The organism is Mycobacterium sp. MMS18-G62, from assembly GCF_053877835.1.
Window position 1 is genome coordinate 3684787 of record NZ_CM132662.1, and the last position, 909240, is coordinate 4594026.

A 909240-nucleotide genomic window follows, 5' to 3' on the forward strand; every position below is an offset into this window, starting at 1 on the left:
GCCGGCAGCCGCAGCGGCTTCTTCGGCGTGGGCCAGCAGCGGCGTCACGGTGATCAGCATCCTGGCCTGGGAATCGCGGAGCTGCTTTTCGATGTCTTTGGCAGTGAACAGCGCATTGATCGTCGTCGCCGTCGCGCCGGAACGCAGGATGCCGTGGAAGGCGACCGCGAACGCCGAACTGTTGGGGGCCAACAGTGCGACCACGTCGCCGACACCGATGCCGCGGCCGGCCAGCGCACCGGCGAACGTGTCGACGCGGCCGATCATCTCGCGATAGCTGGTCTGCCGACCCGACTTGGTATCGATCAGTGCGACCCGGCCGAGGTCGACATCGTCAATCCCGTCGAACAGATAGTCGTACACGCTGGTCGAGGGGATCTCGACCTCGGGGAAGGGGCTCGAAAAACTCATCGCGTCTCCGATCGAATCATGGTCCGCCGCTGACTGGTCAAACTTCGTCGAGCTCCTTGATGAGTTTCTTCGGCGCGATCAACCGGAACGACGCGTCGACGAGTTCGCGCACCTCGTCCCAGTCGACCTTCTTGCTTGCCGCGAAGTCCAGGCCCATCCAGCCGAACGGGCCCATGTACGCCGGGAAGAAGAATCGGCTGTCTTGTTCGAGGGCCTTTCGGTCGCTCTCGTCGACCTTGACCAGGATCGAATACGGGTACTGGAGGTACTCGCCCTTGACGTCCGTCTTGGCGCTGCCGCCGTACATCACGAACATCTTCGGCGCGCAGAACACGGGCCTGCCCCACGAGATCTTCTCGAACGCCTTCGGGAAGCCCAGCGCGATCCCCCGCACCTCCGCGAGCCCGAGGTCGTCGTCGCGGAACATGATCGGGTGCGGCATGTCGCCAGCGTAACGGCTGTGTCGGGCGGCTCGGATAGCCTGCGAGGGTGAGCCCGAAGAAGCCGGAAACCGTACTGGCCGAGCAGGCCGACGAAGCCCCCGACGCCGACCTGCGCCGCCGCTGGCAAGAGCTCGCCGATGAGGTGCGCGAGCACCAGTTCCGCTACTACGTCCGCGACGCACCGATCATCTCCGACGCCGAATTCGACAAGCTGCTACGCGAACTGGAAGCGCTCGAAGACGCCCATCCCGAGCTGCGCACGCCCGATTCGCCGACCCAACTTGTCGGCGGCGCGGGGTTTGCCACCGACTTCACGTCGGCCGAGCACCTCGAGCGGATGCTGAGCCTGGATAACGTGTTCGCGCCGGACGAGCTGGCCGCCTGGGCCGCGCGCACCCGCGGTGAGATCGGCGACGACGCGCACTACCTGTGCGAGCTCAAGATCGACGGAGTCGCGCTCGCACTCGTCTACCGCGAAGGGCGGCTTGTCCGCGCGGCCACCCGCGGCGACGGCCGCACCGGCGAGGACGTCACGCTAAACGCCCGCACCATCAGCGACGTGCCCGAAAAGCTCACGGAATCCAAGGAATTCCCGACCCCGCGGGTCCTCGAGGTCCGCGGCGAAGTGTTCTTCCGGGTCGCCGACTTCGAAGACCTCAATGCCGGTCTCGTCGCCGAAGGCAAGCCGCCGTTCGCCAACCCCCGCAACAGCGCCGCCGGCTCACTCCGGCAGAAGAACCCCGCGGTCACCGCGCGCCGCAAGCTGCGCATGATCTGCCACGGTCTCGGCCACGCTGAAGGTTTCAGCCCAAAGACCCTGCACGACGCCTACCGGGCGTTGAAGGCGTGGGGGCTGCCGGTTTCCGAGCACACGTCGCGCGTCAAAGGCATCGAGGGAGTCACCGAGCACATCGCTTACTGGGGCGAGCACCGCCACGACGTCGAACACGAAATCGACGGTGTGGTGGTCAAAGTCGACGAGATCGCGCTGCAACGCCGGCTTGGCTCGACGTCGCGCGCGCCACGCTGGGCCGTCGCCTACAAGTACCCTCCCGAGGAGGCCACGACCAAGCTCCTCGATATCCGCGTGAACGTCGGGCGGACCGGCCGGGTCACTCCGTTCGCATACATGGAGCCGGTGAAGGTCGCCGGGTCGACCGTCGGGCTGGCCACCCTGCACAACGCGTCGGAAGTCAAGCGCAAGGGCGTGCTGATCGGCGACACCGTGGTGATCCGCAAGGCCGGCGACGTGATCCCTGAAGTGCTTGGCCCCGTCGTCGACCTGCGCGACGGCACCGAACGCGAATTCGAAATGCCCACAACGTGTCCCGAATGCGGTACCAAACTCGCACCGGCCAAGGAGGGCGACGCCGACATCCGCTGCCCGAATTCGCGATCGTGCCCAGCGCAGTTGCGGGAGCGGGTTTTTCATCTCGCCGGCCGGGGTGCGTTCGACATCGAGGGGCTGGGATACGAGGCCGCGATCGCGCTGCTGACATCAGGCGTGATCACCGACGAGGGCGACCTGTTCACCATCGTCAGCGACGACTTGCTGCGCACCGATCTGTTCAAAACCAAGGACGGCAATCTCTCCGCCAACGGTGCGCGGCTGCTGATCAACCTGCACGAGGCCAAGACTCGGCCGCTGTGGCGGGTGCTCGTCGCGCTGTCCATCCGCCATGTCGGGCCGACGGCGGCGCGCGCGCTGGCCACTGAATTCGGCAGCCTTGACGCGATCATCTCCGCGTCGGAGGAACAGCTGGCGGCCGTTGAGGGCGTCGGCCCGACGATCGCGGCCGCAGTCAAGGAATGGTTCGCCGTCGACTGGCACATGGCGATCGTGGACAAGTGGCGCGCTGCCGGGGTGCGGATGGAGGACGAACGCGATACCAGCATCCCCCGCACGCTCGATGGGCTGTCGATCGTCGTCACCGGGTCGCTGACCGGGTTTTCCCGCGACGACGCCAAGGAAGCCATCGTCGCCCGCGGGGGCAAGGCGGCCAGTTCGGTGTCGAAGAAGACGGCCTATGTGGTGGCCGGCGATTCGCCGGGCTCGAAGTACGACAAAGCCGTCGAACTCGGTGTACCGATCCTCGACGAGGACGGATTCCGCAGGCTGCTGGACAACGGTCCCGACGGCGTCTGAGCCGAGTTTGTGGTCGACATCGACCGGGAACCCGGCTTGTCGACGAGGACGAGGGAGTTGTGATGTCGATCTGCGATACCTGCGGAAACCACTACGACAAGGCTTTCACCGTCACCTGGCCCGACGGGCGCAGCGCGACGTTCGACAGCGTCGAGTGCGCTGCGGTTCAACTGGCACCGGAGTGTGCGCATTGCGGTTGCCGGATTCTGGGTCACGGCGTCGAAACGCCGGACGGCATCTTCTGCTGTGCCCACTGCGCGCGTAAGGACACCAATGCCGACGTCAACGACCGCTATCCCGTGCCCGCGGGAGGCTGAACCACCTCAGCCTCAGCGCAATATCGTGGCGACGATCCCGGCCAGATAGCCCAGCCGAGCGACCTCAGACGGCCGAAACTCCGGGCCTCCCGCGCGGCCAAGCACCATCGCGGTGTCGTGGGCGCCCAGCGGCGCCGCCGCGAGTGTGCTGTCCATGTCGCGCCACACCTGCGGCACCCAATCCGCCCGTGCGTCAAGGGCTTCGGCGTGATCGAGCGGAAGCCACGGCACCCGTTCCATATGTGTTTCCGGCGCTCCGTGACTGCCGACGATGCGCTGCAGCCCCGAGTCGTTCTGCCGCACCACCGTGCACCATCCGACGCGCAGCACTCGTGGCGCTTCGTCGGCCAGCACCTGCAACCGCTTCTCTTTCCCGTCGGCCGCGGCGACATGGTCGATGAGTTCCAGCTCGCGATGCGCCTCGAGAAGCCCGGTATGCGGCCGGATGGCGTCGACGTAGACACCCCTGAGGTTTTCGGCGGCCGTGATCAGCATGTCGGGCATGGCGCCCGCCGGAAGCTCGACCACGAGGTCGTCGATCGCGTACCCCGACGCGCGTTCCACCACGTCGAGGGACAAGATGTCAGCGCCCACCGACCCGAGCGCGACGGCCAGTGAGCCGAGGCTGCCCGGTCGATCCTCGAGTTCGACCCGTAGTAGATACGTAGGCACGCGCAACACTGTTGCACAGCGCCTGCGGGTCAGCATTCCGGGCGATGTCCGCCGGTGACTAGGCTCGGGAGTCGTGTCACAGATCTCCCGAGATGAGGTTGCCCATCTGGCGCGCCTGGCCCGCCTCGCTTTGAGCGAGGACGAGTTGGACAGTTTCGCCGGCCAACTCGACGCCATCCTGAGCCATGTCAGCCAGATCCAGGCCGTCGACGTCACCGGCGTCGACCCGACCGGCAACCCGCTCAAGGACGTCAACGTGTTCCGCTCCGACGAGGTCGAGCCGTGCCTGACCCAGGACCAAGCGCTCTCGCAAGCGCCCAAGGCGGTCGACGGCCGATTCGCCGTCCCGCGGATTCTGGGAGAAGCGGAATGACCCGAAGGCGAGCGCGAGTGAGGATCGCAGCGAAGCGAGGACCGGAGCGAGCGGGAGCCGAGGCATGAGGGAAGACCTGATTCGGTTGGATGCGGCCACGCTAGGCGAAAAGATCGCTGCGAAGGAGATCTCGTCGACAGAGGCCACACAGGCGTGCCTGGATCGGATCGCCGAGACCGACGACAAGTACCACGCATTCCTGCATGTGGCCGAGGAGCAGGCGCTGGCGCAGGCGGCGCGGATCGACACGGCCGTGGCCGCCGATGAGGCGCTGCCGTCGCCGCTGGCCGGTGTGCCGCTGGCGTTGAAAGACGTGTTCACCACCACCGACATGCCGACCACCTGCGGATCGAAGATCCTCGAGGGCTGGACGTCGCCGTACGACGCGACAGTGACTGCGCGACTGCGCGCGGCTGGCATCCCGATCCTGGGCAAGACGAACATGGACGAGTTCGCGATGGGGTCATCCACCGAGAACTCGGCCTATGGCCCGACCCGCAACCCGTGGGACGTCGACCGCGTGCCAGGCGGTTCGGGTGGCGGCAGTGCTGCGGCGCTGGCCGCGTTCCAGGCGCCGCTGGCCATCGGGACCGACACGGGCGGATCCATCCGCCAGCCCGCCGCCTTGACGGCCACCGTCGGGGTGAAGCCCACCTACGGCACCGTGTCCCGGTACGGCCTCGTCGCATGCGCGTCGTCGTTGGACCAGGGCGGACCCTGTGCGCGTACGGTGCTCGACACCGCGCTGCTGCACCAGGTGATCGCCGGCCACGACCCGAAGGACTCGACATCTGTCGACGCCCCGGTGCCCGACGTCGTCGCCGCCGCGCGGCAGGGCGCGTCTGGTGATCTGAACGGTGTGCGGATCGGCGTGGTCAAGCAGTTGCGTGGCGACGGCTATCAGGACGGTGTGTTGGCCTCGTTCAACGCAGCCGTCGAGGTATTGACCAAGCTGGGCGCCGAAGTCAGCGAGGTCGACTGCCCGCATTTCGACTACTCGCTGCCGGCGTACTACCTGATCCTGCCGTCGGAGGTGTCGTCGAACCTGGCGCGCTTCGACGCGATGCGCTACGGCCTGCGGGTCGGTGACGACGGCACGCACAGCGCCGAAGAGGTGATGGCATTGACGCGGGCGGCCGGCTTCGGTCCAGAAGTCAAGCGCCGCATCATGATTGGCACATACGCGCTTTCGGCGGGGTACTACGACGCCTACTACAACCAGGCGCAGAAGGTGCGCACGCTGATCGCCCGTGACCTTGACGAGGCCTACAAGAAGGTCGATGTGCTGATCTCACCGGCCACCCCGACGACGGCATTCCCGCTGGGGGAGAAGGTCGACGACCCGCTGGCGATGTACCTGTTCGACCTGTGCACGCTGCCGCTGAACCTTGCCGGCCATTGTGGGATGTCGGTGCCGTCGGGCTTGTCGCCCGACGACAACCTGCCGGTCGGCCTGCAGATCATGGCGCCCGCGCTGGCCGACGACCGGCTCTATCGGGTCGGGGCCGCATATGAAGCTGCGCGAGGTCCGCTGCCAACGGCGCTGTAACAGGGGAGGATGGGGGCATGCGCATCGGAACACTGACCGGTGGGGGCGACTGTCCAGGGCTGAACGCGGTGATCCGGGCGATCGTTCGGACTTGCGACGTGCGATACGGGTCTTCGGTCGTTGGCTTCCAGGACGGCTGGCGCGGGCTGCTGGAGAACCGGCGGATCCAGCTGCACAACGATGACCGCAACGACCGGCTGCTGGCCAAGGGCGGCACGATGCTGGGTACCGCGCGGGTGCACCCGGAGAAGCTGCGCGCCGGGCTCGACCAGATCAAGCAGACGCTGGACGACAACGGCATCGACGTGCTGATCCCGATCGGCGGCGAAGGCACGCTGACCGCCGCGCACTGGCTGTCAGAAGAGAATGTTCCCGTGGTTGGGGTGCCCAAGACCATCGACAACGACATCGATTGCACGGACGTGACATTCGGGCACGACACCGCACTGATGGTCGCCAGTGAGGCGATCGATCGGTTGCACAGCACCGCCGAATCGCATCAGCGGGTGATGCTGGTCGAGGTGATGGGCCGCCACGCCGGATGGATCGCGTTGAACGCCGGCCTGGCATCCGGTGCCCACATGACGCTGATCCCCGAGCAGCCGTTCGACGTCGAAGAGGTGTGCCGGCTGATCAAGCAGCGCTTCGTGCGCGGCGATTCACACTTCATCTGTGTGGTGGCCGAAGGCGCGAAACCCGCCGAGGGCACGATGCAGCTGCGGCAGGGCGGCATCGACGAGTTCGGGCACGAGCGCTTCACCGGCGTCGCGCAACAACTCGGAATCGAGGTCGAGAAGCGCATCAACAAGGAAGTGCGGGTGACCGTGCTCGGGCATGTGCAGCGCGGCGGCACGCCGACGCCGTTCGACCGTGTGCTCGCCACCCGGTTCGGCGTCAATGCCGCCGACGCCGCCCACGCCGGCGAGTACGGAATGATGGTCTCGCTGCGGGGCCAGGACATCGGCCGCGTCGCGCTGGCCGACGCGGTCCGCCAGCTGAAGCTGGTGCCGCAGAGCCGATACGACGACGCCGCTGAGTTCTTCGGCTAACTTCCATTCCGCGAGCAGACGCAAAATCACCCGACACGCCGCGGATTTCGAGCATTTTGCGTCTGCTCACCCGACGGATAGCGCCAGAGCGGCGACGTTCAGCGCCAAGAACCCGATCGCCAGCCCGAACTGCACGCTGTAGTCGTTCGCGCGGATGTGGGTATAGACCGCGCAGACGAAGAACAGCACCAGACCGATGGCGGCCGAGACACCGAAAGGGCGGAACATCAAACCTGCCGCGAGCCCCAGTGCGCCAAGGGTTTTCAGTGTGCCGATTGGGAAGGTGAGCCACGATACGGGTACACCGGCCTTCGCCATCCCCGGCATGATCGGCTGGAAGTGAAGCAATGCCGCGATCCCCGAGAAGCCGTTCGCGGCAATGGCGATGAGTGTCACGGTGAGGTAGGCGGTCGTCATCATGCGCTCTTGAACGCTTCGCGCCGGATCATCTGCCACATCGTCGGGGTGTCCGCCGTCGTGGAGATCGTCACGGTTTCACGCAGGCCCGAACGCCCGGCCAGGCTCAGCAAGTAGTCGGCCAGATCAGTGCGCGATGTATATGCGCCGACCGGATCCACCTCTCCCGCAATGTATTCGGTGACATACGGCAGGTCGAACAGACCTGACGGGCGCACGATCGTCCAATCCAGACCGCTGTCGCGGACGATAGTTTCCATCCGCCGGACGTCGTCGTAGACCGTCTTGCCGAGCGTCTTTGTCATGACCGGTTCGATCACCCGCAGTGCAAACGGCGCCCCAGTCCGGCCCGGATAGTGATACGCCGCGGTCGAGCTGACTACGACGAGCCGACGCACCCCCGTCTGTCGCATGGCGGCAACGATGTTGGCCGTGCCGACCGAATACGTGTCGACGGGCTCGCGGGTAAAGGACACACCGAGCGTGGACACCACCGCATCGGCCCCGGCGACGATATCGACCAGCGCCGCGGCGTCGTGAACGTCGGCACCCGCGACTGTCAGCGCCGGGTCCGCGATGGGGAAGTCCTCAGGCCGGCGCGTGACCGCCACAGCGGTGTGGCCCGCGTCGAGCGCTTGCCGGGTGATCAGGCGTCCTGTCTGACCGTTGGCCCCAAAAACGACGAGTCGCATCATTACCTCCAAGATAGTCACTGTTAGTGATCATCACTCTACGTGACAATCACTAACAGTGCTAACCTGACGATGTGAGCGAGCGCGCCGACGGCATCGCCGAACTTGACCAGCGGATTCCGTTTCTCTTATCGCAACTCGGCTCGTACGTCGCCGACGATGCGAAGCGGCGGCTGGCGCCGTTGGGCGTGCATCCGCGGGTCAACGCCATTCTGTTTGCACTCGCCGCCAATGACGGCCAATCCCAGCGCCAGTTGTCGGCACGGCTGGGCCTGCACCGCAACGTCATGGTGAACCTTATCGACACCCTTGAGCAGCAGGGCCTGGTACAGCGGCGGCCACACCCGGACGACCGTCGCGCGTTCGCGGTCACGCTCACCGACAAGGCGCATGACTTGCTGCCTGCGCTGGAAGAACAGTCCGACGCGCTGGAGGACGACGTGACCGCCGCACTGTCGCCCGAGGAACGGGCGGACCTGTTGGGGATGCTGCAGCGTGTGGCCGCGGCGCTTGGTCTCAGCCCGGGCGTGCACCCCAAACTCGGCGAGCCGCCCACACTAAACTCGCCCACATGACCGCCACCTCCGCCGCCGAACTCATCGACTACGACGACGTCGTGGCACGCTACGAACCCGTAATGGGGCTCGAGGTACACGTCGAGTTGTCCACCGCGACGAAGATGTTCTGCGGCTGTGCCAACAAATTCGGCGCCGAGCCGAACTCTCAGGTGTGCCCGGTATGCCTCGGGCTGCCCGGGTCGCTGCCGGTGCTCAACCAGGAGGCGGTGGAGTCGGCCATTCGCATCGGCCTGGCGCTGAATTGCGAGATCGTGCCGTGGTGCCGGTTCGCCAGGAAGAACTACTTCTATCCGGACATGCCGAAGAACTACCAGATCTCGCAGTACGACGAGCCGATCGCGATCAACGGCTACCTGGAGGTACCCCTCGACGACGGCACCACTTGGCGGGTGGACATCGAGCGTGCCCATATGGAGGAAGACACCGGCAAGCTGACCCACCTTGGCAGTGAGACCGGGCGCATCGAAGGAGCGACGACGTCGCTGATCGACTACAACCGTTCGGGTGTGCCGCTGATCGAGATCGTCACCAAACCGATCGAGGGCGCCGGGTCTCGGGCGCCGGAGATCGCCCGCGCGTATGTGACCGCGCTGCGAGATCTCTTGCGGGCGTTGGGAGTTTCCGATGTGCGCATGGATCAGGGCTCGATGCGCTGCGACGCCAACGTCTCTCTCAAGCCGACCGGCCAGAAGGAGTTCGGCACCCGCACCGAAACCAAGAACGTCAACTCGCTGAAGAGTGTCGAGGTCGCGGTTCGGTACGAGATGCGCCGTCAGGCAGCGGTTCTCGATGCCGGTGGCCGGGTGCACCAGGAAACCCGGCATTTTCACGAGGATGGCTATACCTCGCCGGGCCGCAGCAAGGAAACCGCGCAGGATTACCGGTACTTCCCCGAACCGGATCTGGAGCCGGTGGCACCGGACGCCGAACTCATCGAGAAACTGCGCACGACGATGCCCGAACTGCCGTGGTTGCGGCGCAAGCGTATTCAGCAAGATTGGGGCATTTCCGACGAGGTGATGCGCGATCTCGTCAACGCCGGAGCAATTGAACTGGTCGCTGCCACCGTCGAGCACGGCGCCTCAAGTGAGCAGGCTCGCGCATGGTGGGGAAACTTCTTGGTGCAGAAGGCCAATGAAGCAGGCGTTGAGTTGGACGCATTGCCGATCACCCCGGCGCAGGTGGCCGCGGTGGCCAAGCTCGTCGATGACGGCAAGCTGTCAAACAAGTTGGCGCGCCAGGTCGTCGAAGGCGTGCTCGCGGGTGAGGGTGAACCCGACCAGGTGATGAAGGCCCGTGGGCTGGAAGTCGTTCGCGACGATTCTGCGCTTCAGACCGCGGTCGACGAGGCGCTGGCGGCCAACCCCGACATCGCCGAGAAGATCCGCGGCGGCAAGGTGCAGGCCGCGGGTGCGATCGTCGGCGCGGTGATGAAGGCCACCAAGGGCCAGGCCGACGCGGCGCGCGTGCGCGAACTGGTGCTGGCCGCCTGCAGTTAGCGGCTGACGGTCACCCGTGTGCTCCGGGGGAGCCGTTAGTGCCGTTGTGGCTCGCCGGATCACTTCCCGATCCACCGCCACCCTGACCCGCTGCGCCTCCTCCGGCGCCGAGGCCACCCGTACCGCCGTTGCCGCCGATCCCGGTGCCGGTAGCAGCTTGTCCGCTGCCGCCCGTGCCTCCGGCGCCGCCGCTCTGACCCGGCCCGCCGTTGCCGCCATTGCCCCCGTTGCCGCCGGTGGCGGTTGCGGTTCCTGCGGTGTGGCCGTTGCCGCCGTTGCCGCCCATCCCGCCGGTGCCGGTGATCTGGCCACCGTTGGTGCCGTCACCACCGTTTCCGCCAACGGCATTGCCCTTGCTGCTGTCGGCCGCGCCTCCCGTGCCGCCGTTGCCGCCGTTGCCGACTACGCCGGCCTGCCCGCCGGTGCCACCACGGCCACCCCTCGCGGTGCCCGTGGCCGTGGTGGCAGTTCCGCCCTGGCCGCCGGTGCCGCCATTGCCGAACATGCCGGCGTTGCCGCCTGTTCCGCCAACTCCGCCAACGCTGCCGCCCGTATCAGCTGCCTGGCCCGTACCTCCGTTGCCGCCGTTGCCGCCGTCGCCAAGCAGGCGGCCGCCATTGCCGCCTGTTCCGCCGTCGCGGCCGAACGCGGCGACTCCTCCTGAGGTGCTGATATCGCCGCCGTTACCGCCGTCACCGCCGTGGCCCACAAGTCCTGCGTTGCCGCCATTTCCGCCGCGCAGACCGGTGAGGGCGTCGCCGCCCCTGCCGCCGTTGCCGAACAACCCGCCGTTGCCACCGTTGCCTGCGTTCTGGCCGGGGAGGCCGTCGCCGCCTCTGCCGCCGTTGCCGAACAACAGTCCGCCGTTGCCGCCGTTCTGGCCCGGCAGGCCGTCACCACCGTTGCCGATCAGCAGGCCGCCATTCTCGCCCGGCCCGCCGTTGCGGATGAATATGCCGACAACGGCGCCGATCAGGTCGAGAGGGTTGGGGCCGGCCGCCGCAGGAGCGGCATTTTCCGCGCCCGATGAAATCGTCGGCGCGGCAACCTTATTGGTGCCTGAGCCGATGTGCCCGACGGCACCGCCGCTCGTGTGCACCGGCCGGAATGGTGTCGGCTCCGATACGGCCTGCGCGCCGCGTGACGGCAACTGGGTGGAGCTATCCACGCTATCCGAAGCGGCCGAGGTGACATCAGATCCCGAGATCATGGCGGTCCCGCGCACCGAGGCGTCACCGTCCGGGTTAGGCCCGGATTGAGCGGCCGCTATCAAGCTGTTCGGCGTCATCTTCGCTGTCAGTGACGCCGGCCCGGACATGTTCTGCACCAACGGAATCGGGGTGTGCAGAGCCGACGGCGTCGTCAGCGCGACAGGCGTCTGCCCTGCGAGGCTCACGCCAGTAGATGCCAACGCGCCTGCGGCCATGGTGGCTGCGATCAGAGTCTTGGGTGAATTGCGCGTCACAGAGGGCCCTTTCGGAACAAGCAGCGTCGTTGCTGAAAGCACCGGTGAAACGCACTGCAGCGCAAAGTAGCTGGGCTCGTCACACCGAGACTCACTCACGCACACGAGGCCCGAGGTGGGTTGGTTCAACTCCGCGGCACGGTGTTGCGGTGGCTTCCTTATCCGCCTACTAGCTGGCCACGCAGACGGAAGACACCACGGGTTGCGGGATCGTCGCAGGCACGTGCCGGGGAGCCAGCCCCGACGCTCCCTCTTTCAGCCATGGCGAGCGCGGATGCATAGGCCCTGCGGGTGTGACGCATTTCACAACCAACCCGGATGGCGTTGGGCCCTGCCCACATTGGCGCGACCACGGCCGCCTGCAGCTAGCCCACTATGTGTTGTCCGCGTTGCTCCGCGGGAAGCCGCCGCCCTGCGGGAACAGCGGGAAGACGACGTCGTCGAGCTTTTCGGCGTCGCCGGATGTCTTGTTGACCGTGGCGCCCCAGACGTTGCCGTCGGGCGACAACTGCAGCGCCCACGCGTGACCGTGCTGGTCCTGGCGTATCACCTCGGGTTCGCCGGTGACCGCGCCGGTGTCCGGTGCCAGCCGGACCGCGACGGTTTGTTTCGTGTTGACGAGGTTGACCAGCACCGTGCCGTCCAATGCCGCACAACCCGCTACGCCGGGACGATCGGGCCACGTCCACACCGTCGACACCTTGGAGTCTTTGGTGATCCGCTGCAACCGGTCGGCGGTCGGCGTGCGATCGGTGACGTAGAGCGAGTGGTCGGATGGGTCGATGCACATTGCGCCGCCGGCACCCATGCCCGAGAGCGCGGTGGTCTGCGGGGCTTGATCGATCGTCGTCGGCTGCTCGATGCGCAGCACCTTGCCCGCCAGCGAACCCGGGTCGGCGGCCATGGCGGGATTGCCTGCGTCGCCGGTCTGCACGAGCAGAGTGGTCGGGCTGGTGAAGATCAACGACCCCATGTTGCCGGTGGCGCCCTTCGGTATGCCGGTCAGGATCGGCTTGGGGACGTCGCCGTCGGCGATGCGGATGACCCGGTTGTCGGTGGGCGTGCTGACGTAGGCGTACATCAGCCGGTCCTGGGAGTAGGTGGGCGACATCGTGATGTCCATCAGGCCGCCGTCGCCGCTGGGGTCGACCGGGATAACCATCTTGACCTTGGGTTCGGCGCTGACCGACACCTCCTTGATCGCGCCGGTGGTGCGCTCGGCGACCAACGCCGACTGGCTGTCGGGCAGCATGATCAGCCCGCTGGTGCTCTCGAGGCAGCCTTGCATCACACCGGGAGCAGGACAGACCTTCGGGAACGGCTTGGGCGGCAGCGGGGGCGGGGGTGGAGGCGTCGACGTCTGTCCCGGCGCAAGCTCGGGTTCGGTGGTGAACGGCTGCGACTGAGCCTGGTCGAAACGCGCGCAGCCGGACCCCACGAGCAACGCCGCACACAACAGGACAAACACACCCCGCATGCGCCGGCGCTGTCTCATGCGAGCCAGGTTACGGATTATTTGGCCCTGCGCGCCACGCGCACCTCACCGAAGACACTTGACAAAGCCCGCGAATAGAGTGCCGAAAGAGCCGCGCCAATGCTCGATTAGCAGGTGACTAGCACTTACGCTGGCAGTCGTGACCAGTCATCCTGACCCACGCGCCTGGCAGCGGCCTGACGATGTGGCTGGGCGGCCCGCGTCGGCCAGCCTGGTCGATCCCGAAGACGATCTTCCCTCCTCCCACTACGCGGGTGACTTCGAAACCACCGCGATTCCGCGATACGACTCGACGAAGTCCGCGGCCGATCAGCCCTTTGGTCTGATCGGCGAGCCCGAGCCATTGCCGTACGTCCAGCCCGGCGGCAGGCACTCGATGGGAACGTTCTCCGCCGAACCGGCGGAGATCGAGCCGGAGCCCGGCGACGAAAGCGCGCTCGCGGCGGGCCGTCGCGGAACCCAAGACCTCGGCCTACTGCTGCTTCGCGTCGCCGTCGGCGCGCTGCTCATCGGGCATGGCCTGCAGAAGGCATTCGGCTGGTGGAACGGACCCGGCTTCGACGGTTTCGAGAAATCGTTGACGGATATGGGGTTCCAGCACGGCGACATCCTCACTTATGTGGCGACGGGCGGTCAGATCGCCGCCGGACTGCTACTGGTGCTTGGCCTGTTCACGCCGGTGGCGGCCGCTGGTGCGCTTGCGTATCTCGTCAACGGCCTGCTGGCCGAAGCGATGGTCGCGCATGAAAACGCGAGGCTGTCGGCATTCCTGACCGACGGTCACGAGTACAAGGTCGTCGTGATCTGCACCGTCGCGGCGATCATCCTCGTCGGCCCTGGCCGCTACGGGCTCGACGCCGGCCGCGGCTGGGCCCGGCGGCCGTTCGTCGGCTCGTTTGCGGCGCTGTTGCTGGGTGTCGGCGCGGGAATCGGGATCTGGGTGCTGCTCAACGGCGGCAATCCGCTGGCCTGATCGGCTAGTTATAGGGGTTGGGCACCCGACCGCCGCTCGCCTCGGTCAGCAACGGCAACGTCGCAAATGTCACCGCGGGAAGCCGCAGCGCGCTTCCGTCTTTGCGTTGAGCCAACGCCCACGATCCCTTGTCGAAACGCAACCCGTCGACGTCATCCCATCGCACGGTTTCACTTCCCAGCAGGGTGCGCGCGGTCACTGTGTCCCGATCGGCCACGGTGCGATATCGGATGATCAACGCCGACAAGATAACCGGAATGATGAGGAATAGCGCGACCCACGCAGGTCCGGAGAACACCAGCGCGAGCAGACCGAGCGCGAAGAATCCGACCGCGAAATGCGCCATCGGCGAGATCCGGATGACGACGGGAGCGGTGGATGGGGAACTCACATCGCCATCTTCGCATCGCGCAGTCTGAGGCCCCTGCGGTGCCGCGAATTTGACCTGTGACCAGTGCGGAGGCTACCGTCGACTGTTATGCAGACCGCTGGAGTGCTCGTAGTAATTGGGAAGCGCGTTGATGCCGCGCTTGCCTGCTGCCGGGCATAGCAACCAGCGTCAACGCGCGACCCTCGTACAGCGGCCCAGCTGACGGGGGTTTTTTCTTGCCCCAACACCGATTTGAGATCCTAGAGAAGACCAGGAACGGATAGAGGACACCGTGAGCGCACCCACCACGCGGCCACCGGAACAGTCGGCGACCCCGCGAAACGGCGCAAAGACAGACCCCGCGCAGCCGAAAAGAATTGCGCCGCAACAACTCACCGGCGCGCAGGCGGTAATCCGGTCGCTGGAGGAACTCGACGTCGACGTGATCTTCGGCATCCCCGGCGGTGCCGTGTTGCCGGTCTACGACCCGCTTTTCGACTCGCAGAAGCTGCGGCACGTGCTGGTCCGCCACGAGCAGGGCGCAGGTCATGCCGCCAGCGGCTACGCGCACGCCACCGGAAAGGTCGGCGTGTGCATGGCCACGTCGGGTCCCGGTGCGACGAACCTGGTCACCCCGCTCGCGGATGCGCATCTGGACTCGATCCCGGTGGTGGCCATCACGGGTCAGGTCGGACGCGCGCTGATCGGCACCGACGCCTTCCAGGAAGCCGACATCTCCGGCATCACCATGCCGATCACCAAGCACAACTTCCTGGTGCGCGACGGCAACGACATCGCCAGGGTGATCGCCGAGGCATTCCACATCGCCTCTTCGGGCAGGCCGGGTCCGGTGCTCGTCGACATCCCGAAGGACATCCTGCAGGGCCAGTGCACGTTCGCCTGGCCGCCGCGGTTCGAACTGCCCGGCTACAAGCCGAACACCAAGCCGCACAACCGTCAGGTCCGCGAGGCCGCCAAGCTCATCGCGTCGGCCCGCAAGCCGGTGCTCTACGTCGGCGGCGGGGTGATCCGCGGCGAGGCCACCGAGCAGCTGCTGGACCTGGCCGAACTGACGGGCATCCCCGTCGTGACCACGCTGATGGCCCGCGGCGCGTTCCCGGACAGCCATCCGCAGCACATGGGCATGCCCGGCATGCACGGCACGGTCGCAGCGGTGGCCGCATTGCAGAAGAGCGATCTGCTGATCGCGCTGGGCACCCGCTTCGACGACCGGGTGACCGGCAAGCTCGACTCGTTCGCGCCCGACGCGAAAGTCATCCACGCCGACATCGACCCTGCCGAGATCGGCAAGAACCGGCATGCCGACGTGCCGATCGTCGGCGACGTGAAGGCCGTCATCACCGAACTGATCGAGGCGCTACGACGCGACGGCACCATCGGCTCGATAAAGATCGACAACTGGTGGGAGTACTTGCGTGGAGTGCAGTCGACGTACCCGTTGAGCTACGGGCCGCAGAGCGACGGCAGCCTGTCGCCGGAATACGTCATCGAAACGCTGGGCAAGATGGCCGGACCCGACGCCGTGTACGTCGCCGGGGTGGGACAGCACCAGATGTGGGCCGCCCAGTTCATCAAGTACGAGAACCCGAAAACGTGGCTGAACTCCGGTGGCCTCGGGACCATGGGCTACGCGGTGCCCGCGGCGATGGGCGCCAAGTTCGGCCGGCCCGACGCCGAGGTGTGGGCCATCGACGGCGACGGCTGCTTCCAGATGACCAACCAGGAACTGGCCACCTGCGCGGTCGAGGGTGCGCCGATCAAGGTGGCCATCATCAACAACGGCAACCTGGGCATGGTGCGTCAGTGGCAGACGCTGTTCTACGAAGAGCGCTACAGCCAAACGGATCTGGCCACGCATTCGCATCGCATCCCTGATTTCGTGAAGCTTGCCGAGGCGCTCGGCTGTGTCGGATTGCGTTGCGAGCGTGCCGAAGACGTCGAGGATGTCATCAATCAGGCGCGCGCGATCAACGACCGCCCGGTGGTGATCGACTTCATCGTCGGCGCCGACGCGCAGGTGTGGCCGATGGTCGCCGCAGGCACCAGCAATGACGAGATCCAGGCCGCGCGCGGTATCCGGCCGCTGTTCGACGATCCCGAAGAAGGGCACGCCTGATGACGGTTTCCACGCACACGCTGAGTGTGCTCGTCGAGGACAAACCCGGCGTGCTCGCCCGGGTGGCATCGCTGTTCTCGCGGCGCGGGTTCAATATCCAGTCGCTGGCTGTTGGTGCGACCGAGCAGAAGGACATGTCGCGGATGACGATCGTCGTCAGCGTCGAGGACTCCCCGCTCGAGCAGATCACCAAGCAGCTCAACAAGCTGGTCAACGTGATCAAGATCGTCGAGCAGGACGAGGACAACTCGGTTGCCCGCGAGCTCGCGCTGATCAAGGTTCGCGCCGACGCCACCACGCGCAGTCAGGTGATCGAGGCGGTGAACCTGTTCCGCGCCAAGGTCGTTGACGTGTCGACGGAGTCACTGACCGTCGAGGCCACCGGCACCCCCGAGAAACTCGAAGCGCTGCTGCGGGTGCTGGAGCCGTATGGAATCCGCGAGCTCGTTCAGTCCGGAGTGGTGTCGTTGTCCCGCGGTCCACGCGGTATCGGCACCGTCAAGTAAGACCCAAACCCAGTAGAAGAGAAGGAAATACTCGAAGTGTCTTCAACAAGCCCAGAGATGTTCTACGACGACGACGCGGACCTGTCGATCATCCAGGGACGCAAGGTCGGCGTCATCGGCTATGGCAGCCAGGGCCATGCGCATTCGCTTTCCCTGCGCGACTCCGGTGTACAGGTGAAGGTCGGCCTCAAGGAGGGCTCGAAGTCCCGCGACAAGGTCTCCGAGCAGGGGCTCGAGGTGGACACGCCCGCCGAGGTCGCCAAGTGGGCCGACGTCATCATGCTGCTGGCGCCCGACACCGCGCAGGCCGACATCTTCCGCAACGACATCGAGCCGAATCTCGAAGACGGCAATGCGTTGTTCTTCGGCCACGGCCTCAACATTCACTTCGATCTGATCAAGCCGCCTGCCAACGTCACCGTCGGCATGGTCGCGCCGAAGGGCCCCGGCCATCTGGTGCGCCGCCAGTTCGTCGACGGCAAGGGCGTGCCCTGCCTGATCGCCGTCGACCAGGACCCGAAGGGTGAGGGCCAGGCGCTCGCGCTGTCCTACGCCAAGGGCATCGGCGGCACCCGCGCCGGCGTCATCAAGACCACGTTCAAGGACGAGACCGAGACCGACCTGTTCGGTGAGCAGGCCGTGTTGTGCGGCGGCACAGAGGAACTCGTCAAGACCGGTTTCGACGTCATGGTCGAGGCGGGCTATGCACCGGAGCTGGCGTACTTCGAGGTGCTGCACGAGCTCAAGCTGATCGTCGACCTGATGTACGAGGGCGGCATCGCGCGGATGAACTACTCGGTGTCCGACACCGCGGAGTTCGGCGGCTACCTGTCCGGCCCGCGGGTCATCGACGCCGACACCAAGAAGCGGATGCAGCAGATCCTGTCCGAGATCCAGGACGGCACCTTCGTCAAGCGGCTCGTCGCCAACGTCGAAGGCGGCAACAAGGAGCTCGAGCGGCTGCGCAAGGAGAACGCCGAGCACCCGATCGAGGTCACCGGCAAGAAGCTGCGCGAACTGATGAGCTGGGTCGACCGCCCGCTGACCGACACCGCCTAGCGGTTTCCGTGCGACTTGTGCACGTTTGGTAGCGCTGAGCGCAACAAGACGTGCACAAATCGCTTCTAGGGCCGGCGCTCGTGCCCACGACAGCCGTGGGTGCGACGCCGTTCCTTCATCTCGGCTTCGAACACGTGGCGAACGCCTCGCTGCAGTTCGTCGCGTACCCGTCGTTCGTGCTCACGAAAGACTGACCAGTAGTTGTCGTCGAATTCCTCGACGATTTGAAATGTCCAACGCCCGTAAAGGACGTTGCGGCCGACGACTTCGGTCTCCAGCCGGTCGGCGACGGCGTGGTGTCCCGCGTCGCGCAGCTTGTCGCATGCCTGGCCAAGCAGGAGGTCGGCATGTCCCATCAGTTGATGAAATGAGTAGAGCTGGCCACGCCCGCGCTCGACACACTCCAACGCCTCCGAAACGGCACCGACCGCCTCGACCGTCGCGTCGTCTACCCCGTCGGGGCGTATGCGCTTTTCGGCTTCGGTCCCCGCCATGGTGGTGGCATACCCATTTCACGGCCATCTGCATCGTTTGCGCATTGATAGCTCCGGGCATCCATCTTGGCCCTATCCTGTCCAGGTTGGAGGGCCAGTGAACCAGACACGGGGACGCAAGAGCATTCGCGAAGACGACGCGCAGTCGCCGCGCTACACGGTTGGGGTGGTCGCGCAACGACTCGGCGTGCCGACCGCGACATTGCGCAGCTGGAACCAGCGCTACGGGATCGGCCCGTCTCAACACAACTCGGGGAAGCATCGGCTGTACAGCGAATCCGACATTGCGGTAGTCGAGCAGATGCACCGTCTGATCAGCGAAGGCGTCAACCCGGGTAGCGCTGCACGCGCCGCTCTCGACTCCGTCGTGCCGTCGCGGGCCGACACGGCGTCGCTGCTGACTGCGGCGTTCGACCTCGACGTGGTCGCCGCGAGTCGGCTCCTGGACCGGCATCTGCGCCACTTCGGCGTGCCGGACACATGGGACGAGCTGATCCGGCCGGCATTCGCGGCCATCGAGGCCAGGCAGGCCGAGGGCGAGGGATGCATTGACGTCGAACACGCCCTGTCGTGGACGGTGTCGCGGGCGCTGCAACGGCTGCAGATAACTTCATCAGATGGGACGGCTTCAATCATCTTGGCGTGCACCGAAGATGAAACCCACAGTCTGGCGCTCGAAGCGTTGCGGGCCGCGTTGGGCGAACGTGGACGCAGCGTCTTGATGCTGGGTGCCGACGTTCCATCGACGGCACTTGTCGACGCGATTGCGCGTCACGAAGGCAATGTGACCGTGATGCTGTGGGCCCACACTCGCGCCACCGCTGACGTTGCGACGGCGAAAGCGGCGCTGGCCGCTCACGCCGCTGTCCTCGTCGGGGGACCGGGATGGGAGTCGGTGCGTATCCCCAAGGCCGTGACCCGTGTCGAGAGCCTGCAAGACGCACTGCAGCGTCTATAGAAGCGTTCGACGCATTAATGCATCGTTTCTGCATCGATCAGGTATAAAGGAGTGGTGCCTGGATTAGCGCTCGCCACTGGTGAGGAACTGGTCGTGCTCGTCGACGACGACGGCCGGGAGATCGGATGTGCGATCAAGGCGTCGGTACACCACGCGGATACGCCGTTGCATCTCGGCTTCTCGTGCTACCTCTTCGACGTTGAGGGACGCGTACTGCTGACGCGTCGCGCGCTGACGAAGTCGACCTGGCCCGGCGTGTGGTCCAACTCCTACTGCGGCCACCCAGCGCCGGGTGAGGATCTAGTCGACGCCCTGCACCGCCGTGCGCAGCAGGAGTTGGGTGTCGCGGTGAGCTCGGTCGAGTGCGTCCTGCCGACATTCCGTTACCGGGCCGTCGCCGCCGACGGGACGGTTGAGAACGAGATCTGTCCGGTGTTTTGTGCGACCACCAGCGGAGCGGTCCGGCCTGTGCCCGACGAGGTCATGGACCACACCTGGGTCTCGTGGGAGGACTTGCGGGCGGCCGCCGAGCTGTCATGGGCGATCAGCCCGTGGGCCGCCGACCAGATCCGACTGCTCGACGCGTCTGCTTACATGGCCGGTCGATACGCCGGTACCGGCTGACTGCCCTACTTTCTTCTCAACCCATCGCTCTACTCGGCTTTGTTCAACGCGCCGGGTTTGTGAACGGCGTCATCCACGATGTCGCAGATGAAATATCCGCTCTGCGTACTCGAGGTCATCACGCCACAGCCGCGTCGCCGCCCGCCGCATAAAGGGTGCGATCAACGGTGCAGCATGCAGGGCGTGGACGAAGCGTGGCCTGTCGGAGTGGGCGACAACGGCTTCGAGCACAGCGGTACGGGGCAATCCGTCGCGGCCCGGGCCCAGGGGAGTGGCATGAGTTTCCACGACACTGCCCGACCCTTCGCCGTCGACGATGCGCATCACGATCGTGCGTGGCTCCGGACTGGTGAACTCGGCCACCACGGGGATGCCGAGCCTGCCGATCCGAAATGTGACCGCGACCAGGAATCGATCGAATTCCTCGGCGACGTCGTTGTCCACGGGCGGAGAGCTGAGCACCTCCAGACGCGTGAAGGAGTAAGGATGAAACCAGGATCCGTGCCACGGGTCCATCCGGTTGGCGATGATGTCGCGCGGCTCGCACGTCCCGACCAGCCTTGTTACGGCGTGCAATTGGGGGCCCTCGGGCCGGGTTGCCAGGACCGGTCGCTCGGACGGTGTCTCGCCACCGACCTGGTCGAGCCGTACCCACGCGAGCACGCCGTCGTCGTGGGCGGGGTATGGGCGCCAACCGAACTCATCGCCACCGCAGAGCCGCAGTCCATGCCAGGGGCATACGAGTACGCCGCCGTCGACCTTTCCGGTGGACAGATCGGCGCCCAAGTGTGGGCAGGCGGCCGGGCCGACGCGTAGTGAGCCGTCTGCGCCGCGCCAGGCGACGAGTTCCATGCCGGCGACGTCAATGCCCAGCGGCCGCTTACCGATGCTGTCGCTGGCCGCGAACGCGTACCAGTTGCCGCTCGGGCGTCGCTGCGATCGGTCCAACGCGCAGCGGATGACAGCAGGTGCCGCGTCACGATAGGTCGGTTGCTGTCCCGCCCAACGACCGCGCGGAAGTACTTGGAACGGAAATGTTTTCGACAACGACGATGGCAGGCCGGTGAACTTTTTCATCGCTGGACCTGCATTCCTCGGGCGGCGAGGCGGCGCAGGATTTTCGAGCGGCCCTGCGTAGGCACGGTGTGTAGGTCGTGACCCATCACACCGAAATGCTCGAGCAGTCTGTTCGCCGCAGCCCACCCTGTGGTCGCGGCTCGCTCCATGAGTGCGACGGGCAGGTCGATGCGGATGCCGTCGCCGGCAAGCATCAAGCGGTCGTGCGGTGTTTCCACGCGTGGCCGGTTGGCGAAATCACCGGGCGCGAAGCGTGGACAATCGTTGTGGCACAACACCTGTTCCCCCACGATGTTCGCTGTTTTTGTTTCGGGATACAGCTCGTACATGCGAGCCAGCAGCCGGTCCCGCAAATCGTCGCCGGGATCGGTCACCGCGTAGGCGTGCAGCTCGACCACGGAACCGCCGGTGCGGCGCGACCATTCGTTCGCCTGCCGTTCGTATCGTTCGAGCACGCTCACATTGTCCAACGGCGGGTGCCCGCCGACGCCCAAGAACGACGCTCGCCCGCTGTCCACCGGAAGATCCAGCCAGAGCCGGTGCACGACGAACGGCGGTGCGGTGCCCAGCGCGGCGACGCTGTTCCGCCAATGCTGGTCACCGAGACCCGGCGAGCCGTCGACGATGCGTTGCAGGCCGGCCACATCGGTGGCCAGCACGACACCGTCGGCTTCGAGATTCGGCCCGGTTTCACATCGCACTGTGAAGCGGGATCCGGCGTCCACGGCCTGAACCGAGACGCCGGTATGAAAGCGGACACCTCGGGTCTCGAGATATTCGCGCAGCGGATCCCACAGCGCTGCTTCGAAATTGGCGTTGGCCACATCAAAGACGAGGCCCTCGCTGGAACCGAGGAAGTAGATGTGGAACATCGTTGCAAGCTCAGCCGCCGAGAGGTCGGTCGACTCGGCGAAGAAGCTCCGAGAGAACACTTCGAACGCCAGATGCCTGGCGGCTTCGGGAAAGTTGATCTCACGCAGAAAAGTTTCGGCATCGAGGTGGTCGAGGCGGTGGTAGATGTCCGGAACAGACACCGCCGCCAGTGGTGCGGCCGCACGGGCGTTGAGCCTGGCGAGATCGCTTAGCCGGAATGTGGGGCTGCGCAACGCAAAAGCCAAAGCATTCATCGGTGGGGTCTGCGGTATGCCCCGGAACGTGTCGCGGCGACCCTGCGCATCGACGAGCGGGTAATCCTCGACCGGGGTGAGCATCCGAAGCAGTGGATCGATGCGGCGCAACAGGCTTCGCAGGTTGTAGTACTGACGGAAGAAGGCGTGAAAGCCGCGGTTCATCGCGACCGGTGTGCCGTCGGGCAACGACTCGGTCCAACCGCCGACGCGTCCACCCAGGTACTGCTGTCGCTCGACGACGTCGACCGTGACGCCACGTTCGGCCAGCCCGGTCGCGGCGGCAAGGCCGGCGATGCCCGCACCGACGACGACGACATGCGGCGTGCGAGGAAGTGCCGCCGCGGTGGGAATGCCCGGTGGCGCTGGATGGGTCGCTCTTTTGCGGTCGGTCATCGTGGCGCCTCACCGAGGAATGTGTGGACGATATTGCGCTGCCAGCCCGGCATGGTTTCGCTTCGTACGCCCGTGAATCCGTTGGCCCGCAGCCGTTCCTGGAAGTCCGCGGCCCCGTCGAACCGGTTCACGCTGCGCCGAAGGTATGTGTAGAGCGTCGAGTCACCGCTTCGCAGGCGGCCGCTCGGAATGATGATCGTGGCGCACACGGTGTTCCACACCGCGGTGGCGAGCCGAGAGTCGCGCACCGAGTATTCGTGTACGGCCAGGGTCGCACCCGGTCGCAACAACCTTCGGAACGCACGCAACTGTGCGTCCGGGTCAGCGAGATTGCGCACTAGATACGCGGCCAGGATGCCGTCGAAAGGTCCGCTGACTCCTGCGTCGGCGAGATCCTCGATGCGGCTGTGCACGAATCGCACCGACGGTGGCCATCGCTTGGCGGCCGCCTGGGCCAACATGCCTGCCGACGCGTCCACAGCAATGATTTCGGCTTCCGGCGCGACGGCGAGCAGCGCCGCGGTGGAAGCGCCGGTGCCGCAACCCGCGTCGAGCAACCGTAAGCCGCCGCCTTTACCGGCCAACCGCATCCGATGCGCGGAAAGCCGCAGGTGCGTGTGGTACCCGGGATTGGCGCCGACGAGTTTGTCGTATGCGGGCGCGCCGGCGTCGAATGCGTCCGGAACGTCACTGGAGGTCAGCTTCACGACGTGTTCTTTCGGCTGTTGCGCTGCCGTTGACGCTCCCACAAGAGCAGTGCAGCGGTCACCATGGCCCACCCGAATAGGAAGTCTTCGACGGGAATGTCGAATGGAAACCGCAGTCCGCTGGTGTGGCGCTCGTTGTAGATCACGATCGGCGCGCTGAGTTTGGTCAGCCAACCGTCGACTGGAATCTGGAAGGCGAGCACTATGCCCATCGAGATCCAGTAGGACGCACGCCGGAAAAGGCCGGTGCGCAGGACGCCAAACTCCAACAGGCACACCGCAATCACCGCTACTGCGGCAGGCACGGTGTAGCCGAGGCCGGTCATGTGCGGTGGGCCGTTCTGTTCTTCCGCCGCGCCCAAGCCAGGATCGTGTCGACGGCGTTGTAGGTCAACAACCCGCACAGCGGTATTACGACGAAGAACAACAGCTCTTCGATTGGCAGCGACCCCAAGAGCTCGATGCCCGTGACATACCGAGGGTTGTACGCCCAGACGTCGGCGACGATGGCTGCCACGTCCCACACCGCGAACACCACTGCCACTGGAAACAAGGCAGCGGCCGTACGCCAAACTTGCCGGTAGACACCGGATCCGAAGATCTCGAGCGGAGCGGTGACCGCCAGGCATGCGGCCAGGACGAGCACGTACTGCCAGCGGTCCACGATTATGCCGCGCCGTTTCGCAGTCGGGCACACCATGCCTTGACCAGGCCGGCGGCGGCGACTTGGGCGCGACGGCCGTTACCGACCGTGGCGCGCTGGCTGAAGATGGCGAAGTCGATGTCTTCGATGCAGTCCAGGATGCCCGAATACAAGGTCAGCGCGGTCGCGACGCACGGTCGCGACCGCGGGTGCAGCAGCTTGATGCCGTCCCGCGCATACTCGTAGACGCGTCGGGTGACGGCGTGCTGTTCGATGAGTGCATGGCGCACCCGCGCATCGGTACGTCGCCGCGAGTGGCACCACATCAGGAGATCGCGGTCGACGCGGTATGCGGCCAGTTCGTCTGCGGGCAGGTAGATTCGACCGCGTTGCAGGTCTTCATCGACATCGCGCAGAAAATTGGTCAGCTGGAACGCTTTTCCGAGGGCGGCGGCATAAGGAGCAGCTTCTTCTTGGGGGACGACGGTGCCCAGCACGGGAAGCAACTGTAATCCGATCACCTCGGCCGATCCGTGCATATAGCGGTCCAGTGCCGCCCGGTCGGGATAGTCGGTGATGGTGAGGTCCATCCGCATTGCGGCGAGAAAGTCGTCGAAGAGCTCCCACGCGATGCCGTACTTGCGGGCACAGTGCACCACTGCCGCCAAACAGGGGTCATCGTCGTGAATCTCGCCCTGTGTCAGACGAGTGAACAACTGGGTGGCGAGTTGCTGAAGACGATCTGCGCGTTCGGTTGAACTGAGGCGCGGATCGAAGTCGTCGAGGATGTCGTCGGCCCGCCGTGCGAAGCCGTAGAGGGCGTGCACCGCCGGTCGCTGATCGGGAGCGAGCAACCGGGTCGCAAGAAAAAACGTTCGCCCGTGCGCTGCGTTGATCGTGCGGCAGCGACGATACGCGTCTCGCAGTGCCGGATCGCGGACGCCAGCAGCGTCAAGTTCAGAACTGATCATGCCTTCACCACCCGTGATTTACTGCAGCGCACCGAAGTTCCGGTAATCCGGTCGGCAGCCAGACGCCCGGACAGCAGCGCGGTAGGCACACCGACGCCTGGAACCGTCGAGGATCCCGCCAACACCACATTGTCGATACCGCGGACGATGTTGGACGGCCGGAACGGCCCGGTCTGACCGAACGTGTGCGCCAATGCGAACGGGGTACCGGCGGCCATTCCCTGACGCGCCCAGCCGGCGGGGTCGACGACATGAAGTACTTCGGCATCCACACCCAGCTGGGGGAGTCGGCGGGAGACGGTATCGATGATTTGGTCGGTGTAGCCGGCCCCATTCACGGCCCAATCAACCTTGCCGACAGCGGTATTCGGCGCCGGAGCCAGGACGTAGAGGAGGTCGCGCCCGGCTGGCGCCAGCGAAGGGTCGCCCGCGGTCGGGCGGGTGACCAACAACGAGGGGTCGCTCATCAGCTGACCGTCGTCGATGATGTCGCGGAACGTCTGTTGCCACGCATGGCCGAAAAGAATTGTGTGGTGGCCAATGTCATTGTCAACGGAGCGGTCAACGGCGCGACAGCCGAGATGCGCTACCACCGCCGATGGCGCCGGTCGCAGCCGGACGAGTCGGTGCGGCGTGCGGCCAAGCAGCCGGTAGGTGTCGGGCAATTCGGTGGTCAGGACCACTGCATCGGCAGGAAACCGCTCGCCGGTGTCGGTGTGCACCGCAGTGACCCGTTCACTGTCGCGCTCGAGCGCAGAAACCGTTGATTCGTAACGAAATTCGACGCCAGCGTCGGCTGCTGCCGCAGCAAGCGCATCCGGCAGTGACCGCATCCCGCCGCGCGGGAAGTACACGCCGGCGACCGTGTCCATGTACGCGATCACGGCGTACACCGCCAACGCCCGTTGCGGCGGGACGCCGGCGTACAGGGCTTGAAAAGTGAACACCCGAAGTAAGCGCTCATCGGTGATGAACCTGCGCACCATCCGGTCCCAGCGGCGGAAGCCGCCGATTGCTGCAAGCCTGGCCAGCTGCGGCGTCAGCAGCGACAGCGGCGAGTCGAAGTTCGCCGCGATGAAACCGTCGAACTCGATCTGATACAGCCGCGTCAGCCAGTTCCGCAGCTCGAGGTAGCGGTCTGCTTCTCGCGTGCCGGCGAAGCGCGCGACTTCGGCGGCCATGGCATCGCGGTCACTGTGCACGTTCAGCCCGGTGCCATCGGCGAAGGACGCATAGTACGCGGGGTCGACGGCGGTCAATTCCATTCGGTCGGAAATGGTTTCGCCCACGGCGGCGAACGCGTCGTCGATGATGTCTGGCATCGTCAACACGGTTGGGCCGGTGTCGAGGCGATATCCGTCGATGTCCATTCGGCCGACCCGACCGCCGGGGTGTCGGCCCCGTTCCACCACGGTGACCGCACGCCCGCGGCCGCACAGCTGCAGCGCCGCGGAGAGCCCGGCAAGTCCGGCGCCGACCACCACCACACGTTCGGCATTGCCCCCGACGGTGCGCATCAGTGATTCGCCCCCGTCATCATGCGGCCCGCTCCGTGCACGCCGCGGCCATATCGGTCAGTGCTTTCCGTACGACGGCGTCCAAGTGGCCGCTGTCGATCCACGTCAACGCCCGCACCATCCGCGACTCGATGAGCTCTTCGATCCAGTCCACCGCGCCGGTTGCGGCGATCAGCGCGCGCCAGCGACGGACATCGCCCTCGTCGAGATCCCGTGAGGCCATGAGTTCGGAAAGCTCACGGCGCAGCGCAGGGTCGGCGAGGTGGTGAGCGGCGACCACGACGCTGGTCGCCTTGTGCTCGGAAAGATCGCTGCCAACGGGTTTACCGGTGACCGACGGCGACCCGAAGATGCCGAGCAGGTCGTCCCGTAGCTGGAATGCCTCACCGAGCGCCTCGCCGTACCCCCCGAGCATCGTGAGCAGACGAGGGCTGCATCCCGCCAGGGACGCACCGATCTCCAGCGGGCGGAGCACGGTGTAATTGCCGGACTTGCGCCGCGACACGTCCAGCACCCGCTCAAGACTGGGAAACGCGCTCGCATCGTTGACCAGGTCCGCGAACTGACCGACCGCCAGCTCGGTGCGCATCGCGTCGTAGGAAGGCCACGTCCGCGACAGGGCGGCGGAATCGAGTCCGCTTTCCCGCATCATTTGTTCCGCCCACACCAGGCATAGGTCGGCGAGCAGGACGGCCGCCGATTCACCGAACCGTTCGGCCGACCCCGACAGCGAATGTTCTCGGTGCCATTGCGCGAAGATCACATGAGCCGAGGGCCGGCCGCGACGCATCGCCGAGCGATCCATCACGTCGTCCTGAAGCAGGGCGAATGCATGCAACAACTCGAAACTGGCGGCGGCTCGAAGCGCCGCATCGTCGTCATCGGCCCCGCACAGCCAGCCCAGGTACGCGAACGTCGAGCGCATCCGCTTGCCGCCCGCGAGGAAGGTCAGAAGCACCTCGGCGGCGATGTCGACGCCCGCCCGGCCGAGGTCCTCGGCGCATCGCGTGCTCACGAAGTCGGCAACGGCGGCGGACACGGCGTTGGAAAGGCCAGAACGCCACATGTCGAATTGGCCGTTGAGCTGGCCTTTCGGTGGAATCGAGCGTGGCGGGTGGGCCAATACGGAAACGTGCGCGCGTGTGTCGATGCCGGTCAAATCCGCGCCCCTTTCCGACGTCAAGTGCCTTGTCGCTTACCCCCGACCGGGCCGTGCCAATCGGAATTCGATGCATTCGTCCGTACTTAGTTCTACTGCATTATGCATCGATTGTGCATCGATTGGTAACGCGGTGTGCGCATGCACCATGGCGGGCTCTGCGGCCGTCAGGTGTCGAGATCGATTTACGGGGAGAGCGAGGGCAGCTTCTTGATGCCGAACTCGCGGCGCAGCACGGTGCGCGCGGCGTAGTAACCGGACATTCCGTGCACGCCGCCGCCCGGCGGAGTCGCGGATGAACACAGGTACGCCTTGGGAATCGGCGTGCTCCACGGGTTGAGCCGTGGGGTCGGCCCGGCGAGAGCGTGAAACAGCGTATTGCCGCCCACACCGATGTCACCGCCGACGATGTTGGCGTTGTGGTCGGCCAACCGCGCGGCCGGTACCGATCGGACCGCGACCACGATGTCGCGGAATCCGGGAGCGAACTGCTCGAAAATCTTCGTGACGGTTTCGGTTTGGTCGACGGGCGAACCGGACGGCACGTGCGCATACGTCCACAGCGGGCGGCGGCCGTCCGAGTCGACGCGGCTCGGGTCGGCCAGGTGGGGCAGCGCGGCCAGAATCATCGGCCACTCGGCATGCCGGCCTGCGGCGGCCTCTCGCTCGGCGTGCGCCATCTGTTCACGGGTGCCGCCCATGTGCAAGGTCGGCGCATTGGCAGGCCGCGGATCCTTCCAGGGAATCTCGCCGGACAACACGAAGTCGACTTTCGCGACGCCGGGCCCGAAGCGATAGCGCTGCAGCGCCTTTGCGTATTGCGTTGGCAGCCGGTCACCGTAGATCGACAGGAGCGCGGTGGGAGCGGTGTCGTAAAGCACCACACCCGATGGAGGCTCGGTGATCTCCTCGCCGGCCGTCACCGTGCCGCCGTGTGCCTCGAGATCCGCGATCAGGGCGTCGGGAATGGCCTGGCTGCCACCGACGGGGATCGGCCAGCCGACGGTGTGCGCCAGCGTCGCCAACATCAGCCCGGCGCCGGTGGTCACGAACGAGGGCATCTTCGAAATAGCGTGTGCCGCAACGCCAGTGAACAGTGCGCGGGCATCGGCACCGGATAGGGTGCCCCACAGAGGGGTGCCCTGCTCGAGCATCCGTTGCGCGATGCGAAGTGCCGCAATGGGATCCGTGGGAATCGACCGCTTGTCGCCCAGCAGCAGCTTGAGCACCGCGTCGTCGCGCTCGGTCAGCGGGCCAAGCAGACGCCGCCACGAGTCGCCGTCGGTGAGCTCGGCGCACGTCCGGTCCAGATCGTGGTAGCCGACCGCGGTGGCCTGGCCGGGCAGCGGGTTGGCATAGGACACCTCTGGCACCTTCAGCGTGACGCCACGCGCCGGCAGATCAAACTCGGCGAGAAACGGCGACGCCAACGCCAGCGGATGCACGGCCGAACAGATGTCGTGCGCCACGCCAGGAAATTCCGGATCGGCGAGGGTGCGTGCACCGCCGCCCAGAGTCGGCTGCGCCTCGAACACCTGCACCGAAAGACCAGCCCGTGCGCAGATGACGGCTGCCGCCAAGCCGTTGGGTCCACTACCGACGACGGTGACGTCCACTGCCCAATTAGAGCCCACTACTCTGTGTGGACGTGAGTCTTCCCGTTGTATTGATCGCCGACAAACTGGCTGAATCGACCGTCGCCGCGCTCGGTGACCAGGTAGAAGTCCGCTGGGTGGACGGCCCCGACCGCGAGAAGCTGTTGGCCGCCGTGCCCGAGGCCGACGCGCTGCTGGTGCGGTCGGCGACCACCGTCGACGCTGAGGTGCTCGCCGCAGCACCCAAGCTCAAGATTGTCGCTCGCGCCGGCGTCGGCCTGGACAACGTCGACGTCGACGCCGCCACTGCCCGCGGCGTCCTGGTCGTCAACGCCCCGACGTCGAACATCCACAGCGCCGCCGAGCACGCGCTGGCGCTGCTGCTGTCCGCCGCCCGCGAGATTCCCGCGGCCGACGCGTCGCTGCGCGAACGCACATGGAAGCGGTCGAAGTTCTCCGGGACCGAGATCTACGGCAAGACCGTCGGCGTCGTCGGCCTTGGCCGTATCGGCCAGCTGGTGGCGCAGCGACTTGCCGCATTCGGCACACACGTCGTCGCGTACGACCCCTATGTGTCGGCGGCGCGCGCCGCACAGCTCGGCATCGAGCTGCTGACTCTCGACGAGTTGCTGTCGCGTGCCGACTTCATTTCCGTGCACCTGCCGAAGACTCCGGAGACCGCGGGACTGATCGGCAAGGAGGCACTGGCCAAGACCAAGCCGGGCGTGATCATCGTGAATGCCGCCCGCGGAGGATTGGTCGACGAGGAGGCGCTGGCCGAAGCCGTCAGGTCCGGGCACGTTCGGGCGGCCGGCATCGACGTCTTCGCCAAGGAGCCGACCACCGACAGCCCGCTGTTCGACCTGCCTCAGGTCGTCGTCACACCGCACCTGGGCGCCTCTACCGGCGAGGCGCAGGACCGCGCCGGCACCGACGTCGCCGAGAGCGTGAAGCTGGCGCTGGCAGGCGAATTCGTGCCCGACGCCGTCAACGTCGGCGGTGGTGTCGTCGGTGAGGAGGTCGCGCCGTGGCTGGATCTCGTGCGCAAGCTCGGTCTTCTCATCGGCGTGCTGTCCAGCGAGCTACCGGTCTCCGTCTCCGTGCAGGTTCGCGGCGAGCTTGCTTCCGAAGACGTTGAGGTGCTTCGTCTTTCAGCGCTACGCGGGTTGTTCTCCGCGGTGATCGAGGATCCGGTCACATTCGTCAACGCGCCGGCGTTGGCCGCCGAGCGCGGGGTGCAGGCGGATATCAGCACTGCAACCGAAAGCCCCAACCACCGCAGCATGGTCGATGTCCGCGCGGTCTACGCGGACGGTTCGGTCACCAACGTCGCGGGCTCACTCACCGGTCCTGCGCTGGTCGAGAAGATCGTTCAAATCAACGGCCGCAACTTCGATCTGCGCGCCGAGGGCGTGAACCTGGTCATCAACTACATCGACCAGCCCGGCACGTTGGGCAAGATCGGCACACTGCTCGGCGCCGCCGACATCAACATCCACGCTGCGCAACTGAGCGAGGACGCCGAAGGGCCGGGCGCGACGATCCTGCTGCGCATCGACCGCGACGTTCCCGGTGACGTACGCGCCGCGATCGCCGAGGCCGTCGGCGCCAAACTGCTGGAAGTGGTGGACCTGACGTGAAATTGGCGATCATTGCCGGCGACGGCATCGGCCCCGAGGTCGTCGGGGAGGCCGTCAAAGTGCTGGACGCAGTGGTGCCCGGCGTCGAAAAAACCAGCTATGACCTGGGTGCGCGGCGCTATCACGCGACCGGCGAGGTGCTGCCCGATTCGGTGATCGATGAGCTCAAGGCGCACGACGCGATCCTGCTCGGCGCGATCGGCGATCCCTCGGTGCCCAGCGGTGTGCTGGAACGTGGTCTGCTGCTGCGCATCCGGTTCGCACTCGACCACCACGTCAACCTGCGCCCATCCCGGCTGTACCCCGGGGTCACCAGTCCTCTGGCGGGCAACCCCGACATCGACTTCGTGGTTGTCCGTGAGGGAACCGAGGGCCCGTACACGGGCACCGGCGGAGCGATCCGGGTGGGCACGCCCCACGAGATCGCCACTGAGGTCAGCGTAAACACGGCGTTCGGCGTGCAGCGCGTGGTGCACGACGCGTTTCGCCGGGCACAGCACCGCCGCAAGCATCTGACGCTGGTGCACAAGAACAACGTATTGACCTTCGCCGGCGCGCTGTGGTGGCGCGCGGTGCAGGAGATCGCCACCGAATACCCTGACGTCGAAATCGCGTACCAGCATGTGGACGCGGCGACGATTCACCTCGTCACGGATCCGGGCCGGTTCGACGTGATCGTCACCGACAACCTGTTCGGCGACATCATCACCGATCTCGCGGCGGCCGTGTGCGGTGGCATCGGCCTTGCCGCGAGCGGCAATATCGACGCGACGCGCACCAATCCGTCGATGTTCGAACCGGTACACGGCAGCGCGCCGGACATCGCGGGGCAGGGCATCGCCGATCCCACCGCGGCGATCATGTCGGTCGCGCTGCTGTTGGCCCATATCGGCGACGACGATGCCGCGGCACGCGTCGACAAGGCCGTCGAGCAACACCTGGCCACCCGTGGTGACGAAAAGATGTCCACCTCACAGGTCGGCGACCGGATCGCGGCAAGCCTGTAGGCCGCTCGGTGGCGACACTTCGTCGGCAGTGTTGGCTGTTCGCAATCGGGTCGCTGTTTTTCGCGATCGCCACCATGCCCGGGTCGTCGGCAATTGCGGGTGCCGGGCTGGCCAACCTGTTGTGTTTCATCGGATCCTGGTTCTTTACCACCGCAGGATGGATGCAATTGGCGTTGTCCGGCCCCGCGCTGCGGATCGGATGGCTCTCGGCGGCCGCACAATTCGCGGGGACGATCCTGTTCAACATCAGCACGGGCGCCGCACTGTGGGCGCATGCGGTCAAGCCGGAGCGGCGCCTGGTGTGGGCGCCGGACGCGACGGGATCCCTGGCGTTTCTTGTGAGCGGGGTCCTCGGCATCGTTGCGGTGACGGCCGCCGTCGGGATGTTCGAGCTGAAATCCCGTGACTGGCAGGCTGAGTGGATCAACCTGGTCGGTTGCGTCGCGTTCGGGGTGTCCGCACTCGGCGCGTTTGTGACGAAGACAGGCGTGACCGAGGACGCCTTGCTCGCGAATCTCGGCACATTCATCGGTGCGTTGTGCTTCATGGCGGCCGCGTTGCTGGTGCTGCCGCGACAGCCGAGTGCCTAACGGCGTTCGTGCACCGATTCCACCGTGTACAGGTGCGGATCGAAACTGACGGCTAATGCGGCGGCCTGCGCCATGTGCGGCTGTGTCACCGGGTTGGCCAGCATCGACTGGTAGTCCTCCGCGCTGTCCCACTGCGCGTAATTCACCACGCGCGTGCGATCGGTGCTGAGGTGGATGTTCGCCGACCTGAAGCCCGGCTGGTGCCGCATGACCTCGTCGGTCGCGGCATCCAGTAGCGCAGCCAACTCGGCCGCTCGGTCCGGTTCGACCGTGAAGACGTTTATCAGCGTGGCGTAGTCGGCATGCTGCTTGATAACGGTCATCTTTACCTCCTTGTCAGGTTCCTGACACCAACGATAGCATTGATGTAAGGTTCCTGTCATGGAGCGATCCGAGACCGAAGAAGCCGTGGGCTATTTGGTCAAGCGGGTGCAGCAATCTCTTCGGCGTCGATGTGACGCGGCGTTGCGCCCGACCGGCTTGTCAATGGCCCAATACGCCGTCCTTCGCGCCCTCGCTGACCATCCCGATGCCTCGGCGTCCGAATTGTCGCGGCTGTGTTTTGTCACCCGGCAATCGCTGCAGGACTTGCTGTCCGCGCTGCGGTCTGCGGGGTTCGTCAGAGACGCAAACCGGCCACCGCAGGGTCGTGCCCGTTCGCTTGAGTTGACGTCGGCAGGCAAGAAACGGCTCGCCGCGGCCCATGCGTCGGTGACAGGTGTGGAGTCGGCGATGACCGACGGACTGTCGCCCGCAGCGCGGCGTCAACTCGCCGCATCTCTGACCCGGTGCGCCGAGAACCTCGAGACCGGGCTCTAAGACTCCGTCTCGACGGGGACGACCGGCATGGCAACGAGCGGAAACAGTGCACACACCGCGAAGGCCGCGGGATAGCCGGCGATCCCGATGAATGCGCCGAACAGCGGTGCGGAGACGGCTGCGGCCAGGTGTTGGCTGGTGTTCTGCGTTCCCAGCGCGCGTCCGCTCCAGAACGGACCAGCGATCTCAGCGATCGCGGTGAACGCTAAGCCGTTGTCCGACACCGTGATCACCGATGCGATCACCATCACCGCGACGCTGATGGGGGAGCCCAACACATCGGTGAGTGCCAGCAGCCCCATCGCAACGGCGGCGGCCAGCGCGATCGACCGGATGGGTCGCAACCGCGAGCCGATGACATCGGACCAGCGCCCGGCGGCGATGCGGCCGACCGCGCCGATCACCTGGGCGATCGTGACCATCGCGCCCGCCGCCGCGGCCGACCACCCGCGGTCGATCATCAGCCATACCAACGCGAACGTCCACAACATGGCCTGCGGAACCACCAGAAGCACGGATACGGCGTGGATGCGCCACAGCAGTGCCGATCCGCGGTACGGGTTGGCCAGCTGTACCTCGGGAGCATCGGAGCGCGGCGGGCGAGGGGGGTCGAGCACACCCAGCGCGCAGATGACCGCCGATACCGCGCAGAGAACACCGGGGAACAACAGCGCCACCGCAACCCCGTGACTTTCGGCCAAGCGCGGAATAACCAAGGCGCCCAGGCCAACTCCGAGCGGCGTCGCGGTCTGACGGATACCCATCACCAGGCCACGCTGGTCGGGCGGGAACCAACCGACCACCAGCCGTCCGCTGGCCGAGTTGCTGCTTGCCGCGGCGATCCCGCCGAGCAACAGGAATGCCCCGATCGCGAACAGGGAGGTCACCGAAGCCGCTGCGAACGCCGCCGCGGCTATCAGGGCGGATCCCAGTGCCAGGACGAACCGCTCACCCACGCGGTCCACCACGTAACCCCACGCGATGAGGGCGATCACCAAACCGAAGCTCGGCATCGCTGACATCAGGCCGGCCTGGGCCAGGCCCAGCCCGCGCTGGGTGTGCAGTGTTGGAATGAGAAACGCCGCGCCATTGATGAACACGTTTGCGCATGTCGTCGTCGCGAGCGCGATCACCAACATCGACCAGCGTCGCGCGGTGCTGATCGATTCGACGGACACGCGGTCATCGTCGCACGGACGTCTCATCATGCTGAACTAGATTCTCATATCCTGAGATAGGAGCGGCTCGCGCCGCCACGGCCCCGGCCACTAGGGTGAGATCATGCGCCTTGGCCGAATCGCGAGCCCCGATGGGGTTGCCTTCGTCAGCATCGAAGGACCTTCCGATGATCCAACCGAGGCGATTGCACGGGAAATCGCCGAACATCCATTCGGCACGCCCAACTTCACGGGCAGGCAGTGGCCGCTGGCGGACGTGCGGCTGTTGGCGCCGATCTTGGCCACCAAGGTGGTCTGCATCGGCAAGAACTACGCCGCGCACGTCGAGGAGATGGGCGGCGGATCCTTTCCCGATCCGGTGATATTCATGAAACCCAACACCGCGATCATCGGGCCCAACGTGCCGATCCAGATGCCTGCCGATGCCAATCCGGTCCATTTCGAGGGCGAGCTTGCGGCCGTGATCGGCCGGCCCTGCAAGGACGTTCCAGCGAGCAGAGCGTCGGAGAACATCCTCGGCTACACGATCGGCAATGACGTCACCGCGCGCGATCAGCAGAAGAAAGACGGCCAGTGGACGCGAGCCAAGGGCTACGACACCTTCTGCCCGATCGGCCCGTGGATCGTCACCGATCTCGATCCGTCTGATCTCGACATCCGCACCGAGGTCAACGGGGAGATCAAACAGCACAGCCGGACGTCGCTGATGATTCACGACATCGGCGCAATCGTCGAGTGGATCTCGGGGGTGATGACGCTGCTGCCCGGCGATCTGATCTTGACCGGCACACCCGAGGGCGTCGGCCCCATCGAACACGGTGACACCGTGAGCATCACCGTCGAGGGAATCGGTACGTTGAGCAATCCTGTTGTCCGCAAAGGAAAGTCATGACGACCGTACGTGTCCGATTCTGTCCGTCGCCAACGGGGACACCGCATGTCGGCTTGATCCGGACCGCGTTGTTCAACTGGGCCTACGCCCGCCACACCGGCGGGACATTCGTGTTCCGCATCGAGGACACCGACTCAGCCCGCGACTCAGAGGAGAGCTACCTGGCCCTGCTCGACGCGCTGCGCTGGCTGGGGCTCGACTGGGATGAGGGCCCGGAAGTCGGTGGGCCCTACGGCCCTTACCGTCAATCGCAACGGCTCGACACCTACCGGGACGTGATCGCCCGCCTGCTCGAGAGCGGCGAGGCTTACGAATCGTTTTCCACGCCCGAGGAAGTCGAGGCCCGGCATCTGGCCGCAGGCCGAAACCCGAAGCTGGGCTACGACAATTTCGATCGGCACCTGACCGACGAGCAGCGTGCCGGGTACCGTGCCGAGGGCAGACGCGCCGTCGTGCGACTGAAAATGCCCGACGAGGACATCAGCTGGCGTGACCTGGTGCGCGGTGAAACCACCTTCCCGGCAGGGACCGTGCCGGACTTCGCCCTGACGCGCGGCAACGGAGAACCGTTGTACACCTTGGTCAATCCGGTCGACGACGCGCTGATGAAGATCACCCACGTGTTGCGGGGCGAAGACCTGCTGCCGTCGACGTCGCGCCAGATCGCGCTGTACCAAGCGCTGATCCGCCTCGGAGTGGCCGAGCGCGTACCGGAGTTCGCTCACCTGCCAAGCGTTCTCGGCGACGGCAACAAGAAACTGTCCAAACGTGACCCGCAGTCCAACCTGTTCCTGCATCGCGAGCGCGGCTTCATCCCCGAAGGCCTGCTGAACTACCTGGCGCTACTCGGCTGGGGCATCGCCGAGGATCGCGACGTGTTCAGTCTCGACGAGATGGTGGCCGCATTCGACGTTGTCGACGTCAACTCCAATCCGGCGCGCTTCGACCAGAAGAAGGCCGATGCGCTCAATGCCGAACACATCCGGCTGCTCGGCGAGGACGAATTCACCCATCGGCTGCGCGAGTATTTCGCCGCGCACGGATACGACACCGGCCTGGACTACACACAATTCGCCGAGGCGGCACGACTGGTGCAGACGCGCATCGTCGTCCTCGGCGACGCCTGGGACCTGCTGAAGTTCCTCAACGACAGCGAGTTCGTCCTCGACGAGAAGTCCGCCGCCAAGGAGCTGCGCGCTGACGCCGCCCCGGTCATCGACGCCGCACTCACCGCGCTGGAAGATGTCGGGGAGTGGACGACGACGAAGATCGAAATAGCCCTCAAGGTTGCGTTGTTGGAGAACTTGGCGCTCAAGCCGCGCAAGGCGTTCGGTCCGATCCGGGTGGCGGCCACCGGCGCGTCGATCAGCCCGCCTCTGTTCGAGTCACTGGAGCTGTTGGGCCGTGACCGCAGCATGGCGCGGCTGCGGGCCGGACGAGACTATGCGGCAGCCGCGGCGGCCGAGGCGTGAAAAGGCGCGTTTAAATATTTGGTAGTCTGCACGTCGGCCCGATACAACAGGCGGCGGAGGTATCCGACCGCTTGAGAGGGTCAGAAAAGGTCTATGACCAGCGGTTATAGGCAGCCAATGGGGTATGGTGTAATTGGCAACACAGCTGATTCTGGTTCAGCCATTCTAGGTTCGAGTCCTGGTACCCCAGCTCTTGCAGCCGATTAGGCCGGCTTTATTGCGTGCGTTATGCTGACAACTCGGTTCTGGCCCCGTCGTCTAGCGGCCTAGGACGCCGCCCTCTCACGGCGGTAGCGTGGGTTCGAATCCCATCGGGGCTACAAACGTGATGTCGCAGGACATCCGCATAGCTGTGAACCTGTTTTGGTTCACAGCTTTTTTCTTTGACGCGTGGCAGTCTCGCTGAATGGCCATACCGGTCGCGGATGCCACTCTTCTGCTAGTCGAGGACGACCGTGCCCTGAGTGCGATGCTTGCCGACCTCTTCACCGAGCAGGGCTACCGTGTCGACGCCGCGTATGACGCACAGCAAGCGTTGCATCGGGGACTCGTCGGTGCGTATGACGCTCTGATAGTGGACCGCGGCTTGCCCGTCATGGACGGCTCTGAATTGATCGCGTTGCTCCGGTCTCGTGGCGTCACCACACCGGCGCTGATCCTGACGGCGCGCGGCTCTGTCGCCGATCGTGTCGAGGGACTCGACGCCGGCGCCCAGGACTACTTGGTCAAACCGTTCGAGGTGCCCGAACTTCTCGCAAGGGTTCGGGCGCTGCTGCGACGAACGGATAGCGCCACAACAACCGTGTCCGCCGGAGGGTTGCGGCTGGACATGGTGACTCGACGAGTCACCGGCGCCACTCCGGCTGGAGAGGTGGAACTATCCGAACGTGAAGCCACGCTCCTGGCGACGCTGATGAGGGCGCCACGCAGGGTGTTCACGCGCGGACAGCTGCTCGATTCGGTATTCGACGGGGCGGAGACCCCCGGCGCGGTGGACTCCTACGTGCACTACCTGCGGCGAAAACTCGGCAAGCAGGTGGTGCGCACCGTGCATCGGACCGGCTACCGGTTCGGTCTCGAGTGAAGACCAGACGCGGCCGCGTCCACCGCCGCGAGCCATCGGCCCCGCCGAGCGACCTGACAGTGGTCAAACGGGCTGGGCGAATCGCGGCGATCCAGGCGTCACTCGCATTGGCCGCCGTACTGCTCGTGGTCGGCGCGGTGGTGTTCGCCGTCGACGTCCGCGTGCAGGATCGCCAAATCAATACCCAGCTGGAGACTGTCGCCGCGACTGCCGACGATGTCAATGATCCGCCGCCGGGTATGGAGTTGGTCCTGCGCGAGAACAACGGCACGGTATCGACGAGTGACGGGGGCCAACCGGGGGTCCCTTTGCTTTCCGGTCCAACGGGTTTCGCCGACGTCAACGCCGGTGGAGAGGAGCTGCGTGCTCTGGTGGTCGACCGTGCGGAGGGAAGGGTGGTGGCGCTGCTCGATCTTCGGCCCTACCGCGCGGGACGCAATCGGTTACTGATGGCTCTTGGATTAGCCGAACTGGCCGGTATTTTGGCTTCGATCGCCGTGGTGGTCCTCTTCACCCGGCGTTCTGTGCGACCGCTGGCTCAAGCGCTGGCACTGCAACGCCGGTTCGTCGCTGACGCGTCCCACGAACTGCGGGCGCCGCTGACAATCTTGCACACACGGGCCCAACTGCTGGCTCATCATGCAGGCCGCGGCGACACCGATGAGTTGCACCGCGACGCTGAGGCGTTGGTGGCCGACACACGGGTGCTCGGCGACATCGTCGACGATCTGCTCGCATCGGCCTCGATGACATCGAACACCGCGTCGCCAGATCGCGTCGACGTGGCATCGCTCGCCGCAACGGTGCGTGACAGCATGACGCCCTACGCCGAATCATTGGGCGTTTCAATACATTGCGAGTGCGACGAGGCTGACGGCTCAGCGTTCGAAGTCCTTGGCTCCACGGCCGCGTTGCGCCGGGCGCTGACCGCGCTTGTCGATAACGCGCTGGCGCATGAGCATCACGGCGGCACAATCACATTGCGGGTCTGCCTCGACGGCCGGACGGTGAATGTCATCGTCACTGACGACGGAACGGGCATTGATCCCGAGACGATGTCCACCCTGTTCGACCGCTTCTCGCACGGCGTCGACCACACCGGCCGGCCCGACCGCGCGCCGCACGGAATCGGGTTGGCACTCGTCCGTGAAATCGCTCACGCGCACGGTGGCGAGATCACGGTCGCGTCGGCGCTGGGTCAGGGGGCGACGTTTACCCTGGCGCTGCCCGCGGCCGGGCCCGCAGGACGTTGAAAGGGATTGTCAGAGCCTGCGCGTCAATGCATCGGCAGCCGCCAACAGATCAGCAGCCCAGCGGGCGCCTGGCCGCCGGCCCATGCGATCGATCGGTCCTGACACCGACACGGCGGCGATCACCGTCCCGCGTGCGTCGCGAACCGGCGCCGAAACGCTGGCCACTCCTGGTTCGCGCTCGGCGGCGCTTTGTGCCCATCCACGTTTACGCACCTCGGCCAGTGCGCGGTCGGTGAACTTCGCCGCAGGCAGCACCGCTTGTTGTGTCGCAGCGTCGGCGTAAGCGAGCAGCACCTTGGCGCCCGAGCCGGCCGTCATCGGCAGACGCGCGCCCACCGGCACGGTGTCGCGAAGTCCCGCAGGTGGTTCCAGCGCGGCGATGCAGATTCGCCACGTACCTTCGCGGCGGTACAGCTGCACGCTCTCGCCCGTGATCTCCCGCAGTCGCGGTAGTACAACCGCGCCGGCGGCCAGCAGCGGATCGTTGACCTGCCCGGCCAATTCGGTCAGCGCTGGGCCGAGCCGCCAGCGGCCGTCGCCGTTGCGGGTCAGCAGTCGATGGACTTCCAGGCCCGCGGCCAGCCGATGCGCGGTGGCGCGGGGCAGACCGGTGCGCTCGCAGAGTTCGGCCAGCCCGCATGGCGAGTCGGCAACCGCGTGGAGCACACCCACCGCTTTGTCGAGCACGCCTATACCGCTATCCTGTCTCACAAGGAGATACTAGCGTCCCAGATTGTGAGATAGTCAAGTATGACCACGCCACGCACCATGGCCGAGAAAGTGTGGGCCGACCACGTCGTTGTCCACGGCGGTTCCACCGAGCCCGATCTGATCTACATCGATCTGCATCTCGTGCACGAGGTCACCAGTCCGCAGGCTTTCGATGGGTTGCGTCTAGCCGGGCGCACGGTTCGGCGACCCGATCTCACGATCGCCACCGAGGATCACAACGTGCCGACGATCGACATCGACAAGCCGATCGCCGATCCGATCTCGCGCACTCAAGTCGAGACGCTTCGCCGCAACTGCGAAGAGTTCGGCATCCGGCTGCACCCGATGGGCGACGCCGAGCAGGGCATCGTGCACATCATCGGTCCGCAGCTCGGTTTGACTCAACCCGGCATGACGGTCGTGTGCGGCGACAGTCACACCTCGACGCACGGCGCGTTCGGCGCGATCGCGATGGGCATCGGTACGTCGGAAGTCGAGCACGTGCTCGCGACGCAGACGCTGCCGCTGCGCCCGTTCAAGACGATGGCGGTCAATGTCGACGGTCAGCTGCCACCGGGCGTGAGTGCGAAAGACATCATCCTCACGGTGATCGCGAAGATCGGCACCGGCGGGGGACAGGGACACGTCATCGAATACCGCGGCAGCGCCATCGAATCGCTGTCGATGGAAGGCCGGATGACGATCTGCAACATGAGCATCGAGGCCGGAGCGCGCGCCGGCATGGTGGCGCCCGACGAAACTACGTTCGAATTCCTGCGGGGTCGACCGCACGCACCGCAGGGCGCGCAATGGGACGAGGCGGTCGCGGCATGGCGCCGGCTGCGCACAGACGAAGGAGCAGAGTTCGACACCGAGGTGTACATCGACGCGTCGACGCTGAGCCCGTTCGTCACGTGGGGCACCAATCCGGGGCAAGGTGTTGCGCTGTCGGATTCGGTGCCCGACCCGGAACTGATGTTCGACGACGCCGAACGTCAGGCGGCCGAAAAAGCGTTGGCGTACATGGATCTTCGGCCAGGAACAGCGATGCGAGACATTCCCGTCGACACCGTGTTCGTCGGCTCGTGCACCAACGGCAGGATCGAGGATCTGCGGGTGGTCGCCGACGTGCTGCGCGGGCGCAAGGTTGCCGACGGTGTGCGGGTGCTGATCGTGCCCGGCTCGATGCGGGTGCGTGCACAGGCCGAATCCGAAGGCCTCGGTGAGGTCTTCGTCGCAGCGGGCGCGGAGTGGCGGCAGGCCGGCTGCTCGATGTGTCTGGGCATGAATCCCGACCAGTTGTCGCCGGGCCAACGCTGCGCGTCGACGTCCAATCGCAACTTCGAGGGCCGCCAGGGCAAGGGTGGCCGCACGCATTTGGTGTCGCCGGCGGTCGCCGCGGCCACCGCTGTGCGCGGCACGTTGTCATCTCCGGCTGACCTGACTGACTAAGAGGAGCTCGTCATGGAAGCATTTCGCACTCACACCGGCATCGGCGTGCCGCTGCGGCGGTCGAATGTCGACACCGACCAAATCATTCCTGCGGTCTACTTGAAGCGGGTCACCCGAACAGGTTTCGAGGACGGATTGTTCGCGGCGTGGCGCAATGACCCGTCATTCATTCTCAATCAGCCGCCATTCGACAAAGGTTCGGTATTGGTCGCCGGCCCCGATTTCGGCACCGGTTCATCGCGCGAGCATGCCGTGTGGGCACTGATGGACTTCGGCTTCAGGGTCGTTATCTCGTCCCGTTTCGCCGACATTTTTCGCGGCAATGCCGGCAAGGCGGGACTCTTGGCGGCCGAAGTCGCGCAAGATGATGTGGAACTGCTCTGGAAGCTCATCGAGCAGCATCCCGGCATGGAAATCACTGTGAATCTTCAAGATCGGAATATCGTCGCGGGAACGGTCATGGTGCCGTTCAACATTGACGATTACACCGCATGGCGGCTGCTCGAAGGACTCGACGATATAGGCCTTACGCTGCGAAAACTCGATGAGATCGAGTCCTATGAAGCGAGCCGGCCGGACTGGAAACCGCGCACACTGCCGGCCTGACTAAAGGTCGCGGCAAGCCGAAATTGCCGCCGTTGCACCCCGTTCTTGGCACCCCCGACTGGAGACCAAGGGGGGCAAGAAAGTTCGCTAGATTCGCACGAAATTGCGCGTGGCTCTTGGAAATCAGTGGGCAATGGGTTTACCGTGTCCTCTAGTCGGTCCAAAGAGGACCACTGGTTTCGGAGGTTTTGCATGAACAAAGCGGAGCTCATCGACGTACTCACGGAGAAATTGGGCTCGGATCGTCGGCAAGCGACTGCAGCGGTGGAGAACGTCGTCGACACCATCGTGCGTGCGGTTCACAAGGGTGACAGCGTCACCATTACAGGTTTCGGCGTTTTCGAGCAGCGCCGTCGTGCAGCCCGTGTCGCGCGTAATCCGCGCACCGGCGAGACGGTGAAAGTTAAGCCCACCTCCGTGCCGGCGTTTCGGCCCGGCGCTCAATTCAAAGCGGTTGTCTCTGGGGCACAGCGCCTCCCGGCGGAAGGACCAGCAGTGAAACGTGGCGTGACGGCGGGAACCGCCCGCAAGGCCGTGAAGCGCGCGGCTGTCAAGAAGGCCGTGAAGCGCACGGCTGCCAAGAAGGCCGTGAAGAAGGCGGCCGTCAAGAAGGCCGTGAAGAAGGCGGCCGTCAAGAAGGCTGTGAAGCGTAGTGCTGCCAAGAAGGCTGTGAAGCGCAGTGCTGCCAAGAAGGCTGTGAAGCGCACGGCTGCCAAGAAGGCCGTGAAGAAGGCGGCCGTCAAGAAGGCTGTCGCCAAGAAGACTGCTCGTAAGGCCCCGGCCCGCAAGGCTCCGGCCAAGCGCGGTCGCCGCTAATTCGGCATCGGACACGCCGTGGGTCAATGCGACCCGCGGCGTGTCTGTGCGTCGTGAGATCTTCTAGGCCGCTTCGGGCTCCACGACCGAGGCTGGGCGTTGCGTCGGAATCACCAAGCTTGGTCTCGGCGGCCATGGCGCGCCGCACGTTTCGCAATAAGTCTCGAAGACTTTAAATTCATCCCAGTCATGCACGACGTGCCTGACGAAATACGCGTCGGCTCTACTTCTTGACGGCCAGCGGGCTGCCGATGTGGTCTGCGGCAATCAACCGCCCGTCGGACAACGACATCACCCAGGTGCTGCCCTTGCGGTTGCGCGACTTGTCAGGTCGCACGCCGTCGCGCTCGCACCACCACGCGATCAGGTCGGGAATCACTCTCCCCTGAGTGCAGATCACGGGTGTGCCGCCGGCGGCGGCGATTTCGAGCACCCGATTGCGGGCGGCCTTGCGGTTGTCCGAATACGCTTCCTCGGTCAGCGTCGGCTCGTCATCGATGGTCACGCCCAGTTCCTCGGCAAGTGGTTCGAGTGTCTGACGGCAGCGCACCCGGTCGGCGGCGTACAGCTTTTGCGCGCCGAACGCCAGCAAGACACCGACGAGCGACTCGGCCTGTGCGCGGCCGTGCTTGTCCAGCGGACGCTTTCGGTCGTCGCCCTTGTAACGCGATTTGCTGCCGGCCGTACCATGCCGCACAATCAACACGGTCTGGGTATCGGCAGGTTGTTTAGCGAAGCGGCGCAACACTTTTCGATCGTGTGGGTAGACCAGTTGTTTCATCGCGTCGGCGACGGGCAGCCATTTGATCTCGTCCACTTCGGCGTTCGGTGAGAACTCACCGTCGACTTGGCGGGCGACCCAGTACCGCACTTTTTTCCTGCCCTGCGGGATCGGGTAGCTGACCGCGGCGAGTCGTCGGGCGAGGTGCGACGTGTACCCGGTCTCTTCGTGAACTTCGCGCACAGCGGCCACCGGTTCGGTCTCGCCGGGGTCGACCTTGCCCTTCGGTAGTGACCAATCGTCGTAGCGCGGACGGTGGATGATCGCCACTTCAGGCGTGGCGGAGTCACCGTTGGGCCGCCACAGGACCGCGCCGGCTGCGAGAATCGCCTTGCTCACCGGGACTGCGACCGGCGAAAGCTCCTTCGGCACCTCAACTCCCGCAGGTGGTCGGGGCCCATCGACGGGCCACACCGCGCATGGACATCGTCGTGTCTATGGTGACGTTCCTCCTCGGGGCTCGTTCGTCACCCCGCATCGTCATCGTCATCGTCACGGATGGCGGTGGCGTTCCATCAATGACACTTGATGATCGCGCACGGTCTGATCGGCGTGCGGCAACGCCGTCCAGTGACCGTCGGCGCCCAATTCCCAGCAGCGGGTCGCGGGATCCATCGCCGACTCGAAAACGTCGTTCAGTTGCGCGGTCAGCCTCTGATCCTTCACTTGTGCCATGACTTCGACCCGTCGGTCGAGATTACGATGCATCATGTCGGCACTGCCGATCCAGAACTCGTCGATGGCGTTGAAATGAATAATTCGCGAGTGCTCGAGGAACCGGCCGAGAATCGAACGCACCACGATGTTCTCGGAGAAACCGGAAGCGCCGGGCTTGAGTGCGCAGATGCCGCGCACCACCACCTCGACGCGAACCCCGGCTTGTGAAGCCCGGTACAGCGCGTCGATCACCTGCTCGTCGACCAATGCGTTCGCCTTCAGGCGGATCCGGCCTTCGCCGCCGTCACGGGTCGCGTCGATCTCGCGCTCGATGCGCTCGATGATGCCCCTGCGCACGCCGTACGGCGCCACGAGGAGGTTCCGGTAGGACTCCTTGCGGGAGTAGCCCGTCAGCGAGTTGAACAGGTCGGTGAGGTCGGCCCCGATGTCGGGGGCGGCCGTCAGCAGACCGACATCCTCATAGAGGCGCGCGGTTTTCGGGTTGTAGTTGCCGGTGCCGATGTGGCAGTAGCGCCGGATCATCGAGCCCTCGCGGCGTACCACCAAACACGTCTTGCAGTGCGTCTTGAGCCCGATCAGGCCGTAGACCACGTGAACGCCGGCCTGCTCCAACGCACGAGCCCATTTGATGTTGGCCTGTTCGTCGAAGCGTGCCTTGATCTCCACGAGCGCGACGACCTGCTTGCCGGCCTCGGCAGCATCGATGAGTGCATTGACGATCGGCGAGTCACCGGACGTGCGGTAGAGCGTCTGCTTGATCGCCAGCACGTTGGGATCGGCGGCGGCCTGCTCGATGAACCGTTGCACGGTCGTGGAGAACGAATCGTAGGGATGGTGGACGAGGACATCGCCGTCGCGCAGCGTGGAGAAGATGCTCTTAGGTGTTTCCCGTTCGCCGAACGCAGGCGGCGTCGCGGGCACGAACGGCGGATCCTTCAGGGCCGGGCGGTCGACGCCGTAGATCTGCCACAACGATGAGAGATCGAGCAGCCCTGGCACTTCGATGACATCGCCGGGGGCGACGTCGAGTTCACGCAACAGCAACTCGAGCATGCTGTCGGTCATGTCGTCGGAGACTTCCAGCCGCACCGGGGACCCGAAGCGTCGCCGCGCCAATTCCCGTTCGAGCGCCTGCAGCAGATCTTCGTCGCGGTCCTCTTCGACCTCGAAGTCGGCGTTGCGGGTGATCCGGAACGCGTGATGCTCGACGATTTCCAGGCCGGGGAACAGCACCGGCAAGAACGCCGCGATCAGCTCCTCCATCGGCAGGAACCGCACGACGTCCGAACTGCTCTCGCGGCGTGCGAGTTCGACGAAGCGGTCGACGTTGTCGGGCACCTTGATTCGGGCGAAATGCTGGCCGCCGTCGTCGGGATGCTTGACGGTGATCGCCAGGTTCAGGCTCAACCCGCTCACGAACGGGAACGGATGTGCGGGGTCGACGGCAAGGGGCGTCAACACCGGGAACACCTGCTCGTGGAAATAGGTCGACAGCCGCGAGCGTTCGGCGTCGTCCAGTTCGCCCCACGTGACGATGATGATGCCTTCGTCGGCCAGCGCCGGACGCACCGAATCGAGGAACACGTGTGCATGCCGGCTGGCGACCTGTTGCGTGCGCTCGTTGATCCGGCGCAACTGCTCGCGTGGTGACAGGCCATCGGCCGAACGCACCGACAGTCCCATTTCGTCACGGCGCTTGAGCCCGGCGACGCGCACCATATAGAACTCGTCGAGATTCGACGCGAAGATGGCCAAGAACTTGGCGCGTTCCAGCAGCGGCAGGGAGGTATCGGCGGCCAGCGCGAGCACGCGCGCATTGAAGTCGAGCCAGCTCAGCTCGCGGTTGAGGTAGCGATCTTCTGGCAGGGCGTTGTCGACGGCGGGTGACGTCGCAGCGGGCGGCGCCTCGGGCGCCGAGTCGGTGGAGTCGGGTGTCGGCGGCCGAACGGCTGTTACGTCCGACTCTTTTTCGTCTGGTCGGATTTGAGCTTCGGCTTCGGTCACCTCTCTGATGATTCCTCATATACCGGCTGTCCTGCTACCAAGACCGGGTAACCCGACGTCATCTGTTCATCTCGAATGGCCGATGGCCTGCGAAGTCGCGGCGCCGACGCCGAGCCGCCGCGCCACCAGCAAGTCATCGGGGGTGTCGATGTCACAGCGCAGCCCCGGCCACGCGCCGGTCAATTCGATCGCGCCGGAGTGGCGATGGCGCTGGGCCGAATCAGGGCCGAAATGCGGGTCGAGTGCGACGCCGAACGCAAACAGGGCCGATGTTCCGGTGCCATGCCGATCACCGACGAAGCTACGTTGGTATCCGCGGGCGGCACCGATCGCCTCCGACAGCTCCCGCGGTTGCAGTGCAGGTAGATCACCCTGCAGCGCAACGATATTCGGTGTCTCCTCGCGTATTGCCGCTTCCGCTGCAGCGATGGCGTTGTTGAGCGGGTTGCGATGGCCATCGGGCGTCGGGTCGACCAGCACGCGGGCACCCAGCTGGCGGGCGGCGTCGGCCGCGACGTCGTCGGGCGTGACCACCGTGACTGCATGCAATGCGGGAACGGCCGTCGCGGCGGTGATGGTGTCGATCAGCATGGCCAGCACCACACTTTCGCGGGTGGCGGCCGAGAAGACCGGCGCCAGCCTCGTCTTGGCCGCGGCGAGCCGTTTCACGGCGATCACCAGCCCCACATCGGCGGCTGCTGAGCCCGATGTCGCCGACTGCGCGGCCGCTGAGCCCGATGTCGCCGACTTCGCGGCTCCGGTGGTCTTCGTGCCGCTCATAAGCGCCATCCTGCCAGCTCTCGCCGCAGGGCTAAGGTGAAGCCGTGGTGGAGGCGGCGGTCATGGGGGCCGGTGCGTGGGGGACGGCACTGGCCAAGGTCCTGGCAGACGTGGGCAACAACGTGACGCTGTGGGCCCGCCGCCCGGAGCTGGCCGACGAGATCAACGACACACATCGCAACAGCCAATACCTCGATGCGGAGTTGCCCAAGTCGATCCGGGCGACCAGCGATGCGGGCGAGGCGCTCGATGGCGCCTGCACTGTTCTGCTCGCCGTGCCGTCGCAGACGATGCGCGCCAACCTCGAGCGGTGGACGGGTCTGATCGGTGACGATGCGACGCTGGTGAGCCTGGCCAAGGGCATCGAGCTGGAGACGCTGCTGCGAATGAGCCAGGTGATCGTCCAAGTGACCGGGGCCGACCCGTCGCGGGTGGCGGTCGTCACCGGACCGAACCTGGCGAGTGAGATCGTCGAGGAACAGCCCGCAGCCACCGTCGTCGCATGCACCGACTCCGGCCGGGCGGTGACCTTGCAGCGCGCACTGGCGTGTGGTTACTTCCGTCCCTACACCAACGCCGACGTGATCGGCGCCGAAGTCGGCGGTGCATGCAAGAACGTGATCGCGTTGGCCTGCGGCATGGCGGCGGGAGTTGGACTGGGGGAGAACACCGCTGCGGCGATCATCACCCGCGGCCTGGCCGAGATCATGCGACTCGGAATTGCGCTGGGCGCCAAGCCCGCAACGCTGTCGGGGCTGGCGGGTGTCGGTGATCTGGTGGCCACGTGCACATCACCGCACTCGAGGAACCGGTCGTTCGGCGAACGGCTCGGCAGGGGTGGCACGATGGATTCGGCATTGCGCGCAGCGGGTGGCCACATCGCCGAAGGTGTGTCCTCATGCGAGTCAGTGCTGGCGCTGGCGTCAAGCTACGACGTCGAAATGCCGCTCACCGATGCCGTACACCGGGTCTGCCACAAGGGTTTGTCGGTCGACGAGGCCGTCGCACTGCTACTCGGGCGCAGCACGAAATCGGAGTAGGAATGGACGGCCGGTACGGCGATTCCACGCGCAGCGTTAAAGCTGCTGGCTCGGAGGCCATTCCGGGTCGACCCGTGTCGCCGCCACCCGTGCCGGCTTCGACGTATCATCTCTCACCCGACGAATCGGAACCACTGGACAGCTACGGCCGCAGCTCGAATCCGACGTGGCGGCAGTTGGAATCGGCGCTGGCCGAACTCGAAGGCGCGGCAAAGGCGTTGACGTTCGGATCGGGTATGGCCGCGATCACGTCGGTGCTGCGGGTGCTCGCCAAACCCGGCACGAAGCTCGTCGTGCCCGCTGACGGTTACTACCAAGTCCGCCGATATGCCGCGGAATACCTTGCCCCGCAAGGAGTCACAGTCGTCGAGGCGACCACTGCCGACATCTGCGCCGCTTCCTCCGACGCCGATGTGGTGCTCGCCGAAACTCCCACCAATCCCGGGCTCGACGTGGTCGACCTGCACCGACTGGCGATGACCTGTCGCGGCCGCGGCGCCGCCCTCGTGGTGGACAACACCACCGCGACGCCGCTTGGCCAGCAGCCGTTGTCCCTTGGTGCCGACCTGGTGGTGGCCAGCGCCACCAAGGCGCTGTCCGGCCACAGCGATCTGGTCGCCGGATACGTCGCGGGCAGTCACGAGGAATTGATGGCGGCGGTGGAGCGGGATCGCCTACTCGCCGGGCCCGTCCTGGGTGCTTTCGAGGCATGGCTGGTGCTGCGCAGTCTGGGCAGTGCCGGTCTGCGATTCGAGCGGCAGTGCCACAACGCGCAGTCGGTGGCCGTGATGCTGCGCGCCCATCCCGCGGTGCGGTCGGTGCGCTACCCGGGGCTGCCCGACGACCCGTCACATCCCGTCGCCACATTGCAGATGAAGCGGTTCGGCGGACTGGTCGCGGTGGAACTGAACGACGCCGCCGCGGTGCACGCACTCGTCGAGCGCAGCGCCCTGCTCATCGCGTCGACCAGCTTTGGGGGCATCCACACCTCCGTCGACCGGCGTGCCCGGTGGGGCGATCCGGTAAGCGACGGGTTCGCCCGTATCTCACTGGGTATCGAGGACACGGACGACCTGATTGCCGATATCGAGCAGGCCCTGGACTAAAACGCCAGGTCGCCGCCGTGCGTCGTGCGGCTTTCCGTCAGAGCGGTAGCCTCTCTAGGTTGTGACTGACCGCCAGGCCGGCTCCGCCGGTCGCGTCCGCGTCGCCGTCGTGTACGGCGGACGCAGCTCCGAGCACGCGATTTCGTGTGTTTCCGCAGGAAGCATTTTGCGCAATCTGGATCCGGAGCGCTTCGAGGTCGTTGCCGTCGGCATCACCCCCGGCGGGTCGTGGGTGTTGACCGATGCCCAGCCAGACACCTTGGCCATCACCGACGGCCGATTGCCGGAAGTCAGTGGTGCATCCGGCACCGAGCTGGCCTTGCCCGCCGACCCGCATCGCGGCGGCGAGCTGCTGTCGCTCGGCGACCCGGCGGGTGAGGTGCTGGCCGCTGTCGACGTGGTGTTCCCGGTGTTGCACGGACCGTACGGCGAGGACGGCACCATTCAGGGACTCCTCGAAATGGCAGGAGTGCCTTACGTCGGCGCGGGCGTGCTGGCCAGCGCCGCAGGCATGGACAAGGAGTTCACCAAGAAGCTGCTCGTCGCGGCGGGCCTGCCGATCGGCGACCACGTCGTGCTGCGGCCCCGCGATGAGACGGTGGAACTCGAGGATCGCGAGCGGCTCGGGCTTCCGGTGTTCGTCAAGCCCGCACGCGGCGGGTCGTCGATCGGCGTCAGCCGCGTGACGGCGTGGGATCAACTGCCCGCCGCGATCGAGCTGGCGCGCCGACACGACCCCAAGGTCATCGTCGAAGCGGCGGTGCTCGGACGTGAATTGGAATGCGGCGTATTGGAATTCCCCGACGGTCGGGTCGAGGCGAGCACCGTCGGCGAGATCCGCGTGGCAGGGGTGCGGGGCCACGAAGAAGACGCGTTCTACGACTTCCAGACCAAGTACCTCGAAGACGCCGCGGAGCTCGACGTGCCCGCGAAGATCGACGACGACACCGCAGATGCGGTGCGCCAGCTGGCGATCCGCGCGTTTCGGGCCATCGACTGCCAGGGCCTAGCGCGCGTCGACTTCTTCCTGACCGAGAACGGACCGGTTGTCAACGAGATCAACACCATGCCGGGATTCACCACCATCTCGATGTATCCCCGGATGTGGGCGGCCAGCGGCGTGGACTACTCGACGTTGTTGTCCACCATGGTCGAGACTGCACTCAATCGCGGTACCGGCCTGCGCTAGGGCCTGGGCGCCGCGTTTCGGGCTGACTGTCCAAAGTGCCCGCCTCGCAGCGACTCTGGAGCGACAAACCCGCCCACCGCGATGCTTGTCGCTGAGTTGTCGCTCCCAGGCGGGCAAGAATCACTCACGATTAGCGCGCCGGTGCGGGGTCAATCGGCTTGGCCGGCAATGACTTTGCGATGACGTCAGAGATCTCCTGAATCGGCGTGGGTCCGGATCCCTCGGGTAGCGTCAGCGCGACGTACACCGGCCGGTCGACGGCGAACCAGGTGCTGCGGCCCTGATCCGCAAGCTCGAACCACTGCACGGCATCGACGACTTGCAGCGGGGATCCGACGACGAATTCGGCGGGCCGGTCCAGGCCGCAACGCAGAACGACGGGCTCACCGTCGGCTTTCCAGGCGGCGGCCCCTGCCGGTGCCGGGTCGGCAGCCGGGGCGCGTCGGTAATCACCGAGCCGATCCGGCAGTGCACCCAGCAGAGCGCGGCATTCGGCACTCTCCGCTTTGGGGGCGGGCACCGACGCGATGGCGACCGGCTGCTGGTCGGGCTTGGACTGCCGCAGCGCGGCGACAACGAGGATCCCGATGATCGCCCCTGCGGCAACTAGCAGAGCAGCGATGAGCAGTGCCCGCGGCGGCCCGTCGCGAGTCTCGGCATCCACGCCCAAACTCTAAGGCCGCACCCCATTGGCGATCGGGCAGGTCAGGGTGCGGGTGATGCCGGTGACCTGCTGCACGCTCGGGACGACGTCGGCCTGCAGCGCGTCAAGGTTGTCTGCGCCGATGCGGACGACCACGTCGTACGGGCCGGTCACATACTCCGACGACAACACGCCGGGCAGGGCGGCGAGCTGTTTGGCGACGACCTCGGCGCGGCCCACCTCCGTCTGGATCAGCATGAAAGCCTCGACCACCCGTAATCCCCTCCATCTGGCTGCATAGACTCCACGCCGCAGGGACCAAACGTACCGCAGGTCCCGGCGGCGTTCAGGCCACGAAAGGGGCGGCATGGCAACCGACGAGCCCGCCGACACGCTGGCGGGACTGGGTGAGTTCGCCGTCATCGACCGGCTGGTGGCCGGCCGCGACCAGCCGGCGACCGTGGCGCTTGGCCCCGGCGACGACGCCGCCGTGGTTCGAACCGGTGACGGCAAGACTGTGGTGTCGACGGACATGCTGGTCGCCGACCATCACTTTCGCCTTGACTGGTCGACGCCACACGATGTCGGCCGCAAGGCCATCGCGCAGAACGCCGCCGATATCGAGGCGATGGGAGCGCGGGCGACGGCATTCGTCGTCGCGTTCGGCGCGCCGGGCGACACGCCGACGGCGCAAGCGCTCGAGCTGGCCGACGGCATGTGGCACGAGGCGCGCCTGCTCGGTGCCGGGATCGTGGGCGGCGATCTGGTCAGCGCGCCGCAGTGGGTGATTTCGGTGACCGTGCTCGGCGAATTGGACGGCCGTGAACCGGTGCGCCGCAGCGGCGCCAGAGCCGGCGACACCGTCGCGGTCATCGGGGATCTAGGCCGCTCGGCTGCCGGATATACGTTGTGGGACAAGGGTATTAGCGACTTCGACGATTTGCGTCGTCGGCACCTCGTCCCCGAGCCGCCGTACGGGCAAGGCCGGGTGGCGGCCGACGGCGGTGCGAGCGCGATGACAGATGTGTCCGATGGGTTGCTCGCGGACCTCGGCCACATCGCCGAGGCGTCCGGCGTGGGTGTGGATCTGTCCACGGCCGGCCTGGCCCCTGATCGCGACGCCCTTGCCGGCGCGGCAGCCGCCGCAGGAGTGGATCCCTGGGCGTGGGTGCTCGGCGGTGGTGAAGACCATGCGCTGGTCGCGGCGTTCCCCGGCTCGCCGCCCGACGGTTGGCGCATGATCGGTCGCGTAATCGAAGGGCCGCCGCGAGTCCTTGTCGACGGCGACACGTGGCGGGGGGATCCAGGTTGGCAGTCCTTCTAACGATAGGTTGATGGTTCGTGACAGCACGCCCCTTACACGAACTCGTCGAAGACGGGTGGGCTCGCGCGTTGCAGCCTGTCGAGCCTCAAGTCGCCCAGCTGGGCGAGTTTCTGCGGACAGAGCTCGCGGCGGGTCACCGATACCTGCCTGCCGGTCCGAATGTTTTGCGCGCCTTCACCTTTCCATTTGAACGGGTCCGCGTACTGATCGTCGGCCAGGACCCATACCCGACACCGGGGCATGCCGTGGGCCTGAGCTTCTCGGTGGCTCCCGACGTGCGGCCGTTGCCCCGCAGCCTGGACAACATCTTCACCGAGTACTGCAAGGACCTGGATTTTCCGCCGCCAACGACCGGCGACCTCACGCCGTGGGCCGAAAAGGGCGTGATGCTGCTCAACAGGGTGCTCACCGTGCGGCCCGGCAATCCGGCGTCTCATCGGGGCAAGGGCTGGGAAGCGGTAACAGAATGCGCGATCCGCGCGTTGGTGGCCCGTGAGCAGCCGTTGGTCGCGGTGTTGTGGGGCCGCGACGCCTCGACGCTGAAGCCGTGGCTGGAGGGAGGCGACTGCGTAGCGATCGAATCGCCGCATCCCTCGCCGCTGTCGGCGTCTCGCGGCTTCTTCGGTTCGCGGCCGTTCAGCCGTGCCAATGAACTGTTGGAGAAGATGGGCGCCGACCCGATCGACTGGCGCCTGCCCTAGCCTTCCCGAATCGAGCTGGGCCTACCGCAGGTAGGCAGTTAGAAGCCGCCCCAGAGTCGCCGCTGGGCGTGTGAACGTACCGGCGTTGCGCACCGTACTCAAGGTGGGTGCGCGATTGCGCACCGGAAGGGGCCTGATCCACATGCGCCATTTATTAGTAGCAAGCTTGCTCGCTGTTGTTGCCGCGGGAATCGTGGTCTATACCGTGCCGAGCGAGGGTGGGCCGTCATTCTCGGACTCGACAATGACGACGACGCCGACGACATCCACCACGACCAACGCCCCGTCACCTCCCCATATGGGGTACTGACGGATTGTCGGCGGCCCACGACTGTAATACGTCCGACCGCAAAATGATTAGCATCGACTCCGACACGAGTTGAAAGTGCGCGTCAATTCGCTGGCTTTCAGTGAGTTCCAAGCATTTTCACAGAAATCAGATCCTCAACTGTTGCTGACATCAAACTGAGCGAACTCCACAGGCTTTCTGTCAGAATGAGTTTTGCACGATTCAACTACCGAATCGATGCGTCGCCTCAGCGGGGGATTGGACCGACGTGGCAGGTGAGGTTGTTATCGACGACCACACCATGGTCGGCCGTGCCCTGGCGCTCATCGAGGCAGTCGCTGCACACGGCCCGCCTATCGCGCTGGCCGAATTGGCAAGCGTCACGCGAATTCCCAAGCCGACTGCTCATCGCATCGCTAACCAGCTTGTGGCGCGCGAACTGCTCAAGCGCTCCGGTCGCGGGTATGCGCTCGGGCCGGCGCTGAGCCGTCTTGGTGAAACCGCGTCATTGCAAAGGGATTTCGAGCGCTATATACCCGTTCTCGAAGAGTTGCACGCCGCTTACGGTGGTGTCGCGTGGTTGACGGCCGGACACGAGTTGGACAAGGTGCAACCCGTTGTGATGGTGTGCGACAAAGGATTTGCGACCAAGGCGCGGCCCATCTGGCCTGAGCCAGGCACTCAGGCGATGTTGATGAACACCGCCGGGGGTCATCTGGCGTTGGCGTATCGGCCCGACCTGTTCGAACGCGTCGCCCGCCGCGGGATGGCGCCTGCGACACCCAACTCCATGCGTCACCTCAACGAATTGTCAGCCACCCTGCATCGGGTGCGCCGGGACGGTTACGACATGGAATCCGAACAGAGCACCCCTGGCTGGAGTTGCGCTGCGGCGGTGCTGCCCAGCGACACCGACAAACTCGCCGTCATCGGCGTCACGCTGGACGTCGGTCGGGCGAATTCCCGTGAGTTGCTGCGCGCGTTGCTTCGCGCGTTCGACGCCATTGCCGCAGACCGCGGGCCGCTGCGCCGATAGCGGTCCGACCGCCGTTTCATTCACTGAAACGAGGGAAAGACGCTGACACCAGGTGCCCCGTAGTGTTTGCCCATTCAGAGCCTGGCGTGCGCGGATCAGCAGCTGCAAGAAGTTCGAAGGTAGCTCCATGCACGCCTGCATGCTCGCGGGAGAAAGGGGCACAACCATGGCCATGGCAACTCAGCGGACAATGATCACCGCCGCACTCGCTACGGGTGTGCTCGTCGCAGCGGGGGCTGCGGCTTCACAAGGACGCACCGAGCCGATGCCAGCGCCGGCGCCGCAGCCGCGTGCCGTCACAATCGGCGATCCGGTGTTGGCTACTGCCGTCACCCCGAACAGACTCTTCGCGGCGACGCTGTCGCAATTCGGCGTAACCGCTGCGGGCGGACCGGTCGATGCAGACACAGCTGCGCCCGTCGTCGGCGACGCCGCACTTCCGTCGCGCGGAAGCGGAAGCGGTGCAATCGTTTCCAATCCGAGCCTGTTCTTCGCGCCGGCTGGGCTCTCGACACCTGTCACGACGTCGTTCGCGAAACCGTCGACCTTCGCGCCGGACCTGACTCCGCTGGTGCCCCTCGGGGGATCGACGGCGTTTCTCGGGCTCTTCGGACCAGGCGGGCTGCTGATCGGTGACGGCGTACTGCCGGGCCAGAACGGCGGCATTCTCATCGGCAACGGTGCCGACGGAGGGCCCGGTCAGGACGGCGGCAACGGTGGCTTCTTCTTCGGTAACGGCGGCAAGGGAGGCGACGGAGCGCCCGGTCAGGTCGGCGGCAATGGCGGGCATGCGGGTCTCATCGGCGACGGCGGAGCCGGTGGCCGTGGTGGCGATGATCAGGAGACCACTGCGGACGCGAGCGGGCGCAGGGGCGGCGAGGGCGGTGCGGGTGGCCTGCTCTTCGGTAACGGCGGCGCCGGCGGTGACGGCGGCCAAGGTGTGAGCGTCGACGGTATCGGCCGTGGCGGCGCGGGGGGCCAGGGGGGCGAGGCCGGACCGTTGGGTGGCGTGGGCGGTATCGGCGGCTCCGGCGGGCTGGGCGGCAGCACGAACGGCGAGGCGCAGGGCGGGAGCGGCGGTGACGGTGGCGACGGGCAGCTTGGAAGCGGAGGCGTCGGTGGGACGGGAGGCGAGGGCCTGAGTAAGAGCGGCAACGCTTTTGGCGGCCACGGCGGCGCGGGAGGCAGTGCGACGATCTCCGGCGACGGCGGTGAGGGAGGCCGTGGTGGGATAGGGATCAGCACGTCGGGCCAGGGTTTGGGTGGCAGCGGCGGTGACGGCGGCAGTGGTCAGGGCAGCGGAAACGGCGGCGCAGGTGGCGATGGCGTCTCCGGCAACAGCACGACCGGCAATGCGTTCGGCGGCGGCGGCGGCTTGGGCGGCACTGGTGGTGCCCAGGGAAGCGGCGGCAGCGGCGGCGATGGCGGCGCAGCGGGCAGCGGATCCGGGGCAGCGGTGGCAGGCAAGGGCGGCACGGGCGGCGCGAGTGGCGCCGGCAAGACGGGCGGCTCAGGTGGTGATGGCGGTGGCGCCTTTGACACCTCGGGCAGCGCTTTCGGCGGCGACGGCGGCACCGGCGGACACGGCGGTAAGGGCGCTCCCGGAGGCCCGGGAGGACTCGGCGGACCCGCTACGAGCACAACGGGAAGCGAAACCCCGGGCACCAACGGCAGCCCCGGCGCCGACGGCTAATCCAGGGAGTCCACGCCGCGCGCAGTCATGTCGCCGGTAGTTACCCGGCGACTGCACAGATAAACGCGGTCAGCCCCGCGAGACCTTGCCGGCCTTGATGCAGGACGTGCAGACGTTGATGCGCTTCTTGTTTCCGCCGGGACGGGTCACGGCGCGCACGGTCTGGATGTTGGGGTTCCACCGACGGCTGGTCCGGCGATGGGAGTGTGACACCGACTTGCCGAAGCCGGGGCCCTTCCCGCAGATATCGCACACGGCAGCCATATGTAGAACTCCTCGGATCAGTACTTGGGGGTCTGGGTTCGTTTCACCGCATTCCGGCGACGGGTCGACCCGACAACCTGACCAGGATACCGGCCGCGCAGGGGATCGCCAAAATGCGGGTCCACAAGGGCGGACGTTGTGACCAGCGATGTCTGGGGCACTGGATAGGCTGGCGCCCACGGCGCCTTGAGGCTTGGAGGTGGGGATGTCGGCTCGGCGGCTCGATGCCTCCGGCTTGCGGGACTGGGCTCACGCTGCTGTCGGCGATCTCATTTCGCACACCGACGAGATAAACCGGCTCAATGTGTTCCCGGTCGCCGACGCCGACACCGGTACAAACATGCTGTTCACCATGCGTTCGGCGTGGGCGCACGCCGACGCGAAATCCGACAGCGACGACGTGGTGGAGGTAGCCGCCGCCCTCGCCACCGGTGCGTTGCACGGAGCCAGGGGCAACTCCGGCGTCATCCTGTCGCAGATCTTGCGCGGGCTTGCTGACGTCGCCGCAGCCGCGGCAGCTGACCGCGACGGGGCATTGGCCGACATCGACGGCGCCATCTTCGGCGCTGCCCTGCGCCATGCCGTCGGTCTGGTCGTCACGTCGATGGGCGAGAACGTGCCGGGGACCATTGTCTCGGTGCTGCAGGATGCGGCCGGCGCGGCCGAACACGCCGCCTCCGACGGTGCCGCACTCGCCGACGTGGTGGTCTCGGCGGCCGATGCCGCGGCCGTCGCCCTCGACAAGACCACCGATCAGCTCGACGTGCTCGCCGACGCCGGCGTGGTGGACGCCGGAGGCCGGGGCCTGCTGGTACTGCTGGACGCGATGGGTGCAACGCTCACCGGCCGGGCGCCGCGCCGTGGTGAGTATCAGCCGTCGCCGCCGCAGGTAGAGGTTTCGCAGAGCACGTCGGCGGTGCCGAAGTTCGAGGTGATGTACCTGCTGAGCGATTGCGACGCGGACGGTGTCGAAAAGCTCCGCGAGCGGCTTGACCATCTCGGTGAATCGGTGGCGATCGCCGCCTCTGACGGCGGAGCAGGCCACTACTCGGTGCATGTGCACGCCGACGACGCCGGGGGCGCCGTCGAAGCGGCCTTGGCGGTTGGCACGCCGAGCCGTATCCAGATCACCTCGCTGACCGGTTCGGCGGGGTCCCGCCCGGCGGGTGGCTGGGGCCGCGAACGGGCTGTGCTCGCAGTGGTCGACGGCGACGGCGCAGAAGAACTGTTCGCCGGCGAGGGCGCTCACGTGCTGCGGCCCGACGGCGACGCGCCGGTGAGTGCCAAGCAACTACTGCACGCACTGGTCAACGCGGGCGCCGGTCAGATCATGGTGTTGCCCAACGGGTATGTCGCAGCAGAAGAACTCGTCGCCGCGTGTACCGCTGCGATCGGGTGGGGCATCGACGTGGTGCCGGTACCCGTCGCGTCGATGGTGCAAGGGCTGGCGGCGCTCGCGGTTCACGATGCAAACCGGCAGGCCGTCGACGACGGCTACACCATGGCGCGCGCCGCAGCGGCCGCCCGCCACGGCTCGGTGCGAGTCGCGACGGAAGAGGCGCTGACATGGGCGGGCACCTGTAAACCCGGTGACGGATTAGGCATCTCGGGCGACGAGGTACTGATCGTCGGCGAGAACGTCACCGCCGCCGCGGCCGGCCTGATCGAACTCTTCCTTGCCTCGGGCGGTGAGCTGGTGACCGTGCTCATGGGTGCGGGTGTCGACAGCGGCGTCGGAGAAGCGTTGCAGGAGTATGTCCATCGCGAGCACTTGGGCGCCGAGCTGGTGACGTACCACACCGACCATCGCGGCGACGCGCTGTTGATCGGGGTCGAGTAGCCGTGGCCGTGTTAACCGACCGGCTTGATTACGTCATCGGCAAGAAGGCGGCGGGCCCGCTCGAAGAACACTTCGGTATCCGCACCGTCAACGATCTGCTGCGCCACTACCCGCGCAAGTACAGCGACGGGATGACGGTGCTCGGTGAGGGCGAGGAGGTCGAAGAAGGCGAACACGTCACATTCGTCGATGTCATCTCGAAGGCAGAAGTCAAGTGGACGAACAGGCCGCCAAAGCGTGAGTACCTTGTTGTGACGCTCCGTGATCGGCGGCCCAAGGTGACGGCCACCTTCTTCAACGCGAAGTATCTCAAGAAGGGACTGGTCCCGGATACCCGCCTGATGCTGTCCGGGGAGGTCGGATACTTCAAGGGCACAATGCAATTGACCCATCCGGCGTTCCTCGTGCTCGAGTCGCCGAGTGGCAGGCAATTCGGCACCAAATCGCTGAAGACCATCGCTGCGGCATCGGATGCGACCGGTGATGAGCTGCTGTCCGTCTTCGAACGGGACTTCTTCCCGATCTATCCGGCCAACAAGAAAGTGCAGAGCTGGGACATCTACGCGTGTGTGCGTCAGGTACTCGACGTGCTCGATCCCATCGATGATCCGCTGCCGGAATCTTTTCTGCGCCAACACAATTTGATGTCGGAAGACGAAGCGCTGCGAGCGATTCATCTCGCTGAGAACGCCGTCGAACGTGACCGCGCCCGCGGCCGGCTGACGTTTGACGAGGCGATCGGGCTGCAGTGGGCATTGGTGAGTCGGCGGTACAGCGAACTGAGTGAATCCGGACCGGTCGCACAGCCCGAAAACGACGGCCTCTTGCGCGCGATGCGCGATCAGTTGCCGTTCGAATTGACCGACGGCCAAAAGGAAGTGCTCGAGGTAATCTCGGCCGAACTCGCCGCCGCCCGCCCGATGAACCGCATGCTGCAGGGTGAGGTCGGCTCCGGCAAGACCATCGTGTCGGTGCTGGCGATGCTGCAGATGGTCGATGCCGGATACCAATGCGCGCTGCTGGCGCCGACGGAAGTTCTTGCCGCCCAACATGCCCGGTCCATTCGCGACGTGCTCGGCCCGCTGGCAATGGCCGGTCAGCTCGGAGGAGCCGAAAAGGCGACGCGCATAGCGCTGCTCACCGGATCGATGTCTGCGCAACAGAAGCGGGAAGTCCGCGACGAGGTCGCCTCAGGAGAAGCGGGCATCGTCATCGGCACACACGCGCTGTTGCAGGAGGCCGTTGAGTTCCACAAACTCGGCATGGTCGTCGTCGACGAACAACACCGATTCGGGGTGGAGCAACGAGATCAGTTGCGCGCCAAGGCGCCCGAAGGGCTGACACCGCACCTACTGGTGATGACGGCGACGCCCATTCCGCGCACGGTCGCACTGACCGTCTATGGCGACCTCGAAACGTCGACGCTGCGCGAACTGCCCCGCGGTCGCCAGCCCATCGCCACCAACGCAGTCTTCGTCAAGGAAAAGCCGGCATGGCTCCAGCGGGCATGGCAGCGCATCGTCGAAGAAGTCGGTGCAGGCCGCCAGGCGTACGTCGTGGCATCGCGCATCGATGAGACCGACAAACCTGCCAAGAAAGAGCAGGGGCCGCCGCCCACAACGGTGGTGAATCTGTTCGAACAGCTGCGTCGCGGTCCGCTTTCCGGGCTGCGTCTGGGCTTGATGCACGGCCGGCTACCCAGCGACGAGAAGGATGCCGCGATGGCGGCGTTCCGTGAAAGCCAGATCGATGTGCTGGTGTGCACGACAGTCATTGAAGTCGGTGTCGATGTTCCCAACGCGACGGTGATGGTCGTCGTCGACGCCGACCGGTTCGGCATCAGCCAGCTGCACCAGCTTCGGGGACGCATCGGCCGCGGCCAGCATCCCAGCCTGTGCCTGCTTGCCACCCAGCTGCCAGAGGGATCCAAGGCGGGGCAGCGGCTCAAGGCCGTCGCCGGCACGCTGGACGGCTTCAAACTCGCCGACCTCGACCTCGAGGAGCGCAAAGAGGGAGATGTATTGGGGCTCAGCCAGTCCGGCCGGCCCATCACGCTCCGGTTCCTGTCGCTGTCGCAGCATCTAGAGATCATCCTGGCCGCCCGTCAGTTCTGCGAAGCGCTCTACGAGAAAGACCCTGCCCATTCCGGAATGGCTGTTCTGGCAGCGCAGTTCACCGACACAGATCGCGTCGAGTACCTGGACAAGGCGTGAACCGCAACCGGCTCCTCTGGCTGATCATCGGCGCGGTGCTGGCCGTGGTGGTGGCGGTTCAGGTCACCGCCTCATCGGGGGATCAAGCGGCGCGGTTCGTCGCCCAGGCCGATATCCCCACTGTTGCACCGGGAGTCGACGTGCTGGCGGGTATCCCCGAAGTCCCGGTGCGCATCCGGGGCCACGACTATCACCGTGACGCCTTCGGTGAGACGTGGACCGACGACAATCCCGCGCCTGGCGGGCACAACGGCTGCGACACCCGCAACGACATTCTCGACCGCGACCTGATCGAGAAGACCTACGTGTCAATCAAGCGGTGTCCCAATGCCGTTGCCACCGGCACACTGCACGACCCGTACACGAACGCGACGGTGGCGTTCGTCCGCGGCAACCAGGTCGGGGCGTCGGTGCAGATCGACCACATCGTGCCGTTGGCTCTCGCATGGGATCTTGGCGCCCGATATTGGACCGACGACTTGCGGCTGCGGTTCGCCAACGATCCCGCGAACCTGCTCGCGGTCGCGGGTCAGGCCAATCAGGACAAGGGTGATCAGGAACCGGCGACGTGGATGCCGCCCAACACGGCATTCCGATGTCAGTACGCGATGCAATTCATCGCGGTGCTCCGCGGCTATGCGCTGCCGATCGACGCGCCGTCGGCTACAGCGCTGCGCGACGCGGCCGCGACCTGCCCGACCGCTTAAGTGCCCTCGTAGTTGTCCGGATCCGGCCGGAAGCGGGTGCCGTCGTCCAGGCCGTTGAGCGTGTCCATCTCCTCGGCGGACAGCTCAAAGTCGAACACGTCGAGGTTCGATTTGATCCGCTCCGGCGACGACGACCGCGGGATGACCACGTTGCCGAGCTGGATGCTCCAGCGGATCAACGCCTGTGCCGGCGTCTTGCCGTGCGCCTGCGCGACGGCGGCGATCGTCGGGTTGTCGAGCAGCTTGCCGACGCCGAGCGGGCCGTATGCCTCGGTGACAACGTCGTACTGGGCGTTGACCGCGCGCAGCTCAGCCTGGTTGAGCAGCGGATGCAATTCGATCTGATTGACCGCGGGCGTGAAAAACGACAGTTCGATGACGTTCGCCAGATGCTCGGCATGAAAGTTGGCCACGCCGATCGACCGGGCACGCCCCGCCTCCTTTTCTTTCATCAGCCCGCCCCAGCTGTCGACGTACGCGCCGCGCTCACCGGCCGGCCAATGAATGAGGTAGAGGTCGACGTAGTCCATGCCGAGCCGCTCCAAGCTCGCCTTGCAGGCGTCCTGTGACGCTTGGAAGCCCTGGTCGTGGGTGGCCAGCTTGGTGGTGACGAACAACTCCTCGCGGGGCACGCCAGCCGAGGCGATCGCCCGGCCGACCGCTTCCTCATTGCCGTAGGCGGCGGCGGTGTCGATCAGTCGGTACCCCGCTTCCAGGGCCGCCGATACGGCCTGCTCGGTCTCGGAGTCCGACAACTCGCCGACGCCGAGGCCGATCACCGGCATCGTGTGGCCATCGTTGAGAGTGACGGTGGGAATCGAAGCCGCGGACGTCATGTCACCTACCCTGTGAAATTGAATGTTCGTGGATCGGGACCCAGTCGCGTTCCGTCGCCAAGGGCCGAGATGGACGCCATGTCCTTCTCGCTCAGCTCGAAATCGAACACGTCGAAGTTACTCACAATTCGCTCGGGGGTCACCGACTTCGGGATGACTATATTGCCGAGCTGGATATGCCACCTAATCAGTACCTGTGCAGCGGTTTTTCCGTGTGCCTCCGCGACGGCGGTCACCGACGGGTTCGTCAGCAATGATCCCTGGCCCAGCGGGCTCCACGCCTCGGTGGCGATGCCCAACTGAGCGTGGGTTTCCCGCAATTCCTGCTGCTGCAGGAGCGGGTGCAACTCGATTTGGTTGACGGCAGGCACAATTCCCGTGGCGTCCACCAGGATTCGCAAGTGTTCGGGTTCGAAATTGCTGACGCCGATCGAGCGGATTCGTCCCTGATCGCGTAGGTGCGCAAACGCCTTGAACGTCTCGACGAACAAGTTCTTCGCCGGCATCGGCCAATGAATGAGGTACAGGTCGAGGTATTCGTCCGACCCAGAGAAGCCGAGGCGATCCATGCTCGCGTCGAACGCCGCCAGCGTGCTGTCGTAACCCTGGTCGGCGTTCCACAACTTGGTCGTGACGAATACGTCTCCGCGCGGCAGACCGGATGCCGCTGCGTTCTTGATGGCCTTACCCACCTCGCGCTCATTGAAGTACCCTGCGGCCGTGTCTATGTGCCGGTAGCCGGCGTCCAGCGCGGTCGCCACCGCACGCTCGGTGTCTTCCGGCGGCGTCTGCCAAACGCCGAGTCCGACCTGAGGCATCGAATTACCGTCATTAAGCGTGACCAAGGGAGCTGCCATGACTCAGAGTCTGCCAGGCCAGGCACCACCGGTCGGCCCGCCCGCGCCAGGGGCCGACCCGGCGCCACGCGGTGAGAGCCGCGGCAAAGACGCCATCGTCAACGCCGCGGCGGGCATCACGATGCGGGCGCTGCCGCGGATACCGGACGTCCTCAAGCGGGCGCTGCTCTTGGGCAGGTCCGTCACCGTCGACGGCAACACCCTCGACACCACACTGCAGCTGATGCTCGCCGCCCAGCACGCCTCTGGACTCGGCGGGCTGGTCTCCAGCGACGACGTTGCAGCGTCGCGATCACAGCTGCGAATCGTGTCCGCCAGCTTCAAACAGGACATCGCCGTCGATCGCGTGACAAATCTATCGATCCCCGGCCCCGCCGGCCCCATCCGGGCACGCCACTACAGGCCCGGTGCAAGCGCGGCTCCGATGCTGGTCTTCTATCACGGTGGCGGCCAGGTCGTCGGCGACCTCGACACCCACGACGACGTGTGCCGAAAGTTCTGCCGTGAAGGCGGTGTCCATGTGCTGTCGGTGGACTACCGGCTGGCACCCGAGCACAAAGCACCAGCCGGATCAGAAGACGCGTTCGCGGCTTACCAGTGGGCACTCGAGCACGCGAGAGAGCTGGGGGCCGACCCGGACCGGGTCGCGGTCGGCGGCGACAGCGCAGGCGGCAACCTCGCTGCACTTGTGTCCCAGCGCGCCCGCAACGAGGCGATCCGGCTGCCTGTGCTGCAGCTGCTGCTGTATCCGGTGACCAACTACCTTCATGACACGCGGTCGCAGACGTTGTTCGCAGACGGCTACTTCCTCACCAAACGCGATATGAACTGGTTCACGAACCACTACCTCGGCGGCGCCGACGTCGACGCATCCGATCCACGGGTGTCGCCGCTGCTCGCCGACGACTTTTCGAAACTGCCGCCCGCGATGGTGCTCACCGCCGGATTCGACCCGCTGCGCGACGAAGGCAACCAGTACGCGCAGGCCATGCGGGACGCGGGTGTCGCGGTCGACCACCGCGAATACGGCTCGCTGATCCACGGCTTCGCCAACTTGTTCCCGCTCGGCGGTGGCAGCGCCACGGCCGTGCAAGAGATCATTTCGGCGATGCGGGCACACCTCGCCCGCGCCTGAGAAGTCGTAGAAACGCCGCCGGTACGCTTAACGCCGTGGCCACCAAACCCAAACGACAACCCAGCTACGACCTCAAGGCAGCCGACCGCAAGCGCAATCTGATAATCCGGATCGGGCTGACGCTGATCGTGGTCATCTTCGCCGTCGGACTGGTGTTCTACATCATGTCGAACAAGAAGCCGCAGTCAGGCGAGATCAAGTCCATCCACGTCGCCTCGAGCAACGTCATCAAGAAGGAAGGCAGCTCCGACCCGAAGGTCGTGCTGTCGATGTACGAGGACTTCCTCTGCCCGCACTGCGGTGACTTCGAGAAGAACTTCGGCCCGACGGTGAGCAAGCTCATCGACAGCGGAGTGGTGGCCGCCGACTACTACATGGTCGCCATCCTGGATCGCCAGGGCGATGGCTATTCGTCTCGCGCTGCCAATGCGGCGTACTGCGTGGCCGACGAGAACATCGACGCGTTCCGGCGCTTCCATGCCGCGCTCTACGCTCAGCAGCCGAGTGAGACCGGAGGTTCCTTCCCGGACAACACACGGCTGATTGAAGTTGCTCGTCAGGCCGGTGTAGCCGGCAAGGTGCCCGACTGCATCAACAGCGGCCGCTACACCAAAATGGTCCAGGGCCTCGCGCAAGCGACGGGGATCCAGGCGACGCCGACGATCAAGATCAACGGCCAGGATTACCAATACAGCACGCCCGACGCGCTGGTCGCCAAGATCAAAGAGATCGTCGGCGACGTGCCGGGCCTGCAGGCCGCACCGCCTGCGCCGAACCCGACGCCGGCGGCGCTTCCGCCGGTAGCCGAACCGGCACCAGCGCCTGCGCCGGCAATGCCGACACCGACTCCGACGCGATGACGGTGACCGCGCCCAGCGACGTCCATCCGGCCGAACCGGTGGATGAGTCGGCGGGTGCGCCGATTCGTCGGGCGAGCGCGGTATGGATCCTGATCGCCGGGGTGGCGGGCCTTGCGGCGGCGCTGACGCTGACGATCGAGAAGATCGAGCTCCTGATCAACCCGGCCTACGTGCCGTCCTGCAGCATCAACCCGGTGCTGTCGTGCGGCTCGGTGATGATCACCCCGCAGGCATCCGTCTTCGGATTTCCCAACCCGCTGATCGGCATCGTCGCGTTCAGCGTCGTCGTGGTGACGGGAGTGCTCGCGGTGGCGAATGTCCGGCTGCCGCGGTGGTACTGGGCCGGCCTGGCCACGGGCACGCTGCTGGGCGTTGCCTTCATCCATTGGCTGATCTTCCAGAGCCTGTACCGGATCGGCGCGCTGTGCCCGTACTGCATGGTGGTCTGGGCGGTGACGATTCCGTTGCTGGTCGTGGTCACCTCCATCGCGGTGCAGCCGGCCGCCGGAAATGCCGTCGTGCGTGTGCTCTACACGTGGCGGTGGTCGCTGGTGGCGCTGTGGTTCACGGCCGTGATTCTGCTGATCCTCGTGCGGTTCTGGGACTACTGGTCCACGCTCATCTAGACGCCAAGAATTCGGCGGGCGTTGGGGCGGGAGTTAAGGTAGCGCGTGATTTCCAAGGTGCTGGTGGCCAATCGCGGGGAGATCGCGATTCGCGCGTTCCGCGCTGCGTACGAGATGGGGATTGCCACCGTCGCGGTCTATCCGTATGAGGATCGCAACTCTCTGCACCGGTTGAAGGCCGACGAGTCGTATCAGATCGGTGAACAGGGTCACCCGGTGCGGGCGTACCTGTCGGTCGACGAGATCATCCGCGTCGCACAGCACGCAGGCGCCGACGCGGTCTATCCGGGTTACGGCTTCCTGTCGGAGAATCCCGAGCTGGCCGCCGCGTGCGCCGCGGCGGGCATCACGTTCGTCGGGCCGAGCGCCGAAGTGCTGGAGCTGACCGGCAACAAGTCACGGGCGATCGAGGCCGCGCGCGCTGCGGGTCTGCCGGTATTGCGGTCGTCTGCGCCGTCGGCGTCAGTCGACGAGTTGGTCGCCGCCGCAGGCGACATGGAATTCCCGGTGTTCGTCAAGGCGGTCTCCGGCGGCGGCGGCCGCGGCATGCGCCGGGTCACCGACCCCGCCGCGCTGCCCGAGGCGATCGAGGCGGCCAGCCGTGAGGCCGAGTCGGCGTTCGGCGACCCGACGGTGTACCTCGAGCAGGCGGTGCTCAACCCGCGCCACATCGAGGTGCAGATCCTGGCCGACAACCGCGGCAACGTCATGCACCTGTTCGAACGCGACTGCAGCGTGCAGCGTCGCCATCAGAAGGTCATCGAGCTGGCCCCGGCGCCCAACCTGCCCGAGGAACTGCGCCAGCGGATCTGTGCGGACGCGGTGGCGTTCGCGCGGCAGATCAACTACGCGTGCGCGGGCACTGTCGAATTCCTGCTCGACGAGCGCGGCCATCACGTGTTCATCGAGATGAACCCTCGAATTCAGGTGGAGCACACCGTCACCGAGGAGATCACCGATGTCGACCTAGTGGCGAGCCAGTTGCGGATCGCGTCGGGGGAGACGCTGGCCGATCTCGGGCTGAGCCAGGACATGTTGACGGTGCGTGGAGCTGCTATGCAGTGCCGAATCACCACCGAGGATCCCGCCAACGGCTTCCGCCCCGACACCGGCCGCATCACCGGCTACCGTTCACCCGGCGGCGCAGGCATCCGGCTTGACGGTGGCACCAATCTGGGTGCGGAGATCGGTGCCCATTTCGACTCGATGCTGGTCAAACTGACCTGCCGCGGGCGCGATTTCCATGCGGCAGTCGCGCGGGCCAATCGAGCGCTTGCCGAGTTCCGGATTCGCGGCGTATCAACGAACATCCCGTTCTTGCAGGCGGTGGTGGACGACCCAGACTTCCGGGCGGGCCGGGTGAACACCTCGTTCATCGACGAGCGCCCGCACCTGCTGACCGCTCGCACGCCCGCGGACCGCGGCACCAAGATCCTCAACTACCTCGCCGAGGTCACGGTCAACAAGCCGCACGGGGACCGGCCGTCGACGGTGTATCCGCACGAGAAGCTTCCGGCGATCGACCTCGACGCGATGCCGGCGCGCGGATCGAAACACCTGCTGACCGAGATCGGGCCGGAAGGGTTCGCCCGCTGGCTGCGTGAGAACAAGTCCGTCGGCGTCACCGATACGACGTTCCGCGATGCGCACCAGTCGCTGCTGGCGACCCGGCTGCGCACCACCGGGCTGCTGATGGTCGCGCCCTACATCGCCCGCATGACCCCGCAGTTGCTTTCCATCGAGTGCTGGGGCGGAGCGACTTACGATGTGGCGCTTCGGTTCTTGAAAGAAGATCCGTGGGAGCGGCTGGCTGCGCTTCGCGAGGCGGTGCCCAACATCTGTCTGCAGATGCTGTTGCGCGGTCGAAACACCGTGGGCTACACGCCGTATCCGGAATCGGTGACACACGCGTTCGTGCAGGAAGCCACCGCCACGGGCATCGATATCTATCGCATCTTCGACGCGCTGAACAATGTCGAGTCGATGCGGCCCGCGATCGACGCCGTGCGCGAAACCGGCACGGCGGTGGCCGAAGTCGCGATGAGCTACACCGGAGATCTGTCCGATCCAGGCGAAAACCTGTATACGCTCGACTATTACCTCAAGCTCGCCGAGCAGATCGTCGACGCCGGCGCGCATGTGCTGGCCATCAAGGACATGGCCGGTCTACTGCGGCCGCAGGCGGCCCATCAGTTGATCAGCGCGCTGCGCAGCCGGTTCGACCTGCCGGTACATGTGCACACACACGACACCCCGGGCGGACAGCTGGCGACGTATTTGGCGGCCTGGCAGGCCGGGGCCAATGCCGTCGACGGGGCCGCGGCGCCACTGGCCGGCACCACCAGCCAGCCCGCACTGTCCTCGATCGTGGCCGCGGCAGCGCACACCGAATACGACACCGGACTTTCCCTGTCCGCGGTGTGCGACCTCGAGCCGTACTGGGAGGCGCTGCGAAAGGTCTACGCGCCGTTCGAATCTGGGCTGCCGGCCCCGACCGGTCGGGTGTACACCCACGAGATCCCCGGTGGGCAGTTGTCGAATCTGCGGCAGCAGGCGATCGCCCTGGGGTTCGGTGACCGCTTCGAGGAGATCGAGGCGAACTACGCCGCCGCGGATCGCGTGCTTGGCCGGCTGGTGAAGGTCACACCGTCGTCGAAGGTGGTCGGCGACCTCGCGTTGGCGCTGTTAGGTGCTGGTGTGAGCGCCGACGAATTCGCCGCGGACCCAGCACGTTTCGACATCCCGGATTCGGTGATCGGGTTCCTTCGCGGTGAGCTCGGTGACCCGCCGGGTGGCTGGCCGGAACCGTTGCGCAGCAAGGCGCTTGCAGGCCGCCCACCGGCCAAGCCCCAGGCCGAGCTCAGCAGTGAGGATGAGGCGGTGCTCGCATTGTCGGGACCCAAGCGTCAGGCCGCACTGAATCGGTTGCTGTTCCCCGGGCCGACAAAGGAATTCGAGGCTCATCGCGAACTGTACGGCGACACCTCGAGTTTGAGCGCCAACCAATTCTTCTATGGCCTGCGGCACGGCGAAGAGCACCGCGTGCGTCTCGAGCGTGGAGTCGAGCTGCTGATCGGTCTGGAGGCGATCTCCGATCCCGACGAACGCGGCATGCGCACGGTGATGTGCATCATCAACGGCCAGCTTCGCCCTGTGGTCGTGCGTGACCGCAGCATTGCCAGCGAGGTACCGGCGGCCGAGAAGGCCGATCGGTCGAACCCCGATCACGTCGCTGCGCCGTTCGCCGGCGTCGTCACCGTCAGTATCGAGGTCGGCGACCAGGTCGACGCCGGGCAGACCATCGCCACCATCGAAGCGATGAAGATGGAGGCCGCGATCACCGCACCGAAGGCGGGCAAGGTCAGCCGCGTTGCGGTATCGACCACCGCACAGGTCGAAGGTGGCGACCTGCTGGCGGTGGTCAGCTGAGCCGGATCGTCGCCGGCACGCTCGGTGGCCGGCGAATTGCCGTGCCGCGCAGCGGAACCCGTCCGACCACCGACAGAGTGCGCGAATCGCTGTTCAACGTGCTGGATGCGCGCATCGACCTGACCGATCTGTCGGTGCTTGACCTGTACGCGGGATCCGGCGCATTGGGCCTCGAGGCGCTGTCGCGCGGCGCGGCGTCGGCGATGTTTGTCGAATCCGATGCCAGGGCGGTATCCGTCATCGCTGAAAACGTCGCCGCTCTCGGGGTGCACGGGGCGACGGTGCGACGCGGCGCGGTCGCCGCGGTGCTGGCCGCCGGCACGAATAAACCAGTCGATCTGGTGCTGGCCGACCCGCCCTACGAAGTGACAGCGGCCGAAATCGAAGGCGTGCTCGCTGCATTGGGCAATGGGGGATGGGTGGCAGCCGGGACGGTCGTCGTCGTCGAGCGTGGCGTGTCAGGGCCGTCGCTGACGTGGCCGCAGGGTTGGCAGCCGTGGCCGACGCGACGCTACGGCGACACCCGGCTTGAGATCGCCGAAGTGCTGCGGGATCAACCCGATTCACCCAGCCAGCCGTCGAACCGTCGGTCGTAGTCGCGCGCCACGCGCAAGCTGCGGCCGGTTCCCCGCGTCAACCACCCGAGGTCAACGAATCGACGCGTAAGCACCGCGGGCAGGACGCCTGCCAGATGCGGCCGACGCTGCGTCCAGTCCACGCAGATCCGGGCGAACACCCGCCGCGTCGCGCTCAGTTCTCGCGGATCAATTCCCAAGTCCTCCAATAGGCGACATCCCCGCGGCGTGAGCCGGTGATCCCGGTCGTCGACCATCTGCAACGCCTCAACGGCCAGCAGACGGTCGCGTAGTTCGACTCCTCGCCGGCCGGCGAGGTGGTCGTAACAGGTCCTGGCCTCGGTAAGAGTCTTGGCCGCACGGTCGGTTCGTAGTGATCGCACCGGCGTAGCCGGCGCCAGCTGCGCCAAAGCCTCGACGACGGCCGCAACCCGTGGGCCGGCCAACTCGTGGTAGCGGTGCCTGCCCTGTGCGCGCACCGAAACCAGGTCGCCCTCGACCAATTGGCGCAAATGAGCGGTGGCGGTGGCTGGATGCACTCCCGCGCGGCGGGCAAGCTCACCGGCCGGCAGCGCCTGGCCCTCGGCGAGCGCGGCGAGGATGGCGATGCGGGTGGGGTCGCCGATCAAGGATGCGATGGGCGCGAGATCACGGTCGAGAACGCGCTCCGTGTCCGGCTGTTCGGCCATGCCGCCAGCATTCCACAATCACACTTAGGTCCAGACCAAAGCATTGCGGGCCTACCGTCGGCCCCATGGCTGAACCGACCACCGAACAGATCGAACACATCTTTGCCGCATGGGACGTCGCATTGGGGGCCAAGAACATCGACGCCGCAATAGCGCTCTATCAGCCCGACGCGACATTGGAGAGTCCATTGGTCTGCCATCTGCTCGGCACCGAGCAGGGGGTAGTGCGCGGCCGAGAAGACCTGCGGCACTTCGTGTCCAAGGTCTTCGCCCACCAGCCCGCCAAGCGCCGCCGCTACCGTGCCGGATTCTTGGCAGACGGTTCCCGCGTCATCTGGGAGTATCCGCGGGAGGCGCCCGACGGCGACCAGATGGACATCGTCGAGGTGATGGAGATCCGTGACGGGCTGATCGCTCACCACCGCGTCTACTGGGGCTGGGTCGGCGTGGCAATGCTCATGAACGGGGAGCATTCGACGTAGGCGGTCCGCGTCGAGACCGTTCCGCAGTGGGGCTCCCTGCTAGCGTCGTCACCCATGAGCGGCGCGGTATGCCCGGGATCCTTTGACCCGGTGACCCTGGGCCATATCGACGTTTTCGAACGTGCCTCCGCCCAGTTCGACGAGGTCGTGATCGCCGTGCTCGTCAACCCGAACAAGAAGGGCATGTTCAGCCTCGACGAGCGCATCGCGATGATCGAGGAATCCACGACGCATCTGCCGAACCTGCGCGTCGAGTCCGGTGAAGGCCTCGTCGTCAACTTCGCGAAATCGCGCGGGCTGACCGCGATCGTCAAGGGTCTGCGTACGGGCACCGACTTCGAATACGAGTTGCAGATGGCGCAGATGAACAGACACATCGCCGGGGTGGACACGTTCTTCGTTGCGACCACGCCGCGGTACTCGTTTGTGTCGTCGTCGCTGGCCAAGGAGGTCGCGACGCTGGGCGGTGACGTGTCGGAACTGCTGCCGCAAGCCGTCAACGTGCGCCTGCAGGCCAAGCTCAAGGGTTAACCAGGGTCGTTCTCGGGTAGGCCGGGGGTAGCGCACAGCCCTTTCGCGCCCCAGCCAAGCCCAATGAATGACGGAGGTATCCCCATGGTCGAAACGTTTGTTCAGTCGACCGATGACGTCGTGAAGTTCCTTAAAGACCAGCACAATTTGATCAAGGACATGTTCGAAGAGGTTCTGAGCGCGTCGGAACCGAAGGCACGCGAGAAGGCGTTCGTCGAGCTTCGCCAGTTGCTGGCGGTGCACGAGACCGCCGAGGAGATGGTGGTCCACCCACGCGCGCGCCACGAGGTGGCCGGCGGCGACGAGATCGTCGACGCCCGCTTGAAGGAAGAGCATGCCGCCAAGGAGCACCTCTCGGAGCTCGAGAGCATGGACGTCTCGTCCAAGGAATTCATCACCGAGCTCACCAAGTTCCGCGATGCGGTGATCGACCACGCCGAACACGAGGAAAACGAGGAGTTCAACAAGCTCCAGCGCAAGCTGGACTCCGACGACCTCGGACGGATGGCCAAGGCCGTGCAGGCTGCTCAGGCGATTGCGCCGACCCGTCCGCACGCGGGGGTGGAGTCTGCCAAGGCCAACTTCGCGGTGGGACCTTTTGTGTCCATGCTCGACCGGGCGCGGGACCTTATCGGCGCAGCTATGCGGTAGCGCGCTTCGCTCGAAACTGCGGGGAGATCGCGATCCGGCCAGGATCTGCGATCTCCCTGGGCCCACGCGAAGCCGGGGACAGTCTCGACGGGACCGTCTGTCCGGGTGTTGACATAATGTGCGCGGCGATAATGTCCAGCCGTGCCTGACGTGACCGCAAAGGCGACACACCGGCGTCGGAACCGAGTCACAGACGTAACACCAGGCACACTGGTAACTGTCAACTACGCCTGGAGGGTGTTGCCGTGTACCGAGTCTTTGAAGCGCTCGACGAGTTGGGCGCCATTGTGGAAGAAGCCCGCGGCGTGCCGATGACGGCCGGCTGCGTGGTGCCCCGCGGCGATGTCCTCGAGCTGATCGACGACATCAAGGACGCCATCCCTGGTGAGCTCGACGATGCCCAGGACGTCCTCGATGCGCGTGACGGGATGCTGCGCGAAGCCAAGCAGCACTCCGACCAGATGGTGTCGACGGCCACCACGGAGGCCGACTCGCTGATCAACCACTCGCGCGCCGAAGCCGACAGGCTGCTCGCCGATGCGAAGGCGCAGGCCGACCGGATGGTCGCGGAGGCGCGTCAGCACAGTGAACGCATGGTCGCCGAGGCCCGTGAAGAGGCCAACCGCCTCGCCGCGACGGCCAAGCGCGAGTACGAGGCCAGCGCCGGACGCGCCAAGACCGAGGCCGACCGGCTGATCGAAAACGGCAACCTCGCCTACGAGAAGGCCGTGCAGGAAGGCATCAAGGAACAGCAGCGGCTGGTGTCGCAGACCGAGATCGTCCAGACCGCGACGGCCGAAGCCACCCGGCTGATCGACTCGGCGCACGCCGAGGCCGACCGCCTGCGCGGCGAATGCGACATTTACGTCGACAGCAAGCTGGCCGACTTCGAGGAGTTCCTCAACGGGACGCTTCGCTCGGTGGGCCGCGGCCGCCATCAGCTGCGCACCGCGGCGGGCACGCACGACTACGCGGCGCGCTAGTCGTCCGCTGTTCTCATCGCCGTAAGATCGACATTTATGGCGACGCATGCGAACGGGACGGCGCGCCGCGCCTCACGATCGCCTCTTGTGATCAACATTTCCCGGCTTGGTCGGCGGCCCGGCTCCATGCTGACCTTTCACGAGACGGTGCCCGCTCCGACGCGCATCGGCCTTGACTTGATCGCGATCGAAGAAGGCGCGCCGCTCGAGCTCGATCTGCGGATCGAGTCGGTCTCGGAGGGGGCGCTGGTCACCGGTACCGTCTCGGCCCCGACAGCGGGGGAGTGCGCCCGCTGCCTGACACCGATCACCGGTGATGTGGAGATCGAACTGACCGAGCTGTTCGCCTATCCCGACAGTGCGACCGACGAAACCACCGACGCGGACGAGCTGGGGCGCGTGATTGACGACACGGTCGACCTGCAGCAGCCGATCATCGACGCGGTCGGCATGGCCTTGCCGTTCGCGCCGCTGTGCGGGCCGGACTGTGCCGGGCTGTGCCCCCAGTGCGGCGTGCCGCTGGCCACCGCCGAGCCCGGACATGGGCACGAGCAGATCGACCCGCGCTGGGCCAAGCTCGCCGGCATGGTCGATCGGGACGATACGTGACGGCTGATCGCGCGCCCTTGCTCGAAGCGCTGGGCGTCGACCTGCCCGACGAGCTGCTGACCATCGCACTGACCCACCGCAGTTACTCCTATGAAAACGGCGGGCTGCCCACCAACGAGCGGCTGGAATTCCTCGGCGACGCTGTGCTCGGGCTGACCATCACCGAAGAGCTTTACCACCGGCATCCCGATCGCTCCGAGGGCGACCTGGCCAAGCTGCGGGCCAGCATCGTCAACACCCACGCGCTCGCCGATGTGGGGCGTCATCTGTCCGATCGCGGTCTTGGCGCCTACCTTCTGCTGGGCAAGGGCGAGGAGAATTCCGGCGGGGCGGATAAGTCGAGCATCCTGGCCGACGGTGTCGAATCCCTGCTGGGCGCAATCTATTTGCAGCATGGGATCGGTATTGCCCGCGAGGTGATCATGAGGCTGTTCCGGTCGCTGTTGGATACCGCGCCGACGCTGGGCGCCGGGTTGGACTGGAAGAGCAGCCTTCAGGAGCTGACCGCGTCCAGGGGCATGGGCTCGCCGACGTATGTCGTGACCTCGACCGGTCCCGACCACGACAAGGAATTCACCGCGACGGTCCTCGTCACCGACGTCGAGTACGGCAAGGGCGTCGGCCGTACGAAGAAGGAGGCCGAACTCAAGGCCGCCTCCGCGGCGTGGAACGCGCTCGCCCCCGCTTCCGGTGTAGATGCCTGAACTTCCCGAAGTCGAAGTCGTTCGGCGGGGCTTGGCGGCTCACGTCGTGGACAAGACCATTGCCGCGGTGCGGGTGCACCACCCGCGTGCGGTGCGCAGGCATGAGGCGGGTCCGGCCGATCTGACCGCGCGCCTGTTGGGCGCGCACATCACCGGCACCGGCCGCCGCGGGAAGTACCTCTGGCTGACGCTGGACGACGGGTCGGCGCTCGTTGTTCATCTCGGGATGAGCGGCCAGATGCTGCTCGGGCCCCTGCCGCGCGAGGATCATCTGCGCATTGCCGCGCTGCTCGACGACGGCACGGCGCTCAGTTTCGTCGACCAACGAACGTTCGGCGGCTGGATGATCGCCGACACGGTCACCGTCGACGGGACCGAGGTGCCAGTGCCCGTCGCGCACCTGGCGCGCGACCCATTGGATCCGCACTTCAATCGCGACGGTGTCGTTACGGTGTTGCGGCGCAAGCATTCTGAGATCAAGCGTCAGCTGCTGGACCAGACCGTGGTGTCGGGCATCGGCAATATCTACGCCGACGAGGCGTTGTGGCGCGCGAAGATCAACGGCGCGCGGCTCGCGTCGTCGCTGACCCGCGCGAAACTGGGTGAGCTGCTCGACGCCGCCGCGCAGGTGATGACCGAAGCTCTTGGGCAGGGCGGAACGTCGTTCGACTCGCTGTATGTGAACGTCAACGGCGAATCGGGCTACTTCGAGCGGTCGTTGGACGCGTACGGCCGCGAGGGTGAGCCGTGCCGCCGCTGCGGCGCCGTGATGCGGCGGGAGAAGTTCATGAACCGCTCGTCGTACTACTGCCCGAAATGCCAACCCCGCCCACGCGTCCGGCGGGAATAAACTGCCGCGAACGTGCGTGTCTGCAGGCGACACGCCGTGCAAATACAGCATTTTGCGCACGCTCGCGAAGGAAGGGAAGCCATGACCGAACTGTGGGTTGAGCGCACGGGTGTGCGCCGCTACACCGGCCGCAGCACGCGCGGCGCCGAGGTGCTCGTCGGCAACGAAGACGTCGAGGGCGTCTTCACCCCTGGCGAGCTGATGAAGATCGCGCTGGCGGCCTGCAGCGGCATGGCCAGCGACGCGCCGCTGCAACGCCGTCTCGGCGACGACTACAAGGCGACGATCAAGGTGTCGGGGTCCGCCGACCGCGAGCAGGAGCGCTACCCGCTGCTCGAAGAGCGCATGGAGCTTGATCTGTCCGGGCTGTCCGAGGACGAGGTGGCGCGGGTGCTGACGGTTGTCGAGCGGGCCATCGATCAGGTGTGCACCGTCGGCCGCACCCTGAAATCTGGGACCAAAGTGACGTTTGAGGTCAGTGATGCAGGAGTTAGCTGAGACGAGGCTCACTGCTTGGGTGCACGGCTACGTCCAGGGCGTCGGATTCCGCTGGTGGACACGCTCGCGCGCACTGGAACTCGGCCTCACCGGATTCGCCTCCAACAGGCCGGATGGCCGTGTTCAGGTGGTCGCGCAAGGGCCCCGCGATGCCTGCCAGCGATTGCTTGACCTGCTGGAAAGCGGCAACACTCCCGGGCACGTCGACAAAGTGGTCGCAGACTGGTCAGAACCGGGCGACTCGCTCGAAGGGTTCACCGAACGTTAGCCTGCGCGACGGTAGTGTGGCACGTCGTGCACCTCAAGAGTCTGACGCTGAAGGGCTTCAAGTCCTTTGCCGCACCGACGACTCTGCGCTTCGAACCGGGCATCACGTGCGTCGTCGGTCCCAATGGTTCGGGTAAGTCGAATGTCGTCGACGCGCTCACCTGGGTGATGGGTGAACACAGCGCCAAGACCCTGCGCGGCGGCAAGATGGAGGACGTCATCTTCGCCGGGACGTCGTCGCGCGCCCCGCTCGGCCGCGCCGAGGTAACCGTCACGATCGACAACTCGGACAACGCGCTGCCGATTGAGTACTCCGAGGTGTCGATCACCCGCCGGATGTTCCGCGACGGCGGCAGCGAATACGAAATCAACGGCACCAGTTGCCGTTTGATGGATGTGCAGGAACTGCTGAGCGACTCCGGCATCGGCCGCGAGATGCATGTCATCGTCGGCCAGGGCAAGCTCAACGAGATCCTCGAATCGCGCCCGGAGGATCGCCGCGCATTCATCGAAGAAGCCGCCGGTGTGCTCAAGCACCGCAAGCGCAAGGAAAAGGCGGTCCGCAAGCTCGACGCGATGTCGGCAAATCTGGCCCGGCTGACCGACCTGACGACCGAGCTTCGCCGACAGCTCAAACCTCTTGGCCGCCAAGCCGAGATGGCCCGTCGCGCCCAGACCATCCAGGCCGACCTGCGCGACGCCCGGCTGCGGCTGGCCGCCGACGACTTGGTCACGCGGCGAGCGGAATTCGAGAACACCAACCAGGCCGAGACGACGCTTCGCCGCGAACACGACGAGCTGACCACCCGACTCGAAGCCAGATCCGTCGAGCTCGAAGCCCACGAGTCCGCCGTCAACAGCCTCAGCGAGCGCACAGACCAGGCCCAGCAGACCTGGTTCCGGCTCTCGGCGCTGGCCGAGCGCGTCAGCGCGACGGTGCGCATCGCCAGCGAGCGCGCACAACACCTCGACACCGAGCCCGAAACGTCCAGCGGCCCTGACCCCGATGCGCTCGACGCCCAGGCCGAGGAGGTCGCCGCTCGGGAACGCCAGCTCCTCGACGAGCTGGCCGAATCCCGCAGCCGGCTCGAAGCGGCCCGCACCGAACTCACCGAGCGTGAGCGCCTCGCGGCCGAGGCCGAACGCGCCCACATGGCCGCCGCCCGTGCCGAGGCCGACCGCCGCGAAGGTCTGGCCCGGCTGTCCGGACAGGTCGACACCATGCGCACGCGTGTCGAGTCGATCGACGAGACCGTGGCGCGCATGTCGGTCGGCATCGAGGACGCTGCGGCCAAAGCCCAGCAGATGCAGGCCGAGTTCGAGACCATCCAGGGCCGCGTCGGTGAACTCGACGCCGGCGAGGTCGGCCTCGACGAGCACCACGACCGCACGGTGTCCGCGCTGCGACTGGCTGACGAGCGCGTCGCCGAACTGCAGGCGGCCGAGCGCGGCGCCGAACGTCAGGTCGCGTCGTTGCGTGCACGTATCGAGGCGCTCTCCGTCGGATTGGACCGTAAGGACGGCGCGGCGTGGCTGCAGCGAAACCACGGTGGCGCAGGGCTTTTCGGCTCACTTGCCAACTTGATCAAGGTGCAGCCCGGCTACGAGGCAGCAGTAGCGGCCGTCCTGGGCGCCGCCGCAGACGCCGTCGCCGCCGAGAACTTCAGCGCGGCCCGATCAGCGGTCGCGGCGTTGAAGGAGTCCGACGGCGGCCGCGCGGCGATCGTGCTCGGCGACTGGCCGAATCACGTGGAGCCTTCGGCGGGACCGCTGCCCGATGGCGCGGTCTGGGCGGTGCATCGGGTGGAAGCGCCGACGCGGCTGCAGGGCGCAATCACCGCCATGCTGTCCGGCGTCGCGGTGGTCCGCGACCTGTCTGCCGCGCTGGATCTGGTTGCGGCCCGCCCGCAACTGCGAGCCGTCACGAACGACGGTGACCTCGTCGGCGCCGGTTGGGTCAGCGGCGGATCCGATCGCAAGCCGAGCACGCTGGAGATCACCTCGGAGGTCGAGAAGGCGCGCGCCGAGCTGGCCGAGGCCGAGAAGCAGACACGTGAGCTGTCGGCGGCGTTGGCCGGCGCGCTCGAGGAGCAGGCCGCCCGCCAGGACGCCGCGGAGCAGGCGTTGGCCGCGCTCAACGAGTCCGACGCCGCGATCTCGGCGATCTACGAGCAGCTGGGCCGGCTCGGCCAGGACGCCCGTGCCGCCGACGACGAATGGCAGCGGCTGATCCAGCAGCGCAACGAACTCGAGACCGGTCGCAACCAGACCGTCGAGGAACTCGCGCAACTCGAGCAGCGGCTGCACAACGCGCAGCAGGAGCCGACCTTCGAAGCCGAACCCGTCGACCGTCAGGAGTCGATGGCCGCCGCGGAGGTTGCGCGCTCGGCCGAGGTCGAGGCGCGGCTTTCCGTACGCACCGCCGAAGAGCGGGCGAATGCCGTTCGTGGACGGGCAGATTCGCTGCGACGGGCTGCGGCCGCCGAACGCGAAGCTCGCCTGCGTGCGCAACGTGCACGCGAGGCTCGTGAGCACGCCGCAGCTGTTGCCGCCGCGGTAGCGGAGTCGGGCCGCCTTGTCGCACAGCGGCTCAGCGCCGCGGTGGCCGTGGCGTCGCGAGCCCGAGACGCGGTGGCCGCCGAGCGCCAGCACCGCGCTGCGGCATTGGCGAAAACGCGCGAAGAAGTCAACGAACTGGGCGCCAAGATCAACGCGCTCACCGATTCGTTGCACCGTGACGAGGTCGCCAAAGCCCAAGCGGCACTGCGCATCGAGCAGCTCGAGGAGCATGTCCTCGAGCAGTTCGGAATGGCCGCCGCAGACCTGGTCGCCGAATACGGTCCTGACGTACCCCTGCCGCCGTCAGAGTTGGAGATGGCCGAATACGAACAGGCCCGCGAGCGCGGCGAGCAGGTCACCGCCCCTGCGCCCATGCCGTTCGACCGGCCCACGCAGGAACGCCGCGCCAAAAAAGCCGAGCGCGAGCTCAACGAGCTGGGCCGCGTCAACCCGCTGGCTCTCGAGGAGTTCGCCGCGCTGGAGGAGCGTTACAACTTCCTGTCCACTCAGCTCGAGGACGTCAAGGCGGCGCGCAAGGACCTGCTCGACGTCATCGCCGACGTCGACGATCGCATCCTGCAGGTGTTCGCCGAGGCGTATGCCGACGTGGAACGCGAGTTCCGCGAAGTGTTTTCGGCGCTCTTCCCCGGCGGAGAGGGCAGGCTGCTACTCACCGATCCCGACGACATGCTCACCACAGGCATCGAGGTCGAGGCGCGCCCGCCGGGCAAGAAGATCAAGCGGCTCTCTCTGCTGTCCGGTGGTGAGAAGTCGTTGACCGCGGTCGCGATGCTGGTGGCGATCTTCCGCGCCAGGCCGTCGCCGTTCTACGTGATGGACGAGGTCGAAGCCGCGCTCGACGACGTGAACCTGCGCCGGCTGCTGGGGCTGTTCGAACAGCTGCGCAGCCAGTCGCAGCTCATCGTCATCACGCACCAGAAGCCGACGATGGAGGTCGCCGACGCTTTGTATGGCGTGACGATGCGCGACGACGGCATCACCGCGGTGATCAGCCAGCGCATGCGGGGCCAGGAACTCGTCGCCGCCACCAACTAACTTGCGACTTGTGCGTGTTTTCCCGCGCTGAGCGCGGGTTTTCGCACACAGATCATATTTCGGTCACGCCGCGGCGGCGCAACGCCGCCAGATTCGCTGCGCCGCAGCCGTGTAGACAGATCAGCAACTCGTCGATGAACCGCTGCAGCCAATCTTCAACGGCGGCAGGCGATTCGATCGCCGGCGCCAGCAGCGGCCGTGCGACCGCGACCGCGTCGGCGCCCATCGCGAGCGCCTTGGCGGCGTCCATACCGGTGCGGATGCCGCCGGACGCGACGATCTGCACGTCCGGCAGCGTATGCCGGACCTGGAGCACGGCTTCGGCCGTCGGGATGCCCCACTCCGCCAGCGCCGGGTAGCGGATCTCGCCGTAGCGGACGAACTGCTCGACGCGCGCCCACGACGTGCCGCCGGCGCCCGCGACGTCGACCGCAGCGATCGGGCAGTCCACCAATTCGGCCGCGGCGGCAGCGCCGATTCCGTGGCCGACCTCCTTGAGCATCACCGGATAGTCGATCGAGCCGGCGATGTCCCGCAGTCGCGATATCGAGCCGGAGAAGTCGGTGTCGCCCTCGTGCTGCATGGCCTCCTGCAACGGATTCGTATGCACCGCAAGCGCATTCGCTCCTACGCGGTCCAGTGCCTTGACAAGTTCGGGTACCACCACTTCGTTGAGCTGAGCCAATCCGATGTTGCCGATCAGCAGCACGTCGGGCGCAACGTCGCGGACCGCGAACGAGGTCGAGGCCGACTCGTTGTCGAGCATGATGCGCTGCGAACCGAGCATCATGCCCACGCCGAGTTGCTGCGCGGCCGCGGCCAGGTTGCGGTTGATGGTGCCGGACAGCTCGGCGCCCCCGGTCATCGAGCCGATCAGAACCGGTGCGCGCAACCGCGAGCCAAGAAGCGACGTCGACAGGTCGACGCTGCCGAGATCTGTCTGGGTCAGCGCGTTGTACGGCAGCCGATAGCGCTCGAGCCCGGTGGTGACTGTCTGATAGTCGACCGGGTCGGTCAGGCACACGTCGATGTGGCGCCGTTTGCGCGTTTCCATGCCACCGGGGTCGAGCGTCACCGGCTATGCCCCCTGCGACAATGGCGTCGTGTCGGAAGCTCTGTGGATCGCAATCGCGGTCATCGCCGTTCTGGTCGTGGTTGCGCTGGTCGTCGGGCTGGTGCGATACCGGCGTCGACGAATCAACCTGTCGTCTGCAGACACTGCCACTCCCGTCGACCGGTCCGGCGGCTATACGGCGTCATCAGGGATCACGTTTACCCGGTCAGCGCCCGTTGAACCGGTCGAACGCATCGATACCAGCGGGCTCCCCGCCGTCGGCGATGATGCCACCATCCCGCGCGACGCACCGAAACGGCCCATCGCCGACGTGCAGCTCCCGGAAGCACCCGTCGAAGCACCCCCCGAACCAGCCGTCGAGGAGACAGCACCCGACATCGGCGCCATCGCGCCTCCAGAGGGCAGGCTGGACCGCCTTCGGGGTCGGCTGGCCAAGTCGCAGAACAGCCTGGGCCGCAGCATGCTGGGCCTGCTCGGCGGCGGTGACCTCGACGAGGACTCGTGGGAGGCCGTCGAAGACACCCTGCTGATCGCGGACCTGGGGCCCGTCGTGACCGAGTCCGTCGTCAGCTCGCTGCGCTCACGGCTGGCCAGCAGCGCCGTGCGCACAGAAACTGATGCCCGCGCGGTACTGCGAGAGGTCTTGATCGAGGCGCTGCACCCCGACTTGGACCGCTCCATCAAGGCGCTGCCGCACGACGACAAGCCGTCGGTGCTGCTCGTGGTCGGTGTGAACGGCACCGGCAAGACCACGACGGTCGGCAAGCTGGCCCGTGTGCTGGTCGCCGACGGCCGCAGAGTCGTGCTCGGCGCCGCCGACACCTTCCGCGCCGCCGCTGCCCATCAGCTGGAGTCCTGGGCCTCACGCGTCGGCGCGCAGGTCGTCGCCGGGGCCGAGGGTGCTGACCCTGCCTCCGTGGCATTCGACGCGGTCGACAAGGGAATCGAATCCGGCGCCGACGTCGTCGTTATCGACACCGCCGGCCGGCTGCACACCAAGACCGGTCTGATGGACGAACTGGGCAAGGTCAAACGAGTGGTCAGCCGGCGCGCCGAAGTCGACGAGGTGCTGCTGGTGCTCGACGCGACGATCGGGCAGAACGGCCTACCGCAGGCCCGAGTGTTTGCCGAGGTCGTCGACATCACCGGCGTCGTGCTGACCAAACTCGACGGCACGGCAAAGGGCGGGATCGTGTTCCGGGTGCAGCAGGAGTTGGGTGTCCCGGTGAAGCTCGTCGGTCTTGGCGAAGGCCCCGACGATCTCGCCCCATTTGAGCCCGCGGCGTTCGTCGATGCGCTGCTCGGGTAACAAAGGCTCGTCAAGAAACACGTGATGTAACACCGTCGAAACGTCGTCGGCGTATCCGTTCACACGAGCGAAACACCGCAGCGTCTTAGACGAAACAACCACTCAGCATTGTCTTGCAACAGGTCAACGGTCGTAAAAAGCTGCGGCCGTGGCACGTTGAAGGAGGAAACTGCGAGTGGATGGCTTTCCAATAATGGGCATCCCCGACACCGGGGATACGGCATGGATGCTGGCAAGCTCCGCGCTTGTCTTGCTGATGACGCCAGGCCTGGCGTTCTTCTATGGCGGCATGGTTCGCGCCAAGGGCGTGCTCAACATGCTGATGATGAGCATCAGCGCCATGGGTGTCGTGACGGTGTTGTGGGTGCTGTACGGCTACTCGCTGTCCTTCGGCAACGACAAGTTCGACTTCATCGGCGATCCGACGCAGTACTGGGGACTGAAGGGACTGATCTCCGGCAATGCGAAGGCCGCAGTTGCTGCGGATCCGGCCACCGGGACTGCCGCGGCCGACGCGGTCAACATTCCGCTGGCGGGCACGATTCCGCAGCTTGTGTTCGTGATGTTCCAGCTGATGTTCGCGATCATCACGGTTGCCCTTGTCTCGGGTGCGGTCGCCGACCGGTTGAAGTTCGGCTCCTGGTTGGTTTTCGCGGGCCTGTGGGCGACATTCGTCTACTTCCCGGTCGCACACTGGGTGTTTGCGTTCGACAACTTCACCGGCGAGCACGGCGGCTGGATCGCGAACAAGCTCAAGGCAATCGACTTCGCGGGTGGTACTGCGGTCCATATCAACTCGGGCGCCGCAGGCCTGGCGTTGGCACTCGTACTCGGTAGGCGCAAGGGCTGGCCGGGGACTCCGATGCGGCCACACAACCTGCCGTTCGTGATGCTGGGTGCCGGGCTGCTGTGGTTCGGCTGGTACGGGTTCAACGCCGGTTCGGCGCTCAGTTCCGGTGGCATTGCGGCGTCGACGTTCGTGACCACCACCGTGGCCACCGGTACCGCGATGCTCGCCTGGCTCCTTGTCGAGCGAATCCGTGACGGAAAGGCCACCTCGCTGGGTGCTGCCTCAGGCATCGTGGCGGGCCTTGTCGCGATCACGCCGTCCTGTTCGTCGGTGAACGTCCTCGGCGCGCTGGTGGTCGGTTTCCTTGGCGGCGCGCTTTGCGCGCTGGCGACGGGGTTGAAGTTCAAGTTCGGCTACGACGACGCCCTCGACGTGGTTGGGGTGCACATGATCGGTGGTCTCACAGGCACGTTGCTGATCGGTTTCCTGGCGACGCCCGAGGCGCCCGCTGCCGTGAAGGGATTGTTCTACGGCGGTGGAACCGATCAACTGTGGCGCCAGGCAGTCGGTGCGTTCGCGGTTCTCGCATACTCGTTCATCGTTACGACTATCTTGGCGTTGATCCTGAAGTTCACCATTGGTCTACGTCTCGGTGAAGAGGATGAGGTCAGCGGCATTGACGAGGCCGAACACGCCGAGACTGGTTACGATTTCGTGCCAGTTGGGGGTAGCTCGGTGCTTGCCCGTCACGGCGCGGAGGAATGAGGAAGATGAAACTGATTACTGCAATCGTCAAGCCGTTCACGCTCGAAGACGTCAAAACCGGCCTCGAGCAGACGGGTATTCTCGGAATGACCGTCAGCGAGGTCCAGGGCTACGGCCGCCAGAAGGGTCACACCGAGGTGTACCGAGGCGCTGAGTATTCCGTCGACTTCGTGCCGAAGGTGCGGGTAGAGGTTGTGGTCGATGACTCCGCCGTGGACAAGGTGGTCGATGTCATCGTCCAGGCCGCTCGTACCGGGAAGATCGGCGACGGCAAGGTGTGGGTCAGCCCCGTCGACACCGTGGTCCGGGTTCGCACCGGAGAGCGGGGGGCCGACGCCCTTTGAGCCGCATCTGAAATGAGACGTCGTCTCCCGGCGTGCACCGTGAGCGTTAATAGGTAAAGGCCGGGTGAGGACTCGAAATGACAGAGCAGACACCAGATCCCGCCGCCGGCGCCTCCCGATGGGAGGCTCCGGCGGCGGGCTCGTCTCGCCCGGCGACTGATCTGGCCGCCGCGTCCGAACAGCTGCTGGCGGGCGGCACCAAGCAACTGGACTCGGCCGCCCTACGTGACGCCCTGTTGGACTTGCACGAGTTCTGGCTCACCACAAAGGCCGCCGAGATCGGCATCACGCCCACGAGTGGCTTCGCGATCGTGGCCACCGGCGGCCTCGGCCGCGGCGAGCTGCTTCCGTACTCGGACCTCGACCTGACCCTGTTGCACGACAACATGCCGCACGACGTCGTCAGCCAGGTCGCCGAGCTGCTGTGGTACCCGCTGTGGGACGCCAACATTCGTATCGACCACAGCGTTCGCACCGTCCCGGAGGCGCTGGAGGTCGCGGGCGACGACATCTCGGCGGGCCTCGCGATGCTCGAGGCGCGCCACATCGCCGGCGATTCCGACTTGTCGACGCTGTTGATCGGCGGTGCCCGCCGGCAGTGGCGCACCGGAATCGCTTCGCGTTTCGACGAACTCGTCGAGCACACGCAGGCGCGCTGGGAACGGAGCGGCCAGATCGCCCATCGCGCCGAACCGGACCTCAAATGCGGTCGGGGCGGTCTGCGTGACGTCCAACTGCTCAACGCGCTGGCGATCGCTCAGCTGGCCGATGTGTACCCCAGTCGATCGCTGGCCTCGCCGACAGGCACGCTCGGCGAGGCACATCTCGCACTGCTCAACGTCCGCACCGAACTGCACCGCGTCTCCGGACGCGGCCGGGAAACACTGCTCGCACAACACGCCGACGAGATCGGCGCGGCGCTTCGCATCGGTGACCGATTCGACTTGGCGCGCATGCTTTCCGACGCCGCCCGCACGGTCAGCTACTACGTCGACGCCGGGTTGCGCACCGCCGCCAACGCCCTACCTCGCCGCGGGTTCGCAGCATTCAAACGTCCCGTCCGGCGGCCCCTCGACGAAGGTGTCATCGAATTCGCCGGCGAGGTGATCCTGGCACGCGACGCCCGCCCGGAACGCGACCCCGGGCTGATCCTGCGCGTGGCCGCCGCCTCCGCTACGACGGGCCTGCCGATTGCGGCCTCCACACTGGCCCGGCTCACCGAGACCGCGCCGGAGTTGCGCACGCCGTGGCCGCGCCAGGCACTCAAGGACCTCCTAGTGATGCTGGCCGCGGGCCCGAACGCGGTGGCCACCATCGAGGCGCTGGACCGAACCGGGTTGTGGGGCAGGCTGTTTCCGGAGTGGGGTGCAGTACGCGACCTACCGCCACGTGACGTCGTACACATCTGGACCGTCGACCGGCATCTTGTCGAAACCGTCTCGCGGGCAAGCGCATTCACCACTCGGGTGTCGCGTCCGGACCTTCTGGTGCTCGGCGCGCTGTGCCACGACATCGGCAAGGGCCGTGGCGGCGACCACAGCGTCATCGGGGCCGAACTGGCCACCCAGATCGGAACCCGGCTGGGGTTGTGGCCGTCCGATGTGGAAATCCTGTCGAAGATCGTGCGCCACCATCTGCTGTTGCCGCACACGGCAACTCGTCGCGACCTCCAAGATGCGAAGACCATCTCGATGGTGGTCGACGCCATCGAGGGCGACCCGGTGCTGCTGGAACTGCTGCAGGTGCTTGCCGAGGCGGACTCGCTGGCCACCGGCCCTGGCGTGTGGGGTGACTGGAAGGCGTCGCTGATCGGCGACCTCGTCCGCCGTTGCCGTCTGGTGATGGCCGGCGAGCCGCTGCCCACGCCCGATCCCATTGATCCGCGGTATCTCTCGCTGGCCGCCGACGTCGGTGTGCACGTCGAAATGACACCGGGCGACAGCCCGCACATCTACAACATCACGATGATCGCGCCGGATCGCCGTGGCCTGCTGTCCAAAGCGGCCGGTGTGCTGGCGCTCAACTCGCTGCGCGTGCACTCTGCGTCCGTCAACGGTCACGAAGGCTCGGCGATCAACACCTTCGTCGTGTCACCGCATTTCGGTTCGCCGCCGGCCGCCGAGCTACTGCGTCAGCAGTTCATCCTCGCCCTCGACGGAGAACTCGACGTGCTGGCGTCGCTGGAAAAGCGGGATCGCGACGCCGCCCAGCACGGCACCACCCGCGCCGGCGAGGTGCCGAACGCGGTGCCGATCAACCACGCGACCGCGCCGCCACGGATCCTGTGGACCGACGGACCCGCACCGGGGGAGCTGGTGGTGCAGATACGCGCCACCGATCGGGCCGGTCTGCTGGCGCGGCTGACGGCGGTGTTCGAACGCGACGGCGTGGACATCGCATGGGCGAGGGTGACGACGCTTGGCTCGTCGGTCGTCGACCTGTTCAGCATCGTGATCCCGACGTTGGCGGCGGGGGACGGCTCGGTGCGCGACGAGCTCGAGCACGACCTCTACGGGGTCCTGCCTGCTCCCGCGCCTGCGAAGCCGGTTTCCGAAGCCAGTTAAGCTGGCCAACGTGTTTGAATCGCTGTCCGACCGGTTGACCGGTGCCCTGCAGGGGCTGCGCGGCAAGGGCCGGCTGACCGACGCCGATATCGACGCGACCACCCGCGAGATCCGGCTGGCGCTGCTCGAAGCCGACGTTTCGCTGCCCGTGGTGCGCGACTTCGTCGCCCGCATCAAGGAGCGCGCAAAGGGCGCCGAGGTTTCTGGTGCGCTCAACCCGGCCCAGCAGGTCGTCAAGATCGTCAACGAGGAACTGATCGGGATCCTCGGCGGCCAGACCCGCCAATTGGCGTTCGCGAAGACCCCGCCCACCGTGATCATGCTCGCCGGCCTGCAAGGATCCGGTAAGACGACGCTGGCCGGCAAGTTGGCGAAATGGCTTCGCGACCAAGGACATACGCCGTTGCTGGTGGCATGCGACCTGCAGCGGCCCGGAGCCGTCAACCAGCTGCAGATCGTGGGTGAACGTGCGGGCGTGCAGGTGTTCGCACCGCACCCGGGCGTATCGACCGAAGGATCCGAGCAGGCAGGCCCGGGTGACCCCGTCGCGGTCGCCGCCGACGGCCTCGCCGAGGCCAAGGCCAAGCACTACGACGTGGTCGTCGTCGACACCGCGGGCCGACTGGGCATCGACGACGAGCTGATGAGCCAGGCCGCCGCGATCCGTCAGGCCGTCGACCCCGACGAAGTCATCTTCGTCCTCGACGCCATGATCGGTCAGGACGCCGTGACCACCGCCGAGGCGTTCCGCGAGGGCGTGGGCTTCACCGGCGTGGTGCTGACCAAGCTCGACGGCGACGCCCGTGGTGGCGCTGCGCTGTCGGTGCGTGAGGTCACCGGCGTGCCGATCTTGTTCGCGTCCACCGGCGAGAAGCTCGAGGACTTCGACGTCTTCCACCCCGACAGGATGGCCAGCCGGATCCTCGGCATGGGCGACGTGCTCAGCCTCATCGAGCAGGCCGAACAGCATTTCGACGCCGAGCAGGCCGAGGCCGCCGCGGCCAAGATCGGCAGCGGCGAGCTCACACTCGAGGACTTCCTCGAGCAGATGCTGGCGATTCGCAAGATGGGTCCGATCGGCAACCTGCTCGGCATGCTGCCGGGCGCCGGTCAGATGAAAGACGCGCTGGCCGCCGTCGACGACAAGCAGCTCGACCGGGTGCAGGCGATCATCCGCGGCATGACGCCCGAAGAGCGGGCCGACCCGAAGATCATCAACGGCTCACGCCGGCTTCGCATCGCCAACGGTTCGGGCGTGACGGTGGGCGAGGTGAATCAACTCGTTGACCGGTTCTTCGAGGCCCGCAAGATGATGTCGTCGATGGCGGGCCAGATGGGAATGCCGTTCGGGCGTAAGAACTCCCGTAAGGCCGCAAAAGGCAAGGGCAAGAAGGGCAAAAAGAGCGGCCGCGGTCCGACGCCGCCGAAGGCGCGCAACCCGCTGGGCGCCGGTATGCCGGCCGGTTTCCCCGACCTGTCCAACATGCCCAAGGGCCTCGACGAGCTGCCGCCGGGCCTGGCCGACATCGACCTGTCGAAGCTGAAGTTCCCGAAGAACTAGTGCGCCTTCACGTTCGCGGCCGCGGCTTGCCTGATGGCGAGCCGGTCCAGTGGTGGATTGTCGACGACGGCACGCTCAGCGCGGAGCCGGTGGCCGATGCCGAGACGGTCTTCGACGGCGGCTGGATCATTCCGGGGCTGGTCGACGCGCACTGCCATGTCGGGCTCGGTGAACACGGCCCCATCGAGCTCGACGAATGCATCGAACAAGCCAAGACCGAACGTGACACCGGCGCGCTGTTGCTCCGCGACGCCGGCTCGCCCGTCGATACCCGCAGCCTCGACGACCACGACTATCTGCCGAAGATCATCCGGGCGGGCAGGCATCTGGCCCGGCCCAAGCGCTACCAGCGTGGCTTCGCAATCGAATTGGACGACGAAACGCAGCTGCCCGACGTGGTCGCCGAGCAGGCGCGGTGGGGCGACGGTTGGGTCAAACTGGTCGGCGACTGGATCGACCGCGACACCGGCGATCTCGCGCCGCTGTGGTCCGACGATGTCCTCAAAGCGGCGATCGACGCGGCCCACGCCAATAGCGCCAGGGTCACGGCGCACGTGTTCAGCGAGGACGCCCTGCCCGGCCTGATCAACGCGGGCATCGACTGCATCGAGCACGGCACCGGCCTCACTGACGACACCATCGAGCTGATGGTCGAACACGGCACCGCGCTGGTGCCGACGCTGATCAACATTGAGAACTTCCCGGGAATCGCCGCCGCCGCCGAGAAGTATCCGAAGTACGCCAGCCACATGCGCGACCTTCATGAGCGCTGCTATCCGCGGATCGCCGCCGCCCGTGACGCCGGCGTGCCGATCTACGCGGGCACCGATGCGGGCAGCATGGTCGCGCACGGCCGCATCGCAGATGAGATCGAGTCGCTGAAAACCATTGGCATGACCCCAACCGAGGCGTTGGGAGCAGCGTGCTGGGATGCGCGAAAGTGGCTGGGCCGGCCAAGCCTGGAACACGGCGCGGCCGCAGATCTGGTGTGCTACCGCGAAGATCCGCGCTCTGGCGTCGCGGTGCTCAACAAACCGGACGTGGTGATCTTGCGCGGCCGCGTCTTCTAACGCGAGCTGGGCCCACGCGCGAGCAGACGCAAACGGCTCCAAAATGCCGGCGTGTCGGGGACTTTTGCGTCTGTTCGCGCATTTAAGTCCTAGCGGTACTGGCTGAAGCCCCAGTCGAACAGTCCGATCGCCTGGCCATACATGTCACCGGTGCCGTACATCTGAACGACCACCAATCGGTGACCGTTCCTCTGGGCCGCGCCGACGAACGTCTTGCGCGCGAGGTCGGTGTAGCCGGTCTTGCCGCCCAGTGTGCCCGGATAGCGGTCGAACAACTCGTTGTTCTGGTTGTCGATTTGCTTGTAGCCGTTGCCATCCGGGAACAGCGCCGAGGACTGATGCACAATGCGGGCGAACATCGCATATCTGAGCGCCGCGCGGAAGATCACCGCCAAATCGTTTGGCGTGGTGACAGATTCCATTCCGGGCCCGTCGAGACCCGACGGCGTCGCGGCCCGGGTGTTGCGTGCACCGAGCTGGTAGGCCTTGGCGTTCATCTTCGCGACCGCGACCGAGGAGCCGCCGAGCATGTCGGCCAGCGTGTTGGCGGCGTCGTTGCCTGACACCAGCAACAGGCCGTCGAGCAGCTGGCGTGCGGTATACACCTGACCGGGTTTGATTCCGACGCAAGAGCATTCGACGTCGGCATTGGCCGGTCGCGCGACGATAGCAGAATTCAAATTGAGTCCATCCATCGCGACGATCGCCAGCAATACCTTGATCGTGCTGGCGGGCGCGTGTGGCTCTTGTGGGTTGCGGGACGCGAGGATTCGACCAGTGTCGAGGTCAGCCAGTAGCCACGCCGGGGCCGGACCGTCGGGCAGCGCGACCGCGCCGGTCGGCTCGACGCCGGGCTCGGCCGTCGTGGGCGCTGCGACCGCAGTGGCCACGCACATCGTGATGCTCAACGCGGCCAACAATTTTCGCACGGATGCTGAGCGTACTGAGTACGCCCGCCGACGAGGTCTCGAACGCGTTGCGATTCAGCAACTTAGAGCGAGCCGACGCTCGCCTGCTGGTTCTGGGCGAAGCCCCAATCGAAAAGGCCGGCGGCCTGATCCCAGTATGTCGGCCCGCCTTCGTGAATCAGCCCGAACATCATGGCGATCACCAAGCGGCGGCCACCGCGTTCGGCCGCGGCGACGAACGTTTTCTTGGCCGCGTCGGTGAACCCCGTCTTGCCGCCGAGCGTGCCGGGATAGCGATGCAGCAGCTCGTTTTCGTTCACCAGCGGCTTGTCGCCGGCGTCGGTCGGGAACATCGCGACCGGCTGTGCGGTGATCTGGGCGAACGTCGGGTTGGCCATCGCGGCGCGGAAGATGGTGGCGAGGTCGTGCGGGGTGGTCAGGCCTGAGCCGCCGGGACCGTCTAGTCCGGACGGCGTGGCGGCGTGTGTGTGCACCGCGCCGAGCGAGGCGGCCTTCGCGTTCATCTTGGCGACGGCGGCGTCGTAGCCGCCGATCATGTCGGCCAGGGCGTTGGCGGCGTCGTTGCCCGACGCCAGCAATACCGCGTCGAGTAGTTGGCGCGCCGTGTAGGTCCGGCCCGGTTTGATGCCGGCGCAATTGCATTCGACGCGGGTGTCGGCGTCGGTGCCGACGACTGTTGTGTCCTGGCTGGGCAACTCGTCGATCGCGGTGAGCGCCAGCAGGGTCTTGATCGTGCTGGCAGGCGGGTGCGGCACATCCATATCGCGGCCCGCCAGGACCTGGCCGGTATCCATGTCGGCGACGATCCACGCCGGCGCGGGGCCGTCGGGGACGGGCACACTGCCGACCGGCTGGATGTCGGGCTCGGCCGACGCCACCGGCGCGATCGACAACAGAGTCAAAGCAGCCGCGACAACGGCGATGAACCTCCCCATGGGACGTGCAGCCTAATCCGGCGCCCGATCGTGTTCAATCGATGCATGTTGAGCCTGGAGGAGATATCGGATCGCTTGGAGATCCAACAGCTGCTGATCGACTACTCGACGGCCATCGACAAGCGACGATTCGACGACCTCGACAACGTGTTCACCGCCGACGCTTACATCGACTACCGCGCGATGGGGGGTATCGACGGCCGATTTCCCGAGGTGAAGGCGTGGCTGGCGCAGGTGCTGCCGAACTTTCCGGCCTATGCCCACATGCTCGGCAACTTCGACGTCCGCATCGAAGGTGACACCGCATCGTCGCGGACCATCTGCTTCAACCCGATGGTTCTCGGCGGTGACAAGAATCAGATCTTGTACTGCGGGCTGTGGTACGAGGACGAGTTCATCCGTACGGCCGAGGGGTGGCGGATGAGCCGCCGCGTCGAGACGAAGTGCTTCGACAAGGTGGTGTAGTGCCGCACCCTAGCGTCGAGATGGACGTCATCGCCGTTGGTTACACGTGCAGGGCGTCGTCAACGACCGTGGTGTCAATCTCGACGACAGCACGACGAACAGTGGGTCGCTAAGTTGGCCGCGTCCCGATGAGCAGGTAGCGCGGTATCGGCTTGTCGTCGATTCGGCGCCGCTCCACCTGCAGGCCCGAATTCTCTAGCGCCGCAGCAATTTCGTCGACGGGTCGAATGGTGAACCCGTGCTTGGTGAACGGCAGCCGCGCCATGACCTCCGGATCGCCGATGCCGATCACCGCGCGTCCGGCCGGCCGCAGCACGCGCGCGAGTTCGGCGCAGGCCGCATCGAGTTCGGAGATGAAGTACACGGTGTTGACGGTGATGAGCGCGTCAACGGAGCCGTCCTCCAATGGCAGCGCAGTCAGCGAGCCGCGGGACAGGTGCAGCCGCGCGTCACCGCCAAACTTCGACTTGGCTCGACGCAGCATGTCGTCGGCAATCTCGATGCCGTGTACGACGCCGTCATCGCCGATGCGGTCCAACAGGAGCTGCAATCCAATGCCACCGCCGAACCCGATGTCCGCGGCGGCGCCGCCGCGCGGAATCTCCGCTGCCTCGACCGCGGCTGCGATCGCCTTCTCGTTTCCCCGGTTCAGCGCCCGCGCGACGAACGGACTCAACAATCCGTGAGGGCGCCCCAATTGCCCGGCCACCGTGGACAACATCCGCTCGCGTAAGAACGTCATGTATCAAGCATGCCGGTCACAGCCGGCGCCCGATGCTCCCGATCGCCTTCTTGATCCGATCCGAGACGTAAACCGAGATGAACGCGTTGAAGATGTCCTCCCGCAACCGGGTCAGCTTGGAGCCCGTGATGCGCCACTGCCCGTCGATTTTCTCGTAGGTCTCGTGGTAGTGGCCGTAACCGCGCAGGTTCACCCCTGGTGCCAGCCGGACGACGTCTTCGAGTGCCCATATGCCGCGCGCGGTGGTCGCCGACGTCAGCTCGATCTCGGGCGCATGGACCTGATGCGCCGTGGCGCGGTTCCCAAGGCTCTTGTGGGTGAAGGCGACGAACTCGTCGGCCCCGTGGATCACCTTGCCGCCCGCCTGCGACGTGTCGCTGAGGAAATCGTCGGTGAAGATGGCCCGCCATGCTGTCCAGTCCTTGGTGTCCAGGTACCGGCAGTAGCGGGCTTTGAGCTGTTTGATTGACTCGATCTCCAGCAGGGCGGCGGCGTCATCCATACCGTGAGCGTGACACTTTGGTGCGAAGTTGTAAACCGACCCGCAGTGGATTATCAGTGGTAGCGCCTGTTCTGGCACAATGGGCGGCTGTCTGCCACGCGACTCCGGCTGCGTGGCGGTCACACACGTAAGGCAAAACCGGATCCGGGCACTTCCGCCCGCATCGCCGAATTGCAGCGTGGCAATCACAGGAGATCGTTTCATCATGGCTGTCAAGATCAAGCTCACCCGGCTTGGCAAGATCCGCAATCCCCAGTACCGCATCGCCGTCGCCGACGCGCGCACCCGCCGCGACGGCCGCTCCATCGAGGTCATCGGCCGGTACCACCCGAAGGAAGAGCCGAGCCTCATCGAGATCAACTCGGAACGGGCCCAGTACTGGCTGTCCGTCGGCGCGCAGCCGACCGAGCCGGTCCTGCAGCTGCTGAAGATCACCGGCGACTGGCAGAAGTTCAAGGGTCTGCCCGGCGCGGAGGGCACTTTGAAGGTCAAGGAGCCCAAGCCGAGCAAGCTGGATCTGTTCAACGCCGCGCTGGCCGAGGCCGAGGGCGGCCCGAGCACCGAGGCTGCCCAGCCCAAGAAGAAGAAGGCACCTGCCAAAAAGGCTGCCGAGAAGGCAGAGACTGAGGCGCCCGCCGAGGCCGAAGCTGCCGCTGAAGCTGAGGCACCCGCCGACGCGACCACCTCGCCCGAGTCGTCCGAGAGCTGAGCGCGGCCATGAGCTCTGTCGTCGTCGACGCCGTCGAGCATCTGGTCCGCGGGATCGTCGACAACCCCGACGATGTCCGGGTCGACATGGTGACCAGCCGACGCGGCCGCACTGTGGAGGTGCACGTCCATCCCGATGACCTCGGCAAGGTCATCGGGCGCGGCGGTCGCACAGCGACCGCGCTGCGCACGCTGGTGGCCGGCATCGGTGGCCGCGGCATCCGCGTCGACGTGGTGGACACCGACCAATAGCGGTCCTGTGGACCTCGTAGTCGGGCGGGTCGTCAAGGCGCACGGCGTCACCGGCGAACTCGTCGTCGACGTCCGCACCGATGACCCCGACAGCCGATTCGCACCCGGCAACACGCTGCGCGGCAGGCCCAAGACCGGTGCCGAGCGTCGGTATGCCGTGGAGTCGGTCCGTGACCACGGCGGACGGTTGCTCGTCAGGCTGGAAGGTGTGGCGGATCGTAATGCGGCAGAGGCGCTGAAGGGCGTTCTGTTCATCGTCGACTCTGAGGACTTGCCGCCCATCGCGGATCCCGACGAGTTCTACGACCACCAACTGGAGGGCTTGCGGGTGCGCACCGTCGCGGGCGCGCCGGTCGGGACTGTCGCAGAGGTGTTGCACACCGCCGCGGGCGAACTCCTGTCGGTGCGCACCGAGCAGGGTGACGTGTTGGTGCCGTTCGTCAGCGCCATCGTCACTTCGGTGTCGCTTGCCGATCAGACCATCGAAATCGACCCGCCCGAGGGTCTGCTGGAGTTATAGGGATGCGCAGCCGTGCTCATTGATGTGGTGACGATCTTCCCCGGCTACCTTGATCCTTTGCGAGAATCGTTGCCCGGTAAGGCGATTGACGCGGGGATCATCCAGCTTTCCGTCCACGACCTTCGGCGATGGACCCGCGACGTGCATCGGTCGGTCGACGACACTCCTTACGGCGGCGGTCCCGGAATGGTGATGAAGGCCCCGGTGTGGGGCGAGGCTCTGGACGAGATCTGTTCGGAAGAAAGCCTTCTCGTGATTCCGACGCCGGCAGGCAGGCTCTTCACTCAAGCCGATGCGCAACGCTGGAGCACCGAACGGCACCTGGTGTTCGCGTGCGGCCGATACGAGGGCATCGATCAGCGCGTCGTTGACGATGCGGCCCGCCGGATGCGAGTCGAAGAGGTCTCGATCGGCGATTATGTGCTGCCGGGTGGGGAGTCGGCGGCGCTGGTCATGATCGAAGCCGTCGTTCGCCTACTGCCCGACGTACTCGGCAATCCCGTGTCGCACCAAGATGATTCGCATTCGAACGGTCTGCTCGAAGGTCCGAGCTATACCCGCCCGGCCAGTTGGCGCGGACTCGATGTGCCCGAGGTGCTGCTGTCGGGTGACCACGCCAAGATCGCTGCATGGCGTCATGAGCAGGCGCTGCAACGCACCCAAGAGCGCCGCCCCGACCTGCTCGACTAGATCCGGCCGCCCGGGAACATCGTCTTGACGACCTGGGTGATGGTGTCGCGCGCGGTGGCATCGTCGGTCGGCTGCATCGAGCCGATCGCTATCACAAAGCGGCGGTCCGACCCGACGACTCCCGTCGACATGTGCATCCAATTGCCGCCGTTCCAGCAGCACATCCAGCCTTGCTTGACCGCGACCTGCTCGGCGTAAAGGCCATCGGGAATGCCGAATCGCTGCGGGTATCCGTCGATGCCGTTCGGCGTCGACTGCGCGAGATTCGACAGGATGATGCTGGCCCGTTCGGGTGGCAGGCCGCCGCTTCCGTCCAGCAGCATGTCGTAATAGCGAACCAGGTCCGCCGGGGTGCTCATGGTGTTCCACCAATGGCCGTCATAGGGCGCCGTCGTCGACGTCAGCCCGTATCGCGCGGCGACCCGGGTGACGATGGCGCTTCCGCCGCCCCGGTTCCAGAAGTCCTCGGCCGCGCCGTCATCGGAGGACCGCAACATTACGTCGAGCGCTGCGCGGTCGGCAGGGGAGAGCTGCGTCTGACCCTTCGACTCCTGCAGAAGCAGGTCGTCGGCGATGAACAGCTTTGCCACCGAGGCGATCGGAAGCGCGTCGTTGCCGTTCGAGAAGGTCTGCCCGGTGTTGCGGTCCAAAACCACCGCTGAGATGTCGGCTCCGGCCTTGGTGGCGTCGGCCATCGCCTGCTGCGCCCGCACGTTGAAGCCGTCGAAGCTGGCGGCGGGTTCGTCGGGCGGAGCCTCCGGCAGCGGGGCCATGGTGCCCATCGGGGCGATGACGGTGAGCTGTGGTCCGGCGGGCTCGGGCGGGGTGCCGTACACCTTGGCTTCGCAACCAGCGACAACGGGCACCGCAGTGACGATGGCCACGGTTGCCATGACCAGCCGCGACGGCCGCGCTCGCATGACCCTCCTCAGTGTTTCCGACGCCGAAAGTCAGGGTTTGCCACGCTGCCCCTGCCGGTGCCTAAAGCGTAACGGTTGGCTGCGCTGACCGCGTGCTTAGCGCTTCTAGCGTTTCGCGGGTCGCTTGGAGACGGCGATTTCACTGGATTTCAGAGATTGAGGACGATCTGGCACAATTGAGCAGTTGTCCGCGTGGGATTTCAACCACCGCCCACTGCGAGACGCCCCAGATACGCCCAAGAGATCGGCTCGGCGACGCGCGTCACAGCGCGACATGCAAGCTCGCAGCCGCCAACAGCAAGGAAGTGTCACCGATGAACACGCTGGACTTCGTCGATCAGACGTCGCTACGCGACGACATCCCGGACTTCAGCCCCGGCGACACCGTGAACGTGCACGTGAAGGTCATCGAGGGTTCCAAGGAACGCATCCAGGTCTTCAAGGGTGTCGTTCTTCGCCGCCAGGGCGGTGGCATTCGTGAGACGTTCACCGTGCGCAAGGAAAGCTACGGCGTGGGTGTCGAGCGCACCTTCCCCGTGCACTCGCCCAACATCGACCACATCGACGTCGTCACCCGTGGCGACGTGCGCCGCGCGAAGCTGTACTACCTGCGCGAGCTGCGGGGCAAGAAGGCGAAGATCAAGGAAAAGCGCTGACGCAGCGGTCGGCGTTCCCCTTGATTGGAGCCTGATCCGTGGAACCCGAGCGGCGCGGCGGAAAACATCGCGCCGATTACTCTGATGCGGTGACCGGATCTACGGACCCCGACGACTCGGCAGGCGAACAGACACTGGATCCCGCGGAAACGCCGGTCGAAGACGCAAAGACCGAGGAGCCGAAGAAGCGCGGTGCGCTGCGCGAAGGCGCGATCCTGATCACCATCGCGGTGGTTCTGTACTACGTCATGCTGACGTTCGTCGCCCGGCCGTATCTGATTCCGTCCGAATCGATGGAGCCGACGCTGCACGGCTGCAACGGCTGCGTCGGCGACCGGATCATGGTCGACAAGCTGACGTATCGGTTCTCCTCGCCACAGCCGGGGGATGTCGTCGTCTTCAAGGGCCCGCCGAACTGGAACATCGGCTACAAGTCGATCAGGTCGAAGAACACCGTGGTGCGCTGGGTGCAAAACGTGCTTTCGTTCGTGGGTTTCGTACCGCCCGACGAAAACGACCTGGTCAAACGCGTAATCGCGGTCGGCGGGCAGACCGTCGAGTGCCGCGCGAACACCGGTTTGACCGTCGACGGTAAGCCGCTCAACGAGCCGTTCCTGGATCCGAACACGATGATGGCCGATCCCAAGGTCTACCCGTGTCTGGGAAATGAGTTCGGACCCGTCAAGGTGCCCGAGGGCCGGCTGTGGGTGATGGGCGACAACCGGACCCACTCGGCCGATTCACGCGCGCACTGCGGTAATACACCTGCCGACGCTCAGCGCGGACTGTTGTGCACGGGTGACCCGATGGCCGGAACGATCCCGATAGACAATGTCATTGGAAAGGCACGGTTCATCGCCTGGCCGCCGTCGCGATGGGGTGGAGTGGGCAGCGTGAACCCGCAGACCCAATAGGAGTTGCTCTTGCCGGCGACATGGCCTCCGCGAACTGTGATCCGGAAGTCTTCAGGCCTGCGAACTTTGGAGTCCGCGCTGTATCGCGGCGGCCTGGGGCCGGTCGCGGGCGTCGACGAGGTCGGCCGCGGCGCCTGCGCGGGACCACTCGTGGTGGCGGCGTGCGTGCTGGGGCCGAATCGGTTGGAGAGTCTGGCCGCGCTCGACGACTCGAAGAAGCTGGGTGAGAAGGAACGCGAGCGGCTGTTTCCGCTTATTCGTCGGTACGCGCTGGCCTACCACGTGGTGTTCATCCCGTCCGTCGAGGTGGATCGTCGGGGCGTGCACGTCGCGAACATCGAGGGCATGCGCCGGGCGGTGGCCGGTCTGCCGGTGCGGCCGGGTTATGTGCTGTCTGACGGGTTCCGGGTGCCGGGTCTGCCGATGCCGTCGCTGCCGGTGGTCGGTGGAGACGCGGCCGCGGCATGCATTGCTGCGGCTAGCGTGCTGGCCAAGGTGAGCCGCGACCGGCTGATGGTCAAGATGGAAGCAGAGCATCCGGGGTACGGGTTCGCCGAGCACAAGGGGTACAGCACCCCGGCCCACAGCGCGGCGCTGGCCGAGCTCGGACCCTGCAGCCAGCACCGATACTCGTTCATCAACGTGCGGCGGCTTGTGACGGTCGAGGGCGAACTTGTGCCGGAAGACGCTCTGGAGTGGGAGCCCGAGCAGCAGAGCCAACTCGGGTAGGGGAGAATGACAGCAGATCTATATGAAGGACAGCTGAGCCGATGAGTGCCGAAGATCTCGAGAAATATGAAACCGAGATGGAGCTCTCGCTCTACCGCGAATACAAGGACATCGTCGGGCAGTTCAGCTATGTCGTGGAGACTGAGCGGCGGTTCTACCTGGCCAACAGTGTGGAGCTGGTACCGCGCAACTCCGAAGGTGAGGTCTACTTCGAACTGCGCCTCGCTGACGCCTGGGTGTGGGACATGTACCGTCCCGCCCGCTTCGTCAAGCAGGTGCGGGTGATCACCTTCAAGGACGTCAACATCGAAGAGGTCGAAAAGCCCGAGCTGCGCCTGCCCGAGTAGTCACTCCGACCGGCTGAACGCGCCCCGCGGGATCGTCAGCGGCAGGTCGACCGAGCTGAGCAGACCCGGTTCCGCCTCGACGACATAGGGGATTGCGTTGACGACACGCATTGCCGTGGCGACCATGGCGCCGGCCCCCGAGGTCATGCCCTCGATGCCCGCCTTTTTGCGATCGCGAATCGTCGCCGCCATCGTGCAGTCGATGTCCGGTTGGCCGGTGATCACCACGCGGTAGCCGAGAGCGCCTGGCAGCGTCGGCCATTCAGGTGCGACATCCGGCGCCAGCCGCGTCACGTGTTCGATGACAATGGCCTCGCGACCGTCGACCACACCGATGGCCTGCATCCGCAGTGCGCCGCAGGTGCCGGCCTCGACGGTGCCCATCGCGACCTCCAGCGTCCGGTTCGTCACTGCGCGGTCGAATGTCTCGCGAATTTCTTGCACCTCGACGCCGAGCGCGTCGGCGACCATTCGTATCTGCCCTTGCCACTCGCCGGCGATTGCGCCGGGGAAGCTGATCCATGGCTGGTAGTCGAGGGGACGGCCGAATCCCATTGCGTCGCTCATGATGTCGGGAACGCCGTAGTCGTCGTAGAGACCGATCTCGTATGCGTGGATCTTCTCGATCTGTGAGGACTGCGTTGTGAGGACGAGGGGCAGGTAGTCCGCGGCGAAGCCTGGTTCGATGCCCGACGCGTACAACGAGACGTGGCCTTCCTTGGCAGCGACCGCCAGTTGATCCCGCCATTCGTCCGGCTCGTACGCATGCGGGTTCACCAACCGCGTGGTGCTCGTCGTCACCACGTTTATCCCGGCGCCGAGCAGCTTGACGTAGTCGGGGATCGCGAGCGCATCGCGTTCGGGACCACTCGCCGCGTACACCACACAGTCGGGTTTGAGCGCAATGAGCGCATCGGCGTCGGTGGTCGCCGCCAGACCGATCGGTTCGCCGTTGGCGAGCTCGCCGGCATCCTTGCCGTTCTTCTCGGGCGAGTGCACCCACACCCCAACGAGTTCGAGGTTGGGACGTTGATGGATGGCGCGTATCGCGATGGACCCGATGCCTCCGGTCGACCACACCACGACGCGATACTTGCCCTCATGCATCTGTTTCTCCTCAACCGCTGACCGGCGGAACCCGATGCACAGTTTAGAATAGCAATCACTATTAAACCAGAACAAACTTTAGGTTATAGTCGGTCGGCGTGACCACCCGGGCACTACCTCGAACGAGCCGTGATGGCTGCCGAGCGCGCATGACCGTCGACGGTGAGGAGTCCACGTGACGCGTCCGCTGCGAACGGTGGTTTGGTCGACGGGTGGCGTCGGATCCATTGCCGTCGACGCGATTGCGCGCCGGCCGGACCTCGACCTCGTCGGTGTCTGGGTGCATTCCGCCGAGAAGGTCGGCAAGGATGCGGGTCAATTGGCTGGGCGCGAGCCAATCGGTGTCGCCGCCACCAACGATGCCCATTCGCTCATCGCGCTCAAGCCCGACTGCGTCGTGTACGCCGCAAGCGGACCCGATCGCGACGCCGGTGCCGTTCCCGACTACCTCCGACTGCTCGAGGCGGGAATCAATGTCGTGTCGACGAGCTCCACCAGCCTGGTCTATCCGCCCGCGTATTACTCGCCAGAGTGGCGCGATCAACTCGAGGCCGCAGCGAAGGGCGGCAACGTGTCGTTCTATGCGTCAGGGATCTTCCCGGGGTTCGGATCCGATCAACTGGCGCTTCTGCTTTCGACTCAATCCAAGACGATTGGGTGCCTCAAAGTGACCGAGGTGGCGTTGAACGACCACTATCCGGTCGCCGACGTGATGATGAACGGGATGGGATTCGGCCACCCGCTCGACTTCGAACCGATGCTCAAGACCCCCGGCTTCATCGAAATGGCTTGGAAGGCACCGATCTACCTGATGGCGGCAGGCCTCGGAGTCGAGGTGTCCGAGGTCCGCGGATCGCTCGACAGGCGCACGACAGACAGAGATATCGAGGTCGCGTTCGGAACCATCCCGGCGGGTACGTGTGGTGCGGTGTGCACACGCGCCGCCGGTGTCGTCAACGGCCGCGAAGCCATTGTGATCGAACACATCATCCGGATGGCCCGCGATGTCGCGCCCGATTGGCTGTCGTCGGAATTCGACGCCACCTACCGGGTCGACATCGAGGGCGATCCCGAAATCCATTGCGCGATGAACCTTGGTGAGGCCGAGGGACACGGCGCGGGTCGCGCGGCGATGGCCGCAACCGCGATGCGGGTCGTCAACGCGATTCCCTACGTTGTCGATGCCCCTGCTGGACTGCTCAGCTCGCTCGATATGCCGAACACGTTGCCCCGTCACGCATTCGATTGAGCTGGGAGGCCACGATGTATGTAATCAGATTCGACATGCGCGCGCCGGCGTTCGGCGCCGCGACGACCGATCTCTACGCGGCAGCGATCGAAATGAGCAGTTGGGCCGAACAGCACGGCTGCCTGGCTGCAGTGCTCTGCGAGCACCACGGATCCGAAGACGGTTATCTTCCTTCGCCGCTGATTCTCGCCTCGGCGATAGCGGCCCGCACCGAGCGGCTGATGCTCAGCCTGGTGGTGATTCTGCCGTTCTACGACGCGGTTCGACTCGCCGAAGACGTTGCCGTGCTTGACATCATCAGCAAGGGGCGGGCGTCGTACATTTTCGGCGTCGGATACCGCAACGAGGAATTCGAGCACTTCGGACTCGATCGCGCGGTGCGCGGCAAGCTCGCCGACGAGAAGCTGGCGCTGCTGCGCGCGTTGTTGTCCGGCGAGCCCGTCGTCCACAAGGGACGGCGGATCAACGCAACGCCGCCACCCCACACGCCGGGCGGACCGTCGTTGATGTGGGGCGGCGCCAGCCTGGCCGCGGCTCGTCGAGCGGGCAGAAACGGTCTTGGCATGCTGGCGAACGGTAGCGTGCCCGGCATGCAGGAGGCCTACGAGGCCGCTTGTCGCGAGCACGGGCACACGCCGGGCCCGGTGCTGGTTCCCGAGCGCGAAACGCCGTCGGTCACCTTCGTCGCCGACGACGTCGACGCCGCATGGGACGAACTAGGCGAATACCTTCTCCACGATGCTCGCGGCTATGCGAAGTGGAATCCGAACAACGATGTGTCCGCAGGCATCTCCGCCGCCCGTGACGTCACCGAACTGCGGGATAAGTTCAAGTCGCACAGGATCATCCAGACTGCGGAGGCGATCGACTTCGTGCGCAGTGGTGGAATGCTCAACCTGTCGCCGCTGTGTGGCGGTCTGCCACCAGACATAGCGTGGCCGTATTTGAAACTCGTCGGCGAAGTCGTGCTGCCCGAGGCGGCCGGGTCCTCGACGGCCGATGGCCTCACCGTTGCATTCAACGATCTGATCAATACCAAGGGGGCATGAGCATGGCCGGTGCCAGTGCAGTCGATTTGTACTACGACCCTTTCGATTTCGCGATTGACGACAACCCGTACCCGACGTGGAAACGGATGCGCGACGAGGCGCCGCTCTACCACAACGAGAAGTTCAACTTCTTCGCGCTGAGTCGCTATGAGGACGTCTCGCGCGAGCTGCCGAACTACCAGACCTATCGGTCGGGGCGTGGAACCACCATGGACGTGATCATGAGTGGCATCGAGGTCCCGCCCGGCGTCATTCTGTTCGAGGATCCTCCGCTGCACGACCTGCACAGGCGGGTTCTCTCAAAGGTTTTCACGCCTCGGCGGATGGAGGAGATCGAGCCGCTGACGCGGCAGTACTGCGTGAGAACGCTCGATCCGTTGATCGGGTCGGGCGGATTCGATTTCATCGCCGATCTCGGCGCCCAGATTCCAATGCGCACGATCGGCTACCTGCTCGGCATTCCCGAGCAGGATCAGCAGAACATTCGGGACAAGACCGACCGAGCCCTCGGCTTGAAAGATGGAACCTTCAAGGCCGTTTCGGCGGATATGTTCGAGAACAGCTATCAACTGTTCGCCGATTACATCGACTGGCGCGCCGACCATCCGTCTGACGACCTGATGACGCAACTGCTGAATGCGGAGATCGAAGAGGACGGGGTGTCTCGGCCGCTGACGCGCACCGAGGTGCTCACCTACACCAGCATGATCGCAGGCGCCGGGAACGAGACAACCACGCGGCTGATCGGTTTCATCGGCCAGTTGCTCAGCGAACACCCCGACCAACGGCGTCAACTGGTCGAGGACTTCTCGCTGATTCCTCGGGCGATCGAAGAGGTGCTGCGTTATGAGGCGCCCTCGCCCGTGCAGGCGCGTTACGTCGCCCACGACACCGAATGCCATGGCGAAAAAATTCCCGAAGGCTCGGTCATGTTGTTGCTCAACGGTTCTGCCAACCGCGACGAGCGGCACTTCCCCGACGGGGAGCGCTTCGACATCCACCGAACGGGTGGGCATCTGTCGTTCGGGCAGGGCCTGCACTTCTGTCTCGGATCGGCACTGGCACGGATGCAGGCCCGGGTGGCGCTAGAGGAGATCCTCAAGCGCTGGCCCTCATGGCAGGTCGATTACGACAATGCGGCGATGGCACACACGTCGAGCGTACGGGGATGGGGAAAGCTCCCCGTCACGGTCGAGTAGCCCTACTTCTCGCGGTTGATCACGCCGCGCAACATGGTGTCGCGGACGTGGATGAGCGACGCGCGTGTCCCGACGTCGCGAATGATGTTCTCGGGGAACCAGCCCACACCGATGACACATCGCGCGAGCATCTCATTCGACGGGCTGTCGATCTTGATTTCGCCGGACCGAATGCCCTCCGCGAGTAGCGCTTTCATCTGCCGCACCCGCTTGGTGAACAACCAGCCGGGGTTCGGGGTGTCGGGAGGGGACTGGCGCATCCATGCGAGCTGAATGCGGAACTCATCGCCGAAGCGGTCGAGCACGTTGGTGTTGACCCAAGACAGCGCATCGAGCTTCTCGACCGGCGACGCATCGGAGCGCAAGACGTTCGTCCATCCCAGCGCGACCTTTTCGCCGAACGACTGCATGATCGAGGCCAGGAGTTCGTCCTTCGAGCCGATCAACCGGTACACCGTGCCGGTGCCGAGTCCGGCCGCAGCAGCGATGTCTCTGATGGTGGTGACTTCGTAGCCCTTACGGCCGAATTCCGTTCTCGCCACCGCACGAACGTAGGCACCTTTGTCGTTGGCCTCGGCGTCACTATCGTCGGTCCACGACTTCACCACATCGTCGGCAGCGATGAACGCCGCGGATCGATCGAGTTCGGCATCGGTCGGCGGCACCGCGGCAAGTCCCTCCAGCAGGATCCGGCACAGCAGGGTGGCCACCTTGTCGGCGCCCGCGCCGTGGCGCATCACGTCGAGGCCCACCTGCAACATCGTCTGCACGATCCGATCCGCGAGAACCGGCAGGTCGACATCGCGCCGAAGGTAGCCGCTCCATCGCGCGGCACGCAGGGTCTGCACCATTGCTTCGAGGATCGCCGTCGGCCGCTGCTGGGCGAGTGCCGCGAGTTCCGGATTCGACGTCGGCGCCTCATAGAACGTCATCTGCAGTGCCGCACCGTGTGTGAACGCGCATTGCGCGATCGCCGAGCCCAGATCGACGATGCGATCAAACGCGGACAGCGACGCGGGATCGTCCAATCGGCTCTGCGCGTGCTCGGCGATGCGATCCAGATCGTCGTGATAGCGCCGCAGCAGTTCGACGAGGATCGCTTCCTTGGATTCGAAATGGTGATAGAGGCTGCCGGGGAGAATGCCGGCGGCATCGGCGATCTCCTGCAACGAGGTGCGCAGACCCGACGTCGCGATCAGCAGGGCAGCCGTCTGCAGGATCTCGGTGCGCCTGGTGCCGTCGTCATATGCGTGGCCGGCATGTCTCGGCGTCACCTGAGAACGCCCCACGACACCTGCACGGCTCCTGACTCCCGACCTGGCTTCTGCTAGCCCGCCGAACTGACCCAACGTTTGGTTAACGCTACCAGAGGTGCGTTCTCTCGCAGGGTCCTCCGCCGCGCCGAAGGCGCCGGTAGAAGGGCCGCGCGGAGCTCTCGTCACGCGGTGACGCCGAGCCTCTCGGTGACGGCGAAGACTTCCTCGTAGATCGAGCCGGGAACGGAAAACGGTTCCGTCGCCGCGATATCCGTGAGGTGGGCCGCGATGTCATCGGCCGTGGGACTGCTGCCGGGTTCGGCCAGCCACCCCTCGCCAAGGCCGATGAAAACCCGCGCGAAGCGGCCCGCGCACGCCGAGAAGTTCTGGTGGCTGAACTCGCAGGCCCGACTCGCCAGGAACACGACGATCGGCGCGACGAGTTCGGGCCGGATCGCTTTGAAGAACCCGCTCTCCTCAAGGACTTTCGGGTCGCCGAGCGTTTCGGTGACCATCCGTGAGATGCCGAACGGCAGCACCGTGTTGGCCAGGATTCCATGCTCGGCGCCCTCGAGTGCGATGACATTCGTCAGCCCGACGAGGCCGGCCTTCGCCGCCGCATAATGCGCTTCCAGGTGCTGGCCGAACATCCCTGCCGAGGAGGCGATGAACACGAAGCGGCCATAGCCCTGCGCCTTCATCACCCGGTACGCGGGCTGCGCGAGATAGAAGCCGCCGTCGAGGTGCACGCGCAGCATGCGTCGCCAGTCATCCGGCGTGAGCTCTTCGAACGGGGTGCTGGTGAAGATCCCCGCATTGCTCACGACCGCGTCCACGCGACCGAAGCTGTCGACGGCCGTTTGGATGATCGCTTCACCGCCCTCGGGGCTGTCGACCGAATCGTGCGATGCCACCGCTACGCCACCCGCCGCGGTGATCTCTTCGACCACCTGGTCCGCGACGGACGCGTCGGCGCCCTGGCCGCTCATGGCTCCGCCGAGGTCGTTGACCACCACCGAGGCTCCGCGCCTTGCCAATTCGGCGGCGTACACGCGGCCGAGCCCCCGCCCGGCGCCCGTGACGACAGCGACCTGGCCGGTGAAGTCGATCATGTCCCCTCCGCTGATTGACTGTCGTGGGGCCGGACTCTACGTTGGAACAGATATTTGGTCAATGAGCGAGGTGACGGTGCAGGGCGACACGGCGGGCGATGGCGGTGACGGTCCGCAGCGGCTTGCCCTGCTGGCGTCGGCCCTCGCCGGTCGCACGGTGGCGGTGGCGCCCGGCGCCCCGGGGGAGCCGGCGTGGACCGACGGCATCACGGTGTTCATCGACGCCGAAGCCAGCCCGGCCCGGCAGATCGAGTCGGTGACGGTGCAGGCATCGCTGATGGCGAGTGGGAGTCTGGCGCCGGACGTGATGCGCCAACTGGTGCGACGGCCTGCGTTGGCGCGGCGTTACCTCACGGTCGAGGGGCAGCGCGCGTTGTCGGCGAACGACGACCTGCTGCCGTATCCGGTTCGGCGGCTGATCGATCTGGACGTGGCGTCCCGCGCGAATTCGCCCTCCGACTCGCTGAAGGTGGCCGCGCGACGCGATATCGCGGATCCACCGGCGAGTTTCGGAGAGATCCGGGCGCGCAGTCTGGTCTCGGCGCATGCGGCGGCCGCACGTGCGGAATCGCAGGGTGTCCACTCTCCCCGGCGCGACGCGAAGAAGGAACTCGCCGAACTGGAGGCGGACGCGGCCGATGCCGAGGACGTGGAGGATCCATTCTCGAGTCCGGTCGGTGGCGGCGGGGCAATCGGAAAACTGTTGCAACGCCTGTTACGCAGGGTGCGTCAGCTCGGTGGCGGCGGGCCACCGGGAGCCGACACTCCGACACATCGATCACCCGACGGCATTCGGGGCGCGGGCGCGGTCACGTCAATGTCGGTCGGGGTTTCCGAGGTCGACGACGTCGATGACAGCAACGGCAGGAAGTACCCGGAATGGGATGTGAATCGCAGGCGCTACCGGCATGACTGGTGCACGGTCCACGAGTCCGAACCGCCCCGCAAACCGGGACATTCATTTGAGCGACCCGATGTGCACGCGCTGCGGAGACCTCTGACCAGGCTCGGGATCGGGCTCGATCGCTCTCATCGCCAGACGCAGGGTGACGACATCGACGTCGACGCGGCGGTCGAGGCGCGGGTAGAGATGTTCGCAGGGTCACCGCCTAGTGAGGCCGTCTACCTGGATAGCCTTCGGCGCCGTCGCGATCTCGCGGTATTGGTTCTGCTCGATATCTCTGGATCATCTTCTGAGGCAGGAACTTTCGGGAAAACCGTGCACGAGCAGCAGCGGGCTGCCGCCGCAGCGCTGACCGTCGCGCTTCACGATCTCGGTGACCGCGTCGCGCTGTACGCCTATCAGTCGCAGGGTCGGTCCGCAGTGCACATGTTTCCCGTGAAGCGCTTCGACGAAAATCTCGACGCCGCAGTGATGCAGCGTCTGGGCAGCCTGACGCCAGGCGCGTATTCGCGGCTGGGTGCTGCTATCCGGCACGGCACGGCGGTCATCTCCGAGAAGGCGGGCACGTCTCGCCGGCTGCTCGTCGTGCTGTCCGACGGGCTCGCCTACGACCACGGATACGAACGTGTCTACGGAGCTGCTGACGCACGACGGGCGCTCGGTGAGGCCCGCAGGCAGGGCATCGGTTGCTTGTGCTTGACCATCGGCGCGGGCACCGATACGGGAGAGCTCGGCAGGGTCTTCGGAAGCGCGGCGCACGCGTCGATACCCAAGCCCAGGCAGCTGGCTGACGTCATTGGACCGCTCTTCCGCGCCGCGTTGCGCACCGCAGACCTGCGTCGCAAGGTGTCCTAGGACACGGGCCTTGAACCAAACATCTGTTCCGCGCTAGGGTGCTCGAAAGCGATGCCGAGAGAGGAAACGATGCCGGTGAAGCCGCCGCGCCCGTACTACGTGCCAGTGGCCAACGAGGAACAGGTGTTCAAGGCCGCTTACCGGCAGGGGCTGGCAGTCGTCCTGAAAGGGCCGACCGGGTGCGGTAAGACGCGGTTCGTCGAGGCGATGGCACACGATCTGGACCGGCCGCTCATCACGGTCTCCTGCCACGACGATCTGACCACCGCGGACCTCGTCGGCCGGTTCCTGTTGCACGGCGGCGACACCGAGTGGGTCGACGGTCCCTTGACTCGGGCGGTGCGCGACGGCGCCATCTGCTACCTCGACGAGGTGGTGGAGGCGCGGCAAGACACCACGGTGGTTCTGCACCCTTTGTCGGATCACCGGCGCCAGCTGCCCATCGAACGGCTGGGGGAGACCCTGGACGCTGCCCCCGGCTTCTGTCTGGTGGTGTCGTATAACCCCGGCTATCAGAGCATTCTGAAAGACCTCAAGGACTCGACACGTCAGCGGATGGTTGCCATCGACTTCGGTTTCCCCACACCGGATGTCGAGGAGAAGATTCTGGTCCACGAAGCGGGCATCGGACACGAACGCGCCGCCGAACTCGTTCGGCTGGGCCAGGCGATCCGTCGATTGGAGACAGGCGGATTGCGTGAGGTGGCGTCGACGCGCGTGCTGATCGCTGCCGGCCAATTGATCGCCGAGGGGCTGACTCCCCGCGACGCCGCCCGCGCAGCCATCGCCGGACCCCTCACCGATGACTCGACGGTGACACGCGGTCTTGTCGAAATGATCGATGTCTATTTGGCCGACCAATCACCCACTGACTGACGCATCGCACACCCACGGAGGTCGAATGTCCTACGAGAGCACCGCCGAACCGATCAAGGTCGGCTATCTGATGGACTTCACTCTGCCGCCCGGGTTCCCCGACGAGCTGTTCGCCTCGTTCACGCAATGCTTCGACCTCGTCTTCGAAGAAGCGGTCGCACAAGGCCTGATTGACCGGCCCGTACAGATGATCTACCGCGAGGTGGAAGGCCTACCCAAAGGCTCGGTCAAGGCAGTGATCGACGCCTTCGGTGAACTGGTCGACGAGGGCTGCCTGGTGGTGTTCGGCCCCCACATCACAGACAACTGCGTACCGACGCGCGAGGCGATCGAGGAGCGCTTCAAGGTGCCGGCGATCAGCGTCACGGGTACCGACGACTGGCTGGGTGAGTGGACGTTCGCGTTCCCCCAGGGGTCGATGACAGATGAACCCATCTTCATTGCGGATCTTGTCGCCAAGCGCGGCCTGACCGAAATCGGCGTCTTGGTCGAGCAGAACCTGATAGGCGAGAGTTACGTGAAGAACCTGCGAAGTGCGTGCGCTCGCAAAGGCATTCGCATCGTGGCAGAGGCGGCGATCGCCCAGACCGCGCAGGACATCAACGAGGCCGTGCGCACACTGCATGACGCTAAGGCCGAGGCGATCGTGCACCTCGGGTTCGGTTTCGGGATCGTCTTCATCAATCCGGCACTCGAGGCGGTGGATTGGGATCCGCCGCGTTTCACCACCACGGCATTTCAGAATGCCTGGGTCAACCCGATCATGTGGAAGGCGTTCGAGGGCTGGGTCGGCGTTGATCAGTACGACGAGGGCAACCCGATCGGCCAGGACTTCCTGGACCGCTACGCGAAGAAGTACAACGGCAGCCGGCCCGAATACTGCGTGTCTGTAGTCAATCGCGACGTCGCTGCCACGCTGGTCCGCGCGTTTTCCGACTCGCACCCGTTGAGTCCTCGCGGTGTCAAGGAAGCGCTTGAACGCGTGAAGATGATGCCCGCTGCATCCGGCGCGCCGGGAACCCGTGTGTCGCTTGGTAAATGGACTCGGCGGGCATGGATGGGTTCGGGCTATCTGGTCGCCCGCACGCTGGATGCCGACGGCGTCAACTCACATCTGGTCGACCGGTTCGGAGAGGGATGAAATGACCACGGAATCGAAACCGCTTGAAACCGAGTCGGAATCATCGGGCGGCCCAAGCAAAGGCCCGAACTGGTGGCGGGTGATCTCCCTCTTTGCGTGGCTCGGCTTCCTTGGCCTGTTCGCCGCCGTTGCGCGGACGGACGTCGACCCGCGCGTGGCCAACCCGAACGTCGAGGGGCGGCCCCGTCCCGTCGGGTTCCTGACTGGATTCGATCACTGGCAAGTCATTCCGCAGGTCGGCGCCTTGATCATGGTCGTGGTACTGACCATCGTGTTTATCCGTGGCTGGCGGAAGAACCCCGGCAGCCCGGTGTTGATGATGGTCCTGGTTACGACACTGATCGTGTGGCAGGACCCGATCATGAACTGGTCGCCGTACGCGGTGTACAACCCGGCGTTGTTGCACTGGCCAGAGAACTGGTACCTGATCATGATGTCGCCGACCGTCGAACCTTGGATCGTGTTCGGGTACGTGACGTTCTACTTCGGCCCGTACTTCCCGGCGATCTGGATACTCCGCAAGCTGCAGGCCAGGCGTGGCCCGGAAGCGTTCGTCACCCGGCACCCGCTGATCAGCCTGGGTGCACTGGTGTTGGTGATCGGTTTCATCTTCGACGCGATTCTGGAGATCAGCCTGGTGCGTACGGGGCTGTACATCTACTCGCAGTCGATCCCATTCGGAACATTGTTCCCCGGCAGCACCTTCCAGTTCCCGCTGATCTGGGAGTCGTTGTCGGTGACCTTCGTGATGATCCCTGCCGCGATCCTCGTCTACCGCGACGACACGGGGAAGTCGGTGGCGGAGAAGCTTGCCGCGAAGGCCAAGCTGTTTCCGACAAAGCCGGTGCTCGGCACGTTCCTGGTGATGTTCGCGATCATCAACGTGTCCTACTTCGCCTACGGCGGCTGGTTCTGGGCTATCAAGGCCAGCGGATTGGCCACGTCGGTAGCCTGCCCATGGCCCTATCCCGAAGCCAAAGTCTTTGACCCGCAAGGCTATTACGAGGAGAACGGCGCCGAGGGGCCGTACTCGGTAGGCAAGTGGGCCACCTGGCAATACAACCTTCCTGACGGTCGACCCGACGTCGAGTTGGGCAGCAAGAGCATGCGCTGTGCGCCGGAAAGCCAGAATGGCTGAACCACGTAGCGTTGTCATCACCGGTGCCTCACGAGGACTGGGATTCGCCTCGGCGTGCCATCTGTACAAACAAGGTTGGCGTGTCGTCGCCGCGATGCGATCAGTCGATGCGGGGATGGAACGGCTACGTGAAGCAACCGGAGCGCGCGATGATGACCCGCGCCTGATCGGCGTTCAGCTGGACCTCACCGATGCGGCTTCTGTCACCGCTGCCGCCAAGGCAATCAAGGAGGCGGTGGGCGCTCCTTACGGATTGGTGCACAACGCCGGCATCTATGCGGCAGGCATGGTCGAGGAGGTCCCGCTCAGCCTGTGGGAACAGATGTTCGCCACCACCATCTTCGGCCCGGTGGCCCTCACGCAGGCATTGCTACCGTCCATACGGGCCGCGGGCAGTGGCCGGATCGTGCTCGTGTCAAGCGCGGCCGGTGTACGTGGAATGCCAGAGGCGGCAGCGTATTCCGCGGCGAAGGGAGCGCTCGAACGCTGGGGTGAGGCAATGGCGGGCGAGGTGGCCCCGTTCGGTATCGGCGTCACGATGTTAGTCACCGGAACGTACGACACCGAAATCATTACCGATGCGGGAATGACAGACACTCGGCAACTCGACGGCCCGTACGCACGCCAACACACCAATATGTACAACCGAGGGCGAGCGATGATCGCACGCGCCGCGAAGTCGCCGGAGAAATTCGCACTCGGACTCGCCAGGGCCCTCGACGACTCGGCGCCATTTGTTAAACGGCCGGTGGGGGCTGACGCGCGGATGTTGGTGATGGCCAATCGGCTTCTGCCCGCTGCCGGATTACACCACATGACGCGGCTGCTGATGGGCATTCCCCGGTTCGGCGCCCTGCGCGGTAGCCCCGACGTCCCCCTTCACGAGAGCGAGAACCATGGCTGACGTTCGGTTCGAAACCAAGATGATGATCGACGGCAGGCTCGTCGACGGTGAGGCTGGCACGTTCACCAACATCAACCCCGCTACCGAGGAGACGCTGGGTGAGGTAGCCGACGCGTCGAAAGAGGACATGCACCGGGCCATCGACGCCGCACGGCGCGCCTTCGATGAAACGGACTGGTCCACCAATCACGCTCTGCGGCAAGGGTGTCTGCTGCAACTGCAGGACGCGATCGAGGCCGAGAAGGAGGAGCTTCGCGAGGAACTGATCCTCGAAGTGGGGTGTCCACGCGCGGTCACCTACGGCGCGCAACTGGACGCGCCGCTGGCCGATGGCCTGCGCTATCCGGCCAAGTTGATCGACGAATACCCTTGGGAGACATCGCTCGGTGACACGGTGGTCTCCCTCACCGGTGTGAATACCACCCGTACGGTTTGGCGCGAACCCGTCGGTGTGGTCGGCGCGATCGTGCCGTGGAACTTCCCGTTCGAGGTGTCGATCCAGAAGATCGGCCAGGCGCTCGCGACGGGTAACACCATGGTGCTCAAGCCGGCGCCGAACACGCCCTACAACGCCACGCGTCTGGGCCGGCTCATCGCCGAAAAGACCGATATCCCGCCGGGCGTCATAAACGTCGTCGCCGCATCGGACCACTTCGTCGGCGAGGAACTCACACTGTCGCCGAAGGTGGACCTGATCTCCTTCACCGGTTCGACGGTCGTCGGCAAGCGAATCATGGAAAAGGGCGCCGCGACGATGAAGCGTCTCTTCCTCGAGCTCGGCGGCAAGTCGGCGACGATCGTTTTGGAGGACGCCGATTTCGCGTTGGGCTGCATGATGGGTATCGCGCCTTGCATGCATGCGGGCCAGGGCTGCGCAATGCCGACGCGGCTGTTGCTTCCGCGATCGCGTTACGACGAAGGCATCGAGATACTCAAGGGCATCTACGACGGCGTCGCGCCGGGGGACCCGCAGGACGCGGCCACCCTGTGCGGTCCCGTCATTTCCGATAGGCAGCGCAGCCGGATCAGAGGCTACATCGAGAAAGGCGTCGAGGAGGGCGCTCGATTGGTAGTCGGCGGGCCTGAGGCACCTGAGGGGTTGGAGAAGGGATTCTTCGTCAAGCCAACACTTTTCGCCGATGTCGATAACTCGATGACCATCGCCCAGGAAGAGATCTTCGGTCCGGTGCTCGTGGTGATTCCGTTCGACGACGAAGACGACGCCGTGCGTATCGCCAACGACAGCCCATACGGGTTGGCGGGCAACGTCATGGCCGGCACGGTGGAGCACGCGCTCGCGGTGGCCAAGCGGTTGCGTGCCGGGTTCATCGGCCTCAACGGCACGGCCGGCTACGGCGCCGACACACCGTTCGGCGGCTACAAGGCCAGCGGAATCGGCCGCCAGAACGGCGTCGCCGGTTTCGACCAGTACACCGAAGTGAAATCCGTGGCCTACCCAGCCATTTGATAGGAGCAGCATGTCTGATCTGTTCGACGACCTCGAGGATTTCGGGGCGTTCGATGACGTCGTCTCGGGCAATGTCCGCGACCCGTATCCGGAGTTGGCCAAGCAGCGCCAGGAGACACCGATCCAGCGGATCGACATGTCCGCGATGCCCGGCGAGGAGGGCAAGCCGGTCTTCATCGTGTACCGCCACGAGGACATCCAGACGATGTTGCGCGACAACGAAACTTACTCGTCCAATGTCGTGATCCAGATCTTCGGTGACGTGCTTGGCCACGGGGTGATGCTGGGCATGGACGAACCCGTACACGGCAGGCTGCGGTCGCTGGTGACAAAAGCGTTCACGCAGAAGGCACTGGCGCGTTGGGAAGACGAGATCGTCGGCCGCATCGGCAACGAACTCATCGACCAGTTCGCTGCTGACGGCAAGACGGACTTGGTCAAGACGTTCACCTTCCCCTATCCGACCCGCATCATCGCCGCGCTGCTCGGCCTCCCAGAAGAGGACTTCCCGCAGTTCCAGCGGTGGTCGATCTCGATGCTGAGCTTCACCGTCAACCCGGAACGCGGTAAGGCGGCATCGCAGGCGCTGGTGGAATATTTCAAGCCCATCCTGGCGGCACGTCGGGAGGAGCCGCGCGAGGATCTGATCAGTGCGCTCGCGGCGGCCGAGATCGACGGGCACAAGCTCGACGACGAGGACATCTATTCGTTCATCCGGTTGCTGCTGCCTGCCGGGGTGGAGACGACGTACCGGTCGCTGGGCAACTTGTTATTCGGGCTGTTGACCAACCCGGATCAACTCGAGGCGGTCCGCACTGACCGGTCGCTCATCCCGCAGGCGATCGAAGAGGCGGTGCGGTGGGATGCGCCGCTGTTGAACATCACTCGGGTCGCCACTCATGACACCGAGTTGGCCGGGGTGCCGATTCCGCAGGGCTCGTCGGTGATGCCGATGCTCGGCGCCGCCAACCGACAGGAGGACAGGTATCCGGACCCGGACCGGTTCGACATCTTCCGGCAGGCCAAGGTTCCCATCAGTTGGGGACACGGGGTTCACGTGTGTCTCGGCATGCATTTGGCACGACTCGAGATGCGCACTGCGGTCAACCTACTGCTGGACCGGCTGCCCAACCTGCGGCTCGATCCCGACGGCGACGACCCGCACATCCGTGGCATGGTGTTTCGCTCGCCGACGTCGCTACCTGTGCTCTTCGACCCACCGAACGGGAGTGAATCTTGACCGATTTCGAATCAGTCGACTTCTTCACCGACGAATCCCTCGTCCCCAACCCGTACCCGTATTTCGACCACCTGCGGTCGAAATGCCCAGTGGTGCACGCGACTCCGTTCAACGTGCTGGCCGTCACCGGCTACGACGAGGCGCTGGCGGTCTACAAGGACCCGGCGTTCTCGTCGTGTGTCTCCGTCGCAGGCCCGTTCTCCGGGCTGCCCTTCGGGCCCGACGGGTACGACGACGTCTCGGACCTGATCGAGCAGCACCGGGCCGCAGTCCCGATGGCCGAACACATCACCTCGCAGGATCCGCCGCTGCACACCCGCACTCGGGGTCTGATGAACAAGTTGATCACGCCCAAGCGGCTCAAGGAGAACGAAGAGTTCATGTGGCGGCTGGCCGACCAGCAGCTCGACACGTTCATCGATCGGGGGAAGTGCGAGTTCCTTGCGGATTACGCAAAACCGTTCTCATTGCTCGTGATCGCTGACCTGCTTGGCGTGCCAGCCGAGGATCACGACGAGTTCAAGGCGGCGTTCGCGCTCGAAACCGTCGGCGAACTGGGCAAGGAGGCGCCAACTTCGCACAATCCGCTGCAATGGCTCAACGACAAGTTCTACGCCTACATCGAGGACCGCAGGCGCACGCCGCGCGAGGACGTGTTGACGGCGTTGGCGCAGGCCAAGTACGAAGACGGATCAACGCCGGACATCGAAGACGTGATGAACCTGTCGACGTTCTTGTTCGCCGCCGGCACCGAGACGACGACCAAGCTTGTCAGCTCGGCGGCACGGATCATCGGAGAGAATCCGGAATTCGAGAAGGGCCTGCGCGAGGACCGCGGCAACATTCCCGCGTTCCTCGAAGAGACATTGCGGATGGAGAGCCCGGTCAAATCCCATTTCCGGATGGCCAGGACCACGACCACCGTCGGCGATGTCACGGTGCCCGCGGGCACCACGGTGATGGTGCTGCCGGGTGCCTGCAACCGTGACGAGCGAAAGTTCGTCGATCCCAACACCTTCAGCCCCGACCGGCCGAACGTGCGCGAGCAGATCGCCTTCATCCGCGGTGTGCACTCCTGCCCGGGCGCACCGCTGGCGCGGGCGGAGGGCCGCATCTCCTTGAACAGGATTCTCGACCGGATGACCGACATCACGGTCTCCGAAGAACATCACGGCCCCGCCGACGACCGTCGCTACACCTATGAGCCGACGTTCATCATGCGTGGGCTGAGCGAATTACACCTGGAGTTCACACCGGTTGGCTGAACCGGCGCATCGAGAAGGAGCACAAGAATGGCTGGACGGCTCGAGGGCAAGGTCGCATTCATCACGGGCGCTGCGCGCGGGCAGGGTCGCGCGCATGCGATTGCGATGGCCAAGGAAGGTGCCGACATCATCGCCGTCGACATCTGCCGCGACATCCCCTCCAACCCGTACCCACTGGCGACTCCAGATGACCTGTCGGAGACCGAGCGCTCGGTCAAGGAGATCGGCCGCCGGGTGGTGGCGAAGATCGCCGATGTGCGTGAGCGCCATGAACTTCGCGAGGCCGTCGAGGCGGGACTGGCCGACCTCGGCAAGATCGACATCGTCCTGGCCAATGCCGGCATCCTGCCGATGGCGATGGGTCGACCGCACGACGCGATGTCGTTCGTTGACGCCAGCGATGTCGACCTGCTCGGCGTGATGAACACCGTCGCGGTCACGATCCCGCACCTGCCGAATGGGGCGTCGGTCATCATCACCGGTTCGACCGCAGGAATGATTCGCGGCACCACTGATAATCCGAACATGGGTCCCGGTGGCAGGGGCTACGGCTGGAGCAAGCGTGTACTGATCGAGTACGTCGAAGAGATGTCGATGGCACTGGCGGATCGCATGATTCGGGTCAACGCCATCCATCCGACCAACTGCAACACGCACCTGCTGCAGAACGACGGCATGTACAGCATGTTCCGCCCGGATCTCACCCAACAGGGTAAGCAGGCCACCCGCGAAGACGCCGAGCCGTTGTTCACGCTGTTCCAGGCGATGCCGATCCCGTACATCGAGCCGGAGGACATGGCCAACCTCGGAGTGTTTCTGGCCAGCGATGAGAGCCGCTACATCACCGGACAACAGATCCGTGTGGATGCCGGCTCACTTCTCAAGTGGCCGAACGGGCCTGGGGGATAGGGACACTCAGTCTTTGCGATGCAGGAATCCGTGCAGGATCGCCTGCACAAGCTCGTCGACGATGGCCTCGCGTGACGGCGGTTTGGCTCCGAAGAACGTCGAACGCATCGCCACCATGCCGACGATCATTGCCACCGTCGAGTGCGCAGGCAGATCCGGTTGGTCGGAGTGCATCCCGCGAATTTGCATGCCCTCAGCGCTGATCCGGCTGAGTACGGTGAGTGCGCGCCGGATGTCGGCGATGCCTGCACTTTCGATCTCGTCCTCGCTTAGGCCGTCCGATGCAACCAGCGTCAGCAGAAGGCCGCGATGTTCGACGAGGACGTCGTACAGCTGCCCGACGAAATGCCGGGACAACTCTTCTTCGTCGGTTTTCTCGGGGTCGACGGCTTGCCACGTCGTGCGGAAGTCGTCGACGAAGTTGGTGAACGGCAGCACCAAAGCTTCCTTGAACAAGCCGGCCTTGGATCCGAAATGGCGGAACAGGAGGTATTCGCTGACCCCTGCGGCCTCGGCGATCTCGCGCGTGGTGGTGCTGCGGTAATCGCGGCGGGCGAACAGATCGCGAGCGGCATCGAGCAGAAGCCTCCGCGGTTCGCCGCGAGGCCGACGGCTCGTCGGCGCCTGCTTCTCGGGGGAACTTCGCTGGGGCACGGTCTCCAACTCCTCTAACCGCGCTCAGCGGCTGACGGCACTCACGATAGCCCGGCATTGACCCGACCCCTAGAATAGTGTGCACTATTAATTGTGGGACAACTCATCATGCTCGGCACACTGTTCGGGCTGATCGCACTGATCTTCGGACTGGTCATCTATTTCGACCCCGAGGCGCGCCGCAACGCGAGTGACGAGGATGCCCGTTGAACACAGAGTTGACGCCGCTGCTGACGGCGGCCAACGCCTTCGGCTGGCTCAGCGGCATCGTGTTCACCGTCGCCGGGATCTACCTGAGCGTCCGACGGGGCCGCCTGCACCCGCTGCTTCTCTTGTGCATTTCGGCGATTTCTTTCTCATGGATTGAAGCGCCGTACGACTGGGCGATGTATGCGCAATTTCCACCGGCGCTTCCACGCATGCCTTCCTGGTGGCCGTTGAACATGACGTGGGGCGGATTGCCGTCATCGGTGCCTCTGGGTTACATCGGTTACTTCTGCATTCCTGCCGTAGTCGGCGCCGCGCTCGGCCGACGGCTCAGCGCACGGTTCAACTGGCGCAGGCCGATCACCCTGTTGATCGTCGGCCTCGTCGTTGGCTTCTGCTGGGCGCTGCTGTTCAACGGGGGCCTCGGCGCCCGGCTCGGAGTCTTCTACTACGCGTATGTGATTCCGGGTCTGGGACTCTTCGAGGGGACCTTGCACCAGTATCCGATCTATGACGCCGTCGCGATGGGCATCCAGATGATGGTCTTCACGTACCTTCTGGGCCGGACGGATTCGCAAGGCCGGAACGTCATCGAGATGTGGTCGGACAGATTGTCGAAGTCGCGCCTGCAGTCGGCAGTGCTATCCGTCGTCGCGGTCGTCGTCATCGGAAACGTGCTCTACGGCGCGGTTTTCGCGCCACATCTGGTGACGAAACAGATGGGATATGTGACCTCAGGTCCTGACGTGCAGCTGTTCCCGGGGGTGTCGAACCAACCCCGCTAGCGAATGACTCTGCGTGGTGGGCGTACTTGTGCGAGTGGCCAAAGCCGCCATCGCAGAGTCAAGTCGGGATTGGCTACGCAGTGACGGCAGCGGCGATCGCGGCCGCTGAGCGGTCGACGTCCTCGTCGGTGGTCGCCCAGTTGGAGATCGACACCCGTAGCACGTGTTCACCGTTCCACGTGGTCCCGCCGAGCCAGCATGTTCCGTCACGCTGGATCGCGGCGACGGCGGCACGGTTGGCGTCGTCACCGCCGGGCAAGCGCACCAGCACCTGGTTGAGCACGACGTCGTTCAGCACCTCTGCGCCGGGAATATCGTTCAGCTGCTTGGCCATTCGGCGCGCCTGGGCACAATTGCGTTCGATCATTTCCGCGACACCCGTGCGGCCCAGCGAGCGGATCGCCGCGTAGACGGGGACAGCGCGGGCACGTCGCGAACTTTCCGGCACATAGTTGGTGTTGTCGCGCTGGCCGGGGTCGGCCACAAGGTAGGGACCGGCCAAGCTCATGGCCGCCAGGTGCGCATCCGGGTCGGCGACGATCGCCATCGCGCTGTCGTACGGCACATTGAGCCACTTGTGAGCGTCCACGGCCCAGGAATCTGCCCGCTCTACACCGGCGGCCAGGTGCTTGAGGGACGGTGCGGCGGCGGCCCACAGCCCGAATGCCCCGTCGACGTGCAACCAGGCGCCGTGCTCGCCGCACGCGTCGGCGATCGGCGCGAAAGCATCGAACGCGCCCGTCGCCACGTTACCGGCCTGTGCGCAGACGATCGTCGGTAGATCGTTGGCGGCCAACGCCTTTGAGAGCGCACCGGGGTCCATCCGGCCTTGGCCGTCGGCCGGTATGCGCACCGCGGTATCTGCACCCAGGCCCAGCAGACGCAGCGCGGTGTAGACAGTGGCGTGGGCCTGTTCGCCGCACAGAATGCGAACCCCGGGTGCGCCAATCAGCCCGTCGCGCTCCACATCCCAGCCCACGCGCGAAAGGACAGCGTGGCGCGCCGCGGCAAGACACGTCGTGTTCGCGCCCTGCCCACCGGTGACGAAGCCGACGCTCGCCGTGGCCGGCAATCCAAGCAACTCGAGTGTCCATGCCGACGCGATCTCCTCGATCGCCGCCGCGGCAGGTGAGAGGGAGTGAAAGGCCGCGCACTGGTCCCAGGCCGACACCAGCCAATCGGCGGCGAGAGCGGCGGGCAGCGCGCCGCCGATGACAAAGCCGAAGTGGCGTGGACCCGCGGTCGCGACGAGACCCGGCTCGGCACCGGCCGCCAACGCATCGATCACCGCGACGGCGTCCTCGCCGTGCTCGGGCAGCGGCCCGCCGAGCACGTTGCGGATGGCTGCGGCGTCGGTGCGGGCGGCCACCGGGCGCTCGTCGAGCGTCGCGAGATATGCCTCGGCATGCTCGGCGGCGGCGCGGAGGCCGGACGTGCGGTCAGGCATTGGCCAGGTGTTGACCGAAGAACGAGAAGACGCGCGACCACGCATCCTCGGCCGCGGCTGCGTTGTAGCCGAAGCCGGTGATGCGAAGCAGCGGTTGGCCTGGAAGCTGGTTGGCGAAGCTGTGGCCGGCGTCGGGATAGACCTTGATGTCGGTGGTGATGGCCGTGTCCTCGACCACTTTGCGCAGCCGAGCCGGTGCGCCGATTCCGAGCGGGTCGCGGCGCCCGAAGCTGGCGACGATCGGACACGCCCCGTCCAGTGTCGCGCTCAGGTTCCGTGGTAGCGGGGTGCTGTAGAAGGGTGCAGATGCGCCAAATCCTTTGGGGGACATGACTAATGCGAACCGGCCACCCATGCAGAAGCCCGCGATACCGACGGCTCCGGTGCATTGCGGCATCTCGCGCAGGTGATCGCGCGCGGCGATGATGTCGTCGAGCGCGCGGCCGCGCTGTGTCAGCAACTCGCGAAAGACCCGCGTGATGCAACGTGCACGGCCACCGCGTGAATACAGATTCGGCGTGATCGCCAGGTATCCGGCTGCGGCGACACGACGTGAGATCGACTCGTTGTCGGGGCCATAGCCGATCGCGTCATGAACCACCACCACGCCTGGCCAAGGTCCCTGACCTTCGGGCGTGCCCAGTAGCGCTTCGATGGGTCCGTCAGGAGTGTTGATCTCGATGGTCGTCACGCAATAGAACCTAGTCGGGTCTACTTCTTGGCATGCTGCACCGCGCGCATATTCGCCCGTTACATTCGGGAACGGCGGCCGGGGCCGCCGGCGGCTCGCCGACATCGTTCTCGCCCACCGTCTTTGCGAAGAACACGCGCTTGTACCCGTCCTGCACCGCGCGGGCCGTTTCGGTGTACCCATGTCGCGGATAGAAGCTGAGGTTCTCGGTCATCGCTTCGTTTGTGTACAACCGGACCTCGGTCAGCCCGAGCTCGACCGCATCGGATTCGGCGCGCTCCAGCAGCAGCCGTCCATACCCCTTTCCCTGGGCGTGGGGTGCGACAGCGACCGTCTCGAGGAGTAAATGGTCCGGGTGGCATTCCGTCACGAGCGCGCCGACGATCGCGTCGTCGCGTACGAGCACCCACACCCGGGAATGTTCGAGTGCGGCGGCGTAGTCAGCGGTCATAGGTGCGGGAGGCCGGCCGATGCGTTCGATGTACTTCGTGTAGGCGTCTGCGATCAACTGCCGAATTCCGGGCAGGTCCGCCGCGGTGGCTCGCCGGATTGACGTCCCACTCATGCGGGCCAGCCTAGGCTGGACCCCGTGCGCTCAACACCGAAGTGCTGGCTCACCGACATGGACGGCGTCCTCGTCCGCGAAGAACACGCCTTGCCAGGGGCGGCCGAGTTTCTGCAGCGGCTGGTCGAGCTCGAGCGACCGTTCCTCGTGCTGACGAACAATTCGATCTTCACACCGCGGGATCTGTCCGCGCGGCTGCTGCGCTCCGGCCTGAGTGTGCCGGAGAGCTCGATCTGGACGTCGGCCCTGGCCACGGCGGCATTCCTGGCCGACCAGCTCCCTGGCGGGTCGGCATACGTCATCGGCGAGGCCGGGCTCACCACCGCGCTGCACGAGGTCGGATACACGCTGACCGACGTGGAACCGGACTTCGTCGTGCTCGGCGAGACGCGGACATATTCGTTCACCGCGATCACCAAAGCCATCCGGCTCATCATCGGCGGTGCGCGATTCATCGCGACCAACCCCGACGTCACCGGCCCGTCCGCGGAAGGACCGCTGCCTGCCACCGGCTCGGTGGCCGCCATGATCACCAAGGCCACCGGCCGCGAGCCGTACTTCGTCGGCAAGCCGAATCCGATGATGTTCCGCAGCGCGCTGAACCGGATCGAGGCCCACTCGGAGAGCACCATGATGGTGGGCGACCGCATGGACACCGACGTCGTCGCCGGCATCGAGGCAGGTCTGGACACTGTGCTGGTGCTGACCGGATCGACGACGGTCGCTGACATCGAGCGGTATCCATTCCGTCCTAGTCGCGTGCTCGACTCCATCGCCGACTGCATCGAACTCGTCTGACCGCCGTTGACCTGGCGCCGGAAGTGATCCAGAGGTGAGCAGGTTGGCCGAACCGATCGACGAGCACTTCATCACGACCGTCTCCGCGATGAGCACGTCGGCGGGGGAGCGTTCGCGCGACGATGTCGTGCGCGACGGTTCATCGCTGACCGTAGGGCAGTGCTTGGCGCTGTTCGACGCTCAGCTCGGCAGCCGTCACCTCGATCTCGCGGCGCGCTGGTTGCGGTCGCAGGGCAAGGGCTACTACACCATCGGCTCGTCCGGGCATGAAGGCAACGCCGCGGTCGCCGCGGCGCTTCGTCCCACCGATCCCGCCTTGCTGCACTATCGCTCCGGCGGCTTCTTCTTGGCCCGCGCCGCTCAGGTCGGTGGCCGAGACCCGCTGCGCGACATGCTGCTTGGCCTGGTGGCCGCCGCCGAAGAACCGATCGCCGGTGGGCGGCACAAGGTGTTCGGCCGCCACGACCTCAACATCATTCCGCAGACATCGACCATCGCGTCGCACCTTCCGCGTGCGCTCGGCGTCGCCTTTTCCATTGCGCGCGCGAAGAAGTTGGGTGTGGCGTGCCCGTGGCCCGACGACGCGATCACGGTGTGCAGCTTCGGCGACGCATCGGTGAACCACTCAACCGCGGTGGGTGCCATCAACGCGGCGCTGCACTCGGCGTATCAGGGTGTGCCGATGCCGTTGTTGTTCGTCTGCGAGGACAACGGCATCGGCATCAGCGTCAAGACGCCACGGGGATGGATCGAGCACACCTACGGAAACCGCGACGGGCTGCGGTATTTCGACGCCGACGGCTGCGATCTGCCCGCGACGTTCGACACCGCTGCGGCCGCGGCATCCTGGGTACGTGTGCACCGGCGCCCGGCGTTTCTGCATCTGCGTATGGTCCGGCTGATGGGTCATGCCGGGTCCGACTACGAACCGGCGTACCGGCGCCCCGACGAGATCGCGGCCGACTACGACCGGGATCCGGTGCTGCACACCGCCGAACTCTTGGCATCCGAGGGTGTGCTGACGCCGAAGGAGGTGCTTGATCGCTATGAGGCCAAGCGCACCAACGTCATTGACCTAGCGGCTCAGGTCGGCGATCTACCACAACTCGATGATGCGCCGACGGTGATGAAGCCCCTGCAGGACGCCCTCGAGGAAGCGGTTGCCGCCTACCCGGCGTCCCTGGCCGCAGCGGTGAGGGCAGGCGAGCCGTATGCCCCTTTGACGGTTGCGCTTGCGATAAACCGTGCGCTGCACGACATCCTGGACCGTTATCCGGAGGTAGTGATCTTCGGCGAGGATGTCGCCCGCAAGGGCGGCGTGTACGGCGTCACTCGTGGACTTCTCGGCAAGACGAGTTCGGCACGGGTATTCGACACGCTGCTCGACGAGCAATCGATCCTGGGCCTCGCGCTCGGCGCCGGAGTGTCTGGGCTTCTGCCGATTCCGGAGATCCAGTATCTGGCGTACTTCCACAACGCCGCGGACCAGATTCGCGGTGAAGGGGCGACGCTGCAGTTCTTTTCCAACCGGCAATACCGCAATCCGATGGTGGTTCGGGTAGCCGGCTACGGATATCAGAAGGGCTTCGGCGGGCACTTTCACAACGACGACTCCATCGCCGCGATCCGTGACATCCCCGGCGTCGTGATCGCATCACCGGCGCGCCCCGACGATGCGGCGGCGATGCTGCATACGTGTATCGCCGCCGCGAAGGTGGCGGGCATCGTGTGCATCTTCCTCGAACCCATCGCGCTCTACCACACCCGCGATCTGCATGACGACGGCGACGACGGCTGGCTGGCGGCTTACCCGAGTGCGGGAGTCCCGATCGGCCGCGCGCGCACCTACGGCGACGGGATGGATCTGACGATGCTCACGTTCGCCAACGGGCTACGGATGAGCCTGCGGGTGGCCCGCAGGCTGGCGTCACTTGGCATCGATGTCCGGGTTGTCGACCTGAGGTGGCTGGCGCCGCTGCCGGTGCAGGACCTGCTTCGCGAGGCCAGCGCCACCGGGCGGGTGCTGATCGTCGACGAGACCCGGGCGACCGGAGGAGTGGGCGAAGGCGTACTCGCGGAGCTGCTGGCGCACGGCTATACCGGCATGGTGGAACGCGTGGCCAGCAAGGACAGCTTTATCCCGCTGGGCGATGCGGCTTTGCAGGTATTGCTGTCCGAGGACACCATCGAGGCCGCGGCGATCAAACTCGCCGGTGCGGGCGCTTGATAGCTTGAGCCGATGAGTGTCGATCCCGTGCGGCCGCTGGCTGGGGTGCGCATCGTCGAGATCTCCAGCTTCGTCGCGGTGCCGCTGGCGGGGATGACGCTGGGCCAGCTCGGGGCCGAGGTGATTCGGGTGGACCCGGTCGGCGGCGCCGCCGACTACCACCGCTGGCCGGTCACCGGCGACGGCGACAGCATCTACTGGGCCGGTCTCAACAAGGGCAAGCGCTCCGTGGCCGTCGATATGCGCTCGGCCGACGGCCAGGAACTTGCGCAGCGGCTGATCGCCGACAGCGGCGTTCTGTTGACGAATGTCGTGGGACGGCAATGGCATTCGTATGAAACGCTGACCGCAATGCGACCGGACTTGATCCAAGTCGAGGTGTCCGGCCGGGCCGACGGCGGTACCGGCGTCGACTACACGGTCAACGCGGGCATCGGATTTCCGATGGTGACCGGGCCGGCGGAGCTGGCCACTCCCGTCAATCATGTGCTGCCGGCATGGGACGTCGCGTGTGGAATCTATGCGGCGCTGGCCGTCGTGACCGCGTTGCGGCACCGCGACGCGACGGGCCAGGGCCAGCTGGTCGGCATACCGCTGGAGAACGTGGCGCTGGCGACCGCGGGGAATCTCAGCTTCTTCACCGAGGTCATGGTCAACGGCACGGCCCGCGAGCGCATCGGTAACTCCGTCTACGGGCAGTACGGCCAGGACTTCATCAGCAGCGACGGGGCGTCGTTCATGGTCGTCGCGCTGACAGCTCGACATTTCCGCGATCTGGCCGAGTTGACAGGGACAACGAAAGCTGTTGCCGCGCTGGCCGAGACGCTCGGCGCCGACTTCACCGACGAGGGCGATCGGTACCGGCACCGTGACGCGTTGACCGGCTTGTTCGCCGAGTGGTTTTCGAGCCACACCGCCGAGGAGGTCACCGCCGCACTGTCGGCGAGCTCGGTGTTGTGGGACCGCTACCGCACCTTCGCGGACGTGGTCGCCGAGGACCGGTTGTCCGGCAACCCGATGTTCAGCACGCTGAACCAGCCGCGGATCGGCTCCTACCTCGCACCCGGTTTGCCGATGTCGATCGACGGGGCCTATCCGCGCGCGGTCGCCGCACCGGCGCTTGGTGACGACACCTCGGCGGTGCTCACCGAATGGCTCGGATTGGGTGCAGATGAAATCGGCCGGCTCACCGAATCCGGCACCGTCGCATGAGCGCGCTGCTCGAGCTGCTGGATCTCAAGGCGGGCGTGGACGCGGACAGTTGGATCGGGCCCGCCAGCGGTCCAGCCGGAAAGCGTTCTTACGGTGGGCAATTCGTCGCGCAAAGTCTGACCGCCGCTTGGCACACCGTTGACGCCGACCGGCTGCCAACCAACATGCACCTACAGTTCCTGCGCGGCGGTGAAGCAGGGGATCCCGTCGACTACCGCGTAACGCGAGTGTTCGACGGCCGGACGACGGCCGCACGGCGCGTCGACTCCTTTCAGGACGGGCGTCTGCTGACCACGGCGACGGTGTCATTCGCAGTCGAGTTGCCCGGCCCTGAGCATGGCCACCGGCCAGACATGCCCGGCGATCCGGAGGCGCTGCCGCAGACCGGGCCGGCGGGACCTGCGCCGTCGATGCCTCTGGATGAACTGGACATCAGGATCGCCGACGACCGCTCCGGCGGAGAGTTCGTACGGCGATTGTGGTGGCGCGCAACGGCTTCTCTGCCCGACGATCCGGTGGTGCACACGTTGGTCGCGGTGTACGTCAGCGATGTCTACATGATCGATCCGGCGCTACAGGTGCACGGGCATTCGATGAAGGCCCGCACCCATCGCAGCGGCACCACGGACTCGTCGATCTGGTTTCATCGACGCGTCCGCGCCGACGAATGGAACCTGCTGGAGTGCCGCTCACCGGCCGCCGCGCGGGGACGCGGCGTCGTGACCGCGAGCCTGATCCGCGCCGACGGTCACATCGCTGCCACCATGGCGCAAGAAGGGCTTATCGCCGAGCGGTAGCGGCCGCACCCTCTTGTAGCGCTTGCGCAGCGACGTCACCACGTGCGTCAGCGCGACGCCGACCACCACGGAGGCGATGACGCCGAGCAGCGGGTGGCCGTCGAACAGGGGATATACCTGGTAATGGGTGAGGTAGATGTACAGCGACGCCTCGGCTACGACGCCCGCGACGACGGTGGTCGCCGGTGGGCAGCGCAATGCCGGCAGCCAGATCAACAACGCAAAGCCCGCGAGCACCAAGGCTTCTCGGTGGGTGTTGCCGAAATAACCATGCAGGCCGACGACGAGCACGAGCGTCACCGCTGCCCGCTGTAGTGGTGTGGACGCCTTGGCCGCGGCCCAGCCGGCCGCGAAGAACCAGAACGCCAGTACCGTGAACCACGCGTCGCGGCCCAGGTGTAGACCGAGAATGTCGTAACGCAATGCCAGTCCCGCGGCCAAGAATATCGACGCGACGGCGAATGGTCGTTGCCGCTCCAGGCGATCCATCGCAGGCAACCAGCACAGCGCGGCCAGCGCGACCAGAATCCACACCAAGACCTCGACGAACCACAGCCGGCCTGCCGTCATGCTGTCGTGCGGACCGAGGAACTTATTGGCCAACAACAGGTTTGTCGGTCGATAGTCGTCGGTGAATATCAATGCGATCGCGACCCAGATGACCGACGGCCCCGCAATCCACGCAAGCGTGTTGCGCAGATGCCGTACCCGGTCAGTGCGCGGCACCGGTGTCAAACAGAACCTTCCGAAGTTGTAGCCGGCGACGCCCAACAGAACATGGGCGCCGCCCCACAACTCGAAGAGCCCCGCATGTGAACCGACGATCAGCACGATCGCGACCGCACGCAACGCGACGCTGGTTTCCAGCGTCGCTCCCCACGGCCACCACCGACGCGCCGGCGTGGGCGTGCGTTCCAACTCGCTCAATGGCAATCGCTGCCAGTCCGCGGGAAGGCGACCCAGCGCCCGCTCCAGCCGGACCGACATCGTGACGTAGGACAGCGAATTGCCACCCAGGTCGACGAAGCTGGCATCGGGATCGATGGTGTCCGCGTCGATTTGCAGAACCTCGGCGAACAACTCGCGCAACGCTGTGGGCTGCGGGGCAGCGGACTCTCGGGCGAGCTCGCGCACCGTCTGGTAGTCGGGCTTGCCCGACGGCAGCAAGGGAAGGTCGGTGACCGCGACAGCGCTGACGGAGCCGGCGGGCACACCTGCTGCGGCCGCAGCGACGCGCTGGACGTCGTGAGGATCGTGGCAACGCTCGGCGGCCACTATGAGGCGCTCCTCGTCGTCGGTACAGAACGCCGTCACGCCGTGTTCCCGCAGCGTGGTCTCGATGCGGTGCAGGTCGATCCGCAGCCCGTACATCTTGGCGAAACGGCTTGTGCGGCCGATGACTTCGTAGAGGCCATCGGCGCCGCGCCGCGCCACGTCGCCGGTGTGCAGGGCGTCGACGGTCTTGCCGAGAGCCAGATCCGCCGGCGCGTGGGCATAGCCCATCATGACGTTGGGGCCGCGGTAAACCAGTTCACCGGTGTCCGTGCCCGGCCATCCGTCGAGCGGCTCCAGCGTGAACGATCCACCGGGAATGGGCCGACCGATCGAACTGGGATGCGACGACGCCAGGTGCGGTGGGAGATAGGCCATCCGCGCGGTCGCCTCTGTCGCGCCGTACATCACGAACAAGTCCCACCCGCGTCGGCGGCCGATCTCGGCGAATCTCCGAACCCGGGCAGACGGCATCCGGCCACCGGCCTGGGTGACGTAGCGCAGATGCGGCAGATCCATTGCGTCGAAGTCCGTCCGCTCGAGCAATTCGAACGTATACGGCACACCCGCGAACGTGGTGCCGCGATGCCGGCGGAACAGCTCCCAGAATTCGCCGTCGACCACGGAATGATCCGTGAGGATCAGGCCAGCGCCGCGCAGCAGATGACTGTGGACGACGGACAGGCCGTAGCAGTAGGACATCGGCAACGTTGTTGCCACCCTGTCGGTTTCGTCGATGCCGAGGTAGTCCGCGATCGCGGCGGCGTTGGCGATGAGGTTGGTGTGCGACAGGCGAACCATTTTGGGGGACCCGGTGCTGCCCGACGTCGACATCAGCAACGCCAGATCGTCATGTAAGCGGTGGCGAGCATGCTGGCGGTGGTGAATTCCGTCGCTGTCGATGACGATGTTGGGCTCAAAGGTCCGCGTGATCGTCGCGTGGTCGCGGCCCGCCGGAACGGGAATTACGACGTGGTTGGCCGCCAGCGCGGCCAGATAGTGCACCAACGCGGCGAGATCGTTGCGGGCTTCCACCATCACCAGGCAGCGGCGCCCGGCGATATTTCGGGTCGTGTCGGAGACCAACTCGGCGAGCTCGGAATACGACAGTTGCCGCGTCTCGGTCAGCACCGCCGTGCGTCCGCCGTGGGCACGCAGATGCTCGATGAGTGCGCTCATGTGAGCACGACGCCGCTGCCCACCACCTCGATTCGCACCTTGGCGTCAATGGGTGGCGGATTGAGGCTGTGCTGGCGCACGGTCAGCGGCGCGGCGTCTCCGGCCGGGTCGATCGTCAACAGCACATCGTGACCGAGAAACTCGGTGCCGAGTACCGTTCCGACGCCGTCGAGTTGCTCGCTGTCGGAAACCACTGTGGCGACAAGCTGTTCGGGCCGCAGCAGGAGCGTCGCGGGGCCGTCGGGCGCAGGCCCCTGTACGGGGATGCGACCGAGGGCACACTCGGCAATTCCGGATTCGACGGTGCAGGGCATACAGATGCTGTCACCGAGGAACTCTGCGGTGAAGCGGTCAGTGGGCTGACGGTAGACGTGTTGCGGGGTGCCGACCTGGGTGAAACGTCCGTCGCGCATGACCGCGACCTGGTCGGCGATCGATAGCGCTTCTTCTTGGTCGTGTGTCACCAACAGCGTTGTCACACCCGCATCGGTCAGCAGCCCGGCCACCGCCTTGCGGGTTGATGCGCGCAACCCGGTGTCGAGTGCGTTGAACGGTTCGTCGAGCAGCATCAGCACTGGCTGGCGGGCAAGAGCTCGGGCGAGTGCGACGCGCTGCTGCTGTCCTCCGGAGAGTTGATGTGGGCGACGCGATGCGAAAGACGTGTCCAGCGAGACGGTTTCGAGTAACTCGTCCACGCGGGCCCGCGCCTGCGCGCCACGCACAATGCCACGCAGGCCGTAGGCGATGTTCTGCCCGACAGTCAGGTGCGGGAACAGCGCGCCGTCCTGAGCGACATAGCCGACACTGCGACGGTGCGGCGCCACAGAGCTTGACGGGCTGGCGACTTGGCGGCCGGCGATGGTGATCGTTCCGGCGTCGGGTGTTTCGAATCCGGCGACGAGCCGCAGCAGTGTGGTCTTGCCGCAGCCCGACGACCCGACGACCGCAGTGGTGCTGCCGGACTCCAACGCGAGATCGATGTCGTGCAGCACGGTGTTGTCGCCGAAGGACTTGGCAAGTCCGCGAACATCGAGAATCGTGCGAGTCACAGCGCGGCCACCTTCGTCGACTGCCGGAACAGCACAAGTGTCACCGGTATGGCGAGAACAACAAGGGCCAGCGCGTACGGCGCGGCGGCCGCATAGTCCAGCTCACTGGAAAACGACCAGAACCGCATCGACAATGTTCGGGTCCCGGTAGGGGCCAGCAACAGCGTGGCGGTCAATTCCGTTGCCACCGCGACGAATACCAGAGACGCCCCGGCGGCCGCGGCGGGTGCGGTGAGCCGCAACGTCACTCGGAAGAACGTTACCGACGGCGAGCTACCGAGCGACCGGGACGCCTCTTCGAGGCTGATCGGAACCTGAGCAAGGCCCGCCCGGACGTTGACGAGCGCGCGGGGCATGAACAACAACACGTACGCGAAGACGATCAGCGCGACGCTTTGGTAAAGCGGGCGCACGACGTGGATGGTGACGGTGACGAGCGCGAGCGCGGTGACGATGCCCGGCAGCGAGCTGGTGACGTAGTTGGCGCCTTCGACGACACGAGCCAGCAGCCCGTGCGACCGCACGGCGACCCACGCGACGGGAAACGACAGCACGGTCGTCAACACCGCGGCCGCCGTTGCCAAGCCGATGGTTTGCGCAAGAGCGGTACCGATGTCGTCCAGCACCCACACCTGGGCGCCGCCGATCCACAACCAGCGCAGGATGGTCCACACCGGCACACCGAGCGCAAGGACCGCCAGCAAGGCCAGAGCCAGCTGCCCAGGTATCATGTTGTGGCCCAGGCGGATTGGTGTTGCTGCCCTAGGCGCGCCGGAGCCGATGCGGGCGAATCGGCCACGTCCGCGGGCAAGCGCTTCGGCCGCAAGCAACACCAAGCACAGCAAGACCAGCACACCGGCGAGCATGCTGCCCGCCGTGCCGTTGAACGTGACCTGAAACTGTTGGAAGATCGCGACGGTGAAGGTGTCGAATCGCAGCATCGCGAAGGCGCCGAACTCCGCGAGCAGGTGAATGCCGATCAGAAGCCCACCGCCGAGTACCGCCAGCCGCAACTGCGGCAGCACCACCCGGAAGAACACACCGGCCGAGTGCGACCCCAGCGCGCGGGCCGACTCCTCGACAGCGGGATCGAGTCGCCGCAGCGTCGCGGCCACGGGTAGATACATGAACGGAAAGTAGGACAGCGTCGACACCAGCACGCCGGCCCATAGGCCGTGCATGGACGGTACGACACCGACCCAGGCATAACTGTTGACGAAGGCCGGTATGGCAAGGGGAGCGACGAACAGCGGACGCCATAATGCCCGTCCGGGCAGGTCGGTGCGCTCGACGAGCCACGCGACGCCGACGCCGAGCACCACGCACAGCGGCACCGTGACGACCACGAGCGCCACGGTGTTGAACAGCAACTCGGCCACTCTGGGTCGGACGACGAGCTCGTAGGCCTGGGCCCAGCCGATGGACACCGCCGCCCACGCGACATAACCAAGAGGGATGAGGGTGGCGGCCACCAGGATCGCGACGGTTCCAGCGACCAGCGGGCCGGGTCGAGAAGCGTTGTCAGACCGCGAGACCGGCGCTGTCGGGCGCGAAACAGGGGGAGCGACCACCTATAACAAACCAGCCTTCGTCATCAGATCGGACACCTTCTGGGCGTCCAGCGTCGAAGGGTCGACTGCGGGCGCCTGCAAATCGGTCAACGGGACCAGCGCAGGGTTCGCGGGGACCCCGCTGCCGACCGGGTACTCGAACGAGTCGCCCTTCTCCAGCACCTCCTGGCCGGCCTTGCCGGTGATGAAACGGATGAACTGCTGCGCCTGTTGCAGCTTCTTGCTCGACTTGAGCACACCGCCGCCGGACAGGCTGACGAACGCGCCCGGATCCTGGCCGCGGAAGTAGTGCAGCGCCGTATTTCCGCTCATCTCTTTGGTTTTCGCCTGATCGCGGAACCAGTAGTAGTGGTAGATGACGCCGCCGTCGACCTCGCCGGCATTGACTGCCTTGAGGGTGGCGATGTTGTCGTTGTAGAGCTTGGCGTTGGCCTTCATCCCGGCGAGCCACTGCGCGGTGGCGGCTTCGCCTTTGAGCTGCAGGAGTGCGGCCACGATGGCTTGGAAGTCGGCCTTCGTCGGAGGTGCACCCCACCGCCCCTTCCACGCGGGTTGCTGTAGGTCAAGCAGCGACTTCGGCAACTGGTCGGGCTGCAGCTTGGCCTTGTTGTAGACGAACACGGTGGTGCGCGCGGCAACGCCGGTCCACTTGCCGCTGGCCGGACGGTATTGCGACGGAACCTGATTCAGCGTGTCGCCGTCCAGATCGGCGAACAGCCCTGCCTTTTCGACGGCGGCCATGGCGGGGGAGTTCTCGGTAAGGAAGACATCGGCCGGCGACGCCGCCCCCTCGGCCACCAGTTGGTTGCCGAGTTCGGTATCGCCGCCCTGGCGGTAGGAGACCTTGATGCCCGTTTCCTTGGTGAAGGCGTCGATCCATTCCTTGGTCAGCGACTCGTGCTGCGCGTTGTAGATCAGCAGTTCGTCGTTACCGCCCGAGCTCGAGCATGCCGTTGCGCCCACCACGATGGCGAGGACGGACACAACTGCGGCGATCGGGCTCCAACGTCGTCGCATCCAGTCGAGTCCTTCCCTATTTCGCGTCTTTAGCTGAGCGTTACCTAAGCGAACTTACCCGTCTAGGGTCCTTGGTCGGTTGCCCCCCGTAATGTCGGTCGCCCTCGGCTGCCGTGGCCCGGTGGGCGCACCTGGGGACGCGCTCGCAACCGCGTCTAGACCGCATAGCGCGCCTCAGCCGGAGAAACTTGTGGTCAAGGAGTTCACCTAGTCCTGACCGTCGGTGTCAGTTGGTAGCTGACGGCCACTCATGACGAAGTTCTTACCGGATTGTTCAGCTCGGATTGATCTTGAACTCCTGCGGGTACGTTTGCCCTCAGGTCAGGGGTTGAGTAACTCATTGGCTACAACATCTGAGGACAACCGAAATGAAAATGTCAGCAACTGCCGTGCGCCGCGGCTTCGTCGGCGCGTTTGCCACTTGCGCGGCCGGGGGTCTCGCCGCCACGACGATCGCGATTCCGACTGCCGCCGCGGCGCCACCCCGATGCAGCGCCAGTTCCTTCTCCACCACGGCCAGTGGCGTGCTGGCCGCGGCCGGTGGTTACCTCGACGCACACCCCGGCGCCAACGACGTACTGACCAACGCGGGGATGCAGGGCTCCGGCGCAGAAGGCTCAGTTCGTGACTACTTCGTCGGCCACCCGCAGGAGTTCCAGGATCTGAAGGGCATCGCACAGCCGCTGATCGACATGCAGCACAACTGCGGTGCGACGATCCAGCCGATGCAGATCGCGGCGCTCTACCAGGCGTTGTCCGGCAACATGACGTAGCGCCTACATGCGGCCGTAGCGGCTGCGCACGAAGCTGTACGCACCGAACGCCGCGAGTCCAACCGCGGCCGCGATGAGGAGGAACTTCCCGAACGGGGCGTGTCCGAGCGTCTTGACCGCCGCGTCGAGACCGGTCGCCTTCGACGGGTCTGCCTGCAGCGCCGCGAGGATGACCAAAACACCCGTACCGGCGAGCACCACACCCTTGGCGACGTAGCCGCTGATGCCGACCGCCGTGACACCCGTTCCGCCCGAGACACGCAGATCCTTGAAGAACTTCTTGGACGCGCCCTTGTACACGTGATAGCCGCCAACGGCGATGAGCCCCAAACCCGACAAGATCAGCACGGCCTTGCCCCAGCCGGACTCCATCATCTGCGCGGACAGGCCGGCGTTCTGCTGACTGCTCTGCTGTCCACTGCCCATCGCGAAGCGCGCAGCGGAGAACGCGATCGCGAAGTTCACGATGGCCAGCCCGAGGGATTTGGCACGCTTCCAGGCCGGCGTGTCGTCGTTGTGCTGTCCTGAACCCTCGCCGGGTTTCGAGCCGACGACGGCTTCTGCTACCCGCCAAAGGCCAAGTGCCAGTAGGCCGATCGCCGCAACCCAGAGGAGCAATTGTCCGCCGGTCTGATGCGCCAGTGTCGCGAGTGCCCCCGACTGGTCGGCCTCTTTGGCGGACCCGAACGCAATTTGGAGAATGATGTACGCGACGAGAAGGTGCAGTATCCCGCTGACGGCGAAACCGGCACGGGCGGTGTATTCGAACGCGTCGTTGTCGGTCGCCCTATCGGCGAAACCCTCCACCGGTTTGTCGACCATGACGACCTCCTGCTCCTTGGCTTGGCTCCGTATGCCCGTTTTTGACGGCCGCGACACCAAATGCGGTCGTTGTGGATGGAATGGCGACTGGGGATAACCGTCGACACGGTTCGACCGGTTGTCGGTGCCGGCTCGCACCGTTGCGCCATGACGACATTGAGCCGTGCCGAGATCGGCGCGCTAGGCGAGCAGCTCGCGGTTGAGCATTTGCGATCGCTTCGACTGCGTGTGCTGGACCGCAACTGGCGGTGCCGGTACGGAGAGCTAGACGTGATCGCCGCCGACGACGCGGCACGGGTCGTGGTGTTCGTTGAAGTCAAGACCCGCACAAGCGATCAGTTCGGCGGTGTTGCACAGGCAGTGACGCCGGACAAGGTGCGCCGGTTACGCCGGCTTGCCGGACTGTGGTTGGCCGCGCAGAACGGCAGTTGGACGGGTGTGCGCATCGATGTCATCGGGGTGCGCATCGGCAGGCGGCGCACTCCTGAGATCACGCATCTTCAAGGAGTGGGCTGATGGCGCTGGGCAGAGCGTTCTCGGTGGCCGTGCGCGGCCTCGACGGCGAGATCGTGGAAATCGAAGCCGACATCACCTCCGGCCTGCCCGGTGTGCACCTGGTCGGTTTACCGGACGCTGCCTTACAGGAGTCGCGCGACCGCGTCCGCGCGGCGATCACCAACTGCGGCCAGAGCTGGCCTATGGCGCGCCTGACGCTCGCGCTGTCACCGGCCACGCTGCCGAAGATGGGAAGCGTATACGACGTGGCCCTCGCCGCAGCGGTGTTGTCCGCCAATCGCAAGATGACATGGGAGCGCCTCGAAAAAACCGTGCTGCTGGGCGAATTGGCGCTCGACGGGCGTGTGCGTCCGGTCAAGGGTGTGCTGCCGGCGGTCTTGGCCGCCAAGCGAGAGGGATGGCCTGCGGTGGTTGTTCCGGTCGACAACCTCGCCGAGGCCTGCCTGGTCGATCGCATCGACGTATGGGGTGCACGGACGTTGGGACAGTTGCGCGCCTGGCTTGCAGGCAAGGCGCAACTCGACGGCCGGATCGACGCGCCGTCGTCGGCACCAGAGCCGGTCGTCGACCTGGCCGACGTCGTGGGTCAGTCCCACGCCCGATACGCAGTCGAGGTAGCCGCGGCCGGAGCCCATCATCTGATGCTGACCGGACCGCCGGGAGTGGGCAAAACAATGTTGGCGCAACGGCTTCCAGGGTTGTTGCCACCACTGTCGGACAGTGAATCGCTCGAGGTGACGGCCATCCATTCCGTGGCAGGGCTGCTGGTGGGCGACACCCCGCTGATCACGCGGCCGCCGTTTGTAGCGCCGCACCCCACGTCTAGCGTGGCCGCACTGGTTGGTGGCGGGTCAGGGCTGGCGCGCCCCGGCGCGGTCAGCCGTGCGCACCGCGGTGTGCTTTTCCTCGACGAGTGCGCCGAAATAGGCGTGAGCGCTCTTGAAGCCCTGCGAACACCGTTGGAAGAGGGCGAAATTCGGCTCGCCCGCCGGGATGGCGTTGCGCGGTACCCGGCGCGGTTCCAGCTTGTGCTTGCGGCCAACCCGTGTCCGTGTGCACCGTCCGATCCCAAGGATTGCATCTGTGCGTCGATGGCCAAGAGGCGATACCTCGGCAAGTTGTCCGGTCCACTGATGGATCGGGTGGACCTGCGGGTGGAAATGCACTCGGTGCGGGCCGGCGCGTTCGCCACCGAAGAAGGCGAGTCCACGGCCCGCGTTCGCGACCGCGTGGCCGCGGCGCGGGCAGTCGCGCAGGATCGTTGGCGCCCGCATGGAATACGGACCAACGCCGAAGTCAGCGGTGCCCTGCTGCGTCGAAAGTTCAGGTTGGCAAAGGCGGCGATGGAACCGTTGCGAACCGCTCTTGATCGCGGGACGCTCAGCATTCGAGGCGTCGACCGTAGCTTGCGGGTCGCATGGACATTGGCCGATCTCAATGGGAAAACGACGCCCGGTGTCGACGAAGTTGCGGCGGCACTGAGCTTCCGTCAGGCCGGAGGCGTGGTATGAGCGACGACATTCTGCGCGCCTTGGCCTACCTCTCACGCGTCGCCGAACCGCCGTGCCCGCCGCTGTCGACGTTGGTCGCGACAGTGGGGCCGGTGGACGCCGCTGAGCTGGTTCGGCGAGGCGACGTCGAGGAGAAGCTGAGACGCGCCGTCGAAGCTCGACGTGAAATCGACTGTGCTGCAAACGATGTCGAGATTCTGAAGCGGCTGGGCGGACGTTTGGTCACCGCTTCAGATCCCGAGTGGCCGCTGCTGGCTTTCACCGGATTCGGCGGTGTGGGTTCACGGCTGCAAGCTCAGGCGTATCCACCGATGGTGTTGTGGGCGGTCGGGCCGGCGCAATTGGACGAGGTCGCCGAGCGGGCCGCCGCTATCGTCGGCACCCGCGCCGCAACGGCATACGGCGAACATGTCGCCGCCGACATGGCGGCAGGGTTAGCACTGCGCGATGTCGCCGTGGTGTCCGGCGGTGCCTACGGTATCGACGGGGCGGCGCACCGAGGCGCCCTGGCCAGCGACGGCTTCACCGTCGCGGTGCTCGCGGCGGGTATCGACGTTTCCTATCCGGCCGGCCATGCCTCACTGTTTCGCCGGATCAGCGAGCAGGGCCTGCTCGTCACCGAGTACCCGCCGGGTGTGCGGCCGTCGCGGCACCGGTTCCTTACCCGAAACCGGCTGGTGGCCGCCATGGCAGGCGCCACCGTCGTCGTGGAGGCCGGTGCGCGCAGCGGCGCCGCGAACACGGCGGCGTGGGCTCGCGGTATGGGTCGCGGGGTCTGCGCCGTGCCGGGACCGGTCACCTCTTCGGCGTCGGTCGGCTGCCACACGCTGTTGCGGGCCGGCGCTGACCTCGTCACACGGGCAGAGGACATCGTCGAACTCGTCGGGCACGCAGGCGAATTCGCCCCAGACGAGCAGCGTCCATCGTCGGCGCTCGATGGCCTGAGCGAATCCGAGCAGCGCGTGTACGACGCGCTTCCAGCCCGTGGTGCACGCACGGCCGACGAGATCGCGGTGGCGTCGGGTTTGCCACCGACACAGGTGCTGGGGCCGCTGTCCATGCTCGAGGTTTGCGGCCTGGTGCTTCGTCAGGACGGGAGGTGGAAGTTGGCGCTCCGGTAAGTTAGCCCGTGTGCGTAACGCGGTGAGCAGGGCTGTCGGCCGAATGGTCGCGGTCGTCGTGCTCATCACGGCGATGTCGGTCACCGGCGTCCGGACAGCGCACGCTGAGGTGGTCGTGGCGCCGTCGGACGGCTACGGCTTCAGCGTCGGCGCACCCATGACATGGATGAGTGATGTCGATGCCGACCGCGAACTCGACGCTGCCGCAAGGACAGGAGCGACGTGGCTTCGCGTCCTCATCGACTGGCACCTCGTCGAGCCGATGCCGGGCGCGTTCAACTGGGGCTATGTCGATCACTGGATCAACGGCGCGCTGAACCGGGGTCTGAAGGTACTGGGCCTGATCGCCTACACGCCCGACTGGGCGAGGGCGCCGGGTTCGTACTTCAGCGCCCCGCCGGTGGATCCGGCCCTGTATGCGAGTTTCGCCGCCAAGGTCGTCGAGCGTTACGGCGAACGCGTGTCGGACTGGGAGATCTGGAACGAGCCGAACCTTCCGCTGTTTTTCGGCTTCGCCGACAAGCGTCCCGAGCGATACACGCAGCTGTTGAAAGCGGCCTATCCGGCAATCAAGGCCGTCCAGCCGAACAGCACTGTCGTTGCCGGCGGGTTGAGCCCGGCCTTCGAGCAAGACGCCCCGCCGATCTTCGTCAACGCCATGTACGCCAACGGCGCCAAAGGCTATTTCGATGCGATGGCCATGCACCCCTACGTGTTTCCCAGCGGCTTGGCCGTGGATCCGCAACGGGGATGGTCCGACGTCGAAGTCGTCCGGCAGATCATGGTGGACCAGGGCGACGGTGCGAAGAAGATCTGGATGACCGAATTGGGCGCCCCGACGAGCGATCCGTCGGCTGAAGGTGTCAGCCAGCAGGAACAGACCCGCCAGATCACCGACGTGCTGTGGAAGGCGGCGCAGACCGGCTACAGCGGACCGGCGTTCATCTTCTCCATCCGCGACGTCAACTCGGCGCTGCGTGGCAACAGGGACGACAACTTCGGTGCCCTTGTGACATCGGACTGGCAGCAAAAGGTAGCGGCCAGCGTGCTGGCCAGGTAGTCCACCACCAGTTCGTTTCCGCTCGTATCCTCGATGCGGTTGACCAACAACCCATTCTTGGAGGCGAAGTGGCAGGACGTCCGGTGCACACGTTCGAGGTGGTGCGCAAAGAGGAACTCACGCCGCATCTCATTCGCGTCGTCCTGGGCGGCAAGGGTTTCGACACATTCACGCCCAACGACTTCACCGACTCCTACGTCAAACTGGTCTTCGTCAACGACGGCATCGACGTCGGTGCGCTGCCGCAACCCCTGACACTGGATAGTTTCAAGGAATTGCCCGCGGACGACCAGCCCGTTGTGCGCACCTACACCGTCCGCCGCGTCGACCTGGATCGCCGCGAGATCTGGATCGACTTCGTCGTGCATGGAGAGCACGGCGTCGCCGGACCATGGGCGACCGCGGCCACCCCTGGCCAGCCCGCCTACCTGACGAGCCCCAACGGGGCCTACGCCCCTGACCCGGCCGCGGACTGGCACTTGTTCGCCGGAGACGAAGCCGCCGTACCCGCGATCTCTGTGGCGTTAGAAGCATTGCCGGACAACGCGATCGGCAAAGTGTTCATCGAGGTGGCCGGACCCGAGGATGAGGTCGCGCTGAGCGCACCGCCCGGCGTCGAGGTGGCGTGGATCTACCGCGGCGGGCGCGCCGACCTGGTCCCCGAGGACAAGGCCGGTGACCACGCTCCGTTGATTGCAGCGGTCAAGGAGGCCACCTGGCTGCCCGGTCAGGTGCAGGTCTTCATCCACGGCGAGGCCCAGACCGTCATGCACAACCTGCGGCCATACATCCGCAAGGAGCGTGGCGTCGACGCGAAGTGGGCCTCCTCGATTTCCGGCTACTGGCGACGAGGGCGCACCGAAGAGACATTCCGGCAGTGGAAGCGTGAACTCGCCGAAGCGGAAGCCGACGCCGCGGTCTGACTGGCAAGCTAGCCGCGTGGCGTTTGGTGACTACCAACTCGAGATCTACCTTCAGGGGCTGTCCGGCATCGTGCCGTCGCTGCCGATGGCCTATGCGGACTGGGAGGCCAAGGCAGAGGCGGCGATGCCGCCCTCGATCTGGTCGTATGTCGCCGGGGGCGCGGGCGACGAACGCACCCAGCGGGTCAACCGGACCGCGTTCGACAGTTGGGGACTGATGCCGCGGATGTTCGTCGGCGCCAGGGAACGCGACCTGTCGGTGGACATCTTCGGCTTGGCACTGCCGTCGCCGGTGTTCATGGCGCCGATCGGTGTCATCGGCCTGTGCGACCACAGCGGGCACGGCGATCTGGCCACCGCACGTGCCGCCGCACGCACCGGTGTGCCGATGGTCATCTCGACGCTGACCGAAGACCCGATGGAAGACATCGCGGCCGAATTCGGTGATACCCCAGGCTTTTTCCAGCTCTACACACCGACCGACCGTGATCTTGCCGCCAGCCTGGTACACCGCGCGGAGGCGGCGGGCTACAAGGGCATCATCGTCACACTGGACACCTGGGTGCCCGGCTGGAGACCGCGCGACCTCGCGACGTCGAACTTCCCGCAGCTGCGGGGGCGCTGCCTGGCGAACTACACCAGCGATCCGGTGTTCCGCGCGAGCCTCGACCAGCCACCCGAACAGAACCCGCAAGGCGCGGTACTGCGCTGGGTGTCGATCTTCGGCAATCCGCTGACGTGGGACGACCTTCCCTGGCTGCGCTCGCTGACCGACCTGCCGCTGATCGTCAAGGGCATCTGCCATCCCGACGACGCTCGTCGCGCCAAGGACGGCGGCGTGGACGGCATCTACTGCTCCAACCACGGTGGCCGCCAAGCGAACGGCGGCATTCCTGCGATCGACTGTCTGCCCGCAGTCGTCGAAGCCGCCGACGGGCTGCCCGTGCTGTTTGATTCCGGCATCCGCAGCGGCGCCGACATCGTCAAGGCACTTGCCCTTGGCGCCACCGCGGTCGGCATCGGCAGGCCCTACGCGTACGGACTGGCGATCGGCGGCGAGGACGGTGTCGTGCACGTGCTGCGCTCCCTGTTGGCCGAAACCGACCTGATCATGGCCGTCGACGGCTATCCGACGCTCAAGGACCTCACACCGGAGGCGTTGCGGCGCGTCACGTAGAGGGCAGCCCCGCGATCTGCGACGGTAGGGCAGTGGACGCCATTCTCGAGGAGTTCGACGAGTATCTCGCGCTGGAGCGTGACCGCTCCGAGCACACTCGCCGCGCATATCTCGGCGACTTGCGCTCGCTGTTCGACTTCCTTGCCGACCGCGTACCCGACGCGACGCCGACGAACCTGACCCTGCCGATTCTGCGGTCGTGGCTCGCGTCCCAGGCGGCGACAGGCGCGGCGCGTACGACGCTGGCCCGTCGCACGTCGGCAGTCAAGACGTTCACCGCGTGGGCGGCGCGGCGCGGGTTATTGACAAGCGACCCCGCCACACGGCTGCAAGTGCCCAAGGCGCATCGCACGTTGCCCGCCGTGCTGCGTCAGGACCAGGCGCTCGACGCGATGTCTGCTGCGAAATCCGGTGCACAGCAGGGGGATCCCATGGCCTTGCGCGACCGGTTGATCGTAGAGCTGTTGTACGCCACCGGAATTCGCGTCAGCGAGCTATGCGGCCTGGACATCGACGACATCGACACATCGCGGCGGCTGTTGCGCGTGCTCGGCAAGGGCAACAAGCAGCGCACCGTGCCCTTCGGCGAGCCGGCGCAGGCAGCACTGACGGCGTGGCTGTCGGACGGTCGACCGGCGCTGGCGACCGCGGATTCTGGGCCCGCACTGCTGTTAGGCGCACGGGGCGGTCGGCTTGATCCGCGTCAGGCTCGCACCGTGGTGCACCAGACCATCGCCGCTGTCGACGGCGCTCCCGACATCGGCCCACACGGCCTGCGGCACAGCGCGGCAACCCATCTGCTCGAAGGCGGTGCCGACTTGCGCGTCGTTCAAGAACTACTCGGCCACTCCACGCTGGCCACCACGCAGCTCTACACCCACGTCACGGTCGCACGGTTACGCGCCGTCCACGACCAAGCTCACCCGCGCGCTTGAGTACCACTAGCGAAGCAGCGCAATGACTTTCGCGATATCCGACATGGCGGATTCGCGCCCGACCCATTCATCGAACACCGTCCAATAGCTCACCCCGAACCGCTGCTGGCGTTCGACGAGCGTATCGGCCATCTGCTCATGGGAGCCGAGTAGGACGAACGGCGAATCCAGCACGAACTCGGGCGAGACGCCCCCGAACGCCGCCGCCAGTTCGGCGGCCGATGCGTGTCGGTCGTCGGTGTGCACGACGAACTGGATCAGCGCGTTGAGCTCGACGGCCTCGAACCGATCTCCCGCGGCGTCACGCACCACACCAATCCGGTCTTCGAGGCCGATGGCGTCGAAGTGAGTGAGTTCAACCTTGGTCGCGTCGCGGTTGTGGCTGAAGCCGGCAAGGCCGGCGATGTCGGCGACGCGGCCGGCTAGCCCCAGCACCCGGTTTCCGTTGCCGCCAATAAGCAGTGGCACATCGACGCCCGGGTCTGCGACCAGAGCGGCGGCCTCTGCCCGCACGCAATAGTGCGCCCCGTCGACGTCGACGGCGTGCCCCGACAGCAGCGGCCGGATCACGTCGACAGATTCGACGAGCCGATCGACCCGTGTCTTACCGGAGTCGAACTTGAGCCCCGCGGCGTCGTATTCGGCTTTCATGTGCCCGGCGCCGAGACCCAGTTCGAAGCGGCCGCCCGACACCGCGGCGACGGTTGCGGCCTCGCGCGCAGTGTCGACGGGGTGGCGAAAGTCGTTGTTGAGCACCAGCGTGCCGACATGCAGCTGATCGGTCGCCAACGCTGCGGCCGCCGCACCCGCGAAGGGTGACAGCGATGCGACAAGGTGATCGGGAATCGTCAGCACGTCGAAACCCGCGTCCTGTACGGCCATTGCGAAGGCGCCGAACTCCGTTCCGCGCGGCAACGCGGTGTGCAGGCCGAAACGCAGCGGACGAGAGCGATGAGCGTCGGTGGTCATGGATCCGACGGTAGGCCCGTCACCCGTGCAGCGGCTTGAGCCGGACCGGCGTGCTCACGAGCAGACCGAGTGGGTCGACGTAGTCGGCGCGCGCGGCCGGACCCCACATCGCGCCCCAATGCAGACACGCGGCGGCCGGGCAGCCGTCATGGCCTGACTCGAGCTCGCCGACGACGGCCCCTGCGGCGACGACCTGACCGACGCGAACCGACGGCTGCACCGGCTCGTAACTGGTCCGCAGTCCGCCGGGGTGGGCGATCGACACCAGCGGACGGCCCGCCAACTCTCCGGCGAACACGACTGTTCCGGTCGCGGCCGCGTACACCGGCTGGCCGGGCGTCCCGGCCAGATCGACGCCGCGATGGCCGCGGTTCCAGTTCGGTGACGGCGCATCGAACCCCCGCGTCACCGCAGGTCGTGGCCGCAGCGGCCAGTCCAGCCGGCCATCGTCGGCCCGCGCCAGCGGCGCGCACACCACTGCAATCGCCACCACCGCCGCAAGTCGCCGCATACGTCCAGCTCACCGCGTCGTAGACCATCGGCGCCACACTCGAACGTCAACCTGTGGATGGCCAGGTCAGTGTGGAAAAAGCACCCCTTCCCAGCGTGTAAACTGCTAACCGCAGCTCGCTTGCGCGGGCTGACTTCGCGTGTCTGCACATGACCACCCAATCGGCGGTCGCACCCGGATGCCGTCGGTCCCGTCCCGGACGGGTCTGGCATCCCGCAGGCACCAGGGCTCGGCGTCACCCGGCGCTGCGCGTCAACCGACAACAAAAGAGGCATATACCCATGGCCGTAGTGACCATGAAACAGCTGCTTGACAGCGGCACCCACTTCGGGCACCAGACCCGTCGATGGAATCCCAAGATGAAGCGGTTCATCTTCACCGACCGCAACGGCATCTACATCATCGATCTGCAGCAGACGCTGACCTACATCGACAAGGCGTACGAGTTCGTCAAAGAGACTGTCGCCCACGGCGGCAGCATCATGTTCGTCGGCACCAAGAAGCAGGCCCAGGAATCCATCGCCGAGGAGGCGACCCGCGTCGGCATGCCCTACGTGAACCAGCGCTGGCTGGGCGGCATGCTCACCAACTTCTCCACCGTGCACAAGCGGCTGCAGCGCCTCAAGGAGCTGGAAGCCATGGAGCAGACCGGTGGCTTCGAGGGTCGCACCAAGAAGGAAATCCTGATGCTGACCCGCGAGAAGAACAAGCTCGAGCGCAGCCTCGGCGGTATTCGCGACATGCAGAAGGTGCCCAGCGCCGTGTGGGTCGTCGACACCAACAAGGAGCACATCGCCGTCGGCGAGGCCCGCAAGCTGGGCATCCCGGTCATCGCGATCCTCGACACCAACTGCGATCCCGATCTCGTCGACTACCCGATTCCGGGCAACGACGACGCGATCCGCTCGGCCGCGCTGCTCACCAAGGTGATCGCGTCCGCAGTGGCCGAGGGCCTGCAGGCCCGTGCCGGCGTTGGCCGCGACGGCGACAAGGCCGAGGCCGAGGGCGCGGAGCCGCTCGCAGAATGGGAGCAGGAGCTGCTGGCCAGCGCCACGGCCACGGCGGCCACGGAGGCGCCTGCGGCCGAGACCCAAACCGAACCCAAAACCACGGAAGGCTGAGATGGCGAACTACACCGCTGCCGACGTCAAGCGACTCCGGGAGCTGACCGGTGCCGGCATGCTCGACAGCAAGAACGCGCTGGTTGAGGCCGACGGTGACTTCGACAAAGCCGTCGAGCTGCTGCGCATCAAGGGCGCGAAGGATGTCGGCAAGCGCGCCGAGCGGGCCACGGCCGAAGGCCTGGTCGCCGCCAAGGACGGCGCGCTGATCGAGCTGAACTCCGAGACCGACTTCGTCGCGAAGAACGCGGAGTTCCAGTCGGTGGCAGACCAGATCGTCGCGGCGGCTGCCGAGGCGAAGGCAGCCGACGTCGACGCCCTCAAGGCCGCCAAGGTCGGCGACACCACCGTCGAGCAGGTCATCGCCGACCTTTCCGCCAAGATCGGCGAGAAGCTCGAACTGCGTCGGATCGCCTACTTCGACGGCACTGTCGAGACCTACCTGCACAAGCGGGCCGCGGATCTGCCGCCGGCCGTCGGTGTGCTGGTGGAGTACACGGGCGGCAACGCTGAGGCCGCGCACGCGGTCGCCCTGCAGATCGCCGCGCTCAAGGCCAAGTACCTCACCCGTGAGGATGTCCCGGAGGATGTCGTCGCCAACGAGCGCCGCATCGCCGAGGAGACCGCCCGCAACGAGGGCAAGCCCGAGCAGGCGCTGACCAAGATCGTCGAAGGTCGTGTGACCGGCTTCTACAAGGACGTCGTGCTGCTGGACCAGCCGTCGGTGTCCGACAACAAGAAGACCGTGAAGGCCCTGCTCGACGAGGCGGGCGTGACGGTGACGCGGTTCGTCCGGTTCGAGGTCGGCCAGGCCTAACAGGCGCGCGCCGTGCCAGCGCCGAGATTGCATACAGGGCTGTGACCGAAGTCCGCGACCCTCAGTGCAATCTCGGCAATAGGACGCGTTGGCGGCAGTCGGGTCCGTTGAGGCGGTACGAGTTGGTACCGTCTGGACATGACGCAAATTCACGCCTTCGGCGACGACGCCCTCGGCGAACTTGATGCGGTAGGTCTCGTCGACGCCCTGCGCGATGGGCGGGTGTCGGCCGCCGAGCTTGTCGAGGCCGCCATCGCCCGCGCCGAGGCGGTCAACCCGACGCTGAACGGCCTCGCCCACGAGGCATTCGATCGCGCGCGGGAACGTGCGCGCGGGGCAATCCGGTATGGCGGCTACTTCGACGGCGTCCCGTCGTTCATCAAGGACAACGTCGCCGTAGGTGACATGCCGACGATGAACGGCACCGACGCCTGGGACCCTCGGCCCGCGCCGATCGACGGCGACTTCGCGCGCTCCTACCTCGCGACGGGTCTCGTCCCGCTGGGCAAGACGCGACTGTCCGAGTTCGGTTTCAGCGCGTCGGCCGAGCACCCGCGGCTGGGCGCGGTCCGCAACCCGTGGAATCCCGACCACACCGCTGGAGCGTCGTCATCGGGTTCGGGGGCGTTCGTCGCGGCGGGCGTGGTTCCTATTGCGCATGCGAACGACGGCGGTGGATCGATCCGAATCCCCGCCTCCTGCAACGGATTAGTCGGGCTCAAGCCGTCGCGTGGTCGCCTGCCGCTCGACAAGGAGATGCGGCAGATGCCTCTGCGGATCGTCGCCAACGGCGTCGTCACGAGGTCGGTGCGCGATACAGCGGCGTTCTATCGGGAGATGGAGCGGGTGTCGCGCAACCCGAAGCTTCCCCCGATCGGCGACGTCACCCATCCCGCCAAGCAGCGCCTGCAGATCGCGGTGTGTACGCAGTCGATCGCGCGCGAGGCCAGCCCCGAGGTGCGGGAGCTGACGCTGAAGACAGCCACGCTGCTCGAAGAACTCGGTCATAAGGTCACGCAGATCGACAACCCGGTGCCACAGCAGTTCATGGACGACTTCCTTTTGTACTGGTCGTTTTTGGCGTTCGCGTTGGTGCGCGGTGGACGCCGCTCGTTCGGGGCGAGCTTCGATCGCACGCGGCTGGACAACCTGACGTTGGGTCTGGAGCGCTTCGCCGGCCGCAATCTCCACAAGCTGCCTCTGGCGATTGCGCGGCTGTCCCGTGTTCGGCGCATCACCTCCCGCCTCACCGCAACCTACGACGTGGTGTTGATGCCGACGCTGGCCGACCCGCCTCCGCGCATCGGCCATCTCGACCCCACCGCCGAGTACGAACAGATCATCGACCGGCTCATCGATTGGGTGGCGTTCACGCCGCTGCAGAACGCGACCGGTGAGCCTGCGATCTCTTTGCCGCTTGCGGAATCCGCATCGGGCATCCCCGTCGGGATGATGTTCGCCGCACCTATGGGTCACGAGGCGAGGCTGCTGGAATTGGCCTACGAACTCGAAGAGGCCCGCCCCTGGCAGCGCATTCACTCATGACGCGCGATTACGTCTACGACCAAGGCTTCGCCGAGGAGCGGACGCGACTGTCAGCGATGGAGGCGCTGTGGGATCCGGGCAGTCAAGCGCTGCTGGATGAGCTTGGCATCGGTCGCGGCTGGAAATGTCTTGAGATCGGCGCCGGCGGCGGTTCCCTCGTGCAATGGATGGCCGGCCGCGGCGCCTCGGTGCTGGCCGTCGACATCGACACCCGATTCGTCGAATCGCTTGCTTCCGACGCCATCGAGGTCCGGCGCATGGACATCCGCACCGATGAGTTGCCTGCGTCCGAATTCGATTTAGTCCATGCGCGTTTGGTGTTCGAACACCTCGTTGATCGCACACAGATCCTCGCCCGGCTGGCGACCACGTTGCGTCCAGGCGGCTGGATGGTGATCGAAGACTACGACTGGACCTGTTTCGGCTTCGAGGACCAGGATCCGTCGATCGACAACGTCGCCGAAGTGGTCATGCGCTTCATGGAGCAAGCCGGATTCGAACGCGACTACGGCCGTCGCGTGGTGAGCGACCTCGAAGCCGCGGGCCTGACCGATGTGCGCGGTGAGGGCCGCGCGCGGATCATCGACTCGACGTCGCCCGGCTTCGAATTCTTTCGATTGTCGTTCGAGAGTCTGCGCGGTGCGCTCGTCGACGCAGGCATGCTTTCGGCCGAGGAGGCCGACGCGACCTCGGCCCGCTTCGGCGAAAGCCTGCGTGTCTACACGCCGATCATGATGGCGGGAATCGGCCGACGGGCCTGAGTAGACAACGAAATCCGTTGCGGCCGCGACACAGCGCCGTAACGGCAGAGCCTCTGAGTTAACGCCGCGGACATTCCGCGCAGCCGTAGGTGAAACTTTTCGGCCCGACCATCCCTGTTTGTGGAGACAACTGCGCCCACATCCGTTCGGTCACCGGAGATCGCCACCGCGCCCGGCAACACCTTCCTGTGCCTCGTGCGGTTCGCGGTGGCCAACATCCGCCGGCGCCCGGAGCGGTTCGTGCTTTCCGTGCTCGGCATCGCGCTGGCGATCGCCTGCGTGACCGTTGTGCGCACGATCTCAGCGAGTTTCGCCATCACGGGTGCGGATTCGGTGACCGATGTGCTGGGGGGCGCGCAGCTTTGGGTGGTGCCCGCCGCGGGCGTTCATTACGACGCAGGAGCTCAGGCACTGGTCGCCGACGGTCCCGCACCGGCCATCACGATCCCCGCGGGCTGGACCGCAACGCAAACCGTCTCCGGTGTCACCCAGGTCAACGGCAGCGATGTATCGCTGCGCGGTAGCGACGAAATCCCCAGTGGCCAAGCCGCTTTAGGGTCCGACGCCGCTACGCGGCTCAAGCTGCAGGCCGGTGATCGAGTTGTCGTCGGTGGACAGAGTCTCGTCGTCGCCGTCACGGGCAACGGACAGTCGATCACGGTGGCCACGTCGTTCGCGCGATCGATCGTCGGCGACAACGGTTGGTGGACGGTCGTCGCACCGCCCGGAGACGAGAAACGACGCGACCTCGCTCAGATCTTCGGCGGCTCGGTCGGACTCGAGTCGACGTCGGATCCGTCGGTGAAACCGGATCCGCACGGCGACGGGCTGACCTATGACACGGTCGGCGGCTCGGGTCCGCTGACATTCGAGCAGAAGTTCTCTGCGCTGTTCTCCGGCAAGGTGACCAGTTCGACGCTTGGGCTCATCTCGACCATCGGGCTGGGGCTGGGCTTCGTCATCGCGGTGTCGTCCTTCTTGGCGGCTGTGCAGGAACGGCGACGCGAATTCGGCATCATGTCCAGCATCGGGCTGGCCGACGAAGTGCTCTACTTCTTCCTCGTCGAGTCGGGGATCGTCTTCATCGCCGCGTATCTAGTCGGCGTGATCGGCGCGGGCGCCGCCGTGGCGATGGTGATTCCCGAGATCGCCACGCCCACAGCGTGGTTGCAGGCCGCAGGCATGGTCGCGGCATTCCTGCCGGCGATGGCCATTGTCGGCGCCCTGATTCCGGTGCACCGGCTGTTGCAACAACGACCGGTCGACCTGCTGGGGGAGCACTGATGATGCGCAAAGGGTTGTCCTACGGCTGGCTCGCCGCGCGGCGCCGGATCCGCGAAATGGTGCTGCCCGTCGTCACCACAGCCACCGGTGCGTTCCTCGTCGTGATCGTCTTCGGGCTGTCCGATGGAATTCGCGAACAATCCGCCTCACTGGGACACGCCGACGAGATCGGGCGCGCTGTCGTGTTGATCGCGGTGACCGTTCTTCTGGTCGGTGTGGTCGAGGTCGCGGTGGCGACCACGCGGACCGTTGCCCATCGCACGCGTGAGCTTGGTGTGCTGGGTGCCAACGGCATACCCCGCAGACCTGTGGTGGCCGCGCTGCTCGTCGAGCCGGTGATCGCGGCGGTGCTGGGCGCGCTGGTGGGTGCATTGCTGGCTGCGCTGACCGGCATCATCTTGGCCGCAGCTGGTTTGGCGGCCACCGGAGTGTCCGCCGGGGGAATGATCCTCGGCGCTGCGATCGCCATCGGCGTCAGCATCGTCGCCGCGCTGGCGACCAGCATCGTGCCCACGTTCAATGCCGCGTCGCGGCCCCCCATCCGTTCCCTGACCGCCGGAGGTTGACGATGACGGCACTCGACGAAACAGCTGACACCACAACCGAGCTCGCCGACGGGCCCGCGCCTGTTATCGAGATCTCAGATGTCTGGAAGCTGCACAAGCTCGGCGAGGAGGTGGTTCGCGCGTTGGTGGCTGCCGAACTGCAAGTGATGCCGGGCGAGTTCGTCTGTCTGATGGGGCCGAGCGGCAGCGGAAAGTCGACGCTGCTGAACATCATCGGCGGCTTGGATCGGCCGACGAAGGGCACGGTCAAAGTGGCCGGACGTGACACGGCGACCCTGACCGAAAGCCAGTTCGCGGCGCTGCGGCACGACACCGTCGGCTTCATCTTCCAGAGTTACAACCTGATTCCGTTCCTTTCGGCGGTCGAGAATGTCGAGCTGCCATTGATGTTCGAGCCGTACGACCGAAAGTCGCTGCGCAAGAGGGCGACCGAGCTTCTCGAGCTGGTAGGCCTCGGCCATCGTATTCACCACCAGCCGACGAAGATGTCGGGTGGCGAACAGCAGCGCACCGCGATTGCGCGCTCGCTGATCAGCAGCCCGACGCTCGTTCTCGCCGACGAGCCGACGGCCAACCTGGACCACCGCACGGGGGAAACGGTGGTGCGCATGTTGCGCGACCTGTGTTCCACGCTGGGCGTCACCGTCGTCGCCAGCACTCATGACCCCACGGTGGCCGACGAAGCGACCCGTGTTGTCCGCATGAAAGACGGACAAATAGTCAACTGACCCAACGCTTTTGGGAGAGACTCATATGACTCAAGAACTCGAAGCGGCCTCGCCGTCGGCGCCAGCGCGCGACAAGCTGCTGACCACTGAGCTGGTCCCCGAGCAAGTACTGCCGAAGGTGATGACCACCTTCGGTCTCACGGCTACCTATGTCTTCATCATCTGCTGGATCACCGGCTCGTCGATCATGGCCGCGGGAGGCTGGACGGCCATCCCGATGTGGGTCCTCGGCATTCTCACGTTCCTGGTGCCGGCAGGCATGGCGGTCGCGGAACTGGGCAACCTGTGGCCCGGTGAGGGCGGCGTGTACATCTGGGCGACTCGCACGATGGGCGAAACGTGGGGGTTCATCGGAGGTTATCTGTCGTGGATACCGGTGGTGCTGAACTCCGCGTCATCGCCGGCGATCATCCTGCAGTTCCTGCTGCTGGCGTTCCACGCAGAACTCGGCTTGACGCTGACGATCATCCTGCAACTGGTGCTCCTCTGGGCCGTCATCGGTTTGGCCCTGGCGAAACTTGCGGCAAACCAGCGCATCATGAATGGCGTCTTCGTCGTCTACTGGGCCCTGACCGCTGTCATCTTCATCTCGGGCGTGGTTTACGCGTTCAGCCACGGTTCGGCCCAGCCGTTCGACGCGCACGCCGCACTGGTGCCCGACTTCGCCGGTGCCGGTTTCCTGTATGGCACCGTCCTGCTCTACCTCGTCGGTGTCGAGACGCCGTACAACATGGGTGCCGAGTTCCTGTCGGTGCGCAAGAGCGGACCGAAGATGGTGGTGTGGGGGTCGATCGCGTTGGTGTTGATCTACCTGCTGACCACGCTGGGAACCGTGATGGTGCTGCCGGCCGATGAGATCAACCCGGTCACCGGCGTCATCGGCATGCTGGGCACCGCCGCTCCCACGGGCGTGATGGAAGTCTGCGCCGTCGTGCTGGCCATCATCGTGTTCGTCGCGTTGATGTCCTACCAGGTCACGTACTCGCGCCTGATCTTCGTGTCCGGTCTGGAGCGTCACCTGCCGCGGATCTTCACCCATCTGAACCCGCGCACGCGTAACCCGGTGACGGCGGTGCTGATCCAGGGCGTGCTGTCGTCGCTGATCCTGGTCGGCTTGTACTCGCAGAGCAGCATGGCCAACGTCACGGTGTTTCTGCAGGGCGGCCTGTCCATCGCGTGGCTCATCTCCGGGTTCTTCTTCCTGTTCCCGGTTGTCCTCGCGCGAAAGAAGTACGCCGACCGCTATGCCAACGAGAAGTTCTGGCGCATACCCGGCGGCATGGTCGGCGTGTGGATCACAGTCACCGTCGGCACGTTGGGCACCATCGGCGGCATCTACTACTCGTTCGCGAAGTCGTGGATCAAGGACGTACCAGACGGCACATGGATGGTGTGGACCGGCAGCATCGCGGTGGGCATGTTCCTGCTCGGCGTGGTCGTCTACATCTTCGGCCGCCGGGCCGCGCACAAGACCTCCGCGGAAGACGCACTGGCACATCTCGCCGTACTCGAGCTGAAGGACGAAGCCAAATGACAATGGAAAGCACCGTGCCGAGCACGGATGCCAAAGGCGATGCGACCCGGTATCCGCTCGACCCGCTGACCGGCGCCGAGATCGAAACGGCGGCGGCTGTCATCACGGATTCTGAGTACTCAACTCCCACATTGCGATTCGTCATGATCCAGCTGGCTGAGCCCGACAAGACGCCGGAGTTGACGTTCGAGGGCGCGGTCGACGTGCCGCGGCGGGCGTTCGTCACGATGTACGACGGTGCCGCCAAGCTGATCTACGAGGCGATCGTCGACATCGGTGCCAGGATCATCGACTCGTGGCAGTCGATTCCCGGCCGCTTCCCCTCCTACCTCGTCGAGCACATGACCGGAGTCGAGGAAGCCGTCAGGGCCGACCCGCGGTGGCAGGAGGCGATGCGCAAGCGTGGCGTCACCGACTTCGACCTCGCGATGATCGACCCTTGGCCCGCAGGCTATTACGGCCCGCAGGACCACTACGACAACTCGCCGCTGATCTGCCGGCCGTTGACGTTCATGCGGGCCGCGCCGTCCGAGCACGGCTATGCGCGCCCGGTCGAGGGGCTGATCGTTACATTCGACCTCGACGCGATGAAGGTCATCGACATCGAGGACTACGGGGTGGTGCCGCTGCCTCCAACCGCGGGCAACTACGCCGAGCAGTTCATGTTCGATGAGAACAACCGGCCGGCGTTCTCCAAGTTCCGTGACGACGTCAAGCCCATCGAGATCACCCAGCCCGACGGTCCGAGCTTCACCGTCGACGGGTGGAAGGTGCAATGGCAGAAGTGGTCGATGCGGGTGGGCTTCAACCCGCGTGAGGGCATCGTCCTGCACGAGATCACCTACACGGACCGGGGTGAGGTTCGGCCGATCGTCTACCGGGCGTCGTTGTCGGAAATGGTTGTGCCCTATGGAGATACAGCGCCCACACATTGGAACAAGAACGTCTTCGACATGGGCGAAGTCGACATGGGGTTCTCGGCCAACCCGTTGACGCTGGGCTGCGATTGTCTTGGCGAGATCTTCTACTTCGACGGCACGGTCAACGACTCGTCCGGTAATGCGGTCACCATCCCGAACGCCATCTGCATGCACGAGGAGGACTACGGAATCTCGTGGAAGCACACCGACTTTCGCACCGGCGAGGTCGAGGTGCGGCGTGCGCGCCGGTTGGTGATCTCGATGATCTGCACCGTCGGCAACTACGAGTACGGGTTCTTCTGGTACTTCTACAACGACGCCTCGATGGAAGTTGAGGTCAAGCTCTCGGGCGTGCTCACCACCGGCGCTGTGCTCGACGGTGAGGAGCCGCGGTGGGGCAAGATGGTGGCGCCCAACATCTACGGCCCAAACCATCAGCACTTCTTCAACTTCCGGCTCGACATGAGCGTCGACGGCGCCGGTAACAGCGTCTACGAGGTCGACTCGATACCCGAGCCCGACCCGGAGCTCAACCCACATCACAACGCCTGGATCACCCAGGACACGCTCGTCGCGTCCGAGGCCGACGGGGCCCGCGACTGGGACTGGTCGAAAGGCAGGTACTGGAAGATCACCAACCCGTCCAAGAAGAACGAGTTGGGCAGCCCGGTCGCCTACAAGCTGACACCACGCGACATGGTGCCGGTGATGGTGCAGGAGGGTTCGTATATCTACGACCGCGCGCGCTTCGTCCAGCACAACCTGTGGGTGACCAAGTACGACCCGGATGAGAAGTTCGCGGCGGGCGACTACATGTACCAGTCACCCGACATGCAGGGGCTGCCGCAGTTCATCGCCGACGATGCGCCGTTGGAGAACACCGACGTCGTGCTGTGGTACACACTGGGCGCCCACCACGTCGTGCGGCCGGAGGACTGGCCGGTGATGCCGTGCGCCTATACGGGGTTCCACCTCAAGCCGATCGGCTTCTTCGACGGCAACCCGGCGCTGGACGTCCCGCCCTCACCGCCGGCGGCCTGCCACCACCACTAATCTGCGCGAACAGACGCAAAAGTCCCTAAAACGTCGGCGTGTCGGGTGCGTTTGCGTCTGCCGGCGACAAGCACTAGATCGGGTCAGTGCCGAGCGTCGCGAGAGTTCGCTTGAATTCGTGACGTTCCTTGTCGGTCAGATTCGCCATCAGCCGGCGCTCTGCTGCGCGCACCCCCGCATCGGTGCGCTTCAGCAGTTCCTCTCCTTCGCGGGTGAGCTGGGCCGGCAGCGATCGGCCGGATGACACGCTTGGCGGTCGCGTGACCAGCCCGCGATCCTCCAGACCGCGCAGCACCATGTTCATCGCCTGCGGTGACACGTTCAGCGCACGCGCGAGGTCGGCGTTGGACTGGCCGGGGAATTTCGAGAGGACCCGCATGCAGAGGTATTCGGGGAACGCCACTTCCAACGGGTCGAGGACCGTCGCGGTCACATCGGTCTTCAGCGCCCACATCGCCCGGCTCAACAGATAGCCGAGCGGCTGGTCCTCAAACGACTCACTCATATCAAGCATATTGACACATATCAAGCAGATTGATATACCGGAGGCATGACAATGCCACAGGATCTCTTCGAAAACGCATACAAGGGCGAGGCCCAGGAGCTGGGACTAGGAACCAAGCCGCCGTGGAGCATCGGCGAACCGCAGCCTGAGCTCGCGGCGCTGATCGAGCAGGGCAAGTTCCACGGCGACGTGCTCGACGTCGGCTGTGGCGAGGCGGCGATCTCGCTGTATCTCGCGGAGCGTGGTGTCACCACGGTCGGACTCGACCTGTCTCCGACAGCCATCGAGCTGGCCAAGGCCGAAGCGGCCAAGCGCGGGTTGACCAACGCCACCTTCGAGGTCGCCGACATCAGTGCGTTCACCGGATACGACGGCCGGTTCGGCACCATCGTCGACTCGACGTTGTTCCACTCCATCCCCGTGGAGGCGCGAGAGGGATACCAGCAGTCGATTGTGCGCGCGGCCGCACCGGGCGCTTCGTACTTCGCGCTGGTGTTCGACCGCGCCGGCCTGCCCGACGGACCCGCCAACCCCGTCACCGAGGACGAGCTTCGCGACGTGGTCTCCAAGTACTGGGTTATCGACGAGATCAGGCCTGCCCGCATCCACGCCAGCCTCCCGGACAACATCGACGGCTTGCCGACGCCGTTCGGCGACGTGCGCGATGAGCCCAACGGTCGCAAGTCGGTCCCGGCCTGGCTGCTGAGCGCACACCTACCCGAGAGCTAATCCGCCACGCGGCCCACCCCATGGCGGCTATGCGGCCGCTATGGGGCAGGATTAGGGGCGATCTTTCGCGAGGACCCCGAAGGAGTCGGATGGCGGAACCGACCACCACCAACGGTGCCGACGCATCACCCATCAGGCCGATGTACTCCCGTGTGCTGCTGAAGCTCGGCGGCGAGATGTTCGGCGGTGGGCAGGTGGGCCTTGATCCCGATGTAGTGCACCTGGTTGCTCGGCAGATCGCCGAAGTGGTCCGCAGCGGTGTCCAAGTTGCCGTCGTCATCGGCGGCGGCAACTTCTTCCGTGGCGCACAGCTGCAGCAGCGCGGCATGGAGCGCACCCGCAGCGACTACATGGGCATGCTCGGAACCGTGATGAACAGCCTTGCGCTGCAAGACTTCCTGGAAAAAGAGGGCATCGCGACGCGCGTGCAGACCGCGATCACGATGGGTCAGGTTGCCGAACCGTACATTCCGCTGCGCGCCCGCAGGCACCTCGAGAAGGGCCGTGTGGTGATCTTCGGCGCCGGTATGGGGTTGCCGTACTTTTCGACGGACACCACGGCTGCGCAGCGTGCACTCGAGATCGGCGCCGAGGTGGTGCTGATGGCCAAGGGTGTCGACGGCGTCTTCACCGCGGACCCGCGGCTCCATCCCGACGCCGAACTCCTGACCGCGATCAGCCACCGAGAAGTCATCGACCGGGGCCTCAAGGTCGCCGACGCCACCGCGTTCAGCCTGTGCATGGACAACGGCATGCCGATCCTGGTGTTCAACCTGCTCATCGACGGCAATATCGCGCGGGCGGTCGCAGGTGAGAAGATCGGAACACTGGTCACCACCTGACGGGCGGGCTGCGCACGCGAGGAGCAGGACAGGAGAAGCACAGTGATCGACGAAACCCTCTTCGATGCCGAAGAGAAGATGGAGAAGGCGGTGTCGGTGGCGCGCGACGACCTGTCGTCGATCCGCACCGGCCGGGCCAATCCCGGGATGTTCGCGCGCGTCCACGTTGACTACTACGGTTCGGCCACCCCGATCACACAGCTGTCCAGCATCAACGTTCCCGAGGCGCGCCTCGTGGTCATCAAGCCGTACGAGGCGAACCAGCTGCGCAACATCGAGGACGCGATCCGCAACTCCGATCTGGGGGTCAACCCCACCAACGACGGCAACGTCATCCGTGTGGCGATCCCGCAGCTGACCGAGGAGCGTCGTCGCGACCTCGTGAAGCAAGCCAAGGCCAAGGGCGAAGATGCGAGAGTCACGGTGCGCAACATCCGCCGGAAGGCGATGGAGGAACTGCACCGCATCAAGAAAGACGGCGAAGCCGGCGAGGACGACGTGGCGCGCGCCGAGAAGGACCTCGACAAGACCACGCATCAATACACGGCCCAGATCGACGAGCTGGTCAAACACAAAGAAGGCGAGCTGCTGGAGGTCTAGTGACCGATCAGCGAGCGACTCCTGTGGCAGACACCGACGCCGGCCCGACAGAGCCGCCCAAGAAAGCATCCCGCGCGGGCCGCAATCTGCCGGCCGCGATCGCGGTGGGCGTGCTGTTGGGCGCGATGGCCATTGGGGTTTTGCTCTTTGCGCCGATCGGATGGCTGCCGGTGCTGTCCGTTTTCATTCCAATGGCTACTCACGAGGTCGTGCGGCGGCTGCGCGAGGCGGGCTACGAGCTTCCGGTGATTCCGTTGTTGATCGGCTGCCTGGCCATGATCTGGCTGACGTGGCCCTACGGCCCCGCGGGCCTCATGGGCGCCTACGGCGGAACGATCGTGGTGTGCATGGTGTGGCGCCTGGTCGGCCAGGGTCTCGGCGAGCAGCCCGTGAATTATCTGCGCGACATCTCGGCCACGGTGCTGCTGGCGACGTGGGTGCCGCTGTTCGCCAGCTTCAGTGCGCTGTTGATCTTCCAGGACCGGGGCGGCGCCCGGGTGTTCACCGTGATCGCCACCGTCGTCTTCGCCGATATCGGCGGCTACGTCGCCGGTGTGTTGTTCGGCAAGCATCTGATGGTGCCGGCCATCAGCCCGAAGAAGTCGTGGGAGGGGCTGGGCGGCTCGCTCCTGTTCGGCGTCGCAGCGGCCGTCTTGTCGGTGGCGTTCTTGATGGACAAACCGGCCTGGGTCGGTGTGCCGCTCGGGCTGATGCTGGTGATCACCGGCGTCCTCGGCGATCTGGTCGAGTCGCAGGTCAAGCGCGACCTCGGGATCAAGGACATGGGCACGCTGCTACCGGGTCACGGGGGCATCATGGACCGGATCGACGCGATGCTCCCGTCGGCCGTCGCCGGCTGGATCGTCCTGACGCTGCTTGCGTAACGCGCTGGCGTTCAGCCAACACGCCGCCGCGCCGACCACGAGTCCTATAGCGATCCCGATGTCGGGCCGCTGACCCAGCATGAGCCACGACAACACACCCGCGACCGCGGGGATGACGGCGAACAGCATCGCGACCGCGGCTGCGCCGTAGTTGTTGATCGCGCGCACGTAGAGCGTCATGCACAAGGTGGCGTTGAACAGCACCACGGCCGCGACGGCACCCGCCGCCTTCCACGGATCCGTCACCGTGAACGGCATGACCGTGGCCAACACCGCCACCGGCAGCAGGGACACGGCGTTCTGCAGCGCCGCGGTGGCCCGGAAGTCCACGCCGGAGCAGAAGCGCTGCTGGTAGACCCCGCCCGCGGCGATGCTGATCAGCGCGACGAGCAGGAGCAGCACGACGGTGTCGACGCCGCCGATCGCGAACAGCCGTCCAGCGCACGCAGCCAGTACCGCGAGGACGCCGAGGACCAACGCGCCGACGCGCGTCCAGGTCAGGCTCTCGCCAAGGAACGTCGTAGCCAGCAGGGCGGTGACCACGGGATTCATGGAGATGACCACCGCGCCCAGCACCGCGGGCGCCCCGTGCATCAACGCCAGATACAGGCAGATGAACTGCAACGCCTGAGCGAGCAAGCCGCTGACCAAGACATGCGCCAGGGTGCGGCCAGTGGGCCACGTCACACGGGAGATCAACGCCCAGCCGGACAGGATCGCACCGGCAAGCCCGAACCGAAATACCAGCACGGCCATCGGGGACATCGCTGAAACAGCAAGCGCCCCAATGGGATAACCCAACGCGTAGAAGAACGTCAGATTCGACGCGGTGCGCAGCGGCATGGTCGGCAGGGCCATGGCTTTCATAGTTGCGACCAACGCCGGCCGCCGCCAATCAATTTCCGCCAACCGTGGATGGGATACTGACAAGAGCCCATGCCCACGTCTTTGCCTTTAGTCTTCGATGCTCCGCGACGCGCGATGCCGCCGCGGCATCTTGCTGACCTCGACGAAGCCGGGCGCACGGCGGCCGTCGCGGACTTGGGATTGCCCGCATTTCGCGGTAAGCAACTGGCCAATCAGTACTACGGGCGGTTGATCGCCGATCCGCGTCAGATGACCGACTTACCCGCCGCGGTGCGCGAACAGGTTGCCGACGCATTGTTCCCGCGCCTGCTCGATGCTGTGCGCGAGATCGAGTGCGACGCCGGTGAGACGCGAAAGATGCTGTGGCGTGCGGTTGACGGCACGACATTCGAGTCGGTGCTGATGCGCTATCCGCAGCGCAACACGGTTTGCATTTCGTCTCAGGCGGGCTGTGGGATGGCGTGCCCGTTCTGCGCGACGGGCCAAGGCGGCCTGAGGCGGAATCTGTCGACGGCGGAGATCCTCGAGCAGGTGCGTGCCGCGTCCGTTGAACTGCGCGACCGCGATCACGGCAGGCTGTCCAACATCGTGTTCATGGGCATGGGGGAGCCACTGGCCAACTACAACCGGGTGTTGGAGGCGGTGCGTCGCATCATCGCAGCGCCGCCGCAGGGGTTCGGCATTTCGGCGCGGTCGGTGACGGTGTCGACGGTGGGGTTGGCGCCGGCCATCCGGAAGTTGGCCGACGAGCGGCTCGGTGTGACGCTGGCGTTGTCGCTGCACGCGCCCGACGATGAACTGCGCGACACGTTGGTGCCCGTGAACAACCGGTGGAAGGTCGGCGAAGCGCTTGATGCGGCACGGTATTACGCGGACGTGACGGGGCGGCGGGTGTCGATCGAGTACGCGTTGATTCGCGACATCAACGACCAACCCTGGCGCGCCGATCTTTTGGGTAAGCGACTACACGGTGCGCTGGGACCGCTGGTGCACGTCAACGTGATTCCGCTGAATCCGACGCCGGGCAGTGAATGGGACGCCAGCCCGAAGGCCGCCGAACGCGAATTCGTCAAGCGGGTACGCGAGCGTGGAGTGTCATGCACGGTGCGCGACACTCGTGGTCGCGAAATCGCCGCGGCCTGTGGGCAATTGGCGGCCGAGGGCTGACGGGGTGTCCCCCGGGGGGACATATTTGAAATAGCCCGCGTAGCGAGCGACATCTGAACCGACTCTTTTCGGGTGTGGCGCGTTGTCAATCACTACGCGGGCAAGATCCGAGGATTGTCTCGGGGGACGCCTGCGCAAGTTGCATACCAGAATTGCCCGCGTAGCGAGCGACAAGCGGACTTACAGCCGAGAACCCCCTAGGTACAACGGTTTCGCCGCGGCCCGCATGGCCATCACGCGGGTGTAAATCCGGTACTCCGTGGCGCGCGGTACATATCCCGGACCATAGAGTCCGCGCGCTAGCCGGCGAACCCTGCCGCGACGCCTCTCCCAGCGCAGGGCATCGGAAACCTGTTTCGATGCCCGGCCTTCGATATGAAAGCCCTGCCACTGCATTGCCTCGACAAGCTCGCTGACAGTGGTAGGGCCGTGCTGCAGCAGATACATGGTGAGCGCGTAGCGAAGCTCTAAGCCCTGCAGTTTCATACGTCGAACCGTGGCATGCACATCCGACATCCCCGACGTTGTCGCTCGCTACGCGGGCAAAATCACATATGTGGTTCCGGAGCGCCGACAGGCGAGTTGACGAACCACACGTTTTCCTCGCGCAGATGCCTGCTGCGCCAACCATCGGCAGTGCGCACCAACTCGTGGTGGTAGTAGCCGCCGCATGAGCTCATCTCCGGCATCCCCGGCAGTTGCATCGGGTTGTAAAACATCGCCCTCACCCGGGCAGTGTCGCCGTCGATCTCGCTTTCGATGTTGGTGATGTAGTGCATCGTCCACGGAATCGCGCCGAAGCCCTGACTCAGCCAGTCGGCCACCTCGTTGAGCGACCCTGCGATCGCCCCCGCCGACGAGTAGTCGATGTAGGCGTCGTCGGTGAACACCGACCGATACAGCTCCCAGTCCTTGGTGTCGACGGCCCTGGCGTATCTGTACAGCAGGGCGGCGATTTGGAGCTCGTCCATCAATCCGGCATGCCGATCGTCTTGGCCTCGAGGTACTCCTTGTATCCCTCTTCGCCGTTGCGGTAGCCCAGGCCGCTCTGCTTGGTGCCGCCGAATGGGCTCGTGATCCCGAAGTGGCTCTTGCCGTTGATCGTGACGTTGCCTGTGCGCATCCGCTTCGCGACCTCGAACGCGCGTTCCACGTCACCGCCGCTCACCTCGCCGGACAATCCGTAGATCGTGTTGTTGGCGATTGCGACGGCCTCGTCGTCGGTGTCATACGGCGTGACGGTCAGAACGGGACCGAAGATCTCCTCCTGCGCCACCTGCGAGTCGGGATCGACGTCGGCCAACAGCGTCGGCTGCACGTAGTAACCGACCGGCAGGTTTTCGGGGATGCCGCCACCGGTGACCAGACGCGCGCCAGAGTCGATGCCGCTGCGGATCAGGCCAAGCACCTTCTGTCGCTGTGTCTCGCTGATCTGCGGGCCTTGCATATTGCCAGGCGTCCACGGGTCGCCGACGGGGAACGACTCCATCGCACCCTTGAGGATGGCCAGCCCTTCGTCATATCGGCTGCGCGGCAACAGGATACGGCTCGGCAGGATGCAGCTCTGCCCGGACATGACGCATGCCATCATCGCCGCCATCGCCAATGCCGAGTTGAAATCGGCGTCGTCGAGCACGATGTGGGCCGACTTGCCGCCCAACTCCAGCAGCGTCTTCTTCACCGTCGGCGCGCCGGCAGCGAGTATCGCGCGGCCCGTCGCTGTCGAGCCGGTGAACGTGATCATGTCCACCCGCGGGTCCGCCGACAGCGCCGCGCCGACCTCGTTGGCGTTGGAGACCACCACGTTGAACACGCCTGCGGGGATATCGGTCTCCTCGGCGACGATGCGGCCCAGCTCGCTGCCCGACCACGGAGTGAGCTGTGCGGGTTTGAGTACCACGGTGTTGCCGGCCATCAACGCGGGCACCGTCTCGGCGATGTTCAGGTAGAACGGCACGTTCCACGGCGTGATCGCGCCGACCACACCGACGGGCTCGTAGTGGATCTTGCGCCGCGCCGGGCCCAGCGGCGTCTCATGCAGTCCGGTGTCGACCAGGTAGTCGAACGCCCGGCCGTGGTCTGCCCAGTGCTTGACTTCGGCAATCGGGCTCTCGATCTGGCTGCCGCACACGCTGACAGGGCAGCCGACCTCGGTGATCAAGACGCGGCGCAACCGCTCCTTGCTGTTCTCCAGCGCCTGGTGCAGCTGCGTCAAACAGTGATAGCGGAACTCCACATCACGCGACCACTCACCGGCGTCGAACGCCCGACGCGCCGCGCCGACCGCGCGCGACATGTCCTCGACCGTGCCATCGGTGGCCTGCCCGGCCACCTGCTCGCTGGCCGGATGCACGACGTCGAATGTCGCGCCGCTGCGGGTGTTCTGCAATTCGCCGTCGATGAGCATCCGCTCGTCACCTGCCAGCACGCCCGTTTCAGTCTGCACTCCCGTCATGGGAGACAGCTTTACAAATTGTGGCCGAAATGTCAGCCGTTCGGCTTGATCCCCGCGGCATGCCGAAGCTGAGCGAGGAACTGGTCATCGTCGTCACTGCGGACGATGTAGTGCGACACCGCAACGCGAATCGCGGTCGCCGCCTTGACGGCTCCGCCTGCGCCCGGCATGAGTTTCTGAAGCCGCGTACGCATGGTGGGAATGATCTTGCTCAGTTGGGCGATGACGACCTCGGGCTCGATGTCGACCAGCCGCACACCCGAGTACGAGTGCTGGTACGAGACGATGAATTGCAGCGCGGCATCCAACTTTTCGGTCCCGCGCAAGCCTGCCGTGGCCCGGCTGATGCCGGTGTCGAACATCTCGCGCTCGTAGACGCCGAAGGCGTCGAGCAATTCACCTTTGGAGGCGAACCAGCGGTACAGCGTGGGACGGGACACGCCCGCCTGCAGCGCTACCTCGGAAAGGCTGAGCTTCGTTTGACCACTATTGCCGAGCACCTCTGCGGTTGCGGCGAGGATCCGGTGCCTCGTCGACGTGTCTTCGACGACCTCGGAATCGCGTAGTGCTTCGTTCACCTAGTGGACCTCAATCGCTGTCGTTGGTGATGATCGTAGAACGTCGGTCACAATGACTTCTCGAGAAGCGCGACCGTGTCGAGGTCATCCAGCGCCGCGACGGCCCGCCTGAGTCCTTCCAAGGCGATGCCCTCGGCCTGCATCCCGCCCAACCCTGCGGTGATGAGCGCGGCCACGTAGGCATACAGGGCGCCCTGCCGGTAGCGGTCCCACAAGTCGCCGGAATCCAGCGCCGGGCCGCCGGCGGCGGCCAGTGCGTGGCAGTAGTGGACGAGCAGATCGCGTTCGCTGGCACGGCGGTCCGACGTGGTCATGCTGGTGACCAGGGTGTAGGCCAGCTCCCTGCTGGGATGGCCGCGGCGCACGGCCTGCCAGTCAAGAAGCCCGGCTTCGCCGTTGCGGAAGTACAGGTTTCCGGGATGCGCGTCACCGTGCATGACCGTGTGCGGCCCGGTGTCGATGAGTTGCGCGACGGCGCGGTAGTTCTCGTCGATGAAACGGCCTTTCTCGACCGCGATGTCGGTGCGCTCGGCGATTCGGCGTGCCGACATCTTCAACAGCGATCCGGTGAGCAACGAAGTGCTGTCGGCCGACGCGGTGTACAGCCAGCCGGGCACGCGGTCCCAGAACGTCGCGTGCAGCCGCGCGAGCAGCCCGACGATGAGGCTCGCCTTGTCGGCGTCGAGCGGATGCAGGGTGTCGGGAAACTCGCACGCGTCGGCTGCGAGATCCTCGAGCGCCAGAACGAAGCGGCCCGTCAACGGATCGAACGCCGACCCGTACGACGTGGGCACTCCGGTCAGTTGCGCCGCCAACTCGCGGTAAAAGCGGGTTTCCGTTTCGGCGAGCTGGCCAAGTTCTCCCATCGCGCGGGTGGCCGCGGTTTCGCCTGGCATCTTCACGAACACCGACTCCGGAACCCCGTCGCCGGTCAGGGCCAGCCGCGCTCGCGACGATGTTCCCGCATCGCCGCCGATGACTGACACCGACGTGACGGTGCGTCCCATGATCTGCGAGAGCGCCGTCGCGTCAAGATCCTCGACGGTGCGCGGCAGCGATCGAAGGCGACCGACCAGCGCATCGGTGGCGATACGTTGTACTCCGCGGCCAAGATGCGATGCCAAGCCGACGATCGGGGCAACTCGATTCATCTCGCCATGTTTACAAGGCGACGGTGAATTGTAAAGCCGCTGCGGGAAGGGATGACAATGGCTGGACCGTTGGAGGGCGTCAAGGTCGTCGAACTGGGCGTCTGGGTAGCCGGTCCCGCGGCGGGCGGGATTCTCGCTGACTGGGGCGCCGACGTCATCAAGATCGAGCCGCCGACGGGTGATCCGGCGCGCATGTTCGGCCGGATGCTCGGCATCGACGACGTCAGCCCGCCGTTCGAAATGGACAACCGCGGAAAGCGCAGCGTCGTTCTCGACGTGACGACCGACGACGGACGCACGAAGACGATCGAATTGCTCAGCGGCGCTGATGTTTTCCTCACGAACGTCCGGCCGGCCGCGTTGCGCCGTATCGGGCTGGATTTCGATGCGGTGGCCGCAGGCAATCCTCGTCTGGTGTACGGGTTGATCACCGGATACGGCGAAGGCGGACCCGACGCGGACCGCGCGGCCTACGACGTCGCCGCGTTCTGGGCTCGATCCGGCCTGGCGCACTTGCTGACCCGCCCAGGTGACTCACCACCCTTCCAGCGCGGCGGCATGGGTGACCACACGGCGGGCATGACGCTCGCGGCGGCGGTGTGCGCGGCACTGGTTGCGCGTGACCGAACCGGCGCGGGGCAGTTGGTGACGACGTCGCTGTATCGGCAGGGTGCCTACACGATCAGCTTCGACCTCAACACGTTCCTGATGACCGGCCACGAGATCGCGATCGGGCAGCGCGAAACGATGGGAAACCCGTGCATGAACAACTATGTAGCGGGCGACGGGCGGCGGTTCTGGGTCGTCGGCCTGCAGGGTGATCGGCACTGGCCCGCGCTGTGCCGTGCGGTCGGGCGATCCGAATGGCTCACCGATCAGCGGTTCGCCACCGGGCGGTCCCGCGCAGCCAACGCAACGGAACTGATTGCCGACCTCGACGAGATCTTCGCGACCAAGCCGCTCGACGAATGGGCGAAAATCTTTGCGCAAGAACCGGATTTCTTCTGGTCGCCGATCAATTCGATCGAGGACGTCGTCGCAGACGAACAGTTCCACGCCGCGGGGGGAGTGGTCTATGTCCCCGATGGCGACGGCGGTGTGCCGATGGTGGCGACACCGGCAGACTTTCACGGCACACCGTGGGAACCACGTTCTGCCGCGCCGCGGCTCGGCGAGCACACTGAAGAGATCGTCGCCGAACTCAGGGCGCGAAATGTTTGACGCGTGCCGCGTACCGAAGCTGCGCGAGGAAGTCGTCGTCATCGTCGCTGCGCACCAGGTAGTGCGAGACCGCCACGCGGACAGCCGTCGCCACCGCCAGCGCTGGATCCGGGCCCGCCGCGAGGCGTTCGAGGCGTTCTCGCATGAGTGGGATGACCCGCGACAGGCGCTTGATGACCTGCGCAGGCTCGATGTCTAGCATGCGTAAACCTGGATAGGAGTGCTGGTACTCGACGATCACACGCAGCGCCGCATCGAGCCTCTCGCACGCCGGCAGTCCAGCTGTCGCTTCTGTCACGGCGCGCTCGTAGTACTGCCGCTCCCAGATGACGAAGCCGTCGAGCAGCTCCCTCTTGTCGGCGAAATAGCGGTAGAGCGTCGGCCGCGACACCCCCGCCTGCGTGGCCACCTCGGACAGGCTGAGCTTGGACATGCCGTTGCGACCGAGAACCTCGGCAGTCGCGGCCAGGATCCGCTGACGGGACGAGTTGTCGTCCGTGTCTGCGGGCAACGGTTCCTGCACGATGACTAGCTTTACAAATTTTCTTCCAACTGTCACGCTGATTCGGTGACTGTCGCTAGCCCGCAGGTCCGTGAGTACAGCCCTTACGACCTTTCGACGCGCACCTTCTGGAGCCAGTCCTTCGAGGTCCGCGACGAAACCTTCTCGAAACTGCGATCCGGCGAAGGCCTCAGCTGGCATCACCCGTTGCCCTCGATGTTCGACCTCGTGGAGCCCGGGTTTTGGGCGGTGACGCGGCGGGCCGACATCGCCCACGTGAGCCAGCATCCCGAGTTGTTCACGTCGACTCAGGGCGTCGCGCTGGATCCGATGCCTGGCGAGGTCCAGAAGATCGCGACGTTCTTCCTTGCGATGGATCCACCCGAGCACACCGTGTATCGCCGGCTGATCAGTTCGGCGTTCACGCCACGCAACGTCCGTCGCATCGAAGAGCAGATCCAGAAGAACGCCGTCGCGGTCGTCGACGACCTCGTCGGTGCGGGTGACATCGACTTCGTCACGGCGTGTTCGGGACGGCTGCCGATGATGACGATCTCCGAAATGCTCGGTGTGGCACCGTCGGAACGCGAAGCGGTCGCAAAGGCCGCCGAGAAGCTGTTCTCGATGAGCGATGACGAGTACAGCTCACTGGAAGAGCGGGCGCAGAACACGATCAACGAGATGATGTTGTTGGTCAACACCGGCATCGAGCTCGCGAAGTTCCGGCGCAGTCATCCCGCTGACGACCTGATGACCAGCATTGTCGACGCGGAAGTCGACGGTCACCGGCTGACCGATGAGGAGATCGGTGCCTTTCTGATCCTGCTCGCTTCTGCCGGGAACGACACCACGAAACAGACGACGTCGCATGCGATGTTGGCGCTCGTGAACTATCCGGCGCAACGCGACTGGCTGATGGAGGACTTCGAAAACCGGATCGGTTTGGCGATCGAGGAGTTCATCCGGTGGTCGACACCGGTGTTGCAGTTCGCGCGCTTCGCCACCGAGGACACCGAGATCGCGGGCCAGCAGATCAAGGCCGGTGACAAGCTAGGGCTGTTCTACTGCTCGGCGAACCGAGACGAGAGCGTCTTCGACGAGCCCCATGCGTTCAACCTGCAACGCTCGCCGAACCCGCACATGGGCTTCGGCGGCGGCGGTCCACATTTCTGCCTAGGAAATCAGCTCGCGAAAGCTGAGCTGCGAAACCTGTTCAGGGAATTACTGACTCGGATGAAGCGCGTCGAGTTCGGCGAGCCGGACTTGTTGCTGAGCAACTTCGTCCACGGAATCAAACACCTTCCGGCGTACGTCCAATAGGAGTGACCATGCGGGTCGAAGTCGACCTCGACAAGTGCACAGGGCACGGGATCTGCGAATCGATCGCCGAGGACGTCTTCGAAGTGCAGGACGACGGCACCGTGATGATCCATGACAACGAACGGCCGGAGTCCGACCGCGAGCGGATGCAACAGGCTGTGACGCAGTGTCCCGCAGCGGCCTTGTATCTGCGCGAGCAGACGTAAAAGTCGCCGACACGCCGAGAAATTGGAGACCTTTGCGTCTGCTCGCGCTAGCTTGGCGTGCGTCGGCGCACCAGCACTGACTGCTGGATGCCGCCGACGGCGCCGTTCTCGTCGAACAGCGTGCCGATGGTCGTCCCGATACCGTCTGGGCCGTAATTGGTTTCGGCGCGGATGCCGATCCACTCGCCATCGGGCACCCGATGGATGTGTACGACGAGATCGGTGTTGAGGAACGTGAACCTGCGGATGTCCAATTTCGTGCCGATGCCGTTGGCGTCGTCGGCCACCGCGAACAGCCGCTCAAGAGGCGTCATCTTCTCGCCGCTCACCAGATCGACTTCCGGCCTGATCCACGATTCGCCAGGGCCTTCACTCAACGGCTTGGTCAGCCATCGCCAATCCAGGCTGTGCACGTAATTGCGGTCCCAATCCTTTTTCATGTCACGGCTTTTCGCCTCAACCAGGGGCCGCAGAGGCGGCGCAGTGGCGTGAACCAACTCGGTGGTATCGAGCGTCTGCAACCGCCATCCGCTCGCCCTGGCCACCGGCCGGGGCGAGCCGTCCGGGCCCGGCGCGAGCATCTCGGCGCTGACCAACTCGATCTGTTTGCCGGGGCGTTCGCGTTTCGTCCGCACCCAGAGGTCTCCCTCGGCGGGGACGGGACCCAACAAGTCGACCATCACGCGGCTGAGTCGGGTGTCGTCGCGCTGTTCGCAGCGTTCCAATCCGCGGACCAGCAAGGCAGATACCGGCGCGGCGTGCTGAATCGCCGCGGACCATGTGCTGCGTACCAGGTCCGTGGCCCTGAACTTCTCGCCTACCGTGTCGGACGCGTCGACGAGTTCGTAGTAGCTGTCGCTCATGGCAGGCCCGCCCCCGGCACGTCGACGGTCACCGCGTCGAGACGCGACAACTTCGTGCCGACCAGCCGTTGCGGATACGCGTCGGTGCTGGACAGCAGGAACAGCGTGCGCCGCTCGGGACCGCCTAACGTGCAGGCGATTGCGGTGCGGTCACCCATGTCGATGCGGTCGGTGACCACGCCGCCGGAGATGATGCGCTCGAACTGATTCGCGAGCGTCATCGATGCCCACACCCCGCCCTCGGCGTCGAGCGTGATTCCGTCCGGTGGGCCGTCCAGACCGTCGGCGAAGAGCCGGCGATCCGATAACGACCCGTCCGGACCAACGGTGTACGTCGTCAGGCGCCGGCCGGTCGACTCGGCCACGATCAGCGTCGTGCCGTCGGGCGTGATAACCATGCCGTTGGGGAAATCCAAATCGCGCGCAACGACGGTCGCCGTGTCGTCGGGATCCACCCGCACGATGACGCCTCCCTCGAAGGCTTGTGATCCGACGTAGGCACGGCCGGCGCCGTCGACCACCATGTCGCCGAGGTTGGCCGCTGCGATGTCGGAGAGATCCGCGACGGTCGTGACGACGTCGCCGTCGTAGCGCAGCACCTTCCGGTCCTCTGTCGAGGCGATCAGCAGCGAACCGTCGGGGCGAAAGCCCAGACCCGACGGAGCATGGCCGGGCAATGGCAGCGTGGTCATGTCACCGTGCAGGTTTACCGTGTGCACCGCCTCGCCGAGCATGTCGGAAAACCACAGCAGTCCCTCGAACCAGCGTGGACCTTCCCCGAAGCAGAAACCTTTGGCCAGTGGCGTCAGCGTCGCACCTTTACAAAACACGCCATAAGTGTCACGCTCGCTAGGTGCCACTGTCAACTACCTGCGGCTCGTCATGAACATGAAGCGCTACCACGGCCACACGCTGTTGTATCTGCACGAGACGATTGACCTGGGGTCGGGCCGTAGTGATCGCTTTACGGAAGTGTTCAGTGACGTCTACCACCCGATGATGGAAGACCTCGGCGCTCGACTGTTCGCGATCTGGGAGAGCACGCCGTACAACGGACATTGGCCTGCGGTGACGATCGTCTGGGAGATCGATGCGTTCGCCGACTACGCCCGCATCGGCAAGGCGCAGTCGCGGGGCGGCAGCCATGAGGAATCGGCGGCGAAGTGGTCGACGTTCCTGTCCGAGATCGGAGCATCCGGTGAGGGCCGGATCATGTACGCCGGCGCGAGCAACAGGACTCTTGCGCAGCTGAAGGAGGCGAACTTCGGAGCGGGACTGGTCATTCAGGAGATCATGCAGACCAAGCCGGGACGCCAGGACGACTACATCCGCGAGCTCGAACGTCTTTATGTGCCGTGGTCCGAACGGACCGGCAAGCGGTGGCTCGGCTCGTTCATCACGACGTTCCGCTTCAACGAGGTCATCCACTACTGGGCTTTGGACGGCGATTGGGATTGCTTCGCCAATCACTACCCGTCGTGGAAAGACAGCCCGCCCGCGGAGATCGCCACCTGGATGAGCGTCGCGCCCGCCTTGCGCGATGGTTGGGAGGACTCCATCCTGCAGGCCCTACCGCCTTCACCGCTGCAATGAACACCCCTGTGATGCGGGATTTTTCGTACGACCCGTTCGACCCGACGGTGATGGCAAACCCGCTGCCGTATTACCGGGTGCTGCGCGACGAGCACCCGCTGTACTACATCGACGCGTGGGACACCTACGCGCTGTCGCGGTTCTCTGACATCTGGCAGGTGCTGGAGATCAATGACGGGACGTTCGTCGCATCAGAGGGGACACTGCCCGCCGCAACGGTTTTGGCGTCACACAACGACGGACCGGTACCGGATCCGCCTCTGCATCCAATGCCGTTTCACGCCAACTTCGATGCCCCGATTTACGACAGCGTGCGCCGATGCACATCCAGCCAATTCCGGCCGAAGTCCGTCGCGCAGTTGGCGCAGCGAATCCGCGCTCTTGCAAACAAGCGACTCGACGAGTTGTTGCCGCGAGAAACGTTCGACCTGACCCAGGAATACGGTGGCATCGTGGCCGCCTCGGTGGTGTGCGAACTCGTCGGGCTGCCCGTCGATTTGGCGCCGGACGTGCTGGCCACCGTCAACGCCGGCAGCCTCGCGCAACCGGGCAGTGGGGTCGAGGTGGCCAACGCCCGCCCCGGCTATCTGGAATACCTGGCCCCGATCGTGCAACGACGCCGCACCGACGGCGCCGACGGTGAGCTGCCGATCGTCGACAACCTCATCGCATATCGGCTGCCAGACGGTTCCGCCTTCAGTGATATGGAAGCCGCCGTCCAGATGCTCGGGGTCTTCATCGGCGGAACCGAAACCGTGCCGAAGATCGTCGCGCATGGCCTGTGGGAATTGAGCCGACGACCCGACCAAATGGCCGCGGTGCGTGCAGATCTCGACACCAATGTGCCCGTCGCCCGCGAGGAGATGATCCGCTACTGCGCACCCGCGCAATGGTTCGCCCGCACCGTTCGCAAGCCGTTCACCATCTACGACACCACCATCAAGCCGGGTCAGCGGATCATCACGCTGCTCGGGTCGGCCAACCGCGACGAACGCGAGTACCCCGATCCAGAGGAATTCATCTGGAACCGCCCGATCGAACGACTGCTGGCATTCGGTAGGGGACAACACTTCTGCCTCGGTGTGCACCTCGCTCGTCTCGAGATCACCATCATGGTTACGGAATGGCTCAAACGCGTGCCCGACTGGCACATCGTCAGCGAGGCCGCATCGCGGCCGCCATCGAGTTTCCAGTGGGGCTGGAACAACATTCCGGTGGAGGTCTGACCATGTGGTCGTATCGCCTCGTCGCGCCGTACACCTTTGAACGAACTGACATCACTGCGCCATCGCCGGAATCACTTGGCGACGGGCAGGTTCTGTTGCGCTTCCTCGGGGCGGGCATCTGCGGAAGCGACCTTCCCGGCTTCCGCGGTGCGCAGGGGCGGCTGCCGGGCGACACGGGTATCTGCGCCGCAGAGATGCACGGTTTTCCCATCCACGAGGTCGTCGGCGAAGTGCTGGCCAGCCGGCATCCGGCCCATCGAAAGGGCGATCGTGTGGTCGGTTGGGCGTCGGGCTTCGACGGGCTGATGGAACGTGTGGTCGCCGACGGCAACGGATTAGCACCGTACGACCCCACACTCAGCCCACAAGTCGCGGTCGGACTGCAGCCGCTGGCATGCGTGCTGTACGCCGTCGAGCAGTTGCCGGACCTCCGAGGGCGCCGCGTCGCCATCATCGGGCAGGGCTCGATCGGCTTGCTGTTCTCGTATGTGGCCAAGGCGGTGGGTGCCGAACACGTCACTGGCGTCGACCCAATCGACCGTGAGGAGGTCGGCAAGCTGTTCGGTGTCGACACTGTCGTCCGCGCGACGAGCGACCGATGGGTGAGTCACCTGAAACCGGATGACCGGTCCGACATCGTGATTGAAGCCGTCGGCCATCAGGTGGCCACACTCAGCCACGCCATCGAGGCGGCCGCGTTCGGCGGCACCGTCTTCTACTTCGGCGTCGCCGACGACGACAGCTATCCGATCAGCATGCGAACCATGCTGCGCAACAACCTGACCCTGAAATCGGGGGTGACACTGGACCGGCGACGGGTGCTGGAAGCCGCTGGTCGGTTCGCGCGTCAACATCCGGAATTGCTGACGAACTACCTCACCCACACCTTCAGCGTCGACGAGGTACAGGCGGCATTCGAACTGGCCTGCAGGCCCACGCCGGAACGCATCAAGATTGCGATCGTCGAACGATGACTCCGAGCAGACTGCAGGAAGCCCTCGCTGCGAAGGAACGTGTGTGGGGCGGATGGATCGTGGGCCCGACCATCATCGGTCCGGAGGAGTTCGCCCAAGCGGGTTATGACTACGTCGGATTCGACGTGCAGCACGGTTATCTCGACGACGCCTACGTCGCGCTGTTGCTGCGCCGGCTCGAACACGTTCCCATCGCCACCGCGGTGCGGCTGCCCACCGCTGACCCCGCCCCGATCGGCCGGGTGCTCGATGCGGGCGCCGACGCGGTGATCATCGCGATGGTCGAATCGTCCGATCAGGCCGCGGCCGCGGTCGCCGCCACCCGGTATGCCCCGGCAGGGGTACGCAGCTTCGGGCCGCTGCGCGCCAGCCTGGGCCACGACCCCGCGGCGCTGGAGGCACGCGCCAGTGTGTTCGCGATGGTCGAAACGGCTCAAGGCATCTCGGCGGTCGACGAGATCTGTGCCGTCCCCGGCCTGACGGGTGTGTACGTCGGGCCTGCGGATCTGGCGATCTCGATGGGACACACCGTTGCCGAAGCCTGGACCCACCCTGCTGTCCGCGACGCGATGGCGCGCGTCCACAAGTCCGCATCGGCCGCCGGCCTGGTGGCTGGGATACACGCCAGTAGCGGAACCCGCGGCAAAGCCATGGCGGAAGCGGGTTTTCAGATGATCACCCTGGCCTCGGAATCGCAGGCGCTGCGGCGAGGAGCAACTGATCATCTCAATGAAGCGACGGGGCGGTCGGCACCATGACAGCGAATCGGGTGGCGCTGGTGACCGGTGCCGCGCGCGGACAGGGCGCGGCGATAGTGAAGCGACTGCACAAAGACGGGTTCCGCGTCGCCGCGTGCGATCTGCTGGCCGACGAGTTGACCGCGTCCGTCGAATCTGTTGGCGGCGATGCGGCGATCGCGATTCCACTTGATGTGACATCCGAGGATCAATGGCAGGCCGCGATCGCGGCAGTGATCGACCGGTTCGGCTCACTGACCACCTTGGTCAACAACGCCGGCGTCCTGCATCGGGCCTCACTCGCCGACGAGACCGCGGCGGGCTTCGAAAACAGCTGGCGCGTCAACTGTCTGGGCCCTTTCCTGGGGATCCGCGCCGCCCTGCCACATCTGCGTGACGCCGACGGCGCAGCCATCGTCAACACATGTAGCACCGGAGCTATTCGGCCCTTCCCGAACCACGCCGCATACGGCTCGTCCAAATGGGCGCTGCGGGGACTCACTCAGGTCGTCGCCGCCGAACTAGCCCCGTCGGGGATCAGGGTGAACGCGGTGTTCCCCGGACCGGTCGAGACGCCCATGCTCGACGAGGCGACGCAGGTGCGGCTTGGCGAGCGCGCCGTCCTTGGCCGGCTGGGCAAGCCTATGGAGATCGCCGACGCGGTGGCGTTCCTGGTGTCCGAGCAGGCGTCGTTCATCACCGGTTCAGAGCTTGTCGTGGATGGAGGGCAATGCCTGCAAATCGGGTGAAGGGCGGCAGGCCGACGGTAGGTATCATCGGTGCGGGCCCAGGTGGTCTTGCGCTGGGAATCTTCCTGCGGCAGGCGGGCTTTGACGACTTCACGATATTCGACCGTGAAGACGGTGTGGGTGGCACATGGCGCATCAATACCTATCCCGGTCTAGCCTGCGACGTGAAATCGCACCTGTACTCGTACTCGTTCGACTTGAACCCGAACTGGTCGCGGCTATGGTCGGCTCAGCCGGAGATCCTCGAGTACTTCGAACAATGTGCTCAGCGTTACGAACTCGGTCCGCACCTGAAACTGCACACCGAAATCGTCTCGGCGCAGTGGGATTCCGACTCCAAGACCTGGCGGCTGACAACCGCGGCGGGGGAGCAGTACACGTTCGATGTCGTTGTTTCGGCCGTCGGCCTGTTCACCCAGCCGGTGCTTCCCGACCTCGTCGAGGAAGAGACGTTCACCGGGACGCTGATGCACACGGCGCGCTGGGATCACTCCGTCGACTTGCGCGACGCCAGGGTCGCGGTGCTGGGCACGGGATCGACCGCGTCACAGCTGATTCCAGAGGTCGCGAAGGAGGCCAAGAAGGTCTACTCCGTGCAGCGCTCACCGACGTGGATCCTCCCGAAGCCGGACCGGCCCTACACCGACAGGGAGAAGTGGCTTTTCGCCAACGTTCCGCTCGCCAAGAAGATCTATCGAACGAGGCTGTGGCTGCGCAGCGAGTCGAATATCTCGGTGATCGAGAACGGTAGCGACAAGACGCAGGAGTTCAAGGGCATCGCCCTGCGGATGCTCGAGTCGACGGTGGACGACGACGAGTTACGCCGCAAGTTGACACCGGATCACCCGTTGGGTTGCAAGCGTCTGGTTTTCGCCACCGACTATCTGCAGACGCTGACGCAACCGCATGTCGAGGTGGTGTCAAGCCCGGCCCGCGCGCTTCGATCCCGGTCACTGGTCACCGAGGACGGCGCCGAACTCGATGTCGACGTTGTGCTGTGTGCTACCGGATATGCGGCGGCGGACTATCTGGGCCAGATCGACGTCGTCGGCGAGGGTGGCACATCGCTGCGCGAGACGTGGCGCGATGGCGCGCACGCGTACCTCGGGATGGCCGTGCCGGGCTTTCCGAACTTCTTCATGCTGTACGGCCCCAACACCAACGTCGGTTCCAACAGCGTCATCTTCATGCTGGAAGCGCAGGCCCGGTACATCGTGCGGGCGTTGAGGTACATGCGGCGCAGGCGCAAGGACTATGTGGCTGTCCGGCCGTCGACGATGGCGGACTTCATCGCCAAGATCGACGAGTGGATGGAAGGCACGGTGTGGCTCACCCGGTGCAGCAACTACTTTCGCGCCCCGAATGGCAGGGTCGTCACCCAGTGGCCCCGCAGCGCGCGGGCATTCTGGACGATGACCCGCCGCTTCAGGCCCGCGGACTACACCTTCGATCCGCCCTCCGGGACCGATGCCGTCGAAGCCCGATCACAGTCGGCGGCGAGTAGGTAAGCGCTGATGTTCGTGGATCGTCTGGACCCGGCTCTGCGAGATTTCGCGTCGGCCCGGACTGACTTGTCGGCTAGCGTGCTGTGGGTCGTCCGTGATTCGTTGAACCAGCGCCGCGCGGCGACGGCCCGCGGTGTCAACACCGTCGGCGTCGAAATCGAGAACCGCCAGGCGGGGCCGATTCCGGTGCGTATCTACCGCGGCGGACCTTCACCCTCACCGGCGGTGATCTATTGCCACTCAGGGGCTTTCGTCCTGGGCAATCTGGACACCGACCACCGCCAGTGTGTGGAGTTCGCGAGGCGGGGCGGCTGTACGGTCATCTCCGTCGACTACAGGTTGGCGCCCGAGTATCCGTTCCCGGCGGCCCTCGACGACGCGATGACCGTGTTGCAGTGGGCGGTCGACAACCGCGCGGAGTTGGGCATCGATTCGGAGCGCCTTGCGGTCGCGGGAAGCAGCGCTGGCGCGTCGCTGGCGGCTCTGCTCGCTCAACGGGCCGCAGAGGGTTCGGCGCCGCCCGTCGTGTTCCAGTTGCTGCATCAACCGGTGCTCGACGATCGCCCGACGCCGTCCAAAGAGGAGTTCGACACGACGCCCGGCTTCGACGGCCCGGCGGTCACGCAGATGTGGCAGCACTACCTCGGCGGGGAGCCGGTACCCGCTGAGGCCGTTCCGGCGCGTGCAGCCGAGTTATCGGGTATTGCAAGCACTTTGATCACATGCTCGGAACTGGATCCGTTGCGCGACGAAGCCGTGGATTACGCACTGCGGCTCATGTGGGCGGGGGTGGCCACCGAGCTGCACGTGTTCCCCGGCACCTGCCACGGCTTCGACTCGCTGGCCCCCGAGTGGGAGACAAGCCAACAGCTGTTCGAGCTCCAGGGCGCGGCGCTGCGCAGGGCACTGCATCAGCGTCAACTGGAGCCCACGCGAATGTAACGCCTCTGCGGCTCATGCCGCCAGTTCCCGCGCGATCGCCGCGTGGTAAGCGTCGATGTTGGCCGGATTGACTGTGCGGAAGAAGCCGTCGGGCATCGGGGCGTGCTTGTAGGCCTCAATTGTCATTGTCCGGGCGAACAGCGTGATGCCTTCGCCCGGCTGCGTGAAGTGGTATTGCACGGTGATCCGGCCTTCCATGCCGCCATTGCCGTCGCGATCGTGGCCAAGGCGTCCGACCGAGTTGAAGACCCAAAGCTTGGGGCGCATCGCAATGGCCAGGTGCCATGTGAATATCCGCTTAGCGTCCGGGCCCGATTCGGTCCAGGTGTCGCCGACCTTCAACGGCAACGTGCCGTGGAGGCCGCCGACCTCGGTGCTGTGTGGATAGGTTTTCGTCCAATTGGCTGGATTCGTGACGAAGTCGTAGACCACCTCGGGTGAGTGGCTGAACGCAGTCTCTGAACTGGTGGTGACGATGCCCAAGGTGGTGCCTTTCTCTGCTGCCTATGACCCTCACTTTACAGATGAGAGTAAAAGTGTCACGGTGTTGACGTGGACTTCTCGCGCGTCGAACTGTCGGATGCCGACCTGGCCTTTCAAGACGAACTTCGGGCCTTCCTGAGCACGATCGTGACCGATGAGGTCATTCGCCGCGACCGCGAGACCGGAGAGAACTTCGACGAGGGCGTGCACTTGGCGCTGGGCGCCGAGGGATATCTCGCCGCCGACTTCAAGGCGGAATCCGAAGGCGGATTCAGCGCGGTTCGCCGGCGCATCTGGGAGCTGGAGATCGGACGCGCGCACACCCCGTGGTTCCACTGGGGCACAACGGCCATGGTGGCGGACACGGTCGGTCAGTTCGGTTCTGCGCAACTCAAGGACGAGGTGTTGCCGCGCGTGCTGTCGGGTCACTACCGACTCTGCCTGGGCTACACCGAACCGGAGGGCGGCTCGGATGTCGCGACGTGCAAGACCCGTGCGGTACGCGATGGCGACGGCTGGATCATCAACGGCTCCAAGATGTTCACCTCCAACGCGCACAACGCCCAGTACGTCTTCCTGCTCACCAACACTGATCCGGATGCGCCGAAACACCAGAGCCTGACCATGTTTCTGGTGCCGATGGACACCCCCGGTATCGAGGTCCAGCCCATCCGCACGATCGACGGTGACCGCACGAACATCACCTTCTACAGCGACGTTCGCGTCGACGACAGATACCGGGTGGGTGAGGTCAACGGCGGCTGGACGGTATTGCGCGAGGCGCTCAATGCCGAACACGGCACGGTCGAGCGTGACGCGGCCGGCCTTCAGAAGCTCGCGACGATGACCGAACATGTCTTGCTGCTGGCAGAGGCTGTCGACAGGATTGCCGCACTGGCACCTACGCTCGACGACTCGGCGAAATACCGCCTAGGACGCAGCATTGCGAAGATGGAAGCGGCGATGAGCAGTCCCGAGATGTTCGGGCGGGTCGCAATTGCGCAAACCATGCGGGACGTCTCACCGGATCTCATGGACATCCTCGGCGCGGCTTCAAGCATGCCCGCAGAGGGTTCGGCCGAGTACATCTTCCGGTTGGCCGGTCCCACCGGGATCTACGGCGGGACACTGGAAGTGTTCCGCAACATGATCGCCCAGCATGTCCTCGGCCTCGGCCGCCCGAGCTATTCGCCCGTCAAGCAGAACTCTTAGAGTCGCGAGATCACCTGCGTGGCGAGTAGCTCGAGAGTGTCGTCTGAGCCACGGTCATGGGTGAACAGCACGATCTGACCGAAACCGAGCTCCTGCAATTCGTGCAGGCGATCGACGATTACCGATGGCGTGCCTATCAAGCCACCCTCGTGTAACCCGAAAGCCGGTAAACCGAACCGTTTCTCGGCGAGGGCGCGGACGTTCGGCAACGCGGCGTCGTCGGGCGCGAGCGCCATGACGGCCTCGATCGACAGCACGATTGTGTCCGGATCTCTGCCGATGTCCTCACAGATGGATCGCAGCATCGCGGTCTTGTGCTCGAGTTCACCCAGCGCGTACGTCGGCACGTTCCACACATCGGCATAGCGTGCTACCAACGGCAGCGTGTACTTCTCGCCGACCCCGCCCACGATGATCGGTGGCCGCGGCTGTTGGACGGGTCCCGGCTTGATCGGCATGTCGCGCACGGTGTAGTGCTCGCCGGTGAAGTCGATCCGCTCGTCGGCGAACGCCTGACGCAGGATCTCCAAGGTCTCGCCGAGCCGGGCAGAGCGTTCTGCGAACGTTCCCCAGTCCAGGCCGACCCGCGTGTGCTCGTCTTCGATGGAGCCGCTGCCGATGCCGAGCTGCAGCCGGCCACGCGAAATCTGATCGAGCGTGGTCGCCATCTTGGCCAGCACCACCGGGTGACGAAACTGGTTGCACAGCACCATATGTCCGACCTGAATGCGCTCGGTCTGACTGAGCAGCGCGGTGGCTGCCGTCCACGCCTCCAAGGACGGATAGTCGGGTACTCCGGGGCCGTACAGGTGGTCGTAGAGCCAGAGCGAATCGATTCCGAGTTCTTCGCAGCGGCGAGCGCGATGCAGGAGCTCGGGGTAGGTGAAGCCCATCTGAGGCAGGTAGACGCCGATCTCGGGCTTGGTCATGGCCTCAGTTCCAATCTTCCGTGAGTGATGGTCGTCGTACCGTTGGCGACGGCCTCGAATGCAAACGAATTGTCATCGATGCCAAAGGCATTCACCGTCAGCTCGCCATCCAACGGTGTGGGTGATGCGAACCGGACCGCTACCCGCGCAACCCGGTCGGGGTCGTCGACATCGAGCAGGCCCAGAAGCTGGTGGGTGCAGATGGCCATCGTGCAAAGGCCGTGGGCGAACACGAAGTCGAATCCGGACGCGCGCGCGACATCGATGTCGAAGTGGTGCGCCGCCCAGTCGCCGGACACCTCGGCGTAGCGATGGGCAAGCCGACCGTCGAGGTGCTGACTCGTCGAGCCGATCGTGTTGGCTCGCGCTTCGTCGGGGAAACGATGCTCTGCAGGCATCGATCCGAAGTCGGCGACGCCGTCCAGTCCGAGCAGAATCATCGTCCACCACTGCTCGACGGCGATCCGGCCTTCGGCATCGACCTGTTCGAGATGAACCACGAGGTGGGTACCTGCCCGAGAGGTCCGCACCGCCGAGATCTGCGACCACGTCTCGAGTGGCTCATTGGGGACCAGTGGGCGGTGCAGCAGGATGTCGTGTTCGCCATGCACGCCGCCACGGGCGCGCTGCCAGGCCGCCGCCGGCAGATCCAGCCGGGCCGCCTCCTGCGCATCGAACACGAGGATCACCGGATACACGGCCGGCACGGCGGTGCCGTCCCGCACGGCGGGCGTCTGATCGCCGGTCGCGGCGGCATAAGCAGCGATGACATCCGGGTCGAGTCGACCCGGAAACGGGCCGTGCTTGACGGGTGTCACCGCCAATTCGCCCATGCCCGCTGACCTCTTCTGATGCGCGACCCCTGTACTTTTCGTGGTTCGCATGGTAACGACATTCTCACAAATTGAGAAGATTGTTCTGGAGCGGAGCACCCGATGAAGTTCACGTTCACGCATCCGATGCACAGCCACCCGTACAACCCGGAGCTGGTGACCGGATCGGGCATCGCGACGGCCGCCGCTGCCGCGGAAGCCGCAGGCTTTCATGGATTCGGGTTAACCGATCATCCGGCGCCCACGCAGCGGTGGCTGGAGTCGGGTGGCCACGATGCGCTCGACCCGTTCGTGGTACTCGGGTTCGCCGCGGCCCGGACGACGACGCTGCGCCTGATACCGAACATCGTGGTGCTGCCGTATCGAAACCCGTTCGTGGTGGCCAAGTCTGGCGCCACGCTCGATCTGATTTCCGACGGGAGGTTCACCCTCGGGGTAGGTGTGGGCTACCTCAAGCGAGAATTCGCCGCACTGGGTGTGGACTTCGACGAACGGGGAAAGTTGTTCGACGAAGCGCTGGAGGTGATCCGTGGGATCTGGACTACCGATGACTTCTCTTATGAGGGAAGGCATTTCACCGCAAACGGCATCACGGCCCATCCGCGTCCGGTCAGCCGCCCTTATCCGCCGATCTGGATCGGCGGAAACACCGCTGCCGCGCGCCGGCGAGTAACCATGCACGGTGACGGGTGGTGCCCGTTTCCCGCTCCTGCAGTTCTGGCCCAAACCGCGCGCACCGCGGAGATGGGCTCGGACACTCTGGGGGAGGGCATCGACGATCTGCACCGCCGATTGGAGACGGCGGGACGCGATCCGTCAACCATCGACATCAGCTTCACCAATGCCGAAGGTGGTAGCCCGGGAGACGAAGCGTTCAACGCCGACGCCTACCTTGATGGCGTGGAAAAGCTTGCGGCGATGGGGGTTACCTGGTTGCAGGTGGGGCTGCCGGGCGACAGCCTGGCGCACGTGCTGGAAACAATTGAACGCTTCGGCAAGTCCGTCATCCAGGCGCGCTGAGCGCAGGTTAGGAGACCGGCTCGCGGTCTGCCGTGAGGTCCAGGGCGATGTCCACCAGCATGTCTTCCTGGCCGCCGACCATGCGGCGTCGCCCGGCTTCCTCGAGCAGTGTGCGTGCATCGATGTCATAGCGCGCGGCGGCCGCTTCGGCGTGGCGCAGGAAGCTGGAGTACACCCCGGCGTAGCCCAGCGTGAGCGTTTCGCGGTCGACACGCACGGGCCGGTCTTGCAATGGGCGGACGAGGTCGTCGGCGGCGTCTTCGAGGGCGTGCAGGTCGCATCCGTGATTCCAGCCGAGCTTGCTGGCAGCGGCGATGAATACCTCAAGGGGCGCATTGCCCGCCCCAGCGCCCATGCCGGTCAGCGACGCGTCGACACGGTTGGCACCGGATTCGACCGCGGCGATGGAGTTGGCGACGCCCAGCGACAGATTGTGGTGGGCATGTATGCCGATTTCCGTTGTGGGGGAGAGGGTTTGCCGCAACGCGTCCACGCGGTCGGCCACGTCGCGCATGATCATGGCGCCGCCGGAGTCGACGACGTAGACGCAGGTGGCGCCGTAGCCTTCCATGAGCTTGGCCTGCTGCGCCAGCGCATCAGGCGGCGTCATATGGCTCATCATCAGGAAGCCGACGGTGTCCATGCCGAGTTCGCGCGCGGCGGCGATGTGCTGGGCCGAGATGTCGGCTTCGGTGCAGTGGGTGGCGACGCGCACGACGGTCGCGCCGGCGGCGTGCGCGTCTTTGAGGTTGTGCACGCTGCCGATACCGGGCAGCAGAAGCGTGGCGACCTTGGCTCGCTGCACCACGCCTGCCACCGCTTCGATCCACTCCAGATCGGTATGCGCGCCGAAGCCATAGATGCAGCTCGATCCTGCCAGTCCGTCGCCATGGGCGACCTCGATGGAGTCCACCCCGGCTTCGTCGAGCGCCTTGGCGATTGTTACTGCCTGTTCGATGCTGTACTGGTGACGCACGGCGTGCATGCCGTCACGCAGAGTGACGTCGCTGACGTAGATCATGTTGCAGCTCCAGCGGTTTCGGTGGAATAGAGCGCGATGCGTTCGGCGGTCGCCTTGGCCGCCGAAGTCATGATGTCCAGATTGCCCGCGTAGGCCGGCAAATAGTGCGCGGCGCCGGTGACTTCGAGTAGAACGGTCACCCGCGTGCCGCTGAACTTGCCGGTCTCCGGGATGTACAGCGGGCGTTCGGCGCTGAACGTTTCGAACTGGACGCGTTGTTTGAGGCGGTAGCCGGGCACATAGATGTTGACCTTCTCGACCATGGCGAGCACGTCGTTCTCGATGGCGTGGTGATTGGCATCCCCGTCGACGAGGCAATAGACGGTGTTGCGCATCAGAACGGGCGGGTCTGCTGGGTTGATGATCATCACCGCCTTGCCGCGCTGGGCTCCGCCCACGACTTGTAATGCGGTGGCGGTGGTTTCGGTGAACTCGTCGATGTTGGCACGAGTACCGGGTCCGGCGGATCGTGCCGAAATGGACGACACGATTTCGGCGTAGGACACGATGCCCGACTGCGCCACCGCCGCGACGATCGGTACGGTGGCTTGTCCGCCGCAGGTGACCATGTTCAGGTTCGGTGCGTCGAGGTGCTCCTCGAGATTGACCACCGGCACGCAGAACGGCCCGATCGACGCAGGCGTCAGGTCGAGCATACGCACACCGGTGTCGCGCAGCTTGGCCCAATTCGCTTGGTGCGCATTGGCAGATGTCGCGTCGAAGACGAGCTTGATGTCGCCGAAGTTCGACATGGCCAACAGCCCGTCCACCCCGTCGGCTGTCGTCGCTACGCCCATACGGGAAGCGCGGGCAAGGCCGTCGGAAGCCGGGTCGATGCCCACCATGGCGCCGACGGATAGGGGGCCATCGCTGCGCAGGATCTTGATCATCAGATCTGTGCCGATGTTGCCCGAGCCGATGATGGCCACCGGCCACTTCTGTTGTGAGGTCATGGGCTTTCCTTCTCGGCAATCATCCGTATCGCGGTGTCATACAAAGCGCGGGCGTGCATTTCGAACAGTGCGACGAGATCGACCGAGTCGCCGCCGATCTCCTTGGCGATGAACAGGCCGTCAGCACCGGCCAACGCATAGGTGGCCAGCTGATGCATCTGGGCATCGGTGAGCTCTGGGGTGATTTCGCGCATGACGTCGGTGAGTTGGCCGTACGCCTCCGCGCGGGCCTGAAGAAACATCGTCCGCGCGCGGGGTTCCTCTGGGCGACGCTCCAGCGCCAGCATCAGGCCCAGCCGGATGAAGTCCGGAGAATCGAGCAGCGCCTTGGCGATCTGCGTCGCCATCCCCTTCATGCGGTCCGGCGCGTCGCCCTCTTCTGGGAATTCCCATGCGGCCAGCCAGTGGGCGAAGCTGCGTTCGATGACCGCGGCGATCAGGTCGTCCTTGTCCTTGAAGTGCCAGTAGATCGAACTCGCAGGCAGCCCGCACTTCTTGCTGACCAGGGCAATGCTCGTGCCTTCGTAGCCGCGCTCCGCGGCGATTTCGGTGGCGGCATCGAGGATGCGTTCGCGCGACAACTCGCCGTCGGCGCGCTTGCGGCGTACGGGCTTTTCCTTGTCTGCCATCTCGCCTCCTGGATTTCGGGTCTTGACTCCGTAGTGATCACTACAGTACCGTAGCGATCGCTACAGAACAACCCCTCGACGATGAGAGCGCAACATGAGCACTACACAAGTTGAGTCGCTGCCCCCGACGGCGGCTACCTATGACGTGGCGGTTATCGGCTATGGACCGACCGGCGCCACTGCCGCCAACCTGTTGGGCCAGCTCGGTCTTAAGGTGCTCGTGATCGAGCGCGATCCCGACGTGTACGGCCGGGCCAGGGCGATATCCACGGACGAAGAAGTCATGCGGGTGTGGCAATCCGTGGGCCTGGCGGACCGCCTTCAGCAAGACATGCTGCCCGACCGTCCGCTGAATTTCGTCGACGCCGACGGTGTGCCCTTCATCGATCTGAAGCTCACGTCGCGCGGGACCGGGCATCCACCGCAGCAGTTCCTCTACCAGCCCGCCGTGGACCACGTCCTGCGCGATGGCGTGGCCCGATTCCCGAACGTCGACGTGGTGCTCGAGCATGAATGCCTGCGCGTGCTGAACAAGAGTGACGAGGTCGAGCTCATGGTGGCCGACTTGCGCACCGACACCTTCAAGCGGTTCCGCGCGTCCTATGTGATCGCCGCCGAAGGCGGCTCGTCGCCGACCCGCGGCCAGTTGGGTGTCGGCTATGAGGGCCGTACCTACACCGAGCGGTGGGTTGTCATCGACACCAAGGTGCTGAAGGAGTGGGACGCCCACGACCGGCTCCGGTTCCACTGCAATCCGGCCCGTCCCACGGTCGACTGCCCAACCCCCCTCGGTCACCACCGATGGGAGTACCCCGCGCGTGCGGACGAAGACGAGCAGAAACTCTTGCGCGAGGAGGAGATCTGGAAGGTCCTCGGCGACCAGGGGGTCACGCCGGAGCACGTCAAGATCCTGCGTGCGGTGATCTACAGCCACCACGTGCGGGTCGCCGAGCGATGGCGAGTGGGCAGGGTCTTCCTGGCCGGCGACGCCGCACACGCCATGCCGCCGTGGATCGGTCAAGGCATGTGCGCCGGCGTTCGCGACGTGGCGAACCTCTGCTGGAAGCTCGCGGCGGTGCTGAGGGAAGAGGCGCCGGAGTCGTTGCTCGACTCGTATCAGGCCGAACGCAAGCCACACGTCACGGAGGTCACCCGCCGGGCATGTTTCGTCGGCCGGATCATCACCGAGCGCAACCGAGTCATCGCTGCCGTGCGCAATCACGTCTTTCGTACGGTGCTGCGAATCCCCGGGGCGGTGGCCGGTCTCGCAAAGGTGGCGTGGATTCCTGACGCCCGATACAAGGATGGGTTCTTCGCGGCTGGCAGTCACCCCGCAGTCGGCTGGCAGATCCCGCAACCGTGGGTGAAGAACGATCGGGGCGCCACCGTTCGTCTCGACGACGCCCTCAGCGGCCAGTGGGCCGTACTGCACACCGGGGCACCGCCGGCAGGCACGCAAGCCTGGACGCAGTTGGGCGCCTCGACACTCCACATCACCGAGCCCACCCTCGTCGGCTGGCTGGGACGCAGGAAGGCCGCCGCCGTCGTCGTTCGCCCCGATGGATTCGTCTACGCCGCAAGCGAATCCGGGCAGCCGTTGCCCGGACCTTCGTTTATCGCGCCCATCAGAACTGGAGTACCCGCGTGACCACCGCCAATCTGACCGAACACACCGTCACCGTCAACGGGAAACCCGTCTTCGCCGCTGAAACTGGCAGCGGCCCAGCCGTAGTGATGCTGCACGGCGGCGGCCCCGGCGCATCGGGTGTGTCCAACTTCTCACGCAATATCGATGTGCTCGCACAGCACTTTCGGGTCATCGTGCCCGATATGCCGGGGTACGGCCGATCGGTCAAGGGGGTCGATCAAGCCGACCCATTCGGCTATCTGGGCGACATGATCCGCGGTCTGCTCGACGAACTGGGCATCGATACCGCCCACTTGATCGGCAACTCGTACGGCGGGGCCGCTGCGCTGCGCCTCGCCCTCGACACTCCGTACCGCGTCGGCAAGCTGGTACTGATGGGGCCCGGCGGCATCGGGACGACGCGGGGCGTGCCGACCGCCGGCCTGAAAAGCCTGTTGTCCTACTACGGTGGCGACGGACCAAGCCGCGAGAAGCTCGAAAACTTCATTCGCACATACCTTGTCTACGACGGTGCCTCGGTACCCGACGAGCTGATCGACCTGCGCTATCAGGCCTCGATCGACCCGGACGTGGTGGCCAATCCGCCGCTACGGCGCCCATCGGGTCCCCGTGCGCTGTGGCGCATGGACCTCACTCGCGACAGCCGACTCAAGACGCTGAAGACGCCGACACTGGTCCTGTGGGGACGCGACGACAAGGTCAATCGCCCGGCCGGCGGACCGATGCTGCTCAACACGATGCCCAACGCCGAGCTGGTGATGACCTCGCATACCGGCCACTGGATGCAATGGGAACGCGCCGAGTTGTTCAATCAGCTCGTCACCGAATTCCTCAGCACCGAATCGAAACTCGCTCATGCGTGACATCTTCGGCAACGTCCACCTCGGCTACATCGTCATCGAGACCGACAAGTTCGCCGACTGGCGACGCTTCGGCCGCGATGCCATCGGCATGCATGTCGACGAGACGCTCTCCGACGTCATGCGATTCCGCCTGGACGACAACGAATGCCGATTCCTGCTGCAGCGGGGACCGGCCGAGGACGCCATCGCACTCGGCTGGCAAGTCGACGATCACAACACCTTTGACGAAATCCTCGCCCGCGTCACGGGCCACGCCGTACCGGTCATCGAGGGAAGCGCGGAAGAAGCAGCGCTGCGGGGCGTCGAGCGCCTCGTGCGGTTCCCCGGGCCTAACGGGCTCGCACAAGAGATCTTCACCCGAGCCTGCATCGCCGATTCTCCGCTGGACATGCGGGTCGGTGGCGGCTTCGTCACGGGGGAATCCGGCATGGGGCACGTAGCGATCACGACGAAGAAGCCGCATCAGATGCACGGCTACTACAACACGGTGTTCGACGCGCGCCTGAGTGACTACATCGACGAAACCATCAGCGGCGTCAAGTTCAAGATCCGGTTTCTGCGTGTCAACGAGCGTCACCACTCCGTGGCCATCGCGGCGGTGAACCGGCTGCCTGTCAACCCCATTCGAACCCGCATCCAGCACCTGAACATTCAGGTCGCCGATCTCGACGACATAGCCGCCTCCTATCGCCGGGTCAAGGACCTCGGCTTCGGCATGGCACTTGGCGTCGGTCAGCACACCAACGACAAAGAGCTGTCCTACTACGCGATAACGCCGTCCGGGTTTGAATGGGAAGTCGGCTGGAACCCGATTGTCGTCGACGAAAAGACGTGGGAGCCCACGACGCATCAAGGCATCAGCATCTGGGGCCACACCCCGGAAGGCCAGACCATCGTCGACAAGCTCGCAATGTTCAAGTGCGGCGCCCAGTCGCTGGTCCACCGCGAAGACAGCGTTCCCGCGTTGGCCGGCGCCGGCATACCCTGACAACTGAGGATCGCCCATGTCGCGTATCGACACGCATCATCACATCATCCCGCCGGACTACCGAAAGGCGTTGCGCCGAGCCGGCATCGATGAAGCCGGCGGACGTGCCTTGCCCGACTGGAGCCGGGAGGGATCGCTGCAGACGATGGCCGAACTCAACGTCGGCACCGCGATCCTCTCGGTGTCCACCCCCGCGACAACGTTCCTGCCGGATGCCGTCGATGCGTCGGCCCTGGCACGCGACCTCAACGACTTCACCGCCGATATAGTCGCCTCACAGCCCGACAGGCTCGGCTTTTTCGCAACCGTCCCGATGCCGCACATCGACGAATCAGTGGCGGAAGTGGTGCGCGCCCTCGACGACCTCGACGCCGACGGCATTGTGCTGCTGGCCAATAACGCGGGCATCTACCTCGGCCAGGACGGGCAAGAAGCCCTCTGGGGCGCTCTCGACGTTCGTTCAGCGGTGGTGTTCGTCCATCCGGCCGATCTGCCCGGCCCGGCGGTGCCCGGCGTGGCACCGTTCGCCGCCGACTTCCTCCTCGATACCACCCGCGCCGCATATCTGCTCGTGCGCAACGGCATTCGCCGTAGATATCCGAACATCAAATTCATTCTCAGCCACGCCGGCGGCTTCGTACCCTATGCAGCACACCGGATGGCCCTCGCGATCATGGGCGACACAGGGCGCAGCCCGGCCGACAGCCTTGACGACTTCTCCAGCTTCTACTTCGACACGGCGCTGTCGTCGAGCGCCGCCGCGCTGCCGACCCTGCTCGCATTCGCCAAGCCGGGCCACATCACCTTCGGCTCAGACTGGCCGTTCGCACCCACCGCGGCAGGACAGTACTTCGCCGCGGGACTCGAGACCTTTCCGAACATCGATGCCGATGCTCGTGCGGCGATCGACAGAACCAACGCGCTTGCGCTGTTCCCGCGTCTCGGCACGGCGCGGCCACCGGTACCGGTGCGTGGGCGTGACCGAGCCAAGGCCGCGCTCCGGCGACAGGCGTTGCGGTTGATGGTCAAAGCCGTCAACGCGAAGACAAACTAATCAGAGTCTGACACAGCTGGTTGAGATCCCGGCCGGCACGCATCGTCGTTCGGTCCGGCCGGATGACGGCTGCGGTCGCGCGTCCACCTCGCAGCCAGCGGGCCAACTCGGTGCCGGGTTCGGCGACGTGGACGACTGCGCCACGCTGTTCGATGAGGCCGCGCTGGAATGCGTCGGGTTCTGTGGTTGTGACGAGCGCGAAGCCGGTCCCGAGGACCGCGTCGAGTCGCTCACCGCCTGCCACAACCGGATTCGGGCATAACTGGCCCGCCAGCTGGCGAGGCGCGCGGGTCTTGACCACAAGCGCCGATCTGTGTAGGCCCGGTGTTCTGCCGTCGATGATCTTGTCTCGCAGGCCGGGAAGCAAGCGCATTCGCGGGACGATGATTCCACGGAGAAGATCGCCCACCTTACCGCCCGCGGTCATGGCCCAGCCGATACCCAGGGCAAGCCGAATCATGTAATACGCGTGCGGTTTTCGCTCTTGCTCGTACGTGTCGAGGACGCTGGTCGGCAGACATCCCGTGAGCACGCCTGCCAGTTTCCACGCCAGGTTCATCGCATCACGCAGGCCAGCGCACATGCCCTGACCGATGAACGGCGGCGTCAGGTGCGCGGCATCGCCGAGCAGAAAGACGTTGCCGCGCCGCCATTGTTCGGCGATCTTGGCCCGGAAGGTGTACTCCGCCACGCGGATCAACTGAAGCTCGTCGTCCGAAACATCCGATACCCATGGTGCGATCAACCGGCGCAGCGTAAGAAGGTCGCCAAAATCTTCCGCCGCTTCTCCCGGCAGCAACCGAAACTCCCACCGGTACCTGGTGTCGCCAATGCGCATATACGTGCCGGCGCGGACGGGGTCACATACTTGGTGCACGCCCTCCCACTGGGCCAGGTCGGTGGTGGTCGCGATATCGACGACCAACCAGCGCTGGTCGAACTTCAGGTCACGCATCGTCACGCCGATGTTCGACCGCACAACACTGTTGGCGCCGTCGCAGCCGAGCACGTAGTTCGCCTCGATGACGTGCGTCGTGCCGTCGGTCCGATCCTCGAACGTCACCCGTAGGCGTCCCTGGCTGTCCTCTGTGATGTCGCTGACCTCGACGTCGCCGCGAAGCTCTGCGCACGGATGGCGCTTGAGGTTGGCCCGCAGTAACGCTTCCAACTCGGGTTGGTCAAACATATTGGCCTGGGGGAACCCGTGGATGCTTCGCGCGGTGTGTCGGCGGAATTCTGCGAGCACACCCTTCCTGTTGTCGACCAATCGCAATCCTTGCGCCGGCCGCGAGATCGACGCGAACTCCTCTGCGACGCCGAGACGCGCGACGATGCGACAGGTCTCGTCGTCCATGTGCACTGCCCGCGGCTGCGGATACACGTTCGTCCAGCGATCGAGCACCACGCACCGAATTCCGTACTGCGCCAGCAATGTCGCCGCGGTGACGCCCGTCGGTCCGGCGCCAACGATCACGACGGGGACGGTGGTCATGCGTATCTGACCACAGTGCGTTGAGTGCCAAGGTCGATCACGCCGTCGTCGGTGGCGACGCTCAGCTCGACGATATCGCCGTCCTGCAGGTACTTCGGGTTGTCGGCCTGCCGCTTGAAGAACGTTTTCCACTTCACCGACGGTGGAAGCAAGGCCGCGATGATCTGGAGCGGTTTCGCTGGGGCGCTGAGCGCGGTGCCAACAGGAGTACCGGTGAGGATCAGGTCGCCGGCGTCCAAGCGCTGGAACCGCGTCAACGCCTGCAGCGCCTGCAGCGGCATGTAGATCATGTCGCCGTCGACGACCATGTCCTGGCGCAGGTCATTGCCGACGCTCAACCGCAGGCGCAGATCGCCGAATCGTTTTAGTTCGTCCGCATCCAGCAGTACCAACGCCGGACCGACCGGTGTGAAGGTCGGATACGACTTGGCCTCGTAGAACTGAGTCTGCGGCAGCTGGATATCGCGGGCCGACACGTCGTTCGTCACCACCAGGCCCGCGATGTAGTCGGACATGTTGGATTCCGAAATGATTGTGCCGACCGGAATTTCGCGGGCGATGACCAGGCCGATCTCTACCTCGTAGTCCAGAAACTTCACGTGCTCTGGCTTGATGATGTCATCGAACGGTCCGCTGATCGATCCGGACGTCTTGCGGAAGAAGGTCAGCGGGATCGATTTCGGGTCCATGCCGGCGTCCTTGACGTGCGACGCGAAATTGGTCATCTGCGCCACGACCCGGCAGGGCGCCGTCACGGGGGAGACGAGCTCGAGAGTGTCGACCGGCACGGTGTCTGTGTTGTGCGCGGCCGCGTCGATCGCGGCTCGATCGGCGAGCAGTTCTCCGGTGGTGGCGGCGGCCGTCGTGATCCGCGCTGCGCCGGTGGGGGTTTGGACCCACCACGCGTCGACTGTGCGAAGGATGGAGATCGTCATGAGTTGGCTACTTTCATCAGGCCGCGAAGGCGGGTGAGGGTGAATTCGTTGTCATCCCGCAGGGCACTGAGGACCGAACGTGCTTCGTGCGGTATCGCTCTCGGGCTGATGCCGAGGAAATCCTTGGTGGCAGGTGGACCCCACTGGGCCAGGCCCGACGCCGTGAACGGCGCCCAACCGGGCTCGAGCGTGTTGTCGAACAGGTCGCCGTCGGCGAAGTGCTCGACCAGAAAGCCATCGGGATCGCGCCAGTAGTCGAAGATCTGGCTGCCCTGGATGTGGCGACCGATTCCCCATGAGCGGAAATAGCCGCGCTCCCTTAGGTATTCGCCTCCAGCGGCCAATGCATCGAGGTCACATACCTGGTACGCCGAGTGCACGTAGCGGTTGGCAGGTCCGAGTGCGAGTGCCAGCGTGTGGTGATCGGCGGGGGCGGATCCACGGTCGCACCGGATGAAGCTCATCACCGGTCCGCGGGCACGCTGGCCGGGGTAGTAGAGGAAGTCGCTGACGATCATCCCGAGGTTGTCGAGGTACCAGTTCAGCGCTTCGAGGTACTTGGTGGTCTGCAAGACGACGTGTCCGAGCCGCTGCACCTTGGCGGGTATGCGGGGTGGGCGCTGCGTCGCGTTTGTGCGCGGCAGTTCGTGACCGAAGTTGAAGACGTGAGGCTGCTGGCTGCCCAGCTCCGGAAGGTCATGCATGCCTGCGACCACTCGGACGGGCGTGCCACCCGGATCGGCGAGATCCACGGCGATGCCGCCGACGGATTCCGGGAGTGCGCGTGTCCGTGCCCCCATGGTTTCCGCGAGTCGTATGACGTCCGATTCGTCGTGGGCCCTGAACGTGGCGCCGAGGAACTGTGAACGGGCGCCCCGCCGCAGGATCACGCATGGTGCGCCCGCGTCGGTGCCGCGCAGCTGAACTTCGTCGGGCGAACGCAGGGCGGTTTGGAAACCGAACGCTCCGGCGAACGCCTCGGCACGGGTCAGGTCCGGCTTCGCGAACTCCAGCCATGCAATGTCGGCGACCTTGATGAGGGGGTTGCGCGCGCGGCCGGGATGCTCATTCCTGTGGCCGCCCTGCTCGCTGTGCAGGCCTTTATGGCTGTCTGTCTTGGCTCCGGTGGTCTGGATCATGACCCGCTCCTCTCGTACATGACGAAATCGTCACATACGATGCTATGATCAGTCAACTATTCTGACGAATTCCTCAGAATTGACATTGAACTGCTAAAGTACGTGGACCGAGTGAGGAGCGGAGAGAGATGTCGAGCCAGTCGCAGGCGCCTGTGAGCCGCTCAGAGCGGCGCAAACAGCGGACTCGGGCTGCCCTCATCAAGGCCGCCCAAACGTTCATCGCGGCAGGCAAGGTCAACGTCCCGGTGCTGGAGATCACCCAGGCCGCCGACGTCGGCATGGGTTCGTTCTACAACCACTTCGAGAGCAAAGAGCAGCTGTTCGAGGCAGCCGTTACCGAGGTGCTCGATGCCCACGGTGCCCTGCTCGATGAGTTCACAGCGTCGATCGACGACCCGGCTGAAACCTTCGCGACCAGTTTCCGACTGACCGGGCGGCTCTTTCGCCGGCGGCCACAGGAAAGCGAGATCCTGCTCGCCAACGGCAGGGCACTGCTGAACTCAGACCGCGGGCTGGCACCGCGCGCGCGTCGCGACATCGCGGCCGCCGTCGCCGCCGGCCGGTTCACGTTGGAAGATACCGAGCTTGCGCTGGCCGTGGCGGGTGGCGCATTGCTGGGGCTGGGAAATCTGCTGCGGACCGAGCCCGATCGCGACGATGCGCGTGCCGCAGATGCGGTCACCGAAAACGTGCTGCGCATTTTTGGCGTGAGTTCCGACGACGCGCACGCCCTATGTTCGTCTCCGTTACCCGATCTTTCGGAGCTGCGGCAATCCGATTCGGTTGCCTGACAACGACTGATCGGATCTCGCTCGCCTACGTGACTTTCAAGGAGTCACGCCAGCAATGCCCGCGCCATGACGACGCGCTGAATCTGATTGGTGCCCTCGTAGATCTGGGTGATCTTTGCGTCGCGCATCATGCGTTCGACCGGGAAGTCGACTGTGTAGCCGGCGCCGCCGAACAGCTGCACCGCGTCGGTGGTGACCTCCATCGCGACGTCGGAGGCAAAGCACTTCGCGGCCGACGAGACAAAGCTCAACGCCGGCTCGCCACGCTCGGCGCGGGCGGCTGCGGTGTACACCATCAGGCGCGCAGCCTCCACCTTCATCGCCATGTCGGCGAGCATGAACTGCACGCCCTGGAAGTCGCTCACCGGCCTGCGGAACTGCTTGCGTTCCTTGGTGTATGCGATCGCCGCGTCCAACGCGCCCTGCGCGATGCCGACGGCCTGCGCGCCGATCGTCGGTCGAGTGTGGTCGAGGCTGGCGAGCGCGGTTTTGAACCCGCTGCCGGGCTCGCCGATGATGCGGTCGCCGGGAATGCGGCAGTTGTCGAAATACAGTTCGGTGGTCGGCGAGCCCTTGATGCCGAGCTTGCGCTCCTTGGAGCCGACCGTGAAGCCCTCGTCGTCGCTGTGCACGACGAACGCCGAGATTCCGTTGGCGCCTTTCTCCGGATCGGTCACCGCCATCACGGTGTACCAGGTTGACTTGCCGCCGTTGGTAATCCAGCACTTGGAACCGTTGAGCACCCAGTCGTCGCCGTCGGCCCGGGCCCGGGTGCGCATCGACGCGGGATCGCTGCCGGCTTCGCGTTCGGACAAGGCGTAGGAGGCCATCGCGTCGCCCGACGCCAGCGTCGGCAGCACTTGCTTCTTCAATTCGTCTGAACCACTGAGGATCAGCCCGATCGTGCCGAGCTTGTTGACGCCGGGGATCAGCGAGGAGGACGCGCACACCCGAGCGACCTCCTCGACAACAATGCAGCACGCAACCGAATCGGCACCCTGGCCGCCGTATTCCTCGGGAACGTGCACCGCCGAGAACCCGGTGTCATTGAGAACCTTGAGCGCTTCCTCGGGAAACCGCGAGTTCTCGTCGACGTCAGCGGCGTACGGAGCAATCTCCTTCTCACACAGATCGCGGAGCACGGCGCGCAGTTCATTGTGCTCGTCGGACAGCTTGAAGAGGTCGAACGATGGATCACCGAAGCGTTGCATGCGTCGCAGAGTAGGTGTGCACCGGCCCGTTGCCATCGTCCGTGCAATACGAAAACGGCGGGAATGGTTGTGGCCCGACGACGAAGCCGCGCACGGGTCGAGTGGGCAAACTCTCTTCCCAATCTGCCTGGCGGAGAGGAAGAGCGAGGAAATGTCATACATCTCGACCATCGTCACGTTCCTGCTGGTGTTGTCGCCACTGTTCATCCCGATCGGGGTCAGCGTTGTACACGCCTTGCGCACGGCCACCTCGACGCCTTCAATTGGCCGTCGAATTCGATTGACCGTCTTCAGGATTAGGCCTCGCGCCGGAATCCTTCGATGACCCGTGCCTGCCCGGCCGCGTCGGTGATGAGTTCGACATGCCCACCGTCGTGAATGTGCAGCGCCGAATTCGGCAAGAGCCGGTTCATGATCTTGGCATTGACCAGCGGGATGATCGGATCGTCGCTACCGGCGACGATCAAGGTGGGCTGCCGTACGAGCGGGAGCATGAACAGGCTGGTCCAGCCTGCACCGGCCAAGAGCTGGTGCATATACCCGACGCGTGAGCCTGCCGTCAGCTGGCGGTCGAATACGCGCTTGATCATCATCGGGTCGCTGCGGGCCGACCCGCCGTAGATCTCAGGCGCGATCTTTGCGGCATAGCGATGGTCCAGGAATCGCCGGACCGTCAACATCTTCGCCAGCACTGACGGCTTGCCAGGAATCATCAGCGAACCGGTACCGGTGGATACCAGAATGAGCTTTCGACACCCGCGCGGATTCTGAAAGGCGAACTGCTGGGCCAGTCCTCCGCCCCACGACAGTCCCAAGACGTCGACCTGCGATATACCGGCTCGGCGATCGATCACCCCGACCTTCTTCAGGAGCATTCCGAGCGCTGCTGCCAAGTATGGGAATCGGTACGGAAACGGGGAATCCGGCGAGGCGCCGGAGCCCGGCACGTCGAACCGCACGACGGTGGTGTCCGGATCCAATTGGGCGACAAATGGATCGAGAACTTCGAGGCTTGCCCCGATGCCGTTGCAGAGCACCAACGGGATTCCGGTGCCCCACCGGATGTCGACCCGCATCTGCTGGCCGAGTACCGCGACAAGGTTCTCATCGTTCACGCTTGCGCCCCCGGGGGAACACGATGACATCGGCGATGTCCTCCGTGCGCGTCGGCGGCGGATCGGTTGAAACCCGTTGCAGGCGCGACTTCGCGGCGCCGAAGACATCGGCGCTTGCCGATGCTGCGCAGCCGACGCAGCCGAAGCTGAATTCCAAGGCCCGACAAAGTCGGATCGGCAACACCGCAAGGCGGTCAACGTACATGAACGTAGCTGCCCGGCGCGGGACCCAGCGCCGCCAGGCCGGCACCGCCGAGCACCGTGGGCGCCGGCTTCTGTTCGCCGCCGCGCTGCGCCAGCCAGCCCGAGAAGTCGGGCCACCAGGAATCGCTGTGCGTTTCCGCCGACGCCGCCCAACGCATTGGGTCGCGCTCGTCGACGTTTCCCGCGCGGTACGACGCCTTCGGATTACCAGGGGGATTGACCAGCGCGGCGATGTGTCCGCTCGATGACAGGACGAACCGCAGGTCTTTGCTTCCGAGCATTCTCGCGCTGCGATAGCAGGCCTGCCAGGGCGATATGTGGTCGGCGACCCCGGCGACGACGTAGGTTTCCGCCGTCACCGTGCCAAGGTCCACCGGGGTGCCGAGCATGCGCACCGCGCCGGGTTCGACCAACGCGTTGTGCTGTCCCATCATCAACATGTCGCGGTGCAGGGCGGCGGGCATGCGCGTGGTGTCGGAATTCCAGAACAGCACGTCGAACGGAGCCGGTGACCGACCCTGCAGATAGTTGTTGACCCAGTACCGCCATACCAGATCAGTGGGACGCAGCCAGGCGAACACCTCGGCCAACGAGCGGCCGTCGAGGTAGCCCTTGCGCGCCGAGACCGCAATCGCGAGTTTGGCGGCCGTTTCGTCGACGGCAGCGGCGAAGCCCTCCCGGCCCTGATCCAGGACCGTCACCATCAACGTCAGGCTGGCGATGCGCTCAGCCTCACCCGTCGTACTGAGATGTGCGGCGGTCATGGCCGCCAAGATTCCGCCCGAGCACGACGCCTGAACATGAGTGCTCTGTGACCCAGTCACCTTCTCGATAGCGTCCAACGCGTCGAGGATCGCGCCACCATATTCGTCGAATCCCCAAGACCGCTGCGCCGCAGTCGGATTGCGCCACGAGATGGCGAACACCTGGTGACCCTGGCCAAGGAGGTATTCCACCATGCTCCGACCCGGGGCGATGTCCAAGATGTAGAACTTGTTGATCACCGGCGGCACCATCAGCAGCGGCACGGACCACACCTTCTCGGTTTGCGGTGTGTACTGGATGAGTTCGAACACCTCGTTGCGGTACACGACCGCTCCGGGCGTGACGGCGAGATCCCCTCCGACCGTGAATGCGTCGGGTTCCACCATCGACGGAATCCGGGGCGGTGCAGCCATGTCGCGCAGAAAGCGTCGTACCCCTCGAACGACGCTCAGACCACCGGTGTCGATGATCGCCTTCCAGCCCAGCGGGCTGATCAACGGGTTGTTGCTCGGTGCCAGCCCCTCCATGACGACGTCGAGCACGAACCGGATTCGTTCAGCTTCGCGGCCATCGAGTCCGGCGTCGGCGAACAGGTTGTCCGCGAGCTCCGCAGCGGTCAAGTACGCCTGCATCGATCGCTTCATCAACGGGTTGTTCTGCCATGCTGGATCGCTGAATCGCTTGTCGGGCTTGGCCGGAGCGCGCTCCGACGTGCCCGTAGCGATCGAAGCGAGCTCGCGCCCGAACGACCCGACCCGTTCGGCGACGGTGCCTGGGCGGCGCGCCAGGTTCAACCCGAACTTGCCCCACGACGGGTCTGACATCATCCCGCGTGCAGCGCCGAGCGCCGAACCGGTCAGTAGTAAATCATTTGGTGTGGCTATTTCGGCCGGGTGCTGAACGTCTGAACTTGGCATCGACTATCGCCTTCGGTTGCTTTGGATTTCGCGTTGTCGGCGTCGGTGCCGTGCCGCAAGGCTGAGGCTATGGGTACATGGCGGCATCGCCATCGTCCGCGTGGGACCAATACCCGCGGGTAGGTTGTGCCGCGGCGATAACTGGCCGCCGTGGTCGCTATCCGGGGCGCTGCTGGGTTACCGCGCTGCCGTACCAGTGGCACAGCAGCAGCGCCAGTTCCACGTCCAGTCGGTCGGTGCCGATGGCGCGACCACGCCGGGCCACGGCCCGACCGACCCGGTATTTGACCGTGTTCGAATGCAGGTTGAGCCGCTCAGCGGCGAGCTTGTAGCTGCCCTCGCTGGACAGGAACACGAGCCATGTGTCTCGCAGCCGGGCGTCGTTCTCATTGTCGACGGCCAGATCGCCGAGCACTTCGGCCACCCACTCCCGGGCCTGGGTGATGTCACCGCCGAGCATGGCGGCCACCAAGACACCGGGATCGTCCGCGGCAATCACAGTCGGCTTGTGCGGTTCGCGCGCCGCCCCCACCGCCCGCGCGGCTACCGCCCTGCGATGGGACCGTCGAAATCCGCCGACACCCGCGGCCATCGAGCCGATTCCCACGCTGGGCGCGTCCGCATGGGTGATTGCGAACCGGCGGGCTTTGTCGACTGCTTCGGGTGCGGCGGCGCGGAAGGGCAGCCATCCCCAGCAGCACACGGCGTTGGCGGCCACGAACAATGGGCTCGCCGCCGCCCCCGCGGCCTCGCCCATATCTCGCAGGAAGCGTTGCAGCCGGGGCAGTTCGTTGCCGTCGCTGCGGTCATCGGGATACCACGCCACGACCGCGAGATGATGCCAGCGCAGCGGATAGCGAACCGTCGTCGACGCGGCGTCGACATCAACTGGTGTCTTGGCGGCCAGAATCTCGCGCACACGCAGCGCGCGAAGGCTGTTCTGATTCTCCAGCCAGCGTTCGCGCTCCTCTTCGTACACTTCGACGACTTGCTGTGACATCCAATCGATGTACGCGAACATGGTCGCCGACATCTTCTCGAGCACGGCCACCTTGACCGCCGGCTCCATGTCGGTGGCCTGGACTTCGGCGAATACGAGTTCGTTCATGCGCCGCTGGCCGACCCGGTAGCCACGTACCAACCCGTGCACCGGGACTCCATGCTGGGCCAGCCGCCGGGCGTATTCCATCGCCGCGGTCGGCGCCTCGACGCGCTGCACGGCAATCCCATAGCGCATCGCGTGGAGCACAGTGTCGACATTGCCTCCGATGCTGGCCCCCAACAGCTCGATGCTCGGCGCGTCCAGGGCAAGCTCAGGGATCTCCTCTTGCAGTAGATGTTGAATGGCGGCGGTCAATTCGCCCAGTCGTTGGTGGAGTCCGGCAGCGATCTGGCGGACACAGCGGTCGACATCGGTATCTGTACCGCTCGTCACACCACGACGGTAGATCTTCCCGAACCGCATGTGGGCCAAATGAACACTCGGAGTTGTCTCCGGCAGACAACCCAGGCCCGGCATTTGAGCGGCCCGGGCCATGCCGATTCGTCCGCTGCATTCCTAGTGTTGCCGGTCACCGAGGTAGCCCGTTCTGGAAGGAATTACATGGATTTGCCGGTCTTGCCGGATCAGCGCGCGACGGACGATCCGCTGGGCCACGCGGTCGCCGATGACATCAGCGACCTGAACAACGCGGAGTTTCTCGACGCGGTCAAGCGCGCCGCCGAGACGCTTCGCGCCCGGGGCGTGTCGGCAGGGGATGTGGTGGCGATCAAGCTGCCCAACACGGTCGAGTTCGTGGTGTCGCTGTTCGCAGCGTGGCGGTTGGGTGCCGCGGTCACTCCGGTCAACCCCGCGCTGTCCCCGCAAGAGGTCCGCTATCAACTTGCCGACGCCGGTGCCAAGGTGCTCATCGCCGACGAGTTGCACCAATGCGAGCCGGCTCAGGCCGACGCCAGCCGGGGCAACGATGCCTCGCTGGCGTTGCTGATCTACACCAGCGGAACCACCGGCCGCCCCAAGGGGGTCATGCTCGACCACGCGAACCTGAACGCCATGTGCAGCAGCGTCATTGAGGGCTTCGGGCTGACTCACGATGACCACAGCCTTCTGATATTGCCGCTGTTTCACGTCAACGGCATCGTCGTCGGGACGCTGTCGCCGTTGCTGGCCGGTGGCCGGGCGACGGTGGCCGGGCGCTTCGACCCGAAGACGTTCTTTGCCGCCCTCGAGAAGAGCCGTGCTACCTATTTCTCGGCCGTACCAACGATTTACACGATGTTGTGCGGGCTGGCCGACGACGCGCGGCCTGACACGTCATCGGTGCGGTTCGCGGTCTGCGGGGCAGCGCCCGCGAGCGTCGAGTTGCTCCAACGTTTCGAATCGCGCTACGACATCCCGATCATCGAGGGCTATGGGCTCTCGGAGGGGACGTGCGCCAGTGCCGTCAACCCGTTGGACGGTCCACGCAAGCCGGGGACAGTGGGCTTGCCGCTGCCCGGGCAGGCGATCCGAATCGTCGACCAGGCCGGCCGCCCTGTCCCCGACGGTGAGTCCGGCGAGGTTGTCATCAAGGGCGCCAACGTAATGCGTGGCTATCTGAACCGGCCGGAGGAGACCGCCAAGACCATCGTCGACGGCTGGCTGCACACCGGCGACATCGGGCGCATCGACGAGGACGGCTACCTGGTTCTGGTCGATCGCGCCAAGGACATGATCATTCGCGGGGGCGAGAACATCTACCCGCGCGAGATCGAGGCCGTCGTCCATCAACTCCCGCAGATAGCCGAGGCCGCAGTCGTCGGACGACCGAACCCGACCTACGGCGAGGAGCCCGTCCTGTTCGTCTCCACACGCCCCAACACGTCCGTCACCCCAGAGGCGATTCGCGATCACATCGCCGGACAGCTCGCGAAATTCAAATGGCCAGTGGACATCACAGTCCTTGACGAAATGCCCAGGAACGCCATCGGCAAGGTCGACAAGCCCGCTCTGCGCCGCGGCCTGATTGCCGCACATTGAGGGAATCGTCGGCGCGAGGAACTCTAGAACGCAGCCTCGGGCAGCTGCATGATCTCGTCGTCGAGGTGCTCGATGATACCGCGCAATCCGCTGAGATTCGGCAGCATGTTGGCGGCGAAGAATGTGGCGGTCGCGATCTTGCCTTGGTAGAACGCCTCATCACCCTTCGAACCGGCCAGCGCTTCTTGAGCCACATTGGCCTGCACGAGCAGCCGCCATCCGATGATCAGATCCCCCACTCCGAGCAGGAACCTGACCGAGGCGAGCCCGACTTTGTAGATCTCCGTGGGTTGTTCGGGCGCCGCCATCAGGTAACCCGTCAACGTCGCCGTCATCGCCTGGACGTGTTCCAGCGCGGTGCGCAGCTGCCCGGCCTGGGTCTTCAGCGCATCGTCGCACGTGTCTATGGTGTGGGTGATCTGCGCCGCGACGTGTGCCAGCGCCTCGCCGCGGTCGCGAATGATCTTGCGGAAGAACAGGTCCAGCGCCTGGATCGCGGTGGTTCCCTCGTACAGCGAGTCGATCTTGGCATCGCGGATGTACTGCTCGATCGGGTAGTCCTGCAGGAATCCCGAACCACCGAACGTCTGCAGCGACTCGGTCAGGATTTCGTAGGCGCGTTCGGAAGCGACACCCTTGACGATCGGCAACAGTAGATCGTCGACGCGGTGCGCCATCGACGGATCGGCGCCCGAAGTCCGTTGAGCGACATCGTCGTTCTGGTGTGCGGCGGCATACATGTACAGCGCCCGCAGGCCTTCTGCATAGGCCTTCTGTGTCATCAGGCTTCGTCGCACATCTGGGTGGTTGATGATCGTGACTCGCGGTGCCGACTTGTCGGTCATCTGCGTCATGTCGGCACCCTGCACGCGTTCCTTGGCGAATGCCAACGCATTCAGGTAGCCCGTGGACAGCGTGCCCGCCGCCTTGACGCCGATCGTCATCCGCGCATTCTCGATGACGGTGAACATCTGCGCGATGCCGTTGTGGACGTCGCCCACCAGATACCCGACGGCGGGCATGCCGTGTGCGCCGAACGTCAATTCGCATGTGGGGGAGGACTTCAGGCCCATCTTGTGTTCCAGCCCGGTGGCGAAAACCCCGTTGCGCGGGCCGAGTTCAAGCGTGTCCGGGTCGAACAGATACTTCGGCACATAGAACAGGCTCAGACCCTTGGTGCCCGGTCCAGCCCCTTCGGGGCGGGCCAGCACCAGATGGAAGATGTTCTCGGCGGTATCGCCGACATCGCCTCCGGAGATGAACCGCTTCACGCCCTCGATGTGCCACGTTCCATCCGGCTGAGCGATGGCCTTGGCGCGGCCCGCACCGACATCGGAGCCGGCGTCCGGCTCGGTCAACACCATGGTGGCGGCCCAACCACGCTCAAGGGACATTGCCGCCCAACGCTTTTGCTGATCGTTGCCTTCGATGTAGAGCGCGTTGGCCATTGCCGGGCCGAGGGCGTACCAGAAGGCGGCCGACGGATTGGCGCACAGCAGCATTTCGTGGATCGCCCACGTCAGCGCCGCGGGCGCCGGGACACCGCCGATCTCCTCGGCGATGCCCATTCGCCACCATTCCGCGTCCTTGACCGCCTGCACCGACTTCGCCAGTTCACCGGGCACGCTGATGGTGTGATGTTCCGCGTCGAAAACGGGCGGATGGCGGTCGGCCGACGCGAACGATTCGGCCACCGGACCCTCTGCCAGCCGGGCTACCTCGTCGAGCATCGTGCGGACGGTGTCGGCATCGAGGTCGCCATAGCCTCCCGACGCGAGAACGTCTCCGATATTCAGCACCTCGAACAAATTGAATTCGATGTCACGGACGTTGGCGATGTAGTGGCCCAATGGTTTTCCCTCCGCGCTAGCAACTACCAGCAGTGTGGCTGAGCAGGGAAAACGTACGCAACCGTAACCTACGGTGACGCAACCGTAGGAAGCGAGGTCGCGCAGAACAAAGTGACGTGCGTCATACCTGGCAGCCGCATTCGGCCGAGCCCGGCGATTCCGGCAGCTCCGCGACGACGTCAGCGCGAGTTGCGTCGAAGCTGAAGTACCCCTTGATGGGAAGGCACTCGGGTGGCGGATCGTCGTAGGACCACGCCACGTCGTCGACCACCGTGTCCCCGATGACCGCCGACCAGTATGTCGCGTACCCCTTGTAGTTGCAGTACGTCGACGTGTCCGTGCGCCGCAACAGATCGGTCCGCACGAATGACGGATGCACATAGAGGCGGGGCTCGAGTGCGGTCTCGAAAACGATCACGGTGTCGACGGTGTCCACGAGTGTCGTGCCCGCGACGGAGACGCGAAGTCCACGCTTCGTCGGGCGGCAGTCGACGCGGTGATACGGGTTCGGCGGGTAGTGGACGAGCTTGCGGCCCTCCTCGAGCCACGCGTCGACGGCGTCCCACGGCACGCGCACGAATCCCGGAGCCTCCGGCACCGGCTCGCTGGGAAGGTCGGCGACCTCACCGGCGGGAAACGCATAGCTCAACGGGCTATCGCGGCGATGCACCAGCAGTGCATGCTCGGTGTCGATGACCGTAGCGCCGTTGCGGACGGCCTGAATTCGTCGAGGGTGTGGCTCGACGAAAACCGCTTCGTCGGGCAACGGCGGCGTGAACCATCCGAACGGGTCCTTGCTGAGCGGGCCATGTCCGGCGACAAGACTCATTGCGGGCCTCCGATCGCGGTGGTTCCCTTCAAGCTTTACAAGCTTCGCGCGAAGTGTCACCACTCCGTGCGAAATCGAACCTTTACAGATCCTCGTAGAAATGTCACGCTCTAGGTGCCGCTTCAGTTGACATCATGGATAGGACACCCATGGCAACGCGATCCTTCACCGCCGATGACCAGCGAGCCGGGGGTGTCGGTGCAGTTGACCGGCCGCCGTCCGGTCTTGCCCGCGTCCATCGGTATCAACTCAATGTCATCGCCTCGAGCATGGCCGATGTCGTGCAGTCGGCCGGCGGTTGGCTGTTCGACCGTTCGAGGGCCGGCTGGGACGTGAATGTTTTGGTCGCCCAGCACGACGACCCGCGAGCGTTGGCGATCCTCGGCGCCACGGCGTCGGACCTCGGCGCCGAGTTTTCAGCCACGCTTCGCACGGCGGCGCTCGGCGGGGCGCTGGCCGTTGGTGCGGACGTGCTCGTTTCCGATGTTCGTATTCGCGATGAGGTGCTCAAACTTCTCAAGCGTGGCCTGACCGAAGTCACCGTCTGGGGCGACGCATGGCCCGCTGAACTGGGCCGTCAGGTCAACCCCGTGCCACACAGGATCAGTGCCGCCGCGCGGGCGTTCAAGTCCCATGCCCTTGCCGCGGCAGTGGGTTCGAATGGCTCAGTCGGTCGAACCGAGACGCTCTTCCGTGTCGGAACGGGAGCATTTCGCCCGCTGTACTCGGTCTGAGTGGGCGGACCTACCTGATCCACCCGCGGCGACGCAGCCACCAGTCACGCGCGACCGCGATCACGATGAGCACGGCGAACGCGATAAGAAACCAGTCCTCGATGTGGCCGACATGGTTGCCGTGCATCATCAACAGCAGGAAGGCCGCCGACAGCAGCCCGCCGATGTGGATCAGCCGATGGTTCTCCTGGGACCAGCCCCATGCCGCGGATGGCACATCTTCGACGTCGACGCCGGTGTGTCGTTCCACCTCGGTGTTGGCCACGGGTGCTCCTCACGGTCGGGCTGAGTACTCGGCAACATTCTGGCACAGGTCTACTACGCGCCGGCGTAGACCTGTTTCAGCTGATCTTTCCGTATCGGCGCAACGCCTCCGCGCGCTCGACGGCGTGGTCGACGATGGGCTCGGGATAGCCGTCGCGGTCGACCTCCGGCACCCAGCGGCGAACGTAGGCACCGTCAGGGTCGAACTTGCGGCCCTGCGCCGCCGGGTTGAACACCCGGAAGTACGGTGCGGCGTCGGTGCCACAACCCGCGGCCCACTGCCAGCCGTGCTGATTGTTGGCCATGTCGCCGTCGACCAGCTGCTCGAGGAACCACCGCGCGCCCCACTGCCACGGCAGGTGGAGGTCTTTGACGAGAAACGAGGCCGCGACCATGCGCACCCGGTTGTGCATCCAGCCGGTCTCGGCGAGCTGCCGCATGCCCGCGTCGACGATGGGAAATCCTGTGCGTCCGGCTTTCCATGCTTCGAACAATCGCTTGGCGTCGTCGTCCTCGTCGACCTCGATCCTGTCGAACGACTTGTTCCAGTTCCACCACGCGCTGTCCGGCCATGCGTGCAGCACGGCGGCGTAAAAGTCGCGAAAAGCAAGCTCCCGCAAGTACGCCTGCGCGCCGCTGTCGCCGCGGCTCAGATCGACGGCCATGGTTCGTGGGTGAATGGTGCCGAATTTCAGGTGCGCCGACATCCGGCTGGTGGTGTCCAGGTCGGGGCGGTCACGCTCGTCTGCGTAACGGTCGAGGCCGTTGTCCACAAACCGCTTCCATTGGCGGCCGGCCGCTGTCTCGCCTGCCGGCATCTCGAGCGCTACCCCTGCGTCAGGGATGTCCACACCACCCTTTACGTCGGCCGGGTCGATCCAGCGCGCCGAGTCCGCGTCCGACTCGGCGGGCGCCCGCCAGCCGTGCCGGCGCCAGGCGTCGTAAAACGGGGTGAACACCTTGTACGGTGTGCCGTCGCCCTTCACCACCCGACCCGGCGACACCAGATACGGAGATCCCGACTCCTCGAACGGGATTTCACCCAGCGCGTCGCGGACGGCCGCGTCGCGCCGTGTGCCGAAAGGCGAGTAGTCGGCCGACACATGCACCGACGTCGCGCCGATCTCCTTGGCCAGCGCGGGAATTCGCGCTTCCGGACGGCCGCGCGTCACCAGCAGGCGGCAATCGAGGCGGTCGCGAAGATCGCGCAAGGCGTCGCAAAGATATTGAGAGCGGCGAGGTCCGGAGGACGCCTTCAGCCGCGGGTCCAGCACGTAGCAAGCCAGCACCTCGCCGTCGGTCGCCGCGGCGTCCAGCAGCGGTGGCAGGTCGCGCAGCCGCAGATCACGCCGAAACCACAGCAGTGCGGGCATGCCATTGATGCTGCCCGAAATTCGAGATAAGGAAACACGATGCAGTTCTGGTCGGGCACAGCGTTCATGAACACCTCCGAGGCCATCGCGGTCGCGCGGATGCTCGACGAGGCGGGCTACGACGGCATCGTGACGTCCGACCACATGGTCTACCCGCGGGAGCTGTCGTCGCCTTATCCGGATTCACCGACCGGTAAGCCGATGTGGGCACCCGAGACGGCGTGGCCCGACTCCTGGGTGCTGACTGGCGCGATGGCATCGGTGACGACGCGGCTGCGATTCTCCAACGCCGTGTACGTCGCTCCGGCCCGACCGCTCGTAGAGGTGGCCAAGCAGGTCGCGACCGCGTCGGTGATCTCCGGGGGCCGGGTGTCGCTGGCGGTCGGCGTCGGATGGATGCGCGAGGAATACCAGTTGATGGGCCAGAACTTCGACACCCGGGGCAAACGGCTCAACGAGATGGTCCCGGCGCTGCGCGAATTGTGGCGCGGCGGCTGGGTGTCGTGGAGCGGTCAGTACTACCAGGTGCCCGAGCTGATGATCGAACCTCATCCCGAAGCGCCGGTTCCGATCCTGTGTGGCGGCGAATCCGACGCTGCGCTGCGGCGTGCCGCGAGGCTGTGCAACGGGTGGGTCGGATACGCGTACGCGTGGGACGACGCGGTCCGCTACGCGCAGAAGCTCAAGGATCTACTCCGCGAGTACGGACGCGAGAACGAGCCGTTCGAGATCCTGCTTGCGCTCCTCGAGCCGCCGACACCCGATCTGTACAAGCGCGCCGAGGACGTCGGCATCACGGCGGTGATGGGCAGTCCGTGGGCGGGAATGGACGGCATGGGGTCAGGCGATGTCGATCGCTTCCGCGGACCCATCGAGCGATTCGCAGAAACGATCATCGCCAAGGTGCGCTGACGACGATCCCTGCCACAATTCCTCCATGACGCTCTGGCCTGCCGACGACTACCCGCGGGACATGGTCGGCTACGGGCCAAACCCTCCCCATCCGCAGTGGCCCGGCGGGGCGAACATCGCCGTGCAATTCGTGCTGAACTACGAAGAGGGCGCGGAAAGCAATGTGCTGCACGGTGATCCGGCTTCGGAAACCTTCCTCTCGGAAATCATTGGGGCGCAAGCCTTTCCAAATCGGCACATGAGCATGGAATCGCTCTACGAATACGGGTCGCGGGCGGGGTTGTGGCGGGTGCTGCGGGTATTCGACCGCCGCGGGCTGCCGCTGACGATCTTCGGGGTGGCGATGGCGCTGGCGCGCAATCCGCTCGCGGTTGCGGCGTTCAAGGCGCGCGGCGACGAGATCGCCTGTCACGGATTGCGCTGGGTGAGTTACCAACTCGTCGAGCCCGACGTCGAGCGGCGCCACATCGCCGAGGCGGTGCGGCTGATGACCGAGCTGACCGGCGAGGCGCCGCTGGGCTGGTACACGGGCCGCGATTCGCCGCAGACCCGGCGGCTGGTCGTCGAACACAGCGGTTTTCTCTACGATTCCGATTCGTACGCCGACGACCTGCCTTACTGGACGGTGGTCGAGGGGACGAACCACCTGGTGGTGCCGTATACGTTGGACACCAACGACATGCGCTTCGCCACCGCAGGCGGATTTCCCAGCGGTGACGAGTTCTTCACGCATCTGCGCGATGCTTTCGACGTGCTCTATGCCGAGGGCGCGGCGGGCGCTCCGAAGATGCTGTCGATCGGCCTGCACTGCCGGCTGGTGGGCAGGCCCGCGCGCACGGCCGCGCTGGAGCGCTTCCTCGACCATGTCCAGTCACACGAGCGGGTCTGGGTCGCCCGCCGCGTCGACATCGCAAGGCACTGGATCGAGCACTTTCCGCCGGGCTAGACGGATATCGTTGGCTCTGTGTCTGATTCGATGGACGATGCCGTCAGGGAACTGGTCGAGTGCTTGTACGGGGCGCTGGACAGACGGGACTGGTCCACCGTCGAGGCGTTGGTGTCGCCCCGCCTGGTAGTGGAGGTCGGCAGCTCGGCACCGGCTGACTGGGAGCAGTGGCGGGCGAACCTGGACGAGTTCTACCGCGGCTTTCCAGACGGGCGCCACGTCATCGAGGAAGTCCTCGTCGACGGTTCGCACGGCGTCACGCGATGCCGGTTCGTCGGCACCCACACCGGGGAGTTCCAAGGCGTGGCGCCCAGCGGCGCCAAGGTCTCCGTCGGGGTGATCCATATCGACCGTTTCCAGGGCGACATGCTCGTCGCACACCGCGGTCAGATCGACATGCACGGGCTATTCGAGCAGCTTGGAGGCCCTGCGGACGACTCTGCGTCAAAATAACGCTTGCTCTGACGTCAAAGTGATGTCACCATGACGTCATGGACTTGCAGCCGTACGTCGACGCGGTACGCCATGAACTCGGCGTCGCCGCCGCCGCTGGCGGTCCGGACGCCGAAGCTCTTGCCGACCGGCTGACCGCCCCACTGGAGTCGTCGATCCGGCTGGCACTGCTCGAAGCGCTCTCAGAGGCGGCCGAGCAGATCACCCGCGAGCTCGCGCCAGGCTCGGTGGAGGTGCGGCTGCGCGGCCGCGACCCCGAGTTCACTGTCAGCGCGGGTGTCGCCGAGCTGCCAGACGAGCCGTCGGTCGCAACCGGCGATCAGGAGGACGACGGCGGAACGTGGCGGGTGACGCTGCGTCTTCCGGAGAATCTGCGGCCGCGAGTGGATGCCGCTGCGCGCGGTGACGGCCTGTCGGTGAACGCGTGGCTCGTGCGCGCGGTGACCGCGGCGCTCGGCGTCAGTCATTCGCGTCGCCCGCGTGGCGATTCCGGCAAGCACTTCAGCGGCTGGGTCCGCTGACCGACCACGAAAGAGGAGATACCATGCCCAATTTTGATACCCCGCAACCCATTTCGGCCGTCATCGAGATAGCCGCGGGTTCGGTCCGGCTCGTCGCCACTGATCGATCCGACACTGTCGTGGAGGTCCGCCCCCGCGACGAGTCCCGGCCGCATGATGTCAGGGCCGCCGAGCAGGTTCGCGTCGACTTCGACAACGGCACGCTGATGGTGACAAGCAAGCGCGGGTTCTCGTTTCCGCGCAGGGGAGCGGTCATCGTCGACGTCGCACTCCCGTCCGGCTCACGGCTTCATACCTCGGCGGCGTCGGCCGACGTCACCGCCGACGGTGTATACGCCGATTGCAAGTTCGCGTCTGCCAGCGGTGACTTGACCGTCGGCACCATCAGCGGAAACCTCAAGGCGGACACTGCATCTGGTGGAATCAATGTGCAGTCGATCAAGGGCTCTGCATCGGTGTCGACGGCATCGGGGGACACCTCATTCGGCGAGTTCACCGGCGATGTGAAGTTCCGCGCGGCCAGCGGCTCGCTGATGGTCAGGCGGTTGCTGGGACACCTCAACGCGCAGACCGCTTCCGGCGATGTCACCGTTGCCACGGCGGTCAACGGCGGCGTTTCGGTTCAGACCGCAAGCGGCGAGGTCGTTGTTGGTATCGCGGAAGGCACTGCGGCGCAACTGGATTTGAGAACAGGATCCGGGTCGGTCCGCAACTCGTTGCAGCCGTCGGATGGTCCTGCCGAGGGCGACGAAACGCTCGTCGTGCACGCGCGGACCGGGTCCGGCGACGTGGTGGTGCAGCGAGCGACCGGTCCCGTGGCGGCCTAACCGTCGAACCGAAACACGGTGAGCTTGCCCGCCAGGGCCGCGAATTCGTCGGGGGTGCCGTCGTGTACCAGCCCCGCCCGCTTGGCGAAGCCGACACCGACCGGCACCTTCTCCGCGAAGCTGCGCAGCACGGGGCCCGCGTCGGCAGGGCTGAGTTCGACGATTCGTATGGGCCGCGACTTGCGTCCACGGGAAAGTGTTCCGGCACCCGCCGCGCGGGCGTTGGACGCCCAGTCGGCGCCTGGATATCCCGCCACGACATACAGGCCGCCGTCGTGCTCGAACGGCGTCATCGGTGTACTGCGCGGCTTTCCGGTTTTCCTGCCGGGCACCGTCAGGACCATCGCAGGCCCGGTCGGGATGCCCAGCCTCTGGACGGCCATCATGAACTTGTTCATCGGCTTGAGGTATCGCGGCGGCCGAAATTCAGACATGTGTTGACTTCCTTACTGTTTGGCGAAGACGTCGCGATGGGCGGCGACCCCGTCGGCGAAGCTTTCGGCGGGACGGCCTAGGATTTTCTCGACGTCGTGCGTCACGCGGGCGGGCTTGTCGACTGTCGCCTCCAGAAACGCGATGTATGCGTCGGCGAACTGGGCTCCGAAGCCAAGACCGATGAAGCGCTGCCGCACGAAGTCGGCCGGAACTTCCTGATAGCGCAATTGGCGCCCGAGGACCCCGCCGATCACCTCTACCAGTTCCGTGTTCGTGTAGGCCTGCGGTCCGGTCAGCGGAACCTTTCTGCCCAGCAGGTCATCGGTCAGCAGCGCGTTGGCCGCCACCGCGGAGATGTCCCGGTCGACAATTGGTGCGGTCGACGCCGTTGGGTACGGGCCGCTGACTACATCGCCGGCCTGAATCTGGGGCGCCCACATGCCAAAGAAGTTGGTAATGAACACCGTTGGGCGCAGGCTCACCCACTCCAAACCGGAATCGACGGCCAGTTGCTCGACTTCCTTGTTGCGGTCGCCGCGAAATCGCGATGGTTGACGAGAGAAGTCATCGTCGGCATTGATCGCCGACAGTGCGACGAGGCGGCGCACACCTTCGCGACGCGCCAGTTCGACGACCGGGGCGAGTTCCTCGCCCAGCGCGCGTGAGTTGAGGAAGATCGCGTCGGCTCCGCGCACACCGTCTGCGGCGGAGGTGACGACATCCACCGCTGCGGGAAAGACTGCGGTGTCCGGGCTGCGGGTGACGGCGCGTACCTGCGCGCCGGCATTGACGAGTTCGGTGACGAGTGGGCGTCCGACGTTGCCGGTGGCGCCCGTGACAAGAATTGCGTTCATGAAGCCAAGGACGGGGCCGCCACCGGAAAAGTTACAAGCCGCGGTGTGTAACTTTCCGCACCGCCGATTCGTCATTACTGCATGAGCGATTCACCGTCGGTCGACGTCGCCTGGCGCAGCCACCGCGCCTACGTGGTGAACCTCGCCTACCAGATGCTCGGCGACGTCGGGGAGGCCGAGGACGTCGCGCAGGAGGCGTTTCTGCGCCTGTCGCGCGCGGACCTTTCGGAGATCGACGACGTCCGGGCCTGGCTGACTGTGGTGGCGGGGCGCCTGTGCCTCGACCAATTGCGATCAGCCCGCGCGCGCCTCGAACGTCCTGATGAATCCGAAACCCTCGACGCGAGCCCGTCGACGGAGATCGATCCGGCCGACCGCGTCACGCTCGACGACGAGGTACGCAACGCGCTACTGGAGGTGCTGCAGCGACTGAGTCCAGGCGAGCGGGTCGCGTTCGTCTTGCATGACGTCTTCCAGATGCCGTTCGACGAGATCGCCGAGACGGTGGGCAGGCCCGTCGGCACCTGCCGCCAACTTGCGCGGCGGGCTCGGGCGAAGTTCGCCGATGCGTCGCCGCGGCTTACCGACATCAACGATGTCGAACATCACGCGGTGACCGAGAAGTTCCTCACGGCATGCGAAAACGGCGACCTGCAGGCGCTGACCGCGGTGCTGGATCCGTCGGTGTGGGGCGTGGCGACCTTCGTCAGCGGGGCGGAACCGCAAATCAACCATGGGCGGGATGCCGTGGCGCCCAATCTCCTTCGCTTCTTGGGCCATGGTCTCACCTTGGTCACCGGACCGGCAGGCGAGGTGCTCGGCTTCGCTGACCGCAGGCTGGCCGTGGTGCTCACGCTGACTGTGCGTGACAGCCTCATCGTGAAGATCGAGGCGACGGTCGATCCGTCGGCGGCGAGCAGGGCCTGATTACTGCCAGTACTCGTTCATGGGTTGCGCGAACTTGTCGTTGTTGGTCAGTGGTGGAAGCCCAAGGGACAGTTCGATTGTGCGCAGCAGGCTGTAGTGGTTGTTGTGGTCCTTGGCGACGAAATGCCCGCTGCGCATCCCGCCAGCCACGGCGCCCGGCGACGGGATGACGACCGTGACGATGTGATTGCCCTGGTTGCCATTGCCCAGCGACAGGTTGTTGTAGTCCTCGTCGAATGTCACGACGACGGCGCTCTTCTGCGTAAGGTCTTGCCACGTCGGCGAATTCAAGATGACGGGCAGCGTGTCCTGCAGCCACTTGTCGCCCGCCGCGACGTTGTACTGATGTCCGCCGAGGAACGGTGGTAAGAGCTGGCTGACAGCCCACTGGATGATGCCGTCGAGGGTGTCGGTGGGCCCCTCCATGTTGGTGTGGTCGCCGGCGGCGAACCACACGAAGTTCGGGGCCTTGGTCGGCACGTCGAGATCCTGTCCCATTTGGGAGAGGTCGAACAGGTGTGCCGCCACACGCGAGGGATCGTTGTAGATGTCGCTGAAGGCGAGGAACGGCAGCCGGTCGGTCGGGGTGCTGTAGCCGCCGCCGCCCTCCATGTAGCCCGCCCACGTCTTCTTGGCCGCCTCGATGGTGTCGGCGAGGTTGGGCTCGTCGAAGCAGTTGGAGGGGCAGTTGAAGTTCGTCCCGAAGTCACTTCCGCCGAGGATCGGGTAGTAGTTCGGGTCGCTGGGGTGGGTGAGCGCGAAGTAGTTCGATCCGAGGCCGTAGGTGTCGATCAGGCTGTTGATGTATGGCGCGTTGGGGCTGCCGACGATGTCGGTGTAGCCCTTGTTCTCCAGGTAGACCATGAACACGTGATCGAGCGGGCCGACCTTCGGCTCGGGTGGCGTTGGTGGCGGCGGGGCGGGCAGGGCAGCGCCGACGGTGAAGGACAGGTCGTCGGCGTAGGCGTTGTTGTAGTTGCCGGGGAACGGGTTGCAGTCCGTGAATGTCACGACCACGCGCGCGCTGCGGGTGCCCACCGGGATGGTCCCTGAGGTCTCGCGTTCGAACAGCACCGTCTGAAGCCAACGATCGAGCACGGTGACCGGCGTGAGATGGCCGGTGCCGAGGACCGACTGGTCGGCACCCAGGAAGTCGACACTGACCGATGCCGCAGACGGGTCGATGACGAAGCCGCCAAGTGCTCCGCTCAGCGTGTACGGCACTGCGCCGGCGTCGATGTCGGACGCCGCGGCGCTGAGACTCACGGTCTGGGTCAGCGAGGAAGTCGCCACGTTTCCGCCGCCGAAGAACTGTGCGCCGCTGCCGACGGGAGCGCAGACCGAGCTCGGAAATCCTAGAAACCCCGGCAGCGTCGGCCCTGGCGTGCCGAGCGGCCACGGCAGTCGGCGCGGCGTGCCGTATTGGATCACGGTCGGCGTACCGGTGACCGTCCATCCCGGCACCGTCACCGAGCTATACCCCGACAAGGACGGGTCACCGAGCTCGGCGCCAGGGTTGACCAGCAGATTCGGGCTCTGCACGAGGCTCGTCGTCACCGCGGCGGGCGCCATATTGACGAACGCCTGCTCGAACTCGCGGCGCACCCAGGCCAGCAAGGTCCACAGTGTCGGCGCCTCGGGCGGCGTCAGCGGTCCGGTGCCGGCCTGCGGGTTGAGGCCGATCGCGGACAGCAGCCCGGAGACGAGGTTGACGATGAGGTTGCCGCCAGCGGCGGGGGCGCTCACCGTGGACGGCGCGGTTGGGGTCAGGACGGTTGAGGTCAGCGTGGGAGATGCGGTCGTGGTGGCGATGCGTGCGGCGGCGAGCGGCACTACGGAAACCGCCGACGCGGTTGTGTTCGCGGAGCTCGCCGAAAGCTTCGACGCGGCGACGCTGCTTGTCGGCGATGCGGTCGCCGGTGATGCGATCAGCGCAGAGGAGCTGGTGCCAGACGGCCGGGTTTCCGTCGTTCGTTCCGATGAGTCTGACGTCGGTTTCTTCGTCGCGGGCGTGGAGTCCGTCGTCGTGGTGCTACCGGTTGAAGTACTGGTCGTGCCGGTGCTGGTCACGGAGGTGTTGGCACCGCCGGACGCCTGCACGACCCCGGCCTGTGGGTCGGTCGCTGAGCCGGACTGAGTCGAGGAATCCGTTGATGTCTGGGTGGACGTCGATGTCGTTGACGCGGTGCTCGTGGTGTCGGTGCTCGACGACGACGATGCCGAAGATGCCGGATCGCTCGACGACGAAGTGTTCGAGGTATCCGACGACGACGTACCTGTCGTATCGGCCAGCGCAATCGCCGGGGTGTTGGCAATCGCCGCGCCCAACCCCAGCGTGACCGCCAAGGCGCCGACCCGGCCGATATATCTGGCGTAGCCCATCATGACTCCTTGCGGGATGGGGAATTCAGGCCAGCAAATTTACGCCGCCGACGATCAGCAGATGTGGGAATGGTCGAATAGGTCAGCCGTAGGTGAACGAAAACGCTTGCAGTCCTTGGCTTAACCGAACCTCCACCAGCCCGCGGCGGATATCGTCGTCGGCGACGATCTGCCGCAGTGTCGGCGGACCGTTGACCTGTATGTTCTTCGTCTTGCTGTCGCGGACGACAGTCAGCGTGCCCGTCCCTCCGACCACCAGGTAGACATTGCGGGCGCGATAGTTCAGTTCGATGCTGGACCCCGGACTGGCCGAGGTCGCGCCCTGATAGTCGAGTGTCCATGGCCCTTTGAGGGCGAACGCGTCATCGGTCAGGCGTCGCGGGTAGTCGAACGTCGAGTCACCCTGGTCGTATTGACCGCCGCCGCCGTAGTTGACCACCTTGCCCACGCCCAGATAGGTCTCCGGGGTCAGGTCGGGCGGGGGAGTCGTGTCGACGGATTCGGTCGGCTTCGGCAGTGTGACGCCTGGACGAGCGTCGGAAAGCAGTTGGCGGATAAGGCTTTCGGTCGTCGCGTAGTCGCCCTCGCCGAATTTGATATGCCGGACGGTGCCGTTGGCGTCGATGAGGTACTTGGCGGGCCAGTACCGGTTGCGGTAATTGGTCCACGTCGAATAGTTGGGATCCAGTGCGACCGGGTAGGTGATGCCGAGATCCTTCGCGCCGCTGGCGACGTTGGCGGGGACTCGCTCGAACGCGTACTCCGGTGTGTGCACGCCGATCACCTCCAAGCCGGCGTCTTTGTATGCCCGATACCAGTCGACGATGTGGGGGATGGCCCGTTGGCAGTTGATGCATGAGTAGGCCCAGAAGTCGACCAGAACGACCTTGCCCCTGAGTGTTTCGAGGTTGACGGCCGAACCGTTCGGGGTGTTCAGCCATCCGGTGATGCCCGTGATGTCCGGCGCTGTGCCGCAGCTTTGGAGCTGCGAAGCCCCGTTGGTGCAGTTCGCGAGTTCTTTGTTCTGGTCGTTGACCAGGCCACCGAGGTTGAGCTTTTCGCGGATCTGCTCGTCGCCGCCGACGGTCTCCTGCAGCTTGCCGGTATAGTCAGGAATGGCACGCTGAAGCGCGGCCGGCAGATTGAACACGAGTGCGACGGCAAGAAGTATCGTCACAATGCCTGCAACGACGCGGATTTCGCGTTGGCGGCGACGGAAGGCGGTGACGCGTTCGGCGATGCGGCGGCCGGCGAGTGCGAAGAACAGCAACGGCAATGCCGCTCCGACCGCGAACGACAGGGTGAGTGCGATCGTGTTGAGACCGATGGTGCCGGTGGCGCCCGCGATCACGATGGCCGCCAAGACCGGTCCCGCGCAAGGCACATACAGCACACCGAGTGCGAGGCCCAGTCCGAAGCCGCTGTTGCCCGAACCGAATTGCTTCTGGGGAAGCCGGGCGAACGGTTTCTCGAGCAGCGCTTCGAACTTCGGGAACATCAGGCCGAGGCCGATCGCCACAAGCGCCAACAGTGCGACCCAGCGGATCGCATCCTGTGGCAGGTGCAGCAGCGACAGAAGTGCCGAACCAGCAAGCGTCACAACGGAAAAGCTCAGCACCAGTCCGGTGATGACGCGGTATGGCCGCAACGTCTGTGACAGCGATCGCTTCGTCTGGACTGCGCCGTCGTCGCGGGTGCTTTGCGTCCCAGAGAAGAAGATCACCGGCAGCACCGGAAGAATGCACGGCGAGATACCGGTGATCAGGCCGCCGAGAAAGCCGATCAATACGAGTGTGAACATGTTCGCTCTTTCATGGCGCGAGCAGACGCGGAATCGCGTAAATCCCGGGTGGGTCAGGCGATTCCGCGTCTGCTCGCGGTAGAAGATGACCTAGTTGGCCGGTGGCATCAGAACCGTATCGATCAGGTACACCGTGGCGTTGGCGGTACGAACCCCGCCGCAGACCACGTTGGCGTTGTTGACCTTGAGGGCGTTGCCCGTGCCGGTCACCGTCACCTCACCGCCCTGCACCGTCTTGTGCATACCGGTCACCTGCGCCGGGCTGGCCTGTCCTGGCACGACGTGGTAGGTCAGGATGCTGGTCAACAGGTTCGAGTCCGTCTTCAGCTTGTCGATGGTCGCGGGATCGATCTTGGCGAATGCCGCATCGGTCGGTGCGAACACCGTGAACTCGCTGCCGTTGAGGGTGTCGACCAGGTTCACATTCGGGTTGAGCTTGCCCGACACGGCCGCGGTCAGCGTCGTTAGCAGCGGGTTGTTCGAGGCTGCGACTGCTACCGGATCTTGCGCCATGCCGGTCACCGACGCCGGTCCTGTCGGGTTCTGCGCGGCATAGTCGGCGCACCCCGGGCCGACGAGGTTGGTAGCGGTGTCCATGGGTTGGTCCATGGGTGCCGGCGCGGCCGTGCTGGCGGCGACGGAGGAACTGGTGCTCGCGGGCGAGGCCGAAGTCGAGGCGTCGCTCGAGCACGCCGACAGCCCCAGGACCGTGATCGCGGCCAGACCCGCTACCGAGAATGCTTGCCGATGAAAAACTTTCATGACGCTGTTGCTCCCTTGTCGTGACGGGTCATCTGCCCGCCCTCTGCACTGACACCCGGTATTCGGCGGCAGGCCCGTCACGGATGGACTCGGATCGCCGACGTCACATTTGCGTCACTTTTTCCGCGTGGGCCGCGGCGCGGCACAATGGGGCGGTGAGCAGAACCCGAGTCCTGATACTCGGCAGCACCGGCTCGATCGGCACCCAGGCGCTGGAGGTCATCGCCGCCAACCCCGACCGCTTCGAGGTCGTCGGGCTGGCGGCGGGCGGCGGAAATCCGGATCTGCTGGCCCGCCAGCGTGCCGAAACCGGTGTGACGAACATCGCCGTCGCTGACGACGCCGCCGCGTCGCAGGTTGGCGATGTGACGTACACCGGCCAGGACGCCGTCACCCGGCTGGTCGAAAACACCGAGGCCGACGTCGTGCTCAACGCTCTCGTAGGCGCGCTCGGCCTCAAGCCGACGCTGGCCGCACTCGCCACGGGTGCGCGGCTCGCGCTGGCGAACAAGGAATCGCTGGTGGCCGGCGGCCCGCTGGTGCTCAAGGCGGCCAAACCGGGGCAGATCGTGCCCGTCGACTCCGAGCACTCCGCGATGGCGCAATGCCTGCGCGGCGGGACCCCCGACGAGGTGGACAAGATCGTGCTGACCGCGTCGGGAGGACCGTTCCGCGGGTGGACCGCCGAACAGCTCGAGCACGTCACCCCCGAGCAGGCGGGGGCACATCCGACCTGGTCGATGGGCCCGATGAACACGCTGAACTCGGCGTCGCTGGTCAACAAGGGCCTGGAGCTGATCGAAACGCACCTGCTGTTCGGCATTCCCTTCGACCGCATCGAGGTGGTCGTCCATCCGCAGTCGATCGTGCACTCGATGGTGACGTTCACCGACGGCTCGACCCTGGCTCAGGCCAGCCCGCCGGACATGAAGCTGCCGATCGCCCTGGCGCTTGGCTGGCCGGCCAGGGTGCCGAAAGCGGCCTTGGCATGCGATTTCTCCGCGGCGTCGACCTGGGAGTTCGAGCCGCTTGACGCCGACGTGTTTCCGGCCGTCGAGCTCGCACGCGAGGCCGGAACGAAGGGCGGCTGCCTGACGGCCGTCTACAACGCGGCCAACGAAGAAGCCGCGGAAGCATTCCTCGCCGGCCGCATCCCGTTCCCCGGCATCGTGCGCACGATCGCCGACGTCCTGCGCGGTGCCGACCAGTGGGCTGCCGAACCCGCTACCGTGGATGACGTACTCGACGCGCAACGCTGGGCCCGCGACCGGGCAAAGGGCGCAGTATCCCGGGAGGTCGTCACCACCAAATGATGTGGGTTATTGGCATCGTGCTCTTCGCCCTCTGCATCCTGCTGTCGGTGGCGCTGCACGAATGCGGGCACATGTGGGCGGCGCGGGCGACCGGAATGAAGGTGCGCCGGTATTTCGTCGGCTTCGGGCCGACGCTGTGGTCCACCCGCAGGCCCAACGAACTCGGCTACACCGAATACGGCGTCAAGGCGGTGCCCCTGGGCGGATTCTGCGATATCGCCGGTATGACCTCGATCGAGGAACTGGCGCCCGACGAACATGAGCGCGCCATGTTCCGGCAGAAGACGTGGAAGCGGGCCGCCGTGCTGGCCGCCGGGCCTGCGATGAACTTCGTCATCGGCCTTGTCCTCATCTACGCCATCGCCGTGATCTGGGGTCTGCCCAACCTGCATCCGCCGACAACGGCAATCGTCGGCGAAACCACTTGTGTCGCACCGGAAATCGCGAAGGGGCAACGGGGCGACTGCACCGGCCCCGGGCCGGCCGCCCTTGCCGGCATCAAGCCCGGCGACACGGTGCTGAAGGTCGGCGACACCTCGGTGGCCAACTTCGACGAAATGGCCGCCGCGGTGCGCAAGGTCAACGGCCCGACGACGCTGACCGTGCAGCGCGACGGCAAGGAGTTCACCACCGTCGTCGACGTCGCACGGACGTCGAAGTGGCTCAAGGACAGCGACGCTGCTCCGACGAACGTCGGCGCGATCGGCGTCGCTCCCGCGCAATTCGGGCCGACGCAATACAACCCGCTGTCGGCGGTGCCCGCGACGTTCGCGTTCACCGGAGATCTGGCCGTCGAACTCGGCAAGTCGCTGGTGAAGATTCCGACCAAGGTCGGCGCGCTGGTGCATTCCATCGGCGGTGGTGAACGCGATCCGGAGACGCCCATCAGCGTGGTCGGCGCCAGCATCATCGGCGGTGACACGGCCGAACACGGCCTGTGGATCGCGTTCTGGTTCTTCCTGGCCCAGTTGAACTTCGTGCTCGGCGCGATCAACCTCGTTCCGCTGCTGCCGTTCGACGGCGGCCACATCGCGATTGCGGTGTTCGAGAAGATCCGCAATATGATTCGGTCGGCGCGCGGCAAGGTCGCCGCTGCGCCGGTGAACTATCTCAAGCTCATGCCCGCTACCTACGTAATCTTGGTAGTGGTGGTCGGCTACATGGCGCTGACCGTAACCGCTGACCTGGTCAACCCGATCAGGTTGTTCCAGTAGGAGACTTTATGTCCGTCGGTTTAGGCATGCCGGCACCGCCCGTACCGACATTGGCTCCCCGGCGCAAGACCCGCCAGCTGATGGTCGGCAACGTCGGCATCGGCAGCGACCATCCCATCGCGGTGCAGTCGATGACGACGACCAAGACCCATGACGTGAACGCCACGCTGCAGCAGATCGCCGAGCTCACGGCGACGGGCTGCGACATTGTCCGTGTCGCATGTCCGCGGCAGGAAGACGCCGACGCATTGCGGGAGATCGCCCAGCACAGCCAGATCCCGGTCATCGCCGATATTCACTTCCAGCCGAAGTACATCTTCGCCGCGATCGACGCCGGCTGCGCCGCGGTACGCGTAAACCCCGGCAACATCAAGGAATTCGATGGCCGGGTCGCCGAAGTCGCCAAGGCGGCAGGCGCCGCAGGCATCCCGATCCGCATCGGCGTCAACGCCGGCTCGCTCGACAAGCGGTTCATGGAAAAGCACGGCAAGGCCACGCCTGAGGCGCTCGTCGAGTCCGCGCTGTGGGAGGCGTCGCTGTTCGAGGAGCACGGCTTCGGCGACATCAAGATCAGCGTCAAGCACAACGATCCGGTGATCATGGTCGCCGCCTATGAGCAACTGGCTGCCCAGTGCGACTACCCGCTGCATCTCGGCGTCACCGAGGCCGGACCGGCGTTCCAGGGCACCATCAAATCCGCGGTCGCGTTCGGCGCGCTGCTGTCGCGGGGGATCGGCGACACCATCCGGGTCTCGCTGTCGGCTCCGCCGGCAGAAGAGGTCAAGGTCGGCAACCAGATCCTGGAGTCGCTGAACCTGCGCCCGCGTGGGCTCGAGATCGTGTCGTGCCCGTCGTGCGGTCGCGCCCAGGTGGACGTGTACACACTGGCCAACGCGGTCAGTGCCGGCTTGGACGGGCTCGATGTTCCGCTGCGGGTCGCGGTGATGGGTTGTGTGGTCAACGGTCCCGGTGAGGCGCGTGAGGCAGACCTCGGCGTGGCGTCCGGCAACGGCAAGGGGCAGATCTTCGTCAAGGGCGAGGTGATCAAGACCGTGCCCGAGGCGATGATCGTCGAGACCCTGATCGAAGAGGCGATGCGACTCGCCGAACAGCATGGGACAGACGGAAGCGGTTCGCCCGTTGTGACCGTAAGCTAGGCATGACCCTGTGAGGGGGGTCACCTACCGCACCGGGATCGGTTAGAAAGAGTCATCATGTCGGCTCCGCCGCTATTTCGCCTCGTCGATGAGCGACGCGTGTCGGTGGTGCGAGACGCCTCGGCGGTGCGCAGGGTGCTCGACGACGATCCCGTCGGTTCATGCATGGTCGCGTCGCGCGTCGCCGAACACGGCATCGAGCCGTCAGCGATCGGCGGCGAGCTGTGGACACGGCGGCGCGCAAGCGAATCGCTGTGCTTCGCCGGAGCCAATCTGATCCCGCTGCGCGGTGAGGCCGGCGACATGCACGCCTTCGCGGACAAGGCGATGAGCACGGCACGTCGCTGCTCGTCGCTGGTCGGCCGCGCCGAGTACGTGCTGCCGATGTGGCAGCGCCTCGAGCATGCCTGGGGGCCGGCGCGCGACGTGCGCGAGCACCAGCCGCTGATGGCGTTGAGCACCGCTCCGCAATGTGGGACCGATCCGGCTGTGCGCCCGGTCCGTGTCGACGAACTCGACGCCTATCTTGTGGCCGCCATCGACATGTTCATCGGCGAGGTCGGCATCGACCCGCGCATCGGCGACGGCGGCCGTGGGTATCGGCGCCGGGTCGCCGGGCTGATCGCCGCCGGCCGGGCGTGGGCCCGCTTCGAACGCGGCCAGGTCGTCTTCAAGGCCGAGGTCGGATCGCAGTCGCCGGCCGTCGGCCAAATCCAGGGCGTATGGGTCCATCCCGATTGCCGCGGCCACGGCCTTGGCACGGCGGGGACCGCCACGCTGGCGTCGGCGGTCATCCGCAGCGGCCGCGTTGCCAGCCTCTACGTCAACGACTTCAACACCGTCGCCCGCGCGACGTATGCGCGCATCGGCTTCACTCAGGTCGGCACTTTCGCCACAGTCCTGCTTGACTGACGGCTTATCGCGACGCCGCTCGATAGTCTTCATGTCATGACCGAACACGACGGGAAACTCGCTCGCCGCGAGATCGCCGACACCCTGATCCGCGCGCTGGAGCGACGGCACGAATTGCTTGACGTCGTCGTGGAATCCGAGGACTACGACTCCGCGATCGAAGCGATCTCGACCATGCTCGACACGTCGCACGCCGCGGCCGAAGCGGTGCTGCGGCTGTCGTTCGACCGGCTCACGAAGGTGGCCCGGCGCAGAATCGCCGCCGAGCTGGAGGACCTCAACAACCAACTCAGCTTCACGATGGGCGAGCAGTCGTCGAGCCTGGGCGACACCTTGGTGCTGCGTCCGTTCTCGCCGGACTCGGATCGCGATATCTTCGCCGTCCGCACCGAGGACGTGGGTGCGGCGGGCGACGGCTCTGGTGCACCGGCGGGTGAACTCGACGACGAGATTCGCGGCGCGGTGTCGCGACTGGATGCCGAAGAGGCGGCATGGCTGGTGGCGCTCGTCGGGCCTGAGAAGGTCGGCATGGTGTTCGGTGAACTGGCCGGCGGTGAGGTCAACGTGCGGATCTGGATTCACCCCGCGCACCGCAAACACGGCTACGGCACCGCAGCCCTGCGCAAGTCGCGTTCGGAGATGGCCGCGTACTTCCCGGCCGTCCCGTTGGTGGTGCGCGCACCCGCCGCGGGGGCTTAACGCCGATTTCTGCGTGAGGGCTGCGCTTTCGCGCGCGACGCACAACCATGGCGTGGACATCGGAGCGCCTCCCCGATATTCATGTCTCGAGTTCGTAACATCTGCCTCAATGGCAACTTCAGCATCACGTGTGGCAGGTCTGCTGGCAGTCGCAATGGTGGCCGCGACGCTGAACGCATGCACTCCGAAACCGGCAGGGCCCGAACCCACCGCCGAGCAATTCTTCGCCGCGCTGGCGACCGGTGACACAGCTGCCGCGGCCGAGCTCAGCGATCGACCCGCCGATGCCCGCGCGGCGCTGAACGAGGCGTGGGCCGGTCTGCAGGCGGTCCGGTTGGACGCGCAGATCCTCGGGTCGCGCTACGCCGAGGACACCGGCAGCGTCACCTACCGCTATACCTGGCATCTGCCGAAAAACCGGACCTGGACTTACGACGGACAGCTCAACATGATCCGCGACGAGGGCCGTTGGGAGGTGCGCTGGAGCGCCACCGGATTGCATCCGCGCCTCGGTGAGCACCAGACCTTCGCGTTGCGCGCCGACCCGCCGCGCCGTGCCTCGGTCAACGAACGCGGTGGGACCGACATATTGGTGCCCGGCAATCTGTACCACTACTCACTGGACGCCCACGCAGCCGGCGGGGCGCTGATGCCGACCGCGCGGGCGGTCGCCGACGCACTGCGACCCTTCGACAACATGATGGATGCGCAGCGGCTTGCCGAACAGGCCAGCTCGTCGAAGGAGCCGCTGAGCCTGATCACGCTGCGCCAGTCCGACCACGACCGAGTGGCCGCAGCCGTCGGCGCCCTGCCCGGTGTGGTGGTCACACCGCAGGCCGAATTGCTGCCCACCGACGACTCATTCGCACCGGGCATCGTGAATCAGGTCAAGACTGCGGTGGTCGACGAACTCGACGGCCAGGCCGGTTGGCGGGTGGTGAGCGTCAATCAGAACGGTGTAGACGTCGACGTGCTCAACGAAGTGGCGGGCGCGCCTGCGCCGTCGGTCACGATCAGCCTCGACCGGGCCGTGCAGAACGCGGCGCAGAACGCCGTCAACGCCGTCGGCGGCAAGAAGGCGATGATCGTCGTGATCAAGCCGTCGTCCGGCGAGATCCTCGCCGTCGCGCAGAATCCGGTCGCCGACAGCGAGGGCCCGATCGCCACCACCGGCCTGTACCCGCCGGGGTCGACGTTCAAGATCATCACCGCAGGCGCGGCACTCGATCGCGATATGGCCACTCCCAACACGCTGTTGGGCTGCCCAGGGCACATGGACATCGGCCAGCGCACGGTCCCGAACTACGGCGGATTCGACCTCGGCACAGTGCCGATGTCACGCGCATTCGCCAGTTCGTGCAACACGACTTTCGCCGAGTTGGCCAGCAGGATGCCGCCTCGGGGGCTGACAACGGCCGCCGCGCAGTACGGCATCGGGCCGGACTACCAGATCGAAGGCATCAACACGGTTTCGGGATCAGTGCCGCCGACGGTGAATCTGGCCGAGCGCACCGAAGACGGTTTCGGGCAGGGCAAGGTGCTGGTCAGCCCCTTCGGCATGGCGCTGGCGGCGGCGACCGTCGCCGCCGGGAAAACGCCTGTGCCACAACTGATTGAGGGCCGGCAGACGGGTGTCACCGGTGACCACACCCCGATCACGCCGAAGATGCTCGACGGACTGCGGCCGATGATGCGTCTGGTGGTCACCAACGGCACGGCGAAAGATCTGCAGGGGGCGGGCGAGGTGCTCGGCAAGACGGGTGAAGCCGAATTCGCGGGCGGCTCGCACTCGTGGTTCGCCGGATACCGCGGCGACATGGCATTCGCGGCGCTCATCGTCGGCGGTGGCAGCTCGGAGTACGCGGTGCGCATGCTCAAGGGCATGCTCGATCAACTGCCACCGGACTACTCGGCCTGAGTAGCCTGTCCGCAGAGGGCTATGACGGACATCAACCACGAATCTGCGGCGATGCGCATCTCCGACGCCGACCGCAACGGAACGCTGCGCCGGCTGCACAACGCCGTCGCGCTGGGGCTGATCGACATCGACGAGTTCGAGGAACGCTCAGCGCTGGTCTCGCAGGCCCGACTGCACTCCGATCTCGACGCGCTCGTCGGCGACTTGCCAGGCCCTGGCGCGATCGTCACCTCGGCGGCCGACCGAGTGGAGCTGCGCGGCGTGCTGGGCTCGCTCAAGCGTCACGGCGAGTGGATCGTGCCCACCCGGCTGGCTCTGCACCGGCGGATGGGATCGGTCGACCTCGACTTGACGCGGGCGCGGTTCGCAGGACCGATCGTCGTCATCGAACTGGATCTGAAATTCGGCGGCCTGGATCTGCGGCTGCCCGACGGCGCCAGCGCGTCGATCGACGACGTGGAAGTCAATGTCGGCAGCGCGCACGACCATCGCAAAGATGCACCCGCAGAAGGCAGGCCACACGTCATCCTCACCGGCAAGGTGGTGTGCGGTTCGGTGGACATCCGCGGCCCGCGACGGGCGTGGCGCTTCGGCCGTCCTACTTGAGCGGCTCGTCCGGCACGCCGTAACGCTCCTGGTACGCCCTCACCTGCTCGCGCACCAGGCCGGCGTCGAGCCCCGTATCCGCCCAGGTGTATCGGCTGCCACCACCGTCACCAGGATGGGCCGCCAAGAATTCCCGCATGTTCTGCTCGGCGACCGGGTCCAGCTCGCGGTCGAGTTCGGCATACAACGCCCTAATGGTCGCGAAGGGGTCGCGGATGAAGTCGGCGAACTGCACGTCGACCACCCTCTGCGCCAACGAGTCTCGCAACTTCATGCCGCGATCCAAGCCGACGACGATCTCCTCACATGACTGCGCCGCGCACTCGGTGATCGAGCTTTCGTCGGACGCCAGGTGACGTAAGTGGTTGGTGAGTGCGCTGATCGACGAGATCACGTTGAGCGGATCGCGGTGCGTCTGCACGATCAGCGCATCGGGGTACTCGGCGACCAGCGCGTCGAGCTGCCACAGATGCGCCGGCGACTTCAGCAGCCACTGACCCGGGACACCAGATTGTAAGTGCTGCAAGAAGATTCGGTGATAGTGGTAGGCCGGATGATGGTCCGCCTCGTACAGTAACCACTGGTAGTAGCTGGGCAGCCGGTACTGCACCGAGAAGATCATGCTGCAGAACTGGCCTGCGGTGATGCGCACACACTCCTGACCGACCAGCGCCCCCATCGGATGCCACGTCAATAGGCCGGGCACGATCTGCTCGGACATCTCGATGCCAGCCTGGGTTTCGGCGATCCGCGGATCGGAGTCGTACGTCTGCGGGGTTGGCAGCGGGAACGGGTTGTCGACTTCCCATGTCAACGGCGGCCGAAGCGCCGGATCCTGCGCGAGTAGGTCGAACAGGATCGTCGTGCCGGTACGAGGCTGGCCCACGATGAAGATCGGCCGGGTTACCGGCTGGGCCGCGACGCCGGGATTCTCCTTGCGCCACTTGACGATCTGCAGGCGACTCGTCAGTGGACGGATGATGTCGAGCACGGCGATCTCGACGCCGAGGTCGTTGAGCCTGGCCTCGGACACCAGGCCTTCGCACAGCCGCGCCAACCCGTCGCGCCAGGTGTCGTCGTCGCCGAAATCATCACTTCCGGCGAGCTCGCACGCCTCCTCGATGAGGCGGTCAGGGACAAAACGCCCGGCGGTCATGATGTCGAGCCGCCGCGACAGACGGTGGTGCGAACGTCCGGCGCGTCAGGGTTGTCGAGCCATCGCAGCACGACGAAGCCGCGCCGCCGGCCGCCGGTGTCCAGCCAATGGCCGTGCCCGAAGTCTTTGGCGCCGATCGCGATTCGGGCTATGCCGTCGGCGTCCGCGACCAACCCCTTGTTGGTGACGGAGCTGTGCCGGTGCCGCGGCTCGAGGCATTCATGCCAGATGTTCTCCAGAGTGACATTCCAGTACCGCGTGTCCGGCGGGGTGAACTCCAGCACCAGCGACTCGTCGGGGTCCAGTCCAAACGTGCCGATCATGTACAAGTTGTCGGGTGTCGTGTCGGCGCTGCCGAGTTCGGCCGCCGCCGCGGTCAGCAGCGTGTTGGGCGCAGTCAACAGCTCGGGCTTGATGGTGCGGTGCAACGTGGTCAGCTTGACGATGGTCCACGCCATCGCCGTGAATTGTTCGGCGGCCTCGCTGTCCGTGATCGGGCTCAGCGGATCGGCGTCGACGCATTCGATGGTCATGGTTGCGGGTTCTTCGGTATGTGGGTCGCCGATGTACTCCCGCACCACAATCGACGCGGCATCGGCGGGGATCGGGATCCACTGCGCCGAGCCGAGGATGTCGGCCGAGGGTTCGGCCGCCGAAAGCACCAACGAAAACGACCCAGACGTCACCTTCAGATCCGTGTCGCCGAGGTGGCCCGCCATCCGTCGCGGACTCAGCCCTGCGCCTGCGAGGATCTGGAAGCCGAGATATGCCGTGCTGCCACGTGTTCCGGTGACCCGATAGGTTCGGTCGCCGCGGATCATCGCCAGCAGGTACCGGCCATCGGGGTTCGGCCCGCCGACCATGCGGGTGTCCGAGCACATATCGAAGAAGTGGGGACGCTGCGCGTCGGCCTGGACGGACAGCTCGGAACACAAACCGGTCACCTTGGCAATGACGCGCAGGCCCTCGAGCAGTTCCCGCTCGTCGATGGCGTCGTCGATAACGGTCTGGGTGACGTCAGCCAGCACCTGCTGTACGAATCGCCAGGTTTCGAGCGTTTTCGGCGCCCAATCGTTGCCAATGTTCTCCATGGTGAGACATAGTCTCACCATGGACGTCGTCTCAGAGCGGAATTCGCGGGAAAGCCTCACCGCGCGCAAGCAGAAGGCCACCCGCGCAAGGATCGCCGCGGCAGCGGCCCAAACCGTTGCCGAGAACGGCCTGGCCACGGCCACCGTCGAGCAGATCGCGGCCGCGGCCGAGATCGGCCGTGCGACCTTCTTTCGGTACTTCAGCTCCAAGGAGGACGCCGTCGCCGAGGGGATGACGACGCATTGGCTGGACCTGATCACCGCCGCTATCGCCCGGCAGCCGGAACACCTGTCCGCCGCAGACTCCGTGATCGCGGCGTTCGGTGACCTGGGCGACGGCTTCGAGGCGATCAGCGACCGGGTGCGCGAGCTTGCCACCCTGACGCGGTCCTCGCCTGTGTTCAGCGCCTGGACGCTGCAGATTTACCTGCGGTATGAGGCCGCGATCGCCGATCTGGTCGCGCCGCGACTCGGTAACCACGGGCCCGAGGACCCGCGGCCACGACTCATCGGTGCGCTCGCGATGGCGGCGATTCGCATCGCCTTGGACGACTGGCTGGCCCATGGCGGTTCACTCCCGGAACGTGTGCGCACGGCGGTGTCGTCCGTGCGCGTCGAGTGATCAGCGCCGGAACAGCTGCGAACCGATACGGACCAGCCTGTCCCACCCAGCCGGGCGGGCGACCAGCTTGCCGATCAGGGGAGTGGAGTCGAAGAACGAAACCCGTTCGGCGATAAGGCCATTGGTGAAGGTAAAGCGGTCGACGGCGTCCCACGCGATCGGCTTGCCGCCATACGTTCCGCTCAGCGTGAATTCAATGAACACCTCATGCGTGCCATGGCCGACACGGTGCACGTCCGCGTGCAGATCGGGCACCAGCGCGAAAAGCCGCTGAAACGATTCCCGGCACGCCTGCTTACCGCGAAGCGTGCCCATCATCGGCTGGATCAGCACGATGTCGTCGCTCCACAGCGCCTCATGCTTGGCCAGGTCGGGCGTGCGCCACGTCTCGGCGAACCGTGCGGCGAACTCGGTGGCGAACTGCTCGTCAACCTCGTCGATGGTCATGGGACCCGAATGTAGCCGCGACGTGGAGTGCTGCCGTCCCTTCAAGGCGTATGCAGTGTCCGACGCGTCCTAATCTGTGGGTTGGTGGTCCGTCACGGCGGACTGGATCGCGGCGATGACCTGCGTGCGGGCACGGCAGCACCGTTCTCCAGTCATGACAGACTCGTTCTCCAGTTAGTCTTGGCGTCATGCCTGTTCGCACCGCCCTTCGCCCCGGTGTGGTGTCACCGACCCTCCCCGTACCCAAGTCGATCGCCCGCCCCGAATACGTGGGCAAGGCGACCGCGCGCGAGGGCCATGAGCCATGGGTGCAGACGCCCGAAGTGATCGAGAAGATGCGCGTCGCCGGCAGGATTGCCGCCGGCGCGCTGGCCGAGGCCGGCAAGGCCGTCGCTCCCGGTGTGACCACCGACGAACTCGACCGCATCGCCCACGAGTACATGGTCGACCACGGCGCTTACCCGTCGACGCTGGGATACAGGGGCTACCCGAAGTCGTGCTGCACGTCGCTGAACGAAATCATCTGCCACGGCATCCCGGACTCCACGGTGATCGAGGACGGCGACATCGTCAACATCGACGTCACCGCCTACATCGACGGCGTGCATGGCGACACCAACGCCACCTTCCTGGCCGGCGACGTATCCGAAGAGCACCGGCTGCTCGTCGAGCGCACCCATGAGGCGACCATGCGCGCCATCAAGGCCGTGAAGCCCGGGCGCGCGTTGTCGATCGTCGGCCGCGTCATCGAGTCGTATGCAAACCGCTTCGGCTACAACGTCGTTCGCGATTTCACCGGCCACGGCATCGGTACCACGTTCCACAACGGATTGGTGGTGCTGCACTACGACCAGCCCGCAGTGGAAACCGTGCTGGAACCGGGTATGACGTTCACGATCGAGCCGATGATCAACCTCGGTGCACTGGACTACGAGATCTGGGACGACGGCTGGACCGTCGCCACCAAGGACAAGAAGTGGACCGCGCAGTTCGAGCACACGCTGGTGGTCACCGACGACGGCGCCGAGATCCTGACTCAGCTGTGAGACTTCCATCGCGAGCAGACGCAAAAGGCCCCGACACGCCGAGAAAAAGGGGCACTTTGCGTCTGCTCGCCACAGAAAAGTGACCACCGCCGGCGCGCTGCTGGTTGCCGGCACCACGTCGGACGCCGGGAAGTCGATGGCCGTCGCCGGCCTGTGCCGGCTGTTGTCACGCAAGGGCATTCGCGTCGCGCCGTTCAAGGCGCAGAACATGTCCAACAACTCGGCCGTCACCGTCGAGGGCGGTGAGATCGGCCGGGCGCAGGCCATGCAGGCCCGCGCTGCGGGGCTGGCGCCCAGTGTCCGGTTCAACCCGATACTGCTCAAACCCGGCAGCGACCGCACCTCGCAACTGGTTCTCAAGGGTCAGGTCGTCGATACCGTGACCGCGACGGACTACTTCACACACCGTGACAGGCTCGCCGGGGTCGTCGCCGACGAACTATCCCGACTGCGAAGCGAATTCGATGCCGTCATCTGCGAAGGTGCGGGATCGCCCGCCGAGATCAACCTGCGCGCAACCGATCTGGCTAACATGGGCTTGGCCCGCGCAGCCGACCTGCCCGTGGTCCTCGTCGGCGATATCGACCGCGGCGGCCTGTTGGCCCATTTCTTCGGTACCGTCGCGGTGCTCGAACCCGACGACCAACGGCTCATCGCAGGGTTCATCGTCAACAAGTTCCGCGGCGACCCCTCGCTGTTGCAGCCGGGACTCGACCAGCTCCACCAGCTGACCGGCAGACCCACCTACGGCGTCGTTCCCTACACCGACGGCCTGTGGCTGGACACCGAAGACTCCGTATCCGTGCTGGCGCACCGCGTCGTCGGCGAGCCGCAGCCAGCGCGGGGCCCGGAGTCGTTGCGGGTAGCGGCGATCCGGTTGCCGCGGATTTCCAACTCCACCGACATCGAGGCGCTGGCGTGCGAGCCCGGCGTGATGGTGCGCTGGGTCGTCGACCCGTCCGAACTCGCCGACAGCGACGTCGTCGTCTTGCCCGGCAGCAAGGCCACGGTCGCGGATCTGGCATGGCTACGCGAGCGCGGGCTGGCCGAGGCGATCGTCGCGCACGCCGCCCGACACAAACCGGTGCTCGGCATCTGCGGCGGTTTCCAGATGCTGTGCCGTCACATCGACGATGCGGTGGAGTCGAAAGCCGGCGGCGTCGAGGCGCTCGGCCTACTCGATGCGGACATCACATTCGCCAAGGACAAGACGCTGCGGCATCACGATGGGGAACTGCACGGCTACGAGATTCACCACGGCCGGGTGACACGCCACAATGCAGACGACTGGCTGGGCGTCGGCATTCGCAGCGGTCATGTCTACGGCACGCACTGGCACGGACTCCTCGACAACGACGCTGTGCGTCGACCGTGGCTCGTCGAAGCGGCGGCCGCCTCAGGGCGACGGGGTTTCGTGGTGGCGGACGATGTCGACGTGGCGGCCCGGCGCGATGCACAGTTGGATGTGATGGCCGATCTGCTGACCGCGCACACCGACGTCGACGCCATCCTCGCGCTATTGGAGGACGGCCCGCCCCAGCGGCCGACCATCGTCACGAAGCTGCAGGGCTGACGATACGAGGAGGGGGCCACGATGACCGCGCAACCACAGCTCTTGCCTCCCAACGTCATACGGCACTGGTACGCGGGCGGGCCCGCACTGGCGGCCTGGCGCGGTCTGCCACCCGTCGGTGACCGCTCGCCAGAAGAGTGGGTGGGCGCAACGGTGGCACGCTTCGGCGAACCGGACCTCGGGCCCGCCAAACTTGCCGACGGAACGCTGCTGCGCGACGCAGTTCGCGCCGACCCGGACGGCTGGGTCGGCCGCGACGACGCAGACCCGGGCGACACCGGTGTGCTCGTCAAGCTCTTGGACGCCGGCCAGCGCCTTCCCGTGCACGTTCACCCCACCCGTGAATACGCCTGGAATCACCTGGGCTGCGCCTACGGAAAGACGGAGGCGTGGTACGTCCTGGAAGCCGACGAGGACGCCGCGGTGTGGGTCGGGTGGCGCGAGGAGGTCAGCCAGAGCCGTCTCACGGATTTGGTGGAGGCCCAGGACGCCGAGGCGATGCTGGCTCTCATGCACCGGGTCCCGGTGCGGCCGGGTGACGGTGTGCTGGTGCCAGGCGGCACCCCGCACGCGATCGGAGCCGGCATCCTGCTCGTCGAGGCACAGGAGCCCACCGACCAGTCAATCCTGTTGGAGCGCAACAACACTACGGCCTCCGACGAAGAGGTCTTCCTCGGCCTGACCCGCGACGTGGCGCTGTCGGTCGTCGAGACCACGGCACGAACGGATATTTCTACGCTCATGCGGCATACCGGCGCTGATGTCGCCGGCCTCATTGGGGTGCTGCCACAGGAGGCGACGGACTTCTTCCGGATGGAATTGCTGACACCCGGTGTCGACGTGCCCGCTGGGTTCGCGGTCGCCGTGGTGCTGTCAGGGGCCGGGGCGCTCACTGCGATGCACGGCGCCTCGGTCGACGTGAAACGCGGCCAGACGCTTGTCGTCCCAGCCGCCTCCGGGCGTTGGCGCGTCGACGGCGACGTGCGACTACTCGTCTGCAGGCCGGGCACCACGTGGCCGCCAAACGTAGAAGCCTTCGGTCGGTAGCCTGGCGATCATGGCGAGGTGGCATCCGCGCGCGGCTGCGCTGACTGTCCTGCTTGCCGCGCTCACCGGTTGCGGGCACGCGGTGGTGGGCACCGCGACCTGGCCGGGCGCCCGCCTGGACAAAGCGGTATTGACCGCAACCGATTTCCCGCCCGGCGTGCAGTACGACCGCATCATCCGTTCACCGGGTCAGCCCGACGGCGCGGGCGGTCCGCCGGCGATGCTGTCGGCGCCTGAGGGCTGCTCGGACGGACTCACTCGCGCGATTGCCGACACAGCCGAGCGTGGTCCCGGCAGCGCCGCCGAGTACGTGGTCGCGTACGACGGCGCGCGCATCGTGATGACGGTGATGACGTCGCGTCTGGACCTGCCACGGCTGGCCGCTGTCGCGCAGCGGTGTGCACAGTTTCAGACGTACTTCGATCCGTCGTCGCCCGGCATCCCGATGACCACCACCAGGCTGCAAACGCCGCGTGCCGAGGCGTTGGTGTACCAGCAGACAATGCGCCTGGGTAACGCGGACAGCAGCGCGTACTTCTCGTTCGAGAATGTGGGGACGATGGCGGTGTTCGGAGTCGCGTTTCCTACAGCGAATCCCACGATTACCGTCAAAGCTTCGCTGCCGCAGACGTTTCTGGACATCGCGTCGCGACAAGCCGACCGCGCGCAACAGTCTTGAGTTGCGCGCCATGTACACCGCGAAAATGGGCCCCCGGGTGGGCCATTTCGCTGTAGGTTGACCAAATGCCTTCCACCATGGTCACCGTCGACGGCTTTGGAGTGCCGGTCGACGTGGCGGGCCCCGACAAGGGTTCCGTCGTGGTGGTGCTCGGCGCGGCGCACCACGCGCCGTCGGCGTACGACGCGGTATGTCAGCGGCTGCACACGGCGTCGCTGCGGACCATCGTGATCGGACCCGACCCGCGGCTGACCGCCAAGTCCGTCGTCGGGATCCTCGACGCACTCGACGTGCGGTGGGCGCTTCTGGTCGGCGACCGCGTCGGCGGTGAACTGGCGTGGGAGCTCGCCGCCACCCGGCTGGACAGGTTCATCGGCCTGGTGGTGATCGACCGCGGCCATCCGTGCGTTGCCGACCTCACCGGCGTGATCCGCGACGAGCACTGCCCGCCGGTGGAGATGAACACCACCGCGCTGGTCAGCACGCCCGCCGCCCGGGCGGTCGCCAAGGCCAGCCAACGCTACGTGTACGGCGACTTCAGGCTGGTCGACCTGCTGGGACGCCGCAACGCCGCCGACTCCACCGCGCAGCTGGCCGCCGAAATCGTGCTGCGCACCAGCAGCTGGTAGCGCTACTGCGGGTGCTCCTCGGGTATCCACGCCTGGGGCAACGCCGGACTGCCGGGAAAAAGGAAGTCGACGAACGCCTTGGCGGTGGGCTGCGGCTCATGATTGGCCAGCCCCGGTCGTTCGTTGGCCTCGATGAACACGTAATCGGGTCCGGTGACGTCGGGAACCAGCAGGTCGATCCCGGTCACCGGGATGCCGATGGCTTCGGCGGCCGCCACCGCCACCTCGCATAGATGCGCGTTGACCTCTGCGGTGACGTCGTGGATGGTGCCGCCCTGATGCAGATTGGCTGTGCGGCGAACCCGCAGACGATGCCCCTCGGGTAATACGTCGTCGAACGACCATCCGGCTTCGGCGACGGTCGCCTCGGTGACCTCGTCGATCGGTATGCGGGACTCACCGCCCGTCGCGGCCGCCCGTCGACGGCTCTGGGCCTCGATCAGCTCGCGCACCGTGTGATGTCCGGTGCCGATCACTTCGGCGGGTTTGCGCAGCGCGGCGGCGACGACCTTGCCGTCGATCACCACCAGCCGCAGGTCATCGCCTGCCGCACGCTGCTCGATCAGCACCTCGGGGTGCTGCTCGCGGGCGCGTGCCAGCGCGGCTTTCAACTCCTCGGGGCCGTCGACGCCGACCGTGATGCCCTTGCCCTGCTCGCCGCGGGTGGGCTTGACCACCACGTCACCCACCTCGTGGAGGAACGCGTGGTCGGCCTCGTCGAAGGTGGCCAGTCGCCCCTTGGCGACCACGATGCCGGCCTCCGACACGATGCGGCGGGTCAGCCTCTTGTCGTCGCAACGACTCATCGCCACCGCGGATGTGTACTCCGACAACGACTCTCGCGTCACGACGCTGCGTCCGCCGTGCGACAGACGCATCTCGCCGGCTTCGGCGTCGAGCACCTCCACCCAGATCCCGCGGCGCATCGCCTCGTCGGCGATGATGCGCGCATACGGGTTGAGGTCGTCGACCGTCTCCGGGGGGTGGGTGAACAGCGGTTCGTTGATCGCGTTCTTGCGTTTGACGGCCATGACCGGCACGCGATGAAATCCCAGTTTTTCGTACAGCGCGATCGCGGCGGCGTTGTCGTGCGCGACGGACAAGTCCATGTAGGCCCTGCCGCGATCGCGGTAGATGTCGGCGAGCGCGCGAGTCAACGCGGCGCCGACGCCGGGCAGGCTCGTGGTCGGGTCGACCGCAAGCGTCCACAGGCTCGAACCGTCTTCGGGGTCGGAGAACAACCGCTTGTGGTCCACGCCGGTGACGGTGCCGACGATTGAGCCGTCGTCGTCACGGACCGCGACCAGGTAGTCGACCGGTTCACGGTTTAGGTGGTTGTCCCACAGCACGTCGACGGGCCCGGGCACCATCCCGCAGCGCACGTAGACGCGGTTCATCGCATCCGCATCGGCGGGGCTTTCCAGTGTGCGGACGGTGAATCCGGTCGGCGGATCGGTGGGCTCGTCGTGGTCGGTGAACCGCAGCCGATACGTGTGGCTGGGGTCGATGAAGAGTTCGGCTGGGGCCTTGGCAACCAGCACCTGAGGTTCGCGCGCGTACATGCAGATGTCGCGCCGGCCGGGTCCCTCGTGCCGCAGCACCTCGGCCAATTTTTCAGGGTCGGCGAAGGTCTGGCCGAATATCAATCTGCCCCAGCCCATTTCGAGCACCACATCGTCGGACATGGCCTCCACGAGGTGAGCAGGCGACGCGTCGTGCAGACCGAGCGTGATGGCCTCGGTGTGGTCCTCGTGGGGTTCGAGCGTGGTCACGCAGCCGCTCCGGTGATGCCGTGGCGCTGCAGCCACAGCTCCAACAGCGCGATCTGCCAGAGCTCGTTCCCGCGCAGTGGGGTAAGCCTGCCATTCGGGTCGGCCAGCAGCCGGTCGACGGCTTCAGGACGGAACAGCCCGCGTTCCTTGGCGGCCGGTGCGTACAGCGCGTCGCGAACCATGTCGAGGTAGGGCCCTTCGAGATGGGTGAGCGCGGGCACCGGGAAGTAGCCCTTGGGGCGGTCGATGACGTCGGCGGGGATCACCCGGCGCGCGGCCTGTTTGAGCACACCCTTGCCCTGGTGCGCGGTCTTGAGCTCGGGCGGACAGGTGGCGGCCAGCTCGACGAGCTCGTGGTCGAGGAACGGCACCCGGCCCTCGAGGCCCCACGCCATCGTCATGTTGTCGACCCGCTTGACGGGGTCGTCCACCAGCATCACGGTGGTGTCGAGCCGCAGCGCCCGGTCGACGCCGGTTTCGGCGCCGGCACGGGCGAAGTGCTCGGACACGAACCGTTCGCTCGGATCATCGCCGGTCGCAAAATGTGGTGTCACCAGCGCTGCATACCCGGATTGCTCCCGGTCGAAGAATGCCTTGCGGTAGCTGGCCACCGAGCCCTCCACCGAGGCGGTGTCCGGGTGGCCCATCGGGGGATACCAGTGGTATCCGGCGAAGACCTCGTCGGCGCCTTGACCCGACTGCACGACCTTGACGTGCTTGGCCACCTCCTGCGACAGCAGATAGAAGGCGACGCAGTCGTGGCTGACCATCGGCTCGCTCATCGCGGCGATGGCGCCGTCGAGCGCCGGCAGCATCCGCTCGGTGCCGATGCGTATCTGGTGATGGTCGGTGCCGAAGCGGTTGGCGATGATGTCCGAGTACCTGAACTCATCGCCCTCGACGCCGCCGACGGACTCGAAGCCGATCGAGAAGGTGGCCAATCCGTGCTGACCGGCTTCGGCGAGCAGCCCGACGATCAGGCTGGAGTCGACGCCACCCGACAGCAGGCAACCTACCGGTACGTCCGCCACCAGGCGACGTTCCACGGCCGTGCGAAGAGACGCGAGAACGGCATCCTCCCAATCCTTTTCGGACCAGTCGGCGCGGTCATTGCGGCGGGTGAAGTCTGGTTCCCAGTACGTCGTGGTGGTGCGGCGTCCGTCGGGCTCGATCGCGACGAGCGAGGCGGGCGGCACCTTCGTCACGCCGCGCAGGATGGTCCGTGGCGGCGGGACGACGGAGTGGAACGTCAGGTAGTGGTGCAGCGCGACGGGGTCGATGCGCGTGTCGACCTCGCCACCTGCCAGCAGTGCCGGTAGCGACGACGCGAACCGGATGCGCTTCGAATCCTCGGTCAGGTAAAGCGGTTTGATGCCGAGCCGGTCGCGGCCGAGGAGCACGCGGCCGCTGTCGCGCTCGACAATCGCGAACGCGAACATGCCGAACAGGCGGTCGACGAACCGGTCACCCCAGCGGTGGTACGCCTTGAGCAGGACCTCGGTGTCGCTGTGGGAGAAGAACCGGTAGCCGAGCTCGGACAGTTCGCGCCGCAGCTGTTTGTAGTTGTAAATGCAACCGTTCCAGCAGATCGCCAGGCCAAGCTCGGAGTCGACCATCGGCTGAGCGCCCGCCTCGGACAGGTCGATGATCTTCAGTCGGCGGTGTCCGAGAGCGACCCGGCCCTGGGACCACACCCCCGCCGAGTCGGGACCCCGGGGTGTCATCGCCTCGGCCATGGCCGCGACTGCCGTTATGTCGGGTGTCTGGCCGTCGAGCCGCACCTCCCCGGTGGCTCCGCACACCCATTCGACCCTACCGGCCCGCGACGGCGCAGGGGGAGTCGCGCCTTAGGAGACGCCCTCCAACTCGTGACCCGTCTCGTCGATCTGCCTGATCGGGCCGGTGAACCACTTCTTCACCGACGCGTGCCAGTAGATCCACAGCAAGACCAGCACACCTCCGACAAGCAACGGCGTGTAGTTGACGAACTTCCACTCAAAGCTCGCATCCCACGGCATGCCACCCATCGACGTCGGGAACATGGCGACCAGTGAGGTGATGAGGATCTCGATGATCGCCACGGGTGCCATCCACTTGTAATGACCCTTCAGGTTCCAGTTGCCCTGCTCGAACGAGTCGCCCGCCTTCCAGCGGTAGTAGATCGGCACGGCGAAGCACAGGTACAGGCCGACGACGCCGATCGACACGACCGCGAAGAACGCGACCGGGACCGGAGCGCCGTTGATGTCGACCTCGACCAGTGCGGGCAGGGTGATGATCGCCGCGATCACCGCCGTCACGATCACCCCGTTGGCGGGCACCCTCTTCGAGCTCACCTTCGACCACAGCTGATGGCCGGGCACCGCGCGGTCCCGGCTGAACGCGAACAGCATGCGTGATGCGCTCGTCTGACAAGCCGTGGTGCAGAAGAACTGTCCCGCGGTGGAGATGAACAGCACGGTGGCGACCCACTTGGCGCTCATCGCCTCGTTGAAGATCGTCACCACGGCGCCGCCGCCCGCCGACACGTCGTCGGAGTTCTGCACGGCGAACAGGAACGTCAGGAGCAGGACCCAGCCGCCGATCGCCGAGTAGAAGATCGACTGCCAAATGCCTCTGGCGGCCGCGTTCGCCGCGCTCTTCGTCTCCTCCGAGAGGTGCGCCGACGCGTCGTACCCGGTGATTGTGTACTGCGTCAGGATTGCGGAGATCGGCAGCACGAACAGCAGGAAGCCGAATCCGGACGACGAACCGCCGAACATCCCGCTGTTGTTGATGGTCTTGGCGAACACGTCGGAAAAGCTTGCATGCTGCTCAGGAATCAGCCACAGGATCAGGATCACCGCGGCCGCGCCGGCGACATGCCACCACACCGAGATGTTGTTGATGATGGCCAGCAGGTGCGACGAGAAGATGTTGATGAGCGCCGAGATCGCCAAGATGACGACGAACATCACGAACGTTCTCGTCAGGCTGTAGCCGTTAAGCCACGTCTCACTGAACGTGCCCAGCGTCAGGTCCAGGAACGTCGCGCAGCCGTACGCGACCGATGCCAGGATGGCGATTAGCCCGATCAGGTTCAGCCAGCCGGTGTAGTAGCCGGCCTTCGGGCCGCCGAGTTTGCTTGCCCACCAATAGATTCCGCCCGAGGTCGGGAAGGCTGACACCAGCTCGGACATACACAGGCCAATGATCAGGATGAACACCGACACGATCGGCCAGCCCCACGCGATCGCAGCCGGCCCCCCGTTGTTCCAGCCGAGTCCGAAGGAGGTGAAGCAGCCCGCGAGGATCGAGATGATCGAAAACGAGATCGCGAAGTTCGAGAAGCCCGACCAGGACCGCTGGAGCTCTTGCACGTAGCCCAGCCGGGCGAGGTGCTTCTCGTCCTCGTTGTGAAGTTCGTGGTCCTCGAGTTGTTCGTGGCCCTCTGGCATGGCGGCTCTCCTTCGTGGGCTGTCAACGCTGTGTGGACGAGCGGTGGCTGCATAGGGACAATAGATCGCTATTGGTCTGGTGTCCTACCTTTGAACGTGACAGTTTTGTCAAATATCTGGGTGAACGCCTGGCTGGCAAACTTCAATGGTTGACTGCTCGTCATCTGCCACTTGTAAAGGAAGGTCTGGTGTGTCGCAAATGAGCCCACCAACTGGCATGTTGTCGCAGGCCGACCTCGAAGGGCTGGTGGCCGCCGGCGACATCGACACCGTGATCGTCGCGTTCTGCGACATGCAGGGCCGGCTGACCGGCAAGCGGGTGTCGGCGCGGTTGTTCGTCGAGGACGTCGCCGCGCACGGCGCCGAGTGTTGCAACTACCTGCTGGCCGTCGACGTCGACATGAACACGGTCGACGGGTATGCCATCTCGAGTTGGGAGACCGGTTACGGCGACATGGTCATGACACCCGATTTCTCCACGCTGCGGCTCATCCCGTGGTTGCCCGGCACCGCGATGGTGATGGCCGATCTGTCGTGGACCGACGGCAACCCGGTGACCCAGGCCCCGCGCAGCATCCTCAACCGTCAGATCGATCGTCTCGCCGAGCGCGGCCTGGTGCCCTATGTCGGCACCGAGCTGGAGTTCATGGTGTTCGACACCGGATTTCGGGAAGCTTGGGCGGCCGGGTACCGCGGGCTGGCGGCCGCCACCGACTACAACGTCGACTACGCGATGCACGCGTCGACCCGGATGGAGCCGCTGCTGCGCGACATTCGGCTCGGGATGGACGGCGCGGGCATGTACTGCGAAGGCGTGAAGGGCGAGTGCAATCTCGGCCAACAGGAGATCGCGTTCCGGTACGACCACGCGCGCGTCACCTGCGACAACCACACCATCTACAAGAACGGCGCCAAGGAGATCGCCGACCAGCACGGCAAGAGCCTCACGTTCATGGCGAAATTCGATGAGCGCGAAGGCAATAGCTGTCACATTCACATCTCGTTGCGCGGCGACGACGGTGCCGCGGTGTTCGCCGATGCCGAGGACGAGCTCGGCATGTCGCCGATGTTCCGTAGCTTCATCGCGGGCCAACTCGCCACCCTGCGCGAGCTGACGCTGCTCTATGCGCCGAACATCAACTCCTACAAGCGCTTTGTCGAGGGAAGCTTCGCGCCAACGGCGATCGCATGGGGTATGGACAATCGCACGTGCGCACTGCGAGTGGTCGGCCATGGGCATGGCATGCGGATGGAATGCCGCGCGCCCGGCGGAGACGTCAACCAGTACCTCGCCGTGTCGGCACTGATCGCCGGTGGTCTGTATGGCATCGAACGTGAGCTGGAGTTGCCGGAAGCGTTGGAGGGCAACGCCTATACCAGTGGAGCCGAACGGCTGCCGACCACGCTCGGCGAGGCGGCGGCGCTGTTCGGTAAGTCCGAGGTGGCGCGTGAGGCGTTCGGCGACGACGTCGTCGAGCACTATCTGAACAACGCGCGGGTGGAGCTGGCCGCGTTCAACTCTGCGGTGACGGATTGGGAAAGGGTGCGTGGCTTTGAGCGGCTCTAGTTCTATGGCGAGCAGACGCAAAGGTGCCCAAATCTCCGGCGTGTCGGGGTCTTTTGCGTCTGCTCGCCGACCGGTACTCGGCCTCACCACGTATCTGCAGCAGGCGCAGACCGGGGTCTGGGACGTGCGCGCGAGCTTCCTGCCGGCCATCTATATCGAGGGCGTCAACCTCGCCGGAGGAATAGCGTCGCTGCTGCCGCCCCAACCCGTCGACGACGACATCGCCTCTCGAGTGCTTGACGGCCTGGACGGCCTGATCATCACCGGTGGGCGCGATGTCGACCCGGGATCGTATGGACAGCAACCGCACCCGGCGACCGACGAAGCCATCGCGGACAACCGTCAGCGGGATGCTTTCGAGTTCGCGTTGGTCAACGGCGCGATCCACCGCGGCATGCCGGTACTCGGGATCTGCCGCGGCGCCCAGGTGATCAATGTGGCCCTCGGGGGCACACTGCACCAGCACCTGCCGGACGTGATCGGCCACACCCATCACCAGCAGGGCAACGCGGTGTTCGCCACGTCCGCGGTGCGTACCGTGCCCGGCACGAGGCTGGCAGCGTTGATCGGCGAATCGTCGGACGCCCAGTGCTATCACCACCAGGCCATCGACCGCCTCGGAGAGGGCCTTATCATCAGCGCCTCAGATTCGGATGGCGTGATCGAGGCCGTCGAAATCCCCGGGGAGCACTTCGTTTTGGCGGTGCAGTGGCACCCCGAGGAACGGCTGGACGATCTGCGGCTATTCGCTGCCGTGGTGGAGGCGGCGGCCGCCTATGCGAAAGAAAGGGTAGACGCTTGACCACCAGTGACGTCATCAACCCCGCCACCGAGGAAGTGCTGCGCACTGTCGAGCACACCGACGAGGCGGGTGTCGACGACGCCGTAGCCCGCGCCAAAGTCGCGCAGCGGGACTGGGCGCGACTGGCACCGGCCGAGCAGGCGGCCGCGCTGCGCGCCTTCGCCGCGGCAGTGGATGCCCACGTCGACGAGTTGGCGCAACTGGAGGTCGCCAACTCCGGACACCCGATCGGCAACGCGACATGGGAGGCCGGACACGTCCGCGATGTGCTGCAGTACTACGCCGCGACCCCAGAACGCTTGTCGGGCAAGCAGATTCCGGTAGCGGGTGGACTGGACGTCACGTTCAACGAGCCGCTCGGTGTTGTCGGTGTGATCACCCCGTGGAACTTCCCGATGACGATCGCTGCGTGGGGATTCGCGCCGGCGCTTGCCGCTGGAAACGCCGTGCTGGTCAAACCCGCGGAGTGGACACCGCTGACCACCATCCGGCTGGGTGAGCTCGCGGTCGAGGCCGGGCTTCCCGCCGACCTCTTTCAAGTGCTGCCCGGCAAGGGTTCGGTGGTGGGGGAGCGGTTCGTCACCCATCCCGATGTCCGCAAGATCGTGTTCACCGGCTCGACAGAAATCGGCACGCGGGTGATGGCGGGTGCCGCTGAGCAGGTCAAGCGGGTCACTCTCGAATTGGGCGGCAAGAGCGCCAACATCGTGTTCGACGACTGCGACCTGGAGAAGGCCGCCGCGACCGCACCGTACGGAGTGTTCGACAACGCCGGCCAGGACTGCTGCGCCCGTAGCCGAATCCTGGTGCAGCGCAGCGTTTACGACCGGTTCATGGAATTGCTGGAACCCGCCGTCAAGGGTGTCGTCGTCGGTGATCCCCGCTCCACGGACACCGAAATGGGTCCGTTGGTGTCGAAGACGCACTGGAACACCGTCGCGTCGTATGTGCCTGACGACGCACCGGTCGCATTCCGCGGTGATGCGCCGTCCGGTCCGGGCTACTGGTTCCCGCCGACGGTGCTGACCCCGCGGCGCGACGACCGCACCGTGACCGAAGAGATCTTCGGGCCGGTGGTCACGGTACTGCCGTTCGACGACGAAGCCGACGCCATCGCCCTCGCCAACGACACGCCGTATGGCCTATCCGGATCCATCTGGACGGACAATCTGTCGCGGGCACTGCGCGTTTCACGTGCCGTGGAATCCGGCAACCTCTCGGTGAATTCGCACTCATCGGTGCGGTACAACACACCGTTCGGCGGTTTCAAACAGTCGGGACTCGGCCGTGAGCTGGGCCCCGACGCACCGCTGTCCTTCACAGAAACCAAGAACGTCTTTTTCGCGATCGGAGAAGCCTGATGGATTTGACGCAACGACTGGCCGGCAAGGTCGCGGTGATCACCGGCGGCGCCGGAGGAATCGGACTGGCCACCGGACGGCGCATGCACGCCGAGGGCGCGACGATCGTCGTCGGCGACATCGATCCGACGGCTGGCAAGGCCGCCGCCGACGAACTGGACGGATTGTTTGTGCCCGTTGATGTTTCAGACGAGGCGGCCGTTGACAACCTTTTCGACACTGCGGCTGATACGTACGGGTCGGTGGACATCGCGTTCAACAACGCCGGTATCTCCCCGCCCGACGACGACGTGATCGAAACGACCGAACTGCCGGCGTGGCAGAAGGTGCAAGACATCAACCTCAAATCGGTGTACCTGTCATGCCGGGCCGCGCTGCGGCACATGGTGCCTGCCAAGAAGGGCTCGATCATCAACACCGCCTCGTTCGTGGCGGTGATGGGATCGGCGACGTCGCAGATCTCCTACACTGCCTCCAAGGGCGGCGTGCTGGCCATGTCGCGGGAGCTTGGAATTCAATACGCGCGCAGCGGGATTCGGGTCAACGCGCTGTGTCCCGGGCCGGTGAACACGCCACTGCTGCAGGAGCTGTTCGCCAAGGATCCCGAGCGAGCGGCGCGGCGGCTGGTGCACGTCCCGATGGGCCGATTCGCCGAACCGGAGGAACTGGCAGCGGCGGTGGCGTTCTTGGCGAGCGACGACGCGTCGTTCATCACCGGCTCGACCTTCCTGGTCGACGGCGGCATCAGCGGCCATTACGTGACCCCGATGTAGACCATGTCTGCCGACCCGGACGTCCCACTGGCTAGCGACGCACTGCTGCGCCCAGTGCGGCCCGGGAACGCGTTCGAAGACACTGTCGAGCGGCTGCTGCAGACTATCCGGCTCGGTGTTCTGCAGCCCGGCGAATCCCTTCCGCCCGAAAGGGAACTCGCCGCCCGGCTCGGCGTCAGCCGTGACACCGTGCGGGAGGCGATCAAGTCGCTGGCCGACGCCGGATATCTGGTGTCACGGCGTGGCCGCTACGGCGGCACGTTCCTTGCCGACGAACTACCGCGGCATACCGGTGACAGCGCCGGTGTGACCCGTGCGGATATCGACGACGCGTTGCGGTTGCGCGAGATCTTGGAGGTGGGCGCTGCCCGAATGGCGGCGAACCGCACGCTGACCGCTGCGGAGCGAGAAATGCTGTGGTCGCGCCTGACGGACGTTCGCGGCGCGCAACCGGACGACTACCGGCGGCTGGATTCGAGACTGCACCTTGCGATCGCGGAGGCGGCGGGATCGCCGTCGCTGGTGCCGTTGGTGGCCGAGAACCGGATGCGACTCAACGCGCTGCTGGACCAGATTCCGTTGCTGCCGCGCAACATCGCCCACTCCGATGAGCAGCACGAGGCGATCGTCTTGGCAATCCTGGCCGGCGACGGTGAGGGCGCCGCGACGGCGATGCAGGCGCACGTCGCTGGATCGTCAGCGCTGCTGCACGGTTTCCTGGACTGAACGACGGCGCCTGCCGATCCTGAACGCCACCCGGGAAGGCAGACCAAGGCGCAGAATCGAGTGATGAAGCCATCCGGTGTACACCATGTCGCCATCTGCGTCGCCGACGCGCAGAAGGGTCTCGAGTTCTATCGAGACGTTCTCGGCATGACGCAGCTGCCGCGCCCGGATCTCGGCCGAGGGTACTGGCTCAACGCCGGCGGCCAGCAGGTGCATCTGATGGAGTCCGACACCCCGCCGCCCGCAGCGAACCACTTCGCAATCCAAGTCGACGACATTGACGCCGCCGTGACCGACCTGCTGGAGCAGGGTGTCGAGGTGCACCGGGCTCCGCTCATCGCAGGCGCCGGACACCAGGCCTTCCTGCACGATCCGTTCGGCAACTTGCTGGAGCTGAACCAGCCCGAATAGCCAAGGAGTCGGCGGCCGGCTGTTGGGTAGGGCCACCTGTTCCATCGGGGCGACGGATGCTGCTCGTGGTCACACCGTCTGGTTCGGTCGAGGGATTAGCCTTGTTGGGTGGCGGAACCCGGTGACCAGGCGGTAGTGCGACGCGCGTCGTCGGCGCTCGCCGACGTCGACACCACCGGATGGGCGCGACGCTTCGACCTGTTGTCCGATCCGCACCGTCTGGAAATCCTGCTCAGCCTGCATCGTGCGCCCGGAATCTGCGTCGGCGATCTCGCGGCCGCGCTTGGGCGGTCGGAAAACGCCGTCTCTCAGGCACTTCGCGTGCTTCGGCAGCAGGGGTGGGTGAGTTCGACAAGGGTTGGCCGGGCGGTCAGCTACCGGCTTGAAGACGAGATCGTGCACGACCTGCTGCACTGGATCGGTGCGCGGCACGGCTGATGGGCGCGCCTCGCATATTGACAATGGATGATCCGCTGCTCGCGGACCTTCCGAACCTGGGTGGCGCCTCAGATCTGCCGGCGCATATGCGTATCGCCGGGTGGCTGGAGCGGCTCATCACCTCCCGCACCCTGCGTCCGGGTGACAAACTGCCGTCCGAGATCGAGATCGCCAATGCGCTGGGCGTCAGCCGGATGACGTTGCGCCAAGCCCTGAGCTCCATCGAGGCCAAAGGCCTGATCGACCGCCGGCGGGGGCGTTTCGGAGGCAACTTCGTCGCGGCGCCGCGCTTCGAATTCGACCATGCCAGCCTGCCGGGCTTTACCGAGCAGATGCGCAGAATCCACGTGGAGGCCGGTGCCGAGGTTCTGCGCGCCACCACTCACCGCCCCGCTGCCGACGTTCGCGACGCGCTCGGGCTAAAGCGGGCCGACCAGGTACACGAGATCCTGCGCGCCCGTTCCGCCAACGGTGAACCGATCGTCCTCGAGGAGGCATACCTGCCTGCCGCGATCTTTCCCGGGTTGCGGACGGCGGATCTGACCGGCTCGTTGTACGCGCTCATGCGCGAGTACGACGCGTCACCCTATTCCGCCGACGAAGAGATCGAGGCCACCGTCGCGACCGAAGAGCAAGCCGGCATTCTCCGAGTGGAGGCGGGCAGTCCATTGCTGCTGATCACGCGGACGTCCTACACCGAAAACGGGGTGGCGGTGGAATTCTCGCGTGACTATCACCGCTCGGACCGCGCGCGGATCCGCATCACGTCGCGGGCCGACGGTCCTGCGCCCGCGCGCGACGCCAGCCGGTAAGCGCATCGGAAAGCAGTTCGGCCGACAACTCGGGCACGACGGTCGGGGCGATGGCTCTGAGCTGCGCGCTGGATTCGGGGCCGCCGACAGCGATGCAGTGCATGCCGGCCCGCAGCGCGGCGCCTACTCCGGGCACTGAGTCTTCGAAGACCAGCACGTCACCGGGTTGGCGGTTGAGCAGCCGGGCCGCTTCGAGGAAACCCTCAGGATGCGGCTTCCCGTTCACGACGTCCTCCTCAGCGACCACGATGCCGACCAGCGCGCCGACCGGGCTGGACTCCAACACGGCCATGACGTCGTCGCGCTGGGCGCCGGTGACGATCGCAACGGGAATCTCGTTGTCTGCCAAGAGCTTAACCAAGCCCAAAGTCGCGCCGGCGATCGGCGACCTGTCGGCTACGCGCTGTTTGTACACACCCTGACGAAAGCGCAGCAGTTCGGTGACCTCGTGTTGGGTTCCCTGCCCGTGCAGGGTCACGGCATGCTCGATGATCTCGCGGTCGCTGCGGCCGAGCAGATCCTTGCGGTAATCCTCGAAAGTCATGTTCCATGCGAGGTGAACGCGGAAGAGCTCGCTGAAGATGTCGAACAGGATGTGCTCGTCATCGGAGAGGGTGCCGTTGAAGTCGAATATGACGGCCGGCTGATGGCTGCGTAACCATGTGTCGATCACATCGCGTGCGCGCATCGCAATAGTCTAGACCTTTAGTGGCCGCCGGTTTAGAGTGAACTCGATGCCGTTTCCGCTTACCGACGCCCAGCTCGACGCACTGCTGGAGGAGATTCCGGCCGTAGCGGGCCGGCCGCGGCAACTGGAGGAACTATCCGGCGGCCTGACCAATCGAAATGTCAAGGTCACCACGCCCGACGGTGTCTACGTTGCCCGCTGCACCGACACCAGCCGCAACTTCCTTGGCATTGATCGCGACGTTGAGTGCTACAACACCAAAGCCGCCGAACAGGCAGGCGTCGGTGCGCCCGTGATCGACTATCGACCAGATCTTGGCATCCTTCTGCTCGGCTACCTCAACGGAAAGACGCTGTGCAACGACGATTTTCAGCGGCCAGAAGTGGTCGCGAAGGTGGCTGCGGGCTGCCGGGCGTTGCATTCAGGGCCGCGCTTTCGCGGCCGATTCGACATGTTCGAACGCCAGCCCGCATACCTGAAGACGGCCACTGACAACAGCTTCAAGATCCCGCACGACTACCTCGACTACGCGGACACATTCTCCCGGATCGAGAAGGCGCTCACCCAAACCGACCGGACCACCGTGCCGTGCAACAACGATCTGCTGGCCGAGAATTTCATCGAAGACGGCGAACGGGTGTGGATCATCGATTACGAATACTCCGGCAACAACGATCCCTGCTTCGAGCTCGGCAACATCTGGAGTGAATGCGGTCTGACCACCGAGCAACTCGAAGAACTCGTGACGAGCTACTACGGACGAGCCCAGCGCCACAAGACCGCAAGGGCACACCTTCAGGGCATCGTCGCCAAGTACGGGTGGACATTGTGGGGTTGCATCCAAAGCGCCTCCAGCCCGCTGGATTTCGACTTCTGGGGCTGGGCGATGGAACGCTACGAGGCCGCGATCGCCGAATTCAAAGGCCCGCACTTCGCTCAGCTGCTCGACGATATTCACGCCACTGACTGACGTAAGGAACCAATGGCCACGAAATCGCTTCCCGACCGCGCCCGCGTCGTCATCATCGGCGGCGGCGTCATCGGCACCAGCGTCGCCTACCACCTGACCAAGTTCGGCTTCACCGACGTCGTAGTGCTCGAACAGGGCCAGTTGTCCTGCGGCACAACGTGGCACGCTGCCGGACTGGTCGGCCAACTGCGGGCGTCGGAGAGTGCGACGCGGCTGGTGCAGTACTCGACGCAGCTATACGCAGAACTAGAACGCGAGACCGGCCTGTCCGCGGGCTACAAGCAATGCGGGGGAGTGACGGTCGCGCGGACCGAGGACCGCATGATCCAGCTGCGCCGTACGGCCGCCAACGCTGCGGCTTTCAACATGGAATGCGCGCTACTGACACCCGAACAGGCGCTCGAGCATTACCCGGTGATGCGTGTCGACGATCTGGTCGGCGCCATCTGGCTGCCCGGCGACGGCAAGGCCAACCCGACCGATCTGACGTTCGCGCTTGCCAAGGGTGCGCGGATCCGCGGTGCGCAGATCATCGAAAAGGTTCGGGTGCTCGGCGTTTCCGCGGTCGCAGGCCGGGTTGCCGGCGTGCGAACCGATGCCGGAGACATCGAAGCCGAATTCGTCGTCAACTGCGCCGGGCAGTGGGCGAAACACGTGGGGGCGATGGCGGGTGTCAACGTCCCGCTGCACTCGGCCGAACACTTCTACGTCGTCAGCGACGCGATCGACGGTGTGCATCCCGATCTTCCCATCCTGCGCGACCCGGACGGCTACACGTACTTCAAAGAAGAGGTCGGCGGGCTGGTGATCGGGGGGTTCGAGCCGGAAGCCAAGCCGTGGGTGGCACCGGACAAGATTCCCTATCCGTTCGAATTCCAGCTGCTAGAAGAGGATTGGGAACACTTCGAAATCCTGATGAACAACGCGCTACTCCGCATTCCGGCGCTCGAGGCGACCGGCATCAAGAAGTTCTATAACGGACCGGAGAGCTTCACACCCGACAATCAATTCATCCTCGGCGAGGCGCCCGAACTCGTGAACTTCTTCGTCGGCGCGGGTTTCAACTCGGTCGGCATCGCCACGGCTGGCGGCGCAGGCCGTGCACTGGCGGAGTGGATCGTCAACGGCGCGCCGACCACGGACCTGACTTCAGTGGACATCCGCCGCTTCGCGCCGTTCAACGGTAACAACCGCTGGCTGCACGACCGCGTTGCCGAGGTGCTCGGGCTGCACTACGAAATACCGTGGCCCAATCGGGAAATGGAGTCTGCAAGACCGTTTCGGCGCTCCCCGGTGCATCACTTGATACAAGCCGCCGGAGCGAACTTCGGCAGCAAGATGGGTTGGGAGCGCGCCAACTTCTTCGCTCCCGAAGGCGTGCAGCCGACGATCCAATACACGTGGGGCAAGCCGAACTGGCTCGAATGGTCGGCGGCCGAACAGGCCACCACCCGGAACAACGTCACCGTGTTCGACCAGACGTCGTTTTCCAAGTACCTCATGGTCGGTCCGGATGCCGAGGCCGCGCTGCAGTGGCTGTGCAGCGCGGACGTCGGCGTCGGCGTCGGCAAGTCGGTGTACACCGGGATGCTCAACGAGCGCGGCACCTACGAGTCCGATGTGACCGTAACCCGCACGGGCCCAGAGGAATTCCTCATCGTCAGTAGCGCGGCCACCACCGAACGCGACAAGGACCACATCCGAAAGAACCTGCCCTCCGGTGCGCACGCCACGCTCGTCGACGTGACATCCGCCTACGCGGTGTTCGGTGTGATGGGTCCGAAGTCACGAGACCTGCTCACTGCTTTGACGTCGGCAGACCTCTCCGACGCGGCGTTTCCCTTCGCCACAAGCCAGCAGATTTCGCTTGGTTATGCGACAGTGCGCGCCACACGAATCACCTACGTCGGCGAACTGGGCTGGGAACTCTACGTTCCCGCCGAGTTCGCGGTCGGCGTCTACGAGGATCTGATGGCGGCCGGAGCTCAATTCGGAATGCGCCGCGGCGGCTACTACGCGATCGAGTCGCTGCGGCTGGAGAAAGGCTACCGGGCGTTCGGGCGGGAATTGACCCCGAGCGAGAACCCCGTCGAAGCCGGTCTGCTGTTCGCATGCAAGCTGAAGACCGACATAGCGTTCCTCGGCCGCGAAGCCGTCGAGAAGGCCAAGGCAGAAGGACCGCGCCGCAAGCTTGTCGGCTTCAAGGTCGACACCCCGGACGCCATGCTGTGGGGCGGCGAGCTGATTCTTCGCGACGGCGCCGTTGCCGGGCAGGTGACGTCGGCCGCGTGGGGCGAGACGATCGGGTCGTGCGTCGGCCTTGCGTACGTGAGGGCTTCCGACGGCGCGGTGATCAACGCCGACTGGGTCAACGCCGGCAACTACGAGGTCAATGTCGGCGGCCAGCTGTATCCGATCTCGGTGTCGTTGAAGCCGCTGTACGACCCGGCGAACGCGAGAATCCGCCCGTAGCACGCCGCGGGACACACCTGAACATCTGTCCACCTAGACAGATAAGACCGTCGGCCATAGGGTCGGGTTATGACTGTCGTCGAGCAGCCCGAAGGAACGGTAACCAAAAAGCTCGACAGGACTGAGTGGACGGCAATCGCCGCGATGGGCGGAATCGTCCTGGCGCTCCACATATTCGGCTGGGGAGTGCTGGTGTTCGGGGTCGCGCCGCAGCACATCACGCTCGGATCGGCAGGCGTCTTCGGCGTCGGACTGGGCGTCACCGCTTACCTGCTCGGCGTGCGGCACGCGTTCGACGCCGACCACATCGCGGTGATCGACAACACCACCCGCAAGCTGGTCGGGGAGGGCACGCGTTCGCTGTCCGCCGGCTTCTGGTTCTCGCTCGGTCATTCCAGCGTCGTGTTCGGGCTGGCGTTCCTGCTGGCGATCGGCGTGCGCGCGATCGTCGGACCGGTGCAGGACCAGGGCTCGCCGCTGTTGCAGACGCTCGGACTGGTGGGCTCTCTGGTCGCGGGTACCTTCCTCATCCTCATCGGGCTGTCGAACCTGTTCGCGGCGGTGGGCATCGCCAAGGTTTTCCGCCGGATGCGCACCGGCGAGTTCGATGAGGCGGAGCTCGAACGGCAACTCGAGAACCGCGGCTTTTTGGCGCGGCTCTTCGCCAGGCTCATGCGCAGGGTGAGCAAGCCCTGGCATCTCTACCCCGTCGGCCTGCTGATGGGGCTTGGCTTCGATACCGCCACGCAGGTGGCACTGTTGGTGCTGGCCGCGGGGACGGCGGCGTTCACGCTGCCCTGGTACGCCATCCTGGTGTTGCCCGTGCTGTTCGCCGCCGGGATGAGTCTGTTCGACGCGGCCGACGGCATCCTGATGTCGAAGGCATACGGCTGGGCGTTCCTCAAGCCTGTCCGCAAGGTGTACTACAACCTGACCGTCACGGTGTTGTCGGTGGTCGTCGCGCTGGTCATCGGCGTGATCGTGCTGGCAGGGCTGCTGGCCGACCGCCTCGGCGTCGAGTCGGGACCGCTGGCCGCGATCGGATCGGCGAACCTGCAGTTCGTCGGGTTCATGATCGTCGGGCTGTTCATCGCCGCCTGGTTGATCGCCATGGCGGTGTGGCGCCTCGGGCAGGTCGAGAAGCGCTGGGCGCCAGAAGGTTAATGCCTGCGCGACGGCGGCCACGGCGGCTCGCCGCACAGCGCCAGCAACGCGTTCTCGACCACCTCGGGTAGCGCGGGATGAATCCAGTACTGACCGCGGGCCATATCCTGGGCGGGCAGATCGAAACTCATCGCCTGGATGAGCGGCTGAATCAGCGACGAGGCCTGATGGCCCATGATGTGCGCGCCCAGGATCAGCCCGGTGTCGTCGTCGACGACGATCTTCGCGATGCCCGTGGTGTCCTCCATCGCCCACCCGTATGCGACGTCGCTGAAATCCTGAACCTTGACCTTGACGTTGAAACCCTGTGAGCGGGCCTGGTTTTCGGTGAGCCCGACGCTGGCGATCTGCGGCTCGGTGAACACCGCCGACGGTACGTACCGGTGGTTGGACGGCATCAGCGCGTCCGTGTCGTCCCAATCCTGGAGCAGGTTGTGCTTCACCACACGTGCCTCATGGTTGGCGACGTGTTTGAGCTGATAGTCCGACGACACGTCGCCGAGCGCGAAAATGCCCCGCGCAGAGGTGCGTTGGTATTGGTCGACGACGACCTGACCATGTGCGGTCACCTTGACGCCGGCCTGTTCGGCATCGAGCAGATCGCCGTTGGGAACCCGGCCGGTGGCGACGAGAAGCGCATCGCCGCGCAATATCGAACCGTCGTCGCAACGTATCTCGACGCCGCCGCCAACTTCGCGTGCGTCGACCACCTCGTGGTGGCTGCGGATCTCCCACTTTTTTCCCGCGACGTCGGTGAACCGCATCGTGATGTCGTCGTCGTGTCCGCGCAACAGCGTGCTGCCCCGGATCAGCAGCGTGACACGGCTACCCAGCGACGAAAAGATATGGGCGAACTCGCATGCCACGAATCCGCCGCCGACGATGATGAGGTGCTCGGGCACGTCGGCGATACGCATGATGGTGTCACTGGTGTGATAGGGCACGCCGCATTCGGTGATCGCGTCGGGAACCACAGCCCGCGAACCGGCCGCGATCACCACCTGATCAGCGGTGAGTTCGTCCCCGTCATCGGTGCGCAACCGGTATCGGCCGTCGTCCAGTGTCGGCCGGAAACGGGTGTGACTGGCGAACACCTCCACGTTGGGGGAAGAGCGTCGATAGTTCTCGCCGCCGAGCGCAAGCGGGTCGATCCGGCCGAAAACCCGTGAGACGATGTCGCCCCACCGCACGCCGTCGATGTGGGCGTCGACCCCGTATCGCGCTGAATCGCGGACACTTTGGGCGACTTCGGCGGCGTAGACGAACATCTTGGTCGGGATGCAGCCCACGTTCAGACATGTCCCGCCGAACACGCCCTGCTCACATATCGCCACGCGCTTGTCGACGTAACGCTCGTCGAGGATCGTGTTGCCCGAACCGGTACCGATGATCGCAATGTCGAAGTGCGCCATACTCTAACCCCGTTCGGATCGCGTTGCCGTGCCTGATGTTTCGGCCAGATACCAGTCAAGCCAATGGTCCAGTTCGCGGTAGGCGGCTTGGCGGGATTCAGCTACGGACAAGAAGACGTCATGCTTGGCGTCGGCGATCGGCACGACAGTGGTGCGATGGCCGATGCACCCCGCCCAGCGGGCGATCTGCTTGACGTCGAGGACCGCGTCGCCCCGCTGGATGACGTCGGGGTCGTTGACTTCCCGCACACTACGGTCCGAGCGCAGGATGAGATTCGGCACGCCGACGTCCAGCCCGCGGTGCAGCTTGACCTGAGCACGGCGGACGGCATGCAGCCAGCCGAACGTGACCGGGAACCCGCCGATCGGCTTCCAAGCCAGGTTGTAGTCGAACTCGCCGCCGTACTCCTTGTGCAAGGTGGCGCCGTATCCGCCCTCAGCGGGCGGCCGCAGAACCCGTTTCTTCCGGACGCGCGATATCGCGCCGATGGCCGCGCGGGTAGGGGCTGCGCGCAGGATCGCCGGTCCCTGCAGATCGAGCCACGGGCTGTTGAGCACCAATCCCGTGATGCGGCGTTTCGCGGTCTCGCCGCGGCGGCGCAGACGGTCGAGCCAGAGCGGGACGATCAGACCGCCGGTGGAGTGCCCGTAGATCAGCACGCTCGACGCACACTCGGCCGCGATGACGTCCAGCGCCCGCTCGAGCTCGGAGTCGTAGCGGGCGAGGTCGGTGGTGAAGTGCGGCGTCTGGCCTTCCCGCCATGAGCGCCCGCATTTGTGTTGGTCGAGTGCGTAGAACGCGAAGCCGCGGCCGGCGAAGTGGTCGGCGAGTTCGGTGTTGAAGAAGTAGTCGGTGAAGCCGTGCACGAGGAGGACGGCGTGGGTCGCCGACGGGTCGGGCTCGCCCCGCCGCACCAGGGTCGCGACGAGACCACCTTCTCCGTCGGGATCCGGTCCGAGGTCGAACGTCTGCTGCCAGTAACCAGGCAGCACATCGGGCTCCCATGCAGGCACGACAGCTACCTTAATCGCGGTTTGCGTCCGGCCTGGACCCGCGGACGTAGACCACGGCGGATAACCTGAACGGCGATAAGCCGTGACAGCGGACCGCGACCGCGAAGGATCAACGATTCGGTGTCTGACCCGAAGGCCGAAAAAGTAGACGTCGTGCTGGTCGGCGCGGGCATCATGAGCGCCACCCTTGGCGCGCTGCTGCGGCTGCTCGAGCCGGATTGGTCGATCACACTGGTCGAGCGCCTCGACGGCGCTGCCGCCGAGAGCAGCGATCCGTGGAACAACGCCGGCACCGGGCATTCGGCGCTATGCGAACTGAACTACACACCGGAGCGGCCCGACGGTTCGATCGACATAGGCAAAGCGGTCCTCGTCAACGAGCAGTTCCAGGTGACACGGCAGTTCTGGGCGTATGCGGTGGACAACGGCGTGCTGCCGGACGTGCGCGGCTTCCTCAACCCGGTCCCGCACGTCAGCTTCGTTCACGGCGCCGCCAACGTCGATTACTTGCGGCGCCGCCACGAGGCGCTGGTGGGGAATCCGCTGTTTGCGACATCGGAGCTCATCGACGACAAGGACGAGTTCGCCCGACGGCTTCCGCTGATGGCCGAAAAGCGCGACTATTCCGAGCCCGTCGCCCTGAACTGGACCCAGGACGGCACCGACGTCGACTTCGGCGCGCTGTCGTGTCAGCTTTTCAGCTACACCGCGCAGCGGGGGATGACCACGCTGTTCGGCCACGAGGTGCGCGACCTCGACAAGGAATCCGACGGCAGCTGGACGCTGAAGGTCCTCAATCGGCGCACCGGTGCGAGCCGCAAGCTCAACGCGAAGTTCGTCTTCGTCGGCGCGGGAGGCGGCGCGCTGCCGCTGCTGCAGAAGGCGGGGATCCGAGAGGCCAAGGGGATCGGCGGGTTTCCGGTCAGCGGACAATTCCTTCGCACCGACAGCGCGGAGCTGACTCGCCGGCACAACGCCAAGGTCTACGGTGCCCCGCCGCTGGGTGCCCCGCCGCTGGGCATGCCGCACTTGGACATCCGTGTCATCAACGGCAAGCTATGGTTGCTCTTCGGCCCGTTCGCCGGCTGGTCGCCGAAATTCCTGAAGCAAGGCAAAATCACCGATCTGCCGCTGTCGGTCAAACCGGACAACCTGCTGTCGGTGCTCGGAGCAGGGCTGAGCCAGACCGGTCTGGTCAAATACCTGATCACCCAGCTGCTGTTGTCCCATGCCGACCGGGTAGACGCGCTTCGGGAATTCGTCCCCAGCGCAGTCGATTCCGATTGGGAACTCGACGTGGCCGGGCAGCGGGTGCAGGTGATCCGCCGCGCCAAGGGCAAGGGCGGGGTGCTCGAGTTCGGCACTGCCGTGCTGTCGGCCTCCGACGGCAGCATCGCCGGACTGCTCGGGGCTTCGCCGGGCGCGTCGACTGCCGTTCCCGCCATGCTCGACGTGATCGAGCGGTGCTTCTCGGATCGTCATAGGTCCTGGCTGCCGAAGCTCAAGGAGATGGTGCCTTCGCTGGGCACATCGCTGTCCGACGAGCCGGAGTTGTTCGAGGAGGTGTGGTCGTGGGGTACCAGGGTGCTCAAGCTGGACGAGCCCGCAAACGGGCTGCCCCCGGCCGGAACTTCGATCGGGACCAACCCCGCGATAGCGGCGACGGTGTGATGGTGGCTGCCGAATGACGGTCGCGCTACGCCGCAGCTGGGCCCAGGATCTGGACGCCAGGACGCTCTACGAACTGCTCAAGCTGAGGGTGGAGGTGTTCGTCGTCGAGCAGGCCACTCCGTATCCCGAACTGGACGGCCGTGACCTGCTCGCCGAAACCCGCCACTTCTGGCTCGAAGGACCCGACGGCGAGGTCATCTCCACGCTTCGGCTGATGGAGGAACATCCCGGCGGGCAGAAGGGGTTTCGCATCGGGCGGGTCTGCACCAAGAAGGCCGCACGCGGCCACGGCCACACGACTCGGCTCCTGCAGGCCGCGCTTGCCGAAGTCGGCGACTACCCGTGCCGTATCAACTCCCAGACCTATCTCGAGGACATGTACCGCCAACACGGATTCGTCCGCGACGGTGAGGAATTCCTCGACGACGGCATCCCGCATGTGCCGATGCTGAAGGCGGGCATCCGCAACGAAACCGAGCAGCAGTGACGCCCATCTACCCGTTCAGCGCCATCGTCGGACACGACCGGCTTCGGCTGGCGCTGTTGTTGTGTGCGGTCCGACCCGACATCGGTGGCGTGCTGATCCGCGGCGAGAAGGGCACCGCGAAGTCCACGGCGGTACGCGGTCTGGCGCAGGTGCTGGCCCGGATTCCGGATGGCGGCGGCGGTCAACTGGTCGAGCTGCCGATCGGCGCCACGGAGGACCGGGTGGTCGGGTCGTTGGATCTGCAGAAGGTGTTGCGCGACGGCGAGCACGCGTTCTCACCGGGCTTGATGGCGCGCGCTCACGGCGGGGTGCTGTACGTGGACGAGGTCAACCTGCTGCACGACCACCTCGTCGACGTGCTGCTGGACGCCGCGGCGATGGGCCGGGTGCACGTCGAACGCGACGGCGTCTCGCACAGCCACGAGGCCCGATTCGTGCTGATCGGCACGATGAATCCAGAAGAAGGCGAGCTGCGGCCGCAGCTGCTGGACCGGTTCGGACTCACGATCGACGTGCGCGCGTCTCGTGACGTCGACGTCCGCGCTGACGTGATCCGTCAGCGAATGGCCTTCGAATCCGATCCGGTCGCGTTCGTCGCCCGCTACGCCGACGCGGACGCCGAGCTGGCCCGTCGAATAGCGGCGGCACGGGCGTCGATCAGTTCGGTCACGTTGCCCGACAGTGAATTACGACGTATCGCGGCGCTCTGTGCGGCCTTCGACGTCGACGGGATGCGGGCCGACCTGGTGGTCGCGCGCACGGCCGTCGCGCACGCCGCCTGGCGTGGCGATGACGAGGTGAGTGAAGAGGACATCCGGGTGGCCGCCGAACTCGGGCTGCCTCACCGGCGTCGCCGCGACCCGTTCGACGACCCAGGACTGGACCCTGAGCGGCTCGACGAAGCGATGGCGCAAGCGGGCGAATCGGCGACCGAGCCCGAGCCGGATCCCGACCCGCCCGGCGGAGGGGAGTCGGCTCCGGCATCTGAAAACTCTGTGTCGCAATCCAATTCGAGTTCGACTACACGACCAAGCGCCGCGCCGTCGGCAGTGTTTCGCACCAGGGCTCTGGTGGTGCCGGGTGTGGGGGAGGGCGCGCCGGGACGGCGGTCTCGTGCACGCAACCGCACTGGCAAGGTGGTATCGGCGACCGAGGACATGCAGACCGGCCACGGCCTGCACCTATTCGGGACGCTGCTGGCGGCCGCGGGGCGCCAGCGCGCGCCGGGGCGTCCACGCCCGCAGCCGGAAGATGTCCGCGGTGCGATTCGCGAAGGCCGCGAAGGCAATTTGGTGATCTTCGTGGTGGACGCGTCGGGCTCGATGGCCGCACGCGACCGGATGGCGGCGGTGAGCGGCGCGACGATGTCGCTGCTACGCGACGCCTACGAGCGACGCGACAAGGTGGCCGTCATCACGTTCCGGCAGCAGGACGCCAAGCTGCTCCTGCCGCCGACGACGTCGGTCCACATCGCGAGCCGCCGGCTCGCCCGCTTCGACACCGGCGGCAAAACCCCATTGGCGCAAGGCCTTCTGGCCGCCCGCGACGTCGTGGTGCGCGAAAAGGCCCGTGATCGTCCTCGCCGCACTCTGGTCGTGGTCCTGACCGACGGACGGGCGACTGGCGGACCCGATCCGCTTGGCCGCACGCGGCTTGCCGCCGCACGGCTGGTTGCCGAAGGTGCGGCCGCCGTCGTGGTGGACTGCGAAACCTCGCATGTGCGACTGGGTTTGGCCGAACAACTCGCCGGCCAGCTCGGCGCGCCGTCGGTGCGGCTGGCGCAGCTGCGCGCCGACAGTCTCGCCGACGTCGTACGCAGCGCCGCATAGGAGGGATTCGATGCCACAGGGCCAGCCGCTCACCGTCCCCGACGACGGGCTCACCACTCGCGCGCGTCGAAACGCTCCACTGCTGGCGGTGCATACCGGCGCTGGAAAGGGCAAGTCGACAGCCGCATTCGGCATGGCACTTCGGGCGTGGAATCAGGGGTTCAGTGTTGCCGTCTTCCAGTTCGTGAAGAGCGCGAAGTGGAAAGTGGGCGAGGAGGCGGCATTCCACGAACTGGGCCGGCTGCACGATGAGCACGGCGTCGGCGGGCCGGTGGAGTGGCACAAGATGGGTGCGGGCTGGTCGTGGTCGCGCAAGCACGGAACCGATGAAGACCACGCGGCGGCCGCCGCCGAGGGCTGGGCTGAGGTCACCCGACGGCTTGCCGAACAGCGCCACGACTTCTATGTGCTCGATGAGTTCACCTACCCGCTGAAGTGGGGCTGGGTGGATGTCGACGAGGTGATCGCGACGCTGGCGTCGCGGCCCGGCACGCAGCATGTCGTCATCACCGGACGCGACGCTCCGCAGCCGTTGCTCGACGCCGCCGACCTCGTGACCGAGATGACGAAGGTCAAGCACCCGATGGACGTCGGCCGCAAGGGCCAGAAGGGCATCGAGTGGTGACTTCCAGCGCGAGCTGGGCCCACGCGCCAGCTGGGGAACGCAAAAGCCCCCGACACGCCGCTATTTTGGGGCACTTTGCGTCTGCTCGCGAAAAGAGGGGGTGAGGTGAGCGTCCCGGCCATTGTCGTTGCCGCGCCCGCATCGGGCAGCGGAAAGACCACCGTGGCAACGGGTTTGATGGGTGCGCTGCGGCGAGCAGGCCGCGCGGTGGCGCCGTTCAAGGTCGGACCGGACTTCATCGACCCCGGTTACCACGCGCTCGCCGCGCGCAGGCCCGGCCGAAACCTCGACCCGGTACTGGTTGGCGACCAGCTGGTCGGGCCGCTGTACCGGCACGGCAGCGCGGGTGCCGACATCGCCGTCGTCGAGGGTGTGATGGGCCTGTTCGACGGGCGCATCGAGGCGAACACGACGGGTGTCGCGCACGGTTCGACCGCTCAGGTCGCCGCGCTGCTCGGTGCGCCTGTCATCCTCGTCGTCGACGCCCGCGGTCAGAGCCACAGCATCGCCGCGCTGCTGCACGGCTTTTCGACATTCGACAGGTCGGTGCGGCTCGCCGGAGTGATCCTCAACCGTGTCGGCTCACCGCGCCACGAAGACGTGTTGCGGCAGTCGTGCGAGCATGCGGGGGTTCCGGTCTTCGGCGCGATTCCGCGATCCGACGAATTAAGCGTTCCGTCGCGGCATCTCGGCTTGATCACGGCCGTGGAACACGGGAAGCAGGCGGCTGTGGCCGTCGAGGCGATGACCGCCCTCATCGGCCGCCACGTCGACCTCGTCGGACTGGCCGCGGTCGCGTCCAGCCATATGACGGACGCGGCGTGGGATCCTGCCGTGGCCGCACCCGTAGGCCCCAGAGTGACCGTCGCGCTCGCGGCGGGCAAGGCATTCAGTTTCGGCTACACCGAACACGGCGAAATGCTGCGCGCGGCGGGCGCCGACGTCGTCGAATTCGACCCGTTGACCGACTCGTTGCCGCAGGACACCCGTGCTCTGGTGCTACCGGGCGGATTCCCTGAACAGTTCACCACCGAATTGTCTGCTAATGACGTTGTGCGCCAGCAGGTTCGCGAATTGGCCGCCGCCGGTGCGCCGGTGCACGCGGAATGCGCGGGATTGACCTATCTGGTGGACGAGCTCGACGGACACCCGATGTGCGGCGCGCTGTCGGGCTCCGCCCGATTCACCGAGCGGCTCACACTGGGGTACCGCGAGGCCGTCGCGGTGGCCGACTCGACGCTGCACCAGATCGGCGACCGGGTCATGGGCCACGAATTCCACCGCACCGCAGTCTCGTTCAGCGACGGTTATCCGCCCGCGTGGGTGTACCGCGGACCCGATGTCGACACAGTCAGGGACGGTGCCGTGCACGACGGCGTACACGCGTCGTATCTTCACACCCACCCGGCCGCGAACCCGCAAGCGATCACCCGCTTCGTGGCCGCAGCCGCAACATCTAAGCTCGCCGGGTGAGTTCCGAGAACGCCTATCTGGTCGGCCTGCGCCTGGCCGGCAAGAAGGTCGTCGTCGTCGGTGGCGGCACCGTGGCCCAGCGCCGCCTGCCGCTGCTGATCGCCAACGGAGCCGATGTGCACGTCATCACGCGGTCCGCGACACCGGCCGTAGAAGGAATGACCGGAATCACCTTGACACTCAGGGAGTTCCAGGAGGGTGATCTCGACGGCGCGTGGTATGCCATCGCGGCCACCGACGATCCGGACGTCAACGCCGCCGTTGTTGCCGAAGCCGAGCGCAGGCAGATCTTCTGCGTGCGCGCAGACATCGCCCGTGAAGGGACCGCCGTCACACCCGCGTCGTTCGAATACGAGGGGCTGTCCGTCGGCGTGCTCGCCGGAGGAGACCATCGGCGGTCGGCAGCAATCCGGTCGGCGATCCACGAGGCCTTGCAACAGGGGCTGATCACCGCAGAGGCCCCCGGTGTCCTTCACGGCGGGGTAGCGCTGGTCGGCGGAGGCCCCGGCGACCCTGAGCTGATCACTGTGCGCGGCAGGCGGCTGCTGGCACACGCCGACGTCGTCGTCGCCGACCGGCTGGCGCCGCCGGAACTTCTCGCCGAGCTGCCGCCCCAGGTCGAGGTCATCGACGCCGCGAAGATCCCGTACGGCCGGGCCATGGCTCAGGACGCGATCAACGAGGTCCTCATCGACCGCGCCAAGCAGGGCAAGTTCGTCGTGCGGCTCAAGGGCGGCGATCCGTTCGTGTTCGCGCGCGGTTACGAAGAGGTGATCGCGTGCGCCGACGCCGGAATTCCCGTCACAGTTGTGCCGGGTGTGACGAGTGCCATAGCAGTTCCTGCATTGGCCGGCGTTCCGGTCACACATCGGGCCATCACGCACGAGTTCGTGGTGGTCAGCGGCCATGTTGCGCCTGAGCACCCCGAATCGTTAGTCAATTGGAATGCGCTGGCCGCGATGTCGGGAACGATCGTGTTGCTGATGGCCGTCGAGCGCATCGAGCTGTTCACCAAAGTCTTGCTGGAAGGCGGTCGACCTGCGGATACACCGGTTCTGGTGGTTCAGCACGGCACCACGACCGCCCAGCGGACATTGCGCGCAACGCTTTCCGACGCGCCGGAACGCATTCGAGAAGAGGGTGTCCGACCTCCCGCGATCATCGTGATCGGGGCCGTTGCGGCTTTCGGCGGTTAAAGGATTCTTAAGATTACTGTAAGGTAACCCGCTATGACGGCTCTCAATGACGCAGAGCGCGCAGCGATGCATCGTGACGCCGAGGGCGGGGCAAACCGAGCGCTACCCGTGCAGGTCGAACACCCCGCACTGGAGCGAACTGGCAGGTCCCCGGCTTGGCTGCCGTCGCGGCGCTTCTTTGCCGCGGTCATCGCCATCGGCGGTATGCAGCTGCTCGCCACCATGGACAGCACCGTCGCGATCGTTGCGCTTCCTAAGATTCAGGACGAGCTGAGCCTTTCCGACGCGGGGCGCAGCTGGGTGATCACCGCCTACGTTCTGACGTTCGGCGGGCTGATGCTGCTGGGTGGGCGTCTCGGCGACACCATCGGCCGCAAGCGCACCTTCATCGTCGGTGTCGCGCTGTTCACCATTGCTTCGATCCTGTGCGGCATCGCGTGGGACGAGACCACGTTGGTCACCGCCCGGCTCCTGCAGGGCGTGGGCTCCGCGATCGCGTCGCCGACGGGTCTGGCGCTGATCGCGACGACGTTCCCCAAGGGCCCGGCGCGAAACGCCGCGACGGCCGTGTTCGCCGCGATGACCGGCATCGGCTCGGTGATGGGCCTGGTGGTTGGCGGCGCGCTGACCGAGGTCTCATGGCGGTGGGCGTTCCTGGTGAACGTGCCGATCGGCATTCTGATGATTTACCTCGCGCGCACGACGCTGCGGGAAACCCACCGCGAGCGGCTGAAGCTGGACGCCACGGGCGCCATCCTGGCCACCCTCGGCTGCACCGCCGCGGTGTTCGGCTTCTCCATGGGACCCGAGCAGGGCTGGCTCTCACCGATCACGATCGGTTCAGGCATCGCCGCCGCGATATTCCTGTTCGCGTTCCTGTTCGTCGAGCGCACCGCCGAGAACCCCGTCATGCCGTTCGACCTGTTCAAGGATCGCAACCGGGTCGCCACATTTGCGGCCGTATTCCTGGCCGGCGGCGTGATGTTCACGCTGACCGTGCTGATCGGCCTCTATGTGCAGGACATCATGGGCTACAGCGCGTTACGCGCCGGGATCGGCTTCATCCCGTTCGTCATCGCGCTCGGCATCGGGCTCGGGCTGTCCTCGCATCTGGTGTCGCTGTTCCCGCCGCGTGTGCTGGTCATCGCCGGCGGTGTGCTGGTGCTCGCCGCGATGATCTACGGCTCGACGCTCAACGGCGGCATCCCGTACTTCCCGAACCTGGTCATCCCGATCACCGTCGGCGGCTTCGGTATCGGCATGATCGTCGTGCCGCTGACCGTGTCGGCGATCGCCGGTGTCGGCTTCGACCAGATCGGTCCGGTGTCGGCGATCGCGTTGATGCTGCAGAACCTCGGCGGGCCCGTCGTGCTGGCCGTGATTCAGGCCGTCATCACGTCGCGCACGCTGTACCTGGGTGGCACGACCGGCCCGGTCAAGAACATGGACAGCGCGCAGTTGCACGCTCTCGACCAGGGCTACACGTACGGCCTGCTGTGGGTGGCCGCGGTCGCGGTGATCGTCGGCGGCGCCGCGTTGTTCATCGGATACACGTCGTCGCAGGTGGCTCACGCGCAGGAAGTCAAGGACGCGATCGACGCCGGAGAGCTCTAGCTCGACATTGGCGTTAGCTCGCTGGCCGCTCGGTAGGCTGGCGAGCCATGGCTGCGGTGCGAGGTTCGGGGGGGTCGATGGACCGCACTGCCGAGCCGTTGTCGTCGTCGGTGCTGGGCATCGCGATCATCGCGATCACCGGCATGCAGCTGATGTCGACACTCGACGGCACCATCGTCATCGTCGCGCTGCCGCGCATGCAGGCCGATCTGGATCTGTCGGACGTCACCAAGAGCTGGGTCATCACCGCCTACGTGCTGACCTTCGGTGGCCTGCTGCTGCTTGGCGGCCGCGTTGGTGATGCCATTGGCCACAAGCGCGCGTTCCTGTCCGGTGTCGGCGTGTTCACGATCGCGTCGTTGGTGTGCGGCCTGGCCACCGACGGCGTCACGCTGATCGTCGCTCGCGCGGTGCAGGGCACCGGGGCGGCGGTCGCCGCACCGACCGGCCTCGCTCTGATCGCGACCACGTATGCCGTCGGGCATGCCCGCAACCGGGCGATGGCGGTGTCGGCGGCCATGCAGGGCGTCGGCTCCGTGCTCGGGTTGGTGCTGGGCGGCGCGCTGACGGTGATCTCGTGGCGGCTGGCGTTCCTGATCAACGTGCCGATCGGCATCGTCATCATCACGATTGCGGTGTATCGGATCGGCGAGACGCACCACGAGCGGTTGAAGCTCGACATCACCGGCGCGCTGCTGGCCACCCTTGGCTGTGCCGCTGCGGTGCTGGTGTTCACCCAGGGCCCGCCGCGAGCCTGGGTGGACCCGTGGGTGATCGGCGCCGGCATCGCCGCGGTGGTGTTCTTCGTCGCATTCCTCATCGTCGAGCGCACGGCCGAGAACCCGCTGGTGCCGTTTTCGGTGTTCGACAACCGCAACCGGGTGATGACGTTCATCTCGCTGTTCTTGGCAGGCGGGGTGCTGCTGACGGTCACCGTGATGATCGGACTGCTGGTGCAGGACGTGCTCGGCTACTCGGCATTGCGTGCAGGCGTCAGCTTCATCCCGTTCGCGATTGCGTTCGGGCTCGGAAGTCTGTTGGCCGCCCGGCTTGCACCGCATGTGGCGCCGCGATGGTTGATGATCGGCGCCGGTGTGCTGGTTTTGGCGGCCATGCTGTACGGCTCGACGCTGGACCGCAACATCCCGTACTTTCCTGATCTGTTCATGCCAATCGTGGTGGGCGGCTTCGGCATTGGCGTGGTCGCGGTGATCCTGCCGCTGTGTGCGGTGGCGGAGGTCGGTCCACGTGAAATCGGCCCGGTGTCGGCAATCACGCTGATGGTGCAGAACCTCGGCGGGCCCGTCGTGCTAGTCGTCATCCAGGCCGTTCAGACATCGCGCACGCTGTATCTGGGCGGTACCACCGGACCGGTCAAAGACATGACGCCCACCCAGCTGGACGCGTTGGGACACGGCTACACGTACTCGCTGCTGTGGGTCGCCGGTATCGCGGTGATCGTCGGGATCACCGCGTTTTGGATCGGCTTCTCCGCCCGACAGATCGCCGCAGCGCAGCACACCCGTGAGGCGGTCGAGGCCGGCGAGCTGTAGATGAACAAGCACGAGGCGCCCGAAGCGCCGGAAACGCTGCAGGACCGATTCCGGGATGCGATCGCGCCGCGAACCCTTCTGCTCGGTGTGGGCGTGCTGCTGCTGCAGTTCGGGTTCATCCTGTCCTACATCGGCGCCTTCCACGCCCCTGCGCCACACCGCATCCCGGTTACCGTCGTCGCCCCGCCGCAGATCGCCCGGAAGGTCGTGGACGACCTCAACGCGGTCGCGGGCCAACCGGTGACGGCCGAAACCTCGACCGACGAGAACGCCGCCCGCGACGAGGTACGCACGGGCGAGAAGTCGGCGGCATACGTCGTGAATCCGTCGGGCACCCAGGACACGCTTGCGGTCGCATCCGGGGGTGGGACGGCAGTGGTCACCGCGGTCGAGGAACTCGCCACCAAGGCGGCTCAGAAGCAACAGCGCACAGTGAGGTTCGACGACATTGTTCCGTTGCAGCCCGGCGATGCGCGCGGGTTGAGCGGCTTCTATCTCGTCGTCGGATGGGCGGTCGGCGGCTATCTGTTCGCAGCCATGCTGGGGGTCGCGAAAGGCTCACGGCCATCGACGTTTCCGCGGGCGCTGTGGCGGCTCGGCGCCACGGTGCCCTACGCGTTGGTGTCCGGTTTGGGCGGCGCGGTCATCGCCGAACCCGTGCTGCACGCGTTGGGAGGCCACTTCTGGCCGGTCGCGGCGGTCGGCGTGTTGGTGTCGCTTGCCGCCGCGACGGTGACGATTGCGTTGCAGACCTTGTTCGGCGTGATCGGCATCGGGTTGACGGTCATCATCTTCGTGATCCTCGGCAACCCGTCGGCCGGCGGCGCGTATCAGTCGCAACTGTTGCCGCCGTTCTGGCGGGCGATCGGAAACTATCTCCCGACGGGCGCAGGCACCGACGCGATCCGGCGCATCGTGTACTTCGACGGCCATGGCGTCACACATTCGATCGTGGTGCTGGCGGCCTGGGTGACCGGCGGCCTGCTGTTGACACTCGCGGCGTCGGCGATCATGCATCGGGGCAGGGCGCCGGCGGGTGACGGCATTGGATGACGACGCGCGGCCGACGCGTCAGCAGATCTCCGATGCGGTCGATCCGGCGGGCTGGCGGCTCGTTCTTGGGGCCATCTACACCGAAGTCGCAGCGGCCTCACTGATGGAGGCCGCCGATGCGGCGTCGGCGGCCGTTTCAGCGGTCGGCACAGACGGGCATGGACACTTGACCGTCGACATCCGCGCAGATCGGGCTGTGCTGCGGCTGCAATCAGACGTTGGCGTGGTGACGGGCCACGACGTCCGGCTCGCGCACGAAGTGTCGGGTGCGCTGGCGGCGCGCGGTATGCGGCCGCGCCCTGGCGCAGTACAGGCCTTGGAGATTGCGATCGACGCGCTCGACATCGGCGCCGTGCGGCCGTTCTGGAAGGCGGTCACCGGATACGTCGACGAGCCCGGCTCGGAGCTCGCGTCGGCGCTCGTGGATCCGGTCGGTCGAGGCCCGGTGATCTGGTTTCAGCAGATGGACGCCCCACGGCCGCAACGCAACCGCATCCACCTCGACGTCGATGTGCCGCACGAGGCGGCGAGCGGCCGGATCGATGCGGCGATCGCGGCTGGCGGGCGCTTGCTGTCCGACGCCGCGGCGCCGGCGTTTTGGGTGCTGGCCGATCCTGAAGGCAATGAAGCCTGCATCTGTACCTGGCAGGGCCGCGACTGAGGCCACGCCTTAAGGTTGTCGCCTGTGATCACCCGCATGTCCGAGCTGTTTCTGCGCACGCTGCGCGACGACCCGGCCGACGCGGAGGTGCCCAGCCACAAACTGCTGATCCGCGCCGGCTACATCCGCCCGATCGGGCCCGGCCTCTACAGCTGGCTGCCGCTGGGGCTGCGGGTGCTGCGCAAGATCGAACGTGTTGTCCGCGATGAGATGAATGCCATTGGCGGGCAAGAGATTCTGTTCCCGGCGCTGCTGCCGCGCGCCCCGTACGAGACGACGAACCGCTGGACCGAATACGGCGACGGCGTGTTCCGACTGCAGGATCGCCGCCGCAACGACTACCTGCTGGGGCCGACGCACGAAGAGCTGTTCGCGCTAACGGTCAAGGGGGAGTACAGCTCCTACAAGGATTTCCCGGTGCTGCTGTACCAAATCCAGACCAAGTACCGCGACGAGGCAAGGCCGCGGGCGGGCATCCTGCGTGGTCGCGAGTTCATCATGAAGGACTCGTATTCGTTCGACGTCGACGACGACGGGCTCAGGACGCAGTACCTGGCTCATCGCGACGCCTACCAGCGGATCTTTTCCACGCTGGGGGTCCGCTACGTGATCGTCTCGGCGGTGTCCGGGGCGATGGGCGGCAGCGCGTCAGAGGAATTCCTTGCCGAAAGCGAGATCGGTGAGGACACCTTCGTGCGCTGCCTGGAGTCGGGCTATGCGGCCAACGTCGAGGCCGTCGCGACCGCGATACCCGAGCCGCTGCCGACGGAGGGCCGGCCCGAGCCCAAGGTGTACGACACTCCGGGCACGCCGACGATTGCGACCCTGGTCGAATGGGCCAACAACACGCTGGACCGCGAGGTCACCGCTGCCGACACGTTGAAGAACGTCGTGCTCAAGGTGCGCCAGCCCGGCGGCGACTGGGACCTGCTCGCCGTCGGTGTGCCCGGTGACCGTGAGGTCGACGAGAAACGGCTCGCCGCGGCTTTGGATCCCGCCGAGTATGCCCTGCTCGACGACGCGGACTTCGCCAAGCACGGGTTCCTGGCGAAGGGCTATATCGGCCCGAAAGCCTTGCTGGCCAACGGTGTTCGCTATCTGGTCGATCCGCGAGTGGTCGACGGCACGGCGTGGATCACCGGCGCCGACGAGCCGGGCAAGCACGTGGTTGGCCTGGTTGCCGGTCGCGACTTCGTCGCCGACGGGACGATCGAGGCGGCCGAAGTGCGCGACGGCGATCCGTCGCCCGACGGGGCGGGCCCGCTGGTCTCGGCCCGCGGCATCGAGGTGGGCCACATCTTCCAGCTCGGCCGCAAGTACACCGACGCGTTCGAGGTCGACGTGCTCGGCGAGAACGGCAAGCCGGTCCGGCTGACGATGGGCTCCTACGGCATCGGGGTGTCGCGGCTTGTCGCGGTGATCGCCGAACAGCATCACGACGAGCTGGGATTGCGATGGCCGTCGTCGGTGTCGCCCTTCGACGCCCACATCGTGATCGCCAACAAGGACAGCGCGGCCCGCGAAGGCGCCGTCGAGTTGGCGGACGCGTTGGACCGGCGCGGAGTCGAGATCCTGCTCGACGACCGGCAGGCCTCACCCGGCGTGAAGTTCAAGGACGCGGAGCTGCTCGGCGTGCCGTGGATCGTCGTGGTGGGTCGCGGCTGGGCCGACGGGATCGTCGAGCTACGCAATCGGTTCACCGGCGAGACGCGTGAAATCTCCGTTGACAACGCGGCGGCAGAAATCGCTAACGTCCTCGACAGTTAGGCCGCATCAACCGCAGCACGCTCGTCGGCAGAATTTGTGGATGTGTAATCCGAATGGCCGACGCTGCGACGTGGCAATTCAAAATTTCAGCTTTGTCCTTCAAACAGATGACTTCTCGGGATTCCAGCAAATTGATGATCTCGCAAATATATGGTCTCGGCATAGGGCGTGGTCTTTGTCGGCAGTACATCGGCTGCGTACGCGCGGCTAGTCGGGGACTGGGTCATGGGATATTCGAAGTTTGTCGGTCGTGTTGGTGGCCTTGCCGTAGCGCTGGGCGTGGGTGTGTGGTTGGCGAATAGTCCCGCCGTCGCGTGGGCGGATGACACCGCCGCGGATTCTGTGTCATCGACCTCTACGTCTTCTTCATCGACCACTTCGCCGGGGTCGACGGGGGTTGATACGACGACATCGGCTGGCGCGAAACAGGAATCCGACTCGGAGCCGGCGGCCGCTTCGGCGCCGACAGCATCGTCGGTGTCCGCGGTCTCGGGTGACGGGGTCGCAGAGACGTCGTCGATCGTAAGTGGTCACGATGGGCCTGCGGTGGTGGTGCGCGCGTCGGGCGGTGCGCATACCTCTGGTCAGGACGACTCGGTTCATGTGCGGACGGGTTCGGACGAGGCTCACACGTCCAGTGGTGCGGCGGATTCGGTTGCCGCAAACAAGAAGTCGAATGCGGAGTCATCGGCTCACGCGCAGCTTTCCGCGGCGGCGGTGACCGCCCCCGTCGACAGTCAGCCGCATGCGGCGGCCACTTTCGCCACCACCGCCCCCCAAGTCTTGTCGGCGTCCGTACCGATCGACCCGGACGAAGCGAGTCAGCAGTGGGTTTCCAAGACCATCGCCGATTTCATGTCCGGGGCGCAGAACTGGATCTCCAGTCTGCCGGTCGGCCCGGATGTCAAAGAGTTGCTCGATGGGGTGTTGTACTTCGTGCGCCGCACCTTCCTCAACCAGGATCCCTCGGTCGCCCCGGTCCAAATCAGCGGCCAGATAAGCGGCCCGGTCAAGGGCAGCGTGGGCGCCGTCGACGTCGAAGGCGATCCGATCGTCTACCGAGTGACCAAAGCCCCACAGTCGGGAAGCGTGGAGGTCAATAGTGACGGCACCTACACCTACACCCCGGGAGCCGGCTTCAACGGCGTCGACAACTTCACCGTCACCGCCGACGACCCCGGGTTACATGTCAACCTGCTCGACCTGTTCGACCCTGGCACCCGAGCCAAAACACTGGTCAACCAGGGCGCCATAAAATTCCAGTTCATCTATAACACCGGGGCGGACCTGTGGACCGCCGACGCCCGCAATTCCATGCAGGCCGCGGCGAATCAACTCGCTGCGTACTTCATGGTCACCTCCCCGGTAACCCTGACCTACAACCTCGTCGGGAAGGCCAACGAGGGTTTCGCGGCGGCCTCGAGCCCGTTCATCGCTGACACGCCGGGTTATCACCGCACGGTCGTTCAAAACAAGCTCCTGACCGGTGCTGACTCCAACGGCACAGCAGCCGACGGCGAGATCGACATCAACTTCGGGAAACCCTGGGCTTTTGGGGTCGATGTGGGAAGCGAACAGTACGACTTCACAGCAACGGTCATGCACGAACTGCTGCATACGTTCAACTTCAATTCCAGCGTGGACAAGGCCGGTGAAAACGGCGGCGGGAACTGGTCCGTGTTCGACAGCTTCATCGTGACCTCCAACGGCTCGAAGCCGATCGGAGTCGACGGAGATGCCTTTGAGTGGAACACCGCTTACGATCCCAATCTCACCGGCGGCAACGGCGGTCTGTACTTCGGTGGAGCCAATGCGGTCGCCGCCTATAACAACAAGCTCGTTCCACTCTTCACACCCAACCCGTGGGACGCCGGCAGCTCGGTGACGCACCTGGACGACTCGACGTTTACGGGCTCGAATCAGAAAATGATGAACGCCTACACACCCACCGGGCTGGGCATCCGGGTCCTGAGCCCGATCGAAGTCGGCATCATGAAAGACCTCGGCTACACCGTGATGGTGCCCCAACCCCAAACGCCAAGCTACGCATTCGCGTTGGTCGGTGTTATCTTCCTTCGCCGCAGGAAGTCATCGCGGGTTCAGATGGACGCGAGCGCGAAGAATTTCGAGTGACTCGCCCGGTCGACTACAGCGGTGGCGCTATTCGGATCCGCCCGGGAACGCGACAGTGATCGGTGAGATCCCGAGCACCCGACTCCATCGCGCCGCGGCGACCGCGCACTGCGTCAACGCCGTGACCGCGAACGTCCGGTCCTGCTCGTCGGTGGCCTGCTCGATGACTGCGCGCCATGCGACGGCGGCGTCCTCTTCCATCCGCACCGCGAGATTGGCGGCGTCGGTCGGGTTGTCGACTTCGATCGGCAGCTGATAGCCCGCGGCGGGCAGCGGCGCATCGACCGACCGGGATTCAAGCATCGCGATCGCTGCCTCACGACGTTCGCGGTGCTCGGCCAGTTCGGAAGAAACCAAGTCGTTCACGTCGGGTGCCGAATGCGCGGACACCAGACCGTAGCCGTAGATGGTCGCGTGCTCGGTCGCGATCGCGTCGAACAGGGCACCGTTCGCACCATCGTGCGGCCGCGACGGGCTGGTGGGCTCGGCCGCACGCGAAGACGTCGTCGTCGTGGTGGTCGGTGTTGGCTGCGGAGAGGTCATTGGGGGGCTCCCGGCGGCACCAGTGCGACGGTGTACGCCGTCGTGCAGGAGGCCGCGATCGAGCCCAGCAGCCCGGCGCGATAGCCGCTTTGTTTACCCGCCAATTGCGCCGCGGTGTCCGCAGACTCATGCAGTGCGCCGATCACGTCCTGCACGGTGGGCGGCTTCACAGGTTGCGCCGTCGTGATGGTCGGTGTCGCCGTCGGTGCGTTCTTGCCGACCATGCGCACCAGCTCGTCCGACAGCGCCTGGGCATGTTTGGACCGTTCGGATGAGATCGCCGTCAAAGCCTGTGCGATGGGCGGCGGCGCGCCCGGCGCGGCGTCGGCGGCCAATTGACTGTCGTTACGCGCGCGGTCGAGCTGCGCGGTCAGTTCGTCGATCTCCGGCGGAGGCGGCGACGACCTGCACGCGGAGGCGGTGCTGCCCAACAGCGCCAGCGCCGCCGCCCCGAAGAGCACGCGACGTCTGCTGACGGTCGGCAGAGGGCTCGGCACGAGCAATATCTTGCCATCGCGCTCGCCGCCCGCCGCCGCGCGTTTGCGGCTTGGCACGGCGGCCCTGGCGTATCGTGGATAGTCGGTTCCAAGTTGCGCCGCGGGGAATCGTGTCCGGACAACTCAAGATGAGGAGCTCGCCGTGACGGAGCGGTCTGCGGGATTACCGTCGCCCAAACAGGTGATCGAGCTACTCGACGGCGAGTTCGCGCGCGCAGGGTACGAAATCGAGGACGTGGTGATCGACACGGCCGCGCGCCCGCCCCGGATCACCGTGGTCGCCGACGGCGACGAAGGTCTGGACCTGGATTCGATCGCCGAGCTGTCGCGGTCGGCGTCCGAGGTGCTTGACCGCATCGACACCGCCCCCTACGTTCTCGAAGTCACATCGCGAGGTGTCGACCGGCCGCTGACCAGCGAGAAGCACTACCGGCGCGCCCGCGGCCGCAAGGTCGAACTCACGTTGTCCGACGGCTCTCAACTGATCGGCCGCCTTGGTGAAACCCGTGACGGCACAGTGCGACTGGTGGTGCCTGAAGGCGGACGGTCGAACTTCACGGTGCGTGAACTGCCGGTCGACGGCATCACCAAAGCCGTTGTCCAGGTTGAGTTTTCGCCTCCGAATCAGCGTGAGCTGGAGCTCGCCGGCCAATCCGGGAAGGAGGCTTCAGCGTGAACATCGACATGGCTGCGTTGCATGCCATCGAGGCAGACAAGGGCATCTCGGTCGACGTCGTCGTCGAGACCATCAAGTCCGCATTGCTTACCGCCTACCGCCATACCGAGGGCCACGAGGCCGACGCCCGCATCGAGATCGACCGCAAGACCGGTGTCGTCAAGGTGATGGCGCGCCAGACCGATGAGGACGGCAACGTCATCCACGAATGGGATGACACCCCAGAGGGTTTCGGTCGCATCGCGGCGACAACGGCGCGGCAGGTCATCCTGCAGCGGCTGCGCGACGCCGAGAACGAGAAGAATTACGGTGAGTTCTCCGCACGTGAGGGCGATATCGCGGCCGGTGTCATTCAACGTGACGCCCGCGCGAACGCCCGCGGCCTGGTCGTCGTCCGAATGGGAAGCGAGACCAAAGGATCCGAGGGCGTCATTCCCGCCGCAGAGCAGGTTCCCGGCGAGCGTTACGAGCACGGCGACCGGCTGCGCTGCTACGTCGTCGGCGTTACCCGTGGCGCGCGCGAGCCGCTGATCACGCTGTCGCGCACCCATCCCAACCTCGTCCGCAAGTTGTTCTCGTTGGAGGTGCCCGAAATCGCCGACGGGTCCGTCGAGATCGTCGCGGTCGCCCGGGAGGCGGGCCATCGCTCGAAGATCGCGGTGACGTCGCGAGTGCCCGGCCTCAACGCCAAGGGTGCCTGCATCGGCCCGATGGGACAGCGGGTGCGCAACGTGATGAGCGAACTGTCCGGCGAGAAGATCGACATCATCGACTACGACCCGGACCCGGCGAAGTTCGTCGCGAACGCATTGTCACCGGCCAAGGTGGTTTCGGTCAGCGTCATCGATGAGGCGGGCCGCGCCGCGCGCGTGGTCGTCCCGGATTTTCAGCTCTCGCTCGCGATCGGCAAGGAAGGACAGAACGCGCGGCTGGCGGCCAGGCTCACCGGCTGGCGGATCGACATACGCAGCGATGCGGCCCCAGCAGCCGATTCCCATCGGGACCCTGGAGCAGCACACGGGGCGGTGCACGACCGCTAACCAGCGTTGCCGTTTCAGTTCGCAAGGACACAGACGGTAGACTCAGCTGTGATCCAGCGCGAGACTTCGGCTCGGATGCAAGGAAGCGCCATCGCCCCCTCGGGTGGACCGGTGCGGACATGCGTCGGCTGCCGGAAGCGAGAGCTGGCCGTCGAACTGCTTCGAGTTGTCGCCGTCGACGGGAATGGCACCAGTGCCGTGACCGTTGACCCAGCGAGAAAGCTGCCGGGGCGGGGTGCCTGGCTGCATCCCAACCAGGCGTGTCTTGACGCAGCAATTCGACGGCGAGCGTTCGCACGAGCGTTGCGGATCACCGGTTCACCGGACATAACCGCGGTGTTGGCGCACTTCGAGCAATCGGAGCACCCGAGCACCTCGGCCAAGAGAACAGGTAGCGAAGAACATGAGCACACCGTGAAGTCCCGATGACCATGCGTCATAGCTAACCCGAGGCGCAGCGCCTACCACCGCTGACGCCTCTAGAGATGGAGATGTAGTGGCAGGTAAGGCCCGCGTACACGAGTTGGCCAAGGAACTCGGTGTCACCAGTAAGGAAGTCCTCGCCCGGCTGAGCGAACAGGGCGAATTCGTCAAATCTGCGTCCTCGACCGTCGAGGCACCCGTCGCGCGACGGCTGCGCGAATCCTTCGGCGGAGGCAAGGCCGCCGCTGAGAAGGTCAAGGCCGAGGGCAATGGCTCGCCGGCCAAGGCTGCGGCGACCAAGGCCGCCCCCGAGAAGGCGCCGGCTCCGAAGCCGGCAGCTCCGGTGGAAACGCCCGCCGCGCCGCCCGCGGCAGCGGCCGCGCCCCCTGAAGCAGCACCCCCGGCGGCGCCAGCGCCGACCCGCCCCGGTCCCACACCCGGCCCGCGACCGGGTCCGGTGCCCGGAGCGCCAAAACCCGCAGCACGCACTCCGCGCGTCGGGAATAACCCGTTCTCCTCGGCGCAGCCGGTTGACCGGCCCATTCCGCGTCCGCAGGCCCCCCGTCCGGGTGCGCCGCGGCCCGGCATGTCTCCGGGCAATATGCCGCCGCGTCCCGCCGGGCCTCGTCCCGGCCCCGGCGGCCGTGGTCCCGGCGGGCCTCGCCCCGGACCAGGTGGCGCCCGTCCCGGCCCAGGCGGCCGGGGTCCCGGAGCAGGTGCAGGGACCGGTGGTCGTCCCGGCGGTGGTGGCGGCGGCGGTAACTACCGCGGCGGCGGCGCCGGTGGCCCCGGCGGCGGTGGTGGAGGCGCACCCGCAGGTGGTGGCTTCCGCGGTCGCCCAGGTGGCGGCGGTCGTCCCGGCCAGCGCGGTGGAGCCGCCGGTGCGTTCGGCCGTCCGGGCGGTGCGCCCAAGCGCGGCCGCAAGTCGAAGCGCGCGAAACGCGCCGAATACGAGAACATGCAGGCGCCGGTCGTCGGCGGCGTGCGGTTGCCGCACGGCAACGGCGAGACGATCCGGTTGGCCCGCGGCGCGTCGCTATCCGACTTCGCGGAGAAGATCGACGCCAACCCGGCCTCGCTGGTGCAGGCGCTGTTCAACCTCGGCGAAATGGTCACCGCGACGCAGTCCGTCGGTGACGAGACGCTCGAGCTGCTTGGCAGCGAGATGAACTATGTCGTGCAGGTCGTGTCCCCGGAGGACGAGGACCGCGAGCTGCTCGAGTCCTTCGACCTCACCTACGGCGAGGACGAGGGCGGCGAGGAAGACCTCGAGACCCGTCCGCCGGTGGTGACCGTCATGGGTCACGTCGACCACGGCAAGACCCGACTGCTGGACACCATCCGTCAGGCCAACGTCCGCGAGGAAGAGGCCGGCGGCATCACCCAGCACATCGGCGCCTACCAGGTCGAGGTCGACGTCGACGGCACGCCGCGGCCGATCACCTTCATCGACACCCCGGGCCACGAGGCGTTCACCGCCATGCGCGCCCGCGGTGCGAAGGCCACCGACATCGCGATCCTTGTCGTCGCCGCCGATGACGGCGTCATGCCGCAGACGGTGGAGGCGGTCAACCACGCGCAGGCGGCCGACGTGCCGATCGTGGTGGCGGTCAACAAGATCGACAAGGAAGGTGCCGATCCGCAGAAGATCCGCGGGCAGCTCACCGAATACGGTTTGGTGCCAGAGGAATTCGGTGGCGACACGATGTTCGTCGACATCTCGGCCAAGCAGGGCACCAACATCGACGCCCTGCTCGAAGCGGTCGTTCTCACGGCCGACGCCTCGCTCGACCTGCGGGCCAACCCCGACATGGAGGCCCAGGGTGTGGCGATCGAGGCGCACCTCGACCGCGGCCGTGGTCCGGTGGCGACTGTGCTGATTCAGCGCGGCACGCTGCACGTCGGCGACTCGGTGGTGGCAGGCGATGCCTATGGTCGCGTCCGCCGCATGGTCGACGAGCACGGCGAGGACGTCGAGGCGGCACTGCCGTCACGGCCTGTGCAGGTCATCGGCTTCACGTCGGTGCCAGGCGCTGGTGACAACTTCCTCGTCGTCGACGAGGACCGCATCGCTCGCCAGATCGCCGACCGGCGCAGCGCCCGCAAGCGCAACGCGCTGGCCGCACGCACCCGCAAGCGGATCAGCCTGGAGGACCTGGATTCGGCGCTGAAGGAAACCAGCCAGCTGAACCTGATCCTCAAGGGCGACAACGCCGGAACGGTCGAGGCGCTGGAGGAAGCCCTACTCGGCATCCAGGTCGACGACGAGGTGGAGCTGCGCGTCATCGACCGCGGCGTCGGTGGTGTCACCGAGACCAACGTCAACCTGGCGTCGGCCTCGGACGCGATCATCATCGGGTTCAACGTCCGCGCCGAGGGCAAGGCCACCGAACTGGCGAACCGTGAAGGTGTGGAGATCCGCTACTACTCGGTGATCTACCAGGCCATCGACGAGATCGAGAGTGCGCTCAAGGGCATGCTCAAGCCGGTCTACGAGGAACGCGAACTCGGCCGCGCCGAGATCCGTGCCATCTTCCGGTCGTCGAAGGTCGGCAATATCGCCGGCTGCCTCGTCCAGTCGGGCATCATTCGCCGTAACTCCAAGGCGCGCCTGCTGCGTGACAACGTCGTCGTCTCGGAGAACCTCACCGTGTCGTCGCTGCGTCGCGAAAAGGACGATGTCACCGAGGTTCGAGACGGCTACGAATGCGGTCTGACGCTGACCTACTCCGACATCAAGGAAGGCGATGTCATCGAGACCTACGAGTTGGTCGAGAAAGAGCGGACCTAATGGCTGATCCTGCGCGCGCACGCAGGTTGGCCAAGCGCATCGGCACCATCGTCGCCTCGGCGATCGAGTTCGAGATCAAGGATCCGCCGCTGGCCCTCGTGACCGTTACCGACACAAAGGTGACGGGCGACTTGCACGACGCCACCATCTATTACACGGTGCGCGGCGAGACGTTGCAGGACGAGCCGGACTACGCCGCGGCCGCCGCTGCGCTCGAACGCGCCAAGGGCACGTTGCGGTCCAAAGTGGGCGCCGCAACAGGTGTGCGGTTTACGCCAACCCTGGCGTTCGTCCTGGACACGGTGCCGGACACCGCGCACCGGATGGAGGAACTGCTCGCCCGGGCTCGAGCCGCAGATGAGGATTTGGCGAGAGTTCGGCAGGGTGCCAAGCACGCGGGCGACGCGGACCCGTACCGTATCGGTGGGGAGGAAACCGGCAGGGAACCCCACGACGCTGAGGACACCGGTGACCGCGATCGACAAGACGACTGACGTCCCAGTAGCGGGCGATCGAGTCGACGCCCGCACCGCCGCGGACCTGCTCTCTGCGGCGGACACCGTGAGCGTCGTCTGCCATGTCTATCCCGACGCCGACACCATCGGAGCCGGGCTGGCCCTGGCGCTGGTGCTGGATCAGGTCGGTAAGTATGTCGAGGTCAGTTTTGCGGCCCCGGCCGATCTCCCGGAATCCCTGCAGTCACTTCCCGGTGGACATCTGCTCGTCGCCCCGAACGCGATGCGCCGCGACGCGGACTTGGTCGTCACCGTCGATATCCCCAGCGTGAACCGGCTGGGTGCGCTGAGTGAATTGGCCGGTCCGACCCGTGAGGTGTTGGTGATCGACCATCACGCGTCGAACCAGCTCTTCGGCACCGCAAACTACGTGGATCCGTCGGCGGACTCCACCACCATGCTGGTTGCCGAGCTTCTCGACGTGTGGGGAAAGCCGATCGACAAGGATGTAGCCCACTGCTTGTACGCGGGGCTGACCACCGACACCGGATCCTTCCGCTGGGCGAGCGCACGTGCGCACCGGCTGGCCGCCCGGCTGGTGGAATTGGGTGTGGACAATGCGTCGATCAGCCGTACCTTGCTTGACACGCATCCGTTCGCGTGGCTGCCGATGCTGTCGCGGGTGCTGGCTTCGGCGCAGCTGCTTCCGGACGCCGCGAACGGTCTTGGATTGGTGTATGCCGTTGTGGGCCACCAGGAATGGGCCAACGCGCGACCGGAGGAAGTCGAAAGCATCGTCGACATCGTGCGCACCACCGAGCAGGCCGAGGTGGCGGCGGTGTTCAAGGAGATCGAGCCGCGACATTGGTCGGTGTCGATGCGCGCCAAGTCTTACGACCTCGCCGGCGTCGCCAGCGCCTTCGGCGGGGGTGGCCACCCGCACGCCGCCGGATATTCGGCCACCGGGACGGTCGACGACGTCGTGCAGGCTCTCTGTATAGCCCTTGGCTGAGCCCGACGGCGATCTGCCCGTCGCGCCCGCGACCGGCCGTCGCATCGCCGGGTTGGCGCTCCCCGCTCTCGGGGTGCTCGCGGCCGAACCCATCTATCTGCTTTTCGACATCGCGGTTGTCGGCCGGCTGGGGGCGCTGAGCCTCGCAGGCCTGGCCATCGGCGGCCTCATCCTGAGCACGCTCAGCTCGCAGATGACGTTCCTGTCCTACGGAACCACCGCGCGCTCGGCGCGTTTCTTCGGCGCAGGGGATCGCGCGGCGGCGGTCGGCGAAGGAGTTCAGGCCAGCTGGTTGGCGCTGGGCCTGGGAACGCTGATCATCGTCGCGGTTCAGGTCGCCGCCGTGCCGGTGGTGTCCGCGCTTGCCGCAGGAGGGGAAATCGCTGACGCGGCGATGCCGTGGGTGCGGATCGCGATTCTCGGTGTGCCTGCGATTCTGATCTCGGCGGCGGGCAACGGGTGGATGCGTGGCGTGCAGGACACCGCACGGCCGTTGCGCTACGTCGTCGCCGGATTCGCGGTGTCCGCGGTGTTGTGTCCGCTGCTCGTATACGGCTGGCTCGGTATGCCTCGGCTGGAGCTTGCCGGATCCGCCGTCGCCAACCTTGTCGGCCAGTGGGTGGCTGGGGTGTTGTTCCTGCGCGCGCTGCTGGTCGAGCGGGTGCCGCTGCGCATCCAGCCGGCAGTGCTACGCGCGCAGGTCGTCATGGGACGCGATTTGGTGTTGCGGACAATGGCATTTCAAGCGTGCTTCGTCTCGGCAGGGGCCGTCGCGGCACGCTTCGGCGCCGCTGCTGTGGCTGCACACCAGGTGGTGCTGCAACTGTGGAATTTCCTTGCGCTGGTATTGGATTCGCTGGCGATCGCCGCGCAGTCGCTCGTCGGTGCGGCGCTGGGTGCCGGAGAACTTGCGCACGCCAAGTCGGTGGCCTGGCGGGTGACGATCTTCTCGACGGTGGCTTCCGCGGTACTGGCAGGGGTTTTCGCGGTCGGCGCGTCGGTGTTTCCCAGCGTGTTCACCGACGACCGCTCGGTGCTCGACGCGATCGCAGTGCCGTGGTGGTTTATGGTCGCCCAATTGCCTGTCGCGGGAATCGTTTTCGCGCTCGACGGAGTGTTGCTCGGTGCCGGCGACGCGAAGTTCATGCGCAACGCGACGCTGATCAGCGCGCTGGTCGGCTTCCTGCCGCTGATTTGGCTGTCGTTGGTGTTCGGCTGGGGGCTGCTCGGGATCTGGTCAGGGCTGTCGACGTTCATGGTGCTGCGCCTGGCGTTCGTCGGCTGGCGCGCCTTCTCGGGTCGATGGCTGGTGCCGGGCACCGGCTAGGCCTTTCGCGTAATCGCCGCCCAACCGAACTCGTTGGTCTTGACGTCAATATCGCCAAATCCTGCAGCCGACAACCGCTCGGGCAGCGTCGCTGGGTCGACGGGGTTGTAGGTATCGCCGTCGTGGTGGGCCTCGAGCTCGTCGCTGGCCAGGCTGTCGCTCGCCACCAGCGGGGCGCCGGGCCGCAGTACCCGCGCGACTTCGGCGAACAGACGGTCCTGCAATTCGGCCGTTGGCACGTGATGCAGCATCGTGAAGCACGCCGCGCCCGAGAAGCTGTTGTCGGCGTAGGAAAGTGACGTGGCGTCGCCGTGCACGATCTGCACTGTCGGCACATCCGCGAAGCGGTCCGTCAACATCGCCGCAAGTTCGTCGTCGATCTCAACCGACGTGAGCCGCGGTACCAACTGGCTCAGCACATCAGTGGTCGCGCCATAACCGGGTCCGACCTCGAGCACGTTGTCGCCGAGATCGGTCTTGCCAAGAGCCCACGGCAGGATGACCTCTCGTATCGCCTGCCGCCATTCGTCGCTGCCGCATGCCTCGTGCGCTTTGTTCACCGCACCTGCTCCCGCCCCCGCTGCAACACCGCGTCGCGGTTGGCGGCGATGTCATCACCTGTCGCCGAGTTCATCCACTGCTTCGCCGACATCGCCTCGATCCACAGCCCGGCGTTGGTCTGCGCCTCGTCGATGCGGTGATACGACGCCAGCAGCGCCCGCACCGCGTTCTGGTTGTTTCCGACGATAGAGACAGCGACCCGGCGGGCCGCTGTCATCAACTCGTCATGCGGCACCACCTCGGTGACCAGTCCGGCCCGCAGCGCGTCGGTGGCCGACAGGTAGTCACCGGTCAGGCTCATCCGGCGAGCCAGCCCGACACCGACCTTTTGTGGCAGGCGAACCGACAGGCCCCAGGTGGGCAGCAGGCCGACGCGGGCGTGGGTATCGGCGAAGCGGGCGTTCTCGGAGGCGATCAGGATGTCGCAGTACAGCGCGAACTCCAGTCCGCCGGTCACGGCCGCGCCGTTGATGGCGCCGATCACCGGCTTGGTCATCGGCGGCCACTGCGGCGAGATGTCGGGCAGCGCCGACGAGTCGCCAAGTTCCTTGAGGTCCAACCCGGCGCAGAACACCGGATCGGTGCCGGTCAGGATGACGACGTCGACGTCATCGTCGGCCTCGGCGTCGCGCAGAGCGGCGAAAAACTGGCGGCGCAGCTCGGTCGACAAGGCGTTGCGGGACTGCGGCCGGTTCAGTGTCAGGGTCCGAACGCGGTTGTCTGTGTCGATGAGCAGGATGTCGTCAGTCATGGGATGAACCTATCGTGGGCGGTATGTGCCGAAACATCACCGAGCTGCGCGGCCTGGAGCCAGCGGCGACCGACGAGGAGATCGAGGCCGCCGCCCGCCAGTACATCCGAAAGGTCAGCGGCATCACCCGGCCGACGGCCGCCAACGCCGAAGCCTTCGAGATTGCGGTCGCCGAGGTCACCGCCACCACCACGCGGCTGCTCGCAGGACTGCCGCCGCGGCGACAGCCGCCCAAGACCGTTCCGCCGTTGCGCCGCCCGGAGGTGCGGGCGCGACTCGCCGCCAGATGACGACCACGCTGACGCAGCCCGCACTCAAGGAGTGGAGCGCCGCCGTCCACGCGATGCTCGACGGTCGCCAGACCGTGCTGCTTCGAAAGGGCGGCATTCACGAAAAGCGGTTCGCCGTCACGGCATCGCGCTTTCTGGTGTTTCCGACGGTCGCGCACAGTCACAGTGAGCGTGTGCGCCCGGAACACCGCGACCTGCTCGACCCGGCGGCGGCCGACAGCACCGAAGACACCCTGGTGTTACGTGCGGGCGCCAAAGTCATTGCCGCCGTTGAGGTCAACCGGCCCGACGCGATCGACGACATCGCGGACCTGCACATCTGGACGGCGGACTCCGTCCGCGAGGACCGGCTGGACTTTCGCCCCAAGCACCGGCTCACTGTCCTCGTGGTGCAGGCCAGTCCGCTGGTCGAACCCGTGAGGTTGGAGCGCTCGCCCGAATATGCAGGCTGCACCAGCTGGGTGCAACTACCGGTCGACCCGCAATGGGGCGGCCCCGTGCACGATGACGCCACTTTGCGACAGATAGCCGAGCGGGTCCTCGCGTCAGTCGGTTGACGGCGGTTGAGGTCCCGCGGGTAGCACGAGTCGCGAGGCGCCGTCGGCGAGATTCACAGCGTGCGTGGCTGATTGCAGCCGTCGGCCGGTGATCATCGGTTCACCGGTGCCGAGGTTGCGCGCGAACCGCGGATGTGACCCGCCCGCGACGAGCACCCTGATGCGCGACCCGGCACGGAACCGGTGCGCGACCGCGTCGAGTTCGATGGTCACCGTCCCGGAAGATGGTGCGGCACAGACATACCCGTCGCTGACGTTATGCGAGCGACCCTTGGCGTTCACCTCGCTGATGCGGACGAACAGGTCGTTGTGCGGGTTGTCGCATGTGTGCGACAGCTCCAGGACCGGGGTGCCGACGACGTAAAGATCTTGCGAGAGAATGTCTCCGGTGAAGGTCAGTACATCGGGTCGCTGGGCCAACCGGGTGTCGTTGCGGTAGCCGCCTTCCGGGGACAGCAGCCGACCGCCGATGGTCGGCGTCGGGTCGGCGGGGTTGTAGGTGAACGTCGACGGCGACGCCGTATCGGGAGGCACTGTGCTGCCGAGACGTCCGCCGGGCTGCAGATAGCGGACCTGCTCGGGCATCGCAGGTGGCCAGTCCGGCAGGTCGAGCCAGCCTTCTCCGTCGATGTGGACACGAACCGGGCTGCGTCGCGCTGAGCGGCCGCCTGCCAAATGTGTGTCGAGCCAGTCCAGTGATTCGCGGATGAGAGTCGGCACGCCTCTCGTCATCAGATGGGTGTGCGTCCAAGACCCGATCGTCATCGCGACAGGCACCCCGCGGTCGTGTAGCTGCCGGTACTGCGCAAGCGTCTGCTCTAAGAACAGGTCTTGCCAACCGCCGACCAACAGCACCGGGATCTCCGTGCGTTCCAGCGCTTGGTGCAGCTGCAGCCGGGCCCAGAACGGGTCGTCGTGGTCGGGGTGCTCGAGCCAGGATTCGTACCAGGGTGCGCCGGTGCCCAGCAGCGCACGGCCTGCCTCACCCAGGGGCAGCGCACTGGTCGCCCGCGCGAGTGCCCGCCGCGCCCTCAGTTGGCGGACGACGGCGCGGATCCTGCGTGGGCCTTCCTGGTTGGCGACCATGTCGCTCCAGCCGAGGAAGTCGTTGAGCCCGAACGATCCGCTGCCCCAGCGTGGGGCGCTGAGGTCGTGCGGGCCGACGGTGATGATCGCCGCCTTCATCTCCGGCGGCGGGTCGGTCAGCAGCGCCCATTGGGTGAAGCCGAGATAGGACAGCCCGATGGTGGCGAACGACCCGGTGAACCAGGGCTGGTCGCGAAGCCACTCCGCGGTGTCGGCGCCGTCGGCGATTTCATGGATCATCGGCGAGAACTCACCGCCGGAGCCGAACGTCCCGCGGACGCTTTGGAAGACGACGTGGTAGCCGCGCGACGCGTAGACGCGGGCGAACAGCGCCGCGAACGGGAATCTGCGCCCGTACGGCCCGCGCACCAGCAGCGTGCCCGCCGGTGTCGAGGTCTGCGGTTCGTAGTGATCCGCGATCAACTCGACGCCGTCGCGCATCGGAACACGCAGACCGCCGTGAAAGGTCACGTCAGTGGTGCGCGGCGGCAGCCGCAGCAGGCTGCTGATGGCACGTCCGGTGAACTGCTTGATCGCAGAGGGTGACTGGGCGTGGGTGGAGGTTACTGCGGTCACCTAACAAAGGCTACGCAGGCGACGAAAGGCTCTCGCGCTAATACACGTAGTACGGGCTGAGCTCGCGCGCCCGCTGCAGGTTGGTTTGCAGGCAGTCGACGTCGTCGGCTGCGTAAATCGGTGAGTAGAACAACGTCTGCTGGATGACGCCGTAGCTGGTCTTGAAGGCGATCCCGCAGGTGATCCACCAGCGGTCGTTCCAGTCCGTGGGCTTCATGATCCAGTACTGCGCGGCGCGGTGCCCGTTGATGTCGAGCTCGACCGCGTCCGGAGGCAGCGTCTCCTCATAGGTGCGCCAGACGAATGGTTCGACCCCGACTTGATAGTTACCGGCGTCGTAATGGCAACGCAGGCCTTCCTCGTGCGCGGGCGGGGTGGCAGCCAGGCCGATCCGCTTGATCACGTCGATCGGAATGTCCTCGCACGGATCGAATGGACGCGGGTCGACGGTGTCGACCACGGGCCACTTGATCGTCGTGGACACGTTGGTCATGGGCATCGCGGTCGAGCGCAGCTGGAGCGGGCCGCCCGTATTGGGGCTGGGTGCGCTGGTCTGCCAGACCACGATCACCGCCGAGACCAGCGCGCACAGCGCGGACAGCAGGCGAAGCTTGGCGACCATGACACCCCCTGCCAGTGTTGGCGGCTCAGCCGCCGATCGTTGTCCGACCCTGCGGGGGAGTGTAGCGGTCCGCTGTCAGCAGTCGAAGCGGAAACAGGAACATGTTCTAGTTGCCGGGACGGGTCATGATCGCCGCACAAGTAGGCTGGTCGGTTGTGACACGTGATGGCCGGCGACCCACTCTCTGGGCGATCAGCGACCTGCACACGGGTCACACCGGCAACAAGCCGGTGACCGAATCGCTGCACCCGTCCTCGCCCGACGACTGGCTGATCGTCGCGGGCGACGTCGCCGAACGCACCGACGAGATCCACTGGTCGCTGGATCTGCTGCGCAAACGGTTCGCCAAAGTCATCTGGGTACCCGGCAACCACGAACTGTGGACCACGAACCGCGATCCGATGCAGATCTTCGGCAAGGCCCGCTACGACTATCTCGTCAACATGTGTGACGAGATGGGCATCGTCACTCCCGAACATCCCTTTCCGGTGTGGACCGAGGAGGGCGGCCCCGCCACGATCGTGCCGATGTTCCTGCTTTACGACTACACGTTCCTGCCGCCGGGCACGGCCACCAAGGCTGAAGGGTTGGCCATCGCACGCGAGCGCAATGTCGTCGGGACAGACGAGTTTCTGCTGTCATCTGAGCCGTACGCCACTCGAGACGCCTGGTGCCGCGATCGGGTGGCCTACACCCGTAAGCGGCTCGAAGACCTCGACTGGATGACGCCTACGGTGCTGGTGAATCACTTCCCCCTGGTCCGCGAACCATGTGACGCGATGTTTTATCCGGAGTTCTCGCTGTGGTGCGGCACCACCGCGACCGCCGACTGGCACACTCGTTACAACGCCATCTGCTCGGTTTATGGCCATCTACATATCCCGCGCACGACGTGGTACGACGGCGTGCGATTTGAAGAGGTCTCGGTCGGTTATCCGCGAGAATGGCGGCGCCGCAAGCCTTATCGATGGCTGCGCCAAGTGTTGCCCGACCCGAAATATGCTCCGGGTTACCTCAACGAGTTCGGCGGTCACTTCGAGATCACCCAAGAGATGCGGGACAACGCCGAGAAGATGCAGCAGCGAATCAAGGAGAGGCAGTCTCGATGACGGTCGTCGCGACGCTGCTCTCAGAGGTGCTACCCGGCTCGGTGCAAGCCCTGGCGGCTGCCGAAATGTACACCGACCCACCCGAATTGACTCCGCTGCCCGAAGAGGAGCCACTGATCGCCAAGTCGGTGGCCAAACGACGCAACGAGTTCGTCACGGTCCGTTATTGCGCTCGCCAAGCCCTTGGAGAACTGGGCGTGCCGCCGGTGCCGATTCTCAAGGGGGAGAAGGGCGAACCGTGTTGGCCTGACGGCGTAGTCGGCAGCCTCACGCATTGCGAGGGCTATCGCGGCGCTGCCGTCGGCCGACACGGCGAGGTGCGCTCGGTCGGTATCGACGCCGAACCGCACGACGTGCTGCCGAAAGGCGTGCTGGACGCGATCAGCCTGCCCGAGGAACGGACGGCACTGCAGGCGATGCCGCCGGGTCTGCACTGGGACCGGATCCTGTTCTGCGCCAAGGAAGCAACGTACAAGGCATGGTTTCCGCTGACGCGGCGGTGGCTGGGATTCGAGGACGCCAACATCGCGTTCGACGTCGACGGCACCGGGACCACCGGCGGTTTCACGTCACGGATTCTGATCGACCCCTCGGCAGTGTCGGGGCCACCGCTGGAAACCTTGTCCGGACGGTGGTCGGTGCGCGACGGGCTGGCACTGACAGCGATCGTCTTATGACCGACGCTGGCCTTGTCGTGGTCGACAAGCCGGCGGGCATCACCAGCCACGACGTGGTGGGCCGCTGCCGGAGGATCTTCGGCACCCGCAAGGTCGGGCACGCAGGAACTCTCGACCCGATGGCCACCGGTGTGCTGGTCGTCGGCATCGAGCGGGCCACAAAGATCCTGGGTCTGCTCACCGCGACCGACAAGTCGTATGCCGCGACCATCCGGCTGGGGCAGACAACGTCAACCGAGGACGCGGAAGGGGAGGTGCTGCAGACTGTTTCGGCCGATGCAGTCACCGACACCCAGATAGAGGCAGCCGTCGGCGCGCTGCGCGGAGACATCGAGCAGATTCCGTCGGCGGTCAGCGCGGTCAAGGTCGGTGGCAAGCGGGCGTACAAGTTGGCACGCGAAGGGCAAACCGTCGAACTCGCAGCGCGCAGAATTCGGGTCGACCGATTCGAGGTGCTGGCCGTGCGACGACATGACGGCCTGGTGGATGTCGACGTCGAGGTGGACTGCTCGAGCGGGACGTATATCCGCGCGCTGGCGCGAGATGTCGGCGCTGCCTTGGGCGTCGGCGGGCATCTCACCTCGCTGCGGCGCACCCGCGTCGGCCGGTTCGGCCTCGACGAGGCCCACACACTCGACGATCTCGCTGAACAGCCACGCCTGAGCTATAGCCTCGACGACGCCTGCCTGCAATCGTTTCCGCGCCGCGACTTGACCGCAGAGGAGGCAGAGGACACCCGGCACGGGCGGAGCCTGAAACCGGCTGGGATCGAAGGGGTTTACGCGGCGACCACCGCGGACGGTCAGGTCATCGCGTTGTTGAAAGACGACGTGGACCGTACGAAATCCGTCGTGGTCCTGCGTCCCGCTACCCTCTAGATTTCGGCACGCCGCTGTGGGATGGCAGCGCATACTGGCGTCATCCGCGAGCGTCAGGAGCCAACGATGCCATCGGCCTACAAACTTCTTCAGATCGCACTCGTTGTAATCGGTCTGGTCTCTTTGCTGCTGTATCCCCTTGCACTGGTGTGGCCGTCGGGCTGGGCGTGGCATTCCGGCCCACCGCATCATTCGATGTACTTCATGATGATCGTCGGCCTGTACGCGACGCTTGGCGTGTTTCTGTTGAACGCCGCACGACACCCGGAGGACAACCTGAGCTTGATCTGGTTCATGGTGTGGTCAAGCGTCGTGCATGCCGCGATCATGGCGGTGCAATCGTTCACCGGACACCAAATGGGCCATCTCTTGGGAGATGTCGCAGCGCTACTGGTGGCGGCAATCGTCCTGTCGGTGCTCGTGCTCTCGGCCGACCTGAAGCAACCCCATCGGATGGAGCCGGCCGGTCAAACCTAGCCGACCACCCAAATAGCTTCTGCCGCAGGGCTTCCCAGGTCGACCGTGGAATCTCTTCCGTCGGACTGTTCGATCGCCACGGAAATCATGCCGGCGAAGTCGCGACGCGCGAGCACCCGCAGCCGCGAGTCCAGGCTGATGCCGACGCTGTCGAAGTACCGGAGCATTTCAGGGTCCGCATCGGATATGCGCGCCACCGTTCCGGCGTCGCCGTCGCGGCACACCGACAATTGCCGCGCCGGCGGTGTGGGCACCTGGCCGTCGGCCGCGGGGATCGGGTCTCCGTGCGGATCACGAGTCGGATGTCCCAGCTTGGCGTCGATGCGGTCGAGCATCCGGTCCGACACCGCATGCTCCAGGATCTCGGCCTCGTCGTGCACCTCGTCCCAGCTGTAGCCCAGCTCGTTGACAAGGAACGTCTCCATCAACCGGTGCCGGCGCACCATCGCCAGCGCCGCCCTCCGGCCGGCGTCGGTCAGCGTCACCGCGCCGTACTTCTCGTGGTCGACCAGCCCCTGGTCGGCCAGTTTGCGAATGGACTCCGAGGCGGTGCTCGCCGACACCCCGATGCGCTCGGCCAGCATCTTGGTGCTGACCTTTTCCAGCGACCATTCCTGAGCGGTCCAGATGACCTTCAAATAGTCCTGGGCAACCGTGCTCAGGTCGCGAGGATCACCGTCAGGACTCACAGTGGGAAAGTTTAGGCAATCTTCACCTGATCTGGTGATCCAGCGAAGCCAGGCACACCGCTGCGCCGTAGGCTTGCGGCTGTGCAGCGCTGGCGGGGGCAGGACGAGATCCCGACGGACTGGGGCCGATGTGTCGTCACCATCGGCGTATTCGACGGTGTCCATCGCGGCCACCAGGAACTGATCAACCACGCGGTCAAGGCCGGCCGGTCCCGCGGTGTGCCGACCGTGTTGATGACGTTCGACCCGCACCCGATGGAAGTCGTGTTCCCCGGCAGCCATCCCGCGCAGCTGACCACGCTGACGCGTCGCGCCGAACTGGTCGAGGAAATGGGCATCGACGTGTTCCTGGTGATGCCGTTCACCTCCGACTTCATGAAGCTCACTCCCGAGCGCTACATCCACGAGCTGCTCGTGGAACGCCTGCACGTAGTCGAGGTCGTCGTGGGGGAGAACTTCACGTTCGGCAAGAAGGCCCAGGGCAATGTCGACCTGCTGCGCAAGGCAGGCGAACGGTTCGGTTTCGCGGTCGAAGGCATGTCACTGGTGGCCGAGCATCACCAGGACGAGACCGTGACGTTCTCGTCGACCTACATCCGTGCCTGTGTGGATGCCGGCGATATGGTCGCGGCCACCGAAGCGCTCGGCCGGCCCCACCGCGTCGAGGGCGTGGTGGTCCGCGGCGACGGCCGCGGCAAGGTGCTGGGCTTTCCCACTGCCAACGTTGCGCCGCCGATGTATTCGGCGATCCCCGCCGACGGTGTCTACGCGGCGTGGTTCACGGTGTTAGGTCACGGCCCGATGATGGGCACCGTCGTCCCCGGCGAGCGGTATCAGGCCGCGGTGTCCGTGGGTACCAACCCGACGTTTTCCGGGCGTACACGCACTGTCGAGGCGTTCGTGCTGGACACCACCGCCGACCTGTACGGCCAGCATGTGGCTGTGGACTTCGTCGCCCGCATCCGCGGCCAGGAGAAGTTCGAACGGATCGAGGACCTGGTGGCCACCATGGGCACCGACACCGAACATGCCCGCGCGATTCTGTCCGCGCGCTGACCATGAGATAAACTGCCTGGCGACGACGACGTGTGCTGCAGTTCGCGGCGGCCGCGTCGCCCTTCTTTGTTGAGGGGACTGCATTTGTCGCGGACCGATGGATATGGAGTTATTTCGTGGCGCTCACCGCCGAACAGAAGAAAGACATTCTCGGCCAGTACGGCCTGCACGACACCGACACCGGGTCGCCGGAAGCCCAGGTCGCGCTGCTTACCAAGCGGATCGCGGACCTGACCGAGCACCTGAAGATGCACAAGCACGATCACCACTCGCGGCGCGGCCTGCTGCTGCTCGTCGGCCGTCGCCGTCGTCTGCTCAAGTACGTCGCGCAGGTCGACGTCGAGCGCTACCGGTCGCTGATCGAGCGGCTCGGCCTGCGTCGCTGACGCCCGAGCCCTTATTCGGTCGCGCACCTGCTGCGCTGTAACATAGGTGTGTTCGCCAGCCGTTTGGTGCGAACACAAGGGTGCGGTTCGCGCAGTTCCGCGCGCACCGTTCCCGCACGTCACGTCAGGACCCGCCTGATCGCGCGGTCTTCGGTAGTGGTTGCCGGGTTCGACACCCGACAGCTTCGATCGATGGCCGTAGCCGCATCTAGGCCGGTGGTTCAGACGCTGTGACGACGCGAAACAGCTGAACAGTGAACCCAGAGAGGCCATACGGACGTCCATGTCTGTAGTTGAAATTGAAGACGGCGTGTACGAATCCACCGCCGTGATCGACAACGGGAGCTTCGGCACCCGCACCATCCGCTTCGAAGCCGGCCGGCTCGCACAGCAGGCCGCCGGTTCTGCCGTCGCCTATCTCGACGACGAAACCATGCTGCTGTCGGCGACCACCGCCAGCAAGAGCCCCAAAGACCATTTCGACTTCTTCCCCCTGACCATCGACGTTGAAGAGCGGATGTACGCCGCGGGGCGCATCCCGGGATCGTTCTTCCGCCGGGAGGGGCGCCCGTCCACCGACGCGATCCTGACCTGCCGCCTGACCGACCGGCCGCTGCGTCCGTCATTCGTCTCGGGCCTGCGCAACGAGATCCAGGTCGTGGTCACCGTGCTCAGCCTGGATCCCAATGATCTGTACGACGTGGTGGCCATCAACGCCGCCTCGGCGTCGACCCAGCTTGCCGGTCTGCCGTTTTCCGGGCCGATCGGTGCGGTGCGCGTCGCGCTGATCGACGGCACCTGGGTGGCGTTCCCGACCGTCGAGCAGCTCGAGCGCGCGGTGTTCGACATGGTCGTCGCCGGCCGGGTGCTCGAAGACAACGACGTAGCGATCATGATGGTCGAGGCCGAAGCGACCGATAAGGTCATCGAGCTGATCGCCGGTGGTGCGCAGGCGCCGACGGAAGCCGTTGTGGCCGAAGGCCTCGAGGCCGCCAAGCCGTTCATCGCTACGCTGTGCGCCGCCCAGCAGGAGCTGGCCGATCGCGCGGCCAAGCCCACGGGTGACTATCCCGTCTTCCCCGAGTACAACGACGACGTGTACTACGCGGTGGCCTCAGTGGCCACCGACGAACTGTCCAAGGCGCTGACCATCGCGGGCAAGACCGAGCGCAACGACCGCACCGATGAGATCAAGGTCGAGGTCCTCGAACGGCTGTCCGAGCAGTTCGCAGGCCGCGAGAAGGAGATCGGCGCAGCGTTCCGGTCGCTGACCAAAAAGCTTGTGCGCCAGCGCATCCTGACCGACCACTTCCGTATCGACGGCCGCGGCATCACAGATATCCGCGCATTGTCCGCCGAGGTGGCGGTGGTGCCCCGGGCGCACGGCAGCGCACTGTTCGAGCGCGGTGAGACCCAGATCCTGGGTATCACGACGCTGGACATGATCAAGATGGCCCAGCAGATCGACTCGCTGGGACCGGAGACCACCAAGCGCTACATGCACCACTACAACTTCCCGCCGTATTCGACCGGTGAAACCGGCCGTGTCGGCTCGCCGAAGCGCCGCGAAATCGGCCACGGCGCGCTCGCCGAGCGGGCTCTTGTCCCGGTGCTGCCGAGCATCGAGGAGTTCCCGTACGCCATCCGGCAGGTGTCGGAGGCGCTGGGCTCCAACGGATCCACCTCGATGGGTTCGGTGTGTGCATCGACCCTGGCGTTGCTCAACGCCGGTGTGCCGCTGAAGGCACCGGTGGCAGGCATCGCGATGGGCCTGGTGTCCGACGACATCGAGACCGAGGGTGGCGGCACCGAGCGTCGTTTCGTCGCGCTGACCGACATCCTCGGCGCCGAGGATGCCTTCGGCGACATGGACTTCAAGGTCGCCGGCACCAAGGACTTCGTCACCGCGTTGCAGCTGGACACCAAGCTCGACGGCATTCCGTCGCAGGTGCTGGCGGGTGCGCTGGCGCAGGCCAAGGACGCGCGGCTGACCATCCTCGAGGTGATGGCCGAGGCCATCGACCGCCCGGATGAGATGAGCCCCTACGCGCCGCGGATCACCACGATCAAGGTGCCTGTGGACAAGATCGGCGAGGTCATCGGGCCCAAGGGCAAGATGATCAACTCGATCACCGAGGAGACCGGCGCGCAGATCTCCATCGAGGACGACGGCACCGTGTTCGTCGGTGCCTCCAATGGCGAGGCCGCGCAGGCCGCGATCGACAAGATCAACGCAATCGCCAACCCGCAGCTGCCCAAGATCGGCGAGCGGTTCCTCGGAACCGTCGTCAAGACAACCGATTTCGGCGCGTTCGTGTCGCTGCTACCCGGTCGCGACGGACTGGTGCACATTTCCAAGCTCGGCCGGGGCAAGCGCATTGCCAAGGTCGAAGACGTGGTCAACGTCGGCGACAAGCTGCGTGTGGAGATCGCCGACATCGACAACCGCGGGAAGATCTCGCTGATCCTTGTCTCCGAAGAGGACACAGCAGACGCTGCCTCCGAACCCTCTGGCGCCGCACCTGTCGATGCCGCAACAGCCAGCAGCTAGGGCGTTGCGGCGCGGCCGGCGCAACGACCAAGCCGCCAGCGCGCTGCGCCGCACCGTCCTGCCCGGCGGCCTTCGGGTGGTCACCGAGCACATCCCGTCGGTGCATTCGGCGTCGGTCGGCGTGTGGGTCGGGGTGGGTTCGCGCGACGAAGGACCCAGTGTGGCCGGTGCCGCGCACTTCCTCGAACACCTGCTGTTCAAGTCGACCCCGACGCGCACCGCGGTCGACATCGCTCAGGCCGTCGACGCGGTCGGCGGCGAGTTGAACGCGTTCACCAGCCGCGAGCAGACCTGCTATTACGCACACGTGCTCGACACCGATCTGGAGTTGGCGGTCGACCTGGTCGCCGATGTGGTGCTGCGCGGGCGCTGTGCCGTCGACGACGTCGAGATCGAACGCGACGTCGTACTCGAAGAGATCGCGATGCGCGACGACGATCCCGAGGACACGATTGGCGACGTCTTCCTTTCGGCGTTGTTCGGTGCCCATCCGCTGGGCCGTCCGGTCATCGGCAGCGTCGACTCGATTTCGGCGATGACGCGCGCGCAATTGCATTCCTTCCACACCCGCCGCTACACCCCTGAGCGGATGGTCTTGGCGGTGGCAGGCAACGTCGACCACGACGAGGTGGTTGCTCTGGCACGCGAGCACTTCGGTGACCATTTGGTCCGTGGCCACAGCCCGGTGGCTCCGCGTAAGGGCACAGGGAGGATGGCGGGTCAGCCGCGCTTGCATATGGTCTCCCGAGATGGGGAACAGACACACCTGTCGCTGGGTGTGCGGACTCCCGGGCGCCATTGGGACCGCCGATGGGCATTGTCGGTCCTCAACTCCGCGTTGGGCGGCGGGCTCAGTTCGCGCCTCTTCCAAGAGATCCGGGAGACGCGAGGGCTGGCGTACTCGGTCTACTCGACGGTCGACACGTTCTCCGACAGCGGAGCGCTGTCGGTCTACGCCGCGTGCCTTCCGGAACGGTTCGACGAGGTGGTCCGCGTGACGACCGATGTGCTCGAGAGCGTGGCCCGCGACGGCATCACCGAAGCGGAATGCCGCATCGCCAAGGGATCTCTTCGTGGAGGGCTGGTGCTCGGACTCGAGGACTCCAGCTCTCGGATGAACCGCATGGGACGCAGCGAGCTGAATTTCGGCGAGCACCGCACCATTGAGGACACGTTGTCCAAGATCGACGAGGTGACCCTCGACGAAGTGAACGCGGTGGCGCGACAGCTGCTGACCCGGCCGTTGGGTGCCGCGGTGCTCGGACCCGCGCGGCCGAAACGGTCGTTGCCGCACCCCCTTCGATCGATCGCGGGCTGATCGCAGCCCGGGCCGCACGGGGGCCTGTCCGAACTGTGGGGACTTTTGACATAGGGAAACGCCCGATTCGTCGGCGCACCGTCTTGTCATACGTTTGCTCCACAAACTTGCACAGGGGAGGGCGAGCACGTGGGGATTACCAGATGAAGCGACAGTTGGCGGACGCCACCGCGGGTCGTCACGGAACAAACCTGTGGAGCCATTCCCGCAGCGGAACAAGCAGCGCAGCTTTGTTGAATGGACACGAGCAGACGTATTCGGTGGCGGTCATCGACGGCAATGACGCGATCCACGCAGCGGTGGAGCTGTGGTGCTCACAAGCTGAGCCCAGGATCCGATTCACCGGCAACTTCTATTCGGTAGACCAGTTTCTCGAGGAGCATCCCCTCGCCGCCACGTCGGACATCTGCGCGGTGGTCCTTGAGCTCGAGGTGCAGCGCAACCACGTCGACTTCGGAGCGCTTGACCGCATCGTCGCCCGGCGGCACCGCGTGATTGTTTACTCGCACATGGCATCTGAGGAAGTCATCCTCACCTCGCTGGACCGTGGCGCAGTCACCTATTTGGCGAAGTCGGAGCGCAAGGACCATCTGATCGACGCAATCCGCGCAGCCGGAACGGACCGCCCATACGTGGGACCGCGTATGGCCGGAGCAATGCTCAACGACAGCACGGTCGGTCGCCCGAATCTTGCCCCGCGCGAGAAGGAAGTCCTGATTGCGTGGTTTCGCACCGAAAGCAAGGAACTCGTCGCGCGTCAGTTGCAGATCGCACCCACGACGGTGCGCACCCACTTGCAGCGGGTGCGCGCGAAGTACGCGGCTGCGGGACGTCCGGCCACAACCAAGGCGGCGCTGGTTGCCCGCGCGATCCAGGACGGCATAGTCAACGTCGACGAGATGTAAGGGACGCGCTGCACCTTTGCTAGTTGGTCGAGCGGACAAACCGCGGTAGCGCCAGCGCGTGAAATTGGGTCCTCAGCATGGCTGGGGACTGCAGACTTGACTAGAACGTGTGTACACGTGGTCCGACCTGAGCGCCGTCTCCGTTGTGGAGGCCGCCCGGCAACCCCTCGAGGCCGGGCGGCAACGCCCTGTACGTCATTCCCACCGCGTGCGGTGCAACTGACTTCGGCCGGATAGGTCCGATCTTCCTCCTTGCCCCTAGTTTCCTTGTACGAGTTCTGATTGCTGTGCTTCGACCGTATGACAGAAATCCGGGTTTGAACCGAGTAGAGCACTAGTCGACTTTCGGTGGGTCAAATTGACCAATCCGGCATGTAGCAAATAACGAACCGCCTTGTGCCAGATCCACGGTGGGTGCCGACGGGTCGAACGAACGGATGACACTGCTGTGGATTCGTGGCCATGCAGATCGGGAAATCGGATCCGATATCTGGTTGATCACCAACCATGGATGCAGGCACGCACGCGTTTGCCCAAGAATCCCGTACCTTGCCCTCCACCGCGGGCCGGTGGTCAGGCGAGAGCCGGAACGTCAGGCCAGAACGGCAGCGGGTTCGGTGTAGGGCAACCCGAGGTCGGACGCAACCTGCTCCGACAGGAGCGCGCCTTCGTGTGTGGACAGGCCCTTCGCCAGGGCTGGATCGGCCTTGCACGCCGCCTGCCATCCCTTGTCGGCCAGCTTGAGCACGTACGGCATGGTGGCGTTCGTCAGCGCGAAGGTCGACGTCCGCGGGACCGCGCCTGGCATGTTGGCGACGCAGTAGAACAGGGTGTCGTGCACGGCGAAGGTCGGGTCGTCGTGCGTGGTCGGCCGTGAATCCTCGAAGCAGCCGCCCTGGTCGATCGCGATGTCGACGAGGACCGCGCCCGTTTTCATATGCGCGACAGTCGAATTGGTGACCAGCTTCGGCGCTTTCGCACCGGGCACCAGCACCGCGCCGATCACGAGGTCGGCTTGTTTGACGGCCTCCTCCAGCTCGAGCCTCGAGGAGTAGCGGGTCTCGATGGCGCCGCCGTACTCAGCGTCGATCTTGCGCAGAATGTTGACGTTGAGGTCGAACACGGTGACGTGTGCGCCCATACCCCAGGCGACCGCGGCGGCGTTGTCGCCTGCCATTCCGCCGCCGATCACCACGACCTTGGCCGGAGCGACGCCGGGGACGCCGCCCATCAGCACGCCGCGACCGCCCTGGGTGCGCATCAGGTGGTAAGCGCCGACCTGGGCCGACAGCCTTCCTGCGACTTCACTCATCGGGGCCAAGAGAGGCAGCGCGCCGTCGGCGGTCTGCACGGTTTCGTAGGCGATTGAGGTGGTGCCAGACGCGAGCAGCGCATCGGTGCACGGCTTGGACGCTGCGAGGTGGAGGTAGGTGAACAGGGTCTGGCCCTTGCGCAGGCGGGCGTACTCGGCCTCGATGGGTTCCTTGACCTTGAGGAGCAGATCGGCCTCGGCCCACACTTCATCGGCGCCGCTGATCAGCTGGGCGCCTGCCCGCTTGAAGTCGGCATCGGAGATCGCCGATCCCTCGCCCGCGCCGGCCTGGATGATCACTTCGTGGCCACGATGGACCAGTTCGGCCACACCAGCCGGGGTGATGGCGACGCGATACTCGTTGTTCTTGATCTCGGTCGGGATGCCGACGCGCATGACCTCTCCTTAGTCGGTTGTTACTCAGAATTGTGAAGAATGATCGAATAAGTGGCAACTATGTCGTTGATTCTTCATTAGCATGGACCGATGCGAGAAGGATCAACGAAACAGCAGTCGTCTACGGTCCGGTCGTCGAAGGATGTTCGGCCCGTCGAGATCGACGATGTCGATCGGCGCATCCTGACCGCGCTGCACGCCGATGCCCGGATGTCGAACAATGCGCTGGCCGAACTGGTCGGCGTCGCCCCGTCGACCTGTCACGGCCGTGTTCGGAGGCTGCAGGAAGTGGGTGTGATTCGCGGCTTCTATGCCGATATCGATCCGGCGGCGATCGGTTTGAACCTGCAGGCGATGATCTCGGTGAGCTTGCAGTCCAACGCGCGCGGCAAGATCCGCAACTTCATTCAGCACATCCGGCGCAGGCCACAAGTGATGGACGTGTATTTCCTCGCCGGAGCCGACGACTTCATCCTGCATGTCGCCGCCCGTGACACCGATGACCTGCGGGCGTTCGTGGTCGAGAACCTCAACGCGGACGCCGACGTGGCCGGGACGCAGACGTCATTGATCTTCGAGCACCTTCGGGGTGCCTCTCCACTCTGAACTATCCCATCCGGATCGACGTGTGTAACGAATGCAAGGCATCGGCACACATCTGTCAGGTATGCGCCATCAGCTTCTTCGAAAGGAAGAACAATGAAGTCCTTCACCATCCCTGTCGTCGCCGGAGCAATCGCCGTTGCGGCCCTGGGCTTCGCCGGTGCCGCGAATGCGGCGCCATCGGGCGCTGTCACCGCCGCGCAGACCGTCACCCAGCTTCAGTCGGAAGGGTTCGACGTCATCGTGAACAAGGTCGGCACCGCGCCGCTCGACAAGTGCGTCGTCAACGCCGTGCGCCAGGGTCAGACCTTCTCCCGCATGGACTCTGGCGCCCCCGGCGCGATGAACGACATCGTCACCACCGTCACGGCCAAGACCGTATTCGTTGATGTGGCGTGCTGACCTAAGCGCTATGGACCTTCGTCTTCTTCTGGGAGTAGGTATTTCTCGGGGTGGTGGTAGTTGTTGACCCGGGTTTGGCCGGTGTCTAGGTGGGGTGGTGGGATCCATTCGGTGCGGCCGTCGGTGCGTTTTCGGGTGGTCCAGCCGCTGTGTTCGATGAGGCGGTTGTCGCCTGCGCAGGCCAGGGTCGTGGTGTTGATGTTGGTGTGGCCGTTGGCCGCAGTCCAGCCCTCGACGTGGTGGACTTGGCACCAGTAGCCCGGTGCGGTGCAGCCGGGTCGGGTGCAGCCGCGCTCCAGGGCGTGCAGCACGATGCGCTGGCCAGGGGTGGCGAAGCGTTTCGCGCGCCCGCAGTAGAGCTGTTGCCGATCGTGGTTGTCGTACACCACCAGGTAGTGATGCGACTGGGACGCCAGCCGGATCACGTCACGCATGGGCAGCAGGGTGCCCCCGGCGGTGACACCACATCCGGCCGCGGCTTCGAGGTCTTGCAGGGTGGTGGTGACGATGATGGTGGCCGGCAGGCCGTTGAGATCACCGAGTTTGCCTGAGGCCAGCACCGCACGGCCCATCGCTTTGAGGGCGTCGTGGCGGCGCTGACCCGGCGTACGCACATCGCGTCGGACGAGCTCCTGGGAGGGCTCGCCGTCGATGCAGGGGTGTTCGTCGTCGGGGTTGCACATCCCGGGCGCACCCAGTTTGGCCATGATCGGCTCGAGGGTGGCGGCGCATTCGGCATCCAGGAGCCCGTGCACTTCGGTCAGCCCGTCGAGGCCTTGTTTACCGATCGTGAAGAAACGCCGCCGGGCCCGTTCGGCCTCATCGGGTGGGTCACCGTCCTGGTTGAGCAGTAAGGCCAACCGGTCGGCGGCCTGACCGAACTGCTCGGGCCCCACCCCGGCGGCGATATCGGCCAGGTGGGCTTCGGCGGCCTGTCGCGTCGGGTCGTCGATCCGGTTGGGCAGCGTGTGAAAGAACTTCTCGATCTTGGCAAGGTGTTCGGCCCCGATGTCCCCGCGCGCCTGAGCGGCCGCCACAGTCGGCAACACTGGTGCCAGCGGCTCACCGGTCATCGCGGTGCGCGGCCCCAACAGCTCGGCACGGTTGATGCGCTGCTTGGCGTCCTTGATGCTGATGCGCAACGCGGTGGCCAACAGGTCGGCGAGGTTTTTGCCGCCCAACGCTTTCGGATCGGCCTCGGCCGCGAGCCGGGCGATGAGCTGATGCTCGCCAGCGGCATGGCGGCGCGAGAGCACTTCGCGGCGGTTCAACAGCGTCAACAATTCGGTATGACTCAAACGGTCGACCGACAACCCGAGCACCTTCTGGAACGCAGCATCGAGTTCGTCGTAGGCCGCCAACACGGCGTCGCGATCCGAACCCATACATCGAACACTAGTGCGAACCACCGACAAGATCCGGAGTTATCCACAGGCGAAACCAAAGTGACACAAGTGATCTGCAGTGACCAGTGTGGCAACCTCTAAGCGCGGAAACGCGGCCGACTAGGCTGCCAGCATGCGAGTTGGAGTGCTGGGCGCCAAGGGCAAGGTCGGCGCCACCATGGTGCAGGCCGTGGAGTCCGCCGAAGACCTGACATTGACCGCAGGCGTCGACGCCGGCGACTCGCTCAGTCAGTTCTCCGACAGTCAGACCGAGGTGGTCATCGACTTCACCCATCCCGATGTGGTCATGGACAACCTGAAGTTCTTGATCGACAACGGAATCCACGCCGTGGTGGGCACAACCGGATTCACCGATGAACGCCTGAACCAGGTGAAGACGTGGCTGGCAGACAAGCCCGACGTCGCCGTGCTCATTGCTCCGAACTTCGCCATCGGCGCCGTGCTGTGCATGCAGTTTGCGAAGCAGGCCGCGCGCTACTTCGAATCGGTTGAGGTCATCGAACTTCATCACCCGCATAAGGCAGACGCGCCGTCCGGCACCGCCACGCGAACCGCCAGGCTCATCGCCGAGGCACGAAAAGGCTTGCCGCCCAACCCCGATGCCACGAGCACCGGACTCGAAGGTGCCCGCGGCGCGGACGTCGACGGAATTCCAGTGCACTCCGTTCGCCTCGCCGGGCTCGTCGCGCATCAGGAGGTGCTCTTCGGCACCCAGGGCGAGACGCTGACAATCCGGCACGACAGCCTGGACCGAACCTCGTTCGTGCCCGGCGTGCTGCTCGCGGTTCGCAAAGTCCACGAACGGCCGGGCCTCACCGTGGGCATCGAACCTCTGCTCGACCTGACATGACGGAAGGCGCACGCGCCCTGCGCATCCAGCTGCTCATCGGCTTCATGTGCGTCGCGTTGGTCGTCTACTTCCTGATGCTCGGCCGCATCGCGATGGCGTTCATCACCTCCGGTCGGCCGGCGGCGATCGGCCTCGGTCTGGCCCTGATGATCCTTCCGCTGATCGGGATCTGGGTGATGGTGAGCACGCTGCGGGCCGGCCTCGCTCATCAGCGTCTTGCGCGAATCGTCAAAGACGAGGGCTTGGAACTCGATGTCAGCTCGCTGCCAAGAATGCCGTCGGGACGGATCCAGCGGGATGCCGCCGATGCGCTGTTCGAATCCGTGCGCGACGAACTCGAAAACGACCCGGACAACTGGCGGCGCTGGTATCGCCTGGCCCGCGCGTATGACTACGCCGGTGACCGCACCCGCGCGCGAGAGGCGATGAAGAAGGCCGTCGAGATGCAGGAGCGCCAGTGAGCAAGACACTTCTCGTCGTCCACCACACCCCGTCGCCGGCCACGCGCGAGATTCTCGAGGCCGTGCTCGCGGGCACGAAAGATCCCGACATCGAAGGCGTCGACGTAGAGGTCCGACCCGCGCTCGCCGCCACCGTGCCCGACATGCTCAACGCGGACGGGTATCTGTTCGGCACCACCGCCAATCTCGGCTATATGTCTGGCGCACTCAAGCACTTCTTCGACGTCGTCTACTACCCGAGCCTCGACCATGTTGCGGGCAGGCCGTATGGACTTTGGGTGCATGGCAATAACGACACCGTGGGCGCCGTCAATGCGGTAGACAAGGTGGCCACCGGGCTCGCGCTGAACAAGGCGGCCGACGTGCTCGAAGTCGTCGGCGCCATCGACGCAGGCGTCCGCGAGCGGGCGTATGAGCTCGGTGGCACGCTGGCCGCTGTGCTGATGGGGTAGAGGGAGGACGTAGCCATGGCCGGTATCGCTGAAATCGCTTTGGGCGCAGCGCCGATCGCCGGCGGTGCGCTGCTCGGCGTTGTCGCGGGCAACCTCAGGGGGCCGGATGTCCGCGGGATGATCGTCAAGGATTTCGACCTGATGGAACGCATCCCGCCCGAGCAGGTTGAACGTCGGGAAAGGTTGCAGCAGGCCATCGACCAGCGCATCGACGATCTGATCGCCGCCTCCGAGAAGAGCCGTGAGCTGCGGGAAGCCGCGTTGTCGTACCGGGGAAACTGGCGCGACATCGTGGTCTTCCTCTGCGCGGTGCTGTTCACGATCGTGTGGTGGAATGTCAGCCACAGCCGGTCCAACTGGCTCGTGATGTTCATCGTGATGATCATCGTGTCGGTCGCTGCCGGCATCTACGCGGGTCTGGGGGTGCTCAGGGCGTTCAGCACCTTCCTGCACCGACGCGATCGCGAAACCTAAGCCACGACCTCAACGATTGGCTCGCTGACTCCGAACGCCAACTCCAACAAGCGTTTTCCCTCCGCAAGAATGTCGTCGGTCGCCTCGAGTCCGATGTATGGCCGCACCCGCATGCTCGTCGACTCGCCCTTGCCGTCGAGTTCCCACGTGCCCGCGACGAAACCGTCGACCAGCAGCGTCCCGGGGAAGACCCCGTTCTTGCCCGAGAACAGCAACTTGCGGTGCTCGTCGCTGATCACGCGAGTCCGGTCGGCATGCGAAAGCAGAATGTTGTCGAACGGCGCGACCGGCCGGGCGAGCACCGGCGCCTCAGGGTCGGGCCGCGGTGCGTCGGGCAGATCGTAAAGCGTCTGTCCCCGTTCGCTTTTGAAGCGCTGCAATCGGCGGGTGAGTCGATCGAACACCTCGCTCAGCCGGTTGAGTCCGCTCCAGGTCTGCGCGTCGGCCACGGTCGCCGGGCCAAACGCGCCCAGATACCGCAGCACCAACTTGTCGATCGTCAGCGGCTTTCGCCGGTGCCGGCCGAGCCACGCCCTCGCCGTGGTCAGCCGGACCTGCCCGCTGCGCTGCCACAGCGCCCGCGGTGGAACCTGCACCAATGGAACCGTGTTGCGAGCGGCAGTGGCCAGCGTGGCCGGCGGACAGTCCGGCCACCGCTCGGCCAGCCGCGTACCGAGCTCACCCGGTGTCAGCGACTCGGCATCGAGGATCGCCGAAGCCTCGTCGGCGACAGCTGCAAGGTCGACTCCGGCCAGAGCATCGCGGTACGTCGTGTTCATCTGCAGCGAGCGCTCCAGCATGGGCTGCACCAGCGGCCGCAGTCGATGGCAGTCCGCCGCCGTCACCAGGTGAATCGTGCCGCGCATCAGCACGATGCGAACGGCCTTGCGGTCGGTAAGCAAGCCCGACAGCTCATCGCCTGTGAACCCGTCGAGGCGGCTCCACAACCCGTAGTACGGCGCGAACGGCGCCTGCGCCTGCATACCCACGAGATGCTCGATCGCCTCGAGCGCCGTCATACCTGAGCGCTGCGACAGCAGCTGGCGGGCGAGCGTCGCCCGGTTCAGTGCCCGCAGCGACAGCGTCAATTCGGCAGCGCGGTCTCGAACAGCTCCTGCATCGCAATCCAGTGCCGCTCGGCGGCTTCCTCGTCGTACGGCGGATTGTCCGGCACCGCGTAGCCGTGGCCGGCCGAATAGATCTCGATCGTGTGCGTGACGCCAGCCGCCGTCAGCGCCTTGTCGAGCGTGTCTGCCTGCTCGGGTGTGAACGACCCGTCGTTCTCGGCGCCGCCGACATAGACCGTGGCCTTGATCCGGTCGGCCAGCAGATGCGGGCTCGTCGGGTCGTCGGTGACGACGCCGCCGGCGTGGAAGGCGCCGACGGCAGCCACTCGCTCGGGGAGCTTCCCGGCGACGATCATCGATGTCCGGCCGCCCATGCAGTAGCCGCAGACCCCGAACGCGTCGCCCTTGACCTCCGGGCGCCCGGCCAGAAAGTCGAAATAAGCGGCGGCGTCGGTGGCGATCATGTCCGGGGTCACGCTTCCGACCATGCCCATCAGCCGCTGACGCTGCTCCGGGTCGCCGAACACGGTCTCCATCGTGAACGGCTCCCAGTCGCCGTGCCGGTAGTACACGTCGGGCAGCAGCACCGCATGCCCGAATCCGGCCAGCCGGGCCGCCATGTCCTGGAACGTCGGGCGGACGCCGCCCGCGTCGGGATACATGACCACGCCGGTCCATGGACCGCTTCCATTGGGGGTGTGCAGGGTGACGGGGCAGGTGCCGTCTGGTGTGGTGACGGTCGCGGAGATAGTCGGCATGGCTACCGTTCTACTCCCGGCTCGCGAAGTAAGCTGACCGGCGTGCCGATTGCCACGCCCTACGAGGATCTGTTGCGTCTGGTGCTCGACCGTGGCACACCCAAGTCGGACCGCACCGGCACCGGCACCCGCAGCCTGTTCGGCCACCAGATGCGCTACGACCTGACGGCGGGTTTCCCGCTGATCACCACAAAGAAGGTGCACACCAAGTCGGTGATCTACGAGCTGCTGTGGTTCCTGCGCGGCGACTCGAACGTGCGCTGGCTGCAGGAGCGCGGCGTCACAATCTGGAACGAATGGGCCTCTGAGACAGGCGATTTGGGACCGGTTTACGGTGTGCAATGGCGGTCGTGGCCGACGCCGTCGGGTGAACACATCGACCAGATCAGCGCCGCGCTCGAGCTGCTCAAGACCGACCCGGACTCGCGGCGCAACATCGTCTCGGCGTGGAACGTCGGCGAAATTCCGCAGATGGCGCTGCCACCCTGCCACGCCTTCTTCCAGTTCTACGTCGCCGACGGGCGGCTGTCCTGTCAGCTCTACCAGCGCAGCGCCGACCTGTTCCTCGGGGTGCCGTTCAACATCGCCAGCTATGCGCTGCTGACGCACATGATGGCCGCCCAGGCCGGGCTGCAGGTCGGCGAATTCGTCTGGACCGGCGGCGACTGCCACATCTACGACAACCACGTCGAGCAGGTCACCGAGCAGCTGTCACGCGACCCGCGGCCATACCCGGAACTCGTTCTGGCGCCACGTGATTCGATCTTCGACTACACCTACGACGACATCGCGATCGTCAACTACGACCCGCACCCCGCCATCAAGGCACCCGTCGCCGTATGAGCCTGGGGCTGATCTGGGCCCAGTCCACCTCTGGCGTCATCGGCCGCGACGGCGGCATACCCTGGCGGCTGCCCGAGGACCAGGCGCGGTTCAAGGAACTCACCCTCGGCCACACCGTCGTCATGGGCCGACTGACCTGGGAATCGCTGCCGACGAAGGTGCGCCCGCTGCCGGGACGCAAAAATGTCGTAGTCACCCGGCAAGCTGACTACATGGCCGACCGTGCAGATGTGGTGACGACGATCCAAGACGCGCTCACCGACGACGAAACCTGGGTGATAGGCGGTGAGCAGATCTACGCGCTCGCGCTGCCGCTGGCGAACCGTTGCGAGGTCACCGAGGTCGAGATCGACCTCCCGCGCCAGGACGCCGACGCGATGGCGCCCGTGCTGGACCAGAGCTGGATCGGCAACGCAGGGGAGTGGCTCACCAGTAGCTCGGGCCTGCGCTACCGGTATCACAGCTACGTTCGCCCGTGACCGTCCTCACCGCCGCCCAGGCACGCCGCATCGCTGTCGCCGCGCAGGGCTTCGCGGACCCCAAACCGAGCGGTTCGGTCACCCGCGCGCATCTGCGCCGGCTCATCTCAAGAATCCAAGTGCTGCAACTGGATTCGGTGTCGGTAGCGGTGCGCGCCCACTACGCGCCGGTGTTCAGCCGGCTTGGACCGTATGACCGCGACGTGCTCGACCGGGCGGCATGGAGCCACTCGGCCCGCTCGCCGCGTCTGCTGGTCGAATACTGGGCGCACGAGGCCGCGCTGATGGCCGTCGAGGACTGGCCGCTGCTGCGCTGGCGGATGCGCGAGTACACCCACGGCCGGTGGGGCACCCACATCGTCAAGAAGCAGCCAAAGCTGGCCGACGACATCGTCGCCGCGGTCAAAGAACTCGGACCCTCGACGGCCGGACAGATCGAGGCTCATCTTGGCGCCGAACAACGCGGCAGGAAAGGCCCGTGGTGGGACCGCAGCGACACGAAATGGGTGACTGAGGCGCTGTTCGCGTCCGGCGTGCTGACGACGGCAACCCGCGTCGGCTTCGCCCGGCACTACGACCTGACGGAGAACGTGCTGCCGCCCGAGGTGGTGGCGCGAGAAGTCGACGACGACGAGGCGATCCGCGAACTCACCTTGCGCGCAGCGACGGCGTTGGGTGTGGGGACAGAGGCCGACATCCGCGACTATTTTCGGCTCAAGCCTCAACAGTCCAAGCCGGCGATCGCCAAATTGGAGGCCGACGGTGAGCTCGAACGCGTCGAGGTCGACGGCTGGAACGCGCCGGCCTATCTGCGAGCAGGCCAGACCGTTCCTCGACGCGACCGCGGCACCGCGCTGCTGTGCCCGTTCGACCCGTTGATCTTCTTCCGGCCACGAGTGGAGCGGCTCTTCCAATTCCGTTACCGCATAGAGATATACGTGCCTGCACCCAAGCGCGAGTACGGCTACTACGTATGGCCGTTCCTGCTCGATGGGCGGCTCGTCGGCCGTGTCGATCTCAAGGCTGAACGCACCCGCGACGCGCTGCATGTGGTCGGTGCATTCGCCGAACCCGGTCAGGACAAGTCGCGGGTGGCCAACGCGCTTGCCGGTGAGCTGACGACGATGGCGGCGTGGCTCGGCCTCGCCGATGTCACGGTCGGGGAGCGGGGCGATCTGACACGGCAGCTGTCGCGGTCGCTGGGCTGACGCCCTCACCCGGTACCGCGGGCTCATCGCCCATCTCCGGTACTCCTCGGCCGCGAACCAGGTTGACGATGAACACCACCGCCCCGACGGCCAGCCACACGATGCCGCCGATCTTGGCGAGCGAGTCCGCGTTGAACAGGACGTAGCCGATGATCACAAACCCCAGCGTCGGTACGACCAGGTGCAGGAGATAGTTCTTCGACTTCTTGCGTCCGATGTAGTACCAGACGACCGACACGTGAAGCAGGCAGAAGCCAAACAGCGCACCGAAATTCACCAATGATGAGATCAGCGCGATCTGACCCACGAAGAACAGCACCAACACCAGGCTGATCGCGCTGACCGTCAGCAGCGCCGCCATCGGCACCTCGCGGCTGCTGATCTTCGACAAGAAGCCCGGCAGCTGTCGGTCGCGGCTCATCGAGTACAGCAGCCGGCTCGTCGCCGCCTGGGCTGCCATCGCGTTGGCGAAGCCGACCGCAAGAACGTTGACGACGAAGAACGCGTTCATCCACCCCGTGCTCGACGCGGCTTCGACCAGTTTGAAGAACGCGTTGCCCGCCTCGTCATCGCTGAACGACTCACGGCCGCCGGCCAGCAGGCTCGCGAGCCACGTCTGCACTATGAACAGGAACGCCACGATGAACAGCGAGACGACCATTGCGCGGCCCGCAGGATTCTTCTTGCCGGTCGATTCTTCGGCAAGAGTCGAAATCCCGTCGAAACCAAGGAAACTCAGCACCGCGATCGACAGCGCCGCAGCGATGAGCGGTGCGCTGACGACGTCTGAGTTCCAGATGGGCGTTGTGCTCCAGCCGACGTTGGGCAGGCTCTGGCCATTGATGGCGCGCACCGCGATGATCACGAAGATCACCACGAAGACCAACTCGATCGCCAAGAACACCCGGTTGGCCACCTTCAGCGAATCGACGCCGAGCAGGTTGATCACCGTGTTGACGACGACGAACAGGATCGCCCACATCCAGCGCGGCGTGCCGGGGAACAGCCCGATCATGGACTCGGCGGCGAACACGTACAGCAGAGTCGGTATCAGCAGGTAATCCAGCAGGATGGCCCAGCCCGCGAAAAAGCCTGCGCCCGGGTGGATTCCGCGACCGACGTAGGAGAAGACCGAGCCCGCCAGCGGGAACGACTTGGCCATCTGCGCGTACGCCATCGCGGTGAACACCATGGCCACCAGGCCGATCAGGTACACCAGCGGCACCATGCCAGAAGCGCTGTTGTAAACAGTGCCGAAGATGGTCCACGGCGCGATCGGAACCATGAACACCAGCCCGTAGATCACGAGGTCGATGGTTGCGACCGAACGATGGAGTTCCTGCTTGTAACCGAACGATTCGAGGGTGCGCTGGTCGTCCATGGGATGTCCTGTCGGATAGTGGGATTGGTCAGATCCGGGCGTCGTGCTTGAAGAGGAATTCGGCGACGACGGCGCGAAACTCTTCAGGCTTCTCCAGGTGTGAGCAGTGGCTGCTGTCGGGAAAGACGTGGGTTTGCACGTCGGGAATGTGCTCGACATACGGCTGCCAGGTGGCGGGGGTGGCCTCGTCGAATTCGCCGGCGATGACCAGCGTGGGTGCGGTGACTAGGTGCAGCCGGTCGATGATGCTCCACTCCCGCAATGTGCCGAGCACGTGAAATTCGTTGGGGCCGTTCATGGTGTGGTACACCGTCGGCTCGGCCTCCATCTGCTCCACCGTGTCGACGAAGTCCTGCGGAGTCGGCACGACGCGGCACACATGGCGCCGATAGAACTCCTCCGTCGCGGCCAGATACTCGGGGTCGGTGACGGTGCCTGCCTCCTCGTGGCGGGTGAGCGCGGCCTGCGTATCGGGTGGCAATTGGCCACGCAGTTCGTCGGCCGCCGCCATCCACAGCGCCATCGACGCCGGGGAGTTGCAGATCTCCAGCGACGCGAGTCCCGGCGGCTGCCGGACCGCGATCTCGGCGCCGAGCATGCCGCCCCACGACTGGCCGAGCACGTGGTACTCGTCGATGCCGAGCGCCTCGCGCACCGTGTGGAACTCCTCGACGAACAATCCGGGCGTCCAGAAGTCTGCGGGCGCGTCGGGTAGATGGGTGCTGTTGCCGCATCCGATCTGGTCGTAATGGACAACGGTGCGCCCGGTTTCGTCGGCGAGCGCGGCGATGTTGCGCACGTAGTTGTGCGCCATTCCTGGGCCGCCGTGCAGGACGAACAGCGGCAGGGCGCCCTGCCGCGCATCATTTGGCGTGGTGATCTGCACCCAGGTTTGGTGCTCGCGGAACGGCACCAGCCGGGTCGTGCGTGTCATGACGGTCAGCATGGACCCGTAAAGGTCTCATGGCAAGACCATTGACAGGGATTTAACCTTGAGTTGACGACGAGGGGATTGCGCCCATGGCCCACAACGGGGCACCGGCCACGCCGGGGCTGCTCCATCAGCAACTCGATACGCCTTCGCGGGTGGACGAGATCACCGACCGTTTGATCACCGCGATCGCGATCGGCGAATACCTGCCGGGGGCGCGACTGCCCGTGGAACGCGAACTGGCCACGTCGCTGGGCGCTGGACGCATGACCGTGCGGGCGGCGTTGGCGCGGCTCGTCGAGCGGGGCCTGCTCGAAACGCGACGGGGTCGCGGCGGCGGATCGTATGTGGTCGATCAATGGCCGGAGTCGTCCACCGACGCGGTGGGACGCACGCTGCGCATGCGACTCGGCGAGCTGCAGGACCGCTGCGACGCGCTCTGTCGACTCCAGGGCACCGTCTGCCGAGCCGCGGCGGAGTCGCGATCCGAACACGACGTGGCGGCACTGTGGTCGAAATTCGAGGCGTACCGAACCGCCGAGAGCGGCTTGGGCGCGCAGCAGGCCGACAGCCGGTTCCACTTGGCGATCATGGACGCCGCCCACAACGACGTCCTCAAGCAGGTGCTGCTCGACCTCAAGGCGACGGTGAGCATCGGCGCCCCCGCGCACCTGTGGGGTGAACCGTCGAACATGCGCACCATGGAACTGCGAGCTCTGCACGAACACGAAGAGCTGGTGCGCGCGATCGCCGACGGCCGCGGCGACGACGCCGACGCGCTGGCGCGCACGCATGGCGCGATCGACTTCGAGTTGATCACCACCGCGATGCGCCGCGCGGGCGTGCTTGTCGACTGATCGGGCTCGGCCGTCGGGCGACGGTGAAACACTGAACACGCGGGGGTTTCATCGATCGATCAAGGGGGCTGACATGGCGATCGGGGTCATCTGGCATCCGCCAGTCGACAAGGAGTCATACGAGGCGATTCGAGACAAGGTCTGGCAGGGCGCGCAGGACAAGGGGATGACGTTCCACGCCTCGGGCGAGGCCGACGGGGGCTGGCGCATCATCGAACTCTGGGACTCGCGTGAGGGACTCGAGCAGTTCATCCGCGAGGACTTGGCGCGTGCGTTCGAGCAGGGAGGTGGAGTCGAAGGCGCCCCGCCGCAACCCGATTCAGTTTTCGAGATCTATTACCAGGGGCCCTAGCCGGCCCCCAGCGCGTCGAACGCCTCGTCGATGAGTGCGACGGGGTCCGCGTCGTCGTCGCCCTCGGCCCACGCCGTCAGCGCCACGCCGATGGCGCCGAGCGCGGCGGCGGCCTGAACCATCGCGGCGAGATCCGGCGCGGGGAGACCCGCCCGGCGGGCCAGCGCGCGCGCGAACAGGTCGCGAGTTGTGTCCTGCGCAAGCACATTTCGCGATCGCAGCGTGGGATGGCTCAACACCAGCCGGGTGCGCACGAGCAGTGCGTCGCGGTCGGTCCCGAGGATCTGCTGCAGGCCGGTCCTGAGTGCGGTGTGAAGCGCGGTCAGCGGTGGTTCGTGCGGCGGCCGCGCCGCCACCAACTGCTCGAGTATCGGGTCGTATTCGTCGTATTCGACGACCTCCTCCTTGCGTGGGAAATACCGGAAGAAGGTCATGTGAGACACGCCGGCGGCCGCAGCGATCTCCTCCACAGTCGTTGCGTCGTAGCCCTTTTCGACGAAGAGGCGCAGTGCGTGGTCTTGGATGGCCTGCTTCGTCGCCGCCTTCTTGCGGGCGCGCCAGTCGTCGGTCATGGCGTCAGCGCCGGAGTGCGGTCGCCAAGCGCTCCGTCGAGCCACCGCCGCAGTGCCACCTCATCCGTGCCGCGCCAGGCCAAATGGCCGTCCGGTCGCACCAGCAGCGCGTCGCCGTCACCGCGCAGTGCAACGACGTCGCCAAGCCGCTCGCGCGCGACGTCGGCGAGTGACTCCGACCCGATCAAGGCCCACCCCGGACCCAGCACGTCATACAGCCGCACATCGGTTCCGTCGACGCGCGTGCACGTCCGATCCGCCACGCGATCACCGACGCGCATGCCACGCCCCGGATGCCAGCCCCTCGCGCCAAGCGGTCCGCGCCGATAGGAGACCTGCAGTTGCGAAGACTTCTCGGCGATCAAGCGTTGCAGCCATTCGCGATTGATCAATGGGACCACCAACCGGTCACGCAGCAGCCGGGCCACCCAGCCGCCGCTCACCACGATCTCCGTCACCCCACTCGTCGTCGCCACGACATTCTTCGCGATCGGGCGTCGTTCTGCCTCATAGGTATTCAGCAGGGACTCGTCGGCACGGCCACCAATCACCAGGGCGAGCTTCCACGCCAAGTTCTCGGCGTCGCCCATCCCGGTGTTCATGCCCTGACCGCCGAAGGGGCTGTGGATATGGGCGGCGTCCCCGGCGAGCAGCACGCGTCCGCGTCGATGGGTGTCGGCCAAGCGGCGCTGGATACGGAACGTGGAAGTCCATTCGATCGAACGAACCGTTCCGCCGGCTTCGGCAGCCAGCCGGGCGCCGAGGTACTCGACGATGTCGTCGCGCGTCGGATCATCGCCGAAACCCGGCGGCGCCGGCGCCATCAGCCGCCAGAGGTCGTCACCGGGAAGCGGAAACGCGGCGAGCATCTTGGATCCGCGCAGCCACGCCGCGGTGGCATCACGCGGCCGGTCGAGCGCGGCGTGGACATCGGCAAGCAGGAAGCGCTCGATGAGGGGGACTCCGGGGAATCCAATGCCAACGCTCTTGCGGACAATGCTGTGCGCGCCGTCGGCGCCGACGACCCACCTGGCGCGGATCGCGGTGCCGTCGTCGAGACGGACCGTTACCGCGTCGGAGCGTGCGTCGAGCCCGTTGACGCGGCATCCCCACTCGACAGTTCCGCCAAGGCCCGCCAGCCGGTCGCGAAGCGCGCCTTCGATGTCGGCCTGCGATATCAACAAAGCCCCCGGCCCGTGCAGCCGGTGCATGGCTTTTCCGACGGGCAGGGTGGCCAGCTCATTGCCCTCGACGGTCACGGTGACACGGTTGATCGGCAGGCCGCGGTCGGGGAGAGTGCCCAGCGCGCCGATCCGGTCGAGCACTTCGACGCCACGGGGTTGCAGCCCGAGCGCCCGCGAGGTGACGGCCGGACCGGCGGCGCCGTCGAGCACCCGCACTCCGAGGCCGGCCGACTGCAGGGCACAGGCCAGAGTCAGTCCAGTTGGTCCAGCTCCCACGATGATGACGTCTGCATCCACCGCTGCCTCCTTAAGTGTTAGTAACTAACATGTTAGTCTCTAACACTTAGGGAGGCAAGCCGCGGGCTAAGGTTGCGCCGTGGCCGAGACGGCGCCATTGCGCGTACAACTGATCGCCAAGACCGAGTTCCTGGCACCGCCGGACGTGCCGTGGAGTACCGACGCCGACGGCGGCCCGGCGCTGGTGGAGTTCGCCGGGCGAGCGTGCTATCAGAGCTGGTCCAAGCCCAACCCCAAGACCGCCACGAATGCCGGATACCTGCGACACATCATCGACGTCGGCCATTTCTCGGTGCTCGAGCACGCATCGGTGTCCTTCTACATCACGGGCATCTCACGGTCGTGCACGCATGAGCTCATCCGTCATCGTCATTTCTCGTATTCGCAGCTGTCCCAGCGATTTGTCCCCGAGCACGAATCGCAGGTCGTCGTGCCGCCGGGCATGGAGGACGACGCCGACCTGCTGGCAATTTTCAAGGCCGCCGCCGATGCCAGTCGTGCGACGTACACCGATCTTCTGGCCCGCCTCGAGGCCAAGTTCGCCGATCAGCCCAACGCGGTGCTGCGGCGCAAGCAGGCGCGCCAGGCCGCCCGCTCAGTTCTGCCCAATGCCACCGAGACACGCATCGTCGTGACGGGGAACTACCGGGCGTGGCGGCATTTCATCGCGATGCGCGCCAGTGAACACGCCGACGTCGAGATTCGCCGGCTTGCGATCGAATGTCTGCGTCAGCTCATCGATGTGGCGCCGCAGGTGTTCTCTGACTTCGAGATCACCGAGCTGGCCGACGGTAGTGAGGTGGCGACCAGCCCGCTGGCCACGGAGGCGTGAGGTGGAGCTGGCCAGATCCAGCCAAAAAAGCGTGAGGTCGAACAGGTAATCTTGGTGCCCGTGAGCACCAGCGGATTCGACGTGACCGCCCGTTTGGGCACCGTGCTGACCGCGATGGTGACGCCGTTCAAGCCCGACGGTTCGCTGGACACCGAGACGGCGGCCCGGCTGGCCACCCATCTCATCGACGGCGGGTGCGACGGCCTGGTGCTGTTCGGTACGACGGGGGAATCGCCGACGACCACCGACGACGAGAAGATCGCGCTGCTGCGTGCGGTGCTGGAGGCGGTGGGTGACCGCGCGCGGATCGTCGCGGGAGCAGGCACGTACGACACCGCGCACAGCGTGCATCTCGCGAAGGCCTGCGCGGCCGAGGGCGCACACGGGCTGCTTGTCGTGACGCCCTATTACTCCCGCCCGCCGCAGGCCGGATTGCTGGCGCACTTCACCGCAGTGGCTGACGCCACGGAGCTGCCGGTCGTCCTCTACGACATCCCGCCGAGGTCGGTCGTGGCAATCGAGTGGGACACCATCCGTAAGCTCGCCGAGCATCCGAACGTTGTCGCCGTCAAGGACGCCAAGGGGGACCTGCACGGCGGCGGACAGATCATCGCCGAAACCGGGCTGGCCTACTACTCGGGCGACGACGCGCTGAACTTGCCGTGGCTCGCAATGGGCGCTGTCGGCTTTGTCAGCGTTTGGGGACATCTGGCCGCCGGGCAGCTGCGAGACATGTTGTCGGCGTTCACATCCGGTGATATCGCCACCGCACGGAAGATCAACGTCACGCTGGGGCCGTTGAGCGACGCCCAATCCCGGCTCGGCGGCGTGACGTTGGCCAAGGCAGGACTGCGCCTACAGGGCTTCGAGGTCGGTGATCCTCGACTGCCGCAGATACCGGCCACCCCGGAGCAGATCGAGGCGCTGGCCGCAGATATGCGCGCCGCGGCGGTGCTCCGGTAGTGAATTCCGAACTCAAACCACCGGGACCACTGGCCCCAGGAGGTTTGCGGGTCACCGCGTTGGGCGGCATCAGCGAAATCGGCCGCAATATGACGGTTTTCGAGCATCTCGGCCGGCTGTTGATCGTTGACTGCGGCGTGTTGTTCCCTGGGCACGATGAGCCGGGCGTCGACCTCATCCTGCCCGACCTGCGCCACATCGAAGACCGCCTCGACGACGTCGAGGCGCTGGTCCTGACCCACGCGCACGAGGACCACATCGGCGCTATCCCATTCCTGCTGAAGCTGCGGCCGGACATACCCGTGGTCGGGTCGAAGTTCACGCTCGCGCTGGTCGCCGAGAAGTGCCGCGAGCATCGCCTCAAGCCGGCGTTCACCGAAGTGGCGCAGGGACAACGCAGCACCCACGGTGTATTCGAGTGCCAGTACTTCCACGTCAACCACTCGATTCCCGGCTGCCTGGCGATCGCGATTCACACCGGCGCAGGCACCGTGCTGCACACCGGCGACATCAAACTCGACCAGCTGCCGCTCGACGACCAGCCCACCGATCTGCCGGGCATGTCGCGCTTGGGTGACGCCGGAGTCGATTTGTTCCTCTGCGACTCAACGAATTCCGAGATCCCTGGCGTGGGACCGTCGGAGAGCGAGATCGGGCCCAACATGCACCGGCTGATCCGCAGCGCCGAAGGCCGGGTCATCGTGGCCTGCTTCGCCTCCAATGTTGCTCGCGTGCAACAGATCATCGACGCGTCGGTGGCGCTCGGCCGCAAGGTGTCGTTCGTGGGCCGGTCGATGGTGCGAAACATGGGAATCGCCAAGGAACTCGGCTACCTCAACGTCGCCGACGACGATGTGATCGACATCGGCGCCGCGGAGATGATGGCGCCGGAGCGCGTCACGCTGATCACCACCGGGACGCAGGGCGAGCCGATGGCCGCGTTGTCGCGAATGTCGCGTGGTGAGCATCGCAGCATCACGCTGACACCGGGCGATCTCATCATCATGTCCTCGTCGCAGATCCCTGGCAACGAGGAAGCTATCTTCGGTGTGCTCGATGCGTTGGCCAAGATCGGCGTTCGCGTCGTCACCAATGCCCAAGTGCGGATACATGTTTCGGGGCATGCTTACGCGGGCGAGTTGCTGTTCCTCTACAACGCGGTGCGGCCGCGCAATGTGATGCCGGTACACGGCACATGGCGGATGCTGCGCGCTAACGCGGCGCTGGCGGGTCGAACTGGCGTGTCGGAGGAGAACATCGTCTTGGCCGAGAACGGCGTCAGCGTCGACCTTGTGGCGGGCACGGCGAGCATCGCAGGCGCAGTGCCGGTGGGCAAGATGTTCGTCGACGGTTTGATCACCGGCGACGTCGGCGACCCCACCTTGGGCGAGCGGCTCATCCTTTCTTCGGGTTTCATCGCGGTGACGGTCGTCGTGGGCCGCGGCACCGGGCGGCCCGCCGGGCCGGCGCATCTGCATTCTCGAGGCTTCTCGGAAGACCCGAAGGCTCTGGAGCCGGCTGCGCGTAAGGTCGAGGCGGAGCTGGAATTCCTTGTCTCCGAGAATGTTACGGATCCGACGCGGATCGCCCAGGCGGTGCGGCGCACGATCGGTAAATGGGTGGGGGAGACCTACCGCCGCCAACCGATGATCGTGCCGACGGTCATCGAGATCTAGTCAGGCAACCACCATCGGATAGGCCACCACACACCGGTTTTCGACCGCGTGGCCCCAGGCGTCCTGGCACGCCGCCGCTTTCAGTATCCGGCGCGAACCCGACCAGCCGCATGAGCACATTGCGTAGGAATGTCCGATGCCGACACGGTGGACGATGACGAGCCCCGGCTCGATGACCGACTGACCGTCGGCAGGGGACGCGACTTCGTCGGGGTAGCTGGTGCACATGGGCATGTCCTATGTCGGGTGTGATGATGTTGCCTGCCATCATGTGAGGCACGGCCCAACCGCGGAAACGGGATCTGCGCCCTTTGCTGCGCGGCGGGTCTGGGGGAAACCGCAACCGTTGCCGTTAGGGGATTAGGGGAAGTTCTCGCCTACTTTTCCGCGTAGGCCGTCCACTCCAGCTCAGACGCGGTCAGCTCGCGGCCCGCGGGCGCTATGTAGTTGCGCGTGTAGTAGTCGGGGCCCGCCTGTTCGACCAGGCGCCAGCCGTATTCGCCGACGAACGCGGCGACGTCATCGGGGTCCAGACCGAACTTCCACACCTGCTGCCGTTGCCTGAAACGCTTGTACAGCACCTTCGCGCCGTACATGTTCAGCCCGTCGATGAAGTCGCGGCGCACGTAGGTGAACACGAGCCGACTGCCCGGCGGCGTGCCCGTCAATGCGCCGAGTGTGGCGCGAACCGCGTCCTCGTTGAGGTACTGCGTGACGCCCTCCCAGATGAACAACGTGCGGGCGTCGATGCGGTAGCCGTGACCGGTCAGTGCGCCGATCAGATCGTCGCGTTCAAAGTCCAACGGCACCAGGTGAACCGACGCGGGCACGGAGCCGACTGCTCGCTGCACGGCTTCCTTCTTGCGCGCGATGTTGACCGTCAGGTCCACTTCGAAGACCGGAATATCGGAGCGACGCGCGAGGCGATATGCCCTGGTGTCCATGCCCGCACCGAGGATGACGACGGCATCGATGTCCGGGAGGGCCTCGTGCAGCTTGTCGTCGATGTAGCGCTTGCGGCATGCAATGAGCGACCACGAACCGGGAACGGCCCGCTCGCCGGCCGATATCGCCAGGCGGCGCAGCAGCGGCCACCGCATCGCGCGCACCACCGCCCGCTGGCCTGCGGGCAGGACCGACATCGCGAGGTCGTCATCGACCAGGCGGTGTGCAGGCGGCTCGTACTGCTCGATGGCGGCCTGGACCATCGGGCCGAAGGCGGTCTGCGCAGCGGGGTTTCGCGCCATCAGCGCTTGTTGACGTATCCGGCGTCAACCGGAAGCGTCACGCCGGTGATATAGCGCGCCTCGTCGGACACCAGCCAGGCGACCGCTGCGGCGATGTCCTCCGCCTCGAGAACCTGAACCGGCATCGCGTTACCCATGTCCGGCGGCCGTTCCGAACTGGCGATCACATTGGCGAGCCACTGACGGGTATGGTCGTTGTCGATCATCGGCGTGTTGACACCGCTGGGGTGAATCGAATTGACGCGAATACTATGCGGTGCAAGGTGATTCGCGTAGGCCCGCATCAACCCGACGACTCCATGCTTTGCCGCCGTGTAGCCCAGCGATCCCGGGTCGCCGCCTCCGATGCCGACAAGACCCGCCGCCGAGCTGATCAGGACTATCGATCCACCGTCACCCTGCTCGATCAGGCGCGGCATCGCGACCTCGACCGTGTTGTGCACACCCGTGAGGTTGACGGATATGACGTCCCGCCATCCCTCGGCGCCCGATTCCATCGGCGCGATACCTGCATTCGCGACGACGATGTCGAGCCTGCCGAACTCGTCGAGCCCCGCCTGCAACGCGGTGGACAGCGACGCCTGATCGCGAACATCGGCCTCGCGGGCCACAATTCGCGCGCCGGTGTCTTCGACAAGCTTGACCGTTGCGGCCAGATCGTCGGGGGTGGCCATCGGATACGGCACCGATGCGATCTGGTCACAGATGTCGACCGCGATGATGTTCGCGCCGTCGGAGGCCAGCCGAACCGCCTCCGCGCGGCCCTGACCGCGGGCGGCGCCGGTGATGAACGCGACTTTGCCTGCGAGCGAGGCCATTAGGGACGCAGCTGGCCCTTGGCCGGGTCGCCGGCGACGACGGGTTGCAGCATCTTGATGTCCGGTGCGCCGTCGAGAAGCTCACCGACCGTTCCGAAAAGGGTCGCGACGGCCGGAGCGGTGCTGTGCTTCTGGAGGGCGTCCGCGTCGGCCCACTGTTCGACGAAGACGAACGTGCCGTCAGCCTCGTGGAGAGAGTAGAGATCACAACCGGGTTCGGAGTGCACCGCCTCGATGGCCTGCTTACACGCGTCCCTGACCGCGTCGACCGATTCGGGCTTGGCTTTCATGGTGGCGACGACAGTGACGGGCATGGGACTCCTCGCTGAGTACGTGCTGGACGGTTGCCTAGCCTACCTAGAAGGTTTCCGTATCGGTCGGCCCGCGTCGACCCGTCATTTCGGCACCATAGAAACCCGCCCGGCGCCCAATTGAGACATTTCTGTGACCCGTGTGGCAGATGGTGAATATGGGGCTTATGCGACTAGGCTTACAACCATGCCTAGTAAGACCGCCGCGCGCTCTGGCGCCCGTTCGACCAGGTCAAAGGCCGGCTCGAAAGGCGGATCCCGCTCGCCGCGCTCCTCGGCGGCCCGCCGGAAGCCCGCACGCAGCGCTCATCCGTCGCCGATCTCGTCGGCGGGAGCGTCGGTCGGACGGGGAGTTCGCGCGGGCTGGCTGATGGTGGCCAGAGGTGCCGGGTCCACGGCCCGCTCCGTTGGCCGCGCGCGTGACATCGAGCCGGGCCACCGCCGCGACGGCATCGCGTTGGCCCTTCTGGGTCTCGCCGTCGTTGTCGCCGCCAGTTCCTGGTTCGACGCCGCCCGGCCCGTCGGCCAGTGGATCGACGGCTTCCTGCGGGTGATCATCGGCTCGGCGGTGGTGCTGGTGCCGCTCGCGCTCGCCGCGATCGGCGTGGTGCTGATGCGCACCGAACCGGACCCGGAAGCACGGCCGCGGCTCATCCTCGGCGCGGCGATGATCGCGCTGCCGACGCTCGGCCTCTGGCATCTGTGGGCTGGGTCGCCGACGGATCCGGCCGCGCGGCAGCACGCCGCCGGATTTCTCGGGTTCGCGATCGGCGGTCCGCTGTCGGATGGCCTGACGGCGTGGATCGCGGCGCCGCTGTTGTTCATGGGCGCGTTGTTCGGGCTGCTGCTGGTGACCGGTACGACGATCCGCGAGGTGCCGTCGACGCTGCAGAGGATGTTCTCCGCGCGGGCATTCCGCGGTGAGCTGTACGACGAGGACTACTACGAAGAGGACGAGCAGCCGTACGCCGGAGAAGCAGAGGACTTTTCCGACGGTTACTACGACGACCCGTCGGCCTACAGCGAGGACGAGCCGCAGGCGTGGCCGACCGGAACGCCGATGCAGAACTATCCGATCGACGACGAGGCGCCCACCGTCCCCGAACCGATCGCCAAGACGCGAAAGAAGAAGCCCCCCAAGAAGCAGCAGACGCTGTCGCTGGACCGGGTCGTCGACGGACCGTACACGCTGCCGCCGCTGGATCTGCTGATCGCGGGCGACCCGCCGAAGCGGCGCAGCCCAGCCAACGACCGCATGGTCGAGGCCATCACCGAGGTGCTCGAGCAGTTCAAGGTGAACGCCGCTGTCACCGGCTGCACCCGCGGCCCGACCGTCACGCGCTACGAGGTCGAGCTGGGCCCCGGCGTCAAGGTCGAGAAAATCACTGCGCTGCAACGCAATATCGCCTACGCGGTAGCCACTGAGAGTGTGCGCATGCTGGCGCCGATCCCCGGCAAGTCGGCGGTGGGTATCGAGGTTCCCAACGTCGACCGCGAAATGGTGCGGCTGGCCGATGTGCTGACCGATCCGGACACCCGCGGTGATCACCATCCGTTGGTGATCGGCCTTGGCAAGGACATTGAGGGCGAATACATTTCGGCCAACCTGGCGAAGATGCCCCACCTGTTGGTGGCGGGCTCGACAGGCTCGGGTAAGTCCAGCTTCGTCAACTCGATGCTGGTGTCGCTTCTCGCGCGCGCCACGCCCGAGGAGGTCAGGATGATCCTGATCGACCCGAAGATGGTGGAACTCACGCCCTACGAAGGCATTCCGCACCTGATCACGCCGATCATCACGCAGCCCAAGAAGGCGGCGGCCGCGCTGGCGTGGCTCGTCGAGGAGATGGAGCAGCGCTACCAGGACATGCAGGCGTCGCGCGTCCGTCACATCGACGACTTCAACAAGAAGGTGCGCTCGGGCGAGATCACCGCGCCGCTGGGCAGTCAACGCGAGTACCGCCCCTACCCGTATGTGGTGGCGATCGTCGACGAGCTGGCCGACCTGATGATGACGGCCCCGCGCGACGTCGAGGATGCAATCGTGCGCATCACCCAGAAGGCGCGTGCGGCCGGCATCCATCTGGTGCTGGCCACCCAGCGACCGTCGGTGGATGTCGTCACCGGTCTGATCAAGACCAACGTGCCGTCGCGGCTGGCGTTCGCGACCTCATCGCTCACCGACAGCCGCGTCATCCTCGACCAGCAGGGCGCCGAGAAGCTGATCGGTATGGGCGACGGGTTGTTCCTGCCGATGGGCGCCAACAAGCCCATCCGCCTGCAGGGCGCGTATATCACCGACGACGAGATCCACGCCGTGGTGCAGGCCTGTAAGGATCAGGCCGAACCGGAGTACAACGAAGGCGTCACCAAGGCCAAGACGACCAGCGAGCGCACCGACGTAGATCCCGATATCGGCGACGACATGGACGTCTTCCTGCAGGCCGTCGAGCTGGTGGTGTCCAGCCAGTTCGGGTCGACGTCGATGCTGCAGCGCAAGCTGCGAGTCGGCTTCGCCAAGGCGGGCCGGTTGATGGACCTGATGGAGACGCGCGGCATCGTCGGGCCCAGCGAGGGTTCCAAGGCACGCGAGGTGTTGGTCAAGCCGGACGAGTTGGCTGGCACCCTGGCGCTGATCCGTGGCGGCTCGGACGCCAACGGCTCAGACACCGACGTCGATTAGATCCCGACGCCGACGCCGCCTTCGATGCCGACCTTCACCGGTGGTGGCGGCGGAAGCAGCGGCGGCTGGACTCCGACGCATTGATCGTCGATCACCGCGGTGCAGACTCCTGGGCCTGTACAGCCGGCGATGACGATCGGCCCGTCACCGCATTGCGGTGGGTCCGCTTGCGCCGGAGCAGACGCGATCGTCGCGGCAGCTGCAGAAGCCGCGACGGCGTAGGCCACGATGCGACGCACGTCTCCACAGTACGGCCTACAGCGTCAACAACATTCGGGTATTGCCGAGGATGTTCGGCTTGACGTAGGACAGGTCGAGGAACTCCGCGACACCGGTGTCGTAGGAGCGGCACATCTCCTCGTAAACCTCGGCGGTGACGGGCGTGCCTTCGATCTCCTTGAAGCCGTGGCGGGAAAAGAATTCGACCTCGAAGGTGAGCACGAATATCCGCTCCAAATGAAGCTCTTTGGCGACATCAAGCAACCGGTCGACGATCGCATGCCCGACACCTTGGCCGCGCACCTTCGGATGCACCGCGACCGTGCGCACCTCACCGAGGTCTGCCCACAACACGTGCAGTGCACCGCAGCCGATCAGTTCACCGTCGAGTTCGGCGACCCAGAACTCCTGGACCGCCTCGTAGAGCGTCACCAGGTTCTTCTCCAGCAGGATCTTGCCGGAGTAAACGTCGACGAGCGCCTTGATGGCCGCCACGTCGGACGTCCGGGCACGCCGGACGATGAGCCGCTCGTTCACACGTGCGAGGGTATCGGCTCGAGCAACCGATATCCTGTTGCGGTGTCGGGCCAACCTCATATCGATCCGGTGGTTCCGCGCGCCCGGGTGGCGAATCTCGCAAACATGCTCACCGGCGTGCGAATGGCGTTGGTGCCCGTCTTTCTCGTTTTGTTGTTCGTCGGTGATGGACATGAAACGCCTTGGCGGATAGCGGCATTCGTGGTGTTCGCGATCGCGGTCATCACCGACCGATTCGACGGTGCGCTGGCCCGCAGCTACGGCATGGTGACCGAATTCGGCAAGCTGGCCGACCCGATAGCCGATAAGGCTCTCATCGGAGCGGCGTTGATCGGGCTGTCGATGCTGGGTGATCTGCCGTGGTGGGTGACCGTGGTGATCATGGTTCGCGAGATCGGCGTCACAGTGTTGCGTTTCGCGGTGCTGCGGCGCGGCGTCATTCCGGCCAGCCGCGGGGGCAAGCTCAAGACCCTCGTGCAGGCCGTGGCGATCGGGCTGTTCGTGCTGCCCCTGTCCGGACCGTGGCTGTCTGCGGCGTGGGTGGTGATGTGGGCGGCCATCGTGCTGACGCTGATCACCGGCGTGGACTACGTCGTCTCGGCGATCAGGGATTCGCGTGGACGACCCCCTGGTCACTGAGGACGCCCGTGCGCTTGTCGCAGAGCTGACGGTGCGCGGCCAGAGCGTGGCCACCGCCGAATCGTTGACCGCCGGGCTGCTGGCCGCCACCCTCGCCGGCGTGCCCGGCGCCAGCGTGGTGCTGCGCGGCGGCCTTGTCACCTACATCGAGGAGACCAAGATCTCGTTGGCCGGGGTCGCGCCGCAGCTGCTCGACGCCGTCGGCCCCGTCGCCGCGCCCACCGCGCACGCGCTTGCCGTCGGCGCGAGGCAGCGCTGCGCAGCCACCTGGGGTGTCGGTCTGACGGGTGTGGCAGGCCCGGAGCCGCATGGCGGTCATCGGGTGGGGACGGTGTTCCTCGGGCTCGCAGGCCCTGTCGACTCCGAGGTCGTCGAGCTGGCCCTCACCGGATCACGCTGGGATATCCGGGTCGGGGCCGTGCGTGAGGCGGTTGCGCGGTTGCGGTCGCTCGTCGGGCGAGGGTGATCTGCGCCATCCGGGAACCACGCGGCGATTCGCAGCGTTGCCCTAGTAATTGAGCCCATTTTCAGGGAGGAGAGCACGATGACGGCATTGCTGCGCGAGGTGATCGGCGACGTGCTGCGTCGTGCCCGCACCGAGCAGGGGCGCACCCTGCGCGAGGTGTCCGACTCCGCCAGGGTCAGCCTGGGCTACCTGTCAGAGGTGGAACGTGGCCGCAAGGAGGCGTCGAGCGAACTGCTCAGCGCCATCTGCGGTGCCCTGGACATCCCGCTGTCGCGGGTTCTCTCCGACGCCGGCGAGGAGCTGGCCCGCGTCGAGCACGCCGCGCTCACCCGCGTCAGTGCGGCCAACATCGACGCCACGACGAAGGTGGTCATCCCTCAGGTCGTGTCGATGGCAGTGGCCTGAGGCGAGCTTGCAAATCCCCGCACAGGCTGTGGTGATCTGTGCGGAACCGATAAGTTGGCACTGAGCACACACAACGACAAAAGGCGGAAGTGATCACCAATGGCCAATCCGTTCGTCAAGGCGTGGAAGTACCTGATGGCGCTGTTCAGCTCCAAGGTCGACGAATACGCCGATCCGAAGGTGCAGATTCAGCAGGCCATCGAGGAGGCTCAGCGTCAGCACCAGGCGTTGACGCAGCAGGCGGCCCAGGTGATCGGCAACCAGCGGCAACTGGAGATGCGGCTGAACCGCCAGCTGGCCGACATCGAGAAGCTCCAGGTCAACGTCCGTCAGGCGCTCACGTTGGCCGACCAGGCCACCTCCGCCGGTGACGCCGCCAAAGCCACCGAGTACAACAACGCCGCCGAGGCGTTCGCCGCGCAGCTGGTGACCGCCGAGCAAAGCGTCGAAGATCTCAAGAGCCTGCATGACCAGGCGCTGCAGGCGGCCGCTCAGGCCAAGAAGGCCGTCGAGCAGAATGCGATGGTCTTACAGCAGAAGTTCGCCGAGCGCACGAAGCTGCTGTCCCAGCTCGAGCAGGCCAAGATGCAGGAGCAGGTGAGTGCCTCGCTGCGGTCGATGAGCGAGATCGCCGCGCCGGGTACCACTCCGAGCCTCGACGAGGTCCGCGAGAAGATCGAACGCCGCTACGCCAACGCGATGGGTTCCGCCGAACTCGCGCAGAACTCGGTGCAGGGCCGGATGCTCGAGGTGCAGCAGGCCAGCGTGCAGATGGCGGGCCATTCGCGGCTGGAGCAGATCCGCGCCTCGATGCGCGGTGAGCAACTCCCCGCCGGTGGTACGGCGGCCACCGCGCCGGCCACGCCGGCGACCAATCAGCAAGCGACTCCGGAAAATCCGCTGTCGCAATAACTTTCGCAGGTATGGCAATGAATCACGCGAGTCGACCCGAGGCTTGGCGGTCGTTGGTGCAGCGCGGGGTTGACACCGCCGCCGAATGGTCGGATGCGTTGGCCGAAAAGCTCAACGCCGCCGCCGACCCGCGTGCCAAACTCCTGCGCAAGCGGCGCTGGGCGCTGCAGCTCGCGGTGTTCTTGACGGTGTCCAGCGTGTTCTGGGTGCTGGTGACGGCCTTGCTGGCGTCGTGGAGCACGCCGGTGTGGGCGTTGTTCATTCCGGCGCCGATTGCGGTCGGTGCGGCGTTCCTCGCAACACTGGCGTTCCTGCGATACCGATGGCTGCGCCGAGAGCCGTTGCCGCCGCAGCGATCCCGGCGCCTGCCTCCGTGGGGTTCGGCGGCTCGCCAGCCGATGGCCGAGTTGGCTGCATCGGAGCGAGCGCTGTTCTCGCTGCTGGGTGTGCTGGAACGCGGACGACTGTTGCCCGCCGATGAACTTCGGGAGTTGACCGCCGCGGCCAATCAAACCACTTCGACCATGGCTGCGACGGCCAATGAGGTGGCGTCGATGGAGCGGGCGATGCGTTCAGCGCCGCAGTCGCGAGCCCACCTGGCGCCCACGATCAACACGTTCACCGCGCAACTGCACAACGGCGCCCGCCAGTACAACGAAATGGTCACCGCCGCAGCGCAATTGGTGTCCGCCGCGAATACCGGGCCGATGTCGAGCTCTCCGATGTCACAGCAGCGCTACCGCGACGAGTTGGTATACGCGACCGATCGGCTGATGGGGTGGGCCCAGGCGTTCGACGAGCTGGGCCACCTGCGCGGCGCCTAGATGTCGTGTGAGCTGGATGGCCCGGATCGCGGGCCGTACTTCGCGATGTACGCCTCGTGAATGTGGGCGTTCTTCTGCCGGGACAGCTCGTCGGCCAGGGCCGGGTCTAGGCCGTGCTGACGGAGCCGGTGACGGCGGTACACCTTGTTCAGTGCGTGCGAGAAGAGCACGAACGGGATGAAGATCGGCAGGGTCGTGCTCAGGTGGAGATAGAGCGACATCGGGATGAACCAGAACGGCGACAGAACGATGAGGGCTGGAATCGCGGCGCGCACCATCGTCCGAATGGTGGCTCCCTTGCCGGCCAGGTCGTTTCGCACCCAGTCGCGCATCGAGTCGGGTAGCCGCTTCCCGTAGCAGTAGCCGATGTACTGCAGCAGGTTCGGCTTGGTGCGTGTGGTGTCGGCGGTCACTAGAGCGTCGGTCTCAATGAGGGGAACACCGTCGCGGCGATGGCGCGCAGAGTTGCCTTGGTGAAGTCGAACATGTCGAAGTAGTCCCGCCACAGCGTGATTCGGCCGGCATGCACCTCGAATATCCCGCACACCCAGAACTGCATGCGCAGCGGCCCGAAGACCAGCACGTCGGTGCGTTCGGTCAGCACGGCGTTACCGTCAGCGGCGATGCGATGAATCTTCACCTCGAAACCCATTCGACCCTGGCCGCGGCGAAACAGTTTCATGATCCGTTCACGGCCGCGGATGGTCGGCCAGCCGACGTTCTGCCACACGATGTTGTCCGCCAGCGCGGAATCGGCCGTGGCGAAGTCCTCATCCTGCAGGGCGTACAGGAAGGTCTCGACGGTACGGGCGTTGTCGACGTCCGAGCTGACTCGGGAAGCCTGGTCGGTCATGGCTGCCAGCGTAGTGTGCGGCCCCTGTGGCAGGGTAGGCCCGTGCGGGTCGCCGTGGTTGCCGGACCGGATCCCGGGCATGCGTTTCCGGCCATTGCGCTGTGCCAACGGTTTCTCGCTGCAGGTGACGCTCCGACGCTGCTGACCGGTGCCGAATGGCTGGACACGGCGCGGCGTACCGGGGTCGATGCGATCGAGCTCGACGGCCTGGATCCCACCGAGTCGGACGACGACACCGACGCTGGCGCCAAGATTCATCAACGCGCGGCGCGGATGGCCGTATTGAACGTGCCGCGGCTGCGTAAGCTGGCACCCGACCTGGTGGTGTCGGACGTGATCACGGCCTGCGGAGGCCTGGCCGCGGAGTTGATGGGCGTGCCGTGGGTCGAGCTGAACCCGCACCCGCTGTATCGGCCGTCGAAGGGACTACCGCCGGTGGGCAGCGGGCTGGCCCCGGGAACTGGCCTTGGCGGCCGGCTGCGTGACGCGGTGATGCGCGCGCTGACCGCACGCTCCTGGCGTGAAGGGCTGCGCCAGCGCTCGGCGGTCCGGGTCGAAATCGGTTTACCCGCCGAAGATCCCGGCCCGCTGCGGCGGTTGATCGCCACCCTGCCTGCGTTGGAGGTGCCGCGCCCGGACTGGCCGCCGGAGGCGGTGGTCGTGGGGCCGCTGCACTTCGAGCCGACGTCGTCGGTGCTCGACATCCCGGCAGGAGCCGGGCCGGTGGTGGTCGTTGCGCCGTCGACGGCGACAACCGGTGCGCGCGGGCTGACGGAGTTGGCGCTGGAGGTGTTGACGCCGGGGGAGGTGCTGCCCGAGGGTGCCCGGCTGGTGGTGTCGCGCCTCGCCGGACCTGACTTGAGCGTGCCGCCATGGGCGGTGGTCGGACTGGGCCGTCAGGACGAACTGCTGTCGCGTGCCGATCTGGTGATCTGCGGCGGCGGGCACGGCATGGTGTCCAAGACGCTGCTCGCAGGCGTGCCGCTGGTCGCCGTTCCGGGCGGTGGTGATCAGTGGGAGATCGCCAATCGCGTTGTCCGCCAAGGCAGTGCGCAGCTGGTGCGGCCGCTGACGGCCGAGGCGCTGGCCGCCGCGGTCACCGAAGTGTTGTCGTCACCGCGATACCGGGAGGCGGCCCGCCGAGCCGGCGCATCGGTGGCCGAGGTGGCCGATCCGGTACAGGTGTGCCACGAAGCGGTGGAGTCCCCGGGGTAGGTTGGCTTCAGTGCGAATGACGGAATTCCGCGAACTCGTCGACGGGCAGTTCGGCCCGGTACGTGGCGCGTCCATGCTCGTCGACCACGCCCTCAGCCAGTTCGGCGGGCGCACCGCGGCCCAGGCCATCGAGGACGGCGTGGACCCGCGCGATGTGTGGCGGGCGCTGTGCGCGGACTTCGATGTGCCGCGCGACCAATGGTGACGTCTGTGAAAGGGCGATGATGACGATTCCCGACCACGACCCGATCTCGATCGCGAACTTCTCCCATGTGTGCATCGGGGTTTCCGACATCGAAGCCGCGCTGGGTTTCTACACCCGCGTGCTCGGCATGGACGTCGTGTTCGACGTGGAGCTCGAAGGGGCCGGTCTCGACGCGGTCACTGGGCGCAGCGGCGAGAAGGGGCGGATGATCGGCGGTTTGATCGGCGGGGCGATGGTGGAGCTACTCGCGCTCGGCGATGTTCCTCCAACCCCGAAGGGGCCTCACATCGGCTACACGAACATATCGTTGCGCGTCGAAGACCTCGACGGAACATACGAGAAACTAACGACTTTCGGTGACGTCCGCTGCGACCCGCCCGTGGACATCGGCGGCGTGCGGATGATGTTTCTCTACGATCCGTACGGTACGCCGATCGAGCTGGTCGAGCTTCCCGGCGGTGCGACGACCACCGATCAACTCTGGCGACCGTCTTAACGCTGTCCCAACAGCTGCGCGGTTTCGCGGTGCAGCCTGCCGAAGTTGTAATAGGCCGCGCACGCGCCTTCGGGTGAGACCATGCATGTGCCGATGGGTGTTTCGGGTGTGCACGCGGTGCCGAACACCTTGCACTCCCACGGTTTGATCACGCCCTTGAGCACCTCGCCGCACTGACACGCCTTGGGGTCGGCAACGCGAACGCCGGGCATGTCGAACGTGCGCTCCGCGTCGAACTCGGCGTAATCCGAGTGCACCTTCAGAGCGCTTTGCGAGATGAAACCCAGCCCGCGCCATTCGAAGTGGGGCCGCAACTCGAAGGTCTCGGCCATCAGTTTCAGCGCCTGCGTGTTGCCCTCTGGGCGCACCACGCGGCTGTACTGGTTCTCCACCTCGCAGCGCCCCTCGCGGATCTGCTGCAGCAGCATGTGCACGGACGCGAGGATGTCGAGAGGCTCGAATCCCGCTACCACCATGGGCTTTCCGTACACCTCGGGGACGAACCGGTACGGCCGCAGGCCGACGACCGTCGACACGTGGCCGGGGCCAAGGAAGCCGTTGAGCCGCAAATCGGGTGACTCCAGGATGGCCTTGATCGGGGGCACGATCGTGACGTGGTTGCAGAACACGCTGAAGTTCGTGACGCCGAGGTTGCGGGCACGGACCAGCGTCACCGCCGTCGATGGCGCGGTGGTCTCGAAACCGACGGCGAAGAACACCACATGGCGGTCCGGGTTGTCGAGGGCGACCTTCAGCGCGTCGAGCGGGGAGTAGACGAACCGCACGTCGGCCCCGCGGGCCTTGGCCTCGATCAGGTTTCCCTTCGAACCGGGCACGCGCATCATGTCGCCGAAGGTCGTGAAGATCACACCCGGCTGCTCGGCGAGCCACATCGCGTCGTCCACCCGGCCCATCGGGATGACACACACCGGGCATCCCGGCCCGTGTACCAGTTCGACCGATTCGGGCAGCAGATGCTCGATGCCGTGGCGGTAAATGGTGTGCGTGTGGCCGCCGCAGACCTCCATGAACTTGAACTCGCCGCCACGGGCCAGCTCGGTGATGGATTTCACCAGTGCACGTGCGGCCGCCGGGTCGCGGAATTCGTCGACGAACTTCATTTCCGATCTCCCTCAGGCGATTTCGGTTTCGTTGAAGGCTTCGATCTCCTGCTGGTAGTTCTCGCCCATCTTCTGCACCTGATCCAGCGTGATCGCCGCTTCGCGCTCGTCGATCTTGGCCATCGCGAAGCCGACGTGCACGAGCACCCAGTCACCCACCTGCAGGTTGTCGTCGGCGAGCAACCGCACGCTGATGGTTCGGCGAACGCCGTTGACGTCGACCTTGGCCAGATGCTGTTCGGCGTCGACGATGTCGACCACCTGGCCGGGTATCCCTAGACACATCGGCGTTCTCCTCTTCAGCAGATTCGCGGCAGCGGGTCGCCGACGAGCATGTCGACAATGCGGCTGCCGCCGAAAGATGTTCGCAGCGCGACGATTCCCGGTGGTTCCGGCACGATTTCGCCGACGACGGTGGCGTTGACGCCTTGCGGGTGTTCACGCAACGCCGATACGGCTGCTTCAGCTTCATCGGGCGCGACGATCGCGACGAACTTGCCCTCGTTCGCGACGTACAACGGGTCGATGCCCAGCATGTCGCAGGCGCCAAGCACCTGCGGTTCGACCGGAAGGCTGGCTTCATCGAGAATCAGCGCAAACGGCAAGTCCTTGACCAGCTCGTTGCACACGGTGCCGACGCCGCCACGCGTCGCATCCCGCATCCACCGTGTCGACGGCGCCGCGTCCAGCAGCAGCTCGACAAGCCCGTTGACCGGTGCCGTGTCGGAAGCGATGTCGGCGTCGATCGCGAGGTCGCCGCGCGCCAGCATCACCGCCATGCCGTGCTCGCCGATCGTGCCGGACAACACCACCTTGTCTCCAGGCTGGACGAGATCGCGGGAGAGCCTGCGGCCCTCGGGAATCACACCGATGCCCGTCGTCGTGATGTACATACCGTCGGCCGCGCCTTTGCCGACGACCTTGGTATCGCCGGTGACGATCTGAACGCCGGCGCTGGCGGCGGATTCGCTCATGTCCGCGACGATTTCGCGCAATTCCGCGATCGGGAACCCTTCCTCGATGACGAAGCCCGCCGACAACCAGAGCGGCCGGGCACCCGACACCGCGAGATCGTTGACGGTGCCGTGCACCGCGACCTGGCCGATGGAACCGCCCGGAAAGCGCAGTGGCTGAACGACATACGAGTCAGTGGAGAAAGCCAGTCGTTCCCCCGATGGAGTCAGCAGCGTCGCCGCGTCACCCAGTTGTTCGAGTTCGTCGTTGCGGAACGCCTCCAGGAAAACCGCGTCGACGAGGGCCGCTGACGACTTGCCTCCCGCACCGTGGGCGAGCGTGACCACATCGTCGAGCAGCCGGGGCCTGCGCTGGCGGAACTTGTCGATCCGTTCCAGCACGCGGTCTTCGCGGTCGGCGGTCGTGCTCATGTGGATGCACCCGTCAGTGGGCGGGCCATGTGTTCCTGCGTGACGGACCAGAGTCGGTAACCGAGCATTGCGTGGCTCTCCTGGATACGGTGAATGCTCTGCGAGTGCACGGTGAAGCAGAAGTCGAAATCGTCGGCGGCCGCCATCCTTCCTCCGTCGTGCCCGGAGAACCCGATCGTCAGCAGGCCGCGTTGCTTGGCCTCGGTGATCGCGGTCGTCAGGTCCTCCGAGTTGCCCGACGTCGACAGCGCTATCGCGACGTCGCGGTCGCGCGCATGGGCGATGATCTGACGCTTGAAGATCAGGTCGAACCCCACGTCGTTACCGAGCGCCGTCACCACCGCCTCGTCGGCGGCCAGCGACCACGCCGCCACCGGCCTGCCCCGCGCTGGACGGCTGAACAACGATGCCAGTGTGGCGGCGTCCGTGGAACTGCCGCCATTGCCCAGGGTGTAGAGACGGCCGCCACGCAGGAAACGCTCGGCCATGGCGGTTCCCGCCGCGGTCAACCCGGCAGCGTATTCGTCGAGTGATTCTCGTTGCAGCCGTGCACTTTCGGTGGCCTTGCCCCGCGCAGAGGCCGCGAGGTCGTCGAGCAGGCTGGAGGCGTCCGTCTCCTCCGACTCGATGAACGGGTAGAGAAAACTCGTAGCTTCGGGCTCTCGGGCCGAGAAGTCGGCTGTCATCGGGGCGCCTCCTCCAGTCGAGTGATCGCCGCGCCCGCGTGCACGAGCACAAGATCGTTGACGCGCACCGGAATGCTCGGGTCGAGCAGGCTGGTGTCCACCCATTCTTCGCCCTTGGCAGTGCGTACGAGAGTCTGCCCGGCCACGTCGCCGGGCTCCAGCACGACCTCACCGAGCCGGCCCTCGTCGCCGCAGGTGATGCACGACTCGTCGGTGCACTCCTGCTCGCCGGGCTTCAGCAGACCGGGGTGCTCGAAGCAGACGTGGGTCAGCTCCCACAGCAGGTGATACATCAGCACGAACCGGCCGGTGGCGGGCACCATCGGGTCGTCCGAGTCGATCCACAGCACGTGGTTGGCCGCACCGGCAGGCGGTCGCGGGCCCGAGCCGATCCACAGCGTCACCGCGCCCCACGCCGGAGCGCGGCGCATGGCGTCGACGACGGCGGGTTGGTCGGCCGACGCGACGGCCAACAGCAGGTCGCCGGGACTGCTGGCAACGCGGGCCTGTGCCACCGGATCGGGTTCGACCAGCGCGACCGACGGCAGCGCACGCTTGCCCACGATCACCGGGTGGACGAATTCGACCGCCACGTGGTGGGCGTGCGGCTCCCATTGCGGCGAAATCACCCACAGCGTCGCGCCATTGTGGAACCTGCGGGCGAGATCGAGTGCCGCCGCGGCCAAATCGGCGGACAGCCCCTCGTCGACGAAGGGCCCACTGGGTGGCGGTGCGACGGCCGTCATAGCCCCCAGTCTCCTCCAGTGGGGCGGCGAATCAAGCGTTTTGACGGACTGGTGAACTCCGGTTGAACGCGAGTCTCCGCGCCCCGGCGGCACGGTCGTCGAGAGCGAATTGCCAACGTGGTTATTGTTTGTGCTCCCCACCGGTGTGGGCACCTTGACCCTCACCCTGATCGCCTTCGGGTTTGGCGCTTGTCTGGCGACCTTCGTACGGTGGTACCGCGGGCTTGGTGTCCGTCGGCGGATGCTCGGTCTTGTCGCCGCCGGTGTCACCCTGTTTGCCCTGCTCGTCGTGCGCGGGGACCGTCTCGTCGCCCCGATAGGTTTCAGACGGCCGGTCGGCGGGACCGCCCGCCGGTTGATCCGAGCCGGTGTCCCGCGAACCGGGCTCACCGCGTTGGGATTGTGCTTCTTCGGTTCTGTGTTCACTGGGTCCGGTCATGACCTCCTCCTCATGGTGGGTGAATTGTTGTGGGCTGGTTTCCTTGTCGCTTCCTTGTCGCGTTGACCAAGTCGAGAGTCGTCTGTGTGGCGGTGGCCAGTGCGGTCACTCCGGAGTCGGTGAGCGTGTCGCAGATGCGGTGCCAGTGCGCCGACACCACCTGGCCGGGTCGCGGCGCACTGATCGGCGACGCTCCATCGTGGCGCCACTCCACCCGTTCCGCCGTAGGGTCTGCCAGCGCTATCGTCTCTGCGTCGGCGACCAGCGGCTGGGACAGGATTACCGCGGTATCCCCATCGACGGATTCGACAGTGCCCCAACGTATTCTGCAGTTCTGCATGACTTGGAGCGCAGTTGCGGCATCCCGGGTCAGAAACCGTACCCACGGATACACGACGAACACGTGAAAGCTGTGGTGGGCGAGGACGCCCGCAGGGTCTGTCAGGTCACTCAATAGGCCGGTGACCTGACCCGCGAAGGCATCGCGAAGCCTGTCGAGAAGTGACGCAGGGTCTATTCGATCCAGCAACGCCCCGCCGACCCAGTAGTTCTCGACGACATCGGCATCAAGGGGGTCATCGGCGCCGGCTGCCTCGGCGATCGCCGTCAAGTAGGGCCATGTTCCGTCGAACTCTCGTGCGTGTGCGGCGATGTCCGTCGCGGTCGCGAGCGCAGGCCCGCAGTATCCCAGCTCGTTGGGCGGCAACGCGTAGCGGGCGAACAACGAATGTCCACGCGGAATTCGTTGCGCTGGTGGGGCGCTCATGAGTGTCTGTTTATCCGGCATTGCCCACCAACAACTGTCCAAGGGCGATGCCGCCGTCGTTCGGCGGCACCAACCGATGAGTGATGACCTCGAAACCTTTGCCACGCAAGCTGTCCCGTGCTGACCGCAACAAGAGGGCATTCTGGAACACACCGCCCGACAAGGCGACGGTATGGATCCCATCGTTCTCGGCCTCGGCAAGGTCGACGATCAAGTCGGCAACCGCGCGATGGAATCGCGCACCGATGACCGCTGCAGGCACATGCGCGCGCAAGTCCGCCACGATTGACGTGAGGATTGCAGCGGGGTCGATCTGGGCGGCCGGCTGTGAGCGGTCGACGTCAAAGGCGTATGTGGTGGCGCCCGCCTCGGCATGGCGCGCAATCCCTTCGAATTCGATCGCGGCCTGCGCCTCGTAGGCAACCACCTGCCGGACGCCGACCAGTGCGGAGACAGCGTCGAACAACCGGCCCATGCTGGACGTCGGGACGCAGCCGAGACCGGTCTCGAGCTGACGCATCAGGACGCGACGTTCGTCATCGGGACAGGCTTGTACGGGCGCCAGGTCGTCGTCCCACGGCAGACCTGCCGCCCACAAGTGCGCCAGAGCCATCCTGTAGGGCCTCAACACACTGATGTCGCCTCCGGCCAGCGGCACGTACTTCAGGTGGGCCACTCGCCGGTAGTCCTTGTAGTCGGCGACGAGCACCTCGCCGCCCCATACGGCTCCGTCGGAGCCATAACCGGTTCCGTCGAAGGCGAATCCGAGGATGCGCTGCGACCCGTCGAGGCCGTGTTCGGCCATCACCGCTGCGATGTGAGCGTGGTGATGTTGCACGGTGCGGACCGGCCGGCCCGCGGCGTTGCGGTGTGCCCACCCACTGGAGCGGTAGAGCGGATGTTCGTCGGCCACAAGGAGTTCGGGGTTGACCCCGGTGAGCGCTTGCAGGTGCCGCTGCGCGGATTCGAAGGCGGACAAAGTAGTCAAGTCGTCCATGTCGCCGATGTGCTGACTCAGCCAGGCGTACCGTCCGTCGGCGATCGCCATGGTGTTCTTCAGATCCGCCCCGACGGCCAGCGTGGGTGGGACTGCCATCGGCAACGCGACGGGCAGCGGCGCATAGCCCCGTGAGCGCCGGATCGGCAGCTCGACACCGTCGACGACGCGGACCACGGAGTCGTCGCACGGAACGAGGATCGCCCTGTCGTGCATCAGCCAGCCGTCGGCCAGGTGTGCCAGCCGGTCGAGCGCATCATCATCGTCAAAACAGATCGGCTCGCCGGAAAGATTGCCGGAGGTCATCACCAAGACTGACGGGCCCGGCTCGTCGCCAGGCAGGCCGAACAGCACTGTGTGCAACGGCGTGTACGCCAGCATCACGCCGAGGTCGGGGTTGTGGGGCGCGACCGAATCGGCCACCGGGGCGCCGGGCAGCCGCGGCATGAGCACGATCGGGCGTTGCGGTCCGGAAAGCGAGCGCGCCGACGCACCGTCGACGTCGGTGATGCTACGCGCCGTGGCCAGATCGGGGACCATCACGGCGAACGGCTTGTCGCCGCGGCGTTTTCGGCTGCGCAGTACGGCGACGGCAGAGTCGTTGCCTGCGTCGCACGCGAGGTGGTATCCACCGATGCCCTTGACGGCCAGGACGCCTCCGTGACTGAGCAGTCGGCGGGCGTCCGTGAGCGCAGATTCGCCGTCGGTGATGCCTCCGCGACCGTCGCGGTAGCGCAGAGTCGGCCCGCAGTTGGGGCAGCAGACGGGCTGAGCATGGAAACGCCGGTCTCCGGGATCGGTGTACTCGCAGGCACATTCGGCGCACATGGCGAAGCCGGCCATCGTGGTGGACGCGCGGTCGTAGGGCAGGGACGCGATGATCGTGAAGCGAGGACCGCAGTTGGTGCAGTTGACGAACGCGTGCCGGTAGCGCCGGTTCGCGGGATCGCGTTGTTCCGCGGCGCAATCGTCGCACATCGCGACGTCGGGGGAGGCCAGCGTGCGCCCGCCATCTGTGCGTGAAGTGTCGCCGATGGCGAAGCCTGTGCCGCCGTTGACCGGGATCTGCTGGATGTCAATGGATTCGATGACCGCAAGAGGCGGCGGTCGGTCGCGAAGCCGAGCCAGGAATTCATCGACGTCGCGGGCGTCGCCCTCGACCTCCATGATGGCTCCGGAGCTGTCGTTGCGCACTGAGCCGGTCAGCCCCAGCGACGACGCCGTTGTGTAGACAAACGGCCGGAAGCCCACGCCCTGGACCACGCCCTGCACGCACACGCGGACCCTGCGCCGTGCGGTCATGGCGATGCCTCGACGTCTCTACCGCGTCCCATCAGCTCCAGGCCTGCCATCGCGGCGTCCGCGCCTGCCTTGTCGGTCTTCTCCACGACGAAACCCATGTGGATGATCACCCAGTCACCGGGTGCGAAGGATTCTTCGGGAAGCATCCCCACGTTGACCTTGCGGTCCTCGCCCGCGACGTCGACGAGCGCGAGCTGGCCACCATAGCCATCCAGCATCCGGACGACCTGCCCCGGGATCCCTAGACACATCGCTCAGCCCTCTTTCACCGGTTCCAGCAGTCGCTCGACGACATTCTCGATGGATTGCAGGGCGTGCGGTACGGCGGCCGCGACGCGATCTGACAGGCCGATTCCTTCCTCGACACTGTCGACTTCGCAGCCGATCACCACGGTGTACGGAGGACTGCCGCCCAGCGCGTTGAGCGCCGCGAAGACGGCTCCGGGATCCATGGCGTGAGCATCCAGCCCTGTCGTCGCGGTCAAAGTTTGGTGGTCGGCCTCGAACACGTGCAGTGTGCCGGGTTCGCCGCGGTTCGGCAGGGCGTCGATCAGCACAAGCGCCTGCCAACCGTCGAGCAAGTCATAAGCCAGGTGCATCCCGCGAATTCCATAGTCGGTCAGCCGGACGCGCGGGCTGGCCAGACTTGCCGGCGCATGGCGGATCACCTCGGGGCCGAAGCCGTCGTCACCGAGGAAGATGTTGCCGATTCCGGCGACCAGGATGTCGGACGTGGTTTGCACCTCGCTGCTACATGCGGCGCATCTTCAGGTAGCGCCGGGCGTCCGGCAACGAGCGCACCCCCAACACGACCCCACCGACGACGATGATCCCTACGGCCACCACGGCGATCCAGCCCACTACTTCCATCTCGAACTCCTTTCCTCAAGCGGTTCAATCTCATCCGGTGCGAAGTACAGATAGCGGCCGTACCAGTCGTGCAAGTCGGCCGCCGGGTCGTCGTCCAGCACCACACCGATGTGCTGCTCACCGTCGACATCCTCGTGCACGGAGGTGACCCGAGCGACTTTGTCGGCGAAGAACAGATCCTGCGCATCGGCCCTGCGCGACGGCCGCAACCGGACTCGGCTGCCGCGGGTGATGCGCACTCCGTTAACCAGAACAGCGTCGATCTCCGGACGAACGGCGGTGTCCGCCAAAGGATCCCACCAGTCGACGCCATCGGGAATCTCCGGTATCAAACCGGCGTCCGTGGTGGTCGCGCGTGGACTGCGCAACACGCCGTGCAGGTTCAGCATCGCCTCTGGCGACATCGAGTCACAACGGTCGATGATCTGCGCGGCAAGCGGATCGGTGGCGCGGGCTTGGGCCTTCTCCTCATCGGTCATCGTCATCACGCGCAGGGTGAGGATCTCGTCGATCTCCGTGGAGTCGTACAGCGCGCCTTCGCTCTGCTCGGCAATCTCGGGATGGTCGTAGAGGATGATCGGTGAGACGAGTATCAGGTCGCGCTCGTTTGGCGCGCCAGCGAGCACCGGGAAGCAGCGGTGCTGACGGCATGTCGCCACCGCGTCAGCGGCCGAGTCGGGCGGTTCGAGCAATGAAACGAACTGTCCATCGGAGGTTTCGACGAGCAGATGTGTGCCGATCATCGATGCAGCGATCGCCTGGTCCTTGTCGGCGGCTGGTGCCGCGATGTTGCGCACGTCGAACGTCAACCGGACCAACTCACCCGCTGGTTCAGCAGCGATCGCGAGTTGTCCGTGCAGTGCTCGCCGGCTGCGGACGAGCCTGCCGGTTTCGACGGGTTCGATATCCGTGCCCGCGGGGATCGAAATCTCAAGCACACGAGGGAGGCTCGCCAGCCCGATCGGCCCGAACGGCACTTCGCACGCGACGGCCTCGTCCCACGTGAGCCACGCGCGTGGGCCTGCGACGAGTTCGTCGACGGATTCGAATCCACCACCGGGGAGTGTGCGTTGCGCGCTGCGGTGCTGCAGTTGCAGGAAACGCACCACGCCTGAAATTGTTGTGGGACCGAGTGGTTGCACCAGTACCTGCGCCGACAACGTGTCGTTTTCGCCGATGCCGGCGTCCTCGGCGCCCGGTGGTCCCAAAACCCCGAACTGCCAGCGCGACTGGTTCTTCCCCGATGTCGCCCGATAGGGATACAGCAGATACCCCTCGTACAACACCGCATCGGCGACGGCGCGGGCCCGGTCCCAATCCGCGGTCATCGGAGGTCACTGCTCGTGCTGGCGGGAAGCAGTGAGGTGATCGCGTCGTCAAACGACAGCAGCCCCCTCGATGAACGGTAGGTCGCGAGCGCCTCGATGGTGTCGCGGCTCAGGCGCAGCCAGCCGGTGTTGGGGTAGTGCTGGGCGATCAGGTCACGCCACACCGAGACCGGCAAGTCGTAGCGGTCCTCGCGGTCCCACGGCACCTGCTGCACCGCAAAACCTTTCGTGCCCTGGATGAAAACCGTTCCGCTGAACAGGAACTGCAGCGGTATCGACCCGTCCCGCAGGGCGTGCAGATACTTGGCCGAAGCGACCTCGAAGTCGTACGTGCACTCCAGCGGAAGGTTGACCTGCGTGGCGCCGCTGAAGCCGGGAACCATGACGGTGGCGTGCTGCCACAGAAACGTGTGCTGCGTGCTGGCCCAGCGTTCGCGTGGGCCGAACAAGTCGATCAGGCCCTCGGCCTCGGCGTCGGAGTATGGCCTGCGCAGCGGCTCAATGCGGATCTGACAACGCAGTGCGATGGCGTGGACCGGCTCGTCACCATCGGCCGCGATACCGACCCTGGCGGTCAGAATCGGTGTCACCGCGTACGGTTCGGGCGCGACATCGAGTACCGCGAAGGTCACCTCTGTCATGCGCGATCCGCCTGCACTACTCGCTCGCCAGTCATCGGGTGACCACCCTGCTTCTGCCGTCGATCGTCTCAAAGAACTCGTCCATGAACGTGCGTACGTCCTGGCCGCCGTCGAAGCCCCGCCACAGCAGCCGCAGCCTGCCGACGAACTCATAACACGCGTCGATCGGCAGCAGATGACATCGGGGCGGCTCCGTGTCGTCTTCGGGCACCCGAACCAGCAGCGCCTCGGTGTCATCGGCCACCATGTCCACGCGCGGGTCGGCCGAGCGGATGTCGTTCCAGGCCGCCATGTCCAACTCTGATTCGGTGGCGCCCGCCGGCCCTGGATAGAAGGCGACCATGCGGCCAAGCGTCGAATTGCGGAAGAAGAACGCCAAACCGACCGGAATCTGCAACGCCTCCCAGCGGCGACGGTCCAGGCCGAAGTCTTCGAATGCGAGGTAGCGATCGGGCACTGCCCGGTACCGCAGTTCTGCGTGGCGGTCGGTGAACAGAAGGTAGCAGCCCCGGCAGACGCACATCAGTTGTCTGCCTTCGACGTTGACTACGTGTTGGTGTTCGGAGCCGATGTCCTCCGAACACATCTCGCATCTCTCCCCGGGCCGGGGCGCCTGACGGTTGGCCCGGATTCGTGCGAGCACGTCGTAGGCGTTTGTCGTCATGATGCGACCGCCTCGACGACTGCCATCGAGAGCACGCCATCGCGCACGAGCAGCGGGATGGGGTCCAGGTGACCAGAACCGTCGAGGCCTGCGCCGGCGCGGATGACGTCAAAACCGGCATCGCAACGCGGACAGCGCAACACCGCGCCTTCGAGCTGAGCTCCGGCCAGCGAGGCCGTGCAGTTGCCGCATCGGTCGCCGTAGGCGAAGAGGTTCTCGCCGACGCGGCAGGCCAGCACCGGCGCGCCTGCGACCAGAAATCCGCCGACTTCGCCGTCTTGCAGTGCGGCCACTTCCGGGATGGGATGCCATGAAGAGGGGCGATGACCGTTGGCGTGCACCCGGTCGAGCAATGACTGTGCCGGAATCACGCCTGACGCCGAATCCGTCTCGGCCGCAACCACTTCGATGGAGGAGATCTCCGGCGCGGCGGCCCGGACGGCATCCTCGACCGCCAGTTCGAGCGTCACAGCCGACGAGGGACAGCTCTTGCAGCTTCCCGAGAACTGTAGCCGGACGACGTCGCCGTCGACTCCGAGCAGCGACACGTCGCCTCCGTGTGAACCGAGGTACGGCCGTACGGTTTTCAGCGCGTCGTGAATGCGTCTCTCGACGCTGTGCGGGTGCAGGCCGTGCACCAACAGCAGGCTGGCCACCAGATTGTCGCGGGTGAACTCCTCGGCCAGTTCGGGATTCGCGGCGACGGCCACGTGCATCATCCGCTCGAGTCCGGCGCCGTATAGGTCGGTTACTTCACGGACCAACTGTTCGGCGCGTTCACGCGCAGCGGCGCCACCGGCGGCGCTGGCGTCGAGCAGTGTCTGTATCCGATCACCCGCCGAGCGCCACTGCGCGTCACCCTGGGTACCCTCGTCCGGGCTTGGCGATCCAGGCGGGCCCATTCCCTATTCCCCGGTCGCGGATTGGGTGGGGGAGTGCAACAGATCCAAGGTCTTTCCCTTGCCCAGATACATGTGTACGCCGCACGGCAGGCATGGGTCGAAACTGCGCACGGTGCGCATGATGTCGATGCCCTTGAAGTGCTCCCTGTCGTTCTCCTCGAAGATCGGCTGGCCCTGAACCGCATCCTCATACGGTCCCGGTGTCCCGTAGCTATCCCGTGGATTGGCATTCCACGGTGTCGGGGGATACGGGTGGTAGTTGGCGATCTTGCCGTCGCGAATCACCATGTGATGGCTGAGCACACCTCGTACCGCTTCGGTGAATCCGCAGCCGATGCCCTCGTCGGGCACCTCGAACTTCTCCCACGTGCGGGTGTTGCCGGCACGGATTTCGGTCAGCGCCTTCTCGGCGAAATGCAGCGCGCAGGCCGCGGCGTAGGCCTGGAAGTACGTGCGGGCGCGGTTGCGCTCGATCGTATTGCTGCCGTATTTCGGGACGTGCCACTCGAATGAAACCGGACCCTTCAGGGCGGTCTTCGGGAAATTGATCTGCACGCTGGTACCCGTCGACTTCACGTATCCGATGTCGACCAGTTTGGCCAGCGCGGTGGACCACAACCTCGCCAGCGGGCCTCCGCCGGTGTCCAGCGCAAGATGATCCTTACCGTCGAACCACCGCGGCGACATCACCCAGCTGTAGTTCTCGTCGAAGTCGCGCTTCTGCGGCTTGGGATTGGTGTGCTGATTCCACGGATGGCGCCGGTCGACCGGGTTGCCGAGCGGATCGGTCTTGACGAACATCTCCTGATCGGTCCAGTCGTCGTAATAGCTGTGACCCAACAGGATTCGAATCCCCAGGTTGATGTCCACCAGGGACGTCGTGACGAGCTTGCCGTCGACGACCACGCCCGGGGTGACGAACATCTTGCGGCCCCAGTTCTCCATGTCCTTGTAGGCGAAGTTGCAATGCTCCGGGTCCTGGAACGAACCCCAGCAGCCCAGCAGCGTGCGACGCAACCCGACCTGGTCGTAGCCGGGCAGCGCTTCGTAGAAGAAGTCGAACAGGTCGTCGTGCATCGGCACCGTCGACTTCATGAACTCGACGTAGCGCATCAGCCGGGTCATGTAGTCGGTCATCAGCTGAACCGTTGCGGTGGTGCCGATTCCGCCCGGATACAGCGTGGACGGATGCACGTGCCTGCCTTCCATGAGGCAGAACATCTCTCGCGTCCACCGACTGACCTGAAGGGCCTCGCGATAGAAGTCGCCGGTGAACGGGTTGAGCGCCCGCATGATGTCGGCGATCGTGCGGTAACCGTGCATATCGGCATGCGGCGCCTGGGTGTTCTCGGCCTTGGCGAGCACACTGGGATTGGTCTCGGCCACCATCTTCTCGCAGTAGTCCACCCCAACCAGGTTCTCCTGGAAGATGTTGTGGTCGAACATGTATTCCGCGGCCTCGCCGAGGTTGATCAGCCATTCGCCGAGGTGTGGTGGACGCACCCCGTAGGCCATGTTTTGCGTGTACACCGAGCACGTGCAGTGGTTGTCACCGCAGATACCGCAGATACGGCTGGTGATGAAATGGGCATCCCGAGGATCCTTGCCCTTCATGAACAGCGAGTAGCCGCGGAAGATCGAGGACGTGCTGTGGCATTCGACCACCTCGCGGTTGTCGAAGTCGATCTTCGTGTAGATGCCCAGGCTGCCGACGATGCGCGTGATCGGATCCCACGCCATCTCCACCAGTTGGCCAGGATCGCGCTTCACGTGTGACGGTTCGGGGATGGTCGTTGTCATCGAACTTCTCTCTCTGGTTGATCTGCTGCGCCACAAGACGATCCGAGGTTTGACAACTCGATCGCCGCGCGCGCCGAAGCGTGCTCGCTACCAGGTGCGCGTTGCGCCGGTCTCGAGTTTGGTGCCCGGATGCCGCCAGCGCGGCTCCTTGTCGACAGTGCGGCCGGTGACGTGCCGGAGGCCACGGATGACCGACCCGTAAAGACCCGACATGGTTGAAGAAACATGCGCACCGGGTGGTTCATCCATGAACGGCATGAACTTGTCGGGGAAGCCGGGCATCGTGCAGCCGATGCAGATGCCGCCGACGTTCGGGCACCCACCAATGCCGTTGATCCAACCGCGCTTGGGCACATTGCATTTCACGACCGGACCCCAGCAGCCGAGCTTCACAATGCATTTCGGCGACCCGTACTCGTCCGCGAAGTCGCCCTGCTCGTAGTAGCCGGCCCGGTCACACCCCTCGTGTACCGTCTGACCGAACAGCCACTGTGGTCGTAGCGCGTCGTCGAGCGGAATCATCGGCGCCTGCTCGGTCGCCATGTAGAGCAGATAGGTCAGCGTCTCGGCCATGTTGTCCGGATGGGCCGGGCAGCCGGGAACACAGACGATCGGGATACCTGCCTTGCTCTTCCAGTCCCACCCGAGGTAATCGGGCACTCCCATCGCTCCGGTCGGGTTGCCGGCCATGGCGTGGATGCCGCCGTACGTGGCGCACGTGCCCACCGCAACGATGGCGGTGGCCTTGGGCGCCAATCGATCCAGCCATTCGCTTGTCGTCATGGGCTGACCGGTCGCGGGGTTGTTACCGAACCCGCACCAGTAGCCCTCGTCCTTGATCTGCTCGTTCGGAATGGACCCCTCGACGACAAGGACGAACGGGTCGATCTCTCCGCGCTCGGCCTTGAAGAACCATTCCAGGAAGTCGTCTGCGCCGCCGTTGGGACCGCATTCGAAATCGATCAGGGGCCAGTGGACGGCGATCTTGGGCAGACCGGGAAGCGCGCCAAGGGCGATCTCCTCGATGCTGGGTTGGGTGGCGGCAGTCAGCGCCACAGAATCACCGTCACAACTCAAACCCGCGTTGATCCACAGAACGTGAATCAGCGCCTCTTCCGCTTTGACTGCTGCCTCGCTTGGCATGCGTCACAGCTTTCTGGGGCCGGGGCTGGCGACCCCTGTTCAGAGGTTTCGACGTTTGCGCCAACTTCTCCAGCGCTAACTTTTTGGTCTACTCCCGACCGAATGTCTTGTCAACGGATCGTTGTGACATGGTGCGCGTTTGCGCGAACTTCGATCCACTCGTACCACGCAGCGATACCATCGCCGGTCGTAGCTGATATCGGCAAGATTTCCGCGGTGGGGTTGATAGACCGGGCGGACGTGCGGAAGCTTTCAAGATCAAACTCAACGTAGGGCAGTAGGTCGATCTTGTTCAGGACGATGAGCCCGGCCGCGGCAAACATGTGTGGGTACTTGAGCGGTTTGTCTGCGCCCTCGGTCACGGAGATGACGACGAGTTTGCTGTCTTCACCCAGATCGAACAGCGCGGGGCACACCAGGTTGCCGACGTTCTCGATGAACAACAGCGATCCCGGGGCCGGGTCCAGCGTTGCGAGCGCCCGCCGCACCATCTCGGCGTCGAGATGGCAGCCGGCCCCCGTGTTGACCTGAACGGCTCTGGCCCCCGCCGCGCGGATGCGTTCGGCGTCGAGCAGCGTCTCCTGATCGCCTTCGATGACGTTGATGTCGTGGCTCGGGGTCAGCTCGCGGATCGTCCTCTCGAGCAGCGTCGTCTTACCGGCTCCGGGCGAGCTGGTGATATTGAGCGCAAGGACATTCCGCTGCGCCAGCCATGCGCGGTTCTGCTCGGCGATGAGGTCGTTCTTCGCCAGAACCTTCTGCTCCAGCGAGATGGTTTCGGTGTGGACGTGACCGTGATCGTGATCGTGCGGATGGTGGTGATCGTGGCGGTGCTCGCCGGCCACGGTGATCACCGCTGAATCGTCGCCGCAGCCACACGTCGCGCACATGGTCAGCTCACTTCCATCGAGAGGATTTTCAGGTCACGCCCGGCGAGCACTTCGACGTCAGCACTTCCACAGGGGCACAACAAGATCAGGTCGTCCAATTCGAAGTTGTTGGCACACGTGCGGCAGCGGGCAGCGCCGGGTTGCACATCCAGATCGAGTCGGGCGCCGTCGGCCACGGTGCCTTCGGTGGCGAGTTCGAAGCAGAACTGCATCGAGTCGGGCACCACCGCGCACAGTGCGCCGATTTCGAGTTTGACGCTGTGCACGCGACGACCGGCGGCATGCTCACACACCGCGTCGACGACGCTCTGCGTTATCGCCATCTCGTGCATGTCTGCCCCGTTCTGGGCGGTTAGCCTCACGATAGGACCGACACTGTCGAAGCGTCCAGCATTCGAATCATGCGGCCACTCCGGTGACCACCCGCCGAAGGAAGTCGACCTGATCGGTCTTGACCGCCGGATCGGTGTAGATGTCGAAATGCCCGTAGGGATAGTGGCGGAGTTCGCCGTGTGGGGCGCGGTTGGCGGCCTTGATCGTCGACCCCGGCGGTGTCGTGGTGTCGTTGTCGCAAACGCAGACCAGGAGCGGCATGGCCAGTTGCGCTGTCTTGAGTCCGGGCCGGTAGAGCGGGAACCGCAGCATCAGGCGGGCGGCGAATTCATTGCGCCACAACGACTCCGGCGGAACCAAGGCCTCGAATCCGGATTTGGCGCCCGGTGTCGTCATCGCCGCCAGTGTGCCTGGTTCCCCCACGGCTGGCGCAAGCCGCGGCGGACGGCCCCGCCAGCCGCACCACTGATCCCAGACGGCGGCGACGCCGAGGCGGACAATGTTCTTCAGCGGGACGTGCATGAGAGTCGGGATCGCATCGGTGAACGGCGCCTGGGAGATGACCGCGGCGATGCGTGGATCGTCCGCCGCGACGGCAAGGACGTGACCGCCACTGAACGACGAGCCCCACAGCACGATCCGGTCGGGGTCGATTCCGTCGAGCTGGCGGGTCCACGCGATGACCGCGTGGTAGTCGTCGTGCTGGCGGCCGATGTCGAGCAGCTGACGCGGCTGTCCCGTCGACGCGCCGAAGTACCGGTAGTCGAACAGCACGACGGCGAAGCCGGCATCGCGGAACGCCTCCGCGTAGGCCGGCAGTCCGTCGTCACGGGTCGCGGAAAAGCCGTGGGCCATGACGACGCAGGGCACGTCTTCCCGGGTCGACTCGGGCCGGTAGAGGTAGGCGGCGAGCTGCTCGCCATGGGATGGGATGCGAACATCTTCTCGCGCATGCATGGTGCCGAAGCTACGCCTGTGACCTGCCTTCTTGCCGGGATCGTCCAATCATTTCCGGTCAGCTTGCACTTGCCCGGCGTGTCTCCTTGAGTCGAACACGTGTTCGTCTACTGTGGGCGTTGTTCGAACGTCGCCCACGCCAGCTGTCAGACCCCCTGGCTAGCGTCACGGCCAACTGATCGAAAACCGATCACCGAACACGCACAAGGACGGAGACCACCCATGGTGCAGGCACCTGATCGCGAGAAGGCCCTCGAGCTGGCGCTCGCGCAGATCGACAAGAACTTCGGTAAAGGCTCGGTGATGCGGCTCGGCGAAGAGGTGCGCCAGCCGATATCTGTCATCCCGACCGGCTCGATTGCGCTGGATGTGGCCCTCGGCATCGGCGGTCTGCCGCGCGGCCGGGTGGTCGAGATCTACGGCCCGGAGTCGTCGGGTAAGACCACCGTCGCGCTGCACGCGGTCGCCAATGCCCAGGCGGCCGGCGGGATCGCGGCGTTCATCGACGCCGAGCATGCGCTGGACCCGGAGTACGCCAAGAATCTCGGCGTGGATACCGACTCGCTGCTGGTGTCCCAGCCGGACACCGGTGAGCAGGCGTTGGAGATCGCCGACATGCTGGTTCGCTCCGGCGCGATCGACATCCTGGTCATCGACTCGGTTGCCGCGCTGGTGCCACGCGCGGAGATCGAAGGCGAGATGGGCGACAGCCACGTCGGACTTCAGGCCCGGCTGATGAGCCAGGCGCTGCGGAAAATGACTGGCGCGCTGAACAATGCGGGCACCACCGCGATCTTCATCAATCAGCTCCGCGAGAAGATCGGTGTCATGTTCGGCTCACCCGAGACGACAACGGGCGGAAAGGCTTTGAAGTTCTACGCCTCGGTTCGGTTGGACGTCAGGCGGATTGAAACCCTCAAGGACGGCACCGACGCGGTCGGCAACCGCACCCGATGCAAGGTGGTGAAGAACAAGGTGTCGCCGCCGTTCAAGCAAGCCGAGTTCGACATCCTGTACGGCAAGGGCATCAGCAGGGAAGGCTCGTTGATCGACATGGGTGTCGAGCAGGGCTTCATCCGCAAGTCCGGTTCCTGGTTCACCTACGAGGGCGAGCAGCTCGGCCAGGGCAAGGAGAACGCCCGCACCTTCCTGATCGAAAACGTCGACGTGGCCAACGAGATCGAGAAGAAGATCAAGGAAAAGCTCGGCATTGGCGCGGTGATCACCGATGACCTCACCAACGATGGCGTCCTGCCCGCCCCCGTCGACTTCTGAGGCATCCCGCGAGGAGCAGGCGCGGGCATTGTGTCTGCGCCTGCTCACCGCGAGGGCACGCACCAGGTCGGAGCTCGAAGGGCAGCTGGCCAAGCGGGGATACCCCGACGAGGTCAGCCAGCGAGTGCTCGACCGGCTGGCGCAGGTCGGTCTGGTCAACGACGAGGATTTCGCCGAGCAGTGGGTCCGCTCCCGTCGGGTCAACGCCGGAAAAGGCAAGCGCGCCTTGGCTGCTGAGCTGCGGAACAAGGGCGTGGACAACGACGTGATCACCGCCGCGCTGGCCGACATCGATGCCGGAGCGGAGCGGGAGCGGGCTGAGCAGCTGGTCCGCGACAAGCTGCGCCGCGAGAAGCTCGGCGACGACGACACCAAGGTCGCGCGCAGGCTCGTCGGAATGCTGGCCCGCCGCGGCTACAGCCAGTCGATGGCGCTCGACGTGGTCACCAGCGAGCTGGCGGGCGAGCGGGAACGGCGGCGGGTCTAGCGGTCTGAGTCGTCCTGCTTGCTCGAGGTCGGCTCGTCCTTACGGTCACTGCCGTCATGAGTCGCGTCGTGCTTGAGCGGCGGCTTCTGCGCGGCAGTTTGGTGGACGTCGGTCGTCGCGTCGACAGCGGTGGTGCGGTCGGTTCCCCCGGGTTCTGCCGCCGCCTTCTTGACCTCGCCCTGGGCGCTCACCGTTGCCGGTTTCACCAGATCCTCCACGGCCGCAGGCTCTTTCGGCTCTTTCGGGGCTGCGCTCTCAGCTACGGTGGCCACGGGTGCGGCTTCTGTCGAATGACCACCGTTTCGCGCGTCATCACTTGATGACGCCGCCGCGGCGGTGGTTCGCAAGGTCGGGGCGTCAACAGTATCGCCGGGTATCTGGCTCGATCGGGTTGCGTTGGTGGACAACGCCGGTGCCGGCACGGTCGGCTCCGTGACGGGCTGAGCAGTCATGCCCCCGAAGAATGCACCGATCGCGGTAGGTATGGCCATGACGAACGAGACGACGTTGCGCAGGATGTTGGCGACAAAGCCAATCTGAAAGTTCACGTACTGCACGGCAAATCTCACCAACTCGCGGCCGGCGTCAAGTTCGACCTGCGCGAAGTCCACGAGTGCCCGTCCGAGTGCGTCGGGTATCGAAGTGCCTTGTCCGATGTTCTGCAGCAGGGTGCCGGGGATCGCAAACTCGCGCGCGAACAGCGCTGCGCCCGTCGCAAGGAAGTCCCCGACAAATGCGATGTGGAAGTTGATCTGTTGAGTGAGCGGGTCCTGAGGTGGCAACGGTGCGAGCGCCGTTGGTGCCATCAACGGCTGCGTCACCGCCGTCAGCGCGACGGCCGGCTGAGAAGGCCGCGATAGGGAGCTGCTCGGCACTGGCGGTGTTCGAACAAAGCCGCTCAGCGCGATCATTGCGACGATGGCGACAATCGAAACGGCGCGAACCACTCTCTGGGCACGAACCAGATGATCGCTGGGTTCAATCGGCGCCGGTGGTCAAATAGTGCCGCCGGCGCCGGCGCCGAACGTGCCCTGTGTGACGGGCTGGATATGCATGGGCTCCGGACCCCTGCGGGAGCGGCGCATGCGGCCCTCCAACCAAGTCGCGAACCAGGACAGCGTGAAGTTGACGCTGATCATCAACACTGCGATGACGATCAGCGCGGGGATGTAGTTGCCGTACGCCGAGCCGACCTGAGTTCCTTGGCGCACCATCTCGAGGAAGGTGATCTGGTAGCCGATCGCGGTGTCCTTGAGGACCACCACCATCTGGGAGATCAGCACCGGCAACATCGACGTGACGGCCTGCGGCAGAAGGATCGACCGCATGGTCTGACCCCAGCGCAGGCCCAGTGCGGACGCGGCCTCCGACTGTCCGCGGGGCAGCGCGTTGATGCCGGCGCGGACGATCTCGGCGATGACTGCGCCGTTGTACAGCGTCAGGCCCGTGATGACGCCCGCCAACGCCAGATGCTTCGAGGGGAACACGTCGTAGGTCGCGTATAGGAAGTACGCGAAGATCATCATGATCAGCACCGGCACCGCGCGGAAAAACTCGACGATCACCGCGGACGACCACCGGATGGCGGGGTGCGTGGACAGCCGTCCCACACCGAGCAGGAATCCCAGCACAAGCGCCAGCACGATCGACACCGCGGCGGCGGTGAGTGTGCCCTGCACACCGGGCAGGATGTAGGTCTTCCACAGGTTGGCCGTCAGGAACGGTTGCCACTTCGCGGCGGTCAGCTGACCCTTCGAATTCAGCTGGGAGTACACCACCCAGATCACGAGCGCGACCACCACCGCCGTGACGACGTTGAACACCCGGTTCCGTGCCCGCGCGCGCGGTCCCGGTGCGTCGAAGAGAACCGAACCCGCCATCTACCGTGCCACCGCCAGTCGCTTACCCAGCCAGCCGAAGAACAGGCCCATCGGCAGCGTCAAGATGACGAATCCGACCATGAAGATCGCGCCGATGTAAATCAGCGCGGCCTCGTTCTCGATCATCGTCTTCATCAACAGCGCCGCTTCCGCCACGCCGATCGCCGAGGCGATGGTGGTGTTCTTCGTCAATGCGATCAACACCGAGCCGAGCGGGCTGATCACGGCGCGAAATGCCTGCGGCAGCAGCACGATTCGCAGATTCTGCGCGAACGTCAGGCCCAGCGACCGTGCCGCCTCCGCCTGACCAAGCGGCACCGTGTTCACACCCGACCGCACCGTCTCACACACGAACGCCGCCGTGTAGACGGTGAACCCGAGTACCGCCAGCCGGAAGTTGCTGTCCTCGATCGACGTCAGCGACTTCGAATCCACCAGCGTGATCCCGAGTGTCTGGGACAAGCCGAACGAACAGAACAGGATGATCAGTGTCAGCGGCGTGTTGCGCACCGTGTTGACATACGACGTGCCGATCCAGTTGAGCATCGGGATCGGCGCGAGCCGCATCGCGGCCAGCAGCGTGCCCAAGATCAGCGCTCCGACAGCCGAGTAAGCCGTCAGCTGGATGGTCGTCCAGAACGCCTCGAAGATCTGGTCTTGGTACTTGGTGAAGATCTCCACGTGGGCGCGGCTCGGCTACTTGTCGACGGGTGGTGGCGTCGGTGCGGGCAGGCCCGCCGGGCCGAGGTTCTTGTCCCAGGCCGCCTTCCACGCGCCTTCGGCCTCCATCTTGGTGATAGCGTCGTTGATCTTGGTCCGCAGGTCGGTGTCGCCCTTCTTCAGGCCGATGCCGTAACGCTCCTCTGAGAACGTCCCGCCGACGACCTTGAATGCGCCGGGGCTTTGCGCCGCGTAGCCGGCCAGGATCACCTGGTCGGTGGTGACCGCGTCGATCGCGCCGTTCTTCAGCGCCTCCACGCACGCCGAGTAGGTGTCGTACTGCTGTAGCTGCACCCCGGGGTACTTGTCCTTGATGCGCTGCGCCGGCGTCGAACCCGAAACCGAGCACAGTTTCTTGTTGTTCTGCAAGGACTCCGGTCCGGTGATGTCAGTGTTGTCCGAGCGCACCAGCAGGCTCTGACCGGTCAGCAGATAGGGGCCTGCAAAGTCGACCTTCTGCTTGCGGGCGTCGGTGATCGAGTATGTGGCGGCGATGAACTTCACCTGGTCGTTCTGGATCAGCGTCTCGCGCTGCCCGGAAGGCGATTCCTTCCACTCGATCTTGTCCTCGCCGTACCCGAGTTGCTTGGCAACGTACTTGGCGACGTCGACGTCGAAGCCGCTCATCGTGCCGTCGGGGTTCTTCAACCCGAGGCCCGGCTGATCGAACTTCGTTCCGATGACGATCTTGTCGCCTCCGCCACCACCACCGCCACACGCGGTCGCCGAGAAGGGCAATGCGATGGCGAGTGCAATGGCAGCTGCGACACGCACTTTGAGGGACGGCATGTTCGGTTCCTTTCGCCTGGCTTCAATGCTTCAGTGCTTGAGAATCTTGCTGAGAAAGTCTTTGGCGCGATCGGTTTTCGGGTTGCTGAAGAATTCGGCCGGCTCGGCGGACTCGATGATTGCCCCGCCGTCCATGAAGACGACGCGGTTGGCGGCGCCGCGGGCGAAACCCATCTCGTGGGTGACAACCACCATGGTCATCCCCTCCTTGGCCAACGACGTCATCACGTTGAGGACTTCGTTGATCATCTCGGGATCCAGCGCGCTGGTGGGCTCGTCGAACAGCATGACCTTCGGGTTCATCGCCAGTGACCGCGCGATCGCCACGCGCTGCTGCTGGCCTCCGGACAGTTGCGCCGGATACTTGTCCGCCTGGTTGGCGATGCCAACCCGCTCCAGTAGTGCCATCGCCTTTTCGCGGGCCTCGGCCTTGGACTTCTTGCGCACCTTCATCGGCGCAAGCGTGACGTTTTGCAGAATCGTCTTGTGCGCGAAGAGGTTGAAGGACTGGAACACCATGCCTACATCGGACCGCAGCTGCGCCAGCTTCTTTCCTTCGGCGGGCAGCACCTCACCGTCGATCGCGATCGTGCCCGAGTCGATCGGTTCGAGGCGATTGATGGTGCGGCACAACGTCGACTTGCCCGATCCGGACGGCCCCAGCACGACGATCACCTCGCCGCGATCGACCTCAAGGTTGATGTCCTTGAGCACATGCAGGGCACCGAAGTGCTTGTTGACCGCCTTCATCGAGACCATCGGCACGCCTGTAAGAGTCGAACCCGCATCCCTTACATCCGCCCCGGTGGTCTCCATGGGTGCAGACCTTACCCAGGGAACGCTCAGCTTGCCTGGATCTTGTCAATCCGCTCAGATCACCGCGGCGGCCCCTCCGTACCATGGTGCCGTGACTTCAATGGTGACGCAGCAGGCGAACGGAACCAGCTCCGTTCGCCAGCAGCCGCGCACCTATCAGGTCCGCACCTACGGCTGCCAGATGAATGTGCATGACTCCGAACGGCTGGCCGGGTTGCTGGAAGCCGCCGGATACGAACGGGCAGCCGACGGAACCGATGCCGACGTCGTCGTGTTCAACACCTGCGCGGTCCGGGAGAACGCCGACAACAAGTTGTACGGCAATCTCAGCCACCTCGCCCCGCGCAAGCAGTCCGACCCAGGGATGCAGATCGCCGTTGGTGGCTGCCTGGCGCAAAAGGATCGCGAGGCAGTGCTCAAGAAGGCGCCGTGGGTCGACGTCGTATTCGGGACACACAACATCGGTTCGTTGCCGACGCTGCTCGACCGCGCCCGCCACAACCAGGCCGCTGCGGTCGAAATCGTCGAGGCGCTGCAGGAATTCCCGTCCGCACTGCCCGCGGCGCGTGAATCCGCTTATGCCGCATGGGTTTCGATTTCCGTCGGCTGTAACAACACCTGCACGTTCTGCATCGTTCCCGCGCTGCGCGGCAAGGAGGTCGACCGCAGGCCAGGTGATGTTCTGGCCGAGGTGGCCTCGCTCGTCGACCAGGGGGTCCTCGAGGTCACCCTGCTGGGCCAGAACGTCAACGCATACGGGGTGTCGTTTGCCACGGACGAGCGCTTGCGCGAGGACCCGACGACATGGGCGGATCAGCCGCGCGACCGGGGCGCCTTCGCCAAGCTGCTGCGCGCGTGCGGGCGCATCGACGGCCTCGAGCGCGTGCGGTTCACCTCGCCCCATCCGGCCGAGTTCACCGACGACGTCATCGAGGCGATGGCCGAAACCCCGAACGTCTGCCCGTCATTGCACATGCCGCTGCAGTCGGGCTCCGACCGCATCCTGCGCGCGATGCGCCGCTCATACCGCGCGGAGAAGTACCTCGGCATCATCGACCGTGTGCGCAAAGCCATCCCGCACGCCGCGATTACCACCGATCTCATCGTCGGCTTCCCCGGGGAGACCGAAGACGACTTCCAGGCGACATTGGACGTAGTGGCACAGGCGCGGTTCGCCAGCGCGTTCACGTTCCAATACTCCAGACGTCCCGGCACCCCGGCCGCCGAGTTGGACGAACAGATACCGAAAGCCGTTGTGGCCGAACGCTATCAGCGACTGATCGACCTTCAGGAACGCATTTCGCTTGAGGAGAACGCCGCGCAGATCGGGCGCACCGTCGAGCTGCTGGTGGCCACGGGCGAAGGCCGCAAGGACGCGGCCACCGCCCGCATGTCCGGACGGGCACGCGACGGCCGGCTGGTGCACTTCAACCCGGCAGGGCGTGACATCCGGCCCGGCGACATCGTCACCACCACGGTCACCGGGGCCGCGCCGCACCACCTGATCGCCGACGGCGAATTGCACACTCACCGGCGCACCAGAGCAGGCGACGCGCATGCGACAGGCCAGAAGCCACGCACTGGCATCGGTCTGGGCATGCCGGGCGTCGGCGTGCCGGCCGCGCAACCGATCTCTACCGGATGTGACCGGTGAGCGCCGGAAACAACGGCAACGGAGACTTCGAAGAGTTCAAGGGCGACATCGAGGCCGCCGAACGTCGCATCGCGCGTGAAATCGACCCGGGCGCACGGGCTTTGGTGATCGCCGTCTGTGTTTTCGTGCTGCTGCTGACGTTCATCCTGCCGCACACCGGCGCTGCCAGAGGCTGGGACGTGCTCGTCGGCGACGACACCGCCATCGACAACGGCATCGCGTTGCCGTCGCGCGTGTTCACCTGGCTGGTCCTCGTGTTCGGCGTCGGGTTCTCGATGGTCGCGCTGCTGACGCGGCGCTGGGCCATGGCATGGATCGCACTGGCCGGGTCGACGGTGGCATCTTTTGTCGGATTGCTGGCGGTGTGGTCGCGGCAGACCGCGCCAGAACATCACCCCGGGCCGGGAATCGGGCTGATCATCGCCTGGCTGGCGGTGATCGTGCTGACCATCAACTGGGCCCGTGCGGTATGGGCCCGCACAGCACTGCAGCTCGCCGCCGAGGAGGAGCGCCGCCGGGTGATCGCCGAGCGCCAGAAGAAGGGCCTTTTGGACAGCATCGAGGACGACGACGAGCAGGGGCCCGAAAAGGGTTAGCGCTTGCCCAGCGCGTCGGCCGCCGCTTCGGCCCACTGGCGCCACTGTTCGGCGTTCGCCCGTGCTTCCTCGGCATCCTTTGTCCGCCCCGCGGCCTCGGCCTTTTCCGCCTGGCGCTCGAATTGCTCTGCGCGAGCGCGGAATTGGTCGGCTCGAGCCTGCGCCTCGGGATCGACACCGCCGGACGGCGCGTCGCGGACCTTCTTCTCCACCGCCCGCAGCCGCCGCTCCAAATCCGCCGCACGCTCGCGCGGGACCTTGCCGATCGCGTCCCAGCGCTCGCCGATCCCGCGCAACGCGGCCCGCGCCGCCTCCAGGTCGGAGGTATCGAGCCTTTCCGCCTCGGCGAGCAAGGCCTCCTTCGCGTCGGCGTTCGCGCGGAACTCGGCGTCACGTTCGGCGGTGGCCGCGTTGCGGGCGCCGAAGAACTTGTCCTGTGCCGCCTTGAACCGCTGCCACAACACGTCGTCGACGTCCTTGGCGGCGCGGCCAGCCGCCTTCCACTGCGTCAGCAGGTCACGGAAGGCCGCGCCGGTGGCTCCCCAGTCGGTCGAGTCGGCCAGCTCCTCGGCGCGTTCGCACAGCGTCTCCTTGGCTTGCCTGGCGCCGGCGCGCTCGCGGTCGAGTTCGGCGAAGTGCGAACCGCGACGCCTATTGAAGGTCTCGCGGGCCGCCGAATACCGCTTCCACAGCGCGTCGTCGGTCTTGCGGTCGAGCCCACTGATCGTTCGCCATTCGTCGAGGATCTCCCGCAGCCGATCGCCCGCCACCTTCCACTGCGTCGAATTCGTGGCGAGCTCTTCGGCCTCGGCCGCCAGAGCTTCCTTGCGCGTGGTCTGGGCCGCTCGATACTCCTCGCGTTTGGCCTTCTCCGCCTGAGCGGCCTCATCGGCGTGTTCGACGATCGCTGTCAGTCTGGCGGCGAGCGCGTCGACATCACCCAGTACGTGTGCCTCGGGCAGGGTTTCCGCCAACGCTGCTGCCGCCGACTTGATCTTGCGGGCATCGCCGGTGCCCGACTCCAGGCGCGTCTCCATCAGGGCGACCTCGGTGTGCAGGTCGTCGAAGCGCCGCCCGAAGTGCTCGAACGCGGCTTCGGTGTCGCCGGCCTGCCAGTTTCCGATGACGCGCTCGCCGGAACCGGTGATCAGCCACACGGTGCCGTCGGGATCGACGCGGCCGTAGCGGTGTGGGTCGCTCGAGGGCGGCGCGGCAATGGTCGGTGTGGGAGGACCGGGATGGGGGACGGGGCGCGGCGGGCCGGGCCGGGGAGCGGGTTTGGGGGTGGGGCGTCCACCCGGTTCGCTGGTCGTCATATCCGTTCCTCGTAACCCTCCGCGCGGGAATCCGCGCACCTGCCGCGCGACGCGGCGCCTGATAGCTCGACCGCTATTCAAACAGGTCGCAGCGCCTTGCGCCCACGCCTTCGGCGATGCATTGCCTAGGCTCTTGCCAACAGCGACGGGAGGCTGCCGATGGACAAGGCGGATATCGCCGCCCTATTCGCCGTCGGCGCCGCCTTCTTCATCGCGATCGGCGACGTCATGCACCAGCGGTCGGCCCACGAGGTCACCGACGAACCGGTCAGTCACGTCGCCCTGTTCATGCGGCTGCTGCGCGACCGCCAGTGGTGGCTTGGCAGCCTGGTCTCGGCCGCCGGATTCGCGCTGCAGGCGGCGGCGCTGGGGTTTGGTTCGGTGCTGTTGGTGCAGGCGCTGCTGGTCACGTCGTTGCTGTTCGCGCTGCCGATCAACGCGCGCATGACCCATCACCGGGTGACCCGGTGGGAATGGACGTGGGCCGCGCTGCTGGCGGCGTCCGTCGCGGTGATCGTCACCGTCGGCAACCCGACCGCCGGCCACAGCCGGGCGTCGCTGGAGACATGGGCGGCGGTGATCGCGGTGCTGGGACCCGCGATGGTGCTCTGCATCATCGGCGCGCGGATCTGGTCAGGACCCGTCAGTGCCGTTCTGCTGGCGATCGTGTCTGGCTCGCTGTGGGGTCTGTTCGCGGTGCTGACCAAAGGCGTCGTGGACCGGCTCGACGACGGGATCTGGGAGCTGCTCCGCACCCCCGAGCTGTACGCCTGGGTGCTGGTGGCGATCGCGGGCACGGCGTGGCAGCAGTCGTCGTTCCGTGCGGGATCGCTGACCGCGTCGCTGCCGACGATGACGGTGACCGAGCCAGTGGTCGGTTCGGTGTTGGGCATCGTCGTGCTCGGTGAGGCGTTGCGGCCCGGCGACGCGGGCTGGTTCACCCTGATCATCGCCGTGGCGGTGATGGTGGTTGCGACGGCCGCGCTGGCCCGCGGCGAGGCCGCGACCGCCAAGCAACCGGCGTGAGCCACTAGTTTGGTGGCGTGCTGAGCGCCATCGCGATCGTCCCGTCGGCACCGGTCATCGTGTCCGAGCTGGCCTCCGGCGCGGCCGCCGAGCTGGCCGACCTTCACGATGCGGTGCTCGCAGCGGCGGCGTCGCTGCCGGATCGTTGGGTGGCCGTCGGCGTCGGGCGAAACGACGCGGTGCTGGGTCCGGAGCGGGTCGGGACTTTCGGTGGCTATGGCGTTGACGTGCACGTCGCCTTGTCGCCCGGTGCGGGTGATGCGCCGGACGAGTTGCCGCTTTGCGCCCTGATCGCCGGCTGGATCCGCGGACGATCGAAACCCGAAGCGCGCGTAGAGGTTCGGGTATACGCAGGGGACCACGACGTCGACACTGCGCTGGCCCACGGACGACGGTTGCGAGCCGAGATCGACGAGGCGGCCGACCCCGTCGGCGTGCTCATCGTGGCCGACGGCGCCAACACGCTGACCCCGCCGGCGCCCGGCGGATATGACCCGGACTCCATACCGGTGCAAGCCGCGCTCGACGACGCACTGGCCGCAGGTGATGCCGCGGCGCTGACCCGGCTGCCGGACACGGTCGTTGGGCGGGTGGCTTATCAAGTACTGGCAGGGCTCGCAGAAGCGGGACCGCGGGAGGCCAAGGAGCTCTACCGCGGCGCGCCTTACGGCGTCGGTTACTTCGCCGGCGTCTGGCGGCCATGACGCGGCCCATCGCGGTCATCGGGCCGACCGGCACCGGAAAGTCGGCGCTGGCTCTGGCGGTGGCCGAGCGGGTCGGCGGAGAGATCGTGAACGCCGACGCGATGCAGCTCTATCGCGGCATGGACATCGGTACCGCCAAGCTGTCTGTGGCCGAGCGCCGCGGCATCCCGCATCACCAGCTCGACGTGCTCGAGGTGACCGAGACCGCGTCCGTCGCCCGCTATCAGCAGGCCGCCGCCGCCGACATCGAGGCCATCGCCGCACGCGGGGCGGTGCCGGTCGTGGTCGGCGGGTCAATGCTCTACATCCAGTCGCTGCTCGACGAATGGTCGTTCCCCGCCACCGACCCGCAGGTGCGGGCGAAATACGAACAACGACTCGCAGCCGTCGGCGTCGGCGAGCTGCACCGCGAACTGGCGCGTGTAGACGCCGACGCGGCATCGTCGATCCTGCCCACCGACGGCCGCCGCATCGTGCGCGCGCTCGAGGTGGTCGAGCTGACCGGACGTCCGTTCGCTGCTTCGGCCCCGCAAATCGGCAAGCCCCGGTGGGACACCGCGATCATCGGATTGGATTGGGAGACAGCCGATCTCGACGAGCGGCTGGCGCAACGCACCGACAAGATGTTCGCAGACGGGCTCGTCGACGAGGTGAAGACGCTATTGGGCAGAGGCCTGCGCGACGGTGTGACGGCGTCGCGGGCGCTGGGCTACGCGCAGGTGATCGCGGACCTCGACGACGGCGGGGACGGCACGGCCGCTCGCGAGCCGACGTTCTACGGCACGCGCCGCTACGTGCGCAGGCAGCGGTCGTGGTTCCGCCGCGATCACCGCGTCACCTGGCTCGACGGCGCGGCGTCCGACAACGTCGAGCACACGCTGCGGGTATGGCGACACGTATCCTGAACAGGTGATGTTCGCCAAGGGCCACGGAACGCAGAACGACTTCGTGCTGCTGCCCGACCCTGATGCCGCTCTGGCGTTGACACCGGACGCGGTGGCGGCGTTGTGCGACCGGCGCCGCGGGTTGGGCGCCGACGGCGTGCTCCGTGTGACGACGGCGGCCACCGCGATGACGGCGGGCGTGCTCGACAGGCTGCCCGAGGGGGTTGCGCCCGGCGACTGGTACATGGACTACCGCAACGCCGACGGGTCGGTTGCGCAGATGTGCGGCAACGGCGTTCGCGTGTTCGCCCACTACCTGAGGGCCAGCGGATTGGAGAGCCGCGACGAGTTCGTCGTCGGCTCGCTGGCGGGGCCGCGGCCCGTCGTGCTGCATAGCTGGGACGCCACCACGGCCGACGTCACCGTGGAGATGGGCAAGACCAATCAGCTCGGCACGGGTGAGGCAATCGTCGGTGGCCGGCCGTTCGCGGGCCTGGCGATCGACGTGGGCAACCCGCATCTGGCCTGCGTGGACCCCGATCTGACCGCCGACGAATTGGCGGCTCTGGACGTCGCGTCGCCGGTGACGTTCGACCGCACGCAGTTTCCCGAAGGTGTGAATGTCGAGGTGCTGACGGCGCCGGTGGATGACGCGGTGTCGATGCGGGTACATGAACGGGGTGTTGGCGAAACCCGATCCTGCGGCACAGGAACCGTTGCCGCCGCGGTCGCGGCGCTGGCGTTCGCCGGCACGACGACAGGCACGCTGGACGTGCGCATCCCTGGAGGAGAGGTCACAGTCACCATCACCGACGCGACCAGTTATCTGCGTGGGCCGTCGGTTCTGGTGGCGCACGGCGAGCTATCCGAGGAATGGTGGCGTGCTGCGCAGCGTTAATTCGGGTGCACGAGCCGCTGTAGCCGTGCAAATCTGTAATCGCTTATGACTCATCCCGATTTTCCCGTCAACGACACGCCCAGCGCGGGCGAGCTCGCCCTCGAAGACCGCACGGCGCTTCGCCGCGTGGCCGGTTTGTCGACCGAACTCGCCGACGTCTCGGAGGTCGAGTACCGCCAGCTGCGACTGGAGCGCGTGGTGCTGGTGGGCGTATGGACCGAAGGCAGCGCCCGCGACGCGGAGGCCAGCATGGCCGAACTCGCCGCGCTCGCCGAAACGGCAGGCTCCGAAGTGCTCGAGGGGCTGATTCAGCGCCGCGACAAGCCCGACACGTCGACGTACATCGGCTCGGGTAAAGCTCAGGAGCTTCGGGAGATCGTGCTGGCCACCGGCGCCGACACGGTGATCTGCGACGGCGAACTCAGCCCCGCGCAGCTGACGGCGTTGGAGAAGGCGGTCAAGGTCAAAGTCGTCGACCGCACCGCGCTGATCCTCGACATCTTCGCCCAGCACGCCACCAGCAGGGAAGGCAAGGCGCAGGTCGCGCTGGCGCAGATGGAATACATGCTTCCCCGGCTGCGCGGCTGGGGTGAGTCGATGTCGCGGCAGGCCGGCGGACGCGCGGGCGGCAGCGGTGGCGGTGTGGGTCTGCGCGGCCCGGGCGAGACCAAGATCGAGACCGACCGGCGCCGTATCCGCGAGCGAATGTCCAAGCTGCGCCGCGATATTCGCGCGATGAAGCAGGTCCGCGACACGCAACGCAGCCGACGCCTGGCCAGCGACGTGCCGTCGATCGCGATCGTCGGCTACACCAACGCCGGCAAGTCCAGCCTGCTCAATGCGCTGACGGGGGCGGGTGTCCTCGTGGAGAACGCGTTGTTCGCGACCCTCGAACCCACCACGCGCCGTGGGGAATTCGACGACGGCAGGCCCTTCGTGATGACCGACACCGTCGGGTTCGTCCGCCATCTGCCGACCCAGCTCGTCGAGGCGTTTCGCTCCACGCTCGAAGAGGTGGTGGATGCCGACTTGCTCGTGCACGTGGTCGACGGCTCAGACGTCAACCCGCTGGCGCAGATCAACGCGGTCCGGCAGGTGATCAACGACGTGATCGCCGAACACGACGGCAGGCACCCGCCGGAGTTGTTGGTCGTCAACAAGATCGACGCCGCAGGCGATCTGGCACTGGCGCAGCTGCGCCGGGCCCTGCCCGACGCCGTCTTCGTCTCAGCGCACACCGGAGACGGACTCGACCGGTTGCAGCACCGGATGGCGGAGCTGATCACGCCCACCGACACCACGGTCGACGTGACGATCCCGTACGACCGCGGCGATCTCGTCAACCGGGTACACGCCGACGGTCGCGTCGACGCCACCGAACACACTGCGGACGGCACCAGGATCAAGGCGAGGGTGCCGATTCCATTGGCGGCCAGCCTTCGCGAGTTCGCGACGTTCTAGTCAGTCGACGTTGTAGACGTCGGCAGCCGCAGCAGCCATCACCTGTTGAGCGAGTTGCGCTTTCAGCTCGTCGAGCCGCCGTTCTTGGTGTTCCGTGCGGTTCTCCGCACGGGCGAGGTCGACGAACTCGTCGGTGACGAAGCCGTCGCGCAGCGACAGCGTCGCGGTGCGGTCTGCGATGCCGACGACGAACACGAAGTCCTCCCGCAGCCGGCCGAGGTCGGGTCGGACCAGTGAACGGTCGACGGTATAGCGGCCGTCTGAGACTGCACCCGTCACCGCCTCGAAGCCGTCACGCGCGCCAGGACCGCGGAATGCGGTGCGCACGCTGACGGACCGGCGCTGCGGCGGCACAGTGGGGGAGAGCACACCGAATGCGCGCTGCATGACCTTGAACGCCATCGCGACGCCGCCGGGCGAATTGCCGGCGTGGAACCGCAACATGTCGTCGAACGTGAACGTGAGTGTCTGCCCACGCTCTTGGACCGTCAACGACTCCGTCACGACTCGACGATCACCGGCGGCTCGTGCGCCCGTACCGGCGGCAGGGTGCCGGTGAATTTCTCCACCTGGACGAGGACGTGCGCACCAGTGCAGCCGTGCGCCAGCGACGACGTGCCCACGTCGTCGGTCAGCACGTTCGGGTTCCCATGCACGCACATCGCATCTGGATCGGCGGGGTCGGCCGGATCGAACCACGCACCTGTCGCCAGCTGCACGACATCGCGCCGCAGACGATCATCGATCACCACGCCGGCCAGGCATGCGCCACGGTCGTTGAACACCCGCACCACGTCGCCGTCGGCCACGCCACGGCACTCCGCATCGTCCGGATGCATCCGGATCGGCTCGCGCCCTTGCACTTTCGAAGCCTGGCTGGCAGCCCCACCGTCGAGTTGGCCATGAAGCCGCGAGGCCGGCTGGTTGGCCAGCAGGTGCAACGGATAGCGCTGCGCGCGCTCACCCCGCAGCCATTCCGACGGCTCATACCACTTCGGGTGGCCTGCGCAATCGCCGTAACCGAAGCCGTCGATGTCGTCAGAGAAGATCTCGATGCGCCCGCTCGGCGTCGTCAGCCGATGAGTTTGCGGATCGGCTCGAAAGTCCGCCAGCAGCGTGAGTCCATGCTCGACGGGCAGCCGCAGCTTGCCCCGCCGCCAGAACTCGTCGAATGTGGGCACCGCGAAATCCAGACCGGCAGCCCACTTTTCGTATAGGTGGGCCAGCCACTGCCGCGCGCTGCGGCCCTCCGTGAACTGATCGCGAAAGCCGAGCGTGTCGGCCAGCGCCGCGAATGTCGTGTAGTCGTCGCGGGATTGGGCGTAGGGCTCCGTGAGCTTGGGCATGGCCATAAGCATGGGATCGTTGCGGGATCCCGAGTAGTCGTCGCGCTCGAACGAGGTGGTCGATGGCACCACGATGTCGGCGTGTTTGGCCATTGCGGTCCAGTACGGGTCGTGCACGACGATCGTGTCCACGCGGCCGAGCGCCCGGCGTAAGCGGGGAATGTTCTGGTGGTGGTGAAAGGGGTTGCCCCCCGCCCAGTACACCAGCTTGATGTCGGGGTAGGTCAGCCGCCGGCCGTTGTAGTCGAATTCCTCGCCCGGGTGCAGCAGCATGTCGCTGACAGCCGCGACAGGGATGAACGTCTTGACCGGGTTGGGTCCCTGCGGGAGCTTTGGCAACCGGAATCGCAGCGGAGCGAGCCCAGGCTCGTTCATCGAGCCGTAGCCGTGCCCGAAACCGCCTCCGGGAAGGCCTATCTGGCCCAGCATGGCCGCCAGCGTGATTCCCATCCACGGGGCCTGCTCGCCGTGCCGGATCCGCTGCAGCGACCAGCTGACCGTCACGATCGTGCGGTTGTCCGCCATCCGCCGTGCCAGCGCGACGAGGTCCTCGGCGGGTAGCCCGCAGATCTCCGCCGCCCATTGCGGCGACTTGGGCACACCGTCGTCAACCCCGAGAAGGTAGCCCTCGAAGCGCTCGTACCCGGTGCAGTAGGTGCTCAGGAACTCTCGGTCCGCCAGCGATTCGGTGGCCAGCACGTGCGCGAGCGCCAGCATGATCGCCACGTCGGTGCCGGGTATCGCCGCGTGCCACTCGCAGTCGCCCTCCACGTCGTCGCGCAGAGGCGAGAACGAGACGATGCGGCCGCCGCGTTCGCGGAACCGGCGCAGCGAGTCGCGTGCCGGATGTGCCGTCGTTCCACCGTGATTGATGGCGGTGTTCTTCAACGCCAGTCCGCCGAAGCAGACGAGCAGATCGGTGTGTTCGACGATGACGTCCCACTCGGTGGACCGTTTGAACAGGTCGTCGTGCGTGCCGACGACTCGCGGCATGATCACGCCGGTGGCGCCAAGGCTGTAAGAGTGACGCGAAAACGTATATCCGCCAAGCATTTTGAGGAATCTGTGCACCTGGCTCTGCGCGTGGTGAAATCGGCCCGCGCTGGCCCAGCCGTATGAGCCGCCGTAGATGGCTTCATTGCCGTGAGTGTCGATGACGCGCCGCAGCTCGGCCGCCAGCAGCTCAGTGAGGTCGTCCCACGAGACGGCAACGAACTCGTCGGAACCGCGCCGCGTCGTCGGCCCGGGCCCGTCGTCCAACCAGCCGCGCCGGACCGCCGGGGTGGCGATGCGCGAGCGGTGCCGAATGGAACCGGGCAGGTTGCCAAGCAGCGGCGACGGATCGGCATCGCCGTCCAACGGTGTGACGGAGGCGATGTCGCCGGCTTCGATGCCCGCGGTGAACGCACCCCAATGCGTGAGGCTTGTGGGGGCGGCCATGGGCCAGAGTCTATGGCGGGGCAGGTGCGTCTTGCGTGCCGTGCGCACCGTGTCAGAGCTGCGCGTCGAAAACGCCCCGTCGGGTGCGGCCGCTGGATAGCGTCGTGTCAGTGCTGTCGGCGCGGCGCAGGCGCTGAGCGCGGCGGCGAGTATCGGGTAAGGGCAATGCGATGCGCACGCTTGAAGGCGTCTTGGCCGGCCATCCATTTTTCGCCGACTTGGATCCGCGTTATCTCCAAATGGCGGTGGGGTGTGCGGCGAACATGCGTTTCGACGCCGGCGATCTTGTCGTCAGAGAAGGCGAAGATGCGAGCAACTTCTATCTCATCCGAGAGGGGCAAGTCACCCTCGAAGTCTTTGCACCCGGCCGTGGCGCCATGACGATCGAGACTTTGGAAACCGGCGACGTCTTGGGTTGGTCGTGGTTGATACCGCCGTATCGCTGGCGATTCGACGCGCGCGCGACGAAGCCGACGCGCGCCATCGTGTTCGATGGCGGATGCCTGCGCGGCAAATGCGAGGAGGACCACGAACTCGGATACGAGATGTTGAAGCGCGTCGCTGCGGTCCTGGGTCACCGTCTCGACGGCCTCAGGTATCGACTCCTGGACCTTTACCGGGTCGACACTCCGACGGCCTGACCGCCGCCCAACCATCCGGTTGGATGGGGTAGGTTCGCGGTAACAGCCCGTACCAGTCACCGGAGGTCAGCCATGGGCGGCGTCGTCCACTACGAGCGCACGTTGTTCGAGCCCGAACACGACCTGTTCCGCGCGTCCTACCGCGCGTTCCTGGACCGGCATGTCGCGCCGTATCACGAGCAGTGGGAGGCCGACAAGATCGTCGACCGCGGCGTGTGGCTCGAAGCGGGTAAGCAGGGCTTTCTCGGGATGGCAGTGCCCGAGGAGTACGGCGGCGGCGGCAACCCTGACTTCCGCTACAACGTCATCATCACCGAGGAGACCACCGCGGGCCGTTACAGCGGCATCGGGTTCGGGCTGCACAACGACGTGGTCGCCCCGTATCTGCTGCGGCTGGCCAACGAGGACCAGAAGCGGCGGTGGCTGCCGCAGTTCTGCACCGGTGAACTCATCACCGCGATCGCCATGACCGAGCCGGGTACGGGAAGTGACTTGCAGGGCATCAAGACCCGCGCGGTCAAGGACGGCGATCACTACGTCCTCAACGGCGCGAAAACCTTCATCACCAACGGCATCAACGCCGACCTGGTGATCGTGGTGGCCTGCACAGACCCCGACAAGGGCGCGATGGGCTTCTCGCTTCTCGTCGTCGAGAGGGGCATGGAGGGCTTTGAGCGCGGCCGAAAACTCGACAAGATCGGCCTCGATGCCCAGGACACGGCCGAGCTGTCGTTCACCGATGTGAAGGTGCCCGCAGAAAACCTGCTCGGCGAGGAGGGCATGGGCTTCGTCTACCTGATGCAGAACCTGCCGCAGGAGCGCATCAGCATCGCGGTGATGGCCGCGACCGCGATGGAAGCCGTCCTTGAGGACACACTGCAATATGCCAAGGAACGCAAGGCATTTGGACGCCCGATCGGCAGCCAGCAGAACAGCCGGTTTCTGCTCGCCGAGCTGGCGACCGAGGCGACGGTGGTGCGGATCATGGTCGACGAATTTCTGCGGCTACACCTCGACGAGAAGCTGACTGCCGAGCAGGCCGCGATGGCCAAGTGGTATTCCACCGAAAAACAGGTGTATCTCATCGATCGCTGTCTGCAATTGCACGGTGGCTACGGATATATGCGTGAATATCCGGTTGCCCGCGCTTATCTCGATTCACGTGTCCAGACAATTTATGGCGGAACGACCGAAATCATGAAGGAGATCATCGGCCGCAGCATGGGCGTCTGAGCCCGGACAGGTATTTTCTCTCCAAGATCGGCGATGCTCCTTGGTATTCGTCGTCTGCTGACGCAAAGTTGACGGGCGCGATACTTTTCAAGGAATTTTTTGCGCTGATTGCGGGGAGGATAAATGAGCGGGCGTAGCACGGTGCTCGTGCGGGCGGCCATCGGTCTGCTCGCAGTCGGAGTGGCCGTCCTGCTGGCACCGGTCGCGGCGGCAACTCCGGAAAGTGACGCCAACGACGCGATCAACGCCGCATATGACGGAGGCGGTGGCCCCACCGGTGCGCTCGGCCCCAAGGACGGTGACGTCTATCCGGTCGGAGAAGGCTTCGGCCAGAACTTCGCAGGCGGCAAGATCTTCTTCACCCCCGCCACGGGCGCCCACATCATGACCGGCGCGATCCTGGAGAAGTACGAGTCGCTGGGCGGACCGGGCGACAGCGACCTCGGATTTCCGACCATCGACGAAGGCCCGGGCCGCGCACAGGACAGCCGGAACACCACGTTCAGCGCGGCCGATAAACCGGTGATTTTCTGGACCCCTGGCACTGGAGCGCGGGTGGTGCGCGGAGCCATCAACGCCGCCTGGGACAAACTCGGAGGCTCGGCCGGGCAGCTGGGCGTGCCCGCCGAGGACGAGATGTACCGCGGCGCCGTCGTCTCGCAGAAGTTCACCGGCGGCGAGATCTCTTATGACACCAAGGCCAAGACATTCACGACTGATCCCCCTGAGCTGGCAGGTGAGCTGGCCGGCCTGACCATCCCCGAAGACCCGACCTCGGCCATCAACGCCGCGCGGCGCGCCGCAGGCGGGGCGCTGGGACCGCTGGGCGCCGCGCAGGGCGCCCCATATCCGATCGGCAAGGACGGCCTCGGCCAGAACTTCGCAGGCGGAAAGATCTTCTATAGCCCCGCTACCGGAGCGAACGTCGTCACCGGTCAGGTGCTCGCCAAGTACGAAAGCGTCGGTGGCCCGCAGGGCGACCTGGGCTTCCCGACCTCCAACGAGGTCGACGGTGGGCTCCCGACCGAAAGCCGGATGACCAGTTTCGCCGCCGAGGACCAGCCGGTCATCTTCTGGACACCCGACTACGGCGCGGTCATCGTGCGCGGCGCCATGAATGCCGCCTGGCAGAAACTGGACGGCGCCGCCGGCCCGCTTGGCGCGCCGATCGCCGACCAGACCGAGAGCGGCGATGTCCTCACGCAGCGGTTCAGCGGCGGAGTGGTCTCGTGGGACCGGTCGAAGAACGCGTTCAGCACCGAGCCGGCCAATCTGGCGTCCCGGCTCGCCGGTCTCAAGGTGCCGGGGCAGGACGTACCCAAGGAACCGACCGCCCCTGCGGGGTCAAACACCAAGCAGCACAAGTGGTTTGCGCCGAACTGGTGGTGGCTGCTTGCGCTCATCCCGATACTGGTGTCGGTCGGGCTCGTCGCGTTCGCGGCGGTGCGCAACCGCCGCCGCGGCCGTGACGACAACCGGCTGGAAGGTGACGACGCCGGCCCCGGCGTCGCGCCCTACGAACCAGTGACCGGCGGCGCGGGGCAGCAACCGGCCGAAGACGAGCGGGCCGCCGCGCTGTTCGGTGATCGCTACGCGCAGGAGGGACTTGGCTCGTTGCCGTCCTCAGCAGCAAGCCACGACTATCCGCCGGCGCCGATGAGCCTGTGGGGATCACCTGAGCACACCGACCACCCTGATCACCCCGATCACACCGACCATGCCGACGACGCGGTCACGGCGCAGGAACCTGCGGTGAGCCAGGAGTCCGCCGTGACGCCGGAACCCGTTGCGGCGCAGACGGTGGAGGACGACCCCGACAAGGTCGACACGACGCCGACCCGCGTCGAGCACGACCCTCTCACCGATACCGGCCGTCACGCGCGAATCGTGATCGAAGAACCGGCGCCCGAGGACATTCCATTCCGTCTGCCGCTGGAGGATTCCGACCAGGCGCCGGAGGGTTTCCCGATCAAGGCGGACACCAAGTCGGGGTTGTACTGGGCGCCCGGAAGCGCGCTCTACGACGACGCGCGTGCCGAAATCTGGTTCGTCAACGAGGAATTCGCCCGCACAAACGGCTTCGTCAGGGCGAATTGACGGCTAGATCTTGCGGATAACCGTGACGACCTTGCCGAGCACGGCGGCGTCGTTGCCGGGAATCGGGTCGAACGCGGGGTTGTGCGGCATCAGCCATACCTGACCACGCGTTCGCTTGAACGTCTTCACGGTGGCTTCGCCGTCGATCATCGCCGCGACGATGTCGCCGTTGTCGGCGACGTTCTGCTGACGAACGACGACCCAGTCGCCGTCGCAGATGGCCGCGTCGACCATCGAGTCGCCGACCACCTTGAGCAGAAACAGTGAGCCCTCGCCTACCAGCTCACGTGGCAGCGGGAAGACGTCCTCCACGGCTTCCTCGGCAAGAATCGGGCCGCCGGCGGCGATGCGGCCGAGCACCGGCACGAACGTCGGTTCCGGCAGGGCATCCGACCCCGCCACATCGGTCGCGACGATCGGCGTCACGCTGTCGTCGACGCCGCGCACATCAACGGCCCGCGGCCGGTTGGGATCGCGCCGCAGGTAGCCCTTGCGCTCGAGTGTCCGTAACTGATGAGCCACCGACGACGTCGACGTCAGCCCGACGGCGTCGCCGATTTCCCGGATGCTGGGCGGATAGCCGCGAGAAGTCACCGACGCGCGGATGACCTCCAGAATGGTGCGCTGACGCTCGGTCAGTCCTTCGGTGGGTGTTCTGCGCCCAGTACCGACGGTGCCGTCCCCGCTGTCGCTGCTGTCGTCGCTCATGGCGCCGAATGTAGTCCGCCCACCGAAGATAATCAAACATGTGTTCGAGGCGTGTCGCCTTCGCGGGTCAGCCCCCGATCGGCCGCCGAAATTTGTCGGTGGGTCGCTCTATCGTTTGCAACAGTTCGATCACACGTTCTATAAATCGAACATGTGATCGAGTATGTTCGAACACAAGAGCGAAAAACATCGGAGCGGAAGGCAGGCACATGACGATCCTCGACACCCGAGAATTTGAAGCGACGCCGGTGGTCAGGCCGGGATTCCGGCAGGCAGGCACCGGCCGGCGGCCCAAGTCCCAGCGTCCGGGTGGGGCACCGATGCGCTACCGCGGTAGCGGCGTTCTGGTGTCGCGGGCGTCGCACCGCCGCAGGCCCATCACCCCGGCGACGACGGTGGGGCTGGCGCTGATCGCGGCGGCGATCACCGTGTGGCTGGGTCTGGTGGCTCAATTCGGTGAAATGGCGGCCGGCACCACCGCGGTGCCGGATCGACTGGCCGTGGTTCAGGTCCAGATGGGGGAGACGCTGCAGCAGGTCGCCCATCGAGTGGCTCCTGAGGCTCCCGTGGGCCAGGTGGTAGAGCGCATCCGCGAGCTCAACCAACTCGATTCCGTGGCGCTGGACGCCGGTCAGACCCTGATCGCACCGATCGGCTGACGGCGGCCCGTGAGCAGTGAAAGACGCTGCCGCCCAATGTCTCTGGCCGTCAGGGCCGCTGTCTGCCGGCCAAACTCCCCGGTGCTGGGCTACTCGGGGGCTGCGCAGGTACGCTCAGAGACGTTCGAGGTAGTTGTCTGTCCGCGTGGCGAAGGAGCGGTGATGCACTGTCCGTTCTGCCGCCATCCCGACTCTCGCGTGGTCGATTCCCGCGAAACCGACGAGGGCCAGGCCATTCGGCGTCGCCGCTCCTGTCCGGAATGCGGCCGCCGGTTCACCACCGTCGAGACGGCGGTACTCGCCGTCGTCAAGCGCAGTGGCGTCACGGAGCCGTTCAGCCGGGAAAAGGTGATCCGCGGTGTGCGGCGGGCATGCCAGGGCCGTCAGGTCGACGACGACGCCCTGAACCTGTTAGCCCAGCAGGTGGAGGACGCCGTTCGGGCGACGGGCTCACCCGAAGTGCCCAGCCACGAAGTCGGGTTGGCCATTCTGGGGCCGTTGCGTGAGCTCGACGAGGTGGCTTACCTGCGGTTTGCCTCGGTGTACCGCTCGTTCGAATCCGCCGAAGACTTCGAACGAGAGATCGAGGCACTGCGCGCGGCCCGCGACGTCGCGGCACAGGGCTGACCGACCGCCCTCAGATCTGTTTGATGCCGTCGCTGACCACGCGACCGGCGATGCGGACCCAACCTTCCGGGCTCCATTGCGTGTAGATCACCGAGCCTTTGCCCTGCACGATCGTCAGGTCGCGGCTGAGGTAGTCGGTGATCCGCACCGCGGCCGCGCCGGTCGCCTCATCCTCGGGCACACCCAGGCTCGCGGCGAACATCCGCGCGCGCAGCACGCCCTGCTCGCGGTCGGTCCATGTCCACACGAAGTTCTGCACGTCGTCGGGGTAGTCGTCCGGGTCTGCGGCGAACAGCTCATCGGTTGAGGCCACGTCGTAGATTGCGAACTCCGGCGCCCACTCCGAGCGCGCGCTCACTGCGGTCACATCGTCGTCGTAAGCGACCTGCACGATGCCGGCCGGGACCTGCAGCGTGTGGATGGGTGTGCCTCGGTCGCGCAGCCACCACGATGCGCCCACGGTCGGATGTCCGGCGAACGGCAGCTCGATGGCCGGGGTATAGATCCGCGCGTGTGCGCTGCTCGCTCCCTGTTGCGGCACATCGATGAATATCGTTTCGCTGTAACCCAATTGGGTGGCGATGCGCTGGCGGTCGCCGGGCTCGACGGTACTGGCGTCGACGACGCCGAGAGGGTTTCCGAAGTTGCCGTCAGGGTCGGTGAAAACGCGCAACACTGTCACGTCGATGGCCATGGGCCGATGCTACGTGGTGACGCGAAGCCCTGATCAGGTGGCGCTGCGCTCGTCGGCGCCCATCGCGTCGAGTACGGCGACGCGGGTGTCGACGGGCCCGGAAATGGTGCCTTCGCCGATACCGTCGCGCAGCAGACTGCGAAGGTATTCCTGGTCATAGACGGCGGGCTCGGTGGAATCGATGAACCGCTCGACGACTTCGACAAAGCGGTCCGGATCGTCGTGGAACGGAAAATGTCCGGAGTTCTCGAAGATCTCCAGCTGTGAACCGGGCATGGCGGCGTGCGCCATCTCGGCGTGGCTGACGGGAATCACCGAATCCCGTGTGCCCCAAATCAACTGAACTGGAACGGATTGCGTCAAATAACATCGATCCAGCATCGTGACGACCTGGCCGCGCCAATCCACCACCGCGCGCAAGGTGCGGGCGAACGCCGACGACGCGGTGGGCTCCGGTAGGTCGGCGAGGATCCGCAGCACGTCGGGCAGGTCGCGGCCCAGCCCCGTCGACCCGAACATCGCCCCGGCGACGCGGCCGAAGGCTTGCAGCGCAGGCAGAAGCAGCGGCAGCCGCAGCAGCGCGAGCGCCTCGCTGCCCAGCGGAAGCGAAGCGAATCGCAACGCGACGTTGACGTCCTTGGTCACGCCGCCGGCGCCCACCAAAATCAGCCGATCCACCAATTGCGGGAACTGGTAGGCGAATTGCATGGCCACTCCGCCGCCGAGCGAATGCCCGATGACGGTGACGTTGTCGATGTCGAGCACACTCAACAGATCACGCATGCCGTTGGCGTAGGCGGCGACCGAGTAGTCGGCGCGCGGCTTGTCGGATTTGCCGTGGCCCAACAGATCGGGGGCGATGACGGTGAACCGCTGCGCGAGCTTGCTTTGCACCGTGCTCCAGGTGGTGGAGTTGTCGCCGATGCCGTGGATCAACAGGATCGCCGGCCCGGAGCCGGCCACTCGGAACGCACGCCGGTATCCGTGGATGGTGCGGAACTGCAACGTCGGTGTGAGTTCACGCACGGAGCGCAGGTTGGGCTTTCGCTCGCTCATTGCGCCCGCTGCGTTGTCGCGGTCATTTATCGCCAACTTCGTTGTCGGGCCGGTGAGGGCTACTTGTCGTCCTCTTTGAACTTGTCACCGTCCTGTTGGGCGAGGAATCGTTCGAACTCGGCGCCGAGTTCATCGCCACTGGGCAGGTCTTCGTCGCGCGCCAGCAGCGATCGATTCTCCTGAGCGGCAACGAAGGCATCGTACTGTCGCTCCAGCGCCTCCACCACTTGAGCGACTTCGCTGCTCGCCGTGACCTGTTCGTTGATCTTGTCGTTCACCTCGACGCCGGCCTCCACGAGCGCGGCCAGCGGAATCTGCAGCGAGCCGCTCTTGGCGACCTGCGCCAACAACGCCTCTGCGGCGGCCGGATAGTCGGTTTGTGCCAGATAGTGCGGCACATGCACGGTGTACCCGACGACCTCGTGGCCATGCTGGGCCATCCGGAACTCCAGCAGGTTCGACACGCTCCCTGGCACCTGCACTTCGCCTACCCATGGCGTGTGGTCGGCGATCAGCTCCTTGTCGTTGGCATGCGCGGTCATCGTGATCGGGCGCGTGTGCGGTACCGCCATCGGGATGGTGCCCAAACCGATGACCCGCCGGACGCCGAGCCGCTCGGCCAGCAGGCGTACAGCGGTGATGAACCGCTCCCAGCGCAGGTCGGGTTCCATGCCGGCAAGGAGCAGAAACGGTGTTCCCACGGTGTCGTGCAGGGCGTAGAGGTTGAGCTCTGGCTCCTCGTAGTGGGTGAAGTGGTCGGTCTTGAACGTCATCAGCGGGCGCCGCGACCGGTAGTCGAGGAGTTCGTCAATCGCGAACGATGCGACCAGCTCGGTGTCCAACGTGTTCTTGAGGTGCTGGGCGGCCAGCCGAATCGCGTGCCCGGCGTCGGAGAAGCCCTCAAGGGCGTGGATCAACACCGGTCCACGGCCGTCGTCCGATGACAATTGCGGCGCGGGAAACTCCAGCTCGTACATCCCGGTCTGTTCGGGGTGGTAGTGCTGCTCTGGGCTACCTGGGTTATCAGCCATTTCGCCTTGCCTCCTCGCCTCGATGCCGCGCCCAACCGGGCGCGCCACCGAGACCACTAGTGTCGCGCATTTCGCGGCGGACGCCATTGCGGCCCCACCTACCTGTGCCAACGCGACACCGAGACTGCCGCATTCCAGCTGGGGTGCCCGTTCTGGGCGGCATTCAACGTCTCGGTCGCGATGTTTGCCACATGCCGTGTGCGCCCGGTTCGGGCAAGATCGTCAGATGCGCATATCCGCGGTCGCCAAGACGGCACTGGCGGCCGGGCTGCTCATCGCACTGGCGCCGTCCTGCGCGCGGCCCGCTCCGGCAGCGCCGCCAACCGCGGCCAGCCCGGCGCGTTCGGCCACTGCACCGACCGCGACGGGGATGCCGCCCGACCGACGGGTCGGCGCGGTGTTCCTCGGCGGCGGCGATCTGCATACCTGCTCCGGCGCTGTGCTGGACTCGGCCGGCGGTGACCTGATCCTCACCGCCGCACACTGCGTGGCGGAGGGTCTCGACACGAACTTCGTCGCTGGTTTGCTCAACGACGCACCGGCGCAGGACGTCTGGCACATGGACGCGGTCTACCTGGACCCTCGCTGGGTGGCGAACCAGGACCCGCTGGCCGACTTCGCGATCGCTCGGGTGAGCCGCGATGCGGGCGGGACGATCCAGGCGCAGGCGGGCGGGGGCCTGACACTGGGTCCGGCCCCGAAGCCGGGCACCGTCGTCACCGTCACCGGTTATGCACTGGGCGAGGGCGGCGGCCCGATCGGCTGTCAGGGGGCTACCGCACCGGCCGCCACGGGCTTTCCGTCCTTTCCGTGCGCGGCGCTGGTCGACGGCCTGTCTGGCGCGCCCTGGATCATCGGCTCGACCGTCGTCGGTCTGATCGGGGGCCTTGACGGCGGCGGCTGCGACGAAAACGTCTCGTATTCACCGCCTTTCGACGACGCGATCAGGCAGCTGCTGGCACGCGCCGAGGCGGGTGGCCCGGCGGATGTGGCGCCGACGGCGTTCGGCGACGACTGCAGTTAGTCGGACGACAGGCCTAGGTGCGGAACTGGTTGAGCGCCCGCAGCTTGTTCATCACGTCCAGCGCCGCGACCTTGTAAGCCTCCGAGAATGTCGGGTAGTTGAAGACCGCGTCGACGAGATACTCGATCGTGCCGCCGCAGCCCATCACCGCCTGGCCGATGTGGACCAGTTCAGTCGCACTGGTTCCGAAGATGTGAACACCGAGCACCTTCAGGTCGTCGGTGGACACCAGTAGCTTGAGCATTCCGTACGAGTCACCCGCGATCTGGCCGCGCGCCAGCTCGCGATACCGCGACACCCCGACCTCGTAGGGAATCGAGTCCTTGGTGAGTTCCACTTCGGTGGCACCGACGTAGGACACCTCGGGAATCGAGTAGATGCCGATGGGTTGGATCTCGGTGATGCCGTTGGTCGGCTCACCGAACGCGTGGTAGGCGGCCAGCCGGCCCTGCTCCATCGACGTCGCGGCCAGTGCGGGGAAGCCGATCACGTCGCCGACGGCGTAGATGTGGTCGACCTTGGTCTGGAACTGGTCGTCGACGAAGATCCTGCCGCGGTTGTCGGTCTCGAGGCCGGCGTTGGTCAGGTCGAGGTGATCGGTCTGGCCCTGCCGCCCGGCCGAGTACATGACCGTCTCGGCGGGTATCTGCTTGCCGCTGGCCAGGGTGGTGACCGTGCCCGCGGCGCCGACATCGACTGCCGTCACCTCTTCTCCGAACCGGAACGTGACTGCCAGGTCGCGAAGGTGGAACTTGAGCGCCTCCACGATCTCCGGATCGCAGAAATCGAGCATGGTGTCGCGCTTCTCGACAACCGTGACCTTGGTGCCCAGCGCGGCGAACATCGAGGCGTATTCGATGCCGATCACGCCGGCCCCGACGACCACCATCGACGCCGGCAGCGATTTCAGGTCCAGGATGCCGTCGGAGTCGAGCACCCTGTCCTCGTCGAACTCGACACCTGGCGGGCGGGCAGGCTTGGTGCCGGTGGCGATCACGATGTACTGGCCGCTCACGGTGGTGCGTTCGCCGCGGGTGGGTTCCTCGACCAGCACGGTGTGCGCGTCGACGAACCGGCCGTGGCCCTGGATGAGGTCAATCCTGTTGCGCATCAACTGCGATCGGACCACGTCCTGTTCCTTGCCGATCACGTGCGAGGTGCGCGCCAGCAGGTCGGCGGGGGTGATCTTCTCCTTGACGCGGTAGCTCGCGCCGTACAGCTCACGCTGGCTCATGCCGGTGAGGTAGACCACCGCCTCACGCAGCGTCTTGGACGGGATGGTGCCGGTATTCACGCAAACACCGCCAAGCATCCGCCCGCGCTCGACGACCGCGACCGACTTGCCGAGCTTTGCCGCTGCGATCGCGGCCTTTTGCCCGCCCGGACCGGAACCGATGACGACCAGGTCGTACTCCAGCATGGAACCCATGGCAAAAGGTCTACGCCGGTTGGCGCAATCTTGCATGCCGACCACGTCAATAGGCCGTGAACAATTGTTCCGCGGTGCGCCTGCCCGACCCGCCGGTGCGCCGGTGAGACGATGATTGGCGATGGTCGGGACGCTGTCGTGGTCGCTGCGTGTCTGCACGCTTGCCGTCGCGGTGGTATTGGTCGGGGGCTGCACTCGCGTCCTCGCCGGAACCGCGCACCCGGTGACGCCTTTCGCCGATCCGACGCCGGTTCCGGTGGGGGACTTGTTGATCGAACCCGATCGCTTCCCGGCGGGATATCCCGCCGCCGTACTCGACGGCTCCGCGGTGTACCGGGTGCTTCAAGACGTCGACGGTGTCCCCGCGGGGTCGGTCGTGACGCCGCCGGAGTGCGCGCCGCCGCCGCTCGCAGCGCAACAGACCGCTGCGGTGCAGGGCATCGACAGCGAGAACGCCAGCAGCCTCATCGTCACCGTGACGCGGCCGGCCGCACCGCTGCGTGCGCGTGCCGAGCAACTGACCGCATGCCCGTCGTTCACCGCCGTCCGCGGCGAGGACATCTCGACGGTCACATCGACGATGCTGCCCGCTCCGCCGCTCGACGCCGACGACACCTACGCCGTCGACCAGACCGCGAAGGCGGATTCGACCGGCTCGATGTGCAGAACGTTGACGCTGGCCGCGCAGATCGGCGACATCCGGGTCAGCGCGACGTGGCTGCATGAGGAGACTGCGGAGGCCACTCCCGATGTCGCCCCAGATACCCACGCCCTGGACATCTTGTTCACCGATGCGGTGCTCAAGGTCAGGCGCGGCGGACCCTAGCCCATCCCCAGTCGCGAATTCATCCCCAGACGGCCCGGTGTGACCGTCGCACCGCCTCCGGACGACGGTGCGGGTTGCGATGTTGGCAGCCATGACGACATCGCAACCATCCGACTTTCACCTCAACCGGCCCGGTGTACTGATCGCGGCCCTGCCCGCCGTTCTCGGCTTCGTGCCAGAGAAATCGCTCGTGCTCGTCACCGTGGACCGAGGCGAGATGGGATGCGTTATGCGCGTTGATCTTTCGGACCAACTCCTGGAGTCGCTGGATCACATCGCCGACGTCGCGGCAGCGGCGAGACCGGATTCGGCGATCGCGGTGGTGGTCGACGAGGAAGGCGCGGGCTGCCGGATGTGCAACGACGAATATCGCGAACTGGCGGCCGGGCTGCAGCATGCGCTGGCCGCTCGGGGTATCGAGCTGTACGCCGCGCACGTCGTGGACCGAGTGGCCGCGGGTGGACGTTGGCGCTGCGCCGACGGCTGCGGCAGCGCCGGCGCCGTCGAGGATCCCTCGGCGTCGCCGTTGGCGATGGCCGCGGTCCTCGACGGGCGCAGGCTCTATGCACGTCGTGCCGAGCTCCAAGAAGTGATCGAGGTCGCCGACCCCGAACGCGCCGCGGCGCTGGCGGATGCCATCGACGGGTACGCGCAGACACACGCGGAGCGTGACGACGCCGCCGCACGCGAAGACGTCAAGGACGCGATGTCGGCAGCCAGGCGGGTGGCGAACGGCGCAAAGCTGCGACAGGCCAAGGTCATCCGACTGGCATGCGCGCTGGTCGATCCGCTTGTGCGGGACACCCTCTACGCCCTGGCCGTCGGCCAGGACGCCGCGCCGGCCGAATCGCTGTGGGCGATGCTGTCGCGCACGCTGCCGCAGCCGTGGCGCGTCGAAGCGCTTGTGCTGCTGGCGTTTTCGGCCTACGCGCGCGGGGATGGCCCGCTGGCCGGGGTGTCGCTGGAGGCTGCTCTGCGTTGCGATCCCACCCACAAGATGGCCGGCATGCTCGACACCGCTCTGCAATCGGGCATGCGGCCCGAACAAATCCGCGAACTGGCGCTCACCGGATACCGGTTGGCCGAGCGGCTCGGGGTGCGCCTACCGCCACGGCGCGTCTTCGGCCAGCGGGCCGGCTAGACCTTCTCGACCTTTACGGCGTGCGCCATGTGGTGGGGCAGCTCGACCTGCTCGTGGCCGGGGATCACGATCATCACCCCGCCGTGGTCGTTGGCTTCGACGGTCACCCGGGCGTTGGGCACCACGCCGGCGTCCTTGAGCCGCGCGATCAGATCGGCGTCGCCCTGGACGTGTTCGGTTAGCTGTCGCACCACGACGGCCACCGGCATACCCGACGGCACTTCCGTCAGCCGGACCAGGCTGCGATCTTCGCTGCCGACCAGGTCGACGCCCAGCTCGGACAGGCCGGGAATGGGGTTGCCGAACGGGGAGGTGGTCGGGTTGTTGAGCACCTGCACCAGCCGGCGCTCGACGTCCTCGCTCATCACGTGTTCCCAGCGGCAGGCTTCGGCGTGGACTTCCTCCCACGGCAACCCGATCACGTCGACCAGCAGCCGCTCGGCGAGCCGGTGCTTGCGCATCACGGACACGGCAAGGGCACGGCCCTTGTCGGTCAACTCCAGGTGCCGGTCACCGGCGACGTGCAGCAGCCCGTCGCGCTCCATCCTCGACACGGTCTGGCTGACGGTGGGCCCACTCTGCTCGAGACGCTCGGCGATGCGCGCCCGCAGCGGCACCACGCCCTCTTCTTCGAGGTCGTAGATGGTCCGCAGGTACATCTCGGTGGTATCGACAAGATCGTTCATTAGGCAACCCTCCGTCACGCCAGAGTCTACCGGTCAAGCTGGGAAAACTGGGCTCCAACGTCGCCCGCACGGCTGCGGCCGGGCGTGCAATAGAGAATGCCCGCCGGTGACCCGACGGGCATTCTTCGTGCGAAAGCTAGCTGGCGTAAGACCGTAGCCGGTCGGCGCGTTCGCCGTTGCGCAGCTTGGCCATCACCTCACGCTCGATCTGGCGGACCCGCTCACGGGACAACCCGAACAGCTTTCCGATCTGATCGAGCGTGCGGGGCTGGCCGTCGTCGAGTCCGAACCGCAGCCGGATGACCTGCTGTTCGCGCTCGTCCAGCGTGGCCAGCACGTGGCGGATATCGGTGTGCAGCAACTCGGAGATGACCGCGTTCTCGGCTGACATCGCCTCGGCGTCTTCGATGAAGTCACCCAGCGGGGCTTCCTCGTCGCTGCCGACCGGCATGTCCAGGCTCACCGGGTCGCGGCTGTGCTCGAGCAGATCGGCGATCTTCTCGGCCGGGATCCCCGACTCGGCCGCCAATTCCTCGTCGGTCGCTTCACGGCCGAGGTTCTGATGCATCTCGCGCTTGATCCGGGCCAGCTTGTTGACCTGCTCAACCAGGTGGACGGGTAGGCGAATGGTGCGGCTCTGGTCGGCCATGCCGCGCGTGATCGCCTGCCGGATCCACCAGGTGGCATAGGTCGAGAACTTGAATCCCTTGGAGTAGTCGAACTTCTCCATCGCGCGGATCAGGCCCAGATTGCCCTCCTGGATCAGGTCCAGCAACGGCATGCCACGGCCGGTGTAGCGCTTCGCCAGCGACACGACCAGGCGCAGGTTCGCCTCCAGCAGATGGCGCCGCGCCGCTTCACCGTCACGCGCGACGGCGGCAAGATCACGTTTGCGGTTCTCGCCCAAGCGCTTCCGCGTGTCGAGCAGATGTTGCGCGTAAAGGCCTGCCTCAATGCGCTTTGCGAGTTCGACCTCATCGGCGGCATTGAGCAAGGCCGTTTTGCCAATGCCATTCAAGTACACACGCACGAGGTCAGCGGCTGGACTTTGGGCGTCCAAGTCGTGGTCGATGCGTGCGGTGGTGGCATTTGCCATGACGGCCTCCTGATCGGGTCGAACTGTCATGAGCTACAACGCCCACGGTCCGCTAAGAGTTCCCACCAGTTAGCCGGTTCACACCTTCTGATCTGCGGTTATTCGACCGTGACCTGAGAATGTGCTGAGAATAGAGACAGAAGTTCCTCAGCTGGGAACATCGCCGCGCGGATCGCCCGCATCGGGTTGCGAAGACAGGGGCGCGCGGCCTTCCAAGGCGGGCCGCTCGGCCGTCGGGAACAGCGGGATCCGCCGGGCGTCGTAGCGCCGCGGCTCCTCCGCGCGCCGGGGCGGGCGGTCGTTGGCGATCAGCACCGCCATCCACGGCAACGGCACCGACACCACGATGATCGCCAGAGAGATGAGCCCGTTGTGCCAGATGCCGTACGCGACCGCAGCGAGGATCAGTGCCGGGATGCGCCAGAACATCAGCGTCAGATACTTGCGTACGCGTTCGCGGTGCTGCTCCTCGTAGGGCGCTGCGGCACGAGTGATCAGGACGGGCTGGCCGTCGTCGTCGAAACTCAGCTCTTGGCCGTGTTTCATGCCTCCACTGTTCCACACTCGGCGTGCGCTGTACGGGCCGGATTCATTACGGGCAAAATGGTCACATGCGAACCCAGACGATCGAGCGCACCGACACCGACGAACGCGTCGACGACGGGACCGACAGCGACACCCCGAAGTTCTTCCACTACGTCAAGAAGGACAAGATCGCCGAGAGCGCGGTCATGGGTACGCACGTCGTCGCGCTGTGCGGCGAGGTGTTTCCGGTGACGAAGGCCGCCAAGCCGGGATCGCCGGTGTGCCCCGAGTGCAAGCGCATCTTCGAGAAGCTCAAGACGTAGCGGCGTCGCCATCCGCCACGGTGGCTGCTGCGGGCGCAGGAGGCGCCACCGCCGTCCCGTCGCCGTTGCCGTTGCCGTTGAGCGACTCCGCCTTCTCTTCCAGCCACCAGCGCAGCCGGCGTGCATGGGTGGCGGGCGCCGGCCATTCCTCCTGGATCGAGGCGTTGAGCTCGGCGCCGATCATGATCGCGAACCCGAGGAAGAACGCGAACAAGAGGAAGGCGATCGGCGTCGCGAGCGCGCCGTAGGTGTAGCCAGTGCTGGTGATCCACGTCAGGTAGATCCGAAGTCCGAGTGTGGCGACCAGGAACACGACCGTCGCCAGCACCGAGCCGATCAGCAGCCGGTGCGACGGCAGCGGCTTGGGCAGCGACACCCGGTAGAGGATGTTCATCCCGACCACCAGAGCAATGAACAAGCCGGGGTAGTACCCGAAGGCCAGCGCGTTGTCCCAGCTGTCCGGGAGGAACTGGGCGATCTTGCGCGGCCCCAGCGCGACGAAGGGGGCGGCGGCTATCGCGAAGACCAGCATCGCCACGTACAAGCCCAGCGCATAGAACCGCTGACGCACGGGGTGGCGCAGCGGCGTCTGGTCGTGCGCTTCGGTGATCGAGTCCACGAACGCTGAGATCGCCGAGGAGCCGGCCCACAGCGAGATCACGAATCCCAGCGAGACCACCTCGCCGCGAGCGCCCTTGACGATGTCGCGCACGGTGGGCTCGATGATCTCGTTGACCACGTTCCGGGAGAAGAAACGGGCGGCGGTGCTGATGAATTGGTTCTCGATCATCGGCAACGTGTCCGGTCCGAACAGCGGAGCGATATAGGCCAAGCTGCCCAGCATGCCCAGAAGCAGAGGCGGCAACGAAAGCGCACACCAGAACGCTGCCTGAGCCGATTCGGAAAAGATCGAATCGTCCCAGCTTTTCGACAATGTGCGCCGAACGATATGCCAAATGTGATGCTTCGATGGCTTGATAGGCGCCGGCTGGTCAGTCATGACCAGTCCAGCATTACTGATTCGGTGCTACGGCTCTAGGGGGCTGGCTTCGAGAACCGCGGCGAGCTCGACCAACTTTGCTTCATGCTCGTTGGCGTGATGCTGGCAGAACAGCAATTCGGCACCGGACGGAAGCTTCGCGCGTACACGTGCAGCGGCCCCACAACGATCGCAGCGATCAGCCTTGGTCAGTTGGGGACTGGTGAGCGTTGCGTTCATGGCCACCTCCGTGAATGCGTCGGGTACATCTACTGTCTCAGACGTTTTCGGTTCCAGCCTTGTTCCCCGGGGGTTTACGGGTGTGTCGTGTCTCACGGTTACGTCGAGTTGCGAGCGGTGCAGGCTGACGATATGTCCGATTCGCCGAGCATTCTGGTCCACATTTGCAGTGCCGATGACTGGCGGCGGGCGCAGGCCCTCGGTGAGCATCGGCCCGATTCGCTGAACGCGAACGGGTTCGTTCACCTGTCGACGCCTGAGCAGGTGCATTTGCCGGCCAACCGGCTCTATGCCGGACGAACCGATCTTGTGCTGCTGCACATCGACCCCGCACGCCTGTCCTCCCCGGTCCGCTGGGAGCCCGGTGTGGCCACCGACCCAGATGCGATGGTGTTCCCGCATCTGTACGGAGAATTGCCAGGTACGGCTGTGATAAACGTCACGCCGTATTTGCCAGACGCAGGCGGGCGCTTCGGGCCGCTTGCGCGCTAGACCTCGCGGTAGGCGTCGACTTCGATCTCGACGAGCAGATCGGGCGAGATGAGCGACGACACCTCGACCATGGTTGACACCGGCAGAGTCTCACCGAAGACCTCGGCGTGCACCGCGCCGACTTCCCTCCACTTCGAGATGTCGGTGACGTACATGCGGGTCCGCACCACGTCGGTCAGGGACGCGCCGACCTTTTGCAACGCAATGTCGATGCGCCGCAGCGCTTCCCGTGTCTGCTCGGCGGCGCTCTCGCCCGACCCCGTGGTTCCAGCCACCACGATGTGCGAACCTGCGCGCACCGCCCGTGAGTAGCCGACCGCCGACTCGTACTCGGAGCCGGACGACACTCTGCGGCGCTGGGTCACCACTACAAGTTAAGACTTCGTCGTCGTCGCTGCGACAGGTTTACAGTCGCGGCGAAGATCGACAACCTAGACTCACCGATCGTGGGCATTCTGTTTGGTCTGGCGCCGTGGATCGTCTATTGGGTTCTAGTCGGTAACGTCCCGTTCACCACCGCAGTATTGGTCGCACTGGCGATCGCGGTGGTGTCGTTTGTGGTCGGGCGTGTCAGAGGGGTGCCGGGGCGCACCATCGAAATCGGTGCTGTCGCAACGTTTTTAGTGCTCACTGTTCTTACGTTCACGCTGGACCAGTCGTTCATGGAGCGGTGGATGCAGCCGCTGAGCAATGCGGGGATCTTCCTGGTTGCCCTGACCGGCGTGCTCATCGGCAAGCCGTTCGTACGAGAGTTCGCCGAAGTCGGCCAGCCGAAAGAAGTGGTCGAGAGCGACCTGTTCGCCAAGATCACCACGCTGTTGACGTGGATCTGGGTCGCCGCGTTCGCCGGCATGACCGTGTCGTCGGCGATCCCGCCGATCGTGCAGGGCGACGCCACGATTCTTGACACGAAGACCCCGCTGTCGTTCGTCTGCTACTGGGTCATCCCGTTCTCGCTGTTGGGTCTGGCGGCGCTCGCGTCGCGGATCCTGCCCGAGAAGATGGTTCCCGCGCCTGAGGACATCGTCCGTAAGACCACGTTCGTGGCGTTCGCCGAAGCGGAGATCGATCAGCTGATCTATCTCGCCACCGAACACGCCAACCGCGAAGTCGGCCCCGGCAAGGAGGCATACGACATCAGGATTGGCAGCAAGGGTGTTCCGCTCGTCGGAGACGAGACGCGGGAGTCGTGGCCCTCGACGTACAAGGTGCGTGAGCGCAAGCGCTAGACGGGTGTCGCCTCGACGATCGACACCGGGGTTGGGGTCCGGACGACGCGCTCGAGCCGAAATCCGGCCTGGCCCAACAGATTGGTCCACTCCGAACGGGTGCGTTCCTTGCCGCCGACGGCAATGAGCATCTCCAGGTCGAGCACCATGCCGAAGTCGGACGAAGCCCGTTCGGGCAGAACGCTTTCCAGCAATAGCAGCTTGCCGCCGGGCTCGATCGCACTACGGACATTGCGAAGTACGCGCACTGCGTCGTCATCGGGCCAGTCGTGGAGGATGTTCTTCATCAAATACGCGTCGCCGCCGTCGGGCACCGAGTCGAAGAAGGAGCCGTCGACGACTTTGCAGCGGTCCGCCACGCCGGCCTGCTCGAGCACAGGTCCGGCTCCATCCACCACCGAACGCAAATCGAAGAGCACACCGCTGGCGCCGGGTGTCTTCGCGAGAATCATGGACAGCAACCGGCCGTGGCCGCCGCCGACGTCGATGATCGTCTTGAAACCGGAGAAGTCGTATGCGGCGAGCACGCCGAAGATCGAAAACTCGCTTCCCGCGGTCATCGCGTTGTTGAACGCCGCCGCCAGGTCCGCGTCGGTTTCGACGTACTCGAAGAACGGCATGCCGCGGAGCTTGTCGACCGAGGGCTTGCCGGTCTGCACGGAGTAGAGCAGGTGGCCCCAGTCCTCCCAGCGCAGTGGATGACCAAGGAACAGCGCCATATCGCGCATCGAACCCGGGGTTCCCGTCCGCAACGCGGTGCCGGTCGCCGTGAGCTTGAACGTGTTGTCGCTGCGGTGGCTCAGCACTCCCTTGGACGCCAGCGCGCGCATGACGCGGTAGACCGCGCCAGGGTCCGCACCGACCCGGCGTGCGATCTCGTCGGCGCTCTGCGGGCCGTCGGCCAGCTGGTCAGGGATGCCGAGCTTGACCGCCACGTAGATGGCCTGAGCGGTCCAGCCGCCCGTGATCAGCTCCAGCACATTGATGCCACCGGGCGCCAGCAAGCGGTGTAACCGTGACAGCCCTGCGCGGACCGTGTCGATCGTCTGGACCAGCGCTAACGGCGGGATCCGTGGTGGTTTCTCGGGCACGGCGCAAGAGGCTACCGCACTTGCGCGAATTCCACCTATGACACGGCGCGTTTAGTCGAGATAGTCGCGCAGCACCTGAGAACGGCTGGGGTGACGCAACTTTGACATCGTCTTCGACTCGATCTGCCGGATGCGTTCACGGGTGACGCCGTACACCTGGCCGATCTCGTCGAGGGTGCGCGGCTGCCCGTCGGTGAGGCCGAACCGCAACCGCACCACGCCGGCCTCGCGCTCCGACAACGTCTCAAGCACCGACTGCAGTTGATCCTGCAGCAACGTGAACGACACCGCGTCGACGGCGACCACGGCCTCGGAATCCTCGATGAAGTCGCCGAGCTGGGAATCGCCTTCGTCGCCGATCGTCTGATCCAGCGAGATCGGTTCACGCGCGTACTGCTGGATCTCCAGCACCTTCTCCGGCGTGATGTCCATTTCCTTGGCCAGCTCTTCAGGCGTGGGCTCGCGGCCCAGGTCCTGCAGCAGCTCGCGCTGGATGCGGCCGAGCTTGTTGATCACCTCGACCATGTGCACCGGGATGCGGATCGTGCGCGCCTGGTCGGCCATCGCGCGGGTGATCGCCTGCCGGATCCACCACGTCGCGTAGGTGGAGAATTTGTAACCCTTGGTGTAGTCGAACTTTTCGACCGCGCGGATCAGACCGAGGTTGCCTTCCTGGATCAGGTCGAGGAACGCCATCCCACGGCCCGTATACCGCTTGGCCAGAGACACCACTAGACGCAGATTCGCTTCCAGCAGATGGTTTTTCGCGCGCTCACCATCGCGGCAGATCCACATCATGTCGCGCCGTTGGGCGGCAGGCAGCTTCTCGCCCTTCTCGGCGAGCTCGGTCATCAGCTGGGTGGCATACAGGCCGGCCTCGATGCGCTTGGCGAGTTCGACCTCTTCCTCGGCGTTGAGGAGCGCGACCTTGCCGATCTGCTTGAGGTAGGCACGCACCGAGTCGGCCGACGCGGTGAGCTCGGCGTCCTTGCGGGCTTGGCGCAGCGCCTCGGATTCCTCTTCGTCCCAGACGAAATCGCCGGATGCCTTGTCCTTCTCGGTGGGCTCTGCGATCTCGTCGTCCTCGGCGGCGGGCGCGTCTTCAGCGACCGCAACAGCGGGCTCGGCGTCAGCCTCGTCGTCGGCGGCAGGCTCTTCGACCGCGTCGTCGTCGGCGACCTCGAGGTCGTCCAGGTCGAGGTCGGCCTCTTCTACCTCGATGTCGTCGCCGGGCTCGGCGTCGAGGTCGTCGCTGGTCTCGAGTTCGTCGGTGGCGAGGACTTCGTCGACGACCTCTGCTTCGGGGCCGGTGGCCTTCTTCGCACGACCGCGGGTCGCGGGCGCTTCAGCCTTCTTCGCGCCGCGCGCTGGCTGCGATTTGGCCGCGGTGGCCTTGGATGCGGTGGCCTTCGCAGGCTTGCCCGCCGCTGCCTTGGTGGCCCGCTTCGCGGGGGCCGATCCATTGGCTGACTTTGCCGCCGGGGCCTTCTTGGCGGGAGTCTTGGTAGCGGTGCGCTTCACCGGCTCATCGGTTGCCGGGCGTGCCTTTGTCGCTGCCACGTACACCCTTTCGGTCTTGCAAAATCCCATGGGCACGGTCGTGCACCATCGAAAAGCGTCGGCTATGTCGAATATTGGCGGTTGATCTCGCCGCTATCCGGGATGCGGCCGCCGACGACCATTGTAACGACAGTGTGAGGTAGCACCCTGGCGAGCGGCAAATTCGACGTTCCGGGCGGCGAGCCGCGGACCGGGCAAAGCTCGGTTACTTGGCAGTAGCCGTCACGTCGACGTCGGCGGCCATCGCCGCTCCGACGATTCCGGCCGTGTTCTGCAACGCGGCCGCGACCACCGGTGTGCGGTTTTTCAACAGCGGCACCCATTTGTCGGCCTTACGGCTGATGCCGCCGCCCGCGATGAAAAGGTCGGGCCAGATGGCGTTCTCGATCGCCACCAGCACCCTGGTCACCTCTTCGGTCCAGCGCTCGTAACTCCAGCCCTTCTTTTCCTTGATCGACGACGCGGCCCTGTGCTCGGCCTCCTTGCCGCCGACCTCAAGGTGGCCGAACTCGGTATTGGGTAGCAGCACCCCGTTATGGATGACCGCCGAGCCGATTCCCGTGCCAAACGTCAGCAGGACGATCACGCCGCTGTTGTCCTTGCCCGCGCCGAACTTCTCCTCGGCCAACCCGGCCGCATCGGCATCGTTGAGCACGGTCACCGCCTGGCCGCCGAGCGCCGACGAGATCACATCGCGGGCATTGACGCCGAGCCAGCCTTTGTCGACGTTGGCCGCCGTATGCACGATCCCGTCGGTCACCACGCCCGGGTAGGTGACGCCGAGTTTGTCGGTCCACCCGAATTCCTTGACGACGGCGGCGATGGTCTTCGCGACGGCCTCAGGGGTGGCCGGTTGCGGGGTGGCCAGCTTGAAGCGCTCACCGATCAGTTGCCCGGTGTCGAGGTCGACGATGCCGCCCTTGACGCCGCTTCCGCCGACATCGATGCCGAAGCCGCGGTGCGGGCTGCCGTTGGTGCTTGGCTCGGCGGCGGGTGAATCGGTGGCGGTCATGAGCGCTCCTCTAAGAGGCCGGCAAGTGCGACGCTGCCCACACATTAGTAGCTCGGGAAATCTGATGTGTGACTGTCGCTCAACCGGTTAACGACTGGGCTCCCGCGTGCAACGGGACTGTGTTGCGATAGGCCCGTGACCCAAAACGACACCGATCTCGTCGAGTTGCGCTCACTCGCCGAGGGGCTGGCGACCGAGGCCGCCGCGTTCGTCCGGCGGCGCCGCGCCGAGGTTTTCGGCGACGCCGCCACGGCCGGGCCACAGGTGCGTGCCAAGAGCACGCCGACCGACCCGGTCACCGTCGTCGACACCGAGACCGAGCGGCTGCTGCGCGAGCGGCTGGCCGAACTGCGTCCCGGGGAACACGTCCTCGGTGAGGAGGAAGGCGGATCGGCAGCCGGGCGCGACGGCCTGACCTGGGTGCTTGATCCCATCGACGGCACGGTCAACTTCGTCTACGGCATCGAGACGTATGCGGTATCGGTGGGCGTGCAGCGCGACGGCGCGTCGGTGGCCGGGGCCGTCGCCAACGTCGCCACGGACGCGCTGTACTCCGCGGCGCTCGGCCACGGCGCGCAGCTGCGCCGGGGCGGCGTGACGACGCCGCTGCAGTCCAGCAGGGCCACCGACCTGTCAATGTCGTTGGTGGGAACCGGATTTTCCTATGCCCCCGAGCAGCGGGTCCGGCAGGCCGAGATTCTGACCCTGCTGCTGCCCACCGTGCGCGACGTGCGCCGGATGGGCTCGTGCGCTTTGGATCTGTGCATGGTCGCGGCGGGCCAACTCGACGCCTATTACGAGGACGGCGTGCACGTGTGGGACTGGGCCGCCGGTGCGCTGATCGCCACGGAAGCGGGCGCATCGGTCCAGCTGCCCCCGGCCGCCGGGGGAGCGGGTTTCGTGATGGCGGCGGGCGCAGGCATCGCCGATGCTCTGCACGACGCACTGCGCCGCTACGGCGCGCTGTAGCAGCGAATGCCGTTGCCCTGCAACGGATTGCGGTTTAGCAGGCGCCGGTGTGAATTTTCGACAGCAGGCCGGAATCGGCGGCCTGTGTCGCGTCGGGGCGAAGGCTCGCCAGCACCGCATCGATGTCGTCGCTGTGGCTCAGCTGCGTGAACTCTGTGCCGATGGCCAGGTCAACGCTGTCGTCGGTGCGCTGATCTTGGAACAGTTCCGTGCACGGCGCGACCAGCCAGACGGCGGCGGCGGCCGCCCGTCCGGCGGGCCCGAATCGGATCTGGCCCTGGCACTCCAGACGGCCGTTGGCGTAGAGGGGGTCGTTGGCGGCACCCGGTTCGGAGAAGCCGAGATCGCGGAGTTCACCGGCCACCTCGCCGGCCTGGCCGCCCTGGCCGCTGGCGTTGAGCACGCGGATCTTCGTGTCGGCCAGCTTTGCGGGCGTGACCTCGACCATGTCGGTCCGCGACACCTGCTCGCCCAGCTGCGGCGCGGGGGCGTTCGGATCGGCCGGCGCCGGCGGCGCATTGCAGATCGCGGCCTCGCGCACATCGGCGGGCTGGTTCAGCGCCATGATCCAGACCAACATCGTCACGACAGCCAGTGCCGCCATCAGCAGGATTCCTGGCAGGTAGTTTCGCCGGCGAAACGGGCGACCGTGTTTGTCGAACGCGGTACCTTCTGTGATTTGCGCGACCACGCCTGCACTCTAAGCCCAGCGCCGATGGAGCCTGCGTCCAGCGCGAACTACAGTGTGATGCAAATCACAGTGGAACGCGTGTCAATACGGGCACGAATCGTTTGGGGAATGCGTTCGACGCTGGTACAAAGCTCTGCTGCAAGGTTTGACGGAGGGGACAAGAGGATGGCTACCGATTACGACGCCCCGCGGCGCACTGAAACCGACGATGTTTCCGAGGATTCGCTCGAGGAACTGAAGGCGCGGCGTAACGAGGCTCAGTCGGCCGTCGTCGACGTCGACGAATCCGAGTCCGCCGAATCCTTCGAACTGCCCGGCGCCGATCTGTCCGGCGAAGAGCTGTCCGTGCGTGTCATCCCGAAGCAGGCCGACGAGTTCACATGCTCGAGCTGCTTCCTGGTGCATCACCGCAGCCGGCTGGCCAGCGAGAAGAACGGCGTGATGATCTGTACGGACTGCGCGGCCTAACCGCGCAACGCGGCCAGCACCCGATCCGGGTGGCGGCAGCTGATCAGCCAGTACGGCGTGGGATCGTCGGGATCGTTGAGGACAAGAAGGACCATGGGGCCGACCCATGCCCGGTGCACGACGTAGGCCGCCGGGTCGAGCTGACGGCCAAGGGCGGCCGATTTCGCCGACCGAGGCACCGCGGCCAATCGCGAGATGACGCTGGCGGGAAGGTGCGCCGCCCCGACCCGCAGCTCGGTCTCGTCCGCACCGGCCGTCACGCTCACCTCTGTCTTGCCGAACCACAGCAGCACGACGGCGGCGACGGGAAGCAGTACGGCGAACGGCAGCCAGTTCGGCAGCGCCTGCACGCCTTGGTTCACCTCGAGCGCGATCAACGCGGCCAGGCCAAGGCCGGGTGGCCACCACCACCACGGCACCGACAACCGTTCGCGGTAGCGCACGGTTTGCGACGTGGCGCGCGTGTCGGACACGCGGCCAAGAGTAATCTCTGACGTCGTGTCCACTTCTCTGGCGGTCGTGCGCCTTGATCGCGATTTGCCGATGCCCAGCCGTGCTCATGACGGCGATGCGGGCGTCGACCTCTTCAGCGCGCTCGACGTCGAGCTGGCACCCGGCCAACGGCAGTTGGTGCCGACCGGTGTCGCCGTCGCCATCCCGCACGGCATGGTCGGGCTGGTGCACCCGCGCTCGGGTTTGGCTGCGCGCGTGGGACTTTCGATCGTCAACAGCCCGGGCACCATCGACGCGGGCTACCGCGGCGAGATCAAGGTCTCGCTGATCAACCTCGACCCCGAGACGCCGATCGTCGTGCATCGCGGCGACCGGATCGCCCAGCTGCTCGTGCAGCGGGTCGAGCTGCCTGAACTGGTCGAAGTGACGTCGTTCGACGAGGCCGGCCTGGCGGACACTACCCGTGGCGACGGTGGCCACGGTTCCTCTGGCGGACATGCGAGTTTGTGATGGCATTCGGAAAGCGCAAAGACAGCGATGACGTGGGCGGCCCAGCCGACCTGACGGGCAACCCTGCCGACGAGGAGCTCGAAGGCCCTTTCGACATCGACGATTTCGACGACCCGTCGGCGGCGGCGCTGGGCAGGCTGGATCTCGGCTCGGTCCTGATCCCAATGCCCGAGGCCGGGCAGGTGCAGGTCGAACTCACCCAGCAAGGTGTACCCAGCGCGGTGTGGGTGGTGACGCCCAACGGCCGGTTCACCGTGGCCGCGTACGCAGCACCGAAGTCGACCAGCCTGTGGCGGGAGGTCGCCACCGAACTGGCCGAGTCGCTGCGCAAGGACGTACCGAACGTCAGCATCGATGACGGCCCGTGGGGCCGTGAGGTCGTCGGCGTCGCGGCTGAGGGTTCCGGTGTGGTGCGCTTCATCGGCGTCGACGGCTACCGCTGGATGATCCGCTGCGTCATCAACGGTCCGCAGGAAAACATGGAAGCGCTGGCTCACGAGGCCCGAAACGCGTTGGCCGACACGGTCATCCGTCGCGGCGACACGCCGCTTCCGGTTCGCACGCCGCTGTCCATCCAGCTGCCCGAACCGATGGCCGCGCAATTGCAGGCCGCCGCCGAGCAGGCCGCACAGCAGGCGCAGCAGGCTCAGCAGACAGGCGAACAGCCGCAACCGCCGGAGCCCGCCGCACGCCGCAGCGCGCAGGGATCTGCAATGCAGCAGCTGCGCACGATCACCGGGGGCTAAGACGCGTCGGCCAGCGCGGCCACGCATGCCGCACCGAGCACCGCGGGGTCGGCGCCCATCTCGTCGAGTGTGACCGTTCGCAGCGCCGCCCTCGGCGCTGCGGCCACCCATTCGATGCCGACCTCAACGGGATGCACCGGATCGTCGGTCGCGGCCGCAACGCCCATCGGGACGGTCAGGCCCTCCAACTCGCCGCACGTCGGCGCGACGAACTTGGCGGCCTCGTCCATGGCATCGGGCAACGACGGCCATTGACCGACCCACGACCGGGTCAGCTCGTCGGCCAGCCATCGCGGGCTCGACGACCGCATCTGAGCGGTCACCGACGCCAGACCGTCGCGTCGTAGCGTCTCCGCGGAGTGCCGCGCCGCCATCGCCGCGGGCGCCGTCTCGGGCGGGCCCGTCCACGCGGGCAAGGCGGCCAGCACCGCCACGGCGTGGCCGGCGTTGGCGAGCGCCCACGACACCGCCACCGCCGCACCGATCGACACCCCGCCGACGGCTATGGGTTCGGCGCGAGCCGCGTTGTCGAGTGCGTCGCGGTAGCCGTCGATCAGCCGGTCGGGATCCGGCGCAGGCGTGACGACCACCGCGCCGAGGTCGTGCAGCGCACCGGAAAATGCCCGGTAGACGTAGTCGTCGTCGGATCCCGTTCCGGGCAGCAGCACCGTCGTCACACCGCGCAGATTGACCGCCATCACACGATCCTGCACTGCATCCGAACTCGTCGGCGTGGCGACCCGCACCCTGCGTGGCGGATCGGAACCAACAGGTCTACGGTGGCGTTGGATTGGGTAGATCCATGGTGGATCTGCGAAAGTCAGGAGAGGCCATGGCTACGGCCGAAGGGTATCTGCGCCGGCTCACCCGCCGGCTGACGGAGGACCCGGAGCAACTCGACGTAGAAGAGCTCACCGACGAAGCCGCCAGCACCGGCGCCCAAAAGGCGATCGACTGTCGACGCGGCCAGGAAGTGACAATGGTCGGCACCCTCCGCAGCGTCGAGGCGAATGCCAAAGGCTGCGCCGGAGGTGTCAAAGCTGAATTGTTCGACGGCACCGACACCGTGATGCTCGTGTGGCTCGGCCAGCGCCGCATCCCTGGCATCGAGTCGGGTCGCACCCTGAGGGTGCACGGCCGCGTCGGCAAGCTGGAAAACGGCACCAAAGCGATCTACAACCCGCACTACGAGATTCAGAAGTGAGTGACCCCGGACCTGAACCGGGGAAGCACACAAAAGCCCATGCCGTCCTCGATCAGATGGGCGGCATCAGCGGGCTGATCTACTCTTCACTGCCCGTCGTGGTGTTCGTTCCCGTGTCCACCGCGTTCGGCCTGTTGCCCGCAATCTGCGCGGCGCTCGGCGTCGCGGCACTGATCCTGGTGTGGCGGTTGGCCCGCCACGAATCCGTCCAGCCCGCGATCTCGGGGTTCTTCGGCGTCGGGATCAGCGCGCTGATCGCCTACATCGTCGGCGAATCCAAGGGCTATTTCCTGCTCGGCATCTGGATGTCGCTGTTCTGGGCGGTGGTGTTCACGGCGTCCGTGGTCATCCGCCGTCCCGTCGTCGGCTACGTCTGGGCTTGGGTGAACTCCCACGGCCGGGCCTGGCGCCAGGTGCGCCGCGCGGTGCTGGCATTCGACATCGCGACCGTCGTCTGGGTGCTGGTATTCGCGTCTCGTTTCGCGGTCCAGCAGCACCTCTACGACGCCGACCAAACGGGCTGGCTGGGCGTGGCGCGCATCGCGATGGGCTGGCCGCTGACCGCGGTGGCCGCGCTGGTGACCTACCTGGCGATCAGGGCCGCGCAACGGGCCGTGCATGCGAATGCCGCCGCGGAGGAAGCGCACCGCCCCGCCGAGGAACACGGAGACGTCGCCCAACCCGATGCCCATTAAGACCGATACCGACCGGCCGCTGATCGCGGTCGCAGTGCTCGCCTCGTTCGTGGCGTTTCTCGACGGATCGGTGGTCAACCTCGCCTTGCCGGCGATCGGCAGGGAATTCGGCGGCGGCCTGGCGTTGCAGCAGTGGGTGGTCGACGGCTACCTGCTCACGCTCGGCGCGCTGATCCTCGTCGCGGGAGCGATTTCCGATCAGTTCGGCCGGCTTTCGGTGCTCCGCATGGGCATCGTCGTGTTCACCGTGGCTTCGCTGTTGTGCGCGCTCGCTACCAGTGGGTGGGTACTCGTCGCCGCGCGGTGTCTGCAGGGCCTCGGCGCGGCGTTTCTGGTGCCGAGCTCGCTGGCGATGATCAACTCGAGGTTCTCGGGCGCCAAGCAGTCCCGGGCGATCGGCACGTGGACGGCGTGGACCGGTATGGCGTTCGTGGTCGGGCCGCTGCTGGGCGGTGTCCTGGTCGACGCGGTGGGGTGGCGGTGGATCTTCGCGGTCAACATCGTGCCGCTGGCCGTCACGCTGTACCTGACGACCAGGCTGTCCGCTGACGAGTTCGCGGGCGATGGGTCGGCCCGCATCGACGTCGTCGGTGCGGTGCTGAACGCCGTCGGCCTCAGCGGCGCGGTGTACGCCCTCATCGAAGGGCAACGGCTCGGCTACTCGAACTCCGTCGTGGTCGTCAGCCTGGTGATCGGGGTGGCATGCCTGATCGCGTTCCCGTGGTGGGAGCGGCGCACCCCGCACCCGATGATGCCGTTGCACATCTTCGCGTCCCGCAATTTCGCGGTGGGCAACCTCGCCACGGTGTTCCTCTATGCGGCCGTGTCGCTGGGCACACTGATCGTCGCGCTGTTCCTGCAGGAGAGCGCGGGGCTGTCGGCGACCCAGGCGGGGCTGGCCACCCTGCCTGTGCCCGCGCTGTCGTTCTTCCTGGCCCGACGGTTCGGCACGCTGGCCGGTGCGCACGGGCCGCGGCTGTACATGGCCGTGGGACCGCTGATCGCCGCGAGCGGATATGCGTTGATGACGATGGCGCGCGAACCGTTCAACTTCTGGACGCAGATGCTGCCGGGGCTTGTGGTGTTCGGGCTTGGGCTCTCGGTCACGGTGTCGCCGTTGACGGCGGCGATTCTGGCCGCGGTCGACCCAGCCCAGAGTGGCATCGGCTCGGCGATCAACAACGCCGTCTCCCGTATCTCCGGGTTGATCGCAATCGCGTTCACCGGCGTAATCCTCGGTGGTGCAATGGATTTCGCGGGCTTCCGGCAGGGCGTGTTGGTGACGGCAGCCCTGTTCGCGGTCGCCGGGGTGATCTCGGCCGTCGGGATCCGCAACGCGCAGTGCGACTTCGACCGCGTGTCGTCCGACACGGCGGCGCGCTGCTACGACCGTGCGACCCCTCCGCCTGCTTACGCGCGGCGCTGATTCAGGGTTGGGGAGGCAGCAGCAGGTCGCGCAGTTGGTCCTCGGCCTCGGGGACGACCACGAACAGCAGCTCGTCGCCACCTTCGAGCGGCTCGTCTCTCTCGGGCACGATCACTCGGGACCCGCGCAGGATCGTCACAAGCGTCGCGTCGCGCGGCAGCTCGAGGCGTTTGACGGGTTTTCCGCCCCACGGCGTGTCTTCGGGCAGCGTCATCTCGACGAGATTGGCCTGGCCCGTGCGGAACTCCATGAGCCGCACCAGATCACCGATGGCGACCGCTTCTTCCACGAGCGACGCCAGCATGCGAGGAGTCGACACTGCGACGTCCACGCCCCAGTTCTCGTCGAACAGCCACTCGTTGCGTGGATCGTTGACGCGGGCCACCACGCGCGGAACCGCGAATTCGGTCTTGGCCAGCAGGCTCACGACCACGTTCACTTTGTCGTCGCCGGTCGCGGCGATCACCACGTCGAACTCCTCGAGTTTCACCGATTCGAGCAGGCTCAGCTCGCAGGCGTCGCCAAGGCGCCAGTGGGCGGCGGGTATGGCGTCGACGTCGATGTGGTCGGGATTGCGCTCCAGCAGCGTGACCTGATGCGTTTCGACGAGCTCGCGGGCGATGGATCGGCCGACGGCGCCGGCCCCTGCGATGGCGACTTTCATGCGGTTCCCGAGTTGTTGGTCGGCGCCTTCACGACGCCTCGATGTCCTCGCTGGGCGGCAGTGCCGCAATGGCCAGTGCTTCGGCGATGTGCCCGGCGATCGCGGCCATGTACACCTGATCGCCTGCCTGGATGACCGTTTTCGGGTCGGGCAGCAGACCGGCACCGAACCGGATGATGAACGCCACCCGGCCGCCGGTTCCCGTTTCCAGATCGGTGATGCGGTGGCCGACCCATTCCTCGTGCAGCGCCAGTTCGGTCACCCCGACGTTGCCCGTCGGGTCACGCCATTTGGTGGTCTCGGTCTCCCGCGTGAGCACGTTGAGCAGCCGGTCGGTCGTCCACGGCACGGTCGCCACCGTCGGGATGCCCAGCCGCTCATACACGGCCGCGCGTTTGGCGTCGTAGATGCGGGCCACGACGCGCTCCACGCCGAACGTCTCGCGGGCCACTCGGGCCGAGATGATGTTGGAGTTGTCGCCCGACGACACCGCCGCGAACGCGCCGGCTTCCTCGATGCCCGAGCGCAGCAGCACGTCACGGTCGAAACCCATGCCGAGGACCCGCTCACCCGGAAATTCGGGGGACAGCCTGTGGAAAGCGGTGCTGTCACGATCGATGACGGCCACGTCGTGACCGATTCGGGCCAGGCTGTCCGACAGAGATGCGCCCACGCGGCCGCATCCCATCACCACTACACGCACCTGACGGTCCTTTCCGGCCATGCCTGGGAGAAAGCAGTCTCTCGACTCCGCGCACTCGGAACGCTACAGCCAATCGCCGCTGGGCTTACTCTTGGCTCTCGTGTCCAAGCTTTCGACCGTCGCACGACGGCTCGTCATCGGCCGGCCGTTCCGCAGCGACAAGTTGGCGCACACGCTGCTGCCCAAGCGGATCGCCCTGCCAGTGTTCGCCTCCGACGCGCTCTCGTCGGTGGCGTACGCGCCGGAGGAAATCTTTCTGGTGTTGTCGGTCGCGGGACTGACGGCTTACTCGATGGCGCCGTGGATCGGGCTGGCCGTCTCGGTGGTGATGCTGGTCGTGATCGCCAGCTACCGGCAGAACGTGCACGCCTACCCGTCTGGCGGAGGCGACTACGAGGTGGTCACCACGAACCTGGGCCATACGGCCGGGCTGACGGTGGCCAGCGCGCTGCTTGTGGACTATGTGCTCACCGTCGCGGTTTCGATGTCGTCGGCGATGTCCAACATCGGGTCCGCGGTGCCGTTGATCGGTGAGCACAAGGTGTTTTTCGCCGTCACCGCGATCCTGATTCTCGCGTCGATGAACCTGCGCGGTATCCGGGAATCGGGTACCGCGTTCGCAATACCGACGTACGCGTTCATGATCGGCATGTACGTGATGCTCGGCTGGGGGCTCTTTCAGGTCTACGTGCTGGGCACACCCCTTCGCGCGGAGTCGGCAGGCTTCACGCTTCGTTCGGAGCACGGCGATGTGCTCGGCTTTGCGATGGTGTTCCTGATCGCGCGGGCCTTCTCATCCGGTAGCGCGGCATTGACCGGTGTCGAGGCGATCAGTAACGGGGTTCCTGCGTTCCGGAAACCCAAGTCGCGCAACGCGGCAACGACGTTGGCGTTGCTGGGAGGCGTCGCGATCTCACTGTTCATGGGCATGATCATGTTGGCGAGGGCGACCGGCGCGCAGGTCGCCGAGCGGCCACACGAGCAGCTGATCGGCGCACCACCCGACTACGACCAGAAAACGTTGATCGCACAGCTTGCCGACGCGGTATTTCACAACTTTCCGGTCGGGCTGTTCCTGATCACTGGGGTTACCGCGCTCATCCTCGTGCTGGCCGCCAACACCGCCTTCAACGGCTTTCCCGTGCTGGGATCGATTCTGGCTCAGGACCGTTTCCTGCCGCGCCAGCTCCATACGCGCGGTGACCGGCTGGCGTTCTCCAACGGCATCCTGTTTCTGGCCTTCGCGGCGATCGCGTTCGTGGTCGCGTTCCGTGCCGAGGTGACCTCACTGATCCAGCTCTACATCGTTGGCGTGTTCGTGTCCTTCACGCTCAGCCAGATCGGCATGGTGAGGCACTGGACACGGCTGCTACGCACCGAAACCGATCCGTCGGCACGGCGCCAGATGATGCGGTCGCGGGTGATCAACACCGTGGGCTTCGTCTGCACCGGCACCGTGCTGATCATCGTGATCCTCACCAAATTCCTTGCCGGGGCATGGATCGCGATCCTGGCGATGAGCGGGCTGTTCGTGATCATGAAGTTGATTCACAAGCACTACGACACGGTTGCGCGTGAGCTCGAGGAGCAGGCCGCGGAAGAACGTGACATGGTGCTGCCGAGCCGCAATCACGCCATCGTGCTGGTGTCCAAGATGCATCTGCCGACGATGCGCGCGCTGGCCTACGCCAAGGCCACCCGGCCCGACACGCTCGAAGCGATCACCGTCAGCGTCGACGACGCCGAGACCCGCGAGCTCGTGCACAAATGGGAGGACAGCGATATCACCGTCCCGCTCAAGGTGATTGCCTCGCCGTACCGCGAGATCACTCGTCCGGTGCTCGACTACGTCAAGCGTGTCAGCAAGGAGTCCCCGCGCACGGTTGTCACCGTGTTCATTCCCGAATACGTGGTCGGCCACTGGTGGGAACAGGTGCTGCACAACCAGAGCGCGCTGCGCCTGAAGGGCCGGCTGCTGTTCGAGCCGAACGTGATGGTGACATCTGTTCCGTGGCAATTGAATTCGTCTGAACGCCTGAAGACATTGCAACCGCACGCGGCGCCGGGCGATATCCGTCGAGGTTTCATGGATTGAGCGAACAGGTCGTCGACCCGCAGGCGTTGCCTGCGGAACTGGTCCTCACCGTCGGTGCACCCGCCAACGGTGGCAGCTGCGTCGCGCGCCACGAAGGCCGGGTCGTGTTCGTGCGGTACGCATTGCCGGGGGAGACGGTCAGGGTGCGGGTCGTCGGTGATCACGGATCCTATTGGCACGCCGACGTTATCGAGGTGATCGAACCGTCTACCGACCGCATCGACTCCCTGTGTCCGATCGCCGGTGTCGACGGCGCGGGCTGCTGTGATTTGGCGTTCGCCGAACCCGACGCCGCCAGGCGCATCAAGGGGGCGGTCGTCGCCAACCAGTTGGCGCGGCTGGGCGGCTATCGCTGGCGCGAGGAAGACGACGCGGCGGCCGAACCGGTGGGGTCCGTCGGCGCGACCGGTTGGCGGACACGGGTGAGGCTGGACACCTCCGACGACGGCCGCGTCGGATTTCACCGCTACCACAGCGCGGAACTGGTGACGGACCTGGACTGCGCGCAACTGCCGGCGGGCGTGCTCGACGGGTTGCAGGACTGGGTGTGGCCGGCTGGCGCGCAGGTGCACGTGGCCGTGGACGACGAAGGCGACCGGCATGTCGTGCAAGCCGGTCCGCGGACAGGGCGCAAGACGGCAACACACGTCATCGAAGGTGAATACGAGGCGGTGCAGCGGGTCGCGGATCGGGTCTGGCGAGTGCCGGTGACCGCGTTCTGGCAGGCGCACCGCGAAGCGCCACACATGTACAGCGAGCTGGTGCAGCAGCTGGCTCACTTGGACGCGGGAATGACGGCATGGGACTTATACGGTGGCGCAGGTGTTTTCGCGGCCGCCCTGGCGCGTGCCGTCGGCGACACGGGCCACGTCGTCACCGTCGACACGTCGAGAGGGGCCTCCCGGTCGGCACGGGAGGCGCTGGCCGACCTCGGCTGCGTCTCGGTGGTCACGGACTCGGTGCGACGCGCGTTGGCTGCTCAGCGGCGGCGGGCCGACGTCGCGGTGCTGGACCCGCCGCGGTCGGGCGCGGGCCGCGAGGTGATCGACCTGCTCGCCGCCGCCGAGGTGCCCAGGGTGATCCACATCGGTTGCGAAGCGGCGTCGTTCGCCCGCGATGTCGGGCTGTACATCGGCCACGGGTACGCGGTGGAAGACGTGCGGGTGTTCGATTCGTTTCCGCTGACGCACCACGTGGAGTGCGTGGCGGTGCTGACTCGCTGAGTCGTTTGCCATTGCAATTGGTGGGTACCCGCCCGGCATGGCTAACGACGCATCCAACGCCAAGCAGGAACAACTCGACGGTTCGCGTATCAGCCGAGAAACCGGATACCTGACCACCCAGCAGGGTGTGCGAGTCGACCACACCGACGACGCGCTGAAGGTCGGGGAGCGCGGCCCGACCCTGCTGGAAGACTTCCACGCCAGGGAGAAGATCACTCACTTCGACCACGAGCGCATCCCCGAACGGGTGGTGCATGCCCGCGGCGCGGGCGCATACGGCTATTTCGAGCCGTATGACGATTCGCTGGCCGAGTACACGGTCGCGAAGTTCCTGACCACACCGGGTGTGCAGACGCCGGTGTTCGTACGGTTCTCCACCGTCGGCGGCTCGCGGGGATCCGCGGACACCGTGCGCGACGTGCGCGGGTTCGCCACCAAGTTCTATACGGAGCAGGGCAACTACGATCTGGTCGGGAACAACTTTCCGGTCTTCTTCATCCAGGACGGCATCAAATTCCCCGACTTCGTGCACGCCGTCAAACCGGAGCCGCACAACGAGATTCCGCAGGCGTCCTCCGCACACGACACACTGTGGGACTTCGTGTCACTGCAGCCAGAAACCCTGCACACGATCATGTGGCTGATGTCGGACCGCGCGTTGCCGCGCAGTTACCGGATGATGGAAGGCTTCGGCGTGCACACCTTCCGGCTCGTCAACTCGCGTGGCGAGGGCACGTTCGTGAAGTTCCACTGGAAGCCGAAACTCGGTGTGCATTCGCTTGTTTGGGACGAATGCCAGAAGATCGCGGGGAAGGACCCCGACTTCAACCGTCGCGACCTGTGGGACACCATCGACGCCGGCGACTATCCGGAGTTCGAGCTGGGCGTGCAACTCGTGCCGGAAAGTGACGAGTTCAATTTCCCCTTCGACCTACTCGATGCCACGAAACTCATTCCGGAGGAGCAAGTTCCGGTCCGGCCCGTCGGCAAGATGGTGCTCAACCGCAATCCCGACAACTTCTTCGCCGAAACCGAACAGGTCGCCTTTCACACGGCCAATGTGGTGCCCGGCATCGACTTCACCAATGACCCGCTGCTGCAGTTCCGCAATTTCTCCTACCTCGACACGCAGTTGATCAGGCTGGGCGGACCCAATTTCGCTCAGCTGCCCGTGAACCGGCCGCTGGCCGATGTGCGCAACAATCAGCAGGACGGCTACGGACAGCACGCCATTCCGCAAGGCCGGTCGAGCTACTTCAAGAACACGATCGGTGGCGGTTGCCCCGCGCTGGCGGACGAAGACGTGTTCCGGCACTACACAGAGAAGGTCGACGGCCACAAGATCCGTCAGCGCGCCAAGAGTTTCCAGGACCACCACAGTCAGGCCCGGATGTTCTGGAAGAGCATGTCGCCGGTCGAGGCCAAGCACATCGTCGCGGCGTTCGCATTCGAGCTGGGCAAGGTCGAAGTGCCCGAGATCCGCGCGAGGGTCGTCGAACAGCTGAACCTCGTCGACCACGACCTCGCCGCGCAGGTGGCCGGAAAGCTGGGGTTGCCCGAGCCCGCAGAGGAAGCGGTCGACGACAAGATGCCCGCGTCGCCGGCGCTGTCGCAGCTCAACACCGCCACGGACAGCATCGCCACGCGCAAGATCGCGGTGCTGGCTGCCGACGGGGTCGACGTGAAAGGCGTCGAACGATTCAAGCGGGCGATGGAGGAGCGCGGCGCGATCGTAGAGGTCCTTGCCCCGGTCGCCGGCGGAAAGCTGGCCGGAGGGTCGGGCGGCGAACTCGCTGTGGACCGGGCACTGACCACGATGGCATCGGTGTTGTACGACGCCGTCGTCGTGCCGTGCGGACCGGAGTCCGTCGAGACGCTTGCGAAGGACGGGTATGCGGTGCACTTCGTCATCGAGGCCTATAAACACCTCAAAGCGGTCGGCGCGTTCGGCTCGGGCGTCGATCTGCTCCGCGATAGCGCGGTATCCGAGCAATTCGCCGACGATACCGATGTCGTGGTTTCCAACGGTGTGGTCTCCACAACCGCTGCGGCAGACGACCTCACCGACGAGTTCGCGCAAGCATTTGCGTCGGCGCTCGCCCAGCATCGGGCTTGGGAACGAGAGACCGATCCCGTTCCGGCCTAACCGTTGCGACTAGCGCGTGCCCCAGTTGTACTGCTGCTTAACCGTTTTGAGGTAGACGAGAGTTTCGGCCTGATACACGTCGGGCAGCGTCCGGATCCGCGTGTTGAGTATGTCCAGCAGATGCGAGTCATCCTCACACACCACCTCGACGACGAGGTCGAACCTGCCGGCCGTCAGCACCACGTAGTTGATGGCCTCGATTGCGGCCAGCTTCTCGGCGGTTGCGGCGCTGTTGCCCGAGCAGCAGATTCCGATCATCGCTTCGCGGCCGAAGCCGAGCTCCCTGGGATCGGTGACCGCCACGATTTGCATGACCCCGGCTTCGAGCAGGCGGTTCACGCGTTGTCGGACGGCTGCCTCCGAGAGGCCGACGGCCTCAGCGATTCCGGAATACGACCGGCGACCATCTCGCTGGAGGGCGTCAATGATCGCCTTGGAAACGTGATCCAATGGCGGCCTTGTAGCCGAGACGCCAGTGTCAGACATGGCTTCGATTGTGCACGTCAGGTGGTGGCTGTGTGGGAGTATCCACGTTGCTGGGCGTGTCAGTGTCTGGCGAAATACCGTTGTAGGCGCCGGTGCCGGTGGCCGAACAAAGCTAGCAGCGCGGCGGCCAGGACCGGGGTGGCTAGACGCAGCGGCGCTCGCAGCTCGAACGTGATCCGATCGCGTACCACTGTTTTGCCGTCGTCGTGCGGGGTCACACTGCGTTCATGGCGCCACCGCCGCATGCTCATCATCGTGGACTGTTCGTCGAAACCGCGCCCCGGCTGTAGTTCGGCGATGCACAGCCGGTCGTAGTCGAACGGAAGGACGCCGAACAGCCGCATCCAGCATCGGCCGACCGGGGTGCCGACCGGCACATCGTCGACGGTCAGCGACTCAGCGCCGCGTGGCATCGACATGGTCATCCACGGCCGCAGTTCGTCGTTGATGCCCTCCGGTGTGACGACTCGGGCCCACACCTGTTCGACGGGCGCATCGACGACGCTCTGGCGCTCGAAGATCACCGGCTGCCTCGCCATGGCGCTTCACGCTATCGGAGCGAACGGGCTAGCGGGTTCCTACGTTGTCGACGCCGCCTCTCTAGCCGAACACGAAATAGCGCAGCCACAGATATGGCGCGGACACCGCGACGGTCAACGCCGTCACCACGACTCCCTTGCGGGTGAACTGCCAGAACCCGATGGGATAGCCTTCGCGTCCGGCGATGCCGACCATCACTACGTTTGCGCTTGCGCCGACGGCGGTCATGTTTCCGCCGAAGCCGGCTCCGATCGCCAGCGCCCACCACATCGCCTGCACGTGGGTGGGGTTGGGGATCGTCGTCGCGAGATCTGCAACCACCGGCGTCATTGTCGCGACGTATGGGATGTTGTCGATCAGACCCGAAAGTACTGCCGAGACAACGAGTATCAACATCGTCGCCAGCAGTGCGTCGCCTCCGGTGACGTCACCGGCCAGGCGTGCCAGGTCGGCGATCACGCCGGTCTTCACCAGTGATCCGACGAGGATGAACAAGCCGGCGAAGAACAACAATGTCTCCCATTCGACGCTGGCCAGGTAGTGCACGCTTTCGAGGCCCGAAATCGTGATCAAAACGCCGGCGCCGATCAGCGCCACGATGGACGGCTCGACGTGGATCGCCGAACTGGCGACCAGCGCGGCGAGCACGCCCGCCAACACGACACCGGATTTGATCAGCAGCCTGGGATCGCGGATCGCCTCCCGTTCGTTCAGCGACATCACCTCGGCCACCCGATCTTCGTGCACACCGAACGTCCCGCGGAACAGCAGCGGCAGCAATGCCACGAAAGCGATCATCGCGATGATCGCCATTGGTGCCAGATGGATCAGAAAGTCGTTGAACGACAAGTTCGCTCGGCTTCCGATGATGATGTTCGGGGGATCGCCGATCAGTGTCGACACGCCGCCGATATTGGACGCAAGCACTTCGGCGATCAGAAGGGGGATCGGGTTGATGTCGAGGCGATCACACACCAGCAGGGTCACCGGCGCGATGAGCAGCACGATGGTCACGTTCGGCAGGATCGCCGACGCTGTCGCTGTGATGAGGACGAGCAGGAGCATCACCCGCAGCGGTGAACCACCGGCACGCTTGGCCGCCCAGATGGCTGCGTATTCGAAGCCGCCCGTCTGCCGAAGGACGCCGACGATGACCATCGTGCCGAGCAGCAGAAAGATGACGTCCCAGTCGATTCCGGTATCGCGCGAGTAGAACACGTCGTGTGAGCTGACGATCCCGAGCGCCAGCACCAGCGCGGCGCCCCCGAGCGCGACCTTCACCTTGTGGATGCGTTCGGTCGCAATCAGTGCGTAGGCGACGATGAAAACACTTAGCGCGACGATCGCCACCGAAGTCCCCGACTATCGGTGATCAGTGGGACAGGGCCACCTCGAGTATTCGCGTCGCGGTGATCACGCCCACGAGTCCCTCGCTGCCCATCACGACAACCAACGGCGAGCGGTTGCGCGCCATGACGGCCGCCACCTCGACGATCGTGTCGTCCGAATTGACCATGGCCATATCCGGCGGCGGCTTGGGCAGCACCGCCGCGACCGTCTTGCCGCCCAGTTTGTCGGCGACGCGGTCGGCCATCGACTCGCTCAGCACGCCTGCGAGTGACGGATCCTCCTGGACGTATGCAGGGACGAGCAGGCGCACGACCTGCGAAGCGGGCATTATCGTGACGGGCGTCCCCGCGCTGTCCGTCACGACCAGCCCGGGCAGCCGGCGGGTGGCCAGCAGCCGGACCGCGTCGAGCGCATTGGAGTCCAGCGCTACGACTGGAAACTCCTCGGCGATCTGTTCGGCTCGCACACATCAACGCTACGACGTCGAGTTCTGATTGCAGCGCCAATTGATAACTCCCGCGGTCGTGCGACTGCCGACCAGACTTCCCGGCGCTCCACGAGTAAAGATGCCGTAAAGGCGCTGCGCCGGCAACCGAATTCGAATAACTAGACTTTCGGCAATGCCTACCCCTGTCCGACTGCTGACGCGTGGCTCGTGGTCGGAAACGAAACGCTTCTCCGAGATCCTGCGCAGGGAAACCGTCGGCGGCATGCTGCTGCTCGCAGGCTCAGCCGCTGCTCTCGTGTGGGCGAATTCGCCGTGGGCGCATGGCTATCGGGCACTGTCGGAGTTCGCCATCGGACCCGAACTGCTGCATCTACATCTGCCTGGGTCGGTGTGGGCCGCCGACGGGCTGCTGGCGATCTTCTTCTTCGTCGTCGGGTTGGAGCTCAAGCGCGAGTTCGTCGCCGGCGACCTGCGCGACCCACGCCGTGCCGCCCTGCCGATCGCCGCCGCCGTCGGGGGAATGGTCGTGCCCGCCGCGATCTTCATCGGTATCAACCTGCTCAGCGGGCATCCCGAAAACCTCGCCGGCTGGGCGGTTCCGATCGCCACCGACATCGCGTTCGCGCTCGCGGTCCTCGCGGTGCTGTCGACCCATCTGCCCACCGCTCTGAGGACGTTCTTGTTGACGCTGGCGGTCGTCGACGATCTGCTGGCCATCACCGTCATCGCGATCTTCTACACCGACGACCTGTCGCTCGCGCCGATGGCGCTCGCCCTGATCCCGATCGGTCTGTTCGGGCTGGCCGTGCAACGTGGGATCCGCCACTGGTGGCTGCTGGTGCCGCTCGCAGTCGCGGCCTGGGCACTGGTGCATGCGAGCGGCGTGCACGCGACGGTCGCGGGTGTGGTCCTTGGCTTCACGGTCCCGGTGCTCGGTCGGCACGGGCAGCCCACCGCGGAACGGTTCGAGCACACGATGCGGCCTGTGTCGGCTGGGTTCGCGGTGCCGGTTTTCGCCTTCTTCGCCGCGGGCGTGACCGTCGACGGCTGGGCGGGGCTCGGCGATTCGTTGCTGCACCCGATCACCGACGGTGTCATCGCCGGGCTGGTGATCGGCAAACCCCTCGGCGTGTTCCTGACGGCGTTCCTGCTCGCCAGGTTCACACACGCCACACTCGACGACGACCTGGCGTGGCGCGACGTGCTCGGCGTGTCGCTGTTGGCGGGCATCGGCTTCACCGTGTCGTTATTGATCGGTGAGTTGGCCTTCGGTTACGAAACTGTGACGGGGGACGACGTCAAGATCGGCGTGCTCGTCGGCAGCGTTATCGCAGGTGTGCTGGCCTCGATTCTGTTGTTGAGCCGCAATGCGGTCTACCGCCGCATATACATGGCGGAATCGGCTGATGCGGATCACGACGGTGTGCCCGACATCTACCAAGCACAACAGGACTGAGCAAGGCCGCCTGCGTACACTGGCGGAATGCTTGAACAGATCCGCGGTCCCGCCGATCTGCAGCACCTGACCCAGCCGCAACTGACCGGTCTGGCGCAAGAAATCCGGGAATTCCTGATTCACAAGGTCGCTGCAACAGGTGGACACCTTGGCCCCAATCTGGGTGTCGTGGAGCTCACACTGGCACTGCACCGCGTGTTCGACTCGCCGCACGATCCGATCATCTTCGACACCGGCCATCAGTCCTACGTGCACAAGATGCTGACCGGCCGATCGCTGGATTTTGACACGCTGCGCAAGAAGAACGGGCTGTCGGGTTATCCGTCGCGCGACGAGAGCGAGCACGACTGGGTCGAGTCCAGCCATGCCAGCTCGGCGCTGTCGTACGCCGACGGGCTGGCCAAGGCATTCGAGCTGTCCGGGCACCGCAACCGCCACGTCGTGGCCGTCGTCGGCGACGGCGCGCTGACCGGCGGCATGTGCTGGGAGGCGCTGAACAACATCGCCGCGGCGCGCCGGCCGGTCATCATCGTCGTCAACGACAACGGCCGCAGCTATGCGCCCACGATCGGCGGGTTCGCCGAACACCTGGCAGGACTGCGGCTGCAGCCCGGCTACGAGAAGGTGCTCGACGAAGGCCGCAGGGTGGTCCGCGGAGTGCCGCTCATCGGCGAGCTCTGCTACCAGTGCATGCACTCCATCAAGGCGGGCATCAAGGACGCCCTGTCACCGCAGGTGATGTTCACCGACCTCGGCCTGAAATATGTCGGCCCGATCGACGGCCACGACGAGCACGCAGTGGAGAGCGCGCTCCGTCACGCGAGGGGCTTCAACGCCCCGGTGATCGTGCATGTGGTGACCCGCAAGGGCATGGGCTATCCGCCCGCCGAGAACGACGAAGCCGACCAGATGCACTCCTGCGGCGTGATCGACCCCGAGACCGGGCTGGCCACATCGGTGCCCGGCCCCGGCTGGACGTCGGCGTTCTCCGAGGCGCTGATCCGGTTCGCCGCCAAGCGCCGCGACATCGTGGCGATCACGGCCGCGATGCCCGGCCCGACGGGGCTGAGCGCCTTCCGCCAGCGGTTCCCCGATCGATTCTTCGACGTCGGCATCGCCGAGCAGCATGCGATGACGTCGGCAGCCGGGCTGGCGATGGGCGGCATGCACCCCGTCGTCGCCATCTACTCGACGTTCCTGAACCGGGCGTTCGACCAGGTGATGATGGACGTCGCGCTGCACAAGCTGCCCGTGACGATGGTGCTCGACCGGTCGGGTGTCACCGGCCCCGACGGCGCAAGCCACAACGGCATGTGGGATCTGTCGATGCTGGGCATCGTGCCCGGCATGCGGGTCGCCGCGCCGCGCGACGGTGCGCGGCTGCGCGAGGAACTCGGCGAAGCGCTCGACGTCAACGACGGTCCCACCGCCATTCGCTTCCCGAAAGGCGATGTGGGCGAAGACGTTCCGGCCCTGGAGCGACGCGGGGGAGTCGACGTGCTCGCGGTCCCGGCCGACGGCCTGTCCGACGACGTGCTCCTGGTGGCCGTCGGACCTTTCGCGTCGATGGCGCTGGCGGTCGCCGAGCGGCTGCGCAACCAGGGCATCGGCGTCACCGTGGTCGACCCGCGATGGGTGTTGCCGGTGCCAGACGGGATCGGCGAGTTGGCGCGGGCGCACAAGCTCGTCGTCACGGTTGAGGACAACGGCGTGGCAGGCGGTGTCGGATCGGCGGTGTCGGCGGCGCTGCGGCGCGCCGAAATCGACGTGCCGTGCCGCGATGTCGGGTTGCCACAGGAATTCTTCGCGCAGGCCTCGCGCGGCGAGGTGCTCTCCGACGTCGGCCTGACCGACCGCAACATCGCCCGCCAGATCACTGGCTGGGTCGCCGCGCAGGGCGCACCCGTCGCCGAGCGCGAAGTCAGCGAGCATCTCGACTGATGACCGACGTCCGCATCGGCCCTCCCGTGCCGATTCTGCGGATCTTCGACACGGACCGTGCCCTGGACTTCTACTGCGGCTACCTGGGCTTTCACAACGACTGGGAGCATCGCTTCGAACCCGATTTCCCGGTCTACATCCAGGTCAGCCGGTCGGAGGCGGTGCTGCATCTGTCAGAGCACTACGGCGACGGCAGTCCCAACACCGCGGTGTGGATTCCGGTCAGCGATATCGAGGCGCTGCACCGCGAACTCATCGACCAGCAGCACGGGTATTCACGGCCGGGCATCGAATATGACGCGCCGGGCGGTCCGACCGTCGACGTCATCGACCCGTTCGGCAACATGCTGCGGTTCTGCCAGCGCTCCGGCTAACCCGCGCGAGCAGACGCAAAAGGACCCAAAACCGCGGCGTGTCGGGGACTTTTACGTCTGCTCGGCGGTAGAAAGGGCCTCCGCTAGCACCGGGACGACGAGCTCGCGCTGCCACAGCCGCACCTGCGCGTCGCGCAGGAATTCCTCGACGGCCGCGGCGATGTCCTCGACCGGCTGCCAGTCCCACATGAGCCGCCGGACCACCTCTGGCGAGACGATGTTCTCGGCTGGCACCGAAACCCGTTGCGACAGTTCGGCTAACGCTGCCCGGGCCGCATCGAGCCGTACCGCCGCTTCCGGTTTACGCCGGGCCCACCGCGATGCGGGCGGCGGGCCGTTCGACGGCTCCTGCGCCTGCGGCGGGTCTGCCGTTCGCGCCCGGGCCAGCGCGTCCAGCCACACCTGCGCGCTGCGGCGCTGACGATTCCCGCCGAACACGGGCAGCGCGGTCAGCTTCTCGACGGTGTCGGGATTGACCGTCGCCGCGTTGATGATCGCGGAGTCGGGCAGGATGCGGCCGGGCGCGATGTCGCGGCGGCGGGCGATCTGATCGCGCGTCTGCCACAGCTCCCGCACCGCCGCAAGCGCCTGCGGGTTGCGCACCTTGTGGATACCCGACGTGCGACGCCATCGATCCCGCCGCGTCGGCGTCGCCTCGTAAGTTCGTAGATACTCGAATTCCTGTGCGGCCCAATCGGTTTTGCCCTGCTCCTCGAGCACCGCGGCGATCGCGTGGCGCAAATCGAGCAGCACCTCCACATCCAACGCCGCATAGTTCAGCCAGTCGTGGGGCAGTGGGCGCTTCGACCAGTCCGCCGCGCCGTGTCCCTTCGTCAGCTGCAGGCCCAGCAGCCGCTGCACCATCGCGGCCAGGTTCACCCTGTCGTAGCCGGCCAGCCGGCCCGCCAACTCTGTGTCGTACAGCTTCGTCGGCTTCATACCGATCTCGGCCAGACACGGCAGGTCCTGATCGGCTGCGTGCAGCACCCACTCGTCGGTGGTCAGCACCTCCGCCACGGGCGCAAGCGTCGTCACCGGGTCACGGCCGTGGTTCACCGGGTCGATGAGCACCGTGCCCGCGCCGGCGCGGCGAATCTGCACCAAATACGCGCGGCTCGAGTACCGAAAACCGGACGCGCGTTCCGCGTCCACTGCGAACGGGCCGGTCCCTGACGCCAAAAGCTCTGCGGCCCTGGCGATTTCGCCGGTGCTGATGGCCAGTTCAGGGACGCCGTCGCGGGGCGCCAGCAGGGGGGTGGCTTCTGGCTCTTGAGACTCGTCGCCGTTGGAGTCCGCGCTGAAGCCAGCCTCCACCGACTCGGCCATCGTCAGGCGCGCGTCCGGGAGCTCAGATCGGTGACCCCGGTGGGGGGCAGGCCTGCGGCGTGCTCGAGCACCTCGCAGAAGGCCTGCACATGCGGGCCCAAATCCAGACTCGTGGCCGTCCAGGACGCCCTCAACTCGAGCTGGTGAGCCCGCGGCGGGCCCGAGATGTCGCCGTAGCGGACCGACGTCGTCGCGGTGACGGTGCCGCCCAGCGCGGTGACGTGCTCGGCACGCGACTCCAACGCCTCGACGAGCCAACTCCACGCCACCTCCGGCAGCAGCGGGTCGACCGCCTCACTGGAGTCGAGATCGGCCTGAATGTAGGCGACCAGCCGCATCGTGCCGTCCCACGCCTCGGCGCCCTCGGGATCGTGCAGCAGGATCAGCCGGCCGAACGCGTCGCCCTCCGACCGCTCCGGGACGATGGCCGTTTCGGCGTGCCGAACCTCGGCGCCGAGTGCGTAGCTATACGGCGCCAGCCGCTGCGGCGGGCGGATCGGACCCAGCTCGATTTCCGGTCGCACGGTGGTGGCATTCATCGCCGCCACCGCTTCACGGAACTGAGCCGGTTCGGCGGTGGTCATGCCGATTGACGCTAGACCATTTGGCCTGGCCTGTGCGCAGGCGCGCCGATTTTCCGGCCCGACGGGTATAGCGGGAATGAGACGATGTGATCATGGCCGAACGGGTGGCGGATGCGATCTCCGAAATTGCCCGGCCCAACCGCGACGAACAGCCAGAAAAACCGCAGATCCAGGCCGATCCTGCACACCGGCGTCCCAGGCTGCTGCGAAACATCCCACCTGTGGTGGTCGCATTTCTGGTCCTCGCGGTCGCCGTGGCGGCCGGATGGGCGACATTCTGGGTGCTCGGCCGACCCGTCATCGCCGACCGGCCTGGGCTGAAATTTGCGGGTTCTGTGCCGCTGCGCGTGGTGGCTGCCATCGTGGTGGCAGCCGTCGCCGGCGGCCTGGTCGCGTGGATGTTCAGGCCCGCCCAAACGCTAGGGCGCGGTTTTCGTAGCACACTCACCGCCTCGCGGCGGCACACTGCCCGCATTCCGTTGTTCCTATCCGTGGTGGCAGCTGCCGTGCTCGGTGTCGGCCTGGCCGTGCTGGCGACGTGGGCCGTCAGCGGCGACCTCTTCAAGCATCCGGCGGAGCCGAACGCGCTTGACGTGGTCAGGGCCGCAACGCCAGCCATTGCGGGTGCGGTCATCGCGGTCGCACTCGTGTTGGTGTTCCGGCGCCAAAAGGACTCGGAGAGAGCACGTTTCGCGCAGCGGTTCGGCGCCGCGTCGGCCCAGCTCGGCGATTCGGACGTGGCTGTGCGCATCGGCGGGGTGTACGGGATGGCGGCCGTTGCGGATGAAAGCACCACGTTTGCCCACCGCCAGCAGTGCATCGACGTGCTGTGCGGCTACCTTCGGCTGCCGTACGACCCGGACTTCGGCAGCAGCCATCTCAGTGAATTCGTCTCGACCACCACATGGTCGGCGACCCCGCCGGCCACCAATATCGAGGAGCAGCGCCGTCAGGCGATACGCCAGAACGACCGCGAAGTCCGCAAGACGATCGTCCGGGCAATCGCGCGTCACCTGCGGCGCGGCGCCGACACCAGCTGGTCTGCAAACGACTTCGACTTCACCGGCGTGCTGTTCGAGGACGCCGCCTTCGACGGGGCCCGTTTCGGCGGCCGGCATGTTTCCTTCGGCGGCGCGACGTTCACCGACCAGAACACCTCGTTCGACGACGCCATATTCACCGCCGAGACGGTCTTGTTCGACGGTGCGAAATTCGAATCCGCGGTGACCACATTCGACGGCGCCACATTCGCGGCCCGCTACACGTCGTTCGACGAAGCCGCGTTCGGCGGCAAGAGCGTGTCCTTCGACGACGTCCGATTCGCGGGCGAGTATGTCTCGTTTCGCGGTGCCGCCTTCGCAAGCGAAAAGTCCACGTTCTCGTCCGCGAAGTTCAAATGCCTGCGCGCATCGTTCGTTTCGCCCGCCGACTGGCGCAACGTCGAATTCGACTGGGACAACGCCCCGGCGGGCAGTCCACAAGGCGTTCCGCGGTGCATCACGCCGCGGCCGTGGCCGCCCAACCTGGTGACCGCCGAGGCGTAGGAGCCCGACTCGGCGGTCATGGCAGCATTAGAGCCGATGAACACCCGTCGTGAGCTGCCCGAGTCGCCGTACCTTGCCGCGGCAGGCGGCCGCAAACCCAATCGCGTGCCGGTGTGGTTCATGCGGCAGGCCGGGCGCTCGCTGCCCGAGTACCGGGCGCTGCGGGCCAAGAACACCATGATGCAGGCATGCTTCGATGCCGAGTTGATCACCGAGATCACGCTGCAGCCGGTGCGCAGGCACGGCGTGGATGCCGCCATCTTGTTCTCCGACATCGTGGTGCCGCTGCGCGCGTCGGGCATCAAGCTCGACATCGTGCCCGACGTCGGCCCCGTCATCGACCATCCGGTGCGCACCACCGCCGACGTGAAGGCGATGAAACCTCTTGAGCAGCAACAGGTTGCGCCGGTCGCCGAGGCCGTCAGGTCGCTCGTGTCCGAACTGGGGAACGTTCCGCTCATCGGGTTCGCGGGTGCTCCGTTCACGCTGGCGTCCTACCTCGTCGAGGGCGGCCCGAGCCGCCACCACGAGCGCACCAAGGCGATGATGCTCGGCGAGCCCGACACCTGGCACGCGCTGATGACGACGCTGACCGACGTCACGATCGCGTTCCTGCAGACGCAGGTGGCGGCCGGTGTGGATGCGATCCAGGTTTTCGATTCATGGGCAGGGACACTGTCGCTGGCCGACTACCGCACGTCCGTGCTGCCGCACAGCGCACGGGTGTTCCAGACGCTGTCCGGCGAGGGCGTCCCGATGACCCATTTCGGTGTGGGTACCGCCGAACTTCTTGGCGCGATGTCGCAGGCCGGCGCGACCGTCGTGGGCGTGGACTGGCGGACGTCGCTGACCGACGCCGCTGCGCGCGTGGAGCCTGGCACCGCGCTGCAGGGCAACCTCGACCCCGTGGTGTTGCTCGCGGGCTGGCCGGTGGTCGAACGCGCGGTCCGCGGTGTCGTGGAGGACGGCCGTCGCGCGGTTGACGCCGGAGCGGTCGGTCATGTGTTCAACCTCGGCCATGGGGTGCTGCCCAGCACCGATCCCGGTGTCATCACCGACGTCGTCGCACTGGTGCACAGCCTGTGAGTGCAACGTATTGCGTTGTCGGCGGCGGCATTTCGGGCCTAGTCGCCGCGTACCGGTTACGCGTCGCTGCGGGCCCGGACGCGTCGATCACGGTGTTCGACCCCGCGGATCGGCTGGGCGGAGTGTTGCGCACCGAGCGGGTGGGCGGGCAGCCGTTGGACGTCGGCGCGGAGGCGTTCGTCGCGCGGCGGCCGGAGGTGCCCGCGCTGCTGGCCGAACTGGGCCTTGCCGGCAAGCAGATCGGCACCACCGGCGCGCGGCCGCTGATCTACAGCCAAAGCCGGTTTCACCCGCTGCCGAAGGACACCGTGCAGGGCATCCCGGCGAACCCGTCGGCGCTGGCCGGATTGGTCGACGACGCGACGATCGCGCAGATGGTCGACGAACGAACCCGCCCGCTGCGATGGCGCCCAGGAGCCGACCCCACGGTCGCGGAACTGGTCGGGGACCGGTTTGGTCAGCAGGTCGTGACACGTTCGGTCGACCCGCTGCTCACGGGCGTATACGCCGGATCGTCAGCGTCCATCGGCGTGCGCTCTGCCGCCCCGACGCTGGCCATGGCGCTGGACCGCGGTGCGCCCAGCCTGACCGACGCCGTGCGCGAGGCGCTGCCACCGCCGATCACCGGCTCCGTCTTCGGCGCGGTCGACGGCGGATACGCGGTTCTGGTCAACGAGCTCATCCGGCGCGCCGACATCCGGTGGGCCCAGGTGGCCGTCCAGCGGGTCGACCGCGCCGCGCGTGGCTGGGAGCTGATCGACGACGAGGGCGGCCGCTGGCGTGCCGACGCCGTCGTGCTGGCCGTCCCCGCACCCGCATTGCCAAGGCTCGTCGACGGCGTCGCGCCGAGGACCGCGGCCGCTGCGCGGCGCATCGCGGTGGCATCGGCTGCCGTCGTGGCGCTGGCATTACCCGGCGGCACACCGCTGCCAGACCAGTCCGGCGTACTGGTGGCCCACGGAGAACGGTTGCGCGCCAAAGCGATTACGCTGTCGTCCCGCAAATGGGGGCGGCGCGGCAACGCCGAGCTGGTGCGGCTGTCGTTCGGGCGATTCGGTGACGACTTGGCGCGCAGCGCTGGCGACGAGGACCTGTTGGCGTGGTCGGCGCAGGACCTCGCGACGCTGTTCGGCGTGGCGGTCGAACCGGTCGATTGCCATGTGGCGCGGTGGATCGACGCCATGCCGCAATACGGGCCCGGGCACGGTGACCTGGTTGCCGAGCTGCGGGCCGGTCTGCCGCCGACGCTGGCGGTCGCCGGCGGTTATCTGGACGGCATCGGGGTGCCCGCTTGTGTAGCCGCGGCGGCACGGGCGGCAGCGGCGGTGGTGGTGTCCGGCGTGGCACGATGGTGATATGTCCAAGCTCGATTACGACGCCATCAACGCCACTATTCGGTACCTGATGTTCTCGGTGTTCGCTGTGCGGCCGGGAGCGCTTGGCGACGAGCGAGCCGCCAGGGAAAAGGTGGCCGACGAGACCGCGACCTTCCTCAAACAACAGGAAGACAGCGGCGTCGTCGTGCGCGGGCTATACGACGTCGCGGGACTGCGGGCCGACGCGGACTTCATGATGTGGACGCACGCCGAGACAGTCGAGGCGTTGCAGGCCACGTATTCGGACTTCCGCCGCACGACGACGCTGGGCCGCGCGACGACTCCGGTGTGGAGCAATGTGGCGCTGCATCGTCCGGCCGAATTCAACAAGAGCCACATCCCGGCGTTTCTGGCCGGCGAGGAGCCCGGCGCCTACATCTGTGTGTATCCGTTCGTCCGGTCGCTGGACTGGTACCTGCTGCCCGACGACGAGCGGCGGCGAATGCTCGCCGAGCACGGGATGGCCGCCCGCGGTTACAAGGACGTGCGAGCCAACACCGTGCCGGCTTTCGCGCTCGGCGACTACGAGTGGATCCTGGCGTTCGAGTCGCCAGAATTGCACCGGATCGTCGACCTGATGCGCGACTTGCGTGCTACCGACGCCCGCCGGCACGTCCGCGAGGAGACGCCGTTCTTTACCGGCCCGCGCGTCGGCGTGGAGGAGCTCGTCGCAAAGCTGCCGTAGGCGTTTGCTACTGCGTCGGTCAACACGGCCGCGGATATGTTTGACTGCGCAATCGGCGACGAGATTGTTGCTAGCCTCTGACCGGTGCCGAAGTTCTCGTTGGCGATGGGTCTCGCCACGACTGCAGCCGTCGCGTGGTCCGCGTGGCTCGTCGGCGGCTGGGGCGGCCAATGGACTGTCCAGACCGCGGACTCCGTTGGCATGGTCGCCGTTACGGTGTTCTCGGCCGTATGCGCGGGATTGGCCGCGCGGTCGGAAAGTGGGCGCCGGCGCCGCGCGTGGATCTGGCTCACCGTAGGGCTCGCGGGTTACGCCGTCGGCGCGGCAATCTCGGCTTCCTACCACGTGTTTGCCGGGATGGAACACAGGCCTTTTCCGTCCGCGGCGGACGTTCCCTTTCTCGTCTTCAAGATCACAGCCTGCGTGGCGCTGGTGCTGTTTCCCGGCGGATTCTCGGGTCACTCTCGGATCCGCATCCTGTTCGACGGCCTGATCGTCGCCATTGCTCTGTTCGAAGTGGCTTGGGTTGCAGTGCTGCACGATGTCTACGAGTCGCAAGCAGGTGGCCGGTCCGCGCTGTGGGTGTCGGTGGCATATCTCGTAACCGGCATCTGCATCATCACCGTGGCGCTACTTGTGTTGGCTCGCGCCCGAACGGACCAACGCGCGACGTTGATACTGCTGACCGCAGGAATCATCGTAAATGCGTTGACGGGCGGTGCATTTGTCTATCTGACGGCCCACAGCCTCTTCGACAGAGGCGTTTTCGTTGACATCGGCCGAGCCGCGGCGTTGTTGGCCTTCGGAATAGCCGCCTTGATCAGCCGAGGGGCAGCACCGACCGGGGTGCAAACCCGGACGGTCCCGGCACAGGTGTCGGTGTGGTTGCCCTACCTACCGGTCGTGTTGGCGACGGCGGCGTGCACAAGCGCCATCCTCCGCAGGCCGGGATTCGCTCCCATCATCGTGTCGTCGGTCTTGCTGATATCGGTTGTGCTGGCGCGGCAGTTCATCGCCGTTTCGGAAAACCGGCGGCTATTGGCGATGACGGCCGATCAGGCTTTACGCGATCCGCTTACCGGCCTTGCGAACCGCGCGCTGTTCCGCGACCGTTTGACGCACGCGATGCAATTGCATCAGCGGGACAAGCAGTCGGTGGCGGTGCTGTCCATGGATCTCGACGATTTCAAACTGGTCAACGACAGCCTTGGGCATCCCGCTGGAGACTCGCTGCTGGTGCAGGCGGCGGAGCGGATTCTCGGTTGTGTGCGGACGGGTGACACCGTCGCGCGGTTGGGCGGCGACGAGTTCGCCGTCTTGATGGAGGGCCCGGCCGACCATTCGCGCCGGGTCGCGCAGCGGGTGGTGCAGGCCTTCGACGAACCGTTCTTCATCGACGGGCACGACATTTTGGTGCGGCCCAGCATCGGACTCGCTGTGGTGCCCTCCGACGACCGCGACGTGTCGGCTGACGGGCTGATGAAACAGGCTGACGTCGCGATGTATTCGGCGAAACGCTCGCGGGCCAGCGGGGTGCACAGCTTCAGCCCGGACATGTATCTCGTCGATCCGAACGAAATCGATGTGGCCAGGCGGACGTACGGTAACGGCGCGGCGACGGCGGTGCGGCTGCTGGGCCAGCTGCGCCACGCCATTGACAACGGTGGCTTGAGCTTGGTTTACCAACCGAAGTTCGATCTGCGCGACGAGCGAATCGTCGGCGTCGAAGCACTGGTTCGGTGGCCACATCCGGAACGAGGTCTTCTGAGCCCCGACCACTTCCTGCCCCTGGTTCGTGAGCACGGCCTGATGCGCTCCGTCACCGAATTCGTGCTAGCCCGGGCCGTTGATGATGCGGCCCAATGGAATTCGCGAGCTGTAGGTGTGCCGATCGCTGTCAACGTCTTCGCCCCGTCGCTGGGCGATCTCGACTTGCCGAAGCAGATCCTGAGTGCGCTCGGCCGCCGCAACTTGAGCACGGATGCGCTGACGCTGGAGATGACCGAAGACGTGCTGGCCGACAACATGGACAGGACCCGACGGGTGCTTGAACGGTTGCGGCATCACGGAATTCGGGTCGCGATCGACGATTTCGGCAGTGGCTACTCGGCATTGAGCTATCTGCACGACCTGCCCATAGACGAAGTCAAGCTCGATCGCCAGTTCATCGCGCCGGTTCTCGTCGACTGGCGTGCCGCCGCGATCGTCCACGCGGTCATCGATCTTGCGCATGTCTTGGGCGTGATGACCGTCGCCGAGGGCGTTGAGGATGCGGTGACGATCGCGAGGTTGCGTGAGTACGGCTGCGACGTCGCGCAGGGGTACTACTACAGTCCGCCGATCACCGCTGACGAGATGTTCGAGATGCTGTCGTCGGCTACGAGGGCACCAGCCGCAGCGAGATTGAGTTGATGCAGTACCGCTGATCAGTCGGCGTCGGGTAGCCCTCACCCTCGAAGACGTGTCCGAGGTGGCTGTGGCAGTTGGCGCACAGCACCTCGACGCGGTGCATGCCCAGCGAGTCGTCGGTCCGCAGGATCACCGCGTCCGAGTCGGCCGGATCGAAGAACGACGGCCAGCCGCAATGGGATTCGAACTTCTCGCTGCTACGGAACAGCTCGGCGCCGCAGGCGCGACATTCGTAGACACCTTCCGTCTTGGTGTCGGTGTATTCGCCGGTGAACGGCCGCTCGGTGCCGGCCTGGCGCAGTACCGCGAACTCCTCGGGGGTCAGCTTCTTGCGCCACTCGTCGTCGGTGAGTTGCAGCTTGGGGGCTGGAGTCGTCATACGTCCACGCTAGCGTCGCGCCGCCGTCCTGCCCAGTCCATCGGCAGTGCTCACGCCGGAGCGACGTCCTTTTGCTCCGCGTCTTTCATCCACAACGGGTCGATGCCATCGTCGAGCCGTCCGTCGGCCTTGGCATCCAGGTAGCGGAAATAGAGCACGCAGAACACGACCACGAGCATCAGGCACCAGCCGTAGGTGAACTTCATGTACTCCAGGAAGCGGCCCGTCGTCGGCCAGTGTCCGAGCAGCCACCGGTCCGCACTCATGAACCCGTAGATCGCCAGCCACGCCGGCCAATTGCGGATCACCGAGTTGCGAAGCACCACCGTCATCAAGAACGGGAACAACATCATCGAGTAGTAGCCCTGGCCCAGCGACAGCACCAGATACGACGCGATCAACAGCACGCCGGACGATGTCGCCATCCAGAACAACGGGTCGCGGGTACGGTAATAGCGGTACAACAACCACAGGCTGGCGATCGCCAACGCCGCAAAGGCAATGCGCAGCAACAGAATCAACCACATCGGCAGGCCGTAGTAGACGCCGTTGCCCTGAATCGAACTGTTGAAGTAGTCGCGGATCGTGAAGATGTACGGCAGCGTGCCGGTGACGAAGTTCATCGGATCCTTCACCCGGAACCTCGCCACGGGGCTGAGTACTGCCACCAGATTGAACACCAGCGGTACGGCGAATGCCGTAACCAAAGCTCGCCACTGCCGATTCAGCAGCGGCAGTAGCAGCAGTGGCCCCAGTAGCGGCTTGACCACCAGCGAGAGCCCGATCGCGACCCCGGCCCACCACTGGTGGCTGACCTTGCCGTCGAGCAGCCAGCGGAAGAACAACACCTCCAGCAGCAGGATGCAGCCGTTGATGTTGCCGAAAACCAGTGTGTTGATGACGCTTTCGGTGGAGAACATCGCGACGAGCAGAGCGGGCAAAGCCACCGAACTGAAGCCGTAGTTGAACAGTCGCACCAGCAGGTAGGCGGCGATCACGATCGCAATCGTGTTGAACGTGATGAACCAATACCTCGACGCGTCGACGGGCAGGTACCCGAACGGCGCCATCAGCAGCGTGCCGCCGGGCGGGTACAGATAGTGCGGGTCTACGTGGTCGAAGTGCTCGTTGTAGATGTCCCAGCCCATTTTCAAATTGATGACGGCGCGGTACACGGGCCCGTAGTCATCGGTGATGTAGCCGTTGGTGGCCAAGACATAGCTGCGATGAATGATGAACAAAATCGCCAACGGCCACAGAATCGACCGCAGCACCATTGCCAAGCTAGGAGGCGCTGTGCGGGGTGCGAACAAGTTGAGCAGGCCGGTACGAATGGAGTCTGGTGCCGCCACCAGCGCACCGTACACCGAGCGCGCGAGGCGCTGGCGTCAGGCCGGGCAGTACGTGTCGGTGGCAGGCACGTTGCCGCTGTCCAGGTAGCCGATGATCGGCGGCAGCGCGCAAGCGGAGTAGATGCTGGCGCCGTGCCCGATGCCCTGCCACATCACCCGCTTACTTGAGGTGCCCGCGTTGATCACCGTCGCGGCGACGGCGGCGACGCCCTCGTTGCCGACGATCGGATCGTTCTGCACACCCAGCAGCAGGACGGGGATCTTCAGGTTCTTGGGGTCCTGCGGCGCCGATCCGCTCGGCCAGCTCAGGCATTTGACCAGACTGAGCGCGCCGACGGCGCCGAACTGCGGGTAGAGCTTGTCCCACGCGACCACCAGCTCGCGGACCCGGTCCGGAGTCGGCCGGTTCAGTGAATCGCTGCAGCCGTTGACGAATTGGCCGTCGGTCTGGCGCAGGTTCTCCGCGGCGGTGATCAGGTTGGTCATCTCGTTGGCATTGCCGGATCTGGCCGCGGCGACGGCGGTGGCGAGGTCGTTGCGGTCACCGCGCGGGTAGGCCAGCGTGGTGGCGATCGCGTCGGCGACCGCTGCGACCGAAGCGCCGGCCGGGCCGCGGCCGTCTCGCGCGGCGGCCAGCAGCGAGTCGATCGCCGCCTTCGGGTCGGGCGCCAGCGGGCAGTTGGCGGCCGCGCACTGTGCGGCCCAGGCGTCCAGCGACGTCTGCTCACCCTTGACGCGCTGCTCCATCGCTGCCTCGGCGGCGATGCCCAGCGGCAGCGGCGAGTCGAGCATCAGCCGCGCCACCTTGTTGGGGTGCGATCCGGCGTAGGCCAGCGCGATCTGCGCGCCGTTGCCGATGCCCAGCAGCGCCAAGGTCGGCACGTCCCAGGTGCTGCGCAGCCGTTCGATGTCCTCGGCCGCATGCGCGTTGTCGTACGCCGAGTCGCCGGGTGCGATGGTGTCGGTGCAGCTGGTCGTGGCCGTCTGCGCGATTGCGCCCAAGTTGGCGACGGGGTCGTCGCCGGACTGGAACTGCGCCTGGTCGAGCATCCGCTGGCGGTCATAGAGGTCGCGGCAGTCCAGCGCGCCCGACATGCCTGTGCCGCGTCGGTCGACCGCCACGATCGGGTGGGTCTTGAGCACGTCGGCGCCCGCGCGGGAGAGCCACACCGGCAGCTGTGTCGACGACGGCAGGTCCGATCCCGTGGTCATCACGAGCGGCCCGGCGTCCTCCGGGGTCTGCGGTCCCTTGGCGCGCACCACGCCGATGCTCACGGTTCCGGTCGCACCGCTGATGGGGTCGAGGTCGGCGTCGTAGCTGGCACAGTCGAGCTTGACGCCGGGGAGCGGCTGGACGGCCGCGTCGCTGAACACTCGCGATGTGCAATCGCGCCAGGACAGGTCTTGCTTCGGCGCCTCGATCGGCGGCGGGCCGGACGGCGCCTTGGTGGTCTGCGGCTGTCCCTGTGGGCCGGCGCCCGAGTCGGTGGCGTAGCGCGGGTTGGCGGCCAGGCCTGGCGTGCAGGCAGTGGCGAGCGCCAATACAGTTGCCAGGCTCAGGGCCTTTGCGAGCTGACGACGCCGACGCATGCCGACCACGGTACCGATTGTTTTCTACCCGGCTTTGACGTAGCGGCTGTACAGGTAGCCGTCGTCGTCGGTCAGCAAGTGGGTGCGCCGCATCGTGGTGTGCACGTTGCCCATTCCCGTCACGATGCGTTTGGAGCCGCCGCCGACCAGGATCGGCGCGATGGTCAGGCACAGCTCGTCGAGAAGGCCGTCTTCGATCAGCGTGCCGAGGAACAACGGGCCGCCCTCGGTGAGCACACGGTAAAGACCGCGGTCGGCCAGGATTTTCAGGACGGTCGCGGAGTCGACGGAGTCGGGTTCCGAAGCCGACGCGTCGATGACCTCGGCCACAGAGCCGAGCCGTCGGCGCGCGTCGTCTTGGAACCGGCTGGTGGTCAGGATCAGCGGCGGTACCTCGGTGCGGGTGAACAGCAGGGCATTCGGATCGATGTTTCCCGACCGGGTGATGACGGCGATCGGCGGCACCTCGGCCTGTCCGCGGCGCTGGCGGGCCTGGCGAGCAGAGACGGGAAGCTGGGCGCCGGAGTAGTTCTCGATGCGCACGGTGGAGGCGCCGACCAGGATGACGTCGGCGGCATGGCGCATCAACGAGAACACGGCGCGGTCGCCCGCCCCGGCCAGCCCGCCGGCCTTCCCGTCATCGGTGGCCCCGCCGTCGAGGCTGGTGATCATGTTGCCGCGCACCCAGCAGGACTGCAGGTCGTCGGGGTAGGCGTAGAAGTCGGTCAGCCGGGCGTCATCGACGTCGTCGACCGGTCCTAGCAGTGTGAGCTCGATCCCGGCACCGTCCTGGGGCATACGCAGAATTCCAGCACGCCACTATGGTGCAGCCATGCACGGGTCCGGCGGTGTGGCGCATCTGGTCGATCGGCATCCCAGCGTCACGCCCGAGCGACTCATCGCCCAGCTGATACCGCCGCCGACATTTTCCGACGTCAGCTTCGACACATACAGGCCGGATCCGGCCGAGCCGTCGCAGGCGGCGGCCGTGCAGTCGTGCCGGCAGTTCTGCGAGCAGGCCGTGGCGCGGCGGGCCGGGAAGAAGAAGGTGTTCGGCAGGCGTGCGGTGTTGCCGGGCGTGGGGCTGTACCTCGACGGGGGGTTCGGTGTCGGCAAGACGCACTTGCTGGCGTCGTCGTACTACTCGGTTTGTGCGGCCGGTGCCGCGCCCGCGGCCTTCGCGACATTCGGCGAGCTGACGCAATTGGCCGGGGTCTTCGGCTTCGTCGAATGCATCGAACTGCTCGCCGACTACGTGGTCGTGTGCATCGACGAGTTCGAGCTCGACGACCCCGGCAACACCACGCTGATTTCCCGGCTGTTGTCGCAATTGGTGGAGCGTGGGGTGTCGGTGGCGGCGACGTCGAACACGCTTCCGGAGCAGCTGGGGGAGGGCCGCTTCGCGGCGCAGGATTTTCTGCGTGAAATCCACACGCTCGCTTCGATTTTCACCACCGTGCGCATCGAGGGTCCTGACTATCGGCATCGCGATCTGCCGCCGGCGCCGGTACCGCCCAGCGATGAGGAGGTCGCCGCTCGCGCCGCCGAGGTGCCGGGTGCAACGCTCGACGACTTCGACGCGCTGTGTCGTCATCTGGCGACGATGCATCCGTCGCGCTATCTGACGTTGATCGAGGGCGTGACGGCGGTGTTCATCACCGGCGTGCGTCCGATCGACGACCAGAACGTCGCGCTGCGGCTCGTGTCGTTGACCGACCGGCTTTATGACGCCGGCATCCCGGTAGTGGCCTCGGGCGCGAAGCTGGACACCATCTTTTCCGACGAGATGCTGGCCGGCGGCTTCCGAAAGAAGTACCTGCGTGCAACGTCGCGCCTGCTGGCTTTGACCGCGGCGGGTCAGCGCTAAATCGCCGGCGAGCGTGCAGCCTTGTACACAAAATGGGGCGCCGCGCGTACCAGACTGCGCGCTCGGCGCCCCGCCTCAAAGCGGGCGCACCATCACGTAGTCGTTCTCGATGCCTGCGCCGAGCCGAAAAGTCTTGGTGCCGTTGATGGTAAAGCCGTGTTTGGCGTAAAAGCGTTGCGCCCGTTCGTTTCGCTGGTTGACGCCCAGCCAGACGCACTTGGCATCCATCTCGGTGGCGCGCTGCAGCGCGGCGGTCATCAGCGCGGCGGAGACGCCGGCGCCGTGACTGTCGGGCAGCACGTACATCTTCGACAGCTCGACGGCCGGGCGCAGCGTGACCGCGTGTTGAACGTCGTCGTCGTCGGGAACCCCGCGAATCAGCATGAGGTAGCCCACGATTCGTGCGTGTTCGCGCGCCGCCAGCACCACGCGGTCGGCGTCGGCCATATATTCGCGGAAGCGCGACTCCGACAGGTTCTCGTCGATGAACGCGGCGATGTTCTCCCGCGTCACCGACGGGGGACAGGCGAGCGGAAAGGTGCGTGCGGCGACGTCAGCGAGTTCGGGCAGATCCGCCTCGACGGCCGTGGTGACGTCAACGGTCACGGCTTTACGGTAGCGGTGCTCCCGGCTGCCAGATGTTCCACTGGGCCAGGTGCTCTCCGGACTTCGGGTCCAGCAGCACGACGTTCGTCACGAGGGCGCGATAGACCTGCCAGTAGACGGCGCCGTTGACCGTCGCCCCCGGCGGGGCGTTCACCAGCGCGTTCTGCAGTGCGTCGGGTGCGTCGGTGTTCTTGGGTGCGTACGCGTCGGCGTACGGCGTCACTCCGTTGAACGAAAACGCCAGGGCCATCGCATACGGGGTCGGTGCCTGGATGGTGTGGATGGTGATCAGGGCTTTCCACGGACCGCCTTCGTTGATCCACCGCGGTGAGCCGGTCGGGTGATAGCCCGGCGGGGGATCGGTGGGAATGACGTCGTGCACCGTGACGTCGGCGACGATCCCCTTGTACTCGACGCGCAGCGTCTCACCCAGATTGCCGATCGGGGAGCCCTCGGCCGATGCGGGCGGGGCGATGAAGCCCGCGACGGCCGCGAGCACGGCGATGAGCAACACAAAGCAGCGGCGCATCACCGAATGATGGCACAAACTGAAACGTGTTACAGCGGGTTGGCCGTCAGGGCGTCCCTGGACCGAACCCGCCGACCTTCTCGATCCGGACGCGGGTCAGCAGTCCTTCGGGGGCGTTCGGCGGCGGGAAATGCTCGTCGCTGCCCAGCATCGCCTTGGCCAGCTTCTTGAGCAGCGCGGGGGCGCCGCCCTCCTCGATGCGGGCGGTACCGGTGATGGTCAGGTAGGGCGTCTGCTGGAGCGGGTGCCTGGTGGACAGGATGGTGACTGCCACGCGGGGGTCACGGCGGATGTTGCGGGTCTTCTGGTATTCGGCGAGATGTGCGGCGACGAGCTCGTCGCCGTCGGGGGTGGACTCCAACGCCATCCACACAACGGTCGCCTGAGGGCTGCCGTCGGGGTTGATGGTGACCAGCGTTGCGTCGGTACCTTCACCAATGAGTTCACGCGCCGCGTCGTTGAGTTTCATGTCCTTGTTCTACCGCCGCGGCCGCGGATTCATTCCCGTATCAGGCCGCCTCGAGATCCAGCAGCGTCGACTTGGCCAGCGGGCCGCCGACGTATTGACCCGTCGAGCCGTCCGAGCGCACGACCCGATGACAGGGGATCACCACCGGCAGCGGATTGTGGGCGCAGGCCGTTCCGACCGCCCGCACGGCTTTCGGGTTGCCGATCGCGGCGGCCACGGTCGCATAGCTCTCACGTCGTCCGTAGCCGATGGCGCGCAGGTGCTCGATGACGCTGCGGCGGAAGCCCTCGGCGAGCCGCAGGTCGACGGGGACCTCAAAGATGGTGCGGCGCTTGGCGAAATACTCGTCGATCTGGCGAGCCACGTCGTCGAGCCGGGCGGGTGCGCGCAGGATTCGTGGACTCACGGCATCGGCGATGTGGGCCAGCACGGCGTCGTGGCCTTCGATCTCGTAGGCCACCCGGACCAGGCCGACGGTGCTGGCAGCGAGCAGCAGCGAGCCGACGGGAGTGTCGAGCGTGCGATAGGCGACGTCGAGAATGCCGTCAGTGTCGGCATCGCGCTCCAGCCGTTGGTGCAGCCGGGCCAGTGCGCCGTCGTCGGCGTCGAGTTCGTCAAAGAGATTGGTAGTCATGCTGTTTCGTCCTCACGGTAGTGCTTGCGGAGAGTCTTGAGTCCGTCGGCGGCGGCGCGACGCGCGGCGTCGGGGGAGTTGTCGAGCAGCTCGGCGATTTCGGCGAACGGCAGGCCGGCGATGTAGTGATAGGCCAGCGCCTGACGTTGTTTGGTGGGCAGCCGCTGCAGCGCGGACCAGAGGTCGGGGTCGCGGGCGGCGGGGTCGGCATGGGCGGCGGGGCGCTCGGGCAGCGTGTCGGTGGGTATCGGCCGGCGTGAGGTGGCGCGGCCGACGTCGATGGCGCGGCGGTGCGCGATCGTGACGAGCCAGGCCTCGACGTTGGCGTCGGCGGGTAGGTCGGGATAGGCGCGCAAGGCGGACAAAAACGTCTCCGACCAGGCGTCGTCCGCGTCGACGGGCCCGACGACGGCTCGGCAGACTCGCAGCACGGTCGCGCCGTGCTGGGCCACCACCTCTTCGAACGGGCGCACCTTCACATTCTGAAGACGCCGCGGCCGCTGTGGATGTGAGATCAGGCTTTGTAGGACTCGAGCGCGGCGACCAGCTCGCGCTCGAAGCGCTCCTTGTCGACGCCGAGCCGGTGCAGCGTGCCGTCGTCGTCCTCGGCTTCGTACAACGCAAGCAGGATGTGCTCGGTGCCGACGTAGTTGTGGCCCAGCCGCAGTGCCTGGCGGAACGTCAACTCCAGCACCTTCTTGGCTTGACCGTTGAACGGGATCAACACCGGCATCTCGTCGACGCGCGCCGGCAGGGTCACTGCCTTGGTGACGGCATCAGCGTCGATGCCTTGCGCGGCAAGCAGTTTGGCGGCGAGACCGCCGGGATCGGTGAACAAGCCGAGCAGCAGGTGGGCCGGCTGGATTTCGTTGTTGCCGGCGGCGTGGGCCTTGTTCTGTGCTTCGACGACGACGTTGCGTGCGCGTGGGGTGAAGCGGGCGAAGCCGGCCTGCGGGTCGAACGCGGCATCGGGCTTGGGCACGAACCGCTTCTGCGCGGCCTGTTTGGTGACACCCATGCACTTGCCGATCTCGGTCCACGACGCCCCGGACTTGCGGGCCTGGTCGACGAAATGTCCGATCAGGTGGTCGGCGATGTCCCCGAGGGCGTCGGCCGCGATCACCGCGTCGGTCAACTGGTCCAGCGGTTCGTCGTGCACCTTCTTGATGGCGCTGATCAGGTCATCGAGACGAACGGGATTGGTGATCTTGGCGGACTCGGTCATGCCGTCAACTCTAGGTTGACGACTTTGGTTCGTCAACCTTTGGTTGACGCTAGCCGCGGGGGTATCCGCGCCGCACGGTGCGGTCGAGGATGCCCAGGGTCGCGCGCAGCGCGCTTTCGGGCACGACCGGGAAGATGTTGGCCTCACGCCACTGCGGGTCGATGTCGGACCAGTCGTAGAACGAGGTGACCAGGGTGCCCTCGGCCGCCGATTCGAGCCGGTAGCCGTAGATGTGGCCGATCTGCGGACGGATCCGGCCGAGGATCGTCCAGGCGATCAGCCGGTCCTTCTCGAATTCGCGGATGGTGACCGTGACGTCGTATTTGCCCATTGGGTAGTCGCCCAGTGCCTCGCGGTCCATGTGCACGACGAAGCTGTCGTCGACGGCCCGTACTGGATCTCCCTCGGCGTCCTGGAGCATGCCGGAGGCGTCAATCGCGACGTGGCCTTGGGGATCGCAGAGAACCGCGAAGATGTCGGCCGCGGGCGCGGCGATGGTGCGCTGGACTTCGATGCGTTCGGGCATGGCCAAAATCGTGTCAGGCGAAAAGTGTGCCGGAGCCGGTTTCGGATTTTGCCGGCGGGGTATATCGCTGGCTAATGCTGAAGCTCGTCGAAGCGACCACCGCGCAACCGAAGTTGTTGCGCGAGGCAATCGGCTTCATACACGACAACGCCCACCGCGACATCGGGCTGACCGACATCGCGTCGGCGCTCAACGTCACGCCGCGCTCGGTCCAGTACGCGTTTCGTCGCCACCTCAACACGACGCCGCTGGAGTACTTGCGACGCGTGCGCCTCGCCCACGCTCACCGCGACCTGCAGGCGGCTGACCCCGCCCACGACACCGTGATGGATATCGCGGGCAAGTGGGGGTTCAGCCACGCCGGGCGGTTCAGCGTCATCTACCGGGAGACGTTCGGCAATCCGCCCAGTAAGACTCTGCGCGGGGCGTAGGGCGCGGGGTTATCCCTGGAAGAAGCCGTCGCGGGTGAAGAAGCCGGGCTGCCAGCCCTGCTCGCCGAGGCAGAGCAGGGGACGGCCGTCAGGTGATTGGGCCGCCGATTGAGGCTTCGGGCAGGGCGCGCCGATGTCCTGCACGCCGTACAACTCGTAGGTCGTGACCCAGAACCCGGTAGTCACCGGTGGCCACTGGTTCTCGATCCACCGGCACTGCAGGGCTTCACCGCCGGGGCCGCGCCCGAACGTGAAGAAGTCCATGTTGTCGCAGGGCCCGGCGAGGTGGGCGTCGTAATTCATGCCCGGAACGTCGGTGTCGTAGTGCCCAGGCCGGTCGAAATACAGGTTGCCGTCGTCGGCGACGGCAGTGGGCGCCATGCAGATGGCAACTCCCGCTATCGCAGCGCTGGCAAAGATTTCGCGAATCATGTCCCACCCCTAGGTCGTGATACCCGGTTGGCCTATGGAAGCGAAGCCTAACGGGTGTCGTCTCGTCGTGGTGGTCACCGGACGAAAACGTCCAGCGGGATATCAACCCGTTCATGTCGGCCCTCGATGCGAAAGCTGTAGACATGCCGGCCGCCGGCGGGCTCGATCGGCAGCGCTATCTGCGTCGCGACGATGAACTTCATCGGGGTGGAGAGGTCGAAGTTCATTCCGTGAGCCGGTGTCCACACCTGTCCGGTCGGCCCAGCCGCATCGATGCGTAGGCCGAACTGCTGGCCGATGTCGTCGGGCTGGGTATCGCACAGCACGACGCAGTTGCAGCGGATGCCGACGGATCCTTTAGCGACTGTGGTGCTCGTCCAGAAGCCACCCTCGACGTTGAGCATGTCACTGACGATTTCGGCTTTATTGGCGAGGAACGCTCCGGTTAGTCGCATTCATCGAAAGCTACCGGCATATTGCAGCGAGGTTCTGCAGAACCGCCAGCGAAAGCGTGTGGGAGTCAGTCGTGCTCGGCGCTTCCGGCGTGGGCCGTCCGGTGTTTCGGCGTTGCGTGCTTACGGCCATAGCTGTCGTCGTTCATCGCGATGCTGATGATGATGAGTGATGCGATGACGACGAGCAGTACCAAGCGCATAGCCATATCGGGGCTCATGAGTAGCGTCCTTCCGCCAGGTTGAGGCGGGCTATGGAACCCTGCGGTGCTCTCATTGCTGCCTCCAAGCATTTGTTGACACCGAGGTTATGAATTTGCCGGGCGCTTGCTCGGGAGGCGTTGGGCACCGGGCTTAGGGCCGAAAGTCCCAAAACGTACGGCGGCGGGGAGGTCTGGCGAACTCAAGAGGGGGCAGGCGCAGTGATCGACCCAGGGTCGTTGCTTGGTCAACTACGAGAACTGTGGTGCGCGATACTGGGATTGAACCAGTGACCTCTTCCGTGTCAGGGAAGCGCTCTCCCGCTGAGCTAATCGCGCCGGGGGTTCCAACTGGAGGTGGAGACGGGAATCGAACCCGTGTGCACGGCTTTGCAGGCCGTTGCCTCACCACTCGGCCACTCCACCGCTGGGGTTGATGCCACTGCACCTTCGAGCGGATGACGGGATTCGAACCCGCGACCCTCACCTTGGCAAGGTGATGCGCTACCAACTGCGCTACATCCGCGCGCCACGAACGACACGTCGCCCGTCGCGAAGGACGACGATAGTCCACCAAAGTGTAGCCGCACAAATCTCGACGACGGCCGCTCTCGGCGACGTCAGAACAGGCGATACGCCTCCCGCGAAATCGCGAACCCGTGGCCCGTCTTCGTATCCCGGCACGTGATGCCAGACTCGGCGCTCTCGCACCGCAGCACCCCAGCCGTGATCGAATCGCCGTACGGCAGCACCTCATCTGCGCCGAACGCCGTATCGCCGGCGCAGACGAATTCAGCGTGCTCACCCGGAGCGAGCGAGATCCCTTGCCCGTAGTCGAACTCGCAGTCTGCGGGCCTGGGCGGCGGCGACCAGTCGCGGTCAATGATGTCGCAACGCGCCCATTCCGCGTCGATCATGCAGCTGACATTGCCTGACGGCGCGACGAAGCCCGTCAGCTCAAACACCTCACGGTCGGCTGCGCTGGGGCCGGTCATCGTGTCCGGCCGCGCCTTCGTCGTCCTCGGCTGGTTGGAAACCGGTATGGGACTTGAGGACTGGGCGACCGTCTCGCCAGCGCCGCAACCGGCGGCAAGGGCCATAACGGCAATCGCCGCAAGCACACGTTCGAGATGGTGAGCCACCGCGCGACCATAACCGCGCAACGTGGGGCCGGCCCACGGAAATTGCGAAGTTCCGACTGGTCATCGGGCCGGTCGCCGCGGAACAGATTCGGGTCAACTGGCCTGTGCGTGCTAGCCTTCTACGTCGTTCGACCCGTTGGGTCGAGCTCCCCGGTCTCGTAGCTCAGGGGGAGAGCGTCCGCCTCACACGCGGAAGGTCACTGGTTCGATCCCAGTCGGGACCACAACACAAAGCCGCAGGTAGATGCCCCAATTTTCAGGCCAGAATCGCATTCGCTGACACCATTTGAGTCGGTCTATAGGGCCAAAATAGGGCCAAACTTTTCAGAGCCCGTCGGCCCGCTGGTCGTCCAGTGCGTCCAAGGCGGAAGCCACATCGTCGAGTTCGTCGTCGCAGAGATCGGCGTAGATGTGCGCGGTCACCGTGATCGAGGCGTGGCCCATCGTCTTCTGTGGCAGCCGCAGGTCGGCGCCCGCCCGGCGTGCCAAGGACGCGTAGGTGTGTCGAAGATCGTGCACCCGCAATGTCGGGGGGCCGATCTCGACGATGGCTTGGCGCCACTTGACCGACCGCTTCCAGTTCTCCAGCCCGAGCCGAGAGCCCAGCGGTGAAGTGATCGCCGGCTCGCCCGGCCGACGTCCCGCGAGCCGGGTCCTGAGGATGGGAATGACGCGTTCGGGGATGGGGATCGAGCGGCGGCCTGCGGACGATTTGGGGTTGCCCTCGACGAGCTTGCCGCCCACTTGGGTGATCGACCTGCGCACGCGGATCCGGCGGGCTTTGAGGTCGACGTCCTCCACATTGAGGCCAGTCAGTTCACCGAATCGCATGCCGGTATAGGCGAGCAGGGTGACGACATCGCCTTGGCCGCCACAAACGAGGGTGAGCGAGGCGACTTCGGCGGTGGTCAGGTACGTGGTGTGCGGTCGGGCGCAGCGGTGGAAACTTTGTGCGAGCGGCGGGATTTCGGCCGAGAAGCTGACCTTCGTCGGCGGCGTGGTCGAGGCACATCTTCAACACCGAATGGTTCCACCGGAGTGTTCGCAGGCTGAGCCCGGATTGGGCCATCTCGTTGACCCATTTCTGAATCGACTGGTGGTCGATCTTGCCGACCGACCAGCCGCCGAATCGCGGTTCGATTCGCAGCCGCCATTCGACGTCAAAACGAGGACCAAGGTTGGTTTCGCGGCGATTGATAGCCATCGGCATTCTCCGTCAACAACTCTGTGCGACAGAGTGTTTCATGGCGCACCGACAAGAAATCGGGTCGCGATGTTAGCGAGCGTATGGGCCAAACCTGGGCTCACACACGCGTGGATGCCAGCCATGACTTGACATCCTTTAGAGCCCACCGACGATGTCGCCCGCTGAGTCGAAGATGATGCGGCCCAGGAGCATCGATCCCGAGCTCGCGCTTGGCTGCCCAGTCGTGGAGGGTCGAAACCGGCACGCCGGTGATCTCGCGAACCTGTTGTGCGGTAAGCATTTCCCTTCCATCGTCAGTCAAGCTCATATTGCACTCCTGTCCAGACCGCCAGCCGCTGGTCGTATATACGCCATCTTCAGCTCAACACGCCGCCCATGCGACAGCCACTGAAAACTTCTTCTGCCGCAATGTGCTAGCTCACGCTGTTCAGCCGCCCGCTTTGCACGCTCGTTCCCCTGCCGCTTTCAGCAGGATCTTGCCGCCCCGGAGGAGATGTTGCACCGCGTCCTGGATGTGCTCCAAGGGGTATACACCCGCCACGGGGACCAACAGGGAGCCGTCTGCCACCAGCGGTGCCGCCTCGCGAATGACGGGCACCACCTTGTCGCGGTAGTCGAAGTCGCCGACAAAGAATCCGCGAACGGAGGCGTGCTTGCCGACCAGTGTCGCGGTGTCGACCCACATGGGTTCGTCCCTGGCCCAGGAGTAGCTGACCAACTGACCGCCGTCGGAGAGCAATTCGAGCAGCCGCCCCACCCCCGGACCACCGACGGCGTCCACTGCCAGCGCGACTCGCGCGTCGCCGATCGATGCGCGAACGTCGCGGACCGCATCGGGGTCGTCAACGTGGACCACGTCGGCCCCGGCTGCTGTGAGCTCGGCGAACGTTGAGTCGTCACGGGCCAGGTTGATCGTTTTCAGTCCACGGAGTTTGGCTAGCGCAATCAATGACCGTCCCACACCGGAGTTCGCGGCGTTTTGAACCACGTAGTCACCCGGCTGCAGGGCGGTGCATTCACTGAGCATCAACCCTGCTGTCGGTGGGTTGCTGCCCAGCATCGCGTACTGCTCGAGATCGCCGTCGGCGGGGAGTGCGAACAGGCCGTCCGCGGGGATGACGAGCCGCTCACGCCACGCACCGGCGTACAGGGGCAGCACGACCAGATCGCCGACCTGCAGTCCATCGACCTCGGCGCCGGTGGCAAGCACGCGCGCGACTCCTTCTGCGCCTGGTATGTGGGGCAGGGGTGGTCGTGCCAGCATGCCGCTGACAACCAGTAGGTCGTGTTTGTTCAGCGGTGAAAACTCAACGCTCACAAGCACTTCGTGTGGGCCCGGTGGCGGCGGCTCCTCGATGTCGACGACGCGTAGCACCTGCGCGGGGTCGCCGAACTGTTCCATCTGGATGGCGCGCATATCAATTCCTCTCGATTCGAAGGTCAGGCCGCTGTGGAGGAAGCGGTTATCGCCGAATTTCGGTGTCGCTGCGCGTCTCGATGGCCGTGACGCTATGGACGAACGCCTTCCGTAAGACGCCCCTGCCGATGGTGCCAAGGACGGCCGCCAGGACGCGTCCTTTGAGGTTTTTGCCCTCGCGGACGATGACGACGTCCACATTTGTGGTGCCGTCGGGATGCGGGCTGAGGGTGTAGACGTAGCCCGACGCGCCTCCCCAGGTGTTGGAGTCGGTGGTCGTCAGCGTGACGTGGTTGGGATCGGACCAGTCGTAGTGCAGGCGTTCCCAGATACCTCCCGAGCCTTCGGTGACATCGGCCGTCCGGACGCCCTTGTGGTGCACGATGAGGTCGTTATCAGCGCTGTTCGGAAAGAGCTCGGAACGGCCTGGTCCGAAATCGGTGAGCCCGGCGATGAATTGCTCCGGTGTGGAGCGGGTCGATTGGTGGAAGTGAATCGTGGACATCGTGTCCTCCTTGGCTGATGGAGTTTGATCTTTCGTCCCCGAGAAGCGCATCGGCGCCAACGCGAATTCCTGTTTGAACCTCGGCGGGCAACCCCTATCGATCCTGGTACCGCGAGGGACAGGCTTAAGATCGGGCAATGTCGGCGACGGCCGGCGCGCTGGGTGACTTTCTGCGTGCGCGTCGAGAACAAATCCGCCCCGAGGATGTCGGGTTGAACTCGGGACCCCGCAGGCGCGTCCCCGGATTGCGGCGCGAGGAGTTGGCGATGCTCGCGGGTATTAGCGTCGACTACTACCTTCGGCTCGAGCAAGGTCGTGACGAGCACCCGTCGTCGCAAGTGCTCGAGGCACTGGCCCGCGCACTGCGACTCGATGTCACGGCTACAGAGCATCTTCACGGGCTTGCTGGCTTGCGGGCGACGCATCACCGACGGACTGTTGCAGATGTGGCGGCCGACGGTCTGGATCAGCTGATCAACCAGATATCACTTCCGACGATCGTCGCGAATCGGTATCAGGATGTCTTGGCGGCGAACGCAATTGCCCGCGCTTTGTCACCAGGCTTTGCCCCCGGCGAGAACTTCTTGAGGTGGCGGTTACTCGCACCGGCTGCGCGCGACTTCTTCGTCGACTGGGACGAGGCAACCGAAGTCGCGGTCAGTGGGCTACGCGAATCGGCGGCCGGCGATCTGGATGATCCTCGCCTACGCGCCTTGATCGACGAACTCTTGGCAGTCAGCGACCGATTCCGCGAACTATGGGCACGCGCAGACGTCGGATATCGCACGGGCATCCTCCACATGCGACATCCGATCGTGGGGGACCTTTACCTTCGCCGCACGAGGCTGAGCATCCCGGACTCCGACATCCAGGTGTTCATCTACCATCCCGAGCCGGGCAGTGATTCCGAGAAGGCGATCAAGGCGCTCGCAGTGTCATAAATTAGCCAGGTATCGGTTACGGGTCGAACGTCAGCAGCGGCTTGCCCACATGTTCGGGTGCCTCGGCCAAATAGACGGCCTCACTGAAGTCTTCGAGAGGGATCGGCTGACCATCTGGCACGCGCAGCGCGCCGCTCTCGGCGAGCTGAAGTGTCCGCTGGATCGTTGCGGCCATCCGATCCCTCGGTGTCTCGGTGAACCAGCGCAACAGCCAGAACCCCCGAACGGTCTTGGTGTCGTAGATCAGTGAGCGTGCAAAGACGGGGATGGTCAGTTTGTCGGGGTCGGTTTGGCGGTGTGTGGACAGCGCACCGTAGGCGATTAGCTCGCCGTGCGGTGCCAGCGCACGCGACACGTCGGCGCCCACCTGGCCGCTGACGCAGTCGATCGCCTTGTACACGCCGTCGTGGCCGGCTATGTCGGCCACTCGTTCGCGCAGGTCCTCATCCTCGGTGCAGATCACCGCGGTGACGCCCAGTGCGAGGATGTCCTCCACAGCGGAGCGACGGCGCACGACGTTGAGGGTCTTGAAGCCCCGGTGGGCGCCGAGTTGGATGACCAATTGGCCCACTGTCGTACCGGCAGCCGTCTGCAACAGCCATTCGCCCGGCCGAACATCGAGCACGCGGGTATTTACCGTATTTGTCCCCGCGTCAATTGAGCCACGCAGGTGTTGCTACCGATCCCAACATCGGTGCGCCGCCGGCTGGGAGTCGCAGCCGACGCGCGAGACGCTCCGGCGCACCCTGCCGATGCCCGCCGACGTCATGCTCGCGCTGCGGGCGCTGAGCGCGCGACAAAAGCGCGGACGGGTGGCGTTCGCAGCGCCTCAGCACTCGTTCGATCTCGCGTACTCGCTTGCCCCTGTCGTGAAGGGGTGAGACCGGTACACCAGTGATCTTGCGAACCTGTTGTGCGGTAAGCATTCCCTTCCATTGTCGCCCGAGCTCATCGTGCACTCCTCTCCATGCCCCCAGCCACCGGTGGTCTCAGCGCAAGAAGTTCCCAAGAAACTTCCAAGCCGCCTGTTGTGCCATTTGTTGTGAGGCGATGACGACGCATCACCGCCAGCCATTCACAACCACGGCTTAACGAAACGGAGAAACATCGTGGGAGACACCGCCTTACGGGGTGCCGACGCGGCTCAGGATCTAGACGGCACCATCCATCGCTCCGACGGCAGCTCCACCGACACCGCCGGCAACACCATCAGCTCCGATGGCTCGGTCACCACACCCGATGGCTACACCCTCAATGCCGACGGCACCGTGACCACGCCTCAGGGCGTGATCATCGATCAAGACGGCACCCAACATTTCCCCGACCAGGGCATCACCGTCGACCCCGACGGCACCATGCATTTCAGCAGCGGTGCAGTCCTCCAGCCTGACGGCACCATCATCAATCCCGACGGTTCGGTCACCACACCCGATGGCAGCACCCTCAATACCGATGGCACCGTGACGACGCCTGAGGGCGTGATCATCGATCAAGACGGCACCCAACATTTCCCCGACCAGGGCATCACCGTCGACCCCGACGGCACCATGCATTTCAGCAGCGGTGCAGTCCTCCAGCCTGACGGCACCATCATCAATCCCGACGGCTCGGTCACCAGCCCCGACGGCAGCACCCTCAATACCGATGGCACCGTGACCACGCCTCAGGGCGTCATCATCGACCAAGACGGCACCCAACACTTCCCCGACCAGGGCATCACCGTCGACCCCGACGGCACCATGCACTTCAACAACGGCACAATCCTCCTGCCCGACGGCACCATCCTCAACCCCGACGGCACCATCACCGCTCCCGATGGCACCACCACCGCTCCCGACGGCACCAGCACGGGTCCTGACCCGGGCAACGGTCCTGACCCGGGCAACGGAAACGACCCAGGCAGCGGAAACGACCCCGGCTCCGGAAACGACCCGGGCTCCGGAAACGACCCGGGCTCCGGAAATGACCCCGGCACCGGTCCCGACCCGGGCGACGGTCCCGACCCGGGCGACGGCCCGGACCCTGGAGGTAATCCTGACGGTGATGGTGACCCCGACGATGACGAGAGTCCCAGCCACGGCAGCCACGGACCGCAGTCAGGCCATGCACACGCGGGTGCGGGTGCGCCTACGGGTTCCCTTTTGGGCGGCGAGAAAACCACCGGCGGGCTCGGTGACGTCGACACCGGTGAAAGCGGCTTTGGCTTCTCACAATACGGCGCTCCGCGCGAGGACGACGGCGACGATGGGAACGAGTCACCTGGCGGGCATCACTCCGGATCTGGGCACTCGTCATCGGGGGGTTCGTCGCATGGAGCAAGTGCGGTGCTGGGCAGTGCTGATGATCAGGACTACGTCGGCGGCGGAGCCGGCTGGACCAGGTTCGGCGCGCCACATGCCGACACGACCGGGCCGGGTGCGCGGACGCATGCCCACAGGGCCAAACGTTCGCACGGCGACCGGGGGCATCGCACCCGCGGGTGGGTCGTTGGGGCGCTGGGTCTGGCGCTGCTGGGCGGGGCGCTGGTGTGGGGCGTTGGGCTGCAGCAGGGTGACACCACGGTCAGTCCCCAGGTGCTCAACACCACAGTGCCGGCGCCCACACCGACATCGGTCGCGGCGTCACCCACCACCTCATTGTCGGCGTTACCGACGTTGAGTGCGACGACCACGCCGGAAGCACCGGTCGCCACCGTGCAGGCGCTCCCGCAAGTCACCGAGCAAACCACCACTGCCCCAACGACTTCGGTCACGCTCGCACCTACACCGTCGACGACCACCCGTGTCACACCGACTACCTCAACCGAGCCGACGACGCACGCCACGATCGCGCCGCCTACCACATCGGTCACACATCATGGAAGCAACAACAAACCCGCTTCCGCACCGGACCGGGTCGGCACCCACGGAGTACTCCAACCTAAAAGCCGCACTACCAATGCGACGGGGAAGTGATCAGTTCCCCAACGGCTTTCGCGGTAGTGCCCGGGCACAAGCGTGCGGACGACACCACCGGGAGCTAGATCTGCCAGTCGTTTGAGCCGTCGTGCCTGGAGTACGTGCCGCCGCTGGAGTTCTTCACGACGATGGGATCACCGGCGCCGAAGTTGTCAAAGAACCATTTCGCGTTGGCGGGGCTGATGTTGATGCAGCCATGGCTAACGTCGCGCTTGCCCTGGTCATCCACTGACCATGGAGCGCTGTGTACGAAGTCGCCGCTGTCATCGAATCGGACGGCTAGCTCGACCGTCGTCTTGTATCCGTACGTCGAATTGACCGGAACGCCATACGTCGACGAATCCATCACCACCGAGGGCATCTTCTCTTGGACGTAGTAAGTGCCGTTTGGCGTTTGGTGGCCGCCGGCTGACATCCCCATCGACATCGGAATGGTCTTCTCCACGGCCCCGTTGCGGGTGACGGTCAGTTGGTGGGTGGCGTCGTCGGCCGTGGCCACCAGGCTGTCGCCCGTTTGGAAGCTGAACACTGTGCCACCCGCATCGACGGTCACCGCGGTGTGCGCGGGCCAGAAGTTCAGCGGCCGCCAGCGCAACTGCGTGGGCGTCATCCAGTAGAACTTGCCGGGAACCGGCGGGACCGAAGAAACGTGGACGGCGCTTTCGGCTGCACCGGAGTCTTCGACGAGCCCCGGGAAATTGATGATGATCGGCTGGGCCACACCCACCGTCGAGCCGTTGGCAGGCACGAACCTCGGCGGCCCGAACGGCGCGGTGCCAGTGAACGGTGTCGGGTCCTGCCCTGCATCGGGGCCCGCGACAACCCCTGGATCGCCGGGAGCCGGATCCGCCAACGCGGAGCCCGTACCCACCACCAGCACCAAGCCCAAAATCGAAGCCGCTCCGGCTGTCTTCAGAGCGGCGAAGCGGATTCCCGTCCTCCAGCCCGACATACACATCCCTCCAGTCACCTCGTGGAAACAGTCTCACATAGCGCCCACGCCGGCTTCCTCGTCCGTCGCCCGGCGCCGACGGTCTGTAACGCTCACGGTCGCGCCTGACACGTCAGTTCAGTCCGCGGGCCAACAAGTCGGCCCGCTTCTAATACCCAGGGAGCAGAACATGACCACGAAATCTACGGATGTGATCGCCTGGCTAATCGTTGCCGGGGCCGCCATGGCTATTGCCACCGCACCGATCGCGGCGGCCAGTACGGATCTGCCAACGCCGGGAGCGGGGCCGGCCAGCGAGGCCATCGACCAACTGCAAGCCCAGGGCTTCACGGTCTCGATCAACTGGCTCGAAGGTCATCCCAACGTTCCGTTGCGGGAATGCCACATTACGTCGGTCAACGACCCCAGCAGATCAGTCGACGATCCGGCGCTGACCACGGTCTACGTCGACGTCGCCTGCCCAAACGCGAAGTAACCAAGTCATCAACAACAGGGTCTTTGTGCTCTGCTCCGACATAGGTCTTTGCCGTCACTGTGGAGACAACCACAAGTAGTTCTTCAGAGGTGACACAGATGAGCGCACAATTTCCCGACGCCGAGACCGTCCGGTCAGCCCTGGCGCTGGCCGGACGTGCTCCGTCCGTGCACAACTCTCAGCCATGGCAGTGGCGAGTCGGCGAACACAGCCTTCACATGTACTCCGACCCCGACCTGCATCTGACCCACATCGACCCCGACGGTCGCGATCTGATGCTGAGCTGCGGTGCGGCACTGCACCACTGCGCCGTGGCGTTCGCGGCACTGGGTTGGCAGTCGAAGATCCACCGGTTCCCCAATCCCGCCGACCCGCAACACATCGCGGCCATCGAGCTCTATCGGTATCCGGCATCCGACGTGGACGTCACTTTGGCGGCCGCGATTCCGCGACGCCGCACAGATCGGCGGAACTACAGCGCATGGCCCGTGCCTCAAGGTGATATCGCGTTGATGGGCGCCCGCGCCGCGCGAGCCGGCGTCATGCTGCGCCGTGTCGATGCGTTGGACAATCTCAAGGAGCTTGTGGCCCAAGCGGCTTACCGGCATGCCGAGGATTACGACTACCTCGCTGAATTAGCCGAGTGGAGTGGGCGATACGCGTCGACGGCCGGTGTTCCGGCGCACAGCACCCCGCATTCTGACGCAGATGCGCCGATACCTGCGCGTGCATTTGCCGGTCCTGTGCTCACCCAACCGGTGAATACGCAGGCAGCGCAGGACAACGCCGCGGTAGTGGCCCTCGGTACCGCCGACGACGATCTACTGGCGCGCCTACGCGCCGGTGAGGCCACCAGCCTGGTCTTGCTGACGGCAACCGCGCTCGGCCTGGCCAGCTGCCCCATCACCGAGCCGTTGGAGATCCCTGAAACGCGTGCCGCGGTACAGGCCGACGTCTTCGGTGCCGACGCCTACCCGCAGATGCTACTGCGGATCGGTTGGGCACCCGTCAACGCTGATCCGCTGCCGTCAACGCCGCGTCGCGAATTGGCGGAAGTCGTTGCGCACCTGGATGGTTCACCGTTCAACTAGCGGCCTCCAGGTCGATAACGACATGTAGCACCGAACCGTCAAGGTGCCGCGTGCACGGCCACTCGGAATCCGCAAGCACCTGAAGCATGAGGTGGTTCTCTGCCAGCACCTCGGCAACGAGATGGCGCACTCCGTTTTCCCGCGCGATCACTCCGAGCCTGTGTAGCAACGCAGTGCCGACTCCGCGAAGGTGCTCGGCGTGTGCGACCACGACCGCCACTTCGGCGTATCTCGGATCCTGGCTCACAACATAATTGGCGACGCCGAGCAGCTTGCCGGAGCTGAATGCGCCAAGCGAATACTGCTCATCCTCGCCGTCGGTGATCGATCGCGCCCGCTCCCGCAAGTGCGCCGGGCGCATTGTGAAGAATCGAAAGTAGCGTTCCTCGTCCGTGAGCGATTCATAGAGGCTGACTACCTTGCTTGCGTCGCGCGGTGTCAACGACCGAAGCGAAACTACCGACCCGTCAAGGAGTTCCGCGGTCGATACGTTCACCACGTAGTGACCATATCCACTATCTCGTCTGTATTGCCGGGTCATTGGTCCTCCTGCGTGACGCTGAAGGTCATCTGACCGGGCGACCAGGGCCATTCGGCCCTGGAATATCGGGGCGTGTGGCAGCCAAGATCGACGTATCGACAGCGCCATGACATCGGAGGGACGTCATGCAAACCTTCACGATTGGCTTGGGACGCCTCTGGTGGTTTCGGGTGCTGGGTCGCAATCCGTTGGTGCGCGGCAGTGACCGGATTGAGGTCCTGGTGCTGAGCTTGGCCGTATTGGTTACCGTCGTCGCCATGCCCGTCGCCGCGACCTTCGGCACGTCCGTACACGACGCCCGCACACGGCTGTACGCCGAGCAGGCGCAGACCAGACATCAAGTGACGGCGACCGCTGTCGAGGAGGCGGTACTTTCCCTTGACGTCGAGTCCGACACCATGTGGTTCACCGCCAACGCCTCCTGGAGCGTCGCGGGGCGCGATCACGTCGGAACCGTCACATGGCCCGCCTATTCGAAACGTGGAGACCAACAGGTGATTTGGGTCGACGACGCAGGCAAGAGTGTCCCTGCGCCGCCTTCGCAGAGTCGGGCAGACACCGACGCGGTCGGTATTGCCCTCACAATGTGGCTCGGCGCGGCCGCGGCGTCGGCGGGCTTGGTATTTCTCGTTCGCCGTAGGCTGGACCATCGGCGCTATCGCGAATGGGACCGTGTCATCACGGCGTCTCGCAACAACGACGGCCAAGCGAATCGCCAATGAGCATGAGGAGCTAACGGATGTCCACCCCTAAGGCCCGTGTCGGCATCGTCGTCGGCGTCGATGGTTCGGCGGCGTCAAAGGCCGCCGTCAGTTGGGCAACTCACGAAGCGTCGTTACGAGACCTTCCATTGAGCCTCATCCACGTCATTCCGGCGTCGCTGCCGCAGACGTGGCCCGAAGTACCCAATCCGCCTGAGCTGCACCACTGGTACGAACTCAACGGTAGCGAGATCCTCGCGCTCGCCAGACAGGCCGCCGAGGCGGCGATGAAGGGGCCCAACAGCATTGAGGTGAGCAGCGAGGTCATCAGCGGCAGCCCGCCCGCAACGCTGATCGACCTTTCGAAGGAGGCCGAACTGGTGGTTGTAGGCTGCCGCGGGCTTGGCGCGCTTGCCCGACGCTTGCTCGGATCGGTGAGCTCCGCCCTCGTCCATCACGCTCATTGCCCGGTCGCCGTCATCCACGACGACGCCTCAATGCCCGGCTCAGAGACGGCTCCCGTCGTCGTCGGCGTCGATGGTTCGCCCGCCTCCGAGTCGGCGACGGCGATCGCGTTCGACGAGGCGTCGCGTCGCGGCGTTGAGCTCGTCGCGGTCCACGCATGGAGCGACGACTCCGCCTACGAGCTGCCCGGTCTCGAGTGGTCAACCCTTGAGGCGCAAGCGGGAGAGGCTCTGGCGGCACGCTTGGCGGGCTGGCAGGAGCGCTATCCCGATGTGACGGTTCGCCGTGTCGTCGTGCTGGACCGGCCGGCGCATCAACTTCTCGAGCAGTCGGAGTCCGCGCAACTAACGGTCGTCGGCAGCCACGGCCGCGGCGGATTCGCGGGAATGCTTCTCGGTTCGGTCAGCGCCGCAGTCGCACAGTCGGCGCGCACCCCGGTGATCGTCGCGCGTCCGTCCTGAACCGTTATTCCTCAGGGCGGCGCTGAGATTGATCGAGCTTGGAGATGAACACAGCCGCCTGTGTGCGGCGCTCCATGCCGAGCTTGGCGAGCAACCGTGACACGTAGTTCTTGACGGTCTTTTCGGCGAGGAACATCCGCGCCGCGATCTGCTTGTTGGTCAGGCCCTCGCCGAGCAGGTCCAGCAGTACGCGCTCTTGGTCGCTGAGCCCGGACAGCGGATCGGACTGTTCAGCGGCGCCGCGCAGCTTGGCCATCAGCGCCGCCGCGGCCCTGTTGTCGAGCAAGGACCGGCCCGCGCCCACCTCCTTGATGGCTTCGGCGAGCTCCATGCCCTTGATGTCCTTGACCACGTATCCGCTGGCGCCGGCCAGTATTGCGTCCAGCATCGCTTCGTCGGACGTGAACGACGTCAGCATGAGGCAGCGCAGCTCGGGCAGCCGGGACAGCAGATCTCGGCATAGTTCGATGCCGTTGCCGTCGGGCAGCCTGACGTCGAGGACCGCCACGTCGGGCTGAAGAGCGGGAATCCGTGCCAGCGCCTGAGCCACCGATCCGGCCTCGCCGACGACCTCGAGTTCAGGGTCTGCGCTGAGGAGGTCGATCAGTCCTCGCCGGACAACTTCGTGGTCGTCGACGAGAAAGACTTTCACCACTCGAAGGCCCTCCATAAATGTTGCCGCGTCGGTCGATGTAGCGCTCACAATACGTTCTGAGGTTCGCAGATCAAGACTGAACAATCGGAGTTGTGCAGCGCCGCATAGCCCGGCGGGCCCAGCAGCGAAGTGATGCCCTGGCGCCGTTCGTGTCCCACTACGAGAAGCTGAATCGAACTCGCGTTCTTGGTAAGGAAGTTCAGCGTGCTGCTATGGACGGCCACTGCGCGCACGTCCAGATCCGGGTAGCGCTTCTTCCACTGCGCCAGCCGGCGGTCGAGCTGCGCCCTCGCCATCCGGTTACCGTCGGCCACCGCATTGCAGTCGTGTATGTCGGTGAAGCGAGATTGCCAGGTGGTCAACACCCGTAGCGGGGCGTCGCGCATCTCCGCCTCTTCCAGTGCGCGCCGCAATACGCCGTCGCTGCCCGCGCATTCGTCGACCTCGGCGACCACCCATTTTTGGTGGTCCCGGTGCGGATCGTGTTTGCGGACGACGGCCACGGGGCAGTGAGCCGACGATGCCAGCGCCGCGGCGGTCGACCCGATGCGGCCCTGTGCGCTGTGCTTGAGGCCGACCGAGCCGACACACACCATCGCGGCCCATCGCGACGCCTCGATCAGCGCGCGTGTCGGCCGTTCCTGCAGGATTTCAACTTCGATCTTGACGGGTCGGTTCGTCGATTCGACTGCCGTGTAGGCATACCGGACGGCTACTTCACCCGCGGCGAGTTCACGGGCCATGTCCTGAGGGTCATCACCGGCGGTACCCGGATCGATCGCGTATACGAGGCGCAACGGGATATCGCGACTGATCGCCTCGTCGACGGCCCACAGAGCGGCCTCGAGCCCGGATCGCGAACCGTCTATGCCGACTACGACCGCTGGAGGTAATGACAACTGGTCTCGCATACTTCGACGCTATCGATGCCGCCGCCAGGCGCGGAGAGGCGAAAGGCCCTATTGCCGGGTCATTGGTCCTGTTCGCGGACCTCGAAGACCTCGTTGATCGACCGCCGCGGCGTCGGGGGAGGCACGTCGTCGAGTGAAGGGGCCAGACCTATGCGAATCAGCACCTGCGGCGTGGTGCTCTGCCCGATCAAGCCGGCGACTATCGCCCGGCTCGTTTCCAACTCGGTGATGTGGGTCAGTGTGCATGTGGCCAGCCCGGCCATCGTGGCGTCGAGTAGCACGGCCGACAGTGTTTCGCCGCACCGCAGGATGGCGTCGTGTGAGTCGTCGTAGGTCGACAACACAAGGACTTTCGACTGGTCTTCAGCGACCGATTGGCGCCGCTCGCTGTGATGTGTGACCGGGAAGTTGCGGCCGATGTCAACACGATCGCTTTCGGCGGCTGACACCAATGACGAATGAGGAATACCGCTTCCGAGCTCGAAATCGGCTGTCCACCACTGAAGTTCGGCGTGGTAGGACGAATCGTACAAGCGCAGCGACTCGGTGAGTTGGGAAGCTTCGGCTAGTTGTGGCCGTAGCTCGTCGGCGATGGTGTCGAGGCGAACCGACTCCTCGTCGATCGTGGCGTGCAATTCCGACTCGAATGAATCCCAGTCCGGCGGTGGGGCGAACGGAAGTCGATCGGTGCGCCGCAGCAGGATGGCATTGGCGCGGCGGCGGTGCGCCTCGGTGACGAACTTCAGCGGGCTGAACTCGATTGAGGCGACGTGGAGAAGGTTGTTGGGGTTCGGAAACCGCTCGACGTGGGCGATCCATCCGGCGGCTGCCATCGCGACACGGAAGTGGTCGAGCGTCGCGCCACAGGCGATGAGCGCCTCCCGGCCCGAGTTGTCGGCCGAGCGGATGACTCGGTTCGGATCGACGAACAGCTGCAGCGTCTTTCCCTGCAACACCCAGCGCCACGGCTGGCTGTTGTGCATCGAAGGTGCGCGGGAAGCCAGGTACACGGCGTCTGTGACGGTGTTGAGGGTCAACACACTTTCCGGCGTGGCGGAGCTCTGCTTGCTCATAGTCACCACTTTCGGCCACCACCTGCGATAACGCCCAGGGCCAATGGTCCCGAAGCCGGGGTCTTAGGGCCCTGTATTGGCTGATGGAGCAGTGGAATCTTGAGGATGTGAACACCATGTGCGCGACGGCGGCCAAGCTCGAACTACCTTCGGAGGCCACGGGGAATCTCGATGCGCAAGTGCACGAGACCCACACCGGTGTGGTCGTCCTGATCGGGGACAAGGCGTACAAGGCCAAGAAACCGATCGTCACCGATTTCCTGGACTTCAGCACGGTGGAGCGTCGCGAGCGGGCCTGCGACCACGAAGTCACGCTCAATCGCCGGTTGGCGCCGGACAGTTACCTGGGCGTAGCTCATTTCAGCGACACGGACAACGATGCGGACGAACCCGTGATCGTGATGCGCCGTTACCCGGACTCCGCTCGCTTGTCCTCGATGGTCAAGGACGGCGAGCCGGTCCGGCATCACCTGAGCGTGATCGCCGAACTCCTGGCGGACTTCCACGCCGATGCGAAGCGCAGCCATGTCATCGACACGCACGCCGGCGTCGGCGCCGTCGCGGCGCGCTGGCACGAGAATCTCGAAGAGCTGGCGCGGTATAGGACCGTGGTCGGGCGTGAGTCAGTTCGCGAGGTCGCGAGACTGGTCTCGCAGTTCGGCCGGGGCCGCGCCGCACTGTTCGCCCGGCGCATTGCCGACCGCAGGATCATCGACGGACATGGCGATCTGCTGGCCGACGACATCTTCTGCGTACCGAGCGGGCCTGCGCTGCTTGACTGCTTGGAGTTCGACGATCATCTGCGTTACGTCGACGGCATCGACGATGCCACCTTCCTGGCGATGGATCTGGAATTCCTTGGCCGCAAAGATCTTGCCGACCACTTCCTCGATGAGTACTGCCGGCGGGCCGGCGACACCGCGCCACAGGCGTTGAAGGACTTCTACATCGCCTACCGTGCAATAGTCCGGGCGAAGGTCGATTGCATCCGCGTGACGCAAGGACATGCCGAGGCCGCCGCGGATGCGCGCAGGCACATCGACATTGCGCTTGAGCATCTACGGGCAGGCACGGTGCGCCTGGTGATCGTCGGGGGCGGACCCGGCAGCGGAAAGACCACGCTTGCGCGTGCGTTGGCTAAACAACTTGGTGCACAAGTGATTTCGACCGATGATGTGCGCAAAGAGCTGCAGCAGGCGGGCGCTATCACCGGTGAGGCCGGTGAGCTGAACGCCGGCCTGTACACACCGGAGAACATCGCCGAGGTCTACGACGAGGTCCTGCGGCGGGCAGAGGCAGCGCTGTCTGACGGCTCGTCGGTGATCTTGGACGGAACATGGCGTGATTCGCGGCAGCGCAAACGCGCGCGGCTGCTGGCCGACCAAACCGCTTCGCCGCTAGTGGAATTCACCTGCTCGGTGGAGTTGGAACAGGCGTCGGCACGGATTCGGGGCAGGGGCCCATCGGCGTCGGACGCCACGCCTGAGATAGCCGCCGCGCTGGCCGACGCCGCTTCGTTCGACGGCCATCACATCGACACCGGCCGGCCGCTGGCGGAGTCCGTCGCCGAAGCCCAGCAGATTTGTTGCCTGGCGATCTAGAACTCGGGGCCTACGCGCCCGCAGACTGTCGGGATTCGAGGTCGGTCAGCACTGATTCTGCCCATCGGTGGACGTGAGCAGAGTCGCGCCAGTCGCCCGCATGTGTCTTGGCCATCGCCGAGGCAGGGAAACCCGTCGCGTGGGCCGACAGGTGGCCACCGAACGTGACGTGACCGCGGGCGCCGATTCGATGCGCCAGCTTGGCGACCTGCTTGGTGGGCGGAATGTCATTCTGTTCGGCTGAGTCATCAAGGGGCCCGCTACTGACCAGCCAGACCGGCAGCTCGCGTAGCGCCGCGGTGTTTCGTCGGACGAACCGCCGAGCGTCACGATGCCATCTGTTGGCGTACAACGCGCTTACGACGATCGCTGCGTCGAACTCCCTGAGGTCGTAGATGCCGTCGGCGGGGCTGACGACCGCTTCACAGCCCAACTCCCGCAACGCATCGCCGATCATGTCAGCCAGGCCTGCCGTGCCGCCTCGCTTTGAGCCGAAAGCGATCAGAACACGCATCATTTGCTCCCCTCAGCATCGGCCTTGATCTGGTTCACCGTTGCCTGCATGATGTGGCCGACGAAGGGCCGGATGAAGCGCCAGTAGCGCAGAAACCGCCGTCGCGATACGGGATCCGTTGTGATAGTTCGGCATTCATATCTCAACAGCGCTGAGCGTTCTCCATAGGGGATGACGACGAAGTTAGCAGAAATCTTGCCCCAGCCGGGCTCGGTGAACTCGCTGAACTCGCTCGGCTGCACCTCGAGCCATTCGATGACGGCTTGCCAGAATTTGCCGACAGCGCCAAAGGCGATTTCCCGGCCTTGCCTTTCGCCAAGCGCAAGCCAGCCGGGGAGGCCACCGTTGACCACCGTGAGCTCGGGCAGTGACGGCGCCGCTCGGCCAAGCAAGCGGGCCGGCAGGGCGCGAATCCACATTGATACCGCCAGTAACGGTGTTCGGACCGTGAGTAGATCGAGCGTACGGGCGGCCTCATAGGTGGTCGCCGGGTCGGCAGCGACCATGACGTGCTTGGCTATCGCCGCATCGAACCGGGGCATCGCCCCGTCAAGGATCGTGCGGTCGGTGTCGGCTGCCGTCATGGGTCCAATCGTCGTCACACCGGTGGGGTCCACCTAGGGCAACTGGTCCTCAGCGGCAGGGGACCTCTGCCTCTCGTGATGACAGGCCCCACGGCGGACAGTCGACTCATGGAACACCTTTCCACCCTCGATGCAGGTTTCCTCGAGGCGGAGGACTCCGACCCGCATGTCAGCCTTGCGGTCGGCGCGATCTCAGTCATCGAAGGCCCCATGCCCGATTCCGACAAGCTGACGGCGGGCATCGCCGAGCGAGTCCTCAAGGTCCCGCGATTCAGGCAGGTGCTGCGCACACACCTGCTCGATCTAGGTCCGCCGGAATGGGTGGATGCCTCGAACCTCGATGTGTCTCATCACATCCATCTGGCTGCGCTACCGCATCCCGGCGACGACGAGGCTTTGTTCCGGTTCGCCGCCGACGTCATGGAGCGGCGCCTGGACCGTGAACGCCCGTTGTGGGAGTGCTGGATCATCGAAGGACTGGCAGAGGGTCGCTGGGCGATGCTGATGAAAATCCATCACTGCATGGCCGACGGGATCGCGACGATGCACATATTCTCGGGGCTGAGCGACGGGGGCGAGGGGGACACGTTCGCAACGAAGATCCGCGCCGCCAACGAGCCACCCGACAAGCCTTTCAGCCTCCCGTCGGTGGATCTGAACCCACTGAACTGGGCGAGCAGCGCATGGCATCTAGCCAACAGTGCGGCGAGCGCAGCAGCGCTGGCGATCCAAGGTGCCGTCGAAATCGCCGATGGCCTATTGAATCCGGCCGCAGAGTCGTCATTGAACGGGCCGGTCACCACGATGCGGCGCTACAGCGCTGCGCGAGTCAACCTCGCAGATGTGGCCCAGGTGTGTCAGAAGTTCGGCGTGACGGTGAACGACGTTGCGTTGGCAGCGATCACAGACAGTTTTCGGGCTGCGCTCGTGCGCCGGGGAGAGCAACCCCGCCGCAACTCACTGCGGACATTGGTCCCGGTGTCTATTCGCTCAAATGACTCAAAGGATGTCACCGACAACCGTGTGTCGCTGATGCTCCCGTTCCTCCCCGTCGACAAGCAGGACCCGGTAGAGCAATTGCAAGAGGTGCACCGACGATTGGCGAAGAGCAAGGCCAGCGGTCAACGTCAAGCGGGGGGAATCGTCGTCGCCGCGATGAACATGGTGCCATTTCCCCTGACGGCCTGGACTGTTCGCGCGCTGACGAAGTTGCCGCAACGCGGTGTGGTAACCGTGGCGACCAATGTGCCCGGCCCGCGGCAACGGATGCGCGTCATGGGGCAAGAGGTTCTACGCATGTATCCCATACCGCCCATCGCCCTTCAATTGCGAAGCGGGGTTGCGATTGTGAGCTACGCCGATGAACTCGTGTTCGGGATCACGGCAGACTACGACGCGACCCCCGATGTCGATGAACTCGCGCGTGGCATCGAGCAAGGTGTGGCACGACTGCTCGCGTTGAGCACACCGTCTGAGTGAGGTGCGGCACCGTTCGTTGTGGAAGGCCCGACTTCACGGGTGTCGCTTCGGACGCCGATCAAGTCAAGGAAGGAGTCAGGGATGAAGGCCGTGGTGGGCGACTGGCTGGTGATGAAGGGTTACACCATCGACAAGCCGGATCAGAGGGGACTGATCACCGAAGTGCACTCGGATGACGGCTCCCCGCCGTACATGGTGCATTGGCTCGACAGCGATCACGCCGCGATGGTGTTTCCGGGTCCAGACGCAATCATCGTGACGGCCGCCGCACAGCGCGCCGCCGACGAGCGGGAGCGCCAGCGGATTGCATCGGTTCAGTCGGGTATCACGCACCACTTCAGGGATAAGTGAGGACAGTCGGGAGGCGCAACGCAGCAGTGACTTTCGGCCCTGGTAGTGCCAATGAACCGCAGCGTACCAATGAAATCATGCGGCAGAGAACCGAACTACCAACACTTCTCGATATCGACGTGACGACCCACGGCCGACTGCCCGGTGCGGCGGACTATGCGCGACAGAAGATCGGCGCACTCGGGCCGCTCACTCATCGTCCTGTGCTGCACGCCCGCGTCAAACTCACCAAGCACGATGACCCGGCGGTCGAGCGGCCGGTGATCGCGCAGGCCAACCTCGACATCGCCCAAAGCCGTGGAAGCGTGATCTATCACCGCTACGACGGGCACTACGGATTGATCACGCCCGCAGGCTAACTGCCAACTCCCACCGCCGCCTCCAACTCGGTCAACGACTCTTCGGTCAGCGAAATCAAGGTGTCGATGTCAGGCACCACGTCGCTGCCCGCAACGTATCCGATTCCGATGTGGTCGGCATATGAGAACGTCGTGACGTTGAGTCCCTGACCGTCGTAAACCGCCGATACCGGATAGATCTCGTCGACATGCGAGCCATTCCAATACAATTCGCTTGCCGGACCCGGAACGCTGGAAATCGGAAGGTTGTATCCGGTACGGGCCTTCGGTACGAACGGCAGCATCGGGAACAGTACCGTCGGCGCAATGCTGGTCGCGAGCAACAACATCGACGCTGCCGAGCCGCGGTTCGCGACTTGATGCTTTCCCTCGGACATCGAGCGATGGATGAGGTTTAGTCTCTCAGCGGGATCATCCAGGTCGGTGCCCAACGGGCACAACCAGGCACCGAACCGGTTTCCGTCCCCTTCACCAGGTAGTTCGTTCCTGCCGCGAACGGTGATCGGACAAATGGCCACCAGTGACCGCTCCGGCAGTTCGTGGCGGTCGAGCATCCAACGGCGCAAGACACCGGCGACCACTGCCGTCACCGCGTCATTGCCCGTCACGCCTGCCGCCCGCTGCACAGCCCGGATTCGGCTCTTGTCCCAACTGCCGGCGGCAACAGTGCGCTCGTGACCGAGCCGGCCATTGAAACGGGTAAACGGTGCGCCGAGAGGTAGCACATCGGTATCCAGCACCAACCCGGCCATGAGATCGGCAGCCTCGCCGGTAACCACCCGTTCAGCGAGCGCCAGGCTCGATGCCGCGGTCCCCAACATCGAACGAATCATCCACACCGGATTCGGTATTCGTAGGCCGCTGCGTTTGCTGGGTGCTGGCGGTGCAGAATGTGTGAAAAACGTTGGCATCGATCGGCATTGCGGATCAGTGCTCAGCGCCTGTGTGATCATTTGCAAGCCGGCGACACCATCGACGACCGTGTGATGAATCTTCAGGTAGACCGCGAAGCGCCCATCGTCGAGCCCGTCGATCAAATAGGACATCCACATGGGGCGGGACCTGTCGAGTGGCTCGGCATGCAGTCGACTGACCAACCGCCACAATCCCTTAGGCCCCTCGCCTCGTTCCAGCGTCCGTCGCAGGCAGTGTTGACGCAGATCAACTTGATCAGCTTCTTTCCAGGCCCAAAGACCGCCGGTTTCCATACCCCGGTGGGGGTACCGACGCAATCGCGGGTCGGTCGGCTCCTGTCCGGAGATCGTCATCTGATGTAGTTGATCGATGTAGTCCGCTCCGGCATGTGCGGGCGGGGACACGATCATCACCGCGCCGATGTTCAACGGGTTCGAGACCACATCCGCCAAAAGCATTGCCGCACCGAGCGGGTCGACCCAGTCCATTGGCGGGCTCACCTATGCGGGTTGGGCGGGGTCGGATGCCGCCTGTGAACTGTCGAGAAGACCCGACTGCATGAGTGCGGCGTCGACGAAGCGCTGCACCGGTCGTGAGCTGAAGAATCCGGTGTGCCCGCCGCGGTACCACACAATCTCAGGTTTGCCCCAGTGCTCCCACAGCCTGATGACCTGCTCGCGAGGATGGACGAGCCGGTCGGCGATTCCGGCATAGATGAAGCGGCCGCGCATCGGCACGCGGGGCGTCAGGGACAACGGCGACACCATGCGCCCGATCGGCTCGGCGAGTTCCACTGTATGGCGGCGCGGGTCGTCTTGGGTCAGTCCGGAGTGTCGCCCTAGCAGCGCGATCAGATCAGCAACGGGAACTCCGAGAATGGCGCACGTCAGCCCGTCCTCGAGGCTGGCGACCAGCGATGCGACGTAGCCCCCTAGCGAGATGCTGTTCAGGCCGATGGGCGAGTCAGGCTGCTGTGCGCGTATCCAGGACAGCAGCCGCCGGATATCCCACACCGCCTGTGCGGTGGCATGCACGTTGTCCATCACGTCTTCGCCGGGAAATACCGCGCCCCTAGGCAGTCCACGTCCACGTGGCCCGTGCATCGGCAGCACGGGCAAGACCACATTCAGGCCGAGATCAGTGTGCAGATGCCATGCTCGGAACAGCAGCAGATCCAGTGCTGCCCTGCCCATCTCGGCGCCGTGTACACATACCACCCACGGCCGAGGATCCTTGTGACGCAACATCAATGCGTACTCGTGCTTGTTTGCGCTATAGCTAAGCCACCGTGCCCGGCCGGGCTCACCTTTGCGTGGTGTGTAGCTGCTTTCGAACGTGATGCGCTCGTAGGTGCGGCCAATGTTCTTGACCTGCCGGATGGTGACGTCGGTAAGGGGAGGCGGCGGAGCGAAGAACTGTTCCGGCTTGTCCAGCCATCCGCGTTTCCCGTAGAAGTCGAGCGCGGCGGTCACCTCGCGGTTGATCCGGTCAAACGCCTGCGGATAGCTAACCGGTCGATGGGCCCGCAACCCGAGCAGGACGATCTCGTCGCGAAACGCGTGCGCGGCGAGAGCCACCGTGGGTCGCGCAATTGGAAGCTCGCCCGCGTTGCGATCGAGATAGTCGCGCCATGACTGAGCGTAGTAGCGACCGGTTCTCGCGAATGGGCCCAGGACCATGTCCAAAGGCTGACCAGCGTGGCTCACTGGTGGCTGGTCCGCATCATCGTGGTCAGGAACGGACATGTCGGCGAAATTACGGGTACACCAAACGCCGGGATAGGGGATTAGGTCCCGGCGAAGGTCATAGGCAGGACACTGCGACAGCAAAGAGTCTTTCGCCTCTGTCGGCCGAAGGTGCAGCTCGTCGTCATCGGTGGCTCAGAGGCCGATCAGCTGACGCGAATCGTTGGGCCGCAGGGGCATCCGCTGTATCGGCACGCTGGATCGTCGGTCCTCGTGCTGCGGCGGTAATTCCGTATTGCAGTGACAGCGTCAGGCTGTGAGCAGGCCCTTGTTGACGATGTCCAGTGCCGCCTTGAGGTGCATTTCGGCCTGATCGAGGTTGGAGACGAATTCACCTGCGTAGTTGTTCTGTGACCCGCTGATGGCCGACAGGCACATATGCGCGGCGTCGTGTGCATCGTTGATCGCAGCGTCGAGTTCAGCGGTCAGATCCGGATCTGGTGCGGGCAAATGAGCCCGCAATTTGACCGTGCCGGCATCGTGCAATACCTGACATGATTTCTGCAGGGTTGCGTCATCCTGACGCTTCAACGCTTGCTGGGAATCGCTTACCGCTGACTGCAATTCATCGAAATGCTCGTGCGCCGACGACCACCACTGCTGCATCATGGCGTTGGCACCAGCCGTTGGGGTCGATGGCGGTTGGGTCCCTGAACGCCGCATGACCACAACGCCGAGAATCGCGGCCAACAAGACCGCGGCGACCACACTTGTCGACAAGATGATCCACAGCGTGTGGTTGGACAACCGTTTGGGCGACGAAATGATCAGCGCATCACACTCCTGGCACAGCTGCTGATCCTTCGGATTTGAGTGCCCGTTCGGACATTTCGGCATGGCTGCGCCCCTAGTCACGGACCACGATCACGGGGGCTTTTGCCGACTCCGCCACCGCGGTGCTGACCGAGCCGAGCAGCATCCCGGCGAACCCTCCACGACCGCGGCTGCCGACGATCACCAGTTGAGCTTGTTCTGATTCATCGACCAGCCAGCGTGCAGGCCGGTCGCACACAATCCGTCGACGGACGCCGACATCCGGGTACTGCTCCTGCCACCCCGCGAGGCGCTCACCAAGCACCTCGCGGCCCTGGTCCTCGTATTCGTGCCAATCCATACCCAGAATCGGGAAGACCCCGACATCACTCCACGCATGTAGCGCCACCAATTCAACCCCTCGGCGCGATGCTTCGTCGAACGCCATAGCTGTGGCTTTCTCCGATGCCGGTGAGCCGTCGATGCCGAGCAAGACAGGGGAGGCGGGGTCGGGCGCTTGCGCTTCGTCGGCATGGATGATCGCGACAGGGCATCGCGCATGGTGGACCACACCGCTGCTTACCGAACCAAGCACTGCCCGGCCGAACGCCCCCATGCCGCGGCTGCCGACCACGACCATCTGCGCGTCCTTCGAGGCCTGGACCAACGTTGGAACGGCGTATCCGTGCAGCACCTCCGTGTGCACGTTGCCGACCTCGGACTGAGCGAGACTGGAGTGCGCGGCTTCTCGAGCCTGATCGAGAACCTCTTGTGCGTTCTCCTCTTGCCACTCATCAAATTTCGTCTGTAGCGAAGCTACTGGCCAAGACACGACAACCGGCACCACGACGTGTACCAAAGTGAGTGGAGCATGGTGCATTTCCGCTTCGCGCGCTCCCCAGCGAACAGCGGCGTCGGATTCGGGCGATCCGTCGACAGCCACCAGGACTCCGTATCTTGGGGCAGATTCTGGCATCTGAACCCTCTCTGTGTCCGGTCCCGGTGTTCTGCCGTGTCGCCTATTTTTCCAGTCTGTCCGAGGCGAAATACAATGCCAGCACAGCAACAGTGGCGACGACGATCGCGACCAAAACAGCAGCTGTCTCCAAGTTCATGGCCATTCCCCTCAGCCCCCTAGCCCGCGAGCGGTAGCACCGCCTTCGTAGTGAAGCTATTCAGCTGGTGGAACCCCGAAGAGGGCCATTAGTCCTTCGGTCTGATGTCGGTAGTCCCATACGGCGGCCTAGAGCATTTCGACTCTGTGCGAATGACGCGGCGACGACGACGATGGCAGTCAGCGTTGTCCGAAGGAGTGATCAAGATGATGTTCTGGTACGACCATGACATGGGTTGGTGGGGGTACGCCGGCATGGGGATCGGCATGATCTTGTTCTGGGGTCTGCTGATCGCGGGGATCGTCGGGTTGGTGATGTTTCTATCTGGCGAACGGCGGACAGGGCAGTCCCCGCCCACGCCGGAGCAGATATTGGCCGAGCGCTTTGCGCGAGGCGAGATCAGCGAAACCGAGTACCGAGATCGGCTCGGCGCGCTGCGCGATCCTGCCCACCACTGACGGGATCCGGCCGGCAGCTACATCGTTCGCTAGCCGGTACGGTCCTCATGACCTCGTCGACGTGCTGACCACAGCCCGCCCACCCGGTCTTTCCGCATGTGCGGCACGGCACGGGGTAACACATAACTCCTCCTGAGCGGATTAGGGCGTGGCCGCGGCTTTGCGCGCGGCGATCTCAGCACGCACATCTTCCATATCGAGTCCCTCAACCTGGCGGATCAAGTCCTCGAGCATGTCGGGAGGCATAGCGCCGGGCTGGCGGTACACCAGCACCCCGTCGCGGAAGGCCATCACCGTCGGGATCGACGTGATGTCGAGAATGGCGGCGAGCTCCGCTTCGGCTTCCGTGTCGACCTTGGCGTGCACGATGTCGGGGTGACTATTCGCCGACCGTTCGAAGACGGGCCCGAAGGCCCGGCACGGCCCGCACCACGATGCCCAGAAGTCGACGAGCACGATGGGGTTATCCAGGATCGTCGATTCGAAATCGGCCAAGGTTAGATGGGTCGTCATTGTCCTCTCCTTCTAGATAGCTTGGGGTGCAAGCGGTTAGGCGATCGCATGGGCGTCAAGCCATGCGTTGTATCCACCGTCGAGGTCCGACACGTTGTCGAAACCATGTGCGCGCAGCAGCGAGGCCGCCACACTGGACCGCCAGCCACCGGCGCAATGGACCACGATCGGCCTGTCGGACGGCAACAGGTCCAGTCGGTTCCGCAACTGGGCCAACGGGATATTGACCGATCCCGGGATACGGCCAAGTTCGACCTCGCCAGGGTTGCGGATGTCGACGAGGATCACAGCGTCCTCGGCGAGCAGCCCGTCGAGTTCGGCCGGGCTGACGCGTGGCGCAGTCCGCACGAGGTCCGACAGTTCGACCGGGAACCCGCCGTTGCGGTCCACATTGAGATACCCGATGGTGTTGTCGGAGCCGACGCGGGCCAGCCGCAGCGCGGCGTCCTGTTCCTCACCGGGGTAGGCGATCAGCGCGATCTCGTCCCCGATATCGGCGACGATGCCGCCAGTTTCGGCGAAGCGGCCGTCGAACCCGACGTTCACCGACCCACGCAAATGGCCTGCGGCGAAGTCGTCGACGCTGCGCGCGTCCAGCACCCGGACACCGTCGGCGAGCGCCTGACGGACCTGCGCCGGGTTCAACTCCGGGATCGTGCGAGTCCGGTCCAGCAGCGGGTGAACCCGTTTGTTCATCGCTGCGTCGACGGAGAAGTACGCCGGAGCCGCGGGCTGGCCGTGGGTGATCACGGCGACGAAGTCGTCTTCGCGCATCGGCTGCACGGACGGGTTTGTCCGGCGCTGCTCGCCGATGGTCGACGTCAGCTCGGTCGACAGGTTCTTGCCGCACGACGAGCCCGCACCGTGGGCCGGCATGACGGTCACCCCATCTGGCAGCTTCATGAGCTTGTCGTGGATGGAGTGATACATCGCCCGCGCCAGATCACTGGTGGAGCTCGCGCCGATGTTGACCAGGTCGGGCCGGCCCACATCTCCGATGAACAGCGAGTCTCCTGTCAGAACAGCCTTGGGTTCGGCGCCGGGGTGCTCGCGCACCACCACGCTGATCGATTCCCACGTGTGTCCGGGGGTGGACAGGATTTCCAGGTCGACCTCGCCGAGTGAGATGTGCTCCCCGTCGGCCAGCCGGCGGATGGGGTAGTCAGTCTCGGCAGCCTCCCCGAACCCGATCCACGCGCCGGTGGCGTCGACGAGTTCCAGGTGCCCGGAGACGAAGTCGGCGTGGAAGTGGGTGTTGATCACCCCTTCGATGGTCAGGCCGTACTTGGCGGCATCGTCGAGGTAATCCGTGATGTCGCGGCGCGGGTCGACAACGATTGCGCGGCCGGTGGTTTCGTCTCCAATCAGGTACGACGCGTGGGACAGGCACTCGATGTAGTACTGCTCGAGGATCATCGTCTCTTCCTTGCTTATCGGTTCGGGCTACGCCTATTTACATATACCCCGGTAGGTATTACAAGTACCCCAGGGGGTATAACTATTCCTACCACTTTGATACCCCATGGGGTATGTGTATCATGAGGATGAATATACCCCATAGGGTATCCAGTCGACAACAGATCGGAAGACCGAATGAACACACGAATGCCGGCCACGATCGATTCTGCAGACCTGCAACGTCTGCTGGATTCGCCGACGCCGCCACGAGTGATCGACGTCCGCACGTCCGGGGAATTCCAGACCGTTCACATACGCGGCGCCTACAACGTTCCCCTTGACCTGCTGCGCGAGCACCGCGACGAGATCGTCTCGCACATGGATCAGGATGTGGTACTGGTGTGCCGTTCCGGGCAGCGTGCGACGCAGGCCGAGGAGACGCTGCACAAGGCGGGCCTGACCAACGTCCACATCCTCGACGGCGGGATTACCGCCTGGGAGGCAAAGGGTTTCGCGGTCAACCGGGGTGCCCAGCGCTGGGACCTCGAGCGGCAGGTGCGGCTCGTTGCGGGCCTGACCGTCGCCGTGAGCGTCCTCATCAGCGTCGTCGTACCCGGTGTCCAGTGGCTGGCCTTCGCGATCGGCGCGGGGCTGAGCGTTGCGGCGCTGACCAACACATGCGCGATGGGAATGCTGCTCGCCCGGTTGCCCTACAACAGGGGCGCGACATGTGATGTGCGGACCATGGTGGCGCAGCTCGCCGAGCCGCCCACCGGTCAGACGACGGCGAGCGTACGACCATGATCGGCTTGACGATCGCGCTTGCGGTTCTTGTCGGCGCGTCACTCGGCTTGCTGGGCGGCGGCGGTTCCATCCTGACCGTGCCGCTGTTGGCCTACGTCGCTGGAATGGAGATCAAGCAGGCCATCGCCACCTCTCTGTTGGTGGTCGGCGTCACCAGCGCAGTCGGCGCGATATCGCATGCGCGGGCGGGGCGTGTCCGCTGGCAGACCGGGCTGGCCTTCGGCGCTGCCGGCACGGTCGGTGCTTATGCCGGCGGCCTGCTTGGCCGGCTCATACCCGGAACCGTTTTGATGATCGGCTTTGGCCTGATCATGATCGCCACCGCCGTGGCGATGTTGCGTGGACGGCGGGGCGGCGTCGCCGCCGATACCTGTCGATCGCTACCAGTGATCAAGATCGTGCTGTTGGGTCTTGGCGTCGGCGCAGTCACCGGTTTAGTGGGCGCCGGCGGAGGTTTCCTCGTGGTTCCCGCGCTAGCGATACTCGGTGGCCTGCCCATGCCCACGGCTGTCGGCACCGCTTTGATGGTCATTGCGATGAATTCCTTCGCAGGCTTCGCGGGCCACCTGGGCAGCGTGCACATCGATTGGGCGGTCGCAGCGGCGGTTACCGCTGCGGCACTCGCGGGCGGATTGATCGGCGCACGCCTGACCGCGGTGGTGAGCCCCGACGGCCTGCGCAAGGCATTCGGTTGGTTCGTCCTGGCAATGTCCTCCGTCATCTTCGCCCAAGAGGTGCACCCGGCGGTTGGCATCGCCGCGGCCGCGCTGACCATGCTCGCCGGCGCAATAACGTTCGCGTGCACCCGATATGCACGCTGTCCGCTGCGCAGGCTGAGCGGCCGGCAAGCCGTCGCGGCCGCGGCGACCTGACCAGTCGTTATACCCCCACGGGTAACATGGAGCAGGGCTTGAGAAAGGAGTCAGACGATGGTTGGTGACGAAGACGCCATCGCGGCGGTGCTGAACCGGCTGCGTCGCGCTCAAGGGCAGCTGGCGGGAGTGATCTCGATGATCGAGCAGGGTCGCGAGTGCAAGGACGTGGTCACGCAGCTTGCTGCGGTCTCACGTGCGCTTGACCGCGCTGGTTTCAAGATCGTCGCGACTGGTTTGCGTGAATGCGTGACCGGTGAAAGCGCCGACGGCACAAAGCCGATGACCGAAGCCGAACTGGAGAAGCTGTTTCTCGCGCTTGCGTGACGAGGCAGGGGAGAGGAGTTGACATGGGCATCGCCCTGTCCACCGCATTGCACACGTCTTTCGAGGAGGCAGTTCGTCGCACCCGTGACGCGCTCGCCGAACAAGGATTCGGCGTGCTGACCGAAATCGACGTGCAGGCAACGCTGAAGGCCAAACTCGGCGAGGACATGGAGGACTATCTGATCCTCGGCGCGTGCAACCCGCCCCTGGCACACCGCGCGATCACCGTCGATCGCCAGATCGGCTTGCTGCTGCCGTGCAACGTCGTGGTCCGCACCGATCCCGCGGACGAAGGCACCGTTCTGGTCGAGGCGATGGATCCGGAAGTGCTCGTGGAGGTGACCGGTGACGCCGAACTGCGCCCAGTGGCCGACGAGGTCGGGACGAAGCTGAAGGCCGCCATCGAGGCGCTTGGAGCCGGCTAAAGGCTGGGCGGTTCCAAGATGCCCCTGCGTAATGCCGGGCCGATGTTGGTCATGACGCGGTCGAGCAGCGCGTCATACGCCGACCCGTCGTAGGCGAAGTCCGTGAGCCCGCGATGCTCGAGGTAGGCGTCGATGCGCCGGTCGATCGGCCAGTCGCAGTAGGTCTGGCTGGTGAATTCGGAGCGCAGAAAGCCCCATGCGATCGTGTCGAGTTCTTGCTTGGTGAGCTCACGTGCCTTAGTCGGCGCCATAACGTCCCCTTCGGGTTGCATTCAACGCCTTCATCGTTTGCGAGGCAAGAGGTGCGGCAATAGGGAAGAAAGTCACCATGCACCCGCGAAACGGCTCGGGTTTGCTGTGCTCGTCCCGCAGGGTAATTGGTCCTCGCTGTGCTGTCCGGTTGACCCTTCCGGACTCGGCCGTTGGCCGTGAAGCATGAAGCGATGTCCACCGATACGACCAGCCGGTTCCGGGACGCCGTTCGTGCGTTCAACAAGCGCGTACTCAATCCGGCGATGATGCATCTTGCGGGTCGCAAGCACTGGTATGCCGCGGTTATCAGGCATACGGGACGGCGGTCAGGGAAGAGTTATGCCACACCGGTCGTGGCCGACCGCGTGACAGACGGCTTCATTCTTCCGCTGCCGTACGGCGTGGGCGTCGACTGGCTGCGCAATGTGGTCGCCGCGGGCTCGGCGACGATCACCGCTGACGGTCAGACATACGACGTCGTCGAGCCGGAAATCATTGACGCGGGGGCGGCCTTGCCGCAGATGTCGGAGCGACGACGTCGCGCCCTTTCACGCTTCGGCATCGAAGACTACCTGAAAGTCAAGCTGTCGAAATAACCTCGGCGACAAGCGAATACAGGATGAATGATCACGTTGTGCTTTCCGGTTCGTCGTCGGTGAGGGTGAAGTAATTCTCCTCCTCCTGCAGAAAGTGCAGCCGCAGCAATGCGTACAGGCCGTACAGGCACGCGAGCAGATCTTCGACCTGGTCGGGCTGAATTGCCTTGTCCGCCTTGGCCAGCGCGACATGCGTGCCGATCCGATCGGCCAGTCGATGGATTTCGGCGTGGGTTCTGCTCATGGTGGCGGTGGCCTCACCGCTGCCGAGCGGACGGGCCAGCGCAGGGTAGAGCCGGGTCTCCTCGGCCTCTTCGTGCGGCAGGATCCGATCGGTGAGGACGGCGTGCGCACGTATCAGCGATTGCAGCGCAGCGGCGTCTCTGCCTGTGACCAATTGATCGGCGGCGTCGCGTAGCGACTCGACGGTGTCGCGCAGATCATCGTGTTCGGCGGCGAACCGCCGCAACATCGTCTCGGTTTCAGCAGGCAATTCGACCTCTACGGCCGGGTCACCACGCAGCGCACGCAGCGCGTTGAGGATCACCGCGACATCGATGCCCTCCTGAAGAAGGGCGCCAGCGGCGGGCGGCAACCAGCCAAGCGCGGCAATCGCCATGGCTAGCAGGGACAGCGCCATGCCGACCACGGCGCTTTGCACGGCGATACGCCGTGACCATCGGGCGATGTCCATCGCATCGGCCAGACGATCGAGCCGATCGGTGGTCAACACGATGTCCGCGGCTTCGGAGGACGCGGTCGCGCCACGTGCGCCCATGGCGACACCGACAGTCGCGGCGGCCAATGCGGGTGCGTCGTTGACTCCGTCACCGACCATCACGGTGACCGCGCGCTCACGTTCAGAGCGCACGGCGGCGACCTTGTCGGCGGGGCTCTGCTGGGCGTAGACCTCGTCAAGGCCGAGTACTGTCGCGACTTCGCGGGCCGGCTCCCGGCGGTCACCGGTCAGCATCACCAGGCGGTTGAACCCGGCTGCTCGCAACCGTCGCACTGTTCGGGGCGCATGGCGGCGCAACGGATCTCGCAGCAGCACGGCACCGACCAGCTCACCTTCGACGCATATCCACACGATCGCCGCCGAGTCCAGTGTCGCCCGGTTCACAGCGGCCCTGGCCCACTCCGCGTCGACGGCATCGGGGGGTAACTTGCCGACCTGAATGCGGCGCTCGTCGATCGTTGCGGTGACGCCGCGTCCCGGTTCTTCGACGACGTCTCGCGGTAACGACAGTTTCAGGCCCCGCGCGAGGGCTTCGGTGACGATGGCTTCGGCCAGCACGTGCGGCGACATCTGGTCCACCGATGCCGCCATCCGGAGAACCTCGGCGGTGTCGACTCCCGGTGCGGCCAACACGTCAACCACCGACGGCCGCCCCATGGTAAGGGTCCCAGTCTTGTCCATCACCAAAGTCGTTGCATTGCCGAGGCTTTCCAACGCGCCGCCGCTGCGGATCACTACACCCTGACGCGATGCCCGCGACAGGCCCGAAACGATCGCCACCGGCGCAGCGAGCAACAGCGGACACGGCGTTGCCACCACAAGGACCGCCACGGCGCGTACAGCCGAACCGCTGGCCAGCCACGCGCCGCCCGCGACGAGCAACGCCAGCGGCAGAAACCACGCGGCGTAGCGGTCGGCCAGTCGCACGATCGGCGCGCTGTCTGCTCCGGCCTCTTCTGCCAGTCGCACGATTCCGGCATAGGTGCTGTCCTGTGCCGTTGCCGTGGCACGCATTTCGAAAGCGGTGCCGGCGTTTACCACACCGCTACGAACCGGCTCACCGGCGCTACGTTCCACTTGCAGCGGTTCACCGGTCAGCACCGATTCGTCCAAGACGGCGAGCGCGTCGGTGATCCGTCCGTCCACCGGCACCACCTCGCCGGGCCCGACGACGAGCAAATCGTCTACTGCCACGTCGGCGATCGGTATGACGTTCACCTCGGAGCCGACCCGGCGGCGGGCGAATCGGGGCGCATGTTCGAGCAGTGCTCGCAGATCGTGAGAGGCGCGGCGCTCCGCGGCGGCTTCTAGTGCACGCCCGCCCGCAAGCATCACGGCAATCAGCGCCCCCGCGATGTACTCGCCGACAAGCAAGGTGCCCACGAGTGCCAGCACAGCGATCAGATCCACCCCCGCCCGCCCGCGCCGCAACGCCGCAACCACCCACACCACGGCCGGCACTACAGCCACCAATGTTCCGGTGATCCAGCACCATTCGGCTACGTCACGCCATCCAGCCAGCCACGCGATCCCGCCGGCCGCAAGCGCGCCGACCGTGAGCGCCACAAGGACTGGCTCCACCACTGAGCGCCATCGGGATACAAATACGCCGAGCATTTGTCCTCCTACGCCGCGGACGGCAGGCGGCCGGGATGACTGAAGCGGGCGGCACGGCGGTGGATGCGGTGCTCGCGGCCGCGGGTGCGGCGTGGCGCTCCGGCAAGGTGCATCGGATCGGCGTAGAACACCGTCTTGGTGACCTCGACAAGGACGAGGTACCCGACGGTGAGCGCGACCAGGGCGGTGAAGAATTGCCAGGGCAACGGTGTGAACCCCAGCCCATGGGCCAAGGGAGACACCGTCAAGAAAACACCGGCGGCGACGACGGAGAATGTCGCCAATGTCAGCAGGCCGCCGGGTCTACTACGTAGGAACGGCACTCGTCGAGTCCTGATCGCGAAGATGATCAGCGTTTGTGTCGCAAGCGATTCCACGAACCAGCCGGTCCGGAACTCGACGGGTCCGGCGTGCAGTAAGCCCAGCATCAGCCCGAACGTCAGGAAGTCGAACAGCGAACTGATCGGGCCGAAGGTCAGCATGAACCGGCGGATGAACGCGATGTTCCAGTGCGACGGCGCATGCAGCTGCTCGCCATCGACGCGGTCGGTGGGGATCGCCAGCTGAGAGCTGTCATAGAGCAAGTTGTTCAGCAGGATCTGGCTCGGCAGCATCGGCAGGAACGGCAGCACCGCCGAGGCGGCTGCCGCGCTGAACATGTTGCCGAAATTGCTTGACGTACCCATCAATACGTATTTGATCGTGTTGGCGAAGATACGCCGGCCTTCGGCGACGCCGGATGCCAGCACGCCGAGATCCTTTTCGAGCAGCACCACGTCGGCGGCATCCTTGGCCACGTCGGTTGCGGTGTCGACCGAGATGCCGACATCGGCGGCGTGTAGGGCCAGGGCGTCGTTGACACCGTCGCCGAGGAATCCGACAGCGCGGCCGGTGCGCCGGATCGACGTGATCAGCTTGGCTTTCTGCTCAGGCGAAATCCGGGCGAAGATGGTTCGGTCTCGGGCCGCGGCGTCGAATTCGGCTTCATCCATCCGTTCCATCTCGGCTCCGCTGACGGTGCCCTTCGACGTCAAACCCAAATCAGCACATACCTTCTCGGCCACTCTCGGGTTGTCGCCGGTGGCGACTTTGACCTCGATGCCCAGCGCCGCCAGCTGCGCGAGCGATCCCCGCGCAGCGGCCTTCGGGTTGTCTGCGAAGACAAGAAAGCCGTCGAGCGTGAGGCCGCATTCGTCGACGGCGGTGATCGACTGCAGATCGGGTGCCGATCGGCTGGCCACGGCGACAACGCGGCGGCCCTCATCGAAGAGCGTGGACAGGGTGCGCTCTGCGGTGTCGGGCACGGTGTCGCAACGGGCCATCACTTGTTCTGGCGCGCCTTTCACCACCAGAACCCGGCCCATGGTGTCGTCGACCAGTGCCGAGGTGGCCCTGCGGGTGTGGTCGAACGGCAGCAGCGCGATGCGGTTGACTCCGTCGATGCCCGGCCGGTCGGCCCACAGCGCAGCGTCAAGCTCGTTGGCGCCGACTCCGCCGATCGCCGGATCGACATCGGAAGCCAGCAACCCACAACGCAATACGGATTCCGCATGCTCGCCGGCCGGGTCGACGGCGTCAAGTAGCGTGAGCCGTCCTTCGGTCAGGGTGCCGGTTTTGTCGGTGATCAAGATGTCGATGTCACCGAGATCCTCGATGCACACCAGCCTCTTGACCAGGACCTTGAGCCGGGCCAGCCGTCGCGAACCGGACGCCAGGCTGGTGCTCACCACGGCGGGCAGCAGCTGTGGCGTGATTCCGACAGCGATCGCCAGGCCGAACAACAGCGATTCGATCACCGGCCGCCGCAGCAGCAGGTTAGTGATGATGATGACCACCGTGAGCGTGATCGCCACGCGCAGAAGGAGATACGAGAAGCGGCGCAAACCGGCCTGAAAGTCGGTTTCCGGCTGGCGCTCGCCGAGCCCGGCGGCGATGCGCCCGAACTGGGCGTTGGCACCCGTGGCGTAAACCACCGCGGTGGCTTCGCCTGCGCTCACCACCGTACCCATGAACGCAAGGTTGGTGGCATCGGCGAGAGCGACGCCGCCCGGGGCGGGCCCGGTCGACTTCTCTGTGGCGGTCGACTCGCCGGTGAGAATGCTCTCGTTGCATTCGAGCCCCGTGACATCGATCAGCCGAACGTCCGCGGGTATCAGTTCGCCCAGCGAAAGCTGAATGACGTCACCGGGTACCAGCTCGTTGACGTCGACCTTGGTGAGGTGGCCGTCGCGTCGCACCACAGCGTTGTGGCGAACCCGCGAATGCAGCGCTGCACTCGCACGTTCCGCGCGGTATTCGTTGACGAAACCAAGGCCGATACTCACCAGCAGGATCACGCCGATGATGGTGGCCTGCGTGCTGTCGCCGAGGAAGAACGACAGCACTGCGGTGGCTGCCAGCAGGCCCAGTACGGCGTTGTTCAACTGGCGCAGCAGGACTGCGGCAGCGCTCACTCTGTGTGTGCGTACCGAATTCGGACCCACCCGGGCCAACCGCAGTCGCGCTTCGGCAGAAGACAATCCGTCGGCAGAGGTGCTCAGCGAGCGCATCACGTCGGCGAGGGGTGCCGCGGTTACGTCCTTTTCGGTCGGTATCGCCTCGCCGATAGCCAATGACACGCCGGACTTACCGAACCGATTCCAGCAAGAGCCGCCGTTCCGCCGCGGCGATCGTGCGCCGCGCGGCGTTTACGGCATCAGGATTCACCGACACCGACGTGATGCCCATCCGAACCAGGTGTTCGGCGAACGCCGGTTTGGTCGACGGTGCCTGACCGCACAGCGACGACGTGATCCCGAACTTGCGTGCGGTGCCGATGATCTGGCCGATGGCGTCGAGTACTGCGGGGTCGGATTCGTCGAACAGCTCCGCGCAGATATCCGAATCGCGGTCGACGCCCAGTACGAGTTGGGTGAGGTCGTTGCTGCCGATCGACACCCCGTCGATACCCATCCCGATGTACTCGGGCAGCCAGTGCACGACCGACGGTACCTCGGCCATCACCCAGCGATGCAGTCCGCGTTGGCGGCCAAGCGGGCTCGCGTCGATGAGCGACAGGCACTCCTCGAGCTCCCAGCGGGTGCGCACGAATGGGATCATCACGTGCACGTTGGGCGACTGCTCGCGCACCTGTGCCAGCGCCTGCAATTCGAGGGCGAACAGGTCGGGCTCCTTGACGTATCGGTAGCAGCCGCGATATCCGATCATCGGATTGTGTTCGACAGGCTCGTAGGCATCGCCGCCTTTGAGGCCGCGAAACTCGTTGGTGCGGAAGTCGGTTGCCCGGTAGACAACGGGCCGCGGCGCGAAGGCGGCGGCGATCCGGCCGACCGACGCGACCATCCCGTCGACCAAGGCACTCTGTTCGCCGTGCGCCATCAGGTCGCGCGGGTGGCGTCCGCCGAGCGCCTCGGTGAGCATGAACTCCGCGCGCAGCAGTCCGACACCGTCAACCGGCTGGGCGGCAACGGCTTCGGCGGACTCCGGCATGGCAAGGTTGACATAGATCTTGGTCGCCGTCACCTCGATCTGCGGTTCGGCCGGTGCGCCCCGTTCGGACACGGTTACCGTGGGCGCGGCCTCGACGCGGCCCGCTAGGACGCGGCCATGGGCTCCGTCGACGGTCACGGTCGTGCCGTCATGCAGATCTCTGGTGCCGGTGCGGGTGCCGACGATGCACGGAACTCCCAACTCGCGGGCCACGATTGCGGCGTGACAGGTCATGCCACCGCTGTCGGTGACCAGCGCCGCCGCCCGGCGGATGGTGGGCAGCCAGTCCGGATTGGTCATCTGCGCGACGAGTATCTCTCCTTCGAGCAAGCGTTCACCGTCGGCGGGGGTTTCGAGCACCCGCACCTTGCCCGACGCGATCCCGGGCGCTGCCGCCAGTCCGCGGGCAAGCACGGCGTGCTTCTCCGAAGACGGTGCCGTCGTGTGGCGCAGCGTGGTGATGGGCCTGGCCTGTACGAGATACGTCTGGCCGTCGGATGTGGCCCATTCCGTGTCCTGCGGGTTACCGTTGTGCCGCTCGGTCGCGATCGCCAGTTCGGCAATGCGTTTCAGCTCGGCGTCGTCGAGGACCCTGGCATCGGCCTGCGTATCGTCGAGGTCGACGACCTTGTCGTTGCCATCGGGCCCGCGGACGATCTTGAATGCCTTGTGCCCGATGCGGATGTCAAGCACCTCAAGAGTTTCCTTGGAGACGATGTATGTGTCGGGCTCGACCTCACCGGACACCACGACCTCGCCAAGTCCGAACGCGCCCTCGATGACCACGCGGTCCTCCGCGCCGTTGCTCGGATCGGCGGTGAACGCGACGCCGGCTTTCTCGGAATTGATCATCTTCTGGACGACGACCGCCATCGCCGGATCGCCGGTGAAGTCACGGCTGGCCCGGTAGGTGATGACCCGCGGGGAGAACAGTGACATCCAACAACGGAGTACGGCGTCGATGAGGCCGTCCTCGCCGCTGATATTGGTGAAGGTCGCGTTCATCCCGGCGAACGATGCATCGCGGCCGTCTTCGCCGGTCGCCGACGATCGCACTGCCACGACCGCGTCCGCGCCCAGCGCACGGTAGGCCTCAAGGACGGAATCGCGCACGGAGTCGGCGACACCGGCCTTCTGCACGAGGCCTTGCAGCCGCTCGCACCTTTCCGTCAGATGGGTGGTGTCGGCGACGTCGGCCACCGCCTCGCGATGAAGGGCGCTCAAGTCTGCATCGACCCCGCCTGCGCGCATCGAGTCTCGAAAGCAGTCGCGCAGCAGGACGAAACCCGGAGGAACGGGCAGCTTGGCGGCGACCATCTCACCCATGTTGGCGCCTTTGCCGCCGGCTTCCTCCGCATCGGAGATTCGCAACGAAGAGATATCGCGGACGTATGTGTTCTCGTGCATGCGACCAGCCTGTTCTGCCGCGATTCACCGACATAGCGTCCGAGGACCATTGCACCTGCGGTGAAAGTCACGAACAGTTAGGGCATAAGGTCCCTAACCACGGACTTGGGACTTCGGTCCCTACCGCCTGAGCACGTCACGTAGTCGGATCAACGCCATGGACTCGACGAGCGGAGCAACGATCGTCACGTTGACGATGAACCCGGCGCTCGACATCAATACCGACGCCGAGGTGGTTGGCCCGACCGACAAGATCCGCTGCGGACGAGCGAATTACGACCCGGGCGGTGGCGGTGTCAATGTTGCTCAGGTGGCCCACAACCTGGGAGCGCCGGTCTCGGCGGTCTTCCCTGCCGGCGGTGCGACTGGAGCGGCATATACCGACCTGCTCGCCGAACGCGGCCTGCCGTATCGGTGCGTCCAGATCGACGGCTCGACGCGAGAAAGCTTCACTGTCAACGAGATCAGCACCGGATTGCAATACCGGTTCGTTCTGCCGGGGCCAACCCTGACCTATATCGACCAACAGCAATGCCTCGCCGAACTGCGCGCCGCGGCGACGGCCGCGCGCATCGTTGTGGCCAGCGGCAGTCTCCCGCCGGGCGCACCGGTGAACTTCTACCAACAGGTGGCGCTCGTCTGCCGTGATCTGGGCGCGAAGTTGATTCTGGACACGTCCGGCGGCGGTTTGCGGCACATCACGTCAGGAGTGTTCCTGCTCAAGGCAAGTGTGCGGGAACTGCGCGAATGTGTCGGTCGTGAACTGGTGACCGAGGCCGAGCAGCTGGACGCCGCACACGAAATCGTCGACTGCGGGCAAGCCCAAGCCGTCGTGGTATCCCTCGGTTCCGAGGGTGCGCTGCTCGCCACCGCACGAGAAAGCTTGCGGTTCAGTGCGATTCCGATGCGGGCGGTCAGCGGGGTCGGCGCAGGCGACGCAATGGTCGGCGCGATCGCCGTCGGGTTGAGCCGAGACTGGACGCTTGGCGATTCGGTTCGTTTCGGTATCGCGGCCGGCGCGGCCATGATGATGACTCCCGGCACGGTGCCGTGTTCACGGGCGGACGTGGAAAGGCTTTTCGAGGTCGCTGACGAGCCGGTGAGCGTGGGCGCCGTATGCGTGTAATCCGTTCTCGACAAAGGGAAAGCGGCCAATGAATACCACGGTGACGATCGACCCGCGATTGCACGACGCGGTCATCTTCGACCTCGACGGTGTGGTCACCGATACGGCGTCGATACACGCGGCGGCGTGGGCCGCCATGTTCGACGATTTCTTGCAGCGACGCCCGGCGAGCGCCGGCGAAAACCACCAGCCTTTCACCGAAGACGACTACCGGCACTTCGTCGACGGCAAACCACGATTTGACGGCGTGACCGATTTCCTGTCCTCGCGCGGAATCTCGCTGCCTCAAGGCCGCACGTCGGACACCACCGAAGACACCGTGTACGGGCTTGGCAACCGCAAGCAGCAGCTCTTCCTCGAGCGGATCCACGCCGGTGTTCCCGTCTTCGAATCGACCGTTGTGCTTGTGCGCAGGCTGGCCGAGGCAGGCGTTGCGACTGGCGTGTACTCGTCGAGCCGCAACTGTGAGCAGATCCTCAAGGATGCCGGTCTGGCCGACCTGTTCGCAGTCCGCGTCGACGGGGTGGTGGCCGACTCCCTCGGGCTGCCGGGCAAGCCCCATCCCGCCGTCCTGCTCGAAGCCGTCAACAGGTTGGGCGCGGTGCCGGAACGGTCGGTGGTGATCGAGGACGCGGAGGCTGGAGTTGAGGCCGGCCGAAAAGGGGGTTTCTCGCTCGTCATCGGCGTCGACCGCACGTCGCATCCCGAGGAGTTGCGTCGTTCCGGCGCCGATGTCGTGGTCACCGATCTCGCCGCGGTCGCGGTGCGCACTGGTGACAAACGCATGTCATTGCTGCCGAACGCGCTCGACTCCTACGGCCAACTGATCGGCATCGTCGCCGGCCGAAAGCCATTCGTATGCCTGGACTTCGACGGCACGCTGTCCGAAATCGTTTCAGATCCGGACGCCGCGACCCTCGTCGACGGTGCGGCAAAGGCCCTCGAGCACCTGGCGGCACAATGCCCCGTCGCGATCCTGTCCGGGCGCGATCTGGCCGATATCCGCGACAGGGTCGGCCTGCCGGGAATCTGGTATGCCGGCAGCCACGGCTTCGAACTGGTGGGTCCTGACGGCAGCCACCACCACAACGACGCGGCCTCGGCCGCGGTGCCCGTGCTGGAAAGGGTGGCGGCCGAACTGCGCGAGGAACTCGGCGAGATACCCGGCGCGCGGGTGGAGCACAAGCGCTATGCCGTTGCGGTGCACTACCGCAACGCTCCATCGCAGCGTGTCGGCGACATCGTCGCGGCGACCCATCGGCACGGACAGCGAAACGGCCTGCGGGTCACCGGCGGCCGCAAGGTGGTCGAGCTACGCCCGGACATCGACTGGGACAAGGGCACCGCGCTGGAATGGATCCGCGAACAGATCCATTTGACCGGCCGTGTGTTGCCCATCTACGTCGGTGATGACCTCACCGACGAAGACGCCTTCGACGCGATCCGATTCGACGGCGTCGGGGTCGTCGTTCGCCACGACGAGGACGGCGGTCGTCCGACGTCCGCGCAGTTCACCTTGAACAATCCTGACGAGGTGTGTGGATTCCTGCGGCGGGGCGCCAACTGGATGGCCTATGAACAGCAGACGTCCGACGAGGCGTGGACGCTGACCTTCGACGGTTATGACCCGCGCAGCGAGAAGCTTCGTGAGGCGCTGTGCACGGTCGGCAACGGCTATTTCGCCACCCGCGGTGCCGCGCCGGAGTCGAAGGCCGGTCAGGTTCATTACCCGGGAACGTATGCCGCCGGTGTGTTCAACCGTCTCGGCGACATGGTCGGCGGCAAGATGACCGAACACGAAAGCTTGGTGAACCTGCCCAACTGGCTTCCGTTGACGTTCCGCATCGACGGCGGCGAATGGTTCGACATCGACTCGGTCGAATTATTGTGTTACCGACAAGTTTTCGACCTTCGCCGCGCGGTCCTGACTCGTGAACTGCGGTTCCGGGACGCAGGGCGCACGACCTCGGTGACACAACACCGGTTCGCCGCCATGCACATGGCCCACGTCGCAGCGCTCGAGACGATCATCGTCGCCGAAGACTGGTCTGGCACGCTCGAGGTCCGCTCGACGCTGGATGGCGACGTCGGCAACCGTTTGGTGGAGCGTTATCGAGACCTGGCAAGCGTCCATCTGACCAAGCCGCAGACCCGTGAGCTGTCGACGAATTCGGTGTTGTTGGCGGTCGAGACGACGCAGTCGCGGATACCGCTCGCGCTGGCGGCGCGGACGACCGTGTGGCGCGACGGACTGCCCGCGCCGGCGAGGTATCGACTCGTCGACGACGATTTCGAGATCGGCCACGAGATTCGAACGGATCTGTCAGCGGGTCAGTCGGTCTCGGTGGAGAAGGTCGTCGTCGTGGTCACCGGCCGCGACGTCGCGACGTCGGCACCCGCCGACGGAGCCGAACGTCAACTCGACCGCTTGGAGCGATTCGCCGAGATTCGCGATGCCCATGCACTGATGTGGGCTCATCTGTGGGAGCGGCTGTCCATCGAATTCGATGACCACACAGACGAATTGCGTATCCTGCGACTGCACCTGCTCCATCTGTTGCAAACCGTGTCATACAACAGCGAGGAGCTCGACATCGGTGTGCCCGCCCGCGGACTGCACGGCGAGGCCTACCGCGGACACATCTTCTGGGATGAACTGTTCATCTTTCCCGTGCTCAACCTGCGGCTTCCGACCGTCACACGCGCGCTGCTGCGTTACCGATACCGGCGGCTGCCCGAGGCGCGGCGTGCGGCCGAACTCGCCGGGTATGACGGCGCGATGTTCCCATGGCAGGCAGGCAGCGACGGGCGCGAGGAAAGCCCCGTCCTGCATCTGAATCCGCGCTCGGGCCGATGGAATCCCGATCCCAGCCACCGCGCGCATCACATCGGGATCGCCGTGGCATACAACGTTTGGCAGTACTACCAGGCCACCGGTGACCTGGCGTATCTGATCGACTACGGCACCGAGATGCTGGCGGAGATCGCCCGGTTCTGGGTCAGCCGGGCGACGTACGACAGCGAGCGCGATCGCTACAGCATCAACGGCGTCATCGGCCCCGACGAGTTCCACGCGGGGTATCCGGACAGGCCGTACGACGGCGTCGACAACAACGCCTACACCAATGTGATGGCGGTCTGGGTGATCCTGCGTGCGGTGGAGGCGCTCGAGTTGATGCCGCTGCCGAACCGCCTCGACCTTCGTGAACGGCTCGGGCTGACCGACGCGGAGCTCGCGAAATGGGATCACGTCAGCCGCCGCATGTTCGTCCCGTTCCATGACGGTGTGATCAGTCAGTTCGAGGGTTACGACAAACTCGCGGAACTGGATTGGGATTCCTATCGCGCGCGCTACGGCAACATTCAGCGCTTGGATCGCATGCTGGAGGCCGAGCAGGACGACGTGAACCGGTACAAGGCGTCCAAACAAGCCGACGCGTTGATGTTGTTGTTCCTGTTGTCCTCGGACGAGTTGCGGGAGATCCTCGACCGACTCGCCTATACCTTTGGCCCCGACCAGATACCGAAGATGGTCGACTATTACCTAGGGCGGACGTCGCACGGATCGACACTCAGTGGTGTGGTCCACACATGGGTGCTCGCGCGCGCCAACCGCGATCGCGCGATGGAGTTCTTCGAGCAGGTGCTCAAGTCCGACGTCGCGGACATCCAGGGCGGCACCACTTCCGAGGGGATCCACCTCGCGGCGATGGCCGGCAGTGTCGACCTGGTGCAACGGTGCTTCACGGGTTTGGAGATCCGCGGCGATCGCATCGTCCTGTCACCGCATTGGCCCGAAATGCTTGGCGCACTGGGCTTCCCAATCCACTACCGCGGCCACCACCTGCACATCCGGGTCAGCGGTAAGGGTGCCGAAGTCAGCGTCGACCCGCGAGACGTCCCGCCTGTGGCGATCGAATGCCGCGGCCGCGTCGAGCAACTCGCGCCGGGCTGCACCATTCGGTTCCCGAACGGCCCGTCGCACTAGGCCGGGCGGGCCACGATCACCGGCATACGGGCCGATTGAACGACGGCCGCGCTGACCGATCCGAGCAGCATGCCGGCAAAGCCGCCGCGGCCGTGACTGCCCACGACGACCAGTTGGGCCGCCTCGGAATGCTCGACGAGTTGACGGGCAGGCCGGTCGCATACGACGTGGCGATGAACCGTGACATCGGGGTAGCGCTCCTGCCACCCCGCCAGCCGCTCAGCCAGGACCTCGTCCTCCGAGTCTTTCATCCTCGACCAATCCATGCCGGGAAAGCCCATCACCCCTCCGTCGCTCCAGGCGTGCAGCGCAATGAGGTCCACGCGTCGCCGTGACGCTTCGTCGAAAGCGATCGCCGTCGCCAGTTCGGACGTCGGTGAGCCATCGATGCCGACAAGGACGGGAGCCTGCGCGGGATACGGCATCATCGGGTCTTCGTCGTGAATGACCGCCACCGGGCAATGCGCATGCTGGACCATGCCGGCACTGACCGAACCGAGAATGCTGCCCAGTGCCCCTTGGCCGCGGCTGCCGACCACGGCCATCTCGGCGTCCTTCGATACGTCGATGAGGGTTGGAACGGTGGCCGAGTAGTACATTTCGGTTCTCACCTGGATGCGGCCACGTCCACCCGCGGCCTCGTCGGCGACCCTGATTGCATCGTCGAGGAACTGGTGTCCCCGTTGCTGTTGCCATTTGCCGAAACCAGCCGGCAACGGAGTCCGGAGCCAGGGCGCCACGACTCCGTTCGCGACATGGACAAGTGTGAGCGCGACGTTGCGCATTGCGGCATCGCGTGCCGCCCAGTCGACCGCAACCTTCGAGGCGGGCGAACCGTCGACTCCGACGACGATTCCGGGACGTTCGATCGATGCGGTCATATTCCGACGGTAGGGCCCGGCGAGCCCCATCTACATGGGCCGTTCGTCACCAACGCGATGGCCGTTGGGCCCGGTGCGGGGGAGGCCGGCGCTTCGGAGCACGGGCACGGGAAGGACCAAAGCCCTCACCGGATCGTGATCTTTGGCTCCTCCGGAGTTAGCTGCGCAGGTGGTGTGATCGTCGGATAGGGACCTAAATGGGGAGGTCGGCGATGAGGATACGAGGCCATCGGGCGCGGCACGCCACCCTGACGACCACGATGTACCAGCTCACCGACCGCCTGCATGGAGGTCGTACGGCTCGCGTCTCCGCCGACGGAATCGTCAGCACGGTGTCGGCGTGGTTAGCGGAACTCGGCGCGTACAGCCCTCTCGTCGAGGATCTGGCCGTCACTGTCCGCAACGGTGACTGGCCTGCCGCATACGCCATCGCCGACCGGCTGTCCGTCGACCTGAGCGTCGCCGCCTAACTCTCAACGATGACGCGTGCGCACACGTGTACCCGCGGTCCCCTCAACGATCTTTGTGATCTCAACGAGTGACCCAATCACCGCTTCTTTGCCGGTGTTTCGCGCAAAATCGCATGCCGCTTGAACTTTCGGGCCCATCGACCCGGCAGGCAACTTCAGATCCGAGAGCTCCTCGGGTGTGACCTCGCCCAGCCGGGTCTGATCGGGCGTGCCCCAGTCGGTGTAGACGCCGTCGACGTCGGTGGCGATGACGAGTAGATCGGCGTCGAGTTGTTGCGCCAGCAGAGCCGAGGCGAGGTCCTTGTCGATCACCGCCTCCACGCCGTGTAGCTGGCCGTGCTCGTCATACATGGTCGGTATTCCGCCCCCGCCGGCGCAGATCACGATCGTGCCACTCTCGACAAGGCTGCGGATCGGCCGGATCTCGAAGATTCGCTTGGGCTTTGGGCTGGCGACGACCCGGCGGAACTTGTCACCGTCGGGCGCGATGGCCCACCCACTGGCGGCCTCGAGGCGCTCCGCGGTCTCCCGGTCGTAGACCGGTCCGATCGGCTTGGTCGGGTGAGCGAACGCGGGGTCGTCGCGGTCCACCTCGATCATCGTCAGCAGCGTGGCCAACGGCTGCTCGGCGGGCAGCAGGTTGCCGAGTTCCTGCTCGATGACGTAGCCGATCATCGCGTCGGTCTGCGCGCCGAGCACGTCGAGTGGATACGGAGCGACGTCGTGATAGGCCGCCGCCTGCAGCGCGAGCAGACCGACCTGCGGCCCGTTGCCGTGTGCCACGACGATCTCGTTGCCCGGCGCGACCGCGGCGATGCACTCCGCGGCCACCCGGATGTTGGCGCGCTGATTCTCCGCAGTCATCGGCTGACCGCGCTGCAACAGTGCATTGCCGCCGAGGGCGATGACGATCCGCATGGCGTTCAGCCGAGTGCGGCCACGAGGACCGCCTTGATGGTGTGCATCCGATTCTCCGCCTGGTCGAAGGCGATGTTTGCGGGGCTTTCGAATACATCCTCAGTGACTTCGATGCCGTTCGCCAGGTGCGGGTATTGGGCGGAGATCTGCTCGCCGACATGAGTCTCGGAGTTGTGGAACGCGGGCAGACAGTGCATGAACTTCACCCGCGGATTGCGCGCCGCGGCCATGAGTTCGGCGTTGACCTGGAAGGGGAGCAATAGGTCGATCCGCTCGCCCCAGGTCTCGATCGGCTCGCCCATCGACACCCAGACGTCGGTGTAGATGAAGTCGACCCCGCTGACGGCCTCGCGAGGGTCATCGGTAATGGTGATCCGGGCACCAGACGCCTCCGCGAACTCGCGGCACAGCTTCACGTGTTCATCGCTGGGCCAAAGCTTTTCGGGCGCGCCGATCCGGACATCCATGCCGAGCTTGGCGCCGACCAGCAGCAGCGAGTTGGCGACATTGTTGCGGCCGTCGCCGACGAAGGCGAAAGCGATCTCCGTCAACGGTTTAGGGCAGTGCTCGGTCATGGTGAGGACGTCTGCCAGCATTTGCGTCGGGTGGAATTCGTCGGTGAGCCCGTTGAATACCGGCACGCCGGCGTATTCCGCGAGTTCCTCGACGATCTCCTGGCTCGAGCCGCGGTATTCGATCGCGTCATACATGCGGCCCAGCACGCGGGCGGTGTCCTTCATCGACTCCTTGTGCCCGATCTGCGACGACGTGGGGTCGATATACGTCACGTGGGCGCCCTCGTCGTACGCCGCCACCTCGAACGCACAGCGGGTGCGCGTGGAGGTCTTCTCGAAGATCAGGGCAATGTTCCTGCCTGCGAGGCTGTTCCGGCCGATGCCCGAGTACTTGGCACGCTTCAGATCTCGGGACAAATCCAGCAGGTAATGCAGGTCGCGCTCGGTGTGATGAACCAGGCTGAGCATGCTGCGGTTACGGTTGTTGAACGCCATGGTGCGTGCATCCTTAGGTCGACAGTTGGTCAGGTGTAGATCGGGTCACGCAGGATCGGGCACGTCATGCAACGGCCGCCGCCGCGGCCGCGGCCCAACTCGCTGGCGGTGATGGTCACGACCTCCACGCCGGCCTTGCGCAGCGCGGTGTTGGTGAGGATGTTGCGGTCGTAACCGATGACGACGCCGGGCTCGAGCGCCACGACGTTGTTGCCGTCGTCCCACTGCTCGCGCTGGATGCCGTAGACGTCGCCGGCCGTCGTGACGACCCGGAACTCCACACCGACGGCTTCACCGATGGTGGGAATCAACCCCTTTGGCTCACGGCGGATGTCCAAACCGGACGGGCTGCTGTCGTCTGGCCGCAGGCTGAACGGCACGATCCCGTCGACGATCGGTGCGTATGCCGTCACCAGGTCGTAGTCGCAGAACGTGAAGACAGTGTCCAGGTGCATGGCCGCACGGGATTTCGGAAGGCTCGCGATGATCACCCGTTCGGCTGCGCCAGCGGCGAACAGGTTGCGTGCCACCTGGGTGATCGCCTGATGCGACGACCGTTCGCCCATACCGATCACGACCGTGCCCTTGCCGATCGGCATCACGTCGCCGCCCTCGAGGCTGGCCGAACCGTGATCGCGTGCAACGCCTTCCGAGTCACCGAGCCAAATGTCGAACTTCTCGTCGGCGAAGGCCGGGTGGAATTTGTAGACCGCCGTGGTGAGCAGTGTCTCCTGACGCCGGGCAGGCCAGTACATCGGATTCAGCGTCACACCATGGAAGATCCACGCGGAGTTGTCACGCATGAACTGCGTGTTGGGCAGCGGCCGCAGCACGAACCCCGCAGGGTCCAGCTCGCGGAAGGCCGGCAGGAAACTCCCGGCTAGCTCGTCGGGCACGTCCTGGTATGAAACTCCGCCAATCAGGAACTCCGCCAGTCGATCTGCCGGAAGGTCTGTCAGCCATGCCCGGATCTCGTGGGAGAGCCCGGAGCCCACGAGGTCGTCGGTGACCTTGCGGTCCAGTATCCAGTCGCGGGCCTCCGAGATGGCCACCACGTCGGCGAGGAGATCCTGAAGTTCCAGGACCTCCACGCCGCGGTCGACCATCTTTGCCGTGAAGTCGAAATGGTCGCGGCGGGCCTGCTGCAGCCAGATCACGTCGTCGAACAACAGCTCGTTGCAGTTCTCCGGCGTCAGGCGCTGGTGCGCGAGCCCCGGTGCGCACACCAGGACTCGCCGCAGCCGGCCCGCCTCAGACCACACGCCCAGCTGGGATGGGGTCGTATTCATCTCTGCGCCTTGTCGATTCGTCACAGCACCGACAGGTTTCCGCTGACCATCATCACAACCGCCGCTACCGACGTCAGCGCCACCACGCCGACGACCGCGAGCTCGGGTTTGGTGAACGCCGGCAACCGGCTTTCCCTGCGGGCCCACAGATATAGCGCCGTGCCTGCGAGGTAGAACAACGCCGCGATCAGCAGGTACTGCCAGCCGCCTGCGTACACCAGCCACACCGCGTAGCCGAGAGCGACTACACCGACGATGAGGTCACGAGCCCTGCCGCGGCCCGATTCATAGGTCTCGCCGCGCACGGCGAGCAGAACCTGGTACGCCGCAGACCACAGATAGGGCAGCAGGATCAGCGACGTCGCGAGGTAAACCAGGTTGGTGTAGGTGCTCGCGTTGGCCAGAGTCCACAGCAGTAAGGCCTGCACGCACAAGTTCGTCAGCCACAACGCCGTTGCGGGCGCGCCGTGTGCGTTCTCCTTGGCCAGCGCCTTCGGCATGACATGTTCGAGCGCCGGCAGTCGCAGGATCTCCACGCACAACATCACCCAGGCGATCAGCGCGCCAAGCAGCGAGACGACCAGGCCGATGGAGATGAAGGCCGCGCCCCAGCTGCCGACCTGACTTTCGAGCACACCGGCCATCGACGGGTCGGGCACGCCGGCCAGCTCGGCCTGGGCCATCAGGCCGTACGACAACAGGTTGACCATAAGCAGCAGCGCCAGCACGCCGGCGAAGCCGAGCACGGTGGCCCGCCCGACGTCGCTGCGCTTCTTGGCCCGCTGCGAGTAGACGGCGGCGCCCTCGATGCCGATGAACACCCAAACCGTCACCAGCATCATGTTTTTGACCTGGGTCATGGTGTCGCCGAGGGACGCACCGTCGATTTGCGTTGTCTTGCCCCAGAAGTCGGCGGTGAACAGTCCGGCTTTGAAGCCGACCGCGGCGATCGCGATGAACACGACAATGGGCACGATCTTGGCGACCGTCACGATGACGTTGACGAAGGCGGCGGTCTGGATGCCGCGCAACGTCATTGCGTGCACGATCCAAAGCAGAATGGACGCCCCGATGATCGCGGGCACCGTCGCACCACCCTCGAAGGCTGGGAAGAAATAACCCAGCGTCGAGAACAGCAGCACCAGGTAGGCCACGTTGCCCACCCACGCCGACATCCAGTAGCCGAATGCGGATGTGAATCCGATGTAGTTACCGAAACCTGCGCGGGCGTATCCGTATACGCCGCCGTCGACGTCCGGTTTGCGCGACGCGAGTGTCTGGAAGACGAAGGCCAGCATCAGCATGCCGACGCCGGTGACGACCCAACCGATCAGAAGCGGGCCGGGAGCGGCGCTTCCAGCCATTTGGGAGGGCAGGGCGAAGATGCCGCTGCCGATCATCGACCCGACCACGATTGCGGTCAGGGCCGCCAGGCCCAAGCCTCGTCCCACTGTGCTGGGCCGCGCCTCCGGCGGCTTCGAAAGTACGGTTCCTGACATCGTCGTCTCCCAGCTCGGTGGATACGCGGTCGTGGCAATCGCCTCGTGATCTCGACGCTAGGGGCGCCTCTGTCGGTGCTGAGGAGGCTTTAGTCCTCGATCAAAGGCCGTAGGTCCCAGCTCCCGGCCAACGAAGCATCTTTGTCCTCGAACCGGTTACGAATCCAGGTAGCGGACTCGGAACACCGGATACTGTGCGCTGATCGCTGCGAACGACGGCAGCGGCGAACCGGGCGACACGGGGATGTGTGGCCGTCCGCCGGGAACCTTTTGCAGATAGCGGCGCAGGATCGGCGCGCGTTCGTCGGGCGGGACTTCGATGAGTTCGCATCGGCGTGCACGACGGCGCCACAGGACCGCTTGGTAACCCGCGGCTCTGATATTCCTGACCCAATTGCATTGTTCGCCGAGCATCGACACCAGATACCACTGGCCACCGGCATCGGCCATGCCGAGGGGGAATTCGGTCGGTCGCCCTGTTCTTCTCCCCGGCACCTCTAGGACGACCCACCGACGCGGTAACACGCCGAGACGCATGATCCGAATCCAGAGCCGGGCGTAGCTGCGGGCCTCGGCGTTGCCCCTGCCGCCTTTATACATGGCGCGCAGTTTGGCGGCGGGCAGCAAGCCGAATCTCATTGCGGCCTCAAGAGTTCAGCGAATACGGCCTCCACCGCCGCCGGCACCGCCGCGGCGACCGCCGGTGTCAAACCTGGGCCGTAGTCGGTGTCTGCCACGTCGACGCACAACACCACCAGCTGGTGGGGTAACTGCTTCAACGCCTCTCCCAGTTCGTATGCCTGCGGCAGGCTGATCGCGTGCGAGCTGACCGCGCCGCCGGGCGCCGGGCTCTGGTCCGGTGTCCAGCGCCGGATTCGCCCGGGGCACACGTCTTCTCCTGTCGCCGCATCGATGACGACCGCGAGTGGGGCGTCGCACCAGGCCTCGAGGATGGCGGTGGGTTCACCGATAGCGGTCACCACCCGCACATCGGGCAGACCGCGGTGGGCGACTTCCTCGGCCACCACGAGTCCCACACCGTCGTCTCGGCGGAAGCTGTTGCCGATGCCGATCACCACCGCTGTTGTCACTTGCGATCGATGGTCAGCGTCAGGAAATGCGCAGAGCAGGAGATGCACGGATCGTGGTTACGAATCGACTTCTCGCACAACGACGTCAACAACGCGTCGTCCAACGACAGGTTGGCGGCGACTAGTTCGGCCATCTCATGTTCGATGGCTGCCTGGTTCTGGGCGGTCGGCGGGACGATGGTGGCGGCGCGGACCAGCCCGTCATCGCCGATCTCGTAGCGGTGATACAGCAGCCCCCGTGGCGCCTCGCTCACACCGTGGCCGACACCGGCGCGTGGCGGAACGTCGACGAACGGGCGTGCCGGCCGCTCGTATTCGGCGATGATTCGCAGGGCCTCGTCGACGGCGTAAACGACCTCGACGGCGCGTACCACGATGCTGCGGAACGGATTCCGGCATTGCGGACCAAGGCCGCCGCGGGCTGCGGCCTCGCGGGCGACCGGCGATAGGGCAGCGGAGTTGAGTGAGTATCGCGCGAGGGGACCTGTCAGATACCGCTCGCCGTCAAGGGTCGCGTGCAACGCGGTTGAGTGTTTTACCTGCGCCTCGACGACATGGTCGCCGAATTCACCGATTTCGAACGCGGGGCCGGAGCTTCGCCGGATCGTCCCATTCTCGATGGGGTAGCGGTTTCCGTCCGCGAGCGACAGCAGTTCGTGGTCGAACTCTGCATCGGGGAAGTCGAATTCGGACACCCATTCCACCATCGCGAGCGCGTCGTCGAGTGCTCGGCGCAGCTGTTCGGTGAGCGGCTTGAGGTCGGTGGGGTGTGGAACCGAGTAGAACCCGCCGAGGCGCACATTGATCGGATGAATGGCGCGGCCGCCGATTTGCTCCATGAGCCGGTTGCCGGCCTTCTTCAGCGCCAGGCCACGCTCGATGAATTCGGGGCGCTCCCTGGCCATGCTGATGCCGTCCGGATAGCCGAGAAAGTCCGGGGCGTGCAGCAGCACGATGTGTAGCGCGTGGCTGTGGATCCATTCCCCGCAGTAGAGCAGCCGCCGCAACGCCACCAGCTCGGCAGGAACCGTTACCCCGCAAGCATCTTCGATCGCGTTGAGGGCGCTGATTTGGTAGGCGACGGGGCAGATGCCGCACACCCGCGCGGTGAGGTCGGGCGGCTCGGTGTAGGCGCGGCCACGCAAGAACGCTTCGAAAAACCGCGGCGGCTCATAGATGTTCAGCTCGACGGATTCCACGGTTCCGTCGGCAAGCGTGACATGAAGCGCGCCTTCGCCTTCGACGCGGGTCAGCGCGCCCACCGAAAGCGTCCGGATCTCAGGGTTCACTTGTCGTTCCGTTCCTTGGCGAAGTTCGCGACGTTGAACGTCGAAAACACCCGGTCGACATCGCCGCCCGACATCCCGTCACGGCGCAGCAGCGGTATCAGCGCGGCCGTGTTTGGTGTGGCGGCCGGACCGAAGCATCCGTAACAACCGCGGTGATAGGACGGGCACAACGCCCCGCAACCGGCGTGGGTCACGGGGCCAAGGCAGGGGATACCCTCCGACACCAGAACGCAGGTCACTCCGCGCATTTTGCATTCGGTGCACACTGTCTTTGCCGGCAGTCGGGGTTTGCGGCCCACCAGGAGGGCGGCCAGGGTGTCGAGGAGCTGACCGCGATCGATCGGACAACCCTGAAGCTGATAGTCGACCTTCACGTGTGCCGCGGCGGGTGTGGACGTCGACAAAGTCTGGATGTATTCGGGTTTGGCATAAACCACAGAAGCGAATTCGTTGACATCGGCGAAGTTGCGCAGTGCCTGCACGCCGCCCGCGGTGGCGCAGGCTCCGATCGTAACGAGGATCTTGGACTGCTCGCGGATCTCCTTGATGCGCCGCTCATCGGATGGCGTTGTGACCGAGCCTTCGACGAGCGACACGTCGTATGGGCCGCCGACAACGGAGCTCGAGGCCTCCAGGAAAGTGGCGATCTGCACCTCGCCGGCGAGCGTCAACAGTTCGTCCTCGCAGTCCAGCAGCGTCAGCTGGCAGCCGTCGCAGGAGGCGAACTTCCAAACCGCCAAAGTCGGCGTGCTCATCTATAGCTCCCTGACCTGCAGAAGAGGTTCGGCCACGTCGTAACCCACTACCGGCCCGTCGCGGCACAACAGCAACGGACCGAGTTGACAATGGCCGCACCAGCCGATGCCGCATTGCATGTTGCGTTCGAGAGAGACACGGATATCGGTGGCGGCCATGCCTTTTCGTAAGAGTTCTATCGCGCCGTTGCGCATCATCGGTTCGGGCCCGCACAGGAAGGCCGTGGTGCGCTCAGGGCGCAGCGGAATCCGACGCAACGGCTCGGTGACGAATCCGACTTCTCCGGGCCAGCCCTGGACGGGTATGTCGACGGTCAGGTGCACGTCGATGGAGCCATCGCGTGCCCAGCCGGCGAGTTCGTCGTTGAACAGGAAGTCGTCGCGGGAGCGGGCCCCGGCGATCAGAGTGACCTGTCCGAAGCTGTCGCGGTCGGCGAGCGCGCCGAGCACCACGGGCCGCAGCGGCGCCAGCCCCACGCCGCCTGCGACGATGACCAGGTCTCGTCCGTCGGAGTCGGCCAATCCCCAGTTGGTCCCGAACGGACCGCGCATGCCGATCAGCGCGCCCGGCTGCGCGTCGTGCAATGCCCGGCTCACCGCGCCGACCGAGCGGATCGTGTGAGTGATGGTTTCGTCGGCGACGGTGGGGACACCGCTGACGGAGATCGCGATCTCGCCGACCCCAAACGCGTACATCATCATGAATTCGCCTGGGCGCGGTGGCGATAACGGTTCGCGAACCGGCTCGAGGCGCAACGTGGCCGAGTCGCGGTTCTCGGCGACCCGGCTACAGACACGGTACGGAACTGGGTTCATCGCCGACGCGGCTACCGGCCATGCCGCGGTGTCAGTCATCGACTTCCTCCGCTTGGCCCGCCAGGGTGTTCATCTCTTCGGTGATGTCAATTCCGGTGGGGCACCACGCGATACAGCGGCCGCAGCCGACGCAGCCGCTGCTGCCGAACTGGTCGTGCCAGGTGCCGAGTTTGTGGGTGATCCAATGCCGGTAGCGGGACGGGCTCGATTGCCTGACGCTGCCCTCGTGCACGAACGTGAAGTCGAACTCGAAGCACGACGCCCAATTCATCCACCGTTCGGCGTGCTCGCCGGTGAGATCGGTGACGTCTTCGACGCTCGTGCAGAAGCAGGTGGGGCACACCATGGTGCAGTTTCCACACGTCAGGCAGCGGCTGGCGACTTCGTCCCAGTGTGGGGATTCTCGCGAATCGATCAGCAGCTGACGCAGGTCTCCGGCAGGCATCTGCCTGCCCATGTGGTGGGCCGCTTCGGCGACATCGCTTCGTGCGGAATCGATTTCGTTCTCGCTGGCGTCGCGGTGGGGGAGCGTGGCCAACACCTCGGCGCCGTCGTCGCTGCCGACGTCCACTACGTAGCGACGACCGTCTGTGTCGATGCGTTCGGTGAGGGCAAGATCGTATCCGGGGCCGACGGCGGGCCCGGTCCCCATCGATGCGCAGAAGCACAGGCCGCCGGGCTCGGTGCAGTTGACCGCCACGACGAAGATATGCCGGAGCCGTCCCACGAATCCCTGGTCCGGATGTGCGCCGTTACCGAGGACGCCGTTGAGGATCGCAATCGCCGAGAGATCGCAGCCCCGCACGCCGATGAATGCGTACCGCGGCGTCTCCTCGGCCACCGCCTCGTCGGAAGACCACAGCTTCTGCCGCGGCGGATGCAGAAACTCTTTCCACGACTGTGGGCCTGCCGAGTGACCGAACAGGGCGTCGTCGTCGCGGCGTCGCAGCCGATAGTGACCCGGGCCGACGTCCACGCCCCAGCCTTGCGGCAGCTCGTCGGCGGACGTCAGCTCGGATAGGACGATCGCGTTGTCCGACAACGTGGGCCCGACCACGCGGTATCCGCGGTCGATCAGCGTAGACACGAGTTTTTGCAATCCCGCGGCGTCGATCACCGCACTGCTCATGGGCCTATCGTGCTCCCACTGGCGGGACTATGCACACTCATTGGGTCCCACGAATAGGTGACTAAAGTCCTCGTCGCTGTTCACCGGCGGGTAACCCTGGCTCGATACGGTTCAGCCGAAGCGTTGTCCGAGTAGGAAATGGTGTCGTGGCGTCACGGTTAACTCATCTGTTGGTGCGTGACGATGCCACCGACCGCGAATTGGTACGGGTGCTCGGGCACCTGGACGAACTCCTCGAGAAGCTGGAATCGGCGGAATCGACATGGTCGGACTGGCTTGCCGCCGCGGCTCCCGGGTACCGGGCCAGCGCGCGAAATATCGTGCACTACTGGGCGATTCGGCAAATCGACTTGCGCGACTTGCAGGCTCGACTCGCGGCCTTCGGGTTGTCTTCGCTGGGTCGCAGTGAACCGCACGTCGAGGCCACGCTCCGACTGGTTCGTTCCGCCGTGCGAGCCATCTTGGAGGGCGCATGGCATCCGCCCGAGCCGGCCGCGCTCGTGGCTGATGAGGGGCGCGAGCTATTGGCGGCCCGCACCGACGAACTGCTCGGAGCGTCGCCGGCCGACCGCGATACACGCATCATGGTCACCCTTCCGTCCGAAGCCGCGACGGATCTCGATCTGATTCGGGAGCTGGTCAAGCGCGGCATGGACGTGGCGCGGATCAACTGTGCGCACGACGGCCCAGCCGCGTGGCGTGCGATGGGCGACCATGTCCGGCAGGCGAGCCTCCAGGAGGGTCGCAGCTGCCTGGTCGCGATGGATCTTGCCGGGCCGAAACTCCGCACAGGACCGATCCAACCCGGGCCCCAAGTGGTCAAGCTCCGGCCACACCGTGACGCCCTCGGCCGCGTCGTCGCGCCTGCTCAGGCGTGGCTGACCTCGAATGACAACCCGCAGCCGCCACCCGCTCCGGGTATCACGTCATTGCCCGTACCCGGGGACTGGTTGGGCCGCCGCCGCCCCGCAGACGTCATCAACCTGTACGACACCCGTGGCGCGAAACGGCATCTGACGCTTGCAGATGTCGGGGCGGGCGGAGTCGTCGCGACGACGGACAAGACGACCTACCTCGCCACGGGCACGGTGCTGAGCGTCGACGGCGCAGAGGACCAGACCAAGCTCGGCGCACTGCCGGCGTTAGAGCAAAGCCTGATGCTGCGGCCGGGCGACACGCTGACCGTCACGCGAGACTGTTCGCCCGCACCCACCGAGACTGCCGACGTGCCGAGGATCGGGTGCACGCTGCCCGAGGTCTTCGACAACGCCCGCATCGGGGAGACGATCCACTTCGATGACGGACGCATCGGCGGCGAAATCATCGGCGTGCAACACGACATGCTCGAGGTGCGGATCACGCATGCCGCGGCGACCGGCACCCGCTTGCGCGCGGCCAAAGGGATCAACGTGCCCGACACGCGCTTGCCAATACCGGCGCTGACGGACAAGGACATGGCCGACCTCGGCACCGTGGTCGAAATCGCCGACATCGTTCAGATGTCGTTCGTACAGGATCCCTCCGATGTTCTTCGGCTGCACAATGCGTTGGCCCGGCTTGGCGGGGACCACCTTGGCGTGGTGCTCAAGATCGAGACCCGGCGTGCCTTCGAGCGGCTCCCGCAGCTATTGCTGACCGCGATGCGCAGGCCGCGAGTCGGCGTGATGATCGCGCGCGGTGACCTCGCTGTGGAGGTCGGTTACGAACGCCTGGCCGAACTACAGGAAGAGATCCTGTGGCTGTGTGAGGCCGCGCATCTTCCGGTGATCTGGGCGACGCAGGTCCTGGAACAACTGGCCAAGAGCGGGTTGCCGTCGCGGGCCGAGATCAGCGACGCCGCAATGAGCGGGCGGGCCGAATGCGTCATGCTGAACAAGGGGCCGCACATCGACGAAGCGGTCGTCGTGCTCGACGACATCCTTTGCAGGATGGCCGAACATCACTACAAGAAGAACGCCCTACTGCGCCAGCTGAACTCGTGGCGTTCCCCGTAGGCTTTCCGCGGCAGCGGGCCGTTGGTTGGCGGTTGTTGGGACTTCCGGCCGTGTCGTTGGGCACCCGCGGTAGGTAGCATCGCGGCCATGTCGGAAGAGTCGCAACCCATCTCCATCCTGCCGGAGAGCGAATGCTGGACGCTCCTTTCCAGTGTTGCGCTGGGCCGGCTCGTCACGAGCGTCGATGGTGAACCGGAGATCTTCCCCGTCAACTTCGTCGTCCAGCACCGCACTGTGCTTTTCCGCACTGCCGAAGGCACCAAGCTGGTCAGCGCTGCCATCAACAACCGCGTGCTGTTCGAAGCCGACGAGCACAACGTTGCCAATGGCTGGAGCGTCATCGTCAAAGGAACGGCACACACACTTCGCACCGATGAGGAGATCGCCGAGGCGGAGCGGGGCCAGCTGCTGCCGTGGACGGCGACGGTGAAGCAGCATTTCGTACGCATCCGTCCGCTCAGCGTGACGGGTCGACGGTTTGTCTTCGGATCAGGGTCGGATTGATCGCCGAATTTCGTTCGAAACCAACCGTGTTGAACGGCCGGTCGAAAGCCGCCCGCTGACTTTCGCTCTTTTTCCGCAACGCCGTGCCCATGTCCGTTCCGGGGACGATCATCGTCACTGCCGTGTTGATCACGGTCAACCGGGCGAAGGAGACTAGCGGGATGGCCAAATTGGTGTCGGTGAATGTCGGAATGCCGAAAGACGTCAGCTGGAACGGCCGCACCGTTTACACCGGCGCTTGGAAATCACCCGTTGACGGTCCGCGCATGGTCCGCCGGCTCAACATCGACGGCGACGGTCAAGGTGACCTCGGTGGCCACGGGGGAGAGAACCGCGCGGTGCTGGTGTACCAACTGGCCTCGTATCACCACTGGGCTACCGAGCTGCGCCGTGACGACCTCGAGCCGGGTGCCTTCGGGGAGAACTTCACTGTCGACGGGCTGCCCGATGACGAGGTGTGCATCGGAGACCGCTACCGGATCGGCCAGGCCGTCTTCGAGGTCACCCAGCCGCGGGTCACCTGCTATCGCGTCGGGCTGCGCCTCGGCGAGCCGAGCATGGCGGCGCTGCTGGTGTCTCACCGACGACCAGGTTTTTATTGCCGCGTATTGGAAGAAGGCGAGGTCGAGGGCGGGCAGGAGATCGAGAAGATCAGCACCGGGCCAGAGCAGGTGACCGTCGCCGAGATCGACGCGTTGCTCTACCTGCCGGGGCATCCTCGCGATGCGCTCGAGCGCGCGCTCCGCATCCCGGCACTGAGCCAGGGTTGGAAGACCTCATTACAAAGCCTGGTCGAGCAGGGCACCGGCGATGCGGCGGCACAGGGCAACAGCGGATTGACCGGCGTCGTCAGCCCACCGCCGGCGTGGCCCGGTTTCCGGCCGCTGCAAGTGACCGACATCCGCGATGAAAGCCACTACGTACGGTCGATGACCATGGCCAGCCCGGACGGCGCGCAGCTACCCACATGGCTTGCAGGCCAATCGATCACGCTGCGCATACCGCCGGTGTCGGGGAGTGCACCGCTCATCCGCAACTACTCGTTGTCGAACGAACCCGGGTCCGGCGACTACCGAATCAGCGTCAAACGGGAGCCCTACGGCACCGTCAGTCGGCACCTTCACGAGCATGTGAAGATCGGCGATGTCCTCGACGTCGCAGCGCCCCGCGGCACGTTCTTCCTCGATGACGGACCGGCGCCGGTGCTCCTGCTGTCTGCCGGGGTGGGAGTGACACCTGTCCTATCCATGTTGCATGCCTTGGTGAAAGACGGCTCCACACGACCTGTCTGGTGGCTGCACGGTGCCCGCGACAGCTCAGAACACCCATTCGGTCAGGAAGCACGCGAGTTGCTGAAGCGATTGCCCGGCAGTCGATGCCACGTCTATTACAGCCGTCCGGCACCCACCGACCGCGAAGGCGTCGACTACACCGAGCGAGGCCGGATCTCTGCCGAAAACCTTCGCGGACTTGGCCTGCCCCACGATGCGCAGGCGTTCCTGTGCGGACCCACGTTGTTCATGGACGAGATCAGCGAGGCACTTGCGGCGTACGGTCTGGAATCGGCGGCGATCCACAGCGAAACATTCGGAGCCCACGGCGCCCTCACGCCTGGCATCGCGGCTGAACTGAAGCCCCCACATCTTCCCGACGGCCCGGCGGGCGACGGTCCCGAAATCCAGTTCGCGCGCAGCGCTATCTCGGCGCCGTGGGGCGCTCGCTACAGCAGCCTGCTCGAGTTCGCCGAAGCCTGCGACGTGCCGACCCGATGGTCATGCCGCACCGGGGTCTGCCATAACTGCGAAACAGCGCTGCTGTCAGGACAGGTCCGGTATGACTTCGAACCGCTGCAACCGCCTGCCGAAGGCAACATCCTCATCTGTATTTCGAGGCCGTCCGAGCCAGTCGTCGTTGACCTCTAACGCGGCATCGTCGGATGACGCTGAGCCGACGGCACCCGGTACAGCGCGGCGCCGGCGGCGATGCCTGCGCCCGCCGCGATGAGCAGAACCCGATCGCCGGCCCGGAATTGTCGTGCCGCACGGTCGAATGCGGCCGCCAGCGAGGCGGTGTTCATGTTCTCGTCATCGGCGACGACGACCTGTTCGGCGGGTACTCCCAGATGTCTGGCAAGCGCGGTTCGGTAGCGACTGCCGGCGGGTGCGGCGATTATCGCGTCGACGTCGCCGAGTCCGATCGACGATTCGCGCAGGCACTTGTCGGCCGCTTGCGCCGCCGCGGCCGCGAATTTGTCTTCGTGATCGTCCGACACCCCGAAGCGAAGCACGTTGCGTCCGTCGACGAGTCCTACTGTGGCATTGAAGCTTTCGCCTTCGTCAGGAACGTTGACCCAGTGAATGCTCTCGACGCCGCCGTCGTCGGCCCAATTGCAGAGTAGGGCCGCCCCGGCGGGGGAAAACGGGAAGTTCTCACTCATGCCATGGCCGGGATCGGCATCGCTCGTCACCACGAGCGCACAGTCGATCGCATGTGACTTCAGGAAACCGTCGACGATCTGCAGCGCCGTCAGCACTCCACAGCTTCCGTTGGCGATGTCGAATGAGAATGTGCCGTGGCCGTGGGCATGCGGATCTTCGGGATTGGCGCCGATGTCTTGTTGAATCATCGCGGCTAGCGCGGGTTCGCCAAGATTGCGGTCACGATAGATGCCGGCATTGATCAGGAGGTCGACATCGTCGGCCTCGCGTCCTGCCGCGTGCAGACAGTCTTTGGCCGTTTGTACGGCAAGCCGCAAGGCGCTATGACGATTTCGCCAGCCACCCTCGGTGACCGCAACCCGATCAATCACTGTGCCCATAGCGCTCCACCAATTCCTCGTCCACCGTCAGCAGCACGATGCCGATCTCGAGACCGGACGCCAACGCAATCAACGCCACCGTTTCACCCGGTTGGATATGTCCGGCTTTGAGTTCTTCGACCAGCGCGACGGTGTGTGTCGTCGACGCGGTGTTGCCGTACCGGTCGACCGTGATCACGGCGTCGTGGCGGGGACTGTCACCGAATGACGCCGCCATCTTCGCCATACCCTTGCGGATCGCGCGCGCCGACGTTTGATGCGTGATGACGTGGTCGATGTCGTGTATCGAAATGCCAACCGCGTCAAGCACTTCGTGCAGGAGCAGGGGAGTGTTCGACATCGCCGCTTTGTGGATTCCCCTGGCGTCGGTGAACATTCGGGCGGCCGGCTCGTGACCCTTCGGGTACGCCAGGCACAGCCGGCTATAGTCGGCCACGGTGGTGAAGCCGGCGAGCTGGATTCCGGCCGATCCGGCGCCGGCACGCTCGAGGCAAAGGGCCGCGCCCGCGTCTCCGAGTGTCAGCGAGGCGAGCTCTTTGCTCATGATGTTGCGAATATGGCGGGCTGCATTCTGGCCGAGCTGGGAGATGTATTCGCCACTGACCACCAGTGCGCGTTCGATGGATCCCTGCCGAATCCAGTTGTTGGCCACCGTCACGCCGGTCAGCATTCCCGCGCACGCGTTCGACAGGTCGAACGTCATCGCCTGTGTCGCCCCAATGGCACGCGCGACGAAGCTGCTCATCGACGGTTCGACCCACTGCGTGAGCCCGCCGCGGAATTTCGTGATGCTGCAACTGATCACGACGTCGATCGAGGCGGCATCGCGCTGCGCCTTGCCCAGACAGTCCAGAGCGGCCGAGGTCGCCAGGCTGTACGAGTCCTCGTCGCCCACCGACACGCGACGTTCGTGGATGCCGGTCAACCGCTCGAGGTCGATGTGGGTGTGGTGGCGCGTGGTGGACATCAGGGCGTCTGTTGTCAGATGCGTGGTAGGCAGATGCCGCCCAGCGCCGGCCAGGCGCGTGCGAAACGGTGTGGCCGATTGTCCGTCGGGTGGTTCCATCACCAGCCAGTGACTGCGCGTCATCGTTCGATCATGTGTTTCGGCTTCGTGAACGCAGTAGGGATATATGGCAACTGAACGATGGCCAAAAGTCCCACAGGGCATGCGTTGGTCCTCGGTGCTTGGGACCTTCGTCTCTTCGTTTGTGCGCCCGTTGGTTCCTAGTCTCGGTGCATGGGCAAACAGCGACCTCTACTCGCCGGTTTGATGGCTGTGGCCAGCGCCGTCACGCTGTACCGGGCCATTGTCAGACCGTGGATGTACACGTGGGGTGCTGACGACGACGAGATCAACGCCGAGCTTCCTGGCGACGAGCTTGTTTCGGCGAACACACCGCAGACCACGCGTGCCGTGACGATCGACGCACCGATCCGCGCGGTTTGGCCGTGGCTGGTCCAAATCGGCGAAGATCGCGGCGGCTTCTACAGCTATTCGGTGTTGGAACGGGCGGTCGGCGCCCACATCCACAATGCGCACAGAATTCATCAGGAGTGGCAGGACGTGCGCGTCGGTGACACCGTATGGCTGGCCCAGCGATACGGCGACGTTGGCCGGCAGGTCGTCGCCGCAGTCGAGCCGGGCTCGCATTTGGTGCTGATGTCACCGCCCGACTTCGAGCGAGTGCAGAGAGGCGAAAAGGCCTCGGGTGCATGGGCGTTTTATTTGCGGCGCAAGAACGGGTGGACTCGCTTGCTGGCTCGCGGCAGTGGCGGCGTGGTCGGCCACGCGAGCTTCGACATTCCGCATTTCGTCATGGAGCAGAAGATGATGCGCGGTGTCCGCGACCGCGCCCAGCAAACACGCCGAGAGTCGTCGCAGCGAGACGTCGAGACGGTGTTGGCGTCCGTTTAGTGGAATCGGCCGTCAATGCCGCCGATTCTTCGCTGACCGTCTGGGTGAATGGAATCATGGTGTCGTGTCTGACGATGCCCGGTCGAAGGGTGACCCAAGCGCGCGTCCACTGCGTGACACCTTGTCGCAGTTGCGCCTGCGTGAGCTTCTCTCAGAAGTCCAGGACCGCGTCGAGCAGATCGTCGAAGGCCGCGACCGGCTCGACGGCCTGCTGGAAGCCATGTTGGTGGTGACCTCGGGCCTCGAGCTGGACCAAACGCTTCGGACGATCGTGCACACCGCCATCGAGCTGGTCGACGCTCGGTATGGGGCACTGGGCGTGCGCGGCCATGACCACGAACTGGTCGAGTTCGTCTACGAGGGCATCGACGAGCAGATGCGCGAGAAAATCGGTCATCTGCCCGAAGGGCGCGGGGTGCTCGGCGTGTTGATCGACGACCCGAAACCCATTCGCCTCGACAACATTTCACACCATGCCGCATCGGTGGGCTTCCCGCCGAACCATCCGCCGATGCGCACCTTCCTCGGGGTGCCGGTGCGGATCCGCGACGAGGTCTTCGGCAACCTGTACCTGACCGAGAAGTCGAACGGGCAACCGTTCAGCGAGGACGATGAGGTCCTCGTCCAGGCCCTGGCCGCGGCAGCCGGTATCGCGATCGACAACGCACGGCTGTACGAATCGTCGAAGACGCGACAGTCGTGGATCGAGGCCACCCGGGATATCGGCACCGAGCTGCTGTCCGGCACGGATCCGGCGCGCGTGTTTCGCCTGGTCGCCGACGAATCTCGCGTCCTCAGCGGCGCCGAGACAACGTTGGTGGCGGTGCCCATTGATCCCGACGTTCCGGCAAGCGAGACCGAAGAGCTGGTGGTCGCCGCAACCTCGGGTGCTGAATTGGCGTCGGAGGTGCGGTCGATTGCGGTGTCCGGAACCTTGATCGGCGAAGCGTTCGTGCAGCGCACCCCCGCACGATTCGACCATTTTGATCTGGGAGCCGATGAATCAGCACCTGCCGGCCCGGCGCTTGTTCTTCCGTTGCGCGCGACCGACGCCGTCGCTGGTGTACTTGTCGCGCTTCGGCCTGCGGGGGCGCAACCCTTCACCTCTGACCAGTTCGACATGATGGCCGCGTTTGCGGACCAGGCGGCTTTGGCGTGGCAGTTGGCCAGCACGCAGCGCCAAATGCGCGAGCTGAGCATCCTGACGGACCGTGACCGCATCGCGCGAGATCTCCACGACCACGTCATCCAACGGCTCTTTGCGGTCGGGCTTGCGCTTCAGGGGACGATCCCTCGGGCTCGTGTACCGGAAGTGCAGCAGCGGCTTACGGAATGCGTCGACGATCTTCAACAAGTCATCCAGGAAATTCGCACCGCGATCTTCGATCTGCACGGTTCGTCATCGGGGGTCACCCGGTTGCGGCAACGCCTGGACGAGGCCGTCGCACAGTTTTCCTCGCCCGAGTTGCGTACCACGGTCCAGTACACCGGCCCGCTGTCGGTGGTCGATGCGGCGCTGGCAGATCACGCCGAAGCCGTTGTTCGAGAGGCGGTTTCGAACGCGGTCCGGCATGCCGAAGCGCATAGCATTACCGTCAACGTCGCCGTTGGCGATGAGTTGTGCATCGATGTCGTGGACGACGGTAAAGGCATTCCGGCAGAGATCACCGGCAGCGGCCTGCGGAACCTCCGTAAGCGCGCTGAAGATGCCGGCGGGTCGTTCAGCGCGGACAAGATGGCCGCCGGGGGCACCAAGCTGACGTGGTGCGCACCGATACCGTGACGGGCTGTGCCGACTGACCCTGTCCTGCAAGCAGTTTCGGCGCTAGTGACGCTTCTTCCAGATCACGATGCCAGCGGTGAGCAGGCCGACCAGTACGAGAGCCGCCACGGGCACCGTGCGTCGTGGGCTATCTGTCGCCGCGTGACGCAGGGTGTCCGCCTTGTCGACGACCCGCTGCTTGGTTTCCTCGGCTTTCTGCTTGGTCCGTTCCTTGACATCGAGCTTGGCTGACAAGGCCTGCACGGTTTCGCCGAGCTCTTTGCGCGTTTGTTCGATGTCGGCGGTGATGTCGTCGATGCCGGCTTTCGGTCCGGGCTCGGGCCGAGCGCGCTCAGGTGTGGTCATGGCGTGCGTCCTTCAACTCTCGAATGTCGTCTTTCACCGTTTGGACGGTCCTGGGTACTGCCGGGGCGGCCTCTTGGGCTTGACTGCGCCCGATAAGAGCGGCGATGCCCGCGGCGGCGAACAGGACGACGCCGACGATCAGGGCGGCGGCCCACACCGACAGGACCAATGCCAGGGCCGCAACCGCTGCGGCAATGAACGCGGCCGCGCCGAAGAACGCCAGCAGGCCCGCCACGCTGAACAGGCCCGCACCGATCCCGGCGTGTTTGGCCGACTCGTGAAACTCCTTTTGCGCCAGCCGCATCTCGTCGCGGATCAGCCGAGACGTCTGCGACGACAACTGACTCATCAACTGGCCGATCGACGCATCTGTCGTCGGCTTGGACTCGACACTCATCGCATATCCATCCCTGATTGGTTGGTTTGACTCCCAGACAGTGATGCCCCGGTGGGGCCAGCCCAAACACCCGCCCGTTTCGCGCAGGCCGTCGGTGCGGTGACGGGACCGCCTCTCCTTCGCAACGGTTGGATAACGCACCAATTGTCGCCTCGGAAAATTTCAAGATCGCTTGTTCAGTGAACTCACAAGCAAGACGCGTCTGGGCCACAGGTTCGGGCGAGAGAGGCTGGAAAGACGATGTCACGGACCACGAATCGGCTGGTCGTTATGGCCCTGGGTACCGCGGGGGCGTACCTGGCGGTGCCACTGTTGAGCCCGTTCGCGGCCCCTGCTACGGCCGACACGACACACGGTGGCGTGCCGTGCGTGGGCATCGTGCAGCAGCTCGTGACCAATCCGGCCAACCTTCAGCAGACGCTGCAGTCCGCGGGTTCGGCGTTCACCGCCGGTCCGCCGCCATCGCCGCCTGTCGTTATTCCTCCGGCCAGTTCGGCGGTGGGAATTACTCCGCCGCCTGCTCCGCCGATTCCGCCCGCGTCGGTGATCAGCTCGACATCAGGGGTGACACCTCCGGCGCCGCCCTTGCCGGCCGTCCCTGCGGCCAGTTCGGTTGCAGTACCGGCGCCTCCCGCCCCGCCACTTCCGGGCGCTCCGATTCAGGCCGCCGCCGGAAACGTGGCGCCTCCGCTGCCGCCTGCGCCACCGGTACCGGCCGCGAACGCTGTCGAGATCCCGGCGCCACCGGCCCCGCCTGCACCGCCGGCGCCGCTCGCAAATGCCGGACAGGTGGTCACGCCTCCCGCTCCGCCGGCGCCCAGTGGTGCTGTTCAAGATGCAGCTGCTCTAGCCGCCCCGCCGGTTCCGAGTGGCGCTGTCCAGGACGCGGCGGCTCTAGCGGCGCCGCCGGTTCCGAGTGGCGCTGTGGAGGATGCAGCGGCTCTGGCCGCGCCGCCGGTTCCGAGTGGCGCTGTGGAGGATGCGGCGGCTCTGGCGGCGCCTCCGGTTCCGCCCACACCGAGTGGCGCTGTGCAGGATGCAGGAGCGCTGGCGACGCCTCCGGCACTACCAGCGCCGAATGGCGCTGTGCAGGATGCAGGAGCGCTGGCGACGCCTCCGGCGCCACCGGCGCCCGCTGTGCCTGCGGCGAACGCCGTCGAAACCTTTTCGCCGCCTGCCCCGCCGGTTCCCGCCACACCGGCGGCCAGTTCGGTTGAGGCCGCGACGCCTCCGGGTCCGCCAGTGCCGGCCGCTCCGGTCCAGGGTGCCGCCGGAACAGCGACGCCACCGGGTCCTCCGGCTAGCGGCGTTCCGGTCGCCAATGCGGTTGAGACGTTCTCGCCTCCCGTCCCGCCTGCTCCTGCGGTTCCCGCCGCTAGTTCCGTAGAGAACGCCACGCCGCCGGTTCCGCCGGTGCCTGCTGTGCCTGCGGCGTCTTCGGTGGAGGTGGGGACGCCGCCGGTTCCGCCGGTGCCTGCTGTGCCTGCGGCGAGTTCGGTGGAGGTGGGGACGCCGCCGGTTCCGCCGGTGCCGGCTGTGCCTGCGGCGAGTTCGGTGGAGGTGGGGACGCCGCCGGTTCCGCCGGTGCCGGCTGTGCCTGCGGCGAGTTCGGTGGAGGTGGGGACGCCGCCGGTTCCGCCGGTGCCTGCTGTGCCTGCGGCGAGTTCGGTGGAGGTGGCGACGCCGCCCGCTCCGCCGGTTCCCGGTGTGCCCGTTGCCAATTCAGTCGAAGTGGCGACACCGCCAGCTCCTCCTGTTCCAGCAGCCCCCATCGAGGGCACCGCTGGAACTGTCACCCCACCCGCTCCGCCGGTTCCCGGTGTGCCCGTTGCCAATTCAGTCGAGCTGGCGACACCGCCAGCTCCTCCTGTTCCAGCCGCCCCCATCGAGGGCGCCGCTGGAACAGTCACCCCGCCGACTCCACCGGCCACCGCTGTGCCCGTTGCGAATTCGGTGGAAGCGATAACGCCCCCGGCTCCTCCCGTTCCAGCTGGTCCCACCATCGATGCCGCCGAACTCGGTGCTCCACCGGCTCCGCCACTTCCTGCGGCTCCGATCGAAGCTGCTGCCGGCAGTGCGATTCCGCCGGCCCCTCCGGCATCCGCAGTTCCCGCCGCCGATCTCATACAAGACGCAGCGTCCGCAGCACCGGCAGGTCCAGCTGGTGTGGTTGAGAACGCTGCGGGCAACGCCGTTCCCGCGGGTGTGGTCGACGCGGCTGCCGGCAATGCGGTGCCCGCCGCTCCGGCGGTTCCCGCGGGGGTAGTCGATGCGGCTGCCGGCAATGCGGTGCCCGCTGCTCCGGCCGCCGCCATTGAGGGCGCTGCCGCCAATGTCGCCCCGCCTGCGCCCGCTGTTCCAGCTGCGGGTGTAGTCCAAGACGCGGCGGCGCTGTCGCCGCCGGCGCCCGCCGGAGCGATTGTTGACAACGCGGGAGCCGTACCGCCCAGCCTTCCGCCGGCCCCTGGTGCTCAGATCGTGGACACGGCCGGCGTCGTGCCTCCGCCCGCTCCGCCCGGGCCTGCAGTCCCGGTGGCGAGCTCCGTGCAGGTCGTGCCGCCTCCGTCCCCGCCGGCGCCCGGGGCTCCCATCACGGCAACCGCTGGTACGGCTACTCCGCCGCTGCCGCCGGCGCCGGGCAGCACGGCCGTCAGTTCGGTCCAGGCGGCGACGCCGCCCGTGCCGCCCGTGCCCGGAAACTCTGGGAGCGCGATGGCAAACTACGTGCCGCCGCCAAAGCCTCCGACGCCGCCTGTGCCGGTGACAGTCGCCGACTTGATGACGCCTCCTGGCGTGCTGCACACCGTGCAAGGTGCGGCGTCCTCAATTGCCAGCGTCGTGCCAGCGCCGGCACCGCCGGTGCCCGGCACGCCGGCCGCCGCAGTCGCGAGCATTCCCGCGCCACCGGATGCGGTCACTCCTTGGCTGGCGTCCGGGGTGTCGCAGTTGTTGTCGCCGCCGCCGCTGAACCTTCCTTCGATTCCCGGCGTTGGCATTCCGCTTCCGAACAAGGTTCCCGTGCCCAGCGATCTGCTGTGCGTCGGCACCGATTGGTCGGCGTCGGTAGGCGATCACGGTGCACAGCCGCCGATCGCAACGAGCGTCAATGGACGCGATAGGTGGTGACGTCGTCGGGATAGGGCGCAGGAATGCGCCCTACGCGCTCCGAAGATAACTACTCAGCGTGTGATTGAGCGGTCGCGATCAGCTCGTTGGCGACCTGAAGCAGCGGCACATTGGAATCCTGCGACAGCTTGCGTAACACCTCGAACGCCTGAATCGCGTCGACTCCGTACCGCTCCATGATCATGCCTTTTGCCTGACCAATGGTGTCCCGGCTTGCGAGCGCCCGCTTGAACTGTTCGTCGCGGCGGGCCGCATTCCACGCCACCGACGAATGCGCGGCGAACACCTGCCCGATGGCTCGTGACTCCGGCCCGAATGCGTGTGGCTTTTCGGCGTACACGTTCAAGGCGCCCATCGTCTCGCCGGCGATGAACAACTGGAAGGCCATGACCGAGCGAATCGGCGTCTGCTCCAAGGCGTCTCGGCGGTACAGCGGGAACCGCTTTTCGGTCTCGAGGTCGGCGACGTGGATAGTCTTTTCTTCCCACGCCGCGGTCAGGCACGGTCCTTCACGATGACGCTGCTGAATCTCGTCGAGCAGGATCGGCCACTTGTGGGTCGCGGCAGGGGTATCGATGTGCCTGGCATTGCGGGTTACCGTGACGCCCGCATACTCCGCGCCGGGCACCTCAACGGCCGCGTGCTCGGCCAGCTCCGCGATGACGGTCTCGGAATCAGCGTCGGGCCGCCCGTACAGTTCCTGTACCAGCCCAGCGATTCGGAGGTGGACGCCCTCCACGTCGGCAGGATTGCTCACCCGCACCATCCCATTCTGCTCCGACCAGTTGCCTAAATCTACGCGCTGCACAGCTGGCATTCATGACAGAGCCGTTAAATAGCGCCGTGTAACTACCGTCTGCAAGAGAGACGTCACTGGTGCTGCCGCCTTGCTCCACCACGTGGCATGTCGCGAAAAGGCTGTAACCTCGGCAAATACTTCTTCGGTGGCCGGGTCGTAGCGCACCATGAACAACTCCTCACCGGACTCCGCATGACCCGGCAGGGTCCCGTACGCGAAGCCCCGGCGATCGGGTTCGTCGACGACATAGACCACTCGGCAGGGCGCTCGCACCGGACCAAGGTGAACGATCACCTCCGAGCCGACGGCGGCGGTCTCGGTCGTCGCCTCGACACGCAGGCCTGCTCCCCGCAGCATGCCCCACCGCATCCCCTTTTCGGCCGCATCCTCGAAGCGGCGACGCCCGCGCCCGATGGCAGCCGACCGTTGCACGTGGGGGTATCCCGCTGGCAACGGCCCGGCAGTGGCGCCCACTTCGGAATACGTCAACGGCAACGCAGCAAGGTCGCTCAGCTTCACAGAGAACACCATGGCATTGCCGCGTACGGTCGGAAAAATGACCACACACAGCGTCGCGCAAGCATCTGGAACGTTCACCATCGGCGGCGACCTCACGGTCAACCGTCTCGGATTCGGCGCCATGCGCCTGACCGGAAAGGGGGTATGGGGTCCGCCCGCCGATCGAGACGAATGCATCCGCGTCCTGCGCCGCGCCGTCGAACTCGGCGTCAACTTCATCGACACGGCAGACTCTTACGGCCCGTTCGTGTCCGAAGAACTGATCCGCGAGGCGCTCCACCCGTATCCCGAAGGCCTGGTCATAGCGACCAAGGCCGGCCTGCTGCGCACCGGGCCGGACGAATGGCCGGTGCTCGGCTTCCCGCCGTATCTGCGCCAGGAATGCGAGATGAGCCTGCGCCGCCTCGGTGTGGACACCATCGATCTGTTCCAGCTGCACCGCATCGACAGCAAGTTCCCGGCCGAAGATCAGCTCGGCGAACTGGTTGCGCTTCAACAAGAAGGCAAGATCCGCCACATCGGCTTGTCAGAGGTCAGTGTCGAGCAATTGGAGGCGGCGCAGAAAGTCGCCACGATTGTCTCGGTCCAGAACATGTACAACATCACCGTTCGCACGGCCGAACCGTTGCTGGACAAGGTCACCGACGAGGGCATCGGCTTCATCCCATGGTTCCCGCTGGCCGCCGGGCCGCTCGCCGCCCCCGACGGCCCGCTGCAGCGCATCGCGGACGAGCACGATGCCACCCCGTCGCAACTTGCGCTCGCCTGGCTGCTCAAGCGCTCGCCGGTGATGCTGCCGATCCCCGGTACATCGAAGGTTGCCCATCTGGAGGAGAACGTCGCCGCCGCGCAGATCGAGCTGTCCGACGACGAGTTCGAGACCCTGAGCAACGCCGGGTCGGCCAGCGCCTGAGGCAAACCAATACGGTGGGCAGGTGACCACCGAATTCGCAGAGGAGCATCGCGGCGGCGATTTCAGCCCGATCGAGCCCACCACCCGCGGCGGACCCGACTACGGCAGGTTCGTGGAGGCAGTGCGGACCGTGCAGGACCACGCGCGCGCGGCCGACGCGCCCGACGAGGTGATCACCGAGGCGGCCGATCTGCTCGAGAAGGTGTCGACGCTGCTCGCGCCCTACGACGCCGACGAGTGGTCGTCGCCGGCGGGCCGCCGGATGGACTTGCCCAACCGGGGCAGTGTGTTGGGAGTCCCGGCGAAGTACCACAAGACCGACGACGGCCGTATCCGCGGCGACGTGCATTTCCGTCGCTTTCACCTTGGCCGCAACGGCGCCGTGCACGGCGGCTGCATCGCGCAGCTGTTCGACTCTCTGCTCGGCTTTACCGCCTTCCGGCTCACCCGCAGCCTCTACCAGCGCACCGCCTTTTTGCATGTCGACTACCGAGCGATCGTGCCCATCGAGACGGAACTGCAGGTCGACGCCGGTGTTGAGCGTGTCGACGGACGCAAGATGTTTCTCGAAGGGCGGCTGCTCAACGGCGAAGCCGTGCTGGCCGAAGCCAATGCGCTGTTCGTGAAGCTGAACCCGGGACAGCCATGAAACGGCGTTGGGCGCGCTGGCGGGACCGGCTGCGGGATAGGCCCGTCGCCGAGTTCGGGTACCGCATCGCCGTCGCCGTCATCGGGTTGGCCGTGCTCGCGGCGGGCATCCTGGCGATTCCGTATCCGGGTCCTGGCTGGGCCATCGTATTCGTCGGACTCGGCATACTTGCCACCGAATTCACCTGGGCCCGAAGGCTGCTCGCATACGCGCGAGAGCGTTACGACACGGCGATGAACTGGTTCAAGCAGCAGGGTCCGTGGGTCAAGACGCTGGGCGCCGGCTTCACCGCGGCCGTCGTGGTCACGACGTTGTGGTTGCTTGGCGCAGTCGGCTGGTCGGCCGAGCTCGCCGGCCTTCGACATGAGTGGCTGAAGAGCCCTATTGGCCTGGGGGCATGAGCACCCGCACCGATAGCATGGTCGCGTCCTGAGATGTTTCGACACACCCCCGCAGCCGCCCGAAAGTTTGGAGAGTCACCGATGAGCGCCCCTGCCACGCATGCCCCAGCAGCCCCGATCCGGGTCGCTGCCGGGACGACCGCGGGAGCAGCGGTGCGCGACGCCGGCCTGCCGAGCCGGGGCGCACCCGACGCGATCGTCGTCGTGCGCGACAGCGAAGGCCGGCTGCGCGATCTGTCGTGGACTCCTGATACCGACGTCGAGGTGACGCCTGTCGCCGCCGACACCGAAGACGGCCGTAGCGTCATCCGGCACTCGGCGGCGCATGTGCTGGCACAAGCCGTGCAGGACATGTTCCCTGAGGCCAAGCTCGGCATCGGCCCGCCGATAACCGACGGCTTTTACTACGACTTCGACGTTCCCCGCGCGTTCACCCCGGAAGATCTGGAGGCGCTGGAGAAGCGCATGCGCGGAATCGTCAAGGAAGGCCAGCTCTTCTCGCGGCGGGTGTACGAGTCCAAAGACCAAGCGCGCGAAGAGCTTGCCAACGAGCCGTACAAGCTCGAGCTCGTCGACGACAAGTCCGGCGACCCCGAGGTCATGGAGGTCGGCGGCGACGAGCTCACCGCCTACGACAACCTCAATCCCCGTACCCGCGAAAGGGAATGGGGCGATCTGTGCCGCGGCCCGCACATCCCGACGACGAAATACATCCCGGCGTTCAAGCTGACCCGCAGCTCGGCCGCATACTGGCGCGGCGACCAGAACAACGCCAGCCTGCAGCGGATCTACGGCACCGCGTGGGAGTCACAAGAGGCGCTCGACAAACACCTCGAGCTCATCGAGGAGGCGCAACGACGCGACCACCGCAAGCTCGGCGCGGAGCTGGACCTGTTCAGCTTCCCCGACGAAATCGGTTCCGGCCTAGCGGTTTTCCACCCAAAGGGTGGCATCATCCGCCGCGAGCTCGAAGACTACTCGCGGCGCAAGCACAACGAAGCTGGCTACCAGTTCGTCAACAGCCCGCACATCACCAAGGGCGAGCTGTTCAAGATCTCCGGTCACCTCGACTGGTACGCCGACGGCATGTTCCCGCCCATGCACCTGGACGCCGAGTACAACGAGGACGGCACGGTGCGCAAGCCGGGCCAGGACTACTACCTCAAGCCGATGAACTGCCCGATGCACTGCCTGATCTTCCGGTCGCGCGGGCGGTCCTACCGCGAACTTCCATTGCGGCTCTTCGAATTCGGCACTGTTTACCGCTACGAGCTCTCCGGTGTGGTGCACGGCCTGACGCGGGTGCGCGGCCTGACCATGGACGACGCCCACATCTACTGCACGCGCGACCAGATGCGCGGCGAGCTGACGTCGCTGCTGCGCTTCGTGCTCGACCTGCTCGGCGACTACGGCCTGACCGAGTTCTATCTGGAGCTCTCGACCAAGGACCCGGACAAGTTCGTCGGCTCCGACGAATTGTGGGAGGAAGCCACCAGCGTGCTGGCCGAAGTCGGTGCAGCGTCCGGCCTTGACCTGGTGCCCGACCCGGGCGGTGCTGCGTTCTACGGGCCCAAGATCTCGGTACAGGTCAAAGATGCGCTGGGCCGCAGTTGGCAGATGTCAACGATCCAGCTGGACTTCAACTTTCCGGAGCGCTTCGAGCTGGAGTACACCGCCGCCGACGGCTCACGGCAGCGGCCGGTGATGATCCATCGCGCGCTGTTCGGCTCGATCGAGCGGTTCTTCGGAATCCTCACCGAGCACTACGCCGGCGCGTTTCCGGCGTGGCTGGCGCCGGTTCAGGTGGTCGGCATCCCGGTCGCCGACGATCACATCCCGTATCTCAACGGCATTGCCACACAACTGAAGATGCACGGCATTCGCGCCGAGGTGGACGCCAGCGACGACAGGATGGCCAAGAAGATCGTCAACCACACCAATCAGAAGGTTCCGTTCATGTTGGTGGCCGGTGACCGCGACGTGGAGGCAGGCGCGGTCAGCTTCCGGTTCGGCGACCGCACTCAGATCAACGGTGTACCCCGCGACGAGGCGGTCGAGGCGATCGTCAACTGGGTCACGAGTCGCGAAAATGCCGCTCCGACAGCCGAACTGGTCAAGGTGGGCGCTGGGACGTGACCGAGCCGGACGAGCGCAGGATTGGCGACGAGCGCTTGCGCGAGGAGCAGACGATTATCGACCGCGGGGTCGGTGAGCCCGACCACTTGCAGCGGCTGTGGACCCCGCATCGGATGCACTACATCGCCGAGGCGGCGCCGATGAAAGGCGGATCCGCGGCGTCGTCGCAGCCGTTCACCGATATCCCGACGCTGTCCGATGAGGACGGCCTCGTCGTCGCGCGCGGCGAGTTGGTGTACGTGGTGCTCAACCTGTACCCGTACAACCCCGGGCACTCGATGGTGGTTCCGTACCGGCGGGTCTCTGAGCTTGAAGACCTCACCGAGGCCGAGAGTGCGGAGCTGATGGCCTTCACGCAGAAGGTGATTCGCGTCATCAAGGCGGTGTCGCGGCCGCACGGCTTCAACGTCGGGCTGAACCTCGGCAGTTCTGCCGGCGGATCGTTGGCCGAACACCTGCACATGCATGTGGTGCCCCGTTGGAGCGGTGACGCCAACTTCATCACGATCATCGGCGGTTCCAAGATCGTTCCGCAGTTGTTGCGCGAAACACGCGAACTGCTCGCCACCGAATGGGCCAAGCAGCCGTGAGCAACTTCTACCTGATGACCCGCGCGGCCTACGCGAAGCTGTCGAAGCCGGTCGCGAAGGCTGCGCTGCGGGCAGGCTTCACGCCCGACAGCATCACCATCCTCGGCACGGCCGGGACGGTGCTCAGTGCGCTGACGCTCTTTCCGATCGGGCAGCTGTGGTGGGGCGCGTTCAGCGTGTGGATCTTCGTGCTCGCCGACATGCTCGACGGCGCGATGGCACGCGAGCGCGGCGGCGGTACCCGGTTCGGTGCCGTGTTGGACGCGACCTGCGACCGCATCGGTGACGGCGCGGTGTTCTGCGGGCTGTTGTGGTGGGCGGCCTTCGGCCTCGAGAGCACGTCGCTCGTGGTGGCCACACTGATCTGCCTGGTCACGTCGCAGGTGATCTCCTACATCAAAGCCCGGGCAGAGGCCAGCGGCCTGGACGGAGGCGGCGGGTTCATCGAGCGGCCCGAACGGCTGATCATCGTGCTGGTCGGAGCCGGGCTGTCCGGAGTGTGGTTCCTGCACGTGCCGTGGCTGGTGCACGTCGCGATGTGGGTCCTTGCGGTCGCCAGCCTGATCACGATCGGGCAGCGGCTGCACACCGTGCGGACCTCACCCGGCGCGATGGAGCCAATCGACAAGCCTGGGCCCGAAACCTCGGAGGACAACTCCGAGACGCTGGGGCACCATCCGTCCACGGGGCAGGGGGATGAGCCGTGACCACCACCCCCGCGGGACAGCAGACGGATAGCGGCGGCCGTTTCCCGTTTGGGGGCCAGATCACCGACTTGGGCTATGCCACTGGCTGGCGGCTTGTGCGCGCGATGCCGGAATTCATGGCGCGCAATGCTTTTGATGCGGGCGCGCACTACGCGGCCCGAAACGGCGGACCCGCTCAGCTGCGCAAGAACCTGGCCCGCGTGATCGGCACCGCGCCGGAGCGGGTGCCGGACGGGCTGATTCGTGCTTCGCTGGCCTCGTACGCCCGATACTGGCGAGAGGCATTCCGGTTGCCGACGATGGACCACAAGGCAATGGCCGCCAAACACGAAAAAGGGACGCGCGGCCAGGAAAACGTCACCGCCGCGCTCGAAGCGGGGCGGGGGGCCATCCTGGCGCTGCCGCACAGTGGCAACTGGGATATGGCCGGAGTGTGGCTGACGCACATGCACGGCACGTTCACCACCGTCAACGAACGACTCAAACCCGAGTCGCTGTACCGGCGCTTCATCGCCTACCGGGAAAGCCTCGGCTTCGAGATGCTGCCGCTGTCCGGTGGGGAACGGCCGCCGTTCGAAGTACTGGCCGAGCGGCTGCGGGACAACAAGCTCGTCTGCCTGATGGCCGACCGCGACCTGACCCGGGCGGGCGTTCAGGTCGACTTTTTCGGGGAACCCACCCGTATGCCTGCCGGCTCGGCGAAGCTAGCCCTGGAAACCGGTGCGGCCCTGCTGCCGGTCCACAGCTACTTCACGACCAACGGGTGGGGGTGCGACATCTCCCCGAAACTCGATACGACGTCGGGCGACGTCACCGTCATCACCCAGGCGCTGGCGGACCGGTTCGCCCGCAACATCGCCGCCCACCCCGCCGACTGGCACATGATGCAGCCGCAATGGCTAGCCGATCTGTCCGCGGAGCGGCGCGCGAAACTGGAGACCGGCTGATGAGCGTTCGCGCGAAGACGAGACCCTGATGCGCATCGGCATGGTCTGCCCGTATTCGTTCGACGTCCCCGGCGGCGTGCAGTCCCATGTGTTGCAGCTGGCCGAGGTGATGCATGGCCGCGGGCACGACGTCAGCGTGCTAGCGCCGTCGTCTCCGCATGTGAAGCTTCCCGATTACGTGGTGTCCGGCGGCAAGGCCGTGCCGATTCCGTACAACGGGTCGGTGGCTAGGCTGCGATTCGGGCCCGCCACCCACCGCATGGTCAAGCGGTGGCTGGCCGACGGAGACTTCGACGTGCTGCACCTGCACGAGCCCAACGCGCCGAGCCTGTCGATGCTGGCGTTGAACATCGCCGAGGGACCGATCGTCGCGACGTTTCACACGTCGACGACAAAATCGTTCACGCTCAGTGTGTTTGAGCCCTTCCTGCGGCCGATGCACGAAAAGATCGTCGGCCGCATCGCGGTATCTGATCTGGCGCGACGATGGCAGATGGAGGCGTTGGGCTCCGACGCCGTCGAGATACCCAACGGCGTGGACGTTGCGTCGTTCGCGTCGGCGCCGCTGCTCGACGGCTATCCGCGGCCGGGTAAATCGGTGCTGTTTCTGGGTCGCTTCGACGAACCGCGCAAGGGCATGGCCCTGCTGCTTGGCGCCTTGCCGACGCTCGCCAAGCGGTTTCCTGACATCGAGATCCTGATCGTCGGCCGCGGCGACGAGGACGAACTGCGCGAAGACGCCGGAAAACTCGCCAAGCATCTGCGCTTCCTCGGTCAGGTCGACGACCGCGAGAAGGCCTCGGCGATGCGCAGCGCCGACGTGTATTGCGCGCCGCATGTCGGCGGGGAGAGCTTCGGCATCGTGCTCGTCGAGGCGATGGCGGCCGGTACCGCGGTGGTGGCCAGCGACCTGGACGCGTTCCGGCGCGTACTCGTCGACGGCAAGGCTGGGCGGCTGGTGCCGGTGGACGACGCCGACGCGCTGGCCGACGGGTTGGTCGAGGTGCTGGAAAACGATGTGGCCCGGGAACGGTATATCGAAGCTGCGTCCACCGCGGTGCGCCGCTACGACTGGTCGGTGGTGGCCCGCCAAATCATGCGGGTGTACGAGACGGTCGCCGGCTCAGGGACCAAGGTGCAGGTGGCAAGTTGATCACGTGGGTCGTCGTGATCGCACTGGCCGTGCTGGTCGTGGTGATCTTGTTGACCGGCGCGTGGGCGTTTCAGACGGCCAACCGGCTCGACCGGCTACACGTGCGCTACGACCTATCGTGGCAAGCGCTTGACGGCGCGCTGGCCCGTCGCGCTGTGGTGGCCCGTGCCGTTGCCGTCGACGCGTATGGCGGCGGCCCGCAAGGCAAGCGGCTCGCCGCTCTGGCCGATGCCGCCGAGCGGGCTCCGCGATCGGCAAGGGAAGCGGCCGAAAACGAGCTGTCGGCGGCGCTGGCACTCGTCGACCCGGCGTCGCTCCCCGTGGCCCTGGTTGCCGAGCTGGCCGACTCCGAGGCGCGGGTCCTGCTGGCCCGCCGCTTTCATAACGACGCCGTGCGCGACACTCTGGCACTGCGTGAGCGGCCCTCGGTGCGGCTACTGCGGCTCGGCGGAACTGCCGCGCTGCCAACATATTTCGAGATCGCCGAACGCGCGGAAGCGTCACCGCGAGAAGTGGGACTGGTCAGCCGGCGGACGTCGGCACGCGTCGTGCTTCTCGACGAGGAAGGGTGCGTGCTGCTGTTCTGCGGATCAGACCCGGCATTACCCGACGGCACAGACGGCCCAGCGCCGTTGTGGTGGTTCACCGTCGGCGGGGCGGTGCAGCAGGGGGAGACGCTAGTCGAGGCGGCCGTCCGCGAACTGGAAGAGGAGACCGGGCTGCGGGTCGATCCGGAAGACATGACCGGCCCGGTGTGGCGTCGCGATGCCGTCATCGACTTCAACGGGTCGGTCATCCGCAGCCAGGAGATGTTCTTCATCCACCGCACCCAGCGGTTCGAGCCGTCAGAAGCCGGGCGAACCGGCCTTGAGCGGGCCTACATCCACGGCCACCGCTGGTGCGATGAGACAATGATCGGCGAGCTGGTCGCCAAGGGCGAAACCGTCTATCCGCTGCAGCTCGGCGAGTTGCTGACCGAGGCGAACACGCTGGCCGACGCGAGCGGGGCAGGGCCGCAGCGGCAGCTGCAGTCGATCCGCTGAGGCTGCGGATTTAACACATTTGCCGCCGCCTCTAGACTGGATCGGTAGCGATTTGGAGGAGATAGCAGTGGATACCGCACCTAACGGGTCGGTGACCCAGACCGGGACCGCCCGGGTCAAGCGTGGCATGGCCGAGATGCTCAAGGGCGGCGTGATCATGGACGTCGTCACCCCGGAGCAGGCCCGCATCGCCGAGGGGGCGGGCGCGGTGGCGGTCATGGCGTTGGAGCGGGTGCCCGCTGACATCCGCTCGCAGGGCGGCGTCGCCAGGATGAGTGATCCTGATCTCATCGAGGGCATCATCTCCGCGGTCACCATCCCGGTGATGGCCAAGGTCCGCATCGGGCATTTCGTCGAGGCGCAGATTCTGCAGAGCCTGGGAGTCGACTACATCGACGAATCCGAGGTGCTCACACCGGCCGACTACACCCACCACATCGACAAGTGGAAGTTCACCGTGCCGTTCGTGTGCGGCGCGACCAATCTCGGCGAGGCGTTGCGCCGCATCACCGAGGGCGCGGCGATGATTCGCTCCAAGGGTGAAGCGGGCACGGGCGATGTGTCGAATGCGACCACGCACATGCGGCAGATCGGCGGCGAGATCCGCAGGCTGACGTCGTTATCGGAAGACGAGTTGTACGTTGCCGCAAAGGAATTGCAGGCGCCCTACGAGCTCGTCGTCGAGGTGGCGCGCGCAGGCAAGCTGCCGGTGACACTGTTCACCGCAGGTGGCATCGCGACACCGGCGGATGCGGCGATGATGATGCAGCTCGGCGCGGAGGGCGTGTTCGTCGGCTCCGGCATCTTCAAGTCCGGCGACCCCGCGCAGCGGGCCGCCGCGATCGTCAAGGCGACGACGTTCTACGACGACCCCGACGTGTTGGCCAAGGTGTCGCGCGGGCTGGGGGAGGCCATGGTCGGCATCAACGTGGAGGACATCGCGGCCCCGCACCGGCTCGCTGAGCGCGGGTGGTAGGGCACCGCGCGATGAGCCGCTCGGGCGAAGAGCCAAGATAACTGCATGGCGATCGAACAGATACTTGATCTCGAGCAGCTCGAGGTCAACATCTACCGCGGACGTGTTTTCAGCCCCGAATCCGGCTACTTTCAGCGCACCTTTGGCGGTCATGTAGCGGGCCAGTCGCTGGTGTCGGCGGTGCGCACGGTCGACGATCGCTTTGCGGTGCACTCCCTGCACGGATATTTCCTGCGGCCAGGAGATGCCAAGGCGCCCACCGTCTTCATCGTCGAACGCCTCCGCGACGGCGGCTCGTTCGTCACGCGCCGGGTGAACGCGATCCAGCACGGCGAAACCATCTTCTCGATGTCCGCGTCGTTTCAAACCGACCAGAGCGGCATCGAGCATCAGGACCTGATGCCGTCGGCGCCGCCGCCCGATGACCTTCCCGGCTTCATCTCCAAGGGTGGGGCGTTCGACGACGCCGGGTTCGCCCAGTTCGCCGAGTGGGACGTCAGGATCGTGCCGCAGGACAAGGTGGCGCGGCTGCCCGGTAAGGCCTCTCAGCAGCAAGTGTGGTTCCGGCACCGCGATCCGCTTCCCGACGACGCCGTGCTGCACATCTGCGCGCTCGCCTATATGAGCGATCTCACGCTGCTGGGTTCCGCGCAGGTGAATCACGTCGAGGAACGCAAGCACCTGATGGTCGCGTCGCTGGACCACGCGATGTGGTTCATGCGGCCGTTCCGCGCGGACGAGTGGCTGCTCTACGACCAGTCGTCGCCGTCGGCGTCGGGCGGGCGCTCGCTCACGCAGGGCAAGATCTTCACGCGCACAGGCGAAATGGTGGCGGCGGTGATGCAAGAAGGGCTGACCCGCTACAAGCGCGACTACACACCGGCCCGAGAGTGACCACACCACACGTCGGCGTTCTTGCGCTGCAAGGAGATACCCGCGAGCACCTGGCCGCGCTGCGCGAAGCCGGTGCGCAGGCATCGACCGTACGTCGGCGCGCCGAGCTCGAGGCCGTCGATGCGCTGGTGATCCCCGGCGGCGAATCGACGACGATGAGCCATCTGCTGCGCGAATTCGAGTTGCTCGAGCCGCTGCGGTCGCGGCTGGCAGAAGGCATGCCGGCCTACGGATCGTGCGCCGGGATGATCCTGCTGGCATCTGAGATCCTCGACGCCGGAGCCCCCGGCCGCGAGGCTGTTCCGCTGAAAGCCATCGATATGACGGTGCGTCGCAATGCTTTTGGCCGCCAAGTTGATTCGTTCGAAGGCGACTTCCCGTTTGAGGGTCTCGATGGTCGCGTGCACGCGGTGTTCATCCGCGCGCCGTGGGTGGAACGCGTCGGCCCCGACGTGGAGGTCTTGGGCCAGGCCGCCGGTCACATCGTCGCCGTGCGGCAGGGCCGCATGCTGGCGACGGCCTTTCACCCGGAGATGACCGGCGATCGCCGCATCCACAAACTCTTCGTCGACCTGCTCTGAGCGATTTGTGCACGTTTTGTCGCGCTCAGCGCAACAAACTACACACAAGTCGCGACGACGAGCGCACTGTGTTGAGGCTGCTCGTGCCGACGCTGGCATGACGGAAGTTCATGATCGCCGGCGTCGCCGGGTCCTGGTCGTCGCTGGTGAGCACCAACCGGATGCGATGGCCAGCGTCGAAGCGACGGGCGTTGGGCACCAAGGGAAGTCGATACTCGACATCCTCGCCAATCGGCACGGCTTGGGCGTTGCGGCACGGCAGCACAGGAGCGGCGGGCCGGCTGTCCGCTTCGTCGACCTCGCGCAGACTGGCGCGCAGCCAGCCGGCCGTCACGTCGGTCACGCCGCCGTCGGGCGACACATCCTGCAGAGTCGCGATCCAGGCGGTATCGATGGCCGTGGCTGCTGCCACCAGACGTAACTCGATGTCGCCCACGACATCCAACGCCGAGTCCAGCGGCTCGCTGGTCCACGTCAGCATCGACGGCGGGTCGATCTCGCTGGTCGTCACCCGGTTGAGTCCGGCGCCCAGCGCCATGTACTCACGCGAGCCGGGCACGCCCTCGTCGTCGGCCAAACCACCGTCGGCCCGCAGGGCGAATTCGCGGTGCACGCACGGCGGCGGCCACGATTCGGCGGTGTGCCACTCGTCGGCGCCCGGCAGGAAGTAGCGAATCGGCGGCCCGTCGAGGATGCCGGTGTCGACACCCTTGAGCCAGTGGTCAAACCACGCAAGCGCCTCGGTGTGCAGGCTCTCCCACGGCCATGTCAGCCCGAATTCACCAAGCATGCCCATCCGGACAGTGGGATTGGCGGACAACGCTTTCCATGCTGCGAACGTCGACGGCAGGTGCAGCGGCACGTTCTGCCAGTCGCACCCGAGGTACACCGGGATGTCGATGTTCTTCAGCAGCGGGAGCAGGTTGCGCTCCTCCCACCAATCGTCGCGGGTCGGATGTTTGACCGCGACGTCGAGCCACAGGTCATCCCACGGGTGCGGGTTGTGCGGCAGCTTGAGCAGCTGACGCATCATCGTGACTGCCGATTCACCGTTCATCGTCGCGAATTTCCGATGCAGCGCAGGCACATTCAGCACATGGCGGGCTACGTCGACCAGCGCCCCACGCCACAGCTTGTCACTGCGTTCAGACGTCAGGCCGACCATCGACAGGAATGGCGTCACGAACGACGAACTGAGCAAGCCGTTGTGCACCGCGCCTTCGTACAAATCGGCCGTCACGGCGACGGGGAAGATCGCCTTCAAATGCGGCGGTCGCTCGACGGCGGCCTCCAACTGCGTCATTGCGAAGTAGCTGATGCCGATCATCCCGACGTTGCCGTCGCACCACGGCTGCGCAGCCGCCCATTCGACCAGGTCGTGCATGTCGCGGCGTTCCTGCGCGTCGAAGAACCCGAATGTGCCGCCTGAGCCACAGGTTCCCCGCACGTTCGCGATGACGTGCACGTACCCGCGCGATACCCAGAAGTCGGTCACTCCGGCTTCGATGAAGCCCGCGGGCGCGCCGAGGTCCTGAATCTGGCGCGGATAGGGCGAAGCGGCGATCAGTGCGGGGAAGCGGCCGTCGGCGTCCGGTCGGTGCACGTCGGCCAGCAGCGGGGTGCCGTCGCGCATCGGGACCTCGACGTTGTCGTCCCGCCGGATGCCGTGCCGCGGCTCGCTGAGATTGCGGTACTCGCGTCCTGTGGTCTGTGGACCGTTGAGTTGCCTCGACACAGTTTCACGCTACGTTGAAACTAGTTTCAACGCAACGTGAAATTCACGGTACGATGAAACTATGGCGAAGCGGTCGGTCACCCCCGGTCCCCGCGACGATCGGGGCGTGCTCTCGGCGCGCATCCTGGCCGCGGCGCGCGACGAGTTCGCCGCCAACGGCTGGGCCGGCACCACCATCCGCGCAGTGGCAAGGGCTGCGGATGTCGACGCGGCGCTCGTGTATCACTACTTCGGCTCGAAGGATGACCTGCTCGACGCCGCCACTGCGCCGCCGCAGAAATGGCTCGATGCGGTGACCGACACATGGGCCACGCCGAAGGCCGAGCTCGGGAGACAGCTGGTGCGCACGGTGTTGAACAGCTGGGCCGACGACGAGATCGGCCCCACGCTGCGGGCGGTGTTGCTCACCGCGGCCCACGAACCCAAGACCCGCGAGAAGCTGCGGACGATTGTCGAGCGCAGCCTTATCGGCGAGTCCACACTCGGCGGTGACGAGCAGGACCGGTTGCGTCGCAGCGGATTGATCGCCAGCCAGCTCATCGGGTTCGCGATGATGCGATATGTGTGGAAGATCGAGCCCATCGCTTCGATGGGCGAGGACGAGGTGCTTGCGGCGGTCGCCCCAAACCTGCAGCGCTATATCGAAGGGGACATCGGTTGACGCCTGACGCCGTTCGGTAGGGCGTAAACGTCCACGTAGACTCGTTGGTCGGACTTTGCAGTAAGGGAAAGAGGTAGTACCTGCATGAGCGGCCATTCCAAGTGGGCCACCACCAAGCACAAGAAGGCCGTCATCGACGCCCGTCGAGGCAAGAACTTCGCCCGGCTGATCAAGAACGTCGAGGTGGCTGCACGCGTCGGCGGCGGTGACCCGGCCGGCAACCCGACGCTGTACGACGCCATTCAGAAGGCCAAGAAGAACTCGGTGCCCAACGACAACATCGAGCGGGCCCGCAAACGCGGCGCGGGTGAGGAAGCCGGCGGCGCCGACTACCAGAACATCACCTATGAGGGTTACGGCCCCAACGGCGTCGCCGTGCTGATCGAATGCCTCACCGACAACCGAAACCGCGCGGCCGGCGAGGTCCGCGTCGCGATGACGCGCAACGGCGGCAGCATGGCGGACCCCGGTTCGGTGTCCTACTTGTTCTCCCGCAAGGGCGTCGTCACGTTGGAGAAGAACGGCCTTACGGAGGACGACGTGCTCACCGCCGTCCTCGAGGCCGGTGCCGAAGAGATCAACGATCTGGGTGATAGCTTCGAAATCCTCTCCGAGCCAGGCGATTTGGTCGCAGTCCGCACGGCGTTGCAGGAAGCAGGAATCGACTACGACTCGGCAGAAGCCGGTTTCCAGCCGTCGGTCAGCGTTCCGCTCGACGCCGACGGTGCGCGCAAGATCATGAAGCTCGTCGACGCGCTCGAAGACAGCGACGACGTGCAGGACGTCTTCACCAACGCCGACATCCCTGACGAAATCCTCGCTCAGATCGAGGAGTAGGCCGCGGCAGGAGGAACCGAGTGTCGACAGCCGAGGAAACCAGCAACAAGGCGGCATTCAAGCGGTTCCACGACGCCGCCAGTACCGGCGATGCGGAGTTCCTCTTCAAGACGATCGATGAGCTGGTCGCGCCGGACGCCGTGATCCGCACGCCATTGCCAATCGACGCGACGGGGCCCGAGGCCCTCAAGCAGGTGTGGGCGATGCTCCTTCGGATCTACCCCGACATCCACCTCAATGTCGAGGATGTGATCGCCGAGGGCGACAAGGTGGTCGGTAGGACGACGGTCACCGGCACCCACCAGGGCGAATTCATGGGCGTCGCCGGCACTGGCAAGTCCGTCACATACAACGAGATCTTCATCTTCCGCTTCGCCGGCGGCCGCGTCGCCGAGACGTGGGGCGTCGTCGACGTCTATGCGCAGATGAGGCAGATCGGCGTCACGCCGGATGAAGGCTGACCGGCACACCGGAGTAGCGCGTCATGCCCGTCACCAGATCGATGTCGTCCTTGCTTGTCAGCCGGTTCACGTTGGCGCCTTCGTGGCCGTGCGGCACCGAGACGGCGCCACGCCGAACAGAAGGGTCCACTTTCGCGATGCCGGTCAGCTCGCCGAGCTCGGTGCGCACGACGAGCGGTTGACCGTCGGCCACGCCCGCGGCGGTGGCGTCGTCGGGATGCAGCATTATTTCGGCGGCTTCGCCGAGGTACTCCAGCTGCGAATTGAGCCGGCCCATCTGCCGCCGCGGAATCAACACCAGCGGGGCTGGGTCGCGCAGCGCGGCCAGCTGCTCAACGACGAGGCGGGGCGCCAGTCGCCAGCCGTCCAACCGTTCGATGTGTCGTTCGACCCAGGCGGCAGGCAACTCGCGCGGAGCCTCTGCCCAGCCGGTGGCCGTGAGCTCGTCATATGCAACCCTGCCGCCGCCGCTGACTCGGGCCAGCATCTCCTCGTCCGTGGCGGTGGTATCGGCCAGCTCGTGACCAAGTCGCCGACCGAGTTCGGCGAGCACCCACCACATCGAGCGTCGCTGGCCGGCGGGTGCGACGACGGCGGGGGTGTACTGCGCCGAGATCCGGGGCGCCAGGATGTCCCACAGCGTGACGTCGGGCCGCTCGAGCTGATCGGTGGTGGGCAGCACGTGTGTCGACAGCGCGGTCGTCTCGTTCGGCAGAATCTCCGTGGTCGCCAGCACGTCGAGTTTCTCGAGCGCCGGCGCCAGTGAGGCGGTGTCGGGAAACGCGGTGATCATGTTCCCGCCCAGGTTCAGAAACGCCCGGATGTTTCCCGCGTTGATCTCGTCGGGCAGCACCGCGCACGGCCACTCCCTCAAGAACGACTGCGTCTCCGGACGGCTGCGTGGTCCTGGCCCAAAGGTTCCTTCCGGCGGTGAGAGCGGCAGCTCGAAGCCCTCCAGCTGGTAGGCGAATCCGGGATGAAACCACAACCCGCCGGGCTGGTTCATCGAACCGGTGATGACCATCAACGACCACGAAAGCCATTGCGTCACATTGGCACTCGCGGACATGGTGATACCGGTCCCGACGTCGACCGCGATGCGGCCGGCACGGCGAATCGAGGCAAGCAACTGCTCCAGCGCAGCCTCGGGCACATCGGCGAGTGCGGCCGCGTGCCGCAACGTGAACGGCTCGACCGCCGCAGCGAGCAGGTCGGCGTCTTGGGCATGCGCATTCACGCCGTCGCGCAGTACCTCGCGAACCAGGTACGCCAGCACCGCGTAATCGGTGCCCGGCCGCGGCGCCAGATGGTGCGTCGCCAGCCGTGCGGTTTCGGTGTGGCGAGGGTCGACGACCCACACCTCGGCGTGCGTGGCCAGGTCGCGGATTGCGCCTCTGGGGTTCGGCAGACCGATTGTGTGGCCATGGGAGACAACGGGATTGCTGCCGATCAACATCACAAACGTGGCATTGCCGTAGTCGGGGCGACCGGTCAGCGCCTGCGATCCCGCCATCAAGTCGGAGATCAACACCTTGGCCGTGCCGTCGATCGTCAACGGACTGAATTTGGCAGGCGTTCCGATCGCCGCGTGCAGTTGTTGTGCGACGCGGTAGCCGACGGCGTCCATGCCCACACCCGTACCGAAGAGGATGCCGACCGACTCCGGCCCGTGGCGGTCGATGGTGTCGCGTAGCTTCGCGCCGAGGTCGTCGAGCGCGACATCCCACGTCGTGTCTTGGAGCGTGCCGTCGACGCGGATCTGCGGACGCTCCAACCGCTTCGGGTGGTGATGGATCTGCGGCAGCGCGCGGCCCTTCGGGCAGGTATAGCCCTGCGAGAACGGGTGATCGCGGTCGCCGTGCACTGCCTTGACTTCATCGCCGTCGACTTCCACGAGAATCCCGCAGACCGACGTGCATACCCGGCAGAAGCTTCGGACGGTGGGCATGACGCAGACCGTACTCGGCTTGCCTGCATTTCATGAATAATTCCTTAGCTGAAGCGAATCCCAACCAGGAGGCGGCATGGCCAAGGTGACGGTGGCGGACCCAGATGGCACTGAATGGACGGTGCGTCGTTGGTGGTTCACGGCGATGCCCTACCAAAGCGGCATCGATTTCCTCGACATGATCATCTTCGTCATCGTGCTGCCGTTCATGTTGGCGTGGCCGTTCTGGCTTGCGTCCAAGTGGCTCGGCGCGCGATGGTCCATTGTCATCGAGCGCGACGGTACCAAGGTCGGGGAAGAGAAGGTGCGTGGCTGGCGCCGGTCCGGCGAACGCATCCAGGAGATCGCCCGCTCCGCAGAGGCAGGGACGTTGACGCAGTACGCGACTACCCCCGAGAGCTCTGCGTCGTAAGGAAATTGCCGATAGCTCGGGCCGTCGCGTCTGGTTGATCGAGCATGACCAGCACGTAGGCGTCGTCCACGTAGCGCAGTTGACCCTTCGGCAGCAGGGCGGCCAGGCGTTCACCATGCTCGGCCGGCATGACCGGGTTGCGGCTCCACAGCACGAGCGCCGGGCCGTCGAATTCCTTGAGCCGGTTGGTGGCACGAATCAGGTCCGCGCCGTCGAACTTGGTGCGGCAGTACTTGACGAGGTCGCGCCGGACCCGCCGGTCGGTCATCCCGGCCGCTAACCACGCATCGACGATGTCTTGGGGGACAGGCTTTTTCGCCATTTGACCGAACATCAGCCATTGCCGGCGCAGCCATCCGATCTTCAGCTGGCGCATCGCGAGCCACACCGTCTGCGTGGTGCGACTCGCCAACCATGCCACCTTGCCGGGAAACCCCGGCGGAAAGTTGTCGAACGCCTCGGACGGGCAGATCACCAGCCGACCAACGCGTTTGTCGCGGCCGATGTCGGTGAGAAAGATCGGTCCGCCCCAGTCGGAGACCACCAGCGTGACGTCGGTCAGATCGAGCGCGTCCAGAAAATCTGCGACCAGCCCCACCATTCCGGGCAGGGTCAGATCCGCGTCCTCGCGCATCGGGATGCGGTGACCGCCCATCGGCAGCACGGGCAGCAGGTAGCGGAATTGCTTCGGCAACAGTGGAACCGCGAGGTTCCACTGTGCGTCATTCATCAGCAGGCCGTGCAGCAGCACGACCGGCGGACCGTGCGGGTCGCCCTCTTCGCGGTATTCGACGGTTCCAGCGGTGACCTCAACAGACTTCATGGCGACCCCTCGGCAATAGAACGCTGATTCTAGAACGTATGCTCTAGTCTGTAACCGGGAGGCGACGATGGCAAGGTTCACGAGGGACTCGATCCTGACCGCTGCCGTGGAGCTGATGCGGCGCAAGGGATACGGCGCCGTCGGCATGAAGGACATCGTCCAGGCCTCAGGGGCGCCGATCGGCTCGCTGTATCACCACTTCCGCGACGGCAAGGTGCAGATCGCTCGCGAAGCCCTGGTCAACGCCGGTCGCGCCTACGCACTGCTCATCCCGTCGATCGTCGACGACTACACCGACCTCGGCGCAGCCGTCGACGCGGTGTTCACCCAGGCCGCCGAGGACATGGCCGAAACCGGGTTCGCCAACATGTGCCCGGTCGCCAGCGTCGCGGCGGAGGTCGCCGATACCGTCGAGGAGTTGCGTGAAACCACCGCCGAGGTCTTTCAGTCGTGGGTGGACGGGGGAAGCGCCTACTTCGCGTCACGGGGACTGGATCCGACGCAAGCCCGCGACGTCGCGCTCGCTTTGATCGGCGCGCTTGAGGGCGCCTTCGTACTGGCCCGCACTCTGCGCAGCACCGAACCGCTGCTCGCCGCGGGACGCGCCCTGGCCCCCCAATATCGCGGAGTGGCATTGGCGGCCAAGATTGCTGCATGGCAGTAGTCCTCGACCATGGCGACCGCTCCGGCCAGTACCGGATCTGAGCGTGTCCCTGCCGGAAACCGTCGGTCCGCGGGGTTACCGTGTCGAACAGGTGTTCACAGAAGGGGCTCGCGTGCGGGTAATGGGAGTCGACCCCGGCCTGACGCGATGCGGGCTGTCCGTCATCGAGGGCGGCACGGGGCGTCAGGTCATCGCACTCGACGTCGATGTGGTTCGCACCCCCGCCGGTGAACCTCTGCATCGGCGGCTGCTGACCATCAGCGATACGGTCGAGCACTGGATGGACACCCACCGGCCCGACGTCATCGCGATCGAGCGTGTGTTTTCCCAACAGAACGTGTCGACGGTGATGGGCACCGCACAAGCCGGTGGCGTCGTCGCGCTGGCGGCGGCCAAACGCGACATCGACGTTTACTTCCATACGCCCAGCGAGGTCAAGGCCGCCGTCACCGGCAACGGCAACGCGGACAAGGCACAGGTCACCGCGATGGTCACCAGAATCCTTGCGCTGCAAACCAAACCGACACCAGCCGACGCCGCTGACGCGCTGGCGCTGGCCATCTGCCACTGCTGGCGCGCCCCGATGATCGCCCGGATGGCGGCCGCGGAGGCGCTGGCCGCCGAGCAACAACGCAAGTACAAGGCGACGTTAAAGGCAAAGGCAAAGGCGGCACGATGATCGCATCCGTTCGCGGCGAGGTACTCGACATCGCTTTGGACCACGTTGTCATCGAGGCCGCCGGTGTCGGCTACAAGGTGATGGCGACTCCTTCGACGCTGGCCACGCTGCGCCGTGGCACCGAAGCCCGATTGATCACGGCGATGATCGTGCGGGAGGACTCGCAGACGCTGTACGGGTTCGCCGACGCCGACGCCCGTGACCTGTTCCTCACCCTGCTCGGTGTGTCCGGCGTCGGCCCGAAGATCGCACTTGCCACCCTGGCCGTGTATGACTCACAGTCGTTGCGGCAGGCGCTCGCCGACGGGGATGTCACCGCACTGACGCGCGTGCCCGGCATCGGCAAGCGCGGCGCCGAACGCCTGGTGCTGGAGCTGCGCGACAAGATCGGCCCCGTGACACCTGCGGGAACCGTCGCCTTGAATGGGCATTCGATACGCGGTCCGGTCGTGGAAGCACTTGTGGGACTTGGCTTTGCGCTCAAGCAGGCGGAGGAGGCCACCGACAAGGTGTTGGCCAACGAGCCGGAGGCCACCACGTCGAGCGCGCTGCGCTCGGCGCTGTCGATGCTGGGTAAGAAATGAGCCGGTTCGAAGACGACGAGGAGGCCGAAGACCGCGAGGTCTCGGCGGCGCTGACCGTCGGCGAGGGCGATATCGACGCCAGCCTGCGGCCGCGGTCACTGCGTGAGTTCATCGGCCAGCCGAGGGTGCGCGAGCAGCTGCAGTTGGTCCTCGAGGGTGCGAAGAACCGCGGCAGCACACCGGATCACATTCTGCTGTCGGGTCCGCCCGGCCTGGGCAAGACGTCGCTGGCGATGATCATCGCCGCCGAACTCGGGTCGTCGCTGCGCGTCACGTCAGGTCCCGCGCTGGAGCGCGCGGGCGATCTGGCGGCGATGCTGTCCAATCTCGTCGAGCACGATGTGTTGTTCATCGACGAGATCCACCGCATCGCCCGGCCCGCCGAGGAAATGCTGTACCTGGCGATGGAGGACTTCCGCGTCGACGTCGTGGTCGGTAAAGGCCCTGGCGCCACGTCGATTCCGCTCGAGGTCGCACCGTTCACCCTCGTCGGCGCTACCACGCGGTCGGGGGCGCTGACCGGTCCGCTGCGTGACCGCTTCGGCTTCACCGCGCACATGGACTTCTATGAGCCGTCCGAGCTGGAGCGGGTGCTGTCCCGATCGGCGGGCATCCTCGGCATCGAGCTGGGCGCCGACGCCGGCGCGGAGATCGCCCGGCGCTCCCGCGGCACGCCGCGCATCGCCAACCGGCTGCTGCGCCGAGTCCGCGACTACGCGGAGGTGCGCGCCGACGGCATCATCACCCGCGACATCGCCAAGTCTGCGCTCGAGGTCTACGACGTCGACGAGCTCGGGCTCGACCGCCTTGACCGAGCCGTATTGTCCGCGCTCACACGTAGTTTCGGTGGCGGGCCCGTTGGGGTGTCCACGCTGGCCGTCGCGGTGGGGGAGGAGGCCACCACGGTCGAGGAGGTGTGTGAGCCGTTCCTGGTGCGCGCGGGAATGATTGCGCGCACGCCACGCGGACGGGTCGCCACGGCTCAGGCGTGGACTCATCTGGGCATGACGCCGCCGAGCGGAGTCAGCGGCCTTGGGCAGGCAGGACTGTTCGACTAGGAGGGCCAAATGATCTATGCCGGTTTGATTTTCGCGGGTCTTGCGGCCCTGCTCCATGTCTACATCTGGGTGATGGAGTCGCTGACTTGGACGTCGGTGCGTACCCGCAAGACGTTCGGCATCACCGAGGAGGAGGCGCTGGCTACCAAGGAGCTCGCGTTCAACCAGGGTTTCTACAACCTGTTCTTGGCCATCGTCACCGCGGTGGGGATGGTCGCCGTGTTCACCGATCACCGCGCAGTCGGCGTGGCGCTTGTGTTCGCGGGCGTCGGGTCGATGCTGGCCGCGGCGGTGGTGCTGCTTGTGTCGTCACCGGACAAAGCCCGCGCCGCCGTCACACAGGGAATTCTGCCGTTGATTGCGATCGCGCTCCTTGGCGTGGGCCTGGCGATGTAGCAGTCGGTCGCATTACGTGCTGCTGTGCCCACCTCGCGGCGACTTTGTCGGCCGAAGGTGGGCAGTCAGAGCATGTTGGGTGAACGTGCCCCCTGCAGCAGTCCGAGCAGTTGCAGGTCGGTGACGTACTTGACGATGACCTCCCGCGTCACGTGCGGAATGTCTTTGTCCGGCCCGATCTTTGCGTCCTGAACCGCGGTGCGGAACCGGTCTGTCGGCGCCATCGAGCCGCGGATCGGCTTCTCTGGATGCTGATAGTTGTGCAACAGCGGAAGCAGCGACGCCTGACGCTGACGCTCCGGTAGCGCGCGGATCGCGGTCTCGAACCGGCCTAGCCATTGGCCGTAGTCGGCGATCCGCGCTATCGCGTAGCCGGCGTCGATCAGCCAGTCGACGTACTCGTCGAGCCCGATTCCGTCGTCGTAGGGATTCATCACGTGGTAGGTCTCGAATCCGTCGACGACATGCGCACCGATGGTCGAGATCGCCTCGGCGATGAATTCGACTGGTAGACCGTCGTAATGAGCCCGCTGCCGATTGCCGTCGGCGTCGAGTTCATAGAACGACCCCGGCGCAATCCCGGTGGCAACCAGGCTCAGCATTGTCCGGGTGAACATGTCCGGCAGGTTGAGCTGGCCGGCATATGTGGTGTCGGCAAGGATCATGTCGCAGCGGAACACCGAAACCGGAAGGCCGCACAGATCATTGGCCTCGCGCAGCAGCACCTCGCCTGCCCATTTGCTGTTCGAGTAGCCGTTGGCGTAGCTGTCGTCCACCTTGCGAGTGGCACTGATGGCCCGGATGTCGCCGTCCTCGCTGAACTTGCCGGGTTCGATGCCGGCGCCGACACCGATGGTCGACACGTAAACGAACGGCTTGCGCTTCGCGGTGAGCGCGACGCGGATCAGCTCCGCGGTGCCCAGCGCATTGGGGCCGAACAGCTGGCTGTACGGCAGGACATGGTTGACCAGTGCGGCTGGGTCGACGATCAGATCGACCGTGTCGGCCAACCGCTGCCAGGTCTGCTCATCGAGGCCGAGGTTGGCTTCTCCCTTGTCGCCGGCAAGCACTTCGAGGTGATCGGCGGCCAATTCCCGGTAGTGCCGCAACAATTCGGGATCACCGGAATCGAACGTCCCGTCGAGCCGTTCGCGCGCGGCGGCATCGTCCTTGGCGCGCACAAGGCAAATCACCTTGCCGTCGACGAGGTCCATCCGTTCGAGCCACTCCAGGGCCAGATAGCGGCCGAGGAACCCTGTCGCACCCGTCAGCAGGACCGTGCGGACTTCGGAGCTCGGACCCGGTAGTGATGGAGCCGCGGCAAGAGTCGCAGCGTCGACGAACTTGTCCAGCGTCAGGTCACGGGCATGCACCTCGACGGCGTCGCGGCCATGCACCGACGCGAACGTCGGCCTCTTGCTGCCGGGCTGGCGCTCGGACTCGATGTAGGCGGCCAGCGAGGTCAGATCGGTGGCCGGGCTGACGATGACGCCGACGGGCACGTCGATGTCGTAGATCTCGTGAAGCAGATTCGCGAACGTCAACGCGGACAGCGAATCCCCGCCGAGGTCGGTGAAGTGCGCGTCGGGTTGCAGATCGGCCGCCGCCGTGCCCAGCAGCGCGCCCGCGGCACGGCTGATGGTCTCGAGCACCGGACGGTCGGCGCCATGCAGGCGCAGCTCGCGCAATTCGCTGGCCTGGCTGTCGGCCAGGTCGGTGTAGAGCTGTTCGAGCCGGTCTCCGTAGTACTCCTTGAGTTTCGGCCGCGCCAGCTTCCGGATGCCGGTCAGCAGACCGTTCTCGAGCGTGAAAGGCGTTGTCTCGATGATGAAGTCGCGCGGTATTTCGTAGGACTGCAGACCCGCGACCCTGGCAACATCTTGCAGTGACTCCGCGATCAGTGGTTTGAGCGCCTCCACGTCGTGGCGGGCCAATGCGTCGTCGGTAGGCACGATGACGGCCAGCAGATACGACCGAGCGCTGTTGCCGTAGACGAAGATCTGCCGGATCAGCGGGCTGTCACCGAAGACGGCTTCCAACTTGGCGACGGTGACGAACTCGCCCTGCGAGAGCTTGAGCACGTTGTTGCGGCGGTCCAGATACGTGAGCTGGTCCGGTCCCACCTCGGCCACGATATCGCCGGTGCGGTAATAGCCGTCGGCGTCGAACACGTCGGCGGTGACCTCAGGTCGCTTGTAGTAACCGGGGAACAGCGTCTCGGACTTGACCAACAGCTCACCGCGGGGATGGGGCCGATCGGTGCGGAAATACCCGAGTTCGGGAACGTCGACCAGCTTGTAGTCGATCACGGGTGGACGTTGCAGTTGACCGTCGACGAACACCGCGCCGGCCTCGGTGGAGCCGTATCCGTCAGTCAAATGGACGTCGAGCAGAGACTCGACGAAAGTCTTCATCTCTGACGAGATGGGCGCGGAGCCCGTCATCGCCGAGATGAACCGTCCGCCAAGCAGGTTCTGCCGCATGTCGGCAAGCACGTCGGTTTCGACGGCCCATCGGTCGGCGTCGCCGGTGGACCGGCGGTCGACTTCGCTCTGGAACTCCTGAAAGATCATGTCCCAGATCCGCGGCACGAAACTCAGCTGCGTGGGCCGGACCAGGGCCAGGTCCTCGAGGAAGGTCGAAAGATCGCTTCTGGCAACGAAATACCCGGTGCCGCCGGCGCCCAGCGTCGCATACAGAATGCCACGGCCCATCATGTGGCTCATCGGCATGAAGTTCAGCGTGATCGACGGGGTGGCGCCTTCGTTGCCCCACATCGCCATGGCTGAGCGGCGCCACGAGTTGGCGACGAGATGCTCGGGGTACATCGCGCCCTTCGGCGTGCCAGTGCTACCGGAGGTGTAGATCAGGAGTGCCAACGGGTCGTCGTCCTCAGAGACGAAGGGCCGCACCGCCGGAAGCCGCCTGCCGCGGTCCAGGATCTCGATCAGCGTATCGACCTGAATGGTGCTGCCTGCCTCATACAGGCGGGCCTTCGCCGCATCCAGCGCGTCGCGCTGGTCATCGACCTGCGGGTGATGGTCGAAGACGACGAGCCTCGACACATGCTCGGCGGCGAGCGCCAATTCGACGGCGTCGTCGAGGAAGTCGACGCTCGACGCGATCACTACCGGCTCGGTCTCGGCGACGATGGGCCGTAGCTGTGTGAGGGGCGCGCTGGTCTGCATGGGCACGGACACCGCACCGAGCCCGACGAGTGCGAGGTCGACGGTCGTGTAATCCACGCTGGTGAAGCCGAGCAGCGCGACGCGGTCACCAGGACGCACGTCGTAGGCCATCGCGTTGACGACGGCGCGGAAGCGGTCGGACAGCTCGGCGTAGGTGATGGTCTCGAACTGCGGCAGTAATTCGGCGGATGTGCGGCCGGACACAGGGTCCTCGACGAACCGAACGGCACGCTGTCCGAGCGCGGGTCGATCCGCATAGCCATCAAGGACATTGCGCACGATCTGCGGCAGTCTCAGCTCGGGCGCTTCGATTGCCTTCGCCACTGCTTCGCTCGGTCGCGCGGCGGCGAACTGGGGGTCTGTCGCGTAGAGATCGGCGATGCGGCGTGCAAGCCGCGCGTCACTTGTATCAGTCGACATCAATAATCCTCGGCAAATTGCAGGTATTGGTGGCGCGACGCTGCGCCTACTCGAAACTACGTTAGTAAAACTAACTTTATTCCGTACCTAGCTGCCAGTTCGCTGTGAGTGCTGTGACGGTCCTCACCGGATCGCAGGCACTGCGGCGGTGGGATCGGTGCGGCCGGTAAGAACTTCAATTGCCGCGATCGGGTCGGGGACGGCGATGAGCAAATCGCGCGTCGCTGCGAGCGCTTGGGCGGACGGCTCGACACCACCGACGGCATCGGCGAGGTCGAGCATGTGCACGGTGGCCTCCATCAATGCGATCTCGGCAACGACCGCCAATGTCGTCGTGATGCCGACGACGGGATAGGCGATCACTATCTCTTCGGACATCGGTGTCGCGCGCAGAATTTCGGCGCATTCGGTGAAGCGCGTCACAGCGTCGTCGGGTGTGAGTGTCGCCGCTTCGGTGGCGGCATGTTCGGCAATGTCGTCGGCCGAAGTGTGTGCGATACCGCCAGGGGCGTTGAAGCGGCGCAGCATCTCCGCGGCGTCGGTGACGGCGGCGGGTCCGTCGGTCGTCGCCGCGGTCAGCATGTCGAACATCGAACGACCGGGACAGGCATGAGCCACCAGGCCTCGCACATCCCATGGCCGGCACCGCGTCGCCGTGGACCATTGCTGCGGCGTCAGTTCGGCGCACCGGCGAGCCCACCGCTCCCATGCGTCGGCAAGGACTTGTCTCGCTGCGTCGCCGTCGAGCCGCATACCGCCAACCTATCGAGGAGCAATTAACGGTTATGCAGGGCCCGACGCGGGTATTCGGCCGAGGACGGAGGAGGAAACCATGACTGACACGCGTGTTCGCCCCCGCGGGGGTAGGTTGCAAATGCCGCGTAGTCGCGGCGCAATGAGCGGATTTCTGCTGCTTCTGCTGGGCATCTGGGGTGCGCTCATCCCGTTCGTAGGACCCTATTTCGACTTCGCATTCACTCCGGATCAGGAATGGACCTGGACCACCGCCCGCGGATGGCTTGAGGTGCTGCCCGGCGCAGTGACCGCAGTGGGCGGCCTGTTATTGCTCATGTCGCGCAACCGCGCGGCCGCGATGCTGGGCGGCTGGCTGGCCGTGGCCGGCGGCGCATGGTTCGTCGTTGGCCGTGCGCTCGCCGGCCCATTGGGCATCGGTGCCGTCGGCAGTCCGGTGGCGGCGACGGAGACCAAACGAGTCTGGCTGGAGTTGACGTACTTCTACGGACTCGGCGCGCTGATCGTTTTCTTCGGCGCAATGGCATTGGGCCGGCTGTCGATTCGTAGCGTGCGCGACATCGAATGGGCGGAGCGACCGGTCACCGCTCCCGCTGCGGCGCAGCCGGTTACGGCAACCGAGGCGGAGACTGAGGAAATGCGCCCGGCGACGACTGCGGAGCCTCGCCGTCGCAGCTGGCGTGACATGTTCCGGACCGGCGACGGCCACGGCGGCCATCGCTTGGCCCACCGGTAGTTCCTACGAACAGACGCGAAGTCCCCCGACACGCCGACGAAACGGGGGACTTTGCGTCTGCTCGCGCAAAAAGAGTTAGCCCGTGTACGCCATGACGTGCTTGATGCGGGTGTAGTCCTCCAAGCCGTACATCGAGAGGTCTTTGCCGTGACCCGACGATTTGAAGCCGCCGTGCGGCATCTCGGCCACCAGCGGGATGTGGGTGTTGATCCACACGCATCCGAAATTCAGTGCCGCGGAGACGCGTAGCGCACGCGAGACGTCGCGCGTCCACACCGACGACGCCAGGCCGTATTCTGTGCCGTTGGCCCACGCGATCGCCTCGTCCTCGTCGGTGAACGACTGCACAGTGATCACGGGGCCGAAGATCTCCTGCTGAATCAGTCGGTCATCCTGCTGAAGCCCGCCGATGACCGTGGGCTCGACGTAGAAACCCTTGTCTCCCTGGCGTTGTCCACCGATGGCCACCTTTGCATGCGATGGCACATCGCCAAGGAAGCTCAGAACCCGCTCCAATTGATTGACGTTGTTGACCGGCGGCACCCATGCGTCCTCGTCATCGGCGGCCTTGCCATACGTCGTCGCCGCGCCGCGGGCCTGCTCGGCCAACGCATCGGTCAGATCAGAAGCGACCTTCGCGGTCGCGAGCACACGGGTTGCGGCGGTGCAGTCCTGGCCGGCGTTGAAATAGCCCGCCGTGGCGATTCCCTCTGCGGCCGTGGCGATATCGCTGTCGTCGAAAACCAGGACCGGCGCCTTGCCGCCGAGCTCCAGATGCGTGCGCTTCAAATGCCCGCCCGCACTGACCGCCACCGCGCGGCCCGCCGCGACCGATCCGGTGATCGACACCATTTCCGGGGTCGGATGCGCGACGACCGCCGCGCCCGTGACGCGATCGCCGCACACGACATTCAGCACCCCGGGCGGAAGATGCCGGGAAGCGATCTCGGCCAGCATCGTCGTCGTCACCGGTGTGGTGTCACTGGGCTTGATCACCACGGTGTTGCCCGCTGCTATGGCGGGACAGAACTTCCAGATCGCCATCATCATCGGGTAGTTCCACGGGGCAACCTGGCCGATCACGCCCACCGGCTCGCGCCGAATCCACGACGTGTGGTTCTCCATGTATTCGCCTGCGGACTTGCCCTCCAAAACCCTTGCCGCACCGGCGAAGAACCGAATCTGATCGAGCATCGGCGGGATCTCTTCGGCCATCGTGACGTGGTTGGGCTTGCCGGTGTTACGGCCCTCGGCAACAACGAGTTCTTCCGCGTGTTTTTCAACGTCGTCCGCGAAATCCAACAGCGCCTTCTGGCGTTGCGACGGCGTGGTGCGCTTCCAGTCCGTGAATGCCTTGGACGCCGCCGCGTAGGCGTTGTCGATGTCTTGCTCGTTCGAGACCGGCGCGGTGCCGTACTGCTCACCCGTTGAGGGGTCGACAAGCGGCATGGTTGCGCCGCTGACGGAGTCGACCTGCTCCCCGCCGATGAAGTTGTGAACCGTTGTCATGTGAACTCCTGTCGTTTAGAGGTCCGCGAGGATCAGGGCAAGTACGTCAAGGCCTTCGACGAGAAGGTCGTCGCTGATGGTCAGTGGCGGCAGGAAACGCAACACGTTGCCAAATGTGCCGCAGGACAACACGATTACGCCCGCCGTGTGGCAGCCGACGCACAGCTTCATGGTCAGCTCCGGGTCGGGCTCAAGCGTCCCTGGCTTGACCAACTCCATCGCGATCATCGCGCCGCGACCGCGCACGTCGCCGATGCGGTCGTCCTCGGCCTGCAGCCGGCCGAGTCGGTCCTTCATCAACGCCTCGATCTGGCGCGCCCTTTCCACCAGCCCGTCGGCCTCGATGGTTTCGATGGTGGCCAGCGCCGCGGCGCACGCGACGGGATTGCCGCCGTAGGTGCCGCCGAGCCCGCTGACGTGCGGGGCGTCCATGATCTCGGCGCGGCCGGTGACCGCCGACAGCGGCATGCCGTCCGCGATGCCCTTCGCGGTCACGATCAGATCCGGCTCGATGCCTTCGTGTTCGCACGCGAACATCGCGCCGGTGCGGGCGAACCCGGTCTGCACCTCGTCGGCGATGAACACCACGTCGTTGTCGCGGCACCACGCAAGAAGCGTGGGTAGGAATCCGTCGGCCGGGACGATGAAGCCACCTTCACCCTGGATGGGTTCGATGATCACCGCGGCCAGGTTGGCGGCGCCGACCTGTTTGTCCATGACGCCGATGGCGCGCTTGGCCGCCAATTCGCCGTCGGTGGCGAGTTCCTTGCCGAACTCCGCGTCTCGGAACGGGTAGGACAGCGGCGCGCGGTAGACCTCGGGCGCAAAGGGGCCGAAGCCGTGCTTGTACGGCATGGACTTCGCGGTCAGCGCCATGGTCAGATTCGTGCGGCCGTGATAGGCGTGATCGAACGACACCACCGCCGGCTTGCGCGTATACGACCGGGCGATCTTGATCGAGTTCTCGACAGCTTCCGAGCCGGAGTTGAACAGCGCAGACCGTTTGTCGCCGCCACCGGGTGTCAGCCGGTTGAGCTGTTCTGCCACCGCGACGTAAGCCTCGTACGGCGTGATCATGAAGCAGGTGTGGGTGAATCTGGCAGCCTGCTCCGCCACCGCGGCGACCACACGCGGCGACGAGTTGCCGATCGTCGTGACCGCGATGCCGGAGCCGAGATCGATCAGCCGGTTGCCGTCGACGTCTTCGACGATGCCGCCGAACGCGCGGGCGGCGTAGACGGGCATCGTGTTGCCGATTCCGCGCGAGACGGCGGCGCGCTTGCGGTCGATCAGCTCCTTTGACCGTGGACCGGGAATCTCGGTGACGAGGTGGCGGCTCTGCTCAAGCGTGCTCAACTCCAAGCCTCCTGCTGACCGGTGGGGTTCGGCGACGCGCACGCGAGGAGCGGGAACCACGTATGCCGCGTCGCCGTTGAGCCTAGTCGCAGATGCACCGATCCGATTGAAAACTCGGCCACGTTGTGGCGTAATCGTCGGCCTGACGGGTTAGCTGCAACGGATTTCGTTGCAAACAGTCAATCGCGGTCGTAATGGCATACCGCTTCGAGCATGACGCCCCACGGGTCGAGCCAGAAGGTCGCGAAGTAGGGCTGCGGATATTGCGGAAACACCTGAGGCTCGTGCAGAACCTGGCCGCCGAACCGCGGCGCCAATTCGGTGATCAGGGCGTGGACGTCGTGGACCGCCGACCGGGTTCGCACCATGAAGGCGAGGTGCTGCAGGCCGGTCTGGTGCCGCGAGTACTCCGACGACTCGGCCGCGGGATAGAAGAAGAGGTATGTGCCGGGTTTTCCGCCGGCGGGGCGGTAGGCGAATTCATCGTCGGCATCGAGGAAAGGCTCGAACTCGACCCGCGGCAGGAGGGCGCCGTAATAGTCCTTGGCCAGGCCCAGGTCGGGAACGTTGATGCCGAGGTGTCCGAGCATTCAGCGACGCTAACAGCGTCGGCCATCTGGTGGTGGCCTCGGCCGCTGGCCGCCGCAATGGCACACTGGTCAACGACGAGGCCCCTGACCTGCCGGTCTGGGGGCCGTGACCGCAAGCGATACGAAAGACAGTTGTAGCCATGGATCTGGTCGTCTTCCTGCCCCTGCTCATCATCCTGGGCGCGTTCATGTTCTTCGCGTCGCGGCGCCAGAAGAAGGCGATGCAGGCCACCATCGACCTGCACAATTCGCTGCAGGTCGGCGACCGCGTGCACACCACGTCGGGTCTGCAGGGCACCATCACCGCCATCACCGACGACAACGTCGAGCTGGAGATCGCGCCCGGCGTGGTGACGACGTGGATGAAGTTGGCCGTGCGTGACCGCATCACCGACGACGATGACGTCGATTTCGACGACGATGTCGACGCTTCGGAGTCGGGCCCGACGGAAATCACCGACAGTCCCAACACGAAGATCGACTGATAGCCCTTCAGCCTGAACACGTACCCTTTGCGGTGCTGACGAACTGATCTCGAGGAGACCTGAGGAAACGTGGCATCGTCTTCGGCGCCGGTACATCCTGCCCGCTACCTGACGCTTTTCTTGGTGCTGCTCGTCGGCGTCTACCTATTGGTGTTCCTGACCGGCGACAAGCACGCCGAGCCGAAGCTCGGCATCGACTTGCAGGGCGGTACCCGCGTCACGCTGACCGCGCGGACGCCGGACGGCTCCCGGCCCACCCGTGAGGCGCTGAATCAGGCCCAGCAGATCATCGGTGCCCGCGTCAACGGGCTCGGCGTATCCGGGTCCGAGGTGATCATCGACGGCGACAATCTGGTGATCACCGTGCCGGGCAACGACAGCAGCGAGGCCCGCAACCTCGGCCAGACTGCTCGGCTGTACATCCGGCCGGTGATCCACGTGATCGCCGCCGAGGGGCAGGGCCAGCAGCCGCCCGCCGCCGGCCCGCCGGGTGCGCCGCCCGGAGCGCCACCGGGCGCAACGCCGGGTCTGCCACCCATCGCGCCCGCCGAGCCCGGCGCACCCGTGTCGCCGCCGATGCCTGCCGAACAGGCGCCGCCGGCGCCGGCCACTCCCGCGCCACAGCCGCGGCCGTACCCGGAGGCGCCGCCGCCCACGCCCGCGCCGCCGACTCCGCCTCCGGGCACGCCCGGTACACCGGTGAACACACCGCCACCGAAGCCCCAGCCGAAGGCCGACCTCGCGCAGCGCATCGCCGACGAGAAGCAGCTGCGACAGAGCACGGATCAGCAGATCCAGATCCTGGCGCTGCAATTCCAGGCCACCCGCTGCAACGACGAAGACGTGCTGGCGGGCAACGACGATCCGAACCTGCCCTTGATCACGTGTTCGCAGGACCACAAGCAGGTGTATCTGCTCGACAAATCGATAATCAGCGGCGAGCAGATCAAGGACGCCAGCTCAGGGCTGGATCAGCAGCGCGGCGAGTACGTCGTCGATGTGGAGTTCAAGAGCGACGCATCGAAGATCTGGGCCGACTTCACCGCCGCCAACGTCGGCACCCAGACCGCCTTCGTACTTGACTCTCAGGTGGTCAGCGCGCCCGAGATCCAGGAAGCGATCCCCGGCGGACGCACACAGATCACCGGCAAGTTCACCGCCGACTCGGCACGCGAACTGGCCAACGTGCTCAAGTACGGCTCGCTACCTTTGTCGTTCGAGTCGTCGGAGGCCGAAACAGTCTCGGCCACTTTGGGTTTGACGTCGCTGCGCGCCGGCTTGATCGCGGGTGCGATCGGGCTCGCGCTGGTGCTGGCCTACTCGCTGATCTACTACCGGGTGCTCGGGTTGCTGACGGCGTTGTCCCTGATCGCGTCTGGTGCAATGGTTTTCGCGATCTTGGTGCTGCTAGGCAGATACATCAACTACACGCTCGACCTCGCCGGCATCGCCGGTCTGATCATCGGTATCGGCACCACGGCCGACTCGTTCGTGGTGTTCTTCGAACGCATAAAAGACGAGATACGAGAAGGGCGTTCGTTCCGTTCGGCCGTCCCGCGCGGTTGGGCTAGGGCGCGCAAGACGATCCTGTCAGGCAACGCGGTCACCCTGCTGGCCGCCGTGGTGCTCTACATCCTGGCCGTCGGCCAGGTGAAGGGCTTCGCGTTCACGCTGGGCCTGACCACGATCCTCGACGTCGTGGTCGTGTTCCTGGTGACCTGGCCGCTGGTGTACATGGCATCGAAGTCCACGACGCTGTCCAAGCCGGCGTTCAACGGTCTCGGCGCGGTCCAGCAGATCGCCCGCGAACGACGAGCGGCCGCGCACGCGACGGGACGGGGATAGCCAATGGCCGCCAAACATTCATCCGACGCCATCGAGTCGACCGCCGTCGAGGCGCCCGACCTGGAAGCCTCGGCCGCCGACGCTCCCCGCCACGGCTTCTTCGTCCGCCTCTATACCGGCACCGGCGCGTTCGAGGTGGTCGGCAAGCGCAAGCTGTGGTTTACGATCAGCGGCCTGATCGTCGCCATTGCGATCGCCAGTATTGTGCTGCGCGGCTTCACCTTCGGCATCGACTTCGAGGGTGGCACCAAGGTGTCGATGCCGGTCGCCGGCCAGAGCGGCACGGTCGGCGTTCAGCAAGTCGAAGACGTGTTCAGCAAGACGCTGGGTAAGTCGCCGGAGTCGGTGGTCGTCGTCGGCAGCGGCGGCTCGGCCACAGTCCAGATTCGGTCGGAGACGCTGACCAACCAGGAAACCGAGAAACTGCGCACCGCGTTGTTCGACGAATTCAAGCCCAAGGGTTCCGACGGTCAGCCCAGCAAGCAGGCGATCAGCGACTCGGCGGTCTCGGAGACCTGGGGTGGCCAGATCACCAAGAAGGCGCTCATCGCGCTCGTGGTGTTCCTCGTGCTCGCCGGCCTCTACATCATGGTGCGCTACGAGCGGTACATGTCGATCTCGGCGCTGCTGTGCCTGGCCTTCGACCTGATCACCACGGCGGGTGTGTACTCGCTGGTCGGATTCGAAGTCACGCCGGCCACCGTCATCGGTCTGTTGACGATCCTCGGGTTCTCGCTCTACGACACCGTGATCGTGTTCGACAAGGTCGAGGAGAACACGCACGGGTTCGAACACACGACGCGGCGCACCTTCGCCGAGCAGGCGAACCTCGCCGTCAATCAGACGTTCATGCGCTCGATCAACACCAGTCTGATCTCTGTGCTGCCGATCGCCGCCCTGATGGTCGTCGCGGTATGGCTGCTCGGTGTCGGCACGCTCAAGGACCTGGCCCTGGTGCAGCTGGTCGGCGTGGTCGTGGGCACCTATTCGTCCATCTTCTTCGCCACTCCGCTGCTCGTGACAATGCGTGAGCGCACCGAACTGGTCCGCAACCACACCCGCCGCGTCGTCAACCGCCGCAAGCCTGCCAAGGCCAGCGAGACCGTGCAGGACGCCGAGCCGGAGTCGGTGACCGCCGCGCCGCTGGCGGCAAGGCCCGCACCGGCGGACAAACCCGCGCCGGGCGCGCGGCCCGTGCGGCCGACCGCCAGCCGGACCGGACGACCGTCGGGTAAGCGAAGCACCCGGCGGCGGTAGGGCGCATGACGTTGGCGAGCCGGCGTGCGGTGGTGGTCGCGGCCGTGCTGTGGCTGGCCATTGCGCTGACCCTGACGTCGTGCTCGGGCAGTAACGCCAGCGCGATCGACTACGCCGTCGACGGCACGCTCGTCACTTACAACACCACCACCACAGCCGGTGCGGCCTCGGGCGGTCCGCAGGCGTTCGCCCGCGTACTGACCGGCTTCAACTACCACGGACCCGACGGCCAGATCGTCGGCGACCACGACTTCGGCACCATCTCGGTGGTGGGACGGGCACCGCTGGTGCTCGACTACGAGATCGCGGCCAACGCGGTCTATTCGGACGGCAAACCGATCACCTGCGACGACATGGTGCTGGCGTGGGCGTCACAGTCCGGGCGGTTCCCGACCTTCGACGCCGCCAACCGGGCCGGCTACAGCGACATCGCCTCCGTCGATTGCGCGCCGGGGCAGAAGAAGGCGCGCGTGTCATTCGCGCCGGACCGCGGGTTCGTCGACTTCGGCCAGCTGTTCGCGGCGACGTCGATGATGCCGTCACACGTGATCGCCGACGAGCTCGGCCTGGGAGATGGCGGCGTCACGACCGCCATAAACAACAACGACGGCCCGACCGTCGACCGCATCGCGCAGGTGTGGAACAACACGTGGAACCTGACACCCGACGTGGATCTCAAGCGCTTTCCGTCGTCTGGGCCGTACAAGATCGACTCGGTCACCAAGGATGGCGCGGTCGTACTCGTCGCCAACGACAAATGGTGGGGCGCAAAGCCCGTCACCCAGAAGGTGACGGTGTGGCCGCGCGGCGCCGACATCCAAGACAGGATCAACCAGGGCGCCTACGACGTCGTCGACATCGCGACGGGTTCATCGGGCACGCTGAACCTGCCCGACGACTATGTCCGCAGCGAATCCGCCTCGGCAGGCATCGAGCAGCTCATCTTCGCGCCGCAGGGACCGCTGGCCGGTCCGCCGGCACGCCGGGCGCTGGCCTCGTGCACACCGCGGGACGTGATCGCCAAGAACGCGGAGGTGCCGATCGCCAATTCGCGGCTCAACCCCGCGACCGAGGATGCCCTCGGAGCGGTCGAAGGCCAGGTCGAGGCCGGCCAATTCACCGTCGCCAACCCCGACGCTGCCAGGGCCGCGATCAACGGGCAGCCGATGACCGTTCGAATCGGCTACCAGAGTCCGAACGCCCGCCTCGCCGCGACCGTCGGCGCGATCGCCAAGGCCTGCGCGCCCGCCGGAATCACCGTCCAGGACGCCGCGTCCGAAACGACCGGACCGCTGACCCTGCGTAACAGCGAGATCGACGTCCTGATCGCCAGCACCGGCGGCGCCGCGGGCAGCGGGTCCACCGGCACATCGGCGATGGACGCCTACGACCTGCATACCGGCAACGGCAACAACCTGTCGGGCTACTCCAACGAGCGCATCGACGCGATCATCGCGTCGATGGCGGTGACGTCGGATCCCAAGGAACAGGCCCGGCTGCTCGGTGAGGGCGGCACAATCCTGTGGGCCGACATGCCGACGCTTCCGCTCTATCGTCAGCAGCGAACCCTGGTGACATCGAAGAAGATGTATGCGGTGAGCAGCAATCCGACTCGATGGGGCGCGGGGTGGAACATGGACCGCTGGGTGCTGGAGTCATGAGCGAAATCTCTGCGCTGATCGCGTCGCTCACGCGGGAGGTGCCTGACTTCCCCGAGCCGGGCATTCAGTTCAAAGACCTGACGCCGCTGCTGGCCGATGCACACGGCCTGGACGCCGTATCTGGGGCACTCGCCGACATCGCCAAGGGTGCGGACCTGGTGGCGGGCGTGGACGCCCGTGGCTTTCTGCTCGGCGGCGCCGTGGCCATCAAGCTCGGCATCGGCGTGCTCGCGGTCCGCAAGGGCGGCAAGCTACCGCCGCCGGTGCACAGTGAGACCTACACGCTGGAGTACGGCACCGCGACGTTGGAGGTGCCTGCCGACGGCGTCGAGCTGGCGGGCCGGTCGATCATGATCATCGATGACGTGCTGGCCACCGGCGGCACCCTGGCCGCGACGGCGCAGCTGCTTCGGCACGTCGGCGCCGACGTGATGGGGGCCGCGGTGGTGCTCGAACTGGCCGCTCTCGGCGGTCGCGACGTGGTCAAACCGTTACCGGTCAGCAGCTTGCGGACGGTGTGAGCGATATCCTCGAAGTCTGGCGGACTTTGGGAGGTGACCATGGCTGACGATCCCGGCACGGGACAGGCCGTGCAGGCACCTCCAGGCGCGCAGATCCCCGAGACGCAGCCGCTGGAGATCCCGAAGGCCTCGACGAGCGCGTCGCGGCGCGTGCGGGCGCGGCTCGCCCGACGGATGACCGCACAGCGCAGCACGGTCAACCCGGTGCTCGAGCCGCTGGTTGCCGTTCACCGCGAGATCTATCCGAAGGCCGACCTGACGCTGCTGCAGCGCGCCTACGAGGTGGCCGAGCAACGGCACGCCGACCAGTTGCGGCGCTCAGGTGACCCCTACATCACCCACCCGTTGGCGGTGGCCAACATCCTGGCCGAGCTCGGCATGGACACCACCACGCTGATCGCGGCGCTGCTGCACGACACGGTCGAGGACACCGGCTACACGCTGGAAGCGCTGACCGAGGAGTTCGGCACCGAGGTCGGTCATCTCGTCGACGGCGTCACCAAGCTCGACAAAGTGGTGCTGGGCAGTGCCGCCGAGGGGGAGACGATCCGCAAGATGATCATCGCGATGGCCCGCGATGCGCGCGTGCTGGTCATCAAGGTCGCCGACCGGCTGCACAACATGCGCACCATGCGCTTCCTGCCGCCGGAGAAGCAGGCCCGCAAGGCCCGCGAGACCCTGGAAGTCATTGCCCCACTGGCACATCGGCTGGGCATGGCCACCGTCAAGTGGGAGCTCGAAGACCTGTCGTTCGCGATCCTGCACCCGAAGAAGTACGAGGAGATCGTGCGGCTGGTCGCCGACCGGGCGCCGTCGCGAGATACGTATCTGGCCAAGGTGCGCGCCGAGATCAACGCCGCGCTGAGCGCGCAGAAGATCAACGCGACGGTCGAGGGCCGTCCCAAGCACTACTGGTCGATCTACCAGAAGATGATCATCAAGGGCCGCGACTTCGACGACATCCACGACCTGGTCGGCGTGCGGATCCTGTGCGACGAGATCCGCGACTGTTATGCCGCTGTGGGCGTGGTGCATTCGCTGTGGCAGCCGATGCCCGGCCGCTTCAAGGACTACATCGCCCAGCCACGCTACGGCGTATACCAGTCGCTGCACACCACCGTCGTCGGTCCGGAGGGCAAGCCGCTCGAGGTTCAGATCCGCACCTTCGACATGCACAAGACCGCGGAGTACGGCATCGCCGCGCACTGGCGCTACAAGGAAGCCAAGGGCCGCAACGTTCCTCACCCGCACGCCGCGGCCGAGATCGACGACATGGCGTGGATGAGGCAGCTGCTCGACTGGCAGCGTGAGGCCGCCGACCCCGGCGAGTTCCTCGAGTCGCTGCGTTATGACCTTGCGGCCCAGGAGATCTTCGTGTTCACCCCGAAGGGTGACGTGATCACTCTGCCGGCCGGGTCGACGCCGGTGGACTTCGCCTACGCCGTGCACACCGAGGTCGGCCATCGCTGCATCGGCGCGAGGGTGGACGGCAGGCTCGTCGCGCTCGAGCGCAAGCTCGAAAACGGCGAGCGGGTGGAGATTTTCACGTCGAAGGCGCCGAATGCCGGGCCGTCGCGTGACTGGCAGCAGTTCGTGGTGTCGCCGCGTGCGAAGGCCAAGATCCGGCAGTGGTTCGCCAAGGAGCGCCGCGAGGAGGCGCTGGAAGCGGGCAAGGACGCCATCGCGCGTGAGGTGCGGCGCGGCGGGCTTCCGTTGCAGCGCTTGATGAATGCCGAATCGATGGCCGCACTGGCCCGCGAACTGCGATACATCGACGTGTCCGCGCTGTACACCGCGGTGGGGGAGGGCCACGTATCGGCTCGGCACGTGGTGCAGCGCCTGGTGGCCCAGCTCGGCGGCGACGAGGAGGCCGCCGACGAACTCGCCGAACGCTCCACCCCTGCGACCATGCCGATGCGTCAGCGCAGCACCGACGACGTCGGTGTGGCGGTGCCCGGCGCGCCCGGGGTGCTGTCGAAACTCGCGAAGTGCTGCACACCGGTGCCGGGTGACAACATCATGGGTTTCGTCACCCGCGGCGGTGGGGTCAGTGTGCACCGCACCGACTGCACGAATGCCACGTCGCTGCAACAACAGTCGGAGCGGATCATCGACGTCCAATGGGCGCCGTCGCCGTCGTCGGTGTTCCTGGTGGCGATCCAGGTCGAGGCCCTCGACCGGCATCGGCTGCTGTCGGACGTCACCCGGGTGCTGGCCGACGAGAAGGTCAACATCTTGAGCGCGTCCGTCACCACATCCGACGATCGCGTGGCGATCAGCCGGTTCACGTTCGAGATGGGCGACCCGAAGCACCTGGGCCACCTGCTGAACGTGGTGCGCAACGTGGAGGGCGTCTACGACGTCTACCGCGTGACATCGGCTGCCTGAGCGCTCCAAAAGGCGTTGGTAGTTTGCCGGATCTGCAATACTTCGGCGATGCGCACAGCATTGGTGGTCTTCGTCGCTTCGCTCGCAATGCTCCTCGCGGGGTGTGGCTCAACGATCAAGCCGGAGGGCGCCGCGGCGTCCGTTGTCGACCTGGTCTCCAAGCAGACCGGATTCAAGCCCAACGATGTGAAATGCCCGTCAGGGGTCGACGCGAAGGTCGGCACCGAATTCGAGTGTCATTTCACCGGACCCGAGGGCAAGGACTACGTCGCCCATATGAAGGTCACCAAGGTCGAGGGCGACGACGTGCAGTTCTACATCAAGACCGAGCCGAGCAAGGGCTGACCTCTTGCGGCGAACGGAGCACGAACGCATCCACCGGTCGCTCGACCCCGCGTAACGCCAATCTGCGCCGCGGTGCGGTCAATTCGCCGGCGACGTCGGATGCCACCAGAAGCTCGCCCGCAGCGGCGTGTTGCTGCATTCGCGCGGCGGTGTTGACTGGGTCGCCGAGAGCGGTGAAGTCGACGACCGCATCACCGACGTTGCCGACGTAGGCGATTCCCGCGTTGACCGCGACGCCGATGTCCAACCACGGACCATCGGTGGTGCCGTAGCCGACCTTCCGCAGTAGTTCGGTTCCCGCCTCGATCGCTTTGTGGCGGTAATTCGGGCCGCTGACCCCTCGGACGAAGAACGCCATCACCTCATCGCCGATGAGTTTGTCGAGCACTGCGTCATACCGCAACAGGGTCCGCGTTGCGACACCGTAGAACCGATTGAGTAGCGTCGCGAATTCCGTTGCTGCCCAACGATTGCCGAGAGCTGTGGAGCCGCGGACGTCGGCGAAGAGAACCGCGATGTCGACTTCCGCGCCACCGGCCGGTAGCGCGTCGCAGCAGCGCGTGCACAGGTTCGGGTTCTTGCGCGACGGACGGAACCCGGCGACGCCCAGAACTGCGCCCGCGACGCCGCCGAACGGGTTGTTGCACAGCTTGCATCGCGGCGACGAGGGCAGATATCGAAACGCGTGGCGCGCTCTTACCAAGGACGCATGGCCGTCGGTGAGCACCTTCTCCCACATGTCGGTTCGCCGCTCTTGTGTGGTCGCCGGGTTCGCAGTCATCGTGACGCTCCGGTCCGGGTCCGCCGGTCCAGCACCCAGACGGTGGCCAGCGTGAGGACAGCGGCGGACGAGGCGAGCGCGATCAGACTGGCGGCGGTGCCTCCACTGAACGTGTCGCGGTAGGCGGACATGGCAGGCATCGTGGCGGTGTACCGGTCCAGGTGCAGGTGGCGCCCCAGCGCGTCGAAGGCGTGGCGGTTGGACAGGACCAGGCTCATCAGCCGTCCCGGGGTGGCCATCTGGTCGACCGGGACGATGGCCCCGCCGAACAGAACCTGAGGGAAGCACAGCATCGGCAGCGCGAGGGCAGCCTGCGCGGCGTTGGACACCGCGGCCGACGCAAGCAGACCCAGCGCCAGCGCCGAGGTCGCTTCGATGAGGATCGTTGCGAACAGCAGGGCATACACGTGCCACTCGACAGCGGGAAGCCGGCCAAGCACCCGCAGCACAGCGAGCAGCACCGCGCTGACGCCGGCAAGCACCGGCAGCAGAGCGGTGACCTTGGACGCCACGTATGCGCCGACGCTGAGCCCGGCCAGGCGTTCCCGCCGGAAAACGGCCATCTCCCCGACGATCTGCAGCAGCCCGTAGGTCAGGCCGAAGAAGAACCCGTCGAACGCGATCCAGAACACGATCTGGGCCGGGCCGACGCCGGCTGCACCATCCGGGTCGAAGGCGCCACGTTGGAACAGCGTCGCCATCATCGCCGTGACAAGCACCGGTGAGCCGAGCAGAACCGCCAGGGTCAGGCGATTGCGGAACAACACGTCGATATTGCGTCGGGTGAGTAGCCACCATTGGCGGACGGTGCCCGTGCGCTTGGCATCGGCACGGGTCGCCGGAATCGGCGAAAGCGACACGGCGGGTGGCGTTTTCGACTTCCCGTCGGTCTGCGCGAATCGCTGCGCCCAGGTCGCCGGGGTGTCCTCGGTGGCGAGCCGGTCGTACACGTCGGCGAGATCGTCGACACCGAAGTATCGCCGAGCCTCGGCCGGGCTGCCCGTGAAGGCGAGGTGGCCGTCGCGAGCGAGGAACACCACCCGGTCACATCTGTCGATGCCGGCCGGCTCGTGCGTCGTCAGCACCACCGTGACCCCACGCTGGCTGAGGCGGCGCAGCAGGCGCATCACGTCGGCGGCCGTCGACGGATCCAGGCCCGACGTGGGTTCGTCGAGGAACAGCAGCCGCGGCCGGGTCAACAACTCCACTGCGATGCTGGCCCGCTTTCGCTGGCCACCAGACAGCGCGCGGACCGGCACGTCGGCACGATCGGCGAGATCGAGCTCACGCATGGTCTCCTCGACGTCGCGGTCCGCCTCTGTCGCCGGCGTGCCCGCGGGCAGCCGCAGCCGCGCCGCGTAGCGCAGTGTGCGGCGCAGGGGCATCTCCAGGTGGATGATGTCGTCCTGCGGCACATACCCGATGCGGGAATCACCGCTGCCTCGGGCGCGGCTCACGTTGCCGTCATGCCAGACATTGCCCGCGGTCGGTGGCTGCAGCCCCGCGAGGATCTCCAGCAAGGTGGTCTTTCCCGCTCCGCTGCCGCCGGCGATTGCGACCAGTTCGCCGGGTTTCACCGAAAGCGACAGCTGCTGGAGGATCTGGCGCCTGCCGACGCGGCGGCTCACGTTTACGGCGTCGATGCCCCCGCCCAACGTGCCGAAGCCGTCGAGGGTGGGCGGTTCAAGTGTGCGTTCGGTCATGGTCGGTCGTCTCCTCAGGTCTTGAACTGGGTAGGTCATGCGCTGATCGTCGATCCGCCGGCCCCTCACACACATGAGGCGTTTGCCTCAAAACACGGAGCCAAGACGGCCGGTCAATGCGCTCGGCGAAGGCAGAATTGGCAAATGCCGTCGCGACCACCCGAGCCCGCGCCGTCGGCCGCAGAAATGCCGACGCGCGCCGAGTTGCTCGCGGCGTTGTCAGTCGCGATCGATCTCGGCCTCGGCCAGCCCGCCGAGCACATGCTTCGTTCTGCGCTCATCGCGACGCGCATCGCCGACCGGCTCGGCCTGCGCAGGCAGCAACGCGACAGCATCTACTACGCGACGCTGATCATGTGGATCGGATGTCACGCGGATTCACACGAATACGCGCGCTGGTTCGGCGACGACATCGCGGTGCGCCACGATTCCTATTTTGTCGACTGGTCGGGTCTGCCCTATTTACGGTTCGTGGCCAACAACGTGGCCCGCGGTGAGCCGAGGCTGCACCGGCTCAGCGTCATGGGGTCGTTGTTCCTCAATGCACGCGGGCACCTGTCGCGACTGATCCACTCGCACTGCACGTCGGCCGCGGTGCTCGCCGAGCGGATCGGTCTGGGCGAGGACGTCCAGACGGCCGTGGCGTTCACGTTCGAGCGATACGACGGCGGCGGTCTTCCCACGGGTGCGTCCGGTGATGCGATTCCCATCCAGATGCGGGTAGCTCAGCTCGCCGACATGGTGGAGGTTCACCAGCGCACCCACGGCGCAGACGCTGCGGTCGCGATGGCGCGCCGGCGCCGCGGTGGCCAGTTCGACCCTCACGTCGTTGATGCATTCGTCGACAACGCCGATGCGGTGCTGGCCGGTCCCGCGACGGGGAACGCTTGGGGCGCAGCGCTTCGGGAGGCACCCGATCGCCACATGCGGCTGGATCCGCAGTCGCTGGATTCTCTTCTGCTCGCACTTGGTGAATTCGTCGACCTGAAACTTCCTTTCACACTGGGTCATTCAGGAGGCGTGGCCCGCATCGCCGCCGATGCCGCCGTCTTAGCCGGACTCGACCATGAAGTGGTGGAACTGACGCGTCGTGCCGGCCACGTTCATGATCTGGGCCGAATCGGTATATCGAACCGAATCTGGTCCAAGCCAGGGCCTTTGACGGCGTCCGAATTCGAGCGTGTGCGGTTACACCCCTACCTGACGGGGCGGATCCTCAGTCACGTCTCCGGTTTGGAAAAGGTGGCGCAAATCGCGGGGAACCACCACGAGCGTATCGACGGCTCGGGATATCCGCGTGGTCTTTCGGGGGCCGCGCTGAGCCTGCCGGATCGCCTGCTCGCGGCTGCGGTGAGTTACCAATCTGCTTGCGAGCCAAGGCCGTATCGCGATGAGCTCTCGCCCGCGGCGGCGGCGCGGCGGCTGCGGGACCAGGTCGACGCCGGCGGGCTGGACGGCGTCGCCGTCGATGCCGTCCTGCAAGCCGCCGGTCACCGGAGCGCTCGGACAACGCTGCGTCCGGACGGGCTGACCGCACGCGAAGTCGAGGTGCTGTGCCTTGTCGCGCGCGGTGCGTCCAACAAGGAGATCGCCAAGTCGCTTGTCCTCAGCGAGAAGACGGTCCGCAACCACGTCGAGCGGACGTACGCGAAGATCGGCGTGTCCAATCGAATCGGCGCCAGCATGTACGCACTTGAGCACGGGCTGGTCAGCAGCTCGAGCGAGTAACTCGCGCTAACCCACCCGTACCGACGTAATCGTCACGGCCAGAGCCGGTTTGCCGTCGTCGCTGCCGTTGGCGGTGCCGCCCGCGGCGACCTTGTCGAGCGCCGCCAGGCCGGCGCCGTCGATCGTGCCGAACACCGTGTAGGTCGGCGGCAGGGCGGAATCTTTGTACACCAAGAAGAATTGGCTGCCGTTGGTGCCCGGTCCCGCGTTGGCCATCGCCAGCGTCCCTCGCGGATACACCACAGGAACCTTCAGCGCCGGGTCGCTCAGCCGGTACTGGTTGGTGGGGTATTCGTTGGGGAATCGGTAGCCGGGTCCGCCTTTACCGCTGCCCGTCGGATCGCCGCATTGCAGCACACCCATCTCGGGTGAGGTGGTCAGCCGGTGGCATGGCGTGTTGTCGAAGAAACCCTGTCTGGCCAGGCTGGTGAAGTTGTTGACGGTGCACGGTGTCTGGGCGTTGTTCAGCTGCAGCCCGATGACGCCCTGATTGGTGGTGACCGTCGCGCCGATGACTGCCGGGTCTGTCGCGATCCGGCCCATCTGCGGTGGCTTCACGGGCTTGCTCGGCGGTTCCGTCGTCGCCGGATACTGGCAATTGGAGCCCAGCGTGGCCGGCGGTTTGAACGGTGGCAACGCCTGGCCGGGCGGTGTCGGGGTGGCCGTGACGCCCGGGTAGCGCGGGATCACCCCGTCCAACCTTTCGAGGTTTTGCGCCACCACCACGACGAACACCACGGTCACCACGATCGCAATGACGGTCAGCGCCGTCATCATGTAGCCGATCACCAACCCGGCGATGGCCAGTCCGCGGCCTTCCTCGCCGGTTTTCTTGATCTGTGACAGCGAGATGTGGCCGAACACGATGCCGAGCGGTGCGAACAACAAGGCGCACACCAGCGACACAATCGCCAAGGCGTTGGTCGGCTGCGGCTGGGCATAGCCCGGATAGCCGTAGTACCCCGGCGGATACCCGTACGGCGGCGGCGGTGGATACGGGCCGTACGGCGGCGGTGCCCCGAATTCGCCGCTCGGCGGCGGTGTCGCCACGTCAGTCCAGCAGGATCGACTTGACCTGAACGTCGTTCTTCGGCTTGCCGTCCTCGCTGCCGTCGGTGGTGCCTGCCGCGGCGATCTTGTCCAGGGTCGCAAGGCCCGTCTGGTCGATCGTGCCGAACACCGTGTAATTCGGCGGCAGCTTCGAATCCTTGTACACGAGGAAGAACTGGCTGCCATTCGTGCCGGGCCCGGCGTTGGCCATCGCCAGGGTGCCGCGTGGGTAGACCACCGGCTCCTGCAGCTTTGGATCGTCGGGCTGGAACTGATTCGTGGGGTACTCGTTGTCGAACTGGTAGCCCGGGCCGCCGGTGCCCTGGCCGGTCGGGTCGCCGCACTGCAGCACCGACAGTCCATCGGATGTGGTCAGGCGGTGGCACGGGGTGTCGTTGAAGAAGCCCTGCTGCGCCAGGCTGGCGAAGCTGTTCACCGTGCACGGCGACTTCGCGTTGTCGAGCTGCAGCCCGATATTGCCCTGGTTGGTGGACATGCTCGCGCTGACCTGCGGCGGGTCCGTGGGCACCTTGCCGGTGCGCGGCGGATTGACGGGCTTGCTCGCCTTCTCCGTTGACGGCGGGTACTGGCAGTTGGCGCCCAGGTTGGCGGGTGCGGCGAACGCGGGCAGCTGACCGGAGGCCTGCGGCGCTCCCGGTGCGGCCGAAGTGGTGGCCGGAGTGGTCGTGGCCGCCGACGCGGTCTGGCTGTGCGAATCGCGGTTGGTGATGACGATGGTGGCCACGACGGCGCCGATCACGACGATCGCACCGACTGCGGAGCCGACGATCGTGTAGATGCGGCGCTTGCGTGCCTTCTCGGCCCGTCGCTCCAGCTGCCGCTCGAGTTTGCGCTTCGCTGTTGCACGCCGTTGTTCGTTGGTCGGCACCGCCGGTGTCCTCCTCATGTCTACGTCGATCGGCAACGAGTGTGCCAGGCGTTGCTGTGTGTGCCGGTCGCGACCCTCGCGAAGGGGGGATGGGACACTGGAGATCGTGTTGGTCACCGGATTCCCGGCAGGCATGTTGGCGTGCAACTGCTACGTGCTGGCCCCGAGAGCCGGCGCCGACGCCGTCATCGTCGACCCGGGCCAGCGGGCGATGGGTCCGCTGCGGCAGATCCTCGATGACAACCACCTGACGCCGTCGGCGGTGCTGTTGACGCATGGGCACGTCGACCACATCTGGTCGGCGCAGAAGGTCGCCGACATGTACGGCTGTCCGGCCTACATCCATCCCGAGGACCGGTTCATGCTGACCGACCCGATCAAGGACTTCGGCCCGCGGCTGGCGCAGATCGCGTTCGGCGCGCTGTTCCGCGAGCCCAGGCAGGTCGTCGAGCTCGACCGCGACGGCGACAAGCTGGAACTCGGCGGGGTGACGGTGACCGTCGACCACACGCCCGGCCACACCCGTGGCTCTGTGGTGTTCAGGGTGGCCGACGGCCCTGACGAGGTGGTGTTCTCCGGCGACACGCTGTTTCGCCAGTCGGTGGGCCGCACGGATCTGCCGGGCGGCAGCGGGCGGGACCTGCTCGGCTCGATCGTGACAAAACTGTTGGTGCTCGACGACGACACCGTGGTACTACCTGGACACGGTGAGAAGACCACGATCGGCTTCGAACGTCGCGCCAACCCGTTCCTCGAAGGCTTGAGTTAGTGAGTGACTTTCAGGCGCCCAAGGGCGTCCCGGATTACCTGCCGCCCGAGTCGGCACAGTTCGTCGGTGTGCGCGACGGTCTGCTCGACGCCGCCCGCCGTGCGGGGTACGGCGACATCGAACTGCCGATCTTCGAAGACACCGCGCTGTTCGCCCGCGGCGTCGGCGAGTCCACCGACGTGGTGAGCAAGGAGATGTACACGTTCTCCGACCGCGGCGATCGTTCGGTGACGCTGCGCCCGGAAGGCACCGCCGGTGTGATGCGGGCGGTGATCGAGCATGGCCTGGACCGGGGGCCGCTACCGGTCAAACTGTGTTACGCCGGGCCGTTCTTCCGCTACGAGCGCCCGCAGGCCGGACGCTACCGGCAACTACAGCAGGTCGGCGTGGAGGCGATCGGCGTCGACGATCCCGCGCTGGACGCCGAGGTGATCGCGGTCGCCGACGCGGGCTTCCGGTCGCTTGGGCTCGACGGCTTCCGTCTGGAGATCACGTCGCTTGGCGACGACAGCTGCCGGCCGCAGTACCGGGAACTGTTGCAGGACTTCCTGTTCAAGCTCGATCTCGACGAGGAGACCCGGCGGCGCGCCGAGATCAACCCACTACGGGTACTCGACGACAAGCGGCCGAAGATGCGCGAGATGACCGCCGACGCACCGGTGATGCTCGATCACCTGTCCGATGTCGCCAAGCAGCACTTCGAAACCGTGCTCGCGCATTTGGACGCGTTGGGTGTGCCGTACGTGATCAACCCGCGGATGGTGCGTGGGCTGGACTACTACACCAAGACCACGTTCGAGTTCGTGCACGACGGGCTGGGTGCGCAGTCGGGTATCGGTGGTGGCGGCCGCTACGACGGGCTGATGCACCAGCTCGGTGGAAAAGACTTGTCCGGCATCGGCTTTGGGCTCGGCGTGGACCGAACGGTGCTGGCACTGAAGGCCGAGGGTAAAAGCGTGGGCGGGACTGCCCGCGTCGACGTGTTCGGTGTGCCGCTCGGCGAGCAGGCCAAGGTCAGGCTGGCGGTGTTGGCTGCGCGGCTGCGTGCCGCCGGTGTGCGCGTCGACCTGGCCTACGGCGATCGCGGACTCAAGGGCGCTATGCGTTCCGCTGACCGTTCGGGTGCCTCGATCGCTTTGGTGCTTGGGGAGAACGACATCGAAGCGGGCACGGTCGGGGTGAAGAACTTGGCGACAGGCGATCAGGTCGACGTGCCCGCCGAAGGCGTTCTCGCCGAGGTGCTTTCCCGCCTGCACCTCTAACCATTCCTGCGCGCGGGGGATCTCGCGTCAATCTGCCGGCGGTATCCAGACAGTAATCCGGTGCCCGTGAACCCCAGAACGCTCACGAGCCCGCGAGCGTGCGCATTTGTACAGTTTTGCTCGGCGTGTCGTGTACATACATGCACGCTCGCCGAAGGAGGTGAGCCCTGATGCCTAGATGGCCATGGCGGCGCGGACGTCGGCCTCGGAAGCCGATCCGCCGGTGCCGGACGACGTGACGCGGCCGGCCTCCAGGATGTAATACCGCTGCGAGGATTCCAGCGCGAAGCCGATGTGCTGCTCGACGAGCAGCACGCCGAGATCTCCGCGGCGGGTCAATGTGGTGATCGCAGCTTCGATTTCGGCGACCACCGACGGCTGGATGCCTTCCGTCGGCTCGTCGAGAATCAGACACTTCGGCGACGTGATCAGCGCGCGGGCGATCGCCAACTGCTGACGCTGGCCACCGGACAGCAGACCCGCCCGCCGCGACAGCAGTTCCGTGAGAGCAGGAAACAGGTCGAGTTGCTCGTCGATCAGCGCCTTGCCGTTCTTCCGCCCGTCGGCGACGACTTGAAGGTTTTCCGCCGTCGTCAGCTGGCCGAACGACTGCTGGCCCTGCGGCACATACGCCAAGCCGCGCGCCACTCGTGCGCTCGGCCGCAACTTCGTGATGTCGTCACCGTTGAAAAGCACCTTGCCCGCAGTGCATTTCAGCAGTCCGACCGCCGCCCGCAGCAGGGTGGTCTTGCCTGCACCGTTGTGACCCATCACCGCGGCCACGCCGTCGGAGGGCACTTCCACGCTCACGCCGTGAATGACTTCTGAGCGTCCATAGCCCGCATGGACATCGACAAGCTGGAGCATCAGGAGCTCTCCTCGATGAGTTCGTCGGGGATGCCTTCAGCTCCCGCGGCCGCGGTACCGAGATAGACCTCCTGCACCTTCGGATTGGCCTGGACTTCGGCCACCGAGCCCTCGGCGATCACCTGCCCGCGTGCCAGCACGGTCACCGAGGTGGCAAACGCGCGCATGAAGTCCATGTCGTGTTCGACGACGACCACCGTGCGCTCGGCACCGATGCGGCGCAACAGGTTTCCCGTCTCCTCCCGCTCCTCGTGGCTCATGCCCGCGACGGGCTCGTCGAGCAGCAGCACGTCCGCGTTCTGTACGAGCAGCATGCCGATTTCCAGCCACTGTTTCTGGCCGTGCGCCAGCACCCCGGCAGGCCTATCGGCCAACGCGGTCAGCCCGGTTGTCTCCAGCGCGTCCTCGATGGACGGCAGCACACCACGCCGCCGACGAAGCAGCGTCAACGGCGATCGGCCCGCGCCCGCGGCGATGTCAAGGTTCTGCAGCACCGTCAGCTGCTCGAAAACGCTTGCCGTCTGGAATGTCCGGCCCACCCCGAGCCTGGCGATCTTGTGCACCTTCTTGCCGAGTAGCTCCACACCCGACTTGCTGACCGAGCCGCTTGCAGGCACCAGCCCGGTGATCGCATCGATCACTGTGGTCTTGCCTGCCCCGTTCGGCCCGATCAAGAAGCGCAGATCGCCCTGGAACAGGGTCAGGTCGACGTCGCTGACCGCCTTGAACCCGTCGAAATCAACCGTCAACCCACGCACTTCGAGGTACTCGGTACCCATGCCGACGTTGCCGCCGGCGACCGGCTCAACGACGGTCATGACGCCGGCACCTTCTCGGGCTCGAGTTCGGGCTCAGGGGCGGGGGCCGCGGGCTTGGCCTTGCGCCGTCGGCGAACGAGCGCACCCAGGCCGGCCAGACCGGCGGGGAAGAAGCCGACCACGACGATGAACAGCACGCCCTGTGCGTAGGTCCACTCCGACGGAAAGCGTTCGGAGAACAACGTTTGCGCCCAGGCCACGCCGATCGCGCCCAGCACCGGGCCGAGCAGTGTGGTGCGCCCGCCGATCGCGACGCCGATCAGGAACGCGATCGACGGGAGTATGCCGACCTGCGACGGCGCGATGAACCCGACGATCGGCGCGAACAGCGCACCGGCGATGCTGGCGAACAACGCGGCGACGGTGTAGGCGACGACCTTGATGTTCGCCGGGTCGTAACCGAGGAAGCGCACGCGCTCCTCGCCGTCGCGCACGGCGACCAGTAGTTCGCCGTAGCGGCTCTGCATCAGCTGGCGCACCACCGCGACCACCAGAAGCAGGACCGCCGCGGCGATGAAGTACAGCATCCGCCGGTTCACCGGGTCGTTGAGCGTGAACCCGAAGAACGTCCGAAACCTGTTGAGCCCGTTGCTGCCACCGATGCTGGTCTGCCCGACGAGCAGGATCGCCAACGCGGCCGCCAGCGCCTGCGACAGGATCGCGAAGTACGCGCCCTTGACCCGGCGCTTGAACACGCCAAGGCCCAGCGCCGCCGCGATCGCCGTCGGCACCAGCACGATCGCCAACAGCGTGAACGCGGGGGAGGCGAACGGCTCCCAGTACGCGGGCAATACGCGTACACCCGCGATCTGCATGAAGTCGGGCACCTTGTCGCCGCGCAGTTCGGCATCGGCGATCTTCAGATGCATGCCCATCATGTAGCCGCCGAGGCCGAAGAACACCCCCTGGCCCAACACCAGCATGCCGCCACGGCCCCAGGCCAATCCGATGCCGACAGCGACGATCGCATAACACAGAAACTTGCCGAGCAGGCTGAGCCTGAAGTCGGACAACACCGCAGGCGCCGCTGCGAACAGCGCCACCGCCGCGACCCCGAAACCCGCCCATGTCTGCCAGCGGCCAACAAGTGACCTCACACCAGACTCCTTGTGCGCACCGTGAACAGACCCTGCGGGCGAACCTGCAGGAAAATCACGATGATCACGAACACGATCACCTTGGCCAGCGACGCGGTCGTGTTGTACTCGATGAACGAGTTCAAGAAGCCCAGTGCGAATGCCGCGATGACGGTGCCCTTGATCTGGCCCAGACCGCCGACCACGACGACCAGGAACGCGTCGATCAGGTAACTCTGCCCGATGGTCGGGCTGGTCGAGCCGATCAACGTCAACGCCACACCCGCCACCGCGGCAAGGCCGGAGCCGATGAAAAACGTTGTGATGTCGGTCTTCCGGGAGGAGATGCCGCTGGTTTCGGCGAGGTCGCGGTTGGCCACCACGGCACGGATGCGACGCCCCATCGGGCTGACCTTCAACACCGTGGCCAGCACCGCCACACACACCACCGCGAGCACCAGGATGAAGATGCGTGTCTTGGGCACCACGGCGCCGAGGATGTCCATGCCGCCGGAAAGCCACGACGGCGCACCGACGTTGACCGCGGGAGCTCCGAAGATGTCGCGGGCCACCTGCTGCAAGATCAGCCCGACGCCGAACGTGACGAGCAGCGTGTCCAGCGGACGGTCATACATCCGCCGGATGAGCGTGACCTCGAGCAGCGCACCCATCGCCCCGCCAACCACGAAGCCGACCAGTAGCGAAATCAGCAGGGATACACCGGAACTGGACACGACCTGCTGCACGACGTAGGCCGTATAGCAGCCTGCCATGATGAACTCGCCGTGCGCCATGTTGATGACGCCCATCTGGCCGAACGTCAGTGACAACCCCAGAGCGGCCAGCAACAGGATCGAGCCGAGGCTTAATCCCGTCGCCAGCTGTCCGATCAGGACATCCATCTCAGCTGGAGAGACCCGCGGCCCAGGGGTAGCTCTTCAGGTATGGGTCCGGCTTGATCGGCCCGGGCGACTGCCAGACCGTGTAGATCAGGCCGTCGGGGTGGATCTCGCCGATCCGCGCGGTCTTGGTGATGTGGTGGTTGTCGCCGTCGATGGTGACCAGGCCCTCGGGTGCGTCGAACGTGACCCCACCACAGTTGTCCTGAATCGCCTTGACGTCGAACGACTTCGCCTTCTCGACGGTGTTCTTCCAAAGGTAGAGCGAGACGTAGGCGGCCTCCATCGGGTCCGACGTCGGCTTGTCGGCGCCGTACTTGTCCTTGTAGGCCTTGACGAACGCCTTATTCACAGGGTTGTCGACAGTCTGGTAGTAGTTCCACGCCGTTAACTGGCCCTCAATGTTCTTCGCGCCGATGCCCGTCACCTCTTCCTCGGCGATCGACACCGAGACCACAGGCATCTTCTGCGGCGTCAGGCCGGCGTTGGTGTACTCCTTGAAGAACGCGACGTTGGAGTCGCCGTTGAGGGTGTTGAACACCGCACCCGCATTCGAACCGCGCACCTTGTTGACGATCGTGGAGAAGTCGGTCGAGCCCAGCGGCGTGTAGTCCTCGCCCTTGATCTCGATGCCGTTGGCTGCCGCGTACGCCTTGATGATTCGGTTGGCGGTCTGCGGGAACACATAGTCGCTGCCGACCAGATACAGCGACTTGATGCCCTTCTCTTTGAGGTAGTCGAGCGCGGGGACGATCTGCTGGTTGGTGGTGGCGCCGGTGTAGAAGATGTTCTTCGACGACTCCAGACCCTCGTACTGCACGGGGTAGTACAGCAGCGAGTTGGCGCCCTCGAAGACCGGCAGCATCGCCTTGCGGCTCGATGAGGTCCATCCGCCGAACACGGCCGCCACACAGTCACTGCTGATCAGTTTTTCGGCCTTTTCGGCGAACACCGTCGGTTCGGATGCGCCGTCCTCGCCGACGAGTTGAATTTGCTTGCCCATCACACCGCCCGCGCCGTTGATCTGCTCGACGGCCAAATCGATCGCGTGGCGCACCGTGACTTCCGAGATCGCCATGGTGCCCGACAGCGAATTCAGCGCGCCCACTTTGATGGTCGGGCCCGAGGTGTCGACGCAGGATTTGGCGTTTGCCGCATCGGTCTGGTTGGCCTTGCTTCCGCAGCCGGACAACAGGAGGCTGGTCGCGGTGACGACACTTCCCGCAGCTAGGGCCGACCTTGTCAACGACGAGCGTCGTGGAAGTCGCATGAACAGCCTTTCTGAATGTCAGCAGCGCTCATTGGGAAGACGGGCGACTGCGGGAGCGCGAAAGTTAAGACACCCTTTGGGACGTCGAATCGGGACGTTAGAGCGCCGGTGTTTCTGCGAAATGTCTGTGTGTGACGAACAAATTAACCTGTGGCAAGGGCGAGTTTGTTTGCAGTTCATTTGCCGCGCGGTAGCTGTGTGACGGGTGTTGTAACGATCCGGTACGGTGCGGCGATGTGACGAACATGCGAACAACGACAGCCAGGGTTGGGGCGGCGTTGGCGGTGGCCGCCGCTGGAATTGCGCTAAGTCATGGCACATCGAGCGCTGATCCGGCCGGTCACCAGGTGCGGTACACGCTCACGTCAGCCGGTGGTGCGGATTTCGACCTCTTCTATCTGACGACGCAACCTCCGAGCAAGGCGGCCTACAACGCCGACGCGTATTCGTTCGTGAAACGAGAGACCATCAACGTCGGACCGGACACGCCGTGGGTGTTCGAGACCACGCTCGCGGATCCGCAATGGGCGATCCTGACCGTCAGCAGCACCACGCACGGCGGGCAGGGGGCACCGAATCCGCACTGCGAGATCGCCGTCGACGGTCAGACGGTTGTGCAGCAGGACGCTCCGTACAACCTGCAGTGCCAGCTCTCGCAGTGGTGAACTAGCCGCTGGCGAATACGTAGACCCAGGCCTGATCGCCTGACCGCAGCGGCACGGCGACGCGGCGATAATCGTCGACCTCGTACTCGTCGGCGGCGGCAAGGTCCTCGGCGCTGATTGCGAACACGGTGCCCTCGACTGCGGCCCCGGGACGGTCCGTCGGCTTGAGGATCGGATGGCGGTCGCTGCCGCTGGTGGCGATGACGTGCGGGTCGGTGATGGTGACGTAGTCCAGGTCGTAGCCGACGATGGCGTCGGGCCGTCCGTCGATCTCGCGACCGAATGTCGCCCGCTGTACTTCGGGCTGGCGCAGCGTGCCGTAGGAGAACAGAAGTTCCGTCACGCCGCGAAAGATTACGCGGCGCGCACCGCCCGCACGAACGACGCCACGGCAGCGCCGATTTCGTCAGGGCTGTCCTCCTGGACGAAGTGCACTCCCGGCACCGATACCTCTGTTTGGTTCGGCCACGTGCGCACGAAATCGAGCACGCGTCCACGCACCAGCGCGCCGGGTTCGCCCTTGACGAACAGCTTCGGAACGTCGCTGTGCGCCAACCATTCCCCGTACTCCGTGACGATGCCGACGACGTCGGCGGGTTCACCCTCGATCGGGATGTTGCGCGGCCATGACAGCGTCGGACGTCGATCCTCGCCGGGGTTGAGGAACGGCTTGCGGTAGTGATTCATCTCCTCGTCGCTCAGCGTGCGCTGAATAGCGCCCGGCAGAACCGCCTCGACGAACATGTTGTTGTCCAGCACCATCCCTTCGCCTTGCGGCGACCGAAAGCCTTGAAAGACCGCCTTGACGGGCTCGGGAAAATCTGTCCAATCGATCGGCATCGCAACCGCTTCCATATACGCGATGCCGGCCACACGGTCACGGTGTTGGTTCGCCCAGTCGAAGCCCAGCGCAGAACCCCAGTCGTGCAGGACGAGGATCACGCGGTCGCCAAGATCGAGTTCGTCCCACAACTTGAACAGATAGTCGCGTTGTTCGGCGTAGTGGTAGCGGTCAGGGCCGGAGTCGTCGAGCTTGTCCGAGCCGCCCATGCCGATCAGATCGCAGGCGACAAGCCGGCCCATCCCTTCCAGATGCGGCATCACGTTGCGCCACAGATACGACGAGGTGGGGTTGCCGTGCTGGAAAACGATCGCATCTCCCTGGCCTTCATCGATATAGGACATCCGCTTGCCGTTGATCTCCTTGTACTGCAGCTGTCCGTACGGCTTGGTTCCCGGCATGGCTTCCTCCTCAATCTGATTGGTTGTCTGCGAGCTTGGCGGCGGCGTCCCTGGCGACCCGCAGTATCCGCGTCGAGAACTTGGGGTCGACCACCCCGCGGGACAGCGCCATCCCGCCGACACAGATCGCCATCAACGCGATCGCATCGTCGAGGCGCTGGTCGTCGCCATCGCAAATCGCCGCGAGCGACGTGCGTAGTTCACGTTCGTAGCTGGCGCGGAACTGCTCGGAGCCATGCGCCGCGTCGGAGCTCAGTGTCGCGAATCCGCAACTGGTAGAAAGGTCGTCGCGATGAGCGGTGGTGAGGTAGCGCTTGGCCAGGCCGGTCAGCCGTTCTCTCCACGGCTCGCCCCGACGTGGCTTGATCCAATGCGCACGGCCCGTGGTGATGGCCCGCGAAAATGCGGCGCTAGCTAGATCGTCCTTGCTGGCGAAGTGCGAATAGAACGTGCCATGCGTCAACCCGGCGTCGCGCATCACCGGCACTATCGCCGCCCCGTCGAGTCCCTCCTCGCGGATCCGGCGGGCGGCGGCGTCGAGGATCTTCTCCAGCGATTGTTGCTTGCTCTCAGCGCGTGCGCCCGCGGGATTTCGCATGATGACCATCATGTTATCCGCATGACGGACATCATGCGAATGATTTGAGATGTCTTTATGCGCCGACGCGTCTGGCAAAACCCGGTCCGCGTCCTTCAACACCGGGGAGAATCCGAGACGTGGTTTGACGTGTGATGGGGTTTGGCGACAACTGGCAATCGCAGGAGGGTGATCGATATGAAACGAGGTCGATGGGTTGCCGTGGCCCGGCTCGGTCAACTCCATTGGATACTCGGCAATGTCTACGAGGCCGTGGTGGATGTGCCCTCGCTGCTTGCGGACGCGCACCCCAACCGAGAGCCGGGGCTGTTGAGCGCGGGCAGCCCGCTTCGGTACTACCTCCCCGCGGCACCCATTACCTTCGTGGCCACCGGTGTCGCTCTGGCCGACGACTGGCGATCCGGTGGCGACAGGCGCCTGACTGCCACGGCCGCGGCTGGCACGGCATCCGCGGCAGCGCTGACCGCGTACCTCGTGCGAACCGTGAATCTACGGCTGTTGAAAAGTCCAACACCCCTGACCGCCACCGAACGCCGGGCACTGATCACCACGTGGCATCGCGGCAATCTGGTGCGACTCGCGGCTCTGGCAGTGGCGGCGTGGGGGCTGCGCCGCGGTCCCGGCGAGCGTTCGGGGCTTACCTCACGCGCGTATTGAGATGTCCTCCTGCATCGGCGCGTTCCAGTCGATGGTGTATCGCTGTTCGGCGCCCATCGTCTTCTCGAGATTCATCGTCTTGACCATCAGCGGCAGCATCACTCGCATCAGGCGCTGCGCGACTGGTCCCGGCGCCTTGGCGTGGCTGATGCGGGCACCGCGGGCAGCGATCTTCTCCACGCGGGGGCGCCGCAGCCGCTCATAGGCCTCGAATGCCGACGACACGTCGGGCAGGTCGCGCAGGCAGCGAGCCAACTGGATCGCGCTTTCCATCGCCAGCGACGCGCCCTGGCCCGTGCTGTTCGACGGAGCGTGTACGGCGTCGCCGACGAGCACCATGCGCCCGCGGTGCCAGTGGGGGACCGGCGGCATGATGTGCAGCGCGCCGACCGTTTGTAACGTTTCGCTCGTCGTCTCCGCCGCTAGCCGCGCACCGGGCACGTCGTCGGCGTAGGTGGTGCGGAGCGTGTGCAGCCAGTCCTCGGCCGCCACCGCACGCGCCTGCTTCAGGCTGAGGTATTGCGGCGACGGCAGATTCGCGCCCCAGCCAATCCGGCCGTCGGGCCGCTTCCAGTACAGGTAGTACGCGCGGCGGCCGAACGCGAACGTCATCGAGCCGGGCTCGAGGGCTGACGTATCGGGGGCATCATCGACCAGCCCTTCGAACCCGAGCAGGCCGAGGTAGCGGGCGTCGGGGGCGTGGGGATCGACAATTCCGCGCACTTTTGAGTGCACACCGTCGGCGCCGATCAGCACGTCGGCGCTGGCGTTACTGCCGTCGGCGAAATGAGCGGTGACGCCGTCGGGCCGTTCATCGACGCGAATCAGTCTCTTACCGTGGTGGATTCGCACGCCGGCACGCTGCGCGCAGTCATGGAGAAGACGATGCAGAGCGCCGCGATCGACCAGCTGCCGTGGCGGAAGCCCCGGTGGCACAGGCATCTCGTGGCCTGCCCTGCTGGCGATCGACATCACCGACCGGGTGATCGGGATCGCGACGGCACGCACTGCGTCGTCGGCGCCGACGATGCGCAAGGCGGCCAAGCCATTGGGCTCCAGCGCGAGTGAGCCCCCGATACCGCTGACAGATGACGGATCGGCAGGGCGGGCTTCGTACACGGCGGTGTCGATGCCAGCCATGGTCAGTGCGGTGGCCGCAACGGGGCCGGCGATACCGCCGCCGATCACGAGAGCCGTCTGTGCTGCGGGCATGTGGTCTCCTTACTTCTCGAGGTCAGCGAATTCGGTTGGCATTTCGCCGGTTTCATGGAACTTGCGCCACGCGTCGAGATGCGGGAACGTGCCGGCCGTCAGTTCGTGGAGCAGCGACGTCGTCCATTCGATTTCGGCGTGGGTCATCGCGATGCGGTATTCGTCCTCGATGAGGAACAGCCGCGGCACGGCGGCGGCCTGTTCGAGTTCGCGGCGCAGCGAGTCGAGCGAATCGGTCAGTCGCTGCACCCGTTGGCGCAGCAGGGCTGCGACGTCCTGCGGGGGGAGCACCGCCAGCACGGACAACCCCGCCACGAATCGCGTGTGCTCGGCCTCGGGTTCCGCGATGAGGTCACGCGTCCACCCGATCAGTTCGTCGCGGCCGGCGTCGGTGATCTGATACACCGTGCGTTCGGGTCGGGCGCCTTGCCGGGTGACGCCGATCTGCTCGAGGTAGCCGTTTTTCTCGAGGTTCTGCACGACCGTGTAGAGCGAGCCCCACTTGATGTTCATGTCGCGGTCCTTGCCGCGGGCCCGCATCACCGAGGCCATCTCATACCGGTGCATCGGGCGCTGCACCACAGTGGCCAGCACGGCCAGTGCCAGCAGATTCCCCACCTTGCGCTTGTCTGCCATCAGATCCCCGTCCATCGAATACTCGTCGACGAATATACGTGTGCGAGTATCCCGACACAAGGCGGTAATTACCTTGACATCGCATCGAACGTCAGTTCGAATAGGAGTATGCGGTGGGACGCTCAGGGTGTCAGCGTCGACGATGGCGCCCTGCCTGGCCTGCAGCGGATCGGATTCGTCCGCAGCGTGCGCACGCCGCAGTTCGAGGGCATCACCTTTCACGAGGTGCTGTGTAAGTCCGCGCTCAACAAGGTCCCGAACGCTCGGCCCAATGTCGCCGGCCGCCCGGCTCCGTCGATGCTCCCGTTCAATTACACCGTCAACGGGTACCGCGGCTGTTCGCACGCATGCCGGTACTGCTTCGCGCGGCCGACGCACGAGTACCTCGATCTCGACTGCGGGACGGATTTCGACACCCAGGTCGTGGTCAAAACCAACGTGGCCGATGTGCTGCGTCGCGAACTGCATCGGCCGTCGTGGAACCGCGAAACCGTCGCACTGGGTACCAACACCGATCCCTATCAACGGGCCGAGGGCCGGTATGCGCTGATGCCAGGGATCATCGGCGCGCTGACCGATTCGGGCACACCGTTTTCGATCCTCACCAAGGGCACGCTGCTGCGCCGGGATCTTCCGCTGATCGCCGAGGCGGCACGCCGAGTCGACGTCAGCGTCGCGGTATCACTGGCGGTCGGAGATGCGGAGCTGCACAAGGACGTTGAACCCGGTACGCCGTCGCCGCAGGCCCGGCTGGGCTTGATTGCCGCCATCCGCGACGCCGGATTGGGCTGTCACGTCATGGTGGCGCCGGTCCTGCCGCGATTGACGGATTCCGTCGATCACCTTGACGAACTACTGCGCCAGATCGCCGACGCGGGCGCGACGGGCGTCACGGTATTCGGGCTCCATCTACGCGGCTCGACGCGCGGCTGGTTCATGGCATGGTTGGCGCGGTCGCATCCCGAGCTGGTGTCCGAGTATCGCCAGTTGTACCGGCGCGGTGCGTATTTGCCGTCGGACTACAAGAAGATGCTGCACGACAGGGTGACGCCGCTTGTCGCCAAGTATGGGCTGGCGCCGGACCGCCGGTCGTTCCGTGCCGTGGATGCCACAGCGACACCGCCTGCCGAGGTCCTCGAGCCGACGCTGTTCTAGCCGCGCCGAAAGTGCTGCGAGATCGACGTCTCAGCTCTTGTTGCGCTTGACCTGATTGAACGGCACGCCGCGATCGGCGGCGTACTCACGCGGAAAGCCAAGCACCCGTTCACCGATGATGTTCTTCGCGATCTCCGTGGTGCCGCCACCGAGGGCAGCGGCCTGACGCGACAGGTATCGCTCGCCATAGCGGATCAGGTCATCATCAAGGTCGACCACGCCGGCGCTTCCGGTGATCGCAAGCACGGTGTCGAATTCCAGATGATGAACCTCGGCGTGCGTGACGCGAATGATCGAACCCGCCGCCGGTGGTAGTGAACCGTCGAGCACACCGTGATAGACGTGGTCGATGAGCTGCTCACGCACCGCGCGGTGCACGAGCGCCCGCCCAGCCAGCACACGGGCATGCTCGTTGTCGGCCTGACCGGTTTTCTCCAGCAGGGCGACGTAGTCGATGGGCACATCGGACTTGCCTTCGGCGCCAACGCCGCTGGCGAATTCCGAGCCCCCGCCGACGGCTCGCCTCTCGTGATAGAGCTGTCGGGACGCGACGTGCCAACCGCCGTCGACCTCGCCGACGACAGCATCGTCGCCCAACTCGAGGTTGTCGAAGAATTCCTCGCAGAACTCGACCGAGCCGTTGACCTGCTTGATGCGCCGCAACGTGATTCCAGGGCTCTTGATGGGCACCAGGAACATCGTCAGGCCTTCGTGCTTGGGCACATCCCAATTCGTGCGGGCCAGCATCAAGCCATAGTCAGCGGCGAACGCGCTGGTGCTCCAGGTCTTCGCACCGTTGATCACCCACTTGTCGCCGACGCGGTCGGCGCGGGTGATGACACCCGCGAGATCCGATCCACCACTGGGTTCCGACAACAGCTGGACGAGCACCTCGTCGCCACGCAGCACGGCCGAAATGTGTTTGTGCTTCTGCTCTTCCGAGCCGGTGTCGAGGATCGTCGCCGCGCAAATAGTGAATGTCGGCGTGTTGAGGATGATCGGCAGCTCGTAGTTGCGCGATACGTCGTTGAAGGCCTTCTGGTAGGCGATGGGCAAACCGAGCCCGCCGTATTCGCGCGGGAAGCAGATACCCGCGAATCCGCCTTCCCACAACTTCTTTTGAAGTTCGCGCGCCCGCAGCCACGGCGCCTCTTCACCCCGGTCGTGTTCTGGCGGGTTGTTCGGATCGATCGACGGCAAGTTCTCCGCCAGCCATGCCCGGGCCCGGGTGGCGAATTCCTCTACCGATTCGGTAGTTTCGGTGGTCACCGATGTGGCCTCCGTCATGAGGCGGGCTCCAATTGCTTAGTGAGGTCATAGACCCGCAGGTTGTGGTCCTCGGGCGTGCCGAACATCGACCGGTACAGCGTGACGCGACGCAGGTATAGGTGCAGGTCGTGCTCCCAGGTCACGCCGATGCCGCCGTGCAACTGGACGCAGTCCTGCAGCATGCCCGGAGCATGTTCTCCCACATAGGATTTCGCCACACTCACCGCCATTTCGGCGCTGGGTGATCGTCGGCTCACGGCCGCGACCGCCGCGTTCGTCGTCGCGCGGCAGGACTCGAACCAGATCTTCAGATCGGCATACTTGTGTTTGAGCGCCTGGTAGGAGGCCAGTGGACGACCGAAAGAATGCCGGTCGAAGCCCCACTGGATCGTGAAGTCCAGCACGGTATCCAGGATGCCGACCACCTCTGCGCACTGAAGCACTTGTGCGATCTGGCTCTGGCGCGCGATCAGGCCGGCGGTCTGATCCGCGGTACCCACTGCGGCGGATTCAGCGACATCCACGCCATCGAAATGCACTCGGGCATAACTCTTGACCATGTCGATCGACCGTTGGGGCTCGACGCGCACGCCTCGCGCATCCGTCGGCACCAGGAATTGGCGGGGGACTCCGTCGCATTGCGCGACCACCAGCAGCACCGTGCTTTCCGCGCCCGCCTCGACGCGGTCCTTGACACCGTCGATGCGATAACCCGACGGGGTTGGTGTCGCGGTGACCGTGGCATCCAGCGGTGACCACGGCTTGCCCGGCTCATACACCGCCCACGACGCGACCGCCTCGCCGGACACCAGGGATTCGATTGTGTCCTCGTGGTTTTCGGGCGCCTCGACCAACCCGGCGAGCACGGTGCTGACGGGATGCAGCGGGCCGGGGGCGACGGTTCTGCCCGCCAGCTCCGCGACCAACGCCAGGTCCGCCACGCCGTCGCCCGACACGCTGCCGCCGCCGAGCTCCTCGGGAACCAGCAGGCTTGTCCAACCAAGCTCTGCGGCGCGGCGCCACCAGTCAGGCTCAAACGCGATGCCGGCCTCGTGCAGTTGGCGCAGCCGGGTCAGCGACGCTTCCTTGTCGAGGAACGACTGGGTCGTCGAGGCGAACAACAATCGTTCGGGGGAGGCGGCTTCGGTCACGGCACCCAGCTCGCTTTCAATGTAATGCGAACGTGCGTGCCAACGAGTCGACACGCACGTTCGCGACGATCAGCCGTACGGTCAGGCCAGGACCAGTTCCGGCACGTCGGGGTTGTGGACGATCTTGTTGGGCACCTTGAACAGGTCGATCATGTTGCCGCCCATGACCTTCCGCTGGCCCTCCTCATCGAGACCCTGCAGGTCGTCGATCAGCTTGGTGGGCTCGGCCAAGCCCTCTGGATGCGGCCAGTCAGAACCGAAGATCACCCGGTCGACGCCGCAGAGCTCGGCCATCTTGGCGAAGTCGTCCTCCCAGAACGGGGCCACGTAGACACCGCGCCTGAAGGCCTCGATCGGATTTTCCGGGAACTCCTGCGGCATCTTCTTGTAGGTGTTCTCGAACTGCTTGAACAGGTAGGGCACCCAGTCCGCGCCGTTCTCGATGGACAGGATGCGCAGATCGGGGTTGCGGGACAGCGCACCGTGGCAGACCAAGGCCGCCATCGAGTCCTCGATCGGCCGCTTACCCATCGAGACCATCCGGAACGCGGTCGGCTTGAACGGCAGGAACTCGTCGGCCGGCTCCCAGTCGTTGAGGTATTCGGCATAACCGGAATCCGAGGCGTGCATCGACACCGGGATACCCGCCTTCACGCAGGCTTGCCAGAACGGGTCGAACTCCGGCAGGCCGAACGAGCGTGTGCCACGCATGCCCGGCACCGGTGCCGGCCGAACCAGCACGGTCTTCGCGCCGCGCTCCAGACACCACTCGAGTTCCTCGAGGGCGCGGTCGACGATCGGCAGCGTGATCACCGGAGTCGAGAAGATCCGATTCTCGTAGTTGAACTGCCATGTCTCGTACATCCACTCATTGAGTGCGTGGATGACGTCGTGGATCAGCTCGGGATCGTCCTTCATGCGCTCCTCGACCAGGCTGGCCAGGGTCGGGAACATCAGCGAGTAGTCCAGGCCAAGGGAGTCCATGACCTCCAGCCGTGCCGCGGGCTCGCGGAACGCGGGGATCGCCTTGATCGGCTTGCCCATCACCTCGCGGAAGCTCTTGCCGCCGCTGCCGTGCCGGAAGTACTCCTCCTGAGCGCCTGGCCGGGCGACGACCTCGAAGGTGGGGTTCGGGATGTAGTCGCTGACCTGGTTGCGCACCATGATCTTGGTGCGGCCGCGGACCTCGATGTAGTCGATGACGTTCTTGCGGTGATCCGGCAGGAACTTCGTCAGCGCCTCTTTGGGCTCGTAGAAGTGGTTGTCGGCGTCGAACACCGGATAGGGAAGCTGGCGTGCCGCCATGTTCGTCTCCTGGAAGTCGCATTGCCTATTGGTGGTAATGACATTACCACGTCTGGACCAGCATAAACACCACCCCTGGCAGACGGATTTTCGGCTTCGGTATTGCGCAGGTCAGACGGGGTCGCGGCGGGCGAGGAGCCCACCCACGCAGAAGTCGTAGATGTGGTCGGCGTCGATAGGGACGCCGTTCAATTCCGCTCCGAGGACTTGCAGCCGCATGGCGCCCAGTGCCGATTGCATGATGAGCGCGGCGGTGGCGGAGACGTCGAGGCCGCTGCGGAACGTGCCCTCGTTGATGCCGCGGTTGATGATGTCCTTGATCAGCTCGTGCAAAGGCGAAAGGACACGGGCGTATTCGCGCGGCAGCGTCTCGGCGAGATGGTCGTTGTAGTCGGTCAGGCCGCGGTTGACTCGATCTTGGGTGCTCGATTGGGCGGGCTTGCAGATGCGGTCGATGAGCACACACAGGGCCGCAGTGCTCTCCAGGCCGGTCGTATCCTCGCGCCACTTCTTGGTCGACTCGGACATGATGTTGTCGATCAAGGCCAGCAGCAGCTCGTCCTTGGTCGAGAAGTGCTGGTAGAAGGAGCGCAACGAGGTCTTTGACCGCTCCACGACCTCGAGCACGGTGAAGTCGGTGCGTCCTGTTTCGCCGAGGATCGCCAGCGCCGACCTCATGAAGCGTTTGGCGCGGGACTCGGCGTCGACAGCGGCGTCTGCTTGACCGCTCGACTTCGCCATGAGGACCTTCCGGATCGGGTGGTTTGTCGGTAATGACGTTACCGCTTTTGCAGAAGCTCGGTTACTGTTCCGTCCCATGACGACAGACTCAGCGCAGACGCAGTGGACCGTTCAGAGACTGCTCGATCTGTTCGACGTGAAGGCTGACGGACCGGATCGCTACATCGCCGAGACCGGTATCGCCGCAGAGGATGAGCGGCAGGTCGTGGAGGGCACCCAGGTAGTCGCGCAGGCGATCGTCGCAGTGGCGAAACGATTCCCGGACAAATCCATCCGCTCGGTCCACGCGGTGTTCGCCCGCGCGGTCATGGTCAGCGCCGGCCCGGTCGAGTTGGAGATCGACGTCGTCAGCGAGGGCCGGTCGACGGCCACCGCGGTCGTGGCGGCGAAGCAGAACGGCAAGCGCTGCATCACGATGACGATGCTCGCGGATATCCCGACGGGCGACGTGATCCGTCATCACCTGCCCCGCCCGGAAGTCGCGTCGCCCGCGGACGCGAACGTCTCGGAGATGCCGATGATCGGGCGCGAACTGCGCCTGGTCGACGTCGTCGACGTCAACAGCCCCGACGAGGTGGGGCCGCCGGAGATCTACGCGTGGCTGCACTACGACCCGATCCCGACTCGCGACGACCTCGCGAAGGCGTTGGTCGCGTATTTCACCGGCCACCTTGGTATTTCGACGACGATGCGTGCGCACGAGGGGATCGGCACCGCACAATCTCACCTGACGGTGGCCACCGCCCCGCTGACGATCACGGTGAGCTTCCACGAGCCGGTCACGTGGAACGGCTGGCTCCTCTACAGCCACGAGAGCACCCAGGTCGGTGCCGGCATGTCCTATGTGCGCGGGACGGTGCACACCGAAGACGGTGAGCTGATCGCCTCCTTCTCACAAGACGCGTTGATCCGCCCGTTCCGCGAAAGCGAAACAAAGATCAAGTCGCAGTCGCGGCTCTAGGGCGACAAAAATTCGTCGAGCGCGCAGCCATGTACGCGTGGCGCCGGATTTTGCGTACCTGGCTGCGCGCTCGCCGCTTGTGTCCTCCGTGTGCGCGGCTCTAGATCTTGAGATAGCCCTTGTCCGCGGGAATTTGGGCCGCGGTCACCAACGACGATGCGTCGCTGGCCAGCCACACGACGATGTCGGAGATCAAGTCCGGGGCAGCGAGCGAATCGGTCGGGAGCGCGCCTGGCGAGTAGCTGTGGATGTAGTTCGGGTGGTCCTGGAACACCTTGTACATCGACAGGTCGTTACCCATCGGCGTGTCGGTGCCGTACGGATGCACGGAGTTGACGCGGATACCGAACTCGCCGAGCTCGACCGCCAGCGAGTTGGTCAGCCCCACGACGCCGAACTTGCTGGCGCAGTAGTGCCCGCAGCCGGGGACGGCCTTGATGCCTGCCGCTGAGCTGATCGCGATGATCGACCCGCCGTTGCCTGCCTCGATCATCGGCGGCACGACCGCCTTGATGGTGTTCCACAGACCCGTCAGGTTGATGTCGATGATGTCCTGCCACTGCTTGGCTGAAATCTCCCACAGCCGGCCCCAATTCAGCACGCCTGCGTTGGCCACCACGATGTCGAGCCGCCCGAAAGTCTCGATCGCATTGGCCACCACCCGCTGCTGACCCTCGGCGTCTCGGACGTCGACATGGTCGGCAAGAATCTTGCGGCCCTCGCTTTCGACGAGGCCCACGGTTTCGGCAAGGTCCTCGAGACTGGCCGGCGGATAGCCGTTGTGTTCGGCGACCGGCCCGCACACGTCGATCGCGACGACGTCGGCGCCGGCACGCGCCAACCGGATGCAGTGCGAACGGCCTTGTCCGCGTGCGGCTCCCGTCACATAGGCGACCTTGCCTGCCAATGGTGTATCGGTCATGTGGAGTAACTCCTTGTGACGTCGTACGCGTGGTGCACGATGTCGTGTAGGTGGTATATCGAGATCGTCGCGACGGTGAACTCGCTGCCGTTGCTGCGTAATCCGCGCCGCGACCACGCGCCGGCGGGGACGTTGGCGTAGGTGTCGGCCGCGACGCTTGCGGCATCGAACAATTCGGTCGCGACGGCGGCGGGGTCCTGGGCGGCGTAGTCGTCGGCGATCGCGGTCTCGTCCTGGTCCCAGTTGGGGAATTGCGGGTCATCCTCGTCGAGCATGAGGCGGACCCGGTGATTGAAGATGCGGTGGACGTCGCGCACATGGCAGCCGTATTCCAGCGTGGACCACACATTGGGCCGGGGTCGCGTGCGAACACCGGCCTCGCCGAGTCGGCGGGCCCAGTCGGCTGCGTCGTCGCGGATCTGATCGGCGACCTCGGTGTGATGCACCGACGCCGCATCGAAGGCGCACTCCGGGCACGGGCTCGACAACACCCACGTCCAGTCCTTGGTGTCCGGCTCGATGGGCTCAGGGGTCACGGAATCAGTGTGGCAGCCACCTCGCGCATCCGGGCGCCGGCTTGCGAAGAAATCGGGTCGCCGTGGCCGACGCACGCGGTTTCGACGTCGAGCCCCGCCAAACGCTGAAACGACGCCACCGTTTGCGCTCGGTCCTGGTTGAACGTGCCCAGCATGATGGTGCCGACGTTGGCGACGGTGTCACCGGTGAACAGCACGCCGTGACGTGGCAGATGGATCGCGATGCTGCCCGCGGTGTGGCCGGGAATCGACAGGATCTGCGCACCGCCGCCGAAGTCGAGCACGTCGCCGTCGCGCAGTTCACGATCCACGGCCGCAGGAGGAGCCGTATCGGGCAGGCCGACGGAAACCCGTTGATGGATAGGCACTTCCCAGTCCTCGAACACCGGTGGCGGCACCGCCGAGCCAGCCCGGATCTCGGCCGTATCGCCCGCGCCGGCCATGACAGTCGCACCGGTCGCCTCACGCAGCTCGGCGGCGGACCCGGTGTGGTCGACATGGCCGTGGGTCAACACGATGCGGTCCACGCCCGGCACCGTCGAGAGGATCTCTGCTCCCGATCCGGGCGCCCCGGTGTCGATCAGCGTCACCGAATCGCCGTCGCGCCAGACGTAGACCTGCCAGCCGTTGACACGCAACATCGTCAGGCTGGGGGTAACCGCCACAGATTCCATGACCCGACGCTAGGACGCGGCCGCGGGCAACCAAAGCCAATCAGCTGCTGGCGAAATCACCGACCAGCGCCGAACGCAGCACGTCCAGCGGAAGCCCGCCGAGATCCAGTGCCCGGCCATGGAAGTCTTTCAGCGACATTCCCTGGCCGAGCATGTCGTCGCGCAGCCGCTGCCAGATCCGTTGCCCGATCGCATACGACGGCGCCTGACCGGGCCAACCCAGGTACCGGTCCAGCTCGAACCGAAGATGCTCTTCATTCATCGCGCTGTGCGACTGAAGGAACACCCATGCGCGCTCGGCGTCCCACTGGCCGCCGTCCGGTGCGGTAAGGCCACAGTGCACGCCGATGTCGAGGACCACGCGCGCTGCCCGGAAGCGTTGGGCGTCAAGCATTCCCATTCGGTTGCCGGCATCGTCGAGCCAGCCGAGTTCGGCCATCAAGCGCTCGGCGTACAGCGCCCAGCCCTCGCCGTGCCCCGATACCCAGCACCCCAGCCGCCGCCACCGGTTCAGCCGGCCGGCGTTCACCACCGCCCTGCCGATCTGCAGGTGGTGGCCGGGCACCCCTTCGTGGAACACCGTCGTCGTTTCCTGCCAGGTGCGGAACGTGTCGACCCCTGGCGGGACCGACCACCACATCCGGCCCGGCCGTGACAGGTCCTCGGACGGCCCGGTGTAGTAGATGCCGCCGGTGTGCGTTGGCGCGATCCGGCACTCCAACCAGCGCAGCGGCACGGGAATGTCGAAATGCGTGTCGGCAAGCGACTCGACGGCTCGGTCCGACAGGTCCTGCATCCACGCCTGCAGTGCATCGGTGCCGTGCACCAGGTAGCGCGGTTCGTCGTCGAGACGTCGCAGGGTTTCGCCGACGCCGGCACCTGGATAGAGCCGCTGGGCAATCGATTCCTGTTCGGCGACAATGCTTTCCAGCCGAGCCAGGCCCCACTCGTAGGTTTCATCCAGGTCGACGGTGGTGCCGAGGAACTCGCGCGACAGAAGCCGGTAGGCGTCCCGGCCGCACGCGTCCTCCTTGCGCGCGTGCGGGGCTATCTCGTCGCGCAACACGGTTGCCAGGCCGCGGTAGGCGTCAGCGGCGGCCGCAGCGTGACGCTGCAGGTCGTCGTGCAGTGCCGCATTGCCGGGTACCGCGTCGGCGACCATCTCGACGAAGAGCCGCTGGATTTGACCGGCCTGGTCGATACCGCGGGAAACCTGTCGCGCGGCAGGCGCATGCCCGGCCGCAACCCGTGCGCGCAATGCGCGGGCATAGCCGGAGACGCGGTCGGGCAGCTTCGACATCCTGCGACCGATCACCGCCCAGTCCTCGTCGGTGTCCGTCGGCATCAGATCGAACACGTCACGCATCGACTGCAGCGGGGACGCGATCACGTTGAGTTCGCCCACGCCGATCCCGGCGTCGTGCAATTCGATCTGCAGGCCGAGTCGTTCGCGCATCGCCGCGATCGTCACGTGGTCGACATCGTCGACCGCGGTCGTGCGATCGAGCTCGTACAGTGTGGACCGTGCCGCCTCGACGCGAGCCGTAATGCCGTCGGGGGAGTAGTCGGTGATCTCGTCGTCATGGCCGAGTATCCCCATTTCGGTTGCCGCGCAAGGGTCTAGCGCGGCGAACACATCGAGGTAGCGCTCGGCGACGGCGTCTACGGCCGTGGGCGGCCTACCCAAGGTCGTTCGTTGAGAAGGTGTCGCACTTGTTGGGGTCACCAGTCTGGTAGCCGACGGTGAACCACTTCTGCCGCTCTGCCGAGGATCCGTGGGTCCAGGACTCAGGATTCACGCGGCCGGTCGCCTCCTTCTGGATGCGGTCGTCGCCCACCGACGACGCCGCCGACAACGCATCGGCAATGTCCTTGTCGCTCAACGGCTCAAGGAACGGCACCCCGGTGCTTTCCTGCTTGGTGATCGACGCGTAATGCGCCCATACACCGGCATAGCAGTCCGCCTGCAGTTCGGTGCGCACGCCGTTACCCTGAGCGCCTTGCGCTCCCTGCTGAGCACGGCCCAAGTCACCCTTCAGATCTTGTACGTGGTGGCCATACTCATGAGCGACGACGTACTCCTGGGCCAACGGCCCACCGCTGGAACCGAATTGGTCGACGAGCACCTGGAAGAAGTCGGTGTCGAAGTAGGCGGTCTTGTCGACCGGGCAGTAGAACGGGCCTACCGAGGTGTCCGCTGGTCCGCAACCGGTTTGAACTTGATTGTGAAACAGCGTGGTGTGCGGCGGGGTGTAACCGGGCAGCAGCTGGTTCCAGACGCCGTCCACCGAGTTCGTCGTTGCGACGACGCGGCATTCCACATACTTGTTCGCGTCGGCCCCGGTCTTGCAGTGGCTCAAGTCGTATCCGGGCGCTTCGACGCCTCCGGTGCCGATCTGCTGTTGTTCGGGTACCACCGAGCTCGGGTCGATGCCGAGGAAGAGCGCGACAACCACGATCACCAACCCGCCGAGCCCGCCACCGATGGCGATCCCTCGACCAGGCCCGCCGCCACCGCCCGTCGAGATGTTGCTCGTGTCGATCTGCATACCCTCGTTGAAGGTCATTGCACCGCTCCGTCGGTCGCCACACCCTGTTCGAACACAGGTGAGTCCAGCTTTGCACACTACGATTTAGGCGTGGCAGTCGTCGTCGGACATTCGACCGTCGTGCACACCAGCCTGGGAGATCTGCGCGGCACGACCGAAGGCGGCGTCGGGGTGTGGCGTGGCGTTGCGTATGCCGAACAACCGGTGGGAGAGCGCCGGTTTCTGGCGCCCGCCCCAGCCGAGCCGTGGAGCGGTGTGCGCGATGCGCTCGAACACGGACCGCTGCCCCCGCAGAGCAAGTCGTTCGTCGGCGGAGGCCGCGACGACCCGAAGGTTCGTGACGAGGCCTGCCTGACACTGACCGTGTGGTCGCCGGATACCAGCGGCTCGCTGCCGGTGATGGTATGGATTCCCGGCGGGGCGTTCGTCTACGGCGCCGGGCAGTTCCAGCTGTACAACGGCTCGCGGCTGGCCGCCAACGGAAATGTGGTGGTGGTCAACGTCACCTACCGGATCGGGGTGTTCGGTGGATTCGAGCTGTCCGACCTCGGTGACGGCTTCGACGACAACCTCGCGCTGCGTGATCAGCTCGCGGCCCTGCGCTGGATCCGGGACAACATCGCCGCATTCGGGGGAGACCCGGACCGGGTGACGGTGTTCGGCGAGTCGGCCGGTGCGACGTCGGTGCTCGCATTGTTGGCCAGTCCTGCGGCGGACGGCTTGTTCAGTCGTGCGATCGCGCAGAGTCCCGCGCTGCCGCTGATCGCCGACCGTGAAGTGCGGGCCAAGCGCGCCCACGAGTTTCTGCAGCGGCTCGGCGTCAGCGCGGCTGAGGTCAAAGGGCTGCCGCAACGGGATCTGCGCCGCGCCGCAGGACGGCAGCAGCTGAAGAGCTCCTCGAGCACGCCGACGCTCGCCTACGGGCTGACCTACGGCGTCGACCTGCTGCCGAGCCATCCGGTGGACGCCGCCCGCGCGGGCACGCTGAACCGGGTCCCATTGATCATCGGCACCAACAGCCACGAGGCCTCGATGTTCGCGTGGACCAAGCCGCCGATGCTGCCGACCACCCCGGCGTCCATCGACGCCTACTTCGACCGCGTCGCACCCGACGCCAGGGAGCGGGTGCTGGCCGCGTATCCGGATTACCCGCGACGCAGGGCGCTGGTGGCGTTCGGCTCCGACGTGATGTTCGGCGGGCCGGCGTGGGCGTTCGCCGACGCCTACTGCGCGCATGCGCCCACGCATATGTACCGGTTCGACCATTTCGGCTGGAGCCTGCGGATGCTTGGTCTGGGCGCCACCCACGGCAGCGAGATCGTGCACATCCAGCACAGCTACGCCTCGTTCATCGGGCGCAAGCTGCATCCGCTCGGGCGGCGACTGCAGCCGTCCGTCGGCAGGCGCATGCAGCGGGCGTGGCTGGACTTCGCGGCCAAGGGCTGGGATACACGCGAAATCCATTGGTCCAATGGGCACGATTGGCCCGTGTACGACACCGACAACCGGTTCACCCGCATCATCGGTTCCGCCCGCGACACGGTGGTCTCTGATCCCGACGCCGAGCGGCGCAAGGCGTGGGCCGGACTGTACTGATCTGCCATGAGATTTCTGGTGCATCGTCTGATCGGCCTGCTCGGCGTCGTGCTGCTCGCGGGGTGCGGGCAGGGCGGGCCTTCCGGCGGGACGTCGAGCACGACCAGTGTCGTCCCGCGCCCTGCGCCGCCTGCCGCCTCGTACGCAAAAGCGCCGTGCCCCAACCCCATTTACACCGGCCTGCCGCAGCTGGACCTCGGACCCGGCGTGGAGTGCGGCTACCTGACCGTGCCCCAGAACCGCGCCGATCCGAACAGCAGGAAAATCAAGCTCGTCGTCGTGACCCTCAAGACGACATCACCGGACCCCAAGCCCGATCCCGTGCTCTACCTTGCCGGCGGTCCCGGCGGCACACCGTTGTTCCATAACTTCGACAACTGGCAGCTCGACCGCGATCTGATTCTGCTTGGCCAGCGCGGCACGATGAAGGACGACCCGTTCCTGGCGTGCCCGGAAGTCGACCAATTCCTCGTCAAGGCAGTCGGAATCGGCGCGGAGAACCCTGCCTACGCGCAACAGAGCGCGGCGGCCGTGCGGGCATGCCGCGACAGAATCGCCAAGGACGTCATCGACGTCGCGGCCTACAACACCACCGAAAGCGTTGCCGACGTCGCCGACCTGCGCACCGCGATGGGCATCGACCAATGGAACATCTACGCCCTCTCGTACGGCACCGACCTTGCGCTACAGGTGCTGCGTGACCGTCCCGACGGCATCCGGTCGGTGGTGCTCGATTCCGTGTTGCCGCCACCGGCCAACATCGTCGAATCAGGGTGGGACTGGGCGGCGCAGAGCTTCGCGGCGATCTTCGACGGGTGCGCGGCCGACCCGGCCTGCGGCGAGGCGTTTCCGGATGCGCGCGCGGAGTTCACCCGCATGGTCAACGAGCTGTCGGCCAGCCCGATCCGGGTGACCGTGGATGTCGGCGGCACACCCACCGACGTCGTCGTCGACGGGTACAAACTCGCCAGTGGCGTCGTGGTGGCCGCCGCCCAGACGCCGGGTCAGCTGGCCCGCATTCCGGCCATGATCCACAAGCTGGCCACCGGCGATCCGACTGACGTGGCCCAGGCGCTCGCGGCGGTCACGCCACCCAACATCCTCAGCCACGGCGTGATGTACAGCGTGCTGTGCCGCGAAGCCGTGGCGCGTACCAGCCCCGAGAAGGTGCTCGCCGCGGGCAAGCAGGCGCTACCGGATTTTCCCGACGCAGTCTTGAAGCTGCCCGCGCAGGTGCCGACGCTGTTCAGCGACTGCGAGCAGTGGTCGGTGCCCGCGGCACCGTCGTCGGTCTTCGAGCCGGTCCGCAGCGACGTGCCGGCCCTGCTGGCCAGCGGCGGCTTCGATTCCGCGACGCCGCCGCCGTTGGCCGAGGAGGCCGGTCAGACGTTGCCGAATTCACGCCACTACGTCTTCCCCGGCACCGGCCATGAGGTGGCGCTCAACACGTCCGAGGCTGCCGACTGCTTTCTTTCCGTGATGCGAAGCTTCCTCGACAATCCGGCCGAGTACAACGCCGATTGCGTTGCGACGCTTACTGTTCCACCGTTTCAGACGGGTTAGCCGGTGTTGGCGAAACGCTTCTCGGTGTAGCCGCGCAGGTTGTACAGGAACTTCTGGAAGGTTCGCGCCATCACGGGCCGGCCAAGCGTCATCCCGAGGCGCGCGGCAACACCTTTCGGTTTCATCGCCATCACCCACGTCAGGTTGCAGCCGCTTGCCGTAGGCACAATCCGATAATCCTCGGCGAATGCCGCGATGCTGCCGGTCGACGCCTGGTTGAACCGAAAAGCCATGTGCGAGTGGGGCTCCCAGGCCAGGAACTCTTCGTCGCCGACGATGCCGCCGCGCATGTCCACCGTCCGCGTGGTGCCGATACCGTGCGGCTGCGGGCTGGTCCACGTCACCTTGGTGATCGCCGTTGCCCACTGCGGCCACGACTCCGCGTCGTCAAGAACTTCGAAAAGCTGCTCGGGCGTGATCGACAGGTCGACCGTGCTGACGAACCGGAACGGCGCGTTGTCGATGAAATCCAGATCGACGCGTTCACATGCGTGCATGGCCATACACAGTAGAGGACGGTGTCTAGCCCGGTCCGTCGCTCGCCGCGGCGAGCAATGGCACGATGACCTCGCTGATCGGGGTCTCGAGCCCGTGCACGGCGGCCCTGCGCAGAATCACGGCGTTGCGGATGTCCCACTCCAGCGCGCGATCCGCCTCCCTGTCGGTGAGCATCGACGTGGTGATGTCGGTCGGGGACTTGGCCAGCATGTCGATGATCTCGTCGACGACTTGGTCGCCGAGGTTGGCGCCGTCGGCCCTGGCCACGGCGAGGCATTCGGCGAGATAGCGGCGGCCCAGTGCGGCGATGTCGTCGCGGCGGAAGACGCCGGCTCGCCGGCCTGTCAGCACCATGACGGCCACCGCCGCGTTGACCAGCAGCTTGCGCCACGCGGCGGTGACGAAGTCGGGGTCGAGTTCGACGGCCACGCCGGCACCTCGAAGGAGTTCCGCGAGCGTCGCGGCCGCGTCGGTGTCCGGCAGCACCAGCCTCGGCTCGGTGCGCACCCGGACCCACCGTTGCGGCTGCACCTCCGACGAGATCCACACCGCGGCTGGCACGACGGTCGACGACGGGCAGAACCGGCCCACACGTTCGACCTGCTCGACGCCGTTCTGCAACGCGCACACCACGGTGCGTTCGTCACACAGCCGCGCAAGCCATCCGGCGGCCTGCTCGTTCTGGGTGTCTTTGACGGCGATGAACACCACGTCCACCGGGCCGTCGACCTCTGCAGGGTCGGTGTGCACCGGGCCCGGCAGCGTGATCGGTTCGTGGTCGTCGGGGCGCACCTCGATCGAGTCCCGCGGAGTGTGCCCGCACAGCAGGACGGAATTGCCGGCTCTGTGCAGATAAGCCGCGACCGTCGCACCGATGGCGCCCGGTCCGATCAGCGCAATGCTGGTGCCCACGAAGGCCAAACTACCGGCGGTAGCGCCCCCACTACACTGTGGCAGTCGTCCTTCTGGCCCTTCACAAGGAGTTTTTGTGCTGCGCAGTCATGCCGCCGGTTCGTTGCGGACCACCGATGCCGGTCAGAAGGTGACCCTCGCCGGCTGGGTGGCGCGTCGCCGCGACCACGGCGGTGTCATCTTCATCGACCTGCGTGACGCGTCGGGGGTGACACAGGTGGTGTTCCGCGAGGGCGACGTATTGGCCCAGGCGCACCGCTTGCGTGCGGAGTTCTGCATCGCGGTCGACGGTGTCGTCGAGACCCGGCCAGAAGGCAACGCCAATCCCGAAATCCCCACGGGCGAGATCGAGGTCAACGCGACGTCGCTGACCGTGCTGGGGGAGAGCGCGCCGCTGCCATTCCAGCTCGACGAGCCCGCCGGCGAAGAGGCGCGGCTGAAGTACCGCTACCTGGATCTGCGCCGCGAAGGACCGGGCAGCGCAATCCGGCTGCGGTCCAAGGCAAATGCGGCCGCCCGCGAGGTGCTGGCCCGTCACGACTTCGTCGAGATCGAGACACCGACGATGACCCGGTCGACGCCCGAGGGGGCCCGCGACTTCCTGGTGCCGGCTCGGCTGCAGCCGGGATCGTTCTACGCACTGCCGCAGAGCCCGCAGCTGTTCAAGCAGCTGCTGATGGTGGCGGGGATGGAGCGCTACTACCAGATCGCTCGCTGCTACCGCGACGAGGATTTCCGCGCCGACCGGCAGCCCGAGTTCACCCAGCTCGACATGGAGATGAGCTTCGTGGACTCCGACGACGTGATCGCGATCTCCGAGGAGATCATCGCGGCCTTGTGGCGGTTGATCGGCTACGAAGTGCCGTTGCCGCTGCCGCGGATGACCTATGCCGACGCGATGCGGCTTTATGGCTCGGACAAGCCCGATCTGCGGTTCGGTCTGGAACTCGTCGAGTGCACGGACTTTTTCAAGGACACGCCGTTTCGGGTGTTCCAGGCTCCGTACGTCGGCGCTGTCGTGATGCCGGGAGGGGCTTCGCAGCCGCGACGCACGCTGGACGCCTGGCAGGAATTCGCCAAGCAGCGCGGTCATCGGGGCTTGGCGTATGTGCTTGTGGCAGAAGACGGCACGTTGAGCGGGCCGGTCGCCAAGAACCTGTCCGACGCCGAACGCGACGGGCTGGCCGCACATGTCGGCGCGTCGCCGGGCGACTGCGTGTTCTTCTCGGCGGGCCCGCCCAAGTCGTCCCGCGCGCTGCTGGGGGCGGTGCGCATCGAAGTCGCCAAGCGGCTGGATTTGATCGACCCCGACGCGTGGGCCTTCACCTGGGTGGTGGACCCCCCGCTGTTCGAGCCCGCCGACGAGGCCACCGCGCACGGCGACGTCGCTGTGGGGTCGGGCGCGTGGACAGCGGTGCATCACGCGTTCACCGCGCCCAAGCCGGAATTCTCCGACGGCATCGACTCCGACCCGGGAAGCGTGCTGGCCGACGCCTACGACGTGGTGTGCAACGGCAACGAGATCGGCGGCGGATCGATCCGTATCCATCGCCGCGACGTTCAGGAAAAGGTGTTCGCCGTGATGGGCCTGGACAAGGCCGAAGCGGAGGAGAAGTTCGGGTTCTTGTTGGAAGCCTTCATGTTCGGCGCGCCGCCGCACGGCGGCATCGCATTCGGCTGGGACCGCATCAACGCGCTGCTGTCGCGCATGGATTCGATTCGTGAGGTGATCGCGTTCCCGAAGTCGGGCGGCGGCGTCGACCCGCTGACCGGCGCACCGGCTCCGATCACGCAGCAGCAGCGCAAGGAGTCCGGAATAGATGCCAAGCCGGCGAAGCTTGAAGGGGCATGACGCAAGCACGCGACCCCGAGGGCATGAAGACGTTCAACGCCAAGATCGCCGAGGAATTCCGCGCGAACGACGGCAAGGTCGGCGGCCCTTTCGAAGATAACGAGCTGCTGCTTCTCACCACCACCGGTGCCAAGTCCGGCCAGCCGCGGGTGTCACCGCTGTCGTGCAAGCGCATCGACGGCAAGCTGGTGATCGTCGCCGGATACGGCGGCGCGGACATCAACCCGGCATGGGTGCACAACTTGCGCGCCAACCCTCGTGCACACATCGAACTTGGTACCGAGGCGTTCGATGTGACCGCGCGGGAACTGCCGCCCGCCGAGAGGGCCGCGATCATTCCCAAGCTCACCCCCGAGGTATCGGCCTTCGCCAAGTTCCAGGCGATGACCAGTCGCGTCATACCGATTTTCGAACTCGAGCCCGTCGATCCATGACGCTGCGCGTCGGGATCATGCTGCCCAGCCGCGAAACGGCGATGACGGGCAGGCACGACGCGCGGGGCCTGGTCGACTTTGCGAAAGCGGCTGAAGAGGCAGGGTTTGACTCGGTGTGGGCCGGCGACTCGCTGCTGGCGCGCACCCGCGCGGAGCCGTTGTCGATTCTTGGTGCCGTCGCCGCGGTGACTGAGCGGGTGGAGTTGGGTACGGCGGCGTTGATCGCGCCGCTGCGCCATCCGCTGCTGGCCGCGGCGCAGGCCGCCACCGTCGATCAGCTGTCCGCGGGCCGGCTGGTCCTCGGCGTCGGCTCCGGCGCCCCGCTGCCGGAAAGCCGACGCGAATTCGACGCAGTCGGCGTGCCGTTCGCCGGCCGTGGCAGACGCCTCGACGAGATGGTCGCGCTGTGGCGCGAAACATGGTGTGCACGAGGCGAATTCGCCGATGCGCTGCCACCAGCTCGCGCAGGCGGCCCGCCGGTGTGGCTGGCGGGCGGCGACACGACCAAGGCCATCGAACGGGTTTCGGCGGGTTACGACGGCTGGCTGCCCTACCTACCCGACGTGAATGCCTATGCGCGGGCGTGGGATCGGATTCGTGCGCAGGCCGTCAGGGAGGTAACGCCGGCGCTGTATGCGACCGTGAACCTCGGCGGCGGCCGCGCAGACGATGAGCTCGATGAGTACATGCGCGCCTACTACGGCCAGCCGCTCGACGTGATGCGATACGTCCAGGCGATCCGCGGTGGGTCCGTCGAGGAATGCCTGGACTGGTTGGCGCGCTATGTCGATGCGGGCGCGCGGCATCTGATTCTTCGGATCGGGTCGCTCAGCGGGCGCCCTGAATCCGTTGCTGAACAACTACTACCGGCACTGAAGGAGATTGGATCACCGTGACCGAAATACCAGACGCGGAAACCATGAAGGCGTTCAACAAGAGCATCGTCGACGAATTTCGCTCGAACGGTGGCAAGGTGGGCGGCCCGTTCGAGGGTGCGACGCTTCTGCTGTTGACAACCACGGGCGCCAAATCGGGTCAGCCGCGGTTGGCGCCGCTGGCGTACCTGACCATCGACGACAAGATGATCATCATCGGATCCAAGGCGGGTGCCGACACGAATCCCGACTGGGTGCACAACCTGCGGGCCAATCCGCGGGCGCACATCGAAGTTGGAACCGATGCGTACGACGTCGTCGCCCACGAGCTGCCGCGGGAGGAACGCGACGAGATGTATCCGAAGGTCGTGGCGCTCGCGCCGGGCTTCGGTGACTATCAGTCGAAGACGAGCCGAGTCATCCCGCTGTTCGAGCTGCAGCGGGCCTAGCGCGAACGAGAAGCCAGGGTCGTGAAAGGCACCGGATCACAACCCTGGCTTCTCGCTGGCGGCGTTACAGCCGCTCGATGATGGTGGCGTTGGCCATGCCGCCGCCCTCACACATCGTCTGCAACCCGTAGCGCCCACCACGCTGTTCGAGCGCGTTGACCAACGTCGTCATGATCCGCGCGCCGCTGGCGCCCAGCGGGTGTCCGATCGCGATCGCGCCGCCGTTGACGTTCGTCTTGGCCAGGTCCGCCCCGACATCGTGCGCCCACGCCAGCACCACCGGCGCGAACGCCTCATTCACCTCGAACAGGTCGATGTCGGCGAGCGTCAATCCGGCCCGCTGCAAGACCTTTTCGGTCGCGGGGATCACACCGGTCAGCATGTACAACGGGTCCGACCCGACGACCGTCGTCGTGTGAATGCGTGCCAGCGGACGAAGGCCGAGCCGCTTGGCCACCTCGCTCGTCGTGATCAGCACCGCCGCGCTGCCGTCGGACAGCGGCGACGAGTTGCCGGGCGTGATCTCCCAATTGATCTGAGGGAAACGGCTTTCGTACGCCGGGTTGTAGAACGCCGGCTTCAGACCCGCCAGGGTTTCGACCGTTGTTCCCGGACGAATGATCTCGTCGGTTGTCAACCCGTTCACCGGGGCCAGCTCGTTGTCGAACCGGCCCTCTTTGGTTGCGGCCGCAGCCTTTTCATGACTGCCAGCCGAGAATTCGTCGAGTTGCCGTCGCGAGAATCCCCACTTGGCGGCGATCAGCTCGGCGCTGATGCCTTGCGGCACAAGGCCGTCGGGATACCGCTGGGCCATCGCGCCGAACGGGTCGCTGCCGGGCAGCACGCTCGAGCCCATCGGCACCCGCGACATCGACTCGACGCCCGCGGCGACGACGATGTCGTACGCGCCTGCGATCACGCCCTGCGCGGCGAAGTGAATCGCCTGCTGGCTGCTTCCGCACTGACGGTCGACGGTCGTCCCGGGAACACTCTCCGGGAAGCCAGCGGCCAGCAGCCCGTTGCGTGCGATGTTGACGGCCTGATCGCCGACCTGGCTGACCGCGCCGGTGATCACGTCGTCGATCTGTACGGGGTCGATGCCGGTCCTGGCGACTAGCTCGCGCAGGCTGTGCGCGAGCAGGTCCACCGGCAGAACGTCATGCAGCGCGCCGCTGGCCTTGCCCTTTCCGATGGGGGTGCGTACGGCCCCGACAATGACTGCGTCACGCATTTTGTGCCTCCTGAACTCGACGCTGAGTAAAGCTTTCTACATCCAGCTATAACACCTAGGTATAGTGATAACAACCCAGGGAAGGGGTGATATCGATGACAGTGCTTCAGGGGAGGCTCGCCGACCGGGATGCCTGGTCGGCGGTGGGCGAGTGCCCGATCGAGAAGACGATGGCGCTGCTCGGTACGAAGTCCGCGATGCTGATCATGCGGGAGGCGTATTACGGCACCACCCGGTTCGAGGACTTCTGGCGGCGCGTCGGCATCACCAAGGCCGCGGCGGCGACGCGTCTGAATGAACTCGTGGACGCGGGGCTTCTCGAGCGCCGCCCCTACAAAGAGCCCGGACAGCGCAGCCGCGACGAGTATGTGCTCACCGACGCGGGCCGCGATTTCATGCCCGTGGTGTGGGCGATGTTCGAGTGGGGCCGGCGTCACCTGCCCAACAACGCACGGCTTCGGCTTGCCCACGGCGGTGACTGCGGCGCGCAAGCCACCGTCCAGATTCGCTGTGAGCGTGGCCACCGTGTGCCCCCCGACGAGCTGGCGGTCCAGCTGGTGAGAAGCCGACCCGAAGCAAATTGACAGCTGAAGGAAACCGAACGGCGGAATGCCCACGGCTACGGTGAGCCATGGCAAATACCGAAGCACACCCGGCGCAGCACGGGTTCATCCCGCCCAAGCTGCCTATGCCGATCAACCCGGCGCTCGCCAAGCACGCCGAGGCCCGTGCCGCAAACATTCAGAACCGGATAGCCGACGTGATCACGCGGTTCGCAGGCTCGATGGCGTTCGTCTACTTCCACATCCTCTGGTTCGCGGTGTGGATCATCTTCGGCATCGAGGGCTACCCATTCGGCCTACTGACGATGGTCGTATCGCTTGAAGCGATCTTCCTGTCCACCTTCGTGATGATCAGCCAGAACCGCGCGGACTTTAAGCGCCAAGCCGCCGCGGATCTGCAGTGGAAGATGGTCCAGGAAGAAGACCAGCAGAACAAGCAACTGCTCGAGCTGTCGAACCAGATCCTCGAACTGACGAAGGCGATTCACGCCCACACGAAGGCGACTAGTCGGTGAAGCAGTAGGAATCGCTGGACGCGTCGCCGCCCTGCAGCCGAGTCTGGTGTACGCGCAGTCCGCGGAAATCGTCGCCGTGTGGGAAGAAGCCTGCGTTCGCAGCGAGCCCGCCGTTGGGTGACGCATCGAACTGAGCCATCCACGCGCCGACGCCGTCGGGGTAGAAGACCTCGTCCCAGGCCGCGTACAGCGAGTTGGTGGCGTACACCCGGCGGCCGTCGCGGCTGATCTCCACCATTTGCGGACCACCGGCGAGCGGCATGTCCGGGGCCGCGGGATGCGGCTGACGCCCCACCACACCGCCAAGCCGAACCGACGCCGTTTCACGAGGACGGAACGGGTCGCTGACGTCGAACTGCTTGAGTTCGCCTGTGCCCCAGCAGGATACATATAGCCAGCGATCGTCGACCGATAGATCGATGTCGGATACCAGCGGCGGGACCGCGCCGAACGGTTGCAATGCAGGCGGCAGGTTCTCGGCCTCAGCGGGCTCGGCCGGGATCGTGATCACCTTGTCGACCGCCCACCGGTCGCCGTCGCGATGCCACAACCACACCGATGCGGACAGATCCTCGACGCTGATCACCACCCCGACAAAGCCCCACGCCTTCGTCGGATCGTGGGCCGGGCGCAGTTCGAGCACCATCTGATGCTGATCGCCGAGATCCACGCGTTGGGTCAGCGTGCCCTCGGACATGCTCCAGAAGTTCACATGGTGTCCGAACTTGCGCCCCAGCAGATCCTCGGGATTCAACCCGTTCTCGATCATCGACGGCCTTGCCCACTCCGACGTGATCGCCGTGTCCTGGCGCAGATGCCACCACACGTCGTAGGCCAAGCGTTGCTCGCCGCGGTCGCGCTCCCACGGACCGATCACCTCGAAGGTGTCGTGGTCGAGCAGCGCAACACCGCCGGGACCGTCGTCGCCGTTGGGGCCGCCCAACGCGGACATGAAGATGCCGCCCGGCCCGCAGTGCACGGTGTGCGGGCGCGAGTATCCGGCCTTCGCGGCCAGTTCGTCAGCACCAATCGTGTGTGTTACCACGGGGTTTCGCGGATCCGGCTTGGTGTCGAGCACGTAGGTGTTCGACGATCGGATACCGGGCACAACGAGGTAGCGTCGCTCCATCGCATGGCTGTCGTGCCCCTCGTGACACAGCGCGCTCGAGCATGCGTTCCAGCCGAAGTGGTGAAGTTCGTTTCCTGCCGTCGGCAATTCCGACCAGCCGACCACTTGGCCGCGGGCCGATGAGTTCGGGTCGCAGTCGACCACGGCAATGGCGTCTTTGCGCTGATCGGTTGGGTCGAACGCGGCGACGTAGGCGAGTTGCTCGGGAGCTGCCGCGACAGCAGCACCCGGGCTGCGGTAAAAGGTGGGATCTGTCGCAGGCATGCCTGTAGATGATCCTCTGACGCGGGCGCAAATATTCGTCGTTCGACAGGAAGGGTCTCGCCGATAGGGTGCACCCGTGCTGCATTTGCGGGTGATCGCGCCGACCGAACTGCGCGAACCGGTCATCGATCTGCTGACGGAGAATCCGGGCGTCACCCACCTGGTGTTCCACCGCGACGCCGCCCTCGATCCTCGGGGCGACGAGATCACCGCCGACATCGCCAGGGAATCCGCCAACGATGTGGTGGACGGGCTCAAGGCGCTCGGAGTCAAGGAACGCGGGGCCATCACGCTGGACGTGATCGACACGGTCTTGTCGACCCGCGCCTACCGGGCCGAGGAGAAGGCCGTCGGGGACCCTGCCGACGCCGTTGTCTGGGACGAGCTGGCCGCGCGTACCCGCGAAGAGTCCACGCTCAACGTCACGTATCTGACGTTTCTGTGCCTCGCATGCCTGATCGCGGCGGTCGGCGTGGTCACCGATTCGCCGGTGACCGTCGTCGGGGCGATGGTCGTGGGCCCCGAATTCGGCCCACTGGCCGCGTTGGCGGTGGCCCTGGTGCGGCGGCGGATGTACCTCGCCCGCCGCGCCGCGATCGCCCTGCTGGTCGGATTCCCGCTCGCGATGCTCGTCACAGGCGCCGGTGTGCTGGCAGGGGAGGCGATCGGGTGGATCGAGGTGACCAACATCCGCGAGCTGAGCGAGGTCGACTTCATCTTCCAGGTCGGACCCTTGTCGTTCGTCGTGGCCCTGTTCGCAGGGGCCGCCGGGATGCTCTCGCTGGTGTCCGCCAAATCGGCTGCCCTGGTAGGGGTTTTCATCTCGGTGACGACGGTGCCAGCGGCGGGCTTCGCCGTCGTCGCGGCCACCGTCGGCGACTGGGACGTCGCCGCCAGGTCGGCGGCTCAGCTCTTGGTCAACCTCACCGGCATCGTGATGGCCGGCGTGATGGTGTTGTGGGTGCGGCGGCTCGCCGACTGACGCAATGCGCGCGCAATGCGGTTGTGGTGGGATCGCCACATGGGGATCAAGGTGGCGCTGGAGCATCGCACCAGCTACACATTCGACCGGCTGGTCGAGGTGTATCCGCACGTCGTTCGCCTGCGCCCGGCGCCGCATTCGCGTACCCCGATCGAGGCCTACTCGCTCCAGGTGGAGCCCGCCGATCATTTCATCAACTGGCAGCAGGACGCCTTCGGCAATTTCCTGGCCCGCCTGGTATTTCCCAGTCGCGCCCGCAGCCTGACCATCACCGTCGGCTTGATCGCCGATATGAAGGTGATCAACCCGTTCGACTTCTTCATCGAGGACTACGCCGAACAGACCGGGTTCGACTACCCCAAGGCACTGGCCGAAGACCTCAAGCCCTACCTTCGGCCTGTCGACGAGGACGGCGAAGGCTCGGGCCCCGGCGAGCTCACCCAGGCATGGGTGAAGAACTTCTCCGTGTCGCCCGGCACCCGCACCATCGACTTCCTGGTCGCGGTCAACCGGGCGGTGAACGCCGACGTCGGCTACAGCGTGCGCATGGAAGCCGGTGTGCAGACACCGGATTTCACGCTGCGCACCGGCATCGGCTCGTGTCGTGACTCGGCCTGGCTGCTCGTGTCGATCCTGCGGCAGCTCGGGCTGGCAGCCCGCTTCGTATCCGGCTATCTGGTGCAGCTGACGTCTGACGTCGAGGCGCTCGACGGGCCGTCCGGGCCCGCCGCCGACTTCACCGACCTGCACGCGTGGGCCGAGGTGTACATCCCCGGTGCGGGATGGATCGGGCTAGACCCGACGTCGGGTCTGTTCGCAGGCGAAGGTCATATTCCGCTGTCGGCCACACCGCATCCGGAATCCGCGGCGCCGATCACCGGAGCGACCGAACCGTGCCAGACCACGCTGGACTTCTCCAATGTCGTGACCCGCGTGCACGAGGATCCGCGAGTCACGCTGCCGTACACCGAGGCTGCCTGGGGTGCGATCTGTGCACTCGGCGCGCGCGTCGACGACCGGTTGTCCGCAGGCGACGTCCGCCTGACCGTCGGCGGAGAGCCGACGTTCGTCTCGATCGACAACCAGACCGAGCCCGAGTGGACCACCGACGCCGACGGTCCGCACAAACGCCAGCGCGCTTCGGCGCTGGCCTCCAGGCTGAAGAACGTATGGGCGCCGCAGGGCTTGATCCAGCGCAGCCAGGGCAAGTGGTATCCGGGAGAACCGTTGCCGCGCTGGCAGATTGGGCTGTACTGGCGCACCGACGGCGAACCGCTCTGGAGCAACGATGCGTTGCTTGCGGACCCGTGGCCTTCCGAGCCTCAAACGCTCGCGATCGCGCCCGACGCCGGACAGCAGGTGCTTACGGCCATCGCCGACGGCCTCGGGTTGCCGGCGTCGCAAGTGCGCCCAGCCTACGAAGACGCGCTGGCCCGCCTCGCGGGCGCGGTGCGCCGACCCGAAGGCGACCCCGTCGCCGCCGCCGACGATCTGGGAGACGACGCCGCCGACGCCCGCGCCGCGCTGATGTCGCGGCTTGACGATCCGGTCACGGAACCAGCCGCGTACGTGCTGCCGCTGCACCGCCGCGACGACGACTCCGGCTGGGCCAGCGCCGACTGGAAACTGCGCCGCGGCCGCATCGTGCTGCTCGAGGGCGACTCGCCTGCGGGCCTTCGGCTGCCACTGAACTCAATCAGCTGGCATCCGCCGCGCGCCACGTATGACGGCGATCCGCTGGCCCGTCGCGGCGCCCTGCCCGTCGAACCCACCGCCGACGCCGCCGCGGTCGAGGACGCCGACTCCGCGCCGACCACCGCGATGGTCGCTGAGATTCGCGACGGGCTGCTCTACGTCTACATGCCGCCCACCGAGGAGCTGGAGCACTTCGTCGACCTGGTCAGCCGCCTGGAGGCCGCCGCCGCCAAGATGGATTGCCCGCTAGTCATCGAAGGATATGGCCCGCCGCCGGACCCGCGGATCACCTCGATGAGCATCACGCCCGACCCTGGCGTCATCGAGGTCAACGTCGCGCCCGCGGCCAGCTTCGCCGAACAGCGCCAGCAGCTGGAGACCCTGTACGAACAGGCGCGGCTGGCGCGGCTGTCCACCGAATCGTTCGACGTCGACGGCACTCATGGCGGCACCGGCGGCGGTAACCACATCACGCTGGGCGGCATCACACCCGCCGACTCGCCGCTGCTGCGCCGCCCCGACCTTCTGGTATCCCTGCTGACGTATTGGCAGCGCCACCCGTCGCTGTCCTACCTGTTCGCGGGCCGGTTCGTCGGCACCACTTCGCAGGCGCCGCGCGTGGACGAGGGCCGCGCCGAGGCGCTGTACGAACTCGAAATCGCGTTCGCCGAGATCGCCCGGCTCACTTCCTCCTCTAGAGGTTCGGGTACCGCCAAGCCGTGGATAACCGACCGCGCGCTGCGCCACCTGCTGACCGACATCACCGGCAACACGCATCGCGCGGAGTTCTGCATCGACAAGCTCTACAGCCCTGATTCGGCCCGCGGCCGGCTGGGTCTGCTGGAGTTGCGTGGGTTCGAGATGCCGCCGCACTACCAGATGGCGATGGTGCAGTCGCTGCTGGTGCGCTCGCTCGTCGCGTGGTTCTGGGACGAGCCGCTGCGGGCCCCGCTGATCCGCCACGGCGCCAACCTGCACGGCCGATACCTGTTGCCGCACTTCCTGATTCATGACATCGCCGACGTCGCCGCCGATCTGCGTGCGCACGACATCAACTTCGACACGAGCTGGCTCGACCCGTTCACCGAGTTCCGTTTCCCGCGCATCGGGACCGCGGTGTTCGACGGCATCGAGATTGAGTTGCGTGGTGCCATTGAACCGTGGAACGTCCTCGGGGAGGAGTCCACCGCGGGCGGCACCGCCCGCTACGTCGACTCGTCGGTGGAACGCATCCAGGTCCGGCTCATCGGCGCCGACCGGCACCGCTATATCGTGACCGCCAATGGCTACCCCGTCCCGCTGCTCGCCACCGACATTCCCGACGTGCAGGTCGGCGGGGTGCGGTTCCGGGCGTGGCAGCCGCCCAGCGCGCTGCACCCGACCATCACGGTCGACGGGCCGCTGCGCTTCGAGCTTGTCGACTCGGTGACCGGAATGTCGCGTGGCGGCTGCACCTATCACGTCTCCCACCCCGGCGGCCGCTCCTACGACACGCCGCCGGTCAACGCCGTCGAAGCCGAATCCCGACGGGGCCGCCGATTTGAGGCCACCGGTTTCACACCCGGCAAGGTTGACATGTCGGACATCCGCGAGAAGCAGGCGCGCCAATCCACCGATGTCGGCGCGCCCGGCATATTGGATCTGCGGCGAGTGCGTACCGTTCTGCACTAATGGCACTACCCGCCCCGGACACGCGTGACGTCGACAACCTGCTGATCCGCTATCGCACCGCAAGGACGCAGCAGGCGCTGTTCGACGTCCGCCCGGGGACCAGCACCGGGTACGACGAATTCGTCGACGCCGCAGGCAATGTCCGGCCCGCCTGGCAAGAACTCGCCGAGTGTGTCGGCGAGCGGGGCCGCGGCGGCATGGCACAGCTGCGGACCATCGTGCGCAGCCTCGTCGACAACGACGGCATCACCTATATAGAGGTCGATCGGCACGGCGACGCGGTCACCAACGGCGACGGAGCGGCCGAGCCGGGGCAGTGGCACCTCGACGCGCTACCGCTGCTGATCTCCGGTTCGGAATGGGACACGCTGGAATCCGGTCTGGTGCAACGCTCCCGGCTACTCGACGCGGTGCTGGCCGACCTATACGGGCCGCGTCATTCGGTGACCAGCGGCGTGCTGCCGCCGCAGCTGCTGTTCGCCCATCCTGGATACGTCAGAGCGGCCCAGGGTATCGAGGTGCCCGGCCGACATCAGTTGTTTCTGCACGGATGTGACATCAGTCGCGCCGCCGACGGCGACTTCCGCGTCAACGCCGACTGGACGCAGGCGCCGTCGGGCGCCGGCTATGCGCTGGCCGACCGGCGCGTGGTCGCACACGCTATCCCCGACCTCTACGAGCGGATCGGGCCACGGCCCGCGTCACCGTGGGCGCAGGCGCTGCGGCTGGCGTTGATCGACGCCGCGCCGGAGTCGGCCGAGGAGCCGGTGGTCGTGGTTCTCAGCCCCGGCATCTTCTCCGAGACGGCGTTCGACCAGGCTTATCTGGCAAGCGTTCTGGGTTTCCCACTGGTCGAAAGCGCGGATTTGGTGGTGCGCGACGGCAAGTTGTGGATGCGGTCGATGGGCACGCTGAAGCGGGTGGACGTTGTGCTGCGAAGGGTCGACGCCGAATACGCCGACCCGCTGGACCTGCGCGCAGATTCCCGGCTGGGTGTCGTGGGTTTGGTCGAGGTGCTGCGTCGCGGAGCGGTGACCGTGGTCAACACATTGGGCAGCGGTGTGCTGGAAAGCCCTGGGCTGCTTCGCTTTCTGCCCGAGCTGGCCGAACGACTGCTCGGGGAGACGCCGCTGCTGCCGACGGCGCCGCTGTACTGGGGCGGCATCAACACCGAGCGCTCACACCTGCTGGCCAACCTCTCGTCGCTATTGATCAAGCCCGTGACAGGCGGGGATCCGATCGTCGGTCCCGCGTTGACGGCTGCGCAGCGCGAATCGCTCGCCGCCCGCATCGACGCCATCCCGTGGCAGTGGATCGGGCAGGAACTGCCGCAGTTCTCGTCGGCGCCGACCGACTACTACCCCGGAGGGTTGTCCTCGGCCAGCGTCGGCATGCGTTTGTTCACCGTGTCGCAGCGCGGCGGCTATGCGCCGATGATCGGCGGCCTGGGTTATCTGCTGACGCCGGGCAATGCCGCGTATCGATTGAACACTGTTGCCGCCAAGGATATTTGGGTGCGCACACCGACTCGCGTCACTGCCGAGCGGATACCGACGGCGGTGGATCTTCCTGCGATGACGCCGAGCCCGACTCGGGCGGTCAGTTCGCCGCGTGTGTTGTCGGATCTGTTCTGGATGGGCCGCTACGCCGAACGCGCGGAGAACATGGCCCGGCTACTGACGGTCACCCGCGAGCGATATCACGAGTACCGGTATCGGCGGGAGATGGAAGGCAGCGAGTGCGTGCCGGTACTGCTCGCCGCGCTCGGGCACATCACCGGAACCGACACCGGTTCGGGCAGTGACTACGCGGAAATGGTCGCGACCGCGCAGTCGACGTTGTGGTCGCTGACCGCCGACCGGCATCGCTCCGGCTCGCTCGCCCAGTCGGTCGAGCGCCTGGGGTTGGCGGCGCGCGCGGTGCGCGACCAGATGTCCAACGACACCTGGATGGTGCTCGCCGCGGTGGAGCGCGCGCTGTTGCACGCGCCGGATTCCCCGCCCGACTCGCAGACCGAGGGCGAGGCGTTCCTGGCATCGACGAACAACTTGACGCTGGCGGGCATGCTGGCGCTGTCCGGTGTCGCGGCCGAGTCGATGGTGCACGACGTCGGCTGGACGATGATGGACATCGGCAAACGCATCGAGCGTGGAATCGCGCTGACGGCGTTGCTGCGTGCGACCCTGACAACGGTCCGCAGCCCGGGCGCTGAGCAAACCATCACAGAGTCCGCGCTGGTGGCGTGCGAGTCGTCGGTGATCTATCGGCGACGCACCCTGGGCAAGGTTAGTGTGGCTGCTGTGGCGGATCTGGTGCTGTTCGACGCGGAGAACCCGCGGTCGCTGGTCTACCAATTGGAGCGGCTGCGGAGCAATCTCAAGGCACTACCCGGTTCGTCGGGCTCGTCGCGGCCGGAGCGGATGGTCGACGAGATCAGCACCCGGCTGCGCCGCCTGGACCCGGCCGATCTCGAAGACGTCGACGGCGACGGGATACGCAACCAGCTCGCCGGCTTGTGCGACGGGATGCACCGCGACCTGCGTGAGCTGTCCGGCGTCATCACGGCCACCCACCTGTCCCTGCCCGGTGGCATGCAACATTTGTGGGGCCCCGACGAGCGGCGCCTGGTGCCATGACCGACGGACCCATCGCGTCGGGGTCGAGTCGGTGTTATCAGATCACGCACCGCACCGTGTATCGCTACTCCGATGTCGTCACCAGTTCGTACGGACGGGGATTCCTCACGCCGCGCGACTTGCCCCGCCAACGCTGTCTATCGCACGAGTTGGTGATCGAGCCCGAGGCCGCCGACAGCTCCACCAGCCGCGACGTCTACGGCAACATCAGCTCGTATTTCCATGTCACCGAGCGCCATCGCACGCTGTCGATCACCAGCAACTCGGTCGTCGAGGTGGATCCACCGCCGCCAGAGCTCTACGGCGGTGGATCGGCGCGGGCGCCGTGGGAGATCGCCCGCCCCGTCGGCCTCGACGGCGCACTGGCCACCGAGTTCACCCTCGACCTGCAACCGCCCGAGATCACCGACGAGCTAAGGGCATACGCCGCACCGAGTTTCGAGCCTGAACGGCCGTTGATCGACGTGCTTCGCGACCTGACGTCGCGCATATATGCGGATTTCACGTACCGCTCTGGGTCGACGACGGTGTCCACACAGGTCGCCGAGGTTTTGGCAGCGGGGGAAGGGGTATGTCAAGACTTCGCACGGCTGGCCATCGCCTGCCTGCGCGCCAACGGGTTGGCGGCGAGCTACGTGTCGGGGTATCTGGCGACCGATCCGCCGCCTGGGAAGGAACGGATGATCGGCATTGACGCGACACACGCATGGGCGTCGGTGTGGACGCCGCAAAACCAATGGCTGGGTTTGGATCCCACGAACGACCAGATGGTCGACGAGCGCTACATCAACGTCGCCTTCGGTCGCGACTATGCGGACGTCCCACCGCTGCGTGGCATCATCTACACCGACTCCGAGCGCAGCGTGATCGACGTCGCGGTCGACGTCGCGCCCTACGAGGGCGGTGTGCTTCGTGCGTGATTTCAACTGCCCCAACTGCGGTCAGCGGCTGGCGTTCGAGAACTCGCTGTGTCTGTCCTGCCGCAGCTCGCTCGGATTCTCACTCGACGATATGGCGCTGCTCGTCATCGCATCCGGAGCCGACAGCGAGCACGGCGGAGCCGTCGACTCCGCCGACTACCAGCTGTGCGCGAACCTGTACTTGGCCGAATGCAATTGGATCGTCGAGAAGGGACCGGTCCGGCAGCTGTGCGCATCGTGCCGTCTCACCCGAACCCGGCCCAATGATTCCGACACCAAGGCGATGGCGGCGTTCGCGGCCGCGGAGAAGGCCAAGCGCAGATTGATCGCCGAACTGCACGAGCTCAAGTTGCCGATCATCGGCCGTGACCAGGATCAGCAGTACGGGCTCGCATTCGACTTGTTGTCCAGCGAATTCGAGAAGGTGTTCACCGGCCACCACAACGGCGTGATCACCCTGGACCTCGCCGAGGGCGACGACGTGCACCGCGAACAGCTGCGCGTCGAGATGAGCGAGCCGTACCGCACGCTGCTGGGACATTTCCGCCACGAGATCGGGCATTACTACTTTTACCGTCTCGTCGGTCCGTCACAGGAGTACTCGCAGAGGTTCCGAGAACTGTTCGGGGATCCGGACGCGGACTACCAGGAGGCGCTGGACCGGCACTACGCTGAGGGCGCGCCGCCCGGCTGGGAGGACGACTTCGTGTCCTCCTACGCCACTATGCATCCCGCGGAGGACTGGGCCGAGACGTTCGCCCACTACCTGCACATCCGCGACGCTCTTGACACCGCGGCGGCCTTCGGATTCGCACCGGCCGGTGCCACCTTCGAGCGGCCCTTCTTGGGGCCCAGCGGCTTTGACACCATCATCGAGATGTGGCTGCCGCTGGCGTGGGCGCTGAACATGGTGAACCGGTCGATGGGCAAGGAGGATCTCTACCCATTCGTGCTGCCGCCCGTCGTGCTCGACAAGATGCGGTTCATCCACACGATCATCGACGAGATCACCTCGGACCCAGCCAAACTCGCGGAAGTCAGCGGCGGGGGATAGCGGGTTGCCCCGGCCGATTGGCGCCGGTCAAGAAAGCCAGTACGCGGCCGTGGTGTCGTATAGCCGGCGGGTCAGCACGTCGACGAGCTCGGTCCGAAGCTGCGCGTTGAGCACCTCGACGCTGACGATGCTGTCGTAACCGCGGTCCAGCAGTGTCGCCGCGAATCGACCGAGTTCGAGCACGCCCTCGCCGGGCAAGGCGCGGCGATGCAAGGCCTCGCGAACCATGCGGTCACGGAATTCCGGTTCGAGCGCGTCGGTGAACTGCACGTAGGCAAGGTCATCGAGAGGCACCGTCGCCAAGTCCTCCCACGTGCTCTCGCCGAATAAGAAGTGCCAGGAGTCGATCAACAGCGCCGCCCGCCCGCCGCCACTCGCGGCGCGAACCACTTCCATTGCCCCGGCGATCGTCGAAACCGGCCCGAGCGGGCTGAACTCTACGGCCATTCCGGCTCCGGCATCGCCAAACACCTTGGCGCACTGTTGAAGTACCGAAGCCGACGGCGGCGAGGTGAAGACCGTCAGCACCCACTGCGCGCTGATCGTCTTGGCGGCGTCGGCAAGCCGCTCGGCGCTCGCCAACGTGGCGGCTTCGTCGTCGGTGACGATGAGGGCGAGCACCTCATGGCAGCGGACCTTCGCCGCGGAATAGGCATCGACGGCCGCGGCATCGACGTTGTCGGCGTCGATACCGACCGCGGTGAAGCCCGCCGTGGCCGCCGCCGACACCAGGTCGGGCGTCGCGAAATCCCAGCGGCCGTCGGGGGTCAGCGCAAACTGCACAGTCGCAGGACGTTACTCCGCATCCAGGTCAGGCGCCCAGGCGACGCCGTTGATGTGGCTGCCGCCGTCGACGAACAAGGTGTTGCCCGTCAAGTATCTCGACGCGTCGCTGGCCAGAAACACCGCGACTGGCGCGATGTCGTCATAGGGGTCACCCATGCGACCCATCGGGTTCGCCGCGTCGGCCATCGCCTCCAACTCGGGATACTCACCGATCGCCCGAAAGAACGCCTGGCTCTTGGCCGCCGGGCAGAGCGCGTTGACCGTCACACCCGTCGATGCCCATTCCCGGGCTGCCGTACGGGTGAGCGTGCGCAGCGCTTCCTTCGCGGTGTTGTACTCCAGCGAGCCCATGTGCGCGTTGACGCCGTTGAGGCTGCACATGTTGACGATCCGGCCCCAACCGTTGTTCTTCATGTGCGGAAAGGCGGCGCGCATCGCCCAATACGGACCGTAGTAGCCGACCGCGATGCCGTTGGCGAGCTGCTCGTCGGTCTTGCGCTCCACGCGGCCGATCGACCCGCCGCCCCACGCGTTGTTCACCACGACGTCGATCGAGCCGTATTCGGAAAGCGCTGTCGCCACGGCATTTTCGACCTGCGCTCGATCGGACACATCGGTTGCGACGAAAACACCATCGATCAGTTCGGCCACCGCTCGGCCCGCGGCCTCGTCGATCTCGGCGACGACAACGCGAGCCCCTTCGTCGGCGAAGCGACGCGCGATACCCTCGCCGATGCCCGCGCCAGCGCCGGTGATCAGCGCCACCTTGCCGTCGAGCATCCCGCTCATCGGCCCGCCACTCCGGCGGCGAGCAGCTCACGGGCTTGTGCCTTGCCGTCGAGCGTGCGGGTGGTGCGGGCAACGATCTGCCATCGACCGTCGATGCGTCGAAGCCGGAAGTGGTTGGCGCCGGCACGCCACACTTTGAAACCGTCACCGCTGCGGACCACCAGGATGGATTCACACACCGCGACCGCGTCGTCACCGTCGACGGTAGCGACGGCGGGGCCGAGGAAATGGCATGCGCCCCGGCCGATCAGGCCCTGGTGGGCATCGGAACGCACCATCTCGGCGACGTCCTCGCGGCTGCGCATCAGCCATCCCTCGACGTCGTACGTGCCATCCGTGGCCCACAGCTGGGCAGTGGAATCGGCTTCGCCGGCATCGACCAGTGGACCGTATGACGCGATGAGGCGTTCGATCGCACGTTCATCCTCGATGTGCTGCAGCCGTCGTTCAAGCTGCGCCAGTCGCTCGTCGGTCACGGTAGGGGTATAGCGCGTCCTGAGGGTCGGAAGTGCTTGCGTCCCGATGATCGGGACCGCTAGCGTGGTAGAACGAATTCTCGTATGAGGGTGGAGGCGGGCAATGACGATGGTCGACAGGTTCACCTCGATCATCGACGTCTTCGACGACACGACTGTCGGGCTCAGCCTGGATCAGGTGGCCGCTCGGGCGGAACTGCCGCGGTCGACGACGCATCGCATCCTCGATCACCTGGTCCGGCTGAACTGGTTGTCACACTCCGAGCGGGGTTACGGACTGGGTAAACGGGCGCTGTCCTGGGGCGCGGGAGACCTCTCCGATCTTCGGCTGCGTGAAGCGGCCGCACCGGTGCTGCATGATCTGCAGGTCGACACGGGGGCTGTCATTCATCTGGGGGTGCTGGACGGGCGCGACATCGTGCATGTCGACAAGCTCGGCGGCAGGTCGGCTGTGCATGTGCCGACGCGCGTCGGAACACGTTTCGCAGCAACAGATGTCGCCCTCGGCCTGGCTGTGCTCGCCGCATTGCCGCCAGAGGACGTCGAGCTCGACCTGCATCGCGTTCGCCGGGCAGGAGTTGTATGCCGGCGTGGTGACTATGGTGATGGACTCACCTCGGTGGCGGCGACGATCGACACCCGTGCCTCGGTCGGAATCGTGTTGCCCGACACGGTTTTTCCGGACCGCTATCAGCCACTGATGCTTGCCGCAGCCAGGCGAATCCGCGATGGGCTCCGGGGCTAGCTTTCAGTTCGCTAGGTCCAGAGTGTCGAACTGGTGGGTCGTGTGTCCGGGTCGTAGGGTGCCCAACCGGGATCGCCGGTGGTCGCGACGGTCACCCAGTCGGTGCGCATGGGCGAGCGCCTTGTACGGGCGGATTGATTGACGCAGCCGAATTGCTATTGGTAACGCCCTCCGGGGGAGCCGTCCGCTAGGCTCGTAGTGCCGCCGTACCCCCGCCAACACATCTGGCTTGAATCGGACGTATTCGCGGCTTTCTCGGCTGTCGCCGGACGATGGTCTTGTCCTTGGGCCCATTATGCGACGCCACCCCGCAAAGTATCAGGGACGGCACTGCCCGCAGCCGCGTCATCAGGTTAATCATTCTCGGCGGCAACACAACTCGCTATAAGGAGGCAAAACTATGAACGCTCCTGCCCGGATCACCGTCGGAGACGAGCGGACACTGTTGGAAAGCATGCTCGACCACAACCGGGCCGCGCTTATCCAGACTGTGCAGGGACTCACGGACGAGCAGGCCCGACGTCGTCTCGTGCCTTCGGCGACCACACCGATCGGCTTGATCAAGCACGCGGCCGCGGCTGAGCGGATTTGGTTCCAGCACTATCTGTTTGGGCTGCCGGAAGACGAGTGCGACGGTTACGCCCGGCGGGGCGAGGGCAGTTTCGCCGTCTCCGACGACGAGACGCTTAGCGGCGTCATCGCAGAGTTCGAGCGCGCCAGCCGCAGGTCACGAAGCATCGCAGAGCGATACGACCTCGAGCACACCGTGCAACATCCCCGCGCCGGCACCGTCAGCCTCCGTTTCATCTACTTGCTCGGGATCGAGGACTTCGCCCGTCACGCTGGCCACGCCGACATTCTTGTTGAGCAGATCAACGCCTCGACAGTCCAATGAGACTGCGTGGGCCCCGACAGCGTTAGCCGTCGCCCATCAGCTTCTGCATCACCCGGTGGGTGCCCAGCACCACCTTCGCGCGGTCGGGGTGGTTGCGCCGCTCGACGTCTTCGGCGTTGCCACCCGCCACATAGACGGGACCATTGGGTAACTGCTCCAACCCTTCACGGGCGACGTCAGCCGGTTCGGCCACCCGCAATCCCGGCACGTCGAAGTTCAGTCCGACCCGTTCCATCGCGGGGGTGCGGGTGACACCGAGCACCAGCTCGAGAACGTGAACGCCGTACTCGCGCAATTCAAGCCACAGACTTTCGGCGAAGATCCGGCCGAACGCCTTCACCCCGCCATAGACCGAATGCCGCACCGAGCCGAGATAGCCCGCCATCGACCCGACCATCAGAATTCCGCCACGACGACGGTCGCGCATGGGGCGCCCGAAATGCTGCACCAACGCCATCAGAGCCGTGATATTGAGGTCGACGACGCGCTGAAAGTCGGCCAGGTCGCCGTCGAGAAGGTGCTCGCTGCACGTGTTGGCGCCGGCGTTGTAGATCAACAGCCCGACCTCCAGGCTCGCAGTGGTCTCCGCGATCCGATCCACGGCCGCCGGGTCGACGAGATCGATTGCCACTGTGCGCACTTCGACGCCACGCTGCCGGCATTCGTTCGCCGTCGCTTCCAGCGGAGCCGACTTGCGCGCGATTAACACGAGGTTGAGCCCGGCATCCGCGAGCAGCAGTGCGAACTCCGCACCGACGCCCTCCGACCCGCCCGCGACCACCGCCCACGGCCCATACGTCGCTAGATCCACTCCTCGATCGTTGCCGGGCCCGCGTTGCAATGCGCCCGCCGTCCCGCTCATCGGTACATCGCGCGCGGCCCGAAATCCACCGTCGATACTGGGGCCATGCCGCGAATCGGCGACCGACGACCGCCTGCCTTACCCGCAACCGCCGACCAGGAGGCTCGTCGGACGGCGATTCTGCGGGCGGCCACGCGGCTCGGCAGGGCGAAAGGCCTCGACCGGATTCAGGCCCAGGAGATCGCTGCGGAGGCCGGAGTTGCACTGCGCACCCTGTATCGGTACTACCCGTCGAAGTATCACGTCTTCGCCGCAGTGCTCACCACGCAGATCGAACACCTCAAGGTGCCCGCCCGCGGATCGACCGATGCGGCAACGGCAGTGGCGGACTTCATGGCGCAGACGTCACGAGACACCTTGCGGCACAAGCATCTTGCCCATGCGATGATCACGTCCATTCAGGCTGTGCGGGCACAGTCCGGGCCGACGGGCTACCACACCATGCGGGATCTCATATTGCGAGTCGCGGGTGCCGAGCAGCCCACCGCGGAGCAGATCGCGACCGCTCGGCTGGTGGAACAAGTCACCTTCGGTGTGCTGACGTGGGCCGTCGGCGGCGAACTCGAACCGAAAGAGGCCGCCGATGACGTGCATCTGGCGTGTCTGCGGCTGGTGGGTGATGCGTTCGACTAGGCGGTGAGGCGCAGAAATGCCTTGCCGCGCGGTGACAACCGATATCCGACGTCGAGGCTGATGGTCAGCCCCAGCCCCTTGAGCTGGCGCACCCGGCGCTTGAACCGCGGCACGTCCAGGCCGACCCGCGCGGCGAGGTCGGGTGCGCGGACCGCCTCGTTGTCGCGGATCATCTCCAGATACTCGCGCGTCCAAGGGGTTTCGGCGGCGGTGTCCCACCGCTTCAGCCGGGCGGATATCGCGTCGACGTCCGTGTCGGAGAGCTGGTCGTCGGCGGCGAGGTCGGGTCGCTCGTCGGGCGCCAGGTACGAAACCGTGATCACGTATATGTGGCGTGCGGGGCGGCGGTCGAGTTCCTTCTGCGCGGTCGTGGCATCCGGATAACCCGCCGCGCGGGCTTGCGCTGCTGTGACGCGATAGCTCCCTGGGTATTCCGTGACGTCGTCGATGCGGATCGTGCCGGCGACCGTGCGCTGAGTGCCGCCCGGTTTGGCCCGCGGAGCGTCCCACCGCCGCAGCACGAGTGTGATCGTTCCGTTTGCGATCCCCTCGGCCGTGTCGCGGTTGAGCAGCACGGGTGTGACCCTACGATCACGCGGTGGCTGATCGCTATGGCTCCGACGTCCTTGCCAACAATCCGCATAGAAGGCCCCGCTCGACAGAGCAGCCGGTCGAACTGGGCATGGTCGTCGAGGACGCCCAAACGGGTTACGTGGGCGCGGTCGTCCGGATCGAATACGGCCGGATGGAACTCGAGGACCGGCAGGGCCGCAGAAAGCCGTTCCCGGTCGGCCCCGGATACCTGATCGACGGCAAGCCGGTCATCCTCACCGCCCCGCGGCGGCAGGCACCGAAGACGCCGAGTCGTACGACGTCCGGCTCGGTGGCGGTACACGCGAAAGCCAAAGTCGCGTTGGCCAGCCGCATCTACGTCGAAGGCCGCCACGACGCCGAACTCGTCGAGCAGGTGTGGGGAGACGACCTGCGAGTCGAGGGCGTCGTGGTCGAGCATCTGGGCGGCGTCGACGATCTCGTCGGGATCGTCGAGGACTTTCGGCCGGGTCCCGGACGCCGGCTCGGGGTGCTCGTCGATCACCTCGTCAAGGGCTCGAAAGAGTCCCGCATAGCCGACGCGGTGCGGCGCGGTCCGGGTGGTCGGCACACGCTCGTCGTCGGGCATCCCTTCATCGACATCTGGCAGGCGGTCAAGCCCGCCCGGCTCGGCATCACGGCGTGGCCGGTCGTGCCTCGCGACGTGGAGTGGAAGAAGGGCGTCTGCAAGGCACTCGGCTGGCCGCATACGAATCAGGCCGACATCGCCAGGGCGTGGCAGCGGATCAGGGGCCGTGTGCGCGATTGGAACGACCTCGAGCCCGCGCTCATCGGCCGCGTCGAGGAATTGATCGACTTCGTGACCGCTCGGCCGTCGTAGGAGCGTGGTAAGCAGAGATCGTGTCCGACGGTCTGTTTGACGTCCCCGGCGCATCGACGAGTTCGACGGCGGGCGGTCCCGTCGGCGCATCGGCGCCCTTGGCGGTCAAGATGCGCCCGGCCACGCTCGACGAGGTGGTCGGGCAGGAGCATCTGCTGAAGCAGGGCTCGCCGCTGCGCCGCATGGTCGAAGGTTCCGGCGCCGCGTCGGTGATCCTCTACGGCCCTCCAGGCACCGGCAAGACGACACTCGCGGCGCTGATCTCGCAGGCGACCGGCCGCCGGTTCGAGGCGCTGTCGGCGTTGTCGGCCGGGGTCAAGGAAGTCCGCGCGGTCATCGACGTTGCACGCCGCGCTGCAGCACACGGCGAGCAGACCGTGCTGTTCATCGACGAGGTACACCGGTTCTCCAAGACCCAGCAGGACGCACTGCTGTCGGCCGTCGAGAACCGCGTCGTGCTGCTCGTTGCGGCGACCACCGAGAACCCGTCGTTCTCCGTGGTCGCGCCGCTGCTGTCGCGGTCGCTGATCCTGCAGCTGCAGCCGCTGACCGCCGACGACATCCGCACGGTGGTGCGGCGCGCCATCGACGACCCGCGCGGTCTGGGCGGACAGGTTGAGGTCACCGAGGACGCCGTGGACCTGCTGGTGCAGTTGTCTGCCGGTGACGCGCGGCGTGCTTTGACCGCGCTCGAGGTGGCGGCCGAGGCGGGGGAGAAGGTCACCGTCGACACGATCGAGCAGTCGCTGGACAAGGCCGCGGTCCGCTACGACCGCGACGGCGATCAGCACTACGACGTCATCAGCGCGTTCATCAAGTCGGTCCGCGGCTCCGACGTCGATGCCGCCCTGCACTACCTGGCCCGCATGCTGGTGGCGGGGGAGGACCCCCGGTTCGTGGCGCGCCGGCTGATGATCCTGGCCAGCGAGGACATCGGGATGGCCGATCCGACGGCGCTGCTGACCGCCGTGGCCGCAGCGCAGACGGTGCAGCTGATCGGTATGCCCGAGGCCCAGCTGACGCTGGCCCATGCCACCGTGCATCTGGCCACAGCGCCGAAGTCCAACGCTGTAACGACCGCCTTGGGCGCGGCCATGGGCGACATCAAGGCGGGCAAGGCCGGCCTGGTTCCTTCTCATCTGCGCGATGGGCACTACTCCGGGGCGAATGCGCTGGGCAACGCGATCGGATACAAGTACGCGCATGACGATCCGGATGGCGTTGTGGCACAACAGTATCCGCCCGACGAGATCGTCGGTGTGGACTACTACCGGCCCACCAGCCACGGTGCCGAACGGGAGATCACAAGCCGGCTGGACAAACTGCGCGCCATCATCCGCAAGAAGCGCTGACCGCGAAAGTTACGTTCTGCAGGCTCCCACTCGAACATCTTCTGTAAAACGTAACTCTCGATGAGAGGGACCCTTGACAGCCGCCACATCGCCTTCTACGTTGGTAGTCAACCAACTCATTGATCAAATACAAGGTTGATAATTGGGAAGTGATGGGGATGCAGACGACTGGCTGGACCGCGCCTTCATGGCGTTGGCCGACCCGGTTCGGCGGGCCATCGTGGCACGGCTGTCCCGCGGACCGGCCACGGTCAACGAGCTCGCCGCGCCGTTCGACATCACGAAACAGGCGGTGTCCAAACACATTCAGGTGCTCGAGCAGGCGGGGCTGGTCACCCGGACCCGCGATGCGCAGCGACGGCCGGTCCATCTGGACGCGGCCGCGCTGGAGCGACTGACTGCATGGATCGACCGGTATCGGCTTGACGCCGAACGCAACTACCGCCGGCTGGACGCCCTGCTGGCGGGCATGACCGACAACAACACGGGAGGAAACGAACAATGACAAACGCACTGGACCTGCACGCACCAGTGGACACGCTGGCCATGGAGTTCACCCGAGAGTTCGACGCACCGGTGGAGGCGCTGTTCCGGGCGCACGCCGATCCGGAATTGATGAGGCAGTGGCTCGGGCCGCGCGACCTCGAGATGACGATCGAGGAGTGGGACTTCAAGAGCCATGGCGGCTACCGCTATGTGCACAAGGCGGAGCGCGGCGAGTTCCGCTTCAACGGTGTGTTCCACACGGTGCGCGACAACGAATTGATCATCCAGACATTCGAATTCGAGGGCGCCCCCGACAACGTCAACATCGAATACATGTGGTTCGAGGACCTCGGCGGTGGTCGCAGCCGGCTGCGGGGGCGGTCAATCTGCCCGAACGTCGAAGCCCGTGATGCCCTGCTGTCCTCGGGCATGGAGGGCGGTATGACAGAGGGCTACGAGAAGCTCGACGAGCTGCTGGCAACCCTGTGATGGACTGGACGCTTGAGGCGGTCGTGGTGCCGGTTCGCTTACCGGACAAACCGTTTCGAACAACTTCGTGATATCGCAAACGTCAGCCCGCGTCCGTCGGCGAAACTGCTGATCCAGTCATTGGCCAGTGCCATGCTCGAGGAATGAGCGGACGTCCTCCCTCCTTCGAGGGCCAGAGCACCAGCACGGCGTCGCCCGAGGCGGTGTGGGCGGTGTGAACTAATCCGACCATCTGGCCCGGCGGCCCGATCCGGTCGGCGAAGATCGACGGCGATTTCGCAGTCGGCGCGAAGATCACCACACATGTGAAGGGCAATCTGCCCTTGACATCGAAGGTGACCCGAATCCAACCGCCCAACTTGTGGATCGGGGTGGCCAGGAATCCCGGGTTGACGGTAACCATCGACCACGTCATCGAGTCCGCTGCGGACGGAACCGTCATCACCGAGCGCGCGACTCTGAGCGGGCCTCTCGCAGGCGCTGTGGCCCGGCTACTCGGCAATCGCCTGAAAGCGACGTTCCAAGAAACGACGGCTCACTGTGCGCGGCTGGCCGAGGCGCGCGCCTGACCACCTGCACACAAAAGGGATCCCGGCTGGCGGGGTGCCAGCCGGGATCGCCGGGGGTATCTCAGGTCAGCGCATGAGGCGCGAACGCCTCCGGCCCATCATGCCGGTCCGTCGACCCATCAGCGCCGAGACCAAAGCCACGCCGATCGCCGCGACGATGACCTGCACCAGAAGTTCCAGCCAGTCGACGCCCGCGGTGGCGGTCGGGATGCCCAGTGCGCGAGCGATCGCGGTGCCGATGAAGGCCGAAATGATGCCGACGCCGATCGTGATCAACCACCCGATGGGCTGCCTACCCGGGACGAGCAGTCGGCCGATTACGCCGACGACGATGCCGATGAGAATTGCACTGATAGCGCCGGTGATGGTCATTTCTCCTCCAAGGGTGTATGGCTGGCTCTGACATACCCCTGCCCGCCCTGGAATAAACGCTCGCGTAAATCCGGGGTGGGCTCGGCGGTCGGAGGAGGGACCGGCCGGAATCAGACCATCTCGGGTACCCGCAGATGAGCCAGGGCCAACTCGTACTCGCCGACATCGACCACGTCAGCGCCCAGTTCTCTGGTCCGGGCGTTGCGCAATTCGGTCGCCTTGTCCCGGTTGCGATCCATGGCTTCGCGGCTGTCGAACGTCGCCGACGACACACCGCGACCGGACGAGCGGTTGATCAGCAGACTGGCGCTGCAGAACCCTTCGAGGTCCTCGAGGGACGGCAGGACGGAGTCCTTGTAAAACTCGACGGCTCGGTCGGTGTGGTCCGACGGCATCCGTATCCACGTCGCCCGTACGCACGCGCCTTCGTGCGATTGGTGGTCGCGGTGCAGGACGCCGATCTCCCACTCTTCGATTTTTTCGACGCTGCCGCCGAACCTCTCTGCCGCTTGGCTGCGAAGCTGGTCCGCCTTGTCCGCAGATGCGTGCATCGCGTCTTCCGTCTCGTAAGCGGCGGTGATGATGCAGCGACCGGACTCTCGGTCAACCAATAGCGAGATCCCGACGTAGCCGTCGACGTTCTCGAGTTCGCGCATCAGATCGTCGCGCATGTAGGCAATTCCGTCGTCGATCGACGAGGTTTGCGCCTGAATTGTGGTCGAGCGTGCGTGCACTCAACCCACCCCCTTGCATCGGGGCGGCGCCCCGGCGGCGCCACCGAGCATTTCTTAGCTTCCTCTTGCTGACCGGGGGTTTCAACGGATACTTGCGCACCGCAAATGGGGTCTTTCCCAGCGCAAATGAGTCGTCCGTACCCTGGAGTCGTGGACACCGACGTGCTCGACATCGACACGGCGCGCAGCCGGATCGTCGACCTGACCGACCCGGTGCGAAAGTTCTGCGCCGACCGCGGTGACGGACTGCTGAACGTGTTCGTTCCGCACGCCACGGCCGGGGTCGCGATCATCGAAACCGGAGCCGGATCCGACGACGACCTCGTCGACGTTCTCGAACGACTGCTGCCCCGCGACGACCGCTACCGGCACGCCCACGGCTCGCCGGGCCATGGCGCGGATCACGTGCTGCCCGCGCTGGTGGCGCCGTCGGTGACGGTGCCGGTGCAAGGGGGTCAACCGCTACTTGGCACATGGCAGAGCGTGGTCCTGGTCGATCTGAACAGGGACAATCCCCAACGCAAAGTACGGCTGAGCTTTATTGATGCTTGACCCGGCACTGGACGCCGCGCCGGTTCGTTGACTTTTTAGTGCGCCAACCGCGACCGGTACTGTAGTGCGGTCGAATAAACGCAGGTATTGAACAGACACAAGGACTAAAACGACGTGCAGACACACGAGATCAGGAAGCGTTTCCTCGATCATTTCGTGAAGGCGGGCCACACCGAGGTGCCCAGTGCCTCGGTGATCCTCGACGACCCCAATCTGCTGTTCGTCAACGCCGGCATGGTGCAGTTCGTGCCGTACTTCCTGGGTCAGCGCACGCCGCCCTACGCGACGGCGACGAGCATCCAGAAGTGCATCCGCACACCCGACATCGACGAGGTCGGCATCACCACCCGGCACAACACGTTCTTCCAGATGGCCGGGAACTTCTCCTTCGGCGACTACTTCAAACGCCGGGCGATCGAGCTGGCGTGGACGCTGCTGACCAATCCGGTCGCAGATGGTGGCTACGGGCTCGATCCCGAGAGGCTCTGGGCCACAGTCTATTTGGACGACGACGAAGCCGTCGGGCTATGGCAGGACGTCGCAGGGCTGCCTGCTGAGCGGATTCAGCGCCGTGGCATGGCCGACAACTACTGGTCGATGGGCATCCCGGGACCGTGCGGCCCGTCATCGGAGATCTACTACGACCGCGGCCCGGAATTCGGTGTCGACGGCGGTCCAGTTGCCAACGAGGACCGCTACATCGAGATCTGGAATCTCGTGTTCATGCAGAACGAGCGCGGGGAAGGCCCGGCCAAGGAGGGCTACGAGATCCTCGGCCCGCTGCCGCGCAAGAACATCGACACCGGCATGGGCATCGAGCGTGTGGCGTTCCTGCTGCAGGGTGTGCACAACGTCTACGAGACCGACTTGCTGCGCCCCGTCATCGACACCGTGGCCGCGCGGGCTCCACGTGGTTATGACAAAGGCAACCACGGGGACGACGTCCGCTACCGGATCATCGCCGACCACAGCCGCACCGCGGCGATCCTGATCGGCGACGGAGTGAGCCCCGGCAACGAGGGCCGAGGCTATGTGTTGCGTCGGTTACTGCGCCGGATCATCCGGGCGGCCAAACTGCTGGGCGTCGACGAGCCGATCATGGGTGACCTGATGGTGACGGTGCGCGACGCGATGGGCCCGTCGTATCCCGAACTCGTGGCTGACTTCGACCGGATTCAGCGCATCGCCGTCGCAGAGGAGACCGCATTCAACCGCACGCTCTCCTCGGGTTCGCGGCTGTTCGACGATGCTGCGCGCGCGACAAAGGCTTCGGGATCCGACAAGTTGTCGGGCCACGACGCATTCACACTGCACGACACCTATGGTTTCCCGATCGAGCTGACTCTCGAGATGGCCGCCGAAGCCGATTTGTCGGTGGACGAGGACGGCTTCCGTGCGCTGATGGCCGAGCAGCGTCAGCGCGCCAAGGCCGACGCCGCCGCTCGTAAACAGGCGCACGCGGACCTCTCGGAGTACCGGGAGCTCGTCGACGCCGGCCCGACGGAGTTCACCGGCTTCAACGAATTGACTTCCGAGGCAAAGATTCTCGGCATCTTCGTGGACGGCAAGCGGGTACCGGTGGTGGCCCACGCCGGGCGTGATGGCGCCCAGCAGCGCGTCGAGCTGATCCTCGACCGCACGCCGTTCTACGCCGAGTCCGGCGGGCAGATCGCCGACGAGGGAAGCATCACCGGCGCCGGGGCTTCGGCCTCGGCCAAGGCCGCGGTGAGCGATGTGCAGAAGATCGCCAAAACCCTTTGGGCACACCGCGTCAACGTCGAGTCCGGCGAATTCGTCGAGGGTGACACCGTCGTCGCGGCCGTTGACCCGCGCTGGCGCCACGGGGCTACACAGGGCCACTCCGGCACCCACATGGTGCATGCGGCGCTACGACAAGTGCTGGGGCCCAACGCCGTTCAGGCCGGCTCGCTGAACCGGCCGGGATATCTGCGATTCGACTTCAACTGGCAGGGTCCGCTGAGCGACGACCAGCGGACGCAGATCGAAGAGGTCACCAACGAAGCTGTGGAGGCCGATTTCGAGGTGCACAGCTTCACCACCGAGCTGGACAAGGCCAAGGCGATGGGCGCGATGGCGCTCTTCGGTGAGAACTATCCCGACGAGGTTCGGGTGGTCGAGATCGGCGGGCCGTTCTCATTGGAGCTGTGCGGCGGTACACACGTCGAGAGTTCCGCGCAGATTGGACCCGTCACGATCCTTGGCGAGTCGTCTGTCGGCTCGGGTGTACGCCGAGTCGAAGCCTATGTCGGCCTGGACTCATTCCGCCATTTGGCAAGGGAACGCGCGCTGATGGCGGGTCTGGCGTCGTCGTTGAAGGTGCCGTCCGAAGAGGTTCCGGCGCGGGTGGCCAATCTGGTCGAGCGGCTGCGCGCCGCCGAGAAGGAACTCGACCGCATGCGGCTGGCGAACGCGCGGGCAGCCGCCGCAAATGCTGCCGCCGGCTCCGAGCAGATCGGTAAGGTCCGTGTCGTGGCGCAGCGGATGGCCGGCGGGATGTCGGCGGCGGATCTGCGCACGCTCGTCGGCGACATCCGAGGCAAGCTGGGCAGCGACCCGGCCGTCGTCGCGTTGATCGCCGAAGGCGAGAACGACACCGTGCCGTTCGTGGTGGCGGTGAACCCGGCCGCGCAGGACCTCGGTCTGCGGGCCAACGAGTTGGTGAAGCAGTTGGGTGCGGCGGTCAATGGTCGCGGGGGCGGCAAGGCCGATCTGGCACAGGGTTCCGGTAAGGGGGCGGCGGGCATCGACGCGGCATTGGCCGCGTTGCGCGCAGAACTAGGCCGGAGTTAGCCCGTGGACCATACCGACGACCGTCTACCTGATCGGCCAGGAGGTTCACTTCAACCCCCTGACCCAGGACGGGGACGACGGCTCGGCATCGACGTGGGCTCGGTCCGCATCGGAGTGGCAAGCAGCGACCCCGACGGGATCCTGGCCACGCCGGTGGAGACCGTGCGACGCGACCGGACAGACAAACACATGCGCCGGCTGACGCAGCTGGTCAACGACATGGAGGCGGTTGAAGTGGTGGTGGGCCTCCCGCGCACCCTCGCTGACCGGTCGGGTGCCTCCGCCCGCGACGCGATTGAGCTTGCCGACCAGTTGGCCCGGCGCATCGCACCGACACCGGTGCGCTTGGCCGACGAACGACTAACGACTGTGGCCGCACAACGCTCCCTGCGGGAGGCCGGCGTGCGTGCCAAGGGACAGCGGTCAATGATCGATCAGGCCGCTGCAGTAGGAATCTTGCAGAACTGGCTGGACCAGCGGCGCGCGGCCATGGCCGGGCACGGAGAGGTCGGGGATGGCTGACAATTGGGGTCGAGACCGCGCAAATCCCGTGGCGGTGGGACCGCCACGGCGCCGGACGACGCGCGCAGACCGGATACGGCAGGCGCGTAATCAACGCAAGCGGCGCATCGGTCGCGGCTTCGTGCTGGCCATGTTGATCGTGGTCGTGGTGGGCGCGGTGTTCATGGGCTCGAAGCTGTGGCACTCGCTGTTCGGTTCGGGCAACGACTATTCCGGCGACGGCGTCAACGACGTCGTCATCCAGATCCACGACGGCGATTCCACCACCGCGATCGGCAAGACGCTGCAGGAGCACAAGGTGGTCGCGACGGTCTCGGCGTTCGTCGACGCAGCGGAGGGCAATACGGCGATCTCGGCCATCCAGCCCGGCTATTACAAGGTTCGTACCGAGATTCCGGCGTCGAATGCCGTTGAGCGACTTGCCGATCCGCAGAATCGCGTCGGCAAGCTGGTGATCCCTGAGGGACGCCAACTCGACGACATCCAGGACGTCAAGACCAACGCGGTCACCGAGGGCATCTTCAGCCTGATATCGCGTGCGACGTGCGTGAACCTCGACGGCGATCGCCACTGCGTGACGGTGGACGATCTGCGCAAGACGGCGGGTAGCACTGCGCCGTCCGAGCTTTCGGTTCCCGACTGGGCCATGAATGCAGTCGGTGCGCTCGGTAACGACCATCGGCGGCTGGAGGGGCTGATCGCTCCCGGTACGTGGAACATCGATCCATCCGCGTCGCCGCAGGACATCCTGTCGACTCTGATCGGCACCAGCGCAACGCAATACGCTCAGGGCGGCCTGCTGGATACGGCCAAAGCGATGAACATGTCGCCATACCAGATTCTGACGGTCGGGTCGCTGGTGCAGCGCGAATCCAAGCCCGATGACTTTTCCAAGGTCGCGCGGGTCATCTACAACCGGTTGGCCGAGAACAGAAATCTGGAATTCGACTCGACGGTGAACTATCCGCTGGACCGCATCGAGGTGGCCACAACCGACGCCGACCGTGCCCAGCACACGCCGTGGAACACCTATGTCCGGCCGGGCCTACCCGCCACCCCCATCTGCTCGCCGGGAGCGCCTGCGCTAGCGGCCGCCGAACAGCCCGCGGCGGGGGATTGGCTGTACTTCGTCACCATCGATTTGCAGGGCACGACGCTGTTCACGCGCGATTACCAGCAGCATCTCGCGAACATCGAACTGGCCAGACACAACGGTGTCCTCGACTCGGCACGATAGGCCCCGCAAGGCGGCGGTGCTGGGATCGCCGATCGCGCATTCCCGGTCCCCGCAGCTGCATCTGGCCGCATATCGGGCGCTCGGCCTTGACGGGTGGACCTACGAGCGGATCGAGTGCACAGCCGCCGAATTACCCGGGCTGGTAAGTGGTTTCGGGCCGGAGTGGGTGGGCGTGTCCGTGACGATGCCCGCTAAATTCGCGGCGTTGCGGTTCGCCGACGAACGCACAGTGCGTGCGGAATTGGTCGGATCGGCCAACACCCTGGTGCGCACACCTGCCGGCTGGCGAGCCGACAACACCGACATCGACGGTGTGACCGGTGCGCTCAGCGAGGTGTCGGGACGGGCCGCGGTGCTCGGCTCCGGGGGTACGGCGCCCGCAGCCGTCGTCGGGCTCGCAGAGCTTGGCGTGCACGATATTTCGATCGTCGCCCGCAACCCTGACAAAGCGGCACCGCTGCTGGATCTCGGCAATCGCGTCGGCGTTGACATCCGCTGGATAGAACTGGGCACGCCGATCGCCGACGTCGACGTGGTGGTGAGCACCTTGCCCTCCGACGTTGCGGCCCAGCACGTCACAACACTGGCGACCACGCCGTTGCTGCTCGACGCGATCTACGATCCGTGGCCGACCCCGCTCGCCGCGGCGGTCGAGGCCGCAGGTGGTCGGGTGATCAGCGGCCTGCAGATGCTGCTGAACCAGGCCTACGCCCAGGTGGAGCAATTCACGGGCCTGCCCGCGCCCAAGGAGGCGATGAGGGCCGCGGTCGGCCTCTAGTCGCGTGCCACTACACCGATTGGTGACCGTCGGTGCACGGAAACGAGGTTAATGTCCATACATGGGGGCGGGGGTGGCCGGCGTTTGCGTGCTGGCGTGGCTGGCGGCGCTGAGCTTCTACGACATCCGTGACCGACGGCTCCCCAACTGGCTGACGATGCCCGGCGCGGCGGTGATCCTCGCGACGGCCACGCTGCATGCGCGCGGCACGTCAGCGTTACTTGGCGCGTTGGCGCTGTTCGCGATCTACGTACTCGTGCACCTGATTTCGCCGACGGCGATGGGCGCAGGCGATGTCAAGCTCGCAATCGGGATCGGCGCGCTGACCGCATCATTCGGCAGCGACGTGTGGCTGCTGGCCGCGCTCGGTGCGCCTCTGCTGAGCGCGGGATGGGCCGTGGTCGCGGTGTTGCGCCGGTCGGCGCAGACCGTGCCCCACGGCCCGTCGATGTGCGTGGCCACCGCAACCGCCATCGCGCTCGCGGTGATGTGACCCCGACTCAGGACGGTGAGGAGGGCCAGGTCGACTGTTCGGACTCCCGGTGGGGTCGGTCCGCTTGTGCGCTCGCGTGACCGATGCTGGGAATCCCGATCGGTCCCGCGGCGGCCGAGCCGTCGGAGTCGTGATCCTGCGCGGTGCGAGGATCTGAGTACTCCAGGTCGGCGTAATCGCCTTGTTGAGAAGGTCGTTGGGCGCGCTGTACCCGCTGCGTCGCCTGCGCGTCGGCGTGAGCCTGGCCGTAGCCGGCGCGCTGGGACCGTTCTGGCGACGTCGCCTGCGTTTGCTGGTTGTAGTAATTCCGCACGGCCTGGTTGTAGTAGTCAACGTAGGCCTCGTAGCCGGCGGCGGCGGTGCCGGTAGCGGCCTTGGGGCCCAACAACAATGCGGCCAGAGCCGCGATGGCCTGCAGCGCGTTGAGCACCAGTATCAGGATCAGCGCCCATCCAGGGTCCCCGGCCGACCGCACGCTCGACAGTGCGTCCAACAATCCCATCGCCGCCAGCACGGCGATCACCAGCGAGGGGGGTGACTGATTGGCCAGCATCCCGAACCCTGCGCACAAGGCGGCCAGCGCGGCAAACCGAACAAACCATCCGGTAGCTCCGACGCCGTCGGCGACAGGGCCGAAGCTTGCCCCGTAGGTGGCCAGACCGAGGACCACCACGGCAATGAAAAGGCTTCGCGGTAACCGACTTTCGGCATCCACACGCCCGGATGTACTGGGCTGGTAGGCCGAGTGGTAGTCGCGGTTGCCTGGCGAATACACCACCATCACACGCTAGCGCACCGGCACCGATCAGTCGATGGTGTCGGCCGATGCCTTGAGGTAGCGCATCTCGTCGTCCGTAGCGACCATATTGACGATCGCTGACCCCGCCCTTGTGCTGACCTTTACGGTGGCGTCCTCGAGCGACAGCAACTCGAGAGCCACGTCGGCGTCGGCCGATACCGGCGAGTTCGGCGGGGCGACCGCCATGATGGTGACGCCGGCGCGCACCGATCGTTCCGCGACACCGTCGAACATCTCCACCGAGTAGTTGCGGTCCGCACCGGCCTGGATGGCGCCGCGGTTGAAGTCCGTGACCCACAACAGGTCTTGGTCGCCGACCTGCTCGACCATGTCCCGCCACAGGGCGGGCCGCCTGGTGTGCACCAGCACCCGCGCGCCGAGCGCCAGCGAGCGCAGCACTGCCTGCTGGGCGAGGTGCAGAGTGCCGCAGATCTCCACCCGGTGGAGATTCGCACCGAACAACGGCAGTGCGACGGCCCGGGCGGCCTCGTCGGCGCCGATCACCTGGCCGCATCCCGATGCGGGCACCGCGAGGTCATGCAGACCGGAGTCGCGACGGCCGAAGGCCCAGTGCGCCAGCGGTCGGGTCGGTTGCGGTATCGGCAGGCTGGACGCCAGCGCCGAAAATTGATGGCCGCGCAAGTGAACCAGGCCGGGCAGGTCGACGGGTACGGAGATGTCGCTGTCGAAGCGGGCGAGCCCGCGGACCTTGATCAGGTCATCGTCGTGGTCGCGCAAGGTCAGGCACACCGTCGTGGAGTAGCTGGGAATCGTCCACAGCACGCCAAGGCCCGCCGTGGTCAGCATGTCGGGCTCGACGGCGAAGCTGCACAGCCGGAATTGGCCGTCGCGGCATGTCTCCCATGTCTCCTCGACAGTGGCGAGGTTGGCTCCGTCGCTGAGTTGGTTCGTCGCGTGCGCGATGCCGCTGGCCGAAAGTATCCGCGGACGCAGTCCCGCTTCGGTCAGCCGGTTCGCGACGCGTCGGGTGGCCGTGGTGGCCGTGCGCAAGATGCCGTCGCGGCCACCGCCCCGTCTCCGGACGGCGTCGGCGCATCTCGACGGGTCGAAACGCACGGCGATCCACACATTGCGATGCGCGATGGCAGGCAGGGGCCCGAGTACGGCGTCGTATACGGCGGCGACCGCCGTATGGCCCAATGAGCGCGCGCCATGGCTGATGACGTCGATGGAGTCGAGGGTGATGTCGAACTGGCGCAGGCAGTCGACGAGCGCCTGCACCGGCACCGTTTCACCGGAGACCGTCATGCCGGGTTCCAGGACGGTCAGCGCCTGGGGGTTCTCGTCGATCCGGATGAGCGACAACAGCGACGCGCCGTCCCAGCGGAATCCGATCTGCGCGCCGTCGGCGATCGGCACGTCGAACGGCTCTGCGGCCTCGGGTGCACGACCTCGCCGGCGCCGGTCCCACAGGTAGCCACAGCGCATTCCGATGAACCGCGGCAACGACGTGCCACGCACTCGCGTCACGAGCAGCAAAGCCACCGCTAAACCGACAGCGCCGCCCTGCCAGCCAGGAACGCCTAGATACAGCGCGGCGATGACGCCTGTGGCAACCACGATCTCGAGCACGAGCAGGTCGGTCAGGGGCAAGAATCGGCTGGCGCCAATGCTTATGGTGGCGCGTAGCTGGCCGGCCTGTTGGCGTGCGCTCGAGACAGTGGTCATCTTGTTTGCTGCGAAGGGCAACGGGCACAGCGCGTTTCAGTGATCGTGCGATACCCTACGGCCATGCCAGCGCAAGTTACCACGCGGGCGCAGGTCAACGGCTACCGGTTTTTGATCCGGCGGCTGGAGCACGCACTCATCCGGGGCGACTCACGGATGATCCACGACCCGATGCGTGGCCAGATGCGGGCGTTGATCGTGGGTTTGGTGATCGCAGTCCTGATCACCGGCGCCTGTGGTGTGATGGCTTTCTTCAAACCCGCACCAAACCTGGGCGATGCGCAGATTCTGATGAGCAAGTCCAGCGGAGCGGCGTTCGTTCGGATCGGCGACCGTGTGCATCCGGTGCTGAACCTGGCGTCGGCCAGGCTGATCGTCGGGAAGAACGACAATCCCAAAGACGTCGACGACAAATTCCTCAACGCGCTTCCGCGCGGTCCCATGGTGGGCATCGTCGGCGCGCCGACCAGCATCCGCGGCGGGGACGACCTGTCGAGGTCGTCGTGGACGGTCTGCGACACCCTCCAGACACCCGACGTCACCGAAACGGTGGGCGCGGCCTCACTGCAGACCACGGTGCTGGCCAACGATCCGGTGCTCGACGGCAACATCCGCGCGGCCGAGTCCGCGCAGGCGATCCTGACCGAGGTCGGTGGCACCACATACCTCATCTACAACGGCGTCCGCGCACCCATCGAGCTGTCGGATCCCGTGGTAATCAACGGTCTTCACCTGCAGGGCGCACCGCTGCGGCCGGTGTCAGTCGGGTTCCTGAACGCGTTTCCCCTTGTCGAGGCCATCACGCCGGTGGCGATCGACGGTGTGGGTGAGCCGAGTTCGTTGGGGCCCGACTACCCGAGCGGATCGATCGTCAAGACCGTCGATTCGCGCGGGGAGCAGCTGTACGTCGTGCTGCGTGACGGATTGCAGCCCATTTCACCGGCGACGGCCGACGTCATCCGTTACGGCGAGCCGGACACCGCCCGCGCGACGGCGCGTGAAATCGCTCCAGCCGTCGTTGCGTCAGTGCCGATCCTGCATCGGCTGCCGGTCGATCACTATCCGACGGTGTCGCCACAGATCGTGTCGCCGAACCCCGATCGAGTGGTGTGCATGGGATGGCAGCGCTCCAACGGCGCGGCGCAGGCCACGGTGCGGCTGCTGACCGGGTCGCGGCTGCCCGTGCCCGCCGGTGCCGACGCGGTGCAACTGGCCACCGCCGACGGCAACGGCCCAGGCGTGGACTCGGTCTACATGACGCCGGGCGCGGGCGAGTACGTGCAGGCCACGGGCGTCGAACCGGAGAGCCGGTCGACGGGGCCGCTGTTCTACGTGTCCGACACCGGATTGCGTTACCACGTCAAGGATTTGCCGACTGCGACGGCACTCGGCCTGGTCGGCGCGAAATCACCCGACGGGAAATCCGACGCTCCACAGGTCGCGCCTTGGCCGGTGCTGTCGCTATTGCCACCGGGGCCCGAACTGTCGCAGGAGGCCGCGTTGGTGGCCCATGACGGGATGGCCCCAGATCCGAAGAGCGTCGCCGTGCCAGGGCAGCAGAGTTAGATCCGTAGTTCGCGGAAGAACGCGTAGAGCCGAACTATCCAGAAACACAACGGGAACAGCGACGCGACGGCGAGGTACTCCAGGATCTCGACCCGGCGCCGCATGACCGGTGAGAACTCAAGCCTGGGCGCGACGAGGCCACAGGCGACGACGAGCATCGTCAGCGCGATCATTGTCACGGCAGCGCGCAGCTGCCAGCCGTCCAGATTGAGCCCTGTCTTTGCGATGACTGCCACGGCGATGACCAGCCCGCTGCCGATCAGAGTGGCCGATTGAACCAAGTCGTGGTGGGACCGCCCGCGAAGACAAAGCACCGTTGCCACGGCTATTGCGAATGCCGTTCCCTGCCAGAAGAATCCATTGCTCACATCGACGGCGAGATAGCTACCGACGACCGCAGCAAGCGCGGCGGCAACGAGAATGCCGGTGAGATACTCGTTGGCCCGTCGCACCCGGCTGATCAAGCCCTCCTCGGTCGGGATGATCTGCTTGCCGACCGCGTTGACCCCTTCGACGGTGGTGCCTCCCTGCGTCTCGATGTCGTCGAGTGGTTCGCCGGCCGTCGGGACGCGTGGGATCGGCAACTTCGACAGCAGGATCGTCACGCGTGGCGCCAGGTAGACGACGATGACGGCAACCGTCGCCAGCGATGCACCCACCGTTCGTGGAGGCGGCTGCCACAACACCATGGCCGTCGCGCTCACGCCTCCGAACAGGCATGCGCTGATCACGCCCGTGTGAAATGCCCGGCCGGACCCCGAGATCAGCAGCACCAGCAGCGAACTCAGCGCCGTCAGGGCGAACGCCATCGGCAAGGATGTGGCACCGAATCCGTCGGGTACCACGTAAAGCGCACCGGCGAACAACAGCGGCGTGGCGACGGCGGCCACCCACGCTGAGCGCCGCGCCGCGTCGGGGCGATACCCCATTGCGCAGGCGATGACCATGCCGAGCACTCCGATTGCGAGTACCGCGGCAGGCACAACTGCATCACCGGCCCAGCGTGGCAGCGATACACCCAGCGTGACGGTGGCTGCCAGACCAACGCCGAAGCACGCCAAGGTCGTGGCATTGCGGGCCACCCAGGACACGGCCGTCGATTCGTCATGTGGTGCGGTGTCGTCGACGTCGTCGAACAACAGCGGGCTGATCGGCCGGTCGACCTCCTGGATCATCAGCAAGTCGCCGTCGAAGATGCCGGCCTCGCTCAGTGAGCGGATGGGGTCGATCGGTTCCTCGCCAAGCCTGGCCAGCGTCCACTTGTTTTCGGACTCGTCAAAAACGATATCTGCGAACGACTCTCGCGTAGCGCTCTGTTCGTTCGCTATATCGATGACGTCATGGATGTATTCCGAGATAGAGACGTTGGCGGGCAGACCGACATCTATGCTGAGGCCGCCGACAACCAGAGTCAATCGGCTCAGCTCATGTTCGGAGTCTGCATCGGAATCCAGACCCGACAAGGACGGCGGTACAGTCAAACTCAGTCGTTCTCCTGCGCAAAAGGATTGCTCGGCAATGACATTACCCAGGACAATACCCAGCGCAGCCGCAACGTTGGTCTCGGAATTTGTCGGGGAGTGACGGTTGAGCACGCAGGGCTTTGTGCGCCGCCTCCGGGTGGCGCCGCCGCGAATGCCGGGTGGCGAAGTCAATCTCGCTGCGCCACCGGAGGTTCCGCGGGCTATCCCTGGCAACCTCGTGATGCGGCTGATGCCGTTCGTCATGATCGTCGCGGTTATCGGCATGATCGCGCTGATGGTCACGGTCGGCGGTCGCGATCTGACCAAAAACCCCATGTTCCTGATCTTCCCGATGATGATGCTTATGTCGATGACCGGCATGTTCATGGGTGGAGGTGGGCGTACCGGCAAGGCCGCCGCTGAACTCAACGAAGAGCGCAAGGACTACTTCAGCTACTTAGCGAATCTGCGTGATGAGGCCGACGAGACCGGCAGTCAGCAGCGCACCGCGCTGGAGTGGAGCCACCCCGATCCGCGCGCGCTGGCCGACGTGGTCGGCACCCGCCGCATGTGGGAACGCCGGCCGACCGACCCGGATTACTGCCACGTGCGCGTCGGGGTCGGAACGCACCGTCTGGCGACGCGGCTGCTTGCGCCCGAGACCGGCCCACCCGAGGACCTCGAGCCGGTGTCAACGGTGGCGTTGCGGCGGTTCGTCAAGACACATTCGGTTGTGCACGCGTTGCCGACGGCCGTGTCGTTGCGGGCCTTCCCGACCGTCACATTCGAGGGCGAGCGCAAGCTGGTGCAGCAGCTGGTCCGCGCAATGGTGCTGGAACTGTGTGCGTTTCACGGGCCCGACCATGTGCAGGTCGCGGTGGTGACGGCGAACCCCGACGGTGAGAACTGGAGCTGGGTCAAATGGCTGCCGCACGCGCAGCACGCCGCCGTCCGCGACGGGATGGGGTCCATGCGCCTGCTGTTCCCCACGCTGGAGTTGCTGGAGACATCCCTTGCGGCCGAGCTTGCCGAGCGCGGCAGGTTCTCCCGCAACGCGCAGCCGACCCCGGGCCTGCGGCAACTGGTCGTGGTTCTCGACGACGGATACGTCACGGGCGACGAGCGGTTGGTCACCGACGCCGGGCTGGACAGCGTGACGGTGCTCGACCTCAACGGCCCCCGCGACGGTGCGATGGCGCGGCGTAGTTTGCAGTTGGTGGTGGAGGGCGACGACGTCGCGGCCCGCACCGCGGCCGGCGTCGAACGGTTCGCCACGCCCGACGCGATCACGATCGCCGAAGCCGAGACGACCGCGCGGCGAATCGGTAGATTCCGTCCCGCCAATGCCGCCCACATCGTCAGCCTCGAGGCTGATTCCAGGTCGGCGGATCCGGGGCTGATGTCGTTGTTGAAGATTCCCGACGCCGCCGAAATCGTCCCGGAACAGGTGTGGCGACCGCGGTCGCCACGTGAACGGCTGCGGGTCCCGATCGGTGTCACGCCGACTGGTCAGCCCCTCGAGCTCGACATCAAGGAGTCCGCCGAGGGCGGCATGGGTCCCCACGGTTTGTGCATCGGCGCAACGGGTTCGGGCAAATCCGAGTTCCTGCGGACTCTGGTGTTGTCGATGGTCACCTCCCATTCACCGGAGACGCTCAACCTGGTGCTCGTCGACTTCAAGGGTGGTGCGACGTTCCTCGGGCTGGAGGGCGTCGCACACATCGCGGCGATCATCACCAACCTCGAGGACGAGCTGACGATGGTCGACCGGATGCGCGATGCGCTTGCCGGTGAGATGAACCGTCGCCAGGAACTGCTGCGCGCCGCAGGGAATTTCACGAACGTCACCGAATACGAACGGGCCCGCGCCAACGGTGCCGACCTGCAACCGCTGCCCGCTTTGTTCATCGTGGTCGACGAGTTCTCGGAATTGCTTTCGCAAAAGCCCGATTTCGCCGAGCTATTCGTGATGATCGGACGCCTCGGCAGGTCGCTGCACATTCATCTGCTGCTCGCCTCGCAGCGACTCGAAGAGGGCAAGCTGCGCGGTTTGGACTCCCATCTGTCCTACCGCATCGGGCTCAAGACGTTCTCGGCGGGCGAATCACGCAGCGTGCTTGGTGTGCCCGACGCTTACCATCTGCCCAGCGTTCCTGGCTCAGCATTCCTGAAATGCGATGCGTCAGAACCGATTCGATTCAACACCAGCTATGTCTCGGGTGAGTATGTCAAGCCGCGGACGTCCTCGCGGACCGGGCGCGCCACCCAGCTGGGCGCGCTCGCGCCCAAGCTCTTCACCGCCGCGGTCGTCAAGAAGGATCCCGCACCGGCGCTGCTGCCCGAATTGCACCTCGACGAATCAGAACCTGCGCAGCCTGCCGGGCCGACGAAGACCACATTGCTCGACGTGGTGGTGAGCCGCCTTCGGGGCCACGGTCGTCCCGCACACGAAGTGTGGTTGCCGCCGCTGGACGAGAGTCCCGCGGTCAACGACTTGTTGCCCGACGCGGAATGGCAAGCCCTGCAGAACGTCAACGGGCAACTGTGGATGCCGATCGGTGTCGTTGACCGGCCCTATGACCAACGCCGCGACGTGCTGACCGTCGACCTTTCCGGTGCGCAGGGCAACGTCGCCGTCGTCGGCGGGCCGCAGTCAGGTAAGTCCACCGCGCTGCGCACACTGGTCATGGCCGCCGCCGCCACGCACACGCCAGAGCAATTGCAGTTCTATTGCCTGGATTTCGGCGGCGGCACGTTGACGAGCCTGTCGAAGCTGCCGCATGTCGGCGGGGTCGCGGGACGAATGGACTCAGACGCAATCCGGCGCACGGTCGCCGAAGTGGCGGGTGTGTTGCGGGCCCGTGAAGAGCGATTCCGTGAACTCGGCATCGAATCGATGCGTGACTTCCGGCAACGCAAGGCGGAGTTGGCTGCGGCGCCGCCAGACGTGGCCGCTCAGGATCCGTTGAGCCAAGACAACTTCGGTGACGTCGTGCTGGTCGTCGACGGATGGGCCTCGATCAGAAGCGATTTCGAGGTCCTCGAGCAGACGTTGCAGTCGCTGGCCATCCAAGGCCTGTCCTACGGCGTGCACCTGGTCATCTCCGCGTCCCGCTGGATGGAGATCCGGCCCGCGGTCAAGGACATGTTGGGCACCCGGATCGAGCTACGGTTGGGCGATCCGATCGACAGCGAAGTCGGCCGTCGCTCAGCCGAATTGGTGCCGATAGGCAAGCCGGGCCGTGGCATCAACTCCGAGAAGCTGCACATTCTGATTGCGCTGCCGCGGCTGGATTCCAGTTCGGGCGTCGACGACCTGCCTGCCGGCGTGGCCGCCGCGGTCGAGTCGGTGCGTGCGCACTACGACGGCCGTGAGGCGCCGCGGGTGCGGATGCTTCCGTACAACGTCGACCGCGATGTCGTGGTGCGCACGGCCGAGCGGGCCGGGCTGGTCACGAAGTCTCGGATAGCCATCGGGATCAACGAGGACGAGTTGGCGCCCGTCGTCGTCGATTTCGACGCACAACCACATCTGGTTGCATTCGCCGACGGCGAATGCGGCAAGACGGGTCTGCTGCGCAACATCGCCGCCGGCGTGATGGAGAACGCCACGCCCACCGAAGTCAAGATCATCCTCGTCGATTTCCGGCGATCGCTGTTGGGCGTCGTCGCCGACGAATACCTCGGCGGCTACGCCACCGCGCCCCAGTCGTGTGCGGAGCTGATGACGGCGCTTGCCGGCGCCCTGCGGGACCGGCTGCCGCCCAACGACATCACCCAGCAGCAGCTCAAAGAGCGGTCGTGGTGGTCGGGACCTGAGCTGTTCGTGATGATCGACGACTACGACCTCATCGGCGGCGGCTCGCTGAACCACCCGCTTGGCCCACTGGTGGAGTATCTGCCCCAGGCCCGCGACATCGGGCTGCGCGTGATCGTGACCCGGCGCAGCGGGGGAGCGGGCCGGGCGATGATGGACCCGTTCATCGGGCGGCTAAAAGACCTGTCCTGCAACGGTTTAGTGATGAGCGGCAGCAAGGAGGAAGGCGCACTGTTCGGCGGGTACAAGGCCACCGCGATGCCTCCCGGTCGCGGGATGCTGGTTTCCCGCAGCATGAAGAGCGGCATAATCCAGCTTTCCCGAATGCCCGACCTATGACCGGGGTCAGCGAGCTCCGCACCGTGCAGGTGGTTTCCGCGGCCCCAGAAGTAGTCAGGGTGTCCGTGCTCGGCGGGCGCACCCAGCTCGACGTCGCCCTGCCCGCGGACGTCCCGGTGGCCGCTTTCCTGCCGGAGCTTGCGGAACTGATCGGGTCGCGCAAGGCGAATCGCGATAGTGATTCCGCGGACGTCACCGACCGCGATGAGCGCCGCACATACTGGGTGCTCAGCCGCATCGACGGCGGCGGGGTGCTGACCCCCGACGAGACCTTGCGCGCCGCGGGTATCTCCAACGGAGAACTGTTACGCATCACGGCACGGCCCGCGTTATCGCCGCCGATGCTCCACGACGACGTCGTCGACGCGGCCGCGCGGCTCAACAGAGCTGCCTACGCCGCGTGGAATGCGTCCGCTGCCAAGGCGATGGCATTCGTGGGACTGTGGCTGTGCGCGGCCGTCTGGGTGGTCTTCCTCATGACCGACGCACTCTCGGCACACCGCACAGTGATGGTCATCGGTGCGGCGTTCACCGCGCTCGCCCTGATAGCCGGCGCGGCGGTGGTGCGAAGAGTTATGAATCAGACCGATATCGCCACCGCCGCGGGCTGGCCGGCACTTGCGATAACCGCGGCGCTCGCATGGGTGCTTGCGGCACCGTTCGGCACAGGCGGTTTGTCGGTCGCCTGCGCAATTCTGCTCACTCTTACCGGTGCGTACTACCGGCTGATCGGTGCGGGTCATTTTGCCTACATCGCAGCCGCGGTGGTGTTCGCGTTCGGGGGGCTGGCCCTGCTGAGCCGCGTGCTCGGGGGGCCCGTCGAGGTGATCGCGGCGGTTACGACGACGATCGCCGTGCTGGGGTGCCTCGCTCTTCCGACGCTCACCAGCCGGCTGGCACGACTTCCCGCGCCAGCGCCGGATCCGTCAGCGGCGCACAAGGATCGGCGATTCGACGACCCGTTCACGTCCGCGGCGCCGACCAACTCCGGTACCGCGATGCCAAGCGCCGAGGAGGTGTGGGCCCGGGTGCGGACAGCGGCGCTGACCCAAGCCGGACTGCAGGCCGGCTTGGCGGCAGTCGTGGTGGCGGGCGCGACGGTGCTGCTGCACACCCGAACCGAATTGTCGGCCTTCATATTTGCGCTTGCGTGCGCGGCTGTGCTGGCCACGCGCAGTCGCCATGCCTCGACATGGATCGAGCGTGCCGCGCTGGCCGGACCGGCCACGGCACTGTTACTGGCGGCCTGCCTGCTAGCGCAAACCGGCTCCGAGCCGCTGCGGCTGACCGGGGTTGTCGTGTTGGTAACCGTTGCGGCGTTGGCGAGCCTCGCCGGCGTCGTCGTCAGCCACGGCCACCCGCGCGGATGGGCGGCGACAGCGGCCGCGTACGTGGACTACGTCGCAGTGGCATCTCTTGTCCCGCTGGCATTTTGGCCTCTTGGTATGTACGACCGACTGGGGCCGTGGTGAACGCCGTGCGGCGCTGCGCGGCTGTCGGCGGGGTCGTTTTAGTGGCGGCCGCGACGAGTCTATTTGCGCCTCCGGCCGCAATCGCGATCACTCCGCCGGTCATCGACCCTGGTCCGCCGCCAGCGGGGCCAGTCGGGCCTCCCCAGCCGACCGAGCTGAAGGCGATCTGCGGCATACCGACGGGCGTGCTGCCCGCCACCGATTTCACCAAGCAGACGAGCGCGGACGCGATGCTCGACTACCGCGCGGCGTGGCGATTCTCCCGCGGCGCCGGACAGAAAGTCGCGGTCATCGACACGGGTGTGAATCGTCATCCGCGGCTGCCCGCGTTGGAGCCCGGCGGAGACTACGTTTCCAACGGCGACGGGCTGCAGGACTGCGATGCTCATGGAACCCTTGTTGCCGGGATCATCGCGGCGGCCCCGTCGGCCGACGACAGTTTCGCGGGGGTAGCTCCAGACGCAACCATCCTGTCGATCAGGCAGAACAGCGGGGCATTCGACGTTGCCGGTATCGGAGCGAATACAAACGACGACCCGAACGCGACGTCGACCGGCTACGGCAACACGCAGACCTTGGCGTTGGCGATCACGAGGGCCGTGGATCTCGGTGCGACCGTGATCAACCTGTCCGAGGTCGCATGTGCGCCGGTGGCCGCGGGGTTGGACGATGCGGCCGTCGGCCGTGCGGTGCGCTACGCCTTCGAGCGAAATGTGGTGGTGGTAGCCGCGGCAGGCAACTTCAATAAGCAAAGCATGTGCAATGCGCAGAATGTGATGACGGATCCCAACCAGCCGATGGAGCGGGCCTGGGACACCGTCGGCACCATCGCCAGCCCGGCGTGGTTCGACGATTACGTGTTGACCGTCGGTGCGGTGACCCCGACTGCGGAGCCAGCCGAGTTCAGTTTGCACGGGCCGTGGGTCGCGGTGGCCGCGCCGGGCGAGCAGGTCACCTCGCTGGATGCCAACGGTCCCGGGTTGAGCAACGCCCAGCTCGGTCAGCAGGGCATGGTGCCGTTGAACGGCACCAGCTTTGCGGCGCCGTTCGTATCAGGCGTGGTGGCGTTGGTCAGGTCGCGGTTCCCCGAGCTGACCGCGGTCCAGGTGATGGACGTGATCAAGCGGACAGCACACACCCCGGATAACGGTCCCAATCTGGCCACCGGCTACGGGGTGGTGGATCCGATCGCCGCGCTGACTTACCAACTGGCGCCCGCGAACAGCGGCCCGCGCGTCGATGCGGGCACCCCGATCAGCGGACCGCCACGACCAGATCCCGGCAACGCGCGGGCGCGCGCGATCGTCTTCGGTGTCACCGCGGTGAGCGTTGCGCTGATGGCGGCCGCCGCGGCGCTCGCCGTTGCCCAGCGGCGGCGCGGCCGCTGAATGCTACCTACGATCGGAGACTGAGATGATGCCGGAGCCTAAGCCACCGAGTGACCTCGACGAAGTCGAGGCGCGTGCCGCGGCCCTGCAGGAGCGGATGGCTGCCCGACGAGCCGGGCCGGCCGAGAACGGCGAGTCATCCGATGACGCCGAAACGCCACCGGCCAAACCGTCGGCGGCGCGTCGACTGCCACCCCCTCCATGGCAGGTGTCCAGCGCGGCAGTCCCACGAGACATCGGACGGCGATTCGACGAGGAAGAAGAAAGGCACACACGCCATCCCGGCCACGAATTCGACGCCGCCGAGGATGACGAACCCGCCGAATCGCCACCGGCACAAGGGGAGTGGCAGCCGAGCCCGGAGCAGTATGGATTACCTCCAGCATGGTCACAAGGACCGCTGCCGCCGCCACCTCCGCCGGGCTGGCTGCCGCCACCGCCGGGTTGGCTGCCGCCACCGCCCGCGAACGTCGGGTCACCGCCCGGGTATCGGATCCCGCCGCCCCCAATCGATGAAGCCGAGGTCGCCGGCCGCACGCGAAGCACACCGCAGCGAGGCTGGCGCCGCGCGCTGCACCGCGCCAGCGGCGGACGCATCAACCCCGGCGAGTCGCGCAAGCAGCGTGACAAGGAAGACCTGCTCGCCCAGATTCGCCAGCCCATCGCCGGTGACTTCCGCATCGCCGTGCTGTCGATCAAGGGTGGCGTCGGAAAGACCACCACCACACTGGGTCTGGGATCAGCCATGGCGCTGGTGCGCTCGGACCGCGTCATCGCCGTCGACGCCAACCCGGACCGTGGCACGCTCGCGGAGCGGGTCAAAGACTCGTCGACCGAGTCCACCGTGCGTGACCTGTTATCGGACCCGAATATCAACCGGTACGCCGACGTCCGAAGCCATACGCGGATGGCGAGCAGCCGCCTGGAAGTGCTCGCGAGCGAACAAGAACCCGCGGTGTCGGAGGTGTTCGGGGAGGCCGACTACCGGCGCACCATCGACATTCTGCGGCACTACTACAACATCATCCTGACCGACTGCGGGACCGGCATCATGCATTCCGCGATGGCCGGAGTGCTGGATCTGGCACACGCCATCGTCCTGGTCAGTTCACCGGCCATGGACGCCGCGCGCAGCGCATCGGCGACGCTGGACTGGTTGATGCAGCACGGCCATTCGGCGCTGGTGCGGGAGGCGCACGTGGTGTTGAGTTCGTCCCGTCCCGGATCGGCAGCAATGAAGCTCGACAAGGTCCACGAGCATTTCGAAGCACGCTGCCGCTCCATCCATCACATCCCGTTCGACCCGCATCTAGCCGAAGGCGCTGACATCGACTTCGATTTGCTGAATCCGGCCACTTTCCAAGCGTATTTGGAGCTGGCCGGTGCGGTGGCGGAGAAGTTCCCCCGGTTGCGGGGTGGACGCCACCGGCAATGACGCGCCAGCAGGATGTCTGACGATCACCCTGGTGAGCTTGCCAGCTAGTTTGCGAGCAAACGTAAATTAACGACGTGACGATCGAAATTGCCTGCAGCACAACAGGTTCGATACTGAATTTATTGTGAACAAGGCTGTATCCTCAGCAAGACACCACGTAACGTCTGAGGTGGCACGCGACCGTTGTCCGCAAGGCCTGAGGGGTCCTTGCGGAGCGCAGCGATCTACCGCAGCTTCGATGAGGTGAGGCATCTTGAGCAATGACGCGCTGCGGCACGAAATGACCGAGGTGTTGGCGCTGGTTCAGGAACAGCTGGCCGATATCGCGGGCGTGCAGAAGCGGCAAGCGGAGCTCACGGCGATGGTCGCCGTCGCCGACGGCATGGTCGAGGTGACGGTCAACGCTGCAGGCCACGTCATCAAGACCGTTATCGACGACGCATACCTCGATGAGTTCGAGTTCGACGAACTCGCTGACCACATCACCGAAGCAGCCCAGTCGGCCGCCCGCGACGTAGCCCTGCGAGCGACCGAGATGCTGGCCCCCATCAATGAGCGTCGGAAGCGGTTTCCATCACTGTCCGACATCGTCGAAGGTGCACCGGATCTGCGCGATCTGGTGCCGGCGTGGCCCCCACCCGATCCAGCGGCGCCACCGCATCAGCACGACGCCGACCAAGGGGATGTCTCCGAGGACAGCACATTCCCGACCGTGAGGAGATGAACCGATGACCGAACCACTGGGGGTCACTCCGCCCGAACTGCGCGCCACTGCGCAACACCTCAAGGACGTGAGCTCCCGGATGAAGGACGTGTTGTCGAGGCTGAGAGGCAACCTCGACGGTGAGGGAGCCAAATGGGGCGATGACAAGATCGGCGAACAGTTCGCCGACGGCGATGGTGGCTACCTGTCGCAGCTGGCTTGGATGGATGGTTCCGTCGACGCCAAGACGGGCCTGCTCGACTACTACTCGCGCGGCCTGAAGGGCGCGGCTGATTCCTTCGAACAGCAAGACCAGGCCTGACTTCGACGCCATGGTGCGGCACACGGCCACGCCGGTGACCCATGGACATTGAGATTCCGCCCGGCCTCCAGTGGGTGTCATATCTTGCCGGAGGCGAGTGGCCGCAAGGTAGCGAAAATGGCATGTTTCGCATCGGCGACCACTACAGTTCGGCCGCTGAGGATCTCGTCAGCCTGATCCCTGAACTGAATCGCGTTCGCCAAGAGACAATCTCGGTGTTGTCCGGCGAAACCGCGGTGGCGGCAGTTGAACAGTTTGCTCTGCTGTTCGGTGGCGAATACGCGGTGGACAAGCTCGCCGACGGGATTGCGGCGCTCGGCGATGGGGCTAGCAACCTCGGTACGGAGATCGAGTACAGCAAGCTGTCGATCATCGTCGGCCTGGCCATGGCAGCGGCCGAGATCGGGTGGTGCCTCGCCAACGCGGCCCCAACCTGGGGTGCCTCGACCGCGGCCATACCCGGTATCGAAGCCGCGACCAATGCGACCATCCGCCAAATCGTGGCGATGATGCTGCGGCGCATCGTCGGCACGCTGCGCGGCATGATGGCCAGGACCGGTATCAAGCGACTCCTCCACGAGGGTCTCAAGGAAGCGTTCCAAGAGCTGGGACAGGGGTTGGCCCAAGAGGGCATCGTCGAGGGTGTTCAACTCGGCAAAGGACACCGCGCCAGTTTCGATCCGACGATGTTCCGTCAGACCGCGGTCGCCTCCACCGTCGGCGGCGCGGCAGGAGGCGGAACCGCCGTCCCAGTTGCGCATTCGCTCGGTCCCGGCCGCACCGCGTTCTCCCGTGCACTCAAGGGAACGACGACGTTCTTCAGCGCAGGCATCGCGGGAAACGTGGCGGGCAATATGTCCGTCGGCGGCGAATTCGACACGTTGTCGATCATGGCGGGCTCAGCGACGTCCAGCATCGGCGGCCTGGGCGGGGGCGGTCACAGTCCCCACGGATCCAGAACCCAGACAAATGGTGACCCACACGCCGAGCCGCCGGCGCCAAGCCCTCCACCGCCGAATGGTCCAATGCCGCCCGAACCGTCACCCGTCAGGCCGCCTGACGGATCCCAACCCGGCGACTCCGCGAGGGCCGAACCCGAGCCTCACACCGATACGTCATCGGTCAACGGCAACGGTCAGTCCCTGCACGATGGTGATGGCGCGCGCATATCTGACTCACCAGCGGCCAATCCGATGCCTGTCAGGGCGACACACACGAATGGCGCAGCACCCCAAACTGATTCGTCGCCCGCTCGGACGCCGCCGACCGGCACCCAAAATTCGACCACTGACAGCACAACCCGCGCCGCGCCGCATCCCTCCGACCAGTCTCCGGATGCTCAGCCGCGCACGGACGCTCATCCCACCAGGGAGGCGCCCGCTCCACATCCTGATTCCGCGGAGCGCGTCACCAACACGACGGCCGGGCCGATCGACAGCGGGCACGTTCCGGATACCCATACGCCCAACGACACCGCGGCACCCGCGGAGGCCGGTGCGGAATCCACGATCGAGACGACGAACGAGGAAGCCGGCGTTCCCCAAAGTGACACCGCCCCGCAGAGCGACGCTGCGCCGCCGAGTGACACCGCCCCGCCGAGTGATAGCGAACATGTCACCGACCCCGCCACTTCGGCACAGCCGCCGCCGTCGGCGCCGACGGGCGCGACCGCGGTATCCGGGTCACACAGTGTCCCTACCAATACGCTATCGACGCCGACGCCGCACGCGCCATCCACTGCGACGTCAGCCAGCCATCTCCACACGACCGGTACCGATACCGCATCCGCGAAAAACACTGCACAACAAGATATTCCGAAAACCCCCGCCGCGTCCGGATCCACCTCTCGGGTGGCCGAACCGGCCGCTGCCCGCGTTCACGACACCACCGCCGCCAAGGCGCAGCCGAGCACCCAGGAGGGTGAAAAGGCGCACACGCCCGTTGCGGCTTCCACGAATCAAGGCGACACTGCCGACAGTAGGTCCGGGCAGCCCCGCGCAGACTGCGTCGATCGTGTTGCACAGGCATTGTCGGCCCGGTACGGCCGTCCCATTCAGCTTGCGCCTTTCTCGACATCCGAAGGCGCGCCCGCGCGCGTGCTGTATGAAACTTTCGGCTCCCGTGCCGAATTCGCGAACTACTCCGACGTCGACGCCGTCCTGCGAAATATGGAACCAGGTTCAACCGCGATCGTGACGTCGAGCTGGGCCGGCGGCCCGAACCGAGGCGGCCACGCATATCTCGCGGTCAACGAGGGCGGGCACATCTACCTGGAGGACCCCTTCACCGGCAGGCGCTCCGGCTGGCCACCCGCGTGGGGTCAGGGCGCCGTATCACGCACGGCTGTAGGCTATTTGGATTCCGACGGCAATGCGGTACATCCGCTGCGCGACTCATCCGGCGACCTAGCGGCTGCGGCCGCTGTCGGCCACGTCCAAGGCTTGCCCGGCGACGCCGACGGTGCCCATCACGGCGACCACGATCCGGGTGAGGGGTGGCGCCACGTCGCGTCGCAAAACGACGTGGCAGACGAGGCGTTGGCGCGGCGAGGAGTGCACAGCGCCGACGAGTTACGCAATCCGCTCGGCCTGATGGAGGCGGCTAGCGAGCGGGCCCGCGACAATGCCACATGGTGGGCCGGTTTGACGGGCGCCGAGCAGCGCGCCCTCATCGACACCTATCCACATCAGATCGGCAACGCCGAGGGCATCCCGGCCGCGGCGCGCCACGAAGCCAACACTCACGCGCTGGACCAGCAGCGCAGAGAACTGCAGGCTTGGCGTGATCGTGGCGAGCGGCTCACCCGGTTCCAGCGCAGGGAGCTGACACGCCTGGACCGCATTCAGCAAGCCCTCGACAGAGCAAGCGATTTGGCGACTCAGACCGGTGTCGGCGGACCGACGCTGCTGGCCTTCGATTCCGGGGCGTTCGGCGGGGATGGACGCGCCGTCGTCAGCTTCGGTGAGGATCCGTACAAGGCGGCTTCGGTCTCGTGGCACGTTCCCGGGCAGGGGATGACAGTCGACCAACTCGGCTACTGCATGGGCGATGCGCTCAACCATTTACAGTCCACCCTGCAAGAGGATGCTTCGGTGTCGGCGGCGTCGATCGCGTGGATCGGCTATGACACTCCAAGCGGGTTGCAGACTTTCCGCGCTGCAGGCCACACGATGGCCCGCGAAGGCGCCAAAATCCTCTACAGCGACATCCGCGCGTTCAACACCGTCCGCGACACGCTTGCAGACGACGGCAGCCACTTTGGCGGTAACCATATCTTCGCCCATTCCTACGGAGCCACCACTGCTAGTTATGCCGGACGGGATGGACGGCTCGCCAACGACATTCGCACGATCTCGCTCGCCGGATCAGCGGGTGCCGGGCCGTTGCGGCATGCCAGCGAGTTCGGTATCGGCGAGGACAACGTGTATGTGGCGTCGTCGTCACGGGACCCGTTCACCGCGCTTGGCGGGCGCACGCCTGGATCGATGGGCCGGATATTCGGTCGCGGGCTTGGGATCGACCCGGCCATGCAATCCTTTGGCGCCCAACGCGTCACAGCCGAGTTCTCCGCGGAGATGGACCAGCGAAGGAACCGCGGCACTCACAACGCGTACTACCGGTTCGTGGACCGAGGCTCCGATCCTGCGCTGCGCAGCGAGTCGCTGGCCAACTTCGGGCGGATCGCCGCCGGGCACGCCGACCGGGTCGACACCGAAAGCCATCGCACTGTCGACGTAGGGCCCAGGCGACTGTTCGGCGGGACCCGGGAACGCACCGCCGAACCGGCAGCAGGTCGGCCTCTGCGCCTCGACGGTGAAACCGAGACACCGGGAGATCGCGATGCCCGCCGCCGGTGGAATCCGCGATGGCGTGGGGCCGAACCCACCCATACCGACGCAAGCGTCGCCCCACTTGAACCACAGCTGACTCCGCGAGAGCGGGCCGATCTGGCGTTGGCGGACCGGGGAATAGCCGCAGCTGATTTGGTGACCCGCGTCGATCCGCGGGTTCCGACGGCCGAGGTGGTGGCGCAGGCTCACGACAATGCCACCTGGTGGAGGGGACTATCCGAGGCGCAGCAGCAGGCGTTGATTGAAACGTATCCGCGCGAGATGGGCAGCGCCGCCGGAATTCCGCCGATGGCTCGTCATGAGGCGAATTCGCGGGTGTTGCAGCAGTATCTAACGCATCGCGACGTGCTGGTGTCTCGGCGCGAAAACGGTGTGGCGCTTAACAAGAGCCAAGAAGCGTTCATCGACCGCATGAACGGCATCGAGGCCGCGTTGCGGTCGATGCAGCGCAATGCCGAGCGTGCGGGGGTGGGTGGCCCGTATCTGCTGGCGTTTGATCCGCGGGCGTTCGGCGGCAACGGCCGCGCGATCGTCAGCTTCGGCGAAGACCCCTACACCGCGGACTCGGTGTCGTGGTACGTGCCGGGGATGACGACGACGATCGACAAGCTGCGGCCGATGATGATGCGGGCGTTCAACCAGCTTCAGTCCACGTTGCGGGAGAACCCGGATCTGTCGGCGGCATCGATCACCTACATCGGCTACGAGGCGCCCGGCAGCTGGGACCCGAGTGTCATGTCGCAGAGGATGGCGCGTGAGGGCGGCCGGATCTTCGCCGGCGACATGTTGTCGTTCAACGAGGGCCGCAACATCTTCGCAGGCGACGGCAGCCATTTCAGCGGTAACCATGTGTTCGCTCATTCGTATGGGTCGTCCACGGTCAGTCACGCCGGGCAGGGCGGACGCCTGGCCGGCGAAGTGCAGACGATCACGCTGATCGGTTCGCCGGGCGCCGGCCCACTGCGGCACGCCAGCGAGTTCGGGATCGGCGACAACGTATTCGTCGCGTCGTCGTCACGCGACGGGACAACCGGATTGGGCGGTGCGCGACCCGGTGAGTTCGGGCGGATTGTGTCTAGTAGGGGTCAGGGTCTGGACCCGGCGATGGACACTTTCGGTGCTCGCCGGGTGACCGCCGAATTCCCCGCTGCCGTAGACCACCGCGGCGCCGGCTCGCGGATGACCCACAGCCTCTACTGGGCCTACATGGATCCGGGGACCAACCCCCACATCCGCAGTGAGTCGCTGACCAACTTCGGTCGCATCGCGGCCGGGCACGCCGACCGCGTGGACACCGAGGGCCACCGCACCCTTGGCGAGCATTCCCGGCGCCTGCGCGCAGGAACGGTCGAGCGCACCGTCGAACCCGCAATCGGACGCCGCCTCCGGCTTGCCGACGACCCCACCGCCGCACATGCCGTCGACCGCAGGCGGCCGTGGAATCCGCGCTTCCGCAATCTGCGGGTGGAATCCATCGAATCCCCGCCTGCCGGAGTCGAAGACGGCGCTGTCGATGACGTGGCTCGTACGCCGGAAGAGTTGCCGACAGCGGGCGAGGTCCAGCAGGTCCCGGTGCCCGTCAGGGTCGTGGCGGACATGGCGTTGGCGGAGAAAGGGATTGCGGCCGCCGATTTGGTGACTCCGGTTGATCCGCGGGTTCGGACGGCGGAGGTGGTCGCGCAGGCCCGGGAGAACGCCGCGTGGTGGAAGGGATTGTCGGAAGCCCAGCAGCGGGCGTTGATCGAGACCTACCCGCACGAGGTTGGTCGCGCCGCAGGCGTCCCACCGATGGCTCGTCATGAGGCGAATTCGCGGGTGTTGCAGCAGTATCTAACGCATCGCGACGTGCTGGTGTCTCGGCGCGAAAGCGGTGTGGCGCTCAACAGGAGGCAAGAGACATTCATCGACCGCATGAACGGCATCGAAGATGCCTTGCGCTCGATGCGGCGCAATGCCGAGCGTGCGGGGGTGGGTGGCCCGTATCTGCTGGCGTTTGATCCGCGGGCGTTCGGCGGCAACGGCCGGGCGATCGTCAGCTTCGGCGAGGACCCGTACACGGCCGATTCGGTGTCGTGGTACGTGCCGGGGATGACGACGACGATCGACAAGCTGCGGCCGATGATGATGCGGGCGTTCAACCAGTTGCAGTCGTCGTTGCGGGAGAACCCGGATCTGTCGGCGGCGTCGATCACCTACATCGGTTACAAGGCGCCGGGCAGTTGGGATCCCCGGGTTACCTCGCAACGTATGGCGCGCGAGGGCGGCCAGATCTTCGCCAACGATATTTCCTCGTTCAATACCGGGCGGGATGTGTTCGCAGGCAACGGCAGCCGATTCAGCGGTAACCATGTCTTCGCCCACTCGTATGGGTCGACCACGGTCAGTCACGCGGGGCAGGGCGGACGGCTGGCCGGCCACGTGCAGACGATCACACTGATCGGTTCACCGGGTGCCGGTCCACTGCGCAATGCCAGCGAGTTCGGTATCGGCGACAACGTGTTCGTCGCGTCCTCGTCTCGGGACAGGACGACGGGGCTCGGTGGTGAGCGTCCCGGCGATTTCGGGCGGGTCGTGCGAAGGATGGGTCAGGGCATCGACCCGGCAATGGACACCTTCGGCGCGCGCCGTGTCACCGCGGAATTCCCTGTCGTCCTTGACCATATGGGTCGGGGCTCGCGGATGACCCACAGCCTCTACTGGGCCTACATGGACCCGGGGACCAGCCCGCACATCCGCAGCGAGTCGCTGACCAACTTCGGCCGTATCGCCGCCGGACATGCCGACCGCGTGGACACCGAGGGCCATCGCACCCTCGATGAGCGACCCCGCCCGCTGCGCGGAGGACTTCGCGAACACACGGTCGAACCCGCCATCGGGCGGCCCCTTCGACTGGCCGACGACCCCACCGTCCACCACTCCGTCCACGGTCGGCACCGATGGAATCCAAACTTTCTGCGCGACAACGACTGTGCCCACCTCGTCGCAGATGAGTTGTCGGCGAGGTATGAGCGTGACATCCACCTCCGCGTCGCGCCGTCAGCAAGGGGTGTGCACGCCTGGAGGCTTTTCGAGGCTGTCGGTTCGAGCTCACAATTCGCGACGTATTCACAGGTCGAGGCCAGGCTGCGAGAACTCGGCCCCGGTTCGTCGGCCGTGCTGGCCTCGCGTTGGAGAGTTCGCGGTCAAGGTGGCCACGCCTACCTCGCCGTCAACGACGGTGGTGATATCTACCTGATCGACGCCCACAGTGGGGAGCGGACAGGATGGCCACCCGCGTGGGGTGAAAACGCCGTCCGCCGTACCGCCGTCGGCTACCTCGATCCGCATGGCAATCCCATCAACCCGTATGAGGGCCGCGATCGTCAGCTCAGCGCCGCCGGTTCGATCGGACGTGTTCGCGGCCTGCCCGAATCCGCTGTGGTGGCGGATGCGGCGTTGGCCGAAAGGGGAATTCGGCCGGACGAGCTGATCAATCCGTTGGGCAACCCAGAACTGGCCGCGGAGCGGGCGCGCGCCAACGTCGAGTGGTGGGCCGGGTTGACCGAGGAGCAGCAGCGGGCCCTGATCGAAACTCATCCCTACCGGATCGGCAACGCCGAAGGCATACCGGCGGTAGATCGTGACATTGCGAATCGTGTTTTCCTGCAGCAGCTTCGGGAACGTGCCGACCATGTGCAGACCACGATTGACGAGTTCGGCCGGCCGCGCGCGGCCGAGCGCGCGTTCCTGGATCGCGTGAACCAGCTCGACCTGGCGGTGCGCAAGGCGGACGCTGACGCCGCGCGGGCGGGGTTGGAACGGCCGCTGCTGCTGGCTCTCGATCCGTCGGAGTTCGGCGGAAAAGGGCATGCCGTACTCAGCTTCGGCGAAGACCCATACCACGCCGACAGTGTGTCGTGGCATGTCGCCAGGCAGACGGTCGACGAGCTTGGAACCGTCGTCCGCCCCGCCCTTGACCAACTGCAGGCCGCCCACGAGCAGACGCAGTCAGCGGCCGCGGTCGTGTGGGTCGGCGACGACACGTCGAAGTCGAAGCTTGCCCTCTACAGCGACCTTTCGACGTTCCACACCGTCCGGGAAACGACTGACGGGCGCCCGTTCACCGGCAGTCGCGTACACACCGCCTCCTCGACGTTGGCAACCGACGCCAGCCCGAGCCTGTGGGTGCCGCGGGACGCAGGAAGCATGGTGGTGGCACACCGCGGTGCCTCACATGAATTCCCGGAGCAGACCTTGGCCGCATACCGGGAAGCACTGCGGCAGGGTGCAGACGGCCTCGAATGCGATATCCGCCTCACCAAAGACGGCCAATTGGTGTGCATCCACGACAAGCGGATCGATCGCACATCCAACGGCACCGGCCGCGTCAGTGAGATGACCCTGGCCGAGCTGCAGCAGTTCGACTTCGGCAGCCAGCATCCCGGCCGGGAACAAGCCGAGGGCGACACCGGGATATTGACGCTCGACGAGCTGTTGCGACTGGTCAAGGATCACGACCGGCCGGTCACCCTTTTCATCGAGGCCAAAGAACACGGTGGCAGGCTGGAACGCGAACTGGTCGCGCTGCTGGAGCGCCATGGGCTTGCAAATCCGGCGTCGGCGGACCAATCCCGCGTGGCGGTGATTTCCTTCTACCCGGACGCGATCTGGCGGGTGCACCGCGCGGCTCCGGAGCTACCGACCGTCCTGCTGGGGTCGGCCGCGCGGCATCTGGCTACTACCGTCGGCGCCACCGCGATCGGCCCGTCGATCGCGGCCCTGCGCGCGAACCCCGAACTTGTCGACATCGCCGCCAGGCGCGGGCTGACCACTTACTGCTGGACGGTCAACGACCAGAATGATGTGCAGTTCGCTCGCGATCTGGGCGTGGGTTGGATCGCCACCGATCACCCGGGGCGGACCGGCAGCATGCTGCACGCCGAGACCGCTGGCAGCCAAACACCAACGCCGACACTGGATGTGCCCGCGGTTACCGACGCCGAGACCGTCCGCATGGTGGCCGAGGATGCGCTGGCTCACCGGGTGCCGCCGGTCCGGCCTGACGAGCTGCGTAACCCGCTCGGGTCGATGGAAGAGGCGCGCGCCCGGGCGCGCAACAACGCCACGTGGTGGAGCGGATTGACCGCGGAGCAGCGTCAAGCCCTTGTCGAGACTTATCCACAGCACATCGGCAATGCCGAAGGCGTCCCGGCGGTTGATCGCGATACCGCGAATCGCCATGTGGTGCAGCAACTTCGGGATCAAGCCGATCACGTGCAATCCAAGATCGACGACGGTGTAAGGACCAGCCGTGCAGAGCGAAAGCTTCTGCAACGGGTCAACCGTCTCGACCTGGCACTGCGAAAGGCGAGCGCTGACGCCGCGCGGGCAGGAGTCGACGGCCCGCTATTGATGGCGTTCGATCCGGCGGAGTTCGGCGGCGACGGGCGCGCGGTGCTCAGCTTCGGTGAGGATCCGTACACGGCGGATTCGGTGTCCTGGCATGTGCCCGGGGTCGCTACCACCGTCCATTCTCTCTTTGGTTTCTACACGGAATGTGCGCTCAACCATCTGCAGTCAACACTTGCGGAGAACCCGACGAGGTCGGCGGCCTCGATCGCGTGGATCGGCTATGACACCCCGAGCGGCTGGGGCCTTGTGCGCGCGGCCGGCCACGGGCTGGCACGTACCGGCGGCGAGCTCCTCTACAGCGACATCACCGCGTTCAATGCCGTGCGCGACACGTTGACCGGCGACGGTGGCCATTTCACCGGCAATCACATATTCGGGTACTCGTACGGTTCGACCACCACCGGGTACGCCGGGCGCGACGGCCGGCTTGCGGGCCAAGTCAGCACCGTCTCACTGATCGGCTCGCCCGGCGCAGGCGCGGTGCGCCACGCCAGTGATTTCGGAATCGGTTCGGACAACGTCTTCGTCGCATCCTCGTCGCGTGATCTGGTCACCTCGCTTGGCGGCCGAACCACGGGGTCGTCCGGGCGCATCCTCGGGATCGGCCTCGGCATCGACCCGGCGATGGAATCGTTTGGTGCTCAACGCGTTACGGCGGAATTTCCATCGACAAGAAATCAGCTCCTTACCGGTGGCACCCACCACGCCTACTACCTGAACACCGACACCGCCACCCACGAACGCAGTGAGGCGCTGGCCAACCTCGGCCGGATCGCCGCCGGCAGGCACGACGGACTGACCCTTGAACGCCACCGCACCGTCGACGGCTGGCGCACCGTCGAACCCGCCGCACAGCGATCGGACCACCGCATCTGGAACCCGTCATGGCGCTCGGGTAGCGACTGCGCTCACCTCGTCGCCGACGAACTGTCGTCGATGTACGGGCGTGAGATCCACATCGCGGACACACCGTCTCGGGCAGGGGTACCGGCGCGGTCGCTGTTCGAAGCCGTCGGCGCCAGAGCTGAATTCGCGACGTACGCCGATGTGGCAGAGAGGCTGAGGCAACTCGGCGACGGCTCATCGGCCGTGCTGGCGTCACGCTGGGCGGGCGGCCGCCACGGCGGGCACGCCTACCTTGCCGTCAACGACGGCGGCCAGATCTACCTCGTCGACCCGCACAGCGGACAGCGCTCAGGCTGGCCACCCCAATGGGGAGAGAACGCGGTGTCGCGCACGGCCGTCGGCTACCTCGCCGCCCACGGCAATCCGGTCAATCCCCTGACGGTTGACGTTCCGCTGGAGCTTGCTCTCGCTGACGCCGTCGGCCGCGTACAGGGCGTTCCAGGTGACGCGGACTTCCTTCGGCGACAAGCCGAATACCGCGCGCAGGATGCGGCGAGCCGCCACGTGGATACCCGCTATGCGGAGCCACTCAGCGATGTCCTCGACAACCCGACGAAGGCCAGCGCCGACCGGCTGGCCGCGGATCTCTCCGGCATGTACGGGCCGTACCGAATCCAGCTGGAGGGGGAGACGGTCAACGGTGAAGTCCTGTTGACGGGGACGATCCTGCACGGGGACACGGAGATCGGCACGATCCAACGGTCTTTCGACCGTGACGCACAGGGAAACCTCGTCGCGTACCACAACGGGCTGGTTATCAAGGAAGCGTTCGAGCATCTACGCGGTCAGGGCTTCTCCAAGGCCGTGACCGCGGAACTCGAGCGCTACTACGTACACTCCGGCGTCGATCGAATCGAGTTGCAGTCCCACGGAAAGGGCACGGTCGCGTGGGCCCGGCGGGGTTTCGTGTGGGACCCGGATCCGCGCAAACTGCAAGAGTCTGTGGACCGAATCAAGGCCTCGGTGCGCCGGTTGGCACCTCACGTCAGTCACGAGGCCCAAGCGTTGCTTGACGACATCGTGCAACAGCTCGACCCGAAACATCCGCGTCTGCCAGAGATCATCGACCTGACGACCCTCGCCACCTCACAAGAGCCCGATTTAGGGGGACGGCTACTGGACGGCACAAAGGTCAACTTCGTCAGGTACCTACCGCGGGCAAGCGAACATACGCAGGCGCCAACGGGTTTCAAGGCTTGGCTGCAGCGCACGTTCGGGTGGGGGCCAAGCCCGTCCGCGCAGAATTGCGCACACCTCGTCGCCGGCGAGCTGTCGACGATGTACGGCCGTGACATTCACGTCGCCACCGCGCGGGCGCGGACGGGGGTTCCGGCCTGGGCGCTGTTCGAGGCCGTCAGGTCGAGGTCTGAATTCGCGACGTACGACCAGGTGGCCGATAGGCTTCGAGCACTGGGCGACGGTTCATCGGCCGTGCTGGCGTCGCGCTGGGCCGCCGGACGACGGGGCGGTCACGCGTACCTGGCGGTCAACGACGGCGGACAGATCGCCCTGTACGACCCACATACCGGCGGGCGTTCGGGCTGGCCGCCGCATTGGGGGCAAGACGCCGTCACCCACACGGCAGCGGGATATCTTGACGTCAGCGGCAATCCCGTCGACCCGATTACGTCTGATGTTCCGCTGCAGTTGCACGCCGCCGACGCCATCGGCGACGTCAAGGGCCTCTCCGACAACCCGGATTTCCTTCGGCGACAATCCGAATACCGCGCCGCGGATGCTACGACGCGTCGTGTCGATGCCCGCTACGCAGACCCCCTGGGTCCGGTTGTCGACAGTCCGTCATCGGCAGGAGCCGGCCAGCTCGCCGAGGATTTGTCTGGCAACTACGGGGCGCACCGTGTCGAGCTGGAGGCGCGCAAATTGAGAGGGAGCGGAGTCTCCCTCGACGGCAAGATCCTCGAAGGAGACGGACAAGTCGTCGTCTTTCATGGTCCCGTCTACAGCGGAGAACGAGACGTCGGCGACGTCGCCTGGACTTTCTACCGCGACGACGAAGGCAATCTCGTCGCTCACTACGAACTGCACTCCACCGACGAGAATTTCAGTGGCAGGGAGCTTACCCAGGCGCTGTTCTCCGAGTTGGAGCCGTATTTCACGCATTCGGGGGTTGATCGCGTCACGTCCACCGCCGTCGGAAGGGCTGCGCATGCGGCGGCGGAGATCGGTGGCACCTGGGATCCCGATCCGGCCCGGCTCCAACAGTCACTCGATCACGTCAAGGCATCGGCAGAGCGACTGGCCTCGTCGGTCAGCGATGAGGCCAGGACCGTGCTCGAAAACGTCACGCGCCAATTGGATCCCGGCCACCCCCGCATACCGGAGCCCATCGACCTTGCGAACCTCGCCACCACCGACGAACCCGATCTGGGCCGTCGACTGCTTGAGGGCACGGCGTCGAGCGGCGACGGCTCGGGAGTGAACTACGTCAAGTACCTCTGGCGGGCGCAGCTCCATCCCGACCAAAATTGCGGGCAGTGGGCCGTCGACCGGCTATCGGCGAGGTTCGGTCTCCAGTTCCACATCGACGGCGAGCCGTCGCGCACGGGTCTTCCGGCGCGCTCATTGTTCGAAGCGGTCGGCTCCCGCGCCGACTTCCATTCCTACCGCGAGGTGGAAGAGCTACTGTCGCAAATGGATCCGGGCAGGCCCGGTGGTCCTGGCCCTGCGGCACTGGTGGTGTCGACGTGGGCAGGCAGCGAATCTCAAGGCGCCCACGCATATCTGGCGGTATACGACGGCGGTCGGGTCTACCTCGAGGATCTGTTTACGGGTGAGCGGTTGCCGTGGCCACCGTATTGGGGCGAGGATGCGGTGTCGCGGACGGCCGTCGGTTTCCTGAACGCCGATGGCCGGGCGGTGCAGCCCCTGGGGGGTAGCACCGCCGAGTTGGCCGCCGCCGACGCTGTGGGCGACGTTCAGGGCCACCCTGATGCCCCGAATTCCGCTGCGAACCAAGAGGAATACCGCGCCCAGGATCCAACGAGCCGCCCGGTCGATACCAGGTATGCCGAACCCTTGGCGGGCGTGGTGGACAACGCTACGGACGAGGCGAGGATCGAGCAGCTCGGCAAGGACCTCTCGGGCGTGTACGGGCCGTACCGCATAGACGTGTTCAGGGCGATAGCCGCCGACGGTGGTGTTGTCATCGGCGGTGACATCCTCAGCGGCGACAACACCATCGGCTTCTTCCAACAGCACTTCCTGCGCGACGCCCGTGGGAACCTCGTTGTTGAAGCCCATGTGGTGGACATCAAGGACCACGAGTACAGATACCAGGGATTCTCCAAGGCGCTCCGTTCGCAACTCGAGAGTTACTACATCCGTTCAGGCGTTGATCGCATCGAGTTGCGCACCGAGCTCGACGGCGGCTTCGCATGGGCACGCCAAGGTTTTACGTGGAATCAGGATCCCCAGAAGCTGCAAGACTCGCTCGCCAACATCAAGGACTCGGCTCGCCGCTTGATGAATTGGGTGAGCGCCGATGCCCAGGTCGTTCTCGAGGAAACAATCCGGCAATTGGATCCCCGAAACCCGCGGCTGCCAGAGCCCATTGACTTGGCCGACCTCGCGACGGCCGACGAGCCCGAGCTGGGCCTTCAACTCATGAAGGAGACGATGTGGCACGCCGCCAAGTACTTGCAGGGTGTCGCGCCCGACAGGCCGAATGTGCTGTTGCACAGCGAGTTCGAGGCTTCGCTACAACATGCGACTGGTGAACATGCGGTATCGGTTACAGGATTCAACTGCGCGCACCTCGTCGCCGACGAATTGTCAGCCATCTACGATCGCGAATTCCGGGTCGATGGCGAACCCACATCATCCGGTGTGCCGGCACGGGCGCTGTTTGAAGCGGTCGGGTCCCGTTCTCAATTCGCGACATTCGACGAGGTGGCTCAAAGGTTACGAGAATTGGGCGACGGCTCGTCGGCGGTGCTGACGTCGCGCTGGGCACACGGCGGTGGACGCCAGGGCGGTCACGCATATCTGGCAGTCAACGAAGACGACAAGATCTACCTCGTCGATTCCCACACCGGAGGGCGCACCCCCTGGCCACCTCATTGGGGCCAGGACGCCGTCGCCCGTACAGCGGTCGGCTACCTCGATGCCGACGGCAATGCGGTGCATCCGCTGCACGACGTGCCGCTGCAGCTGGCCGCGGCCGACGCGATCGGAGACGTCAAGGGCCACCCGGTTGATCCGTCGAACGGGGGGTCACCCGACCCCGTCAGTCGGCTGGGTCTGCCGGATCATGCTCCTGCCAGCCTCGTGGACGCCGCAGCCCGTGCCGTATACGCCGACGGCGAGCTGCGGATGCGCGACTACAACGAGCAACTCATCCGCGACGGTGTCGGTGTTGAACAGCGTGCCCGGATCATGTCGGAGCTGCGAAATTCTCTTCGGATCCGGACGCGGGACATGATGAGCAACCGGGTCGTCGCCGATTTCCTCGCGGCTTCGGAGGCCAATCCGAGTTTCGAGGACCTGGTCGCCCGCAACGAGGCGAAGGGCCTCGTTGGCGACGGGGTGTACGAAGCGATCATCCACTCCGCCACCCACGGCCACTACGCGGCAGGCACCTTGTCAGACGTCGAAACGACCTCGCTTTACAGCCAATTCGAGGTGCAGATGCGCGAGTACAACGAACGCCTTCTCCGGGACGGCGTCGGCGTCGAAGAACGAGCACGGATCGTGTGTGAGCTGCGAAGCTCGCTGCGCGCCTGGACGCGAGACCTGATGAGCAATCGGCCGGCCGCCGAGTGGCTCGCCGCCAATGAAAGCAATCCAGGTTTCGAGGACCTCGTTGCCCGCAACGTGGCCAAAGGGCTGGAAGGCGACGCCGTCTACGAGGCCATCATCCACACGGCTACCCATAGCCATTACGCGGCGGCCACCCTGTCGAACACCGAGACGCGCACGGTGTACACCACATTCGAACTGAAGATGCGGGAGGTCAGCGAGCAACTTGTCCGCGACGGCGTCGACCTCGAGGAACGCGCCAGGACCTTGTATGACTTGCGAGCCTCACTTCGAAGCTGGACGCGTGCCCTGATGGAGGATCGGGAGACGGCCGAATACTTGACCGCCAATGAACCCAATCCGACTTTCGAAGCTCTTGTCGAACGCCAGCGGGCCAAGGGCCGCGTCGGCGACGAGATCTATGAAGCCATCATCACCAGCGCCACCCGCAGTCGAGCTAGCGTCAACGAATCGCTGGGCATCGACCCGGAGAATCCACCGGAACTACCGCCCATGCGAGGGCCCGACGACGGTCCCGACCTGACGGAAGAGGACACTCCATGAGCCCCGATATGAGCGAGAACCGTCGACTCACGCCGCTGCGCTACGGCCAGAAGGGATTGCGCGGCAGGCTGGCCCAAGTCCTCGTCGAGGAGCCGACCGACGAAATTGATTGGCCTGCCGATTTACCGGCGGGGATCGACAAGGTTGTCATCCTCGACGATGAGCCGAACCCACACCACACCCTGCGTGTCCACCCGCCGGACGATCCGGCGCGAGTCGCCTTGGTGGTGTTCGACCAGTTGGCGCTTTGCGAGGAGTGACGATGGACCCGCGACGGATTGAGCTGAATCGCCGGCACAGCCGGGAAATGGGTTTGCTGTTCACGGGATTCCTCGACGCGCATCCCGATGTCGAGTCCGAGGTCAATGGTGCTCAAATGACTGCCGAACAAGAGGCCGCCTGGACTGCATACAGTGCTGAGCTGCTTGCTCGCCATCGGGCCGAGCGATCGGCGCTTGCCGACCAGATCGAAGCCGAACAGCGACAGTCGTAGGGTTATGAACGCACGGGAGGAAAGCTCGATGGAAGCAACGCAGGCGATCTCGTTGGTGTCGGATTGGATCCGGTCCCGCGGCTTGGACTACCCGACGGAGGGCTTGGAGGCCGACCGCTTCGAGGCCGGCTGGAGTGTGTATGCGCCCGTCGACGTCGACGAGAGCGACCCGATGGCGTTTCTGGAGATGCCGGTCGGACGGTCGGTGTTTCTGGTCGGCGACTCCGGGCGCATCGCGGAAGTGTCGTCGTCGATTCCCCCACAGCAAGCAGAGGCAGAATTCACCGCAGAAGAGCTCGCCGCCCAGGGTGCGCATGGTCCCTCTGCTGAGGCAGAGTTCATGCAAGAGTTCGAGCGGCAGTTCAACCTCGCCGCTTCCGAAGGCGGACCGGCGGTCGCCGACTTCACGACCGTGGACGGACAGGACGGCGACGGCCAAGCCGTCGACGATGAGGCCGCAACGGCCCAGGAAGCGTCGCGGCTGATCGAGCCGATCGTCCAGCAGCTGGCCCAACTCGGTCCGGCCAGGTGGGAAGAGTTCTCGGCGGAATTCGCGTTCACCGTCTCCGCTCAGATCGCCCAGTTGCGGTTCTGGTCCGAAGACCGAACAGGACTGGTGCCGGTGCCTCAGTCGATCGCCGATCTGGTTCGTCAACAACGAGAAGTTGCGGCGCGGCTGCCGGCCGGGCCGTGGTGGCGGCTGCTGTTGACCGTCACCAGCCGCGGTGAGACAACAGTCGACTACGACTACGGGGACGAACCCTTCCCCGAGGACCAACTGCTGGCGCCCGAGCATTACCGCAGGGACCTGGAAACCTATCCCCGCGACCATATTCCGGTATGGCTCGCCGGATATGTCGCCGGACCCGGCGCCCAGGGACGTGACCCTCGTCAAGCCGCCGCCGCTGCCGCCGCCGGCGCCACGGCCGCGACGCCTACCGACGATCTGCCTGCGCTTGGCGAGCTCTGGGCGCGCTGGGCGGTGTTGTCGGCGGTGTACGCCGGGGCCGGATCAGAGTGGGGTCCACGGATCTTCCCGGGTTATGCGTGGTTTGAGGGTGACCGCCGCAGCGGGTCAACCCTTTACCTCCTGCCCGGCGATCGCGCAGTGTTGTCCGGCGGGAAATGGAACTCCGAACTGCTACAAGCCGCCTACAGCGGTGTTCAACCGCTGCCCGACCTCTATGCCGGGGCGCCGGCGTGGGTCAACGACAGCGTGCTGAACACACGAAATCGTAACGGCCTGTTGACGTTCTGCTACTGGTGGGCGAACGGCCAATGGTACCGGGGCGCTACCGACACATCCGGCGAACTCGATGCCCCCGTCCCAGCCATCTGGACGCCGGAATCCACCGTCGCGGCGATGGTCGGCGTGACCGGCGCCGACCGCGAAGACGAGTGTGAAGATCTAGTTGCCGCGGCCGCCAACGGCAGCGCAACTTCGGCGCATGTCGACGCGATATTCGCCGACAAGCCCGACGCCGATGTCGACACCGCTGTCAATCAACTCAGCCTCGCGGGAGTGCTCGCCAGTTGACGCGCGGAAGTAGTTGCGGTTCAACGTCTTAACACATCGGTACAAATCAACTTCGAACTAGCCGGTAGCCAAACTCTTGGCGAACAAGGCCGCGCCGGATGGCCGGACCCCATCTGACGCCATAGCGTGAATTGGTGTGCTCCAAAGGTTTTCGATGGCATTACACGCGCGCAAGGCGATGGCGTGACGCTTCAGATTCCCGGCTATTTGCAATGGGTGTCGTACCTGGTCGGCTCGGAATGGCCGAAGGGCGACGAAGATGCCATGTACAGGATCGGCCAGGAGTGGCATGCTCACGCCGACCAAATGTGGGGGTTGATACCCGAGCTGAATCGCGTGCGCTCGAGCACGATGTCCGCGCTGCAGGGCCAGTCGGCCGAGGCCGCAGACAAACAGTTCAAGCTGCTCTTCGATGGCGACGCGTCTGTCGACAAGCTTGCAGCGGCGATGACAGCGCTCGGCAGCCTTGCCGCGGGCACCGCGAAGAACATCGAATACACCAAGTTGCAGATCCTCACCTCCCTGGCGATCGCCGCGTGCGAGATCTCGTGGGCACTTGCCCAGACATCGGTGACATTTGGTGCGTCAGCAGCGGAAATCCCCGTCATCGAAGGATGCACATCTGCGGCGATTCGCCAGGCAGTTTCGATGCTGCTCAAAGACATCATGACCGATCTGGGCGAGGCAATGACGAAGACGATGGTGCACAGGATCGTCAAGAAAGCAGGCGTCGAGATGGCCGAAGCCGTCGGCCAGGATCTGTTCATCCAAGGTGTCCAGCGAGCGAATGAGCACCAGCAGGGCATCGACTGGCAGCACGTCGGAGTGGTCGCGAGGGCAAACGCGATCGGGGGTGCCGCTCAAGGTACGGTGAGCCTGGTTGGCAGGAATCTTCTGGGTGATTCGGCGCTGAAGGGTGCGGCCGTGGGATACGCCTCCGGGATGGCCAAGAAGGTCGCGGGCTCGCTGGCCACAGGCGACGACATCGACATCGTGTCTGTACTCGGGTCCGCCAGCACAGCCGCGACCGGAGCAGTTCGCGGTAGGGCGGGAGCGCGGGCTGCCGCAGCGCGGACAGCGGAGGGGGAAACCGCCTCGGGGGAGTCCGAATAGTGGGCAACGATGCGGCCAGACATCAACTCGTCGAAGCACTGGCACTTGTCCAAGAACATCTGGCGGAACGGCGCGAGTGAGATCAGAGATCTGGTGTCGCGCTTACGTTCTGCTGGTCAGGCGCCGCAAGAAGCAGACGACTACCCCATCGTGAGGAGTTGGTGATGGCCGACCCGTTGGGTGTCTCGCCCGCGGATTTACGCGTGACCGCGGCATACCTTGCCGGTGTCAGCAGCCGCATGAAGGAGGTGCTGTCGTCGTTGGAGGACGTTCTCGGCGGTGAAGGCGAAGCATGGGGACACGACAAGATCGGCAACCAGTTCGCCAACGGCGGGCGGGGCTATCGATCGCAGTTGGACTGGGTCAACGGTTCGATCGACGCCAAGACCGGGTTGCTCGACCACTACTCAGACGGCCTGCGGAACACTGCGGATAGTCTTGAACAGCAGGACTATTGGCCCATCACCTAATCGGACGTGGCCGGCTGTTGCGCCTGCGGCGCGCGCTGCGGTGCGGTCTGCACAGCAGAGTCGGGCTGCCAGGGGGCGCCTCGCTGCGGAATTCGGCGGCGGGCCGGAGCCGGTTGGTTCTCTTCGGGCGGTGGCGCCGAGTCCCCTCCGAGCACCGGCACGACGGCGTCGGTGTCGCCAACGATGTCGGAGCCGTTCTTGCGTGTCCTGAGCGCCTTGTTCCCCTTGTGCTCCTTACCTTCGGCTCCCCGCTGACCCCCCGCGGGTGCACCGCCCCCGCCCGGCGCGCCCATACCCGCACCCATACCACTCGCAGCGGAACTGGCCGCCGCTGGCGCAGTGGGGCGTGCGCCGGGGGAGGCGGATGCGCTGGGTTGGGCGGTCGACCGGGCGAAGGGTTCGCGTCCACCTACGCCGCTGCCCCCAGGGGCGCTGCCGCCCATGCCTTTTGATGCGCCGGGCTTGTCTCCAAGACCGAGTGCACCCTCACGAAGCGACGGCGAAATCGGTTTCTGGGCGGCGCCTGCGGCTCCTTGCGCCGCTTGTTGCGCAGCCTGTTGCGCCGCCTGGGTCGCCGCACCCAGTCCGGAGTTCAGGCCCTGCGTTGCCGCATCGAGACCAGACTTGAGGCCTTGCGCGGTTGTCTGCGTGGGATCCGTCGACGGCAGCGATGTTTGCGTCGGATCGATCGGTGTGTTGGACGGGTCGGTCGACGCGTGGCCTTTCGGGTCCAGCTGGAAGTTGGAAAGCGGCGAAGTCTTGCCGGTGTCGGGCGCTTTGAAATCTGAAGTGCCGATGGGTGGGGTGCCGAACTTGGAGCCGCCTCCACCGCCGCCGCCGCCGATGCCGCCACCGCCACCGCCAATGCCGCCGCCGCCACCGGACGTGTTTGGACCAGGCCCGGTCTGCCCGTACTTCATGTCCGGCGGCGCAGGAAGGTTGGGAAAGTTGGCCGTGACCGCTTGCACGGTCGGGTTGTACGTGTCCCGAAAGAGTTGTACCGCAAGCTGATAGTCCTGGATCGACCGTTTGATCCGATTCATCTCGTCGATCGCCTGTGACGCTGCGACGTAACCGTCGCTGTTGTTTCGCAGACGACCACCACCGTCGAGGTGGTACCTCGAGTTGAACTCGCGCACCCGTTGGTCGAGCAAGTCCTTGTTGAACTTGCCGTCGTCTATCAGGGCGGCGTCCGCAGTGTCTGGAAATCTGGTCTGAATGCTGTCGAAGGCGTCCTTCAGCACCGTCAGCCGGTTCGAGAGTGCATCTGAAGAAGGCGTGAAATCGTAGATCGACGTCTTGGTGACTTGGTCGGATGCCGCGTCTGCCGCATCCGCGCTTGCACCCGACCACTTTCCGGCAATGACATTACGAACCGACTTCTTGAAGGCCTCGGAATCCCTCTTGAGGTTGTCGCCGTGGGTTTTCCACCCTCGTCCAAGCGTCTCGAGTTGGGCGGGTTTGAGGGCATTCTTTTCGGCGCGAAGCTGGACGAAGGTTCGACGCTCCCAGTTCCAGCCGTCGGGTCCATGGAGGGCGTCGTCGACTTCTTGGTTGGTCCGGTGGTCGGACGTCAAGTTGGGAACTTCACCGAGCAGATCGCTCTTGGGTGTGTACTTCTTTGGATCGGAATCCATCGGGGCAGTGGGGTCCGACAGCTGGATCAATTTGCCATCCGGGCCCAGCAGCGCTTGACGCTCAGGATAGTAGGAGTTGGTCACCCAGGAGTCGTCGTACTCGCCACCCATTGTGGCACCTACATAGTTTCCAAAGCTGCCCATGATCCGCTACGTCCTGTCCGCGATCGACCGCTACTGCTTTTCGTGGGCCTGCATTGCGGCCGCCGCGTCACGAGCAGTCTTGACGAAATCCTGTGCCTGGGAAAGCTGTTCCTTCAAGTAGTCGGTCAATACCTGGCCGCGCGCGTTGAACGCCTTCTCCAGCAGCTTCGCGAGGGGATTCTCGTCTGTTCCGAAATATCCTGTGGTCTCGTCTAGTTCGTCGTCGATAAGCTGCTGCAGGCTTGCCTCATAAGGCGTGAAGGCCTGGTTCACTTCCGGAACCACAGCCGGATCCAGGTACAGCTTCTTTTGTCCAGTGGCGGCGTCGAGGCCACTCCAGGGACTGGTCATGATTCTCCTATGTCGTGATCGGTTTTACGGCTCATCTCTACGTTGAGCGGCAGGGTTACTTCTTTCTCGATGCGAATCAACACCGCTGCCGACGTGACAAAATTTCCGGTTGCGAACAGCATGACCAAGTCGCCGACCTTGGCGATCTTGTTGTTCATCAGGTAGGCGAGGTTCACGCAGAAGTCCGACACCGTCAGATGCCCGAATCGTCCGGCGAATGAGTGGAGGCCCGGTGTCGGCCGCAGACGAGCATGCTTCGCGAGCATATCTGTGACGTCTCTCGGCTCGATGAATGATGGTGCAAACCAATCGATGTCATCGGGCTCGAGTCCTACTCGTTGATAGCAGTCGGTGACTGTGCTGACCGCGATCTGGAAGCTGGCCATCGCATTGTGTGCGGCCAGTCCCGGATGGCGTCGGTCATAGTCGTCGAACCTGGCAATCCAATCCTGAAGCACAGGAAACGACGGATCGTCGAGACCATGATCTGATCTGCTGCGCATCATTTCGGCCGAGGGATTATGCGAGCGCGCCGCGGCGGACAATATCCGGGCGAACCCGTCGTGCCTGTTCAACACCGCGCAGAAGGCGCTATCGCCCATCAGCGAGCCCTCGGTCGCCGGGCTTGCGGCATATTCATAACGGTCGAAGAAGAAATTGCTATCGCCGCCGGTCACCATCGCGTAGTCGCCGGCCCAGCCCGCGTTGAGCACCGCATCGGCAAGCATCACGCCATAGAGCCCGCCGGAACAGAACTGCCGTATCTCGGTGGCAGCACCGCCAGATGCTTTGCCGAGCACCGTGTGCTGAATCGAATTCTGTATGGGCCAGAAGTGTTCGCCCTGATACAGGGAACCGCAATGAAACGATGCGGCCATGCCGTCCGCGGCCTCGGACAGCACGCTGGGGTCGATCTGCCGGGCCGCCAATTCCACCATTTCGTGCACGGACAGCATTTCAGAAGGTGCACTCGACAGATGCTTCGGGCGACCACCTGCGTCCGTGCCGGCAGGCACATGCGCGGATACCACGCTAAGGTATGCCATCGAAACCTCGGTCTGATGTCGCGGCCGAAACTCGTTCCGTCGCCTGCAGTTGCAGCTCCTCGACCTTCTTGAAAGCGTCCAGAAGGTTCGAGACCGTGGCGGGAACAATCTGAAACGTCTGCGCGCCTTCGTTGACCAAGTACGCTCCGTCGTCGGCCACGTTCACCAGCGTCAGATAGTTGGCGTTTCTGAGTTCGTAGTCCAACGTGAAGTCGGCGGAGCCGCCCAGGAGTATCGACGCGGTGATCTTCGACTCGCGGAAGAACTCCGCCGGCGTCTCGTCCTCGATTCGCGCATCCTTGCGCGGTTTCGTCCCGGGCTTGTAGTCGGGCAACGCCTCGGCGACGACTTGCGGAAAGTCCACGTTGACGCACCCGATGATCTGGACGTCTTCGCCAAATATCGTCTGATCGCTGGGATCTTGCGTGATCACCGCGCAGTATCCGGTTGTCCCGATCACGCCGAACAGGCGATAGAGCTGTTCGTCAGGGCCGTGCCCGATTCGGCCGAACCCGGTCATCATGAAGGCGGGGTAGCGCATCGCTTCCAGGATGCGTACACGATTTTGCGTGAGAGCCGCACGCTGGCGGGCGAGCGCGGCCTTCGTGGCGCTCTCGACCTCCGACATGTATGTCTGATGCCGGTTGCGATATGCGAGCGGAAATGGGAGTTGGTCAAGACCAAGGGCTTCCCATATGCATCTGAAGTCGAAGCCGCTCATGAACCAGGGCTCAACGTCGTGGCGCAGCGGCGCCACATCATCGGTGATCATGCCGAACCGCCTTCTCCGATGCCGAAACTGCGGCCACGCGCGCAAGGCCGGAACCCCTGGCGCTGGCCGCAGTTTCGACGCGCGAGGTACTAGAACCCGCCGGCAAGGTGCGAATCAAGCGCCGCGGCGTCCTCCTGCGACTGGTTGCCGCCGGACCGCGTTTGGGTGATCTCATTGAGGATGCTGTCCATCATCGACGAGATCTCAATGTGCTTCTGCTGCAGCGCAGCAGCGGCTTGACCTTCGTACACACCCGACAGCGCGCTGAAGACCTTGTTCACTTCGTCGCGCAACGCTTGCGCGTCGTTGGTCCGGCCCTGGATGTCGTCCAGAGAAGCGTAGTTGGATCCGTAGTCGTAACGAATGGTGTCCATAATCAAGACCTTTCGATTCTTAGTCGGTGTCGTGGCTGACCAGCGTCTGGATGTCGCTCTTGCCCTTCTCGGCGACGTGCTGCAGCTGGTTGATGACGTAGTTGAAGTCATCATGGTGTTGCGTCATGATGCCGCGGAACGTCTGCGCCCTGCCGCCCTGCCACGAGCTGCCGGTCATTGTTTCGGTGCTGTCCAGAATCCTGCTGGCCAACGACTTCAGGTTGTACATCGCCTCGTCAACCTGGTGGATCTTGGTTTGGGCGTCCTGAGGCGTCAGATGGAGCGTCATAGTTTCTCCTCATGTGAATTGGTGAGAGTTCACAACTAAGGGCTGTACGGAACTAGAACTCCTCCCATCTCTCGGTGGAAAGCTCGACAAGCTGGCCGATGGCTTGCTTGATGGCGTGGTCGGAGCCCGCCTTGAGCGTGGTCCACAACTGACCGGTAGGGGATGCGCTCGGGGCGCCGACGATGCGCCCACGCTTGGTGTAGAAAACGCCAACGGCGGTGGGCGGCCGCGAGATACGGCCCTCTTCACGATCAAGCACGTAGTACACGATCTCGGCGAATGCCTGTCGGGAAGCGAGCGCCGAGCCGAGCAGCATCGCGGTGCGCGCGTCCGCACCCAGCGCTCGGATTCGGTCGGACAACAGGGTTGCGTCGTGCGTGCCCGACAGCGCATCGCTGACCGCATCCAGTGGCGCACCGACCGGTTCGATTTCCGCGGAGGGCGACGCCGGCAGCTGGCGTAGCAATGCGCGAGCGGCATGATCCTGTGTTGCCTGTGCTTGCACCGCTTCGACGACGATTTCGTTGCCGATCCGGCGCGCCGAGATGCACTGCGCATCTTGGCGGACGACCGTGACCCGGGCTGTGCCGTCCGGCGTGACCAGACGCATTGCCAGCTCACGGTCGGGCCGTTGTAGCGCACGCATGACCGGCACGAGTTCCGGTGCTATCTCGCCGTCGCGGATCAGGCCCCGCTCGGCCAGCCTGCGGGTGGCAAGGTCGACGGCCGTTGTCATGGCGGTTTCGGTGCGGTGTCGCGGCCGCAGACCCAACACGATGGGCAATACGTCGATTCCCAGGCGGGACGCGATGATCTGCATCTCGACATCGGTGACGGCGAAATGCGGTGTGAGCGTGGCGGTCACAGCTTGAGCTCCCGATCGACGCCGATCACAGGGGGAGACACCCAGCTGTTGTCCACCTGTTCGAGCGTGCGGCCCGGATCGTCGGCGAAGCCCTCGGGTGCCGGGCCCTCGGGTGCCACCAGCTCGTCGAACACCGCGGTGTCCGGACCCCAGCTGACGTTGGACACCACGAACGGCGAATCGTTCTGCTCGGCCGCGGGGAGCCAGGGCTGTCCCGAATCCGACACTCCCGCGCCGGGTTCGCCCGCGCCGTCGAGCGATGCGGCGGGTTGCGTGGACTCGTAGTCGCCGCGGTGATCACCGCGCGCCATACCCGCCAACGGGGCATAGGGTGCGCCGCCCATCCCGCTACCCGCCGCCGCGCCCGACGCCGACACGAATCCCGTCTTCTGCAGGTGCTTTGGATCGGCGGTCGACTTGACCTCGGCGGCCGTCATCGGCGCCAGCGGAACCGCGGGCGCTGCGCCACCGGCCGCAGCACCGCCTGCAGAGCCACCTCCGCCGGACTCGCCGCCCGCGCCCTGTTCTGCCTTGAGCGCATTGCCCTTTGACACCTCGGGAGGAAGGGGCTGCTCCCACGGCTGGGCCAGCTGCGAGACCGCGTCCTCATACTGGGTCATGACCGCCGCGGCGTTCGCCTGATCCGCGGTTGCCGCTTCGTCGAACTCGGCGAAGGTGCCCGTCAGCACGGCGCCGTTGTAGGCGGCGAGCGAGGCCATCATGTCCTGCGCGGCCTTGGCCTCGACTGCTTCCGACACGCTGGGCATGGCCAGCACAGCCACGGTGTTGGCGACGGCGGCCTCTTCGGCCCGCTGGCCGTTGGCGGCCGCGTTGAGGCTCACCGCCTGCAGCCATTTGCCGAATTCTTCAAGTCGGCGCACGGCCGCGGTGGACGCCTGGCTGTCCCACACCGTTCTCAGACGGGTCACCAGCTTGTCGAAATCAGTTGAAATATTGGCGAATTCGTTGGCCACCCGGACCCAAGCTGCGCCGGCTCCGCCAACGGAGGCAGGGCCCGGCCCGTCGGTGAGGTCACGCGCCAGCTGTTCTGTGCTGCGCGATTCCCACACGACGTTGGTAAAACCCACGCTCGGACCTCCCTTCGCCGCTCAACAAACCCGTCGACGCTTGTTGTGACCGTTAGGCGGTGAAGTCCTCTTCGGCGGCCACGACGTTGTCCGTATGCCCGCGCAATGTCGCAGCCGCCTCGCGCATCTCGCCGAGCCCCTTGTCGGCCGCGGTCCCGAACTGCGCGTGAACTTCGTTGAGAGTGGCCGCAACACGCTGGGACACCTCGTCGCGTGCGGAGGGGGTGACGGAGAGGTTCACCGCTTCGTCCTGCAGTAGGCGTTGTGCGCGACCGGCGAGCTCGTCAAGCTGACGGCTGACTTCGGCCACCTCGTCGGGTTGGATCGACATTCCGGCGCTATCGGCCATTACGGTTCTCCTCACTGATAACTAGATCCGGAGTTCGACGTCCGGAGGCTCGTTGGGATCGGCCTCGCCGAGCACCGGGGGCGCTGCTGTGCCGAGATCTCCGACGATCTCGCCGCCTTGGTCGGTGGTGTGCAGGAACGACGCAGCCGTGTGGCTTTGGGAGGAATTGTGTGCGCCCTGGCCGGCCATCGGGCCGTACGGGGCGCCGCCCATCATGCCGGCGCCAGAGCCCCCGGCCGCGCCGGTGGTTACCGCACGCACGCCTGATTGTCCTGCGGCCGAAGCAGTTTCGGGCTGCACCATGGCTGACGTCGCTATCGATCGCGGCGCGCCAACTCCGCCAGCACCGACACCGCCACCCCCTGCGCCGCCGCCGGCGGCCCCGCCACCGGAGAGCGGTGCGCCCGCGATACCGCCTGCCGCGGCCGCGGCAGGGTCGGTCGCTGACTGCTGGGCGGCTTGGCTCGCAGCGGACGCTGCGCCGGTGCCGGCCTGAATCCCCGCCTCGGCGCCCTTGGTAGCCATTTGCATCAGTGGCGATACCAAACTCGACAACGGGCTTGACGCCGCGGAGGAGGCCGCCAATTGCGGGGCGGCGGTGACGTCCACTGGAACTCCGGCCGCCGTTACCTGGGCTGCCTGTGCGCCCAACGACGTCTGCAGTTCCGTCATGACTTCGGCCGTCGACGCGATCGCCTTGTTGGCCGCGGCAATTGCGGCGGCCCATCCCCACGGGAAGATGATGTTCGGACCGATCGCCGCCAACGTGGCCTGGAATTCGGCGATGATTTCGATCAGCCGCACCCGCGCTTGCCCCACGTCTGTCGCTGCGGTCGCCAGACTGCTCTTCAGCGCGTCTGATTGAGCACCGACCTCAGCTCCGTTGGCGATCGCGGTGGCCGTCTTGGTGGCTGCGCTGGTACCGGAGGCGCCCTGCCACGCGTCATCCACCGAGGCCAATGCCTGCTTCAACGGGGAACCGGTTGACTGGAATGCCTGAGAAATGCCCTGCAACATGGCTGTTGGGTCGACACCGTCGAACAGGCCGTTGCCCAAGGTGCCTAGCGCGTCGGTGACCGGACTGATCAGCGCGCTCGGGTCCATCGGACTGGCTTGTGGCGGCGCGGCGTCGGGCTGGGCTTCCGGTGGAGGCGGGTCTTGCTGAGGCTTTCCGTCAGCAAAAGGTGGCAACCCGAGCCTTTCCAGAATTTCCTTTACTGGCAAATTTAAATAGTCTTGCAGACTCTGCTCGTGAGCAGCGATGACCGGCGCTGGGTCGTAGCCGGGCATGTACTGAGCTAGCTGGCTAGTCGGATTAACTGGTGCCGGAGGCAAAAGTGCGGCCATCGGTGCCGCCGTGCTAGGTGCTGTCGGAGGTGACGATGGCGGACTGCGAGGCATCAGTGGCGGCGCCGATGCCGGCGTGAACTCCGCCGACAAGCAGCGTGCCCGCCAAATTGTTTGACTGCGCAGGGCCATACGCCATCAAGTAGGTCGCTCCGATCGGCCCCAGTGCGGCGGCTGCGGAGTTGAGCATGGCTGCCGAGTCCGCCGATCCGGCCGACGTGATCGCCGCTGAGGCGGCCTCGTTGGCGGCGGAGAACGCTGTCATGCCGGTGGGAACGGCGGCAAAAACCTCACCCATTGTGTCAATACCTTCCCGGCTCGGTGCTCGCGTTGCATCTGCACCAGATAAACAAACTATAGCGGCGAAGGTCGGTGACAGCTAACTGTTTTCCATCGCAATTGGCCTGCGCGAAATTTATGAGCAAACAATTGACGCGCGGTCAAATTGCTGAGCAAATATTCAGCTGACACACAGCGCGTCCTAATCGACCAACTACCTCGCGTTGTTGATCGACTCGGGGAAGGCGCACCCTTTGCCCGCCTGCCAGCCGACGGTGAAATGATCGGTGTGGCAAGGGTGTTGATGCGTGTCGAGGCCTGCGACGACATGCACGACGATGGCGAACTTACGGTCACGACAATCCAAGGCGTCGATTGGTGTCTGTGCGGAGTTGTCGCGTTCGTAACTTGGCCCGTGGTCGCAAACTTGCTGGAAGTTGGAAGCGGTTTACGGACAAGGCGAAAAGTGTTGCACCCCAGCGCAGTTACTGGGAAGGACGGCAAACAAGTCGGACAAGTAGGTGCGGGCTGGGCTGGCGTGTGCCACCTGCTATGTCACCGGGCGAGGACCAGGTCGGCAAACCCTGGCAGGGGCCTTGGCAATGCTACGGCTGGTGCGGCTCGAAAGTGGTGCCGTCCCAACGGGTTAGGGGCGCCTGCCGTAGCTCGGTCATACGGCGGCTGAATTCTTCGGACAGAAAACCTTGCCGATCCGCCGCCACCTGGGCGGCCGCATGTGCGGTTTCGACGATGAGCTTGGCCAGTGCATCGGGCCCCAGCTTGTGAGCGTTGGCCCCCAGCCATAAACCTGTCATCGCGCCGAAACCATCGACTTCGACACTGACGTTCTGGTCGCGACTGGTCACGCGCGCCGAGATGGACTTGCAGTGCTCGTCCATGGCGGCCACCAGGTCACGCTGCTTGACAATGCGGGCGATCAGCGAGTCGGCCAGACCGGTCACACCGACCTCCTCCAGCTCGGCGGCAGCTCGTCGTCGTCGCCAAGGACCTCTTCCTCGGCCCGGGACAGGTCATCCTCGGTGGCCAGCGCCAAGCTGCGGATAACCGCTGCGTTGAAACCCTTTTCGGCCAGGTCACGGCGGCGCGCGACCTGCGCGCGCGCGGCCGACAGCCGGCACAGGGCCATGATGTCGCCCGCGAGCTGCTGTGGTGGTTTCTCCAGCTCGACGGCGTCGAGGCGCAGGGCGACCGGAAGGCCACGTTCGGTGGTGAGCACCGAAATGGTTCCACGACGTGAGTGCACCGGCTGCTGCGGCATGTCCGGCCTCCTCGCAGCTGTTCGGTCGCCACTGAAATCGACAATGTTGCGACCTTCAAACTTAGTACAATCACGGGCATCCGTTCGGCGTCTCGCGGGACGGAAGTAATGTGCGAAACACTCACAATGACCGCACATTCGGATCGGATCCTCGGGGTCCAGCCTCGCGCGTCCCGCATGGCCCGACCGCGCAGGGAGGAGACAGGTCGCCGCCGATGACTGGCACCAGTGACGCCCAGCGGGTGTTCGATGCGGGCGTGCTGTCGCTCGGACTTCCGATCGATGGGCTGGAGACCGAGCGGGATACGTCGTACGCGGCGCTGGCGTTCAAGCGCGCCACCGAATACGACCCCGACATGTGCGACGCATGGCTGGGTCGGGCCGCCGCCGGCGACACCAGCGCGGAGGTCATCTATCACTTGTATCGCACGAGCAAGATCTCGTTGTTCCGTGAGCAGCGCCGACTCGGGCTTCCGGCGCGCGCGCTGAGTGGACGATTTCAGACCGGGTTGTATCTGGACTATCCGTTGGCAACCAAGACGGAGATGTGGCTTGCCTATGCGGCCAGCATGATCGGCGCCAACGACTACAACGAAGCCGAGCAGGTCCTCGACGAGCTGGACACCCTGCGCGCGGCGATGCCCGGCGGCGATGCGGAGTCATCACAAATCTGCGCCTACATCCGCGGCGTGCTGCATTTCACGACGCAGCGCTGGCCGGATGTGTTGACCGCACTGAGCAATTCAGCGTCGTTCACCGACGAGTACGTCGCTGCGGGCGCGCACCTCATGGTGGGGTCGGCGTGCGCGCAGATGGGTCTTTTCGGTGAAGGCATCCGCAGGCTGGATCAGGCCATCGAGGGTCCGATTCCGGCGGCGCGTCGTGCCGCGGAGTTCTGCAAGGGTCTGACACTGCGCGAGATGGGTAATGAGGAACAGGCGCGCGTCATCTTCGAGCGGATCTACAGCGAGGAGCCGGGGTTCGAGGCGAACGCCGCGGCACTGAAAGATCCGAAATACCGGTTGATCATCACGACCAAAGAGATGATCGACTCGCGCACCGATCGATGGGATCCGGCCAGCGCCCCAAGTGCCGAAGATCTCATGGGTGACGATCTGTCCGAACGCGGCAACGAATACCTCCGCGCGGCGCAACAGGAGCTGGACCGCCAGATCGGTTTGGTGGACGTCAAACTGCAAGTGGCCAAACTGAAGTCGGCGGCGATGCTGGCGAAAGTTCGTGGCGACAAAGGCCTCAACGCCGCCTCCCGCACGCTGCACCTGGCGTTCACCGGCCCGCCAGGAACGGGCAAGACCACGATCGCCCGCGTCGTTGCCCAAACCTACTGCGGTCTGGGGTTGTTGCGGACGCCGGCGGTCGTCGAGGCCAAGCGCAGTGACTTCGTCGGACAGCACCTGGGTAGCACCGCGATAAAGACCAACTCGCTGATCGACTCGGCGATGGACGGCGTGCTGTTCATCGATGAGGCGTACACCCTGATCCAGACCGGACTGTCCGGTGGCGACGCGTTCGGGCGCGAGGCGGTGGACACATTGCTGGCCCGGATGGAAAACGACCGCGACCGGTTGGTGGTCATCATCGCCGGCTATGACGCCGAGATCGACCGGTTCCTGGCGTCCAATGAAGGCCTGGCGTCGCGGTTTCCGAAGCGAATCCGGTTCGGCTCGTACAACGCGCAGGAGTTAGGCGACATCGGACGCCTGATCGCGCGAACACGCGACTCCGAACTCTCGGAGGCCGCGTACGAAGAACTGGTCGCCGCGTCCACCACCCTGTGCCAGAGTGAGGCGCTCGACTCGGCGGGTCAGCTGCGACGCGGCATCGACCTGGCCGGTAACGGGCGCTTCGTGCGCAATGTGATCGAGGCCGCCGAAGAAGAACGCGAGTATCGGCTTTCCGAGAGCTACGGCTCGACGCTCCAAGAGCTCGACGAAGCCCAGCTGATGCGCATCGAGCTTCCTGACATGCAGGCCGCCCTCAAGCAGGTGCTCGGCATGCTTGCCCCGAACTGAGGACGGAAGTGAACATGACGCAATCGTTCCGTGATGCCGACACAGGGCCAATCCGCCTGCCGTCGCCGGCGCCCGCTCCAGCATCGCTGCATCCGCCTGAGCCGACGCCGTTCACCAGCGCCGCGTCGAACAGGCCGCGGCCGCAAGCCCCGACGAATCGAGAGTTGGGACTCATCCGCAGCCGGCCTGCGCCGAAGACCGGTTGGCGCAAGGCGATTCATCGGGCCACCGGATTGAATCCCGGTGAATCCGCAGAGGAAACCAAGCACAGAGCGGTCATCGATCGGGTGAACCAACCCGTGCGGGGAGGCCCATTCACCATCGCGGTGCTGTCTCAGAAGGGTGGGGTCGGCAAGACGACCACAACAGTTGGACTCGGCGCCACCCTGGCCGCAATCCGCGGTGACCGAGTGGTGGCCATGGACGCCAACCCCGACTTCGGAACCCTGGCTCAGCGGGGCCCCGACGAGACCGATTCGACCGTGCGCGACGTGTTGCTCGACGACAACATCGTCCGGTACTCCGATATGCGGCGACACACCTCGCAGAACTCGAGCCGGCTGGAAATCCTCGCCTCCGAGCGTGATCCCGCAACCTCGGATGCGTTCTCCGCGGCCGACTATCGCGGGGTGCTGCGGGTGCTGCAGCGGTTCTACAACATCATCCTGACCGATTGCGGTACGGGGCTGGTGCATTCCGCGATGGCCGGCGTGCTGGCCGAGGCCGATGTGATCGTGATCGTCGCATCGCCGGCGATCGACTCGGCACGCAGCGCCCTGGCCACCCTCGATTGGCTTGAGCGCCAGGGCTATTCGCATCTGGTTCCTGGAGCAACTCTGGTGTTCAGCGCGTCACGGCAGGGCGAGTTGGGACTGGATATGAACCAGTTGGCCCGCCACTTCCTGCCCAGCGTGCGCGCGCTGCACGTCATCCCGTTCGACGACCACCTGGCCAGGGGTTCGGAGATCGACCTCGAATTGTTGAGCCGGCAGACGCGTCAGGCGTTCCTCGAGCTGGCGGCCACCCTCGCCGACAGCTTCGCCGCCCTCGGCTCAGGCCGCGCCGTGACTCACGGCCGCAACTCATCGCGGAGATAAGGAATCGCGAAGCATTCCTCCGAGCAGCCGGCGGATCGCAGTTGCATACCTGCGGTAGGTTAGTGCATACTCGGGGTATGCAAATACTCCGGCAAGACTTGAAAGCGATCTCTGAGCGATATTTCGCGGCGTGGGAGGCCCGCGATCCCGATGCGATCGTCGCGCTGCACACTGACGACACCCGGTTCTGGACGCACCTCGGCACTGCACCTGTGCAGGGCCGCGACGCGGTGCGCGAAGCCTTCGCCGAGATATTCGAACGGTTCCCGGGATTCTCGTTCGAGACCTACCGCGTGCTCTACGGCGAAAACCACTGGGTGCTCGACTGGGCGCTCATCTCCGGTGACGTCCGATTCGACTGCCTCGACGTCGTCGACGTTTCGCCCGACGGCCAAATCGCCCGCAAAGACACTTTCATCGACGCGGTCCAGCTGCAGACCGCGATGGGCGCGGTGCTGTGATGGCGACCGCAACGTCAGTCGATCAGCTCCCGCTCGTCACTGCGCTACCCGTCGAGCACCTCTTCGACATGCATGTGAATCTTCAACCAGCACAGTCGATTCCGACTTCTGTCGGTAACCGGATGACGTTCATCACGACCGGTGGCGTCATCGACGGGCCGAAACTGCGTGGTGAGCTGCTGCCCGGTGGGGGAGACTGGCTGCTGGTCGGCAGTGACGGGGTCGGACGGGCCGACATCCGCGCCACGATTCGTACCCACGACGGCGCGCTCATCCACTACGAAAGCCGCGGCATCATCAAGATTCCCGCCGACGGCCTGGATCGCCTCGCGGCGGGAGAAGTGTTGCCGTTCGACCAGACGTACGTACGGACCACGCCGAAGTTCGAAACGGCCGACGAACGCTACACCTGGCTGAGCGAGGTGGTGGCACTGGGCTATAACGTGTTGTCGCCCAACCACATCGACTACCGCATCTACCGGGTGCTCTGACGTGGATCAGGCACGGCTGGCCGAAGGATCGAATCGGGTGGTCGCCCGCTGGCCGCGAGCCCAGCGGGCGATGGGACGGCTACATGCCCGGCTCTACACGATGACGGGCGGCCGTGTTCTGCCTCGGTGGTTCGCGGGCGCACCCGTGATGGTGCTGGAGACCGTCGGCCGTCGAACCGGGCAGAAGCGCGCCACACCCGTGCTGTACCTGCGTGACGGTGACGCCCTGGTGGTTCTCGCCGCGAACGCGGGTGCCGACAGGACTCCCGCGTGGTGGCTCAACCTCAGGGAGGCCGGATTCGGCCAGGTGATCCTCGGCCGCAATCGGATGCGTGTGCGGCCGCGGGTGGTTGAAGGCGCTGAACGCGAGCGTCTCTGGCGCGCGTTCGTCGAAATGTACCCGCAGGCGCAGCACTACACCCGGTTCACCGACCGCGAGATGCCGCTGATCGCGTTGGAGCCGGCGACGGCATGACGACCGGATATGGTCAGGCCGTGGCGAGGCGGGTGGCGAGACGAACCCAAGCCGAACGCACGGAAGCGACCACCACGGCGCTCGTCGACGCCGCGCGTGAACTCTTCGCGCGTGACGGCTATGACGTCACGTCGCTTTCGGCGGTGGCGGCGCGGGCCAACGTGACGAAGGGTGCGGTATATCACCACTTCGAAGGCAAGCGGCAGCTCTTCGAGGCGGTCTTCACGCGCGAGGTCGAGCGGATGGCGACGCCGGTGGTGGCGGCCTATGGCCGCAAGAAGGATCCGTGGGACGCGTTCCAGGCGGGCTGTCGCGCGTTCCTGGACGAGTGCCTCGACGCCGACGTGCAACGCATCGTGCTGCTCGACGCGTTCTCCGCGCTCGGATGGGAAGAAGTGCGGCGGCTGGAGGCTCCGCTGCTCGAGATGATGGAACTCGGCATTTCGCGCGCGGTGGAAGCGGGCCGAATCGCCAACCGCCCGCCCGGTCCGCTCGCCAGTTTTCTCTACGGCGCGCTATGCGAGACCGCGATGATCGTCGCCCGCGCCGACGACCAGAAGGCCGCCCACCGGCAGGCCGTCGCCGAGATCGCCAGCATCTTGAACGGCCTCGCGATTTCGGCTGGCTAAACCCCACGTGGGAAGATGGGACGCGTGTTGCGTTGGACCACAGCTGGTGAATCCCACGGCCGCGCGTTGGTGGCCGTGGTCGAAGGCATGGTCGCCGGTGTGCACGTGACGTCGAAAGACATCCAGGACCAGCTGGCCCGCCGCCGCCTCGGCTACGGCCGCGGCGCCCGGATGAAATTCGAACAAGACCAGGTCACCATGCTTGCCGGCGTCCGGCACGGCGTCACTCTCGGCGGCCCGATCGCCATCGAGGTCGGCAATACCGAATGGCCGAAATGGGAGACCGTGATGGCCGCCGACCCCGTGGACCCCGCGGAGCTTGACGTCGCCCGCAACGCGCCGCTGACCCGGCCGCGGCCAGGCCACGCCGACTACGCCGGCATGCTGAAATACGGTTTCGACGACGCCCGCCCCGTGCTGGAACGCGCCAGCGCCCGCGAGACCGCGGCCCGCGTCGCGGCAGGAACCGTTGCCCGCGCATTCCTCAAGGAGGCCCTCGGTGTCGAGGTGCTCTCCCACGTGATCTCCATCGGCGCGTCCAAGCCCTACGACGGGCCGCCGCCGCACGCCTCCGATCTCGAGGCCATCGACGCCAGCCCGGTGCGCGCATCCGACAAGGACGCCGAAGCTGCCATGATCGCCGAGATCGAGGCCGCCAAACGCGACGGCGACACGCTCGGCGGGATCGTCGAGGTCGTCGTGCACGGCCTTCCGATCGGGCTGGGGTCGTTCACAAGCGGCGACAACCGCCTCGACAGCCAGCTGGCCGGCGCCGTCATGGGCATCCAGGCGATCAAGGGCGTGGAGATCGGCGACGGCTTCGAAACCGCGCGCCGCCGTGGAAGCGTCGCGCACGACGAGATGTACCCCGGCCCCGACGGCGTGATGCGCTCGACCAACCGGGCCGGCGGCCTGGAAGGCGGCATGACCAACGGCCAGCCGCTGCGGGTGCGTGCCGCGATGAAGCCGATCTCGACGGTGCCGCGCGCGCTGGCGACCGTCGACATGGCCACCGGAGACGAGGCTGTCGCGATCCACCAGCGCTCCGACGTGTGCGCGGTACCCGCCGCCGGCGTCGTCGTCGAGACCATGGTCGCGCTTGTGCTGGCCCGCGCCGCGCTCGAGAAGTTCGGCGGCGACTCACTGTCCGAGACGCGGGCCAACATCAACACCTATCTGCGTGCCGTGTCGGAGCGCGAACCGTCGAATCAGCCCGCGCAGGCTTCGGGCTGATGGCTCCCAAGGCGGTGCTCGTCGGGCTGCCGGGGTCCGGCAAGTCCACCATCGGCCGGCGTCTGGCCAAGGCGTTGGACACCTCACTGCTGGACACCGACACCGCGATCGAGCAGACCACCGGCCGCACCATTCCCGACATCTTCGCCACCGACGGCGAGCAGGAGTTTCGCCGCATCGAGGAAGGCGTCGTCCGCGACGCGCTACAAACGCATGACGGCGTGCTGTCACTTGGCGGGGGCGCCGTCACCACTCCGGGTGTGCGCGAGGCATTGGCCGGCCACACCGTCGTCTACTTGGAGATCAGCGCAGCCGAGGGCGTGCGCCGGACCGGCGGCAGCACGGTCCGACCGCTGCTGGCCGGAGGCGACCGCGGCGAGAAGTTCAAAGCGCTGATGTCCCAACGCGTTCCGTTGTACCGGCGGGTCGCCACCATTCGCGTCAACACCAATCGCCGCAACCCCGGCGCGGTGGTGCGCTACATCGTCGAGCGCCTCGAAAACCCCGATGCGTCAAAGGCGCAGCGGCGACGGCGGCGAGGTTCATGGCGCCGTGCCCCTTCGTCGCTGATCCCCAAACCGTCGACGGAGGCGCCGCCGTCACCCGCGGCACTGGCGGCCAAGAAAGCGGGACGATGCCATGACTGAGCCCGTGACCGTCGACGTACTCGTCGATCCGCCGTACCCGGTGATCATCGGTACCGGTTTGTTGGGCGAGCTGGAACGGGTCCTCGACGGCCGTCACAAGGTCGCGATCCTGCATCAGCCGGTGCTCGCGCAGACCGCCGAAGCGATCCGAAAAACCTTGGCAGACAGAGAGATCGACGCACACCGCATCGAGATTCCCGACGCCGAGGCTGGTAAGGACCTGCCTGTCGTCGGATTCATCTGGGAAGTGCTGGGCCGCATCGGGATTGGCCGCAAGGACGCGATAGTCAGCCTCGGCGGGGGAGCGGCCACCGATGTTGCGGGCTTCGCCGCCGCCACCTGGTTGCGCGGTGTGGACATCGTTCATGTGCCGACCACCCTGCTCGGCATGGTCGACGCCGCCGTGGGTGGCAAGACCGGCATCAACACCGAGGCGGGCAAGAACCTGGTCGGCGCGTTCCACCAGCCGGCCGCGGTGATCGTCGACCTCGCGACGCTGGAGACGTTGCCGCGCAACGAGATCGTCGCCGGCATGGCCGAGATCGTGAAGGCCGGTTTCATCGCCGACCCGGTCATCCTCGACCTCATCGAGGCAGACCCGGAGGCCGCGCTCGACCCGACGGGCGACGTATTACCCGAACTCGTCCGCCGCGCCGTCGCCGTCAAGGCCGAAGTCGTCGCAGCCGATGAGAAGGAATCGCAACTGCGCGAAATCCTCAACTACGGGCATACTCTCGCGCACGCTATCGAGCGCCGGGAGCGCTACAAGTGGCGGCACGGTGCTGCGGTCTCGGTCGGCCTGGTGTTCGCCGCCGAACTCGGACGGCTGGCAGGACGCCTGGACGACGACACCGCCGACCGGCACCGCTCGATCCTCACCTCGCTGGGTCTGCCAGTCACATACGATGCCGACGCGCTGCCACAGTTGCTCGAATACATGATGGGCGACAAGAAGACCCGCGCGGGAGTGTTGCGCTTCGTCGTGCTCGACGGGCTGGCCAAGCCCGGACGTCTTGAGGGCCCGGATCCGTCGCTGTTGGCGGCGGCCTACGCAGAGGTGGGACAGGCATGACGACCGTGCAAGTGATCAACGGGCCCAACCTGGGCCGGCTGGGCAGGCGCGAGCCCGCGGTGTACGGCAGCACCACGCACGACGATTTGGTCGCGCTGGTGGAACGCGAGTCCGCCGAGCTCGGCCTGAAAACCGTTGTGCGCCAAACCGACAGCGAGGCCGAGCTGCTGGACTGGATCCATTCAGCGGCCGACGCCGGGGAGCCGGTCGTGCTCAACGCGGGTGCCCTTACTCATACATCGGTGGCGCTGCGCGACGCGTGTGCCGAGCTGAGCGCACCACTGATCGAAGTACACATCTCGAACGTCCATGCGCGCGAAGAGTTCCGGCATCACTCCTACATCAGCGCGGTGGCGACGGGCGTGATCGTCGGCCTCGGCGTTCAGGGATACGTTCTCGCGCTGCGGTATCTCGCCAGCCTCGGCTAGCGGCTCAGTCGTCGGTGCTGGCCACCGAATAGCAGATCGAGGTCGAGACAACCGCGGGCACCACGAATGTGAGTACCAGCACGCCGATGACCAGTGCGATGTTGGGAACGGTGAGCCAGGGCTTGGGAAAACGCGCAAGGCTGACGGCCAGCCCCGACGCGACGATCGCCAAGACGACGGTGCCCACGGTCGCGACCTTGATCGAGCGCAGTTCCAGCTGTGTTGGTTCGCTGGTGTCGGCCAACGACTTTCGCAGCGCCTTGGTGCGCCGGTACACAAGCACGAAGTCGACGAGGATGATCGCCGCCGCGGCCACGGAGATCAACGAAACCAGCCAGAAGTCGGGTCTGCGGTCGAACATGAAGTGCAGGTAGTCAATCGCGGTCTCGGACAGGATCAGCGTCGTCGTCATCGCCGCGGCGAATGTCAGCCAGCCGCCGAGGTCGGCAAGGAAGCAGTACGCGCGGACATCGTCGGGGTCAACATCGGTCACCTTGTTGGCGGCATGGCTGGCGAGCATCCAGCCGAGGCCGCCGAAAAGTGCGGTGGTGCCTGCGGCGAGCATCCCGATGGACACGGCGCCTTGTGTCCATGCGATCGAGCAGATGCCACGCCGATCGGTGTCAGGGACTACAGAGCCGGTGATCCAGCTGAACAGGAAGCTGCTCAGCATCAGAACGAGGACGGCCGAGGAGAACAGCGCCAGCGTATGAACGCCGTCGCGGCTGCTCCTGTCAAACAGCAGGGCGATGGCGGTGATCAGGAATGCGCCCGAGTACCCCGGCGAGTTGGGAGTTCGACGCCGCCGCCGACAGCATGCTCCATTGGTCGGACGTGCAGAACTCGTCCGGGTTCACTGAAGCGCGGAGTCAGCCCCGGCTAGGTCCGCTCCTCGTGGCGTGTCGTCTCCTCGGTCGCCTCGGGTTGGGTCTCGTCGGCACCCGGGTGGCGGACTGCGGCGAACACGTCGGTGTCGGCCCGCTCTTCTTGGTCGGCGGCGGCTTGCGCAAGGCCGTGATGACGACGCGGCTGCTTCTCGAGATTGCGGTCGACGAGCCAACGGCCCAGCGAGACGCCTGCGATGGCGAACAGGAACACCAGCAGCGCGGTGAAAGCCGCGAAGGTGGTGATCTCGTTGAGCAGCGCCTCGACGTACAGGCTCTTGTAGAACAGCGAGATGAACCAGGCCACCAGCCCGCTGACCACACCGGCGAACAGGCCGGCCAGCAGCCACGTCATCGCCAGGTCCCCGCGACGGTCGGGGTCAGGGTTGTCCCGCGCGTCGGCACGGCCGTCGCTGAGCCCCCAGATGAACACCGCGATCGCGTAGAGAGCGACCAGCACGATGCTGATCAATCCCGCCTTGGTCTCCCACGCGTTGATCATCGCCCCCTGAAGCAATCGAACGATCACCATCAGGGCCGCGAACACCAGTCCGCGCAGTAACCACTTACTCATGGGGCCACACCTTAGCGAGTAGCGTCATCGACCGTGACTATTTCTCAGCGCCGGGCCCGGCTGCGCGAGCGGTTGGTCGCCGCCGAACTGGACGCGATGCTGGTATCGGACCTGGTCAACGTGCGTTATCTGTCCGGCTTCACGGGTTCGAACGCGGCGCTGTTGATCCGTGCGGACAGCGAAACGCCGGTGCTGGCCACCGATGGCCGGTATCGCACCCAGGCAGCGCAGCAGGCGCCCGACGCGGAGATCGCCATCGAGCGCGCGTGCGGGCCTCACCTCGCTACCCGCGCAGCGGCTGACGGCGTGCGGCGGCTGGGCTTCGAAAGCCACGTGGTGACCGTCGACGGACACGCCATGCTTGTGAAGGCCGCCGGCGAGCAGACCGAGCTGCGCCGGGCCGCCGGGATGGTCGAGGCGCTGCGCGAGGTCAAGGACGCCGGTGAGATCGCCCTGCTGCGGCTGGCATGCGAGGCGGCCGACTCGGCGCTGACCGACCTGGTCGAACGCGGAGGGCTGCGGGCAGGCCGGACGGAGAAGGAAGTCGGGCGCGAACTCGAATCGCTGATGCTCGACTACGGCGCCGACGGTATCTCGTTCGAAACGATCGTCGCCGCGGGCGCCAACTCGGCGATCCCACATCACCGGCCCACCGATGCGGTGCTGGCCGCCGGCGACTTGGTGAAGATCGACTTCGGCGCGCTGGTGTGCGGCTATCACTCCGACATGACGCGAACCTTCGTGCTGTCGCCGGCCGCGCAGTGGCAGCTCGACTTGTACGACCTGGTGGCCAGCGCACAGCGCGCGGGCCGCGACGCGCTGGCACCCGGGATGGTGCTCAAGGATGTCGACGCCGTGTCGCGACAAGTCATCGCCGACGCCGGCTATGCGGACAACTTCGGCCATGGTCTGGGTCACGGCGTCGGATTGCAGATCCACGAAGCGCCGGGAATCAGCGCCAGCGCCGCCGGTACACTGCTTGCTGGCTCGACGGTGACCGTTGAGCCCGGTGTCTACCTGCCCGACCGTGGCGGCGTCCGGATCGAGGACACGCTGGTCGTGGGCGAGAGAGCACCCGACTTGCTTACCCGGTTCCCCAAGGAACTGGCCATCCTCTAAAGGAGAACAACCGACCGTGGCAACGACCGCCGACTTCAAGAATGGGCTCGTCCTGCAGATCGACGGCCAGCTGTGGCAGATCGTCGAGTTCCAGCACGTCAAGCCCGGCAAGGGACCGGCCTTCGTGCGGACCAAGCTGAAGAACGTGCTGTCCGGCAAGGTCGTCGACAAGACGTACAACGCCGGAGTGAAGGTGGAGACCGCGACCGTCGACAGGCGCGACGCCACCTATCTGTACCGCGACGGCTCGGACTTCGTGTTCATGGACAGCGAGGACTACGAGCAGCATCACCTGCCGGATTCGCTGGTGGGCGACGCCGCCAAATTCCTGCTGGAGAGCTTGCCGGTGCAGATCGCGTTCCACAACGGCGCGCCGCTGTACCTCGAACTGCCGGTGACCGTCGAGCTGGAGGTCACCCACACCGAACCCGGGCTGCAGGGCGATCGGTCCAGCGCAGGCACCAAGCCGGCGACGGTCGAGACCGGCGCGGAGATCCAGGTGCCGCTGTTCATCAACACCGGCGACAAGCTGAAGGTCGATTCGCGCGACGGCAGCTATTTGGGTCGGGTGAATGCCTGACCGTCGAGGCGATCGCGGGCGGCATCAGGCCCGCAAACGCGCCGTCGACTTACTGTTCGAGGCCGAGGCGCGGGGCATCACCCCGGCCGAGGTCGCAGAGTCCCGAAATGCCTTGGCGGAGAAGGAATCCGACGTCTCGCCGCTCAACCCGTACACGGTGACGGTGGCGCAAGGGGTGACCGAGCACGCCGCGCATGTCGACGACCTCATCTCGGCGCACCTGCAAGGCTGGACGCTGGAGCGGTTGCCTGCGGTGGACCGCGCGATCCTGCGCGTGGCAGTGTGGGAGCTGCTGCACGCCGACGATGTTCCTGAACCGGTTGCCGTGGACGAGGCCGTTGAGCTGGCCAAGCAGTTATCGACCGACGACTCACCGGGTTTCGTCAACGGTGTGCTGGGCCAGGTGATGCTGGTGACACCACAGATCAGGGCGGCGGCGGCCGCCATGCGGGGTACATCGGACGGGACATAATGGGCGTACCGCAGGACTGGGCACCGTACTCGAGCGTCGAAGAAGCGGCCAAGGTATACCTGCGCGACCCCGATCTGGCGTTGGACCAGATCCGTTCGATCGTCGACCTTCCCGCGATCAAGTCGTTCATCATGTCCCGCGGCTTCACCGACGAGACGTGGGGTGAGGCGCTGTGGCAGGAAGTGGTGCTCACCGACGGGCAGCGGCTCATCATGTGGCGCGCCGACGACGAGATGTCGACTACGGGAGAACGGGAACGCCGAGTGCTCAACGCCTCGGTGCGCACGATCCTGTTGTCGTCGATCACCGATCAGGTGCTCACCGCCGAGTACGAGCGGCTCGACGACGGCGCCCGGCGGCTTTCTGAAGTGCGGCTGAGGATGTACACCCAGCTGGTCACGCGCTCGCGGCAGAAGTCAGTCACCGAGACCGACATCTACTGTGAGTCGTTTCGGTACTACAAGTCCGTCGACAACGGCGGCCTGGCCCAGATGCAACGGCTGCTGCAGTTCGGCCGTGTGCTGTCCCGCTGCGTCCACTAACCCACCTTCTTGTGGCGACGGCTAGTAGTTCGGCAGATCGATCGCGTCGGCTGTGGTGAACCACTTCTTCTCGGCGACGGGGCGAAATGGCCAGCGCTGCATCCACTTCATCACCTGCGCGGTGATCGTGATGTCGCTGGCCGACTTCGGCAGGTAGCCGTCGATGCCGTTGGGTAGGTCCTGACAGCGGGTGATGTAGGGCCGCATCACGTCCTCGTATCGCTTCAGCGCTGCTGAGATGCCCTGTGCGTCACATGAATTAGCCGGCCCCAGCTCGCCGGCCAAGACGTACGCGCCGACCAGCGCCAGGCTCGTTCCCATGCCGCTGAGCGGCGAGGCGCAGTAGCCGGCATCGCCGACGAGTGTCACCCGGCCCCGTGAAACTGTCGGCATGTGCACCTGAGCGAATGAGTCGAAATAGAAGTCGTCCGCCTCGGCCGCCGCCGACAGCAGCGCATCGCAGTGCCAGCCGGCACCGGCGAAATGCTTTGCGAGCAAAGCGCGTTGCTCGTCGGGGTTGCGCCGGTCATAGGCTACGGGTTCGGAGCGAAACGCCAGGCCGGCCTTGCACAGCGACGGGTCGTGCGACGGTCGCATCGACGCGTTCAGCCCCGGCGCCTGATACATCAGATACCAGCCGTCGAGGCCGACGGTGTCGGGCGCGGTGAACCACGCGTTGTACCCACCGAGGGGTTTGACGAATTGCTCCTCGCCTCCGAACACCAAGCGGCGCACCGCAGAATGCGGGCCGTCGGCGCCGACGATCAGATCGGCTGACAGCGTGGTGCCGTCAGTCAGCCTTGCCTCGACGGCGCCCTCTGTTTGGCTGATTTCCTCGATGCGCGTGCTGAAGCGGTAGTCGGTGTAAGGCTTGGTCTCCTGGTACAGCACGTCGACGAGGTCGCCGCGCAAGATCTCCAGCTTGGACACCAGGCCGTTGCCGTGGAAGGCGGTGACGGGCATCTCGGCCCGCCGGCTGCCGTCGGCCTTGATCCACGCGACGCCCCGCTGATCGAGTGCGCGCTCACGCATCTGGTCGATCAGCCCCATCCGCTCGACCACGTCGCCTCCGGCGCCGCGAAGGTCAACGGTCTGTCCACCGGGCCGAATGCCATCGGCGACTTCGACGATCGTCACGCGATAGCCGCTGTTAGCAAGCCAATAGGCCAAGGCCGGACCGGCGATGCCGGCCCCACTGACGAGCACGGAGGGTTGAGGCATGGCCGCCAGCGTAAACGCTAGATGTCGAGGGCCTGGTAGGTCCTGCGGACGAACTTCGGTTGCGCGCTTTGGAGTTTGGCAAGCGACGTGTTGCCGGCGATCGCGGCCGCGTCGACCGTCAGGTCCGGATGATTCTGAATCAGGTAGATCAGGATCAGGTCCGCCGAAGGATCGGCCTGCCACCACGTGCCGTACGCGCCCGGCCAACTGAACGTGCCCACTCCGCCCGGCCCGAACAACTGCCGCGACATCGCCGGATCCGTCACGACCGACAGGTTCAATCCGAATCCGCGGCCCACCCAAAACGGCGCTCCCAGAAACGGATACCGCTTCTGCTCATCGGTCAGCCGATCCGTGCGCATCAATCGCACCGATTCCTCGGAGAGCACCCGAACACCGTCCACCGCGCCAAAGCCGAGCAGCATCCGCGCGAACTTCAAGTAGTCGTCGGCCGTCGACCACAACCCGGCCCCGCCCGTGCAAAACGGGGGATCGGTGATCGGCGCCGGACCCATCACGTCATGGCGCAGCACGTTGTCTTTGTCGAGCTTGTACATCGTCGCGGCCCGCCGCCGCCCCGCTGTGCTGACACTGAAACCGGTGTCGGACATCCCCAATGGTTCGAATATCCGCTCGCTCAAGACCTCTGCCAGCGACTTGCCCTCGATACGGGACAGCGCGATACCGAGCACGTCGGTGGCGTGGCTGTAGGTGAGCCGATCGCCCGGCTGGTGTGCGAGCGGAAGGTCCGCCAGCTCGGCAAGCCAGCGATCCTGGTCCTGACGGAACGACATCCTGCCGTACGCGGCGCTCAGCGGTCCGAGCACCGAGAACGCATAGGCAAGGCCGCTGCGGTGCGTCATCAGATCCTCGATCGTGATGCGGCGCCGGGCCGGCACGGCCTTGTCCATCGGCCCCGCCGGATCCAGCAGCACCCGCATGTCCGACAGCTCCGGCAGCCACTTCGCCACCGGGTCGGTCAGCGACAGCTTGCCTTCCTCCATCAAGCTCAACGCCGCGGCGACCGTCACCGGTTTGGTCATCGACGCGATGCGGAAGATCGTGTCTCGCTGCATGGGAAGCTTGGCGTCGACATCGCGGTGGCCGAGTTCGTTGACCTGCAGAACCTGGCCCGCCCGCCAGGCGAGGGTCACCGCACCTGCGAGTAGACCGGCGTCAATCGCCTCACGGATGGACGCCTGGTTGCCGTCGAGACTCACTGCGCCAGCGTACGGGCGGCTGTCGGCGGGATGCTAAGCTGCCCCGCAGTTCGACGTCCTTTAACGAGCCGTCCAGTGAGGCGGAGAAGGAGGTCAGAGTCGCTTCATGGGCTCGACTGGCACCGACCGGGAATTGATGTCCGCAGCGGACGTTGGCCGGACTATCTCCCGCATCGCCCATCAGATCATCGAAAAGACCGCTTTGGATGACCCTGCCGGTCCTCCTCGCGTCATCCTCCTCGGCATTCCGACCAGGGGCGTAACCCTGGCGGCCCGGCTGGCCGAGAAGATCAAGGAATTCTCCGGCGTCACGGTTCCGCACGGCGCACTGGACATCACGCTTTACCGCGACGACCTCGACCACAAGCCGCCCCGGCCGCTCGAGGACACCTCGATCCCCGAGGGCGGTATCGACGACACTCTGGTCGTCCTCGTCGACGACGTCCTCTATACCGGTCGCTCGGTCCGCTCGGCACTGGACGCGCTTCGCGACATCGGCCGGCCCCGCGCCGTTCAGCTCGCGGTCCTCGTCGACCGCGGCCACCGCGAGCTGCCGCTGCGCGCCGACTATGTCGGGAAGAACGTGCCCACCTCGCGCAGCGAAAACGTCAAGGTGCGCCTCACTGAAGATGATCAAGTCGAGGGCATCTGGATCGCGCCTCAGGGAGGGCCTGCACGATGAAGCATCTACTGTCCGCAGCCGACCTCACCCGCGACGAAGCGCTGGCGATTCTCGACGATGCCGACCGGTTCAGCCAGGCGCTGCTGGGCCGCGAGGTGAAGAAGCTGCCGACGCTGCGCGGGCGAACCGTCATCACGATGTTCTACGAGAATTCCACCCGTACCCGAGTGTCGTTCGAGGTCGCGGGCAAGTGGATGAGCGCCGACGTCATCAACGTCAGCGCCTCGGGATCCTCTGTGGCCAAAGGCGAATCGCTGCGCGACACCGCATTGACGCTGCGCGCCGCCGGTGCCGATGCGCTCATCATCCGCCATCCCGCGTCGGGTGCGGCCCAGCAGCTTGCCGAGTGGACCGCCACCGAGCACGGCGGCCCGGTGGTGATCAACGCCGGCGACGGCACCCATGAACACCCAACCCAGGCGCTGCTCGACGCGCTGACCATCCGGCAGCGGCTCGGCGATATCGAGGGCAAGCGGGTCGTGATCGTCGGCGACGTCCTGCACAGCAGGGTGGCGCGCTCCAACGTCCTGCTGCTCGACACGCTCGGCGCCGAAGTGGTTCTCGTCGCTCCGCCCACGCTGTTGCCGGTCGGCGTGGCCGGATGGCCCGTCACCGTGTCGCATGACCTCGACGCCGAACTCCCCATCGCCGATGCGGTGCTGATGCTGCGTGTGCAGGCCGAGCGGATGAATGGCGGATTCTTCCCGTCGGCGCGGGAGTACTCGGTGCTCTACGGACTCTCCGAGAAGCGGCAGGCGATGCTTCCCGGCAACGCGGTTGTGCTGCATCCGGGCCCCATGGTGCGCGGCATGGAGATCGCCTTCTCGGTCGCGGATTCCACGCAGTCAGCGGTCCTGCAACAGGTTTCCAACGGCGTGCACGTCCGGATGGCGGTGTTGTTCCACTTACTCGTTGGCGCGGAGCAGGAAGCGATCAGCGCATGAGCGTGATGGTTCGGGGAGTGCGGCTCTATGGCGAGGGCGACCGCGTCGACGTACTGGTTTCCGACGGCCAGATCACCGAGATCGGCGCGGACCTGGCAATCCCCGATGACGCCGATGTCTTCGACGCCACCGACCAGATCCTGCTTCCAGGCTTCGTGGACCTGCACACCCATCTGCGTGAGCCGGGCCGGGAGTACGCCGAAGACATCGAAACCGGTTCGGCCGCAGCGGCTTTGGGCGGCTACACGGCGGTGTTCGCGATGGCCAACACCAACCCGGTCGCCGACACCCCCGTCGTCACCGACCACGTGTGGCACCGCGGCCAACAGGTCGGACTCGTCGACGTGCATCCCGTCGGCGCGGTCACCATGCGGCTGGAGGGAAAGCAGCTCACGGAGATGGGCATGATGGCTGCCGGGGCAGGGCAGGTGCGGATGTTTTCCGACGACGGCATCTGCGTGCACGACCCGCTGATCATGCGGCGCGCCCTCGAGTACGCGACGGGCCTTGGCGTGCTGATCGCCCAGCACGCCGAAGAGCCGCGGCTCACCGTTGGCGCCGTCGCGCACGAAGGACCCAACGCCGCGCGGCTCGGACTGGCGGGCTGGCCCCGCGCCGCCGAGGAATCCATCGTCGCCCGTGACGCCCTGCTGGCCCGCGACGCGGGAGCGCGGGTGCACATCTGCCACGCGTCCACCGCGGGAACGGTCGAGATCATCAGATGGGCCAAGGCGCAGGGCATTTCGATCACCGCCGAGGTAACGCCGCATCACTTGCTGCTGGACGACAGCCGGCTTGCCAGCTATGACGGCCGCAACCGCGTCAACCCGCCGCTCCGTGAGTCCTCCGACGCCGAAGCACTGCGCCAGGCATTGGCCGACGGCGTCATCGATTGCGTGGCGACCGATCACGCGCCGCATGCCGAGCACGAGAAGTTCTGTGAGTTCGCCGAGGCCCGGCCCGGCATGCTCGGCCTGCAGACCGCGTTGTCGGTGGTGGTGGAGACGATGGTGCGACCCGGCTTGCTGACGTGGCGCGAGGTCGCCCGGGTGATGAGCGAAAACCCCGCCCGCATAGTCGGTTTGCCCGATCAGGGCCGACCCCTCGAAGTCGGCGAGCCGGCGAACCTCACCGTCGTCGACCCCGACGCCACCTGGACCGTCGAGGGCACCGCATTGGCCAGCCGGTCGGACAACACCCCCTACGAGTCCATGGAGTTGCCTGCGGCCGTCACTCTGACACTGCTGCGGGGCAAGGTGACCGCGCGTGACGGGAAGAGCCCGGCATGAACACCGGCACCCTCGTCGCATCGCTGATCATGGCCGCGGTGGTCGCGGTGGTGATCGCGTTCCTGATCCGGCAGATGCTGCGCGGCTGGTTACGCCGCGCGCAGCGCCAGGCGCAATTGATCGGCACGCTTCCGGCTCTGCCGGATTCCGTCGGCCCGGCACTGATCCCCGCCACCAAGGGCCTCTACGTCGGCAGCACGCTGGCACCGAGCTGGCTGGACCGCATCGCTGTCGGCGACCTCGGCTTCCGCGCCAAGGCCGTGCTGACCCGCTATCCCGAAGGAATCATGTTGCAGCGCACCGGCGCAGGCCCGATCTGGATACCCGACGACGCGATCGCTGCGATTCGCACTGAGAAGGGCATCGCCGGCAAGGCGATGACCCACGAAGGCATCTTGGCGATCCGGTGGCGATTGCCGTCGGGAGCCGAAATTGACACTGGGTTCCGCGCGGACAACCGCGACGAGTATTCGAAATGGCTGGAGGGGGTGGCATGAGCAAGGCGGTGCTCGTCCTCGAGGACGGCCGCATCTTCACCGGTACCCCGTTCGGGGCCGTCGGGCAGACACTGGGCGAGGCGGTGTTCTCCACCGGCATGTCGGGATACCAGGAGACGCTGACCGATCCGAGCTATCACGGGCAGATCGTCATCGCCACCGCACCCCAAATCGGAAACACCGGCTGGAACCACGAAGACGCCGAAAGCCGCGGCGACAAGATCTGGGTGGCGGGGTATGCGGTCCGCGACCCATCGCCCCGCGCATCCAACTGGAGGGCGACCGGCACACTAGACGACGAGCTGGTCCGTCAGGGCGTCGTCGGCATCGCCGGTATCGACACCCGCGCGGTGGTACGCCATCTGCGCAGCCTCGGATCGATGAAGGCGGGCGTCTTCTCCGGTGACGCGCTGACCGACGCCGACGAGCTGCTCGGCCGGGTTCGCGGGCAGCCATCGATGCTCGGCGCCAACCTCGCGGGCCAAGTCAGCACCGATGCGACGTATATCGTGGAACCCGATGGGCCGCAACGCTTTACCGTGGCGGCGATCGACCTCGGGATCAAGACGAACACGCCGCGCAATTTCGCCCGTCGCGGTGTCCGTAGCCACGTCCTGCCGTCGACGGTCGACTTCGAGCAGATCGCCGACCTGAAACCGGACGGGGTGTTCCTGTCCAACGGGCCGGGCGACCCGGCCACCGCGGACCACATCGTCGGCGTCACCCGCGAGGTGCTGGGCGCCGGGATTCCGTTGTTCGGCATCTGCTTCGGCAACCAGATCCTCGGCCGGGCGCTGGGCCGCTCCACATACAAGATGGTGTTCGGGCACCGCGGCATCAACGTCCCGGTCATCGACCACGCCACCGGCCGCGTCGCGGTTACTGCGCAGAACCATGGTTTCGCGCTAGAGGGCGAGGCGGGGGAGCGGTTCGACACACCCTTCGGCGTCGCCGAGGTCAGCCATACGTGCGCGAACGATGGTGTCGTCGAGGGCATCAAACTCGTCAACGGGCGCGCGTTTTCGGTCCAGTACCACCCGGAGGCGGCGGCAGGGCCACACGACGCCGAGTATCTGTTCGACCAATTCGTGGACCTGATGGCGGAGGAGTCATGACCGCGAGCGCACACCCATGTACAGATTTCGGGGCGTTTTGCGTACAAACATGCGCGTTCGCGCGGGGGGACAACTAATGCCCAGGCGGACCGACCTCAACCACGTGCTGGTGATCGGCTCAGGGCCGATCGTGATCGGGCAGGCCTGCGAGTTCGACTACTCAGGCACGCAGGCGTGCCGCGTGCTGCGGGCCGAGGGCCTTCAGGTCAGCCTGGTCAACTCCAACCCGGCGACGATCATGACCGATCCGGAGTTCGCCGATCACACGTACGTCGAGCCGATCACCCCGGCGTTCGTCGAGCGTGTGATCGCCCAACAAGCCGAGCGCGGCAACAAGATCGACGCGCTGCTCGCCACGTTGGGCGGGCAGACCGCGTTGAACACCGCGGTCGCGCTGTACGAAAACGGCGTGCTTGACCGCTACGGTGTCGAGCTGATCGGCGCGGACTTCGAAGCGATCCAGCGCGGTGAGGACCGGCAGCGGTTCAAGGACATCGTCGCCAAGGTCGGCGGCGAATCCGCCAAGTCCCGTGTGTGTTTCACCATGGACGAGGTCCGCGAGACAGTCGAGGAGCTCGGCCTGCCCGTGGTGGTGCGACCGTCCTTCACGATGGGCGGCCTCGGTTCGGGTATGGCGTATTCGGCCGACGACGTCGAGCGGATGGCGGGCGACGGCCTGGCCGCTTCGCCGAGCGCCAACGTGCTGATCGAGGAATCCATCTTCGGCTGGAAGGAATTCGAGCTCGAGCTGATGCGCGACGGCCATGACAACGTGGTCGTGGTGTGTTCGATCGAGAACGTCGACCCGATGGGCGTGCACACCGGCGACTCGGTGACCGTGGCCCCCGCGATGACGCTGACCGACCGCGAATACCAGAAGATGCGCGACCTCGGCATCGCGATCCTGCGAGAGGTCGGCGTCGACACCGGCGGCTGCAACATCCAATTCGCCGTCAACCCGCAGGACGGCCGTCTCATCGTCATCGAGATGAATCCGCGGGTGTCGCGCTCGAGTGCCTTGGCGTCCAAGGCAACCGGTTTCCCGATCGCGAAGATCGCCGCCAAACTGGCCATCGGCTACACGCTTGACGAGATCCTCAACGACATCACCAAGGAGACCCCTGCCTGTTTCGAGCCGACGCTGGACTATGTCGTCGTCAAGGCTCCCCGGTTCGCATTCGAGAAGTTCCCCGGCGCGGACCCCACCCTGACCACGACGATGAAGTCGGTCGGTGAGGCGATGTCGTTGGGCCGCAACTTCATCGAGGCGCTCGGCAAGGTGATGCGCTCACTGGAGACGGGCCGCGCGGGCTTCTGGACGGCCCCGGATCCCGAGAAGTCGGTCGACGACCTGCTCGAAGATCTCAAGACGCCCACGGACGGGCGGCTCTACGACATGGAGATGGCGCTTCGGCTCGGTGCGACGGTCGAGCAGGTGTCGGAGGCGTCGGGGGTCGACCCGTGGTTCGTCGAGCAGATCGCCGGGCTGGTCACTCTGCGGTCGGAGCTGCTCGACGCCCCGGTCCTCGACGAGGAACTGCTGCGGCGCAGCAAGCACCACGGGCTGTCCGATCGCCAGATCGCCGCGCTGCGACCGGAATTGGCCGGCGAGGTAGGCGTGCGCTCACTGCGGCAGCGGCTCGGCATCCATCCGGTGTTCAAGACCGTCGACACGTGCGCGGCCGAGTTCGAGGCCAAGACGCCCTACCACTACAGCAGCTACGAACTCGACCCGGCCGCCGAGACCGAGGTCGCCCCGCAGGCCGAAAAGCCGAAGGTGCTGATCCTGGGCTCCGGCCCTAACCGGATCGGGCAGGGCATCGAATTCGACTACAGCTGCGTGCACGCGGCGACCACGTTGAGCCAGGCCGGTTTCGAGACCGTGATGGTCAACTGCAACCCCGAGACGGTGTCCACCGACTACGACACCGCCGACCGGCTGTACTTCGAGCCGTTGACGTTCGAGGATGTGCTCGAAATCTATTATGCGGAACAGCAATCCGGCGAAGGTGGCCCCGGTGTCGTCGGCGTGATCGTGCAACTCGGTGGACAGACCCCGCTGGGATTGGCCGAGCGGCTGGAGAAGGCGGGGGTGCCGATCGTCGGCACCAGCCCCAAGGCCATCGACCTTGCCGAGGACCGCGGCGCGTTCGGTGAGGTGCTGCGGGCCGCGGGCCTGCCTGCACCGAAGTTCGGCATGGCGACCAGCTTCGAGCAGGCCCGGCGGATCGCCGCCGACATCGGCTACCCGGTGCTGGTCCGTCCGTCCTACGTGCTGGGCGGTCGCGGCATGGAGATCGTCTACGACGACCAGACGCTGGAGGGCTATATCACCCGCGCCACCCAGCTCTCGCCCGAGCACCCGGTGCTGGTCGACCGGTTCCTGGAGGACGCCATCGAGATCGACGTCGACGCGCTGTGCGACGGCTCCGAGGTCTACATCGGCGGGATCATGGAGCACATCGAGGAGGCCGGCATCCACTCCGGCGACTCGGCGTGTGCGCTCCCGCCGGTCACATTGGGCCGCAGCGACATCGACAATGTGCGGCGCGCCACCGAGGCCATTGCGCACGGCATCGGCGTGGTCGGGCTGCTCAATGTGCAGTACGCACTCAAAGACGACGTGCTCTATGTGCTCGAGGCCAACCCGCGTGCCAGCCGTACGGTGCCGTTCGTCTCGAAGGCGACCGCGGTGCCGCTGGCCAAGGCGTGTGCGCGAATCATGTTGGGCGCCACCATCGCCCAGCTGCGCGACGAGGGCCTGCTCGCGAGGACCGGTGACGGCGCCGTCGCGCCGCGCAACGCCCCCGTCGCTGTCAAGGAGGCGGTGCTGCCGTTCAATCGGTTCCGCAAGGCCGACGGTGCACAGGTGGACTCGCTTCTGGGTCCGGAGATGAAGTCGACCGGCGAGGTGATGGGCATCGACCACGACTTCGGCAGCGCGTTCGCGAAGAGCCAGACGGCAGCCTACGGCTCCCTGCCCACCGAGGGCACGGTGTTCGTCTCGGTGGCCAACCGCGACAAACGCTCACTTGTGTTCCCCGTGAAACGCCTGGCCGACTTGGGCTTTCGAGTGCTGGCCACCGCGGGCACCGCAGAGATGTTGCGGCGCAACGGCATCCCGTGCGACGAGGTCCGCAAGCACTTCGAGGAGCCCAGCGCCGACCGCCCACGGTTGTCGGCTGTCGACGCGATCCGCGCAGGCGAAGTCGACATGGTCATCAACACCCCGTACGGCAACTCCGGTCCGCGCATCGACGGCTATGAGATCCGTTCGGCGGCGGTCTCTATGAACATTCCATGTGTGACGACTGTCCAGGGCGCTTCGGCCGCGGTACAGGGCATCGAGGCGGGCATTCGCGGTGACATCGGTGTGATGTCGCTGCAAGAACTGCACAGCGTGCTGGGACCGTAGGCGTGGGTGGGTTCGGTCGGCGGCTGGCCGAGGCGGTGTCGCGGCGAGGCCCGCTATGCCCCGGCATCGACCCTCACCAGGAGCTCCTGCGCGCGTGGGGTTTATCGGTCGACGCCGACGGACTCGCGAAGTTCTGCGATGTATGCGTAAGCGCCTACGCGGATTTCGCGATCGTCAAGCCTCAGGTCGCCTTCTTCGAGGCCTACGGCGCGGCGGGCTATGCGGTGCTGGAGCGCACCATCGGGGCACTGCGCGACCACGGAGTGCTGGTTCTCGCCGATGCCAAGCGCGGCGACATCGGCTCGACGATGGGGGCCTACGCCGAGGCGTGGGCTGGAGACTCACCTCTGGCCGCCGACGCGGTGACGGTCTCGCCGTATCTGGGTTTCGGCTCGCTGCAGCCGATTTTGGATACCGCCTCGTCGCACGGTCGCGGGGTTTTCGTCCTCGCGGCCACCTCCAATCCGGAAGGTGCCTCTGTTCAGCGCGCGCAGGTCGAAGGCCGCACCGTCGCGCAGTCGATCGTCGACGCGGCGGCCGCGGTCAACCGGAGTGCACTGCCTGAGCCTGGCTCGGTTGGCGTCGTCGTCGGCGCCACCCTGACCGACCCGCCTGACCTCAGCGATCTCCACGGCCCGGTCCTGGTGCCCGGCGTTGGCGCTCAGGGTGGTCGGCCTGAGGCGCTCAAAGGCTTCGGCGGCGCGGGTCCCGGGCAGCTGCTGCCCGCGGTATCGCGTGAGCTGCTGCGCGAAGGTCCCGACGTGGCCGCACTGCGATCCGCGGCCGAACGCATGCGCGATGCGGTGGCGTATCTGGCATGACCGCCTACGACACCGCGGCTTGGACCGACTTCGCGAACACGGTCGCCGGGGGAGCAGCCGCACTGGCCGGCCTGCTGTTCGTCGGTCTGTCACTGAACCTGTCCGACGTGCTGAAGTACCGCGGCGTCCCGGCGCGCGCCGCCACCACGCTCGGGTTGACCGTCGCCATCCTGTTGACGGCGATCTTCGTCGCCACGCCAGGACAGGACCACCGTGCGCTGGCCGCCGAGATCGGGGTGGTCGGTCTGGCGACGGCCGCGGCTGTGATTATCGGTATGCGGCAGCAGCGGACGGGCGAGCATCCGGCGCGCGCCATGACGTCGACGCTGCTCCTCGGAGTCCCCGCGCTGTTGTTGATGGCCGGCGCCGTCTCGCTGTGGGTGCAGCAAGGCGGCGGCCTGTATTGGGTAACTGCCGCGGTCACAACGGGTTTCGTGTCTGCTACGGCCAACGCGTGGGTACTGCTCGTCGAGATCAGACGGTAGATCCTCGCTGCCGCCGCAGCGCCAGCGGTCAGGATCAGGCCCGTGACGTCGCCGTGGTTACGTGTGTCGACGACGGAAGGGCCGGACCGGTCGGGGATGTACGCGCCGCAACCGCACGCCCATGCCGGGCTCGCGACACTCGACACCAGGCCGCCGACGTACCACGACCGTACCGTCGGCCGCTCCTGGGCCGTCAGAGAGCTACTACGCACCGTAGTTGTCATGCGTGGCCGGCATCAGAACCTGATTTTGTATTCATTTCCCCTTGTGGCCGCCAAAATGTGCGCGCAAGTGCCCGCGACACGCCCGACACACCATGACCAGGCGAAATTTTAATTTTTCGACCGTAAGCGGTGTTGCGTGCCGCGCTGGGTCGCGTGCGTACCAGCGCTGGGTAAACCGTTTTCGTCGTCGAAAACCGTTGATATGCAGGCATATCCGGCGATTCGGGGGCGAAATTCGCTGTTTCAAGGCCGTCTGAACGCCGCGCGACAACGCTGAGGACGCGCACTACACGCTGGGCTTTTGACGCCATAACCAGGGGGTGGGGTTAGCTTTCGTCAGATTGCGTGGGTACGGTCGTCCACGCTGGCTGGTTCTAGGAGTTTTTAGGTCAGCCGAGACAAAACAGATGATGGTGACGAGACGGAGGAACCCGTGGCCCTTCCCCAGTTGACCGACGAACAGCGCGCGGCAGCGTTGGAGAAGGCTGCTGCCGCACGTCGAGCACGAGCCGAGTTGAAAGACCGGCTCAAGCGCGGCGGCACCAACCTCAAGCAGGTGCTCAAGGACGCCGAGACCGACGAGGTCTTGGGCAAGATGAAGGTTTCTGCGCTACTGGAGGCGTTGCCCAAGGTTGGCAAGGTCAAGGCGCAGGAGATCATGACCGAACTCGAGATCGCACCCACCCGCCGACTGCGCGGCCTGGGCGATCGTCAGCGCAAGGCCCTGCTGGAGAAGTTCGACCAGTAGCGAGTCAGTGAACGAAGGCGGAGGGCCGGGCAGCACAAGCGCTCCGGTGGTGGTGTTGTCCGGCCCGTCTGCCGTCGGGAAATCGACGGTCGTCCGCTGCCTGCGCGATCGCATTCCCGAGCTGCACTTCAGCGTCTCCGTCACCACCAGGGCACCGCGTCCCGGCGAGGTCGACGGAGTCGACTACACGTTCGTGACGGCCGAGCGGTTCCAGCAGCTCATCGACGACGGCGCACTGCTGGAGTGGGCTGAGATTCACGGCGGTCTGCACCGTTCCGGTACGCCCGCGGGGCCGATTCTCGCAGCTACAGCGGCTGGGCGGCCGGTTCTCATCGAGGTCGATCTGGCCGGTGCGCGAGCAGTCAAGAAGGCCATGCCGGAGGCGATCTCCGTCTTTCTCGCGCCGCCCAGCTGGGAAGATCTGGAGCGCCGATTGATCGGCCGCGGCACGGAAACCGCGGAGGTGATGGCCCGCCGACTGGCCACCGCCCGCGACGAACTTGCCGCTCAAAAGGACTTCGACGTCGTCGTCGTGAACAGCGAATTGGAATCCGCCTGCACCGAATTGGTATCCTTGCTGGTGGGCCGGACTTAGTTCGGGCGCCGGGGAGGCGCGATCCAGCCCGAGAGCCACCTAACCCTCCAGGAGATTTTCTACGTGAGCACCCCGCACGCCGATGCGCAGCTGGCCGCTGTGGACGACATCGACACGTCCGCCGCCGGCGCCTACGACACGCCGCTGGGCATTACCAACCCGCCCATCGACGAGTTGCTGGACCGCGCGTCGAGCAAGTACGCGCTGGTGATCTACGCCGCCAAGCGTGCACGCCAGATCAACGACTACTACAACCAGCTCGGCGACGGCATCCTCGAATACGTCGGCCCGCTGGTCGAGCCCGGCCTGCAGGAAAAGCCGCTGTCGATCGCGCTGCGCGAGATCCACGAAGACCTGCTCGAGCACACCGAGGGTGAGTAGCTAAGGCTCCGCGGTGGTGGACCGCAAGCGGATCATCGTCGGCGTCGCCGGTGGCATCGCCGCCTACAAGGCGGCCACCGTGGTCCGTCAGCTCACCGAGGCCGGCCACTCCGTCCGCGTCGTCCCTACCGAATCCGCGCTGCGCTTCATCGGCGCTGCCACCTTCGAGGCGCTGTCTGGCAACCCCGTCCATACCGGCGTCTGGGACGACGTCCACGAAGTACCTCATGTGCGCATCGGGCAGGAAGCCGATCTCGTCGTCGTCGCCCCAGCAACGGCTGACCTGCTGGCCCGCGCCGTCGCCGGCCGTGCCGACGACCTGCTGACGGCAACCCTGCTGACCGCGCGGTGTCCCGTGCTGTTCGCGCCGGCCATGCACACCGAGATGTGGTTTCACCCGGCGACCGTCGACAACGTCGCCACGCTGCGCCGCCGCGGCGTGATCGTTCTCGAGCCCGCGTCCGGCCGGCTGACGGGTGCCGACACGGGTGCCGGGCGGCTGCCTGAAGCCGAGGAGATCACCACGCTGGCCCAGCTGCTGCTCGAGCGCGGCGACGCGCTCCCGTACGACCTGGCCGGAGTCAGGGTTCTGGTGACCGCCGGTGGCACCCGCGAGCCGATCGACCCGGTGCGATTCATCGGCAACCGCAGCTCGGGCAAGCAGGGCTATGCGATGGCCCGTGTGCTGGCTCAGCGTGGCGCCGACGTCACGCTGATCGCCGGCAACACCGCGGGTCTGATCGATCCGGCCGGCGTCGACGTCGTTCACATCGGCTCGGCCAGCCAGCTCAAGGACGCCGTGTCCAAACATGCGCCGGACGCCCACGTGCTCGTGATGGCCGCCGCCGTCGCTGACTTCCGGCCCTCGCACCCGGCCACCAGCAAGATCAAGAAATCCGCCGATCCGAACGCCGGCGAGCCCCTGATCGAGCTGACCCGCACCGACGACGTCTTGGCGGGTGCCGTACGCGCGCGCGCCGACGGCCAGCTGCCCAACATGCGGGCCATCGTCGGGTTCGCTGCAGAAACCGGCGATGCCAACGGAGACGTGCTCTTCCACGCCCGCGCGAAATTGCGGCGTAAGGGATGCGATTTGCTCGTCGTCAATGCGGTGGGCGAGAATCGGGCATTCGAGGTGGACAACAACGACGGGTGGCTGTTGGCGTCGGACGGGACCGAATCCGCATTGGAGCACGGTTCGAAAACTCTGATGGCCAGCCGTATTGTTGACGCGATCGTGGCCTTCCTGCACAACAGCGGCGGGTAAGCCCGAGCGGACGCATCCGGCCTGCGCGTAAGGGTTGCGCATGTTTGGGGCCCGCGCTTGGGTGCAACAGACAGCGATATAATTCGATTGGCTAAGTTTCGGAAAGGGATCGAACGTGAGCAAAGCTCGGCTGTTTACCAGTGAGTCGGTAACCGAGGGGCACCCCGACAAGATCTGTGACGCCATCAGCGACTCCGTGCTCGACGCGTTGCTCGCGGACGATCCCAGGTCCCGAGTCGCGGTCGAAACGCTGGTCACCACCGGTCAGGTGCACGTCGTCGGCGAGGTCACCACGACGGCCAAGGAAGCGTTCGCCGACATCACCAACACCGTGCGCGCGCGCGTCCTGGAGATCGGCTACGACTCGTCGGACAAGGGTTTCGACGGCGAGACCTGCGGCGTCAACATCGGCATCGGCGCGCAGTCGCCCGACATCGCCCAGGGCGTCGACACCGCTTATGAGACTCGCGTCGAGGGTGAGCAGGATCCGCTGGACTTGCAGGGCGCCGGCGACCAGGGCCTGATGTTCGGCTACGCGATCAAGGACACCCCGGAGCTGATGCCGCTGCCGATCGCGCTGGCCCATCGCCTGTCGCGTCGGCTCACCGAGGTCCGCAAGAGCGGCGTGCTGGATTACCTGCGCCCGGACGGCAAGACCCAGGTGACGGTTCAATACGACGGCACCACCCCGGTGCGGCTGGACACCGTCGTGCTCTCGACGCAGCATGCCGACGGCATCGACCTCGTCAACACGCTCACGCCGGACATTCGCGAGAAGGTCGTCAACACCGTGCTGGGCGACCTGGCGCACGACACCATGGACACCTCCGACTACCGGCTGCTGGTCAACCCGACCGGCAAGTTCGTGCTCGGCGGTCCCATGGGTGACGCCGGGCTGACCGGCCGCAAGATCATCGTCGATACCTACGGCGGATGGGCCCGCCACGGCGGCGGCGCGTTCTCCGGCAAGGATCCGTCCAAGGTGGACCGTTCCGCGGCGTACGCGATGCGCTGGGTGGCAAAGAACGTCGTTGCCGCCGGCCTGGCCGAGCGGGTCGAGGTGCAGGTCGCCTACGCGATCGGCAAGGCGGCGCCTGTCGGCCTGTTCGTCGAGACCTTCGGCACCGAGACCGTTGACCCGGCCAGGATCGAGAAGGCCATCACCTCGGTGTTCGACCTGCGGCCCGGCGCGATCATCCGCGATCTGGACCTGCTGCGGCCGATCTACGCTCCGACCGCGGCATACGGCCACTTCGGCCGTACCGACATCGACCTGCCGTGGGAGCAGCTGAACAAGGTCGACGACCTGAAGGCTTCGGTCTGACGACGATCAAGCGGCGAGGTACGAGCCGCGTTGAGGAGTCAGACGCGACAAGGTCGGTCTGACGGTCGGGTTTCGCGAGACTGCACTTATCGCGCGCGGCACTCGAACTTTCTCGCAACAACTGCGACCTCGCGTGGGTGTCAGCTCGCGCTAGGAGCTGAACGCGTAGTCGTCGAGCGGGAAGCGGCGGCTACGCCAGTACGCCTCGATCGTGCTGGCCGGCCGCAGTGGCACATCGCCGTTCTTGTCGAAGTAGTAGCTGTTGGCCAGCTTGCAGCTGTCCTGCCAGAAAATCTGGCGGTGCCGCTTGCGCATCATCTCGGCGAAGTAGCGGTCGTTGGCTTCCTGCGTCACCTCGACGCGGCTGGCATTGCGGCGGTGGGCGCGCTTCAGGCAGCGCACGATGTGGTGGGTCTGCGCCTCGATCAGCGCGAAGTACGACGATCCCACGTAGCCGTACGGCCCGAACACGCTGAAGAAATTCGGGAAGCCCGGGATGCTGACGCCCTCGTAGGCCTGCAGCCGATGCTCGTCCCAGAACTGTGTCAACGACCTGCCGCCGGACCCGCTGACCGAATAGGTCAGCACGCTGTCGGGGTCGAGCACCTTGAATCCCGTCGCGAGGATCAACACGTCGACATCGTGGATCTCGCCGTCGTCTGTCGCGACGCCGGAGCCGGTGATCTTGTCGATCGGCTCGGTGACCAGCCGGACGTTGTCACGGTTGAACGTGGACAGATACGTGTTGTGAAAACCGGGTCGTTTGCAGCCGACGGCGTAGCGCGGCGTGAGCTTGTCGCGCACCTCGGGGTCGTCGACCTGCTTGCGCAGATACGCCTCACCGACCTTCGACATGTTCTTGGCCATCGGGTTGACCGTGAAGTACTGCGCCGGCAGCGCGAAGGTGAGCTCGACGTAGGCCTGGCTGAGCAGTCGCTGCACGTTTTTCCCGCCGGGAAGCCGCATCATGCGCTGTGTCCAGTGCGACAACGGCACGTCGAACTTCGGGAAGCACCAGATCGGCGTGCGCTGAAAAACGGTGAGCTGCTGGACAATCGGCGCGATCTCGGGAATCACCTGGACGGCCGAGGCGCCGGTTCCGATGATCGCGACGCGCTTACCGGTCAGATCCTGGTCGTGATCCCACCGCGCGGTGTGCATCGTCACGCCGCCGAACGAGTCGACGCCGTCGATGTCGGGCAGCTTCGGCGTGATCAGCACGCCGCTGGCGTTGACGAGGAACCGTGCCGTGACCTCTTCACCGGGATCGGTGCGGATGTGCCACAGTCCGGCCTGGTCGTCGAACTCGGCGCCGAGCACCTTGGTGCCGAACCGGATCTTGCGGCGCAGACCGTACTTGTCGACGCAGTGTTCGGCATAGGCCCTCAGCTCGTGGCCTGGCGCGTACGTCCTCGACCAGTTGAGGCTCTTCTCGAAGGAGAACTGGTAGGAGAACGACGGAATGTCAACGGCGATACCGGGATACGTGTTCCAGTACCACGTGCCGCCTGGACCGTCGCCGGCCTCGACTATCAGGTAGTCGCTCAAGCCGGCTCTGTCGAGCTTGATCGCGGTGCCGATGCCGGAAAAGCCGGCGCCGACGATGACAGTCTCGTAGTCAGGCACTCTCATAGGGCCTCTCCCGTCGGTGGGCGATGACGTCCAGACCATGTTTGGGCCGCAACGTCAGCGTCGCTTCGAGTTCTACCGGAACGTCGGGGCATACGTCGAATGTGAACCGCTGGCTCATGATCGCCGCCATCAGCACCATCTCCATCAGCGCGAAGCTCTGCCCGATGCAGATCCGCCTGCCGCCACCGAACGGCAGATATGCCGACCGCGGCCGATCCTTGACGGCATCCCCGATGAACCGCGTCGGGTCGAATGTCTCCGGGTCCGGCCACCACCGTTCGTCGTGGTGGATGTGGTGGATCGGGATGAGCACGGTTGTGCCGCGGCGAATGTGGTGCCCGTCGATGACGTCGTCCTCGACCGCCTCCCGCGCCATCATCCAGACCGCGGAGAAATAGCGTTGTGATTCCTGCAGACACGCGGTCGTCCACGGCAGGCGGCTCAAGTCCGCCGCGGTCGGGCGGCGCCCGCCGAGCGCGTCGTCGATCTCGGCGAGCATCCTGTCGCGAGCATCGGCATTGACCGACATCAGGTACCAGAACCATGTCATCGCGTTGGCGGTGGTTTCGTGCCCGGCGAGCATGAAGGTCAGCGCCTCGTCGCGGATCCGCTGCCGCGGCCACGTCCCGTTGCCGGCATTGAACAAGACGTTGAGCAGATCGGGGGAGTCGGTGGGGTGGGCGATCCGTTCCTCGAGCACCCCGTTGACCGCCGCGTCCAGTGCCAGTGCGATCTTCTGCCCTTCCCGCAGCGGCGGTGGCAGCGGCACACCCGAGAACGTGCACCAACTGAGCGCGCTGTAGACGGGCCGCGGCATCAGGCCCCACAGGCCGATCCGGCCCAGCCGCTCCGTGCGCCGCAGGCCGCGGGTGGTCAGGTCCTTCATGCTGTGCACCAGCGGGCCGAAGTCCTGGCTGAACAGCGCGTTCGCCACCACCCGCAGCGTGGCCTCGACCATCAGCGCGTGCATGTCGAACCGCGTCTGTAGCCCGACGTCGTCGGTGACGCGTTCGATCGGGTCGATCATCAGGTCGACGATCTCGTTGAGGTGGCGGCGCGCGAACGTCGGATTGAGTGTGGTGCGATGGTCCGCCCACGAGTCGCCCTCGTCGGTCAAGAGGTTGAGGCCGGCGGCGGCCCGGATGGGCTCGTATTCGTTGGACTTGACGTATTTGAGCCGGGCCCGGTGCAGCACGTGGTCGACGTAATCGGGATGCGTCAACGCGACGAACCGTCTTCCCGCGCAACGGAATCGGCTGATGTCGTGGCCGCGTACGTGCGCGAGGAAGCCGCCGGTGGCGTCGAAACCGATGGTGATCGCATCGCGTGACATCGTCCACGTGCTCAACCGCTGCGCCGGAGCCGCCATGAATCCACGGTAAGAGTGACAGCACGGATTCGGAATGGGACTATCGGACGCAGAGTTGGGAGTTTAGGACAGATGGCAACGACGATGTGGTCGCCCGACCTCCGGCGCCCGGTCTACACGACACGGGTCTTGTGCGAGGTCGCCAGCGAGCGCGGCATCGCGACGCCCGAGATTCTCGCGGGCACCGGGATCGAGCCAGGCGACCTCAACGATCCCGAGGCTGTGGTGGCGGCGGCAGATGAGATCGTCGCCGTGCGCAGGGTGCTGGCCGCGGTGCCGGACACCACGGGGCTGGGCATCGACGTCGGTAGCAGATTCCGGCTGACCCATCTCGGCCTGTTCGGGTTCGCGGCGATGTCGTGCGCCACGTTCCGAGAACTCTTCGACATCTCGATGCGCTACTTCTCGCTGACGATGCTCAACATCGACGTCAAGCTGTTCGAGGGTCCCGACAGCTGCCTGTTGGAGTTCCACGTCGACCATCTGCCTGCCGATGTCCGCAGGTTCTTCCTCGAGCGTGATGTCGCCGGGATCGTCATAACAATCAGCGATTTCGCGCTTTCGGTCGTTGCGGGTTACGCCGATCAGGTGAACGTCGAGACGACCCTTGACGAGCAGACCCTCGCGCCGCTGCTTCAACTTCTGCCGGTCGTGAACGTAGAGTTCGGTCGCGCGCACCACCGCCTGCACTTCCCGAGCGCGATGTTCGACGAGCCGCTGCCCCAAGCGGATAGCCACACCTTGCAGATGTGCGTCGCTCAGTGCGACCTGCTGATGCAGCGGTCCGAACAACGCCGCGGTATCACTGCGGTGGTGCGCTCCAAGCTTTTTCGCGAATCCGGCCGCTTTCCGGCGCTGCCCGAGGTCGCCGCCGAACTCGACGTGCATCCGCGCACGCTGCGGCGCCAGCTCGCCGACGAGGGCACGTCGTTTCGCGCGCTGCTCAACGAGGCTCGCTCGACGTTGGCCGTCGACCTGCTGTGCAACGTCGGCCTCACCGTCGAAGAAGTGTCAAAGCGGTTGGGCTACACCGACACGTCGACGTTCTGTCACGCGTTCAAGCGATGGCACGGTGTGCCGCCCAGCGCCTACCCGCGGTGAAGCGCGGCCTTCAGTGCCGCAAGCCCGCGGTTGGTGGCCTCGATCGCGGCGGGTACCACCAACGCGAAGCTGACGTAGCCGTGCACCAGCGTCGGTTCATTGTGCAGTTCAACGGGAACGCCTGCTGCCCTGAGTAATTCGGCGTAACGGGCGCCGTCGTCACGCAGCGGGTCGTACTCGGCGGTGCCGATGAATGCGGGCGGTAGATCAGAAAGATCGGCGGTGTTGGCCGGAGCAAGTGTGGGCGGAAGTTTCGCGGGCTCGCTCAGATCCATGTCGGGCAGGTACCAATGCATGAACGCCGCCACCACGTCGCGGTCCAGGATCGGGCCGTCGGCGTTCTCGGTGAACGACGGGAGCGTGGTGTCGCCCGTTGTCGGCGGGTACCACAGCAGCTGAAAGACCAGCGGCGGTCCGCCCTGATCACGGGCGAACTGCGCCATCACCGCTGCGATGTTGCCGCCCGCCGAATCGCCGGCCACTGCGATACGGGCCGGATCGCCGCCCAATTCGGCGGCGTGCTCCCCGACCCAGCGCAGCGCCGCCCATGCGTCGTCGATGCCGGCCGGCCATGGGTGTTCCGGCGCAAGCCGGTAGTCCACCGACACCACGATGGCCTCGGCTCCGACCGCGTGGTCGCGGGCCACCGCGTCGTGGGTGTCCAGGTCACCGATCGACCAGCCGCCGCCGTGGTAGAAGACGACCACGGGCAGGTTGTCGTGCTGCGCAACCGGCGGCCAGTAGATCCGCACGGGAATATCGGTGATGTCGCCATAGCCGATCGTGCGTTCCTCGATCCGCATTTCCGGCAGGTGCTCGGGGTCCGCTTTCAGTTGCCGCATCTGCTCGCGGGCCACCTCGACACCGTCCTCCACAGAGAACTTGAACGGGAGCACGTCCAGGAGCGCCTGCATCGTCGGATCGATGCCCGGCCGCGATGTCGGGTCAGTCATTGCCTTACGTTAGCGCGGCACGCAATGCCGACAGGCCGCGTTCCATCGCTTCGGTCGCGGCAGGCACCACGCCCGCATAGCCCAGATACCCGTGAATGAGCGTCTTGGCATTGTGCAGTTCGACGGGAACACCTGCTGCGGTCAGCAACTCCGCATAGCGGGCGCCGTCATCGCGCAGCGGGTCGTGGCCCGCGACGGCGATATAGGCCGGCGGCAGGCCTGCGAGGTCCTTGGCCCGTGCCGGCGCAAGGGTGGCCGGCATGTCAGACAGGTCCATATCGCCGACATACCAACGGGAGAACCCTCTGACGGCCGTGCCGCCGAGTATTGGCGCGTGGGCGTTCTCGGTGAACGACGGAAGCGACGTGTCCCACGTGGTCGCCGGATACCACAACAATTGGAAAGCGATACGCGGACCGCCTGCATCCCGCGCCAGCTGCGACATCACGGCAGCGAGATTTCCGCCCGCCGAGTCTCCCGCGACGGCCAACCGGTCGCCGTCGGCGCCCAGCTCCGCGGCGTGGTCAGCCACCCATTGTGTTGCGGCCCAAGCATCTTCGACCGCGGCGGGGTACGGGTGTTCGGGCGCCAGCCGGTAATCCACCGACACCACCACGGCGCCGCCGCCGACGGCATGGCCGCGGGCCACCCCGTCGTAGCTGTCGAGATCGCCGACGCACCATCCTCCTCCGTGCAGATACACCACGACGGGTGGCCGCTCACGGCGTGCTTGCGGCCAGTACAGCCGGATCGGGATCGGCCCGGCCGGACCCTCGATAGTGCGGTCCTCGGTGCGCACGTCCGGATAGACGTCGCGCCGCGGCAGTTCGCGGAAGCGCTGCCGCGACGCCTCGACACCTCCCTCGGTTGTCAACGCAAACGGAACCGCCTCAAGTACCTTCTGCAGGATGGCGTCGACCGCGGGCTTCTCGTCAGCAACGGACATGGGGACACCGTACGCAGATCGCCGCACCACGGGATTGTGGGTGGCGGCCGCGCTCACCGGAGCCGGTTACGGGCTGTTCCTCGTGGTCACGGCGCTGCGGCTGCCGTCAGGCGCCGAGCTCACCGGCCAGTTCTGGCTGCAGCCGGCGGTCAAGGCGATGGCGGCGGTGTTGCTGGCCGCGGCCGCGCTGACCCATCCGATCGCGAGGGAGCGCCGCTGGCTGATCGGCGCACTTCTGTTCTCCGCGGCCGGCGACTTTCTGCTGGCAATGCCGTGGTGGAAACCGTCCTTCGTGCTGGGCCTGGCGGCGTTCCTGATCGCCCATCTGTGCTTCCTGGCCGCGCTGATACCGCTGATGAAGCGCTCCGCGCCGCGGCTGGCGGCCGCGGGGGTGACGGTCGCTGCATGTCTGGCACTTCTGGTGTGGTTCTGGCCCCGGTTGATCGCTGAGGGCATGGCGGTGCCGGTCAGTGTCTACATCGCGGTGCTCGGCGCGATGGTGTGCGCGGCGCTGCTGGCCCGGCTGCCGACACCGTGGACGGCGCTGGGTGCGGTGTGTTTCGCGGTGTCGGACGGGATGATCGGCATCGGCAAATTCGTGCTGCAGTCCGAGGAGCTGGCCGTGCCGATCTGGTGGGCGTACGCGACATCGCTGCTGTTGATCACCGCGGGATTCTTCTTCGGCCGCGCGTCTGTGTCCTCTGCTACAGCTTCGTAAGTGACGACCACCCGCCAGCAGGCTGAGCACGAGCCCATCGCGCGTGTTCTGCCGATGCTGTCGGTGCCACATCTGGACCGCGAATTCGACTATCTCGTCTCGGCCGACCAGTCCGACGATGCGCAGCCCGGCGTGCGGGTACGGGTCCGGTTCCACGGCAGGCTGGTCGACGCGTTCGTGCTCGAAAGGCGTTCGGACACAGACCATGTCGGCAAGCTCGGCTGGCTTGACCGAGTCGTGTCCGCCGAGGCGGTACTGACGCCGGAAGTGCGCAGGCTCGCCGATGCGGTGGCGGCGCGTTATGCGGGGACTCGCGCGGACGTGTTGCGGCTGGCGGTGCCCCCGCGGCACGCCAACGTCGAAAAGCAAGCGGTCGCGGAGTTGGCGCCGCTCGTCGCCAAGCCAGTCGACACATCGGCATGGAGCCGATACGGGCAGGGTGAGCAGTTCCTTGCCGCGCTGACCGACGGCCGCGCAGCCCGCGCCGTGTGGCAGGCGTTGCCGGGGGAGCGATGGACCGACCGGCTCGCCGAGGCCGCCGCGGTCACGGTGAACTCGGGACGAGGAGCGCTCGTCATCGTGCCGGACCAACGCGACGTGGATGCGCTGTACGCCACCGCCGCCGAGCATGTCGACGACTCACGCGTGGTTGCGTTGTCCGCCGGGCTCGGGCCTGCGGAGCGCTACCGCCGCTGGCTGTCCGTGCTGCGTGGCGGCGCCAGGCTGATCATCGGGACGCGCAGCGCCGTATTCGCACCCGTCGCGGACCTCGGGCTGGTGATCGTGTGGGACGACGGTGACGACACGCTTGCCGAACCCCGCGCGCCCTACCCCCACGCCCGTGAAGTGGCGATGCTGCGGGCCCACCAACTGCGCTGCGCGGCGTTGGTCGGGGGCTATGCCCGCACGGCTGAGGCGCAGGCGCTCGTGCGCACCCGCTGGGCCCACGACCTGGTCGCGCCGCGGCCTGTCGTGCGTGCTGCGTCGCCACGCGTCATCGCCCTCGACGACAGCGGTCACGAGCAGGAACGCGACCCCGCGGCCCGCACGGCACGGTTGCCTTCTGTCGCGCTGCGGACCGCGAGGACCGCGCTGGAGGCCGGTCTGCCCGTCCTCGTCCAAGTGCCGCGGCGCGGCTACGTGCCCGCGTTGGCGTGTGCCCGTTGCCGGACGGTCGCGCGGTGCCGCCACTGCACCGGTCCGCTGTCGCTCCCTGGCCAGGATGCGGGTTGGGCGGTGTGCCGGTGGTGTGGCCGCGAAGACCCCGCATTACGTTGTGCGCGTTGCGGTTCCGATGCGGTGCGCGCCGTGGTCATCGGCGCCCGCCGCACCGCAGAAGAATTGGGCCGGTCGTTTCCCGGCGTCACCGTGATCACCTCTGGTGGCGATGCGATGGTGGACGTCGCGCCCGAGGAACCGGCCCTCGTCGTCGCTACCCCGGGAGCCGAACCCGTCGCGGCAGGCGGCTACGGCGCTGCGCTGCTGCTCGACGCGTGGGCGCTGCTCGGACGGCAGGACCTTCGTGCTGCCGAGGACACGCTGCGGCGGTGGATGGCCGCAACCGCTCTCGTCCGCAACCGCGGCGACGGCGGCACGGTCGCGGTGGTCGCCGAGTCCACGATTCCGACGGTGCAATCGTTGATCCGCTGGGACCCGGTCGGCCATGCAGAAGCCGAACTCGATTCCAGGGCCGAGGTCGGCTTACCGCCTGCCGTCCACATCGCGGCCGTCGACGGCGCGCCGGCCGCGGTGAGCGCCCTGCTCGGCACGGCCGAACTGCCCGACGCGGCACAGCTGCTGGGCCCCGTCGACCTGCCAACGGGTGCGCGCAGGCCGCCCGGCGTCTCGGCGGAAGGAACGGTGAGTCGGATGCTGGTGCGGGTGCCACGCGATGGCGGGCTCGCACTCGCCGCGGCGCTGCGGCGGGCGACCGCTGTGCTCAGTGCGCGCCACGAGCAGGAGCCGACTCGTGTGCAAATCGACCCGTTGCACATAGGGTAATGCAGACGTTGCGCGACGTGCGGTGAAGGAGGTGGGCATGCGGCGGGTCCTGAAATGGCTGATCCCATTGGCGCTCATCGCCTTTGGCGTGCTGTGGCCGCTGGTTTTCAACGGCGGCTCCACAGCCTCAGACGTCGACGACCCGGTGGCGTTCAGCAATTACAAGGCCGACTTCGTCGTCAACGGCGACGGCACGCTCGACGCGGTCGAGACCATCACCGCAGAATTCCCGGGCGGCCGCCACGGCCTCTTCCGCTACTGGGACGTCGCCAACCCCAACAGTCCGCGTGTCCGGCAAAAACCCGAGATCACGTCGATCCTGCTCGACGGCGAGCCGGTCTCGTATCAGATGCTGTGGGAGGGCGGCGAGCGGTTCAGGGTCGCCAAGATCGGCGAAGCCGGCCGCACGCTGAACTGGGGCACCCATGTCTTCGAGATCCGCTACACGATCCCCGGTGTCCTCGACCCCGGCAGCACCGGCGCCGACAAGGTGTTCGCCCAACGGACCGGCGACCCGAACTCGACGTCCACGTTCTTCTGGAACGTCATCGCGCCGTCGTGGAACAACAGAATCGACCAGGCCAACATCTCGATCACGCTGCCCGGCAACGTGTCTGGTGCACAGTGCTCGGTCGGCTACGGCGTTGGGCGTGCCTGCCGCGATCTGACAACGACGGGAAACAAGGTCGAGCTGTCCGCGACGAACCTGCCGCCACGCACGCCGGTGACGGTGCGCGCGGGGGTGGACGTTCCGACGCCGGCGCGGATCACCCTGCCGTGGCCGTACACCTGGGACCGCATTCTCGGACAGTCGTTGACCGGTGTGGCATGGGTCGCGGGGCTCACGGTGCTGTTCGGGCTCGGCGCGTTCCTGTGGTACCGCACCACGGTCGAGCCACCGCCCGGGTTCCCGTTGCAGTACGCCCCACCGCCGGGGCTGGGACCCGTGCAGACCGAATACATCCGGACCGAGAGCGTGCCGAAGAACGGGCTGACGGCCACGCTGTTCTATCTCGCTGAGCGGCGGTTGGTCGAGCTGAGACAAGCCACTGACAAGCAATGGAACATCAGCGGCATCGCCGAGCGTGGTGCATGGGCCGATGTCGATCCCGTCAGCGTCGCCGTCGGATCCGCGCTGAAGGTGATGGGGCGGGGCACCGAGTTCGAGGCCAAGCACACGGTGTCGTCTGGCCAGAAGCTCAACAAGGCCAAGACGGATATGGCCGCGGCGGTCAAGAAGTGGGCTTTCGACGACGGCCTGATCGTCAACCGGAAGAAGGAGCTGTGGGTCCGCACCGCGAATGCGCTTGCGTTCATCGTGATGGTGTGCGCGTTTTTCCGCTGGGGTTTCCCGACCACCATGTGGGCGCTGCCGTTCGCGGCGTTCTTCCTGTTCTCCGTGCGGTCGTGGGCGGATGGCGTCGGCACGCGGCGCACGGAGACCGGTCGCCAATTGTGGTCGCAGGCAGGCGGATTCCATCGCATGCTGGCCACTGACTCCGCGGAGACCCGTTTCGATTTCGGCGCCCGCAAAGACCTCTACAGCGCCTACGTCCCGTTCGCGGTGGCCGCGGGGGTCGCGGCGCTGTGGGCCAAGAAGTACGAGACGTCGATGGGTCAGCCTGCGCCGCAACCGGATTGGTATCACTCGTCGACAACCACCGGTTGGGGCTTTGCCGGCGGCTCGGGCGGACCCAGTTTTGACAGCTTCGAGTCGGCGCTGTCGTCGTCGATCGGTGCTTACACCGCGTCGCAGTCGTCGTCATCGTCCGGCGGTGGCGGTGGTGGCTTCAGCGGCGGTGGCGGAGGCGGCGGCGGTGGAGGAGGAGGTGGATCATGGTGAGATTCCTGCTGATCGTGGTGCTGGTGCTTGCGGTGCTGGTGCTGATCGGGTTCGTGATGGGCTACAACAAGATCCGTTCCGCCGACGTCCGCGTCGCCGAGGCGCTGTCGGGCATCGACGTCGAGCTGACTCGGCGCGCATCGCTGATCCCCAGTCTGGTGCAGACCGTGCAGACCTTCGCCGCCCACGAGAAGGGCATCCTCGACCACGTCACGAACGCCCGCGCCGCACTCACGTCGGCGACCACCGGGAAATCGGTCGCGCAGCGCAGTGCCGCGGAAAAAGACCTCGACAGCGCGCTCGCACCGTTGTTGGCGCTCGGTCAGAGCTACCCGCAGCTGAATTCGTCGAACAACTTCCTGAATCTGCAGGACAACCTCGCGGACACCGAGAACAAGCTCGCGTTCGCGCGCCAGTACTACAACGACGCCGTCGCGACGCTCAACCGGCTCATCGCCACGATCCCGTGGATGCTCGTCGCGCCGCTGACCGGGGTGTCGGAGCGCGAGTACTACCAGACCCCGCGCTGAACAGGCTCTCTACACTGGCGCGGTGCGTCTCGTCTTCGCCGGCACCCCGGAACCTGCGCTGCCGTCGCTGCGCAGGCTCATCGAATCGCCGCGCCACGACGTCGTCGCGGTGCTGACCCGTCCCGACGCCGCCAAGGGTCGGCATGGCAAGCCGTCGCCCTCCCCGGTGGCCCGGTTGGCGCTCGAGCACGGCATTCCGGTGGTGCGCCCGTCGCGGCCCAATTCCGACGAGTTCGTCGCCGAACTAACGGAGTTCGCCCCGCAGTGCTGTGCGGTGGTCGCGTACGGCGCTCTGCTGTCCGAACGGCTGCTTGCGGTCCCGAAGCACGGCTGGATCAACTTGCATTTCTCGCTGTTGCCGGCCTGGCGTGGGGCGGCACCCGTGCAGGCAGCCATCGCCGCCGGCGACGCCGTCACGGGTGCGACCACTTTCCAGATCGAACCGGCCCTGGACTCCGGGCCCGTCTACGGCGTAGTGACCGAGACCATCCGCCAGACCGACACAGCGGGGGATCTGCTCGAGCGGTTGTCGGTTTCGGGTGCGGCGTTGCTGGAGACCACGCTGGACGGTGTTGCCGACGGGTCGCTCACCGCGGTGCCTCAGCCCGCCGACGGTGTCAGCATCGCGCCCAAGGTCACCGTCGAGGAGGCGCGGGTGAGATGGGAGCTGCCGGCGCATGTGGTCGAACGGCGCATTCGCGCCGTCACGCCCAGCCCCGGCGCCTGGACGACGATCGGCGATCTGCGTGTGAAACTGGCGCCCGTCACCGTCGACGAGGAGCCAAATGATCTGGCCCCAGGCGTCATTCGGGTCAGCCGCGATGGTGTGCGCATCGGCACCGGCTCGCAACCGGTGCTGCTCGGGCAGATCCAGCCGCCGGGCAAGAAGCTGATGAACGCCGCCGATTGGGCCCGCGGCGCCCGCCTCGCACCGGACGCACAGGCGCAATGACAAGGCCGCACAACAAACGCCCGCAGCGCCGCAAACCGCTCGACCCCGCCCGGCGCGCCGCATTCGATGTGCTGCGGGCGGTGTCGGAGCGCGACGCGTACGCCAACCTGGCGCTGCCGCCGATCTTGCGGGACCGCGGAATCAGCGGCCGCGACGCCGCGTTCGCGACCGAACTCGCCTACGGCACCTGTCGCACCCGCGGATTGCTCGACGCCGTCATCGGAGCGGCCGCGGGTCGTTCTCCCGAAAAGATCGATCCCGTGCTCCTGGACCTGCTGAGGCTGGGCACCTATCAGCTGTTGCGCACCAGAGTCGAACAGCATGCCGCCGTGTCCACCACGGTCGAACAGGCAGGAATCGAATTCGATTCGCCGCGTGCGGGTTTCGTCAACGGTGTGCTGCGGAAGATCGCTGGGCGCGACGAGCAGTCCTGGGTCGACGAGCTCGCGCCCGCCGCCGAGGAGGACCCGCTGGGGCACACCGCGTTCGTGCATGCTCATCCGCGCTGGATCGCGCAGTCGTTCGCAGACGCGCTCGGCGCCTCTGCCGGGCAGCTGGATGCGCTGCTTGCCAGCGACGACGAGCGTCCGTTGGTTCACCTGGCCGCCCGGCCCGGCGTGCTGACAGCCGAGGATCTGGCGGCACAGGTCGACGGAACCGTGGGGCGCTATTCGCCGTACGCCGTGTACCTGGCGGGCGGCGATCCCGGCCGCCTCGAACCCGTCCGCGACGGCGCCGCGCTGGTGCAGGACGAGGGCAGCCAGTTGGTGGCGCGGGCGCTGACGCTGGCCGATCTCGACGGGCCCGACGCCGGCCGCTGGCTCGACCTCTGCGCAGGGCCCGGCGGCAAGACCGCATTGCTTGCCGCACTGGGTGACAGCGCGCGTGTCACCGCGATCGAACCCGCCGCGCGGCGCGCCGACCTTGTCGAGCAGAACACGCGCGGACTTCCGGTCGAGGTGCTGCGCGTCGACGGTCGCGAACCGGGTCTGGAGCCGGGCTTCGACCGGGTGCTGGTCGATGCCCCGTGCACAGGCCTGGGGGCGCTGCGCCGCAGACCCGAGGCTCGATGGCGGCGCCAGCCCGGCGACGTCCCTGCGCTGGCGAAGCTGCAGCGTGAGCTGCTGGCCTCGGCGATCCGGCTGACCCGTCCCGGCGGCGTGGTGCTGTACGCGACGTGTTCGCCGCATCTGGCCGAGACGGTAGGCATCGTCGCCGACGCGTTGCGAAGGCATCACGTGACCGCGCTGGACACCCGGCCGCTGTTCGAGCCCGTCGACGATCTGGGTGACGGTCCGTACGTGCAGCTCTGGCCACACCGGCACGGCACCGATGCCATGTTCGCAGCCGCCCTCAAAGTAGGGTGACCGCATGGCAGTACCCCTCATTGCGCCATCGATACTGGCCGCCGACTTCTCCCGGCTGGCCGACGAAGCCGCCGCGGTGAACGGCGCCGATTGGCTCCACGTCGACGTGATGGACAACCATTTCGTGCCCAACCTGACCATCGGTCTGCCGGTCGTCGAATCACTTCTGCGCTACACGGACATCCCGATGGACTGTCACCTGATGATCGACGACCCGGATCGCTGGGCGCCGCCATACGCCGAGGCCGGCGCGTACAACGTCACGTTTCATGCCGAGGCGACCGACAATCCCGTCGGCGTCGCCCGCGACATCCGCGCGGCAGGCGCGAAGGCCGGACTTTCGGTGAAGCCGGGCACACCAATCGAGCCTTACCTGGACATCCTGAGGGAGTTCGACACACTGCTGATCATGTCGGTCGAGCCCGGTTTCGGTGGGCAGAAGTTCATCCCGGAAGTGCTACCGAAGGTCGGGACCGCGAGGCGGCTGATCGACGCGGGCGAGCTGACCATCGTCGTCGAAATCGACGGCGGTATCAACGAGGACACCATCGAAGCGGCCGCCGAGGCGGGCGTGGACTGCTTCGTCGCCGGCTCCGCTGTGTACAGCGCCGAGGATCCCGCGAAAGCGGTGGAATCGCTGCGCCGCCAGGCCGCGACCGCATCCAAGCATCTGACGCTATGAACCTCGAGGCCGCCATGGCGCTTGCCGTCGAGCAAGCCGACCGGGTCAAGGGCCGCACCTATCCGAATCCGCCTGTCGGCGCGGTGATTCTGGACCGCGAAGGCGAGGTCGCCGGCGTGGGTGCCACCGAGCCGCCCGGCGGACCGCACGCCGAGGTGGTGGCACTGCGGCGCGCCGGTGAACGGGCCGCCGGTGGTACGGCGGTCGTGACACTGGAACCCTGCAACCACCACGGCAGAACTCCGCCGTGCGTGGATGCCCTTGTCGCATCAGGTGTTTCGACCGTCGCATATGGAGTAGTCGATCCGAATCCGGTCGCGGCGGGCGGCGCGTCGCGACTGGCCGAGTCCGGCATCAAAGTGGTCGCTGGTGTGCTGTCCGACAAGGTCGCCGGGGGACCGCTGCGCGAGTGGCTGCACAAGCAACGCACCGGGATGCCGCACGTCACATGGAAATTCGCCACCAGCGTCGACGGCCGTAGCGCCGCCGCCGACGGCACCAGCCAATGGATCACCAGTGACGCGGCGCGGGTGGATGTGCACCGCCGCCGCGCTGTCGCCGACGCCATCGTGGTGGGCACTGGCACCGTGTTCTTCGATGATCCCGCGCTGACCGCCCGCCTGCCCGACGGCAGCCTGGCGGAGCGCCAGCCACTGCGGGTGGTGGTGGGCGAGCGGGAAATATCTTCGGAAGCAAGGGTTTTGAACGACGACTCGCGGACGATGGTGATCCGGACGCGTGACCCGCACGAGGTGATCAAGGCGCTCTCGGATCGTACCGACGTGCTGCTGGAGGGCGGCCCCACGCTGGCCGGTGCGTTCCTTCGCGCCGGGGCGATCGACCGGATCGTGGCATATGTCGCCCCAATCCTGTTGGGCGGCCCCATCACCGCGGTCGACGACGTCGGCGTGCTGTCGATCGCGCATGCGCAGCGCTGGCGGTTCGACGGCATCGAGCCGATCGGCCCCGACCTGCTGCTCAGCCTGGTGCCCGCATAGGGATCTCGGGTGGCGTCAGCGCGCCGACCTGATACAGGACGTCGAGTTCGTCGCGGATGCCCCAGTGCTCGCACAGGCGTCCGTCGCGGAAGCGGAAGAAGTGCGCCGTCTTCATCGCAAACGGCTTGCCGGTCGGCTCAATCCCCTGAGGGGACACGGTGTTCACACCATGTGCGGTCGCGCGGACCGCGACGGTGTCACCGGCGGCGACGATGTCGTGCACCTCGTAGCGGACCTGCAAGACCGTCGTGACGAACGTCAGAATCGCGATATAGCCGTCAGGGCCCGGCGGCAGCGGGACCGGCGAACCGTGGTCGACGAAATCGTCGGTGACCAGGTCGCGGATCTTCTCCAGCTGCCGGCGGTTCATGGCGTCCATCAATTCGGCGACAAGCGCCTGCGTCGGGGTATGCACATCACCACGACGGGCGAGGCGTCTGCACGGTTCAGTCGGCCGGCTCTTCGGCCGGCAGTGGACGGTGTTCGATGAGATCGCGCACACCGCCTACGCCGAGCCGCTCACGAAAAGCCTGGACGGTGTAGCCGACGACCGAGGCGTCGCTGCACGCCCGCACCGTCGCCGAGCGTGGCAGGTGGAACAGCGGCCCGATCTCGCCGAAATAATCGCCGGTAGTCACGACCTTCAGCACTTCCTCGCCGCCGCCCGGCAACTCGCGCACGATCTCGAGCTCGCCGTCGGACACGACGTAGATCAGATCACCCATCGTGCCCTGCTCGAACAACACCTCGCCCGCCTCCAACCGCACCGTGTCGGGTGGTCGGTCTATCGACGCGAAGTCCGGCACCAGGTCGACGACGCGATCGGCCAGCGGAAGAATCCGGCTGTCGTGGGTGGCGACCACGACCATCCGGTCACCGGAGGCGAGTTCGCGAATCAGCCGCAACACCTCCTCGACTTGGATGAAGTCGAGGTGCGCGGTCGGCTCGTCGGCCAACACCAGCGGTGGATCGAGCGCGATGGCCCTGGCAACGGCGACGCGTTGTTGCTGTCCGCCACTGAGATCGCCAGGGCGGTGGGACATTCGATCCTGCAGACCGACGCGTGCGAGCAGCCGTTCGGCCCGCCCTACCGCCGCGCGGCGCGATATGCCGGCCGCGCGCATGGGCACCATCACGTTCTCCAACGCGGTGAGGCTGGGCACGAGGTTGAACGCCTGAAACACGATGCCAACCGTGTCGCGGCGGTACGTCGACAGCTCGCGGGCGTCGAGGGAGGTGACGTCGACGTTGCCGAACTTGATGGTGCCCGCGCTCGGTCGCAGAATCCCGCCAAGGCATGACAGCAATGTCGTCTTGCCACAACCGCTGGGGCCCAACAGGATTACCAGCGATCCGGCGGCCACGTCGAGGTTGAACCGGTCGATAGGGCGGACCGTATTCTCTCCGCTGGAGTACTCGACCGTGAGGTCTTGGATGCTCAGATCGCCCACGGGTCACGGACCTCCGAATGCGAGCGCAGGATCGACCGACACCGCGCGACGCAATCCCGCGGCGCTGGCGATCAAACCGATCACGACCGCGATCACGGGTAGCGCGACGAATGCCTGTACGGGAACGATCACCTGCATCGGGAACAGCGGTCCGAGCAGCTCCGACAGCACCGCCCCTAATGCCGCGGCGCACAGGGCCACGACGATCGCTTGTAGGGCCAGCCCGGCGAGGATGGAGCCCGTGGGCACGCCAATTGCCTTGAAAACAGCGAAGTCTCGCAACCGCTCGAGTGCCGAGAGATAAATGACGGACCCGACGATCAACGCCGCGACGATCCACAGCATGATCGCCACGATCGTGATCGAGTTCACCGCAACCTTCAGCGGTCGTAGCAGATCGGCGATGGCGCCGTCGCGGTCCACGGCCCGATAACCCGGTGGCGGCTGATTCAGGGTGCCGCGGACGCCGATCGATGCGACCAGCGGTTGGCCGCCGTACACCAGCTGCTGTGCGCCTGCGGTGGTGAGGAAGACATTCGGCAGATTGGCGAGCGCCGTGGAGTTCTCCACGATTCCGACGATACGCAGCTTGCGCGAAGCGATTTCGATTTCATCGCCCAAGCCGCGCCCGAGCGTGCTGGAGGCCGCGACCTCGTCGGGGGTGGACGGTGGCCGGCCCTGCGACACAGCCGGCATGCCGGGTCCGCGTTCCGGCGCCCCGAACAGGTCGGCGTTGCGCGTCGAATCGCCAAGGGTCACCGTGCCACCGGCGTACACGAGCGGAGCGGCAGCCGTCACGCCTGGTGTCGCAGCGATCCGTTGGAGGTCAACAGGAGCGAACGGGGTCGCGCCCACGAATGGGCCCGATGCGCCGGCTTTTACGACGAACGCATCGACGCCAAGCGAGTCGACGGTTCGCCGCGCTTCCACCCTGAACCCGTTCGCGAGGCCGGTGAGGACGAGCGTCATCCCGAAAATGATGGCGGTGCTGATGATCGCGATGACGAAGCGGCGTTTCCGCCACTGCATGTCGCGCAGCGCCGCGATCAGCATGTGAGCGACGTTACCGACGCTTCGGCGTTCGCGGGCAGGGTTTCGCTATGACTTGTCTTGACCGAATGCACTTACCAATGTGTTGCAGAAGGCGGGCAGATCGTCGGGCTTGCGGCTGGACACCAATGTGTTTGGTCCGCGTGAACACTCGACGACCTCGTCGTCGACCCAATTCGCACCGGCGTTGACGAGATCGGTCTTGACGCTCGGCCAGGACGTGATCATCCGGCCACGCACCACGTCGGCCTCGATCAGCGTCCAGGGGCCGTGGCAGATCACGGCGACGGGCTTGCCCGCGTCGAAGAAGCCTTTGGCGAATGCCACGGCCGCGGAATTCGTGCGCAGGAAGTCGGGATTGGCGACGCCGCCGGGCAGCACGAGCCCGGCGTAGTCGGACGCGGACACGCTGTCGGCGGACTTGTCGGCCTCGAATGTGTCGGCCGGCGTCAAGTGGTTGAACGCCTGGATCTTTCCGATCTCCGTCGACACCAGTTCCGGCGTGCCGCCTGCTTGCTCAATGGCCTTCCACGGTTCTGTCAGCTCGACCTGTTCGACGCCTTCGGGAGCGACGAGGAACGCAATTTTCTTGCCGTCCAGTGTCGTTGCCATGAATTCTCTCCCCTCGAGTTGTTGCCTATCGCACGCATACCCGGCGTGGCGAGCAACCAATCCCGGCGGCGACACCGGTACACTCGTACCAGTAGCCGGGCTGTTGGGCCCGGTCGGAATGTCGCGCTTTCACCGTCGAGTTGCGCGCTGGTGAGCACGAACAAAGGACTATGAGCGTGACTGCATTGCAGGATTGGCTCAGCATTCGCCCGGATCCCAAAACCCTGAAGGCGTTCATCTGCGAGGCACTGCGGGGCATCACCGACGACGAGCCGGCAAAGCCCGCCGAACCGGCCTTGCTCCGCCGGGGAGTGGAGCGCTGTTGACCGTCGGCTAGCGCGGCCGGTGCCGGCCCGCGGTCAGCTGTGTCGCCGCGTCCTCGCTCTCCACTGCGGGTTCGTCCGCATGCTCATGGCGACCGCTGATCAGCAGGCCGAGCACGGCACCCACGATGCACACGACCGCGGTGATCTTGAAGATCTCGCCGTACTGCATCGTGTAGGCCAGCCGGGTATTGGCGGCCAGCGCGGCACCGATCTCGAGCAGGCTGCCGCCCTTGGGCTTCGGCAGCGTCGCGAGAATCTGGTTGAAGCGGTAGAGGCCCCATGCGCTCAGCGCCGCGATGCCGACCAGCATGCCGATCATCCGTGCCACCACCACGGCCGCCGACGCGATCCCGTGCTGAGCCGCCGGAACGATGCGCAGCGTCGCCGACGTCAGCGGGCCGATCACCAGACCCAGACCGAGACCCGCGATCGCGAGGTCGGTGTCCAGCGCGGGAAGCGTGAAGATGCCGAGGTCGTGCTGTGCGGCCAGCAGGTCGACGGGCCATTTGGAGATCAGCCAGTAGCCGCCGGCGGCGATCAGCAGCCCGACGAACGCGACGATGCGGTCACCGACCTTGGTGGCGATCCAGCCGCCAAGCAGGGCCCCGATCGGCAACGCGATCAAGAACCGCAGCAGCAGCCCGGCCGCGGCGTTCTTGTCGAGGCTGAGCACACCCTGGCCGAACAGCTCGACGTTGACCAACGTCACCATCAGCGCGGCCCCGGCGGCCAGCGACGCTCCCAGCGCCGCCAGGAACGGCCGGAAATGCACGCCGGCCGGCTCGATCAGCCGGGTCCGGGCGAACTTCTCCCACACGAAGAACGCCACCGCCGCGACCAGCGCCCCGATGATCAGCGGCAGGCCGTAACTGGGCAAAACGTGCTTGCCGTCGGGCGCGGGGTTGTACAGACCCCACGTGGCCAGGCCAAGCGTGATCGCGAGCAGGACGCCGCCGACGACGTCGACTTTTTCCGGGTTCTCCGTCTTCAGCTTTGACGGCAGGCTGAAGTGGATCATCACCATCGCGATCAAGGCGAGCGGCACGTTGATCCAGAACACGTCGCGCCACGTGTTCAGCAGCCACACCACCGCGATGCCGTACAGCGGGCCGAGCACGCTGCCGAGCTCCTGAGCGGCGCCGATGCCTCCCAGCACGGCCGCCCGGTTGCGGGCCGACCACAGGTCCGCCGCGAGGGCCAACGTGACCGGCAGCAGCGCACCGCTGGCCGTGCCCTGGATGGCACGCCCGATGATCAGGGGCAACAGGTCATTGGAGAGCGCCGTGACGACGGAGCCGGCCGCGAACCCCGCCAGGCTGACCTGGAGCACGAACTTGCGGCCGAACCGGTCGGACGCCCGGCCCAGCAGCGGCATCGCCGCGATGTAGCCGAGCAGGTACCAGGTCACGATCGGCGTGACGCGCTGGATCTGGTTAATCGCGATGCCGACGTCACGCATGATGTCGGTCATGATCGTGACGACGACGTAGGTGTCTAGCGCGCCGAGCAGGACCGCGAGGCTGCCGGCGCTGATCGCGATACGCCGCGAACCGTTCATCAGACAGCCGGTTTGTTCACGGTTACCGGCTTGCCCCAATCCGTCAGCGTCATCGTGACGCTGTTGCCCGGGGTCGGCTCCAGCTTGGCCTGTATCAGCGCATGGTCGCCGTCCTCGCGGATCCACGCCGTGCCTGGAACGGGCCCGGTCGCCGCGATCTGCGGGGCGATCTTGTTGACGGCGTCGGGGCTGACGTTTCCGGTGACGCGCACGGTCTCGACGCCGTTGAGTGTTTCGCGGCCGTCGGCCTTGGGGTCGGAGAAGTTTGCCAGGATGTTGGCCAGGCCCGTGTCGGGGTTCAGGATCGCCGAGACGTCGTAGATGTCGGCGGCCGGGCCGAAGTCCTGGAAGCTACCGCCGGCGGTGATGGCGCCGTACAGGTTGCCGTCGGCGACCACGAAGTCGACTCCCTCGAGCTTTTGGCCGAGGAACAGGATGTTGGCCTTGCCCTGCGCGGCGACCGCGGGCGCGTTCGTCAGATCGCCCTCGAGCGATTCGATCGGCAGGTCCTTGATCTCGCCCTGCACCACGAGCTTGAGGTGCACGCTCTTCTGCGCCTTGGTGGTCTGGTTGGACTCCTTGAGCAGCGTGGCGGCGTCGGGTAGGTCCTTGGTCGAGTTGTCGGACTTCGAGCAGCCGACGAGAAGAGCGATAGCGGCGAAAAGGACGGCGAAGATGGCCAATAGGCGCGTCTGCATTCCTGCATCGTAGATGGTCCGCCGACACACACGCGTCCCACGGCTAGCCGGTAGAAGTGGAATCGTGCCTGCTGAACTGGACTTTCGGCACGTTGCCTTCGTTCGGCCGGTGCCTACTTCAGATCAACGTTTTGCAGGGCTTCACTCGCACTTTGTCTGCAAAAGGTGCGTCTCGCGGGTCGGCGAGAAGCCGCGGTCTGGATAGGCTCATCGGCGTGTTCACCGGAATCGTCGAAGAACTGGGCGAAGTCGTCGGCAAGGAAAACCTCGGCGATTCCGCTCGGTTCGTCATTCGCGGCCCCATCGTCACGGCCGACGCCAGCCATGGCGATTCCATCGCGGTGAACGGCGTCTGCCTGACGGTCGTCGACGTACTACCTGACGGAGCGTTCACCGCCGACGTGATCGGCGAGACGCTGAGCCGTTCCAGCCTTCGCGGGCTCGGCGTCGGCAGCCGCGTCAACCTCGAGCGCGCGGCCGCGGTGAACAGCCGGCTCGGCGGCCATATCGTTCAGGGCCATGTCGACGGCACGGGTCATGTGATTGCGCGCACACCGTCGGAGCACTGGGAGGTGGTGCGGATCGCGCTGCCGACCTCGCTGTCGCGCTATGTCGTCGAAAAGGGCTCGATCACCGTCGACGGGGTCTCGTTGACCGTCTCCGGCCTAGGTCACGACTGGTTTGAGGTCTCGCTGATTCCAACCACCCTCGGCCTCACCACATTGGGCGCGGCGGAGGTCGGCGCGCAGGTCAACCTCGAGGTCGACATCATCGCCAAATACGTCGAACGGCTGATGAGCCAGACCGCTGGATAAGACTGGCAATAACCACTGGCCCCCGGTGGTTCATACTGATGTGATGACGAGGCTGGATTCCGTCGAGCGGGCGGTCGCCGATATCGCCGCGGGAAAGGCCGTCGTCGTCGTCGATGACGAGGATCGCGAGAACGAGGGCGACCTGATTTTCGCCGCCGAGAAGGCGACTCCCGAACTCGTCGCGTTCATGGTGCGCTACACGTCGGGCTATCTGTGTGTGCCGTTGGACGGTGCGATCTGTGACCGCCTCGGCCTGCTGCCGATGTATGCGGTCAATCAGGACAAGCACGGCACGGCCTACACCGTCACCGTTGACGCCAGAATCGGTGTGGGAACGGGAATTTCGGCATCGGACCGGGCAACAACCATGCGCCTGCTCGCCGATCCGTCCAGCGTCTCAGACGATTTCACCAAACCTGGACATGTGGTCCCGCTGCGCGCGAAGGACGGCGGAGTGCTGCGCCGCCCCGGCCACACCGAGGCCGCCGTCGACCTGGCACGCCTCGCGGGTCTGCAGCCGGCAGGCGCCATCTGCGAAATCGTCAGCCAAAAGGACGAAGGCGCGATGGCCCAGACCGATGAGCTGCGGGTTTTCGCCGACGAACATGACTTGGCGCTGATCTCGATCGCCGATCTGATCGAGTGGCGGCGCAAACACGAAAAGCACATCGAGCGCATCGCCGAAGCGCGCATCCCCACTCGTCACGGTGAATTCCGGGCGGTGGGTTACACCAGCATCTACGACGACGTCGAGCATGTCGCGCTGGTGCGCGGCGACATCGCCGGGCCACACGGCGACGGCCACGACGTGCTGGTGCGCGTGCACTCGGAGTGCTTGACCGGCGACGTGTTCGGCTCCCGGCGCTGCGACTGCGGCCCCCAGCTGGACGCCGCCATGGCGATGGTCGCCCGCGAAGGCCGCGGCGTGGTGCTGTACATGCGTGGCCACGAAGGCCGCGGCATCGGCCTGATGCACAAGCTTCAGGCCTACCAGCTGCAGGACGCCGGCGACGACACCGTCGACGCCAACCTCAAGCTCGGCCTGCCCGCCGACGCACGCGACTACGGCATCGGCGCGCAGATACTTGTCGATCTCGGTGTGCGGTCGATGCGGCTGCTGACGAACAACCCCGCCAAGCGGGTCGGTCTCGACGGTTACGGGCTGCACATCATCGAGCGGGTGCCGCTGCCGGTGCGCGCCAACGCCGAGAACATCCGCTATCTGATGACGAAACGCGACCGGATGGGCCACGATCTCACGGGCCTGGACGATTACGACGAAGCGGTGCCGGGCGAATTCGGCGGAGCCCTATGAGCGGCGCCGTGAATTGAGCAGCCAGAGCGGAGCTCTGAATTGAGCGGAGGCGCGGGAGTTCCCGATCTGCCACAGCTTGACGCATCGGATCTGACGCTGGCGATTGTGGCCAGCACGTGGCACCCCAAGATCTGCGATGCGCTGCTCGACGGCGCGCGCAAGGTCGCCGCCGACGCGGGCATCGACAACCCGACGATTGTGCGGGTGCTGGGTGCGATCGAAATTCCCGTGGTCGCACAGGCATTGGCGGCGACACACGACGCCGTCGTAGCGCTTGGTGTGGTGATCCGCGGTGAGACACCGCATTTCGACTATGTCTGCGACGCTGTGACCCAGGGCCTGACCCGGGTATCGCTGGACGCGTCCACCCCGGTCGCGAACGGCGTGCTCACCACGAACACCGAACAGCAGGCCCTTGACCGCGCCGGGCTACCGGAATCGGCCGAAGACAAGGGCGCGCAGGCCGCCGCCGCCGCGCTGTCCACTGCGCTGACGCTGCGCGATCTAAGGTCATGAGCGACAACTGGGACATCGAAGTCCGGCCGCATCTGACGCCGTATTTCGCCTACGGTTCGGCCGTGTTGATCGTGGCGGTGGGCGTGGTGCTTGGGTTGCTGCTCAAGATCTCATCGACGGGCGTGGTGTTCCAGACCGCGGATCAGGTGGCGATCGCGTTGCTCGGCGTGGTCATCGCCGGTGCGGTGCTGTTGTTCGCACGGCCGCGACTGCGGGTCGGTGCGTCCGGCGTCGCGGTGCGAAACCTGTTCGGGTATCGGCTGATTCCGTGGTCGGATGTGGTGGATGTGTCGTTCCCACGTGGGGCGCGCTGGGCGCGAGTGGATTTACCCGACGACGAATACGTTCCGGTGATGGCGATCCAGGCCGTCGACAAGGAGCGCGCGGTCGAGGCTATGGACCGCGTACGCGGCCTGCTCGGGCGCTACCGGCCCGATATCAGCTCACGCTGAGCGACATCGCGACTTCGCCACGCGGGCTTGAACTTTCGACATCGGTGGCCATGAAGCCCAGGCTTTCGTACACACCCCGGGCTAATACGTTGTCGGCCGCCACCCGCAGGGTGACCGTGCGTGCTCTACGGTCGCGGGCCCAGTCCACCGCTGCAGAAACCAGCGGCCGCGCCAAACCCTGACCGCGGGCGGCTGGGTCGAGCCACAACGAGTACAGGTACACGGTTTCGGCGTTCTCGTGCTGTGCGCCGATCAGGCCGACGGGCCGGTTGCCGATCAGCGCCGCAAATTGTGCGTGATCGCGCAATCGCCGCCGCCACTGCGCTGCGGTGAACATCGACTCCTGCTGGTACTGCGGGTCGTTCTGGCCGAGCGAGTCGGTCAGCGCGCGCAGCCGGACACCGGCGAAGACTTGCCAGTCCGACTCGGTCAGCCTGGCGACACGGGCCGTTGTCGCCGTCACCGGGCGTCGCCCATGACCAGGCCCTCACGGCGCGGGTCCGCGCCACCGACCCAACCCGCGACGTCGCGGGTGATCGCCGAAAGCCCGCTGGATTGGTCGGCCAGGTCGACCTGATGCCCGAGTTTCCGCAGTCCTTGCACCAGCGGGTCATGGTCGCCGTTGTCGGAGATGTCGATGTCCGGATGCTCGCCGCCGACATTCGTCTTCGGCGTATTCGCGGCGCCGAAGTCCACCGCGGACACCGCCTGCTGTGGATCCAGGCCCCAGTCGATCATTCCCACAACGGTTTTCACGACGAACTGGATGATCACCGAGCCTCCAGGCGAGCCCGCAATTGCGTAGAGCTGACCGCGGGCTGGACCCGGTTTATCGAACACCAGCGTGGGCGCCATCGTGCTGCGTGGCCGCTTTCCCGGCTGGACGCGGTTGGGTACCGGCGCGCCGTCTGGCCCGGCGGGCTCGGCGGAGAAATCGGTCAGCTGATTGTTGAGGATGAACCCGTCGACCATGTGGAACGACCCGAATGCCGATTCCACCGTGGTGGTCATCGAGGCGGCGTTGCCCTGCGCATCGACGATGCTGATCTGGCTGGTGCCGTGTTCGGCCGGCGGCGGCACGGGCGTTGTCGGCGGTCCGAATTCGCCCGGCTTCGCGGTGCCCATCGTGTGCTGCTCTGAGATCAGTGCCGCCCGCCCGGCGAGGTATTCGCTGCCAAGCAACGCGTTGGGCGATCCACCCGGCAGTGGCACGAATTCCGTGTCGGCGACGTACTTGTCGCGGTCGGCGTAGGCCAGCCGCTCGGCCTCGGAGATGAGGTGTACGCCCATCACCGTGGGCTTGCCGCCGTTGAGATCGACGTCGGTGGGTTTGTAGTTGCCCATCGGGAAATGCTCGAGCATGCCGAGCGTCGCCGCCACCGCAATGCCACCCGACGACGGCGGCGGCATGCCGCAAATTTCCTTCCCGCGGTAGGGAGTGCAGAGCGGTTCGCGTTTCTTGGCCGTGTAGCCGGACAGGTCCTGCAGCGTGATCAGGCTCGGGGTGCGGCCGCCGGTGGTGTCGGTCGCCGAGGCGACGATGGCGTTGGCGATGTCGCCGGTGTAGAACGACTGCGGATCGGATGCGATGGCGCCCAACGTCTTTGAGTAGGCGGGATTGGTCAGCCGCGTTCCCGACGACTTCGGGCTGCCGTCGGGATTGAGGAAGTAGGCCGAGGCGTTCGGATCGACTTTCAATTGCGGGGCGGCGTCGGCGATCGCGGCGGCAAGCCGAGCGCTGATATCGAAGCCGTTGTCAGCCATCGTCACGGCCGGCGTGAACAGATCGCGCCACGCGGTCTTGCCGTGCTCGGTGTGAACGTTCTGCAGCAGCCGCAGGATGCCGGGCACGCCGATGGATCGGCCGGAGGCGCGGGCGTCGGGTTTGGGCGCGGTGCGGTCGGTATCGGAGACCCAGCGCAGGTAATTCTCGGTGGCCGCCGCCGGCGCGACCTCGCGTCCGTCATAGGCCTGCACGGTGCCCGCGGCGGCGTCGTAGTACAGCAGGAACCCGCCGCCGCCAATGCCGGACGACTGCGGCTCCACCAGGCCGAGCACCGCCTGCGCGGTGACCAGCGCGTCGGCTGCGCTGCCCCCCTTGTTCAGCACTATGCAGGCCTCCTGGGTGGCCAACGGGTTAGCGGTGGCCACCGCGTAGTGAGCGGTCCGCACAGCCGTCATGTCCTTGCGGTAGCTGGCCGCTGGTGCCGCGGACGTCTTGGGTGCCGGGGTGCCGTTGGCGATGACCGAGCAGGGGGCCGCCACGGTAGGTGACGGCGCGTTCTCCTCGGCCGCACAGCCGGCCAGGACCAAGATCACAGCTGCGAGCGGCGAGAGGATCCGCATCACTCGACGGTAGTTCATCGGGGCCGTCCGACGACGGCAGTAACCTGGAATCCGTGCCCGATCCAGCGACGTATCGACCCGCCCCCGGGTCGATACCCGTCGAGCCGGGCGTCTACCGGTTCAGGGACCCGCACGGCCGGGTGATCTACGTCGGCAAGGCCAAGAGCCTGCGCAGCCGGCTCAACTCATACTTCGCCGACATCGCGGGTCTGGCGCCGCGCACCCGGCAGATGGTGATGGCCGCGGGCAGCGTCGAGTGGACGGTGGTGAACACCGAAGTCGAGGCGCTGCAGCTGGAGTACAACTGGATCAAGGAATTCGATCCGCGGTTCAACATTCGCTATCGCGACGACAAGTCGTATCCGGTGCTGGCGGTGACCCTGAACGAGGAGTACCCGCGCCTGATGGTCTACCGCGGGGCGAGGCGCAAGGGCGTTCGCTACTTCGGACCGTACTCACATGCCTGGGCCATCCGCGAGACCCTCGATCTGTTGACCCGGGTGTTCCCCGCGCGTACATGTTCGGCAGGAGTGTTCAAGCGGCATAGGCAAATCGGGCGGCCGTGCTTGCTGGGCTACATCGACAAGTGTTCGGCACCCTGCATCGAGCGGGTCAGTGCCGCGGAGCACCGGCAGATCGTCAACGACTTCTGCGATTTCCTCGCGGGCAAGACGGATCGACTGGCCCGCGACATGGAACAGCAGATGACCCAGGCCGCCGCGGAGCTGGACTTCGAGCGGGCAGCGCGGCTGCGCGACAACATCTCCGCGCTCAAGCGCGCACTGGAGAAGCAGACCGTGGTGTTCGGCGACGGCACCGACGCCGACGTGGTCGCGTTCGCCGACGACGAACTCGAAGCCGCCGTACAGGTGTTCCACGTGCGCGGCGGACGCGTGCGCGGCCAGCGCGGCTGGATCGTCGAAAAGTCGGGGGAGCCAGGCGAATCCAGTCAGGAGCATCTCGTCGAGCAATTCCTGACGCAGTTCTACGGCGATCAGGTCGAGCTTGATGGCGCCGCCGACGAGTCGCTGAGCCCGGTGCCCCGGCAGGTACTTGTGCCGTGCCTGCCTGCCAACGCCGGCGAGCTGGAAATATGGCTGTCCCAGCTGCGCGGTTCACGAGTTTCGCTGCGGGTGCCGCGACGCGGTGACAAGCGCGCACTGGCCGAAACAGTGAAACGCAACGCGCAGGACGCGCTGACGCAGCACAAGCTCAAGCGCGCCGGTGACTTCACCGCGAGAACGGCTGCGCTGCAAAGCATTCAGGATGCCCTCGGGCTGGCCAATGCTCCACTGCGCATCGAATGCGTGGACATCAGCCACGTACAGGGCACCGATGTGGTCGCGTCGCTGGTGGTGTTCGAAGACGGACTGCCACGCAAATCGGACTACCGGCATTACGCGATCAGACAAGCCGCCGGGGAGGGCCGCTCCGATGACGTGGCATCGATCGCAGAGGTGACGCGTCGGCGGTTCTACCGTCACCTCCACGACATCGAGCATCCGACAGAGCTTGCGCCGGAAGGGAAGTCGCGGAAATTCGCCTACCCTCCGAACCTGTATGTTGTCGATGGTGGCGCCCCGCAGGTCAACGCCGCCGCGGCCGTGCTCGACGACCTCGGTATCTCCGACGTGGCGGTCATCGGGTTGGCCAAGCGCCTGGAAGAGGTGTGGGTGCCGTCGGAGCCCGACCCCGTCATCATGCCGCGAAACAGCGAGGGCCTGTATCTGCTGCAGCGGGTGCGTGACGAGGCGCACCGGTTCGCGATCACCTACCACCGCAGCAAGCGGTCCAAGCGGATGACCGCGTCGGCTCTGGACTCGGTGCGCGGGTTGGGGGAGCACCGGCGCAAGGCGCTGGTCACCCACTTCGGTTCGGTGGCCAGGCTGAAGCAGGCCAGCGTCGACGAGATCACCGCGGTACCGGGTATCGGCGTGGCTACCGCCAAAGCCGTGCTGGAGGCGCTCGGTGTACCGCCCGATTCCGACGCGCCCGCCCCGGTTATCGGCAATGATCAGACCAGGGCATCGGGATGACGGGGCATATGCACGAGGAACTGCGCGAGGGCGCCGGCGAATCGGACATCGACGTCGTCCTGGTCACCGGTCTTTCCGGGGCAGGTCGGGGCACGGCAGCAAAAGTGCTCGAGGACCTGGGCTGGTATGTCGCCGACAACCTGCCGCCCGAGCTGATCGCCAGGATGGTCGAACTGGGCCTGGCGGCGGGTTCGCGCATCACGCAACTGGCCGTGGTGATGGATGTGCGATCGCGTGGCTTCACCGGTGATCTGGACTGGGTTCGCAGCGACCTTGCGACCCGCAACATCACGCCGCGGGTGCTGTTTCTTGAGGCGTCCGACGACATTTTGGTGCGTCGCTATGAGCAGAACCGGCGCAGTCATCCGTTGCAGGGCAATCAGACTCTGGCAGAAGGCATCGCCGCCGAGCGGGCGATGCTGGCGCCGGTGCGCGCCGCGGCCGATCTGGTGATCGATACGTCGACGTTGTCGGTGCCGGCGCTGCGCGAGAGCATCGAGAGGGCCTTCGGCGGTGAGACCGTCGCGCACACGAGTGTCACCGTGGAGTCGTTCGGGTACAAGTACGGACTGCCGATGGACGCAGACACCGTGATGGACGTACGGTTCCTTCCCAACCCGCATTGGGTGGACGAGCTGCGGCCCCACACCGGCCAGCATCCAGCGGTGCGCGACTACGTGCTGGGTCAGCCTGGCGCCGTGGAGTTCCTGGACACCTACCATCAGCTGCTCGACGTCGTCATCGACGGCTATCGCCGGGAAGGGAAGCGCTACATGACCGTTGCCATCGGTTGCACCGGCGGTAAACATCGCAGCGTCGCGATGGCCGAGGCGCTGGCGGCTCGTCTGCAGGGCGGTGATGCGCTCACGGTTCGGGTGCTGCACCGGGATCTGGGGCGCGAATGAGTCCGCGGATCGTTGCCCTCGGTGGCGGACACGGCCTCTATGCCACACTGTCTGCCGCCCGCAGGCTCACGCCGCATGTCACCGCGGTCGTCACCGTCGCCGACGACGGCGGGTCGTCAGGGCGGCTGCGCAGCGAACTCGATGTGGTGCCCCCGGGCGATTTGCGAATGGCGTTGGCCGCGTTGGCATCTGACAGTCCGCACGGCCGGTTGTGGGCGACGATCATCCAGCACCGGTTCGGAGGCAGCGGCGCGCTGGCGGGCCATCCGATCGGCAACCTGATTCTGGCGGGCCTCAACGAGGTGCTGGCCGATCCCGTGGCGGCGCTCGACGAACTCGGCCGCATCCTCGGGGTCAAGGGCCGGGTGTTGCCGATGTGCCCGATCGCGCTGGGGATCGAGGCGGATGTGGCGGGCCTGGAAGCCGACCCCCGGATGAGCCGGGTGATCAGCGGGCAGGTGGCGATCGCCACCACGGTCGGCAAGGTGCGGCGGGTGCGTCTGCTTCCCGGCGATCCGCCCGCCACCCGCCAGGCGGTGGACGCGATCATGGCCGCCGACCTCGTGGTGCTTGGACCGGGCTCCTGGTTCACCAGCGTGATCCCGCATGTGTTGGTGCCGCAGTTGGCCGCCGCACTGCAGGCGACCGAGGCGCGGCGGGCACTGGTGCTGAACCTGGTGGCAGAACCGGGGGAGACCGCGGGATTCTCCGTCGAGCGTCACATCCACGTGCTGTCGCAGCACGCGCCGGACTTCACCGTGCACGACATCATCGTGGACGCCAGCCGGGTGCCGGGTGAACGCGAGCGCGAGCAACTGCGTCGTACCGCAAACATTCTCGATGCCCGAGTTGAGTTTGCTGACGTGTCGAGACCTGGTACACCTTTACATGACCCGGCGAGGTTGGCCGCGGCGTTGGAAGGTGTGCGCCTGCGCGGCGTTGCGCCTCCGGCGCAGACCGTGCCAACGCCGACAGTGAACGGACCGAGAGGTGACGACCCGTGGCGATGACAGCCGAGGTCAAGGATGAGCTGAGCCGGCTGGTAGTCAATTCGGTGAGCGCTCGCCGCGCCGAGGTGGCGTCCCTTCTGCGTTTCGCCGGAGGACTGCACATCGTGTCGGGACGCGTGGTTGTCGAGGCCGAGGTCGACTTGGGCATCATCGCGCGGCGCCTGCGCAAGGACATCTATGACCTGTACGGCTACAACGCCGTGGTGCATGTGCTGTCGGCCAGCGGGATCCGCAAGAACACCCGCTACGTGGTGCGGGTGGCCAAAGATGGGGAAGCGTTGGCGAGGCAAACCGGACTGCTCGATCTGCGCGGCAGGCCGGTGCGTGGCTTGCCGGCACAGGTCGTCGGCGGCAGCGTGGCCGATGCCGAAGCCGCTTGGCGCGGCGCATTTTTGGCGCACGGCTCGCTGACCGAACCGGGCCGCTCGTCGGCGCTCGAGGTGAGTTGCCCCGGGCCTGAGGCAGCGCTGGCGCTCGTCGGCGCTGCGCGTCGCTTGGGGGTCAGCGCGAAGGCGCGCGAGGTGCGGGGCAGCGATCGCGTCGTGGTGCGCGACGGTGAGGCCATCGGTGCTTTGCTGACGCGGATGGGCGCGCAGGACACAAGGTTGACGTGGGAAGAGCGCCGGATGCGCCGGGAGGTGCGCGCCACCGCGAACCGGTTGGCGAATTTCGATGACGCGAACCTGCGCCGCTCGGCACGCGCCGCGGTGGCCGCGGCCGCGCGGGTGGAGCGTGCGTTGGAGATTCTTGGCGACACGGTGCCCGACCATTTGGCCGCGGCGGGCAAGCTGCGCGTCGAGCATCGACAGGCGTCGCTGGAGGAGCTGGGCCGCCTCGCCGACCCGCCGATGACGAAAGACGCCGTGGCGGGCCGTATTCGGCGGTTGTTGTCGATGGCCGATCGCAAGGCCAAGCAGGACGGCATCCCGGACACGGAGTCGGCCGTCACGCCGGACCTGCTCGAAGACGCCTAGCTGTTGGCGCGTGTCAAACCGGTCGGCGGCTCCGGCTGTGGATTGAAGCCACGGATGACGCCTGGCGGATCCGGCTGCGGGTCGAAGCCGCGGATCTTGCCTGGCGGGTCCGGCTGCGGGTTGAAGGCTTGGGCCGTGCCCATGCTCAGCCCTAGTCCGGCCAGCGCGACGCTGCCCGACACCAGCGCTCCGACGATGATTCTCTTCATGGTGTTCTCCTTGACTCTTGTGGGTCAGTAGTCAGCATGGGGAGCGGGCCTTGGAAGATTCTTGGCGGCTGCGCCAACATTGCGTCCGAAACCAGTTGGGCAACAGCGATAGTGTCAATATGAGCGCACTTAAGGTCGGCGCGGCCTTTCCCGATCCGCCGTTCAACGGCATGCCCGACGGCGGTGGCCTCGATATCGATCTGCTGACGGCGATCGCTGAAGCACTCGGCGCCACCGTCGAATTCGTCCCGTACGAGGGCGCAGACTTCAACGGCATCTTCGACGCGCTTGGTTCTGCCTACGACTGCATCGCCGCCGGCACGACTGTTACGCCCGAACGCGAACGCAGAGCGCAGTTTGTGCCGCCGTACCTGATATCTGGCCAGTCGCTGGCCGTCGACACCACCCGACTGCCCAACGTGACCTCCATCGACGACCTTGAAGGCCTGACAATCGGTGTGCAACAAGGCAATACCAGCCAGCCGATCGCCGAGCAGCTAGTCGCACAAGGCAAAGCGGCGCGCGTGCGCGTCTACGACTACGGCAGCATCCGCTCAGCGCTGACCGACTTGACGACCGGCGAATGCGACGCCTTCATTAAGCTGGCACCCGTGCTCACCGAGCTCGTCAAGCCGGTGCCCGGCGTCGAGGTAGTACAGCGTGGCATCACCGTCGAGAACATCGCTATCGCCGTGCCACTGGGCGACCAGACGTTGTTCGGCCGCATCACCGTCGCGCAGGCAGAGCTCGAAGCCGACGACACCCTGCCTCGAATCCGGCAGAAGTGGCTCGGCGATCCCGCCGCCGATCAGAGCTCGGCCGTGCACTGATGGTCAGCGTGACTCCACCATGACCTGGAAACCGTCGAGGATGGTCTTCGCGTCGTCCACGTAGGCCGGCTTGTCAGGTTGCGTCGTTTGCAGACCGATGACGGCGGCATACCTGTGCTCGCCGGTCGTCACCACGGCGATCGCCGTTCCCTTACGCGGTGGAATAGCACCCATCTGCGGCAGCGCGAACGTCACCCGCTGTGCCGGGAACCCGCAGACCGGGCTGTCCGATGTCTTGGTGAGATCGGTGCCACCCGCCAGCTTGACCAGCCCGTCCCACTCCATGTCGAAGATCTCTCCTGGCGAGCTGTCATGGGTGGTCACGTCTTCCAGCGTGACCAACGCGCTTGGCGCGAAATTGTTCGCGGCCATTCCAGCGTTCGCCATGGCATAGCGGATCAGCTCCGAGTCGAGCATCGTGCTGCGCTCCCAGTTCTCAGGATGCGGGATCCGTATGACCGGTTCTCCACTGCGCTGCGGCTCGATTGTCGTCATCGGTGCGGACACGGATGTGCACTTGTCTTCGCCGATGAACGGCTGTCGCACCGCGACGCCGCTTGTCATGTGGCTGCACGCCGCGACGGCGCTGGTGACGATCGTCAAACAGCCCAGCCGACGTAACCGCGTCTTAAGCCTCATGTGCTTGATTCTGGCTGGCAAGACCGCCCGCGCGAGGCGAATACCGCACCACTAGGCTGGTCATCGAGCAATTCACCAGAGGCAACAAGGGAGTGACACGTGACGATCCGGGTAGGCGTGAACGGCTTCGGCCGCATCGGACGCAACTTCTACCGGGCGCTTGAGGCGCAAAAGGCCGAGGGCAAGAGCACCGACATCGAGGTGGTGGCCGTCAACGACCTCACCGACAACGCCAGCCTGGCGCACCTGCTGAAATTCGACTCGATCCTGGGCCGGTTCCCCAAGGAGGTCGGCCTTGAGGGCGAGGACACCATCGTCGTCGGCGATCAGAAGATCAAGGCCCTTGAGGTCAAGGAGGGTCCTGCCGCGCTGCCGTGGGGGGATCTGGGTGTCGATGTCGTCGTGGAGTCGACGGGCATCTTCACCAAGGCCGAGAAGGCCAAGGGCCACCTGGATGCGGGCGCGAAGAAGGTGATCATCTCGGCGCCGGCGACCGATGAGGACATCACGATCGTGCTCGGTGTGAACGACGACAAGTACGACGGCAGCCAGAACATCATTTCCAACGCGTCGTGCACCACGAACTGCCTCGGCCCGCTGGCCAAGGTGCTCAACGACGAGTTCGGCATCGTCAAGGGCCTGATGACGACCATCCACGCCTACACCCAGGACCAGAACCTTCAGGACGGCCCGCACAAGGACCTGCGCCGCGCCCGCGCGGCCGCGCTGAACATCGTGCCGACCTCGACCGGTGCGGCCAAGGCCATCGGCCTGGTGCTGCCCGAGCTGAAGGGCAAGCTGGACGGCTATGCGCTGCGCGTGCCCATCCCGACGGGCTCGGCTACCGACCTGACCGTCGAGCTGTCCAAAGCCGGCTCGGTCGAGGAGATCAACGCCGCGTTCAAGGCCGCCGCCGAGGGGCCGCTCAAGGGCATCCTGAAGTACTACGACGCCCCGATCGTGTCCAGCGACATCGTCACCGACCCGCATAGCTCGATCTTCGACTCGGGCCTGACCAAGGTCATCGACAACCAGGCCAAGGTCGTCTCCTGGTACGACAACGAATGGGGCTACTCCAACCGCCTCGTCGATCTGGTCGCGCTGGTCGGCAAGTCCCTCTAGCGCAATGGCCGTCAAGACCCTCGACGACCTACTTGCAGAAGGGGTTTCGGGCCGCGGTGTTCTCGTGCGCTCGGACCTCAACGTCCCGCTGGACGACGACCGGAACATCACCGACCCGGGCCGGATAATCGCATCGGTGCCGACGCTGCAGGCGCTGTCCGACGCGGGAGCCAAGGTCGTCGTCACCGCGCACCTCGGCAGGCCCAAAGGCGGACCGGACCCCAAGCTGTCGCTGGCGCCTATCGCAAAGGCATTGGGAGACAAGCTCGGTCGGCACGTCCAGCTGGCGGGCGATGTCGTCGGCTCCGACGCGCTTGCTCGCGCTGAGGGCCTGACGGACGGCGACATCCTGCTCCTGGAGAACATCCGCTTCGACCCGCGCGAAACGAGCAAGGACGACGCCGAGCGCGTCGCGCTGGCCAAGCAACTGGTCGAATTGGTTGGCGACGACGGTGCTTTCGTCTCCGACGGGTTCGGGGTGGTGCACCGCAAGCAGGCCTCGGTGTACGACGTCGCCACACTGCTGCCGCACTACGCGGGCACGCTGGTCGCGGCGGAGATCAAAGTCCTCGAGCAGCTGACCAGTTCCACCGACCGGCCCTATGCGGTCGTGCTCGGCGGTTCGAAGGTGTCGGACAAGCTGGCCGTCATCGAGAATCTGGCCACCAAGGCGGACAGCGTGCTCATCGGCGGCGGAATGTGCTTTACCTTCCTTGCCTCGCAAGGGGTTTCGGTAGGCAAGTCGCTGCTTGAGGAGGGCATGATCGACACCTGCCGCAAGCTGCTCGAGGACCACGGCGACGTGATCCACGTCCCGGTCGACATCGTCGTCGCCGACGAATTCAAGGCCGATTCGCCGTCGCAGACCGTTCCGGCCGATCGCATCCCGGACGACAAGATGGGCCTGGACATCGGCGCCGGCTCCGTCGAGCGATTCACCACGCTGCTGTCCAACGCCAAGACGATCTTCTGGAACGGCCCGATGGGGGTGTTCGAGTTCCCCGCGTTCGCCGCCGGCACCAAGGGCGTCGCCGAGGCGATCATCGCGGCGACGGGCAAGGGCGCCTTCAGCGTCGTCGGCGGCGGCGATTCCGCGGCCGCCGTGCGACAGCTCGGCCTGCCCGAGGACGGCTTCTCACACATTTCCACCGGTGGCGGGGCGTCGCTGGAATACCTTGAGGGCAAGACGCTCCCTGGCCTGGAGGTACTGGAATCATGAGCCGCAAGCCGCTGATCGCCGGCAACTGGAAGATGAACCTCAACCACTTCGAAGCGATCGCGCTGGTGCAGAAGATCGCGTTCTCGCTGCCGGACAAGTACTTCGACAAGGTCGACGTGTCCGTCATCCCGCCGTTCACCGACCTGCGCAGCGTGCAAACGCTCGTCGACGGCGACAAGTTGCGGCTGACGTACGGCGCGCAAGACCTGTCGCAGCACGACTCCGGCGCCTACACCGGCGACATCAGCGGCGCGTTCCTCGCGAAGCTGGGTTGCACGTACGTCGTCGTCGGGCACTCCGAGCGCCGCACCTACCACCACGAGGACGACGCACTCGTGGCGGCCAAGGCCGCCGCGGCGTTCAAGCACGGGCTGACACCGATCATCTGCATCGGTGAGCAGCTCGAGGTGCGTGAGGCCGGTAACCACGTCGAGCACAACGTCGAGATGCTGCAGGGGTCGCTGGCCGGCCTTTCGGCTGAGCAGATCGGCAACGCCGTCATCGCCTACGAGCCGGTGTGGGCGATCGGCACCGGCCGGGTGGCCAGCGCCGCCGATGCCCAAGAGGTCTGCAAGGCCATCCGCGACGAGCTGGGAAAGCTGGCGTCGCCTCAGCTCGCGGCGGGTGTCCGGGTGCTTTACGGCGGCTCTGTGAACGCCAAGAACGTCGGCGAGATCGTCGCGCAGGAAGATGTCGACGGAGCGCTGGTCGGCGGTGCGTCTCTGGACGGGGAGCAGTTCGCGACCTTGTCGGCGATCGCCGCCGGCGGCCCCCTGCCCTGATCACCACTGCGCGACCTGTAATCTGGCGGCCATGGAATTGGCCCTGCAGATCATCCTGGTCGTGACCAGTGTGCTGGTCGTGCTCCTGGTGCTGCTGCACCGCGCCAAGGGCGGCGGCCTGTCCACGCTGTTCGGTGGCGGCGTGCAGTCCAGCCTGTCCGGGTCCACCGTCGTGGAGAAGAACCTCGACCGGCTGACGTTGTTCGTCACCGGTATCTGGCTGGTGTCCATCGTCGGCGTGGCTCTGCAGATCAAATACAGCTAGTCCGCGGCGATGAATGCGCCGCAGTACGGCCAGCAGCCCTACGGCCAGCCGTACTACGGACAACCTCGCGAGGGCATCGCGATCACCACGCAGTATTCAGTGCTGGCCTGGCTGTACGCCGCGATCACGCCGAAGATCTTTCTGAATGGCCACGACGTGCCGATCCGCGGCTGGGGTCGCACTGTGCTGCCCCTCGCGCCCGGGCAATACCACGTGCACGTGTACATCCCGTACTGGCTTCCAAGTCGCGCAGGCACCGCGGACTACACCGCGGTGGTGAACCCCGGGCAGTGGGTGGAATTGGACTACAAGGCGCCGCTGATCACGTTCAGTCGTGGATCGCTGGGCCCGCCGCCGCAGAGCTACAACGGAATTGGCGTGATGGTCGCCATCGCCGTGGTGTCGGCCCTGTTCGTGCTCGCCCTGGCGGTCCTGTTACTGACGACCGGCTAGAGGATGCCGCCGACGCCCGGCAGATTGCCGACGACCGGAAGGTCACCGAGCAGACCGTCGCCACCCATCGGGTCGTCGTCACAGACCTGCGTCTGCTGCGGCACAGTGATTACCTTTCCTTGACTGCCGATCGTGACGGTGTTCTTCGGGCAGGCGGGCTGTGGTTCGGCGCTTGCCGCAGCGGGAAGTGCGACGGTAGTTGACACCGCGAAGAAACCCGCGGCGATTAGTCGAAGCGTCATGCGGTTCCCCAAACCTGTGTATTCGCTGTCGCGCTAGCTTAGCCCGCCGTGCGGACGGTGGCGGCTGCGCAGATACTTGGGGGCATGGCTGAGGACGCCGCGCTAGCGCCGATCGGTTCGGTGCAGCGCACCCAGGTGGGGCGCGAGGCGACCGAGCCGATGCGGGAAGACATCCGGCTGCTGGGCGCGATCCTCGGTGACACCGTCCGTGAGCAGAACGGCGACGAAGTGTTCGACCTCGTCGAACGCGCGCGGGTGGAGTCGTTCCGAGTGCGCCGTTCGGAGATCGACAGGTCCGAACTGGCCGGCATGTTCGACGGTATCGACATACATCAGGCGATCCCCGTCATCCGCGCCTTCACGCATTTCGCGTTGCTTGCCAATGTCGCCGAGGACATCCACCGCGAACGGCGCCGCGCAGTCCACGTCGCCGCGGGGGAGCCGCCGCAGAACAGCAGTCTGGCCGCTACGTACCTGAAACTCGATTCGGCCGAACTGGATTCGACGACGGTGGCCGACGCGCTGACCGGGGCGCTGGTATCGCCGGTGATCACCGCACACCCCACCGAGACCCGTCGCCGCACGGTGTTCGACACCCAGCACCGAATCACCGAGCTGATGCGGTTACGTTTGCACAGCCACTCGTCAAGCGAGATCGAGCCGGAGCTGCGCCGCCACATCCTGACGCTATGGCAGACCGCGCTGATCCGGTTGTCGCGGTTGAAGATTCAGGATGAGATCGAAACCGGTCTGCGCTATTACGAGGCCGCGTTTTTGGAAGTCATCCCGCAAGTCAACGCCGAGGTCCGCAGTGCGCTGCAGGCACGCTGGCCCGACGCCGCCGTGCTCGAGGAGCCGATCCTGCGGCCCGGGTCGTGGATCGGCGGCGACCGCGACGGCAATCCCAACGTCACAGCCGACGTGGTGCGACTCGCGACGGGCAGCGCCGCGTATACGGCGCTGCAACACTACTTCGCCGAGATCACCGCGCTGGAGCAGGAATTGTCGATGTCGGCGCGGTTGGTTACGATCAGCGACGAGCTGGCGGCGTTGGCCGACGAGTGTGACGAGCCGGCCCGCGCCGACGAGCCCTACCGCCGCGCTCTGCGCGTCATCCACGGCCGGCTTACGGCGACGGCTGCGGAGATCCTGGACCGCCAACCCGAGCATGAGCTTGACCTCGGACTGCAGCGCTACTTGACGCCGGCCGAGCTGTTGGCCGATCTGGATGTCATCGATGCGTCGCTGCGCGCCAACGGCAGCGCGGTGCTGGCCGACGACAGGTTGGCCCGGCTGCGGGAAGCCGTGCGTGTCTTCGGGTTTCATTTGTGCGGGCTCGATATGCGGCAGAACTCCGACGTGCACGAGGAGGTGGTCGCCGAACTGCTGTCGTGGGCGGGTGTGCATCCCGACTACAGCTCGCTGCCGGAACCGGAGCGCGTCGAACTGCTGGCGGCCGAATTGGCCACGCGCAGACCGCTCACGAAAGACGGCGCCGAGCTGTCCGAGCTGGCCCGTAAAGAACTCGACATCTGCGCGGCAGGCGCACGAGCCGTCACCGTGTTCGGGCCGCAGGCAATACCGAACTACATCATCTCGATGTGCCAATCCGTGTCGGACATGCTCGAAGCGGCGGTCCTGCTGAAGGAGGTCGGGCTGCTGGACGCGTCGGGTTCCGAGCCGTATGCGCCCGTCGGCATCGTGCCGCTGTTCGAGACCATCGACGATCTGCAACGCGGTTCGTCGATTCTCGAAGCGGCGCTGGAACTTCCGGTGTACCGGGCGATCGTCACGGCACGCGGCGACAGCCAAGAGGTCATGCTCGGTTATTCCGACTCCAACAAGGACGGCGGCTACTTGGCGGCCAACTGGGCGCTGTATCGCGCCGAGCTCGATCTGGTGGAGTCGGCGCGCAAAACGGGAATCCGGTTGCGGCTCTTCCACGGTCGCGGAGGGACCGTCGGTCGTGGCGGCGGCCCAAGCTATGACGCGATCCTGGCGCAGCCGCCAGGTGCGGTGAACGGCTCGTTGCGCATAACGGAGCAGGGTGAGGTGATTGCGGCCAAGTATGCCGAACCGCGTATCGCGCACCGCAACCTGGAGACGCTGCTGGCCGCCACGCTCGAAGCCACCCTGCTGGACGTCGAAGGCCTGGGCGATGCGGCCGGGCCTGCCTACGAGGTGCTCGACGATTTGGCGGCCCGCGCGCAGCGCGCATACGCCGAATTGGTGCACGAGACACCGGGTTTCGTCGACTACTTCAAGGCGTCGACGCCGGTGAGCGAAATCGGCGCCCTGAACATCGGGAGCCGGCCGACGTCGCGCAAGCCCACGACGTCCATCTCGGACCTGCGGGCGATTCCGTGGGTGCTGGCATGGAGCCAGTCTCGGGTGATGCTGCCGGGTTGGTACGGCACGGGAACTGCGTTCGAAGAGTGGATCGCCGAAGGCGACGGACGACTGGAAGTGCTGCAGGACCTTTACCGGCGGTGGCCGTTCTTCGCCACAGTGTTGTCGAATATGGCGCAGGTGATGGCGAAGTCGGACATGGGGCTGGCCGCACACTACTCGGAGCTGGTGGAGGATGAGGCGCTGCGGCGGCGGGTGTTCGACAAGCTTGTCGAGGAGCACGACCGCACGATCCGGATGCACAAGCTGATCACCGGGCAGGACGATCTGCTGGCCGACAACCCGTCCCTGGCGCGGTCGGTGTTCAACCGGTTCCCGTATCTGGAGCCGTTGAACCATCTGCAGGTCGAGCTGCTGCGGCGTTACCGCTCGGGTGATGACGACGAACTTGTCCAGCGTGGCATCTTGCTGACGATGAGCGGCCTCGCGACGGCGCTGCGCAACAGCGGCTAGATGTGTGTGCGGTCGCGGATCGCCTTGACCGCGCCGCGGACCGCCTGCTCGGTGGCGGTCAGCGGTAACATCACCGATTCACCGACCCCGACGATGCGTTCGACACGGTCGACGATGCGTTCCATGCGGTCCACCACCGCGTTCAGCCGCGGCGCGAGTTCGTTGATCTGATTGATCGTGTCGTTGAACCGTTCGAGGGTGGCGTCGAGGTTGCCCGTCGAGTTGTTCAGGTCGACCAGCGTCTCGCTCAAGCCCTCGAGGATCGTGTCGACCTGCTCGACCGTGACGTCGGCATTGAGCGCCGCCTGGGCGAGCTTCCTGATCCGTTCGGGTCCTGTGCGCACCGGCTTGGCGCCCTTGTCTGCCATGACGGTCATTATGACCACACGCGTGGAACCGCCGGGCCACAGTGGTCGTCTGAATCAGATGTGATGAAGCGGGAGGGGGACAGGGCGTCCCGCCAGTGCCGGGTCGATCCACGCAAAGCTGCCCACGGAACCGACCCGATGGCCCAGCTAGCCCAATACGCGCGGGGGTTTGAAGACGGTCAAAGCGACTGCGCCTCAAGGAGATATGACTAACACCGTTCAGAAGGGTGGGGGTTCGTAGTTGGCGGCGAGCCAGGCTTGGCGTTGGCGTTCTTCTTCGGCGATGAGTTCGGTGCGTTGGCGGCGTTCGGCGTTGATGCGGTCTTGGCGGTTTTGGTCGCGGGTTTGTTTGCGCCGCGGCATCATCGTGTGACGCCACGGGCTGGGTTCCTCGACCCTGGATGCCGCCAATGCCGCGATGGGTGCCGCCAGGGCGGGAAACATGGCCGCACCGTGCGGTTGGCTGGTGTAGACGTGCCCGGTCGGCGCCGTCAACACGATCGTCCCGTCGGGTAACTGCTGCTCGCTCCAGCCTGGGTGGAACGTCTTGATCAGATGATGAATACGGCAGTAGTGCTTGAGATCGGAGGCATGGGTGAGACCGGCCGGGTAGGGCACCGTGTGGTCGACATCGCATTGAGCCACCGGCCTGTCACAGCCCGGCCAGCAACACGTCAAATCCCGCCACTTGACGAACTCGCGTGTCACCGCCGAGGGCCGATACCCCGGATCCGGTGTCGCACTCGGCATCACCAACGGCTTGAGCATCGCTGTCGTGGCCAGGTCGCGCACCGATTCGGCGGGCAGAATCCCAAAGCCGGGCAGATATCCCGGATGGTCACTAGTCCCCTCGACGGTGGCGTGTTCGGCCAGCACATGAATCACGGCGCTGGCCGCCACCGCCGCCGCGTCACGTTCCACTGCCGCAGCGCAATCGGGTGATCCGCATCGGCACGCCAGGGTGGCCTCACCGCGTCCCAGCGCCCCGGCCGCATCGGCGCGGCGCTGCTCTTTGGTGCGCGGGTCGTTGGCGCACACCGTGGCCGCCAACGCGTCCAGACGCTGATCCAGTGCTGCGCCGTCGGCGGCGTTCAGATAGCCCGAGATCGACGCGACACCGGGGCTCGCCGGGTCGATGTCGACATAGCGGTTGTCGTTGACCGTCGGCGGCACCCGCACCCCGGCCGGATCGAACTTGGCCACCCACTGATCCACCCGGTCGCGCAACTTCGGGCCCGACAGCTTCATCCACTTGGTGCAATGACGGGCGATCGCCTCATCGAGCTCGGGCCTCACCGACGCCTCCACGTTTTCGGTGCGGCTGATGATCGTCGACACCATCCGAAAATCGATCATTCCAGAGCAAAACACTCGGGCCACTGTGGGCAGCCGATGCCACAACGCGCACGCAAATTGCACCTGACCCACCGCGCGGGCGTGGCTGATGTTCTGCACCGCCGAAACCTCTGCGGCCACCGCATCACACGCATCGGCACAACACCACTGCGCATCAGCCAGCTCGCCCGAGCGCCGCACAAACAACTCCGCCACCGCCGCCAACCGCTGCGCGATCGCCGTCGACTCATCCCGGGTCGCCTCACCCATCACATCGATGAGCTCCGCATCCGACACGCCATCGAACATACATTCGATCATGCCAGAACCCACCGACAAGTCGGGCTTACAGCTTGGCGGCGGCGTCCTCGTCGAGTAACCAGACGGTCGCGTCGCGGCCCACGGCTCCGGCGGCCGGCACATCAACCGGCTTCGCGCCGCCGATCGCGGCGGCGACCGCATCGGCCTTGGCCCCACCCGACACCACCAGCCACACCTCCCGCGACCGCTGAATCGCGGGGAGCGTCAACGTGATTCGCCGTGGTGGTGGCTTGGGGGAGTCGGTGACACCGACGACGAGCCGCTGCGTCTCGCGCACCGCCGGGGTTTCCGGGAAGAGTGAGTTGATGTGGCCCTCGCCGCCCATGCCCAGCAGATGGACGTCGAAATCCGGTGCCGGTTCACCGTCATCGGCGTTGGCCGCCAGCACCTGTTCGTAGGCCAGCGCGGCCGCATCCAGGTCGTCGCCGAACTCGCTGTCGCTCGACGGCATCGCGTGCACGTTGGCCGCAGGGATGTCGACGCGATCGAGCAGCGCCTCACGAGCCTGCTTGTAATTGCGTTCGTCATCGTCGTCGGGCACGTAGCGGTCGTCGCCCCAGTACACGTGCACCTTCGACCAGTCGATCTTGTCGCTGTGCTCGCCGACCCGCTTGAGCAGACCGATGCCCGTGCCACCGCCGGTCAGCACGACCTGTGCGCTTCCGCGCTTCTCGATCGCGTCGGTGATGGCCCCAACCAGACGGTCGCCCGCAGCCTCCACCAACGCCGCGGTGTCCGGGTACTTCTCCACGACGGTGCTCATATGTACTGCACCTTGTCGATGCCCTGCAGTGCCTCGTGATAGATCTCGTCGGGGTCTAGCCTGCGCATGTCTTCGGCGAGGCACTCCTTGGCGTCTCTGCGCGCCAACGGGATTCGGGCCTCGGGCCTACTGGTGCGGGTCAATGTCGCCGTCACGCCCGTTTGTGGCCGGCTCAGCGTGATCGTCTCGCTGTCGCGCACGAGCTCTACCTTCAAGTCGCCGACCGCGCGTTGGACCGGACCGTCGATACGCGCGGCCAGCCAACCCGCCAGAACATCGAGCGACGGCTCGTCCCTGAGGCCCGACACGAGCGCGGACGTGATCGGCTCATGCGGCGGTTGATCGACCGCCGCAGCCAGCAGGGCGCGCCAGTACGTGATGCGAGCCCATGCGAGGTCGGTGTCACCGTCGGTGTAGCCCTGCAACCGACTCTTGATCGCGGCCGGCGGGTCGGCGCACTCTGTCGCATTCGTTATCCGCCGAATTGCCAACCGGCCGAGTGGGTCCTTGGCCGGGACGGCTGGGCCCCCCGACGGCCACCAAGCCACAACGGGAGTGTCGGGCAACAGGAATGGCAGCACGACACTGCTGGCGTGATCGGCGAGTTCGCCGTGCAGCCGCAACGCGACCACCTCGCCGGCTCCCGCGTCGCCGCCGAAGCGCAGCTGGGCGTCGAGTCGTGGCTCAGAGCCGTCTCTATCACCGGGAACGACCACGATCACCCGGCACGGGTGCTCGCGGCTGGCGAAGTTGGCCGCCTCGATGGAGTCTTCCAACAAGTGGTCGGACTCAAGCGAGATCACCAGCGTCAGCACCCGGCTCAGCGTTATCGCGCCGCCTTCTTCGCGAAGCCCGGTGATCTTCTTGTTGATGTCGTTCGTCGTGGTGCCCGGCAGGTCAACAATCACGGCCGTCTCCATTCTCGGCCGCCCATGCGGTGAATCATTTCGTCGGCCGACGCCGGCCCCCAGGTGCCTGATTCGTACGCTTCCGGCTTGCCGTGCGACGCCCAGTAGTCCAGCACGGGATCCAGTATCTCCCAAGACAATTCGACCTCAGCGTTCACCGGGAACAGCGACGGCTCGCCGAGCAGCACGTCCAGGATCAGCCGTTCGTAGGCTTCGGGGGAGTCCTCGGCGAACGCCGAGCCGTAGGAGAAGTCCATGTTGACATCGCGGACCTCCATCGCACTGCCTGGCACCTTGGAGCCGAAACGCGTGGTGATGCCTTCGTCGGGCTGCACCCGGATCACCAACGCGTTCTTGCCGAGTTCCTCTGTCATCGTCTTGTCGAACGGCAGATGCGGCGCCCTCTTGAAGATCAGTGCGATCTCGGTCACCCTGCGCCCCAAGCGTTTTCCAGTGCGCAGGAAGAACGGCACGCCCGCCCAGCGGCGGGTATCGATCTCCAGCGTGATCGCCGCGTACGTCTCGGTGGTGGAATCCTTGGAGAATCCCTCCTCTTCGAGCAGGCCGACGACTTTCTCACTGCCCTGCCAGCCGGCGGCGTACTGGCCGCGAGCGGTGGTCTCATCGAGCGGCTCCATGAGCCGGGTGGCCGAGAGCACCTTGATCTTCTCGGCCTGCAATTCATGTGGCCCGAAGTTGACCGGCTCCTCCATCGCAGTCAGCGCCAAGAGTTGCACCAGGTGGTTCTGAATCACATCGCGGGCCGCGCCCACACCGTCGTAATAGCCTGCGCGGCCACCCAATCCGATGTCCTCGGCCATGGTGATCTGCACGCTGTCCACGTAGTTGTTGTTCCAGATCGGCTCGTACAGCTCGTTGGCGAACCGCAGCGCCAAGATGTTCTGGACCGTCTCCTTGCCCAGGTAGTGGTCGATGCGGAACACCGCTTCCTCGGGGAAGACGCTGTTCACCACCCCGTTGAGTTCGACGGCGCTCTGCAGGTCGTGGCCAAACGGCTTCTCGATGACCACCCGGCTCCAGCGACCGTTCTGCGGGCGCGCCAGCCCCGACTTCTGCAACTGTTCGCACACCTGCTGGAAGGCCTTGGGTGGAATCGACAGATAGAAGGCGTGATTGCCGCCGGTGCCGCGTTCCGCGTCGAGCTTCTCCAGAGTCTCGGCGAGCCGCCCGAAAGCCTCTTCGTCGTCGAACGTGCCCTGTACGAATCGGATGCCTTCGGCCAGACGATCCCAGACCTCCTGGCGGAAGGCTGTGCGCGCGTGCTGTTTGACGGCCTCGTAGACCACCTGACCGAAATCCTCGTCGGCCCAGTCCCTTCGGGCGAAACCGACCAAAGCGAACGACGCCGGAAGCAGTCCGCGATTGGCCAGGTCGTAGATCGCGGGCATCAACTTCTTGCGTGCGAGATCGCCCGTGACACCGAAGATCACCACACCGCACGGACCCGGGATGCGCGGCATCCGCTTGTCGCGCTTATCGCGCAGCGGATTGCGCCAGTCCGTCATTTCTTCGCGGCGTCGAGCTGAGTCTGCGTCGCCTCGAGCAGCTCAAGCCACGACTTCTCGAACTTCTCCACACCTTCGTCTTCGAGCACCCGGAACACGTCGGGCAGGTCGATGCCAACCGCAGCGAGCTTGTCGAAGATCTCTTGAGCCTCTGCGGCCTTGCCGGTGACCGTGTCGCCGGTGATGACGCCGTGATCGGCGACCGCGTCAATTGTCTTCTCCGGCATGGTGTTGACCGTGTTCGGTGCGACCAGCTCGGTGACGTAGAGCGTGTCGGAATACTCCGGATTCTTCACCCCGGTCGACGCCCACAACGGCCGCTGCACGCGTGCGCCATCAGCCTTCAGGGTTTCGTAGCGGGAACCGCCGACGAACACCTCTTCGTACGCCGCGTAGGCCAGTCGCGCATTGGCCACACCGGCCTGACCGCGCAGGGCCAGCGCCTCGTCACTGCCGATCTTCTCGAGCCGCTTGTCGATCTCGGTATCGACGCGCGAGACGAAGAACGAAGCGACCGAATGGATCTTGGAAAGATCGTGTCCGGCCTCTTTGGCCTTCTCCAGCCCGGCCAGGTAGGCGTCCATCACCAGGCGGTGGCGTTCGACCGAGAAGATCAGCGTCACGTTCACCGAAATGCCCTCGGCGATAACGGCGGTGATCGCGGGCAAGCCGGCCATCGTCGCTGGAATCTTGATCAGCAGATTGGGCCGGTCGACGATCTTCCACAGCTCGATCGCCTGCAGGATCGTCTTGTCGGTTTCATGCGCCAGTCGCGGGTCCACCTCGATGGACACCCGGCCGTCGACGCCGTCGGATGCCTCCCACGCCTTGGCCAGCACGTCGCAGGCGTTGCGTACGTCGTCGGTGGTGACGGTGCGGATGGTGGCCTCCACGTCGGCACCACGGTCGGCCAGCTCCTTGACCTGCCCGTCGTAAGCAGTGCCCTTCGACAGCGCCGCCTGGAAGATCGACGGATTGGTGGTGACACCGACCACGCTCTTGGTGTCGATGAGCTCCTGCAAGTTGCCGGTCTGGAGCCGTTCGCGCGAGAGGTCGTCCAGCCACACCGACACGCCCGCCGCGGATAACGCCGCAAGATTGGGATTCTGAGTCATTGCTTTGCCTTTCGAAACTAGTTGTCTAGTGATCGCTCCGCGGCGGCCACCACAGCTTCGGGGGTGAAACCGAACTCGCGGAACAACGTCTTGTCGTCGGCGGATTCCCCGTAGTGCTCGATCGAAACGATCTCGCCCGTATCGCCGACGAGCTTGTACCAACTCTGCGCGACCGCCGCCTCGACGGCCACCCGCGCCGACACGGCCGGTGGAAGCACGCTGTCGCGGTACTCCTTGGGCTGGGACTCGAACCATTCGACGCACGGCATGGACACCACCGTGGCCGTGATTCCCTTGTCCGCCAATATCTTCTGCGCGGCGACGGCCAGTTGCAGCTCGGATCCCGTGCCGATCAGCACCACGTCGGGCTCTTCGTCGGGCGTGCCACCCAGCACGTATCCGCCCCTGGAGACGCCCTCGGCGTCGGTGCCCTCGAGTACCGGAATGCCTTGGCGGGTCAGGATGAATCCAACGGGGCCGCTGCCCGCGCCGCGGGCGAGGATCGTCCGCCAGGCGTAGGCGGTCTCGTTCGGGTCGCCAGGCCGCACCACCGAAAGGTTCGGAATCGCCCTCAGGGCCGCCAGATGTTCGATCGGCTGATGCGTTGGGCCGTCCTCGCCCAGTCCGACAGAGTCGTGCGTCCAGATGTAGATCGTGTCGATATCCATCAGCGACGCGAGCCGCACCGCCGGCCGCATGTAGTCGGAGAACTGCAGGAACGTCCCGCCGAAGGCGCGGGTGGGCCCGTGCAGCACGATCCCGGACAGAATCGAGCCCATCGCGTGCTCGCGGACGCCGAAGTGCAGCACACGGCCGTATGGATCCGCGGTGAACGCCTTGGTGGAGATCGACGGCGGCCCGAAGGATTTCACCCCTTTGATGGTGGTGTTGTTGCTGCCCGCCAAATCCGCTGAGCCGCCCCACAATTCGGGCAGCTTGGGCGCGACGTCGTTGAGCACCTGGCCGAATGCGGCACGGGTGGCCAGTGGCTTGGAGCCCGGCTCCCAGTGGGTCAGGTCGGCGTCCCAGCCGTCGGGCAGTTCCTGCGCTGTCAGCCGGTCAAGCAGCGCCTTGCGCTCGGGTTCACGCTGCGCCCACGCGTCGAACTCGCTCTGCCACTTCTCGTGGGCTTCCTTGCCGCGGGCCACGAGCTTGCGGGTGTGCTCGATGACATCGTCGCGCACCTCGAACGTCTTATCCGGGTCGAATCCGAGGATCTTCTTGACCGCGGCAACCTCCTCGTCACCGAGTGCCGCGCCGTGAGCCTTGCCGGTGTTCATCAGGTTGGGTGCCGGATAGCCGATGATCGTGCGGATCGCGATGAACGACGGCTTGTCGGTGACGCGCTTGGCTTCGGCGATGGCCTCCTCGATGCCGACGACGTTCTCGCCGCCCTCGACCTCCTGGACGTGCCAGCCGTAGGCGCGGTAGCGGGCAGGCGTGTCCTCGCTCAGCGCGATATCGGTGTCGTCCTCGATCGAAATCTGGTTGCGGTCGTAGAACACGATCAGGTTGCCGAGCTGCTGGGTGCCTGCCAGCGATGACGCCTCGCTGGTCACGCCCTCCTCGATGTCACCGTCGGAGGCGATCACGTAGATGTAGTGGTCGAACGGGCTGGCGCCGGGCGCCGCGTCGGGGTCGAACAGACCGCGCTCATAGCGCGACGCCATCGCCATGCCGACCGCCGACGCCAAGCCCTGGCCGAGCGGGCCGGTGGTGATCTCCACGCCCCGGGTGTGGCGGAACTCCGGGTGGCCCGGCGTCTTGGACTTCCACGTGCGCAGCGACTCGATGTCGGAAAGCTCGAGCCCGAATCCGCCCAGATACAGCTGGATGTACAGCGTCAGGCTGGAGTGACCGCACGACAGCACGAAGCGATCGCGACCGATCCAGTGTTCGTCGCTGGGGTCGTGGCGCATCTGTCGCTGAAACAGCGTGTACGCCAGCGGCGCCAGGCTCATCGCCGTGCCCGGATGCCCGTTGCCGACCTTCTGCACCGCATCCGCCGCGAGCACTCGGACGGTATCGACGGCTGCCGAGTCGAGGTCGGTCCAGTCGTCCGGGTGGTTCGGGCGGGTCAGGGCAGAAATCTCTTCGACGGTGGTCACGCGGCGTACTCCCTAGATAGTCAGCAAGCTTGCTCGTTAAAACACCCTAGTGCGCAATGGTCATCCGCTGCAGGTCCGTGGGGGGACGATTAGGCCGCTGTTTAGGCGCGGTCTACCATCGTCTGTAGTAGAAGCCGCGCGCGCGGCGACCCTTAGGAGTATTTGCGTGAGCATTCGCGAAGGCAGCCCTAAAGCTGGGGCGCCGAACCGAATCGCTACCAAGCTCCTTGGCTACATCTCCCTGACGAAGCCGCGGGTGATCGAGCTGCTGCTCGTCACCACGATCCCGGCGATGCTGCTGGCCCACCGCGGCTCGGTTGACCCGCTGCTGATCCTCAACACTTTGGTCGGCGGCCTGCTGGCGGCCGCGGGTGCGAATGCGCTGAACTGCGTGGCCGACGCCGACATCGACAAGGTGATGAAGCGGACGGCCCACCGGCCGCTGGCGCGCGCGACCGTGCCGCGAAGCCATGCACTGGTGTTCGGGCTGGCGCTGTCCGTCGGTTCCTTCTTCTGGCTGTGGTGGACGACGAACATGCTGTCCGCGCATCTGGCCGGGGCGACTATCGCCTTCTACGTGCTGGTGTACACGCTGCTGCTGAAGCGCCGTACTTCGCAGAACGTCGTGTGGGGCGGGGCGGCGGGCTGTATGCCGGTGATGATCGGCTGGTCGGCGGTCACCGGGACCATCCAATGGCCCGCCTTGGTGATGTTCGCGATCATCTTCTTCTGGACGCCTCCGCACACGTGGGCGCTGGCCATGCGCTACAAGGAGGACTACCAGGCCGCAGGTGTGCCGATGCTGCCCGCGGTGGCCACCGAGCGTCAGGTCACCAAGCAGATCCTGATCTACACCTGGCTGACGGTGTTGGCGACGCTGGCGCTGGCTCTCGCCACCGGCTGGCTGTACACCGCGGTGGCGATTCTGGCCGGCGCGTGGTTCTTGGTGATGGCTCACCAGCTGTATGCCGGGGTGCGCCGCGGCGAGCCGGTCAAGCCGTTGCGGCTGTTCCTGCAGTCCAACAACTATCTGGCCGTGGTGTTCTGCGCGCTCGCTGTGGATTCCGCGTTGGCGCTGCCGACGCTGTTCTCCGTCTAGGGCACCAACACCACCGAGCCGACGGTCTTGCGGCCCTGCAGGTCGCGGTGGGCCTGCTCGGCCTCTGCCAACGGGTAGCGTTCGCTGACCGTGACGTTGATGGCGCCCGCCGCGATCGCATTGAGCAATTCCCCTGCCCGCCAAGCGAACTCGTCGGCAGTGCGCGTGTAGTGCACGAGCGTCGGCCTGGTCAAGAACAGCGAGCCCGCGGTGTTGAGCCGTTGCGGGTCGAACGACGGAACGGGACCGCTGGACGCCCCGAACAGCGCGAGCGTGCCGCGGACCCGCAGGCTCGCCAGGCTCGCGTCGAAGGTCGCCGCGCCCACGCCGTCGTACACGGCGGCGACCCCGCCGTCCGTCATCTCTTTGATCTTGGCCCCGAATTCCTCGGGGTCGTCGGGGTAGTCCAGGACCTCGACCGCGCCGGCTTGTCGCGACAGTTCGGCCTTCTCCGGCGTCGAGACCGTGGTGATCACCCGCACCGCCTGACTGGTGGCCCACTGCGTCAAGATCAGGCCGACGCCGCCCGCACCCGCGTGCACCAGCACCGCGTCCCCTTCCTGCACGGGATACACCGATTTGATCAGGTAATGCGCGGTCATGCCCTTGAGTAGGGAGGCGGCAGCGACGTCCGGGCTGACGCCGTCGGGTACATAGGCGGCGAAATCGGCTGGTGCGACGCAGTATTCGGCGTAGGCGCCGTTGCCCTGCGCGGTGACGACTCGGTCACCGACGTTGAGCGCGGCCACGTCGTCGCCGACGGACTCGACGGTTCCGCACACCTCCATCCCGAGGATGAAGGGCAGCTCGCGCGGATACTGCCCGGACCGGTGATAGGTGTCGATGAAGTTCACCCCGATGGCCTCGGCCTTGATCAGCACTTCGCCCGGCCCGGGGGAGGGCGCAGGCTTTTCGACGTAGGACAGGACTTCGGGTCCGCCGGTTTCGGCGACTTCAATGGCGTGCATGGTGACTATCCTGCCAACGTGGCGAAACATGCCAGGCCAGACCTGTTCCATCCCCGCATAGTGTTGGCCGGATGCCCGGCCTTGCCGGAGGGCGACGGCGACGACGACGGGCTGGTCAACGCGCTGCGCCAGCGTGGCCTCCACGCCCGCTGGCTGTCGTGGGACGATCCCGCCGCGCTCGACGCGGACTTGGTGATCCTGCGCGCGACGTGGGACTACATCGACCGGCTGGACGAGTTTCTCCATTGGACGCGGGTGGTCAGGAACCTGGTGAACGGCCCGGCCGTCGTCGTGTGGAACACCGACAAGCGGTATCTGTCGGATCTCGCCGACGCCGGTGTGCCGACCGTACCCAGCAGGTTTTTCGCACCCGGTGAAAAGGTGCGTTTGCCCGCAGGGGAGGCAGTGGTGAAACCCGCTGTCGGCGTGGGGTCGGTTGGCGCTCTTCGATTTTCGGAACCCGCCGAGGCGCTCGAACACGCGGCTGCGCTACAGGCCGAGGGTCGCACTGTGCTCGTGCAGCCGTACGACGCTCGGGTGGAGGACGGCGAGACGGCGTTGGTGTTTCTCAGCGGCCGTCAATCCCACGCGTTCACCAAGGGCCCGATCCTGCCGCCGCCGGGCCAGGCGCCGGTGTTCGACGAGTCCGGCACCTACGCACAGGAGAGCCTCGCGCCAGCAGAACCGGACTTCGAGGTCTGGGACGTCGGGCATGCGGCGCTGGCCGCGGCCGCCCGGCACCTGGGCATGAATGTCGGCGAGCTGCTGTACGCACGGGTGGACGTGATCGGAGACCGACGCGACGCTCGAGTCCTCGAGCTGGAACTCGTCGAGCCGTCGTTGGGCTGGCGGCAGTTGGACGACGTGATGCGGGCACGTCAGCAGCGCGAGTTCGCGCTCGGCGTCGAGTCAGCCCTTGATCGGCTCGGGCTCGGCCCGCTCTCGCATCGACGCCCATAGCGCCGAGGTGGCGGCCGTACACGCGGCGGCGCCCAGTACGTGGACGGCTACGAGCGCCGCGGGCACACCCGTGAAGAACTGCACGGTGCCGACGAGGCCCTGCGCGCACACGAGCGCCACCAGCACGCCGAGCCGCAGCATGACTGGCCGCGGCGCCTTGACCGCAAGCAGCCCGAAGCCCAGCGCGACGAGCAGCGAGAGATAGGCCACCAGCAGTGACGAGTGCGCGTGCACCAGCGTGGTGATCTCGATCTGCAGCCGAGGCACGGTGCGGTCGACGCTCTTGTCGCCGGCGTGTGGGCCCGCGCCGGTCACCAGCGTCCCCGTCACCAGGACCGCGGCGAGCACCAGTGCACTGAGAACGGTCAACTGGCGCAACGGTTTTGGTACAACGGGTGTCGGCACACCGTCGTCGGGCTCACCGACCTTCACGAACAGCAGCACGGCGAGCCACACCATCGTCATGGACGCGAGCAGGTGGATGGCAACCGTCCACCACAGCAGACCGGTCAGCACGGTGATGCCGCCGATCACCGCCTGCACCACCGTGGACGCCGGCATCAGCCACGCGTAGATCAGCACTTCCCGGCGGCGACGGGCCCGCGTCACGGCCAGCACCGCGAGCGCGGCGGTGAGCACGACGAGGAACGTGATCATCCGGTTGCTGAACTCGACGACCTGGTGCACGACGGGCACCTCGGCCACGGGTACCGGAGTGAAGCTGCCGGGGAAGCACTGCGGCCACGTCGGGCAGCCAAGGCCCGAGGCGGTGACGCGCACAATTGCACCCGTCACGGCGATGCCGCCCTGCGTCAGGATGACGAGAAGGGCGATGATGCGCTGAACCCGAAGGCTCGGCATGGGCAGCAGGTCGACTACTCGCAGGAAGAATCGTCCGACGGCCACGGCCTCGATCGTAGAGGACCGCAACTACAGGCCGTAGTAGCGGTCGCCGGCGGCTATTGGGACTGCACCGCGTCGATCACCGCACGCATGGGCTCAGGTGAGGTACCGATCTCGCCGAGAAATGGATGCGACAGTTCTGTGATCAGGAACAAGATCACGGCAACGAGGACGCTGACCGCAGTGACCATCACGAAATGCATGTGGCCCTGCGACTCACCGATGATGACGGCGAACCCGAGAACCAGTCCGCTGACCAGGAAGACGACTCCCCACAATGACCACGTGGGGCCGGTGTTGGTGCGCGCCATGATCAGCCTTTCCGTGCGCGACGTGCTCAGCTGTTTGAGGGACGCCAGCGAGCTGGTCAACGCGCTCCGTTGCTTGTCGTCGGTGGGCGGGATGTCTGTGTAGGTGGTGTACAGGCGTCTCAGTGCGTTCTCGGCCTCAGGCGTGGCGCGGCCGCGCGCAGCTTCTGGCCACTCGGCCACTGCCGAGCGCTCGTATTCCAGCAAGCCCTGCCGGATTCGGTCGCCGTCGGCCTTGGTGAATGCGTTGGCGTCCCTCACCAGCTGCACCGCCGAGGACGCCTCGGTCCGCACGACCTGGTCTGCCGAGTTCACCTGACCCCACAGCACGACCACGATGAAACCGGTCATAAAGCCGTAAACCGGTCCGACGACGGAGAATCCGACCTTCGTGATGTCGTTGTGTTGTCCCTGCTGAAGCCGAGGGAAACGACGGCGGACGAGCTTAAGGACAAGAAGTGTCCCGGCAGTGATACCCACGACCAGCGCCGCGAGTAGCAACCAGGATGGGACGTTGCTGACGATCCACTGGCTCACGGTTGCTCCCTCAACTCTCGATGCCGGCCCGTCGCGTGGTGGTCTTTCCCCGAATCGAAACCAGTCCGCCACCGATGACGAGAACCATGCCCAATACCACGAACAGCGTTGGCGGATGATCCCAAACCGCCCAGTCGATCAACGCCGTGAACACGATGACCGTGTAGACGATCGGGCCGAGCTTGACCGATGACGCGTAGCGGTATGCGAGCACGATGAACACCTGTGAGAACAGTTGCGCCAAACCGACGGCGAGCAGGTAGATCCAGGCCCGCATCACCAACGGCTGCCATTGCGCAACCGCGAGCGGTATGACCATCACGGTTGAGAAGAGGAAGTAGTAGAAGAGAATTCGAGGCATCGGCTCGGTCGCCCCGAGCCAGCGGACGGACATGAGTGCGACCGCAAGGAGAAGAGCGCCGGCGATCGCATACACGTAGCCAACGGTGAAATGGTGCCGCTGAGGCCCTAATACCAGCACGACGCCGACGAAGCCGATCCCTGCGCCCACCCAGGTGGCCGTCGACGAGGTCTGCCGCGACACCACCCACGCGATGACGGGCATCCACAGTGGAGCGCTGAAGGTCAACAGGATCGCGTTCGTCAACGGCATCATCGTCATTGCGACGAAAAGGGCGTACCAGCAAGCGGTTCCGGTAGCCGCACGCAAAATGTGCAGACCGATCTTCTGCGTCCGCAGCGGCTCCCAACCGCTCCGCAATGCGATCGGGATGATGAACAGAAGGCTGATCAGGTTCTGGAACAGTACGACGACGCCGGTCGACGTGTACTGGCCTGCTGCCTTCCCGAAAGCGCTCACCAGGGCCACACAAAGGAACGACAGTGTGGTGAGCGCCGCACCCAGCGCCACGTTCTCGGGTTTGTGCAAAACGCCGTCGCTTTGCATCTGCGCATCATATTGACGTTTCTGGCAGTTCACCGGCAAACCTGATGGCGGATGGAGATCACCCTCGGGCGGAAGTCGAGCTGGGTTACCGGGGGTAAGACAAAAACGTCTCATATGAGATATAGTTGTCTCATGAACTTGGATCGTGAACAAGTGTTGCTCGCCGCCGCGGACTTCCTCGGCCGGCGGCCCAACGCGACCCAAGACGAGATCGCTGCGGCCGTCGGCATCAGCCGCGCGACGCTACATCGTTACTTCGCCGGGCGAGCCGCTCTCCTCGAGGCGTTGGACCAGCTCGCGGTCGCCCTCATGCATGAGGCACTGAAAACGGCCCGGTGGCAGGAAGGCTCGGCCGCGGAAGCGTTGCAACGCTTAGTGACCGCGTGCGAGCCCGTGTCGGGATGTCTCACGTTGCTCTACACCCAGAGTCAGGATTTCGACGCCAATGAGGCGAAGGAAGCCTGGGCGGAGATCGACGCGGAGATCAGGCAACTGTTCCAGCGCGGTCAGCGGGAAGGCGAATTCCGTCCCGATCTGTCTGCTGTCTGGCTGACTGAGGCGTTCTACAACCTCGTCGCCGGCGCGGCATGGCTCATTCAGGTCGGACGGGCGGCGCGCCACGACTTCACCGAGATGGTCACCGAACTGCTGCTACATGGCGTGCGTGTGTCATGACGCGCCGTTGGTTCGCGCTCGGCGTGCTCAGCCTCGGAGTGCTGGTAATCGGCGTCGACGGCACGGTACTGGCGGTCGCCACCCCGTTCATTACCAGGGATCTCGAGTCGACGGCGACACAGGTCCTCTGGATCGGCGACATCTACTCCTTCGTGCTGGCGGCCTTGCTTGTCACAATGGGCAGCCTCGGCGACCGCGCCGGTCACAAAAGGTTGTTGCTCTGCGGCGCAACGGCTTTCGCTGCGATGTCCGTAGTGACTGCATACGCTTCGACGGCTGAGCTCCTAATCGGCGCGCGTGCGCTGCTCGGCGTGGCCGGGGCGACGCTGGCCCCGTCGACGCTAGCGTTGATCCGCGGGCTGTTTCTCCAGCCACGTGATCGCAGCATGGCTGTCGGCGTCTGGGCCGCCATGTTCTCGGCGGGTGCCGCGCTGGGTCCCGTGATCGGTGGGCTGCTGTTGGAGCATTTCTGGTGGGGGTCAGTCTTTTTGATCAACGTCCCGGTGATGGTCGTGCTGCTTGTTGGGGGCATCTTTCTGTTGCCCGAGGAGCGCAACCCCGCACCGGGGCCGTGGGATCTGCCCGGAGTCGTGCTGTCCCTCGTCGGCGTGCTCGGCCTCGTCTACGCCGTCAAGGAAGGTGCTGCTAACGGGCTTCGCGCCGACATCGCCGTGACGGGTGTCGGCGGCGTCGTGGCGTTGACACTCTTCGTCCGGCGCCAGCTCAGGCTGCCCGCTCCACTAATCGATGTGCGGCTCTTCTGCAATCGTGCGTTCTCGGGCGTGGTCGCGGCCAATCTGCTTTCAGTGCTTGGCCTTTCGGGCCTGGTGTTCTTTCTGTCCCAATTCTTCCAGCTGGTACAGGGTTACAGCCCGATGAAGGCCGGGCTGGCCGAACTGCCGGCCGCGGTCGCGGCGACCGTGTTCGGCGTGCTGGCCGGCTTCGCCGTGCGTCACTGGTCGCAGCGCGCGGTCCTCACGACCGGGCTGGTACTGGTCGGTGTCGCAATGGCGTCGCTGACGACGATCAGCCCCTCCACCGCCTATCTGCGGCTCGGCACCGCCCTGTTCGTCGTCGGCGTTGGCCTCGGACTGGCCTTCACCGCGGCCAGCGACGTCATCATTGGCAGCGTCATGCCGCAGCGAGCCGGTGCGGCAGCGGCAGTCTCGGAGACTGCGTACGAACTCGGCATGGCTCTAGGCATCGCGACACTCGGCTCTATCATCACCGCCGTATACCGCGGGCTGGCGATTCCGCCCGGCACCCCCGATGCGGTGGCGTCACATGCACGGGAGTCGCTCCCCGCCGCCGTCGACGCGTCAGCAAGGCTGCCCGTCGACAACGCGGATGGCTTGTTGACCGCTGCGAAGGACGCCTTCACCGACGGGCTGGCCATCGCGGCGGGCGTCGGCTCGGCGCTCCTTCTGGCATCGGCGCTCGGCGTGTGGGTGCTGCTCAAGCCCCGCCCGACGGGACCACCGGATCAGCCGGAACGGCAGGAATGCTCTGTTCGAAGCTGAACACGTTGGTGGGGTCGTACTTTGCCTTGATCGTGCGCAGTCGGTCGACGTTTGGTCCCCAATAGGCGGTCTCATAATCCGCCATGCCGGCATTGGGCACGTTGACGTAGGCGCCATTCACAAAGGGCCCTAACGCTTCGCTGAACTCGGCAATCCAGTCCTGGCACTTCGCCGTCAGCGGGTCGGCCGTTGCGGGTATTCCACCTCGAGTGCCCCAGCCCGCGCCTGGCTCGGCGTAGTAGAGCGCGTTGCGATGGGCGAACGCCGAGCCGCCGGCAGGCTCGTTGTCCTTGAGCGCTCCGCCGAAGGCATTGGTGAAGTAGTTGCAGTCCGGGGTGGGGGCCTTGGACATGAATGAGCCGATGAGGCTGATCGCTTCAGCAGGAAAAGGATCGGACATGAACTGCGAGTAGAACTTCCAATTCGCAGCCTCGTCGGCGGGCGATATCTGGAATCCTGCGTAGGTGTCGGCCCAGCTCCCGCTCGACGTCGACACATCGGGATTGCCCACCGACAGAATCGGCGCCAGCAGCTGCTTTGCCTCTGCCTCCGAACCGGAAGCCAGAAGACCGACGAGCTTCGTCTCTGCGCGGTGTATCTCGAGCTGACTGGTGAGGCGGTGGTCGACGTAGGGGGCAGACCGCTGCCAGGCATCGAAAACCGCGGGCAGGTCGTCCAGGCCGAGCCACGTCGCGTTGATGTAGACGGTCTGCGTCAACGGATGAATCCGGTACGTCAGTGAAGTGACGATCCCGAAATTGCCGTTGCCTGCGCCCCGGAGCGCCCAGAGCAGGTCGGGGTTGTTGTTCTCGTCTGCGATGATCGCCTCAGCCCCGTCGGCTCCCGAGGAAACGACGATCTCAACCGCCAAGAGATTGTCGGAGGCCATGCCGAAACGGCGGGTAAGGAGCCCGAAACCGCCGCCAAGAGTGGCGCCGACCAGTCCGACGGTTCCCTCGGTGCCGGTCGGCGCCGCAAAGCCGGCCTTGCCCAGCTCCGTCACGGCTTCCAGCTGGTTGAGCCCAGCGCCGACGGTCGCCGTGTTCGACGCGGCATCGATCGTTGCCGACTTCATCTCGCTGACGTCGATGACTATCCCGCTATCGACGTTGGACCAGCCCTCAAGGCAGTGGCGGCCACTCCGCACCCGGACCGCGACATTGTTTTGCCGCGCCCAGGCCAGCGCGTTGACCACGTCCTGTGTCTCCTGAGCGAACACGATCACTGCCGGATCGTGGGTGAAGAGCAGGTTGTAGCCGGCGCTGGCGACCGGGTAATCGGCGTCGCCGGCACGGACGATCCGGCCAGTCAGCTCGGCCGGTCGTGCCGTGGTGGATGTCATTCGGTCATCTCAGCCGGGGCCGCGAAGATGTCTTCGCCCGGCTCGGTGTCGAGCACCTCGCGGTTGAAGATCATCATCTTGGCGAAGTAGACGCCACCGGCGAGGATGAGGCCGAGCACCACCAGCGTGGGGACGGTGGCGTCCCCGGGCGTGACGAGGAAGACCAGCGCGGCCGCCACCCAAATCAGCGCAGCGATTGCGACCGGTAGCTCGAAGCGGCCGAGGCTGAACCCGCCCTGTTTGTGCTCGAGCCGTTTGCGCACAGCGAGGTAAAGCACGACGACCGCGCCGTAAATGAGTGCAGGCAGAATCGTCCCTCCGATGATCAATTGCATCAGGGCTGCACCGGGAAGCGCGATCATCAGGACGACGCCCACGGCCAGGATCAAAATCGTTGCAGGGACCGGGGTTTGGGTGCGCGAGTTCACCCGTCGCATCAAGGCGTGCGCCGGAAAGCGTTCATCCCTCGCCATGGCGAACACCTGCCGCGAGCATGCCGCCATCACCACCATGCCGGCACCGAACATCGCGATCACGATGCCTGCCAACAGGATTCGTTCGGCGACCGGCCCGAGCTGACTGCGGATGATCGCGGCGACCGGCGAACCGCTGGCGGTTACGGCTGGGACGTCTTTGATTGCGACGGTGAGAGCGATGAGGAACAAGAGTCCAATCACTCCGGCGGCGACCACCGATGACACGATTGCGCGTGGCACACTGCGGAACGGATCCTTGGCCTCCTCGGCCAGGTTGGCCGCGGAATCGAAGCCGACCAACGTGGTCAGGCCCATGATCATCGCGGCCATCAAACCGCCGCCGATGGCGAAGTAGTCGGCGTCTGCTGCTGTGATGCCGCGGGAGGTGAGGTTGCCGAAGTCGCCGCTGCCGGTGAACACCATGACGGCGCCCAGACCAAGTATCAAGACCACGACGATGGCCAACTCAAGGCCCACCGACACGGAGGTGAACAGTCCGAGCAGTCGTGTCGAGAGGATGATTAGCACGGCCTGCACGATCAGGATCGCGACCGTGAGCAGCCGCGCGGTGTCTTCACTTTGCTGCAATCCGACCAGCGGCATGAAGGCCTGGCTGGCCAGCGCGTTGTCCAATGCCACCACGCCGGTCGCCAAGTACCAGAAGGTCAGCCAACCGAAAAACCAACCGATCTTCGGGTTGGCCAGCCGAGACGCCCATTGATACGAGGACCCGCTGAGGGCGATGCGGGCCGCGAACTGCGCAACCACCAGCGCCACCAGCGTCTGCCCTACCGCCACGATGATCCACAGCCAGATCCCGACCGGTCCAGCAGTCAGAAGTACGTCGTCGAATGTCGCGAAGATGCCGACGGCCACCGAGATGAACGCGAACGAGATCGCGAATACTTGAAATGAGCCGAGAGTTCGTTTCAGTTCCGGTTCGTAGCCACATTCCACACACTCGTCATCTGCAGCAGCGGTGGCCGCCAACTTCTCTACCGTCATATCCGACCTTCCGTGGCGGGTGATGCGGCCAACAGTAGATGAGGGGGCGAGCCTTTACGCAGCAAAATTGTCGATTGCGTGAAAATTGTCAGCTTGGCTGCTCTGCACGCCATGTCGTACCAGGTCAGAAAACCCATCCAGCCAAAAAGGTCGGAGGGTATAGCCTGAGCCGAGGTGTCGCTGGCGAAATCTCACCGATGAGAAGAACTTGTCGCCTAGTGTTTGCGATTCCGGGGCGCGACGAACGGCACCAGGACTTCGTCGACAAGCTGTATAACGAGGTCGTCGTCGATCGGGTCTGCGGTGATCAACAGCCGGTGCCACAGCACGCTCTGGCCGAGCTCGCGAGCGATCTCCACGGGGACGTCCGCGCGCACATCGCCGCGGGCGATACCGCGAGACAGCAGCGCCGCCATCTCCTTCTTGCGCCACCCGATCACGTCCTCGCGAAACGCCGCAGCCAACTCCTGGTCGTGCGCCATCGCCGAGATCAACGCTTGCAGTGCCGGGGCGTCGGGCCCGCTGAACAACGCCGCCCAGCCGCGAAGGATGGCGAGCATGTCGTCGCGGTAACTGCCGGTGTCTTCGTGAGGTATGGCCGCAGTTGCCAAGCGCAGCAAGGTATCTCGCAGGAGGCTCGCGCTGTCCGGCCACCGCCGGTAGAGCACCGGCTTACTCGTGCGGGCTGCAGTCGCAACTGCCTCCATGGTCACGCCGCCGGGGCCGTGCTCGGCAAGCAGGTCGAGGACGGCGGCGCGGATCGCCTCGTCAAGTTCTTCGCCCCGACGTCGGCGCATCGACCTCTCCTTGAAGAAACGCTTGCGTATCTTAACTCCGCAATCTAGCGTAGCTCATAAGAAACGAAACCGTATCTTGGAGGCTCCGATGACGCGCCCGGTTCTTTATCCGCTTCGCTCGGTCGAGACCGCCACGGTGCGGTACACGGCCGCGCCACATCATCGCCGCCGAGTCACCATCGCTCACCGGCCGCTGGCCAACGTCACGCCCGACATGCTGCTCGACTGGTTCACCCACCTCAGCGGCACGATGTCCTACGGCGGCGTGGTCATCGACCGCTATCTCGCGTGGCATCCGATCGACCACATCCGCTGGGAGCTCGCGCGGCCGGCTCCAGGAGGCGCCGCGGCCGAAGGCGCCCGGTTCCGCATCGTGGAAGCGTTCGGAGGCAGGCCCGAGTTCAAGGTCGACGTCGTCGACCGGGTGGAGAAGCTCGACGAGACCGGAATTCGACTGGTCCAGCGGCTGGCCGGGGTTCCGATATTCCAGCTGGAGCACACGTGGTCGATGGGCGCCGAGGGTACGCACTATGTCTCAGTGATGGACATCGGCGCGCGGTCGAGGCTGCTGACACCGGTCAATCGCGTGCTCTGCAGGCGGTTCCCCGACAGAATGCTGCGTGCGTGGGTGAAGCACAACATCGAAGAAGTAGGTCAGCTGGAATACCTGCTGCCGCAACTGGAATCAGGTGAACCGGAACCATCGCAGGGCACACAGCGCTGCGACGGCCCCCCACGCCGCGAGCACGGCCACCCCGAACCAGTCCACTGACAGGGTCATCGCCTGGGAGAGTGCCTCGGTCAGTGCGCCGGACGGTGTCAACCGGGCTATCCACGCCACTGCATGCGGCACCATGCCGCCCTCGAGCGTCAGCGCGCCAAATCCTGCGAAGACGAACCACAGCAGATTGGCGATGGCCAGCACGATTTCGGCGCGCAGCGTGCCGCCCAACAGCAGTCCTAGCGCGGCGAAGCCCGCGGTGCCGAGCGCGATGATCACCGCGCCGAGGGCCAGTCCGGCGATGTTGGGACGCCAGCCGAGCGCGATACCTATGGCGCCCAACAGGATTGACTGCAGGAACACGACGGCAACCACTGCCAGCGACTTGCCTGCGATGATGCCCCACACCGGCAAAGCCGTTGCGCCCAAGCGTTTCAGCGCGCCGTAGCGGCGGTCGAATGCCACCGCGATGGCCTGCCCGGTGAATGCCGTCGAAATCACCGCGAGCGCCATGATCGCCGGCACGAACGTCGCCGCGCGGTCCTGCCCGAAGTCTCCTAGCGGCAGCAGCGTCAGCCCCACCAGCAGCGTGATCGGGATGAACATCGTCAATAGCAACTGTTCACCGTTGCGCAGCAGCAGCTTCAGCTCGAGCCCGAATTGCGCGGCGAGCATCTTCGGCACGGGGGCAGGCCCCGGCGCGGGGGTAAACGTCCCTGCCGCAAAGCGATTCGTCATGGCCTGAGCTCCCGCCCCGTCAGGTCGAGGAAGACGTCCTCCAGGCTGCGCTGCTCGACACGCATGTCGGTGGCCAGCACGTCCAATCGCGCGCACCACGCGGTTACGGTGGCCAGCACCTGCGGGTCGATATGACCCTCGACGAGGTATTCGCCCGGCGAGGGCTCGGTCGCCTTATAGCTTTCGGGCAGTGCCGACACCAGCAGCGACAGATCCAGCTTGCGCGGCGCGCGGAACCGCAGCTGGTTTTCCGCGCCGCTACGCATCAGCTCCGCGGGTGTGCCGGTGGCCACCGCGACACCGTGGTCGATGATCATGATCCGGTCGGCGAGCTCCTCGGCCTCGGTCAGCTGGTGCGTGGTGAGTACGACGGTGACCCCGTCGCGTCGCAGCGCATCGATCAACTCCCACACCACGATTCGCGCGTGCGCATCCATGCCCGCGGTCGGCTCGTCGAGGAACACCAACTCCGGCCGCGCCACCACTGCGCACGCCAGTGCCAGGCGCTGCTGCTGTCCGCCCGACAGCCGTCGATACGTGGTGCGGGCGGCCTCCGTCAGACCGAGGGTGTCCATCAGCCACTGCGGGTCGAGCGGGTTGGCGGCATATGCGGCGACGAGGTTCAGCATCTCGCCGGCTCGCGCCGCCGGATACCCGCCGCCGCCCTGCAGCATCACGCCGATCCGCTCACGCACCCGCGCGTTGTCGGTGACGGGATTCAGGCCGAGGATTTCGATGCTGCCGCCGTCGGGCTTGATGAAGCCTTCGCACATTTCGACCGTGGTGGTCTTCCCGGCGCCGTTCGGGCCGAGCAACGCAAACACCTCGGCAGCCTGCACGTCGAGGTCGAGGTCCGACACGGCCGTGGTCGCGCCGTACCGCTTGCTGACCCCGCGCAGTCGCACGGGGACGGTCGAGCCGGAGGTCACGGGGATTCAGCGTAAGCGCCGGGCTTGGCGGGCTGCGCCGCCGGTAGCACCGGCTCGACGGCCGCAGGCGTCGGCTCAGCGTCCTCGTCCGGGACGGTGTCGGCCAGCTTGCGCCACGGCAAACGGGAGTAGGTCATGCCGATGAGCAGGGCGACGATCAGGCTACTGGCCGCGGTCGCGAGAACGATCTGGAACAACGCGAACCGATCCCCGTTCGCCGTCGGCCCGAAAATGCCGATGACCAAAGTGACCACGATCACGGCTGCGCGGAACCGGGGCCGTGTCGCCCAACAAGCCAGCGGAATGATCGCCCACAGCAGATACCAGGGCTGTACCACCGGGAACAGCAGGACCGTGGCGCCCAGCGCGACCCCGAGCCCGCCGACCGGATGCAGCCGGCCACGCAGCACGGAGATGAGCAACCACGTCACCACCACCGCGATCAGAAAAACACCGATGCCACGAGTCAACGCCAGCACGGCCGTCGTGTGGTCGCCAAGCCCCAGCAGGATGCCGACCTGTCCGGTGCCGAGCGCCAGCAGCGTCGGCGGCGACATCCAGCTGCGGACCACGTTCGCCGTGCCCAGTGTGTAGATCCAGCCGAAGCCAAGGTCGCTGGCCCACCCGATCAGCGCCATCACCGCCAGCGAAACCGCACTCAGCGATCCGCCGGCAATGACGAAAGCCTTGAATGTGCCGCCCCACCGGCACGCCAGTGCCATCGCGACGAATCCGAGCGCAAGCAGAGACGGCAGCTTCACCTGCGACGACATCGTGATCAGCACGCTGCCGAGGAGCAGCATGCCCAGCGGATACCAGCGCGCCCACTGCTCGCGGCCGCGCGGCCACGCCAGGGGCCGGGGGAGCAGCGGGCTTGCGGCATCAACACCGCGAAGCGCGAACTCCGTGCCTGCCAGCATCAGGCCGAGCATCAGTGCCTCGTTGTGGATACCTGCGACCAAATGCATGAACAACAGCGGGTTCGCGGGCCCCAGCCACAGCGCGCTGACCTCTGCGACGCCGCAGCGCCGGGCCAGCCGCGGGGTGGCCCACACGATCAGGCCGACACCGGCCAGCACTACGAGGCGATGACACAGCACGGCCTCGACGATGTTCTCACCCGTCAGCGCTGAGATGCCGCGACCGATCCACAAGAAGAGCGGGCCGTAGGGCGCCGGCGTCTCCCGCCAGAGGTTCGGCACCGACAGCGTGAACACGTGGTCGAGGCCGAGGCCGGGCGCGGGGCCGACGCGGTACGGATTGAGGCCCTGCAGCGAGATCTCGCTTTGCGCCAGATAGGAATAGACGTCGCGGCTGTACATCGGCGGCGCGATCAACAGCGGTAAAGCCCACAGCAGCAGCAGACGGTCCAGCTGGCTGCGCGACATTCGCCGGTTGCCCAGTGTGAAGCGTCCCAGCATCAGCCACGCCAGCGCCATCATCACCGCGCCGGTGGTCGTCATCGTCAGCGAGACCGTCTGGATTCGGGAGGGGAGGTTGAGCAGGCGCACCCCGAACGTCGGATCCTGCACCACTGGCCGGGCGCCGGCCCCGAGCGCGCCGACGGCCATCAAGACCGTGCCGGTGGCCCCGAACAGACGCGTGCGCCGCAGCGCGATATGTTCCGCCGCGTTGAGCGGGGAACCGACGGTCCGCTCGTCGCCGTGCCAGCCGGCAATCGACGTGCTGAGGGACCGTAGGCGCGCAGCCACCTCAGCAGCGTAGCCGTCGCCACTATGGCGCCCGTCACCATAAGGGTGCCCTTGCTGGACCCGGTTTCCGAATTCCGTCACAATAGTGTTGTGAAATTCCCGCAGGACGCTGGAACGGACCGCCACACCCGTGGCGCGATCGTGCAGCTCTTGCTGGAATCCGGACCGATCACCGCGGGAGAGATCGGCGAGCGGCTCGGAATCTCTGCTGCGGGCGTGCGCAGGCACCTCGACGCCTTGATGGACGCCGGCGACGCGCAGTCGTCCGCGGCGGCGGCATGGCAGCACAGCGGGCGCGGCCGCCCCGCGAAGCGGTACCGGCTGACCTCGGCGGGCCGGGCCAAGCTGGGCCACACCTACGACGATTTGGCGGTCGCCGCGATGCGTCAGCTGCGGGAGATCGGCGGCGACGACGCCGTGCGCACCTTCGCGCGCCGGCGCATCGACAGCATTCTGGCGGGCGTGAACGACGGATCCGACGACGTCGAGTCGAAGGCCGATCGGGTCGCGACGGCGCTGACCAAGGCCGGTTACGCGACGAGCACCACGCCGGTCAGCGGACCGATCCACGGAATTCAGCTCTGCCAGCACCACTGCCCGGTGTCACACGTGGCAGAGGAGTTTCCAGAGCTGTGCGAGACCGAACGCGAGGCGTTCGCCGAGATCCTCGGTACCCACGTGCAGCGGCTCGCCACGATCGTCAACGGCGACTGTGCGTGCACCACGCATGTCCCGGTGGACAAGACAACAACCCTTCGGCGCACAGCCCGCGTCGAAGCCACCACGAGCAAGCAAGGAGCGTCGACATGACGACCACCCCCGAGGTCCACAAGGTGGGCGAACCGCTCAGCCAAGATGAGGCCATCGCCTCGCTGAGCCGGTATGGCTACGGCTGGGTGGACTCCGACGTGGCGGGTGCCAGCGCGCAGCGCGGGCTGTCCGAGGCGGTCGTGCGGGACATCTCGAGCAAGAAGAACGAGCCGGAGTGGATGCTGGAGACCCGGCTGCGCGCGTTGCGGACGTTCGACAAGAAGCCGATGCCGAATTGGGGCTCCAACCTCGAGGGCATTCACTTCGACAACATCAAGTACTTCGTGCGCTCCACCGAGAAGCAAGCCGCGACGTGGGACGACCTGCCGGAGGACATTCGCAACACCTACGACAAGCTCGGTATCCCCGAGGCCGAGAAGCAGCGGCTGGTGTCAGGTGTTGCCGCGCAGTACGAGTCGGAGGTCGTCTACCACCAGATCCGCGAGGACCTCGAGGCGCTCGGCGTCATCTTCCTCGACACCGATACCGCGCTGAAGGAACATCCGGAGATCTTCAAGCAGTACTTCGGCACCGTGATCCCCGCCGGTGACAACAAGTTCTCGGCGCTGAATACCGCTGTGTGGTCGGGTGGTTCGTTCATCTACGTCCCGCCCGGTGTGCACGTCGACATCCCGCTGCAGGCCTACTTCCGGATCAACACCGAGAACATGGGCCAGTTCGAGCGCACGCTGATCATCGTCGACGAGGGCGCCTATGTGCACTACGTCGAGGGCTGTACCGCGCCGATCTACAAGAGCGACTCGTTGCACTCGGCGGTCGTCGAGATCATCGTGAAGCCCGGTGGCCGTTGCCGTTACACCACGATCCAGAACTGGTCGAACAACGTCTACAACCTGGTGACCAAGCGCGCCCGCGCGGAGGCCGGCGCCACCATGGAGTGGGTCGACGGCAACATCGGGTCGAAGGTCACCATGAAGTACCCGGCCGTGTGGATGACTGGTGAGCACGCCAAGGGTGAGGTGCTCTCGGTCGCGTTCGCCGGCGAGGGACAGCATCAGGACACCGGTGCGAAAATGCTCCACCTGGCGCCGAATACGTCGAGCAACATCGTGTCCAAGTCGGTGGCCCGCGGCGGTGGCCGCGCGTCCTACCGTGGCCTTGTTCAGATCAACAAGGGTGCACACGGGTCGCGCTCGAGCGTGAAATGCGATGCGCTGCTGGTCGATACGATCAGCCGCAGCGACACCTACCCGTACGTCGACATCCGTGAGGACGACGTCACGATGGGTCACGAGGCGACCGTGTCCAAGGTCAGCGAGGATCAGCTGTTCTATCTGATGAGCCGCGGCATGACCGAGGACGAGGCGATGGCCATGGTGGTTCGCGGCTTCGTCGAACCGATCGCCAAGGAGCTCCCGATGGAATACGCGCTGGAGCTCAACCGGCTGATCGAACTTCAGATGGAAGGCGCGGTGGGCTAGGTGGCGGACCTGACTACTGCGGTCGAGGGAATCAACAAGGGGGAGCTGTTCACGTCATTCGATGTCGACGCCTTCGAGGTGCCGCACGGACGTGACGAGATCTGGCGATTCACCCCGCTGCGCCGGCTCCGCGGGCTGCACGACGGCTCCGCAACGGCGACCGGCCACGCTCACATCGACGTCACCGAGCGTCCCGGCGTGACGACGGAGATCGTGCGCCGTGGTGACAAACGACTGGGCCAGGGCGGCGTGCCCGCCGACCGCGTTGCCGCGCAGGCCTTTTCGTCGTTCAACCACGCGACGATCGTCAGCGTAGACAAGAGCGCCGTCGTCGAGGAGCCGATCGAAATCGTCGTCACCGGGCCCGGCGAAGGCGCGACCGCGTACGGGCACCTGCAGGTGCGCATCGACGAACTCGCTGAAGCGGTGGTCGTCATCGACCAGCGCGGCAGCGGAACCTACGCCGACAACATCGAATTCGTGATCGGCGACGCGGCGCGTCTGACGGTGGTGTCGATCGCCGACTGGGCCGACGACGCTGTGCACGTCAGCAGCCACCACGCCTCGCTGGGCAAGGACGCGGTGCTGCGGCATGTCGCGGTGACCCTCGGCGGCGACCTGGTGAGGCTCACCGCGCGTGCCCGGTTCTGTGCGCCGGGAGGCGACGCGGAGCTTCTCGGCCTCTATTTCGCCGACGACGGCCAGCACTTCGAGTCTCGGCTGCTGGTCGACCACGCCCAGCCCAACTGCCGCTCACACGTCACGTACAAGGGTGCGCTGCAAGGCGATCCGGAGTCGAACAAACCCGACGCGCACACAGTCTGGGTGGGCGACGTGCTCATCCGGGCCAACGCGACGGGAACGGATACGTTCGAGACGAACCGCAACCTGGTGCTCACCGACGGCGCCCGTGCCGACTCGGTTCCCAACCTCGAGATCGAGACCGGCGAGATCGTCGGCGCCGGACACGCCAGCGCCACCGGCCGATTCGACGATGAGCAGCTGTTCTACCTACAGGCCCGCGGCATCCCCGAGGACCAGGCCCGCCGGCTGGTCGTGCGCGGCTTCTTCGGCGAGATCATCGGCAAGATCGCCGTGCCGTCGGTACGTGAACGCCTGACCGCCGCCATCGAACACGAACTTGAACTAACCGAAGGAATCAAGAACTGATGACCACACTGGAAATCAAGGACCTCCACGTCAGCGTCGTCTCCAAGGAAGACGGCACCGACATCCCGATCCTCAAGGGCGTCGACCTCACGGTGAAGTCGGGGGAGACGCATGCGCTGATGGGGCCCAACGGATCCGGCAAGTCCACGCTGTCCTATGCGATCGCCGGCCACCCGAAATACAAGGTGACCTCCGGATCGATCACGCTCGACGGCCAAAACGTCCTCGAGATGAGCATCGACGAGCGCGCCCGCGCCGGGCTGTTCCTGGCCATGCAGTACCCGATCGAGGTGCCGGGTGTGTCGATGTCGAACTTCCTGCGGACCGCGGCGACCGCTGTCCGCGGTGAGGCGCCGAAGCTGCGGCACTGGGTAAAGGAAGTCAAGACGGCGCTGGAAGCGCTCGAGATCGACCCGTCTTTCTCCGAACGCAGTGTCAACGAAGGCTTTTCGGGCGGCGAGAAGAAGCGTCACGAGATCCTGCAGCTCGCGCTGCTGAAGCCGAAGATCGCCATTCTCGACGAGACCGACTCCGGCCTCGACGTCGACGCGCTGAAGGTGGTCAGTGAAGGGGTCAATCGGTACGCCGAGGAAACCCATGGCGGGATCCTGGTGATCACGCACTACACCCGGATTCTGCGTTACATCCAGCCGCAGTTCGTGCATGTCTTCGTCGGCGGACGCATTGTCGAGTCCGGCGGCCCGGAGCTGGCCGACGAACTCGACGCCAAGGGATACGAGCGCTTCACCCAGGCGGTCGGAGCCTGACATGACCGCTGCGCAGGCTCTGGACCTTACCAAGATCAGGGCGGACTTCCCGATCCTGAAGCGGGTGATGCGCGGCGGAAATCAGCTGGCCTATTTGGATTCCGGCGCGACGTCGCAGCGCCCCGTTGAGGTGCTCGACGCTGAGCGCGACTTCTTGCTGACGTCCAACGGCGCGGTTCATCGTGGCGCGCACCAGCTGATGGAGGAGTCCACCGACGCCTACGAGCAGGGCCGCGCAGACATCGCGGCGTTCGTCGGCGCGGACGCCGATGAGCTGGTCTTCACCAAGAACGCCACCGAGGCCATCAACCTGGTGTCCTACGCGTTGGGTGACAACCGGTTTGAGCGCGCCGTCGGCCCCGGTGACGTGATCGTCACGACCGAGCTCGAGCACCACGCGAACCTGATCCCGTGGCAGGAGCTGGCCCGCCGCACCGGCGCGACCTTGAAGTGGTACGGCGTGACGGACGACGGGCGTATCGACCTGGATTCATTGCAGCTCGACGAGCACGTCAAAGTGGTTGCGTTCAGCCATCATTCGAATGTCAGCGGCGCCGTCGCACCCGTGGCGGAGCTGGTTGCGCGCGCGAAGGCGGTGGGCGCGCTGACGCTGCTGGACGCGTGCCAATCCGTGCCTCATCAGCCTGTGGACTTCCACGGGCTGGACGTCGACTACGCGGCGTTCTCCGGTCATAAAATGCTGGGCCCCAACGGCATCGGCGTGCTGTACGGCAGGGCGGAGCTGCTGAACGCGATGCCGCCGTTCATCACCGGCGGCTCGATGATCGAAACCGTGACGATGGAAGCCACCACCTACGCGCCGGCGCCACAACGATTCGAAGCGGGTACGCCGATGACCTCACAGGTCGTCGGGCTGGCCGCAGCAGCACGGTATCTCGGCGCGATCGGCATGGACGCCGTCGAAGAGCATGAGAACGAGCTCGTCGCGGCGGCGCTGGACGGCCTTTCGGGCATCGACGGCGTTCGGATCATCGGACCGATGTCGCTGGAAAACCGCGGTTCGCCGGTGGCGTTCGTGGTCGACGGCGTCCACGCGCACGACGTGGGTCAGGTGCTCGACGACGACGGGGTCGCCGTCCGGGTGGGTCACCACTGCGCGTGGCCGCTGCATCGCAGGTTCGGCATCGCCGCCACCGCGCGGGCATCCTTCGCCGTCTACAACACCCTTGACGAGGTGGACCGGTTGGTGGCCGGCGTGCGGCGTGCCGTCGACTTCTTCGGCAAGGACTGAGCGTGCGGCTCGAACAGATCTATCAGGAAGTGATCCTCGATCACTACAAGCATCCGCATCATCGCGGGCTGCGGGAACCGTTCGGCGCCGAGGTGCAGCACGTCAATCCCACCTGCGGCGACGAGGTGACGCTGCGTGTTGCGTTGAGCGACGACGGCGAACGAGTGAACGACATTTCCTATGACGGACAAGGCTGTTCGATCAGCCAGGCCTCGACGTCGGTACTGACGGATCAGGTCATCGGCCAGACGGTCGGCGACGCGCTGAAGACCGTCGCGGCGTTCACCGAAATGGTGTCGTCGCGCGGGACCATCGAGGGCGACGAGGATGTCATAGGCGACGGCATCGCATTCGCCGGCGTCGCGAAGTACCCCGCACGGGTGAAATGCGCCCTGCTCGGATGGATGGCATTCAAGGACGCGCTCGCACAGGCATCCCACACACAGGATTCAAATGGAGGTGGAAGATGAGCGAAACAGCCGTACCGGATGACGAACTGCTCGCCGATCTCGAAGAGGCGATGCGCGACGTCGTCGACCCGGAGCTCGGCATCAACGTCGTCGACCTCGGCCTCGTCTACGGCTTGAACGTCGAGAAGGGGGAGCAGGGCAACGTCGCGCTCATCGACATGACGCTGACCTCGGCGGCCTGTCCGCTCACCGACGTCATCGAGGATCAGTCGCGCACCGCGCTCATCGGCAGCGGCCTCGTCAACGAGCTGAAGATCAACTGGGTCTGGAATCCGCCGTGGGGCCCGGACAAGATCACCGAGGACGGCCGCGAACAACTGAGGGCTCTGGGCTTCACCGTCTAACGGTTTCGATCACCGCGCGTACAACCCTGTCCGGGGGCGGTCTGTTCGGGGATGGTCGGTCAACGTGTCCGCCCCGCCCAAACTGCCGTCGCCCGACATCCAACTCCCCGTCGGTGAGCGTTCCGATTCCACGATCCGTACCGCGCTGTTGGCCAGCCTCGTCGGAACGACCGTCGAGTGGTACGACTTCTTCCTGTACGCGACCGCGGCCAGCCTCGTTTTCAACCACGCGTTCTTCCCGGATCAAAGCTCGCTTGTCGGGACGCTGCTCTCGTTCGCCACATTCGCCGTCGGATTCGTAGTCCGGCCCATCGGCGGCTTCGTCTTCGGCCACGTCGGAGATCGCATCGGCCGCAAGAAAACTCTCGCGTTGACCATGATCCTGATGGGCGGCGCGACCGCGTTGATGGGTCTGCTGCCCACCGCGGCGCAGATCGGCGCACTCGCCCCGGCGTTGCTGCTGGTGCTGCGCATCGTGCAGGGCATTGCGCTTGGCGGAGAATGGGCCGGCGCCGTCTTGCTGGCAACCGAACACAGCCCTGCACACCGGCGCGGACTCGCAGGCAGCGTTCCCCAGGTCGGTTTGGCACTCGGACTGGCTTTGGGCACAGGGGTTTTCGCGCTGCTACAGATCGTGCTGCCCGACGACGCGTTCGCGTCCTATGGTTGGCGCATCGCATTCCTGATCAGCATCGTGCTGGTCGCCTTCGGTCTGGTCGTGCGGTTGAAAGCCGCCGAGACACCGGCTTTCGAGAAGGTCCGCGCCGACGATGACCGCTCACCCGTCCCGCTGCGTGAAGTGTTCCGGCCGCCGGCTTTGCGGTCAACGGCGTTGGGTCTGTTGTCGCGATGGGGTGAAGGCGCAGCCTTCAACACGTGGGGCGTGTTCGCCATCTCGTACGCGACGGGCACCTTGCACCTCGCACGGGTTCCTGTGCTCATCACCGTCACAGTCGCGGCGCTGCTGATGGCGGCGCTCTTACCGGTGTCCGGCCTGCTGGCCGACCGATTCGGTGCCCGCGCGGTGTACGCGAGCGGGATCGCTGCCTACGGGCTCGCGGTGTTCCCGGTGTTCGCACTATTCAACACGCACAGCATCACGGCGTACGCACTCGGAATGTTGTTGGTATTCGGGGTCATTCACGCGTGGTTCTACGGCGCCCAGGGCACGCTGTACGCCTCGCTGTATCCCACGCGGATCCGCTACACCGGCCTGTCCACGGTTTATCAGCTCTCCGGTGTGTACGCGTCGGGGTTGACCCCGCTGATCCTGACCGCGTTGATCGCCGCCGCGAACAAGTCGCCCTGGCTGGCTTGCACGTACCTCGTCGCCACGGCGGCGATCAGCGTGGTCGCGACATTGCTGTTGAGGCAGGAGTCGGTACGCGAGTTCTGAGGACGTTCGGCCGCCGAGTGTTCAGAATGTAGCGGTGGTTACCGTGCCGGCCGTCGTGTGGCGAGGCGGTGCCTTTCGGCGAGCGGTGACGGTCGGCGGCGCGGTGGGGCTCGGCCTGGCTGCGATGGCGTGGCTGGATTCCGGCTTCGTGCTGTCAGCGGCCATCGTGTTCGTCGTCACCGGGCTCGTCTACGGCATCTGGATGCATCGCCGAATGGCACGCTACTGGCCAGGGGCGCGCAACCTCACCGGTGCGCAACGGGTGGAAGTCGCACGCACGGCCCGACGCGGTGAACAGCTTCACGACGCCGGACTGGCTCAGGCAGTCATCGACTACAGCCGCGGAATGCATGCATCGGTCGACAGAGCTCGACCGTTTCGATGGGTGTTTCCACTCGTTCTTGTCGTCGCTCTTGGCACGGCGGTATGGGATGCCGTGTTCGGCAGCTGGGGCAACGCCGTGGCCTCCGGCATTTACATTGTGCTGCTGGCGCTCGAGCTGTTGTGGTGGCCGAAACGCCAGGCGCAGCTCCTCGCGAACGCTGATCGGGCGGCGGAAATGGCCGCAGGTTTGAAAACCTCTGACTAAGGTCAGAGATATGACCGCGGAGATGGTCGCGCAGGTCCGGCGGTTCAACCGCACCGTCACGCAGCGGATCGGCGTGCTCAGCGAGAACTTCCTGGCCAGTCACCGGTCCCTGGGGCAGAACAGGCTGCTATGGGAGATCGGCGCCGACGGCTGCGACATCCGCTCGCTGCGTGCGCGCCTCGATCTCGACTCGGGTTACGTCAGCCGGCTGCTCCGGGCACTGCAGGCGGACGGCTTGATCGCCATCGAACCGAGTGCGAGCGACGGCAGGGTGCGGATCGCGCGGCTCACCGACGCCGGGCGGCGTGAACTCGCCACGCTGGACCGTCGTTCCGACGACGCCGCCGCCGCGATTCTGCAACCGCTGAATACGCGGCAACAAGACCGGCTCGTTACCGCCATGGCCGAGGTGGAGCGACTGCTGATCGCGTCGACGGTCGAGGTGCGCGAGTGCGACCCGCGTCATCCCGACGCCCGATTCTGCCTGCAGACGTACTACTCCGAGCTCAAGGTTCGGTTCCGCGACGGCTACGACCCGGCGGTCAGCCCAGTCGCCGACGACGAAATGACCTCTCCCGCTGGGCTGCTGCTTGTCGCGCGGCTCCACGGTGAGGCCGTCGGCTGTGGCGCGTTGATCCTCCTTCCCGGCAACGTCGGGTTGGTCAAGCGCATGTGGGTGGCCCCTGCCGTGCGTGGGCTCGGTCTTGGGCGTCGCCTGCTGTTCGAACTCGAGGACCGCGGCCGCGCCCACGGAGTCCGCCTGATGCGTCTGGAAACCAAGGACGAGCTCGCCGAGGCGGTGCAGATGTACCGAACGTCCGGCTACCGCGAAGTCGCTCCGTTCAACGACGAGCCCTACGCCGATCACTGGTTCGAAAAACCGCTCCAGCAGCGCTAGCTCGGGTAGTACTCGGCCTCCGAAACCACCGGTGCGACCGTCGGCTCCTCGGCGGGCAGCGCCCGACGCCGCGCCGAGAACATCGCGCCGCGAGCCGGACGTGTCGGCGCAAACCGGGCCATGCCGCTCGGACGGTTCATGTCGTCGTAGATGGCTTCCACGCCACCACCCATCAGGTACGTCTCGTGCCAGAAGCCGGTTCCGCCAGAGTCTTTCAGAAACTGCTGCCACCAACGTTTGTGCGGCTCCGATCGGGTCCAGCGCTCCAGGCTGTCGAGGTCGCGCCAATATTGGCGCATACCGAGGTGCGGCGGGAGCAGCGACCAGATGAAATCCTCATGCAGGAGCAGGCCATCCGGCTGTTCCTTCCACGACTTTTGGATCTGGGGTCCCAATCCCAACAAGCGAAGCATTCCGCGCGGACGCCGCACGCGCATACCCAGGTAGACCACGACGAGGTTTGGGTATGCGCTCAGATCCACGGTTAGGCGCTCTACTGCCATACGACCCTCCTGGCACGGGTAAGGCGAGCGTAGGTCAGTCGAACTCGGTTATCGCTCGTTTAGGGCCTTACGGATGTGTAACGCTGAGGACGGGTCACGTCACTACACAGGGAAGCCGGAGAGGAGCCACAATGGGTGACGGTTTCGACGAGACCTACGTCGGCACCCGACGCCAATTGCGCGGCGTCGCAGAAAGCCTGATCGCCGGACCGCAGTACCGTGCGGCCGGCACCGTCCGGCTTGCCGTGCGGCCGGACGGCTTCGCCGGGGTCGCCATCCCGCTGGCCGTGCATGGCACCGAACTGGTTCTGCCGAACGATGCGGTTGCCCTCGCGGCGCCGCTGTCCGTGATAGCCGAGATCGTCGGCATAGACGCCGGGCCGCCCGAAGGGGCGTACGACATCGTCGACCCGTTGCCGGCCGGCGCCGTCCTCAAACTCGACATGGCTGCCACCGACTGGATTCACCGCAGCCACTATGCCGGCGGGCATGCGCTGAAACGCGTTCTCCCCGACTGTCATCCAGTGTTATGGCCCGAACACTTCGATGTCGCCGTCACCGAAAACGAGGTGACCTACGGCGTATCGGTAGGCGACGACTACCACCCGACGCCGTACGCGTATGTCGGCCCCTGGGTCAAACGCACGGGCCCGTTCTGGAATGCGCCGTTCGGAGCGCTGTACCCACTCAATCCGTCGCACGACGTCGACGCTCTGGCGTCGCGTATTGCCGATTTCTTCGAGCGTGGCCGAAGGGAACTCCTCAAGTGACACAAGACATCGATCTGGACTTCGGCGGCCTGCGAGCCCTGTTCATCAACTGCACGTTGAAACGGTCGCCGGAGGTGAGTAACACCCAGGGACTCGTCGACATCAGCGCGGCAATCATGGAAAAACACGGAATCGCCGTCGAGGTGGTCCGTGCAGTCGACCACGATATCGCGACTGGCGTGTGGCCGGACATGCGCGAGCACGGCTGGGTCACCGACGACTGGCCGGCGATCTTCGAGAAGGTGCTGGCATCGGACATCCTGGTACTCGCCGGCCCAATTTGGCTGGGCGACAACAGCTCTGTGATGAAGCAGGTGCATGAGCGCCTCTACGGTGGTTCACATCTGCTCAACGACGCCGGCCAGTATCTGTACTACGGCCGCGTCGGCGGATGTCTGATCACCGGCAACGAGGACGGCGTCAAACACTGCGCGCAGAACGTGCTGTACACGCTGCAGCACATCGGCTACACGATCCCGCCGCAGGCCGACGCCGGCTGGATCGGTGAAGCGGGACCGGGTCCGTCGTATCTGGATCCCGGTTCCGGCGGCCCCGAGAACGATTTCACCAACCGCAACACCACGTTCATGACGTGGAACCTGATGCACCTGGCCCGCATGCTCAAGGCAGGCGGCGGGGTTCCGGCGTACGGAAACATCCGATCAGGGTGGGACGCGGGGTGTCGGTACGACTTCACCAACCCGGAATACCGCTGAGCGCTACCGTGACCGTGATGACCGAAACAGTCGACGAGACGACGCTGATCGGCGCGCTGCGCGGCGGCGACGAAGCCGTGTTCGCTCATCTCGTCGACCAACACACGCCATCGATGCTGCGCGTAGCGCGTGGCTACGTGCCCAGTCACGAGATCGCCGAAGAGGTCGTCCAGGAGACATGGATCGCACTGCTGAAAGGCATCGACAAGTTCGAAGGCCGATCGTCGCTTCGCACTTGGCTTTTCACCGTGATGATCAATATCGCCAAGGCGCGCGGCATCCGCGAGCGTCGCGACGCGGACACGGCCATGCTCGCGTTCACCGGCGGCACTGTCGACCCTGCGCGATTTCGCACCGGCGACGACCCGTGGCCCGGGCACTGGAGAGAAGGCGAAGAGCCGTCACCATTCCCAGATACGCCAGAGGGTTCGGTGCTTGGGGACGAGCTCGTCGACGTTGCCCGACGCGAACTCGACAAGCTGCCCGGACGGCAGCGGGCTGTCGTCACACTGCGAGACATGCTCGGGTTCGATTCGGCGGAGGTGTGTCAGCTGCTCGACATCACCGCCGCCAACCAACGAGTGCTACTGCACCGCGGCCGGGCCGCGGTCCGGCATGTGCTCGAAGACTATTTAGAGGACCGCTCATGAGCACCCGAAGACGACCGCGAGTGAGGATCGCAGCGAGGAACGAGCGAGGACCGGAGCGAACGGGAGTCGAGGCATGAGCATCGGACCGATGGACTGCAATGAACTTGTCGAGCTGGTGACCTCCTACCTCGACGGGTCGCTAGATCTGGAGACCCGCGCGCGTTTCGACATGCATCTGCTCGACTGCGACGGCTGCGAAAACTATCTGCAGCAGTTCCGTGAAACGGTCCGCACGGTCGGCAAGATTCGCGACGACGAGCTCGACCCAGCGTTCCGCAGCCGCCTGCTGGACGCGTTCAAGGACTTCCGCTGAACGGCCGTTTGTGCCGTCCGTATGGTGGGAACACACAGCTAGATACCAGCGTTAGGAAGATCGTGGCTACCAAAGACATCACCGCCGAACAGTTCAACGACACCATCACGGACAACGAGATCGTGCTGGTGGACTTCTGGGCGTCGTGGTGCGGCCCCTGTAAGGCATTCGCTCCCACGTTCGCGGCCTCCTCGGAGCAGCATCCGGACGTTGTGTACGCGAAGGTCGACACCGAGGCCGAGCAGCAGCTCGCGGCCGCGGCCGACATACGCTCGATCCCTACGCTGATGGCCTTCAAGAAGGGCAAGCTGGTGTTCAACCAAGCCGGAGTCCTTCCGCCCGCGGCGCTTGAGGAACTGGTCCAGAAGGTCAAAGAGTTCGATATCGACGCCGCGATCGCCGCTCAGAACAACGGCCAGCCGGAATAGCAGGCAGCACGCGATAGCGTGCTGTCCGTGACCGAGCAAAAAGACTTCGTCCTCGTCGACCGCCCACGCCCGGAAGTCGCGTTGGTGACGCTGAACCGGCCCGAGCGAATGAACTCCATGGCGTTCGACGTCATGGTGCCGCTGAAGAAGGTTCTCGACGAGCTGACCTATGACAACTCCGCGCGAGTGATTGTGCTCACAGGTGCGGGTCGCGGGTTCTCGTCCGGAGCCGACCACAAGTCGGCCGGGTCGGTGCCCCATATCGACGGGCTTACCCGGCCGACGTTTGCGCTGCGGTCCATGGAGGTGCTCGACGACGTCATCCTGGCGCTGCGCAAGATGCACCAGCCGGTAATCGCCGCCGTGAACGGCGCCGCGATCGGCGGGGGGTTGTGCCTGGCGCTGGCGTGTGACATTCGCATCGCCGCAGAAGGGGCGTACTTTCGTGCCGCGGGCATCAACAACGGCCTGACGGCGAGCGAGCTCGGCCTTTCGTACTTGCTTCCGCGCGCCATCGGGACGTCGCGAGCCTTCGAGTTGATGCTGACCGGACGTGACGTCGACGCCGAAGAGGCGGCCCGCATCGGCCTGGTGTCGCGGTCCGTGCCGGACGGCGACCTGCTCGACGTTTGCTACGAGATGGGTGAGCGGATCGCCTCGTTCTCGCGGCCGGGAATCGAGTTGACCAAGCGCACGCTGTGGAGTGGACTGGACGCCGCTAACCTGGAGGGGCACATGCAGGCCGAGGGCCTGGGACAGCTCTTCGTGCGTTTGCTCACCGCCAACTTCGAAGAAGCCGTTGCAGCGCGCGCCGAGAAACGGCCACCGGCCTTCACTGACGACAAGTAACAAGGAGAAGCAGCGTGATCACCGCAACGGACCTGGAGGTCCGCGCAGGAGCGCGCACGCTGCTGTCCACCGATGGCGCGGCGCTGCGGGTCCAGCCCGGTGACCGCATCGGGCTCGTAGGCCGCAACGGCGCGGGCAAGACCACCACGATGCGCATCCTTGCGGGTGAAGGCGAGCCCTACGCGGGCACGATCGCCCGCAACGGGGAAATCGGTTATCTGCCACAGGATCCCAAAGAGGGCAACCTCGATGTGCTGGCACGCGACCGGGTGCTGTCGGCCCGCGGCCTTGACACACTGCTGGCCGACCTCGAGAAGCAGCAAGCCCTGATGGCCGAGGTCGCCGACGACGCCGCCCGAGACAAAGCGGTGCGCCGATACGGTCAACTCGAAGAGCAGTTCGCGGCTCTCGGCGGGTATGCCGCCGAGAGCGAGGCTGGCCGCATCTGCGCGAGTCTTGGTCTGCCCGAACGAGTTCTGACCCAGGCGCTGCGCACGCTGTCCGGCGGGCAGCGCCGGCGGGTCGAGCTTGCACGCATCCTGTTCGCCGCGTCCGAAACTGGCGCGGGCTCGGCCACCACGCTCCTACTCGACGAACCCACCAACCACCTCGACGCCGACTCGCTGGGCTGGCTGCGGGAGTTCCTCCGTGGCCACGCCGGAGGGCTGGTCGTCATCAGCCACAACGTGGATCTGCTGGCCGACGTCGTGAACCGCGTGTGGTTCTTGGACGCGGTGCGCGGCGAGGTGGACGTCTACAACATGGGCTGGCAGAAGTACCTCGACGCCCGCGCGACCGACGAGCAGCGTCGCCGCCGCGAGCGGGCCAACGCCGAACGCAAGGCGTCGGCGCTGCGGGTCCAGGCCGCGAAGATGGGCGCCAAGGCCACCAAAGCTGTTGCCGCGCAGAATATGTTGCGACGAGCCGACCGAATGATGGCTTCGCTCGATGAGGAACGCGTGGCCGACAAGGTGGCCCGCATCAAGTTCCCGACACCGGCGCCGTGCGGTCGTACCCCGTTGGTGGCCAAGGGCTTGACGAAGAATTACGGGTCGCTCGAGGTGTTCTCCGGTGTCGACCTGGCGATCGACCGCGGCTCACGCGTCGTCGTGCTCGGTCTGAACGGGGCGGGCAAGACGACGCTGCTACGGCTGCTGGCGGGCGCCGAGACGCCCGACGCGGGGGCGCTGGAACCGGGCCATGGGCTCAAGATCGGCTATTTCGCGCAGGAGCACGACACGCTCGACAACATGGCCACGGTGTGGGAAAACATCCGCCATGCCGCACCCGACACCGGTGAGCAGGATCTGCGGGGTCTGTTGGGCGCGTTCATGTTCAGCGGTGCGCAACTCGACCAACCCGCCGGCACGCTGTCGGGCGGGGAGAAGACACGCTTGGCGCTGGCGGGTCTCGTCGCGTCGACGGCCAATGTGCTTCTGCTCGACGAGCCCACCAACAACCTCGATCCCGCGTCGCGGGAACAGGTTCTCGACGCGCTGCGCAGCTATATGGGTGCGGTTGTGCTGGTGACGCACGACCCCGGTGCGGCAGAGGCGCTCGACCCGCAGCGGGTGGTGCTCTTACCGGATGGCACCGAGGACTTCTGGTCGGACGACTATCGCGACCTCATCGAGTTGGCGTAAGCCGAATTACGAACCGTTTCATCATTTCCGCCCGCACTCGTGTGAACGCTTCTTACGCTGGGTATGCACGGGGTGTGTCGGGGCATCAGAGGCGGGGAGATGTCAACCAAAATGAGTATGAAGAAGTCAACCAAGTCTCGGGAGGATCTGCTCCACGAGTTGCGTAGCGCTTATGAGGGGGGCGCCAGCATCCGCTCGTTGGTGGCAACGACGGGACGATCATACGGTTCTGTTCATAGCATGCTGCGCGAGTCGGGCACGACGATGCGCAGCCGCGGAGGGCCTAACCATCGCAGCAGGCGCGCAAGCTGACTACTGCTGTCTAACCGAGGCCTCGACGAGGTCGAGTACGGCACTGAGCTTTTCGGGGTCGTCACCGGAAGCCAGCCGCGCCACCAGGCCGTCGAGGACGAGGTCCAGGTAGGTCTGCAGCACCGCGCTGGGCACATCGTCGCGCAGCCGGCCCGCCTGCTTCTGGCGGCGCAGCCGGGCGGTCGTTGCCGCCGACAGTTCAGCGGAGCGCTCCGACCATCCGCGGTTGAACGCCGGATCGTTGCGCAGTTTTCGTGCGATCTCCAGCCGGGTCGCTAGCCAATCGAACTGATCGGGCGCGGCGAGCATGTCGCGCATCACCTGGATCAGCCCTTCCCGCGACGCGACCTCGGCCATTCGTTCGGCGTCCTCGCGGGCAAGCTCGAAGAACAGTGTGTCCTTGTCGCGGAAGTGGTGGAAGATGGCACCGCGCGACAGCCCGATCGTATGCTCGAGCCGCCGCACGGTGGCCTTGTCGTAGCCGTATTCGGCGAAGCACCGTCGGGCACCGTCGAGGATCTGGCGGCGGCGTGCGGCCAGATGGTCATCCGTCACCCGGGGCATGTCGAAATACTTACGACTTCAACATGTTGCGCAGCACGTACTGCAGGATGCCGCCGTTGCGGTAGTAGTCCGCCTCGCCGGGTGTGTCGATGCGGACCACCGCGTCGAACTCGACCTTGTTGCCATCCTCCTTGGTCGCCGTGACATGCACGGTCTTCGGCGTCTTGCCGTCGTTGAGCGCCTCGATGCCGCTGATATCGAACGTCTCCGTGCCGTCGAGCTTCAGCGATGCCGCTGACTCGCCTTCGGGGAACTGCAGCGGGATGACGCCCATGCCGATCAGGTTCGAGCGGTGGATGCGTTCGAACGACTCGGTGATGACCGCACGCACGCCGAGCAGGCTGGTACCTTTTGCCGCCCAGTCACGCGACGAACCGGAGCCGTACTCCTTGCCACCGAGGACCACGAGCGGAATGTCCTGCGACGCATAGTTTTGCGCGGCGTCGTAGATGAACGCCTGTTCACCGCCGTTGGTGAAGTCGCGGGTATAGCCGCCGGACACGTCGTCGAGAAGTTGATTACGCAACCGGATGTTGGCGAACGTGCCGCGGATCATCACTTCGTGGTTGCCGCGCCGGGAGCCGTAGGAGTTGTAGTCCGACTTGTCGACCCCGTGCTCGTCGAGGTACTGCGCAGCCGGCGTGCCCGGCTTGATGCTGCCCGCGGGGGAGATGTGGTCGGTGGTCACCGAATCCCCCAGCAGCGCCAACACTCTGGCCCCCTTGATGTCGGTCACCGGCTCCGGTTCGGCGGGCATCCCGTCGAAGTACGGAGGCTTGCGCACGTACGTCGAGTCGGCGTCCCACTCGAAGGTGTTTCCTGACGGCGTCGGCAAGTTGCGCCACCGATCGTCGCCCTTGAACACGTCGGCGTAGTTCTTCGTGAACATCTCCGTGTTGATGGCCGAGGCGATGGTGTCGTTGATGTCCTTCTGCGACGGCCAGATGTCTTTGAGATAGACCTCGTTGCCGTCGTCGTCTTTCCCGAGCGGCTCATTGTCGAAGTCGAAGTCCATCGTGCCTGCCAGCGCGTAGGCGATCACCAACGGCGGTGACGCGAGATAGTTCATCTTCACGTCCGGGTTGATGCGGCCCTCGAAGTTGCGGTTGCCCGACAACACCGCTGCCACGGACAGATCGCAGTCATTGATCGCCTTGCTGATCTCGTCGGGCAGCGGACCGCTGTTGCCGATGCACGTGGTGCAGCCGTAGCCCACGAGGTAGAAGCCGAGCTTCTCCAGGTACGGCCACAGGCCCGCCTTGTCGTAGTAGTCGGTGACGACCTGCGAGCCCGGCGCCATCGTGGTCTTCACCCACGGCTTGGACGTCAGGCCCTTCTCGACGGCGTTGCGGGCCAGCAGCGCCGCGCCGAGCATCACCTCGGGGTTGGAGGTGTTGGTGCACGACGTGATCGCGGCGATGACCACGGCACCGTGGTCGAGGATGAACTCACCGCGGTCCTCGCATTTGACCTCGACCGGGCTGCTCGGGCGGCCGTTGGCGCCGACGGCGGCCGACGGCACGACGGCGTCATCATCGGCGAACGCCAGGCTCGAAGCCGGGTCGCTGGCAGGGAAGGATTCCTCGACCGCTTCATCGAGCTTGGTGTGCGGGTTCTCCGCTCCGTCTGTCACGTAGTTGTGAATGTCCTTGCGGAACGCCGACTTTGCGTCGGTCAGCGAGATCCGGTCCTGCGGACGCTTGGGCCCGGCAATCGACGCGACAACATCGGAGAGGTCCAGCTCGATGTACTCGGAATACTTCGGCTCCCGCTTCGGGTCGTGCCACATGCCCTGTTCCTTGGCGTACGCCTCGACCAGCGCCAGCTGCTCCTCGCTGCGGCCGGTCATCTTCAGGTACTCGATGGTGACCTCGTCGATCGGGAAAATCGCTGCGGTCGAACCGAACTCGGGGCTCATATTGCCGAGCGTCGCGCGGTTGGCCAGCGGCACCTCGGCCACGCCGTCGCCGTAGAACTCGACGAACTTGCCGACCACGCCATGCTTGCGCAACATCTCGGTGACGGTGAGCACGACATCGGTGGCCGTGACACCGGGCTGGCGCTCGCCGGACAGCTTGAACCCGACGACGCGGGGGATGAGCATCGATACCGGTTGCCCCAGCATGGCGGCCTCGGCCTCGATACCGCCCACACCCCAGCCCAGTACGCCGAGGCCGTTCTCCATCGTGGTGTGCGAGTCGGTGCCCACACAGGTGTCCGGATAGGCGACACCGTCACGCTCCCACACGACGCGGGCCAGGTATTCGATGTTGACCTGGTGCACGATGCCGGTGCCGGGCGGGACGACCTTGAAGTCGTTGAAGGCGCCCTGACCCCAGCGCAGGAACTGGTAGCGCTCGCCGTTGCGCTCGTACTCGATCTCGACGTTGCGCTCGAACGCGTTGGCGGTACCGAACAGATCGGCGATCACCGAGTGGTCGATGACGAGGTCGGCGGGTGCCAGCGGGTTGACCTTGTCCGGGTCGCCACCCAGATCGCCGACGGCCTCACGCATGGTGGCCAGGTCGACGATGCAGGGCACACCGGTGAAGTCCTGCATGATCACGCGCGCGGGCGTGAACTGAATTTCGACGCTCGGGTCGGCTGACGGATCCCAGTTCGCGATCGCCTCGATGTGGTCCTTGGTGATGTTGGCGCCGTCCTCGGTGCGCAGCAGATTCTCGGCGAGCACCTTGAGGCTGTACGGAAGTTTCTCGGTGCCGGGCACCGCGTCGAGGCGGTAGATCTGGTAGCTGTTGTCCGCGACCTTCAGCGTGTCGCGGGCACCAAACGAATTGACCGAATCCTTGCTGCTCACATCAACTCCCGGCTAGATCTCGCCCCGACGGGCTGTGTCGGCGGCGCTGATAATCCTAACAGTACGCTTGTCCTGTATTGAACCCAGGGCTCGTTTCAGTCTTGTCCTCGCAAGCGCCTGCTGCCACCCGCATACCCATTAATGGATTACCGTGCCCGTGTGACCGGACCGCACGTGATCCCGTTCCCGCCTACGTACATCCCGAAGGACGTGTGCAGCACCGTGGGCCTGGATCCCGCGACTCCGCCGGACGTGTGCATGGATCGCGTGTTGGCCGACGTCTCCGACGACGGCGTGAGCGCGCCCGTCGCAGATGCCAAGCAAGAACGCCAGGCGGCCGAACTCCGCCAAGTGATCGCCGACGCCCGCAAGGAAGGTATCGACCTCAAGGTCGTCGTGGTGCCGACCAACCCGCCAATCGACACTCCGCTGCGCGACATCGCGACTGAGGTGGGGCAGGCCAATCCGGGTTCGACCGTGCTCGCGATCAGCCCGGGGTGGGCGGGCACATATAGCTCGGTGTACAACCGCGTGACATTGGAGGCGGGCCAGGACGTCGCCAAGACCGGCGATCCGGTGCAGTCGACGAAGAATTTCGTCAGCGAGTTGACCACCCAACACTTTCCATGGACGCCATTCACAATTGTCGTCGTACTGGCTGTGATTGCGGCCGTCGTCACCACCCGTGTGCTGCAAGTCAGAGCAAAGCGTTCTACTGCCGAGCAGACGTAAAAGGCCCCGACACGCGGGGGTTTTGGGGCTATTTGCGTCTGCTCGGCAATTCAAATTGTCACAGCGGTATAACGCTACATTCAATTACAAACCTGTAATTTGTGACTAAAGTTTCCTTAGCGTCAGATGTGACGTACGGTGCAAACGGAGCTTGATGTTGCAGTTGTGATTTCTGTGACTGCACATAGGCGCCCACGAATGTGCCGGCACGTTCGCGTTGAGCCATAGGAGACTTGAGTCGAATGAGACGCACCCCTGGCGCCTCTGCTTCCCGGCTGCTCGGGAGGGCGTGCGCGGTTTCACTTGCCGTGGCCGTGCTGATAGCAACACCTGGCGTAGGCGCAGCGCAGCCGGCCGGCTCCGAAAACCTGGGCTCGCTCGTTGCCGACGTCGCAAACGCGAACCAGAAACTCCAGGAACTCGGCGCCGCGATTCAGACACAGCAGGAAAGCGTCAACAAGGCGATCGTCGACGTGCAGACCGCCCGCGACAACGTGGCGGCCGCGCAAGCCGAAGTCGACGCCAGCAAGCAGCGGGTCTCAGACGCCAATGCCGCGATCGCCGCCGCCCAGAAGCGGTTCGACACCTTCGCTGCCGCAACGTATATCAACGGACCGTCTGGTTCGTATCTGACGGCCTCCGATCCCGCCGACATCCTCAACACCGCGGCCGCCGGCGAGACGCTGTCGGTCAGCTCGCAGCGGGTGATCACCGATCTCCAACGGGCCCGCATCGAGCAGGTCAACAAGGAATCCGCCGCACGCCTGGCCAAGCAGAACGCCGATCAGGCTGTCGCGGACGCCGACGCCAGCCAGCAGACGGCCGTGTCCGCTCTGACCAACGCCCAGCAGACCTTCAAGACCCAGCAGGCCGACCTCGACCGCCTCACGGCCGAACGAGCCGCGGCGCAGGCTAAGCTCGACGAAGCGCGTAACTGGTCGGCGCCTGCGGGCGGCCAGCCTGCCGCCCAACCTGCTGCTGCCGCAACCACTTCCAACCCTGCGGCAGACTGGGACCACGCTCCGCGCGACCCGGCCACCGGAAACTGGGCCACGCCGTGGGATCCGTTCCTGCCCGCGATTCCCAGTGCGTTCGTCAGCGGCGACCCGATCGCGATCATCAACACCATCCTGGGCATCATGTCGACGTCCGCGCAGGCAACCGCCGACATGGGCCGCGGCTTTCTGCAGAAGCTCGGCCTGATTCCCACACCCACCGGCTTCACGAACAATGGCGCTATTCCGCGCGTCTATGGGCGTGACGCCACCGAGTACGTAATCCGGCGCGGTATGTCGCAGATGGGTGTGCCGTACTCGTGGGGCGGTGGTAACGCGACCGGACCGAGCAACGGCATCGATGACGGCGCCGGCACAGTCGGTTTCGACTGCTCGGGCCTCATGCTTTATTCGTTCGCCGGGGTCGGCATCAAGCTGGACCACTACTCCGGCTCGCAGTACAACGCCGGCCGCAAGATCCCGTCGTCGCAGATGCGCCGTGGCGACATGATCTTCTACGGCCCCAACGCCAGCCAGCACGTGGCGCTCTATCTCGGTGACGGCCAGATGCTCGAGGCGCCCTACACGGGCGCCACGGTGCGTGTCGCGCCCGTGCGCACCAGCGGCATGACTCCCTACGTCACACGACTGATCGAATGGTGATTCCCCTGCGCCCCAGCATTTTACGTTGCCACCGTGTCCTGATCGTCGCCCTTACCGCACTCGCCCTATTGCTTGGGTTCGCTGCGCCCTCCAATGCCGATCCGGGGGAGTGGGACCCGACGCTGCCCAAGGTTCTCAGCGCGGGCGCGCCGGGCGACCCGGTGGCGATCGCCAACGCGTCGTTTCAAGTCAGCAGGCTCGCGCTCGAGACCACCCAGAACATGGGCCACCAATTTCTGCAGAGTCTCGGGCTTGCCCCCAGCGGGCCAGCCGCCGTGCCCGCCGGCGCGCGAGTCCGTGGGCCCCAGGCGATTGAATATGTAATCCGCCGTGCAGGTTCACAACTCGGCGTGCCGTACTCCTGGGGCGGCGGCTCGCTCACCGGCCCGAGCAAAGGCATCGACAGTGGCGCCAATACGGTCGGATTCGACTGCTCGGGGCTGGTTCGGTATGCGTTCGCCGGCGTCGGTGTGCTGCTTCCGCGGTTTTCCGGAGACCAGTACAACGCCGGCAGGCACGTCCCGCCGTCGCAGGCCAAGCGCGGCGACCTGATCTTCTACGGCCCCGGCGGCGGCCAACACGTCACCCTGTATCTCGGTAACGGCCAGATGCTCGAGGCGTATGACACGGGCACCCCGATCAGGGTGGCGCCGGTGCGAACTGAGGGCATGACTCCGTACGTGACCCGGATTATCGAATCCTGAGCCAGACCTGAGAGCCCGGCGGGCAACGTCGACGGATTCCGAACTGCCTGGAATAGTTGACGACGGGCGTGCGGCCAAACCAGGTCGGCGCCGCTACGACCAGCGTGTTGAGACGATGTGGGAGGACCTTGATGTCATCACCGAGTGGGCCGCCGCAGGGCGCCGGAGGATTTTCCGGTCAAGGCCCGGGGCAGGGTTATCCCCCCGGTACCCATGCTGCGCCGAACAATGGCGGGCTGCAGCAGGAGGTCCACACACTCGAGCGGGCGATCTTCGAGGTCAAGCGGATCATCGTCGGGCAGGACCAACTGGTCGAGCGAATGTTGGTGGGCCTGCTCGCCAAGGGCCACGTGCTGCTCGAGGGCGTGCCGGGTGTGGCCAAGACGCTGGCAGTCGAAACCTTCGCCAAGGTCGTCGGCGGCACCTTCGCCCGCATCCAATTCACCCCCGACCTGGTACCCACCGACATCGTCGGCACCCGGATCTACCGCCAAGGCAAAGAGGAGTTCGACATCGAACTCGGCCCCGTGGTGGTCAACTTCCTGCTCGCCGACGAAATCAACCGCGCGCCCGCCAAGGTGCAGTCGGCGCTGCTGGAGGTCATGGCCGAACGAAAGATCTCGATCGGCGGCAAGACCTTCCCGCTGCCCGCCCCCTTCCTGGTGATGGCCACCCAGAACCCGATCGAGCAAGAGGGCGTGTACGCGCTGCCCGAGGCGCAACGCGACCGCTTCCTGTTCAAGCTCAACATCGACTACCCGACTCCGGAGGAAGAGCGCGAGATCGTCTACCGGATGGGCGTCAAGCCGCCAGAGCCCAAGCAGGTCTTGGCCCCCGGCGACCTGCTGCGGCTACAGGACGTGGCGTCCAACAACTTCGTGCACCACGCGCTGGTCGACTACGTGGTCCGCATCGTCACCGCGACGCGGCACCCCGAGAAGTTCGGCATGCCCGACGCCAAGGCGTGGATCGCCTACGGCGCGTCACCGCGTGCGTCGCTGGGCATCATCGCCGCGGCGCGCGCGCTCGCGCTGGTGCGCGGCCGTGACTACGTGGTGCCGCAGGACGTCGTCGAGGTGATTCCGGACGTGTTGCGCCACCGGCTGGTGCTGACTTACGACGCGCTGGCCGACGAGATCTCGTCGGAGACGGTGATCAACCGGATCCTGCAGACTGTCGCCCTGCCGCAGGTGAATGCCATTCCGCAGCAAGGGCATTCGGTGCCGCCCGTCGTTCCGGCCGCAGCGGCCGCGGCAAGCGGTCGGTGACAGTAATCTGTGACTACGTCCAGACGCACAGTCGACCTGCCGTCACTCAAACGCGGGGAGATTCGTGATCCCGCACTGACGGCAGCCCTGCGCAAGCTGGAGCTGACGGTGCGCCGCAAACTCGACGGCGTTCTGCACGGCGACCATCTGGGACTGCTTCCAGGTCCTGGTTCCGAACCGGGCGAGTCGCGGCTGTACCAGCCCGGCGACGACGTCCGGCGGATGGATTGGTCGGTGACGGCGCGCACCACTCACCCACATGTGCGCCAGATGATCGCCGACCGCGAGCTGGAGACCTGGCTGGTGGTCGACATGTCGGCGAGCCTCGACTTCGGCACCACCGGTTGCGAAAAGCGCGACCTGGCCGTGGCGGCCGCTGCGGCGATCACGTTCCTCAACAGCGGCGGCGGCAACCGTATCGGCGCGATCATCGCCAACGGCGATTCGGTGCGGCGGGTCCCGGCGTTGAGCGGTCGCATTCATGAGCAGGAACTGCTACGGGCGATCGCCACTACGCCGAAGGCACCCCTCGGCGTGCGTGGTGATCTCGCCGGGGCGATCGACGCACTGCGAAGGCCCGAGCGCCGCCGCGGCATGGCGGTGATCATCAGCGACTTCCTGGGGCCGATCAACTGGATGCGCCCCCTGCGGGCTATCGCAGGCCGCCACGAGGTCCTCGGCATCGAAATACTCGATCCCCGCGACGTCGAACTGCCGCCGGTCGGCGACGTGATCCTGCAGGACCCCGAATCCGGTGTCACCCGCGAGTTCACCATCGACGAACAGTTGCGCGACGACTTCGAGAAGGCCGCGGCCGCGCACCGTGCCGAAGTCGCCCGCACGCTTCGGCGCTGCGATGCCCCGCTGCTCTCGCTGCGCACCGACCGGGACTGGATCGCCGACGTGGTCAGGTTCGTCGCCACCCGCCGCCGTGGAGCGCTAGCCGGCCGATGAGCGCTTGCGCGAACGCCCCTGATCCGACGAAATGACAACTGGCACATGACATTACCGTTGCTCGGACCGATGACGCTATCGGGCTTCGAACACGCGTGGTTCTTCCTTTTTCTCATTGTCGTCCTCGGAATCGTCGCGCTGTACATCGTCGTTCAGTTGGCCCGGCACAAGCGGATGCTGCGGTTCGCGAATATGGAGCTGCTGGAAAGCGTTGCGCCCAAACGGCCGTCGCGCTGGCGGCACCTGCCCGCAATTCTGCTCGTGCTGTCGCTGGTGTTGTTCACGGTCGCGATGGCCGGGCCCACGCACGATGTGCGGATTCCCCGCAACCGCGCCGTGGTGATGCTGGTGATCGACGTATCCCAGTCCATGCGGGCCACCGATGTGTCGCCGAGCCGCTTGGCCGCCGCCCAGGAGGCCGCCAAGCAATTCGCCGACCAGCTCACCCCTGGCATCAACCTGGGCCTGATCGCCTACGCGGGCACCGCGACCGTGCTGGTATCACCGACGACCAACCGCGAGGCGTCCAAGAACGCGATCGACAAACTTCAATTGGCCGACCGCACCGCGACGGGCGAGGGCATCTTCACCGCATTGCAGGCCATCGCAACCGTCGGCGCGGTGATCGGAGGAGGGGATGAGCCGCCGCCAGCGCGCATCGTGCTGATGTCCGACGGCAAGGAGACGGTGCCGTCGAACCCGGACAACCCCAAGGGCGCCTACACCGCGGCGCGCACGGCCAAGGATCAGGGTGTGCCGATCTCGACGGTTTCGTTCGGCACGCCGTACGGCTACGTCGAGATCAACGACCAGCGACAGCCAGTTCCCGTCGACGACGAAATGCTCAAGAAGATCGCCGAGCTGTCCGGCGGCGAGTCATACACCGCATCGAGCCTCGAGCAGCTCAAGGAGGTCTTCACCAACCTGCAGGAGCAGATCGGCTACGAAACCCGCAAGGGCGACGCCAGCGCGGGCTGGCTGCGCCTCGGCGCCGTGGTGCTGGCGTTGGCCGCGCTTGCGGCCATGCTGGTCAACCGGCGACTACCCAATTGACACCGAACTGAAATGACAAGTAGCACATGACATTACCGGTGCTCGGACCGATGACGCTCTCGGGTTTCGACCACGCCTGGTACTTCCTGTTCCTCTTTGTGGTACTCGGGCTGGCCGGCCTCTACGTCGCCGTGCAGGTGGCGCGGCGCAAGCGGATGCTGCGCTTTGCGAACATGGAGCTGCTGGAAAGCGTTTCCCCCAAACGGCCGTCGCGCTGGCGGCACCTGCCCGTGATCCTGCTGCTGCTGTCGCTGGTGCTGTTCACCGTCGCGATGGCCGGGCCCACGCACGATGTCCGTATCCCACGCAACCGCGCCGTCGTGATGTTGGTCATCGATGTGTCGCAGTCGATGCGGGCGACGGACGTCTCACCGAACCGGCTGGCTGCCACGCAGGAGGCCGCCAAGCAGTTCGTCGATCAGATGACGCCCGGTATCAACCTGGGGCTGATCTCCTACGCGGGCACCGCCACTGTGTTGGTGTCGCCGACGACCAATCGTGACGCGTCGAAGAATGCGATCGACAAGTTGCAGGTGGCCGACCGGACCGCGACGGGTGAGGCCATCTCGACCGCACTGCAGGCGATCTCCACAGTCGGTGCGGTGATCGGCGGCGGAGACACCCCACCGCCCGCGCGCATCGTGCTGATGTCCGACGGCAAGGAAACCGTGCCGTCGAACCCGGACAACCCCAAGGGGGCCTACACCGCGGCGCGCACGGCCAAAGATCAGGGCGTGCCGATCTCCACGGTGGCTTTCGGCACCCCTTACGGCACGGTGGAGATGGACGGCGGCCAGCGACAGCCGGTGCCCGTCGACGACGAGATGCTGAAGAAGATCGCCCACCTGTCCGGTGGACAGGCCTACACCGCGTCCAGCGTCGATCAGCTCAAGGAGGTCTTCGCCAACCTGCAGGAGCAGATCGGCTATGAAACCCGCAAGGGCGACGCCAGCGCGGGCTGGCTGCGGCTCGGCGCCGCGGTACTGGCCTTGGCCGCAGTGGCGGCGCTGCTGATCAACCGGCGGCTGCCCACCTAAGGCGATTTCTTAAGAACGCTGTCCAGGCACTAAGTTGGCTCGCATGTCTCTGACCGACAATCCAGCCGATACCGCGGACCAGGCCACCGGCGGCCGTCCGCCGTTCGTCGCGCGTTCGGTGCTGGTGACCGGCGGAAACCGGGGCATCGGGCTGGCTATCGCGCTGCGCCTGGCCGCAGACGGTCACAAGGTCGCCGTCACCCACCGCGGCTCAGGGGCCCCGGAGGGACTGTTCGGCGTCGAGTGTGACGTCACCGACAACGAGGCCGTCGATCGCGCGTTCAAGGAAGTCGAGGAGCATCAGGGTCCGGTCGAAGTGCTGGTCTCAAACGCCGGCATTTCCAAGGACGCGTTCCTGATGCGGATGACCGAGGAGCGGTTCACCGAGGTCATCGACGCCAACCTCACCGGAGCGTTCCGGGTGACCCAACGGGCGTCGCGCAGCATGCAGCGCAAGCGGTTCGGCCGCATCATCTACATCGGTTCGGTGTCCGGCATGTGGGGTATCGGCAATCAGTCCAACTACGCCGCCGCCAAGGCCGGACTGATCGGCATGGCGCGTTCGATCTCCAGGGAGCTGTCGAAGGCCGGTGTCACCGCGAACGTGGTGGCTCCCGGCTACATCGACACCGAGATGACCCGCGCGCTCGACGAGCGGATTCAGGCGGGCGCACTGGAATTCATCCCGGCGAAGCGGGTCGGCACCGCCGAGGAGGTCGCCGGTGTGGTCAGCTTCCTGGCGTCCGAGGACGCGAGCTACATCGCCGGTGCGGTAATTCCGGTCGACGGCGGCATGGGCATGGGCCACTAAGAGAGATAAGGACTTTCACATGACAGGGCTCCTCGAAGGCAAGCGCATCCTCGTTACGGGGATCATCACCGACTCGTCGATCGCGTTCCACATCGCCAAGGTCGCTCAGGAGGCGGGCGCGGAGATAGTCTGCACCGGCTTCGACCGGCTGCGGCTGATTCAGCGCATCATCGACCGGTTGCCGGAGAAAGCGCCGCTGCTGGAGCTCGACGTCCAGAACCAGGAGCACCTCGACACGCTGGCCGCCCGGGTGGCCGAGGTGATCGGCGAGGGCAACAAGCTCGACGGCGTCGTGCACTCCATCGGCTTCATGCCGCAGACCGGCATGGGCATCAACCCGTTCTTCGATGCGCCGTACGAGGATGTCGCCAAGGGCATCCACATCTCGGCGTATTCGTATGCGTCGCTGGCCAAGGCGTTGCTCCCGATCATGAACCCGGGCGGCGGCATTGTCGGCATGGACTTCGACCCGACGCGGGCGATGCCGGCATACAACTGGATGACGGTGGCCAAGAGCGCGCTGGAGTCGGTGAACCGCTTTGTGGCACGCGAAGCCGGTCAGTACGGCGTGCGATCGAATCTCGTTGCCGCCGGACCGATTCGGACGCTTGCGATGAGCGCGATCGTGGGCGGCGCGCTCGGCGAAGAGGCCGGTAATCAGATGCAGCTGCTCGAAGAGGGCTGGGATCAGCGCGCGCCCATCGGGTGGAACATGAAGGACCCGACGCCGGTTGCGAAGACAGTGTGTGCCCTGCTCTCCGATTGGTTGCCGGCCACCACCGGGACGATCATCTACGCCGACGGCGGCGCCAGCACGCAGTTGCTCTAGATGGACTTTGACGCGCTTCTACTCCTGTCGTTCGGCGGGCCGGAGGCGCCTGAGCACGTGATGCCGTTCCTGGAGAACGTCACTCGCGGCCGCGGGATCCCGCGCGAGCGGCTGGCGTCGGTAGCGGAGCACTACCTGCACTTCGGCGGTGTGTCGCCGATCAACGGCATCAACCGTGAGTTGATGGCGCGGCTAGAGGCCGAAATCGATCTGCCGGTGTACTTCGGCAACCGGAACTGGGAGCCGTACGTCGAAGACACGGTGATTGCCATGCGCGACAACGGTGTTCGCCGGGCTGCGGTCTTCACCACCTCTGCGTGGGGCGGATACTCCAGCTGCACCCAATACGTCGAGGACATCGCGCGGGCGCGCGCGGCGGCAGGTGACGCCGCTCCGGAACTGGTCAAGCTGAGGCAGTACTACGACCATCCGCTGTTGGTGGAGATGTTCAGCGAAGCCATCGGGAAGGCAGCGCAGACCGTGCCCGACGGTGCACGACTGGTGTTCACCGCGCACTCCATTCCGGGTGCGGCGCGATCACGTTGCGGCCCAGACCTATACAGCCGTCAGGTGGCGTATGCGTCGCGACTGGTCGCCAGCGCGGCCGGCTACGACGATTACGACCAGGTGTGGCAGTCACGCTCTGGGCCGCCGCAGGTGCCCTGGCTGGAACCTGACATCGCGGACCACCTGACGACGCTCGCCGACGCCGGCGCCAAGGCGGTGATCGTCTGCCCGATCGGGTTCGTTTCCGACCACATCGAGGTCGTGTGGGATCTCGACCACGAGCTTGCGCTGCAGGCAAGGGAATTGGGTATCGAGCTTGCGCGGGCGGCCACGCCAAACGCCGACCCGCGGTTCGCGCGGCTGGCCGTAGATTTGGTCGACGAGCTCCGTTACGGCCGCGGACCCGCTCGGGTTGCAGGGTCGGACGCGCCGCCATTGCAAGGGTTTTCGGTCAACGGCGCGCTCTGCACAGCGAACTGCGGCTAACTCCAGGCCGAGTTCAGGATCGCGGCGATCGCGGCCATCCGCGCCGAGCGCACGACTCCGCCCAGCGGTCGCAGTGCGTCGCTGGCGATCTGAACCTCCGACGAACTCTGCAGCCCGATGGGAATCAATCCCGAGCCGACGGTGATGATCGCGTCGATGTGGGCGGCGTTCTCCAGCACCCGTACGGCCCGCGACGGCGCGTGGTCGGGCACCCGGTGTCCCCGTGAGGATTCGAGCACCTGCTCGACCAGCCCGCGCGGATCGGCCACGTCGGCACCCGCCGCGCGGATCGCACCGAGCGCGTCGGCGGCAGAACGGACCGCCGCCCGCAGGGCATACTCCGCCTCGCCGAGATCGAGGTGTTCGGAGGGAGGCACGGCAGGCACCGAATAGACCGTCCACGACAACGCCGTCGGTTCGGGCTCGAACTCGGACTCGTCGTCGAGGTCGTCGTATTCGAAGTCCGGGACCAGGCCTACCGCCACGGACTCTTCGCCACCGACGATTATCGCCTCGCCCGCAGTGATCGCGTCACGCTGGAACTGCGTGCCCGCGGGGAGCCCACGGACGTCGCCAGGCACCGGCAGCACCACACCTATGGACGGCGTCAGCCCCGCCGGACGCGCCGCGACGCGCATGGTCTGCAGCAGCGAGACCGCGCCCGCGTCGTTCAGGTCCGGCCACGGCAACCCGGTTCGGCCGGCCGCGACCGAGTCGTATGCCGTGACCGAATGCCTTGGCGCCCATTGCGATAACGCGTCGAGGACATCGTCAGGTGCGGCCGCGCCTGCAAGCCAGGCGTTGGCCCAAACCGTCAACGAAACACTGGGGCACCACATGATGCTCGCAGTGTAGTAGTTAGCCGCGAATCGGGTCGGCTACGCGATACGCTGGCGTCATGGCCGTCCCGCTGATCTGGCTGATCGCCGCATTGGCCCTCGCCGGAGCCGAGGCGCTGACCGGCGACATGTTCCTGCTCATGCTCGGCGGCGGCGCGTTGGCCGCGGCGGGAACGAGCCTGGTGGTCGACGACCTGTGGGTGCACGGCGCGGTGTTCCTCGTCGTCTCGCTCCTGTTGCTGGTGCTGGTGCGCCCCGCGCTGCGGCGGCATTTCATGTCGGGAAAGGGTCTGCCCGAACCGGCGAAGGCGCTCGAAGGCAAGAGCGCACTGGTGCTCGACCGGGTGGCGCGCCATGAAGGCCAGGTGAAACTCGACGGCGAAATCTGGACGGCGCGCCCGCTGAACGACAACGATGTGTACGAACCGGGCGACCACGTCACCGTCGTGCACATCGACGGCGCCACCGCGGTCGTTCAAAAAGTCGTCTAGAGAACACTGGACAACCAAGGGAAGGAAGCTCGTCATGGATGGTGCCATCGCCGGCCTGATCCTGGTCGGGGTGCTGGTGGTATTTGCCGCCATCATCGTGGCCAAGTCAATCGCGTTGATCCCGCAGGCCGAGGCCGCGGTCATCGAGCGGCTGGGCCGCTACAGCAAGACCGTGTCGGGTCAGCTGACGTTGCTGCTGCCGTTCATCGACAGGATCCGTGCCAGGGTCGACCTGCGCGAGCGCGTGGTGTCCTTCCCGCCGCAGCCGGTGATCACCGAGGACAACCTGACGGTCAACATCGACACGGTGGTGTACTTCCAGGTCACCAATCCGCAGGCGGCGGTCTATCAGATCAGCAACTACATCGTCGGTGTCGAGCAGCTGACCACGACCACCCTGCGCAATGTCGTCGGCGGCATGACTCTGGAGCAGACGTTGACATCCCGCGACCAGATCAACGGACAGCTGCGTGGAGTGCTCGACGAAGCGACCGGACGCTGGGGTCTTCGGGTGGCCCGCGTCGAGCTGCGCAGCATCGACCCGCCGCCATCGATTCAGGATTCGATGGAAAAGCAGATGCGGGCCGACCGCGAGAAGCGGGCCATGATCCTGACCGCAGAGGGCTCCCGCGAAGCGTCGATCAAGCAGGCCGAAGGCCAGAAGCAGGCCCAGATCCTTGCCGCCGAGGGTGCCAAGCAGGCGGCGATCCTGGCGGCCGAGGCCGACCGGCAGTCGCGGATGCTGCGCGCTCAGGGCGAGCGCGCCGCGTCCTATCTGCAGGCACAGGGTCAGGCCAAGGCGATCGAGAAGACGTTCGCCGCGATCAAGGCCGGCCGCCCGACGCCGGAGATGCTCGCCTACCAGTACCTGCAGACGCTGCCGCAGATGGCCAAGGGCGAAGCCAACAAGGTGTGGCTGGTGCCCAGCGACTTCGGTGCGGCACTACAGGGATTCACGAAGCTGCTCGGAGCGCCAGGGGAGGACGGCGTGTTCCGTTACCAGCCGTCGCCGGTGGAAGAGAATCTGCCGAAGCCGGAGGACGACACCGACGAGGTCGCCGAGTGGTTCACCACGCAGACGGATCCCGCTATCGCTCAGGCCGTCGCCAAGGCGGAGGCCGACGCGCGTTCGTCAACGAGCATCAGCGCCATCCCGGCCGCGCAGCCCGATCCCTTGCCGCCGATGCAATATCCGCCTCTGTCGCAGCAGCGGCAGGACGGTCCGCCGCAGATGCCGGGTCGCCACGCCGGCTCCACGGAGCTGTAATCAGCCGCCCTACGCGCTGACCACCAGCGACAGTCCTCTGCGGTCGCGGGAAGGCTTGCGCCGCTTGGCCGTTGCCACCAGTCGCGCCACGGCGTCTTCCACGCCGTGGGCCAGCTCGTCGATGTCGGGCGCCGCGTCGAAGTCGGCGAGGATGCCGAAGTACAGCTCGCCCGCGTAACTGAGCATCGCGACACCGGTGCGCAGTTGCATTGCGATCGGCGGAATCGGCATGACTCCGGACACCTTGCGGCCCATGATCTGCAGCGGTTCAGCGGGGCCGGGCACATTGGTCGCGACGGTGGCAACGCCGTGCTGTGGCAGTCGGGTCAACAGCCGCGTGGCCAACGCCGTGAGGGCGAAGGGGATGTGGTTGGCGAGCGAGGTCGCCGCGTTTCCGGCCTGGTGTTGTCCGGTCGACTTGGCGTGCGACAGCCGGGCATGAACCGTGCGTAGTCGCGCGACCGCGTTCTCCTCCTCGACAGGAAGGAACGGCAGCAGCAAGGAAACTCGGTTGTCGGTCTGGTCGAGCGAGTCAGCGTGGCGCATCGATACGGGTACCAGAGTGCGCAAGGTATCCGGCAGCGGCTGCTCGCCATGGCGGATCAGGTAGGCGCGAAAGCTCTCGGTGAGTGCGGCCAGCGCGACGTCGTTGATCGTGACGTCGAAGACCTGGCATACGTGTCTGACATCGTCCAACGAGACGCGCCCCGCGCTGTAGCGGCGCAGGTTCGTTATCGGACCGTTCAGCGCTGCGGACGCCGACGGCATCGTCAGCCCAGCCGCGATGTCGACGGCACCGTGAGCCATTCGGGCCGCCGCCGTCGTCCACGTCATCGGGTTCAGGATCTGCTGCCACAGCGGCTTCGACCGCGCGGGTTCAGATGCCGCATGGATACGGCCGGCGAAACTGTGCCCGGGACCGCCGTCCGAGAGGCCGGCGAGCATATGCGCCGTCGCTATCCCGTCGGCGATGCAGTGGTGAACCTTCAGCACTATCGCCCATCGGCCGTCGGCCAGCCCTTCTACGACCCAGATCTCCCACAGCGGCCTGCTCCGATCCAGCCGCCAGGACATGACGTCGGCCACCAGGCGGAACAACTCGTGGTCATCGCCGGGCAGCGGCAGCGAAAGCCGGCGGACATGATGGGTGAGATCGAAGTCGGGATCGTCGACCCACTCTGGAGCGTCGAGATCGAACAAATGGGAACGGAGCCGCTGCGCGAACCGTGGGCAGGCCGCGATCCGCTCGCCGAGTGTCGACAACAGCGAATCGAATTCGGGGATGGGTCCCTCGAGTATCACGAGGGCGCCGATGGCCAGGCTGACGCGACGATCTGCGTCTTCGGCATGGAGGAATCCTGCGTCGAGTGCTGTTAGACGATCCATGTTCACCAGCCTCCCAGGTACATGTAACCGATAGTTTCACTATCTGGCGCTGCAGTGGTTGCTGGTAGGGCCGTTTGGCCCTAGGTCCGAACGATTCAGCCGGTGATGGCGGGCTCGGTGTCGTGGGCCGAGCCGGCGAGGCGCTCGCGGTGATGGCGCCGATGGGTGCGGATTTCGTAGATCAGCCCAGCGATGCCGAGGCTCGCTGTGCACAGCGACACGAGAAACAGCAGCGGGCTCACATGGCCGGTCAGCGCGTCACCGAGGATCACCACGGCGGCCGTGCCTGGCATCAAGCCGATGAAAGTGGCAAGCGTGTACGGCAGCACCCGCACCGCAGACGCACCCGCGGCGTAGTTCAGCACCGAGAACGGCACGGCGGGAATCATCCGCATCGACAGCACCGCCAGCCAGCCGCGTTCCCGCAGCCGGGCGTCGAGCGAGTCGACGCGCGGGTGGCGTACCAGCCGTGATAGCTGCCAGCCTGCGGCCCGCACCAGAACCAGCGCGACGACGGCGCTGATGGTGCTGGCCACCACGGCGAGCGGCACACCGAGGTAGGGACCGAACAGCAGACCCGCCGCCAACGTGAAGGCCGTGCGTGGAAACGGGAAGACGGTCACCACGATGTGCGCGGCCAAGAAGGCAAGCGGAAACCATGGACCGACCGATGTCGCCCAGTCACGCAGTTGAATTGCAGTGGGCAACGGAACCAGCAGCGCAACTGCGACGAGGATCACAATCGCGGCCAGGATGGCGATAAACCGCCGTGGTGGCACCTGCGACGCCGTCGTAATCACCGCAGCGCGGAGTGCGCGCAGTGTGCTGACGACGGCTTTCACGCCTTCCAAGACTACGGGTCGATGACGGGGGACACCGCCGCGCCGCAGCGTGAGTCGGGCCGCCCGGCACAACCTGGTGTGATGGCGATCATTTAGCCTGATGGACGTGCAGAAATCCAGTGTTGCGGATTCCGATTTCGCGAGGTGGCGCTCGGCGGTAGCCGGCGTACTGGCCAAGAGCACCAAGCGTGACCCGGCGGATCTGCCCGCCGAACCGGAGCGATTGCTGGATTCGCCGACGTACGAAGGCTTCCCGATCCGGCCGCTGTACACGAGCGCAGACGCGCTGCCCGAACCTCCGCTGCCCGGGCGGTGGCCTTTCGTGCGCGGCGGCGATGCGCATCGGGACGTCAAGTCCGGGTGGCGGGTGGCTGAAGCATTCCCCGCCAACGGCTCCGCGGTCGCCGAAGGCAACGGCGCGGTGTTGGTCGCTCTGACCGAGGGCGTCAGTGCACTGGTGCTGAGGGTCGGTGCGGCGGGAATCGCGGCGACCGAACTGGACCGTCTGCTCGAAGGCGTCTTTCTCGACCTCGTCCCTGTCGTACTTGACGCCGGCACCGACTATGTCGCCGCATCGGATGCGGTGCTGGCGCTGTTGAACGGCCTCGACGACGATCAGCGTTCGCGGCTGTCGGTGGACCTGGGCGCTGACCCGCTGAGCGCGCCGCTGAGTTCGCGACCCGCACCGAACGTGGCGGATGTCGTGGCCGTGGCCGCGAAGGTCGGCGGCTACACCGGCGGCGTGCGCGCGATCACCGTCGACGGTCCCGCATTCCACAACCGGGGGGCCAGCGCGTCGTGGGAGCTGGCGGGCAGTGTCGCCGCGGCGGTCGCTTACCTGCGCTTGCTCGGTGACGGCGGCCTGGCGGTCGGGGATGCCTTGCGCCAGATCAGCTTCCGGTTCGCCGCCGACGACGACCAGTTCATGACGATCGCGAAACTGCGTGCGGCGCGCCAAATCTGGGCCAGAGTGGCCGAGGTGGTCGGGGAGCCCGACGCCGGCGCGGCCCGGCTGCATGCGGTCACGTCGCTGCCGATGATGGCGCAGCGCGACCCGTGGGTGAACATGCTGCGCACCACGCTGGCGGCGTTCTCCGCCGGGGTGGGAGGTGCCGACACCGTGCTCGTGCACCCGTTCGACGTTGCGATTCCCGGCGGCTTCCCCGGCACCCCAGCCAGTTTCGCGCGCCGGATCGCCCGCAACACGCAGTTGCTTCTGCTCGAGGAATCCCACATCGGCGAGGTCCTCGATCCTGCAGGCGGGTCGTGGTTCGTCGAGGATCTCACCAACCAGCTCGCCGAGCAGGCGTGGAAACACTTCCAGGACATCGAATCCCGCGGTGGCTTCGAGGCGGCCCGCGACTACGTGGCCGACCAGATCACCGAGGTTGCTACCCGGCGAAGCGACGACGTCGCACACCGGCGCACCGCGATCACCGGTGTGAACGAATACCCAAACCTCACCGAACCGCCACTGCCGCAAGGTGATCCGTTGGAAACGGTGGCGCGCTACGCTGCTGCCTTCGAGGCGCTGCGGGAGCGCTCGGACGCGTACCTGGACAAGACCGGTGCCCGGCCCCAAGTGCAGCTACTGACGCTCGGGCCGCTGGCCGAGCACAATATCCGCGCGACGTTCGCGACGAACCTGCTGGCGTCCGGCGGCATCGAAGTCGTAACGGAGCCTGCCAAGATAGCTGTCATCTGCGGCACCGATGCCCGGTATGCAGCCGAGGCCTCAGCGGCCGTGGACGCCGCGCGAAAGGCTGGCGTGACCCACGTTCTGCTCGCCGGGCCCGAAAAGGCGGTGGCCGAAGCCGATTCGAAGCCAGACGGCTACCTGACCGCGAAGATCAACGCGGTCGAAGTGTTGTCGGACCTGCTTACCCGATTGGGGGCCTGAGGTGACTGCAACTACCGGAATCGGAAGCTTCGCCGACGTACCACTGCAGGGCGAAGGAGATCGGAAGCCCGCGGCCTCACCTGTTTCGCTAGCCGCCGTCGACAAACACGTCGAGGCCGCCGCCGCTGCGCACGGATACACCCCGGATCAACTCGACTGGAGCACCCCAGAGGGTATTGCCGTCAAGCCCGTCTACATCGGCGCCGACCGCGACGCGGCGGTCGCGGCCGGCTACCCCCTGGACAGCTTCCCCGGCGAACCGCCGTACATCCGCGGCCCGTATCCGACCATGTACGTCAACCAGCCGTGGACCATCCGTCAGTACGCCGGGTTCTCCACGGCAGCGGAGTCCAACGCGTTCTACCGTCGCAACCTGGCCGCCGGCCAGAAGGGCCTTTCGGTGGCGTTCGACCTCGCCACCCATCGCGGCTACGACTCTGACCACCCCCGCGTGGCCGGCGACGTCGGAATGGCAGGCGTGGCAATCGATTCCATCCTCGACATGCGCCAGCTGTTCGACGGCATCGACCTGTCGACCGTGTCGGTGTCGATGACCATGAACGGCGCGGTGCTGCCGATCCTCGCGCTGTATGTCGTGGCGGCCGAAGAGCAGGGCGTGCCGCCGGAGAAGCTGGCGGGGACCATCCAGAACGACATCCTCAAAGAGTTCATGGTCCGCAACACCTACATCTATCCGCCCAAGGCGTCGATGCGGATCATCTCCGACATCTTCGGCTACACCAGCACCAAGATGCCCAAGTTCAACTCGATTTCCATCTCGGGCTACCACATCCAAGAGGCCGGTGCCACAGCCGATCTCGAGCTGGCCTACACGCTGGCCGACGGCGTCGAGTACATCAAGGCCGGCCTCGACGCCGGGCTGGACATCGACAAGTTCGCGCCGCGGTTGAGCTTCTTCTGGGGCATCGGGATGAACTTCTTCATGGAGGTCGCCAAGCTGCGCGCAGGCCGGCTGCTGTGGAGCGAGCTCGTCGCCGAGTTCAACCCGAAGGACGCGAAATCGCTGTCGCTGCGGACACATTCGCAGACGTCGGGTTGGTCGCTGACCGCGCAGGACCCGTTCAACAACGTCGCCCGTACGTGCATCGAGGCGATGGCCGCCACCCAGGGCCATACCCAGTCACTGCACACCAACGCGCTTGACGAGGCGCTGGCGCTGCCGACCGACTTCTCCGCGCGCATCGCCCGCAACACCCAGCTGCTGCTGCAACAGGAGTCGGGCACCACGCGGCCGATCGATCCGTGGGGCGGGTCGTACTACGTGGAGTCGCTGACCCATCAGCTGGCCGAGAAGGTCCGCGAGCACATCCGTGAGGTGAACGAGCACGGCGGCATGGCGCAGGCGATCAGCGACGGCATTCCGAAGCTGCGTATCGAGGAAGCGGCGGCACGCACCCAGGCCCGCATCGACTCCGGGCAGCAGCCGGTGATCGGCGTCAACAAGTACCAGGTCGACGAGGATCAGGAGATCGAGGTCCTCAAGGTCGAGAACAGCCGGGTGCGTGCCGAGCAGATCGCCAAGCTGAAACAGCTTCGCGCCGACCGTGACCCCGCGGCCGTCGAGGCCGCGCTCGCGGCGCTCAGCAGTGCTGCCGAAGGGGAGGGCAACCTCTTGGCGTTGGCGATCGACGCCGCGCGTGCAAAGGCCACCGTCGGCGAGATCTCCGACGCATTGGAGAAGGTCTGGGGACGCCATCAGGCCGAGATCCGTACCATCGCCGGGGTCTACCGCGACGAAGTCGGAAAGGTCAGCAACATCTCTAGCGCCACCGAGTTAGTGGAGAAGTTCGCCGAGGCTGACGGCCGCCGGCCGCGCATCCTGGTTGCCAAGATGGGTCAGGACGGACACGACCGCGGCCAGAAGGTGATCGCGACGGCGTTCGCCGACATCGGTTTTGACGTCGACGTCGGTTCGCTGTTCTCCACGCCGGAAGAGGTGGCGCGCCAAGCCGCCGACAACGATGTGCATGTCGTTGGCGTCTCATCGCTCGCTGCGGGCCACCTCACCCTGGTGCCCGCCCTGCGCGACGCGCTCGCCGAAGTCGGCAGGCCCGACATCATGGTCGTGGTCGGCGGGGTAATCCCGCCTGGCGACTTCGACGAGCTCTACGCCGCCGGGGCGACGGCGATCTTCCCGCCCGGCACCGTCATCGCCGATGCGGCGATCGGCCTGCTACACAAGCTCGCCGAGCGCCTCGGCTACGACTTGAAATAGGGCAGGTCCACATGATCTCGTCGAAAGTGACGTTTTGCAGGAGCCTTCTCGCACTTTCTCTGCAAAACGTTGATTTGGCGTAGAGGCGCCTGCTCATGGTCGATCAAGTCGACGAACTGGCGGCGGCGGTCCGCACCGGCGACCGCGCTGCGCTGCCGCGGGCGATCACGCTCGTCGAATCCACCCGGCCAGACCATCGTCAGCAGGCCCAGCAGCTGCTGATGGAGCTGATGCCCGACGCGGGCAAGGCCATGCACGTCGGGATCACCGGGGTGCCCGGCGTCGGCAAGTCGACCACCATCGAGGCGCTCGGCATGTACCTGATCGAGCAGGGCCATCAAGTTGCTGTGCTGGCCGTCGACCCGTCATCGACGCGGACCGGCGGTTCGATTCTCGGCGACAAGACGCGGATGGCGCGGCTGGCCGTTCACCCCGACGCGTACATCAGGCCGTCGCCGACATCGGGCACGCTCGGCGGGGTCGCCAAGGCCACCCGCGAAACGATCGTGCTGCTCGAGGCCGCCGGGTTCGACGTGATCCTGGTCGAGACCGTGGGCGTCGGCCAGTCCGAGGTGGCCGTCGCCAATATGGTCGACACGTTCGTGTTCCTGACCTTGGCGCGCACGGGTGACCAACTGCAGGGCATCAAGAAGGGTGTTCTGGAACTCGCGGACATCGTCGTGGTGAACAAGGCCGACGGCGAGCACGCCACCGAGGCCAAGGCCGCAGCGCGCGAGCTGACCGGTGCGATACGCCTGATCTATCCGCGCGAAACACTTTGGCGCCCACCGGTTCTCACGATGAGCGCGCTGCAGGGCGAAGGCCTGGTCGAGCTGTGGAACACCGTGCTGAAGCATCGCCAGGTCCTCACCGAAGCGGGAGAGTTCGACGCCCGCAGGCGCGCGCAGCAGGTCGACTGGACGTGGTCGATGGTCCGCGACGCGGTGCTAGACCGCGTGCTGTCGCATCCTGCGGTGCGCAAGATCCGCGCCGAGGTGGAGCGCCAGGTGCGCGACGGCGAGTTGACCCCCACGCTTGCTGCGCAACAGCTGCTCGACGCGGCTGACGTGCAGTGACTTAACGAATGGGTAACACCTCGTTTATTTGCCGGGGTTGCAGGTAAATTCAATACATTGTGACGGCTGTCAAGAGCCGGGAGCGCAGCGCGGCGCTCCCACACGGTATTCAGGGCGCGGCGGACTCGAATTTTGCCTGCACCGTGCAGGCGTTTGATCGACTTTTCCCAGGTCGCCGGTTCGGTGGCGGCGCCCTGGCCGTGTACCTGCACGGCGAGCCCGTGGTCGACGTGTGGACCGGTTACGCCGACCGCCGCGGCACCGAGTACTGGACCGCCGACACCGGCGCCATGGTCTGGTCGGTCACCAAGGGCATGTCCTCGACGGTGATCCACCGCCTGGCCGATCGCGGCCTGCTCGACTACGACGTCCCCGTGGCCGAGTTCTGGTCAGAGTTCGGTGTAAACGGCAAGGCGGACATCACCGTCCGCGATGTGATGCGCCACCGTGCCGGGCTGTCCCAACTCAACGGCGTCAGCAAGGCCGAGCTGCTGGACCACCGGGCGATGGAGGCGCGGATCGCGGCCGCTCCGGTGAACCGCGTGCTGTACGGGAAACCGGCGTATCACGCGTTGACCTACGGCTGGTTGATGTCGGGGCTTGCCCGGTCGGTCACCGGCAAGGGCATGCGTGACCTGATCCGCGAGGAACTCGCGGAACCGCTGAACACCGATGGACTGCACCTCGGGCGTCCGCCGGCCCACTCACCCACGCGCGCAGCGCAGATCCTCGCGCCCCAGGGCAGTTTGTCCAACCCCGTGTTCAATTTCGTTGCGCCAAGGGTTGCCGCGTTGCAGTTCTCTGGCGTCTTCGGCTCGATGTATTTCCCCGGCATGAAAGCCGTTGTGCAGGGCGATATCCCGTTCCTCGACTCGGAGATCCCGGCCGCGAACGGCGTCACGACGGCGCGCGCGCTGGCCAAGATGTACGCCACGATCGCCAACGGCGGCCACATCGACGGCAGCCAATTCCTGTCCCGTGAGCGGGTTTCCGCCCTTGCTCACAAACCGACTTTGTGGCCGGACCGAAACATCTTCGTACCGTTGAGCTTCCATTTGGGATATCACTCGCTGCCATTGCCGGCCGGATTGATGCCGGGCTTCGGACATGCCGGGCTGGCCGGCTCGGTGGGCTGGGCCGACCCGGAAAGTGGGCTGTCGTTCGGGTTCGTCCACAATCGGCTGCTGACCCGGATGGTGCTCGACCAGGTGACGTTCGCCGGACTCCATGCGCTCATCCGGCGCGACGCCGCCAGGGCGCGCAAGCGCGGCTACGAGACGATGCCAGCCTTCGGCGCCCCGTACGACGTGCCGCGGCCCGTCGCAGGCTGAGTCAGCTCAGCGGCTGGCCTTGGTGAACCACTTGGTCTTCATGCGCCACGACTGCGCCGACGTGATCGCAAATCCGGCGCCACACCCGCAGGCGAAGATCCACACCAACGTGCCGCCCTCAACCGTCTGCAACGGCGTGACGTAGGCGGTGACGATCCGAACGGTGCAGGCCAGGATGCCGCTTGCCGATGCGACGAGGTACACGTTGGCGATCATCCGCGACCGTGGATCCTGCCGAAGGACGAGCAGTGCTCGCGCACCGTAGACCAGCAGATAGATCAGCATGCCGCACAAGAGCAGCCAGTAGGTGTTCAACCAGAAGTCGGTGGGCACGTCGAAGAAGTCCGGCTTGTAAATGATCGCGCCGTTGCCGAGGGAGAACGTCGCAAGCAGCAGCGGAATACAGATCGTGGCAGGGCGCTCCACGTACAGCTTGAAGGACTTTTGCATGGCGTGATCGTCGGCGAGTCTGCCTAGGGCGTTGTAGATGACCGCGGACGCGGCGACGATGTAGGCATCGTGGCCGATGTAGTCCTCGAGATTCCACATGCCGGTCAGCGCGTGCAGCCAGTGACCGATCGTTTCTGAGGCCCACGGTGACATCAGCAGCACTGCAATGCCTTGCAACGCGATGTTGAGGGTGGCGGCAACCTCCCACCGGCACGACCATGTGACCCGCCGAATCCACAGGCTCCACACGATGCACACGAGGGTGATCGCGATGAGGGTTGCCTGGGCCATAGGGGAGCTGCCTTCTTGCTAAAGCGTTTCCAGCAAAGTGTACGGCGAAAATGGCTTACAGGGGAGGAGCATCCTCACGCGGTTTCAGCTCAGACAGTCTCGGGGGCCGAGTCGTCTGTACCTGATTCACCTTCTCCTTCACCGTCGTCATCGTGAAAGGGGCCGATTCCAGATAGCTCCAGACTTCTTGGCGACTCATCAAGCCGAATTGAATTTGCAGGTCGGGATAGCTGAGGTTGAACCTGTCAGCTACCCGCCGCAGCTCCTCGGCGTTGGGGTAGTCGGCGTCTTTGACGCGCCGGTAGTACGTGCTGCTGGAGATTCCGAGGGCATCGTAAATGTCCTTGGCATCGATCTCTCCATCAAGGAGGTAATCGAGCAGGGCTTTGAGCTGTCGGCCGTTTTCATCGGTGCGGGGCACCCACATACGATAACCCGACTTCCCGTGTATGGGCACCCATACCCGGCAAATGGATTTCTGGCTCTTAATTGACACAGGCGTCACAGTTTTGGGATGGCTCTCCCATTCTTGGGAAACAGGTGTAGCGTTAGCTGCATGGTGGCTCCTTACTTAGCTGACACGAGCAGCGATCTCTCTTATCAGGTTGACAGTTGGACGGCCCCGACGTTGCGGGTCGTCGACCACGACATAGCCGATGGCAGCTCGCCCAAGCTGGAGCGACTGTCGATCCCGGCAACCAACGAGCTAACTGCCGAAGTTGACGGCGCAGCGGCTTGGCTGGGGCTGGCGGCTGACGAAATTCTCCTCGCGGCGCTGGGCCGTGCGATCGCACGCACCATCGGTGAGGGCGTCGTCGCTGTGGACGTCACTGGCGAACGCCGGTGGCTTCTCCACGCGATTCCTCTGAAGTGCGCGACGGCCCATGATGTCGGGCCGACCGAGATGCTTGGCCATGTGCACCGCGCACTCGCTGCGGCGCCCACAGACGGCGCGGACGTCGAGTCGGAGATCTTCCTCAACTATGTGGGCACTGTGCCCGCGGGGACGACGCCGACGTACGAAACACCGGCCGGCTTGGGGTATGCGCTGGAGCTGCGGGTGTACCGCGTCGACGGGCTGTTGCAGCTCGACTGGTGGTACGACACCTGCCGCTTCGACAGCTACACCATCGAAGAGCTCATGGAGCAGTTCCCGTTTGCGCTCTTCGAGATGACCTCAGACGCCGCCGCTCCGGTCTGACGTCATCGGGCGTCTTCCAGGCGGAAGCCGACTTTGAGTGTCACCTGGAAGTGCCCGATGGCGCCATCCTGGAGGTGACCTCGGACTGACTGGACGTCGAACCAGTCGAGTCCACGCATTGTCTCTGAGGCCCTCGATATCGCATTGCGAATCGCCGCGTCGATGCTGTCGGGCGAGCTCCCGACGATCTCGATGATTCGGTAGGTGTGATCGCTCATGGCGCAAAGCTACGCGGTCTAGGGTGCGGCTATGCCCGACTCCGCGAGCGGTTCACGCGTTCCGCGCTTACCGCTCGAGGAGGCCAAAGCCGCTGCGGACCAGGCCGGCATTCCGGACTACATGGCCGAGCTGTCGATCTTCCAGGTGTTGCTGAATCATCCGACGCTGGCGCGGGCGCTCAATGATTTGCTGGCCACCATGCTGTGGCACGGCTCCCTGGCCCCAAGGTTGCGAGAGCTGGTCATCATGCGGATCGGCTGGCTGACCGCATGCGATTACGAGTGGACACAACACTGGCGCGTCGCCTGCGGGTTGGGCGTCCCTGCCGCCGACCTCGTCGGTGTGCGCAACTGGGCGACGCATGTCGGCTTCGGTGCTGCCGAGCGAGCGGTGCTTGCGGCGACCGACGACGTCGTGCGTGAAGGCGCCGTGAGCCGACAGACGTGGACCGCATTGAAGCGTGAGCTGGGGTCGAATTCTGCTGTGCTGGTGGAGTTGGTGACGGCCATCGGGGCGTGGCGGATGATCGCGTCGATCCTGCACAGCCTCGAGGTGCCGTTGGAGGAGGGCGTCTCGAGCTGGCCGCCGGATGGTCAGCCGCCAAGCCGGTAGGTCTGCACCGCGTGCGCGACGACGGTGCCGTCGCCGTCCGTGGCGGTGATCTCGGTGAAGGTGAGCGCCTTGCGCCTGCGCACCGTGCGGGCGTGGCAGATGAGATCAGAGCGCTTCGCAGCGCCGACGTAGTTGATGGTCATCGAGATCGTGGAGGCTCGTGTGCCCTTCTCGAAGTCGTGGTTCGACCACGCCGCGGCCGCGCCGGTGGTATCGATCGCGGCTGCGATCACCCCGCCGTGGTAATAGGTGCCGTCGTTGGTCAGCTCGTCGCGAAAGGGCAGTCGAACCGTCACGTCGTCGGGTTCGTAGCGCTCGAACACAATGCCGAGCCAGCCCATGAACGGGGTGGACGGCATCCGTTCCACTACCGCCCGTCGCCGCCGGTGCTGCTGATCGTCGGTCAATGACTCGGCCATAGGGGGACGCTAGCGGGGCGAATTTGCGCCGGACACTAGAATCGACTGCAACGGCACCGATCCGGCTATCACCGGGGAGCCTTCGGAAGAACAGCTGCGGGAGCTTCCCGGGGCCCAGTAGAACCGAACGGGTGGGCCCGTCATCGCCCGAGTTGAGCGGCGCACAGCTTCGTGCGCAAGCGGGGTGGTACCGCGGCGCTCGCGCACCGGCGCGACGTCGTCCCCGTGCCTGAACTTCTGGCACAGGAGACAACGCACCACAGTGACCGCCTACCCGAAGCCGGCCGCCGGAGCACCGAACTTCCCGGCGCTCGAATCCGACGTCCTCGACTACTGGGACAGCGACGACACGTTCCGCGCCAGCGTCGCACGCCGCGACCACGCGCCCGAGTATGTCTTCTACGACGGGCCGCCGTTCGCCAACGGCCTGCCTCACTACGGCCATCTGCTCACCGGCTACGTCAAGGACATCGTTCCGCGGTACCGCACCATGCGCGGCTTCAAGGTGGAGCGCCGGTTCGGATGGGACACGCACGGCCTGCCCGCCGAACTCGAGGTGCAACGACAACTCGGCATCACCGATAAGACCCAGATCGAAGAGATGGGCATCGAGAAATTCAACGACGCCTGCCAAGCGTCGGTACTGAAGTACACCAACGAGTGGCGCGCCTACGTTACCCGCCAGGCGCGCTGGGTCGATTTCGACAACGACTACAAGACGCTGGACCCCACGTTCATGGAATCGGTGATCTGGGCGTTCAAACAGCTGTGGGACAAGGGCCTTGCGTACGAGGGCATCCGTGTCCTGCCGTACTGCTGGAACGACGAAACGCCGCTGTCCAGCCACGAACTTCGGATGGACGACGACGTCTACCAAAGCCGCCAGGACCCGGCGATCACCGTCGGTTTCCTGGTCGATGGTGGCCCGCTGAACGGTGCCCATCTCCTGATTTGGACCACGACGCCGTGGACGCTGCCGTCCAACCAGGCCGTCGCCGTCAATCCCGACGTCACCTACGTCCAGGTGCAAGCCCCGGACGGACGGCGCTATGTGCTGGCCGAGGCGCGCCTAGCCGCCTACGCCCGCGAACTCGGTGAAGAGCCCCAAATCCTGGCGACGTACTCCGGGCGGGATCTGCTCGAGACGCGTTATCTGCCGCCGTTTCCGTATTTCATGGACGCGCCCAACTCATTTCGGGTGTTGCCCGCGGACTTCGTCAGCACCGACGACGGCACCGGCATCGTGCACATGTCGCCGGCGTACGGCGAGGACGACATGGCCACCACCCAGCCGGCCGGTATCTCGGCGGTCACACCCGTCGACTCGAAGGGCCGCTTCGACGACACGGTTCCCGATTACGCCGGCCAACACGTGTTCGACGCGAACCCGCAGATCATCCGCGACCTGAAGAGCCAGGGCCGCTCCGCCGCGGCGAACGGCGCGGTGCTGCTGCGCCACGAGACCTACGAACACTCCTATCCACACTGCTGGCGGTGCCGAAACCCGTTGATCTACCGGGCGGTGTCGTCGTGGTTCATCAAGGTCACCGAGTTCCGCGACCGGATGGTCGAACTCAACCAGCAGATCACCTGGTATCCCGAGCACGTCAAGGACGGTCAGTTCGGCAAGTGGCTGTCCGGCGCCCGCGACTGGTCGATCTCGCGAAACCGCTACTGGGGCACGCCGATTCCGGTCTGGGTGTCCGACGACCCGCGCTATCCGCGTGTCGATGTGTACGGCAGTCTCGACGAGCTGGAGCGTGACTTCGGGGTGCGGCCGGACAATCTGCACCGACCCTACATCGACGAGCTGACCCGGCCCAACCCCGATGACCCGACGGGCAACTCGACGATGCGCCGCATCTCCGACGTGTTCGACGTCTGGTTCGATTCGGGTTCCATGCCCTACGCGCAGGTGCACTACCCGTTCGAGAACCACGACTGGTTCGACACCCATTTCCCTGGGGACTTCATCGTCGAGTACATCGGCCAGACCCGCGGCTGGTTCTACACGCTTCACATCCTGGCCACCGCGCTGTTCGACAAGCCTGCGTTCAAAACGTGTGTGGCGCATGGCATTGTGCTGGGCAACGACGGCCAGAAGATGAGCAAGTCGCTGCGCAACTACCCGGACGTGACCGAAGTGTTCGACCGCGACGGCTCCGACGCCATGCGGTGGTTCCTGATGGCCTCGCCGATCCTGCGCGGCGGCAACCTGATCGTCACCGAACAGGGCATCCGCGAAGGCGTGCGCCAGGTGCTGTTGCCGCTGTGGAACGCCTACACCTTCCTTGCGCTGTACGCGCCGAAGAAGGGCACATGGCGCACCGACTCGTCGCACGTGCTCGACCGTTACATCCTTGCGAAGCTGGCCCAGCTGCGCGACGACCTGACCGAATCGCTTGATGTGTGCGACATCTCGGGGGCGTGTGACCAACTTCGCCAGTTCACCGAGGCGTTGACGAATTGGTATGTCCGGCGGTCACGTTCGCGGTTCTGGGAAGAGGATCGCGACGCCATCGACACGCTGCATACCGTGCTGGAGGTGACCGGCCGGTTGGCGGCCCCACTGCTGCCGTTGATCACCGAGGTGATCTGGCGCGGTGTGACAGGCGAACGGTCGGTGCATCTGACCGACTGGCCGGAAGCCGGTGTCGTACCGGCGGATCCGGAACTGGTCGCGGCGATGGATCAGGTGCGCGAGGTGGCGTCTGCCGGGTCGTCTCTTCGCAAGGCCAAGAAGCTGCGTGTGCGCCTGCCATTGCCGAAACTGACTGTTGCGGTGGACAATCCGCAGCAGCTAGCGCCGTTCAAGGACCTGATCGCAGACGAGCTCAACGTGAAAGCGGTCGAGCTCACCGACGACATCGCCGCGTACGGCCTGTTCGAGCTCACCGTCAACGCCAAAGTCGCCGGGCCCAGGCTGGGCAAGGACGTCCAGGCCGCGATCAAGGCCGTCAAGGCGGGTGAGGCCGTCGTCTACGCCGACGGCACGCTGACGGCGGGGCCGGCCGTGCTGCAGCCTGACGAGTACAGCTCGCGGCTGGTGGCCGCGGACCCCGAGTACACCGCCGCGCTGCCTGACGGCGCCGGGCTGGTGGTGCTCGACGGCGCCGTCACGCCCGAGCTGGAGGCCGAGGGCTGGGCGAAAGACCGCATCCGCGAACTGCAGGACCTTCGCAAGTCCACCGGCCTCGACGTGTCCGACCGCATCTCGGTCGTGATGTCGGTGCCTGCCGAACGCGCGGACTGGGCCACTACGCACAGCGACTTGATTGCGCGCGAAATCCTGGCCACCAGTTTCGAATTCGGTCAACCGGCCGACGGAACCGAGATCGGCGACGGTGTGCGGGTGGCGATCGCCAAGGTCTAGCGAAAGTGTGTGCTGCCGTGGTGGAGACCTAGCATCGGCACTGTGGACGCTCGCTGGGTCCTTCACCTCGACATGGACGCGTTCTACGCCTCCGTCGAGCAGCTGACAAGGCCTACCCTTCGTGGACGGCCCGTCCTCGTTGGCGGGCTCGGCGGGCGTGGCGTCGTCGCCGGAGCAAGCTATGAGGCCCGCGTGTACGGCGCCCGCTCGGCGATGCCCATGCATCAGGCCCGCCGCCTCGTCGGCGCCCCGGCCGTGGTGCTGCCACCGCGCGGCGTGGTCTACGGCGTCGCCAGCCGCCGCGTGCTGGACACCGTCCGCAGCATCGTGCCCGTCCTGGAGCAACTGTCCTTTGACGAGGCGTTCGGCGAACCGCCAGAACTGGCCGGCGCTTCGGCGGAGGACGTCGAGGCGTTCTGCCAACAGCTGCGGGCCAAGGTCCGCGGAGAGACCGGTCTGGTCGCCTCCGTCGGCGCCGGATCGGGCAAGCAGGTCGCCAAGATCGCATCCGACTTGGCCAAACCCGACGGCATCCGGGTGGTGCGTCGAGACGAGCAGCGCATGCTGCTCGACGGGCTACCGGTGCGGCGCCTGTGGGGCATCGGCCCGGTCGCCGAAGAGAGACTGCATCGGCTCGGCATCGAGACCATCGGCCAGCTCGCCGCGTTGACCGACGCCGAGGTGGCCAACATCCTCGGCGCTACCGTCGGCCCCGCTCTGCACCGCCTCGCGCAAGGCATCGACGACCGACCCGTCGCCGAGAACGCCCCGGCGAAGCAGATCAGCGCCGAATCGACGTTCCCCGAGGACCTGACCACGCTCGACCAGCTGCGCGAAGCCATCGGGCCGATCGGCGAGCACGCGCATGCGCGCCTCGAGAAGGACGGCCGCGGCGCGCGCACCGTCACCGTCAAACTCAAGAAGTCCGACATGAGCATTCTGACCCGCTCCGCCACGCTGCCGTATGCGACCACCGACGCCGCCACGCTGACCGCGATGGCCCGCAAGCTCCTGCTCGACCCGCTCGAGATCGGCCCGATTCGCCTTGTCGGCGTTGGCTTTTCGGGCCTGTCCGACGTCCGTCAGGAGTCGCTGTTTCCCGATCTCGAGCTTGTCGCCGAGGAGGTGTCGAACACCCGGCTGCCGCAGACGCTCACCGACGCAGCTGCGACCCCGCCGGCGTGGCGGGTGGGCGACGACGTCACGCACACCGACCACGGCCATGGGTGGATCCAGGGCGCGGGCCACGGCGTGATGACCGTGAGGTTCGAGACCCGCGGCACCGGGCCGGGGCAGGCACGTACATTCCCCGACGACACACCCGACATCAGCCGCGCCAACCCGGTCGACAGCCTCGACTGGCCCGACTATCTCAGCGACCTCGCGTCCCGGTCAGCCCCAGCGGGCGACGACGTCCTCGACGGGTGAACCGGCCGCCAGCGCCGCCATCAGCAGCACCCGCGCCTGCGGCGGCCGCAGCCGCGACATCACCATCGCGCCCGCGTCCACCAGGTCACGGCCGGGCCCATACCCGGGGCTGACCTGCCCACCTGGTACCCGAGTGGACACCGCGACGACGACGCCGTCGCGGTAGTGCCTGCGGACCCCGTCGATCAACGCCGTGCCCGCGTTGCCCGAGCCCAGTGCCTCCAGCACGATGCCTCGCGCGCCCGCAGCCACGCACGCATCCATCGCCACGGTGTCAGCGCCCGGGTACACCGCCAGGATGTCGACCCGAGGGGCGGCGGCAGTTGAGAGCGAACCGAGAAATGGCCGGTCCTTCGCCCCGTGTGGGGTGAAGCGGCCGTCGGCGACCTCCCCGAGCGACTCGCCCGCGAAACCCCGCAGGTCACCCGTCGCAACCTTCTGCAGGCCCAACGGCTGCCACACGGTGCCCGCGAAAGCCACCACCACGCCGAGGCCGCGGGCGTCCGGACTGGCCGCGACGGTCAATGCGTCGTGCAAATTGCGGGGTCCGTCAGGCTCCGGCGCGTCTGCGCTGCGCTGCGCGCCGGTGATCACCACAGGGGCCACGCCGTCGTATGTCAGCTCGAGCCAGAGCGCCGTCTCCTCCATGGTGTCGGTGCCGTGCGTGATCACCACACCGTCGGCATCAGACGGCAGAGCTTCACGAATTCTGTCCCAGTCGGCCGGCGTCAGTTGCGAGCTGTCGACCGCCATCAGGTCGACGACCTCGACGTCCAAACCTGAGGTCAGATCCGCGCCGCTGCGGCTCGGCCGCTTGACACCGTCGTCGTCGGTGATCGTGGAGATCGTGCCGCCTGTGGTGACGACAACGAGGCGACCCATGGGTGGAATCATCGCGCATGACCGCTAGGGGATGATGGGGGAGTGACTGATGAAACATCCGGCTCGGCCGCGGCGGAGCCGGTGACCGAAGACGAGGTGCGCGACGCGCGGCCACGGCGGCGGATCCGTCTGCTGCTGACCGTTGCGGCAGTGGTTCTCGTGCTCGACATCGTCACCAAAGTGCTCGCGGTCAGGCTGCTGACGCCCGGTCAGCCGGTGTCGATCATCGGTGACACCGTCACGTGGACCCTGGTGCGCAACTCTGGCGCAGCGTTCTCGATGGCCACCGGCTACACCTGGGTGCTCACCCTGATCGCGACCGGTGTGGTGATCGGCATCATCTGGATGGGTCGCAGGCTGGTGTCGCCGTGGTGGGCCATCGGCCTCGGCATGATCCTCGGCGGCGCGATGGGCAACCTGGTCGACCGGTTCTTCCGCTCACCCGGGCCGCTGCGCGGGCACGTCGTCGACTTCCTGTCCATCGGCTGGTGGCCAGTGTTCAACGTGGCCGACCCGTCGGTGGTGGGCGGCGCCATTCTGCTGGTCGCCTTGTCGCTCTTCGGATTTGACTTCGACACGGCCGGCAGGCGAAAGCCGGGTGGCGAATCTGACACGGTCGGCCGCCGCAAGGCCAACTCGACCTAGTGGCCACCCGCTCGATGCCCATCCCCGAGGGGTTGGCGGGCATGCGTGTAGACGCCGGGCTGGCCCGGCTGCTCGGCCTGTCGCGAACGGCCGCGGCGGCGCTTGCCGAAGACGGCGGCGTCGACATCGACGGCACCCGGGCAGGCAAGTCGGACAAGCTCACGGCGGGCGCATGGCTGGAGGTCCGCCTGCCGGAAGCGCCTGCGCCCGTGGAGAACACGCCCGTCGAGATCGAGGGCATGGCGATCCTGTACTCCGACGCCGACATCGTCGCGGTCGACAAACCACCCGGGGTCGCTGCGCACGCGACCGTCGGCTGGAGTGGGCCGACGGTGCTGGGCGGACTGGCCGCGGCGGGTTTCCGGATCAGCACATCGGGAATCCACGAGCGACAAGGCATCGTGCACCGGCTCGATGTCGGGACGTCGGGTGTCATGGTGGTGGCCCTGTCTGAGCGCGCCTACACGGTGCTCAAACGAGCCTTCAAGCAACGGACCGTCGAAAAGCGTTATCACGCACTGGTGCAAGGACATCCGGACCCGTCCAGTGGAACCATCGACGCACCCATCGGGCGCCACCGAGGACACGACTGGAAATTCGCCGTCACCGAACAGGGCAGACACAGCATCACGCACTACGACACCCTGGAGGCACACCAGGCCGCCAGCCTGCTCGACATCGAGTTGGAAACCGGGCGCACCCATCAGATCCGGGTGCACTTCGCCGCGTTGCACCACCCGTGCTGCGGTGATCTGACCTACGGCGCCGACCCGACTTTGGCGAAAAAGCTTGGGCTCGAACGCCAATGGCTGCATGCCCGATCCCTGGCATTCGCCCACCCGGCGGACGGCCGCCGCGTCGAGATCACCAGCCCGTACCCAGCCGATCTGCAGCACGCCCTCGACGTGTTGCGCAACCACGAACTGTGAGCGAGACCCGCAAGTCAGGGTTGTTGTTCGGCGTCGGCGCCTACGCGTCGTGGGGCCTGTTCCCCGCGTTCTTCCCGCTGTTGAAGCCCGCCGGCGCATTCGAAATCCTGGCGCACCGAATCGTGTGGTGCTTCGTGTTGATGGTCGTGGTGATCGCGGCGGTGCGCCGGCTCGGCGACATCCGGGCAATGACCGGACGCACCTGGCTGCTGCTGACGTTCGCATCTGCCCTGATCTCGGTGAACTGGGTGATCTACATCTACGCGGTCAACAACGGCCATGTGGTGGACGCCGCGCTCGGGTACTTCATCAACCCTCTCGTCACAGTGTCGTTGGGCCTGTTGCTATTTCGAGAACGGCTCAACCGGGCACAGTTCGTCGCACTGGCCATCGCCGTCGCCGCAGTGATAGTGCTGACCGTGGAGGTCGGCACGGTCCCCGTCATCGCCCTTGGGCTCGCGCTGTCGTTCGGGCTGTACGGCGCGGTGAAGAAGGTGGTGCCGGTCGATCCGCGGGTCAGCGTGGGTATCGAGGCCGGGCTGGCGGCTCCTTTCGCCCTGGTGTACCTGGTGGTGCTGCAAGCCGGGGGGCACGCGACGTTCGCCAATCACGGTGCCGGCCATGTCGCGTTGTTGATCCTGTCCGGCGTGCTGACCGCGCTGCCACTGCTGCTATTCGCCGCCGCGGCTCAGCGGCTTCCCATGGTGACGATGGGCCTGCTCTTCTACCTGACCCCCGCAATGCAGCTCAGCTGGGGCGTGCTCGTAGGGCATGAGCCGATGCCACCGGCGCGGTGGCTGGGCTTCGCGCTGATCTGGCTGGCGCTGCTGGTCTTCAGCGGCGACGCGATCTGGCGGGCACGTGTCGATCGGGCGGTGCCAGAGTCGTCATACCGGTGATGAGCGCTTGCGCGAAGAGCGAAGGGCTCGTCACCATTCCGACAGAAAGGACACCACGATGCGGTACTGCCTGTTGATGCACTACCAGGAGGGCCACGAGGTCGGGCTGACCGACGAGGACATGGCTCCCGCGATGGAGGCTTTCAAGGCCTACGCCGACGACCTGTCGGCGGCCGGTGTGCTCATCGACACCGAAGTCCTCGAATCCGTCGTCAGCACCACCACGGTGACCGCGCGCAACGGCACACCGGAGGTCCAGGACGGGCCGTTCGCCGACACCAAGGAAAAGCTCGGCGGCATCTTCGTCATCGAGGTCGACAACCTCGACGAGGCGCTGAAGTGGGCGCAGCGCAACCCCGCCAACGGCTGGGGTTCTGTTGAAATCCGCCCGGTGGGGCGGACCTACGCCGCCAACCGCGGGTGGTACACCCCCTAGGCGAAGTACGAGACCGGGTGGCTGCGGTCACCCGGGACTCGTACGGCCGGCTGCTGGCCGTACTGGCCGCGCCGACCCGCGACATCGCCGCCGCCGAAGACGCGCTTGCCGACGCGCTGGAACGCGCGCTGTCCCGCTGGCCCGACGACGGCATACCGGCCAACCCCGAGGGCTGGATACTCACCGTGGCGCGCAACCGATTACGTGACCTGTGGAAGTCATCCGCATACCGCGCCACCGGGCCATTCCACGAAACACATGATGTTCCAGGCATTTTGGAAGCCGATGACATGACCGCGATACCCGACCGGCGGCTGGAGCTGATGCTGGTCTGCGCCCACCCCGCTATTGCGGCCAACGTTCGCACGCCGCTGATGCTGCAGACGGTACTGGGCGTGGAGGCCGCCGCGATCGCCTCGGCATTCGCGGTCGAGCCGGCCGCCATGGCGCAGCGGCTGGTGCGGGCCAAGAAACGCATCCGCGATGCGGGTATCCCGTTCGTGCTTCCCGAACGCGACGACCTCACCGAGCGGTTGCCTGCGGTGCTGGAGGCCGTCTACGCGGCCTACGCAATCGACTGGCAACACATGCCGCAGGGCGCGCCCATCGAATCGCTGTCCGCCGAGGCCCTGCATTTGGCGCTGGTGCTGGCCGAGCTGGCGCCCGACGAGCCGGAGGTGCTGGGTCTGGCCGCGCTGGTGTGCCTGTCGGAGGCGCGGCGGCCGGCGCGCCGCACCGCCGACGGGCGCTTCGTCCCGCTCGACGAGCAGGACGCCTCGCTGTGGGACGAGGTGCTGATCGCCCGCGGTGAATCGCTGCTGCACCGCGCCCACGCATTCGGGCGGCCGGGCCGATTCCAGTACGAGGCGGCAATCCAGTCCGCTCACTGCGGCCGAGCCACGCACGGACATGTGGACATCGAAGCGCTGCGAAAGCTCTACCGTGCGTTGATGCGGGTGGCGCCGTCGCTGGGTGCAGCCGTGGCTTTGGCGGCGATCGACGGAGAGCTCGACGGACCCGATGCCGGGCTGCGCGCACTGGACGCGATCGCCGACCCGGCCGTCGATCGGTTCCAGCCGGCGTGGACGACGCGGGCGCATCTGCTGGCCCAGGCTGGCCGCGCGGCACCGGCCGCCGACGCGTACCGCAGGTCCATCGAGCTGACCACCGATGCCGGAGTGGCCGACTACCTGTTGCGGCGTTTGCACAATCTGTCCGGTTGACCCGCCTTTAGCAATGCCATAGCGTTTGCCGATGGCGTTCGACACCCGGCCCGAACCAGTCGGTCGAGGACGCGGGCGTCCGATCGGTTCCGACTCCGCTGAAACCCGAGCCGGGATCCTGCGCGCGGCACGCGAGGTGATCAATGACCGCGGCTTTGAGGCGGCCACCTTCCAGGCCATCGCCGAGCGGGCGGGGTTGAGCCGTCCGACGATGCACTACTACTTCCACACCAGGGAGCAGATTTACGACAGCCTGGTGGAAGAGGCGTCGTCGATCGTCGCGGACTGCATCAACGAGGCCCGGCATGCCGACACGCTTTTAGGGCAGTTGACGGCGTTCGTCACGTCGGCGTCCCGGTCGGGGTTCGGGGAGCCGTCGATGATGAGGTTCATCATCATCGCCCGGCTGGAATTCCACCGAAGCCCTATCCTTCGGCACGGTGACGGTCCCGTCGTCTCCGCGATGGAGGCGTTCTACACCTCGATGATCGAGGACGCGATCGCGCGAGGTGAGATTGCGCCCGACGCCGACACCGCAGCCATCGTGAGCATGTTGCTCGCCATGTTCCTGGGAATGGGTTTCTACGCCGGATTCGTCGTCGACGGGGCCGACTCGACGAAGGTTGCCAAGCAACTTTACAAGCTGATCGTTCGCGGCTTGCTGGACCGTTCGCAGGCCGTACCTGACCGGGTTTGACGTAGGGAAACGCCCGATTCCTAGCGCACCTATCCGCAATAGCGTGCCGAGTGTGAATGGCATCTTCTTGGCGGTTCTTGTCGCAGCCTTCATGGTCGTGGGCGTGGTTGCCCAAGTCGGCTGGCCGCGATAAAGACACGCATGCCGACACGCCGAGAAGTGTCGGTGAGCCGCCATAGACTGGCTGCCCTATGACAAGTCCGTCTGCTCTTCGCGCGAGCGCTCATCGGTCCTTCGTGCACCTGCATAACCACACCGAATATTCGATGCTGGACGGTGCCGCGAAGATCACGCCGATGCTCGCCGAGGCCCAGCGGCTGCAGATGCCGGCGATCGGAATGACCGACCACGGAAACATGTTCGGCGCCAGCGAGTTCTACAACAGCGCCACTGCAGTCGGCATAAAACCGATCATCGGCGTGGAGGCCTACATCGCGCCCGGCTCGCGCTTCGACACCAAACGGATCCTGTGGGGCGATCCGAACCAAAAGGGCGACGACGTTTCGGGCAGTGGTTCCTACACGCACTTGACGATGGTCGCGGAGAACGCGACCGGGCTGCGCAATCTGTTCAAGCTCTCGTCGATGGCGTCGTTCGAAGGCCAGCTCGGCAAGTGGTCCCGCATGGATGCCGAACTGATCGCCGAACACGCCGCAGGCATCATCGCCACCACCGGGTGCCCGTCCGGTGAGGTGCAGACCCGGCTTCGTCTCGGCCACGACCGCGAGGCACTGGAATCGGCAGCCAGATGGCGGGAGATCTTCGGCCCGGACAACTACTTCCTCGAGCTGATGGACCACGGGCTCGACATCGAGCGCCGGGTGCGCGAGGGTCTGCTCGAGATCGGCCGCAAGCTCGACATTCCACCCCTGGCCACCAACGACTGCCATTACGTCACCCGCGACGCCGCACACAACCACGAGGCGCTGCTGTGCGTGCAAACCGGCAAGACTCTGTCGGATCCCAACCGCTTCAAGTTCGACGGCGACGGCTACTACCTCAAGTCGGCCGCCGAGATGCGCGCGCTCTGGGACGACCAGATTGCCGGCGCCTGCGATTCGACGCTGCTGATCGCCGAACGGGTGCAGTCCTATGAAGACGTGTGGGCTCAGCGTGACCGGATGCCGATCTTCCCGGTTCCCGACGGCCACACGCAGGAGACGTGGCTGCGCCATGAGGTCGATGCCGGGCTGGCGCGCCGGTTCCCGTCCGGCGTGCCTCAGGAGTACGTCGACCGCGCCGCCTTCGAGATCGACGTCATCTGCGCCAAGGGATATCCGTCGTACTTCCTGATCGTGGCCGACCTGGTGGGCTATGCGCGCTCGGTCGACATCCGCGTCGGCCCTGGCCGCGGGTCGGCCGCGGGATCGTTGGTGGCCTATGCGTTGCGCATCACCGACATCGACCCGATCGAGCACGGGCTACTGTTCGAGCGCTTCCTGAACCCCGAGCGTGCGTCGATGCCCGATATCGACATCGACTTCGACGACCGTCGCCGCGGCGAGATGGTGCGCTATGCAGCAGACAAGTGGGGGCATGACCGCGTCGCGCAGGTGATCACCTTCGGCACGATCAAAACCAAAGCGGCACTGAAGGATTCGGCTCGTATTCACTACGGCCAACCCGGCTTCTCGATCGCCGACCGGATCACCAAGGCGCTGCCGCCGCCGATCATGGCCAAAGACATACCGCTGTCGGGGATCACCGATCCCAACCATGAGCGGTACAAGGAGGCCGCCGAGGTCCGCGGCCTGATCGACACCGATCCGGATGTGCGCACCATCTACGAGACCGCGCGCGGCCTCGAGGGGCTGATCCGCAACTCCGGTGTGCATGCGTGCGCGGTGATCATGAGCTCGGAGCCTCTGACCGAGGCGATTCCGCTGTGGAAGCGGCCCCAGGACGGCGCGATCATCACGGGCTGGGATTACCCGTCGTGTGAGGCCATCGGCCTGTTGAAGATGGACTTCCTCGGTCTGCGGAACCTGACGATCATCGGCGACGCGCTGGAGAACATCAAGGCCAACAGGGGGATTGAGCTCGACCTCGAGTCGGTGCCGCTCGACGACCCTGCGACATACGAGCTGTTGGGGCGTGGCGACACGCTCGGCGTGTTCCAGCTCGACGGCGGCCCGATGCGTGACCTGCTACGGCGGATGCAGCCGACCGGCTTCGAGGACGTCGTCGCTGTCATCGCGCTGTACCGGCCGGGGCCGATGGGCATGAACGCCCACAACGACTACGCCGACCGCAAGAACGGCAAGCAGGCGATCAAACCGATCCACCCCGAACTCGAGGAACCGCTGCGGGAGATCCTCGCCGAAACGTACGGCCTGATCGTCTATCAAGAGCAGATCATGCGCATCGCGCAGAAAGTTGCCGGGTACTCGCTGGCCCGAGCAGACATTCTGCGTAAAGCCATGGGCAAGAAGAAGCGTGAGGTGCTCGACAAGGAGTACGAGGGCTTCTCGGAAGGCATGAAAGCCAACGGCTTCTCGGCAGCGGCCATCAAGGCGTTGTGGGACACGGTGCTGCCGTTCGCCGATTACGCGTTCAACAAGTCCCACGCCGCCGGGTACGGCTTGGTGTCGTACTGGACGGGCTACCTCAAGGCCAACTATCCGGCCGAGTACATGGCAGGTCTGCTGACGTCGGTCGGCGACGACAAGGACAAGGCCGCGGTGTATCTGGCGGACTGCCGCAAGCTCGGCATCACCGTGCTGCCGCCGGACGTCAACGAGTCCGGCCTGAACTTCGCCTCGGTGGGCGAGGACATCCGCTACGGGCTCGGCGCGGTGCGCAACGTCGGAGCCAATGTCGTTGCGTCGCTGATCAACACGCGCACCGACAAGGGGAAGTTCATCGACTTCTCCGACTACCTCAACAAGATCGAGATAGGGCCCTGCAACAAGAAGGTCACCGAATCGCTGATCAAGGCGGGCGCGTTCGACTCCCTCGGCCATCCGCGCAAGGGTTTGTTCCTGATACACACCGACGCCGTCGACTCCGTGCTTGGCACCAAGAAGGCCGAGGCGATGGGGCAGTTCGATCTGTTCGGCGGCGCCGATACCGCCACCGATGCGGTGTTCACGATCAAGGTGCCCGACGAGGAGTGGGAGGACAAGCACAAGCTGGCTCTCGAGCGCGAGATGCTTGGCCTGTATGTGTCCGGGCATCCGCTCAACGGCGTCGCGCATCTGCTGGCCACCCAGGTGGACACCCAAATCCCCGCCATACTCGACGGTGACGTCGCCAATGAATCTCAAGTGGTGGTGGGCGGCATTCTCGCCTCGGTGAACCGGCGGGTGAACAAGAACGGATTGCCCTGGGCTTCAGCACAACTCGAGGACCTCACCGGTGGCATCGAGGTGTTGTTCTTCCCGCAGACGTACTCCGTGTACGGCGGGGAGATCGCCGACGACGCGGTCGTGCTTGTGAAGGCGAAGGTCGCAGCGCGCGACGACAGGATCGCGCTGATCGCCCACGAGCTTGTGGTGCCGGACTTTTCGCATGCCCAGGTGGATCGTCCGGTGGCGGTGAGCCTGCCCACGCGGCAGTGCACCGTCGACAAGGTCACCGCGTTGAAGCAGGTTCTGGCGCGGCACCCGGGCACGTCGCAGGTGCATCTACGGCTGATCAGTGGTGAGCGCATCACCACACTCGAGCTGGATGTCTCGCTGCGGGTGACGCCGTCGTCGGCGTTGATGGGCGACCTGAAGGCGCTGCTGGGCCCGGGCTGCTTGGGCGGCTAGCCCAAAACGTTTACCGCCCTTGCGATTACGAGCCCGGCAGTCGACAAGGCCACCAGGGCCTGTACGGCCATCATCGCCTTGGCCCATCGGGCCAGCGGCATGGTGTCGGTGGGGGAGAACGCCATCACGTTGGTGACGCTGACGTACAGGTAGTCGACAAAGGTTGGCCGCCAATCGGGTTTGGCCACTTTGGGATTGTCCATCTGCGGGAACATGAAGGCCGGATAGGCCTTTGCGCCTTGCAGCCGGGCGAACGGGCCGCCGCGATCCAGTTCCCAATACCAGATACCGAACACGATGGTGTTGGTGACGAAGATCGCCGCACCGCTACCGAGTAGCAATGCGGCGTCGTTGCTTACCTTCCCGGAGATGATGCGCGAATCGAGCACCACGGCCGACAACGTGTTGTCGACGGTGATCGCGGCCAGCAGCACATAGGAGGCGTACTTGCCCATGAGCGTCGGCCTGGACAAGCGCACTGGGTTGAGCACGACCAGCACCACCACCAGAAGGATCTCCATCGCGAGAAGCGGCCATCGCGGAACCAGCGTGTATCTCCTGGAGATCAACAGTTGCAGCGTGATCGCGACAATCAGGGCGGCCAAGACCGGCAGCCGGCTCTCCGGATTGCCAGGACGAAGCCATGACGGGATGTGCTGTTCGGCGCCCGACGCGATGCGTTCGGCCCGCTTCACGAACTCCTCGACCCCAGATGACGGTTCGGGTGTGGTGTCCATGTGCCCAGTGTGTGGGTCACGATGAAGAGATGGAGTCGCGACACGTCAGCATTTGGATCACAGCGGCACCCGAGGTGGTCTACGAGTTCGCCGCCGACCCACACGATTGGCCGCGCTGGGCGGCCGGCCTGGCCCAGGGTGGGCTGCGACAGACGGCCGACGGCTGGGTGGCCGATTCGCCGATGGGCCAAGTGACGGTCGAATTCGCCCCGCCGAACGAGTTCGGAGTCCTCGATCATGTCGTGCGGCTGCCGACAGGTGAGGCCGTGTACAACCCGCTGCGGGTGGTCCCCGGTGGTGTCGGGGAGGCGCAGTGCGAGGTCGTGTTCACGGTGCGACGGCGTGCCGGCATGACCGACGAGGAGTTGGAGGCCGACGTCGCAGCGGTACGGGCAGACCTCGAGACGCTCAGGAGGCTGCTGGAGGACTAGCGGCTCGACCGGAAGGCGCCGAGGCAGAGCCACACGATGGTGCCCGCGGCAGCCCCCGCGATCACGGCCGGCGCCGCACTGCCGGTCGCGATGCCCACGATCACCAGCACAAGGACACCGATCGCGAGCGCGAGCAGCTTGTACACCGGCCAGGGAACGCCGGCGATGCTGACTTCGTCGCGCACGGTCACAGAGTGACGATAACTCGCAGAACAGTTTTCGGGCAACCGAAACACTGGATCATACGGATCACATCGATAGCCGTTCTAAGCTGGTCACATGCCACTTTCCGGAGAATACGAACCGAGCACGTCCGACTGGGCCCGCGAGAACGCGGAGAAGTACATGGAGTCCGGCGGCACCGAAGGAACCGAGCTGCAGGGCAAGCCCGTGATCCTGCTGACCACCGTCGGCGCCAAGACCGGCAAGATCCGCAAGACCCCGCTGATGCGCGTCGAACACAACGGTGAATACGCTGTGGTGGCGTCGCTGGGCGGCGCGCCGAAGCACCCGGTCTGGTACCACAACATCAAGGCACACCCCCGCGTCGAGCTGCAGGACGGCCCGGTCGCCAAGGAGTACGAGGCCCGCGAGGTCGTCGGAGACGAGAAGGCGACGTGGTGGGAGCGCGCAGTCGAGGCGTGGCCCGACTACGCGAACTACCAGAAGAAGACCGACCGCCAGATCCCCGTGTTCGTCCTGACCCCGGTTTCCTGAAAACTGCAGGTTGGTGGCACCATTGACCGGTGTCCGCTGAACTGAGCCAGAGTCCTCGTACGTCGCCGCTGTCCGCGGCCGACATCGATGAGGCCGCTCAGCGAATTTCCGGCGTGGTTCTGCGCAGCCCGCTGCAGTTCAGCGAGCGGCTGTCTGAAACCACCGGAGCATCGGTCTATCTGAAGCGTGAAGACCTGCAGTCGGTGCGGTCGTACAAGCTGCGCGGCGCGCACAACTTGCTGATGCAGTTGTCCGACGACGAGATCGCCGCTGGGGTGGTCTGCTCGTCGGCAGGCAATCACGCTCAGGGTTTCGCGATGGCCTGCCGGTCGATGGGTGTCCACGGCCGGGTGTATGTGCCGGGCAAGACGCCGAAGCAGAAGCGCGACCGCATCCGCTACCACGGCCGCGAGTTCATCGAGTTGATCGTCGTCGGCAAGACATATGACGAGGCCGCGGCCGCCGCACTGGACGACGTCGCACGCACCGGCGCCACGCTGGTGCCGCCGTACGACGATCCGCGCACGATGGCGGGGCAGGGCACGATCGCCGCCGAGATCCTCGACCAGCTCGACGGGGAGCCGGACCTGGTGATCGTCCCGGTCGGTGGCGGCGGCTGCATCGCCGGCATCACGACATATCTGGCCGAGCGGACGACGAACACCGCTGTCCTCGGCATCGAACCGGCCGGGGCCGCGGCGATGATCGCAGCGCTGGCAGCGGGGGAGCCGGTCACCCTCGATCACGTCGATCAGTTCGTCGACGGCGCCGCGGTGAACCGCGCGGGCACGCTCACCTACGCGGCATTGGCCGCGGCGGGGGACATGGTGTCGATCACCACAGTCGACGAGGGCGCGGTGTGCACCGCGATGCTCGACCTGTACCAGAACGACGGCATCATCGCCGAGCCGGCAGGCGCGCTGTCGGTGGCCGGTCTGATGGAAGCCGACATCGAGCCGGGATCCACCGTCGTATGCGTGATTTCCGGTGGGAACAACGATGTTTCGCGTTACAACGAGGTGCTCGAGCGCTCGTTGGTGCATCTGGGCCTCAAGCACTATTTCCTGGTGGACTTCCCGCAGGAGCCGGGCGCGCTGCGCCGTTTCCTGGACACGGTGCTTGGGCCGGGCGACGACATCACGTTGTTCGAATACGTCAAACGCAACAACCGGGAAACCGGTGAGGCCCTTGTCGGTATCGAATTGAGTTCGGCCGCCGACCTCGAGGGACTGCTCGAGCGGATGAAGCAGTCCGACATCCACGTCGAGACGCTGGAGCCCGGCTCACCGGCGTATCGCTACCTGCTCTAGGCGGTCATCCGAAGCACGGCGAAGGAATGCCCATCCAGCCGAGTGGTTCTCGCTTCGACGGCCGGCTCGCCCCACGCCATCACGACCTCACCGGTGACGGGAACGTCGACCTCTTCGGCGCCGAGATTGCATGCGATCGCGAGTGATCCACGGTACATGACGATCCAGCGCTGGTTCTCGTCGTAGTCGACGCGCAGATGATCGAGCCGCGCGTCGGCCATATCGGGTTCGTTGTGCCGCAACGCGATCAGCTCTCGGTAGATCTGCCGCAGCCGGCCGTGGTCGCCGTCGTCGACCTCATCCCAGTTGAGCTTGGACCGTTCGAAGGTCGCCGGATCCTGAGGATCGGGTATCGCGTCGGCGTCCCAGCCGTGTTCGGCGAATTCCCGCTTGCGTCCCTCCGCGGTGGCCCTCGCGAGTTCCGGTTCCGGATGACTGCTGAAGAACTGGAACGGCGACGACGAGCCCCATTCCTCGCCCATGAAAAGCATTGCCGTATACGGCGACCCGAGCGCCAACGCCGCCTTGACCGCCAACTGCCCGAACGTCAAATTCTGCGACGGCCGGTCGCCGACTGCGCGGTTGCCCACCTGATCGTGTGTGAGCGTGTACGCCAGCAGCCGAGTGGCAGGAATCGTCGCCGTGTCCAGGGGCCGGCCGTGCCGCCGGTGGCGAAACGACGAATACGTTCCGGCGTGGAAGTAGCCGTGCTTCAGCGTTGTCGCCAGCGTCTCCACCGAGCCGAAGTCGCCGTAATAGCCTTGTCTTTCCCCTGAGACCGCGGCATGGATCGCGTGGTGGATGTCGTCGTCCCACTGCGCGGTCATGCCGTAACCGCCACCGTCGCGCGGGGTGATCAGCCGCGGATCGTTGCGGTCGCTTTCGGCGATCAGCGACAGCGGCCGGCCCACTTCTTGGGCCAGCGCGTCGGTTTCGGCGGCCAGCTCCTCGAGGATGTGTATGGCTGTGGTGTCGACCAACGCATGTACGGCGTCGAGCCGAAGCCCGTCGGCGTGGAAGTCGCGCATCCAGCGCAGCGCGCAGTCGATGATGTAGCGGCGCACCTCGTCGGCGTCCGCGTCGGCGATATTGATCGATTCGCCCCACGGGTTGCTTCCCGACGACAGGTACGGCCCGAAGCGCGGCAGGTAATTGCCCGACGGGCCAAGGTGATTGAACACCGCGTCGATCAACACACCGAGGCCGCGGCGGTGGCAAGCATCGACCAGACGGATCAGACCGTCGGGCCCTCCATAGGGCTCGTGTACGGCGTACCAGAGCACGCCGTCGTAACCCCACCCATGCGTGCCGCCGAACGCGTTGACCGGCATCAACTCGACGAAGTCGACGCCGAGATCGACCAGATAGTCCAGCTTTCCGATCGCCGAATCAAACGTGCCGTCCGCAGTGAACGTGCCGACGTGTAGTTCGTAGATGACGCGGCCTTCGATCGAGCGGCCCGGCCAGTCGCCGTCGGTCCACGCGTCGGGTGCTGGTTGCCAGAGCTGTGAACGTTCATGCACACCGTCGGGCTGTCGCGGCGAGCGCGGGTCGGGCAGCACTTTCGGGTCGTCGTCGAGCACAAACCCGTAGCGCGCGTCGGGGCCGGCGTCGACCTCGGCCCGCCACCAGCCGGCGTCGTCGCGCTCCATCGGGTACAGCGCTCCGTCGATGTCGAGCTGAACCCGCTGCGGCCGCGGCGCCCACACGGCGAAATCAGTCATCGTGTCGCACCAGCAGTGCCACCGGCAGATCCGCGAACAACTCGACGGCCAGCACCCTGCCGCTGAACCGGCCGCCGCTGATCCGGTCCGTCCAGGTGCCGTCGGGCAGCTCCACAGCGGTGTCGCCCCAACCGTTTTCGGAAAGACGCACGGTGTGGCGGCTCACCGCGGTCAGCACATCGTCGCCACGTACGAACGCCACCAGATGTTCCGAGGCGGGACCCTCTGCCAGCACGGGCGTGTAGCCGCCATCGGTGAAGCTGGCGGCACGGTCGCGCCGTAGCCGCAAAGCGGCGGCCACCACCCTGAGCTTCGGGTGGTTCATGGTGCTCAACGCTTCACGACGCGCGTCATAGTCGACGGGTCTCCGGTTATCCGGGTCCACCAAACTGTCCTCGAACAGCTCGGTGCCCTGATACACGTCCGGCACACCGGGCACGGTGAGCGCCAACAGTTTCTGGGCAAGAACATCGCTACGGGCGTGAAGGTCGAGGCGACTGAGCAGCCCAGTCAGCTCGGTACCCACCGGTCCGTCGATGACCGCATCGATCCAAGTGTGCACCGACGCTTCGAATTCGCCATCGGGGTCGTGCCACGACGTCTGGGTAGCCGCCTCGCGAATCGCCTTCTCGGCGTATGCGTGTATGCGTTTCCGGAGCTCATCCGTTACCTTGCCGTCGGCAGGCCAGACCCCGAACATGTTCTGCAAGAGGAAGAGTCCGGTTCCCGGGTCGGGCGGCGCGGTGCGCTGCTGCCAGGCGTCGACGTACTGCGCCCACAGGGAAGGCACCTGCGAGAGGACTCCGATGCGGGCGCGCACATCCTCGCCACGTTTGGTGTCGTGCGTGGTCAGGGCGACCATTGCGTGCGGCCACAGCCGTGCCCGCGTGGCGGCCCGCTCGTGAAACTCCGCGATGCTGACGCCAAATCGGTGCGGCTCGCCGCCGACCTCGTTGAGTGAGACCAGCCGAGCGTCGCGATAGAACAGGCAGTCCTCCATCGATTTGGCGGTCGCCGCGCCGCAGAGTTGCTGTACGCGTACCGTCGCCGCAGTGCTGGTGGCCAGCGCCGTCGAAACGATTGCCAGTGGCTTGCCCAATTCGGGTCGGGCAGCGGCTGTTTCGGCCATCGCCTCGGGCAGCACCAGCGGCAGCGACCGATAGTCCGAGCGGTAGACGGGAATCCTGCTGACCAGCTCGGCGACCGCTGTGGGCAGGTCGGCGTGGTCGACGCCTGTCGATGCGACGATGGTTCGGCATACCCGGGCCAGTTCACTGCCGAGGGTGTCGGTGACGGCATTTGTCTTGAGTTTGCGTGCCGTCTCTGGCATCTCGTCGTATGAGATGCCGGTCGATTCGAACAATGCGGTCAGCGGGCCGGCGCCGGCAGGGTCGAGCAGTACCCCGCCGACTTCGCGCAGTGCGTCGTAGCCGGTGGTGCCCGCCACGGGCAGCGTCGGCTCCAACGGTTCGTCGACCGCGAGGATCTTCTCGATGACGATCCATGCCTGCTGGCCGACGGTTTCTCGCAGCCACACCAGATAGCCTGCGGGATCGGATAATCCGTCCGGGTGGTCGATGCGGACGCCGTCGACCAGTCCCTCGTCGAACCAGCGCTTGACCTCCACGTGCGTGGCGTCGAACACGGCGCGGTCCTCTTGCCGCAGTCCGGCAAGCGAGGTGATCGAGAAGAACCGCCGGTAGCCGCACACACCATGACGCCATCCGGTCAGTCGCACGTTCGAACTGTCGGCGGGGTAACCGGGCGGGGCTTCGTCGTCGTCGGAACCCAAGACCGGCAACACGATTCGGCCTTCCGGGTCGAGTTCCCAGTCGATGTCGAAATAGCTGGCATACGGCGACGAGCGGCCGTGTTCCAACACATCCCGCCACCATCGGTTCTGTTCGGGCTTGTCGACGCCGAGATGGTTGGGGACGATGTCGACGATCAAACCCATGCCGCGCGCCCGCGCCGCCGCGGACACCCGGGCGAGACCCTCCGGTCCGCCGAGGGCCGCCGACACCGTCGTCGGGTCGGTGACGTCGTAGCCGTGCGTGGACCCCTCGACAGCGGTCAGGATCGGCGACAGATACAAATGCGACACGCCGAGGTCGGCGAGGTAGTCGAGCTGATTCTCGGCGTCGGCGAAGGTGAAGCAATCGCCACGCATCTGCAGCCGATACGTCGACAGAGGAAAAGCCATGCGTCAGGCGGTCTTACGCAGCACAAGAAACGACCGTGCCTGCATTGAGATCTTCTCTCCCGCACGAACTACGAGGTCGCTCGCCCCGGTCGGGTCGGCGGTGTCCAGCGCCGCCGTCCACTCCTTGGCGTAGTCCATTTCCGGGATGACGAAGTCGAGAGCCTGATCGTGCGCGTTGAAGCAGAGCAGGAACGAGTCGTCGGCGACGCGCTCGCCGCGGGCGTTGGGCTCGGGGATCGCGTCACCATTGAGGAACACCGCGATGCTCTTGCCGAACGCCGCGCCCCAATCTTCTGGCGTCATCTCCTTACCGGCGGTGGTCAGCCACGCGATGTCGCGCACCTGTTCACCGCTGCGGATCGGGGTGCCGTCGAAGAACCGCCGCCTGCGAAACACCGGATGGCTCTTGCGCAACTGGGTGACCTTGCGCGTGAACGTCAGCAGGTCTGCGTTCTTCTCACACAGCGCCCAGTCCATCCACGACAGCTCGGAGTCCTGGCAGTAGACGTTGTTGTTGCCCCGCTGGGTGCGTCCGATCTCGTCGCCATGCGAGATCATCGGCGTGCCCTGCGACAACATCAGCGTCGCCACGATGTTGCGCATCTGGCGGGCACGCAGCTTGAGCACGTCCGCCTTACGGGTGGGCCCTTCGACTCCGCAGTTCCACGACCGGTTGTGGCTTTCGCCGTCGCGGTTGTCCTCGCCGTTGGCCTCGTTGTGCTTCTCGTTGTAGGAGACCAGGTCATTGAGCGTGAAGCCGTCGTGACAGGTGACGAAGTTGATGCTCGCGCCGGGACGCCGCCCGGTGGCCTCATATAGGTCCGACGAACCGGTCAACCGGCAGGCGAACTCACCCAGTGTTGCGGGTTCTCCCCGCCAGTAATCGCGCACAGTGTCGCGATACTTCCCGTTCCATTCGGTCCACAAACCTGGGAAATTGCCGACCTGGTATCCGCCCTCGCCGACGTCCCACGGTTCGGCGATCAGCTTGACCTGGCTCACGACCGGGTCCTGCTGCACCAGGTCGAAAAACGCGCTCAATCGGTCGACATCGTAGAACTCGCGGGCCAGCGCGGCGGCCAGGTCGAAGCGGAACCCGTCGACGTGCATCTCCAGCACCCAGTACCGCAGCGAGTCCATGATCAGCTGCAACGTATGCGGCATCCGCGCGTTGAGGCTGTTGCCGGTGCCGGTGAAGTCCTTGTAGAGGCGCAGATCACCGTCGAGCAGCCGGTAATAGGCGGCGTTGTCGATGCCGCGGAAGTTGATGGTCGGACCGAGGTGGTTGCCCTCGGCCGTGTGGTTGTAGACCACGTCGAGGATCACCTCGATCCCGGCCTCGTGAAATGACCTGACCATGGTCTTGAACTCGGCTACCGCGCCGCCGGCGTGCCGGTTGGCGGCGTACTGGTAGTGCGGTGCGAAGAAGCCAAAAGTGTTGTAGCCCCAGTAATTTCGCAAACCCAGATCTAGCAGCCGGTGATCGTGCATGAACTGGTGCACCGGCATCAGCTCGATCGCGGTGACGTTGAGCGACTTGAGGTGGTCGATGATCGCCGGATGCCCCAGGCCGGCGTAGGTGCCGCGCAGTTCCTCGGGGATGCCCGGATGCGTCTGTGTCATGCCCTTGACGTGGGCTTCGTAAATGATCGTCTCGTGGTACGGCGTGCGTGGCGCGCGGTCGGACGCCCACTGGAAGAACGGGTTGATCACGACGCTGGTCATCGTGTGGCCCAGCGAGTCCAATCGTGGCGGCGTGCCGCCGGATGCGAGGTCGTCGGCCTTCAGGTCGTATGAGAACAGCGCCTGGCTGAAGTCGAACTCGCCGTGGAAGGACTTGCCGTACGGGTCGAGCAGCAGCTTGCTCGGATCGCAGCGGTGCCCCGCCGCAGGGTCCCACGGCCCGTACACGCGGAAGCCGTACCGCTGGCCGGGTGTGACGGTCGGCAGGTAGCAGTGCCAGACGTAGCCGTCGACCTCTTCGAGGTTGATCCGATCCTCGCGGCCGTCCTTGGCGATCAGGCACAGCTCGACGCGCTCGGCCACCTCGGAGAACAGCGAGAAGTTGGTACCGGCGCCGTCATACGTGGCGCCAAGGGGATAACTGCTGCCCGGCCAGATCGTGGGGACCGAGGCGGGTTCGGCGGAGGCCATCAGCCAACCCACCAGCCAGTGGCCGCGCCGATCTGGCGCCCGAGCTCGCCCGCCATCGTGCGCATGTATGTGGTTGAGATGTGGTGGGCGTCGCGATATAGCAACACGTTTCCCTCCACGGCGCGGCAGATGTCCTTGCGGCACACTGCATCACTCATGTCGAGCGGCTTCAGCAGCGGAAACTGCCCGACGAAATCCAGTGTTTGGTTGTGATCCGACAGTACGTCGGATCGCTTGATCCCGCAGGAGATCGCGTCTCCGCCACTGGCGAGGCAATCGGCGGGGAAGTAGGGCTGTCCGTTACGCACCATCCACGGGGTGTCGCGCATCGCCAAGATCGGGATGTTGTTGTCCGACAACGTCTGCCAGATTCCAATGTAGGTCGAGGGCATCACATCGCCGGGCTTGATGTTCCACGGGCGGGTTGATGTGGTGAACACGAAATCAGGGTGGTCGGCGATCAGTTCGCGCATAACCCGTTGGTTCCACTCGTGGCAGCCCGGATAGGGACGAAGGTCGCCCATCACCAACGGCACTTCCTCGGTGGTCAGGGGACAACCCATCTTCATGTAGGTCACGACCTTGAAGTGGTGCAACCGGCCAAGGAGATCGAGTGCGGTGATCCAATGTTCGGCGTGCGACCCGCCGGCCAGGGCAATCGTCCTGGTGGCCGACTTGTCGCCAAAGGTGCAGTTGATCACGTCGACGTTGTCGAAATCGCTGATGCAGCCGTCGGTAGTGGTTTGCGGTAGGTCCTTCTGTGCCTCCAGTACCGTCGGGCGCATAGGGAGCTTGGGCACCTTGGCGTTGTTGAGCAGCGCACGCGCACCTGGATAGTCCTGTGGCGAAAGTCCTGATAGCTCTTTACCATTCGCGCGTTGCACGGTGACGTGTTCGCGCCAGGTGAACGACGTCGCGGTCAGCGCCACACCGAGCAGGACGACCGTCGAGCCGAGCACGATCGTCGGCCGGCGCAGCCGCTCCCACAGCGGCAAGATGGGGGTGATCGTCTCGGGTGCGCGATACCGCAGCGGGTTCTCGACGTAGCGCGTCGTCAGCCATGCCAGCACACCGGAGGCCAGAAGCACCGCAGCGCCTTCGATGAAGTTCACGCGCGGCTTGCCGGTGTGGGACAGCCAGAAGATCAGCAGCGGCCAATGCCACAGATACAGCGAGTACGCCATCGCGCCGAGCGACACGAACGGCGCGGCGGCCAACAGCCGGTTCGGTGCGGGCAGCCGGCCACCCGTATGAGGATCGGCCAGCCGGTTCGCCGCCGACAGGATCAGCAGCATGGTGGCGCCCACCGGGACCAACGCCCACGGGCCGGGGAACTCCTTGACGCCGTCGATCAGCGCGCCGCACGACAGGATGGCGCCCAGCCCGACGACCGCCATCGTCGTCCGGAGCCACATCGGCGAGCGGATATACGGCACGACCGCCCCGACGAGCGCACCAAGCAGCAGCTCCCATGCACGGGCGAAGCTGTTGTAGTACGCGGTCGCCTGGTCGGCATTGTGAGCAAATATCGCGTAGATGAACGAGGCGATGGTCAGCGCGCTCAGCAACACCACGAATGAAATCCGCATGTACTTGCGGCCGCGCCGGCGCAACATGTAGGCGAACGAGAAGATCAATGCCAGGAAGGCGATATAGAACTGGCCCTGCACCGACATCGACCAGATGTGCTGCAGCGGACTGACCGCCTCACCGGCACGAAGGTAGTCCGACGCGGTGTTCGCAAGTTCCCAGTTCTGGAAGTAAGCGAGGCTTGCCAGGCTCTGGTCAGCAAATGTCTCCCAGCGCGTCTCCGGCTGGATCATGATGGTCATCAACGCCGAGGCGGCGAGCACGACGACGAGCGCGGGCAACAGCCGGCGAACCAATCGGACGACCTCGGGAACCGGCCACAGCGATGCGCCGGGGGTCAGTGCGGTGCGCAGCAGACGCCCGCCGAAGAAGAAGCCCGACAACGCGAGGAAGACGTCGACCCCACCCGAGACGCGGCCAAACCACACGTGAAAGACCGCGACGAGGGCGATGGCGATGCCACGCAGCCCGTCGAGATCATGGCGGTAGAACCCGGACCCACGCGCTCCCCAAGCCGAATTTGCGGCGCGTGAGGCGAGACCCGGATCGGTCACTGGCGCCGGCCGGGTAGGGGCAAGGGTCATCATGGTCGACGGTAAATCTACCGAAGAACCCTTGCGGCCTCATGTCGCGGCCGAAGCATCGGAGCCGCTGAGCAAAGGATTAGGCTGCCGTTTCATGTCCGCGTTGACGCCTGAGGAGATCAGCGCGATCGACGCTGCCCATGTCTGGCACCCCTACAGCACTATCGGCGCCGAGGCGATGCCTGCGGTCGTCGCGGTGGGTGCGCGCGGGGCGTGGCTGACGGTGATCAACGACGGGCGGCCCGTCGAGGTGCTCGACGCGATGAGTTCGTGGTGGACCGCGATTCACGGGCACGCCCACCCGGTGCTCGACGCGGCGATCGGCAAGCAGCTCGCGACGATGAACCACGTCATGTTCGGCGGGCTGACGCACGAACCCGCAGCGCGGCTGGCGCAATTGCTGGTTGAGCTGACGCCCGACGGCCTGGACACGGTGTTCTTCAGCGACTCCGGGTCGGTGTCGGTAGAGGTGGCCGTCAAGATGGCGCTGCAGTACTGGCGCAGCATCGGCCGTCGCGACAAGCACCGGCTGATGACGTGGCGCGGCGGCTACCACGGCGATACGTTCACACCGATGAGCGTGTGCGACCCCGATGGCGGCATGCACTCGCTGTGGACCGACGTGCTGGCTCACCAGGAGTTCGCGCCGCAGGTCCCGTCGGACTACGACGCTGCGTACAGCGAGGCGTTCGAAAAGCAGCTGGCCGAACACGCCGACGAGCTGGCCGCTGTCATCGTCGAGCCGGTGGTACAGGGCGCGGGCGGGATGCGGTTTCACGATCCGCGCTACCTCGTCGATCTGCGGCAGGCGTGCGACCGGCGTGGCGTGCTGCTGATCTTCGACGAGATCGCCACCGGGTTCGGGCGCACCGGCGAGCTGTTCGCCGCCGATCACGCCGGCGTCAGCCCGGACATCATGTGTGTGGGCAAGGCATTGACGGGCGGCTACATCACCCTGGCCGCGACGCTGTGCAGCCGCGAGATCGCACAGACGATCAGCACCCATGAGCCTGGCGCGCTGATGCACGGCCCGACGTTCATGGCCAACGCGCTGGCGTGTGCAGTGGGCGTGGCCTCCGTCGAGGTGCTGCTCGCCGATGACTGGCGCTCTGCGGTGCGCGGCATCGAAGCGGGGTTGCGTTCCGGGCTGGCCCCGGCCGCGACGCTGCCGGGTGTGGCGGACGTCCGCGTGCTCGGCGCGATCGGCGTGATCGAGATGGACCGGCCTGTCGATCTGCGGGTGGCGACGCCAGCGGCGCTGGAGCACGGCGTTTGGGTGCGGCCGTTCCGCAATCTCATCTACGCGATGCCGCCGTATATCTGCGGGCCCGACGAGGTGGGGCAGATCACCTCGGCGATGGTGGGCGTCGCGCGTGCGCTAACCTGAACACCGTTCAATTGTCGGCTCGGCCGACGTGTTCAAGTCAGGAGTTTCAGGTGACACGCACGGGTCTTTCCCCGCTGGCCTGGCTCGACGAGGTCGAGCAGCGGCGGCGTGCCGCTGGTTTGCGCCGATCGCTGCGCACCCGTCGGCCCGTCGGCGCGGAACTGGACCTGGCGTCCAACGACTACCTCGGGCTCTCGCAGCACCCGTCGGTGATCGACGGTGGCGTCGATGCGCTGCGCACGTGGGGCGCAGGCTCGACCGGGTCACGACTCGTCACCGGCAACACCGAACTGCACGAGGTCTTCGAAACCGCACTCGCCGATTTCGTCGGCGCCGAGTCGGCGTTGGTGTTCTCGTCGGGATACACCGCGAACCTGGGCGCGGTGGTGTCGCTGTCGGGGCCAGGGTCGCTACTGGTGTCGGACGCGCTGACCCATGCGTCCTTGGTCGACGCCTGCCGGTTGTCGCGCGCCCGGGTGGTGGTGACGCCGCACCGCGACGTCTCCGCCGTCGAAGCCGCGCTGGCCGCCCGCGACGAGGAACGTGCCGTCGTGGTGACGGACTCGGTGTTCTCCGCCGACGGCGTGTTGGCGCCGTTGCGGTCGCTACACGAGGTGTGCCGTCGGCACGAGGCACTGCTGATCGTCGACGAGGCCCACGGTCTTGGCGTGCGCGGCGGCGGTGGGCGCGGCCTGCTGCACGAGGTGGGCTTGGCCGGCGCCCCCGACGTGGTGATGACGACGACGCTGTCCAAGGCGCTCGGCAGCCAGGGCGGCGTCGTGCTGGGACCGGCGGCGGTTCGCGACCACCTGATCGACACGGCGCGACCGTTCATCTTCGACACCGGGCTGGCTCCGGCGGCGGTCGGCGCCGCGCTGGCCGCGTTGGGCGTGCTGATCGACGAGCCGTGGCGCGCGCACGCGGTGCTGAAACATGCTGCAGCGCTGGCCGATACATGCGGGGTTGAGCAGCGTCCGGAGTCCGCGGTGGTGTCGGTGATCCTCGGCGAGCCTGACGTCGCCTTCAACGCCGCGGTGGCCTGCCTGGACCGCGGCGTGCGGGTCGGCTGCTTCCGCCCGCCGACGGTGCCTGCCGGCACGTCGCGCTTGCGGTTGACGGCGCGGGCGTCGCTATCTGACGACGAGATGGCGTTGGCCGGTGAGGTACTCACCGAAGTGCTGTCGTCGCGCCAGTGAGCGTTCTGGTCGTCACCGGCACCGACACCGGGGTCGGCAAGACGGTGGCCACCGCGGCTCTTGCCTGTTGTGCCCGGCTGGCAGGTATCGACGTCGCGGTGTGCAAACCGGTGCAGACGGGCAGCCCTCGCGATGACGACCTCGCCGACGTCGGGCGGCTGTCCGGGGTGACGGCGCTGTATGGAGCATGGCGTTATCCCGAGCCGCTGGCGCCTGCCGCGGCCGCCGAACGCGCAGGAATGGCACTGCCATCGGGTGACGAGCTGGTGGGGTCGGTCCGTGGCGTCGATGCGGAACTGACTTTGGTGGAGGGCGCCGGCGGGCTGCTCGTCGAACTGGGAGACGGCGGGGTGACGTTGCGTGATGTGGCCCGCGAGCTGTCGGCGCCGGTGCTCATCGTCGTCGCACCGGGACTGGGCACGCTGAATCACACCGCGCTGACGCTGGAAGCTCTTGCGGCACAGAATGTTCCGTGTGCAGGATTGGTAGTTGGTTCATGGCCATCCGAGCCGGGGGTCGCAGAGTTGGGCAACCGTGACGTGTTGGCGCGACTGGCGCCCGTGCGAGCAGTGCTGCCCGCGGGCGCGGGTGGGATGAGCGTTGGCGAGTTCGAGTCGATGAGCGTATCGGCGCTCGACCCGGGCTGGGTCAAGAGCCTGGCGGGCTGATGGTCCATTCCGTCGAGCTGGTCTTCGACCCGGACACCGAGGCGGCGATCCGACATATCTGGGATGGATTGCGCGACGCCGGAATTCCGAGTCAGGCACCAGCCGGCAGGCCGCACGTCACGCTGACGGTGGCCGAGCGCATCGATGCCACGGTGGATGCGTTGCTTGTGCCGCTGGGTGATCGATTCCCATTGGGATGTGTGGTCGGTGCGCCGCTGCTGTTCGGCCGGTCGCAGTTGATTCTGACGCGGTTGATCGTCCCTACGGTCGATCTGCTGGCGATTCACGCCGACGTGTACCGGCTCTGCCTGCCGCATCTACAGCCGAGCCCGATGGCCAACTCCCAGCCCGGCCACTGGACAGGGCACACGACGCTGGCCCGTCGCGTGGGCGGCCATCAACTCGGCCGAGCGCTGCGGATCGCGGGGAGACCGTCCGAGATCGAGGGCAGCTTCGTCGGGTTGCGCCGCTGGGATGGCGGAGCCAAGCGGGAATACCCGATCAGTTGACCAGTGCCGCAACCTTTTTCGGCACACACATTCGCCAGGCGTCGATCACCAGCTCGCGAACTTCCTCGAGGTCGATCGCGTCGAGCCGCACGTGAATCCAGTTGTATCTCATGTCTGACTTGCGGGGCAGCGTGAACTTGTCGGGCTCGGCGGCCACCATCGCCTCCCGCTCTTCCTTGGGGAAGCCGACGCCCATCACGGTCTCGTCGCGGGAGAACGCGACGAAGACGATCTGCCCGACCCGGAACTTGATCTGGTCGCGCACCACGACCTCGTAAGCCCTTGGCAGTGGCGCAACGATTTGCCGCACGTCGTCGACGGTGATCACGTAAAGATCCTCGCGCCGAATGTGAGCTTATGTGCGAGATTGCGGCCGTTCTTCGAACACAAGCTCACGTTCGGCACGGCTGTGGGCGGTGATGCCGTCGACGAGCAAGTCGACACCGAAGCGGAACCTGGCATTGGCGTCGTCGTCGATCGCCGATTGGCCGGCGGGCAGTTCGGCGCCTGCCGCGTCCCACTGCAGCCGCGACTGCTCGTCGGCGGTGAAACCGAGCACGTAATAGATAACCGTGCGGGCGGCCAGCTCGGCGTGTTCGGCGTCGACCCCAGCATCGGCGGCCGCGTCTGTCAGCCGCGCCAGGATCTCTGCAGCGGCCTTGGACTGCCCGGCCGCGAAGCTAGCCGACACCAGCTCGGCGCCGTCGGTGTGCGAAAGCAGCGCGTCACGCAGCCGCCCGCCGATCTCCGCCACACGATCGCGCCAGTCACCGGACACGTCTTTGACGGACTCCAGGATGCGGTCTGCGACCGCCCCGAGCAGCTCTTGCTTGTTGGCGAAATGCCAGTACAGCGCCCCGGGGCTGATATCGAGCTCGCGAGCCAGACGCCGCATCGTCAGGTCGGCGATCCCGTAGTTGTCCAGCAGCGTCGTCGCTGCCTCGACCACGTCCCGTTTGTGGAGCTGCACACCGGTACCCTAACCTGAACGGCGTTCAAGTTTGCAAGGAGGCTATTCGGGTGAGCGACATTCTGGCTGAGGCTCGCGAGCAGGTACTGGAGCGCGGCGAGGGCCTGAACCAGGAGCAGACCCTGCAGGTGCTGCAGCTGCCCGACGACCGGCTCGACGAGCTGCTGGCCTTGGCGCATGAGGTCCGGATGGCGTGGTGTGGACCCGATGTCGAGGTCGAGGGCATCATCAGCCTGAAGACCGGCGGCTGCCCCGAGGACTGCCACTTCTGTTCGCAGTCGGGACTCTTCGCGTCGCCCGTGCGCAGCGCCTGGCTCGACATACCGAGCCTGGTCGAAGCGGCCAAGCAGACCGCCAAGACCGGCGCGACGGAATTCTGCATCGTCGCCGCCGTTCGCGGCCCCGACGAGCGGTTGTTGGCTCAGGTGGCCGCAGGCATCGAGGCGATCCGCAACGAGGTCGACATCCAGATCGCGTGCTCGCTGGGCATGCTGACCGCCGACCAGGTCGAGCGCCTGTCCGAGATGGGCGTGCACCGGTACAACCACAACCTGGAGACCGCGCGGTCGTTTTTCACCAACGTCGTCACCACCCACTCGTGGGAAGAGCGCTGGGACACCCTGCAGATGGTCCGCGACGCGGGCATGGAGGTGTGCTGTGGCGGCATCCTCGGCATGGGCGAAACCCTCGAGCAGCGCGCGGAATTCGCTGCCAACCTCGCGGAGCTGGACCCGCACGAGGTGCCGCTGAATTTCCTCAACCCGCGACCGGGTACGCCGTTCGGGGATCTCGATGTGCTGCCGGCCTCGGAAGCGTTGAAGGCCGTCGCGGCGTTCCGCCTCGCCCTGCCGCGCACGATGCTGCGGTTCGCCGGCGGCCGGGAGATCACGCTCGGCGACCTCGGCGCCAAGAAGGGCATCCTCGGCGGCATCAACGCCGTGATCGTCGGCAACTACCTCACGACGCTGGGCCGCCCGGCCGAGGCGGATCTGGAGCTGCTCGACGATCTGCAGATGCCGATCAAGGCGCTCAACGCCAGCCTGTAAATGGCGGCCAAGTTCAACGTCTACACTGGCGAGCCCGCCGGCGGTGCAGTGCCGACTGCCGCGCAACTCGGCCTCGAGCCACCCCGGTTCTGTGCGGAGTGCGGGCGCCGGATGGTGGTGCAAGTGCGTCCCGACGGCTGGTCGGCGAAGTGCTCTCGCCACGGCGAGCTGGATTCGAAGGATCTTGATGAACGACGTTGAGCCACCCCGCGTTTCGCGGCGTCGCACGCTGCTGATCACGGTGGTCGGCTTGACGGTGGCCGGCGCGTTGGTCGGGGCGCTGTGGGCGTGGCTCGCGCCCCCGATCCACGGGGTCGTCGCGCTGACCAAGAGCGGTGAGCGCGTCAAGGCCTATCTGGGAAACGAGGGCGACCACTTCTTCATCGCGGCGTTCCTGTTCGGGGGCATGCTCTCGGTGCTGGTCATCGTCGCCGCGGTGCTGTTGTGGCAGTGGCGGGTTCATCGTGGGCCCGCGATGGTGGCCGCACTGTCGATCGGCGCGTTGACGGCGGCAGGGGCGGCGGCGGGAGTAGGGGCTGCGCTCGTGCGCTGGCGCTACGGTGCGATCGACATGGCCGCAGCGCCGGTGTCGCCCGAACACCGCGTGCACTACGTAATCGAGGCGCCTGCAGTGTTTTTCGGACATTCGCCCCTGCTGATCGCCTCGACCGTGTTGCTCCCCGCCGCGGCAGCTGCGCTCGTCTATGCGTTACTGGCAGTGTCGACTCAGCGCGACGATCTTGGCGCTTGGCCGCCCGTCGACGAGCCCGTGATCGGGTCGCCCGTCACAGCGGACGGCGTTCTACCTTCCGCCCAGTAGCGACCTTGGCGGCGATCTTCACCAGCCGCACCATGCCAACATAGGTCATCGGGTTCAGCAGCGTCGGCCACGTCGTTCGCACGATGTGCTCGTCGAGCGGCTTGCCGTTGAAGCGGTCGGTCAGCCATCGCAGGGTCATCGGCGCCGACATCGGGTGCAGCAGCATGTGCTCGCTGAACATGTCGCGGTGGTAGGTCACCGACGCGCCGCCGGATTGGTAGGTGTCGGTCAGCTCGTCGATGTCGTCGACCGAGACGATCCTGTCGTGGACAGCCTGCACGATCAGCACCGGCGGGGTCGGCACGGCAGTGCCCAGTTTGATGCTCTCGAAGACGTGCTGCACCTCGGGCAGCTGCAGGATCAGCTCGAGCGGCTGGTCGACCAGCTTGCCCATGTCCATCCCGATCAGCCGCAGAACCGCGTGGGCCGTCGTCATCTTCTCGATGCGCAGCAGCATCGCCTTGCCCTCGTCGGTGGCGTGCTCCTGGATGACGCGGTCCAGCTCGGGGTAGATGTGCGTCAGCGCAGCCACCACCATTGCGGGCAGCCCGGAGTACAGGCTGCCGTTGAGCCGGCGAAACGCGTGACCCAGGTCTGCGACCGGCGAACCGAGCACCGCCCCGACGATGTTCAGCTCGGGCGCATACGAACCGCTCATCTCGGCCGCCCAGGCGCTTGCCAGGCCGCCGCCGGAGTATCCCCACAGCCCCACCGGGGCGTCGTGCGATAACCCGAGCCGTTCGCAGGCAAGAGCCGCACGGATGCCGTCCAGGACGTGGTAACCGGGCTCGTACGGGGCGCCCCACATGCCGTTCGGACCTTCGTGGTCGGGGACCGAAACCGCCCAGCCCTCCGCCAGTGCAGCGGCGACCAGGAAAAATTCGACCTGGGCGAGCGCGCCGATGGCTTTCGCGCCTCGCCGCAGCGCGTACGAGGGGAAGCAGCGGCTAGCGACGGCGTCGATCGCGCACTGGTAGGACACCAGCGGAATGGGACCCTTACTCGCCCGTTCGGCAGGCACGATCACCGTGGTGACGGTGGCCTGGGGTAATCCGTTGAGGTCGGTGGTGCGGTAGAGCAACTGCGTGGCGGTGAACTGCTGCGGAACCACACCAAGAAACGCCAGCTCGACGTCACGCGAGCGCAGCACCGTCCCGGGGCGGGAATGCTCAAAGCCGGGTGGCGGCTCGTAAAACGGATCTTTAGCAGGAATGACGGGTCGGGCCTTGCGCTCCAGCTCTTCGTGGAGTGGCTGGCCGATCCATTCGGCGCCGGATGACCGCGCCGCGATGCCAAGGTCCATCCGGTCATTCTTACCTTAAGAAGGCGTTAAGAATCCAGCCGACTCACCCAGGAGGACGCAACGCGGCGAATTCGTCGGTGACCCGATATCGCGAATCTGTGAAGCGGTACAGGGCCGCCGGGCGGCCGCCGCTGCGCCCGGATCGCGCCGTGGTGCCGGTGCGGGTGATGACGTTTCGGCGCTCCAGCACACGCTGCAGGTTCGTTGCGTCGACCTGATACCCAAGCGCGGCGCTGTAGATGTCCCGCAGCGCCGACAGTGCGAATTCCTTTGGGGCCAAGGCGAATCCGATATTCGTGTAGGACATCTTGGCGACAAGGCGGGTGCGGGCGTGTTCGACCATCGGACCGTGGTCGAACGCCATCGGAGGCAGATCGCTCACCGGATGCCAGCGGGTATCGGGCGGCAGCTCGGGGGTCGCGGGGGAGGGCACCAACCCCAGGAAGGTCGACGCAATGGTGCGTGCGCCCGGCACCCGGTTCGGGTCGGAAAACACAGCGAGCTGCTCCAGGTGAGCAAGTTCACGCAGGTCGACTTTCTCGGCCAGTTGGCGTCGAACTGAGCTGGTCATGTCCTCGTCGTCGCCGAGGCGACCGCCCGGCAGCGACCATTTGCCACGCTGCGGCTCGAGTGCACGCTGCCATAACAGCACGTTAAGGCTGGGTTTCCGGGAATCGACGCCGCGAACCTGGAACACGACAGCGAGCACCTCATGTGCGGTGCTAATATGGGGCATGTTTTCGATTATAAGTCGAAAACCTCCGATCGGATGGGAGATGCGCCCGTGACGGTTCTGGACCTTAGTCCCGCATATGACGGTGTCGTCGGCGACGAGGAGTGGGCGGCCGAGGTTCGCCGCCTTGCCAAGCTGCGCGGCGCGACGCTGCTCGCGCATAACTACCAGCTGCCGGCCATCCAGGACGTCGCCGACCACGTCGGTGACTCGCTGGCGCTGTCGCGCATCGCCGCCGAAGCATCCGAGGACACGATCGTCTTCTGCGGTGTCCACTTCATGGCCGAGACCGCGAAGATCCTCAGCCCCGACAAGACGGTGCTGATTCCCGACCAGCGGGCCGGCTGCTCGCTGGCCGATTCGATCACCGCCGACGACCTGCGGGCCTGGAAGGCCGAGCATCCCGATGCCGTCGTCGTCTCCTACGTGAACACCACCGCCGCGGTGAAGGCCGAGACCGACATCTGCTGCACGTCGTCCAACGCCGTCGAAGTGGTGGCGTCCATCCCCGAGGACCGCGAGGTGTTGTTCTGCCCCGACCAGTTCCTCGGCGCTCACGTTCGCCGCATCACCGGCCGCAAGAACCTGCACGTGTGGGCAGGCGAGTGCCACGTGCACGCGGGTATCAACGGCGACGAGCTGGCCGACCAGGCCCGTTCCCACCCCGACGCCGAGCTGTACGTGCATCCCGAATGTGGTTGCGCGACTTCGGCTTTGTATCTGGCGGGTGAGGGTGCTTTCCCCGAGGATCGCGTGAAGATCCTGTCCACCGGCGGCATGCTGGACGCCGCCCGCTCGACGCACGCGCGTCAGGTGCTGGTCGCCACGGAGGTCGGCATGCTGCATCAATTGCGGCGTGCCGCACCGGATGTCGACTTCCGCGCCGTCAACGACCGGGCATCGTGCAAGTACATGAAGATGATCACCCCCGCTGCGGTGCTGCGCTGCCTGATCGAAGGCGCCGACGAGGTCGATGTCGACGCCGAAACCGCCCGGCGGGCCCGTGCCAGCGTGCAGCGGATGATCGAGATCGGTCAGCCCGGCGGCGGCGAATGATCGCGTCGTGCGGCGGTCGCGGCTACTGGCAGCAGCGCGCCGACGTCGTCGTCATCGGCACCGGTGTGGCAGGTCTGGTCGCTGCGCTCGCCGCCCATCGCCGCGGCCGGAAAGTGGTGGTGCTGAGCAAGGCTTCAGAGACCGCAACGTTCTACGCGCAGGGCGGCATCGCGGTCGTCCTGCCTCACACCGATGACTCGGTGGACGCCCACGTCGCCGACACATTGGCTGCCGGTGCGGGGCTCTGCGACCCCGACGCGGTGCGCTCGATAGTCGCCGACGGCTACCGCGCGGTCGCTGAATTGGTCGATGACGGAGCACGTTTCGACGAATCAGCGCCGGGGCAGTGGTCACTGACTCGCGAAGGCGGACATTCACGTCGCCGGATCATCCACTCCGGCGGCGATGCGACCGGCGCCGAGGTGCAGCGGGCGCTCGATCATGCGGCCGCCAGGCTCGATATCCGTCGCAACCACGTCGCCTTGGAACTGTTGCACGACGGTGCCGCGGTGACCGGTGTGCTGGTGTTGACCGCTGACGGCCTTGGCGTCGTCCATGCGCCGTCGGTGATTCTGGCCACCGGGGGACTGGGACACCTCTATGCGGCCACGACGAACCCGGAAGGGTCGACGGGCGACGGCATTGCCCTGGCGATGTGGGCCGGGCTGCCCGTCGGCGATCTGGAGTTCATCCAGTTCCATCCGACGATGCTGTACGACGGACACGCCGGTGGTCGACGGCCGTTGATCACCGAAGCCATTCGCGGCGAGGGCGCAATTCTTGTTGACGCCCAAGGGAACTCGGTGACCGCAGGCGTGCACCCGATGGGTGATCTCGCTCCGCGAGATGTCGTCGCGGCCGCGATCGACGCTCGCATGGCCGAGACCGGCGATCCGTGTGTGTACCTCGACGCGCGCAGCATCGACGGCTTCGAGCGGCGCTTCCCGACCGTGACCGCCGCATGTCACGCTGCCGGGATCGATCCGACCCGCCAACCCATCCCGGTCGTGCCTGGTGCGCATTACAGCTGCGGCGGCGTGATCACCGATGTGCATGGCCGCACCGGACTTGCAGGGTTGTTCGCTGCCGGCGAGGTGGCGCGCACCGGCATGCACGGCGCCAACCGGCTGGCGTCCAACAGCCTGCTCGAGGGCCTTGTGGTGGGCGGACGTGCCGGGAAGGCCGCCGCTGAGCATGCCGTGGACGCCGGACCCAGCCATGCCGCCGCTCCCGATCCGGTCACGCGTCGAGCCCTGCCCCGGGCCGAGCTGCAGCGGGCGATGACGCGCGACGCGTCGGTGGTGCGCGATGGGCACGGTCTGCGGCGGCTGGCGCTCGAACTCGACGCCGCGACACCGCGTGAACTGCGCTCCCGCAACGACTTCGAGGATGTCGCATTGACGACGACAGCCTGTGCCGTCGCCGCGGCCGCGTTGGCCCGCACAGAGTCTCGAGGTTGCCATCATCGCTCGGACTACCCCGGCACCGACCCATCGTTGGCGCGCAGCCTGGTGCCCGCGGCGGTGTGCTGCTGATGGAGCTGACCGCCGACGAGCTGACCGAGGCCCGCAGGGTGATCGCGCGCGCCCTGGAGGAGGATCTGCGTTACGGTCCCGATGTCACCACGCTGGCCACCGTGCCCGCCGAAGTGACGACCACTGCGTCGATGGTTGTCCGTGAACCCGGGGTGATCGCCGGCGTCGATATCGCACTCTTGGTGCTCGACGAGGTTCTTGGTCCCGACGGCTACAGGATCAAACAACGTGTGGAAGACGGCACACGGCTGGATGCCGGCGGGGTGGTGCTGATCGTCGATGGGCCGACGCAGGGCCTATTGACCGCCGAGCGGACCATGCTGAACTTGGTATGCCACCTGTCGGGTATCGCGACGGCGACGGCGGCATGGGTTGAGGCGGTGTCGGGTACGAAGGCGAAGGTTCGCGACACCCGCAAGACGCTGCCCGGCCTGCGGGCTCTGCAGAAATATGCGGTCCGCGTCGGTGGCGGCGAGAACCATCGCATGGGTCTCGGTGATGCGGCGCTGATCAAGGACAACCACGTGGCCGCGGCCGGTTCGGTGGTGGAGGCTTTGCGCGCGGTGCGTGCCGCCGCGCCGGATTTGGCGTGCGAAGTCGAGGTCGACTCACTGGAACAGCTCGACGACATCCTCGCCGAAGACGTGGAACTTGTTCTGCTGGACAACTTTCCGGTTTGGGAGACACAAATCGCGGTGCAGCGCCGCGACGCGCGTGCGCCCGAAACCAAACTCGAGTCGTCGGGCGGGCTGACCCTCGATACCGCGGCCGAGTATGCGGGTACCGGCGTCGACTATCTTTCTGTCGGCGCGCTCACCCACTCGGTTCGCGTGCTCGACATCGGCCTGGATCTCTAGAACGGGATCGAGCCCCCCACCCGGCCGGTGGGGGGCTCGATGCAGTGAGGCTGCTACCCGTTGGCGCCGTCGCTGCCGTTGGTAGTGCTGCCGGCACCGCCGGTCCCACCCGGTCCACCCGGGTGACCGCCATTGCCGCCGTTGCCACCGGTGCCCGGTGTGCCGACGCCGAAGCCGCCGTTGCCGCCGGCGCCGCCGGGGGCGTTGAAGCCGCCGTTGCCGCCGTTGCCTCCGGTGCCGCCGGTGCCCGGTCCGGTCGTGGCGGTCGCGCTGCCGCCCGATCCACCCGGACGACCGGGGTTGCCGGCGCCGCTCTGGCCGCCCGTGCCGCCGTGGCCGCCTGTCGCGGTGGTGCCGCCGGCATTACCGCCATTGCCGCCGTTACCGCCGACGCCCGTTGCTCCGGCGTTGCCGCCGTTGCCGCCAGTGCCACCGGTGCCGGTATTGGTGACGCTGATTCCGTCGGCACCGTTACCGCCGTTACCGCCGACGCCGCCCATGACGCCCGGGTTGCCGCCGTTGCCGCCGTTGCCGCCAGTCGCGGGACCGCTGGTGGAGAAGCCGGTGCCGCCGTTACCGCCGTCGCCGCCATTACCGACGCCGACCACCTGGCCGCCCTTGCCGCCGTCGCCGCCGTTGGCCGCACCGGTCACCGCGCCGGCCGAGCCGCCACTACCGCCGTCACCGGCGTTTCCGAGCCCACCGGCATCGCCGCCCGTTCCGCCGGTACCGCCGGTCGCGTTGCCGGTTCCGGTGCTGCTCGCCGCGCCACCGGCACCGCCTGCTCCGCCGCCGCCGCCATCGCCTGCGTTTTGGATGATGCCGCCGTTGCCGCCGTTCCCGCCATTGCCTGCCGTGGCGTCACCCAAGGCAGTAGCGCCTCCACCGGCGCCGCCGGCACCGCCGTTGCCGACGGTGAGCGCATTACCGCCGGTGCCGCCGTTGCCCGCGGTGGCTGAACCGCCCACGCTGGTGGCCGAGCCTCCGGTGCCGCCAGCGCCCGCGTTTCCGATGAAGCCGGAGCCGCCACCGGTCCCGCCGTTGCCGCCGGTCGCGTCGCCGGTTCCGGTGCTCGTCCCTGTTCCGCCGGCGCCACCTGCTCCGCCGCCGCCACCCGTGGCGCCGTTGAACCCGGGGATGCCGGTGGTGCCGCCGTTTCCGCCGTCGCCGCCATTCGCAGTGCCGGTGGCAGTGACGGCGCCGCCGCCTGCGCCGCCTGCGCCGCCGGCGCCGAAGCCCAGCCCGTTGCCGCCCGTGCCGCCGGTGCCGCCGTTGGCTGTGTTGGTGGCGCTACTCGCTGCGCCCCCCGCGCCGCCTGCGCCGCCGTCGCCAAGGCCACCGGCGCCGCCGCCGGTACCGCCTGCGCCGCCGCTAGCCGTACCGTCGACGCTGGTTGCGGAACCGCCCGCGCCGCCGGCGCCGGCATTACCCATGAAGAAGCCGCCGTTACCGCCGGTGCCGCCTGCGCCGCCATTCGCGGCGCCGGTACCACTCGTCGCGGTGCCGCCGGCACCGCCCGCGCCGCCGTTGCCGAAACCAAATGAGCTGCCGCCCGCGCCGCCGTTGCCGGCTTGCGCGGTGGTGTCAGCGGTGACGACGGACGCGCCAGCGCCACCAGCGCCGCCATTACCGAAGATGCCGCCGTTACCGCCGTTGCCGCCATTTCCGCCGTTGATGCCGGCCACTCCGGCGCCACCGTTGCCGCCATTGCCGATCAGAAAGCCCGCATTGCCGCCCCTTTGACCCGGCCCGCCGTTGAACCCGTTGCCAATCAGCAGCCCGGCGTCGGGGTGTTCGGCGGTGCCGTCGCTGACGAAGATTCCGACGATGGCGCCGATGAGGCTGCCCAAATCGGAGGGGCCCACCAGCGTGGCTGCGGTCGGCGTGAATGCCAGGCTGGAGGCCGAGGGATCGCTCGCCCCGAACAGTGACGGGCCGCTAGAGGTCGGCGCCGCGAACGTGCTGAACCTGGCTACGGAGCCGCCGCCACCGGTGGACGCGCCTGAGGATGTGGGAAGGATCGTTTGCGCTCCGAATAGGGACACCGAACCACCGCTGCCGCCGCTTGAACCGCCGCTCGTCGCGGCCGCCGCAACAGGAAGTCCGACGGAGCCACCGCCGCCGCTTGCTCCTGACGCGCTGCCTGCCGTCGAGCCGCCACCCGTCGAGAGCACGCTGGCGACCGCATCGAAAAGGCTGTTCGGTGTGGCCATCAACGCCACGTTCGGGGACGCGACCGATACGTGAGGAACCGGCTTGGCGACCGGGACCGCGTTTTCTTCCGTGACAACAGTTGTTCCACCCGCGACGAGAACACCGGCGGCCATCGCCGCGGTGATCATCGTTTTCTTCTGCTTGGCAATTGCCATTGCCGGACCCTTTCCCCTGGAACTTGTGTTACGAGCGAATTAACCACTTCAGGTGAGCAACATCTTGTCACCAAGACCGCGCGGAACACAGCAACTCCGAAGAAATTGAAAAACAAACTATTTCGTGTCGCCAATCGGGCGCCGGGATTGCGGACTTGCGTGCGCCGATGACCAAATGGGTCCGCCTCGCCGTTACTATCGCCCAATGCCAGACTCAAGATCGAGCGAACCATCCCAAGGCCGACTTCAGCCCGCCTCGCAAGGCAGCGGCCGTGCGCTATCCCTCATAACTTTGCTGATAGCCGTCGTCGCCGTGGGATTGGGGGGCTGGGCGTTATTTCGTTCGATGGACAATCGTTCCTCTGCGCCGTCATATAGCGATACCCAGCGTGCAGACGCCAAGGTCAAGATATGTGGCGCAATGGATGTTGTTCGCCGAGGCGTCTCGCTGAATACGAACTTGCAGCCCGAAGGCGGACCGAACGATGTCACGGGTTCGCTCGCGGTAGCCGCCAACGCTCGAGTCGCGCTCTTCAACGGCGGCGAGTATCTGTTGGCTCGGCTCGATCCGGCAACACCGACCGATTTGGCTGATGCCACTCGCAAGTTCGCCAACACCTTGATGGACATCGGCGCCGCAGCGACTGCCGGCGCCCAAAACTCTGAGCCTGCTCAAGCTGCGCGCCTGAAAGATGCGGACTCAGCGAACGGCACAATCGCAGAGTTCTGCAAATAGCCAAGTCGATTCCAGCAACGTCGACAACGCCCGGACCGCAAAGCGCAAATTAACGTCCGAGCAAATTTTGTTGTCGGCCGATCGGCTGACAATGTGCAGGCAACGGCGGCTATGCCGATCCGGTGCTTTCCGATCCACGGAGCAGCGTGCGCGAAGCGCCTCTTGCGGCATTGAGTGCAGCGGCATCACCAGAGATGCGGGAGAGAATCAGCGCGCCCTCGATCAGGGCGATGACGGCCAGAGCGGTCTGGGTGGCGTCGGCGTCCTGCCAGCCGTCCGCGCGCAGCCGGTCCGCGACGGCTAGGCACCAGCCCTCGAAGGCGCGAGCCGACGCGTCGCGCACCTGGGGGCTGGCATTCACCGACTCGGTGGCGATCGGTTCGATGGGGCAGCCGTCGCGCTGGTCAGAGGCGAGGCCCGCCGTCAGTAGCTCGATCCACCCGTCGACGATGTCGGCGACCGGCGCTCCGCTGTCGAGGAACGTGCGCAGCCGCCGCTCGATGCCGCCGCCGACGGTGTCCACAACGGCAGCGGCAAGTTCCTGTTTGCCGTTGGGGAAGTGGTGGTACAGCGAGCCTGCTTTGACGTCGGCCGCATCCAGGATCTGGTTCACCCCGGTCGCGGCATAGCCCTGTCTGCGGAACAGCAGGGCCGCAGTGTCGACCAGTGCGGCGCGACTCCGATCAGGGCGGGGCATGCCTTGACTTTACTTGAATGGTCACTCAAGAATACTTGAAAGGTCGCTAAAGAAAGGTCCAGTTATGCAGCAGCTGATGTTCGAGGCGGCCGGTGACTATGCCTGGCGCGAGGCGCCCGACCCGGTAATCACCAGTCCGGAGCAGGCGATCGTCCGGCCGCTCGCGGTCGCATGTTGCGACCTGGACGTGGCGGTAGCCGAAGGACGCCTGCCGATGCCGCCGGGGCATTCCGTGGGACACGAGGGTGTCGCCGAGGTCGTGGCCGTCGGCGAGGCAGTCCGCGATGTGCGGGTGGGCGATCGGGTGGTCGTTCCATTTCAGATCAGCTGTGGAGCCTGTCCGGCGTGTCGCCGTGGAGTCACGGGGTCATGCGCGTCGTTGCCGTTGATGGCGATGTATGGCATGGCGCCGTTGGCCGGGCTGGACGGCGGCGGTTTCATGGCGGACCTGGTGTTGGTGCCGTATGCGGATGCGATGCTGGTGCCCGTCCCTGCCGGCGTCGACCCGATCGCGGTCGCGTCGTTGTCGGACAACATTCCCGACGGCTGGCGCGGTGTCGGTCCGTACCGCGACGATTTGGCCGCGCTCGAGCCGTCCGACCGCCGCGTGTTAGTCGTCGGCAGGCTCTCGATCGGCTTGTATGCGGCGGCATTCGCGGCCGCGTATGGCGCGCAGGTGGATTACGTCGATACCGACCCGCAGCGACTGACCGCGGCCGAAAAGCTCGGCGCCACAGTGCACGACCGGCGAGTGCCCGACAAGTCCTGGGATTCGTACCCGCTCACCGTGCATACCTCGGCCGACCCCGAATTGCTGTCGGCGGCATTGCGCGCGACGTGGCCGGACGGTGTGTGCACCGACACCGGGATCTACTACCAGGGCAAGGTCGAGATGCCGCTTCTTTCGATGTATACACGCGGCGTGCACTTCGTGACGGGGCGCGTCAACGCGCGTGCCGTCATACCCGACATCATCGAATTGCTTTCTGCTGGTTGCGATCTGATGCCCGCGGTGGATCGCGTCGTGCCGTGGCAGGATGCTCCGACGGCGTGGCCGGCGATGACTGGCAAGACGGTCTTCATTCGCAGTTAGCGGCGGACCGACGGCACCCGTCTCCAGATGATCCGGACCTTGTCCCAGGCGGTATCGGCGTCGAGCACCAACTCGTCGCCATCGAACCGGTAGTGGCGAACCTGGTCAGTCCCAGCGAGATTCGGAAACCATCCGGCCTCGATGTGATGCGTCACCGCGGCATCCCTGGCATCGATGGTGAAGGTGCCGAAGTAGCCGAAGTAGCCGGGCCACGCGGCGATCATCTCGTCGGGCGTGGCTTTGCGCCAGTCATCGCTGTCGAACCGGCGCTGCCCTGCCCGAACAAGCTGAGCGCAGACACGGCCGGTCGCGTCGTAAACCAGTTGGCCGACGGCGTTTTCGCCGAGCGGATACTGCGCCGACCCGCCATCGGAGAACGATTGCCAGCTCACCAGCGACCACGCACCGAGGAGCTTCTCGCGAATTTCTTCAGGCGTCATAACCAGTAGACGTACCGCGTCGCGTAAACGTGAGACGGCGGCCTACGCGGTTGCGGCGCCGCGGCGCACCAGCGACAGCACGACGGCCGCGGCGGCGAACAGCCCCGAAAACACCCTGTTCATCACCGTTTGCTTGCGCGGGGTGTGCAGCCACCGCAGCAGCCGCGCCGACAAGCCGGTGTAGAGGCCCATCACGACGAGGTCGACGGCAACCATCGTGACGCCGATCGCCAGGTATTGCGGCAGCAGCGGCGCCGTCGGCACCACGAACTGCGGAAGTACCGCGAGGAAGAACACCAGGCCCTTCGGGTTCGTGGCGTTGACGAGAAAACCTCGCACCACCAACGAGACCCGGCCGCCGTCCACCGCCTTGCCGATCTGCTCGCGCAGGTCGACGGTCGCAGTGCGCCATTGCCGCACAGCGAGATAGACGAGGTACGCGACGCCGATCCACTTGATGATGTTGAACACCAGGATCGAGTTCGCGACGGCCGCGCCCAGCCCGACCGCGACCAGCGCCAACTGCAGCATCAAGCCGATCTCAAGCCCGAGAATGCTCCAGTAGCCGCGGCGGACACCGCAAGTCAGGCCGGTCGCCATCGACTGGATGGCGCCCGCGCCCGGCGACACGCTGATCGCGATCGCCGCACCGAAGAACGTCAGCCAGACCTGCCACGCCATGGAGTCAGTTTGTCAGCGCGGTCAAGCGATATCGGCGACGAAGGTGGCGACCCTCTTGGCCTGCATCCGCGCCATCGACGGCAGCCCCGTTGGATCTCCGCCCGCCGGCACGATGCGGGGATTGACCAGGTGCACGTCTTTCCGGATGAAGTGCAGGTCGGCCTCCCCGGCCGCTAGCACGTTCTTGACCCAGTCTGTTTTCCCGTGCCCCAGCGCAATCGCGATCACATTGCCTTTGCGGTACGCGGTGACGATGGTCTCGTACTGCTTGCCGGACTTTCGGCCGCGATGTTTGATCGTCGCCATCCCCGGCAGAAAACGCGCGATCGGCTTGATCATCGGGTTGAAGTACTTGACCTGAAACTTCTCCACCGCCGGCGGGAAGATCATGGGCACGCCTGGCGCGTTGTTCGGGTGATCTTTGGCCTTCATGGGCATGAATCTAGTCCGTCGGCCGCTCACGCAATGCCCGCTGGACTGCCGTCGGTGTCCAGCCGACCTGTGCACGCATGACACGAGTGAAATGCGCCTGGTCCGAGAATCCGAGGGACGCAGCAATGTCGGCAAGGTTCGACTCGTCCCTTTCCAGCGCGTCGAATGCCCGGCCTACCCGAAACCTGTTGCGGTACTTGGTCAATGACACCCCCAGATGTAGCGGGAAGGCCCTGCTCAACCGATACGGGGATGCGCCGACGAACTCCGCGAGCGGAAACAGTCCCCGAGCGGCCGGATGCCCATCGTGGATCGCGGCCCGCGCTCGCTCCACCAGTCGCGCGTCGAACGGCCCGGGTGCATCTCGGGCCGGCATGCGCCGGTTCGCCCGCAAAGCCGCCGCCAGCAGCCGCAGCAGTTCCTCCGCGAGCCGGTAGTCGACGTCCGTCGAGCCGACCGCCAACATCCGTCGATGTGCCAGCTCGGTGCGCGCATCGACATAGAACGTCTCCGAGAAGACGGAATCGGGCTCGCCCGCCAACTGTCCCCACGCCGACGAGGTCAATTGCACGGACGTGCAGACGTCGCCGCCATGAGGATGCGCGAACTGCTCTTCTTCACCGGCTGTGGCCAGATAACCGACGGTCTGGTCGAGGTCCGTCCAGCCATCGGACCCCCGGCGCCGGAACCGGCCGGCCCGCACTAGGACAAGCCGTGCCTGGATCGGTCGCTCGATCGGCGAGCAACCAACGTCTGGTGGCCGACACCGCCAAGTCCTCACGGCGAACTCCGGACTGGCCGCCAGCGTCACCGTCGAAAGCACAACCCGACGCTAGCCACGGCCACCGACAGATCCCCGCAAGAATCTTCAAGACCTCGCTGCGGACGGCGGCGAGGCTGTGGGTATGGCATCCATTCGCACAGAATTCGAGATCGAGGCCGACGCTGAGCGGGTATGGAAGGTCGTCGGCGATTGGGAGAACGGCCCGGTCGGCATGGCCCGCGGACACGTACTGTCATCCCTCGCGCAGGGCGTGACCCGCGTCGTGACGTTCGCAGACGGCCTGATCGCCCGCGAGCGCCTGGTCACACTCGATGACGCGGCCAGAAGGATCGTCTACTCCGTGATCGGGGACACGCTGCGGCCCGAGCACGACAACGCCGTCATGCAGATCATCGCCGAAGGCCCCGGACGCTGCAGGTTTGTCTGGTCGCGCGATCTGCTCCCTGACGAGCTGGCCCAGCCGCTGCATCAGGGCATGGACAAGGCTGCCGCAATCATCAAGCGGACTTTCGAAGATCGGTAATCAATTTTTGTTCGATCGCGCCGATCAGGGACAATCGGCTAGATGGCCGCTTTCCAGATGTCCCGAATCGACCTGCGTGGCACGTCGCTGTCTGCCGCCCAGTTGCGCGCCGCGCTGCCGCGGGGCGGGGTCGACGTGGACTCGGTGGTGCCCACGGTCCGCCCAATCGTCGACGCGGTCGCCGAACGGGGTGTGCAAGCAGCCCTCGAGTACGGCGAATCGTTCGACGGGGTCCGCCCAGCCACGGTCCGAGTGCCCGCGGGCGAACTGGACGCCGCACTCGAAGCCCTGCCGTCCGACGTGCGCGCCGCGCTCGAGGTCGCCATCGAGCGGGCCCGCGCGGTGCACGCCGATCAGCGGCGCACCGATACCACGACGACGCTGGCGCCGGGCGCGACGGTCACCGAACGCTGGGTGCCGGTCGAGCGGGTCGGCCTCTACGTGCCGGGCGGCAACGCCGTCTACCCGTCAAGCGTGGTGATGAACGTCGTGCCCGCGCAGACCGCGGGCGTGGACTCGCTGGTGATCGCCAGCCCGCCGCAGGCTGCATTCGGCGGACTGCCGCACCCGACGATCCTCGCCGCGGCCCGACTGCTCGGTGTCGGCGAGGTGTGGGCAGTGGGCGGTGCGCAGTCCATCGCGCTGCTGGCATATGGCGGCACCGACACCGACGGCTCCGAATTGGCCCCGGTCGACATGATCACCGGCCCCGGCAACATCTACGTCACCGCCGCCAAGCGGATCTGCCGTTCGCAGGTCGGTATCGACGCCGAGGCCGGTCCCACCGAGATCGCAATCCTCGCCGACCACACCGCGGATCCGGCGCACGTGGCCGCCGATCTGATCAGCCAAGCCGAACACGATGAGATGGCCGCGAGCGTGCTCGTCACCGTCGACGAGCGGCTCGCCGACCTCACCGATCGCGAAGTCGGCAACCAGCTCGAGACAACGGTGCACCGAGAGCGCGTGACGGCCGCGCTGACGGGTAAGCAGTCCGCGATCGTGCTCGTCGACGACCTCGACACCGGTGTCCGCGTCGTGAATGCCTACGCCGCAGAGCATCTCGAGATCCAGACCGCCGACGCTGCAGACGTGGCGTCCCGCATCCGTTCTGCCGGCGCGATATTCGTGGGCCCGTACGCCCCGGTGAGCCTCGGCGACTACTGCGCGGGCTCCAACCACGTACTGCCTACGGCCGGCTGTGCCCGCCATTCCAGTGGGCTTTCCGTTCAGACGTTCCTCAAGGGGATCCATGTCGTCGAATACGACGAGGCCGCCTTGAAAGACGTCTCGGGTTACGTCATCACGCTGTCGCAGGCCGAGAATCTGCCCGCCCACGGCGAAGCGGTGCGGCGGAGGTTCGAGCGGTGACAATCGGCAAGAACGTGACGTTGGCCGATCTGCCGCTGCGGGACGACCTGCGCGGCAAATCGCCGTACGGCGCACCGCAACTGCAGGTTCCGGTGCGGCTGAACACCAACGAGAACCCGCATCCACCCACGAAGGCCCTCGTCGACGATGTGACGGCCTCGGTCCACGCGGTAGCAGGCGACCTGCACCGCTATCCCGATCGCGACGCGGTGGCCTTGCGCACCGACCTGGCCGCGTACCTGAGCGCGCAGACGGGGACACCGTTGTCGGTTGAAAACCTCTGGGCCGCAAACGGTTCCAATGAGATCCTGCAGCAGCTGTTGCAGGCGTTCGGCGGCCCCGGCCGCAGCGCCATCGGCTTTGTGCCGTCGTATTCGATGCACCCCATCATCTCCGACGGCACGCAAACAGCATGGTTGGTGGCCAACCGGGCCGACGACTTCAGCCTCGATGCCGACGTCGCGGTGCAGGCCATCAAGGAGCACACCCCCGACATCGTGTTCGTCGCCAGCCCCAACAACCCGTCGGGGCAAAGTGTTTCGCTCGACGAATTGCGCCGCCTGCTCGACGCCCTGTCGTCCCAGGACAATGGCATCTTGATTCTCGACGAGGCCTACGGCGAGTTCTCGTCACAGCCCAGCGCGGTCAAGCTGATCGACGAGTATCCGACCAAGCTCGTCGTCACCCGCACCATGAGCAAAGCGTTCGCGTTCGCGGGCGGCCGGCTGGGCTACCTCATCGCCGCGCCCGCCGTCGTCGACGCGATGCTGCTGGTGCGGTTGCCGTATCACCTGTCGAGCGTCACGCAGGCTGCCGCGAGCGCTGCGTTGCGGCACGCCGACGACACGCTCGGCAGCGTCGCGAAGCTGATCGCCGAGCGCGAACGTGTCACAGAAGCGTTGACCGGCATGGGTTTTAGAGTGATCCCCAGCGATGCCAACTTCGTGTTGTTCGGTGAATTCGCCGACGCGCCCGCGACCTGGCAGCGCTACCTCGACGCCGGCATCTTGATCCGCGATGTCGGCATCCCCGGATATCTGCGTGCCACCACTGGCCTGGCCGAGGAGAACGACGCGCTGCTGGCCGCCAGCGCTCGCCTGGCCGCCACCGAACTCGTATCAGTAGGAGCACCGTGAGCCGCACCGCGAAGATCGAACGCAAGACCAAGGAATCCGACATCGTCGTCGAGCTCGACCTCGACGGCACCGGGGTCGTCGACGTCGACACCGGCGTGCCGTTCTACGACCACATGCTCACCTCGTTGGGCAGCCACGCCAGCTTCGACCTGAGCATCAAAGCGGCGGGCGATGTCGATATCGAGGGTCACCACACCATCGAGGACACCGCGATCGTGTTGGGGCAGGCCTTGGGTCAGGCGCTCGGCGACAAGAAGGGCATCCGCCGCTTCGGCGACGCGTGGATTCCGATGGACGAGACGCTGGCCCACGCCGCCGTCGACGTTTCCGGCAGGCCGTACTGTGTGCACACCGGCGAGCCGGAACACCTGCTGCACACCACGATCGCCGGCTCCGAGGTGCCGTACCACACGGTCGTCAACCGGCACGTCTTCGAAACCATCGCGATGAACGCCCGCATCGCGCTGCACGTGCGGACGATCTACGGCCGCGACCCGCACCACATCACCGAGGCGCAGTACAAGGCCGTCGCCCGCGCGCTGCGCCAGGCCGTCGAATACGACCCGCGAGTTACGGGCGTGCCGTCCACCAAAGGCACGCTGTGACAGCGAAAGTCGTCGTCCTCGACTACGGGTCGGGAAACCTGCGCTCGGCGCAGCGGGCGCTGCAGCGCGTGGGCGCCGACGTCGAGGTGACCGCCGACGTCGATGCCGCGATGAACGCCGACGGGCTGGTCGTCCCCGGCGTCGGCGCGTTCGAGGCGTGCATGACCGGGCTGCGGAAAATCAACGGCGACAAGATCATCGCGGATCGCGTTGCCGCGGGCAGGCCCGTTCTCGGTGTGTGTGTCGGGATGCAGATCCTGTTCGCCCGCGGTGTGGAGTTCGGCCAGGAGACGACGGGTTGCGGCCAATGGCCAGGTGCCGTGGTCCGGTTGGATGCCCCGGTGATCCCGCACATGGGGTGGAATGTCGTCGACGCACCGGAGGGCACCCGCCTGTTCAGGGGAATCGATCCCGACACACGGTTCTACTTCGTGCACTCCTATGCCGCCCAGCAGTGGGAGGGCAATCCCGACGCGCTGCTGACCTGGGCGACGCATCATGTGCCGTTCCTGGCCGCGGTCGAGGATGGGCCCCTGTCCGCGACCCAGTTTCACCCAGAGAAGAGCGGCGACGCGGGCGCCGCGCTTTTGGGCAATTGGGTCAGGGACCTTTAGGTTGAGCCCGTGTCACTAGTACTTCTTCCCGCGGTCGACGTGGTCGAGGGCCGCGCCGTGCGCCTCGTGCAGGGCCAGGCCGGCAGCGAAACCGAATACGGCTCCGCGCTCGACGCCGCCATGACGTGGCAGCGCGACGGCGCCGAGTGGATCCACCTCGTCGACCTGGACGCGGCGTTCGGCCGTGGCAGCAACCGTGAACTGCTCGCCGAAGTCGTCGGCAAACTCGACGTCGCCGTCGAACTGTCGGGGGGCATCCGCGACGACCAGTCACTGCAAGCCGCACTCGCTACGGGTTGCGCACGAGTCAACCTCGGCACTGCGGCACTGGAGAATCCGCAGTGGTGCGCCAAGGTCGTCGCCGAGCACGGCGATCAGGTGGCCGTCGGTCTGGACGTCAAGATCGTCGACGGCGAGCACCGCCTGCGCGGCCGTGGCTGGGAAACCGACGGCGGTGATCTGTGGGATGTGCTGGAACGCCTTGACCGCGAAGGGTGTTCACGATTCGTCGTCACCGATGTCACCAAGGACGGCACCCTCAACGGACCGAACCTCGAGCTGCTCACCAAGGTCACCGAGCGCACCGACGCGCCGGTGATTGCTTCCGGCGGGGTGTCGAGCCTCGACGACCTGCGGGCGATCGCCACGCTGGTCGACCGCGGGGTGGAGGGTGCGATCGTCGGAAAGGCGTTGTACGCCGGGCGATTCACACTGCCAGAAGCGCTGGCTGCGGTAGGCGAGTAATGGCGCCCGACGCCGCGGACCTCGACGCGCTGGTCGCAACTGCCGCCGAGATCCTGGACGTCGCGGCCAAGCCGTTCGTCGAGGGCCATCGCGCCGATTCGGCCGTCCAGAAGAAGGGCAACGATTTCGCCACCGAAGTCGACCTGGCCATCGAACGGCAGGTGGTCAAGGCTCTGAGCGAACAGACCGGTATCGAGGTGCACGGCGAGGAGTTCGGCGGCGCGGATGTCGATTCGCCGCTGGTCTGGGTGCTCGACCCGATCGACGGCACGTTCAACTACGCCGCGGGCCTGCCAACAGCGGGGATCCTGCTTGCGCTGCTGCGCGACGGCGAACCGGTCGCCGGCCTGACCTGGCTGCCGTTCACCGACCAGCGCTACACCGCGGTGGTGGGAAAACCGTTGCACTTCAACGGTGTCGCGCAGCCACCGTTGGAGCCGGCCAGCCTGGGGGATTGCGTGGTCGGCACGGGCACGTTCAACGTCGACTCACGCGGACGGTTCCCCGGCCGATACCGGATAGCGCTACTGGAACACCTCAGCCGCCACTGCAACCGGATGCGAATGCACGGCGCGACGGGAGTCGATCTTGCCTACACTGCAGCCGGAATACTCGGCGCTGCAATCAGTTTCGGTCACCATGTGTGGGACCATGCGGCCGGCGTGGCACTGATCCGCGCCGCAGGCGGGATCGTCACCGATCTGCAGGGCAACGACTGGACAACCGAGTCGAAGTCAGTGCTAGCCGGGCTTCCGGGAGTGCACAGCGAGATCATGGAGATCCTTTACACCGTCGGCGATCCGGAGAGCTACTGATGGATGTCGCGGTGCGCATCATCCCGTGTCTCGACGTCGACGCCGGCCGGGTGGTCAAGGGGGTCAACTTCGAAAACCTGCGCGACGCAGGCGATCCCGTCGAGCTTGCCGCGCGGTACGACGCAGAGGGCGCCGATGAGCTGACGTTTCTCGACGTGACCGCGTCGTCGTCGGGCCGCGCGACGATGCTCGAAGTCGTCAAGCACACTGCCGAACAGGTTTTCATCCCGTTGACCGTCGGTGGTGGAGTCAGGTCTGTCGCTGACGTCGACGCGCTGCTTCGCGCCGGCGCCGACAAGGTGTCGGTCAACACCGCCGCGATCGCCCGCCCGGAGTTGTTGGCCGAGTTGTCGCGCCAATTCGGTTCGCAGTGCATCGTGCTGTCGGTGGACGCGCGCACCGTGCCACAAGGGGACCCGCCGACACCGTCGGGCTGGGAGGTCACCACCCACGGCGGGCGCCAGGGCACCGGCATCGACGCCGTGGAGTGGGCAACGCGCGGTGCGGAACTCGGCGTGGGGGAGATCCTGCTCAACTCCATGGACTATGACGGCACCAAGGCCGGATTCGACTTGAAGATGTTGCGTGCGGTCCGCGGCGCGGTCTCCGTGCCGGTGATCGCGAGCGGCGGTGCGGGTGCGGTGGAACATTTTGCGCCGGCGGTTGTTGCAGGTGCCGATGCCGTGCTGGCGGCCAGCGTGTTCCACTTCGGGGAGCTGACGATCGGCCAGGTGAAGGCGGCGATGGCGGCGGAAGGGATCGTGGTGCGGTAATGACGCTCGACGCAGGCATCGCGTCGCGGCTCAAACGCGACGCCAACGGGCTGGTCACCGCCGTGGCACAGGAGCGCGGCACCGGGCAGGTGCTGATGGTCGCGTGGATGGACGACATCGCGCTGGCCCGCACGCTCGAAACCCGCAAAGCCACCTACTACTCGCGCTCGCGCCAAGAGCACTGGGTCAAGGGCGAGACGTCGGGCCACACCCAGCACGTGCACTCTGTGCGGCTGGATTGCGACGGAGACACCGTGCTGCTGGAGGTCGATCAGGTCGGCGGGGCGTGCCACACCGGCGACCACACCTGTTTCGACGCCGACGTGCTGCTGGCGCCCGAATAGGCATCATCGGCGCAGACGTCGTCGAGACCTCAGACTGTGACGATGTCTCGCTTCGCCGATCGCGTTGCCCTCGTCACCGGTGCCAGCTCCGGAATCGGCCTCGCCACCGCGATTTGGCTTGCACAGGAGGGTGCGGCCGTGGCGCTCGTCGCGCTGCCCGGTGACGAGCTGGATGCCGCCGCAGAGCAGTGCCGCGCCACCGGATCCGCCGCGCTCGCCGTGCCCACCGACGTCGCGGATTCTCGCGAAGTGTCCGCCGCGTTCGAGCGTGCCGAAACTCTAGGCCGCGTATCGGCCGTCTTCAGCAACGCCGGCATCTCGATCGTCGGCCCCGCGATATCGCTACACGACGACGACTGGCTGCGGCAGCTGCACGTCAATCTGTCCGGCAGTTTCTACGTCGTGCGCGAGGCCGCGCGGCGCATGGTCCCAGCCGGCCAAGGCGCCATTGTTCTCACCGGCTCGGAGCTTGGGATCCTGGGCCAGCGCGGCTACGTCGGCTACACCGCGACCAAGGGCGGCGTGCTGGCGATGACGCGCGCTTTCGCCGCCGAACTGGCGCCGCACGGCATTCGGGTGAACAGCGTCTCGCCGGGCACCACCGAAACGCCAATGCTGCTAGCTGAATTCGATGCCGCGCCAGACCCAGCACGGGAACGCGCCGAGAACGAAGCGACCATCCCACTGGGCCGCATCGGCCAACCGCCGGATATCGCGGCGGCCGTTGCGTTCCTGTTGTCCGACGAAGCGGCCTACATCACCGGCGCCAACCTCGTCGTCGACGGCGGGCGCACATCGTGTTTCACCGCCGGCACCCTGGGCACGACCTAGACGTCGATGATGCGGGTGGCCTTCGTCCTGGCCACCCACCGGCCGTCGTCGTAACGAACGTCGACCGGATGCGCGAACGCGGCTGTGACGTTGTCGGTCGTCACAGTCTGACGTGCGGTGCCGCTGGCCACCGTTCGGCCCTCGGCGATCAACAACGCATGCGTCGTGGTGGTCGGCAGCTCCTCGAGATGATGAGTCACCAGAATCGACGCCACCTCGGGATGCGTTTCATCGAGTGTGTCGATGGTTTCCAGCAGTTGCTCACGCGCTGCCACGTCGAGACCAGTCGTGGGTTCGTCGAGCAGTAACAGCCGTGGCTCCGAAATCAATGCGCGCGCAATAAGAGTCCGCCCCCGCTCGCCCTGCGACAGCGTCGGCCAGACGTCGTCCGCTCTGCGGGAAAGGCCCACCGTTTCGATCATCGCGTCGGCGCGGTCGCGCTCTTCGTCGGTCGGCGTCCAGCGCATCGGGACGTCGATCGTTGCGGTGATGCCTGTGAGCACGACTTCACGCACCGTCAACGGGTATTGCAGGCGATGCCGCGGATTCACGTGGCCGATCGAATGCCGTAGCCGGGCCAGCTCGACGCGCCCCATCTGTTCCCCGAGGATGCGCACCGTCCCCGATGTGGGAAACATGACGGCCGCGCAGAAGCCAAGCAGCGTGCTCTTTCCTGCGCCGTTGGGGCCCAGCAACGCCCAGTGCTCGCCGGCGTACACGGTCAGCGAGATGCCGTCAATGATCTGCTTGCCGTCGCGGCGGAATGTGACGTCCACCAGCTCCAGAACCGGCGTCACGCGGACTCCCGCGGCACACTCAGCGCCAAGACAGCGGCATCGTCCTCGACGCCCTCGCCGAGGCCCTCCAGCAGTGAACGTATCGCGTTCACGATTGCCGCGGCCGTAGTGGGGGCATGCGCGTAACCGAACTCGATCAGGGCGTCCTCGTCGTCATAGCGTTCCTTCGCCACACCCGTCCGAGCCTCGGTCAGGCCGTCTGTGTAGAGCACAAGGGTGTCGCCGGCCGTCAGACGGATCCGCGTCGACTTGAACCGCGGCGCGGAGGAGATGCCAATCGCATGACCGCCACGAAGTTCGAGGTAGCGCGCACCGCCGTCGTCGGTGAGCAGCAGGGCCGGCGGATGCCCTCCGGCCGCGAGGTGTACCTCGAAGCCGTCCTCGAGCCGAGTCAGGACTCCGAAGATGACGGTGCAGAATCGCAGCGAATCACTGAGCACTTCCTGATGGAACACGGCGTCCAGGTTGTGCAACACCGTCACCGGATCGTGGTCGATTACCGCAGCGGCGCGCAACGTGTACCGGGTCAGCGAGGTCAGCGCGGCCGCATTGGCTCCCTTGCCGCATACGTCCCCGAGGAAGAACCCCCACGTGTGAGACGACAACGGGAACAAGTCGTAAAAGTCGCCGCCGACCTCGTCGGGTGAAGCAGCGTGGAAGTACGCGCTTGCCTCCAAACCCTTCGGCGGCGACAGCGACGGCGGAAGCAGTGAGCGCTGAAGCGTTCGGGCCAGCACCTGGCTACGCGTGCGCTCGAGTTCAGCCTGCCGTCGCGCTTCGAGCAGTTCCCGCTCGTATGAGCGTCGATCGCTGGCGTCTTGAACGACGATCCGCAGGAGCTCGACGCGTCCCTCGGCGTCCCGTTCGACGTTTGCGCTGATGAGTACCGATAAACGTGTGCCAGCGGCGGTGATCAAATCGACAGTGACACCGGAGATTTCGCCGTTCATCTGCAGTAGCGGGCCGAAATGTGTTTCGTAGTGGATGCGGCCGCCCGCTGCGAACAGCTCCGTAAACGGTTTACCGACAAGGGAACTCGGCTCGTAGCCGAGCAATCGCGACAGCGTGGCGTTGACCGTGATGATCCGGCGATCGGCCCCTGCAGAAATGTATCCGCACGGCGCGTTCTCGTAGAGGTCGGCGATATTCATGTCGCCCCGGCGAAGGCTCCGATCGCCCTGGCGGTGGCTTCCGGAGCGCTCAGATGGGGGCAGTGGCCTGTCGTGTCCAGCGTGACAAGCTCGCTGCCGTCGATGTTGTCGTGTACGTACGTCCCGACTTCGCGTGGGGCAATCGAGTCCTGCTCGGATTCGATCACCAGCGTCGGTACCGAAACCCGTTGCAGGTCAGCCCGATTGTCGGAGAGAAACGTCGCGCGTGCGAACACCCGCGCGCAGTCCGGGTCGGTGCGACAGAAGGTGTCGGTGAGTTCTTCCGCGAGCTCGGGCTGTTCTGGTGCCCCCATGATCACCGGTGCCATGGCCCGGGACCATCCGAGGTAGTTGCTTTCCAACGACTCGAGAAGTTCGTCGATGTCGGCCCGGGAAAAGCCGCCGCGGTAGTCGCCGTCGTCGATATAGCAGGGGGATGGAGTGAGCAGCACCAACTTTGCGAACCGGCTCGGATCGGCCGCGACAGCAAGGACTCCGATCATCGAGGCCACGGAATGGCCCACGAACGTCACATCGTGCAGGTTGAGCTCGGTCAAGATCTCCAGAACGTCGTCCGCGTATCCCGTAAGCGATGCGTAGCGCTCGGCGTCCCAGGCGGCCGGATCAGCTGCGCCCGAGCCGACATGGTCGAACAGCACGACGCGGAAATTCGGAAGAAGTTCGGGTACTACCAACCGCCACAAGTTCTGGTCACATCCGAAACCGTGCGCCAGCATGATCGTCTGCTTGTCGTCGGGTCCGACGACGTTGACGTTGTTGCGGGCGGCGGCGGTCACTATGCCGACTGCCGCTGGCGCAGCACCTCCAGCGCCTTGTCCGCGTGGGTATCCATGCTGAACTCGCTCGCGATCACGTCGAGCACGGTGCGGTCGGTGTCGATGACGAATGTGGTCCGCTTGACCGGCATGAGCTTGCCGAGCAGCCCCCGTTTGACGCCGAACTGTGTCGCGACGGTGCCCCCGGTATCCGAAAGCAGCGGGTAATCGAACTTCTGCTGATCGGCGAATTCCGCTTGTTTCTCAACGGGATCCGCGCTTATGCCCACCCGGCTGGCACCAACGGCGGCGAACTCCGATGCCAGATCGCGGAAGTGGCACGCTTCCTTGGTGCAGCCCGGCGTCATCGCTGCGGGATAGAAGAACAACGCGATCGGGCCGCCGGCGAGCAGCTCGGTGAGGCTTCGCACCTTGCCCGTCTGATCCGGCAATTCGAAATCGGCTACCTGGTCGCCACGTTTCATGGCCATCACGCTACGCCGCAGGTCGAAAATCGTTGGCCCTGGGAAGCATCTACATGAGAGCCTCGGCCCGATGCTGGATCTGGACGCCTTCATGGCCGACGGCTACATCAAGCTCGAGCAGGCGGCGTCCCGCAGTGCCGCCGATGCGGCGCGCGCTCTGCTGTGGCGGCAGCTGGGCCTGTCACCTCACGATCCCGAACAATGGTCGGCACCCGTACGGTGGGCGTCCGACCTGACCGGCGAAGGCCCCTTCGGCGAACTGGTGCGCAGCCCGACGCTGGCCGAGGCGCTCGATGCGATATGCGGAGGCGGAGGTTGGGTGCCCCGAGGCTCATTGGGCAACGTTCCGGTGCGCTTCCCGGTGTCCCCACCCAACGACGATCGGGGATGGCACATCGACGCCAACACGCCGCAATCCGACGGGTCGTGGACGGTGACCGGCCGTCCGCACACGGTGCTGCTGCTGACGCTGCTCTCAGAGGTCGGCCCAGACGACGCACCGACGCGTATCCGGGCCGGGTCACACCATGACGTGGCCCGAGTGCTCGGGCCCGACGCGGTGGAGTTGGCCGAGATGGGTCGACTGGTCGGCGACGCCAGCGCTCACCGGGCGGTGGTGCACGCCACCGGCGAGCCCGGCGATATGTACGTCGTTCACCCGTTCACGGTGCACGCCGCCGACGAGCACCGCGGCAGTACGCCGCGGTTCATGGCGCAGGCGCCCGTCGAGCTGAGGGGTCCACTGACGCCTACGTCGTCGTCGCCGCTGGCGCGCGTCTGGGAGAATTGCTGAGTGCAAACGACCGCCAACCTCGCAATCACCACCTCGCGCGAGGACTTCCGGGCGCTGGCCGCGGAGCACCGCGTGGTGCCGGTGACTCGCAAGGTGCTCGCCGACAGTGAGACCCCGCTGTCGGCGTACCGCAAGCTGGCCGCCAACCGGCCAGGGACGTTCTTGCTGGAGTCGGCCGAAAACGGCCGCTCGTGGTCTCGGTGGTCGTTCATCGGTGCGGGTGCGCCGTCGGCGTTGACGGTTCGCGACGGCGAGGCGGTGTGGCTTGGCACGACGCCCCAGGACGCACCCCGCGGGGGTGATCCGCTGAAGGCGCTGGCGGCGACGCTCGAGCTGCTGAAGACCGAGCCGTTGCCGGGACTGCCGCCGCTGTCTAGCGGCCTGGTCGGCTTCTTCGCCTACGACATGGTGCGACGGCTGGAGCGGTTGCCGTCGCTTGTGGTCGACGACCTCGGGCTGCCGGACATGCTGCTGCTTCTGGCCACCGATATCGCCGCCGTCGACCACCACGAGGGCACCATCACGCTGATCGCCAACGCGGTGAACTGGAACGGCACCGAGGAGCGCGTCGACTGGGCCTACGCCGACGCCGTGAATCGCCTCGACGTGATGACCGCGGCGCTGTCCGAGCATCTGCCCTCGACGGTGGCGACGTTCAGCCGGCCGGAGCCGCTGCACCGCCAGCAGCGCACGGTCGAGGAGTACACGCGCATCGTCGAAAAGCTCGTCGGCGACATCGAGGCCGGTGAGGCGTTCCAGGTGGTGCCGTCGCAGCGGTTCGAGATAGACACCGACGCCGACCCGCTCGACGTGTACCGGATGTTGCGGGTATCCAACCCCAGCCCCTACATGTATCTGCTCAATGTCCCCAATGATGCTGGCGGACTGGACTTTTCGATCGTCGGTTCCAGCCCCGAGGCGTTGGTGACGGTGAAGGACGGCCGGGCGTCGACGCATCCGATCGCCGGCACGCGGTGGCGCGGCGCGACGGAGGAAGAAGACGTGCTTCTCGAGAAGGAGCTGCTGCACGACGACAAGGAGCGAGCCGAGCACCTGATGCTGGTCGACCTCGGGCGCAACGACCTGGGGCGAGTCTGCCGGCCCGGCACCGTGCGCGTCGAGGACTACAGCCACATCGAGCGCTACAGCCACGTCATGCACATCGTGTCGACGGTGCATGGAGAGCTCGCCGACGACAAGACCGCGTTGGACGCCGTCACCGCCTGCTTCCCGGCGGGCACCTTGTCGGGTGCGCCGAAGGTGCGGGCGATGGAGCTCATCGAGGAGGTCGAATTGACCCGCCGCGGCCTCTACGGCGGCGTGCTCGGCTATCTGGACTTCGCGGGCAACGCCGACTTCGCAATCGCGATCCGCACAGCGCTGATGCGCAACGGCACCGCATATGTGCAGGCCGGCGGGGGAGTCGTGGCCGATTCCAACGGCCCGTACGAGTACACCGAGGCGGCCAACAAGGCCCGCGCTGTGCTGAACGCGATCGCTGCCGCCGAAACGCTGACCGAACCGTGATCCGCCTGGCTCAGCTCGTGCTCGTCCTCGCCGCCGGGGCGCTGTGGGCGGCGTCGCGGCTGACGTGGGTCGAGGTGACGTCGTTCGACGGGCTCGGACAGCCGAAGACGGCGGCGCTGAACGGTGCAGCCTGGTCGACGGCACTGGTTCCGCTTGCGCTGCTGGTGGCGGCGGCCGCGATTGCGGCGCTGGCCGTGCGTGGCTGGCCGCTGCGGTTACTGGCGACGCTCGTCGGGGTCGTGAGCGCCGGCATGGCGTATCTGGCGATCAGCCTGTGGGTGATTCGCGATGTGGCCGTACGGGCGTGTCATCTGGCCAATGTGCCTGTGGCCAACCTGGTCGGCACGCAGCGGCACTACTTGGGTGCGGTGATCACGTTGGTTGCGGCGGTGGCCACGCTGGCAGGCGCGGTGATGCTCATGCGTTCGGCGGCCAAAGGTGGAGCCGCGCGCTATGTACGACGGGCCAGTGTGCCGGTGGAAGAACCAGGCGATGCGATGTCTGAGCGCATGATCTGGGATGCCCTCGACGAGGGCTCCGATCCCACTCAAGACACGGCCAATCCGGACAACAAGGGTCGGTGACAGATGGTGCTCTGCTGGCGGCTACCCTTCGTTGAAGATCAAGCGCGCTCACGGGAAGGACAGCGACGGGTATGACGGCGACCGTGCTCGACTCCATCATCGAGGGAGTCCGCGCAGACGTTGCCGCCCGCGAGGCCGTCGTCCCACTGGCCGAAATAAAGCAGATGGCCAAGGACGCGGCGGCGCCGCTGGACGTGATGGCCGCGCTGCGTGAACCGGGCATCGGGGTGATCGCCGAGGTGAAGCGAGCGAGCCCGTCGCGCGGCGAATTGGCGTCGATCTCCGACCCGGCCAAGCTCGCCCGTGCATACGAGGACGGCGGCGCGCGCATCATCAGCGTGCTCACCGAGCAGCGCCGGTTCAACGGCTCGTTGGACGACCTCGACGCCGTGCGTGCCACGGTGTCAATTCCCGTGCTGCGCAAGGACTTCATCGTCAGGCCGTATCAGATCCACGAGGCCCGCGCACACGGCGCCGACATGCTGCTGCTGATCGTGGCCGCACTCGAGCAGTCGGCTCTGGTGTCGATGCTCGACCGCACGGAGTCGCTGGGCATGACGGCGCTCGTCGAGGTGCACACCGAAGAGGAGGCCGACCGAGCGCTGCAGGCCGGCGCTACCGTGATCGGTGTCAACGCGCGCGATCTCAAGACACTTGACGTCGATCGCGATTGCTTCGCGCGCATAGCACCCGGGTTGCCGAGCAATGTCATCCGGATCGCGGAGTCGGGGGTGCGAGGCACCGCCGATCTGCTCGCCTACGCCGGCGCGGGTGCCGACGCGGTGCTCGTCGGTGAGGGACTGGTCACCAGTGGCGATCCCCGCAGCGCCGTCGCTGATTTGGTCACCGCAGGCACACATCCGTCCTGCCCGAAACCTTCACGCTGACTGGCGATGAGCCGCTTGCGCGAAGAGATTCATTGATGGCCGATCTCGCAGGCCCTGAGCTGCCACGTTCCAGCGCGGCCGTCGCCGAACCCACGGTGCATGATCCCGATGCCCGTGGCCATTTCGGTGTCTACGGAGGGCGATTCGTTCCTGAAGCGCTGATGGCCGTTATAGAGGAGGTCACCGCGGCGTACGAGAAGTCGCGCGGGGATCAGGCGTTTCTCGACGAGTTGGACCGGCTGCAACGCCATTACAGTGGTCGGCCGTCCCCGTTGTACGAGGCCAGCCGGCTCAGCGAGCATGCCGGTGGCGCGCGGATCTTCCTGAAGCGAGAAGACCTCAACCACACCGGATCTCACAAGATCAACAACGTGCTGGGGCAGGCGCTGCTCGCGCGGCAGATGGGCAAGACGCGGGTAATCGCCGAAACCGGCGCCGGACAGCACGGTGTGGCCACGGCGACGGCCTGTGCGCTTATGGGGCTGGAGTGCGTGATCTACATGGGCGCCGTCGACACCGCGCGCCAGGCTTTGAACGTCGCGCGGATGCGATTGCTTGGCGCGGAGGTGGTGTCCGTCGAGGCCGGCTCGAAGACACTCAAGGATGCGATCAACGAGGCGTTCCGTGATTGGGTGACCAACGCGGACAACACGTATTACTGCTTCGGCACGGCGGCGGGCCCGCACCCGTTCCCGACGATGGTGCGCGACTTCCAGCGGGTGATCGGGTTGGAAGCGCGGGTGCAGATCGTCGACCAGGCAGGCAGGCTCCCCGATGCGGTGACGGCGTGTGTGGGCGGCGGGTCGAATGCGATCGGGATCTTCCACGCGTTCATCGACGATCCGGGTGTCCGGCTGGTGGGATACGAGGCGGCCGGTGACGGCGTCGAAACCGGGCGGCACGCAGCGACTTTCACCGGTGGCTCACCCGGCGCATTCCAGGGGTCGTTCTCGTATCTGCTGCAGGACGAGGACGGTCAAACCATCGAATCGCATTCGATTTCAGCGGGTTTGGATTACCCGGGGGTCGGCCCTGAGCATGCGTTCCTGAAGGATACCGGCCGTGCCGAGTACCGGCCGATCACGGATGTCGAAGCGATGGATGCTTTCTCGCTGCTGTGCCGCAGCGAGGGAATCATCCCGGCCATCGAGTCGGCGCACGCGGTGGCCGGTTCGTTGAAGCTCGGTCAGGAGCTTGGCCTCGGGGCGATCATCTTGGTGAACATGTCCGGCCGCGGTGACAAGGACGTCGAGACGGCTGCGAAATGGTTCGGTCTGTTGGACGGCAAGTCATGAGCCGGCTCGCCTCGTTGTTCGATGCGTGCCGCGCCGAGGGGCGTTCCGCGCTGATCGGTTATCTGCCGACCGGTTTTCCCGATGTGCCGACGTCGATTTCGGCGATGACCGCGATGGTCGAATCCGGTTGCGACATCATCGAAGTCGGCATCGCGTATTCGGATCCCGGAATGGACGGGCCGGTCATCGCTGCAGCGACAGAAGCCGCATTGCACGGCGGGGTGCGGGTTCGGGACGCGCTGACTGCGGTGGAGGCAATCAGCAACGCAGGCGGACGTGCCGTGGTGATGACGTACTGGAACCCGGTGTTACGGAAGGGCGTCGACGCGTTCGCACGTGATCTCGCGTCGGCCGGTGGGCTCGGGATGATCACACCAGACTTGATTCCGGACGAGGCCGACGAGTGGTTGGCGGTGTCCGATGCCCACGATCTGGACCGAATCTTCCTGGTCGCGCCGTCGTCGACACCGGAACGGCTGGCTACGACGGTCCGCGCGTCGCGCGGATTCGTCTACGCCGCTTCGACAATGGGAGTGACGGGCGCACGGGATGCGGTGTCCGTGGCGGCACCAGAATTGGTGCGACGGGTGAAGGCGGTGTCGGATATTCCGGTCGGTGTCGGATTGGGGGTGCGGTCCCGCGAGCAGGCAGCGGAGATCGGAGCCTATGCGGACGGGGTCATCGTGGGGTCGGCGTTGGTATCGGCGTTGAACGACGGTATTGGAGCGGTGCGGGCCCTGACCGAGGAGCTCGCCGACGGTGTGCGGCAGAGGATTACCGCGTGACAACGACAGTTCTTGCCTATATTCCGAGCCCCTCGCAGGGTGTGTGGCATCTCGGAGTGGTGCCGATCCGGGCGTACGCGCTTTTCATCATCGTCGGCATCATCGCCGCGCTGGTGATTGGTGACCGCCGTTGGGCCGCCAGGGGCGGCGAGCCGGGTGTCATCTACGACATCGCGTTGTGGGCGGTGCCGTTCGGGCTGATCGGCGGCCGGCTGTATCACGTGATGACGGACTGGCGGACATATTTCGGTGACGACGGCGCGGGGCTTGCCGGAGCGTTCCGGATCTGGGACGGCGGCCTCGGCATCTGGGGTGCCGTTGCGTTAGGCGGCGTCGGGGCGTGGATTGGATGTCGCCGCAAGGGGATTCCGCTGCCCGCGTTCGGCGACGCGATAGCGCCAGGAATCATATTGGCGCAGGCGATCGGCCGGATAGGCAACTACTTCAACCAGGAACTGTTCGGGCGCCCGACGACGCTGCCATGGGGTCTTGAGATTTATGAGCGACGTGACGCCAACGGTGTGCTCGACAATCTGAACGGAGTGTCGACAGGGCAGGTGGTGGACGTCTACCACCCGACGTTCTTGTATGAATTGCTCTGGAATCTGCTGGTTTTCGCGGCGCTGATCTACATCGATCGACGATTCAAGATTGGCCACGGTCGGCTGTTTGCGGTCTACGTGGCGGGCTACTGCCTCGGCAGGTTCTGGGTCGAGTTGATGCGCAGCGACATGGCCACACACATCGCGGGTATTCGGATCAACTCGTTCACGTCGACGTTCGTGTTCATCGGCGCGGTGGTGTACGTCATGGTGGCGCCCAAGGGCCGCGAGGACCCGGCGTCGCTGCGTGGTACGCCGAAGACCGACGAGGTCGAGGACTCGGTCGAGACGTTCGCCAAGGAGCTGACGGCGGTCGCGGCCACCACGGGTGTCGTCGCGGCCGCCAAGGCGGCCGGTGAAGCGGAGGACGAAGACGCCGAAGCCGTTGGGGACCACGACGGCGACGAACCCGACACGGAGTCCGAGGCGGCGACAGAAGCCGAACAACTTGCTTACGACGTCGCCGAGGCGCCGTCGGAGGACATCGAAGAGGCCGCGGAGTTCGCGGTGGCCGGCAAGGAAGCCGACGAGGCGGAAGTCTCGGCCGAGGCCGAGGAGCTGGGCGCCGATGTGGCCGGTGTGCCCGCCGAGAACCTGGCGGAAGCCGAGGAGTTCGCGGCCGAAGGCGATGAAGTCGCCGAACCCGTCGCCGGTGGTGTGGGCGCCATCGAGCCTGAGGAGGCGGCCGAGGCTGAGGCCGCCGCTCCCGAGGCGCATGAGGCTGCTGTCGTGGCGGCCGAAGAGGCCGAGGACGTCGCCGACGAGGTAGAGGCCGAAGCGGAGGCGGAGTCCGAGGACAGCGAAGAGCCGGAGCCTGAGCCCGAGCCAGAGAGCGACGAAGAACCGGAGGCCGTCGCGGAGGACGGCGAAGAACCGGAGGCTGTTGGCGGCATCGGCGCGGTCGAGGGCGAGGAAGCGGCCGAGGCTGAGGAGGCCGCACCCGAGGTGCACGAGGCGGCGGTAGAAGCCGCTGACGAAGCTGAGGCCGTGGCGGATGAGGTGGCCGCAGAGGCCGAGGAGTCCGAGCCCGACGAAACGGAGACGGAGGACGCCGAAGCCGCGGTAGGAGAAGCCGTCGAATCCGAACCGTCCGAAGAAAAAGCCGCCGAGGCGGAAGAAGCGGTGGTTGAGGAGGCGGATTCGGCCGTCGATGAGGAGCCGAGCACCGGCGTTCTCGAAACCCAGGACGAAGCCCCGGTCACACCAGCGCCAGCCGAACCCGAACGTGTTGAGGAGCCCCGCGGACGCGTCCGCCGCTGGTTGCGCCGCAATCGCTGACGGAGTTATCCACAGGTCCAAATTTCGTGGGGTCGCAGAACCGGGCGCAGCGCGTCGAAGCCGAGCGCCGGGAGAACCGCGAAGCGCGTGAGGCCCGCCGAAAAGCACGAGACGCTTTTTATGCCGAGCTCATGCATCCAACTGGCGGCGACGGCGAGCCACCGGCGTGTTGAACCCGATCCCACGCCGCCGCTCACAATTAGCGGGTTTTCCTTACTTACAACCGGACGTGCAACTCTGGCATGCTGAGTGCCATGACCGAGCCGCAGTTCAGTGGCAACGAAGGTGGAACACCGCCTCCGCAGCAGCCTGGCTATCCGCCGCCCTACCCGCCGCCCCCAGGGCAATACGGGCCGCAAAACCAATACCCGCCACCGGCGGGGCAATATCCGCCGGCATACGTCGACCCCGCCGCGCCCTATGGCCGCCATCCGCTCACGGGTGAGCCGCTGTCGGACAAATCCAAATTGGTTGCAGGCCTGCTGCAGCTGATCGGTTTGTTCGGTCTGGTCGGTATTGGCCGCATCTACCTCGGCTACACCGGGCTGGGCATCGCGCAGCTGGTCGTCGGGTTGATCACCTGCGGCCTCGGCGCCGTCGTCTGGGGGATCGTCGACGCGGTCCTGCTGTTCACCGACAAGGTTCGCGACCCGGAGGGGCGCCCGCTGCGCGATGGCACATAGCGCCACCTCGAGCCGGGGACGGCTATACGGTGCGCTCGGGACGGGCGCCGTCCTGGCAGGCGGCCTCGCCTACGTCGGACTCGGCGATCCGCACAGCCGGGACTTCGTCTTCCCTGTCTGCCCGTTCAAGGCGCTGACCGGCCTGAACTGCCCCGCCTGCGGTGGGCTTCGCATGACCCACGACGTTCTTCACGGCGACTTCGCGGCCGCCGTCGTCGACAACGTCTTCCTACTCGTCGGCCTGCCCCTGCTGGCCGCCTTCCTTCTGATGCGATGGCGCCGCGGCCAACCACTGATGACCATGCCCGCGATCGTCGTGGTCGCGGTCGCCGCCATCACCTGGACGGTGGTACGGAATCTTCCTGGGTTCCCGCTGGTCCCGACGCTGCTGGGAGGGTAGCTCCACCGCTGCGCTGATACACTCGACAACCGGGCCGGTGCAGTCCCGGACCAAGATTTTCCGGACTGCGGAGGTTCAATCCAATGCTGTTTTCGGCATTGCCCGATCGCCAGGGTCTGTATGACCCCGAAAACGAGTCAGACTCCTGTGGCGTCGCCATGATCACCGACATCCAGGGCCGCCGTTCGCACGCCATCGTCGCCGACGGGCTGACGGCGCTGGAGCACCTCGAACACCGCGGCGCCGCGGGCGCCGAACCCAATAGCGGTGACGGCGCGGGCATCCTCATCCAGCTGCCCGTCGAACTCCTCACCGAGGTCGTCGACTTCGAACTACCGGCGTCCGCACCCGACGGTGCGGCCACCTTCGCCACCGGCATCTGCTTCCTGCCTCAGGATCTCGACGCCCGTGCTGCCGCACGCGAAGCCGTCGAAGCCATCGCCGCCGACGAAGACCTCGACGTCCTCGGCTGGCGCGAGCTGCCCGTCGACCCCGACGGCGCCGAGGTCGGCGAGACCGCGCTCGGCTGCATGCCCTACATGTCCCAGCTGTTCGTCACCGCGCCCGAGCGCGACCTCAGCGGCATCGACCTCGACCGGCGCGTGTATCCATTCCGCAAACGGGCCGAGCGCAACGGTGTTTACTTTCCGTCGCTGTCCAGCCGCACCATGGTCTACAAGGGCATGCTCACGACAATGCAACTGCCCCAATACTTTCCGGATCTGCGCGACGAGCGCACCATGAGCGCTATTGCCATCGTGCACAGCCGGTTCTCCACCAATACGTTCCCATCCTGGCCGCTGGCGCACCCGTTCCGCTTCGTCGCCCACAACGGCGAGATCAACACCGTGCGCGGCAACCGCAACCGCATGCACGCCCGCGAGGCCATGCTCGCCAGCGCCAACATCCCCGGCGACCTGTCCCGGCTGTCGCCGATCTGCACCCCCGAGGCCTCCGATTCGGCGTCCTTCGACGAGGTGCTCGAACTGCTGCATCTCGGTGGCCGCAGCCTGCCCCATGCAGTGCTGATGATGATCCCCGAGGCGTGGGAGAACGCCACCACCATGGATCCCGCCGAGCGGGCGTTCTGGCAGTTTCACGCCTCACTCATGGAGCCATGGGACGGCCCCGCCTGCGTGACGTTCACCGACGGCACCCTCGTCGGAGCGGTGTTGGACCGCAACGGATTACGGCCGGGCCGCTGGTGGCGCACGATCGACGACCGCGTCATCCTCGCCAGCGAAAGCGGTGTGCTCGACGTGCCGTCGGCCGAGATCGTCGCCAAGGGCCGGCTGCAGCCCGGCAAGATTTTCCTGATCGACACCGCCCAAGGCCGCATCATCACCGACGACGAGATCAAGGAAAACCTGAGCCGACAAGAGCCGTACGGCGAATGGCTGCACTCCGGGCTGCTCGACCTCAAGACGCTCCCGGAGCGTGTCCGCGTCCAGCCCAACCACGAGTCGGTGGTGCGCAGGCAGATCTCGTTCGGCTACACCGAGGAAGACCTCCGCATCCTGCTCACCCCGATGGCCGCATCCGGCGCCGAACCGCTGGGCTCCATGGGCACCGACACCCCGACCGCCGTGCTGTCCCAACGGTCCCGGCTGCTCTACGACTACTTCGTCGAACTCTTCGCTCAGGTGACCAACCCGCCGCTGGATGCCATCCGCGAAGAAGTCGTCACATCGATGTCCCGCGTCATGGGGCCCGAGCAGAACCTCCTCGAGCCGACCGCGGCGTCCTGCCGCCAAATCGTCCTCAAATGGCCCGTGCTCGACAACGACGAACTGAACAAGATCGTCCACATCAACGACGACCACGAGCATCCCGGCCTGAAAACCGCCGTACTCAAAGCCCTCTACGACGTCGAACGCGGGGGAGAAGGCCTCGCCGACGCCCTCGACGACCTCAGGCACCGAGCCTGCGACGCGATCGCCAAAGGTGCACGCACACTGGTCATTTCGGACCGCGACTCCGACCACACCAGGGCGCCCATCCCGTCGCTGCTGGCCGTGTCCGCCGTGCACCACCACCTGGTCCACACCAAGGAACGCACCACCGTCGCCCTCGTCGTCGAAAGCGGCGACGCCCGCGAGGTACACCACATCGCGATGCTCATCGGCTTCGGTGCCGCCGCCGTCAACCCGTATCTGGCATTCGAGTCGATCGAGGACCTGATCCGCGAAGGTGAGCTCACCGGCATCGAACCCGCTGCGGCCGTGCGCAATTACCTCAAGGCGCTCGGCAAGGGCGTGATGAAGGTGATGAGCAAGATGGGCATCTCAACCGTCGCCTCCTACACCGCGGCGCAGGTCTTCGAGGCCATCGGCATCAACTCCGACGTCATCGACGAGTACTTCACCGGGACGCCGAGCCAACTCGGGGGCGTCGGGCTCGACGTCATCGCGGAGGAAGTCAAACAGCGACACCGCCGCGCCTATCCCGAGAACCCCACGGAGCGTGTGCACCGCCGCCTCGAGGTCGGCGGCGAATACGCCTTCCGGCGCGAGGGTGAACTGCACCTGTTCACCCCGGAAGTGGTTTTCCTGCTGCAGCATTCGACCCGCACCGGCCGCTACGACATCTTCCAGGACTACTCCGACGAAGTGAACCGGCTGTCACGGGACGGCGGAACGCTCCGAGGGCTTTTCGAGTTCAAGAAACTCAGGCCACCCGTGCCGCTGGACGAGGTCGAACCCGTCGAGTCCATCGTCACCCGGTTCAACACCGGCGCCATGAGTTACGGCTCCATTTCCGCCGAAGCCCACGAGACCATGGCCATCGCCATGAACAAGCTCGGCGGCCGGTCCAACTCCGGCGAAGGCGGTGAAGATGTTGACCGCCTTTACGACCCGCAACGGCGCAGCGCCGTCAAGCAGGTCGCATCCGGACGTTTCGGCGTCACCAGCGATTACCTGGTCAACGCCTCCGACATCCAGATCAAGATGGCCCAAGGCGCCAAACCCGGTGAAGGCGGCCAGCTTCCGGGCTACAAGGTGTACCCGAACATCGCCAAGACCCGCCACTCCACACCCGGCGTCGGCCTGATCAGCCCGCCCCCGCACCACGACATCTACTCGATCGAGGATCTGGCCCAGCTCATCCACGATCTCAAGAACGCCAACAAGGATGCCCGCATCCACGTCAAGCTCGTCAGTTCCGTCGGCGTCGGCACCGTCGCCGCCGGTGTCTCCAAGGCCCATGCCGATGTCGTACTGATCTCCGGCTACGACGGCGGCACCGGCGCGGCTCCGCTCACCAGCCTCAAACATGCAGGCGCGCCATGGGAAATCGGCCTCGCCGACACCCAGCAGACCCTCGTCCTCAACGGGCTGAGGGACCGCATCACCGTGCAGTGCGACGGCGGCATGCGCACCGCACGCGACGTGATCGTCGCCGCGTTGCTCGGTGCCGAGGAGTACGGCTTTGCCACCGCACCTTTGGTGGTGTCCGGCTGCATCATGATGCGCGTCTGCCACCTCGACACCTGCCCTGTCGGGGTGGCCACCCAGAACCCCGAACTGCGAGCCCGGTTCAACGGCAAGCCCGAGTTCGTGGAGAACTACTTCAGGTTCATCGCCGAAGACATCCGGAAATATCTGGCCGAACTCGGCTTCCGCAGCATCGACGAGGCCGTCGGCCACGCCGAACTCCTGGACACGGACGAAGGCATCGCGCACTGGAAGGCCAAGGGCCTCGACCTCAGTCCGATCTTCGCCACGCCCACGGGGACGCAGCGTCGCCGGACCAGGGACCAGGATCACGGCCTCGACCAAGCGCTCGACCGCACCCTCATCCAGCTCGCAGAAGGCGCGCTGGAGGACGCCCATCCCGTCAGGCTCGAACTGCCGGTACGCAACGTCAACCGCACCGTCGGCACTCTGCTCGGCTCCGAAGTGACCCGCCGCTACGGCGCCCAGGGCTTGCCAGACGACACCATCCACGTGACCCTGACCGGTTCGGCCGGACAGTCCATCGGCGCCTTCCTGCCGCCCGGCATCACGCTCGAGTTGATCGGTGATGCCAACGACTATGTCGGCAAAGGCCTTTCGGGTGGGCGCGTCATCGTCAAACCCCAAGATGACGTGCTGTTCCTGGCCGAGGACAACGTCATCGCCGGCAATACACTTCTCTACGGCGCCACCTCCGGTGAGGTCTACCTGAGAGGCCGCGTCGGAGAACGCTTCTGCGCCCGCAACTCCGGAGCGCTCGCCGTGGTCGAAGGCGTCGGCGACCACGCGTGCGAATACATGACCGGCGGCCGCGTCGTGGTGCTCGGCAAGACCGGCCGCAACATGGCCGCGGGCATGTCCGGCGGCATCGCGTTCGTGCTCGGCCTCGACCCGAGGAAGGTCAACACCGAGATGGTCGAACTGCAGCGGCTCGAGCCGGAAGACCTCAGCTGGCTAAGAGACGTCATCGCCAGGCACGCCTCCTACACCGGCAGCACGCTTGCCACCTCGGTGCTGTCCGACTGGCCAAGGCGCAGCGCTCAATTCACGAAGGTCATGCCCCGCGACTACCAGCGGGTGCTGGAGGCCACCCTGACGGCCAAGCGTGAGGGGCGTGACGTCGACACCGCGATCATGGAGGCCAGCCGTGGCTGATCCAACCGGGTTTCTCAAGATCCCCAAGATCGAGGCGGCCAAGCGTCCGGTCGACGAGCGCGTCGGCGACTGGAAAGAGGTCTACGAACGCCAGGATCCGAACGAGCGCGCCAACGAGGTGTCCCAGCAGGCCGGTCGCTGCATGGACTGCGGAATCCCGTTCTGCCACTCCGGGACCGCGGGCTGCCCGTTGGGCAACCTGATCCCCGAATGGAACGACCTGGTTCGGCGCGACCGCTGGGACGCCGCCAGCGACCGCCTGCACGCCACCAACAACTTCCCGGAGTTCACCGGGCGGCTGTGCCCGGCGCCGTGCGAGGCCGCGTGCGTGCTGTCCATCGAGGAGGAGAAGACGGGCGGCAGCGTCACGATCAAGCGCATCGAGCAGACGATCGCCGACCACGCCTGGATGTACGGCATCGTCGAACCGCAGCCCGCCGCCATCTCCACGGGCAAGCGCGTCGCGATCGTCGGCTCTGGACCCGCGGGTTTGGCTGCCGCACAACAACTCACACGCGCGGGTCATGACGTCACAGTCTACGAACGCGACGACCGTATCGGCGGGCTGATGCGCTACGGCATCCCCGAGTACAAGCTGGAAAAGGCGACGCTCAACCAGCGGCTGGCGCAGATGCGTGCGGAGGGAACACGTTTCGTCACCGAAACCGAAGTCGGCGTCGACATCACCGTCGAACAGCTGAGGGACCAGTACCACGCGGTCGTGCTCGCCGTCGGTGCGCTGAGGGCACGCGACAACGAAGTCGAAGGCCGCCACCTCAAGGGCGTGCACCTGGCGATGGAACACCTGGTGCCGGCCAACAAGGAATGCGAAGGCGACGGCCCGAGCGAGATCAGCGCCAAGGGCAAGCATGTCGTGATCATCGGCGGCGGCGACACCGGCGCCGATTGCCTTGGCACCGCGCACCGCCAGGGCGCCACGTCGGTGACCCAATTGGACTACAACCCCGAACCACCCGAATACCGCGACGACTCCCGCTCGCCGTGGCCGACGTGGCCCATCGTGCTGCGCACCCGACTATCACCTGCACACGCCGAAGGCGGCCACCGCCGATACGAAGTTGCGGTGCAACGCTTTCTTGCCGACGAAAACGGTCATGTGCGCGCCGTCGAGATCGCCGAGGTCCGCGTCGAGCGTGACGCGCACGGTCGCAGGCACATCATGCCGGTTGGGGAGTCGCTGGAAATACCCTGTGAATTGGCGTTGCTGGCCATCGGATTCGACGGCGTCGAACACATGCCGCTGCTTGACGGGCTGGACCTCGAACTCAATGCGCGTGGCGCGTTGCCGTGCGGATCAGATTGGCAGACAGACGCACCTGGAGTGTTTGTCTGTGGCGATGCGCATCGCGGCGCATCGCTGATCGTGTGGGCCATCGCCGAAGGCCGCAGCGCCGCGCACGCCGTCGATGCATACCTGATGGGCGAGTCGGATCTGCCCGAGCCGGTCAAGCCGGGAGCGCTACCGCTGGCCGTCGTCTGAACCGATTCACGACTATGCTCATCAGACGTGAATAGACGCGGAAAGATCGTCTGTACCTTGGGCCCGGCCACCGCCACTGACGACGCAGTCAGGGCGCTGGTAGAGGCCGGCATGGACGTTGCGCGCCTGAACTTCAGCCACGGCGCGTACGCCGATCACGAGGCCAACTACAAGCGGGTTCGGACCGCCTCCGACCTGACCGGGCGCGCCGTCGGCATCCTTGGCGACCTGCAGGGCCCCAAGATCCGCCTCGGGCGATTCGCGGCCGGACCGACGTACTGGGCCAACGACGAGATCGTGCGCATCACCGTCGATGACTGCGAGGGCACCCACGACCGCGTCTCGACCACGTACAAGCGGCTGGCCGAGGACGCGACACCCGGAGACCGAGTGCTGGTCGACGACGGCAACGTCGGTCTGGTCGTCGAATCGATCGACGGCCACGACGTGGTCTGCAGGGTGACCGAGGGCGGTGCGGTCAGCAACAACAAGGGCATGTCGTTGCCAGGTATGAACGTCTCGGCGCCGGCCCTGTCCGAGAAGGACATCGAGGATCTGGAGTTCGGGCTGAAACTCGGCGTCGACCTGATCGCGCTGTCGTTCGTCCGCTCACCGGCCGACGTCGAACTCGTGCACGAGGTGATGGATCGCGTCGGCAGGCGCGTGCCCGTCATCGCCAAGCTCGAAAAGCCCGAAGCCATCGACAACCTCGAGGCGATCGTGCTGGCCTTCGACGCGATCATGGTCGCGCGCGGCGATCTCGGGGTGGAGTTGCCGCTCGAAGAGGTCCCGCTCGTGCAAAAGCGTGCCATCCAAATGGCAAGGGAGAACGCCAAACCCGTCATCGTCGCCACTCAGATGCTGGAGTCGATGATCGAAAACTCCCGCCCCACACGGGCAGAGGCGTCCGACGTCGCCAATGCCGTGCTCGACGGCGCGGACGCGGTGATGCTCTCCGGCGAGACGTCCGTGGGCAAGTTCCCGAACGAAGCGGTCAAGACGATGGCCCGCATCATCTCGGCGGTCGAGGAGAATTCGGTGGCTGCTCCTCCGCTGACCCACGTGCCGCGCACCAAGCGCGGCGTCATCTCCTATGCGGCCCGCGACATCGGCGAACGTCTCGATGCCAAGGCGCTGGTCGCGTTCACCCAGTCCGGTGACACCGTGCGCCGGCTGGCGCGGCTGCACACGCCGCTGCCGGTGCTGGCGTTCACAGCGTTGCCCGAGGTGCGCAGCCAGCTGGCGCTGACCTGGGGTACCGAGACGTTCATCGTGCCGCACATGAACAGCACCGACCACATGATCCGGCAGGTTGACAAGTCGCTGCTCGCGCTCGGCCGCTACAAGCGCGGCGAGCTGGTGGTCATCGTCGCGGGCGCTCCGCCCGGCACAGTAGGCTCCACGAATCTGATCCACGTGCACCGCATCGGGGAGGAAGACGTCTGAGTGTCAACGGCAGATTTCGAGGAACTGCTGGCGGTACTGGACCTCAACCAGCTGGACGACGACACGTTCATCGGCTCGCACCCCAGCAAGAACCCGGTGCGCACGTTCGGCGGCCAGATGATGGCCCAAGCGTTCGTGGCGGCCAGCCGCACCGTCGCGGATAAGTTGCGGCCCAGCGCGATCTCGGTGCACTTCATCGCCGGCGGCGACCCGGAGAAGGACCTCGAGTTCCACGTCGTGCGGTTGCGTGACGAGCGTCGGTTCGCCAACCGCCGCGTCGATGTGCGCCAGGGCGGGGAGTTGTTGACCACCGCGATGGTCTCGTACATGAACGGCGGTCGCGGAATCGAGCACGGCATCGACCCGCCCGAGCTGTCCGATCCGGAGTCCGTGCCGCCGGTCGACGATCTTCTGCGCGGATACGAAGACGTCGTCCCGCATTTCGTCAACGCGCTGCGCCCGATCGACTGGCGCTACACCAACGATCCGACGTGGGTGATGCGCGACAAGGGGGAGAAGCTCACCTACAACCGGGTCTGGATGAAGGCCGTTGGCACGATGCCCGACGACCCCGTGCTGCACTGCGCTGCGCTGATCTACTCGTCGGACACCACGGTGTTGGACTCGATCATCACCACCCACGGTCTGTCGTGGGGGTTCGACCGCATTTTCGCTGTGACCATGAACCACTCGGTGTGGTTTCACCGGCCTGTGCGGTTCGACGACTGGGTGTTGTACTCGACGTCTTCGCCGGTGGCCGCGGATTCGCGCGGCTTGGGGACAGGGCACTTTTTCGACCGGTCCGGACAGTTGCTGGCTACGGTCGTGCAAGAAGGAATTGTGAAGTACTTCCCCGGTCCGGGGGGTTAGCGGGCGTATTGTTTTGGCCGTGAGCGAACCGCGCGTCAATTTGGCTCCGAGGCTGCTGGCCCGTGAGCGCGTCGTCGTCCACATGGATTCGCCGGCCGCCCGATGGATCGGCGCGCTGGCGGTTCTGAGCCTGTTCTGCTGGCTCATCATCCTGGTGGCGCGCGATCACGAGCGCGACTGGCAGGCCGCGGGCCGGCTGGCGTGGTCGCTGACCATCCTGACCGCCGTCGCGTTGATCGCTCGTGGCATTTTCCTCGGCAGGCCGGTGACCGCCGCGCACGCGTCGCTTGCAATGGTGGCCGTGCTGGCGGGTCTCGGGCTGCACGTTCTGGTTTTCGATTTTCTCGGCAACATGCTGATCGTCTTTGCGGGTGCGCTGTTGATGTGGCCGACCGCCGCGCGGCCGAATCCCGCTGACATGCCCCGCATTTGGGCATTGGTGAATATGACGAGGGATGATCCGCTCGCGCCGTTCGCCATGCAGGATCTGAAGTGCTATCACTTCAGCACCGACGGGACCGCGGCCATCGCCTACCGCACCCGGTTGGGCTACGCGGTGGTCAGCGGCGACCCAATCGGCGACGAACGCCGCTTCGATGAACTCGTCGCCGACTTCGCCGCCATGTGCCATACCCGCGGCTGGCGCATCGTCGTGCTCGGTTGCAGCCAGCGCCGGCTTGACCTGTGGGCGGATGCGACCGTACTCGGCCAGTCGATGCGGGCCGTGCCGATCGGCCGTGACGTGGTCATCGACGTCACCACCTTCGACATGGTCGGCCGCAAGTACCGCAACCTGCGCCAGGCGGTGCAGCGCACGAAGAACTTCGGCGTCACCACCGAGGTCGTTGCCGAGCATGGCCTCGACGCGGACCTGCTCGCGGAGCTGACTGACGTGCTGCTCGCCTCGCCGAAGGGTTCCCGCACCGAGCGTGGCTTTTCGATGTGCCTCGACGGTGCGCTGGAGGGCCGCTACCCGGGGGTGTTCCTGATCGTGGCCCGTGACGAGCACGGGCGGGTGCAGGGTTTTCACCGGTACGCCACTGCTGGGCACGGCAGTGAGGTGTCGCTCGACGTACCATGGCGCCGCCGGGGAGCGCCGAACGGCATCGACGAGCGGCTGTCGGTCGACATGATCTGGTGGGCGCGCGAGCAGGGCGCCGAGCGGCTTTCGCTCGCGTTCGCGGCATTCCCGGAGATCTTCACCGACAAGAACCGCGGAAAGTTCGCCAGCCTGATCTACACCGCGACCCATCTCGGTGACGCGTTGATCGCCCTGGAATCTCTGTACCGGTACCTGCGCAAATTCCACGCTCTCGGCGACCGGCGTTACGTGATGCTGTCGATGACGCAGACTCTGCCGCTGCTGTTCGTGCTGCTGTCACTGGAGTTCATGCCGAGGCGACGCCGCCTCGGTTAGCTGTGCGGCGTGATCTGGACGGAAAACTCGTTCTCGACGCGGTCACGGAACTGATCGGCGCACTGCTGGATGGCCTGCTCGTCTGATCCGGCCTTGGACAGGCAGTCGACGTAGTCCGTGCCGCCGACTTGGTCGAAAACCCCGATCCAGATCGGGACGAAGATGAGCGAGACGATGATCGCGAGGAATCCCAACACGATTCCGGCGATAGCGACGCCGCCGTTGGTGGCCTCGCCGCGTTTGACACGGCCACGCGCGACGAACCCGATGATCACCGCGCAGAGACCGAGGATGACGCCTCCGAAGACCGACCAGCAGAACACCAGCGCGATGATCGCGATCACGAGTGCGGCAATGCCAAGCCCGTTTCTCGGTCCTGTCGGCGGTGGGGCGAAGCCCGAGTAGGGCTGCGGTGGCGGCGCCGGATAGCTGCCCGGATAGGCGCCGTATTGAGACGGCGGCGGCTGTGGTGGCGGTGGTGGCGCCGGCTGAGATGGTGCAGGTGCCTCAGGTTTGTCCGGTTCGCTCATTCCGGTGAGGTTACTCGCTGGCAGCGAGGTTGAGTCGCCGACAGCCAATGTCGTCTGCCAGGTGGTGGGTGGCGACGACGACGGTGCGTTCTGGAGGGAAAAGGCCGCCAGGGGTGAGGAGTTCGCTCAGGATCCGCTGGCCGTCGGCGGCGTCGAGATGCTCGGTCGGTTCGTCGAGCAGCACCGTGGGCGCCGTCGATATCAGGGCTCGCGCAAGCAGCAGTCGTCTGCGCTGTCCCGCCGAGACCGCCGCCGCGCCACCCATCAGCACTGTCGACAGCCCCTCTGGCAATGCGTCGAGCCAGTCACCAAGCCCCACCAGCCACAGTGCGTTTCGCAGCTGGTCGTCGGTTGCGTCGCCGCGCGCGACGAGCAAATTATCCCGCACGGTGGTGGCGAACAGATGTGCATCTTCGGCGAAAAAGACTGCGTCCGAGGGTGTTTCGGCCATCGTCATCAGCAGCGTGGTCTTGCCGGCGCCGCTGGGCCCGGTGACGGCCAGCCGGTCCCCATGCTGCAGTTCGACCGGAGCGATCACGGGGCGGATGCGCATGTCCTTCGGCGCGGTGAGGTCTGCGAGCCTGCGCGCGGCGATCCGCGACCGGGTGAGCTGTACAGCCGCGGCGGGCAGCGCCGCGGTGGCCTCGAACGCCGACAACGGCAACAACATCAAGATTGCCAAGGTCATCGGTGCGACGGCGTCCGCGATCCCGATCGCAGCGATGACGGCGCCGAGCACGCTGAGACCGATCGCGGCAGCGGGTGCCGCCGCGGCAAGAGCGGCCGGTGCCGCAGCCCGGTCGGCAGCTCGTCCCCACTCGCTGTGCCTGCGTGCGGATTCGGCGATCGCCTCGTCGAGGCGGCCGGCGACCCGCAGTTCGGGGGCGTGCTCGAGAGCGAGCATCGTTGCCACGTCGCGGTCGGAATGATGTTGGACAGCAACGGCTTCGGCGTCTGCAGCGGCCCTGGCCGCCAGCCACGGCGCGACGACACCGGCGATCATCAGGCACACGGCCAGCACAGCAGCGGCGGCCGGGGAGATCACGGCGATCGCCGCGACGGCAGCCAGCGACAGCACGGCAGCGACCGCGATCGGCAACACCGCGCGGACCAGGACATCGGCCAGATCGTCGACGGACGCGCCGATGCGGGCCACCAGTTCACCGCTGCCTAGCCGCATCGCGGCTTCGGCAGGCGCGTCCGCGAGGCGTCGATACAGCCGCTCGCGCGTATCCGCGGCGGCCCGCAGCGCGGTGTCATGCGACGCCAGCCGCTGGCAATACCCGAGAACACCACGCGAGATGCCGAGTGCGCGCACCGCCACCACCGCCACCGACAGGTCAAGCACCGGCGGCATCTGCCACGCCCGGGTGATCAGCCATGCCGAAATGCCCGCCAGGGCAAGCGCGCTGCCCAACGACAGCACCCCCAGCACGATCGCCAGCAGCAGCCGGGGCATCCGGGGGCGCAGCAGCTCACGCATCGACGAGACTCCCCATGTGCAGCACGCGATCGCCGATCGCCAGTACGGGATCGCGGTGTCCGACGACCAGCACGGTCGCGCCTCGGCGCGCCCTGTCGGCAATCGCTTCCAGGACGCGAGCCTCCAGGACCGCATCAAGATGCGACGTGGGCTCATCGAGGAGCAGCACCGGCGCAGGCGAACCCAACACCCTGGCCAGGCCGAGCCGTTGACGCTGCCCGAGCGACAGGCCAACGCCGTCTCGGCCGATCATCGTGTCGAGGCCGTCCGGCAACGTCGCGACTACTTCATCGAAACCTGCTGCACGGCAGGCAGTCTCGATGTCGGACAGCGGGCCCAACAGTCCGAGGTTATCCCTGACGGTGCCCGGCACCAGGACCGGGCGGTGGGGGAGCCAAGCCACCTGCCGCCACCATGCGTGAGGTTCGAGGTCGGCGACGTCGATGCCGTTGACCAGAACGGGACCGGCGTCGGTCAGCCCGAGGATGGACTGCAGCAAGGTGGTCTTGCCCGACCCGTTGGGCCCTGTCAGCACGGTCACCGCGCCCGGCTCGACGTCGGCATCAAGCGCGTCGAGGTGAATGGTCGCGCCCGCCGCGGCCACGGTCCGTGTTCCGGCTGCGTGCGGCGGCAACGTGTCCAGCAGGCGGAAGGCCTTGTCGGCGGCGGTCTTTCCGTCTTGTGCGGCGTGGAACTCTACGCCGACGCGGCGCAGCGGCCAGAACACCTCCGGTGCCAGCAACAGCGCGGTCAGCCCTGCCGATAGCGTCATCTCGCCGTACACCAACCGCATTCCGATGCCCACCGCGACGAGCGCGACACCGAGCGTGGCGAGAAGTTCGAGCACCAGCGCCGAAAGGAACGCGATGCGCAGCGTGGCCATGGCAGAACGACGATGCGCCGCACCCAGTTCGGCGATCCGCTGCGCCGACCCGTTGATCCGGCCCAGCGCTCGCAGCGTGGGAATGCCGGCCACCAGGTCCAGTAGCCGCGACTGAAGCGTGGTCATCGCGGCAAGGGATGCCGCTGACCGGTCGCGGGTGAGCATCCCGATCAGCACCATGAACACCGGGATGAGCGGCAGCGCGATCAGCACGATGATCGCCGACTCCCAGTCGTAGACCGCGATCGCGACAACCGCCGCCGGCGTCAGGATGCCGGCCAGAAACACCGACGGCAGATACGTGGTGAAATACGGTCGCAGACCGTCGAGGCCGCGGGTGATCACCGTCGCGGCGGAATCACGTTCGGCGGCTAGCTGGCGTGGGGGCAGCGCGGTCACCGTGCGTAACACCCGCGCAGCCAAGTCCGCGATCACCGCGGTGGCGCCGCGTTGGGACAGCCTGCCCTGCGCCCACTGTGCCAGCGTGCGAATCATCCACAGCGACACCAAGATCCACAACGAACCGGCCCAGTGCGCGATCGTGCGGGTGGCGGGATCGGTGATGAGACCGGCCACGATCTGAGCGAGCACCACGGCCGACGCGATCGTCGCGCCGCTGATGACCACGCCACACGCCACCGATGCGGCCAGGAAGCGCCGCATCGCCGGGGAGGTCTGCTGAAGGTTCAGGTCGGCCGCCTCGACAGCCCGACGGATGCGGGTATCGCATCGGCGGTGATCCGGCGACGGAACACCCAGTACGTCCACGCCTGGTACGCGATGACCAGCGGCAGCAGAGTCAGCGATGCCCACGACATGATCTTCAGCGTGTAGGGGGTCGACGAGCCGTTGTAGATCGTGATGCTCCAGTCGGGGTTGAGCGTGGACGGCAACAGGTTTGGATACAGCGACCCGAACAGCAGCACGGCGACGGCGGCTATCACGATCACCATCGCCACGAACGCCAAGCCCTCACGGCGTCGAGCCCACATCAAGCCCACCGCGGCCAGCAATGCCACCACGGCGACGCCCAGCGCAAGCCATGTCCAACTCTTGCCGTAGGCCAGCTGCGTCCACAACCCGAAACCACCGGCCAGCACGATGACCGGAATTGTCAGCACCTTCGCGAACCGGAATGCGTCGTCGCGCACCGGCCCCGCGGTCTTCAAAGCGAGGAAAACCGCGCCGTAGAACGCAAACAGCGATGCGGTCGCCAGCCCGCCCAACAAGGTGTAGGCGTTGAGGACGTCGCCGATGGCCAGGTGCACTCGGTGGTTGGCGTCAATCGGCAAGCCGCGGACCAGGATTGCGAACGCCACACCCCACAGGATCGCGGGCAGCCACGAACCGACCGCCACGCCGGCGTCGGCCCAAGCCCGCCAGCGAGGATCGTCGATCTTGCCCCGCCATTCGATTCCGACGATGCGCAAGATCATCCCGAACAGGATGGCCAGCAGCGGCAGATACAGCGCCGAGAACACCGTCGCGTACCAGCTCGGGAATGCCGCGAACATGGCGGCGCCGGCGGTGATCAACCACACCTCGTTGGCATCCCAGACCGGGCCGATGGTGTTCAGCGCTGCGCGCCTTCGGGTTTCGGAGTCACCTTCACCGACCATGCCGATCGGCGCCATCAACATGCCGACGCCGAAGTCGAATCCCTCGAGGACCAGGAAGCCGAGAAACAGCGCGGCGATGAGGATGAACCACAGCTCTTGGAGTCCCACGGTCACATCTCTTTCAGTAGGCGAAGGACAGAGGGGCCACGTCATCCGAATCCGGCGGCGTGGGCGGGGCGGGTTCGGAGTCGTGTTCCAGCGGCCCCTCGGTCACATAGCGGCGCATCAAGTAGAACCAGATGACGGCCAGCACCCCGTACAGGAGGGTGAATACGGCCAGTGAGAACAAGACCATGCCGGCGGAATGGTCGGAGACGCCCTGCTGCACGGTCAGCCGCACCATCTGGTCTCCGGTCGGATTAGGCACGACAACCCATGGCTGCCTGCCCATTTCGGTGAAGATCCACCCGGCCGAGCAAGCGAGGAACGGTGTCGGAATCGTGAGGATGCCGAACCACCCGAACCAGCGCTGGTCGGGGATCCGTCCGCGACGTGTCAGCCACAGCGCCACGAGCGCGAAAACCACTGGGATCAAAAGCAATCCGATCATGGCTCGGAAGGCCCAGTAAGTGACGAACAGGTTTGGCCGGTAGTCGCCGGGCCCGAACTTCTGCTGATACTGCTGTTGAAGGTCCTTGACACCTTGAAGGGTCACGCCATCGAACTTGCCCTCGGCCAGGTAGGGCAACACGTAGGGCACATCGATAACGCGGGTGACGCTGTCGCAGTTGTTCTGGGTTCCGACCGTCAGGATCGAGAAATTCGGGTTGGTTTCGGTGTGGCACAACGATTCCGCCGACGCCATCTTCATCGGCTGCTGGACGAACATCAGCTTGCCCTGCGCATCGCCGGTGAAGAACAGCCCAGCCGCGGCCGCCAGGGCGACCAGGCTGCCTGCGATGGTGGCGGGACGGTACATGGTCGTGGCGTCAGTGTCGTTGCTGGCGTCGTCTATTCGTTTGTGGGACCGCACCATCAGCCACGCGGAGACGCCCGCGACGAATGCACCTGCGGTGAGCAAGGACGCCGTCACCGTATGCAGGAACGCCCAGATCGCAGTGTTGTTGGTCAGCAGCGCACCGAAGTCGACAAGCTCCGCCCGCCCGCTGTCCGGATTGAAGCGGGTACCGACGGGATGCTGCATGAAGGAGTTGGCCGCGATGATGAAGAAGGCCGAGGCGTTGACCGCGAACGCGACGATCCAGATGCATGCGAGGTGAAGCATCCGCGGGAGCCGGCTCCAGCCGAAGATCCACAGCCCGATGAACGTCGACTCGAAAAAGAACGCGATCAGGCCCTCGAACGCCAGCGGTGCGCCGAAGATGTCACCGACGAAGCGGGAGTACTCGCTCCAGTTCATGCCGAACTGGAATTCCTGCACGATGCCGGTGGCCACGCCGATGGCGAAGTTGATCAGGAACAGCTTCCCGAAGAAACGGGTCAGCCGGTACCAACCGGTGTTCCCGGTGACCACCCATGCCGTCTGCATGGCCGCGATGAGCGGCGCGAGGCCGATGGTGAGGGGAACGAAAATGAAGTGGTAAACGGTGGTGATTCCGAACTGCCATCGCGAAACGTCCACGACATCCATGCGCCACTCCCAGGCCTCGGGTCATCTACGACAGATTGTAGTAGCGCCCGAGGCGAAAATGGGTAGGGGCTTTGGACCCGTCTTATCCGAACGTATGGACCTATTCAGCCGGCTCGGCAGCGGGCGGCGCGGCCACCTTTTCCTGTAGTCCGGCCAGGTCCTTGTTGGCCTTGCGGATACCGATCGCGGCTACCACCTCGAAGACGCCGAGAACGATCAACCAGATGCCGACGACCTTGGTGAGGATCGCGATCGATTCGAACGGTGAGGCCAACATGACGATGCCTGCCACCAAGCTGATCACGCCGATGAAGATTTCCCAGCCGCGGCCGGGCAGCGTCGGGTCGCTGATCGCCGACACGGCGGTAGCGACGCCTCGGAAGATGAATCCCACGCCGACCCAGATGGCCAGCAGCAGGATCGAGTCGGCCAGACTGCGGAAGCACAGCACGGCCAGAATCAGCGCGGCGGCGCCGCTGATGAACAGCAGCACGCGTCCGCCCGCCGAGACGTGCAGGCTGAAGGCGAACACCACCTGATAGATGCCCGTGACCAACAGGTAGGCGCCGAAGAAGATGGCGGCGACGATTATCGTGACGGCGGGCCAGGCCAACGCCAATACGCCGAGGATCACTGCGAGAATCCCCGACAGCAGAGTGGTTTTCCACAGGTGCTGCAGCATGGTCGGGGGTGCGGGACTTTCCATGCGCGAAGTGTGGCATAAAGGCTCGCTAATTGACGCGCATTTGGCCATTGTGGGGGCCCAGCGCAAAGAAGCCTCACAACGCCACAGCAAACGCCCGGGCCGAGGACAGGCCGGTTCAGTTTCTGTGTAACACTTGATTTGTTCGCTACGATGAGTAGGCGAAGGTCCCGGCTGAGCACAGCTCGACGACCTACCGGGGCAAACGAGGAGCAACGATGACAAGTACGGCGTTTCGCCGGTCCGCCAGCGCGGTGATTGCAGGTCTTCTGATGGCCATCGGCGCAGCCGTGGCCGTGGCGCCGGCGCACGCTGATCCCGAGAAGGATCAGATCTTCATCGACTATCTCAACAAGAAGGGCGTGCCGTACACCAGCCGCACCGAAATCATTCGGCTTGCCAAGGAGTACTGCCTCGACGCGACCAGGCAGGGCAACCCGTCGTGGCTCGCCGGTTACAACCTTCAGCACGACCAGGGCTGGACCCAGACCGAGACCATCGCGTTCGCGAATGGAGCCGTCCCGGTGTACTGCCCCAAGCTGTGGGGCATGTAGTCCGCATTTTCGTTCTTCTGCTTCAGCGTTAGGTCTCTACTACTGTTCCGTTACCGGTGCTGCGCACCGGGTCCACGAAGCAGAAAGTAGAGGCTAACCGTGTCAGCTGGATGTGAAGGCCGACGGACGAAGATCTGGCGCATCGCAGCCGTGTTTGCTGCGACAGGCGCAGTGGCGCTGTCGGGATGCGCGAGTAATACGGAGTCGAGCGGGCCTACGACCTCCACCACGGCGGCGACCGCCGGGAAGGTCGACGAAATCGCGAATACCGTGCCCGACAAAATCAAGTCGAGCGGCAAACTCGTCGTCGGGGTGAACATCCCGTACACGCCTAACGAATTCAAGGATCCCAGCGGAAAGATCGTCGGCTTCGACGTCGATCTGATGAATGCCATCGCGTCGACGCTGGGCCTCACCCCGGATTATCGCGAGTCGGACTTCGCCAAGATCATCCCGTCGATTCAGGGCGGCACCTACGACGTCGGCATGTCGTCGTTTACCGACACCAAAGAACGCGAGCAGTCGGTCGACTTCGTCACCTACTTCTCGGCGGGCATTCTGTGGGCGCAGCGCCCTGACAATCCGGTCGACCCGAGCAACGCCTGCGGCAAGAAGGTCGCCGTGCAGGCCACGACGACGGAGGAAACCGACGAGCTGCCTGCCAAGAGCAAGGCTTGCACGGACGCAGGCAAGCCGCCGATCCAGATCGTTCCGTTCGACGGGCAGGACGCGGCGACCAACGCGGTGGTGCTGGGACAGACAGATGCGATGTCGGCCGATTCACCGGTGACTCTGTATGCGATCAAGCAGAGCAACGGCAAGTTGGTGCAGGCCGGTGACGTGTTCGACTCCGCCCCGTATGGCTGGCCGGTGCAGAAGGGCTCGCCGTTGGCTCAGTCCCTACAGAAGGCACTCGAGCATCTGATCGAGACGGGCGCCTACAAGCAGATCGCCACCAACTGGGGTGTCGAGAAGGGCATGATCGACAAGCCCGTCGTCAACGGCGCGACCAGCTAATTCTCGGAGATTTCGAACAATGACTGATGTCGACGCGTCGCCATCCACCTCACCAGCCGCGATCGATGCCGTTCCGCTGCGTCATCCGTGGCGGTGGGTGGCGGCGGTCGTCATCGTCATTCTGGTCGCGCTCTTTCTTTACGGCGCGGCCACCAACGACGCGTACGGCTGGGACATCTACGCGAAATACCTGTTCGACAGACGCGTCACACAAGGCGCGTGGAACACGCTGCAGCTGACCGTCTATTCGATGGTGCTGGCGATCGTGCTGGGCGTGATCCTGGCGGTGATGCGCCTGTCGCCCAACCCGGTGTTCCGCTCGGTGTCATGGGTGTATCTGTGGATCTTCCGGGGCACGCCGATCTATGTGCAGTTGGTGTTCTGGGGGCTGGTTCCCACGCTGTACAAGAGCATTCAGCTCGGTGTGCCGTTCGGGCCGTCGTTTTTCCACATCAACCTGCAAAGCCTGTCGATTCCGTTTCTGTTGGCGGTACTCGGCCTGGCGCTCAACGAGGCCGCCTATATGGCCGAAATCATCCGCGCGGGAATCACTTCCGTGCCGGAGGGCCAGTCGGAGGCCTCCACAGCGCTGGGCATGTCGTGGGGAATGACCATGCGGCGCACCGTACTTCCGCAGGCGATGCGGGTGATCATTCCGCCAACGGGCAACGAGGTCATCAGCATGCTGAAGACCACGTCGCTGGTCACCGCGGTGCCCTACACGCTGGACCTGTACGGCATTACGTCCCGCGAGATCGCCGCGCGGCTGTTCGAACCGATCCCGCTGCTGCTGGTGGCCGCCACCTGGTACCTCGCGATCACGAGCGTGCTGATGGTCGGCCAGTACTACCTGGAACGACACTTTTCGCGAGGAGCGTCACGCAAGCTGACCACCAAACAGCTGGAGGCGCTGGCGAAGGCTCAGCAGCTAGGTGAGGCGGGGCACGTATGACACCGATGGTCAAGGCGGAGAGCGTCTGTAAGAGCTTCGGCGCGCTCGAGGTGCTCAAGGGCATCACGCTCGAGGTGGGCAAGGGCCAGGTGCTGGTCATGGTCGGCCCATCCGGGTCGGGCAAGTCGACGTTCCTGCGCTGTATCAACCACCTGGAGCAGGTCAACGCGGGCAGGCTCTATGTCGACGGGGAATTGATCGGCTACCGCGACCGGGGCAGCAAGCTGTACGAGATGTCACCCCGTGACGCGGCCAAGCAGCGCCGTGATATCGGCATGGTGTTTCAGCATTTCAATCTGTTCCCGCATCGCACGGCGCTGGAGAACGTCATCGAGGCGCCGATTCACGTCAAACGCGTGAAGAAAGACGAGGCCCTCGCGCGCGGTAAGGACCTGCTCAGGCAGGTCGGGTTGTCCGAAAAGGCCGACGCCTACCCGGCGCAACTGTCCGGCGGCCAGCAGCAGCGCGTGGCGATCGCCCGCGCGCTGGCGATGAACCCCAAGCTGATGCTGTTCGACGAGCCCACCTCAGCACTGGACCCCGAGCTGGTCGGCGAGGTTCTCGAGGTGATGAAAAAGCTTGCCGCCGAGGGCATGACGATGGTCGTGGTGACCCACGAGATGGGGTTCGCCCGCGAGGTCGCCAACCAACTGGTCTTCATGGACGGCGGGATCGTCGTGGAGAGCGGGCCTCCCCGCGAGGTGCTCGCCAACCCGAAACATGAACGCACGAAGGCGTTTCTGTCGAAAGTGCTGTAGTGCGTGAGCCCGACCCGGCCACGCCGCTGTGGCGGGCGGCGCAGGTTTTCCGGTTGCTGAGTTGCATTTACGCGCTTGGTTTTCAGATCGCGATCAATCCCGGCCTGGAGCGTCCGGCGATCGGGTGGCTGCTGTTCGCTGTGCTGATCGGCTGGAGCGCGGCGTGCGCAGTCGCCTATCTGCAGGGGTTCGGCCGCCGGACCGCGTGGGTGCTTGCCGAGATCGTCGTCGTGGTGGCGTTGATGTTGTCCACCGAGTTCGTCGCCTCGGACCAGTGGGCGCTGGACAACCAGTCATGGCCGACGACGCTGTGGGCCACCAACGCGACGATTTCGGCTGCAGTGCTGTTGGGTCCGATCCCTGGAATGGTCACCGGTGTGGTGGTGATGGCCGCGGCCGCGGCGCTGAAGGGCTATGTCAACTTCGACCTCGGCCGCAACGCGACGATCGTCATCGAGCTCGCTGTTGGCCTTGCCGTCGGCATGGCCGCACAGACTGCGCGGCGCGCCCACGCCGAGCTGGAACGGGCGGCTCACCTCGCCGCGGCGCAACAGGAACGCGAGCGGCTGTCCCGTCAGGTGCATGACGGCGCGATCCAGGTGCTCGCGCTCGTTGCCCGACGGGGACGCGAAATAGGTGGAGAGACAGCAGAATTGGCGGGCCTCGCCGGTGAACAGGAACGTGCACTGCGACGGCTGGTGAGCTCGGCCGACGCCGAGCCCCGGGTGGGCGAGATGACCGACGTCGGTGCCCTGTTGCGGGGCCGAGCCTCGGATCGGGTTTCGGTGAGCGTGCCCGCGGATCCGGTGCTGCTCGACGCGAACGTCGCCGACGAGTTGTACGCCGCCGCGGTCAATGCGCTCGACAATGCGGCCAGCCACGCAGGCCCCGACGCGCGCGCCTATGTGCTGCTGGAAGATCTCGGCGACTCGGTCACGGTGAGTATTCGTGACGACGGTGTCGGGATCGCAGAGGGCCGGCTTGAGGAAGCCGTCGCTGAGGGACGCGTTGGCGTGGCGAAATCGATTGTGGGACGGATGAATTGGCTTGGCGGCGATGCGAAGCTGAACACCGGACCAGGGAGCGGGACGGAATGGGAGCTGACGGTACCCCGACGGTGATGGTGGTCGACGACCATCCGATCTGGCGCGACGCGGTCGCGCGCGACCTCGCCGAAGACGGCTTTTCGGTGGTCGCGACGGCCGATGGGGTGGCTTCGGCCGTGCGCCGCGCGGGCGTCGTCAAGCCCGATGTGGTGGTGATGGACATGCGGCTGTCCGACGGCGACGGCGCACAGGCGACAGCGCAGGTGTTGGCGGTGTCCCCGTCGTCGCGAATCCTCGTGCTGTCGGCGTCCGATGAGCGTGACGACGTGCTCGAGGCGGTAAAGGCAGGCGCCACAGGCTATCTCGTCAAGAGCGCATCCAAGCAGGAACTCGGCGACGCGGTGCGCGCCACGGCCGAAGGCCGGGCCGTGTTCACTCCAGGCCTTGCCGGCCTGGTGCTGGGGGAGTACCGGCGCATCGCACAATCCGGTGCTGACCCAGCCACGCCGAGCCTGACCGAACGTGAGACCGAGATTCTGCGCTTCGTCGCCAAGGGGCTGACGGCCAAGCAGATCGCGGGCCGGTTGTCGTTGAGCCACCGCACCGTGGAGAACCACGTACAGGCCACGTTCCGCAAGCTTCAGGTCGCCAACCGGGTCGAGCTGGCGCGCTACGCGATTGAACACGGCCTAGACGAGTAGTCTTACTCATCCGCGACCCGGTCGCTTGCTGTCAGCATTCACCTATGACCGAGCCGCACAACGTGGTCATCTCCCGGCTTTCCGCAGAGTTCGCTGCGATCTCGGCGCAGCTGCAACGGGTTTCGGTAGACCTGACCGAACTCGACCGTCTTCTCTCGGAACGGCCGGTGGCCGCGCAGCCGCAGCCCTATGTCGCGCCGGTAATGCCGTACTGGCCTCAGCACGCCGTGCAGTATGCGCCGCCGCCTCCACCGCGTGTACCTGCTGCACCTCGGGCGCCGAAACCGCCAAGGGATGAAGGCTGGATCGGCAAGGTCCTGGCCGTCGCAGGTGTCGCGGTCACCCTTATCGGTGTGGTGCTGTTGCTGGTGCTGGCCGCGCAGGCCGGGATTCTCCGTCCCGAGATCCGCGTCGGGGCCGGCGCGGTGCTAGCTGCCGCGCTGGTAGGAGCGGCCGGATGGCTGTATGCGCGCCCAGGCGGCCGCGTCGGTGCGATCGCACTGGCCGCGACGGGCGTCGCCGCCACGTACATGGACGTCATCGCCGTCACGACGATCTACCACTGGGTGTCTGCACCGGCCGGTCTCGCGATCGCCGCGGTCATCGGCGGGGGCGGACTGACGCTGGCCCGGCGGTGGAACTCCGAGCACCTGGGCCTGCTGGTGCTGGTGCCTCTCATCGGGCTCGCGCCGGTGGTCACGGACGGCATCACGCTGTTGTTGATCGGGTTCATGCTGGCGCTGTCGGCGGCTTCGCTGCCGGTGCAGCTCGGCAAGGACTGGATCTGGTTGCACGCGGCCCGCATTGGCGCCGGCTCCTGTCCATTGTTGGTGGCGCTGGCCGTGTCGTCCTTCGACTCCCGGCACGATCTGTGGCTGGGCGGCGCATGCGGCATCGCGGCGGTTCTGGCCATCGCCGCGGCGCTGATCCTGTTGCCGCGCACTGACAATCGGGCCGCAATGGCAGTCTTGACGGCTGCGGGTGTGCTGCCACTGCTGTCTGTGTCGTCGGCCGTCGACCACGTGGCCGCCGCGCTGATGGTGGCGGCTCTGTCGGCCGCGCTGCTGGCGATCGTGCTCGTCGGCGACCGGCTGCCAGGCGTCGACGGCGTCGTGCGGCAGATCTGGTCGGCGCTGTCGGCGATCGCGGCGCTGATCGCGGTCACTGTGGCGTTCGACGGCCACGTCGCCGGTCCGGTCCTGTTGGCGATGGCCGGCGTCGTCGCGATCGCGGGCCGACGCGACGACATCGCGCGGTGGGCGGCAATCGGGTTCGCGGTCGTCGGCGGCGGCCTGTATCTGAGCTACGCGCCGCCGAGCGCGTTGGTTCGGGCGACCGAGCTCAGCACCGCGTCGGCGGTCTCGACGCTGACGGCCAGCCTGCTCCTCATGGCGTGTGCGGTCGCAATCGTATGGTCGTGGGCACGCGAAGGCGTCGACGACGAAGCCGCGCGGGTGATGTGGGCCGGCTCCGCAGCGGTGATCGTCTACGCGGTCACCACGTTCACCGTGACGGCCGGCGTGCTCATCGGCGGGCCTGGCGGTGGGTTCTTCGCCGGTCACATGGCCGCGACGATCTGCTGGATCGCGATGGCGGCCGGCCTGTTCATCTACGCCGCACGACTTGCCCGCAGTGTACGGTCGCTGCCGATCGGCGGTGGACTGGCGCTGGTCGCCGCGGCGATGGCCAAGCTATTCCTGTTCGACCTCGGAACGCTCGACGGCATCTTCCGGGTCGTCGTGTTCATCGTCGTCGGGCTGGTTCTGTTGGGCATGGGCGCCGGCTATGCCCGGCTGCTGGAGAAGCAAGACCTTGCTAATCTGGAATGAATCCAGATTGAGGGGAGTTGCAAAAGACATGGCTACCGCAACACGTCGAAGAGAAGAAGAGATACAGGGTTTCCACGCGACGCCGGAGCTCAGCGCGAACCTGCAGCGAGTCTTGGTGGACCTGGTCGAACTCCACCTACAGGGCAAGCAGGCGCACTGGAACGTCGTGGGAACGAATTTCCGTGATCTGCACCTGCAGCTCGACGAGCTCGTCGACTTCGCCCGCGAGGCCAGCGACACCATCGCCGAGCGGATGCGGGCACTGGACGCGGTTCCGGATGGCAGATCCGACACCGTCGCAGGTAAGACGACGTTGCCGCAGTTTCCCGCCTACGAGCACAACACCGGCGATGTGGTGGACCTGATTACGGGTCGCGTCTATGCCGCCGTCGAGACCATTCGCACGGTGCACGACGCCGTCGACGCCGAGGATCCCAGCACCGCCGACATCCTGCATCAGCTGATCGACGGTCTGGAAAAGCTGGCCTGGCTGATCAAGTCCGAGAACCGCAAGGTCTAATCCGGACGGGTGCAGATCACGTCGACGGTGGCGTCGGCGATCGCGTCGAGCGTGGCGCGGTCCGCACCGGTTCTGGCGCGCACCGCGATGGTGTTCAGCGCCGCCGTAGCGATCTGAGCGAGCGCGTCGGGCGCATGCGGGGCCAGTTCCCCGTCGCGCCTGGCGCGCTCGAATCGTTCGGTGAACGTTTCGGTGAACGCATTCAATGTCGATTCGACGATGGCCTGCACGTCGGGGTCGCGATGCGCCTCGGTCACAGCGGTGCCGAGCAGGAAGCAGCCGCGAGGGGCGTCGTCGCCGGCGACGTAGTAGTCGCGCGCATACCGGTAGACGGCGCTCAGCGCGTCACGCAGTGACCGCGGCCTGGCCAGCGCCGTCGTCAGCCAGGCGCGGCTGGTCTGCCCGTATTCGGTGGCCGCTCGCAGGTACAGCGCCCGCTTGTCGCCGAACGCCGCGTAGATGCTCGGCCGGTTCATACCCATGCCGGCGGCCAGGTCCTCCAGCGAGGTGCCCGAGAAGCCGGCCCGCCAGAACGTGTCACGGGCGCGCCGCAGAGCGACATCCGGTTCGTATGCGCGTGGGCGCCCACGGCGTCTAGTCACCGCATGAATTTTATACTAGTTTGCACAAAATGAAGTTCTTCCACGTGGAAGCCGGTGCGGGGGAGCCGGTGTTGCTTCTGCATGGCTATCCGCAGAGCGCCTCGTGCTGGCGCCATCAGATTCCCGCGCTGTCACAGCGCTACCGCGTCATCGCGCCGGACTGGCCGGGCTTCGGCCGCTCCGACCCGCCCGCAACTCCTCCCACCTACGACGCCGAAGTGGATCGGATAGACGCGCTCGCCGATTCGTTCGGCCTGGACCGCTTCAATCTCGTTGCGCACGACTACGGCGGTTTCCTCGGCCTTGGCTATGTATTGCGTCGCCCCGAACGGGTGACGCGCCTTGCCTTGCTGAATACGCGGGCGCACAGCATCTTTCGGCCGTGGTTCTACCGGTTCTCACAGGGCCAGCAGTGGGCCGCCGTGCATGCGCCAGGTGTGCTTCGCCGGCTTCCGTTGCGGCGACTGCACCACCTCGCGCTGCAGCCCTATCGCCGGCTTGGATGCTTCGACGAGGCGCTCGAAGGCGAGTACCTCGGATGGATGGATACACCCCGCGGTCGCCACACCTTCGCCGAGTTCTTCACCCACTATCAGCTGCCTGCCGTGCCCGAACTCGGGACGGGCCTGGACTCGATCGGTTGTCCGACCGCGATCATCTGGGGAGACCGCGACCGCTACATCCCGTTTGCGACGGCACGTGAATTGGCCGAGCGCATCCCCGGTGCCAGCCTGACCCGGCTCACCGGCGCCGACCACTACATCATGGAAGAGCGACCCGATGAGGTGACTGACGCGCTGCTGGAGCTGTTGGCACGGCCGTGTGTCGTATCCAGTGACGTGGCTCAGGAATGACGAGCGCCCGCCGGAGCGCCGCGCTCGACGGCATCTCGCACCGCCTCGTCGTCGCGGCGTCCGACGAGGTACCAGGTATGCATCGGCCCTTTGCCTTTGACGTCGACCGTGCCACGCTCCTCGAGCAGGAACGAGTTGTTGATCCGTTCGTAGACGTCCTGCGGGACCTGGATCCGGCCCACGACATCGGTGGTCTCCATCCGTGATGCGACGTTGACCGCATCACCCCAGACGTCATAGAAGAACTTGCGTGCGCCGACGACCCCGGCGACCACTGGGCCGGCGGCGAGCCCGATCCGCAGCGGCACCTCGCGCCCCTGGGGATCCTTGAGATCCGCGACGGCGTCCGCCATGTCGAGGGCAAGGCACGCCAGCGCCTCGACGTGGTCCGTGCGCGGCTGGGGTACGCCGCTGACCACCATGTAGGAGTCGCCGCTCGTCTTGACCTTTTCCAATCCGTGCTGGTCGACGAGGGCGTCGAGGTCGGTGTAGAGCCGGTCGAGAAACCGAACCAAGTCGCCCGGTGCGGTGTCGCTGGCGCGTTCGGTGTAGCCGGCGATGTCGGCGAACAGGATTGAGGCGTCGTCGTACTTATCGGCAATGATGTTGCGCGACGGGTCTTTTAGGCGTTCGGCGATTGCCGCGGGCAAGATGTTGGCCAGCAGCCTCTCGGAGCGTTCGTACTCGGACTCCATGGCCTGCCGTGCCCGGGCGATCTCACGCAGCGCGTACCACACCACCGCCACGACCATGATCCAGGCGGAGATCACCGTGAGGATGAAGCCCATCGTGAATGCCCATTCCGGCTGCACGCCCGTGTCGTTCGGGACGGTGAACTCCAGCCACAGCACCGTGGCGGCCCCAAGAGCAGCCAGTCCCGATGTCAAGACGATGTGATCGATACCGAGGATGACCACCATCAAGGTCGCCGCCACTAGGAAGTAGAACTGCAGTCCCGACCCGGTGCCGACATTCCAGCAGACAACGGTGATCGACGCATAGGCGGCAAAGAAGAACGTCAACGGCGCGACGAGCTCACCGAATCGGTAGAGCAACGGGATCAGCATGAAGATCGCACCGCTTGCCAGGTTGACGAGCGGAATCCACCAGACGTCGAATCCGACGATCAACCCCTGCACGCCGAAGAAGACGCTGATGACAGCGCCAATGCGCGTCGTCAGCGTGAGCACCCGCAGGTGGCGGGCAAGGCCTTCGGCGTGGTGACGAGTGCGGGCCGGTATCCGGCTTTCGAGCGCCAGGTCCGGCACACAGACGGGTCGCATCTTGACCACCATGGGCAAAGCCTATCGCCGGCGGCTGGCCCGACCTGGGCTTTTGCAGCGGCTTGCGGGGGAGTTCTTGGCTGGCTTTTGCTTAGACATTCCGGTGGAACGACAACCGCGCAAACGGCGGTTTGCGGGCAATAGAACCGCACCTTTCTGGTGCGCCTTAGCGGGCCATGCGAACCGGCTGGGATCTCCGGTCGCCGGTTCGTCACGTGACGTAGGCGGCGTGGGGCGCGAAAGGCAGCCTTTAGGGACGCTAACCATGCCGGATAAAAGCGCGGCGCCGGCATGGCAATGGCGCGATTGCGGATGGCAAGGGTGGCGCGACCGCGGCAAGAAGTTGCTTGGCGGGCCGGGCCTAATTGCACGGGCAATACGGTTCGCAGCAAAGCACGCCGTAATAGCGCTGTGACCACGCCGTGATTACCTGCATATTCCCAGTAATGGGACACTCCTCTCGTGGTCGCACGCCATACTCCTACTGTCGGTATCTTCTTTGCTAGCTTTGTGTATTTGTGCACCGACTTTGAACGGTGTTAGCCTGTCTCGGCGGCTACGGGCGGAGATACCTTGACGTGTCGCACTTTTCAGACCAAAGGTTCTTTTTGATTAGGTGAGCAATTGTCTTGCTAATCGGCTAATTTGAGTCGACACAACTTGCGGAAGTCCCCGCCCGAGTTCTGAAATCAGGAGTGGCTATGAGGCGCTTCATGGGTCGCCGTCTGCGGCGCTATGCGATAACAACCGTGATTGCGGTGGCGCCCATAGCCATCATGTGTCTGTACGTCACCAATTTGCTCGTACCGACCTCTCCGTTGCCTAGGCCGGCGAGCTATGCGTACATCCCTACGGCAACCATCGACACGTCCAATGACACGATCGGTGTCGCCGATTCCGATATCTGGGGTCTGACGACCGAGGACGGGCAGATCGACTACGCGGAGATCGACAAACATCTCGACGAGCTGCAGACCTTGGGTGTCGACACGGTCCGCGTGCTGATCCCGTGGTCGGGCAATGAGCCGGTGGCACCGGGGACCTTGCCTCCGGACTGGGAGGCCGCCTTCTGGAAGCGGTCGGATTACATCATCAACGCTGCAGCGCAGCGGGGAATGGGCGTTCTCGGCGTGCTGAATTCCACCCCCGCGTGGGGTGCCGACGCTGACCAAAGTGGCTGGGGTGCCGGGGCCGCTCCCGACCCGCAGAAGTTCGCCGACTACGCCGCGACGGTGGCCCAGCGTTACCTCGGAAAGGTGTCAGCCTACGAAGTCTGGAACGAGCCGAACGCGATTCCGTATTGGACGCCGCAGCCCGATCCTGCCTCCTATACCGAGGTGTTGAAGGCCGCCTACTCGGCAATCAAGGCCACAGACCCGAATGCGTTGGTGGTTGCCGGCGTCCTCGGTGCCGTCGTCAACTTCGGCAACGTCACGATGGACCCGCGGGACTACGTCGAGCAGATGTATGCGAATGGCGCCAAGGGTTATTTCGACGCATTGTCGTATCACCCGTACCAGTACACGACGAAGTTCTCGGAGGGCGCGCTGACTCCGGACAAGCCGTGGAATGCGGATTCACCGCTCGAGCAGCTGATCGCCATGCGGCAGTTGATGATCGACAACGGCGATGCGGCGTTGAAGATCTGGGCCACCGAATACGGATTGCCAACCGCAGGCGTTAACGGCGTCACCGAACAACAGCAGGCCGATTTCATCAAGGATTTCCTGGATGCATGGCACAACTTGGACTACACCGGTCCGGCGTTCATCTACACCACCATCGACCGGATGGACGGCACTGAAGACGGCTCGTTCGGCATTTTCACCAAGGATGAGGCGGGCAACTGGGTGCCAAAGCTGGCCGCACAGGTCATCAAGGATGCAATAGCCGCGCGTCAGTCGCACAATCCGCCGGATCTGGGAACCGCGATCGGTCAGCTGTTGGGGCAATTGTTCCAGCAGCTGTTCCAGACGCTGGCCCAGAACTTCGTCAATACGATCGCTCAGGCCTTGGCGAACTTCTTCTCGGCCATCTTCAATCCGACGTCGACGGTCGCCACTGCTCTAGCGCTGCCGGCGGAGACGCAGGCCGCGGTAGCCGAGGGGACCACCGCGGCCGCGCAGGCGGTGGCACAGATGACGGCCGACAGCGCGCAGAAGACGTCGGCCACGACGGAGAAGTCCGGTTTGGCCGGTGCGGCGGTGGCTGAGTTGTCGGCTGCCGAAGAGCCTGCGGCCGAAGCGGTTCCGGCCGCAGAAGCGACAGCCGCGGAAACGACGACGGCCACGGCGACCGCGACCACGGCCGCGGAGACCCCGGCGGCTACGGCAACCGAGACGACGGCGACTCCGGCGGCCACCGGCGAGACTCCGGCGGCCACCGCCATTGCCACTGCGACCGCGACGGAGACCGCCACCACGCCGGCATCGACGGCCACGAGCACCGAAGTACCGGCCGATGAGCCCAAGTCGTCCACCGAGACGAAGCCGACGAGCGATGCGACGACGTCCGAGCCGAAGGCGAGCACCCCGGGCCGTAAGGAGTCCGAGGAGACGTCCAAGGGCGACGACTCCAAGAAGGACGCCGATAAGAAGTCCGGCGATGACAAGACGGACGCGAGCACGTCCGCTTCCGGCGGCCGGCATGCGGAAGGCACCGTCAAGAACGGCACCTCGGTCAACGACATCAAGGCCAAGCTCGGCGCGGAGTCGACCAAGAACGACCCGAAGCCAGCCGCGACCGCCGGCGAGACCGCTAGCGCGTCCGCCTCGTCCGCGTCGTCGTCGGGTACGTCCTAGTCGGCCGAGATCCGGGCGGCGTCGCGGGCCTGCAGCGCCAGCCACAGCTCGTGGCGATCGTGAGCGGAATCCATGCGCCGCCCGGTGATCCGCTCGATCGCGTCGATGCGGTTGCGCATGGTGTGGCGGTGTATTCGCAACGCGCTTGCGGCGGAGCCCCAGTGACCGTTGTGTTCGAGGAACGCCGTGAGGCCGCGCATCAGTTCACCGGTCCGATCCGTCGCGTCGAGAGGGCCGAGTACCGCGTCGGCGTAGGCCTGCAGGGACTGCGCGCCAACGGTATTGAGCAGCAGTCGGCTGCTGGCGATCTTCTCGGCATGCATGTGCTTGCCGGACACCCGGCTTGCGGGCAGCGCGGATCTGGCCTGGCGTAGAGACACGACCAGCGCACCTGGCCGCACGGCGATGCCGATGCCGGCGGCCCGGTCTGCCGCAAGCGTGCCAAGCAAACCGGGTAGGTCCGTGTCGAGCGGCACGGCCAGTTCGACGACCTCGCCGACGACGCGTACCAGTGCGTGGGGCAACGTGATGAGCAGATCCGCAGCCAGATCGTCGGCGTCGTCCGGTGCGGCCACAGCCGCGGCCCGAAGATCCGCGTCGGGTAGCCCCGCCGCGGTGAGCCAGCGGGCGGCGATCACGTCGTCGACCGTGCCCCGGGCCAGCCGGTCGAGCACCTGCACGCGTTCCCGTCGTTGTGCCGCATTCAGCCCGTGCCGTCGCTCGAGCTCAAGTGACAGCAGCGAAACCAGGTCGCCGGACACCTGGTGAGAGGCTGGTTGTTCAGCCGGGCCGTCGATCAGCAACCACGCTCGCAGCCGACGGGCACCGAGCGCGTGCAGCTCGCGGCGACGGCCGTCGCTGATATCCGACGCCGCCGCCGTCAGGCCCTGATCTCGCACCGACGCGAGCAGCCCCGACAGGCGGGTCACCAACCGATGCCCCGCGGGGTCTGACTCGGCAAGCACCCGACCGAGCAGGTCGACGACGACGCCGGTTCTGCCGGTCGCCTCGCGATGTGCCGCGAGGATGCCGAGCAGGCCGCCCGGGGTGACCGCAGCGGCGGTCAACGCCCGCTGGGTTCGCAGCGCCCATTCCAATTCATGCCGCTCGGCGCGGGCCCGGTAGGCGAACACCGCCTTGGTCACCGCGATGAACGGCACGGGATCGGGCACGGTCAACAGCGGCATGCCGATCTCTTCCGCGGCGGTGATCAACTGTTCGGGAGCCCGCTGGTGGGGAAGTTTGGCCCCGAGGCCCAGTCCGACCGCCTGCACACCGACGCGGTCCAGCTCGGCGAGATACGACCGGCAACCGTCGGTGGTCGCGGGCAGCAGAAGTCCGATCGTCAACAACAGCTCACCGCCCTGCAGCCACGGCCCCGGATTGGCCAACTCGGACACGGCGGCCGCTTCGATCTCCCGATCGTCGCCGGGGGAGCCGGCCACCAACTCAAGGCCCAATTCGGGATCCGCGACAAGCTCGGCGACGGTGAGCATGGACATATCGTCGATCATTGATAGGGCGATTTCTACAAAGTGGCCATATCGGCTGGCTCGGCGTTCCGGAAGCCTGGTGTCCATGACTCCGATCGGACCGGTTGATGCGACTCGCGTACCCCGCTATGCGGGCCCGCCCACCTTCGCCCGTCTTCCCCGCACCGACGAAGTCACGCACACCGACGTCGCGGTGGTGGGTATTCCGTTCGACTCCGGTGTCTCGTACCGGCCGGGGGCCCGCTTCGGGCCCGGTCACATCCGGGCGGCATCCAAGCTGCTGCGGACCTATCACCCGCGGCTGGACGTCGAACCTTTCGCCGTCCAGCAGGTTGCCGACGCGGGAGACATCGCGGTCAACCCGTTCGACATCGCGGAGGCGATCACCACCATCGAACGCGCCTCAGACGAGTTACGCGACGGCGGGACCAAACTGATCACGCTGGGCGGCGACCACACCATCGCGCTGCCGCTGCTGCGTTCGCTACACCGCGATCACGGCCCAATTGCCGTGCTGCACTTCGACGCTCACCTCGACACGTGGGACACCTACTTCGGCGCCCCGTTCACGCACGGCACCCCGTTCCGACGGGCAAGCGAGGAAGGCTTGCTCGACCCGCAGCATTGCCTGCACGTCGGCATCCGCGGCCCGCTGTACGCACCGACCGACCTGTCCGACGACCGTGTGCTCGGTTTTCAGGTGATCGGCACAGACGATTTCCAGCTTGACGGGCTCGCCGCGGTGATCGAGCGGATGCGCGCCCGCCTCGGCGACGCGCCGGTATATGTGTCGGTGGACATCGACGTGCTCGACCCCGCACATGCGCCGGGCACCGGCACGCCGGAGGCGGGCGGGATGACCAGCCGCGAGCTGCTGCACTGCCTGCGAAACCTGGTGGACGTCAACGTCATCGGCGCCGACATCGTGGAGGTGGCGCCGGCCTACGACCACGCCGAAATCACCGGAATCGCGGCCGCGCATGTCGCTTACGAGCTCATTTCCGTGTTGGCGGCCAAACAATGACCGAGCATCGCAACGGGGGTGCGGCCGTGGTGGAAACGCTTGCCGCGCATGGCGTCGACACCGTCTACGGTATCCCCGGCACACACAACCTGGAGATCTACCGGCACTTCCCGACGAGCGGCATCCGGGCGGTCACCCCGCGCCACGAGCAGGGCGCCGGATATGCCGCCGAGGCCCATGCGAGAGTCACCGGTCGCCCCGGCGTGGTGGTCGCCACCAGTGGTCCCGGTGTGACCAACACGATGACCGCGGCGGCCACCGCATATGCGGAGTCGCAGCCGATGCTGGTCCTGTCGTCGGGCATGCCGACGGGCACCGAGGGGCGCGACCTCGGTCAGCTTCACGAAGCCAAGAACGTCAGCGCCGCAATGGATCAGCTCATTCGGTGGAGCCGCCGGGTGGGTAGCGCCGCCGAGGCGGCCGACGCCGTCAGCGAGGCATTCGCCAGCTTCACTGGATGCCGCCCGCGTCCGGTGCACATCGAGGTACCTGTCGACGTGCTCGAGCAGACATGGTCAGGCAAACCTCGGGTGCAGGCGAAAACACAACCGCCGCTCGCAGATCCGAGCGAAATCCGACGAGCCGCCGACGCGCTCGGGGCAGCGCTTGCGCCGATGATTGTCGCCGGCGGCGGAGCTGTCGACGCGCAGCCCGAGCTGACGGCCCTCGCGGAAGCCCTCGGTGCGCCCGTGATCACCACGGTCAACGGCAAGGGCGCAATTGATGAGACACACCCGTTGTCAGTCGGCGCATCGATCCGGCTCCGCACGGCACAGAAGGCCGCGGCGGACAGCGACGCGCTGCTGGTCGTCGGCAGCGAACTCGGCGATTCGGACTTGTGGGAGGGGCAGATTCGCGGCCATACCGTCATCCGCTGCGACATCGACCCGGCCCAGCTCGACAAGAACTGCCCGGCCGATCACCGACTGCTTGGCGACGCAGCCGCCACGCTCACCGCGCTACTCGCTGCCCTTCCCGCCGACCGAGTGCCCGCAACACCGCAGCGGGCCGCAACGCTGCGCACGGCATGCCGCGAGGAGGCTCTTCAGGACGCCGGACCTTACGCCGAAATCAACGCGGCAGTCCGCGCTGCGCTGCCCGACGACGCGGTGCTGACCGGGGACAGCGCGCAGGTGACGTACTTCGGCTCGGTGCACTTCTTCGACGTGCCCGCGCCGCGGCGATTCTGTTACAGCCCCGGCTACGCGACCCTCGGCTATGGCCTGCCCGCGGGGCTGGGCGCCGCGCTCGGACGGCCCGGCTCACCGGTGGCGGTGCTGATCGGCGACGGCGCGCTGATGTTCTCGGTTCAAGAGCTGATAACCCTTGTCGAACAACGGCTTCCAATACCGGTGATTGTCGTCGACAACGGCGGCTACCAGGAGATCCGCGACCAGGAAGCCGCCCGCGGCATCGCGCCGATCGGAGTCGAACTGCGCACCCCGGATCTGGCTGCCCTCGCCGTCGCGATGGGCGCTCACGGCGTGCGCACCACCTCAACCGCAGACCTCCAAGACCTCGTTCGCAACGCGCTCGAGGCCAACGGACCTACCCTCATCCACTTCGACATCCGCTGAAAGGACTGCGAAACATGGACATCGTCGTCGTCGCCGTCTGCTGGTGTATGTGGTCGGCGGTCTGACCAGTGAGCCCACAGATCCCGCTGTCTTGGCTGAATGGGATCGCCGCAGCCGCGGGCAGGAAGTGCCGGTCGTGGCCACCGAGGCGGTGGCCTAACGTCCACGGTGGTTAATTCGTTGGTACCGTAAATTAGCCGACGACACATTGGCGGACGCATCTAGCAAAGTCTGTGCGACAATGATCATTATGCGTCGGTCGGGAGTACGCAGAGCAGCAATCAGCTGCATGATCGCTTACACAGCCATGATCGTCGGACCGGGTATTGTCGGCAGCGCAATATCTTCAGCCGACGGTCTGTTCGGTATTGACGTGTTCGACATCTTTTGCCACAACAAGAAGAAGTGCGACAAACACGACCGCGGATTGGACATCCCACAGGCTCGTAGCAATCAAGTGGCAGGCATCAACATGGTGCCCCAAGGCGTTGCCGGGAATGGCGCGGGCGGAGCGCCTGACAATAGCGCCACCACGGCAAGGCCGTCGACTCTCCCTGCCGTGCCCACTGCGCCGAGCGCGCGCAGTGTTGTGATCAGGACCGAGCCTGGCGCATCCGCGCCTGCGGCCATGGCACCGGTGCCGGTTGTCGTGCCGCCGGTAACTGCGGTGCCCCTCGTCGCGCCTGTCCCTGCTCCCGAGGGTCTGCCGCCGGCCGCAGGACCGGCACCGGCGGCTCCGGTGGCGCCGGTGATTCCGCAACCGCCGGCAGGACAGCTGGGCATTCAACCGCTGCCGACCGTCGCGGTCAATGCGCCCGCGGCTCCAGCGATGTTCCGCGTGGGTTATCCCGACGTCCTGAGGACCGCCGATATCGAAGCGTTGATCATCGCGACAGTGCCGGGTATCAGCGGGATGGCGGCGTTGACGGCGGCCGGCGCACTGCTGGGTTACCGCCAGGCCAAGGCCGCGCAAGTGGTTCGCGCGACGGCCATCGCCCGATTCATGCGGTAACGGGCGGCGCGATCGCTAGTGCCCTCGGTGGTGTTCTGTTTCAGGACATGCGCATAGGGTGTCGCAACACATAGGCATAGGTTGAGGGCGCGACGTTCAGTGGGTGTCGAAGGCCCGCTTGGTCATTACTGCCGTTGTTGTCGAGGGTCGCAGCCAATCCGAAGTGGCACGGGCCTACGGGGTGTCGCAGCCGTGGATCTCGCGGCTGGTCGCCCGCTATCGAGCCGAGGGCGAAGCCGCATTCACGCCACGCTCGCGGCGCCCGCACACCAGCCCGGCCCGGCTGGCGCAATCCACGATCGAGGTGATCATCGAACTGCGCGAGAAGCTGTTGAGCAAAGGCCTCGACAACGGGCCCCACACCATCGCCTGGCACCTGGCACAACACCACGGCCTGACCGTGTCGGCGGCCACGATCAGCCGCCACCTGCACGCGGCCGGCCTGGTCATCCCCGCACCCAAAAAGCGCCCCAAAGCCTCCTACATCCGGTTTGCCGCACAGCTACCCAACGAACGCTGGCAGGCCGACTTCACCCACTGGCGGCTCGCCGACCGCACCCACGTGGAGATCCTGTGCTGGATCGACGACCACTCCCGCTACGCCCTCTCGGTCACCGCACACCGCCGCGTCACCGGGCCAATCGTCCTCGCCTCGTTCGGCAAAGCCATTGAGGCCCAGGGTATTCCGGCATCGACATTGACTGACAACGGCATGGTGTTCACCACCCGCCTGTCCGGCGGCAAGGGCGGACGCAACGGATTCGAACACCAGCTGCGCCGGCTGGGGGTGGTGCAAATCAACTCCACGCCCAACCACCCCACCACCTGCGGGAAAGTCGAACGCTTCCACCAAACCCTCAAAAAACACCTCATCGCCCTACCGGCAGCGACCACACTGGCACAGCTGCAAAGCCAGATCGAGGACTTCCTCGACGAATACAACCACCGCCGTCCGCACTGCTCGCTGCCCCGTCGCGCCACCCCGGCCACCGTCTACACCGCACGGCCCAAAGCCACCCCTGGCGAACGGGTAGACACCCACCACCGAGTCCGCACCGACCGCGTCGATGACACCGGCAGCATCACCCTGCGCCTAGCCGGACGCCTCCACCACATCGGCGTCGGCCGAACCCACGCCCGAACCCACGTTCTAATGCTCATCCGTGACCTCGACGTCCGAATCATCAACGCCGCCACCGGCCAACTCATCCGCCGGCTAACCATCGATCCGACCAGGGACTACCAACCACGCGGCGTACCCTGCGGCCGCCCAAAGAAAAAGCTGTGAACCCAAATGCAGGTTCACAGCTATGCGGATGTCTTGCGACATCACACTAGTGCCCTCGGTGGGATTCGAACCCACACTGTCTGGGTTTTGAATCCAGTTCCTCTGCCAGTTGGGATACGAGGGCTTGCTCTTTTCCTGCGGCTTACCACCATAGAGGATGCCCCGAAGTCGCTGAGCGCGGCCGCGACCGCCACAATGTTGTCCATGACCGGGTCACCGACCGACGCCGAAAAGCCACGCCGTGTTCTCGTCGCAGAGGACGAAGCACTCATCCGGCTGGACTTGGCCGAGATGCTGCGCGAAGAAGGCTACGAGATCGTCGGTGAGGCAGGCGACGGGCAAGAGGCGGTCGATCTGGCCGAACGTCTGAAACCCGATCTGGTGATCATGGACGTCAAGATGCCGCGACGCGACGGCATCGACGCCGCGTCCGAGATCGCCAGCAAGCGCATCGCCCCGATCGTCATCCTGACCGCGTTCAGCCAGCGCGATCTGGTGGAACGGGCCCGTGACGCGGGCGCCATGGCGTATCTGGTCAAGCCGTTCAACATCACCGACCTCATTCCGGCCATCGAGGTGGCCGTCAGCCGGTTCGGCGAAATCGCCGCGCTGGAAAAAGAAGTCGCCACGCTTTCGGACCGGTTGGAGACCCGCAAGCTCGTCGAGCGGGCGAAGGGTTTGCTGCAGACCAAACAGGGGATGACCGAACCCGAGGCCTTCAAGTGGATTCAGCGGGCCGCGATGGATCGCCGGACGACGATGAAGCGCGTCGCCGAGGTAGTGCTGGAAACGCTCGATACGCCGGAGAACGCGTAAAAACTGCGTTTCCGACGCGCCGTTGCACCCGATTAAACCGCCGCTCGGCGGCGTGCGTTTTCCAACATCACGCACCACGGCCATGGGTTGGCTATGGTCGTCCCGAAGCATCGCCGCCCTGTCCGACCTGGGCAGGTTCGTCGGTGCCGATGAAAACATTGACCCGGAGGTGAAGCGTGCGCGGTCGCGTGGCACGGAATGCATTTGCTCTCGGCAGTGCCGGCCTGGTTGTGCTTGGTATTGCCGCCTGCAACCAGTCCAAGCCTGAAGAGGAGTCGTCGCAGACCCAGCTGAAGATCGTCGAGCAGGTCCAGATCGACGAGAACGGCAAGGAGATCAAAGCCGCCGAGGGCGCCGCGCCGGCCGACCCCGCCGGCGACGGGAAGGCGACCTGCCCGCCGGTGTCGATCGCCATGGCCGGCGCGCTCAACGGCCCCGACGCCGCGCTGGGCATCAACATCAAGAACGGCGTACAACTGGCCATCGACAAGCACAACGCCGCCAACCCCGGCTGCCAGGTGCAATTGAAACCGTTCGACACCGAGGGCGATCCGCAGAAGGCCACCGCGATCGCGCCGCAGATCGTCGACGACCAGTACACGATCGGTCTTGTCGGGCCGGCGTTCTCCGGTGAGACCAAAGCCACCGGCACGGTGTTCGACCAGGCCGGCCTGGTGGCGACTACCGCGTCGGCGACGAACCCGACGCTGAGTGAGAACGGCTGGAAGACCTTCTTCCGCGGCCTCGCCAACGATGCCGTGCAGGGCCCGTCGGTCGCCAACTACATGAAGAACACTCTCGGCTACAAGAAGATATGCGTGGTCGACGACAGCACGGACTACGGCCTCGGCCTCGCGTCGGCGGTGCGCCAAACGCTTGGCCCCGTTGCCGATTCGTCGTGCAACATCTCGGTGAAGAAGGGCGACAAGGACTTCTCCGCCGCGGTGACTCAGGTCAAGGGCGCCAGCCCGGATGCGGTGTTCTACGGCGGCTACTACTCGGAGGCGGCTCCGTTCACTCAGCAGCTCAAGGACGGCGGGTTCAAGGGGACGTTCGTGTCCGCCGACGGCACCAAGGACCCCGAGTACGTCAAGCAGGGTGGAGAAGCGACCAAGGGCGCCATTCTGTCGTGCCCCTGCGGCCCGGCTACCGGGGCGTTCGCCGACGAGTACAAGAAGAAGTTCAACACCGATCCCGGCACCTACAGCACCGAGGGTTACGACCTCGGCACGATCCTGGTGAAGGGCATCGACTCGGGGGCGATCACCCGGCCCGCGCTGCTGGACTTCGTCCGCAACTACAACGGCCAAGGTGTGGCTCGTAAGTATCAGTGGACCCCCACCGGTGAGCTCACCACCAACCTGATCTGGATCTTCAAGGTTCAGTAGTCGCTGAAGCGAGGCGCGTCCGAGACCGAAAGGCTCGGACGCGTTTTCGCTAAAGACCCGTTTCGCGAGGAGCCGCTCACCGGATGATTCACGCGTGCCTAGATCACGGAGCCGAGTACGCCTGCCTGGCCGCCAACATCAACTTCAACCTAGAAGGCCTGCGAATCGGCTTCTGGCAGTTGACGATCGATGGACTGTCGTGGGGCGCGATCTATGCGCTGGTGGCCGTCGGCTACACGCTGGTGTTCGGCGTGCTGCGGCTGATCAACTTCGCCCACTCAGAGATCTTCATGCTGGGCATGTTCGGTGCGTACTTCGCTCTCGACGTCATCATGGGGTTCACCCCCAGCGGCAACGCCTATAACAAGGGCATCGCGTTGACGGTGCTGTACCTCGGGATCGCGATGCTGTTCGCGATGCTGGTGTCGGGATCGGCGGCGGTCGGGCTGGAATTCGTTGCCTACCGGCCGCTGCGAAGACGCAACGCCCGGTCGCTGACGTTCCTGATCACCGCGATCGGCGCGTCATTCGTGATGCAGGAATTCGTGCACTTCATCCTGCCGCACATCATCAAGGGATATGGCGGCAGCAACGCCCAGCAACCGATCATCCTGGTGCAACCCAAGACTCAGTTCACCGTCTTCGGCGCCTCGGTCTCGAACATCACCATCGTGATCATCGTCGCGGCGCTGATCCTCGCCGCGCTCACCGATTTCGCGATCAACCGGACCAAGTTCGGCCGCGGTATCCGTGCCGTCGCACAGGACCCGACGACCGCGACGCTGATGGGCGTGTCCCGAGAACGCATCATCATGACGACGTTCCTGATCGGCGGGCTGCTCGCCGGCGCCGCGGCGCTGCTCTACACATTGAAGGTGCCGCAGGGCATCATCTACTCGGGCGGATTCCTGTTGGGCATCAAGGCGTTCTCTGCGGCGGTGCTCGGCGGCATTGGCAACCTGCGCGGTGCGCTACTCGGCGGTCTGCTGCTGGGCATCATGGAGAACTACGGCCAGGCCGTGTTCGGCACCCAGTGGCGCGATGTGGTGGCGTTCGTCCTGCTCGTTCTCGTGCTGCTGTTCCGGCCGACCGGGATACTCGGTGAAAGCCTCGGGAAGGCACGGGCATGAGCGTCACTGACAAAGTTCTCGCGCCGGGCGACCGTCTACGGGAATGGTGGGACGGCCTGTCCCGGGTGCAGAAGTGGGGCTTCGGAATCCTGCTGTTCGGCGCGCTCGCCCTTCTGCCGTTGTACACGCCGCCCTTCTTGAACACTCCCGGGATCAGCTTCGGCGGCACCATGGCCCAGTTCGCGATGGTGGCGATCATCGCGATCGGGCTCAACGTGGTGGTCGGCCAGGCCGGCCTGCTCGACCTGGGCTACGTCGGTTTCTACGCAGTCGGCGCATACACCGTCGCACTGCTCACCAGCCCGGACAGTCCGTGGAACAAGCTCGCATCGTCCGGGCCGTTCAGCGCACCGTGGGCGTGGCTGTCGTGTGTGCCGCTGGCGATGGCCATAACCGCGCTTGCGGGCCTGATCCTGGGCGTGCCGACGCTGCGCCTGCGCGGTGACTACCTGGCGATCGTCACGCTCGGCTTCGGCGAGATCATCCGGCTGATGGCCGACAACCTGTCTGACATCACCAACGGCCCGCGCGGCCTCAACGAGGTCGCGTATCCACGGCTGGGGGAGAGCGAGAGGCTGCCCGAGGGCGTGTTCTCCAGCGCGAACTCCTCCGGCCACGCCAACTACGGCACCTGGTGGTTCTGGCTGGGCCTCGTGCTGATCGTCGCGATCCTGCTACTCGTCGGCAACCTCGAACGCAGCCGCGTTGGCCGCGCATGGGTCGCCATCCGGGAGGACGAGGACGCCGCGGAAGTGATGGGGGTCAACACCTTCCGGTTCAAACTGTGGGCGTTCGTGATGGGAGCCGCGATCGGCGGGCTGTCCGGAGCGCTGTACGCGGGTCAGGTGCAATACGTCGCGCCGCCGAGCTTCAACATCATCAACTCGATGCTGTTCCTGTGCGCAGTGGTGCTCGGCGGGCAGGGCAACAAGCTGGGCGTGATATTCGGGGCGTTCATCATCGTGTACCTGCCGAACCGGCTGCTGGGCGTGCATTTCCTCGGCATCAACATGGGCGACCTGAAATACCTGTTCTTCGGCCTTGCCCTGGTCGTCATGATGATCTTCCGTCCCGAGGGCCTGTTCCCTGTCCGTCAGCAATTGCTCGCCTACGGAAGGGCCGCTCGCGATCTCCTGCGAACGCCGCCAGGGGAGAAGGAGCCAGCGGCATGACGATCGAAGAACTGGCAGGCGTCCACCGCGAAATTCATGCCGCCGAGGGCGAAGTCCTCTTGGAGACAAAGGATTTGACGGTCCAATTCGGCGGTCTCGTCGCACTTGATTCGGTCACCTTCAACATCCGCCGCGGGGAGATTCTCGGTCTGATCGGCCCCAACGGCGCCGGAAAGACCACGTGCTTCAACGCGATTACCGGTGTCTACCGGCCGAGCTCGGGCACGGTGATCTTCGACGGGGCACCGCTGGGCCGGATCAAACGCCATCAGATCACCCGCAAGGGTATTGCCCGCACGTTTCAGAACATCCGGCTCTGGGGAGAGATGTCGGCGCTTGAGAACGTCGTCGTCGCAACCGATGCGCGACACAAGACGTCGGTGCCGGGTGCGCTGGTTCGCACACCGCGGCACCGTCGGGAAGAGAAGACCGCGATCGAGCGCGCTGCGGCCCTGCTCCATTTCGTGGGCATTGCGCATCGCGGGGAAGAGAAGGCCAAGAACCTGCCATACGGCGACCAGCGACGGCTCGAGATCGCCCGCGCGCTGGCCACCGAGCCGAAGCTGCTGTGCCTCGACGAACCGGCCGCCGGGTTCAACCCGAGCGAGAAGGCCGCGCTGATCGACCTGATCCACAAGATCCGCGACGACGGCTATACGGTGCTGCTCATCGAACACGACATGCGGCTGGTCATGGGCGTCACCGACCGTATCGTGGTGCTGGAGTTCGGCCGCAAGATCGCCGACGGCCTGCCGTCCGAGATACGCGAGGATCCGAAAGTCATTGCCGCCTACCTGGGGGTGCCCGACGATGACGTCAGCTGACGACCGTCCCGTTCTGCTCGAGGCACGCGATGTCGTGGTGCACTACGGCCGCATCAAGGCGCTGCACGGCGTGTCGCTGGTCGTGCACGAGGGCGAACTGGTGACGCTGCTTGGCTCCAACGGGGCCGGCAAAACCACGATGATGCGCGCGATTTCGGGATTGCGGCCGCTGACATCCGGCTCGATCTGGTTCGACGGCCGCGACATCACACGCGTCAAGGCGCACAACAGGGTAACCGACGGTCTCATCCAGGCCCCGGAGGGCCGAGGCGTGTTCCCTGGCATGACCGTCGCCGAAAACATCGAAATGGGTTGCTACGGACGCAAATTCGCGACCAAGGCGGAACACAAGGAGCGACTGGACTGGGTCCTGGAGACATTTCCCCGGCTAGCCGAACGCAAGAACCAGGTCGGCGGCACGCTGTCCGGCGGTGAGCAGCAGATGCTGGCCATCGGCCGTGCGCTGATGGCGCGGCCCAAGGTGCTGCTGCTCGACGAACCGTCGATGGGCCTGGCGCCGATGGTCATCTCGCAAATCTTCAAGATCATCTCCGACATCAACTCACAAGGCACCACGGTGTTGTTGGTCGAGCAGAACGCGCAACAGGCGCTGAGCCGTTCCGACCGGGCCTACATCTTGGAGACGGGGGAAGTGACCCGCAGCGGCAATGCGCGAGAGTTGTTGGAGGACGACAGCATTCGCGCCGCCTACCTCGGCGTGGCCTGACGCTGGATTCGTCCAGAGTGCGCAAAGTGACGAAAATTGACCGAAATCCGTCAGAAACCGTACTCTCGACGCAGGGTCAGCCCACCCGAAAGCGCTTAACATGTGATGTCGCGCCAGATATCAGCTCTACGCGGCTGCGCGGAACACCTAGATGCTTGGCAAGCACCTTCACGACGGCGTCGGTCGCCTTGCCCTCGACAGCTGGCTCGCGGACGTAGACAGTTAGTTCACCGTCGTCACCAGCTTCGACCAACGGACCCTTTCGGCTATTGGGTTTAACTCTGACGACAACGGTTTCGGTCATTTCGCGGCTGCGCGTGCCTCAAGCGCGTCGAGCACCTCGGCACGCTCCGGAGGAACACCGACGTGCATCATGACACCGACGGCGACCGATTCGAACTCGAACGTGAAGAACGCACAGCACTCGCTTTCGCGTCGCGCCAGATCGCGAGCGGCGGCCTCGGCGTCGCCGGGGAGAACCAGGTTCAGCAGCGTCGGCTCGCGCCGCTCGGCTCGCACGACGCCGGTGAACAGGTCGTCGAACTCCGCCACCCGCAGCGGGCGTTCAGACGTCGGCAGCGTGCACGCGGCCGGCGCCCAGTCATCTGCCATCACCCGAGGCTAGCCCGAGACCCGTATCCGCTGCCACGGCCAGGTCATCACTGCCCAGGTGAGGAGTATCAGCGCGGTGGCGACGAATACATAGACGGGCCACGGCCCGAAGAAGTCCAGCAGCGACGCGGTGGCGGGTTTGCGGTTGAGAAATCCGTAGTTGGTGCCGGCAATCGTGTTGAACGTGAACGTGACGACCGCCCACCCCGCCGTGACGATGACCGCGATGCGATAGCTGCGCCATGTGGGCCGCATACCCCGACCCCACGTCAGATAGATCGCGGCCCAGACCACGAGCAGGTGAATCGCCCAGAATGCGATGAATTGGTAGTGCGGGAAGTCCGGGCTCTCGAGAGCCGGTGAGATCAACGCCTGGGTGCTCAGCACCAGGCCCCAGTAGTAGGTAAGCGCGTAGGCCCAGTGCCGCCGCGACCACAAGGCGATGGCGCCGGCAACGGTCGCGAGGTCGGTCAGTTGCAGCGGTACCGACCGATAGATCGACGGCGGGATGAGTGTGTAGACGAGGATCGCGGCGTAGATGACAGCTGTCGCTGCTCCGAGCACGCGGCCGAGGCGCCTTGCCTGCGGTTCGGTCTGCTTGCGTCCGACCCACACCAGCAAGGCTGCGCCGACCACGAACACCGCGATGACGCCCCAGTGCGAGGGGCCGTATTGCTCGAACTGCCTAGCGAGCGACAACGACCGACGAGCCGTGGCCGAACAGCCCCTGGTTGGCGGTCACACCCACCTTGGCGCCCTCCACCTGGCGACCAGTGGCCTGGCCCTTCAGCTGCCAGGTCAGCTCGCAGACTTGCGCGATCGCCTGTGCAGGAATCGCCTCGCCGAAGCAGGCGAGGCCGCCGGACGCGTTGACCGGGATGCGGCCGCCGATGGTCGTCGCGCCGCTGCGCAACAGTTGTTCGGCTTCACCCTTCGGGCACAAGCCGAGATGCTCGTACCAATCCAATTCCAGCGCCGTGGACAGGTCGTAGACCTCGGCCAGGCTCAGGTCTTCGGGCCCGATACCCGCCTCGGCATAGGCGGCGTCGAGGATCTGATCCTTGAACACCCGATCCGGTGCGGGCACCACCGCGGTGGAATCCGTTGCGATGTCGGGCAATTCGGGTAAGTGCTGCGGATACTTCGGCGTCACCGCCGACACCGCGCGCACCGACGGCACACCGTCGAGCGAACCCAGATGCTTCTTCGCGAACTCGGCGCTCGCGACGATCAGCGCGGCCGCGCCGTCAGACGTTGCGCAAATGTCAAGCAGCCGAAGCGGATCCGACACCACTGGGCTGGCCAGCACATCGTCGACGGAGGCTTCCTTGCGGTAGCGCGCGTTGGGGTTGTTCAGGCCGTGACGCGAGTTCTTCACCTTCACCGCGGCGAAGTCTTCCAGCGTGGCGCCGTAGAGGTCCATGCGGCGACGCGCCAGCAGCGCGAAATACACCGTGTTCGTCGCACCGATCAGATGGAAACGCTGCCAGTCCGGGTCGTTCTTGCGCTCGCCGCCAACCGGGGCGAAAAACCCCTTCGGAGTGGTGTCGGCGCCGATCACCAGTGCGACGTCGCAGAACCCGGCGAGGATCTGCGCCCGCGCGCTCTGCAGCGCCTGGGAACCGCTGGCGCACGCGGCATACGACGACGACACCGGCACGCCGTTCCACCCGAGTTTCTGCGCAAACGTCGCTCCCGCGACGAAGCCGGGATAGCCGTTGCGGATGGTGTCGGCGCCGGCGACGAGTTGGATTTGGCGCCAGTCCAGCCCTGCTTCGGCCAATGCGGCCCGCGCCGCGGCCACGCCGTATTCGGTGAAGTCGTTGCCCCACTTGCCCCATGGGTGCATGCCTGCACCGAGGATGTACAGAGGTTCGGGACTCATGAGGCAATCCTCCACACGTAGACGATGCGCTCGACACCGTCGTCGTCGACGAACAGCGGCATGGTGGTCAGCTCCATCTCCATGCCGACCTTCAAGTCCGCCGCGAGCGTGCCCTCGACCACCTTGCCCAGCACGATCAGCCCTTCGTCGGCCAACTGCACGGCGGCAACGGCGAACGGCTCGAAGGGATCTGGGGACGGATACGGCGGCGGCGGGGCATACCGGTTTTCGGTGTAGCTCCACAGCGTGCCGCGCCGCGACAACGGCACCTGGGCCAGTTCGTCGCCATCACAGGCAGGGTTCGGGCAGTTGTTGGCCCGCGGCGGAAACACGTACGTCCCGCACTGGTGGCACTTGCCGCCGATCAGGTACGGCTCACCAGACCCGTCGGTCGCGAACCAGCCATCGATCGCCGGTTGAGTAGATACAGCTGACACGCGGTCAGCGTACCGACTCCCGCCGCGAAACTGAAACGTGTTCCAGTTTCACGGCGCGCGGAGGGAAGTTTGGGATCGGTAGCGAACCGGCCCGTGTGCAGTTATCGCCGGGTAGCGTCCCGGGCAACACCGGGACCCGAAAGAAACGGAGACCTCCGATGGGACTGTTCGACAAGGCGAAGAAGGCGGCGCAGCAGGCACAACAGGCATTCGCCCAGCCGACCGCACCGCAGCAGGGTGACGGCATGGTGCACGTGAAGGGCGCCGGACCGATCGACCCGTCGATCTTGGGCGGCCCGTCCACCCGTTCGGTCGCATCGGACGATCCGATCTGGCAGCCCATCAACGGGATCTCGCTGCAGGACTACGCGGAGTTGGCCCGCGACGCGCAGGCCCGCGGCGTCACCGACGAGGCAGGCATGATCGCCATCGCCCAGGAGAAGGGCTGGAATCCGGCGGACACCAAGGCGGCCCTCGACGGCTGGGTGCAGCGGATGGGTCAGTCGATGGCCGTCGGACAGCAGTTCCGCAAGTTCCTCGGCTACTGACCGGGACTGGTCGACATGCCTAATCCGTTCAAGGACTGGGCGCGGATGTACGGCGCCAACAAGCAATACCTCGAGTCGCAGGGGCGGCCGTCGTCGTTCTTCGGCCAGATCGCCGACATCCCCAACCAGATGCACGAAGCGGCCAACGCCACCGAGATCGGCATGAAGATGATGCGCCATGCGCAGCTGACGAATGGTGCGGGTCTGCGCGCCACCGTCACCGTCGAGGGCGTATGGCAGGTCGGGTCGTACATGAACATGTCTCCCGTGCTGCGTGTCCAGGGACGTGTCGAGCGCGAAAACGGCACCCCGGTCTACGGCGCCGTCTTCGACGAGGTCGTCGCGCAGATGCATGTCGCACGGGTACAGCCGGGCACGAAGCTCGCCGTGTTCGTCGACCCGCAGAACCCTGTCGACATGGCGATCGACTGGATCCGCACGGGCCAGCTCGCTTCGCCGCCCGGAGCTGCCCCGGGCGAGCCGGGGGCACGGCCCTACTAGACGCCCAGCAGGATCTGCAGGAGTTCGTCGGGGCAGTCACGTATCAAGTTGTGCGCGCCGTCGAGCACCTGCGTGTCCCAGGACGGATCGCGACTCACTCGCGCGAATGTCGTCGCGAACGGCGACTTGCCGTCCCACTTCGCCGCATACACGTAGACGCGGCGACGGAACTCGGACAGGTCGCCCGTCAACCGGACGGGTTGCATCAGCGACGCAAGTGGGTGCGCGGTGGCGCGGGAATCGAAGAACGGCAGTGGCGGAACGCCGTAACCCGTGTCGTCCACGGACGTGTACCACTCCCTCTGCTCGTCGGTCGTCAGCGTCCAGCACGACTCGCCGTCCCGCGGCACGAACGCGTCCAGATAGACCAGTGAATCTACTTGGTGTGCAACACGATCCGCGATGCCAGTGATCACCATGCCGCCGTAACTGTGCCCGACGAGCACCGCGCCGCTGACGTCGTGAACCGCCATCTCCGCCAGCGCGTCGGCGATATGGGTTTCCAGATTCACACCGGCGTGCAACAAGTGCGCCCGTTCCGCAACACCGGTCAGCGCCACAGGCACCACCCGGTGCCCGTGCAAGCGCAACGCGTCGGCCAGATCGTCGAAACACCACGGGCCGTGGCAGGCGCCGGGCACGAGGACATATGTGGTCATCGGCGCACCTTGTCCGCTTGCGTGTCCTGACGATATTTGCCGGTCACCCGGGCCAGATCCTCCGGCCTTTGGGTCGCGCCTGCGACATGCATCTCGCGATTGGCCTCGACCACGTCCGCGGTCTCACGACGACGGATGTCCTCGTAGGACCGCAAGCCGCCGTCGAAATCATCGGCCAGCTCGTCGGCGAGCACCCGCGCGTCGACGATCGCCTGCGAACCCCCGTTGGCGCCAACGGGATACATCGGATGGGCCGCATCGCCGAGCAGCGTCACCCGTCCGCGTCCCCACCACGGCAGCACGTCGCGGTCCACCATCGGATACTCCAAAACGGGCTCCGTGCGGCCGACTAGATCGGCGGCATCCAGGAAGCCCAAATCCCAACTCTCCAAGTGCTTTACCACTTCGGACTTGTCGCCGGGCTTGTTCCACTTCGCGTCGCCGGGCAGCGGTCCGGGATCCGCTTCTGGCATCATGACGACCCAGTTGATCAGGCCGCCGCCGATCGGATACGTGACGAGGTCGACACCCTGCGGGTCCTTGACGATCACCATCGTGCGGCCGTCGAGAAACTCGCCTGCAGTCGCACCCCTGAACATCCGCACGCCCGACCACAACAACGGATCCGGCTCTGGATGCAGCTGCGCCCGCACCGCCGAATGAATGCCGTCGGCGCCGACGAGCGCATCCGCCGTGAAGTCCCCGGCCGACGTGTGCGCCCGCACCTTGCTGTTCGATTCGTCAAAGCTGTGCAGCTCGGCACCCGTACGAACGGCGTTGGGGCCCAGCCGTTCTCGCAGTGCTGACAGCAACAGCATCTGCAGCTCGCCGCGGTGTACTGAATACTGCGGATAGCCGTAGCCACCATCGATTCCGCGTGGCTCACGGAACAGTAGATCGCCGTCGGTGTCGAAATACGAGATCGTGGTGGGCGCGACGGCGACCTGCGACAGCTCCTCACCAAGCCCCAGCTCGTAGAGCAGGCTGACGGCATGCGGAAGCAGGTTGATTCCGACCCCCAACGGCCGTAGTTCCGATGCACGCTCCACGACGGTCGAATCGATGCCGCGGGCATGCAACGTCAATGCGGCGGTCAGGCCGCCGATACCCGCTCCGGCAATCAATACGTCAGTCATGTTGTCCTCCTTCCCTCGATATCCAGGGTCGGCGGCGAGGCTCTATAAGTCCAATATCGATTTGAGCCAGAAACTATAATCATTGCTTATGGAACTTCGGCAGCTCGAATACTTCGTCGCCGTCGCCGAGGAGGCCAACTTCACGCGAGCGGCCGAGCGCATCCACGTCGCACAGCCGGCTGTCAGCGCGCAGATCCAGCGGTTGGAACGCGAACTCGGCCAGCCGCTGCTGGACCGGTCGCGCCGCACCGTGCGGCTGACCGCAGCGGGCGAGGCCGCGCTGCCGTATGCCAAGGCGGCGCTCGCGGCCGTCGCCGACATCCATCTCGCGGTCGAGGAGCTCACTCAATTGGTTCGCGGCACCGTGACGATCGGCGCGGTGACATCGCACAGCGTCGACATACCAGCGCTGCTGGCCGATTTTCACGAAAAACACCCGAACGTCGAAATCACGCTCAGCACAGACAGTTCCGACGCGCTGATCGAGAAGGTGCGCACCGGCCGGCTGGACGCCGCGATTGCCTCTGTCGGGCCCGATGAACAACCCGAAGGCCTCGACGTGGAAGTGGTCACGGACGAGGCCATCCAGGCGGCCGTCTGCCTGACCGACAGGCTCGCCAAGCGAAAGACGGTCCGATTGACGGATCTGGCCGACCGGCCGCTGATCACGCTGCCCGTCGGAGCAGGCATCCGACATCAATTCGACATCGCCTGCGCCAGGGCGGGCGTGTCCCCACGGATCGCGTTCGAGGCCAGCACACCGCTGGCAGTCGCCGACCTCGCCGAGCGAGGACTGGGTGTGGCGATCGTGCCTGCGTCGGTCCCGCGAGGTCGCTCCCAACTGCATGCGCTGACGATCGATCCGCAACTGCGCGGACGGCTCGTGCTGGCATGGCGGTCGCAAGGTCCGATGAGCCCGGCGGCACGCGTGCTGGTCGACAAAGCTCGGCGACTACTGCGTGTCAGCGCGGGTGCATAGAGTAGGGCCGTGAGCCCAGCCAGCACCGCTACCGACAAAAAGACGGCGCCCGACACCGCGACGGACCAGAAGCCGACATTGATGCTGCTGGACGGTAATTCGCTGGCATACCGGGCGTTCTATGCGCTGCCCGCGGAGAATTTCAAGACCCAGGGCGGGCTGACCACCAACGCGGTCTACGGCTTCACCGCGATGCTGATCAATCTGCTGCGTGACGAGCAGCCGACGCACATCGCCTCCGCATTCGACGTATCGCGTCAGACGTTTCGCGTCGACAAATATCCGGAGTACAAGGCCGGCCGGTCGTCGACGCCCGACGAGTTCCGCGGGCAGATCGACATCACCAAGGAGGTGCTGGTCGCGCTCGGCATCACCGTGCTCGCCGAACCGGGCTTCGAGGCCGACGATCTCATCGCCACGCTGGCCACCCAGGCCGAAAACGAGGGATACCGCGTGCTGGTCGTCACCGGCGACCGCGACGCGCTGCAACTGGTCAGCGACGACGTTACGGTGCTGTACCCGCGCAAGGGCGTCAGCGAGCTGACCCGGTTCACGCCCGAGGCGGTCGTCGACAAGTACGGGCTGACCCCACAGCAATATCCCGACTTCGCCGCCCTGCGCGGCGACCCCAGCGACAACCTGCCCGGCATCCCGGGTGTGGGGGAGAAGACGGCGACCAAGTGGATCGCCGAATACGGCTCGCTGCAGGCGCTGGTCGACAATGTCGACACCGTCAAGGGGAAGGTCGGCGACGCACTGCGGGCCAACTTGTCGCATGTCGTGCTGAACCGCGAGCTCACCGACCTGGTCAAGGACGTTCCGCTGGCGCAGACGCCCGACACGCTGCGCATGCAGCCCTGGAACCGCGACCAGATCCACCGCCTCTTCGACGACCTGGAGTTCCGGGTGCTGAGGGAGCGCCTGTTCGAGACGCTGGCCTCCGCCGACCCTGAGGTCGACCAGGGTTTCGACGTGCGCGGCGGCGCGCTCGAGGCAGGCGAACTGGCAGCCTGGCTGGCCGAGCACAGCCAGGGCAAGAGGTCAGGCCTCGCGGTGGTGGGCACCCATCTGGCGTTCGACGCCGACGCGACAGCGCTGGCCATCGTCACTGCGGACGGCGACGGCCGCTATATCGACACGGCCACCCTGACCGCCGACGACGAAGCCGCGCTGGCGTCCTGGCTGGCCGACCCCGAACAGCCGAAGGCGCTGCACGAGGCGAAGCTCGCCATGCACGACCTGGAGGGCCGGGGCTGGAAGCTCGCAGGCGTCACCTCGGACACCGCGCTGGCCGCCTATCTGGTGCGTCCCGGGCAGCGCAGCTTCGCGCTCGACGACCTGTCGCTGCGTTATCTGAAACGAGAGTTGCGCGCGGATAACCCTGAGCAACAACAGCTTTCGCTGCTCGATGACACCGACGGCGTCGACGATCAAGCCGTCCAGACCGTGATACTGCGGGCAAGCGCGGTGATGGATCTGGCCGACGCCCTCGACCAGGAGCTGACCCGCATGGAATGCGCGTCGCTGCTTGGCGATATGGAGCTGCCGGTTCAGCGGGTGCTCGCCGAGATGGAGAGGGCGGGAATCGCCGTCGACCTCGAGCAGCTGTCCGAGCTCCAGAGCGAGTTCGCCAACCACATCCGCGACGCCGCCGAGGCCGCGTACTCGGTGATCGGCAAGCAGATCAACCTCGGCTCGCCCAAGCAGCTACAGGTGGTGCTGTTCGACGAGCTGGAGATGCCGAAGACCAAGCGCACCAAGACGGGCTACACGACGGATGCGGACGCGCTGCAGTCGCTGTTCGACAAGACCGGCCACCCGTTCCTGCAGCATCTGCTCGCCCACCGGGACGCCACGCGGTTGAAAGTCACTGTGGACGGGCTGCTGAACTCGGTGGGCTCCGACGGCCGGATTCACACGACGTTCAACCAGACGATCGCCGCGACCGGGCGGTTGTCGTCGACCGAGCCGAACCTGCAGAACATCCCGATCCGCACCGAGGAGGGCCGTCGGATCCGTGACGCGTTCGTCGTCGGCAAGGGCAGCCAGGGTGACTTCGACGAACTGATGACCGCCGACTACAGCCAGATCGAGATGCGCATCATGGCGCACCTGTCCAAGGACGAGGGCCTCATCGAGGCGTTCCGCACTGGCGAGGACCTGCACTCGTTCGTGGCGTCACGGGCGTTTTCGGTGCCGATCGACGAGGTGACTCCCGAACTGCGGCGCCGGGTCAAGGCGATGTCGTACGGACTCGCCTACGGGCTGAGCGCCTACGGCCTGGCGGCGCAGCTGAAGATCTCGACCGAAGAGGCCAAGGTGCAGATGGAGCAGTACTTCGACCGGTTCGGTGGGGTGCGCGACTACCTGCGCGATGTCGTCGACCAGGCCCGTAAAGACGGCTACACCTCAACGGTGTTCGGCAGGCGGCGTTACCTGCCGGAGCTGGACAGCAGCAACCGCAACGTCCGAGAGGCCGCCGAACGGGCCGCGCTGAATGCGCCGATCCAGGGCAGCGCCGCTGACATCATCAAGGTCGCGATGATCAACGTCGACAAGGCGCTCAAAGACGCCGGCCTGAAATCACGGATGCTGCTTCAGGTGCACGACGAGCTGCTGTTCGAGATCGCACCGGGGGAGCGCGACACTCTGGAGAAGCTCGTCAAAGACCAGATGTGCAGCGCCTACCCGCTGGACGTGCCGCTCGAGGTCAGCGTCGGCTACGGCCGTAGCTGGGATACGGCCGCGCACTAAGGCGACCGGTAACCGGCCAGCGACTGCAGGGCCGGCGCCGCGGCCCGCGCGGCCGCGACCGCGTTCACCTCTTCCTGCTGTAAGGCGAACACGCGATGATCGCCGAAGCCGCGATCGATGCGATCTCGCACGAACGCCAGTTCCACCACCTGGGCGGCGAAGTTCTTGACCGCCTTGCCCGCGGGCCGTCCGCCGGACCGGGTCGCCTCGTTGATCGCCAGCTTCCTGGCGCGCATCGAGCCAAGCCAGCTCGCCTCATTGGGCGTCACCAGACCCGCCGCGATCATGCCGGGCAGCTTTTCAGCGACAACTCGCTGCTCCCTGCGGCGACTCTGCACGCCGAGCACGATCACCAGCACGAAGACCGGCACCATCCACAACGCGTAAATGAGGAGATACGCCTCGACGCCCCCAAGCGACGAGGCGTTCCAAAGCCCGTGCATGAACACCGCACCCAGATAGCCGAGCACGATGCAGCCGGCTTTGGCCGCGGCGTTTCGCTGCTGCATCGCGAAGTACACGCCGATCCCGAACATCGTCGTGAACAGCGAGTGCGCGAACGGCCCCATGATCAGCCGGAGGGCGGCGGTGAAAAGCGATTCGGACAGCGACGCGCCGTCGGCGATGTAAAGGATGTCCTCAAGCCAGGCGAAACCCGCTCCGACGAGTCCCGCGTAGACCAGGCAATCGGTCAGCGAGTTGAGCTCGTTGCGGCGCCGGCCAGTCATCATCAGCAGCAGGAAAAGGCCCTTGGCCGCCTCCTCGGTCAGCGGCGCCCCGAGCACGAGCGAAAATGAGCTCACCTCGCCCGTCTCACCCGGGTTGATCACCGATTCGGCGAATATCTGGATCGTCGAAGCAACGACGACGGCGACTGAGGCACCCCAGAGGAACGCGAAGACGAGCAGCCGTGGCGGTTCCGGTTCCCACCGGTCCAACCACACGTACGCGAGCACCACGATCGTCATCGCCACGCTGGACAGGACGAACCCGATCGACGTCCCGGCCGGGTTCACCGCCGTCAGCACGATGACGATCAGCCCCGCGACGGTGCCGAGGAGGATGAGGACCACCAACGGCGCCCCGACCTTGCGGATCTTCCTCTGAAACGGCGGAGCGTACGCATGCAGTTGCTGCGGAGCGCCTGCGGATGACACCAGAGGAGCGTAGCCCCGGCCTGATCATGATTTGGCAGCTGGGGAGACCGAGTTTGTCCAGCATGTGCACAGTCGAGTAACCTCGACGGGTACCCGTCTGTGCTCGATCGCGGGTAACACCAATAACAACTGTCCCTACGATCCAACCTGTCCGGAGCAACCCACCACATGCCAAGTCCCTCCGTCACCTCGCCGCAAGTAGCCGTCAACGACATCGGCTCGAGCGAGGACTTTCTCGCCGCCATCGACAAAACCATCAAATACTTCAACGATGGCGACATCGTCGAAGGGACGATCGTCAAGGTTGACCGTGACGAAGTCCTGCTCGACATCGGTTACAAGACCGAAGGCGTCATCCCTTCCCGTGAGCTCTCCATCAAGCACGACGTCGACCCCAACGAGGTCGTTTCCGTCGGCGATGAGGTCGAAGCTCTGGTCCTTACCAAGGAGGACAAGGAAGGCCGCCTGATCCTGTCCAAGAAGCGCGCTCAGTATGAGCGGGCCTGGGGCACCATCGAAGAGCTCAAGGAAAAGGACGAGGCCGTCAAGGGCACCGTCATCGAGGTCGTCAAGGGCGGCCTGATCCTCGACATCGGCCTGCGCGGCTTCCTGCCGGCGTCCCTGGTCGAGATGCGTCGCGTCCGCGATCTGCAGCCGTACATCGGCAAGGAGATCGAGGCCAAGATCATCGAGCTCGACAAGAACCGCAACAACGTGGTGCTGAGCCGCCGCGCCTGGCTGGAGCAGACCCAGTCCGAGGTGCGCAGCGAGTTCCTCAACCAGCTCACCAAGGGCGCCATCCGCAAGGGTGTCGTGTCCTCGATCGTCAACTTCGGCGCCTTCGTCGATCTCGGCGGCGTCGACGGCCTGGTGCACGTCTCCGAGCTGTCCTGGAAGCACATCGATCACCCGTCGGAGGTCGTCAACGTCGGCGACGAGGTCACTGTCGAGGTGCTCGACGTCGACATGGACCGCGAGCGGGTTTCGTTGTCGCTCAAGGCGACTCAGGAAGACCCGTGGCGCCACTTCGCCCGCACCCACGCCATCGGCCAGATCGTGCCGGGCAAGGTCACTAAGCTGGTGCCGTTCGGCGCGTTCGTCCGCGTCGAGGAGGGCATCGAGGGCCTGGTGCACATCTCCGAGCTGTCCGAGCGCCATGTCGAGGTCCCGGACCAGGTGGTCCAGGTCGGCGACGACGCGATGGTCAAGGTCATCGACATAGACCTGGAGCGGCGCCGCATCTCGCTGTCGCTCAAGCAGGCCAACGAGGACTACAACGGCGAAGAATTCGAAGCCTGGAAGTACGGCATGGCCGACAGCTACGACGACCAGGGCAACTACATCTTCCCCGAGGGCTTCGACGCCGACACCAACGAGTGGCTCGAGGGCTTCGAGAAGCAGCGTGAAGAGTGGGAGTCCCGCTACGCCGAGGCGGAGCGCCGCTACAAGATGCACACCGCGCAGATGGAGAAGTTCGCCGCTGCCGAGGCCGCTGCGGCCGAGAAGGCGCCCTCGGCAAACGGCGCCTCGCGATCCGAGGAGCCGCAGGCCGGGGGCTCGCTTGCGAGCGACGCCCAGCTCGCTGCGCTGCGGGAGAAGCTGGCCGGCAGCGCCTAACCGGCCTGCCGCATGATTCGCATCGGTTTGACCGGCGGTATCGGCGCCGGCAAGTCGACGGTGGCCGCCACGTTCAGTGAATGTGGCGGCATCGTCGTCGATGGGGACGTCATCGCCCGCGAGGTCGTCGAACCCGGAACCGAGGGGCTTGCTCAGCTGGTCGAGACGTTCGGCGAGGACATCCTGCTGCCCGACGGCGCGCTGAACCGGCCTGCGCTGGCCGCCAAGGCGTTTGTCGACGACGAGCAGCGGGCCAAGCTGAACCAGATCGTGCATCCGCTGGTGGGCAAGCGTCGTCAAGAGATCATCGACGCGGTGCACGACGACGCCGTCGTGGTCGAGGACATCCCGCTGCTGGTGGAAACCGGTATGGCCCCGATGTTCCCGCTCGTTGTGGTCGTGACCGCCGACGTCGAAACCCGGGTCATTCGGCTCGTCCAGCGGGGGATGGACGAGGCCGACGCTCGCGCACGCATCAAGGTCCAAGCGCCCGAAGAACAACGGCGCGCGATAGCCGATGTGCTGCTTGATAATTCGGGGTCACAGGGCGAACTCGTCGAGAAGGCCCGCGACATTTGGTACAACCGCGTGTTACCGCTGGCGCACAACATCCGCACCCGGCAGTGCGTGCAATACGACTACAAGGTGGTGCCGTACGACGCCACATGGCCGGAGCAGGCGCAACGGATCATCAAACGCATCCAAACCGCATGCGAGGCAAAGGCTTTACGTGTCGACCACATCGGCTCGACGGCGGTGCCCGGCATGGACGGCAAAGACGTCATCGACATCCAAGTGACGGTTGAATCGCTTGATATCGCCGATGAACTCGTGGACCCGCTCACGAACGTCGGCTATCCGCGAATCGAAGGCATCACCACCGACGCGCCGCACACCGGCGATCCGGTGGTGTGGTCCAAGCGATTTCACGGAGCGGCCGATCCCGGTCGGCCCGCCAATATTCATCTGCGGGTCGATGGTTGGCCGAATCAACAGGCCGCGTTGCTGTTCCCCGAATGGCTCAAGGCCAACGCGGATGCACGCGACGAGTACGTGGCGGTCAAGAGGAGTGCGGAAGCCTCACTCGACTATGTGCAAGCCAAGGAGCGGTGGCTTTCCGACGCCTACCGGCGGGCGTGGGAGTGGGCGGACGTCACGGGCTGGCGGCCGTAGCTTTAGGTAGCGGGCGCTGGTTGTTCGGCGGGCGGCGCCGCCGCGTCAGCGCTCGTCGCGGCCGGTCCGGGGACGGCGGTGTCCACGGGCGCTCCGCATTGCAGCACCCCGTACAGCGGATCGTTCTTGGGCCGTAGCAGCCTCGGCGCGATGAACTGATCGGCCTGCGCGACGATTTCGTCGTCGACGAGGATCTCGCAGTGCAGATTCGACCCATACGGCCATTGAATGGACACTTCCATGCCGGCCTGCTTGGGGTCGGCCAGCACCGTATTCACCTCGAAGGTGCTTCCCGGCAGCAGCGTCGGCTGCTCGCTGTTCACGTTCGTGTCGTCGATCTTGTATGCGACCACCGCACCCCGCGACGTCCCGTCGGCCCGCGCGCGGTAGATCACGTTGTGCAGCACCCCGTCGGCGGACACCGGCTGCGGCTCGGGCGGCGGCGGGTCGGCCAGCGCGGTCGCAGGGGTTAACTGCGAGCCTGCCAGTAAAACGGTCACGGCCCCGACAGCCATCCATATCCGGGTGGTCGAGCTCATGCCAGCCGACATTACCCGCACGCGTCCCGGTGGCCACATCGTTGCCAGCCCTTGCGGTCATTCCGGCTGGCAGTGAGGACACCACAGCGTGGTCCTGCCGCCAGGACGTGCGGTTGCGGTTGTACAGGCACTTCAGAAATGCCACGGCGGTTTTGCAGGCTGGCCTGGGCGTTAAGCGTTAGTGGCGTCTAGGCTCAGCGTCGTCCGCGCGATGTTGCGGCCACAATCGGGATCGCCGGTGAAGGGAGTTTCCACGCAAACCGGTAGCTACGGGGCGGAGGCGGCAGAACCGCGGCATCGACCGTTCGTGGCCTCGCAAACGACACGCCTCCGGCAGGTCGGTGCGACGCGCCCGATTGCCGGGTGGCGCCGCGTTTTGTCCTGGCTGTCACTTCGGCGGTGGAGTATCGCTGCTCGTTCGGCGTTTATCGCCGGAGCGGTCGTGTTCATCGCGCTGGCGGTGGTGGGCGCCGGATTGACTGCTCTGCTGTATCAGGTGCTCCTGGCAGGGGTCGACGATGCTGCATCGCGTCGCGTCGGTGACGTCGTGGCCGGACTGGCGTTCGACTCGGCCGCGGACCTGGACGCTCCGCTGTTGGACACTGACCAACGGATCGTCGCAGTGCAGGTACTCGACGACCATGGAAACGTCGTGGCGCATTCCGACGGCACGCCGGCATCTGCATTGGTGGCCCCCAGCGAGATCGGGTCGACGATGCGCGTTGGTCTTACCGATGACGCGCCGCCGGACAATGATCAGCGCGTCAGCGGGCGGACGATAGATACGAAGTTCGGCCGGTACACGGTGCTGGTGGCCGGTGACATCGAGGCCGTTGAGTCAACGGTGCATACCGCTCTTCTGTTGCTGGCGGGGGCGTGTCCTGTCGTAGTCGCGGTCGCGGCGATTTCGACCTATCGGTTGATGCGCCGATCTTTGCGGTCGGTTGACGCTATCCGAGCCCGGGTCGCCGAGATCAGCACCTCTGATTTGACCGAGCGAGTGCCGGTGCCGCCCGGACGCGACGAAATCTCGGCGCTGGCTACCACGATGAACGACATGTTGGCTCGCATCGAAAGCGGACATGCGGCCCAGCGCCAATTCGTCGGGGATGCATCGCATGAGCTTCGTAGCCCGCTGACGGCGATCATCTCTGCCCTCGATGTCGCCGTCGCCCACCCGGAAGTATTTGATCTCAACGTGGCGACGAGCACCCTCGTCCCTGAAGCCGAGCGGATGCGGGTCCTCGTTGAGGATCTGCTGCTGCTGGCCCGCGCTGACGAGGGCAGACTGGCGATGCACCGCGAGCCGGTTCGGCTTGACGACATTGCAACCGGTGAAGTCGTGCGCCAGCGTCGCATCGGACACCGCGACATCGATATCAGTGCCGAGCCGACCGAGCTGCGCGGCGACAGCGCAGCATTGTCGCGCCTGGTGCGCAATCTGCTGGAAAATGCTGCGCGGCATGCCCGTTCCCGTGTCGAAGTGACCGTACGTCCTCATGGCGAGCACGCGGTCGTGATGGTCGCCGACGACGGCCCTGGTATTCCCGAGTGCGATCGGATCCGGGTATTCGACCGGTTCGTCCGGTTGGACAGCGACCGGGCACGCACCAGCGGCGGCACGGGCCTCGGGCTGGCCATTGTCGCCGAGATCGCGACCGCGCACGGCGGCACTGTCACGATCGGTGACCAACCCGGAAAGGGCATAGTGGTGACGGTTCAGCTACCGCTGACCAAGTTGCCCGACTCCAACCGGTAGCCCACCCCGCGCACCGTTTCGATTGTGTTGGTGCCGAACGGCACGTCGATCTTGCGCCGCAGGTAACCGATGTAGACCTCGACGACGTTGTCGGCGCCGCCGAAGTTCTCATCCCAAACGCTTTGCAGGATTTGGGTTTTGGTGCACACAGCATCGGTGTTGCGCATCAGGTATTCCAGCAGGCCGAACTCACGCGGACTCAGATCGATCGGCATGCCTGCACGCGCAACCAAGTGCCGAGCCGGGTCAAGCACCAGGTCGCCGACGGTAATGACTGCGGGCCGTTGTGGTGCGCCGCGACGCACCAAGGCGCGTAACCGAGCGACCAGCACCACAAACGAAAACGGCTTGATCAGGTAGTCGTCAGCGCCGAGGTCGAACGCGTCGGCCTGGTCGTACTCGCCGTCTTTGGCGGTCAACATCAGCACTGGTGTCCAGATCTGGCGCTCCCGGATCCGCCGCAAAATCTCGTAGCCGCTCGGACCGGGCAGCATGATGTCCAAGATGATGACATCGAAGTGATGCTCAGTCGCCTGCCATAACCCCTCGGTGCCAGTCTCGGCGTGCACCACGACGAACCCTTCGGCGCGCAGGCCCACCTTCAGGCTGGCGGCGACGTGGGCCTCGTCTTCGACCAACAGCACCTTCACTGCACCGAACTCCCCTGTCGTCTGTGCGACATCTCCACGCCTGCATGTGCCGGGGCCGGCGCACCTGCCTAGTGGGAGAACGCCACGGCTCTGCGGTGTCAACGATGAGCAGCGATGGACTCGAATGAGCATCTTGGTGCGCCGGCCGGTCGTCACTTAGCGCCGACAGCGCCACGATGACAGAGCGGCACTGAGAAAACGCTGAGGGGTACTCGAGCAGCAAGCGCGTGTCGCACTCCTCTCGTCGCGGGCCTCTAGCGGCTTAGCACATCGAACCCTGTCGCGCAGCCGAATGCTCTTGGGGTTTTCTCAGCGGTGATCTGCCAGACTGCCAGCCTTGTTGGAACAACGACGCATCAGATGTTGCGCCGGGACTTCAGCTGCGGGGGCAGCAAGGGCCAGAGATGTCTCGTTGGAAGTCCGCGGTCATCGATGAAACAAGCACAACTTCACTATCGATAACGACACCAGCGACCTGCTGGTGTAACGGAGCCAGGCAGAAGGGTTGGTAACAACATGAAGGCAATCAGTCGGGTGCTGATCGCGACGATTGCGGCCATCGCGGCTCTGTTCGTGAGCACTGGCACCTCTCACGCAGGTCTGGACAACGAACTGAGTCTGGTTGATGGTCAGGACCGGACGCTGACGATCCAGCAGTGGGACACCTTCCTCAATGGTGTGTTCCCCTTGGACCGCAACCGGCTGACTCGCGAGTGGTTCCACTCGGGCAGCGCGGTGTACAACGTGGCCGGCCCCGGTGCCGACAAGTTTGAGGGCACGTTGGAGCTCGGTTACCAGATCGGCTTCCCGTGGTCGCTGGGTGTGGGCATCAACTTCAGCTACACCACGCCGAACATCCTGATTGACGACGCGTCGATCGCGCCGCCGCCGTTGGGTAACGGGTTCGCCCCGCTGGGTTCGATCATTACCCCGAACCTGTTCCCGGGTGTGTCGATCAGCGCTGACCTGGGTAACGGCCCCGGTATTCAGGAAGTGGCGACCTTCTCGGTGGACGTCTCCGGTCCGCACGGCAAGGTGGCGGTGTCCAACGCGCACGGCACGGTGACCGGTGCGGCCGGTGGTGTGCTGCTGCGTCCGTTCGCCCGCCTGATCTCCAAGGCCGGTGACAGCGTCACCACCTACGGCGAGCCCTGGAACATGAACTAACTCTCTCTGGGGAGGGTGAAGACAGCCCCTGCGTCCGCCAGGCGTGGACGTAGGGGCTGTCGTTCCGATGTCGCTGTTATCTTTAGATCCCGCAGGCCTTCCCAGCGTTTCGTCAGCGACACAAAGTTGAATCTGTTGCATCGAAAGCTGATCTCAGCGTCCTATCAACGCCGCGCCGCGAACTTGCTTTCATGGTCGCTCTGACGCTTCGGTGGCGTCACCAGACGGTCCTGTCCGCGCTTCGCGACAATTGCTAGTCCCCGCAACAAGCGTTAACAAGCTCTCAGCGTGCTATCAGCGGTGCAGCGATACCGTCGGGCCCCGTGGCTGAGACGACACCGACCGATGCCGTCGCTACTTCGCGTGTCTTGTTCAGCAAGGTACCCGAGGTCACCGTGTGGTTCTGGGTCATCAAGATCCTGTGCACCACCGTCGGTGAGAGCTTCGCCGACTGGATCAACATGACCTTGGGTGTCGGATTGACGGCGACCGCCCTGATCTTCACCGCAGTCCTCCTTTTGGTTCTCGCATGGCAGCTGTGGCTGAGTCGTTATGTGCCGCTGGTCTACTGGCTTGCCGTCGTCGTGCTCAGCGTGACCGGCACCCTCTACACCGACATCCTCACCGATGATCTGGGTGTTCCATTGGCCGTGAGTACAAGCGTCTTCGCCGCAGCCCTGGCAGCGGTGTTCGGCGTCTGGTACGCCCGCGAGCGGACGCTTTCCATCCACAGCATTGTGACGCGGCCCAGAGAGTCGTTCTATTGGCTCGCTGTTCTCGTCACGTTTGCCCTTGGCACTGCAGCCGGTGATTGGACATTGCAGGTCACTGGCTGGACACCTGGTATGTCGGTGCTCCTGCCAGCTGGATTGATTGCCGCCGTTGTGATCGGGTGGCGGCTGGGCGCAAACGCTGTGTTGAGCTTCTGGCTCGCGTACATCCTGACCCGCCCGCTGGGTGCAAACCTCGGCGATTGGCTCGCATCCTCCAAGATTGATCACGGCCTTGGCTTAGGGACCGCAGTCACGAGCGCGATCTTCCTCACCGCGATCCTCGCCACCGTTGTCTACCTGACAGTCAGCCGCGTCGATGTCATGGAAAACCGCCAGGGCGCCGATATTGCGGCGGCACCGGCCAATTCGAATCGCGAACGGATCATGCACGCCTACTTCGTTGTGGTCGCTGTAGCCGCCGCGGCGCTACTCGTCTGGGCCGGGGGTCGACCGCACGCGACCGCAGATAACGAAGAAGAGACCGGCGCGTCGCCCGCTACCGCCACAATGGCAGCGGGCCAAGCGCAATCGCATTTCCCGCCGGCCGAAATGACGAAGTTCCGCATCATCGCTCAAGACACGCTCGCGAAAGTGCAAGCCGGCGATCAGACCGCCGCGACAACCAGGATCACGGATCTCGAAACCGCATGGGACGACGACGAGGCCACTCTGCGGCCGATGGACGAAACGGCGTGGCACGCACTCGACGTTCAAATCGACAGCGTTCTTCACGCGGTGCGCGCCAGCCAACCCGACCTTTCAACGGAGACACAGACACTCACCGCGCTACTGAACACCATTCGCTAATAGGACCGTGGACAACGACGCGAGGTGATCGACGAAGTGGCCTGCCGTGGCGCGCAACTCGTGATTTCTGGGGGCGGGCGCCAATCACCCGACAATCTGAACCAATCCGACGCCTGCCGGCCTTGAAGGCCCTACTGCCTCTAGTACCTCATGGAACCGTGGCGTCGACTGATACGACCCCGCGCGAGTAGTTCCCCGGTTAGCGCGACAGCGCAGCCTTGGGCCAGCAGAAGTCCGATGAGTACCAGAACCTGCACGGCGGCAGCCTGAGCCGCCGATCCCGTGGCCAACAGCACACCTACGAAGGCTCCCGGAAGTGTGACCAGTCCGGCGGTGCGGGCTTGATCGATATTGGGCAGTAAGGCGTCGGCGGTGGCCCGTTCGATCACTAGTCTGCGGGAATCGCGCTCGACGATGCCCAGACTGAGCGCCGCTTCGACCTCACCGAGCCGCAGTGTCAACGTGTCGAGGCCACGCCGCGCGGCGACGGCGACAGCGGTCATGGTGCCGCCGAGGATGATGCCTACGGTCGGTATCAGCGCCGCGCCTGTGAGGGGAACTAAGCCGGTCAGCAGAAGCAACGGGATCACCGCCGCCAAGCCGGCGGCCAGCGGCACCGCCAACCAAAAAGATCCGCGGTCGGCTTGGCTGCGTCGAGCCGCCGTGACGGCGGCTACAACGAACATGACGGCCAACACCAACATCGATGACCACAGCCGCGTCATCGCTGCCGCCAATACCGCCGATATCCCCGCCAACTGGGCGGCCGCTCGCGCGGCAGCGACCGGTACGGTCCACGCTTTCCCTAGTCCGGCCAGCCGGTAGATCACGGCGGCGGCCACCGCCATCACCACGCAGACGACGATCAACGTCGGCCCGAGCACGGCGGCGGTCACCGAACCAGTGTCGCCCGGCACGGCGGCTCACTTCCCGGACCCCCTTGTCCGATCCGTCCACAGCGGCTTGAAGCGACGCAGTGAGTCCGGCCCCCACCACGCTGGTTTCGTCAGCTCGGGCAGGTACTACAGCCCTGCGGCCAAAGGACGAATCAGCCTGGCACGATATCGACGCTCAAGAGAGACAGCGTCGGACCTTAATCGCCAGCCGCGGGATCCTTGGGCTCAGAGGAAGTCCTGACTGCACGAATTCGTCTGACGGGTAATTTCCGCCCAGGATCTCAGCGTGTTGTCAGCCAGATCATGCTGCCCGCACCGGCAAGCATGCAGTACACGGCGAACGGGGTGAGGGTTCGCGTCTCGAAGTACCGGGTGAGAAAACCCACTGCGAACAAGGATGTCAAAAAGGAAACGGCGCTGGCCGCCAGAATCTGACTATGAATTCCCTCGCCCAGCGGCCCGAATAGGTCTGGAATCTTCAGGACACCGGCAGCCAAGATGACAGGCGTCGCCAGGAGGAAGGCGAACCGGGCCGCCTCAGCATGTGACAATCCGCGCAGCAGGCCCGCGACAATCGTTACGCCAGAGCGACTAATGCCCGGGAGCAAGGCCAGAATCTGGGCTGATCCGATAGTCACACCCTGCTGCATAGCTTGCCGGGCGATCCGCTGGTCATCAGCCGAAAGCCTGCCAACAACGGACTCGGGCGATGGCTGGGTTGCCGAGGCACTCGAAAACCCTTCGGGCGGCATGGTAACCGCCAAGGGCATCTCGCGGCGCCGGCGCAGCCGCTCGCCGACAAGCAAGATGACCCCGTTGGCGAGCAGGAACGCAGCAGCGGGCACTGGTTTACCCAGCGTTGTGCGAAACAGATGCTCCAGAGCCAGACCCGCGATACCGACCGGAATCGTCGCGAGCACGAGCAGCCACGCTAACCGCTCCTCAGGAGTTTGCACCCTCCGGTGACGAACCGAGCTGATAAAGCCCGCGATCACTGCGATCCAGTCCCTCCAGAAGAACACCAACAATGCCGCCGCTGTCGCAACATGTAGACCAACGATGAACGCCAGATACGGCGATTCCGGCGTCGAGACATTCAAGTCACGGGCCCACTGTCCACCGATCAGCGCCGGTATGAGCACCGAGTGTCCAAGACTGGATACCGGAAACAACTCGGTAATTCCCTGCAAGGCGCCAATGATCAGAGCCTCGGCATAGCTCAGGTGATGGACCACTGTCTTGTCCTCTCATAGGTCAGCCCCGGTTTGCAAAGCCATCCAGCGTCGGCTGAACGTCATTGGCGCACAAGCCAAGCGCAGCCACGGTAAACGAAAACGTCCACGTTCAGCGCTTCACGCGATGACATCACCGTTGATGTCTTAGTCCACAGTCGCAGCCAACCTCTGCGACCCGCGTCGATGATGTCCGCCCTTCCAGCCCGCGACGACATGCCTCAAAGACGCACAGCGCCAACAGAATAGGACCACTTCTGTTTGTACTGCGTGCCTGCGCGATCTACTTGTGTGGCGCTTTCACTGTTGGCGACGCGGATGCGATCTCCACCGAGGGTGGAGGAGTCGTTATTGTCGAGGTGCCGCCCAGGGTCATCGAGCTAGACAAGGGCGCGACTCTTGGCGATACAGCCAGCGCATCGACAGCCGCCGACGACACACCGAGGACCAGTAGGGCTACCAGCCCGCAGATTGCAGCGACGACCCGGGCGTGGCGCCGGCGAAATGAGTGCATACACACGTCTCCTGCAGGTATCTAGGCGTGCTGATCCCGACCGGCCCGATAGTGCCAAGCCATCGTTGAGAAAACGCTGAGAACCCTCTGACGACGGGGGCAGCAGAAGCTCAGGGCGATCGCCGACGGGACGGGAGTCACTCGTGCTTGCTATGTCCGCCAGGTCAGGGCCATGTCGTTGTCAGCCAGCCAGTGGTCGAGGTCGTAGTCGTGCCTGGACAGGCCCTCGATCGCGGTGACCGCGGTTTGCACCGCCTTTTCGCCGGTTTCCGGGGTCAGCAGGCCGTGCCGAACGGCTGTGAGAAGCTCGTCGACGTCGGACAGCTCGACTCCGACGCCGGTGCGAACGACCAGGTCGAGGTAGTGGTCTTCCGACTGCCAAGTCTTGGTTCCTGGCGTGTAGCGGCCCACGTCGAGGTAGTAGTCCTGATCGAGTTCGTGGCCGGGGTTGAAGTGGAACACGGTGGCGCGCAGGCTCAGTGACGGCAGCAGCCACGACTCCATGTAGTGGAACTGCGCCCTGCCCGGCGTCGGCCGTGCCATGTACAGGCCCCACGGCTCGACGGTGTAGACGTCGACCGCCCGCACAATGCCCTTCGGATCGGTGTTGGTGCGGGCGACCAGGTCGAACGTTTCGTGCTTGGGAGCGTGGATGCGTTCAGGATAGTGCGCCGGCCGAATCACTCCACCGATCGCCCGTGGAACGACATCGCAGCGCGCAGGGTCGCCTCGAGGGCGCGATGGACGTCGCGCAATGGCCGGATGTCGCGCCGAGCACGGCACAGCAGGATGGCGCCTTCGATGGCCGCAATGACCAGCGTGGCCAACCGCCGCGCATCCGTGCGGCCGACACCCGCGCCCAGCAACGCGTGTGCGATCAAATCCTGCCAGCGGGCGAACGCGGCGGCCGCCGCCGCGGTAGCGGTCGACCCAGCGTCGGCCTCCGCCGCGACAGCAACGATCGGACAGCCAGCGCGAAAGTTGCTGTCCTCAAGCACTTCTCGCCATGCGTCCACAAATATGTCGAGGGCGACGAGGGGGTCGCCGTTCTCGGAGGCCCGTTCAATTTGCCGCTCGATCACCGCTGCGGCCCAGGCAACCGTGTCGGCCGCAAGCTGTTCCTTGCCACCTGGGAAGTGGTGATAAATCGACCCGCGTGGCGCTCCGCTGTGCTCGATGACGTCGCGGAAGCCCGTGCCGCTGTAGCCCTGCTCCCTGAACAGCAAAGCGGCACTTTGGATCATCCGGTCTCGGCTATGGCTGGTTATGACGATCATCATAGTTTAGGGTCAGGACTATGCCAAGTGTCATAGTCGAACCACGCGACCACGTGCTCCATATCGGGCTCAACCGCTCCGCAAAGAGAAACGCTTTCAACGTCGACATGCTGCAGGACCTCGGCCGCGCGTACGAACGCCTCGAAACCGACGACAACCTGCGCGCGGCGGTGCTCTACGCGCACGGGGACCACTTCACCGGCGGGCTCGATCTCGCCGAGGTGGGGCCACGCCTGATCGAAGGATCGCTGGACTGGCCCGCCGACGCCCGCAATCCGTGGCGCAATGACGGACGACCGTGGACAAAGCCTGTCATCGCCGCCGTGCATGGGCTGTGCTTCACCCTCGGCATCGAACTCCTGCTGGCCGCCGACATCCGCATTGCCAGCGCGGACGCACGCTTCGCCCAGTTGGAGGTCCAACGTGGCATCTATCCCTTTGGCGGGGCCACCACGCGGCTGCCGCGTGAGGCGGGGTGGGGTAACGCCATGCGCTGGCTGCTGACTGGCGACGAATTCGACGCGGCCGAGGCGCTGCGAATCGGGCTCGTGCAGGAGGTCGTCCAACCGGGCAACGAGCGTGACCGCGCTGTTGAGCTGGCAGAACGAATCGCGACGCGGTCGGCGCCGTTGGCGGTGGGCACAATTCTTGCCGCCGCCCAACGCGCCATACGCGACGGCGAGCGGGCCGCTGAGGACCGACTTGTCGACGATGTCGTCGCTTTGTTCAAGACGACGGATGGCGCCGAGGGGGTGCGGTCGTTCATGGAAAGACGCCCCGCCCGATTCGTCGGCGCCTAAGTTCCGGGAACAGCCGATGTCGGTGGCTGGTTCTACCCTGGTGAACATGGCTTTCGCTACCGAACACCCCGTGCTTGCGCACTCGGAGTACCGCCCCGTCGATCAGGTCGTTCGGGCAGGCGGTCGCTTCGAGGTGGTCAGCGACTACGCGCCCGCGGGTGATCAGCCTGCCGCTATCGACGAGCTGGAACGCCGCATCACGGCGGGGGAGCGCGACGTCGTGCTGCTGGGCGCCACCGGTACCGGTAAGTCGGCCACCACGGCATGGCTGATCGAGCGGCTGCAGCGGCCAACTCTCGTCATGGAGCCGAACAAGACGCTGGCTGCGCAGATCGCCAATGAGTTGCGAGAGATGTTGCCGCACAATGCCGTTGAGTATTTCGTCTCGTACTACGACTACTACCAGCCCGAGGCATACATCGCGCAGACCGATACTTACATCGAGAAAGACAGCTCGATCAACGACGACGTGGAGCGGCTGCGCCACTCCGCGACGATGAGTCTGCTGTCCCGCCGCGACGTGGTCGTGGTCGCGTCGGTGTCGTGTATCTACGGTCTGGGCACACCGCAGTCCTACCTGGACCGGTCGGTCGAGCTCAAAGTCGGTCAGGAAGTGCCGCGCGACGCGCTGCTGCGGCTGCTCGTCGATGTCCAGTACACCCGCAACGACATCGCCTTCACCCGCGGCTCGTTTCGGGTGCGCGGCGACACGGTCGAGATCATCCCGTCGTATGAGGAGCTCGCCGTGCGCATCGAGTTCTTCGGAGACGAGATCGAGGAGCTGTACTACCTGCACCCGCTGACGGGAGACGTGGTTCGCAAGGTCGACTCACTACGCATCTTCCCGGCCACTCATTACGTGGCGGGTCCGGAGCGCATGGCACACGCCATCTCGACCATCGAGGCCGAGCTCGAAGAGCGGCTGGCAGATCTCGAGGGTCAGGGCAAGCTGCTGGAGGCGCAGCGGTTGCGGATGCGGACCAATTACGACGTCGAGATGATGCGCCAGGTCGGCTTCTGTTCGGGCATCGAGAACTACTCGCGCCACATCGACGGCCGCGGTCCAGGCACCCCGCCGGCCACGCTGCTCGACTATTTCCCCGAGGACTTCCTGCTCGTCATCGACGAGTCGCATGTGACAGTGCCGCAGATCGGCGGCATGTACGAGGGCGACATGTCCCGCAAACGCAACCTGGTCGACTTCGGGTTCCGGCTGCCCTCGGCGTGTGACAACCGCCCGTTGACCTGGGAAGAGTTCGCCGACCGGATCGGGCAGACGGTGTACCTGTCGGCGACACCGGGGCCCTATGAGCTGAGCCAGTCCAGTGGCGAATTCGTCGAGCAGGTCATCCGCCCGACCGGTCTGGTCGATCCGCAGGTGGTGGTCAAACCCACGAAGGGCCAGATCGACGACCTCATCGGCGAGATCCGCAAGCGCGCCGAGCGCGATGAGCGCGTGCTGGTCACCACGCTGACCAAGAAGATGGCCGAGGATCTCACCGACTACCTGCTGGAGATGGGCATTCGGGTGCGGTACCTGCACTCGGAAGTGGACACGCTGCGCCGCGTCGAGCTGTTGCGGCAGCTGCGGCTGGGCGACTACGACGTCCTGGTCGGCATCAACCTGCTGAGGGAAGGTCTCGACCTGCCCGAGGTGTCGCTGGTGGCCATCCTGGACGCCGACAAGGAAGGCTTCCTGCGGTCACCGCGCAGCCTGATCCAAACCATCGGCCGCGCCGCCCGAAATGTCTCGGGTGAGGTGCACATGTACGCCGACAAGATCACGGACTCGATGAAGGAAGCCATCGACGAGACGGAGCGGCGCCGCGCCAAGCAGATTGCCTACAACACCGAGCACGGCATCGACCCAAAGCCGTTGCGCAAGAAGATCGCCGACATCCTCGACCAGGTGTACCGCGAGGCCGACGACGTGGAGGTCGGTGGTTCGGGCCGCAATGCGTCGCGTGGCCGCCGCGCACAGGGCGAACCCGGACGGGCGGTCAGCGCCGGGATCATCGAGGGGCGCGATACGTCCAACATGCCGCGTGCTGAATTGGCCGACCTGATCAAGGATCTGACCGAGCAGATGATGGCAGCCGCGCGGGATCTGCAGTTCGAACTGGCCGCCCGCATCCGCGACGAGATCGCTGATCTGAAGAAGGAACTGCGCGGTATGGACGCCGCGGGTCTCAAATAGCGGCGAGTCGCATCACTGTTCGACGGTGAACACGACGTCGTAGAGCCCGGGATGCGACTGCCCGAGGGCGGCGTTGCGCTCGAAGAACCCCGCCTCCCGTAGCCGCTCGATTACCCGTTGGGCCGCGTCGAGGCTTTCGCTTTGTGCGTAGTTGACGACCCGTGTGCCGTCGTGACTCATGTGCAGGCTCGCCGAAAGCCATCCAGGCGTCTCACGCGCGAACAGTGCGGATTCGATCAGCAGGTCGACAAGCGCCTGCTGCCCGCCGGGCGGGACGGTGAAGGTGTTGATCTGGGTGACGATTCCGGTGTTGGCTCGAATGATCGGCATGCTGTGTCCTCTCGTTGGGGCGCAGCCGCCGACGGGCCTGACACGCGAGGCAGTGCATGAACGCGCCAAGCAGCCGGCGCGTCTGCGCCATTTGCTTGTCGCGGGTTCGCCCGAAGGCGACACGGAGCTTCCTCGCGGAAGGGACGGGCTTACCGTTGCCGTTCCTGGTCCTTTTCGACAGAGCAAGCCTAGGGGACCCGGTGACATTGCTCAACGCGGGCGAGTGACATCGTTCATGACTTGATCTCAACTTCAGTTGAGGTCTTAGTGTCTTTCTCGTGACCGACGCCGCGACGACAACCACGGGCAGCTGGCGCGAGCTGCTGGGCCCCAAGAACCTTGGGGCCTCGACCGTGCTCGCCGGCGGTGTGGCGCTCTATGCGACCAACGAATTTCTGACCATCAGCCTGATGCCGAGCGCCGTCGCCGAGATCGGCGGTCAGCGTTTCTACGCCTGGGTGACGACGGTCTATCTGGTCGGTTCCGTGGTCGCGGCCACGACTGTGCACTCAGTCCTGATGAGGCTTGGGCCCCGATGGTCATATCTGTTGGCGCTCAGCGTGTTCGGGGCGGGCAGCATGCTGTGCGCGGCCGCGCCGACGATGGAGGTCATGCTTGTCGGCCGGACGGTCCAGGGCGCGGCGGGTGGCCTGCTGGCAGGATTGGGCTACGCGGTCATCAACACGGCGCTGCCGCGTTCCTTGTGGACGAAGGCCTCGGCGTTGGTGTCCGCGATGTGGGGCGTCGGCACGCTCGTCGGTCCCGCGGCTGGCGGGTTGTTCTCGCAATTCAGTTCGTGGCGTTGGGCATTCGGTGTCCTGGTTGTATTGACCGCGGCAATGGCTGTCTTGGTGCCGATTGCACTGCCGGCGCGGGGCCACACGGACGACGCCCGCACGCCTATCCCGGTGTGGTCGCTGCTTCTGCTGGGCTCGGCGGCACTGGCGGTCAGTGTGGCCGGCATACCGCACGACACAAGGGCAACCGCCGCACTGCTCGTCCTCGGAGCCGCTCTCGTCGCGCTGTTCATCCTCGTTGACCGCCGGCTGTCCGCCGCCGTGTTGCCGCCAAGCACGTTTGGCCGAGGGCCGCTGAAGTGGATCTACCTGACGCTCGGTGTTCTCATGGCCGCCACGATGGTGGATATGTATGTCCCGCTGTTCGGGCAGAGGCTGGCGCACCTGACGCCTGTAGCGGCCGGGTTCCTCGGTGCGGGGCTGGCGGTCGGATGGACCGTGGGCGAAATCGGCAGCGCCTCACTGCGAAACAACCGGGTGATCATGCGCACGGTCGCGGTCGCGCCGCTCGTCATGGCGACGGGGCTGACGCTCGGCGCGCTGACTCAGTACGACGGGGCGTCCGTCGGGCTCGTCGCGGCGTGGGTGCTCGCGCTGCTGATGACCGGCGCAGGCGTGGGAATCGCATGGCCGCACCTGTCTGCGTGGGCGATGAGCTGTGTCGACGACCCCGCGGAAGGGCCCGCGGCCGCCGCCGCCATCAACACTGTGCAGTTGATATGCGGCGCGTTCGGCGCCGGGCTGGCCGGCGTGGCGGTCAACGCGACGGACACCGGAGACGCGGCGCCCGCGCGGTGGCTGTTCGCGGCCTTCGCGGTGCTGGCCGCGGTCGGTGTTGTGGCGTCGGTCAGAGCACGGGCAGCAGGCGCCGCAGAATCGTAGCCGAGGAGGCGGCGGCCTGATCGACGAACGTGGTGAAGTCGAAAAGCGCGTTGCCACCGGCGAGGTCGGACAAAGCGCGGACGACAAGCCAGGGTATACCGAACGCCTCGCACACCTGCGCGACGGCGCCTCCTTCCATCTCGATCGCCTGTCCGCCCAATTCGTTCAGCAGGCGACCACGTGTGGTCTCGCAATTCAGGTACTGGTCACCGGAGAGCACTGTGCCGTAGACGATTTGGCCCGGGATCGAGATGCCGTCCAGGCGCTCTTTGACGCGGGCGATCAGTTCGGGGTCGACAGGAAAGCCGAGCCGATCCGTCGGATTGATGACCGGGGCATATCCGGGCTGATATGTCCGCACGCGTTCGTTCTCGAGCACTCCCGCGTCGTGCTGGATGACCAGGTCCGCCACGACGATGTCGCCAATGGCGAGCCGCGGATCCAGTCCGCCCGCAACGCCCGTGAAAACGACTGCGCGGCAGCCGAACCGGTCGGCCAGCAGCGTGGCGACGATGGAGGCATTGACCTTGCCCATACCCGAGCCGGCAAGCACGACGTCATGGCCGTCGATTGTTCCGGTGTGGAAAACGGTGTGTGCCGCTTCCTCGCTGCGAGAGTCGACGAGGGCGTCGCGAAGGTGCGCGAGTTCCTGCGGGATCGCACAGATCAGTCCGATGGTCACACCGCAGTATGACTAGTCGGGGTCTTCGTCGAGCTGGCGGATCGCCGTCACGCCGTCGATACCGGCGAGCACCGTCGGGGCCGTCACGATGCGCCGGCCTGAGAGCGTCAGCATCACGCCGGACGTTCCCGCGCCGCCGGGTTCATCGGGTGTTTCGGCGTTGAGGTCGGTGAGCTGCCACTGGTGCCGGTCGCAGGCCTGAAGGAGTCGACTCATCACGCCGCGGCCTTCTTGGTAGGTGACGTGCATGGTCATCGACCCGCTCAACCGGGCGGACAGCCGCGTGGCGAGCGGCATGAATCCCACGATGATCAGAAAGTGCATTGCGGTCACGGTGACGGCGAGCAGCAGCAGGCCCGATCCGGCGGCCATGCCGATGGCCGCGGATTCCCAGACCGCTGCCGCGGTGGTCAGCCCGTGCACCGATCCGCGTCGGAAGATGATGATGCCAGCGCCGAGAAAGCCGATGCCAGAGACGATTTGGGCTGCGACACGAGAAGGGTCGACGACCACCAGATCGGCCTGGAGCACATCGGAGAAGCCGTACTTGCTGACGAGCAGGATCAAGGCGGCGGCAGTGCCGACGATGGTCTGGGTGCGCACCCCTGCGCTCTTGCCCTGAATTTCGCGCTCCAGGCCGATCAGCGCGGTCAACCCGAATGCGACGAACAGCTCGACGATCTGACGTGTGCCCTGTCCCGGACCGCCGAAGAACGGCGGATCGGCAAGCCAGAGGTCCATGGGAAGAAATTAACTCGCCACGCGATGGCCGATCACTTTCGACGCGCCGCGAAGTCCATATATCCGTAACGCCCATACGTTAGGAGTGATCTGTATGCCGACAACGCCCACCGCTTTTCCCGACGTCGCCACCCGCGACCAGTGGCTGGAGGCTCGCAAGAAACTGCTGGCGCGCGAACGCGAAGTCACTCACCTGCGTGACGCCGTCAACGCGGAGCGTCGCCGTCTGCCGATGGTGAAGGTGGAGAAGGACTACGTGTTCGACGGGCCCGACGGCGAGGTCCGGCTGCTCGACATGTTCGAGGGCCGCGATCAGCTGTACATCCACCACTTCATGTGGATCGATGCGATCGACGCGGGCTGCCCGAGCTGCACAGCGGCGGCCGATATGACGTTCACCGAAAGGGACCGTGCGCTGCTGACCGCCAAGGGTGTGACGTTCGCCTGCATCTCGCGGGCGCCGTATGCCAGCATCACGCAGTACCGGGACAAGCATCCCGACTGGACGTTTCCGTGGTACTCGTCGCGTGACAACGACTTCACCTACGACTATCACGTGACGCTGGACTCGAGCCGGGCACCGATCGAGTACAACTACAAGTCGCTCGACGAGTTGCACGCCGACGGGTGGACCGACGAGGACCTGCGCGGCGACTGGCCGGGCGCGAGCGTCTTCCTGCGCCGCGGCGACGAGGTGTTCCACACGTATTCGGCATATGCGCGAGGCCTCGACCATTCGGCGCCGGGTTACCCATTTCTGGACCTGACGCCGTACGGACGCCAGGAGCCGTGGGAGGACTCGCCGGCGGGGTGGCCGCAGGGGAGCGCCGCGATGGGTGTGCCGCAGGCCGAGCCGTCGACCGTTTAGCGATCACGGCGATCGAAACGCTGGGCCGGTGCCGGCCGCGGTGAGACAGTCATAACCCGTTGCGGGTGTGGCTGAGTGGCTAGGCACCGGCCTGCAAAGCCGTCTACGCGGGTTCGAATCCCGCCACTCGCTCAGTCGCCGACGTGTTCAGCATCGTCGGCACCCAGCCCGGCGGCGGTGCCGTCGTCGGGCACGAGCCGCATCCGCGGGCGGGGCCGGGGTGCGTTGTAGCCCATTGCATCGTCGCCCGCCCACGCATCCGCCATATCGAGCAGTTCGTCGGTGTGCGTGTTCACCTGAGCACGGCGGGTTTGCGTCAACACGTACGACGGAAGCTCCGCAGTCGCGCCGGGTCCGGCCAGCTGACTGTATGGCGTGGCTCCAGGCACATCCGTTGCGTACTTCTCGCGGAACTTCTCCAGCCAGACATCCAAACCCGCTGTGGCGGCGCGGAAACGAATCCACCGATCGTTGTCCCAACCCCATGTCGGCTCCACACCTGGCTGTGCGCCGGCGAACTGCGCGACGAGTTTCGCGGCTGCTGCCTCGCCGCGGCTCGCAAGTTTCGTGACGACCGGTTGGGGCATGGCCAGGTTCATGCCGCCCTGTTCGCCGGTGTGCCAGATCGTCACGATGCGGTCCCGGTATCCGGGCATGACCAGCTGACCGGCGTCCACCCAGCCGCGGGCCGTGTCGACGATCTCGAACAAGAACGACTTCAGTGCGTTGAGCCCGGACTTGGGGATCGACGACCAAGTCCGTAACTGCCCGGCTGCATTTGTCGTTGGGAGGTAACTGTTTTCATCCTCATTGGCGCTCTCGACCCGGTCCGGGGGGAAGGGTGCGAGGTCGACGGCGAAGGTCGGACGCGTCGGAAGGGGCGCGTCGAAAAAGTGCACCGGCAGGTTTGCGCAGATGCCGCCATCGGAGAACCAGTTGACGTCGAATCGCCGCTTCGGGGTGGCCGATGCACCTTCCTCCGCGCTTTGGGTTGGGTTGTCCCGAAGCCAGTCCTCGGCGGCCTTGCGCGCATCCCGGTTGGCCGCAACGGAATAGTCGACCGCGTGGAGGGGAACCGCCGTGATGAGCAGTGGGAAGCTCAGGCTCATGCGCGTCGCGACCACCACCGGAACGTCGAGCGGCGCGGGAAAGGGGCGCAACGGCAGCGCCTGCTCACGCAGTAGATCGCGCCGTCGAATTTCGTTCGGCGGCAGTGGTTTTCCGTCGCCCGCAGCGGTCGGCGGGTGCTCTTCCATGTAGCGGACAACGTCATCTGGAAAGATCCGCCGCATCTCATCCGGGTCGAAGAAATACTCCTGCGTCGACCACGGCATCGCCACGGGCTGATGCCGATTGAGGTTGGTGGTCATCATCCGAAGGTCGACTCCGCCCTGGGCAAGGTCGCCGAACGTCAAGACCTCTTGCCGTCCTGCCATCGCCTGAAGCTGATCGTGCAGCCAGGGGGTAAGGGCCGCCGCGCCGTCGCTGCCCGCGCCCGGCATGCCCGTGCACAGTCCGAAACCGGCCTTCGGGACGTCGGCGAGTATCTTCGCGATACCCCCGGCGATGCCGAGGATCTTGCCGAGCCCAGCCAGAAGTAGGCCGGCCACGATGCCGGCCCAGCGCGCCACTCCACTTCCCGTGGCGCTCACCACTATTACGGCGATGCCGGGCAACGCACCGGCAAGCGCCCACAGCCAGAACCCGCGTGCAAGCGCGACCACGGTCGGAAAGATCTTCGACGAC

General features: G+C 65.9%; 894 protein-coding genes, 8 tRNA genes and 7 pseudogenes (2 of these 909 cut by a window edge). 529 read left to right on the forward strand and 380 right to left on the reverse strand.

The window, feature by feature from the left end:
* Both ACWW36_RS18335 and ACWW36_RS18340 read right to left on the reverse strand, forming a co-directional pair.
* Window positions 1-411, reverse strand: partial view of a 4-coumarate--CoA ligase family protein gene (locus ACWW36_RS18335; protein ID WP_456137406.1) — the 5' end (the start) only. 1197 nt of this gene lie to the left of the window's left edge; 411 of the gene's 1608 nt are visible here — the first part of the coding sequence; the start codon lies at window positions 409-411; its stop codon lies beyond the left edge, outside the window.
* Between the two features lie 37 nt (window positions 412-448).
* Window positions 449-853, reverse strand: a complete 405-nt coding sequence (locus tag ACWW36_RS18340) for an MmcQ/YjbR family DNA-binding protein (RefSeq protein ID WP_456137407.1) — start codon at window positions 851-853, stop codon at window positions 449-451.
* A gap of 74 nt (window positions 854-927) precedes the next feature.
* Here ACWW36_RS18340 and ligA point away from each other — a divergent pair, with 74 nt between their 5' ends.
* Together ligA and ACWW36_RS18350 are read left to right on the forward strand one after the other, a co-directional pair.
* Window positions 928-3000: an NAD-dependent DNA ligase LigA gene (ligA, locus tag ACWW36_RS18345; RefSeq protein ID WP_456142543.1), complete on the forward strand. Its 2073-nt coding sequence runs from the start codon at window positions 928-930 to the stop codon at window positions 2998-3000.
* 62 nt (window positions 3001-3062) lie between these two features.
* Entirely contained in the window at window positions 3063-3317 is a 255-nt protein-coding gene (locus ACWW36_RS18350) for a hypothetical protein (RefSeq protein ID WP_456137408.1), read from the forward strand.
* Window positions 3318-3329: 12 nt separating this feature from the next.
* On the opposite strand, the gene ACWW36_RS18355 is transcribed toward ACWW36_RS18350, so the two are convergent.
* Window positions 3330-3989 (reverse strand): amino acid-binding protein, encoded by a 660-nt coding sequence (locus tag ACWW36_RS18355; RefSeq protein WP_456137409.1) that lies wholly within the window; start codon window positions 3987-3989, stop codon window positions 3330-3332.
* A gap of 73 nt (window positions 3990-4062) precedes the next feature.
* On the opposite strand from ACWW36_RS18355, the gene gatC reads away from it, so the two are divergent.
* The 3 genes from gatC (at window position 4063) to ACWW36_RS18370 (ending at window position 6960) form a co-directional block, all read left to right on the forward strand.
* A complete protein-coding gene (gene gatC, locus ACWW36_RS18360; RefSeq protein ID WP_456137410.1) occupies window positions 4063-4362 on the forward strand; it encodes an Asp-tRNA(Asn)/Glu-tRNA(Gln) amidotransferase subunit GatC in 300 nt (99 codons plus the stop codon).
* A gap of 64 nt (window positions 4363-4426) precedes the next feature.
* Entirely contained in the window at window positions 4427-5911 is a 1485-nt protein-coding gene (gene gatA, locus ACWW36_RS18365) for an Asp-tRNA(Asn)/Glu-tRNA(Gln) amidotransferase subunit GatA (protein ID WP_456137411.1), read from the forward strand.
* 17 nt (window positions 5912-5928) lie between these two features.
* A complete protein-coding gene (locus ACWW36_RS18370) occupies window positions 5929-6960 on the forward strand; it encodes an ATP-dependent 6-phosphofructokinase (RefSeq protein ID WP_456137412.1) in 1032 nt (343 codons plus the stop codon).
* Between the two features lie 66 nt (window positions 6961-7026).
* On the opposite strand, the gene ACWW36_RS18375 is transcribed toward ACWW36_RS18370, so the two are convergent.
* Both ACWW36_RS18375 and ACWW36_RS18380 read right to left on the reverse strand, forming a co-directional pair.
* Window positions 7027-7377 carry a DoxX family protein gene (locus ACWW36_RS18375; protein ID WP_456137413.1) on the reverse strand — a complete coding sequence of 117 codons (351 nt, stop codon included), beginning with the start codon at window positions 7375-7377 and terminating at the stop codon, window positions 7027-7029.
* Window positions 7377-8072, reverse strand: a complete 696-nt coding sequence (locus ACWW36_RS18380) for an NAD(P)-dependent oxidoreductase (protein ID WP_456137414.1) — start codon at window positions 8070-8072, stop codon at window positions 7377-7379. The genes ACWW36_RS18375 and ACWW36_RS18380 overlap by 1 nt, the downstream gene beginning before the upstream one ends.
* A 71-nt stretch (window positions 8073-8143) precedes the next feature.
* Between ACWW36_RS18380 and ACWW36_RS18385 the strand changes: the two genes are divergently transcribed.
* Window positions 8144-8644: a MarR family winged helix-turn-helix transcriptional regulator gene (locus ACWW36_RS18385; RefSeq protein WP_456137415.1), complete on the forward strand. Its 501-nt coding sequence runs from the start codon at window positions 8144-8146 to the stop codon at window positions 8642-8644.
* Window positions 8641-10146 (forward strand): Asp-tRNA(Asn)/Glu-tRNA(Gln) amidotransferase subunit GatB, encoded by a 1506-nt coding sequence (gene gatB, locus ACWW36_RS18390; RefSeq protein ID WP_456137416.1) that lies wholly within the window; start codon window positions 8641-8643, stop codon window positions 10144-10146. The genes ACWW36_RS18385 and gatB overlap by 4 nt, the downstream gene beginning before the upstream one ends.
* A gap of 10 nt (window positions 10147-10156) precedes the next feature.
* Here gatB and ACWW36_RS18395 read toward each other — a convergent pair whose 3' ends face one another.
* Complete coding sequence (locus ACWW36_RS18395; protein WP_456137417.1) at window positions 10157-11611, reverse strand: hypothetical protein; 1455 nt, start codon at window positions 11609-11611, stop codon at window positions 10157-10159.
* A 373-nt stretch (window positions 11612-11984) separates the two neighbouring features.
* On the reverse strand, window positions 11985-13106 hold the full coding sequence (locus tag ACWW36_RS18400) for a PQQ-dependent sugar dehydrogenase (protein WP_456137418.1): 1122 nt from the start codon (window positions 13104-13106) through the stop codon (window positions 11985-11987).
* Window positions 13107-13245: 139 nt separating this feature from the next.
* Between ACWW36_RS18400 and ACWW36_RS18405 the strand changes: the two genes are divergently transcribed.
* Complete coding sequence (locus tag ACWW36_RS18405; protein WP_456137419.1) at window positions 13246-14079, forward strand: DoxX family protein; 834 nt, start codon at window positions 13246-13248, stop codon at window positions 14077-14079.
* 4 nt (window positions 14080-14083) lie between these two features.
* Here ACWW36_RS18405 and ACWW36_RS18410 read toward each other — a convergent pair whose 3' ends face one another.
* Window positions 14084-14425 (reverse strand): PH domain-containing protein, encoded by a 342-nt coding sequence (locus tag ACWW36_RS18410; RefSeq protein ID WP_456142544.1) that lies wholly within the window; start codon window positions 14423-14425, stop codon window positions 14084-14086.
* A 316-nt stretch (window positions 14426-14741) separates the two neighbouring features.
* Here ACWW36_RS18410 and ACWW36_RS18415 point away from each other — a divergent pair, with 316 nt between their 5' ends.
* Genes ACWW36_RS18415 through ilvC form a run of 3 tightly spaced genes read left to right on the forward strand, consistent with a single transcriptional unit; the run spans window position 14742 to window position 18151 of the window.
* Entirely contained in the window at window positions 14742-16586 is a 1845-nt protein-coding gene (locus ACWW36_RS18415; RefSeq protein WP_456137420.1) for an acetolactate synthase large subunit, read from the forward strand.
* On the forward strand, window positions 16586-17092 hold the full coding sequence (gene ilvN / locus ACWW36_RS18420; protein WP_456137421.1) for an acetolactate synthase small subunit: 507 nt from the start codon (window positions 16586-16588) through the stop codon (window positions 17090-17092). The genes ACWW36_RS18415 and ilvN overlap by 1 nt, the downstream gene beginning before the upstream one ends.
* A 57-nt stretch (window positions 17093-17149) precedes the next feature.
* Window positions 17150-18151, forward strand: a complete 1002-nt coding sequence (gene ilvC, locus ACWW36_RS18425) for a ketol-acid reductoisomerase (protein ID WP_456142545.1) — start codon at window positions 17150-17152, stop codon at window positions 18149-18151.
* Between the two features lie 65 nt (window positions 18152-18216).
* On the opposite strand, the gene ACWW36_RS18430 is transcribed toward ilvC, so the two are convergent.
* Window positions 18217-18645 carry a hypothetical protein gene (locus ACWW36_RS18430; RefSeq protein ID WP_456137422.1) on the reverse strand — a complete coding sequence of 143 codons (429 nt, stop codon included), beginning with the start codon at window positions 18643-18645 and terminating at the stop codon, window positions 18217-18219.
* Window positions 18646-18742: 97 nt separating this feature from the next.
* On the opposite strand from ACWW36_RS18430, the gene ACWW36_RS18435 reads away from it, so the two are divergent.
* Together ACWW36_RS18435 and idi are read left to right on the forward strand one after the other, a co-directional pair.
* Window positions 18743-19603 (forward strand): MerR family transcriptional regulator, encoded by an 861-nt coding sequence (locus ACWW36_RS18435; protein WP_456137423.1) that lies wholly within the window; start codon window positions 18743-18745, stop codon window positions 19601-19603.
* Between the two features lie 54 nt (window positions 19604-19657).
* On the forward strand, window positions 19658-20227 hold the full coding sequence (gene idi, locus ACWW36_RS18440; RefSeq protein ID WP_456137424.1) for an isopentenyl-diphosphate Delta-isomerase: 570 nt from the start codon (window positions 19658-19660) through the stop codon (window positions 20225-20227).
* Window positions 20228-20296: 69 nt separating this feature from the next.
* Here idi and ACWW36_RS18445 read toward each other — a convergent pair whose 3' ends face one another.
* The 9 genes from ACWW36_RS18445 to ACWW36_RS18485 form a co-directional block, all read right to left on the reverse strand.
* Entirely contained in the window at window positions 20297-21304 is a 1008-nt protein-coding gene (locus ACWW36_RS18445) for a DUF5914 domain-containing protein (RefSeq protein ID WP_456137425.1), read from the reverse strand.
* Window positions 21301-22827, reverse strand: coding sequence for an FAD-dependent oxidoreductase (locus ACWW36_RS18450; RefSeq protein WP_456137426.1), 1527 nt, complete (start codon window positions 22825-22827; stop codon window positions 21301-21303). The genes ACWW36_RS18445 and ACWW36_RS18450 overlap by 4 nt, the downstream gene beginning before the upstream one ends.
* Window positions 22824-23528 carry a class I SAM-dependent methyltransferase gene (locus ACWW36_RS18455; RefSeq protein ID WP_456142546.1) on the reverse strand — a complete coding sequence of 235 codons (705 nt, stop codon included), beginning with the start codon at window positions 23526-23528 and terminating at the stop codon, window positions 22824-22826. Before ACWW36_RS18455 ends, ACWW36_RS18450 begins: the two co-directional genes overlap by 4 nt.
* A gap of 2 nt (window positions 23529-23530) precedes the next feature.
* Complete coding sequence (locus tag ACWW36_RS18460) at window positions 23531-23860, reverse strand: lycopene cyclase domain-containing protein (RefSeq protein ID WP_456137427.1); 330 nt, start codon at window positions 23858-23860, stop codon at window positions 23531-23533.
* Window positions 23857-24198, reverse strand: a complete 342-nt coding sequence (locus ACWW36_RS18465) for a lycopene cyclase domain-containing protein (RefSeq protein ID WP_456137428.1) — start codon at window positions 24196-24198, stop codon at window positions 23857-23859. Before ACWW36_RS18465 ends, ACWW36_RS18460 begins: the two co-directional genes overlap by 4 nt.
* A 2-nt stretch (window positions 24199-24200) precedes the next feature.
* Window positions 24201-25148 (reverse strand): phytoene/squalene synthase family protein, encoded by a 948-nt coding sequence (locus ACWW36_RS18470; RefSeq protein ID WP_456137429.1) that lies wholly within the window; start codon window positions 25146-25148, stop codon window positions 24201-24203.
* Entirely contained in the window at window positions 25145-26665 is a 1521-nt protein-coding gene (gene crtI, locus ACWW36_RS18475; protein ID WP_456137430.1) for a phytoene desaturase family protein, read from the reverse strand. The genes ACWW36_RS18470 and crtI overlap by 4 nt, the downstream gene beginning before the upstream one ends.
* 19 nt (window positions 26666-26684) lie before the next feature.
* Window positions 26685-27824 carry a polyprenyl synthetase family protein gene (locus tag ACWW36_RS18480; protein ID WP_456137431.1) on the reverse strand — a complete coding sequence of 380 codons (1140 nt, stop codon included), beginning with the start codon at window positions 27822-27824 and terminating at the stop codon, window positions 26685-26687.
* A 185-nt stretch (window positions 27825-28009) separates the two neighbouring features.
* Window positions 28010-29440 carry a phytoene desaturase family protein gene (locus ACWW36_RS18485; protein WP_456137432.1) on the reverse strand — a complete coding sequence of 477 codons (1431 nt, stop codon included), beginning with the start codon at window positions 29438-29440 and terminating at the stop codon, window positions 28010-28012.
* A gap of 32 nt (window positions 29441-29472) precedes the next feature.
* Here ACWW36_RS18485 and serA point away from each other — a divergent pair, with 32 nt between their 5' ends.
* From serA to ACWW36_RS18500, 3 genes are all read left to right on the forward strand, one after another.
* Window positions 29473-31059: a phosphoglycerate dehydrogenase gene (serA, locus tag ACWW36_RS18490; protein WP_456137433.1), complete on the forward strand. Its 1587-nt coding sequence runs from the start codon at window positions 29473-29475 to the stop codon at window positions 31057-31059.
* The gene (locus ACWW36_RS18495) at window positions 31056-32066 is read left to right on the forward strand and encodes a 3-isopropylmalate dehydrogenase (RefSeq protein WP_456137434.1); all 1011 of its coding nucleotides are present in this window, start codon (window positions 31056-31058) and stop codon (window positions 32064-32066) included. Before serA ends, ACWW36_RS18495 begins: the two co-directional genes overlap by 4 nt.
* Window positions 32067-32140: 74 nt before the next feature.
* Window positions 32141-32656: a hypothetical protein gene (locus ACWW36_RS18500; protein ID WP_456142547.1), complete on the forward strand. Its 516-nt coding sequence runs from the start codon at window positions 32141-32143 to the stop codon at window positions 32654-32656.
* On the opposite strand, the gene ACWW36_RS18505 is transcribed toward ACWW36_RS18500, so the two are convergent.
* The gene (locus ACWW36_RS18505; protein WP_456137435.1) at window positions 32653-32979 is read right to left on the reverse strand and encodes an antibiotic biosynthesis monooxygenase; all 327 of its coding nucleotides are present in this window, start codon (window positions 32977-32979) and stop codon (window positions 32653-32655) included. The genes ACWW36_RS18500 and ACWW36_RS18505 overlap by 4 nt on opposite strands.
* Window positions 32980-33037: 58 nt before the next feature.
* On the opposite strand from ACWW36_RS18505, the gene ACWW36_RS18510 reads away from it, so the two are divergent.
* Window positions 33038-33475, forward strand: coding sequence for a MarR family winged helix-turn-helix transcriptional regulator (locus tag ACWW36_RS18510; protein WP_456137436.1), 438 nt, complete (start codon window positions 33038-33040; stop codon window positions 33473-33475).
* Here ACWW36_RS18510 and ACWW36_RS18515 read toward each other — a convergent pair.
* Complete coding sequence (locus ACWW36_RS18515) at window positions 33472-34653, reverse strand: MFS transporter (RefSeq protein WP_456137437.1); 1182 nt, start codon at window positions 34651-34653, stop codon at window positions 33472-33474. The two genes, ACWW36_RS18510 and ACWW36_RS18515, sit on opposite strands and share 4 nt — an antisense overlap.
* Window positions 34654-34756: 103 nt before the next feature.
* Here ACWW36_RS18515 and ACWW36_RS18520 point away from each other — a divergent pair, with 103 nt between their 5' ends.
* From ACWW36_RS18520 to ACWW36_RS18545, 6 genes are all read left to right on the forward strand, one after another.
* On the forward strand, window positions 34757-35545 hold the full coding sequence (locus ACWW36_RS18520) for a fumarylacetoacetate hydrolase family protein (RefSeq protein ID WP_456137438.1): 789 nt from the start codon (window positions 34757-34759) through the stop codon (window positions 35543-35545).
* Window positions 35542-37017, forward strand: coding sequence for a glutamate--tRNA ligase (gene gltX / locus ACWW36_RS18525; protein ID WP_456137439.1), 1476 nt, complete (start codon window positions 35542-35544; stop codon window positions 37015-37017). Before ACWW36_RS18520 ends, gltX begins: the two co-directional genes overlap by 4 nt.
* 118 nt (window positions 37018-37135) lie before the next feature.
* Window positions 37136-37207: transfer RNA gene (locus ACWW36_RS18530), tRNA-Gln, on the forward strand.
* Between the two features lie 57 nt (window positions 37208-37264).
* Window positions 37265-37337: transfer RNA gene (locus tag ACWW36_RS18535), tRNA-Glu, on the forward strand.
* A gap of 86 nt (window positions 37338-37423) precedes the next feature.
* On the forward strand, window positions 37424-38101 hold the full coding sequence (locus tag ACWW36_RS18540; protein WP_456137440.1) for a response regulator transcription factor: 678 nt from the start codon (window positions 37424-37426) through the stop codon (window positions 38099-38101).
* Window positions 38102-38160: 59 nt separating this feature from the next.
* Window positions 38161-39354: a sensor histidine kinase gene (locus ACWW36_RS18545; RefSeq protein WP_456137441.1), complete on the forward strand. Its 1194-nt coding sequence runs from the start codon at window positions 38161-38163 to the stop codon at window positions 39352-39354.
* Between the two features lie 9 nt (window positions 39355-39363).
* On the opposite strand, the gene ACWW36_RS18550 is transcribed toward ACWW36_RS18545, so the two are convergent.
* On the reverse strand, window positions 39364-40065 hold the full coding sequence (locus tag ACWW36_RS18550) for an IclR family transcriptional regulator (protein ID WP_456137442.1): 702 nt from the start codon (window positions 40063-40065) through the stop codon (window positions 39364-39366).
* A gap of 39 nt (window positions 40066-40104) precedes the next feature.
* Between ACWW36_RS18550 and leuC the strand changes: the two genes are divergently transcribed.
* From leuC to ACWW36_RS18565, 3 genes are all read left to right on the forward strand, one after another.
* Window positions 40105-41517 (forward strand): 3-isopropylmalate dehydratase large subunit, encoded by a 1413-nt coding sequence (gene leuC / locus ACWW36_RS18555; RefSeq protein ID WP_456137443.1) that lies wholly within the window; start codon window positions 40105-40107, stop codon window positions 41515-41517.
* A 12-nt stretch (window positions 41518-41529) separates the two neighbouring features.
* Window positions 41530-42123, forward strand: a complete 594-nt coding sequence (leuD, locus tag ACWW36_RS18560; RefSeq protein WP_456137444.1) for a 3-isopropylmalate dehydratase small subunit — start codon at window positions 41530-41532, stop codon at window positions 42121-42123.
* 192 nt (window positions 42124-42315) lie between these two features.
* Entirely contained in the window at window positions 42316-42939 is a 624-nt protein-coding gene (locus tag ACWW36_RS18565) for an HU family DNA-binding protein (RefSeq protein ID WP_456137445.1), read from the forward strand.
* 223 nt (window positions 42940-43162) lie between these two features.
* Here the strand turns inward: ACWW36_RS18565 and mutT1 are convergent, their stop codons facing one another.
* The 3 genes from mutT1 to cofC all read right to left on the reverse strand — a co-directional run bounded on the left by mutT1 (window position 43163) and on the right by cofC (window position 47182).
* Complete coding sequence (mutT1, locus tag ACWW36_RS18570) at window positions 43163-44092, reverse strand: 8-oxo-(d)GTP phosphatase MutT1 (protein ID WP_456137446.1); 930 nt, start codon at window positions 44090-44092, stop codon at window positions 43163-43165.
* A gap of 120 nt (window positions 44093-44212) precedes the next feature.
* Window positions 44213-46402 carry an RNA degradosome polyphosphate kinase gene (locus tag ACWW36_RS18575; RefSeq protein ID WP_456137447.1) on the reverse strand — a complete coding sequence of 730 codons (2190 nt, stop codon included), beginning with the start codon at window positions 46400-46402 and terminating at the stop codon, window positions 44213-44215.
* A 66-nt stretch (window positions 46403-46468) separates the two neighbouring features.
* Entirely contained in the window at window positions 46469-47182 is a 714-nt protein-coding gene (cofC, locus tag ACWW36_RS18580) for a 2-phospho-L-lactate guanylyltransferase (protein WP_456137448.1), read from the reverse strand.
* Between the two features lie 62 nt (window positions 47183-47244).
* On the opposite strand from cofC, the gene ACWW36_RS18585 reads away from it, so the two are divergent.
* From ACWW36_RS18585 to ACWW36_RS18595, 3 genes are all read left to right on the forward strand, one after another.
* Window positions 47245-48222, forward strand: coding sequence for an NAD(P)H-dependent glycerol-3-phosphate dehydrogenase (locus ACWW36_RS18585; protein WP_456142548.1), 978 nt, complete (start codon window positions 47245-47247; stop codon window positions 48220-48222).
* A gap of 2 nt (window positions 48223-48224) precedes the next feature.
* Window positions 48225-49328, forward strand: a complete 1104-nt coding sequence (locus ACWW36_RS18590) for a cystathionine gamma-lyase (RefSeq protein ID WP_456137449.1) — start codon at window positions 48225-48227, stop codon at window positions 49326-49328.
* Window positions 49329-49389: 61 nt separating this feature from the next.
* Window positions 49390-50517, forward strand: coding sequence for a D-alanine--D-alanine ligase family protein (locus ACWW36_RS18595; protein WP_456137450.1), 1128 nt, complete (start codon window positions 49390-49392; stop codon window positions 50515-50517).
* A 130-nt stretch (window positions 50518-50647) separates the two neighbouring features.
* On the opposite strand, the gene ACWW36_RS18600 is transcribed toward ACWW36_RS18595, so the two are convergent.
* Both ACWW36_RS18600 and ACWW36_RS18605 read right to left on the reverse strand, forming a co-directional pair.
* On the reverse strand, window positions 50648-51181 hold the full coding sequence (locus tag ACWW36_RS18600; protein ID WP_456137451.1) for a DUF3515 domain-containing protein: 534 nt from the start codon (window positions 51179-51181) through the stop codon (window positions 50648-50650).
* Between the two features lie 9 nt (window positions 51182-51190).
* Window positions 51191-51433: an Lrp/AsnC ligand binding domain-containing protein gene (locus ACWW36_RS18605; protein WP_456137452.1), complete on the reverse strand. Its 243-nt coding sequence runs from the start codon at window positions 51431-51433 to the stop codon at window positions 51191-51193.
* Window positions 51434-51527: 94 nt separating this feature from the next.
* Between ACWW36_RS18605 and ACWW36_RS18610 the strand changes: the two genes are divergently transcribed.
* From ACWW36_RS18610 to ACWW36_RS18625, 4 genes are all read left to right on the forward strand, one after another.
* Window positions 51528-52484, forward strand: coding sequence for a thiamine-phosphate kinase (locus ACWW36_RS18610; RefSeq protein WP_456137453.1), 957 nt, complete (start codon window positions 51528-51530; stop codon window positions 52482-52484).
* Between the two features lie 17 nt (window positions 52485-52501).
* Window positions 52502-53185, forward strand: a complete 684-nt coding sequence (locus ACWW36_RS18615; protein WP_456137454.1) for a uracil-DNA glycosylase — start codon at window positions 52502-52504, stop codon at window positions 53183-53185.
* Window positions 53186-53742: 557 nt separating this feature from the next.
* The gene (locus tag ACWW36_RS18620; protein ID WP_456137455.1) at window positions 53743-54510 is read left to right on the forward strand and encodes an IclR family transcriptional regulator; all 768 of its coding nucleotides are present in this window, start codon (window positions 53743-53745) and stop codon (window positions 54508-54510) included.
* 166 nt (window positions 54511-54676) lie between these two features.
* Window positions 54677-56203: a PGRS repeat-containing protein gene (locus tag ACWW36_RS18625; protein ID WP_456137456.1), complete on the forward strand. Its 1527-nt coding sequence runs from the start codon at window positions 54677-54679 to the stop codon at window positions 56201-56203.
* A gap of 69 nt (window positions 56204-56272) precedes the next feature.
* Here ACWW36_RS18625 and rpmB read toward each other — a convergent pair whose 3' ends face one another.
* On the reverse strand, window positions 56273-56467 hold the full coding sequence (rpmB, locus tag ACWW36_RS18630) for a 50S ribosomal protein L28 (RefSeq protein ID WP_456137457.1): 195 nt from the start codon (window positions 56465-56467) through the stop codon (window positions 56273-56275).
* A 205-nt stretch (window positions 56468-56672) separates the two neighbouring features.
* On the opposite strand from rpmB, the gene ACWW36_RS18635 reads away from it, so the two are divergent.
* Genes ACWW36_RS18635 through ACWW36_RS18645 form a run of 3 tightly spaced genes read left to right on the forward strand, consistent with a single transcriptional unit; the run spans window position 56673 to window position 61227 of the window.
* Window positions 56673-58307, forward strand: coding sequence for a DAK2 domain-containing protein (locus ACWW36_RS18635; RefSeq protein ID WP_456137458.1), 1635 nt, complete (start codon window positions 56673-56675; stop codon window positions 58305-58307).
* Between the two features lie 2 nt (window positions 58308-58309).
* Complete coding sequence (gene recG / locus ACWW36_RS18640; RefSeq protein ID WP_456137459.1) at window positions 58310-60520, forward strand: ATP-dependent DNA helicase RecG; 2211 nt, start codon at window positions 58310-58312, stop codon at window positions 60518-60520.
* Window positions 60517-61227 carry an HNH endonuclease family protein gene (locus tag ACWW36_RS18645; RefSeq protein WP_456137460.1) on the forward strand — a complete coding sequence of 237 codons (711 nt, stop codon included), beginning with the start codon at window positions 60517-60519 and terminating at the stop codon, window positions 61225-61227. The genes recG and ACWW36_RS18645 overlap by 4 nt, the downstream gene beginning before the upstream one ends.
* Here ACWW36_RS18645 and ACWW36_RS18650 read toward each other — a convergent pair.
* Together ACWW36_RS18650 and ACWW36_RS18655 are read right to left on the reverse strand one after the other, a co-directional pair.
* Window positions 61224-62063, reverse strand: coding sequence for an aldo/keto reductase (locus ACWW36_RS18650; protein WP_456137461.1), 840 nt, complete (start codon window positions 62061-62063; stop codon window positions 61224-61226). The genes ACWW36_RS18645 and ACWW36_RS18650 overlap by 4 nt on opposite strands.
* Window positions 62064-62068: 5 nt before the next feature.
* Window positions 62069-62920 carry an aldo/keto reductase gene (locus tag ACWW36_RS18655; RefSeq protein WP_456137462.1) on the reverse strand — a complete coding sequence of 284 codons (852 nt, stop codon included), beginning with the start codon at window positions 62918-62920 and terminating at the stop codon, window positions 62069-62071.
* On the opposite strand from ACWW36_RS18655, the gene ACWW36_RS18660 reads away from it, so the two are divergent.
* From ACWW36_RS18660 to rsmD, 5 genes are read left to right on the forward strand one after another with little or no spacing between them, the layout of a single operon-like run.
* Entirely contained in the window at window positions 62919-64055 is a 1137-nt protein-coding gene (locus tag ACWW36_RS18660) for an alpha/beta hydrolase (protein ID WP_456137463.1), read from the forward strand. The genes ACWW36_RS18655 and ACWW36_RS18660 overlap by 2 nt on opposite strands.
* A gap of 35 nt (window positions 64056-64090) precedes the next feature.
* Window positions 64091-64915 carry a DsbA family protein gene (locus ACWW36_RS18665; protein WP_456137464.1) on the forward strand — a complete coding sequence of 275 codons (825 nt, stop codon included), beginning with the start codon at window positions 64091-64093 and terminating at the stop codon, window positions 64913-64915.
* Entirely contained in the window at window positions 64912-65541 is a 630-nt protein-coding gene (locus ACWW36_RS18670) for a vitamin K epoxide reductase family protein (protein ID WP_456137465.1), read from the forward strand. Before ACWW36_RS18665 ends, ACWW36_RS18670 begins: the two co-directional genes overlap by 4 nt.
* Before the next feature lie 45 nt (window positions 65542-65586).
* Window positions 65587-68970, forward strand: a complete 3384-nt coding sequence (locus tag ACWW36_RS18675; protein ID WP_456137466.1) for a pyruvate carboxylase — start codon at window positions 65587-65589, stop codon at window positions 68968-68970.
* Entirely contained in the window at window positions 68967-69566 is a 600-nt protein-coding gene (rsmD, locus tag ACWW36_RS18680) for a 16S rRNA (guanine(966)-N(2))-methyltransferase RsmD (protein WP_456142549.1), read from the forward strand. The genes ACWW36_RS18675 and rsmD overlap by 4 nt, the downstream gene beginning before the upstream one ends.
* Here the strand turns inward: rsmD and ACWW36_RS18685 are convergent.
* Window positions 69524-70234, reverse strand: a complete 711-nt coding sequence (locus ACWW36_RS18685; RefSeq protein WP_456137467.1) for an ArsR/SmtB family transcription factor — start codon at window positions 70232-70234, stop codon at window positions 69524-69526. The two genes, rsmD and ACWW36_RS18685, sit on opposite strands and share 43 nt — an antisense overlap.
* Before the next feature lie 65 nt (window positions 70235-70299).
* Between ACWW36_RS18685 and ACWW36_RS18690 the strand changes: the two genes are divergently transcribed.
* The 10 genes from ACWW36_RS18690 (at window position 70300) to smc (ending at window position 79424) form a co-directional block, all read left to right on the forward strand.
* Window positions 70300-70716 carry a nuclear transport factor 2 family protein gene (locus ACWW36_RS18690; RefSeq protein ID WP_456137468.1) on the forward strand — a complete coding sequence of 139 codons (417 nt, stop codon included), beginning with the start codon at window positions 70300-70302 and terminating at the stop codon, window positions 70714-70716.
* Between the two features lie 54 nt (window positions 70717-70770).
* Window positions 70771-71247: a pantetheine-phosphate adenylyltransferase gene (gene coaD, locus ACWW36_RS18695; protein WP_456137469.1), complete on the forward strand. Its 477-nt coding sequence runs from the start codon at window positions 70771-70773 to the stop codon at window positions 71245-71247.
* Window positions 71248-71331: 84 nt separating this feature from the next.
* Window positions 71332-71898, forward strand: coding sequence for a hemerythrin domain-containing protein (locus ACWW36_RS18700; protein ID WP_456137470.1), 567 nt, complete (start codon window positions 71332-71334; stop codon window positions 71896-71898).
* A gap of 245 nt (window positions 71899-72143) precedes the next feature.
* Window positions 72144-72881, forward strand: a complete 738-nt coding sequence (sepIVA, locus tag ACWW36_RS18705; protein ID WP_456137471.1) for a cell division protein SepIVA — start codon at window positions 72144-72146, stop codon at window positions 72879-72881.
* Between the two features lie 36 nt (window positions 72882-72917).
* Window positions 72918-73490 (forward strand): YceD family protein, encoded by a 573-nt coding sequence (locus ACWW36_RS18710; protein WP_456137472.1) that lies wholly within the window; start codon window positions 72918-72920, stop codon window positions 73488-73490.
* A complete protein-coding gene (gene rnc / locus ACWW36_RS18715) occupies window positions 73487-74194 on the forward strand; it encodes a ribonuclease III (protein WP_456137473.1) in 708 nt (235 codons plus the stop codon). Before ACWW36_RS18710 ends, rnc begins: the two co-directional genes overlap by 4 nt.
* A complete protein-coding gene (gene mutM / locus ACWW36_RS18720; RefSeq protein WP_456137474.1) occupies window positions 74187-75044 on the forward strand; it encodes a bifunctional DNA-formamidopyrimidine glycosylase/DNA-(apurinic or apyrimidinic site) lyase in 858 nt (285 codons plus the stop codon). Before rnc ends, mutM begins: the two co-directional genes overlap by 8 nt.
* An 81-nt stretch (window positions 75045-75125) precedes the next feature.
* The gene (locus tag ACWW36_RS18725; RefSeq protein WP_456137475.1) at window positions 75126-75542 is read left to right on the forward strand and encodes an OsmC family protein; all 417 of its coding nucleotides are present in this window, start codon (window positions 75126-75128) and stop codon (window positions 75540-75542) included.
* On the forward strand, window positions 75526-75810 hold the full coding sequence (locus ACWW36_RS18730; protein WP_456137476.1) for an acylphosphatase: 285 nt from the start codon (window positions 75526-75528) through the stop codon (window positions 75808-75810). Before ACWW36_RS18725 ends, ACWW36_RS18730 begins: the two co-directional genes overlap by 17 nt.
* A 26-nt stretch (window positions 75811-75836) precedes the next feature.
* Window positions 75837-79424, forward strand: coding sequence for a chromosome segregation protein SMC (gene smc / locus ACWW36_RS18735; RefSeq protein WP_456137477.1), 3588 nt, complete (start codon window positions 75837-75839; stop codon window positions 79422-79424).
* 52 nt (window positions 79425-79476) lie between these two features.
* Here smc and fni read toward each other — a convergent pair whose 3' ends face one another.
* Complete coding sequence (gene fni, locus ACWW36_RS18740; RefSeq protein ID WP_456142550.1) at window positions 79477-80478, reverse strand: type 2 isopentenyl-diphosphate Delta-isomerase; 1002 nt, start codon at window positions 80476-80478, stop codon at window positions 79477-79479.
* 49 nt (window positions 80479-80527) lie between these two features.
* On the opposite strand from fni, the gene ftsY reads away from it, so the two are divergent.
* The 6 genes from ftsY to ACWW36_RS18770 all read left to right on the forward strand — a co-directional run bounded on the left by ftsY (window position 80528) and on the right by ACWW36_RS18770 (window position 88902).
* A complete protein-coding gene (gene ftsY / locus ACWW36_RS18745) occupies window positions 80528-81808 on the forward strand; it encodes a signal recognition particle-docking protein FtsY (protein ID WP_456137478.1) in 1281 nt (426 codons plus the stop codon).
* A gap of 175 nt (window positions 81809-81983) precedes the next feature.
* A complete protein-coding gene (locus tag ACWW36_RS18750; RefSeq protein WP_456137479.1) occupies window positions 81984-83363 on the forward strand; it encodes an ammonium transporter in 1380 nt (459 codons plus the stop codon).
* A 5-nt stretch (window positions 83364-83368) separates the two neighbouring features.
* Window positions 83369-83707, forward strand: coding sequence for a P-II family nitrogen regulator (locus tag ACWW36_RS18755; protein ID WP_003881099.1), 339 nt, complete (start codon window positions 83369-83371; stop codon window positions 83705-83707).
* Between the two features lie 77 nt (window positions 83708-83784).
* Window positions 83785-86271: a [protein-PII] uridylyltransferase gene (locus tag ACWW36_RS18760; protein ID WP_456137480.1), complete on the forward strand. Its 2487-nt coding sequence runs from the start codon at window positions 83785-83787 to the stop codon at window positions 86269-86271.
* Window positions 86272-86281: 10 nt separating this feature from the next.
* Window positions 86282-87832, forward strand: coding sequence for a signal recognition particle protein (gene ffh, locus ACWW36_RS18765; protein WP_456137481.1), 1551 nt, complete (start codon window positions 86282-86284; stop codon window positions 87830-87832).
* Window positions 87832-88902, forward strand: a complete 1071-nt coding sequence (locus ACWW36_RS18770) for a metal-dependent hydrolase family protein (RefSeq protein ID WP_456137482.1) — start codon at window positions 87832-87834, stop codon at window positions 88900-88902. Before ffh ends, ACWW36_RS18770 begins: the two co-directional genes overlap by 1 nt.
* Before the next feature lie 89 nt (window positions 88903-88991).
* On the opposite strand, the gene ACWW36_RS18775 is transcribed toward ACWW36_RS18770, so the two are convergent.
* Both ACWW36_RS18775 and ACWW36_RS18780 read right to left on the reverse strand, forming a co-directional pair.
* Complete coding sequence (locus ACWW36_RS18775; RefSeq protein ID WP_456137483.1) at window positions 88992-89831, reverse strand: D-alanyl-D-alanine carboxypeptidase family protein; 840 nt, start codon at window positions 89829-89831, stop codon at window positions 88992-88994.
* Between the two features lie 62 nt (window positions 89832-89893).
* On the reverse strand, window positions 89894-90766 hold the full coding sequence (locus tag ACWW36_RS18780) for a D-alanyl-D-alanine carboxypeptidase family protein (protein WP_456137484.1): 873 nt from the start codon (window positions 90764-90766) through the stop codon (window positions 89894-89896).
* Between the two features lie 45 nt (window positions 90767-90811).
* On the opposite strand from ACWW36_RS18780, the gene ACWW36_RS18785 reads away from it, so the two are divergent.
* Window positions 90812-91231: a nuclear transport factor 2 family protein gene (locus tag ACWW36_RS18785; RefSeq protein ID WP_456137485.1), complete on the forward strand. Its 420-nt coding sequence runs from the start codon at window positions 90812-90814 to the stop codon at window positions 91229-91231.
* A 109-nt stretch (window positions 91232-91340) separates the two neighbouring features.
* On the opposite strand, the gene ACWW36_RS18790 is transcribed toward ACWW36_RS18785, so the two are convergent.
* Window positions 91341-91973 (reverse strand): class I SAM-dependent methyltransferase, encoded by a 633-nt coding sequence (locus ACWW36_RS18790; RefSeq protein ID WP_456137486.1) that lies wholly within the window; start codon window positions 91971-91973, stop codon window positions 91341-91343.
* 16 nt (window positions 91974-91989) lie between these two features.
* Complete coding sequence (locus ACWW36_RS18795) at window positions 91990-92475, reverse strand: nuclear transport factor 2 family protein (RefSeq protein WP_456137487.1); 486 nt, start codon at window positions 92473-92475, stop codon at window positions 91990-91992.
* Window positions 92476-92680: 205 nt separating this feature from the next.
* Here ACWW36_RS18795 and rpsP point away from each other — a divergent pair, with 205 nt between their 5' ends.
* Genes rpsP through trmD form a run of 4 tightly spaced genes read left to right on the forward strand, consistent with a single transcriptional unit; the run spans window position 92681 to window position 94645 of the window.
* Window positions 92681-93184, forward strand: a complete 504-nt coding sequence (gene rpsP / locus ACWW36_RS18800) for a 30S ribosomal protein S16 (RefSeq protein ID WP_456137488.1) — start codon at window positions 92681-92683, stop codon at window positions 93182-93184.
* Between the two features lie 8 nt (window positions 93185-93192).
* The gene (locus tag ACWW36_RS18805) at window positions 93193-93435 is read left to right on the forward strand and encodes an RNA-binding protein (protein WP_003881089.1); all 243 of its coding nucleotides are present in this window, start codon (window positions 93193-93195) and stop codon (window positions 93433-93435) included.
* A gap of 7 nt (window positions 93436-93442) precedes the next feature.
* Window positions 93443-93955 (forward strand): ribosome maturation factor RimM, encoded by a 513-nt coding sequence (rimM, locus tag ACWW36_RS18810; RefSeq protein WP_456137489.1) that lies wholly within the window; start codon window positions 93443-93445, stop codon window positions 93953-93955.
* Window positions 93956-93967: 12 nt separating this feature from the next.
* Window positions 93968-94645, forward strand: a complete 678-nt coding sequence (gene trmD / locus ACWW36_RS18815) for a tRNA (guanosine(37)-N1)-methyltransferase TrmD (protein ID WP_456137490.1) — start codon at window positions 93968-93970, stop codon at window positions 94643-94645.
* On the opposite strand, the gene ACWW36_RS18820 is transcribed toward trmD, so the two are convergent.
* Entirely contained in the window at window positions 94642-95565 is a 924-nt protein-coding gene (locus ACWW36_RS18820; RefSeq protein ID WP_456137491.1) for a hypothetical protein, read from the reverse strand. The genes trmD and ACWW36_RS18820 overlap by 4 nt on opposite strands.
* Window positions 95566-95879: 314 nt before the next feature.
* Here ACWW36_RS18820 and rplS point away from each other — a divergent pair, with 314 nt between their 5' ends.
* The 4 genes from rplS (at window position 95880) to ACWW36_RS18840 (ending at window position 98211) form a co-directional block, all read left to right on the forward strand.
* Entirely contained in the window at window positions 95880-96221 is a 342-nt protein-coding gene (gene rplS / locus ACWW36_RS18825; RefSeq protein ID WP_014214050.1) for a 50S ribosomal protein L19, read from the forward strand.
* A gap of 89 nt (window positions 96222-96310) precedes the next feature.
* On the forward strand, window positions 96311-97135 hold the full coding sequence (gene lepB / locus ACWW36_RS18830; protein ID WP_456137492.1) for a signal peptidase I: 825 nt from the start codon (window positions 96311-96313) through the stop codon (window positions 97133-97135).
* A 9-nt stretch (window positions 97136-97144) separates the two neighbouring features.
* Window positions 97145-97864 (forward strand): ribonuclease HII, encoded by a 720-nt coding sequence (locus ACWW36_RS18835; RefSeq protein WP_456137493.1) that lies wholly within the window; start codon window positions 97145-97147, stop codon window positions 97862-97864.
* A 41-nt stretch (window positions 97865-97905) separates the two neighbouring features.
* Window positions 97906-98211 carry a DUF2469 domain-containing protein gene (locus ACWW36_RS18840; RefSeq protein WP_015306240.1) on the forward strand — a complete coding sequence of 102 codons (306 nt, stop codon included), beginning with the start codon at window positions 97906-97908 and terminating at the stop codon, window positions 98209-98211.
* On the opposite strand, the gene ACWW36_RS18845 is transcribed toward ACWW36_RS18840, so the two are convergent.
* Window positions 98212-99318, reverse strand: coding sequence for an NAD(P)H-dependent amine dehydrogenase family protein (locus tag ACWW36_RS18845; protein ID WP_456137494.1), 1107 nt, complete (start codon window positions 99316-99318; stop codon window positions 98212-98214).
* 175 nt (window positions 99319-99493) lie between these two features.
* Here ACWW36_RS18845 and ACWW36_RS18850 point away from each other — a divergent pair, with 175 nt between their 5' ends.
* Genes ACWW36_RS18850 through ACWW36_RS18860 form a run of 3 tightly spaced genes read left to right on the forward strand, consistent with a single transcriptional unit; the run spans window position 99494 to window position 102815 of the window.
* A complete protein-coding gene (locus tag ACWW36_RS18850) occupies window positions 99494-100567 on the forward strand; it encodes an NAD(P)H-dependent amine dehydrogenase family protein (RefSeq protein WP_456137495.1) in 1074 nt (357 codons plus the stop codon).
* A 14-nt stretch (window positions 100568-100581) separates the two neighbouring features.
* A complete protein-coding gene (locus tag ACWW36_RS18855) occupies window positions 100582-101616 on the forward strand; it encodes an LLM class flavin-dependent oxidoreductase (RefSeq protein WP_456137496.1) in 1035 nt (344 codons plus the stop codon).
* A gap of 2 nt (window positions 101617-101618) precedes the next feature.
* Window positions 101619-102815 (forward strand): cytochrome P450, encoded by a 1197-nt coding sequence (locus ACWW36_RS18860; protein WP_456142551.1) that lies wholly within the window; start codon window positions 101619-101621, stop codon window positions 102813-102815.
* A gap of 2 nt (window positions 102816-102817) precedes the next feature.
* Here the strand turns inward: ACWW36_RS18860 and ACWW36_RS18865 are convergent, their stop codons facing one another.
* Together ACWW36_RS18865 and ACWW36_RS18870 are read right to left on the reverse strand one after the other, a co-directional pair.
* On the reverse strand, window positions 102818-104104 hold the full coding sequence (locus ACWW36_RS18865) for a TetR/AcrR family transcriptional regulator (RefSeq protein WP_456137497.1): 1287 nt from the start codon (window positions 104102-104104) through the stop codon (window positions 102818-102820).
* 149 nt (window positions 104105-104253) lie between these two features.
* Window positions 104254-105183, reverse strand: a complete 930-nt coding sequence (locus tag ACWW36_RS18870; RefSeq protein WP_456137498.1) for an SDR family NAD(P)-dependent oxidoreductase — start codon at window positions 105181-105183, stop codon at window positions 104254-104256.
* Window positions 105184-105244: 61 nt separating this feature from the next.
* Here ACWW36_RS18870 and ACWW36_RS18875 point away from each other — a divergent pair, with 61 nt between their 5' ends.
* The 9 genes from ACWW36_RS18875 to ACWW36_RS18915 all read left to right on the forward strand — a co-directional run bounded on the left by ACWW36_RS18875 (window position 105245) and on the right by ACWW36_RS18915 (window position 115883).
* Window positions 105245-106942, forward strand: coding sequence for a VWA domain-containing protein (locus tag ACWW36_RS18875; protein ID WP_456137499.1), 1698 nt, complete (start codon window positions 105245-105247; stop codon window positions 106940-106942).
* A gap of 69 nt (window positions 106943-107011) precedes the next feature.
* The gene (locus ACWW36_RS18880; protein WP_456142552.1) at window positions 107012-107818 is read left to right on the forward strand and encodes an AAA family ATPase; all 807 of its coding nucleotides are present in this window, start codon (window positions 107012-107014) and stop codon (window positions 107816-107818) included.
* 25 nt (window positions 107819-107843) lie between these two features.
* Entirely contained in the window at window positions 107844-108959 is a 1116-nt protein-coding gene (locus ACWW36_RS18885; RefSeq protein WP_456137500.1) for an ABC transporter substrate-binding protein, read from the forward strand.
* Between the two features lies 1 nt (window position 108960).
* Window positions 108961-110097, forward strand: coding sequence for a spirocyclase AveC family protein (locus ACWW36_RS18890; RefSeq protein WP_456137501.1), 1137 nt, complete (start codon window positions 108961-108963; stop codon window positions 110095-110097).
* On the forward strand, window positions 110090-111001 hold the full coding sequence (locus tag ACWW36_RS18895; protein WP_456137502.1) for an SDR family NAD(P)-dependent oxidoreductase: 912 nt from the start codon (window positions 110090-110092) through the stop codon (window positions 110999-111001). Before ACWW36_RS18890 ends, ACWW36_RS18895 begins: the two co-directional genes overlap by 8 nt.
* Window positions 110994-112469 carry an aldehyde dehydrogenase family protein gene (locus ACWW36_RS18900; protein ID WP_456137503.1) on the forward strand — a complete coding sequence of 492 codons (1476 nt, stop codon included), beginning with the start codon at window positions 110994-110996 and terminating at the stop codon, window positions 112467-112469. The genes ACWW36_RS18895 and ACWW36_RS18900 overlap by 8 nt, the downstream gene beginning before the upstream one ends.
* 10 nt (window positions 112470-112479) lie before the next feature.
* Window positions 112480-113709 carry a cytochrome P450 gene (locus ACWW36_RS18905; protein ID WP_456137504.1) on the forward strand — a complete coding sequence of 410 codons (1230 nt, stop codon included), beginning with the start codon at window positions 112480-112482 and terminating at the stop codon, window positions 113707-113709.
* Window positions 113706-114974: a cytochrome P450 gene (locus tag ACWW36_RS18910; protein ID WP_456137505.1), complete on the forward strand. Its 1269-nt coding sequence runs from the start codon at window positions 113706-113708 to the stop codon at window positions 114972-114974. Before ACWW36_RS18905 ends, ACWW36_RS18910 begins: the two co-directional genes overlap by 4 nt.
* A gap of 27 nt (window positions 114975-115001) precedes the next feature.
* Complete coding sequence (locus ACWW36_RS18915) at window positions 115002-115883, forward strand: mycofactocin-coupled SDR family oxidoreductase (protein WP_456137506.1); 882 nt, start codon at window positions 115002-115004, stop codon at window positions 115881-115883.
* Window positions 115884-115889: 6 nt separating this feature from the next.
* Here the strand turns inward: ACWW36_RS18915 and ACWW36_RS18920 are convergent, their stop codons facing one another.
* The gene (locus ACWW36_RS18920) at window positions 115890-116537 is read right to left on the reverse strand and encodes a TetR/AcrR family transcriptional regulator (protein ID WP_456137507.1); all 648 of its coding nucleotides are present in this window, start codon (window positions 116535-116537) and stop codon (window positions 115890-115892) included.
* A 206-nt stretch (window positions 116538-116743) separates the two neighbouring features.
* On the opposite strand from ACWW36_RS18920, the gene ACWW36_RS18925 reads away from it, so the two are divergent.
* A complete protein-coding gene (locus ACWW36_RS18925; RefSeq protein WP_456137508.1) occupies window positions 116744-117529 on the forward strand; it encodes a spirocyclase AveC family protein in 786 nt (261 codons plus the stop codon).
* 73 nt (window positions 117530-117602) lie between these two features.
* On the opposite strand, the gene ACWW36_RS18930 is transcribed toward ACWW36_RS18925, so the two are convergent.
* The 3 genes from ACWW36_RS18930 to ACWW36_RS18940 are packed head-to-tail and all read right to left on the reverse strand — an operon-like array spanning window position 117603 to window position 120232.
* The gene (locus tag ACWW36_RS18930) at window positions 117603-118976 is read right to left on the reverse strand and encodes a pyridoxal phosphate-dependent decarboxylase family protein (RefSeq protein WP_456137509.1); all 1374 of its coding nucleotides are present in this window, start codon (window positions 118974-118976) and stop codon (window positions 117603-117605) included.
* Window positions 118969-119667: a dienelactone hydrolase family protein gene (locus tag ACWW36_RS18935; protein ID WP_456137510.1), complete on the reverse strand. Its 699-nt coding sequence runs from the start codon at window positions 119665-119667 to the stop codon at window positions 118969-118971. The genes ACWW36_RS18930 and ACWW36_RS18935 overlap by 8 nt, the downstream gene beginning before the upstream one ends.
* A 10-nt stretch (window positions 119668-119677) precedes the next feature.
* Entirely contained in the window at window positions 119678-120232 is a 555-nt protein-coding gene (locus ACWW36_RS18940) for a GNAT family N-acetyltransferase (RefSeq protein WP_456137511.1), read from the reverse strand.
* A 24-nt stretch (window positions 120233-120256) separates the two neighbouring features.
* Between ACWW36_RS18940 and ACWW36_RS18945 the strand changes: the two genes are divergently transcribed.
* From ACWW36_RS18945 to ACWW36_RS18960, 4 genes are read left to right on the forward strand one after another with little or no spacing between them, the layout of a single operon-like run.
* Window positions 120257-121030 carry an HAD-IIA family hydrolase gene (locus ACWW36_RS18945; RefSeq protein WP_456137512.1) on the forward strand — a complete coding sequence of 258 codons (774 nt, stop codon included), beginning with the start codon at window positions 120257-120259 and terminating at the stop codon, window positions 121028-121030.
* A gap of 43 nt (window positions 121031-121073) precedes the next feature.
* On the forward strand, window positions 121074-123257 hold the full coding sequence (locus ACWW36_RS18950; RefSeq protein ID WP_456137513.1) for a thiamine pyrophosphate-dependent enzyme: 2184 nt from the start codon (window positions 121074-121076) through the stop codon (window positions 123255-123257).
* A 12-nt stretch (window positions 123258-123269) separates the two neighbouring features.
* Window positions 123270-124469 carry a CoA transferase gene (locus ACWW36_RS18955; RefSeq protein WP_456137514.1) on the forward strand — a complete coding sequence of 400 codons (1200 nt, stop codon included), beginning with the start codon at window positions 123270-123272 and terminating at the stop codon, window positions 124467-124469.
* The gene (locus tag ACWW36_RS18960; protein WP_456137515.1) at window positions 124466-125266 is read left to right on the forward strand and encodes an acyl-CoA thioesterase; all 801 of its coding nucleotides are present in this window, start codon (window positions 124466-124468) and stop codon (window positions 125264-125266) included. The genes ACWW36_RS18955 and ACWW36_RS18960 overlap by 4 nt, the downstream gene beginning before the upstream one ends.
* On the opposite strand, the gene ACWW36_RS18965 is transcribed toward ACWW36_RS18960, so the two are convergent.
* Genes ACWW36_RS18965 through ACWW36_RS18980 form a run of 4 tightly spaced genes read right to left on the reverse strand, consistent with a single transcriptional unit; the run spans window position 125159 to window position 131354 of the window.
* Window positions 125159-127717: an AMP-binding protein gene (locus tag ACWW36_RS18965; RefSeq protein WP_456137516.1), complete on the reverse strand. Its 2559-nt coding sequence runs from the start codon at window positions 127715-127717 to the stop codon at window positions 125159-125161. The genes ACWW36_RS18960 and ACWW36_RS18965 overlap by 108 nt on opposite strands.
* Window positions 127714-128766: an ABC transporter ATP-binding protein gene (locus tag ACWW36_RS18970; RefSeq protein WP_456137517.1), complete on the reverse strand. Its 1053-nt coding sequence runs from the start codon at window positions 128764-128766 to the stop codon at window positions 127714-127716. Before ACWW36_RS18970 ends, ACWW36_RS18965 begins: the two co-directional genes overlap by 4 nt.
* Window positions 128763-130337 carry an ABC transporter permease gene (locus ACWW36_RS18975; protein WP_456137518.1) on the reverse strand — a complete coding sequence of 525 codons (1575 nt, stop codon included), beginning with the start codon at window positions 130335-130337 and terminating at the stop codon, window positions 128763-128765. Before ACWW36_RS18975 ends, ACWW36_RS18970 begins: the two co-directional genes overlap by 4 nt.
* Window positions 130338-131354 carry an iron ABC transporter substrate-binding protein gene (locus ACWW36_RS18980; protein ID WP_456137519.1) on the reverse strand — a complete coding sequence of 339 codons (1017 nt, stop codon included), beginning with the start codon at window positions 131352-131354 and terminating at the stop codon, window positions 130338-130340. It abuts the gene before it with no gap.
* A 368-nt stretch (window positions 131355-131722) separates the two neighbouring features.
* On the opposite strand from ACWW36_RS18980, the gene ACWW36_RS18985 reads away from it, so the two are divergent.
* Window positions 131723-132127, forward strand: coding sequence for a hemophore-related protein (locus ACWW36_RS18985; protein WP_456137520.1), 405 nt, complete (start codon window positions 131723-131725; stop codon window positions 132125-132127).
* 3 nt (window positions 132128-132130) lie between these two features.
* On the opposite strand, the gene ACWW36_RS18990 is transcribed toward ACWW36_RS18985, so the two are convergent.
* Window positions 132131-132949 carry a DUF1206 domain-containing protein gene (locus ACWW36_RS18990; RefSeq protein ID WP_456137521.1) on the reverse strand — a complete coding sequence of 273 codons (819 nt, stop codon included), beginning with the start codon at window positions 132947-132949 and terminating at the stop codon, window positions 132131-132133.
* A gap of 147 nt (window positions 132950-133096) precedes the next feature.
* Here ACWW36_RS18990 and ACWW36_RS18995 point away from each other — a divergent pair, with 147 nt between their 5' ends.
* The 7 genes from ACWW36_RS18995 to ACWW36_RS19025 all read left to right on the forward strand — a co-directional run bounded on the left by ACWW36_RS18995 (window position 133097) and on the right by ACWW36_RS19025 (window position 140192).
* Complete coding sequence (locus tag ACWW36_RS18995) at window positions 133097-133465, forward strand: YraN family protein (protein ID WP_456137522.1); 369 nt, start codon at window positions 133097-133099, stop codon at window positions 133463-133465.
* Window positions 133465-134976, forward strand: coding sequence for a YifB family Mg chelatase-like AAA ATPase (locus ACWW36_RS19000; protein WP_456137523.1), 1512 nt, complete (start codon window positions 133465-133467; stop codon window positions 134974-134976). The genes ACWW36_RS18995 and ACWW36_RS19000 overlap by 1 nt, the downstream gene beginning before the upstream one ends.
* Window positions 134973-136097 (forward strand): DNA-processing protein DprA, encoded by a 1125-nt coding sequence (gene dprA / locus ACWW36_RS19005; RefSeq protein WP_456137524.1) that lies wholly within the window; start codon window positions 134973-134975, stop codon window positions 136095-136097. The genes ACWW36_RS19000 and dprA overlap by 4 nt, the downstream gene beginning before the upstream one ends.
* 10 nt (window positions 136098-136107) lie before the next feature.
* Entirely contained in the window at window positions 136108-137157 is a 1050-nt protein-coding gene (locus tag ACWW36_RS19010; RefSeq protein ID WP_456137525.1) for a GH39 family glycosyl hydrolase, read from the forward strand.
* Between the two features lie 68 nt (window positions 137158-137225).
* On the forward strand, window positions 137226-138080 hold the full coding sequence (locus tag ACWW36_RS19015) for a siderophore-interacting protein (protein ID WP_456137526.1): 855 nt from the start codon (window positions 137226-137228) through the stop codon (window positions 138078-138080).
* Between the two features lie 16 nt (window positions 138081-138096).
* Window positions 138097-139257 carry a lactate 2-monooxygenase gene (locus tag ACWW36_RS19020; RefSeq protein WP_456137527.1) on the forward strand — a complete coding sequence of 387 codons (1161 nt, stop codon included), beginning with the start codon at window positions 138097-138099 and terminating at the stop codon, window positions 139255-139257.
* A gap of 32 nt (window positions 139258-139289) precedes the next feature.
* Window positions 139290-140192, forward strand: a complete 903-nt coding sequence (locus ACWW36_RS19025; protein ID WP_456137528.1) for a tyrosine recombinase XerC — start codon at window positions 139290-139292, stop codon at window positions 140190-140192.
* 6 nt (window positions 140193-140198) lie between these two features.
* Here ACWW36_RS19025 and ACWW36_RS19030 read toward each other — a convergent pair whose 3' ends face one another.
* On the reverse strand, window positions 140199-141161 hold the full coding sequence (locus ACWW36_RS19030; protein WP_456137529.1) for an LLM class F420-dependent oxidoreductase: 963 nt from the start codon (window positions 141159-141161) through the stop codon (window positions 140199-140201).
* Window positions 141162-141189: 28 nt separating this feature from the next.
* Window positions 141190-141624: pseudogene (locus ACWW36_RS19035) on the reverse strand (M23 family metallopeptidase); the annotation flags it as partial.
* A gap of 329 nt (window positions 141625-141953) precedes the next feature.
* Between ACWW36_RS19035 and rpsB the strand changes: the two are divergent.
* The 9 genes from rpsB (at window position 141954) to ACWW36_RS19080 (ending at window position 152001) form a co-directional block, all read left to right on the forward strand.
* Window positions 141954-142793: a 30S ribosomal protein S2 gene (rpsB, locus tag ACWW36_RS19040; protein ID WP_456137530.1), complete on the forward strand. Its 840-nt coding sequence runs from the start codon at window positions 141954-141956 to the stop codon at window positions 142791-142793.
* A 1-nt stretch (window position 142794) separates the two neighbouring features.
* Window positions 142795-143610, forward strand: a complete 816-nt coding sequence (tsf, locus tag ACWW36_RS19045; RefSeq protein WP_456137531.1) for a translation elongation factor Ts — start codon at window positions 142795-142797, stop codon at window positions 143608-143610.
* A gap of 138 nt (window positions 143611-143748) precedes the next feature.
* Window positions 143749-145155: an amidase gene (locus ACWW36_RS19050; RefSeq protein ID WP_456137532.1), complete on the forward strand. Its 1407-nt coding sequence runs from the start codon at window positions 143749-143751 to the stop codon at window positions 145153-145155.
* Window positions 145152-145916, forward strand: coding sequence for a class I SAM-dependent methyltransferase (locus tag ACWW36_RS19055; RefSeq protein ID WP_456137533.1), 765 nt, complete (start codon window positions 145152-145154; stop codon window positions 145914-145916). The genes ACWW36_RS19050 and ACWW36_RS19055 overlap by 4 nt, the downstream gene beginning before the upstream one ends.
* A 120-nt stretch (window positions 145917-146036) precedes the next feature.
* Window positions 146037-147200, forward strand: coding sequence for an FtsX-like permease family protein (locus ACWW36_RS19060; protein WP_456137534.1), 1164 nt, complete (start codon window positions 146037-146039; stop codon window positions 147198-147200).
* A complete protein-coding gene (locus ACWW36_RS19065) occupies window positions 147200-147766 on the forward strand; it encodes an FtsX-like permease family protein (protein ID WP_456137535.1) in 567 nt (188 codons plus the stop codon). Before ACWW36_RS19060 ends, ACWW36_RS19065 begins: the two co-directional genes overlap by 1 nt.
* Before the next feature lie 2 nt (window positions 147767-147768).
* A complete protein-coding gene (locus tag ACWW36_RS19070; protein ID WP_456137536.1) occupies window positions 147769-148494 on the forward strand; it encodes an ABC transporter ATP-binding protein in 726 nt (241 codons plus the stop codon).
* A 25-nt stretch (window positions 148495-148519) separates the two neighbouring features.
* A complete protein-coding gene (locus tag ACWW36_RS19075; protein ID WP_456137537.1) occupies window positions 148520-150028 on the forward strand; it encodes an APC family permease in 1509 nt (502 codons plus the stop codon).
* Complete coding sequence (locus ACWW36_RS19080; RefSeq protein WP_456137538.1) at window positions 150025-152001, forward strand: primary-amine oxidase; 1977 nt, start codon at window positions 150025-150027, stop codon at window positions 151999-152001. The genes ACWW36_RS19075 and ACWW36_RS19080 overlap by 4 nt, the downstream gene beginning before the upstream one ends.
* A gap of 73 nt (window positions 152002-152074) precedes the next feature.
* On the opposite strand, the gene ACWW36_RS19085 is transcribed toward ACWW36_RS19080, so the two are convergent.
* A complete protein-coding gene (locus ACWW36_RS19085) occupies window positions 152075-152506 on the reverse strand; it encodes a MarR family winged helix-turn-helix transcriptional regulator (RefSeq protein WP_456137539.1) in 432 nt (143 codons plus the stop codon).
* A gap of 45 nt (window positions 152507-152551) precedes the next feature.
* On the opposite strand from ACWW36_RS19085, the gene ACWW36_RS19090 reads away from it, so the two are divergent.
* The 4 genes from ACWW36_RS19090 to ACWW36_RS19105 all read left to right on the forward strand — a co-directional run bounded on the left by ACWW36_RS19090 (window position 152552) and on the right by ACWW36_RS19105 (window position 155561).
* Window positions 152552-153235 (forward strand): class I SAM-dependent methyltransferase, encoded by a 684-nt coding sequence (locus ACWW36_RS19090; RefSeq protein WP_456137540.1) that lies wholly within the window; start codon window positions 152552-152554, stop codon window positions 153233-153235.
* Window positions 153236-153324: 89 nt separating this feature from the next.
* A complete protein-coding gene (gene pyrH, locus ACWW36_RS19095; protein ID WP_456137541.1) occupies window positions 153325-154077 on the forward strand; it encodes a UMP kinase in 753 nt (250 codons plus the stop codon).
* Window positions 154078-154119: 42 nt separating this feature from the next.
* A complete protein-coding gene (gene frr, locus ACWW36_RS19100) occupies window positions 154120-154677 on the forward strand; it encodes a ribosome recycling factor (protein ID WP_456137542.1) in 558 nt (185 codons plus the stop codon).
* On the forward strand, window positions 154677-155561 hold the full coding sequence (locus ACWW36_RS19105) for a phosphatidate cytidylyltransferase (RefSeq protein WP_456137543.1): 885 nt from the start codon (window positions 154677-154679) through the stop codon (window positions 155559-155561). Before frr ends, ACWW36_RS19105 begins: the two co-directional genes overlap by 1 nt.
* Here ACWW36_RS19105 and ACWW36_RS19110 read toward each other — a convergent pair.
* Window positions 155472-156404 carry a DMT family transporter gene (locus ACWW36_RS19110; RefSeq protein ID WP_456142553.1) on the reverse strand — a complete coding sequence of 311 codons (933 nt, stop codon included), beginning with the start codon at window positions 156402-156404 and terminating at the stop codon, window positions 155472-155474. The two genes, ACWW36_RS19105 and ACWW36_RS19110, sit on opposite strands and share 90 nt — an antisense overlap.
* A 93-nt stretch (window positions 156405-156497) precedes the next feature.
* Between ACWW36_RS19110 and rlmN the strand changes: the two genes are divergently transcribed.
* Window positions 156498-157595: a 23S rRNA (adenine(2503)-C(2))-methyltransferase RlmN gene (rlmN, locus tag ACWW36_RS19115; protein WP_456137544.1), complete on the forward strand. Its 1098-nt coding sequence runs from the start codon at window positions 156498-156500 to the stop codon at window positions 157593-157595.
* 180 nt (window positions 157596-157775) lie between these two features.
* Here rlmN and ACWW36_RS19120 read toward each other — a convergent pair whose 3' ends face one another.
* From ACWW36_RS19120 to ACWW36_RS19140, 5 genes are all read right to left on the reverse strand, one after another.
* Window positions 157776-158081 (reverse strand): hypothetical protein, encoded by a 306-nt coding sequence (locus tag ACWW36_RS19120; protein WP_456137545.1) that lies wholly within the window; start codon window positions 158079-158081, stop codon window positions 157776-157778.
* 62 nt (window positions 158082-158143) lie between these two features.
* A complete protein-coding gene (locus tag ACWW36_RS19125) occupies window positions 158144-158566 on the reverse strand; it encodes a nuclear transport factor 2 family protein (RefSeq protein ID WP_456137546.1) in 423 nt (140 codons plus the stop codon).
* A complete protein-coding gene (locus ACWW36_RS19130; RefSeq protein ID WP_456137547.1) occupies window positions 158566-160050 on the reverse strand; it encodes an aldehyde dehydrogenase family protein in 1485 nt (494 codons plus the stop codon). Before ACWW36_RS19130 ends, ACWW36_RS19125 begins: the two co-directional genes overlap by 1 nt.
* 32 nt (window positions 160051-160082) lie before the next feature.
* Entirely contained in the window at window positions 160083-160628 is a 546-nt protein-coding gene (locus ACWW36_RS19135; RefSeq protein WP_456137548.1) for a TetR/AcrR family transcriptional regulator, read from the reverse strand.
* Between the two features lie 47 nt (window positions 160629-160675).
* Entirely contained in the window at window positions 160676-161779 is a 1104-nt protein-coding gene (locus tag ACWW36_RS19140) for a phosphotransferase family protein (protein ID WP_456137549.1), read from the reverse strand.
* A gap of 57 nt (window positions 161780-161836) precedes the next feature.
* Here ACWW36_RS19140 and ACWW36_RS19145 point away from each other — a divergent pair, with 57 nt between their 5' ends.
* Complete coding sequence (locus ACWW36_RS19145; RefSeq protein ID WP_456137550.1) at window positions 161837-163000, forward strand: CoA transferase; 1164 nt, start codon at window positions 161837-161839, stop codon at window positions 162998-163000.
* Here ACWW36_RS19145 and ACWW36_RS19150 read toward each other — a convergent pair.
* Entirely contained in the window at window positions 162981-163523 is a 543-nt protein-coding gene (locus tag ACWW36_RS19150; RefSeq protein ID WP_456137551.1) for a TetR/AcrR family transcriptional regulator, read from the reverse strand. The genes ACWW36_RS19145 and ACWW36_RS19150 overlap by 20 nt on opposite strands.
* Window positions 163524-163568: 45 nt before the next feature.
* On the opposite strand from ACWW36_RS19150, the gene ACWW36_RS19155 reads away from it, so the two are divergent.
* Both ACWW36_RS19155 and ACWW36_RS19160 read left to right on the forward strand, forming a co-directional pair.
* Window positions 163569-164822: a cytochrome P450 gene (locus ACWW36_RS19155; RefSeq protein ID WP_456137552.1), complete on the forward strand. Its 1254-nt coding sequence runs from the start codon at window positions 163569-163571 to the stop codon at window positions 164820-164822.
* Between the two features lie 8 nt (window positions 164823-164830).
* Window positions 164831-165028 (forward strand): ferredoxin, encoded by a 198-nt coding sequence (locus tag ACWW36_RS19160; RefSeq protein WP_456137553.1) that lies wholly within the window; start codon window positions 164831-164833, stop codon window positions 165026-165028.
* A 47-nt stretch (window positions 165029-165075) separates the two neighbouring features.
* On the opposite strand, the gene ACWW36_RS19165 is transcribed toward ACWW36_RS19160, so the two are convergent.
* Window positions 165076-165891 carry a thioesterase family protein gene (locus ACWW36_RS19165; RefSeq protein ID WP_456137554.1) on the reverse strand — a complete coding sequence of 272 codons (816 nt, stop codon included), beginning with the start codon at window positions 165889-165891 and terminating at the stop codon, window positions 165076-165078.
* On the reverse strand, window positions 165888-166721 hold the full coding sequence (locus ACWW36_RS19170; protein ID WP_456137555.1) for an SMP-30/gluconolactonase/LRE family protein: 834 nt from the start codon (window positions 166719-166721) through the stop codon (window positions 165888-165890). The genes ACWW36_RS19165 and ACWW36_RS19170 overlap by 4 nt, the downstream gene beginning before the upstream one ends.
* 58 nt (window positions 166722-166779) lie before the next feature.
* Between ACWW36_RS19170 and ACWW36_RS19175 the strand changes: the two genes are divergently transcribed.
* Genes ACWW36_RS19175 through ACWW36_RS19205 form a run of 7 tightly spaced genes read left to right on the forward strand, consistent with a single transcriptional unit; the run spans window position 166780 to window position 173617 of the window.
* The gene (locus ACWW36_RS19175; RefSeq protein ID WP_456142554.1) at window positions 166780-167484 is read left to right on the forward strand and encodes an NIPSNAP family protein; all 705 of its coding nucleotides are present in this window, start codon (window positions 166780-166782) and stop codon (window positions 167482-167484) included.
* Window positions 167481-168710: a cytochrome P450 gene (locus ACWW36_RS19180; RefSeq protein ID WP_456137556.1), complete on the forward strand. Its 1230-nt coding sequence runs from the start codon at window positions 167481-167483 to the stop codon at window positions 168708-168710. The genes ACWW36_RS19175 and ACWW36_RS19180 overlap by 4 nt, the downstream gene beginning before the upstream one ends.
* Before the next feature lie 2 nt (window positions 168711-168712).
* Window positions 168713-169684: a zinc-binding dehydrogenase gene (locus tag ACWW36_RS19185; RefSeq protein WP_456137557.1), complete on the forward strand. Its 972-nt coding sequence runs from the start codon at window positions 168713-168715 to the stop codon at window positions 169682-169684.
* The gene (locus tag ACWW36_RS19190; protein ID WP_456137558.1) at window positions 169681-170442 is read left to right on the forward strand and encodes an HpcH/HpaI aldolase family protein; all 762 of its coding nucleotides are present in this window, start codon (window positions 169681-169683) and stop codon (window positions 170440-170442) included. Before ACWW36_RS19185 ends, ACWW36_RS19190 begins: the two co-directional genes overlap by 4 nt.
* Window positions 170439-171170: an SDR family NAD(P)-dependent oxidoreductase gene (locus ACWW36_RS19195; RefSeq protein ID WP_456137559.1), complete on the forward strand. Its 732-nt coding sequence runs from the start codon at window positions 170439-170441 to the stop codon at window positions 171168-171170. Before ACWW36_RS19190 ends, ACWW36_RS19195 begins: the two co-directional genes overlap by 4 nt.
* A complete protein-coding gene (locus tag ACWW36_RS19200) occupies window positions 171152-172678 on the forward strand; it encodes a flavin-containing monooxygenase (RefSeq protein ID WP_456137560.1) in 1527 nt (508 codons plus the stop codon). Before ACWW36_RS19195 ends, ACWW36_RS19200 begins: the two co-directional genes overlap by 19 nt.
* 6 nt (window positions 172679-172684) lie before the next feature.
* Window positions 172685-173617, forward strand: coding sequence for an alpha/beta hydrolase (locus tag ACWW36_RS19205; RefSeq protein ID WP_456137561.1), 933 nt, complete (start codon window positions 172685-172687; stop codon window positions 173615-173617).
* Window positions 173618-173629: 12 nt separating this feature from the next.
* Here the strand turns inward: ACWW36_RS19205 and ACWW36_RS19210 are convergent, their stop codons facing one another.
* Window positions 173630-174100 carry an SRPBCC family protein gene (locus tag ACWW36_RS19210; protein WP_456137562.1) on the reverse strand — a complete coding sequence of 157 codons (471 nt, stop codon included), beginning with the start codon at window positions 174098-174100 and terminating at the stop codon, window positions 173630-173632.
* A 69-nt stretch (window positions 174101-174169) separates the two neighbouring features.
* On the opposite strand from ACWW36_RS19210, the gene ACWW36_RS19215 reads away from it, so the two are divergent.
* Window positions 174170-175312, forward strand: a complete 1143-nt coding sequence (locus tag ACWW36_RS19215) for an acyl-CoA dehydrogenase family protein (protein ID WP_456137563.1) — start codon at window positions 174170-174172, stop codon at window positions 175310-175312.
* Here the strand turns inward: ACWW36_RS19215 and ACWW36_RS19220 are convergent.
* Together ACWW36_RS19220 and ACWW36_RS19225 are read right to left on the reverse strand one after the other, a co-directional pair.
* On the reverse strand, window positions 175309-176241 hold the full coding sequence (locus tag ACWW36_RS19220) for a TIGR03560 family F420-dependent LLM class oxidoreductase (protein ID WP_456137564.1): 933 nt from the start codon (window positions 176239-176241) through the stop codon (window positions 175309-175311). The genes ACWW36_RS19215 and ACWW36_RS19220 overlap by 4 nt on opposite strands.
* Window positions 176238-177074, reverse strand: coding sequence for a MaoC/PaaZ C-terminal domain-containing protein (locus ACWW36_RS19225; protein ID WP_456137565.1), 837 nt, complete (start codon window positions 177072-177074; stop codon window positions 176238-176240). Before ACWW36_RS19225 ends, ACWW36_RS19220 begins: the two co-directional genes overlap by 4 nt.
* A 102-nt stretch (window positions 177075-177176) precedes the next feature.
* On the opposite strand from ACWW36_RS19225, the gene ACWW36_RS19230 reads away from it, so the two are divergent.
* The gene (locus ACWW36_RS19230; protein WP_456137566.1) at window positions 177177-178094 is read left to right on the forward strand and encodes an LLM class F420-dependent oxidoreductase; all 918 of its coding nucleotides are present in this window, start codon (window positions 177177-177179) and stop codon (window positions 178092-178094) included.
* Window positions 178095-178101: 7 nt separating this feature from the next.
* On the opposite strand, the gene dmpG is transcribed toward ACWW36_RS19230, so the two are convergent.
* The 3 genes from dmpG to ACWW36_RS19245 are packed head-to-tail and all read right to left on the reverse strand — an operon-like array spanning window position 178102 to window position 180697.
* On the reverse strand, window positions 178102-179115 hold the full coding sequence (gene dmpG / locus ACWW36_RS19235; RefSeq protein ID WP_456137567.1) for a 4-hydroxy-2-oxovalerate aldolase: 1014 nt from the start codon (window positions 179113-179115) through the stop codon (window positions 178102-178104).
* Window positions 179112-180068 carry an acetaldehyde dehydrogenase (acetylating) gene (locus tag ACWW36_RS19240; protein ID WP_456137568.1) on the reverse strand — a complete coding sequence of 319 codons (957 nt, stop codon included), beginning with the start codon at window positions 180066-180068 and terminating at the stop codon, window positions 179112-179114. Before ACWW36_RS19240 ends, dmpG begins: the two co-directional genes overlap by 4 nt.
* Window positions 180065-180697 carry a TetR/AcrR family transcriptional regulator gene (locus ACWW36_RS19245; RefSeq protein ID WP_456137569.1) on the reverse strand — a complete coding sequence of 211 codons (633 nt, stop codon included), beginning with the start codon at window positions 180695-180697 and terminating at the stop codon, window positions 180065-180067. Before ACWW36_RS19245 ends, ACWW36_RS19240 begins: the two co-directional genes overlap by 4 nt.
* A gap of 94 nt (window positions 180698-180791) precedes the next feature.
* Here ACWW36_RS19245 and ACWW36_RS19250 point away from each other — a divergent pair, with 94 nt between their 5' ends.
* The 4 genes from ACWW36_RS19250 to ACWW36_RS19265 are packed head-to-tail and all read left to right on the forward strand — an operon-like array spanning window position 180792 to window position 185250.
* Window positions 180792-182345 carry a bifunctional 3-(3-hydroxy-phenyl)propionate/3-hydroxycinnamic acid hydroxylase gene (locus ACWW36_RS19250; protein WP_456137570.1) on the forward strand — a complete coding sequence of 518 codons (1554 nt, stop codon included), beginning with the start codon at window positions 180792-180794 and terminating at the stop codon, window positions 182343-182345.
* Window positions 182342-183208, forward strand: a complete 867-nt coding sequence (locus tag ACWW36_RS19255; protein WP_456137571.1) for an alpha/beta fold hydrolase — start codon at window positions 182342-182344, stop codon at window positions 183206-183208. The genes ACWW36_RS19250 and ACWW36_RS19255 overlap by 4 nt, the downstream gene beginning before the upstream one ends.
* Window positions 183201-184196 carry a VOC family protein gene (locus ACWW36_RS19260; RefSeq protein ID WP_456137572.1) on the forward strand — a complete coding sequence of 332 codons (996 nt, stop codon included), beginning with the start codon at window positions 183201-183203 and terminating at the stop codon, window positions 184194-184196. Before ACWW36_RS19255 ends, ACWW36_RS19260 begins: the two co-directional genes overlap by 8 nt.
* Before the next feature lie 16 nt (window positions 184197-184212).
* Window positions 184213-185250: an amidohydrolase family protein gene (locus ACWW36_RS19265; protein WP_456137573.1), complete on the forward strand. Its 1038-nt coding sequence runs from the start codon at window positions 184213-184215 to the stop codon at window positions 185248-185250.
* Here the strand turns inward: ACWW36_RS19265 and mhpA are convergent.
* From mhpA to ACWW36_RS19280, 3 genes are read right to left on the reverse strand one after another with little or no spacing between them, the layout of a single operon-like run.
* A complete protein-coding gene (mhpA, locus tag ACWW36_RS19270) occupies window positions 185231-186742 on the reverse strand; it encodes a bifunctional 3-(3-hydroxy-phenyl)propionate/3-hydroxycinnamic acid hydroxylase MhpA (RefSeq protein ID WP_456137574.1) in 1512 nt (503 codons plus the stop codon). The two genes, ACWW36_RS19265 and mhpA, sit on opposite strands and share 20 nt — an antisense overlap.
* Window positions 186739-187677, reverse strand: coding sequence for a fumarylacetoacetate hydrolase family protein (locus ACWW36_RS19275; RefSeq protein ID WP_456137575.1), 939 nt, complete (start codon window positions 187675-187677; stop codon window positions 186739-186741). Before ACWW36_RS19275 ends, mhpA begins: the two co-directional genes overlap by 4 nt.
* Window positions 187674-188816, reverse strand: a complete 1143-nt coding sequence (locus ACWW36_RS19280; RefSeq protein ID WP_456137576.1) for a VOC family protein — start codon at window positions 188814-188816, stop codon at window positions 187674-187676. Before ACWW36_RS19280 ends, ACWW36_RS19275 begins: the two co-directional genes overlap by 4 nt.
* Window positions 188817-188944: 128 nt before the next feature.
* Here ACWW36_RS19280 and ACWW36_RS19285 point away from each other — a divergent pair, with 128 nt between their 5' ends.
* Window positions 188945-189607 carry a TetR/AcrR family transcriptional regulator gene (locus tag ACWW36_RS19285; RefSeq protein ID WP_456137577.1) on the forward strand — a complete coding sequence of 221 codons (663 nt, stop codon included), beginning with the start codon at window positions 188945-188947 and terminating at the stop codon, window positions 189605-189607.
* A 44-nt stretch (window positions 189608-189651) separates the two neighbouring features.
* On the opposite strand, the gene ACWW36_RS19290 is transcribed toward ACWW36_RS19285, so the two are convergent.
* The 5 genes from ACWW36_RS19290 to ACWW36_RS19310 all read right to left on the reverse strand — a co-directional run bounded on the left by ACWW36_RS19290 (window position 189652) and on the right by ACWW36_RS19310 (window position 195254).
* Window positions 189652-190818 carry an acyl-CoA dehydrogenase gene (locus ACWW36_RS19290; RefSeq protein ID WP_456137578.1) on the reverse strand — a complete coding sequence of 389 codons (1167 nt, stop codon included), beginning with the start codon at window positions 190816-190818 and terminating at the stop codon, window positions 189652-189654.
* A gap of 296 nt (window positions 190819-191114) precedes the next feature.
* Window positions 191115-191963 (reverse strand): alpha/beta fold hydrolase, encoded by an 849-nt coding sequence (locus tag ACWW36_RS19295; RefSeq protein WP_456137579.1) that lies wholly within the window; start codon window positions 191961-191963, stop codon window positions 191115-191117.
* Window positions 191923-192138: a hypothetical protein gene (locus ACWW36_RS19300; protein WP_456137580.1), complete on the reverse strand. Its 216-nt coding sequence runs from the start codon at window positions 192136-192138 to the stop codon at window positions 191923-191925. Before ACWW36_RS19300 ends, ACWW36_RS19295 begins: the two co-directional genes overlap by 41 nt.
* Window positions 192128-193819: a PHA/PHB synthase family protein gene (locus ACWW36_RS19305; RefSeq protein WP_456137581.1), complete on the reverse strand. Its 1692-nt coding sequence runs from the start codon at window positions 193817-193819 to the stop codon at window positions 192128-192130. Before ACWW36_RS19305 ends, ACWW36_RS19300 begins: the two co-directional genes overlap by 11 nt.
* Before the next feature lie 157 nt (window positions 193820-193976).
* Window positions 193977-195254 carry a helix-turn-helix domain-containing protein gene (locus ACWW36_RS19310; protein WP_456137582.1) on the reverse strand — a complete coding sequence of 426 codons (1278 nt, stop codon included), beginning with the start codon at window positions 195252-195254 and terminating at the stop codon, window positions 193977-193979.
* 168 nt (window positions 195255-195422) lie between these two features.
* Between ACWW36_RS19310 and ACWW36_RS19315 the strand changes: the two genes are divergently transcribed.
* Window positions 195423-196838 carry a class I adenylate-forming enzyme family protein gene (locus tag ACWW36_RS19315; protein ID WP_456137583.1) on the forward strand — a complete coding sequence of 472 codons (1416 nt, stop codon included), beginning with the start codon at window positions 195423-195425 and terminating at the stop codon, window positions 196836-196838.
* Between the two features lie 23 nt (window positions 196839-196861).
* On the opposite strand, the gene ACWW36_RS19320 is transcribed toward ACWW36_RS19315, so the two are convergent.
* Window positions 196862-198688 carry an acyl-CoA dehydrogenase gene (locus tag ACWW36_RS19320; RefSeq protein ID WP_456137584.1) on the reverse strand — a complete coding sequence of 609 codons (1827 nt, stop codon included), beginning with the start codon at window positions 198686-198688 and terminating at the stop codon, window positions 196862-196864.
* A gap of 121 nt (window positions 198689-198809) precedes the next feature.
* Window positions 198810-199517 (reverse strand): DUF427 domain-containing protein, encoded by a 708-nt coding sequence (locus tag ACWW36_RS19325; RefSeq protein WP_456137585.1) that lies wholly within the window; start codon window positions 199515-199517, stop codon window positions 198810-198812.
* Window positions 199518-199651: 134 nt separating this feature from the next.
* On the opposite strand from ACWW36_RS19325, the gene ACWW36_RS19330 reads away from it, so the two are divergent.
* Window positions 199652-200251 (forward strand): hypothetical protein, encoded by a 600-nt coding sequence (locus tag ACWW36_RS19330; RefSeq protein WP_456137586.1) that lies wholly within the window; start codon window positions 199652-199654, stop codon window positions 200249-200251.
* A 10-nt stretch (window positions 200252-200261) separates the two neighbouring features.
* On the opposite strand, the gene ACWW36_RS19335 is transcribed toward ACWW36_RS19330, so the two are convergent.
* Together ACWW36_RS19335 and ACWW36_RS19340 are read right to left on the reverse strand one after the other, a co-directional pair.
* The gene (locus tag ACWW36_RS19335) at window positions 200262-200516 is read right to left on the reverse strand and encodes a DUF2631 domain-containing protein (protein WP_456137587.1); all 255 of its coding nucleotides are present in this window, start codon (window positions 200514-200516) and stop codon (window positions 200262-200264) included.
* A 76-nt stretch (window positions 200517-200592) separates the two neighbouring features.
* Window positions 200593-201888 carry a cryptochrome/photolyase family protein gene (locus tag ACWW36_RS19340; RefSeq protein WP_456137588.1) on the reverse strand — a complete coding sequence of 432 codons (1296 nt, stop codon included), beginning with the start codon at window positions 201886-201888 and terminating at the stop codon, window positions 200593-200595.
* Window positions 201889-201927: 39 nt separating this feature from the next.
* On the opposite strand from ACWW36_RS19340, the gene ACWW36_RS19345 reads away from it, so the two are divergent.
* Genes ACWW36_RS19345 through ACWW36_RS19365 form a run of 5 tightly spaced genes read left to right on the forward strand, consistent with a single transcriptional unit; the run spans window position 201928 to window position 205547 of the window.
* The gene (locus tag ACWW36_RS19345; protein ID WP_456137589.1) at window positions 201928-202800 is read left to right on the forward strand and encodes a TIGR03619 family F420-dependent LLM class oxidoreductase; all 873 of its coding nucleotides are present in this window, start codon (window positions 201928-201930) and stop codon (window positions 202798-202800) included.
* A 25-nt stretch (window positions 202801-202825) separates the two neighbouring features.
* Complete coding sequence (puuE, locus tag ACWW36_RS19350) at window positions 202826-203746, forward strand: allantoinase PuuE (RefSeq protein WP_456137590.1); 921 nt, start codon at window positions 202826-202828, stop codon at window positions 203744-203746.
* Between the two features lie 18 nt (window positions 203747-203764).
* Window positions 203765-204199, forward strand: coding sequence for an ester cyclase (locus ACWW36_RS19355; RefSeq protein ID WP_456137591.1), 435 nt, complete (start codon window positions 203765-203767; stop codon window positions 204197-204199).
* Between the two features lie 38 nt (window positions 204200-204237).
* Window positions 204238-204720: a histidine kinase gene (locus tag ACWW36_RS19360; protein ID WP_456137592.1), complete on the forward strand. Its 483-nt coding sequence runs from the start codon at window positions 204238-204240 to the stop codon at window positions 204718-204720.
* A 23-nt stretch (window positions 204721-204743) separates the two neighbouring features.
* Window positions 204744-205547, forward strand: coding sequence for a DUF4097 family beta strand repeat-containing protein (locus ACWW36_RS19365; RefSeq protein WP_456137593.1), 804 nt, complete (start codon window positions 204744-204746; stop codon window positions 205545-205547).
* Here the strand turns inward: ACWW36_RS19365 and ACWW36_RS19370 are convergent.
* Window positions 205544-205981: a nitroreductase family deazaflavin-dependent oxidoreductase gene (locus tag ACWW36_RS19370; protein ID WP_456137594.1), complete on the reverse strand. Its 438-nt coding sequence runs from the start codon at window positions 205979-205981 to the stop codon at window positions 205544-205546. The two genes, ACWW36_RS19365 and ACWW36_RS19370, sit on opposite strands and share 4 nt — an antisense overlap.
* 12 nt (window positions 205982-205993) lie before the next feature.
* Entirely contained in the window at window positions 205994-206836 is an 843-nt protein-coding gene (locus ACWW36_RS19375; protein WP_456137595.1) for an NmrA family NAD(P)-binding protein, read from the reverse strand.
* Window positions 206837-206917: 81 nt separating this feature from the next.
* Here ACWW36_RS19375 and sigI point away from each other — a divergent pair, with 81 nt between their 5' ends.
* The gene (sigI, locus tag ACWW36_RS19380; protein ID WP_456137596.1) at window positions 206918-207763 is read left to right on the forward strand and encodes an RNA polymerase sigma factor SigI; all 846 of its coding nucleotides are present in this window, start codon (window positions 206918-206920) and stop codon (window positions 207761-207763) included.
* Here the strand turns inward: sigI and ACWW36_RS19385 are convergent, their stop codons facing one another.
* Window positions 207764-209509 (reverse strand): alkaline phosphatase family protein, encoded by a 1746-nt coding sequence (locus tag ACWW36_RS19385; protein WP_456137597.1) that lies wholly within the window; start codon window positions 209507-209509, stop codon window positions 207764-207766. It lies immediately after the preceding gene.
* On the opposite strand from ACWW36_RS19385, the gene ACWW36_RS19390 reads away from it, so the two are divergent.
* Together ACWW36_RS19390 and ACWW36_RS19395 are read left to right on the forward strand one after the other, a co-directional pair.
* A complete protein-coding gene (locus ACWW36_RS19390; protein WP_456137598.1) occupies window positions 209478-209900 on the forward strand; it encodes a hypothetical protein in 423 nt (140 codons plus the stop codon). The genes ACWW36_RS19385 and ACWW36_RS19390 overlap by 32 nt on opposite strands.
* A gap of 24 nt (window positions 209901-209924) precedes the next feature.
* Window positions 209925-210140 carry a hypothetical protein gene (locus tag ACWW36_RS19395; protein ID WP_456137599.1) on the forward strand — a complete coding sequence of 72 codons (216 nt, stop codon included), beginning with the start codon at window positions 209925-209927 and terminating at the stop codon, window positions 210138-210140.
* Between the two features lie 87 nt (window positions 210141-210227).
* Here the strand turns inward: ACWW36_RS19395 and ACWW36_RS19400 are convergent, their stop codons facing one another.
* Together ACWW36_RS19400 and ACWW36_RS19405 are read right to left on the reverse strand one after the other, a co-directional pair.
* On the reverse strand, window positions 210228-211946 hold the full coding sequence (locus ACWW36_RS19400) for a cytochrome c biogenesis protein DipZ (RefSeq protein WP_456137600.1): 1719 nt from the start codon (window positions 211944-211946) through the stop codon (window positions 210228-210230).
* A gap of 90 nt (window positions 211947-212036) precedes the next feature.
* A complete protein-coding gene (locus ACWW36_RS19405; protein WP_456137601.1) occupies window positions 212037-212708 on the reverse strand; it encodes a fasciclin domain-containing protein in 672 nt (223 codons plus the stop codon).
* Between the two features lie 155 nt (window positions 212709-212863).
* Between ACWW36_RS19405 and dxr the strand changes: the two genes are divergently transcribed.
* The 7 genes from dxr (at window position 212864) to ACWW36_RS19440 (ending at window position 220527) form a co-directional block, all read left to right on the forward strand.
* Window positions 212864-214021 carry a 1-deoxy-D-xylulose-5-phosphate reductoisomerase gene (dxr, locus tag ACWW36_RS19410; protein WP_456137602.1) on the forward strand — a complete coding sequence of 386 codons (1158 nt, stop codon included), beginning with the start codon at window positions 212864-212866 and terminating at the stop codon, window positions 214019-214021.
* Window positions 214018-215235 (forward strand): M50 family metallopeptidase, encoded by a 1218-nt coding sequence (locus ACWW36_RS19415; protein ID WP_456137603.1) that lies wholly within the window; start codon window positions 214018-214020, stop codon window positions 215233-215235. Before dxr ends, ACWW36_RS19415 begins: the two co-directional genes overlap by 4 nt.
* 8 nt (window positions 215236-215243) lie before the next feature.
* Window positions 215244-216392, forward strand: coding sequence for a flavodoxin-dependent (E)-4-hydroxy-3-methylbut-2-enyl-diphosphate synthase (gene ispG, locus ACWW36_RS19420; protein WP_456137604.1), 1149 nt, complete (start codon window positions 215244-215246; stop codon window positions 216390-216392).
* 57 nt (window positions 216393-216449) lie between these two features.
* Entirely contained in the window at window positions 216450-217304 is an 855-nt protein-coding gene (locus ACWW36_RS19425; RefSeq protein WP_456137605.1) for a GNAT family N-acetyltransferase, read from the forward strand.
* Window positions 217305-217340: 36 nt separating this feature from the next.
* A complete protein-coding gene (locus tag ACWW36_RS19430) occupies window positions 217341-218003 on the forward strand; it encodes a GNAT family N-acetyltransferase (protein WP_456137606.1) in 663 nt (220 codons plus the stop codon).
* 109 nt (window positions 218004-218112) lie between these two features.
* Window positions 218113-219921 (forward strand): penicillin-binding transpeptidase domain-containing protein, encoded by a 1809-nt coding sequence (locus tag ACWW36_RS19435; RefSeq protein WP_456137607.1) that lies wholly within the window; start codon window positions 218113-218115, stop codon window positions 219919-219921.
* Window positions 219922-219942: 21 nt separating this feature from the next.
* Window positions 219943-220527, forward strand: a complete 585-nt coding sequence (locus tag ACWW36_RS19440) for a DUF1707 SHOCT-like domain-containing protein (RefSeq protein ID WP_456137608.1) — start codon at window positions 219943-219945, stop codon at window positions 220525-220527.
* Here ACWW36_RS19440 and ACWW36_RS19445 read toward each other — a convergent pair.
* Together ACWW36_RS19445 and ACWW36_RS19450 are read right to left on the reverse strand one after the other, a co-directional pair.
* Window positions 220520-221683 (reverse strand): sulfotransferase, encoded by a 1164-nt coding sequence (locus ACWW36_RS19445; RefSeq protein ID WP_456137609.1) that lies wholly within the window; start codon window positions 221681-221683, stop codon window positions 220520-220522. The two genes, ACWW36_RS19440 and ACWW36_RS19445, sit on opposite strands and share 8 nt — an antisense overlap.
* Entirely contained in the window at window positions 221680-222774 is a 1095-nt protein-coding gene (locus tag ACWW36_RS19450) for a DUF1214 domain-containing protein (protein ID WP_456137610.1), read from the reverse strand. Before ACWW36_RS19450 ends, ACWW36_RS19445 begins: the two co-directional genes overlap by 4 nt.
* 19 nt (window positions 222775-222793) lie before the next feature.
* Between ACWW36_RS19450 and ACWW36_RS19455 the strand changes: the two genes are divergently transcribed.
* Window positions 222794-223396 carry a TetR family transcriptional regulator gene (locus ACWW36_RS19455; protein WP_456137611.1) on the forward strand — a complete coding sequence of 201 codons (603 nt, stop codon included), beginning with the start codon at window positions 222794-222796 and terminating at the stop codon, window positions 223394-223396.
* On the opposite strand, the gene ACWW36_RS19460 is transcribed toward ACWW36_RS19455, so the two are convergent.
* Window positions 223397-223843 carry a nuclear transport factor 2 family protein gene (locus tag ACWW36_RS19460; protein WP_456137612.1) on the reverse strand — a complete coding sequence of 149 codons (447 nt, stop codon included), beginning with the start codon at window positions 223841-223843 and terminating at the stop codon, window positions 223397-223399.
* 188 nt (window positions 223844-224031) lie between these two features.
* On the opposite strand from ACWW36_RS19460, the gene map reads away from it, so the two are divergent.
* The 5 genes from map to ACWW36_RS19485 all read left to right on the forward strand — a co-directional run bounded on the left by map (window position 224032) and on the right by ACWW36_RS19485 (window position 228817).
* The gene (gene map / locus ACWW36_RS19465; protein ID WP_456137613.1) at window positions 224032-224889 is read left to right on the forward strand and encodes a type I methionyl aminopeptidase; all 858 of its coding nucleotides are present in this window, start codon (window positions 224032-224034) and stop codon (window positions 224887-224889) included.
* A 79-nt stretch (window positions 224890-224968) separates the two neighbouring features.
* Window positions 224969-226462, forward strand: coding sequence for a cobyric acid synthase (locus ACWW36_RS19470; protein WP_456137614.1), 1494 nt, complete (start codon window positions 224969-224971; stop codon window positions 226460-226462).
* A gap of 21 nt (window positions 226463-226483) precedes the next feature.
* Window positions 226484-227509, forward strand: coding sequence for a class I mannose-6-phosphate isomerase (locus tag ACWW36_RS19475; RefSeq protein WP_456137615.1), 1026 nt, complete (start codon window positions 226484-226486; stop codon window positions 227507-227509).
* A gap of 10 nt (window positions 227510-227519) precedes the next feature.
* Window positions 227520-228188 (forward strand): hypothetical protein, encoded by a 669-nt coding sequence (locus ACWW36_RS19480; protein ID WP_456137616.1) that lies wholly within the window; start codon window positions 227520-227522, stop codon window positions 228186-228188.
* A gap of 65 nt (window positions 228189-228253) precedes the next feature.
* On the forward strand, window positions 228254-228817 hold the full coding sequence (locus tag ACWW36_RS19485; protein ID WP_456137617.1) for an alpha/beta fold hydrolase: 564 nt from the start codon (window positions 228254-228256) through the stop codon (window positions 228815-228817).
* A 2-nt stretch (window positions 228818-228819) separates the two neighbouring features.
* Here the strand turns inward: ACWW36_RS19485 and ngg are convergent, their stop codons facing one another.
* From ngg to ACWW36_RS19500, 3 genes are read right to left on the reverse strand one after another with little or no spacing between them, the layout of a single operon-like run.
* Window positions 228820-230589 carry an N-acetylglutaminylglutamine synthetase gene (gene ngg, locus ACWW36_RS19490; RefSeq protein WP_456137618.1) on the reverse strand — a complete coding sequence of 590 codons (1770 nt, stop codon included), beginning with the start codon at window positions 230587-230589 and terminating at the stop codon, window positions 228820-228822.
* Complete coding sequence (locus ACWW36_RS19495; protein WP_456137619.1) at window positions 230586-232391, reverse strand: N-acetylglutaminylglutamine amidotransferase; 1806 nt, start codon at window positions 232389-232391, stop codon at window positions 230586-230588. The genes ngg and ACWW36_RS19495 overlap by 4 nt, the downstream gene beginning before the upstream one ends.
* 45 nt (window positions 232392-232436) lie before the next feature.
* Window positions 232437-234026, reverse strand: coding sequence for an amino acid permease (locus tag ACWW36_RS19500; protein ID WP_456137620.1), 1590 nt, complete (start codon window positions 234024-234026; stop codon window positions 232437-232439).
* 199 nt (window positions 234027-234225) lie between these two features.
* Here ACWW36_RS19500 and ACWW36_RS19505 point away from each other — a divergent pair, with 199 nt between their 5' ends.
* From ACWW36_RS19505 to ACWW36_RS19540, 8 genes are all read left to right on the forward strand, one after another.
* The gene (locus ACWW36_RS19505) at window positions 234226-235593 is read left to right on the forward strand and encodes a glutamine synthetase family protein (protein WP_456137621.1); all 1368 of its coding nucleotides are present in this window, start codon (window positions 234226-234228) and stop codon (window positions 235591-235593) included.
* Between the two features lie 4 nt (window positions 235594-235597).
* Window positions 235598-236395 (forward strand): gamma-glutamyl-gamma-aminobutyrate hydrolase family protein, encoded by a 798-nt coding sequence (locus ACWW36_RS19510; protein ID WP_456137622.1) that lies wholly within the window; start codon window positions 235598-235600, stop codon window positions 236393-236395.
* A complete protein-coding gene (locus ACWW36_RS19515; RefSeq protein ID WP_456137623.1) occupies window positions 236392-237756 on the forward strand; it encodes an aldehyde dehydrogenase family protein in 1365 nt (454 codons plus the stop codon). Before ACWW36_RS19510 ends, ACWW36_RS19515 begins: the two co-directional genes overlap by 4 nt.
* Window positions 237753-238529, forward strand: a complete 777-nt coding sequence (locus tag ACWW36_RS19520) for a 3-oxoacyl-ACP reductase (RefSeq protein WP_456142555.1) — start codon at window positions 237753-237755, stop codon at window positions 238527-238529. Before ACWW36_RS19515 ends, ACWW36_RS19520 begins: the two co-directional genes overlap by 4 nt.
* Before the next feature lie 3 nt (window positions 238530-238532).
* Window positions 238533-239255 carry a FadR/GntR family transcriptional regulator gene (locus ACWW36_RS19525; RefSeq protein ID WP_456137624.1) on the forward strand — a complete coding sequence of 241 codons (723 nt, stop codon included), beginning with the start codon at window positions 238533-238535 and terminating at the stop codon, window positions 239253-239255.
* A 63-nt stretch (window positions 239256-239318) separates the two neighbouring features.
* Window positions 239319-239666: a VOC family protein gene (locus tag ACWW36_RS19530; protein WP_456137625.1), complete on the forward strand. Its 348-nt coding sequence runs from the start codon at window positions 239319-239321 to the stop codon at window positions 239664-239666.
* A 108-nt stretch (window positions 239667-239774) separates the two neighbouring features.
* Complete coding sequence (locus ACWW36_RS19535; RefSeq protein WP_456137626.1) at window positions 239775-240104, forward strand: ArsR/SmtB family transcription factor; 330 nt, start codon at window positions 239775-239777, stop codon at window positions 240102-240104.
* Window positions 240105-240127: 23 nt separating this feature from the next.
* Window positions 240128-240916 (forward strand): GntR family transcriptional regulator, encoded by a 789-nt coding sequence (locus tag ACWW36_RS19540; RefSeq protein WP_456137627.1) that lies wholly within the window; start codon window positions 240128-240130, stop codon window positions 240914-240916.
* On the opposite strand, the gene ACWW36_RS19545 is transcribed toward ACWW36_RS19540, so the two are convergent.
* On the reverse strand, window positions 240867-241604 hold the full coding sequence (locus ACWW36_RS19545) for an HAD family hydrolase (protein WP_456137628.1): 738 nt from the start codon (window positions 241602-241604) through the stop codon (window positions 240867-240869). The genes ACWW36_RS19540 and ACWW36_RS19545 overlap by 50 nt on opposite strands.
* 46 nt (window positions 241605-241650) lie before the next feature.
* Between ACWW36_RS19545 and ACWW36_RS19550 the strand changes: the two genes are divergently transcribed.
* From ACWW36_RS19550 to nicT, 3 genes are all read left to right on the forward strand, one after another.
* The gene (locus ACWW36_RS19550) at window positions 241651-242574 is read left to right on the forward strand and encodes a phosphotransferase (RefSeq protein ID WP_456137629.1); all 924 of its coding nucleotides are present in this window, start codon (window positions 241651-241653) and stop codon (window positions 242572-242574) included.
* Window positions 242575-242586: 12 nt separating this feature from the next.
* Window positions 242587-245046: a GcvT family protein gene (locus ACWW36_RS19555; RefSeq protein WP_456137630.1), complete on the forward strand. Its 2460-nt coding sequence runs from the start codon at window positions 242587-242589 to the stop codon at window positions 245044-245046.
* Window positions 245047-245115: 69 nt separating this feature from the next.
* Window positions 245116-246210: a Nickel transporter NicT gene (gene nicT, locus ACWW36_RS19560; protein ID WP_456137631.1), complete on the forward strand. Its 1095-nt coding sequence runs from the start codon at window positions 245116-245118 to the stop codon at window positions 246208-246210.
* On the opposite strand, the gene mtr is transcribed toward nicT, so the two are convergent.
* Window positions 246207-247622 (reverse strand): mycothione reductase, encoded by a 1416-nt coding sequence (mtr, locus tag ACWW36_RS19565; protein ID WP_456137632.1) that lies wholly within the window; start codon window positions 247620-247622, stop codon window positions 246207-246209. The two genes, nicT and mtr, sit on opposite strands and share 4 nt — an antisense overlap.
* A gap of 3 nt (window positions 247623-247625) precedes the next feature.
* Entirely contained in the window at window positions 247626-248636 is a 1011-nt protein-coding gene (locus ACWW36_RS19570) for an alpha/beta hydrolase (protein WP_456137633.1), read from the reverse strand.
* 120 nt (window positions 248637-248756) lie between these two features.
* Here ACWW36_RS19570 and mqo point away from each other — a divergent pair, with 120 nt between their 5' ends.
* The 12 genes from mqo (at window position 248757) to ACWW36_RS19630 (ending at window position 264698) form a co-directional block, all read left to right on the forward strand.
* Window positions 248757-250307 (forward strand): malate dehydrogenase (quinone), encoded by a 1551-nt coding sequence (gene mqo / locus ACWW36_RS19575; protein WP_456137634.1) that lies wholly within the window; start codon window positions 248757-248759, stop codon window positions 250305-250307.
* Between the two features lie 13 nt (window positions 250308-250320).
* Window positions 250321-250794, forward strand: a complete 474-nt coding sequence (locus tag ACWW36_RS19580; RefSeq protein ID WP_456137635.1) for a GNAT family N-acetyltransferase — start codon at window positions 250321-250323, stop codon at window positions 250792-250794.
* A 5-nt stretch (window positions 250795-250799) separates the two neighbouring features.
* Complete coding sequence (locus tag ACWW36_RS19585) at window positions 250800-252623, forward strand: magnesium chelatase subunit D family protein (RefSeq protein WP_456142556.1); 1824 nt, start codon at window positions 250800-250802, stop codon at window positions 252621-252623.
* Window positions 252624-252633: 10 nt separating this feature from the next.
* Window positions 252634-253248, forward strand: a complete 615-nt coding sequence (cobO, locus tag ACWW36_RS19590) for a cob(I)yrinic acid a,c-diamide adenosyltransferase (protein ID WP_456137636.1) — start codon at window positions 252634-252636, stop codon at window positions 253246-253248.
* Window positions 253249-253353: 105 nt separating this feature from the next.
* Window positions 253354-254721 (forward strand): cobyrinate a,c-diamide synthase, encoded by a 1368-nt coding sequence (locus ACWW36_RS19595; protein WP_456137637.1) that lies wholly within the window; start codon window positions 253354-253356, stop codon window positions 254719-254721.
* Window positions 254718-255917, forward strand: a complete 1200-nt coding sequence (cobA, locus tag ACWW36_RS19600; protein ID WP_456137638.1) for a uroporphyrinogen-III C-methyltransferase — start codon at window positions 254718-254720, stop codon at window positions 255915-255917. Before ACWW36_RS19595 ends, cobA begins: the two co-directional genes overlap by 4 nt.
* A gap of 66 nt (window positions 255918-255983) precedes the next feature.
* Window positions 255984-257531: an MFS transporter gene (locus ACWW36_RS19605; protein ID WP_456142557.1), complete on the forward strand. Its 1548-nt coding sequence runs from the start codon at window positions 255984-255986 to the stop codon at window positions 257529-257531.
* Between the two features lie 47 nt (window positions 257532-257578).
* Window positions 257579-259084 (forward strand): MFS transporter, encoded by a 1506-nt coding sequence (locus ACWW36_RS19610; RefSeq protein ID WP_456137639.1) that lies wholly within the window; start codon window positions 257579-257581, stop codon window positions 259082-259084.
* Window positions 259085-260137 (forward strand): ABC transporter permease, encoded by a 1053-nt coding sequence (locus ACWW36_RS19615; protein ID WP_456137640.1) that lies wholly within the window; start codon window positions 259085-259087, stop codon window positions 260135-260137.
* Window positions 260130-260798 carry a VOC family protein gene (locus tag ACWW36_RS19620; protein ID WP_456142558.1) on the forward strand — a complete coding sequence of 223 codons (669 nt, stop codon included), beginning with the start codon at window positions 260130-260132 and terminating at the stop codon, window positions 260796-260798. The genes ACWW36_RS19615 and ACWW36_RS19620 overlap by 8 nt, the downstream gene beginning before the upstream one ends.
* A gap of 24 nt (window positions 260799-260822) precedes the next feature.
* Entirely contained in the window at window positions 260823-262565 is a 1743-nt protein-coding gene (locus ACWW36_RS19625; RefSeq protein ID WP_456137641.1) for a proline--tRNA ligase, read from the forward strand.
* A 477-nt stretch (window positions 262566-263042) separates the two neighbouring features.
* On the forward strand, window positions 263043-264698 hold the full coding sequence (locus ACWW36_RS19630) for an Ig-like domain-containing protein (RefSeq protein ID WP_456137642.1): 1656 nt from the start codon (window positions 263043-263045) through the stop codon (window positions 264696-264698).
* Between the two features lie 27 nt (window positions 264699-264725).
* Here ACWW36_RS19630 and ACWW36_RS19635 read toward each other — a convergent pair whose 3' ends face one another.
* Both ACWW36_RS19635 and ACWW36_RS19640 read right to left on the reverse strand, forming a co-directional pair.
* On the reverse strand, window positions 264726-265241 hold the full coding sequence (locus tag ACWW36_RS19635; protein WP_456137643.1) for a ferritin-like domain-containing protein: 516 nt from the start codon (window positions 265239-265241) through the stop codon (window positions 264726-264728).
* On the reverse strand, window positions 265238-265747 hold the full coding sequence (locus ACWW36_RS19640) for a hypothetical protein (RefSeq protein ID WP_456142559.1): 510 nt from the start codon (window positions 265745-265747) through the stop codon (window positions 265238-265240). Before ACWW36_RS19640 ends, ACWW36_RS19635 begins: the two co-directional genes overlap by 4 nt.
* A 133-nt stretch (window positions 265748-265880) precedes the next feature.
* Between ACWW36_RS19640 and rimP the strand changes: the two genes are divergently transcribed.
* The 7 genes from rimP (at window position 265881) to ACWW36_RS19675 (ending at window position 273462) form a co-directional block, all read left to right on the forward strand.
* Complete coding sequence (rimP, locus tag ACWW36_RS19645; protein ID WP_456137644.1) at window positions 265881-266414, forward strand: ribosome maturation factor RimP; 534 nt, start codon at window positions 265881-265883, stop codon at window positions 266412-266414.
* The gene (gene nusA / locus ACWW36_RS19650; protein ID WP_456137645.1) at window positions 266411-267454 is read left to right on the forward strand and encodes a transcription termination factor NusA; all 1044 of its coding nucleotides are present in this window, start codon (window positions 266411-266413) and stop codon (window positions 267452-267454) included. The genes rimP and nusA overlap by 4 nt, the downstream gene beginning before the upstream one ends.
* 75 nt (window positions 267455-267529) lie before the next feature.
* Window positions 267530-267883 (forward strand): YlxR family protein, encoded by a 354-nt coding sequence (locus tag ACWW36_RS19655; protein ID WP_456137646.1) that lies wholly within the window; start codon window positions 267530-267532, stop codon window positions 267881-267883.
* Window positions 267884-267950: 67 nt separating this feature from the next.
* The gene (infB, locus tag ACWW36_RS19660) at window positions 267951-270668 is read left to right on the forward strand and encodes a translation initiation factor IF-2 (protein ID WP_456137647.1); all 2718 of its coding nucleotides are present in this window, start codon (window positions 267951-267953) and stop codon (window positions 270666-270668) included.
* Window positions 270668-271162 carry a 30S ribosome-binding factor RbfA gene (rbfA, locus tag ACWW36_RS19665; RefSeq protein WP_456137648.1) on the forward strand — a complete coding sequence of 165 codons (495 nt, stop codon included), beginning with the start codon at window positions 270668-270670 and terminating at the stop codon, window positions 271160-271162. The genes infB and rbfA overlap by 1 nt, the downstream gene beginning before the upstream one ends.
* A complete protein-coding gene (locus ACWW36_RS19670; RefSeq protein WP_456137649.1) occupies window positions 271137-272135 on the forward strand; it encodes a DHH family phosphoesterase in 999 nt (332 codons plus the stop codon). The genes rbfA and ACWW36_RS19670 overlap by 26 nt, the downstream gene beginning before the upstream one ends.
* Entirely contained in the window at window positions 272128-273462 is a 1335-nt protein-coding gene (locus tag ACWW36_RS19675; RefSeq protein WP_456137650.1) for an MATE family efflux transporter, read from the forward strand. The genes ACWW36_RS19670 and ACWW36_RS19675 overlap by 8 nt, the downstream gene beginning before the upstream one ends.
* Here ACWW36_RS19675 and ACWW36_RS19680 read toward each other — a convergent pair.
* Together ACWW36_RS19680 and ACWW36_RS19685 are read right to left on the reverse strand one after the other, a co-directional pair.
* Complete coding sequence (locus ACWW36_RS19680; RefSeq protein ID WP_456137651.1) at window positions 273459-274022, reverse strand: class I SAM-dependent methyltransferase; 564 nt, start codon at window positions 274020-274022, stop codon at window positions 273459-273461. The two genes, ACWW36_RS19675 and ACWW36_RS19680, sit on opposite strands and share 4 nt — an antisense overlap.
* A complete protein-coding gene (locus ACWW36_RS19685) occupies window positions 274019-274774 on the reverse strand; it encodes an enoyl-CoA hydratase (RefSeq protein WP_456137652.1) in 756 nt (251 codons plus the stop codon). The genes ACWW36_RS19680 and ACWW36_RS19685 overlap by 4 nt, the downstream gene beginning before the upstream one ends.
* Window positions 274775-274797: 23 nt before the next feature.
* On the opposite strand from ACWW36_RS19685, the gene ACWW36_RS19690 reads away from it, so the two are divergent.
* A complete protein-coding gene (locus tag ACWW36_RS19690; protein WP_456137653.1) occupies window positions 274798-275064 on the forward strand; it encodes a DUF2277 domain-containing protein in 267 nt (88 codons plus the stop codon).
* Window positions 275061-275621, forward strand: coding sequence for a DUF1802 family protein (locus ACWW36_RS19695; protein WP_456137654.1), 561 nt, complete (start codon window positions 275061-275063; stop codon window positions 275619-275621). The genes ACWW36_RS19690 and ACWW36_RS19695 overlap by 4 nt, the downstream gene beginning before the upstream one ends.
* On the opposite strand, the gene ACWW36_RS19700 is transcribed toward ACWW36_RS19695, so the two are convergent.
* Together ACWW36_RS19700 and ACWW36_RS19705 are read right to left on the reverse strand one after the other, a co-directional pair.
* Entirely contained in the window at window positions 275610-277283 is a 1674-nt protein-coding gene (locus tag ACWW36_RS19700; RefSeq protein ID WP_456137655.1) for a CocE/NonD family hydrolase, read from the reverse strand. The genes ACWW36_RS19695 and ACWW36_RS19700 overlap by 12 nt on opposite strands.
* A gap of 37 nt (window positions 277284-277320) precedes the next feature.
* Window positions 277321-277905 (reverse strand): DUF3558 domain-containing protein, encoded by a 585-nt coding sequence (locus ACWW36_RS19705; RefSeq protein ID WP_456137656.1) that lies wholly within the window; start codon window positions 277903-277905, stop codon window positions 277321-277323.
* 125 nt (window positions 277906-278030) lie between these two features.
* On the opposite strand from ACWW36_RS19705, the gene ACWW36_RS19710 reads away from it, so the two are divergent.
* From ACWW36_RS19710 to ACWW36_RS19725, 4 genes are all read left to right on the forward strand, one after another.
* Window positions 278031-279014: a metallophosphoesterase family protein gene (locus ACWW36_RS19710; protein WP_456137657.1), complete on the forward strand. Its 984-nt coding sequence runs from the start codon at window positions 278031-278033 to the stop codon at window positions 279012-279014.
* Window positions 279011-279691, forward strand: coding sequence for a 4'-phosphopantetheinyl transferase PptT (pptT, locus tag ACWW36_RS19715; RefSeq protein WP_456137658.1), 681 nt, complete (start codon window positions 279011-279013; stop codon window positions 279689-279691). The genes ACWW36_RS19710 and pptT overlap by 4 nt, the downstream gene beginning before the upstream one ends.
* Window positions 279688-280569 carry a tRNA pseudouridine(55) synthase TruB gene (truB, locus tag ACWW36_RS19720; protein ID WP_456137659.1) on the forward strand — a complete coding sequence of 294 codons (882 nt, stop codon included), beginning with the start codon at window positions 279688-279690 and terminating at the stop codon, window positions 280567-280569. The genes pptT and truB overlap by 4 nt, the downstream gene beginning before the upstream one ends.
* Before the next feature lie 66 nt (window positions 280570-280635).
* Window positions 280636-281046 (forward strand): DUF6632 domain-containing protein, encoded by a 411-nt coding sequence (locus ACWW36_RS19725; RefSeq protein WP_456137660.1) that lies wholly within the window; start codon window positions 280636-280638, stop codon window positions 281044-281046.
* Here ACWW36_RS19725 and mntR read toward each other — a convergent pair.
* Entirely contained in the window at window positions 281043-281735 is a 693-nt protein-coding gene (gene mntR, locus ACWW36_RS19730) for a manganese-binding transcriptional regulator MntR (RefSeq protein ID WP_456137661.1), read from the reverse strand. The two genes, ACWW36_RS19725 and mntR, sit on opposite strands and share 4 nt — an antisense overlap.
* A gap of 81 nt (window positions 281736-281816) precedes the next feature.
* Between mntR and ACWW36_RS19735 the strand changes: the two genes are divergently transcribed.
* The 5 genes from ACWW36_RS19735 to ACWW36_RS19755 all read left to right on the forward strand — a co-directional run bounded on the left by ACWW36_RS19735 (window position 281817) and on the right by ACWW36_RS19755 (window position 287951).
* Entirely contained in the window at window positions 281817-282791 is a 975-nt protein-coding gene (locus ACWW36_RS19735) for a bifunctional riboflavin kinase/FAD synthetase (protein ID WP_456137662.1), read from the forward strand.
* A gap of 116 nt (window positions 282792-282907) precedes the next feature.
* Window positions 282908-283177 (forward strand): 30S ribosomal protein S15, encoded by a 270-nt coding sequence (gene rpsO / locus ACWW36_RS19740; protein WP_456137663.1) that lies wholly within the window; start codon window positions 282908-282910, stop codon window positions 283175-283177.
* A 283-nt stretch (window positions 283178-283460) separates the two neighbouring features.
* Window positions 283461-285728 carry a polyribonucleotide nucleotidyltransferase gene (locus ACWW36_RS19745; RefSeq protein WP_456137664.1) on the forward strand — a complete coding sequence of 756 codons (2268 nt, stop codon included), beginning with the start codon at window positions 283461-283463 and terminating at the stop codon, window positions 285726-285728.
* Window positions 285706-287046, forward strand: coding sequence for a M16 family metallopeptidase (locus ACWW36_RS19750; RefSeq protein ID WP_456137665.1), 1341 nt, complete (start codon window positions 285706-285708; stop codon window positions 287044-287046). The genes ACWW36_RS19745 and ACWW36_RS19750 overlap by 23 nt, the downstream gene beginning before the upstream one ends.
* Before the next feature lie 143 nt (window positions 287047-287189).
* Window positions 287190-287951 (forward strand): LuxR C-terminal-related transcriptional regulator, encoded by a 762-nt coding sequence (locus tag ACWW36_RS19755; protein WP_456137666.1) that lies wholly within the window; start codon window positions 287190-287192, stop codon window positions 287949-287951.
* A 592-nt stretch (window positions 287952-288543) separates the two neighbouring features.
* Here ACWW36_RS19755 and ald read toward each other — a convergent pair.
* The gene (gene ald / locus ACWW36_RS19760) at window positions 288544-289659 is read right to left on the reverse strand and encodes an alanine dehydrogenase (RefSeq protein WP_456137667.1); all 1116 of its coding nucleotides are present in this window, start codon (window positions 289657-289659) and stop codon (window positions 288544-288546) included.
* A 90-nt stretch (window positions 289660-289749) separates the two neighbouring features.
* Here ald and ACWW36_RS19765 point away from each other — a divergent pair, with 90 nt between their 5' ends.
* Both ACWW36_RS19765 and ACWW36_RS19770 read left to right on the forward strand, forming a co-directional pair.
* On the forward strand, window positions 289750-290265 hold the full coding sequence (locus ACWW36_RS19765; RefSeq protein ID WP_456137668.1) for an Lrp/AsnC family transcriptional regulator: 516 nt from the start codon (window positions 289750-289752) through the stop codon (window positions 290263-290265).
* Window positions 290266-290358: 93 nt separating this feature from the next.
* Window positions 290359-290664, forward strand: coding sequence for a hypothetical protein (locus ACWW36_RS19770; RefSeq protein ID WP_456137669.1), 306 nt, complete (start codon window positions 290359-290361; stop codon window positions 290662-290664).
* Between the two features lie 8 nt (window positions 290665-290672).
* On the opposite strand, the gene ACWW36_RS19775 is transcribed toward ACWW36_RS19770, so the two are convergent.
* Window positions 290673-292049: a 13E12 repeat family protein gene (locus tag ACWW36_RS19775; RefSeq protein WP_456137670.1), complete on the reverse strand. Its 1377-nt coding sequence runs from the start codon at window positions 292047-292049 to the stop codon at window positions 290673-290675.
* Between the two features lie 133 nt (window positions 292050-292182).
* Here ACWW36_RS19775 and dapB point away from each other — a divergent pair, with 133 nt between their 5' ends.
* From dapB to ACWW36_RS19795, 4 genes are read left to right on the forward strand one after another with little or no spacing between them, the layout of a single operon-like run.
* On the forward strand, window positions 292183-292920 hold the full coding sequence (dapB, locus tag ACWW36_RS19780; RefSeq protein WP_456137671.1) for a 4-hydroxy-tetrahydrodipicolinate reductase: 738 nt from the start codon (window positions 292183-292185) through the stop codon (window positions 292918-292920).
* On the forward strand, window positions 292917-293381 hold the full coding sequence (locus ACWW36_RS19785) for a hypothetical protein (protein ID WP_456137672.1): 465 nt from the start codon (window positions 292917-292919) through the stop codon (window positions 293379-293381). Before dapB ends, ACWW36_RS19785 begins: the two co-directional genes overlap by 4 nt.
* On the forward strand, window positions 293378-293833 hold the full coding sequence (locus tag ACWW36_RS19790; RefSeq protein ID WP_456137673.1) for a flavodoxin family protein: 456 nt from the start codon (window positions 293378-293380) through the stop codon (window positions 293831-293833). Before ACWW36_RS19785 ends, ACWW36_RS19790 begins: the two co-directional genes overlap by 4 nt.
* Window positions 293834-293848: 15 nt before the next feature.
* Window positions 293849-294307: a hypothetical protein gene (locus ACWW36_RS19795; RefSeq protein ID WP_456137674.1), complete on the forward strand. Its 459-nt coding sequence runs from the start codon at window positions 293849-293851 to the stop codon at window positions 294305-294307.
* On the opposite strand, the gene ACWW36_RS19800 is transcribed toward ACWW36_RS19795, so the two are convergent.
* Entirely contained in the window at window positions 294304-295395 is a 1092-nt protein-coding gene (locus tag ACWW36_RS19800; protein ID WP_456137675.1) for a winged helix DNA-binding domain-containing protein, read from the reverse strand. The two genes, ACWW36_RS19795 and ACWW36_RS19800, sit on opposite strands and share 4 nt — an antisense overlap.
* Window positions 295392-296132 carry a dienelactone hydrolase family protein gene (locus ACWW36_RS19805; RefSeq protein ID WP_456137676.1) on the reverse strand — a complete coding sequence of 247 codons (741 nt, stop codon included), beginning with the start codon at window positions 296130-296132 and terminating at the stop codon, window positions 295392-295394. Before ACWW36_RS19805 ends, ACWW36_RS19800 begins: the two co-directional genes overlap by 4 nt.
* Window positions 296133-296174: 42 nt before the next feature.
* Here ACWW36_RS19805 and ACWW36_RS19810 point away from each other — a divergent pair, with 42 nt between their 5' ends.
* From ACWW36_RS19810 to ACWW36_RS19820, 3 genes are read left to right on the forward strand one after another with little or no spacing between them, the layout of a single operon-like run.
* The gene (locus ACWW36_RS19810; RefSeq protein ID WP_456137677.1) at window positions 296175-296975 is read left to right on the forward strand and encodes a thymidylate synthase; all 801 of its coding nucleotides are present in this window, start codon (window positions 296175-296177) and stop codon (window positions 296973-296975) included.
* Complete coding sequence (locus ACWW36_RS19815) at window positions 296972-297454, forward strand: dihydrofolate reductase (RefSeq protein ID WP_456137678.1); 483 nt, start codon at window positions 296972-296974, stop codon at window positions 297452-297454. Before ACWW36_RS19810 ends, ACWW36_RS19815 begins: the two co-directional genes overlap by 4 nt.
* Window positions 297451-298662, forward strand: coding sequence for a winged helix-turn-helix domain-containing protein (locus tag ACWW36_RS19820; protein ID WP_456137679.1), 1212 nt, complete (start codon window positions 297451-297453; stop codon window positions 298660-298662). The genes ACWW36_RS19815 and ACWW36_RS19820 overlap by 4 nt, the downstream gene beginning before the upstream one ends.
* Here ACWW36_RS19820 and ACWW36_RS19825 read toward each other — a convergent pair.
* Window positions 298607-300043, reverse strand: coding sequence for an APC family permease (locus ACWW36_RS19825; RefSeq protein WP_456137680.1), 1437 nt, complete (start codon window positions 300041-300043; stop codon window positions 298607-298609). The genes ACWW36_RS19820 and ACWW36_RS19825 overlap by 56 nt on opposite strands.
* A 28-nt stretch (window positions 300044-300071) precedes the next feature.
* A complete protein-coding gene (locus tag ACWW36_RS19830) occupies window positions 300072-300977 on the reverse strand; it encodes a proline iminopeptidase-family hydrolase (protein ID WP_456137681.1) in 906 nt (301 codons plus the stop codon).
* Between the two features lie 86 nt (window positions 300978-301063).
* Between ACWW36_RS19830 and ACWW36_RS19835 the strand changes: the two genes are divergently transcribed.
* Window positions 301064-301831 carry a FadR/GntR family transcriptional regulator gene (locus tag ACWW36_RS19835; RefSeq protein ID WP_456137682.1) on the forward strand — a complete coding sequence of 256 codons (768 nt, stop codon included), beginning with the start codon at window positions 301064-301066 and terminating at the stop codon, window positions 301829-301831.
* Window positions 301832-301904: 73 nt separating this feature from the next.
* Entirely contained in the window at window positions 301905-302183 is a 279-nt protein-coding gene (locus tag ACWW36_RS19840) for a hypothetical protein (protein WP_456137683.1), read from the forward strand.
* Here ACWW36_RS19840 and ACWW36_RS19845 read toward each other — a convergent pair.
* Together ACWW36_RS19845 and ACWW36_RS19850 are read right to left on the reverse strand one after the other, a co-directional pair.
* Window positions 302180-302755: a TetR family transcriptional regulator gene (locus tag ACWW36_RS19845; RefSeq protein WP_456137684.1), complete on the reverse strand. Its 576-nt coding sequence runs from the start codon at window positions 302753-302755 to the stop codon at window positions 302180-302182. The two genes, ACWW36_RS19840 and ACWW36_RS19845, sit on opposite strands and share 4 nt — an antisense overlap.
* A complete protein-coding gene (locus tag ACWW36_RS19850) occupies window positions 302752-304236 on the reverse strand; it encodes an FAD-dependent monooxygenase (protein ID WP_456137685.1) in 1485 nt (494 codons plus the stop codon). Before ACWW36_RS19850 ends, ACWW36_RS19845 begins: the two co-directional genes overlap by 4 nt.
* 79 nt (window positions 304237-304315) lie before the next feature.
* Between ACWW36_RS19850 and thyX the strand changes: the two genes are divergently transcribed.
* Genes thyX through ACWW36_RS19865 form a run of 3 tightly spaced genes read left to right on the forward strand, consistent with a single transcriptional unit; the run spans window position 304316 to window position 307707 of the window.
* Window positions 304316-305068 (forward strand): FAD-dependent thymidylate synthase, encoded by a 753-nt coding sequence (gene thyX, locus ACWW36_RS19855; protein WP_456137686.1) that lies wholly within the window; start codon window positions 304316-304318, stop codon window positions 305066-305068.
* Window positions 305069-305128: 60 nt separating this feature from the next.
* Window positions 305129-306031: a 4-hydroxy-tetrahydrodipicolinate synthase gene (dapA, locus tag ACWW36_RS19860; protein ID WP_456137687.1), complete on the forward strand. Its 903-nt coding sequence runs from the start codon at window positions 305129-305131 to the stop codon at window positions 306029-306031.
* The gene (locus ACWW36_RS19865) at window positions 306031-307707 is read left to right on the forward strand and encodes a ribonuclease J (protein WP_456137688.1); all 1677 of its coding nucleotides are present in this window, start codon (window positions 306031-306033) and stop codon (window positions 307705-307707) included. Before dapA ends, ACWW36_RS19865 begins: the two co-directional genes overlap by 1 nt.
* Here the strand turns inward: ACWW36_RS19865 and ACWW36_RS19870 are convergent, their stop codons facing one another.
* The 4 genes from ACWW36_RS19870 to ACWW36_RS19885 form a co-directional block, all read right to left on the reverse strand.
* On the reverse strand, window positions 307708-307935 hold the full coding sequence (locus ACWW36_RS19870) for a hypothetical protein (protein ID WP_456137689.1): 228 nt from the start codon (window positions 307933-307935) through the stop codon (window positions 307708-307710).
* Between the two features lie 149 nt (window positions 307936-308084).
* Window positions 308085-308954: an SAM-dependent methyltransferase gene (locus tag ACWW36_RS19875; RefSeq protein ID WP_456137690.1), complete on the reverse strand. Its 870-nt coding sequence runs from the start codon at window positions 308952-308954 to the stop codon at window positions 308085-308087.
* Window positions 308954-309772, reverse strand: coding sequence for a mycofactocin-coupled SDR family oxidoreductase (locus tag ACWW36_RS19880; RefSeq protein ID WP_456137691.1), 819 nt, complete (start codon window positions 309770-309772; stop codon window positions 308954-308956). Before ACWW36_RS19880 ends, ACWW36_RS19875 begins: the two co-directional genes overlap by 1 nt.
* Entirely contained in the window at window positions 309772-310086 is a 315-nt protein-coding gene (locus ACWW36_RS19885) for a putative quinol monooxygenase (protein ID WP_456137692.1), read from the reverse strand. Before ACWW36_RS19885 ends, ACWW36_RS19880 begins: the two co-directional genes overlap by 1 nt.
* A 184-nt stretch (window positions 310087-310270) precedes the next feature.
* On the opposite strand from ACWW36_RS19885, the gene ACWW36_RS19890 reads away from it, so the two are divergent.
* Window positions 310271-312763, forward strand: a complete 2493-nt coding sequence (locus ACWW36_RS19890) for a DNA translocase FtsK 4TM domain-containing protein (RefSeq protein WP_456137693.1) — start codon at window positions 310271-310273, stop codon at window positions 312761-312763.
* On the opposite strand, the gene ACWW36_RS19895 is transcribed toward ACWW36_RS19890, so the two are convergent.
* Together ACWW36_RS19895 and ACWW36_RS19900 are read right to left on the reverse strand one after the other, a co-directional pair.
* Window positions 312760-313002, reverse strand: coding sequence for a hypothetical protein (locus tag ACWW36_RS19895; RefSeq protein WP_456137694.1), 243 nt, complete (start codon window positions 313000-313002; stop codon window positions 312760-312762). The two genes, ACWW36_RS19890 and ACWW36_RS19895, sit on opposite strands and share 4 nt — an antisense overlap.
* A gap of 16 nt (window positions 313003-313018) precedes the next feature.
* Window positions 313019-313519 carry an amino-acid N-acetyltransferase gene (locus ACWW36_RS19900; protein WP_456137695.1) on the reverse strand — a complete coding sequence of 167 codons (501 nt, stop codon included), beginning with the start codon at window positions 313517-313519 and terminating at the stop codon, window positions 313019-313021.
* A 42-nt stretch (window positions 313520-313561) separates the two neighbouring features.
* Here ACWW36_RS19900 and pgsA (ACWW36_RS19905) point away from each other — a divergent pair, with 42 nt between their 5' ends.
* The 5 genes from pgsA (ACWW36_RS19905) (at window position 313562) to pspM (ending at window position 316765) form a co-directional block, all read left to right on the forward strand.
* Complete coding sequence (pgsA, locus tag ACWW36_RS19905; protein ID WP_456137696.1) at window positions 313562-314158, forward strand: CDP-diacylglycerol--glycerol-3-phosphate 3-phosphatidyltransferase; 597 nt, start codon at window positions 313562-313564, stop codon at window positions 314156-314158.
* The gene (locus ACWW36_RS19910) at window positions 314136-314624 is read left to right on the forward strand and encodes a CinA family protein (RefSeq protein WP_456137697.1); all 489 of its coding nucleotides are present in this window, start codon (window positions 314136-314138) and stop codon (window positions 314622-314624) included. Before pgsA (ACWW36_RS19905) ends, ACWW36_RS19910 begins: the two co-directional genes overlap by 23 nt.
* Before the next feature lie 78 nt (window positions 314625-314702).
* Window positions 314703-315029 (forward strand): transcriptional regulator ClgR, encoded by a 327-nt coding sequence (clgR, locus tag ACWW36_RS19915; RefSeq protein ID WP_456137698.1) that lies wholly within the window; start codon window positions 314703-314705, stop codon window positions 315027-315029.
* Window positions 315030-315128: 99 nt separating this feature from the next.
* Window positions 315129-315941: a phage shock protein PspA gene (pspA, locus tag ACWW36_RS19920; RefSeq protein WP_456137699.1), complete on the forward strand. Its 813-nt coding sequence runs from the start codon at window positions 315129-315131 to the stop codon at window positions 315939-315941.
* Window positions 315942-315952: 11 nt separating this feature from the next.
* The gene (gene pspM, locus ACWW36_RS19925) at window positions 315953-316765 is read left to right on the forward strand and encodes a phage shock envelope stress response protein PspM (RefSeq protein ID WP_456137700.1); all 813 of its coding nucleotides are present in this window, start codon (window positions 315953-315955) and stop codon (window positions 316763-316765) included.
* On the opposite strand, the gene ACWW36_RS19930 is transcribed toward pspM, so the two are convergent.
* Window positions 316762-317178: a DUF5313 domain-containing protein gene (locus tag ACWW36_RS19930; protein ID WP_456137701.1), complete on the reverse strand. Its 417-nt coding sequence runs from the start codon at window positions 317176-317178 to the stop codon at window positions 316762-316764. The genes pspM and ACWW36_RS19930 overlap by 4 nt on opposite strands.
* Window positions 317178-317618 (reverse strand): limonene-1,2-epoxide hydrolase family protein, encoded by a 441-nt coding sequence (locus tag ACWW36_RS19935; RefSeq protein ID WP_456137702.1) that lies wholly within the window; start codon window positions 317616-317618, stop codon window positions 317178-317180. Before ACWW36_RS19935 ends, ACWW36_RS19930 begins: the two co-directional genes overlap by 1 nt.
* 42 nt (window positions 317619-317660) lie before the next feature.
* Here ACWW36_RS19935 and ACWW36_RS19940 point away from each other — a divergent pair, with 42 nt between their 5' ends.
* From ACWW36_RS19940 to ACWW36_RS19950, 3 genes are read left to right on the forward strand one after another with little or no spacing between them, the layout of a single operon-like run.
* Window positions 317661-318833, forward strand: coding sequence for a glycosyltransferase (locus tag ACWW36_RS19940; RefSeq protein WP_456137703.1), 1173 nt, complete (start codon window positions 317661-317663; stop codon window positions 318831-318833).
* Between the two features lie 10 nt (window positions 318834-318843).
* The gene (locus ACWW36_RS19945; protein ID WP_456137704.1) at window positions 318844-319038 is read left to right on the forward strand and encodes a DUF3046 domain-containing protein; all 195 of its coding nucleotides are present in this window, start codon (window positions 318844-318846) and stop codon (window positions 319036-319038) included.
* Window positions 319039-319057: 19 nt separating this feature from the next.
* Window positions 319058-319534 (forward strand): VOC family protein, encoded by a 477-nt coding sequence (locus ACWW36_RS19950; protein ID WP_456137705.1) that lies wholly within the window; start codon window positions 319058-319060, stop codon window positions 319532-319534.
* Here the strand turns inward: ACWW36_RS19950 and hypD are convergent.
* From hypD to ACWW36_RS20050, 20 genes are all read right to left on the reverse strand, one after another.
* A complete protein-coding gene (hypD, locus tag ACWW36_RS19955) occupies window positions 319531-320655 on the reverse strand; it encodes a hydrogenase formation protein HypD (protein ID WP_456137706.1) in 1125 nt (374 codons plus the stop codon). The two genes, ACWW36_RS19950 and hypD, sit on opposite strands and share 4 nt — an antisense overlap.
* Window positions 320656-320667: 12 nt before the next feature.
* Complete coding sequence (locus tag ACWW36_RS19960; protein WP_456137707.1) at window positions 320668-320940, reverse strand: HypC/HybG/HupF family hydrogenase formation chaperone; 273 nt, start codon at window positions 320938-320940, stop codon at window positions 320668-320670.
* 14 nt (window positions 320941-320954) lie between these two features.
* Window positions 320955-322040, reverse strand: a complete 1086-nt coding sequence (gene hypE / locus ACWW36_RS19965; RefSeq protein ID WP_456137708.1) for a hydrogenase expression/formation protein HypE — start codon at window positions 322038-322040, stop codon at window positions 320955-320957.
* Complete coding sequence (locus ACWW36_RS19970; RefSeq protein ID WP_456137709.1) at window positions 322037-322726, reverse strand: D-sedoheptulose-7-phosphate isomerase; 690 nt, start codon at window positions 322724-322726, stop codon at window positions 322037-322039. Before ACWW36_RS19970 ends, hypE begins: the two co-directional genes overlap by 4 nt.
* Window positions 322723-323472: a hydrogenase assembly protein HupF gene (locus ACWW36_RS19975; protein WP_456137710.1), complete on the reverse strand. Its 750-nt coding sequence runs from the start codon at window positions 323470-323472 to the stop codon at window positions 322723-322725. Before ACWW36_RS19975 ends, ACWW36_RS19970 begins: the two co-directional genes overlap by 4 nt.
* A 121-nt stretch (window positions 323473-323593) precedes the next feature.
* Window positions 323594-323911, reverse strand: coding sequence for a hypothetical protein (locus tag ACWW36_RS19980; RefSeq protein WP_456137711.1), 318 nt, complete (start codon window positions 323909-323911; stop codon window positions 323594-323596).
* Between the two features lie 10 nt (window positions 323912-323921).
* Complete coding sequence (locus ACWW36_RS19985; protein WP_456137712.1) at window positions 323922-324677, reverse strand: DUF6390 family protein; 756 nt, start codon at window positions 324675-324677, stop codon at window positions 323922-323924.
* A gap of 10 nt (window positions 324678-324687) precedes the next feature.
* The gene (hypF, locus tag ACWW36_RS19990; RefSeq protein WP_456137713.1) at window positions 324688-326976 is read right to left on the reverse strand and encodes a carbamoyltransferase HypF; all 2289 of its coding nucleotides are present in this window, start codon (window positions 326974-326976) and stop codon (window positions 324688-324690) included.
* Complete coding sequence (locus ACWW36_RS19995) at window positions 326973-327227, reverse strand: HypC/HybG/HupF family hydrogenase formation chaperone (protein WP_456137714.1); 255 nt, start codon at window positions 327225-327227, stop codon at window positions 326973-326975. Before ACWW36_RS19995 ends, hypF begins: the two co-directional genes overlap by 4 nt.
* Window positions 327228-327230: 3 nt before the next feature.
* Entirely contained in the window at window positions 327231-327719 is a 489-nt protein-coding gene (locus tag ACWW36_RS20000) for a hydrogenase maturation protease (RefSeq protein ID WP_456137715.1), read from the reverse strand.
* Between the two features lie 7 nt (window positions 327720-327726).
* On the reverse strand, window positions 327727-327846 hold the full coding sequence (locus ACWW36_RS20005; protein ID WP_456137716.1) for a DUF6893 family small protein: 120 nt from the start codon (window positions 327844-327846) through the stop codon (window positions 327727-327729).
* Window positions 327837-329174: a hypothetical protein gene (locus ACWW36_RS20010; RefSeq protein WP_456137717.1), complete on the reverse strand. Its 1338-nt coding sequence runs from the start codon at window positions 329172-329174 to the stop codon at window positions 327837-327839. Before ACWW36_RS20010 ends, ACWW36_RS20005 begins: the two co-directional genes overlap by 10 nt.
* The gene (locus ACWW36_RS20015; protein ID WP_456137718.1) at window positions 329171-329815 is read right to left on the reverse strand and encodes a DUF6084 family protein; all 645 of its coding nucleotides are present in this window, start codon (window positions 329813-329815) and stop codon (window positions 329171-329173) included. The genes ACWW36_RS20010 and ACWW36_RS20015 overlap by 4 nt, the downstream gene beginning before the upstream one ends.
* Window positions 329816-329846: 31 nt before the next feature.
* Window positions 329847-330479: a DUF5947 family protein gene (locus tag ACWW36_RS20020; RefSeq protein ID WP_456137719.1), complete on the reverse strand. Its 633-nt coding sequence runs from the start codon at window positions 330477-330479 to the stop codon at window positions 329847-329849.
* Entirely contained in the window at window positions 330476-331381 is a 906-nt protein-coding gene (locus ACWW36_RS20025) for a NifU family protein (RefSeq protein WP_456137720.1), read from the reverse strand. Before ACWW36_RS20025 ends, ACWW36_RS20020 begins: the two co-directional genes overlap by 4 nt.
* A gap of 3 nt (window positions 331382-331384) precedes the next feature.
* Window positions 331385-333181, reverse strand: a complete 1797-nt coding sequence (locus ACWW36_RS20030; RefSeq protein ID WP_456137721.1) for a nickel-dependent hydrogenase large subunit — start codon at window positions 333179-333181, stop codon at window positions 331385-331387.
* Between the two features lie 87 nt (window positions 333182-333268).
* Window positions 333269-334324 carry an NADH-quinone oxidoreductase subunit B family protein gene (locus ACWW36_RS20035; protein ID WP_456137722.1) on the reverse strand — a complete coding sequence of 352 codons (1056 nt, stop codon included), beginning with the start codon at window positions 334322-334324 and terminating at the stop codon, window positions 333269-333271.
* 110 nt (window positions 334325-334434) lie between these two features.
* Window positions 334435-335214 (reverse strand): hydrogenase nickel incorporation protein HypB, encoded by a 780-nt coding sequence (gene hypB, locus ACWW36_RS20040; RefSeq protein ID WP_456137723.1) that lies wholly within the window; start codon window positions 335212-335214, stop codon window positions 334435-334437.
* 2 nt (window positions 335215-335216) lie between these two features.
* Complete coding sequence (gene hypA, locus ACWW36_RS20045; protein WP_456142560.1) at window positions 335217-335546, reverse strand: hydrogenase maturation nickel metallochaperone HypA; 330 nt, start codon at window positions 335544-335546, stop codon at window positions 335217-335219.
* A gap of 67 nt (window positions 335547-335613) precedes the next feature.
* A complete protein-coding gene (locus ACWW36_RS20050; RefSeq protein WP_456137724.1) occupies window positions 335614-336504 on the reverse strand; it encodes an alpha/beta hydrolase in 891 nt (296 codons plus the stop codon).
* 222 nt (window positions 336505-336726) lie between these two features.
* Here ACWW36_RS20050 and recA point away from each other — a divergent pair, with 222 nt between their 5' ends.
* A complete protein-coding gene (recA, locus tag ACWW36_RS20055; protein ID WP_456137725.1) occupies window positions 336727-337779 on the forward strand; it encodes a recombinase RecA in 1053 nt (350 codons plus the stop codon).
* Window positions 337748-338266, forward strand: a complete 519-nt coding sequence (gene recX / locus ACWW36_RS20060) for a recombination regulator RecX (protein WP_456142561.1) — start codon at window positions 337748-337750, stop codon at window positions 338264-338266. The genes recA and recX overlap by 32 nt, the downstream gene beginning before the upstream one ends.
* Here recX and ACWW36_RS20065 read toward each other — a convergent pair.
* From ACWW36_RS20065 to ACWW36_RS20085, 5 genes are all read right to left on the reverse strand, one after another.
* A complete protein-coding gene (locus ACWW36_RS20065) occupies window positions 338263-339087 on the reverse strand; it encodes a hypothetical protein (protein ID WP_456137726.1) in 825 nt (274 codons plus the stop codon). The genes recX and ACWW36_RS20065 overlap by 4 nt on opposite strands.
* A gap of 174 nt (window positions 339088-339261) precedes the next feature.
* A complete protein-coding gene (locus tag ACWW36_RS20070; RefSeq protein ID WP_456137727.1) occupies window positions 339262-340146 on the reverse strand; it encodes an amino acid ABC transporter permease in 885 nt (294 codons plus the stop codon).
* A complete protein-coding gene (locus ACWW36_RS20075; RefSeq protein ID WP_456137728.1) occupies window positions 340147-340827 on the reverse strand; it encodes an amino acid ABC transporter permease in 681 nt (226 codons plus the stop codon).
* Window positions 340828-340842: 15 nt separating this feature from the next.
* The gene (locus ACWW36_RS20080) at window positions 340843-341655 is read right to left on the reverse strand and encodes a glutamate ABC transporter substrate-binding protein (RefSeq protein ID WP_456137729.1); all 813 of its coding nucleotides are present in this window, start codon (window positions 341653-341655) and stop codon (window positions 340843-340845) included.
* Between the two features lie 30 nt (window positions 341656-341685).
* Window positions 341686-342414: an amino acid ABC transporter ATP-binding protein gene (locus tag ACWW36_RS20085; RefSeq protein WP_456142562.1), complete on the reverse strand. Its 729-nt coding sequence runs from the start codon at window positions 342412-342414 to the stop codon at window positions 341686-341688.
* Between the two features lie 157 nt (window positions 342415-342571).
* Between ACWW36_RS20085 and miaB the strand changes: the two genes are divergently transcribed.
* Window positions 342572-344125, forward strand: a complete 1554-nt coding sequence (miaB, locus tag ACWW36_RS20090) for a tRNA (N6-isopentenyl adenosine(37)-C2)-methylthiotransferase MiaB (RefSeq protein WP_456142563.1) — start codon at window positions 342572-342574, stop codon at window positions 344123-344125.
* Complete coding sequence (locus ACWW36_RS20095) at window positions 344122-344721, forward strand: Rv2732c family membrane protein (RefSeq protein WP_456137730.1); 600 nt, start codon at window positions 344122-344124, stop codon at window positions 344719-344721. The genes miaB and ACWW36_RS20095 overlap by 4 nt, the downstream gene beginning before the upstream one ends.
* On the opposite strand, the gene ACWW36_RS20100 is transcribed toward ACWW36_RS20095, so the two are convergent.
* Window positions 344718-346037, reverse strand: a complete 1320-nt coding sequence (locus tag ACWW36_RS20100; protein WP_456137731.1) for a DUF349 domain-containing protein — start codon at window positions 346035-346037, stop codon at window positions 344718-344720. The two genes, ACWW36_RS20095 and ACWW36_RS20100, sit on opposite strands and share 4 nt — an antisense overlap.
* A gap of 159 nt (window positions 346038-346196) precedes the next feature.
* Here ACWW36_RS20100 and ACWW36_RS20105 point away from each other — a divergent pair, with 159 nt between their 5' ends.
* The 5 genes from ACWW36_RS20105 to hflX are packed head-to-tail and all read left to right on the forward strand — an operon-like array spanning window position 346197 to window position 351010.
* Entirely contained in the window at window positions 346197-347063 is an 867-nt protein-coding gene (locus ACWW36_RS20105) for a DMT family transporter (RefSeq protein WP_456137732.1), read from the forward strand.
* A gap of 17 nt (window positions 347064-347080) precedes the next feature.
* Window positions 347081-347767, forward strand: coding sequence for a hypothetical protein (locus ACWW36_RS20110; protein ID WP_456137733.1), 687 nt, complete (start codon window positions 347081-347083; stop codon window positions 347765-347767).
* Window positions 347764-348672, forward strand: coding sequence for a tRNA (adenosine(37)-N6)-dimethylallyltransferase MiaA (gene miaA / locus ACWW36_RS20115; protein ID WP_456137734.1), 909 nt, complete (start codon window positions 347764-347766; stop codon window positions 348670-348672). Before ACWW36_RS20110 ends, miaA begins: the two co-directional genes overlap by 4 nt.
* Before the next feature lie 4 nt (window positions 348673-348676).
* Window positions 348677-349549 carry a diaminopimelate epimerase gene (gene dapF / locus ACWW36_RS20120; RefSeq protein WP_456137735.1) on the forward strand — a complete coding sequence of 291 codons (873 nt, stop codon included), beginning with the start codon at window positions 348677-348679 and terminating at the stop codon, window positions 349547-349549.
* 45 nt (window positions 349550-349594) lie between these two features.
* On the forward strand, window positions 349595-351010 hold the full coding sequence (gene hflX, locus ACWW36_RS20125; RefSeq protein WP_456137736.1) for a GTPase HflX: 1416 nt from the start codon (window positions 349595-349597) through the stop codon (window positions 351008-351010).
* Here hflX and ACWW36_RS20130 read toward each other — a convergent pair whose 3' ends face one another.
* Both ACWW36_RS20130 and ACWW36_RS20135 read right to left on the reverse strand, forming a co-directional pair.
* Window positions 351011-351514 carry a hypothetical protein gene (locus ACWW36_RS20130; RefSeq protein ID WP_456137737.1) on the reverse strand — a complete coding sequence of 168 codons (504 nt, stop codon included), beginning with the start codon at window positions 351512-351514 and terminating at the stop codon, window positions 351011-351013.
* Window positions 351511-353796, reverse strand: coding sequence for a molybdopterin guanine dinucleotide-containing S/N-oxide reductase (locus tag ACWW36_RS20135; RefSeq protein ID WP_456137738.1), 2286 nt, complete (start codon window positions 353794-353796; stop codon window positions 351511-351513). The genes ACWW36_RS20130 and ACWW36_RS20135 overlap by 4 nt, the downstream gene beginning before the upstream one ends.
* A 170-nt stretch (window positions 353797-353966) precedes the next feature.
* On the opposite strand from ACWW36_RS20135, the gene ACWW36_RS20140 reads away from it, so the two are divergent.
* From ACWW36_RS20140 to ACWW36_RS20150, 3 genes are all read left to right on the forward strand, one after another.
* Window positions 353967-354437 (forward strand): cyclic nucleotide-binding domain-containing protein, encoded by a 471-nt coding sequence (locus tag ACWW36_RS20140; protein ID WP_456137739.1) that lies wholly within the window; start codon window positions 353967-353969, stop codon window positions 354435-354437.
* 72 nt (window positions 354438-354509) lie between these two features.
* Entirely contained in the window at window positions 354510-355670 is a 1161-nt protein-coding gene (locus ACWW36_RS20145; protein ID WP_456137740.1) for an acyl-CoA dehydrogenase family protein, read from the forward strand.
* Between the two features lie 123 nt (window positions 355671-355793).
* Window positions 355794-357767 (forward strand): LGFP repeat-containing protein, encoded by a 1974-nt coding sequence (locus ACWW36_RS20150; RefSeq protein WP_456137741.1) that lies wholly within the window; start codon window positions 355794-355796, stop codon window positions 357765-357767.
* A gap of 3 nt (window positions 357768-357770) precedes the next feature.
* Here ACWW36_RS20150 and lexA read toward each other — a convergent pair whose 3' ends face one another.
* A complete protein-coding gene (lexA, locus tag ACWW36_RS20155) occupies window positions 357771-358475 on the reverse strand; it encodes a transcriptional repressor LexA (RefSeq protein WP_456137742.1) in 705 nt (234 codons plus the stop codon).
* Window positions 358476-358684: 209 nt separating this feature from the next.
* Here lexA and ACWW36_RS20160 point away from each other — a divergent pair, with 209 nt between their 5' ends.
* Both ACWW36_RS20160 and nrdR read left to right on the forward strand, forming a co-directional pair.
* Window positions 358685-359134 carry a LysM peptidoglycan-binding domain-containing protein gene (locus tag ACWW36_RS20160; protein WP_456137743.1) on the forward strand — a complete coding sequence of 150 codons (450 nt, stop codon included), beginning with the start codon at window positions 358685-358687 and terminating at the stop codon, window positions 359132-359134.
* Between the two features lie 162 nt (window positions 359135-359296).
* The gene (nrdR, locus tag ACWW36_RS20165; RefSeq protein WP_456137744.1) at window positions 359297-359761 is read left to right on the forward strand and encodes a transcriptional regulator NrdR; all 465 of its coding nucleotides are present in this window, start codon (window positions 359297-359299) and stop codon (window positions 359759-359761) included.
* Between the two features lie 10 nt (window positions 359762-359771).
* On the opposite strand, the gene ACWW36_RS20170 is transcribed toward nrdR, so the two are convergent.
* The 3 genes from ACWW36_RS20170 to ACWW36_RS20180 are packed head-to-tail and all read right to left on the reverse strand — an operon-like array spanning window position 359772 to window position 362542.
* Window positions 359772-360455 carry a PhzF family phenazine biosynthesis protein gene (locus ACWW36_RS20170; RefSeq protein WP_456137745.1) on the reverse strand — a complete coding sequence of 228 codons (684 nt, stop codon included), beginning with the start codon at window positions 360453-360455 and terminating at the stop codon, window positions 359772-359774.
* Window positions 360456-360488: 33 nt separating this feature from the next.
* Entirely contained in the window at window positions 360489-361511 is a 1023-nt protein-coding gene (locus ACWW36_RS20175) for an alpha/beta fold hydrolase (protein WP_456137746.1), read from the reverse strand.
* 59 nt (window positions 361512-361570) lie between these two features.
* Window positions 361571-362542 carry a proteasome assembly chaperone family protein gene (locus tag ACWW36_RS20180; protein WP_456137747.1) on the reverse strand — a complete coding sequence of 324 codons (972 nt, stop codon included), beginning with the start codon at window positions 362540-362542 and terminating at the stop codon, window positions 361571-361573.
* A gap of 226 nt (window positions 362543-362768) precedes the next feature.
* On the opposite strand from ACWW36_RS20180, the gene ACWW36_RS20185 reads away from it, so the two are divergent.
* Entirely contained in the window at window positions 362769-363566 is a 798-nt protein-coding gene (locus ACWW36_RS20185; RefSeq protein ID WP_456137748.1) for a trypsin-like serine peptidase, read from the forward strand.
* A gap of 13 nt (window positions 363567-363579) precedes the next feature.
* Here the strand turns inward: ACWW36_RS20185 and sthA are convergent, their stop codons facing one another.
* On the reverse strand, window positions 363580-364986 hold the full coding sequence (gene sthA, locus ACWW36_RS20190) for a Si-specific NAD(P)(+) transhydrogenase (RefSeq protein ID WP_456142564.1): 1407 nt from the start codon (window positions 364984-364986) through the stop codon (window positions 363580-363582).
* 130 nt (window positions 364987-365116) lie between these two features.
* Here sthA and ACWW36_RS20195 point away from each other — a divergent pair, with 130 nt between their 5' ends.
* Window positions 365117-365821, forward strand: a complete 705-nt coding sequence (locus tag ACWW36_RS20195) for a hypothetical protein (protein ID WP_456137749.1) — start codon at window positions 365117-365119, stop codon at window positions 365819-365821.
* Window positions 365822-365912: 91 nt separating this feature from the next.
* Window positions 365913-366962, forward strand: a complete 1050-nt coding sequence (locus tag ACWW36_RS20200; RefSeq protein ID WP_456137750.1) for a DUF4192 domain-containing protein — start codon at window positions 365913-365915, stop codon at window positions 366960-366962.
* Here ACWW36_RS20200 and ACWW36_RS20205 read toward each other — a convergent pair.
* The 3 genes from ACWW36_RS20205 to ACWW36_RS20215 form a co-directional block, all read right to left on the reverse strand.
* A complete protein-coding gene (locus tag ACWW36_RS20205; RefSeq protein WP_456137751.1) occupies window positions 366959-367648 on the reverse strand; it encodes an iron dependent repressor, metal binding and dimerization domain protein in 690 nt (229 codons plus the stop codon). The two genes, ACWW36_RS20200 and ACWW36_RS20205, sit on opposite strands and share 4 nt — an antisense overlap.
* Before the next feature lie 136 nt (window positions 367649-367784).
* Entirely contained in the window at window positions 367785-368744 is a 960-nt protein-coding gene (locus tag ACWW36_RS20210) for a sigma-70 family RNA polymerase sigma factor (RefSeq protein ID WP_456137752.1), read from the reverse strand.
* Window positions 368745-368891: 147 nt separating this feature from the next.
* A complete protein-coding gene (locus ACWW36_RS20215) occupies window positions 368892-369290 on the reverse strand; it encodes a DUF3099 domain-containing protein (RefSeq protein WP_456137753.1) in 399 nt (132 codons plus the stop codon).
* Between the two features lie 65 nt (window positions 369291-369355).
* On the opposite strand from ACWW36_RS20215, the gene ACWW36_RS20220 reads away from it, so the two are divergent.
* Window positions 369356-369592 (forward strand): DUF3039 domain-containing protein, encoded by a 237-nt coding sequence (locus ACWW36_RS20220; protein ID WP_456137754.1) that lies wholly within the window; start codon window positions 369356-369358, stop codon window positions 369590-369592.
* Here ACWW36_RS20220 and ACWW36_RS20225 read toward each other — a convergent pair.
* Window positions 369582-370592, reverse strand: a complete 1011-nt coding sequence (locus ACWW36_RS20225; RefSeq protein ID WP_456137755.1) for a YihY/virulence factor BrkB family protein — start codon at window positions 370590-370592, stop codon at window positions 369582-369584. The genes ACWW36_RS20220 and ACWW36_RS20225 overlap by 11 nt on opposite strands.
* A 27-nt stretch (window positions 370593-370619) precedes the next feature.
* Window positions 370620-370811 carry a DUF7455 domain-containing protein gene (locus ACWW36_RS20230; protein ID WP_456137756.1) on the reverse strand — a complete coding sequence of 64 codons (192 nt, stop codon included), beginning with the start codon at window positions 370809-370811 and terminating at the stop codon, window positions 370620-370622.
* A gap of 132 nt (window positions 370812-370943) precedes the next feature.
* Between ACWW36_RS20230 and ACWW36_RS20235 the strand changes: the two genes are divergently transcribed.
* Window positions 370944-371303, forward strand: coding sequence for a DUF952 domain-containing protein (locus ACWW36_RS20235; protein WP_456137757.1), 360 nt, complete (start codon window positions 370944-370946; stop codon window positions 371301-371303).
* On the opposite strand, the gene ACWW36_RS20240 is transcribed toward ACWW36_RS20235, so the two are convergent.
* Entirely contained in the window at window positions 371300-371671 is a 372-nt protein-coding gene (locus ACWW36_RS20240) for a RidA family protein (protein ID WP_456137758.1), read from the reverse strand. The genes ACWW36_RS20235 and ACWW36_RS20240 overlap by 4 nt on opposite strands.
* Before the next feature lie 78 nt (window positions 371672-371749).
* Between ACWW36_RS20240 and ACWW36_RS20245 the strand changes: the two genes are divergently transcribed.
* On the forward strand, window positions 371750-372532 hold the full coding sequence (locus tag ACWW36_RS20245; RefSeq protein WP_456137759.1) for a hypothetical protein: 783 nt from the start codon (window positions 371750-371752) through the stop codon (window positions 372530-372532).
* On the opposite strand, the gene ACWW36_RS20250 is transcribed toward ACWW36_RS20245, so the two are convergent.
* From ACWW36_RS20250 to ppgK, 3 genes are all read right to left on the reverse strand, one after another.
* Window positions 372529-373623: a methyltransferase gene (locus ACWW36_RS20250; RefSeq protein ID WP_456137760.1), complete on the reverse strand. Its 1095-nt coding sequence runs from the start codon at window positions 373621-373623 to the stop codon at window positions 372529-372531. The two genes, ACWW36_RS20245 and ACWW36_RS20250, sit on opposite strands and share 4 nt — an antisense overlap.
* A 51-nt stretch (window positions 373624-373674) precedes the next feature.
* Window positions 373675-375183: an RNA polymerase sigma factor gene (locus ACWW36_RS20255; RefSeq protein ID WP_456137761.1), complete on the reverse strand. Its 1509-nt coding sequence runs from the start codon at window positions 375181-375183 to the stop codon at window positions 373675-373677.
* A 205-nt stretch (window positions 375184-375388) separates the two neighbouring features.
* A complete protein-coding gene (gene ppgK, locus ACWW36_RS20260; RefSeq protein ID WP_456137762.1) occupies window positions 375389-376195 on the reverse strand; it encodes a polyphosphate--glucose phosphotransferase in 807 nt (268 codons plus the stop codon).
* Window positions 376196-376330: 135 nt separating this feature from the next.
* Between ppgK and ACWW36_RS20265 the strand changes: the two genes are divergently transcribed.
* Window positions 376331-377164 carry an inositol monophosphatase family protein gene (locus ACWW36_RS20265; protein WP_456137763.1) on the forward strand — a complete coding sequence of 278 codons (834 nt, stop codon included), beginning with the start codon at window positions 376331-376333 and terminating at the stop codon, window positions 377162-377164.
* Window positions 377165-377198: 34 nt separating this feature from the next.
* On the opposite strand, the gene cei is transcribed toward ACWW36_RS20265, so the two are convergent.
* Entirely contained in the window at window positions 377199-377855 is a 657-nt protein-coding gene (gene cei, locus ACWW36_RS20270) for an envelope integrity protein Cei (protein ID WP_456137764.1), read from the reverse strand.
* A 165-nt stretch (window positions 377856-378020) separates the two neighbouring features.
* Here cei and ACWW36_RS20275 point away from each other — a divergent pair, with 165 nt between their 5' ends.
* Window positions 378021-378323 carry a DUF4193 domain-containing protein gene (locus ACWW36_RS20275; protein ID WP_024445904.1) on the forward strand — a complete coding sequence of 101 codons (303 nt, stop codon included), beginning with the start codon at window positions 378021-378023 and terminating at the stop codon, window positions 378321-378323.
* On the opposite strand, the gene ACWW36_RS20280 is transcribed toward ACWW36_RS20275, so the two are convergent.
* Window positions 378320-378796, reverse strand: coding sequence for a DUF3093 domain-containing protein (locus ACWW36_RS20280; RefSeq protein ID WP_456137765.1), 477 nt, complete (start codon window positions 378794-378796; stop codon window positions 378320-378322). The genes ACWW36_RS20275 and ACWW36_RS20280 overlap by 4 nt on opposite strands.
* 25 nt (window positions 378797-378821) lie before the next feature.
* Here ACWW36_RS20280 and dut point away from each other — a divergent pair, with 25 nt between their 5' ends.
* Entirely contained in the window at window positions 378822-379286 is a 465-nt protein-coding gene (dut, locus tag ACWW36_RS20285) for a dUTP diphosphatase (protein WP_456137766.1), read from the forward strand.
* The gene (locus tag ACWW36_RS20290; RefSeq protein ID WP_456137767.1) at window positions 379286-380032 is read left to right on the forward strand and encodes a DUF3710 domain-containing protein; all 747 of its coding nucleotides are present in this window, start codon (window positions 379286-379288) and stop codon (window positions 380030-380032) included. Before dut ends, ACWW36_RS20290 begins: the two co-directional genes overlap by 1 nt.
* Here the strand turns inward: ACWW36_RS20290 and ACWW36_RS20295 are convergent.
* Window positions 380029-380730, reverse strand: coding sequence for an alpha/beta hydrolase (locus tag ACWW36_RS20295; RefSeq protein ID WP_456137768.1), 702 nt, complete (start codon window positions 380728-380730; stop codon window positions 380029-380031). The genes ACWW36_RS20290 and ACWW36_RS20295 overlap by 4 nt on opposite strands.
* 134 nt (window positions 380731-380864) lie before the next feature.
* Here ACWW36_RS20295 and ACWW36_RS20300 point away from each other — a divergent pair, with 134 nt between their 5' ends.
* The 3 genes from ACWW36_RS20300 to ACWW36_RS20310 are packed head-to-tail and all read left to right on the forward strand — an operon-like array spanning window position 380865 to window position 383357.
* Complete coding sequence (locus tag ACWW36_RS20300; RefSeq protein ID WP_456137769.1) at window positions 380865-381236, forward strand: OB-fold nucleic acid binding domain-containing protein; 372 nt, start codon at window positions 380865-380867, stop codon at window positions 381234-381236.
* A complete protein-coding gene (locus tag ACWW36_RS20305; RefSeq protein WP_456137770.1) occupies window positions 381233-381931 on the forward strand; it encodes a DUF3159 domain-containing protein in 699 nt (232 codons plus the stop codon). Before ACWW36_RS20300 ends, ACWW36_RS20305 begins: the two co-directional genes overlap by 4 nt.
* Window positions 381921-383357, forward strand: coding sequence for an MFS transporter (locus ACWW36_RS20310; RefSeq protein ID WP_456137771.1), 1437 nt, complete (start codon window positions 381921-381923; stop codon window positions 383355-383357). The genes ACWW36_RS20305 and ACWW36_RS20310 overlap by 11 nt, the downstream gene beginning before the upstream one ends.
* A gap of 1 nt (window position 383358) precedes the next feature.
* On the opposite strand, the gene ACWW36_RS20315 is transcribed toward ACWW36_RS20310, so the two are convergent.
* The gene (locus ACWW36_RS20315; protein WP_456137772.1) at window positions 383359-384021 is read right to left on the reverse strand and encodes a potassium channel family protein; all 663 of its coding nucleotides are present in this window, start codon (window positions 384019-384021) and stop codon (window positions 383359-383361) included.
* 28 nt (window positions 384022-384049) lie between these two features.
* Window positions 384050-384724, reverse strand: a complete 675-nt coding sequence (locus tag ACWW36_RS20320; RefSeq protein WP_456142565.1) for a potassium channel family protein — start codon at window positions 384722-384724, stop codon at window positions 384050-384052.
* Window positions 384725-384824: 100 nt separating this feature from the next.
* Here ACWW36_RS20320 and ACWW36_RS20325 point away from each other — a divergent pair, with 100 nt between their 5' ends.
* From ACWW36_RS20325 to ACWW36_RS20335, 3 genes are read left to right on the forward strand one after another with little or no spacing between them, the layout of a single operon-like run.
* Window positions 384825-386819 carry an APC family permease gene (locus ACWW36_RS20325; protein ID WP_456137773.1) on the forward strand — a complete coding sequence of 665 codons (1995 nt, stop codon included), beginning with the start codon at window positions 384825-384827 and terminating at the stop codon, window positions 386817-386819.
* Window positions 386816-388042 (forward strand): class I SAM-dependent RNA methyltransferase, encoded by a 1227-nt coding sequence (locus tag ACWW36_RS20330; RefSeq protein WP_456137774.1) that lies wholly within the window; start codon window positions 386816-386818, stop codon window positions 388040-388042. Before ACWW36_RS20325 ends, ACWW36_RS20330 begins: the two co-directional genes overlap by 4 nt.
* Before the next feature lie 37 nt (window positions 388043-388079).
* Window positions 388080-390188 (forward strand): catalase, encoded by a 2109-nt coding sequence (locus tag ACWW36_RS20335; protein WP_456137775.1) that lies wholly within the window; start codon window positions 388080-388082, stop codon window positions 390186-390188.
* A gap of 9 nt (window positions 390189-390197) precedes the next feature.
* On the opposite strand, the gene ACWW36_RS20340 is transcribed toward ACWW36_RS20335, so the two are convergent.
* From ACWW36_RS20340 to ACWW36_RS20355, 4 genes are all read right to left on the reverse strand, one after another.
* Window positions 390198-390674, reverse strand: coding sequence for an Lrp/AsnC family transcriptional regulator (locus ACWW36_RS20340; RefSeq protein ID WP_456137776.1), 477 nt, complete (start codon window positions 390672-390674; stop codon window positions 390198-390200).
* 59 nt (window positions 390675-390733) lie between these two features.
* On the reverse strand, window positions 390734-391198 hold the full coding sequence (locus ACWW36_RS20345) for a hypothetical protein (RefSeq protein ID WP_456142566.1): 465 nt from the start codon (window positions 391196-391198) through the stop codon (window positions 390734-390736).
* 76 nt (window positions 391199-391274) lie between these two features.
* Complete coding sequence (locus ACWW36_RS20350) at window positions 391275-392564, reverse strand: SLC13 family permease (protein ID WP_456137777.1); 1290 nt, start codon at window positions 392562-392564, stop codon at window positions 391275-391277.
* A gap of 22 nt (window positions 392565-392586) precedes the next feature.
* Window positions 392587-393030 (reverse strand): CBS domain-containing protein, encoded by a 444-nt coding sequence (locus ACWW36_RS20355; RefSeq protein WP_456137778.1) that lies wholly within the window; start codon window positions 393028-393030, stop codon window positions 392587-392589.
* A 154-nt stretch (window positions 393031-393184) separates the two neighbouring features.
* Between ACWW36_RS20355 and nhaA the strand changes: the two genes are divergently transcribed.
* From nhaA to ACWW36_RS20370, 3 genes are read left to right on the forward strand one after another with little or no spacing between them, the layout of a single operon-like run.
* Window positions 393185-394468: a Na+/H+ antiporter NhaA gene (gene nhaA, locus ACWW36_RS20360; protein WP_456137779.1), complete on the forward strand. Its 1284-nt coding sequence runs from the start codon at window positions 393185-393187 to the stop codon at window positions 394466-394468.
* Between the two features lie 27 nt (window positions 394469-394495).
* A complete protein-coding gene (dxs, locus tag ACWW36_RS20365; RefSeq protein WP_456137780.1) occupies window positions 394496-396409 on the forward strand; it encodes a 1-deoxy-D-xylulose-5-phosphate synthase in 1914 nt (637 codons plus the stop codon).
* Window positions 396409-396783 carry a glyoxalase superfamily protein gene (locus ACWW36_RS20370; protein WP_456137781.1) on the forward strand — a complete coding sequence of 125 codons (375 nt, stop codon included), beginning with the start codon at window positions 396409-396411 and terminating at the stop codon, window positions 396781-396783. The genes dxs and ACWW36_RS20370 overlap by 1 nt, the downstream gene beginning before the upstream one ends.
* Window positions 396784-396834: 51 nt before the next feature.
* Here ACWW36_RS20370 and ACWW36_RS20375 read toward each other — a convergent pair whose 3' ends face one another.
* Together ACWW36_RS20375 and ACWW36_RS20380 are read right to left on the reverse strand one after the other, a co-directional pair.
* Window positions 396835-398109: an HRDC domain-containing protein gene (locus tag ACWW36_RS20375; protein WP_456137782.1), complete on the reverse strand. Its 1275-nt coding sequence runs from the start codon at window positions 398107-398109 to the stop codon at window positions 396835-396837.
* Between the two features lie 2 nt (window positions 398110-398111).
* On the reverse strand, window positions 398112-398693 hold the full coding sequence (locus tag ACWW36_RS20380; protein WP_456137783.1) for a DUF3000 domain-containing protein: 582 nt from the start codon (window positions 398691-398693) through the stop codon (window positions 398112-398114).
* 92 nt (window positions 398694-398785) lie between these two features.
* Here ACWW36_RS20380 and ACWW36_RS20385 point away from each other — a divergent pair, with 92 nt between their 5' ends.
* The 5 genes from ACWW36_RS20385 (at window position 398786) to ACWW36_RS20405 (ending at window position 405796) form a co-directional block, all read left to right on the forward strand.
* A complete protein-coding gene (locus ACWW36_RS20385) occupies window positions 398786-400237 on the forward strand; it encodes a pentapeptide repeat-containing protein (protein ID WP_456137784.1) in 1452 nt (483 codons plus the stop codon).
* A 36-nt stretch (window positions 400238-400273) separates the two neighbouring features.
* A complete protein-coding gene (gene hemE, locus ACWW36_RS20390) occupies window positions 400274-401323 on the forward strand; it encodes a uroporphyrinogen decarboxylase (RefSeq protein WP_456137785.1) in 1050 nt (349 codons plus the stop codon).
* Entirely contained in the window at window positions 401320-402678 is a 1359-nt protein-coding gene (locus tag ACWW36_RS20395) for a protoporphyrinogen oxidase (RefSeq protein ID WP_456137786.1), read from the forward strand. The genes hemE and ACWW36_RS20395 overlap by 4 nt, the downstream gene beginning before the upstream one ends.
* Before the next feature lies 1 nt (window position 402679).
* Window positions 402680-403384 carry a hydrogen peroxide-dependent heme synthase gene (gene hemQ / locus ACWW36_RS20400; RefSeq protein ID WP_456137787.1) on the forward strand — a complete coding sequence of 235 codons (705 nt, stop codon included), beginning with the start codon at window positions 402680-402682 and terminating at the stop codon, window positions 403382-403384.
* Between the two features lie 84 nt (window positions 403385-403468).
* Entirely contained in the window at window positions 403469-405796 is a 2328-nt protein-coding gene (locus tag ACWW36_RS20405; protein WP_456137788.1) for a putative bifunctional diguanylate cyclase/phosphodiesterase, read from the forward strand.
* Here ACWW36_RS20405 and msrB read toward each other — a convergent pair.
* From msrB to ACWW36_RS20425, 4 genes are read right to left on the reverse strand one after another with little or no spacing between them, the layout of a single operon-like run.
* Window positions 405762-406172, reverse strand: a complete 411-nt coding sequence (gene msrB / locus ACWW36_RS20410) for a peptide-methionine (R)-S-oxide reductase MsrB (RefSeq protein WP_456137789.1) — start codon at window positions 406170-406172, stop codon at window positions 405762-405764. The two genes, ACWW36_RS20405 and msrB, sit on opposite strands and share 35 nt — an antisense overlap.
* Window positions 406173-406222: 50 nt before the next feature.
* Window positions 406223-407539: an arabinofuranan 3-O-arabinosyltransferase gene (aftC, locus tag ACWW36_RS20415; protein ID WP_456137790.1), complete on the reverse strand. Its 1317-nt coding sequence runs from the start codon at window positions 407537-407539 to the stop codon at window positions 406223-406225.
* A 21-nt stretch (window positions 407540-407560) separates the two neighbouring features.
* Window positions 407561-409114, reverse strand: a complete 1554-nt coding sequence (locus ACWW36_RS20420; protein WP_456137791.1) for an alpha/beta fold hydrolase — start codon at window positions 409112-409114, stop codon at window positions 407561-407563.
* 24 nt (window positions 409115-409138) lie between these two features.
* Window positions 409139-409912 (reverse strand): pyrimidine reductase family protein, encoded by a 774-nt coding sequence (locus tag ACWW36_RS20425; RefSeq protein ID WP_456137792.1) that lies wholly within the window; start codon window positions 409910-409912, stop codon window positions 409139-409141.
* Window positions 409913-409946: 34 nt separating this feature from the next.
* Between ACWW36_RS20425 and zapE the strand changes: the two genes are divergently transcribed.
* Window positions 409947-410981: a cell division protein ZapE gene (gene zapE, locus ACWW36_RS20430; RefSeq protein ID WP_456137793.1), complete on the forward strand. Its 1035-nt coding sequence runs from the start codon at window positions 409947-409949 to the stop codon at window positions 410979-410981.
* Between the two features lie 75 nt (window positions 410982-411056).
* Here the strand turns inward: zapE and ACWW36_RS20435 are convergent, their stop codons facing one another.
* The 7 genes from ACWW36_RS20435 to ACWW36_RS20465 are packed head-to-tail and all read right to left on the reverse strand — an operon-like array spanning window position 411057 to window position 414970.
* Window positions 411057-411587, reverse strand: a complete 531-nt coding sequence (locus tag ACWW36_RS20435) for an N-acetyltransferase family protein (protein WP_456137794.1) — start codon at window positions 411585-411587, stop codon at window positions 411057-411059.
* 4 nt (window positions 411588-411591) lie between these two features.
* Window positions 411592-412116, reverse strand: a complete 525-nt coding sequence (locus tag ACWW36_RS20440) for a hypothetical protein (protein WP_456137795.1) — start codon at window positions 412114-412116, stop codon at window positions 411592-411594.
* 46 nt (window positions 412117-412162) lie between these two features.
* Window positions 412163-412585, reverse strand: a complete 423-nt coding sequence (locus tag ACWW36_RS20445) for a PPOX class F420-dependent oxidoreductase (RefSeq protein WP_456137796.1) — start codon at window positions 412583-412585, stop codon at window positions 412163-412165.
* Between the two features lie 40 nt (window positions 412586-412625).
* On the reverse strand, window positions 412626-413219 hold the full coding sequence (locus ACWW36_RS20450; protein ID WP_456137797.1) for a methylated-DNA--[protein]-cysteine S-methyltransferase: 594 nt from the start codon (window positions 413217-413219) through the stop codon (window positions 412626-412628).
* Window positions 413216-413698, reverse strand: a complete 483-nt coding sequence (locus ACWW36_RS20455; RefSeq protein WP_456137798.1) for an RNA polymerase sigma factor — start codon at window positions 413696-413698, stop codon at window positions 413216-413218. Before ACWW36_RS20455 ends, ACWW36_RS20450 begins: the two co-directional genes overlap by 4 nt.
* A 35-nt stretch (window positions 413699-413733) precedes the next feature.
* Window positions 413734-414444, reverse strand: coding sequence for a Clp protease N-terminal domain-containing protein (locus tag ACWW36_RS20460; protein WP_456137799.1), 711 nt, complete (start codon window positions 414442-414444; stop codon window positions 413734-413736).
* Between the two features lie 49 nt (window positions 414445-414493).
* Window positions 414494-414970: an SRPBCC family protein gene (locus tag ACWW36_RS20465; RefSeq protein WP_456137800.1), complete on the reverse strand. Its 477-nt coding sequence runs from the start codon at window positions 414968-414970 to the stop codon at window positions 414494-414496.
* Between the two features lie 74 nt (window positions 414971-415044).
* Between ACWW36_RS20465 and ACWW36_RS20470 the strand changes: the two genes are divergently transcribed.
* Window positions 415045-415401, forward strand: coding sequence for a helix-turn-helix transcriptional regulator (locus ACWW36_RS20470; protein WP_456137801.1), 357 nt, complete (start codon window positions 415045-415047; stop codon window positions 415399-415401).
* A 9-nt stretch (window positions 415402-415410) separates the two neighbouring features.
* Here the strand turns inward: ACWW36_RS20470 and ACWW36_RS20475 are convergent, their stop codons facing one another.
* The 7 genes from ACWW36_RS20475 to ACWW36_RS20505 form a co-directional block, all read right to left on the reverse strand.
* Window positions 415411-415833: a hypothetical protein gene (locus ACWW36_RS20475; RefSeq protein WP_456137802.1), complete on the reverse strand. Its 423-nt coding sequence runs from the start codon at window positions 415831-415833 to the stop codon at window positions 415411-415413.
* Between the two features lie 74 nt (window positions 415834-415907).
* Window positions 415908-416288 (reverse strand): hypothetical protein, encoded by a 381-nt coding sequence (locus tag ACWW36_RS20480; RefSeq protein ID WP_456137803.1) that lies wholly within the window; start codon window positions 416286-416288, stop codon window positions 415908-415910.
* A gap of 65 nt (window positions 416289-416353) precedes the next feature.
* Complete coding sequence (locus tag ACWW36_RS20485; protein WP_456137804.1) at window positions 416354-416506, reverse strand: hypothetical protein; 153 nt, start codon at window positions 416504-416506, stop codon at window positions 416354-416356.
* A 243-nt stretch (window positions 416507-416749) separates the two neighbouring features.
* Window positions 416750-416824, reverse strand: a tRNA-Val gene (locus ACWW36_RS20490).
* 13 nt (window positions 416825-416837) lie between these two features.
* Window positions 416838-416911, reverse strand: a tRNA-Cys gene (locus ACWW36_RS20495).
* Window positions 416912-416938: 27 nt separating this feature from the next.
* Window positions 416939-417011, reverse strand: a tRNA-Gly gene (locus ACWW36_RS20500).
* A 94-nt stretch (window positions 417012-417105) separates the two neighbouring features.
* Window positions 417106-417627 (reverse strand): DUF6636 domain-containing protein, encoded by a 522-nt coding sequence (locus tag ACWW36_RS20505; protein ID WP_456137805.1) that lies wholly within the window; start codon window positions 417625-417627, stop codon window positions 417106-417108.
* Window positions 417628-417779: 152 nt separating this feature from the next.
* On the opposite strand from ACWW36_RS20505, the gene ACWW36_RS20510 reads away from it, so the two are divergent.
* A tRNA-Val gene (locus tag ACWW36_RS20510) sits at window positions 417780-417851 on the forward strand.
* Between the two features lie 100 nt (window positions 417852-417951).
* Here ACWW36_RS20510 and ACWW36_RS20515 read toward each other — a convergent pair.
* The 4 genes from ACWW36_RS20515 to ACWW36_RS20530 all read right to left on the reverse strand — a co-directional run bounded on the left by ACWW36_RS20515 (window position 417952) and on the right by ACWW36_RS20530 (window position 420756).
* The gene (locus tag ACWW36_RS20515) at window positions 417952-418458 is read right to left on the reverse strand and encodes a site-specific integrase (RefSeq protein WP_456137806.1); all 507 of its coding nucleotides are present in this window, start codon (window positions 418456-418458) and stop codon (window positions 417952-417954) included.
* Window positions 418459-418931: 473 nt separating this feature from the next.
* Complete coding sequence (locus ACWW36_RS20520) at window positions 418932-419141, reverse strand: helix-turn-helix transcriptional regulator (protein ID WP_456137807.1); 210 nt, start codon at window positions 419139-419141, stop codon at window positions 418932-418934.
* A 120-nt stretch (window positions 419142-419261) separates the two neighbouring features.
* Entirely contained in the window at window positions 419262-420251 is a 990-nt protein-coding gene (locus tag ACWW36_RS20525) for a zinc-dependent alcohol dehydrogenase family protein (RefSeq protein ID WP_456137808.1), read from the reverse strand.
* 46 nt (window positions 420252-420297) lie between these two features.
* The gene (locus ACWW36_RS20530) at window positions 420298-420756 is read right to left on the reverse strand and encodes a hypothetical protein (RefSeq protein ID WP_456137809.1); all 459 of its coding nucleotides are present in this window, start codon (window positions 420754-420756) and stop codon (window positions 420298-420300) included.
* Between the two features lie 137 nt (window positions 420757-420893).
* Here ACWW36_RS20530 and ACWW36_RS20535 point away from each other — a divergent pair, with 137 nt between their 5' ends.
* On the forward strand, window positions 420894-421697 hold the full coding sequence (locus ACWW36_RS20535) for a helix-turn-helix domain-containing protein (RefSeq protein ID WP_456137810.1): 804 nt from the start codon (window positions 420894-420896) through the stop codon (window positions 421695-421697).
* A 16-nt stretch (window positions 421698-421713) separates the two neighbouring features.
* Here the strand turns inward: ACWW36_RS20535 and ACWW36_RS20540 are convergent, their stop codons facing one another.
* Window positions 421714-422322 carry a zinc-binding dehydrogenase gene (locus ACWW36_RS20540; RefSeq protein ID WP_456137811.1) on the reverse strand — a complete coding sequence of 203 codons (609 nt, stop codon included), beginning with the start codon at window positions 422320-422322 and terminating at the stop codon, window positions 421714-421716.
* A gap of 127 nt (window positions 422323-422449) precedes the next feature.
* Between ACWW36_RS20540 and ACWW36_RS20545 the strand changes: the two genes are divergently transcribed.
* Complete coding sequence (locus tag ACWW36_RS20545) at window positions 422450-422578, forward strand: hypothetical protein (RefSeq protein WP_456137812.1); 129 nt, start codon at window positions 422450-422452, stop codon at window positions 422576-422578.
* Window positions 422579-422806: 228 nt separating this feature from the next.
* Window positions 422807-424651, forward strand: coding sequence for a hypothetical protein (locus ACWW36_RS20550; RefSeq protein WP_456137813.1), 1845 nt, complete (start codon window positions 422807-422809; stop codon window positions 424649-424651).
* 64 nt (window positions 424652-424715) lie between these two features.
* Here the strand turns inward: ACWW36_RS20550 and ACWW36_RS20555 are convergent, their stop codons facing one another.
* Window positions 424716-425606, reverse strand: a complete 891-nt coding sequence (locus ACWW36_RS20555) for a L,D-transpeptidase (RefSeq protein WP_456137814.1) — start codon at window positions 425604-425606, stop codon at window positions 424716-424718.
* Window positions 425607-425775: 169 nt separating this feature from the next.
* On the opposite strand from ACWW36_RS20555, the gene ACWW36_RS20560 reads away from it, so the two are divergent.
* Together ACWW36_RS20560 and ACWW36_RS20565 are read left to right on the forward strand one after the other, a co-directional pair.
* Window positions 425776-426081: a hypothetical protein gene (locus ACWW36_RS20560; RefSeq protein WP_456137815.1), complete on the forward strand. Its 306-nt coding sequence runs from the start codon at window positions 425776-425778 to the stop codon at window positions 426079-426081.
* Window positions 426082-426179: 98 nt separating this feature from the next.
* Entirely contained in the window at window positions 426180-427172 is a 993-nt protein-coding gene (locus ACWW36_RS20565) for an Acg family FMN-binding oxidoreductase (RefSeq protein WP_456137816.1), read from the forward strand.
* On the opposite strand, the gene ACWW36_RS20570 is transcribed toward ACWW36_RS20565, so the two are convergent.
* The gene (locus tag ACWW36_RS20570; protein ID WP_456137817.1) at window positions 427165-427671 is read right to left on the reverse strand and encodes an N-acetyltransferase family protein; all 507 of its coding nucleotides are present in this window, start codon (window positions 427669-427671) and stop codon (window positions 427165-427167) included. The genes ACWW36_RS20565 and ACWW36_RS20570 overlap by 8 nt on opposite strands.
* 167 nt (window positions 427672-427838) lie before the next feature.
* Here ACWW36_RS20570 and ACWW36_RS20575 point away from each other — a divergent pair, with 167 nt between their 5' ends.
* Window positions 427839-428435, forward strand: coding sequence for an Rv1733c family protein (locus ACWW36_RS20575; protein ID WP_456137818.1), 597 nt, complete (start codon window positions 427839-427841; stop codon window positions 428433-428435).
* A 17-nt stretch (window positions 428436-428452) separates the two neighbouring features.
* The gene (locus ACWW36_RS20580; RefSeq protein WP_456137819.1) at window positions 428453-429340 is read left to right on the forward strand and encodes a universal stress protein; all 888 of its coding nucleotides are present in this window, start codon (window positions 428453-428455) and stop codon (window positions 429338-429340) included.
* A 4-nt stretch (window positions 429341-429344) separates the two neighbouring features.
* Here ACWW36_RS20580 and dosR read toward each other — a convergent pair whose 3' ends face one another.
* From dosR to ACWW36_RS20595, 3 genes are read right to left on the reverse strand one after another with little or no spacing between them, the layout of a single operon-like run.
* Window positions 429345-429995, reverse strand: a complete 651-nt coding sequence (gene dosR, locus ACWW36_RS20585; protein WP_456137820.1) for a hypoxia response regulator transcription factor DosR/DevR — start codon at window positions 429993-429995, stop codon at window positions 429345-429347.
* Between the two features lie 44 nt (window positions 429996-430039).
* Window positions 430040-430906: a universal stress protein gene (locus ACWW36_RS20590; protein WP_456137821.1), complete on the reverse strand. Its 867-nt coding sequence runs from the start codon at window positions 430904-430906 to the stop codon at window positions 430040-430042.
* A 59-nt stretch (window positions 430907-430965) separates the two neighbouring features.
* On the reverse strand, window positions 430966-431979 hold the full coding sequence (locus tag ACWW36_RS20595) for an Acg family FMN-binding oxidoreductase (protein WP_456137822.1): 1014 nt from the start codon (window positions 431977-431979) through the stop codon (window positions 430966-430968).
* A 116-nt stretch (window positions 431980-432095) separates the two neighbouring features.
* Between ACWW36_RS20595 and ACWW36_RS20600 the strand changes: the two genes are divergently transcribed.
* Window positions 432096-433580 carry a bifunctional aminoglycoside phosphotransferase/ATP-binding protein gene (locus ACWW36_RS20600; protein ID WP_456142567.1) on the forward strand — a complete coding sequence of 495 codons (1485 nt, stop codon included), beginning with the start codon at window positions 432096-432098 and terminating at the stop codon, window positions 433578-433580.
* 10 nt (window positions 433581-433590) lie between these two features.
* On the opposite strand, the gene ACWW36_RS20605 is transcribed toward ACWW36_RS20600, so the two are convergent.
* Both ACWW36_RS20605 and ACWW36_RS20610 read right to left on the reverse strand, forming a co-directional pair.
* On the reverse strand, window positions 433591-434094 hold the full coding sequence (locus ACWW36_RS20605; protein WP_456137823.1) for a flavodoxin domain-containing protein: 504 nt from the start codon (window positions 434092-434094) through the stop codon (window positions 433591-433593).
* Window positions 434094-434678: a hypothetical protein gene (locus ACWW36_RS20610; protein ID WP_456137824.1), complete on the reverse strand. Its 585-nt coding sequence runs from the start codon at window positions 434676-434678 to the stop codon at window positions 434094-434096. Before ACWW36_RS20610 ends, ACWW36_RS20605 begins: the two co-directional genes overlap by 1 nt.
* A 108-nt stretch (window positions 434679-434786) precedes the next feature.
* Here ACWW36_RS20610 and ACWW36_RS20615 point away from each other — a divergent pair, with 108 nt between their 5' ends.
* From ACWW36_RS20615 to ACWW36_RS20625, 3 genes are all read left to right on the forward strand, one after another.
* Window positions 434787-436157, forward strand: a complete 1371-nt coding sequence (locus tag ACWW36_RS20615) for a WS/DGAT/MGAT family O-acyltransferase (RefSeq protein ID WP_456137825.1) — start codon at window positions 434787-434789, stop codon at window positions 436155-436157.
* 81 nt (window positions 436158-436238) lie between these two features.
* Window positions 436239-436508: a DUF1918 domain-containing protein gene (locus ACWW36_RS20620; protein ID WP_456137826.1), complete on the forward strand. Its 270-nt coding sequence runs from the start codon at window positions 436239-436241 to the stop codon at window positions 436506-436508.
* A gap of 77 nt (window positions 436509-436585) precedes the next feature.
* Window positions 436586-436867 carry a hypothetical protein gene (locus ACWW36_RS20625; RefSeq protein ID WP_456137827.1) on the forward strand — a complete coding sequence of 94 codons (282 nt, stop codon included), beginning with the start codon at window positions 436586-436588 and terminating at the stop codon, window positions 436865-436867.
* Here the strand turns inward: ACWW36_RS20625 and ACWW36_RS20630 are convergent.
* The 4 genes from ACWW36_RS20630 to ACWW36_RS20645 all read right to left on the reverse strand — a co-directional run bounded on the left by ACWW36_RS20630 (window position 436864) and on the right by ACWW36_RS20645 (window position 441256).
* Complete coding sequence (locus tag ACWW36_RS20630; protein ID WP_456137828.1) at window positions 436864-438270, reverse strand: wax ester/triacylglycerol synthase family O-acyltransferase; 1407 nt, start codon at window positions 438268-438270, stop codon at window positions 436864-436866. The genes ACWW36_RS20625 and ACWW36_RS20630 overlap by 4 nt on opposite strands.
* A 12-nt stretch (window positions 438271-438282) precedes the next feature.
* Window positions 438283-439461, reverse strand: coding sequence for an alpha/beta hydrolase family protein (locus ACWW36_RS20635; RefSeq protein ID WP_456137829.1), 1179 nt, complete (start codon window positions 439459-439461; stop codon window positions 438283-438285).
* 315 nt (window positions 439462-439776) lie between these two features.
* Window positions 439777-440364 (reverse strand): hypothetical protein, encoded by a 588-nt coding sequence (locus ACWW36_RS20640; protein WP_456137830.1) that lies wholly within the window; start codon window positions 440362-440364, stop codon window positions 439777-439779.
* Between the two features lie 10 nt (window positions 440365-440374).
* Window positions 440375-441256, reverse strand: a complete 882-nt coding sequence (locus ACWW36_RS20645) for a universal stress protein (RefSeq protein WP_456137831.1) — start codon at window positions 441254-441256, stop codon at window positions 440375-440377.
* A gap of 345 nt (window positions 441257-441601) precedes the next feature.
* On the opposite strand from ACWW36_RS20645, the gene ACWW36_RS20650 reads away from it, so the two are divergent.
* On the forward strand, window positions 441602-441853 hold the full coding sequence (locus ACWW36_RS20650) for an SHOCT domain-containing protein (protein WP_456142568.1): 252 nt from the start codon (window positions 441602-441604) through the stop codon (window positions 441851-441853).
* Here ACWW36_RS20650 and ACWW36_RS20655 read toward each other — a convergent pair.
* From ACWW36_RS20655 to ACWW36_RS20665, 3 genes are read right to left on the reverse strand one after another with little or no spacing between them, the layout of a single operon-like run.
* Window positions 441795-441977, reverse strand: a complete 183-nt coding sequence (locus ACWW36_RS20655; RefSeq protein ID WP_456137832.1) for a hypothetical protein — start codon at window positions 441975-441977, stop codon at window positions 441795-441797. The genes ACWW36_RS20650 and ACWW36_RS20655 overlap by 59 nt on opposite strands.
* A 17-nt stretch (window positions 441978-441994) precedes the next feature.
* Window positions 441995-442366: a thioredoxin gene (trxA, locus tag ACWW36_RS20660; protein ID WP_456137833.1), complete on the reverse strand. Its 372-nt coding sequence runs from the start codon at window positions 442364-442366 to the stop codon at window positions 441995-441997.
* A 36-nt stretch (window positions 442367-442402) separates the two neighbouring features.
* Window positions 442403-443782 (reverse strand): MBL fold metallo-hydrolase, encoded by a 1380-nt coding sequence (locus ACWW36_RS20665; protein WP_456137834.1) that lies wholly within the window; start codon window positions 443780-443782, stop codon window positions 442403-442405.
* A 177-nt stretch (window positions 443783-443959) separates the two neighbouring features.
* Here ACWW36_RS20665 and ACWW36_RS20670 point away from each other — a divergent pair, with 177 nt between their 5' ends.
* From ACWW36_RS20670 to ACWW36_RS20685, 4 genes are read left to right on the forward strand one after another with little or no spacing between them, the layout of a single operon-like run.
* Window positions 443960-444568, forward strand: a complete 609-nt coding sequence (locus ACWW36_RS20670; protein WP_456137835.1) for a rhodanese-like domain-containing protein — start codon at window positions 443960-443962, stop codon at window positions 444566-444568.
* Window positions 444565-445440, forward strand: coding sequence for a sulfite exporter TauE/SafE family protein (locus tag ACWW36_RS20675; protein WP_456137836.1), 876 nt, complete (start codon window positions 444565-444567; stop codon window positions 445438-445440). The genes ACWW36_RS20670 and ACWW36_RS20675 overlap by 4 nt, the downstream gene beginning before the upstream one ends.
* A 57-nt stretch (window positions 445441-445497) precedes the next feature.
* On the forward strand, window positions 445498-445767 hold the full coding sequence (locus ACWW36_RS20680) for a metal-sensitive transcriptional regulator (protein WP_456137837.1): 270 nt from the start codon (window positions 445498-445500) through the stop codon (window positions 445765-445767).
* Between the two features lie 23 nt (window positions 445768-445790).
* A complete protein-coding gene (locus ACWW36_RS20685) occupies window positions 445791-446192 on the forward strand; it encodes a DUF302 domain-containing protein (protein WP_456137838.1) in 402 nt (133 codons plus the stop codon).
* Here the strand turns inward: ACWW36_RS20685 and ACWW36_RS20690 are convergent.
* Window positions 446189-446443 carry a hypothetical protein gene (locus ACWW36_RS20690; protein WP_456137839.1) on the reverse strand — a complete coding sequence of 85 codons (255 nt, stop codon included), beginning with the start codon at window positions 446441-446443 and terminating at the stop codon, window positions 446189-446191. The two genes, ACWW36_RS20685 and ACWW36_RS20690, sit on opposite strands and share 4 nt — an antisense overlap.
* Before the next feature lie 192 nt (window positions 446444-446635).
* Here ACWW36_RS20690 and ACWW36_RS20695 point away from each other — a divergent pair, with 192 nt between their 5' ends.
* Window positions 446636-447040, forward strand: a complete 405-nt coding sequence (locus tag ACWW36_RS20695) for a nitroreductase (protein WP_456137840.1) — start codon at window positions 446636-446638, stop codon at window positions 447038-447040.
* Window positions 447041-447071: 31 nt separating this feature from the next.
* Here ACWW36_RS20695 and ACWW36_RS20700 read toward each other — a convergent pair whose 3' ends face one another.
* Genes ACWW36_RS20700 through ppsA form a run of 3 tightly spaced genes read right to left on the reverse strand, consistent with a single transcriptional unit; the run spans window position 447072 to window position 454292 of the window.
* Window positions 447072-449396 (reverse strand): heavy metal translocating P-type ATPase, encoded by a 2325-nt coding sequence (locus ACWW36_RS20700; protein ID WP_456137841.1) that lies wholly within the window; start codon window positions 449394-449396, stop codon window positions 447072-447074.
* Between the two features lie 8 nt (window positions 449397-449404).
* On the reverse strand, window positions 449405-452014 hold the full coding sequence (gene mgtA / locus ACWW36_RS20705; RefSeq protein ID WP_456137842.1) for a magnesium-translocating P-type ATPase: 2610 nt from the start codon (window positions 452012-452014) through the stop codon (window positions 449405-449407).
* Between the two features lie 7 nt (window positions 452015-452021).
* Window positions 452022-454292, reverse strand: coding sequence for a phosphoenolpyruvate synthase (gene ppsA / locus ACWW36_RS20710; protein WP_456137843.1), 2271 nt, complete (start codon window positions 454290-454292; stop codon window positions 452022-452024).
* A gap of 157 nt (window positions 454293-454449) precedes the next feature.
* On the opposite strand from ppsA, the gene ACWW36_RS20715 reads away from it, so the two are divergent.
* Both ACWW36_RS20715 and otsB read left to right on the forward strand, forming a co-directional pair.
* Window positions 454450-455418, forward strand: coding sequence for a 1-phosphofructokinase family hexose kinase (locus ACWW36_RS20715; protein WP_456137844.1), 969 nt, complete (start codon window positions 454450-454452; stop codon window positions 455416-455418).
* 28 nt (window positions 455419-455446) lie between these two features.
* Window positions 455447-459406 carry a trehalose-phosphatase gene (otsB, locus tag ACWW36_RS20720; protein WP_456137845.1) on the forward strand — a complete coding sequence of 1320 codons (3960 nt, stop codon included), beginning with the start codon at window positions 455447-455449 and terminating at the stop codon, window positions 459404-459406.
* Here the strand turns inward: otsB and ACWW36_RS20725 are convergent.
* Window positions 459403-460287, reverse strand: a complete 885-nt coding sequence (locus tag ACWW36_RS20725) for a universal stress protein (protein ID WP_456137846.1) — start codon at window positions 460285-460287, stop codon at window positions 459403-459405. The genes otsB and ACWW36_RS20725 overlap by 4 nt on opposite strands.
* A 212-nt stretch (window positions 460288-460499) precedes the next feature.
* On the opposite strand from ACWW36_RS20725, the gene ACWW36_RS20730 reads away from it, so the two are divergent.
* The gene (locus tag ACWW36_RS20730; RefSeq protein WP_456137847.1) at window positions 460500-460757 is read left to right on the forward strand and encodes a hypothetical protein; all 258 of its coding nucleotides are present in this window, start codon (window positions 460500-460502) and stop codon (window positions 460755-460757) included.
* 3 nt (window positions 460758-460760) lie between these two features.
* Here ACWW36_RS20730 and arcC read toward each other — a convergent pair whose 3' ends face one another.
* From arcC to ACWW36_RS20780, 10 genes are all read right to left on the reverse strand, one after another.
* Window positions 460761-461675, reverse strand: a complete 915-nt coding sequence (gene arcC / locus ACWW36_RS20735; RefSeq protein WP_456137848.1) for a carbamate kinase — start codon at window positions 461673-461675, stop codon at window positions 460761-460763.
* Between the two features lie 5 nt (window positions 461676-461680).
* Window positions 461681-462685: an ornithine carbamoyltransferase gene (locus ACWW36_RS20740; protein WP_456137849.1), complete on the reverse strand. Its 1005-nt coding sequence runs from the start codon at window positions 462683-462685 to the stop codon at window positions 461681-461683.
* Between the two features lie 29 nt (window positions 462686-462714).
* Window positions 462715-463974 carry an arginine deiminase gene (locus ACWW36_RS20745; protein WP_456137850.1) on the reverse strand — a complete coding sequence of 420 codons (1260 nt, stop codon included), beginning with the start codon at window positions 463972-463974 and terminating at the stop codon, window positions 462715-462717.
* A gap of 20 nt (window positions 463975-463994) precedes the next feature.
* Window positions 463995-465473: an arginine-ornithine antiporter gene (gene arcD / locus ACWW36_RS20750; protein ID WP_456137851.1), complete on the reverse strand. Its 1479-nt coding sequence runs from the start codon at window positions 465471-465473 to the stop codon at window positions 463995-463997.
* Window positions 465474-465629: 156 nt separating this feature from the next.
* Window positions 465630-466112 carry a nitroreductase/quinone reductase family protein gene (locus ACWW36_RS20755; protein ID WP_456137852.1) on the reverse strand — a complete coding sequence of 161 codons (483 nt, stop codon included), beginning with the start codon at window positions 466110-466112 and terminating at the stop codon, window positions 465630-465632.
* Window positions 466109-466564 (reverse strand): hydrogenase maturation protease, encoded by a 456-nt coding sequence (locus ACWW36_RS20760; RefSeq protein ID WP_456137853.1) that lies wholly within the window; start codon window positions 466562-466564, stop codon window positions 466109-466111. Before ACWW36_RS20760 ends, ACWW36_RS20755 begins: the two co-directional genes overlap by 4 nt.
* Window positions 466561-467853, reverse strand: coding sequence for a Ni/Fe hydrogenase subunit alpha (locus tag ACWW36_RS20765; RefSeq protein WP_456137854.1), 1293 nt, complete (start codon window positions 467851-467853; stop codon window positions 466561-466563). The genes ACWW36_RS20760 and ACWW36_RS20765 overlap by 4 nt, the downstream gene beginning before the upstream one ends.
* A complete protein-coding gene (locus ACWW36_RS20770) occupies window positions 467850-468608 on the reverse strand; it encodes an NADH-quinone oxidoreductase subunit B family protein (protein WP_456137855.1) in 759 nt (252 codons plus the stop codon). Before ACWW36_RS20770 ends, ACWW36_RS20765 begins: the two co-directional genes overlap by 4 nt.
* Complete coding sequence (locus tag ACWW36_RS20775; RefSeq protein WP_456137856.1) at window positions 468609-469463, reverse strand: FAD/NAD(P)-binding protein; 855 nt, start codon at window positions 469461-469463, stop codon at window positions 468609-468611.
* Window positions 469456-470553: a 4Fe-4S dicluster domain-containing protein gene (locus tag ACWW36_RS20780; RefSeq protein ID WP_456137857.1), complete on the reverse strand. Its 1098-nt coding sequence runs from the start codon at window positions 470551-470553 to the stop codon at window positions 469456-469458. Before ACWW36_RS20780 ends, ACWW36_RS20775 begins: the two co-directional genes overlap by 8 nt.
* A gap of 146 nt (window positions 470554-470699) precedes the next feature.
* Here ACWW36_RS20780 and ACWW36_RS20785 point away from each other — a divergent pair, with 146 nt between their 5' ends.
* The 3 genes from ACWW36_RS20785 (at window position 470700) to ACWW36_RS20795 (ending at window position 474973) form a co-directional block, all read left to right on the forward strand.
* The gene (locus ACWW36_RS20785) at window positions 470700-472547 is read left to right on the forward strand and encodes a pyruvate kinase (protein ID WP_456137858.1); all 1848 of its coding nucleotides are present in this window, start codon (window positions 470700-470702) and stop codon (window positions 472545-472547) included.
* A gap of 87 nt (window positions 472548-472634) precedes the next feature.
* Window positions 472635-473051 carry a pyridoxamine 5'-phosphate oxidase family protein gene (locus ACWW36_RS20790; protein WP_456137859.1) on the forward strand — a complete coding sequence of 139 codons (417 nt, stop codon included), beginning with the start codon at window positions 472635-472637 and terminating at the stop codon, window positions 473049-473051.
* A gap of 161 nt (window positions 473052-473212) precedes the next feature.
* Window positions 473213-474973 (forward strand): MOSC domain-containing protein, encoded by a 1761-nt coding sequence (locus tag ACWW36_RS20795; RefSeq protein WP_456142569.1) that lies wholly within the window; start codon window positions 473213-473215, stop codon window positions 474971-474973.
* On the opposite strand, the gene ACWW36_RS20800 is transcribed toward ACWW36_RS20795, so the two are convergent.
* Together ACWW36_RS20800 and ACWW36_RS20805 are read right to left on the reverse strand one after the other, a co-directional pair.
* On the reverse strand, window positions 474970-475869 hold the full coding sequence (locus tag ACWW36_RS20800; protein ID WP_456137860.1) for a 3-oxoacyl-[acyl-carrier-protein] synthase III C-terminal domain-containing protein: 900 nt from the start codon (window positions 475867-475869) through the stop codon (window positions 474970-474972). The genes ACWW36_RS20795 and ACWW36_RS20800 overlap by 4 nt on opposite strands.
* The gene (locus tag ACWW36_RS20805) at window positions 475853-476959 is read right to left on the reverse strand and encodes a 3-oxoacyl-ACP synthase III family protein (RefSeq protein ID WP_456137861.1); all 1107 of its coding nucleotides are present in this window, start codon (window positions 476957-476959) and stop codon (window positions 475853-475855) included. The genes ACWW36_RS20800 and ACWW36_RS20805 overlap by 17 nt, the downstream gene beginning before the upstream one ends.
* 150 nt (window positions 476960-477109) lie before the next feature.
* Between ACWW36_RS20805 and ACWW36_RS20810 the strand changes: the two genes are divergently transcribed.
* Window positions 477110-477787: a hypothetical protein gene (locus ACWW36_RS20810; RefSeq protein ID WP_456137862.1), complete on the forward strand. Its 678-nt coding sequence runs from the start codon at window positions 477110-477112 to the stop codon at window positions 477785-477787.
* Between the two features lie 64 nt (window positions 477788-477851).
* Entirely contained in the window at window positions 477852-479570 is a 1719-nt protein-coding gene (locus ACWW36_RS20815; protein ID WP_456137863.1) for a GAF domain-containing protein, read from the forward strand.
* A 42-nt stretch (window positions 479571-479612) separates the two neighbouring features.
* Here ACWW36_RS20815 and ACWW36_RS20820 read toward each other — a convergent pair whose 3' ends face one another.
* Window positions 479613-479915 carry a DUF3618 domain-containing protein gene (locus tag ACWW36_RS20820; protein WP_456137864.1) on the reverse strand — a complete coding sequence of 101 codons (303 nt, stop codon included), beginning with the start codon at window positions 479913-479915 and terminating at the stop codon, window positions 479613-479615.
* Window positions 479902-480312, reverse strand: coding sequence for a phage holin family protein (locus ACWW36_RS20825; RefSeq protein ID WP_456137865.1), 411 nt, complete (start codon window positions 480310-480312; stop codon window positions 479902-479904). Before ACWW36_RS20825 ends, ACWW36_RS20820 begins: the two co-directional genes overlap by 14 nt.
* A 240-nt stretch (window positions 480313-480552) precedes the next feature.
* Between ACWW36_RS20825 and ACWW36_RS20830 the strand changes: the two genes are divergently transcribed.
* The gene (locus ACWW36_RS20830) at window positions 480553-483438 is read left to right on the forward strand and encodes a hypothetical protein (protein WP_456137866.1); all 2886 of its coding nucleotides are present in this window, start codon (window positions 480553-480555) and stop codon (window positions 483436-483438) included.
* Window positions 483439-483487: 49 nt separating this feature from the next.
* Here ACWW36_RS20830 and ACWW36_RS20835 read toward each other — a convergent pair whose 3' ends face one another.
* Window positions 483488-484204: a GAF and ANTAR domain-containing protein gene (locus ACWW36_RS20835; protein WP_456137867.1), complete on the reverse strand. Its 717-nt coding sequence runs from the start codon at window positions 484202-484204 to the stop codon at window positions 483488-483490.
* 51 nt (window positions 484205-484255) lie between these two features.
* On the reverse strand, window positions 484256-484756 hold the full coding sequence (locus ACWW36_RS20840) for a DUF1990 domain-containing protein (RefSeq protein WP_456137868.1): 501 nt from the start codon (window positions 484754-484756) through the stop codon (window positions 484256-484258).
* Window positions 484757-484793: 37 nt separating this feature from the next.
* Between ACWW36_RS20840 and ACWW36_RS20845 the strand changes: the two genes are divergently transcribed.
* The 12 genes from ACWW36_RS20845 to pdxT all read left to right on the forward strand — a co-directional run bounded on the left by ACWW36_RS20845 (window position 484794) and on the right by pdxT (window position 495746).
* Entirely contained in the window at window positions 484794-485669 is an 876-nt protein-coding gene (locus ACWW36_RS20845; protein ID WP_456137869.1) for an aldo/keto reductase, read from the forward strand.
* Window positions 485670-485691: 22 nt separating this feature from the next.
* The gene (locus tag ACWW36_RS20850) at window positions 485692-486318 is read left to right on the forward strand and encodes a PaaI family thioesterase (RefSeq protein ID WP_456137870.1); all 627 of its coding nucleotides are present in this window, start codon (window positions 485692-485694) and stop codon (window positions 486316-486318) included.
* On the forward strand, window positions 486315-486719 hold the full coding sequence (locus ACWW36_RS20855) for a TIGR02611 family protein (protein WP_456137871.1): 405 nt from the start codon (window positions 486315-486317) through the stop codon (window positions 486717-486719). Before ACWW36_RS20850 ends, ACWW36_RS20855 begins: the two co-directional genes overlap by 4 nt.
* 81 nt (window positions 486720-486800) lie before the next feature.
* Window positions 486801-488855 (forward strand): threonine--tRNA ligase, encoded by a 2055-nt coding sequence (gene thrS / locus ACWW36_RS20860; protein ID WP_456137872.1) that lies wholly within the window; start codon window positions 486801-486803, stop codon window positions 488853-488855.
* 20 nt (window positions 488856-488875) lie between these two features.
* Window positions 488876-489445 carry an HIT family protein gene (locus ACWW36_RS20865; protein WP_456142570.1) on the forward strand — a complete coding sequence of 190 codons (570 nt, stop codon included), beginning with the start codon at window positions 488876-488878 and terminating at the stop codon, window positions 489443-489445.
* Window positions 489442-490152: a phosphatidylinositol phosphate synthase gene (gene pgsA, locus ACWW36_RS20870; RefSeq protein ID WP_456137873.1), complete on the forward strand. Its 711-nt coding sequence runs from the start codon at window positions 489442-489444 to the stop codon at window positions 490150-490152. The genes ACWW36_RS20865 and pgsA (ACWW36_RS20870) overlap by 4 nt, the downstream gene beginning before the upstream one ends.
* Window positions 490149-491099: a phosphatidylinositol mannoside acyltransferase gene (locus tag ACWW36_RS20875; RefSeq protein WP_456137874.1), complete on the forward strand. Its 951-nt coding sequence runs from the start codon at window positions 490149-490151 to the stop codon at window positions 491097-491099. Before pgsA (ACWW36_RS20870) ends, ACWW36_RS20875 begins: the two co-directional genes overlap by 4 nt.
* Before the next feature lie 28 nt (window positions 491100-491127).
* Entirely contained in the window at window positions 491128-492252 is a 1125-nt protein-coding gene (locus ACWW36_RS20880) for a glycosyltransferase family 4 protein (RefSeq protein WP_456137875.1), read from the forward strand.
* Window positions 492249-493295, forward strand: coding sequence for an NUDIX hydrolase (locus ACWW36_RS20885; RefSeq protein ID WP_456137876.1), 1047 nt, complete (start codon window positions 492249-492251; stop codon window positions 493293-493295). The genes ACWW36_RS20880 and ACWW36_RS20885 overlap by 4 nt, the downstream gene beginning before the upstream one ends.
* 67 nt (window positions 493296-493362) lie before the next feature.
* Window positions 493363-494271, forward strand: coding sequence for a pyridoxal 5'-phosphate synthase lyase subunit PdxS (gene pdxS / locus ACWW36_RS20890; protein ID WP_456137877.1), 909 nt, complete (start codon window positions 493363-493365; stop codon window positions 494269-494271).
* A 45-nt stretch (window positions 494272-494316) separates the two neighbouring features.
* The gene (gene tesB, locus ACWW36_RS20895) at window positions 494317-495165 is read left to right on the forward strand and encodes an acyl-CoA thioesterase II (protein ID WP_456137878.1); all 849 of its coding nucleotides are present in this window, start codon (window positions 494317-494319) and stop codon (window positions 495163-495165) included.
* A complete protein-coding gene (gene pdxT / locus ACWW36_RS20900) occupies window positions 495162-495746 on the forward strand; it encodes a pyridoxal 5'-phosphate synthase glutaminase subunit PdxT (RefSeq protein WP_456137879.1) in 585 nt (194 codons plus the stop codon). Before tesB ends, pdxT begins: the two co-directional genes overlap by 4 nt.
* A 25-nt stretch (window positions 495747-495771) precedes the next feature.
* Here pdxT and ACWW36_RS20905 read toward each other — a convergent pair whose 3' ends face one another.
* Window positions 495772-497481 carry a CocE/NonD family hydrolase gene (locus ACWW36_RS20905; protein ID WP_456137880.1) on the reverse strand — a complete coding sequence of 570 codons (1710 nt, stop codon included), beginning with the start codon at window positions 497479-497481 and terminating at the stop codon, window positions 495772-495774.
* Window positions 497482-497542: 61 nt separating this feature from the next.
* On the opposite strand from ACWW36_RS20905, the gene ACWW36_RS20910 reads away from it, so the two are divergent.
* The 3 genes from ACWW36_RS20910 to ACWW36_RS20920 all read left to right on the forward strand — a co-directional run bounded on the left by ACWW36_RS20910 (window position 497543) and on the right by ACWW36_RS20920 (window position 499440).
* A complete protein-coding gene (locus tag ACWW36_RS20910; RefSeq protein ID WP_456137881.1) occupies window positions 497543-498142 on the forward strand; it encodes a TetR/AcrR family transcriptional regulator in 600 nt (199 codons plus the stop codon).
* Window positions 498143-498226: 84 nt separating this feature from the next.
* Entirely contained in the window at window positions 498227-498979 is a 753-nt protein-coding gene (locus ACWW36_RS20915; protein ID WP_456137882.1) for a YebC/PmpR family DNA-binding transcriptional regulator, read from the forward strand.
* A 20-nt stretch (window positions 498980-498999) separates the two neighbouring features.
* Window positions 499000-499440: an ester cyclase gene (locus ACWW36_RS20920; protein ID WP_456137883.1), complete on the forward strand. Its 441-nt coding sequence runs from the start codon at window positions 499000-499002 to the stop codon at window positions 499438-499440.
* On the opposite strand, the gene ACWW36_RS20925 is transcribed toward ACWW36_RS20920, so the two are convergent.
* Window positions 499421-501388: a molybdopterin-containing oxidoreductase family protein gene (locus ACWW36_RS20925; protein WP_456137884.1), complete on the reverse strand. Its 1968-nt coding sequence runs from the start codon at window positions 501386-501388 to the stop codon at window positions 499421-499423. The two genes, ACWW36_RS20920 and ACWW36_RS20925, sit on opposite strands and share 20 nt — an antisense overlap.
* A gap of 76 nt (window positions 501389-501464) precedes the next feature.
* On the opposite strand from ACWW36_RS20925, the gene ACWW36_RS20930 reads away from it, so the two are divergent.
* Entirely contained in the window at window positions 501465-501800 is a 336-nt protein-coding gene (locus ACWW36_RS20930; RefSeq protein ID WP_456137885.1) for a hypothetical protein, read from the forward strand.
* Here ACWW36_RS20930 and ACWW36_RS20935 read toward each other — a convergent pair.
* A complete protein-coding gene (locus ACWW36_RS20935; protein ID WP_456137886.1) occupies window positions 501775-502623 on the reverse strand; it encodes an alpha/beta fold hydrolase in 849 nt (282 codons plus the stop codon). The genes ACWW36_RS20930 and ACWW36_RS20935 overlap by 26 nt on opposite strands.
* Window positions 502624-502690: 67 nt before the next feature.
* On the opposite strand from ACWW36_RS20935, the gene ACWW36_RS20940 reads away from it, so the two are divergent.
* From ACWW36_RS20940 to ACWW36_RS20960, 5 genes are all read left to right on the forward strand, one after another.
* Window positions 502691-503287 (forward strand): TetR/AcrR family transcriptional regulator, encoded by a 597-nt coding sequence (locus ACWW36_RS20940; protein ID WP_456137887.1) that lies wholly within the window; start codon window positions 502691-502693, stop codon window positions 503285-503287.
* A gap of 112 nt (window positions 503288-503399) precedes the next feature.
* Window positions 503400-503966, forward strand: coding sequence for a crossover junction endodeoxyribonuclease RuvC (ruvC, locus tag ACWW36_RS20945; protein ID WP_456142571.1), 567 nt, complete (start codon window positions 503400-503402; stop codon window positions 503964-503966).
* Window positions 503963-504550, forward strand: a complete 588-nt coding sequence (gene ruvA, locus ACWW36_RS20950) for a Holliday junction branch migration protein RuvA (protein ID WP_456137888.1) — start codon at window positions 503963-503965, stop codon at window positions 504548-504550. The genes ruvC and ruvA overlap by 4 nt, the downstream gene beginning before the upstream one ends.
* A complete protein-coding gene (gene ruvB / locus ACWW36_RS20955) occupies window positions 504547-505608 on the forward strand; it encodes a Holliday junction branch migration DNA helicase RuvB (RefSeq protein ID WP_456137889.1) in 1062 nt (353 codons plus the stop codon). The genes ruvA and ruvB overlap by 4 nt, the downstream gene beginning before the upstream one ends.
* Window positions 505609-505617: 9 nt before the next feature.
* Window positions 505618-506004, forward strand: coding sequence for a DUF1304 domain-containing protein (locus tag ACWW36_RS20960; RefSeq protein WP_456137890.1), 387 nt, complete (start codon window positions 505618-505620; stop codon window positions 506002-506004).
* 65 nt (window positions 506005-506069) lie between these two features.
* Here the strand turns inward: ACWW36_RS20960 and car are convergent, their stop codons facing one another.
* Complete coding sequence (car, locus tag ACWW36_RS20965; RefSeq protein WP_456137891.1) at window positions 506070-509612, reverse strand: carboxylic acid reductase; 3543 nt, start codon at window positions 509610-509612, stop codon at window positions 506070-506072.
* Between the two features lie 123 nt (window positions 509613-509735).
* A complete protein-coding gene (locus ACWW36_RS20970; protein ID WP_456137892.1) occupies window positions 509736-510365 on the reverse strand; it encodes a maleylpyruvate isomerase N-terminal domain-containing protein in 630 nt (209 codons plus the stop codon).
* A 79-nt stretch (window positions 510366-510444) separates the two neighbouring features.
* Between ACWW36_RS20970 and ACWW36_RS20975 the strand changes: the two genes are divergently transcribed.
* Complete coding sequence (locus ACWW36_RS20975; RefSeq protein WP_456137893.1) at window positions 510445-511101, forward strand: hypothetical protein; 657 nt, start codon at window positions 510445-510447, stop codon at window positions 511099-511101.
* Between the two features lie 75 nt (window positions 511102-511176).
* On the opposite strand, the gene ACWW36_RS20980 is transcribed toward ACWW36_RS20975, so the two are convergent.
* From ACWW36_RS20980 to ACWW36_RS20990, 3 genes are all read right to left on the reverse strand, one after another.
* Window positions 511177-512610, reverse strand: a complete 1434-nt coding sequence (locus tag ACWW36_RS20980) for a gamma-aminobutyraldehyde dehydrogenase (protein WP_456137894.1) — start codon at window positions 512608-512610, stop codon at window positions 511177-511179.
* Window positions 512611-512625: 15 nt separating this feature from the next.
* Window positions 512626-513966: a 4-aminobutyrate--2-oxoglutarate transaminase gene (gene gabT, locus ACWW36_RS20985; protein ID WP_456137895.1), complete on the reverse strand. Its 1341-nt coding sequence runs from the start codon at window positions 513964-513966 to the stop codon at window positions 512626-512628.
* A gap of 179 nt (window positions 513967-514145) precedes the next feature.
* The gene (locus tag ACWW36_RS20990) at window positions 514146-514556 is read right to left on the reverse strand and encodes a VOC family protein (RefSeq protein WP_456137896.1); all 411 of its coding nucleotides are present in this window, start codon (window positions 514554-514556) and stop codon (window positions 514146-514148) included.
* Between the two features lie 140 nt (window positions 514557-514696).
* Here ACWW36_RS20990 and yajC point away from each other — a divergent pair, with 140 nt between their 5' ends.
* The 7 genes from yajC (at window position 514697) to ACWW36_RS21025 (ending at window position 523058) form a co-directional block, all read left to right on the forward strand.
* A complete protein-coding gene (gene yajC, locus ACWW36_RS20995) occupies window positions 514697-515041 on the forward strand; it encodes a preprotein translocase subunit YajC (protein WP_456137897.1) in 345 nt (114 codons plus the stop codon).
* 69 nt (window positions 515042-515110) lie between these two features.
* Window positions 515111-516886 (forward strand): protein translocase subunit SecD, encoded by a 1776-nt coding sequence (gene secD, locus ACWW36_RS21000; protein WP_456137898.1) that lies wholly within the window; start codon window positions 515111-515113, stop codon window positions 516884-516886.
* A gap of 3 nt (window positions 516887-516889) precedes the next feature.
* Complete coding sequence (gene secF, locus ACWW36_RS21005; protein ID WP_456137899.1) at window positions 516890-518143, forward strand: protein translocase subunit SecF; 1254 nt, start codon at window positions 516890-516892, stop codon at window positions 518141-518143.
* A gap of 5 nt (window positions 518144-518148) precedes the next feature.
* On the forward strand, window positions 518149-519804 hold the full coding sequence (locus ACWW36_RS21010; RefSeq protein ID WP_456137900.1) for an ABC transporter substrate-binding protein: 1656 nt from the start codon (window positions 518149-518151) through the stop codon (window positions 519802-519804).
* Complete coding sequence (locus tag ACWW36_RS21015; RefSeq protein WP_456137901.1) at window positions 519801-520325, forward strand: adenine phosphoribosyltransferase; 525 nt, start codon at window positions 519801-519803, stop codon at window positions 520323-520325. Before ACWW36_RS21010 ends, ACWW36_RS21015 begins: the two co-directional genes overlap by 4 nt.
* A gap of 39 nt (window positions 520326-520364) precedes the next feature.
* Entirely contained in the window at window positions 520365-522713 is a 2349-nt protein-coding gene (locus tag ACWW36_RS21020; protein WP_456137902.1) for a RelA/SpoT family protein, read from the forward strand.
* Between the two features lie 48 nt (window positions 522714-522761).
* Window positions 522762-523058 carry a DUF4333 domain-containing protein gene (locus tag ACWW36_RS21025; RefSeq protein WP_456137903.1) on the forward strand — a complete coding sequence of 99 codons (297 nt, stop codon included), beginning with the start codon at window positions 522762-522764 and terminating at the stop codon, window positions 523056-523058.
* On the opposite strand, the gene ACWW36_RS21030 is transcribed toward ACWW36_RS21025, so the two are convergent.
* Both ACWW36_RS21030 and ACWW36_RS21035 read right to left on the reverse strand, forming a co-directional pair.
* Window positions 523033-523839 carry an adenylate/guanylate cyclase domain-containing protein gene (locus ACWW36_RS21030; RefSeq protein WP_456137904.1) on the reverse strand — a complete coding sequence of 269 codons (807 nt, stop codon included), beginning with the start codon at window positions 523837-523839 and terminating at the stop codon, window positions 523033-523035. The two genes, ACWW36_RS21025 and ACWW36_RS21030, sit on opposite strands and share 26 nt — an antisense overlap.
* Window positions 523836-525542 (reverse strand): ATP-binding cassette domain-containing protein, encoded by a 1707-nt coding sequence (locus ACWW36_RS21035; RefSeq protein WP_456137905.1) that lies wholly within the window; start codon window positions 525540-525542, stop codon window positions 523836-523838. Before ACWW36_RS21035 ends, ACWW36_RS21030 begins: the two co-directional genes overlap by 4 nt.
* A gap of 144 nt (window positions 525543-525686) precedes the next feature.
* On the opposite strand from ACWW36_RS21035, the gene ACWW36_RS21040 reads away from it, so the two are divergent.
* Window positions 525687-527270 (forward strand): HD domain-containing phosphohydrolase, encoded by a 1584-nt coding sequence (locus tag ACWW36_RS21040; protein WP_456137906.1) that lies wholly within the window; start codon window positions 525687-525689, stop codon window positions 527268-527270.
* A 6-nt stretch (window positions 527271-527276) separates the two neighbouring features.
* Here ACWW36_RS21040 and ACWW36_RS21045 read toward each other — a convergent pair whose 3' ends face one another.
* Window positions 527277-528320 carry a peptidylprolyl isomerase gene (locus ACWW36_RS21045; RefSeq protein ID WP_456137907.1) on the reverse strand — a complete coding sequence of 348 codons (1044 nt, stop codon included), beginning with the start codon at window positions 528318-528320 and terminating at the stop codon, window positions 527277-527279.
* Window position 528321: 1 nt separating this feature from the next.
* A complete protein-coding gene (locus ACWW36_RS21050) occupies window positions 528322-529209 on the reverse strand; it encodes a peptidylprolyl isomerase (RefSeq protein WP_456142572.1) in 888 nt (295 codons plus the stop codon).
* A 106-nt stretch (window positions 529210-529315) separates the two neighbouring features.
* Between ACWW36_RS21050 and ACWW36_RS21055 the strand changes: the two genes are divergently transcribed.
* A complete protein-coding gene (locus ACWW36_RS21055; RefSeq protein ID WP_456137908.1) occupies window positions 529316-529978 on the forward strand; it encodes an MBL fold metallo-hydrolase in 663 nt (220 codons plus the stop codon).
* Window positions 529978-531240 carry a histidine--tRNA ligase gene (hisS, locus tag ACWW36_RS21060; RefSeq protein WP_456137909.1) on the forward strand — a complete coding sequence of 421 codons (1263 nt, stop codon included), beginning with the start codon at window positions 529978-529980 and terminating at the stop codon, window positions 531238-531240. Before ACWW36_RS21055 ends, hisS begins: the two co-directional genes overlap by 1 nt.
* A 174-nt stretch (window positions 531241-531414) precedes the next feature.
* On the opposite strand, the gene urtE is transcribed toward hisS, so the two are convergent.
* Genes urtE through urtA form a run of 5 tightly spaced genes read right to left on the reverse strand, consistent with a single transcriptional unit; the run spans window position 531415 to window position 536170 of the window.
* Window positions 531415-532107: an urea ABC transporter ATP-binding subunit UrtE gene (gene urtE / locus ACWW36_RS21065; RefSeq protein ID WP_456137910.1), complete on the reverse strand. Its 693-nt coding sequence runs from the start codon at window positions 532105-532107 to the stop codon at window positions 531415-531417.
* Window positions 532107-532925 (reverse strand): urea ABC transporter ATP-binding protein UrtD, encoded by an 819-nt coding sequence (urtD, locus tag ACWW36_RS21070; protein ID WP_456137911.1) that lies wholly within the window; start codon window positions 532923-532925, stop codon window positions 532107-532109. The genes urtE and urtD overlap by 1 nt, the downstream gene beginning before the upstream one ends.
* A complete protein-coding gene (urtC, locus tag ACWW36_RS21075; protein ID WP_456137912.1) occupies window positions 532922-534022 on the reverse strand; it encodes an urea ABC transporter permease subunit UrtC in 1101 nt (366 codons plus the stop codon). Before urtC ends, urtD begins: the two co-directional genes overlap by 4 nt.
* Window positions 534019-534903, reverse strand: coding sequence for an urea ABC transporter permease subunit UrtB (gene urtB, locus ACWW36_RS21080; protein ID WP_456137913.1), 885 nt, complete (start codon window positions 534901-534903; stop codon window positions 534019-534021). The genes urtC and urtB overlap by 4 nt, the downstream gene beginning before the upstream one ends.
* A gap of 1 nt (window position 534904) precedes the next feature.
* A complete protein-coding gene (urtA, locus tag ACWW36_RS21085; RefSeq protein ID WP_456137914.1) occupies window positions 534905-536170 on the reverse strand; it encodes an urea ABC transporter substrate-binding protein in 1266 nt (421 codons plus the stop codon).
* 245 nt (window positions 536171-536415) lie between these two features.
* Here urtA and ACWW36_RS21090 point away from each other — a divergent pair, with 245 nt between their 5' ends.
* Entirely contained in the window at window positions 536416-536835 is a 420-nt protein-coding gene (locus ACWW36_RS21090; RefSeq protein ID WP_456137915.1) for a hypothetical protein, read from the forward strand.
* Between the two features lies 1 nt (window position 536836).
* On the opposite strand, the gene ACWW36_RS21095 is transcribed toward ACWW36_RS21090, so the two are convergent.
* Genes ACWW36_RS21095 through ACWW36_RS21105 form a run of 3 tightly spaced genes read right to left on the reverse strand, consistent with a single transcriptional unit; the run spans window position 536837 to window position 538675 of the window.
* Window positions 536837-537178 carry a gamma-glutamylcyclotransferase family protein gene (locus ACWW36_RS21095; RefSeq protein ID WP_456137916.1) on the reverse strand — a complete coding sequence of 114 codons (342 nt, stop codon included), beginning with the start codon at window positions 537176-537178 and terminating at the stop codon, window positions 536837-536839.
* 11 nt (window positions 537179-537189) lie between these two features.
* Window positions 537190-538077, reverse strand: coding sequence for a haloalkane dehalogenase (locus tag ACWW36_RS21100; protein WP_456137917.1), 888 nt, complete (start codon window positions 538075-538077; stop codon window positions 537190-537192).
* A gap of 10 nt (window positions 538078-538087) precedes the next feature.
* Window positions 538088-538675 carry a TetR/AcrR family transcriptional regulator gene (locus ACWW36_RS21105; RefSeq protein WP_456137918.1) on the reverse strand — a complete coding sequence of 196 codons (588 nt, stop codon included), beginning with the start codon at window positions 538673-538675 and terminating at the stop codon, window positions 538088-538090.
* Window positions 538676-538852: 177 nt separating this feature from the next.
* On the opposite strand from ACWW36_RS21105, the gene ACWW36_RS21110 reads away from it, so the two are divergent.
* Window positions 538853-539332, forward strand: a complete 480-nt coding sequence (locus ACWW36_RS21110; protein WP_456137919.1) for a hypothetical protein — start codon at window positions 538853-538855, stop codon at window positions 539330-539332.
* On the opposite strand, the gene ACWW36_RS21115 is transcribed toward ACWW36_RS21110, so the two are convergent.
* Both ACWW36_RS21115 and ACWW36_RS21120 read right to left on the reverse strand, forming a co-directional pair.
* Window positions 539318-540544, reverse strand: coding sequence for an FAD-dependent oxidoreductase (locus tag ACWW36_RS21115; RefSeq protein WP_456137920.1), 1227 nt, complete (start codon window positions 540542-540544; stop codon window positions 539318-539320). The genes ACWW36_RS21110 and ACWW36_RS21115 overlap by 15 nt on opposite strands.
* A gap of 9 nt (window positions 540545-540553) precedes the next feature.
* Window positions 540554-541180: a PadR family transcriptional regulator gene (locus ACWW36_RS21120; protein WP_456137921.1), complete on the reverse strand. Its 627-nt coding sequence runs from the start codon at window positions 541178-541180 to the stop codon at window positions 540554-540556.
* A gap of 108 nt (window positions 541181-541288) precedes the next feature.
* On the opposite strand from ACWW36_RS21120, the gene ACWW36_RS21125 reads away from it, so the two are divergent.
* Complete coding sequence (locus tag ACWW36_RS21125; RefSeq protein ID WP_456137922.1) at window positions 541289-542335, forward strand: Rv2578c family radical SAM protein; 1047 nt, start codon at window positions 541289-541291, stop codon at window positions 542333-542335.
* Between the two features lie 30 nt (window positions 542336-542365).
* Here ACWW36_RS21125 and ACWW36_RS21130 read toward each other — a convergent pair whose 3' ends face one another.
* The 4 genes from ACWW36_RS21130 to ACWW36_RS21145 form a co-directional block, all read right to left on the reverse strand.
* Complete coding sequence (locus ACWW36_RS21130; protein WP_456137923.1) at window positions 542366-543622, reverse strand: acyl-CoA dehydrogenase family protein; 1257 nt, start codon at window positions 543620-543622, stop codon at window positions 542366-542368.
* Complete coding sequence (locus ACWW36_RS21135) at window positions 543619-544755, reverse strand: acyl-CoA dehydrogenase family protein (RefSeq protein ID WP_456137924.1); 1137 nt, start codon at window positions 544753-544755, stop codon at window positions 543619-543621. The genes ACWW36_RS21130 and ACWW36_RS21135 overlap by 4 nt, the downstream gene beginning before the upstream one ends.
* An 81-nt stretch (window positions 544756-544836) precedes the next feature.
* The gene (locus ACWW36_RS21140) at window positions 544837-546060 is read right to left on the reverse strand and encodes an amidohydrolase family protein (RefSeq protein WP_456137925.1); all 1224 of its coding nucleotides are present in this window, start codon (window positions 546058-546060) and stop codon (window positions 544837-544839) included.
* 111 nt (window positions 546061-546171) lie between these two features.
* Window positions 546172-546801 (reverse strand): TetR/AcrR family transcriptional regulator, encoded by a 630-nt coding sequence (locus tag ACWW36_RS21145; protein ID WP_456137926.1) that lies wholly within the window; start codon window positions 546799-546801, stop codon window positions 546172-546174.
* Between the two features lie 76 nt (window positions 546802-546877).
* On the opposite strand from ACWW36_RS21145, the gene ACWW36_RS21150 reads away from it, so the two are divergent.
* Window positions 546878-547762: an acyl-CoA thioesterase gene (locus ACWW36_RS21150; RefSeq protein WP_456137927.1), complete on the forward strand. Its 885-nt coding sequence runs from the start codon at window positions 546878-546880 to the stop codon at window positions 547760-547762.
* A 100-nt stretch (window positions 547763-547862) separates the two neighbouring features.
* On the opposite strand, the gene ACWW36_RS21155 is transcribed toward ACWW36_RS21150, so the two are convergent.
* From ACWW36_RS21155 to ypfJ, 5 genes are read right to left on the reverse strand one after another with little or no spacing between them, the layout of a single operon-like run.
* The gene (locus tag ACWW36_RS21155) at window positions 547863-548684 is read right to left on the reverse strand and encodes a mycofactocin-coupled SDR family oxidoreductase (protein ID WP_456137928.1); all 822 of its coding nucleotides are present in this window, start codon (window positions 548682-548684) and stop codon (window positions 547863-547865) included.
* Window positions 548681-549220 (reverse strand): DinB family protein, encoded by a 540-nt coding sequence (locus ACWW36_RS21160; RefSeq protein WP_456137929.1) that lies wholly within the window; start codon window positions 549218-549220, stop codon window positions 548681-548683. The genes ACWW36_RS21155 and ACWW36_RS21160 overlap by 4 nt, the downstream gene beginning before the upstream one ends.
* Complete coding sequence (locus tag ACWW36_RS21165) at window positions 549217-549894, reverse strand: MBL fold metallo-hydrolase (RefSeq protein ID WP_456137930.1); 678 nt, start codon at window positions 549892-549894, stop codon at window positions 549217-549219. The genes ACWW36_RS21160 and ACWW36_RS21165 overlap by 4 nt, the downstream gene beginning before the upstream one ends.
* A 40-nt stretch (window positions 549895-549934) precedes the next feature.
* The gene (locus tag ACWW36_RS21170; protein ID WP_456137931.1) at window positions 549935-551581 is read right to left on the reverse strand and encodes a DUF885 domain-containing protein; all 1647 of its coding nucleotides are present in this window, start codon (window positions 551579-551581) and stop codon (window positions 549935-549937) included.
* Complete coding sequence (gene ypfJ, locus ACWW36_RS21175; RefSeq protein ID WP_456137932.1) at window positions 551574-552461, reverse strand: KPN_02809 family neutral zinc metallopeptidase; 888 nt, start codon at window positions 552459-552461, stop codon at window positions 551574-551576. Before ypfJ ends, ACWW36_RS21170 begins: the two co-directional genes overlap by 8 nt.
* 72 nt (window positions 552462-552533) lie before the next feature.
* Between ypfJ and ACWW36_RS21180 the strand changes: the two genes are divergently transcribed.
* Together ACWW36_RS21180 and ACWW36_RS21185 are read left to right on the forward strand one after the other, a co-directional pair.
* Window positions 552534-554039, forward strand: a complete 1506-nt coding sequence (locus ACWW36_RS21180) for a carboxylesterase/lipase family protein (protein ID WP_456137933.1) — start codon at window positions 552534-552536, stop codon at window positions 554037-554039.
* Between the two features lie 6 nt (window positions 554040-554045).
* Complete coding sequence (locus tag ACWW36_RS21185; protein WP_456137934.1) at window positions 554046-555602, forward strand: alpha/beta hydrolase; 1557 nt, start codon at window positions 554046-554048, stop codon at window positions 555600-555602.
* Here ACWW36_RS21185 and ACWW36_RS21190 read toward each other — a convergent pair.
* Both ACWW36_RS21190 and ACWW36_RS21195 read right to left on the reverse strand, forming a co-directional pair.
* On the reverse strand, window positions 555599-556105 hold the full coding sequence (locus ACWW36_RS21190; RefSeq protein ID WP_456137935.1) for an SRPBCC family protein: 507 nt from the start codon (window positions 556103-556105) through the stop codon (window positions 555599-555601). The genes ACWW36_RS21185 and ACWW36_RS21190 overlap by 4 nt on opposite strands.
* Window positions 556106-556124: 19 nt before the next feature.
* Window positions 556125-557012 carry an oxidoreductase gene (locus ACWW36_RS21195; protein ID WP_456137936.1) on the reverse strand — a complete coding sequence of 296 codons (888 nt, stop codon included), beginning with the start codon at window positions 557010-557012 and terminating at the stop codon, window positions 556125-556127.
* Between the two features lie 76 nt (window positions 557013-557088).
* On the opposite strand from ACWW36_RS21195, the gene aspS reads away from it, so the two are divergent.
* The 4 genes from aspS to ACWW36_RS21215 are packed head-to-tail and all read left to right on the forward strand — an operon-like array spanning window position 557089 to window position 560622.
* Window positions 557089-558864, forward strand: a complete 1776-nt coding sequence (aspS, locus tag ACWW36_RS21200; RefSeq protein ID WP_456137937.1) for an aspartate--tRNA ligase — start codon at window positions 557089-557091, stop codon at window positions 558862-558864.
* A complete protein-coding gene (locus tag ACWW36_RS21205) occupies window positions 558861-559298 on the forward strand; it encodes a nitroreductase family deazaflavin-dependent oxidoreductase (RefSeq protein ID WP_456137938.1) in 438 nt (145 codons plus the stop codon). Before aspS ends, ACWW36_RS21205 begins: the two co-directional genes overlap by 4 nt.
* Window positions 559295-560194, forward strand: coding sequence for an LLM class flavin-dependent oxidoreductase (locus ACWW36_RS21210; protein ID WP_456137939.1), 900 nt, complete (start codon window positions 559295-559297; stop codon window positions 560192-560194). The genes ACWW36_RS21205 and ACWW36_RS21210 overlap by 4 nt, the downstream gene beginning before the upstream one ends.
* Entirely contained in the window at window positions 560191-560622 is a 432-nt protein-coding gene (locus tag ACWW36_RS21215) for a nitroreductase family deazaflavin-dependent oxidoreductase (protein WP_456137940.1), read from the forward strand. The genes ACWW36_RS21210 and ACWW36_RS21215 overlap by 4 nt, the downstream gene beginning before the upstream one ends.
* A gap of 64 nt (window positions 560623-560686) precedes the next feature.
* Here ACWW36_RS21215 and ACWW36_RS21220 read toward each other — a convergent pair whose 3' ends face one another.
* On the reverse strand, window positions 560687-561853 hold the full coding sequence (locus tag ACWW36_RS21220; RefSeq protein WP_456137941.1) for a thiolase family protein: 1167 nt from the start codon (window positions 561851-561853) through the stop codon (window positions 560687-560689).
* 95 nt (window positions 561854-561948) lie between these two features.
* Between ACWW36_RS21220 and ACWW36_RS21225 the strand changes: the two genes are divergently transcribed.
* Both ACWW36_RS21225 and ACWW36_RS21230 read left to right on the forward strand, forming a co-directional pair.
* Window positions 561949-562437: a winged helix-turn-helix transcriptional regulator gene (locus ACWW36_RS21225; protein ID WP_456137942.1), complete on the forward strand. Its 489-nt coding sequence runs from the start codon at window positions 561949-561951 to the stop codon at window positions 562435-562437.
* Window positions 562438-562484: 47 nt separating this feature from the next.
* Window positions 562485-562931 carry a DUF1003 domain-containing protein gene (locus ACWW36_RS21230; RefSeq protein WP_456137943.1) on the forward strand — a complete coding sequence of 149 codons (447 nt, stop codon included), beginning with the start codon at window positions 562485-562487 and terminating at the stop codon, window positions 562929-562931.
* On the opposite strand, the gene ACWW36_RS21235 is transcribed toward ACWW36_RS21230, so the two are convergent.
* Complete coding sequence (locus ACWW36_RS21235) at window positions 562921-564324, reverse strand: selenium-binding protein SBP56-related protein (RefSeq protein WP_456137944.1); 1404 nt, start codon at window positions 564322-564324, stop codon at window positions 562921-562923. The genes ACWW36_RS21230 and ACWW36_RS21235 overlap by 11 nt on opposite strands.
* A 76-nt stretch (window positions 564325-564400) precedes the next feature.
* Here ACWW36_RS21235 and ACWW36_RS21240 point away from each other — a divergent pair, with 76 nt between their 5' ends.
* From ACWW36_RS21240 to ACWW36_RS21260, 5 genes are read left to right on the forward strand one after another with little or no spacing between them, the layout of a single operon-like run.
* Complete coding sequence (locus ACWW36_RS21240) at window positions 564401-565306, forward strand: DUF389 domain-containing protein (RefSeq protein WP_456137945.1); 906 nt, start codon at window positions 564401-564403, stop codon at window positions 565304-565306.
* Between the two features lie 39 nt (window positions 565307-565345).
* Window positions 565346-568672: a transglutaminase family protein gene (locus ACWW36_RS21245; RefSeq protein WP_456137946.1), complete on the forward strand. Its 3327-nt coding sequence runs from the start codon at window positions 565346-565348 to the stop codon at window positions 568670-568672.
* Window positions 568672-571308 (forward strand): circularly permuted type 2 ATP-grasp protein, encoded by a 2637-nt coding sequence (locus ACWW36_RS21250; RefSeq protein ID WP_456137947.1) that lies wholly within the window; start codon window positions 568672-568674, stop codon window positions 571306-571308. Before ACWW36_RS21245 ends, ACWW36_RS21250 begins: the two co-directional genes overlap by 1 nt.
* Complete coding sequence (locus tag ACWW36_RS21255; protein ID WP_456137948.1) at window positions 571305-572228, forward strand: transglutaminase family protein; 924 nt, start codon at window positions 571305-571307, stop codon at window positions 572226-572228. The genes ACWW36_RS21250 and ACWW36_RS21255 overlap by 4 nt, the downstream gene beginning before the upstream one ends.
* Window positions 572221-573282: a zinc-binding metallopeptidase family protein gene (locus ACWW36_RS21260; RefSeq protein ID WP_456137949.1), complete on the forward strand. Its 1062-nt coding sequence runs from the start codon at window positions 572221-572223 to the stop codon at window positions 573280-573282. Before ACWW36_RS21255 ends, ACWW36_RS21260 begins: the two co-directional genes overlap by 8 nt.
* A gap of 27 nt (window positions 573283-573309) precedes the next feature.
* On the opposite strand, the gene ACWW36_RS21265 is transcribed toward ACWW36_RS21260, so the two are convergent.
* Genes ACWW36_RS21265 through ACWW36_RS21275 form a run of 3 tightly spaced genes read right to left on the reverse strand, consistent with a single transcriptional unit; the run spans window position 573310 to window position 575333 of the window.
* The gene (locus ACWW36_RS21265) at window positions 573310-574065 is read right to left on the reverse strand and encodes a sugar phosphate isomerase/epimerase family protein (protein WP_456137950.1); all 756 of its coding nucleotides are present in this window, start codon (window positions 574063-574065) and stop codon (window positions 573310-573312) included.
* Between the two features lie 12 nt (window positions 574066-574077).
* On the reverse strand, window positions 574078-574857 hold the full coding sequence (locus ACWW36_RS21270) for an SDR family NAD(P)-dependent oxidoreductase (RefSeq protein WP_456137951.1): 780 nt from the start codon (window positions 574855-574857) through the stop codon (window positions 574078-574080).
* On the reverse strand, window positions 574854-575333 hold the full coding sequence (locus ACWW36_RS21275; RefSeq protein WP_456137952.1) for a nuclear transport factor 2 family protein: 480 nt from the start codon (window positions 575331-575333) through the stop codon (window positions 574854-574856). The genes ACWW36_RS21270 and ACWW36_RS21275 overlap by 4 nt, the downstream gene beginning before the upstream one ends.
* A gap of 103 nt (window positions 575334-575436) precedes the next feature.
* Between ACWW36_RS21275 and ACWW36_RS21280 the strand changes: the two genes are divergently transcribed.
* Together ACWW36_RS21280 and ACWW36_RS21285 are read left to right on the forward strand one after the other, a co-directional pair.
* The gene (locus ACWW36_RS21280; protein ID WP_456137953.1) at window positions 575437-576078 is read left to right on the forward strand and encodes an IclR family transcriptional regulator; all 642 of its coding nucleotides are present in this window, start codon (window positions 575437-575439) and stop codon (window positions 576076-576078) included.
* 400 nt (window positions 576079-576478) lie between these two features.
* Window positions 576479-576973: a DinB family protein gene (locus ACWW36_RS21285; protein WP_456137954.1), complete on the forward strand. Its 495-nt coding sequence runs from the start codon at window positions 576479-576481 to the stop codon at window positions 576971-576973.
* 22 nt (window positions 576974-576995) lie between these two features.
* On the opposite strand, the gene ACWW36_RS21290 is transcribed toward ACWW36_RS21285, so the two are convergent.
* Window positions 576996-577835 carry an SDR family NAD(P)-dependent oxidoreductase gene (locus ACWW36_RS21290; protein ID WP_456137955.1) on the reverse strand — a complete coding sequence of 280 codons (840 nt, stop codon included), beginning with the start codon at window positions 577833-577835 and terminating at the stop codon, window positions 576996-576998.
* A gap of 45 nt (window positions 577836-577880) precedes the next feature.
* Here ACWW36_RS21290 and ACWW36_RS21295 point away from each other — a divergent pair, with 45 nt between their 5' ends.
* Window positions 577881-578468, forward strand: coding sequence for a TetR family transcriptional regulator (locus ACWW36_RS21295; protein ID WP_456137956.1), 588 nt, complete (start codon window positions 577881-577883; stop codon window positions 578466-578468).
* On the opposite strand, the gene ACWW36_RS21300 is transcribed toward ACWW36_RS21295, so the two are convergent.
* On the reverse strand, window positions 578465-579043 hold the full coding sequence (locus tag ACWW36_RS21300) for a hypothetical protein (RefSeq protein ID WP_456137957.1): 579 nt from the start codon (window positions 579041-579043) through the stop codon (window positions 578465-578467). The genes ACWW36_RS21295 and ACWW36_RS21300 overlap by 4 nt on opposite strands.
* Window positions 579044-579066: 23 nt before the next feature.
* Between ACWW36_RS21300 and ACWW36_RS21305 the strand changes: the two genes are divergently transcribed.
* From ACWW36_RS21305 to ACWW36_RS21320, 4 genes are all read left to right on the forward strand, one after another.
* Window positions 579067-579900, forward strand: a complete 834-nt coding sequence (locus tag ACWW36_RS21305) for a DUF3097 domain-containing protein (RefSeq protein ID WP_456137958.1) — start codon at window positions 579067-579069, stop codon at window positions 579898-579900.
* A 20-nt stretch (window positions 579901-579920) separates the two neighbouring features.
* Entirely contained in the window at window positions 579921-581252 is a 1332-nt protein-coding gene (locus ACWW36_RS21310; RefSeq protein WP_456137959.1) for a replication-associated recombination protein A, read from the forward strand.
* 187 nt (window positions 581253-581439) lie between these two features.
* Window positions 581440-581757 carry an ArsR/SmtB family transcription factor gene (locus ACWW36_RS21315; protein WP_456142573.1) on the forward strand — a complete coding sequence of 106 codons (318 nt, stop codon included), beginning with the start codon at window positions 581440-581442 and terminating at the stop codon, window positions 581755-581757.
* Window positions 581754-582227 (forward strand): SRPBCC family protein, encoded by a 474-nt coding sequence (locus tag ACWW36_RS21320; RefSeq protein ID WP_456137960.1) that lies wholly within the window; start codon window positions 581754-581756, stop codon window positions 582225-582227. Before ACWW36_RS21315 ends, ACWW36_RS21320 begins: the two co-directional genes overlap by 4 nt.
* Before the next feature lie 82 nt (window positions 582228-582309).
* Here ACWW36_RS21320 and ACWW36_RS21325 read toward each other — a convergent pair whose 3' ends face one another.
* From ACWW36_RS21325 to ACWW36_RS21335, 3 genes are all read right to left on the reverse strand, one after another.
* Complete coding sequence (locus ACWW36_RS21325) at window positions 582310-582669, reverse strand: hypothetical protein (RefSeq protein ID WP_456137961.1); 360 nt, start codon at window positions 582667-582669, stop codon at window positions 582310-582312.
* A gap of 193 nt (window positions 582670-582862) precedes the next feature.
* The gene (locus tag ACWW36_RS21330; protein WP_456137962.1) at window positions 582863-583168 is read right to left on the reverse strand and encodes a GlsB/YeaQ/YmgE family stress response membrane protein; all 306 of its coding nucleotides are present in this window, start codon (window positions 583166-583168) and stop codon (window positions 582863-582865) included.
* Window positions 583169-583278: 110 nt separating this feature from the next.
* Window positions 583279-583902 carry a hypothetical protein gene (locus ACWW36_RS21335; RefSeq protein WP_456137963.1) on the reverse strand — a complete coding sequence of 208 codons (624 nt, stop codon included), beginning with the start codon at window positions 583900-583902 and terminating at the stop codon, window positions 583279-583281.
* Between the two features lie 162 nt (window positions 583903-584064).
* On the opposite strand from ACWW36_RS21335, the gene ACWW36_RS21340 reads away from it, so the two are divergent.
* From ACWW36_RS21340 to ACWW36_RS21365, 6 genes are all read left to right on the forward strand, one after another.
* Window positions 584065-584454: a secondary thiamine-phosphate synthase enzyme YjbQ gene (locus ACWW36_RS21340; protein WP_456142574.1), complete on the forward strand. Its 390-nt coding sequence runs from the start codon at window positions 584065-584067 to the stop codon at window positions 584452-584454.
* A gap of 114 nt (window positions 584455-584568) precedes the next feature.
* On the forward strand, window positions 584569-587265 hold the full coding sequence (gene alaS, locus ACWW36_RS21345) for an alanine--tRNA ligase (protein ID WP_456137964.1): 2697 nt from the start codon (window positions 584569-584571) through the stop codon (window positions 587263-587265).
* A gap of 3 nt (window positions 587266-587268) precedes the next feature.
* Window positions 587269-587787, forward strand: coding sequence for a Holliday junction resolvase RuvX (gene ruvX / locus ACWW36_RS21350; protein ID WP_456137965.1), 519 nt, complete (start codon window positions 587269-587271; stop codon window positions 587785-587787).
* Window positions 587780-589024: an endolytic transglycosylase MltG gene (mltG, locus tag ACWW36_RS21355; protein WP_456137966.1), complete on the forward strand. Its 1245-nt coding sequence runs from the start codon at window positions 587780-587782 to the stop codon at window positions 589022-589024. Before ruvX ends, mltG begins: the two co-directional genes overlap by 8 nt.
* Window positions 589002-589802, forward strand: coding sequence for a shikimate dehydrogenase (locus ACWW36_RS21360; RefSeq protein ID WP_456137967.1), 801 nt, complete (start codon window positions 589002-589004; stop codon window positions 589800-589802). The genes mltG and ACWW36_RS21360 overlap by 23 nt, the downstream gene beginning before the upstream one ends.
* 61 nt (window positions 589803-589863) lie before the next feature.
* The gene (locus ACWW36_RS21365; protein WP_456137968.1) at window positions 589864-590295 is read left to right on the forward strand and encodes a prepilin peptidase; all 432 of its coding nucleotides are present in this window, start codon (window positions 589864-589866) and stop codon (window positions 590293-590295) included.
* A gap of 7 nt (window positions 590296-590302) precedes the next feature.
* Here the strand turns inward: ACWW36_RS21365 and ACWW36_RS21370 are convergent, their stop codons facing one another.
* Together ACWW36_RS21370 and eccE are read right to left on the reverse strand one after the other, a co-directional pair.
* On the reverse strand, window positions 590303-591073 hold the full coding sequence (locus ACWW36_RS21370) for a DUF5336 domain-containing protein (RefSeq protein ID WP_456137969.1): 771 nt from the start codon (window positions 591071-591073) through the stop codon (window positions 590303-590305).
* A 27-nt stretch (window positions 591074-591100) separates the two neighbouring features.
* Window positions 591101-592783, reverse strand: a complete 1683-nt coding sequence (gene eccE / locus ACWW36_RS21375) for a type VII secretion protein EccE (protein ID WP_456137970.1) — start codon at window positions 592781-592783, stop codon at window positions 591101-591103.
* 63 nt (window positions 592784-592846) lie between these two features.
* On the opposite strand from eccE, the gene eccB reads away from it, so the two are divergent.
* On the forward strand, window positions 592847-594349 hold the full coding sequence (gene eccB / locus ACWW36_RS21380) for a type VII secretion protein EccB (RefSeq protein WP_456137971.1): 1503 nt from the start codon (window positions 592847-592849) through the stop codon (window positions 594347-594349).
* Here eccB and eccD (ACWW36_RS21385) read toward each other — a convergent pair.
* Complete coding sequence (gene eccD, locus ACWW36_RS21385; protein WP_456137972.1) at window positions 594346-595830, reverse strand: type VII secretion integral membrane protein EccD; 1485 nt, start codon at window positions 595828-595830, stop codon at window positions 594346-594348. The two genes, eccB and eccD (ACWW36_RS21385), sit on opposite strands and share 4 nt — an antisense overlap.
* A gap of 106 nt (window positions 595831-595936) precedes the next feature.
* Here eccD (ACWW36_RS21385) and eccCa point away from each other — a divergent pair, with 106 nt between their 5' ends.
* The 15 genes and pseudogenes from eccCa (at window position 595937) to ACWW36_RS21460 (ending at window position 624371) form a co-directional block, all read left to right on the forward strand.
* Window positions 595937-599968: a type VII secretion protein EccCa gene (eccCa, locus tag ACWW36_RS21390; RefSeq protein ID WP_456137973.1), complete on the forward strand. Its 4032-nt coding sequence runs from the start codon at window positions 595937-595939 to the stop codon at window positions 599966-599968.
* Window positions 599965-601440: a type VII secretion integral membrane protein EccD gene (gene eccD, locus ACWW36_RS21395; protein ID WP_456137974.1), complete on the forward strand. Its 1476-nt coding sequence runs from the start codon at window positions 599965-599967 to the stop codon at window positions 601438-601440. Before eccCa ends, eccD (ACWW36_RS21395) begins: the two co-directional genes overlap by 4 nt.
* Window positions 601437-602828: a type VII secretion-associated serine protease mycosin gene (gene mycP / locus ACWW36_RS21400; RefSeq protein ID WP_456142575.1), complete on the forward strand. Its 1392-nt coding sequence runs from the start codon at window positions 601437-601439 to the stop codon at window positions 602826-602828. Before eccD (ACWW36_RS21395) ends, mycP begins: the two co-directional genes overlap by 4 nt.
* Before the next feature lie 34 nt (window positions 602829-602862).
* Window positions 602863-604263, forward strand: a pseudogene (locus tag ACWW36_RS21405) (MinD/ParA family ATP-binding protein); the annotation flags it as partial.
* A gap of 253 nt (window positions 604264-604516) precedes the next feature.
* Window positions 604517-604987 (forward strand): YbaB/EbfC family nucleoid-associated protein, encoded by a 471-nt coding sequence (locus ACWW36_RS21410; RefSeq protein WP_456137975.1) that lies wholly within the window; start codon window positions 604517-604519, stop codon window positions 604985-604987.
* A gap of 4 nt (window positions 604988-604991) precedes the next feature.
* Window positions 604992-605288: a WXG100 family type VII secretion target gene (locus ACWW36_RS21415; RefSeq protein WP_456137976.1), complete on the forward strand. Its 297-nt coding sequence runs from the start codon at window positions 604992-604994 to the stop codon at window positions 605286-605288.
* Window positions 605289-605329: 41 nt separating this feature from the next.
* Window positions 605330-612379, forward strand: a pseudogene (locus ACWW36_RS21420) (alpha/beta hydrolase); the annotation flags it as partial.
* 945 nt (window positions 612380-613324) lie between these two features.
* Window positions 613325-614074: pseudogene (locus tag ACWW36_RS21425) on the forward strand (glycerophosphodiester phosphodiesterase); the annotation flags it as partial.
* Between the two features lie 498 nt (window positions 614075-614572).
* Window positions 614573-616954: pseudogene (locus ACWW36_RS21430) on the forward strand (toxin glutamine deamidase domain-containing protein); the annotation flags it as partial.
* Window positions 616955-619072: 2118 nt separating this feature from the next.
* Window positions 619073-620758: a toxin glutamine deamidase domain-containing protein gene (locus ACWW36_RS21435; RefSeq protein ID WP_456142576.1), complete on the forward strand. Its 1686-nt coding sequence runs from the start codon at window positions 619073-619075 to the stop codon at window positions 620756-620758.
* Complete coding sequence (locus ACWW36_RS21440) at window positions 620755-621018, forward strand: DUF7161 family protein (RefSeq protein WP_456137977.1); 264 nt, start codon at window positions 620755-620757, stop codon at window positions 621016-621018. Before ACWW36_RS21435 ends, ACWW36_RS21440 begins: the two co-directional genes overlap by 4 nt.
* 2 nt (window positions 621019-621020) lie before the next feature.
* Window positions 621021-621251, forward strand: coding sequence for a hypothetical protein (locus ACWW36_RS21445; protein ID WP_456137978.1), 231 nt, complete (start codon window positions 621021-621023; stop codon window positions 621249-621251).
* Between the two features lie 28 nt (window positions 621252-621279).
* Window positions 621280-622788, forward strand: coding sequence for a hypothetical protein (locus tag ACWW36_RS21450; protein WP_456137979.1), 1509 nt, complete (start codon window positions 621280-621282; stop codon window positions 622786-622788).
* 183 nt (window positions 622789-622971) lie between these two features.
* A complete protein-coding gene (locus ACWW36_RS21455; RefSeq protein WP_456137980.1) occupies window positions 622972-623901 on the forward strand; it encodes a WXG100-like domain-containing protein in 930 nt (309 codons plus the stop codon).
* A 164-nt stretch (window positions 623902-624065) separates the two neighbouring features.
* A complete protein-coding gene (locus tag ACWW36_RS21460) occupies window positions 624066-624371 on the forward strand; it encodes a WXG100 family type VII secretion target (RefSeq protein WP_456137981.1) in 306 nt (101 codons plus the stop codon).
* Here ACWW36_RS21460 and ACWW36_RS21465 read toward each other — a convergent pair.
* The 13 genes from ACWW36_RS21465 to ACWW36_RS21525 all read right to left on the reverse strand — a co-directional run bounded on the left by ACWW36_RS21465 (window position 624368) and on the right by ACWW36_RS21525 (window position 634191).
* Window positions 624368-626119, reverse strand: a complete 1752-nt coding sequence (locus ACWW36_RS21465) for a hypothetical protein (protein WP_456137982.1) — start codon at window positions 626117-626119, stop codon at window positions 624368-624370. The genes ACWW36_RS21460 and ACWW36_RS21465 overlap by 4 nt on opposite strands.
* Before the next feature lie 63 nt (window positions 626120-626182).
* Complete coding sequence (locus tag ACWW36_RS21470; RefSeq protein ID WP_456137983.1) at window positions 626183-626503, reverse strand: hypothetical protein; 321 nt, start codon at window positions 626501-626503, stop codon at window positions 626183-626185.
* A complete protein-coding gene (locus ACWW36_RS21475; RefSeq protein WP_456137984.1) occupies window positions 626500-627549 on the reverse strand; it encodes a 3-oxoacyl-[acyl-carrier-protein] synthase III C-terminal domain-containing protein in 1050 nt (349 codons plus the stop codon). Before ACWW36_RS21475 ends, ACWW36_RS21470 begins: the two co-directional genes overlap by 4 nt.
* Window positions 627536-628321: a hypothetical protein gene (locus tag ACWW36_RS21480; protein WP_456137985.1), complete on the reverse strand. Its 786-nt coding sequence runs from the start codon at window positions 628319-628321 to the stop codon at window positions 627536-627538. The genes ACWW36_RS21475 and ACWW36_RS21480 overlap by 14 nt, the downstream gene beginning before the upstream one ends.
* A gap of 89 nt (window positions 628322-628410) precedes the next feature.
* The gene (locus ACWW36_RS21485) at window positions 628411-628695 is read right to left on the reverse strand and encodes a hypothetical protein (protein WP_456137986.1); all 285 of its coding nucleotides are present in this window, start codon (window positions 628693-628695) and stop codon (window positions 628411-628413) included.
* A gap of 19 nt (window positions 628696-628714) precedes the next feature.
* Window positions 628715-628984 (reverse strand): hypothetical protein, encoded by a 270-nt coding sequence (locus ACWW36_RS21490; protein WP_456137987.1) that lies wholly within the window; start codon window positions 628982-628984, stop codon window positions 628715-628717.
* 52 nt (window positions 628985-629036) lie between these two features.
* Entirely contained in the window at window positions 629037-629849 is an 813-nt protein-coding gene (locus ACWW36_RS21495; RefSeq protein ID WP_456137988.1) for an ESX secretion-associated protein EspG, read from the reverse strand.
* Complete coding sequence (locus ACWW36_RS21500; protein ID WP_456137989.1) at window positions 629846-630937, reverse strand: PPE domain-containing protein; 1092 nt, start codon at window positions 630935-630937, stop codon at window positions 629846-629848. Before ACWW36_RS21500 ends, ACWW36_RS21495 begins: the two co-directional genes overlap by 4 nt.
* Before the next feature lie 52 nt (window positions 630938-630989).
* Window positions 630990-631286, reverse strand: coding sequence for a PE domain-containing protein (locus ACWW36_RS21505; protein WP_456137990.1), 297 nt, complete (start codon window positions 631284-631286; stop codon window positions 630990-630992).
* Window positions 631287-631307: 21 nt separating this feature from the next.
* Complete coding sequence (locus ACWW36_RS21510) at window positions 631308-632510, reverse strand: hypothetical protein (RefSeq protein ID WP_456137991.1); 1203 nt, start codon at window positions 632508-632510, stop codon at window positions 631308-631310.
* A 136-nt stretch (window positions 632511-632646) separates the two neighbouring features.
* On the reverse strand, window positions 632647-632931 hold the full coding sequence (locus tag ACWW36_RS21515) for a hypothetical protein (RefSeq protein ID WP_456137992.1): 285 nt from the start codon (window positions 632929-632931) through the stop codon (window positions 632647-632649).
* 586 nt (window positions 632932-633517) lie between these two features.
* Window positions 633518-633874: a YbaB/EbfC family nucleoid-associated protein gene (locus tag ACWW36_RS21520; protein ID WP_456137993.1), complete on the reverse strand. Its 357-nt coding sequence runs from the start codon at window positions 633872-633874 to the stop codon at window positions 633518-633520.
* Window positions 633871-634191 carry a hypothetical protein gene (locus ACWW36_RS21525; protein ID WP_456137994.1) on the reverse strand — a complete coding sequence of 107 codons (321 nt, stop codon included), beginning with the start codon at window positions 634189-634191 and terminating at the stop codon, window positions 633871-633873. Before ACWW36_RS21525 ends, ACWW36_RS21520 begins: the two co-directional genes overlap by 4 nt.
* Window positions 634192-634406: 215 nt before the next feature.
* On the opposite strand from ACWW36_RS21525, the gene eccA reads away from it, so the two are divergent.
* The 10 genes and pseudogenes from eccA to aroQ all read left to right on the forward strand — a co-directional run bounded on the left by eccA (window position 634407) and on the right by aroQ (window position 642757).
* On the forward strand, window positions 634407-636224 hold the full coding sequence (eccA, locus tag ACWW36_RS21530) for a type VII secretion AAA-ATPase EccA (RefSeq protein ID WP_456137995.1): 1818 nt from the start codon (window positions 634407-634409) through the stop codon (window positions 636222-636224).
* Between the two features lie 14 nt (window positions 636225-636238).
* Window positions 636239-637321 carry an AAA family ATPase gene (locus ACWW36_RS21535; RefSeq protein ID WP_456137996.1) on the forward strand — a complete coding sequence of 361 codons (1083 nt, stop codon included), beginning with the start codon at window positions 636239-636241 and terminating at the stop codon, window positions 637319-637321.
* Window positions 637322-637398: 77 nt separating this feature from the next.
* The gene (locus tag ACWW36_RS21540) at window positions 637399-637782 is read left to right on the forward strand and encodes a nuclear transport factor 2 family protein (RefSeq protein ID WP_456137997.1); all 384 of its coding nucleotides are present in this window, start codon (window positions 637399-637401) and stop codon (window positions 637780-637782) included.
* Window positions 637782-638273: a DUF3237 domain-containing protein gene (locus tag ACWW36_RS21545; RefSeq protein ID WP_456137998.1), complete on the forward strand. Its 492-nt coding sequence runs from the start codon at window positions 637782-637784 to the stop codon at window positions 638271-638273. The genes ACWW36_RS21540 and ACWW36_RS21545 overlap by 1 nt, the downstream gene beginning before the upstream one ends.
* Window position 638274: 1 nt before the next feature.
* On the forward strand, window positions 638275-638748 hold the full coding sequence (locus ACWW36_RS21550) for a nitroreductase/quinone reductase family protein (protein WP_456137999.1): 474 nt from the start codon (window positions 638275-638277) through the stop codon (window positions 638746-638748).
* 20 nt (window positions 638749-638768) lie between these two features.
* Window positions 638769-639377, forward strand: coding sequence for a TetR/AcrR family transcriptional regulator (locus ACWW36_RS21555; protein WP_456138000.1), 609 nt, complete (start codon window positions 638769-638771; stop codon window positions 639375-639377).
* Window positions 639378-639401: 24 nt separating this feature from the next.
* Window positions 639402-640610, forward strand: a complete 1209-nt coding sequence (gene aroC / locus ACWW36_RS21560) for a chorismate synthase (protein WP_456138001.1) — start codon at window positions 639402-639404, stop codon at window positions 640608-640610.
* A pseudogene (locus ACWW36_RS21565) lies at window positions 640610-641131 on the forward strand (shikimate kinase); the annotation flags it as partial. The gene aroC and the pseudogene ACWW36_RS21565, both read left to right, overlap by 1 nt.
* Window positions 641132-641249: 118 nt before the next feature.
* Complete coding sequence (aroB, locus tag ACWW36_RS21570; protein WP_456138002.1) at window positions 641250-642329, forward strand: 3-dehydroquinate synthase; 1080 nt, start codon at window positions 641250-641252, stop codon at window positions 642327-642329.
* Window positions 642326-642757, forward strand: coding sequence for a type II 3-dehydroquinate dehydratase (aroQ, locus tag ACWW36_RS21575; protein ID WP_456138003.1), 432 nt, complete (start codon window positions 642326-642328; stop codon window positions 642755-642757). The genes aroB and aroQ overlap by 4 nt, the downstream gene beginning before the upstream one ends.
* A gap of 4 nt (window positions 642758-642761) precedes the next feature.
* Here aroQ and ACWW36_RS21580 read toward each other — a convergent pair whose 3' ends face one another.
* The gene (locus tag ACWW36_RS21580; RefSeq protein ID WP_456138004.1) at window positions 642762-643430 is read right to left on the reverse strand and encodes a hypothetical protein; all 669 of its coding nucleotides are present in this window, start codon (window positions 643428-643430) and stop codon (window positions 642762-642764) included.
* A gap of 206 nt (window positions 643431-643636) precedes the next feature.
* Window positions 643637-644215: a B-4DMT family transporter gene (locus ACWW36_RS21585; RefSeq protein WP_456138005.1), complete on the reverse strand. Its 579-nt coding sequence runs from the start codon at window positions 644213-644215 to the stop codon at window positions 643637-643639.
* Window positions 644216-644248: 33 nt separating this feature from the next.
* On the opposite strand from ACWW36_RS21585, the gene ACWW36_RS21590 reads away from it, so the two are divergent.
* The 4 genes from ACWW36_RS21590 to ACWW36_RS21605 are packed head-to-tail and all read left to right on the forward strand — an operon-like array spanning window position 644249 to window position 646928.
* Window positions 644249-645334 carry a M24 family metallopeptidase gene (locus tag ACWW36_RS21590; protein ID WP_456138006.1) on the forward strand — a complete coding sequence of 362 codons (1086 nt, stop codon included), beginning with the start codon at window positions 644249-644251 and terminating at the stop codon, window positions 645332-645334.
* Window positions 645335-645350: 16 nt separating this feature from the next.
* Window positions 645351-645914: an elongation factor P gene (efp, locus tag ACWW36_RS21595; protein ID WP_456138007.1), complete on the forward strand. Its 564-nt coding sequence runs from the start codon at window positions 645351-645353 to the stop codon at window positions 645912-645914.
* Complete coding sequence (nusB, locus tag ACWW36_RS21600) at window positions 645907-646386, forward strand: transcription antitermination factor NusB (RefSeq protein WP_456138008.1); 480 nt, start codon at window positions 645907-645909, stop codon at window positions 646384-646386. Before efp ends, nusB begins: the two co-directional genes overlap by 8 nt.
* Window positions 646386-646928 (forward strand): hypothetical protein, encoded by a 543-nt coding sequence (locus tag ACWW36_RS21605; RefSeq protein ID WP_456138009.1) that lies wholly within the window; start codon window positions 646386-646388, stop codon window positions 646926-646928. Before nusB ends, ACWW36_RS21605 begins: the two co-directional genes overlap by 1 nt.
* A gap of 21 nt (window positions 646929-646949) precedes the next feature.
* Here the strand turns inward: ACWW36_RS21605 and ACWW36_RS21610 are convergent, their stop codons facing one another.
* Together ACWW36_RS21610 and ACWW36_RS21615 are read right to left on the reverse strand one after the other, a co-directional pair.
* A complete protein-coding gene (locus ACWW36_RS21610) occupies window positions 646950-648149 on the reverse strand; it encodes an FAD-dependent monooxygenase (RefSeq protein ID WP_456138010.1) in 1200 nt (399 codons plus the stop codon).
* 17 nt (window positions 648150-648166) lie between these two features.
* On the reverse strand, window positions 648167-649369 hold the full coding sequence (locus tag ACWW36_RS21615; protein WP_456138011.1) for a serine hydrolase domain-containing protein: 1203 nt from the start codon (window positions 649367-649369) through the stop codon (window positions 648167-648169).
* A 106-nt stretch (window positions 649370-649475) separates the two neighbouring features.
* Between ACWW36_RS21615 and pyrR the strand changes: the two genes are divergently transcribed.
* From pyrR to metK, 13 genes are all read left to right on the forward strand, one after another.
* Window positions 649476-650051: a bifunctional pyr operon transcriptional regulator/uracil phosphoribosyltransferase PyrR gene (pyrR, locus tag ACWW36_RS21620; protein WP_456138012.1), complete on the forward strand. Its 576-nt coding sequence runs from the start codon at window positions 649476-649478 to the stop codon at window positions 650049-650051.
* On the forward strand, window positions 650048-650995 hold the full coding sequence (locus ACWW36_RS21625; protein WP_456138013.1) for an aspartate carbamoyltransferase catalytic subunit: 948 nt from the start codon (window positions 650048-650050) through the stop codon (window positions 650993-650995). The genes pyrR and ACWW36_RS21625 overlap by 4 nt, the downstream gene beginning before the upstream one ends.
* On the forward strand, window positions 650992-652284 hold the full coding sequence (locus ACWW36_RS21630; protein WP_456138014.1) for a dihydroorotase: 1293 nt from the start codon (window positions 650992-650994) through the stop codon (window positions 652282-652284). The genes ACWW36_RS21625 and ACWW36_RS21630 overlap by 4 nt, the downstream gene beginning before the upstream one ends.
* A complete protein-coding gene (locus ACWW36_RS21635; protein WP_456138015.1) occupies window positions 652281-652781 on the forward strand; it encodes a PH-like domain-containing protein in 501 nt (166 codons plus the stop codon). The genes ACWW36_RS21630 and ACWW36_RS21635 overlap by 4 nt, the downstream gene beginning before the upstream one ends.
* Window positions 652778-653896: a glutamine-hydrolyzing carbamoyl-phosphate synthase small subunit gene (carA, locus tag ACWW36_RS21640; RefSeq protein WP_456138016.1), complete on the forward strand. Its 1119-nt coding sequence runs from the start codon at window positions 652778-652780 to the stop codon at window positions 653894-653896. Before ACWW36_RS21635 ends, carA begins: the two co-directional genes overlap by 4 nt.
* A gap of 76 nt (window positions 653897-653972) precedes the next feature.
* Window positions 653973-657311: a carbamoyl-phosphate synthase large subunit gene (gene carB / locus ACWW36_RS21645; protein ID WP_456138017.1), complete on the forward strand. Its 3339-nt coding sequence runs from the start codon at window positions 653973-653975 to the stop codon at window positions 657309-657311.
* A gap of 2 nt (window positions 657312-657313) precedes the next feature.
* Window positions 657314-658132 carry an orotidine-5'-phosphate decarboxylase gene (pyrF, locus tag ACWW36_RS21650; RefSeq protein ID WP_456138018.1) on the forward strand — a complete coding sequence of 273 codons (819 nt, stop codon included), beginning with the start codon at window positions 657314-657316 and terminating at the stop codon, window positions 658130-658132.
* A complete protein-coding gene (locus tag ACWW36_RS21655; RefSeq protein WP_456138019.1) occupies window positions 658129-658617 on the forward strand; it encodes a hypothetical protein in 489 nt (162 codons plus the stop codon). Before pyrF ends, ACWW36_RS21655 begins: the two co-directional genes overlap by 4 nt.
* Before the next feature lie 657 nt (window positions 658618-659274).
* Window positions 659275-659589, forward strand: coding sequence for an integration host factor, actinobacterial type (gene mihF, locus ACWW36_RS21660; protein WP_014815655.1), 315 nt, complete (start codon window positions 659275-659277; stop codon window positions 659587-659589).
* A 7-nt stretch (window positions 659590-659596) separates the two neighbouring features.
* On the forward strand, window positions 659597-660184 hold the full coding sequence (gene gmk / locus ACWW36_RS21665; protein ID WP_456138020.1) for a guanylate kinase: 588 nt from the start codon (window positions 659597-659599) through the stop codon (window positions 660182-660184).
* Between the two features lie 63 nt (window positions 660185-660247).
* A complete protein-coding gene (gene rpoZ, locus ACWW36_RS21670) occupies window positions 660248-660565 on the forward strand; it encodes a DNA-directed RNA polymerase subunit omega (RefSeq protein ID WP_456138021.1) in 318 nt (105 codons plus the stop codon).
* Window positions 660566-660578: 13 nt separating this feature from the next.
* Window positions 660579-661832, forward strand: coding sequence for a bifunctional phosphopantothenoylcysteine decarboxylase/phosphopantothenate--cysteine ligase CoaBC (gene coaBC / locus ACWW36_RS21675; protein ID WP_456138022.1), 1254 nt, complete (start codon window positions 660579-660581; stop codon window positions 661830-661832).
* A gap of 115 nt (window positions 661833-661947) precedes the next feature.
* Window positions 661948-663156 carry a methionine adenosyltransferase gene (gene metK, locus ACWW36_RS21680; protein ID WP_456138023.1) on the forward strand — a complete coding sequence of 403 codons (1209 nt, stop codon included), beginning with the start codon at window positions 661948-661950 and terminating at the stop codon, window positions 663154-663156.
* 150 nt (window positions 663157-663306) lie between these two features.
* Here the strand turns inward: metK and ACWW36_RS21685 are convergent, their stop codons facing one another.
* Window positions 663307-664788: a flavin-containing monooxygenase gene (locus tag ACWW36_RS21685; protein ID WP_456138024.1), complete on the reverse strand. Its 1482-nt coding sequence runs from the start codon at window positions 664786-664788 to the stop codon at window positions 663307-663309.
* Complete coding sequence (locus tag ACWW36_RS21690; RefSeq protein WP_456138025.1) at window positions 664775-666157, reverse strand: cytochrome P450; 1383 nt, start codon at window positions 666155-666157, stop codon at window positions 664775-664777. The genes ACWW36_RS21685 and ACWW36_RS21690 overlap by 14 nt, the downstream gene beginning before the upstream one ends.
* Before the next feature lie 72 nt (window positions 666158-666229).
* Between ACWW36_RS21690 and ACWW36_RS21695 the strand changes: the two genes are divergently transcribed.
* Window positions 666230-667258, forward strand: a complete 1029-nt coding sequence (locus ACWW36_RS21695; protein ID WP_456138026.1) for an AraC family transcriptional regulator ligand-binding domain-containing protein — start codon at window positions 666230-666232, stop codon at window positions 667256-667258.
* Here ACWW36_RS21695 and ACWW36_RS21700 read toward each other — a convergent pair.
* Together ACWW36_RS21700 and ACWW36_RS21705 are read right to left on the reverse strand one after the other, a co-directional pair.
* Entirely contained in the window at window positions 667246-668211 is a 966-nt protein-coding gene (locus ACWW36_RS21700) for an alpha/beta hydrolase (RefSeq protein WP_456138027.1), read from the reverse strand. The two genes, ACWW36_RS21695 and ACWW36_RS21700, sit on opposite strands and share 13 nt — an antisense overlap.
* 4 nt (window positions 668212-668215) lie before the next feature.
* Window positions 668216-669157 (reverse strand): alpha/beta hydrolase, encoded by a 942-nt coding sequence (locus ACWW36_RS21705; RefSeq protein WP_456138028.1) that lies wholly within the window; start codon window positions 669155-669157, stop codon window positions 668216-668218.
* On the opposite strand from ACWW36_RS21705, the gene ACWW36_RS21710 reads away from it, so the two are divergent.
* The 8 genes from ACWW36_RS21710 to ribD are packed head-to-tail and all read left to right on the forward strand — an operon-like array spanning window position 669120 to window position 678248.
* Window positions 669120-669875 carry a lysoplasmalogenase gene (locus ACWW36_RS21710; protein ID WP_456138029.1) on the forward strand — a complete coding sequence of 252 codons (756 nt, stop codon included), beginning with the start codon at window positions 669120-669122 and terminating at the stop codon, window positions 669873-669875. The two genes, ACWW36_RS21705 and ACWW36_RS21710, sit on opposite strands and share 38 nt — an antisense overlap.
* Window positions 669876-671876 (forward strand): primosomal protein N', encoded by a 2001-nt coding sequence (locus ACWW36_RS21715; protein WP_456138030.1) that lies wholly within the window; start codon window positions 669876-669878, stop codon window positions 671874-671876.
* 37 nt (window positions 671877-671913) lie between these two features.
* Complete coding sequence (locus tag ACWW36_RS21720) at window positions 671914-673719, forward strand: DUF2207 domain-containing protein (RefSeq protein WP_456138031.1); 1806 nt, start codon at window positions 671914-671916, stop codon at window positions 673717-673719.
* Window positions 673713-674249 carry a LemA family protein gene (locus ACWW36_RS21725; RefSeq protein WP_456138032.1) on the forward strand — a complete coding sequence of 179 codons (537 nt, stop codon included), beginning with the start codon at window positions 673713-673715 and terminating at the stop codon, window positions 674247-674249. Before ACWW36_RS21720 ends, ACWW36_RS21725 begins: the two co-directional genes overlap by 7 nt.
* Window positions 674250-674271: 22 nt before the next feature.
* Complete coding sequence (gene fmt, locus ACWW36_RS21730) at window positions 674272-675201, forward strand: methionyl-tRNA formyltransferase (protein ID WP_456138033.1); 930 nt, start codon at window positions 674272-674274, stop codon at window positions 675199-675201.
* On the forward strand, window positions 675198-676568 hold the full coding sequence (locus ACWW36_RS21735) for an RsmB/NOP family class I SAM-dependent RNA methyltransferase (protein ID WP_456138034.1): 1371 nt from the start codon (window positions 675198-675200) through the stop codon (window positions 676566-676568). The genes fmt and ACWW36_RS21735 overlap by 4 nt, the downstream gene beginning before the upstream one ends.
* Window positions 676569-676572: 4 nt before the next feature.
* A complete protein-coding gene (gene rpe, locus ACWW36_RS21740; RefSeq protein ID WP_456138035.1) occupies window positions 676573-677250 on the forward strand; it encodes a ribulose-phosphate 3-epimerase in 678 nt (225 codons plus the stop codon).
* On the forward strand, window positions 677247-678248 hold the full coding sequence (gene ribD / locus ACWW36_RS21745) for a bifunctional diaminohydroxyphosphoribosylaminopyrimidine deaminase/5-amino-6-(5-phosphoribosylamino)uracil reductase RibD (protein WP_456138036.1): 1002 nt from the start codon (window positions 677247-677249) through the stop codon (window positions 678246-678248). The genes rpe and ribD overlap by 4 nt, the downstream gene beginning before the upstream one ends.
* On the opposite strand, the gene ACWW36_RS21750 is transcribed toward ribD, so the two are convergent.
* From ACWW36_RS21750 to ACWW36_RS21765, 4 genes are read right to left on the reverse strand one after another with little or no spacing between them, the layout of a single operon-like run.
* Entirely contained in the window at window positions 678229-678663 is a 435-nt protein-coding gene (locus tag ACWW36_RS21750; RefSeq protein ID WP_456138037.1) for an ester cyclase, read from the reverse strand. The two genes, ribD and ACWW36_RS21750, sit on opposite strands and share 20 nt — an antisense overlap.
* 31 nt (window positions 678664-678694) lie before the next feature.
* Window positions 678695-679699, reverse strand: a complete 1005-nt coding sequence (locus ACWW36_RS21755; protein WP_456138038.1) for an ABC transporter ATP-binding protein — start codon at window positions 679697-679699, stop codon at window positions 678695-678697.
* A gap of 3 nt (window positions 679700-679702) precedes the next feature.
* Window positions 679703-680752 (reverse strand): ABC transporter permease, encoded by a 1050-nt coding sequence (locus ACWW36_RS21760; protein WP_456138039.1) that lies wholly within the window; start codon window positions 680750-680752, stop codon window positions 679703-679705.
* Between the two features lie 45 nt (window positions 680753-680797).
* A complete protein-coding gene (locus tag ACWW36_RS21765) occupies window positions 680798-681361 on the reverse strand; it encodes a type 1 glutamine amidotransferase domain-containing protein (RefSeq protein WP_456138040.1) in 564 nt (187 codons plus the stop codon).
* Window positions 681362-681537: 176 nt separating this feature from the next.
* Here ACWW36_RS21765 and ACWW36_RS21770 point away from each other — a divergent pair, with 176 nt between their 5' ends.
* Window positions 681538-681687: a hypothetical protein gene (locus ACWW36_RS21770; RefSeq protein WP_456142694.1), complete on the forward strand. Its 150-nt coding sequence runs from the start codon at window positions 681538-681540 to the stop codon at window positions 681685-681687.
* 7 nt (window positions 681688-681694) lie between these two features.
* On the opposite strand, the gene ACWW36_RS21775 is transcribed toward ACWW36_RS21770, so the two are convergent.
* Window positions 681695-683245: an MFS transporter gene (locus ACWW36_RS21775; RefSeq protein WP_456138041.1), complete on the reverse strand. Its 1551-nt coding sequence runs from the start codon at window positions 683243-683245 to the stop codon at window positions 681695-681697.
* Complete coding sequence (locus ACWW36_RS21780) at window positions 683245-683943, reverse strand: LppX_LprAFG lipoprotein (RefSeq protein ID WP_456138042.1); 699 nt, start codon at window positions 683941-683943, stop codon at window positions 683245-683247. The genes ACWW36_RS21775 and ACWW36_RS21780 overlap by 1 nt, the downstream gene beginning before the upstream one ends.
* A 215-nt stretch (window positions 683944-684158) precedes the next feature.
* On the opposite strand from ACWW36_RS21780, the gene ACWW36_RS21785 reads away from it, so the two are divergent.
* The 4 genes from ACWW36_RS21785 to ACWW36_RS21800 are packed head-to-tail and all read left to right on the forward strand — an operon-like array spanning window position 684159 to window position 687041.
* Window positions 684159-684758, forward strand: a complete 600-nt coding sequence (locus ACWW36_RS21785) for a riboflavin synthase (RefSeq protein ID WP_456138043.1) — start codon at window positions 684159-684161, stop codon at window positions 684756-684758.
* Window positions 684759-684801: 43 nt separating this feature from the next.
* Window positions 684802-686073 (forward strand): bifunctional 3,4-dihydroxy-2-butanone-4-phosphate synthase/GTP cyclohydrolase II, encoded by a 1272-nt coding sequence (locus ACWW36_RS21790; RefSeq protein WP_456138044.1) that lies wholly within the window; start codon window positions 684802-684804, stop codon window positions 686071-686073.
* Window positions 686074-686112: 39 nt separating this feature from the next.
* Window positions 686113-686589 (forward strand): 6,7-dimethyl-8-ribityllumazine synthase, encoded by a 477-nt coding sequence (ribH, locus tag ACWW36_RS21795; RefSeq protein ID WP_456138045.1) that lies wholly within the window; start codon window positions 686113-686115, stop codon window positions 686587-686589.
* Window positions 686586-687041: a PH domain-containing protein gene (locus ACWW36_RS21800; protein WP_456138046.1), complete on the forward strand. Its 456-nt coding sequence runs from the start codon at window positions 686586-686588 to the stop codon at window positions 687039-687041. The genes ribH and ACWW36_RS21800 overlap by 4 nt, the downstream gene beginning before the upstream one ends.
* Here the strand turns inward: ACWW36_RS21800 and ACWW36_RS21805 are convergent.
* Window positions 687028-687504: a GNAT family N-acetyltransferase gene (locus ACWW36_RS21805; protein ID WP_456138047.1), complete on the reverse strand. Its 477-nt coding sequence runs from the start codon at window positions 687502-687504 to the stop codon at window positions 687028-687030. The two genes, ACWW36_RS21800 and ACWW36_RS21805, sit on opposite strands and share 14 nt — an antisense overlap.
* Window positions 687501-689387: a gamma-glutamyltransferase family protein gene (locus tag ACWW36_RS21810; protein ID WP_456138048.1), complete on the reverse strand. Its 1887-nt coding sequence runs from the start codon at window positions 689385-689387 to the stop codon at window positions 687501-687503. The genes ACWW36_RS21805 and ACWW36_RS21810 overlap by 4 nt, the downstream gene beginning before the upstream one ends.
* A gap of 53 nt (window positions 689388-689440) precedes the next feature.
* Between ACWW36_RS21810 and uvrC the strand changes: the two genes are divergently transcribed.
* The 4 genes from uvrC to whiA are packed head-to-tail and all read left to right on the forward strand — an operon-like array spanning window position 689441 to window position 694312.
* Window positions 689441-691423 (forward strand): excinuclease ABC subunit UvrC, encoded by a 1983-nt coding sequence (gene uvrC, locus ACWW36_RS21815; RefSeq protein ID WP_456138049.1) that lies wholly within the window; start codon window positions 689441-689443, stop codon window positions 691421-691423.
* Window positions 691420-692328, forward strand: a complete 909-nt coding sequence (gene rapZ, locus ACWW36_RS21820; protein WP_456138050.1) for an RNase adapter RapZ — start codon at window positions 691420-691422, stop codon at window positions 692326-692328. Before uvrC ends, rapZ begins: the two co-directional genes overlap by 4 nt.
* The gene (gene yvcK / locus ACWW36_RS21825) at window positions 692325-693338 is read left to right on the forward strand and encodes a uridine diphosphate-N-acetylglucosamine-binding protein YvcK (protein ID WP_456138051.1); all 1014 of its coding nucleotides are present in this window, start codon (window positions 692325-692327) and stop codon (window positions 693336-693338) included. The genes rapZ and yvcK overlap by 4 nt, the downstream gene beginning before the upstream one ends.
* Complete coding sequence (whiA, locus tag ACWW36_RS21830; protein ID WP_456142577.1) at window positions 693335-694312, forward strand: DNA-binding protein WhiA; 978 nt, start codon at window positions 693335-693337, stop codon at window positions 694310-694312. The genes yvcK and whiA overlap by 4 nt, the downstream gene beginning before the upstream one ends.
* Here the strand turns inward: whiA and ACWW36_RS21835 are convergent.
* Complete coding sequence (locus ACWW36_RS21835; RefSeq protein ID WP_456138052.1) at window positions 694309-694521, reverse strand: hypothetical protein; 213 nt, start codon at window positions 694519-694521, stop codon at window positions 694309-694311. The two genes, whiA and ACWW36_RS21835, sit on opposite strands and share 4 nt — an antisense overlap.
* 119 nt (window positions 694522-694640) lie before the next feature.
* Between ACWW36_RS21835 and ACWW36_RS21840 the strand changes: the two genes are divergently transcribed.
* Window positions 694641-695351 (forward strand): ABC transporter substrate-binding protein, encoded by a 711-nt coding sequence (locus ACWW36_RS21840; RefSeq protein ID WP_456138053.1) that lies wholly within the window; start codon window positions 694641-694643, stop codon window positions 695349-695351.
* 3 nt (window positions 695352-695354) lie between these two features.
* Here ACWW36_RS21840 and ACWW36_RS21845 read toward each other — a convergent pair whose 3' ends face one another.
* Window positions 695355-695990, reverse strand: a complete 636-nt coding sequence (locus tag ACWW36_RS21845; protein ID WP_456138054.1) for an LpqN/LpqT family lipoprotein — start codon at window positions 695988-695990, stop codon at window positions 695355-695357.
* A 99-nt stretch (window positions 695991-696089) separates the two neighbouring features.
* Here ACWW36_RS21845 and gap point away from each other — a divergent pair, with 99 nt between their 5' ends.
* Genes gap through ACWW36_RS21870 form a run of 5 tightly spaced genes read left to right on the forward strand, consistent with a single transcriptional unit; the run spans window position 696090 to window position 699831 of the window.
* Window positions 696090-697112, forward strand: a complete 1023-nt coding sequence (gap, locus tag ACWW36_RS21850) for a type I glyceraldehyde-3-phosphate dehydrogenase (RefSeq protein WP_456138055.1) — start codon at window positions 696090-696092, stop codon at window positions 697110-697112.
* A 4-nt stretch (window positions 697113-697116) separates the two neighbouring features.
* Window positions 697117-698331, forward strand: coding sequence for a phosphoglycerate kinase (locus ACWW36_RS21855; protein ID WP_456138056.1), 1215 nt, complete (start codon window positions 697117-697119; stop codon window positions 698329-698331).
* Window positions 698328-699113, forward strand: a complete 786-nt coding sequence (gene tpiA / locus ACWW36_RS21860) for a triose-phosphate isomerase (RefSeq protein ID WP_456138057.1) — start codon at window positions 698328-698330, stop codon at window positions 699111-699113. Before ACWW36_RS21855 ends, tpiA begins: the two co-directional genes overlap by 4 nt.
* A gap of 31 nt (window positions 699114-699144) precedes the next feature.
* Complete coding sequence (secG, locus tag ACWW36_RS21865) at window positions 699145-699378, forward strand: preprotein translocase subunit SecG (protein ID WP_325339184.1); 234 nt, start codon at window positions 699145-699147, stop codon at window positions 699376-699378.
* A gap of 9 nt (window positions 699379-699387) precedes the next feature.
* Window positions 699388-699831 (forward strand): hypothetical protein, encoded by a 444-nt coding sequence (locus ACWW36_RS21870; protein WP_456138058.1) that lies wholly within the window; start codon window positions 699388-699390, stop codon window positions 699829-699831.
* On the opposite strand, the gene ACWW36_RS21875 is transcribed toward ACWW36_RS21870, so the two are convergent.
* Window positions 699828-700073 carry a hypothetical protein gene (locus ACWW36_RS21875; protein ID WP_456138059.1) on the reverse strand — a complete coding sequence of 82 codons (246 nt, stop codon included), beginning with the start codon at window positions 700071-700073 and terminating at the stop codon, window positions 699828-699830. The two genes, ACWW36_RS21870 and ACWW36_RS21875, sit on opposite strands and share 4 nt — an antisense overlap.
* 84 nt (window positions 700074-700157) lie before the next feature.
* Here ACWW36_RS21875 and ppc point away from each other — a divergent pair, with 84 nt between their 5' ends.
* The gene (ppc, locus tag ACWW36_RS21880; protein ID WP_456138060.1) at window positions 700158-702935 is read left to right on the forward strand and encodes a phosphoenolpyruvate carboxylase; all 2778 of its coding nucleotides are present in this window, start codon (window positions 700158-700160) and stop codon (window positions 702933-702935) included.
* Here the strand turns inward: ppc and ACWW36_RS21885 are convergent.
* The 7 genes from ACWW36_RS21885 to tkt all read right to left on the reverse strand — a co-directional run bounded on the left by ACWW36_RS21885 (window position 702932) and on the right by tkt (window position 711379).
* Entirely contained in the window at window positions 702932-703303 is a 372-nt protein-coding gene (locus tag ACWW36_RS21885; RefSeq protein ID WP_456138061.1) for an ATPase, read from the reverse strand. The two genes, ppc and ACWW36_RS21885, sit on opposite strands and share 4 nt — an antisense overlap.
* A 219-nt stretch (window positions 703304-703522) precedes the next feature.
* Entirely contained in the window at window positions 703523-704947 is a 1425-nt protein-coding gene (locus ACWW36_RS21890; protein ID WP_456138062.1) for an HNH endonuclease signature motif containing protein, read from the reverse strand.
* A 37-nt stretch (window positions 704948-704984) separates the two neighbouring features.
* Window positions 704985-705722 (reverse strand): 6-phosphogluconolactonase, encoded by a 738-nt coding sequence (pgl, locus tag ACWW36_RS21895; protein WP_456138063.1) that lies wholly within the window; start codon window positions 705720-705722, stop codon window positions 704985-704987.
* A complete protein-coding gene (opcA, locus tag ACWW36_RS21900) occupies window positions 705719-706630 on the reverse strand; it encodes a glucose-6-phosphate dehydrogenase assembly protein OpcA (protein ID WP_456138064.1) in 912 nt (303 codons plus the stop codon). The genes pgl and opcA overlap by 4 nt, the downstream gene beginning before the upstream one ends.
* Window positions 706627-708156 carry a glucose-6-phosphate dehydrogenase gene (zwf, locus tag ACWW36_RS21905; protein ID WP_456138065.1) on the reverse strand — a complete coding sequence of 510 codons (1530 nt, stop codon included), beginning with the start codon at window positions 708154-708156 and terminating at the stop codon, window positions 706627-706629. Before zwf ends, opcA begins: the two co-directional genes overlap by 4 nt.
* Window positions 708153-709271: a transaldolase gene (gene tal, locus ACWW36_RS21910; protein WP_456138066.1), complete on the reverse strand. Its 1119-nt coding sequence runs from the start codon at window positions 709269-709271 to the stop codon at window positions 708153-708155. The genes zwf and tal overlap by 4 nt, the downstream gene beginning before the upstream one ends.
* 17 nt (window positions 709272-709288) lie before the next feature.
* The gene (tkt, locus tag ACWW36_RS21915; protein WP_456138067.1) at window positions 709289-711379 is read right to left on the reverse strand and encodes a transketolase; all 2091 of its coding nucleotides are present in this window, start codon (window positions 711377-711379) and stop codon (window positions 709289-709291) included.
* Window positions 711380-711545: 166 nt separating this feature from the next.
* On the opposite strand from tkt, the gene ACWW36_RS21920 reads away from it, so the two are divergent.
* Window positions 711546-712478: a heme o synthase gene (locus tag ACWW36_RS21920; protein WP_456138068.1), complete on the forward strand. Its 933-nt coding sequence runs from the start codon at window positions 711546-711548 to the stop codon at window positions 712476-712478.
* Here ACWW36_RS21920 and ACWW36_RS21925 read toward each other — a convergent pair.
* On the reverse strand, window positions 712475-713446 hold the full coding sequence (locus tag ACWW36_RS21925) for a quinone oxidoreductase family protein (protein WP_456138069.1): 972 nt from the start codon (window positions 713444-713446) through the stop codon (window positions 712475-712477). The two genes, ACWW36_RS21920 and ACWW36_RS21925, sit on opposite strands and share 4 nt — an antisense overlap.
* 18 nt (window positions 713447-713464) lie before the next feature.
* Here ACWW36_RS21925 and ACWW36_RS21930 point away from each other — a divergent pair, with 18 nt between their 5' ends.
* Window positions 713465-714406, forward strand: coding sequence for an ATP-grasp domain-containing protein (locus ACWW36_RS21930; RefSeq protein WP_456138070.1), 942 nt, complete (start codon window positions 713465-713467; stop codon window positions 714404-714406).
* Here ACWW36_RS21930 and ACWW36_RS21935 read toward each other — a convergent pair.
* The 3 genes from ACWW36_RS21935 to ACWW36_RS21945 form a co-directional block, all read right to left on the reverse strand.
* Window positions 714356-715267: a COX15/CtaA family protein gene (locus ACWW36_RS21935; protein ID WP_456142578.1), complete on the reverse strand. Its 912-nt coding sequence runs from the start codon at window positions 715265-715267 to the stop codon at window positions 714356-714358. The two genes, ACWW36_RS21930 and ACWW36_RS21935, sit on opposite strands and share 51 nt — an antisense overlap.
* 98 nt (window positions 715268-715365) lie before the next feature.
* Window positions 715366-716154, reverse strand: coding sequence for a bestrophin-like domain (locus tag ACWW36_RS21940; protein ID WP_456138071.1), 789 nt, complete (start codon window positions 716152-716154; stop codon window positions 715366-715368).
* A 10-nt stretch (window positions 716155-716164) separates the two neighbouring features.
* On the reverse strand, window positions 716165-717061 hold the full coding sequence (locus ACWW36_RS21945) for a DMT family transporter (RefSeq protein WP_456138072.1): 897 nt from the start codon (window positions 717059-717061) through the stop codon (window positions 716165-716167).
* A 132-nt stretch (window positions 717062-717193) separates the two neighbouring features.
* On the opposite strand from ACWW36_RS21945, the gene ACWW36_RS21950 reads away from it, so the two are divergent.
* Entirely contained in the window at window positions 717194-717736 is a 543-nt protein-coding gene (locus tag ACWW36_RS21950) for a TetR/AcrR family transcriptional regulator (protein WP_456138073.1), read from the forward strand.
* On the forward strand, window positions 717733-719256 hold the full coding sequence (locus ACWW36_RS21955) for an MFS transporter (protein WP_456138074.1): 1524 nt from the start codon (window positions 717733-717735) through the stop codon (window positions 719254-719256). The genes ACWW36_RS21950 and ACWW36_RS21955 overlap by 4 nt, the downstream gene beginning before the upstream one ends.
* Here the strand turns inward: ACWW36_RS21955 and ACWW36_RS21960 are convergent.
* The 3 genes from ACWW36_RS21960 to ACWW36_RS21970 all read right to left on the reverse strand — a co-directional run bounded on the left by ACWW36_RS21960 (window position 719192) and on the right by ACWW36_RS21970 (window position 722876).
* Window positions 719192-720598 carry an FAD-binding oxidoreductase gene (locus ACWW36_RS21960; RefSeq protein ID WP_456138075.1) on the reverse strand — a complete coding sequence of 469 codons (1407 nt, stop codon included), beginning with the start codon at window positions 720596-720598 and terminating at the stop codon, window positions 719192-719194. The genes ACWW36_RS21955 and ACWW36_RS21960 overlap by 65 nt on opposite strands.
* On the reverse strand, window positions 720595-722079 hold the full coding sequence (locus ACWW36_RS21965) for an amino acid permease (RefSeq protein ID WP_456138076.1): 1485 nt from the start codon (window positions 722077-722079) through the stop codon (window positions 720595-720597). Before ACWW36_RS21965 ends, ACWW36_RS21960 begins: the two co-directional genes overlap by 4 nt.
* A 215-nt stretch (window positions 722080-722294) precedes the next feature.
* Complete coding sequence (locus ACWW36_RS21970; RefSeq protein ID WP_456138077.1) at window positions 722295-722876, reverse strand: TetR/AcrR family transcriptional regulator; 582 nt, start codon at window positions 722874-722876, stop codon at window positions 722295-722297.
* A gap of 88 nt (window positions 722877-722964) precedes the next feature.
* Here ACWW36_RS21970 and ACWW36_RS21975 point away from each other — a divergent pair, with 88 nt between their 5' ends.
* Complete coding sequence (locus ACWW36_RS21975) at window positions 722965-723648, forward strand: hypothetical protein (RefSeq protein WP_456138078.1); 684 nt, start codon at window positions 722965-722967, stop codon at window positions 723646-723648.
* Here ACWW36_RS21975 and ACWW36_RS21980 read toward each other — a convergent pair.
* The 3 genes from ACWW36_RS21980 to mptB are packed head-to-tail and all read right to left on the reverse strand — an operon-like array spanning window position 723562 to window position 726976.
* Entirely contained in the window at window positions 723562-724335 is a 774-nt protein-coding gene (locus tag ACWW36_RS21980; protein WP_456138079.1) for an ABC transporter permease, read from the reverse strand. The genes ACWW36_RS21975 and ACWW36_RS21980 overlap by 87 nt on opposite strands.
* Window positions 724332-725264, reverse strand: coding sequence for an ABC transporter ATP-binding protein (locus ACWW36_RS21985; RefSeq protein ID WP_456138080.1), 933 nt, complete (start codon window positions 725262-725264; stop codon window positions 724332-724334). The genes ACWW36_RS21980 and ACWW36_RS21985 overlap by 4 nt, the downstream gene beginning before the upstream one ends.
* Window positions 725261-726976, reverse strand: coding sequence for a polyprenol phosphomannose-dependent alpha 1,6 mannosyltransferase MptB (gene mptB, locus ACWW36_RS21990; RefSeq protein WP_456138081.1), 1716 nt, complete (start codon window positions 726974-726976; stop codon window positions 725261-725263). The genes ACWW36_RS21985 and mptB overlap by 4 nt, the downstream gene beginning before the upstream one ends.
* Before the next feature lie 24 nt (window positions 726977-727000).
* Between mptB and ACWW36_RS21995 the strand changes: the two genes are divergently transcribed.
* The 10 genes and pseudogenes from ACWW36_RS21995 (at window position 727001) to ACWW36_RS22040 (ending at window position 736114) form a co-directional block, all read left to right on the forward strand.
* A complete protein-coding gene (locus ACWW36_RS21995) occupies window positions 727001-727786 on the forward strand; it encodes a helix-turn-helix transcriptional regulator (RefSeq protein ID WP_456138082.1) in 786 nt (261 codons plus the stop codon).
* Window positions 727783-729228 (forward strand): Fe-S cluster assembly protein SufB, encoded by a 1446-nt coding sequence (gene sufB / locus ACWW36_RS22000; protein WP_456138083.1) that lies wholly within the window; start codon window positions 727783-727785, stop codon window positions 729226-729228. The genes ACWW36_RS21995 and sufB overlap by 4 nt, the downstream gene beginning before the upstream one ends.
* The gene (gene sufD, locus ACWW36_RS22005) at window positions 729229-730398 is read left to right on the forward strand and encodes a Fe-S cluster assembly protein SufD (protein ID WP_456138084.1); all 1170 of its coding nucleotides are present in this window, start codon (window positions 729229-729231) and stop codon (window positions 730396-730398) included.
* Window positions 730398-731165, forward strand: a complete 768-nt coding sequence (gene sufC, locus ACWW36_RS22010) for a Fe-S cluster assembly ATPase SufC (protein ID WP_456138085.1) — start codon at window positions 730398-730400, stop codon at window positions 731163-731165. Before sufD ends, sufC begins: the two co-directional genes overlap by 1 nt.
* Before the next feature lies 1 nt (window position 731166).
* Window positions 731167-732417, forward strand: coding sequence for a cysteine desulfurase (locus ACWW36_RS22015; RefSeq protein WP_456138086.1), 1251 nt, complete (start codon window positions 731167-731169; stop codon window positions 732415-732417).
* Window positions 732414-732909 (forward strand): annotated as a pseudogene (sufU, locus tag ACWW36_RS22020) (Fe-S cluster assembly sulfur transfer protein SufU). The gene ACWW36_RS22015 and the pseudogene sufU overlap by 4 nt, the downstream one beginning before the upstream one ends.
* Window positions 732884-733231: a metal-sulfur cluster assembly factor gene (locus tag ACWW36_RS22025; protein ID WP_456138087.1), complete on the forward strand. Its 348-nt coding sequence runs from the start codon at window positions 732884-732886 to the stop codon at window positions 733229-733231. Before sufU ends, ACWW36_RS22025 begins: the two are co-directional and overlap by 26 nt.
* An 82-nt stretch (window positions 733232-733313) precedes the next feature.
* Complete coding sequence (locus ACWW36_RS22030) at window positions 733314-734627, forward strand: MFS transporter (protein WP_456142579.1); 1314 nt, start codon at window positions 733314-733316, stop codon at window positions 734625-734627.
* Window positions 734628-734661: 34 nt separating this feature from the next.
* Window positions 734662-735216 carry a hypothetical protein gene (locus ACWW36_RS22035; protein WP_456138088.1) on the forward strand — a complete coding sequence of 185 codons (555 nt, stop codon included), beginning with the start codon at window positions 734662-734664 and terminating at the stop codon, window positions 735214-735216.
* Window positions 735217-735226: 10 nt separating this feature from the next.
* Window positions 735227-736114, forward strand: a complete 888-nt coding sequence (locus tag ACWW36_RS22040; protein WP_456138089.1) for a bifunctional helix-turn-helix transcriptional regulator/GNAT family N-acetyltransferase — start codon at window positions 735227-735229, stop codon at window positions 736112-736114.
* Here ACWW36_RS22040 and ACWW36_RS22045 read toward each other — a convergent pair.
* Window positions 736111-736617 (reverse strand): phenylacetaldoxime dehydratase family protein, encoded by a 507-nt coding sequence (locus ACWW36_RS22045; RefSeq protein WP_456138090.1) that lies wholly within the window; start codon window positions 736615-736617, stop codon window positions 736111-736113. The two genes, ACWW36_RS22040 and ACWW36_RS22045, sit on opposite strands and share 4 nt — an antisense overlap.
* A 131-nt stretch (window positions 736618-736748) precedes the next feature.
* Between ACWW36_RS22045 and ACWW36_RS22050 the strand changes: the two genes are divergently transcribed.
* The 8 genes from ACWW36_RS22050 to ACWW36_RS22085 all read left to right on the forward strand — a co-directional run bounded on the left by ACWW36_RS22050 (window position 736749) and on the right by ACWW36_RS22085 (window position 742298).
* Entirely contained in the window at window positions 736749-737387 is a 639-nt protein-coding gene (locus ACWW36_RS22050) for a hypothetical protein (protein ID WP_456138091.1), read from the forward strand.
* Window positions 737384-738103 (forward strand): flavodoxin family protein, encoded by a 720-nt coding sequence (locus ACWW36_RS22055; RefSeq protein WP_456138092.1) that lies wholly within the window; start codon window positions 737384-737386, stop codon window positions 738101-738103. The genes ACWW36_RS22050 and ACWW36_RS22055 overlap by 4 nt, the downstream gene beginning before the upstream one ends.
* 17 nt (window positions 738104-738120) lie before the next feature.
* The gene (locus tag ACWW36_RS22060; protein ID WP_456138093.1) at window positions 738121-738753 is read left to right on the forward strand and encodes an RNA polymerase sigma factor; all 633 of its coding nucleotides are present in this window, start codon (window positions 738121-738123) and stop codon (window positions 738751-738753) included.
* A 73-nt stretch (window positions 738754-738826) separates the two neighbouring features.
* Entirely contained in the window at window positions 738827-739066 is a 240-nt protein-coding gene (locus tag ACWW36_RS22065) for an anti-sigma factor family protein (protein WP_456138094.1), read from the forward strand.
* A gap of 62 nt (window positions 739067-739128) precedes the next feature.
* A complete protein-coding gene (trxA, locus tag ACWW36_RS22070; RefSeq protein WP_456138095.1) occupies window positions 739129-739494 on the forward strand; it encodes a thioredoxin in 366 nt (121 codons plus the stop codon).
* An 18-nt stretch (window positions 739495-739512) separates the two neighbouring features.
* On the forward strand, window positions 739513-740343 hold the full coding sequence (locus ACWW36_RS22075) for an enoyl-CoA hydratase (protein ID WP_456138096.1): 831 nt from the start codon (window positions 739513-739515) through the stop codon (window positions 740341-740343).
* A 14-nt stretch (window positions 740344-740357) separates the two neighbouring features.
* Entirely contained in the window at window positions 740358-741986 is a 1629-nt protein-coding gene (locus ACWW36_RS22080; RefSeq protein WP_456138097.1) for an ABC-F family ATP-binding cassette domain-containing protein, read from the forward strand.
* Between the two features lie 117 nt (window positions 741987-742103).
* Window positions 742104-742298: a helix-turn-helix domain-containing protein gene (locus ACWW36_RS22085; protein WP_456138098.1), complete on the forward strand. Its 195-nt coding sequence runs from the start codon at window positions 742104-742106 to the stop codon at window positions 742296-742298.
* Here the strand turns inward: ACWW36_RS22085 and ACWW36_RS22090 are convergent, their stop codons facing one another.
* Window positions 742299-742862: a TetR/AcrR family transcriptional regulator gene (locus tag ACWW36_RS22090; RefSeq protein WP_456138099.1), complete on the reverse strand. Its 564-nt coding sequence runs from the start codon at window positions 742860-742862 to the stop codon at window positions 742299-742301.
* Between the two features lie 10 nt (window positions 742863-742872).
* Complete coding sequence (locus tag ACWW36_RS22095; RefSeq protein ID WP_456138100.1) at window positions 742873-745680, reverse strand: aconitate hydratase; 2808 nt, start codon at window positions 745678-745680, stop codon at window positions 742873-742875.
* Window positions 745681-745839: 159 nt separating this feature from the next.
* Here ACWW36_RS22095 and ACWW36_RS22100 point away from each other — a divergent pair, with 159 nt between their 5' ends.
* From ACWW36_RS22100 to ACWW36_RS22145, 10 genes are all read left to right on the forward strand, one after another.
* A complete protein-coding gene (locus ACWW36_RS22100; protein WP_456138101.1) occupies window positions 745840-746412 on the forward strand; it encodes an Rv1476 family membrane protein in 573 nt (190 codons plus the stop codon).
* Window positions 746413-746654: 242 nt separating this feature from the next.
* On the forward strand, window positions 746655-748070 hold the full coding sequence (ripA, locus tag ACWW36_RS22105) for an NlpC/P60 family peptidoglycan endopeptidase RipA (RefSeq protein WP_456138102.1): 1416 nt from the start codon (window positions 746655-746657) through the stop codon (window positions 748068-748070).
* Window positions 748064-748774: an NlpC/P60 family peptidoglycan endopeptidase RipB gene (gene ripB / locus ACWW36_RS22110; protein WP_456138103.1), complete on the forward strand. Its 711-nt coding sequence runs from the start codon at window positions 748064-748066 to the stop codon at window positions 748772-748774. Before ripA ends, ripB begins: the two co-directional genes overlap by 7 nt.
* A gap of 131 nt (window positions 748775-748905) precedes the next feature.
* A complete protein-coding gene (moxR1, locus tag ACWW36_RS22115; protein WP_456138104.1) occupies window positions 748906-750042 on the forward strand; it encodes a chaperone MoxR1 in 1137 nt (378 codons plus the stop codon).
* A gap of 9 nt (window positions 750043-750051) precedes the next feature.
* Window positions 750052-750996 (forward strand): DUF58 domain-containing protein, encoded by a 945-nt coding sequence (locus ACWW36_RS22120; RefSeq protein WP_456138105.1) that lies wholly within the window; start codon window positions 750052-750054, stop codon window positions 750994-750996.
* A gap of 45 nt (window positions 750997-751041) precedes the next feature.
* A complete protein-coding gene (locus ACWW36_RS22125; protein WP_456138106.1) occupies window positions 751042-752049 on the forward strand; it encodes a VWA domain-containing protein in 1008 nt (335 codons plus the stop codon).
* A gap of 26 nt (window positions 752050-752075) precedes the next feature.
* Complete coding sequence (locus tag ACWW36_RS22130) at window positions 752076-753086, forward strand: VWA domain-containing protein (RefSeq protein ID WP_456138107.1); 1011 nt, start codon at window positions 752076-752078, stop codon at window positions 753084-753086.
* A gap of 43 nt (window positions 753087-753129) precedes the next feature.
* The gene (fabG1, locus tag ACWW36_RS22135) at window positions 753130-753897 is read left to right on the forward strand and encodes a 3-oxoacyl-ACP reductase FabG1 (protein WP_456138108.1); all 768 of its coding nucleotides are present in this window, start codon (window positions 753130-753132) and stop codon (window positions 753895-753897) included.
* A gap of 19 nt (window positions 753898-753916) precedes the next feature.
* Window positions 753917-754726, forward strand: coding sequence for an NADH-dependent enoyl-ACP reductase InhA (gene inhA / locus ACWW36_RS22140; protein WP_456138109.1), 810 nt, complete (start codon window positions 753917-753919; stop codon window positions 754724-754726).
* Window positions 754727-755719: a ferrochelatase gene (locus ACWW36_RS22145; RefSeq protein WP_456138110.1), complete on the forward strand. Its 993-nt coding sequence runs from the start codon at window positions 754727-754729 to the stop codon at window positions 755717-755719.
* Here ACWW36_RS22145 and ACWW36_RS22150 read toward each other — a convergent pair.
* The gene (locus ACWW36_RS22150; RefSeq protein WP_456138111.1) at window positions 755716-756558 is read right to left on the reverse strand and encodes a hypothetical protein; all 843 of its coding nucleotides are present in this window, start codon (window positions 756556-756558) and stop codon (window positions 755716-755718) included. The two genes, ACWW36_RS22145 and ACWW36_RS22150, sit on opposite strands and share 4 nt — an antisense overlap.
* A gap of 59 nt (window positions 756559-756617) precedes the next feature.
* Here ACWW36_RS22150 and ACWW36_RS22155 point away from each other — a divergent pair, with 59 nt between their 5' ends.
* On the forward strand, window positions 756618-757049 hold the full coding sequence (locus tag ACWW36_RS22155; RefSeq protein ID WP_456138112.1) for an NfeD family protein: 432 nt from the start codon (window positions 756618-756620) through the stop codon (window positions 757047-757049).
* Window positions 757050-757083: 34 nt separating this feature from the next.
* Entirely contained in the window at window positions 757084-758316 is a 1233-nt protein-coding gene (locus ACWW36_RS22160) for an SPFH domain-containing protein (protein WP_456138113.1), read from the forward strand.
* A gap of 9 nt (window positions 758317-758325) precedes the next feature.
* Here the strand turns inward: ACWW36_RS22160 and ACWW36_RS22165 are convergent, their stop codons facing one another.
* Together ACWW36_RS22165 and ACWW36_RS22170 are read right to left on the reverse strand one after the other, a co-directional pair.
* A complete protein-coding gene (locus ACWW36_RS22165) occupies window positions 758326-759702 on the reverse strand; it encodes a WS/DGAT/MGAT family O-acyltransferase (RefSeq protein WP_456138114.1) in 1377 nt (458 codons plus the stop codon).
* Window positions 759703-759797: 95 nt separating this feature from the next.
* The gene (locus ACWW36_RS22170) at window positions 759798-760544 is read right to left on the reverse strand and encodes a TVP38/TMEM64 family protein (protein WP_456138115.1); all 747 of its coding nucleotides are present in this window, start codon (window positions 760542-760544) and stop codon (window positions 759798-759800) included.
* A 100-nt stretch (window positions 760545-760644) separates the two neighbouring features.
* Here ACWW36_RS22170 and mutA point away from each other — a divergent pair, with 100 nt between their 5' ends.
* The 4 genes from mutA to lipL all read left to right on the forward strand — a co-directional run bounded on the left by mutA (window position 760645) and on the right by lipL (window position 767087).
* Window positions 760645-762444, forward strand: coding sequence for a methylmalonyl-CoA mutase small subunit (gene mutA / locus ACWW36_RS22175; RefSeq protein ID WP_456138116.1), 1800 nt, complete (start codon window positions 760645-760647; stop codon window positions 762442-762444).
* Between the two features lies 1 nt (window position 762445).
* Window positions 762446-764680, forward strand: coding sequence for a methylmalonyl-CoA mutase (scpA, locus tag ACWW36_RS22180; RefSeq protein ID WP_456138117.1), 2235 nt, complete (start codon window positions 762446-762448; stop codon window positions 764678-764680).
* Between the two features lie 95 nt (window positions 764681-764775).
* Window positions 764776-765756 (forward strand): methylmalonyl Co-A mutase-associated GTPase MeaB, encoded by a 981-nt coding sequence (gene meaB, locus ACWW36_RS22185; protein WP_456138118.1) that lies wholly within the window; start codon window positions 764776-764778, stop codon window positions 765754-765756.
* Between the two features lie 59 nt (window positions 765757-765815).
* Entirely contained in the window at window positions 765816-767087 is a 1272-nt protein-coding gene (gene lipL, locus ACWW36_RS22190; protein ID WP_456138119.1) for an esterase/beta-lactamase LipL, read from the forward strand.
* Between the two features lie 6 nt (window positions 767088-767093).
* Here lipL and ACWW36_RS22195 read toward each other — a convergent pair whose 3' ends face one another.
* Entirely contained in the window at window positions 767094-767828 is a 735-nt protein-coding gene (locus ACWW36_RS22195) for a hypothetical protein (protein ID WP_456138120.1), read from the reverse strand.
* A 55-nt stretch (window positions 767829-767883) separates the two neighbouring features.
* Complete coding sequence (locus ACWW36_RS22200; protein ID WP_456138121.1) at window positions 767884-768249, reverse strand: helix-turn-helix domain-containing protein; 366 nt, start codon at window positions 768247-768249, stop codon at window positions 767884-767886.
* A gap of 135 nt (window positions 768250-768384) precedes the next feature.
* Here ACWW36_RS22200 and ACWW36_RS22205 point away from each other — a divergent pair, with 135 nt between their 5' ends.
* Window positions 768385-769029 (forward strand): hypothetical protein, encoded by a 645-nt coding sequence (locus ACWW36_RS22205; protein ID WP_456138122.1) that lies wholly within the window; start codon window positions 768385-768387, stop codon window positions 769027-769029.
* Window positions 769030-769031: 2 nt separating this feature from the next.
* Here the strand turns inward: ACWW36_RS22205 and ACWW36_RS22210 are convergent, their stop codons facing one another.
* Window positions 769032-769247 (reverse strand): dodecin, encoded by a 216-nt coding sequence (locus tag ACWW36_RS22210; protein WP_456138123.1) that lies wholly within the window; start codon window positions 769245-769247, stop codon window positions 769032-769034.
* A gap of 31 nt (window positions 769248-769278) precedes the next feature.
* Between ACWW36_RS22210 and ACWW36_RS22215 the strand changes: the two genes are divergently transcribed.
* Complete coding sequence (locus ACWW36_RS22215; RefSeq protein WP_456138124.1) at window positions 769279-769860, forward strand: carboxymuconolactone decarboxylase family protein; 582 nt, start codon at window positions 769279-769281, stop codon at window positions 769858-769860.
* On the opposite strand, the gene ACWW36_RS22220 is transcribed toward ACWW36_RS22215, so the two are convergent.
* On the reverse strand, window positions 769842-770279 hold the full coding sequence (locus ACWW36_RS22220; protein ID WP_456138125.1) for a PaaI family thioesterase: 438 nt from the start codon (window positions 770277-770279) through the stop codon (window positions 769842-769844). The two genes, ACWW36_RS22215 and ACWW36_RS22220, sit on opposite strands and share 19 nt — an antisense overlap.
* A 229-nt stretch (window positions 770280-770508) precedes the next feature.
* On the opposite strand from ACWW36_RS22220, the gene ileS reads away from it, so the two are divergent.
* The gene (ileS, locus tag ACWW36_RS22225) at window positions 770509-773652 is read left to right on the forward strand and encodes an isoleucine--tRNA ligase (RefSeq protein ID WP_456142580.1); all 3144 of its coding nucleotides are present in this window, start codon (window positions 770509-770511) and stop codon (window positions 773650-773652) included.
* Between the two features lie 42 nt (window positions 773653-773694).
* Complete coding sequence (locus ACWW36_RS22230; protein WP_456138126.1) at window positions 773695-775080, forward strand: DNA polymerase IV; 1386 nt, start codon at window positions 773695-773697, stop codon at window positions 775078-775080.
* Here ACWW36_RS22230 and ACWW36_RS22235 read toward each other — a convergent pair.
* The gene (locus ACWW36_RS22235) at window positions 775045-775962 is read right to left on the reverse strand and encodes an asparaginase (RefSeq protein ID WP_456138127.1); all 918 of its coding nucleotides are present in this window, start codon (window positions 775960-775962) and stop codon (window positions 775045-775047) included. The two genes, ACWW36_RS22230 and ACWW36_RS22235, sit on opposite strands and share 36 nt — an antisense overlap.
* A 42-nt stretch (window positions 775963-776004) precedes the next feature.
* Here ACWW36_RS22235 and lspA point away from each other — a divergent pair, with 42 nt between their 5' ends.
* From lspA to dnaE, 7 genes are all read left to right on the forward strand, one after another.
* Entirely contained in the window at window positions 776005-776607 is a 603-nt protein-coding gene (gene lspA, locus ACWW36_RS22240) for a signal peptidase II (RefSeq protein ID WP_456138128.1), read from the forward strand.
* A complete protein-coding gene (locus ACWW36_RS22245; RefSeq protein ID WP_456138129.1) occupies window positions 776607-777536 on the forward strand; it encodes an RluA family pseudouridine synthase in 930 nt (309 codons plus the stop codon). The genes lspA and ACWW36_RS22245 overlap by 1 nt, the downstream gene beginning before the upstream one ends.
* Window positions 777533-778435 carry an EamA family transporter RarD gene (gene rarD / locus ACWW36_RS22250; protein WP_456138130.1) on the forward strand — a complete coding sequence of 301 codons (903 nt, stop codon included), beginning with the start codon at window positions 777533-777535 and terminating at the stop codon, window positions 778433-778435. The genes ACWW36_RS22245 and rarD overlap by 4 nt, the downstream gene beginning before the upstream one ends.
* Before the next feature lie 58 nt (window positions 778436-778493).
* On the forward strand, window positions 778494-778871 hold the full coding sequence (locus ACWW36_RS22255; RefSeq protein WP_456138131.1) for a YciI family protein: 378 nt from the start codon (window positions 778494-778496) through the stop codon (window positions 778869-778871).
* Window positions 778872-778888: 17 nt separating this feature from the next.
* A complete protein-coding gene (locus ACWW36_RS22260) occupies window positions 778889-780094 on the forward strand; it encodes an RNA polymerase sigma factor (protein WP_456138132.1) in 1206 nt (401 codons plus the stop codon).
* A gap of 31 nt (window positions 780095-780125) precedes the next feature.
* Window positions 780126-780791, forward strand: a complete 666-nt coding sequence (locus tag ACWW36_RS22265; protein ID WP_456138133.1) for a TetR/AcrR family transcriptional regulator — start codon at window positions 780126-780128, stop codon at window positions 780789-780791.
* Between the two features lie 191 nt (window positions 780792-780982).
* Window positions 780983-784543 carry a DNA polymerase III subunit alpha gene (gene dnaE, locus ACWW36_RS22270; RefSeq protein WP_456138134.1) on the forward strand — a complete coding sequence of 1187 codons (3561 nt, stop codon included), beginning with the start codon at window positions 780983-780985 and terminating at the stop codon, window positions 784541-784543.
* Here the strand turns inward: dnaE and ACWW36_RS22275 are convergent.
* Complete coding sequence (locus tag ACWW36_RS22275) at window positions 784540-785280, reverse strand: hypothetical protein (RefSeq protein WP_456138135.1); 741 nt, start codon at window positions 785278-785280, stop codon at window positions 784540-784542. The genes dnaE and ACWW36_RS22275 overlap by 4 nt on opposite strands.
* A gap of 29 nt (window positions 785281-785309) precedes the next feature.
* Between ACWW36_RS22275 and ACWW36_RS22280 the strand changes: the two genes are divergently transcribed.
* Window positions 785310-785711 (forward strand): SRPBCC family protein, encoded by a 402-nt coding sequence (locus ACWW36_RS22280; protein ID WP_456138136.1) that lies wholly within the window; start codon window positions 785310-785312, stop codon window positions 785709-785711.
* Here ACWW36_RS22280 and ACWW36_RS22285 read toward each other — a convergent pair.
* A complete protein-coding gene (locus ACWW36_RS22285; RefSeq protein ID WP_456138137.1) occupies window positions 785708-785902 on the reverse strand; it encodes a hypothetical protein in 195 nt (64 codons plus the stop codon). The genes ACWW36_RS22280 and ACWW36_RS22285 overlap by 4 nt on opposite strands.
* A gap of 88 nt (window positions 785903-785990) precedes the next feature.
* Here ACWW36_RS22285 and ACWW36_RS22290 point away from each other — a divergent pair, with 88 nt between their 5' ends.
* Window positions 785991-786428 (forward strand): nitroreductase family deazaflavin-dependent oxidoreductase, encoded by a 438-nt coding sequence (locus tag ACWW36_RS22290; RefSeq protein WP_456138138.1) that lies wholly within the window; start codon window positions 785991-785993, stop codon window positions 786426-786428.
* Window positions 786429-786457: 29 nt separating this feature from the next.
* Window positions 786458-787738, forward strand: a complete 1281-nt coding sequence (ilvA, locus tag ACWW36_RS22295; protein ID WP_456138139.1) for a threonine ammonia-lyase — start codon at window positions 786458-786460, stop codon at window positions 787736-787738.
* On the opposite strand, the gene treZ is transcribed toward ilvA, so the two are convergent.
* From treZ to ACWW36_RS22315, 4 genes are read right to left on the reverse strand one after another with little or no spacing between them, the layout of a single operon-like run.
* Window positions 787735-789462 carry a malto-oligosyltrehalose trehalohydrolase gene (gene treZ, locus ACWW36_RS22300; RefSeq protein WP_456138140.1) on the reverse strand — a complete coding sequence of 576 codons (1728 nt, stop codon included), beginning with the start codon at window positions 789460-789462 and terminating at the stop codon, window positions 787735-787737. The genes ilvA and treZ overlap by 4 nt on opposite strands.
* Window positions 789455-791665 (reverse strand): malto-oligosyltrehalose synthase, encoded by a 2211-nt coding sequence (gene treY, locus ACWW36_RS22305; RefSeq protein ID WP_456138141.1) that lies wholly within the window; start codon window positions 791663-791665, stop codon window positions 789455-789457. The genes treZ and treY overlap by 8 nt, the downstream gene beginning before the upstream one ends.
* 3 nt (window positions 791666-791668) lie before the next feature.
* A complete protein-coding gene (glgX, locus tag ACWW36_RS22310; RefSeq protein WP_456138142.1) occupies window positions 791669-793819 on the reverse strand; it encodes a glycogen debranching protein GlgX in 2151 nt (716 codons plus the stop codon).
* Window positions 793819-795996 (reverse strand): acyltransferase family protein, encoded by a 2178-nt coding sequence (locus ACWW36_RS22315; protein ID WP_456138143.1) that lies wholly within the window; start codon window positions 795994-795996, stop codon window positions 793819-793821. Before ACWW36_RS22315 ends, glgX begins: the two co-directional genes overlap by 1 nt.
* Window positions 795997-796087: 91 nt before the next feature.
* On the opposite strand from ACWW36_RS22315, the gene ACWW36_RS22320 reads away from it, so the two are divergent.
* From ACWW36_RS22320 to ACWW36_RS22335, 4 genes are read left to right on the forward strand one after another with little or no spacing between them, the layout of a single operon-like run.
* Entirely contained in the window at window positions 796088-797380 is a 1293-nt protein-coding gene (locus tag ACWW36_RS22320; RefSeq protein WP_456138144.1) for an adenosylmethionine--8-amino-7-oxononanoate transaminase, read from the forward strand.
* Window positions 797381-797430: 50 nt separating this feature from the next.
* Complete coding sequence (locus tag ACWW36_RS22325) at window positions 797431-798576, forward strand: 8-amino-7-oxononanoate synthase (protein ID WP_456138145.1); 1146 nt, start codon at window positions 797431-797433, stop codon at window positions 798574-798576.
* Complete coding sequence (gene bioD, locus ACWW36_RS22330; RefSeq protein WP_456138146.1) at window positions 798573-799244, forward strand: dethiobiotin synthase; 672 nt, start codon at window positions 798573-798575, stop codon at window positions 799242-799244. The genes ACWW36_RS22325 and bioD overlap by 4 nt, the downstream gene beginning before the upstream one ends.
* Window positions 799244-799753 (forward strand): 2'-5' RNA ligase family protein, encoded by a 510-nt coding sequence (locus ACWW36_RS22335; protein WP_456138147.1) that lies wholly within the window; start codon window positions 799244-799246, stop codon window positions 799751-799753. The genes bioD and ACWW36_RS22335 overlap by 1 nt, the downstream gene beginning before the upstream one ends.
* On the opposite strand, the gene ACWW36_RS22340 is transcribed toward ACWW36_RS22335, so the two are convergent.
* A complete protein-coding gene (locus tag ACWW36_RS22340) occupies window positions 799746-800081 on the reverse strand; it encodes an MmcQ/YjbR family DNA-binding protein (protein ID WP_456138148.1) in 336 nt (111 codons plus the stop codon). The genes ACWW36_RS22335 and ACWW36_RS22340 overlap by 8 nt on opposite strands.
* Before the next feature lie 27 nt (window positions 800082-800108).
* Entirely contained in the window at window positions 800109-800723 is a 615-nt protein-coding gene (locus ACWW36_RS22345) for a TetR family transcriptional regulator (protein ID WP_456138149.1), read from the reverse strand.
* Window positions 800724-800773: 50 nt separating this feature from the next.
* Here ACWW36_RS22345 and bioB point away from each other — a divergent pair, with 50 nt between their 5' ends.
* From bioB to ACWW36_RS22360, 3 genes are read left to right on the forward strand one after another with little or no spacing between them, the layout of a single operon-like run.
* On the forward strand, window positions 800774-801769 hold the full coding sequence (gene bioB / locus ACWW36_RS22350) for a biotin synthase BioB (protein WP_456138150.1): 996 nt from the start codon (window positions 800774-800776) through the stop codon (window positions 801767-801769).
* On the forward strand, window positions 801770-801970 hold the full coding sequence (gene bsaP, locus ACWW36_RS22355; protein ID WP_456138151.1) for a biotin synthase auxiliary protein BsaP: 201 nt from the start codon (window positions 801770-801772) through the stop codon (window positions 801968-801970). It abuts the gene before it with no gap.
* Window positions 801957-802589, forward strand: a complete 633-nt coding sequence (locus ACWW36_RS22360) for a DUF2567 domain-containing protein (protein ID WP_456138152.1) — start codon at window positions 801957-801959, stop codon at window positions 802587-802589. The genes bsaP and ACWW36_RS22360 overlap by 14 nt, the downstream gene beginning before the upstream one ends.
* Here the strand turns inward: ACWW36_RS22360 and ACWW36_RS22365 are convergent.
* On the reverse strand, window positions 802555-803892 hold the full coding sequence (locus ACWW36_RS22365; protein ID WP_456138153.1) for a lipase family protein: 1338 nt from the start codon (window positions 803890-803892) through the stop codon (window positions 802555-802557). The two genes, ACWW36_RS22360 and ACWW36_RS22365, sit on opposite strands and share 35 nt — an antisense overlap.
* 43 nt (window positions 803893-803935) lie before the next feature.
* The gene (locus tag ACWW36_RS22370) at window positions 803936-804628 is read right to left on the reverse strand and encodes an NUDIX hydrolase (RefSeq protein ID WP_456138154.1); all 693 of its coding nucleotides are present in this window, start codon (window positions 804626-804628) and stop codon (window positions 803936-803938) included.
* Between the two features lie 33 nt (window positions 804629-804661).
* Between ACWW36_RS22370 and nadA the strand changes: the two genes are divergently transcribed.
* From nadA to nadC, 3 genes are read left to right on the forward strand one after another with little or no spacing between them, the layout of a single operon-like run.
* Window positions 804662-805681, forward strand: coding sequence for a quinolinate synthase NadA (nadA, locus tag ACWW36_RS22375; protein ID WP_456138155.1), 1020 nt, complete (start codon window positions 804662-804664; stop codon window positions 805679-805681).
* Window positions 805678-807216: an L-aspartate oxidase gene (locus ACWW36_RS22380; RefSeq protein ID WP_456138156.1), complete on the forward strand. Its 1539-nt coding sequence runs from the start codon at window positions 805678-805680 to the stop codon at window positions 807214-807216. The genes nadA and ACWW36_RS22380 overlap by 4 nt, the downstream gene beginning before the upstream one ends.
* Window positions 807216-808073 (forward strand): carboxylating nicotinate-nucleotide diphosphorylase, encoded by an 858-nt coding sequence (gene nadC, locus ACWW36_RS22385; RefSeq protein WP_456138157.1) that lies wholly within the window; start codon window positions 807216-807218, stop codon window positions 808071-808073. The genes ACWW36_RS22380 and nadC overlap by 1 nt, the downstream gene beginning before the upstream one ends.
* A 53-nt stretch (window positions 808074-808126) precedes the next feature.
* On the opposite strand, the gene ACWW36_RS22390 is transcribed toward nadC, so the two are convergent.
* Window positions 808127-810442, reverse strand: a complete 2316-nt coding sequence (locus ACWW36_RS22390; protein ID WP_456138158.1) for a PE family protein — start codon at window positions 810440-810442, stop codon at window positions 808127-808129.
* Between the two features lie 346 nt (window positions 810443-810788).
* Here ACWW36_RS22390 and ACWW36_RS22395 point away from each other — a divergent pair, with 346 nt between their 5' ends.
* Complete coding sequence (locus tag ACWW36_RS22395; protein ID WP_456138159.1) at window positions 810789-811178, forward strand: hypothetical protein; 390 nt, start codon at window positions 810789-810791, stop codon at window positions 811176-811178.
* A gap of 109 nt (window positions 811179-811287) precedes the next feature.
* Here the strand turns inward: ACWW36_RS22395 and ACWW36_RS22400 are convergent, their stop codons facing one another.
* Window positions 811288-811875: a TetR/AcrR family transcriptional regulator gene (locus tag ACWW36_RS22400; RefSeq protein ID WP_456138160.1), complete on the reverse strand. Its 588-nt coding sequence runs from the start codon at window positions 811873-811875 to the stop codon at window positions 811288-811290.
* Window positions 811876-811939: 64 nt separating this feature from the next.
* Here ACWW36_RS22400 and ACWW36_RS22405 point away from each other — a divergent pair, with 64 nt between their 5' ends.
* The gene (locus ACWW36_RS22405) at window positions 811940-812968 is read left to right on the forward strand and encodes an alcohol dehydrogenase catalytic domain-containing protein (protein ID WP_456138161.1); all 1029 of its coding nucleotides are present in this window, start codon (window positions 811940-811942) and stop codon (window positions 812966-812968) included.
* On the opposite strand, the gene ACWW36_RS22410 is transcribed toward ACWW36_RS22405, so the two are convergent.
* Genes ACWW36_RS22410 through ACWW36_RS22425 form a run of 4 tightly spaced genes read right to left on the reverse strand, consistent with a single transcriptional unit; the run spans window position 812965 to window position 815344 of the window.
* Window positions 812965-813408 carry a lipocalin-like domain-containing protein gene (locus tag ACWW36_RS22410; protein ID WP_456138162.1) on the reverse strand — a complete coding sequence of 148 codons (444 nt, stop codon included), beginning with the start codon at window positions 813406-813408 and terminating at the stop codon, window positions 812965-812967. The two genes, ACWW36_RS22405 and ACWW36_RS22410, sit on opposite strands and share 4 nt — an antisense overlap.
* A 42-nt stretch (window positions 813409-813450) precedes the next feature.
* A complete protein-coding gene (locus ACWW36_RS22415) occupies window positions 813451-814089 on the reverse strand; it encodes a LysE family transporter (RefSeq protein ID WP_456138163.1) in 639 nt (212 codons plus the stop codon).
* Between the two features lie 21 nt (window positions 814090-814110).
* The gene (locus ACWW36_RS22420; RefSeq protein WP_456138164.1) at window positions 814111-814521 is read right to left on the reverse strand and encodes a nitroreductase family deazaflavin-dependent oxidoreductase; all 411 of its coding nucleotides are present in this window, start codon (window positions 814519-814521) and stop codon (window positions 814111-814113) included.
* Window positions 814522-814531: 10 nt separating this feature from the next.
* Window positions 814532-815344: a helix-turn-helix domain-containing protein gene (locus ACWW36_RS22425; RefSeq protein WP_456138165.1), complete on the reverse strand. Its 813-nt coding sequence runs from the start codon at window positions 815342-815344 to the stop codon at window positions 814532-814534.
* An 82-nt stretch (window positions 815345-815426) separates the two neighbouring features.
* Between ACWW36_RS22425 and ACWW36_RS22430 the strand changes: the two genes are divergently transcribed.
* Genes ACWW36_RS22430 through ACWW36_RS22475 form a run of 10 tightly spaced genes read left to right on the forward strand, consistent with a single transcriptional unit; the run spans window position 815427 to window position 823061 of the window.
* Window positions 815427-815828 carry an SRPBCC family protein gene (locus tag ACWW36_RS22430; protein WP_456138166.1) on the forward strand — a complete coding sequence of 134 codons (402 nt, stop codon included), beginning with the start codon at window positions 815427-815429 and terminating at the stop codon, window positions 815826-815828.
* Between the two features lie 42 nt (window positions 815829-815870).
* Window positions 815871-817199, forward strand: a complete 1329-nt coding sequence (hisD, locus tag ACWW36_RS22435) for a histidinol dehydrogenase (protein ID WP_456138167.1) — start codon at window positions 815871-815873, stop codon at window positions 817197-817199.
* Complete coding sequence (locus ACWW36_RS22440) at window positions 817196-818335, forward strand: histidinol-phosphate transaminase (protein ID WP_456138168.1); 1140 nt, start codon at window positions 817196-817198, stop codon at window positions 818333-818335. The genes hisD and ACWW36_RS22440 overlap by 4 nt, the downstream gene beginning before the upstream one ends.
* The gene (hisB, locus tag ACWW36_RS22445; RefSeq protein ID WP_456142581.1) at window positions 818317-818940 is read left to right on the forward strand and encodes an imidazoleglycerol-phosphate dehydratase HisB; all 624 of its coding nucleotides are present in this window, start codon (window positions 818317-818319) and stop codon (window positions 818938-818940) included. The genes ACWW36_RS22440 and hisB overlap by 19 nt, the downstream gene beginning before the upstream one ends.
* Window positions 818937-819554 carry an imidazole glycerol phosphate synthase subunit HisH gene (gene hisH / locus ACWW36_RS22450; protein WP_456138169.1) on the forward strand — a complete coding sequence of 206 codons (618 nt, stop codon included), beginning with the start codon at window positions 818937-818939 and terminating at the stop codon, window positions 819552-819554. Before hisB ends, hisH begins: the two co-directional genes overlap by 4 nt.
* A gap of 9 nt (window positions 819555-819563) precedes the next feature.
* Complete coding sequence (gene priA, locus ACWW36_RS22455; protein ID WP_456138170.1) at window positions 819564-820298, forward strand: bifunctional 1-(5-phosphoribosyl)-5-((5-phosphoribosylamino)methylideneamino)imidazole-4-carboxamide isomerase/phosphoribosylanthranilate isomerase PriA; 735 nt, start codon at window positions 819564-819566, stop codon at window positions 820296-820298.
* On the forward strand, window positions 820298-821113 hold the full coding sequence (locus tag ACWW36_RS22460) for an inositol monophosphatase family protein (protein WP_456138171.1): 816 nt from the start codon (window positions 820298-820300) through the stop codon (window positions 821111-821113). Before priA ends, ACWW36_RS22460 begins: the two co-directional genes overlap by 1 nt.
* On the forward strand, window positions 821113-821886 hold the full coding sequence (hisF, locus tag ACWW36_RS22465; protein WP_456138172.1) for an imidazole glycerol phosphate synthase subunit HisF: 774 nt from the start codon (window positions 821113-821115) through the stop codon (window positions 821884-821886). Before ACWW36_RS22460 ends, hisF begins: the two co-directional genes overlap by 1 nt.
* Complete coding sequence (gene hisI / locus ACWW36_RS22470) at window positions 821886-822230, forward strand: phosphoribosyl-AMP cyclohydrolase (RefSeq protein WP_456138173.1); 345 nt, start codon at window positions 821886-821888, stop codon at window positions 822228-822230. The genes hisF and hisI overlap by 1 nt, the downstream gene beginning before the upstream one ends.
* Window positions 822231-822272: 42 nt before the next feature.
* Window positions 822273-823061, forward strand: a complete 789-nt coding sequence (locus ACWW36_RS22475) for an SDR family NAD(P)-dependent oxidoreductase (protein ID WP_456138174.1) — start codon at window positions 822273-822275, stop codon at window positions 823059-823061.
* Here ACWW36_RS22475 and ACWW36_RS22480 read toward each other — a convergent pair.
* From ACWW36_RS22480 to ACWW36_RS22495, 4 genes are read right to left on the reverse strand one after another with little or no spacing between them, the layout of a single operon-like run.
* Window positions 823058-823858: an ABC transporter ATP-binding protein gene (locus ACWW36_RS22480; RefSeq protein ID WP_456138175.1), complete on the reverse strand. Its 801-nt coding sequence runs from the start codon at window positions 823856-823858 to the stop codon at window positions 823058-823060. The genes ACWW36_RS22475 and ACWW36_RS22480 overlap by 4 nt on opposite strands.
* Window positions 823855-825009, reverse strand: a complete 1155-nt coding sequence (locus ACWW36_RS22485) for a PP2C family protein-serine/threonine phosphatase (RefSeq protein ID WP_456138176.1) — start codon at window positions 825007-825009, stop codon at window positions 823855-823857. Before ACWW36_RS22485 ends, ACWW36_RS22480 begins: the two co-directional genes overlap by 4 nt.
* A complete protein-coding gene (locus ACWW36_RS22490) occupies window positions 825006-825806 on the reverse strand; it encodes an alpha/beta fold hydrolase (protein ID WP_456138177.1) in 801 nt (266 codons plus the stop codon). The genes ACWW36_RS22485 and ACWW36_RS22490 overlap by 4 nt, the downstream gene beginning before the upstream one ends.
* Window positions 825806-826270 (reverse strand): peroxiredoxin, encoded by a 465-nt coding sequence (locus ACWW36_RS22495; RefSeq protein ID WP_456138178.1) that lies wholly within the window; start codon window positions 826268-826270, stop codon window positions 825806-825808. Before ACWW36_RS22495 ends, ACWW36_RS22490 begins: the two co-directional genes overlap by 1 nt.
* Before the next feature lie 70 nt (window positions 826271-826340).
* Here ACWW36_RS22495 and ACWW36_RS22500 point away from each other — a divergent pair, with 70 nt between their 5' ends.
* From ACWW36_RS22500 to ACWW36_RS22565, 14 genes are all read left to right on the forward strand, one after another.
* Entirely contained in the window at window positions 826341-827063 is a 723-nt protein-coding gene (locus tag ACWW36_RS22500) for a phytanoyl-CoA dioxygenase family protein (RefSeq protein WP_456138179.1), read from the forward strand.
* Window positions 827064-828590 carry an anthranilate synthase component I gene (locus ACWW36_RS22505; RefSeq protein WP_456138180.1) on the forward strand — a complete coding sequence of 509 codons (1527 nt, stop codon included), beginning with the start codon at window positions 827064-827066 and terminating at the stop codon, window positions 828588-828590. It abuts the gene before it with no gap.
* Window positions 828587-829174, forward strand: coding sequence for a TIGR02234 family membrane protein (locus ACWW36_RS22510; protein WP_456138181.1), 588 nt, complete (start codon window positions 828587-828589; stop codon window positions 829172-829174). The genes ACWW36_RS22505 and ACWW36_RS22510 overlap by 4 nt, the downstream gene beginning before the upstream one ends.
* Before the next feature lie 71 nt (window positions 829175-829245).
* The gene (gene trpC / locus ACWW36_RS22515; RefSeq protein WP_456138182.1) at window positions 829246-830061 is read left to right on the forward strand and encodes an indole-3-glycerol phosphate synthase TrpC; all 816 of its coding nucleotides are present in this window, start codon (window positions 829246-829248) and stop codon (window positions 830059-830061) included.
* 35 nt (window positions 830062-830096) lie between these two features.
* A complete protein-coding gene (gene trpB, locus ACWW36_RS22520; protein ID WP_456138183.1) occupies window positions 830097-831356 on the forward strand; it encodes a tryptophan synthase subunit beta in 1260 nt (419 codons plus the stop codon).
* Complete coding sequence (gene trpA, locus ACWW36_RS22525; protein WP_456138184.1) at window positions 831353-832141, forward strand: tryptophan synthase subunit alpha; 789 nt, start codon at window positions 831353-831355, stop codon at window positions 832139-832141. The genes trpB and trpA overlap by 4 nt, the downstream gene beginning before the upstream one ends.
* Window positions 832138-834021, forward strand: coding sequence for a prolipoprotein diacylglyceryl transferase (gene lgt / locus ACWW36_RS22530; protein WP_456138185.1), 1884 nt, complete (start codon window positions 832138-832140; stop codon window positions 834019-834021). The genes trpA and lgt overlap by 4 nt, the downstream gene beginning before the upstream one ends.
* Window positions 834022-834275: 254 nt before the next feature.
* On the forward strand, window positions 834276-834704 hold the full coding sequence (locus ACWW36_RS22535; protein ID WP_456138186.1) for a TM2 domain-containing protein: 429 nt from the start codon (window positions 834276-834278) through the stop codon (window positions 834702-834704).
* Window positions 834694-835104 (forward strand): DUF2752 domain-containing protein, encoded by a 411-nt coding sequence (locus ACWW36_RS22540; RefSeq protein ID WP_456138187.1) that lies wholly within the window; start codon window positions 834694-834696, stop codon window positions 835102-835104. Before ACWW36_RS22535 ends, ACWW36_RS22540 begins: the two co-directional genes overlap by 11 nt.
* A gap of 83 nt (window positions 835105-835187) precedes the next feature.
* A complete protein-coding gene (gene gltB / locus ACWW36_RS22545; protein WP_456138188.1) occupies window positions 835188-839714 on the forward strand; it encodes a glutamate synthase large subunit in 4527 nt (1508 codons plus the stop codon).
* Window positions 839707-841215 carry a glutamate synthase subunit beta gene (locus ACWW36_RS22550; RefSeq protein ID WP_456138189.1) on the forward strand — a complete coding sequence of 503 codons (1509 nt, stop codon included), beginning with the start codon at window positions 839707-839709 and terminating at the stop codon, window positions 841213-841215. The genes gltB and ACWW36_RS22550 overlap by 8 nt, the downstream gene beginning before the upstream one ends.
* Before the next feature lie 27 nt (window positions 841216-841242).
* Complete coding sequence (pyk, locus tag ACWW36_RS22555; RefSeq protein ID WP_456138190.1) at window positions 841243-842661, forward strand: pyruvate kinase; 1419 nt, start codon at window positions 841243-841245, stop codon at window positions 842659-842661.
* The gene (locus ACWW36_RS22560; protein ID WP_456138191.1) at window positions 842662-843531 is read left to right on the forward strand and encodes an acyl-CoA thioesterase domain-containing protein; all 870 of its coding nucleotides are present in this window, start codon (window positions 842662-842664) and stop codon (window positions 843529-843531) included.
* A gap of 19 nt (window positions 843532-843550) precedes the next feature.
* Window positions 843551-844948, forward strand: coding sequence for a bifunctional lysylphosphatidylglycerol flippase/synthetase MprF (locus ACWW36_RS22565; protein ID WP_456138192.1), 1398 nt, complete (start codon window positions 843551-843553; stop codon window positions 844946-844948).
* Here the strand turns inward: ACWW36_RS22565 and ACWW36_RS22570 are convergent.
* From ACWW36_RS22570 to ACWW36_RS22595, 6 genes are all read right to left on the reverse strand, one after another.
* Complete coding sequence (locus ACWW36_RS22570) at window positions 844945-845478, reverse strand: DUF4190 domain-containing protein (protein WP_456138193.1); 534 nt, start codon at window positions 845476-845478, stop codon at window positions 844945-844947. The two genes, ACWW36_RS22565 and ACWW36_RS22570, sit on opposite strands and share 4 nt — an antisense overlap.
* 10 nt (window positions 845479-845488) lie before the next feature.
* Complete coding sequence (locus tag ACWW36_RS22575; protein ID WP_456138194.1) at window positions 845489-846961, reverse strand: ATP-binding cassette domain-containing protein; 1473 nt, start codon at window positions 846959-846961, stop codon at window positions 845489-845491.
* Complete coding sequence (gene cydD, locus ACWW36_RS22580) at window positions 846954-848507, reverse strand: thiol reductant ABC exporter subunit CydD (protein WP_456142582.1); 1554 nt, start codon at window positions 848505-848507, stop codon at window positions 846954-846956. Before cydD ends, ACWW36_RS22575 begins: the two co-directional genes overlap by 8 nt.
* Before the next feature lie 23 nt (window positions 848508-848530).
* Window positions 848531-849571 (reverse strand): cytochrome d ubiquinol oxidase subunit II, encoded by a 1041-nt coding sequence (gene cydB / locus ACWW36_RS22585; protein ID WP_456138195.1) that lies wholly within the window; start codon window positions 849569-849571, stop codon window positions 848531-848533.
* A 13-nt stretch (window positions 849572-849584) separates the two neighbouring features.
* On the reverse strand, window positions 849585-851054 hold the full coding sequence (locus ACWW36_RS22590) for a cytochrome ubiquinol oxidase subunit I (protein WP_456138196.1): 1470 nt from the start codon (window positions 851052-851054) through the stop codon (window positions 849585-849587).
* A gap of 100 nt (window positions 851055-851154) precedes the next feature.
* Complete coding sequence (locus ACWW36_RS22595; protein WP_456138197.1) at window positions 851155-851760, reverse strand: HdeD family acid-resistance protein; 606 nt, start codon at window positions 851758-851760, stop codon at window positions 851155-851157.
* A 215-nt stretch (window positions 851761-851975) separates the two neighbouring features.
* Between ACWW36_RS22595 and ACWW36_RS22600 the strand changes: the two genes are divergently transcribed.
* From ACWW36_RS22600 to ACWW36_RS22635, 8 genes are all read left to right on the forward strand, one after another.
* The gene (locus ACWW36_RS22600) at window positions 851976-852311 is read left to right on the forward strand and encodes a DUF732 domain-containing protein (RefSeq protein ID WP_456138198.1); all 336 of its coding nucleotides are present in this window, start codon (window positions 851976-851978) and stop codon (window positions 852309-852311) included.
* A gap of 132 nt (window positions 852312-852443) precedes the next feature.
* Window positions 852444-853328, forward strand: a complete 885-nt coding sequence (locus ACWW36_RS22605) for an ABC transporter substrate-binding protein (RefSeq protein WP_456142583.1) — start codon at window positions 852444-852446, stop codon at window positions 853326-853328.
* Between the two features lie 19 nt (window positions 853329-853347).
* Entirely contained in the window at window positions 853348-854280 is a 933-nt protein-coding gene (locus ACWW36_RS22610) for an amino acid ABC transporter permease (RefSeq protein WP_456138199.1), read from the forward strand.
* Entirely contained in the window at window positions 854277-855038 is a 762-nt protein-coding gene (locus ACWW36_RS22615; protein ID WP_456138200.1) for an amino acid ABC transporter ATP-binding protein, read from the forward strand. The genes ACWW36_RS22610 and ACWW36_RS22615 overlap by 4 nt, the downstream gene beginning before the upstream one ends.
* Window positions 855038-856159, forward strand: coding sequence for a MacS family sensor histidine kinase (macS, locus tag ACWW36_RS22620; protein ID WP_456138201.1), 1122 nt, complete (start codon window positions 855038-855040; stop codon window positions 856157-856159). Before ACWW36_RS22615 ends, macS begins: the two co-directional genes overlap by 1 nt.
* On the forward strand, window positions 856132-856785 hold the full coding sequence (locus ACWW36_RS22625) for a response regulator (protein WP_456138202.1): 654 nt from the start codon (window positions 856132-856134) through the stop codon (window positions 856783-856785). The genes macS and ACWW36_RS22625 overlap by 28 nt, the downstream gene beginning before the upstream one ends.
* A gap of 44 nt (window positions 856786-856829) precedes the next feature.
* Complete coding sequence (locus ACWW36_RS22630) at window positions 856830-858614, forward strand: DUF2339 domain-containing protein (RefSeq protein ID WP_456138203.1); 1785 nt, start codon at window positions 856830-856832, stop codon at window positions 858612-858614.
* A gap of 28 nt (window positions 858615-858642) precedes the next feature.
* Window positions 858643-859134: a Dps family protein gene (locus ACWW36_RS22635; protein WP_456138204.1), complete on the forward strand. Its 492-nt coding sequence runs from the start codon at window positions 858643-858645 to the stop codon at window positions 859132-859134.
* Here the strand turns inward: ACWW36_RS22635 and ACWW36_RS22640 are convergent.
* On the reverse strand, window positions 859131-859736 hold the full coding sequence (locus ACWW36_RS22640; RefSeq protein ID WP_456138205.1) for a TetR/AcrR family transcriptional regulator: 606 nt from the start codon (window positions 859734-859736) through the stop codon (window positions 859131-859133). The genes ACWW36_RS22635 and ACWW36_RS22640 overlap by 4 nt on opposite strands.
* A 29-nt stretch (window positions 859737-859765) precedes the next feature.
* Here ACWW36_RS22640 and ACWW36_RS22645 point away from each other — a divergent pair, with 29 nt between their 5' ends.
* Window positions 859766-860590 carry an alpha/beta fold hydrolase gene (locus ACWW36_RS22645; RefSeq protein WP_456138206.1) on the forward strand — a complete coding sequence of 275 codons (825 nt, stop codon included), beginning with the start codon at window positions 859766-859768 and terminating at the stop codon, window positions 860588-860590.
* Here ACWW36_RS22645 and ACWW36_RS22650 read toward each other — a convergent pair.
* The gene (locus ACWW36_RS22650; RefSeq protein ID WP_456138207.1) at window positions 860581-861885 is read right to left on the reverse strand and encodes an adenylate/guanylate cyclase domain-containing protein; all 1305 of its coding nucleotides are present in this window, start codon (window positions 861883-861885) and stop codon (window positions 860581-860583) included. The genes ACWW36_RS22645 and ACWW36_RS22650 overlap by 10 nt on opposite strands.
* Before the next feature lie 689 nt (window positions 861886-862574).
* On the opposite strand from ACWW36_RS22650, the gene ACWW36_RS22655 reads away from it, so the two are divergent.
* Window positions 862575-864674 carry a cellulase family glycosylhydrolase gene (locus ACWW36_RS22655; protein ID WP_456138208.1) on the forward strand — a complete coding sequence of 700 codons (2100 nt, stop codon included), beginning with the start codon at window positions 862575-862577 and terminating at the stop codon, window positions 864672-864674.
* Here ACWW36_RS22655 and ACWW36_RS22660 read toward each other — a convergent pair.
* Entirely contained in the window at window positions 864671-866176 is a 1506-nt protein-coding gene (locus ACWW36_RS22660) for a PucR family transcriptional regulator ligand-binding domain-containing protein (RefSeq protein ID WP_456138209.1), read from the reverse strand. The two genes, ACWW36_RS22655 and ACWW36_RS22660, sit on opposite strands and share 4 nt — an antisense overlap.
* Before the next feature lie 76 nt (window positions 866177-866252).
* Between ACWW36_RS22660 and speB the strand changes: the two genes are divergently transcribed.
* The 4 genes from speB to ACWW36_RS22680 all read left to right on the forward strand — a co-directional run bounded on the left by speB (window position 866253) and on the right by ACWW36_RS22680 (window position 871068).
* Entirely contained in the window at window positions 866253-867191 is a 939-nt protein-coding gene (gene speB, locus ACWW36_RS22665; RefSeq protein WP_456138210.1) for an agmatinase, read from the forward strand.
* The gene (locus ACWW36_RS22670; RefSeq protein ID WP_456138211.1) at window positions 867188-868768 is read left to right on the forward strand and encodes a thiamine pyrophosphate-binding protein; all 1581 of its coding nucleotides are present in this window, start codon (window positions 867188-867190) and stop codon (window positions 868766-868768) included. Before speB ends, ACWW36_RS22670 begins: the two co-directional genes overlap by 4 nt.
* 289 nt (window positions 868769-869057) lie before the next feature.
* On the forward strand, window positions 869058-869780 hold the full coding sequence (locus ACWW36_RS22675; protein WP_456138212.1) for a hypothetical protein: 723 nt from the start codon (window positions 869058-869060) through the stop codon (window positions 869778-869780).
* A 103-nt stretch (window positions 869781-869883) separates the two neighbouring features.
* Window positions 869884-871068 (forward strand): IS481 family transposase, encoded by a 1185-nt coding sequence (locus tag ACWW36_RS22680; RefSeq protein ID WP_456138213.1) that lies wholly within the window; start codon window positions 869884-869886, stop codon window positions 871066-871068.
* A 50-nt stretch (window positions 871069-871118) separates the two neighbouring features.
* Here ACWW36_RS22680 and ACWW36_RS22685 read toward each other — a convergent pair.
* Window positions 871119-871192 (reverse strand) — tRNA-Leu (locus tag ACWW36_RS22685).
* Between the two features lie 80 nt (window positions 871193-871272).
* Between ACWW36_RS22685 and ACWW36_RS22690 the strand changes: the two genes are divergently transcribed.
* From ACWW36_RS22690 to ACWW36_RS22715, 6 genes are all read left to right on the forward strand, one after another.
* Window positions 871273-871884 (forward strand): ANTAR domain-containing response regulator, encoded by a 612-nt coding sequence (locus ACWW36_RS22690; protein WP_456138214.1) that lies wholly within the window; start codon window positions 871273-871275, stop codon window positions 871882-871884.
* A gap of 176 nt (window positions 871885-872060) precedes the next feature.
* Window positions 872061-873272, forward strand: a complete 1212-nt coding sequence (locus tag ACWW36_RS22695; RefSeq protein ID WP_456138215.1) for a branched-chain amino acid ABC transporter substrate-binding protein — start codon at window positions 872061-872063, stop codon at window positions 873270-873272.
* An 83-nt stretch (window positions 873273-873355) separates the two neighbouring features.
* Window positions 873356-874402, forward strand: coding sequence for a branched-chain amino acid ABC transporter permease (locus ACWW36_RS22700; protein WP_456138216.1), 1047 nt, complete (start codon window positions 873356-873358; stop codon window positions 874400-874402).
* Window positions 874399-875574 carry a branched-chain amino acid ABC transporter permease gene (locus ACWW36_RS22705; protein WP_456138217.1) on the forward strand — a complete coding sequence of 392 codons (1176 nt, stop codon included), beginning with the start codon at window positions 874399-874401 and terminating at the stop codon, window positions 875572-875574. Before ACWW36_RS22700 ends, ACWW36_RS22705 begins: the two co-directional genes overlap by 4 nt.
* A complete protein-coding gene (locus ACWW36_RS22710) occupies window positions 875571-876398 on the forward strand; it encodes an ABC transporter ATP-binding protein (protein ID WP_456138218.1) in 828 nt (275 codons plus the stop codon). Before ACWW36_RS22705 ends, ACWW36_RS22710 begins: the two co-directional genes overlap by 4 nt.
* Window positions 876385-877125 carry an ABC transporter ATP-binding protein gene (locus ACWW36_RS22715; protein WP_456138219.1) on the forward strand — a complete coding sequence of 247 codons (741 nt, stop codon included), beginning with the start codon at window positions 876385-876387 and terminating at the stop codon, window positions 877123-877125. The genes ACWW36_RS22710 and ACWW36_RS22715 overlap by 14 nt, the downstream gene beginning before the upstream one ends.
* 76 nt (window positions 877126-877201) lie before the next feature.
* Here ACWW36_RS22715 and ACWW36_RS22720 read toward each other — a convergent pair whose 3' ends face one another.
* Genes ACWW36_RS22720 through ACWW36_RS22740 form a run of 5 tightly spaced genes read right to left on the reverse strand, consistent with a single transcriptional unit; the run spans window position 877202 to window position 880059 of the window.
* On the reverse strand, window positions 877202-877429 hold the full coding sequence (locus ACWW36_RS22720) for a DUF167 domain-containing protein (protein WP_456138220.1): 228 nt from the start codon (window positions 877427-877429) through the stop codon (window positions 877202-877204).
* Entirely contained in the window at window positions 877426-877737 is a 312-nt protein-coding gene (locus ACWW36_RS22725; RefSeq protein WP_456138221.1) for a hypothetical protein, read from the reverse strand. The genes ACWW36_RS22720 and ACWW36_RS22725 overlap by 4 nt, the downstream gene beginning before the upstream one ends.
* Window positions 877738-877746: 9 nt before the next feature.
* Window positions 877747-878436 carry a YwaF family protein gene (locus ACWW36_RS22730; RefSeq protein ID WP_456138222.1) on the reverse strand — a complete coding sequence of 230 codons (690 nt, stop codon included), beginning with the start codon at window positions 878434-878436 and terminating at the stop codon, window positions 877747-877749.
* Entirely contained in the window at window positions 878423-879622 is a 1200-nt protein-coding gene (locus tag ACWW36_RS22735; protein WP_456138223.1) for a lipid-transfer protein, read from the reverse strand. The genes ACWW36_RS22730 and ACWW36_RS22735 overlap by 14 nt, the downstream gene beginning before the upstream one ends.
* Entirely contained in the window at window positions 879619-880059 is a 441-nt protein-coding gene (locus ACWW36_RS22740; RefSeq protein WP_456138224.1) for a Zn-ribbon domain-containing OB-fold protein, read from the reverse strand. The genes ACWW36_RS22735 and ACWW36_RS22740 overlap by 4 nt, the downstream gene beginning before the upstream one ends.
* Before the next feature lie 158 nt (window positions 880060-880217).
* Between ACWW36_RS22740 and ACWW36_RS22745 the strand changes: the two genes are divergently transcribed.
* Window positions 880218-880607, forward strand: coding sequence for a hypothetical protein (locus ACWW36_RS22745; RefSeq protein ID WP_456138225.1), 390 nt, complete (start codon window positions 880218-880220; stop codon window positions 880605-880607).
* A gap of 15 nt (window positions 880608-880622) precedes the next feature.
* Window positions 880623-881108 carry a hypothetical protein gene (locus tag ACWW36_RS22750; RefSeq protein ID WP_456138226.1) on the forward strand — a complete coding sequence of 162 codons (486 nt, stop codon included), beginning with the start codon at window positions 880623-880625 and terminating at the stop codon, window positions 881106-881108.
* Here ACWW36_RS22750 and ACWW36_RS22755 read toward each other — a convergent pair.
* Both ACWW36_RS22755 and ACWW36_RS22760 read right to left on the reverse strand, forming a co-directional pair.
* On the reverse strand, window positions 881105-881767 hold the full coding sequence (locus tag ACWW36_RS22755) for an alpha/beta fold hydrolase (protein WP_456138227.1): 663 nt from the start codon (window positions 881765-881767) through the stop codon (window positions 881105-881107). The two genes, ACWW36_RS22750 and ACWW36_RS22755, sit on opposite strands and share 4 nt — an antisense overlap.
* Window positions 881764-882903 (reverse strand): FAD-dependent monooxygenase, encoded by a 1140-nt coding sequence (locus ACWW36_RS22760; RefSeq protein WP_456138228.1) that lies wholly within the window; start codon window positions 882901-882903, stop codon window positions 881764-881766. The genes ACWW36_RS22755 and ACWW36_RS22760 overlap by 4 nt, the downstream gene beginning before the upstream one ends.
* An 88-nt stretch (window positions 882904-882991) precedes the next feature.
* Here ACWW36_RS22760 and ACWW36_RS22765 point away from each other — a divergent pair, with 88 nt between their 5' ends.
* Together ACWW36_RS22765 and polA are read left to right on the forward strand one after the other, a co-directional pair.
* Window positions 882992-883882, forward strand: coding sequence for a LysR family transcriptional regulator (locus ACWW36_RS22765; protein ID WP_456138229.1), 891 nt, complete (start codon window positions 882992-882994; stop codon window positions 883880-883882).
* Between the two features lie 81 nt (window positions 883883-883963).
* A complete protein-coding gene (polA, locus tag ACWW36_RS22770; protein ID WP_456142584.1) occupies window positions 883964-886636 on the forward strand; it encodes a DNA polymerase I in 2673 nt (890 codons plus the stop codon).
* Here polA and ACWW36_RS22775 read toward each other — a convergent pair.
* A complete protein-coding gene (locus ACWW36_RS22775) occupies window positions 886633-887793 on the reverse strand; it encodes a PrsW family intramembrane metalloprotease (protein WP_456138230.1) in 1161 nt (386 codons plus the stop codon). The two genes, polA and ACWW36_RS22775, sit on opposite strands and share 4 nt — an antisense overlap.
* A gap of 168 nt (window positions 887794-887961) precedes the next feature.
* On the opposite strand from ACWW36_RS22775, the gene rpsA reads away from it, so the two are divergent.
* Both rpsA and coaE read left to right on the forward strand, forming a co-directional pair.
* Window positions 887962-889410 (forward strand): 30S ribosomal protein S1, encoded by a 1449-nt coding sequence (rpsA, locus tag ACWW36_RS22780; protein ID WP_456138231.1) that lies wholly within the window; start codon window positions 887962-887964, stop codon window positions 889408-889410.
* Window positions 889411-889422: 12 nt separating this feature from the next.
* Entirely contained in the window at window positions 889423-890583 is a 1161-nt protein-coding gene (gene coaE / locus ACWW36_RS22785; protein ID WP_456138232.1) for a dephospho-CoA kinase, read from the forward strand.
* A 2-nt stretch (window positions 890584-890585) separates the two neighbouring features.
* On the opposite strand, the gene ACWW36_RS22790 is transcribed toward coaE, so the two are convergent.
* Window positions 890586-891122, reverse strand: coding sequence for a hypothetical protein (locus ACWW36_RS22790; RefSeq protein ID WP_456138233.1), 537 nt, complete (start codon window positions 891120-891122; stop codon window positions 890586-890588).
* A 355-nt stretch (window positions 891123-891477) separates the two neighbouring features.
* Here ACWW36_RS22790 and ACWW36_RS22795 point away from each other — a divergent pair, with 355 nt between their 5' ends.
* Window positions 891478-892881: a HAMP domain-containing sensor histidine kinase gene (locus tag ACWW36_RS22795; protein WP_456142585.1), complete on the forward strand. Its 1404-nt coding sequence runs from the start codon at window positions 891478-891480 to the stop codon at window positions 892879-892881.
* Here ACWW36_RS22795 and ACWW36_RS22800 read toward each other — a convergent pair.
* Window positions 892842-893531 carry a response regulator transcription factor gene (locus ACWW36_RS22800; RefSeq protein WP_456138234.1) on the reverse strand — a complete coding sequence of 230 codons (690 nt, stop codon included), beginning with the start codon at window positions 893529-893531 and terminating at the stop codon, window positions 892842-892844. The genes ACWW36_RS22795 and ACWW36_RS22800 overlap by 40 nt on opposite strands.
* 516 nt (window positions 893532-894047) lie before the next feature.
* Here ACWW36_RS22800 and ACWW36_RS22805 point away from each other — a divergent pair.
* Both ACWW36_RS22805 and ACWW36_RS22810 read left to right on the forward strand, forming a co-directional pair.
* The gene (locus ACWW36_RS22805) at window positions 894048-894698 is read left to right on the forward strand and encodes an MspA family porin (RefSeq protein WP_456138235.1); all 651 of its coding nucleotides are present in this window, start codon (window positions 894048-894050) and stop codon (window positions 894696-894698) included.
* 323 nt (window positions 894699-895021) lie between these two features.
* Complete coding sequence (locus tag ACWW36_RS22810) at window positions 895022-896278, forward strand: COG4705 family protein (RefSeq protein WP_456138236.1); 1257 nt, start codon at window positions 895022-895024, stop codon at window positions 896276-896278.
* A gap of 140 nt (window positions 896279-896418) precedes the next feature.
* On the opposite strand, the gene ACWW36_RS22815 is transcribed toward ACWW36_RS22810, so the two are convergent.
* From ACWW36_RS22815 to ACWW36_RS22830, 4 genes are all read right to left on the reverse strand, one after another.
* A complete protein-coding gene (locus ACWW36_RS22815) occupies window positions 896419-897126 on the reverse strand; it encodes an ABC transporter permease (RefSeq protein ID WP_456142586.1) in 708 nt (235 codons plus the stop codon).
* A 329-nt stretch (window positions 897127-897455) separates the two neighbouring features.
* Window positions 897456-898409, reverse strand: a complete 954-nt coding sequence (locus ACWW36_RS22820; RefSeq protein WP_456138237.1) for an undecaprenyl-diphosphate phosphatase — start codon at window positions 898407-898409, stop codon at window positions 897456-897458.
* 661 nt (window positions 898410-899070) lie between these two features.
* Window positions 899071-899574, reverse strand: coding sequence for a DUF402 domain-containing protein (locus ACWW36_RS22825; RefSeq protein ID WP_456142587.1), 504 nt, complete (start codon window positions 899572-899574; stop codon window positions 899071-899073).
* 26 nt (window positions 899575-899600) lie between these two features.
* Window positions 899601-900164: a TetR/AcrR family transcriptional regulator gene (locus tag ACWW36_RS22830; protein ID WP_456138238.1), complete on the reverse strand. Its 564-nt coding sequence runs from the start codon at window positions 900162-900164 to the stop codon at window positions 899601-899603.
* Window positions 900165-900217: 53 nt separating this feature from the next.
* On the opposite strand from ACWW36_RS22830, the gene ACWW36_RS22835 reads away from it, so the two are divergent.
* Together ACWW36_RS22835 and uvrB are read left to right on the forward strand one after the other, a co-directional pair.
* Complete coding sequence (locus tag ACWW36_RS22835; protein WP_456138239.1) at window positions 900218-900997, forward strand: crotonase/enoyl-CoA hydratase family protein; 780 nt, start codon at window positions 900218-900220, stop codon at window positions 900995-900997.
* Window positions 900998-901043: 46 nt separating this feature from the next.
* Window positions 901044-903194, forward strand: coding sequence for an excinuclease ABC subunit UvrB (uvrB, locus tag ACWW36_RS22840; protein ID WP_456138240.1), 2151 nt, complete (start codon window positions 901044-901046; stop codon window positions 903192-903194).
* A 12-nt stretch (window positions 903195-903206) separates the two neighbouring features.
* Here the strand turns inward: uvrB and ACWW36_RS22845 are convergent, their stop codons facing one another.
* Complete coding sequence (locus ACWW36_RS22845; RefSeq protein ID WP_456138241.1) at window positions 903207-903524, reverse strand: antibiotic biosynthesis monooxygenase family protein; 318 nt, start codon at window positions 903522-903524, stop codon at window positions 903207-903209.
* Window positions 903525-903802: 278 nt separating this feature from the next.
* Here ACWW36_RS22845 and ACWW36_RS22850 point away from each other — a divergent pair, with 278 nt between their 5' ends.
* Window positions 903803-905203: an MFS transporter gene (locus ACWW36_RS22850; RefSeq protein ID WP_456138242.1), complete on the forward strand. Its 1401-nt coding sequence runs from the start codon at window positions 903803-903805 to the stop codon at window positions 905201-905203.
* Here the strand turns inward: ACWW36_RS22850 and ACWW36_RS22855 are convergent.
* Both ACWW36_RS22855 and ACWW36_RS22860 read right to left on the reverse strand, forming a co-directional pair.
* On the reverse strand, window positions 905169-905885 hold the full coding sequence (locus ACWW36_RS22855) for a 5'-methylthioadenosine/adenosylhomocysteine nucleosidase (protein WP_456138243.1): 717 nt from the start codon (window positions 905883-905885) through the stop codon (window positions 905169-905171). The genes ACWW36_RS22850 and ACWW36_RS22855 overlap by 35 nt on opposite strands.
* Before the next feature lie 12 nt (window positions 905886-905897).
* Window positions 905898-906626 carry an MgtC/SapB family protein gene (locus ACWW36_RS22860; protein WP_456138244.1) on the reverse strand — a complete coding sequence of 243 codons (729 nt, stop codon included), beginning with the start codon at window positions 906624-906626 and terminating at the stop codon, window positions 905898-905900.
* A gap of 94 nt (window positions 906627-906720) precedes the next feature.
* Here ACWW36_RS22860 and ACWW36_RS22865 point away from each other — a divergent pair, with 94 nt between their 5' ends.
* Complete coding sequence (locus tag ACWW36_RS22865; RefSeq protein ID WP_456138245.1) at window positions 906721-907494, forward strand: DUF899 domain-containing protein; 774 nt, start codon at window positions 906721-906723, stop codon at window positions 907492-907494.
* Window positions 907495-907555: 61 nt separating this feature from the next.
* Window positions 907556-907626: transfer RNA gene (locus tag ACWW36_RS22870), tRNA-Cys, on the forward strand.
* Here ACWW36_RS22870 and ACWW36_RS22875 read toward each other — a convergent pair.
* A protein-coding gene (locus ACWW36_RS22875) for a hypothetical protein (RefSeq protein WP_456138246.1) crosses the window boundary here: on the reverse strand, window positions 907626-909240 show its 3' portion. It continues 329 nt past the right edge of the window; the window shows 1615 of its 1944 coding nt (coding positions 330-1944); the start codon falls outside the window, past its right edge — the gene reads right to left on this strand; it ends in the stop codon at window positions 907626-907628. The two genes, ACWW36_RS22870 and ACWW36_RS22875, sit on opposite strands and share 1 nt — an antisense overlap.

What these genes read in the sequence shown, in the direction of transcription:
- ACWW36_RS21515 (WP_456137992.1), bottom strand. Translation starts at nt 632,931, where the DNA reads ATGGGTGAGGTTTTTGCCGCCGTTCCCACCGGCATGACAGCGTTCTCC.
- ACWW36_RS21230 (WP_456137943.1), top strand. Translation starts at nt 562,485, where the DNA reads ATGGCAAATACCGAAGCACACCCGGCGCAGCACGGGTTCATCCCGCCC.
- ACWW36_RS22725 (WP_456138221.1), bottom strand. Translation starts at nt 877,737, where the DNA reads ATGGCAGATGACTGGGCGCCGGCCGCGTGCACGCTGCCGACGTCTGAA.
- ACWW36_RS21325 (WP_456137961.1), bottom strand. Translation starts at nt 582,669, where the DNA reads ATGACGGTTCCGTCCGCAGCGGACTCGATGACGTGGTCGATGGTTACC.
- ACWW36_RS18380 (WP_456137414.1), bottom strand. Translation starts at nt 8,072, where the DNA reads ATGATGCGACTCGTCGTTTTTGGGGCCAACGGTCAGACAGGACGCCTG.
- ACWW36_RS20275 (WP_024445904.1), top strand. Translation starts at nt 378,021, where the DNA reads ATGGCTACCGATTACGACGCCCCGCGGCGCACTGAAACCGACGATGTT.
- ACWW36_RS19610 (WP_456137639.1), top strand. Translation starts at nt 257,579, where the DNA reads ATGGCTGCGGTGCGAGGTTCGGGGGGGTCGATGGACCGCACTGCCGAG.
- ACWW36_RS19200 (WP_456137560.1), top strand. Translation starts at nt 171,152, where the DNA reads ATGCCTGCAAATCGGGTGAAGGGCGGCAGGCCGACGGTAGGTATCATC.
- ACWW36_RS20645 (WP_456137831.1), bottom strand. Translation starts at nt 441,256, where the DNA reads ATGCCAGAATCTGCCCCAAGATACGGAGTCCTGGTGGCTGTCGACGGA.
- ACWW36_RS19450 (WP_456137610.1), bottom strand. Translation starts at nt 222,774, where the DNA reads ATGGAGAACATTGGCAACGATTGGGCGCCGAAAACGCTCGAAACCTGG.
- ACWW36_RS22845 (WP_456138241.1), bottom strand. Translation starts at nt 903,524, where the DNA reads ATGCCGATCATTCGAGCCAACACCGGAATCGTCACCCAGATCAACACC.
- ACWW36_RS19980 (WP_456137711.1), bottom strand. Translation starts at nt 323,911, where the DNA reads ATGACCGGACCCAGTGAACACAGAACCGAAGAAGCACAATCCCAACGC.
- ACWW36_RS21015 (WP_456137901.1), top strand. Translation starts at nt 519,801, where the DNA reads ATGAGCGAAATCTCTGCGCTGATCGCGTCGCTCACGCGGGAGGTGCCT.
- ACWW36_RS19140 (WP_456137549.1), bottom strand. Translation starts at nt 161,779, where the DNA reads ATGAATCGAGTTGCCCCGATCGTCGGCTTGGCATCGCATCTTGGCCGC.
- ACWW36_RS22160 (WP_456138113.1), top strand. Translation starts at nt 757,084, where the DNA reads ATGGATGGTGCCATCGCCGGCCTGATCCTGGTCGGGGTGCTGGTGGTA.
- ACWW36_RS20210 (WP_456137752.1), bottom strand. Translation starts at nt 368,744, where the DNA reads ATGGCAAATGCCACCACCGCACGCATCGACCACGACTTGGACGCCCAA.
- ACWW36_RS19325 (WP_456137585.1), bottom strand. Translation starts at nt 199,517, where the DNA reads ATGAGTCTTGTCGCCGGACATGGCCCGCTCAGCAAGGACCCGTTCGGA.
- ACWW36_RS22485 (WP_456138176.1), bottom strand. Translation starts at nt 825,009, where the DNA reads ATGAATATCGCCGACCTCTACGAGAACGCGCCGTGCGGATACATTTCT.
- ACWW36_RS19840 (WP_456137683.1), top strand. Translation starts at nt 301,905, where the DNA reads ATGGCGATCGGGGTCATCTGGCATCCGCCAGTCGACAAGGAGTCATAC.
- ACWW36_RS18500 (WP_456142547.1), top strand. Translation starts at nt 32,141, where the DNA reads ATGCCCGGGTCGTCGGCAATTGCGGGTGCCGGGCTGGCCAACCTGTTG.
- ACWW36_RS21190 (WP_456137935.1), bottom strand. Translation starts at nt 556,105, where the DNA reads ATGGCCATGCACGCATGTGAACGCGTCGATCTGGATTTCATCGACAAC.
- ACWW36_RS22865 (WP_456138245.1), top strand. Translation starts at nt 906,721, where the DNA reads ATGCCGACAACGCCCACCGCTTTTCCCGACGTCGCCACCCGCGACCAG.
- ACWW36_RS19430 (WP_456137606.1), top strand. Translation starts at nt 217,341, where the DNA reads ATGACCGAACACGACGGGAAACTCGCTCGCCGCGAGATCGCCGACACC.
- ACWW36_RS20195 (WP_456137749.1), top strand. Translation starts at nt 365,117, where the DNA reads ATGGTCGGGACGCTGTCGTGGTCGCTGCGTGTCTGCACGCTTGCCGTC.
- ACWW36_RS19285 (WP_456137577.1), top strand. Translation starts at nt 188,945, where the DNA reads ATGTCGAGCCAGTCGCAGGCGCCTGTGAGCCGCTCAGAGCGGCGCAAA.
- ACWW36_RS18980 (WP_456137519.1), bottom strand. Translation starts at nt 131,354, where the DNA reads ATGCGACGACGTTGGAGCCCGATCGCCGCAGTTGTGTCCGTCCTCGCC.
- ACWW36_RS19750 (WP_456137665.1), top strand. Translation starts at nt 285,706, where the DNA reads ATGCCGCAACAGCCAGCAGCTAGGGCGTTGCGGCGCGGCCGGCGCAAC.
- ACWW36_RS19870 (WP_456137689.1), bottom strand. Translation starts at nt 307,935, where the DNA reads ATGTGCACCAGCTACCCCGACGAAGTCGCGTCCCCTGCCGACGGTCAG.
- rpsA (WP_456138231.1), top strand. Translation starts at nt 887,962, where the DNA reads ATGCCAAGTCCCTCCGTCACCTCGCCGCAAGTAGCCGTCAACGACATC.
- ACWW36_RS18400 (WP_456137418.1), bottom strand. Translation starts at nt 13,106, where the DNA reads ATGAGACAGCGCCGGCGCATGCGGGGTGTGTTTGTCCTGTTGTGTGCG.
- ACWW36_RS20855 (WP_456137871.1), top strand. Translation starts at nt 486,315, where the DNA reads ATGAAACGGCGTTGGGCGCGCTGGCGGGACCGGCTGCGGGATAGGCCC.
- ACWW36_RS21765 (WP_456138040.1), bottom strand. Translation starts at nt 681,361, where the DNA reads ATGGCAACGACACTGGACGGCAAGAAAATTGCGTTCCTCGTCGCTCCC.
- ACWW36_RS20010 (WP_456137717.1), bottom strand. Translation starts at nt 329,174, where the DNA reads ATGACCGCGGATTGGGACCGGGCCCGCGCCGTCGCCGATGCGGTGTTG.
- ACWW36_RS19260 (WP_456137572.1), top strand. Translation starts at nt 183,201, where the DNA reads ATGCGTGACATCTTCGGCAACGTCCACCTCGGCTACATCGTCATCGAG.
- ACWW36_RS20775 (WP_456137856.1), bottom strand. Translation starts at nt 469,463, where the DNA reads ATGACTGACACCGCGGCATGGCCGGTAGCCGCGTCGGCGATGAACCCA.
- ACWW36_RS20480 (WP_456137803.1), bottom strand. Translation starts at nt 416,288, where the DNA reads ATGCGACTAACCGGAGCGTTCCTCGCCAATAAAGCCGAAATCGTCAGT.
- ACWW36_RS19805 (WP_456137676.1), bottom strand. Translation starts at nt 296,132, where the DNA reads ATGCCGACTATCTCCGCGACCGTCACCACACCAGACGGCACCTGCCCC.
- ACWW36_RS19960 (WP_456137707.1), bottom strand. Translation starts at nt 320,940, where the DNA reads ATGTGTCTAGGGATACCCGGCCAGGTGGTCGACATCGTCGACGCCGAA.
- secG (WP_325339184.1), top strand. Translation starts at nt 699,145, where the DNA reads ATGGAATTGGCCCTGCAGATCATCCTGGTCGTGACCAGTGTGCTGGTC.
- ACWW36_RS19985 (WP_456137712.1), bottom strand. Translation starts at nt 324,677, where the DNA reads ATGAGCGCCCCACCAGCGCAACGAATTCCGCGTGGACATTCGTTGTTC.
- ACWW36_RS21250 (WP_456137947.1), top strand. Translation starts at nt 568,672, where the DNA reads ATGGCACTACCCGCCCCGGACACGCGTGACGTCGACAACCTGCTGATC.
- ppgK (WP_456137762.1), bottom strand. Translation starts at nt 376,195, where the DNA reads ATGACCGCCACCGATTCACCCGCCGCCGAGCCAAGCACCAACGGCAGC.
- ACWW36_RS18785 (WP_456137485.1), top strand. Translation starts at nt 90,812, where the DNA reads ATGTTGAGCCTGGAGGAGATATCGGATCGCTTGGAGATCCAACAGCTG.
- ripB (WP_456138103.1), top strand. Translation starts at nt 748,064, where the DNA reads ATGGTGATTCCCCTGCGCCCCAGCATTTTACGTTGCCACCGTGTCCTG.
- ACWW36_RS20465 (WP_456137800.1), bottom strand. Translation starts at nt 414,970, where the DNA reads ATGCCCGAACGCATCGAAGTCCAGCGCACCATCGCCGCGCCCGCGGCC.
- ACWW36_RS22590 (WP_456138196.1), bottom strand. Translation starts at nt 851,054, where the DNA reads ATGGATGTCGTGGACGTTTCGCGATGGCAGTTCGGAATCACCACCGTT.
- ACWW36_RS19305 (WP_456137581.1), bottom strand. Translation starts at nt 193,819, where the DNA reads ATGCCAAGTTCAGACGTTCAGCACCCGGCCGAAATAGCCACACCAAAT.
- ACWW36_RS22460 (WP_456138171.1), top strand. Translation starts at nt 820,298, where the DNA reads ATGGCGCCCGACGCCGCGGACCTCGACGCGCTGGTCGCAACTGCCGCC.
- mutA (WP_456138116.1), top strand. Translation starts at nt 760,645, where the DNA reads ATGGACGTGCAGAAATCCAGTGTTGCGGATTCCGATTTCGCGAGGTGG.
- ACWW36_RS22130 (WP_456138107.1), top strand. Translation starts at nt 752,076, where the DNA reads ATGACATTACCGGTGCTCGGACCGATGACGCTCTCGGGTTTCGACCAC.
- ACWW36_RS20590 (WP_456137821.1), bottom strand. Translation starts at nt 430,906, where the DNA reads ATGCGAGACCAGTTGTCATTACCTCCAGCGGTCGTAGTCGGCATAGAC.
- truB (WP_456137659.1), top strand. Translation starts at nt 279,688, where the DNA reads ATGACCGACGCTGGCCTTGTCGTGGTCGACAAGCCGGCGGGCATCACC.
- ACWW36_RS18340 (WP_456137407.1), bottom strand. Translation starts at nt 853, where the DNA reads ATGCCGCACCCGATCATGTTCCGCGACGACGACCTCGGGCTCGCGGAG.
- pyrH (WP_456137541.1), top strand. Translation starts at nt 153,325, where the DNA reads ATGGCGGAACCGACCACCACCAACGGTGCCGACGCATCACCCATCAGG.
- ACWW36_RS22410 (WP_456138162.1), bottom strand. Translation starts at nt 813,408, where the DNA reads ATGACGCCTGAAGAAATTCGCGAGAAGCTCCTCGGTGCGTGGTCGCTG.
- ACWW36_RS22420 (WP_456138164.1), bottom strand. Translation starts at nt 814,521, where the DNA reads ATGAAGGCCAAAGATCACCCGAACAACGCGCCAGGCGTGCCCATGATC.
- ACWW36_RS22045 (WP_456138090.1), bottom strand. Translation starts at nt 736,617, where the DNA reads ATGGCAGTAGAGCGCCTAACCGTGGATCTGAGCGCATACCCAAACCTC.
- ACWW36_RS18995 (WP_456137522.1), top strand. Translation starts at nt 133,097, where the DNA reads ATGACGACATTGAGCCGTGCCGAGATCGGCGCGCTAGGCGAGCAGCTC.
- ripA (WP_456138102.1), top strand. Translation starts at nt 746,655, where the DNA reads ATGAGACGCACCCCTGGCGCCTCTGCTTCCCGGCTGCTCGGGAGGGCG.
- ACWW36_RS18755 (WP_003881099.1), top strand. Translation starts at nt 83,369, where the DNA reads ATGAAACTGATTACTGCAATCGTCAAGCCGTTCACGCTCGAAGACGTC.
- ACWW36_RS19300 (WP_456137580.1), bottom strand. Translation starts at nt 192,138, where the DNA reads ATGTACGTTGACCGCCTTGCGGTGTTGCCGATCCGACTTTGTCGGGCC.
- ACWW36_RS21890 (WP_456138062.1), bottom strand. Translation starts at nt 704,947, where the DNA reads ATGTTCGATGGCGTGTCGGATGCGGAGCTCATCGATGTGATGGGTGAG.
- rplS (WP_014214050.1), top strand. Translation starts at nt 95,880, where the DNA reads ATGAACACGCTGGACTTCGTCGATCAGACGTCGCTACGCGACGACATC.
- ACWW36_RS22205 (WP_456138122.1), top strand. Translation starts at nt 768,385, where the DNA reads ATGGTGGCTCCTTACTTAGCTGACACGAGCAGCGATCTCTCTTATCAG.
- ACWW36_RS19445 (WP_456137609.1), bottom strand. Translation starts at nt 221,683, where the DNA reads ATGACCGCCGGGCGTTTTGTCCCTGACCGCCTCATCGAGGAGGCGTGC.
- ACWW36_RS21960 (WP_456138075.1), bottom strand. Translation starts at nt 720,598, where the DNA reads ATGACATCCACCACGGCACGACCGGCCGAGCTGACTGGCCGGATCGTC.
- ACWW36_RS22720 (WP_456138220.1), bottom strand. Translation starts at nt 877,429, where the DNA reads ATGACCGAAACCGTTGTCGTCAGAGTTAAACCCAATAGCCGAAAGGGT.
- ACWW36_RS20070 (WP_456137727.1), bottom strand. Translation starts at nt 340,146, where the DNA reads ATGGCGGGTTCGGTTCTCTTCGACGCACCGGGACCGCGCGCGCGGGCA.
- carA (WP_456138016.1), top strand. Translation starts at nt 652,778, where the DNA reads ATGAGCAAGGCGGTGCTCGTCCTCGAGGACGGCCGCATCTTCACCGGT.
- ACWW36_RS22335 (WP_456138147.1), top strand. Translation starts at nt 799,244, where the DNA reads ATGGTCCATTCCGTCGAGCTGGTCTTCGACCCGGACACCGAGGCGGCG.
- ACWW36_RS20080 (WP_456137729.1), bottom strand. Translation starts at nt 341,655, where the DNA reads ATGCCGTCCCTCAAAGTGCGTGTCGCAGCTGCCATTGCACTCGCCATC.
- ACWW36_RS20100 (WP_456137731.1), bottom strand. Translation starts at nt 346,037, where the DNA reads ATGACGACCAGCGAACCGGGTGGACGCCCCACCCCCAAACCCGCTCCC.
- ACWW36_RS22615 (WP_456138200.1), top strand. Translation starts at nt 854,277, where the DNA reads ATGACACCGATGGTCAAGGCGGAGAGCGTCTGTAAGAGCTTCGGCGCG.
- ACWW36_RS19775 (WP_456137670.1), bottom strand. Translation starts at nt 292,049, where the DNA reads ATGGGTTCGGATCGCGACGCCGTGTTGGCGGCCTACGACGAACTCGAT.
- ACWW36_RS19815 (WP_456137678.1), top strand. Translation starts at nt 296,972, where the DNA reads ATGAGCCTGGGGCTGATCTGGGCCCAGTCCACCTCTGGCGTCATCGGC.
- ACWW36_RS18370 (WP_456137412.1), top strand. Translation starts at nt 5,929, where the DNA reads ATGCGCATCGGAACACTGACCGGTGGGGGCGACTGTCCAGGGCTGAAC.
- mutM (WP_456137474.1), top strand. Translation starts at nt 74,187, where the DNA reads ATGCCTGAACTTCCCGAAGTCGAAGTCGTTCGGCGGGGCTTGGCGGCT.
- ACWW36_RS21435 (WP_456142576.1), top strand. Translation starts at nt 619,073, where the DNA reads ATGTGGCACGCCGCCAAGTACTTGCAGGGTGTCGCGCCCGACAGGCCG.
- ACWW36_RS20380 (WP_456137783.1), bottom strand. Translation starts at nt 398,693, where the DNA reads ATGACCACCGCCGAACCGGCTCAGTTCCGTGAAGCGGTGGCGGCGATG.
- ACWW36_RS19250 (WP_456137570.1), top strand. Translation starts at nt 180,792, where the DNA reads ATGAGCACTACACAAGTTGAGTCGCTGCCCCCGACGGCGGCTACCTAT.
- ACWW36_RS20980 (WP_456137894.1), bottom strand. Translation starts at nt 512,610, where the DNA reads ATGACAACGGTTCACAACTTCATCGGCGGGGAGCAGGTCGACTCCGTC.
- ACWW36_RS22595 (WP_456138197.1), bottom strand. Translation starts at nt 851,760, where the DNA reads ATGGAAAGTCCCGCACCCCCGACCATGCTGCAGCACCTGTGGAAAACC.
- ACWW36_RS19845 (WP_456137684.1), bottom strand. Translation starts at nt 302,755, where the DNA reads ATGACCGACGACTGGCGCGCCCGCAAGAAGGCGGCGACGAAGCAGGCC.
- ACWW36_RS22500 (WP_456138179.1), top strand. Translation starts at nt 826,341, where the DNA reads ATGCTGGATCTGGACGCCTTCATGGCCGACGGCTACATCAAGCTCGAG.
- ACWW36_RS20790 (WP_456137859.1), top strand. Translation starts at nt 472,635, where the DNA reads ATGTCGGAAGAGTCGCAACCCATCTCCATCCTGCCGGAGAGCGAATGC.
- ACWW36_RS18940 (WP_456137511.1), bottom strand. Translation starts at nt 120,232, where the DNA reads ATGAGTGGGACGTCAATCCGGCGAGCCACCGCGGCGGACCTGCCCGGA.
- ACWW36_RS22765 (WP_456138229.1), top strand. Translation starts at nt 882,992, where the DNA reads ATGGAACTTCGGCAGCTCGAATACTTCGTCGCCGTCGCCGAGGAGGCC.
- ACWW36_RS19050 (WP_456137532.1), top strand. Translation starts at nt 143,749, where the DNA reads ATGACGCAAATTCACGCCTTCGGCGACGACGCCCTCGGCGAACTTGAT.
- ACWW36_RS18375 (WP_456137413.1), bottom strand. Translation starts at nt 7,377, where the DNA reads ATGACGACCGCCTACCTCACCGTGACACTCATCGCCATTGCCGCGAAC.
- ACWW36_RS19230 (WP_456137566.1), top strand. Translation starts at nt 177,177, where the DNA reads ATGAAGTTCACGTTCACGCATCCGATGCACAGCCACCCGTACAACCCG.
- ACWW36_RS18875 (WP_456137499.1), top strand. Translation starts at nt 105,245, where the DNA reads ATGAGCGAGGTGACGGTGCAGGGCGACACGGCGGGCGATGGCGGTGAC.
- urtD (WP_456137911.1), bottom strand. Translation starts at nt 532,925, where the DNA reads ATGACCGTCGTTGAGCCGGTCGCCGGCGGCAACGTCGGCATGGGTACC.
- ACWW36_RS18960 (WP_456137515.1), top strand. Translation starts at nt 124,466, where the DNA reads ATGAGCGCGCTGCTCGAGCTGCTGGATCTCAAGGCGGGCGTGGACGCG.
- ACWW36_RS21445 (WP_456137978.1), top strand. Translation starts at nt 621,021, where the DNA reads ATGGACCCGCGACGGATTGAGCTGAATCGCCGGCACAGCCGGGAAATG.
- ACWW36_RS19765 (WP_456137668.1), top strand. Translation starts at nt 289,750, where the DNA reads ATGCGAGAAGGATCAACGAAACAGCAGTCGTCTACGGTCCGGTCGTCG.
- ACWW36_RS22125 (WP_456138106.1), top strand. Translation starts at nt 751,042, where the DNA reads ATGACATTACCGTTGCTCGGACCGATGACGCTATCGGGCTTCGAACAC.
- ACWW36_RS21480 (WP_456137985.1), bottom strand. Translation starts at nt 628,321, where the DNA reads ATGATCACCGATGATGTGGCGCCGCTGCGCCACGACGTTGAGCCCTGG.
- ACWW36_RS19785 (WP_456137672.1), top strand. Translation starts at nt 292,917, where the DNA reads ATGACGGAAGGCGCACGCGCCCTGCGCATCCAGCTGCTCATCGGCTTC.
- ACWW36_RS20295 (WP_456137768.1), bottom strand. Translation starts at nt 380,730, where the DNA reads ATGGCGGTCAATCTGCGCGGTGTGACGACGGTGCTGCTGCCCGGAACG.
- ACWW36_RS21440 (WP_456137977.1), top strand. Translation starts at nt 620,755, where the DNA reads ATGAGCCCCGATATGAGCGAGAACCGTCGACTCACGCCGCTGCGCTAC.
- ACWW36_RS20820 (WP_456137864.1), bottom strand. Translation starts at nt 479,915, where the DNA reads ATGACCACACCTGAGCGCGCTCGGCCCGAGCCCGGACCGAAAGCCGGC.
- ACWW36_RS20050 (WP_456137724.1), bottom strand. Translation starts at nt 336,504, where the DNA reads ATGCATGCGCGAGAAGATGTTCGCATCCCATCCCATGGCGAGCAGCTC.
- ACWW36_RS22630 (WP_456138203.1), top strand. Translation starts at nt 856,830, where the DNA reads ATGACCGAGCCGCACAACGTGGTCATCTCCCGGCTTTCCGCAGAGTTC.
- ACWW36_RS21185 (WP_456137934.1), top strand. Translation starts at nt 554,046, where the DNA reads ATGAGATTTCTGGTGCATCGTCTGATCGGCCTGCTCGGCGTCGTGCTG.
- ACWW36_RS22145 (WP_456138110.1), top strand. Translation starts at nt 754,727, where the DNA reads ATGGACTTTGACGCGCTTCTACTCCTGTCGTTCGGCGGGCCGGAGGCG.
- miaB (WP_456142563.1), top strand. Translation starts at nt 342,572, where the DNA reads ATGGTGACGCAGCAGGCGAACGGAACCAGCTCCGTTCGCCAGCAGCCG.
- hemE (WP_456137785.1), top strand. Translation starts at nt 400,274, where the DNA reads ATGAACACCCGTCGTGAGCTGCCCGAGTCGCCGTACCTTGCCGCGGCA.
- mltG (WP_456137966.1), top strand. Translation starts at nt 587,780, where the DNA reads ATGGCTGACAATTGGGGTCGAGACCGCGCAAATCCCGTGGCGGTGGGA.
- pgl (WP_456138063.1), bottom strand. Translation starts at nt 705,722, where the DNA reads ATGAGCACCGTCGTGGAGAAGTACCCGGACACCGCGGCGTTGGTGGAG.
- ypfJ (WP_456137932.1), bottom strand. Translation starts at nt 552,461, where the DNA reads ATGACCTTCAACGAGGGTATGCAGATCGACACGAGCAACATCTCGACG.
- rpmB (WP_456137457.1), bottom strand. Translation starts at nt 56,467, where the DNA reads ATGGCTGCCGTGTGCGATATCTGCGGGAAGGGCCCCGGCTTCGGCAAG.
- ACWW36_RS19710 (WP_456137657.1), top strand. Translation starts at nt 278,031, where the DNA reads ATGATCGCCGCACAAGTAGGCTGGTCGGTTGTGACACGTGATGGCCGG.
- ACWW36_RS19635 (WP_456137643.1), bottom strand. Translation starts at nt 265,241, where the DNA reads ATGACCTCTCCGCAGCCAACACCGACCACCACGACGACGACGTCTTCG.
- ACWW36_RS21925 (WP_456138069.1), bottom strand. Translation starts at nt 713,446, where the DNA reads ATGCACGCCATTGAAGTCGCCGAAACCGGCGGACCCGAAGTCCTGTCC.
- ACWW36_RS21790 (WP_456138044.1), top strand. Translation starts at nt 684,802, where the DNA reads ATGACGAGGCTGGATTCCGTCGAGCGGGCGGTCGCCGATATCGCCGCG.
- carB (WP_456138017.1), top strand. Translation starts at nt 653,973, where the DNA reads ATGCCCAGGCGGACCGACCTCAACCACGTGCTGGTGATCGGCTCAGGG.
- ACWW36_RS21295 (WP_456137956.1), top strand. Translation starts at nt 577,881, where the DNA reads ATGCCGCGAATCGGCGACCGACGACCGCCTGCCTTACCCGCAACCGCC.
- hisI (WP_456138173.1), top strand. Translation starts at nt 821,886, where the DNA reads ATGACGCTCGACGCAGGCATCGCGTCGCGGCTCAAACGCGACGCCAAC.
- ACWW36_RS21625 (WP_456138013.1), top strand. Translation starts at nt 650,048, where the DNA reads ATGAAGCATCTACTGTCCGCAGCCGACCTCACCCGCGACGAAGCGCTG.
- ACWW36_RS20205 (WP_456137751.1), bottom strand. Translation starts at nt 367,648, where the DNA reads ATGAACGATCTTGTCGATACCACCGAGATGTACCTGCGGACCATCTAC.
- ACWW36_RS22655 (WP_456138208.1), top strand. Translation starts at nt 862,575, where the DNA reads ATGAGGCGCTTCATGGGTCGCCGTCTGCGGCGCTATGCGATAACAACC.
- gltB (WP_456138188.1), top strand. Translation starts at nt 835,188, where the DNA reads ATGCTGTTTTCGGCATTGCCCGATCGCCAGGGTCTGTATGACCCCGAA.
- ACWW36_RS19485 (WP_456137617.1), top strand. Translation starts at nt 228,254, where the DNA reads ATGCCTTCCACCATGGTCACCGTCGACGGCTTTGGAGTGCCGGTCGAC.
- ACWW36_RS19755 (WP_456137666.1), top strand. Translation starts at nt 287,190, where the DNA reads ATGAAGCGACAGTTGGCGGACGCCACCGCGGGTCGTCACGGAACAAAC.
- pspA (WP_456137699.1), top strand. Translation starts at nt 315,129, where the DNA reads ATGGCCAATCCGTTCGTCAAGGCGTGGAAGTACCTGATGGCGCTGTTC.
- rpe (WP_456138035.1), top strand. Translation starts at nt 676,573, where the DNA reads ATGGCAGTACCCCTCATTGCGCCATCGATACTGGCCGCCGACTTCTCC.
- ACWW36_RS22365 (WP_456138153.1), bottom strand. Translation starts at nt 803,892, where the DNA reads ATGGACCTTGGCATCGCGGCGCGGTCATCCGGCGCCGAATGGATCGGC.
- nicT (WP_456137631.1), top strand. Translation starts at nt 245,116, where the DNA reads ATGACTGTCGTCGAGCAGCCCGAAGGAACGGTAACCAAAAAGCTCGAC.
- inhA (WP_456138109.1), top strand. Translation starts at nt 753,917, where the DNA reads ATGACAGGGCTCCTCGAAGGCAAGCGCATCCTCGTTACGGGGATCATC.
- ACWW36_RS20515 (WP_456137806.1), bottom strand. Translation starts at nt 418,458, where the DNA reads ATGCGATTCGGTGAACTGACTGGCCTCAATGTGGAGGACGTCGACCTC.
- clgR (WP_456137698.1), top strand. Translation starts at nt 314,703, where the DNA reads ATGACGGCATTGCTGCGCGAGGTGATCGGCGACGTGCTGCGTCGTGCC.
- ACWW36_RS18855 (WP_456137496.1), top strand. Translation starts at nt 100,582, where the DNA reads ATGTATGTAATCAGATTCGACATGCGCGCGCCGGCGTTCGGCGCCGCG.
- ACWW36_RS20685 (WP_456137838.1), top strand. Translation starts at nt 445,791, where the DNA reads ATGGGCATCGCCCTGTCCACCGCATTGCACACGTCTTTCGAGGAGGCA.
- ACWW36_RS21035 (WP_456137905.1), bottom strand. Translation starts at nt 525,542, where the DNA reads ATGACCGAACGCACACTTGAACCGCCCACCCTCGACGGCTTCGGCACG.
- ACWW36_RS21855 (WP_456138056.1), top strand. Translation starts at nt 697,117, where the DNA reads ATGGCCGTCAAGACCCTCGACGACCTACTTGCAGAAGGGGTTTCGGGC.
- ACWW36_RS21460 (WP_456137981.1), top strand. Translation starts at nt 624,066, where the DNA reads ATGGCCGACCCGTTGGGTGTCTCGCCCGCGGATTTACGCGTGACCGCG.
- ACWW36_RS20755 (WP_456137852.1), bottom strand. Translation starts at nt 466,112, where the DNA reads ATGAGATTCGGCTTGCTGCCCGCCGCCAAACTGCGCGCCATGTATAAA.
- nrdR (WP_456137744.1), top strand. Translation starts at nt 359,297, where the DNA reads ATGCACTGTCCGTTCTGCCGCCATCCCGACTCTCGCGTGGTCGATTCC.
- sufB (WP_456138083.1), top strand. Translation starts at nt 727,783, where the DNA reads ATGACGACCACCCCCGAGGTCCACAAGGTGGGCGAACCGCTCAGCCAA.
- pptT (WP_456137658.1), top strand. Translation starts at nt 279,011, where the DNA reads ATGACGGTCGTCGCGACGCTGCTCTCAGAGGTGCTACCCGGCTCGGTG.
- ACWW36_RS22535 (WP_456138186.1), top strand. Translation starts at nt 834,276, where the DNA reads ATGACCGAGCCGCAGTTCAGTGGCAACGAAGGTGGAACACCGCCTCCG.
- ACWW36_RS21810 (WP_456138048.1), bottom strand. Translation starts at nt 689,387, where the DNA reads ATGCGGATCCTCTCGCCGCTCGCAGCTGTGATCTTGGTCCTGGCCGGC.
- ACWW36_RS22315 (WP_456138143.1), bottom strand. Translation starts at nt 795,996, where the DNA reads ATGATGACCCTTGCCCCTACCCGGCCGGCGCCAGTGACCGATCCGGGT.
- dmpG (WP_456137567.1), bottom strand. Translation starts at nt 179,115, where the DNA reads ATGATCTACGTCAGCGACGTCACTCTGCGTGACGGCATGCACGCCGTG.
- glgX (WP_456138142.1), bottom strand. Translation starts at nt 793,819, where the DNA reads ATGGCCTCCGCCGAACCCGCCTCGGTCCCCACGATCTGGCCGGGCAGC.
- coaE (WP_456138232.1), top strand. Translation starts at nt 889,423, where the DNA reads ATGATTCGCATCGGTTTGACCGGCGGTATCGGCGCCGGCAAGTCGACG.
- ACWW36_RS22760 (WP_456138228.1), bottom strand. Translation starts at nt 882,903, where the DNA reads ATGACTGACGTATTGATTGCCGGAGCGGGTATCGGCGGCCTGACCGCC.
- fabG1 (WP_456138108.1), top strand. Translation starts at nt 753,130, where the DNA reads ATGTCTCTGACCGACAATCCAGCCGATACCGCGGACCAGGCCACCGGC.
- ACWW36_RS18520 (WP_456137438.1), top strand. Translation starts at nt 34,757, where the DNA reads ATGCGCCTTGGCCGAATCGCGAGCCCCGATGGGGTTGCCTTCGTCAGC.
- ACWW36_RS19195 (WP_456137559.1), top strand. Translation starts at nt 170,439, where the DNA reads ATGACAGCGAATCGGGTGGCGCTGGTGACCGGTGCCGCGCGCGGACAG.
- sthA (WP_456142564.1), bottom strand. Translation starts at nt 364,986, where the DNA reads ATGCTGGAGTACGACCTGGTCGTCATCGGTTCCGGTCCGGGCGGGCAA.
- ACWW36_RS20220 (WP_456137754.1), top strand. Translation starts at nt 369,356, where the DNA reads ATGCGAACCCAGACGATCGAGCGCACCGACACCGACGAACGCGTCGAC.
- ACWW36_RS19615 (WP_456137640.1), top strand. Translation starts at nt 259,085, where the DNA reads ATGAACAAGCACGAGGCGCCCGAAGCGCCGGAAACGCTGCAGGACCGA.
- ACWW36_RS19375 (WP_456137595.1), bottom strand. Translation starts at nt 206,836, where the DNA reads ATGAACGCAATTCTTGTCACGGGCGCCACCGGCAACGTCGGACGCCCA.
- ACWW36_RS18700 (WP_456137470.1), top strand. Translation starts at nt 71,332, where the DNA reads ATGGTCGAAACGTTTGTTCAGTCGACCGATGACGTCGTGAAGTTCCTT.
- tpiA (WP_456138057.1), top strand. Translation starts at nt 698,328, where the DNA reads ATGAGCCGCAAGCCGCTGATCGCCGGCAACTGGAAGATGAACCTCAAC.
- ACWW36_RS19110 (WP_456142553.1), bottom strand. Translation starts at nt 156,404, where the DNA reads ATGCCGCTGCGCACCGCGTCGAATCTGACGTTCTTCTACGCGTTGGGT.
- ACWW36_RS21875 (WP_456138059.1), bottom strand. Translation starts at nt 700,073, where the DNA reads ATGACGCTTCGACTAATCGCCGCGGGTTTCTTCGCGGTGTCAACTACC.
- ACWW36_RS22165 (WP_456138114.1), bottom strand. Translation starts at nt 759,702, where the DNA reads ATGGATCGTCTAACAGCACTCGACGCAGGATTCCTCCATGCCGAAGAC.
- ACWW36_RS18635 (WP_456137458.1), top strand. Translation starts at nt 56,673, where the DNA reads ATGTCGGCTCGGCGGCTCGATGCCTCCGGCTTGCGGGACTGGGCTCAC.
- trpB (WP_456138183.1), top strand. Translation starts at nt 830,097, where the DNA reads ATGGCCGATCTCGCAGGCCCTGAGCTGCCACGTTCCAGCGCGGCCGTC.
- ACWW36_RS20580 (WP_456137819.1), top strand. Translation starts at nt 428,453, where the DNA reads ATGTCCACCCCTAAGGCCCGTGTCGGCATCGTCGTCGGCGTCGATGGT.
- ACWW36_RS19505 (WP_456137621.1), top strand. Translation starts at nt 234,226, where the DNA reads ATGAGCCCACCAACTGGCATGTTGTCGCAGGCCGACCTCGAAGGGCTG.
- ACWW36_RS20225 (WP_456137755.1), bottom strand. Translation starts at nt 370,592, where the DNA reads ATGACTGACCAGCCGGCGCCTATCAAGCCATCGAAGCATCACATTTGG.
- ppc (WP_456138060.1), top strand. Translation starts at nt 700,158, where the DNA reads ATGGCTGAGGACGCCGCGCTAGCGCCGATCGGTTCGGTGCAGCGCACC.
- ACWW36_RS20200 (WP_456137750.1), top strand. Translation starts at nt 365,913, where the DNA reads ATGACGACATCGCAACCATCCGACTTTCACCTCAACCGGCCCGGTGTA.
- ACWW36_RS21780 (WP_456138042.1), bottom strand. Translation starts at nt 683,943, where the DNA reads ATGCAGACGCGCCTATTGGCCATCTTCGCCGTCCTTTTCGCCGCTATC.
- ACWW36_RS20475 (WP_456137802.1), bottom strand. Translation starts at nt 415,833, where the DNA reads ATGATTCGCGAAATCTTTGCCAGCGCTGCGATAGCGGGAGTTGCCATC.
- ACWW36_RS20375 (WP_456137782.1), bottom strand. Translation starts at nt 398,109, where the DNA reads ATGGCCGAGTCGGTGGAGGCTGGCTTCAGCGCGGACTCCAACGGCGAC.
- ACWW36_RS19080 (WP_456137538.1), top strand. Translation starts at nt 150,025, where the DNA reads ATGACAATGGAAAGCACCGTGCCGAGCACGGATGCCAAAGGCGATGCG.
- ACWW36_RS19510 (WP_456137622.1), top strand. Translation starts at nt 235,598, where the DNA reads ATGGCGAGCAGACGCAAAGGTGCCCAAATCTCCGGCGTGTCGGGGTCT.
- ACWW36_RS20625 (WP_456137827.1), top strand. Translation starts at nt 436,586, where the DNA reads ATGCGGCAGAGAACCGAACTACCAACACTTCTCGATATCGACGTGACG.
- ACWW36_RS22610 (WP_456138199.1), top strand. Translation starts at nt 853,348, where the DNA reads ATGACTGATGTCGACGCGTCGCCATCCACCTCACCAGCCGCGATCGAT.
- ACWW36_RS20370 (WP_456137781.1), top strand. Translation starts at nt 396,409, where the DNA reads ATGACCGACGTCCGCATCGGCCCTCCCGTGCCGATTCTGCGGATCTTC.
- ACWW36_RS19995 (WP_456137714.1), bottom strand. Translation starts at nt 327,227, where the DNA reads ATGTGTCTAGGGATCCCGGGGCAGGTCGTCCGGATGCTGGATGGCTAT.
- ACWW36_RS20935 (WP_456137886.1), bottom strand. Translation starts at nt 502,623, where the DNA reads ATGAAGTCTGTTGAGGTCACCGCTGGAACCGTCGAATACCGCGAAGAG.
- ACWW36_RS19265 (WP_456137573.1), top strand. Translation starts at nt 184,213, where the DNA reads ATGTCGCGTATCGACACGCATCATCACATCATCCCGCCGGACTACCGA.
- ACWW36_RS21150 (WP_456137927.1), top strand. Translation starts at nt 546,878, where the DNA reads ATGACGACAGACTCAGCGCAGACGCAGTGGACCGTTCAGAGACTGCTC.
- ACWW36_RS22540 (WP_456138187.1), top strand. Translation starts at nt 834,694, where the DNA reads ATGGCACATAGCGCCACCTCGAGCCGGGGACGGCTATACGGTGCGCTC.
- ACWW36_RS21710 (WP_456138029.1), top strand. Translation starts at nt 669,120, where the DNA reads ATGGCGTCGACCGCGGGCTTCTCGTCAGCAACGGACATGGGGACACCG.
- ACWW36_RS18915 (WP_456137506.1), top strand. Translation starts at nt 115,002, where the DNA reads ATGGCTGGACGGCTCGAGGGCAAGGTCGCATTCATCACGGGCGCTGCG.
- ACWW36_RS21130 (WP_456137923.1), bottom strand. Translation starts at nt 543,622, where the DNA reads ATGACGGAGGCCACATCGGTGACCACCGAAACTACCGAATCGGTAGAG.
- ACWW36_RS18860 (WP_456142551.1), top strand. Translation starts at nt 101,619, where the DNA reads ATGGCCGGTGCCAGTGCAGTCGATTTGTACTACGACCCTTTCGATTTC.
- ACWW36_RS20170 (WP_456137745.1), bottom strand. Translation starts at nt 360,455, where the DNA reads ATGGCCATCGACGTGACAGTGTTGCGCGTTTTCACCGACCCTGACGGC.
- ACWW36_RS21285 (WP_456137954.1), top strand. Translation starts at nt 576,479, where the DNA reads ATGAACGCTCCTGCCCGGATCACCGTCGGAGACGAGCGGACACTGTTG.
- ACWW36_RS19880 (WP_456137691.1), bottom strand. Translation starts at nt 309,772, where the DNA reads ATGGCCTCGCTCGCAGGCAAAGTCGCGTTCATCACCGGCGCCGCCCGC.
- trxA (WP_456137833.1), bottom strand. Translation starts at nt 442,366, where the DNA reads ATGACGACCCATCTAACCTTGGCCGATTTCGAATCGACGATCCTGGAT.
- ACWW36_RS19365 (WP_456137593.1), top strand. Translation starts at nt 204,744, where the DNA reads ATGCCCAATTTTGATACCCCGCAACCCATTTCGGCCGTCATCGAGATA.
- ACWW36_RS20230 (WP_456137756.1), bottom strand. Translation starts at nt 370,811, where the DNA reads ATGAACGCAACGCTCACCAGTCCCCAACTGACCAAGGCTGATCGCTGC.
- map (WP_456137613.1), top strand. Translation starts at nt 224,032, where the DNA reads ATGCCTGTTCGCACCGCCCTTCGCCCCGGTGTGGTGTCACCGACCCTC.
- ACWW36_RS19545 (WP_456137628.1), bottom strand. Translation starts at nt 241,604, where the DNA reads ATGCGCGCACGCGATGTGATCGACACATGGTTACGCAGCCATCAGCCG.
- dxs (WP_456137780.1), top strand. Translation starts at nt 394,496, where the DNA reads ATGCTTGAACAGATCCGCGGTCCCGCCGATCTGCAGCACCTGACCCAG.
- ACWW36_RS21220 (WP_456137941.1), bottom strand. Translation starts at nt 561,853, where the DNA reads ATGCGTGACGCAGTCATTGTCGGGGCCGTACGCACCCCCATCGGAAAG.
- bsaP (WP_456138151.1), top strand. Translation starts at nt 801,770, where the DNA reads ATGGCGGCCAAGTTCAACGTCTACACTGGCGAGCCCGCCGGCGGTGCA.
- ACWW36_RS22150 (WP_456138111.1), bottom strand. Translation starts at nt 756,558, where the DNA reads ATGTGGTGCCCCAGTGTTTCGTTGACGGTTTGGGCCAACGCCTGGCTT.
- ACWW36_RS19290 (WP_456137578.1), bottom strand. Translation starts at nt 190,818, where the DNA reads ATGCAACGCTTCGGTGATCCATCGTTCGACCTCTTCAAGCTGTCCGAC.
- urtB (WP_456137913.1), bottom strand. Translation starts at nt 534,903, where the DNA reads ATGGATGTCCTGATCGGACAGCTGGCGACGGGATTAAGCCTCGGCTCG.
- ACWW36_RS19400 (WP_456137600.1), bottom strand. Translation starts at nt 211,946, where the DNA reads ATGTTCACACTCGTATTGATCGGCTTTCTCGGCGGCCTGATCACCGGT.
- ACWW36_RS20830 (WP_456137866.1), top strand. Translation starts at nt 480,553, where the DNA reads ATGTCACGGACCACGAATCGGCTGGTCGTTATGGCCCTGGGTACCGCG.
- ACWW36_RS19315 (WP_456137583.1), top strand. Translation starts at nt 195,423, where the DNA reads ATGGATTTGCCGGTCTTGCCGGATCAGCGCGCGACGGACGATCCGCTG.
- ACWW36_RS21105 (WP_456137918.1), bottom strand. Translation starts at nt 538,675, where the DNA reads ATGCGAAATCCCGCGGGCGCACGCGCTGAGAGCAAGCAACAATCGCTG.
- ACWW36_RS21970 (WP_456138077.1), bottom strand. Translation starts at nt 722,876, where the DNA reads ATGCGCCGACGTCGGGGCGAAGAACTTGACGAGGCGATCCGCGCCGCC.
- ACWW36_RS18460 (WP_456137427.1), bottom strand. Translation starts at nt 23,860, where the DNA reads ATGACCGGCCTCGGCTACACCGTGCCTGCCGCAGTAGCGGTGATTGCG.
- ACWW36_RS18760 (WP_456137480.1), top strand. Translation starts at nt 83,785, where the DNA reads ATGACAGAGCAGACACCAGATCCCGCCGCCGGCGCCTCCCGATGGGAG.
- ACWW36_RS22060 (WP_456138093.1), top strand. Translation starts at nt 738,121, where the DNA reads ATGACCGAAACAGTCGACGAGACGACGCTGATCGGCGCGCTGCGCGGC.
- ACWW36_RS19370 (WP_456137594.1), bottom strand. Translation starts at nt 205,981, where the DNA reads ATGTCTGAATTTCGGCCGCCGCGATACCTCAAGCCGATGAACAAGTTC.
- ACWW36_RS20600 (WP_456142567.1), top strand. Translation starts at nt 432,096, where the DNA reads ATGTGCGCGACGGCGGCCAAGCTCGAACTACCTTCGGAGGCCACGGGG.
- rbfA (WP_456137648.1), top strand. Translation starts at nt 270,668, where the DNA reads ATGGCTGATCCTGCGCGCGCACGCAGGTTGGCCAAGCGCATCGGCACC.
- car (WP_456137891.1), bottom strand. Translation starts at nt 509,612, where the DNA reads ATGTCGACTGATACAAGTGACGCGCGGCTTGCACGCCGCATCGCCGAT.
- ACWW36_RS18445 (WP_456137425.1), bottom strand. Translation starts at nt 21,304, where the DNA reads ATGAAAAAGTTCACCGGCCTGCCATCGTCGTTGTCGAAAACATTTCCG.
- eccA (WP_456137995.1), top strand. Translation starts at nt 634,407, where the DNA reads ATGACTGGCACCAGTGACGCCCAGCGGGTGTTCGATGCGGGCGTGCTG.
- ACWW36_RS21490 (WP_456137987.1), bottom strand. Translation starts at nt 628,984, where the DNA reads ATGACGCTCCATCTGACGCCTCAGGACGCCCAAACCAAGATCCACCAG.
- dprA (WP_456137524.1), top strand. Translation starts at nt 134,973, where the DNA reads ATGAGCGACGACATTCTGCGCGCCTTGGCCTACCTCTCACGCGTCGCC.
- ACWW36_RS19275 (WP_456137575.1), bottom strand. Translation starts at nt 187,677, where the DNA reads ATGACGATCTCCATCCTTCGCACAGTCGACGCGTGGTGGGTCCAAACC.
- hypE (WP_456137708.1), bottom strand. Translation starts at nt 322,040, where the DNA reads ATGAGCACGACCGCCGACCGCGAAGACCGCGTGCTGGAACGGATCGAC.
- thrS (WP_456137872.1), top strand. Translation starts at nt 486,801, where the DNA reads ATGAGCGCCCCTGCCACGCATGCCCCAGCAGCCCCGATCCGGGTCGCT.
- ACWW36_RS21955 (WP_456138074.1), top strand. Translation starts at nt 717,733, where the DNA reads ATGACGCGCCGTTGGTTCGCGCTCGGCGTGCTCAGCCTCGGAGTGCTG.
- ACWW36_RS20640 (WP_456137830.1), bottom strand. Translation starts at nt 440,364, where the DNA reads ATGCCGAAATGTCCGAACGGGCACTCAAATCCGAAGGATCAGCAGCTG.
- ACWW36_RS21585 (WP_456138005.1), bottom strand. Translation starts at nt 644,215, where the DNA reads ATGAGTAAGTGGTTACTGCGCGGACTGGTGTTCGCGGCCCTGATGGTG.
- ACWW36_RS21415 (WP_456137976.1), top strand. Translation starts at nt 604,992, where the DNA reads ATGACCGAACCACTGGGGGTCACTCCGCCCGAACTGCGCGCCACTGCG.
- ispG (WP_456137604.1), top strand. Translation starts at nt 215,244, where the DNA reads ATGTCCGTCGGTTTAGGCATGCCGGCACCGCCCGTACCGACATTGGCT.
- ACWW36_RS22370 (WP_456138154.1), bottom strand. Translation starts at nt 804,628, where the DNA reads ATGCCCCATATTAGCACCGCACATGAGGTGCTCGCTGTCGTGTTCCAG.
- ACWW36_RS18900 (WP_456137503.1), top strand. Translation starts at nt 110,994, where the DNA reads ATGGCTGACGTTCGGTTCGAAACCAAGATGATGATCGACGGCAGGCTC.
- ACWW36_RS20915 (WP_456137882.1), top strand. Translation starts at nt 498,227, where the DNA reads ATGAGCGGCCATTCCAAGTGGGCCACCACCAAGCACAAGAAGGCCGTC.
- ACWW36_RS20740 (WP_456137849.1), bottom strand. Translation starts at nt 462,685, where the DNA reads ATGGCGTTCAACAACCGTAACCGCAGCATGCTCAGCCTGGTTCATCAC.
- ACWW36_RS18470 (WP_456137429.1), bottom strand. Translation starts at nt 25,148, where the DNA reads ATGATCAGTTCTGAACTTGACGCTGCTGGCGTCCGCGATCCGGCACTG.
- ACWW36_RS22575 (WP_456138194.1), bottom strand. Translation starts at nt 846,961, where the DNA reads ATGCGTGAGCTGCTGCGCCCCCGGATGCCCCGGCTGCTGCTGGCGATC.
- ACWW36_RS19245 (WP_456137569.1), bottom strand. Translation starts at nt 180,697, where the DNA reads ATGGCAGACAAGGAAAAGCCCGTACGCCGCAAGCGCGCCGACGGCGAG.
- ACWW36_RS22700 (WP_456138216.1), top strand. Translation starts at nt 873,356, where the DNA reads ATGATTCACGCGTGCCTAGATCACGGAGCCGAGTACGCCTGCCTGGCC.
- ACWW36_RS19130 (WP_456137547.1), bottom strand. Translation starts at nt 160,050, where the DNA reads ATGACGGGAGTGCAGACTGAAACGGGCGTGCTGGCAGGTGACGAGCGG.
- ACWW36_RS20135 (WP_456137738.1), bottom strand. Translation starts at nt 353,796, where the DNA reads ATGGCCGCCCCCACAAGCCTCACGCATTGGGGTGCGTTCACCGCGGGC.
- ACWW36_RS20930 (WP_456137885.1), top strand. Translation starts at nt 501,465, where the DNA reads ATGGCCAAGGTGACGGTGGCGGACCCAGATGGCACTGAATGGACGGTG.
- eccB (WP_456137971.1), top strand. Translation starts at nt 592,847, where the DNA reads ATGCCAGCGCAAGTTACCACGCGGGCGCAGGTCAACGGCTACCGGTTT.
- ACWW36_RS18510 (WP_456137436.1), top strand. Translation starts at nt 33,038, where the DNA reads ATGGAGCGATCCGAGACCGAAGAAGCCGTGGGCTATTTGGTCAAGCGG.
- ACWW36_RS21120 (WP_456137921.1), bottom strand. Translation starts at nt 541,180, where the DNA reads ATGGCAGACAAGCGCAAGGTGGGGAATCTGCTGGCACTGGCCGTGCTG.
- ACWW36_RS21760 (WP_456138039.1), bottom strand. Translation starts at nt 680,752, where the DNA reads ATGCTGATCGCGGCGCTGCGCGACATGCAGTGGCGGAAACGCCGCTTC.
- ACWW36_RS19550 (WP_456137629.1), top strand. Translation starts at nt 241,651, where the DNA reads ATGCCGTTTCCGCTTACCGACGCCCAGCTCGACGCACTGCTGGAGGAG.
- ACWW36_RS20300 (WP_456137769.1), top strand. Translation starts at nt 380,865, where the DNA reads ATGGCTACGGCCGAAGGGTATCTGCGCCGGCTCACCCGCCGGCTGACG.
- ACWW36_RS19705 (WP_456137656.1), bottom strand. Translation starts at nt 277,905, where the DNA reads ATGGTCGCCAAGCTTCGCCTGCTGTCCGCGCTGTGCGCGCTGGTCTCG.
- ACWW36_RS18350 (WP_456137408.1), top strand. Translation starts at nt 3,063, where the DNA reads ATGTCGATCTGCGATACCTGCGGAAACCACTACGACAAGGCTTTCACC.
- moxR1 (WP_456138104.1), top strand. Translation starts at nt 748,906, where the DNA reads ATGTCATCACCGAGTGGGCCGCCGCAGGGCGCCGGAGGATTTTCCGGT.
- ACWW36_RS18670 (WP_456137465.1), top strand. Translation starts at nt 64,912, where the DNA reads ATGACGGTGACCGCGCCCAGCGACGTCCATCCGGCCGAACCGGTGGAT.
- uvrB (WP_456138240.1), top strand. Translation starts at nt 901,044, where the DNA reads ATGGCTTTCGCTACCGAACACCCCGTGCTTGCGCACTCGGAGTACCGC.
- ACWW36_RS22040 (WP_456138089.1), top strand. Translation starts at nt 735,227, where the DNA reads ATGACCGCGGAGATGGTCGCGCAGGTCCGGCGGTTCAACCGCACCGTC.
- puuE (WP_456137590.1), top strand. Translation starts at nt 202,826, where the DNA reads ATGACGCTCTGGCCTGCCGACGACTACCCGCGGGACATGGTCGGCTAC.
- trpC (WP_456138182.1), top strand. Translation starts at nt 829,246, where the DNA reads ATGACGGCGACCGTGCTCGACTCCATCATCGAGGGAGTCCGCGCAGAC.
- ACWW36_RS22475 (WP_456138174.1), top strand. Translation starts at nt 822,273, where the DNA reads ATGTCTCGCTTCGCCGATCGCGTTGCCCTCGTCACCGGTGCCAGCTCC.
- ACWW36_RS21100 (WP_456137917.1), bottom strand. Translation starts at nt 538,077, where the DNA reads ATGCCGGGAACCAAGCCGTACGGACAGCTGCAGTACAAGGAGATCAAC.
- ACWW36_RS21020 (WP_456137902.1), top strand. Translation starts at nt 520,365, where the DNA reads ATGGCTGACGATCCCGGCACGGGACAGGCCGTGCAGGCACCTCCAGGC.
- ACWW36_RS22660 (WP_456138209.1), bottom strand. Translation starts at nt 866,176, where the DNA reads ATGTCCATGCTCACCGTCGCCGAGCTTGTCGCGGATCCCGAATTGGGC.
- ACWW36_RS20620 (WP_456137826.1), top strand. Translation starts at nt 436,239, where the DNA reads ATGAAGGCCGTGGTGGGCGACTGGCTGGTGATGAAGGGTTACACCATC.
- ACWW36_RS19205 (WP_456137561.1), top strand. Translation starts at nt 172,685, where the DNA reads ATGTTCGTGGATCGTCTGGACCCGGCTCTGCGAGATTTCGCGTCGGCC.
- ACWW36_RS21610 (WP_456138010.1), bottom strand. Translation starts at nt 648,149, where the DNA reads ATGCCTCAACCCTCCGTGCTCGTCAGTGGGGCCGGCATCGCCGGTCCG.
- nadA (WP_456138155.1), top strand. Translation starts at nt 804,662, where the DNA reads ATGGGAGATGCGCCCGTGACGGTTCTGGACCTTAGTCCCGCATATGAC.
- ribD (WP_456138036.1), top strand. Translation starts at nt 677,247, where the DNA reads ATGAACCTCGAGGCCGCCATGGCGCTTGCCGTCGAGCAAGCCGACCGG.
- rlmN (WP_456137544.1), top strand. Translation starts at nt 156,498, where the DNA reads ATGCCCACGTCTTTGCCTTTAGTCTTCGATGCTCCGCGACGCGCGATG.
- ACWW36_RS19460 (WP_456137612.1), bottom strand. Translation starts at nt 223,843, where the DNA reads ATGACCATCGACGAGGTTGACGAGCAGTTCGCCACCGAGTTCGCCGCA.
- ACWW36_RS19180 (WP_456137556.1), top strand. Translation starts at nt 167,481, where the DNA reads ATGAACACCCCTGTGATGCGGGATTTTTCGTACGACCCGTTCGACCCG.
- leuD (WP_456137444.1), top strand. Translation starts at nt 41,530, where the DNA reads ATGGAAGCATTTCGCACTCACACCGGCATCGGCGTGCCGCTGCGGCGG.
- ACWW36_RS21965 (WP_456138076.1), bottom strand. Translation starts at nt 722,079, where the DNA reads ATGACGGTAGAGAAGTTGGCGGCCACCGCTGCTGCAGATGACGAGTGT.
- dnaE (WP_456138134.1), top strand. Translation starts at nt 780,983, where the DNA reads ATGACAAGTCCGTCTGCTCTTCGCGCGAGCGCTCATCGGTCCTTCGTG.
- ACWW36_RS19875 (WP_456137690.1), bottom strand. Translation starts at nt 308,954, where the DNA reads ATGGCGCGAAACCCCGCTGCGCAGACCGCCTTCGGCCCGATGGTCCAG.
- ACWW36_RS22085 (WP_456138098.1), top strand. Translation starts at nt 742,104, where the DNA reads ATGAAGAAGTCAACCAAGTCTCGGGAGGATCTGCTCCACGAGTTGCGT.
- ACWW36_RS20160 (WP_456137743.1), top strand. Translation starts at nt 358,685, where the DNA reads ATGACGATCCTCGACACCCGAGAATTTGAAGCGACGCCGGTGGTCAGG.
- ACWW36_RS22265 (WP_456138133.1), top strand. Translation starts at nt 780,126, where the DNA reads ATGGCGTTCGACACCCGGCCCGAACCAGTCGGTCGAGGACGCGGGCGT.
- ACWW36_RS21725 (WP_456138032.1), top strand. Translation starts at nt 673,713, where the DNA reads ATGGTGAGATTCCTGCTGATCGTGGTGCTGGTGCTTGCGGTGCTGGTG.
- zapE (WP_456137793.1), top strand. Translation starts at nt 409,947, where the DNA reads ATGCACGGGTCCGGCGGTGTGGCGCATCTGGTCGATCGGCATCCCAGC.
- ACWW36_RS18845 (WP_456137494.1), bottom strand. Translation starts at nt 99,318, where the DNA reads ATGCATGAGGGCAAGTATCGCGTCGTGGTGTGGTCGACCGGAGGCATC.
- fni (WP_456142550.1), bottom strand. Translation starts at nt 80,478, where the DNA reads ATGGAAACGCGCAAACGGCGCCACATCGACGTGTGCCTGACCGACCCG.
- ACWW36_RS21635 (WP_456138015.1), top strand. Translation starts at nt 652,281, where the DNA reads ATGAACACCGGCACCCTCGTCGCATCGCTGATCATGGCCGCGGTGGTC.
- ACWW36_RS20565 (WP_456137816.1), top strand. Translation starts at nt 426,180, where the DNA reads ATGAGCGCACAATTTCCCGACGCCGAGACCGTCCGGTCAGCCCTGGCG.
- ACWW36_RS20485 (WP_456137804.1), bottom strand. Translation starts at nt 416,506, where the DNA reads ATGAGCCCCGATATGGCTATGCGCTTGGTACTGCTCGTCGTCATCGCA.
- ACWW36_RS19345 (WP_456137589.1), top strand. Translation starts at nt 201,928, where the DNA reads ATGCAGTTCTGGTCGGGCACAGCGTTCATGAACACCTCCGAGGCCATC.
- ACWW36_RS22830 (WP_456138238.1), bottom strand. Translation starts at nt 900,164, where the DNA reads ATGATCCAAAGTGCCGCTTTGCTGTTCAGGGAGCAGGGCTACAGCGGC.
- treY (WP_456138141.1), bottom strand. Translation starts at nt 791,665, where the DNA reads ATGGCTTTTCCTCTGTCGACGTATCGGCTGCAGATGCGTGGCGATTGC.
- ACWW36_RS22155 (WP_456138112.1), top strand. Translation starts at nt 756,618, where the DNA reads ATGGCCGTCCCGCTGATCTGGCTGATCGCCGCATTGGCCCTCGCCGGA.
- ACWW36_RS20880 (WP_456137875.1), top strand. Translation starts at nt 491,128, where the DNA reads ATGCGCATCGGCATGGTCTGCCCGTATTCGTTCGACGTCCCCGGCGGC.
- ACWW36_RS20970 (WP_456137892.1), bottom strand. Translation starts at nt 510,365, where the DNA reads ATGCGGCTCGACGGCGACGCAGCGAGACAAGTCCTTGCCGACGCATGG.
- ACWW36_RS20020 (WP_456137719.1), bottom strand. Translation starts at nt 330,479, where the DNA reads ATGACGACAAACGCCTACGACGTGCTCGCACGAATCCGGGCCAACCGT.
- ACWW36_RS22790 (WP_456138233.1), bottom strand. Translation starts at nt 891,122, where the DNA reads ATGAGCTCGACCACCCGGATATGGATGGCTGTCGGGGCCGTGACCGTT.
- treZ (WP_456138140.1), bottom strand. Translation starts at nt 789,462, where the DNA reads ATGACTGATTTCGCCGTGTGGGCGCCGCGGCCGCAGCGGGTTCAGCTC.
- ACWW36_RS19770 (WP_456137669.1), top strand. Translation starts at nt 290,359, where the DNA reads ATGAAGTCCTTCACCATCCCTGTCGTCGCCGGAGCAATCGCCGTTGCG.
- ACWW36_RS22430 (WP_456138166.1), top strand. Translation starts at nt 815,427, where the DNA reads ATGGCATCCATTCGCACAGAATTCGAGATCGAGGCCGACGCTGAGCGG.
- ACWW36_RS18955 (WP_456137514.1), top strand. Translation starts at nt 123,270, where the DNA reads ATGAGTGTCGATCCCGTGCGGCCGCTGGCTGGGGTGCGCATCGTCGAG.
- ACWW36_RS19695 (WP_456137654.1), top strand. Translation starts at nt 275,061, where the DNA reads ATGACGACCACGCTGACGCAGCCCGCACTCAAGGAGTGGAGCGCCGCC.
- tesB (WP_456137878.1), top strand. Translation starts at nt 494,317, where the DNA reads ATGGCGATCGAACAGATACTTGATCTCGAGCAGCTCGAGGTCAACATC.
- ACWW36_RS18790 (WP_456137486.1), bottom strand. Translation starts at nt 91,973, where the DNA reads ATGACGTTCTTACGCGAGCGGATGTTGTCCACGGTGGCCGGGCAATTG.
- hypF (WP_456137713.1), bottom strand. Translation starts at nt 326,976, where the DNA reads ATGACCGCACGGCGCAGGGTCCGCGTGTGCGTGCAGGGCGTGGTCCAG.
- hemQ (WP_456137787.1), top strand. Translation starts at nt 402,680, where the DNA reads ATGTCCAAGCTCGATTACGACGCCATCAACGCCACTATTCGGTACCTG.
- meaB (WP_456138118.1), top strand. Translation starts at nt 764,776, where the DNA reads ATGGTCGATCAAGTCGACGAACTGGCGGCGGCGGTCCGCACCGGCGAC.
- ACWW36_RS20310 (WP_456137771.1), top strand. Translation starts at nt 381,921, where the DNA reads ATGCCCATTAAGACCGATACCGACCGGCCGCTGATCGCGGTCGCAGTG.
- ACWW36_RS19475 (WP_456137615.1), top strand. Translation starts at nt 226,484, where the DNA reads ATGACCGCGCAACCACAGCTCTTGCCTCCCAACGTCATACGGCACTGG.
- ACWW36_RS22735 (WP_456138223.1), bottom strand. Translation starts at nt 879,622, where the DNA reads ATGAGTCCCGAACCTCTGTACATCCTCGGTGCAGGCATGCACCCATGG.
- rpsB (WP_456137530.1), top strand. Translation starts at nt 141,954, where the DNA reads ATGGCCGTAGTGACCATGAAACAGCTGCTTGACAGCGGCACCCACTTC.
- ACWW36_RS21145 (WP_456137926.1), bottom strand. Translation starts at nt 546,801, where the DNA reads ATGGCGAAGTCGAGCGGTCAAGCAGACGCCGCTGTCGACGCCGAGTCC.
- ACWW36_RS19220 (WP_456137564.1), bottom strand. Translation starts at nt 176,241, where the DNA reads ATGACCAAGCCCGAGATCGGCGTCTACCTGCCTCAGATGGGCTTCACC.
- ACWW36_RS22395 (WP_456138159.1), top strand. Translation starts at nt 810,789, where the DNA reads ATGGACAATCGTTCCTCTGCGCCGTCATATAGCGATACCCAGCGTGCA.
- ACWW36_RS21735 (WP_456138034.1), top strand. Translation starts at nt 675,198, where the DNA reads ATGACAAGGCCGCACAACAAACGCCCGCAGCGCCGCAAACCGCTCGAC.
- ACWW36_RS21140 (WP_456137925.1), bottom strand. Translation starts at nt 546,060, where the DNA reads ATGGCGGCACGCCAGCTTCCCTATCCGGTGTTCGACGCCGACAACCAC.
- pyrR (WP_456138012.1), top strand. Translation starts at nt 649,476, where the DNA reads ATGGGCTCGACTGGCACCGACCGGGAATTGATGTCCGCAGCGGACGTT.
- ACWW36_RS18805 (WP_003881089.1), top strand. Translation starts at nt 93,193, where the DNA reads ATGAGCTCTGTCGTCGTCGACGCCGTCGAGCATCTGGTCCGCGGGATC.
- ACWW36_RS20535 (WP_456137810.1), top strand. Translation starts at nt 420,894, where the DNA reads ATGTCGGCGACGGCCGGCGCGCTGGGTGACTTTCTGCGTGCGCGTCGA.
- ACWW36_RS20610 (WP_456137824.1), bottom strand. Translation starts at nt 434,678, where the DNA reads ATGACGGCAGCCGACACCGACCGCACGATCCTTGACGGGGCGATGCCC.
- ACWW36_RS19090 (WP_456137540.1), top strand. Translation starts at nt 152,552, where the DNA reads ATGACAATGCCACAGGATCTCTTCGAAAACGCATACAAGGGCGAGGCC.
- ACWW36_RS20670 (WP_456137835.1), top strand. Translation starts at nt 443,960, where the DNA reads ATGAACACACGAATGCCGGCCACGATCGATTCTGCAGACCTGCAACGT.
- hypB (WP_456137723.1), bottom strand. Translation starts at nt 335,214, where the DNA reads ATGTGCGCGACGTGTGGCTGCGGCGACGATTCAGCGGTGATCACCGTG.
- ACWW36_RS21290 (WP_456137955.1), bottom strand. Translation starts at nt 577,835, where the DNA reads ATGAGCGGGACGGCGGGCGCATTGCAACGCGGGCCCGGCAACGATCGA.
- ACWW36_RS20385 (WP_456137784.1), top strand. Translation starts at nt 398,786, where the DNA reads ATGGCCGAACGGGTGGCGGATGCGATCTCCGAAATTGCCCGGCCCAAC.
- ACWW36_RS21450 (WP_456137979.1), top strand. Translation starts at nt 621,280, where the DNA reads ATGGAAGCAACGCAGGCGATCTCGTTGGTGTCGGATTGGATCCGGTCC.
- ACWW36_RS20290 (WP_456137767.1), top strand. Translation starts at nt 379,286, where the DNA reads ATGGCATTCGGAAAGCGCAAAGACAGCGATGACGTGGGCGGCCCAGCC.
- ACWW36_RS22195 (WP_456138120.1), bottom strand. Translation starts at nt 767,828, where the DNA reads ATGGCCCAGGCAACCCTCATCGCGATCACCCTCGTGTGCATCGTGTGG.
- ACWW36_RS21125 (WP_456137922.1), top strand. Translation starts at nt 541,289, where the DNA reads ATGCGGTGGGACGCTCAGGGTGTCAGCGTCGACGATGGCGCCCTGCCT.
- aroB (WP_456138002.1), top strand. Translation starts at nt 641,250, where the DNA reads ATGACTGAGCCCGTGACCGTCGACGTACTCGTCGATCCGCCGTACCCG.
- ACWW36_RS22745 (WP_456138225.1), top strand. Translation starts at nt 880,218, where the DNA reads ATGGGACTGTTCGACAAGGCGAAGAAGGCGGCGCAGCAGGCACAACAG.
- ACWW36_RS20675 (WP_456137836.1), top strand. Translation starts at nt 444,565, where the DNA reads ATGATCGGCTTGACGATCGCGCTTGCGGTTCTTGTCGGCGCGTCACTC.
- aroQ (WP_456138003.1), top strand. Translation starts at nt 642,326, where the DNA reads ATGACGACCGTGCAAGTGATCAACGGGCCCAACCTGGGCCGGCTGGGC.
- ACWW36_RS21025 (WP_456137903.1), top strand. Translation starts at nt 522,762, where the DNA reads ATGCGCACAGCATTGGTGGTCTTCGTCGCTTCGCTCGCAATGCTCCTC.
- ACWW36_RS20845 (WP_456137869.1), top strand. Translation starts at nt 484,794, where the DNA reads ATGACCACACACAGCGTCGCGCAAGCATCTGGAACGTTCACCATCGGC.
- ACWW36_RS21995 (WP_456138082.1), top strand. Translation starts at nt 727,001, where the DNA reads ATGGCGCCCGTCACCATAAGGGTGCCCTTGCTGGACCCGGTTTCCGAA.
- ACWW36_RS22290 (WP_456138138.1), top strand. Translation starts at nt 785,991, where the DNA reads ATGCCACTTTCCGGAGAATACGAACCGAGCACGTCCGACTGGGCCCGC.
- recA (WP_456137725.1), top strand. Translation starts at nt 336,727, where the DNA reads ATGGTGCAGGCACCTGATCGCGAGAAGGCCCTCGAGCTGGCGCTCGCG.
- ACWW36_RS19975 (WP_456137710.1), bottom strand. Translation starts at nt 323,472, where the DNA reads ATGACGGCCGTCGCACCGCCACCCAGTGGGCCCTTCGTCGACGAGGGG.
- ACWW36_RS20835 (WP_456137867.1), bottom strand. Translation starts at nt 484,204, where the DNA reads ATGGTGCGGGTGAGCAATCCTGCCGACGTGGAGGGCGTCCACCTCCGA.
- ACWW36_RS22600 (WP_456138198.1), top strand. Translation starts at nt 851,976, where the DNA reads ATGACAAGTACGGCGTTTCGCCGGTCCGCCAGCGCGGTGATTGCAGGT.
- ACWW36_RS19185 (WP_456137557.1), top strand. Translation starts at nt 168,713, where the DNA reads ATGTGGTCGTATCGCCTCGTCGCGCCGTACACCTTTGAACGAACTGAC.
- ACWW36_RS20450 (WP_456137797.1), bottom strand. Translation starts at nt 413,219, where the DNA reads ATGACTACCAATCTCTTTGACGAACTCGACGCCGACGACGGCGCACTG.
- ACWW36_RS21695 (WP_456138026.1), top strand. Translation starts at nt 666,230, where the DNA reads ATGGCAACGACGATGTGGTCGCCCGACCTCCGGCGCCCGGTCTACACG.
- cydD (WP_456142582.1), bottom strand. Translation starts at nt 848,507, where the DNA reads ATGCGGCGCTTCCTGGCCGCATCGGTGGCGTGTGGCGTGGTCATCAGC.
- ACWW36_RS21885 (WP_456138061.1), bottom strand. Translation starts at nt 703,303, where the DNA reads ATGGCAGACAAGGGCGCCAAGCCGGTGCGCACAGGACCCGAACGGATC.
- ACWW36_RS20745 (WP_456137850.1), bottom strand. Translation starts at nt 463,974, where the DNA reads ATGAATACGACCCCATCCCAGCTGGGCGTGTGGTCTGAGGCGGGCCGG.
- ACWW36_RS22670 (WP_456138211.1), top strand. Translation starts at nt 867,188, where the DNA reads ATGACCGAGCATCGCAACGGGGGTGCGGCCGTGGTGGAAACGCTTGCC.
- ACWW36_RS20005 (WP_456137716.1), bottom strand. Translation starts at nt 327,846, where the DNA reads ATGGAAGTAGTGGGCTGGATCGCCGTGGTGGCCGTAGGGATCATCGTC.
- ACWW36_RS19125 (WP_456137546.1), bottom strand. Translation starts at nt 158,566, where the DNA reads ATGGACGAGCTCCAAATCGCCGCCCTGCTGTACAGATACGCCAGGGCC.
- ACWW36_RS20470 (WP_456137801.1), top strand. Translation starts at nt 415,045, where the DNA reads ATGCTGAAGCTCGTCGAAGCGACCACCGCGCAACCGAAGTTGTTGCGC.
- ACWW36_RS20335 (WP_456137775.1), top strand. Translation starts at nt 388,080, where the DNA reads ATGGCTAACGACGCATCCAACGCCAAGCAGGAACAACTCGACGGTTCG.
- hypD (WP_456137706.1), bottom strand. Translation starts at nt 320,655, where the DNA reads ATGAAGTTCGTCGACGAATTCCGCGACCCGGCGGCCGCACGTGCACTG.
- ACWW36_RS19530 (WP_456137625.1), top strand. Translation starts at nt 239,319, where the DNA reads ATGAAGCCATCCGGTGTACACCATGTCGCCATCTGCGTCGCCGACGCG.
- hisF (WP_456138172.1), top strand. Translation starts at nt 821,113, where the DNA reads ATGGATGTCGCGGTGCGCATCATCCCGTGTCTCGACGTCGACGCCGGC.
- ACWW36_RS20420 (WP_456137791.1), bottom strand. Translation starts at nt 409,114, where the DNA reads ATGCGTCGGCGTCGTCAGCTCGCAAAGGCCCTGAGCCTGGCAACTGTA.
- ACWW36_RS21800 (WP_456138046.1), top strand. Translation starts at nt 686,586, where the DNA reads ATGAGCGACAACTGGGACATCGAAGTCCGGCCGCATCTGACGCCGTAT.
- ACWW36_RS19225 (WP_456137565.1), bottom strand. Translation starts at nt 177,074, where the DNA reads ATGGGCGAATTGGCGGTGACACCCGTCAAGCACGGCCCGTTTCCGGGT.
- ACWW36_RS18795 (WP_456137487.1), bottom strand. Translation starts at nt 92,475, where the DNA reads ATGGATGACGCCGCCGCCCTGCTGGAGATCGAGTCAATCAAACAGCTC.
- ACWW36_RS22025 (WP_456138087.1), top strand. Translation starts at nt 732,884, where the DNA reads ATGAGCGAAACAGCCGTACCGGATGACGAACTGCTCGCCGATCTCGAA.
- ACWW36_RS21705 (WP_456138028.1), bottom strand. Translation starts at nt 669,157, where the DNA reads ATGTCCGTTGCTGACGAGAAGCCCGCGGTCGACGCCATCCTGCAGAAG.
- leuC (WP_456137443.1), top strand. Translation starts at nt 40,105, where the DNA reads ATGACCACGCCACGCACCATGGCCGAGAAAGTGTGGGCCGACCACGTC.
- ACWW36_RS19725 (WP_456137660.1), top strand. Translation starts at nt 280,636, where the DNA reads ATGCCATCGGCCTACAAACTTCTTCAGATCGCACTCGTTGTAATCGGT.
- ACWW36_RS21280 (WP_456137953.1), top strand. Translation starts at nt 575,437, where the DNA reads ATGACGATGGTCGACAGGTTCACCTCGATCATCGACGTCTTCGACGAC.
- gltX (WP_456137439.1), top strand. Translation starts at nt 35,542, where the DNA reads ATGACGACCGTACGTGTCCGATTCTGTCCGTCGCCAACGGGGACACCG.
- ACWW36_RS20825 (WP_456137865.1), bottom strand. Translation starts at nt 480,312, where the DNA reads ATGAGTGTCGAGTCCAAGCCGACGACAGATGCGTCGATCGGCCAGTTG.
- ACWW36_RS19030 (WP_456137529.1), bottom strand. Translation starts at nt 141,161, where the DNA reads ATGACCACCGACGCTCATCGCTCTCGTCCGCTGCGTTTCGGCCTGCAC.
- ACWW36_RS18650 (WP_456137461.1), bottom strand. Translation starts at nt 62,063, where the DNA reads ATGACGTCCGCGGCTTCGATTCCCACCGTCACTCTCAACGATGGCCAC.
- cobO (WP_456137636.1), top strand. Translation starts at nt 252,634, where the DNA reads ATGCCACAGGGCCAGCCGCTCACCGTCCCCGACGACGGGCTCACCACT.
- ACWW36_RS21245 (WP_456137946.1), top strand. Translation starts at nt 565,346, where the DNA reads ATGGGGATCAAGGTGGCGCTGGAGCATCGCACCAGCTACACATTCGAC.
- ACWW36_RS20805 (WP_456137861.1), bottom strand. Translation starts at nt 476,959, where the DNA reads ATGACGCGCAGTCACTGGCTGGTGATGGAACCACCCGACGGACAATCG.
- ACWW36_RS18690 (WP_456137468.1), top strand. Translation starts at nt 70,300, where the DNA reads ATGGCTGAACCGACCACCGAACAGATCGAACACATCTTTGCCGCATGG.
- ACWW36_RS20185 (WP_456137748.1), top strand. Translation starts at nt 362,769, where the DNA reads ATGCGCATATCCGCGGTCGCCAAGACGGCACTGGCGGCCGGGCTGCTC.
- ACWW36_RS20520 (WP_456137807.1), bottom strand. Translation starts at nt 419,141, where the DNA reads ATGAGCTTGACTGACGATGGAAGGGAAATGCTTACCGCACAACAGGTT.
- ACWW36_RS19685 (WP_456137652.1), bottom strand. Translation starts at nt 274,774, where the DNA reads ATGACTGACGACATCCTGCTCATCGACACAGACAACCGCGTTCGGACC.
- ACWW36_RS21115 (WP_456137920.1), bottom strand. Translation starts at nt 540,544, where the DNA reads ATGCCCGCAGCACAGACGGCTCTCGTGATCGGCGGCGGTATCGCCGGC.
- ACWW36_RS19175 (WP_456142554.1), top strand. Translation starts at nt 166,780, where the DNA reads ATGAAGCGCTACCACGGCCACACGCTGTTGTATCTGCACGAGACGATT.
- ACWW36_RS21475 (WP_456137984.1), bottom strand. Translation starts at nt 627,549, where the DNA reads ATGGCATACCTTAGCGTGGTATCCGCGCATGTGCCTGCCGGCACGGAC.
- ACWW36_RS22415 (WP_456138163.1), bottom strand. Translation starts at nt 814,089, where the DNA reads ATGGCGTGGCAGGTCTGGCTGACGTTCTTCGGTGCGGCGATCGCGATC.
- ACWW36_RS22065 (WP_456138094.1), top strand. Translation starts at nt 738,827, where the DNA reads ATGAGCATCGGACCGATGGACTGCAATGAACTTGTCGAGCTGGTGACC.
- pspM (WP_456137700.1), top strand. Translation starts at nt 315,953, where the DNA reads ATGGCAATGAATCACGCGAGTCGACCCGAGGCTTGGCGGTCGTTGGTG.
- ACWW36_RS19525 (WP_456137624.1), top strand. Translation starts at nt 238,533, where the DNA reads ATGTCTGCCGACCCGGACGTCCCACTGGCTAGCGACGCACTGCTGCGC.
- ACWW36_RS19885 (WP_456137692.1), bottom strand. Translation starts at nt 310,086, where the DNA reads ATGCCCGTCACTGTCGTCGCCACCATGAAAGCCAAGCCCGAATCGGTC.
- ACWW36_RS19165 (WP_456137554.1), bottom strand. Translation starts at nt 165,891, where the DNA reads ATGAGCGACAGCTACTACGAACTCGTCGACGCGTCCGACACGGTAGGC.
- ACWW36_RS19825 (WP_456137680.1), bottom strand. Translation starts at nt 300,043, where the DNA reads ATGGACGACCAGCGCACCCTCGAATCGTTCGGTTACAAGCAGGAACTC.
- whiA (WP_456142577.1), top strand. Translation starts at nt 693,335, where the DNA reads ATGACAGCCGAGGTCAAGGATGAGCTGAGCCGGCTGGTAGTCAATTCG.
- sufC (WP_456138085.1), top strand. Translation starts at nt 730,398, where the DNA reads ATGACCACACTGGAAATCAAGGACCTCCACGTCAGCGTCGTCTCCAAG.
- ACWW36_RS19340 (WP_456137588.1), bottom strand. Translation starts at nt 201,888, where the DNA reads ATGCCCGCACTGCTGTGGTTTCGGCGTGATCTGCGGCTGCGCGACCTG.
- ACWW36_RS20025 (WP_456137720.1), bottom strand. Translation starts at nt 331,381, where the DNA reads ATGGGCCCGCCTGGATCGCCAAGCCCGGACGAGGGTACCCAGGGTGAC.
- ACWW36_RS21630 (WP_456138014.1), top strand. Translation starts at nt 650,992, where the DNA reads ATGAGCGTGATGGTTCGGGGAGTGCGGCTCTATGGCGAGGGCGACCGC.
- nadC (WP_456138157.1), top strand. Translation starts at nt 807,216, where the DNA reads ATGGAGCTGACCGCCGACGAGCTGACCGAGGCCCGCAGGGTGATCGCG.
- ACWW36_RS20665 (WP_456137834.1), bottom strand. Translation starts at nt 443,782, where the DNA reads ATGATCCTCGAGCAGTACTACATCGAGTGCCTGTCCCACGCGTCGTAC.
- ACWW36_RS19455 (WP_456137611.1), top strand. Translation starts at nt 222,794, where the DNA reads ATGGACGTCGTCTCAGAGCGGAATTCGCGGGAAAGCCTCACCGCGCGC.
- ACWW36_RS20975 (WP_456137893.1), top strand. Translation starts at nt 510,445, where the DNA reads ATGACTGACACGCGTGTTCGCCCCCGCGGGGGTAGGTTGCAAATGCCG.
- ACWW36_RS19935 (WP_456137702.1), bottom strand. Translation starts at nt 317,618, where the DNA reads ATGACCGACCAGGCTTCCCGAGTCAGCTCGGACGTCGACAACGCCCGT.
- ACWW36_RS21315 (WP_456142573.1), top strand. Translation starts at nt 581,440, where the DNA reads ATGGCGTTGGCCGACCCGGTTCGGCGGGCCATCGTGGCACGGCTGTCC.
- ACWW36_RS20810 (WP_456137862.1), top strand. Translation starts at nt 477,110, where the DNA reads ATGGGCAAACAGCGACCTCTACTCGCCGGTTTGATGGCTGTGGCCAGC.
- ACWW36_RS20440 (WP_456137795.1), bottom strand. Translation starts at nt 412,116, where the DNA reads ATGCGCCGCTGCTTTGTGTTGCTCATCGCCGTGCTCGCGGCCGTCGCG.
- ACWW36_RS18410 (WP_456142544.1), bottom strand. Translation starts at nt 14,425, where the DNA reads ATGGCGCATTTCGCGGTCGGATTCTTCGCGCTCGGTCTGCTCGCGCTG.
- ACWW36_RS19160 (WP_456137553.1), top strand. Translation starts at nt 164,831, where the DNA reads ATGCGGGTCGAAGTCGACCTCGACAAGTGCACAGGGCACGGGATCTGC.
- ACWW36_RS21235 (WP_456137944.1), bottom strand. Translation starts at nt 564,324, where the DNA reads ATGCCTGCGACAGATCCCACCTTTTACCGCAGCCCGGGTGCTGCTGTC.
- ACWW36_RS20795 (WP_456142569.1), top strand. Translation starts at nt 473,213, where the DNA reads ATGGCCAAATTGGTGTCGGTGAATGTCGGAATGCCGAAAGACGTCAGC.
- ACWW36_RS19690 (WP_456137653.1), top strand. Translation starts at nt 274,798, where the DNA reads ATGTGCCGAAACATCACCGAGCTGCGCGGCCTGGAGCCAGCGGCGACC.
- ACWW36_RS19360 (WP_456137592.1), top strand. Translation starts at nt 204,238, where the DNA reads ATGGACTTGCAGCCGTACGTCGACGCGGTACGCCATGAACTCGGCGTC.
- gatA (WP_456137411.1), top strand. Translation starts at nt 4,427, where the DNA reads ATGAGGGAAGACCTGATTCGGTTGGATGCGGCCACGCTAGGCGAAAAG.
- mhpA (WP_456137574.1), bottom strand. Translation starts at nt 186,742, where the DNA reads ATGACCACCGTCCCCGTCGTGATCGTTGGCGCCGGACCGACGGGCGTC.
- ACWW36_RS19480 (WP_456137616.1), top strand. Translation starts at nt 227,520, where the DNA reads ATGGCGAGGTGGCATCCGCGCGCGGCTGCGCTGACTGTCCTGCTTGCC.
- ACWW36_RS21540 (WP_456137997.1), top strand. Translation starts at nt 637,399, where the DNA reads ATGCAAATACTCCGGCAAGACTTGAAAGCGATCTCTGAGCGATATTTC.
- ACWW36_RS21840 (WP_456138053.1), top strand. Translation starts at nt 694,641, where the DNA reads ATGAGCGCACTTAAGGTCGGCGCGGCCTTTCCCGATCCGCCGTTCAAC.
- ACWW36_RS19655 (WP_456137646.1), top strand. Translation starts at nt 267,530, where the DNA reads ATGCAAGGAAGCGCCATCGCCCCCTCGGGTGGACCGGTGCGGACATGC.
- ACWW36_RS22400 (WP_456138160.1), bottom strand. Translation starts at nt 811,875, where the DNA reads ATGCCCCGCCCTGATCGGAGTCGCGCCGCACTGGTCGACACTGCGGCC.
- ACWW36_RS22090 (WP_456138099.1), bottom strand. Translation starts at nt 742,862, where the DNA reads ATGCCCCGGGTGACGGATGACCATCTGGCCGCACGCCGCCGCCAGATC.
- ACWW36_RS19190 (WP_456137558.1), top strand. Translation starts at nt 169,681, where the DNA reads ATGACTCCGAGCAGACTGCAGGAAGCCCTCGCTGCGAAGGAACGTGTG.
- ACWW36_RS18965 (WP_456137516.1), bottom strand. Translation starts at nt 127,717, where the DNA reads ATGAGCGCACTCATCGAGCATCTGCGTGCCCACGGCGGACGCACGGCG.
- hisD (WP_456138167.1), top strand. Translation starts at nt 815,871, where the DNA reads ATGGCCGCTTTCCAGATGTCCCGAATCGACCTGCGTGGCACGTCGCTG.
- ACWW36_RS20800 (WP_456137860.1), bottom strand. Translation starts at nt 475,869, where the DNA reads ATGGGCACAGTGATTGATCGGGTTGCGGTCACCGAGGGTGGCTGGCGA.
- ACWW36_RS21030 (WP_456137904.1), bottom strand. Translation starts at nt 523,839, where the DNA reads ATGACTGCGAACCCGGCGACCACACAAGAGCGGCGAACCGACATGTGG.
- ACWW36_RS18895 (WP_456137502.1), top strand. Translation starts at nt 110,090, where the DNA reads ATGGCTGAACCACGTAGCGTTGTCATCACCGGTGCCTCACGAGGACTG.
- ACWW36_RS18450 (WP_456137426.1), bottom strand. Translation starts at nt 22,827, where the DNA reads ATGACCGACCGCAAAAGAGCGACCCATCCAGCGCCACCGGGCATTCCC.
- ACWW36_RS18505 (WP_456137435.1), bottom strand. Translation starts at nt 32,979, where the DNA reads ATGACCGTTATCAAGCAGCATGCCGACTACGCCACGCTGATAAACGTC.
- ACWW36_RS20575 (WP_456137818.1), top strand. Translation starts at nt 427,839, where the DNA reads ATGCAAACCTTCACGATTGGCTTGGGACGCCTCTGGTGGTTTCGGGTG.
- tal (WP_456138066.1), bottom strand. Translation starts at nt 709,271, where the DNA reads ATGACTCAGAATCCCAATCTTGCGGCGTTATCCGCGGCGGGCGTGTCG.
- ACWW36_RS18610 (WP_456137453.1), top strand. Translation starts at nt 51,528, where the DNA reads ATGGCAACCGACGAGCCCGCCGACACGCTGGCGGGACTGGGTGAGTTC.
- ACWW36_RS20530 (WP_456137809.1), bottom strand. Translation starts at nt 420,756, where the DNA reads ATGTCCACGATTCACTTCCACCAATCGACCCGCTCCACACCGGAGCAA.
- speB (WP_456138210.1), top strand. Translation starts at nt 866,253, where the DNA reads ATGACTCCGATCGGACCGGTTGATGCGACTCGCGTACCCCGCTATGCG.
- nusB (WP_456138008.1), top strand. Translation starts at nt 645,907, where the DNA reads ATGCCTGACCGTCGAGGCGATCGCGGGCGGCATCAGGCCCGCAAACGC.
- ACWW36_RS18880 (WP_456142552.1), top strand. Translation starts at nt 107,012, where the DNA reads ATGCCGGTGAAGCCGCCGCGCCCGTACTACGTGCCAGTGGCCAACGAG.
- ACWW36_RS20910 (WP_456137881.1), top strand. Translation starts at nt 497,543, where the DNA reads ATGGCGAAGCGGTCGGTCACCCCCGGTCCCCGCGACGATCGGGGCGTG.
- ACWW36_RS21870 (WP_456138058.1), top strand. Translation starts at nt 699,388, where the DNA reads ATGAATGCGCCGCAGTACGGCCAGCAGCCCTACGGCCAGCCGTACTAC.
- ACWW36_RS22390 (WP_456138158.1), bottom strand. Translation starts at nt 810,442, where the DNA reads ATGGCAATTGCCAAGCAGAAGAAAACGATGATCACCGCGGCGATGGCC.
- ACWW36_RS20140 (WP_456137739.1), top strand. Translation starts at nt 353,967, where the DNA reads ATGCGCACGCTTGAAGGCGTCTTGGCCGGCCATCCATTTTTCGCCGAC.
- ACWW36_RS20175 (WP_456137746.1), bottom strand. Translation starts at nt 361,511, where the DNA reads ATGAGCGAGCGAAAGCCCAACCTGCGCTCCGTGCGTGAACTCACACCG.
- ACWW36_RS21320 (WP_456137960.1), top strand. Translation starts at nt 581,754, where the DNA reads ATGACAAACGCACTGGACCTGCACGCACCAGTGGACACGCTGGCCATG.
- ACWW36_RS20615 (WP_456137825.1), top strand. Translation starts at nt 434,787, where the DNA reads ATGGAACACCTTTCCACCCTCGATGCAGGTTTCCTCGAGGCGGAGGAC.
- ACWW36_RS20545 (WP_456137812.1), top strand. Translation starts at nt 422,450, where the DNA reads ATGCCCGCCGACGTCATGCTCGCGCTGCGGGCGCTGAGCGCGCGACAA.
- ACWW36_RS21935 (WP_456142578.1), bottom strand. Translation starts at nt 715,267, where the DNA reads ATGCCGAGCCTTCGGGTTCAGCGCATCATCGCCCTTCTCGTCATCCTG.
- ACWW36_RS19500 (WP_456137620.1), bottom strand. Translation starts at nt 234,026, where the DNA reads ATGCCAGAGGGCCACGAACAACTCGAGGACCACGAACTTCACAACGAG.
- ruvB (WP_456137889.1), top strand. Translation starts at nt 504,547, where the DNA reads ATGAGCCGGTTCGAAGACGACGAGGAGGCCGAAGACCGCGAGGTCTCG.
- ACWW36_RS18540 (WP_456137440.1), top strand. Translation starts at nt 37,424, where the DNA reads ATGGCCATACCGGTCGCGGATGCCACTCTTCTGCTAGTCGAGGACGAC.
- ACWW36_RS21700 (WP_456138027.1), bottom strand. Translation starts at nt 668,211, where the DNA reads ATGACTGACCCGACATCGCGGCCGGGCATCGATCCGACGATGCAGGCG.
- ACWW36_RS20460 (WP_456137799.1), bottom strand. Translation starts at nt 414,444, where the DNA reads ATGACCGAGTCCGCCAAGATCACCAATCCCGTTCGTCTCGATGACCTG.
- ACWW36_RS20650 (WP_456142568.1), top strand. Translation starts at nt 441,602, where the DNA reads ATGATGTTCTGGTACGACCATGACATGGGTTGGTGGGGGTACGCCGGC.
- ACWW36_RS19830 (WP_456137681.1), bottom strand. Translation starts at nt 300,977, where the DNA reads ATGACACGCACGACCCGGCTGGTGCCGTTCCGCGAGCACCAAACCTGG.
- ACWW36_RS18585 (WP_456142548.1), top strand. Translation starts at nt 47,245, where the DNA reads ATGGGGGCCGGTGCGTGGGGGACGGCACTGGCCAAGGTCCTGGCAGAC.
- ACWW36_RS19795 (WP_456137674.1), top strand. Translation starts at nt 293,849, where the DNA reads ATGGCCGGTATCGCTGAAATCGCTTTGGGCGCAGCGCCGATCGCCGGC.
- sigI (WP_456137596.1), top strand. Translation starts at nt 206,918, where the DNA reads ATGAGCGATTCACCGTCGGTCGACGTCGCCTGGCGCAGCCACCGCGCC.
- dapB (WP_456137671.1), top strand. Translation starts at nt 292,183, where the DNA reads ATGCGAGTTGGAGTGCTGGGCGCCAAGGGCAAGGTCGGCGCCACCATG.
- ACWW36_RS22570 (WP_456138193.1), bottom strand. Translation starts at nt 845,478, where the DNA reads ATGAGCGAACCGGACAAACCTGAGGCACCTGCACCATCTCAGCCGGCG.
- ACWW36_RS22705 (WP_456138217.1), top strand. Translation starts at nt 874,399, where the DNA reads ATGAGCGTCACTGACAAAGTTCTCGCGCCGGGCGACCGTCTACGGGAA.
- ACWW36_RS19890 (WP_456137693.1), top strand. Translation starts at nt 310,271, where the DNA reads ATGCCTAGTAAGACCGCCGCGCGCTCTGGCGCCCGTTCGACCAGGTCA.
- ACWW36_RS18990 (WP_456137521.1), bottom strand. Translation starts at nt 132,949, where the DNA reads ATGGTCGACAAACCGGTGGAGGGTTTCGCCGATAGGGCGACCGACAAC.
- ACWW36_RS20595 (WP_456137822.1), bottom strand. Translation starts at nt 431,979, where the DNA reads ATGAGCAAGCAGAGCTCCGCCACGCCGGAAAGTGTGTTGACCCTCAAC.
- eccD (WP_456137974.1), top strand. Translation starts at nt 599,965, where the DNA reads ATGACCGGGGTCAGCGAGCTCCGCACCGTGCAGGTGGTTTCCGCGGCC.
- ACWW36_RS22860 (WP_456138244.1), bottom strand. Translation starts at nt 906,626, where the DNA reads ATGGACCTCTGGCTTGCCGATCCGCCGTTCTTCGGCGGTCCGGGACAG.
- ACWW36_RS20770 (WP_456137855.1), bottom strand. Translation starts at nt 468,608, where the DNA reads ATGAGCACGCCGACTTTGGCGGTTTGGAAGTTCGCCTCCTGCGACGGC.
- ACWW36_RS19330 (WP_456137586.1), top strand. Translation starts at nt 199,652, where the DNA reads ATGGATAGGACACCCATGGCAACGCGATCCTTCACCGCCGATGACCAG.
- ACWW36_RS20780 (WP_456137857.1), bottom strand. Translation starts at nt 470,553, where the DNA reads ATGAGCAGTGCGGTGATCGACGCCGCGGGATTGCAAAAACTCGTGTCT.
- ACWW36_RS22255 (WP_456138131.1), top strand. Translation starts at nt 778,494, where the DNA reads ATGCGGTACTGCCTGTTGATGCACTACCAGGAGGGCCACGAGGTCGGG.
- ACWW36_RS19280 (WP_456137576.1), bottom strand. Translation starts at nt 188,816, where the DNA reads ATGATCCAGACCACCGGAGCCAAGACAGACAGCCATAAAGGCCTGCAC.
- ACWW36_RS22715 (WP_456138219.1), top strand. Translation starts at nt 876,385, where the DNA reads ATGACGTCAGCTGACGACCGTCCCGTTCTGCTCGAGGCACGCGATGTC.
- ACWW36_RS21690 (WP_456138025.1), bottom strand. Translation starts at nt 666,157, where the DNA reads ATGGCGGCTCCGGCGCAGCGGTTGAGCACGTGGACGATGTCACGCGAT.
- miaA (WP_456137734.1), top strand. Translation starts at nt 347,764, where the DNA reads ATGACGCGGCCCATCGCGGTCATCGGGCCGACCGGCACCGGAAAGTCG.
- ACWW36_RS18590 (WP_456137449.1), top strand. Translation starts at nt 48,225, where the DNA reads ATGGACGGCCGGTACGGCGATTCCACGCGCAGCGTTAAAGCTGCTGGC.
- ACWW36_RS21040 (WP_456137906.1), top strand. Translation starts at nt 525,687, where the DNA reads ATGCCGTCGCGACCACCCGAGCCCGCGCCGTCGGCCGCAGAAATGCCG.
- ACWW36_RS19000 (WP_456137523.1), top strand. Translation starts at nt 133,465, where the DNA reads ATGGCGCTGGGCAGAGCGTTCTCGGTGGCCGTGCGCGGCCTCGACGGC.
- ACWW36_RS19835 (WP_456137682.1), top strand. Translation starts at nt 301,064, where the DNA reads ATGGCCCACAACGGGGCACCGGCCACGCCGGGGCTGCTCCATCAGCAA.
- ACWW36_RS18730 (WP_456137476.1), top strand. Translation starts at nt 75,526, where the DNA reads ATGCAGGAGTTAGCTGAGACGAGGCTCACTGCTTGGGTGCACGGCTAC.
- ACWW36_RS21720 (WP_456138031.1), top strand. Translation starts at nt 671,914, where the DNA reads ATGCGGCGGGTCCTGAAATGGCTGATCCCATTGGCGCTCATCGCCTTT.
- ACWW36_RS20555 (WP_456137814.1), bottom strand. Translation starts at nt 425,606, where the DNA reads ATGTCGGGCTGGAGGACGGGAATCCGCTTCGCCGCTCTGAAGACAGCC.
- ACWW36_RS19950 (WP_456137705.1), top strand. Translation starts at nt 319,058, where the DNA reads ATGACGATTCCCGACCACGACCCGATCTCGATCGCGAACTTCTCCCAT.
- ACWW36_RS18870 (WP_456137498.1), bottom strand. Translation starts at nt 105,183, where the DNA reads ATGATCGACTTCACCGGCCAGGTCGCTGTCGTCACGGGCGCCGGGCGG.
- ACWW36_RS20525 (WP_456137808.1), bottom strand. Translation starts at nt 420,251, where the DNA reads ATGCGCGCCATCCAGATGGAACAGTTCGGCGACCCCGCGCAGGTGCTA.
- ACWW36_RS22750 (WP_456138226.1), top strand. Translation starts at nt 880,623, where the DNA reads ATGCCTAATCCGTTCAAGGACTGGGCGCGGATGTACGGCGCCAACAAG.
- ACWW36_RS19970 (WP_456137709.1), bottom strand. Translation starts at nt 322,726, where the DNA reads ATGACAGCCGACTTCTCGGCCCGAGAGCCCGAAGCTACGAGTTTTCTC.
- ACWW36_RS19390 (WP_456137598.1), top strand. Translation starts at nt 209,478, where the DNA reads ATGAGGTTGCCGCCAGCGGCGGGGGCGCTCACCGTGGACGGCGCGGTT.
- ruvA (WP_456137888.1), top strand. Translation starts at nt 503,963, where the DNA reads ATGATCGCATCCGTTCGCGGCGAGGTACTCGACATCGCTTTGGACCAC.
- ACWW36_RS18885 (WP_456137500.1), top strand. Translation starts at nt 107,844, where the DNA reads ATGTCCTACGAGAGCACCGCCGAACCGATCAAGGTCGGCTATCTGATG.
- ACWW36_RS21365 (WP_456137968.1), top strand. Translation starts at nt 589,864, where the DNA reads ATGGGGGCGGGGGTGGCCGGCGTTTGCGTGCTGGCGTGGCTGGCGGCG.
- ACWW36_RS19435 (WP_456137607.1), top strand. Translation starts at nt 218,113, where the DNA reads ATGGCAACTTCAGCATCACGTGTGGCAGGTCTGCTGGCAGTCGCAATG.
- hflX (WP_456137736.1), top strand. Translation starts at nt 349,595, where the DNA reads ATGACTCATCCCGATTTTCCCGTCAACGACACGCCCAGCGCGGGCGAG.
- ACWW36_RS18890 (WP_456137501.1), top strand. Translation starts at nt 108,961, where the DNA reads ATGACCACGGAATCGAAACCGCTTGAAACCGAGTCGGAATCATCGGGC.
- ACWW36_RS18710 (WP_456137472.1), top strand. Translation starts at nt 72,918, where the DNA reads ATGGCGACGCATGCGAACGGGACGGCGCGCCGCGCCTCACGATCGCCT.
- ACWW36_RS19065 (WP_456137535.1), top strand. Translation starts at nt 147,200, where the DNA reads ATGATGCGCAAAGGGTTGTCCTACGGCTGGCTCGCCGCGCGGCGCCGG.
- ACWW36_RS22805 (WP_456138235.1), top strand. Translation starts at nt 894,048, where the DNA reads ATGAAGGCAATCAGTCGGGTGCTGATCGCGACGATTGCGGCCATCGCG.
- ACWW36_RS22050 (WP_456138091.1), top strand. Translation starts at nt 736,749, where the DNA reads ATGGGTGACGGTTTCGACGAGACCTACGTCGGCACCCGACGCCAATTG.
- ACWW36_RS22645 (WP_456138206.1), top strand. Translation starts at nt 859,766, where the DNA reads ATGAAGTTCTTCCACGTGGAAGCCGGTGCGGGGGAGCCGGTGTTGCTT.
- ACWW36_RS19415 (WP_456137603.1), top strand. Translation starts at nt 214,018, where the DNA reads ATGATGTGGGTTATTGGCATCGTGCTCTTCGCCCTCTGCATCCTGCTG.
- polA (WP_456142584.1), top strand. Translation starts at nt 883,964, where the DNA reads ATGCTGCTGGACGGTAATTCGCTGGCATACCGGGCGTTCTATGCGCTG.
- ACWW36_RS21535 (WP_456137996.1), top strand. Translation starts at nt 636,239, where the DNA reads ATGACGCAATCGTTCCGTGATGCCGACACAGGGCCAATCCGCCTGCCG.
- ACWW36_RS21155 (WP_456137928.1), bottom strand. Translation starts at nt 548,684, where the DNA reads ATGACCGATACACCATTGGCAGGCAAGGTCGCCTATGTGACGGGAGCC.
- ACWW36_RS21330 (WP_456137962.1), bottom strand. Translation starts at nt 583,168, where the DNA reads ATGACCATCACCGGCGCTATCAGTGCAATTCTCATCGGCATCGTCGTC.
- ACWW36_RS21110 (WP_456137919.1), top strand. Translation starts at nt 538,853, where the DNA reads ATGAAACGAGGTCGATGGGTTGCCGTGGCCCGGCTCGGTCAACTCCAT.
- ACWW36_RS20730 (WP_456137847.1), top strand. Translation starts at nt 460,500, where the DNA reads ATGAGGATACGAGGCCATCGGGCGCGGCACGCCACCCTGACGACCACG.
- ACWW36_RS18905 (WP_456137504.1), top strand. Translation starts at nt 112,480, where the DNA reads ATGTCTGATCTGTTCGACGACCTCGAGGATTTCGGGGCGTTCGATGAC.
- nhaA (WP_456137779.1), top strand. Translation starts at nt 393,185, where the DNA reads ATGCCTACCCCTGTCCGACTGCTGACGCGTGGCTCGTGGTCGGAAACG.
- recX (WP_456142561.1), top strand. Translation starts at nt 337,748, where the DNA reads ATGGCGTCCTGCCCGCCCCCGTCGACTTCTGAGGCATCCCGCGAGGAG.
- ACWW36_RS20655 (WP_456137832.1), bottom strand. Translation starts at nt 441,977, where the DNA reads ATGTGTTACCCCGTGCCGTGCCGCACATGCGGAAAGACCGGGTGGGCG.
- ACWW36_RS22650 (WP_456138207.1), bottom strand. Translation starts at nt 861,885, where the DNA reads ATGGTGGTCAAGATGCGACCCGTCTGTGTGCCGGACCTGGCGCTCGAA.
- ACWW36_RS19440 (WP_456137608.1), top strand. Translation starts at nt 219,943, where the DNA reads ATGACGGACATCAACCACGAATCTGCGGCGATGCGCATCTCCGACGCC.
- ACWW36_RS20030 (WP_456137721.1), bottom strand. Translation starts at nt 333,181, where the DNA reads ATGACAACGACCATCCCCGAACCGTCACACGTGAAGCGCGATCCTGGC.
- ACWW36_RS22360 (WP_456138152.1), top strand. Translation starts at nt 801,957, where the DNA reads ATGAACGACGTTGAGCCACCCCGCGTTTCGCGGCGTCGCACGCTGCTG.
- ACWW36_RS22835 (WP_456138239.1), top strand. Translation starts at nt 900,218, where the DNA reads ATGCCAAGTGTCATAGTCGAACCACGCGACCACGTGCTCCATATCGGG.
- ACWW36_RS21505 (WP_456137990.1), bottom strand. Translation starts at nt 631,286, where the DNA reads ATGGCCGATAGCGCCGGAATGTCGATCCAACCCGACGAGGTGGCCGAA.
- ACWW36_RS20445 (WP_456137796.1), bottom strand. Translation starts at nt 412,585, where the DNA reads ATGAAACTCAACGACGCGGCGCGTGAACTCATTGGTGAAGGTACCGAC.
- ACWW36_RS22015 (WP_456138086.1), top strand. Translation starts at nt 731,167, where the DNA reads ATGACCGCTGCGCAGGCTCTGGACCTTACCAAGATCAGGGCGGACTTC.
- ACWW36_RS21605 (WP_456138009.1), top strand. Translation starts at nt 646,386, where the DNA reads ATGGGCGTACCGCAGGACTGGGCACCGTACTCGAGCGTCGAAGAAGCG.
- ACWW36_RS20035 (WP_456137722.1), bottom strand. Translation starts at nt 334,324, where the DNA reads ATGCCAAGCGAGGCAGCAGTCAAAGCGGAAGAGGCGCTGATTCACGTT.
- yajC (WP_456137897.1), top strand. Translation starts at nt 514,697, where the DNA reads ATGGATCTGGTCGTCTTCCTGCCCCTGCTCATCATCCTGGGCGCGTTC.
- ACWW36_RS22815 (WP_456142586.1), bottom strand. Translation starts at nt 897,126, where the DNA reads ATGGCGGTGGCCGCCGCCGTGATCTACCGGCTGGCCGGACTAGGGAAA.
- ACWW36_RS22690 (WP_456138214.1), top strand. Translation starts at nt 871,273, where the DNA reads ATGACCGGGTCACCGACCGACGCCGAAAAGCCACGCCGTGTTCTCGTC.
- ACWW36_RS20105 (WP_456137732.1), top strand. Translation starts at nt 346,197, where the DNA reads ATGGACAAGGCGGATATCGCCGCCCTATTCGCCGTCGGCGCCGCCTTC.
- ACWW36_RS18655 (WP_456137462.1), bottom strand. Translation starts at nt 62,920, where the DNA reads ATGGCAGCTCCCTTGGTCACGCTTAATGACGGTAATTCGATGCCTCAG.
- rpsP (WP_456137488.1), top strand. Translation starts at nt 92,681, where the DNA reads ATGGCTGTCAAGATCAAGCTCACCCGGCTTGGCAAGATCCGCAATCCC.
- ACWW36_RS19405 (WP_456137601.1), bottom strand. Translation starts at nt 212,708, where the DNA reads ATGAAAGTTTTTCATCGGCAAGCATTCTCGGTAGCGGGTCTGGCCGCG.
- ACWW36_RS21225 (WP_456137942.1), top strand. Translation starts at nt 561,949, where the DNA reads ATGACAGTGCTTCAGGGGAGGCTCGCCGACCGGGATGCCTGGTCGGCG.
- ACWW36_RS19745 (WP_456137664.1), top strand. Translation starts at nt 283,461, where the DNA reads ATGTCTGTAGTTGAAATTGAAGACGGCGTGTACGAATCCACCGCCGTG.
- ACWW36_RS20960 (WP_456137890.1), top strand. Translation starts at nt 505,618, where the DNA reads ATGATCTATGCCGGTTTGATTTTCGCGGGTCTTGCGGCCCTGCTCCAT.
- ACWW36_RS20145 (WP_456137740.1), top strand. Translation starts at nt 354,510, where the DNA reads ATGGGCGGCGTCGTCCACTACGAGCGCACGTTGTTCGAGCCCGAACAC.
- ACWW36_RS21165 (WP_456137930.1), bottom strand. Translation starts at nt 549,894, where the DNA reads ATGGAATCTGTGGCGGTTACCCCCAGCCTGACGATGTTGCGTGTCAAC.
- secF (WP_456137899.1), top strand. Translation starts at nt 516,890, where the DNA reads ATGGCCGCCAAACATTCATCCGACGCCATCGAGTCGACCGCCGTCGAG.
- ACWW36_RS22320 (WP_456138144.1), top strand. Translation starts at nt 796,088, where the DNA reads ATGTCCGCGTTGACGCCTGAGGAGATCAGCGCGATCGACGCTGCCCAT.
- ACWW36_RS20925 (WP_456137884.1), bottom strand. Translation starts at nt 501,388, where the DNA reads ATGCCCACCGTCCGAAGCTTCTGCCGGGTATGCACGTCGGTCTGCGGG.
- ACWW36_RS20180 (WP_456137747.1), bottom strand. Translation starts at nt 362,542, where the DNA reads ATGGCTGATAACCCAGGTAGCCCAGAGCAGCACTACCACCCCGAACAG.
- ACWW36_RS21945 (WP_456138072.1), bottom strand. Translation starts at nt 717,061, where the DNA reads ATGCAAAGCGACGGCGTTTTGCACAAACCCGAGAACGTGGCGCTGGGT.
- ACWW36_RS21655 (WP_456138019.1), top strand. Translation starts at nt 658,129, where the DNA reads ATGACCGCCTACGACACCGCGGCTTGGACCGACTTCGCGAACACGGTC.
- ACWW36_RS18725 (WP_456137475.1), top strand. Translation starts at nt 75,126, where the DNA reads ATGACCGAACTGTGGGTTGAGCGCACGGGTGTGCGCCGCTACACCGGC.
- ACWW36_RS20150 (WP_456137741.1), top strand. Translation starts at nt 355,794, where the DNA reads ATGAGCGGGCGTAGCACGGTGCTCGTGCGGGCGGCCATCGGTCTGCTC.
- ilvC (WP_456142545.1), top strand. Translation starts at nt 17,150, where the DNA reads ATGTTCTACGACGACGACGCGGACCTGTCGATCATCCAGGGACGCAAG.
- ACWW36_RS19425 (WP_456137605.1), top strand. Translation starts at nt 216,450, where the DNA reads ATGTCGGCTCCGCCGCTATTTCGCCTCGTCGATGAGCGACGCGTGTCG.
- hypA (WP_456142560.1), bottom strand. Translation starts at nt 335,546, where the DNA reads ATGCACGAGATGGCGATAACGCAGAGCGTCGTCGACGCGGTGTGTGAG.
- ACWW36_RS21685 (WP_456138024.1), bottom strand. Translation starts at nt 664,788, where the DNA reads ATGAGAGTGCCTGACTACGAGACTGTCATCGTCGGCGCCGGCTTTTCC.
- ACWW36_RS20605 (WP_456137823.1), bottom strand. Translation starts at nt 434,094, where the DNA reads ATGCGTGTTCTGATCGCTTTCGGCTCAAAGCGAGGCGGCACGGCAGGC.
- ACWW36_RS21485 (WP_456137986.1), bottom strand. Translation starts at nt 628,695, where the DNA reads ATGGACACCATTCGTTACGACTACGGATCCAACTACGCTTCTCTGGAC.
- ACWW36_RS21010 (WP_456137900.1), top strand. Translation starts at nt 518,149, where the DNA reads ATGACGTTGGCGAGCCGGCGTGCGGTGGTGGTCGCGGCCGTGCTGTGG.
- ACWW36_RS21205 (WP_456137938.1), top strand. Translation starts at nt 558,861, where the DNA reads ATGACGCAAGCACGCGACCCCGAGGGCATGAAGACGTTCAACGCCAAG.
- ACWW36_RS20725 (WP_456137846.1), bottom strand. Translation starts at nt 460,287, where the DNA reads ATGACCGCATCGATCGAACGTCCCGGAATCGTCGTCGGAGTCGACGGT.
- ACWW36_RS19055 (WP_456137533.1), top strand. Translation starts at nt 145,152, where the DNA reads ATGACGCGCGATTACGTCTACGACCAAGGCTTCGCCGAGGAGCGGACG.
- urtA (WP_456137914.1), bottom strand. Translation starts at nt 536,170, where the DNA reads ATGCGACTTCCACGACGCTCGTCGTTGACAAGGTCGGCCCTAGCTGCG.
- ACWW36_RS18985 (WP_456137520.1), top strand. Translation starts at nt 131,723, where the DNA reads ATGAAAATGTCAGCAACTGCCGTGCGCCGCGGCTTCGTCGGCGCGTTT.
- ACWW36_RS19070 (WP_456137536.1), top strand. Translation starts at nt 147,769, where the DNA reads ATGACGGCACTCGACGAAACAGCTGACACCACAACCGAGCTCGCCGAC.
- ACWW36_RS20635 (WP_456137829.1), bottom strand. Translation starts at nt 439,461, where the DNA reads ATGGTCCTGGGCCCATTCGCGAGAACCGGTCGCTACTACGCTCAGTCA.
- ACWW36_RS19120 (WP_456137545.1), bottom strand. Translation starts at nt 158,081, where the DNA reads ATGAAACTGCAGGGCTTAGAGCTTCGCTACGCGCTCACCATGTATCTG.
- ACWW36_RS20315 (WP_456137772.1), bottom strand. Translation starts at nt 384,021, where the DNA reads ATGAAAGTCGCCATCGCAGGGGCCGGCGCCGTCGGCCGATCCATCGCC.
- ACWW36_RS20700 (WP_456137841.1), bottom strand. Translation starts at nt 449,396, where the DNA reads ATGCTCGGCGTATTTGTATCCCGATGGCGCTCAGTGGTGGAGCCAGTC.
- urtE (WP_456137910.1), bottom strand. Translation starts at nt 532,107, where the DNA reads ATGCTCCAGCTTGTCGATGTCCATGCGGGCTATGGACGCTCAGAAGTC.
- tsf (WP_456137531.1), top strand. Translation starts at nt 142,795, where the DNA reads ATGGCGAACTACACCGCTGCCGACGTCAAGCGACTCCGGGAGCTGACC.
- ACWW36_RS22275 (WP_456138135.1), bottom strand. Translation starts at nt 785,280, where the DNA reads ATGGACACCACACCCGAACCGTCATCTGGGGTCGAGGAGTTCGTGAAG.
- ACWW36_RS18430 (WP_456137422.1), bottom strand. Translation starts at nt 18,645, where the DNA reads ATGGCGGGGACCGAAGCCGAAAAGCGCATACGCCCCGACGGGGTAGAC.
- ACWW36_RS20695 (WP_456137840.1), top strand. Translation starts at nt 446,636, where the DNA reads ATGTCCACCGATACGACCAGCCGGTTCCGGGACGCCGTTCGTGCGTTC.
- ACWW36_RS21835 (WP_456138052.1), bottom strand. Translation starts at nt 694,521, where the DNA reads ATGAAGAGAATCATCGTCGGAGCGCTGGTGTCGGGCAGCGTCGCGCTG.
- ACWW36_RS18840 (WP_015306240.1), top strand. Translation starts at nt 97,906, where the DNA reads ATGAGTGCCGAAGATCTCGAGAAATATGAAACCGAGATGGAGCTCTCG.
- ACWW36_RS19085 (WP_456137539.1), bottom strand. Translation starts at nt 152,506, where the DNA reads ATGAGTGAGTCGTTTGAGGACCAGCCGCTCGGCTATCTGTTGAGCCGG.
- ACWW36_RS18930 (WP_456137509.1), bottom strand. Translation starts at nt 118,976, where the DNA reads ATGCCTGACCGCACGTCCGGCCTCCGCGCCGCCGCCGAGCATGCCGAG.
- ACWW36_RS20215 (WP_456137753.1), bottom strand. Translation starts at nt 369,290, where the DNA reads ATGAAACACGGCCAAGAGCTGAGTTTCGACGACGACGGCCAGCCCGTC.
- ACWW36_RS20560 (WP_456137815.1), top strand. Translation starts at nt 425,776, where the DNA reads ATGACCACGAAATCTACGGATGTGATCGCCTGGCTAATCGTTGCCGGG.
- ACWW36_RS19580 (WP_456137635.1), top strand. Translation starts at nt 250,321, where the DNA reads ATGACGGTCGCGCTACGCCGCAGCTGGGCCCAGGATCTGGACGCCAGG.
- ACWW36_RS22625 (WP_456138202.1), top strand. Translation starts at nt 856,132, where the DNA reads ATGGGAGCTGACGGTACCCCGACGGTGATGGTGGTCGACGACCATCCG.
- ACWW36_RS22280 (WP_456138136.1), top strand. Translation starts at nt 785,310, where the DNA reads ATGGAGTCGCGACACGTCAGCATTTGGATCACAGCGGCACCCGAGGTG.
- ACWW36_RS19540 (WP_456137627.1), top strand. Translation starts at nt 240,128, where the DNA reads ATGGATGATCCGCTGCTCGCGGACCTTCCGAACCTGGGTGGCGCCTCA.
- ACWW36_RS21975 (WP_456138078.1), top strand. Translation starts at nt 722,965, where the DNA reads ATGACGCGCCCGGTTCTTTATCCGCTTCGCTCGGTCGAGACCGCCACG.
- arcD (WP_456137851.1), bottom strand. Translation starts at nt 465,473, where the DNA reads ATGTCAGGAACCGTACTTTCGAAGCCGCCGGAGGCGCGGCCCAGCACA.
- yvcK (WP_456138051.1), top strand. Translation starts at nt 692,325, where the DNA reads ATGAGTCCGCGGATCGTTGCCCTCGGTGGCGGACACGGCCTCTATGCC.
- ACWW36_RS19295 (WP_456137579.1), bottom strand. Translation starts at nt 191,963, where the DNA reads ATGTCATCGTGTTCCCCCGGGGGCGCAAGCGTGAACGATGAGAACCTT.
- ACWW36_RS18625 (WP_456137456.1), top strand. Translation starts at nt 54,677, where the DNA reads ATGGCCATGGCAACTCAGCGGACAATGATCACCGCCGCACTCGCTACG.
- ACWW36_RS19240 (WP_456137568.1), bottom strand. Translation starts at nt 180,068, where the DNA reads ATGACCTCACAACAGAAGTGGCCGGTGGCCATCATCGGCTCGGGCAAC.
- ACWW36_RS18685 (WP_456137467.1), bottom strand. Translation starts at nt 70,234, where the DNA reads ATGGCCGAACAGCCGGACACGGAGCGCGTTCTCGACCGTGATCTCGCG.
- eccE (WP_456137970.1), bottom strand. Translation starts at nt 592,783, where the DNA reads ATGACCACTGTCTCGAGCGCACGCCAACAGGCCGGCCAGCTACGCGCC.
- ACWW36_RS21775 (WP_456138041.1), bottom strand. Translation starts at nt 683,245, where the DNA reads ATGAACGGTTCGCGGCGTATCGCGATCAGCGCCGGCAGCCTCGCGGTC.
- ACWW36_RS20630 (WP_456137828.1), bottom strand. Translation starts at nt 438,270, where the DNA reads ATGGACTGGGTCGACCCGCTCGGTGCGGCAATGCTTTTGGCGGATGTG.
- coaD (WP_456137469.1), top strand. Translation starts at nt 70,771, where the DNA reads ATGAGCGGCGCGGTATGCCCGGGATCCTTTGACCCGGTGACCCTGGGC.
- rapZ (WP_456138050.1), top strand. Translation starts at nt 691,420, where the DNA reads ATGACGGGGCATATGCACGAGGAACTGCGCGAGGGCGCCGGCGAATCG.
- ACWW36_RS21090 (WP_456137915.1), top strand. Translation starts at nt 536,416, where the DNA reads ATGCGAACAACGACAGCCAGGGTTGGGGCGGCGTTGGCGGTGGCCGCC.
- ACWW36_RS20990 (WP_456137896.1), bottom strand. Translation starts at nt 514,556, where the DNA reads ATGCTCGGACACCTCGGCATCAACGTTCCCGACCTGGGCCTGGCCAAG.
- ACWW36_RS21465 (WP_456137982.1), bottom strand. Translation starts at nt 626,119, where the DNA reads ATGGGTGGCGAGTACGACGACTCCTGGGTGACCAACTCCTACTATCCT.
- ACWW36_RS22635 (WP_456138204.1), top strand. Translation starts at nt 858,643, where the DNA reads ATGGCTACCGCAACACGTCGAAGAGAAGAAGAGATACAGGGTTTCCAC.
- ACWW36_RS18660 (WP_456137463.1), top strand. Translation starts at nt 62,919, where the DNA reads ATGACTCAGAGTCTGCCAGGCCAGGCACCACCGGTCGGCCCGCCCGCG.
- cofC (WP_456137448.1), bottom strand. Translation starts at nt 47,182, where the DNA reads ATGAGCGGCACGAAGACCACCGGAGCCGCGAAGTCGGCGACATCGGGC.
- zwf (WP_456138065.1), bottom strand. Translation starts at nt 708,156, where the DNA reads ATGACGGACTGGCGCAATCCGCTGCGCGATAAGCGCGACAAGCGGATG.
- ACWW36_RS21210 (WP_456137939.1), top strand. Translation starts at nt 559,295, where the DNA reads ATGACGCTGCGCGTCGGGATCATGCTGCCCAGCCGCGAAACGGCGATG.
- ACWW36_RS22495 (WP_456138178.1), bottom strand. Translation starts at nt 826,270, where the DNA reads ATGAAACGTGGCGACCAGGTAGCCGATTTCGAATTGCCGGATCAGACG.
- ACWW36_RS21545 (WP_456137998.1), top strand. Translation starts at nt 637,782, where the DNA reads ATGGCGACCGCAACGTCAGTCGATCAGCTCCCGCTCGTCACTGCGCTA.
- otsB (WP_456137845.1), top strand. Translation starts at nt 455,447, where the DNA reads ATGAATACCACGGTGACGATCGACCCGCGATTGCACGACGCGGTCATC.
- ppsA (WP_456137843.1), bottom strand. Translation starts at nt 454,292, where the DNA reads ATGCACGAGAACACATACGTCCGCGATATCTCTTCGTTGCGAATCTCC.
- arcC (WP_456137848.1), bottom strand. Translation starts at nt 461,675, where the DNA reads ATGCGGATCGTCATCGCCCTCGGCGGCAATGCACTGTTGCAGCGCGGT.
- ACWW36_RS20715 (WP_456137844.1), top strand. Translation starts at nt 454,450, where the DNA reads ATGGACTCGACGAGCGGAGCAACGATCGTCACGTTGACGATGAACCCG.
- ACWW36_RS19075 (WP_456137537.1), top strand. Translation starts at nt 148,520, where the DNA reads ATGACTCAAGAACTCGAAGCGGCCTCGCCGTCGGCGCCAGCGCGCGAC.
- ACWW36_RS22405 (WP_456138161.1), top strand. Translation starts at nt 811,940, where the DNA reads ATGCAGCAGCTGATGTTCGAGGCGGCCGGTGACTATGCCTGGCGCGAG.
- ACWW36_RS22380 (WP_456138156.1), top strand. Translation starts at nt 805,678, where the DNA reads ATGATCGCGTCGTGCGGCGGTCGCGGCTACTGGCAGCAGCGCGCCGAC.
- ACWW36_RS18820 (WP_456137491.1), bottom strand. Translation starts at nt 95,565, where the DNA reads ATGCGAGCGCGGCCGTCGCGGCTGGTCATGGCAACCGTGGCCATCGTC.
- ACWW36_RS20340 (WP_456137776.1), bottom strand. Translation starts at nt 390,674, where the DNA reads ATGTCTGACACTGGCGTCTCGGCTACAAGGCCGCCATTGGATCACGTT.
- ald (WP_456137667.1), bottom strand. Translation starts at nt 289,659, where the DNA reads ATGCGCGTCGGCATCCCGACCGAGATCAAGAACAACGAGTATCGCGTC.
- ACWW36_RS22215 (WP_456138124.1), top strand. Translation starts at nt 769,279, where the DNA reads ATGCCCGACTCCGCGAGCGGTTCACGCGTTCCGCGCTTACCGCTCGAG.
- gatB (WP_456137416.1), top strand. Translation starts at nt 8,641, where the DNA reads ATGACCGCCACCTCCGCCGCCGAACTCATCGACTACGACGACGTCGTG.
- lexA (WP_456137742.1), bottom strand. Translation starts at nt 358,475, where the DNA reads ATGAGCGACGACAGCAGCGACAGCGGGGACGGCACCGTCGGTACTGGG.
- ACWW36_RS22755 (WP_456138227.1), bottom strand. Translation starts at nt 881,767, where the DNA reads ATGACCACATATGTCCTCGTGCCCGGCGCCTGCCACGGCCCGTGGTGT.
- ilvN (WP_456137421.1), top strand. Translation starts at nt 16,586, where the DNA reads ATGACGGTTTCCACGCACACGCTGAGTGTGCTCGTCGAGGACAAACCC.
- ACWW36_RS20690 (WP_456137839.1), bottom strand. Translation starts at nt 446,443, where the DNA reads ATGGCGCCGACTAAGGCACGTGAGCTCACCAAGCAAGAACTCGACACG.
- ACWW36_RS19555 (WP_456137630.1), top strand. Translation starts at nt 242,587, where the DNA reads ATGGCCACGAAATCGCTTCCCGACCGCGCCCGCGTCGTCATCATCGGC.
- ACWW36_RS22210 (WP_456138123.1), bottom strand. Translation starts at nt 769,247, where the DNA reads ATGAGCGATCACACCTACCGAATCATCGAGATCGTCGGGAGCTCGCCC.
- crtI (WP_456137430.1), bottom strand. Translation starts at nt 26,665, where the DNA reads ATGCGCACCGTCGGGGGCAATGCCGAACGTGTGGTGGTGGTCGGCGCC.
- ACWW36_RS22220 (WP_456138125.1), bottom strand. Translation starts at nt 770,279, where the DNA reads ATGGCCGAGTCATTGACCGACGATCAGCAGCACCGGCGGCGACGGGCG.
- ACWW36_RS18565 (WP_456137445.1), top strand. Translation starts at nt 42,316, where the DNA reads ATGAACAAAGCGGAGCTCATCGACGTACTCACGGAGAAATTGGGCTCG.
- ACWW36_RS20680 (WP_456137837.1), top strand. Translation starts at nt 445,498, where the DNA reads ATGGTTGGTGACGAAGACGCCATCGCGGCGGTGCTGAACCGGCTGCGT.
- ACWW36_RS21255 (WP_456137948.1), top strand. Translation starts at nt 571,305, where the DNA reads ATGACCGACGGACCCATCGCGTCGGGGTCGAGTCGGTGTTATCAGATC.
- ACWW36_RS22235 (WP_456138127.1), bottom strand. Translation starts at nt 775,962, where the DNA reads ATGGGTCGCCTCGTTGTCGTCACCACAGGCGGCACGATCTCCACGATC.
- ACWW36_RS20085 (WP_456142562.1), bottom strand. Translation starts at nt 342,414, where the DNA reads ATGGTCTCGATGAAGGCGGTCAACAAGCACTTCGGTGCCCTGCATGTG.
- ACWW36_RS20425 (WP_456137792.1), bottom strand. Translation starts at nt 409,912, where the DNA reads ATGCCCCAGGACGGTGCCGGGATCGAGCTCACACTGCTAGGACCGGTC.
- ACWW36_RS21845 (WP_456138054.1), bottom strand. Translation starts at nt 695,990, where the DNA reads ATGAGGCTTAAGACGCGGTTACGTCGGCTGGGCTGTTTGACGATCGTC.
- ACWW36_RS21980 (WP_456138079.1), bottom strand. Translation starts at nt 724,335, where the DNA reads ATGACGAATCGCTTTGCGGCAGGGACGTTTACCCCCGCGCCGGGGCCT.
- trpA (WP_456138184.1), top strand. Translation starts at nt 831,353, where the DNA reads ATGAGCCGGCTCGCCTCGTTGTTCGATGCGTGCCGCGCCGAGGGGCGT.
- msrB (WP_456137789.1), bottom strand. Translation starts at nt 406,172, where the DNA reads ATGACGACTCCAGCCCCCAAGCTGCAACTCACCGACGACGAGTGGCGC.
- ACWW36_RS21270 (WP_456137951.1), bottom strand. Translation starts at nt 574,857, where the DNA reads ATGAGCGGGATGCTCGACGGCAAGGTGGCGCTGATCACCGGCGCTGGC.
- ACWW36_RS21950 (WP_456138073.1), top strand. Translation starts at nt 717,194, where the DNA reads ATGAACTTGGATCGTGAACAAGTGTTGCTCGCCGCCGCGGACTTCCTC.
- ACWW36_RS20235 (WP_456137757.1), top strand. Translation starts at nt 370,944, where the DNA reads ATGTCCGATTCGCCGAGCATTCTGGTCCACATTTGCAGTGCCGATGAC.
- ACWW36_RS22675 (WP_456138212.1), top strand. Translation starts at nt 869,058, where the DNA reads ATGATCGCTTACACAGCCATGATCGTCGGACCGGGTATTGTCGGCAGC.
- ACWW36_RS20940 (WP_456137887.1), top strand. Translation starts at nt 502,691, where the DNA reads ATGGCAAGGTTCACGAGGGACTCGATCCTGACCGCTGCCGTGGAGCTG.
- ACWW36_RS19145 (WP_456137550.1), top strand. Translation starts at nt 161,837, where the DNA reads ATGGCTGGACCGTTGGAGGGCGTCAAGGTCGTCGAACTGGGCGTCTGG.
- ACWW36_RS18780 (WP_456137484.1), bottom strand. Translation starts at nt 90,766, where the DNA reads ATGGGGAGGTTCATCGCCGTTGTCGCGGCTGCTTTGACTCTGTTGTCG.
- ACWW36_RS20015 (WP_456137718.1), bottom strand. Translation starts at nt 329,815, where the DNA reads ATGACAGAGGTGACCTTCGCGGTACTCGATGTCGCGCCCGAACCGTAC.
- ACWW36_RS21470 (WP_456137983.1), bottom strand. Translation starts at nt 626,503, where the DNA reads ATGACCAGTCCCTGGAGTGGCCTCGACGCCGCCACTGGACAAAAGAAG.
- mtr (WP_456137632.1), bottom strand. Translation starts at nt 247,622, where the DNA reads ATGGCGCACTTCGACATTGCGATCATCGGTACCGGTTCGGGCAACACG.
- ACWW36_RS19605 (WP_456142557.1), top strand. Translation starts at nt 255,984, where the DNA reads ATGCATCGTGACGCCGAGGGCGGGGCAAACCGAGCGCTACCCGTGCAG.
- ACWW36_RS22710 (WP_456138218.1), top strand. Translation starts at nt 875,571, where the DNA reads ATGACGATCGAAGAACTGGCAGGCGTCCACCGCGAAATTCATGCCGCC.
- ACWW36_RS21525 (WP_456137994.1), bottom strand. Translation starts at nt 634,191, where the DNA reads ATGCCGCAGCAGCCGGTGCACTCACGTCGTGGAACCATTTCGGTGCTC.
- ACWW36_RS21580 (WP_456138004.1), bottom strand. Translation starts at nt 643,430, where the DNA reads ATGCTGAGCAGCTTCCTGTTCAGCTGGATCACCGGCTCTGTAGTCCCT.